779 protein-coding genes, 29 tRNA genes, 9 rRNA genes, 1 pseudogene, 4 riboswitches and 2 other annotated features (2 of these 824 only partly in view) are annotated in these 922,746 nt (G+C 47.0%); of the genes and pseudogenes, 182 read left to right on the plus strand and 636 right to left on the minus strand.

All coding sequences use genetic code 11. The annotated features are described in order from the left end of the window. Both RS891_RS26070 and RS891_RS26075 read right to left on the minus strand, forming a co-directional pair. On the minus strand, positions 1 to 753 hold the 5' portion of the coding sequence (locus RS891_RS26070; RefSeq protein ID WP_113055964.1) for a helix-turn-helix domain-containing protein. It extends 33 nt beyond the left edge of the window; the window shows 753 of its 786 coding nt (coding positions 1-753); it begins with the start codon at positions 751 to 753; the stop codon falls past the left edge of the window. Between the two features lie 124 nt (positions 754 to 877). Further along, a complete protein-coding gene (locus RS891_RS26075; protein ID WP_315793602.1) occupies positions 878 to 2,335 on the minus strand; it encodes a MocR-like pyridoxine biosynthesis transcription factor PdxR in 1,458 nt (485 codons plus the stop codon). A gap of 137 nt (positions 2,336 to 2,472) precedes the next feature. Between RS891_RS26075 and RS891_RS26080 the strand changes: the two genes are divergently transcribed. The 3 genes from RS891_RS26080 to RS891_RS26090 all read left to right on the plus strand — a co-directional run bounded on the left by RS891_RS26080 (position 2,473) and on the right by RS891_RS26090 (position 4,984). Continuing rightward, positions 2,473 to 3,090 (plus strand): pyridoxamine 5'-phosphate oxidase family protein, encoded by a 618-nt coding sequence (locus tag RS891_RS26080; protein WP_113055966.1) that lies wholly within the window; start codon positions 2,473 to 2,475, stop codon positions 3,088 to 3,090. Between the two features lie 179 nt (positions 3,091 to 3,269). Continuing rightward, positions 3,270 to 4,568, plus strand: a complete 1,299-nt coding sequence (locus tag RS891_RS26085) for an aminotransferase class I/II-fold pyridoxal phosphate-dependent enzyme (protein WP_113055967.1) — start codon at positions 3,270 to 3,272, stop codon at positions 4,566 to 4,568. A 281-nt stretch (positions 4,569 to 4,849) separates the two neighbouring features. Then, complete coding sequence (locus RS891_RS26090) at positions 4,850 to 4,984, plus strand: YjcZ family sporulation protein (protein ID WP_208642755.1); 135 nt, start codon at positions 4,850 to 4,852, stop codon at positions 4,982 to 4,984. A 159-nt stretch (positions 4,985 to 5,143) separates the two neighbouring features. Here the strand turns inward: RS891_RS26090 and RS891_RS26095 are convergent, their stop codons facing one another. The 5 genes from RS891_RS26095 to RS891_RS26115 form a co-directional block, all read right to left on the minus strand. Next, positions 5,144 to 6,361, minus strand: coding sequence for an ABC transporter permease (locus RS891_RS26095; RefSeq protein WP_113055968.1), 1,218 nt, complete (start codon positions 6,359 to 6,361; stop codon positions 5,144 to 5,146). Between the two features lie 2 nt (positions 6,362 to 6,363). Beyond that, the gene (locus RS891_RS26100) at positions 6,364 to 7,116 is read right to left on the minus strand and encodes an ABC transporter ATP-binding protein (protein ID WP_113055969.1); all 753 of its coding nucleotides are present in this window, start codon (positions 7,114 to 7,116) and stop codon (positions 6,364 to 6,366) included. A 27-nt stretch (positions 7,117 to 7,143) separates the two neighbouring features. After that, positions 7,144 to 8,517 carry a DEAD/DEAH box helicase gene (locus tag RS891_RS26105; protein WP_113055970.1) on the minus strand — a complete coding sequence of 458 codons (1,374 nt, stop codon included), beginning with the start codon at positions 8,515 to 8,517 and terminating at the stop codon, positions 7,144 to 7,146. Positions 8,518 to 8,729: 212 nt separating this feature from the next. Beyond that, positions 8,730 to 9,503, minus strand: coding sequence for an SDR family NAD(P)-dependent oxidoreductase (locus RS891_RS26110; protein WP_113055971.1), 774 nt, complete (start codon positions 9,501 to 9,503; stop codon positions 8,730 to 8,732). 56 nt (positions 9,504 to 9,559) lie between these two features. Further along, on the minus strand, positions 9,560 to 10,018 hold the full coding sequence (locus tag RS891_RS26115) for a chemotaxis protein CheX (RefSeq protein ID WP_113055972.1): 459 nt from the start codon (positions 10,016 to 10,018) through the stop codon (positions 9,560 to 9,562). 447 nt (positions 10,019 to 10,465) lie between these two features. On the opposite strand from RS891_RS26115, the gene RS891_RS26120 reads away from it, so the two are divergent. Together RS891_RS26120 and RS891_RS26125 are read left to right on the plus strand one after the other, a co-directional pair. Then, entirely contained in the window at positions 10,466 to 11,368 is a 903-nt protein-coding gene (locus tag RS891_RS26120; protein WP_113055973.1) for a LysR family transcriptional regulator, read from the plus strand. A 32-nt stretch (positions 11,369 to 11,400) separates the two neighbouring features. Then, positions 11,401 to 12,210 (plus strand): histidinol-phosphatase, encoded by an 810-nt coding sequence (locus RS891_RS26125; RefSeq protein ID WP_315793603.1) that lies wholly within the window; start codon positions 11,401 to 11,403, stop codon positions 12,208 to 12,210. A gap of 471 nt (positions 12,211 to 12,681) precedes the next feature. Here the strand turns inward: RS891_RS26125 and RS891_RS26130 are convergent, their stop codons facing one another. The 6 genes from RS891_RS26130 to RS891_RS26155 all read right to left on the minus strand — a co-directional run bounded on the left by RS891_RS26130 (position 12,682) and on the right by RS891_RS26155 (position 19,068). After that, positions 12,682 to 13,314: a GNAT family N-acetyltransferase gene (locus RS891_RS26130; RefSeq protein ID WP_315793604.1), complete on the minus strand. Its 633-nt coding sequence runs from the start codon at positions 13,312 to 13,314 to the stop codon at positions 12,682 to 12,684. A 180-nt stretch (positions 13,315 to 13,494) separates the two neighbouring features. Beyond that, positions 13,495 to 14,229, minus strand: a complete 735-nt coding sequence (locus RS891_RS26135) for a metallophosphoesterase family protein (RefSeq protein WP_113055976.1) — start codon at positions 14,227 to 14,229, stop codon at positions 13,495 to 13,497. A gap of 39 nt (positions 14,230 to 14,268) precedes the next feature. Further along, the gene (locus tag RS891_RS26140; protein WP_315793605.1) at positions 14,269 to 15,210 is read right to left on the minus strand and encodes a metallophosphoesterase; all 942 of its coding nucleotides are present in this window, start codon (positions 15,208 to 15,210) and stop codon (positions 14,269 to 14,271) included. A 177-nt stretch (positions 15,211 to 15,387) separates the two neighbouring features. Continuing rightward, positions 15,388 to 16,152 carry a succinate dehydrogenase iron-sulfur subunit gene (gene sdhB / locus RS891_RS26145; RefSeq protein ID WP_315793606.1) on the minus strand — a complete coding sequence of 255 codons (765 nt, stop codon included), beginning with the start codon at positions 16,150 to 16,152 and terminating at the stop codon, positions 15,388 to 15,390. A 461-nt stretch (positions 16,153 to 16,613) separates the two neighbouring features. After that, the gene (gene sdhA / locus RS891_RS26150; RefSeq protein ID WP_175381142.1) at positions 16,614 to 18,356 is read right to left on the minus strand and encodes a succinate dehydrogenase flavoprotein subunit; all 1,743 of its coding nucleotides are present in this window, start codon (positions 18,354 to 18,356) and stop codon (positions 16,614 to 16,616) included. Positions 18,357 to 18,399: 43 nt separating this feature from the next. Beyond that, positions 18,400 to 19,068: a succinate dehydrogenase cytochrome b558 subunit gene (locus RS891_RS26155; protein ID WP_076290972.1), complete on the minus strand. Its 669-nt coding sequence runs from the start codon at positions 19,066 to 19,068 to the stop codon at positions 18,400 to 18,402. Positions 19,069 to 19,380: 312 nt separating this feature from the next. Here RS891_RS26155 and RS891_RS26160 point away from each other — a divergent pair, with 312 nt between their 5' ends. Beyond that, positions 19,381 to 20,304, plus strand: coding sequence for a LysR family transcriptional regulator (locus RS891_RS26160; RefSeq protein ID WP_113055979.1), 924 nt, complete (start codon positions 19,381 to 19,383; stop codon positions 20,302 to 20,304). 55 nt (positions 20,305 to 20,359) lie between these two features. Here RS891_RS26160 and RS891_RS26165 read toward each other — a convergent pair whose 3' ends face one another. Together RS891_RS26165 and RS891_RS26170 are read right to left on the minus strand one after the other, a co-directional pair. Continuing rightward, the gene (locus RS891_RS26165; protein WP_076290888.1) at positions 20,360 to 21,031 is read right to left on the minus strand and encodes a potassium channel family protein; all 672 of its coding nucleotides are present in this window, start codon (positions 21,029 to 21,031) and stop codon (positions 20,360 to 20,362) included. Between the two features lie 17 nt (positions 21,032 to 21,048). Continuing rightward, positions 21,049 to 22,383: a TrkH family potassium uptake protein gene (locus RS891_RS26170; protein WP_397386972.1), complete on the minus strand. Its 1,335-nt coding sequence runs from the start codon at positions 22,381 to 22,383 to the stop codon at positions 21,049 to 21,051. A gap of 476 nt (positions 22,384 to 22,859) precedes the next feature. Between RS891_RS26170 and RS891_RS26175 the strand changes: the two genes are divergently transcribed. Then, on the plus strand, positions 22,860 to 24,557 hold the full coding sequence (locus RS891_RS26175; RefSeq protein ID WP_315793608.1) for a CPBP family intramembrane glutamic endopeptidase: 1,698 nt from the start codon (positions 22,860 to 22,862) through the stop codon (positions 24,555 to 24,557). Here the strand turns inward: RS891_RS26175 and uvrC are convergent. Beyond that, positions 24,526 to 26,604: an excinuclease ABC subunit UvrC gene (uvrC, locus tag RS891_RS26180; protein ID WP_315793609.1), complete on the minus strand. Its 2,079-nt coding sequence runs from the start codon at positions 26,602 to 26,604 to the stop codon at positions 24,526 to 24,528. The genes RS891_RS26175 and uvrC overlap by 32 nt on opposite strands. 350 nt (positions 26,605 to 26,954) lie before the next feature. Then, positions 26,955 to 27,272 carry a thioredoxin gene (gene trxA, locus RS891_RS26185; RefSeq protein ID WP_036605788.1) on the minus strand — a complete coding sequence of 106 codons (318 nt, stop codon included), beginning with the start codon at positions 27,270 to 27,272 and terminating at the stop codon, positions 26,955 to 26,957. A 263-nt stretch (positions 27,273 to 27,535) separates the two neighbouring features. Between trxA and RS891_RS26190 the strand changes: the two genes are divergently transcribed. Beyond that, the gene (locus RS891_RS26190; RefSeq protein WP_090810527.1) at positions 27,536 to 27,691 is read left to right on the plus strand and encodes a YqzM family protein; all 156 of its coding nucleotides are present in this window, start codon (positions 27,536 to 27,538) and stop codon (positions 27,689 to 27,691) included. Between the two features lie 116 nt (positions 27,692 to 27,807). Here RS891_RS26190 and dnaI read toward each other — a convergent pair whose 3' ends face one another. From dnaI to RS891_RS26245, 11 genes are all read right to left on the minus strand, one after another. Continuing rightward, on the minus strand, positions 27,808 to 28,758 hold the full coding sequence (dnaI, locus tag RS891_RS26195) for a primosomal protein DnaI (RefSeq protein ID WP_053783224.1): 951 nt from the start codon (positions 28,756 to 28,758) through the stop codon (positions 27,808 to 27,810). A gap of 230 nt (positions 28,759 to 28,988) precedes the next feature. After that, the gene (locus RS891_RS26200; RefSeq protein ID WP_315793610.1) at positions 28,989 to 31,769 is read right to left on the minus strand and encodes an alpha-mannosidase; all 2,781 of its coding nucleotides are present in this window, start codon (positions 31,767 to 31,769) and stop codon (positions 28,989 to 28,991) included. A gap of 4 nt (positions 31,770 to 31,773) precedes the next feature. Continuing rightward, positions 31,774 to 34,947: a beta-galactosidase gene (locus RS891_RS26205; RefSeq protein ID WP_315793611.1), complete on the minus strand. Its 3,174-nt coding sequence runs from the start codon at positions 34,945 to 34,947 to the stop codon at positions 31,774 to 31,776. Beyond that, the gene (locus RS891_RS26210; protein ID WP_113055984.1) at positions 34,944 to 36,263 is read right to left on the minus strand and encodes a glycoside hydrolase family 125 protein; all 1,320 of its coding nucleotides are present in this window, start codon (positions 36,261 to 36,263) and stop codon (positions 34,944 to 34,946) included. The genes RS891_RS26205 and RS891_RS26210 overlap by 4 nt, the downstream gene beginning before the upstream one ends. A 292-nt stretch (positions 36,264 to 36,555) precedes the next feature. Continuing rightward, positions 36,556 to 39,663 carry an alpha-mannosidase gene (locus RS891_RS26215; protein WP_315793612.1) on the minus strand — a complete coding sequence of 1,036 codons (3,108 nt, stop codon included), beginning with the start codon at positions 39,661 to 39,663 and terminating at the stop codon, positions 36,556 to 36,558. 4 nt (positions 39,664 to 39,667) lie between these two features. Then, entirely contained in the window at positions 39,668 to 42,016 is a 2,349-nt protein-coding gene (locus RS891_RS26220) for a glycoside hydrolase family 3 N-terminal domain-containing protein (protein WP_315793613.1), read from the minus strand. 34 nt (positions 42,017 to 42,050) lie between these two features. Further along, the gene (locus RS891_RS26225; protein ID WP_258530908.1) at positions 42,051 to 42,905 is read right to left on the minus strand and encodes a carbohydrate ABC transporter permease; all 855 of its coding nucleotides are present in this window, start codon (positions 42,903 to 42,905) and stop codon (positions 42,051 to 42,053) included. 84 nt (positions 42,906 to 42,989) lie between these two features. Beyond that, complete coding sequence (locus RS891_RS26230) at positions 42,990 to 43,919, minus strand: ABC transporter permease (RefSeq protein ID WP_076290895.1); 930 nt, start codon at positions 43,917 to 43,919, stop codon at positions 42,990 to 42,992. 75 nt (positions 43,920 to 43,994) lie between these two features. Beyond that, positions 43,995 to 45,467, minus strand: coding sequence for an ABC transporter substrate-binding protein (locus RS891_RS26235; protein ID WP_076290896.1), 1,473 nt, complete (start codon positions 45,465 to 45,467; stop codon positions 43,995 to 43,997). Positions 45,468 to 45,749: 282 nt separating this feature from the next. Next, positions 45,750 to 47,264: a response regulator gene (locus RS891_RS26240; RefSeq protein WP_315793614.1), complete on the minus strand. Its 1,515-nt coding sequence runs from the start codon at positions 47,262 to 47,264 to the stop codon at positions 45,750 to 45,752. A gap of 1 nt (position 47,265) precedes the next feature. Continuing rightward, on the minus strand, positions 47,266 to 49,095 hold the full coding sequence (locus RS891_RS26245; RefSeq protein WP_397386867.1) for a sensor histidine kinase: 1,830 nt from the start codon (positions 49,093 to 49,095) through the stop codon (positions 47,266 to 47,268). Positions 49,096 to 49,306: 211 nt separating this feature from the next. Between RS891_RS26245 and RS891_RS26250 the strand changes: the two genes are divergently transcribed. Next, on the plus strand, positions 49,307 to 52,063 hold the full coding sequence (locus RS891_RS26250; protein WP_315793615.1) for an endo-beta-N-acetylglucosaminidase: 2,757 nt from the start codon (positions 49,307 to 49,309) through the stop codon (positions 52,061 to 52,063). Between the two features lie 106 nt (positions 52,064 to 52,169). On the opposite strand, the gene RS891_RS26255 is transcribed toward RS891_RS26250, so the two are convergent. The 4 genes from RS891_RS26255 to RS891_RS26270 form a co-directional block, all read right to left on the minus strand. Then, complete coding sequence (locus RS891_RS26255; RefSeq protein WP_315793616.1) at positions 52,170 to 52,688, minus strand: DinB family protein; 519 nt, start codon at positions 52,686 to 52,688, stop codon at positions 52,170 to 52,172. Between the two features lie 95 nt (positions 52,689 to 52,783). Next, positions 52,784 to 53,755 carry a helix-turn-helix transcriptional regulator gene (locus RS891_RS26260; protein WP_113055991.1) on the minus strand — a complete coding sequence of 324 codons (972 nt, stop codon included), beginning with the start codon at positions 53,753 to 53,755 and terminating at the stop codon, positions 52,784 to 52,786. Between the two features lie 85 nt (positions 53,756 to 53,840). Next, positions 53,841 to 55,376 (minus strand): replication initiation and membrane attachment family protein, encoded by a 1,536-nt coding sequence (locus tag RS891_RS26265; protein ID WP_315793617.1) that lies wholly within the window; start codon positions 55,374 to 55,376, stop codon positions 53,841 to 53,843. 356 nt (positions 55,377 to 55,732) lie between these two features. After that, the gene (locus RS891_RS26270; RefSeq protein ID WP_053783239.1) at positions 55,733 to 56,026 is read right to left on the minus strand and encodes a YuiB family protein; all 294 of its coding nucleotides are present in this window, start codon (positions 56,024 to 56,026) and stop codon (positions 55,733 to 55,735) included. Between the two features lie 229 nt (positions 56,027 to 56,255). Here RS891_RS26270 and hemQ point away from each other — a divergent pair, with 229 nt between their 5' ends. Then, the gene (gene hemQ, locus RS891_RS26275; protein WP_063566107.1) at positions 56,256 to 57,002 is read left to right on the plus strand and encodes a hydrogen peroxide-dependent heme synthase; all 747 of its coding nucleotides are present in this window, start codon (positions 56,256 to 56,258) and stop codon (positions 57,000 to 57,002) included. Positions 57,003 to 57,127: 125 nt separating this feature from the next. Here hemQ and RS891_RS26280 read toward each other — a convergent pair whose 3' ends face one another. Both RS891_RS26280 and RS891_RS26285 read right to left on the minus strand, forming a co-directional pair. Beyond that, positions 57,128 to 57,382, minus strand: coding sequence for a hypothetical protein (locus tag RS891_RS26280; RefSeq protein ID WP_064635718.1), 255 nt, complete (start codon positions 57,380 to 57,382; stop codon positions 57,128 to 57,130). After that, a complete protein-coding gene (locus tag RS891_RS26285) occupies positions 57,379 to 58,572 on the minus strand; it encodes an NAD(P)/FAD-dependent oxidoreductase (protein WP_024632649.1) in 1,194 nt (397 codons plus the stop codon). Before RS891_RS26285 ends, RS891_RS26280 begins: the two co-directional genes overlap by 4 nt. A 533-nt stretch (positions 58,573 to 59,105) precedes the next feature. On the opposite strand from RS891_RS26285, the gene RS891_RS26290 reads away from it, so the two are divergent. Together RS891_RS26290 and RS891_RS26295 are read left to right on the plus strand one after the other, a co-directional pair. Further along, on the plus strand, positions 59,106 to 60,080 hold the full coding sequence (locus RS891_RS26290) for an NAD(P)/FAD-dependent oxidoreductase (RefSeq protein WP_211754064.1): 975 nt from the start codon (positions 59,106 to 59,108) through the stop codon (positions 60,078 to 60,080). Positions 60,081 to 60,168: 88 nt separating this feature from the next. Beyond that, on the plus strand, positions 60,169 to 60,420 hold the full coding sequence (locus RS891_RS26295; RefSeq protein ID WP_146752171.1) for a hypothetical protein: 252 nt from the start codon (positions 60,169 to 60,171) through the stop codon (positions 60,418 to 60,420). Between the two features lie 21 nt (positions 60,421 to 60,441). Here the strand turns inward: RS891_RS26295 and RS891_RS26300 are convergent, their stop codons facing one another. Beyond that, positions 60,442 to 60,585, minus strand: coding sequence for a sporulation histidine kinase inhibitor Sda (locus RS891_RS26300; protein ID WP_017692430.1), 144 nt, complete (start codon positions 60,583 to 60,585; stop codon positions 60,442 to 60,444). A gap of 355 nt (positions 60,586 to 60,940) precedes the next feature. Further along, on the minus strand, positions 60,941 to 61,600 hold the full coding sequence (locus tag RS891_RS26305) for a YheC/YheD family protein (RefSeq protein ID WP_315793618.1): 660 nt from the start codon (positions 61,598 to 61,600) through the stop codon (positions 60,941 to 60,943). A 236-nt stretch (positions 61,601 to 61,836) separates the two neighbouring features. Between RS891_RS26305 and RS891_RS26310 the strand changes: the two genes are divergently transcribed. Beyond that, positions 61,837 to 62,091, plus strand: coding sequence for a hypothetical protein (locus RS891_RS26310; RefSeq protein WP_063566109.1), 255 nt, complete (start codon positions 61,837 to 61,839; stop codon positions 62,089 to 62,091). A 26-nt stretch (positions 62,092 to 62,117) separates the two neighbouring features. After that, a complete protein-coding gene (locus RS891_RS26315) occupies positions 62,118 to 63,644 on the plus strand; it encodes a Ppx/GppA phosphatase family protein (protein ID WP_315793619.1) in 1,527 nt (508 codons plus the stop codon). On the opposite strand, the gene ppk1 is transcribed toward RS891_RS26315, so the two are convergent. Next, a complete protein-coding gene (gene ppk1 / locus RS891_RS26320) occupies positions 63,604 to 65,685 on the minus strand; it encodes a polyphosphate kinase 1 (protein ID WP_315793620.1) in 2,082 nt (693 codons plus the stop codon). The two genes, RS891_RS26315 and ppk1, sit on opposite strands and share 41 nt — an antisense overlap. A gap of 247 nt (positions 65,686 to 65,932) precedes the next feature. Here ppk1 and RS891_RS26325 point away from each other — a divergent pair, with 247 nt between their 5' ends. The 3 genes from RS891_RS26325 to RS891_RS26335 all read left to right on the plus strand — a co-directional run bounded on the left by RS891_RS26325 (position 65,933) and on the right by RS891_RS26335 (position 68,554). Next, positions 65,933 to 66,160, plus strand: a complete 228-nt coding sequence (locus RS891_RS26325; protein WP_072735535.1) for a hypothetical protein — start codon at positions 65,933 to 65,935, stop codon at positions 66,158 to 66,160. 415 nt (positions 66,161 to 66,575) lie between these two features. Beyond that, entirely contained in the window at positions 66,576 to 67,556 is a 981-nt protein-coding gene (locus RS891_RS26330) for a glycoside hydrolase family 53 protein (RefSeq protein WP_236703614.1), read from the plus strand. A gap of 491 nt (positions 67,557 to 68,047) precedes the next feature. Next, positions 68,048 to 68,554, plus strand: a complete 507-nt coding sequence (locus RS891_RS26335) for a hypothetical protein (protein WP_315793621.1) — start codon at positions 68,048 to 68,050, stop codon at positions 68,552 to 68,554. A 93-nt stretch (positions 68,555 to 68,647) separates the two neighbouring features. On the opposite strand, the gene RS891_RS26340 is transcribed toward RS891_RS26335, so the two are convergent. Both RS891_RS26340 and RS891_RS26345 read right to left on the minus strand, forming a co-directional pair. Continuing rightward, positions 68,648 to 69,289 carry an NAD(P)-dependent oxidoreductase gene (locus RS891_RS26340; RefSeq protein ID WP_315796452.1) on the minus strand — a complete coding sequence of 214 codons (642 nt, stop codon included), beginning with the start codon at positions 69,287 to 69,289 and terminating at the stop codon, positions 68,648 to 68,650. Between the two features lie 224 nt (positions 69,290 to 69,513). Beyond that, the gene (locus RS891_RS26345; protein WP_113055998.1) at positions 69,514 to 69,870 is read right to left on the minus strand and encodes a HesB/IscA family protein; all 357 of its coding nucleotides are present in this window, start codon (positions 69,868 to 69,870) and stop codon (positions 69,514 to 69,516) included. 629 nt (positions 69,871 to 70,499) lie between these two features. Between RS891_RS26345 and mqnE the strand changes: the two genes are divergently transcribed. Continuing rightward, the gene (gene mqnE / locus RS891_RS26350) at positions 70,500 to 71,606 is read left to right on the plus strand and encodes an aminofutalosine synthase MqnE (RefSeq protein ID WP_053783250.1); all 1,107 of its coding nucleotides are present in this window, start codon (positions 70,500 to 70,502) and stop codon (positions 71,604 to 71,606) included. Between the two features lie 220 nt (positions 71,607 to 71,826). Beyond that, positions 71,827 to 72,888 carry an NAD(P)/FAD-dependent oxidoreductase gene (locus RS891_RS26355; RefSeq protein ID WP_076290910.1) on the plus strand — a complete coding sequence of 354 codons (1,062 nt, stop codon included), beginning with the start codon at positions 71,827 to 71,829 and terminating at the stop codon, positions 72,886 to 72,888. On the opposite strand, the gene RS891_RS26360 is transcribed toward RS891_RS26355, so the two are convergent. Next, positions 72,885 to 73,139 carry a YuzB family protein gene (locus RS891_RS26360; RefSeq protein WP_063566116.1) on the minus strand — a complete coding sequence of 85 codons (255 nt, stop codon included), beginning with the start codon at positions 73,137 to 73,139 and terminating at the stop codon, positions 72,885 to 72,887. The genes RS891_RS26355 and RS891_RS26360 overlap by 4 nt on opposite strands. Before the next feature lie 80 nt (positions 73,140 to 73,219). Here RS891_RS26360 and RS891_RS26365 point away from each other — a divergent pair, with 80 nt between their 5' ends. Continuing rightward, positions 73,220 to 73,465: a NifU family protein gene (locus tag RS891_RS26365; RefSeq protein ID WP_024632664.1), complete on the plus strand. Its 246-nt coding sequence runs from the start codon at positions 73,220 to 73,222 to the stop codon at positions 73,463 to 73,465. 68 nt (positions 73,466 to 73,533) lie between these two features. Here the strand turns inward: RS891_RS26365 and RS891_RS26370 are convergent, their stop codons facing one another. Then, entirely contained in the window at positions 73,534 to 74,313 is a 780-nt protein-coding gene (locus tag RS891_RS26370; protein WP_113055999.1) for an SDR family oxidoreductase, read from the minus strand. 324 nt (positions 74,314 to 74,637) lie between these two features. Here RS891_RS26370 and RS891_RS26375 point away from each other — a divergent pair, with 324 nt between their 5' ends. Further along, complete coding sequence (locus RS891_RS26375) at positions 74,638 to 75,636, plus strand: DUF2167 domain-containing protein (protein WP_315793622.1); 999 nt, start codon at positions 74,638 to 74,640, stop codon at positions 75,634 to 75,636. A 181-nt stretch (positions 75,637 to 75,817) separates the two neighbouring features. On the opposite strand, the gene RS891_RS26380 is transcribed toward RS891_RS26375, so the two are convergent. The 6 genes from RS891_RS26380 to RS891_RS26405 form a co-directional block, all read right to left on the minus strand. Further along, positions 75,818 to 76,654, minus strand: coding sequence for a MetQ/NlpA family ABC transporter substrate-binding protein (locus RS891_RS26380; protein ID WP_072735490.1), 837 nt, complete (start codon positions 76,652 to 76,654; stop codon positions 75,818 to 75,820). Between the two features lie 81 nt (positions 76,655 to 76,735). Continuing rightward, positions 76,736 to 77,395: a methionine ABC transporter permease gene (locus tag RS891_RS26385; RefSeq protein ID WP_113056001.1), complete on the minus strand. Its 660-nt coding sequence runs from the start codon at positions 77,393 to 77,395 to the stop codon at positions 76,736 to 76,738. After that, positions 77,396 to 78,430, minus strand: a complete 1,035-nt coding sequence (locus RS891_RS26390; protein WP_113056002.1) for a methionine ABC transporter ATP-binding protein — start codon at positions 78,428 to 78,430, stop codon at positions 77,396 to 77,398. 127 nt (positions 78,431 to 78,557) lie between these two features. Further along, positions 78,558 to 78,699: riboswitch (SAM riboswitch) on the minus strand. A 130-nt stretch (positions 78,700 to 78,829) separates the two neighbouring features. Next, positions 78,830 to 79,558, minus strand: a complete 729-nt coding sequence (locus RS891_RS26395; RefSeq protein ID WP_315793623.1) for a Cthe_2314 family HEPN domain-containing protein — start codon at positions 79,556 to 79,558, stop codon at positions 78,830 to 78,832. A gap of 214 nt (positions 79,559 to 79,772) precedes the next feature. Further along, the gene (locus tag RS891_RS26400; protein WP_063566122.1) at positions 79,773 to 80,711 is read right to left on the minus strand and encodes a COX15/CtaA family protein; all 939 of its coding nucleotides are present in this window, start codon (positions 80,709 to 80,711) and stop codon (positions 79,773 to 79,775) included. A 302-nt stretch (positions 80,712 to 81,013) separates the two neighbouring features. Further along, complete coding sequence (locus RS891_RS26405) at positions 81,014 to 81,358, minus strand: thioredoxin family protein (protein WP_063566123.1); 345 nt, start codon at positions 81,356 to 81,358, stop codon at positions 81,014 to 81,016. A gap of 143 nt (positions 81,359 to 81,501) precedes the next feature. Between RS891_RS26405 and RS891_RS26410 the strand changes: the two genes are divergently transcribed. Continuing rightward, positions 81,502 to 82,782 (plus strand): DUF2515 family protein, encoded by a 1,281-nt coding sequence (locus RS891_RS26410; RefSeq protein ID WP_113056004.1) that lies wholly within the window; start codon positions 81,502 to 81,504, stop codon positions 82,780 to 82,782. 149 nt (positions 82,783 to 82,931) lie between these two features. Here the strand turns inward: RS891_RS26410 and RS891_RS26415 are convergent, their stop codons facing one another. The 11 genes from RS891_RS26415 to RS891_RS26465 form a co-directional block, all read right to left on the minus strand. Continuing rightward, a complete protein-coding gene (locus tag RS891_RS26415; RefSeq protein ID WP_315793624.1) occupies positions 82,932 to 84,560 on the minus strand; it encodes a putative polysaccharide biosynthesis protein in 1,629 nt (542 codons plus the stop codon). A 60-nt stretch (positions 84,561 to 84,620) separates the two neighbouring features. Then, complete coding sequence (locus RS891_RS26420) at positions 84,621 to 85,061, minus strand: DUF456 domain-containing protein (RefSeq protein WP_063566179.1); 441 nt, start codon at positions 85,059 to 85,061, stop codon at positions 84,621 to 84,623. A 54-nt stretch (positions 85,062 to 85,115) separates the two neighbouring features. Further along, positions 85,116 to 85,865, minus strand: coding sequence for a Cof-type HAD-IIB family hydrolase (locus tag RS891_RS26425; RefSeq protein ID WP_113056006.1), 750 nt, complete (start codon positions 85,863 to 85,865; stop codon positions 85,116 to 85,118). Positions 85,866 to 86,565: 700 nt separating this feature from the next. Further along, complete coding sequence (locus RS891_RS26430) at positions 86,566 to 87,438, minus strand: metal ABC transporter permease (protein WP_113056007.1); 873 nt, start codon at positions 87,436 to 87,438, stop codon at positions 86,566 to 86,568. Further along, positions 87,438 to 88,397 carry a metal ABC transporter permease gene (locus tag RS891_RS26435; protein WP_063566128.1) on the minus strand — a complete coding sequence of 320 codons (960 nt, stop codon included), beginning with the start codon at positions 88,395 to 88,397 and terminating at the stop codon, positions 87,438 to 87,440. The genes RS891_RS26430 and RS891_RS26435 overlap by 1 nt, the downstream gene beginning before the upstream one ends. 3 nt (positions 88,398 to 88,400) lie before the next feature. After that, positions 88,401 to 89,222, minus strand: a complete 822-nt coding sequence (locus RS891_RS26440; RefSeq protein ID WP_315793625.1) for a metal ABC transporter ATP-binding protein — start codon at positions 89,220 to 89,222, stop codon at positions 88,401 to 88,403. Between the two features lie 33 nt (positions 89,223 to 89,255). After that, positions 89,256 to 90,239, minus strand: a complete 984-nt coding sequence (locus RS891_RS26445) for a metal ABC transporter solute-binding protein, Zn/Mn family (protein ID WP_315793626.1) — start codon at positions 90,237 to 90,239, stop codon at positions 89,256 to 89,258. Between the two features lie 206 nt (positions 90,240 to 90,445). Continuing rightward, complete coding sequence (locus RS891_RS26450) at positions 90,446 to 92,422, minus strand: peptidoglycan D,D-transpeptidase FtsI family protein (protein WP_397386868.1); 1,977 nt, start codon at positions 92,420 to 92,422, stop codon at positions 90,446 to 90,448. Between the two features lie 367 nt (positions 92,423 to 92,789). Further along, entirely contained in the window at positions 92,790 to 94,814 is a 2,025-nt protein-coding gene (locus tag RS891_RS26455; protein WP_315793627.1) for a peptidoglycan D,D-transpeptidase FtsI family protein, read from the minus strand. A gap of 105 nt (positions 94,815 to 94,919) precedes the next feature. Next, complete coding sequence (locus RS891_RS26460) at positions 94,920 to 96,017, minus strand: transglutaminase domain-containing protein (RefSeq protein ID WP_397386973.1); 1,098 nt, start codon at positions 96,015 to 96,017, stop codon at positions 94,920 to 94,922. Between the two features lie 69 nt (positions 96,018 to 96,086). Then, the gene (locus RS891_RS26465; RefSeq protein WP_076290926.1) at positions 96,087 to 96,542 is read right to left on the minus strand and encodes an ATPase; all 456 of its coding nucleotides are present in this window, start codon (positions 96,540 to 96,542) and stop codon (positions 96,087 to 96,089) included. A gap of 216 nt (positions 96,543 to 96,758) precedes the next feature. Here RS891_RS26465 and RS891_RS26470 point away from each other — a divergent pair, with 216 nt between their 5' ends. Further along, a complete protein-coding gene (locus RS891_RS26470; RefSeq protein ID WP_113056010.1) occupies positions 96,759 to 97,934 on the plus strand; it encodes an MFS transporter in 1,176 nt (391 codons plus the stop codon). A 373-nt stretch (positions 97,935 to 98,307) separates the two neighbouring features. Further along, positions 98,308 to 98,655, plus strand: a complete 348-nt coding sequence (locus RS891_RS26475) for a toprim domain-containing protein (protein ID WP_024631255.1) — start codon at positions 98,308 to 98,310, stop codon at positions 98,653 to 98,655. A 79-nt stretch (positions 98,656 to 98,734) separates the two neighbouring features. On the opposite strand, the gene RS891_RS26480 is transcribed toward RS891_RS26475, so the two are convergent. Together RS891_RS26480 and cyoE are read right to left on the minus strand one after the other, a co-directional pair. After that, positions 98,735 to 99,346, minus strand: a complete 612-nt coding sequence (locus RS891_RS26480; RefSeq protein WP_181586763.1) for an SCO family protein — start codon at positions 99,344 to 99,346, stop codon at positions 98,735 to 98,737. A gap of 229 nt (positions 99,347 to 99,575) precedes the next feature. Continuing rightward, the gene (gene cyoE, locus RS891_RS26485; protein WP_113056011.1) at positions 99,576 to 100,505 is read right to left on the minus strand and encodes a heme o synthase; all 930 of its coding nucleotides are present in this window, start codon (positions 100,503 to 100,505) and stop codon (positions 99,576 to 99,578) included. A 253-nt stretch (positions 100,506 to 100,758) separates the two neighbouring features. On the opposite strand from cyoE, the gene RS891_RS26490 reads away from it, so the two are divergent. Further along, a complete protein-coding gene (locus tag RS891_RS26490) occupies positions 100,759 to 101,739 on the plus strand; it encodes a metal-dependent hydrolase (protein ID WP_315793629.1) in 981 nt (326 codons plus the stop codon). Between the two features lie 105 nt (positions 101,740 to 101,844). Here RS891_RS26490 and RS891_RS26495 read toward each other — a convergent pair whose 3' ends face one another. Further along, on the minus strand, positions 101,845 to 102,063 hold the full coding sequence (locus RS891_RS26495) for an alpha/beta-type small acid-soluble spore protein (protein ID WP_017692386.1): 219 nt from the start codon (positions 102,061 to 102,063) through the stop codon (positions 101,845 to 101,847). A gap of 120 nt (positions 102,064 to 102,183) precedes the next feature. On the opposite strand from RS891_RS26495, the gene RS891_RS26500 reads away from it, so the two are divergent. Then, positions 102,184 to 102,381 (plus strand): hypothetical protein, encoded by a 198-nt coding sequence (locus RS891_RS26500; RefSeq protein ID WP_063566137.1) that lies wholly within the window; start codon positions 102,184 to 102,186, stop codon positions 102,379 to 102,381. 111 nt (positions 102,382 to 102,492) lie between these two features. Here the strand turns inward: RS891_RS26500 and trpS are convergent, their stop codons facing one another. Further along, positions 102,493 to 103,485, minus strand: a complete 993-nt coding sequence (trpS, locus tag RS891_RS26505) for a tryptophan--tRNA ligase (protein ID WP_072735502.1) — start codon at positions 103,483 to 103,485, stop codon at positions 102,493 to 102,495. A 65-nt stretch (positions 103,486 to 103,550) separates the two neighbouring features. Next, positions 103,551 to 103,817, minus strand: a binding site (T-box leader). 248 nt (positions 103,818 to 104,065) lie between these two features. Between trpS and RS891_RS26510 the strand changes: the two genes are divergently transcribed. Both RS891_RS26510 and RS891_RS26515 read left to right on the plus strand, forming a co-directional pair. After that, complete coding sequence (locus RS891_RS26510; protein ID WP_113056013.1) at positions 104,066 to 105,040, plus strand: aldose 1-epimerase; 975 nt, start codon at positions 104,066 to 104,068, stop codon at positions 105,038 to 105,040. Between the two features lie 200 nt (positions 105,041 to 105,240). Further along, a complete protein-coding gene (locus RS891_RS26515; RefSeq protein ID WP_024634588.1) occupies positions 105,241 to 105,474 on the plus strand; it encodes an alpha/beta-type small acid-soluble spore protein in 234 nt (77 codons plus the stop codon). An 84-nt stretch (positions 105,475 to 105,558) separates the two neighbouring features. Here RS891_RS26515 and RS891_RS26520 read toward each other — a convergent pair whose 3' ends face one another. Next, positions 105,559 to 105,972: an O-methyltransferase gene (locus RS891_RS26520; protein WP_113056014.1), complete on the minus strand. Its 414-nt coding sequence runs from the start codon at positions 105,970 to 105,972 to the stop codon at positions 105,559 to 105,561. Positions 105,973 to 106,245: 273 nt separating this feature from the next. Continuing rightward, on the minus strand, positions 106,246 to 108,045 hold the full coding sequence (locus tag RS891_RS26525; protein WP_315793630.1) for a M3 family oligoendopeptidase: 1,800 nt from the start codon (positions 108,043 to 108,045) through the stop codon (positions 106,246 to 106,248). Between the two features lie 118 nt (positions 108,046 to 108,163). Here RS891_RS26525 and RS891_RS26530 point away from each other — a divergent pair, with 118 nt between their 5' ends. Next, on the plus strand, positions 108,164 to 108,334 hold the full coding sequence (locus RS891_RS26530; protein ID WP_113056016.1) for a YycC family protein: 171 nt from the start codon (positions 108,164 to 108,166) through the stop codon (positions 108,332 to 108,334). Then, a complete protein-coding gene (locus RS891_RS26535) occupies positions 108,331 to 108,564 on the plus strand; it encodes a hypothetical protein (protein ID WP_063566143.1) in 234 nt (77 codons plus the stop codon). Before RS891_RS26530 ends, RS891_RS26535 begins: the two co-directional genes overlap by 4 nt. A gap of 17 nt (positions 108,565 to 108,581) precedes the next feature. Here the strand turns inward: RS891_RS26535 and RS891_RS26540 are convergent, their stop codons facing one another. Both RS891_RS26540 and RS891_RS26545 read right to left on the minus strand, forming a co-directional pair. Continuing rightward, on the minus strand, positions 108,582 to 109,313 hold the full coding sequence (locus RS891_RS26540; RefSeq protein WP_113056017.1) for a DUF2225 domain-containing protein: 732 nt from the start codon (positions 109,311 to 109,313) through the stop codon (positions 108,582 to 108,584). A 36-nt stretch (positions 109,314 to 109,349) separates the two neighbouring features. Further along, complete coding sequence (locus tag RS891_RS26545) at positions 109,350 to 109,727, minus strand: globin domain-containing protein (RefSeq protein ID WP_053783277.1); 378 nt, start codon at positions 109,725 to 109,727, stop codon at positions 109,350 to 109,352. A 563-nt stretch (positions 109,728 to 110,290) separates the two neighbouring features. On the opposite strand from RS891_RS26545, the gene ylbJ reads away from it, so the two are divergent. Together ylbJ and RS891_RS26555 are read left to right on the plus strand one after the other, a co-directional pair. Continuing rightward, positions 110,291 to 111,544, plus strand: a complete 1,254-nt coding sequence (gene ylbJ, locus RS891_RS26550; RefSeq protein WP_315793631.1) for a sporulation integral membrane protein YlbJ — start codon at positions 110,291 to 110,293, stop codon at positions 111,542 to 111,544. A 104-nt stretch (positions 111,545 to 111,648) separates the two neighbouring features. Beyond that, positions 111,649 to 112,452 (plus strand): NAD kinase, encoded by an 804-nt coding sequence (locus tag RS891_RS26555; RefSeq protein ID WP_024634403.1) that lies wholly within the window; start codon positions 111,649 to 111,651, stop codon positions 112,450 to 112,452. A 28-nt stretch (positions 112,453 to 112,480) separates the two neighbouring features. Here the strand turns inward: RS891_RS26555 and RS891_RS26560 are convergent, their stop codons facing one another. Further along, positions 112,481 to 112,882 carry a YutD family protein gene (locus RS891_RS26560; RefSeq protein WP_240343221.1) on the minus strand — a complete coding sequence of 134 codons (402 nt, stop codon included), beginning with the start codon at positions 112,880 to 112,882 and terminating at the stop codon, positions 112,481 to 112,483. Then, positions 112,879 to 113,778 carry a lipoyl synthase gene (lipA, locus tag RS891_RS26565; RefSeq protein WP_076290937.1) on the minus strand — a complete coding sequence of 300 codons (900 nt, stop codon included), beginning with the start codon at positions 113,776 to 113,778 and terminating at the stop codon, positions 112,879 to 112,881. Before lipA ends, RS891_RS26560 begins: the two co-directional genes overlap by 4 nt. A 203-nt stretch (positions 113,779 to 113,981) precedes the next feature. Between lipA and RS891_RS26570 the strand changes: the two genes are divergently transcribed. Next, positions 113,982 to 115,052: a M23 family metallopeptidase gene (locus RS891_RS26570; RefSeq protein WP_113056019.1), complete on the plus strand. Its 1,071-nt coding sequence runs from the start codon at positions 113,982 to 113,984 to the stop codon at positions 115,050 to 115,052. A 119-nt stretch (positions 115,053 to 115,171) separates the two neighbouring features. Here RS891_RS26570 and yunB read toward each other — a convergent pair whose 3' ends face one another. The 4 genes from yunB to zwf (RS891_RS26590) form a co-directional block, all read right to left on the minus strand. Continuing rightward, complete coding sequence (gene yunB, locus RS891_RS26575) at positions 115,172 to 116,047, minus strand: sporulation protein YunB (protein ID WP_113056020.1); 876 nt, start codon at positions 116,045 to 116,047, stop codon at positions 115,172 to 115,174. Between the two features lie 211 nt (positions 116,048 to 116,258). Beyond that, the gene (gene fsa / locus RS891_RS26580; protein ID WP_024632668.1) at positions 116,259 to 116,903 is read right to left on the minus strand and encodes a fructose-6-phosphate aldolase; all 645 of its coding nucleotides are present in this window, start codon (positions 116,901 to 116,903) and stop codon (positions 116,259 to 116,261) included. Between the two features lie 87 nt (positions 116,904 to 116,990). Beyond that, positions 116,991 to 117,884, minus strand: coding sequence for a phosphogluconate dehydrogenase (NAD(+)-dependent, decarboxylating) (gene gnd, locus RS891_RS26585; RefSeq protein WP_315793632.1), 894 nt, complete (start codon positions 117,882 to 117,884; stop codon positions 116,991 to 116,993). Positions 117,885 to 118,285: 401 nt separating this feature from the next. Continuing rightward, positions 118,286 to 119,740 carry a glucose-6-phosphate dehydrogenase gene (gene zwf, locus RS891_RS26590; RefSeq protein WP_315793633.1) on the minus strand — a complete coding sequence of 485 codons (1,455 nt, stop codon included), beginning with the start codon at positions 119,738 to 119,740 and terminating at the stop codon, positions 118,286 to 118,288. A 414-nt stretch (positions 119,741 to 120,154) separates the two neighbouring features. Between zwf (RS891_RS26590) and RS891_RS26595 the strand changes: the two genes are divergently transcribed. Continuing rightward, positions 120,155 to 120,475 (plus strand): winged helix-turn-helix transcriptional regulator, encoded by a 321-nt coding sequence (locus RS891_RS26595; RefSeq protein WP_063566151.1) that lies wholly within the window; start codon positions 120,155 to 120,157, stop codon positions 120,473 to 120,475. A gap of 164 nt (positions 120,476 to 120,639) precedes the next feature. Here RS891_RS26595 and RS891_RS26600 read toward each other — a convergent pair whose 3' ends face one another. Further along, positions 120,640 to 121,512, minus strand: coding sequence for an AraC family transcriptional regulator (locus RS891_RS26600; RefSeq protein WP_315793634.1), 873 nt, complete (start codon positions 121,510 to 121,512; stop codon positions 120,640 to 120,642). Between the two features lie 142 nt (positions 121,513 to 121,654). On the opposite strand from RS891_RS26600, the gene RS891_RS26605 reads away from it, so the two are divergent. Further along, positions 121,655 to 122,782 (plus strand): glycoside hydrolase family 88 protein, encoded by a 1,128-nt coding sequence (locus RS891_RS26605; protein WP_315793635.1) that lies wholly within the window; start codon positions 121,655 to 121,657, stop codon positions 122,780 to 122,782. 89 nt (positions 122,783 to 122,871) lie between these two features. Here RS891_RS26605 and RS891_RS26610 read toward each other — a convergent pair whose 3' ends face one another. After that, positions 122,872 to 124,029, minus strand: a complete 1,158-nt coding sequence (locus tag RS891_RS26610) for a Gfo/Idh/MocA family protein (protein ID WP_315793636.1) — start codon at positions 124,027 to 124,029, stop codon at positions 122,872 to 122,874. Between the two features lie 112 nt (positions 124,030 to 124,141). On the opposite strand from RS891_RS26610, the gene RS891_RS26615 reads away from it, so the two are divergent. Then, positions 124,142 to 125,008, plus strand: coding sequence for an AraC family transcriptional regulator (locus RS891_RS26615; RefSeq protein WP_315793637.1), 867 nt, complete (start codon positions 124,142 to 124,144; stop codon positions 125,006 to 125,008). An 89-nt stretch (positions 125,009 to 125,097) separates the two neighbouring features. Here the strand turns inward: RS891_RS26615 and RS891_RS26620 are convergent, their stop codons facing one another. From RS891_RS26620 to RS891_RS26635, 4 genes are all read right to left on the minus strand, one after another. Further along, positions 125,098 to 125,859: a DUF3600 domain-containing protein gene (locus RS891_RS26620; RefSeq protein ID WP_315793638.1), complete on the minus strand. Its 762-nt coding sequence runs from the start codon at positions 125,857 to 125,859 to the stop codon at positions 125,098 to 125,100. Continuing rightward, entirely contained in the window at positions 125,846 to 126,436 is a 591-nt protein-coding gene (locus RS891_RS26625; protein WP_315793639.1) for a sigma-70 family RNA polymerase sigma factor, read from the minus strand. The genes RS891_RS26620 and RS891_RS26625 overlap by 14 nt, the downstream gene beginning before the upstream one ends. Before the next feature lie 172 nt (positions 126,437 to 126,608). Then, positions 126,609 to 127,397 carry a TrmH family RNA methyltransferase gene (locus RS891_RS26630; protein ID WP_113056028.1) on the minus strand — a complete coding sequence of 263 codons (789 nt, stop codon included), beginning with the start codon at positions 127,395 to 127,397 and terminating at the stop codon, positions 126,609 to 126,611. 101 nt (positions 127,398 to 127,498) lie between these two features. Next, a complete protein-coding gene (locus RS891_RS26635; protein ID WP_064635682.1) occupies positions 127,499 to 128,161 on the minus strand; it encodes a potassium channel family protein in 663 nt (220 codons plus the stop codon). A 184-nt stretch (positions 128,162 to 128,345) separates the two neighbouring features. On the opposite strand from RS891_RS26635, the gene sspI reads away from it, so the two are divergent. Next, on the plus strand, positions 128,346 to 128,579 hold the full coding sequence (sspI, locus tag RS891_RS26640; protein WP_062324046.1) for a small acid-soluble spore protein SspI: 234 nt from the start codon (positions 128,346 to 128,348) through the stop codon (positions 128,577 to 128,579). 385 nt (positions 128,580 to 128,964) lie between these two features. Here sspI and RS891_RS26645 read toward each other — a convergent pair whose 3' ends face one another. The 12 genes from RS891_RS26645 to RS891_RS26700 form a co-directional block, all read right to left on the minus strand. Then, positions 128,965 to 130,548, minus strand: coding sequence for a peptide chain release factor 3 (locus RS891_RS26645; RefSeq protein WP_315793640.1), 1,584 nt, complete (start codon positions 130,546 to 130,548; stop codon positions 128,965 to 128,967). Positions 130,549 to 130,906: 358 nt separating this feature from the next. Next, a complete protein-coding gene (locus RS891_RS26650) occupies positions 130,907 to 131,305 on the minus strand; it encodes a DoxX family protein (protein WP_113056030.1) in 399 nt (132 codons plus the stop codon). Positions 131,306 to 131,707: 402 nt separating this feature from the next. Next, positions 131,708 to 133,258: a glucose-6-phosphate dehydrogenase gene (gene zwf, locus RS891_RS26655; protein ID WP_315793641.1), complete on the minus strand. Its 1,551-nt coding sequence runs from the start codon at positions 133,256 to 133,258 to the stop codon at positions 131,708 to 131,710. Between the two features lie 247 nt (positions 133,259 to 133,505). Further along, the gene (locus RS891_RS26660; RefSeq protein ID WP_315793642.1) at positions 133,506 to 134,243 is read right to left on the minus strand and encodes a YwmB family TATA-box binding protein; all 738 of its coding nucleotides are present in this window, start codon (positions 134,241 to 134,243) and stop codon (positions 133,506 to 133,508) included. Positions 134,244 to 134,486: 243 nt separating this feature from the next. Further along, positions 134,487 to 135,161: a response regulator transcription factor gene (locus RS891_RS26665; protein ID WP_090904561.1), complete on the minus strand. Its 675-nt coding sequence runs from the start codon at positions 135,159 to 135,161 to the stop codon at positions 134,487 to 134,489. After that, positions 135,097 to 136,218, minus strand: a complete 1,122-nt coding sequence (locus RS891_RS26670; RefSeq protein ID WP_113056033.1) for a sensor histidine kinase — start codon at positions 136,216 to 136,218, stop codon at positions 135,097 to 135,099. The genes RS891_RS26665 and RS891_RS26670 overlap by 65 nt, the downstream gene beginning before the upstream one ends. Positions 136,219 to 136,251: 33 nt before the next feature. Further along, positions 136,252 to 136,899, minus strand: a complete 648-nt coding sequence (gene liaF / locus RS891_RS26675) for a cell wall-active antibiotics response protein LiaF (RefSeq protein ID WP_113056034.1) — start codon at positions 136,897 to 136,899, stop codon at positions 136,252 to 136,254. Between the two features lie 149 nt (positions 136,900 to 137,048). Then, entirely contained in the window at positions 137,049 to 137,756 is a 708-nt protein-coding gene (locus RS891_RS26680) for a PspA/IM30 family protein (protein WP_024634152.1), read from the minus strand. Between the two features lies 1 nt (position 137,757). Continuing rightward, positions 137,758 to 138,264: a PspC domain-containing protein gene (locus RS891_RS26685; protein WP_113056035.1), complete on the minus strand. Its 507-nt coding sequence runs from the start codon at positions 138,262 to 138,264 to the stop codon at positions 137,758 to 137,760. A gap of 17 nt (positions 138,265 to 138,281) precedes the next feature. Further along, complete coding sequence (locus RS891_RS26690; protein WP_113056036.1) at positions 138,282 to 138,518, minus strand: PspC domain-containing protein; 237 nt, start codon at positions 138,516 to 138,518, stop codon at positions 138,282 to 138,284. A 4-nt stretch (positions 138,519 to 138,522) separates the two neighbouring features. Further along, the gene (locus RS891_RS26695) at positions 138,523 to 139,194 is read right to left on the minus strand and encodes a PspA/IM30 family protein (protein WP_110002425.1); all 672 of its coding nucleotides are present in this window, start codon (positions 139,192 to 139,194) and stop codon (positions 138,523 to 138,525) included. A gap of 33 nt (positions 139,195 to 139,227) precedes the next feature. Beyond that, complete coding sequence (locus tag RS891_RS26700; RefSeq protein ID WP_024634156.1) at positions 139,228 to 139,536, minus strand: LiaF transmembrane domain-containing protein; 309 nt, start codon at positions 139,534 to 139,536, stop codon at positions 139,228 to 139,230. A gap of 484 nt (positions 139,537 to 140,020) precedes the next feature. Between RS891_RS26700 and RS891_RS26705 the strand changes: the two genes are divergently transcribed. After that, the gene (locus RS891_RS26705) at positions 140,021 to 142,408 is read left to right on the plus strand and encodes a helix-turn-helix domain-containing protein (protein WP_315793643.1); all 2,388 of its coding nucleotides are present in this window, start codon (positions 140,021 to 140,023) and stop codon (positions 142,406 to 142,408) included. A 154-nt stretch (positions 142,409 to 142,562) separates the two neighbouring features. Here the strand turns inward: RS891_RS26705 and RS891_RS26710 are convergent, their stop codons facing one another. The 19 genes from RS891_RS26710 to RS891_RS26800 form a co-directional block, all read right to left on the minus strand. Further along, positions 142,563 to 143,489: a class I SAM-dependent methyltransferase gene (locus RS891_RS26710; protein WP_315793644.1), complete on the minus strand. Its 927-nt coding sequence runs from the start codon at positions 143,487 to 143,489 to the stop codon at positions 142,563 to 142,565. A 385-nt stretch (positions 143,490 to 143,874) separates the two neighbouring features. After that, positions 143,875 to 143,953: transfer RNA gene (locus tag RS891_RS26715), tRNA-Leu, on the minus strand. A gap of 25 nt (positions 143,954 to 143,978) precedes the next feature. Continuing rightward, a tRNA-Cys gene (locus tag RS891_RS26720) sits at positions 143,979 to 144,052 on the minus strand. A gap of 6 nt (positions 144,053 to 144,058) precedes the next feature. Continuing rightward, positions 144,059 to 144,133 (minus strand) — tRNA-Gly (locus tag RS891_RS26725). A gap of 4 nt (positions 144,134 to 144,137) precedes the next feature. After that, a tRNA-Gln gene (locus RS891_RS26730) sits at positions 144,138 to 144,212 on the minus strand. A 12-nt stretch (positions 144,213 to 144,224) separates the two neighbouring features. Then, a tRNA-His gene (locus RS891_RS26735) sits at positions 144,225 to 144,297 on the minus strand. 29 nt (positions 144,298 to 144,326) lie between these two features. Then, positions 144,327 to 144,400 (minus strand) — tRNA-Trp (locus RS891_RS26740). Between the two features lie 6 nt (positions 144,401 to 144,406). Continuing rightward, a tRNA-Tyr gene (locus RS891_RS26745) sits at positions 144,407 to 144,492 on the minus strand. 5 nt (positions 144,493 to 144,497) lie between these two features. After that, positions 144,498 to 144,573 (minus strand) — tRNA-Thr (locus RS891_RS26750). 18 nt (positions 144,574 to 144,591) lie between these two features. Continuing rightward, a tRNA-Phe gene (locus RS891_RS26755) sits at positions 144,592 to 144,667 on the minus strand. 95 nt (positions 144,668 to 144,762) lie between these two features. Beyond that, a tRNA-Asp gene (locus RS891_RS26760) sits at positions 144,763 to 144,840 on the minus strand. 27 nt (positions 144,841 to 144,867) lie between these two features. Then, positions 144,868 to 144,941: transfer RNA gene (locus tag RS891_RS26765), tRNA-Met, on the minus strand. Positions 144,942 to 144,960: 19 nt separating this feature from the next. Beyond that, positions 144,961 to 145,036: transfer RNA gene (locus RS891_RS26770), tRNA-Val, on the minus strand. A gap of 68 nt (positions 145,037 to 145,104) precedes the next feature. Then, positions 145,105 to 145,176 (minus strand) — tRNA-Glu (locus RS891_RS26775). 6 nt (positions 145,177 to 145,182) lie between these two features. Next, positions 145,183 to 145,274: transfer RNA gene (locus RS891_RS26780), tRNA-Ser, on the minus strand. 3 nt (positions 145,275 to 145,277) lie between these two features. After that, positions 145,278 to 145,353: transfer RNA gene (locus RS891_RS26785), tRNA-Asn, on the minus strand. Between the two features lie 68 nt (positions 145,354 to 145,421). Then, positions 145,422 to 148,347, minus strand: a 23S ribosomal RNA gene (locus RS891_RS26790). 312 nt (positions 148,348 to 148,659) lie between these two features. Next, positions 148,660 to 150,211, minus strand: a 16S ribosomal RNA gene (locus RS891_RS26795). The 16S and 23S rRNA genes sit together here with 15 tRNA genes alongside, the layout of an rRNA operon. Positions 150,212 to 150,720: 509 nt before the next feature. Continuing rightward, a complete protein-coding gene (locus tag RS891_RS26800; RefSeq protein ID WP_258530781.1) occupies positions 150,721 to 151,602 on the minus strand; it encodes a nucleotidyltransferase-like protein in 882 nt (293 codons plus the stop codon). A gap of 122 nt (positions 151,603 to 151,724) precedes the next feature. Between RS891_RS26800 and RS891_RS26805 the strand changes: the two genes are divergently transcribed. Beyond that, entirely contained in the window at positions 151,725 to 152,129 is a 405-nt protein-coding gene (locus RS891_RS26805) for a YgzB family protein (protein WP_113055359.1), read from the plus strand. A gap of 136 nt (positions 152,130 to 152,265) precedes the next feature. Here RS891_RS26805 and RS891_RS26810 read toward each other — a convergent pair whose 3' ends face one another. From RS891_RS26810 to RS891_RS26890, 17 genes are all read right to left on the minus strand, one after another. Next, positions 152,266 to 153,999: a glycosyl hydrolase family 18 protein gene (locus RS891_RS26810; RefSeq protein ID WP_315793645.1), complete on the minus strand. Its 1,734-nt coding sequence runs from the start codon at positions 153,997 to 153,999 to the stop codon at positions 152,266 to 152,268. Between the two features lie 136 nt (positions 154,000 to 154,135). Then, entirely contained in the window at positions 154,136 to 154,558 is a 423-nt protein-coding gene (gene perR / locus RS891_RS26815; protein ID WP_024631328.1) for a peroxide-responsive transcriptional repressor PerR, read from the minus strand. A gap of 175 nt (positions 154,559 to 154,733) precedes the next feature. Continuing rightward, a complete protein-coding gene (locus tag RS891_RS26820) occupies positions 154,734 to 156,134 on the minus strand; it encodes a DUF4097 family beta strand repeat-containing protein (protein ID WP_315793646.1) in 1,401 nt (466 codons plus the stop codon). Between the two features lie 26 nt (positions 156,135 to 156,160). Then, on the minus strand, positions 156,161 to 156,754 hold the full coding sequence (locus tag RS891_RS26825) for a hypothetical protein (protein ID WP_315793647.1): 594 nt from the start codon (positions 156,752 to 156,754) through the stop codon (positions 156,161 to 156,163). A 144-nt stretch (positions 156,755 to 156,898) separates the two neighbouring features. Next, complete coding sequence (locus RS891_RS26830; protein ID WP_113055363.1) at positions 156,899 to 157,609, minus strand: MgtC/SapB family protein; 711 nt, start codon at positions 157,607 to 157,609, stop codon at positions 156,899 to 156,901. A gap of 33 nt (positions 157,610 to 157,642) precedes the next feature. Continuing rightward, complete coding sequence (locus tag RS891_RS26835) at positions 157,643 to 158,107, minus strand: GNAT family N-acetyltransferase (protein ID WP_113055364.1); 465 nt, start codon at positions 158,105 to 158,107, stop codon at positions 157,643 to 157,645. A gap of 120 nt (positions 158,108 to 158,227) precedes the next feature. Continuing rightward, positions 158,228 to 159,667, minus strand: coding sequence for an Asp-tRNA(Asn)/Glu-tRNA(Gln) amidotransferase subunit GatB (gene gatB, locus RS891_RS26840; RefSeq protein WP_113055365.1), 1,440 nt, complete (start codon positions 159,665 to 159,667; stop codon positions 158,228 to 158,230). Between the two features lie 26 nt (positions 159,668 to 159,693). Continuing rightward, on the minus strand, positions 159,694 to 161,151 hold the full coding sequence (gatA, locus tag RS891_RS26845) for an Asp-tRNA(Asn)/Glu-tRNA(Gln) amidotransferase subunit GatA (RefSeq protein WP_315793648.1): 1,458 nt from the start codon (positions 161,149 to 161,151) through the stop codon (positions 159,694 to 159,696). Between the two features lie 27 nt (positions 161,152 to 161,178). Beyond that, complete coding sequence (gene gatC, locus RS891_RS26850; RefSeq protein WP_315793649.1) at positions 161,179 to 161,466, minus strand: Asp-tRNA(Asn)/Glu-tRNA(Gln) amidotransferase subunit GatC; 288 nt, start codon at positions 161,464 to 161,466, stop codon at positions 161,179 to 161,181. A gap of 302 nt (positions 161,467 to 161,768) precedes the next feature. Beyond that, on the minus strand, positions 161,769 to 162,152 hold the full coding sequence (locus RS891_RS26855) for a hypothetical protein (protein ID WP_024631336.1): 384 nt from the start codon (positions 162,150 to 162,152) through the stop codon (positions 161,769 to 161,771). Positions 162,153 to 162,281: 129 nt separating this feature from the next. Next, a complete protein-coding gene (locus RS891_RS26860; protein ID WP_113055367.1) occupies positions 162,282 to 162,515 on the minus strand; it encodes a hypothetical protein in 234 nt (77 codons plus the stop codon). Then, a complete protein-coding gene (locus RS891_RS26865; RefSeq protein WP_315793650.1) occupies positions 162,508 to 162,843 on the minus strand; it encodes a YxlC family protein in 336 nt (111 codons plus the stop codon). Before RS891_RS26865 ends, RS891_RS26860 begins: the two co-directional genes overlap by 8 nt. 2 nt (positions 162,844 to 162,845) lie before the next feature. After that, positions 162,846 to 163,373: an RNA polymerase sigma factor SigY gene (gene sigY, locus RS891_RS26870; RefSeq protein WP_113055490.1), complete on the minus strand. Its 528-nt coding sequence runs from the start codon at positions 163,371 to 163,373 to the stop codon at positions 162,846 to 162,848. Positions 163,374 to 163,480: 107 nt separating this feature from the next. Next, positions 163,481 to 163,732 (minus strand): hypothetical protein, encoded by a 252-nt coding sequence (locus tag RS891_RS26875; RefSeq protein WP_146752156.1) that lies wholly within the window; start codon positions 163,730 to 163,732, stop codon positions 163,481 to 163,483. Between the two features lie 344 nt (positions 163,733 to 164,076). Beyond that, positions 164,077 to 164,709 (minus strand): MBL fold metallo-hydrolase, encoded by a 633-nt coding sequence (locus RS891_RS26880; RefSeq protein WP_315793651.1) that lies wholly within the window; start codon positions 164,707 to 164,709, stop codon positions 164,077 to 164,079. Positions 164,710 to 164,715: 6 nt separating this feature from the next. After that, on the minus strand, positions 164,716 to 165,285 hold the full coding sequence (locus tag RS891_RS26885) for a thioredoxin family protein (RefSeq protein ID WP_113055371.1): 570 nt from the start codon (positions 165,283 to 165,285) through the stop codon (positions 164,716 to 164,718). A 2-nt stretch (positions 165,286 to 165,287) separates the two neighbouring features. After that, positions 165,288 to 165,902, minus strand: coding sequence for an undecaprenyl phosphate transporter UptA (locus RS891_RS26890; protein ID WP_113055372.1), 615 nt, complete (start codon positions 165,900 to 165,902; stop codon positions 165,288 to 165,290). 160 nt (positions 165,903 to 166,062) lie between these two features. On the opposite strand from RS891_RS26890, the gene RS891_RS26895 reads away from it, so the two are divergent. Then, positions 166,063 to 166,410: a dehydrogenase gene (locus tag RS891_RS26895; RefSeq protein ID WP_090904732.1), complete on the plus strand. Its 348-nt coding sequence runs from the start codon at positions 166,063 to 166,065 to the stop codon at positions 166,408 to 166,410. Between the two features lie 187 nt (positions 166,411 to 166,597). Here RS891_RS26895 and RS891_RS26900 read toward each other — a convergent pair whose 3' ends face one another. The 5 genes from RS891_RS26900 to yyaC all read right to left on the minus strand — a co-directional run bounded on the left by RS891_RS26900 (position 166,598) and on the right by yyaC (position 172,757). Continuing rightward, positions 166,598 to 168,772: an O-antigen ligase family protein gene (locus tag RS891_RS26900; RefSeq protein ID WP_315793652.1), complete on the minus strand. Its 2,175-nt coding sequence runs from the start codon at positions 168,770 to 168,772 to the stop codon at positions 166,598 to 166,600. A gap of 275 nt (positions 168,773 to 169,047) precedes the next feature. After that, a complete protein-coding gene (locus tag RS891_RS26905) occupies positions 169,048 to 170,325 on the minus strand; it encodes a class I SAM-dependent methyltransferase (protein WP_315793653.1) in 1,278 nt (425 codons plus the stop codon). A 91-nt stretch (positions 170,326 to 170,416) separates the two neighbouring features. Next, a complete protein-coding gene (locus tag RS891_RS26910) occupies positions 170,417 to 171,106 on the minus strand; it encodes a DUF6483 family protein (RefSeq protein WP_113055374.1) in 690 nt (229 codons plus the stop codon). 240 nt (positions 171,107 to 171,346) lie between these two features. Then, positions 171,347 to 172,138 carry an alpha/beta fold hydrolase gene (locus tag RS891_RS26915; RefSeq protein ID WP_113055375.1) on the minus strand — a complete coding sequence of 264 codons (792 nt, stop codon included), beginning with the start codon at positions 172,136 to 172,138 and terminating at the stop codon, positions 171,347 to 171,349. A 76-nt stretch (positions 172,139 to 172,214) separates the two neighbouring features. Beyond that, positions 172,215 to 172,757, minus strand: a complete 543-nt coding sequence (yyaC, locus tag RS891_RS26920; protein ID WP_258530784.1) for a spore protease YyaC — start codon at positions 172,755 to 172,757, stop codon at positions 172,215 to 172,217. Between the two features lie 160 nt (positions 172,758 to 172,917). Between yyaC and RS891_RS26925 the strand changes: the two genes are divergently transcribed. Further along, positions 172,918 to 173,142: a DUF1128 domain-containing protein gene (locus RS891_RS26925; protein ID WP_113055376.1), complete on the plus strand. Its 225-nt coding sequence runs from the start codon at positions 172,918 to 172,920 to the stop codon at positions 173,140 to 173,142. A 77-nt stretch (positions 173,143 to 173,219) separates the two neighbouring features. Here the strand turns inward: RS891_RS26925 and RS891_RS26930 are convergent, their stop codons facing one another. Both RS891_RS26930 and RS891_RS26935 read right to left on the minus strand, forming a co-directional pair. Then, on the minus strand, positions 173,220 to 173,954 hold the full coding sequence (locus RS891_RS26930; protein ID WP_315793654.1) for a pirin family protein: 735 nt from the start codon (positions 173,952 to 173,954) through the stop codon (positions 173,220 to 173,222). Positions 173,955 to 174,098: 144 nt separating this feature from the next. After that, on the minus strand, positions 174,099 to 175,118 hold the full coding sequence (locus tag RS891_RS26935; RefSeq protein WP_315793655.1) for an asparaginase: 1,020 nt from the start codon (positions 175,116 to 175,118) through the stop codon (positions 174,099 to 174,101). A 179-nt stretch (positions 175,119 to 175,297) separates the two neighbouring features. On the opposite strand from RS891_RS26935, the gene RS891_RS26940 reads away from it, so the two are divergent. The 4 genes from RS891_RS26940 to RS891_RS26955 all read left to right on the plus strand — a co-directional run bounded on the left by RS891_RS26940 (position 175,298) and on the right by RS891_RS26955 (position 177,305). Continuing rightward, complete coding sequence (locus RS891_RS26940; protein WP_315793656.1) at positions 175,298 to 175,993, plus strand: phosphatase PAP2 family protein; 696 nt, start codon at positions 175,298 to 175,300, stop codon at positions 175,991 to 175,993. 133 nt (positions 175,994 to 176,126) lie between these two features. Continuing rightward, a complete protein-coding gene (locus RS891_RS26945; protein ID WP_063566604.1) occupies positions 176,127 to 176,384 on the plus strand; it encodes a GlsB/YeaQ/YmgE family stress response membrane protein in 258 nt (85 codons plus the stop codon). Positions 176,385 to 176,449: 65 nt separating this feature from the next. After that, entirely contained in the window at positions 176,450 to 176,857 is a 408-nt protein-coding gene (locus RS891_RS26950) for a YtxH domain-containing protein (RefSeq protein ID WP_315793657.1), read from the plus strand. An 82-nt stretch (positions 176,858 to 176,939) separates the two neighbouring features. After that, on the plus strand, positions 176,940 to 177,305 hold the full coding sequence (locus RS891_RS26955; RefSeq protein WP_113055381.1) for a DUF5665 domain-containing protein: 366 nt from the start codon (positions 176,940 to 176,942) through the stop codon (positions 177,303 to 177,305). A gap of 25 nt (positions 177,306 to 177,330) precedes the next feature. On the opposite strand, the gene RS891_RS26960 is transcribed toward RS891_RS26955, so the two are convergent. The 11 genes from RS891_RS26960 to RS891_RS27010 form a co-directional block, all read right to left on the minus strand. Beyond that, the gene (locus tag RS891_RS26960) at positions 177,331 to 178,359 is read right to left on the minus strand and encodes a magnesium transporter CorA family protein (protein WP_315793658.1); all 1,029 of its coding nucleotides are present in this window, start codon (positions 178,357 to 178,359) and stop codon (positions 177,331 to 177,333) included. A 127-nt stretch (positions 178,360 to 178,486) separates the two neighbouring features. Further along, a complete protein-coding gene (locus RS891_RS26965; RefSeq protein WP_024631358.1) occupies positions 178,487 to 179,260 on the minus strand; it encodes a sigma-70 family RNA polymerase sigma factor in 774 nt (257 codons plus the stop codon). Further along, positions 179,257 to 179,709, minus strand: a complete 453-nt coding sequence (gene rsbW / locus RS891_RS26970) for an anti-sigma B factor RsbW (protein ID WP_063566601.1) — start codon at positions 179,707 to 179,709, stop codon at positions 179,257 to 179,259. Before rsbW ends, RS891_RS26965 begins: the two co-directional genes overlap by 4 nt. An 18-nt stretch (positions 179,710 to 179,727) precedes the next feature. Further along, positions 179,728 to 180,066, minus strand: coding sequence for an STAS domain-containing protein (locus RS891_RS26975; protein ID WP_053778980.1), 339 nt, complete (start codon positions 180,064 to 180,066; stop codon positions 179,728 to 179,730). Positions 180,067 to 180,152: 86 nt separating this feature from the next. Next, on the minus strand, positions 180,153 to 181,829 hold the full coding sequence (locus RS891_RS26980; RefSeq protein ID WP_315793659.1) for a response regulator: 1,677 nt from the start codon (positions 181,827 to 181,829) through the stop codon (positions 180,153 to 180,155). Positions 181,830 to 181,845: 16 nt separating this feature from the next. Next, positions 181,846 to 182,718 carry a CheR family methyltransferase gene (locus RS891_RS26985; protein WP_181586718.1) on the minus strand — a complete coding sequence of 291 codons (873 nt, stop codon included), beginning with the start codon at positions 182,716 to 182,718 and terminating at the stop codon, positions 181,846 to 181,848. A gap of 70 nt (positions 182,719 to 182,788) precedes the next feature. After that, positions 182,789 to 186,508 (minus strand): response regulator, encoded by a 3,720-nt coding sequence (locus RS891_RS26990; RefSeq protein ID WP_315793660.1) that lies wholly within the window; start codon positions 186,506 to 186,508, stop codon positions 182,789 to 182,791. Further along, positions 186,505 to 187,674 carry a PP2C family protein-serine/threonine phosphatase gene (locus tag RS891_RS26995; RefSeq protein ID WP_113055384.1) on the minus strand — a complete coding sequence of 390 codons (1,170 nt, stop codon included), beginning with the start codon at positions 187,672 to 187,674 and terminating at the stop codon, positions 186,505 to 186,507. Before RS891_RS26995 ends, RS891_RS26990 begins: the two co-directional genes overlap by 4 nt. Before the next feature lie 390 nt (positions 187,675 to 188,064). After that, the gene (locus RS891_RS27000; protein WP_064640589.1) at positions 188,065 to 188,409 is read right to left on the minus strand and encodes a YflT domain-containing protein; all 345 of its coding nucleotides are present in this window, start codon (positions 188,407 to 188,409) and stop codon (positions 188,065 to 188,067) included. A 93-nt stretch (positions 188,410 to 188,502) separates the two neighbouring features. Beyond that, positions 188,503 to 189,036 carry a hypothetical protein gene (locus RS891_RS27005; protein ID WP_113055385.1) on the minus strand — a complete coding sequence of 178 codons (534 nt, stop codon included), beginning with the start codon at positions 189,034 to 189,036 and terminating at the stop codon, positions 188,503 to 188,505. Between the two features lie 66 nt (positions 189,037 to 189,102). After that, a complete protein-coding gene (locus tag RS891_RS27010; protein WP_113055386.1) occupies positions 189,103 to 189,615 on the minus strand; it encodes a DUF948 domain-containing protein in 513 nt (170 codons plus the stop codon). A 220-nt stretch (positions 189,616 to 189,835) separates the two neighbouring features. Here RS891_RS27010 and RS891_RS27015 point away from each other — a divergent pair, with 220 nt between their 5' ends. Continuing rightward, positions 189,836 to 190,000, plus strand: coding sequence for a DUF1328 domain-containing protein (locus tag RS891_RS27015; RefSeq protein ID WP_017692264.1), 165 nt, complete (start codon positions 189,836 to 189,838; stop codon positions 189,998 to 190,000). Positions 190,001 to 190,399: 399 nt separating this feature from the next. Next, the gene (locus RS891_RS27020; RefSeq protein WP_113055387.1) at positions 190,400 to 190,903 is read left to right on the plus strand and encodes a hypothetical protein; all 504 of its coding nucleotides are present in this window, start codon (positions 190,400 to 190,402) and stop codon (positions 190,901 to 190,903) included. 105 nt (positions 190,904 to 191,008) lie between these two features. Here RS891_RS27020 and RS891_RS27025 read toward each other — a convergent pair whose 3' ends face one another. Next, the gene (locus RS891_RS27025; RefSeq protein WP_090904714.1) at positions 191,009 to 191,899 is read right to left on the minus strand and encodes a cation diffusion facilitator family transporter; all 891 of its coding nucleotides are present in this window, start codon (positions 191,897 to 191,899) and stop codon (positions 191,009 to 191,011) included. A gap of 292 nt (positions 191,900 to 192,191) precedes the next feature. Between RS891_RS27025 and RS891_RS27030 the strand changes: the two genes are divergently transcribed. After that, the gene (locus RS891_RS27030; protein WP_113055388.1) at positions 192,192 to 192,380 is read left to right on the plus strand and encodes a hypothetical protein; all 189 of its coding nucleotides are present in this window, start codon (positions 192,192 to 192,194) and stop codon (positions 192,378 to 192,380) included. A 170-nt stretch (positions 192,381 to 192,550) separates the two neighbouring features. On the opposite strand, the gene RS891_RS27035 is transcribed toward RS891_RS27030, so the two are convergent. From RS891_RS27035 to RS891_RS27060, 6 genes are all read right to left on the minus strand, one after another. Next, positions 192,551 to 194,176, minus strand: a complete 1,626-nt coding sequence (locus RS891_RS27035; protein WP_113055389.1) for an ABC-F family ATP-binding cassette domain-containing protein — start codon at positions 194,174 to 194,176, stop codon at positions 192,551 to 192,553. 215 nt (positions 194,177 to 194,391) lie between these two features. Beyond that, a complete protein-coding gene (locus RS891_RS27040) occupies positions 194,392 to 195,456 on the minus strand; it encodes an MBL fold metallo-hydrolase (protein WP_113055390.1) in 1,065 nt (354 codons plus the stop codon). A gap of 71 nt (positions 195,457 to 195,527) precedes the next feature. Then, positions 195,528 to 195,725: a cytochrome bd oxidase small subunit CydS family protein gene (gene cydS / locus RS891_RS27045; protein ID WP_113055391.1), complete on the minus strand. Its 198-nt coding sequence runs from the start codon at positions 195,723 to 195,725 to the stop codon at positions 195,528 to 195,530. 8 nt (positions 195,726 to 195,733) lie between these two features. Further along, positions 195,734 to 196,768, minus strand: a complete 1,035-nt coding sequence (locus RS891_RS27050) for a cytochrome d ubiquinol oxidase subunit II (protein WP_113055392.1) — start codon at positions 196,766 to 196,768, stop codon at positions 195,734 to 195,736. Next, positions 196,765 to 198,111 carry a cytochrome ubiquinol oxidase subunit I gene (locus tag RS891_RS27055; protein WP_076291251.1) on the minus strand — a complete coding sequence of 449 codons (1,347 nt, stop codon included), beginning with the start codon at positions 198,109 to 198,111 and terminating at the stop codon, positions 196,765 to 196,767. The genes RS891_RS27050 and RS891_RS27055 overlap by 4 nt, the downstream gene beginning before the upstream one ends. 329 nt (positions 198,112 to 198,440) lie before the next feature. Then, positions 198,441 to 201,284 (minus strand): ATP-binding protein, encoded by a 2,844-nt coding sequence (locus tag RS891_RS27060; protein ID WP_113055393.1) that lies wholly within the window; start codon positions 201,282 to 201,284, stop codon positions 198,441 to 198,443. A gap of 344 nt (positions 201,285 to 201,628) precedes the next feature. Between RS891_RS27060 and RS891_RS27065 the strand changes: the two genes are divergently transcribed. Then, entirely contained in the window at positions 201,629 to 202,327 is a 699-nt protein-coding gene (locus RS891_RS27065; protein ID WP_113055394.1) for a response regulator transcription factor, read from the plus strand. Between the two features lie 40 nt (positions 202,328 to 202,367). Here the strand turns inward: RS891_RS27065 and RS891_RS27070 are convergent, their stop codons facing one another. Next, positions 202,368 to 202,808, minus strand: coding sequence for a hypothetical protein (locus RS891_RS27070; RefSeq protein WP_315793661.1), 441 nt, complete (start codon positions 202,806 to 202,808; stop codon positions 202,368 to 202,370). A gap of 225 nt (positions 202,809 to 203,033) precedes the next feature. Here RS891_RS27070 and RS891_RS27075 point away from each other — a divergent pair, with 225 nt between their 5' ends. From RS891_RS27075 to RS891_RS27085, 3 genes are all read left to right on the plus strand, one after another. Continuing rightward, positions 203,034 to 204,176, plus strand: coding sequence for a virulence factor (locus RS891_RS27075; RefSeq protein WP_113055396.1), 1,143 nt, complete (start codon positions 203,034 to 203,036; stop codon positions 204,174 to 204,176). A 142-nt stretch (positions 204,177 to 204,318) separates the two neighbouring features. Further along, a riboswitch (Lysine riboswitch) is annotated at positions 204,319 to 204,538 on the plus strand. Between the two features lie 116 nt (positions 204,539 to 204,654). After that, complete coding sequence (locus tag RS891_RS27080; RefSeq protein ID WP_315793662.1) at positions 204,655 to 206,121, plus strand: amino acid permease; 1,467 nt, start codon at positions 204,655 to 204,657, stop codon at positions 206,119 to 206,121. Between the two features lie 174 nt (positions 206,122 to 206,295). Next, entirely contained in the window at positions 206,296 to 206,943 is a 648-nt protein-coding gene (locus tag RS891_RS27085) for a class D sortase (protein WP_315793663.1), read from the plus strand. A 122-nt stretch (positions 206,944 to 207,065) separates the two neighbouring features. Here RS891_RS27085 and RS891_RS27090 read toward each other — a convergent pair whose 3' ends face one another. From RS891_RS27090 to xylA, 10 genes and pseudogenes are all read right to left on the minus strand, one after another. Further along, the gene (locus RS891_RS27090; protein WP_315793664.1) at positions 207,066 to 211,595 is read right to left on the minus strand and encodes a SpaA isopeptide-forming pilin-related protein; all 4,530 of its coding nucleotides are present in this window, start codon (positions 211,593 to 211,595) and stop codon (positions 207,066 to 207,068) included. A 177-nt stretch (positions 211,596 to 211,772) separates the two neighbouring features. After that, positions 211,773 to 212,900, minus strand: a complete 1,128-nt coding sequence (locus RS891_RS27095) for a transglutaminase domain-containing protein (RefSeq protein WP_113055401.1) — start codon at positions 212,898 to 212,900, stop codon at positions 211,773 to 211,775. A gap of 199 nt (positions 212,901 to 213,099) precedes the next feature. Next, positions 213,100 to 215,499 carry a YcdB/YcdC domain-containing protein gene (locus tag RS891_RS27100; protein WP_315793665.1) on the minus strand — a complete coding sequence of 800 codons (2,400 nt, stop codon included), beginning with the start codon at positions 215,497 to 215,499 and terminating at the stop codon, positions 213,100 to 213,102. A gap of 203 nt (positions 215,500 to 215,702) precedes the next feature. Further along, positions 215,703 to 216,653: an alpha/beta hydrolase gene (locus RS891_RS27105; RefSeq protein ID WP_315793666.1), complete on the minus strand. Its 951-nt coding sequence runs from the start codon at positions 216,651 to 216,653 to the stop codon at positions 215,703 to 215,705. Positions 216,654 to 216,810: 157 nt separating this feature from the next. Further along, positions 216,811 to 217,443, minus strand: a complete 633-nt coding sequence (locus RS891_RS27110; RefSeq protein WP_113055403.1) for a bifunctional 4-hydroxy-2-oxoglutarate aldolase/2-dehydro-3-deoxy-phosphogluconate aldolase — start codon at positions 217,441 to 217,443, stop codon at positions 216,811 to 216,813. A 234-nt stretch (positions 217,444 to 217,677) separates the two neighbouring features. After that, positions 217,678 to 218,751 (minus strand): glycosyltransferase, encoded by a 1,074-nt coding sequence (locus RS891_RS31750; protein ID WP_220095255.1) that lies wholly within the window; start codon positions 218,749 to 218,751, stop codon positions 217,678 to 217,680. 429 nt (positions 218,752 to 219,180) lie between these two features. Next, positions 219,181 to 219,741: pseudogene (locus tag RS891_RS31755) on the minus strand (hypothetical protein); the annotation flags it as partial. Beyond that, complete coding sequence (locus RS891_RS27120; RefSeq protein ID WP_315793668.1) at positions 219,665 to 220,381, minus strand: glycosyltransferase family 2 protein; 717 nt, start codon at positions 220,379 to 220,381, stop codon at positions 219,665 to 219,667. The pseudogene RS891_RS31755 and the gene RS891_RS27120, both read right to left, overlap by 77 nt. A 297-nt stretch (positions 220,382 to 220,678) precedes the next feature. After that, positions 220,679 to 222,172, minus strand: coding sequence for a xylulokinase (xylB, locus tag RS891_RS27125; protein ID WP_315793669.1), 1,494 nt, complete (start codon positions 222,170 to 222,172; stop codon positions 220,679 to 220,681). 380 nt (positions 222,173 to 222,552) lie between these two features. Next, on the minus strand, positions 222,553 to 223,869 hold the full coding sequence (xylA, locus tag RS891_RS27130; protein WP_315793670.1) for a xylose isomerase: 1,317 nt from the start codon (positions 223,867 to 223,869) through the stop codon (positions 222,553 to 222,555). Positions 223,870 to 224,068: 199 nt separating this feature from the next. Between xylA and RS891_RS27135 the strand changes: the two genes are divergently transcribed. Both RS891_RS27135 and RS891_RS27140 read left to right on the plus strand, forming a co-directional pair. Next, positions 224,069 to 225,235: an ROK family transcriptional regulator gene (locus tag RS891_RS27135; RefSeq protein ID WP_315793671.1), complete on the plus strand. Its 1,167-nt coding sequence runs from the start codon at positions 224,069 to 224,071 to the stop codon at positions 225,233 to 225,235. Positions 225,236 to 225,380: 145 nt separating this feature from the next. Then, positions 225,381 to 225,578: a hypothetical protein gene (locus RS891_RS27140; RefSeq protein WP_053779005.1), complete on the plus strand. Its 198-nt coding sequence runs from the start codon at positions 225,381 to 225,383 to the stop codon at positions 225,576 to 225,578. A 224-nt stretch (positions 225,579 to 225,802) separates the two neighbouring features. Here the strand turns inward: RS891_RS27140 and RS891_RS27145 are convergent, their stop codons facing one another. Further along, complete coding sequence (locus RS891_RS27145; RefSeq protein WP_113055408.1) at positions 225,803 to 226,033, minus strand: glutaredoxin family protein; 231 nt, start codon at positions 226,031 to 226,033, stop codon at positions 225,803 to 225,805. Positions 226,034 to 226,089: 56 nt separating this feature from the next. After that, positions 226,090 to 227,031, minus strand: a complete 942-nt coding sequence (gene trxB, locus RS891_RS27150; protein WP_113055409.1) for a thioredoxin-disulfide reductase — start codon at positions 227,029 to 227,031, stop codon at positions 226,090 to 226,092. 253 nt (positions 227,032 to 227,284) lie between these two features. Between trxB and RS891_RS27155 the strand changes: the two genes are divergently transcribed. After that, the gene (locus RS891_RS27155; RefSeq protein WP_053779008.1) at positions 227,285 to 228,016 is read left to right on the plus strand and encodes a ZIP family metal transporter; all 732 of its coding nucleotides are present in this window, start codon (positions 227,285 to 227,287) and stop codon (positions 228,014 to 228,016) included. 154 nt (positions 228,017 to 228,170) lie between these two features. On the opposite strand, the gene RS891_RS27160 is transcribed toward RS891_RS27155, so the two are convergent. The 31 genes from RS891_RS27160 to RS891_RS27310 all read right to left on the minus strand — a co-directional run bounded on the left by RS891_RS27160 (position 228,171) and on the right by RS891_RS27310 (position 271,314). Further along, entirely contained in the window at positions 228,171 to 228,986 is an 816-nt protein-coding gene (locus tag RS891_RS27160; protein WP_113055410.1) for an alpha/beta fold hydrolase, read from the minus strand. A 216-nt stretch (positions 228,987 to 229,202) separates the two neighbouring features. Next, on the minus strand, positions 229,203 to 231,215 hold the full coding sequence (locus tag RS891_RS27165) for a heavy metal translocating P-type ATPase (protein ID WP_315793672.1): 2,013 nt from the start codon (positions 231,213 to 231,215) through the stop codon (positions 229,203 to 229,205). 359 nt (positions 231,216 to 231,574) lie between these two features. Continuing rightward, positions 231,575 to 232,882, minus strand: coding sequence for a homocysteine synthase (locus tag RS891_RS27170; protein ID WP_315793673.1), 1,308 nt, complete (start codon positions 232,880 to 232,882; stop codon positions 231,575 to 231,577). Between the two features lie 246 nt (positions 232,883 to 233,128). Further along, entirely contained in the window at positions 233,129 to 233,974 is an 846-nt protein-coding gene (locus RS891_RS27175; protein WP_315793674.1) for a sugar phosphate isomerase/epimerase family protein, read from the minus strand. 36 nt (positions 233,975 to 234,010) lie between these two features. After that, the gene (kduD, locus tag RS891_RS27180; protein WP_315793675.1) at positions 234,011 to 234,763 is read right to left on the minus strand and encodes a 2-dehydro-3-deoxy-D-gluconate 5-dehydrogenase KduD; all 753 of its coding nucleotides are present in this window, start codon (positions 234,761 to 234,763) and stop codon (positions 234,011 to 234,013) included. 82 nt (positions 234,764 to 234,845) lie between these two features. Beyond that, complete coding sequence (locus tag RS891_RS27185; RefSeq protein ID WP_167434846.1) at positions 234,846 to 235,604, minus strand: DeoR/GlpR family DNA-binding transcription regulator; 759 nt, start codon at positions 235,602 to 235,604, stop codon at positions 234,846 to 234,848. Positions 235,605 to 235,641: 37 nt separating this feature from the next. Then, positions 235,642 to 236,481: a 5-dehydro-4-deoxy-D-glucuronate isomerase gene (kduI, locus tag RS891_RS27190; RefSeq protein WP_076291293.1), complete on the minus strand. Its 840-nt coding sequence runs from the start codon at positions 236,479 to 236,481 to the stop codon at positions 235,642 to 235,644. A 173-nt stretch (positions 236,482 to 236,654) separates the two neighbouring features. Next, positions 236,655 to 237,638: a zinc-dependent alcohol dehydrogenase family protein gene (locus tag RS891_RS27195; RefSeq protein WP_315793676.1), complete on the minus strand. Its 984-nt coding sequence runs from the start codon at positions 237,636 to 237,638 to the stop codon at positions 236,655 to 236,657. Between the two features lie 120 nt (positions 237,639 to 237,758). Next, positions 237,759 to 239,402: an alpha-glucosidase gene (locus RS891_RS27200; RefSeq protein ID WP_315793677.1), complete on the minus strand. Its 1,644-nt coding sequence runs from the start codon at positions 239,400 to 239,402 to the stop codon at positions 237,759 to 237,761. Between the two features lie 21 nt (positions 239,403 to 239,423). Beyond that, complete coding sequence (gene pgmB, locus RS891_RS27205; protein ID WP_315793678.1) at positions 239,424 to 240,113, minus strand: beta-phosphoglucomutase; 690 nt, start codon at positions 240,111 to 240,113, stop codon at positions 239,424 to 239,426. 214 nt (positions 240,114 to 240,327) lie between these two features. Continuing rightward, a complete protein-coding gene (locus tag RS891_RS27210) occupies positions 240,328 to 242,523 on the minus strand; it encodes an alpha-L-rhamnosidase-related protein (protein WP_315793679.1) in 2,196 nt (731 codons plus the stop codon). A 57-nt stretch (positions 242,524 to 242,580) separates the two neighbouring features. Next, positions 242,581 to 243,423, minus strand: a complete 843-nt coding sequence (locus tag RS891_RS27215; protein WP_076291229.1) for a carbohydrate ABC transporter permease — start codon at positions 243,421 to 243,423, stop codon at positions 242,581 to 242,583. Between the two features lie 14 nt (positions 243,424 to 243,437). After that, positions 243,438 to 244,334, minus strand: coding sequence for a carbohydrate ABC transporter permease (locus RS891_RS27220; RefSeq protein ID WP_053780124.1), 897 nt, complete (start codon positions 244,332 to 244,334; stop codon positions 243,438 to 243,440). Positions 244,335 to 244,393: 59 nt separating this feature from the next. Next, the gene (locus RS891_RS27225) at positions 244,394 to 245,680 is read right to left on the minus strand and encodes an ABC transporter substrate-binding protein (RefSeq protein WP_315793680.1); all 1,287 of its coding nucleotides are present in this window, start codon (positions 245,678 to 245,680) and stop codon (positions 244,394 to 244,396) included. Positions 245,681 to 245,707: 27 nt separating this feature from the next. Beyond that, positions 245,708 to 248,038, minus strand: a complete 2,331-nt coding sequence (locus tag RS891_RS27230) for a glycoside hydrolase family 65 protein (RefSeq protein ID WP_315793681.1) — start codon at positions 248,036 to 248,038, stop codon at positions 245,708 to 245,710. A gap of 156 nt (positions 248,039 to 248,194) precedes the next feature. Continuing rightward, complete coding sequence (locus RS891_RS27235) at positions 248,195 to 249,211, minus strand: LacI family DNA-binding transcriptional regulator (protein ID WP_315793682.1); 1,017 nt, start codon at positions 249,209 to 249,211, stop codon at positions 248,195 to 248,197. Positions 249,212 to 249,424: 213 nt separating this feature from the next. Then, on the minus strand, positions 249,425 to 249,754 hold the full coding sequence (cyoD, locus tag RS891_RS27240) for a cytochrome o ubiquinol oxidase subunit IV (protein ID WP_064640613.1): 330 nt from the start codon (positions 249,752 to 249,754) through the stop codon (positions 249,425 to 249,427). Continuing rightward, a complete protein-coding gene (gene cyoC, locus RS891_RS27245) occupies positions 249,755 to 250,375 on the minus strand; it encodes a cytochrome o ubiquinol oxidase subunit III (protein WP_064640614.1) in 621 nt (206 codons plus the stop codon). Next, on the minus strand, positions 250,376 to 252,346 hold the full coding sequence (locus RS891_RS27250; RefSeq protein ID WP_090904681.1) for a cbb3-type cytochrome c oxidase subunit I: 1,971 nt from the start codon (positions 252,344 to 252,346) through the stop codon (positions 250,376 to 250,378). A 21-nt stretch (positions 252,347 to 252,367) separates the two neighbouring features. After that, positions 252,368 to 253,321 carry a ubiquinol oxidase subunit II gene (cyoA, locus tag RS891_RS27255; RefSeq protein WP_113055421.1) on the minus strand — a complete coding sequence of 318 codons (954 nt, stop codon included), beginning with the start codon at positions 253,319 to 253,321 and terminating at the stop codon, positions 252,368 to 252,370. A gap of 317 nt (positions 253,322 to 253,638) precedes the next feature. After that, positions 253,639 to 253,902: a hypothetical protein gene (locus RS891_RS27260; RefSeq protein WP_091000449.1), complete on the minus strand. Its 264-nt coding sequence runs from the start codon at positions 253,900 to 253,902 to the stop codon at positions 253,639 to 253,641. A gap of 398 nt (positions 253,903 to 254,300) precedes the next feature. Then, entirely contained in the window at positions 254,301 to 255,647 is a 1,347-nt protein-coding gene (locus tag RS891_RS27265) for a GH1 family beta-glucosidase (protein WP_113055422.1), read from the minus strand. A 16-nt stretch (positions 255,648 to 255,663) separates the two neighbouring features. Further along, positions 255,664 to 258,045 carry a glycoside hydrolase family 95 protein gene (locus RS891_RS27270; RefSeq protein WP_315793683.1) on the minus strand — a complete coding sequence of 794 codons (2,382 nt, stop codon included), beginning with the start codon at positions 258,043 to 258,045 and terminating at the stop codon, positions 255,664 to 255,666. Positions 258,046 to 258,321: 276 nt separating this feature from the next. Beyond that, positions 258,322 to 260,019: an ABC transporter substrate-binding protein gene (locus RS891_RS27275; RefSeq protein ID WP_397386869.1), complete on the minus strand. Its 1,698-nt coding sequence runs from the start codon at positions 260,017 to 260,019 to the stop codon at positions 258,322 to 258,324. A 316-nt stretch (positions 260,020 to 260,335) separates the two neighbouring features. Further along, positions 260,336 to 262,039, minus strand: a complete 1,704-nt coding sequence (locus RS891_RS27280) for an ABC transporter substrate-binding protein (protein WP_076291219.1) — start codon at positions 262,037 to 262,039, stop codon at positions 260,336 to 260,338. Positions 262,040 to 262,419: 380 nt separating this feature from the next. Beyond that, positions 262,420 to 264,108: an ABC transporter substrate-binding protein gene (locus RS891_RS27285; RefSeq protein WP_113055423.1), complete on the minus strand. Its 1,689-nt coding sequence runs from the start codon at positions 264,106 to 264,108 to the stop codon at positions 262,420 to 262,422. A 186-nt stretch (positions 264,109 to 264,294) separates the two neighbouring features. Continuing rightward, a complete protein-coding gene (locus RS891_RS27290) occupies positions 264,295 to 265,197 on the minus strand; it encodes a carbohydrate ABC transporter permease (RefSeq protein ID WP_315793684.1) in 903 nt (300 codons plus the stop codon). A 15-nt stretch (positions 265,198 to 265,212) separates the two neighbouring features. Further along, positions 265,213 to 266,196, minus strand: coding sequence for an ABC transporter permease (locus tag RS891_RS27295; RefSeq protein WP_315793685.1), 984 nt, complete (start codon positions 266,194 to 266,196; stop codon positions 265,213 to 265,215). A gap of 356 nt (positions 266,197 to 266,552) precedes the next feature. After that, positions 266,553 to 268,157 (minus strand): response regulator transcription factor, encoded by a 1,605-nt coding sequence (locus tag RS891_RS27300; protein ID WP_315793686.1) that lies wholly within the window; start codon positions 268,155 to 268,157, stop codon positions 266,553 to 266,555. Further along, positions 268,150 to 269,940 carry a sensor histidine kinase gene (locus RS891_RS27305; protein ID WP_113055426.1) on the minus strand — a complete coding sequence of 597 codons (1,791 nt, stop codon included), beginning with the start codon at positions 269,938 to 269,940 and terminating at the stop codon, positions 268,150 to 268,152. Before RS891_RS27305 ends, RS891_RS27300 begins: the two co-directional genes overlap by 8 nt. Before the next feature lie 195 nt (positions 269,941 to 270,135). Next, a complete protein-coding gene (locus RS891_RS27310; RefSeq protein ID WP_315793687.1) occupies positions 270,136 to 271,314 on the minus strand; it encodes an MFS transporter in 1,179 nt (392 codons plus the stop codon). A 143-nt stretch (positions 271,315 to 271,457) separates the two neighbouring features. Here RS891_RS27310 and RS891_RS27315 point away from each other — a divergent pair, with 143 nt between their 5' ends. Next, positions 271,458 to 272,069 (plus strand): TetR/AcrR family transcriptional regulator, encoded by a 612-nt coding sequence (locus tag RS891_RS27315; RefSeq protein WP_113055428.1) that lies wholly within the window; start codon positions 271,458 to 271,460, stop codon positions 272,067 to 272,069. A gap of 93 nt (positions 272,070 to 272,162) precedes the next feature. On the opposite strand, the gene RS891_RS27320 is transcribed toward RS891_RS27315, so the two are convergent. The 5 genes from RS891_RS27320 to RS891_RS27340 form a co-directional block, all read right to left on the minus strand. Then, the gene (locus RS891_RS27320; RefSeq protein WP_053780142.1) at positions 272,163 to 272,585 is read right to left on the minus strand and encodes an OsmC family protein; all 423 of its coding nucleotides are present in this window, start codon (positions 272,583 to 272,585) and stop codon (positions 272,163 to 272,165) included. Between the two features lie 18 nt (positions 272,586 to 272,603). Then, on the minus strand, positions 272,604 to 273,350 hold the full coding sequence (locus tag RS891_RS27325) for an amino acid ABC transporter ATP-binding protein (protein WP_024631427.1): 747 nt from the start codon (positions 273,348 to 273,350) through the stop codon (positions 272,604 to 272,606). Positions 273,351 to 273,365: 15 nt separating this feature from the next. After that, positions 273,366 to 274,010, minus strand: coding sequence for an amino acid ABC transporter permease (locus RS891_RS27330; RefSeq protein WP_076291212.1), 645 nt, complete (start codon positions 274,008 to 274,010; stop codon positions 273,366 to 273,368). Positions 274,011 to 274,041: 31 nt separating this feature from the next. Then, entirely contained in the window at positions 274,042 to 274,893 is an 852-nt protein-coding gene (locus RS891_RS27335; protein WP_397386870.1) for a substrate-binding periplasmic protein, read from the minus strand. Positions 274,894 to 275,051: 158 nt separating this feature from the next. Further along, positions 275,052 to 275,684 carry a TetR/AcrR family transcriptional regulator gene (locus tag RS891_RS27340; protein ID WP_113055430.1) on the minus strand — a complete coding sequence of 211 codons (633 nt, stop codon included), beginning with the start codon at positions 275,682 to 275,684 and terminating at the stop codon, positions 275,052 to 275,054. A 239-nt stretch (positions 275,685 to 275,923) separates the two neighbouring features. Between RS891_RS27340 and RS891_RS27345 the strand changes: the two genes are divergently transcribed. From RS891_RS27345 to RS891_RS27355, 3 genes are all read left to right on the plus strand, one after another. Then, complete coding sequence (locus tag RS891_RS27345; protein WP_064641143.1) at positions 275,924 to 276,712, plus strand: undecaprenyl-diphosphate phosphatase; 789 nt, start codon at positions 275,924 to 275,926, stop codon at positions 276,710 to 276,712. A gap of 132 nt (positions 276,713 to 276,844) precedes the next feature. Continuing rightward, complete coding sequence (locus RS891_RS27350; protein WP_315793342.1) at positions 276,845 to 277,165, plus strand: transposase; 321 nt, start codon at positions 276,845 to 276,847, stop codon at positions 277,163 to 277,165. A 23-nt stretch (positions 277,166 to 277,188) separates the two neighbouring features. After that, the gene (locus RS891_RS27355) at positions 277,189 to 278,025 is read left to right on the plus strand and encodes an IS3 family transposase (protein WP_315796124.1); all 837 of its coding nucleotides are present in this window, start codon (positions 277,189 to 277,191) and stop codon (positions 278,023 to 278,025) included. Positions 278,026 to 278,177: 152 nt separating this feature from the next. Here the strand turns inward: RS891_RS27355 and RS891_RS27360 are convergent, their stop codons facing one another. The 5 genes from RS891_RS27360 to RS891_RS27380 all read right to left on the minus strand — a co-directional run bounded on the left by RS891_RS27360 (position 278,178) and on the right by RS891_RS27380 (position 281,441). Then, complete coding sequence (locus RS891_RS27360; protein WP_024631432.1) at positions 278,178 to 278,504, minus strand: thioredoxin family protein; 327 nt, start codon at positions 278,502 to 278,504, stop codon at positions 278,178 to 278,180. A gap of 84 nt (positions 278,505 to 278,588) precedes the next feature. Further along, positions 278,589 to 279,497 carry an aldo/keto reductase gene (locus RS891_RS27365; RefSeq protein WP_315793688.1) on the minus strand — a complete coding sequence of 303 codons (909 nt, stop codon included), beginning with the start codon at positions 279,495 to 279,497 and terminating at the stop codon, positions 278,589 to 278,591. Positions 279,498 to 279,649: 152 nt separating this feature from the next. Continuing rightward, positions 279,650 to 279,823 carry a hypothetical protein gene (locus RS891_RS27370; protein WP_181586725.1) on the minus strand — a complete coding sequence of 58 codons (174 nt, stop codon included), beginning with the start codon at positions 279,821 to 279,823 and terminating at the stop codon, positions 279,650 to 279,652. 217 nt (positions 279,824 to 280,040) lie between these two features. Then, the gene (gene gpmA / locus RS891_RS27375) at positions 280,041 to 280,784 is read right to left on the minus strand and encodes a 2,3-diphosphoglycerate-dependent phosphoglycerate mutase (protein ID WP_315793689.1); all 744 of its coding nucleotides are present in this window, start codon (positions 280,782 to 280,784) and stop codon (positions 280,041 to 280,043) included. 72 nt (positions 280,785 to 280,856) lie between these two features. After that, positions 280,857 to 281,441, minus strand: coding sequence for a DUF420 domain-containing protein (locus tag RS891_RS27380; protein ID WP_170867957.1), 585 nt, complete (start codon positions 281,439 to 281,441; stop codon positions 280,857 to 280,859). A 374-nt stretch (positions 281,442 to 281,815) separates the two neighbouring features. Here RS891_RS27380 and RS891_RS27385 point away from each other — a divergent pair, with 374 nt between their 5' ends. Next, entirely contained in the window at positions 281,816 to 283,006 is a 1,191-nt protein-coding gene (locus RS891_RS27385) for a cation:proton antiporter (RefSeq protein ID WP_315793690.1), read from the plus strand. A 137-nt stretch (positions 283,007 to 283,143) separates the two neighbouring features. Here the strand turns inward: RS891_RS27385 and RS891_RS27390 are convergent, their stop codons facing one another. From RS891_RS27390 to RS891_RS27435, 10 genes are all read right to left on the minus strand, one after another. Beyond that, positions 283,144 to 283,629, minus strand: coding sequence for a DedA family protein (locus RS891_RS27390; RefSeq protein ID WP_113055434.1), 486 nt, complete (start codon positions 283,627 to 283,629; stop codon positions 283,144 to 283,146). 13 nt (positions 283,630 to 283,642) lie between these two features. Then, positions 283,643 to 284,188, minus strand: coding sequence for a CDP-diacylglycerol--serine O-phosphatidyltransferase (gene pssA / locus RS891_RS27395; RefSeq protein ID WP_063566539.1), 546 nt, complete (start codon positions 284,186 to 284,188; stop codon positions 283,643 to 283,645). Positions 284,189 to 284,208: 20 nt separating this feature from the next. Continuing rightward, positions 284,209 to 285,966 carry a sensor histidine kinase gene (locus RS891_RS27400; RefSeq protein WP_315793691.1) on the minus strand — a complete coding sequence of 586 codons (1,758 nt, stop codon included), beginning with the start codon at positions 285,964 to 285,966 and terminating at the stop codon, positions 284,209 to 284,211. Then, complete coding sequence (locus tag RS891_RS27405; RefSeq protein ID WP_113055436.1) at positions 285,963 to 286,643, minus strand: response regulator transcription factor; 681 nt, start codon at positions 286,641 to 286,643, stop codon at positions 285,963 to 285,965. Before RS891_RS27405 ends, RS891_RS27400 begins: the two co-directional genes overlap by 4 nt. Positions 286,644 to 286,891: 248 nt before the next feature. Continuing rightward, positions 286,892 to 287,698 (minus strand): bifunctional hydroxymethylpyrimidine kinase/phosphomethylpyrimidine kinase, encoded by an 807-nt coding sequence (gene thiD / locus RS891_RS27410; protein ID WP_064640632.1) that lies wholly within the window; start codon positions 287,696 to 287,698, stop codon positions 286,892 to 286,894. A gap of 104 nt (positions 287,699 to 287,802) precedes the next feature. Further along, positions 287,803 to 288,501 carry an ABC transporter permease gene (locus RS891_RS27415; RefSeq protein ID WP_315793692.1) on the minus strand — a complete coding sequence of 233 codons (699 nt, stop codon included), beginning with the start codon at positions 288,499 to 288,501 and terminating at the stop codon, positions 287,803 to 287,805. After that, entirely contained in the window at positions 288,494 to 289,417 is a 924-nt protein-coding gene (locus RS891_RS27420; protein WP_315793693.1) for an ABC transporter ATP-binding protein, read from the minus strand. Before RS891_RS27420 ends, RS891_RS27415 begins: the two co-directional genes overlap by 8 nt. Positions 289,418 to 289,545: 128 nt before the next feature. Continuing rightward, on the minus strand, positions 289,546 to 290,478 hold the full coding sequence (locus RS891_RS27425) for a sensor histidine kinase (protein ID WP_315793694.1): 933 nt from the start codon (positions 290,476 to 290,478) through the stop codon (positions 289,546 to 289,548). Beyond that, positions 290,475 to 291,194 (minus strand): response regulator transcription factor, encoded by a 720-nt coding sequence (locus RS891_RS27430; protein ID WP_309304348.1) that lies wholly within the window; start codon positions 291,192 to 291,194, stop codon positions 290,475 to 290,477. The genes RS891_RS27425 and RS891_RS27430 overlap by 4 nt, the downstream gene beginning before the upstream one ends. A gap of 135 nt (positions 291,195 to 291,329) precedes the next feature. Further along, the gene (locus RS891_RS27435; RefSeq protein ID WP_113055441.1) at positions 291,330 to 292,172 is read right to left on the minus strand and encodes a DegV family protein; all 843 of its coding nucleotides are present in this window, start codon (positions 292,170 to 292,172) and stop codon (positions 291,330 to 291,332) included. A 305-nt stretch (positions 292,173 to 292,477) separates the two neighbouring features. Between RS891_RS27435 and RS891_RS27440 the strand changes: the two genes are divergently transcribed. The 4 genes from RS891_RS27440 (at position 292,478) to RS891_RS27455 (ending at position 295,815) form a co-directional block, all read left to right on the plus strand. Further along, positions 292,478 to 293,254, plus strand: coding sequence for an ABC transporter permease (locus RS891_RS27440; RefSeq protein ID WP_113055442.1), 777 nt, complete (start codon positions 292,478 to 292,480; stop codon positions 293,252 to 293,254). Then, complete coding sequence (locus tag RS891_RS27445; RefSeq protein WP_113055443.1) at positions 293,251 to 294,051, plus strand: ABC transporter permease; 801 nt, start codon at positions 293,251 to 293,253, stop codon at positions 294,049 to 294,051. The genes RS891_RS27440 and RS891_RS27445 overlap by 4 nt, the downstream gene beginning before the upstream one ends. A gap of 22 nt (positions 294,052 to 294,073) precedes the next feature. After that, a complete protein-coding gene (locus RS891_RS27450; protein ID WP_315796468.1) occupies positions 294,074 to 295,042 on the plus strand; it encodes an ABC transporter ATP-binding protein in 969 nt (322 codons plus the stop codon). 95 nt (positions 295,043 to 295,137) lie between these two features. Beyond that, positions 295,138 to 295,815 (plus strand): M14 family metallopeptidase, encoded by a 678-nt coding sequence (locus RS891_RS27455; RefSeq protein ID WP_315793695.1) that lies wholly within the window; start codon positions 295,138 to 295,140, stop codon positions 295,813 to 295,815. A gap of 114 nt (positions 295,816 to 295,929) precedes the next feature. On the opposite strand, the gene RS891_RS27460 is transcribed toward RS891_RS27455, so the two are convergent. The 5 genes from RS891_RS27460 to RS891_RS27480 form a co-directional block, all read right to left on the minus strand. Continuing rightward, complete coding sequence (locus RS891_RS27460) at positions 295,930 to 296,337, minus strand: MerR family transcriptional regulator (RefSeq protein ID WP_113055445.1); 408 nt, start codon at positions 296,335 to 296,337, stop codon at positions 295,930 to 295,932. A gap of 24 nt (positions 296,338 to 296,361) precedes the next feature. Next, a complete protein-coding gene (locus RS891_RS27465; protein WP_315793696.1) occupies positions 296,362 to 297,843 on the minus strand; it encodes an alpha/beta hydrolase family protein in 1,482 nt (493 codons plus the stop codon). A gap of 173 nt (positions 297,844 to 298,016) precedes the next feature. After that, a complete protein-coding gene (locus tag RS891_RS27470; protein ID WP_113055447.1) occupies positions 298,017 to 298,463 on the minus strand; it encodes a FixH family protein in 447 nt (148 codons plus the stop codon). A gap of 17 nt (positions 298,464 to 298,480) precedes the next feature. Continuing rightward, positions 298,481 to 298,933, minus strand: a complete 453-nt coding sequence (locus RS891_RS27475) for a disulfide oxidoreductase (protein ID WP_076291195.1) — start codon at positions 298,931 to 298,933, stop codon at positions 298,481 to 298,483. 309 nt (positions 298,934 to 299,242) lie between these two features. Further along, complete coding sequence (locus RS891_RS27480; protein WP_113055448.1) at positions 299,243 to 300,871, minus strand: copper amine oxidase N-terminal domain-containing protein; 1,629 nt, start codon at positions 300,869 to 300,871, stop codon at positions 299,243 to 299,245. Between the two features lie 329 nt (positions 300,872 to 301,200). On the opposite strand from RS891_RS27480, the gene RS891_RS27485 reads away from it, so the two are divergent. Together RS891_RS27485 and RS891_RS27490 are read left to right on the plus strand one after the other, a co-directional pair. Further along, positions 301,201 to 301,407, plus strand: a complete 207-nt coding sequence (locus tag RS891_RS27485; RefSeq protein ID WP_113055449.1) for a hypothetical protein — start codon at positions 301,201 to 301,203, stop codon at positions 301,405 to 301,407. A 423-nt stretch (positions 301,408 to 301,830) separates the two neighbouring features. Then, positions 301,831 to 302,934, plus strand: a complete 1,104-nt coding sequence (locus RS891_RS27490; protein ID WP_315793698.1) for a stalk domain-containing protein — start codon at positions 301,831 to 301,833, stop codon at positions 302,932 to 302,934. A gap of 155 nt (positions 302,935 to 303,089) precedes the next feature. Here RS891_RS27490 and RS891_RS27495 read toward each other — a convergent pair whose 3' ends face one another. The 5 genes from RS891_RS27495 to RS891_RS27515 form a co-directional block, all read right to left on the minus strand. Continuing rightward, positions 303,090 to 304,136 carry a hypothetical protein gene (locus RS891_RS27495; protein WP_315793699.1) on the minus strand — a complete coding sequence of 349 codons (1,047 nt, stop codon included), beginning with the start codon at positions 304,134 to 304,136 and terminating at the stop codon, positions 303,090 to 303,092. A 69-nt stretch (positions 304,137 to 304,205) separates the two neighbouring features. Then, positions 304,206 to 305,894, minus strand: a complete 1,689-nt coding sequence (locus RS891_RS27500) for a DUF6138 family protein (protein WP_315793700.1) — start codon at positions 305,892 to 305,894, stop codon at positions 304,206 to 304,208. A gap of 312 nt (positions 305,895 to 306,206) precedes the next feature. After that, entirely contained in the window at positions 306,207 to 307,859 is a 1,653-nt protein-coding gene (locus RS891_RS27505; RefSeq protein WP_113055454.1) for an extracellular solute-binding protein, read from the minus strand. Positions 307,860 to 307,958: 99 nt separating this feature from the next. Continuing rightward, positions 307,959 to 309,551, minus strand: coding sequence for a response regulator transcription factor (locus RS891_RS27510; RefSeq protein ID WP_315793701.1), 1,593 nt, complete (start codon positions 309,549 to 309,551; stop codon positions 307,959 to 307,961). Beyond that, positions 309,526 to 311,286, minus strand: a complete 1,761-nt coding sequence (locus RS891_RS27515) for a sensor histidine kinase (protein ID WP_146752158.1) — start codon at positions 311,284 to 311,286, stop codon at positions 309,526 to 309,528. The genes RS891_RS27510 and RS891_RS27515 overlap by 26 nt, the downstream gene beginning before the upstream one ends. Positions 311,287 to 311,551: 265 nt before the next feature. On the opposite strand from RS891_RS27515, the gene RS891_RS27520 reads away from it, so the two are divergent. Beyond that, entirely contained in the window at positions 311,552 to 312,511 is a 960-nt protein-coding gene (locus RS891_RS27520; RefSeq protein WP_397333744.1) for an ABC transporter permease, read from the plus strand. Between the two features lie 12 nt (positions 312,512 to 312,523). Next, positions 312,524 to 313,402 (plus strand): carbohydrate ABC transporter permease, encoded by an 879-nt coding sequence (locus RS891_RS27525; protein WP_315793702.1) that lies wholly within the window; start codon positions 312,524 to 312,526, stop codon positions 313,400 to 313,402. Between the two features lie 55 nt (positions 313,403 to 313,457). Here the strand turns inward: RS891_RS27525 and RS891_RS27530 are convergent, their stop codons facing one another. After that, entirely contained in the window at positions 313,458 to 313,640 is a 183-nt protein-coding gene (locus RS891_RS27530) for an aspartyl-phosphate phosphatase Spo0E family protein (protein ID WP_113055458.1), read from the minus strand. A 277-nt stretch (positions 313,641 to 313,917) separates the two neighbouring features. Continuing rightward, positions 313,918 to 314,628 carry a MarR family transcriptional regulator gene (locus RS891_RS27535; protein ID WP_315793703.1) on the minus strand — a complete coding sequence of 237 codons (711 nt, stop codon included), beginning with the start codon at positions 314,626 to 314,628 and terminating at the stop codon, positions 313,918 to 313,920. Between the two features lie 179 nt (positions 314,629 to 314,807). Between RS891_RS27535 and RS891_RS27540 the strand changes: the two genes are divergently transcribed. Continuing rightward, complete coding sequence (locus tag RS891_RS27540) at positions 314,808 to 316,370, plus strand: FAD-dependent monooxygenase (RefSeq protein ID WP_315793704.1); 1,563 nt, start codon at positions 314,808 to 314,810, stop codon at positions 316,368 to 316,370. 166 nt (positions 316,371 to 316,536) lie between these two features. Here RS891_RS27540 and RS891_RS27545 read toward each other — a convergent pair whose 3' ends face one another. The 6 genes from RS891_RS27545 to RS891_RS27570 all read right to left on the minus strand — a co-directional run bounded on the left by RS891_RS27545 (position 316,537) and on the right by RS891_RS27570 (position 320,219). Further along, positions 316,537 to 316,776, minus strand: a complete 240-nt coding sequence (locus tag RS891_RS27545; protein WP_315793705.1) for a hypothetical protein — start codon at positions 316,774 to 316,776, stop codon at positions 316,537 to 316,539. Between the two features lie 43 nt (positions 316,777 to 316,819). Then, positions 316,820 to 317,518: a hypothetical protein gene (locus RS891_RS27550; protein ID WP_315793706.1), complete on the minus strand. Its 699-nt coding sequence runs from the start codon at positions 317,516 to 317,518 to the stop codon at positions 316,820 to 316,822. Positions 317,519 to 317,536: 18 nt separating this feature from the next. Continuing rightward, complete coding sequence (locus tag RS891_RS27555; RefSeq protein WP_315793707.1) at positions 317,537 to 318,535, minus strand: cysteine peptidase family C39 domain-containing protein; 999 nt, start codon at positions 318,533 to 318,535, stop codon at positions 317,537 to 317,539. Positions 318,536 to 318,566: 31 nt separating this feature from the next. Then, on the minus strand, positions 318,567 to 319,481 hold the full coding sequence (locus RS891_RS27560; protein WP_315793708.1) for a helix-turn-helix transcriptional regulator: 915 nt from the start codon (positions 319,479 to 319,481) through the stop codon (positions 318,567 to 318,569). Positions 319,482 to 319,565: 84 nt separating this feature from the next. Then, positions 319,566 to 319,754, minus strand: a complete 189-nt coding sequence (locus RS891_RS27565; protein ID WP_072735590.1) for a hypothetical protein — start codon at positions 319,752 to 319,754, stop codon at positions 319,566 to 319,568. A 141-nt stretch (positions 319,755 to 319,895) separates the two neighbouring features. Next, complete coding sequence (locus tag RS891_RS27570) at positions 319,896 to 320,219, minus strand: ArsR/SmtB family transcription factor (protein ID WP_053780179.1); 324 nt, start codon at positions 320,217 to 320,219, stop codon at positions 319,896 to 319,898. Positions 320,220 to 320,431: 212 nt separating this feature from the next. Between RS891_RS27570 and RS891_RS27575 the strand changes: the two genes are divergently transcribed. Further along, the gene (locus tag RS891_RS27575) at positions 320,432 to 321,808 is read left to right on the plus strand and encodes an MFS transporter (RefSeq protein ID WP_315793709.1); all 1,377 of its coding nucleotides are present in this window, start codon (positions 320,432 to 320,434) and stop codon (positions 321,806 to 321,808) included. A 202-nt stretch (positions 321,809 to 322,010) separates the two neighbouring features. After that, positions 322,011 to 323,225, plus strand: a complete 1,215-nt coding sequence (locus RS891_RS27580) for a sugar efflux transporter (protein ID WP_113055463.1) — start codon at positions 322,011 to 322,013, stop codon at positions 323,223 to 323,225. A gap of 129 nt (positions 323,226 to 323,354) precedes the next feature. On the opposite strand, the gene RS891_RS27585 is transcribed toward RS891_RS27580, so the two are convergent. The 3 genes from RS891_RS27585 to RS891_RS27595 form a co-directional block, all read right to left on the minus strand. Further along, positions 323,355 to 323,804 (minus strand): nuclear transport factor 2 family protein, encoded by a 450-nt coding sequence (locus tag RS891_RS27585; protein WP_315793710.1) that lies wholly within the window; start codon positions 323,802 to 323,804, stop codon positions 323,355 to 323,357. A 327-nt stretch (positions 323,805 to 324,131) separates the two neighbouring features. Continuing rightward, positions 324,132 to 324,539, minus strand: a complete 408-nt coding sequence (locus tag RS891_RS27590; RefSeq protein WP_076291179.1) for an Rrf2 family transcriptional regulator — start codon at positions 324,537 to 324,539, stop codon at positions 324,132 to 324,134. Positions 324,540 to 324,648: 109 nt separating this feature from the next. Continuing rightward, positions 324,649 to 325,485, minus strand: a complete 837-nt coding sequence (locus tag RS891_RS27595) for an AraC family transcriptional regulator (protein WP_072735596.1) — start codon at positions 325,483 to 325,485, stop codon at positions 324,649 to 324,651. Between the two features lie 118 nt (positions 325,486 to 325,603). Here RS891_RS27595 and RS891_RS27600 point away from each other — a divergent pair, with 118 nt between their 5' ends. Together RS891_RS27600 and RS891_RS27605 are read left to right on the plus strand one after the other, a co-directional pair. Further along, the gene (locus RS891_RS27600) at positions 325,604 to 326,608 is read left to right on the plus strand and encodes a Gfo/Idh/MocA family protein (RefSeq protein WP_315793711.1); all 1,005 of its coding nucleotides are present in this window, start codon (positions 325,604 to 325,606) and stop codon (positions 326,606 to 326,608) included. Positions 326,609 to 326,629: 21 nt separating this feature from the next. Next, positions 326,630 to 327,577 (plus strand): aldo/keto reductase, encoded by a 948-nt coding sequence (locus RS891_RS27605; RefSeq protein WP_315793712.1) that lies wholly within the window; start codon positions 326,630 to 326,632, stop codon positions 327,575 to 327,577. Positions 327,578 to 327,896: 319 nt separating this feature from the next. Here the strand turns inward: RS891_RS27605 and RS891_RS27610 are convergent, their stop codons facing one another. After that, the gene (locus tag RS891_RS27610; protein WP_113055467.1) at positions 327,897 to 328,916 is read right to left on the minus strand and encodes a Gfo/Idh/MocA family protein; all 1,020 of its coding nucleotides are present in this window, start codon (positions 328,914 to 328,916) and stop codon (positions 327,897 to 327,899) included. 27 nt (positions 328,917 to 328,943) lie between these two features. Next, positions 328,944 to 329,720 carry a sugar phosphate isomerase/epimerase family protein gene (locus RS891_RS27615; RefSeq protein WP_113055468.1) on the minus strand — a complete coding sequence of 259 codons (777 nt, stop codon included), beginning with the start codon at positions 329,718 to 329,720 and terminating at the stop codon, positions 328,944 to 328,946. Positions 329,721 to 329,864: 144 nt separating this feature from the next. Here RS891_RS27615 and RS891_RS27620 point away from each other — a divergent pair, with 144 nt between their 5' ends. The 5 genes from RS891_RS27620 to RS891_RS27640 all read left to right on the plus strand — a co-directional run bounded on the left by RS891_RS27620 (position 329,865) and on the right by RS891_RS27640 (position 336,337). Next, positions 329,865 to 330,683, plus strand: coding sequence for a helix-turn-helix domain-containing protein (locus RS891_RS27620; protein WP_113055469.1), 819 nt, complete (start codon positions 329,865 to 329,867; stop codon positions 330,681 to 330,683). A 199-nt stretch (positions 330,684 to 330,882) separates the two neighbouring features. Beyond that, positions 330,883 to 331,587 carry a response regulator transcription factor gene (locus tag RS891_RS27625; protein WP_315793714.1) on the plus strand — a complete coding sequence of 235 codons (705 nt, stop codon included), beginning with the start codon at positions 330,883 to 330,885 and terminating at the stop codon, positions 331,585 to 331,587. Between the two features lie 21 nt (positions 331,588 to 331,608). Then, positions 331,609 to 333,051: a sensor histidine kinase gene (locus RS891_RS27630; protein ID WP_315793715.1), complete on the plus strand. Its 1,443-nt coding sequence runs from the start codon at positions 331,609 to 331,611 to the stop codon at positions 333,049 to 333,051. 121 nt (positions 333,052 to 333,172) lie between these two features. Beyond that, on the plus strand, positions 333,173 to 333,931 hold the full coding sequence (locus RS891_RS27635; protein ID WP_315793716.1) for an ABC transporter ATP-binding protein: 759 nt from the start codon (positions 333,173 to 333,175) through the stop codon (positions 333,929 to 333,931). Between the two features lie 3 nt (positions 333,932 to 333,934). Then, positions 333,935 to 336,337: an ABC transporter permease gene (locus RS891_RS27640; RefSeq protein WP_113055473.1), complete on the plus strand. Its 2,403-nt coding sequence runs from the start codon at positions 333,935 to 333,937 to the stop codon at positions 336,335 to 336,337. A gap of 56 nt (positions 336,338 to 336,393) precedes the next feature. On the opposite strand, the gene RS891_RS27645 is transcribed toward RS891_RS27640, so the two are convergent. The 5 genes from RS891_RS27645 to RS891_RS27665 all read right to left on the minus strand — a co-directional run bounded on the left by RS891_RS27645 (position 336,394) and on the right by RS891_RS27665 (position 342,648). Further along, a complete protein-coding gene (locus RS891_RS27645; RefSeq protein WP_113055474.1) occupies positions 336,394 to 337,596 on the minus strand; it encodes a Ger(x)C family spore germination protein in 1,203 nt (400 codons plus the stop codon). Further along, positions 337,593 to 338,690, minus strand: a complete 1,098-nt coding sequence (locus RS891_RS27650) for a spore germination protein (RefSeq protein WP_113055475.1) — start codon at positions 338,688 to 338,690, stop codon at positions 337,593 to 337,595. The genes RS891_RS27645 and RS891_RS27650 overlap by 4 nt, the downstream gene beginning before the upstream one ends. Before the next feature lie 27 nt (positions 338,691 to 338,717). Then, the gene (locus tag RS891_RS27655) at positions 338,718 to 340,412 is read right to left on the minus strand and encodes a spore germination protein (protein ID WP_315793717.1); all 1,695 of its coding nucleotides are present in this window, start codon (positions 340,410 to 340,412) and stop codon (positions 338,718 to 338,720) included. Positions 340,413 to 340,560: 148 nt separating this feature from the next. Continuing rightward, positions 340,561 to 341,421 carry a methyl-accepting chemotaxis protein gene (locus tag RS891_RS27660; protein WP_315796470.1) on the minus strand — a complete coding sequence of 287 codons (861 nt, stop codon included), beginning with the start codon at positions 341,419 to 341,421 and terminating at the stop codon, positions 340,561 to 340,563. A gap of 393 nt (positions 341,422 to 341,814) precedes the next feature. Next, positions 341,815 to 342,648, minus strand: a complete 834-nt coding sequence (locus RS891_RS27665) for a MurR/RpiR family transcriptional regulator (protein WP_315793718.1) — start codon at positions 342,646 to 342,648, stop codon at positions 341,815 to 341,817. Positions 342,649 to 342,852: 204 nt separating this feature from the next. Here RS891_RS27665 and RS891_RS27670 point away from each other — a divergent pair, with 204 nt between their 5' ends. From RS891_RS27670 to RS891_RS27685, 4 genes are all read left to right on the plus strand, one after another. Beyond that, positions 342,853 to 343,740: a DUF8171 family membrane protein gene (locus RS891_RS27670; RefSeq protein ID WP_315793719.1), complete on the plus strand. Its 888-nt coding sequence runs from the start codon at positions 342,853 to 342,855 to the stop codon at positions 343,738 to 343,740. Beyond that, entirely contained in the window at positions 343,733 to 345,619 is a 1,887-nt protein-coding gene (locus tag RS891_RS27675) for an ABC transporter ATP-binding protein (RefSeq protein ID WP_315793720.1), read from the plus strand. Before RS891_RS27670 ends, RS891_RS27675 begins: the two co-directional genes overlap by 8 nt. Next, positions 345,594 to 346,421, plus strand: a complete 828-nt coding sequence (locus RS891_RS27680; protein ID WP_315793721.1) for an energy-coupling factor transporter transmembrane component T family protein — start codon at positions 345,594 to 345,596, stop codon at positions 346,419 to 346,421. Before RS891_RS27675 ends, RS891_RS27680 begins: the two co-directional genes overlap by 26 nt. A gap of 64 nt (positions 346,422 to 346,485) precedes the next feature. After that, positions 346,486 to 347,265: a PHP domain-containing protein gene (locus RS891_RS27685; RefSeq protein ID WP_315793722.1), complete on the plus strand. Its 780-nt coding sequence runs from the start codon at positions 346,486 to 346,488 to the stop codon at positions 347,263 to 347,265. Between the two features lie 89 nt (positions 347,266 to 347,354). Here the strand turns inward: RS891_RS27685 and RS891_RS27690 are convergent, their stop codons facing one another. Next, a complete protein-coding gene (locus RS891_RS27690; protein WP_315793723.1) occupies positions 347,355 to 347,798 on the minus strand; it encodes a VOC family protein in 444 nt (147 codons plus the stop codon). Positions 347,799 to 347,885: 87 nt separating this feature from the next. Between RS891_RS27690 and RS891_RS27695 the strand changes: the two genes are divergently transcribed. After that, a complete protein-coding gene (locus tag RS891_RS27695; protein ID WP_315793724.1) occupies positions 347,886 to 348,890 on the plus strand; it encodes a helix-turn-helix transcriptional regulator in 1,005 nt (334 codons plus the stop codon). Positions 348,891 to 348,995: 105 nt separating this feature from the next. Here RS891_RS27695 and RS891_RS27700 read toward each other — a convergent pair whose 3' ends face one another. After that, positions 348,996 to 350,189 (minus strand): MFS transporter, encoded by a 1,194-nt coding sequence (locus RS891_RS27700; RefSeq protein ID WP_315793725.1) that lies wholly within the window; start codon positions 350,187 to 350,189, stop codon positions 348,996 to 348,998. A 161-nt stretch (positions 350,190 to 350,350) separates the two neighbouring features. Between RS891_RS27700 and RS891_RS27705 the strand changes: the two genes are divergently transcribed. Then, on the plus strand, positions 350,351 to 351,232 hold the full coding sequence (locus RS891_RS27705; protein WP_315793726.1) for a LysR family transcriptional regulator: 882 nt from the start codon (positions 350,351 to 350,353) through the stop codon (positions 351,230 to 351,232). Positions 351,233 to 351,254: 22 nt separating this feature from the next. Further along, a complete protein-coding gene (locus tag RS891_RS27710) occupies positions 351,255 to 351,929 on the plus strand; it encodes a VOC family protein (protein ID WP_315793727.1) in 675 nt (224 codons plus the stop codon). A 218-nt stretch (positions 351,930 to 352,147) separates the two neighbouring features. On the opposite strand, the gene glmS is transcribed toward RS891_RS27710, so the two are convergent. The 27 genes from glmS to RS891_RS27845 form a co-directional block, all read right to left on the minus strand. Further along, positions 352,148 to 353,980 carry a glutamine--fructose-6-phosphate transaminase (isomerizing) gene (glmS, locus tag RS891_RS27715; protein ID WP_076291158.1) on the minus strand — a complete coding sequence of 611 codons (1,833 nt, stop codon included), beginning with the start codon at positions 353,978 to 353,980 and terminating at the stop codon, positions 352,148 to 352,150. Between the two features lie 244 nt (positions 353,981 to 354,224). Continuing rightward, positions 354,225 to 354,407 (minus strand): hypothetical protein, encoded by a 183-nt coding sequence (locus tag RS891_RS27720; protein WP_063567047.1) that lies wholly within the window; start codon positions 354,405 to 354,407, stop codon positions 354,225 to 354,227. A gap of 315 nt (positions 354,408 to 354,722) precedes the next feature. Continuing rightward, a complete protein-coding gene (gene glmM, locus RS891_RS27725) occupies positions 354,723 to 356,063 on the minus strand; it encodes a phosphoglucosamine mutase (RefSeq protein ID WP_076291156.1) in 1,341 nt (446 codons plus the stop codon). Between the two features lie 74 nt (positions 356,064 to 356,137). Then, positions 356,138 to 357,619 (minus strand): CdaR family protein, encoded by a 1,482-nt coding sequence (locus RS891_RS27730; protein WP_315793728.1) that lies wholly within the window; start codon positions 357,617 to 357,619, stop codon positions 356,138 to 356,140. Beyond that, positions 357,612 to 358,451 carry a diadenylate cyclase CdaA gene (gene cdaA / locus RS891_RS27735; protein WP_063567044.1) on the minus strand — a complete coding sequence of 280 codons (840 nt, stop codon included), beginning with the start codon at positions 358,449 to 358,451 and terminating at the stop codon, positions 357,612 to 357,614. The genes RS891_RS27730 and cdaA overlap by 8 nt, the downstream gene beginning before the upstream one ends. 418 nt (positions 358,452 to 358,869) lie before the next feature. After that, the gene (locus RS891_RS27740) at positions 358,870 to 359,484 is read right to left on the minus strand and encodes a zf-HC2 domain-containing protein (protein WP_062329949.1); all 615 of its coding nucleotides are present in this window, start codon (positions 359,482 to 359,484) and stop codon (positions 358,870 to 358,872) included. A 135-nt stretch (positions 359,485 to 359,619) separates the two neighbouring features. Beyond that, positions 359,620 to 360,186, minus strand: coding sequence for an RNA polymerase sigma factor SigW (sigW, locus tag RS891_RS27745; protein WP_113055487.1), 567 nt, complete (start codon positions 360,184 to 360,186; stop codon positions 359,620 to 359,622). Positions 360,187 to 360,441: 255 nt separating this feature from the next. Further along, entirely contained in the window at positions 360,442 to 363,234 is a 2,793-nt protein-coding gene (gene ppc, locus RS891_RS27750; RefSeq protein WP_113055488.1) for a phosphoenolpyruvate carboxylase, read from the minus strand. A gap of 574 nt (positions 363,235 to 363,808) precedes the next feature. Continuing rightward, positions 363,809 to 363,879 (minus strand) — tRNA-Gly (locus tag RS891_RS27755). A 9-nt stretch (positions 363,880 to 363,888) separates the two neighbouring features. Next, positions 363,889 to 363,962 (minus strand) — tRNA-Pro (locus RS891_RS27760). 16 nt (positions 363,963 to 363,978) lie between these two features. Next, positions 363,979 to 364,055 (minus strand) — tRNA-Arg (locus RS891_RS27765). A 7-nt stretch (positions 364,056 to 364,062) separates the two neighbouring features. Further along, a tRNA-Gly gene (locus RS891_RS27770) sits at positions 364,063 to 364,137 on the minus strand. Positions 364,138 to 364,147: 10 nt separating this feature from the next. After that, positions 364,148 to 364,228 (minus strand) — tRNA-Leu (locus RS891_RS27775). Positions 364,229 to 364,234: 6 nt separating this feature from the next. Beyond that, positions 364,235 to 364,310 (minus strand) — tRNA-Lys (locus RS891_RS27780). A 16-nt stretch (positions 364,311 to 364,326) separates the two neighbouring features. Then, positions 364,327 to 364,401, minus strand: a tRNA-Gln gene (locus RS891_RS27785). 10 nt (positions 364,402 to 364,411) lie between these two features. Further along, positions 364,412 to 364,487: transfer RNA gene (locus RS891_RS27790), tRNA-Val, on the minus strand. 123 nt (positions 364,488 to 364,610) lie between these two features. Continuing rightward, positions 364,611 to 364,682 (minus strand) — tRNA-Glu (locus RS891_RS27795). 10 nt (positions 364,683 to 364,692) lie between these two features. After that, positions 364,693 to 364,765, minus strand: a tRNA-Thr gene (locus RS891_RS27800). A 3-nt stretch (positions 364,766 to 364,768) separates the two neighbouring features. Further along, positions 364,769 to 364,844 (minus strand) — tRNA-Asn (locus RS891_RS27805). A gap of 84 nt (positions 364,845 to 364,928) precedes the next feature. Further along, positions 364,929 to 365,045, minus strand: a 5S ribosomal RNA gene (rrf, locus tag RS891_RS27810). Positions 365,046 to 365,188: 143 nt separating this feature from the next. Beyond that, positions 365,189 to 368,114, minus strand: a 23S ribosomal RNA gene (locus tag RS891_RS27815). A gap of 204 nt (positions 368,115 to 368,318) precedes the next feature. Then, positions 368,319 to 368,394: transfer RNA gene (locus tag RS891_RS27820), tRNA-Ala, on the minus strand. Positions 368,395 to 368,416: 22 nt separating this feature from the next. Further along, positions 368,417 to 368,493 (minus strand) — tRNA-Ile (locus RS891_RS27825). 37 nt (positions 368,494 to 368,530) lie between these two features. Next, positions 368,531 to 368,647, minus strand: a 5S ribosomal RNA gene (gene rrf / locus RS891_RS27830). Between the two features lie 106 nt (positions 368,648 to 368,753). Further along, a 16S ribosomal RNA gene (locus tag RS891_RS27835) occupies positions 368,754 to 370,305 on the minus strand. A gap of 499 nt (positions 370,306 to 370,804) precedes the next feature. After that, positions 370,805 to 371,035, minus strand: coding sequence for a hypothetical protein (locus RS891_RS27840; RefSeq protein WP_017692114.1), 231 nt, complete (start codon positions 371,033 to 371,035; stop codon positions 370,805 to 370,807). 209 nt (positions 371,036 to 371,244) lie between these two features. Further along, complete coding sequence (locus RS891_RS27845; protein ID WP_315793729.1) at positions 371,245 to 371,862, minus strand: stage II sporulation protein M; 618 nt, start codon at positions 371,860 to 371,862, stop codon at positions 371,245 to 371,247. A 121-nt stretch (positions 371,863 to 371,983) separates the two neighbouring features. On the opposite strand from RS891_RS27845, the gene pdaB reads away from it, so the two are divergent. After that, a complete protein-coding gene (gene pdaB / locus RS891_RS27850; protein ID WP_315793730.1) occupies positions 371,984 to 372,760 on the plus strand; it encodes a polysaccharide deacetylase family sporulation protein PdaB in 777 nt (258 codons plus the stop codon). A gap of 140 nt (positions 372,761 to 372,900) precedes the next feature. Here the strand turns inward: pdaB and RS891_RS27855 are convergent, their stop codons facing one another. Continuing rightward, a complete protein-coding gene (locus RS891_RS27855) occupies positions 372,901 to 373,530 on the minus strand; it encodes a KinB-signaling pathway activation protein (protein WP_315793731.1) in 630 nt (209 codons plus the stop codon). 125 nt (positions 373,531 to 373,655) lie between these two features. Here RS891_RS27855 and gerD point away from each other — a divergent pair, with 125 nt between their 5' ends. Beyond that, positions 373,656 to 374,408, plus strand: a complete 753-nt coding sequence (gene gerD, locus RS891_RS27860) for a spore germination lipoprotein GerD (RefSeq protein WP_113055835.1) — start codon at positions 373,656 to 373,658, stop codon at positions 374,406 to 374,408. A gap of 96 nt (positions 374,409 to 374,504) precedes the next feature. Here the strand turns inward: gerD and RS891_RS27865 are convergent, their stop codons facing one another. The 4 genes from RS891_RS27865 to RS891_RS27880 form a co-directional block, all read right to left on the minus strand. Continuing rightward, positions 374,505 to 375,605 (minus strand): Mrp/NBP35 family ATP-binding protein, encoded by a 1,101-nt coding sequence (locus tag RS891_RS27865; RefSeq protein WP_113055836.1) that lies wholly within the window; start codon positions 375,603 to 375,605, stop codon positions 374,505 to 374,507. Between the two features lie 79 nt (positions 375,606 to 375,684). Beyond that, positions 375,685 to 376,440: an N-acetylmuramoyl-L-alanine amidase CwlD gene (gene cwlD, locus RS891_RS27870; RefSeq protein ID WP_315793732.1), complete on the minus strand. Its 756-nt coding sequence runs from the start codon at positions 376,438 to 376,440 to the stop codon at positions 375,685 to 375,687. Between the two features lie 69 nt (positions 376,441 to 376,509). Beyond that, positions 376,510 to 377,679, minus strand: coding sequence for a sulfate adenylyltransferase (gene sat / locus RS891_RS27875; protein WP_113055837.1), 1,170 nt, complete (start codon positions 377,677 to 377,679; stop codon positions 376,510 to 376,512). Positions 377,680 to 377,764: 85 nt separating this feature from the next. Then, entirely contained in the window at positions 377,765 to 378,457 is a 693-nt protein-coding gene (locus RS891_RS27880; RefSeq protein ID WP_315793733.1) for a phosphoadenylyl-sulfate reductase, read from the minus strand. 449 nt (positions 378,458 to 378,906) lie between these two features. On the opposite strand from RS891_RS27880, the gene RS891_RS27885 reads away from it, so the two are divergent. Beyond that, positions 378,907 to 379,071, plus strand: coding sequence for a hypothetical protein (locus tag RS891_RS27885; protein WP_181586749.1), 165 nt, complete (start codon positions 378,907 to 378,909; stop codon positions 379,069 to 379,071). A gap of 64 nt (positions 379,072 to 379,135) precedes the next feature. Here RS891_RS27885 and rpsI read toward each other — a convergent pair whose 3' ends face one another. The 59 genes from rpsI to RS891_RS28180 form a co-directional block, all read right to left on the minus strand. Beyond that, positions 379,136 to 379,528: a 30S ribosomal protein S9 gene (gene rpsI / locus RS891_RS27890; RefSeq protein WP_024633563.1), complete on the minus strand. Its 393-nt coding sequence runs from the start codon at positions 379,526 to 379,528 to the stop codon at positions 379,136 to 379,138. Between the two features lie 19 nt (positions 379,529 to 379,547). After that, positions 379,548 to 379,985 carry a 50S ribosomal protein L13 gene (gene rplM / locus RS891_RS27895; protein WP_024633564.1) on the minus strand — a complete coding sequence of 146 codons (438 nt, stop codon included), beginning with the start codon at positions 379,983 to 379,985 and terminating at the stop codon, positions 379,548 to 379,550. A 205-nt stretch (positions 379,986 to 380,190) separates the two neighbouring features. Next, a complete protein-coding gene (gene truA, locus RS891_RS27900) occupies positions 380,191 to 380,964 on the minus strand; it encodes a tRNA pseudouridine(38-40) synthase TruA (protein WP_315793734.1) in 774 nt (257 codons plus the stop codon). 159 nt (positions 380,965 to 381,123) lie between these two features. Beyond that, positions 381,124 to 381,489 carry a 50S ribosomal protein L17 gene (rplQ, locus tag RS891_RS27905; RefSeq protein ID WP_017692102.1) on the minus strand — a complete coding sequence of 122 codons (366 nt, stop codon included), beginning with the start codon at positions 381,487 to 381,489 and terminating at the stop codon, positions 381,124 to 381,126. Positions 381,490 to 381,523: 34 nt separating this feature from the next. Further along, positions 381,524 to 382,468, minus strand: coding sequence for a DNA-directed RNA polymerase subunit alpha (locus RS891_RS27910; RefSeq protein WP_024633566.1), 945 nt, complete (start codon positions 382,466 to 382,468; stop codon positions 381,524 to 381,526). A 136-nt stretch (positions 382,469 to 382,604) separates the two neighbouring features. After that, complete coding sequence (gene rpsK, locus RS891_RS27915) at positions 382,605 to 383,000, minus strand: 30S ribosomal protein S11 (RefSeq protein WP_017692100.1); 396 nt, start codon at positions 382,998 to 383,000, stop codon at positions 382,605 to 382,607. A gap of 19 nt (positions 383,001 to 383,019) precedes the next feature. Continuing rightward, entirely contained in the window at positions 383,020 to 383,388 is a 369-nt protein-coding gene (gene rpsM / locus RS891_RS27920; RefSeq protein ID WP_062329455.1) for a 30S ribosomal protein S13, read from the minus strand. A gap of 20 nt (positions 383,389 to 383,408) precedes the next feature. Further along, positions 383,409 to 383,522 carry a 50S ribosomal protein L36 gene (gene rpmJ / locus RS891_RS27925; RefSeq protein ID WP_003333770.1) on the minus strand — a complete coding sequence of 38 codons (114 nt, stop codon included), beginning with the start codon at positions 383,520 to 383,522 and terminating at the stop codon, positions 383,409 to 383,411. 152 nt (positions 383,523 to 383,674) lie between these two features. Beyond that, positions 383,675 to 383,890 carry a translation initiation factor IF-1 gene (gene infA, locus RS891_RS27930; protein ID WP_017692098.1) on the minus strand — a complete coding sequence of 72 codons (216 nt, stop codon included), beginning with the start codon at positions 383,888 to 383,890 and terminating at the stop codon, positions 383,675 to 383,677. 3 nt (positions 383,891 to 383,893) lie between these two features. Next, positions 383,894 to 384,202 (minus strand): KOW domain-containing RNA-binding protein, encoded by a 309-nt coding sequence (locus tag RS891_RS27935; protein ID WP_095293407.1) that lies wholly within the window; start codon positions 384,200 to 384,202, stop codon positions 383,894 to 383,896. A gap of 10 nt (positions 384,203 to 384,212) precedes the next feature. Further along, positions 384,213 to 384,965, minus strand: a complete 753-nt coding sequence (map, locus tag RS891_RS27940; protein ID WP_024633569.1) for a type I methionyl aminopeptidase — start codon at positions 384,963 to 384,965, stop codon at positions 384,213 to 384,215. A gap of 4 nt (positions 384,966 to 384,969) precedes the next feature. Further along, positions 384,970 to 385,614 carry an adenylate kinase gene (locus tag RS891_RS27945; protein WP_024633570.1) on the minus strand — a complete coding sequence of 215 codons (645 nt, stop codon included), beginning with the start codon at positions 385,612 to 385,614 and terminating at the stop codon, positions 384,970 to 384,972. Positions 385,615 to 385,704: 90 nt separating this feature from the next. After that, a complete protein-coding gene (secY, locus tag RS891_RS27950; protein WP_062329461.1) occupies positions 385,705 to 387,003 on the minus strand; it encodes a preprotein translocase subunit SecY in 1,299 nt (432 codons plus the stop codon). Next, on the minus strand, positions 387,003 to 387,443 hold the full coding sequence (gene rplO / locus RS891_RS27955) for a 50S ribosomal protein L15 (protein WP_062836188.1): 441 nt from the start codon (positions 387,441 to 387,443) through the stop codon (positions 387,003 to 387,005). Before rplO ends, secY begins: the two co-directional genes overlap by 1 nt. Before the next feature lie 43 nt (positions 387,444 to 387,486). Then, positions 387,487 to 387,672, minus strand: a complete 186-nt coding sequence (rpmD, locus tag RS891_RS27960; protein ID WP_017692092.1) for a 50S ribosomal protein L30 — start codon at positions 387,670 to 387,672, stop codon at positions 387,487 to 387,489. Between the two features lie 13 nt (positions 387,673 to 387,685). Continuing rightward, complete coding sequence (rpsE, locus tag RS891_RS27965) at positions 387,686 to 388,183, minus strand: 30S ribosomal protein S5 (protein WP_017692091.1); 498 nt, start codon at positions 388,181 to 388,183, stop codon at positions 387,686 to 387,688. 27 nt (positions 388,184 to 388,210) lie between these two features. Then, complete coding sequence (rplR, locus tag RS891_RS27970; protein ID WP_113055840.1) at positions 388,211 to 388,579, minus strand: 50S ribosomal protein L18; 369 nt, start codon at positions 388,577 to 388,579, stop codon at positions 388,211 to 388,213. 117 nt (positions 388,580 to 388,696) lie between these two features. Next, positions 388,697 to 389,239: a 50S ribosomal protein L6 gene (rplF, locus tag RS891_RS27975; protein ID WP_024633576.1), complete on the minus strand. Its 543-nt coding sequence runs from the start codon at positions 389,237 to 389,239 to the stop codon at positions 388,697 to 388,699. Between the two features lie 30 nt (positions 389,240 to 389,269). Then, a complete protein-coding gene (gene rpsH / locus RS891_RS27980; RefSeq protein WP_017692088.1) occupies positions 389,270 to 389,668 on the minus strand; it encodes a 30S ribosomal protein S8 in 399 nt (132 codons plus the stop codon). 32 nt (positions 389,669 to 389,700) lie between these two features. Further along, positions 389,701 to 389,886, minus strand: a complete 186-nt coding sequence (locus RS891_RS27985; protein WP_013312154.1) for a type Z 30S ribosomal protein S14 — start codon at positions 389,884 to 389,886, stop codon at positions 389,701 to 389,703. 73 nt (positions 389,887 to 389,959) lie between these two features. Next, positions 389,960 to 390,502 (minus strand): 50S ribosomal protein L5, encoded by a 543-nt coding sequence (gene rplE / locus RS891_RS27990; RefSeq protein ID WP_062329467.1) that lies wholly within the window; start codon positions 390,500 to 390,502, stop codon positions 389,960 to 389,962. Positions 390,503 to 390,534: 32 nt separating this feature from the next. Further along, positions 390,535 to 390,888, minus strand: a complete 354-nt coding sequence (gene rplX, locus RS891_RS27995) for a 50S ribosomal protein L24 (RefSeq protein ID WP_024633578.1) — start codon at positions 390,886 to 390,888, stop codon at positions 390,535 to 390,537. Positions 390,889 to 390,927: 39 nt separating this feature from the next. After that, entirely contained in the window at positions 390,928 to 391,296 is a 369-nt protein-coding gene (gene rplN / locus RS891_RS28000) for a 50S ribosomal protein L14 (RefSeq protein ID WP_024633579.1), read from the minus strand. A gap of 35 nt (positions 391,297 to 391,331) precedes the next feature. After that, a complete protein-coding gene (rpsQ, locus tag RS891_RS28005; protein WP_024633580.1) occupies positions 391,332 to 391,598 on the minus strand; it encodes a 30S ribosomal protein S17 in 267 nt (88 codons plus the stop codon). Positions 391,599 to 391,646: 48 nt separating this feature from the next. Then, entirely contained in the window at positions 391,647 to 391,844 is a 198-nt protein-coding gene (gene rpmC, locus RS891_RS28010) for a 50S ribosomal protein L29 (RefSeq protein ID WP_017692083.1), read from the minus strand. Next, positions 391,834 to 392,268 carry a 50S ribosomal protein L16 gene (rplP, locus tag RS891_RS28015; RefSeq protein WP_076292170.1) on the minus strand — a complete coding sequence of 145 codons (435 nt, stop codon included), beginning with the start codon at positions 392,266 to 392,268 and terminating at the stop codon, positions 391,834 to 391,836. The genes rpmC and rplP overlap by 11 nt, the downstream gene beginning before the upstream one ends. A gap of 2 nt (positions 392,269 to 392,270) precedes the next feature. Beyond that, entirely contained in the window at positions 392,271 to 392,936 is a 666-nt protein-coding gene (rpsC, locus tag RS891_RS28020; protein WP_024633582.1) for a 30S ribosomal protein S3, read from the minus strand. Between the two features lie 15 nt (positions 392,937 to 392,951). After that, positions 392,952 to 393,284 (minus strand): 50S ribosomal protein L22, encoded by a 333-nt coding sequence (rplV, locus tag RS891_RS28025; protein WP_024633583.1) that lies wholly within the window; start codon positions 393,282 to 393,284, stop codon positions 392,952 to 392,954. Between the two features lie 35 nt (positions 393,285 to 393,319). Then, the gene (gene rpsS / locus RS891_RS28030; RefSeq protein WP_024633584.1) at positions 393,320 to 393,598 is read right to left on the minus strand and encodes a 30S ribosomal protein S19; all 279 of its coding nucleotides are present in this window, start codon (positions 393,596 to 393,598) and stop codon (positions 393,320 to 393,322) included. 71 nt (positions 393,599 to 393,669) lie between these two features. Continuing rightward, the gene (gene rplB, locus RS891_RS28035) at positions 393,670 to 394,500 is read right to left on the minus strand and encodes a 50S ribosomal protein L2 (protein WP_076292169.1); all 831 of its coding nucleotides are present in this window, start codon (positions 394,498 to 394,500) and stop codon (positions 393,670 to 393,672) included. A gap of 31 nt (positions 394,501 to 394,531) precedes the next feature. Beyond that, on the minus strand, positions 394,532 to 394,822 hold the full coding sequence (gene rplW / locus RS891_RS28040; protein ID WP_024633586.1) for a 50S ribosomal protein L23: 291 nt from the start codon (positions 394,820 to 394,822) through the stop codon (positions 394,532 to 394,534). Further along, positions 394,822 to 395,445 carry a 50S ribosomal protein L4 gene (rplD, locus tag RS891_RS28045; RefSeq protein WP_062329471.1) on the minus strand — a complete coding sequence of 208 codons (624 nt, stop codon included), beginning with the start codon at positions 395,443 to 395,445 and terminating at the stop codon, positions 394,822 to 394,824. Before rplD ends, rplW begins: the two co-directional genes overlap by 1 nt. 25 nt (positions 395,446 to 395,470) lie before the next feature. Continuing rightward, on the minus strand, positions 395,471 to 396,094 hold the full coding sequence (gene rplC / locus RS891_RS28050) for a 50S ribosomal protein L3 (protein ID WP_053779208.1): 624 nt from the start codon (positions 396,092 to 396,094) through the stop codon (positions 395,471 to 395,473). 46 nt (positions 396,095 to 396,140) lie between these two features. Further along, on the minus strand, positions 396,141 to 396,449 hold the full coding sequence (rpsJ, locus tag RS891_RS28055; protein WP_017692074.1) for a 30S ribosomal protein S10: 309 nt from the start codon (positions 396,447 to 396,449) through the stop codon (positions 396,141 to 396,143). A gap of 435 nt (positions 396,450 to 396,884) precedes the next feature. Continuing rightward, a complete protein-coding gene (gene tuf, locus RS891_RS28060) occupies positions 396,885 to 398,075 on the minus strand; it encodes an elongation factor Tu (protein ID WP_076292167.1) in 1,191 nt (396 codons plus the stop codon). Between the two features lie 97 nt (positions 398,076 to 398,172). Continuing rightward, positions 398,173 to 400,251, minus strand: a complete 2,079-nt coding sequence (fusA, locus tag RS891_RS28065; protein ID WP_315793736.1) for an elongation factor G — start codon at positions 400,249 to 400,251, stop codon at positions 398,173 to 398,175. Between the two features lie 47 nt (positions 400,252 to 400,298). Then, entirely contained in the window at positions 400,299 to 400,769 is a 471-nt protein-coding gene (gene rpsG, locus RS891_RS28070) for a 30S ribosomal protein S7 (RefSeq protein WP_007432586.1), read from the minus strand. A gap of 87 nt (positions 400,770 to 400,856) precedes the next feature. After that, positions 400,857 to 401,279: a 30S ribosomal protein S12 gene (gene rpsL, locus RS891_RS28075; protein ID WP_056697677.1), complete on the minus strand. Its 423-nt coding sequence runs from the start codon at positions 401,277 to 401,279 to the stop codon at positions 400,857 to 400,859. 153 nt (positions 401,280 to 401,432) lie between these two features. Then, positions 401,433 to 401,681 (minus strand): ribosomal L7Ae/L30e/S12e/Gadd45 family protein, encoded by a 249-nt coding sequence (locus RS891_RS28080; protein WP_113055842.1) that lies wholly within the window; start codon positions 401,679 to 401,681, stop codon positions 401,433 to 401,435. Positions 401,682 to 401,898: 217 nt separating this feature from the next. Continuing rightward, positions 401,899 to 405,513 carry a DNA-directed RNA polymerase subunit beta' gene (gene rpoC / locus RS891_RS28085; RefSeq protein ID WP_076292164.1) on the minus strand — a complete coding sequence of 1,205 codons (3,615 nt, stop codon included), beginning with the start codon at positions 405,511 to 405,513 and terminating at the stop codon, positions 401,899 to 401,901. A gap of 112 nt (positions 405,514 to 405,625) precedes the next feature. Then, positions 405,626 to 409,171, minus strand: a complete 3,546-nt coding sequence (gene rpoB, locus RS891_RS28090) for a DNA-directed RNA polymerase subunit beta (protein ID WP_076292163.1) — start codon at positions 409,169 to 409,171, stop codon at positions 405,626 to 405,628. Between the two features lie 392 nt (positions 409,172 to 409,563). After that, entirely contained in the window at positions 409,564 to 410,181 is a 618-nt protein-coding gene (locus tag RS891_RS28095; RefSeq protein ID WP_315793737.1) for a class I SAM-dependent methyltransferase, read from the minus strand. A gap of 96 nt (positions 410,182 to 410,277) precedes the next feature. Next, positions 410,278 to 410,640, minus strand: a complete 363-nt coding sequence (gene rplL / locus RS891_RS28100; protein ID WP_076292161.1) for a 50S ribosomal protein L7/L12 — start codon at positions 410,638 to 410,640, stop codon at positions 410,278 to 410,280. A 73-nt stretch (positions 410,641 to 410,713) separates the two neighbouring features. Beyond that, entirely contained in the window at positions 410,714 to 411,217 is a 504-nt protein-coding gene (gene rplJ, locus RS891_RS28105) for a 50S ribosomal protein L10 (protein WP_076292160.1), read from the minus strand. 23 nt (positions 411,218 to 411,240) lie between these two features. Further along, positions 411,241 to 411,389: a sequence feature (ribosomal protein L10 leader region), on the minus strand. Positions 411,390 to 411,456: 67 nt separating this feature from the next. Continuing rightward, complete coding sequence (gene rplA, locus RS891_RS28110) at positions 411,457 to 412,149, minus strand: 50S ribosomal protein L1 (RefSeq protein ID WP_024633597.1); 693 nt, start codon at positions 412,147 to 412,149, stop codon at positions 411,457 to 411,459. Between the two features lie 95 nt (positions 412,150 to 412,244). Continuing rightward, on the minus strand, positions 412,245 to 412,670 hold the full coding sequence (gene rplK, locus RS891_RS28115; protein WP_076292159.1) for a 50S ribosomal protein L11: 426 nt from the start codon (positions 412,668 to 412,670) through the stop codon (positions 412,245 to 412,247). Positions 412,671 to 412,738: 68 nt separating this feature from the next. Further along, on the minus strand, positions 412,739 to 413,272 hold the full coding sequence (gene nusG, locus RS891_RS28120; RefSeq protein WP_024633599.1) for a transcription termination/antitermination protein NusG: 534 nt from the start codon (positions 413,270 to 413,272) through the stop codon (positions 412,739 to 412,741). 22 nt (positions 413,273 to 413,294) lie between these two features. After that, positions 413,295 to 413,486, minus strand: coding sequence for a preprotein translocase subunit SecE (gene secE, locus RS891_RS28125; RefSeq protein ID WP_024633600.1), 192 nt, complete (start codon positions 413,484 to 413,486; stop codon positions 413,295 to 413,297). Positions 413,487 to 413,507: 21 nt separating this feature from the next. Then, a complete protein-coding gene (rpmG, locus tag RS891_RS28130) occupies positions 413,508 to 413,657 on the minus strand; it encodes a 50S ribosomal protein L33 (protein ID WP_072735843.1) in 150 nt (49 codons plus the stop codon). 304 nt (positions 413,658 to 413,961) lie between these two features. Further along, on the minus strand, positions 413,962 to 414,606 hold the full coding sequence (gene sigH, locus RS891_RS28135; RefSeq protein ID WP_024633601.1) for an RNA polymerase sporulation sigma factor SigH: 645 nt from the start codon (positions 414,604 to 414,606) through the stop codon (positions 413,962 to 413,964). Positions 414,607 to 414,777: 171 nt separating this feature from the next. Further along, on the minus strand, positions 414,778 to 415,299 hold the full coding sequence (locus RS891_RS28140) for an NYN domain-containing protein (protein ID WP_113055845.1): 522 nt from the start codon (positions 415,297 to 415,299) through the stop codon (positions 414,778 to 414,780). A gap of 5 nt (positions 415,300 to 415,304) precedes the next feature. Continuing rightward, the gene (rlmB, locus tag RS891_RS28145; protein ID WP_062329492.1) at positions 415,305 to 416,051 is read right to left on the minus strand and encodes a 23S rRNA (guanosine(2251)-2'-O)-methyltransferase RlmB; all 747 of its coding nucleotides are present in this window, start codon (positions 416,049 to 416,051) and stop codon (positions 415,305 to 415,307) included. An 86-nt stretch (positions 416,052 to 416,137) separates the two neighbouring features. Then, positions 416,138 to 416,662, minus strand: coding sequence for a Mini-ribonuclease 3 (locus tag RS891_RS28150; RefSeq protein WP_315793738.1), 525 nt, complete (start codon positions 416,660 to 416,662; stop codon positions 416,138 to 416,140). After that, positions 416,659 to 418,059, minus strand: a complete 1,401-nt coding sequence (gene cysS, locus RS891_RS28155) for a cysteine--tRNA ligase (RefSeq protein ID WP_315793739.1) — start codon at positions 418,057 to 418,059, stop codon at positions 416,659 to 416,661. The genes RS891_RS28150 and cysS overlap by 4 nt, the downstream gene beginning before the upstream one ends. Positions 418,060 to 418,088: 29 nt before the next feature. Beyond that, complete coding sequence (gene cysE, locus RS891_RS28160) at positions 418,089 to 418,754, minus strand: serine O-acetyltransferase (RefSeq protein WP_113055847.1); 666 nt, start codon at positions 418,752 to 418,754, stop codon at positions 418,089 to 418,091. A gap of 594 nt (positions 418,755 to 419,348) precedes the next feature. Next, entirely contained in the window at positions 419,349 to 420,812 is a 1,464-nt protein-coding gene (gene gltX, locus RS891_RS28165) for a glutamate--tRNA ligase (protein ID WP_315793740.1), read from the minus strand. 33 nt (positions 420,813 to 420,845) lie between these two features. Continuing rightward, the gene (ispF, locus tag RS891_RS28170; protein WP_053779226.1) at positions 420,846 to 421,322 is read right to left on the minus strand and encodes a 2-C-methyl-D-erythritol 2,4-cyclodiphosphate synthase; all 477 of its coding nucleotides are present in this window, start codon (positions 421,320 to 421,322) and stop codon (positions 420,846 to 420,848) included. After that, positions 421,319 to 422,011, minus strand: coding sequence for a 2-C-methyl-D-erythritol 4-phosphate cytidylyltransferase (ispD, locus tag RS891_RS28175; protein WP_315793741.1), 693 nt, complete (start codon positions 422,009 to 422,011; stop codon positions 421,319 to 421,321). Before ispD ends, ispF begins: the two co-directional genes overlap by 4 nt. A gap of 93 nt (positions 422,012 to 422,104) precedes the next feature. After that, positions 422,105 to 423,190 (minus strand): PIN/TRAM domain-containing protein, encoded by a 1,086-nt coding sequence (locus RS891_RS28180; RefSeq protein ID WP_113055851.1) that lies wholly within the window; start codon positions 423,188 to 423,190, stop codon positions 422,105 to 422,107. Between the two features lie 175 nt (positions 423,191 to 423,365). Here RS891_RS28180 and RS891_RS28185 point away from each other — a divergent pair, with 175 nt between their 5' ends. Next, positions 423,366 to 423,761 (plus strand): nucleoside triphosphate pyrophosphohydrolase family protein, encoded by a 396-nt coding sequence (locus RS891_RS28185; RefSeq protein WP_024633611.1) that lies wholly within the window; start codon positions 423,366 to 423,368, stop codon positions 423,759 to 423,761. 122 nt (positions 423,762 to 423,883) lie between these two features. On the opposite strand, the gene pssA (RS891_RS28190) is transcribed toward RS891_RS28185, so the two are convergent. The 12 genes from pssA (RS891_RS28190) to RS891_RS28245 form a co-directional block, all read right to left on the minus strand. After that, positions 423,884 to 424,615, minus strand: coding sequence for a CDP-diacylglycerol--serine O-phosphatidyltransferase (pssA, locus tag RS891_RS28190; protein ID WP_113055852.1), 732 nt, complete (start codon positions 424,613 to 424,615; stop codon positions 423,884 to 423,886). Positions 424,616 to 424,658: 43 nt separating this feature from the next. Next, positions 424,659 to 425,735, minus strand: coding sequence for a DNA integrity scanning diadenylate cyclase DisA (gene disA / locus RS891_RS28195; RefSeq protein WP_315793742.1), 1,077 nt, complete (start codon positions 425,733 to 425,735; stop codon positions 424,659 to 424,661). Between the two features lie 13 nt (positions 425,736 to 425,748). After that, positions 425,749 to 427,116 (minus strand): DNA repair protein RadA, encoded by a 1,368-nt coding sequence (radA, locus tag RS891_RS28200; protein ID WP_063567409.1) that lies wholly within the window; start codon positions 427,114 to 427,116, stop codon positions 425,749 to 425,751. Between the two features lie 293 nt (positions 427,117 to 427,409). Next, entirely contained in the window at positions 427,410 to 429,872 is a 2,463-nt protein-coding gene (locus RS891_RS28205; protein WP_076292149.1) for an ATP-dependent Clp protease ATP-binding subunit, read from the minus strand. Between the two features lie 191 nt (positions 429,873 to 430,063). Next, positions 430,064 to 431,134 carry a protein-arginine kinase McsB gene (locus RS891_RS28210; RefSeq protein ID WP_053779232.1) on the minus strand — a complete coding sequence of 357 codons (1,071 nt, stop codon included), beginning with the start codon at positions 431,132 to 431,134 and terminating at the stop codon, positions 430,064 to 430,066. A 28-nt stretch (positions 431,135 to 431,162) separates the two neighbouring features. Continuing rightward, positions 431,163 to 431,687 (minus strand): protein-arginine kinase activator protein McsA, encoded by a 525-nt coding sequence (locus tag RS891_RS28215; protein ID WP_113055854.1) that lies wholly within the window; start codon positions 431,685 to 431,687, stop codon positions 431,163 to 431,165. Positions 431,688 to 431,717: 30 nt separating this feature from the next. Beyond that, positions 431,718 to 432,179: a CtsR family transcriptional regulator gene (locus tag RS891_RS28220; protein WP_024633618.1), complete on the minus strand. Its 462-nt coding sequence runs from the start codon at positions 432,177 to 432,179 to the stop codon at positions 431,718 to 431,720. A 471-nt stretch (positions 432,180 to 432,650) separates the two neighbouring features. Beyond that, positions 432,651 to 433,826, minus strand: a complete 1,176-nt coding sequence (locus tag RS891_RS28225) for a GNAT family N-acetyltransferase (RefSeq protein WP_315793743.1) — start codon at positions 433,824 to 433,826, stop codon at positions 432,651 to 432,653. A 231-nt stretch (positions 433,827 to 434,057) separates the two neighbouring features. Beyond that, positions 434,058 to 434,174: ribosomal RNA gene (rrf, locus tag RS891_RS28230) — 5S ribosomal RNA — on the minus strand. A 143-nt stretch (positions 434,175 to 434,317) separates the two neighbouring features. After that, a 23S ribosomal RNA gene (locus RS891_RS28235) occupies positions 434,318 to 437,243 on the minus strand. Positions 437,244 to 437,495: 252 nt separating this feature from the next. Continuing rightward, positions 437,496 to 437,571: transfer RNA gene (locus RS891_RS28240), tRNA-Ala, on the minus strand. A 101-nt stretch (positions 437,572 to 437,672) separates the two neighbouring features. Next, positions 437,673 to 439,224, minus strand: a 16S ribosomal RNA gene (locus tag RS891_RS28245). Between the two features lie 747 nt (positions 439,225 to 439,971). On the opposite strand from RS891_RS28245, the gene RS891_RS28250 reads away from it, so the two are divergent. After that, entirely contained in the window at positions 439,972 to 441,324 is a 1,353-nt protein-coding gene (locus RS891_RS28250; RefSeq protein ID WP_315793744.1) for a molybdopterin-dependent oxidoreductase, read from the plus strand. A gap of 150 nt (positions 441,325 to 441,474) precedes the next feature. Here RS891_RS28250 and ligA read toward each other — a convergent pair whose 3' ends face one another. From ligA to RS891_RS28305, 11 genes are all read right to left on the minus strand, one after another. Further along, positions 441,475 to 443,493: an NAD-dependent DNA ligase LigA gene (gene ligA / locus RS891_RS28255; protein WP_315793745.1), complete on the minus strand. Its 2,019-nt coding sequence runs from the start codon at positions 443,491 to 443,493 to the stop codon at positions 441,475 to 441,477. Positions 443,494 to 443,574: 81 nt separating this feature from the next. Next, a complete protein-coding gene (pcrA, locus tag RS891_RS28260; RefSeq protein ID WP_315793746.1) occupies positions 443,575 to 445,938 on the minus strand; it encodes a DNA helicase PcrA in 2,364 nt (787 codons plus the stop codon). Between the two features lie 296 nt (positions 445,939 to 446,234). After that, positions 446,235 to 446,921, minus strand: a complete 687-nt coding sequence (locus tag RS891_RS28265) for a heptaprenylglyceryl phosphate synthase (protein WP_397386974.1) — start codon at positions 446,919 to 446,921, stop codon at positions 446,235 to 446,237. A 289-nt stretch (positions 446,922 to 447,210) separates the two neighbouring features. Further along, positions 447,211 to 448,086: a phosphatidylinositol-specific phospholipase C/glycerophosphodiester phosphodiesterase family protein gene (locus RS891_RS28270; protein WP_315793749.1), complete on the minus strand. Its 876-nt coding sequence runs from the start codon at positions 448,084 to 448,086 to the stop codon at positions 447,211 to 447,213. 178 nt (positions 448,087 to 448,264) lie between these two features. Continuing rightward, entirely contained in the window at positions 448,265 to 449,665 is a 1,401-nt protein-coding gene (locus RS891_RS28275) for an undecaprenyl-phosphate glucose phosphotransferase (RefSeq protein WP_315793750.1), read from the minus strand. Beyond that, positions 449,662 to 450,651: a glycosyltransferase family 2 protein gene (locus RS891_RS28280; RefSeq protein ID WP_315793751.1), complete on the minus strand. Its 990-nt coding sequence runs from the start codon at positions 450,649 to 450,651 to the stop codon at positions 449,662 to 449,664. Before RS891_RS28280 ends, RS891_RS28275 begins: the two co-directional genes overlap by 4 nt. A gap of 94 nt (positions 450,652 to 450,745) precedes the next feature. Continuing rightward, positions 450,746 to 451,684, minus strand: a complete 939-nt coding sequence (locus RS891_RS28285; RefSeq protein WP_315793752.1) for a glycosyltransferase family 2 protein — start codon at positions 451,682 to 451,684, stop codon at positions 450,746 to 450,748. A gap of 93 nt (positions 451,685 to 451,777) precedes the next feature. After that, complete coding sequence (gene rfbD / locus RS891_RS28290) at positions 451,778 to 452,641, minus strand: dTDP-4-dehydrorhamnose reductase (protein WP_315793753.1); 864 nt, start codon at positions 452,639 to 452,641, stop codon at positions 451,778 to 451,780. Then, positions 452,641 to 453,663 (minus strand): dTDP-glucose 4,6-dehydratase, encoded by a 1,023-nt coding sequence (gene rfbB / locus RS891_RS28295; protein WP_315793754.1) that lies wholly within the window; start codon positions 453,661 to 453,663, stop codon positions 452,641 to 452,643. The genes rfbD and rfbB overlap by 1 nt, the downstream gene beginning before the upstream one ends. 18 nt (positions 453,664 to 453,681) lie before the next feature. Beyond that, positions 453,682 to 454,242 carry a dTDP-4-dehydrorhamnose 3,5-epimerase gene (gene rfbC / locus RS891_RS28300; protein ID WP_315793755.1) on the minus strand — a complete coding sequence of 187 codons (561 nt, stop codon included), beginning with the start codon at positions 454,240 to 454,242 and terminating at the stop codon, positions 453,682 to 453,684. Between the two features lie 22 nt (positions 454,243 to 454,264). Next, positions 454,265 to 455,008, minus strand: coding sequence for a sugar phosphate nucleotidyltransferase (locus tag RS891_RS28305; protein WP_315793756.1), 744 nt, complete (start codon positions 455,006 to 455,008; stop codon positions 454,265 to 454,267). 83 nt (positions 455,009 to 455,091) lie between these two features. Between RS891_RS28305 and RS891_RS28310 the strand changes: the two genes are divergently transcribed. Next, positions 455,092 to 456,318, plus strand: coding sequence for a CDP-glycerol glycerophosphotransferase family protein (locus RS891_RS28310; protein WP_397386871.1), 1,227 nt, complete (start codon positions 455,092 to 455,094; stop codon positions 456,316 to 456,318). Here the strand turns inward: RS891_RS28310 and RS891_RS28315 are convergent. The 5 genes from RS891_RS28315 to RS891_RS28335 are packed head-to-tail and all read right to left on the minus strand — an operon-like array spanning position 456,305 to position 461,963. After that, positions 456,305 to 457,498, minus strand: a complete 1,194-nt coding sequence (locus tag RS891_RS28315) for a CDP-glycerol glycerophosphotransferase family protein (RefSeq protein ID WP_315793757.1) — start codon at positions 457,496 to 457,498, stop codon at positions 456,305 to 456,307. The genes RS891_RS28310 and RS891_RS28315 overlap by 14 nt on opposite strands. Next, entirely contained in the window at positions 457,495 to 457,893 is a 399-nt protein-coding gene (gene tagD / locus RS891_RS28320) for a glycerol-3-phosphate cytidylyltransferase (protein WP_315793759.1), read from the minus strand. The genes RS891_RS28315 and tagD (RS891_RS28320) overlap by 4 nt, the downstream gene beginning before the upstream one ends. Before the next feature lie 25 nt (positions 457,894 to 457,918). Further along, positions 457,919 to 460,408 (minus strand): glycosyltransferase, encoded by a 2,490-nt coding sequence (locus tag RS891_RS28325; RefSeq protein WP_315793760.1) that lies wholly within the window; start codon positions 460,406 to 460,408, stop codon positions 457,919 to 457,921. Positions 460,409 to 460,432: 24 nt separating this feature from the next. Further along, positions 460,433 to 461,173, minus strand: a complete 741-nt coding sequence (locus RS891_RS28330; RefSeq protein WP_315793761.1) for an ABC transporter ATP-binding protein — start codon at positions 461,171 to 461,173, stop codon at positions 460,433 to 460,435. Positions 461,174 to 461,186: 13 nt separating this feature from the next. Further along, positions 461,187 to 461,963, minus strand: a complete 777-nt coding sequence (locus tag RS891_RS28335) for an ABC transporter permease (RefSeq protein ID WP_315793762.1) — start codon at positions 461,961 to 461,963, stop codon at positions 461,187 to 461,189. Between the two features lie 57 nt (positions 461,964 to 462,020). Between RS891_RS28335 and RS891_RS28340 the strand changes: the two genes are divergently transcribed. Further along, positions 462,021 to 464,492, plus strand: a complete 2,472-nt coding sequence (locus RS891_RS28340) for an O-antigen ligase family protein (protein ID WP_315793763.1) — start codon at positions 462,021 to 462,023, stop codon at positions 464,490 to 464,492. Positions 464,493 to 464,578: 86 nt separating this feature from the next. Here the strand turns inward: RS891_RS28340 and galU are convergent, their stop codons facing one another. The 7 genes from galU to uvrA form a co-directional block, all read right to left on the minus strand. Next, positions 464,579 to 465,457 carry a UTP--glucose-1-phosphate uridylyltransferase GalU gene (gene galU / locus RS891_RS28345; RefSeq protein ID WP_315793764.1) on the minus strand — a complete coding sequence of 293 codons (879 nt, stop codon included), beginning with the start codon at positions 465,455 to 465,457 and terminating at the stop codon, positions 464,579 to 464,581. Positions 465,458 to 465,747: 290 nt separating this feature from the next. Further along, positions 465,748 to 469,368 carry a DEAD/DEAH box helicase gene (locus RS891_RS28350; protein WP_315793765.1) on the minus strand — a complete coding sequence of 1,207 codons (3,621 nt, stop codon included), beginning with the start codon at positions 469,366 to 469,368 and terminating at the stop codon, positions 465,748 to 465,750. Between the two features lie 172 nt (positions 469,369 to 469,540). Then, a complete protein-coding gene (locus tag RS891_RS28355) occupies positions 469,541 to 472,054 on the minus strand; it encodes a U32 family peptidase (RefSeq protein WP_315793766.1) in 2,514 nt (837 codons plus the stop codon). A 367-nt stretch (positions 472,055 to 472,421) separates the two neighbouring features. Then, complete coding sequence (locus tag RS891_RS28360) at positions 472,422 to 474,320, minus strand: stalk domain-containing protein (protein WP_315793767.1); 1,899 nt, start codon at positions 474,318 to 474,320, stop codon at positions 472,422 to 472,424. Positions 474,321 to 474,363: 43 nt separating this feature from the next. Beyond that, positions 474,364 to 475,530, minus strand: a complete 1,167-nt coding sequence (locus RS891_RS28365) for a S1C family serine protease (RefSeq protein WP_258530815.1) — start codon at positions 475,528 to 475,530, stop codon at positions 474,364 to 474,366. A gap of 272 nt (positions 475,531 to 475,802) precedes the next feature. Next, a complete protein-coding gene (locus RS891_RS28370) occupies positions 475,803 to 476,015 on the minus strand; it encodes a hypothetical protein (RefSeq protein ID WP_076287653.1) in 213 nt (70 codons plus the stop codon). 440 nt (positions 476,016 to 476,455) lie between these two features. Continuing rightward, a complete protein-coding gene (gene uvrA, locus RS891_RS28375; RefSeq protein ID WP_315793768.1) occupies positions 476,456 to 479,314 on the minus strand; it encodes an excinuclease ABC subunit UvrA in 2,859 nt (952 codons plus the stop codon). Positions 479,315 to 479,512: 198 nt separating this feature from the next. Between uvrA and RS891_RS28380 the strand changes: the two genes are divergently transcribed. Continuing rightward, on the plus strand, positions 479,513 to 480,115 hold the full coding sequence (locus RS891_RS28380) for a hypothetical protein (RefSeq protein WP_315793769.1): 603 nt from the start codon (positions 479,513 to 479,515) through the stop codon (positions 480,113 to 480,115). Positions 480,116 to 480,252: 137 nt separating this feature from the next. On the opposite strand, the gene uvrB is transcribed toward RS891_RS28380, so the two are convergent. Continuing rightward, complete coding sequence (uvrB, locus tag RS891_RS28385; RefSeq protein WP_315793770.1) at positions 480,253 to 482,244, minus strand: excinuclease ABC subunit UvrB; 1,992 nt, start codon at positions 482,242 to 482,244, stop codon at positions 480,253 to 480,255. Between the two features lie 169 nt (positions 482,245 to 482,413). Between uvrB and RS891_RS28390 the strand changes: the two genes are divergently transcribed. After that, positions 482,414 to 483,211 carry a flagellar motor protein gene (locus RS891_RS28390; RefSeq protein ID WP_315793771.1) on the plus strand — a complete coding sequence of 266 codons (798 nt, stop codon included), beginning with the start codon at positions 482,414 to 482,416 and terminating at the stop codon, positions 483,209 to 483,211. Continuing rightward, positions 483,195 to 484,037 carry a flagellar motor protein MotB gene (locus RS891_RS28395; protein WP_315793772.1) on the plus strand — a complete coding sequence of 281 codons (843 nt, stop codon included), beginning with the start codon at positions 483,195 to 483,197 and terminating at the stop codon, positions 484,035 to 484,037. The genes RS891_RS28390 and RS891_RS28395 overlap by 17 nt, the downstream gene beginning before the upstream one ends. A 189-nt stretch (positions 484,038 to 484,226) precedes the next feature. Here the strand turns inward: RS891_RS28395 and RS891_RS28400 are convergent, their stop codons facing one another. The 3 genes from RS891_RS28400 to RS891_RS28410 are packed head-to-tail and all read right to left on the minus strand — an operon-like array spanning position 484,227 to position 487,534. Next, a complete protein-coding gene (locus tag RS891_RS28400; protein WP_113055777.1) occupies positions 484,227 to 485,405 on the minus strand; it encodes an ABC transporter permease in 1,179 nt (392 codons plus the stop codon). Beyond that, positions 485,398 to 486,588 (minus strand): ABC transporter permease, encoded by a 1,191-nt coding sequence (locus RS891_RS28405; protein WP_113055778.1) that lies wholly within the window; start codon positions 486,586 to 486,588, stop codon positions 485,398 to 485,400. The genes RS891_RS28400 and RS891_RS28405 overlap by 8 nt, the downstream gene beginning before the upstream one ends. Before the next feature lie 10 nt (positions 486,589 to 486,598). Then, a complete protein-coding gene (locus RS891_RS28410; RefSeq protein ID WP_315793773.1) occupies positions 486,599 to 487,534 on the minus strand; it encodes an ABC transporter ATP-binding protein in 936 nt (311 codons plus the stop codon). A 209-nt stretch (positions 487,535 to 487,743) separates the two neighbouring features. Here RS891_RS28410 and RS891_RS28415 point away from each other — a divergent pair, with 209 nt between their 5' ends. Together RS891_RS28415 and RS891_RS28420 are read left to right on the plus strand one after the other, a co-directional pair. After that, positions 487,744 to 489,018: a sensor histidine kinase gene (locus tag RS891_RS28415; protein WP_315793774.1), complete on the plus strand. Its 1,275-nt coding sequence runs from the start codon at positions 487,744 to 487,746 to the stop codon at positions 489,016 to 489,018. Between the two features lie 21 nt (positions 489,019 to 489,039). Beyond that, positions 489,040 to 489,729 (plus strand): response regulator transcription factor, encoded by a 690-nt coding sequence (locus RS891_RS28420; RefSeq protein WP_315793775.1) that lies wholly within the window; start codon positions 489,040 to 489,042, stop codon positions 489,727 to 489,729. A gap of 52 nt (positions 489,730 to 489,781) precedes the next feature. On the opposite strand, the gene RS891_RS28425 is transcribed toward RS891_RS28420, so the two are convergent. The 5 genes from RS891_RS28425 to ftsE form a co-directional block, all read right to left on the minus strand. After that, positions 489,782 to 491,107: a PDZ domain-containing protein gene (locus RS891_RS28425; RefSeq protein WP_315793776.1), complete on the minus strand. Its 1,326-nt coding sequence runs from the start codon at positions 491,105 to 491,107 to the stop codon at positions 489,782 to 489,784. Between the two features lie 64 nt (positions 491,108 to 491,171). Continuing rightward, positions 491,172 to 492,641 (minus strand): S41 family peptidase, encoded by a 1,470-nt coding sequence (locus RS891_RS28430; protein WP_076287642.1) that lies wholly within the window; start codon positions 492,639 to 492,641, stop codon positions 491,172 to 491,174. A 134-nt stretch (positions 492,642 to 492,775) separates the two neighbouring features. Beyond that, a complete protein-coding gene (locus tag RS891_RS28435; protein WP_113055783.1) occupies positions 492,776 to 494,065 on the minus strand; it encodes a murein hydrolase activator EnvC family protein in 1,290 nt (429 codons plus the stop codon). 153 nt (positions 494,066 to 494,218) lie between these two features. Beyond that, positions 494,219 to 495,136, minus strand: coding sequence for a permease-like cell division protein FtsX (gene ftsX, locus RS891_RS28440; protein WP_063567509.1), 918 nt, complete (start codon positions 495,134 to 495,136; stop codon positions 494,219 to 494,221). Next, entirely contained in the window at positions 495,126 to 495,812 is a 687-nt protein-coding gene (ftsE, locus tag RS891_RS28445; RefSeq protein ID WP_024631580.1) for a cell division ATP-binding protein FtsE, read from the minus strand. Before ftsE ends, ftsX begins: the two co-directional genes overlap by 11 nt. A 252-nt stretch (positions 495,813 to 496,064) precedes the next feature. Here ftsE and RS891_RS28450 point away from each other — a divergent pair, with 252 nt between their 5' ends. Beyond that, on the plus strand, positions 496,065 to 497,498 hold the full coding sequence (locus RS891_RS28450; RefSeq protein WP_315793777.1) for a VanW family protein: 1,434 nt from the start codon (positions 496,065 to 496,067) through the stop codon (positions 497,496 to 497,498). A gap of 158 nt (positions 497,499 to 497,656) precedes the next feature. On the opposite strand, the gene RS891_RS28455 is transcribed toward RS891_RS28450, so the two are convergent. The 4 genes from RS891_RS28455 to RS891_RS28470 form a co-directional block, all read right to left on the minus strand. Continuing rightward, positions 497,657 to 499,216, minus strand: coding sequence for an MDR family MFS transporter (locus tag RS891_RS28455; protein ID WP_315793778.1), 1,560 nt, complete (start codon positions 499,214 to 499,216; stop codon positions 497,657 to 497,659). A gap of 73 nt (positions 499,217 to 499,289) precedes the next feature. After that, a complete protein-coding gene (locus tag RS891_RS28460) occupies positions 499,290 to 499,985 on the minus strand; it encodes a hypothetical protein (RefSeq protein ID WP_315793779.1) in 696 nt (231 codons plus the stop codon). A gap of 34 nt (positions 499,986 to 500,019) precedes the next feature. Further along, positions 500,020 to 500,745: a polymer-forming cytoskeletal protein gene (locus RS891_RS28465; protein ID WP_113055788.1), complete on the minus strand. Its 726-nt coding sequence runs from the start codon at positions 500,743 to 500,745 to the stop codon at positions 500,020 to 500,022. Between the two features lie 14 nt (positions 500,746 to 500,759). Further along, a complete protein-coding gene (locus tag RS891_RS28470; protein ID WP_113055789.1) occupies positions 500,760 to 501,383 on the minus strand; it encodes a YhbD family protein in 624 nt (207 codons plus the stop codon). Positions 501,384 to 501,604: 221 nt separating this feature from the next. Between RS891_RS28470 and RS891_RS28475 the strand changes: the two genes are divergently transcribed. Continuing rightward, positions 501,605 to 502,393 (plus strand): alpha/beta hydrolase, encoded by a 789-nt coding sequence (locus RS891_RS28475; RefSeq protein WP_315793781.1) that lies wholly within the window; start codon positions 501,605 to 501,607, stop codon positions 502,391 to 502,393. A gap of 172 nt (positions 502,394 to 502,565) precedes the next feature. Here the strand turns inward: RS891_RS28475 and argH are convergent, their stop codons facing one another. The 7 genes from argH to argC all read right to left on the minus strand — a co-directional run bounded on the left by argH (position 502,566) and on the right by argC (position 511,789). Then, complete coding sequence (argH, locus tag RS891_RS28480) at positions 502,566 to 503,969, minus strand: argininosuccinate lyase (protein WP_315796473.1); 1,404 nt, start codon at positions 503,967 to 503,969, stop codon at positions 502,566 to 502,568. A 105-nt stretch (positions 503,970 to 504,074) separates the two neighbouring features. Then, a complete protein-coding gene (locus RS891_RS28485) occupies positions 504,075 to 505,310 on the minus strand; it encodes an argininosuccinate synthase (RefSeq protein WP_063567516.1) in 1,236 nt (411 codons plus the stop codon). An 85-nt stretch (positions 505,311 to 505,395) separates the two neighbouring features. After that, entirely contained in the window at positions 505,396 to 506,364 is a 969-nt protein-coding gene (gene argF, locus RS891_RS28490; protein WP_315793783.1) for an ornithine carbamoyltransferase, read from the minus strand. Between the two features lie 199 nt (positions 506,365 to 506,563). After that, on the minus strand, positions 506,564 to 507,820 hold the full coding sequence (locus tag RS891_RS28495; protein ID WP_315793784.1) for an acetylornithine transaminase: 1,257 nt from the start codon (positions 507,818 to 507,820) through the stop codon (positions 506,564 to 506,566). Positions 507,821 to 508,189: 369 nt separating this feature from the next. After that, positions 508,190 to 509,029 carry an acetylglutamate kinase gene (argB, locus tag RS891_RS28500; RefSeq protein WP_315793785.1) on the minus strand — a complete coding sequence of 280 codons (840 nt, stop codon included), beginning with the start codon at positions 509,027 to 509,029 and terminating at the stop codon, positions 508,190 to 508,192. 355 nt (positions 509,030 to 509,384) lie between these two features. Further along, entirely contained in the window at positions 509,385 to 510,623 is a 1,239-nt protein-coding gene (gene argJ / locus RS891_RS28505; RefSeq protein ID WP_315793786.1) for a bifunctional glutamate N-acetyltransferase/amino-acid acetyltransferase ArgJ, read from the minus strand. A 116-nt stretch (positions 510,624 to 510,739) separates the two neighbouring features. Next, positions 510,740 to 511,789: an N-acetyl-gamma-glutamyl-phosphate reductase gene (gene argC / locus RS891_RS28510; RefSeq protein WP_072733584.1), complete on the minus strand. Its 1,050-nt coding sequence runs from the start codon at positions 511,787 to 511,789 to the stop codon at positions 510,740 to 510,742. A gap of 330 nt (positions 511,790 to 512,119) precedes the next feature. On the opposite strand from argC, the gene cls reads away from it, so the two are divergent. Further along, on the plus strand, positions 512,120 to 513,568 hold the full coding sequence (gene cls, locus RS891_RS28515) for a cardiolipin synthase (RefSeq protein ID WP_099859211.1): 1,449 nt from the start codon (positions 512,120 to 512,122) through the stop codon (positions 513,566 to 513,568). 228 nt (positions 513,569 to 513,796) lie between these two features. Here cls and RS891_RS28520 read toward each other — a convergent pair whose 3' ends face one another. The 10 genes from RS891_RS28520 to RS891_RS28565 all read right to left on the minus strand — a co-directional run bounded on the left by RS891_RS28520 (position 513,797) and on the right by RS891_RS28565 (position 526,862). Next, entirely contained in the window at positions 513,797 to 514,702 is a 906-nt protein-coding gene (locus tag RS891_RS28520; protein ID WP_113055797.1) for a YitT family protein, read from the minus strand. A 100-nt stretch (positions 514,703 to 514,802) separates the two neighbouring features. Further along, a protein-coding gene (prfB, locus tag RS891_RS28525; RefSeq protein WP_099859210.1) for a peptide chain release factor 2 occupies positions 514,803 to 515,916 on the minus strand; the annotation gives its coding sequence in 2 pieces (ribosomal slippage) (positions 514,803 to 515,843 and positions 515,845 to 515,916; 1,113 coding nt in all). Positions 515,917 to 516,385: 469 nt separating this feature from the next. Further along, positions 516,386 to 518,890, minus strand: a complete 2,505-nt coding sequence (gene secA, locus RS891_RS28530) for a preprotein translocase subunit SecA (RefSeq protein ID WP_076287627.1) — start codon at positions 518,888 to 518,890, stop codon at positions 516,386 to 516,388. 781 nt (positions 518,891 to 519,671) lie between these two features. Beyond that, the gene (hpf, locus tag RS891_RS28535) at positions 519,672 to 520,235 is read right to left on the minus strand and encodes a ribosome hibernation-promoting factor, HPF/YfiA family (RefSeq protein ID WP_072733587.1); all 564 of its coding nucleotides are present in this window, start codon (positions 520,233 to 520,235) and stop codon (positions 519,672 to 519,674) included. Positions 520,236 to 520,652: 417 nt separating this feature from the next. Continuing rightward, entirely contained in the window at positions 520,653 to 520,850 is a 198-nt protein-coding gene (locus tag RS891_RS28540; protein WP_024631599.1) for a cold shock domain-containing protein, read from the minus strand. Between the two features lie 355 nt (positions 520,851 to 521,205). Beyond that, entirely contained in the window at positions 521,206 to 522,033 is an 828-nt protein-coding gene (locus tag RS891_RS28545) for a glycosyltransferase family 2 protein (protein WP_315793788.1), read from the minus strand. 4 nt (positions 522,034 to 522,037) lie between these two features. After that, entirely contained in the window at positions 522,038 to 523,108 is a 1,071-nt protein-coding gene (locus RS891_RS28550) for a glycosyltransferase family 2 protein (protein WP_315793789.1), read from the minus strand. Beyond that, positions 523,105 to 523,692, minus strand: a complete 588-nt coding sequence (locus tag RS891_RS28555) for a YqiA/YcfP family alpha/beta fold hydrolase (protein ID WP_315793790.1) — start codon at positions 523,690 to 523,692, stop codon at positions 523,105 to 523,107. Before RS891_RS28555 ends, RS891_RS28550 begins: the two co-directional genes overlap by 4 nt. A 154-nt stretch (positions 523,693 to 523,846) precedes the next feature. After that, positions 523,847 to 525,391 (minus strand): CDP-glycerol glycerophosphotransferase family protein, encoded by a 1,545-nt coding sequence (locus tag RS891_RS28560; RefSeq protein WP_315793791.1) that lies wholly within the window; start codon positions 525,389 to 525,391, stop codon positions 523,847 to 523,849. 16 nt (positions 525,392 to 525,407) lie between these two features. After that, a complete protein-coding gene (locus RS891_RS28565; RefSeq protein WP_315793792.1) occupies positions 525,408 to 526,862 on the minus strand; it encodes a CDP-glycerol glycerophosphotransferase family protein in 1,455 nt (484 codons plus the stop codon). Positions 526,863 to 527,060: 198 nt separating this feature from the next. On the opposite strand from RS891_RS28565, the gene RS891_RS28570 reads away from it, so the two are divergent. After that, the gene (locus RS891_RS28570; RefSeq protein ID WP_315793793.1) at positions 527,061 to 528,554 is read left to right on the plus strand and encodes a CDP-glycerol glycerophosphotransferase family protein; all 1,494 of its coding nucleotides are present in this window, start codon (positions 527,061 to 527,063) and stop codon (positions 528,552 to 528,554) included. 15 nt (positions 528,555 to 528,569) lie between these two features. Continuing rightward, the gene (tagD, locus tag RS891_RS28575; RefSeq protein WP_315793794.1) at positions 528,570 to 528,965 is read left to right on the plus strand and encodes a glycerol-3-phosphate cytidylyltransferase; all 396 of its coding nucleotides are present in this window, start codon (positions 528,570 to 528,572) and stop codon (positions 528,963 to 528,965) included. Between the two features lie 854 nt (positions 528,966 to 529,819). On the opposite strand, the gene RS891_RS28580 is transcribed toward tagD (RS891_RS28575), so the two are convergent. The 14 genes from RS891_RS28580 to RS891_RS28645 all read right to left on the minus strand — a co-directional run bounded on the left by RS891_RS28580 (position 529,820) and on the right by RS891_RS28645 (position 540,855). Then, a complete protein-coding gene (locus tag RS891_RS28580) occupies positions 529,820 to 531,796 on the minus strand; it encodes a glycosyltransferase (protein WP_315793795.1) in 1,977 nt (658 codons plus the stop codon). A gap of 17 nt (positions 531,797 to 531,813) precedes the next feature. Beyond that, positions 531,814 to 532,152 carry a hypothetical protein gene (locus RS891_RS28585; protein WP_315793796.1) on the minus strand — a complete coding sequence of 113 codons (339 nt, stop codon included), beginning with the start codon at positions 532,150 to 532,152 and terminating at the stop codon, positions 531,814 to 531,816. Further along, entirely contained in the window at positions 532,152 to 532,529 is a 378-nt protein-coding gene (gene fliS, locus RS891_RS28590) for a flagellar export chaperone FliS (RefSeq protein ID WP_315793797.1), read from the minus strand. Before fliS ends, RS891_RS28585 begins: the two co-directional genes overlap by 1 nt. Positions 532,530 to 532,555: 26 nt before the next feature. After that, on the minus strand, positions 532,556 to 534,007 hold the full coding sequence (fliD, locus tag RS891_RS28595; RefSeq protein ID WP_315793798.1) for a flagellar filament capping protein FliD: 1,452 nt from the start codon (positions 534,005 to 534,007) through the stop codon (positions 532,556 to 532,558). A 13-nt stretch (positions 534,008 to 534,020) separates the two neighbouring features. After that, positions 534,021 to 534,383 (minus strand): flagellar protein FlaG, encoded by a 363-nt coding sequence (locus tag RS891_RS28600; RefSeq protein WP_315793799.1) that lies wholly within the window; start codon positions 534,381 to 534,383, stop codon positions 534,021 to 534,023. A gap of 136 nt (positions 534,384 to 534,519) precedes the next feature. Beyond that, entirely contained in the window at positions 534,520 to 535,290 is a 771-nt protein-coding gene (locus RS891_RS28605; RefSeq protein WP_315793800.1) for a flagellin N-terminal helical domain-containing protein, read from the minus strand. 145 nt (positions 535,291 to 535,435) lie between these two features. Then, entirely contained in the window at positions 535,436 to 535,672 is a 237-nt protein-coding gene (gene csrA, locus RS891_RS28610) for a carbon storage regulator CsrA (RefSeq protein ID WP_315793801.1), read from the minus strand. Then, positions 535,672 to 536,112, minus strand: a complete 441-nt coding sequence (locus RS891_RS28615) for a flagellar assembly protein FliW (protein WP_315793802.1) — start codon at positions 536,110 to 536,112, stop codon at positions 535,672 to 535,674. Before RS891_RS28615 ends, csrA begins: the two co-directional genes overlap by 1 nt. Before the next feature lie 78 nt (positions 536,113 to 536,190). Beyond that, a complete protein-coding gene (gene flgL, locus RS891_RS28620; protein WP_315793803.1) occupies positions 536,191 to 537,099 on the minus strand; it encodes a flagellar hook-associated protein FlgL in 909 nt (302 codons plus the stop codon). 22 nt (positions 537,100 to 537,121) lie between these two features. Beyond that, entirely contained in the window at positions 537,122 to 538,684 is a 1,563-nt protein-coding gene (flgK, locus tag RS891_RS28625) for a flagellar hook-associated protein FlgK (protein WP_315793804.1), read from the minus strand. Positions 538,685 to 538,702: 18 nt separating this feature from the next. Next, a complete protein-coding gene (locus RS891_RS28630) occupies positions 538,703 to 539,203 on the minus strand; it encodes a flagellar protein FlgN (protein ID WP_315793805.1) in 501 nt (166 codons plus the stop codon). A gap of 8 nt (positions 539,204 to 539,211) precedes the next feature. After that, positions 539,212 to 539,496, minus strand: a complete 285-nt coding sequence (gene flgM, locus RS891_RS28635) for a flagellar biosynthesis anti-sigma factor FlgM (protein WP_064641918.1) — start codon at positions 539,494 to 539,496, stop codon at positions 539,212 to 539,214. A gap of 152 nt (positions 539,497 to 539,648) precedes the next feature. Further along, positions 539,649 to 540,056 carry a TIGR03826 family flagellar region protein gene (locus RS891_RS28640; protein ID WP_064641917.1) on the minus strand — a complete coding sequence of 136 codons (408 nt, stop codon included), beginning with the start codon at positions 540,054 to 540,056 and terminating at the stop codon, positions 539,649 to 539,651. A 313-nt stretch (positions 540,057 to 540,369) separates the two neighbouring features. After that, a complete protein-coding gene (locus tag RS891_RS28645; protein WP_315793806.1) occupies positions 540,370 to 540,855 on the minus strand; it encodes a ComF family protein in 486 nt (161 codons plus the stop codon). A gap of 445 nt (positions 540,856 to 541,300) precedes the next feature. Between RS891_RS28645 and RS891_RS28650 the strand changes: the two genes are divergently transcribed. Continuing rightward, positions 541,301 to 541,567 carry a hypothetical protein gene (locus tag RS891_RS28650; protein ID WP_315793807.1) on the plus strand — a complete coding sequence of 89 codons (267 nt, stop codon included), beginning with the start codon at positions 541,301 to 541,303 and terminating at the stop codon, positions 541,565 to 541,567. Positions 541,568 to 541,582: 15 nt separating this feature from the next. On the opposite strand, the gene RS891_RS31760 is transcribed toward RS891_RS28650, so the two are convergent. The 54 genes from RS891_RS31760 to RS891_RS28920 all read right to left on the minus strand — a co-directional run bounded on the left by RS891_RS31760 (position 541,583) and on the right by RS891_RS28920 (position 612,134). Then, a complete protein-coding gene (locus RS891_RS31760) occupies positions 541,583 to 543,475 on the minus strand; it encodes a helicase-related protein (protein WP_397386872.1) in 1,893 nt (630 codons plus the stop codon). A gap of 562 nt (positions 543,476 to 544,037) precedes the next feature. Then, positions 544,038 to 544,418: a hypothetical protein gene (locus RS891_RS28660; RefSeq protein WP_315793809.1), complete on the minus strand. Its 381-nt coding sequence runs from the start codon at positions 544,416 to 544,418 to the stop codon at positions 544,038 to 544,040. Positions 544,419 to 544,744: 326 nt separating this feature from the next. Next, positions 544,745 to 545,467: a response regulator transcription factor gene (locus RS891_RS28665; protein WP_063567747.1), complete on the minus strand. Its 723-nt coding sequence runs from the start codon at positions 545,465 to 545,467 to the stop codon at positions 544,745 to 544,747. Positions 545,468 to 545,471: 4 nt separating this feature from the next. Then, the gene (locus RS891_RS28670) at positions 545,472 to 546,632 is read right to left on the minus strand and encodes a sensor histidine kinase (protein WP_024631628.1); all 1,161 of its coding nucleotides are present in this window, start codon (positions 546,630 to 546,632) and stop codon (positions 545,472 to 545,474) included. Between the two features lie 47 nt (positions 546,633 to 546,679). Further along, positions 546,680 to 549,403 (minus strand): stalk domain-containing protein, encoded by a 2,724-nt coding sequence (locus RS891_RS28675; protein WP_315793810.1) that lies wholly within the window; start codon positions 549,401 to 549,403, stop codon positions 546,680 to 546,682. 292 nt (positions 549,404 to 549,695) lie between these two features. Then, on the minus strand, positions 549,696 to 553,382 hold the full coding sequence (locus tag RS891_RS28680) for an Ig-like domain-containing protein (RefSeq protein ID WP_315793811.1): 3,687 nt from the start codon (positions 553,380 to 553,382) through the stop codon (positions 549,696 to 549,698). A 256-nt stretch (positions 553,383 to 553,638) separates the two neighbouring features. After that, positions 553,639 to 554,841, minus strand: a complete 1,203-nt coding sequence (gene metK / locus RS891_RS28685) for a methionine adenosyltransferase (RefSeq protein ID WP_063567744.1) — start codon at positions 554,839 to 554,841, stop codon at positions 553,639 to 553,641. A 257-nt stretch (positions 554,842 to 555,098) separates the two neighbouring features. After that, positions 555,099 to 555,371, minus strand: a complete 273-nt coding sequence (locus RS891_RS28690; protein WP_053782866.1) for an alpha/beta-type small acid-soluble spore protein — start codon at positions 555,369 to 555,371, stop codon at positions 555,099 to 555,101. Positions 555,372 to 555,508: 137 nt separating this feature from the next. After that, positions 555,509 to 556,066: a hypothetical protein gene (locus RS891_RS28695; RefSeq protein ID WP_315793812.1), complete on the minus strand. Its 558-nt coding sequence runs from the start codon at positions 556,064 to 556,066 to the stop codon at positions 555,509 to 555,511. A 105-nt stretch (positions 556,067 to 556,171) separates the two neighbouring features. Further along, positions 556,172 to 558,724 carry a DUF4352 domain-containing protein gene (locus RS891_RS28700; protein WP_315793813.1) on the minus strand — a complete coding sequence of 851 codons (2,553 nt, stop codon included), beginning with the start codon at positions 558,722 to 558,724 and terminating at the stop codon, positions 556,172 to 556,174. Positions 558,725 to 558,917: 193 nt separating this feature from the next. Then, complete coding sequence (locus RS891_RS28705) at positions 558,918 to 561,872, minus strand: S-layer homology domain-containing protein (protein WP_315793814.1); 2,955 nt, start codon at positions 561,870 to 561,872, stop codon at positions 558,918 to 558,920. 518 nt (positions 561,873 to 562,390) lie between these two features. Further along, positions 562,391 to 562,732 (minus strand): hypothetical protein, encoded by a 342-nt coding sequence (locus RS891_RS28710; RefSeq protein WP_315793815.1) that lies wholly within the window; start codon positions 562,730 to 562,732, stop codon positions 562,391 to 562,393. A gap of 205 nt (positions 562,733 to 562,937) precedes the next feature. Further along, entirely contained in the window at positions 562,938 to 566,882 is a 3,945-nt protein-coding gene (locus tag RS891_RS28715; RefSeq protein WP_315793816.1) for an S-layer homology domain-containing protein, read from the minus strand. 163 nt (positions 566,883 to 567,045) lie between these two features. Continuing rightward, positions 567,046 to 568,173 (minus strand): glycosyltransferase family 4 protein, encoded by a 1,128-nt coding sequence (locus RS891_RS28720; RefSeq protein WP_053782860.1) that lies wholly within the window; start codon positions 568,171 to 568,173, stop codon positions 567,046 to 567,048. A 370-nt stretch (positions 568,174 to 568,543) separates the two neighbouring features. Further along, positions 568,544 to 569,302 carry a WecB/TagA/CpsF family glycosyltransferase gene (locus RS891_RS28725; protein WP_315793817.1) on the minus strand — a complete coding sequence of 253 codons (759 nt, stop codon included), beginning with the start codon at positions 569,300 to 569,302 and terminating at the stop codon, positions 568,544 to 568,546. A 6-nt stretch (positions 569,303 to 569,308) separates the two neighbouring features. Further along, positions 569,309 to 570,463, minus strand: coding sequence for a polysaccharide pyruvyl transferase CsaB (gene csaB / locus RS891_RS28730; protein ID WP_315793818.1), 1,155 nt, complete (start codon positions 570,461 to 570,463; stop codon positions 569,309 to 569,311). Continuing rightward, the gene (locus tag RS891_RS28735) at positions 570,439 to 572,460 is read right to left on the minus strand and encodes a DUF5693 family protein (RefSeq protein WP_315793819.1); all 2,022 of its coding nucleotides are present in this window, start codon (positions 572,458 to 572,460) and stop codon (positions 570,439 to 570,441) included. Before RS891_RS28735 ends, csaB begins: the two co-directional genes overlap by 25 nt. A 238-nt stretch (positions 572,461 to 572,698) precedes the next feature. Next, entirely contained in the window at positions 572,699 to 574,420 is a 1,722-nt protein-coding gene (locus RS891_RS28740; protein ID WP_315793820.1) for a phospho-sugar mutase, read from the minus strand. 57 nt (positions 574,421 to 574,477) lie between these two features. Next, a complete protein-coding gene (gene fabZ / locus RS891_RS28745) occupies positions 574,478 to 574,909 on the minus strand; it encodes a 3-hydroxyacyl-ACP dehydratase FabZ (protein ID WP_024632705.1) in 432 nt (143 codons plus the stop codon). A gap of 481 nt (positions 574,910 to 575,390) precedes the next feature. Then, complete coding sequence (locus RS891_RS28750; protein ID WP_024632706.1) at positions 575,391 to 575,615, minus strand: DNA-directed RNA polymerase subunit beta; 225 nt, start codon at positions 575,613 to 575,615, stop codon at positions 575,391 to 575,393. 12 nt (positions 575,616 to 575,627) lie between these two features. Continuing rightward, positions 575,628 to 576,467: a flagellar hook-basal body protein gene (locus RS891_RS28755; protein ID WP_113052898.1), complete on the minus strand. Its 840-nt coding sequence runs from the start codon at positions 576,465 to 576,467 to the stop codon at positions 575,628 to 575,630. 742 nt (positions 576,468 to 577,209) lie between these two features. Further along, complete coding sequence (locus RS891_RS28760) at positions 577,210 to 578,094, minus strand: flagellar hook-basal body protein (RefSeq protein ID WP_113052899.1); 885 nt, start codon at positions 578,092 to 578,094, stop codon at positions 577,210 to 577,212. Between the two features lie 103 nt (positions 578,095 to 578,197). Further along, positions 578,198 to 579,196 (minus strand): rod shape-determining protein, encoded by a 999-nt coding sequence (locus tag RS891_RS28765; RefSeq protein ID WP_076287598.1) that lies wholly within the window; start codon positions 579,194 to 579,196, stop codon positions 578,198 to 578,200. A gap of 219 nt (positions 579,197 to 579,415) precedes the next feature. After that, the gene (gene spoIIID, locus RS891_RS28770) at positions 579,416 to 579,703 is read right to left on the minus strand and encodes a sporulation transcriptional regulator SpoIIID (protein WP_024632710.1); all 288 of its coding nucleotides are present in this window, start codon (positions 579,701 to 579,703) and stop codon (positions 579,416 to 579,418) included. 171 nt (positions 579,704 to 579,874) lie between these two features. Continuing rightward, positions 579,875 to 580,615, minus strand: a complete 741-nt coding sequence (locus RS891_RS28775) for a peptidoglycan DD-metalloendopeptidase family protein (protein WP_315793821.1) — start codon at positions 580,613 to 580,615, stop codon at positions 579,875 to 579,877. Positions 580,616 to 581,171: 556 nt separating this feature from the next. Then, complete coding sequence (gene spoIID / locus RS891_RS28780; RefSeq protein WP_315793822.1) at positions 581,172 to 582,518, minus strand: stage II sporulation protein D; 1,347 nt, start codon at positions 582,516 to 582,518, stop codon at positions 581,172 to 581,174. A gap of 460 nt (positions 582,519 to 582,978) precedes the next feature. Next, positions 582,979 to 584,325 carry a UDP-N-acetylglucosamine 1-carboxyvinyltransferase gene (gene murA / locus RS891_RS28785; protein ID WP_315796475.1) on the minus strand — a complete coding sequence of 449 codons (1,347 nt, stop codon included), beginning with the start codon at positions 584,323 to 584,325 and terminating at the stop codon, positions 582,979 to 582,981. A 520-nt stretch (positions 584,326 to 584,845) separates the two neighbouring features. Beyond that, on the minus strand, positions 584,846 to 585,103 hold the full coding sequence (locus RS891_RS28790) for a DUF1146 family protein (RefSeq protein WP_062321714.1): 258 nt from the start codon (positions 585,101 to 585,103) through the stop codon (positions 584,846 to 584,848). A 602-nt stretch (positions 585,104 to 585,705) separates the two neighbouring features. Beyond that, on the minus strand, positions 585,706 to 586,110 hold the full coding sequence (locus tag RS891_RS28795) for a F0F1 ATP synthase subunit epsilon (protein ID WP_113052903.1): 405 nt from the start codon (positions 586,108 to 586,110) through the stop codon (positions 585,706 to 585,708). A 63-nt stretch (positions 586,111 to 586,173) separates the two neighbouring features. Further along, on the minus strand, positions 586,174 to 587,577 hold the full coding sequence (gene atpD, locus RS891_RS28800; RefSeq protein WP_024632716.1) for a F0F1 ATP synthase subunit beta: 1,404 nt from the start codon (positions 587,575 to 587,577) through the stop codon (positions 586,174 to 586,176). 96 nt (positions 587,578 to 587,673) lie between these two features. Further along, positions 587,674 to 588,546 carry an ATP synthase F1 subunit gamma gene (gene atpG, locus RS891_RS28805; RefSeq protein ID WP_076287594.1) on the minus strand — a complete coding sequence of 291 codons (873 nt, stop codon included), beginning with the start codon at positions 588,544 to 588,546 and terminating at the stop codon, positions 587,674 to 587,676. A 212-nt stretch (positions 588,547 to 588,758) separates the two neighbouring features. Next, positions 588,759 to 590,273: a F0F1 ATP synthase subunit alpha gene (gene atpA / locus RS891_RS28810; protein ID WP_076287593.1), complete on the minus strand. Its 1,515-nt coding sequence runs from the start codon at positions 590,271 to 590,273 to the stop codon at positions 588,759 to 588,761. Positions 590,274 to 590,289: 16 nt separating this feature from the next. Beyond that, positions 590,290 to 590,838, minus strand: a complete 549-nt coding sequence (locus RS891_RS28815) for a F0F1 ATP synthase subunit delta (protein ID WP_076287592.1) — start codon at positions 590,836 to 590,838, stop codon at positions 590,290 to 590,292. Continuing rightward, positions 590,835 to 591,323: a F0F1 ATP synthase subunit B gene (atpF, locus tag RS891_RS28820; RefSeq protein ID WP_024632720.1), complete on the minus strand. Its 489-nt coding sequence runs from the start codon at positions 591,321 to 591,323 to the stop codon at positions 590,835 to 590,837. The genes RS891_RS28815 and atpF overlap by 4 nt, the downstream gene beginning before the upstream one ends. Positions 591,324 to 591,437: 114 nt before the next feature. Further along, positions 591,438 to 591,662, minus strand: coding sequence for a F0F1 ATP synthase subunit C (gene atpE, locus RS891_RS28825; RefSeq protein ID WP_017691934.1), 225 nt, complete (start codon positions 591,660 to 591,662; stop codon positions 591,438 to 591,440). 78 nt (positions 591,663 to 591,740) lie between these two features. Then, complete coding sequence (gene atpB, locus RS891_RS28830) at positions 591,741 to 592,559, minus strand: F0F1 ATP synthase subunit A (RefSeq protein ID WP_076287591.1); 819 nt, start codon at positions 592,557 to 592,559, stop codon at positions 591,741 to 591,743. Between the two features lie 45 nt (positions 592,560 to 592,604). Beyond that, positions 592,605 to 592,982, minus strand: coding sequence for an ATP synthase subunit I (locus RS891_RS28835; RefSeq protein ID WP_076287590.1), 378 nt, complete (start codon positions 592,980 to 592,982; stop codon positions 592,605 to 592,607). Further along, positions 592,975 to 593,229 carry an AtpZ/AtpI family protein gene (locus tag RS891_RS28840; protein ID WP_076287589.1) on the minus strand — a complete coding sequence of 85 codons (255 nt, stop codon included), beginning with the start codon at positions 593,227 to 593,229 and terminating at the stop codon, positions 592,975 to 592,977. Before RS891_RS28840 ends, RS891_RS28835 begins: the two co-directional genes overlap by 8 nt. Before the next feature lie 186 nt (positions 593,230 to 593,415). Further along, the gene (gene wecB, locus RS891_RS28845; RefSeq protein WP_113052904.1) at positions 593,416 to 594,573 is read right to left on the minus strand and encodes a non-hydrolyzing UDP-N-acetylglucosamine 2-epimerase; all 1,158 of its coding nucleotides are present in this window, start codon (positions 594,571 to 594,573) and stop codon (positions 593,416 to 593,418) included. Positions 594,574 to 594,796: 223 nt separating this feature from the next. Beyond that, on the minus strand, positions 594,797 to 595,426 hold the full coding sequence (gene upp, locus RS891_RS28850; protein WP_053782842.1) for a uracil phosphoribosyltransferase: 630 nt from the start codon (positions 595,424 to 595,426) through the stop codon (positions 594,797 to 594,799). Between the two features lie 428 nt (positions 595,427 to 595,854). Then, positions 595,855 to 597,102, minus strand: coding sequence for a serine hydroxymethyltransferase (glyA, locus tag RS891_RS28855; RefSeq protein ID WP_315793823.1), 1,248 nt, complete (start codon positions 597,100 to 597,102; stop codon positions 595,855 to 595,857). Between the two features lie 272 nt (positions 597,103 to 597,374). Next, on the minus strand, positions 597,375 to 597,968 hold the full coding sequence (locus RS891_RS28860) for a TIGR01440 family protein (RefSeq protein ID WP_315793824.1): 594 nt from the start codon (positions 597,966 to 597,968) through the stop codon (positions 597,375 to 597,377). A 139-nt stretch (positions 597,969 to 598,107) separates the two neighbouring features. Further along, positions 598,108 to 598,189: riboswitch (ZMP/ZTP riboswitch) on the minus strand. Between the two features lie 115 nt (positions 598,190 to 598,304). Beyond that, positions 598,305 to 598,877: a low molecular weight protein arginine phosphatase gene (locus RS891_RS28865; RefSeq protein WP_113052907.1), complete on the minus strand. Its 573-nt coding sequence runs from the start codon at positions 598,875 to 598,877 to the stop codon at positions 598,305 to 598,307. A gap of 127 nt (positions 598,878 to 599,004) precedes the next feature. Continuing rightward, positions 599,005 to 599,565, minus strand: coding sequence for a manganese efflux pump MntP (locus RS891_RS28870; protein ID WP_113052908.1), 561 nt, complete (start codon positions 599,563 to 599,565; stop codon positions 599,005 to 599,007). Between the two features lie 173 nt (positions 599,566 to 599,738). Next, positions 599,739 to 600,896 (minus strand): L-threonylcarbamoyladenylate synthase, encoded by a 1,158-nt coding sequence (locus RS891_RS28875; RefSeq protein ID WP_397386975.1) that lies wholly within the window; start codon positions 600,894 to 600,896, stop codon positions 599,739 to 599,741. 275 nt (positions 600,897 to 601,171) lie between these two features. Then, complete coding sequence (gene spoIIR / locus RS891_RS28880) at positions 601,172 to 601,834, minus strand: stage II sporulation protein R (RefSeq protein WP_113052910.1); 663 nt, start codon at positions 601,832 to 601,834, stop codon at positions 601,172 to 601,174. A 300-nt stretch (positions 601,835 to 602,134) separates the two neighbouring features. Then, complete coding sequence (locus tag RS891_RS28885; protein ID WP_258530600.1) at positions 602,135 to 603,694, minus strand: glycosyl hydrolase family 18 protein; 1,560 nt, start codon at positions 603,692 to 603,694, stop codon at positions 602,135 to 602,137. Between the two features lie 756 nt (positions 603,695 to 604,450). Next, positions 604,451 to 605,671: an FtsW/RodA/SpoVE family cell cycle protein gene (locus tag RS891_RS28890; RefSeq protein ID WP_315793825.1), complete on the minus strand. Its 1,221-nt coding sequence runs from the start codon at positions 605,669 to 605,671 to the stop codon at positions 604,451 to 604,453. A gap of 214 nt (positions 605,672 to 605,885) precedes the next feature. Next, positions 605,886 to 607,106, minus strand: a complete 1,221-nt coding sequence (locus tag RS891_RS28895) for an FtsW/RodA/SpoVE family cell cycle protein (RefSeq protein WP_113052912.1) — start codon at positions 607,104 to 607,106, stop codon at positions 605,886 to 605,888. 85 nt (positions 607,107 to 607,191) lie between these two features. After that, positions 607,192 to 608,076 (minus strand): peptide chain release factor N(5)-glutamine methyltransferase, encoded by an 885-nt coding sequence (gene prmC, locus RS891_RS28900; RefSeq protein WP_113053329.1) that lies wholly within the window; start codon positions 608,074 to 608,076, stop codon positions 607,192 to 607,194. A gap of 25 nt (positions 608,077 to 608,101) precedes the next feature. Continuing rightward, complete coding sequence (gene prfA / locus RS891_RS28905; protein WP_063566965.1) at positions 608,102 to 609,169, minus strand: peptide chain release factor 1; 1,068 nt, start codon at positions 609,167 to 609,169, stop codon at positions 608,102 to 608,104. 382 nt (positions 609,170 to 609,551) lie between these two features. Further along, positions 609,552 to 610,151, minus strand: a complete 600-nt coding sequence (locus RS891_RS28910; protein ID WP_315793826.1) for an SUKH-4 family immunity protein — start codon at positions 610,149 to 610,151, stop codon at positions 609,552 to 609,554. Positions 610,152 to 610,370: 219 nt separating this feature from the next. Next, positions 610,371 to 611,471, minus strand: coding sequence for a redox-regulated ATPase YchF (ychF, locus tag RS891_RS28915; protein ID WP_062321666.1), 1,101 nt, complete (start codon positions 611,469 to 611,471; stop codon positions 610,371 to 610,373). A gap of 192 nt (positions 611,472 to 611,663) precedes the next feature. Further along, positions 611,664 to 612,134 (minus strand): GNAT family N-acetyltransferase, encoded by a 471-nt coding sequence (locus tag RS891_RS28920; RefSeq protein WP_315793827.1) that lies wholly within the window; start codon positions 612,132 to 612,134, stop codon positions 611,664 to 611,666. A gap of 166 nt (positions 612,135 to 612,300) precedes the next feature. Between RS891_RS28920 and RS891_RS28925 the strand changes: the two genes are divergently transcribed. Continuing rightward, on the plus strand, positions 612,301 to 612,732 hold the full coding sequence (locus tag RS891_RS28925) for a hypothetical protein (RefSeq protein WP_113052916.1): 432 nt from the start codon (positions 612,301 to 612,303) through the stop codon (positions 612,730 to 612,732). A 301-nt stretch (positions 612,733 to 613,033) separates the two neighbouring features. Here the strand turns inward: RS891_RS28925 and fni are convergent, their stop codons facing one another. From fni to RS891_RS28970, 9 genes are all read right to left on the minus strand, one after another. Beyond that, positions 613,034 to 614,101, minus strand: coding sequence for a type 2 isopentenyl-diphosphate Delta-isomerase (gene fni, locus RS891_RS28930; protein WP_315793828.1), 1,068 nt, complete (start codon positions 614,099 to 614,101; stop codon positions 613,034 to 613,036). A 334-nt stretch (positions 614,102 to 614,435) separates the two neighbouring features. Then, entirely contained in the window at positions 614,436 to 615,917 is a 1,482-nt protein-coding gene (locus RS891_RS28935) for a phytoene desaturase family protein (protein ID WP_315793829.1), read from the minus strand. Further along, positions 615,914 to 617,062 (minus strand): glycosyltransferase family 2 protein, encoded by a 1,149-nt coding sequence (locus RS891_RS28940; protein ID WP_315793830.1) that lies wholly within the window; start codon positions 617,060 to 617,062, stop codon positions 615,914 to 615,916. The genes RS891_RS28935 and RS891_RS28940 overlap by 4 nt, the downstream gene beginning before the upstream one ends. Before the next feature lie 2 nt (positions 617,063 to 617,064). Next, the gene (locus tag RS891_RS28945; RefSeq protein WP_315793831.1) at positions 617,065 to 617,823 is read right to left on the minus strand and encodes a lysophospholipid acyltransferase family protein; all 759 of its coding nucleotides are present in this window, start codon (positions 617,821 to 617,823) and stop codon (positions 617,065 to 617,067) included. Beyond that, complete coding sequence (locus RS891_RS28950) at positions 617,792 to 618,559, minus strand: carotenoid biosynthesis protein (RefSeq protein ID WP_315793832.1); 768 nt, start codon at positions 618,557 to 618,559, stop codon at positions 617,792 to 617,794. The genes RS891_RS28945 and RS891_RS28950 overlap by 32 nt, the downstream gene beginning before the upstream one ends. After that, the gene (locus RS891_RS28955) at positions 618,559 to 619,431 is read right to left on the minus strand and encodes a phytoene/squalene synthase family protein (RefSeq protein ID WP_113052922.1); all 873 of its coding nucleotides are present in this window, start codon (positions 619,429 to 619,431) and stop codon (positions 618,559 to 618,561) included. The genes RS891_RS28950 and RS891_RS28955 overlap by 1 nt, the downstream gene beginning before the upstream one ends. Beyond that, positions 619,428 to 620,891, minus strand: a complete 1,464-nt coding sequence (locus tag RS891_RS28960) for a phytoene desaturase family protein (protein WP_315793833.1) — start codon at positions 620,889 to 620,891, stop codon at positions 619,428 to 619,430. Before RS891_RS28960 ends, RS891_RS28955 begins: the two co-directional genes overlap by 4 nt. Next, entirely contained in the window at positions 620,888 to 622,438 is a 1,551-nt protein-coding gene (locus tag RS891_RS28965) for a phytoene desaturase family protein (RefSeq protein ID WP_315793834.1), read from the minus strand. The genes RS891_RS28960 and RS891_RS28965 overlap by 4 nt, the downstream gene beginning before the upstream one ends. 290 nt (positions 622,439 to 622,728) lie before the next feature. Then, the gene (locus tag RS891_RS28970) at positions 622,729 to 623,661 is read right to left on the minus strand and encodes a MerR family transcriptional regulator (protein WP_113053330.1); all 933 of its coding nucleotides are present in this window, start codon (positions 623,659 to 623,661) and stop codon (positions 622,729 to 622,731) included. A 231-nt stretch (positions 623,662 to 623,892) separates the two neighbouring features. On the opposite strand from RS891_RS28970, the gene RS891_RS28975 reads away from it, so the two are divergent. From RS891_RS28975 to RS891_RS29010, 8 genes are all read left to right on the plus strand, one after another. Next, positions 623,893 to 625,368: a phospholipase D family protein gene (locus tag RS891_RS28975; RefSeq protein WP_315793835.1), complete on the plus strand. Its 1,476-nt coding sequence runs from the start codon at positions 623,893 to 623,895 to the stop codon at positions 625,366 to 625,368. Between the two features lie 125 nt (positions 625,369 to 625,493). Beyond that, positions 625,494 to 626,117 carry a TetR/AcrR family transcriptional regulator gene (locus RS891_RS28980; protein ID WP_113052925.1) on the plus strand — a complete coding sequence of 208 codons (624 nt, stop codon included), beginning with the start codon at positions 625,494 to 625,496 and terminating at the stop codon, positions 626,115 to 626,117. Next, positions 626,114 to 626,455, plus strand: a complete 342-nt coding sequence (locus RS891_RS28985; protein ID WP_024632750.1) for a DMT family transporter — start codon at positions 626,114 to 626,116, stop codon at positions 626,453 to 626,455. Before RS891_RS28980 ends, RS891_RS28985 begins: the two co-directional genes overlap by 4 nt. Then, positions 626,455 to 626,769 carry a DMT family transporter gene (locus RS891_RS28990; RefSeq protein WP_113052926.1) on the plus strand — a complete coding sequence of 105 codons (315 nt, stop codon included), beginning with the start codon at positions 626,455 to 626,457 and terminating at the stop codon, positions 626,767 to 626,769. Before RS891_RS28985 ends, RS891_RS28990 begins: the two co-directional genes overlap by 1 nt. A gap of 129 nt (positions 626,770 to 626,898) precedes the next feature. Then, positions 626,899 to 627,033 (plus strand): hypothetical protein, encoded by a 135-nt coding sequence (locus RS891_RS28995; protein ID WP_315793836.1) that lies wholly within the window; start codon positions 626,899 to 626,901, stop codon positions 627,031 to 627,033. A gap of 285 nt (positions 627,034 to 627,318) precedes the next feature. After that, positions 627,319 to 628,266, plus strand: coding sequence for a TetR/AcrR family transcriptional regulator (locus tag RS891_RS29000; protein WP_315793837.1), 948 nt, complete (start codon positions 627,319 to 627,321; stop codon positions 628,264 to 628,266). 40 nt (positions 628,267 to 628,306) lie between these two features. Then, a complete protein-coding gene (locus RS891_RS29005; protein ID WP_315793838.1) occupies positions 628,307 to 631,525 on the plus strand; it encodes an efflux RND transporter permease subunit in 3,219 nt (1,072 codons plus the stop codon). Between the two features lie 374 nt (positions 631,526 to 631,899). Then, entirely contained in the window at positions 631,900 to 633,588 is a 1,689-nt protein-coding gene (locus RS891_RS29010) for a PucR family transcriptional regulator (protein WP_315793839.1), read from the plus strand. Between the two features lie 4 nt (positions 633,589 to 633,592). Here the strand turns inward: RS891_RS29010 and RS891_RS29015 are convergent, their stop codons facing one another. The 11 genes from RS891_RS29015 to RS891_RS29065 form a co-directional block, all read right to left on the minus strand. Beyond that, positions 633,593 to 633,820, minus strand: a complete 228-nt coding sequence (locus RS891_RS29015; protein WP_076287563.1) for a hypothetical protein — start codon at positions 633,818 to 633,820, stop codon at positions 633,593 to 633,595. 5 nt (positions 633,821 to 633,825) lie between these two features. Beyond that, positions 633,826 to 635,265, minus strand: a complete 1,440-nt coding sequence (hydA, locus tag RS891_RS29020; RefSeq protein WP_315793840.1) for a dihydropyrimidinase — start codon at positions 635,263 to 635,265, stop codon at positions 633,826 to 633,828. Continuing rightward, positions 635,262 to 636,557 (minus strand): NAD-dependent dihydropyrimidine dehydrogenase subunit PreA, encoded by a 1,296-nt coding sequence (preA, locus tag RS891_RS29025; protein ID WP_315793841.1) that lies wholly within the window; start codon positions 636,555 to 636,557, stop codon positions 635,262 to 635,264. The genes hydA and preA overlap by 4 nt, the downstream gene beginning before the upstream one ends. Before the next feature lie 103 nt (positions 636,558 to 636,660). Then, positions 636,661 to 638,028: an NAD(P)-dependent oxidoreductase gene (locus tag RS891_RS29030; RefSeq protein WP_315796477.1), complete on the minus strand. Its 1,368-nt coding sequence runs from the start codon at positions 638,026 to 638,028 to the stop codon at positions 636,661 to 636,663. 60 nt (positions 638,029 to 638,088) lie between these two features. Then, complete coding sequence (locus tag RS891_RS29035) at positions 638,089 to 638,970, minus strand: nitrilase-related carbon-nitrogen hydrolase (protein ID WP_113052932.1); 882 nt, start codon at positions 638,968 to 638,970, stop codon at positions 638,089 to 638,091. Positions 638,971 to 639,015: 45 nt separating this feature from the next. Beyond that, positions 639,016 to 640,296: a M20 family metallo-hydrolase gene (locus RS891_RS29040; protein ID WP_315793842.1), complete on the minus strand. Its 1,281-nt coding sequence runs from the start codon at positions 640,294 to 640,296 to the stop codon at positions 639,016 to 639,018. Positions 640,297 to 640,374: 78 nt separating this feature from the next. Then, positions 640,375 to 641,748 (minus strand): aspartate aminotransferase family protein, encoded by a 1,374-nt coding sequence (locus RS891_RS29045; RefSeq protein ID WP_113052934.1) that lies wholly within the window; start codon positions 641,746 to 641,748, stop codon positions 640,375 to 640,377. A gap of 164 nt (positions 641,749 to 641,912) precedes the next feature. After that, complete coding sequence (locus tag RS891_RS29050; protein WP_315793843.1) at positions 641,913 to 642,977, minus strand: ABC transporter substrate-binding protein; 1,065 nt, start codon at positions 642,975 to 642,977, stop codon at positions 641,913 to 641,915. A gap of 99 nt (positions 642,978 to 643,076) precedes the next feature. Next, positions 643,077 to 644,027 carry an ABC transporter permease gene (locus RS891_RS29055; RefSeq protein WP_258530605.1) on the minus strand — a complete coding sequence of 317 codons (951 nt, stop codon included), beginning with the start codon at positions 644,025 to 644,027 and terminating at the stop codon, positions 643,077 to 643,079. Continuing rightward, the gene (locus tag RS891_RS29060; protein WP_309304323.1) at positions 644,024 to 644,848 is read right to left on the minus strand and encodes an ABC transporter permease; all 825 of its coding nucleotides are present in this window, start codon (positions 644,846 to 644,848) and stop codon (positions 644,024 to 644,026) included. Before RS891_RS29060 ends, RS891_RS29055 begins: the two co-directional genes overlap by 4 nt. After that, entirely contained in the window at positions 644,817 to 645,632 is an 816-nt protein-coding gene (locus RS891_RS29065) for an ABC transporter ATP-binding protein (protein WP_315793844.1), read from the minus strand. Before RS891_RS29065 ends, RS891_RS29060 begins: the two co-directional genes overlap by 32 nt. A gap of 545 nt (positions 645,633 to 646,177) precedes the next feature. Here RS891_RS29065 and RS891_RS29070 point away from each other — a divergent pair. The 3 genes from RS891_RS29070 to RS891_RS29080 all read left to right on the plus strand — a co-directional run bounded on the left by RS891_RS29070 (position 646,178) and on the right by RS891_RS29080 (position 650,681). Continuing rightward, positions 646,178 to 648,400 (plus strand): methyl-accepting chemotaxis protein, encoded by a 2,223-nt coding sequence (locus RS891_RS29070; protein WP_315793845.1) that lies wholly within the window; start codon positions 646,178 to 646,180, stop codon positions 648,398 to 648,400. A 119-nt stretch (positions 648,401 to 648,519) separates the two neighbouring features. After that, positions 648,520 to 649,521 (plus strand): GTP 3',8-cyclase MoaA, encoded by a 1,002-nt coding sequence (moaA, locus tag RS891_RS29075; RefSeq protein ID WP_113052939.1) that lies wholly within the window; start codon positions 648,520 to 648,522, stop codon positions 649,519 to 649,521. A gap of 323 nt (positions 649,522 to 649,844) precedes the next feature. Then, a complete protein-coding gene (locus RS891_RS29080; RefSeq protein ID WP_315793846.1) occupies positions 649,845 to 650,681 on the plus strand; it encodes a methyl-accepting chemotaxis protein in 837 nt (278 codons plus the stop codon). Between the two features lie 87 nt (positions 650,682 to 650,768). Here RS891_RS29080 and RS891_RS29085 read toward each other — a convergent pair whose 3' ends face one another. Further along, positions 650,769 to 651,377, minus strand: coding sequence for a LysE/ArgO family amino acid transporter (locus tag RS891_RS29085; RefSeq protein WP_113052941.1), 609 nt, complete (start codon positions 651,375 to 651,377; stop codon positions 650,769 to 650,771). 157 nt (positions 651,378 to 651,534) lie between these two features. Here RS891_RS29085 and RS891_RS29090 point away from each other — a divergent pair, with 157 nt between their 5' ends. Next, positions 651,535 to 653,037: an aminotransferase-like domain-containing protein gene (locus RS891_RS29090; protein WP_315793847.1), complete on the plus strand. Its 1,503-nt coding sequence runs from the start codon at positions 651,535 to 651,537 to the stop codon at positions 653,035 to 653,037. 113 nt (positions 653,038 to 653,150) lie between these two features. Here the strand turns inward: RS891_RS29090 and RS891_RS29095 are convergent, their stop codons facing one another. The 6 genes from RS891_RS29095 to RS891_RS29120 all read right to left on the minus strand — a co-directional run bounded on the left by RS891_RS29095 (position 653,151) and on the right by RS891_RS29120 (position 661,384). Continuing rightward, positions 653,151 to 653,978, minus strand: a complete 828-nt coding sequence (locus RS891_RS29095; RefSeq protein WP_076287550.1) for a carbohydrate ABC transporter permease — start codon at positions 653,976 to 653,978, stop codon at positions 653,151 to 653,153. Continuing rightward, on the minus strand, positions 653,975 to 654,859 hold the full coding sequence (locus tag RS891_RS29100) for a carbohydrate ABC transporter permease (protein WP_064641854.1): 885 nt from the start codon (positions 654,857 to 654,859) through the stop codon (positions 653,975 to 653,977). Before RS891_RS29100 ends, RS891_RS29095 begins: the two co-directional genes overlap by 4 nt. A gap of 78 nt (positions 654,860 to 654,937) precedes the next feature. Then, positions 654,938 to 656,218 carry an ABC transporter substrate-binding protein gene (locus RS891_RS29105; RefSeq protein WP_113052943.1) on the minus strand — a complete coding sequence of 427 codons (1,281 nt, stop codon included), beginning with the start codon at positions 656,216 to 656,218 and terminating at the stop codon, positions 654,938 to 654,940. Positions 656,219 to 656,362: 144 nt separating this feature from the next. Then, positions 656,363 to 657,463 (minus strand): response regulator, encoded by a 1,101-nt coding sequence (locus RS891_RS29110; protein ID WP_113052944.1) that lies wholly within the window; start codon positions 657,461 to 657,463, stop codon positions 656,363 to 656,365. Continuing rightward, complete coding sequence (locus RS891_RS29115) at positions 657,460 to 659,250, minus strand: sensor histidine kinase (RefSeq protein WP_315793848.1); 1,791 nt, start codon at positions 659,248 to 659,250, stop codon at positions 657,460 to 657,462. Before RS891_RS29115 ends, RS891_RS29110 begins: the two co-directional genes overlap by 4 nt. 130 nt (positions 659,251 to 659,380) lie before the next feature. Further along, complete coding sequence (locus tag RS891_RS29120; RefSeq protein ID WP_315793849.1) at positions 659,381 to 661,384, minus strand: beta-galactosidase; 2,004 nt, start codon at positions 661,382 to 661,384, stop codon at positions 659,381 to 659,383. A gap of 246 nt (positions 661,385 to 661,630) precedes the next feature. Between RS891_RS29120 and RS891_RS29125 the strand changes: the two genes are divergently transcribed. Further along, the gene (locus RS891_RS29125; protein WP_315793850.1) at positions 661,631 to 662,605 is read left to right on the plus strand and encodes a helix-turn-helix domain-containing protein; all 975 of its coding nucleotides are present in this window, start codon (positions 661,631 to 661,633) and stop codon (positions 662,603 to 662,605) included. A gap of 30 nt (positions 662,606 to 662,635) precedes the next feature. On the opposite strand, the gene mobA is transcribed toward RS891_RS29125, so the two are convergent. Beyond that, the gene (mobA, locus tag RS891_RS29130; protein ID WP_315796478.1) at positions 662,636 to 663,244 is read right to left on the minus strand and encodes a molybdenum cofactor guanylyltransferase; all 609 of its coding nucleotides are present in this window, start codon (positions 663,242 to 663,244) and stop codon (positions 662,636 to 662,638) included. A 96-nt stretch (positions 663,245 to 663,340) separates the two neighbouring features. Here mobA and RS891_RS29135 point away from each other — a divergent pair, with 96 nt between their 5' ends. Then, a complete protein-coding gene (locus tag RS891_RS29135) occupies positions 663,341 to 664,567 on the plus strand; it encodes an MFS transporter (RefSeq protein ID WP_175381434.1) in 1,227 nt (408 codons plus the stop codon). A 395-nt stretch (positions 664,568 to 664,962) separates the two neighbouring features. Here RS891_RS29135 and RS891_RS29140 read toward each other — a convergent pair whose 3' ends face one another. Beyond that, positions 664,963 to 666,696 carry a glutamine--tRNA ligase/YqeY domain fusion protein gene (locus tag RS891_RS29140; RefSeq protein ID WP_315796479.1) on the minus strand — a complete coding sequence of 578 codons (1,734 nt, stop codon included), beginning with the start codon at positions 666,694 to 666,696 and terminating at the stop codon, positions 664,963 to 664,965. Between the two features lie 190 nt (positions 666,697 to 666,886). Between RS891_RS29140 and RS891_RS29145 the strand changes: the two genes are divergently transcribed. Further along, a complete protein-coding gene (locus RS891_RS29145) occupies positions 666,887 to 667,144 on the plus strand; it encodes a DUF2164 domain-containing protein (RefSeq protein ID WP_090808970.1) in 258 nt (85 codons plus the stop codon). A 31-nt stretch (positions 667,145 to 667,175) separates the two neighbouring features. Then, a complete protein-coding gene (locus RS891_RS29150; protein ID WP_076287542.1) occupies positions 667,176 to 667,724 on the plus strand; it encodes a GNAT family N-acetyltransferase in 549 nt (182 codons plus the stop codon). Positions 667,725 to 667,903: 179 nt separating this feature from the next. On the opposite strand, the gene RS891_RS29155 is transcribed toward RS891_RS29150, so the two are convergent. Further along, positions 667,904 to 668,692, minus strand: coding sequence for an SDR family oxidoreductase (locus tag RS891_RS29155; protein ID WP_315793851.1), 789 nt, complete (start codon positions 668,690 to 668,692; stop codon positions 667,904 to 667,906). A gap of 24 nt (positions 668,693 to 668,716) precedes the next feature. Further along, positions 668,717 to 669,220, minus strand: a complete 504-nt coding sequence (locus RS891_RS29160; RefSeq protein ID WP_315793852.1) for a GNAT family N-acetyltransferase — start codon at positions 669,218 to 669,220, stop codon at positions 668,717 to 668,719. 238 nt (positions 669,221 to 669,458) lie between these two features. On the opposite strand from RS891_RS29160, the gene RS891_RS29165 reads away from it, so the two are divergent. Next, positions 669,459 to 670,622: a methyltransferase domain-containing protein gene (locus RS891_RS29165; protein WP_315793853.1), complete on the plus strand. Its 1,164-nt coding sequence runs from the start codon at positions 669,459 to 669,461 to the stop codon at positions 670,620 to 670,622. Between the two features lie 126 nt (positions 670,623 to 670,748). On the opposite strand, the gene RS891_RS29170 is transcribed toward RS891_RS29165, so the two are convergent. Beyond that, a complete protein-coding gene (locus RS891_RS29170) occupies positions 670,749 to 674,150 on the minus strand; it encodes a GH36-type glycosyl hydrolase domain-containing protein (protein WP_315793854.1) in 3,402 nt (1,133 codons plus the stop codon). A 189-nt stretch (positions 674,151 to 674,339) separates the two neighbouring features. Beyond that, positions 674,340 to 675,356 (minus strand): LacI family DNA-binding transcriptional regulator, encoded by a 1,017-nt coding sequence (locus tag RS891_RS29175; protein ID WP_315793855.1) that lies wholly within the window; start codon positions 675,354 to 675,356, stop codon positions 674,340 to 674,342. Between the two features lie 458 nt (positions 675,357 to 675,814). Between RS891_RS29175 and RS891_RS29180 the strand changes: the two genes are divergently transcribed. From RS891_RS29180 to RS891_RS29190, 3 genes are all read left to right on the plus strand, one after another. Next, positions 675,815 to 677,464: an ABC transporter substrate-binding protein gene (locus tag RS891_RS29180; protein ID WP_315793856.1), complete on the plus strand. Its 1,650-nt coding sequence runs from the start codon at positions 675,815 to 675,817 to the stop codon at positions 677,462 to 677,464. A gap of 95 nt (positions 677,465 to 677,559) precedes the next feature. After that, on the plus strand, positions 677,560 to 678,567 hold the full coding sequence (locus RS891_RS29185) for an ABC transporter substrate-binding protein (protein ID WP_315793857.1): 1,008 nt from the start codon (positions 677,560 to 677,562) through the stop codon (positions 678,565 to 678,567). A 77-nt stretch (positions 678,568 to 678,644) separates the two neighbouring features. Continuing rightward, complete coding sequence (locus RS891_RS29190) at positions 678,645 to 680,357, plus strand: ABC transporter ATP-binding protein (RefSeq protein ID WP_315793858.1); 1,713 nt, start codon at positions 678,645 to 678,647, stop codon at positions 680,355 to 680,357. 144 nt (positions 680,358 to 680,501) lie between these two features. On the opposite strand, the gene RS891_RS29195 is transcribed toward RS891_RS29190, so the two are convergent. The 21 genes from RS891_RS29195 to RS891_RS29295 all read right to left on the minus strand — a co-directional run bounded on the left by RS891_RS29195 (position 680,502) and on the right by RS891_RS29295 (position 714,557). Then, positions 680,502 to 681,791 carry an ABC transporter substrate-binding protein gene (locus RS891_RS29195; RefSeq protein WP_113052957.1) on the minus strand — a complete coding sequence of 430 codons (1,290 nt, stop codon included), beginning with the start codon at positions 681,789 to 681,791 and terminating at the stop codon, positions 680,502 to 680,504. Continuing rightward, entirely contained in the window at positions 681,779 to 683,551 is a 1,773-nt protein-coding gene (locus tag RS891_RS29200) for a sensor histidine kinase (protein ID WP_315793859.1), read from the minus strand. Before RS891_RS29200 ends, RS891_RS29195 begins: the two co-directional genes overlap by 13 nt. Positions 683,552 to 683,643: 92 nt before the next feature. After that, a complete protein-coding gene (locus RS891_RS29205; RefSeq protein WP_113052958.1) occupies positions 683,644 to 685,293 on the minus strand; it encodes a type 2 periplasmic-binding domain-containing protein in 1,650 nt (549 codons plus the stop codon). A gap of 27 nt (positions 685,294 to 685,320) precedes the next feature. Next, positions 685,321 to 686,190, minus strand: coding sequence for a carbohydrate ABC transporter permease (locus RS891_RS29210; protein ID WP_315793860.1), 870 nt, complete (start codon positions 686,188 to 686,190; stop codon positions 685,321 to 685,323). A gap of 15 nt (positions 686,191 to 686,205) precedes the next feature. Beyond that, entirely contained in the window at positions 686,206 to 687,171 is a 966-nt protein-coding gene (locus RS891_RS29215) for an ABC transporter permease (protein ID WP_076287528.1), read from the minus strand. A 227-nt stretch (positions 687,172 to 687,398) separates the two neighbouring features. After that, positions 687,399 to 688,946, minus strand: coding sequence for a response regulator (locus tag RS891_RS29220; protein WP_315793861.1), 1,548 nt, complete (start codon positions 688,944 to 688,946; stop codon positions 687,399 to 687,401). A gap of 268 nt (positions 688,947 to 689,214) precedes the next feature. Continuing rightward, positions 689,215 to 690,129, minus strand: coding sequence for a class I SAM-dependent methyltransferase (locus RS891_RS29225; protein WP_315793862.1), 915 nt, complete (start codon positions 690,127 to 690,129; stop codon positions 689,215 to 689,217). A 210-nt stretch (positions 690,130 to 690,339) separates the two neighbouring features. Further along, on the minus strand, positions 690,340 to 691,563 hold the full coding sequence (locus RS891_RS29230; protein WP_315796481.1) for an MFS transporter: 1,224 nt from the start codon (positions 691,561 to 691,563) through the stop codon (positions 690,340 to 690,342). A 194-nt stretch (positions 691,564 to 691,757) separates the two neighbouring features. Next, positions 691,758 to 693,821 (minus strand): molybdopterin-containing oxidoreductase family protein, encoded by a 2,064-nt coding sequence (locus RS891_RS29235; protein WP_315793863.1) that lies wholly within the window; start codon positions 693,819 to 693,821, stop codon positions 691,758 to 691,760. A gap of 479 nt (positions 693,822 to 694,300) precedes the next feature. Further along, entirely contained in the window at positions 694,301 to 695,155 is an 855-nt protein-coding gene (locus tag RS891_RS29240; protein WP_315793864.1) for a formate/nitrite transporter family protein, read from the minus strand. Between the two features lie 217 nt (positions 695,156 to 695,372). Then, positions 695,373 to 696,734 (minus strand): FAD-dependent oxidoreductase, encoded by a 1,362-nt coding sequence (locus tag RS891_RS29245; RefSeq protein ID WP_113052964.1) that lies wholly within the window; start codon positions 696,732 to 696,734, stop codon positions 695,373 to 695,375. A gap of 370 nt (positions 696,735 to 697,104) precedes the next feature. Then, a complete protein-coding gene (locus RS891_RS29250) occupies positions 697,105 to 697,587 on the minus strand; it encodes a glutathione peroxidase (protein WP_076287522.1) in 483 nt (160 codons plus the stop codon). 188 nt (positions 697,588 to 697,775) lie between these two features. Next, positions 697,776 to 698,588, minus strand: coding sequence for a ferric iron reductase (locus tag RS891_RS29255; RefSeq protein ID WP_315793865.1), 813 nt, complete (start codon positions 698,586 to 698,588; stop codon positions 697,776 to 697,778). A gap of 90 nt (positions 698,589 to 698,678) precedes the next feature. Continuing rightward, the gene (locus tag RS891_RS29260) at positions 698,679 to 699,566 is read right to left on the minus strand and encodes an ABC transporter ATP-binding protein (RefSeq protein WP_113052966.1); all 888 of its coding nucleotides are present in this window, start codon (positions 699,564 to 699,566) and stop codon (positions 698,679 to 698,681) included. A gap of 435 nt (positions 699,567 to 700,001) precedes the next feature. Further along, positions 700,002 to 703,178, minus strand: coding sequence for a GAP1-N2 domain-containing protein (locus RS891_RS29265; RefSeq protein WP_315793866.1), 3,177 nt, complete (start codon positions 703,176 to 703,178; stop codon positions 700,002 to 700,004). After that, positions 703,175 to 704,434, minus strand: coding sequence for a TRAFAC clade GTPase domain-containing protein (locus RS891_RS29270; protein WP_315793867.1), 1,260 nt, complete (start codon positions 704,432 to 704,434; stop codon positions 703,175 to 703,177). The genes RS891_RS29265 and RS891_RS29270 overlap by 4 nt, the downstream gene beginning before the upstream one ends. A gap of 44 nt (positions 704,435 to 704,478) precedes the next feature. After that, on the minus strand, positions 704,479 to 705,126 hold the full coding sequence (locus RS891_RS29275; RefSeq protein WP_113052968.1) for a beta-mannanase: 648 nt from the start codon (positions 705,124 to 705,126) through the stop codon (positions 704,479 to 704,481). A 20-nt stretch (positions 705,127 to 705,146) separates the two neighbouring features. Next, complete coding sequence (locus tag RS891_RS29280; protein WP_315793868.1) at positions 705,147 to 706,430, minus strand: vWA domain-containing protein; 1,284 nt, start codon at positions 706,428 to 706,430, stop codon at positions 705,147 to 705,149. A 148-nt stretch (positions 706,431 to 706,578) separates the two neighbouring features. Beyond that, positions 706,579 to 709,110, minus strand: coding sequence for a transcription initiation factor TFIID (locus RS891_RS29285; protein WP_315793869.1), 2,532 nt, complete (start codon positions 709,108 to 709,110; stop codon positions 706,579 to 706,581). A gap of 1 nt (position 709,111) precedes the next feature. Continuing rightward, the gene (locus tag RS891_RS29290; protein WP_315793870.1) at positions 709,112 to 712,501 is read right to left on the minus strand and encodes a tubulin-like doman-containing protein; all 3,390 of its coding nucleotides are present in this window, start codon (positions 712,499 to 712,501) and stop codon (positions 709,112 to 709,114) included. A 262-nt stretch (positions 712,502 to 712,763) separates the two neighbouring features. Further along, a complete protein-coding gene (locus RS891_RS29295; protein WP_315793871.1) occupies positions 712,764 to 714,557 on the minus strand; it encodes a vWA domain-containing protein in 1,794 nt (597 codons plus the stop codon). Between the two features lie 662 nt (positions 714,558 to 715,219). On the opposite strand from RS891_RS29295, the gene RS891_RS29300 reads away from it, so the two are divergent. Further along, positions 715,220 to 716,152: a hypothetical protein gene (locus RS891_RS29300; RefSeq protein ID WP_146752123.1), complete on the plus strand. Its 933-nt coding sequence runs from the start codon at positions 715,220 to 715,222 to the stop codon at positions 716,150 to 716,152. 235 nt (positions 716,153 to 716,387) lie between these two features. Here the strand turns inward: RS891_RS29300 and RS891_RS29305 are convergent, their stop codons facing one another. The 19 genes from RS891_RS29305 to RS891_RS29395 all read right to left on the minus strand — a co-directional run bounded on the left by RS891_RS29305 (position 716,388) and on the right by RS891_RS29395 (position 736,101). Continuing rightward, complete coding sequence (locus RS891_RS29305; RefSeq protein ID WP_315793872.1) at positions 716,388 to 717,935, minus strand: DEAD/DEAH box helicase; 1,548 nt, start codon at positions 717,933 to 717,935, stop codon at positions 716,388 to 716,390. Between the two features lie 711 nt (positions 717,936 to 718,646). Continuing rightward, complete coding sequence (locus RS891_RS29310; RefSeq protein ID WP_315793873.1) at positions 718,647 to 720,098, minus strand: SulP family inorganic anion transporter; 1,452 nt, start codon at positions 720,096 to 720,098, stop codon at positions 718,647 to 718,649. Between the two features lie 550 nt (positions 720,099 to 720,648). Then, entirely contained in the window at positions 720,649 to 722,319 is a 1,671-nt protein-coding gene (locus RS891_RS29315; protein WP_315793874.1) for an ABC1 kinase family protein, read from the minus strand. After that, a complete protein-coding gene (locus tag RS891_RS29320; RefSeq protein ID WP_053782782.1) occupies positions 722,320 to 722,697 on the minus strand; it encodes a phasin family protein in 378 nt (125 codons plus the stop codon). It abuts the gene before it with no gap. Positions 722,698 to 722,769: 72 nt separating this feature from the next. Then, on the minus strand, positions 722,770 to 723,408 hold the full coding sequence (locus RS891_RS29325; RefSeq protein WP_113052977.1) for a ThuA domain-containing protein: 639 nt from the start codon (positions 723,406 to 723,408) through the stop codon (positions 722,770 to 722,772). Between the two features lie 35 nt (positions 723,409 to 723,443). Further along, positions 723,444 to 724,166, minus strand: a complete 723-nt coding sequence (locus RS891_RS29330; RefSeq protein ID WP_258530608.1) for an SDR family oxidoreductase — start codon at positions 724,164 to 724,166, stop codon at positions 723,444 to 723,446. A gap of 274 nt (positions 724,167 to 724,440) precedes the next feature. Then, positions 724,441 to 725,277, minus strand: a complete 837-nt coding sequence (locus RS891_RS29335) for a uroporphyrinogen-III synthase (protein ID WP_315793875.1) — start codon at positions 725,275 to 725,277, stop codon at positions 724,441 to 724,443. Positions 725,278 to 725,406: 129 nt separating this feature from the next. Beyond that, positions 725,407 to 726,612, minus strand: coding sequence for a GerAB/ArcD/ProY family transporter (locus RS891_RS29340; RefSeq protein ID WP_315793876.1), 1,206 nt, complete (start codon positions 726,610 to 726,612; stop codon positions 725,407 to 725,409). Between the two features lie 47 nt (positions 726,613 to 726,659). Continuing rightward, positions 726,660 to 726,881, minus strand: a complete 222-nt coding sequence (locus RS891_RS29345; RefSeq protein ID WP_113052980.1) for a hypothetical protein — start codon at positions 726,879 to 726,881, stop codon at positions 726,660 to 726,662. Next, the gene (locus RS891_RS29350; RefSeq protein ID WP_113052981.1) at positions 726,874 to 728,121 is read right to left on the minus strand and encodes a Ger(x)C family spore germination protein; all 1,248 of its coding nucleotides are present in this window, start codon (positions 728,119 to 728,121) and stop codon (positions 726,874 to 726,876) included. The genes RS891_RS29345 and RS891_RS29350 overlap by 8 nt, the downstream gene beginning before the upstream one ends. After that, positions 728,078 to 729,538 (minus strand): spore germination protein, encoded by a 1,461-nt coding sequence (locus RS891_RS29355; RefSeq protein WP_397333661.1) that lies wholly within the window; start codon positions 729,536 to 729,538, stop codon positions 728,078 to 728,080. The genes RS891_RS29350 and RS891_RS29355 overlap by 44 nt, the downstream gene beginning before the upstream one ends. Before the next feature lie 315 nt (positions 729,539 to 729,853). Continuing rightward, positions 729,854 to 730,189: a hypothetical protein gene (locus RS891_RS29360; protein ID WP_315793877.1), complete on the minus strand. Its 336-nt coding sequence runs from the start codon at positions 730,187 to 730,189 to the stop codon at positions 729,854 to 729,856. A 48-nt stretch (positions 730,190 to 730,237) separates the two neighbouring features. Then, positions 730,238 to 730,939 carry a pirin family protein gene (locus RS891_RS29365; protein WP_315793878.1) on the minus strand — a complete coding sequence of 234 codons (702 nt, stop codon included), beginning with the start codon at positions 730,937 to 730,939 and terminating at the stop codon, positions 730,238 to 730,240. Between the two features lie 226 nt (positions 730,940 to 731,165). Continuing rightward, on the minus strand, positions 731,166 to 731,576 hold the full coding sequence (locus RS891_RS29370; protein WP_181586545.1) for a DoxX family protein: 411 nt from the start codon (positions 731,574 to 731,576) through the stop codon (positions 731,166 to 731,168). 40 nt (positions 731,577 to 731,616) lie between these two features. Then, positions 731,617 to 732,477 (minus strand): M56 family metallopeptidase, encoded by an 861-nt coding sequence (locus RS891_RS29375; protein ID WP_113052986.1) that lies wholly within the window; start codon positions 732,475 to 732,477, stop codon positions 731,617 to 731,619. Between the two features lies 1 nt (position 732,478). Next, positions 732,479 to 732,895 (minus strand): BlaI/MecI/CopY family transcriptional regulator, encoded by a 417-nt coding sequence (locus RS891_RS29380; protein ID WP_076287498.1) that lies wholly within the window; start codon positions 732,893 to 732,895, stop codon positions 732,479 to 732,481. A gap of 246 nt (positions 732,896 to 733,141) precedes the next feature. Beyond that, positions 733,142 to 734,605 carry a catalase gene (locus RS891_RS29385; RefSeq protein WP_113052987.1) on the minus strand — a complete coding sequence of 488 codons (1,464 nt, stop codon included), beginning with the start codon at positions 734,603 to 734,605 and terminating at the stop codon, positions 733,142 to 733,144. A gap of 318 nt (positions 734,606 to 734,923) precedes the next feature. After that, complete coding sequence (locus RS891_RS29390; RefSeq protein ID WP_315793879.1) at positions 734,924 to 735,730, minus strand: winged helix-turn-helix domain-containing protein; 807 nt, start codon at positions 735,728 to 735,730, stop codon at positions 734,924 to 734,926. Beyond that, positions 735,706 to 736,101 (minus strand): Fur family transcriptional regulator, encoded by a 396-nt coding sequence (locus RS891_RS29395; protein WP_063567221.1) that lies wholly within the window; start codon positions 736,099 to 736,101, stop codon positions 735,706 to 735,708. The genes RS891_RS29390 and RS891_RS29395 overlap by 25 nt, the downstream gene beginning before the upstream one ends. A 276-nt stretch (positions 736,102 to 736,377) precedes the next feature. Here RS891_RS29395 and RS891_RS29400 point away from each other — a divergent pair, with 276 nt between their 5' ends. Then, on the plus strand, positions 736,378 to 737,505 hold the full coding sequence (locus RS891_RS29400) for a GGDEF domain-containing protein (protein WP_113052989.1): 1,128 nt from the start codon (positions 736,378 to 736,380) through the stop codon (positions 737,503 to 737,505). A gap of 135 nt (positions 737,506 to 737,640) precedes the next feature. On the opposite strand, the gene RS891_RS29405 is transcribed toward RS891_RS29400, so the two are convergent. After that, positions 737,641 to 738,579 carry an aldo/keto reductase family protein gene (locus RS891_RS29405; protein ID WP_063567219.1) on the minus strand — a complete coding sequence of 313 codons (939 nt, stop codon included), beginning with the start codon at positions 738,577 to 738,579 and terminating at the stop codon, positions 737,641 to 737,643. A 209-nt stretch (positions 738,580 to 738,788) separates the two neighbouring features. After that, positions 738,789 to 740,435, minus strand: a complete 1,647-nt coding sequence (locus RS891_RS29410; RefSeq protein ID WP_315793880.1) for a cellulase family glycosylhydrolase — start codon at positions 740,433 to 740,435, stop codon at positions 738,789 to 738,791. 303 nt (positions 740,436 to 740,738) lie between these two features. Between RS891_RS29410 and RS891_RS29415 the strand changes: the two genes are divergently transcribed. Next, positions 740,739 to 741,752, plus strand: coding sequence for a LacI family DNA-binding transcriptional regulator (locus RS891_RS29415; RefSeq protein ID WP_113052991.1), 1,014 nt, complete (start codon positions 740,739 to 740,741; stop codon positions 741,750 to 741,752). Between the two features lie 48 nt (positions 741,753 to 741,800). On the opposite strand, the gene RS891_RS29420 is transcribed toward RS891_RS29415, so the two are convergent. Next, positions 741,801 to 743,438, minus strand: coding sequence for a hybrid sensor histidine kinase/response regulator (locus RS891_RS29420; protein WP_315793881.1), 1,638 nt, complete (start codon positions 743,436 to 743,438; stop codon positions 741,801 to 741,803). A gap of 374 nt (positions 743,439 to 743,812) precedes the next feature. Here RS891_RS29420 and RS891_RS29425 point away from each other — a divergent pair, with 374 nt between their 5' ends. The 3 genes from RS891_RS29425 (at position 743,813) to metE (ending at position 749,304) form a co-directional block, all read left to right on the plus strand. Continuing rightward, positions 743,813 to 745,774: an anaerobic ribonucleoside triphosphate reductase gene (locus RS891_RS29425; RefSeq protein ID WP_315793882.1), complete on the plus strand. Its 1,962-nt coding sequence runs from the start codon at positions 743,813 to 743,815 to the stop codon at positions 745,772 to 745,774. Continuing rightward, positions 745,771 to 746,280: an anaerobic ribonucleoside-triphosphate reductase activating protein gene (gene nrdG / locus RS891_RS29430; protein ID WP_315793883.1), complete on the plus strand. Its 510-nt coding sequence runs from the start codon at positions 745,771 to 745,773 to the stop codon at positions 746,278 to 746,280. Before RS891_RS29425 ends, nrdG begins: the two co-directional genes overlap by 4 nt. A gap of 257 nt (positions 746,281 to 746,537) precedes the next feature. Continuing rightward, positions 746,538 to 746,738, plus strand: a riboswitch (cobalamin riboswitch). 220 nt (positions 746,739 to 746,958) lie between these two features. Beyond that, positions 746,959 to 749,304 carry a 5-methyltetrahydropteroyltriglutamate--homocysteine S-methyltransferase gene (metE, locus tag RS891_RS29435; RefSeq protein WP_315793884.1) on the plus strand — a complete coding sequence of 782 codons (2,346 nt, stop codon included), beginning with the start codon at positions 746,959 to 746,961 and terminating at the stop codon, positions 749,302 to 749,304. A gap of 102 nt (positions 749,305 to 749,406) precedes the next feature. Here metE and RS891_RS29440 read toward each other — a convergent pair whose 3' ends face one another. Further along, a complete protein-coding gene (locus RS891_RS29440; RefSeq protein ID WP_315793885.1) occupies positions 749,407 to 752,226 on the minus strand; it encodes a glycoside hydrolase family 3 C-terminal domain-containing protein in 2,820 nt (939 codons plus the stop codon). A gap of 406 nt (positions 752,227 to 752,632) precedes the next feature. Here RS891_RS29440 and RS891_RS29445 point away from each other — a divergent pair, with 406 nt between their 5' ends. The 5 genes from RS891_RS29445 (at position 752,633) to RS891_RS29465 (ending at position 757,031) form a co-directional block, all read left to right on the plus strand. Beyond that, on the plus strand, positions 752,633 to 754,147 hold the full coding sequence (locus tag RS891_RS29445) for an FAD-dependent oxidoreductase (RefSeq protein WP_315796483.1): 1,515 nt from the start codon (positions 752,633 to 752,635) through the stop codon (positions 754,145 to 754,147). 272 nt (positions 754,148 to 754,419) lie between these two features. After that, positions 754,420 to 754,749: a PadR family transcriptional regulator gene (locus RS891_RS29450; RefSeq protein ID WP_113052997.1), complete on the plus strand. Its 330-nt coding sequence runs from the start codon at positions 754,420 to 754,422 to the stop codon at positions 754,747 to 754,749. Further along, the gene (locus tag RS891_RS29455; RefSeq protein WP_113052998.1) at positions 754,742 to 755,332 is read left to right on the plus strand and encodes an HAAS signaling domain-containing protein; all 591 of its coding nucleotides are present in this window, start codon (positions 754,742 to 754,744) and stop codon (positions 755,330 to 755,332) included. Before RS891_RS29450 ends, RS891_RS29455 begins: the two co-directional genes overlap by 8 nt. Before the next feature lie 2 nt (positions 755,333 to 755,334). Next, the gene (locus tag RS891_RS29460) at positions 755,335 to 756,237 is read left to right on the plus strand and encodes a DUF4097 family beta strand repeat-containing protein (protein ID WP_315793886.1); all 903 of its coding nucleotides are present in this window, start codon (positions 755,335 to 755,337) and stop codon (positions 756,235 to 756,237) included. Between the two features lie 74 nt (positions 756,238 to 756,311). Next, the gene (locus RS891_RS29465; protein WP_064641804.1) at positions 756,312 to 757,031 is read left to right on the plus strand and encodes a 3-ketoacyl-ACP reductase; all 720 of its coding nucleotides are present in this window, start codon (positions 756,312 to 756,314) and stop codon (positions 757,029 to 757,031) included. A 221-nt stretch (positions 757,032 to 757,252) separates the two neighbouring features. Here the strand turns inward: RS891_RS29465 and RS891_RS29470 are convergent, their stop codons facing one another. Further along, positions 757,253 to 757,801 carry a helix-turn-helix domain-containing protein gene (locus tag RS891_RS29470; RefSeq protein ID WP_064641803.1) on the minus strand — a complete coding sequence of 183 codons (549 nt, stop codon included), beginning with the start codon at positions 757,799 to 757,801 and terminating at the stop codon, positions 757,253 to 757,255. A 59-nt stretch (positions 757,802 to 757,860) separates the two neighbouring features. Then, entirely contained in the window at positions 757,861 to 758,226 is a 366-nt protein-coding gene (locus tag RS891_RS29475) for a glyoxalase superfamily protein (protein WP_315793887.1), read from the minus strand. 224 nt (positions 758,227 to 758,450) lie between these two features. Here RS891_RS29475 and RS891_RS29480 point away from each other — a divergent pair, with 224 nt between their 5' ends. The 3 genes from RS891_RS29480 (at position 758,451) to RS891_RS29490 (ending at position 761,096) form a co-directional block, all read left to right on the plus strand. Beyond that, positions 758,451 to 759,125: an alpha/beta hydrolase gene (locus RS891_RS29480; RefSeq protein ID WP_315793888.1), complete on the plus strand. Its 675-nt coding sequence runs from the start codon at positions 758,451 to 758,453 to the stop codon at positions 759,123 to 759,125. Then, on the plus strand, positions 759,125 to 759,895 hold the full coding sequence (locus RS891_RS29485) for a DODA-type extradiol aromatic ring-opening family dioxygenase (protein WP_315793889.1): 771 nt from the start codon (positions 759,125 to 759,127) through the stop codon (positions 759,893 to 759,895). Before RS891_RS29480 ends, RS891_RS29485 begins: the two co-directional genes overlap by 1 nt. 199 nt (positions 759,896 to 760,094) lie before the next feature. Continuing rightward, positions 760,095 to 761,096 (plus strand): cation diffusion facilitator family transporter, encoded by a 1,002-nt coding sequence (locus RS891_RS29490; RefSeq protein WP_315793890.1) that lies wholly within the window; start codon positions 760,095 to 760,097, stop codon positions 761,094 to 761,096. 116 nt (positions 761,097 to 761,212) lie between these two features. On the opposite strand, the gene RS891_RS29495 is transcribed toward RS891_RS29490, so the two are convergent. Further along, positions 761,213 to 761,845, minus strand: coding sequence for an NAD(P)H-dependent oxidoreductase (locus tag RS891_RS29495; protein ID WP_315793891.1), 633 nt, complete (start codon positions 761,843 to 761,845; stop codon positions 761,213 to 761,215). Between the two features lie 134 nt (positions 761,846 to 761,979). Between RS891_RS29495 and RS891_RS29500 the strand changes: the two genes are divergently transcribed. Continuing rightward, a complete protein-coding gene (locus RS891_RS29500) occupies positions 761,980 to 763,026 on the plus strand; it encodes an AraC family transcriptional regulator (RefSeq protein ID WP_315793892.1) in 1,047 nt (348 codons plus the stop codon). A 185-nt stretch (positions 763,027 to 763,211) separates the two neighbouring features. Further along, positions 763,212 to 763,712 carry an NfeD family protein gene (locus RS891_RS29505; RefSeq protein WP_113053006.1) on the plus strand — a complete coding sequence of 167 codons (501 nt, stop codon included), beginning with the start codon at positions 763,212 to 763,214 and terminating at the stop codon, positions 763,710 to 763,712. A gap of 357 nt (positions 763,713 to 764,069) precedes the next feature. Here the strand turns inward: RS891_RS29505 and RS891_RS29510 are convergent, their stop codons facing one another. Genes RS891_RS29510 through RS891_RS29525 form a run of 4 tightly spaced genes read right to left on the minus strand, consistent with a single transcriptional unit; the run spans position 764,070 to position 767,853 of the window. After that, on the minus strand, positions 764,070 to 765,143 hold the full coding sequence (locus tag RS891_RS29510; RefSeq protein WP_315793893.1) for an ABC transporter substrate-binding protein: 1,074 nt from the start codon (positions 765,141 to 765,143) through the stop codon (positions 764,070 to 764,072). Then, positions 765,140 to 765,946: an ABC transporter permease gene (locus RS891_RS29515; RefSeq protein ID WP_064641797.1), complete on the minus strand. Its 807-nt coding sequence runs from the start codon at positions 765,944 to 765,946 to the stop codon at positions 765,140 to 765,142. The genes RS891_RS29510 and RS891_RS29515 overlap by 4 nt, the downstream gene beginning before the upstream one ends. Continuing rightward, positions 765,921 to 766,754, minus strand: coding sequence for an ABC transporter permease (locus tag RS891_RS29520; RefSeq protein ID WP_024632841.1), 834 nt, complete (start codon positions 766,752 to 766,754; stop codon positions 765,921 to 765,923). Before RS891_RS29520 ends, RS891_RS29515 begins: the two co-directional genes overlap by 26 nt. Then, entirely contained in the window at positions 766,744 to 767,853 is a 1,110-nt protein-coding gene (locus RS891_RS29525; protein WP_113053008.1) for an ABC transporter ATP-binding protein, read from the minus strand. Before RS891_RS29525 ends, RS891_RS29520 begins: the two co-directional genes overlap by 11 nt. A gap of 257 nt (positions 767,854 to 768,110) precedes the next feature. On the opposite strand from RS891_RS29525, the gene RS891_RS29530 reads away from it, so the two are divergent. Beyond that, the gene (locus RS891_RS29530; RefSeq protein ID WP_315793894.1) at positions 768,111 to 769,382 is read left to right on the plus strand and encodes an MFS transporter; all 1,272 of its coding nucleotides are present in this window, start codon (positions 768,111 to 768,113) and stop codon (positions 769,380 to 769,382) included. A gap of 339 nt (positions 769,383 to 769,721) precedes the next feature. On the opposite strand, the gene RS891_RS29535 is transcribed toward RS891_RS29530, so the two are convergent. From RS891_RS29535 to RS891_RS29610, 16 genes are all read right to left on the minus strand, one after another. After that, positions 769,722 to 770,927, minus strand: coding sequence for a nitric oxide synthase oxygenase (locus RS891_RS29535; RefSeq protein ID WP_315793895.1), 1,206 nt, complete (start codon positions 770,925 to 770,927; stop codon positions 769,722 to 769,724). A gap of 128 nt (positions 770,928 to 771,055) precedes the next feature. Beyond that, positions 771,056 to 771,535 (minus strand): Dps family protein, encoded by a 480-nt coding sequence (locus tag RS891_RS29540; RefSeq protein WP_113053011.1) that lies wholly within the window; start codon positions 771,533 to 771,535, stop codon positions 771,056 to 771,058. Between the two features lie 378 nt (positions 771,536 to 771,913). Next, on the minus strand, positions 771,914 to 772,651 hold the full coding sequence (locus RS891_RS29545) for an HAD family hydrolase (RefSeq protein WP_315793896.1): 738 nt from the start codon (positions 772,649 to 772,651) through the stop codon (positions 771,914 to 771,916). Positions 772,652 to 772,838: 187 nt separating this feature from the next. Then, the gene (locus RS891_RS29550) at positions 772,839 to 774,599 is read right to left on the minus strand and encodes an adenine deaminase (protein ID WP_315793897.1); all 1,761 of its coding nucleotides are present in this window, start codon (positions 774,597 to 774,599) and stop codon (positions 772,839 to 772,841) included. A gap of 116 nt (positions 774,600 to 774,715) precedes the next feature. Continuing rightward, positions 774,716 to 775,774, minus strand: a complete 1,059-nt coding sequence (locus tag RS891_RS29555) for an ABC transporter ATP-binding protein (protein ID WP_063567191.1) — start codon at positions 775,772 to 775,774, stop codon at positions 774,716 to 774,718. 18 nt (positions 775,775 to 775,792) lie between these two features. Beyond that, a complete protein-coding gene (locus RS891_RS29560) occupies positions 775,793 to 776,584 on the minus strand; it encodes an ABC transporter permease (RefSeq protein ID WP_024632851.1) in 792 nt (263 codons plus the stop codon). 4 nt (positions 776,585 to 776,588) lie between these two features. Beyond that, the gene (locus RS891_RS29565) at positions 776,589 to 777,407 is read right to left on the minus strand and encodes an ABC transporter permease (protein ID WP_063567190.1); all 819 of its coding nucleotides are present in this window, start codon (positions 777,405 to 777,407) and stop codon (positions 776,589 to 776,591) included. Positions 777,408 to 777,606: 199 nt separating this feature from the next. After that, complete coding sequence (locus RS891_RS29570) at positions 777,607 to 778,545, minus strand: nucleoside hydrolase (protein WP_113053014.1); 939 nt, start codon at positions 778,543 to 778,545, stop codon at positions 777,607 to 777,609. A 249-nt stretch (positions 778,546 to 778,794) separates the two neighbouring features. Beyond that, on the minus strand, positions 778,795 to 779,865 hold the full coding sequence (locus RS891_RS29575; protein WP_113053341.1) for an ABC transporter substrate-binding protein: 1,071 nt from the start codon (positions 779,863 to 779,865) through the stop codon (positions 778,795 to 778,797). A 369-nt stretch (positions 779,866 to 780,234) separates the two neighbouring features. Further along, complete coding sequence (locus RS891_RS29580) at positions 780,235 to 780,579, minus strand: Na-translocating system protein MpsC family protein (protein ID WP_024632855.1); 345 nt, start codon at positions 780,577 to 780,579, stop codon at positions 780,235 to 780,237. 204 nt (positions 780,580 to 780,783) lie between these two features. Then, the gene (locus tag RS891_RS29585; protein WP_315793898.1) at positions 780,784 to 784,452 is read right to left on the minus strand and encodes a GH32 C-terminal domain-containing protein; all 3,669 of its coding nucleotides are present in this window, start codon (positions 784,450 to 784,452) and stop codon (positions 780,784 to 780,786) included. Positions 784,453 to 784,739: 287 nt separating this feature from the next. After that, positions 784,740 to 785,621, minus strand: a complete 882-nt coding sequence (locus RS891_RS29590; protein ID WP_315793899.1) for an ROK family protein — start codon at positions 785,619 to 785,621, stop codon at positions 784,740 to 784,742. 19 nt (positions 785,622 to 785,640) lie between these two features. Then, on the minus strand, positions 785,641 to 787,122 hold the full coding sequence (locus RS891_RS29595) for a glycoside hydrolase family 32 protein (RefSeq protein ID WP_315793900.1): 1,482 nt from the start codon (positions 787,120 to 787,122) through the stop codon (positions 785,641 to 785,643). Between the two features lie 100 nt (positions 787,123 to 787,222). After that, entirely contained in the window at positions 787,223 to 788,830 is a 1,608-nt protein-coding gene (locus RS891_RS29600) for an ABC transporter substrate-binding protein (RefSeq protein ID WP_113053017.1), read from the minus strand. A 56-nt stretch (positions 788,831 to 788,886) separates the two neighbouring features. Beyond that, a complete protein-coding gene (locus RS891_RS29605; protein ID WP_024632860.1) occupies positions 788,887 to 789,768 on the minus strand; it encodes a carbohydrate ABC transporter permease in 882 nt (293 codons plus the stop codon). Between the two features lie 16 nt (positions 789,769 to 789,784). Next, complete coding sequence (locus tag RS891_RS29610; RefSeq protein ID WP_247903336.1) at positions 789,785 to 790,678, minus strand: ABC transporter permease; 894 nt, start codon at positions 790,676 to 790,678, stop codon at positions 789,785 to 789,787. A 503-nt stretch (positions 790,679 to 791,181) separates the two neighbouring features. Between RS891_RS29610 and RS891_RS29615 the strand changes: the two genes are divergently transcribed. Continuing rightward, positions 791,182 to 792,243, plus strand: a complete 1,062-nt coding sequence (locus RS891_RS29615; protein ID WP_113053019.1) for a LacI family DNA-binding transcriptional regulator — start codon at positions 791,182 to 791,184, stop codon at positions 792,241 to 792,243. A 173-nt stretch (positions 792,244 to 792,416) separates the two neighbouring features. Here RS891_RS29615 and RS891_RS29620 read toward each other — a convergent pair whose 3' ends face one another. The 3 genes from RS891_RS29620 to efeO are packed head-to-tail and all read right to left on the minus strand — an operon-like array spanning position 792,417 to position 796,498. Beyond that, on the minus strand, positions 792,417 to 794,312 hold the full coding sequence (locus RS891_RS29620) for an FTR1 family iron permease (protein WP_315793901.1): 1,896 nt from the start codon (positions 794,310 to 794,312) through the stop codon (positions 792,417 to 792,419). 14 nt (positions 794,313 to 794,326) lie between these two features. Next, complete coding sequence (gene efeB, locus RS891_RS29625) at positions 794,327 to 795,601, minus strand: iron uptake transporter deferrochelatase/peroxidase subunit (RefSeq protein WP_315793902.1); 1,275 nt, start codon at positions 795,599 to 795,601, stop codon at positions 794,327 to 794,329. 3 nt (positions 795,602 to 795,604) lie between these two features. Next, complete coding sequence (gene efeO, locus RS891_RS29630; protein ID WP_315793903.1) at positions 795,605 to 796,498, minus strand: iron uptake system protein EfeO; 894 nt, start codon at positions 796,496 to 796,498, stop codon at positions 795,605 to 795,607. Between the two features lie 303 nt (positions 796,499 to 796,801). Here efeO and RS891_RS29635 point away from each other — a divergent pair, with 303 nt between their 5' ends. The 3 genes from RS891_RS29635 (at position 796,802) to RS891_RS29645 (ending at position 800,711) form a co-directional block, all read left to right on the plus strand. Continuing rightward, complete coding sequence (locus RS891_RS29635) at positions 796,802 to 797,716, plus strand: zinc ribbon domain-containing protein (protein WP_113053022.1); 915 nt, start codon at positions 796,802 to 796,804, stop codon at positions 797,714 to 797,716. Between the two features lie 258 nt (positions 797,717 to 797,974). Continuing rightward, on the plus strand, positions 797,975 to 798,718 hold the full coding sequence (locus RS891_RS29640; RefSeq protein ID WP_315793904.1) for a thioredoxin-like domain-containing protein: 744 nt from the start codon (positions 797,975 to 797,977) through the stop codon (positions 798,716 to 798,718). Positions 798,719 to 798,992: 274 nt separating this feature from the next. Beyond that, positions 798,993 to 800,711, plus strand: coding sequence for a methyl-accepting chemotaxis protein (locus tag RS891_RS29645; RefSeq protein ID WP_113053024.1), 1,719 nt, complete (start codon positions 798,993 to 798,995; stop codon positions 800,709 to 800,711). A 157-nt stretch (positions 800,712 to 800,868) separates the two neighbouring features. Here the strand turns inward: RS891_RS29645 and RS891_RS29650 are convergent, their stop codons facing one another. Next, the gene (locus RS891_RS29650; protein ID WP_063567354.1) at positions 800,869 to 801,822 is read right to left on the minus strand and encodes a nucleoside hydrolase; all 954 of its coding nucleotides are present in this window, start codon (positions 801,820 to 801,822) and stop codon (positions 800,869 to 800,871) included. Positions 801,823 to 802,100: 278 nt separating this feature from the next. Continuing rightward, on the minus strand, positions 802,101 to 804,332 hold the full coding sequence (locus tag RS891_RS29655; protein WP_315793905.1) for an MMPL family transporter: 2,232 nt from the start codon (positions 804,330 to 804,332) through the stop codon (positions 802,101 to 802,103). Between the two features lie 180 nt (positions 804,333 to 804,512). On the opposite strand from RS891_RS29655, the gene RS891_RS29660 reads away from it, so the two are divergent. Beyond that, on the plus strand, positions 804,513 to 805,136 hold the full coding sequence (locus RS891_RS29660) for a TetR/AcrR family transcriptional regulator (RefSeq protein WP_315793906.1): 624 nt from the start codon (positions 804,513 to 804,515) through the stop codon (positions 805,134 to 805,136). On the opposite strand, the gene RS891_RS29665 is transcribed toward RS891_RS29660, so the two are convergent. Then, on the minus strand, positions 805,133 to 806,605 hold the full coding sequence (locus RS891_RS29665) for a MocR-like pyridoxine biosynthesis transcription factor PdxR (protein WP_315793907.1): 1,473 nt from the start codon (positions 806,603 to 806,605) through the stop codon (positions 805,133 to 805,135). The two genes, RS891_RS29660 and RS891_RS29665, sit on opposite strands and share 4 nt — an antisense overlap. Before the next feature lie 112 nt (positions 806,606 to 806,717). Here RS891_RS29665 and RS891_RS29670 point away from each other — a divergent pair, with 112 nt between their 5' ends. Continuing rightward, a complete protein-coding gene (locus RS891_RS29670) occupies positions 806,718 to 807,299 on the plus strand; it encodes a GNAT family N-acetyltransferase (RefSeq protein ID WP_113053028.1) in 582 nt (193 codons plus the stop codon). Between the two features lie 13 nt (positions 807,300 to 807,312). On the opposite strand, the gene RS891_RS29675 is transcribed toward RS891_RS29670, so the two are convergent. Beyond that, positions 807,313 to 808,524: a serpin family protein gene (locus RS891_RS29675; RefSeq protein WP_315793908.1), complete on the minus strand. Its 1,212-nt coding sequence runs from the start codon at positions 808,522 to 808,524 to the stop codon at positions 807,313 to 807,315. A gap of 287 nt (positions 808,525 to 808,811) precedes the next feature. On the opposite strand from RS891_RS29675, the gene RS891_RS29680 reads away from it, so the two are divergent. Next, positions 808,812 to 809,402 carry a hypothetical protein gene (locus RS891_RS29680; RefSeq protein ID WP_113053030.1) on the plus strand — a complete coding sequence of 197 codons (591 nt, stop codon included), beginning with the start codon at positions 808,812 to 808,814 and terminating at the stop codon, positions 809,400 to 809,402. 162 nt (positions 809,403 to 809,564) lie between these two features. Here the strand turns inward: RS891_RS29680 and RS891_RS29685 are convergent, their stop codons facing one another. The 7 genes from RS891_RS29685 to uxaC form a co-directional block, all read right to left on the minus strand. Continuing rightward, positions 809,565 to 810,428, minus strand: coding sequence for an IS3 family transposase (locus RS891_RS29685; protein ID WP_315796181.1), 864 nt, complete (start codon positions 810,426 to 810,428; stop codon positions 809,565 to 809,567). Continuing rightward, positions 810,425 to 810,745: a transposase gene (locus tag RS891_RS29690; RefSeq protein ID WP_315793342.1), complete on the minus strand. Its 321-nt coding sequence runs from the start codon at positions 810,743 to 810,745 to the stop codon at positions 810,425 to 810,427. Before RS891_RS29690 ends, RS891_RS29685 begins: the two co-directional genes overlap by 4 nt. Positions 810,746 to 810,865: 120 nt before the next feature. Beyond that, positions 810,866 to 812,746 (minus strand): ABC transporter ATP-binding protein, encoded by a 1,881-nt coding sequence (locus RS891_RS29695; protein WP_315793909.1) that lies wholly within the window; start codon positions 812,744 to 812,746, stop codon positions 810,866 to 810,868. After that, complete coding sequence (locus RS891_RS29700) at positions 812,743 to 814,470, minus strand: ABC transporter ATP-binding protein (protein ID WP_315793910.1); 1,728 nt, start codon at positions 814,468 to 814,470, stop codon at positions 812,743 to 812,745. Before RS891_RS29700 ends, RS891_RS29695 begins: the two co-directional genes overlap by 4 nt. After that, the gene (locus tag RS891_RS29705) at positions 814,467 to 815,009 is read right to left on the minus strand and encodes a MarR family winged helix-turn-helix transcriptional regulator (RefSeq protein ID WP_113053033.1); all 543 of its coding nucleotides are present in this window, start codon (positions 815,007 to 815,009) and stop codon (positions 814,467 to 814,469) included. Before RS891_RS29705 ends, RS891_RS29700 begins: the two co-directional genes overlap by 4 nt. A gap of 293 nt (positions 815,010 to 815,302) precedes the next feature. Further along, positions 815,303 to 815,776: an IS200/IS605 family transposase gene (gene tnpA / locus RS891_RS29710; protein ID WP_315793911.1), complete on the minus strand. Its 474-nt coding sequence runs from the start codon at positions 815,774 to 815,776 to the stop codon at positions 815,303 to 815,305. 191 nt (positions 815,777 to 815,967) lie between these two features. Next, complete coding sequence (gene uxaC / locus RS891_RS29715) at positions 815,968 to 817,410, minus strand: glucuronate isomerase (RefSeq protein ID WP_315793912.1); 1,443 nt, start codon at positions 817,408 to 817,410, stop codon at positions 815,968 to 815,970. A gap of 204 nt (positions 817,411 to 817,614) precedes the next feature. Between uxaC and RS891_RS29720 the strand changes: the two genes are divergently transcribed. Next, complete coding sequence (locus tag RS891_RS29720) at positions 817,615 to 818,361, plus strand: MBL fold metallo-hydrolase (RefSeq protein ID WP_315793913.1); 747 nt, start codon at positions 817,615 to 817,617, stop codon at positions 818,359 to 818,361. A 70-nt stretch (positions 818,362 to 818,431) separates the two neighbouring features. Here the strand turns inward: RS891_RS29720 and RS891_RS29725 are convergent, their stop codons facing one another. The 3 genes from RS891_RS29725 to RS891_RS29735 form a co-directional block, all read right to left on the minus strand. Further along, a complete protein-coding gene (locus RS891_RS29725) occupies positions 818,432 to 818,782 on the minus strand; it encodes a hypothetical protein (RefSeq protein WP_315793914.1) in 351 nt (116 codons plus the stop codon). A 201-nt stretch (positions 818,783 to 818,983) separates the two neighbouring features. Further along, a complete protein-coding gene (locus RS891_RS29730; protein WP_315793915.1) occupies positions 818,984 to 820,462 on the minus strand; it encodes an alpha-amylase in 1,479 nt (492 codons plus the stop codon). 169 nt (positions 820,463 to 820,631) lie between these two features. After that, positions 820,632 to 822,950 carry a helicase C-terminal domain-containing protein gene (locus tag RS891_RS29735; protein ID WP_315793916.1) on the minus strand — a complete coding sequence of 773 codons (2,319 nt, stop codon included), beginning with the start codon at positions 822,948 to 822,950 and terminating at the stop codon, positions 820,632 to 820,634. A gap of 140 nt (positions 822,951 to 823,090) precedes the next feature. Here RS891_RS29735 and RS891_RS29740 point away from each other — a divergent pair, with 140 nt between their 5' ends. The 12 genes from RS891_RS29740 to gcvPB all read left to right on the plus strand — a co-directional run bounded on the left by RS891_RS29740 (position 823,091) and on the right by gcvPB (position 841,181). Then, positions 823,091 to 823,588, plus strand: coding sequence for an antibiotic biosynthesis monooxygenase family protein (locus RS891_RS29740; protein ID WP_315793917.1), 498 nt, complete (start codon positions 823,091 to 823,093; stop codon positions 823,586 to 823,588). 308 nt (positions 823,589 to 823,896) lie between these two features. Then, complete coding sequence (locus tag RS891_RS29745) at positions 823,897 to 825,885, plus strand: LTA synthase family protein (protein ID WP_315793918.1); 1,989 nt, start codon at positions 823,897 to 823,899, stop codon at positions 825,883 to 825,885. Between the two features lie 293 nt (positions 825,886 to 826,178). Beyond that, entirely contained in the window at positions 826,179 to 827,885 is a 1,707-nt protein-coding gene (locus RS891_RS29750; RefSeq protein ID WP_315793919.1) for an amylo-alpha-1,6-glucosidase, read from the plus strand. Between the two features lie 193 nt (positions 827,886 to 828,078). After that, positions 828,079 to 829,824: a sensor histidine kinase gene (locus RS891_RS29755; RefSeq protein ID WP_315793920.1), complete on the plus strand. Its 1,746-nt coding sequence runs from the start codon at positions 828,079 to 828,081 to the stop codon at positions 829,822 to 829,824. Beyond that, positions 829,802 to 830,986 carry a response regulator transcription factor gene (locus RS891_RS29760; protein WP_315793921.1) on the plus strand — a complete coding sequence of 395 codons (1,185 nt, stop codon included), beginning with the start codon at positions 829,802 to 829,804 and terminating at the stop codon, positions 830,984 to 830,986. The genes RS891_RS29755 and RS891_RS29760 overlap by 23 nt, the downstream gene beginning before the upstream one ends. 129 nt (positions 830,987 to 831,115) lie before the next feature. Continuing rightward, positions 831,116 to 832,378, plus strand: coding sequence for an ABC transporter substrate-binding protein (locus RS891_RS29765; protein WP_315793922.1), 1,263 nt, complete (start codon positions 831,116 to 831,118; stop codon positions 832,376 to 832,378). Between the two features lie 24 nt (positions 832,379 to 832,402). After that, complete coding sequence (locus tag RS891_RS29770; protein WP_175381508.1) at positions 832,403 to 833,389, plus strand: carbohydrate ABC transporter permease; 987 nt, start codon at positions 832,403 to 832,405, stop codon at positions 833,387 to 833,389. After that, complete coding sequence (locus tag RS891_RS29775; RefSeq protein ID WP_076287438.1) at positions 833,389 to 834,201, plus strand: carbohydrate ABC transporter permease; 813 nt, start codon at positions 833,389 to 833,391, stop codon at positions 834,199 to 834,201. The genes RS891_RS29770 and RS891_RS29775 overlap by 1 nt, the downstream gene beginning before the upstream one ends. Positions 834,202 to 834,232: 31 nt before the next feature. Beyond that, a complete protein-coding gene (locus tag RS891_RS29780) occupies positions 834,233 to 837,358 on the plus strand; it encodes a beta-galactosidase, LacZ type (RefSeq protein WP_315793923.1) in 3,126 nt (1,041 codons plus the stop codon). Next, the gene (locus tag RS891_RS29785) at positions 837,351 to 838,133 is read left to right on the plus strand and encodes an SDR family NAD(P)-dependent oxidoreductase (protein ID WP_315793924.1); all 783 of its coding nucleotides are present in this window, start codon (positions 837,351 to 837,353) and stop codon (positions 838,131 to 838,133) included. The genes RS891_RS29780 and RS891_RS29785 overlap by 8 nt, the downstream gene beginning before the upstream one ends. A 48-nt stretch (positions 838,134 to 838,181) precedes the next feature. Continuing rightward, a complete protein-coding gene (gene gcvPA, locus RS891_RS29790) occupies positions 838,182 to 839,585 on the plus strand; it encodes an aminomethyl-transferring glycine dehydrogenase subunit GcvPA (RefSeq protein WP_315793925.1) in 1,404 nt (467 codons plus the stop codon). Between the two features lie 27 nt (positions 839,586 to 839,612). Then, complete coding sequence (gene gcvPB / locus RS891_RS29795; protein ID WP_315793926.1) at positions 839,613 to 841,181, plus strand: aminomethyl-transferring glycine dehydrogenase subunit GcvPB; 1,569 nt, start codon at positions 839,613 to 839,615, stop codon at positions 841,179 to 841,181. 202 nt (positions 841,182 to 841,383) lie between these two features. On the opposite strand, the gene cidR is transcribed toward gcvPB, so the two are convergent. Beyond that, positions 841,384 to 842,268 (minus strand): cidABC operon transcriptional activator CidR, encoded by an 885-nt coding sequence (cidR, locus tag RS891_RS29800; protein ID WP_113053049.1) that lies wholly within the window; start codon positions 842,266 to 842,268, stop codon positions 841,384 to 841,386. Positions 842,269 to 842,425: 157 nt separating this feature from the next. On the opposite strand from cidR, the gene RS891_RS29805 reads away from it, so the two are divergent. From RS891_RS29805 to RS891_RS29815, 3 genes are all read left to right on the plus strand, one after another. Beyond that, positions 842,426 to 842,797, plus strand: coding sequence for a CidA/LrgA family protein (locus RS891_RS29805; protein WP_113053050.1), 372 nt, complete (start codon positions 842,426 to 842,428; stop codon positions 842,795 to 842,797). Continuing rightward, complete coding sequence (locus RS891_RS29810; protein WP_053782695.1) at positions 842,794 to 843,474, plus strand: CidB/LrgB family autolysis modulator; 681 nt, start codon at positions 842,794 to 842,796, stop codon at positions 843,472 to 843,474. Before RS891_RS29805 ends, RS891_RS29810 begins: the two co-directional genes overlap by 4 nt. 105 nt (positions 843,475 to 843,579) lie before the next feature. Continuing rightward, the gene (locus tag RS891_RS29815; protein WP_315793927.1) at positions 843,580 to 844,098 is read left to right on the plus strand and encodes an AbrB/MazE/SpoVT family DNA-binding domain-containing protein; all 519 of its coding nucleotides are present in this window, start codon (positions 843,580 to 843,582) and stop codon (positions 844,096 to 844,098) included. 178 nt (positions 844,099 to 844,276) lie between these two features. Here RS891_RS29815 and RS891_RS29820 read toward each other — a convergent pair whose 3' ends face one another. After that, complete coding sequence (locus RS891_RS29820; protein ID WP_315793928.1) at positions 844,277 to 844,663, minus strand: DoxX family protein; 387 nt, start codon at positions 844,661 to 844,663, stop codon at positions 844,277 to 844,279. Positions 844,664 to 845,083: 420 nt separating this feature from the next. Between RS891_RS29820 and RS891_RS29825 the strand changes: the two genes are divergently transcribed. After that, complete coding sequence (locus RS891_RS29825; protein ID WP_062321783.1) at positions 845,084 to 845,371, plus strand: winged helix-turn-helix transcriptional regulator; 288 nt, start codon at positions 845,084 to 845,086, stop codon at positions 845,369 to 845,371. 117 nt (positions 845,372 to 845,488) lie between these two features. Here the strand turns inward: RS891_RS29825 and RS891_RS29830 are convergent, their stop codons facing one another. The 5 genes from RS891_RS29830 to RS891_RS29850 all read right to left on the minus strand — a co-directional run bounded on the left by RS891_RS29830 (position 845,489) and on the right by RS891_RS29850 (position 851,708). Next, positions 845,489 to 846,493: a Gfo/Idh/MocA family protein gene (locus RS891_RS29830; protein ID WP_315793929.1), complete on the minus strand. Its 1,005-nt coding sequence runs from the start codon at positions 846,491 to 846,493 to the stop codon at positions 845,489 to 845,491. A 68-nt stretch (positions 846,494 to 846,561) separates the two neighbouring features. Further along, positions 846,562 to 848,220, minus strand: coding sequence for a glycerol-3-phosphate dehydrogenase/oxidase (locus RS891_RS29835; RefSeq protein ID WP_315793930.1), 1,659 nt, complete (start codon positions 848,218 to 848,220; stop codon positions 846,562 to 846,564). Between the two features lie 391 nt (positions 848,221 to 848,611). Then, complete coding sequence (glpK, locus tag RS891_RS29840; protein WP_315793931.1) at positions 848,612 to 850,099, minus strand: glycerol kinase GlpK; 1,488 nt, start codon at positions 850,097 to 850,099, stop codon at positions 848,612 to 848,614. Positions 850,100 to 850,122: 23 nt separating this feature from the next. Next, complete coding sequence (locus tag RS891_RS29845) at positions 850,123 to 850,701, minus strand: glycerol-3-phosphate responsive antiterminator (RefSeq protein ID WP_063567339.1); 579 nt, start codon at positions 850,699 to 850,701, stop codon at positions 850,123 to 850,125. Between the two features lie 239 nt (positions 850,702 to 850,940). Beyond that, on the minus strand, positions 850,941 to 851,708 hold the full coding sequence (locus RS891_RS29850) for a GTP cyclohydrolase II (RefSeq protein WP_315793932.1): 768 nt from the start codon (positions 851,706 to 851,708) through the stop codon (positions 850,941 to 850,943). Between the two features lie 322 nt (positions 851,709 to 852,030). Between RS891_RS29850 and RS891_RS29855 the strand changes: the two genes are divergently transcribed. The 4 genes from RS891_RS29855 to gntK all read left to right on the plus strand — a co-directional run bounded on the left by RS891_RS29855 (position 852,031) and on the right by gntK (position 857,014). Then, positions 852,031 to 853,305, plus strand: a complete 1,275-nt coding sequence (locus tag RS891_RS29855; protein ID WP_064641745.1) for an ABC transporter substrate-binding protein — start codon at positions 852,031 to 852,033, stop codon at positions 853,303 to 853,305. A 129-nt stretch (positions 853,306 to 853,434) separates the two neighbouring features. Further along, a complete protein-coding gene (locus RS891_RS29860; protein WP_064642040.1) occupies positions 853,435 to 854,301 on the plus strand; it encodes a carbohydrate ABC transporter permease in 867 nt (288 codons plus the stop codon). A 21-nt stretch (positions 854,302 to 854,322) separates the two neighbouring features. Next, complete coding sequence (locus tag RS891_RS29865) at positions 854,323 to 855,150, plus strand: carbohydrate ABC transporter permease (protein ID WP_064641744.1); 828 nt, start codon at positions 854,323 to 854,325, stop codon at positions 855,148 to 855,150. A 313-nt stretch (positions 855,151 to 855,463) separates the two neighbouring features. After that, positions 855,464 to 857,014 carry a gluconokinase gene (gene gntK, locus RS891_RS29870; protein WP_315793933.1) on the plus strand — a complete coding sequence of 517 codons (1,551 nt, stop codon included), beginning with the start codon at positions 855,464 to 855,466 and terminating at the stop codon, positions 857,012 to 857,014. A gap of 545 nt (positions 857,015 to 857,559) precedes the next feature. Here gntK and RS891_RS29875 read toward each other — a convergent pair. Beyond that, positions 857,560 to 857,952, minus strand: coding sequence for a nuclear transport factor 2 family protein (locus RS891_RS29875; RefSeq protein ID WP_315793934.1), 393 nt, complete (start codon positions 857,950 to 857,952; stop codon positions 857,560 to 857,562). Between the two features lie 73 nt (positions 857,953 to 858,025). On the opposite strand from RS891_RS29875, the gene RS891_RS29880 reads away from it, so the two are divergent. Both RS891_RS29880 and RS891_RS29885 read left to right on the plus strand, forming a co-directional pair. Further along, positions 858,026 to 858,433: an ArsR/SmtB family transcription factor gene (locus RS891_RS29880; RefSeq protein WP_397386873.1), complete on the plus strand. Its 408-nt coding sequence runs from the start codon at positions 858,026 to 858,028 to the stop codon at positions 858,431 to 858,433. A 62-nt stretch (positions 858,434 to 858,495) separates the two neighbouring features. Then, the gene (locus RS891_RS29885; RefSeq protein WP_315793935.1) at positions 858,496 to 859,311 is read left to right on the plus strand and encodes a hypothetical protein; all 816 of its coding nucleotides are present in this window, start codon (positions 858,496 to 858,498) and stop codon (positions 859,309 to 859,311) included. A gap of 240 nt (positions 859,312 to 859,551) precedes the next feature. Here RS891_RS29885 and RS891_RS29890 read toward each other — a convergent pair whose 3' ends face one another. Together RS891_RS29890 and RS891_RS29895 are read right to left on the minus strand one after the other, a co-directional pair. Next, positions 859,552 to 861,876 carry an ABC transporter permease gene (locus RS891_RS29890; RefSeq protein ID WP_315793936.1) on the minus strand — a complete coding sequence of 775 codons (2,325 nt, stop codon included), beginning with the start codon at positions 861,874 to 861,876 and terminating at the stop codon, positions 859,552 to 859,554. Continuing rightward, positions 861,876 to 862,580 carry an ABC transporter ATP-binding protein gene (locus RS891_RS29895; protein WP_315793937.1) on the minus strand — a complete coding sequence of 235 codons (705 nt, stop codon included), beginning with the start codon at positions 862,578 to 862,580 and terminating at the stop codon, positions 861,876 to 861,878. Before RS891_RS29895 ends, RS891_RS29890 begins: the two co-directional genes overlap by 1 nt. 250 nt (positions 862,581 to 862,830) lie before the next feature. On the opposite strand from RS891_RS29895, the gene RS891_RS29900 reads away from it, so the two are divergent. From RS891_RS29900 to RS891_RS29915, 4 genes are all read left to right on the plus strand, one after another. Further along, positions 862,831 to 863,217 (plus strand): GntR family transcriptional regulator, encoded by a 387-nt coding sequence (locus RS891_RS29900; RefSeq protein WP_064641739.1) that lies wholly within the window; start codon positions 862,831 to 862,833, stop codon positions 863,215 to 863,217. 34 nt (positions 863,218 to 863,251) lie between these two features. Next, on the plus strand, positions 863,252 to 864,094 hold the full coding sequence (locus RS891_RS29905; protein ID WP_315793938.1) for an ATP-binding cassette domain-containing protein: 843 nt from the start codon (positions 863,252 to 863,254) through the stop codon (positions 864,092 to 864,094). 61 nt (positions 864,095 to 864,155) lie between these two features. Beyond that, a complete protein-coding gene (locus tag RS891_RS29910) occupies positions 864,156 to 864,773 on the plus strand; it encodes a hypothetical protein (protein WP_315793939.1) in 618 nt (205 codons plus the stop codon). 105 nt (positions 864,774 to 864,878) lie between these two features. Then, positions 864,879 to 865,838 carry an MraY family glycosyltransferase gene (locus tag RS891_RS29915; RefSeq protein WP_113053063.1) on the plus strand — a complete coding sequence of 320 codons (960 nt, stop codon included), beginning with the start codon at positions 864,879 to 864,881 and terminating at the stop codon, positions 865,836 to 865,838. A 202-nt stretch (positions 865,839 to 866,040) separates the two neighbouring features. On the opposite strand, the gene RS891_RS29920 is transcribed toward RS891_RS29915, so the two are convergent. From RS891_RS29920 to RS891_RS29935, 4 genes are read right to left on the minus strand one after another with little or no spacing between them, the layout of a single operon-like run. After that, positions 866,041 to 867,999 carry an amino acid ABC transporter ATP-binding/permease protein gene (locus tag RS891_RS29920; RefSeq protein WP_315793940.1) on the minus strand — a complete coding sequence of 653 codons (1,959 nt, stop codon included), beginning with the start codon at positions 867,997 to 867,999 and terminating at the stop codon, positions 866,041 to 866,043. Between the two features lies 1 nt (position 868,000). Next, a complete protein-coding gene (gene cydD, locus RS891_RS29925) occupies positions 868,001 to 869,875 on the minus strand; it encodes a thiol reductant ABC exporter subunit CydD (RefSeq protein WP_315793941.1) in 1,875 nt (624 codons plus the stop codon). A 1-nt stretch (position 869,876) separates the two neighbouring features. After that, on the minus strand, positions 869,877 to 870,893 hold the full coding sequence (gene cydB, locus RS891_RS29930; RefSeq protein WP_113053347.1) for a cytochrome d ubiquinol oxidase subunit II: 1,017 nt from the start codon (positions 870,891 to 870,893) through the stop codon (positions 869,877 to 869,879). Next, a complete protein-coding gene (locus RS891_RS29935; RefSeq protein WP_113053066.1) occupies positions 870,877 to 872,292 on the minus strand; it encodes a cytochrome ubiquinol oxidase subunit I in 1,416 nt (471 codons plus the stop codon). Before RS891_RS29935 ends, cydB begins: the two co-directional genes overlap by 17 nt. Before the next feature lie 429 nt (positions 872,293 to 872,721). On the opposite strand from RS891_RS29935, the gene RS891_RS29940 reads away from it, so the two are divergent. The 4 genes from RS891_RS29940 to RS891_RS29955 are packed head-to-tail and all read left to right on the plus strand — an operon-like array spanning position 872,722 to position 877,031. Further along, positions 872,722 to 874,020 carry a hypothetical protein gene (locus RS891_RS29940; RefSeq protein WP_113053067.1) on the plus strand — a complete coding sequence of 433 codons (1,299 nt, stop codon included), beginning with the start codon at positions 872,722 to 872,724 and terminating at the stop codon, positions 874,018 to 874,020. Further along, complete coding sequence (locus RS891_RS29945; RefSeq protein WP_315793942.1) at positions 874,017 to 874,928, plus strand: glycosyltransferase; 912 nt, start codon at positions 874,017 to 874,019, stop codon at positions 874,926 to 874,928. Before RS891_RS29940 ends, RS891_RS29945 begins: the two co-directional genes overlap by 4 nt. A gap of 1 nt (position 874,929) precedes the next feature. Continuing rightward, positions 874,930 to 876,363: a glycosyltransferase family 4 protein gene (locus RS891_RS29950; protein WP_315793943.1), complete on the plus strand. Its 1,434-nt coding sequence runs from the start codon at positions 874,930 to 874,932 to the stop codon at positions 876,361 to 876,363. Then, positions 876,360 to 877,031, plus strand: a complete 672-nt coding sequence (locus RS891_RS29955) for a class I SAM-dependent methyltransferase (RefSeq protein ID WP_315793944.1) — start codon at positions 876,360 to 876,362, stop codon at positions 877,029 to 877,031. The genes RS891_RS29950 and RS891_RS29955 overlap by 4 nt, the downstream gene beginning before the upstream one ends. 84 nt (positions 877,032 to 877,115) lie before the next feature. On the opposite strand, the gene RS891_RS29960 is transcribed toward RS891_RS29955, so the two are convergent. From RS891_RS29960 to RS891_RS29980, 5 genes are all read right to left on the minus strand, one after another. Next, complete coding sequence (locus RS891_RS29960; protein WP_315793945.1) at positions 877,116 to 879,134, minus strand: glycosyltransferase; 2,019 nt, start codon at positions 879,132 to 879,134, stop codon at positions 877,116 to 877,118. Positions 879,135 to 879,180: 46 nt separating this feature from the next. Next, positions 879,181 to 881,085 carry a glycosyltransferase gene (locus RS891_RS29965; RefSeq protein WP_315793946.1) on the minus strand — a complete coding sequence of 635 codons (1,905 nt, stop codon included), beginning with the start codon at positions 881,083 to 881,085 and terminating at the stop codon, positions 879,181 to 879,183. Next, a complete protein-coding gene (locus tag RS891_RS29970; RefSeq protein ID WP_315793947.1) occupies positions 881,042 to 883,414 on the minus strand; it encodes a glycosyltransferase in 2,373 nt (790 codons plus the stop codon). The genes RS891_RS29965 and RS891_RS29970 overlap by 44 nt, the downstream gene beginning before the upstream one ends. Before the next feature lie 80 nt (positions 883,415 to 883,494). Beyond that, positions 883,495 to 884,901, minus strand: coding sequence for a DUF6385 domain-containing protein (locus RS891_RS29975; protein ID WP_315793948.1), 1,407 nt, complete (start codon positions 884,899 to 884,901; stop codon positions 883,495 to 883,497). A gap of 45 nt (positions 884,902 to 884,946) precedes the next feature. Then, on the minus strand, positions 884,947 to 885,444 hold the full coding sequence (locus RS891_RS29980; protein WP_113053074.1) for a DUF6385 domain-containing protein: 498 nt from the start codon (positions 885,442 to 885,444) through the stop codon (positions 884,947 to 884,949). 232 nt (positions 885,445 to 885,676) lie between these two features. On the opposite strand from RS891_RS29980, the gene RS891_RS29985 reads away from it, so the two are divergent. Next, positions 885,677 to 886,210: a hypothetical protein gene (locus RS891_RS29985; protein WP_315793949.1), complete on the plus strand. Its 534-nt coding sequence runs from the start codon at positions 885,677 to 885,679 to the stop codon at positions 886,208 to 886,210. Between the two features lie 33 nt (positions 886,211 to 886,243). Next, positions 886,244 to 886,825: a hypothetical protein gene (locus RS891_RS29990; protein WP_315793950.1), complete on the plus strand. Its 582-nt coding sequence runs from the start codon at positions 886,244 to 886,246 to the stop codon at positions 886,823 to 886,825. A gap of 99 nt (positions 886,826 to 886,924) precedes the next feature. Here RS891_RS29990 and RS891_RS29995 read toward each other — a convergent pair whose 3' ends face one another. The 8 genes from RS891_RS29995 to RS891_RS30030 form a co-directional block, all read right to left on the minus strand. Then, complete coding sequence (locus tag RS891_RS29995) at positions 886,925 to 888,265, minus strand: MFS transporter (protein ID WP_315793951.1); 1,341 nt, start codon at positions 888,263 to 888,265, stop codon at positions 886,925 to 886,927. A gap of 72 nt (positions 888,266 to 888,337) precedes the next feature. Continuing rightward, positions 888,338 to 889,516: a winged helix-turn-helix domain-containing protein gene (locus RS891_RS30000; RefSeq protein WP_315793952.1), complete on the minus strand. Its 1,179-nt coding sequence runs from the start codon at positions 889,514 to 889,516 to the stop codon at positions 888,338 to 888,340. Positions 889,517 to 889,663: 147 nt separating this feature from the next. Next, positions 889,664 to 890,458, minus strand: coding sequence for an ABC transporter ATP-binding protein (locus RS891_RS30005; RefSeq protein ID WP_063567603.1), 795 nt, complete (start codon positions 890,456 to 890,458; stop codon positions 889,664 to 889,666). A gap of 2 nt (positions 890,459 to 890,460) precedes the next feature. Further along, complete coding sequence (locus tag RS891_RS30010; protein ID WP_315796489.1) at positions 890,461 to 891,321, minus strand: ABC transporter permease; 861 nt, start codon at positions 891,319 to 891,321, stop codon at positions 890,461 to 890,463. Between the two features lie 150 nt (positions 891,322 to 891,471). Continuing rightward, positions 891,472 to 892,521, minus strand: a complete 1,050-nt coding sequence (locus RS891_RS30015; RefSeq protein WP_315793953.1) for an ABC transporter substrate-binding protein — start codon at positions 892,519 to 892,521, stop codon at positions 891,472 to 891,474. 354 nt (positions 892,522 to 892,875) lie between these two features. Further along, a complete protein-coding gene (locus RS891_RS30020) occupies positions 892,876 to 893,187 on the minus strand; it encodes a hypothetical protein (protein ID WP_315793954.1) in 312 nt (103 codons plus the stop codon). Positions 893,188 to 893,375: 188 nt separating this feature from the next. Next, positions 893,376 to 894,023 carry a helix-turn-helix transcriptional regulator gene (locus RS891_RS30025; protein WP_315793955.1) on the minus strand — a complete coding sequence of 216 codons (648 nt, stop codon included), beginning with the start codon at positions 894,021 to 894,023 and terminating at the stop codon, positions 893,376 to 893,378. A 13-nt stretch (positions 894,024 to 894,036) separates the two neighbouring features. Further along, entirely contained in the window at positions 894,037 to 894,924 is an 888-nt protein-coding gene (locus RS891_RS30030; RefSeq protein WP_113053081.1) for an oxygen-dependent tRNA uridine(34) hydroxylase TrhO, read from the minus strand. Between the two features lie 418 nt (positions 894,925 to 895,342). On the opposite strand from RS891_RS30030, the gene RS891_RS30035 reads away from it, so the two are divergent. Beyond that, positions 895,343 to 898,546: an InlB B-repeat-containing protein gene (locus RS891_RS30035; RefSeq protein ID WP_315793956.1), complete on the plus strand. Its 3,204-nt coding sequence runs from the start codon at positions 895,343 to 895,345 to the stop codon at positions 898,544 to 898,546. Between the two features lie 88 nt (positions 898,547 to 898,634). On the opposite strand, the gene RS891_RS30040 is transcribed toward RS891_RS30035, so the two are convergent. From RS891_RS30040 to RS891_RS30150, 23 genes are all read right to left on the minus strand, one after another. After that, a complete protein-coding gene (locus tag RS891_RS30040) occupies positions 898,635 to 900,059 on the minus strand; it encodes a YfcC family protein (protein ID WP_258530614.1) in 1,425 nt (474 codons plus the stop codon). Between the two features lie 4 nt (positions 900,060 to 900,063). Further along, a complete protein-coding gene (locus RS891_RS30045) occupies positions 900,064 to 901,257 on the minus strand; it encodes a M20 family metallopeptidase (protein WP_315793957.1) in 1,194 nt (397 codons plus the stop codon). 375 nt (positions 901,258 to 901,632) lie between these two features. Next, entirely contained in the window at positions 901,633 to 902,541 is a 909-nt protein-coding gene (locus RS891_RS30050) for a LysR family transcriptional regulator (protein ID WP_315793958.1), read from the minus strand. Positions 902,542 to 902,688: 147 nt separating this feature from the next. Then, positions 902,689 to 903,795 carry a hypothetical protein gene (locus RS891_RS30055; RefSeq protein WP_315793959.1) on the minus strand — a complete coding sequence of 369 codons (1,107 nt, stop codon included), beginning with the start codon at positions 903,793 to 903,795 and terminating at the stop codon, positions 902,689 to 902,691. A 55-nt stretch (positions 903,796 to 903,850) separates the two neighbouring features. Beyond that, entirely contained in the window at positions 903,851 to 905,356 is a 1,506-nt protein-coding gene (locus RS891_RS30060) for a sensor histidine kinase (protein ID WP_315793960.1), read from the minus strand. Next, complete coding sequence (locus tag RS891_RS30065; RefSeq protein WP_090903209.1) at positions 905,353 to 906,063, minus strand: response regulator transcription factor; 711 nt, start codon at positions 906,061 to 906,063, stop codon at positions 905,353 to 905,355. The genes RS891_RS30060 and RS891_RS30065 overlap by 4 nt, the downstream gene beginning before the upstream one ends. A gap of 341 nt (positions 906,064 to 906,404) precedes the next feature. Then, positions 906,405 to 907,811, minus strand: a complete 1,407-nt coding sequence (locus RS891_RS30070) for an MATE family efflux transporter (RefSeq protein ID WP_315793962.1) — start codon at positions 907,809 to 907,811, stop codon at positions 906,405 to 906,407. A 305-nt stretch (positions 907,812 to 908,116) separates the two neighbouring features. Then, entirely contained in the window at positions 908,117 to 908,944 is an 828-nt protein-coding gene (locus tag RS891_RS30075; protein ID WP_376039466.1) for a carbohydrate ABC transporter permease, read from the minus strand. Between the two features lie 90 nt (positions 908,945 to 909,034). After that, a complete protein-coding gene (locus tag RS891_RS30080) occupies positions 909,035 to 909,916 on the minus strand; it encodes a carbohydrate ABC transporter permease (RefSeq protein WP_113053090.1) in 882 nt (293 codons plus the stop codon). 29 nt (positions 909,917 to 909,945) lie between these two features. Beyond that, positions 909,946 to 911,265, minus strand: coding sequence for an extracellular solute-binding protein (locus tag RS891_RS30085; protein ID WP_113053091.1), 1,320 nt, complete (start codon positions 911,263 to 911,265; stop codon positions 909,946 to 909,948). A 117-nt stretch (positions 911,266 to 911,382) separates the two neighbouring features. Further along, positions 911,383 to 912,180 (minus strand): response regulator transcription factor, encoded by a 798-nt coding sequence (locus RS891_RS30090; RefSeq protein ID WP_315793963.1) that lies wholly within the window; start codon positions 912,178 to 912,180, stop codon positions 911,383 to 911,385. Next, complete coding sequence (locus RS891_RS30095) at positions 912,149 to 913,936, minus strand: cache domain-containing sensor histidine kinase (RefSeq protein ID WP_315793964.1); 1,788 nt, start codon at positions 913,934 to 913,936, stop codon at positions 912,149 to 912,151. The genes RS891_RS30090 and RS891_RS30095 overlap by 32 nt, the downstream gene beginning before the upstream one ends. A 286-nt stretch (positions 913,937 to 914,222) precedes the next feature. Further along, positions 914,223 to 915,050, minus strand: coding sequence for a carbohydrate ABC transporter permease (locus tag RS891_RS30100; RefSeq protein WP_315793965.1), 828 nt, complete (start codon positions 915,048 to 915,050; stop codon positions 914,223 to 914,225). Continuing rightward, the gene (locus RS891_RS30105) at positions 915,050 to 915,916 is read right to left on the minus strand and encodes a carbohydrate ABC transporter permease (protein ID WP_090903199.1); all 867 of its coding nucleotides are present in this window, start codon (positions 915,914 to 915,916) and stop codon (positions 915,050 to 915,052) included. Before RS891_RS30105 ends, RS891_RS30100 begins: the two co-directional genes overlap by 1 nt. A 25-nt stretch (positions 915,917 to 915,941) precedes the next feature. Continuing rightward, positions 915,942 to 917,147, minus strand: a complete 1,206-nt coding sequence (locus RS891_RS30110; protein ID WP_315796491.1) for an ABC transporter substrate-binding protein — start codon at positions 917,145 to 917,147, stop codon at positions 915,942 to 915,944. 300 nt (positions 917,148 to 917,447) lie between these two features. Then, a complete protein-coding gene (gene lspA / locus RS891_RS30115; RefSeq protein ID WP_113053095.1) occupies positions 917,448 to 917,936 on the minus strand; it encodes a signal peptidase II in 489 nt (162 codons plus the stop codon). 123 nt (positions 917,937 to 918,059) lie between these two features. Beyond that, on the minus strand, positions 918,060 to 919,037 hold the full coding sequence (locus RS891_RS30120; RefSeq protein WP_315793966.1) for a permease prefix domain 1-containing protein: 978 nt from the start codon (positions 919,035 to 919,037) through the stop codon (positions 918,060 to 918,062). Between the two features lie 6 nt (positions 919,038 to 919,043). Continuing rightward, complete coding sequence (locus RS891_RS30125) at positions 919,044 to 919,370, minus strand: PadR family transcriptional regulator (protein ID WP_113053097.1); 327 nt, start codon at positions 919,368 to 919,370, stop codon at positions 919,044 to 919,046. Positions 919,371 to 919,580: 210 nt separating this feature from the next. Beyond that, entirely contained in the window at positions 919,581 to 920,528 is a 948-nt protein-coding gene (locus RS891_RS30130; protein ID WP_113053098.1) for a nucleoside hydrolase, read from the minus strand. A 60-nt stretch (positions 920,529 to 920,588) separates the two neighbouring features. Then, positions 920,589 to 920,993 carry a DUF350 domain-containing protein gene (locus tag RS891_RS30135; RefSeq protein WP_113053099.1) on the minus strand — a complete coding sequence of 135 codons (405 nt, stop codon included), beginning with the start codon at positions 920,991 to 920,993 and terminating at the stop codon, positions 920,589 to 920,591. Then, positions 920,990 to 922,372, minus strand: a complete 1,383-nt coding sequence (locus RS891_RS30140; protein WP_315793967.1) for a glutathionylspermidine synthase family protein — start codon at positions 922,370 to 922,372, stop codon at positions 920,990 to 920,992. The genes RS891_RS30135 and RS891_RS30140 overlap by 4 nt, the downstream gene beginning before the upstream one ends. 6 nt (positions 922,373 to 922,378) lie before the next feature. Beyond that, the gene (locus RS891_RS30145; protein ID WP_315793968.1) at positions 922,379 to 922,660 is read right to left on the minus strand and encodes a hypothetical protein; all 282 of its coding nucleotides are present in this window, start codon (positions 922,658 to 922,660) and stop codon (positions 922,379 to 922,381) included. Beyond that, on the minus strand, positions 922,660 to 922,746 hold the 3' end of the coding sequence (locus tag RS891_RS30150; RefSeq protein ID WP_315793969.1) for a hypothetical protein. The gene runs 348 nt beyond the window's last position; 87 of the gene's 435 nt are visible here — the last part of the coding sequence; the start codon falls outside the window, past its right edge; its stop codon occupies positions 922,660 to 922,662. Before RS891_RS30150 ends, RS891_RS30145 begins: the two co-directional genes overlap by 1 nt.

Raw genomic sequence — 922,746 nt, forward strand, 5'->3', positions numbered from 1 at the left:
CTGTTTGAACTGACGACTGAAGAAAAAGATATCGCGGTACCCAAGGGCATCTGCCACCTCGGTCACATTCATGCCAGTGTGCACCAACAGATGTTCAGCCCGCTCAATGCGCATGCGAATGATATAGGATTGCACGGAAGATCCAATTAATTCCTTGAACTTAATCGAGAAGTATCGAGGTGATAATCCAGCCCTTGCAGCGAGGTCTTCCACGCGATGTGTAATCCCTGGATGCTGGCGAACATAGTTAGCAACCTCCTGGATGACATCAGACAACTGGTTGCTCACCTTTTTCTCCACAGGAGCTTCTGTATCTGCACGCAGCAAATGAATCATCAGCTGTTTCAGAATCAGCCGGCTCTCTTCATCCCGCCCATATACATCGGATAGGAACAGTCTTACATACCGAGCCAGCAAATGCTCGAATTCCACCGTTTCCAGTACCTCACGATAAGATTGGGGAACATCATTAACGGGTATATCTACATCAAAATGAATATACGTAAGTACCAAAGGTTTTTGCTTGTTATGTGTTGCGGTAGGATGATCGCCTGGCCTGAACAGAAAACAACTACCCTTGCCAACTTCATACGACTGGTCATTCAGCACAACGGTCCCTTCACCACTCCATACATAAAATAAGTCATAGTTTTGCATCGGTTTTTCCCGCTTCTGCCACTTCCATCCCGGTTCGCAGACAATTTTGGCGACGGCGGGCAAAATAACAAAAGATGACGGCGATGCCTGCAGCATGTCGCCACTCCCCCTTGAAAGTTAATCTCTTTTGCATACTGCATCAAAAATGATGCGATATGTGATTATATATGATTTCTGCTCCTGCTGGAGCGAAACGTCTTATCCTATTATACAGCGGAATTCACCGAAACGAAAATGTGCACTTCTCCCATGCTAACCGCATTCGTCTTATCCCCTCTTGAATCTCCTCTTTCTCCAGATGTGCAAAGCCAAAACACACAGCCGGATGACCAGGAGTCAGCCGATAACGCACCGCATCGCGGAATACGACACCTTCTTCCTGGGCCAGTACCTTGAACCGCTCGTAACTGTCGATATCCCCTTTCCACGTAGCATAAATATGCAATCCAGCATCCCCAGCCTGCATAATGAAAGGTTCCGGTAATTCCCGCTTCATCTCACTGACAAAAAAAGCATGCCGTTCCCCATAGAGACGGGTTAACCTTCTTAGATGGCGCAAATACCCCCCTCGCGTCATAAACTTCGCAAGTGCACGCTGCTCCAGAAGAGCAGGAGGTACGGGTTCGTACAGTGCTTTTGCAGCGATCAGTGGTTGCACCAGGCCAGGTGGCAAAACCGCGTAACCAAGCCGGAAGGATGCAACCATCGTTTGTGAGAACGATCCGACATAGATGACACGTTGTTCACGATCGAGTACTTTGAGCGGTTCAATCGGCCTACCTCCCCAGCGAAATTCACTATCATAATCATCTTCAATAATGACGGCATTTCGCCCCGAAGCCCATTCAAGTAAGGCTCTCCGTCTGTCCAGACCAAGTACTGCTCCTGTAGGAAACTGGCGGGTTGGTGTCACAAATAACGTCTTCGCTTCCCAGGACTGCGGAATAATCCCCCCGTTATCTACTTCTGCTGGAATAATCTTTCCTCCACAGGACTTTACGGCATGAGCAATTCCCTGATATCCCGGATTTTCCAATACAACAGAGGTCCCCTCAGGGATAAGCAGCTGTGCCAGCAAAGTGATGCCCTGCATGGAACCACTAAACAGCACGATCTGTGATGCCTCAGCCTGGATGCCCCGTGTCCACCTCAGATGTGATGCAATGGCCTCACGCAGTTCGGGGTCTCCAGCAGCACCACTGCGTTCATGAGACCCGCTCCGATGAACAGCGGCCAGCGCACTTTTCCATTCCGCTTGTGGGAAATGCTCGGCTGGCATACGCTGTACATGGAAGTTGATGACCTGCTGCTCCCTTTCAAAGGCTGACCGTTTTTCCTTTTGATTCTGAATATTCAGCGTACTCACCCGCTCTCCCCATGGGGAAAGTTGAATGATTGCCTCCTGTTCCGCATGTTCCTGCGCTGTTAAGGTGTCCGAAACAAAAGTTCCTCTTCCCCTATGTGCCCGCACATAACCATCGGCGAGCAGCATGTCGTATACCTGGGCCACGGAGCCGCGTGACATTTCATATTGACGTGCCAGCTCTCGGGTGGAAGGCAGCCTTGTACCTCCAACCAGCGTCCCTGCATGAATGGCATCACGTAAAGCATGGTACAATGCCTCGTACTTGTAACGGTGTTGAACCTCGTATGAATCCATAGGCAGCCACAATTCCATCGTGCACCTCTATTTCCAAATAAATTGGTCTATTAAAATGAATGTAAATTGGATCTTTTTATATGTCAATGCAGGTTCTATTGTTATGGCTAAGGTACAGCGATTCTAATTCACATGCCATTCAAGGGGGAACACCGATGAGAAGAAAAGAATTCAATGTAGATGAAGAGCAAGAAATAATAACATTTCTGGACCAATGCTCCTTTGGTTTTCTCGGGACGGTCAGTCCAGACGGGCAGCCACGGGTAACACCGCTAAACTTTGTATATATGGACGGTTGTTTTTATTTTCACGGCAGTCTTGCCGGGGAGAAGATGAAGCAGATCAAGCAGGATTCCTCCGTCAGTTTTACCGTAGCAGAAGAGTTTTCCTTGATTCCATCTTATTTCAGTGATCCCGATTTAGCTTGTCCGGCAACCTCTTTTTTCAAAAGTGTCATGGCATTCGGACAGGCAGAGCCGATTCAGGATCTGGACATCAAGGGCAAGGTTCTGCAACGCTTCATGGAGAAACTCCAACCGCAGGGAGGATATATCCCCATTGATGCAGCTGACCCCCGCTACAAGGGTAATCTCAAGGCCGTTGCTGTAGTCCGCATTGTTCCTGAACGGATCAGTGCCAAGTTCAAATTTGGACAGAACCTCTCGGCTGAACGGTTTGATCATATTAGTGGCGAACTGGAGCAGCGTAACGAAGGACGAGATGCGGAAACTGCCGAAATGATGCGGAAATATTGTCCTTTTCATCAAAAATAACATCCAGTTTTCATAGTATAATCAACCGGGAGAAAGTAACATTAACCTAACTCAATAACACCCGCAACAACGCGGTGAAGTGATAAAACTGTCATTATGCGTAATTTCCGTGACGGGGGCAAGGCAAGGTGTTATAATGTTAGGCAGTTGAATCCCAAAGACTTGGAAGGATGAAAAGAATGAATCCACTGGCTGAACAGTTGAACGAAAGTATTCAGGCAGGCAGCAGTCACGTCTACTCCATGCTGTCGCAGCTCGGCAAAGAAATCTATTTTCCAAAAGAAGGTATCTTGAGTCAGTCTGCTGAAGCAGCAAGTCTGGCCAAAACCTACAATGCTACGATTGGTATTGCTCTTGAGGGCGGTGTGCCGATGCACTTAGCTGTTATTCAAGATAAACTGTCCGCATACCAACCGAAGGATTTGTACCCTTACGCTCCGCCTGCAGGGAAGCCTGAGTTGCGGACCGTATGGAGAGACAAGATGCTGAAGGAAACACCTTCCCTTGAAGGTAAAACGTTTGGTAACCCCATTGTGACTAACGCATTAACTCATGGACTGAGTATTGTAGCCGACCTGTTCGCCGAAGAAGGGGACGCTGTTATATATCCGGATAAAAACTGGGAAAATTATGAGCTGACCTTTGGAATTCGTCGTCACGGCGAGTTAGTTCATTATCCGCTGTTCGATGAACAATTGAACTTCAACAGCGCTGGCCTACTCGAAGCGTTGCTGGCGCAGAAGGACAAAGGCAAAGCCATCGTGCTGCTTAACTTCCCGAACAACCCAACAGGTTATACGCCTGGAGCCGAAGAAGCAGACGCAATCGTGGATACGATCCGTCAAGCAGCTGAGGCTGGTGTGAATGTCGTTGCTGTGACAGATGATGCCTACTTTGGTCTCTTCTTCGAAGATTCCATTCACGAATCCCTGTTTGGCAAACTGGCGAACCTCCACCCACGTGTGTTAACTGTCAAAGTTGACGGTGCCACGAAGGAAGAATTTGTATGGGGCTTCCGCGTTGGATTCATTACGTACGCCCATGAAGATGCTGCAGTTCTCCATGCTCTGGAGCAAAAAACACTCGGTATTATCCGGGCAACCATCTCCAGTGGTCCGCATCCTTCCCAAACTTTTGTGTTGGATGCGCTGAAAGCACCTGAGTTCGAAGCACAGAAGCTGGAGAAGTTTGAAATCATGAAAGGCCGCGCCAACAAAGTAAAATCCATTCTCGATAGCGGTAAATACGGTGAGGTATGGGATTACTATCCGTTCAACTCAGGTTACTTTATGTGTCTGAAGCTGAAGGATGTGGGCGCAGAGCAGCTCCGGACCCATTTGCTACAGAAATACGGCGTCGGTACCATCGCGCTGGGTGAGGCTGATCTTCGAGTTGCCTTCTCCTGTATTGAAGAATCCGGACTGGAAGATCTGTTCGATACGATCTATCGTGGCGTTTTGGATCTACAGACAACTTAATTCATATGCAGTAATGCTTATCCAAATAAATAAGTCTGGGAGCGGACTAACGTCCGTTTCCTTACTAATATGAACCTCTTTGTATCCTGATGAATGTCTCTCGATATGAAGGGGTATTTTGTGTGTGCTTTGAAAACGTATGGCTACTTTGACGGGCAAATGCCCAAAACGATGATTTTCAGGCTTTACCGGGCAACGGCCCAATCAGCCTATCCCCAAGGCACATAATATACGATGTACGCAAGGGCGTGCCTAACACCACTTGAAAGGGGAATGAACATATGTCTGGAGTAGTTGAAGAAACAAGAGGCGGGTATGGATGTGGCGGTTACGGTTACGGAGGATTTACAAATACAGGTGCTATTCTCGTTCTGTTCATCTTGCTCGTCATTATCACAAAATCGTTCCTCTGTTAGTCCATACGTCCTTACCAGGAGTCGGAACAAGGTAAGCTGACTGTAGCACAAAGAAGGGTATTCCGGGATACAGCTCGGAATACCCTTCTTTGATTATGTTACGCGAGAGCCCCTAGTCGGCGTTGCCATCGAACGTTAACTAGTCAGACGCCCAACCGTTCATTCATCCTCTTCTTCCTTCAACCACTTGTTGCCCTGAGAACGTCGCATCAAGTAGATGACCAGCACACCAAGGACCAGTGCTGCTATGGTCATGCTCAGTCCACTCCATCCTCCAGCCAACATCGGCAGCCACATAAGCAAGGCAACCAGCGCATGCAGATTCGAGATGAACCCCAGCACCTGGGAACGACGACTCTCTCCCGAGATGGGATAAATCATAATCCAGAACGATTCACTATGACTGCGTCGCAGCGCACCCAGTTGCACACCTGCAAGCAGCAGGAAGAACAGGTATACACCAATACCAAAATAACTGCCTGCCGTCCACCAGGACAGCAGCATGCCCAGCACAACTAAACGCACAACGATGGAGAACACTTCAGTTCGGATGAACGTTTTGGTGATCAGATAGCGATAGGCTTTCCCTGCATTCCACGGGAGGCCACTCCCCCATTTGCTGAGCCAGCGGCGAGAACTTACTTTTTGGCCTGATGAAGGCACATCTACAAACCAACCCAGCGTACGCATCACTCGGCCAGCCTGGCCCTGCTCCACCTGAATGAGACGTTCCCATGAAACCCGATGTTTCAGAGGGATACGCAGGGCAACGATGTAAACGACAGCCAGCAGCAGCAGGAACCAGATGCTTCGTTGTGGAGGCTGCCACAGCCAGGCGGCAATCGCCAGTACAGCCAATGCCCATCGGAGCAAACGATATCCTCTGGCGGCACCGATTTGCACCATGCGCAGTTCTTGCCAAGCCCCATAGCTCGATAACCCTTTCCATAACAGGAGAAGCAGGATAAACCACCCAAATGGCCTTGCATCCTGATCTGCTCGAACATAGAGCGGCCACAACGTTACAAATACGAGCAGCATACCCAAGGTTTTATAGATAATGCCACGAGCGAAGCTGTTTTTCAGATATTCGTGCATCCGATATTCCTGCGGACGTAAAAATACGATGTCTGCCGGATGCAGATATGTACGATAACTGCTAAACAGCACCAGGGGTGCCAGCAACAGCAGCGTAATCCAGCGAATCGGAAATCCCGCCGGAATGTGCTGTACAAACGATGTATACCAGGCGGAGAACGCAATGACGAGAAATAAGAAAACCATGGCTACGCCGCTCTGAATGACATAACCCAGATAAGGCAGAATTCCATTCCAGAATCCCGTGCGTCTTTGCTTCCATAGCTGCTTAAGATCCATGCTTAATCCCTGCCTTGTACAAGGGAATAGAACATATGCTCCAACGTGGCATTCGATTCCCCGAATTGAGTACGCAGCTCATTCAGCGTCCCATGTGCAATGACCTGTCCTCGGTGCAGGACTATAAAACGGTCACAGTAATTTTCAATGGTGGACAGAATGTGTGAACTGAGCAGAATCGATGATCCCGAAGCCTTCATTTCGAGCATAAAATCAAGCAAAGAGCGGATTCCGAGCGGGTCAAGTCCCAGGAAAGGTTCATCAATGATATAGAGTGGCGGGCCGGCCACAAAAGCACACATGATCATGACCTTTTGCCGCATACCTTTGGACAGGTGGGTCGACAGACTTGTACTTTTCTCATTCATGCGGAACAAGTCGAGCAGTTTCTCCGTACGCTTTTTGAAATCAGCTTCAGAGACACCATATGCTCTGGCCGTAAACTCCAGATGCTCCATAACTGTCATCTCGTCGTACAGCTCAGGAGATTCCGGTACAAAGGCCATGGCCGATTGATATACCTGTGGGTCTTCGTCCCGCTTCTTGCCCATGACCCGCACTTCTCCCTGTTGAGGGGTCATCAATCCTAAAATATGCTTCATCGTAGTACTTTTGCCAGCACCATTTAATCCGATCAGTCCGACCATTTCTCCGCGTCCAACTTCCAGATCGATGCCGTGGAGGACGGGCCGTTTGGCACTATATCCTCCGCTTAGCCCGTTGATTTTCAATACGGGTGGTTGAACGTTATCCATCTATCCCTGCACCTCTTTCGTCAGGTTTTATTCTTCAGAGCGTGATTCTTTACCTTTGCTCCATTTGGGAGCGCCCTTGTTCTTGCGATCCTGGTCCCGTTCTGTTCTGCCTGTATTACCAGCCGGCTTGCCGCCCGCCGGACGTTGATTCGAGGCAGCTGTTCTGGCACCACCATTGCGGTTGGCCTGACCAGGTTTACGATCCCGGGACTGCCCTGGTTTTCTAGAGAAAGAATGCCCTTCAGGCCGCGTATCCGGACGCGGATCAGCCTCCAGCACTTTACCTCCGAATAATACACGTTCCGGCAATTCGATTCCAAGTTCCCGCGCAAACTTGCGCATAATGAAAATTTGCGTTTCATCCACGATTGACAACACGATACCACTGCGACCCATACGACCTGTTCTTCCTGCACGGTGAACATAGTGTTCCGAATCAAATGCAGGGTCATAGTTAATGACCATCGGCAAACCTTCAATATCCAGTCCTCTGGCTGCAACCTCGCTCGCGATCAACAGTTGCAGTTTGCCATTACGGAAAGCGGAGAGCACGTTGCTACGGGTCACTTTGTCAGCATCCCCATACAACGCAGCTGCGGAGAAGCCCAGATGATTCATTTTCGCTTCAACCTCGCCAATATCTTCGGTAGCATTCACAAAGACGATGGCGCGATCCGGGTTATACTGTCTAACCAGACGGCGCAGCATATCAATTTTGTTGCGGTTTTCCTCCACAAAATAAAAATGCTCAAGTCCCGCAGCGGTTGCCCGGTCCGGTTCAATTCCGATCTGTACCGGCTCTTTCATCTCCCGCTTCGCGAGTCCAGCAGTATGTTCATCAATCGTTGCTGACAGGAAGATGAGCTGACGGTCGCGCAGCGCACTGCGCAATACGAAGTCCACATCACTTACCCCGCCGAGCTGGAATACCTGGTCTGCCTCGTCAATAACGATCGTGGAGACATTGTGCATTTTCAGCTTTTTCAGCGTAATCAGTTCCTTCAGTCGTCCTGGCGTTCCCACAACCAGTTCCGGGTGCTCACGCAGCTTCTCGATCTGACGTTTTACCGCTGCACCTCCAATTAGCCCCAGAACGCCAATTTTGCGTTCTTCCCCATAACGCTGTGCCTCGCGGACAATTTGCATCGCCAGCTCTTGTGTAGGAGCTATGATGAGTTTCTGTGTCCCTTTTACGTCACTTTTGATGGATTGCAGCAGTGGAAGCAGATAAGCGAGCGTCTTGCCTGTTCCCGTCTGAGATTTCGAAACCACATCGCGACCTTCCAAAATAACCGGGATTGTCTGTGCCTGTACCGGTGAAGGTTCGTTGATGCCATGTCTGGCGAGTACAGCCTCAAGATCCTGTTCTACGCCAATTGAAGCAAATGTTTGATTCGTCATGTATGTCCATCCTTTAAATTTATTCGTTTCGATGCTCTAGCCCTGCTTGTACTAATAAAACCGAAGCCTGTCATCACATTACCTTTCATTATATGCGAAAAAAGCCTGCGGACCAAATCTTATTCATGAAACATGTCTTTGCACATAAAAAAAAGAAAAGCCCCTCGGCGGAGCCCTTCTTTCATCCGATATATGATGCCCATTGTTGCATCTTACTTCTGATTCATTACACCGTGCGACAGCCTGTCAGCGAGACGCGGAAATAGCTGATACAGCCACACTCCAGCCGAAGCCAGTCTGGGCAGATTCACTTCTTCCTTACGCTTCTTCATCGCCCGGATCATATGCCCCGCAACCTCTTCCGGCTTCAGCATCATCCAGCGTACGTTATTAACATAGTTACCGGAGGGGTCTGCCCGTTGAAAGAACGGTGTATCGATGGGTCCGGGATTAATGGTCGTTACCGTGACTCCGGTTTTGCGAAGTTCCTGGCGCAGGGCATTGCTGAAGCCAAGTACGGCGTGTTTGGTTGCCGTATATGAAGCGGATTTGGCGGTTCCGATCTTACCAGCCATGGAAGCTACATTCACGATTTGTCCTCTGCCTCGTTGTAACATCTGCGGCAGCACTGCCTTGGTACAGCGGACAATGCCCATGTAATTAACGTCCATCATCTCATCGAATTCCTGCACAGACATATCCGTCATCGCCGCAAATTTTCCGTAACCAGCGTTATTCAGCAAAATATCGATTCGTCCGTATTTCTGCAACATCGCATCCACGGCTATCTGAACTTGCTCGTCATTCGTTACATCTAACGTGAGCAGTTCATGTTGCCCTTTCAGCGAAGCACCAATCTCTTCCAGCTTGTCCCGTGAGCGGGCAGCCAGAATCGGTATGGCTCCTTCTTCTATCAGCATCTGCGCACAGAGCGCACCAATTCCGCTCGACGCACCTGTGATAAAAACAACCTGATCTTTCAGCATACCCGACGTCCTCCCGTATTGAACACATATTGCCCCTAGAGGCGTATGGTTCTATTCTACGAGATCATTACTTGAATATCCATCTCACCGATTCCGTCCATCAGCAAAGGAATGCTCAATGCCTTCGTTGCACTAAAGGAAGTCAGATATTCGGAATTCATCACTTGTGGAGGTGTAATATCAACAACGACACCCTGATTGGACAGGATGGTACTTGCATTCCCGCTAATCATATTGCCAAGTTCCGATATAGCACTTTTACTCATTTCGTCCATTTCTGTAATGACAAAACCGCCCATCATGGCAGAAACAATTTTCAATGCAACCGACTCTTGTATTCCAAACACGATGTTTCCGCTCAGTTGTCCAGTCATTCCGATCACGATCCAGACATGGTCTGCAATGTACTCCACATTTTTCACGCCAAGACTCCCGGTGGAAGGCGAAACCTGGATGAGCTGTTCGAATACGTTCCGTGCGGATTCCAGGAAAGGATTAATCACTTCCGCTTTCACTGTCTGTTGTCCCCCTTACACTGGGTTATTGGTCACACACCAAAAGTCCCATATTCAATAAATTTATTATACTTTATCACGTACAAGAATTCACCAAGAATTCGGTAAGGCATGTGTACTATAATTTATCGTCATCCGCGGGGCAAATGTTTATAGCTGATTCTAGCGAAAAAACGAGGCTTTTCGCATCTGTTGCAGGAACAATTGCCATGAAGAGGCATGGCAAAAGGCATTTAGGACTTTTTTACTGTTTCTTAAAATGTTAAAAATTTAATTTCTTGAAATAAAATTAATTTCTCGTTCTAATGGACCTCCCCAAATCTATGATGTTCCCTTCATTGCCCTGCTGTCCTGAATCACCTATAATTTAAGGAACGGAATAATGACCAGTTACGGGATTCCACCTATGGATAGACAGAAGACATTTTACATGCAAGGAGGCCATACATGAATATCAGTCAACTGGAGACGCTGATTACCATCTCGAAAACGATGAGTTTCCGCAAAGCCGGAGAACTCCTAAATTTGACTCAGCCCGCCGTCTCGGCCCAGATCAAGAGCCTGGAGGATGAATTCAGCACCGTTCTTGTTGATCGGAACCAACCCGTCACCCTCACCGATCGGGGACAGGTATTTCTTCAACATGCCGAACGTATGCTGGACATCGTGGGAGAGCTGAAACAGAAGCTGATGGATCTCGATGAGACCCCTCAGGGACATATCAGACTCGGTACAACCACATCCATTGCCATTCAGATTTTGCCACGGGTCTTATCCTACTTTCAGGATCAATTTCCACTCATCAAGACCAGTATCCAATCCCTGCCTTCCTCACAGATCTATACCCAGGTCGAGAATGGTATGGTCGATCTCGGTATCGGTTATCTTACAGAGCGTAATCCTAACCTGAATACGTCCGTGCTGTATTATGATACGTTCGAACTTGTGGTATCTCCTTCCCATCCACTGGCGAAGCAAAAGCATGCTGCTGTGGATGTTCTGCGCAGCACACCTCTGATTTTGCTATCTCCGGATACGGTGGGGCGCCGTTTTACGGAAGGCATTTTCAAAAAACATAATATTGAGCCCAATATCGTCATGGAGTTGTCGAGCAGCGAGGAAGTGAAACGGATGGTTGAGATTAACCTCGGGGCAGCCGTTATATCCAAACAATCCGTTGCCCATGAGTTACGGCAAGGCACACTGCGTATGATTCCACTCAGTGAACTGGAGGTCAGTCACCCTGTCGGAGTTATTTACAAATCAAGTCGTTATCTCAATTCGGCCATGCAGCAATTCCTGAGCGATCTCAAAGGCATGCCGGAGACCCAGTTCATCAGTTCAGAATGATAAATGAGCCATGAGAAAGGAAGGATTTCCATATGAAATTTGATCTTCACACCCATCATTTTCGTTGTGGTCATGCAGACGGCAATATTCGCGACTATATTGAGGCAGGTATTCAGTCTGGACTTCAGGTCATCGGTATCTCGGATCATACACCTTACTTCGGCAGTGACGAAGAACAGGCTTTCCCCCGGATCGCGATGGGCAAGTCGGAATTGCGTCATTACGTGGAAGAAGTACTAGCTCTGAAGGAAGAATACGCGGGCAAGATTGATGTGCTGCTTGGCATTGAATCCGACTATTTCCCTGCCCATGCCGATTTGTATCGCAGTACGTTGGGGCAATTTCCTTTTGATTATATTATTGGTTCAGTTCACCATACAGAAGATGTCAGCATATTCAACAAAACCCGCTGGAATGGATTAAGCGATGCGCGTAAGGTTGAAGTGAAAGAGAGTTACTACGCATTGATTCGGCAATCAGCCCGAAGCGGCATGTTCCAGATTCTCGGACATATTGATGCCATGAAAGGAAATTATCCTCCTTTCTCGGACATTATCGCAGATCAAGCCATTGATGAAACGTTGCAGGTCATTGCAGAATCGAACGTGGCTATTGAAATTAATACGTCTGGTAAAACCAAGCTTAGTGGTGGCTGGTACCCGTCCGATGCCATTCTGGAGCGTGCGCATCATTACGGAGTGAAGGTGACCTTTGGATCGGACGCCCATAAACCGCAGCGTGTGGCCGATGAACTGGATGACGTTCGTACACGTCTGCAAGAGATTGGATTCACCGAATGGGTATATTTTAAGCAGAAACAAATGCAAGTTGTACCGTTTTAAACCTAGAAAACCACAATAGCCCTCACGGCGTAAAATTACGCTGTGGGGGTTCTAGGTTTGTAGCCGAATATGAAAAAAGATGTTATATAAGTCCAACTAAATATTTACACGATAATGGAAAGTAGTTCTGTCATCTGAGTGTTGGTGTAGAAATTTCATCGTTAAACTTGTATGGACAAAAAAAATGAACCCGCAAACAGCGGGTCCCAACAGCATAATCTATTATCAAAAAGGGGGTCATGAGATAAGTTTACCCGCTGTCTGTTAGAGTTCAATTGCAGCTATATTTCAATTGTGTAACAAATGATTGAAGTTCGTTTCAAACCTCTGCTGCTTCATTTAATTCAGCATTTTGCATAATTTGGTTCAACTCGCTTCCAAGTAAAAATATAGACAAATAGAAACATTACGATCTATATTTTTCTGATTGAAAGACGCTCTTTGGATTTATGCAATATGCTCTATTTTATGTTACTCGTGCTTGTCGGATACCAACGTTTGCAGCCGATTTTCCCAATGAGAACGGACATGCTGTTCACGATACAGACTATACACCTTAACATCCAGCAGGGTATCCGGCTTCTCTCCATCCTCATGATTCAAAACAAACGAGGGCAAGGTCCGTTCATAAATCATACCGCTTTTGCAGAGAACCCGTTCGGATGATACATTTGCCTCGTAACAGCGGGCTTCCACTTTGCACAAATTAAGCTCGGCAAAACCGAATTCCAGCAAACGCTGTACTGCCTCAGTTGCGACTCCCTTACCCCAGCAGGACCTGTTCAGAATATATCCAATCTGTGCGGTACCGTTCTGGTCGTTCCAATGCTGGAATGAAGTGATGCCGATGATCTGATCGCTGCCTTTCCAGCAGATGCCGTAATGCAGTGAATCCAGCTTGGCACTGCTGCTGCGAATCTGATTCAATAATCGCCGAGCCCGGATTGGTGTGGGCTGACTCCCCCTGTTTACATAACGGATCACCTGAGGGTCGGAAAACAGCTCCCACAATGTGCTGTAATCACTCTGACGTAATGATCGAAGAACAAGGCGCTCTGTCCATAAAGCAGGCAATCCTTGGCCCAGCATTTTTCGGGTCAGCATGACAATCGCTCCTTTTGCCTAACGGGTTCTAGTCCGGTAAGACAAGCATGCTCTGAAGATGATCCGGCGCAAATAAAATACATGGATAAACAATGAAACATCGCTATACTCCACAATACTCCGCTCAGTAGCCTGAACATTAGTATGCCAATTCATTACAGTGCATTATTCCTTAGTTAACTAATCCGTTTGTAGCCCGCGATATACGCCCGTACGAAGTTCTCGGATATAGAAATCGAGCGAAGGCACCTGAGCCTGCTGAGCAGTCTTCACTTCCTGCTCAATATCATAAGGCACCCTTACAAATTGAAGATTGAACGGGGTGTTCCGATCGCTGCTGTTCTCTCCTTCAAGGATACAGTAAGAAGCCTGGGTAAAATCAAGCGGGTTACCCACGCTGCCTGCATTGAACAACATTTTTCCATTCATAAATTGTAAGTATGCGTTATGCACATCTCCATATCCCACGACATCCGCCACACCAAGCCCAGGCTCATCTGCCGGAGCATCGAACATCGCTAACCTCTTCTCAATCTCATCCCACGGCTGTACGCGGTGATATACACTTTGGGGAGAGGCGTGCACTAAACGGATGGTACGACCACTCAGCTCTAATTGGTGGCTAAACGGCAGGCTCTCCAGATACAACAATCGTTCTTTACCCAACCGCTTCGCTTGCCAAGTAAAATTCTCATTGTCCTGATTAACGGCAACCAACTCATCCCAGTTGCCACGGATAACTTGCTCACATGTCTCCCTCACCAGATCGACAACCTGTACCGGATCAGGTCCTTTGCCAACGAGGTCGCCAAGACAAAAGATTCGCTTCAATCCGCGACTCCGAATATCTTTTAATACCGCTTCCCAAGCAGTCATATTGCCATGAATATCGGATACAATCGCAATTCGTTCCATCTGGCTAACCTCCCTTTGTGCTCTATATTCTTTATGTTGTTAACCCTTTAATTCAAAAACCGTCAATTCCGGCCTGCACAAAAAGCGAATCGGCAGTTGGGTCATGCCAAAGCCACGGTTCACATAGACTGGCATATGCTTATCCCCTGCGTAATATAACCCTTGAATATACTTGAGTGAACCTCTCGGTGTAGTCAGTGCGCCTATCCAGGGAAAACGCACCTGTCCGCCATGACTGTGTCCAGAGAGCTGTAGTCCGAAACCGTAAGGTGCTGCAATGTCTGCATAATCAGGCTCATGCATAAGTAGCAGTTTCCAAACCTCTCTACTCAATCCCTTGATTGCTACAAGAGGATCAGGTCTGCCCGTAAGCGCGTCATCCAAACCTACGATCGCAATACGTGAATCCCCACGTTCAATCAGAACATGGCTGTTTCGAAGCAACGTGAAACCGGCCTCTTTGAACATCAGCTCCACTTCATGCTGCTGCTGGCCACGGTAATCATGGTTCCCCAATACGGCGTATTTACCATACTTCGCTTGCATCGAAGCCAGTGCAGGAATACATTCACGCATCGGTTCTGCTTCCCGTTCAACCATATCTCCGGTAAAACAAATCAGATCAGGTTGCTGTTCCCGTATCGTTTCAGCCAGCTTCTCCATTTGTTTCAACCCCGTATGGAATCCAAGATGGGCATCACTGAACTGAATCACACGCAGTCCCTCGAATGCTTTTGGAAACTTGGGCAGTTTCAATTCAACGTGTTTGATCTCCAGATGACGAGGCTCCCACAACCAGGCATATCCTCCTGTGAGCAAACTGGCACTCGCCGTCATGAAGATCATGCGCAGCAAAAAACTGCGCCGGGAGGGATCATGGTCCTTTTCCTCCCCGGGAAAAATGGAGTCCTCCGAATCAGATCCATACTGCGAGCGCCGGGGCGGCGAGATCTTGCTGCCCTCACGCGGAGTTTCTCCCATGCGTCCCCCTCCTTCTTCCGCTCCAAATCCATCCCCTTAGTATACCATATTCTGCATGACTAGCCCGGTTCCTCTGCACTTACAGAAAAAGAAGCCGGGATCTAAGGCCTGCATGGCCCATGATACCGACTTCTTTTAATGGTGCAGACCCGAAGTTCTGCATGTGTTATGACTAGACTACACGCCCAACCAGCGTTTGAACATGTGTTTTGTTGTTTGTTTGTTCATTTCGGCAATGGAAGTCGTCAACGGAATACCTTTTGGACAAGAGCGTACGCAGTTCTGCGAGTTACCACAGCCCTCAATACCTCCGTCTTCCATAAGTGCTTCCAGGCGGTCTTCAGCGTTCATCTCCCCTGTTGGGTGAGCATTGAACAGACGTACCTGAGAAAGTGCAGCCGGACCAATAAAGTCTGTTTTCTCATTCACGTTCGGGCAAGCCTCGAGGCATACACCACATGTCATACATTTGGACAGCTCGTAAGCCCACTGACGTTTCTTCTCAGGCATCCGCGGACCCGGACCGAGGTCATAGGTACCATCAATCGGAATCCACGCTTTAACCCGTTTCAGGGCGTTAAACATCCGGGCACGGTCGATGACGAGGTCACGAACCACCGGGAAGGTTTTCATCGGTTCAATGCGAACCGGCTGTTCGAGCTTGTCGATCAGGGCTGCACACGCTTGACGTGGCTTGCCGTTGATGACCATGGAGCATGCTCCACAAACTTCTTCGAGACAGTTCGATTCCCAGCAGACCGGGGCAATGGACTTGCCTTCTGTATTGACCGGGTTCCGCTGGATCTCCATCAGGGCGCTAATAACGTTCATGCCGGGACGGTACGGAAGCTCAAACTCTTCGTTGTACGAAGATGACTCCGGGCTGTCCTGACGGGTGATGATAAACTTGACGGTTTTTTTTGCTGTAGCTGTGTCCGTCATATCGTTGTCCCCTCCTTTGGTGACGATGATTGATTGCTATCGTTACAAGACCACAATGTTCACAAATGGTCACTCCGCTGGCAGAAGATCCTTCCGATCGCTGTTATCCCCAGATTTCTTTGATCCACCTTATAGGGTGGAAATCCGGGAATAAAGGCGAACGCTTCGCTTCTTCAGTATTCTTCTGCCTTCTTCGTTCAGGTGTTAACTTTTAGATCATGTAAATATAAAAGAAATCCTCTTGATGTTATACAGCAAAGGCGGGCGCTTCGCTTCTTCAGGACATTTCCGTCTTCTCCGCTGCATCGTGCACATAATCCGCTTTACTGAATGTAGCAATAATTCATTCTGGTTAGCAGTAACTTTGAGAGCTCCGCGAACACTTCGCCTCTATGTGTCTACTGCTTTTCCGTTAAGATGCTAAGTCTTTAACTTTATGAATAGACCGAAATTCACTTTACTTAGTCTTTCGAGTAGTCGCGGATCCGTGGCGGGATCAGGGAAACGTCTACAGGCTCGTACGAAATTTTTGGACCTTCCTTCGACCAGCTTGCGATCGTTGTTTTCAGGAATTCCTCGTCATTCCGTTCGGTGAAGTCCGGTTTGTAATGCGCTCCACGGCTTTCGTTACGCAGCAGTGCGCCCAGCGTCATTGCTTCTGCCAGTTCAAGCATGTTCCACAGCTGACGGGTAAATGCTGCACCCGGGTTGTTCCAACCAGAAGTGTCGTACATGTTGATTTTGCCATAACGCTCTTTCAATTCCTTGATTTTGCCGATAGTCGCTTCCAACTTATCGTTGTAACGTACCACCGTCATGTTTGCCGTCATCCATTCGCCAAGCTCTTTGTGAATGACATAAGCATTTTCATTGCCCTGCATGTTCAGGATGCCTTCGTATTTATCGGTTTGGCGCTTGGTATAACCATCGAATACGGAAGAACTGATATCAGCAGACGATTTTTTGAGTCCTTTGATATATTCAACCGCTTTTGGTCCAGCCACCATACCACCGTAGATTGCCGATACCAAGGAATTCGCACCCAGACGGTTCGCACCGTGATATTGGTATTCGCATTCACCAGCTGCGAACAGTCCTGGAATGTTGGTCATTTGGTTATAATCTACCCACATGCCGCCCATGGAATAATGGACTGCCGGGAAGATTTTCATCGGAATTTTACGTGGGTCATCACCCATGAATTTCTCGTAGATCTCAATGATTCCGCCGAGCTTCACGTCCAGCTCCTTTGGATCTTTGTGGGACAAGTCGAGATATACCATGTTCTCGCCGTTCACGCCGAGGCCCATATCCACGCAGACGCTGAAAATTTCACGCGTCGCGATATCACGCGGAACGAGGTTACCGTATGACGGATATTTTTCTTCGAGGAAGTACCAAGGCTTGCCGTCTTTGTACGTCCAGATCCGTCCACCTTCACCACGAGCCGATTCGGACATCAGACGCAGTTTGTCATCGCCTGGAATGGCAGTCGGGTGAATCTGAATGAACTCACCGTTCGCGTAATTTACACCTTGCTGATACACCGCACTTGCGGCAGTACCTGTATTGATAACCGAGTTGGTTGTTTTACCGAAAATAATACCAGGGCCACCGCTCGCCAGAATAACTGCTTCTGCCGGGAACGTTTGTACCTTCATCGTTTTCAGATCCTGTGCTACAATCCCGCGGCAGATGCCTTCGTCATCCACAACAGCCTGCAGGAACTCCCAGTTCTCATACTTCGTAACAAGACCCGCGGCTTCCCAGCGACGTACTTGCTCATCCAGCGCGTAGAGCAATTGTTGTCCTGTCGTTGCACCGGCAAATGCCGTACGGTGATGCTTCGTTCCGCCGAAACGACGGAAATCGAGCAAACCTTCCGGTGTCCGGTTGAACATTACGCCCATCCGGTCCATCAGGTGAATGATGCCTGGTGCTGCTTCACACATTGCTTTGACTGGAGGCTGATTCGCCAAAAAGTCACCGCCATATACGGTATCGTCAAAGTGTACCCATGGGGAGTCGCCCTCACCCTTGGTATTTACCGCACCGTTGATACCGCCTTGGGCACATACGGAGTGGGATCTTTTGACGGGAACCAGTGAAAATAAATGAACATGGACTCCGGCTTCAGCCGATTTGATCGCCGCCATCAATCCCGCGAGACCTCCGCCCACAATAATTACATTAGATGATGCCATTGCTGTTCACTCCCTTATAAGTCAGCATTTAAAGTCCAAATGCTTAAATCAGAACTGTCTTAACTGCGTCAATCATAGAAGTGGCTACCTGGAAATCCATGCTCCGGAAAGCAAGCAGCGATGCAATAAACATGAGAGCTACAATAGCAAACAAGCTCATGCAGATGTAGGAAGATACACGCTGCGCACGCGGACCGACGGTAATTCCCCAGCTAACCAGGAACGACCACAGGCCGTTGGCAAAGTGATAGGATGCCGCAACCACACTGATCAGATATAAAATAAACGTTACCGGGTTCATCACGATGCCGTGTATGACACCGCCAAGCTCTTCGTGTGTGACATTCCCCAGCGCAACCTGGAAACGAGTCTCCCAAATATGCCAGATGACGAACACAAACGTAATGACACCGCTGACGCGCTGCAACGTATAGCGCCAGTTGCGCTCATTGCCAAAACGTCCCACGTTAGGCTTGGCCTGATAGGCAATGTACAAACCATATACACCGTGATAGAACAGCGGCAACCAGATGAGAAGCGTTTCAAGTACAATCACGAGCGGCAGGCCATTCAGAAATGCAACTGCATCGTTAAAGCCTTCTTTGCCGCCTTCAACTGCCGAGAAGTTCGTCACCATATGCTCAATGAAAAACAGACTGAGCGGAATGACGCCAAGCAAGGAGTGCAGCTTTCTGGAGTAAAACCCTTTCATAAAATGTCGATCCCCTTTCGCTAAATACAACGTTTTCATAAATAAAATTCGCTTATCATGACACAAACCTTTCCCAAGGAAAGGTTCGACAAATTGTTCCGTTTTCTTCAGGTGTGAACAACTTGTGTCACGATTCATGTTACTCCTTTTTTTCTTATAAGGGAATTGCAATATAATTATTAAATGTTATAACCTATAGGTATAAGTTATAAACATCGGTCGTGCAGGCCATACAACATGGAGAAATATTTGACAAGGAGATGCCTCACGCAAAGTACGTTCATACGTTCAGTAGAAAAGAGGTTAGTGCTCATGTTCGAGGAATTAAACGCTTTTGCGGCGGTTGTAGAGCAGTCCAGTCTGAACCGCGCATCGAAATTGCTGAATCTTTCACAGCCCGCGCTATCTCGTAAAATCTCCAAATTGGAGGATGAACTCGGCGTGGCGCTCTTTCATCGCCGTGGTAAACGGCTTGAATTAACCAGCGTTGGTCAGTTCGCGTACACTTTCGCGGTAGAGCAGAAACAGCAGCAACAGAAATTTCTGACCATGCTGGCCCAATACAAAGACGAAGAACAAAGCTCCATTACGCTTGGAGCCAGTCTGACAACGCTTCAAACAACATTGCCACCGCTGGTAAATGCCTTTATGGAGAAACATCCGAACGCGGAAATCAAGCTGGTGACAGGGAAAACGCATGAAATTGTCTCTTTTGTACGGGATAAAAAAGCTGATGTGGGCATCGTTGCCTCTTCCATAAGTGAAGCCGGGCTGAACTGTGTTCCGCTCTTTGATGATCATCTGGAGCTGGTTGTGCCTTTAACACATCCGCTATCGGGTAAAGAAGCCGGAATGGAGCATTTGCAAGACCTGCCGATGATTACGTTCTCCAAAGGAACCTGGTATCGCAAATTAACCGACGACCTGTTCCAGCGCTGCGCCGTGATGCCGGATATTCGCATGGAGATTGACTCCTTTGAAGCGATTGTCCGTCTTCTGCCTACCTGCAAAGCCGCAGCCCTGTTGCCCAAATCGTATCTCCGCCCTCAATTGCTTGCGGACAATGATCTCGTCTCGGTATATCTGCCGCAACTGCAGCAGACCCGTCGCACAACCTGCATGATCTATGGGGAAAAGGAAGACCTCAGCCAAACCTCCAGACAGTGGGTCAGGGAAACGGCTGCGCTCTTTACAGCAAAGGCGCCGCTGCCCTCACGGAGGACGCCGACGCCTTAGCATTCATATCAATCAGCCGAGCTCAATGCTCTGCTTTCATTTAATAGACTCAGCTCTAGCTCTCTTGGCTGATCACTTCTTCCTCAAAACGGTCAATGTCATCATTCATGCCGATAATTACCATGATATCACCCATCTGAAGCGAGTCCAGTGCAGTCGGGGCAATAATGACCCCGGCTTCCTTTTGTAACGCTACAATGCTGCAACCAAAGCGTACTCGAGCATTCAGAGTGGACAGCGTTTTATTATGCAGACAGGCTGGAACTTTCATCTCCACAATACTGTAATCATCGGACAATTCGATATAATCGAGCAGATTCGGGGTGACGAGCTGATGGGCAACCCGGATTCCCATATCACGCTCAGGATAAACGACACGATCGATTCCCAGCTTGTCCAGTGCCCGTCCATGAAGAACTGAAATGGCTTTGGCCACAACTGTTTTTACACCGAGTTCCTTCAGTAAAATGGCAGTGAGAATGCTGGTCTGGATATCAGCCCCGATGGCAACGATACAGCAGTCAAAATTGCGGATGCCCAGGGAGCGCAGCACTTCCTCATCCGTGGAATCCGCGACGACGGCATGGGTGACCAATTCACTCATGTCTTCGACGACTTCTTCATTTTTATCGATCCCCAGCACTTCATAGCCAAGCTCCATTAATTCCTGTGCCAGACTGGAGCCAAAGCGTCCAAGCCCAATTACCGCAAACTGCTGTGTTTTCATTGTTCTTCACGAACCCCTTATCCAATAATCATTTTGCCTTCCGGATACCTGTACAACTCTTTACCCTTTTTCTGTCCGAGTGCATACGCGAGCGTAATTGGTCCAAGACGTCCTGCAAACATGGTGAAACAGATCAAAAGCTTGCCGATCGTGGTCAGCTTCAGTGTAAGCCCCATAGATAAACCTACAGTGCCGAAGGCGGATGTTGTCTCAAATAATATCATCAAAAAGCTGCTGTCTTCCGTCGTACTAAGCACCATCGTAACGGCAATAATGAGCAACAGTGCAAGCAGTGTAATCGTCAGTGCTTTGAAAATCCGTTCCTGTAGGAGCCGATATCTGAAAAAGACGATATCTTCCCGCCCCCGCATCATGGCAATGACAGCTCCGGCCATAATCATGAATGTGGTTGTTTTAATACCGCCTCCCGTAGAACCAGGGGAAGCACCAATAAACATTAATATAATGATGAAAAATTGCGTTGCCTGTCTCAGGCCAGCAATATCTACTGTATTCGCCCCTGCTGTTCTCGGGGAAACCGACTGGAAGAACGAACCGAGAATTTTACCACCCCAGTTCAAGCCCCCCAGGGTCCGGGGATTACTGAATTCAAATACAAATATAACTAGAGCGCCAAATACGATTAACAATCCTGTCGTCAGCAATACCACTTTGGAATGCAGCGACAGCTTCCTCGTCCTCCGGTACTCCACCAGATCAGACAGAACGACAAAGCCTATCCCGCCTGCAATGATCAGGAACATGGCTGTAAAATTCACGAGCGGATCATACACATACCCGGTTAAGCTGCGGAAATCTCCGAACATATCAAACCCGGCATTGTTGAACATGGAGATCGCATGCCAATATCCATAATAGATGGCCTGCCCCATCGGCATATCAAACGACCACCGAATGGCGAATAACGTGCCACATATGCCTTCCAATATGAGCGAGTAGATCACAACCTTGCGAATAAGGCGGACAATGCCCTCCATCGTACTCTGGTTCATCGCTTCCTGCAAAATCAACCGCTCACGCAGAGAGATCCGCCGTTTGAATGCAATCGCCACCAGTGTCGACATCGTCATAAAGCCAAGACCGCCAATCTGAATCAGGATTGCAATGATAATCTGACCCAACGTCGAAAAATGAGTCCCCGTATCCACCACAACCAGCCCCGTCACGCAGACTGCTGAAGTTGCCGTGAAGAGTGCGTCAATAAAAGGAAGGCTGACCCCGCCTCGACTGGATGCCGGGAGCATCAACAGAAGTGTCCCAAGCAATATAATACCCGCGAACCCTAGGACCAGAATTCGGGGTGGCGATAGACGCATCCATTGAACATTCATTTTCACTTGAGTATCATCCACCTCTGCCAAAAAGAAAATGACCCCACCAACGTGGAGCCTTTCTCCGACGTGCTTTTCCATATGTCTTGACGGAAGATCCAAGCTCTTGGAAAGCCTCATTTCGGAGCGTAAACATGTATGATTTTCGCTGTAACACATATACATCAGGTTGGAATACATTTTATACTTTCTATTCGTTCCCTTGTTAACCTAAAGACATGCGGAATATTGGACATTTGATTCAAAATTATAAGCGCTGCGACGTTTGTATACAAAACGATTTTTGTGTAAATAGCATCGAATTCCGTCAAAAAGGGAAAAACTCAGATATGGCGACGGATAGATCAGATTGTTTCGATCATTTTCATTCGTTTTCATGCATTTGCACGACTTCTCGTTTCGTCATTGGCATTCGGGGCTTGGGCTGTGCTATCTTTACTTTAATATCCATATTAATAAAGGAGGAACTATATTAAATGAATCCCTTAGGGCAGCCTTTGGTACTCAAAGCTAACTTTAAGCGTTTAGGGTTGCTTGCGGCGATTGGCCTGATTCTGTTTTTCGTTTTTCAAATCTTTCCTGCCACCTCATCGCAAACGACTGATATCCAGTCTACTTCCTTCATAAGCAAGGAGAAAGCGGCGGAATCGGCACGATCTTTTGCAGCTTCTCTACCTGATTATATCCTTCCGACGGATACCGGAAACGAGCTGGTGACGTACCAAACCCATTCCGATATCTATGGGTATATGGCCAAAACCAAACAGTTAGAAACCTATAACAAGAAATGGGAAACAGCCTATCCTTACGATGTGTACCGCGTTCGTTTGCCCGATCAGGATAAAGGCGGTTATTTGAATGTTGACGTACATATGAGAACAGGAAAAGTTGTCGGCTTCAAGCGCGAACTGCCTTCTTCCCTGTATGCATCCATTGAGGCTGAACAGGACAAGAGCAAAGTGAATGCTGCTCAACGTTTAGCTGAAGATAACCTTTCTCTAAATGAAAAAGAACAGCTTGCCGCTGGCGTGCTTGGCGAATTCGGTTATAATGTGCCAAAACTTCAGCTGGACACCCGTGAAGAAGAAGCGGGGCTGCAATACACGGATAATGAAAAGCAAATTGGGGATTCCAAGCTGGAACTGAACTTTACATTTGAAAATGGAGCCGTCCGCTCCTTCGAATCGGTTTTCTCAGTCCCTGCCTCCCATACCGACTATGTAGAAAATCAAACCCGGCAAGCCAACTGGATGACTTACGGCGGTTATGCTTTCCTGACCTTTGTGCTTGGCGTGCTCGCGATTATCTACAGTATTCTGACGAGAGCTCACACGTCGTTCAAACGCGGAATTGTTCTGTCTCTGGTATACTTTGCGGCTTCCGTGATTGGCACACTGAACATGATTCCGCTCTTTCAGGCGCAAGGGCTGTCTAACTTTATGCTGACTTTTCTGATGGTCATGCAGGCTGGGATAACACTAGTCATGAGTGCAACCATCTATCTGTCGCTTGTTGCCGGTGACGGCATGTGGCGCAAAATCGGCCTGAATCCTTGGCCTCGGGCCAAAGAACCCGGATACGGCAAATATGTACTGCACAGTATGTATACAGGTTACTTATGGGCGTTGATTCTGTTGGGTGTGCAATCGGTACTGTTCTTTATTCTGGAGCGCAGTATTGGAAGCTGGTCAACAACATCGGCTGACCAGTCCACATACAACATGAGTTATGCCTGGATCTTCCCGATTATGGCCTGGATGGCGGGAATCGGTGAGGAAACAGTGTATCGTCTGTTCGGGATTCGAATGATGCAGAAGGTTGTACGCAATACGTTCATTGCCTGCCTTATCCCAACATTAATCTGGGCTCTGGGACACACCTTGTACCCGATCTATCCCGTCATCACACGTCCAATAGAGCTTACTGTCATCGGACTCCTGTTCAGTCTGATCATGCTGCGTCACGGCTTCATCGCCGTTGTATTCGCACATGTTATCTTTGACAGCCTGTTGATGGGGCTAAGCCTGATCTTCATGGGTGATGCACTGAACATTTCCGCAGGACTTTTCTGGATTGTGCTTCCGGCGATCGTTGGTTATGTCATCTATAAGATGAATCCAAAACAAAAAGAGAAGCCGTATGTCACGACTCCTCATCACGAAGTGCTGCAATAATCTGATTCGCAAGCTTGTCACCAATAGATAGAGGCCGGAAGTCTTCGACGCTGGCCTCTTTTATTTTCCGTAAAGAGCCAAAATGCTTCAACAGCAGCTTACGCCGCTTTTCTCCAATGCCCGGAATGGCATCCAGACGGGAAGTCACCATTGATTTCCCACGCTGCTCACGGTGGAACGAAATTGCAAAACGGTGAACCTCATCCTGAATCCGCTGCAACAGGTAGAACTCCTGACTGTCACGCGGCAGAGAGATGACTTCCGGCGGATTGCCGATCATCAATTGTGAGGTCTTGTGCTTCGCATCCTTCACCAGTCCACATACCGGAATAAACAGCCCCAGCTCATTTTCCAAAATATCGACCGCAGCCGAGATCTGTCCTTTGCCGCCATCGACCACGATCAGGTCAGGCTGGGTCAGATTTTCTTTCAATACCCGCTCGTAACGTCGACGGATAACTTCTCGCATCGTTTCATAATCATCCGGTCCTTCAACCGAACGCACTTTATATTTGCGGTATTCTTTCTTATCGGGTTTACCATCAGTAAATACAATCATGGCAGATACCGGGTTTGTACCCTGGATGTTCGAGTTATCAAACGCTTCAATACGGTGAAGCTGATCCAGTCCAATAAAGCGCCCCAGTCCTTCAGCGGCTTTCGAGGTTCGCTCTTCGTTTCGCTCGATCAGACGGAATTTCTCCTCCAACGCTACACGCGCGTTATCTACAGCCATCGTGATCATCTGCCGTTTCAATCCGCGCTGCGGAATGTGGACTTTAATTTCCAGCCATTCCTGCAATGCTGCTGCGACCTGAGATGGATCTTCGAAGCCTGGAGGCTGTTTATCAGCCGATACATCTTCCTGAGCAACAGCGTCGTCCTGAATAGCCATCGCAGCTTCCTCAGCCTCTGCTTCCGGTTGGATATCGCCATAGGATTCACGGGACTCGGCAACACGTAAATCCATCGCAGAATCTTGCGCCAAGTGCGTTGTCTGTTCTGACTCGGCTGTCACCGCCGCAGGTACCACTGCATCAGCATCAGCACTGTCGTCACCCGCTGCAAGATCTTTTGGCATTTCCGGCAGTAAGATCTCCTGTGGCAATGCTGGATTATCACTATAGTACTGGGTCACGTAAGACATAAAGTCACTATAGGCCTCACCGTAAAACGGGAACGTTGATACGTGGCGTTCGATCATTTTCCCCTGACGCATATATAGAATCTGGACACACATCCAGCCTTTATCGATGGCAAAACCAAACACATCGCGGTCTCTGGCGTCCGCCATCGTAATTTTCTGTTTTTCCATCATCGCATCAATGGCAATGACCTGATCCCGAAGTTCCTTGGCTCGTTCAAAATACAGATCCTCAGCCGCTTCCTGCATTTTGCGCTGTAAATCCTTCTTGATCTCCTCATGGCCTCCACTTAGAAAAGAACTGATCTCCTGGGAAATCTCATCATACTGCTCCTTGCCCACTTCTTGCACACAGGGAGCGAGGCACTGTCCCATATGATAATACAGGCATACTTCCTTCGGCATCACGCCGCATTTGCGTAACGGATACATCCGGTCAAGCAGCTTTTTCGTTTGGTGTGCCGCATATGAATTCGGATAAGGTCCGAAGTATTTGGCTTTATCTTTGAGCACCCGCCGGGTCACTTCGAGTCGGGGATGCTTTTCATTCGTAATTTTAAGGTAAGGAAATGTCTTATCATCCTTGAGCAACACGTTATACCGCGGCATATGTTTCTTGATCAGGTTACACTCCAGAATGAGTGCTTCCATATTACTGCCGGTAACGATATATTCGAAATCACGGATTTCGGACACCAGGCGCTGTGTCTTCCCATTATGACTGCCGATAAAATATGATCTTACGCGATTCTTCAGCACTTTGGCTTTACCTACATAGATAATGGTACCTTCACTGTTTTTCATCAGGTAGCAGCCAGACATGTCGGGCAGCAAAGCCAGCTTGTGGCGGATCTGCTCCAGTGCCTTCTCCTGTTCCTGCACATTTGTAATGAATTCATCCATAATTCGGTGGGTCCTCCTTCCCGATTACTGAGAAAGCTGATAGCTTCACCTTACATGAGGCACTCTGATGACAGAATGACCTTTCGATCGCTGTTACCCCCAGATTTCTTTGATTCTTTTCTTATAACGTATAAATCCGGGGATAGCGCATGCTTACGAAGCAGCTTTCTTTCAGAAAGCTTTTTGGCGACCACTTCGTTTCTACAGGTCATTTCTGCCCTCTCCGTTGTTCATGTAAATTTCAGTTTCACCTTATAATAAATAGTATATCTTATATTGTCCTATATGAAAGTATTCGACGCAAAACGCCCCCGGCGCATAACCGGAGGCGTATGTGAAATCTTGGTTAATTATTGGTGTTTTTCGATAATTCCTTTGAGAGCATCTTTCGAGTTCAGACCAACCACTTTATCAACCGGTTGACCATCTTTGAAGAAGATCAATGTTGGAATGCTCATTACGCCGAAGCGGGAAGCGGATTCCGGGTTTTCGTCCACATTGACTTTAGCAATTTTCACTGCATCGCCAACTTCGGTGGACAGCTCTTCCAGGATTGGAGCGAGCATTTTACAAGGACCGCACCAAGGCGCCCAGAAATCAACAAGAACCGTTCCTTCGCCTTCGACTTCAGCGTTGAAGGATTGATCGGATACGTTAACAATAGCCATGAGATTGTCCTCCTTATATATACTTACGGTTTATTTTAACCTGTAACGTCGTGAACGACACTTCCAGTATAACACAGGTACTCTAATGTTGTGAAATGAACACATCAATGTTCATCTTCCCAACATCAAATCTTCACAATTGAAGAACTTGCAGGTTCACTGCAAAATCTTTACAAACGCTTTCTTTTCCAAGTATACTAAAATTACTCCGGGCTGCAGCTCCCTGTAAGGGCAAGCTGTTATCCCCATAAGGAGGCAATACCATGGATGCAAATGTGCGGATCAACGACCCGCGTGAACATGTGAACGAGGAACCCCGTAACGATCTGTTTGATCTGATAGCGGGTGTTGCTGGCATGGCCGGCCTGATGACGGTTATCTTTTTCGGAATGGTTATTTTCAAATTTATCACCGAATAGGAACTTCAGGCTGCACGTAGGCCAGAAAAGCCCGGTTTTCGCGACGATGCGAAAGCCAGGCTTTTTTTGGGACTATAAGAGTAAAAAATAGATCAGATCGGTAACATAAGTAGAAATTAACGTTTGCCCCGCTGATTCTCACCCCGAACCGAGATGACATCAACAAACGGACGAATCCGGTCCATCAAACGCTGGCCTTTGTTCATTTCCTCGCCGTCCCTACTGGTGAAGCTAAGATGTTTCTCCAGCCCATCCAAGTTGTAGTTGGACGTGTAAAATGTAGGTTTGCGATTCATACGGTAGTTCAGAATGGAACCCATCACATGATCCCTAACCCATGGGTTCAGATTTTCTGCCCCAATATCATCAAAGATGAGCAGATCACAGCTTTTCAAAATATCCGTCGTTTCCTTCAGCTTGTTCCCTTCACTGATCATGGATTTCAGATCCTCCACAAAATCAGGCATGTAGATAATAACACCCGTGTGGCCCACAACCGCGAGTTCATGCAGCAGATAACACATCAGAAACGTCTTGCCCGTTCCAAATGATCCTTCCAAAAACAGTCCTTGCGGAGACAATCCATTCTCCTTGGTGTCGTTAATATAACGCAGAACCTGGTTCACCGCCGGAGCACGCATCCGATCCTTGCCCATGATTTCCACATCGTTATATCCTGCATTGAGCGCACGCTCGTCCACATAGAAACTGCGGATTCTTTGCTTGATAACATGCTCATTTTGCCGGGCGATATGTTTGGAACAAGGTGCTTTTTTATCTATAATTTCGGGTTTACCGTTAAAATGCTCTACTTCCAGTTTGCAAAAGTGACCCTGGAAATCGTTAGGACAGTTGTCGAGCCCCGGACAGTTCGCACAGTTCTTCGAATCTTTGGCATACTGATACAGCTTGCTCAGATCGGTAATAAGCTGTGCATCTTTCAGTTCAGGATGACCTGCGCGGAATTCGCGTACGTACGGATCTTCCATCAATTCCGCCGCAATCCGCCGCGACTGTTCACGAAAGGAAGGATTCAGCTGCTGAAGCAGTCCTCCCAAGGATTCCATGGCTTCAAGCCCCCTTAATAGTTTCAATATAGAATGAACAATTGAATTTTACGATGACCATCATGATGGCAGGGTAACCTTCGATCGCTTGTAATTCTACTGTTCATTCTATATAAACTTGAGGAATAACTCAACATTTTCAGCTGGAAAAAGCATTATCCATTCCATGACAGTACACAGAACTTCGGTTAGTCAGTACACAAAAAATTGATCCGATCACGCTTGGAAAATTAACGACGCAACCCCACCGTAACAATCTCACAAGGTCCCGCTTGAAGAGCCCATTCTTTGCTAGTCAAGGCAGTTGAAGATTCATTTATCATCGAAGCATTCAGTTTGCCTGTCTCTTCTTCCAGAATGTTGCTCTGATATGCATCTTCCAATGCTTGCGGGATGGACTCAGAAGCAGCAAACTTCAACCCAGTTGTATTCGACCCCATATTATACCAACGCAACATCAGATCACCCGAATCCTCGTTCACCTTCAGTGAAGAAAAAGCAAGACCGTCCCCTTGCCACTCAAACGGTGAGTTGCTCGGCGTCAGGAATCCCGGGTGCACGTTCGTCTGAGCCAAAGTCCATGGAATCTGGAACTGATAAGCTTCAATGTACGCTCCGGAAGTTGCTCCATTCCCGTCATGAGGGATAATCTCCAGTTGGAAGGAATGCTCACCAAGACACTGAGCTTCCGGTGTAGGGAACAATCCCCAGTCTCCAAGCTCTCCCACCGCACGAAGCAATGTCACGGCAATCGTATTCCGTCCATCCTCAAGAACCTCATATTCATTCAGCCCCAGATTGGCTACAACCAATCCAGCCTGATCCTCACTCACATCAACAAAACTTTGCTGATGCTGGGTATTGCTCGGATTCTGCCATTCCGGTGCAGGCGTATTATCGCGAGTAGCAATTTCGAACATCGAGTCAACGTGATGAACAGCAGCTGTCAGATCCGTCGGGAAGAGTGCCCGTACCCGATGATCCTTCGCCTGATTGTTAAAGGTTGTTTCGAGCTTGATGCCTTTTCCAGTGCGGCTTAACGACACAATGGTTCGGATATTGAGCGTAACCATTTGTTTGGAACGTTGCGCTTTGCGATGCGGATAATAAATCAGTTCCCGCTGCTCTCGATCAAGCGTTTCGTCAGCGGATTCAGGAATTTCCCAATGATGAACAATTTCGTACGAAGCTCTGTAAGGCGCATCTTCAATAACACGAATTTCGGCCCGAAGATCCTTCGTAGTCAATGCTACTTCGTTCTCCGGTTGCTTGAACATGTACTCATTGCCGATATCACCGACATTTTCATACACGCCAAGATCTTTATACGTCCGGCCTGTCCGTTTATCCGTGAGTGCAAAAGACCCGTTGTCTGCAATAGTTACGTTAAAATATTCATTTTCCATGCCACGTTCACCACGCAGCAGTGTATTTGAATCACTCGCAGCATGGCTGTCCATGCGAACCAAGGCATACGTCTTCAGGCCAAGTGCAGGCACATTCTCTGCTTCAAAGGTGATTCTCACCCGACGACAGCTATATGGCTGACGGAATCGATCATCCGGCAGATCATAGCCGAATTGCAGACCCAGATCTTCTACCGTACACGGCACCGAGTTGCCTTCTTCATCCACCAATATCCGACCTGACAGGTCGATGGCGTTCATTTTGGCTGCCATATCTTCCAATGAGAAGCCTTCACGGAAGTACAGACGGGCCGAATCCAGTTCAATCTGAACCACACCGCTGCGCTCCCATCCCGATGTGTTAAACACAACCACAGGCCGCGCTTCTTCACCATATCGTTCAAATGTTGAAGTATCCACAGCTGCAGCGATTTGGCTGGTGCTATCCTCAATCAGGGCCTCAGCGACATGACGGCTCTTATCAAAACGGGTGACCATCTCGCGATGTACCTCGTCAACGCTACAGCCACAGATACTGTCATGCGGATGATTCTGCATCAACGTTTTCCAGGCATAGGTAAACTGATCATGCGGATATGGATGACCTAGCAGATGCGCGTACGAAGCCAGTGGCTCAGCCACTTTTTCCAACATGGCTTGGCCAAGTTGGTTCATCTGTTTCAGATAAACGCGTGCCGAAGCCGTGTTCACCAAAGTGCCCCAGCCATCGGTACGCTGGCTGCGCAGCTCTCCTTTTACAACAGACAGCTCCTGAACCGCAGATGCTTTCAACGCTGACAGATAGTCCGGGAAGTTGGAGTGAACAAACTCGATATCGGGATACAATTGTTCAGCCATACGGATGGCTTCAGGCAGATCCTTCTGAATCGGTTGGTGATCACATCCGTTCATGTACAGCAATTCATTGGTCGATGCATATTTCTCCGCGTCAGCCAGCTTGGTTTCCCAGAACTTACGAGCTGAAGCTTCATCCACAGGAACTTCATTCCCGTTAGAGTACCAGTTGGCAAATAAAACACCAAGCACTTTAGATCCATCTGGCCCTTCCCACATCAGCTCTGAGAAACTGGATTCATATCCATCGTCAGACACCATGTTGTTGAAGCCCGTTGGTTTCACGCCTCGCCCAAAAAAGACATTATCGATGCCCGATTGCAGCATAAGCTGCGGTGTCTGACCCACAAGTCCGAACGTATCTGGGAAGTATCCGATCTTTGAAGGTGTTCCATAACGTTTGGCATCCCGATGTCCAACCTGCATATTACGTACGTTCGCTTCACCACTGGTCAGGAAAGCATCCTGCAAAATATACCAAGGCCCTATGACAATACGGCCATCGCGAATATGCTTCTCCAATCGTTCCTTCTGCTCAGGTCTAACCTGAAGATAGTCATCGATGATGATCGTCTGGCCGTCCAGGTAAAAGCTTTTAAAATCCGGCCCTTGATCGAGCTGATCCAGCAAGGCATCCACCAGTTGCACCAATCGCATATGATGCTTCTCATACGGCAAATACCATTCCCGATCCCAGTGCGTGTGAGAAATAATATGCGCTCTTTTCGATTTGCTTGTTGGTTTGGTCATTGTATTATTCCCCCTCTACCTCTTGTTGTACAATCTCTACTTCATCCGGACGATATACGGCTTGCAGCTGTCCGGCAACATCTGTGGCAAACAGCACCGAGCGATTTTTCTCCAACAGGAACGTATACAGGACTCCCGTACGTGTATCTCTGACTTTCACCTCATGATTCAAAGCAAACTCCGATACAAATACGTACAGATTCCCTTTCGGGAAGCTCAGCTTCCGGCCATAAATCCCTGCCAAATCTCCGCCGGATATCCATTCCAGTTCATTTTCAATACCAGCCACTTCTGACGCATATCGATACAGGTCAGCCAGCGGCTCATCCCGGCCGTTCAGCTCCAGCGGTAGCGGGCTCCAGATCAACTTGCCTTTGCCTAACGGCAGTACTACTACTTCATCAGGTGTATGATTCTCCGCATGAAGCAACGTTTCCTTCGCCACCTCGGCAATCCGACGACGACCATAAGTGACGCGGTGACTCACTCCGTTAATATTCAGCATTTCTTCTCGCTGTACGTTGCCCAGACTGCGCTGGCCGACAAGATGATCTGCCCGATCACTTCTCTTCCAATAAGCATCCAACCCGAGTGGTCCAGTGATAAGCAGCGTAGCTCCCTCATTCTCCGCGAAGTTCATCAGCTCGCTTAACGCATCGCTGTCCATGTTGTGCGGACTCGGAACCATGATCAGCTTCGGAGGCTGCTGCTTCAATGCCTCCAGATGATACTCGGATACCGCCCGGAATGGCTGCTTCAGCTCATATGCCATCACACGGGTCAATTTTGTGGTTGCATCGTAAGCCAAAGAACGGTTCGAGAAATCGTTGGAATACGGGAAGACCACTGCAATGTCCTCCAGCTCGCGATCGGTAAACAAGTCTCGAATCTGCTCCATGAATCGGCCAAAATCGTAAGACACATCGGCTTCAGGTTTTTCCGTACCATCCGCTCTCAGCGCTCCAATATGAGATTCATTGGCATTATCCATATAGAAGTTGGTATTCCAGATCCATTGCACAGCTCCGGCTCCACCTGTTGAGAAGGCATAGGCGTATTTGCGCTCCAGAATGCTATGAAGCTCTTCCTCTGTACGTTTGGCCCGTCCATCCGGGGTTTCCACATACATGATGCCTGTCTCCTGAATGAGATTGGGTTTATGTGGTGTTTTGGCGAAAATGCCGTCCCAGATCAGGTCATCGTTGAGCCACCAGGAATGCACGGTTGTATAATCCACTTCCCGCTCATAGAAGAACGGTGAAGGACGCTGTGCTCCCAGAGCTTCATCCTGCCCCACGGTAACCAGATGGTGGGGAACAAGATCCTTGATCGTGCCTACAAGCTCTCTCGCCCAAACATTATGCATCTCCATCGAGAAGAGACAGTAATCGAGCCAGCGTGTTCCCTTTTTAGCCTTATGCATATCCTGTACATCGAAATTGATTTCTTCCGGTTCAGGAATGACTGCTGCGGTAAAGTCCGGCAGCTGCTTAGGTGACATGTTCCATGCCTCCTGCAACGCTTCAATCGTCTGATGCCGCTGCTGAAGCCACTCGATAAACGCCTGCTGCTCATACGAATCTCTTGCCGAACGTGGCCCATCAGAGAATATGCGCACAGGATCAAACATCGACGGTTCATTAATCAAGTCCCAGTCCACATGTGTGGAATGTCTGTGACGACTAACAATGCTGCGAATGAATCGTTTCTGTGCATCTACACTCTGCGGGTCCAAATACGGATTTGTTCCTTCCCACGTCTCGGGTGTAAAGGAGAAGAAGGTGAACGTCACTTGAAGACCATGCCGTTTTGCCGTTAACAGGAACGCATCAATCGCACGCAGTACATCCTCGGACATGTGACCATCCACCTGCATCATGTTGCGATAGGCAGTCCAGATTCCGGTCCGAATCCAGTTAATGCCGGCTTTCGCCATCTGTGCCATATCCCGATCCCACACATCCGCATTGGGAAGGAACAGGAATTTCCGTGCTACGTCTGAGGTCATGTAAGTCATACCAACAACAGGCAATGGACGACCGTCTTTGATAAAATAATCTCTGCTGCGTGTGATGACTTCCCCTTCTGCCAACAAGGCTGCGTCCTGACCCCAGAAGCCCTGCCGCAGTATGCGAACTTCTCCATCAGGTGCCTGAACACGACCCACGATTCGGTACAGCCCGCTCTCGATTGAAACCGGAAGAAGAATGCGTTCAAAACGCTGTTCGCCGGAAAGTTCCAGCTTCAGTTGATGACTCCATACCTTCTCTACCGTGCCGTTTGTACGATCTTCCCGTTCAACTGTTAGATCAAACGTCCAAAGTTCCGGCTCACTTCGTCTGCTGCCCGCACGCTGTAGAATTTGGGTTTGGAGGATCAGTGAAGCTCGTTCACCCAATTCATACGAAGCATAGTTCGGCTTCAGAGATAGCTCGGTTACACCTTTGGCGCAATACTGCGCCCAGTTCACCATTTCGGCTGCTCCGTTCTGTTCCCAGAAGGTAGCCGTCAAAGGCAGATGCACGAACAGCCAGCGCGAACCGGCAAACGTACTGCGGGAGTTTTCCCATAATACGATTGGTGCAGCGATGCTGCGACCATCCTTGCTGCGGCCGCGAAGCAGCGGAGAAATCTGCGTGCTCATCGGACCTGAGGAACCCATCTGGTGTGGCAAATCGCTTGTTTTGGTTGTATGAGGTACCAGATTCCACGTATCCGCACTTTCGAACAGTCCCTCCTTGCCTGCAAGAAGGGGAATATCTTCTGATGAAGCAAGTGAATCCACTTTGGCTGCGGATACCTTTAACGCCTCATGAATATAAAGTTCCTGGTGATACGCCGTTTGTTCCGACTCGATAATCCATGCCCCATTCTCCTGACGAACAGGACGTTTGAATGGTGCGCCACCAATGTTGATCAGACTTCCGCCCTGATGAAGAAAAGCTGCAATTTCGGTCCAAGCAGATTTAGGAAAATAAGGCGCATGCAGGTTCACAAAACATCCTTCACCTGCCGACCCGCTCAAAGCCGAAGCCAACTCATCCGCGCCCACAACAATGATCTCTTCCGAGGTTTTCCATGAATCAAGAGCACCTTGCGTTGGCAAAGTGCCTTCCACCGGAAACGTTGGATCAGAGAAAATAATCAACTTGGTTCTCTTCACCTGTGCGCTGCTCATAGCAAACCATCCTTCATGGATTTATAGACCAACTGGGAGAACAGGCTGTTGGACCAAGCAAACCATTTTCTCGTAAAAATCGTCGGATCATCGGCATGGAAACCCTCATGCATATATCCTGTATCCGCATCCGTTGCTTCCAGCATCCCAATGATTTCGAGCTTCTCTTCAGCAGACTGAGCCGTCAGTCCTTGCATGGACAGGCCCATATGCCAGATGTAATCCGGCGGTGTATGCGGGCTGCCGATTCCTTTGGCAACTTTGCCTTCATAGTAGAACGGATTCTCTTTGCTGAGCGCAAAACGTCTCGTATTCTGATAGATCGGATCATCCGCTGTGACGTAACCAAGATAAGGAATGGACATCAGTCCCGGTGTACCTGCATCATCCATCAGGCAGTAGTTGCCGAAACCATCCGTCTCATAAGCATAGATCGGACCGAATTCAGGATGACGGTAAATACCGTACAGCTGAATACCATGATCTACTTCCGCCTCCAGATCCTTAAGCTCCTGCAGGAACTCCATGTCCCGGAATACCCACTCCGCGAACTCCTGCATCTGACGCAGGGCAACGACGGCAAACATATTGCCTGGAATGTTGTAATGGAAATCGCACGCATCATCACTGGAACGGAAACCGGACCAGATCATGCCTGTGTAATTGACGGGCATGCCTCGTCCGTTATTACGGATTGAATCCGTAGCAATGCCGTTATTGCGAGTAAAGCTGTATGGCGATTTCTCCATGTGATGCTGCTCCACCCGGAACAAATCCACGATTTTGCGCATGGCGGCTTTGAAGCTGGAATCGAAAATATCCGTCAGTTCGGTTTCTTTCCAATATAAATAAGCGAGACGCACAACAAAGCACAAAGAATCAATCTCGAATTTGCGCTCCCACACCCAAGGTGACATCTCGGTCACGTCGGTGGTGTTCCAGTGCCAGTCATTGGCTGTCTCGTTGAAGGCGTTGGCATATGGATCAATATGAACGTACTGGATGTGGCGCTTGATCAGACCGCCGATAATACGTTGCAGGTCTTGATCTTCCTTGGCAAATGGAATGTAATGCACCACTTGCTCCACGGAATCACGCAACCAGGAAGCTGGTATATCGCCAGTGATGACAAAGGTCGTACCGTCATCCATTAATTTCGTTGTTGTTTCAATCGTATTCGGGAAACAGTTCTTGAATAGTTGAAGCAGCTTCGGTCGATGCGCCAGCTTCTGCTCTGCTTCTTCCATTACAGCCTGAACGGCTTTTGGCAATGCAACAGGTGGCATTGGGATTTTGGGTAGTCTGAATTGTTCCATGTATGAGTGCACTCCTTAAACAAATTGAATGGTGTAGCCGTAATAAGATAAACCCATTAACTGTACACTAGGACACTACGATTGCAGTACCATCTCCCGATCGCTGTTATCCCCAGATTTTTCTGATTCCCTTCTCCAAAGGGAAAATCCGGGGATAGCGTATGCTTCCGATGTAGCTTTCTTTCAGAAAGCTTTTAGGCGAACACTCCGTTTCTCCATCTGGTTCTGCCCTCTCCGTTATCGTGTACATGTTTTAGTTCATCTTACATAGCTCAAAATATATCAAAAAGGTTTACCGTAGCAGCACGGTTTTTATTTCGTAAGGTTTAAAAGATAAAGTAATCTGACCATTGGTGGTATCCAAAGGCTCGCCCGCTTCTTCCAAGGCATTGGAGAGATAAGCTTGTTCATATTCATGCGGCCATTGCAGCGTCACACGTTCACGGGTGCCCGAAGACTCATAGAAACGGAGCACTGTGCCCTGTCCATCCTCTGCCGGTTTGACCGTATCCAAAATGACATGGCTACTGTCGAATTCAATCCATGCTCCAGTTGCCGGGCGTTCGCCTGCGTTCTGGTCCACCTGATGCACAGGCACTTCATGGTTCAATTCGGCTGCCTGACGTACCGTATGTGCACTTCTCCAGTCGCCTTCATGTGGATACAGGGAATAGGTGAAATCATGTTCTCCGATATCCGCAGTCCGGTCAGGCCATCTCGGTGCACGCAACAAGGAGAGACGAATGGTGCTTCCCTGTACGTCGTATCCATATTTGCAATCATTGAGCAGACTGACGCCATATCCGTGCTCGGCGACATCTGCGAAGCGGTGTCCGCACACTTCATACTGGGCTTGCTCCCAACTCGTGTTGCGATGAGTTGGACGCTCCAATGCACCGAATGGAATTTCATAGGTTGCTTTGGAAGTCACTATATCGATCGGGAAGCCCACTTTGAGCAATTTATGATCTTCATTCCAGCTTACATGGGTGTTGAAATCGATTCGTCGATTGTCATGATAGAACACCATATCCTGTGTTATCACAGACTGATGAAGCTTCCACTGAAAACGAAGTACGTCCTTCGTGGTGCCCGCCAGAACCAGCTTCTGCTCCAAGAGCTCCACTTCTCCAGCAACCTGAGCCTCATAACGGCTATCGATATCCCAGGCGTCCCAGAGCGTCGGACGGTCATGGAAAAAGTGAAATTGATTGCCGCGTTCACCTGGCTTCAGAATCTCGCGTTCTGCTGTCTTGTCCCACAAGCGGGATATCTCGCCACGCTCATTAAATTGAACATGGTAATACGCGGTTTCCCATGTATCTGTAAAGTTCTTTTGCCCAGCAATGCTCGTCATTTCCCGTACATTTGTTTCCCTTGCATTCTCCGGTACAAGCCAAATCGTCTTATGACCCAACGCTGGAATATCCGTCACCAGAACCGAAATTTGGCTATCTTCCCGATCCATGCGCAAACGCTGACCTTCTTCATCGATGACGTATCGATCCAATCCATCGTGCATTTGAAGTTGAACGACTTCACTTCGATTCCAACCAAGGCTGTTGAACACAACATAAGGAATAGAACCCTCTGGCCCCAGCGTGTTAATCCCTCTCGTTAATGCAGCAACACCTTGATTCAGTCCTGCTCTACCCAATTCAAATACCCGGACATATTCCTCGTCTGAAGTTACATACGATTCGGTAATTGCAGAGCCTGGGATAATATCATGGAATTGATTCAGTAAAATCAGCTTCCATCCATCATGCAGCGCTGAACGTACTTCAGCATCCTGCTGTGGCTCCATATCCGGTAGGGCAAGTGTGTTCCAGAGCTCCGCTTCGCGATAAAGCACCTCAGCCTTCCGATTGTTGCGCTTATTGCGACCATGGGTCGTATATGTACCCCGGTGAAGCTCCAGATACAAGTCTCCATGCCACTTCGGAAGATCAGGCTGTGCCTTCTCGATTCCGTCAAAAAAGGCTCCGGCGGTACTATAACCATTCTTCGGTTGACCCACCATCAACTCGGAACGATCCACGTACTCCAGCATCTCTCGCGTCACGCCGCCACCACCATCGCCATGCCCGTACAGAAGCATATGCTCAGGATGCGCCGCCTTCTCACGGTAAGACTGCCAATGATCATGAATGTCCTTCGGCAAGGTATGCTCGTTTACACCATGATTGAGATAAGACAGGATGGGCGTACCATCAATACCTACCCAGTGGAACAGATCATATGGAAATACGTTCGTATCATTCCATCCGAGCTTGGTCGTCATGAAATACTCTACATTGCCATGCTTCAGGATCTGAGGCAGGGAAGCACAATAACCAAATGTATCTGGCAGCCATTCAATCTGTGATGTTTTGCCGAATTCCTCCATATAGAAACGCTGACCATATAACATCTGACGAATCAGGGATTCCCCGCTCGGAATGTTCAGATCCGGCTCCACCCACATCCCGCCAACCAGTTCCCAGCGTCCTTCAGCGATGCGCTTCTTCACCCGTTCATACAGTTCGGGATCATGTTCCTTCAGAAAAGCATACAACAAAGGCTGGCTCTGGGAATAAACATAATCGGGATATTCATTCATGAGTGCATCCACCGTGGAGAATGTACGACTGGTTTTGCGCACCGTCTCACGTACAGGCCACAGCCAGGCAATATCAATATGTGATTGCCCCACCATATGCTCCAGGCCTTCGGCGTTTCCACCAATCTCTCGCACTTCATGGATCAATCTTTCTTCGATACTGTGGATGTCATTCCCCTGCTTGACAGCCTCTTCTGTCAGACCTACAAATTGATCCATCGCCCGATAGATCGCTTCCAGCAGGCGTACACGGCGAAAATCACTTTCCGGAAGCAGCACCGCTGAATCACGCACAATCGTGACCGTATACATAAGGCTGCGGACAGGTTCATTTGGTCGCACCAATAAACTGCTAATCGATGTAATTGGAGGTTGTATAACCGCCTGTTGATTCAATGGATCGACAGGCTCGGGTACCGGATCGAATAGCTCAATCTCAAGTTCAGGCTGAGCCCCTATTCGGGAAGGGTCGAGTGTTACATACGTATGATTACGATCCAGCCCCTGATAGGAATGTCCATTCACCCGAAGCAAGCCTTCCCCACCGGATTCAAACACAAGTCCGTAAGGTTCTTTCTGCCATGAGGCAGGTACATCCAGCCGTGTCCGGAAGAAATAGGTCGTTCCCTGATCACTCGGGAAACGATTCAATCCCTCCCCTTCTGGATAAGCCTTCTGATCCTCGTATTGTCCTGGTATTTTATAATAAGCGCGGCTGATGTCCCAGCTACGTAGCTCCATTTGCTCCAACCACTGACGTTCGGACAACTCGCGAATAAATCGTCTGATGCGTTCCATTTTCTTACGCCTCCTCTACCGTCAGCTCGGCGAACTGCGTATCTTTCACATGTCTTCCGATATGCATATGGAATTGTCCTGGTTCAACAACAGGCGTGAGATCACGACCGATATATTGCAGCTGCTCCGCTCCAATATGGAAGGCTACAGTCTTCGTCTCTCCAGGTTCCAAAATCACTTTTTCAAACCCCTTCAGCTCTTTGGCTGGACGTGCCACACGGCTAACCACGTCGGATACATACAGCTGAATGACTTCTGCACCTCTGCAAGATCCCGTATTGGTGACTTCCACTGATACGGTGACTGTCTCGTCGGCCGTCATCGATTCTTTACTTAGCTTCGGCTCACTGTAATCAAAAGTAGTATAGCTAAGCCCATATCCGAATGGATAACGAGGCTCCAGATCCTCTTCCAAATAACGCTTGCCGCGTGAACGTTTGCCATTATAGTAAATCGGTAATTGACCCACATGCTTCGGTATGGATATCGTCAGTTTGCCGGACGGGTTCACTTCACCGAACAAGATGTCCGCAATGGCATGCCCACCCTCTTGGCCTGGGTACCACGCTTCCAGAATGGCATCGGCATGTTCATCCACCCAAGGCTCGGTGATCGGGCGACCGTTGATGTAAACAATGACAAGTGTTTTGCCAAGCTTGTGAATCTCTTGAATCAGCTCCAGCTGGACTCCTGCAAGCCCAAGCGTCATGCGGTCAATGCCTTCTCCACACTCCATGTCATTCCATGAGTTATCGGACACATTGGAGGCACCTGTCTTCAGATCGATCGTTCCTTCACCAAAATCACGGGCACTTGAGCCGCCAACGACCATGATAACCGTATCGGCCTGACGTGCAGTTTCTATTGCGTGCTCGAACCCTTCTCTCGAATCACCCTTGATGCGACATCCCGGTGCATAGAGCACCTGATTTTCACTATTCGATTGTCCAGCTGAGTCTTCCTCTTGGTGCCCACTCTCACTTACGGCAAGCTTACTGCGGATGCCATCCAATACTGTAGACACTTTGGACTTCGGTTGGGGAGATGTATAATCACCCAACTGGTTGTAGGCTTGGTCTGCATTAGGACCAATGACAGCAATTCGGCCCGCTGTTGCCGTCGACAGAGGTAACGTTGCAGCTTCATTTTTGAGCAAGACCACACCTTCTGCAGCCAATTGGCGTGCCAGTTGAATATGTTCTTCACTGCCAATGACTTCTGCCGCTCGATTGGCATCCACATAAGGCTGCTCGAATAATCCCAGCTTGAATTTCAGTGCCAGCACACGGCGGACAGCCTGATCCAGTATTTGCATTTCAAGTTTGCCTTCCGAGATCGCTTGCACCAGATATTGTCCAAACATCTCACCGGACATTTCCATATCAATCCCGGCCTGAATGGCCTGTACAGATGCTTCCAATCCATCTGCCGCCACATCATGCCCACTTGCGAGCATGTTGATGGCACCGCAGTCCGTAATCACCAGACCGTCAAATCCCCAGTCTTTTCGCAGAACGTCATCCAGCAGTTCCGTATTAACCGTACACGGGATACCGTCGATTTCGTTATAAGCCGGCATAATGGATTGAGCACCTGCTTCAACAGCTTTGCGGAACGGATACAGATCTACTTCCAGCAGCTCACGCCAGCCCATATGCACCGGTCCCGCATTGCGTCCACCTTCCGAACTGCCATAACCGACAAAGTGTTTCAGTGTAGCCGCGACCGCATCCTCTTGGTCCAAACGCTCACCCTGAAGTCCTTGCACGGAAGCAACAGCCAACTCACCAATGAGATACGGGTCTTCACCAAAGCATTCCTCGGTACGCCCCCAACGTGGATCACGTACAACATCCAGTACTGGAGAATACGTTACCGCACCACCTTGAGCACGCGTCTCGCGAGCGACCGCCCGACACATGTCACGGTACAGATCCACATTCCAGGTACTTCCCAAGAGCAGAGGAACGGGATAGACCGTACCGTCAATCGCCATATGTCCGTGCGAGCATTCCTCTCCGATCAGAATGGGAATCCCCAGTCTGGAATGCTCTACAGCATGACGCTGAATGAGGTTTACAGCTTCTGCCCCTTCTCTGGCAGACAATCCATTTTCAAGCGTAACACCCGTCCATGGATCTGCACGAAGTGCACCGTACAGGGAGCCCACGCCCCCGTTTTCCACCTGCTGCTTAAAGGAGTCATTCAGCGTGATGTTTCCTTGATCATTCGTATATGTCTGCCAACCAAAAGGCTGGATGAGTTGACCTGCCTTTTCTTCCGTCGTCATTAAGCTCAGCAGATGTTCTACTCGCTCTTCCACGGATTTACTTTTATCCTTATACATCATCATCCTTCGACGCCTCCACCCTATAGAAGTGATTCGGTTACTCTTTGACAGCTCCGACCGTCAGACCTTGTACAAAGTAACGCTGGAAGAACGGATATGCGAAAATAATCGGCAACGTAGCGAGAACCACCATAGCCATCCGTGAAGTGTCCTGCGGGATGGATTGCATCGCCGCCAAACTCATCGAGCTGTTCGCCGAGTTCTGCTGGATGAACTGGATACTGGACTCGATCCGCATCAGCATCGATTGCAGCGGTACGAGGTTGGGATTATCGATATATAATAGTGCATTGAACCAATCGTTCCAGTAACCGAGCGTACTGAACAATCCAATTGTCGCCAACCCTGGCAGCGATAATGGAATGACAATTTTCATAAACGTATAGAATTCTCCGGCTCCATCAATTTTCGCGGATTCAATGACTGCATCCGGCACACTGGTTGAATAGAACGTACGCAGGATCATGATATAGAAGGCATTCATTGCGAGCGGCAGAACCAGTGCCCATATGGTATCTTTCAAATGAAGAAGTTGGGACACGACCATATAGGTCGGAATCATCCCGCCGTTAAACAACATGGTCAGAATGGCAAATATGGAGAAAAATCTCCGATAACGGAAGCTCTTGCGGGATATCGCATAAGCATACAGCGACATTAGAATCAGACTGATGATGGTACCCAGTACCGTCACCAGAATGGTTACCCCATAAGCACGCAGCAGCGTGTCACCACTCTGCCACACAAACTGATAGGCTGCGAGACTCCATTCCTTCGGAATCAGTCGATACCCGTCACGGGCCAGTGCTTTCTCGTCCGTGAACGAGATGATCACTACAAACACGAAAGGAAATACACAGATTAAAGCGAATAGTCCGGCCAAAATATTCATAATGACGTTCCAGCCATTGGATACATGATGGAAGTCGCGTTTTTTTACGATTTGAGCCACAGTGGTTCACTCCTTTCCCTTATCCTAGAATAGGCTGCTATCTTTATCGATTTTGCGTACAACATAGTTGGAAATGATAACAAGCACGAAGCCTACAACGGATTGATACAATCCGGCAGCGGTACTCATGCCAATCTCACCACTTGTTTTCAAGCCACGATACACATACGTATCAATAACATTGGTAACAGCATACAACGTACCCGAATCCCTTGGAACCTGATAGAAGAGACCAAAGTCGGCATAGAAGATGCGACCCACAGCCAGTAACGTCATAATAATAATGATAGGTGAGAGCAAAGGAATCGTAATGTTGCGAATCTGCTGCCACTTATTGGCGCCATCGATCATTGCTGCCTCATACAGCGACCGATCAATCCCCAGAATGGAAGCGAGATAGACAATGCTGTTGTACCCGATCGTTTTCCACAAAGCTACGAACACCAGGATATACGGCCAATACTTCGCTTCCGAATACCACTGAATCGGTTCAACACCGAACCACCCAATAATCTGGTTCAACATCCCCCGGTCCATGCTCAGGAAGCTGAACGCGAAATAACCGACAATAACCCAGGATAGGAAATACGGCAGGAACATACCTGTTTGATACAATTTGGCCAATCGTTTATTGACCAGCTCCGAGAGCAGAATTGCCAAACCTACAGCGAATACCAGCCCTAGAAATATAATGGCAAGGTTATAAAAAAGCGTGTTTCGCGTAATGAGCCAAGCATCGTTGGTGCTGAACAGGAATTTAAAGTTATCCCAACCCACCCATTCGCTCTTCATCAGACTGGCCCAGAAGCCTTCGCGGCTGAAACGATATTGTTTGAATGCTGCTACTGTACCAACCAATGGCAAGTAGGAGAAGAAGAAGAACCAGATGGCGCCTGGTAGCACCATGAACAGCATGACTCGGTTTCTAATCAGATTTTTCAAAAATGCGGTCATATGGAGATCCTCCTTCAGGCTTGAATGAAAAAGGATCGGGCGCAACAAGCAGCGGCCCGATCCCTGAATTTACCCTTACTTATTTGCCGCTCTCCAGGCATCAAGCTGGGTTTGGGCTTCAGCCATCACTTTTTCAAGTCCGGCTTGATTGAACTTCTCAATCACTTGCTCCAAATTGTTCTCTGGGTCCAGCGTACCTGTCATCAATGCGGCCCAGTATTGCTCTTTGACATTCTGCACTGCTGTCAGTTCCGACGACACTTTGCTTGAGTCAAAGTTAAAGCTCAGAATTGGGGAATTTACACCCTCTGCATTAAACTTCTTGAACTCATCCCATTTGTTATCCGGGTCATTGTTGTTCAGATACAACAACATGTTGTTACCGAGGGAGTAAGAAGGCATATCATAGTTCTTGGATTCAGCCAGATTTTCCATGTGCGTGTCATCCACTTTTTTGTAGTGAACGCCCTCAATACCGGAATCAACCATATTGCGCAGCACTGGATCTGTATTCAACAGGTTCAGGAACTCCATTGCTTTCTCCGGATATTCGGAGTTGGCTGAGATAGCCATGATCGAACCTTGTACAGACGTGTTGGTGATGATCGCGTCACTAGCTGGTGTGGAAACGACCGGGTATCCGTAGCTTGCTGACCACTGGTTGTCCGCGAGCGGTTGTGTCTGTGCACGATCCAGGAACCAGTTGCCTGATGTGGTCAGGTCATTGGTGGAGCCTGTTGTTGCAGCTTCTGGTGATACATAACCAGCTTTGTAGTACTTGCTCATCGTTTTGAGAGCTGCTTTCATTTCCGGAGTATCCAGAATGTTCACAATCTTGTAATCCGTCGTATCCAGTTTGATTGCCATTGGCAAGTTCTGAATGACGTAGTCGTAAGGAACATAAGGAACGAAGTTTTTATCCATTCCAAATGGAGTCACGCTTGGCTCATTTTCCTTGATCGTTTTGAGCAAAGGCTCCAGACTGTCCAACGTACGGATATTGGAGATGTCCATTTTGTATTTATCAAGCAGCGTTTTGTTGAAACGCCATACCTCTTGTTGAGGCAGCTCTTTGTTGGCCGGAATTCCGTAATTGTGTCCGTCTACTTTCGAACCACTCAGGAATGCAGGATCAATCGTTTTAATAAGGTCCTGACCATATTTAGGGAGCAAATCATCAAGCTCTAGGAATGCGCCCTTTCTAGCATTTTGAACATAATCGAATCCGCCGGAAGAGGTGAACAGGATGTCCATTGGCTCGCCGGATGCTACGTTAACTTGCATTTTTTGCGGATAGTCACCCCAGTCAACCATTTTCATCGTTACTGTGGCATTAATTTTTTCTTTCGTGTACTTGCTGACTTCTTCCATCACTTTATTAACATCTTTCTGAGGGGTACCGATGGTGTACCAAATCAGCTCGACAGGAGCCTCTCCTGCTTCCCCTGATTCTGAAGCATCCTTGCTTCCTCCACAGGCGCTAAGAACGAGTGTAACCGCCATCAACAATGCAAGTACGAGAGAAAAACTTTTTCTTTGTTTACTCATTTCCTTGATCCTCCCTTTTCGTGTTCCCTTTAGCTCTACAAACTAACTGCTTTAACCTTATCGAATGAAAGCATTTTCAAAAAGAAGATAAACTTAATATTTCGAGGTACAAATTAAAGAGAAATCAGTACCGATTCATTAATTTGTACCTATTTGAATAAATCGCTTACATCAAAAAGACATACTGAGTAACATTTGGCAGCAACTCCATTGCATGCCCTCCTGTCCCCAGAATGTCTCATTTATTTCAATCCACTGGTCCAATCGGTGATCCACTGAAAATTATCCAAATACCTTAAAATCGGTAGGTGAAATTCCCACATACTTGCGGAACTGTTTATAGAAATACCCGGTCTCCCAGTACCCGACATTCCTTGCGATCTCATGCACTTTCAGATTCGAATTGCGCAGCTGTTCCTTGGCACGTTCAATCCGGTATTTATTGATATACTCGGCAAAAGTCTCGCCCGTCTCCTTGTGGAACAGTTGTCCCAAATATACCGGATGAAGATGGTAATGAGCACCCAGTAGCTTCAGCGAAAGCTCTTCTGCGTAATGTTTGTCAATATGTTGAAGCACCTGGTTGACGATTGGATTCTTTAAATCCTGAAGCAGAGACTGAATCGTCTCCGAACCAACCTGCTGCAACGCCTGCACGAGTTCATCAAACGTTCCGCTGTCCAATACAAGGCGAAGTCCACGTTGGTAAATAGCCGATTCATCCGAATGTTTGATGCCCTCCAATTCCATCTTGAAGCGAATGACCACTTCCAGTGCGATGTTCTGCAACTCAGCCGGAGTAACCCCGTCGCGGTGCTGTTCAAAATCAACCCGAATTCGCTCCGCAAGCAGCTCTGCATTACGGGATAGAATGAGCTTCGCGTACTCCTTCCAATCGATCGAGAAGGAAGAAGCAGAGCTTCCCCCTTTCTCCAATATGGCATGATCGATCACTTTAAGGTCAGGATAGATCATCACATACTGAAGTGCCTTTTTCGCCTCCTGATAGCTTGTAGGCGCATGGTGAAGTCCACGCATCAGACTTCCTGCCCCAATCAGAACAGCAGGATGTGTCTCACATAGAGCAGCCGATAATGCCTGAAGGCACTCCATAAATTTCTTTTTCTCGTCCTCACCTGCATGCACATTGGCAACTATGACGATATCTCCATCAATGTCATGAAATACGTTCACATAGGACTTTTCCTTGAGCATACCCTCCACTCGCTCGAACATGCCGGATACTTCCCCTTTAGTTCGCAGTATAGCTACTGCAACATCGGGCGCATCCAGCGAAAGGTTCAAGAACTGTGCGCGTTCCTCGAATTCCGTGGCCGCAATCTGTCCCGTCAGCCATCGATGAAGGATGTTGTCTTTCAGAATCTGAACACCATAAGCATCATCCGTTTGAGGAGACAACGCATGGTCCAGCTTGGAAGCCGTATTGCGAAGCGTCGATTCCAGTTCTTCCACATTGATCGGTTTGAGCAGGTAATTTTCGATGCCCAGCTGCATGCCCTCTTTCAAATATTCAAACTCATTGAAACCACTTAAAATAATTACCTTGATGTCAGGCTGCAATTGCCTTGCTTCCCGAATCAGATCCAGACCATTCATGAATGGCATGGATATATCAGTAATCAGAATGTCCACAGGCTGCGCAGACAAGGCGTTTAATGCGGCCTGTCCATTGCCGGCATGGCTTACAATTTCCATATCGAACGTTGACCAATCCAAAATATCGTACAATCCTTCAATGATGAACGGTTCATCATCCACAATAAATACCTTGTACATATTAAATACCTGTCCCTTCTGTATGAGGATAACGAACCCTGATCAGGGTTCCTTCTCCGAGTGTACTTTCTATCGTGATGCCGAATTCCGGTCCATACAGGAAACGCAAACGGGTGTGAACGCTGCGCAGTCCGAACATTTTACCCGACTCTTCCGGACGTTCCAGTTCTTCTAAAATTTCAGTCAGGCGCTTAGGCTCAATGCCTTTACCGTTATCTCTGACCTCTACCTGCAAAGCATCGCCCAGTTCTTCAACAACGATCGTTAATTGATTATCCGAACGTTCTGTCTGAATGCCGTGCACCACATAGTTCTCAATAATCGGCTGCAGGGAGAGCTTGACCACCGGATGGTGGTTATGCACAGGGTCCAACTGAATCGTGTACATGAAAATATCCTTATACCGGATTCGGAACAATTCCAGATATAAACGGCAAGCTTCCATCTCATCCTTGAGGGTATAATTTTTCTTCTGTTGAACAAGGCTTTTGAATAACACGGACAAACTGTAAATCATCTCGCCGACATCCTTCGCACCTTGCGAAATCGCCCTCATCCGGATGACCTCCAGCGTGTTATAGAGAAAGTGAGGATTAATCCGTGCCTGGAGAGCGACCAGTTCTGTCTCCTTTTGTTTGATCTCGGCTTTGTAGACGCGTTCAATATATTGATTAAGTTCATCCAGCATATCGTTGAAACTGTGCGAGATCTGTCCCAGCTCATCATCACGGGCATCATCGATACGTGCTGTCAGGTTGCCATATTTCACCCTTTGGGTGAAACGAATGATTCTCCGAGTGCGTTTGGCAAAATTAATAATGAAAAACGCCGGAACCAGTACTGCAAACAGGATACATATGATGCTAATCGAAACGATTGTATTGCGTGTACCCGCGTAGGCCTCAGCCATCTCATCCACAGGAACCGTGCCAACGACTACATATCCCTGATCCGCCGAGACAAACTTGTTCACATACATATTTTGCTCCTTTTTCATCGAGTCCATATCCGTCTGATCAAACAGGGAATCGGCCACATTGATATACGGGTACTTCTTGCCGTAATAGTTACTGTTGGAATCAAACAATACCGTACCTTTGGCTGACAGCACCACAATTTCTCCCTTGAGATTACTTTCATAACTATCCAAAGCGTTGCCAATACCTGCTGAGTCAAAGAACACAAGGAACTGGCCCAAATTTCGAAGGGTCTGTGTATCATTAATAGGCACACGAATCGCATACAGCGCCGGGTCCCATTGATCAATTTCTTTACGAATCCAATAGTTTGGTGCGCTGATATTCGGTGTCTCCATCGCCATCACGTCAGGAATATAAGAATGAGCCACATTGGTGTTTAGCTTTCTGAACTGCTTATGTTGATTGAAGGAGGACAGATCCTGCTGTTCGGCACTATATAACATCACTTGATTGATATCCGAATTGCGATCCATAATATTCTGAAAATGTTTCAGTACATCAGCGGAGTAATCATCCTGATTCGCATAATAGCCATTCGTCAGATGCTGTACATACTCGGCGTACGTGTGGTTCATCAGATAGGTAATATTGGCTGATAACGCCTCATTCTGATGCATATCCCTCACCATGTTCTGCACCGATTCATACTGCTGATGAATATATCGGTCAACACTCTCCATCGCCGCTTTCTGGATCGCCAGCTCTCGGCCAATCGTGGCATCGGACACTGACAGGAAAATGATATAGGACAAGGTAATAATCGTTACAATGGAAATCATGGAGAAGATGAACAGCATCTTCATAAACATATTATTTTTAAAGAAATTTTTGTAAACGCTAACAATTTTCAAGTCACATGTTCCCTCCGATGCTGTTTTCCTGTCTAAAGTATATCATCTGCCTTCTAACATTAACTTGTCACCTGGAACTTTTCTTTAGTTTATACCTATGTTTCTTTAATTTCACCCTATATGAAAATGCTTTCATGCCCTATCGTTAACCATAAGTTTATTTTTGTGTAAAAGAATACCTTACATTCATTCGACTTGAAGGAGGAACAGCATGACACGCAAACACAAACCCAAAGGCTTTATTCCCAAAGTAACCGCAATGGTTCTCACTTCCGCTCTGCTTGGACAAGTTATTGCCTCATCCGTTTATGCCGGAGACACGCTCCCTTACACAGGTGACAGCGCCAAGGGAGTAAATCAGCCTTATCAGCATGGCTACACCGCTGCCCAGATCCTGAATTGGACACCCGAAAGTGATATCCATGGTGATTTGCTTCGTGCTCATGTACCTTTGCAGCCCCGTAACGATGCCTTTGCGGCTACGCAGGCTTACCCCGAACTCAGCCCGGACACCCAGCTGTTTACGATGAGTGGCGATTATGGCAATTCATTCTTTGACAGCACCCCGTACACCAATGAATTCAGCGAATACCTCTTTAATTATTGGCAGTACACAGACTATTATAGCTATTGGCATGGTATGGCTTCTGCTGGCGTGCCCGAGGAATTGTACGACCCCAATAAGGAATGGACGGAAAAGTACTTTGAGTTTGGCATTTTGAACATTCCGAATCCGGCCTACACCAATGCTGCACACAAAAACGGTGTCCGTTCCATCGCCAACATCTTCTTCTCAGACAATGATCGTGGACCACAAACCTACAAGCAGATGCTTGTGCAGGATGAAGAAGGGAATTTCCCTGTCGCTGCAAAGCTGGTCGAGATGGCACAGTATTATAATTACGACGGATACTTTTTCAATCAGGAAGAGGTTGCCAAAGGCGTTGCACCTGAAGACATCGCTTCCTACAAGAAATTTATGAAGTATTTAAGAGATGAAGGACTATATGTTCAGTGGTATGACTCCACTATCAATACAACGGGCAAAATTCAATACCAAAACCAGTTTAATGGACTTAACAGTCCATTTGTGCAAGATTCTGCATTAGGCCGAGTCTCGGATTCGATCTTCCTGAATTACGTATGGAACCATGACATGCTGCGTGATTCGCGCGATCATGCCACAGGTTTGGGACTTGACCCACTGGAAACGGTATTTGCCGGTGTCGAAGGTGGGAATGACCAGTTTGGCCGTTGGAAGCAGCTCTACGATCTGCGTAACAATCTCGACGAGAACGGTCAACCGATGAACAGTATTGCAACGCTTGGTGCCGACTTTACCCATAATGCCCTGGATGAAGAAATAGGAGATGGCAGCACGAATCATAGAGCCGAAGATGAGTACCAATGGATGACCTTTGTGCGCGACCGCGCTTGGTGGTCAGGTCCAAATCAGGACCCAACCAATGCACGCCGTACGACATCCGTTGATCTATCCGACGTGTATGCTTCTGGTGCAAAGTGGGACGGCATCGCCGCGTACCTCACCGAACGCTCCGTTATACACGGCTCCAATTTTGTGACCAACTTCAATACAGGCCACGGTCTGAAATATTATGAGGGCGGAACCGTCTCCAATGCAACCGAATGGTCCAATATTAATATTCAGGATATCCCGGTCACCTGGCAGTGGTGGATGGATAGTCAAGGTGACAAACTCACTGTTGATTTTGACTATGGTCCAACCTATGAAAAAGGTGCTCGTTATACTTATAATTCCGTTGGTGCGTTTACTGGCGGCAGTTCTCTTGTCGTAAATGGAAGTCTGGATACGGACAATTTCCTTCGTCTGTACAAGACGGATCTGTCGATCAACGCCCAATCCAAACTGGAACTCGCCTATAATAAACCGTCTGTCAACGACGCTTCCTCCATGTATGTCGGACTGATATTTGAGGATGAACCAACCAAAGTGGTCAAAGTCAAAGTACCAGATTCAGGTCAGCACACGGCAGGCTGGAAGACAACTTCACTCGATCTGAGTGCATACCAAGGGAAGACTGTTGCAGCTTTTGGTCTATCCTTCAATCCTAACGGAACTACGATTGAAAAATATCAGATGAACATTGGTGAGATTCGTATATCTGACGGTTCTGCCGCCAAACCCGATGCTCCAACCGGATTCCATATTACCAAAGCACTGACCAACACCGACGAGTTGGTTGTCGAATGGGATATGGAAGATTATTCGAAGGTTAAGCAATATAATCTGTATGAGAACGGCGCTTATGTCGGCGGTGTGTATGACTCCACATTTTATATTAAAACGCTCAAACATCCCGCTGGCAAATTGTCCATTCGTGCTGTAGGCGCAGATGGTACCGAAAGTGAAGCAACCGTCCTGTCCTATGATTTGAATAAAGCTGTTCAGGACATTGATGTTAAATTCAAGAACAATGGCGATGCTATTGTCAGTTGGAAAAACCCGAAGAAGAACCCAGGTAAAGATCCGATCCAGCTTACACTCCAAACGGAGTACACGAAGGAACCTTTCACTAAGACGCTTCAAGTCAAAAAAGGAAAACAGTCTGCCATTCTGACAGGCCTTCCGACCAATGGTGAACATTACGTCCTGAATATTGCCCTTGGCAAACAGAATCCAGTCACAACGACCGGACAACTGGCAGATACTCAGATTACACCATATACCAAAGAAAAGGTTACGGTAAAGGATGGAAAGTACACGCTCGCATTGCCTGATTTGGAGGATTGGTACAAAATCTATGTCTATGAAAATGAGGTAGCACGCGAATTCGGAGTAACTTACGTTTCGCAGAAATTCCCTTATATCATTCGGGGTAGAACGAAGCTGAGCGAACTGACATTCACGCCTGCATCCACCACGAGCTCCCTGAAGCTCGTTATCGAAGATTATGCCGGCAATAAAGCAACGACAATTCTGCGATAAAAGATTCACAAGGTTAACCGACTTCTAGGCGTCGAGAAAACAATAGAAAAATTCAGCCCTTTCGCTTCCCTACAGGAAGTCGAAAGGGCCTAATTTATGTTTGGCACTACCCTTGAACCTTCTGCTGTTCCAACAAATAAAATATATAATCGGTTGGCACACCGGTATAACCTTGCTGTCTCAACATCGCGCTCACATTGCCCCGGTGATACGTCCCGTGGTTGACAACATGCTGTAGAATGTCGGAAAAATGTGTTTCCATTTTACCGTATTTCGGATGCTCGATTGTCATTTTTTTGTCCGGGTCAGGCGTATGCCGCAGTAAATCTCGGAAACGTTCGGCAACGCTGCCAAACAGCTCACGCATCTCATTCACGGTTTTGCCCTGTGCTTCCGCTGTCCAGCCCAAGATTTTCGGAAATATCTCCTTGTTCGGAACTTCCGCGAGCACGAGCATATAAAGCTGTTCAAACAAGTACATGTGTGCACATGTTTGTGATACGGATGGGAACACGCTCGTCACTTCCGCATGGAATACTTCATTCGGGAGTTGCTCCAGGTGTGCAAACAATCGATCATTTGCCCAAACATGATAATCATACAGTCGGTATGGTTGTTGAAGCATCGATAAATTCACCTTTCCCTTCTTCACATGGTTTGGCTGCCGCAGATGTGTCTTTATCATATACCAAGATCGCTGACAAATGTTGTCAGCAAACTTCAATTCGGATCGTTTTCATAATGTTTGGCGATACCGTATGCCTTCTCCTGAATCCGCCGCTTCAACTCCAGTGGTTCGTGGATGCGAATGGCCGTGCCGAACGTTAGGAGATATGTCGGTAGGTATTTGTTCATCGTCGGAGCATCGATCAGAAACCGCGCCTCCCGGTCGGTTCGTTCCGTCAAATAGTGGCGCAGATGCCAGTGGTTGCAGACCGCATTAAGCGTGTCAGGCTGTCCCTCAATACGGATAACCGTTAACGGTCCATCTGCCTCCCGTCTCTGGTTGGACTGCTCACAGAAAAACGCGGACGCAGAGAAAGACTCCGGCTTGTCAAACCTCGCTTCGGTTGACTCCAGCTGTTCAATTCGTTCGACGCGAAACGTCCGCATCGCCTGCGACCGATGGCAGAACGCGACAACGTACCATTCATTTCGGTCATACGCTAGCCCATATGGATCGACTTCACGTTCGTCAGCCTGCTCGGCATTCGCTTTGCGATAGACCATACGGACCGTTCGCCCGTCTTTCGTCGCTTGTTCCAAGTCCCGCAACAACGGAACAACAGAAGGTGCACGCGTTGAAGAAACGACGTCCAAGCTGCTCTGCTGGCGAGACAGATCGTGGCGCTGCTCCTCGTGCAGTCCGTTCTCCACCTTCTTCAACGCATACTCCAGCTCCTGCACATACGGATAACCAGCACCTTGGGCAAATTTAAACGCATCCACAAGTGCCTTCAACTCTAGAGCGTTGAAGAACAATGGCGTTTCCTTAAAACTCTCCAGAATACGAATACCGCCATCATGGCCCGATTCCGCTACGACCGGCACGCCACTGGCGCATAATGCGTCGATATATCGATACACGGTGCGGACGCTAATCTCCAAACTGTCCGCGATCTGAGCGGCGGTAAGCTTTCTTCCGGATCGCAGCATCCAAAGCATGGACAGCATGTTATCCCATTTTGCCATCGGGGCCCTCCTCTTTTCCTTGTAAGAATAAAAGGCGAGTCTCCTTTAATTTAGGTGACTCGCCTTTTGGTCATTATTATAAGAATTATGAAGTTCCCTTTTGTTTACTTGCCTGCATCTGCTGGGCAAACCTCATCATCTCTTCGAACTCTTCTTCGGATACGGCATCGCCGTCAGCACCTATGTCTTGTACAATCGGAATTTCGGGTTTGGCTTTGGTTCCTTTGCCGTATGTACGGGAACGGGTTCCAGCTGCACCAGCAGCCTGTTTGCCTTTGACCTTGGCTTGGTCTCGAATGTATTGTACCGCCTTCTCATAGGAATTCACCTGCTTGAGCAGCATGTTAGAGGCAATAGCCTCAACAAAGTTACGGTTAATTCTTTGCTCACCACCGGATACAAGCAATGCCATCAAATAATGAATCAGCACATTGATTACTTCACCAGGCAACTTGTAGCTGAGGTCGATCTTCTCAAAAATGTCCACCAGGTTGTCCGGTACGGCTCCAGGGAAGAACGTCTGAAGCAATCGTGTGTAGGGCTCATTACGCAGCATCATGTTGTACTGATGAATATCACACTTGGTCGAAAATTGCGGAGGCACTTCGACGTAGTATTCCATCTGAACCACATGTTCGACAGGCGGTTCACCAGAATCCTCTTTCCGCTCCGGCTCCTCCATATGCTGTCTGAGGGCAACAACCTTGGCTGCCTGTACCGTCTGCTGTTCATGTCGCTTCTTGGTCTGTCTGAACTGCAGGCTCGCCTTGTGTTGAAGGTCATCCAGCACGAGCTGCCCCTGTGGATTAAAGATATCATCTTCATCCAGCAAACGACATACATCCTGTACGCTGAGATTGAACTTGTTTACCACATAATTCACAATGCCAAGCTGTTCGTGATCGAACCGCAATTGCTCCACATGACGGCGATTAACCGACTCACGCGGAAAACGCAATATAATGTCGGCATAATTCAAGCTGTTCTCTTCGGCCGCACCACTTATCCCGCTGCGCTGAGCCGAAGTCGACACTTCCGACAACGCCTGCTCCAGTTCATAATCAATGACATGCGTATTCAATTCAAATATATCGTAAAAAGGAACGGAAATATTTTCTTTATTCGCTGCTGGGTAAGGCGCTTCACCGCTCTCTATCGCCGAAAAACCGGAACGTAGTGAAAGTACGGCGAACTTGCCGATTTTGTCACGAAGCAGCAGTGTCAAATGCTGTGTACGGAAAAATTCTGCCGGAGAGAGCGGAGGTTGCAGCTCATATTCATAAATGTAGTCGTCATTTTCCGGAATATACAGCCGTGAAGTCTGAAGCAAACCAACGGCTTCAAGTTTGGATGCCTGCTCCACCAAATACTTGCGCCCTTTCTCGCTGGGCTCGAGTCCCAACGTCATGAACAACCTCCGTTGCTGTTCAAGCGGCGAGTAACCGACCTGTTCACCGGGAAGATGCTGAAACAGCAGTCGATACAAGCCTATCGCAAAGGCACCTACCATTGGCTGATACGCTCCGGTGAGCATGCGGTCATCCAGGGCACTAAGTCCAAACTCCCTGTATACGCAGTAGCGATGATGTTCAGTATAATGGTGCAAATTCTTCATGCGCATAGCTTGATCTCCTTCTCCCCAAAAGTATGTTTATCTATTCTATCATAAATGTCCGATCCTCAAATGCTCAAAAACAGGTAAAAAACGGACCTGTTCTCGCTCCGTTTCGTCCTAGGTCGACAGCATTCACGTTTTCGCAGAGTTGCTAGATTACTATAAAAGCTACTGCCTTAGAAAACAAGTGAACATATAGAGAAATGTTATCCATATATATATGAGACATGTCCAAATAATCATGCACATTTTTTTTGACTGCATGCCAAAAAGCCTTCCCTTTGCACTCGTAAGCGTTTACGACAAAGGCAAGACCTTTACGGAAAATGCAGTCCAGCGTTTGCTGCCATTTGGCTAGCCGATTAAAACATTTTGTACCCACCCAGACGAAGTTTGCGAATGGCCCAGCCACTGATGACCGCTCCAGCAAGTCCAGCTACACCCGTCATATAGTCTACAATATGGAAAGAACCCAAATGCGACATCAGCGATGCCGTATGATCCCATAAGGAATACACGACGACAGGCAAAATGACAATTATGAACAGATAGGAAGGAAACCAGGTTGTCTTCATCAGCATATTCAGAATGAAACCGATACCAAACATCATAACGAAAAATAACACCATCAATACCAGCACAGGTATAAACTGCATCGGGTGACGTTCACCTCTTCTTTCACTGACTCGGTTACTCTTACTACGATAGTAGATAGTGTACCGCAAAAAATGTGGCGAAGCAACGAACTTTCTGGACAATTTTCCCTATATTCACCTTCTCTTCATTTGCCCTTCTGCTTCCTGTTGGGATACAATGAAGACGATAAAGTACTCAACCGTCCCTTACCGGGATTTGGAAATATAACCTGCAGGAGGAATCAATGCAATGAACGAAGCCGCATCAACACTGGAGGGCTGGTACGCCCTGCATGACTTCCGCTCGATTAACTGGGCCGCCTGGAAAGCAGCCGATGATGAGGAACGCGCCGTAGCACTGGACGAGCTTCAGGCATTCTGGAAGGAATGGAAAGCTGTAGAGGATTCATCCAAAGGAAGCACTGTCGTATATACCGTTGTGGGACAGAAGGCTGACCTTGTCATGATGCACTTGCGTGAAACGTTGGAAGATCTGAAAGCCGTTGAGAACGCGTTCAACAAAACGATGTTTGCCCAATACACTACCAAATCCTATTCTTATGTCAGTGTAGTGGAACTGAGCAATTATCTTGGCAAAGAGGGCGAAGACCCTATGCAGAACCCTGAAATCATTGCTCGTCTCAAACCGGTTCTGCCACAGCGTCAATACATCTGCTTCTACCCGATGAACAAAAAACGCGAGCTGAACGACAACTGGTACATGCTGTCGATGGACGAGCGTCGTACGATGATGCGCAGCCACGGCATGATTGGCCGCAGTTACGCTGGCAAAGTGAAACAAATCATTACCGGTTCCGTCGGTTTCGACGACTGGGAATGGGGCGTTACGTTGTTTGCGGATGATGCACTTCAGTTCAAGAAGCTCGTTTACGAGATGCGCTTTGACGAAGTCAGTGCCCGTTATGGCGAATTCGGCTCTTTCTATGTAGGAAGTCTGCTGAACGAAGGAACATTGGAAGAGATGCTCAAGCTATAAATCGGATAAATCACAAAAGCACCGCAACTCCTCCATTAAGAAGAGGTCAGCGGTGCTTTTACTTTTTTGAATGAATATGAAATGTTCAATATGGATGACTCAGGTTCCTTTGGATAACGTGAATGCTAATCCTGTTCCTCTTCATCAACCGCTTTCAGAGATTCCAAAAACTCAGCTGTTGCCCGGTCACGGTCACGTCCCTTCTCCTTAAGCCGCTCAATGGCAGGCAAAATGAGAATATCCACTTCCTTCTGAACGATATAAGCCAGATCATACTGATCTTGTTCCTCCAGATAACCGCCAACCTGCATCAGGGCATTGTAACGATCCAGTTCTTCGCGTGTGAGTAGTCCTCTGACCTGAACACTGCAATGTCTCATCCAAAAAACCGCCCTTTCTTCAGTACCAAGGGAATACCACCGATGATAAACAAGTACCGGAGATCCACCAGCTTTTTCAGCTGAGCCGCCTTCCATCCCTTGTATTTCTTACCGCCTACGACGGCGATAGCTTCACCTTTCCCTAGTGACGCAACTGTACCTTTACTAGTAAACACAAAAGGCTGCGGCTGCTTTTTACGGATGGCAGCGACAACGTTTTTGGCACAGTTAACACCTTGCTGCATCGCGATCTGAGCTGTTGGTGGATATGGACGCCCTTCATTGTTAAACACCAGTGAATTGTCACCGATGACATAGACGTGCTCATGCCCCGGGGCACGAAGGAATTCATCGACCTTCACCCGTCCGCGCATCACTTCAAGGCCTGCCTGCTCAAGCAGAGCATTCCCACGAATACCGCCGGTCCATACGACCGTTGCTGCATCGAGTTTTTCTCCCTCACCAACAATGACTCCGTCTGGCAGACATTGCTTGATTGGAACACCTATTTTAAAAGTAACACCTTTTTTCTTGAGCACGTTCATTGCATGCTCAACCAGTTCCGGATCAAAGCCCGGCAGAGCTGAAGGCGCTGCTTCCACATTATAGATGTGCACATTTTTGGGATTCACGTCGAATTCCTTGCAAAGCTGAGGAATGCGATCTGCAAGTTCAGCCACGAATTCGACACCACTGAAGCCAGCCCCACCCACAACAAAACGAATACGGTTACGTTTATTATCGTTTTTGTACATGGCAAACTGATATTCGATATGCTCGCGAATCATTCTGACCGAGTTAATGCTGCGAATTGTCATGGCATGATCGAGCATGCCTGGAATACCAAAGGTTTCCGGTTCCCCACCCAATCCAATAATCAGATAATCATAAGATAACGTGCCATCCTCCAGAATAATCTTCCGATCCTGCAGGCGGATCTCTTTTACCGAAGATTTGACTAGATCTATCTTGAACTCGTCAATCAGCTTCGAAATCGGGACCCTTGCATGTTCAATGGTATCTGTGCCGGCTGCCGGCATATGTAGATGTGTAGTGATATAATGATAATCATGCCTGTTCACCAATGTGACATCGGCCTCGTTATAGTTCAATTCCTTCTGCAGCCGCTGGGCTGTCAGAATCCCGCCATAGCCCGCGCCGAGGATGACGATTTTGGGAATACTGCTCATGTCTATACCCCTTCCGGTTTCGCTCGCATCAGCCTTCGATTGTTTGTTGTAAAAAGTCTCTTACTTACCCATATTGATGAGGTCTTATCCATTATGACGACAAATGTTAACTTCGCGAATTTATTTGAACTTTTTGCATGCAAGTTATCGATTAAAATTGTGAAATTATACACAAGATTCAACAAAACGCGGGTATTGTCTTCACATTACAAATTGGGGCTAAATTAGACAAAAAAACACATAGTACAGGTCAAGGATATCTGTATTTCTGGCAAAGATCAAGGTTTTTTTTGTTATTTTTCATAACCTTTCATTTCCAATTTCATCCTATTCTCACCTGATCTTCATCTATTGTTCCCAGATTCATCAAACTGCCAACTTTGCAACCCAGTTTACACCGTTTATAATGAAAAAGACAGTTCAGCAACAAACGCTGGTTACCATACGTACCCAGCTTTATTATTTCTGTTAACTACCTATTAAAATAAGAAAGGTGTTGTTGATTCTTGACTGCACAAACTGCCGGTCATGACATGACCGATTTACTTATTATTGGTGGCGGCCCTGCGGGTCTGTTCGCCGCGTTTTACGGAGGGATGCGTCAGGCATCTGTTACTCTGGTTGAAAGTATGCCACAACTTGGTGGACAACTTGCCGCCCTCTATCCCGAAAAATTCATCTATGATGTAGCCGGGTTCCCGAAAGTTACCGCTCAGGAACTGGTGAATAATCTGGTGGAACAAATGAGCCATTTTAACCCGAACATCCGTCTTGAGGAAAAGGTTGTATCGGTAGAGAAATTAGAAGAACGTCACTTCGTCGTAAAAACCGATGTGAATGAATATCACGCCAAAGCCGTAATTATCACTGCAGGTGTGGGTGCATTCGAGCCCCGTCGTCTGGAGCTCGAGGGCGCGGCCAAATTCGAAAAAACCAATCTGCACTACTTCATCAGTGATCTGAACGCCTTTGCCGGCAAAAAAGTACTGATCAGCGGTGGAGGTGACTCCGCTGTAGACTGGGCGCTTATGCTCGAGCCGATCGCTGAGCAAGTAACTCTGATCCATCGCCGCGACAAATTCCGCGCGCATGAGCACAGTGTCGAAAACCTTATGAATTCCAAAGTAAACATCGTTACCCCTACCGAAATTACGGAACTTCACGGTGAAGACAGCATTACCAAGGTTACTTTGGCTCACGTTAAAACGAAGGAAACACAGGAAATTGAAGTCGATGATGTAATCGTCAATTTCGGCTTTGTCTCTTCCCTGGGACCTATCGCAGAATGGGGCATCGAAATTGATAGCAATTCCATCGTGGTTGATTCCCGCATGGAAACTTCGATTCCGGGTATCTATGCTGCCGGAGATATTACAACTTATCCAGGCAAGCTGAAGCTGATTGCTGTCGGATTCGGTGAAGCGCCAACCGCAGTTAACAATGCCAAGGTTTACTTCGACCCAGATGCGAAGTTGTCCCCGGGACACAGCAGTAACATGAAGCGCTAATTCCTAATGGAATGATATAGAACATAAAAGACACAAAAAAGGGTATCTTACTCCTGAATGAATGAACTCAAAATCAGGAGGGATACCCTTGTCTTATATATGCCCGCTGTGTAACGGTCTGGTTGTACCGGAGCAGGCTTGTCCCCACTGCCTTCAGGGACTGTCAGAATGCGGCAAATTGGACGATTACACCGGACCATACAGCCCCTACGTCATTCTCACTTCCTCTGACACGGCAGACGAAGCCGAAAACGTTTGCAATCATATGATGTACTGTCACCATTGTCAAACAAGCACACTGTGGCCTGTCAATCTATGGGACATGTCCGGAAACCTGTAACATTGCCTGCAATGAGGATCTCTAGTGAAGAATGGCAGATACGTCGGTACCCAGTTTGCGCTTATGGATTTCTGCCAACAGCAGTGCGATGAAATCTCGTTCGAGATTCAACTCAATCGCCTTATGGTAGGAATCCAACAACATCTCATCGGATAACATAGCCATTTCCCGCCACAACCTTTCCTTTTTTTTCCTCAAAACTATCATATCAGAGATTTATAAAGAGAACAAGCGTTCTTGTTATCCACAACGTTATGTGGAAATCCTGTGTATAGTTTGTTGATAAATGGTAAAAATGTTGATTGATCAACGTGGATTGTGTGGACAGTATTTATACACAGGATCGAAGCCTATCAAACAGAACGATTATAAGAGCATTTTTTTTAGAATAAATTCATAGTTTCAAGAGTTGATGCGAGTAAATTACCCTTATTTGTTAATTTTCAAACGTTTTCCATCTAGTTTCCTTCTATATTACTATCGGATTTTCTTTGGATTTTTTTAGCTTTTGTCACCATTTTCATTGCGGTCTGGTGTTCACTTCCAAAATCCATATCTTGCCTGAATGATCAAGTCCATAATCGAATCCAAGCTGTCCCACACCCGGGAACTGTCTTTCCATAATATACGTACAGGTGAGTGTCAGTGAACGCATCTCGCGACGTTTATGTTTTCCAGAAATATGAGGTAGGGACAGACCGAGCGCTCTCCTACCGGACAGCATCGTTCCTCCTTTGCTAAGATTGGTCACGACCAGTCCTGGACGAGCGAGCCGTCCCACTATTGAACGGAATACCCAGCCTCTTTCCGTCTTGACGACTTTGACTCTGTAATCGACAGGTCTGCCTTGAATGGTCGCCAAATGAATGCCTTGCTGAATCAGGTATCTTCGTCTCGCTTTTACACGGATTAGGGAACGGTACATCTGATTAAACTGAGTAAAAGAACGAGTTATTTTCATATGAGTGTACCTGTAGACTCCACCGCTTGCTGATACTCTAATGACACCGTAACCTCCACCACCAACAATAGGTTTGATATACACCATTCCATAATGACTAAGCATGTTTAGCAGATTCCCCGAGTTGAACGCCTTCGTCTGTGGAATGTGGACTGCAGCTACCGGATATTTTAACAGCGCCGCTGTCTTCAGCCATTTGCTTGCAAGCTGTCTCGACATGGGTTGATCTCCTTTCGTGAACAATAGTCCTTCCTTATACATACTCAACAGAAGCCGTGCTTTCTTGGATGTCTGTCCAAGGCTGGGGCCCCTTTTCCGTGGATATAGTCCATCAGCTTGGTTCAAGGCCAGAACAGGCGCCTGGTTTGCTTTTCAAACGCATCAATCTATCGTATGCTACTAAGGAATGGTTTGGAGAGGCTTAAATATGAGGATCTAAGGAGCGTTCAGAAGACATGGAATCATTTTTTAAATCACTGTATGGCGTAGCCTACTTTGCAATTTCTATCGTTCTGGTAGCTATTACGGTACTTCTATTCGTTACAGGTATTCGACTGTTTATGAAGAAAAGCAATCGCGGTTTTGCTGTAAGTTGTATTCTGTTTGCCTGCTTTATCGTCTTCATCATTGTGGTCATGCTGACCACACCCTTCTCCTCGACGCCTCCGGGTTCACCGGAAGCCATGGCTGCCTTGTTGAAAGTTGGGTAGATTAACCTCTGTAGAAGGAGATGCTTATGACACATAACGAAATTCTAGGAATCATCGATATCGGCTCCAATTCCATTCGTCTGGTTATTTATGAACTCGACCAGGATGGCGCCTATCGCATCATTCATGAAGACAAATATGCCGCTCGTCTAAGCAACGTGGTTGAACAAGACGGAACCATCCTGCGACATTCACTGGACAAAGCCATTACGATTTTGCGACAATTCAGGGCTACTTGCGAAGCATATCAAACCAAGCTTATTCGCGCTGCAGCTACGGCTGCCATTCGGAATGCAGGCAATTCCCCAGAAATTATAGGTTGGTTGGAAGCCGAGACGGGACTTACCATCGAATGTGTATCCGGTGATCAGGAAGCCTATTACGGTTTCCTAGGTGTCACTCAATCGATTGATCTGGCAGATGGTTATGTCGTGGATATTGGCGGTGGCAGTACCGAGATCACTGTATTCCGTGATCGAAAAAGACTGCACAGCATCTCTCTGCCTATTGGTGCGGTTAACTCACATGCCCGTTATGGTGGGGAAGATCAGTGGACCGAGGCAAATGTGACTGCGCTATGTAATGAGGTTATACAGGCATTAAGCGATGAGGATTGGGTTACACAGCATCCCGGACTACCTCTCATTGGACTTGGTGGCACCATGCGTACACTGGCCAAAGTAGAGCAGAAGAGAACACAATACTCATTACCGGTTACGCATCATTATGAAATCGGTGCAGAAGAGATGGAAAATATCGCTCGTTCTTTGCCACATCTAACCTCGACACAACGCAAGAAAGTACCCGGACTTGCCAAGGACCGTGCCGACATTATTGTTCCAGGTGTACTCATATTGCGGACGGTCTTCCGAATCATCCAGGGGGATCGTTATGTTGTGAGCGGAGCGGGATTACGGGATGGTTTGCTGAGGGATCTCCTTGCTGGAGGTAAGCCAGTCGTGCCAGATGCGCTGCGGGACAGCATTCGCAACTTCATTCATTTTGGTCCACCCATTCCGGAGAAACGCCTGAATCGGATTCATCATGATGCGCTTACCCTGTATACTGCCCTAAAAGGTAGTGCTCCCGATCCAGCGGATGCCCGAATTCTGTACACGGTCTCCATGCTTCACATGGCTGGAAAACAGATTAACTACTTCCGGTATCCGCAGCACTCGGCTTATTGGATCATGAATGCAAGCATTTACGGACTGTCTCACCGGGAGACCATCCTGAGTGCCATTGCAGCCGATTATCATCCAAAAAAAAGAACGCCCCAGCTGCTGCATAAGCACAAGGACATTCTCAAGGATTCGGACGAACGGCATGCACATCGCTTGGGCTCTCTGCTGCGCGTGACTGAAGCAATTAATCGATCTGAAAGTATTACTTCCATAAAAGCAACAAAAGAAAACGACTCGCTGCAGATGCAATTCATCTGTACAGCCGAGCCGTTACTGGAACTAAGCGGCCTTGAAGAGGCCGTAAAAGATTTACAGGAAGCTTGGGGAGTTACGTTAACGCACTCCATTCAGCAGGCTTCCAAGGAATAATGCCCATCGCCTCCGTCTGACTTCTCAGCGGGGGTTTTTCATTTTGTACAAAAACATAATTGCCGCCAGGCATGAGCTCTCTTGCCTTCACATTATCCATGAGTGACAGATTCAATATGTCGACCAACATCTTCTTCAGCTCTGGATCAAACACGGGACACATCAGTTCTATTCTCCGCTTCAAATTACGGGTCATCCAGTCTGCGCTGGACAGATACACATCCGGGTTCCCGCTATTTTCAAAATAAAACAGTCTGGAGTGTTCCAGAAACCGGTCCACGATGCTGATCACCCGAATATTCTCGCTAAGCCCCTCTACCCCTGGACGCAAGCAGCACACACCGCGCACGATCAGATCAATCTGTACCCCAGCTTGAGATGCCAGATACAATTCATCAATGATATCCTGATGGGATAAGGAATTGATTTTGGCAATAATTCTGGACGGTCTTCCCTTGAAGGCATGCTCCCTTTCCCGACGTATGAGCGCGAACAGCTCATCCTTCATGCCGTCAGGGGCAACGCGGAATGCCTGCAGCGCTTTGGGTCCTGAATATCCGGTAATCTCATTAAACAATTCCGATGCGTCTTCGCCAATGATGGGATTGGAGGTAAACAGCCCTACATCGGTGTACACTTTGGCTGTACTTTCATTATAGTTACCTGTTCCAACATGCACGTACCTTCTCAGACCACTCTGTTCCCTGCGTACAACGAGAATAATTTTGGCATGAGTCTTTAATCCGACCAATCCATATACGACATGACAACCTGCCTTCTCCAGCGTGCGGGCCCATGCAATGTTCCGTTCTTCATCAAATCTGGCTTTTAATTCAACAACAACCGTCACCTGTTTACCGCTCTCGGCTGCATGAGCCAGTGCGGGGATGAGACGGGAATCCCCATTCACCCGATATAACGTCATTTTGATCGCCATCACGCGCGGATCTTCCGAAGCTTCCACAATGAAGTCCGTTACCGGCTCAAACGATTCGTATGGATGATGCACAAGCACGTCCCGTTTGCGCAGCAGTTCGAAGTGACTTTCCCGGGGAAGGAACTCCAGAGGATACACAGGCTGCACCGGACTATATTTCAGATGAGAGAAGCCATCCAAACTATCTACAAACCCGGCCAGAAAGCTCAAATCCAGCGGTCCATCAATTTCGTACACAGGGTCTTGAATATCAAACTCTTCCTGTAATTCTAGCAACGCATCCGGGCGGAAATCCCTGCATATTTCCAATCGTACCGGTGCTCCCCGGCGTCTGCGCCGCAGCTCCTTCTCGATCGCCTCAAGTAAATCCTCAGCTTCTTCTTCATTAATGGAAAGATCCGCATTGCGGGTCACTCTGAATTCCTGAACAGCCAGCGGCACATATCCGCTGAATAAGGTGTGAATATGATGCTTGATGAGATCCTCAATCAGAATGAACGTTTTCTTTTTGCTATTCGCCCGCAGAGGTACCTGAACGACCCGCGGCAGATTAGAGGGAACCTGAACGATAGCCAAAAATGGCTCACCCTCCTGCTCTTCTTCCTTCTGCAGCATCACGGACAGATATACAGACTTATTGTGTACCAGTGGGAATGGCCGACTCGAATCAATAGCCATCGGTGTTAAAACGGGAAAAATGATCTCGTGAAAGTACTGGTCCATTGCTCGCTGTTGGGTCATATTCAGATCTGTATATTCCTGAAAATGCACGCCTTTCTTGGCGAGAAGACGAATCAGCTCTCGATAAGTTTTATATTGCTCGGCGACCATGGTCCCCGTTCGTTTAATCAATCTACGGTACAAACCGGCAGGGGTGTAGCCCGTAAAATCCTTTTGCGTATATCCAGCCTTGATCTTCTCTTTCGTCTCCGCTACCCTTACACTTACGAACTCGTCCAGATTACTGGCGACAATACCAAGGAACCTCATGCGTTCCAGCAGAGGTGTTGTTGGATCTTGCGCCTCCTGAAGCACACGACGATTGAATTCTACCCAACTTAAATCACGGTTAACGTAGTTACCTGTTTTGACATCTCTATGCATGTATGGCCTCCGAATTTGTTACATATCTATTCTTGGTTAGATGTTCTGAACTAATTGTACTATTCGTGATTGGCTACAAGCGTCAGCGTAGTGTAAACGCAATGTAAAATTTATGTAAATGATACCTCATGACGATAACTTTTTCCATCCCTTTACAAAGAGCAGGAGACAGAGTAAAGTGATCTACAGTGTAAAATGTCCGGTTGCTGTCCACATTCTAAAATTGTTATTGTTAAAGGAGTATATAATGAAATCGAACAAACCTAGAACGTTACAAAAAAATATAGAGTTTTTCACAGCTGCACTATCCCAATGCACAGTAACTGCATGGCAGGAAGATCCAGCTGGCGTATATTGTGAAGTAGGTCGTGGCATCGTAGAGCAGATCAGCGAAGATAGCGTGAGAATCCGCAACGATAACGGTACAAAGAGCCATTATGACCGGGATATCACGATGTTCCAAACCGAAAAATAATTTTGCGTATATATGAAAAAAAGACTAGCTTTCCGGAAAAGAGTGTTGTATACTCTTGGCACAAGGAAAGGAGGTGCGTCAACATATCTAATCACATGTTGAACGTGTCCCTTACCCGATCCACTAGCTCAAAATAACTGATTCTGGTGGAGGCGCGGGATACGGATCAAGGTTTCAAAAAGCGCCACGGGTAGAAAAGCCGTCTTCGGACGGCTTTTTGTTTTGTCTTTTTTCGGGAGAGGTTGAAAAAACAACCATAATATTGGAAATGGACCCTGTAGCTGAGTAAACGTTGCTCGATATAATTAAGTTGCAATTCAACCTATATTCGAGGAGGCATATTGTAATGTTCAAAAATGTAAGGGGTTTCAAAACATCCATTGCTCTGGTCTTTGTTTTGTTATTCACCTCCATTATGCTGCCAGCAGGCCAGCATGCCAGTGCAGCACCGAGCTTCGCCAAAGGAGCCGACATCAGTTGGGTGCCCGGGATGGAAGCGCAAGGTTACAAATGGAAAGACAAAAACGGTGTACAGCGTGATATTATTGATATTTTGAAAAATGATTACCAGATCAACTCCGTTCGTATTCGTGTCTTCGTTAATCCTTCGAATGATTATGGTAACGGTTACATGAACAAAGATCGTGCTGCTGCTCTGGCTCTGCGTGCCAAAAATGCAGGCATGAGTGTCATGCTGACACTGCACTACAGTGATTCCTGGGCTGATCCGGGTCAGCAGACGAAACCTGCGGCCTGGAAAAACTACACGTTCCAACAGCTGATGGATGCTGTATGGAATCACACGCGTGAAGTCATGACGGCCATGCAGAGCAAAGGCGTAACCCCTGATTGGGTACAAATTGGTAACGAAACAAGCAACGGCATGTTATGGGAAGATGGAAAAGCATCCACAAACATGAAAAATTATGCGTGGCTGGTGAACACGGGCCATAATGCCGTAAAATCCATCAGCACCAACACCAAAACAATTGTTCACCTCGCAGGTGGGGATGATAACGCCCTCTATGTATGGAATATCGGTGGTCTGATCGATAACGGTGCCAACTTTGACATGATTGCCATGTCCCTCTATCCTTCCGCTTCCGGCTGGAACACAGCTGTCACCAATGCTGTGAATAATGCCAAGGATCTGATCAACCGGTATGGTAAAGAGATTATCGTATCGGAAATCGGGATGGATAATACCCAACCAGCTGCCGGTAAAAGTTTCGTCGCAGCGATGAAAACGCAATTCCGAAACCTGCCGAGCAGCAAAGGTAAAGGTGTATTCTATTGGGAGCCTGAAGCAACGCCGGGTTACAACGGCGGTTACAGCAAAGGTGCCTGGCAGTCTAACGGCTTGCCGACTGTAATGTTGGAAGGATTTATCGACTAAACACGGGGGGGTTAGAAGTGTGTTGGGGTGCAGCAGGTGGCCGTTACAGTTACGGATCGTTCTTTCGATCGCTGTTATCCCCAGATTTTTTTGAATGTCCTATTCCATAGGCCAAAATCCGGGGATAAAGGCGAACGCTACCGCTTCTTCAGAATCGATTCCGTGCCCTCCACTGCGCTCGCTGCTTATGAGATACTTCTAAAATGTGGTTAGTGGGAATTTGGGGTATAAAATGAGAAGGCGCTACTTCCATTGGGGAGTAGCGCCTTTTGTTGGGGATTGTAGTAAGTTGATGGGGATGGATGAGTTGAGGTAGGCTAGGTGGTTAGTTTTCAATTCAGTTAGATCGAATTTGTTGGATTGGTTTCATGTTAATTAGGAACGCTTGATGAATCTGAACGTAAATAGTCTTATCGCTCATATACTTGTATAATTAAGATAAAAGATTCAGACAGCACATGTGCAACCTTATTTCAAAGGTGGGAAAATATATGGGATTTTTAAAAGAACTGGGCCAGTTTGCTGGAGAAGTTACCGGAAAAGTACTGGGCGGCACCGTCCGAGTGGCCGGAGAACTTACAGGGAGTCCATTCATTAAAGAAATTGGTAATGGTGTAGAAAAGGCTACGATTAACACAGGGAAAACGGTAGGACAACTTGCCAGCGGTACATACGATATGGCGAGTGGTGTGATCAGAGAAGACAACACAACGTTAGATGCGGGACTTGCCGATATTGGAGGTGCTGTTTCCAATACAGCTAAAGGCGTAGTGGTATCAGCGAAGTATGTGTATAACGGTGGCAAAGATGTGGTTGTCGGCATGAAAGACGAGGACATGGAGAGAGTAAAGCTCGGGGCAAAGAATCTAATTGCCGCTGCCGCAGTCACTACATTGGCTGTAGGACTCGTTGAGGTTGTAGATGGTGTCGAAAGTATGGAGTCGGCAGAGTCCGTAGAATTGATAGAAAATCCAAATACAGACGTTACACCTCAGTAGCATATCGAGGATTTTAGAGCTTCAACTTCGAAAGAAAAAATGGACGCTAATCATCATAATGATTGGCGTCCATTTTTTCATCACTCAATTCAATTACTTCGCTTCGCCTACAACCGTAAAGCGTTCGTTCTTATGCTGCGGGTTTTCGATCTCATCGACCAAAGCGATGGCATAGTCAGCATAGCTGATGTAACTGTTGCCTTCACTGTTCACCAGAATCTGATCTTTACCTGACTCGTACTTGCCTGTGCGTACACCCTCTGGATTAAAGAATCCCGCCGGGCTCAGGAACGTCCATTGGATACCTGAGGAAGCTTGCAGATCCTGCAAGTTTTTACCCTGGTTGGTTGCTGTTGCTTTGTATGCATCAGGGAACCCAGGGGAGTCTACTACCCGCAAGGTTTGGGTTTCATCTGTGAACAGACTGCCTGCACCACCAACAACGATCAGACGCGTTTTCGGCGCCTCTTTCAGAATGTTAATCAGGGCTTGTCCTGCTTCCACATGCAGATTCTCTTTACCGGCTGGTGCACCAAATGCATTGACGATCACGTCGAATGATTTGGCATCCTCTGCCGTGAGGTCGAACACGTCTTTTTCAAGTACATTCAGACTTTTATCTTCCACTCTGGATGCATTACGAACGATCGCAGTCACTTCATGCCCTCTATCCAACGCTTCCTTCAAAATCAAATTCCCTGCTTTGCCTGTCGCGCCAATAATTCCAATCTTCATCATAATCTCTCCTTTGGCTAGGTTCTGCTAAATCTCATAATGTAACTATATTAGTTACAACATAACTTGTCAACTTCACTTCCTCACTTCTCAATAAAAAAATTGTCCTAGGTGCCCCCTTAATATGAACAAGCAAAGTCATATCAAACCACCACGCAAAAAAAGACCTCCATAACGTGATTAGCACAAGACTAATCCGCTATAGAGGTCACGAGTCACAAATATTAACAATCTTTATCCGGTACGCCCGCTTCTTCACGTGTACGGAAGGATGATCCACAGCCGCATGTTGCCACTGCGTTCGGGTTGTGAATGGTGAAACCGCCGGACATGCCGGATTCTTCAAAATCAATTTCAAGTCCATTCAAATATTTCAGGTTTTCCTTCTCTACAACAACCTTCATATCTTGAATATCCATATAGAGGTCCTCATCGGACTCTTTATCGTCAAAGCCCATGGCGTACGAAAATCCGGTACAACCGCCCGGTGCTACGCCAAGACGCAAGAACATACCAGGGGTCTCTTGTTGTGCAAGCATTTCTTTCAATCTGTCTGCAGCCGTTTCGCTGATGCTAATCATGCCAGGTCACTCTCCTTTTTCATATAAAATCATGTTCAAAAAGGGCGCTCTTCAGTACCAAGAAGATGGGATGAAGATAGAAATGGAGTAGCGGAGCGTAGGCAAAACTACGTGAGCAACGGACATTTCGGCTGAATCCCATATTCGACGCTGAGATGCCGCTAGGCACCCTTCGTAATCAAAAGCGTACTTTTTGAACAACCTTTCGTTAACTCTTCTTTAAATTATACTCCACCCCGTCAAGGGGCTCAAGTCATCTTTGCCTGTTTCCGCGTTCCCCCTTAACTCCTTTTTCTTCCCAGTGTATTGAACCCCCGGGACACGAGGTTTATAATGAGTAGGTGATCGCTTTGAAATGTCGATATTTTGTCATGACTTATTCGAGTGATGATCATATATAGAGTTGTAATTTTTTTCACATTTCGAGACTGTACGCAGTCCCCAATGCATATAGAGTCACAAGACTCACTTTAATGAAAAAATTAGCTTTACGTACGCAGCACAGGCTGCACCGGGTAAATAAGAGTTAGTCCATATAAGAAGCGGCAGATGACCGCATCTTTTCTATGTAGTTCTGTAAGTAAGTCCTACACACAACTCGATTCCGGTTAAGAATAGGAGGATACAAAATGTCTACATTGGTAACACCGTTCACAGACAAAAGAATGGCTGAAATCGTTGAGAAAGTGCAGAACGGCGTAAGGCTGACTGTAGAAGACGGCGTTTATCTGTATGAATCGGATGATCTGCTGACTTTGGGCCAACTGGCCAATGAGGCCAACCTGCGTAAGAATGGCAAGAAAGTTTATTTTATTGAAAACATGAGCCTTTATTTTACCAACGTATGCGAAGCTCACTGTGCCTTCTGTAACTTCCGCAAAGATCAGGGCGAAGATGGCTCTTACACATTGTCTGGTCAGGAAATGATTGATTACGTAGAACAGCATATTCACCCAGGTGTACGCGAGTTCCATATTGTAGGCGGACATAACAACCATGTTCCTTTTCAATATTATGTCGATTCCTTGCGTGCTTTAAACGAGAAATATCCGGACGTTACGCTGAAAGCCTACACGGCTGCCGAGATTGATTTCTTCACTCGCATCAGCGGACTGAGCATCAAGGAAGTACTGCAAGAATTGCAAAAAGCAGGTCTGAAATCACTGACTGGCGGCGGTGCTGAGATCCTGTCCGATGAATACCGCAAAAAAATGCGCGTAAACAAAGCGAACGTTGACCGTTATCTGGAAGTGCACCGTACTGCTCATAATCTGGGCATGCGTACCCATACCACGATGCTTTATGGATCCATTGAGTCCTATGAAGATCGTGTGAACCATATGGTACAGATTCGTGAATTGCAAGATGAAACCAACGGATTTATGGTCTTTATCCCGCTTTCCATGCAACCGAAAAGCAAAAACGCCAGTATCATGCGTCGTAACTCAGCATACGAGGATCTCAAAACGATTGCGATCAGCCGTTTGATGCTGGATAACATCGATCATATCAAAGCGTACTTTATTAACATCGGTCCACAGCTGACTCAAGTCGCGCTTGGATTCGGCGCTTCGGATGCACACGGCACGATTGTTCGCGAACGGATTAGTCATGCTGCAGGCGCACTAACACCTGAAGGTCTTACCCGCAAAGAGCTTATATGGTTAATTAAGGGTGCTGGACGCATTCCGGTTGAACGTGATACGTTCTACAATGAAATTCAAGTATACGAATAGCATCTAGCATGAGCATCATTCCCATAAGCGACTTTCATTCTACCCGGGAGCGTTTGGCATGGAGTGGTGCAGATTGCTGAAGCATATCTGTAATTTTAAATGCCCATTTTCAATTATTTCAAATCCAGATTAAAAAACAGGAGCAGCTATGTAATTGCATAGCTGCTCCACAGGTTACAGCCCCGTTCACTCGGGACTGATGCAGAAAGGAAGCCGAGTCATGAAAAATTTCGTCATTCTCGGAGGCGGCTACGGTGGCCTCACGATTATCAAGGAACTTCTGGAAGGTAAGATCCCGTCAGATACACAAATCGTGTTAGTGGACCGCAGCCCCTTCCAAGGATTGAAAACTGAATATTACGCACTCGCAGCAGGGACCGTATCCGATTATGACCTGCGTATCCAATTCCCAGTCAGCGACAAAGTCACTTATCGTTATGGAGAAGTAACTTCGATTGACTTGGAACAACGTCAGATTGAATTTGAAGGCCAGGACCCATTGGAATATGACAAGCTCGTAATTGGACTTGGATGTACAGACCGATTCCACAATACGCCGGGAGCCGAGGAATATAGCTGTACGATTCAAAGCTTCAGCAAAACACGGGAAACCTACCTTCGTCTTAACGAAGTTAAAGCTTATGGTAATGTGCATATCGTCGGCGGTGGCTTGAGCGGCGTCGAGATGGCTGCCGAGCTTCGTGAGAGCAGACCGGACCTGAACATCAGTATCCTGGACCGTGGTGAACGTGTATTATCCGCTTTTCCGCAGCGCTTGTCGGCTTATGTTCATGAATGGTTCGGCGAACATCAGGTCGAGACACGCGGACATATTGCCATTTCCCGACTTGAACCAAATGCCATTTTCAACCGGGATGAGGAAATTCTAACGGATGCGGTAGTATGGACTGCCGGAATTCAGCCCGTAAAAGTTGTACAGGATCTCGATGTGACCAAGGATCCACAAGGTCGTGTCGTACTGAACGAATATTATCAAATTCCTGAATATACCGATGTCTATGTAGTAGGTGACTGCGCCAGCGTGCCTTATGCACCAAGCGGTCAGGCTGCCGAAGTACAGGGTGAACAAATCGCCCATATTCAGCATGCCCTCTGGAAAGGCGAAAAGCCCAATCCGCAGCCACTCAAACTTCGTGGCACACTCGGTGCACTCGGCAAGAAGGCTGGATTTGGGCTGATGGGCAAAACGTCCATGATGGGACGTGTGCCACGTATTCTAAAAAGCGGTGTGCTCTGGATGTCCAAGCGTCATCTCGGTTAATCGAGATCCAACTCATCCCAGGCATCGGCTTCGGCAATTTTGGCCAAGATGGCGTTATATAAATCTTCCACTTTATCGGTAATGACTAACTCGCCATTCACCAATGCAAATGGAGTCATGTAACATTGGCCGCAATTGCTGAGGCAGCCGTATTCTATCACATCATAGTCTGGATTTTCTTCCAGTTGATCCATGACTTCATCTGTGCCAAAATGCATATTATTGGCACAAAATTCAATAATCGGTCTCATGTAGGTTCACCTGCTTTGTTTGACCATTTTAATTTGTGGCCAATTGTAATATACTATAGTGAGGAAAGGAGTTGAAAAAAATGAGCGAAAACGCACAAAGCACCATGTATGATGAGGTATCTGAAGTGCTTGACAAACTTCGTCCGTTCCTGCAACGCGATGGCGGTGACGTGGAACTGGTCGACGTGGAGGACGGCATTATTAAGCTGAAACTGGTCGGTGCCTGCGGCAGCTGCCCAAGCTCCACCATTACCTTAAAAGCCGGGATTGAACGCGCCCTTCTCGAAGAAGTTGAGGGTGTCGAAGAAGTCGTACAAGTATTCTAATCAATCCTTCACGAAATAAACCTCAAGAGCCTTTCGCTTCGCATGAAGTGGAGGGCTCTTTTTTTGTTCTATGCATCCTCACGCTGTATGTTAGGACGAATCGGATCAAGTCCTCCAGATACATCCATAATGTTACCTGTTATAAAATCGGAATGATCCAGACACAGATAAGTGATCACCCGCGCAATATCTTCACCGCTCCCAGGACGTCCTCTCGGGGTTTCCTCGTCGGTTATACCTGCCATTTCATCAATCGTTTTCTCTTTGTTGGCACCGCGAATATCACCTGGACAGACCATATTAACCGTAATGCCGTAGGGAGCTTCCTCCACAGCAAGTGTCTTTGTAAATGAAACCAGACCTACCTTCGCAGCAGCATAAACCGCCCGATGAGGCCACGACCTCGCTTCTCCCGCATGACTGAAGCCAAAATGGATAATTCGTCCCCACTGCTTGCGCCGCATCTCCGGCAATACACGCTGATCCAGCAGCATCGGTCCAAGCAGGTTTCCTTGCACAAGCATCTGAACCTCATCTTCGGAATACTCGGCAAACAGTCGACGTTCACGGACAAAAGGACCCGCGTTATTCACAAGAATATCAATGCTGCCCAGTTTCTCTTCAACCTGTGCAACGAGCATGGTGATCTCTTCTTTCTTGGAAATATCGGCCTGAATGGCAATACACCGCACACCCTTGGCAATAATCTGAGCCTGTAACGACTCAGCTTCCGTACGGCTATGTACGTAATTCAGAGCAATATGACAACCCTGATCCGCCAGACTGAGGGCCGTCATTTTACCAAGACCTTTGGCACTTCCCGTTATGAGGGCAATCTTTCCCTTCACGTTCATCCCCCTCTTCAAAGAGCAGTCACTCATCCAGTATAAAAGATTTATCATCCCCTCACAACTCGCGTTTCCCACCAATCTGTACCATTTGCAAGAAAGTGTAAATCAAGGACTAAATACTTATCTTTCAAACATCAGAAATAAAATGAATTAGGTCTTTTGTAGGAAAATTAACCCTTTATATCCAAAATTCCCTTGTTTGGTCTGGATGCCTATGTTAATGTCGATAAGTCCTTATTTTCTTATGAATATAACGACACAATACATATGTTCATGTCAATGACAACATTGCATGACAACTTCGAAAGGAATACAGCGTAAATGAAAAGATGGTTAGCCTCTCTACTCGCAATTTTGCTTATCGCCTCATTTCAAGCTCCATTCTCGACCACAGCATCTGCAGAAAGTGAAAGCAATAGCTCCACCGAAGATTATCAATGGATTGATGGGCCTTCAAACGTAGTACTTGATAACAAAGCAACATTAAACGTAGCTGAAAATCTCTCCTATCTCGATGCAGCTAACACCCAAAGGTTCCTGGAAGACACGGACTCCTTCCCCAATGGAACGGAAATCGGAAGCATCTATGGCGCCGGCGAAAACTCCAACTGGTATGTTATCTTTGAATATAACGATACCGGTCATGTCGACGACAGTGAAAAAGACGATCTGGACGCCGATGAACTGCTCGATAGCTACAAAAGAGGTACAGAAGAACAAAATGAGAAAACAACACCCGAAAACCAGCTGTTTATCACCGGATGGGAAATTGAGCCCGCCTATGACAGCAGCAAACATCAATTGATCTATTCTCTTGGTCTTGAGGATGCAGAGCGGGAAAAACTCGTCAATTACAATGTGAATGTACTCACCCGTGAAGGATACATCGGTGTTATCCTCGTTACGGATAGTGCCAATTTTGAAGAAAACCGCAAACAGTTTGAAAACTCCGTGCTTAACCAGCTCAACGTGATTAAAGGAAACACCTATGAAGATTTTGATGCATCCGTAGACAAAAAATCAGAACTTGGCCTGACCAGTCTGATTCTCGGTGGTGCTGGTGTAGCTGTAGCTAAGAAAGTCGGATTATTGCTTTTGCTCAAAAAAGGATGGTTTGTCATCGTGGCCGCTATTGTTGGTGCTTTCGGATGGATTCGTCGCAAGCTGACTGGACGCAAAAAGGAGGCTGACCCTGGAGATCAGAATTCGCTATCTCCTGCAGAGGAAGCTTACCAACAGCATGCTGCTGGTCAGGAGTCAGCAGGCTCTGATAGCCAACAAACAGATGGACATTCGGATACTGATCCGAATAAACGTTAAGCTTATAAGTAAAGGAATTAACGTAATCCTACATCGAAGTGCTCTTACATCAAAACACTCTTTAACATCGATGTACAAAATAAAAAGCCCTGTATTCTCATAAAGAGAATGCAGGGCTTTCTTTAGTAATTCCTTAAGAAGTGAGCCGAGTATACACTGTATTTCAGCTTAATCGTTCAGCTTAAAACGCAGGTTCTACAGCACCTTGATAACGATCTTTGATGAATGTTTTAACCTCTTCGGAATGCAGAGCTGCAGCCAGTTTTTGGATAGCATCTGCATCTTTGTTATCTTCACGGGATACGAGGATGTTTGCATAAGGGTTACCTTGCAGGTCCTCAATCAGCAGCGCATCCTTCTCTGGGTTCAGATTGGCTTCCAGCGCGTAGTTGGCGTTGATGAATACCAGGTCTGCTTCATCCAGTTGACGAGGCATCATGGCTGCATCCAGCTCGATGATATTCAAGTTTTTCGGATTGGCTGTAATATCCTGAATCGTAGAAGTGATATTTGTGTTGTCTTTCAGCGTGATAAGTCCTTCTTTTGCAAGCAACAACAGTCCACGACCGCCGTTGGATGGGTCATTAGGGATGGCTACTTTTGCGCCGTCTTTCAACTCATCCAATGATTTGATTTTTTTGGAATAGCCAGCAAATGGCTCAACATGCACAGGTGTTACAGCAACGAGGTGGAAACCACGTTCTTTGTTCTCTGTATCCAGGTAAGGCTGGTGTTGGAAAAAGTTCGCATCCAGTTGTTTATCTTCAAGCTGTTGGTTAGGTTGAACATAATCATTGAAAGTCACGATTTGCAAGCGAATACCTTCAGCTTCGAGTTCAGGCTTGATGCTTTCCAAAATTTCCGCATGTGGTGTAGGTGATGCTCCAACTTTCAATTCTACGGTGCGCGGTGCGCCTCCAGCATTGTCAGCTCCGCTGTCTGAATCCTTGTTGTTTCCGCAAGCCGCAAGAACCGCAATCAGCATAATGCTAAGTAGAGCAAAAGACCATTTTTTCATGTGTAAAACCCCTTCTCCAATAAATTTTTTTTGCATTTTGCCCCAAACCGATACCGAATCAGGACAAATGCTATATATGTGTTATTTCCTGGTGAACCATTTAACCAAACGATCGCCAGCCATCTGAAGCACTTGCACCAGAATGATCATAAATACAACAGATATAATCATAATTTCATTCTGATAACGGAAGTATCCGTAGTTGATTGCCAATGTTCCCAGACCTCCACCACCAACCATCCCCGCCATCGCCGTGTATGAAACGAGGGTTACGATTGTAATGGTAATTCCAGCTAAAAGACCCGGTAATGCCTCTGGCAGAAGCACACGCCGTACAATCTGTCCGGTCGAAGCTCCCATCGCCTGTGCTGCCTCAATGACGCCACGATCCACTTCACGCAGTGTAGTTTCCACCAACCGGGCAAAGTATGGAGCTGCGGCAATGACGAGCGGTGGTATAACACCCAGCACACCTGTCGCTGTACCGACCAATGTACGCGTAAACGGAATGAGTGCAACAATCAGAATGATAAATGGCACTGAGCGCAAAATGTTTACAATAAACGATAGTATCGTGTACACCACTTGAGACTGGATTGAAGCCGACCTTGCCGTCATAAACAGCAATACGCCTAGCGGCAAACCAATGATGATCGTGAACAAGCCCGATGCTCCCAGGATTTGCAGTGTTTCAATAGAAGCCTTACCTATTTCTTCCCAACGTACCGTTGAAAAATCCATTTAACGGAGCACCTCCACATCAAGTCCCTGATCCACTAACTCTTTAATGGTGAGATTAATCTCATCTGACTGCCCCTCAAACCGAACGGTCAGCTGTCCATAGGGTACTTGTTTGATCGTTGAAATGGTGCCTTGCAAAATGGCGAAATCCACTCCTGTTTTACGAACTGTTCTGGACAAAATCGCCTCATAGGTTTTATTGCCCAAGAAGGATATTTTCACAAGCTTAGAAGCTCCGTTCGTCTGTAATGAGACATCTGCACTCGCCAGAGCGGTCTCTTCTAATGCAATTCCCACCTCATGGTCCCGCATCATAAAGTCACGCGTAATGGCATGCTGCGGCTTGAGGAATACTTCCGTCACCGGCCCTTGCTCCACGATGCCCCCCTGATGGATAACCGCCACCTGATCACAGATATTCTGGATCACGTGCATTTCATGGGTGATTAGCACAATCGTGAGGTTATACTTTTCATTGATATCCAGCAATAACTTCAGAATCGAATCGGTTGTCTGGGGATCCAGTGCCGATGTAGCCTCATCACATAGCAGCACGTTCGGATCACTCGCGAGTGCTCTCGCAATACCTACCCTTTGCTTCTGTCCGCCTGACAGTTGGGCCGGATATTTATTGCTGTGGTCCTCCAGTCCAACCAATGCGAGCATTTCCTTCACTTTCCGATCCATTGCAGCCTTGGGCGTATTAACGAGCTTCAAAGGAAAAGCCACATTGTCATATACCGTAGCTGAGGATAACAGATTAAAGTGTTGAAAAATCATGCCAATCTTACGCCGTTGTTGCTGCAAATCAGACTTATTGAGATCGGTTAGGTTGATTCCATCAACCCAAACCTCGCCTGCCGTGGGGCGTTCGAGCAAATTGATACAACGGATCAATGTACTCTTGCCTGCACCGGAATGACCGATAACTCCAAATATTTCACCCTTGCGGATATTCAAATTTAGATCGGATAAGGCCGTCGTACTTTTTGAACCTTTACCGTACGTCTTGGTTAAACCTTTTAATTCAATCAAAGTTACTGCTCCTTCCCACTGCCTACATGTATCTTTACCCGAATGAAAGGAAAACTCCCCTTCATCGTACAAAAAAAGAGCCCCTTTTGCAGAAACAAAAAGGGCTCTTCACGTGAAAGATTATACCTTCTCATCTGCCAAAATCGTGCTCTGCACCATTTTGTAGGAATTAGCACCTAACATCTATAAAGTATGACACAGCTGTCATGCAGTTATAAATCGGTTGCCGGGCTTCATCGGGCCTGTCCCTCCGCCGCTCTCGATAAGAAATATTTAATTTATAAGTTCAGTAGTAGTTATAATGTTAATGTCATAAATGTTAATTCCATCTAACTGTCGATCAGGAACTCAGTATAATCCAAGTATTCCGATTTGTCAAAGGCAAATATTACTATCCAATTAGTTCGTCGATTGGTGCATTACCTGCTTATGCCACTTCTCGTTAATGTAGCCATAGGCTGCTTTTAACGTCTCACATACCATATCCACACCCTGCCGGAGTTCCAAAAGATGCTGATCCAGGTCTTCCAGCTTTACTTTCCCTTGCAAAGTCTGGTGCAGCTGCCACAGATCATCCTGCATTTCGGAATTCATGTAATGAATCTCCATGTTTCGTCGTTTGCGCAATTTGCTCATCGGCTCACGGTATGAGTCCTTGATCCGGATCAGTTCATTGGCAAGAACATAATGCAGCTTATCATATCCGAACTGTCTTAATACGGTGAAATAAGAATAATGTGTTTTAACATTGGTTGTATTCAGCTCAAATATTTCATTCAATACCGTACCTAACTTATCCAGAATGGCAAAACATCGGATGAAGCCATCCTTATAGAAATAGACGTAACGGGCATACTCTGCTTTTTCTGGTATTGTCATATCATCCGTAGAGCCCGCTTTGACTTTCTGACGGAAATGGGAAGCTGCAAAACAGCTTTGCTCCAATTCATCCAGCGAAGAGATCAATCCCTGGGTCCATATATACAGTTTACGAAAATCATGGGTAGGATCATGATCCACATGCATCTGTCGCTGAAATAGCTCAAGCGTGTCCGCCATCGCTTCCATCGCGTCCTTTAGTATGCCTTCGTTCTTACGCGGCTTTTCACCCAGCAACGTTCGCAGCATATATAGCCTCCTCTTTCCACTCTGCAGATCATCAAATTAATAATAATTTATCATATTAAACAAAATCGGAATCAGAGTAAACGTATGACCGCTGCTTACAATAGGGTGCCCTGACACGCCTGACATCAAACAAAGTTCACCTGTCCAATGATGTACATCATCGGATGGTGAACTTCACTGGATTCATCCCCTGAACTACAATAATTCGGATATATTAGAACCGGTTAACGGGCCGATGCAACTTGTACACCAAGAAACTCATATAGGTTAATACCCCGAACAAAATGGCAATATCAAGCATATGCGCCAGCGCCACGAACATATACACTTCCGGACGGTTCATCGTGAGCATCAGTCCAAAACCAATGACCACTTGCAACAAAACCAGCACCACAGAAATGACGCCAAGCGCTCTTAATTCCGTGTTATCCGGATGTTTGCGATACGCAAAATGGCCGAGAATTGCAATGACGATTACTAATGAAACAGCCGCCACCCGGTGAGCAAAAGCAACAGCTACGCCTCCCGAGAGCTCAGGAATAATCTGCCCGTTACAGAGCGGAAATCCTGAACAACCTCCAGCAGAATCCGTATGGCTCACAAATGCTCCAGTATATACCACGAGGTACGTATAGATCGTGGAAAACCATACCAGATTTCGGAACCCTTTACTGACTCTCGGATATCGATTCAGTCGTTCCAATCCACCATGGCGTGCTTCCTGCCGAATACCAAGCGCCATCATCAGGGAGCTGGCAAAAGCGATTAAGGCAAATCCGAAATGCAGTGCCATGACTGCGGAAGATTGGGAGAATACGACAGCAAAAGCCCCCATGATTCCCTGGACAATAACAAATATCAGCGTTAACAGTGAAAACAATTGCAAATCACGGCGTGATTTACCAAACCGTAAAAATGCTACAAAAGAGGCTATGGACAATAGTCCTGCCAGTGCGCTGACGGCGCGATGGGAAAATTCAATAAGTGAGGCAACAGTATGTGCAGGCACAAGTTTTCCGTTACATAAAGGCCATTCTGCTCCGCAACCGAGCCCCGATTCCGTTCGGGTTACGACGCCTCCGCCAAATGTAGCCAGAAACATGACAAGACAGGTTAATACGGTTAACCATTTAAACAAGGTTAAGTGTTTCAATTTTTTCTCACCCGCTGTTGGTTTAAGATGGCGAAGAACTACATTCTCCGCTTGATTCGGTACTTTGACACTTATTTCACAACTAAATTCATTATACCGGATAAATGTGTCATTGACGCCGCGCTTTGTGACAAAATGTTAACGTCTGTCGAAAAATTGACCCACAGGTCATCGGCAAATATGTACATTATTACAACGTTAGTTTCTCCCGAAAACTCGGAAAATACAAACGCCACTTCCCTATTTCAAGAGAAATGGCGTTCCTTTAATTATAACCTTTAACATGGTTAACCTGTCATACTTTATTTATGAATCGTGTTATACACCTCAACTGCACGCTGCAGGAATTGCTCAATCTCTTCTCTTGACTTGCGCAGTTTATTCACATAACGCACAAGTTCTCGGCCATCTGTGTAAGCTACAAAGCTAGGGATGCCGAGGATATTTTGCTCTTCGCTCACTGTACCCACCTGATCTACGTCGACCTCAACCAACTTCAGCTCACGAGCAAACTTCTCTTCAACTTCAGGCATAAACGGATCGATGTACTTGCAATCACCACACCAATCTGCCTTAAATACAGCTACAGTCAAACGCGGAGATTGGATTGCCACATCAAACTCCGGTTTCGATGTAATCTTTTCCATTACAACATCTTCCTTTCTATACCTTGTCTTATCCTCTTAGTGAAGCAAATTGCGGAGTGGAAGTCAAATATTCGGCGCATACTGACATCAACAGCTTCCTAAACTACAACCGTAATCAGATTATCAGGAAAGGAGGTCATGTCATGACTTCCGTTAAAACAGATTCCTCCGAGTCTGCCCATCACGGGTCGATATTGCAGATGGTCCGATCCATCCCAGGTGCGGCTAGGGAAGTGTGGAGGGGAAAACAAGCGGCTTGGCAAGCCTCTGCACAGCTTCGTCATCCCTTGCGTGATATGGCTTGGGACTCTGATATGGCTGCAACCTTACAAGCAGAGGTGGAGCGCTTATTGCCTGGAAACGAGAATGCTTTTGCCCGCAATACGCTCAGTGCACTGGTCTGTGAAGAGGACTGCATCATTCTGGAAGAAATCAAAACATTAACGCAGGAAAACAACCGAAGTAACATCACTCGTACAGCAGCATACCTGGAATGTTACGAACAGTATCCCGAGCTGCATTGGGCCCTGCTTGCCCATATGGTATCCCGCAACGGCGGATATCACATGACCGATCTTCAGAGCGACCTTATGCACAATCTGCAAAATCAAACAGACCGTGAGCACATGTATCGATTACTGGAGCGATGCAATGCTCTCATTTTCCAGGACGCCTATCCACAGCTTCTATTGTATATGAACAGCCGCCGAATTGGACGGAGCTGTTTTCATTTGTTGCCCCATTTTCATGTATCGGTGTTCATGATACCGTTCTGGGAACGATTTTGGCTGGAGCGATGCAGCTCGCTGCTTAGTGTGGCATTAATTATTAATGAGCAGAACTATATCGAGAGCCGGGTGGTGCAGCATCCTTATTTTCAAAAAGAAGTGCTGTCCAAACCCGCATTCCATTTGCATAATCTGGCTGGGTTGAATCATATCGTATTTCCACTCGGACGGGAAAAAGGTCTTGCAGGCCGGGTTATTGAACATTTTGGCAAGCTGGATGAGCGGATTATGTTTGGCAAAGGCTTATATGCGATGCTGTTTGGCGTGGAACAAGTGTACACACAAGTATTGGAGTTTGCGCGCGCGGTTCCCCACCGTGGCTCACGTGCCGAATACTGGCCCGGTCTGTTCACCGCACATGAAGATGAAGCCGGAGAAGCTGAGCTCTATAGCCAGGAGCTGCTGGATCAAGAATGGCTAGTGGAAGGACAGCGGTTATATAGTCCTGAATTGCTGGCTGTATGGGGTGATACGCCGTACGAACCTATAACAAGGCAGGATTGGCTGCAAAATCGCGATTGTCTTGGTCATCTCACTGCCCCGCGCCGCCCCTGGCTGTTTGAGATGAGTCATGAACATCGGTATGGCATGTTGAAAACTGCATTGGCCCATGATGCCAAAACCTTGACGCATTAAGGACAGAAGCTGTATAGGGATTCGTCTAGAAGAAAATAATGGACTACCTTTATTGGGTATAATAAAAAAGCCCTGTCCGCTATGAAAGCAGACAGAGCTTGTACTTATTTCAAACAATATAACGAAGTGTGTATTAGTGTGTTGATCGATTATCCACGTTGCCCGGCTCCACGTTGTAGACGCATGAGCGGACGGAGTATTTTTTGCAAAATACGAGGGTAACTGCCCAGTTCGTCTTTACGAAGTACACGTAGAACAACCATGAGTACCAGATACACGACAACCACAAGCGCACCCACAAACAGACAGGTAACGAGGAATGATACACGTGCTGGCAGGAATAAATCAAAGATGGAGTTCCCGGCCCAGTTCGCTGCAAAACCAACACCTGCTGCAAGCAGCACGGTAATGATGAATCCTTTCCAACGATCACCCATGATCGAGAAATCAACAATTTTGCGAAGTACCCGCAGATTGAGGTACGTAATAACCAAGAAACACAATGCGGTCGCAATAATGATTCCGTAAATGCCAAAAATCGGAGCCAGGATTAAACTCGCTATGAGTTTGACTACGATACCCGCAGCTACACTGATCATTGTAATCCGTGGTTTACCCACCCCAAGCAAAATGGAGTTCGTGGTCATCATTGTAATTTGGAAAATAGTACCGAACGTCAGCAATGTAATGATTGGTGTCCCGTCTGGGCTGGTAAACAGCAAGCCGTTAACGGAATATGCTGCCGCACATAGAGCGATAACGATTGGCATCCCGGTCAGAATTGAAATGCGCAAAGCAAGCGTCACCTGATTTTTCAGATGAACTTCATCCTTGCGTGCAAAAGCTGCCGAAATGACTGGCACAAGTGATTGACTCAGTGCGATAGCCAAAATCGGAGGAATGCCTGCAATACTTTGGGCCTTGGCACCGAGGATGGCAAGAACTCCTGTCGCTTCTTCCAGTCCGACTCGTCCGCTAAGCAGTGGAACTACCAGCGATGAATCGATAAAGTTAATCGCCGGAACAGCGAGTGAAGATAAAACGATTGGTATCGAAAGTTTGAATATATCGCTGTAAATACCCCGCATGGGCAATTGCTCCGCACGCTCGTAATTCAATTGAGCCGCACGGTCATTTTTGCGAAGCTTCAAGGTGAAGTACAGCATGACAGCAAAAGCGCCAATACTTCCGAATACGCCCCCAAATGAAGCCCCTGCCGCAATGGTTTGATCATCATAATTCCATTGCAGCATAACAAACGCCACGATGATCGCTGTACCTACACGTGCAAACTGCTCCACAATCTGTGAAATGCCGCCTGCCGTCATATTGCCACGACCCTGGAAATATCCACGCATCATTGCGATGGCCGGGAAGAGAAGCAGCGCTGGAGCCAAGGCCCGAATGGCGCTCACCGATTCCGGTACTTTGGATACGTACGTCGCATAATACGGTGCTGCGAACCATAATAAAGCAGACATTACGACCCCGGCTACAGCCGCAAAGATCAGAGCTGCACGGTAGATTTGTTGTGCTTCACCTGCGCGTCCCAGTGCATAACGTTCCGAGACCATTTTACTAAGTGTACTCGGTATGCCTGCTGTAGCTACGGTTAACAGCATTAAATATACCGTGTTGGAGATGGTAAACGATGCGTTACCGATATCGCCGAGGATATGCTCCAGCGGCACCCGTTGAACCAATCCGAGTACCCTCGCAATCAGCGCAGCTGCCGCCAAGATGAGCGTACCTCTAATGAATGTTTCCTTCTTTGACAAGCCAATTCCCCTTCTTTCCCCCACAACGACGTGCATCCAGATGAAGTCGCTCCCGAACGTCTATGCGAATCTTACCACCCAGATAATAAACAGAACAATCATGACGATTTGCAAAATAATTTTCATAACGGTGCTTGTAAACAGCCCCACCACGGAACCAAATCCGACTTTGGAAGCTTTGGCTGGTGAAGAACCTCCGATCAGTTCTCCGATAAAAGCACCGATAAATGGCCCCAGTACAAGTCCGAATGCCGGAATGACAAATGGGCCAATGATGACACCAATCGTACTGAGCGTCGTCGATAATTTGGAGCCGCCGAATTTCTTCACACCCCAGGCACTGACGACATAATCAGCCACAAACAGCACCACTACGATCAAAATCTGGATAATCCAGAACCATACACCGAACGGAACAAAGCTGAAGAACCAGCCATAGACCAGAAACGCGAAGAAAATCGCTACAGCACCAGGCAGTATGGGATATACCGTTCCGGCCATCCCCACCGCAAACAGCAGTACAATTAAAATCCAGCCAACGGTTGCGAGCAAAGGTTATTCCCCCTTCAAAATATGATCACGGATGACTTCGACAATGCCATCTTCGTTGTTGCTCGCTACGATCAGGTCAGCCGCTTCCTTCACTTGCTCCTGCGCGTTGCCCATGGCAACACCAAGACCCACAGCTTCAATAACAGCCAGATCATTCAAGCTGTCTCCAACAGCAACCACTTCGGACATCTCGATGCCCAGCAGCTTGCAGACTTCAGCTACACCGCTCGCTTTGGATACTCCACCAGGATTAATCTCAATATTAACAGGTGAGGAGTTCGTCATTTGCAAGCCGCCCATTTGCTGCAGTTCCATCATAATCTGGTGACGGACTTCATCCACTTCGGTATTGAATCCGAATTTCAGCCATTCCAGACCTTCAATATTGTCCGTCCAGCGATCACGGTTGAACAGCTCTTCCACGGAGTATGCCCAGTACCAGCTATTATATTTTTCGCCAATCTCCTGCATTTTGCGGATCAATACCGGGTCCATCAGATGGCGCATATGCAGATCATGCGGAGCTTTCCAGACTTCACTGCCATTGACCGTTACCATCGGGGTTTCCAGCCCAAGCTGCACTGCATAAGGCATCGCATGAAAAACAGCTCTCCCCGTCGAAAGGCACACATGCACTCCCCGTCGAATGGCGATCTGAATCCATTTGGCGGTTTCCTGTGTGATCTCATGATTATCATTAAGCAGTGTTCCATCCATATCCAATGCAAGCAATTTGTATTTTAGTTCACTCATGCCGTATTTCCTCCTCAGTTGTCTCTCTCCAAGTTGAACTCATGGATATACATATAGGCTCTACGCGGGCAGAAAACCTTTCCAGTTGTTGTATCTTTGTTTCAGAATTACCTTTCTCTTTAGTGTATTGAGATTATACGAGGTAACCGTTACGTGTACGGATCGTCTTCCGATCGCTGTTGTCTCCAAATTTTCTAGATTCTCTCTTCTTAAAGGTTAGAAATTCGGAGACAGCATATGCTTTCGAAGCAGCTTTCTTACAGAAAGCTTTTAGGTGAACGCTATCGCTTCTTCAGTCGATTCCGTCCCCTTCACTACATCACCTGTGTATTTAGACCTCATAACACCTATTTTGTAGAAGGAAAATCCATAAACAAAGCTCCCCTCTTCAGGTCCCTTCAGTCCTCTCCGTTTCCCAATGTATGTCCAGTTCAACTTATACGCTCTTTATATCTATCTAACATACTCTCACAAAAAGATCGCCCGGCATCCGCGTAGGCGGATGCTCCGGACGTCACAGCTAACGACATTTTACCACAGATCGTCTACCTGCAACAAAGTAACCCGCGATACGGGTGACCCTTTGCAACATGGCAACAGGTGTCTGTTCCAATTCGTGTAAGAGTCTGGTATGAGATAAAACTTACCCGTATCCATGAAAAAACCGCCTGCAATGCAGGCGGCTGCTACTTTTTATCCATTAACGTGCCGCGAATTTGCGACGAGCATACCGGAAGACGATACCATGCTTTGGAGACAGCAGCAGGGCCAGCACAAACAGAATTCCTGCTACCGCCACCATGCAACCTGCAATGGAAGCATCCAGCGCGTATGCCATGATGTAGCCTCCAATTGATGAAGCCGCTCCTACGAGCACGCTGTACAGAATCATTTTACCCAATCGATCCGTAAGCAAGTAAGCCGTCGCTGCAGGTACAATCAACATGCCTACCACGAGAATAGACCCTACGCTTTCAAATGAAGCCACAGATGTCATGGAAACGAGCCCCATAAGCAAATAGTGGAACAACACCACCGGAATACCGCAGGCCGCAGCCAGCGCCGGATCAAAAGCACACAACTTGAACTGCTTGTAGAACAGGCCGATTACAAGGAGAATGACCAGCAAGGTGATGCCCAGCATCCAGACCGCCCTAGGGCCTACATCCGTCCCACCAAGCGTTAAGGTATCCCACTGGACATAAGCGATCTCACCGAACAAGACACAATCGAGATCCAGATCAATATGCCCGGCATTCAAACTGATCAAAATCACACCCACTGCGAAGAGTGCCGTAAATACTATTCCGATGGAAGCATCCGATGATAGTCCTCCAGCCTGCAAGCTTTGAATGAAGAACACCGTCAGTAATCCAAATACGGTTGCCCCAAGCAGCATCCATAACGAATCACGTGAACCACTCCACAGGAAAGCAATCGCAATACCCGGGAGAACCGCATGACTGATCGCATCTCCAACCAGAGCCATCCGCCTTAAGATTAGAAAACAGCCAAGAATGGCGCAGGCGGAAGATACCAGGATGGCCGTCAATATAATCCAAAACGTCGCCATTACAACTCACCCCGTTCCTGCTGCGCTCGCTGTGCAGAGAGTGTCTGTAGCGTGGCATGCTCTTCTCTCAAGTAAGCGGATTTCGCCTGCATACTTCGCAAACGCCGTGCTAACAGTCCGCGTCTTGGAGCAAGCAATGCGGAACCCGCAAATAGCACTGTTGCTGCCAGTACCGTTACTGGCCCTGTCGGCAGATTAGGCACCAAGGTGCTGAAGATTGTACCTGTTGCACCGCTCAGTGCTCCAAATACGCCGGCCAACAGTACCATAAGCGAGAGCGAGTCCGTCCAGCAGCGAGCTGCTGCCGCCGGGGTAACCAGCAAAGCGGCGACAAGCACCACACCAACCGCCTGAATCCCTGCAACAACCGCAATAACGGTTAACAGCAGAATCAGTTGTTCCAGCATGCCAACCGGCAGTCCCATGCCTCGTGCAAATCCCGGGTCAAAGCTCACCAGCTTGAATTCTTTGAACCATGCCAGACAAGCGATCAATAATACAAGACAGACGCCACCCATAACATACACATCCGTCATCACCATGGATGCGGCCTGACCAAACAAATATTTATCAAGTCCACTCTGACTGCCACTCGCACCGTGCTGAATCCGAGTAAGCATCACTACACCTATACCGAAAAATACAGTCAGTACAATCCCCATTGCCGCATCCTGCTTGATCCGGGAATACCGTGTAATCCACGATATGCCGAAGGTTGCAATGATTCCAGCCACAAGCGCACCGAATAGGAATAATCCTACGGATTTGGTTTCAGTCAACATAAACGCGATACAAATTCCCGGCAGAGCTGCATGCGCCAGCGTATCTCCCATGAGACTCTGACGACGCAAAAATGTAAAAGAACCAATAATTCCACTACTGAATCCGAGTAACAAGCAGCCAAGCAATATCCAGCGTGTATTGGGATCGGACAAAATGGCTACTATCCAGTTCCACATGCACTACACCTGGCCTTTCTCCGACCGGCTTCCGATCATCGCTATCCGGCCTCCATACGTCTCTTGCAAAGTATCCGGAACAAATACTTCATTCGTGGGTCCACCTGCAACCAGCCGTCCATTAAGCAGCAGCACATGGTCGAAATATTCCTCTACTGTTGCCAAATCATGGTGAACAACAAGTACGGTCTTCCCTTGCTTTTTCAACTGTTCCAACAGTGAAATGATAGCTTTTTCCGTTGTGGCGTCCACACCTGCAAACGGCTCATCCATGAAATACAATTCCGCATCCTGTACCAGTGCCCGTGCCAGAAAGACACGCTGCTGCTGTCCTCCGGACAGCTGACTGATCTGGCGGTACATATAATCACCCATGCCCACTTGCTCCAGACAGTGAGCTGCCAGATCCCGTTCTTTTTTGCCTGGACGGCGGAACCAGCCCAGATGTCCATAACGCCCCATCATGACAACATCGAGGGCGTGGGTTGGGAAATCCCAATCAACAGATTCTCGCTGAGGTACGTAGCCGATTCGGCGACGCTGTTCTCGGTAGGACTGACCAAAAATTTTCACTTCGCCGTGCATTTTAGGCACTAGTCCCAGAACGGCTTTGATCAAGGTTGATTTCCCCGCCCCATTGGGACCAAGAATACCAATTAGCTGACCTTCCGGGATGTCAAAAGATACCCCACTGAGCACCGGCTTTTTATGGTAAGCCACCGCCAGGTCCCTAACACTAAGCGGAGCTGATGTAGGTTGTGTTCCCTTCAGATGGTTAGCATTTAATTGTAATTGAGATTTTTCGGATAAAATTGTATCGCTCATACTCACTGTCCACTCCTCTCTTCATATCATTTCTCATTTTAATGCCTCTACAATCGTCTGAGTGTTGTGACGGATCATGCCGATATACGTTCCTTCTTCTGTTCCCTCAGCACCCATCGCATCCGAGAACAGTTCACCACCAATACTTACGGTATGTCCTTTTTCGGCCGCCCCAGCAATAATCGCTTCCATCGCTTTTGCTGGAACGCTGGATTCTACAAATACCGCTTTGATATTATTTTCCACAAGGTAATCTCGCAACTCACTGACATCCCTCGCACCATACTCTGCTGCTGTACTGATTCCTTGGAGCCCCATCACTTTCATGTCATAAGCTTGGCCGAAGTATCCAAAGGCATCATGCGCCGTAACCAATACCCGGCTAGCTTCCGGTATCTCCTGGATTTTTTCCCGCACCTCTGAATCCAATGCCTCCAGTTTCGTTAGATACTGCTCCGCTTGTACATTGTATTCTTCTGCGTGTTCAGGATCTGCTTCCACGAGTGTATCGCGTACAGCTTCTGCCGCATGCATCCAGTGGCTAACATCAAACCAGACGTGTGGATCGTATTCCGTTCCGCCTGTATCTTTTCCTGATCGCAATTCATCCACCGGAATGTTTTCTGTGACAGCTGTTACTATTTTGCTCTTGGACATTTTCTCCAAGATGTCTGTCATTTTTCCTTCAAGATGCAGCCCGTTGTAGAAAATGACCTTCGCTTGCTCCAGCTTCCGAATATCTCCCTGCGAAGCCTTGTACAAGTGAGGATCTACCCCTGGGCCCATTAGCCCGGTAACATCAACATATGCCCCGCCGACTTCACGCGCTACATCCGCAATCATGCCTGTTGTTGCTGTAACCTGTACCTTCCCTTCACTACCTCCTGTTTCCGCTGCACTTGAGCACGCTGTTAGCACGATAACCAGAACAACAGCTGTCAGTGTCATTAACCCTCTCTGAATGCTCCTCATCTTCACCATCAACAATCCAAACCGCCCCTTTCCCTCTCCTAACATAATTGTCCTCATCTAATTTTGTTGTACAAGGTATTAAAATTTATACAAGACTAATAATGTTTCCCTTGTGCAAATTTTAGCCGATGCAAAATAAAAAGGCAAGGGATAATTTCCCCTGCCTGTCCAAATGAGTATATTGGCGATTTAATTAACCTGTTTTCTTTTCGACTTATCTTCTGTCCTATTTTCTTTCAGTTGCTTCATCACTACTCTGTATCTTTCCCCTGGTTTTTCTTCCCTTTTGGAGTCCCATCAAGGCCATACACTTCATCGTAAGCATCGAAAATTTTACGTGCAATCGGAGACGCACTGACCGATCCAAAGCCACCTTCGGGCACAACAACCGCTATAGCCAGCTTCGGATTATCCCGTGGTGCAAATGCGATAAATACTCCGTTTTCCTTTTTGTTCGGCCCTGTTCCCTGCTCCGAGGTTCCTGTTTTTCTCGCATAATCGTAGGGGAAACCTTCAAACGAACTTACTTTGGTGACCATACCCTTATGCACTTCATTCCAGTATGCATCCGCAAAATCAACCTCGTTTAACACTTTTGGTTTGATTTTCTTGACCACATTACCATCTGCATCACGGATTTCCTTCACCAAATGAGGTTCGATCCGTTTGCCTTTGTTGGCAAGCATTGTCGTATATTGTGCAAGTTGAAGCGTTGTATATTTACCTTGCTGACCAAATGAGGCAAAAGCGAGACGTGTAAGAGCCGATTCATCTTTGTTTTTATACTCAAGTCTACCCAAGAATTCACCAGGCAAGTCAACACCAGTTGATACACCCAAGCCAAATTCCTGCATGTGCTCGTGCCAAATATCAATCCCTTTATCCGAGCCATACTTATTTAGAAGTCTCTTGCCAACCATATCAATCATAAAGGCATTGGAAGATTTCTCAATAGCCCGCCTCGCTGTAATATTGCCATTATATGCAGAATGGGAGTTCCTCACTTGTCTCCCGTCTTTCCCCAAAATGGCATATCCCTGGTCATGATAGGTCTGTCCCGTCGTGAATAACCCTTCTTTTAATCCAATCAATACACTGAGTGGCTTGATTACGGAACCTAGCAAAACAACGGATTCCGTATGTTTCTTTGTATCATCCGGCGGGAAGGATGCCATCGTTCCATTTCGAAAAACGTATTTGATCTTGTCATAATCCCAGTCATTCGGATCATAATCCGGCATACTCGCCATTGCCACCACATTACCTGTATCCACTTCCATAGCGACAGCGTATCCAGTAACTGCTTTTGGCAACTTCCTCAATTCATCGGTAATAGCTTGTTGTGCAACCATCTGAATTTCCTTGTTGATGGTTGTAATTAGACTATACCCCTTCTCAGGTGGGGTCAGATTCATCGTCCCGTCCGGCAAATTTCGTGCATCAATATCAATGGACTGGTAGCCACTTCGTCCACGAAGTTCTTCTTGATATTGTAGCTCCAGGCCGTCAAAGCCTACCTTCTCTTCTTCGTGATAAACAAGACCCGGGTCACGCTGGGTACTTGCTGATTCCCGAATGGCTTTATACTTTTTAAGTGTATCCGGCGCTCGTTTGAATTCTCTTGTATATCCAATCACTTGAACGGCTACACCATCTGGGTCGTATCTTCGGACATTTTCCTCCAGGACCATAACGCCTGGAAACTCTGCTTTTTTCTCCATGAAATAGGCAATCTCTTTGGTTGTTAAATCGGATTTAACCAACCTTGGTACATACCCAAAAGTCTTCTGATAATCCAAATCCAGTCGCTTCATGATTTCTTCTGCATCTGGTTGTTCTTTGTCCCCCGGATTAAACTGTTTAAACACAGCCGCCAATTCATCAGCAAGTTCCTGCGCCTCCTGCTTGCGGTCATCATTTCTATAATCCTCATACAACAACACATAGAGGGACTGCACAGGCTCCGAATAAGCCAGCGCGACCTTCCCTGTCGCATCATAGATTGGCCCCCGAACAGGAGCAAGCGGAATATCTTTGGTATTACGGCTGGTTTCCATATAGGTCAGTTCAGGTCCCTCGACAAATTGCACAAAGGCCAACCTAAAAATGAGGATACTGAATATCACAAACGCAGCGAAAAAAAACATATTCATTCTTACACTAGACGGCTTGTTGTTGACTGGTGTATCTTCATTGGACATTTTCTTTTTCCTCAATCGGTTAAACATGGGATAAGCCTCTCCGTTCTTATGTAAAAGTAGATTAATCCATCAATCATATTGCATCATTCGGTTCAAATAACATACCTTTCCTTCTACAAGTCTATCAAAGGTCATCTGCCATGTCCTCCAGATTTTGGTTACATTTTCGTAAACAGAAGAGACATATGCCGATTCTTTCGAAACGATGTCAATACAGACATATCGTTACTCTTTTTACTCCTGAATTAATTTTCATTCTCTTATATAAACGTATCATGGACGATGTTTGTTACATACTGATTTGCAGCAGCTTGTGGGAAAGTGGCCTCTTAGTCGTGGCAAACGTAAAAAGGACCCTCGAAAGGGTCCCTTCTTTTGTAATCAGCGACTTATATTACTGTGTATCTGATTCCTTATTTTTATCTTTTTTCGGTACACCGTCCAGACCAAACTCTTCGTCATACGCATCGAAGATCGCACGTGCAACTGGTGCTGCACTACTGGAACCGAAGCCCCCTTCAGGGATAACCACAGCTACAGCCAGCTTCGGATTGTTACGCGGTGCGTAAGCAATAAACACCCCGTTATCCACCAATTTCCCTCCGACTAACTGTGTGGATGTTCCTGTTTTTCTGGCAAAGTCATAAGGGAAACCGCTAAATGAAGATACCTCCGTTGCCATGCCTCGCTGTACTTCATTCCAGTAAGCATCATTAAAATCGACTGTGCTGAGCACTTTCGGTTTCATTTTCTCAACCACATTGCCTTGCGAATCACGGAACTCACTGACTAATTGTGGCTCCATACGTTTTCCTTTATTCGCTAGCATCGTAGCATACTGTGCCAGCTGCATTGTTGTATATTTCCCTTGTTGTCCAAAGGAAGCATATACCAGACGTGTTAAAGAACTCTCCAATTCATTCTCATATTCTTTGAGACCAGACTTCTCATTTGGCAAGTCTACTCCTGTAGACACACCGAGACCGAATTGCTCCATGTACTTGTCCCATACGCCAATTCCCTTGGCGCCATACCTGGAGTACAGCTTCTTGCCGATTTCATCAATCATGAACACGTTGGAAGAATGACGAATCGCATCATGAGGAGTCAACAGACCATATACGTGACCGGAAGAGTTCTGTACTCTGCGGTTGTCCCCCCCAAATGTCGTAGATCCTCTGTCCGAATAAACCGAATTGGTCGTGAAGAAACCTTCCTTCAAACCAATTAATACACTAAGCGGTTTGATTGTGGAACCAAGCAATACAACAGATTCCGCCCGTTTACCTGAATCGTCTGGCGGGAATCCACGAATGGTACCATTTTGATAAATATATTTTATTTTGTCGTAATCTTCCGTGCTTATACCGCCAGTTCTCCACACATTAGTGTCGTAATCCGGCATACTGGCAGCAGCAACAATCTTCCCTGTATCCACTTCCATTGCGACTGCAAAACCTGTTTTTGCATTGGGATGCAGCTTACCGGAGACCTGATGTGTATGCAGCCAGCTTAGTTGATCCAGTATCGCTTGTTCCGTTTTCACCTGAACATTTTTGTTAATTGTTGAAATCAGGTCATACCCTTTTTCAGGTGGGGTAGAGCCTGCTACACCTTCAGGCAAGTTCCGCAAGTCAACGTCCACGGAGTTATAACCGCTTTTCCCCCGCAGAACATCCTGATATTGCAGTTCCAGTCCATCGAAGCCAACAAACTCATTCTCGGTATATACAAGACCTGGGTCCGTTTGCTTTTTATTGGCCTCATCAACCTCTTTGTATTTATTGAGTGTTTTGGAGCTTTTAAACTTTTTGAGATAACCAATCGTCTGAACGGCTACCGTATCCGGATCATAGTAACGCACACTTTCTTCTACAATCTGAATTCCCTTGAATTCATCCTTGTGCTGAAGAAAATAGGCTACTTCCTCATCGGACAGATCACTCTTAATCAAACGTGGCATGAACCCGTTTGCTTTACGCGAATTGAGGTCCATTGCTTCTAAGATGTTATCGACCGTAAGGGCCTCGGAATCCTTTTTCTTATACTGCTCAAAAACATCATGCAGCCGGGTGGCAATGTCCTCCACTTCCGCTATATTCGGATTAGGCTTGCCATCCACATCCCCATAATTTTTGTATAAGGTCAGATACAAGGATTGAATCGGCTTGGAGTAAGCCAGCTTCACCTCACCCGTGGAATCATAGATGGTTCCTCTCACGGGCGCGAGCGGTACATCTTTGGTAATGTTGCTCGCTTCCTCCTGACTGAGCTCAGGCCCTTCCACGAATTGCAAAAATGCCAGCCGTACAATAATAACGCTAAAAATAACAAAGGAAGCGAAGAAAAATACGTTCATTCGGTAACTAAAGCGCCGCTTGTCCGTAAGTTCGTCCTTCTCTTTTGAATGATTTTTCATTCATCCTACCTCTTTCATGACTTGATGCATACCGTCCAGGCTGTACAGCCCCGGCATGATAACCTGGCAACGTCGTCATCTCCCGGACCCATGTCCGGCGTAATGTTAAGCTGATTGATCTTTCAGATGGGTATCCGCAAAGTTAGGAGGATTGAACCAATCGCCACTGATTGCCCAAGTGGGGTCAAGCGGAATCCAGCTTTCCGAATCACTTAAATATATTTCATTCCATGCATGTGGACCATATCCACCCTGCCCGTTATAACCAAGCCCTGTAACCACTTTGACTTCCAAACCCTGTGAACGAGCCATGACTGCATATAAACGAGCGTAATCGATACATACACCTTGACGTGTATCAAATGTATTTTGTGGCGTCTGCTCATGCCATATGCCTTTTTGCTCATAGTCATCCACTTTGCCATAGTCATATTGAATGCGAGAACCTACCCAATCATATAATGCCCTGGCTTTGGCTTCATCTGTCGTTTGACCTTTCACAATTTCTTTTGCCGCAGATTCAATATCCGCCGGAATGTTATGGTCAATGACTTCATATTTGCGTTGCAGGATCGCGCCAAGTTCCTTTTGCACGGCTTGCGTAAATACAGGCAGCTTGTCCTTGATGAATGTACCTGATAATGGCTCTATGACCGATTTGGCCCCTTGCATATAAATGGGTGAAGCCTCTACATAGCGACTGAACATGCTGCCCGGATAGAGACTGACAATCATGAACAACACGGCAATCACAATCATCCCGCGGACGGAGCCAATAACTGTACCAATCACTGCACCCGTAAAACGGCTGAAAAATCCTTTGGGTCTGCTCTCTTGCTCTGCCGAATTGTATCTTCTGCTGAAAATAAGGGAAGAGAGCAATCCGAGAACCAATCGGATGAAGCCATAACTAATCACAAACAACACGGCAAACCGCATCAGCGGAAAATCAGCAATGGCCGTAATCAATGTATAATACATCTGCTCCCATCGGTTCAATTCACGGTTTGGCATGTATGCCGCATGCACAGACAACCATTGCTGAACATATGGGGCAAGCCATAATGTTAAACCGATAGATAACAGAATTCCAATGACCGCCATAATGCCATCCATGAGGAATCCAAAGAGTCTTCCTGCCGAACGTGAAGCACCTCTGGACCACCCCTGAAGCAATGAAGCCGCCACAATCAGCAGCAGCATAATCGTTATGCCGTTGAATTCTTTCAGACTATCCAGCCAACTTTGCAGCACGTATCCATTCCTCCTTTACTACGAAGCCGGTGCTGTTCCGTTCTCCTGTGCCTGTTTGACAAAAGTTCGTATCGTTTCATTGTCGACCTTCCATTCACCCACTGAGATCCCCCGGAATGTAACATCGACTTTATCCGAATTCGTTCTACCCTTAATCTCCACATTGGGGCTTGTGATGGTAAATGCTCCATCCTGTCCCTTGGTGTATGTTGCTTTGGAAGCTTCCTTGAGCATCATGCTGGTCGCTTCTTTCTTCAATGTGTCCATCGTACTCGATTGGACGTCAGTAACTGTCTGTTTGATCTGATCAATGGAGATGCCGCTGTATATCAGTAGAGCCGCAATAATGATGATGGCAATCGCCCATTTCAATACGGTTTTGACCACGTTCAGAACAAAGAACAAAATGATCAACGCAACCACAATCACCAGCCAGTTCTGCATCACAAACTCTTTGATTACTTCTATGTTCATGACTACACCTTCCGTATTAGAGTTGATTATTAACACTTCCCGAATATTATACATGATTTCCGAAGCTGCTGTCAGCTAAGCCCTCCTATGTAAAAATAAACGGTCTAAGTTCGTCCCGCCGGGCGTACAAGTAGTACCATGAGGTTCTGTCCAAGGAACGGGGAACACGTCATGACCAGTTATTGAACATGCATCGCTTAACAAGGAGGGGCTTATGTGAAAACGGCCATCTGGCTATATCTATTTTTGTTCCTTGCTGTTTTTGATCTGCACGCCCAGTATCCAATCTTGACCCCTTTCGCTATCTCGCTCGGGGCGGCCCCGACCTTCATCGGCTGGATGATGGGTATCTACTCCTTGACTCATCTCCCAGGCAATCTGATTGCGGGAACTCAAATCGACAAACATGGCAGTCGTCGTTACATTGTATTCAGTTTGCTGGGTGCAGGCATCATTTTGCTTATCCAGGCGCAAATCCATACACCATGGCAGCTGCTCGCCCTGCGCTCCATCAGTGGGTTTGTACTTGCTTTTCTGTCTCCCGCCTGTCTCGCACTGCTTGCGCAACTGTCAAGTGATCCAATCAAGCAAGGCAAGTATATGTCAGGCCATGGCGTCGTACATACGCTGGCATCCGTGGTATCGCCTGCCGCAGGCGCATTGATCGTCGGAGCTTTAGGATTTTCCGCCACCTTTGCGAGTCTCGGTTATCTGCTCATTCTGTCAGGTGTTATCGCATGGTTATCCATGCCCAAAGGCATCGCTGAAGTTCAGCATGAGAAAGTGACCGAGCCCGCCAAGCCTATCAACCTGGTTGAAGAAAAAAGGAAATTCCTGCCCGTATCTTGGCGATATTTTGCTCTGCCACTTGTCATTGCTTGTGCTCAAGGAATTCTTTTTTTTGAACTGCCTCTGCGTGGAGGCGGCCATTCGTCCATGATGTCTACCGGACTTTTGTTTTCCATTATCAGCATTGGAGCACTATTTACCCTGAGTATGCTATTTCTCAATCGTTATTCCCCAAAACTGCGGTTGATTGCAGGTGTACTGCTGATGTCTTTATGTTTCTTTACTCTGGCGGCCATACCACAAATTCCATTATCATCCGTGCTTTTCGTTCTGGGGATGTCCAAGGGCATTATTTTCCCAGCCATGGCAACACTTTTTATTCATTTAAGCGGCGGAAACAAGCTGGGGCGTATCTTCTCATTACAATCCATCGCTACCTCCATCGGTTCTTTCATCGGTCCAATCACAGCAGGACAACTTCGTGTCGGTTTATCGCCGTATTTCATTGCTTTTGTATTATTGATGATCGGCATTATGCTGCTCCCTTATTTCACTGCCAGACGTGAAGCTTCCTTGCCTGATCCCAAAAGCATACTGGGTTAACCGTATCTAGATAATCTATATTCAAACCCTTTGACAACAGAAAGGCTTGTATTTTTCTTGGCTTTGCATCATTCCCCCATTTACAGCTAAACTATATAAAACGGACTGATGTTCTACACACAAATGAAGTGACTTCTTATCTTTAAGTTTTTTCTTCTTCATTATCCTCATTAGGAATGGACGATCCAAAACGGAACGGCCACTTAGACATTCAGTTTAGAATGTGGAAAAGAAGTTAGAAATTAAAGATGTTTCTGTCAGCGTAGTCGCTCGTGTAAGAATTAGAAGGTCCAGTTTATATAATCCAGTCGATTTTCGCTGCAACATTTCCCGGGGAATGTCGACATAAGCTCTTGATTAAGAGGTGAATATGATGCCTATTCATGTCATTGTGGAAGGTAAAAATGACCGCAGTAAACTAAAACGTCTCGTAGGACCTGAAATCAACATTTTGTGCACATTTGGAACACTGAATTCCCTCAAGCTTGAGTCGCTGCGCAAACAGGTTGGTTACGATGAGGTCTACTTATTTATGGATAATGACAGTTCAGGTAAAAAAATCAGGGGTGTGCTGCGAGATGCCTTCCCGGACGCAGTACAGATGTATACACGACGTGGTTATGCGGGTGTGGAGGGAACTCCCGACGAATATATCATCGCCCAGCTGGAAAAAGCCGGATTGGAATCGTATATCCAATATCCTGAATTCCCATCGTTTTAAACCGTAAGAGGCTGCTCGCCGGGGTATTCATTCAACCCAGGAAGCAGCCTCTTTATTGATTTGTTATTATGACACATCTCTATTCCTTAATCAGATTGCGAATGTCTTCCGCAATGACAGCTGGTTCAACATCCTCTGTATTAAACGCGTTATATACCTTGCGCAATTGATTATTTCGATCCACCAATCCAATCATGTTCATATGGGCAAAATCGTCCTTGTTCTCACCTTCAATGAGGATCTGGAATGAATCCTTGGCGAGCTGCTTCGTTTGATCCATATCCCCCCGCAGGAAATACCAACCTTCATAATCCGCATGGAATCGATCTGCAAATTCTTTAATCTTCTCCTTTGTATCCACTTTCGGATCAAACGAGATAGATACAAAGGAAGCATCCTTCCCAAAGGTATCGTCCTCTTTCAACAGATCCTGCACTTGGGATAACGTAAAGGTCGTAATTGGGCACACATCCGGACAACTGGTGAAATAAAAGTAGAACAAACGCACCTTGCCTTTGGTATCATCCAGAGACACTGTGCTTCCATCCACATTTTCCATCGAGAAGGATTGAATCTCCCGAATTTCGGGTAACTTTTCCTTGCTGGCAAATACGGTGCCCCACATTAAATACACCGCCATAATCAGCGCAAGCCCTAGCAGCATCCATGTCCATTTATATTTTTTCAGCATCATTATCGTCCCTTCCGATATCAGATCATATGAATACGCATACATAAACTTTGAACAGTTCTCTATAAATTATGGACTCTGGATCGTATTTTCAATGGCATTTCCTCATTCCCTTACCACTTTGATGCATATGTATACGAAGAACCTAAACGACAAAGGTCCCCCTAGTTATTGTAACGGATCCACGGCCCCGTGCCCATCTAATGTTTATTAAAGCATTTCATGCTGCTCATTTGTGCACTGTATCCAGAATCATCAATATAAAACTCAAAGATAGATAGTTAATGGAGTAAAGGAAGACCTTTTTGGCCCAGGCATCTGTATTTTGTGCACGAAAACCTTTAAGTGCGTAGTACAGCCACAGAACAGAAAGTATCAGTGAGACAGTAAGATAGAAGATTCCTGCATACCCGTAAGCATACATGAGGACCGGGACAAAGATTTGCAAAACCAGATAAGGAAGCATCTGAATCTTGGTCCGTTCAATACCCTTTACTACCGGTAATAGTGGAAATCCACCAGCCCGATAATCTTCCACCCTGCGGATCGCGAGCGCCCAGAAGTGTGGGGGCTGCCATAAAAACAACATAGCCAGAAGAAGCCATGCACCAAGATCCATACGTCCGGTTACTGCGACATACCCGATGACTGGCGGCATTGCACCAGACAGACCACCTATGGAGGTGCTCCATGTCGACGAACGTTTTAACCAAAGGGTGTACATAATCACATAGACAAACATGCCAAAAATGCCGCATAATCCGGCAAGTACCCCGGAGAAGGAAAAGAGTACGGATAATCCAATCACACCCAAAATAATGGCATAGGATAAAACAACTTTGGGTGTTAAACGTCCTGTTGGTAAGGACCTGTTGCGGGTACGTTCCATTTTGAGATCAAGTTCACGGTCAAAGTAATTGTTAAATACACAAGAAGAAGCCATAATCAGTACCGTTCCAAGTAGGGTTAACAGCATCTTGCTGTAATTGACGTCCCACTGTGATGCAAGCCAAAAGCCACCAAAAACCGCAATAAGGTTGGTTCGAAGAATGCCCGGTTTCGTAATATGGATAAAATCTTTCCACGTCCCTGATTTCATCGGAGGCGCAGATCGTGTTGCCGAATCGGAAGAAGCCTGGTATCTCAATGGATTGTCCACGCTTGTGAATCCCCCTTCTTCTTGATCTCATGGAGGTTTTTCTCTCTGCCTCCGATATAAAGTTTATCACAGGAAAAGGAAAAAGAGTTTGACAATGCTCGTACAATTGCTGTCAATTGAGCAGGTTCTTGTCATATCTTTGGAAATTAGGGTGTTTTGCTTCCCGGTAGGCGGATAATATACACTATATATGGGTATCACCTAGATAGAGAGACAACTCGCATTAAAGATACACCACACAAAGGAGACGTTTATGGATACTTCTACACATTTTGTCATGGGGATTGGTTTGGCCGGTCTGGCTTATGTCGATCCTGTTGTCGCGACGAGTCCCATGCTCGCAGCTGCGGTCATGGTAGGCACCATTGCAGGCTCGCAGGCTCCTGACATCGATACTGCGTTACGTCTCAAAAGCAACTCGCTCTACATCCGGAATCACCGGGGCATGTCCCATTCACTGCCATTTCTCCTGTTATGGGTTCTGCTCATCACCGGTGTCATTGCACTGATCTTTCCGGGTGTCGCTATTGGACACGTCGCGGCCTGGACTGCTGTCGCCGTAGGCGTTCACGTTTTTACCGATTTGTTCAATACCTATGGAACTCAGGCAGCACGGCCTTTTACAGAACGCTGGATTGCCTGGAACATCATTCATATTTTTGATCCATTTCTGTTCACCACACATGTGCTGGCCATATTGCTATGGGCTTTCGATCTGATCGCCCCTGCTCCACTCTTTGTTTCACTGTATATTTTGATTGGCCTGTATTATGTATGGAGAACTATGGCACGTGCTATGGCTGTGAGACAGGTGAAGCGGCTCGACAAAAATAATTCAGAGGCTCATTACATGGTCATCCCAACGATATCCTGGAACCGATGGCATGTGGTGAAAAGACATGAAGATGGCAGTTATGAGATTGGCAAAATGGATCATTCCGTCCTAACCTGGAATCTCCATGCTTCATCGTCCACTCACGCAGCTGTCGCCGCTTCACGCAAATCTCCTGAAGTCACTGCATTTCTGTATTTCACCTCCTATGCTGTTGCAGAGGTGGAAGAATTACCAGCTGGATACAAGGTTCGCTGGGCTGATGTGCGTTATCGACACCGCAAACAATATCCATTTGTCGCTGTAGTCGTTATGGATCGAAATTTCGAAACGATTGATACCTATGTCGGCTGGTTAAGTGACGAGAAAATGGATAAAAAACTTTTATCCGCACGCTCTTGACGAAAGGTGCATGGAAAGGCACAATCAGACATAGGAACGAATACGCGAGAAAGCCCGGAGCGTTTCCGCTCCGGGCTTCTGCTTATTGCTTTTTGGTTATAATAATTATTTGCCAGACCCAGCCAGAGACTGCTCAGCGATTTGTACCAGACGTTTGGTGATGTATCCGCCCAGAGATCCTGTCTCACGGGAAGTGTAGTTACCGTAGTAACCGTCTTGTGGGATAGTTACACCCAGTTCTTGTGCAGCTTCGATTTTCAATTGTTGCAGTGCTGAGTTTGCTTGAGGTACCACCAAGTTGTTAGAACGAGATCCTTGAGCCATATTTAAAATCTCCCTTCAATCTGTGTCTGTAATGTAATTGCAAGCTTGCAAGATTATTATGGCTCGTGTGCTTCAGGTTATACGGAATTTCATCAAATATCTATATGGAGGTTTTTCCCAATGAGCAAAGGTTTATCGCTATGGTTTGCATTCTCTTCGATTATGTTGTTAGCGGTTACGGCGATTATGATCTCTTACTCCGGCTGGTTGGCTACGCTGCTGTTTGTCGTGTCTGTTGCCAACATCGGTTGGGGATTCGTTATTCGCGCAAAGAAAGAGCGTCGTGAAGCACGTACTACCTCAGAAACAGCTTCTTAACCCCGGTAAACTTCATAGGATAGTACGAAACGATAATAAAGAGGAGCCCTATCAGGGCTCCTCTTTATTATGTGAACAATTCTTTTACTTTAATTCACTTGCCTCGTCCTATTACAACGTACGTCTAGGAACAAACCCCATACGTTCTTTAACCGCATTAAGTGTCTGGGAAGCCACCGCTTCTGCGCGGCGAGCTGAAGTTTCCAAAATATCGGCCAATTCGCCAGATTCACGAATTTCACGATACCGTTCCTGTAAAGGTTCAATAACGGATACAACCACTTCAGCCAGTTCTTTTTTGAACGGACCATACATTTTACCTTCATAGCGCTCCGCTACTTCTTTCAATGACAGACCTGCGCATTCAGCATAGATACTCATCAGGTTGCTGACTTCAGGTTTGTTTGCCGGATCATATACAACTTCACGACCGGAGTCGGTTGTAGCACGGCTAATTTTTTTACGAATCACATCTGGCGGATCAAGCAAGGCGATGTAGCTGCCTGCATTGGGATTACTTTTGCTCATTTTGGAAGAAGCATCATCCAGTGACATTACACGAGCACCCACCTGTGGAATATACGGGTCTGGAATCGTGAAATACTCACCATAACGATGGTTAAAGCGTCCCGCCAGATCACGTGTCAGTTCCAAATGCTGCTTTTGGTCTTCGCCTACCGGCACAAGATCAGCATTATACAGCAAAATATCAGCAGCCATTAATGAAGGATAGACAAACAGCCCAGCGCCAACGGAATCTTTACCCGATGATTTGTCCTTAAACTGAGTCATGCGTTCAAGCTCGCCCATTGATGTAAGTGTAGTCATCAACCAGCCCAATTCCGCGTGCTGCGGTACATGAGATTGCAGAAACACATTGGATTTCGTAGGATCGATTCCAGCTGCGATAAACAAGGCAGCTACCGCCTCAGATTGCTCACGCAGCGCTGCTGGCTCTTGAGCTACCGTTACAGCGTGAAGATCAACCACCATGAAGTGACATTGGTAGTCATGCTGCAATTTCACAAAGTTTTTAATTGCTCCGATGTAGTTGCCCAATGTGAGCTTGCCACTCGGCTGAATGCCCGAAAGTACTGTTTTCATTTTACAGAATGCCTCCTTATTTGTTTGTTCCTGTTTCTCCGCGAACGCAAAAAGGCCTCACATCCGCAAGGGACGTGAGACCGTGGTGCCACCCTTATTCGCATTTCTCCATTCATCTAGACCTGATTAGATCATGTAGAAGAAATGCCTTCATTTCTCCGTAACGTGGAGTATACGTCCGATTCTACTAAGGGTAGTCCAAACTTCAGACATCGCCTGTTCAAGCCAGCACTCAAGGGTCCATTCGGTAAAGAGTTCACACCGGTTCACATCACCCACCGGCTTTCTGAAGAGAGTTCTCTTGGCTTACTTGTCCCTGTCATCGCTTTGTTATCATTCACTGGATAAAACACATCGTTCAAGATACCATCTTAATCCGCGCGGACCAGAATGTCAAAATGGGAATAGCTTTTTTTACCCACTTCACTGAAATCTGTTATGATGGAATTGCTTATCCTAATCACCAGCATTCATTCGGTATGCTAATGGGATAAGTGGCATGTACACAATGACACGCCTGCTACGGCAGTTAGAGCTGGCCGTTTGCAGACAGATTTCAAGTGGGAAAAGGAGCATCGATATGAAACAAGTGACCAAAGGCCAATGGAATGGTTACGACACGTATATCCTACATAGCCGTGAATTGGAGATTACCCTGCTGCCGCGTCTTGGAAATAATATTATCTCGATTCGCGATTTGGTGCAGGGCCGCGATGTCGTTCGCAGTCCGGAAGAAGATGAACTTGCCTTTTATTTGCAGAAGCCGTATCACTTCGGCGTTCCGCTTCTTGTTCCGCCAGGCCGCATTCATCGAGGACAATTCGAATATGAGGGAGTTCATTACCAATTCGATCAGAATACGGCCAATGACAACCATATTCACGGTCTCCACCGCAGCCAGTCCTGGTGTGTCAGCGACATCGAAGAAGATGAAGATGGCTGTGCAATTACAACGGAATTATTAACTGAAAATGAAGAGCATTGGATGGCTCAATTTCCAATTCCTTTGAAGCTTGAGATGACGTTCAGACTTCAAAACGCGGTGTTAAGCCAGCGTCTGCGTGTGACCAATCTGAGCTCTACTCCTGCTCCTTTTGGAATGGGATATCATACATGGTTTCTACTTGACGGCAAACCTGCCGAATGGTCACTTCAACTTCCTGTGTCCGGAATTTACGCTCAGAATGAAGAACAACTGCCTACAGGCCAGATTGAATCTCTCGGAGAATGGTCTTCTTTGAACGAAGGCATGAACATGCAAGGACGAAACTGGGATACCATTTTAAAAGCTGCCGAAGGGCAGCCAGCAGTAGCTCACTTGCGCAGACAGGATGGATACACGCTTAATTATTCAGCGGATGAAGCATATTTCAAACATTGGGTCCTCTTTACAAAGGGCGAATCCGACCAATTTCTATGCATTGAACCTTATACCTGGCTTCCTGATGCACCCAATTTGAATTTAACAGACGAGCAAACGGGACTGATTCGTCTGGAACCAGAACAGCCCGTTGAACTTTTTACACGTATTGAGATTGTACCGCCAACCGAGTAGAATCTTGTACTCTCAGGCGACTTCTATGGGACATAGCTCCTACTTTTTCCTTTTCTTTTGCGTAGCCGATCCATACTGGGTCGGCTTTTTTCATGTTATATCTCATCTTTTATATCCAAATTTTGCCTTACGCCATATCATGCATATTTCCTCATTCTCTAACCATACTAACATCACCAAGCCATAAGGAGGTGACACACATGTACGGAGGTCAAAACCAAGGAAACAGAAACTCTTCAAACAATCTGGTTGTTCCTCAAGCAACTGCAGCTTTGCAACAATTGAAAATTGAAGCTGCACAAGAGCTGGGTGTAACAATTCCCCAAGACGGTTACTACGGTAACTACACTTCCCGTGAGACAGGTTCTCTGGGTGGTTACATCACTAAACGTCTGGTCCAAATCGCTGAGCAGCAATTATCGGGTCGTTCGTAAGCTCGTAATTCGTGCTCCTATATGCAAGAACAAAAAGCGGCCTTCCTCTGAAGTGCCGCTTTCCTGTGTGCTCGCTCATCACAATTATGAAGACGACTCCATGCCTGAATCCATGTATGTATTGGTTCTTGGATAACGAATCATCAGGTTCGCCATATTATAGTTGGACTCCATCGTGGCATCAACCAGAATCATGCCTTGTCTTACTGTAAAATCATATGCAATTTCTCCATGAGTCCAATTTCGCTTGAATTTCAAAGTCTCCAGTGCCATTGCGCGGAAAGAAGAGCGCTGGATTTCGTTTAATCCACCGTCCTCCACTTCCATTTGACCGTCACGTCCGGTTATCGGATTATGTCGAATTCCAAACTTCCCAATTACATTATTTCGTATTTGCACAAATACCACACCTGAATCTAACCCTGATAATTCATGATCAAGCTCTTTGAACACCAGATCCAACTGTCGTGCTAATGAAAGCTGGTCAATTTTTACCATAACGCTCCTCCTTTATGCACTTCATCCTTCAAAACAAGGACTTACGACTCATTATATGACAACAAATGTGGTCATTCAACAAAGTCAAACAAACTTGGGTAATTATGACTATGATTTGCACAATTAATTGCCATTTTGCGTCCTTTTAGCGAGTTATTTCTCTCAATTGCGACAAAATATTTAGCAGGAGCTTAGCTTTAAAAAACACTTAAAAAGGCTGCAATCCCGTGTACATTTACACAGGATTGCAGCCCCATTACATATATAGGAATACTATTTTGCGGATTCTGTCATCTCAAGAAATTGATCAATATCGGCAATGACCAGGTTCGCAGCATTTTGCCAGAAATCCGGTTGTGTGAGATCTGTACCCAGATGTTTCTGTGCCAGTTCTTCTACCGTCATTCGGCCCGTATCTCGTAGCAAATCATCGTATTTATCGGCAAATGCTGTACCTTCCTCCTGCGCTCTGGCATAGATGCCTGCACTGAACATATAACCGAACGTATAAGGGAAGTTGTAGAAAGGTACACCTGTCAGATAGAAATGCAGCTTGGATGCCCAGAAATGCGGATGATCGGATGCTAGTGCACCACAGAACGCTTCTTGCTGTGCTTCCACCATCAGTTTGGACAACTCATCTGCATTCACCAAACCTTGTTTGCGTTGCTCATAGAACCGATTTTCGAACAGGAAACGAGCGTGAATATTCATGAAGAACGCAACGCTTCGTTGAATCTTGTCTTCGAGCAGAGCTAGCTTCTCTTGCTTATCCGTTGCTGCTTGAACCAGAGCATCGGCTACAATCAGCTCAGCAAAGGTAGATGCCGTTTCCGCCACATTCATGGCGTAGCGTTGATTCAAGGCTGGCAGTTCTTCCATAATGTGCTGATGATATCCGTGACCAAGTTCATGAGCAAGTGTCGACACATTCGACGGCGTCCCAGAGAAGGTCATGAAAATACGTGTTGCTTTGCTGAGTGGTAAGGAGGTACAGAACCCTCCTGGACGCTTGCCAGCACGGTCCTCTGCTTCAATCCAACGTTTCTCAAACGCCATCTCTGCAAATTTGGAAAGTTTGGGACTGAACTTGGCGAATTGATCAACAATATTGATGGCTGCCTCGTCATATGTGACTTTTCCACCCGACTTGCCTACTGGTGCATCTACGTCACTCCAGCTGAGTTTCTCTACACCAAGCAGTTTCGCCTTGCGCTCCAAATATCGAACCAAAGCAGGTTTCGCTCCATTAATCACATTCCACATCGTATCGAGCGTCTGGCGCGACATGCGGTTGATCGCCAAAGGTTCCTTTAGAATGTCATCCCAGCCGCGCTTCTCATACAATTTGAGACGGAAACCGGCGAGATGGTTTAAGGTATCTGCGCAGAAGTCTTCGACATCCGTCCAAGCCTGTTCCCAGTTAGCGAATACAGTCTCGCGCACATTTCGGTCACTGTCGCTCAGCTTATTCGCAGCCTGACCTGCGGATAACATCACCGTTTCACCATTTTGTTCAAATGGGATGTTAACCTTGCTTACAATGGTGTTATAGAATTTGCCCCACCCATGGTAACCATCTACGCCGAGATCCAGCGCAAGACCTTCAAGTTCAGGTGACAGTTTCTCACGAGCTAGCGTGCGGCTCTCGTTCAGTGCAAAGGCAAGCGGCTGAACATCTTCCCGAGCAATCCACGCTTCCCATACAGAGTCTGTCGTCTGGCTAAGTGTATTATCGAATTGGGACTTGGCACTATTCAGCATCGCGGCAAGAGAACTAATAGTTCCCTGAAGCTGGACTGCTTTTTTATCATTTTGGTTTTGTGAAGAAAGACAGGACACAAATGCCGACCCTTCCGAAATTCGGATATAACAGCTCTGCAGCAGTTCAAGGATCGGATCAAACGCATTCGTTTCTTCCAGAGACTTGGGTGCAGGTGTATCTTTCAAAAGGGCTTGCAGCTTGCGTACATCCTGCTCCAGCTCAATCAGATACGCAGCGAATGACTCAGAGGCAGAACCTCCACTAAAAATGGACTCCAGATCCCAGACGGGTTGTAATGGTGTTTTCATTTAAATAAGGCACCTCTCTCAGTAGAATGGATAATTAACCTTGAATTAGAACTGGTTTTATAAGCGCTATATCTCTATACTAGAGAAATAGTTTAAGCTATTTTCAGGAGGTAATCGTATGAAACCTTTACAAGTCTCGGCTGACACAGCCGTCAAATTAGCAGAATCTCTGGGTGTTCCCCTCGAACATCTGATGCATATGCCGCAGCATATCCTGATGCAGAAAATCGCCGAATTGGCCAAAGAAGAAGCGGCTAAACCTGCCACTACAGAAGGCGAGCAAGAATGATTCCCTTTGAGAACAGCTGGCCTTACGATATTGTAATGGGGGACATTTATGTACAGCAATGTCCGTACTGCCATGCAAACAATGTACTGCTGCCACTCAAACCAAAGGAGCTTGTACGCATTCGCGAAGGCAAAAAGAAATTACTGGTCTTTCCTTGTTGTAATGCCAGCATGACTGTAATCGACAACGATAGTGATTACTTGCTGTCCAGTCGTCCTGTCCGCAATTAGAGAACAACTCTCACTTATCAAATGGGGCTGCGTTTCGCAGCCTCTTTGTCTGCTTCAATCATTTCATCTGGCAATTCCACCTTGCTCGAAATCATCTGTTCCCGCAGTAATGCCCACTGTTCTCGCGAAGCACGAATCATGGCTGCATCGGTAATGCGCTTGTCATGAATAACTCTGCCGAACCATTTTACAGCCTCATGGAATCGACCTACCCTGCGGTTCAACTCTCCCAACAGATAAAGAAGCTTGGCTTCATTCCCACCAGTACCTTCCCGTTCATAAACCTTTACATAAGCCTCAAGGCTAAATTCAAGAAAACGGTTTTCCTGGGTATGATCCTCCATATAACGATACAGCCAGGCAATATGATGCAGCAAACCGGCAACGACACGATCCTTCTCCTGAATAACCTGCGCACACAGCAAGCCAAGCTTGTATGAATCCATCGCCTGTTCCAGCGTCCTCGCTCCGCTATAGTCACGTTTCACCAACCGATTACCGATCTGCTCCTTAAAAGCCTTTCGTTGTTTATCGTTCAATTGTTCCGTCGAATTCTCCGTCGAAGCGAAACCACACTCGGGACAGATGCGAACAACATAGAAATCCGGATTCTCCCGCTTGTAGTAAGCGCAAAAATCAGAATCCGTCCGATATGGCCGTTTTAAGCTTGGTCTTACACGTGAGGTATCATACTCGTTCTCGCAATAATGACACTTCACCTTTACCTTATACAGAGGCTCTAATTCCACTCATTCCATCCCTCTCCCATAAGCTTGTAATCGGAACTAAGGTGTATTCACAAAATGGTGCGCTGGCCCCGACAATCGCTGCAGGACGAAAGAATGCAACGGCTCTTCCACACCAACTTGTGTCAACGCCTGATCCATACATGCCAGCCAGGCTTCTGCCCGTTCAACAGTCACTTCAAAGTGCATATGACGTGCACGCATCATCGGATGACCAAAAGCCTCGGAAAACAATGCAGGACCACCGAAGAACTGAGACAAAAACATGTATTGCTTGTCGATTACCGGCTGAATATCCTCTGGAAAAAGAGGTGCCAGCTTCTCATTCTGCTGAACAATCGGATAAAAAGCTTCAACCAGCGCGCGAACGCCTGCCTCTCCACCAAGATTGTCGTAGATGCTCAAACTAGGATTCATTTCCGTCTTCCCCTCCTTTCAGATGTCGAATTTTGACATATATTACACTCCCATGCTTAATTATGAAAGGAGATTGAAGAACAAGGCCACGAACACCTTTATCTTCATTCTATCAAAAAAATCCCAAAAGTCCTATATAACATGAAAGGCTTATGGTACCACATAGCCATGACTCATCCAGGTCTATCTCGTACTGAAGACACAAAAAAAGCGCCAAACAAGAGGTTTGGCGCACCAGATATTTCATCAATAACTTCGCCAATCCTCTTCTTCAGAGCGCACGAGCGAGGCACGTATAACATAAACAAAAGCACAAACCAGGATTCCGGTGACAAGACTCATAATCATCACTCCATCCGATTTAATTCCACCTTCTAGGTAAATAGGTGACGTCCAGGCGTTTTTATCATTTTAGCATACATCTTTTAAAAACACAGCCACTTTTGCAAGCGCTTTCCAAACATTAATTTGTACTGTTTGTCCGCTTTGTCTCATATATTGATGGCAAAAGAACCAGCGATCTGCTGCACACTGACCATTCCAAAAATAAAGGAGAAGAATTCATGGCCGCTTCACAACGAATCACCCATGTCCTGATTCCACTAGCTCTCCTGATCCTGTGTGTGTTGATGGTGCTGTTTCCTGCAGAAACCTGGCATGCAGGTGTACGCGGACTATCCATTTGGTGGGACGTGCTGTTTCCCTCCCTTTTTCCCTTTCTGGTGCTTTCCGAGCTGCTTCTCGGCTTTGGCATTGTTCATTTTTTGGGTACACTCTTAAATCCATTGATGCGTCCGCTATTTCGCGTTCCCGGAAGTGGTGGCTTTGTGTTTGCCGTCAGCTGCGCTTCCGGTTATCCCACTGGAGCCAAATTGACCGCACAATTATGGGAACAAAAATTGGTTACTCGGGAAGAAGGTGAACGCCTCGTTGCTTTCACCACATCATCCGATCCCATCTTCATGATTGGAGCCGTATCGGTCGGTTTTTTTCATAATGTAGCTATTGCTCCCATACTGGTCATATCACATTATGGTGCTGCATTTCTTGTAGGCCTGCTTATGCGGTTCCATGGCAACGTCCCCGTAAAGGATAAACAGTTGATCAACGACTCTCCCTCCGCCTCTGAAGAGGTGCACAGAAACAGACTTCTCCGAGCCATTAATGCCATGCACGAGGCAAGAAAGGCGGATGGACGGGCATTTGGTGAATTGCTGCGCCAGGCAGTTTCCTCATCCCTTCGCCTTATTATTATCGTAGGTGGGTTAGTTGTATTCTTCTCCGTTATGATGGAATTACTCGTTCAAACTGGATGGCTAGGCGGGTTATACGCTATTACGGAACAACTGCTTCTATATACAGGATTCCCCCCTGCCTTATCTCACAGTCTCGTAGGGGGTTTATTCGAAGTCACTTTGGGGGCCAAAGAAGCAGGAGCGGCAGGCATTTCCATTCCGCTCGTGTACAAAGCTGCTGCTGTTGCATTTGTCCTCTCCTGGGGAGGATTATCCGTCCATGCCCAGATCATGAGTGTCCTGAGCAACACACCCATGAGATATGGCCCCTTTCTGTTTGCGAGAGCAATCCACGCTCTCATCGCACCCATACTTGTACTTTTGTTGTGGTTGCCAATGATGGGTGGTTCAGAATGGCCTGTTTTGTTCCAAACCGGTGCCAAACCAGAATTATTTTTGTATACACCAGATTGGGGACAGATCCTGTTTTCGGGAATTGGTGTACTTGGAGGCGTATTACTTTTACTGCTGATACTTTCTCTGATGAGTGCCTTCTTCTTACCTCGACGTATGAAGAAATAAGCCTTCTTGCGCGTTTATATTCAACTGAATATCAATCCAACGTTGTGTTCTTCCCTGGAATTGATTATCATCGGTAGTATAATGACCACAAAGGAGCTTTCATCTTGAGATACTATGTTCAAGACCGCGGAGACCAGTTATCGATTGATCTCAGTCAGCAGTTTCATGCGCTGGCCAAAGAGGAAGGGTTTAAGCTGGATGCAGAATCGCCGGAGATTGTCATCTCCATCGGAGGCGATGGTACGATGCTGCAAGCATTTCACAATTTCATCGACCGCATCCCGGACATTGCTTTTGTTGGGGTTCATACAGGCCATCTCGGCTTTTATGCCGATTGGAAGAAGGAAGAATTACGGGAACTGGTTCGATTGATGAGCGGCAAAGGCGACCCGGAACGACTCAAACCCCGGATTGTGGAGTATCCGCTGCTGGAGCTGGAGATTCGTAAAAAGTCGGGCAATACCTCTTATATCGCACTGAACGAATTTACGTTAAAAGGTGTAGACGGAACAGTCGTGGCTCAGGTCGACATTAATGACGTGACGTTTGAGATGTTCCGGGGAGACGGTATCTGTGTATCAACACCTTCAGGCAGTACGGCATACAACAAGGCGCTTGGCGGCGCCATGGTGCATCCAACGATCGAGGCTATTCAGATCGCCGAGATTGCATCGATTAATAACCGTGTCTATCGGACGCTGGGTTCACCGGTTATTTTGCCCAAGCACCATCACTGTGATATCTTCTCACGCAAGGATCAGCGGTTGTTGCTTACCATTGACCACGTCAACGTTATGGTGGAAGATCTCATATCCGTACGCTGCCAAGTGGCTCGTCACAAGGTCAGCTTTGCCCGTTTCCGGCCGTATCCGTTTTGGAACAGGGTTCGCACAGCTTTTTTGGACTAAATACATGCACAAAAAAAAGCGGTCCTTCTCAGGAACCGCTTTTTGCTTTGGCTTGAGGCTGATCTTTGCTCTTCTGAAGCACAAAGTACGCACAGCCAAAATTGCAATATTCATTGATGTAGTCCACCATGCTAGAGATCGTGGAATCCTTCGTTGCTTTGGGATGGTTGTCCCGGTAAAAACCCTTCAACCGCAACTGGCTGTAACCCCAGTCCCCAATAATGTAATCGTACCGCTCCAGCACTTCGCTGTAACGGTCACGGAACACTTCAGGATTCCAGCCTTCTTTGTGGTTCTGCACAATTTCATAATTCTTTCCGCCGATTTGTACAATAACCGGTTCTTTAGGTTTGTCCTGCACAGGCTCCTGAACCGATTCCTGAATCTGTTCTGAACTTTTTTCTTCTTCCAAACCTGTCTCCTCCATCATGCGTGAGATGCCGCCTTTTCACTATTTTTCGCAGCAGATTTCACTTGTTCATGGGCATGGTAGGAGCTGCGGACCATAGGTCCGGATTCCACGTGGCTGAATCCACGCTTCAGTCCTTCCTGCTTCAATGATGCGAACTCCTCTGGCGGATAATACTTCTCCACAAACAGATGTTTCTCGGATGGCTGCAAGTATTGACCAATCGTCATAATGTCACAATCCACAGCGCGCAGATCATCCATCGTTTGCAAAATTTCATGATATTCCTCACCTACACCAAGCATGATACTCGATTTCGTTGGGATATTTGGCTGCATTTCCTTGGCACGAGCAAGCAGTTCGAGTGAACGCTTGTATTTCGCCTTGGCACGGACTTTGTCCGATAGCCGCTCTACTGTCTCAATGTTATGATTCAAGATGTCCGGTTTGGCATCCATTACAATCTGCAAGGAATCCCTGTCACCCAAAAAGTCTGGAATCAGCACTTCTACGCTGCATAAAGGCAAACGACGACGAACGGCCTTCACCGTCTCTGCAAAGATTGTCGCTCCTCCATCCTTCAGGTCATCACGCGCCACGCTCGTAATTACGCAGTGCTGCAGATTCATCTGTTCTGCCGCTTCTGCCACGCGTTCTGGTTCCTGCAAATCAAGTTCCGTTGGCAAGCCAGTATTCACCGCGCAAAAACGGCATGCCCGTGTGCAAATGTCGCCCAAAATCATAAAAGTAGCCGTCCGATTGGCCCAACATTCGTAAATATTTGGGCACCGTGCTTCCTCACATACTGTATGCAGCGTTTTGGAACGCATCATCGTTTTCATTTCCTGATAGTTATCGCCGGTTGTCAATTTGATCCGAATCCAGTCCGGTTTCGGTTCTTTAACACGTTTAGCCAATGCATAAACCTTCTTTCTACTGAAGTTAGGCTGTTGCTCGGAACATATTATACCATGAAAGCGCTGGAAAAACCCCCATTTGTCACATCTTGTGCATTCATATCTTACATGGATAAAATGAAGACTTTTGAAGAACGCTAGGTTATAGCTTGGTTCACCGGGTACCATGTGCATCATCTCAATGGAAAGGGGGCTGCTTCCCTGTGCAAGATCGCTTTACATCGCGGTTAACGTATTCCTTTTGGATCAAAACATTGCTTGCAGGCACACTGCTTCTCCCATTCTTGCCTGTTGATGTTTACGGTGAACCCACCGCCGCTGATTCCAAACCTCAGGCTGTAGAGCAAAAACCAGCGGACATTTTCGCTGCACGTCGACATCTATATGAAAGCATTGGTCAGATGACCCAAATTCCCTGGTACAGGCTCGCAGCGATTGATCAATACGAACGAACCATCTCGCGTGCACATCCGAAAGATCGTAAACATCCGGATCGGCTGACCGGTATATTCATGACCTCCCCAGCCTGGAGAGGCTGGCTCAATCCGGATGAGACGGATCAACATCCGGGTTCCATTGTCTTTTTCAATGGATATGGTCGTGATGGTTCTGGTGATGGTGTTGCAGATGCCAATAATGACCTGGATATACTTTACAGCATGGCTTCCATTATTCAGAATTATGGGACCAAACCGGAGGACTTCAACATCGCCCTGTGGGAATATTATCATAACTCCCGGGCGGTACAGCGCATTCAACAATTCGCGAAATTATATGAGCATTTTGACAGCCTTGATCTCTTTGGCCACGCCTTTCCCGTCCCTCTCGGAACCAACTACTCGTACCGCAGTACCTGGGGGACCAAACGCAGCTGGGGCGGGTACCGTATTCATGAAGGCACGGATATTTTTGCACCCCATGGCCTTCCTGTGCGCAGCACCTGTTACGGTGTCGTGGAAATCAAAGGCTGGAATCCGTTCGGCGGCTGGCGTATCGGTATTCGTGATCTGAACAACCATTACCACTATTACGCTCATCTATCCGGTTTCGACAAAAACGCCCATATCGGCGAAGTGGTTACCCCTGGTCAGGTTTTGGGCTGGGTGGGCAGTTCAGGGTATGGAAAACCAGGTACACAAGGCAAGTTTCCTCCTCACCTGCACTATGGTATCTATCGGGATAGCGGTCTGAATGAATGGTCGTTCGACCCTTACCCAAATCTGAAACATTGGGAGCAGGAAGAACGTAAACAGAAGAAAGCCAAAAGCAAATGAGCAAAATGAGGTTGAAACAATGGATGATAAATATCTATTGAGTTTGAGATGAATATTAATGCAAAGCGGGACCTCACATAGAGGCCCCGTTTTTTTATTCCATATTTGCTTCGACTCATTTAGTGGGTTACATCTACGTCAAGCTGCAATCCCCCATTCGGATCAGACAAATCCGGCTCAACCTCCAGTCCATTTCCGTTTAGACCATTTGCCGGAGCCTGCTGCTGGTTGGAAGAGTTTGAATTCGGTGCTCCTCCATGACCACTCGAAACACCCGTCTGACCCGATGGCAGTGCAATGGCGGGTGCATTGCTACCGTTGCTTCCCACCGGCTTGCCCTGATTATCATAGTAGTACATCGGCACATCCCCGACCACCAACAGGTAAGATATCGGAATTTCCGTATCAACGGTCTCAGGTTCCATGTCAAAGGGCACCACTACCGCGACTTCGGCAATGATGTGAATGTACACTTCAACCAGAATCATGTTTATACCGGCGTTCTGCTGACGGGTGTTCAGATCCACCTTGACGGCTCCCTGTGGCTCAATACGAACCGGTATATTTGGACCAAAGGATGCCAGTACCGGGCTGCCCAGCGCCTGCCCAAGCGGAATTTTTTCTTTTAACATATGCACGTTCTGCAGAGTGGATTGCACGATGTTCATCGTACTCGCGGTGATCCGCATATGCTCGTCATAGTTCAGCATGAATCCGGACACTTTCCCAGCCGTATCGGTTTTCCAGTCAATCAATCCTTCGGTGGATTTCCCTTCAGAAACCTGCGCTGTTATCGCCTTGTTGATCGCTTCCGTTGCAATTTGCTTCACTCTGATTTTGGCCAGATGCATGATGGGTGGTTTCATTTTCTTATCGACATAGGCAAAACCCTGCATCAAACAAAATGCTGTTACCAATAAAATAATCAACCACATTTTGCGCCTGCCACTTGGCGGCTTGCGGCGTCTTCGGCTTCGCCATCGTCTTCTCATCATCGGGCGTCCCTCCCCTGCGGGATGAGCTATAGGCTATATACTATCCTTATGCACTGTTGTCCCGAAAAAGAAGGACAGCACCTGCTCGTACGTGGATATCATCATTCTGCAACTAAAAAAGCCTTCCGCCAGCAGATTTTGATTATCTGCTAGACGAAAGGCTTATTAATGAAATATGGCTCTGAGGAATCAGATCCCTGTCCACATTTAATTATTTCGGAACGGACTCCCAATCTTTCAGGAAGCGTTCAATGCCGCTGTCTGTCAGCGGGTGTTTCCACAATGTTGGCAAGAGCGAACCCGGAATGGTCGCGATATGCGCACCGGAAAGGGCTGCATCCTCCACATGTTTGATATTACGGATGCTTGCTGCAATAATTTCGGAAGGCAAATCATACGTATCCAGAATGAGACGCAGATCGCGAATCAGCTTCATGCCATCCACCGCAATATCATCCAGACGACCAACAAATGGACTGATGTACGTTGCGCCAGCTTTCGCTGCCATCAGGCCCTGTGCTGCAGAGAAGATCAGCGTTACATTTGTTTTAATTCCTTTTTGCGTCAGTTCATGACAAGCATAGAGTCCATCTTCGGTCATCGGTAGTTTAATCACTACATTCGGTGCCCACTCTGCAATTTCATAAGCTTCCTTCAACATATCCTCGGCTTTGAGTCCGATAACTTCAGCACTGACCGGGCCTTTAACAACGCCACAGATCTCCTGAATCACTTCTTTAAATACGCGACCTTCTTTGGCAATCAAAGACGGGTTGGTCGTGACTCCATCCACCAGACCAAGACGTTCGATCCGTTTGATTTCTTCAACATTACCTGTATCTAAGAAAAATTTCATGATATGTTCCCTCCACTTGATGAATTTTGTAAACAACTATACTCATCATTACCCGATTATCCGTATATGTTAACAGTTATATATTAATTAATTTTTTTCTACAGCGTGACCGCCAAATTCATTACGCAAAGCTGCGACAACTTTACCTGTGAACGTGTCTGTTTCCAGGGAGCGGTAACGCATCAACAGGGACAATGCGATAACTGGCGTAGCTGTTTGCAGGTCAAATGCTGTTTCAACTGTCCAACGTCCTTCACCGGAAGAGTGCATAACGCCTTTGATTTCATCCAAGTTAGCATCTTTGGAGAATGCACGCTCTGTCAATTCCATCAACCAAGAACGGATAACGGAACCGTTGTTCCATACACGAGCAACTTGCTCGAAGTCGAAATCGAAGCCGCTTTTCTCCAATACGTCGAAACCTTCACCGATGGAAGCCATCATACCGTACTCGATACCGTTGTGAACCATTTTCAGGAAGTGACCGCTACCTGCTTTACCAGCATACAGGTAACCATTTTCAACGGAAGTATCCTTGAATGCAGGCTCAACGATTGCCCAAGCTTCAGGATCGCCACCGATCATGTAACAAGCGCCATTACGTGCGCCTTCCATACCGCCGGATGTACCAGCATCCATGTAGTGAATGCCTTTAGGTTTCATTTCTTCATAACGACGGATGGATTCTTTGTAGTGCGAGTTACCCGCTTCGATGATGATGTCGCCTTTGGACAACAGTGGGCTTACTTCAGCCAGTACAGCGTCAACCACGTTGTGAGGAACCATGATCCATAATACACGTGGGGATTCAAGGGAAGCCACCATTTCTGCATAAAAAGATACGCCTGTTGCACCGTATTCTTTCATTTCATTTACAGCTTCAGCGTTAAGGTCAAAAGCAACCACTTCATGTTTGTGGTCAATCAGGTTTCTCCCCAGGTTCAATCCCATTTTACCTAATCCAATAAGTCCAAGTTTCATTGCTAGTTCCTCCTGTTATGAACATTTCTAATTTTTTATACGGTCAATTTCAAAAGAATTACTTAGCAAGTGGCGCAGCAGCCGTTCCGATTACGAATCGTTCCTTCGATCGCTGTTGTCTCCATATTTTCTTGATTAATAATGTTAATGGTTAAAGTATGGAGACAAAGGTGAACGCTCTGCTTCTTCAGAATCGATTTCGTCCCCTTCACTACTCGCGCGTAATTGTATGAACTGATTTGAATTGAACCGCTAATCTATATCAAAAATTTTCGCGGCCTTCCGGGTATTACCGGAAGGACTTATGCAAAATTGGAACGGTGTAATTCATAAAAAAATGTAAATTATCGAGCAGAACGAATTGTAGTGTTCTCTTCTCTGATGCTACTCTTACACTACTTTTACCACCAACGGTAGCCGTTCTCTGCAATCAGACGATCTGCTGATTCAGGACCTTGCGAACCTGCGCTGTACGTATCGAGTGGCACACTTCCCTCTTGGAATGCTTCCAAGATCGGCTGTACCCATTGCCAAGCCAGTTCAACTTCGTTCCAGTGAGCAAAGAATGTAGAATCTCCACGCATCGCGTCATAGATCAGGTTTTCATAAGCTTCTGGAATGTTGCGTTCACCTGAGTTGAAGTTCATGTGCATCGGTTCCACTTCACCTTGGTTGAGTGGATTTTTCGCATTCAATTGAAGCGAGATGCTTTCTTTCGGGCCAATTTCAATCGTCAGCAGGTTAGGCTCTGTTGTATTTTCGGATTCATGACCTGTTTTCAGTGGGGCCTTGAATTCAATAACAATTCTGGTTGATTTTTCAGCCAGGCGTTTACCTGTACGAATGTAAAATGGAACTTCACTCCAGAATGGGTCATCGATCCACAGTCTCGCGGCAACATAAGTCTCATTCTGAGAACCAGTTGGAATGTCAGGCTCGTCCAGATATCCAACAACAGAAGCACCTTGCAGTTCGCCTGCTCCATATTGGGCCCGAACGACTTCAGAAACGATATTCTCTTTCGTCAATGGACGAAGAGCTTCAGCGATCTTCTGCTTTTTGAATTGAATTTCTTCCGGTGTGCAGCGTTTTGGCAAATGCAAACCAATCATCATCAGCAACTGGAGCATATGGTTTTGGAACATGTCACGAAGGGCACCGCTTTGGTCATAATACGCTGCACGTTCTTCAACACCAACCGTTTCACTTGCCGTAATCTGTACGTTGGCAATGTAACGGTTGGACCACAAAGCCTGAATAACCGGATTCGCGTAAGTGAGAGTTTCAATATTTTGAACCATCGGTTTACCAAGGAAATGGTCAATACGGTAAATTTCTTCTTCCGCAAAGGTGTTGCTGAGTTTCTCATTCAGCTCACGAGCAGATTGAAGATCGTGTCCGAATGGTTTTTCAATGATAAGTTTTTTCCAGCCTTTGGTGTTACCCAAGCCGCTTTCTTGAATGTTCAGTGCGATTGGCTCAAAGAATTCCGGTGCAACCGACATGTAGAACATGCGATTTTGAGGAATATTCAGCTCTTGTTCACGTTTCTGAACCAGTTCCAGCAATTTGGTGTAATCTTCAAGCTTCGTATTATTTAAAGAACAATAACGGAAAGCTCCAATGAAGTCGCGAACCTGAGCTTCTTCTTCCGGTGTTTGACGGGAGAAGGTATGCAGTGACTTTTCAACATTCGCCTGGAAGTCAGCATCCGACAATTCACGCCGTCCAAGACCGATAACGGAGAAGGATTTCGGCATTTTTGAATCAATGTACAAATTATATAATGCAGGATAAATCTTACGTTTGGCTAAATCGCCTGTTGCCCCGAAGAGGACAAATGTCATTGCGTCCATTGGAGTGCCTCCTGTGATCTGTGCAGTATAGTATATGATGATGCAAAATGTTCAAATCCAAGCATGACAAAAGACGGAATTAGTGGGGGAGTTCCCCGCCTTACCTCCGCTTGTATATCTGACCTGAATTAAACATGGAACATTCCTTCTCTCCACAACCTTAATCAAGGTTATAAATTGTAACCAATTGAATTGACGTTACCCATCTTACACCTGTCGTCACAATTCGTCAACAATCGTGTCCAACCTGTGAACACCAGTGTTTATAGGGTTTTTATTTAATGTTAACGCTTTATGTGGTAACATTAAGAACAATTGGTATGTGACATTTTACACATAGGGCTTGTGGACACTCAGGTTACAATTAGTATACTAATGCTATAATAAGCATAACTAAATCAAAGGAGTACTATTATGAGCGATGATGAGAATGCCAAGCAAATATGCGAAAAGGTGGAACAGTCTTATCAGATCATTGGCCGGAAATGGGTAGCCCTCATTATTCATACATTGATGGAAGAACCCAAACGATTCAGTGAAATTCACGCTTATATCCCGGACCTAAGCAAACGGGTACTTAATGAACGAATGAAGGAACTGGAGGAAGAGGGACTTGTCGTGCGTCATGTGGTTACGGAACGCCCTGTTCGGACAGAATATATGTTATCCCGCAAAGGCACAGAGCTGGGACGCGCATTAAGCTCCGTAGAACGGTGGGCCGATAAGTGGCTGTAGCACGCACTTTTGAGGAAAGTATAGAAAGTAATTCTATTTTTGAGGAAAAACTTTATTTTCACTTAACTTTCGATACATTGCGTTTTTAAAATAACACTTTAAATTTCATCACGATATTGTACTGATGCTACTTTTAATAACACCAGCAGTTATCCTCATGTGATTTAATGTCTGCTGCTGCGTTCAAAATGCTGCCGATATTGTAGCGGAGTAGTTCCCGCCGACTTGCGAAATAATTGAATGAAATAAGATCCATTGGGGAATCCCGCCCGTCTGCCCACCTCTTCAACGGAAAGAGTTGTCGTCTCCAGCAAAAGATAAGCTTGCTTGAGTCTTCGGGCTGTGACGTAGTCTGTAATACTGCTTCCTGTTTCTTGCTGAAAGATACGGGAAGCATAAGACTTGGATAAGTGGATATCGTCCGCCATATGATCCAGTCTGATTTCATCTATATAGTGCTCTTCAATCCAATGCATCATCTTCTCCGCATGTCTTAATTGACGTAATTCGACCAAGTGTGGTTGCCTCTCTTGTTCCCCATCAGTTTGTTGATCCAAAACATTCAAGAGTTGTAGCAAAAACAGCACCGATTCCTCCCACTCTCCCCCAACTCGACTGCGTGACTGGTCATAGCCTTCGTATATCCAATCCAGTTGATTCATAGATAAACTCAGATCAAAAACCTGCTGTTGATTTCTCCCCTTCCACAACCTCGAAAAAAAAGCACGGCGATGCGGAAACGCTTCCAAATATCGGTCCATTACGATGGGCTCTACATAGAAAATATTCCTTTCATACGAGGTATCTGGATGTACCTCGGCATAAACGAGATGCAACTGATAGGGCTGAAAAAAGAAGAGCATGCCTTTACGAATGGGATAAGTATGATTATTCAAAACCACAATGCCTTGCCCTTCATGGACATAGAGGATTTCCCCACATTGATGCCAATGATAGTATCCTTTGAAATCGTTCACTGACTTAATTTGATAATCCCACACCAAAGTATTTCCCTGAAAGTCCACACGCTCAAACATTTTCGTTCCCCCTTCTTCACAATGACAACAGAGCAACATTTCTTCATATCCTAACATAACTTTTAAGTTTTTTAAAAAGATATAATCTTCTTATAGGAAAGCGTTATCTTTATTTTTTAATTAAACCTAAGGAGGTTATCTCATGGCCAAGGCAGAATCCGCTGTAACTAAGACATATTGGCAAGAAGTCATGCAGAAGCTGGAAAATAAATTGCCGGAGATGAAAAAAAACATTGGGGATAAAAGTCCTCATTTTGCCGGCGATGATGGGAAGTATGATAACATCAACACCGATTGGTGGGTTTCAGGTTTCTGGCCGGGTATGCTGTGGATTATGTACGATATGACAGGAGAGGAAAGCTACCGGGATGCGGCATGGTCGTGGGATGAAACTTTGGAGCAATGGTTTATAAGACCAACAGGAGAGCTTCATCACGATGTCGGCTTTCAGTTTCTCTCTACTGCTGTAATCAAACATAAAATAACAGGTGATGAGGATGCTCTCAGGCGTGGTCTGGAAGCAGCTAATTTCCTTGCAGGACGCTATAATCCCGTAGGCAAATTCATTCGTGCGTGGAATGGAGACAAATATGGCTGGGCCATCATTGATTCCATGCTTAATATCTCTTTGTTGTTCTGGGCCTCAGAAGTGACGGGAGATCCCCGCTACAAACATATTGCCATTAACCACGCCGAGACGACCATGCAGTATGGTGTTCGTGAAGACGGATCAACTAAACACATCCTTTCCTTTGACCCGGAGGATGGTCATTATATTGAATGTTTTGGTGGACAGGGATATGCTCCTGAATCCTCCTGGAGTCGTGGTACCTCATGGGGGTTATATGGATTCGCTAATACGTATCGTTATACCCAGGATGAGCGTTACCTGAACACAGCAAAACGAATCGCCCATTACTTTATTGCTGCGCTGCCAGAGGATCATGTACCTTACTGGGATTTCAGACTTCCTACCCTGGATGGTCAATCCCGGGACAGCTCTGCCGCATCAATCGCCGCATCCGGTCTCCTGGAACTCGCCGCCGCCGTTCCTGAAAGTGAGAAACGCCTCTATGCCGATGCAGCCGAACGAATTCTGCGTTCCTTAACAGAGAACTATGCAGTCTGGGATCAGCCAGAGCATGAATCGATTCTGCTGCACGCCACAGGCAGCGGCAATTCGTTCATCGATGTCTCCCTGATCTATGGAGATTATTATTATCTGGAAGCCATCGCAAAATTAAATGGATGGAAACATCGGGTGTATTGATTTTGTTTTATAAAATAGGACTCTCAATAAAAAGAAGCTAGATCCCACAATATCTGTGGAACTGGCCTCTTTTTTTGTTATATATATAACTAAGACTCCAACTTACTCCCAAGCGTAATATCCACATCCTCGAAGTTCTCCACTGCTGTCTTTTTTTCATAAAAATGCACCGCATGTTGCATAATCCCTTTCCTTGTATAGAAAGCATCCTCCGCCTCTAGTGGAAAAGTAACCTTCTCCCCTGTACTGGACGATTTATAGATACCTACAATGAGTTCCAGTGTATCTCGTCCACTCTTTCCATCCACGAGAAGTGGTGATCCTGTCTCAATGGCGTTTAGTACATTTTCCACTTGCCCAGCATGCCCCACATGAATAACATCCGGTAATTCGTCAGCAAGTTTCTGAATCTGTTGTTCCAGATCTAGATTGGGTTCTGGGAATCCATTCGTTCGTGCCGTAGAAGCAACAACCTTCCAAGGCGCAGATACCCTGGCCTCTTTACCCTGAAAAATCAACTGCTGCTCTTCTCCGTGATGTACCACGGAGCTGGTGATCATGCCAAGTGCTCCTTCTTGGAAACGAAGCATCGCCATGGAAATATCCTCTACTTCAGCATTATCATGCGCCGTATTCGCCATCATGGCTTGCAATTCCACCGGAGGACCCATCATCCAAAGCATGGCATCAATATGGTGTACCGCATGATTAAGAGTACATCCTCCGCCTTCTTTTTCCCATGTGCCACGCCACCACAGATCATAATAATTATGGCCCCGCCACCAGAACGAATCGACCTGTACGTGGACAACGGGCCCCATCAGTTTGCTATCCAGCACTTCTTTCAGTTTCATCATCGGTGTCTTAAAACGATTCTGTGCCACAACTGATAGCAGTTTACCACTCACTTGGGCCGCTTCCAGCATCATATCCGCCTCTTGCAAAGAAGAAGCCATTGGTTTTTCGACCAACACATGTGTACCAGCATGCAGAAAATCACATGTGATCGGTGCGTGGGTATATGGAGGGGTACAGACGGAAACCAAATCAATGTTTTGATCCAGCAATTCATGGTAATCGGTGACAGCTTGCGCTCCTTTCAATCCGTATTCGTTAATTCGTTTCTGTGCTTTTTCCGTGTACATATCCACCACAGCTACGATCTGGCATCGTTCAGAAAATGCCAAATACGCTGTAATATGCGCTGCACTGATCGCGCCTGCTCCAATAATGGCTACTTTTAACATGAATGCATACCTCCCTTATTCCCTTCACAATACACAATAATAAAGCGCTTTTATGCGTTCATCTTGTGATAAAATGAAACTATATTGCGCTCTTGAAGGGGAGGCATTCCTAATGCCCATCATCACTGAGGATCAATTTAATCTGGCATGCCGTCGAACCTCCACCACTGTGTTCCGAGAGGTTTTTCACGCTCATTCACAGATGGAGATAACATACATTCATGATGGATATGGACAGCTAATAACCGAGGGTCAGGCATTCTCCCTTGAACCAGGTACACTGTTGATATTCCGCCCTTTTCAGCTGCATCAGATCCAGATTCAAGTCACGAAAGCAAATCCCTTTATTCGCAGTGTCCTGATGTATGAGCAGCACCTGCTGAACTCGCACTCTCGGCAATTTGCCGTATCCAATCGTTTTACAATGGACCTTCTCGGACATACATCTCCGCTTCAACCGATCCGTCTTTCTGCTTCATCCCCACTGGTCCAGATGATTGAGCAATTTGCCGATATTCTGCCTACGTTGCTTCCACATGAAGCAGAAGAGGATACACGACTCTTTTTACTTGGACTGCTCGCACAGCTTCGCTACCTTTGGAAGGATAGGGAGTATCCCAGCTCTGCTACGCTTCCAACGAGTCTTCCCGCCCTCCATCCTCACGCTGAGGCTGTCATGCAGTGGATTGAAGAGCACTACAATGAACCGTTTCGTCTGGAGGATATCGCAGATACACTGCATATCTCGCCATATCATTTGTCCCATATATTTAAAAAAGCTACCGGCACGACCATTGTTGCTTACGCCCAGGCTACACGTATTCGTCATGCTTGTGTGTTACTCACGAGTACCACACACACAGTTCCGGAAATAGGCCACCGTGTAGGCATGTCCAGCCCATCTTATTTTTGTAAAGTTTTCCGTAAAGCAACAGGCACTACGCCGCATCAGTATCGGATGAAAGTGCAGAGCAGATAAGAAGATCATCTACAAGATCATTTCTACAAAATAAAAAGGAGCAAAGGTATGAAATCCTTTCGCTCCTCAGCCCCTGAACACTACCTAAGCTACTCACTCGGTTTGCGTACATCCAGTCCCAACTTCTCCAAGAAGGGAAAAATCTGCTCACGTACCTGCTTCAGTTCTTCCTTCTGCTCCGCAGACAATCGTTCTTCATGCATGTTCCCATCCTGATCCATCACCATGGCTTCAAACTGCTTCATCTGTTCATACAACGATTTGAACTCGGTAAACTGCTCCTCAGAAAACTTCGTCTCTGCCATTGCTAGCTGTTCCTTCCAAAATTGTTCCTGGTCCATAGGTTCTTTTGGAGAGTTTACACTTGCTGCTTCCAGCTTTTTAAAAAATGGTTCCAGTTCTGCAGTAAGACGATTAAACTCCGTCTGTTCTGTGACACTCCATTGCTCGGGATGCATCTCTCCCTGTTGATCCGTATACTTCAAAGCCATTTGTCCCATTTGCTTCATCAGACCCATAAATTGAATAAATTCCTCTTCACTTAAATGTGCTTTGGCTGACTGAAGCTTCTCTTCCAGTCTCATGTAATCCTCCGATGTTCCACCCACCGCTGATATATTTTCCTGTGAACCATACATTTCGTTAGCCAAATAAGTATATCCCGCATAAGCCCCAGTAGGAATGATGAGCACAGCGACCAGCAGCACCGTAACCAGCCATTTTTTTCGATGTCTTTTGAGATGTGATTCACTTCGTATAGCATTCATGATTTTATGTTTGGTTCTCTCAGCAATGATCCAGTCTTCCGTCTCTTCCTGGTAGGCTGTTCGCAGCTGTTCATCGATATTCATGTAAATCCTCCACCTTTCCCCGAATACCTAGGTTCAACTTCTGATTCTGCCTCAACTTGGTTAGTGCCGCATGAATACGAGATTTCACCGTTCCTAGCGGAATGTCCAATATGCAAGAAATCTCCTCTTGCGTGTACTCGTTCAAATAGTGAAGAGTGATCGCCTGCTGCAGCTTGTACGGCAATCTGTGCACCTGTTCAAGCAGAGGGCGATTTGCCAGTTTGTTGATTAAGTCTCCGGAAAAATCATACTCAAGCCCCGTATCAGACTTTTCCATCCGTTTGCTAAAACGAAATTGCGTCAATCGTCTCCGCCGGTAACTTCGGACCTGTCGCATCGTCACACCCATTAACCATGGACGAAACGCTCTCTCCGAATCGTAACGCTCTAATGACCTGTATGCCTGAATATAAATTTCCTGTACCAGATCTTCCGCGTCGGATGAGTCACGAATCAGAAAACGAACAGTACGATACACATCCATCACAGTTAGCTCATATAACTCTCCGTAAGCTTCGTAATCGCCAGCCCGGGTTAATTCCACAAGTTTTATGTACTTTTCCGCCTCACTCATCATCCATCTCCTTCCTCCTTACACTATATATTGGCATACCAGCTCCATATCGTTCGATTTATTTATTTCACATTTCACCCACCATGCAAAAAAAGCTCATTCCTCACTCATCGTTTGAGTTGGAATAAGCTTATATTTCTTACCTAATATAAACATAAAGTATATTATTTATGGGTTACACCATACGCTGCCTCATCGCCTCGAACAACAAAATCGTTGCCGCCATCGCGGCATTAAGTGACTCTGCCTGTCCCTGCATCGGAATCGTAATTGCATCGTCCACCAGTTGTGCAGTAGACTCCGATATGCCCTTGCCCTCATTACCGATCACAAGCCACACCGATTGGGTAAAATCATAACTGTAACACGAATACTCTGCCTGCAAAGACGTACTAACCAACTTTACACCCGCAGCTTTTGCTTCAGGCAGCAACGACTCCAACTGCCCTTCGACGATGGGTAAATGAAACAATGAGCCCATCGTCGAACGGATCGTTTTCGGATTATAGACATCGGCACAACCCGCACCGAGCACAACACCTGCCGCTCCCGCTGCATCCGCACTGCGAATGATCGTTCCCACATTACCAGGGTCCTGAACATTGTCCAATACAACGACCAGCCCCTTGGAGGAAGACAACAAGCTTTGTAGCGGCTCACGACCTTTATGTACAACGGCAAAAACAGGTTGGGGGGTCATCGTATCCGTACACTTGGCGATAACCGCAGGGGATACACTGATCCATTCCACATGCTGAAGTGGAGCCTCCAGTCCAGCCAGTTCCTTGGGTACACCCTGCTCCCCATCGTAAACGATGCATTCCAGATGTGCCCCGGCGCGCAGCGCTTCCTGTACGAGATGAATGCCTTCAATAATATATTTATGTTGACGGGTACGGTGCTTTTTCTCCAGCAGTTGTGCCCATTCCTTCACACGTGTATTTTGCGGTGATACAATATCCATCTTTCCATCCTTCCCGTCTGCGGGATTTTTTATCAACATGTTACATGACGAATTGAAGTTATCCGACCAAAGAATGTTCCATCATCCCATCAACGTACTTATCACTTTGGATATGCAAGCTCCATTTTCGTCAAATGGTCCTTGTGGCCAACGATGATCAGCACATCGCCGTCCGCAATCCGATCCTCCGCATACGGAGAGATATTCATCGAATTCCCACTGCGGATCGCCATCACGTTACACCCAAAACGTGCACGAATATTTAGCTCCAGCAGATTTTTACCGATCATTTGCTCAGACGCTCTCATCTCCAAAATGCTGTAATCTTCAGATAACTCGATGTAATCAAGAATGTTTGGAGATGTCAGATGATGGGCTACACGCAGTCCCATATCCCGCTCAGGATAAATAACCTTGTCTGCTCCGATCTTCTGCAATACTTTACCATGAAGCTCATTTTGTGCTTTTACAATCAGAACAGGTACACCCATATCCTTCAGAATAAGGGTCGTGAGAATACTCGACTGAATGTCTTCACCAATCGCCACAACGACGACATCAAAATTTCGTATGCCTAGCGCACGCAGCGCTTCTTCGTCTGTTGAATCTGCCGATACGGCATGAGTCACCACATTGGACATTTCCTGGGTCCGCTGCTCGTCCGCATCAATGGCCAGTACGTCGAATCCCATGCCGCTCAGCGCATTGGCTACACTTGATCCGAACCGTCCCATGCCAATGACGGCGTATTGTTTTTTTGCCATTAGGGTCTAACCTCCCGCTGCACCTCAGCATTACGCATCTATTGGTAGTCCATTTTTCAATTAACAGGTGAATGTCCACTTAAATATCCTTCGTAGTATACCACAAAGCCCAATAAACTTGAATGCGCTCACGCTTCCCAGGGAACAGTAATAGAGCAGCCGAATATACGAGGAGGGACTTGCGATGCCAATTACATTAAGCCTGCGTGAAGCGATTGTTCATAAAGTTCATGATAAAAGTGATGATCAGCTTCGGGAGATGATCGAAGGTTCTGTAGATGGACCGGAAGCAGCATTACCCGGACTTGGCGCCATTTTCGAAATGATCTGGAAGAACACGGAACCTGCCAAGCAGGAAGAATTAATTCAAATCGCGCAGGAGCATCTGCACACCATTCCCGTTCAACCCATCAGATAACTGAAGCCTTGGAGGGAAAGGTACCATCATCACGTTGTTCTGTCTGCAAAAAAGATTTTGGCTCATTGGTCTGGATGATGCCTTGCTCCAAGAGCAAGGCAGTTATATCCCTGTAGACTAATTAGGCTCCCCAACCAAACAAGGTACAGCCACTGAGCATAACTCAGGAGGCTGTACCTTGTTTGTATATACCAGCGTTTCAGAAAAGGAAAAGCCGCTCAATTATGACTGAACGATGATTGAATGTTATTTTCTCTTTTTCCTTATGCGGCGAAATCCTTAATGAGCTACAACCGCTGGGAACGACAAAAATGACCTAAACCCCTCTGATTAGAGATTTAGGTCATTTGCTTCTGCTGTGTTTACTACCTTAGGAAAAAACGGCTTATGGAGCTGTCTCCAGGAATTTCGCCGTTGGATTTTTATCCATTGCGGTTCTCATCGCGTATTCATTTTCGAACAGGACTACATGATTGCCTTTTTTATCTTTCACCAGAGCAGAGTTGATCCGGAATTTACTTGGGTCCAGATTCTCGTCCACGATCCAGCGAGCAAATTGATAAGGCATACGCTGTAGCTGCACGTCTACCCCGTACTCGCCCTTCATCCGGTATTCAAATACCTCGAATTGCAGCTGACCCACTACGCCGAGCAATGTCTCGTCGAAGCTAACGGTGTTGAACACCTGGATCGTACCTTCCTCGGTCAACTGGTCAATCCCTTTTTGGTACTGTTTATGTTTCAATGCATTTTTAACTGTTACTTTGGCAAAAATCTCTGGTGAGAACGTTGGCAGTTCGTCAAAAATAACCTCGCTACCTTGGCTCAATGAATCGCCAATCCGGAAGATACCCGGATCGAACAGACCAATAATATCGCCTGCGTAAGCCTCTTCTACAATATCCCGATCCTGTGCAAGGAATTGCTGAGGCTGCGACAGTTTGATTTCTTTGCCCACACGATTATGCTTCACACTCATACCGCGTTGGAACTTACCGGATACAATTCGCAGGAATGCGATACGATCCCGGTGTGCCGGGTTCATATTCGCCTGGATTTTGAACACATAACCGCTGAATTTCTCATTCGTTGGCTCAATCTCACCCGCTGTACTGCGACGTGGTTCCGGCTTCGGTGCGAGCTGCAGGAAGTTCTCAAGGAACGTCTGCACGCCGAAGTTATTGATGGCACTACCGAAGAATACGGGGGTCAGTTCACCGCGTTGTACCTTCTCCATGTCGAACTGGTCTCCTGCAACATCCAGAAGCTCCAGGTCCTGACACAGCTGATCATGCAGATAGTCTCCTGCCATCTCACGAATGATCGGATCTTCGTATCCATCCACTTTCTGTACTTTAATCGTCGAGTGATCGTCCCCTTGGAACAATTCCACCTGACTTTTCATCCGATCGTACACGCCACAAAGTTCACGACCTGTACCAATCGGCCAGTTCATCGGTACGGAGCGAATCCCCAGAACGTTTTCGAGTTCTTCCATCAGATCAAACGGACTTTGTCCTTCACGGTCCAGCTTGTTGATGAACGTAAAGATCGGAATACCACGCTTCGCACAAACCTGGAACAATTTAATGGTCTGTGCCTCGACACCTTTGGCCACGTCAATCAACATCACTGCGCTATCGGCAGCTGTCAATGTACGATACGTATCTTCACTGAAGTCTTGGTGACCCGGTGTATCCAGGATATTGATGCGATGACCCAGGTAATCAAACTGCATTACGGAAGAAGTTACCGAGATCCCCCGTTGCTTTTCAATCTCCATCCAGTCACTTGTTGCATGTTTGCTTGCTTTCCGAGCTTTTACTGTACCGGCAAGACGAATCGCGCCCCCGAACAGCAACAGTTTCTCGGTTAATGTTGTTTTACCCGCATCCGGGTGAGAAATAATGGCAAACGTCCGGCGTTTGTCCACTTCCTGTTGAAGAATGTTATCTGCAGCTTTGCTCATAGATTCTATCCCTTTCGTCCGTTCATTCACGTTAATCCGGCGAGGCCGGTCTACCATTCAATCTTTATGCAATCCGGCTATGCCGGTTGATTGTACATTCGCATTTCGCACATGAGGCAATTAAGCATCCTATGTTAATTTTACACATTTACAACGGAGTTCATCCTCCCTAAGCATTGTGTTTTCATTCATGCCGTAGACCTGATTTAATATCCAACTTTCCTATTGTACCATAATCTTTACCGAAAATAACCGATTACGTACAGCAGATTCTACTCTTTTCCGATTGCAAAAAAAGAGCACCCTTCCGCCATCATTATGGCTTCCAGGTACTCATAATTCATTTCGCTTACCGCTCTTAGAAAATTAATGTGTCCAGAGCGTATTGTCCTCCACCTGTCAAAGCTAGCGCTACACCAAGGACCAGGATGGCCAGGTTATATTCAAATCCGTTTTGCGTGGACCAGTATCCGTTCGCACCATGAACCTTCACGATGGCAATAACCATAGTCAGAGCAATCAGAATGCCTCCTACTGGTGTGAGCAGACCCAGAGCCAGCAGCAACCCCCCGCCGAATTCCGCCAATCCCGCGAGCAGTGCAACCAGAGCGCCCGGCTTCATCCCCATGGACTCAAACCAGCCGCCGGTTCCCTTTATCCCGTATCCTCCAAACCATCCAAACAGTTTCTGAGCCCCGTGCGCCATGAATGACAATCCAATCACCAAACGAATCAACAACAATCCTACATCCAACATTTTCTTTTCCTCCATTCAATATATACAAAATAGTATTCTTAGATTAAAGATATTATGCTAAATTTTTTTCTTCATGAATGTATTTCGTAACCCCTTCACCTGGTTCACATTTTATCTCATGAATGATGTACGTTTCCGATTCGTCATCGGTTTTTCGTACGTCTTTGCTTAATCTCTTTATCTCTAGAGTTGAGTATAAGTTATATACTTACTTTTTGTCAATAACTGATTTTATTATATGCACATTTTTACATCCCCCACTTCTCTATCGCAAAAAAGACCTGAAAAGATCGCATTTCTGCGTTCTTCCCAAGTCTATTTTTAAAAGTGTTAGTCTTATCACCAATAAAATGACTTCGCTCTAATCAAAACTCCTGCCACTCATGAGTGATACTCCCGCGATTAATTATTTACTTGCCAGATGACACTGTCTTCGTCCTGACCATTAACCGGCCACCAGTGGAACCCATCCTGCTCCAGCAGTTTGCCTATTGCTTCGGGCCCCCACGTACCTGCTGGATACGTGTGCAGCTCTCCGTGATTTTCCGCCCAAGCCGCCGCAATCCGGTCAACGAAGGACCATGCTGTAGCCACTTCATCCCAACGGGTAAAGTAAGTGGAGTCTCCTTCTGCTGCATCATGCAGCAATCGTTCATACGCCTCCGGCGAGTTGATTCCAATCATGCAGCTCTGACAGAAATCCATCGCCAGCGGCTGAATCTCGGAGTCTGAACCCGGTTTCTTGGCATTGATTTTAATATAAATGCCTTCCATCGGATTCACCCGAATAACGAGTAAATTCGGCTCCAGTTTATACTTTTTCCCCAGATAGACGTTACTTGGCATGGATTTGAATTCAACTACAATCTCGGTCGTTTTCACCGGAAGGCGCTTGCCTGTCCGAATATAGAACGGCACACCCGCCCAGCGGAAATTATCCACAAATACACGTGCGGCAAAATAAGTCTCCGTACTGGATTCCGGATCAACCTTGTCCTCCTGACGATAACCAGGAAGCTGCTTACCACGATACTCCCCTTCGGTATACTGCCCGCGCACAACGTTAGTGCTTACTTCTTCATTAGAGGTAAACGCACGCAGAGAACGCAATACTTTAACCTTCTCATCGCGGATGTCCTCCGGGAATAAACGACTTGGCGGCTCCATGGCAATCATCGTTAGCATCTGCAGCATATGGTTCTGGCCCATATCGCGCAAAGCTCCCGAATGATCGTAGTATCCGCCACGTTCTTCCACACCAACCGTCTCTCCAAGGGTAATCTGAACGTTGGCAATATGTTTATTGTTCCAAAGCGGCTCGAAAAAGGCATTACCAAAGCGAATCACTTCGATATTCTGCACCATTTCCTTGCCCAGATAATGGTCAATCCGATAAATCTCTTCCTCACGGAACACTTCACGGATCTGCTCATTCAGATGCTCCGCAGATTGCAGATCATATCCAAATGGTTTCTCAATCACAAGTCGATTCCACCCGCGGCTCTCCAGCATTCCACCATCACGCAAACTATATGAGACGCTGCCGAAGAGCTCAGGTGCCAGCGCCAGATAGAACAGACGGTTACCCGGTGTGTTAAACTTCGCTTCCAAACTCTCTGTCTGCTCACGTAATTCTTTGAAACCGTCCACGTTATTAATATCTAGTGATTTATACTCAAAATGTTCGACAAAAGCGTTCCACTCATCGGGTTCCCCCGCCGGATAGCGGCAGAACTCCTTAATGGATTCATAGATGTCTTCCCGGAATTCTTCTGGTGACCTCGGACGACGCGCTACACCAATAACCGCAAAGTCTTCGGCTAACTTGCCTTCGCGGTAGAGACTGTAGATCGCCGGAAACAGCTTCCGGCGGGCCAAATCACCCGTTGCTCCAAAAATGAAAAATACTGCACCTGGTGTCTGCACTTCATCTTGCATTTGTTTTTCGACCATGGGCTCCTCTTTCTTTCCGGGAAGATATCTCCACACTCTCCCCGAGCTATGTAATGGTGTTATATACGCAACATACAACCGTCAATTACCAGCAAATTTCCTTCTTGGATGTGATGCCATTTTAGCATAAAGCCCCATGGGTTGCACTAATTTTCCTGAGAAATGTTATCAATATTTTTCCACAATTCATGGAAAATTCATCTATAAAATTTCATAATCGGACTTATAAATCTGCTTGAATATTGCATTAATATTCGATCGTGATCACCGGGAAACCTACTGTAACTCGATTAGTCCCCTTTTCGTCATCCTGATGGACAGCAAGCTGCATGTTCAAGTGATGCTTACCGCTTTTAATCGCTATGGGCAGATCCGATGCCTCATATGACACGCTGGCAGTGCTGTTATCTGTATAACGTTCTATCGCTTGCATTTGCATATCTCCAGACAGCTGTTCCTCGATTTGCTGCAATTGACTGCTCGCGCCACTTTCCATTGCACTGGTGCCCTGCACAGCGAAATTCCATGCTGGCTTCATACCCGAATCGTTGAGCAACTTGGATACTTGTTCATGTAATGTGGTCAATAAACGTTGGTCCGTATGTTCATTGCCAGATAACTGGACGATCGCATAGTATTCCTTTTCCCCCGTCACGACAACATTGACCAGAATGCCTGCATGCTGAGCATCAGCAGCCATCTCACTACGATACACATCATGCCCCGTCTGAACACCGTGTTCAGGCTGTTGCAATCCCAGCCGATGAGCGAGCAGCTCTGCCTGCTCTTTTGCATCTCCACGGCCTTCCCCTTGCCATTTGATGACTAGACGCTCCACATGATCGATTGCTGTATCTGCGGTCTTTATCAATTGTTCCAGCTTGTCTGCTTCAGATTCCGTCTTCTCAGCGTACACATGAGTCATGCCTACAAGTATAATGATTGCTAATGCGAGTGTGCCTACTGTCATCCATCGATTTAACATTTCAATCCCCCGCTCTTTCTTACATTCTATGAATCTATCAACAGCATGCCCCCATTACTCATTTGCTAAACTTCTTTTTGGCACACAAAAAAAGCCCCACCCACCATCTTCATGGCTGATCGGACCTTATATCATCTTATGGGCAGAACAAACTTTCGAATCGTGCTCCCCTGATTAGTTCAATTCACTTGAGCACTCAACAAACCAATAGTTCGTGCCTCAACGCTCACACTGCTTCATTTTCTATTCCGCAAGTCCATTTTTATAAGCATAGATGGCTGCCTGTGTACGGTCATCCACGCCTAATTTTGCTAGTATGTTCGTGACATGGAATTTGACCGTCTTGATTCCGATAATGAGATCATCTGCGATGTCCTGGTTCGATTTGCCTTTAGCTACTAACCGAAGTACATCCATCTCACGATCAGTCAATTCATCATGAGCTGGTGCCACTGCCTGCGGCTGTCGGAAACGATTCATCATTTTGGACGCCACTTGTGACTCCAGAACAGATTGCCCCCGAGCAGCAGCACGGATTGCATCTGCCACCTCATTGGCTCTGGATGTTTTCAGCAGATAACTGAAGGCTCCTGCCTCGATAACCGGATACATTTTTTCATCATCCAGATAACTGGTCAGTACAATGACCTTACATTCCGGATACATTTTAAGCAGCTGCCGGGTGGCTTCAATCCCGTCCATTCCTTCCATGACGAGATCCATCAGGACAACGTCAGGTTTATACTCCTGTGCCAACCGAATGCCTTCCTCGCCGCTGCCTGCTTCCCCCACCACTTCAATGCCATCTTCAGTATCCAGCACCGCAGCGAGGCCAATGCGTACCATCTCATGATCATCCACGAGCAATACTTTGATCGACGTTTCCGCTTCCGTCTCCGTTTCTATTCCCGTCTCCATTGACATGTTCTTCCTCGCTTTCATCGTTCATCAAAGGTATTGTAATCTCAATTCGTGTTCCTTTGCCCGGCGCCGTTACAAATTGAATAGCTCCTCCAATTTCAGTCACACGTTCACGCATATTGGCCAGACCGTACGAGGCCTGTTTCTGATCATCGAGATCAAATCCCTGCCCATCATCACGAATCAGTACCCGAATGGCATCCATCCGGCGCTGAAGCCGAATTTCCATCTTTTCTGCCTTCGCATGACGTAATGTATTGGACATCGCTTCCTGAATAATACGGAACAGATGATTCTCGATGCCTTTGATCAAATGAATATCTTCATCCATTTCGAGCACGATGTCCATGGGTACTTTTGTTTTCAACTCCATCACAAGATCGCGCAAACCTTGCTCGAGATGTTTACCCTCCAGATAGACAGGTCGCAAATGCAATAGTAACGCCCGCATCTCGGACTGAGCTACCGACGCCATCTCTTCAATCAGGGCCACCTGCCGCTGGGCACGCGCAAAATCCTTTTCCATTCTTCGTCCAACCGCTGTTGCGGTCATGGAAATGGCGAATAGCTGCTGCGATACCGCATCATGCAATTCTCGTGCCAGGCGCTGTCTCTCCTCCACAATGGCCGTTATTCTGGCCTGTTCAGCCAGTTGAGCGTTATTCGTAGACAGCCTCTGCAGTGAGGATACCTGATCTTCCCACTTTTTGCCGATACGTCCAAGCTGCTCGCTTAATCGCCCGACATCATCAATACCAAGGTCTGGCACTGTACGTGAGAGTGATCCCTTTTCCCATTGCAGCAATGTCTCTCGCAACAGTTCAAGCCTTCGTTTGACCCGATAGCTCTGATAGAAGCCGAAGGCCGCACCCATACCGATCAAGAGCAGCAGTAATGCCAGACCCGATTGAATCAGATGCCTCCACCCTGCAAACGGAGCAAGATAACCATATGTATACAATACATACAAGATTACAATGAGCACAATGAAAACAAGGAGGATCCCTTCACCCATACTTCGGGTTACCATGTCGGTATGTCGTTTTGTCTTCATCCGGGTCTCCTCCTTCTTCACCTATTTAACTTATTACGGATTACTGATGTTTAGGTCGCCAACAATATAAGAAATGACAAATTTTGCTTTATGTTCACTGGACTCATATCCAGGAGTTCTCCATACCAATTTGTTCATCATGCCACTGTCCTGTTCCCCATTAACACTTATCCGTCCAAAGAGTACCGTCGCCTCAATCTCAACACCATAATCTTCAGGCAGCGTCAGACGAACATTTCCCATAACGCCTTGCAGAAGTACAATCGTTTGTTTATCCTCCGGAATGGAGAGGGACAGATCTGCGTTAACCTCACCCAAGGCATGCCATAGGCTCATGCTGCGCAATGTCCATGGTGCCTGATCCCAATAGTAACGAGCCATGAAATTTTGCTTGCGCATGACATGTCCATCTAGATGAATCTTTTTGTTTTTGGAATAAAAGTAAGCGAGCGAAGCCAGTACAATTAAAAATACAATCATTAGATTATCAAGCAACAACAGAGCAGCACCGATACCGAGGTATCGATAGCCTTTGTGTGTGTCACCCTTACGAACTTGAACCATACCTATCGTTAACAGAATCAGTGCGGCGACGGTCAGCAGGTTAATACTTCGGTTCAGTAACATCAGCATGCCGATGACAATAATTACAACAGCAAGCCATTGACCCTTCTTATTCATCTCTGCCGCACCTCCTCTGTAAGTTGATCTTCCCAATTCGACGGAAAAGCCATATCAGGCTTTGAACACCTGTATGGCTTAACCTTTGTTCTAGAAACCGTTCTTTATTCACGATTTATAGAATATCATATTGTCTGCTGAGCGAACAGTTATTCTTTTGAAGTACCGCCCGTTTCATTCTTGGCACCATTGCCGATTTTGTTTTTCAGAGCTTGCAGTTGTTGATCCACTTTGAATTGCTTCTCAGTATCTACAGGATTAGTGTACGTAGATTGTGTATTACGATAAGGTGCGCGGATCACATCGGCTTCTGCTTCCATTTGCATGATTTTCTCTTCCATGCGGTGGAATCCAAGGGATGCGCCACCACTCTCGATGGAGTGCAAGCTGTTGATTTGGGACATTTGTTTTTTGGCTTTCGCCATTTGTGCACGGGATACGAGTTCATTACGTTTGTTACGCATTTTGTAGAACTCGTCTTTCATGTCATGCAGCTGTTGCAGCAAATCTTTGGCTTGAGCTTCGGATTGAGCATGAAGTTCTCTGTATTCCGTAATTTTTTGATCGAAGTAGATTTTCTCTTCCAGCAATTTACGGGCTACTTCTTCCTGACCATTAGCCAGTGCAGCCTCTGCCTGAGACTCACGTTGCACCGATGTACGTTCTGCTTCGTCCAGACGCTGTTTCATGCGGCGTTCATTCGCCATTTGTTTGGCAACGGTTACCTCTGCCTCATGAATTTCAGCCTCCATGTCACGCAAGTACTGGTTCAACATTACAATCGGGTCTTCCACTTTATCCAACATATCATTTACCGACGCTTTAGTCATATCCTTAATCCGTTTAAATACTCCCATTTTACTTTTCTCCCTTCTCGTAACGAGATAATTTTTGGCGAAGCTCTTCAACTTCTTTTTTCAATGCTTTTTTCTCAATATCTTTCATCATGGAATCAAGTTCACTTTCTTGCTGTGACCCTGCTCCGTAAGCGTTATTGTCGTAAGAACGTGGACCAGACTGAGGTCTGCTGTTATATCCTGGGCCAGGACCGAAGTTTCCGGGACCTTGATTACGGTTGTTTTGGAAAGGACCTCTTGGTGGCTCGTGATCAAAGTTGTTGTATCCTCTACCAGCGCCAGGACCTGGGCCCGGACCATAGCCGTATGGATCATAAGGTGGATATGGCTCTTTTGGCACCACCAGTGCTGCGATGAAGTAGATTAACAATGACGTGCCGCCAGTTACGAAGATACTGATGACAAAGATGATACGCAGCAGGGTTGAATCCATGCCGATCGACTCGGATATACCACCACACAATCCTGTCAGCATCCGGTCACGCGTTGAGCGATATAATTTGCTCATATGCTTACTCCTTTCGTTTACTTGTATCCTCTTCCGTGATCAGCACCATAGGTGTATGGATCAGCGTGATAGGGTTCTTTTGGCACTACCAATGCAGCGATGAAGTAGATCAGCAATGATGTACCCCCCGTAGCGAAAATACTGATGAAGAAAATGATACGCAGCAGCGTGGAACTAAATCCAAGATTTTCAGAGATGCCGCCGATCAAACCTGTCATCATACGATTACGCGATGAGCGGTAAAGTTTATTCATGTGTCTACTCCTTTCTGTCATTGTTTAGCTTTTGTTTCAGCCGTTCCAGTTCTTTGTCCAGCGTAGAGGATGACATGGTGCCGGATGTACCTGCCCCATCCTGACTCATCCGCCGCAAATCCCGGAGACTTTGCGCCTCATATTCAAGATCAGATACCTGATCGTCCAACCGGTTGAACATACGGGGTACATTCTGACCGTTGTAGTGACCTCTCTGATTCATTCGCTGCTGCAATTGAATCGTCTGCATACGAGCGTAGTAATATTGACGTTTGCTGTATACATTCTGATACTCCACTTTCAGTTGGTCGATCTGTTCATCCAGTTCCTGTAAAGCCGCATTGCTTTGTGCGTACAATTCATTGTATTGCTCCATTTTTTCCTCGTGGAGGATTTTCTCCTGCAAAGCAAGTTTAGCCAAATGCTCCTCGCCTGCTTTCAGAGCCATGGAAGCTTGTTCTTCCCGTTTGTGTACCATACCTGCTGCCTGATCCGCTTGTTGTTTCATTTGTCTGGTATGGCTTGCATATTGGTGACGAAGCTTCTCGGCTTCACCGATGTCTTGGCGGGTCGAGACCAGAAACTGATCAATCAGTTTAACTGGATCCTGACTTTGCTCCAGATGTTCGTTTAAATTAGCTACGGTAATATCCCGCATTCGACGAAATACACTCATTTTGTCTGTCCTCCTTATCATAATCGTGAAAGCTTAGTAACGGCCACGACGACTGCGATTATTACTCAACATGGAGAATCCGAAGATAATTAACCCAATCGCGATGATCGGTCCGATCAGCCAGGCCAGTTTACCCAGCAGTGAGAGGATACCGATGAAGAGAACAATCCATCCAAGCAGTACATTTCCTCGTTTAACTCCGTAGTATCCAAGTGCAATCATCAGGATCGGAATCAGATAACCCATTAAATGTCCCAGTAGGGGAGTTAACTTTCCGAAGAGGAGAAGTGCACCCAATGCAATCAGTACAATCGCCCAGCCATTTCCTTTATTCCATCTCATAATTATTGTTCACCGCCCTTTCGGTTCATTAATTTGATTTGTGTGTTTGTTTGTTCGTTTGTTTCTTGTTTAACCTTATGTCCTTATTCTAGGGGAAACTGCGACTTTTCAAAACAGACCGTGGACGGTTTTTCATCCTAGACTCAGGTCGGGGATGGGGTTGGACCTTTGACTGTCCCTGGATCAGACCATTGACCACTGTACCGAATAACAGCCTTAGATATCCCTTATTACCCTTCTTCAACGCCGATCCCCCGTGTGAATATGACGTCCATACCTTTTATCTACGTTCCTCTCCGATTGACGTTTCCCATTACATGTTCTAGGAAAGCTAACGACTATTAATCTGAGCGATTACATGATATTCTTTTCCAATTGGATTTTTATTACTTTTTTATCCAAATAAACAAAATTTAGATTGTTCTATATGTAAGCGTTTACTAAAATAGAAAGTGTTACTAATTCAAAAGTCAGGAGTGGACCTGTGCGATCATTCAGCTATCTACATAAGATGATAGTCTTCGGAATCTTGTTAAGTACCCTGCCCATTCTGTTGACGGGAATCGCCGCTTTTATCTATTCTTCGAAACAATCAGAACTGCATCGTGCACAAGCCAATAAACAACTGTTAATCCAAATGCAAACTAATGTAGAGCACAAACTTGCAACCGTAAGTTATATGCTCGATCAGGCCGTTCGGTCACCGGACACGCTCCATTCTCTAACGTCATCCTCATCGATTCAGGGCACCGGCCCTTTGTTTGCTGAGAAGTTACAGACCGAATTCAAGAATATGAGGTCGTGGGAGCCTTTAATGGATATTACGCTCGTAAATCAGACCCAAGACTGGCTTATCGATCATGCTGGCCTATACCTGAATACTGATTTCCCAATGGCTCTGCCTATGAAAGACTTGTTATCGAACACACTCACATCCGGTTGGCAACTTACACCCTCATCCGTGTTTAACAATAATGAGCGCCCGGTGAATTCAGGCTGCATCTACCATATTGCTCTTGCCAGATCGATACCCGATGTAAATGTTTCTTCTGAAGCTGCCCTGATTGCGGGAATTCCGGCATGTTCACTGCAAAAACCACTGGAAGAGGAATCTCCTGAAAGTTCTGCGGCCGGACTGATCATTTTGAATCGTGAACAACGTATCATGGTCCACCCCGATCCCCAATATATTGGTCAGCCATTGGCTGCATCAGGAATATGGGACAGCGATTCGAAGGCCAGCTTTAGTGCATTGTTATCTAAGCGTAGTTTCGCTACCTCCTCAGGTCAACGTGAGGTACGGATTGCAGATACACATTACTCGCTGTCCTACACGCATTCTTCTCTAAAAGGGTGGACCTATATTCTCATTTCACCTACGAATATTCTAACTCACGAGTATGTTCAGATTGGGCTGCACACCATGTATATCAGTGTTGCTATGCTACTGCTTTCCCTGCTGCTCTCTTGGATCGGTTCAAGGCGAATGCATATTCCAATCCGCAAGCTTCTTGCACAGCTCGGTGACAAACGGTTGTCCAAAGGTAATTTTAAAACCAAGTCTATACTTTATATGGATGAATTCGAGCAAATCAGAGCCGGTATTTCTCAGTTATCGGCTTCTCAATCCCAGCTTGAAAGCAAATTAAATCAATATAAGTTGCACATCCGTACTCATTTTCTAATCAACCTGCTTCTGGGCAAAAATGCACCGTCCACTCTCCATGACACACTCAGAGAGAATGGTTATGGTTCACAACTTCAAGAGTGGCAACAAATAGCCGTCATTGCAGTTCAGGCTGAACTTGTGAATCACACCAAATATCATGCCAAGGATCGTGATTTGTTGCTGTTTGCCGTCCAAAACATACTGGAGGAGAGTATTTATGCAGAGCAACAGTTATTCACCGTGGTATATGAACAGGCTGTCGTTACCATTATAGGTACCCCTGAGCAAGATCTTGTTCGTTTTTCACAGCATTTGTATACGTTAACGGAACAACTACAGCAACAGATCAGTGAGATCCTTAGTCTCCAGGTAAGCATTGGCTTCAGTCAGCCCCACGCCTCCCTATTTCATATATCGCAGGCTTATACGGAGGCCCTTGAAGCGCTCAAGCATCGAATGAAACTGGGAGCAGGTATCATCTTTCAATTTGAGACGATCGATAATCGTACCTCACATTGGGCACTGCGATATCCCGAATCACTGGAGTATACGCTGATACAGGCTATCCAAAATGCCGATGAAGCCCTAGCATCCTCTCATCTCCATCAGTTGCTTGAAGTACTCTTTGGCATGGAATGCACACCGGAAGAATATCAGGTAGCACTCACCCGGTTGTTAACACATATTTTGCAGATGATGCAGGAATCCGGTATACGACTGGGACAGATCACCAAAGGCCATGGGTCCATTTTCAATGAACTTCATACTCTGCAGTATGCTGCTGAGGTTGAGCAATGGTTTAACAATCATATCATCATACCGATCATTCTCATTTTGAAAGAAAGACAGTACGCCCAATACCAGCACATATCCGAGAAAATGATTGCCATCATCCAGCAAGAATACGATAAGGATCTGACGTTGGAGGAATGCGCATCCAGACTCCATTACAATTCCAACTACCTAAGCAGTGTGTTCCGCAAAGAGACAGGCTGTGCATTTAGTGAGTATCTGACGAAGTACCGCTTCAGTATAGCTAAAAAGTGGCTCGACGAAAGCGAGTTGACGATCAAGGATATCGCTGCACGGCTTCGTTATAACAATCCACAGAACTTTATCCGTTCTTTTCGAAAATGGGAAGGAATCACGCCCGGACAATATAGGGAACGTAAGCAGAAGCCTGATCTATCCATAAAGCAGTAAACGGCTCTTTGGGGGATGAAGTACTATTTATAGAAGAAGAACGTTTGTTATTCAGGCGAAGAATAAATTGTGTTATATCCGACCATCAAAAAAAGGGAGCAGTTATAACTGCTCCCTTAAAACTTCATCTAAAATGATTACTGCTGGAATAGGTCTACTTTTCCTTGGTACGTACCACTTTCATATTCGGTTGCTCCAATTGAATCAGAATTTTACCAAACTTCCCTCCGCGTGAGAATGTAACCACACCATCTTTGTAAGTGTCTCTGATATATTGTTCAGCCAGGGCAAGAGAACCTTCATCCGTTGGCAGTTCGTGCGTGCTAAGCCATTCCTTAAGCTTATCAACGACTTCCTCAACAGGCATCTCAATATAACTTGTTTCTTTAGTGATTAAGGTGGTGTACGAATAATCTTTCAGGTACAGCAGCTGTTGTATATATCCCATATCTCCAGCGTTGTATGATGGATAGGCTCCTAATACCTCTTTAAGCTCATCTATTAGTGTGTGCTCTCTCGATCCAGCCATCGTGCTAATATAAACATACTTTCGGGCAGTGCTGATCGCCTGTTCAATCGTTTCCCAATTCGACATCGCCGGGCACATGGATGCAAATGCAAAATCATATTTCTTCTCCCAGCCCTTTTCCTGAATCGATATGTCCTCGAACCGCTCTGAAACGATATCAATACTGGATGTAAGGGATGCAGGAATTGTCTCCTTCATTAAGGAAACTAACAGTTCAGATGGCTCTACAGCTATAACGCTCGCTCCTTTAGTTGCAAAAGGAATCGTAAAGATGCCCGATGCTGCTCCAATATCTAATATCGATAAACCGTCAAAACTCACTCCCTGATTTTCAATCCAACCTATGATGCGTTCAGAGCGCTTCTTCCCCTCTTCAGTAAACGAATGTTGATGATATTCTCTAGCCCATCGTTCAAATGCAGATGTCGCGTCAAACGCCGTGCTCTTCATATTGTATTTTGAAACTGTGGACTGATTCTTCCACGCTTCTTCCCACACAAATCGATCAAATAAAATCTCAGAATGCTTGGATACATTTTTTTCTCCAGACACGTTGCTTCACTCCATTTCTTTTATGAAATAAAAATTCACTCGCAAAAAGGATATTATCTTGTTTCAATAAACACCTTTTATACAAATTTAAAAGAGCTTTAATATCCTTAATTAAACTAAAATATTATCAGAGACTTTACACATCTACAATATACTTATTAAAGTCATGCGTCAATACATAAACAAAATAATTATGAGATACCAGAATATCGTGTATTTGCCCTAGCATATGCTGGATTCCCCTGTAAAAATGGTGTTGTTATGACCTACAAGAATCCATTCAGGAGCCCTTCTTTGCTTAATTGCCGCACGTCATCTTTCAATTCGCCAAATAAAAAAGCTCATTAGATTTTGCATCTAATGAGCTTTTTCTTACTTGCTTGAATACCGGCGAGAGGACTCGAACCTCCACGGTTTCCCACTCGATTTTGAGTCGAGCGCGTCTGCCATTCCGCCACGCCGGCATATGATGTTTTTATAAAAATATACTGGAGGCGCCACCCAGATTCGAACTGGGGATAAAGCTTTTGCAGAGCTGTGCCTTACCACTTGGCTATGGCGCCATATTTTGGAGCGGACGACGGGAATCGAACCCGCGACCCTCGCCTTGGCAAGGCGATGCTCTACCGCTGAGCCACGTCCGCATAATGGCTGGGGATATAGGATTTGAACCTATGCATGACGGAGTCAAAGTCCGTTGCCTTACCGCTTGGCTAATCCCCAAAAAAACAAAGGGGCGATCGAGGGGAATTGAACCCCCGAATGCCGGATCCACAAACCGGTGCGTTAACCACTTCGCCACGATCGCCATAATACAATATGTTCTTGAAAGTTAATTGGCAGGGGCAGCAGGAATTGAACCCACACCAACGGTTTTGGAGACCGTTGTTCTACCTTTAAACTATGCCCCTAAAAACTGGTGGAGGATGATGGATTCGAACCACCGAACCCGTACGGGAGCAGATTTACAGTCTGATGCGTTTGGCCACTTCGCTAATCCTCCATAAGTGGTGCCGGCGAGAGGACTTGAACCCCCAACCTACTGATTACAAGTCAGTTGCTCTACCAGTTGAGCTACACCGGCGTATTAAGTTGTGATAAATGGTGGCTCGGGACGGAATCGAACCGCCGACACGAGGATTTTCAGTCCTCTGCTCTACCGACTGAGCTACCGAGCCACAATAAAGTTAATTCTGAAACGTTGCACTTTATCTAGGGCGTTCGGTGCCATATAGCAGATTTAGTGAACAGCTTCCTCATGTAAAGATTAAAATGGCGGAACCGACGGGATTCGAACCCGCGATCTCCTGCGTGACAGGCAGGCATGTTAGGCCAACTACACCACGGTTCCAGATCACTTTCTTCATAGAAAGTATAATTGCGGGGGCAGGATTTGAACCTGCGGCCTTCGGGTTATGAGCCCGACGAGCTACCGGGCTGCTCCACCCCGCGTCGTAATTTAAAAGTTATATGGTGGAGGCTGAGGGGATCGAACCCCCGACCCTCTGCTTGTAAGGCAGATGCTCTCCCAGCTGAGCTAAGCCTCCGAACAACACATTTATGATCTTATCATAAAACTGCTGTGTAAATCAACTTCTTTTTTTGAAGTTAGATATGACCCGTAGGGGATTCGAACCCCTGTTACCTCCGTGAAAGGGAGGTGTCTTAACCCCTTGACCAACGGGCCTTGCTATGGCGGAGAGAGAGGGATTCGAACCCTCGAGACGCTTGTGGCGCCTACACGATTTCCAATCGTGCTCCTTCGGCCAACTCGGACACCTCTCCATATGGCTCCCCGAACAGGGCTCGAACCTGTGACAACTCGATTAACAGTCGAGTGCTCTACCAACTGAGCTATCAGGGAATAATGCTTCAGAGATCATTCTCTGAAAACTAGATCCGAAACGAAATTTGCGATTCATAACCTGCATATTGGATAAGCCCTCGACCGATTAGTACTGGTCAGCTCCATGCATTGCTGCACTTCCACCCCCAGCCTATCTACCTCGTCGTCTTCAAGGGGTCTTACATACTGGGAAATCTCATCTTGAGGGGGGCTTCACGCTTAGATGCTTTCAGCGCTTATCCCGTCCGTACATAGCTACCCAGCGGTGCTCCTGGCGGAACAACTGGTACACCAGCGGTACGTCCATCCCGGTCCTCTCGTACTAAGGACAGCTCCTCTCAAATTTCCTACGCCCACGACAGATAGGGACCGAACTGTCTCACGACGTTCTGAACCCAGCTCGCGTACCGCTTTAATGGGCGAACAGCCCAACCCTTGGGACCTACTTCAGCCCCAGGATGCGATGAGCCGACATCGAGGTGCCAAACCTCCCCGTCGATGTGGACTCTTGGGGGAGATAAGCCTGTTATCCCCAGGGTAGCTTTTATCCGTTGAGCGATGGCCCTTCCATGCGGTACCACCGGATCACTAAGCCCGACTTTCGTCCCTGCTCGACTTGTAGGTCTCGCAGTCAAGCTCCCTTATGCCTTTGCACTCTTCGAATGATTTCCAACCATTCTGAGGGAACCTTTGGGCGCCTCCGTTACTCTTTAGGAGGCGACCGCCCCAGTCAAACTGCCCACCTGACACTGTCCCCGCACCGGATTACGGTACCAGGTTAGAACCTAGATACGATCAGGGTGGTATCCCAACGGTGCCTCCACAGAAGCTTGCGCTCCTGCTTCAAAGGCTCCCACCTATCCTGTACAGATCGTACCCAAATTCAATATCAAGCTGCAGTAAAGCTCCATGGGGTCTTTCCGTCTTGTCGCGGGTAACCTGCATCTTCACAGGTATTAAAATTTCACCGGATCTCTCGTTGAGACAGCGCCCAAGTCGTTACGCCATTCGTGCGGGTCAGAATTTACCTGACAAGGAATTTCGCTACCTTAGGACCGTTATAGTTACGGCCGCCGTTTACTGGGGCTTCGGTTCACAGCTTCGGATTGCTCCTAACCGCTCCCCTTAACCTTCCAGCACCGGGCAGGCGTCAGCCCGTATACTTCGCCTTACGGCTTCGCACAGACCTGTGTTTTTGCTAAACAGTCGCTTGGGCCTTTTCACTGCGGCCCCCTCGTGCTATTCACACTACCGGGGCACCCCTTCTCCCGAAGTTACGGGGTCATTTTGCCGAGTTCCTTAACGAGAGTTCTTCCGCGCGCCTTAGAATTCTCTTCTCGCCTACCTGTGTCGGTTTGCGGTACGGGCACCATCACCTGGCTAGAGGCTTTTCTTGGCAGTGTGAGATCATGACCTTCGCTACTATAATTTTCGCTCCCCATTACAGCCCAGCCTTACGATGTGCGGATTTGCCTACACATCAGCCTCACTGCTTAGACGGACATCCATCAGTCCGCGTCACTACCCTGCTGCGTCCCCCCATTGCTCATAACGGCTTACGGTGGTACAGGAATTTCGACCTGTTGTCCTTCGACTACGCCTTTCGGCCTCGCCTTAGGTCCCGACTTACCCTGAGCGGACGAGCCTTCCTCAGGAACCCTTAGGCTTTCGGCGGATCAGATTCTCACTGATCTTTTCGTTACTCATACCGGCATTCTCACTTGTATAATGTCCAGCGCTCCTTACGGTACACCTTCAACCCTTATACAACGCTCCCCTACCCCTGATGCAAAGCATCAAGCCATAGCTTCGGTGGTGTGTTTAGCCCCGTTACATTTTCGGCGCAGAGTCACTCGACCAGTGAGCTATTACGCACTCTTTCAATGGTGGCTGCTTCTAAGCCAACATCCTGGTTGTCTGTGCAACTCCACATCCTTTCCCACTTAACACACACTTGGGGACCTTAGCTGATGGTCTGGGCTGTTTCCCTTTTGACAATGGATCTTAGCACTCACTGTCTGACTCCCGGAAGTAAGTCTATGGCATTCGGAGTTTGACTGAGCTTGGTAACCCTTGCGGGCCCCGCACCCAATCAGTGCTCTACCTCCACGACTCTGTTTTCCGAGGCTAGCCCTAAAGCTATTTCGGGGAGAACCAGCTATCTCCGAGTTCGATTGGAATTTCTCCGCTACCCCCACCTCATCCCCGCACTTTTCAACGTGCGTGGGTTCGGGCCTCCAGTGCGTGTTACCGCACCTTCACCCTGGACAGGGGTAGATCACCCGGTTTCGGGTCTACGTCCACGTACTATGTCGCCCTATTCAGACTCGCTTTCGCTGCGGCTCCGGCTCTTCACCTTAACCTTGCACGGGAACGTAACTCGCCGGTTCATTCTACAAAAGGCACGCCATCACCCCTAAAACGGGCTCTGACTTTTTGTAAGCACACGGTTTCAGGTTCTATTTCACTCCCCTTCCGGGGTGCTTTTCACCTTTCCCTCACGGTACTGCTTCACTATCGGTCGCTAGGAAGTATTTAGCCTTGGCAGATGGTCCTGCCGGATTCATACGGGGTTTCACGTGCCCCGCACTACTCGGGATACATCTCGGAGAGAGCAGACTTTCAACTACAGGGCTTTTACCTTCTTTGGCGGGCCTTTCCAGACCTCTTCGTTTAACCGGCTCCTTTGTAACTCCATGTGAGATGTCCCACAACCCCAAAGAGCAAGCTCTCTGGTTTGGACTTCTCCGCGTTCGCTCGCCGCTACTGACGGAATCACTATTGTTTTCTCTTCCTCAGGGTACTTAGATGTTTCAGTTCCCCTGGTATGCCTCTACATAACCTATGTATTCAGTTATGAGTAACTGGAAATTACCCCAGCTGGGTTTCCCCATTCGGACACCCCCGGATCAAAGCTTGCTTACAGCTCCCCGAGGCAGTTTCGTTGTTCGCCACGTCCTTCATCGGCTCCTAGCGCCTAGGCATCCTCCGTGTGCTCTTAGTAGCTTAACCATAATTGCTCCGGTTTCGACTGCTCGCTTCCCTTGTTTTGCTTACGCAAAGCCAAAAGTCGCTCCCATTCGATACCATCGCAATGCAGTTTTCACTATTTATTGAAACTTGTTTAACACAAGTTCAGCTTAAAAAGGAATGTTCTAAATCGCAAAATTTCGTTTCGATATCTAGTTTTCAAAGAACAAGCTCCATGCAAAAGCAAGCTGTTTGAGAGTTTGAGCTCTCAAAACTGAGCAACGAGTGAGTAACTAGCCGACCTGTCTAGATTTTGTATTTGAATGTTTCCACTCGGGAAACGATTCTCCATAGAAAGGAGGTGATCCAGCCGCACCTTCCGATACGGCTACCTTGTTACGACTTCACCCCAATCATCTATCCCACCTTCGGCGGCTGGCTCCTTGCGGTTACCCCACCGACTTCGGGTGTTATAAACTCTCGTGGTGTGACGGGCGGTGTGTACAAGACCCGGGAACGTATTCACCGCGGCATGCTGATCCGCGATTACTAGCAATTCCGACTTCATGCAGGCGAGTTGCAGCCTGCAATCCGAACTGAGACCGGCTTTTTAGGATTCGTTCCACCTCGCGGCTTCACAGCCCGTTGTACCGGCCATTGTAGTACGTGTGTAGCCCAGGTCATAAGGGGCATGATGATTTGACGTCATCCCCACCTTCCTCCGGTTTGTCACCGGCAGTCACCTTAGAGTGCCCACCCGAAGTGCTGGCAACTAAGATCAAGGGTTGCGCTCGTTGCGGGACTTAACCCAACATCTCACGACACGAGCTGACGACAACCATGCACCACCTGTCTCCTCTGTCCCGAAGGAAAGATACATCTCTGTACCGGTCAGAGGGATGTCAAGACCTGGTAAGGTTCTTCGCGTTGCTTCGAATTAAACCACATACTCCACTGCTTGTGCGGGTCCCCGTCAATTCCTTTGAGTTTCAGTCTTGCGACCGTACTCCCCAGGCGGAGTGCTTAATGTGTTAACTTCGGCACCAAGGGTATCGAAACCCCTAACACCTAGCACTCATCGTTTACGGCGTGGACTACCAGGGTATCTAATCCTGTTTGCTCCCCACGCTTTCGCGCCTCAGCGTCAGTTACAGCCCAGAGAGTCGCCTTCGCCACTGGTGTTCCTCCACATATCTACGCATTTCACCGCTACACGTGGAATTCCACTCTCCTCTTCTGCACTCAAGTCACCCAGTTTCCAGTGCGATCCGGGGTTGAGCCCCGGGATTAAACACCAGACTTAAATGACCGCCTGCGCGCGCTTTACGCCCAATAATTCCGGACAACGCTTGCCCCCTACGTATTACCGCGGCTGCTGGCACGTAGTTAGCCGGGGCTTTCTTCTCAGGTACCGTCACCTTGAGAGCAGTTACTCTCCCAAGCGTTCTTCCCTGGCAACAGAGCTTTACGATCCGAAAACCTTCATCACTCACGCGGCATTGCTCCGTCAGGCTTTCGCCCATTGCGGAAGATTCCCTACTGCTGCCTCCCGTAGGAGTCTGGGCCGTGTCTCAGTCCCAGTGTGGCCGATCACCCTCTCAGGTCGGCTACGCATCGTCGCCTTGGTGAGCCGTTACCCCACCAACTAGCTAATGCGCCGCAGGCCCATCCCCAAGTGACAGATTGCTCCGTCTTTCCAGTTCTCTTCAGGAGAAGAAAACAACTATTCGGTATTAGCTACCGTTTCCGGTAGTTGTCCCAAGCTTGAGGGCAGGTTGCCTACGTGTTACTCACCCGTCCGCCGCTAACTATCAGAGAAGCAAGCTTCTCATCAAGTCCGCTCGACTTGCATGTATTAGGCATGCCGCCAGCGTTCGTCCTGAGCCAGGATCAAACTCTCCAATAAAGATGAATTTCAGCAGCGTGGTTAGACGCTATGAAAATCATCGGTGGTATTGAAAAGAGCGATAAGCTCATTTTGAAACTGACGAGATTAAAAATCTCATTTATTTCGCTTCCAAATCATACAGTCCGAAGACTTGTACCAATTTCTCAGCGTCGATCTTGCAAGCAAGATCGTTACTCACTCGTTGTTCAGTTTTCAAAGATCAAACTCGATTTGTGTTACTCTTTTTCGTCTCAACCGCGTTTTCGGCGGCGACTTAAATAATGTATCACATTTCGTTTGTTTTCGTCAAGAACTTTTTTTGATTTCTTTTTTGAGGCTTTCGTTCTTCACTATTTCCTTTGCAGAATTTATCATTTGTTGACGATAAGCTCGTTTGAGGAACGAAATATAATGTATCATATTTCCTGAATAAGAGTCAACCTCTTTTTATAAATTATTAAACAAACAAAAAAGGAAGGTTTCCCCTCCTACTTCATAAGCCATGTATCAGCAGACTTCACGGGTAACTACGCCTCAATCCAATAGCGGATTTCTCGTCCATCTCCTCCTATAAAGGATGGCCATCCTGCCGATTCTTTTACTATAGAACGAAACACCAGTTTGCGAAGGATAAGAGGCAAATCCTCCCGTACAAATCTCAACTGTGGATGATGAACAAGTTCATCCATACTCCACGGTTCTCTTCGACTTCCAAGCACACGCAGAAGCAAGCCTGAGCAATCACTCATTTTGGACATCACTGAGAATTCACAAGCAAGCAGCACAAGCTCGACTCTCTGTTCCAGCGTCTCTGAACTTACTGTAAGCTCCTGATAGAGCTTCCACAAGGCGCGATCCAAACTCTGCACATGTGTCCAGACGGCATGATCCGGGTAGATCCCCTGTTCAATAAGTACAATTCTAGCCCAGTTCCCCAGAGCTTCTAGCACATTGTAATAAGCATCAACCACATGTCCCTCTTGAATGTAACGTTTGGCTTCCACATACATTCTCAAAAAACTGGCGAATTCATGCAGCAGCTTTTGCTCACGTAATTCAGTTCCAAAAGCAGACAGTTCCTCACGTAAATTGCTTAAGGCATTATCCGCTTCCCAAATAATTTCACCTTCAATCAGGCACTGCATGATGTTATTGTTATCCCCCGTAATTACACTGCTCTGCAGTTCAGGTCGGCTGACATAGATCATTTGATAACGAAGATCACCATATTTGTAGTGTCCAACCTTGGAGATTAACTGGTCTGTATTATGAACGACAAGTACGAGCAATTCAAAATCCTGGATTAGGGAGCCGTGGAATCGATCTCCCGGGTGGGAATAAGCGATAGCCCCAACTGCCCCTGTCTCTTCCGACTGTTCGGACAAAAAAGCAAGGTTCTTTAGTTCCACGATTCCCTCCATACAATTCATGGCAGATAAGCGCCAAGTCAGTTATAATGTAATTCTACATGCAGACTGAAGTTTCCTTCTTATCCAGGTCCGATACTACTCATACGATAGGAGCATTTTTCATGATTTTTAAATCAGCAAAAATTAATGCTTTTCGCACTTGGGGACTACTACTTACCATGCTAGGCATGGGCCTAATGGTACTGGGAACTGCCGGAATTGTGTTCTGGGGACACGCGGGCAAAGTATTTGCCGCTGTGGGACTCGTCATCGGCCTGATTGCCATGATGGCTAGTCTGGCCATTTATTTCTGGGCTGGTATGCTATCCACAAGCGCTGTACAAGTTGACTGTCCGGAATGTGGCAAGTTAACCAAAATGCTCGGCAAGACGGATCGTTGTATGTTTTGTCATACCATCCTTACCCTGGACCCTAATCAGGCCAATACAACCAGTCCACAACTGAAAGCGCATTCCACATCTCCATCCCCTTCCGACACAGATCATGGCATGAGTTCCAACAGCTAAGATGCTCTTTTTCATCAAAGCCCAGAGACAGAAAAAAGGCCCGGTATCTTCACCGGACCTTTTTTTGAATTTCAGAAAGACATTAAATTAGTTAATTAATTAATTAATATATAAGTTCAATAGAGTTATTTCATGTTTATTTCGAATACCCTGCTTGTTTTAACGTCTCCCATGCCGATACATTAGCGAAGCTTCGATTCCATGCAGCTACTCCACCCAATTTCAACGAAGCAACCAAATCAACACGTGCCTGAAGCGAAACGGCATCTTCTATCCAAATTTTCTTAGTAGCCCCATCTTCGGAATATTCCACATAATTCTGTCCGCTTTGTTTATCCAGAACAGGTTTAAGTTTCTTATCCTTGATCAGGTCTGTGATGGTGTTCATGCCTACTGCTTTGGAGGACACCTTCACTTCTCCTTGATCATTGGTCTCTTCCGTCCAGATTCGAGTATATAGCGGCACAGCCATAATCAATTTCTTCGATGGTACTTCATCCTCTTCCAGGATCCTTCTCATAGAAGACTCCGTCCAAGGAAGCGAAGCAACCGAACCGGCCTTTGGACTCGCAGCCCAGTGCTCGTCATACGCCATAACGACAATATAATCGGCAAAAGAGCCTAACGAGCGGCGATCCAGAAAAGCGGACCACATCTCACTGTTCGATTTCGGTGTTACATCAACCGAGAGCATCAAGCCATGAATGCGAGCCATCGCCTTGATTTCGCGGACAAATTGAGTGATATTCGGTCCATCGTCTGTATAGACATTCTCAAAGTCTATGTTAATGCCATCTAAATGGTAGGTCTGTGCATACTCCAGCATCTGCTCAATAATATGCGTACGTGTCTTATATGAGGCTACGGCTTCTTTCGTAATATCCGGATCAAAGCTGTTATCCATCAAGCCCCACACTTCCATGCCGGAACGGTGAGCCCAGTTAACGTATGCTTTGTCCCCTTTGCTTTTTACGCCGCCTTGTCCATCTGTAATATGGAACCACGTGGGACTGACCACGTTGACTCCAGGCATCTTGCCAATCGAAGACACATCAGGCTGTCGATTGTATACGGCTTCCCAAACCAGGTTGACCGGTTTATTCTGCCACTTTTTCTCCGCCGCGGTCAGGGTGAATTTGGGCTTGTCCAGTTCCTTTTTCTCCGTAAGAGTGACATACTTATTAGCCACGTATCCGGCATAACCATTATCCAACTGAACAAAGCTCTGGTCATCACCAGTCTGCCATACCCTTACTCGTGCGTCCTGCTCCATATCGGCAATAATGGGAGAAGAAGATTCTCCCCCGCGCTTGTACAATGGAACCGTTTTGTCCGCCTTGGAAGACAATGTATTAATCTCCGCATACTGAATGGTGTCACCTCCACGCATCAGCAGCACCGCACCCGTTGTAGCATCTTCTTGTATAGCTATTCCATACACTTCTTTCAATGGTTTGAGCGGAATATAAGCTTCTCCGCCAACCACCTCCGGTTTAACCGTCATGGGATAATCTCGATGATTAAGTTCCGCCTTCGAACTGCCTTCCTTCATATGGAGTACTCGCTGCGGTGTTGCAATTATGATATCTCCTGTGTCAGCTTCATAGCGTATTCCGGAATCGATCGCCTCTTGCAGCACTGATACAGGCAACTTAAGCTGATCTCCCGTTCCTGAGGCTTCACCATCCATCAGCTGTCCGTCCACAAAAATAGGTTGATTCATGCCAATCCAGTCGGGGTCTTCGTGAATCTGATTAAGCCAAACATTCGTTATTAGCCAATAAGCACCACCTGCGACAACACAGGCAGCTAAAAATCCAGGCCAGAACGAGCGGCGCTTCTGACGTGTATATCTGCTTTTTCTACTCAAACGTCTACCTCCGTTAATCATGCTGAATCATGAAATAGCTAATTTGCTGAGACTATATACATTCTATCGTCCTAAAAACAAAAAACGTGAAGAATCCAAACTGAATTCTGCACGTTAATATTGTAATTCAACTCTCTTAATCCCTGCAACTTTTACAAACTCCATATACTTCCAATCGGTGACCATGTACTTCAAATCCTGTACTTGACTCCGCCTGGAGCTCCACGCTCTTTAAAGAAGGATAACTGAAGTCTTCAATTTTGCCGCATTTATCACAAATAACATGGTAATGATCCGTCACATTGGCATCGAAGCGGCTTGAATTATCTCCGTATGTCAATTCCCTAACCATGCCGGCTTCCAGAAACATCTTCAAATTGTTATATACAGTCGCCACGCTCATACTGGGAAACTGGGGTTCAAGCGCACGGTAAATTTCATCGGCTGTTGGATGCCCCATGGATTCCATCAGATAGTTCAATATGGCATGACGCTGGGGTGTAATACGGACACCGGTCGTTTTCAGATGCTCCAACGCATGTTGGACACGTGTTGCCATAAAACCCACCGCCTTACCTTTCATTACTCTGCAGAGACAGAATGTATGATCACATGTGCTCTTCATTCAGAGTTGATCCTCGGCTGGAACAACGACTATACATTTTCCCTGCCGTGTAACCTTGCCAGTTTATATTTATTGTACGGCGATTGCAAGTTTATTGTCAACGCGTCAGTCAGGGAACTTCGGACGTTTGGTCTTGGGAATTCTGTCCGTCTTCGGACATTTGTTCCAAGTTATCATCCGTATTTTCCGGATCCAGCGAATTCGTTCCAACAGGAGGCACTGCAGGATTACGATCAATAGTGAGGTCGCTGTTTCCCTCAACTTTAACCGTATATTCTCCTTCACCAAGCTGACCCTCAATCGTTTTATTCTTCACTTTAAACGGCAGATCCGTTTGCAGATCTCCATAACTGCTGGAACCACTGAGACTATAATCCCCCCGCTCCGGAATCAAAATGTTAATAGCACCTACAGCGCTATAAACGTCCCAGTCACCGCCTACTTTGGCGGATACAATACTTATACTGCCATTGAGGGATTGAGCTTTAACTGCCAAACTTGCGCCGTCTACACTGATATTTCCGTTTCGGGTATCCGCCGTGATCTCTCCGACGGAGTCCGTGATGTTAATACTTCCGACTTGTGTAGTCAGGTTCACATTTCCAGAAACCCCACGGGCCTTCATGTCTCCTCGATTACTGTTCAAGTCCACATTTCCGATCGCATTTGCCACAACGACATCACCATTCAGCGTTTTACCCGAAATATCACCTACTGCATTCGTAATTCGAATTCGTCCATTTCCTGTCTCAGCCAAAATGGTACTAATAGCTTCCGGACGATTCAACAATATGGCTCCATTGGACGTTCGAATATCGAGATTGAAACGACGATCATCGGGGATCGTTATGGTGATATTCATCCGCGGCTGTGTTTTCTCGTTCTCTCCATACGTTTTGCCTGTAGTCTTGATATGAATCACTTTTGTACCGTCTGCCTCAACAAAGGAAGCGTCCGCCACTGCTTTGGCCTGTACTTCAGTTGTCTGATCCACCCAAACTACCGTGCGCACTTCAATCTCTTCCGTGTCCCCCCGCTGTACCGAGATATCCCCGTTCACGCCCTCAACAACTAGGTCCGACGTATCCATACCTACAGGCACCCGAATCGTGCCCTTATCTTCCATATATCCAGCTGCCTGACTGTAGTCCATGGATGCAGCCCCCAGATTGAGACTCACCCTGTTCCACAAATGCATATAGTGATCCTGCTCTGAAACGATAAATACAGAAGCCGTCAGGACAAGGGACGTCAGGATGCCCTTAGCATCGGGTCTGAAACGCATTTTAATTTTCTCACCCTGGTTGTTTGCATCTACATTCCCTCTTCGACGTGTCACTAAGAACAACAGTATGTATTCCACACCTAACACAACGAGCAAGAGGGGCCACCAATCGACCATCTCATATACATAGTCCGTTCCCCACCGTTTATCCAAAATCAACAGCACACCGACAGCTACGATTAAGGCGGCAGCCGTATAGCGGCCGACCCGGACTTTACGGTTCATGGCTATCCCTCCTTGAATAGTTCACACTAGATTTTCTTCTTGCGAAGCATGACCCAGATTTCCCGTCCGAATAGGATTAGTCCTCCTGTGATCATCAGAACAGCAAATGTATATCCGCCATACACAGCGATTAGCTCTTTAAACCAACGTGGTTTGCGAAAGAACAATACCAGCAGCGACCCTCCTACAATCAGAAGCAGTCCAAACGAAATGCCTCTCTCCCACACCATCATAGCTTCCCCTGCAGAACGTTCGTTAGGGATGGGCTTGTCCGAGCTATTGTGCGTAACCGCTCTTCTCCTGCGCATCATCACCCAGTCCGCAGATTGCAATACGTCGAATACATTGTAAAAGTAAATCACCGGAATAAACAATGCCAGCAGGATAAGCAATGGTACATTGATCTGTATTCCAATAGTTGAGAAATACAAAAGTGCTGACAGGTCCAGAAGCACAAGCATCATGAAAGTCAGACCTCTCATGTATAGCCGGAGATAAATATGGCCCAGACCCGGAATAACCGCACTTAGTAACCCGGCAATAAACTTGTGGGTCCGATTGCGGACAGGTTTTCCACGCTTTCCGCTGGAATTATTGTTCGACTGACGTTTCCGTTTCATAAACGACTCCTTTCTTCCGGGGATGTTCCCGCTCTTCATGCATTTGGTTAGATAGTACCCTAAAGAGCCAGGAGAGTAACTGGAAGAAATATGGTTATGAGCAAAAACCCTCCGACACTAAAGGCCTCAGAGGGTTTAATTCAATTATTCGACTGACACTTTCGTTACATGTTCCCACTGTCTTAACTTGGATACAAGCTGCACTGCACTGAACTCATGAGGCATGTAGACATGCAACACAATTTCAATTTTGCGTTCAACCGATATCATCTCTGCATAAGCCAAATCCTGTTCATTAACCGTTATTTTACGGATTTTGATCTTCTCCTGCTCCATAAATGAAGATACCTGTTCCAGAAAACCGGGCTCAGACAAGGTATGAAGGGTAACCACATGCAGTTTGTTTCCACGGATATACCTAAGCTCCAACTTATTGAATACCCAGAGGTTAAGTAATACCAAGACTGTTGACACGATGGAGGCAAAAAAGAATCCCGCGCCTGTTGCCAGTCCGATGGCTGCGACAACCCAAATGGAAGCTGCTGTTGTCAGTCCGGTAATCGACTTGCCGGTAAAAAGAATCGTACCCGCTCCGAGAAAACCTACGCCAGTAATAACGGCTGTAGCCAGACGGGCCGGATCAATCCTTACGTTTAATTCATTTGCAAAATCTTTAAAACCATAAACAGATAACATCATAATTAGTGCAGATCCAAGACATACCAGAATATGGGTACGCAGACCGGCAGCATGATTGGAACGCTCCCGCTCTAGACCTACAAGCCCTCCAAGCAGCATAGCCAGTAATAATCGTAATAAAATGTGCCACTCATCTATGAACCAGGGATTGCCCAAAGCCGGTACTCCTCCTCCAAGTTGTTCACATCATTAATCTTTATTCTTATGAAATGTCGTTAATTCCACTCCTGGTGCAATCTGCACAACTTCCACGGGTTTAAATCCGAATTTGGTATACAATTTCACGGCTGGCTGGTTCAACGTTCCTGTGGAAACGATATAACGCGGAAGATCCGGATACTGTTCAAATACATGTGTCATCAACGCAGCAGCAATTCCTTTACGAAAATGATCAGGGTGCACCATCATTCGTGTGATCGTTAGCGTGTTGATCTCTTCCTCATCCACTGCAACCGCACCAAGCAATTCACCATCCGTGTCCAAGTAGCCATAGAAGGTCTCCCCACAGTTCTGCAGCGTCTCCATCGTATCCATCAAAGGCGGAATCTCCTGAAATCCGATGATTTCGGCCTCGAGCCGATAAGCTACATGCTGCAGTCGCCAGAGCTGCCCTACTGTCTCCAGATCACTCAATGACAAAGATTGAATCTTCATAACCTACCTCATCTCCTTTGTATGTCACTGAATCCCGGACAATGCAATCAAACTTATGCCCCTAACAAAAAGAGGCTGTCACAGGGACGAGCCTCTTTCTGTCCGGCCTCACCGGATGGATTAGCGGTTCAGTACATCTGTAAGCAGTTGATTGGCTAGTCCCGGATTGGCTTTGCCTTTGCTTTCTTTCATGACTTGTCCAACGAGGAAGCCAATAGCCTTCTGCTTACCAGCCTTGTAATCTTCCACGGATTGCGGGTTGTTCGCAACAACCTGCTCCACAATGGCGAGAATGGCACCTGAGTCACTAATCTGAACCAGACCTTTCTCTTCGACAATTTGCTGTGGAAGCTTGCCGCTCTCGAGCATTTCCTTAAATACTGTTTTGGCGATTTTACTGTTAATTGTACCTTTTTCGAGCAGTCCAATCATCTCACCCAGACCTTGGCCAGTCAGTGGTACCTGAGTCAATTCAAGGTTGCTGGTATTCAAATAACCAAGCAAATCACCCATAATCCAGTTGGATACGGCTTTGGCATCCTTGGTGTATTTCAGACTGTCTTCAAAAAGATCAGCGACGGCTTTGGAAGAGGTAATAACCTCCGCATCATAATTAGGCAGTCCATAATCAGCGGTATAACGGGCTTTACGCTCGTCAGGAAGCTCCGGTATGGAAGCTTTGATCCGTTCTTTCCAGGCTGAATCAATATGCAGCTTCACCAAGTCCGGATCTGGGAAATAACGATAGTCATGCGCCTGCTCTTTACCACGCATCGACAATGTTTTCCCTTGAGCCTCATCCCAGCGACGAGTTTCCTGAACTACTTCGCCGCCATCGTCCAAAATTTCCGCTTGGCGATACTGTTCATATTCCAGACCACGTTGAACGCCCCGGAAGGAGTTCATGTTTTTCAGTTCGGCTCTCGTTCCCAGCTTCTCCTGTCCATGCGGACGCAAACTAATGTTGGCATCACAACGCAGTGAGCCTTCTTCCATCTTCACGTCGGATACATCACAGTACTGCATGATCGCACGCAATTTCTCCAGATATGCACGTGCTTCCTCCGGAGAAGAAATCTCCGGCTCGGACACAATCTCTACCAACGGAGTACCAACACGGTTGAAATCGACCAATGAAGCATAGCCGCCATCCACGTGGGTAAGCTTCCCTGCATCTTCTTCCAGATGAAGACGCGTAATGCCAATTCGCTTTGTTTCACCGTTGACCTCGATATCTATCCAGCCGTTCTCACCAATCGGTTGATCGAATTGTGAGATCTGATAAGCCTTCGGAGAATCGGGATAGAAGTAGTTTTTGCGGTCAAACTTGCTGACATCAGCAATGGTACAGTTAAGGGCCATGGCCGCTTTCATCGCATAATCTACAGCTTGACGATTCAACACAGGCAATACGCCTGGATGTCCGAGACAGACCGGACAAGTATGTGTATTGGGCGGAGCTCCAAAGGCAGTGGAGCAGCCGCAAAAGATTTTGGAGTTTGTATGCAACTCGACATGGACTTCAAGTCCAACGACCGTTTCATATTTAGATGCGGACATTTCTATATTCCTCCGTTCCGGGCAGTCTACAGCTGCGGACGCTGCTTGTGGAATTCCGTATTTTGTTCAAACGCATGCGCTACGCGCAGTACGGTCGTTTCATCAAAGGCTTTACCGATAATCTGCATACCAACAGGCAGTCCGTCCGAGAATCCGCAAGGGATGCTAACTGCAGGTACACCAGCCAGGCTGACAGGGATAGTCAGAATATCATTGAGATACATCGTAAGTGGGTCATCGACCTGGGAACCGAGTTTAAATGCCGTTGTTGGCGCAGTTGGCCCAATGATGACATCATATTTGGCAAATACGTCGTCGAAATCCTGTTTGATCAACGTACGCACTTTTTGGGCTTTCAAATAATACGCATCGTAGTAACCTGAACTGAGCGCATAGGTTCCAAGCATGATGCGTCGTTTCACTTCGGGACCAAAACCTTGACTGCGAGACTGGTGATACAGATCCAGCAAGTTCTCCGGATTGTCTGCACGAACACCATAACGCACACCGTCAAAACGAGCCAGGTTCGAAGAAGCCTCCGAGGAAGCGAGAAGATAATACGTAGCTACCGCATATTCGGTATGCGGAAGGGATACTTCTTCCCATGTTGCGCCGAGTCCTTCGAGGACTTTCAGGGCAGACAGGACGGTTTCTTTAACTTGAGGATCAACGCCTTCACCAATGTATTCCTTCGGAACAGCAATGCGAAGTCCTTTGACATCCCCGGTCAGTCCACTCAAGTAATCCGGGATATCCACTCTCGCGGATGTCGAATCTTTGGCGTCATAGCCAGCAATGGCTTGCAGCACATAGGCAGAGTCCTCGACATTTTTCGTCAAAGGTCCAATTTGATCCAGGGAAGATGCGAATGCAACCAGACCAAAGCGGGAAACGAGTCCGTAGGTAGGTTTAAAACCGACAACACCGCAATAGGAAGCAGGCTGTCTGATGGAGCCCCCTGTATCTGATCCCAATGTGAAATAAGCTTCTCCTGCCGCAACAGCCGCAGCAGATCCACCACTAGAACCGCCTGGAACACGATCGAGTGCCCAAGGGTTACGTACCGGATAGAAACTTGAATTTTCATTGGAGCCGCCCATGGCGAATTCGTCCATGTTCAGCTTCCCGATCGTCACGGTATCCGCCGCTTTCAGCTTCTCGACAACCGTTGCATCATACACCGGGTCGAAATTGCGCAAAAACTGGCTGCCGCATGTTGTGCGCAGTCCGTTCGTAACGATGTTGTCCTTAATGCCGACAGGCAGACCGAAAAGCAAACCCTTCTCCTCACCGCTGACAAGACGATCATCGAGTTGACGTGCACGTGCACGCGCCTGCTCTTCATCCAGTGCCAGATAAGCCTTAACCTTCTCATCCCGTTCACCAATGTTCTGATATGCCTGATTCACCAGATCGCTGACCGACAGCTCCTTGGCGTGCAGCTTGTTATGTATCTCCGGCAACGATTGTTCAAATAAACTCACGTAATTCGTCCTCCTTCCGGTTATCCGTTATTCCATTACAGCAGGCACTTTGAATTGCCCGTCTTCTTCATCTGGTGCATTGCGCATGACCTGTTCAATCGACAGACTTTCCTTCGTCTCATCTTCACGCATCACATTGCTGACGTGCAGCACGTGAGTGGTTGGCTCAATGTTCTCTGTAACCAGTTCATTCAGCTTCTCAGCATATTTTAAAATCGCGTTCAGCTGTCCTGTCAGGGTCTGCTCTTCTTCAGCAGTCAAATTAAGCCGGGCCAGCTTGGCCACATGCTGAACGTCATTATTCGAAATACTCATTTCCGGATGCCTCCTTCATTCGTTCTAATTCCTGAAACCGCCGAAAACGAATCGTCCGTTTAACGGGCTAAAGTCCCAAGATAACTTTTTTCATTATAGGTGAGATAGTTCGACAATTCAATGCAAATGACCCGAGTTACCGAATATGCAAAATAACCCCAAACGATAGAGTCTTCCCTTAGACACATTTTGAAACCTAATCAACTGAATTTTTACACGCATAACTAGGATAATGAGGGCTTTAACGTTCAGACTTTCTAATCTAATCAAAAAAGAGCCGGCATCAGCCGACTCTTCAAATTTTAAATCCATGCACGCAGGTTAACCTGCTTTATAAAATCCGCCTGTGACATAACATCGTTCGCGGTTTCCTCTTCCTCTTCCACAGCTTGAAAATCTCCGTTCATCAGATGATGAAACAGTTTCTCATTGTGTGTCGCAAGGGCGTAATCTATCAACGCTTCTCGCTCGACCCGCTCAGCTTCCTGCTTCAGCAGAACCTCTTCTAGATCGACGTCGCCGGATGGAACAAAAAAGTTCCGATTCACCTGCGGCACTCGAAGCACGTAATCGAACGCATTGTCCGGATTCCGGTCATAAGCGATGATGAAACCATATTCCCCCACAGGAAGATTCTGCTCAAACGCATCCGCGACGATGACAACCTTCTCTCCTAATCGCAGCATCGTCTAACCTCCTGGTAGTCTATCTTTTTATTATTTGTATAGTCTACTAGAAAAGAATAGCGATGTCTACGATTACTAGAATTAAACAAAACATTTGTGCAAAATCTTTTTTCCAAACCGTAAACTCTATCATTTGTCCGATGTTCGCTTAGGAGGTCTGCGATCTGCTCGCACCACAATGAACCAATATATGATCAAAGGTGTTGGAAATCCGGTGATGCCCCACAATCCCCATAACCAGGGGAAACGGCCACGCCTGCGTGCATCCTGAAAGATCCATGTTCCCTGTATTAGCAAAAGAACGGCAATCAGAATAAGCCATACGAGTGGAATCTCATTTAAAGAATAATGCAGATCATTCATAATGAGTCTCCTTCCGGCGTCGCCCTGACCAGATTATTGCCACGGCAATCGCTGCGCACAAGTTAATCGCCTGGATACCCAAATATAGAGCTGGAGCCGAATGGAACAGCAAGACACCAAAAGCGATAATGAACAGCCCCACAATCCAGAACAAAATCATTTCAATCCGATTGGCTCGTCGTTTCATTTGTTTTCGTTCCTTAACTTGGGCTTCAATGGAGGCTAAGGAAGGAGTGTTTACAGGCTCATACGCATCATCGAGCACTTTCATCTGTTGTTGCATTCGCATCAGAATCTCTTGTTCATCCTGTTCCTCAGATCTGCTCATGCTCAACCCAGCTCCTTTCTCAATTGACGAAGACCATAGGCAGTTCGAGACTTCGCCGTTCCGGATGGAATACCTAGCATTTCACCAATTTCATCATAGCCATAACCATAATAATGCTTCAGCAGGACGGCAATACGATGTTCTGGGGTTAACCTTGTCATGGCATCCATGACATCTGTCCATTCTTCATTCCGGCTCTCAAATTGCCACCGCAATTTCCGTACAGCCTGATTACGAATTGCTTCCAGCCAAATCTGTTCTCTTCGTCTGCGCCTAGTCTTGTCGATATATATACGGGTGGCAATCGTAATCATCCATGACGAAAAGGCAGACGAGCCATCGTATCTATGAATATTTTCCATACATCGAATCATCGTATCCTGCACTGTCTCCTCAGCAACGTTGGGGTCCATCGTTACTTTGACAAGATACTTATACACAAAGGCGTAGTGACGTTGCAGCAGTTCTGCCAGTGCACTGTCATCCCCCTGTATCGCTCTCTGTACCTCTTCCAGTTCGGCTGCCTCCATCTGAATCATCACCTGCTCTCCGCTCAGTCTTATGTTATTACGACAGGCTCTGCAAAAACGTTCAATTCAATCCAAAAAAAATCTGAAGCCGACAATTTCCCGGGCAATCAGACTTCATTTCGGTAATCTTGCAGTTTGTCGAACCACGGTTGGTTGCGAGCTCCACTGCTTAATAAATGACTTCTCCATATATTCTGCTGTTGATCCTTGATTGGATTCATCTCATTGTTCATGTAGTTATGTAGTTGAGGACGTTGGGTAACTGCTTCTATTCTGCCACTTTCCATTGCTCGACGGTTCTCTTCGATGATCAGGTTCTCGGCACGTTGTCCCAACTGAATCACTCGCTTTTTCTCCACTTCTAATTCCTCGCTCTCATTAGCTATTGTTTCATAATTCTTCCGACTCTTATCATCTCAATCTTATTATAATTCGACTTGCTAAATGGACTAGAACGATCTTCTGTAGATACTTGTCAACGATCTGTATGTAGGGCTAAACGGGGTGTAACTTTGATAAAAAAGTGGCTGAAAACAAAAAAAGAACGCAAACCGGGTATAGACCACAGTCTGCGTGCTTCGCAAGTTAGGGTGTTTCTTTGTACTGCTTCAGTTAGATGGTGCTTTAACGTTTGTAACAACTAATTGCTATTCTAATGAAAAAGTTGTCACTTGTCCAGACTTTCTTCACATAAATTGTCGGATCATCTTGCAGACACGTATGGATTGTTCTTCTTCTCATAACCGATTGTCGTTTTGGGACCATGACCTGGATACACCTTGACCTGATCCGAGAAGGTGTACAACTTGTTCTGGATTGAATCAATCAGATCCCGTTCACGGCCTCCGGTCAGATCCGTTCTGCCTACACCCATCCGGAACAGAACATCACCTGCAAACAGATCATCACCACATAGTAAACTTACACTGCCTGGTGAGTGTCCTGGTGTATGATACACTTTGAACGTATGGCCAATAAAGTTCAAAGTCTGTCCTTCATCCAAGGCATATTCAGCTGGATCTGTCGATAGCGGCGGGGTAGCCTGCGGCCAGTTCAAAGAACCATTCAATTTTGGCGTCGTGAGCCAATCGCTCTCCAAGTCATGCAAATAAACGGGACAACCTTTCAATTTGCGAATTTCATCCACGCCGCCCATATGATCAAAATGCGCGTGAGTAAGCAGAATCGCTTCGATCTCCAGGTCCTGAATGGCTTTGAGCAATGGGCCCGGATTCATTCCAGGGTCAATGATTACGGCTTTACCTGGATCATCGCCCTGCAACAGATACGCATTGGTCTGGAGCGGACCCAAAGAAAATGTACGAATGTTAAGCATATCGGCTCAGTAACCCGAAATCAGTTCACGCAACTCACGAATAATAGCTGCATTTGACTCCGTTCCTTCCCCATAACGTTTACCAATCTCTTGACGTGCAACAGCCAAATTATCCTGATAATCTGCTGCTTCACGGTCTGGGTTGAGACGTTTAAATTCAACCATAACTTCCTGCACATGTTGCGGGCGAGGTCCCCATTGACCCAGTACATGTCCGCCCGTATCTGCAAAAATAACGACAGGGACAGAGCGTCCGCCCATCGTAAGGAACTCATCCATCACTTCAGGGTGATTTTCCAAAATAAGAACTTCTGTCGGAATCCCGGAGATTTCCAGCGCCTGGAATACGACCGGAACATTACGTACCACGTCGCCACACCAGTCAGCAGCCAAAATTAACACACGCAAATCATCGCGGTGATTCAAGCTTTCGAAAAATTCACGATCATCCTCGCTTGGCCATGCAAAGCTGTCATAGTTTGCCTGAAACTCACTTTGGTTCTTCGTCATGCTCTCAATGAATTCTTTCGGTGGCAGACCTTTACCGAATTTGTGAGACAAGTTTGGTTTTCCCATAACTAGACACTTCCCTTCTTTTTACGAGCATTCATCCATTTAATAAGTACATAAATAATCATAAGTGCGAGAGCAACGAGCAGAATCGGCATAATATAAGGTGCCGCTTTCTCGTTGATATGTTGCCATTGATCTCCAAGTATCATCCCTAAATATATAAACAATGCAGACCAAGGTATAACAGCGAGGGTTGTCAACAAAATAAATCGACCCGTATGCATTTTGGATATACCGGCAGGAATCGATATGGCATGTCTTACGACCGGAACAAAACGCGCCGTGAAAATGACACCCGTCCCATACTTGCGGAACCACTCTTCGGAATGGTCGATGTGCTTTTTCTGGATCAATATGTATTTTCCGTAGCGTTCAAGTACAGGTCTTCCGCCATAACGGCCAATCCAGTAAATAAATAGCTGGGCTATGACACCGCCCACGGTACCAAAAATCATTGCACCGAAAAAATTAATATGGCCTTGTGAAACGAGAAAACCTCCATATGCCAGTACAATTTCACTCGGAATAACTTCAAGCATTAGTCCAAGCATAATTCCAAAGTATCCAAGACTCTGAATCCAATCGAATAATTGATTGACAATGTTATGAATAACGTCCATCTCGACCCTCTTTCTTCATCCTGATTGGCAGTGCCCTTCCGCACCATGGATGTTCGTCCCTATTTTATCACAGGCCTGTAGCTGTTGCTACTTCACCCGTTTGGGGGAGTGTCCCGGAGGCAGTCCTTTGCATATGGTATCGGGAGAGGAGCGTGAGAAGATGTCATTCAAATCAGCACCCGGTACTCCCCCGGTCAAACATAATACCCCAGGCCAGAAACTGCCTTCTGCCCGAGGTATCCGAAGAGCGTGCAGCAAGGAGCTGTATCGAACAGCCAAAAAGCTAAAGGTATATATATCTCCCGAACTGATGAAGCAGGCGGAAGAATTGTATTACGGGAAGGTCATCGCCAATCTGCTCTGGATCGGAGAAAATCGGGATAACCGCAAAAAATTATGCGAGTGGTGGAACGCGGATGTCAGCGCTGAGATCGCAACTCTATGGGGTGTGGAGGTAGAACCGCTGCAAGCTGCCTTTAAGAATGCGTTTGGCGGATATCGCCTGTAGGTTGGGCGTACTGGACAGGTAGACGAACATCCTATGGTGCAGCATATTATTCGATGTTGTGTAACCTGAACTGAGGCGTAAAGCAATACTTTCGTTGGATCCATGCGAGATCGTTCATCACGTTATTTATTAAATCATTCTTTTCATGGTACTCGTTCACTTTAAGCGTTGGATAAAGGTGAGATATTCAGGGACTCTTTCTGGTCACTTCTGAAGCAAGTGGACCAAAAGCAAGGAGGCGTAGATTACCCCCATAACGCGATGCTTCTTCTTTAAGCTCAAAACGCCGATCATTTCTCTCCTCCCCTGCTGCCACTTCTTCCGCCAGTTGTCTATAACGTTCGTACATCCTTACTCCAGCAGCAGCGGTCTGCCTCCCTCGTTCAGCATACCCTGCCGCCAGTTCCCTCCGTGATGCCTGTTCCATCCAATACAGGGCTTGGGACTGGCTGGACGCGTCAAAGCGATTCAGGGCCAGGCCATGTTCAAAATAGTTCCCGGCCAGCTCTCCTCTACCCGATTGAGCTGCCAACCGCCCCAGCTCTCCGTAGAGTTGGGGTGAAACAGGAGAAAAGGACAAGCTCTGCACCAATATGGATTCAGCCTTTTCCACTTGAAGCGTACGGGACAGGGAGATGGCAATATCCGGTCTGTAGGGGTTGAACTTGTACGCCGCAGTAAGTAGCGCTTTACGCTCAGTATCTCCTGAATCTTTTGACATGGCTAGACGATATTGTTGTTCTGCCACCACCTGTTGTCCAGTAAGCCAAACTGTGCCGCCAAGCCAAAACATGACGAACAGTCCGGTTAATATCCGTTGAGGCCATGGGCTTAACGGACGGAGAAAACGAGACCGCTTTTTGTCAGCCGCGAATTCCTGTAGAGTTGCCGACGAGCGAGCCCAGCCCCCCAGCCAAATGAACATCATCCAAAGAAAGGTGAAGCTCCAGTCAAAGTCCATTGCGCCATGGAGGACAAAAACAATAACCGAGGGCAGCAAATGAGGTGCACGCCTCCACATCGTACGCAAGGTGGACAAGAACCATCCGGCGATGAGCAACAATCCGATCACGCCTGTATCGAGGGCGAGATCGAGGAAACCGTTATGTACTTCGCCTCCAACATAAGGCGAGGATTGGATGGCGCGAAACATGCTGCGCCATGTCTCTCCCCCGTGGCCCAGCCATGCGGCCTCGGTCCAGAGCTTCAGGGCATCCCGCCACATCTGAAGGCGGGACAGCCCTGTGCCGACACCTGCCGCCATGCGGTCGGCGGTGGAGGCCACGGCCACCGTGGCGGCGGTAATTCCCGCCAGCACGGTGGCCGTAAGGGCAGCAGCGCGCACACGAGCGCCGCTGTGCCACAAACGGCACAGCAGCAGCGTGCCGAGCAGCGCAGCTGCCCATGCCCCGGCCAGGGCCAGCAGGCCGGGCACGGGTGCAGGCGCCAGCTGGGCCGCAGCCAGCTGGCTGTAGAGCCAGGCCGCGCACGCCAGTGGCGCGGCCGTGGCCAGCAGCAGCAGCAGGCGGGCACCGCGCCGCTGCAAAGCGAAGGCGGCGACCGCGGCGCAGCCGGTCGCCAGCCAAGCGCCGCGCGACTCGCTCAGCAGCAGCGCGGCTTGCGCGGGCATTAGCGGCAGCACTGCCGCGATGAGGCGCCCGGCCGACAACGGCCGGGCCATAGCGCGCGCGGCTGCAGCCAGCCGCTCCAATGCGTACATGCCAACAATGGCACCGTACGCATTGGGGTACTGCAGCAATCCGCCGAGCCGGGCTCCGGCGGAGCTGATCTCAGGGTCAGCGGTTCGCATGACCCCATAAGGCAGCGGCAGCACACCGCACGCGGCAAGTACTCCGCTTAGCACCAGCAGGCCGCCTGCCCATTGCCAGCCGCAGGCAAACCATCGCGTTCCGTTCATGCGCGAGGCCAGCATGACGGTTAACAACGCAAAGATCGCCAGAAGGCTCCAGCGCAGCATCTCATCCAAGCTTCCCTGTACGTTGACAGGACCTATCCATACATGCAGACCAAACCAAACTGCCATAGCCAAGGGCCAAAGCATCCAGCGGGTATGAGCATGCTGCATAATGGCCTCGTATAGTCGTTTGAGGTAATTCGACCACTGAGCAATCCCTGACTGCCCTCTCGTCTTCGGTTCATTGAAGCACATAATAAACAAGACAAACCAAATAAGTACACTTCCTGATGCCACGAGTACCATGGGATATACGTCCGTAGCATAAAACAATCCCCTGCATAGACACCCTGCCAAGAGTAACGTCACTGCAATTAAACCAAGAATTGCCGTTAGTGCCGATTCTGAACTCCACTTAGTCTTCTCATCTAATTTCCCTCCCTTCATGCGCTCCTCTCCTTTCTCCCATCCCCATATTCTCCCAAATCAATTCCAAACAAAAAAAGACAGAAGCTCCCGATAGGGTCTTCTGCCTGATTACTTGCCTTTGGCACATTATATATATTTTCACGGGACCCTATTATCAGTATGTCCCGTCAACGGCGATGGCAGACGAACTGCATCGTTTCAAAGGATCAAGCAACTCGATCATGTATCATCCTTTTTGCCATCTGTCGTCAATCATTATGCATCACTCTTCATCGTTCCATAGGCATTCACATTCAACAATGATCACAGTGGCTGGCATCTGGGGTGACACCTTTGATTGATTCCTCATTTGAATTCTCTTGGCTCGCATCTGCCCCAAGGTTCGACGCAGCTTCTTTCAGCTTGCCGTCACCTGGAAGCAAGTCCGAACATGCCCGCTCCAAATAAGGATCAGCGTGAATGAAATCACGGAATGCAGTATATTCATTCCACATGTCAGCAGTCTGTCCAGCCTGGCCTCGTACGGCACGGATCAAAATGTTTTTTGGTGTATGCTCCATGTCGATAAATTCGAGTAACTGCGTTTTGTATCCCATCAGATCGAGCAACTTGGCGCGAATAGCATCGGTTGCCAAAGCGGAGAAGCGTTCCTTCAAAATACCGTGTGACAACAACGGATTCATTACGTTGGATTCAATCTGGTCAAACAGCTCGTGCTGACAGCACGGTACAGATAGAATGACAGAAGCGCCCCAACGAACAGCTTTCTCCAAAGCAGCATCAGTTGCTGTATCACAGGCATGCAGCGTTACGACCATATCCACTTCATTCAGCTCGTCGTAGTCAGCGATGTCTCCAACGAGGAACTTCAGGTCACCGTAATGCAATTTGTTTGCCAGATCATTACAATGTTCAATAACATCGGCTTTTAAGTCGAGGCCAATAATTTTGAGCGATCTGCGCTGCTGTACGGATAAATAATGATATAAAGCAAAGGTGAGATAAGACTTTCCGCAACCAAAATCAACAATGGTCAATGGACGGCCCTCGGGCAGATGCGGAATGACATCCTGTACCATTTCGAGGAAACGGTTGATCTGTCTAAACTTGTCGTACTTTCGAGCCAAAACGCGGCCTTCCTCGCTCATAATTCCCAGCTCGACCAGGAATGAAACGGGAACTCCATCTTCCAGCACATATTGCTTTTTGCGATTATGCGAGAGGTCCACCGCAGTCTTGGAAGGCGACTTGGTCAAGATGGACACTTTATATTTTTTGCTGATCAAAATTTGATAATCTGCGTCTGTAGTACAGAGCAGTCCTTGACGAAACGTCTCTTCGCATAGCAAAGTCATGCGCTCTACCGCTTCATCCGGAGTCAAATTCTCGTGCAGCACTTTGTTGGTATAATGAAATGCGAATTGATAATGAAGCTGATTCTTGAGCGTTACCGGCTTGACTTGCACTTTCGTATACGAGACATTGTCCCGTCTGCGCAGCTGGCTCCAGGTCGCTGTAATCAGCGAATTCTGTTCAAAGATGTCTTGTATAAGCTTTCGCAATGAATCCACGGGGGTACATCTCACTTTCGGTTTGGTTTGGTCAACCGTTACCATAACACAATTCCGTTCCCTCTCCAAGTTAACGGGCCTATTCATCGGTTTAACGGTTCAGCTCGGCAAGCCCCTCTTCCACTTCCTCACGAGGCAAGCCACCTTGTTGCAATTGCTCATCTTCCAGTTGTCTTAACCTTTCATAGAAAGCCTGTACCTCATCCCGATACTGAATGGGATGGCTTTCGTCTACCTGCAGCAGTCTGTACCAGCTATTCTCAGCCTGATCATAACGCCCCTGCTGTTCACGATACAGGGCAAGCTGCTTTTCCGTTCGTGCCGGAAGTTCATATGATTTCGTCTGCTCCAATATTCCCTCCACACGATCTGGAGCATCCAGCAGCCTCGGATTAGCCCCATTATTCAGTGCGTATAAGTAAAAATGAAGTGATCTCATCAGACGAATGAGTGCTTCATCCTCTGACTCCATTTTTTCTTGGTCATCTATGCCCTCTACTTTGGCCTTTTCATTATAAATGTACGCCTCTTCTTCGATCAGCCTGGCGGCTTGTTGCAGATTGTCCACTTCAATGACGCCGCGAAAACGGAACATTTCAATGACATCTTCGGCAGGCAGTGAGTTCAGCAAAGATAAATTCAGTCCAAACTGCCTACGCAGCAGCTCGTCCAGCTCGGACAGAGCCTCCGTGTGTTTTCGCTGTTGTTTAAGTGTAAATACTTTGCCGATCGCTTCTGTCATTTCCTCCATCATGCGGAGCAGATAATCTTTCCTGAACATGCTATGTGCCCCCTCATCGTTCGATCGTGTACATTCCAGTTTCACTTGCATGATCCATTCTCATCATTTTAATTCATGCCATGACAAAAAGCCAAAACATGGTCTATAGCTCGTCCTATGCTCTGGCCCTGAACAAATAAAACCCCTGCCGTTCTTGAGCGAACGTTGCAGGGGTTTAGCAAGGTACCGGCGCTCCGCCAAGGAGGCGAAATCATCCGATAATCTATTCATGCTCCATTATTACTTCGATAATCCCGTCAAAAATTGTTTAATGACCTGAATTAATTCTTCCGGAGCTTCATACATGCTCATATGTCCTGCTCCAGGAATCACGGCTTGTGTAATATGTGGCTTGTCACTTGTGAATGTCCGTTCCGGTGGAATGACAGCATCCTTCTCGCCGGCAACCAGTAGGACCGGAAGCGGTGTAGCTGATAATACATCACGGCGGTCCGGGCGTTCACGCATAGCCAGTGCAGCTCCGGTTGCCCCTTGCGGCGCTGTCTGGTAACCAATTTCCTTCACACGTGTCACTTGCGTCGATAGCGATTCCACATGTTCTGGTGCAAACAAACCGGGAACCAGCCCATCTACAAAGTGAACAATCCCTTCCGTCTGAATGGTGGATACTGCGCGAAGGCGTTTTTCCTTGCCCTCTTCACTATCGGGATACGCTGTGGAATGAATCAAGCCGAAGGCATTCAATCGTTCTGGGTGGCGCTGTGCGATAGAAAGTGCGATATATCCGCCCATGGAGTGTCCAAGCAGGACAGCCTTCTCCACCTTTAGCTCGTCCATTAATTGCAATACGTCATTGCCCATCTGATCAATGGTATAACTACCTACAGGCGCGTCCGTTTTGCCATGTCCACGCAGATCGGGTACGATGCAACGATAGCTGCGTGCAAGCTCAGGCACTACTTCATCCCAGTAGGATGAACTGCCGCAGTATCCGTGGAGCAAAATGAGTGCTTCTCCCTTACCCTGTTCGGCATAACAAATCGTCGTTCCGTCACACATCACTTTTTCCATATAAATCCCTCTCTCTGCGCGAATTAAATTAATTCAAGTTGTATATTATTAAGCCTGCATATCATTAATGAAACGTTTATCTGTATTTCACTGCTTCGGCGACCGCCTCTGCAATCGTTCGGGACATGCCCATAACGAAATGAAGCGAGGTCATCTGTAGAATGGAATAAGGTCTCGGTCCATTAGCATTCACTACAGCAGCCACGCTGTAGTGACCAACCGGTGGCAGCTTGCCGCCAACCGATTTTGCCGGAATAAGTGGATGTTCCGCAAGATAGTATGTACCAGTTGCCTGTTTTGGACCCAGACAAGCATCTATGGCAATGATGGCGTGATGTGACGGGACAAGCGCCAGCCTCTTCTCCAGCGTATCAGCATCACAAGGAGAAGCCAGCGTCCCTACAACGTGATTCACTCCGGCCTCCTGCAGCAGACTGCCTGTCAATGGGCCCAGTGCATCTCCGGTGGATCGGTCCGTCCCGATACAGACAAAGGTGATTTCATCCGGTGAATGAAGCTTATAGATGTGCTTGAAAAATAATACCAGGTCTTCTCCCTGCACATTTTGGCGGGCTTCCCTACTTTGATGACGAACTAATTCCCGCTTATATGTTGCCAATCTAATTACCTCCTTTCCACTTGTGCTCCCTACCTGAGGCTCTATTGTTATATTCCTCATTTTACCCGATGCTCGAATTCGCCGCAAAAGCATTGGCCTGGGCCTGTCCAATCATGATACAATGACAACAGTTTCCGATACGGAAGGGATGGACATAACGATGGATTTAACGCAAGCAAGCGCAGCCAACATGGAATATATGATTGAAGCGATCAAAACGAAGCTGCGGATGGCCAGTGGAGCTGCCATGCAGGCTTCGGCTTTCCCACTCGACAAGTATGAAGATTTGTTTGACCTGTATGAGATGGTCCTGAGTAAGGAACATCTGAGTATCTCTGAAGTGGAAGCTGTGGCTTCCGAACTGGGTAATCTCCGCAAATCCTAGGGCGATATTGCCCATGGAAAAGAGGACCTGTTCTCCACATTAAAGTGGAGACAGGTCCTCTTACGTTTGTTTTTTCGTCAAGGCAAATCCACCAATACAAATTCAGCAGTCTCGCTGCCTGTACCTGTAATTTGCAGATCACAGCTTTTACGGATTCGTGCAGCATCACCCGGCTTGAGATTGAAGCTGCCATCTGAACATACAATCTCGATATGGCCACTAATCAGGAAGAGATGTGTACGCCTATCTTCATGTTGAGGGTACATTAATTTTTGACCGGATTCCAGATGGGATAGATAGCAAGTTACATCCTGTGAAATAGGCAATGTTCCCTCTGCTCCCTCTGCTCCTTCTCCCCCTTGCCCCGATACAATCGGACAAAGACGGTTCAGATGCTCCTGAGCCTCTACACGACGATTAGTATACGAGGGCTTCAACATGCGCTGGGATGGTAGAAACCACATCTGTAGGAAGCGTACAGGTTCATCCTCGGACGGGTTAGTCTCTGAATGCTCTACCCCGGTACCTGCACTCATGACCTGAACCGTTCCCGGTTCCAACAATTGCTCCGTTCCCATGCTGTCCGTATGTTTCAACGTACCTGATATTACATAACTAACAATCTCCAGGTCATGATGTGGATGTCGCTTAAAGCCTTCCTGCGGCATCAGTGTGTTGTCATTATGAGCCAAAAGACAACCAAAATGGGCATTGCTTGGATCATCATAGTCCGCAAAGGAAAAGCTGAATTCACTGTGTATCCAACCTCGATCCGACGTGTGCCTTTCTTCCGATGTCACTACTTTAATCATGTTCATCCACCTCCAAAGGGTTTAGAGCTGCTGCACGATCACAGCAGTTCTTGCGTGTATATTTAGAATTCTATAGATCAATACCAGTTGGTATGTCATCTTTACCCGTGGTCCGGGAATTCTAATCACGCCCCTTACATGTGGTTATACGCTTTCTTCAGGTGAGTGAAGCTTGAATTCGCTCTCTGCCCGCCCTACGACTTTACCAGCGTCGTTCCGAATGTCAGGAGGATATACTTCTGCCAGTCGTTCAATGGTTTTTCGATTGCTATATCCGATCTGCTCCAGAATGGATTGGGCAATATAGGCCCATTCTTCTTCCGAACCATCAAGCACTTTGAACGTAATTCCGAGGCGTTCCTTTTTCAGGGCAAAACCAAACACACCCTTGAAGCCACCTTTGGCTACAATGTTGCTGTCTTCAAGCAGCACGGAATCCACACGCTGCGTTCCTCCTACCATTAACGGATATTCGTTCATGGCTCCGGTAATGGTCTCTACCGCCGAACGTGTAGATGGGTCCTCGATCAAATCCGGGCAAGCCAGCTTCAGATATGCGTTTGACAATGCCGATAATGGCAACGAAAATACCGGAAAGCCGCAGCCATCCGTCCCAAGTTCAATCTCTTTCTGTTCAATTCCTGCCATATAGGCCATGGTCTCAAGAATTTCACGCTGCACCGGATGCTCTGGTTCTGCATAACTTCCCAAATCGGCCTGTTTCATCTGAGTGTATGCGAGAATACCCAGATGTTTACCGGAGCAGTTGTGGAGAATACGACGCTTCTCTCCTTGAGCACGCAGCCATTGATTCCGGCTTTCTTCATTTAGGGGATAACTCGGTGCGCAAATCAAGCACTCTTCCCCCAATCCTATTTTGCTTTCTATCTGCTCCAGCACCTGAATATGCATCGGCTCCGAACGATGCGAGGAAGACATAATGGCAATCTCCTGAGCTGTCAGACCATAATGCCCGGCAATACCGGCACGAATTCCCGGAATAGCCTGAAAAGGTTTGGCGGACGAACGGGTAAACGCTCTAAAATGAGGATCGCCGGCAGAATATACAACATTGCCGTTCTCATCCGTAATGCTTATGTGTCCGTAATGGGCGCATTCCATAACGCCCGCACGGTATTCTTTAATTAACAGGGCACTCTCCATGCGAGTTCTCTCCTTTATACTCCCGAATTCATCTCTGCTTTGCGTCACGACGCCGCATGGGATATCTTAAATAGTATAGTACAAAAGCGACGTTTTTACAGTTTTTTCGACAGACATTTCGGGTAATCCTTTATCAATCTTTATCTACCTACTACCCTCACTGAAGGAGATACTCATTTATGCTGCGCAAAACGCATTTACCCACCTCCGGGTCAGCTCGTAAAACTTCGGTACGTCCGCTGCTCAACTGGGCAGGTGTTGGAATTATAGCCAGCGTATCGGTCGTCTTCTTACTGGCGACCCTCGGAGAGTTACTGGGTAACGAAGTTATCCTTTCATTGGATGATCGTATCCAACAGTTGTTTTATCTAAACTCGGATTCACGTCTTTATCTGCTGCCTTTCATTTCATTCATTACTGCGCTCGGTTCTTTCAGACTTTCTGCCATCGCAGCTATCGGTTTTTCATTTCTTTTCTTGTGGCAGCGTCGTCCCCGTTTCCTCATATATGGTTATGCGTTACTCAACAGTTTTGCCATGATGTGGATCCTCAACACCTTATTGAAGGAAATATTCAGGCGCAGTAGACCTGATCTGGAACATCTGCTCGTTGTTCACGGATATAGTTTTCCAAGTGGTCATGCGATGATCTCGATGGGGTTTTATGGCATGCTCTTTGTCATCTGGGCGATTGAACGACATCAACGTATGTCTGGAGTTGCACTGCCTGTCCTTTGCGGAATCACATTTATATTCCTGGTCGGCCTCAGCCGTATCATGCTGGGTGTACATTTTCCAACCGACGTTTTCACCGGATTTGCTGCTGGACTGGCTTGGATCTTCTGTATGATTAAAGGGATTCAACGTTCCGTCTGAATTGCACTATCCTATAATTTCCAGTATGGATCTCTTTACATTGATTGTTTCACCTGGAAGCACGGCGTTTATATACGAAGTAAGCAAACGCGAACAGACACCATCCTACATTAAGCATAAGGAGGCGGTTGTTATGTGGGGTATCATTATCAGCATTGTGATGGCAGTCATTATCGGTGTAATCGGTGATGCACTTGCCGGTCATAACATGCCTGGAGGAATCATCGGTGCAATGGTTGCCGGATTTGCCGGAGCCTGGCTGGGAGCACTCTTGCTTGGTAACTGGGGACCGGTCATCGGTAACTTTGCCGTAATTCCTGCCATCATTGGAACAGCAGTCTTTGTCTTTTTGCTGGGGCTTGTGTCCAGACTGTTCAGACAGGCTGCCTGATCGGTCCAACAAGGTGTTCGTTGTTTCGTATCCGTTTCTTAAATTTGAAGAAGGAGTGATTTGACATGAATAAAGCAGAAGAACAATATCCTGTACAAAGCGGTTCCACTTTCGCAAAAGGAATTTTCATCGGAGGTTTGCTGGGAGCAGCTGCGGCACTACTTTTTGCCCCTAAACCAGGACGCGAATTGCGTGGTGATCTTTCTGAGAAGGTGGGCATCGTTACAGATCGCACAAAAGAAGTTGCAGCAGTTGTTGGTGATAAAGCTTCCGAACTGGCTAAAACGGTCTCTTCCAAAACTTCTGATATTGCAAAAACGGTAAACCAAGGACGCAATGACGTTATGGACTCCGTGAGAAAGGCTTCCGCTGACGTGGCCAATGAGGCTTCTAAAGCTTCAGAAGAAGTGGCTGCTGCTTCCGTAGAAGCCAAGGAAGATGCACGTAAAGAAATAAACTCGACCAGCCTGTAAGGCTTATTGATCGAGTGACCAATAGCCAGCTGTATTCCAGCTGGCTATTTTTTATCCACGGTGAGATTAAAGGAGGAAGAACATGAGTAAAATCACAATGAACGGCAATACGCCCATTACCGGGTCAAAACCCGCACAACAGTATGATACCAGCGAACACCCTTTTGAATTGCGTCATGAAGTCAAACGTCTGAACACACGGCTGGATCAGATTGCAGACAGTCTGGAAAAATCTCAAATCAAGGATATTATCGAAAACTATAGCAGTCCCAAAAAACGTATCATTACCAACTTCACCGCTGGTATGGCACGTGGTCTGGGTCTGACGGTAGGAACCTTTGTCGTTCTTGGTCTGCTCGCTTTTATTCTCAGTCAATTCGTAAACATGCCAATTGTGGGACAATATATTGCTGACTTACTGGGATACATTGAAGATTACAAAAAATAAAAAGCACAGGGTGAGGTTTGCAAAGTCAGCGCCTTCGTTTGCCATTGTCACGCTTCTCTGTTTCTTTGGCCGACGGCTGAGAAGACTTCACTTTGAGCAGATCCCCTGTCCAACCTTTCATCATCATCCATACATACATGCCGATCATGCTAATGATTATGAGTGCAAGGACGAGTACAACACCCCATGTTTTGTTGATCCAAGGCAGATTTTCGAAGTTCATTCCCCAGATGGCTCCTGCAGCCGTTGCGGGTGTGAATACAGAGGTTACAAGGGTCAGCGTCTTCATAATCTCATTGCCCCGCACTCCTGAAATGGCATTATCAATGGAGATCAGTGTATCAATCTCTGTCTCATAATGTTTGAACAAACGCTCCATCCGTTCGATCCGGTGCTGAAGCTGCTGGAAAAAGCGATTCTCTTTCATTTCATCCAGATAGGCTTCCCTGGCGGCAGCCATCAACTCGGAATACGGAATGAACAGATTGCTCCAATACAACAGCTCAAATCTGGCCGCAAGTATCTGATCCATCAACGTGCGAGCATTGCGGGATTCCATCGTCCGCTCCAATTCCCTCAGATTCATCTCAAAATGATCCATACCTACATGGTAATAATGCAATATCGCACGAAAGAGCACAAACATGCCGTCCCTTGCTTCACTGCATTGTTGTAACATGGCTGCACGTTCGCCTGTATTCATAATACCTCTGGTATTGTCGTCTACATTCAGGGTAACCAGTCTTTCTTGATCTACATAGAAAAACATCTGATTATCTTTACGTTGATCGTTTCTTTCATTTTTGACCGCATATAATAATGACCCGAATATCACGGGCTCCGTTCCGTTTATGAAGCGGACGGACAGGTAGTTGGACTCTACCTCTGGTATTTTGTGAAGCCAGTACTGCATTTCCGGAAATGCGCTCGTTAGTTCCTCCAAGGCATCAGCCATACTCTCCTGATCAGGTGCCACCCAATCCCACCATTCCCAATGGTCCGAGTATGTAAGTTTTTCCCGACGCGCTTCCAGCTTGACTTTATCCACAATCACAAACATCCACTCCTGCATTCATACTGTTCATTATAAAATCATTGATCCAAAAAAGGACACGTATGCATTCCATTGGAATCACGTGTCCTTCTCTATGCCGTGCTCAATATCGTCACCGATCTACATCTCATAATAATGAGGCATTCGACATAATCTGTTTTAATTTCTCAGTGGCTCGCTTCTGGATACGGGATACACTCATTTGGGAGACTCCCAATTTTTGAGCAATTGCCCGTTGCGACTGACCATCCTGAAATGCCAAAATAAGCACTTTTTGTTCCTGTTCCTTCAATTGTCCCAATGCCTGCTGCAAGTCCATCCGCTTCTCAACCGAATCGAAGTCATTCACATCAGAACTGATCAGTTCGCCTAAAGTGGCTGCACTCTCATCCTGTGATAGTGGAGAATCCAGTGACACATAGTGATAACATTCCCGACCAGCCAAGACTTCGATGGTTTCTTCAGGGGTTAAGTCCAGATATTCAGCAATCTCGTTCACACCTGGTGAACGCTCCAGCTTCACTGTTAATTCATCGATAGCATGCTGGACAAGTGCTCCCTTTTCCTTAATTCTACGGGGCACCTGAATGTACCAGGACTTGTCCCTTAAATAATTCTTCATATGACCGATCATGCTCTTCATGGCATAAGGTTCAAACGGAATACCCAGATTGATATCGTATTGCTTAAGCAAACGAATTAGGGCCATCTGCCCGGTCTGATACAAATCCTCATACAGATCGGGTCGATTCCGAGCAATTTTACCCGCTGCCATCTTCACCATCGGTTCATATTTGCGGATAAGAACTGTTGCAATTTCGTTATCCTGGGTTTGCTGGTATTCCCAGATCAAACCTATTGCTTCAGACATGGACTCTGGGGGAGTCACTTTTTCATTCATACTTTCTCCTCACTTCTTGCAAGACGTTTTACGAGTACTACTTTCGTACCTTTGCCCGTCTCACTTTCCACACTGACATCGTCCATCAGAGCTTGCATCAGGTAGAAACCAAGTCCACCGATTTGGGCATCTGTCAGCTCTTTGTCGTGAAGGCCTGCACGGGATACCGCGGGATTAATGTTCTCGAAGCTGGCTCCTTCATCTTTGACGGTAATAGCCAGCGTGTCATTATCCACTTCGAACACAACCTCGACCATGCCGCCTTCGTGTGAGTAAGCATACAGTACAGAGTTATTACAGGCTTCGGATACAGCAACCTTCATATCCTCAATGTCCTCATAAGAAAATCCCATTTTGGACGCAACACCATAAAGATTGAGTCTTACAATATCAACGTAATCAGCTGTCGCCGGTAAATTAAGGGTGACTCTTTGAACTTCTGCATTCATTCCTTTTTCGATCCTTTCCTATTGGGAATTCTTCTGTGAGACAAAGAATTTGGCAATACCCGTCATATCAAAAAGTTTCTGAATTTGCGCAGGAACTTCCTGTACTTCAAAGCGAGCTTCCATTCCATGCCGTGCTTTCAGAACAGATAACAGGATACCAATCCCTGTACTATCGATGTACTTCAAGTCTTGCATGTTAATGATCAAATCTTGTTCCTTGTTGTCCACAAGCGGCTCCATTACCAAACGGAATTCAGGAGCAACTGACAAATCCAGTTCGCCAGTCAGATACACCGTGCACACGCCGTCATGTGTTTCTGTTCTTGCATTGAATTTTTCATTCTTATTTGTATTCATTAGACATCTCTCTCCTGATCAATGGTTTCTTTACCTAATAACCCATCTACAGCACATATGAAACAGTAATCGAATTAGCAAATATTTCAATTGGCCTGATTTATGGCTGATGCGTTGGTTTTGAACCCTTGCCTTTCTTCCTGAAATCGGGACAACTTCTGTTTCACATTGCCCATTTTCACAGGTTTACTGATGTAATCGTCCATACCGACAGTGGAACATCGCTGCTGAATACCATCCATGACATTAGCGGTCATTGCTACAATAACCGGCTGCTGGTCTTGAGGAAGGCTCTCACGAATTCTGCGAGTACACTCCAATCCATCCATCACGGGCATTTGCAAATCCATAAATATATAATCATAGTTACGGTTCGCCAAAACCATCTCCAGCGCCGTCTTGCCATCTTCGGCGATATCTGCGACGAGTCCAAGCTTGCCCAGCATAATAGACATTAGTTTCTGATTAATAGGGTGATCATCAACGATTAATACGCTTGGATGCATTTCATAATTTTTTTTAATGTCCGTAAGCTGATCTTCCCCCATACCTGTCGTCAGCTCAGTCTCAACATACCGCTGCGCCTGAATGGTAAATACAAACGTAGCACCACGCATCTCCGACGTATCCAGATATATCTTTCCACCCATCATTTCAACGAGCGTTTTGCATATAGCAAGCCCCAGTCCGGTTCCACCATACTTACGCGTCATGGATGTATCCAGTTGGGAAAACGGCTGGAATAGACGATCTACTTTGTCTGGCGCTATACCTATTCCTGTATCTTTTACAGCAAACTCCAGCGTCATTCGTCCGTCTTTTTCCTCATTAACGGATACGATTAGATACACGCCACCGTGGTCCGTGAACTTGATGGCATTGGCAATCAGATTCAATAAAACCTGGCGCAGCCTTGCCATATCTCCATAGATCAGTTCGGGTACCGAATCTTCCAGGAAATATTCCAGCTCAATATTCTTTTTGCCAGCTTCAACCGCGAAGAGTCTCAGTACTTCACGAATGCAGGAAACAAGTTCGAACGGATGCTCTTCCAGCTCCATTTTGCCGGATTCCATCTTGGTGAAATCAAGGATATCGTTAATCACGGTAACGAGTGCATCGGCACTGCGACGTACAATGTCCGCGTATTCCTTCTGATCTTCTTTCAGATCCGTTTCCATCAACAGATCAACCATACCGATAACGCCATTCATCGGCGTACGAATCTCATGACTCATCATGGCAAGAAACTCGGTCTTCGCGTTTGCAGCAATTTCCGCTTCCTCTTTGGCCTGAACGAGCTGCTGGTTCATTTTCTCCAATTCCTGTGTCTTCTGATGCAGCAGCATCGTCTGTGTTTTCAAACGTTTATTCGTGATAAACATTTCTACAAAGCCCTCGATTTTGGATTTCAAAATCTGAGGGATAAACGGCTTGACCATATAATCAATGGCCCCTGCGGAATAACCTGCAAATAAGTGCTCTGCTTCTCTGCTATTTGCAGAGATGAAGATGATCGGCACGTCTTTGGACTTGTCACGCGCCTTGATTAGTTTTGCTGTCTCAATTCCGTCCATGCCAGGCATCTGCACATCCAGTACAATGACCGCAAATTCGTCTTTCAGCAAACAGCGAAGTGCCTCTTCCCCGGAGGTTGCCTTGACGAGCTTGTACTGTTCCGATTCCAGAACCGCTTCGAGAGCGAGCAGGTTCTCGGGGCGGTCATCTACCAATAATATGTGGATTGGTTCATTGAGCCCCATGACTAAGCCTAACCCCCTATTTAATCTTCCGGTATATTTTTTCCGTCCGGTCTAACGGCTCGTAGGCATCGCTGTATTCCGTAAAATGTATCGATTCTTTGGACCCCAGAACAAGGATGCCGAAGTGGCTCAAGCTTTCATGGAAAAGTCCATGTACATGGTTCCGCAGTTCATCATTGAAATAAATCATGACATTGCGGCAAAAGATTACATTAAACTCGTTAAATGACCGGTCTGTTGCCAAGTTATGTTCGGCAAAAATAATATTTTTCCGTAGATAAGGATGAAATATAACGGAATTATATTTCGCGGTGTAATATTCCGAAAATGCGCGGGTGCCCCCGGCTTCCAGATAATTAGTAGTATATAATTTCATTTTCTCAATGCCATATACGCCTTCCTTGGCCTGCTGCAATGAGCGATCATTCATATCTGTTGCATATATTCTTGCCTTGTCATAAAGTCCTTCCTCATGCAGCATGATCGCCATGGAATAGACTTCTTCTCCTGTAGAACAGCCAGCATGCCATATCCGGATATATGGATAAGTTCTCAGTACAGGTATAATCTGTTCCCGGAAGAACCGAAACAAGGTTGGATCACGAAACATTTCCGTTACAGGGATGGACAAATTCTGTACAAAACGATCAAATACAGAACGGTCATGAAGCACCTTCTCCTGTAAACCGGAAATGGTCTTTAGCCCCTCGGCATGTACATAATGCCAGATTCTGCGTCTTAAAGACGGTAACGCGTAGTTCCTGAAATCATATCCATATAAACGGTGCATACCTTCCAACAGCAATTCGATCTCGATCAGTTCACGCTCTTCATCTTGCGGCATGCGGATCGATTCTGCCTCCGCCTCGGTAGGTTCCCACGGTGTCATATATTCTCTCCACTTCTTCATTTGTTACTTGCATATAGATGTATTGTCTTTCATTACCCAAACTATCGGGTTACGAATACAGCCATACCCGCATTAAGGATAATAATTGATCCGTTTGGATCGGTTTTTTTACATAATCAGATGCTCCAGCCTCTATGCATTTGCCACGATCATCTTTCATTGCTTTTGCAGTCAAGGCGATAATTGGCAATTTCTCGAATTTCGGAATCTGTCTGATCCGTGTCATCGCCTCATAACCGTCCATTTCCGGCATCATCATGTCCATTAATACCAGATCGATTTCTGGGTTTTTATCCAATATCTCCAGAGCTTCACGGCCGTTCTCTGCAAAGGTGACATCCATGCGATAGCCTTCAAGTACACTTGAAAGGGCAAATACATTACGGATGTCGTCATCCACAAGCAGTATTTTCTTACCTTCAAACAAGGTTTCTTTATTATGCAGCTTCTGCAAAATTCGGCGCTTGTCTTCCGGCAGATTAGCTTCTACCCTATGCAAGAACAAGGTCGTCTCATCGAGCAGACGTTCAGGTGACTTCACGTCCTTGATTATAATCGACTCCGCGTATTTGCGAAGTTTCATCTCTTCTTTGCTGTCCAGCTCTTTACCTGTGTAAATAATGATCGGCAGATCATTGAGATACTGATCATCCCGAATCTGGTCAAGCAATTCAAATCCGGTCATATCTGTCAGCATCAAGTCCAGAACCATGCAGTCATAGCGTTGGCTGTGTAATTCATTCAAGGCCTCACTGCCAGTGGACACTGCTGTGATAGCGACATCATCATGGCCAATCAGTTCAATAATTGCTTTCCGCTGTATTTCATCATCTTCCACAATCAATAGACGTTTCAATTGATTTTCTGTATAGGATTCGATATGCGAGAAAGCTTTATCCAGCGAATCTTTACTGGAAGGTTTTTTCAGATATGCAATGGCTCCCATCATCAAACCTTGTTTCATATCATCAATTACCGAAATAACATGTACCGGGATATGACGTGTCGCCGAGCTGCTTTTCAGTTCACCCAGTATTGCCCAGCCATCCATGACAGGCAACTGAATATCGAGGATGATCGCATCCGGCAAATATTGACGGGCCATTTCGAGTCCTTTGTCTCCCTGAAGCGCCACAATAGCCTTAAATCCTCTGCCTCTCGCCATATCCATCAAAATGTGCGCAAAATTCACATCGTCCTCAATGATGAGGAGAATCTTGTCACCTTCCACTAGGTTCTCCTGATCATCCTCCAATTGTACAGGCACGGGTGAGTCGGATTGAGGCAGTTCCAAGAACGAACTGCTTTCCGGGTCAGGCGTAAGAACAGTCTGTCTGCCTGAACGCATCGTCCGTGAATCTCCTCCGGACTTTTCAACCTCAGAAGAAGCAGCGGCTTCTCTTGCCGCATCGTCCACCTGAACTTCCTCTTCGTGGTTATCCGGCAGGAACAAGGTGAAGCAACTGCCCACACCTTCGGAAGACTCCACCTGAATGGCACCGCCAAGCAGGCGGGCAAGTTCGCGGCTTATGGACAATCCCAAGCCCGTTCCGCCATATTTGCGGCTGGTTGTACCGTCCACCTGCTGGAATGCTTCAAAGATCAGATCCGTTTTGTCCGATGGAATTCCAATCCCGGTATCCTTAACGGTAAAGCCCACATATTCCTGGTTCGTATTCAGGTACCCAGGAAGCTCTTCTGTTTTCATTTTCCGTCCAATCAGACTTACAGATCCCCGGTTGGTAAACTTGAACGCGTTCGACAACAGATTTCGCAAAATCTGTTTGACGCGATGGCTGTCGGTGTATACCCATTCCGGCAAATTGCTGTCGAACTCAATGTTCAGGTTGAGTTCTTTTTTATTCGCCATTGGGCCAAAATTCTGTTGAACAAAGCTGGTCAGCTCTTCCATCCGCACCGTTTCATAATTGATATCCATTTTGCCCGCATCCACCTTGGACAGATCCAAAATTTCATCAATCATTTTCAGCAAATCCGCACCTGACATATAGATCGTCTGGGCATATTCCTGCTGTTTAACACTCAGGTTTCCATCCTTGTTCTCCGATAACAATTGGGACAGAATCAAAAGACTGTTAAGTGGTGTGCGCAATTCATGCGACATATTTGCCAAAAATTCCGACTTGTACTTGCTCGTCATCGACAATTGCATCGCTTGTTGTTCCAACTGTGTTTTGGTTTTCTCAATCTCGTCATTTTTCTCTTCCACTTCTCGCACCTGTTCTTCCAATGCACGAGTCTTCGCAATTAGCTCGGTATTGAAGTGCTCCAACTCTTCCTGTTGACGCTGCAACAGCTCTTCAGAACGTTTGAGGGCTCCCGTCTGTTCTTCCAAATTCTCATTGGAACGGCGTAACTCCTCTTGTTGCGTCTGAAGCTCTTCAGATTGCACCTGCAATTCCTCAGTAAGCGCCTGGGATTCACGAAGCAGTTCCTCCACTCGCAAACGACGACGAACGTTATTGAGAATAACGCCCAAATTCATAATCAGCTGCGAGAACAACTGTGTATGCAAATTGGTAAACCCTTCAAACGATGCCAGTTCGACAACGCCAATCAGTTCATCTTCAAATACGACAGGATAGATCATCACACCAGAAGCACGCGATGATCCGGTTGCTGAACCGATGTTCACATAATCTTCTGGGGTTTTTTCGAGAATAATAGGCGTCATATCCAATGCGGCTTGTCCGATTAATCCCTCGCCGATCCGGTATACCTCTTTGCCAACATCTTCATTCTCTTCAAACGCATAAGCACCATAACGTCTCAATTCATCCGGATGTTTCTCTTCATCGATCAGGTATACGACACCCAGTTGAGCTCCAAGTACAGGTGTGAATTCACTGATAAACATCTGCGAGATCTGACGAATCGACCCTATACCCCGCAACAACTCTGGAACTCTGGCAATGTTGGAACTCATCCAGTTCTGATCTTGCTGTGCTTGTAAATAAGCTTTCTCGACTTCCAGTTTCTCTTCCAAATCACTGGAGACATCCTTGAACACACTGGCAATCTGACCAATCTCATCGGTAGATTTCACCTGTATGCGGCGAATGGTTCGATAACGGCCTTTGCCAAAGCTGGTGATCATCATGGATACGGTATTCAACCCACGTGTAATACTTGGCAGTACCCACATAATGACACCCAACGCGAGTAGCAATCCGGCAATCATGATGGCTACTGTAATCTGTACCGCGCGCATATAGGCTGCGTTCGCATCTTTAATCTCGGTATCTATCTCCTGGTCCTGGTAACGGGATAGGGCATTCAGGCTGTCTACAGCTTCCTTCTGCACTGCTAAACCGGTTGAATTCCGGTAGTTATTGGCATCCTCTGCCCGATTCTGAGACATAAAACTGACCTGTTTTGCGGCATAATCATTGTAGGCTTCCCAAGCCGTATTCACTCGATCTACCAGTTGATGCTCTGGTGCGCTGTCCGCCCGATTTCGCACTTCTTCAAGGTAACGTTCGCCCTTTTCCTGCATTTCCTTCAGATCACCATCTGCGGCACTAATCGAATTATTGGGATTCAGCAACAAGTTAGCGAGCACTTTGGCTATATCATTGACCTCTCCACGTGCAGCAGAAGTATATCTGACTTTGAGGTATCTTTCCTGATACATCTGATCGATCTGTTGATTGCTGCTATTCAGCCGTTCGTAACTCACAAACGTAAGTACAATCATGATGGCCATCAGAGCGGTAAAGCCAATCAGCAGTTTATTTCTGATCTTCATTCAGCTTCGACCCCTTTATTTAAGGTAATCCACACCAAACATTTATCATCATCCCGCTCCTGTGGAATTTCATCATCAAAGAACAAAGCCTGCATGGCCGCTTCATCCCATTGGTGGGAACCCGCCAGTTTTTCCTTCAGAAACGCCTGCTGCGTTTCCTGATCGCCCTGAACGGCTTCTGTTAGCCCATCCGTATAAAGTGCAATGTGCCCATCGCCTTCGTAGTGAATGGTCTGTGGTTCAATATCCATCTTGTCGAACAAGCCTACAGGACAGCAGACGCTGTCAAACGTTGTCACACTTCCGTCGTGACGGAAAAAGAGTGCTGGCGGATGGCCTGCATTAACATAATCAATCCGCTTCATTCGTGTATCTACGACCAAATATATCGCTGTAAAATAGTACTGCACCAGCTGTTTCTCCAAATGCAACTGATTAAAGCGTCGATTCAGCTCCTGAATAACCTTCTCCGGGTCTACATACGTTGTAACCGTATCTTTCAATACGGAAGCAATGAACATGGTAAATAGGGATGAAGATATCCCATGCCCCATCATATCCAACAGCAGGACTCCATATCTGCCTTCACCAAGCGGGTACCATGAATACAAATCACCCGCAAGTTCAAACGAAGGTTTATATATGGCATTGACGTGAAACAACGGATCTTCAATAGCCGGACTTAACACAGCATTCTGTACCATCGCCGCAAGTTTCAGCTCATCCTGAATCCGCTGATCACGCTCTTTATGCCAGTCCTTCTCCTGCTTCAGACGAAGCGCAAGACGGATTCTAGCCATCAGTTCGACTTTGTTAATGGGTTTGGTCACATAATCGGATGCCCCTGCATCCAGCGCCTCGGCCAATTTCTTGGAATCTCCGATCGCGGTTACCATAATAATAGGTATATCCTTGAGATTTTCGAATTTTTGCACAATACTGCATGCTTCGATTCCATCCATCTCCGGCATCATCATATCTAGCAAAATCAGGTCAATATCCGACGGCTTGGGACGAAGTTCATTGTTTTCCTCACCAATCCCTAGGACTTCAAACATCTCCATAGCAGAACTTGCCGTTACAATGTCACGATAATTTTCTTTTTTCAGAATTTCTCGAATGATAATGACATTCGTCGGATTGTCGTCAACAATAAGTATTCTCATTTCTATCTCCTTATCTGTGGCGTCCGGGTTTGTCGATTCTTATCAGGTCAGATAACAACCTTAATTATACAAATTTCGCATACAACACAGCGGTAGACATAATAATTCCTAGTATAACTATAATCGTATTATCACAAAACTTCTATCAGTAAATGGCACCATCGCAGGAGAATTCCCCCGCTTTGTTACCCTGTTTTTGCTGCGTTCTGATCCCGCTTCCAAACTTGCAAAAACATAGATAAGGAATGGGGATATCCCCATTCCTTATCTATGTTTTTGGTTAAGCATTCTGCGTCATTACCTGAAAGCTCTTTGAATGATGCAAAATACTTAATTCTGAAGCTTGTCCATTCTCAGAAGGCTCCAGCTTACGTGTTTGTATCGGCTAAGCTATTCTTTCTTTTTGGCAATCACAAGTACTTTGCCTTTATCGAGTTCACTCTCGTAAAAATCTGCCTCAGCTTCGGTGAAGCCCATCGAAACAATTTTGGCCCGTAGTTCATCACCGCGGGAGCGGAACAGATTCGCCAAGGAATCAAATACGCCTTCTTCCTTGATGCCAATCTCTTTGGCATCTGCCGTATCGGCAATTCGATCTGTACGATCCTTTTCATGGGCTAGAACGAAGATATGATCAGCAAGGTACCCGGTAATCTGCAACTCTTTCACCGCTTCTACCGCTTGGACTCCGTTTTCTACCACTTTTGCATAAGCTTGCGCATTGGTTGAATTCATCGTTTCCACTCTCCTCTGATTGATCTTCTTTATCGAGCTACTTAGTATTTAACCATACGATATCGGGTTGAAACGTTTCTGGATTAACCAATCCTAGGAAACCGATTCATCAAAGAGGTCTATTCCTTCAATATGATTGGAGCCTGGCTTCATATATACCTTCAGCGCCTGACTTCCTCTAAGAAATACTTCTCCATCCTCTGCTACATAATACGGCTTGCCCAAAACATCTCGAATGGCCTCAATATTCATATCAATCCATTCCTGATTAAGCTTCAGACGTTTCTCGGAAGCATCAATATGCACATAATTGACCAATCCTGTATCTTCGCAGAACCCAACCGTTACATCTTTGAATTGGTACTCAGGGCAACCTAGATATGGATCATGTTCTTTATGAACCGGTTGGCCTTTATTGGCTAAAATATCATCGACGCTGTCATCCAGAGAAATGTCATTCAGAGTCCGAAATTGTTGGACAGGTCCGGATCGATCAGCAGCCAGAATGATCTCTGGTGTCTCCTCTTCCACTACCGTCCATTGCATATCATGAGCAGCGGGTACCGCTGCCGGTTGAACGGAAAAGGGAGAAATTACGCTAAACATAACAAGCAGTAGTTTCATCATGATTCTCACCCTTTCATTGGGTTCATCACCGCTCTGAAGACGTCTATTGATTACAAAACGGTCATGCTATTTCCGCATACGTTGCCATACATTAGCAGCTACATCTACATATTTCAGCCAGCTTTTTCCGTTCTTGGCATCATCATGATATGTAGCTTCATAGGATTGCAGTGTCCGATCTGTCGGTGTAGCAGGCGGTGTTTGTACTACATTCGCTACTTCTGAATGTTTGCTCTGTTCAGTGCTGCTGCGTTTCGTCTGGAACTTGGCCATCAGAGTGGATGACACCTGCTTGGCTGCTTCCGTCACTTCGTTCAGCACTTCTCCCAGGTTTTGTACAGATTCCATAACGGGATCAATTTGTTTCATTTTGTGCTGCACATCAACTGTAATATCATTGGCATGCCTTACCGTCTGTTTGACTTCATAACTAAGTTCATCAATGGTCTTCTGAACTTCCTGCAGTGTCTGTGACACATTGTCGAGTGAACCCTGAGCGGACTTCAAGGTACGAATTAAAAAGAATACAAGCACTGCAAATGCAATTGCAATTAAAGCCACACTAATTTGATAGATCATAAAAGAACCTCACTTTCCAGTATAAATCGGTTTTGTTATTGCTTAGTTACCCGACCCATTCGGAGGCGAAACAAATAGGATATGAACTGTAAAAACAACTCCTCCTGGTAAAATATCGCAATGTTTCAACCCGAAAGGCCTCGGTTAAAGAACAACTACACACGGCAGTGAGACGAACACTTCTCGCTACCAAAGTTCTATAAACGAAAGGATGATACCCATGTTGAAATGGTCGGTACTATTTCTAATTATTGCTCTTGTTGCAGGTATTTTTGGATTCTTCGGTATTGTTGAGGCAGCTGCTTCGATTGCCAAAGTACTCTTCTTCATCTTTGTTGTATTGTTCGTCATCTCCCTGATTACGGGACGCAGCCGAATGCGATGAATGGGGCTTCCCAATTATGAACAGCATTCGATACATACAAAAGCCTATCGCGCTTGCAAAAGCCGGTAGGCTTTTGTGCGTTCATTAATCTCTTTTTTGCAACAATTCTTCCCTCTGCACATTACGACTTATCTCTATTATGTATTACGCTCCCTTCTGGTCTATTCCATCGCTTCTCCCCGATTACATCATAAAAACAGGACCATTATGACATAGTCAACCCGGTTTTCTCCCACCGAAGTATGATATTTACAGGCTCTCCTTATACCCACATATGCTCCAGTTGACACTGGAGAATCCAAGAAAATATTGTTATAATTTGTGATTCATAAGTAAGCTTGCTTGGTTACTTTTAACACAGGACAACAAACTACATACCTAACCGAGGAGGAAGAACAAATGAAAAAAATCGTAAGTTTTGCTGCTGCTCTGACATTGATGGGTTCCATGGCCGCTGCCGCAGGTGCTGAGGAAGCGGTTACCGGAACGGTAGCTCCAGAAACGGGAACACAGGCAACCACAACAACGCCGGCTGTTGAAGTGAACAAACCTGCTGTAGACACTGTAGAAGGCACAGCTGAGACCGTAACTGGCACAACAGTAGACACAACGGGTACTGAAGGTACTTCAACGACTACTGAAACAACAACTTCAACAAAGGATGACAAAATCTTTGATGAGCCTGTTGTGAAAGCAGGAGATGAGGTTCTGGTCCCTACGATGCTGCTTAACCTGCTGGAGCGCACATGGTTCTATGATGCACCTAACGGCAAACCAATCGGTGCACTGGGTTCCCAAGTCATCGATACGACAGGTGAAGTTGTAGATGGATTCGATGGTGGTCAATGGGTACAAGTATATACGTGGAAAGGTAAAGCTTGGATCCACGTTGCTATTCAATAGTATCGTATAATCGTTCTAACGATAAGTAAAGAGGACAGCACGCAGGCAGCGGCTGTCCTCTTTTTCATTTCAAATGCGCTTATTTCCGGTTTGTCCCTCCCGATTTCAAGGGCTTCCCGTCGTGCCTTCTTCCATCTTCGGCTCCACATGCACATGTACATGCATAATATTATGTGAACGTTTCAAGCGCTCTTCAACCCGGTCACAGATCTGATGACCCTCGATCAGGCTCAGTCTTCCATCCACCTCAATAACCACGTCTACCAGTACATGACTGCCGTGCACACGTGCTTTCACGTCCTTGATCATTTCTACACCAGGAACTCGCGCCACAGATGATCTTAGGTCTGTGAGTTCTTTCTGATCAAATCCGTCTGTCAGACGATGTGTTGAATCACGGAAAATCTCCCAAGCTGTCTTACAAATCAACAGACCTACAGCAATTGCAGCTACTTTGTCCAACCAAGGAAGTCCAAATTGGGCACCAATGATTCCGACCGCAGCCCCTATGCTGACCCAAGCATCCGAACGATTATCTTTGGCCGCAGCCATCAGAGCCTGACTGTTAATTTGTTTGGCAAGACGATGGTTGTAACGATATACGCCCAGCATTACAAGCGCACAGACAACGGCAACTGCTGCTGACCAAAGGTTTGGTGCTACAAAGTTCCCTTCATACCAGGAACGAACCGCTTCAACCAATACCTGCAGGCCAACCATGGCCATAATAAATGAAGCAATTAGGGCTGCGACCGTTTCCGCTCTAAAGTGACCATATGCATGATCGGAATCAGGTGGCTTCTGGGATATGCGAAGTCCAATCAATACAGCAACAGACGCAACTATATCTGTAAGGTTATTAAAACCATCCGCCAGCAAAGCGCTGGAAGCAAACAAATATCCGCAGATCAATTTAAAAGCAGACAAGACCAGGTAGGCCACAATACTGACCCAAGCTCCGCGCTCTCCTTTGCGTATTTCTTCGTAGGCGTTCAAACCGGGCGACACTCCTTTAACGTTTCGTATTACGGTTGTTCCATGTTACCAAATGCGTACTGTGTGGGTCTACAGAAACAGTGTTGCTAAGCTGCATTGCTGTAGGGAAGCCGAAACAAAGTTGCCAGACCGCAGGGCTGTAGGTGAAGAGAAAAAATGTTGGCCCAGTCAAAAAAGTGAAGGTTTTCAGCATTTTATCAGGTTGCCCTTGTGGGGCTTTTGTAAAACGTATAAAATGAGTACATCCCGTCCAATTTGGACGGCTTACTGTAAGACCGGGAGGGAAATAACGATGAGCGATAATAACGAACCGAAAAAGATCAGTTTGCAGGATGCTATACGCCAGAAACTGGCTCAGAAGAAAGAACAGGCAAACACGGGTAACCAATCCAGTGCCTATTTTGAAGGCGGCCCTAAAGCAATGAAGAGCCAAAACAACAAAAAGCCTAACAATCAACGCCGCCGTACTGGCGGATCCTAGACCGCAAAAAGCTCTTGTATGAGCTGATTCTATGGCTACAGGATCGCCATGTATGACCAAAAAAAAAGAACCGCAACTCTCCAGAGGAGGCTTGTGGTTCTTTTTTATCTTTTATAGAAACGCATAGTTAACCAGGTTAACCATACTCAATGTAGACAGATGAGCTTATCTTAAGCTTCTACCGGATACATCTTGTTACGCAATTCTTTAATTTCGTCACTTTCCAGATACTCATCATAGCTCATTTGGCGATCAATAACGCCGTTTGGCGTAATTTCAATAATCCGGTTAGCGATAGTTTGAATGAACTGATGGTCATGGGATGTAAACAGCATAGTGCCGTCAAAATCAATCATACCATTGTTCAGTGCGGTAATGGACTCCAGATCCAAGTGGTTCGTTGGCTCATCCAAAATCAGGGCATTAGCGCCTGTTTGCATCATTTTCGCCAACATACAACGGACTTTCTCGCCCCCGGAGAGGACACTTGCTTTTTTCAGGGATTCCTCGCCTGAGAACAACATACGACCCAAGAATCCACGCAGGTACGTTTCATCCTGATCTTTGGAATATTGACGAAGCCAATCCACGAGACTCATATCTACTCCGTCAAAATATTTGGAGTTGTCTTTCGGGAAATAAGCCTGAGTTGTAGTAATACCCCAAGTGTATTCGCCACTATCCGCTTCGGTTTCACCCATAAGGATATCAAACAACAACGATTTGGCATTACCATTTGGGCCAACAAAGGCAATTTTATCTCCTTTATTCACCACAAAGCTGAGATCATTCAGCATGCTCACACCATCAATTGTTTTGTTGATACGGTCAACGGTCAACAATTGTTTGCCCGCTTCACGCTCAGGCTTGAAGTTGATGAACGGATATTTCCGGTTCGATGGACGAAGATCATCCAACGTGATTTTGTCGAGTTGTTTCTTACGCGAAGTCGCTTGCTTCGATTTGGAAGCATTCGCAGAGAAACGTTGAATAAAGGCTTGCAGCTCTTTAATCTTCTCTTCTTTTTTCTTGTTAGCATCACGTTGCAAAGCAAGTGCCAATTGGCTGGATTCATACCAGAAATCGTAGTTGCCTACGTACAGCTGGATTTTACCGAAATCGATATCTGCAATGTGTGTACATACTTTGTTCAGGAAGTGACGGTCATGGGATACTACAATAACGGTACCTTCATAGTCCATGAGGAAGTTTTCCAGCCATTGAATGGATTCGAGGTCCAAGTGGTTGGTAGGCTCATCGAGCAACAGGTTGTTTGGACGACCAAACAAGGCTTGTGCAAGCAGGACACGAACTTTTTCGTTACCGCTCAGATCAACCATTTTTTTCTCATGCATGTCACGTTCAATTCCGAGACCGATCAGGAGTGCCGCTGCATCCGGCTCAGCATCCCAACCGTTCAGTTCAGCAAACTCACCTTCAAGCTCACCTGCGCGCAAACCATCTTCTTCAGTAAAGTCCGCTTTGGCATACAATGCGTCCTTCTCCTTCATGATGGAATAAAGACGGCCGTGGCCCATAATTACAGTTTCGAGAACCGGATACTCATCATATTCAAAGTGGTTTTGCTTCAAAACGGCCATGCGTTCGCCCGGGGTGATGTGCACCTCTCCCGAGTTTGCTTCAATTTCACCGGACAAAATTTTCAAAAATGTTGATTTGCCGGCTCCGTTGGCGCCGATCAGACCGTAACAGTTGCCTGGCGTGAACTTGATATTCACATCTTCAAAAAGTGCACGTTTTCCGTAGCGGAGCGTGATGCCGCTTGTACTAATCATTAAGCATACCATCCTTTATTTAATATTCTGCATACTGCATGAATAGCAACTTGCATCAATCATGGATTCAATATCCCGAAGCCTATTCTGGCACCATATTATAACACAAAAAAGCGGCAAATTCGAAAATTGGCCGCTTTTTAATCGTTAAAGATTTGGTAAATGTACCGTTCATGCGGGTATACCCTTACATTAGCATATCTAGATCACTTTTGTTAGTCTTGTTTACTTTCTTCGTGCCGGATGCGGAGCGTCTCGCCATGTCCCAGCACCCGAATGCGTTCTGCATTGATTCCCAGTCGTTCTCGTTCCACTTCCATTCGATCAAGTGCTTCCTTGGGTGTGTCATCCGCCAGCTTAAATGTTCCATAATGCATGGGAACCATAAGCTGGGAACCCGTTTCCACAAATCCCTGTAACGCTTCTTCCGGCGTCACGTGCTGGGATGTCATGAACCATTCCGGGTCATACGCACCGATTGGCATCAGGGTAACTCCGATGTCAAAGCGTTCTCCGATCGTTTTGAATCCCTGAAAGTATCCTGTATCCCCTACAAAATAAATCACTGGCGGACCGCCAGGAGAATGATCAGCCGATGTTTCTATTGGATCATCCGTTCCTGCTGCTCGGGAATTTTTATAATCTCGGTCTTCACTCGTCGCGGCACTCTCCTCGGATGGAATGACTGCCGGGTGATTCTGTTCCAATACATAACCGCCCCAATGGGACGTATTGGTATCGAATAGGGTTCGGCGCGTCCAGTGCTGCGCAGGCACAAAGGTTATTTTGACACCGCCAAGCGTAATATGTTCCCACCATTTCATCTCATGACAACGATGGAACCCTTTGCGCACCATTTTGCGCTTGAGACCATCGGGAACGATGAGCAGTGTTTTGGCCGTGACCAACTTCCGCAGCGATGCGAGATGCAAATGATCATAGTGTGAATGCGAGATCAAAATGACATCCAGAGGCGGAATATCCTGAATCGGAATGCCAGGGGCACCGAGTCTGCGCTGAAATCCCATTTTTTCGGCCCAGACCGGGTCTGTCACGATGTTTAGTCCATGATATTGAATGAAAAACGTGGAATGACCAATCCAGGTAATCGTGGTTTCAGCCCGGTTGGCGTGCAGATAATCCAGCTCAGGTGGGTGCTTGGGCACGGTGTAGGAATAATCCTTAACTTTGCTGCGCCGTTGCTCCCTCCATTGCTTGAATTCCTTCAGCGTCTTGTCCGTACTTACATTATCAATGTTGTTATAACGGATTTTCGGCATGAAAGGGCCCTCCTCCCCTCCTCGTATCTTAACAAAAGATTACCCCGAATTGGAAAGTACGTACCAACGAATCAATCCTTTGGATTTTTACATTTCGCCAAGTAGACGAACAAAAACGCAATTGCAGCCACGATAATCAGTGGTGGGGCGTACATAATCGTAAAAGTCTCAAAAAAACTTAATCCCGTTATACCCGGAATACCCGTTACCCCCGCGTCAGAGCTGAGAAGCAACCGTGGAATCATGACGAACAGCATGTTGGGAAGCATGAACGGACTCATCCTTTCTTTTTGCCAGCATTACCTCGCACATAATTGGCATCAAACAGAAACAGCTTCATAATGAGCACGAGTGAAGGAATGAGCACCAGCAGTCCCAGGCTGAACGCCGTAATGAGCGCAATACCCATCGTCTTGTTCGTAAAGCTGTCGTAAATATTAATGTACGGATACAGAATGTATGGAAGATGTGAGCGCCCATAGCCGTACCAGGCAAAGGCAAACTGCAGCATGACGGCGATAAAACACCAGCCCAAATATTTACGTTTCCATACCAGCGAGACGGCGATCACAAAACAGATAAAAGATGCGATAAACATCCATGAGATATTTAACATCTGCTCAAAGTGTGCGGGATTCTGTTTATTAATTTGCAAAAATGCCAGAAAGCTGGCAAAGATCGTAGGCAGACTCCAAAGGAGTGCATACTCCCGCAGAACCTCAAACGCAGTCTCATCCTCTGCCCGCTTGGCATAGTAGGAAAGAAACATCGCGGAGATATAGAGCACACTTACCAGTGCAAGCAATACAACCGACCAGGTATACGGATTCGTCAAAAACTCACGCCAGCGAAAAAAAACCTGATCACCTACCTGATCAATAATTCCACCTTCGGATATCGCCAAAATGGTGGAAAACACTGCGGGAATCAGCAATCCCGTCGCTCCGTACAATGCCATGTAGATCCGGCTGTTGTTCCCATGGTTCCCATAGGTATTATAGGCGTAGTACACGCCCCGGATCGCAAGCAGCACAATCGCCAATGAACCCGGAACAAGCAACGCTGTCCCATAATAAAAAGCGCTATCCGGATAAAATCCGACCAGACCAACCACAAAAAAGATCAAAAACACATTCGTCACTTCCCACACGGGTGAGAGATAGCGCTGAATAATGTTATGAATTTTGTTCTCGTGTCCGGTTAATATGCTGTAAAAGCTGAAAAAACCGGCCCCAAAGTCAATTGAAGCCACAATCAGATATCCAAACAAAAACGTCCACAAGATCGCGATGCCTGCAATTTCAAAGCTCAATGCACGATCCCTCCTTCCAGACCGAGAGACTCCAGTTCCTTCTCTGCTTCCTTGTTACGGAAAAGCTTGCTGAGTACCCGAATAGCTGAGAAGCAAAGGATCAGGTACAGCAAAATAAACAGAACCAGCATCCAGCCTACGGAGGATGATGTTGTTGCTGCTTCCGACACCTTCATGTAGCCGCGCAATATCCATGGCTGTCTGCCGACCTCGGCGAACATCCAGCCCAGCTCAATGGCAATCATGGCCAGTGGCCCAAGCAGGACGATGCCGAGCAAGAGCCATTTGGGATAAGGCTTGCGCCCTGGCAGCCAGCGGCGGAACACATAAAGCACCGGGATCAGCAGAATGATCACGCCTGTCGTCACTTTCAGGTCAAACATATAGTGAATGGACAACGGTGGCCTCAGATCGGCCGGAAATTCTTCAAGCCCTTTCACTTCCGTATCCGGTCTGTTTCCCGCCAGTATGCTGAGTGCATAGGGAATCTCGATGGCATATTTCACTTCATTGTTCTCATCAAGAATCCCCCCATAGACCAGCGGCGCTTTCGTCATCGTTTTGAAATGCCACTCTGCAGCGGCCAGCTTCTCCGGCTGGTATTTCGCTAGAAATTTACCGGAAGAATCTCCGATCATGACGGTGCTGACCGCAAATACGAGCGCACATACCGTTGTAAGTTTAAGTGCCTTTTTGTAATACACATGATCCCGACCCCGAAGCAAGCTGAATGCGGCGATGCCTGCCAATATACCCGCACTCAATGTGTATGACGAGGCGAGCACGTGAGATACCTTGGTCGGGGTAGCTGGATTCAGCATCGCAGCAATCGGATGGATATCCTTCATGATGCCATTAATCAGGGTAAACCCCTGAGGTTGGTTCATAAAAGAATTCACTGTTGTAATGAATATCGCAGAAGCAGAGGATCCCAGTGCCACCGGAATCAACAGCAACATATGGGTATATTTCTTTTTGAAACGGTCCCATGTGTAAAGGTAGATTCCAAGAAAGATCGCCTCCACAAAAAAAGCGAACGTCTCCATAAACAGCGGCAAGGCAATGGCCTGCCCCGCTACCCGCATGAACATCGGCCACAAGAGGCTGAGCTGTAAACCGATTGAGGTGCCCGTAACCACACCAACGGCAACGGTAATGACGAAACCTCGCGCCCATCTGCGCGCCAGCAAGGTGTAATGGATATCATTGGTGCGCAGTCCGCGCCATTCAGCCAAGGCGATCATGAGCGGAACACCTACACCAATGGAGGCAAAAATGATGTGCACAAACAAGGTTAGACCGGTCAGCATCCGGCTGAGCAGAACAGGGTCCAGGGATGACATGGGGTTACACTCCTCTTTCACTTAATCGTTATGTACGACTTCATATCGCCTGTGTGACGGTATGGCTCAATAACTCATAATCCGGATAATACTTTTGACAACGGCATACAGCACAATCACGGCTGCCACCAGGCAGACGATAATAAGGGTTTTCTCTTGTTTACGGAACATAGACCTGCCGTCCTCCCTTTTGCATGGCATGCAAATTATGGCTCTATAGACAGTTTGCAAAAGAAGTTGTTTTTTTATCCGGAAAATTTTGAAAAACAAAAAAAGCCTTTATCTATTTCAGGATAAAAGCATCCTATTAGATAAAGGCTTCTCTTGCCTTACAAAAGTTCGTCTTGCTTAGGCAATCGAACCTTGAACGTGCTTCCTTTGTGAGGTGCGGATATAAAGGTAAGCGTTCCCTGGTGGTCCTCTACAATTTTGCGTGAAATGTAAAGTCCCAGTCCAGTCCCGCCAATCTGACGATGATCCGAATTGTCCACACGATAAAACTTCGTAAATAGCAGGTCCTGCACATTCTCTGGAATACCTATTCCATAATCACGTACATCGATGCATAACCATTCTTTTTCTTCCCACAGCGTAATATCAATTCGGTCTGCTCCAGGTGAGTACTTGACTGCATTACCAACCAAATTATGCAGCAGCTGAACCATCCGGTTCTGGTCCGCATAAGCAAAAAAGTCTCCATTAAACGCATGTACATAGATGCGCTGAATGGATTGCATATTCCATTGCTCAGCAACACCCTCAACCAACTCAAGCAAGGGTACATACGTCTTATGGTAGGTCATGCCTTCATTGTCCAGACGTTGAATATCAAGTACATCATCCAGCAGACTACTCAGCCGTGCACCTTCCGAAGAAATGGTTTCCATGAAGTCCTGACGCTGTGAAGCGGGAAGATCATACATCATCATTAGTTCCACATAGCCCATAATGGTCGCTACAGGGGTACGAAGCTCATGGGACACCACGCTGATCAGTTCGTTTTTCATCCGATTCAGGCGTTCTTCCTCCGTACGATCACGGAACACCAGAAGAAATCCATGGTTTTTACCGGGAACATCCATTTGCTTCATGTATAGGGAAAATACACTCTTTTCCACATCATTGAATATAAATTCTGCTTCCACAAAGGCCAGTTCTCCGTTCAGAAAAGCACGAGTCTGCTCCACCAAATTGAAATCAGCGGTTAACACAAGGGTATCAATGGCATTGGCTAAATCTACGATAGATCTGCCCGAAAAATCTCCGAGACCAAACATTTCTTCAATTCTTCTGTTAACTATCGTGATGGTGCCGGAACGATCAGACATGACCAGTCCTTCCCGAACCGATTCAATGAAATGCTCGCTGATATCCCGCTGTTCCTGAATGGCAACTTTTTCATGAAACAACTCCGCATTCAGCTTCTCCAGAGCCAGCGCATGACGTACACGGTCTTCTTCAGCTCTTGTCCGCTCGGTAATATCCTTGATAAATAAGTTATACAGCATTTCGTTATTGCCCAGCTGAATTTCTACTATTTTGTACTCAATCGGAAAAACGGAACCATCCCGGCGAATACCTGAAATCTCTTCGACGATGACATGCCGTTTCCCCCGGATATACTCACATTGGTTCAGCATTTCCTTGATTTCCATACAGCTCGCTCCCTGAAAAAGGGATGGGGCCTCTTTTTCTAATACAACCTCTTCCCGTTTCAATCCAAACATTCTTTCGGCTTCCGGATTAAACTCAATAATCAGTCCGTTTAAATCCACAGCAATAATGGCATCAATAGATGAATCTATGATTGCCCGTTTGATTTCTTCACTATTCTTCAGCTCTTTGGTTCGTTCTCTGACCCTATCTTCAAGCGTAAGCTTGTCCTGACGTATCTGCTCGAATTGTTCAAGGAGCACATCGGCCATTTTGCGCAAATTGCCAATTAGAATCTGCACTTCGGTAACGTGGCTGGTCGGCCAATCCATCTTACCATTACGAAATAATAGTCTGGGAAGGGAGCCTGTCATCCGTGTGAGGCGTTTCATTGGACTTACGACTTTCTTGCTAAGTGGAGCAGCCACAATCATGGATACCACGAAAATGATAAACAGAGATTGAAGCGTAGTCAGATAGATCGCCTCAATACGTTTGTAATAATTGGCTGAGTTGGTCTCAACAAAAACTCGATAAGGGGTACTCGTGGTCATATCTGCTTCATACATAAACGATGCCTGTTTCCAGTGAGTAAGCACATCACTATAATAAGCATCCCCAGAATGGAATAAGATACTGTTCTCCCCTGGCTTGAGAAAACGATATTTGTTGATATCCAGGTAACTTCCCTGCGGAAGCGTATCCAGTCCAGAAGCTACAACCTTATTATTTGGATCCAGAATGATGACATTTACATCGAGCAGATGATGATAACGTTCCATGCTCTGGTGCATGTTCTCTTCGGTTAGATATTGATCATTTAAATCCTTGATAACGGCATTCGCAGCGTGTTTTAGATTAGATACAATGGAGTTATTGATCTGACCTAACTGTCTTCGACTGTCGGCCGATAATAGAACAAGAGAGACAACGACTACAAAGGATACGACGTATTTAAATGCAATTCGTGTGAGCGGAATGGTTCCTGTTCGTTTCGACTTCAACTCGCCATTTGTAATCCAGAAATCTACCACAATACCTGCGATCAGCGCGTTAACCATACTGGTCACAGCGACATGCATGTAGGTATATTTTAATTCTTCAAGATTCATGCCCATAATGTATCCATAACAGGTCACTGGCAATAACATCGCGACCCAGAATGCAGCATTGGCCTTCATGACACTTCCATTCTTCCATCGGATCTGCCATCCCAGCATCCAGATTAATTCAATAGTATGAGCGCCAATCATAAAAAAACTATTTGGGACTAGACCCGCGAATAACACACCCAAGGTACAGATTGCTATCAAAGTAGTGAATCCGTATATGGCTCCATGTAAGCGCAAGGCAATAAAAGTTGCTGCTGTGCCGAACAACAGCTGTACCCCGTAAAAAAGAGTCAACGGAAAGATCGTTCCCAACGTACCCAGGATAATAAGTATAGCCGTACCCAACCACGGAATACGGAGTTTGATTACTATCCACTCCAACACCTTATTTACCCTTATGTAGTCCATAGGCAGCCGTCCTTATGATTAATTTCTACGTTTGCATTCAACAACAACGTTGGTACCTCCTATGGATTAAAGCTCGTAAGAGTTACTTTATTTCCCTCAAACCGTTCTGATACATTATACTGTAATTAATACTCAATGTAGCTTTGGGAAATTTTGAATGATCGGCAAATGCTCTTCATTCATGGTAAAATACTGAAGTTTGGCCTCAACTCTATAGAACTTTCTACATATGCATCCTATATTCTGGAATACAAACATTAAAATTTTTGCAGCATTTCCATACAAATTACGCCATTTTTTTAGAAGTTTCTTAACAAATTCATTTCATCAGGAGTGTGACCTCAATGTCTATCAAAGTTCTTCTTATAGAAGATGAGAAAAATCTGGCCGACATGATTGCTTTCTTTCTTGAGGAGGAGGGTTACATAACTGAACGGGTTCATCATGCACGCGAAGCACTTCAACTTTTTCCACGATTCCAGCCCGATATTGTAGTCACTGACTTGATGCTGCCTGAAACAGACGGTAATGATCTGGTTGATGCGTTTCGCCAGCACTCGACTGTACCCATATTGATGATCTCGGCCAGCACCATGCTGAATGATCGGCTCCGAGCATTACACAATGGTGCAGATGATTTTCTTTGTAAACCCTTTAGTCTGAAAGAGCTTGATGCACGTATTAAGGCATTACTGCGCAGATCGGCTATATCTTACCCGGACAAGCCAATAAAAGAGGATAAACCGGCTGAAGTTGTCGGACATGTCAGTGTGAATGAGTACAGAAGAACTCTGTTTGTAGATGGCATTGAAATCGAGGTCACTCATATTGAGTTTGAAATTATGAAGGAATTGTACCGAAATCCCGGCAAAGTGTTCACCCGCAATGAACTCATGGATCGAATTAAAGGCTCAGAACGAGCTTATCTGGACCGCACAATTGATGTACACATCTCCAGTCTTCGCAAAAAAATTGAACCCGACCCCAAAAATCCAAGGTATATTAAGACGGTTTGGGGAACGGGATATAAATACGTCATTTAATACACGCCGGAATGAAATAATGGCTCATGTCCTCTCTCTGTCATCGTCTCATCGACTGAGTTGAGGGCTGAGCTGTTTTTGTTTTGTATGCAAAAGAATGTAACCATTTTTGGATTTCCATGATCAGCCTATCTGGTTCTTTCTCGTGCCATAGGATCATCTTCATCAGACCTGTGCCCGTAACAAGCTGCGAATGACGCTTGCGAATAAGGCATTGAAAATCCGTAATCACCAGTAATGGAATCTGAGGCATAAATGCCCGAATGGCATTTGATGCTGAAACGGCTTGCCCGGCGTCCTGATAATCGACAATACAGCAGTGAGCTTTGCCCCATTCTCCCTCCCCCTTGCTATCCACTTTCTTTTCTTTGTTTACTGCGGACTCCCTCTGCTCGTCTATTATCCACTCATTCAACAATTCAATCATATTGTCATAATCAATACCACGACTTCCGTCCGAAAGTACGGTAATGGGTTCCATAGCAATAACCTCCAGTTCATTCTCTCTTCTTATTGTGCCAATCTTCATTTAAAAATGTTCATGAATGAACATAAAAGAAGTGTTAACTATCTTCGTACTTCTTCACAAACTGTGTAAGGTTCATTACCCATTTCGCAGTTTGCGGCAATTCATGTAAAATAGGGATATGCCCGTGTCCATTGCGGGAACTTTAAGAATGAATCCGGTACAGGAGGTTATGAACCGATGAATATTGTTTCCATTGAACCAACACCCAGTCCCAATACGATGATGCTGCATCTGGACGAACGTCTGGAGGACGGGATCCGCAGAACATATACACTGGATAACGAACGGTCTGCTCCGGCGTTTATTCGCCAGATGCTTCATATTCCCGGAGTAAAAAGTGTATTCCACACAACCGACTTCGTAGCGCTCGATCGCAAGGGAAATGCGGATTGGTCCGTCATTCTTGGCGAAGTTCAAAGCCGTCTTGGCCAGCAGGGTATTGATCTGGACTGGATTGAATCTGAAGATGCCTCTGGTGAACACTTCGGTGAAGCACAGGTATTCGTCCAATTCTTCAGAGGTGTGCCGATGCAAATTCGAGTCAAAGCCGGTGCCAAGGAAGAGCGGATTTCGCTCTCGGATCGGTTCGTCAAAGCCGTTACTGAAGTCGCCAGCGCTACGCTGATCAAGGAACGGAAACTGAGTGATTATGGCGTCCGCTACGGGGAATTGCCTGAAATCGCAAGAGAAGTTGAACAGGAGCTGGAAGCAGCATATCCGCCTGATCGTCTGGAACGCGTAATTCAACAAGCTATTGAGCACGGCACCAATTCTGAAGAGTTCGTGGAACGTCGCCGTCAGCTGGATGGTGCCGAGCTTGAAGAGGCTCTGCATAATGAGGACTGGAATGTTCGCTACGCTGCATTTGATGGTATGGAGCCTACAGCGGAACGACTGCCACTCGTTGCCCATGCACTTCATGATAATAAAATGCAGATTCGCAGGCTGGCTGTTGTATATCTAGGTGATATCCGCACACCGGAAGCGATGGAACTGCTGTACGAAGCTCTGCAGGATAGTTCACCCGCTGTACGTCGGACTGCCGGAGATACCCTCTCCGATATCGGGGATCCTGCAGCAACTGTAGCCATGACAGCTACGTTATCCGATAAAAGCAAGCTTGTACGCTGGCGTGCAGCCCGCTTCTTGTACGAAGTGGGAACCGAAGAAGCTGAGCAAGCTCTGCGGAAGGCAGCCGAAGATCCTGAGTTTGAAGTCAGCCTGCAAGCCAAAATGGCACTGGAACGGATTGAATCCGGGGAACAGGCAGCCGGAACCGTATGGCAGCAGATGGCTGGGCGTAACAAGACGTCGGAGTAGTCCTTTCGATTCATATCCAACAATTGTTATTGCACTGGAATACCATGGGGGTTATACTGATTGTCTGTTTACTCAACAGAACATTGAGTGTTACGTTCTGTGATTTATAATTTCATAGACAATAGATACACCTCATCCATGATGATGAGGTAGAGGTCGCGGGTGCGATCAGTACGCTGAAGGAGGCGCTAAGGAGCCGCTTATGAATTCAGCCGAAAGGTGCACCCGCCGAAGCCCGCAGGACGGTTCCTTACGTTGTCCAGCGCGGCTGGGGCTGTTGCCGAAAGGTGCAGAACTGTCACAGATGCATGATGTGCCTTCCTAGGAGGGTATGATTTCTTCTGTGTTGAGCTATCTTAAACATTTGGGACGAGGTGCGGACGATTGATAATAAAGACCGCAGGCTAATGCCTGCGGTCTTTTGTGTTTTTTTCCATTGTTCTGAACCCATTAGTACGCTGAAAGAAGGAGTGTTTCCATGCAAGACTGCAACAACCAAACTACAACAGGACCTACCCTGAAAAAAGGACTACGCGCACGGCATATGACCATGATTGCACTCGGTGGATCCATTGGTACTGGACTGTTCCTCGCAAGCGGAACCGCCATTTCCAATGCAGGCCCCGGCGGTGCACTGATTGCTTATGCTGCCGTCGGCATTATGGTCTTCTTTCTAATGACCAGTCTCGGGGAACTGGCTACCTTCATGCCCGACTCCGGTTCATTCAATACGTATGCGGCCCGCTTCGTCGATCCGGCCCTTGGGTTCGCGATGGGTTGGAACTTCTGGTACAACTGGGCCGTCACCATTGCGGCAGAACTCGCTGCCGCAACCGTACTCATCAAATACTGGTTCCCTGACAGTTCATCCATGTTGTGGAGTCTGTTGTTTCTCGTATTAATCTTTGCACTAAATGTGTTGTCCGTTAAAGGATATGGAGAGTCGGAATACTGGTTCGCCATTATCAAAGTCGCTACAGTAATCATCTTCCTTACCGTTGGTGTGCTCATGATCTTCGGCATTATCGGTGGAGAAGCGGTAGGATTCAGCAACTTTACTGTTGGAGACGCACCATTCCATGGCGGATTCTTTGCGGTTCTCGGTGTATTTATGGCTGCAGGGTTCTCTTTCCAAGGAACGGAGCTCATTGGTGTCGCAGCCGGTGAGAGCGAAAATCCGCGTGAAAATGTCCCTCGTGCTATCCGGCAAGTGTTCTGGCGTATTCTGATCTTCTACATTCTGGCGATTACAGTCATCAGTCTGATCATTCCATATACACATCCGAATCTGCTTAAAGGTGATCTGAATAACATCGGAGTTAGTCCGTTCACTCTTGTCTTTGAAAAAGCGGGTCTGGCTATTGCTGCTTCCGTCATGAATGCTGTTATTTTGACCTCTGTACTGTCTGCCGGAAATTCAGGCATGTATGCTTCAAGTCGTGTCCTGTATGCTCTTGCCCGGGATGGCAAAGCGCCTCGCTTCCTCGGTCGGCTGAACAAAAAAGGCATTCCAATGAATGCCCTTCTCTTGACCACAGCGGTGGGTATGCTTGCTTTTCTAGCCTCCCTTTTCGGTGATGGTATTGTGTACACCTGGCTTCTTAATGCATCTGGTATGTGTGGGTTTATCACCTGGCTCGGCATTGCCATCAGCCATTATCGCTTCCGCCGCGCGTATGTAGCCCAAGGTCGGGATTTAAACGATCTGCCCTACCGTGCACGCTGGTTCCCATTTGGGCCGATCTTTGCTTTTGTGTTATGTATCATCGTCATTATTGGACAGAACTATCAGGCGTTTACGGGGGATCAAATTGATTGGAGCGGAGCCCTCGTCGCCTATTTAAGCGTTCCGCTGTTCCTGATCTTATGGCTGGGTTATAAATTTATTAAGAAAACAAAAGTTGTACCATTACAGGAATGTGATTTTACAACATCACCAGATTAATTATGCCCAGATAATGATATCGATCAACATGGGGTTACTCCATGAAATCAAACAGGTAGCCTTCCTTCTTTCAACGAAAGAAAAGGCTGCCTGTTTGATTTGTCCAGGTTTTGTATATGTCCCTATGTTTACAATAGAACAGTTAATCTATTTTGGGACAAAAGGGGTACACGTATGATGAAATTCTTTTTTTCCATGCTTGTTGTTCTCGGGATCTTACTTCTTTTCTTGCCTCTTCTGCAAGAAAAGTATTTTGACTGGCAGCAAGCCAAAGTCATGGATGATCTGAAACAGCTACAACTCGACCTAACTAAAATCAATGATTCTTTTGAACAAGCAAGACTGGATCCCAACTCAATCGATGATGAGACCGAAGACAAAGAACAGGAAGGTTATCCCCATGCACTGGGGGTTATTACAATTGATGAGATTGATGTGCAACTGCCCATTCTGGAGGATGCAACCGAAAGCAATATGAAGGTTGCAGCAACGCATCTTGTGGAGACGGCCCGCATCGGAACTGAAGGAAATGCAGCGATAGCTGCCCATCGTGCTCACAAAAAAGGACGCCTGTTCAACCGAATGGGAGAATTGGAGATTGGTGATTGGATTAAAGTCACTCTGGCAGATCAGACCCATATCCAATATAAAGTGGATCAGATATCCGTTGTGGAGCCTACGGACTTGTCCGTACTTGAGGATCCACATCTGGGACAGGTGCTCACCTTGATTACCTGTGATCCATTAGTAAATCCAACGCATCGGCTGATTATAAGAGCCGTCCAAGTGACTTCAGAGGTTGCTCAGCGTGACCTGCCATAAACATGCTGTAGAAACCAAAAACACCCCTGGCATGCGCGCGGTGATTCTGAATCTCCGAAGCGCTTATGCTGGGGGTGTTTTAGTGTAGATGTAAAGTCATGTCCGAGGTTACATGTTCCCGTCTACGAATTCATCTGTTGTCTTCGACGAAGATACAAGTATCCCATACTACCGAGAATAATCATAAGAGTCCCTACAAGAGTGTGTCCCCATGTACTCTCTTCTCCTGTTTTAGGCAGCATGCCTAGGAAAGAACCATCTTTCCTTTCCTCCTCTGTTGCTGCGACATTCGTATCTGCAGGAGAGGATGTTTGATCCGCTCCTGGGCTAATAGCATCGCCAGCATTGGCAACATCTGAAGGCTCTTCTTCATCAACAGTCGACTCTCCTGGATTGGAAGGAGAGTCTCCAGCATCCGGCTCCGTTGGATTATCCGTCCCATCCTCTGGTTCTGAAGTTCCAGGCGTTACCACCGTGCCTGGAACCGTTGTGTCCGGTGTTGATGGTTCTGGTGTTGATGGATCTGGCACTGATGTTCCTGGATTCGGTGTTCCTGTACTTGGCGTTCCCGGATTATAAGGCTCACTTGGCCCGCCCGGTACGGGAATGGCGATATTCATCTTTTCCACCACTACGGTTTCCGTCTGTTTATCCGTAATCTCGAATTCAACCGGCGTTTGGTCCAGTCTATACCCTGTTGGTGCTTTTATTTCAACCAGCTGATACTTATTGGGCTTCAGGTCTTTCAGCACAATCTCACCATTTGAATTGGTAATCAGTTTGGCTTCATCAATGCCTGTAACCACTTTGAATTCCCAAACACCGTTGGCATCCATGAGAGCACTTTGAGCACGTAATTCAAAAACGGCGCCTTGCAGATGTTGCGATTTGCCTGAGTTATATTTAACCAACTTAACGGAACGGTCATTTTCTTTATTTTCAATCGTTAATAGAGTTTCTGGTTTGGTAATCGGTACATCCGTTTCAGGTTGTTCAATAACGAAACCTTCTGCCTTGGTCTCTACCAATGTATAAGGGCCATACGGCAAGCTGTCAAACTCAATCACTCCGTTTAGATCCGTCACTTTTTTGGCGATCACATCAGCGTTACTGTCACGCAGTTCAAATTCAATTCCGCTTAATACGGAATGATCCTTGGCATTCACTTTTGTAACAACCAGCTTGCCACCCGAGCCCTGCACATTCATATGAGAAAGAGAGAGTATCCGGGTTTGATTCGCTGCAATTGTAAACGGAACTGGTGTTGCATCCAATTGATAGTACGCAGGTGCTTCAGTTTCTATTAATTCATAGTCCCCTGGTTCGAGACTTCCTTTGGCGATCCTTCCATCATCACCTGTAGTTAACTCCGCAATTTTATCTCGGGACGGGCCATTCTTCAAATAGAGTTCAAATGTTGCTCCTTTCAACGTCTTCGATGAATCCACAGAATCCACTTTCGTTAATTCAAAGCCCTGTCGAATTTTTTCATTCATAATTTCAAAGGGTTGATCAGGGTCTTTGAAATCAATTGTTTTCCCTGTAGAAGCTCCATAATCCGGATCAATCAAATAGCCGTTCGGTGCAGAAACTTCCTTTAACTTGTATGGCAGACCATTGGTTTGATCGTTAAATCTGTATTTTCTGGAGGTCTCGACCTCTCCATTGACATCGGTTGGTTTCAACGTTTCCAGAAGCGTCGTTCCGGACGCGTTATAGATAGCAAATATGGCTCCCTCAAGAGGACGGCCTGTATCATCCACTTTATAAATCTTGATTTTGCCAACACCTGTAGAAGCTCCCCCGCCTGCTCCAGCCATGGAAACCTGAATACCTGTCTGGTGATCTGACCCCGTCACCGACGAAGACTGTCCTGCGAATTCAACTTTATTTCCTATTCTCTCCCCGCTATCGGCATTAATAAAGGATTGATACTCCAATATAAAAGCAGTCTTCATCTCATTCTTAAAGGTGAATGTAAATGTATTGCCTTCCACAATCAGTTCATACTCATCAGCATCAACCAAACGAGCCTTGGTGGACACATTCCCTGAGTTGTCCGCAGGCAGATCTGTCGCATATAGCTTTAACGTATCTGCAAGCAAAATCTGATTATCTGATAACGTATCTGTCAATACGGAACCTGCGGCTATATAAGATTGGCTTGGGTTGATATTTACAGTCCAAGAAGCTTTATCACTTGAACCTAGTTGCTGTCCTGTTTTGTGTACGTAGACGCCACCGTGTTCAGGTATGACCGACACTGACTTCTCAAAACGTACCGTTCCCCCCTCACCATCCGTCAAGATAGCATGATTGGAATACGTACCCTCTACTGCAAAATTCCCATCCAAACTGGTTTTATACACAACACGATAGGCCGACTTTCCAATGTTTCCGAGGTTTAATGCAAAACCCTTACCGTCCGAGTTCAATTGGAATTGCCCTGCTGTCAGTACAACTTCATCACCAATGTCAATGACATTATTCGCTCCCGCTAGTGTGAGCTTATTTACTTTCAAAGAGCCATCTACAAAAGATTGGTTACCCGTATACGCATCCTTGAGAATAGCGTTCTGGATATCATATAAATTATAATTCACATCAATCGTCCAGGTGATCGTTTTGTCCTTCGCGCTGTATTCTCCCTTCTTGTTGCCGTTCTGTATCGTATAATCTTGCGGTTTGACTACAGCCGATTTGGTAATCGAGGCTTGTGGTACATTTGACTCCTTCCAATTCAAAGTAGCCTGGTTACGATATTCATTGTTTGTTGGCATACCTGCCGTTGGATCAAAGCTGGTCTTATACGTAATCACATGCTCTTTATTGATTATACCGTCAGCCTTCAACTGAATAGAGAATCCTTTTTCAAAATGTATATCATCTGGATCAGCAACGGGCTCAAGTTCGAATTGATCTTTCTGATCGCCACTAATTTGTAGACTACCCGGAATGAGCTTCATATGTCTTCCTGCGTAATTGTCCGTAATGACGATGTCCGTCATCTCTTTCAAATCACGGTTTAGAACAATCTTCCACTCAATCTCCTTGGTATTAAAATTTTCACTTTGAACACTTTTCGCAAAAATGATTTCCTGAATGTCCCTTTTGCCTTCTTTTTCTGTACCGTCATACATATTGACCGTATTTGTTACCGTACCATCTTTATAGACGCGATCCATCGTTTTGGTTTGATATTCAATTTCATAAGCCTTGGTAATGTCATTTTTAAATTGTAATTTAAAGCCATCATCAAAGCCTGTACCCACTCCTGTGAGTGTGTATTCGTTGGAATCGACTAAAGCAGAACCCGCTGGCTTGCCATCAACGTCGATGTCGACTTGACGTACTTTTACCGAACCATCAATCAACTCATGTTTCGTTGTGTCAAAACGATCTTCAATCCATGCGTTCGCCTGCGTAATCTCTTGTTGATTGTAATTGTATTGCACTTTCCATGTGATCGTCTGGGTCACTGGATTGTAAGCACTCTCTTGACCGGATTTTTTCAAAGGCTCATTGAAACTCACCTTGACGCTACCGATATCAGTTTCATCATACTCGCTCTGATCACCTGTAAGAACCACCTTATTTTCATACAAAACGTTTGTAAAAGGTGCAGTTGTTGGTGCTTTGATACTCGTTGTATACTTCACGCGGTATGCCTTATCAATATTCCCCAAGGCAATTGGAAACTGAGTTTCTGTTCTAACTGTATTTCCTTCTTTGACAGATCCGTCTAATTGAATATCCAATTCGCGAATCTCAATATTCCCCTTAAGTGGACCTGCCGAGAGCGTATCATTCAGAACGGCATTGTTAATCCCCTTCTCTCCCTGGTTGAAATCGACAGTCCATTCAATCTCATCCGAGTTGAAATTATTCTTATTTGCGATACCCGATTTCGTGAGTTTATCTATGGCTGTATTCTGAAAATGCACATTAATGATGTCTTGTCCAACGGAACTAAAGTCTATTGGCTGCCTCAAGCCGCCATCCATCTTGCTCTCATCGAACTTGATCCAAACGTAGAAATTCCCCTCCAGCTTCTCACCTACGATACGGTCATTAAACGTAAACGTGATCTCTCCATCGGGATTGACGACATATTCCCCAACTCCACCATCCAAATCCCCTTTTAGTTGCGATCCAATTTTGAATTTGTCTGGTAAACGAAAAGTAAAAGTGGAACCATCACTATAAGTATGGGCATCGTTTGGAAGCCCCCATGTGAAGACCACAGCCACCTCATCCTTAACGCTAGGTCGTATATCTTCGATACGCTCCCCTTTTAAATTAATATTTCCATTCCCATCATACTCCGGTATCTGATTATACATTTGAACACTTGTAATTAAATTATCTTTTATGACTTCCGCAGCATTATTGGCCATTGCCAGAGTACCCGGATCAACTTTAGCTTCTGAATTGAGATCTGACTGTTCAGCAGATTCATCAGACTCGGGAGAATCCATTGACACTCCATTATCACCATTCCCCGTTACTGGGCCTTCTTCTGATGCTGTATCCATAGTTACAATTGCTGTCATATCATCCTGAGCATGCAGGGTTGGTGTAAACATCCATCCTTGCATCATTTGCGTGATCAGCAACAAAGCGATGATCACCATGCTCACTTTTTTCTTCATTTTTTGCAAATCCCCCTCTTGCGTAATGTTGGCATATACCAACAAAAAGAATAGCAAAGAGACATATACAAAAAATAGACAACGCTCTAATCGACGTTCTTCTAACACAAAAAGGAACGCTTCTCAACGAAGCGCCCCTGTCTTAAAACACGTTTAAATTCATCATTTCAGCTGTTGTCACATGGTCCAGGTAATCTTCACACGCAGATCGACGGTATCCTCCATGTTGGACACGTAATACGATATCGACTTCATGCCAAGCTGATACAAATCCTGCAAATCCTCTACTAGCCCTGTCTCAGTACCTTTGTATCTAAAAGTCAGTGAGGTTCCGCCATCCTTGAGCACACTCTGAACTTTTGTTTTTAGCGCGGAATGACCACTAACCGCATCATTTTCATCATATAGCGAATATTCCAGCGTATGATACAGCTTTTGATACGCGATTGCCTTGCTGCCTCCCGCCTTCACCAAAGTTTGCAAAGCTTCACGATAGGGGGCAGATGCAGCAGGATACTTGCCTTTAGCTGTCCAGACATGGTCACGTGCCATCTCATCATCACTGAGCAAATAATAATTGTGACTTACCTTGCCCTTACGGTCAGGAGTAGGATCGTCCCACGTTGTATCCATATGGTACCACTTACCATCCAGCTTGACGAGATTCCAGGCGTGTAATTGCTCTCCAGCCGTTCCTTCCACAATCCGGTTCTCTATACCCACCTGCTCCAGCATGCGATAAGCCAGCAATGAATATCCCTGGCATACAGTACTGCCGGTAACAAGTCCATCGTATGCAGTATATTTCTGCAAGGATGTATCGTAGGAAAGGTTAAGTACAATCCAGTCATGAATGACTTTAACTTTCTCATGATTTGTCATGCCAGGTAATATAATTTCTTTGAGCACGTTGGTCACCTTACGGTTCACATAATCGGTCTGTTCCTTCGTTTCGCGATATGCCAGCTTCACATGTACCTCTGCGGATACATTGGAGCCTTTATAATTAAATGCGTAACTTTTAACGGTATATTGAATATAAGGATCACTGGTCATTGCTTCATCAATAGAGCTCTGCAACTGTTTCTTGAGGCCTTTCACATTACCTTTGTATGTAAAAACAAGTTCCTCCGTACGCTGGGACATCGCATTAAGCAACGTCTCGCGCAGCTCCGTATTCGTGGATATGTCCGATGTTCCCGACGCCGCGTACAGCTGATCCAGATCGACTGCATGTGGCAGTGCCACAGCGACAAGACAACCAGCCAATAGCAGGGTTATCACTCGTTTTCCGTGCTTGCCCATGAAAGGATACCACCTCTCTTTGCAAAATTCTCATGCCTCATTGTATCACAAAAGGGATTGACGGCAGGCTTCTAGTTTTGTCGAAAAGCATCAAAAGAGACCCTCCGCAGAAGGTCCCCCTGTCTTCAGTAAAACAAACCTAACCTACCCGTTATCCTCATCATATGACTCTTCCGGGTATTTATGCAACAAACACAAATCAATATAAACGATTGCCGCTCATAAAGGTATCCGTTTTGCCCTGAAGCTTGGCCAGACGTTCCAATACCTGAGCTGCTTCGGCAACCGTCACTTTGCGTGCAGGCATGAAGCGTCCTTCGATCGACGGCAACAACCCCAGCTTGATGCTTAGGGACACAGCTCCCTTATTGTTGACTGCACTGGCATCTGCCAGATTGGGAAGATCCGATGGCAATGTGTAGAATCCGGCCAGTTTCTCATAGCGCAAAATGCGCACGAGCAGTACAGCCAGCTCTTCACGAGTCATCTCCTCTTCTGGATTTAGCTTCGTTTCAGAGTCGGCACCTGCTAACCAGCGCTGATCGATCAATGTCCGCACAGCTTGGTAATAAGGGCTCTCCGGGGTAATGTCAGCATATAGCTTCTCACTCCCGTTCCCACTGTAATACATATCCATATTCGGGTTAACTGCTCTTGCGAGATAGGTAAACCAATCACCCTTGGTGATAACCCGGTCTGGGAATACACGTCCCTGATCATCTGAAAGAATTACGGCATGTTGAGTCATATTCCGAAGTGCAGCCTCCGCCACATGACCCGAAATATCACTAGGTTGAACATTCGCAGCGGTATTTCCACTACCATATAAAAACTTCCATTCTCCTGTGTTAGCATCAAGTACTTCATAACTGGAGGAAATTGAATTTTCATTTCGTGTAGGCCGGTAAACCAGGTTTACACCCGAAGGAACGACCTGACCAGTACTCAAGGCATAACCACCGTAGCGGGAGTATGCCATTGTTAACTTGAATGCTTCCAGATAGGTCGCCTTTGCCTTTTCATAACTGATGGCTGGTTTGGTGTTTCCAGGCAACTGTTCAGGCGTTGCAGCAATCCTTGTATAGAATTCGTTGATGGCCCCATCCTTCAAGACTTGTACTTGTACTGTATCATCCATAACCGCAATTCCGTTCATGTAGCGCTGGAACATAAATGTACGTGCACCTTCAAATTCAAGCACGCTGGACAACCGGAATTGATCTGATGCACCTGGAACCAATGCAATCACCTTGTTGATTGCAAGCTTCTCGGCTTGTGTCCGGGTTACGGACTTAGTCTCATTCTGATCCGCCGGTTTCTCCTGCGCTGCGCCTGGTTCCACCCGTTGATACAAGCTGTAACTGTAAATCTGTCCAGTAAACGCATCTACCTGTGCCGAAATATCTCGCATGAACATGTAGGATACATTCGCATTTCGATTGCTCCAGCTCAGGCTCCAGACTTGATTGTTAGGACTCGCATACTCACCTTTGCTTAACTGACTATGCTCCAACTTGTAACCTTTCGGAATATCAAAGTTCTTTTTAATGATGTTCTCGGCCTGTTGTGCATTTAATTTCTGACCGTTCGCTGCGACAAAAGGAGCTTCACTTCCTTTTAAAGGTTTATTCTGCTGTAAAGAATCTTCAGCTCCAATAGCTTTTCCAGTCATTTCGTTAATCGGCTCCAGTGTATTTGCATCCAGCGGAACCATGCTTGAATTTTTCGGCATATAACCAAGATAATACTGTTGTCCTTTGAGCGAGGATAGACGATCAGTCGAGATATAGGCAAGCTGTACATCAAACTGCTCCTCAAATCGTTGACTGGCTTTCTCTTCCGATGCTGCAGGCTTCGATGAAGGATATTCAGCTCCCGTTGTACTTCTTGAATAGCCTGTCACCAGGCCACTTTCATCCACACTTATGTAGACCGTCTCTGCCTCAGACAGCAACCCTTCATGTTTGAGTTGGTAACCATATCGATATTCCGTTCTACCAAACAAAGATTGCTGTGCATTGGATTGGTACAGATCTCCAAGAGGAGCATACTCATTTTCTTTTAATCCGGGAATAGCTTTGAATAGTAATGCCTCTGCATGCTTCTCAGCCTCGTCTTTGGTCAATTTGACTTCAGAATCAGTAGACTGCTTATCCAGTAATTCAGAAGGCATATGTACGCTTAGCACTTCCCCCGTGCCCGCATGTACCGTTGCACCGAATCCCATCGTATGGTTTCCTTCAACAATTTGAAAGCCAATCTCCCACGCCTTGTAATCTGGTGGTGGAAAAGAATTCGGTGAATCAAATCGTGCGTATGAAATCGTCGCCTTTTTTAACAATGGAAATAATTTTAGTATATTCTCGCTGGCTTGCTTGGAGGAGATTTTGGCTCCTTCAGGCACCTCGTTGTCTGTTAATCCAAGTTGTTGTTCTGTTTCCCCCGCTGCGGATTCTGTTACCTGCTCCGCTGTCGCTGCCGACGCGCTGCCTGCAAACCCTGGTGTCTGTGATGCCAGAAGCAAAGTTGCCATGGCTGCTGTAGCCGCTTTGGCTGTAAACATTTTGAATCGTACATTAAATTTCCAATCAAAACTCAAATCTGGACCTCTCCCTTCAATTTCATACAAGGATGCATGCAAAATAACCTCGCATGAATATTGCCAGTCTATTCTATGATACCATAAGCTTCCTTTTTAATCGTCATTTTCCCAACAATTTTACAAATGTGAATTTCTGCATATTTTATAGAAACAGCAAAAAAACGCCAACCGGGTTGGCGTTTCGACGATCAGCCTGAGCATCAAGTGGGCCGAATTTTATCTTTATTGACGTTCGGTATAACTGGTTCATTGGACTGAGCCTGCACCTGTACATGAGTTTTCAAAAAAGGAATCACCGTATTCCAGAACGCAGGATCTTCTTCTGAACAGCTATGGCCTCCACTATTGACCCATAGATGCTCTACAGGCGGATCCGCTTTGGACATAAAATATTCAAGTTCGCTTGGTGGAATAAAGTTATCCCCTTTGGAATGTACCATAAGCATCGGCAGTTGCATTCCCTTGCGCCGTTCATTCAGCAGCATGACTGGATCACGCTGACGATACGTTTTCAAAGATTCTCCAAGCCGCCAGAACCAGATCCGCGGAATCAACTGGGCCAATGGAAACAGAGGCAGACGCCGCCGTCTCAGCTCCGAACTGACGATAACCTCGAATTGGGATGGCATGGAGTCCGTGATCACCGCTGATACAGGAATGCCCTCCGTTACAGCAAGGATCGTCCCGAGTCCGCCCAAGGAGTGCCCAAGCACACCAATTGCAGCAGGATCAATTTCTTGCCTTGACGACGTATATTGCAATGCTGACAACAGATCATCACGGAAAAGGTAGGCAGACGCCGCTTTAACCGGATCACTGGCTCCATGGCTTCGAACATCGTACATAAAGAGTGCGTAACCTGCTTCCCAAATGGGACGTGCATAACGGAGGACACATGATCGGTTGGAGCCCCATCCATGTGCAATAATAACCAACGGCCAAGGCTTCGGCATATGAGCTCCAGCCGGAATGAACCAGCCATGCACTCGCCCGCCTCCACTCTCGAAGGTTATATCCTCAAATGGCATGGGCGGTGTGAGCGTAATCGGAATCTTTTTGGGGGTCTGACTCTTCACCGCTGCCTTCCATAAACCACCTGCAGTTACTGCGGCAACAGCAATCATCCCGCCAATCATCGTTTTAGCTTTCACTGGTGTCACTCCTCTCCGTTTTCTGGTCTAACTCCATCATACGACAGCAAGGTTAACAGGACGTTAATCCACATCACTTCTTATATTATATAATGGTCCGAAAGCACTTCTTATATATACCCTGATATGTCTAATCCACTTCCGCTAGCTTCAATGTTCAACCCTCGATTTTCGCTATTTCCACAAATGCACGAGTGCAAGCAGCAATCTGCTCATCGTTCCCTGCTGCAAGTGCTTCTCGTGGCAAAAGTGCACTTCCAAGGCCCACTGCCGCCGCACCAGCAACATAATAATCTGCAATGTTATCCAGAGTGGCTCCGCCTGTTGCAAGCAGTGGAATATGATTCAATGGAGCCTTGATTTCACGTAAATACGGAATACCCAGACTCGCCATTGGAAACAGCTTTACCGCTTTTGCTCCTGCTTCATAGGCAGCCACAATCTCCGTTGGAGTCATCGCACCGGGCCAGATCTCCACTCCATGTTCTACAGCATATTCAATAACAGACAGATCGACATTAGGAGAAACGAGAAATTGAGCACCTGCTGCAACGGCTTCTTTAGCCATCTGCACATTCAGTACCGTGCCTGCCCCGATATAAGCCCTACCCTCATGCCGTTCGCGCCAGTCTGCAATAATATCATGTGCTCCAGGTGTGTTAAGTGTCACTTCCATCAAACGGATTCCACCATCAGTCATCCCTTGCCCTGCTGCCTGAGCAGATTCCCGGCTAATCCCACGCACAATAGCTACCAGTCTCGATTCCAATAATACTTCCGTCAGATTCATGCCAACTTCCCCTTGTTTCATAGATTCGGCAGCCGAAGACAAGTATTCGTTATCACCGCTTTTCCGTTAGTCACTATTGTAAAGCATATCCTCCCCTGGATGAAATCATTTGATCCAATTTCTTGTGAGAGAGTGTACATCAATGTCTCCGGTATAAAGTTAAGTGGAAACACAAAAACCTCTCCATGGAAAAAGGGATTATTCATCCTCTTTGCTCCATTAGAGAGGTTTGTTCTAAGCATTTTCCAGCACATTATCCTTCTTCTCCAGATCTTTAAAATACTTATCATTATACAACATGCTGGGATGTGTCGGATGGTACATCAAAGCAATGTCATTATGCTCTTTGGCTTTGGCCCGATTGCCCATCCTGTCATAACACACACACAATTGTAAATGCGGCATCCATGTCCATGCAGCTTCGTTCAATACTACCATTGGATCGGTCGGGCGTACGGCGCGAGTCGCCTGATCATACCAGTATAAGGCTTTGCGGTAATCGGTACGGTCGGCAAAATATCCACCCAATCGGCAGCAGATCTCTGCCCTCGGCAAATCAAAGGCAAAGGATCTCAGTAATGCCGAGACTTCCTTTTCCGAATGTTCAAGTGCTACCTCGCAATCAGCTATCTTCTGGCATGCTGCAATCTGATCCTCCACCCATCCCAGTCCGGTATCCAGAAATTTCCCATAGTACTGTACTGCATCTTCAAGGTGCCCGTGGTCTCTGAGTTCATTGCCAAAATAATATAAATCACGCGGAGAAAATTCCTCCCCTGCCTGTTCGCGTTTACGATAAATCTTTAGATTGCGATCTGTGTATTCCTTATCTTTCTTATGCGTGACTGCAACGTCACTATGCAGTAGATGACCTGCCACTTCAAGATATTCATGCACGGCACCAATCCAGCGATAATTCCGATCCCTGCGCACCAGCCGGTTCCGTCTCAGACTATATGCCACCTGGCCCTCCGCCGTAAAGGACAGATGATAATCCATCGTAACACTATCCACAGCAGGGTCCAGGGAACGCTTCAGTTCAATGAGCTTCACCCGGTCATCCGCTTCAAACACATCATCTGCATCCAACCATAATATATATTCACTTTTTGCTTGTTCAAAGGCAAAGTTCCGTGCTGCCGCAAAATCATCCACCCACTCAAAATCGATAATGCGTTCCGTATAACGAGCAGCAATCTGACGTGTCTGGTCCGTCGAACCCGTATCTACGATCACAATCTCGTCAGCAATCCCATTAACCGAATCCAGACATCTGGCAAGGGAAGCCTCTTCATTTTTCACAATCATACACAGCGAAATACTGATCGATTCCTCTCCTCGTATGGCTCTGCGATTAAAAGCAGCTACTCCCGGCAATTCAGATAGTCGGTAGATGTGATAAGCCGGAAAATGTGTATCCACATATAAACGAAACCCTAATGCCTGAGCACGGATACAAAAATGGCGATCTTCTCCCCAGAAAGATACGTTCGGAATCTGGTCATAGGAAACCCCGGACTCCAATACATTCCTGCGAATAAGGGTACATGCCCCAAGTCCCCCCACTTCATAACAACCCGGCGTACGTAATTGCCTCAGGAATGCATCCGTTTGTGTACCTTCGTCCTCTGCTTCCTCCTCTGGATTACGTTTGCCTCCCTTGCGAAACAGGGCATACTCATCCTGCAACCAGACTTGTGGCATTTCCCTTGTGCCCGGCTGCCATCGTGTCCAGAAGATATTGGAGATGATCTCCTTCCTATTCGATACGAGCTGTTCCAAACTACGTGGATGCAGAACAAGATCGGAATCAATCAGGAACACGGCATCGTACTCCCGGTCACGGGCATATGCCAAAATACGATTTTTCAGTCCGGCTACTCGCCAGATCTGTTCGTCGCGCCAATAATGCCCACCCTCATCCTTGTTGTATATTCCTTTTCCCTGATTGGCATCTGCTTCATCTACATTGGCATCCAAAAAGTTGCCTTCATGCCGAAGTGCAAACTCATGGAGCATATTAGATGCCGCTTCTTCTTCATTGTCATCCACAAACAGATAGTCTGTCATTACCGTCGTTCGCTCAAGCGATTCCAAGGACTGGAGAAATTCACGTAGTACCGGGGCCGTCTGCCGAACAGGACTTGCAATAAGAATCTTTTCCTTTGGCACTTCTTTTCCTTTTTCCTTTTCCTTCTTCAAATCCAATGTCCTCCTTCCCTTATTCCAACCATTGCAGGAGTCTTGGCTCTGCATCCAAAATGGATTCGTACTGTTCCTTCCAGCCATATCTCGCATCCGGGTCCAGTGTCTGATAGCGCTCGTATTTACGAATCCGATCCTCTGCACGCGCCCAACCATAATGCTTCACCCGAGGGGAATGACATCCATAGGCAAAATGCTGGATGGTTAGCGGAAAACGGCCGCAGTGCTGCGGCGTTTCCTTCCATTCATAACTCCATTCCGGTCGGTATCGGACCAGAAATGGCCGATAATACGCATGAGCCTGCCAGTATTGGTCTTCCCGGTAATGTGTATCGCTCCACATATCAAACAACCTGAAATAAATGGCGTCCTCCGTTCCACCCAACAGTTGATTCCGAACAATGCCAAAGTCCGTTGTCAGAATTTCATCCGCATCCAGGTTCAAGATCCATTCCGGTCCGGTAGCTACTGTTGTTTCCCACTGCTGTTTGCGTAAACTCACCTCATCTGCAAACAGGGAGGCTGGGTTCACAATCAACGTAAGCGGAATTCCCTCCAGCATTTCCTGGCATAAAGCGACGGTTTGGTCCGTACTTCCGTCGTCAATAATCACCGCACGATCAATCCATGGTCGGTGAGTCTCCAACGCCTGTCTGAGATACCTGTGCTCCTCATTGCGGACAATCATGGACAAGGTGACATGCGGCCTCGTGGTTGCTTCACGATCTTCCAACTCCCCACCTCCAGGCTGAGTCTGTCACGCGTAATAACTGATGTGCTATGGATGATTAAAATGGTAGAACCCCTGTTAACCTCAATATCTAATCTATGCGCGCCTGGAACAGGGTTATGTCTGGCGGGGAAACCTTTCATGACGTTTAGAAATCTTCAAAATACGATATGTCCTTCTTTTCGTGGACAATGACAAAAAGGCACCCGCTTTGGCAGGTGCCTCCTTAATGTAATATTTCATTGGCTTAATAGTTAATGGCCTATTGAGATCTTGATATAGAAAGAGGTCTTCGGACACTCAACGATATGCGGCCAGACGATCATTCAGGCTGCGTGTTTGCCCGTACACATCCTGATACAGCGCGAATAGTCCGTCATACACCTTAACCGTCTCCGGGTTAGGTGCATAGGATTTGGCAGGACGAATGAACGCTGCTGCACATTCTTGCAAAGACGGGAACCAGCCACAGCCATAAGCTGCCAGCATCGCCGCTCCCATTGCTGGGCCTTGCTCACTTTCCAATTTCACAATGGTAGCATTGAAGACATCGGCCTGCATTTGCAGCCAGGCTTCATTTTTGGCACCACCACCAATGGAGATGACTTCGTTTACCGTTTTGCCAGCGTTACGCAGAATATCGATGGACTCCCGCAGCGAGAACGTAATGCCCTCCATCACAGCACGTCCAAAATGCTCCAACTTATGACCGGCATCCATGCCAATAAAGCTGCCACGAATGTTCGCATCCGGGTGCGGTGTGCGCTCACCAACGATATAAGGCGTGAACAACAACCCGTTGCTTCCCGCTGGAATCGCATCAATGTCCTGCAAGAGCACATCAAATGATTTGTCAGCTGCAAAAGTATCCTTGAACCAGGACAGGCTGTATCCTGCCGCCAGCGTTACCCCCATAATATAGAAGGCATCTTTCTCGCCATGGTTAAAAAAGTGCACTTTGCCTTCAAAATCGAGATCCTTACGCTCTTCATAGGAAAGCACTACCCCGGACGTTCCGATACTGCACATCGTCTGTCCTTCACTCAGAATGCCTGCGCCAATGGCACCGCACGCATTGTCGGCACCACCTGCATAAACTTTCGTTGCCGCTGCAAGTCCGGTTTGATCGGCAATCTCAGGCAATAATGTGCCCACTTCTTCAAAAGACTCCACAAGACGTGGGCACAAGGATACTGGCAGTTCAAATGCTTCCGCAATTTCCTTGCTCCACTGCTTGCCTGCAACGTCCAGCAGCAAAGTGCCTGCTGCATCCGAATAATCCATAGCATAATCACCTGTCAGGCGATACCGTACATAGTCCTTCGGCAACAGGAACAAGGCCGCCTGTTGCAGCAATTCCGGTTCGTTCTCCTGTACCCACAGAATTTTGGGCAGTGTAAAACCTTCAAGTGCACGGTTGCGGGCAATGCTTAGCAATTTGCCATCCAGTACCTTCTCAATGCGGCGGCACTGAGCCGTTGTCCGTGTATCGTTCCACAGGATGGCATTGCGCAGAGGTTTACCTTCGGCATCCACCAGCACCAATCCATGCATCTGTCCGGAGAAGCTCAGCCCTTCGATTTCCGAAGGATGTACGCCGGACACCTCCAGCAATTTGCGCAGCGACACAATGGTCTGTTCTACCCAATCCTCCGGGTTCTGCTCACTGTATCCAGCTTTGGGCTGGTACAGCGGATAAGCCTCGGAAGCTTCAAACGCTACTTTCCCTTCACGGTTCACCAGCACCGTTTTAACTGCACTTGTTCCCAGATCGACACCAATTACGTAACTCATAGATATCCCTCGTTTCTTTCATGGTTGTATAAATGGAGTTCGATTGAGCATGAAGCCACTCCGTGATCAGAAAACCCTCGGATCGCCGTTACCCCCGGATTTCCTTTATCCCCTTTAGCAAGGGTGAAATCCGGGGATAAATGCGACCGCTTCGCTTCCTCGGGTCCTTTCTGCTCACTCCGTTCTGCATGCAAATTATTCATTTATATCAAAAATTTAAAAACCGCTTTTTTTGTTTAATCAAAAAACCGTCCCCGCCTTCCCAGGGGAAAGTCGGGAACGGTCCGAATGTCATGCTTGTTCAGGCGTTCCGTGGTACAAGCTTGTACAGGGCAGGCATGGTCGTCACATGCCATGCCTTGCACAGGTGAAACACAATATTAGTCAGCCAGGATGTATTGGTTGAGTTTTGCTCTCAGCAATTCCTGACGTCCGGATTGGTTTTTGCGTGGGCTTTCGTTGTTCAGCGCGTATTCTGCAAGGGAAGCCAGTGTTGCTTTACCTGCAACCACATCTGCACCGATACCTTCGCTGAAGCTGCTGTAACGTTTTTCGATGAAGTCATCGAATACACGATCTTCAATCAATTTCGCTGCTACTTTCAGACCTTTAGCATACGTATCCATACCTGCGATGTGTGCCAGGAACAGATCGTCTGCTTCGAAGGAACCACGACGTACTTTGGCGTCGAAGTTCACACCACCACGTCCGATACCGCCGTTTTTCAATACTTCGTACATCGTCAATGTAGCATCGTACATATCAACCGGGAACTCATCCGTATCCCAACCGATCAACATGTCGCCTTGGTTGGCATCGAGGGAACCAAGCATGCCGTTTGTACGAGCAACGCGGATTTCGTGATCAAATGTATGACCAGCCAGTGTAGCATGGTTTGCTTCCAGGTTGAGTTTGAAGTGTTTGTCCAAACCGTATTTTTGCAAGAAAGCAATGGAAGTTGCTGCATCATAATCATATTGGTGTTTCGTTGGCTCTTTTGGTTTAGGCTCGATCAGGAATTGTGCGTCAAAGCCAATTTCCTTCGCGTAGTCTACAGCCATATGGAACATGCGAGCAATGTTGTCTTGCTCCAGTTGCATGTCTGTGTTCAGCAATGTGTCGTAACCTTCACGACCACCCCAGAATACATAGTTTTCAGCGCCCAGACGTTTACCCACTTCCAGACCTTTCTTGATTTGTGCTGCAGCGTGAGCGTACACGTCTGCGTTACAAGTGGAAGCTGCACCAAACATGAAGCGTGGGTTCGAGAACATGTTCGCTGTGTTCCAGAGCAGTTTTTTGCCGCTGGATTTCATGTGGTCTTCAATCAAATCAACGATGGTATCGATGTTGCTGTAGAACTCACGCAGGCTGTTGCCTTCTGGTGCGATGTCCACATCGTGGAAACAGAAGAACGGGAGATTCATTTTTTCCAAAAATTCAAATGCTGCTTCCACGCGTACTTTCGCGAGGTCCAGACCGGAGTATTTATCCCAAGAACGAACAGCAGTCTCCGCACCAAACGGGTCACTACCGCCCGCTGTTAATGTATGCCAGTAAGCCATGCCGAAACGGAAGTGCTCTTCCATCGATTTGCCGGCTACAACTTCTTCCGGGTTATAATGTTTAAAAGCAAATGGATTCGTGGAATCTTTACCTTCGAACGAAATTTTATTAACGGATTCAAAATAGGCCATGTAAAATGCCTCCTCAATAGTTTTGAAAGTAATCGTTTACAACGTTATCCTAACACATCAGTTATACTTTGTCTATTGGTTAAACAAAGTAAAAATAAAATTTTTTTTGCACGTTTGTTTACGCTATAATAGTCGAATAGCTTGTTTACGGATTGCGGGTCTGAACCCTTTTATAGAAGAATAGGAGTGCCTTATCGATATGAAAATTACCGGAGACCAGATGCTGGTCAAAAAAATAAACAAGTCGATCGTACTGGATACGATTCGGCGTCATGCCCCCCTCTCCCGTGCGCGAGTATCCGAGATTACAGGGCTGAATAAAGCAACGGTATCCAATCTGGTTGCCGATCTGATCAATGATGAACTCCTGCAGGAAATTGGCCCTGGGGAGTCCAGCGGTGGACGTAAACCTCTGATGTTGCTATTTCGCGGTACATCGGGATATGCCGTAGGTTTGGAACTTAGCGTGACACACTTAAAGGGTGTGCTTACCGATCTGGAAGGTCATATCATCACAGAGTACGCCGTGAAGCTGGAACATCATGATGTACCCTCTGTATTTGAACAGTTGAAACTTGCGGCAGAACATCTGATTCAGGCAGCCCCTCCCTCCCCTCACGGGGTAATTGGTATTGGAATCGGGGTTCCGGGCATGGTAGACGAAGAAGGAACGGTGCTGTTTGCACCCAACCTGGGGTGGGAGAAGGTCCCGCTACGCGCCATGCTGGAGGAAGCTTTCGAGTTGCCTGTGACGATCGATAATGAAGCGAATGCAGGCGCTCACGGAGAGTTGAATTTTGGTGCGGGCATTGGAGTTCGTCATCTGATCTATATCAGTGCAGGCATCGGGATTGGTTCAGGCATTATGGTGGATGGCGAGCTGTATAAAGGAGCTTGGGGGTATGCCGGAGAAACAGGCCATATGTCCATTGAAGCAGAAGGCAGACCTTGTTCCTGTGGCAATCGTGGCTGCTGGGAGTTATATGCTTCGGAGAAAGCTTATGAGCACCCGGATCATCAGTTGCTTTTGCCAGCACATACGACACGGGAATTGATTGATTATGCACAACAAGGCCATGAAGATGTATTGAAGTTATACGAGGAAATCGGCCGTAAACTGGGGGTAGGCATCACTAATATCGTCAACAGTTTCAATCCTGAGCGCATCATTATTGGCGGCCCTCTTTCTGAAGCAGGACAATGGATTGAAACGGCGATGAAACAAGTGGTGGAGGAGCGAACGTTGCCCTATCACCGCCGAAGTTTGCAGATTGAATGGGCTGCTCTGGGCAGTCGTTCTACACGTGTTGGTGCCGCTTACTCAGCAATTTCCCAATTTCTAGGTAAAATAAGAGTGTCCGTCTAATAACGGATGAAAATTGACATCATTTCGCCCCATTTCCTCCCTTTTTGTTAAAGAAATCCAGAGGTATAATAGGGTTATGTGATTTTTGTCATGGCGGCATGAATGTCGCTGTGTTAATTCCGATGACGAAACGGAGTGAAAATTCGTGACCTACGTGGATACTTCAGATATCTCGGCGCAAATGTTTGTCACCGTACTCCTGTTCCTGATCGTGCTTGCGCCGCTGTTCAGCCTTGGCATACTTCGATTGTTTCAGAGCAAAAAGAAGGCTGGTTTCATGTACATGCTGTCAGGCGTACTGGTGTATGTAGTATTTCAGACCTTTATGAGTATCTTTTTTTAGATAAGATAAAATATGTTTGATTTTAAAGTCAAATCCCCTTTTACGTCCACAAAAGAGTTCATGAAACATGTGCTCTGTTGTAGCTGTGAAAGGGGATTTTTCATGTTGCAAATAAAAGAAGCCTCAGTCCTGATTCGGACTAAGGCTTCTCCAATATATATTCAAACGGCTCGCGCGAACCGGAATAGCTGCATGTGACTTGAACTTACCCTATATTGGGTAAATTAAGCGTCCAACACTTTGGCGAATTGAGTTTTGTTCATACCCAGAATACGGTGTTCTCCAATGACAGTCAGTGGTACGGCACGTACGCCCATATCCCATACTTGTTGTGCGAACTCGTCGCTTGTCTCGATATTGCGCTCTTCATAAGAGATGCCTTTGTCAGCCAGGAAGCTTTTTACCGATTTGCAGTTTGGGCAGTTGGTTGATGTGTATACAATTACGTTTTCCATGTTTATTCACCTCATATTGTTTTTTTATAGCTAATCTATTGGTCAAAGCAGTTCCCTTACAGGGCTACTGCGCTGTGCTCCAGGCTCTCAATATATTTCTCTGTATCCATCGCAGCCATACATCCACTACCTGCAGCTGTAATCGCTTGTTTGTAACGGGTATCCTGTACATCACCACATGCGAATACGCCTGGGATATTGGTTTCAGATGTGCCCGGTGTAGTCAAAATATAACCGTGTTCGTCGGTTGTGATCTGTCCACCCAGGAATCCAGTGTTTGGTGTGTGACCAATTGCAACGAATACACCGCTAGCAGGGATAATTTCTTCTTCACCTGTTTCGTTGTTCAGCACTTTCAATCCAGTTACGCCGTTGTCGCCTGCCAGCACTTCAAGAGGGGTACGGTTCAATGCCATTTCCACTTTCTCGTTGCTGCGTGCACGATCCTGCATGATTTTGGAACCACGCAGTTCTTCACGACGGTGTACCAGGGTCACTTTGGAACCGAAACGGGACAGGAAGCTCGCTTCCTCCAGTGCGGAGTCGCCACCACCAATAACGATGATCTCTTTATTACGGAAGAAGAATCCGTCACATGTCGCACAAGTGCTGACACCACGGCCAACATTCGTTTCTTCTCCAGGAATACCAAGGTATTTAGCAGATGCGCCAGTAGACAGGATTAAAGTTTCGGATACGAGTTCACCCATGCCTTCAACCTGAATTTTGAATGGACGCTCGCTCATATCGATGTTGTTTACCCAGCCTGTACGGAATTCTGCCCCAAAGCGTTCTGCTTGTTTGCGCATATTGTCCATCAGTTCAGGACCCATAATGCCGTCAGGGAAACCTGGGAAGTTCTCTACTTCTGTTGTTGTTGTCAGTTGACCACCAGGTTGCGGTCCTTCAATAACGAGTGGGTTCAAGTTGGCACGTGCCAGATAGATTGCTGCTGTCAGCCCTGCAGGGCCTGTTCCAATAATAATTGATTTATACATGTATAGTTCCTCCCCCGGGTTCTGCAAAAAGGTCAGGCTCTCCGGCATCAAAAGCAAAGGCTTTTGCATACACTAGAACGAAAGCCTACATCATGTCCACATGAACTGCCCGTTATGACAATTAACCTATGCAGAAACGGAATTCTAATTTATAATCATTCTAATCTGTTGTTCATTATGATCTCTTTTATGTACGGTGTCAATGCTCGGCAGCGATTATGAAGAAGTCTTCATCAGGAGGGAAAATGGAAGCATGAACGATGCACTCATTGGCAGCTTTATCTCAGCCATGTCTACCGGCCTAGGGGCCATACCTATTCTATTTATGCGCAAAGTAACCCACCGCCTGCGTGATATTTTGCTTGCCTACGCAGCAGGCATCATGACCTCTGCCTCGGTGTACAATCTCATACCGGAAGCACTCGGGCAATCCAATTTGTTTGTACTTGCCCTTGGTATCATGCTGGGCAGCATGGTTCTGCTTGTGCTGGAGATGAAGATTCCCCATGTGGATCTGGAAAATCCCGAGAAGATGCCTTTCAAAATTGAAGCCAAAGCCTTCATGATCATTGCAGCCATCACCATGCATAACCTGCCCGAAGGGCTATCGGTAGGTGTCAGCTACGCAAGCAGTGACGCAGGACTTGGCAATCTGATTGCCTTTTCCATTGGATTGCAGAATGCGCCGGAAGGATTCCTGGTCGCCCTCTTCCTCGTCAATCAGAACATCGGTCGCTTCAAAGCGCTCGGTATCGCCACGTTGACGGGTGCAGTTGAGATTGTTACAGCCATGATTGGTTACACACTCAGTAGCCTGGTGTCCGGCCTGGTTCCTTACGGTCTGGCCTTTGCAGCGGGTGCGATGATGTTCATCGTGTACAAGGAATTGATTCCCGAAAGCCACGGCGACGGCAATGCACGGGCGGCAACGGTTTCCTTTTTGCTTGGACTGATCACGATGATTGGTCTGACTGAACTCTTTTAATGGAAAGAACAAAGAACAGCCTTCATATGAACACATTAATGAACGGCAAAAAACCTGAAAGGACAGCAGCTCGCTGAACTTCCAGGTTCTTTTTTTGTTCACAAATGAAGATTGAATGAAATCGTTGGAACGATCTGTAAAGGTCGTATGACGATCACAATCCGGATTTGATAAAACGAATTAATTCGGCATTGAATTTTTCCAATTCATCATAGAAAGCCCCGTGACCGCTCTCTTCAAAAACAATCAATTGAGAACCGGCAATGCCTTTGTGCATCTCCTCGGCAAACTCAAATGGGCAAATCTCATCCTTCTTCCCGTGCAAAATGGCTGTAGGTACCTGAATCGAACTCAGGTCACCTCGCAAATCCTCATCCCGCAGGGCAATCGCACTGTTAATGGTACTGTAAGACGAAGCTTCCATACCGAGTGCATGGAACCAATCCATAAACGGCTGGCTGTGCTCCTTCGCGAAAAACATGCCGCCAAACGTCTCCAGCAGCTTCGGACGATCTGCGAAGATCGGCTCAATAATCTGCTCGGTGAGCTGTGCTGGAGTCAATCCATACGGATAACCCTCACGCTGCGTGAACACTGGTGCCGCGGCAGACAATAGCGCCAGCTTGGATACACCATGTCCCGCATGGCGGGCCATATAATGCACGGCAATCGCTCCACCCATGGAGAAGCCTGCCAGAACCACGTCGGTCAACTCCAGATCATCAATCACGGCACGAACATCGTCCGCCATCCGGTCGTAGTCATAGCCTGTGGACGGGGCATCCGACTTGCCATAACCTCTGAAATCTATTGCGATCGCACGAATGCCTTGATTCGGCAGTACATTTAATTGATATTCGAACATTTTATAATTGACAGGCCAGCCGTGCAAAAAGACAACCGGTGTTCCTTGACCAATATCTTCAACAAATACACTCACATTCGGTTCCACTTGTACGTAACGTCCCATATTTCACAGCTCCCTTTATTGTCATGTCGTTGCAGCGGCAAATTGCCGAACTGCATGGTAATGAATGTTTCAATAACAACGTTCCCTAAGTCAATTTCCGTGAGGAACGTTCCTCTGGAATTGTCTCTTCGTTTCATTACCCGCTGACCCAAGGTTCAAACGCCGTGTGATTTAACGGAATTAGAAGCGTTGTTCAACTTATACAATCCAACCTTGTTATCGCAGCAGTTTTAGTCCATTCAGAATTACCAGAATTGTGCTACCTTCATGGCCTACCACTCCCAAAGGTAATGCAACATCTTGAAGGAAGTTGCCTGCGATTAGAGCCAGAATTACCGTGATGGCAAAAAACATATTCTGCTTCACCGTCCGCTGGGCTCGGCGAGCCTGCCTGATCACCCAGGCAATCTCTTCAATATTGTCATTCATCAGTACAACGTCTGCTACTTCCAGTGCCGTGCCGCTGCCCGATACCCCCATACCCATGCCAACCGTTGCCGCTGCAAGTGCAGGCGCATCATTCACACCATCCCCAACCATCAGCACTTGCCCGTACTGTTCACGAAGCAGATGCACCTGCTTCACTTTATCTTCGGGTAGTAAACCTGCGTATACCAGACCCACACCTGTCTCACTTGCGATCACTGCTGCCGATTCGGGACGATCACCTGTCAGCATAGCCACTTTCACACCCATCGCTTCCAGCATTTTCACCGCTGCGGCCGCTTGTGGGCGCACAGTGTCCCTCATCGCGATCAGTCCGGCCATCTCCCCGTTCGCTGTTATGGCAGATACCGTTTTGCCTTCTCCCTCAAGTTGGGCACGTATGCCATGCCACATAGCAAAACCATTCATATCTGAAGCACCCAATCGCTTCTCTATATCATTTGCATTACTTACCTCACTGATATGATGCATATCCAATTCATCCGTTTTGCCAATTTTCCAGAGAACGCCGTCTACTTTCCCCTCAATCCCCCAGCCTGTCAGAGCCTGCACCTGTTCAGCAATCGGGAGGTTGATGTGCTCCTTGTTTGCCTGCTCCACAATAGCCCGAGCCAGTGGATGCATCGAAAGGTTCTCGATGGCGGCTACCGCGCCCAACAACTGTGTCCGGTCATATCCGTCAGCCGTTATAATATCGGTCACCTGTGGAGTACCCATCGTCAATGTTCCTGTTTTATCAAAAGCAACCACCCGGGTCTGGGCCATATTCTCCACATGAGCGCCACCTTTGAAAAGAATACCGCGACGTGCACTGCTGGACATCGCTGATAACATGACAGGCATAATGGAGGAAACCAGGGCACAAGGTGAAGCGACAACCAGAAAGACCATTGCTTTGTAAAACGCCTCATTCCATGTCCAACCAAGCAATAGCGGTGTTCCCGCAATAACCAGCACCGTTACGGCAACAACAATACGGGCATATATCCCCTCGAATCGCTCAATAAAGCGTTGGGAATCCGGCACTTCCGTCTGCGCCTCTTCCACCAACTTAATGATTTTGCCAAACAGGGATCCTTCAGCGGATTTGGTTACCTCCACATATAGAGCTCCTTCACCGTTCATGGTACCTGCATATACTTCGTCACCAGCTGCTTTGTCTACAGGTAAGGATTCGCCTGTAATCGAGGCCTGATTGATAAAGGAGCTACCACGGTACACGACACCATCCGCCGGAACCAGTTCGCCCGGCTTCACCAGCAACAGATCCCCCGGCTGCAAATCATCGATGGATACAAGATTCATTTTACCGTCCTCAATACGCAGCGCCGTTTCCGGTTTGAGCGCCAGCAATGATGAAATATCCTTATGACTACGCTCCGTTGCATAGCTTTCCAGTGCACCACTTAACGCAAAAATAAAGATCAGCATGGCCCCTTCATTCCAGTAGCCAATAGCTGCCGCTCCGAGTGATGCTGCAATCATGAGCAGATTCACATCTAGATCACGATCCTTGACCAGTGTCTCTATGCCTTCTTTGGCCTTGGTCCATCCACCTATGGCATAAGCAACAATATATAGCAGTACGGATAATGGGTTAGACCATGATGCCGTTGCCCAGGCGATAAGCATCAAAAGTCCACTGCCCAATGCAGCTTGCATTTCCTTATTGCGCAGCATGACCCGAAAGTCCGGTTTGCGCCCCCTGCCTGGGCCAGGTGTATTGGCTGAACGCTGTTCAGCTTTTGCTTTGGTTTGAATGGGTTGGTGTATCGCTTGCATATGAATCACAATCCTTTCTGAATGTCGGGTTGTGGATTACGCTTTGCTGCATCCATGTCCCCTGAATTAAAGTCGTATTGAGAATGAGAGCCATTGTTAATACCCTAAAAATGACACATGCTGCTGCGGGAATCCCGCAGCAGCATGGTTATTGAATGATTTTCAAATCATTTTGATTGAGAATGATAATCATTTTTGTACTTATGCAATTATTTTTACCCAATACAACTTTCGCTTCATTATATGCCTGTGCTTTGCATTTGTAAATGGGTTTTTCACCTTAGCCGATGTAAAATTAAAAAAAGCCACTCGTCCATAAGGACAAGCGGCTCGTGGTAATGAATTATTAACGTGATGAATTAAACACTAACGCTGGATTGCTGGCTAGCCTTAATGGCTTGCTCCAGATCGTAGAGGATATCCTGAATATTCTCTGTGCCCACAGATAGACGAATCAGCTCAGGATTAACGCCTGCTGCGGTCTGCTCATCTTCTGTCAGCTGTTGGTGCGTCGTACTTGCCGGGTGAATGATCAGTGACTTGGAGTCACCTACGTTGGCAAGGTGAGAGAACAGCTTCACATTTTCAATCAGTTTGCGTCCTGCATCCACGCCGCCTTTGATACCAAAGGTCAGAATGGCTCCCTGCCCTTTCGGCAAATACTTCTGTGCCAGTTCATAGGAAGGGTGACTCGGCAAACCTGCATAGCTTACCCATTCCACATCCTCATGTTTCTCGAGATATTGCGCCACAGCCAGTGCGTTGCTGCTATGACGTTCAACACGCAGATGCAGTGTCTCCAGTCCTTGAATGAGCAACCATGAATTGAAAGGTGAGATCGTTGCACCCAAGTCGCGCAGCAATTGTACACGAGCTTTGATAATATAAGCAATCGGTCCAACCGCTTCCGTATATACGACACCATGATAGCTGGAATCCGGTTCAGTCAGTCCCGGGAACTTGCCACTTGCTTTCCAATCGAATTTGCCACTGTCCACAATAACTCCACCGATGGAAGTACCGTGACCGCCAATAAATTTGGTAGCCGAGTGAACGACAATATCAGCTCCATGCTCGATTGGACGAAGCAGATATGGACTTGGGAATGTATTGTCTACAATCAAAGGAATGCCATGTTCATGGGCGATGACTGCCACAGCTTCAATATCCAGTACGTTGCCTTGCGGATTACCGATCGTTTCAGCGTACAATGCTTTTGTTTTGTCCGTAATCGCCGCCCGGAAATTTTCAGGATCACTGGAATCAACAAACTTTACATCCAGGCCAAGTTTCGGTAGTGTGGTTGAGAACAGATTGTACGTTCCTCCATACAGACTCGCTGCGGAAACAATCTCGTCTCCCGCACCTGCGATGTTTAAGAGAGAGAACGTAATCGCTGCCTGACCGGAAGCGGTAGCCAGTGCACCCGCGCCTCCCTCAAGTGCAGCAATACGTTGTTCGAACACATCCGTAGTCGGATTCATCAGACGTGTATAGATATTGCCAAACTCTTTCAATCCAAACAGATTGGCTGCATGCTCCGTATCACGGAATCCGTAGGATGTTGTTTGGTACAACGGTACTGCACGTGCATGGGTGGTCGGATCAATCTCCTGGCCGGCATGAATTGCCAATGTTTCAAATGAAAGCTCACGTTCGTTTGACATAAATCTGTTTCCTCCCTTAACTTATACGTTTGGCAAATCCCTAGTTGTCATGACATGGTGGCGTATGTTTTCCATATTCTCTCACAAGATGTCGCTTTTGAAAAGAAGTATTTCCGATTTTTCCGATGAGAAATATTAATTATGTATAATGAAGACTGCTACACCAAAAAAACCTTTGCTTCCGCAAAGGTTTTTCGGATATTTTTCAACCATCACCTGCTGAACTTCTGCGCGAATTTATACCGTTTATACCCGAACGCCACTCCATATCTCACGTAAATGCTTGGCCGCCGGGACAGCTTCTTCCGCCGTGACCCCTTCTAGTGAAATATCAATGTGTGGTTTATAAGTCTTCAATAGTTCAAAAAATAACGGATAATCCAGAATGCCCTCACCCGGCACCGGATTGAACTTCTCACCCTGCGCATTGAACGCCACATCTTTGGCATGAATGACAATGATACGCTGATATAGCGTTTCCATCACTTCACGCAGGAATGCAGACTGGTCAGCCACATGCGGCTGTTTGATCAGATTACAAGGATCGAACAGCATGCCCAGATTGGATGAAGGAATTTCTTCAAACAGGCGGATCATATGTTCACGTGTATGAAGCGTATGAGTAGATACAGGCTCAATCGCCGCATGAACGCCCCACTTTTCCGCCTCTTCCGCCAGTTCCTCTACCGTCTCTCGCAGCACCGTCCACGCCTTTTCTTCATATCCGTCCGGATGAGAGTCGCGATACGTATCCAAGCCACCGGTCTCCGTTGCCACCATGCTGCAACCAAAATCCCGGGCATAACGCAGATGCTCCTTGAATCGATCAATGTCTGCACGACGGGCCACAGGATCAGGATCAATCGGGTTGATGTAGCAGCCCAGTACCGCAATCTTGACTCCACGCTGTGCAAATTGATCTCCGATCTCGTTCGCCAGTCCAGGGCTCAGCTTGCCATTAGCCGAATCCACATCCGACAACGCCTTGGCTAATGCCAGCTGGACCGAATTAAATCCGTTATCCGCGATGCTCTGTGCAAGCTGTGCTGTAGGCTGTTTGCCAAACGTATGCGCAAGAATACCAAGTTTCATGTCACTGTCTCCTTTGCAATCTGATCGCTGACAGGGTTAACGAGCCATCCAGCCGCCATCCACATTCAGTACATGACCATTCAAATAATCCGAAGCCGCCGATGCCAGGAAAACAACCGGACCTTTCAGATCCTCAGGTGTTCCCCAGCGTCCAGCCGGAATCCGTGCTGTGATGTCACGATAACGATTTTCATCGGCGCGAATCTGGGTCGTATTGTCTGTTTCCATATAGCCTGGTGCAATCCCGTTGATTTGAACACCTTTGCCTGCCCATTCATTTGCGAGTGCTTTCGTTAAACCGGCTACCCCATGTTTACTGGCCGTATATCCTGGCACGTTAATTCCGCCCTGATAAGACAGCATGGAGGCAATATTAATGATCTTACCGCTTCCTCGCTCAATCATATGTCTGCCAGCCAACTGGCTCAGGAAAAATACCGTATTCAGGTTAAGCCCTATGACATCATGCCAGTCCTGCTGACCGTGATCGGCTGCAGGTGTACGACGAATAATTCCCGCATTATTGACCAGAATATCAATTCTCCCTTGAAAGGCTAATGCCTTTTCAAACACCCCGGTCAATTCGTCCTCACGGCTCAAATCAGCTTCAATCACATACGCTTTGTGTCCTAGAGCCTCAATGGCACGGGCTGTTTCCGATGGATTGGAGTAAGACACCAGCACAACATCCGCACCGGCTTCAGCAAGGCCAATCGCCATTCCTTGCCCCAGACCTCCTGATGTGCCAGTGACAAGTGCAACTTGTCCGCTTAAATCAAATGGGTTCATGAATGATTCCTCCGCATGGTTATTGGGTTGCAAACCGTTTTCTTCAGCCTCGGCAGTCACGTAACCACTGTGGAACTGAAGGTCAGCTCTGATAATCCACTTCGATGCCATTTTGCCTGTACAGGGCTGCTGTTTCCTCATCCAGCCGACTGTCGCTGATGATGCAGTCCAACTCCGAACAGTGCGCAAAAGTCCGAAGGGCAAATTGTCCAAATTTATAATGATCCACGACGCCATAGACCTGCTGAGAAGCTGAGATCATTGCTTTTTTTAGTGGCACCAGATCTCCTGTATATATGGAAAGTCCAAATTCCGGATGAAGTGCCGTCGTTGAGATAAACGCTTTGTGAATGTTGAGACCGGAAATGAAGGCCGCCGTATCGTCTCCTACCAGCATATTACGGACTCTTGCTCCGCCGGGGACAACCAGTCGCACCTGCTCCTTTTTGGTCAGCTCAGCAATAATGAACAGATCATTGGTGACCACGGTAATGGGTTGATTATCCATTCGCTTCGCCATCTCCAACGTGGTGCTTCCGCCGTCCAGCGCAACAATATCTCCTGGCCGGATATAAGCAAGAGCTCGCTCGGCAATCTCCGTCTTCTCCGAATGATGCTTTTCCGTAGCACCACGACTCGTGAGGATGCCATACTGGTCATTCTGAGCCAGCATCGCACCCCCGTGGACACGTACGAGCAATCCCATGCCTTCCAGCTTATCGAGATCCTCCCGAACGGTCTTGCCCGTCACCTGTAGCAGTTCACTCAGATCACTCACGGTGACTTCCTGCCGCTCCAGCAAAGCCTCCATAATTTTTTCATGTCTTTTCAATGGATTCATCACAGATCAACTTCCTGTTTCTTTGGAATTTACGCACCTATTTCAGGTCCTTCATCGCCACGCCGTCCATATCCTCGAACGTCTGGTTTTCACCAGCCATTGCCCAGCAGAACGTATAGCTGCTCGTACCGACACCACTGTGGATGGACCAGCTAGGAGAGATGATGGCCTGACGGTCACGTACAACCAGATGCCGTGTTTCGTTTGGCTCGCCCATCATATGGAATACGACACCATCTTCCGGCAGGTTGAAATATAAGTATACTTCGGAACGGCGGTTGTGGGTATGTGCAGGCATGGTATTCCACATGTTGCCCTTGTCGAGTTCCGTAATGCCCATCACCAGCTGACAGCTCTGGATTCCGCCTTCTCCCTGGTGGATATAACGGTAGATTGTCCGTTCGTTCGAGCTTTCGATACTACCGAGGTGGTTCGGCTGAGCTTGTTCTTGCGTTGCTTTTACTGTTGGATACGTGTGGTGAGCTGGTGTAGATACAAAATAAAACTGAGCCGGCTGATCGTTGCCGTTGCTCTTGAACACAACTTCTTTTACACCTCTGCCGATGTACAGGCATTCCTTCGCACCAATCTCGTAGCCTTGGCCGTCAGCTGTCACAGTTCCATGACCTCCAACATTAATGATACCGATTTCACGACGCTCCAGGAAAAAGTTCGTTCCGATATCCTTCAGATTCACTTCAAGTGCAATATCCTTGCTTTGAGGTACAGCCGTTCCTACAATATAACGATCCACATGAGAGTAAACGGTTACCAATTCATCTGTGGCAAACAATTGCTCCATCAGGAATTCCTCGCGCAGACGGGATGTATCATAGTTTTTCACTTCATTCGGGTGTGCAGCATAACGGTTTTGCATCATTAATCCATTCCTTTCGTTAGTCAGATAATGTTCATATAAGTTCATTTTAGTTCATTTTGTATCTTTTGTGTACCTTTTTTTGAAAATTAAAAAAGGTTAACCAATATTTATTGGCTAACCTCATAAAACGAAAAGCGTCCTATACTTCAATATTTTTATAATCTATTGCATTAACTTAATAGAAGAATCTTTCCCTCGATGCTCAATTCAGAGGCTGCAATGGCCTGTTTCACATTTTCCAATCCAAACGTCGCCCCAATGTTTGCCATCAGTAGTCGACCTTCTCGAACTAACTCAATTACTTCATTGAATACCTGTTCCCATCGTTCTTGCGAACATCGTTCTACCCAATGTTTCAGCCAAAAGAGTTTAACGTTGACTTGTGTTCCGCGGGTCATCTCATGCCATAACGGTGAGATACCTGAGAGCAGTCCGACGCTGATTACCGTGCCATGCGGCCTTAGAAAACTTACGAGCTTCTCTCCGTCTGCACCTCCGATGCAGTCGACGGCCGCAGTAGCGCCATGTCCCTCCGTTAACTCTGCAATTCTCTCCTGTAGCAACTCTTCCATCGTATTCAGGACCGAAAATGCGCCAAGTCGATATAAATCAGCCATATGGCGATCATTTCTTGTGAGCGCAATCATATGAAATCCCAGAATCTTCGATAATTGAGCGAAGATTCGCCCAATCGCGGAACCACCAGCATTGACAATCAAGGTATCGCCGTACGTAAGATGAAGTATATCCGTACAAATCAGCCAAGCTGTTATTAGGTTAATGTAGATCTGACTTGCCGATTGATCATTAATTTCATCAGGCACAATGATCGCATGTCGATCCAAAGTTTTCACCATCTCTTGCCATGTGTTCTCGCCTCTCAACGGTAAGACGCGTTGGCCTAACAGTTGATTGGATACTCCAGGTCCTACTGCCTCCACGATCCCCACTCCCTCGAACCCAGGTACAGCTGGCAATGCCGTTCGATGCGGATATGCGCCTCGAACGGGAATGACATCTGAAGGATTAATAGGCCGAGCGCGCATCCTGATCGCTAATTCACCGGGTCCAGGGGGCACTAACTCCTTCTCCTCTATGCACAGCACTTCGTTCGGCTCGCCGAAACGATAATAACGTATAACCTTAGTCTTCATTATTGCAACTCCTAAAATCATTTTTTTAGATAAAAATATAACACTAGTGTCCCCAATATTGGGATAAAAAAAGAACCCGACGGGAAAATCCCCGCCAGGCTCTGGTGATCTTGCTATATATTATAAGGAGTAAATGAGCGCCTCATAAGGACGCAACCGAAGGGTGCCTTCTCTAACCTCATCCGAGGTTGACCGATCCAGATTGCCAATAACGAAGCTTGCATTCGTGGCTCGATCAGCGAATGAAGCAGGCAGACGATAGGACTGCTCCCGGTCCGAGTGATTGAGAATGACAAGCCATGTCTCTCCATCCAGACTGCGGCTATAAGCATATACATGCTCTTCCCCTGACGATTGGTCACGATAATCTCCATAGACCATAACCGCGTGCGTTTTACGCAGGGCAATCAGCTGCTGATAATATGCAAATATGGAGTCCTGCGCGGCCAAATCCCGCTCCACATTAATCTCTCCATAGTTGGGATTCACCTGCATCCACGGCTGCCCTTCGGTAAACCCGGCATGCTTGCTGCCATCCCACTGCATGGGTGTGCGGGAATTATCCCGGCTCAGCGGCTGAAGACTGTGGAGCACTTCATCTGGCGCACGGCCCTTACCGATCTCTTCCTTATATTTGTTCTTCATTGCAATATCGTGATATTCATCAATGGTAGAGAACCGGACACCCGTCATGCCGATCTCCTCTCCCTGGAAAACATACGGGGTTCCCGGAAGGGTATGAATCATGGTCGCCAGTTGTTTGGCGGATTGCACACGGTATTGTCCATCATTGCCGTACCTCGAAACCTGTCGGGTGTGATCATGATTGTTCAGGAACTGGGAATTCCAACCTTCATGACGGAATGCTTCATACCAGCTCTCCTGAATTTCCTTATACCGTGCCAGATCCCATGTAGGCATATCATCCGCCACCTGGAAGTGGAATAACGTATGCAGCTCTTTCCGATTGTCACCCACATACAGAAGGCCATCCTCAGGTGTGACAAACGGAATTTCGCCTACAGTCATAATGTCATAATGCTGGAGAACTTCCCGGTTCATTTCTTGCAAATATTCATGAATACCCGGATTATTGCCCAAATAATCAATGTTCTCCGGGTGCTCCGCATCCGGGAAACCTTCCAGCTTGGCGAGCAGATTAATAACATCCATGCGGAAGCCATCAATGCCCTGATCCAGCCAGAAACGCATCATTCGATAAATCTCCTGACGCAGCTCAGGATTTTCCCAATTCAGATCAGGCTGCTCCTTGGCAAAGGAGTGGAAATAATACTCTCCCGTTCGCTCGTCATATGTCCAGGTCGACGGTTCAAAATAAGAGCGCCAGTTGTTCGGTGGACCATCCGGTTTCCCCGGCTTCCATATATACCAGTCACGTTTCGGATGATCGACAGATGAACGTGATTCTTCAAACCATGCATGCTGCTCTGATGTATGATTGACCACCAGATCCATAATGAGCTTCATGCCCAGTTCATGGACCTTGTCCAGCAATTGCTTGAACTGCTCCATCGTTCCTGCTTTCGCCATGATGCGGTAATAATCTGCTATGTCATACCCGTTGTCTTTGTCCGGCGATTCATAGATGGGATTAAGCCAGATGACATCTATACCCAGACTTTTAATATAGTCGAGCTTGAGCAGCAATCCTTCCAAATCCCCGATGCCGTCTCCATTTGCATCCAGGAAGCTCCGCCAGTAGACCTGATATACAACGGCTTCTTTCCACCATGCCCGGTTCATGCTGCATCTCCCCTTTTCTGCTTAATGGCTGTGCTCCTGCAACGTACGCTCCAGGAATGACAGCGTAAGCTGTTTAGTATCCTTCAGCACCACGTCCGCTCCGGAACCTTTAAGTACAGCTTCTTCACCAATACCCACGGCGATCATGCCTGCGGATTTGATGGCCTCGATACCCGCTTGCGCATCCTCGATGCCGATGCAGGCTTTAACGTCAGCACCCACTTCTTCCGCTCCGCGCAGGAACAGATCAGGTGCTGGCTTGCCGTGGGGTACGGAATCCGGATGTACCACAAAGCGGAACAGCGAGTCCAACTCCAGCGCCTTCAGAATTTGAGGGGCATTTTTGCTGGCCGAAGCAATTACCGCAGGAATGCCGGAGGCTTGCAGCTCAAGCAGCAATTCCCGAATTCCAGGGTAAGTGTGCTCCGGTGTCAGTGAGTCCAGCAACGAGACGTAATGTTCGTTTTTACGCCGTGCGAACTCTTCCTTTTCCTCAGCCGAAAATGTATCTCCCTTGCCACCCAGACGTAAAATGCGCGCCAGCGATTCTCCGCGGCTAATGCCCTTTAACTGCTCGTTGAACTCCCGATCAAACGGAATATCCAGCGATTCCCCCAGCTTCTTCCACGCTACATAATGGTACTCCGCTGTGTCAGTAATGACACCATCCAAATCAAAAATAACGGCTTGAAGTGCTCCGTTCCCTTTCATTACCCGTTCCTCCCCATGCCATTGCTCTAGTTGAGTTCAACTAAAAGATATTTACACTGGTCACTCCGATGACAGAACAACCTTCCGATCGCTGTTATCCCCAGATTTTTTTGATATCCTTTTCAGAAGGGAAAATCCGGGAATAAAGGCGAACACTGCGTTTCTTCAGGTTTTTTCTGCCCTCTCCGTTATCGTGTAAATGTTTAGTTGAACATTATAGTTGCCATTCAATTCGTTTCTCGTTGCTTTCCCGTCTTTCGCCCTTCCAGTCCAGAACGACCGTCCAGCCCGATGCGTTGGAAATGCTTGCATAACGTTTGCCCTCACGGGATTCAAAATGAATATCGAACTCCGCATCGCCTACCATCAGATGCTTCAGACTGCATGTTTTGTTTTCCCATGCTTGCGGCATATCAGGTGACAAGGTTATACGGCGATGCTGTGCTTCCGGTTGAACGCCGAAGAAATGCCGTACCACAGGGACAGCCAGTGCATAGATGGTCCACGCCTGCACTACACAGCCGTAGTCCGGGGACATCTCCGAGAATGAACCTGGCAGTACACGTGAGAAGCTTTTCCCCATTCGACGCAGTAAATCCAAGGCGTGATCCGGATACCCGTACGCCGCTTCGGCAACCGCATGGGCCCCGGTAGAGATTGTCATCGTGCCCTGTTTATACATGGCAGCAAGATACGTACCGTATTCACCGATGAAGTCGCGATTTCGCATCGCTTCCAGCGCACGCTGTGCTTTGTCCTGATCGGCAATTCCTGCTTCCATTGGCGTGACAATAACCCAGTTTTTGTTTAGCAGCCAACCGCGATCTTTCTGATTCTCACCTGCATCTGTCAGCAATCCCTCTACGTACTCCCGGTAGTCTGTGATCCCTTGCTTTTCAGCGAGAGAAACCATGTAATCCACCTTGGGCACAATATCGGAAATAGGTGCAACGGCATCCGCATAGAGGCTGTCTTTTTCAGACCAATACACATCATTCACTGCGCGTACCGCTTGTTCGGCCAATTTTTGATATGTCTGATGCCGCTTCGTTTCACCCAAATAGAGACTCATGTGCTCCAGCGCCTGAAGAGCCTTCGCTGTATATACGGCACTATCGATCAGTTCCATATTCAAGCCGGCAATCTCAATGATGCCGTAACCCGAAGGGAACAGGTCTCCATCCGGGTCCATCTCACCCAGCAGCCAGTCGATTCCCTGAACACAGTAGTCATAATGCTCACGCAGAAGTGCATCGTCTCCGGTCCACAGGAACATTTCCCATACAAAAGCAATATAGTGTGCCGTCTCCTGCGTGTTGCCGCGATTAGACACGGCTCCCATTGTGGTCACTTCATGCACAAAACGTCCATTGCCGTTTGCTTCCTTGGATTTCTCCAGCAACAAATTCAGCGTATCCCGTACCAGTTGATGGTCTCCCGTAGCAAGGACACCCTGAAGTGCATACGTACTGTCACAGCCGAACCACCACGGATACGTGGGTCCACCTGCCGTCAATCCGCGACCAATTCCATCTACTTGTTGCACCAGCCACTGATTATTGCGCTTCACCCAGGCAAATTGCTCGTTCAGCTCATTTTCGCCTTCAATGGTCAGCATTGCGCGCTGATCCAGCTTGTCGTAGAGCTGCAGCTTCTGCTCTTTCAAGCTTACGTAGTCACGTTCAATAACTCTATAGGTCTGCTCACAGGCTTCACGGGACGATTCCGAACCGGCAACAAATAACCGGAAGCGGAACACATTCTTCTCCTCCAGCGTGCATTCGGTTACAAAAGAGATGCCTGTGCCCTTGCCTGCCGTCAGTTCCGGTCCGTAAATTTCAGGACCAACGGTCATTTCCGTTCCAGGCAGGTCACTTCCAATCATGGCATACCAGTCTTGGGCATCATCTTTGACGATAACCTTGCGCGAAGAAATGGCTTCTGCCGTTTCACCCGCTCCTGGGATAATTCCAATCTCATCGGAATACCACACTGGACGGAGATCGGTACGTGACAGCAGCTCCAGCTTGAGCCGGGTTGTTCCTTTGCCGTATGCACTGATCTCATATTCTGCGACCATGCCTTTTTCATAATCGGGGGCAAACTGACTGCGTTCAATGGATACCGGAATGTGGCTTAATCCGTGATCATAATCGAACCGGCTTCCGCCCCAGGATTCGCTTGTGAATCCGTCTGCCCTTGCCCATACCGCAATGTTGCGATCCAGATCGGTTACCTTCAGCCAGAAGCCATCCAGCAGCTTGATCGGATGCAGCCATACACCGCCCATTTCGTTAGCCATATGATGCCCAAAGTCGGGAAAGTATCCGTCCTGGGTACCGCAAATCTTTACATATTCACCTGCGTTATAATACAAATTAAAAGGATGTCTGCTTGTTAATGTGGCCATGGTTGTCCTCCTCTGCGGTTTGGCTCACCGCGTATCTCTTCTATTAAATACGGACGATTAGCCCTTGATTGCAGAAGAGATAGAAATGCCTTCAATAAAGTATTTTTGTGCAACAAAGAACACAAGGAGTGGCGGAAGCATAATTAGCATCGTTGCAGCCATGAGCATGTTCCATTCCACGTTATAAAGCCCTTTAAACATCGACAAACCGAGTGCCAGCGTATACTTCTCACTGGAGTTCAGATAAATGAGCGGTCCCTGGAAGTCATTCCATACGCCCATAAAGGTAAAGATCGATACGGCAATCAGTGGCGGCATGGAAAGTGGCAGCATGATTTTAGTGAAAATCTGCATTTTATTGGCTCCGTCTACAAAAGCGGACTCATCGAGATCACGCGGAATACCGCGCATGAACTGGCGGATCAGGAAGATGTTAAACGCTCCGCCACCGAAGAATGCAGGGATAATGAGTGGTAAAAATGTATCAACCCAGCCGATTTCCTTGAACATGATGAACATCGGGATCATCGTTACCTGTGAAGGCAGCATCATCGTCGCCAATAGCACCAGGAACAGCGTGCGTTTGCCGCGGAAGTTAAACCGGGCGAAACCATACGCACATAGGGCAGACGAGAATACGGTACCGACTAATACCGGAATCAGAATAATCAGCGTATTTTTCAAAAATGTAAAAAACGGGATGGCCAGAACGGCATTTTTATAGTTAGACCACATCCATACAGCCGGGAAAAAATCATCTTTGAACACCTCCGCAGGTGTTTTAAGAGATGTTGCAAACGTCCATAACAGCGGGATCAGCACGACGGCCGCACCAGCAAGAAGCATGAGCATAGAGAATAGTTTCGAGTAGACCGGTTTCCGTGTCGTTGCTTGATTCATCATTTGTCCTCCTCTCAATCCTTTTCGTTATCGCCCTGGTAATAGACCCACATCGAAGAACTGCGGATAACCAGCAGCGTAAACGCCAGAATGATGATGAACAATACCCAGGACAATGCCGAAGCATAACCCATTTCAAAATCGGTAAAAGCTTTATTGTACAGATACAAGTTATAGAACAAGGTCGAGTTCAGCGGTCCCCCGTTGGTCATAACAAATGCTTGTGTGAAATACTGGAATCCACCTATAATCCCCATAATTACGTTGAAGAACACTGTTGGGGAAATCATGGGCAATGTGATGTTGAAAAACCGTTGAAACGGTCCCGCACCATCCAGATTGGCAGCTTCATACAGCTCTTCGGGAACTCCCTGCAAGCCAGACAAATAAATGATGATCGTGTTGCCGACGCCCCATAAACCCATGACAATCAGTGCGCCCAGCGCATAGCTCGGATCTTGAAGCCAAGCTGGCCCCTGTACGCCGAAAAAGGCAAGCGCCCGGTTCAGAATGCCGTATTCCGGATTGAAAATCATAATCCACATCATGGATGCCGCAACAGCTGGAATGACGGATGGCATGAAATAGATCAATCGGAAAAATTTCATCCCTCTGTTCCGCATATTCAGCAGCAAGGCGATCAACAGTGATGCCACTTGATACAGCGGTACGGATACCAGAGCGAAAATAAAGGTAACTTTCAACGATTGATAGAACAACTCATCATGAAACATCGTTTTGAAGTTATCCAGACCGACCCATTCAATCGATTGTACGCCGGTAATAATATCCCATTTGCTAAAAGCCAACAGCAGGGAAAACAACATTGGACCAATGGTGAAGAGTAACAAGCCTATAAGCCAGGGTAATATGAACCAATACCCGGCACGCTCGGATTTAGAATTACGCATAGCAGCCTCCTTGATGAAGAGGGTGAATCAGCATGGCAGCCGACTCACCCGCATGGTTTTTACTTGATTTTGCTGTCAACGTTCTTCGCAGCTTCATCCAGAGCGCCTTTGACATCCTGTTTGCCAAGCAGCACTTTTTCCAGCGCCTTGGTGAATTCTTCAACAAACACAGGTCCGTTTGTAGAACGCATGGTTACCGGTTTTTTCGCATAATCCATCATTTCGATGACCGGTTTGTCTGCTACTTCTTTGGCTTTGACTTCGTCCAGTTCTTTCACAGTCGCTGGCAGTACTTTACCGTTTGCAGAGCGAAGCTTCTGTGCATCTGTACCCGAGAGCCATTTCACCAGTTCGTAAGCCGCTTCTTTATTTTTACCGGCTGCGTTGATCGCCCAACCCGCACTTGCGATGATGCTTGAACGAGTACCGTCTGTATTTTGCGGAATAAGTGCAGAACCATATTGAACATCGGATTTGTCGAGATCACCTTTGATCCAACGACCTGTAATCATCATGGCAAGCTTGTCTGTCATGAACATCGATGAATCTCCGCCAAGCGTCTCGGAATCCAGTGGCGTCGGGGATACACGGCTATCTCCTTGAGACCAGGATACATATTGCTCCATTGCCGCTATCGTTTTTTCACTATTCATGTAGCCTTCTGCAGCTGTTCCATCCTCATTCGCGATGTCTGTACCGTAATCCCACAGGTACGTATAGATCGGATATTCCCATTTGCCTGCGTTGAATCCGAATTGAGTATATTTATTGCCATCTTTTTTAGTCAGTTTTTGTGCAGTTGCAATCATGTCATCCCACGTCCATTCATCTGTTGGATAAGGGATTCCCGCTTCGTCAAACATACGTTTGTTGTACCAGAGAGCAAGTGGGTTGAAATCTTTAGGCAAGTAGTATTGTTTGCCTTCGATTTTCATATTTTCAATGAGATCTTTTTGGAAAACATCCAGATTAAACGACGTGTCCTTGTTCAAATAATCGTCAAGCGGCTCAATTACGCCTTTATCAACGTATTTGTAGTAGTCACCTTCACCAACCAGGAATACGTCTGGTGCCTGACCTGCTGCCAGGGATGTAGTGAGTTTTGTTCCGTAACCTTCACTTGGAATAGGCTCAAACTTCACTTCGATATCCGGGTGTGCAGCATTGAACTCTTCCGCAAGCTTCACTTCATCCGCACCAGAGTTGACATCTCCCCATACGGAGAAGGTGAGTTTTACCTTTTCTCCTTTTCCGCCTTCCGCACTGTTGCTTCCACCTGAAGAACACGCGGATAACACTAATACCAAAATCAGCATCATGACCAAACTTGCGGACCCTTTTTTCATTTGAATGACCTCCCACATGGATTTATATTAAACCAAGGTTTGAAACCGTTTGCTGAAAGTAACTTGCTGACCGGACAGAAGGAGAGAAATTTCTTCCTCTGCATCACTCTCGATTAGAATACCCTCGGACGTGATTGTGATATGCAACAACTGGTTTTGCCAGTAGAGCGGGAATTTCAAACTGCTCCATGACTCAGGCAGCTTTGGATCGAGATGAAGCTGGCCATCCAACATGCGAACTCCGGCAAATCCCATCACCACACATTCCCATATTCCGCCCAGCGAAGCTGAATGGATGCCTGCATCCGAAGAGTGCATATGCGGCCCCAGATCAATCTCGGACGCCCGGCGGAAAAGATCATATGCGAGCGGACGATCACCGAAGTCACTGGCAAGAATACTGTGAGTCGACAGGGACAATGAGGAATCATGCAATGTTTTTTCCTCGTAATAGTCATAGTTCGCACGTTTGATAGCGGGTTCAAATTTATTCTCAAGCAGGAAGAACAGCATCATGATGTCAGCCTGCTTCGAAATTTGCATTTCACCAACCTGATCCAGGTTGTAGTCATTGAAGATGCTGGCAACTTTGGTCTGATTTTTATAAGGAGTAAGATCAATGACTTTCTTCTGCAAGTAAGTATCATCTTGCGGAATAAGTCCCTGTTCATTCGGCCCAGGCAGATACATTTGATCCAGCTTGTTCCACGCTTCCCGAGCAGATGTCAGGTTAAGCTTCGTAGACAATGCTTTGAGCAACTCAGGTTTCTCCTGCTGAAGCTGTTCATAATATTGAATAGCCAACTCCATATTGAAATGAGCCATGTGATTAGTAAATGCATTGTTGTCCACATGTTCCTTATACTCATCCGGTCCAACAACCTCATTGATGTGATAGCGTCCCTTGGACTCATCCCACTCCAGGCGGCTGGCCCAGAACGTTGCTGTATCAAAAATGATCTCGTAGCCATATTGATCCATGAACGCCTCATCGCCTGTAGACTGGACGTAATGCCAAACGGCATAAGCGATGTCAGAGGTAATATGCTGTTCAATGAAGCCGGACCAGATCTTCGTCTGTTCTCCGGTTACGATATCTACATCCCCCCATACCGGTGTAACTTCGCCATCTTCGATCCAGGCTGCTTCCCAAGGATACATAGCTCCTTCGAATCCGTTCTCCTTGGCTTTACTTCTAGCTCCATCCAACCCCTGATATCGATATTCCAGCAAGGATCTTGCGATCTTGGGATTGCTGTAGATGAAGAATGGAAGGATGAAGATTTCCGTATCCCAAAAGGAATGTCCCTTGTACCCTTCACCACTTAATCCTTTCGCCCCGATTCCCATGCGATTATCATGCGCAGGTGTCATAATGACGAGGTGATAGATGGCGAAACGGATGGCAAGCTGGTCATACCCACTTGTGCTATCCACTTCAATGTTGTACGTGGACCAGGTATCTGCCCAAGCGTTAGCGCTTTCACGAAATAGCTGATCATACCCTTTTTGCGACTCTTGCTTCAGTTCTGTCAGTGCAGATTCACGCATTTGATCCAGTGAATATCCACCGTTGCTGTACACCAGATCGCGGCTGGCATGCACATTCGAGATTTTTTCCAGTGTTACCGATTGTCCGGCTTCCACGGTTACTGTACCTTCGATGCCAACCTTGCGGCGTCCCATCGTTTGACGCAATTCCGGCTCAACCTTTTCACCATTCAGCTGCCAGTTATGCACCGTATTGGTTACAAAATCAACAGCGGATTGTGTCGTCGTTGACGTCATTTGAATATATGTCTTTTCAAATATCCGTTTTTCGCCTTCTGTGAAATGCTGCGCACCCGAGTTCGTCCATTGTCCATTAATACCGGATGCAATGTGAACACGCGCCTGACCATCCAGTGGCTTGATGCTTACAGATGAACCAACCAGATGACGGTTGCTCAAGGAAACAAAGCGACGAAATTGAAGTTCAAAACTTTCTCCTGTTGGGCTCTGCCATACCACGTTACGGGTCAGCTCACCGTTTTTGAGATTCAGTTGACGACTGTAGCTGATCGTTCTTCCTTTTTCCAAGCTGAAGTTTTCCCCATTCAGTGTGATAGATAGCTCCGTCACATCTGCTGCATTAGGGAGTTCTGTTACTTCATGCTCATCAAACTTATTGAATGTTCCAGCTACGAACCAGTTCCGCACCTGTCCAACATAATTCTCGTCCGTTGCGGAGCGAAGTCCCATGTAGCCGTTTCCAAGTGAGAGCACAGCTTCGCCTTTCCCTTGATGAGCCGGATCAAACCCGGTTTCAGTTACCAGCCAGTTACTCCATTCTCCTTGTCCTGCATCGTATTTCAGCAATTTGTATTCCCCCTATGTCTATCTTATGTTGTATCCGAAACGTTTTGGATTTGAGTAAAAATAATACCGAAACGTTTCGGATTTAATAAAACATTCCGGTGCTCTTTTCATCTGGTTCATTTTGCAATCCCTCGCGAACCGTATTCTCAGCTAAACTTAGCGACCTGGTATGGCTGTCGAGGATCTCAAAACCAATTCATTTTGCAAAATATTAAATTTGGGGCTGTCTTCCGATCTCAGCATGCCCATCAGCAGGTTTGCAGCTTCATGTCCCAACTGATACATGTTCTGGCCGATGGTGGTGAGTGGTGGTTGAAAATAAGCGGCTGTTGGAATGTCGTCAAATCCCACTACAGACAACTCATCCGGTATAGAGATGCCTATTTCATTGGCAGCCTTCATTACACCCAGAGCCATCATGTCGCTTGCGCAAAAGACTGCGGTAATTTCCGGATATGTCTTCAACAATCCAGAAGCTTGTTGCTGTGCTTCCTCTTCCGTGAAATTCCCGTTTACGATCCATTCAGGCTTCAAGCTCAACCCTGCATTTCGCATTGCATCGGAATATCCTTCATAGCGCTCCTTGGATACAAAAGCCTCGGGGTACCCGTTCACCATGGCAATCTGCCGATGACCCAAACCAATAAGGTGCTCTAAAGCAGTTTGTGCACTTTGTTTGTGATTCGTTGATACAAAACCAACATACTCACTGTGAATGGGTATATCAATCAATACACAAGGAATGTCACTATCCAATACTTCCTGCAAATACGGATCATCCGTCTTCACACCCTGAAGAATGACACCATCCACCTTTCGTTCCCTGCACAGCTGTGTGTACGTTTTCATCTTTTGCTTCGCTGTATTTGTGCTGAACAAAATCAGATCATAATCCGAATTGGCAGCGCTATCATTAATACCGCAAAGTACTTCGAAAACAAAGTTGTTATCGATGTTTTTGTACGTCATGCCTGATACGAGCAACCCCAGCGTTTTGGTTTCCTTCATGACCAGGCCTCTCGCTAGACCATTTGGACTATAGTTCAGGGTTTCGGCGGCTTCTTTAATCAGTTTGCGCGTACTATCGCTGACGTCCGAGTACCCATTCAGAGCTCTGGATACGGTCGTAATCGAAAATCCCGTCATTTGTGATATGTCTTTAATTGTAGCCAATTGCTTTCCTCCAAAACGTTTCGGATTACTTATATTTCTGAGTATACGGATTCAAGAAAAAAAATCAAGAACTTTTTTCGACATTATTTTTGCCTTTTTGTATCTCATGCGTCCTTTCCCTTATTCTACCCACATTCAGGATGGAAAAAGAATAAAAAAAAATCTCCCGACTTTTAAATCAAGTCGGGAGATCCCTTAACCTATTTCATAAACTTAATGTGCAACGGTATTGTTCAACATGATCCAGATGGAACCAATAACAATGGTCAACATGATCAACAGACCAAAGATCAAAGCCATTACATTCCAGCGTGGCTTCTCCGATTCACGGATATGCATGAAGAAGAAGAGTTGAACCACAAACTGAAGTCCTGCTGTTACCAGAACGACACTCAGCGTTGCTGTTCTGCCCATCATGTCATTCAGAACCACTACCAAAGGGATAATGGTCAGGACTACGGACAGAATGAAGCCGATGACATAGGACTTGAGTGAACCATGCTGTTCGTGGCCATGGGACTCATGTGAGTTATGCTCTGCCATCTACATCACCCCCATCAGATAGACGATCGACAGGAGGAAAATCCAGACGACGTCCAAGAAGTGCCAGTACAAGCTGATTACGTTGATTTTACCGCGTGTTACATCGGTAATTCCACGTTTTTTCAGTTGCAGCATCAATCCGATCATCCAGATCAGACCGAGCGATACGTGAAGTCCGTGAGTACCCACAAGGGTGAAGAATGCACCAGAAGCCGCACTCGTTGTATAACTGAACCCTTCGTGAATCAACTCAATAAACTCCGTTACTTCCAAGGCAATAAAGCTTGCACCCAGAACTGCTGTAACTGCCAGCCAGCTGATCAATTGCTTCACCTTGCCCTGATTCATGGCAAGAACCGCAAGTCCACTTGTGAATGAACTTGTAAGCAAGATAAATGTTTCGGCAATAACGCCAGGCATTTTGATCAATTCAGACAACACAGGTCCGCCCGCCGTATTGTCACGCAACACAATAAAGGTTGCGAACAATACGGAGAACAGGATAACGTCGGAAATCAGGAAGAACCAGAATCCGAGTATTTTCAATTCTTGCGGGTCATGGTGACCATGGTCATGATCATGTGCATGGTCATGACCGTGCTTCGCGGCTGCTTGAGCCATTTATACCGACCCCCTTAACGACGCTTCGGTACGCTTAATTTCGTCAACCGGAATATAATAATCCGTATCGTATGAGAATGAACGAGCGATCATGCAAATTCCTACGCCAGCGAGTCCAAGAATCGCCATCCACAGCCATCCGAATACAAAGCCGAAACCGGCGATGAACCAGAATATAGACATAATGAACGGAATCGCGGAATTCTTAGGCATATGAATCGGCTCAAGCGGCTGTTCAGGTGGATAAATTCCTTTTGCACGACGTTCTTTCTCTTCCCACCACTCATCAATATCATCTCCGCGCGGTGTAATGGCGAAGTTATATTCAGGAGCAGGTGAAGGAATCGACCACTCGAGCGTACGACCACCCCAAGGGTCGCCAGAAGCTTTGAGTGTTTTGTATTTCCGAATGCCGTCTGCGATTTGTGCAACCTGGAACAAGAATCCGACACCCATCAGGAATGCCCCGATTGTGGATACAAAGTTCAGTTCCCACCAGCCAGTATCCCAGCCATAGGTGCTCAGACGACGTGTCATACCCATCAAACCGACAGCGTACTGCGGCATGAAGCAGACATAGAAACCGATATTCCAAGTCCAGAAAGCCCATTTACCCAGTTTTTCAGGTAGTTGGAATCCAAACATTTTAGGCCACCAGTAGTACAGACCTGCGAAGTATCCGAATACTACACCACCAATCAATACTTGGTGGAAGTGGGCAATCAGGAAGTAACTGTTGTGGAACTGGAAGTCAGCAGGTGCAACGGACAACATAACCCCCGTCATCCCCCCGACGATAAAGCATGGTATAAATGCTATTGTCCATAGCATCGGGGTATCCATGCGTATCCTTCCCCGGAACATGGTAAACAGCCAGTTAAATATTTTAACCCCTGTTGGTATGGCAATCAACATCGTGGTAACGGCGAAGAATGCATTAACGTCTGCTCCCGAACCCATCGTGAAGAAGTGATGCGCCCATGTAAAGAAGGACAGGAAGCTAATGATCAGCATCGCAAATACCATTGATTTGTAACCAAACAATTTTTTCTTCGAGAATGTACTTACAATCTCGGAGAACACACCGAATGCCGGCAAGACAACGATATATACCTCAGGGTGACCCCACATCCAGATCAAGTTGATATACATCATCGGATTACCGCCCAGATCAAGTGTGAAGAAATGCGCCCCCGCAAACCTGTCGAGGAAGAGCAAAGCAAGTGTCACTGTCAAGATTGGGAATGCAAACAGAATGATAATACAAGTGGAGAATACCGACCATGTAAACATCGGCATTTTCATCCATTTCATGCCTGGCGCACGCATTTTAATGATGGTAACCAGGAAGTTGATACCGGTAGCCAGGGAACCGATACCCGAAATCTGAATACCCCATATATAGAAGTTTTGTCCCACCCCCGGGCTATGCGATAGCTCCGATAAAGGTGGATAACTGAGCCAGCCTGCGTCCGGTGAACCACCGATAACGAAGGACAGGTTGAACAGCATTGCTCCCAGGAAGAATAACCAGAAGCTCAGTGCATTCAGGAATGGGAACGCAACGTCCCTTGCCCCGATTTGAAGCGGTACAATAACATTAAATAAACCGAACATAAACGGCATCGCCATGAATAGGATCATGATCGTACCATGAGTCGTAAAGACCTGATTATAGTGCTCGGGATGTAAGAAATCCATGTTAGGCATAGCTAGCTGAAGACGCATCATCAGTGCATCCACACCACCACGGAAAAGCATGATAATGGAAGCAATAATATACATAATACCGATCTTTTTATGATCGACGGTAGTTAACCAGTTACGCCAGAGCCAGCCCCATTTTTTGAAATAAGTCAGCACCGCTACGATGGTAATCATCGTAATTCCGATCGCTACGTCCGCACCATAAATCAGCGGATCACCGGTAACGAAAAACTCCGATGCAAACTCCTTAAGTCTCTCTAACATTGGGGGCCTCCTTTCGAATCTTTAGTTAGCACTCTTGTCCACGTCTTGCGTAGTAATCTCTTTGGCACCAGAAGCTTCACCGTGTTTACTGTGAGCACTTTGACCATCAACAACATACTTGGTCACGATGTCCTGGAACAATCCTTCTGGGAAGGAAGAATAATAAGCTACATTGCTTGTTCCCGGTTCCGCCAGTGTTTTATACATTTCTTGCGTCAGCGGTTGGGATTGTAGTTTCACTTCATTCACCCATTTGTCGAAATCTTCATCTGATGTAGCATTGACATCAAAACGCATTTGGGCAAAATGTTCACCGGTAAAGTTGGCACCTGAACCCCAATATTGACCTTCATGATCAGCTTGCAAGTACAAGGTCATCGCCATACCCGACATTGTATAAATCTGTCCACCAAGCTGCGGAATCCAGAACGAGTTCATCGGTGAATCCGCGGTGAGCTCAAATTTTACGGGCCGGTCTGCCGGGATATTCAACGTGTTGACCGTTGCAATACCTTGCTCCGGATACATAAACAACCATTTCCAGTCCAGTGAAGATACTTGAATGGTCACCGGTGCTTTCTCGGAAGCCATTGGCTTCGAAGGTTCCAGATCATAGGTGTAGCGAATGGTTACAATCGCCAGCAAACCAATAATGATAATCGGAACGGTCCACCAGATAGCCTCCGCTTTAGTGCTATGAGACCAGTTAGGCTCATATGCAGATTTATTGTCCGGTTTGTCGCGGTAACGCCATACAATTACTGCAGACAAAATCAATACAGGCACAATAACGACTGCACACAGAATTGTCGAAATGACAATCAAATCTCTCTGCGAAGCGCCAATAGGCCCTTTCGGATCCAGAACAACGTACTGCCCGCCTGCCAGCATTGGCCAGACAATCAATGCAATTGTAACCAACGTCAGGACAACCGGAATGATTATCCGAATTAGCGACCTAGGTTTCTTGTTCATCTTGATCCCCTCTCCTTAAATTCGCTCATACTGAAAAAACAGTATACTACTCTCTTCCTTCTAAAGATATCAGAAATGAGCAACTTTTTTGTTCATGTTAACAAATTTGTCGATTTTGCACCTTAAATGTGTGAATTTTTTCTCACAAATCGCTTGCACACTTGATATTTCCTCATTGTAATCTTTACACTTCAAGTCACAAAATAAAACCCTTTGCAGTCCCGTTGAACAGTATCAACGAATCCGCAAAGGGCTTTATTGACTGGGATTCCGGGTGCTCATCCAGTCTTATTATGAACGAATTAACGCAAGATTATTTAATCGGCGCCTTCGTCTTCCCGGCGTGTATGAACTAGTCCAATCGATTTGGCAATTACATAAATAAATACACTACCCACCAAGAAACCGATACCCACCATTAATCCGAGGTTGCGATCATTAAAATCATTCAGGTTAATCAGGCACATGATTACTCCCGTAATGAGGGCAATCCAAGCCAGAACTGTCATCGTTAGCACTGCACGCCGCATATTTTTATCTTTGCGCTCCAATTGGCTTACCATTGCTGTCTTCGATGCCATAGTAAACACTTCCTTTTCCCTTTTTGTAAGTGCTTTCCTTATACCAATATACCACATCAGTATGATTTTTAGTCAACAAATGTTCAAATTTCTTTCGCAATTTGGACACTTTATTTGTATTTTAACTGTTGACAAGGACCAGATCACTTCTTCTTACTTCTTATAACCCAAAAACGCTCTTCTCATAACATGAAACAGCTCAAGCCTTATGAAACCTTCATGAACATGTGCACTCTTTGCTGAAAATAAATAACAAAAAAAGACGGTGCACCGGATTTCCGATGTACCGTCTTTTTTCTGATTAAACAGGTGTTACCCTGCATTTAACAATTGAACTAACATTATTACTTATTTTATATCAGGTTCAAACACTTCTTCCTCAACATTGAAGTTACAGCCTAAATTCGTGTTTCCAACCAATTATTTTTAATCACATTCTGATACCAGTAGAAGCTTTCTTTAGGTGTTCTGACTAACGAACGGTAATCCACATGCACAAGACCAAAACGCATACGGTACCCTTCCGCCCACTCAAAGTTATCCATCAAAGACCAAGCCATGTAGCCTTTCAGATTAATGCCGTCGTTGATAATCCGATGAATTTGGGCCAAATGCTGCTCATAGTATGCAATCCGGCGATCATCATTAATTTTGCCGTTTTCCAAATCATCGTTGATGCAAGCACCATTTTCCGTGATGTACACATCCACATTTCCGTATTTTTGCAAATAGTGCATAAATTCATATAGTCCGCGTGATTCCACAGGCCAGCCAATATCGGTCTTGGTCAGTCCCATATCGACCTCTTCGGATTGCAATGCACCCGCCTCAGGATTGAATCGATTAATGCCCATGGTGTAATAGTTGATGCCCAGCAAATCAATCGGTTGCGAGATGATCTCCATATCACCTTCCTGAATGGGCACTGTGGCCCCTGCCTTTTCAAACCAGTCGACCATAAATTGTGGATAAGCCCCTTTGTAGATCGGGTCTAGGAACCAATCCGTATTCAGAGCAATCGCCCGATCACAGGCGGCTTGATCTTCTGGAGATTTGCTGTAAGGCTCCGCCCAGCATACATTGGGTGCAATACCAATCTGTCCTGTTGTACCCAAACGACGGAAAGACTGAACAGCTTTACCGTGAGCAACGAGCAGTCCGTGAGCAACATTAATGGATGTTTGCAGATCCTTATTTCCTGGTGCATGAATACCAAGCAGGTTGGACAAAAATGCAATACACCATGGTTCATTGAAAGTCAGCCAGAAATTAATTTTTCCGGAAAACTCCTTGAAAATAACTTCAGCATATTTTACAAATGCATCCACCGTCCTGCGGTTGCCCCAACCCCCAATATCCTCCAACGTCTGAGGTAAGTCCCAATGATACAGCGTACAGAAAGGTTCGATTCCCGCTTCAAGCAGCTTATCCACGAATCGATGATAGAAGTCCAATCCTTCCCGATTGATCTCGCCATCTCCATCAGGAATAATACGCGGCCAGGCGATAGAGAAACGATAGGTATTGATCCCAAGCTTTTTCATCAGCTCGATGTCTTCCTCGTAACGGTGGTAGCTATCACAAGCCACATCACCATTGTCTCCGTTAAATACTTTGCCAGGCGTACGGGCAAACGTATCCCAGATGGATACCCCGCGTCCGCCTTCCTGCGCTGCACCTTCAATTTGATAGGAAGCTGTTGCTGTTCCCCAGCGGAAATCTTGTGGAAATTGAAAAATTGTCATCGTTTACTCCTCCGTCTCATGATGACACGCGGATCGTCTGTCCTGCGGTCATGGTTAAAATAACTACATAATCACCCTGAGGTGTAAGCTGCACCTTGGCCTGATCGTTTCCTTCCACACGCAGCGGGTGCGCACTCCGAATGGTTATCGAACCATCGTAATCAGCCTTGATTTCGGCGCTTGACAGTCTGCCGTCTGTCCACTCAATCGCCACCGTATATCCACCTCGTGCCCGAAGCCCCTTCACGCTACCACTGGCCCAGTCTTCAGGCAGGGCTGGCAGCAGATGTAATTCACCCAAATGACTTTGTAACAGCATCTCGGCAATACCGGCAGTACCACCAAAGTTGCCATCGATCTGGAAAGGCGGATGATCATCGAACAGATTAGGATGCGTGGATCGAGCCAGCAGCGTACGGACAAACTGATGTGCAAGCTTGCTATCCAGCAGCCTCGCATACAGATTGATCAACCAGGCACAGCTCCAACCTGTATGCCCGCCACCTTTTGAGATACGACGTTCTAGTGACACTCGCGCTGCTTCAACCAGTTCAGGCGTATCCAGTCGATTGATTTGCTCCCCCGGAAACAGACCATACAGATGGGAGACGTGACGATGACCCGGTTCGGATTCGGCAAAATCCTTAAACCATTCCTGCAGCTGCCCCTCGCTTCCGATCTTGAATGGATAGAGCTTGCTACGTGCCTCGCTCCACTCCTTCGCCAGTTGCTGATCCACATCCAGTTGTTTGGTTGCCTCAATGCATCGATCGAACAACTCACGAATCAATGTCATATCCATCGTCGAAGCCATGGAGATGCTGCGAGCCTCTCCATCCTCAGTAAGGAACTTGTTCTCAGGAGAGGTTGATGGAGCGGTAACCAGATATCCGTCTGGCCCCTCTACCAGCCAGTCCAGGCAGAAGAGTGCCGCTTCCTTCATGATTGGATACGCGCGTTCCGCGAGAAATTGCCGATCACGTGTAAACAGATAATGCTCCCATAAATGTGAAGTCAACCACACGCCGCCCATTGGCCAGAACGCCCAACTTGCGTCCCCGCCTGTAGGCGTGGATGTCCTCCAAATATCCACATTGTGATGGGCTGTCCAGCCGCGCGCTCCGTACAAAATGCGTGCCGTCCTTCTCCCGGTATCGCTTAGATCCTCCAACAAGCCAAACAGCGGCTCATGGCATTCACTCAGGTTGCATACTTCTGCCGGCCAGTAATTCATCTCGGTATTGATGTTAATCGTATAATCACTGTGCCAGGGCGGCTCCACCTGATGATTCCAGATTCCCTGCAGATTGGCAGGCTGGCTTCCTTTACGTGAACTACCCATCAATAGATATCTGCCATATTGAAAATAGAGAGCCTCCAAGCCATGATCCTTGGCTCCAGCCTGGTAAGCTTGCAGCCGTTCATCGGTAGGCAATGCTTCATTCGGTGATTCGCCTAGATCAATAGATACTCTTGAAAATAAAGCGACATGATCCAGCACATGTCGCTCCCGAAGTGCTTTCATTCCATGAGCGATTGCTTTATTGATTACCTCACTGCACTCCTGATCCAGAAGCACATCATCTTTAACAGGAGTCACATCATAGCCTTCAAAGGCGGTCGCCGCTGTCAGATAAAAAATAACCTGATCTGCTCCCTGAATATGAAGTCTCCCTTCCATAACCGATATTTCGGCATTCTTACCCGTCGCAGTTGCGGCCAATCGCACAGCATAAGCCGTTCCCCGATCTTCTTCGTAGATGACAGACTCCGGATGATCCCGGAAATAATTCGATTCAACGTGACTTGGACAGCGACTGAACAGTGTAAGTGCATCGCCCGAAGCCTGAACGTTATAAGGATGTGGACTGTCCAACGTAACGCTAACGTTTACAGATCCCTCACGATCAGCAGTGATGGTACAGACCATAAGATCATCAGGCGCACTGGCATATACTTCACGCATGTAACGAATGCCTTGATATGAATACTTCGTCGTTGTAATACCGGTGTGGAGATTAAGCTCCCGCTCAAATTCATCGTACGGGATCCCGTCCAGTTCAGTGTGCTGCAACTTAAAGTGACCCATCGGCTGATAAGCTTCCACATCACGTCCCAGCATTTCGCGATTCAGCAATTGTTCAGCCTCGCTATATTGCCCGGACATAATCAGTTCACGGGTCTGCTTCAGATAACGCTGACTACTGTACTGAATGGTGTCACGTGGAAATCCAGACCACAAAGTATCTTCATTTAGCTGGATTTGTTCATCAGCTGCTCCGCCATACACCATACCGCCAAGGCGACCATTGCCGATAGGCAAAGCCTCTTCCCAGCGAGTAGCGGGCTGACGATACCACAGACGATTTTCTTTTGTTCTCTCATTAATCGGGGACATAGATAACATAGATAACTCCTGTTCCTGTATCAGCTATTTTCAAATCTTTACTAAAACGTTTTCGAAAAAAACTAAATAAATGATATATTACTGATTTCATTAGGTCCAAAGCCTTTTAGATTCATAGCTTGATCTTCGTTTATCTGAAAGTGCTTACAGTAAGGAAATTATATTTGATTTCGAAAATTGCGTCAATGTTAAACATCACATGAACAGCAAAAAAGACCCTTGCTCAGGGCCTTTTTTTGTTTAACCGCCTATTAATTTAAACCTATGTTATTTTACGTCTTTACCTGTCCACAGGGAAACACGATCCTTAACCCAAACAGTGTACTGTTTCTCCATTTCGACTGCGCCAGCTTTATCCAACTCTGCGAGGAAATCATCGTACACTTTATCAAAGTTCGCAGTTGTTGTCAGAACAGCTTCAGGAATACGTTTGCGCACGATATCCTGAGTTTTCTGGAACGTTACGCTGTAATCTGTACCAGAAGGTACAGGCATGTTGTATGCTGCGCCCCAGTCTTTCAGTTGCAAATCATCCTCAGAAGGATAGAAATCTTTCCATGTTGTAATGCCATATGCTTTCAACGTTTCTTTCTCTGCCGCAGTATAACCAGCCTGGATCTGCTCAGGGAAGTTCGTTGTGTAATAGTTATCCGTGGAATCTTTCACGCCATCACCGTATCTCGCACTAAACACGCCATACATCCCGATTCCTGTTTCTTTGGTGAAGTTAGAGTTGTCATTGGTTTTACGATCCTGGATATCTTGAGGAATCACCCGTTGACCATCTTCTACATTGTAGTGTTCGCCTTCGATACCCCAGTTTCTCAGCACTTGTCCTTCGTCCGATGCGAGCCAGTCCATGAATTTGATAATGCGAACCGGATCTTTGGCAGAAGTTGTGATTCCGATACCATATCCGTCAAATCCGGTTGGCTGGAACGTATGGTCCACAATGTCCTTGTTCAAAGATACAGAGAAGTGAGCATATGTGCTGTCATCTTTGCCCGCTGATTTGAGGGCATTTTCAGCCTCTTGGTAGTTCCACTCTTGGTCAATCAAACCGAGTACACGGCCACTTGCAATTTTGGATTTATATTGGTCATCCTTTTGCACAAATGTATCTTTGTCCAGCAATCCTTCATTGTACATGTGATTCAACCAGCGGAAATATTCTTTTTCCTCTGGACGTTTGTAATGGAGCGTAGCTTCATAGGTCTCAGGATCGATGTAATATTCTCCATCATCCGGTGCTCCTGTTGCCTGGAATGCCGGGTTCGTTACCGTAATCATAATTTTCCAATCATCTGCATTCAGCGTCAATGGAATAGTCGGCTGTCCGTCAATCGTTGGGTGTTTTTTCACATATTCTTTCAATACATTCTCGTAATCCTCAAGTGTTTTCACTTCAGGGTATCCGAGCTCTTTCAGTACTTTTTGCTGAATTTCAAATCCACCTGTTGCATCAAACGCAACATTATCAACACCCATATTCGTTGGGATTGTATAAATGGCCTGATCCTCCGAACTGTATTTCAGCCGGTTCATCTGATCCCCATATATTTTTTTCAGGTTTGGAGCATGCTCCTCAATTAGATCCGTCAGGTCAAGCATTGCGCCTGCATCTACAAGTTTAGACAAGTTACCTTTTGGGAAAACGATATCAGGGTAATCACCACTGGCAGCCATAAGCGCAATTTTTTGATCGCCACCATTGTTCACATCGTATTCAGCCTCAATTGTAACGCCTGTTTGCTTGGTAATCTCTTTACCGACTGCATCCTGCATCTTGTTCCAGGTTGGACTGGCGTCCGCACCAAAGAATGTAATGGTAACCGGTTCGGTTCCACTGGACTCGGAGGTTTCTTTGCTTCCCGAATTTCCGCATCCAGCTGTAACCAGCATAGCACTTGCGAGCATCAACATTGCAAACGTCTTGGGTGTATTGCCTTTCATTTTGCCTCTCATTGTCTAATCCCCCTATTATTTATGAAGGTTTTATCTGTATAACAGGCTTAAAGCCTGAGGATACCGCTGTAAGACACATTTCTGTATGCGCTTACTAAAAAATTAAATTTGTAATCTTTTTCTCAAAACCAGCTCATATAAACTCTCTGACAAAATACATAAAACGTTTTCGTAAATTAATTTAAAACGCTTACTGAAAGTGCTTACATCAACGATTATATGCTATCCGCCCCCTTACGTCAACAACAAAAAAGGCCCCTTTCCAGGGACCTTTCTTGCAATGAAAATGTTCATATATTATGCCTTATTTTCATTATTATTTCACGTCTTTACCTGTCCACAGAGCTACACGTTCTTTGATCCAAACGGTGTATTGTTTCTCCATCTCTACTGCACCTGCTTTATCAAGCTCAGCGAGGAGATCATCATACACTTTGTCGAAGTTCTCAGGTTTGGCAAGGATCGCTTCAGGAATACGTTTGCGGACAATATCCTGTGTTTTCTGGAACGCTACGTTATAATCCGTATCCGAAGGTACTGGCATGTTATATGCTGCGCCCCAGTCTTTCAGCTTCAAGTCATCTTCAGAAGGATAGAAATCTTTCCACGTTGTAATGCCATAGGCTTTCAATGTTTCCTTCTCTGCGGCAGTATAACCTGCTTGAATCTGTTCAGGGAAGTTCGTTGTGTAATAGTTACCTGTGGAATCTTTGACACCATCTCCGTATCTAGCGCTGAAGATGTTGTACATTCCAATACCTGTTTCTTTGGTGAAAGCAGAGTTGTCATTGACTTTGCGATCCTGCACGTCAGCAGGGATGACACGGTTGCCGTTTTCAACATTATAGTGTTGGCCTTCAATACCCCAGTTTCTCAGCACCTGGCCTTCATCCGAGGCGAGCCAATCCATGAATTTGATAATACGTACAGGATCTTTCGCAGTTGTGGAAATACCGATGCCGTATCCATCGAATCCGGTTGGTTGGAATGTATGGTCCACAATATCCTTGTTAAGGGATACGGAGAAGTGAGCGTACGTATTCTCGCCATTGTTGACTGATTTCAATGCATTCTCAGCTTCGCCATAGTTCCATTCCTGGTCAATCAGCCCCAGTACCCGACCGCTTGCGATTTTGGATTTGTATTGGTCATCCTTCTGCACAAATGTATCTTTGTCCAGGATGCCTTCATTGTACATTTTGTTCAACCAGCGGAAGTATTCTTTCTCCTCTGGACGTTTGTAGTGCAGCACCGCTTCATACGTTTCAGGGTTAATGTAATATTCACCGTCATCCGGTCCACCGGTTGCCTGGAAGGCTGGATTCGTTACAGTGATCATAATTTTCCAGTCATCTGCATTCAGCGTCAGCGGAATGGTCGGCTGTCCGTCAATGGTTGGATGTTTAGCATAATATTCTTTCAGAACTTTCTCATAATCCTCAAGCGTTTTCACTTCTGGGTAGCCAAGTTCTTTCAATACCTTCTGCTGAATCTCAAATCCGCCTGTTGCGTCAAACGCAACATTATCTACACCCATGTTCGTTGGGATCGTGTAAATGGACTGGTCTTCCAAACTGTATTTCAGACGGTTCATCTGGTCCCCATAGATTTTCTTCAGGTTTGGTGCATATTGGTCAATCAGATCGGTCAGGTCAAGCATCGCGCCTGCATCCACAAGCTTAGACAAGTTACCTTTAGGATAGATAATATCAGGGTAATCACCGCTGGCAGCCATCAAAGGTATCTTCTGGTCGCCACCATTATTCACATCATACTCCGCTTCAATTGTAACACCTGTTTGTTTCGTAATTTCTTGGCCGACTGCGTCCTTCATATTGTTCCAGTTTGGACTTGCGTCAGCACCAAAGAACGTAAAGGTGATTGGACTGGTCGTATCCCCTGTGTCCGTTGGTGTCTCTGAAGCCGTAGTTCCTCCTCCGCTACCACTGCATCCTGCTGTAATGGCAAGAGCGCTGGCTAACAGAAGCATTGCGAATGTTTTTGGTGTTTTGCCCTTCATGTGTAATCCCCCTTATGGATAAAATGAAGCTATCTATTGTAGAACAGGCTGACCTGCACATACCGTAATCGGGTGATTCTGATTGTAAAACGTTTGATTTAATAACATAAAAAGCGTTTTCTATAAGAAGTGAAAAACACTCTCTCTTTCAAAGTAATTCGTGGACCAATTCATACCCAATTTGACTGAAGTGAATCGTGTACATGACTTGCTAAACCAACAATGAAAGTGCTTTCATAATTGAATAATAATCCCTCTAAAAGTCCTTGTCAATAGCGAATTCATAAAATTGAAAACGTTTTTCGGAAAACGTTTTAGGTATGAAAAAGAACCCAGTTTCCTGGGCCCTTTTTTTCGAAAAAGTATTCTGCTAAAACGTATTACTTGCTCTCTTCACCGCTCCACAATTGAACACGGCTTTGCACCAGCTCGGTGTATTGTTTTTCCATGTCCTCTGCTCCTGCCTTGTTAAGTTCAGCAATCATACCGTCATAGATGGCATCAAATTGCTCTGGTGAACTGAGGATTGCTTCTGGGATCCGTTTACGGATAATATCCTGTGTTTTTTGGAAAATAACGTTGTAATTCGAGTCTCCTGGAGTCGGCATATTGTACGCTGCTCCCCATGGTTTAACCGGGAACTCATCTTCACTTGGGAACAGATCTTTCCACGTTGTTGCGCCGTATGCTTTGAGTGTCTCTTTCTCTGCATCGGAATAGGCCGCTACAATCTGCTCAGGGAAATTCGTTGTGTAATAGTTATCGGTGGAATCTTTAACGCCATCTCCATAGTGACCAGACATATTGGTATAGAGGCCAATACCTGTTTCTTTCTGGAATACGGCAGCATTATTCGTTTTTTGGTCCTGAATATCCGCCGGAATCACACGTTTACCATCTTTCACTTCGTACTGCTTACCTTCAATACCCCAGTTCATCAGCACTTGGCCTTCCTCAGAAGCTAGGTAATCAAAGAATTTAATTGTACGAACCGGGTCCGGATTCGATGTTGTAATCCCTACACCCCATCCAGATACAAAACCAGGGTCCTGGAAGGAATGATCCTTGATATCTTTAGACAGAGTTACCGGGAAGTGTGAATAGGTCGCTTCATCTTTACCCGCTGCTTTCAATGCGTTCTCCGCATCGGAATAACCCCAATCCTGGTCAATGACACCCAGAACACGTCCACTTGCAATTTTGGATTTGTATTGATCCGTTTTCTGTACGAAGCTGTCCTGATCGAGCAGTCCTTCTGCGTACATATGGTTCAACCAACGGAAATACTCTTTCTCTTCCGGACGTTTGTAATGCAGACTTGCCTCATATGTCTCAGGATCAATATAGTACTCGCCGTCATCCGGAGCCCCTGTTGCCTGGAAGCCCGGATTCGTTACCGTAATCATGATTCTCCAGTCATCTGCGTCCAGGGTTAACGGAATCGTTGGTTGACCGTCAATCGTTGGATGTTTTTCTTTGTATGCTTTTAATACATTTTCATAATCCTGGAGTGTACGTACTTCAGGATATCCCAGCTCTTTCAATACACGCTGCTGAATCCCAAATCCGCCGCCTGCATCAAAATACTTCTGATCTACCGCATAATAGGTAGGTAGTACATAAATCCCTTGATCTTCGTTGCTATATTTCAGCCGGTCCATGTAATTACCATACAGCTTCTTCAGATTGGGAGCATATTGCTCGATCAGATCAGTCAGATCGACCATCGCCCCAGCATCCACGAGCTTGCTTAGCTCTCCTTTGGGTGACACGATATCCGGATAGTCTCCGCTTGCTGCCATTAAGGATACTTTATCCTGACCACCACTTACGGCAAATTCACCGTTAAGGGTTACTCCTGTTTTCTCTGTAAGGACCTTCCCCACTTCATCCTTCATTCCATTCCAGTTCGGACTGGGATCGACGCTAAAAAAGTCAAAAGTAATCGGAGACGTATCACCGCTTGTGTCCTTAAACGACGTTTCGCCGCTGTTTCCTCCACCGCAACCTGCGAGCAAAGACATCGCAAGCACTGGAGCCAGTGCAATCTTCATTTTGTTTCTTGCCATGATGGTAATCCTCCCGTTTCATATGTCTGTCTATCCGGAACTTTTTTGTCCCTGTCTATAGCTTCATGAATGCCACTCCGCAGCCCTATACGGTGAAGCGCAGGCGAAATGGCTGCGCTTCGGGCATTCTGATGCTTCTTTTATTATACAGCCGCTCTATCTATGTGGCGGCCTGTACAAACTTGCTTAAGCTTTTACTGCACCCAATGTCATACCACCTACAAAATACTTTTGCAGGAATGGATACACAATCAGGATTGGAACCGTAACAACGATCGTGATCGCCATCTTGATGGATTCCGGTGAAATCTGTGTCATCTGCTGAGCCATATCATTGGCATTCCGTCCGGCACCTGAGCCTTGCTGTGTACTTTGCAGTACTTTCATCAGCTCGTACTGGAGCGTGGTCAGATGCGCCTTCGAACCATTATACAGGTACGTATCGAACCAAGCATTCCACTGGCCTACAGCCAGGAACAACGCGATGGTTGCAAGAACCGGTTTACAGAGCGGCAAAATGATTTTGTAATAGATCTTAAAGTCATTCGCACCATCCAGTTTCGCAGATTCCTGCAAGGCATACGGCAAGCCGTCAATGAAGGAACGGATGATAAACACGTTAAACGCACTGATCATACCTGGTAATACGTATACCCAGAACGTACCGATCAGGTTCAGGTCACGCATCAGGATGTACACCGGGATCAGACCACCGGAGAAGTACATCGTGAGTGCAAGTGCAGTGGAAACAAACTTTCTCAACTTGAAGTCAGGACGACTCAGTGTAAATGCAATCATCGAGGAGCTGATCAAGCCGAGCAACGTACCAACAATTGTACGTAGAATGGATACCTGCAAACCTTGCAGCAATCCTTCATATTGGAAAATCGTTTTATAGTTTTGCAATGTGAATTCACGAGGCCACAAGTAAATCCCACCACGTACGGTATCTGTCGAGTTATTGAGCGAGATAGCCAGTACGTTCAGGAATGGATACAGTGTTACAATCAGCACCAGGGTCATTGCGAGGATGTTGAAAATATCGAACACTTTATCGCCCCGAGTAGCATTGAATGCTTTGTTCGCCATAATGTCGTCCCCTCCCTACATGATGCTTTCTTTGGTGAATTTTTTGAACAAGCCGTTCGCTGTAAACAGAAGGATGATACTGACAACGGAGTTGAATATGCCTATGGCCGTACCGTATGAGAATCGTCCCATATTCAAACCATAATTAAGCGCGTATAGATCAAGGACTTCCGAGTAATCGGTCACCAGACTGTTGCCAAGCAAGAACTGCTTCTCGAAACCGATACTGATCAGATGCCCGATTGACATGATGAAAAGTACGGAAATTGTGGTCCGTATGCCAGGCAGCGTAATGTGCCACATCTGTCTCCAGCGGTTCGCCCCGTCTACACGAGAAGCTTCATAAAGCTCCTGGTCAATACCCGTAATGGCTGCGAGATAGATAATAGCGTTCCAGCCCGTTTCTTTCCACATATCTGAAGCGGTTACAATGTACCAGAACAGGTTCCCCTTCGCCATGAACTGGATCGGCTGATCAATAATGTTTAGGTTAACCAAGATATCATTGATGATCCCTCCATCGGTGGAGAGCATCTTGGTAATAATCCCTGCCACAACAACCCAGGATACAAAGTGAGGCAGATATGATACCGTTTGCACGGCACGCTTGAAGAACATACCTCTCATCTCATTCAAGAGAATCGCAAAGAAAATCGGCACGATAAAACCGATAACCAGTCCCATCAAGCTCATCGCAAGCGTATTTCGAAGTACCAGATAGAAGCGATCATCACTGAACAGCTCTACAAAGTGTTTAAAACCAACCCACTCTTGATCACCGAACGATCTGGCCGGTTTATAATTTTGGAAAGCCATCGTCCATCCCCATAGTGGCAGATAGTTAAATACAAAAACCCAAACTACGAATGGCAATGACATAAGATAGAGATACTTTTGCTGTTTCATGCTGTCCCAAATTCTATTCCGCCGTTTTTGTGTTGACGGATTGGGGTCACTGCTTTTTTTCGCGGAAGCGGATTTTTCTGTTAGCGTTTCCATCTCCGTTCCCCCTCCTCTGATTTATAAAATAATCATACCTGATAGAGCGTTTTCAAAATACCAGCTGGATTTTAGAGAAAATCATATAAAAATTAGATATCCCCCTATAAAATCCGATATTATATCTATAAAATTAGTGATAATGACGCTGTCTATTATTTATTAATGAAATTAAAAGGGAATTCAATTTAAAAATGGGAATTATTGAAAACGTTTTATAGAAATCGTTTACTTTAATTCATACCAAAAAGAAAAAGGACCTCAGAGGGTCCTTTCAATAGACTATAAGTTCGAAAACGTTTTTCACCTAATCAGGAGAAATTCCAACGATAGAAGTACGCCCCTCTGAACATGGACTACTCTCGTTCCGGCTCTCCTGAAGAATCTTTGGGCTGTGATCTGGCAAGCTCTCTTGCATGTTTGTAAGCAGATGGTGACTCCCCTACATACTTCTTGAATTTGCCGTGGAAGTAATCCACGTTGGCATACCCCACCCTCGCTGCAACCTGATGCACCTTTAAGCCTTCATCGAGCAGTTCCTTTGCTTTCTCCATTCGAACCTTATCGAGAAATGCATTGAAATATTCCCCGGTATGATTTTTGAACAGTTTGCCCAGATAACTGCTATTGTAGTTAAATACCTCTGCGAGAACCTCAAGCTTGAGATTTTCGCCCGGATTACGACGGATAAATTCAATCATCTGTTTCAGTACCGTGTCTTTGCTCCCTCCACCCATGCGTTGAATAAGCCGATTGAGGTGTTCAGCAGCCATCACTTTTAGATCCAGCAACGTTAATTGATGGTAAACCTCCGTAATGAGAACGGAATGCTCCTGCATAAGGGATTGCATATGCTGATTGGTTGCTGCAAGTTTGTTAATCGCCAATGAGAACACTTGGGAGAACGCCGTTTTAATTGTCTGTTCTGTCTGGTGATGCGGAATCAGACGCTCCTCCATCTCGGTCAGCACACGCATTACGGACTCGCTGCTCCGAATATCGAGCGCATAATACAGCTTGTCCGCCAGCTCCGCTTCATCCAGTTCACCACTTTCTTCTTCATTGACAACAATTGACTCAGAAGAAATCTTGCTCTTTTCGTCTTCGTTCCATAACATAATTCGTTGTTCCACGAACAGGAAACGTCCGCCCAATACACCGTTGGCCTGATTATAGGAATGTGCGATGTCTGCGGTGGAGTTTACAGGTTGACCTGCAGCGGCATACATGTGAATATCCCATTCTTCCAGCAGCCCTTCCAACTCATCATATAAACGCTGGGCAGATTGTTCAGTTAAAACAGGCTCTTTGCATAACAGTCCCAGTCCAGAATGGAACGAAAACACGATACCCCGATCTTTCTGGTCAAAAACTTCCGCCAGTCTGCGTTTCACCACACTACCACGCTGTAAATCAGGTTCGGCATGCATCTCCAACAGCACGACCTGATACTGCGACCAATTCAATCCTAGAGCATTCGCTTCCATCGTTTCCGTACCTTCCAGGCTATCAAAAAGCAATGCTTCAATCTGGTGCTCCCGGTAGGCTGTATCCTCACCAGCATGGCGGGCCAGTGTCTCACGTTCCCGTGTCAGCATCACAGAGATCCGCTCCAGCTCACTGATAATCTCCTCTTCATCCACCGGCTTGAGCAGATACCCATCCACACCAAAACTAATGGCTTTCTTGGCATAATCAAAATCGGCGTATCCACTCAGGATTAGAAAGTGCGAACCCGGATGGTGCTGCCGCACTTCCTCAATGACATCCAGTCCGGTCATGCCGGGCATGCGTATATCAATGATCGTCAGGTCCGGTTCCAGCTCTTCGAAGCGGGTAATGGCCTCACGCCCGCTCGCAGCTGTAGCAATCACCTGAAAGCCGTATTTTTCCCAATCAATGATCGTTGTCAGTCCTTCACGTATGCTCGGTTCATCATCTACTAATAACACTTTATACATGCTGGTCTCCTCCTGCTGGCAAGGTGAAAGAAACCTCTGTTCCTTTCCCGTATACACTCTTAATCTGCAACCCGTATGGCTCACCATAGGTCAACGTTAAACGTTGATGTACGTTACGCATGCCAATCCGGCTCTTTTCCTGTTCTTCCGGTCCACAGATGAACTGCATCACTTCAGTCAGACGCTCCGGCGTAATGCCTGCTCCATCATCATCAACACATACCTGGACAACATCCTCCACCAAACGAATATTTATATTCACACGGACCGTACCCTCTTTATTTTCCAAACCATGCACAATCGCATTCTCAACCAGAGGCTGAATAATCAAAGGAGGAATGTATATCTTCTCCACCTCCGGATCGATATGGATCTGGAAAGCAAGACGGTCGCCGTAACGGAATTTCTGAATTTCCAGATAAGAACGTACCATCTCTAGTTCGGCTCTGAACGTCGTTTTGCCGCTTCCAATCTCAAGACTCTTGCGCATCAGTTTGCCTAGCAGCCTTACAATATTGGCAATCTCCGCCTCACCTTTGATATGGGCTTTCATTCGGATCGACTCCAGTGCATTAAACAAAAAATGAGGATTGATCTGGCTGGCCATCATTTTCAGTTTAATCTCTTTCTGCGCGATTTCCAATTGATTGTTCTGTTCCGTTGCCTCTACCACTTGAGTCATCAGTTCATTAATGCTCTTCACCATGTAATTGAACTGCCTGGACAGTTGCCCGATCTCATCATTTCCGTCAATTCGGGAAGTAACGTTAAGATCACCCAGTGCGAGCTTATTCAGGTGTTTGCTAAGGCGTAACAATCGGTTCGATGTGAGGAATGAAATGATATATACAAGCAACAGTGCAATGACCAGCACGAGCGTAATAAAGAGCATACCGATCATGCTAATGGTATTCGCATCTTTGACAATATTTTTGGTGGCAAAAACGGATATGATCTTCAGGCTATTCATGCTCGATCCAGGACTAATCTCATCAATGATAATGTTGGACGGCTCACCCTGAAAATCAGCTTCAATTGTACCTTTGGCCTGGTTTTGCAGATCTACACCAAAATCAAGCTCGTCCAACGTCTTGCCCACAAGCTCGGTATTTTTGGCAGCAACCACATAACCCTGTTCGTCCGTAATCAACGTCTCGAACGGTTCCTGACGTAACAATCCATTCAGCTCATCCTGATTGATTACAATCATGAGTACACCCTCGGTCCGATATTCGGCAAAAGGCACTTTGCGTACCAGACTAAGCTTGTGCACAGGATTATCTCCCTTGTCAGGAATGTAGAACCAACCGATGCTCGTCGTTTGCAGCGCTTTCTGGTACCAGTAGCTCTCCTCAGTCTGTTTATCTACCGGAATGAACTCCAGATTGTTGATCAGCGTCGGATTGGTCGAGTAAAACCGAATGCCTGCAACCTCACGGTACAGACGCTTGTATTCCTGAAAATCTTTGTATGCGAGGTACGCCGATGTCAGCTCCACAACGCTCTCGTAGCGTTTGTTCACAATTTCCTTTAATTCATTGTTGAACATCAGAATGTTGGAAATATCTGTGGGTACACGCAGTAGTGTGGCGGTCTGACTCTTGACCTTTTCCACGTTGTTGATCGTCTGTCCTATTGCATTGTCCAGCGCTTGCTTACGAAAGTATCCGGTTACAGCAAGTCCAATAATCAGTACCGGAATCATGACGACAAGTACATAGGATATGAGCAATTTATGCTTTAATTTAAGATTGTTGGATGTTCGAATGAGCCTTCTAAACATATCTGCACCTTCCGTCGCTTATAAGCGCTTACATATAAAGGTCAGTACATATTACGCCTGCCCTTCCAATTCATCATACCACATAACAGCAAAAGCCCTGCAAGAGGGCTTCAAAAAAAGGCTGTATGCTGAATGATAAAACAAATATGAAACTTGAATAGCTATTTCTAATATATAGGAAGGAAAACAGGTGGCTTAGCTGCTGCGTGCTGAGCGGAAACCATGTCCTTTGGCACGCAGTGCAACAATCAGAGCCACAAGTGATAGGAACAGGATGGCCCAAGTAAAGGACGAGGCTCCCCATTGATTCAAAAGCACACCTCCCGCCAATCCACCAATAGCAATAGCTAGATTCCACACAGTCGTATTAATCGGCATAACGATATCTACACCCTGCTCCCCGGCGGCTTGGGCAAGGGCGGTCTGCAACAGTGTAGCCGCACCGCCAAATGTCAGACCCCAGAGCGCAACTGAACCAAAAACAACGGCAGCGTGCTCACTCCAAAGCCCCAATACCAGAGAGATCAGGGCAAATCCCGCCAGACTGATGAGAACCAGCATACGCAACCAACGATCAATAAGAATACCTGTAACCCAGATGCCCACCAATGCCATCAGGCCAAACACAAGTAACATAAGTCCAACCTTTGATTCCAGACCGACATCGGCAAGGAAAGGAGCAATATAGGTGTACAAAATATTATGAGCCAGCATCCAGGCCAGAACAACAGCCAGAATGGGAATGACGCCAGGGGTCAGCAGCACCTTTATTGAAGAAATGCGTTGATCAGCAGACTGTCCTGGATAATCGGGTACTTTCCAGAGCACCCAGAAAATCAGTACAAACGCGAGCAGCGACATCAGCCAGAATACCGAGCGCCAGCCCATAAAGGAACCGAGCAGTGTACCAGCAGGAACACCGAACGATAACGCAATCGGTGTACCAATCATCGCAACAGCCATTCCCCTTCCCTTGAGATGATCAGGCACCATACGTAGTGCATAACTGCCAATCAGTCCCCAGGAGACACCGGCTGCAACACCGGCAAAAAAACGAGCGACAAGTGTCAATACATAGTTTGAAGAGAGGGCTGTAATGGTGTTGAAGATCAGAAAACCGATAATCGCTAGAAGTAAAAGCGGACGGCGTCGCCAGCCCCTTGTCAGGACGGCCACAGGTATAGCGGCAATCAGAGATCCTACTGCATAAAATGTGACGAGCTGCCCTGCACCTGCCTCAGAGACTTGAAGCCCTTCCTTGATTTGCGGCAGCAACCCCGCGGGAAGAGTTTCAGTCATAATAGCTATAAAACCAGCCATAGCCAAGGCCAGCAGCCCTAACCATGGGAAACGTTGAGAAGAATTATCGGACATCTGTGCAGCTCCTTCTTAGATAATATATGACGAACAATCGAATTATGGATCGATCATTCCTTATATTATCCACCCTCTCTCACCTTGTCAATGACTTTTGGATCGATTAGTATATAATTAAGAAAAACGAGGGGGAATCTCTTATGGCAAGAACCGGACGTCCGCGCATTTTTGATCGGGATGAAGCCTTGTTGCAGGCAATGATGCTCTTTTGGGAACAAGGATTCGAGGCCACCTCATTGCTTCAGCTTCGAGCTGTCATGGGGGATATTTCAGCAGCCAGCTTCTATGCAGCCTTTGAATCCAAAGAAGCTCTGTATAAAGAAGCGGTAGAACGATATATGGGTACGTTTGGACGGGTTACAGAAAGTTTCTCGGATGTCACGCTGTCTCCAAGAGAAGCGATCGAGACAACTTTAAGAAGTACCGCCAAAATGCAAACAGACAGCGCACATCCATCTGGTTGTTTAATCGTGCTGTCAGCCAGCACATGTTCTTCCAAAAACAATCATATCCGTGATATTACCGGCGATAAAAGAAAGCTGACTCGCAACCGCCTGCAGGAATGCATCCAACGTGCAGTGGAAATCGGCGAACTACCCGCCTCCACAAATGTCTCGATGCTGACCACCGTATTTGATACCTTTATGCAGGGGATTTCTACACAAGCCCGGGACGGCGTCCCTTATGCAACGCTTGATCAGGCTATCACGGAAATCATGGGCATCTGGGACCTTGCTCAACAACCAGCTTGACGTTGCTTCCTAAGGGTTTAAATAATAAAACAGCCAAAAAAGGCACTCCCTGATTGGAAGTGCCTCTTCAATATATCATTTACCCATATGCCGTTATGGACGTGGTGTGTCTACCCCATTCAATATCAGTTTGGGATGAATATCTGCGCTAAGCGAAGCGGAGACTGCACAATACTTCTCTTCAGCCATTTGGATGGCTTTCCAGATCCGGTAATCCGGGATATCACCGTCTACCTTGAAGATCAGGTCAATGGCAGTAAAACCTTTCGGCATACCTTCACTGCGTGTACCCTGTGCTTCAATCTCAATGCCTGTAATTTTGTCCAGGAAAGCGTCCAGAATCATCGTGATATCGATCCCCATACAACCTCCGAGACCTGCCAGTAACAATTCCATAGGTGTTGCACCCTTACTGTCACCACCATAGGCTGCCGTGGCATCCATGCCAACCGCGTAGCCAGAGGGGCCTTCGGAAGTAAACGCGCGTTTGCCTTTCCATACCGTTGTTACATTCATGATGTTTATCCTTCTTTCTTAGAATTCAGTAATTTGCTGCAAGAAACGACGTGTCCGCTCTTGAGTCGGGTGTTCAAAAAAAGCCTGTGGACTTGCTTCTTCCACAATCGATCCATCCGCCATAAAGACGATTTTGTTCGCCACATTCCGGGCAAACTTCAACTCATGTGTAACGACCAGCATCGTCATGCCTTCCTGTGCCAACTCCTTCATAACGGAGAGCACTTCTCCCACGAGTTCGGGATCAAGGGCTGAGGTAGGCTCATCAAACAGCATTACCTCAGGCTCCATGGCAAGTGCGCGGGCAATCGCTACGCGCTGCTGCTGTCCCCCAGACAAACGAGATGGATATGCATCCTGCTTGTCCGACAGGCCGACTCGATCCAGCAGAATCCGGCCGCGTTCGGCCGCTTCGTCCCGCTTGATTTTTTTCACAGTCACGAGCCCTTCCATCACATTGCCAAGCACTGTCTTGTGCGGATACAGATTGAACTGCTGGAATACCATGCCGGTCTGCCGACGAATTTCCAGTACCCGTGCCCGCTGGATTCGCTGCGAGTCGGCACTGTCTACCACAACGCCATTCACTTCAATCTTGCCGCCAGAGAGTTCCTCCAGGCCGTTGAGACAGCGCAGAAGCGTACTTTTGCCTGATCCACTGGGTCCCAGCAGAACAACAATATCTTTCGCATCGACATGCAGATCTATATTTGTGAGAACTTCATTTTTCCCAAAACGTTTGGTTAGTCCTGTTGTTGTAATCACCGGTTCTCCCTCCTATCAGTAAGCCCGGGCCAGCCGGCGCTCCACTTGTTCCAGAATGGCCGAGAATCCGATACTCATAATCCAGTAGATCACGCCAATCGCCAGATAAAACGGCATATTCACGTAATATTGCGCGACCAGTAGCTGTGCCGAGCGAAGCAACTCCGTAACCCCGAGGGCTGCCACAAGTGATGTTTCTTTCAGCATGCCGATAAACGTATTGCCCATTGGAGGGATCGCGATACGCACCGCTTGGGGGAATATAATCCTTCTCATCGTTTGAGCGGGTGTCATGCCTGTAGCATATGCGGCCTCCGTTTGCCCTTTTGGTACAGCTTGAATTGCTCCACGGAACGTTTCGGACAGAAATGCACCCGCATTAAGACTAAGCCCTAGACAAGCTGCCGTGAGGGAGCCTAAGGTTACGCCATAATCAACTAACCCAAAATAAATAACGAATAATTGCACCAGCAGCGGGGTTCCCCGCATGATGGATACATAAAACCTTGCGATCAACCTAAGCCACATCGGACCCTTCAGACGAGCGATAGCGACTAGCACTCCGATAATAAAGGCAAAAAACATGGAGATCACAGTTACATAAAGCGTATAGTAAGCCCCCTTCAGAAAGAAGGGGATATTCTCAAATACCAATTCCATAGATCAATCTTCCCTTCGCCTTGCAGGTTCATTATTGCGCAGGCTCTTCACCAAACCATTTTTTGAAGATGGTATTGTACGTACCATCATCTTTCATGCCTTTGAGAGCGTCATTCAGTGCCGCTACGAGTTCCGGATTGTCTTTGCGCACAGCAATACCTGCCTGATCACTCTTGATGGGTTCACCTACGGCTTTGATGTTGAAGCCGTTAGCATCTACAATCGGTTTCAGCGCGTACAGGTTGTTGATCGTTGCATCGATCCGTCCAGCGTCCAGATCTTTCAATGATGTGATAACATCATCATAGGTCTTGATAGTGAAATTGCCGACTTTAGGCAGCACTTCGTTACGCAGATACGTCTCATCATTGGTACCGAGGCCTACACCAATCGTTTTTCCTTTGAAATCTTCCAGCTTGGTAATGTCATTGTTATCACTTTTCACAATAATTTTGACTTGGTTCGTTATATACGGATCACTGAAATCCAGTACTTTCTTGCGATCATCGGTAATCGTCATCTGGCTGATGATGGCATCCAGCTTTTTGGCTTGCAGACTTGGTGTCAGGCCGGAGAACTCCTGGGATACAAATTCAATCTCAACCCCAAGACGCTTCGCAACCTCACGTGCGATATCTGCATCGTAGCCATCCATTTCTTTCTTATCGTTCAGGAAGTTGTATGGAGCGTACGTGCCCATCATGCCCACTTTGATGACGCCAGCAGACTTGATCTGCTCCAGTTCATTGTTCGCCTGTGCTCCATTGCCGCTTCCATTATCCGTGGTTTTATTGCCACAAGCGCTGAGTACCAGCACGGTCATTAGCAGCAGGGCTGTTAAAGTCCAGCCTTTGCGAAATTTCATTCCATATGTTTTATTCATGTCATTAACTTCCTCTCATCCATGTAGTCATGTCTTGTTGAAACTTATTTTTCCTGTGTTCCTAAACCGCAGTTGTACCCATTATTCCCTGCTGCTGGCTTAATCATGTGAATATTTAATCCAGTTATTGAAAAATAGAGCTTCGGGCCAGAACATCTTTATGTGCCGAGCAGTCCGTAAAACTCAAAGCTTGCCGCCTCCGCAGCGAGCGTCGTTGCTGACATTGATGAAAACTTGCTGTGAAGCTCCTCCGAGCCAAACAGCCAGCGCGTAATCATGCCTTCAATCATGCTAACCAGCAGCGCAGCACGGAGCGGTACATTCATGGAATCCGGCAGCATGCCCAACTCAATGGCCCGCTGCATGTTATGGCGAAACGCCTGTTCTACTGCACCGCGTGTCTCCTCGACCAGACGGCGTACCGAATCCTCCGACACGATGCCTTTAAGCAACAACTCCATAAAATAACGATTGTCCTCTGCAAAAGAGAATAAGTCGGTAAACAGTCGTTCCGAAGCTCTAACCATATCCTCAACCGATCCGGCATCCTTGCGGTAGCCTTGTCCAATCGCTTCAAGCAACTTCTCCCTGCCGGTTAACACAATCTCCGAGGCAATGGCTTCCTTACTTTTGAAGTGCCAGTAAAAAGTGCCTTGCGCGACGCCCGCTTCCCGGACGATATCGGAAATTTTCGTCTGATGGTAGCCCTGGGTCGCAAAACGTTCCATCGCTATGCGTATAATTTGGTCCCGGCGTTCTTCTCCGGGTTCCAAATGATTGTTTTTAGACATTTGCCTATCCTCCCGATTGATCAGTCAGTCAGTTAATGTATATCCTATTGGATAACTAGGTTTTTGTCAATATGGTTTTAAACAATTCATTGCGAGCATAAGTTGAAGTTGAGCGCATTTGTGATCATAATAGATGATAGCCTTGTTCTAATGAGCGGGCATTGTCACGCAGGACAGCCTATATGCTGTCATCTGCATTTCAAGGAGGAAGAGAATTGGACTTTATATCATCGATTATTATGGGCATCATCGAAGGTTTGACTGAGTTTTTGCCCGTGTCCTCGACCGGACACATGATTCTGACTGCCCACTTGCTGGGATTATCGGAGGACAACGAGTCAGTCAAAACGTTTGAGGTGGTTGTGCAACTCGGAGCTGTACTAGCTGTCGTTGTGCTGTACTGGAACAAATTCATTGATATGTTCCGCTTCACCGGAGGCAAAAGGAGCTACACCTCCCGCCTGAACCTCATACATATCTTTTTGGCGATGGTTCCAGCCGTGGTCATTGGACTTGTATTCCGGGATTGGATCAAGGCGCATCTGTTTGGAGCACAAACGGTGCTGTACAGTCTTGTTATTGGTGGTATTCTGATGATTGTCGCTGAACGTTGGAGCCACCGCAGCGAACGCATTACAACCCATGATGTAGACGATATTACGTATAAACAGGCATTTGTAGTGGGTCTTTTTCAGATTCTCGCATTATGGCCAGGCTTCTCCCGTTCCGGTTCGACGATCTCAGGCGGTCTGTTCGCAGGGGTAAGCCGAGTTGCAGCGGCGGAGTTTACATTCCTGGTATCTGTGCCGATCATGATTGGAGCCACAGGGTATGATCTATACAAAAGCATCGATCATCTGAATACCAGCGATTTTCCAATCTTCGCGATTGGATTCATTGCCGCATTTATCGTAGCCATGCTTGCCATTAAGACGTTCCTGTCCATTTTGAAAAAACTGAGCCTGACCGTCTTTGCCGTCTATCGCTTCGTGCTGGCAGCTGTATTCTTTATTATTTTAATGATGTAACCCTATCTTCAAGTCATGTAACAAAAAAGCCAATGGCGACCTGTTCCTTGGTATTATCCCCTTTAAGTAGACACTTAAAAAAACCTTCATGTTATCATGAGGGTTCAAGTGACACTTGGAGGGGATATTTTTATGGCCAAAAAAGGACAAACATTTCAGACGTATACCGAAGAGTTTAAATTGAATGCAGTTAGATCCTATGTCGAAGGTTCTTCAAGTTACAAAGTGGTCGCTGATCGCGAAGGAATTCGAAACTGTTCACAACTGAAGGTGTGGGTAAAAAAATGGAAAAACGGGGAAGTGTTTGATGAGCGAAAAAACAATGTTCCGAATCCAATGAAAGGACGTCCTCGTACTGCCTTTAGCAGTGTAGAAGAAGAACGGGATTACCTTCAAGCACAGGTGGATTATTTAAAAAAGCGGTATCCAAATCTAGTAAAGGAGAAGCGCTGAGCCAACGGGAGAACTACGATATCATAGACGAATTGCGCTGCTCGCATGGCATTACACGCCTATTATCGATTACAGGAATACCCCGTTCCAGTTACTACAAATGGCGAGCAACACAGCCGCAGCGAGACGCAAGACAAGACCGTGAGCGTGAGATCAAAGAACACATGATGGCTATTCATTTTGCAAACCGAGAGTTTGGTTATCCTCGCATGACAACGGCGTTGTGGGAGGCTGGTCTGAACGTTAATCACAAGAAAGTATGGCGAATCATGCGGGAACTATCGATCCAATCGGTAATTCGTAAGAAGCGGAAGAAGTCCAGCTATACGCCATCTGTGATTTATCCGAATCGCCTGAAGCGCCAGTTTCATGCGACAGCACCCCAGCAAAAAATGGTGACGGATATTACCTATATTCCGAATGGAAGTACATTTGTTTACCTGTCCGTGATTCAAGACCTGTTCAACAATGAGATTGTAGCTTGGCAGTTGTCTAAACGGAACGATGTTCAGCTCGTATTGGATACGGTGGAACAATGGACACAAAAAAGAGACGTTTCAGAAGCCGTGCTCCATTCGGATCAGGGCTTCCAATACACGTCTCAGGCGTACAACACACGATTAGAAGCATTCGGCGTGAAGGGCAGCCACTCTCGCAAAGCAACCTGCCTAGATAACGCATGCATCGAATCCTTCTTTTCGCATCTCAAGACAGAGAAGCTGTACCTTAACCAGTGTAATTCAGAAGTAGAGATTCGACAAGCCGTGGAAGATTATATGTACAATTACAACTACCGACGCTTTCAAGCCAAACTCAAACAGCGCGCACCGATTGAATATCGATGCGCACTGGCAGCATAGCTTTTTTTATCTGTCTACTTGACAGGGGTAAGACCACCTTTCGGAAACGGGTCGTCATTTTTAATTTGTGCAATTTCATCAACAAAAACACCCCCTATCAGGGATAGGAGGCGTTCCATATAACTACTGCGATCTAAACGAACTGATTATGGTTAGACCTTGGACTCCAAAGTCTGCAGGTACTCCGAGATTTGAGCAGGCGTTTTTGCCCATTTGCTGTGCAGATGTGCAATTTTCTTGCCGTTTTGGAATACGAGCAGGCTTGGAATGCCGCGTACACCGTTCTCTTCGGCAAACGGCAGGAACTCTTCTGCATCGAGAGCATAGAAGGTTTTATCGGCATGCTGGTCGATAACGTCCCCGATAAAGCGATCCAGGTTTTTGCAATCCGGACACCAGGTTGTATCAAATTTAATGACGGTCAGTCCGTCAGAATTGATTGTATCGCGATATTGTTGTTCACTTTGAATTCTTTCCATATGTCTTCTCTCCCTTATTTGATTCTTTATGGTTGAACTTCATTGTACCTCGTATAGTTACAATTGAAAATAGGCTACCCACGTTTAACGGTGCTGCTTGTAGAGATTGGCGGGACTGAGCTCCCGTATTTCGTTAATCTCCGCAGCCGTAAGTGGTGCAGATTCGGAAGCAGCAATATTATGCAACAACTGCTCTTTCGAACTGGCACCTGGCACGACAGCGGCAACAGCCGGATGCGCCAAAGCATAACGAATAGCCGTTTGAGCCATGCTGCGATTGTCTGTAACCAGACGGCTCAGGCCTTGGCGTATGATGTGCAACTCCTCAGGAGTATAATCCAAATAACCCTTATCTGCCTTGGCAGCACCAGAATCGGCGAGAACCCCACTTGCCACGGGTCCACGAGCGATAACGCTAATCCCCTTTTGCTCTAATAAAGGTAATACTTCCTCTTCGGCCCGGCGATCCGCAACGCTGTATTGGTTCATCACGCTGACAATGGAAGCTCTCTGCACATACTCACGAATCACGTTAGGCCGGATGGAGGATATTCCGTAATACCGGATAAGACCTTCCCTCTTCAGTTCCTCAAAGGCTTCAATTGTCTCTTCGATTGGATCATCCAGCGTGCCACCATGCAGCTGATACAGATCAATATAATCCGTCTGCAGACGCTTTAGGCTGTCTCGTACAGCTTGTTTGATATAGGTTTTGGACGGGTCCCATGACCAGCCTTCTTTTCCCGGTATGCGACGATTACCAACCTTGGTCGCCACAATGACCTGATCCCGGCGTCCCTGGATGGCTTGGCCCACGATTTCTTCGTTTAACCCTGCATCATACAGGTCAGCGGTATCCAGAAGATTAACGCCACGATCCAATGCTTCATGAATCAAAGCTACGGCCGGTTTTACTTCGGTTCCAAGTGACATACAGCCTAGCCCAATTTCACCAACCATGAGTTCGGATGAACCCAAACGATTTTTCTTCATATGTTGTACATCCCCTTCCATACGTTCTGCAAGTTTCCATTGTATCATTCTTGCTGGCAAAAATCGCATGTGACATATGAGCGCACACAAAAACCCGGGACCATACCAGCTCCGGGCTTTCACGCTAATTGACACCTATATTAAAATCTATTTTATATCACACGTGAACCTTTTTTGCTTCCATAAGACGGTTTTGAAGATGAATTTGAACTTTTCATCAGTCCAGACACCGTACTGAACAGCTTATCCCTTGCTTGTTTGTTCCTCATCAAGTAAGTCACGCCTGCTCCAATGGCTGTTACAATAATTCCACTTTTTTTAGACATATGTTGTTCCTCCTTCAGGATTAATGTACATCGTGTCTTGCTTGAGATTACCCTGTAGGAGAAAAACGAAACGTCAGATGCAATCGCTAAAATTAGAGAATAGCTATTAAAGCATAAAGAATGGCCCCTAAGAATTCAGGAGCCATTTTCTAACGTGATGTATAAGTCGAACTCATCTTTACTAATGTATAGCCTGCTGGTCATAACAATCGTCCGATTAATCGGACGGTGGTGCGACATGAGTCATTTCCTCATGTTTGTACGTCGAACCATCCGCAGTGAGGTAAAAATGTCCGATCGGATGCAGATCTTCATCCAGTTCATAGACCAGGGGAATACCTGTTGGGATATTAAGCGCCATTACGTCTGCTTCGGACATTTGGTCCAGATGCATAACGAGTGAACGGAGCGTATTGCCGTGCGCGGAGATGAGCACCCTTTTGCCCGCTGACACAACCGGTTTGATCTCTGCATTCCAATACTCCAGCACCCGCTTCGATGTATCCATCAAATTCTCGGTACGCGGGATGGTGCAGCCCAGCCTTTGATACTTGTCCTGATCCTGAACATAACGCTCATCTGTATCGTCTAGTGCTGGAGGAGATACGCTAATGGAGCGTCTCCACTCCTTCACCTGCTCCTCGCCGTACTTCAGCGCAGTCTGCTGTTTGTTCAGTCCTTGTAGTGCACCATAGTGACGTTCGTTCAGCTTCCACGTCTTCGTGATCGGAATCCACATCCGGTCCATCTCATCAAGTGCAATATCCAGTGTTCGAATGGAGCGTTTGAGTACCGAAGCATAAGCATAATCAAAATCAAAACCCTGTTCCTTCAGGATCTTTCCCGCTTTACGCGCTTCTCCGTATCCATCGGTCGTCAGATCCACATCCGTCCAACCGGTAAAACGGTTCTCCACGTTCCACATACTCTGTCCATGGCGAATCAATACGACTCTGTACATAAGCGTGAATCCTCCTTCCATGAAACCATTACCCGCAAGGCGAGCCGGATATGCCCATGATATGTGAAATTATTAATAGTACGGTGCCATCATCAGATATACAACTACACCCGTGGAACTCACGTAGAGCCAGATTGGCATCGTCCAGCGAGCAATTTTACGGTGTTTCTTCAATTGATTCGTCCAGCCCCATACCAGAGTGAACAGAGCAAGCGGCACAATAATCGCTGCCAGGATGCTGTGTGTGATCAGAATGAAGAAATAGATGGAACGAATGATGCCTTCTCCGCCGTATTTGGACGTTTCCGGAGACAGATAGTGAAACGACAAATAAGTAACGAGAAATAAAAGGGTTGTTGAAAATGCAGCAAGAATGAAACGTTTGTGCAATTTCACATTCCGCTTGATAATGGCAATCAAGGCCGCAAGCAAAAAGATGAAGGTGAAGCTGTTGAACACGGCGTTGAACCGTGGCAACACGGTAATATCAAAGGCTACATCGCCTTTGTATCCGATGGACGGAGCAAAGAACAACAATAAAATAATGACATTGGCGATAATGGAAATGGTAATAATAAGACCTGCAAAGTTTTTATTACTGGTCGGGGCAATCTGATTGGATTGAATGTTCGGGTCCCCTTTGTCCTGTTTGCCCAATGAAAAATCCTCCTCATATCCTAACTTCTATGTTCTATCTCATTATATCTTGCCATTTCTCGACTGTTAAGTGACAACACTCTGAACAAAAGGCTCGTCAGGTACCCTTAAAATGCCCACATAAGGCCATTTTCATTAAAAGCCCACCTTCACTGGTTTACCCCATCCTGTATTTGTGGTATAATTAATGCAATTAATCAAATACGCGTTGAACTGGAGGAGCCTGTCACCAAGGGCCCTCCTTGTCTTTTTTAAGGCATAAAGCGGCACTTTTACAAGCGCTGTTTTATGCCTTTTTCTGTTCCTGAGGCCTGGAATGATCCCCCCTTGGACTGGTAATCCTATAAACGCTACTGCTGGAGAGGAGTACACCTATGGAATTTATTTTGGTTCTTGCACTTATTTTGATTTTCACCAAGTTGGCTGGTGATTTGTCCGTAAGACTCGGTCAGCCGTCGGTTCTGGGCAAATTGATTGTTGGTGTTATTCTTGGTCCCGCTCTGCTCGGTTGGGTACAACAAAGTGATTTTGTCCATTACATGGCTGAAATCGGGGTTTTGCTGCTTATGTTCATTGCCGGACTTGAGACGGATTTGGAGCAGTTGAAGAAAAATTGGAAGGCAGCCTTTGCTGTTGCCGTGGGTGGTATCATTTTACCATTCATCGGAGGTTATGGAGCTGCCGCTGCTTTTGGCATGTCGCAGACACATGCTTTGTTTTTTGGACTATTGTTCTGTGCGACTTCGGTCAGCATCTCGGTTCAAACGTTAAAAGACATGAATCAACTAAGCTCTCGTGAGGGTACAACGATTCTTGGAGCGGCTGTCGTCGACGATGTACTCGTAGTGGTCATCCTCGCTGTCATGATGAGTTTGCTCGGAACAGGTGCATCCGATACTTCAATCTCGCTGCTTATTGGCAAGAAGCTTTTATTCTTTGTTGTTATTATCGCTGCCAGCTGGTTCCTTGTTCCACGTATTATGAAGTGGATGGCACCATTGAAGGTCACGGAGACCGTTATTACAGCCGGATTAATCATTTGTTTTGGCTTTTCGTACTTTGCAGAATGGATGGGTGTTGCAGGGATTATCGGGGCCTTTGCAGCAGGTATTGCCATCTCCCAGACGAACTTCAAACATGAGGTCGAAACCAAGCTTGAACCGATCGCATACGGAATCTTTGTCCCGGTATTCTTTGTAAGCATCGGTTTGAATGTGACTTTTGACGGCGTGGGTTCGCAAATCTGGTTCATTATCGTCATCAGTCTGATTGCCATTGTAACCAAGCTTCTGGGCGGCGGAGCAGGTGCGCGTCTGACCGGATTTGATCGCTCATCTTCTCTCGCCATCGGTGCAGGCATGATTTCCCGGGGTGAAGTTGCTCTTATTATCGCTTCAACCGGACTTGCTTCCGGCTTGCTCGATTCTGAATATTTCACCAGTGTAGTCATTATGGTTATCGTTACAACCCTGGTTACGCCACCTTTACTCAAAATCACCTTTGCACGCAAAAAAGGGGAAACTCGTGTTGAAAAAGGCATTGAGGAATCCCATCTAAGCGGGTAAATAAAATTATTATCAGCTCACCGTGATGTTGCGGTGGGCTTTTCATTTTTCAAGGGAGTTAAATAAACACAACAAAAAAGACCACTCCATTAACAAGAGGTCTTTATCCTCGCCTGTTCATAACAGGCTGTCCCATTTTAAGTTAACACACCTACGTAAAAACCGATCGATATAAACACAACACACCATATAAACGCGCCAATGCTGGAGACAAGAACGTATCGTCCTATAGACATGCGGCTGATCCCGGAGAAACAGCACATCAGATGACGAATGCCTGGAATGAAGTAGCCCAGTATGATGGACCAGTACCCGTATTTTAAAAACCAGGACTCCACCCTGCCCAGCCGTTTGGCGTTGACCCCGACCCATTTACCATACTTCTCAACCAGTGGCCGACCAGCCTTCTTGCCAATGGTGTAACTCAGAAGACCTCCAGTAAACGCTCCACCAAAACTGACAACGATGGACACCGAATAATTCAGCACCGAGATGGAGGCGAGATAACCGACAAAGGTCATCATCACCTCATCCGGAATAGGCATGCCAATCACGCCAAGAGCCAGTAGTCCATAAATTGCGAAATAACCATATTGACCAATAAATTCTCTTGCAAATTCCATACTGACTCGCTCCTTATTTCGGTTCCACAATATCCTTCTCATGGGGGGCTAGCACTTGTTTTAGAGACGGGAATCGGATTTGGCTAACCATTAGACCGGATAATACGATAATGACAAGATAGGCTACACCATGAGTAAAATAAGGACTCCAGAGCGCGAAAAAGGACATAAGACCGCCTGCAAACGTAATCGGCATGCCCACAAAACCATGGCTTGCTGTCTTCTGGCAATTGTAACGGGCGAGACGCAATGCACCACAAACCGGGAATAATGCTGTCAGCGCCATACCCAGTGCACTTACCTCATTCATGGAGTTCAAATATAGGATCAACACGGGTGCGGTTCCGAACGAAACAACATCAGCCAATGAATCCAGCGCTTTGCCGAATTCCCCCTCGCAATGCAGCTTGCGGGCTGCAAACCCGTCAAACAGATCAAAGAACATGGCTACCCAAATCATCGTCACGGCTAATGCAAACTCCCCATGAATTGCCATAATGACAGCCAGCATGCCTGAAGTTAAGTTGCCCAACGTTAGAATGGACGGTAAAGATTTCATAGACTTGACTCCCCTTCGTACTAAGCATTAGGAAAAATAATATAAAAACGGACTCCGTCCGGCGTGTTCTCCACGCCATAACTGCATCCATGCAAATCGAGAATCTGCTTCGCGATGGCCAGGCCAAGCCCGGTCCCCCCCATTTTGCGATTACGCGAGCGCTCCACACGGTAGAATCTTTCCCAGATGTACTGCCGCTCCGCTTCCGAAATCTGCTCACCCTGATTCTCAATGGAGATTCGAACCTGTCCTTCCGGCCTGCTGATCTCAATCATAATATCGGTCTTGGGGACAGCATGACGTATAGCATTCATCATCATATTGTAGATGACTTGCTCCAACTTGCTGCGGTCTCCCTCAATGGTCTGCTCGGTGGTGGAGACCAATACGACCTCCAGTTCCTTTTCCTTCAATTGTGGACCCAGACGTCCGGCAATATCTTCAATCATATCTCCAAGAGCCACTGCATCAGTATTTAGCTTAATCGCTTGGGATTCCAGCCGTACCAGATCCAGCATCTCTTCGACCATCGTTTCCATCTTGACCGCTTCATCGGCAATAATCTCGATGTAACGCTCACGTTTGCTCTCGCTGACCCCATCTTTCAACCCTTCGGAGTACCCTTTGATGATGCTGATTGGCGTTTTGAGCTCATGGGATGCATCGGCAAAAAACTCCCGTTGACGCTGTTCAATCCGCTGCTTCATCTCCATATCGGTGCGCATCTGACTATTCGCCTGTCTTAGTTCTTCCAAAGTCTGACCCAATGTCGTCGACAGCGCGTTGAGACTGTTGGACAGACTGCCAATCTCATCATTGCGGCGGATAGGCGATTTCACCGTGAAATCAAGGGTCGACATCTTTTTGGCAACATGGTTAAGGGCAAGCAATGGCTTGGTGACAATTCGGGACAGGAGCAGTGAAAGGAACACAATCAGCACAAATGCAGCAATTCCAAAATACGCATAAAATAGTTGTGTAGCTTCACTCGCCTCCCTCATCTCCTGCAGGGATGTCAGGGAAAAAATGAGCTGCTGCTGGGGTCCGGAGCTGTGCACCGGAGCAATGGTAAGCACATTTCGCACACCACTCCAGCTATCGGTCCATTCCTCATTAATCATTTTCCCGTTGGCGAGACTGAGCTGATCTTCCGTAGACAGCGGGAAGCGGCTATCCAGCGCCTGCACAAGCAGCCCCTGTCTCTGGCTCCATGTCCCCAGGTTGGGAAGAACAACTTCCTTCAATGTTCCTGACCATTCTTCTACCGGCTCCGTTAACTCCTGAAAATCTTCCGTTCCGCTGACCACAGAACTCTGATCCTTTATCTTCAGCGGATAAACCATAGGATCATTCATTCCACTTGCTGAGCCTGTAACGGTCAATTGCTGACCATACTTCAAGTGTGTAGCAAGCCATCCTGCGTTCTCACTGTTGATAAACAACGACAGAGATATATTCACCTGCTTGCCATCCTCTTGCAGAAGCACGATGTGGAATGGGTCATTGACCAGCTTACCTGTATTCGTCAGGATGACCAGATGCGACTGATTCTGCCGCATGAACTTTCCGGTTTCCTTGGCCAGCTGCACATCGTTCCAATGTCCCATGGAATATTGTTGTTCGAATTTTGTTAATTTTTTCTTAATGCTGCTGATCTTCTGATGTTGGTAAAAGTCCGGGAACCAGACCAGTTGGGCAATCACGGTTGTTCCATATAGAAGAAGCAGAAATCCAGCCATGACCAAAAACAGTTTCATCGTTACACCGTTACGTCTCATGCCTCGGCCTCGAATCGATAACCGGTACCGATAACCGTTCGGATACACTTCGCTTCATCCCCAAGTTTGCTGCGAAGCTTTTTGATATGGGTATCCACCACACGCGAATCGCCCTCAAAGTCATATCCCCATACCCGATTAAGTATGGCATCACGGGACAGTACAATTCCCTGATTGCGAGTTAAATACAGCAGAAGGTCATATTCTTTGGGAGCAAGCTCCACTTCGATTCCATCCTTCTCAAGCCGCCGTGCCCATGGATCGAGGGCTGCGCCTCCAAACCGGATCACAGTCTGCTCCTTGCTAACGGCGCCCTCTACCCGCTTCATTAATGTCTCTGCACGTGCCACCAGTACACGAGGACTGAATGGCTTCGTAACATAATCATCCACGCCGAGCTGGAAGCCATGAATCTTGTCATCATCTTCCGATCGGGCAGTCAACATTATAATAGGTACGGTCGACTGGGAACGAATATGCCCACAGAGGGTCCATCCATCCATTTCCGGCATCAGCACATCCAGGATGACCAGATCCACTTCATGCAGTGCCAGCAATTCCAGCGCCTCCACCCCATGTTCTGCTTCAATAACGTTCCATTGTTCTTTTATGAAATAATCGGCCACAATCTCACGAATGCGGCTTTCGTCTTCCACAAGAAGCACTGTTCTGACCATGACCGACTCTCCTTTTAGCATTCTCTTGTTAACATAACGATTCCGTGTGTCGTCCGTGTGTCCAGCCATGTTCTGGAATGAACTCCATCTTATATACGATTAATATATACCAAAAGTTACTAAATTCCATACGTTTTCGCACAAAAAAGAAGCCGTCAACGAGCAACCTTCTGCTCATTGACAGCTACTTCCGGCTGAGACCACGTTTTTCTCCGCGATTACACACTACACGTGCGCACCGCTCAGTTTTACTTCTCCAGTCGGTGTGCTACATGCAACGTTGGGCCAACAAAGCGGTTCAGCGGGAATCCACCAGCAATCGCTTTGGTCACGAAGGCTTTGCCTTCACGAACAGCCTCTTTCACAGTAAGACCGCGCGCCAAACCTGCGGTAATTGCCGCAGATGTGGTGCAGCCTGCACCATGTGTATATCCGGAGCCAACAACATCGGCTTCAAACCATTCGTAGTTCGTTCCGTCATAGAGAAGATCCATCGCTTTACCCGGGTTAATAACGCCTCTGTCCTTGATCAGGACATGTTTCGCCCCATGATCGTGAATGACAGCTGCTGCAGACTCCATCTGCTCCTTGGAGCGGATTAGCCCACTTTTCGCGAGCTGTGAAGCCTCAAACAGGTTCGGGGTAACCAGATCAGCACCCGGCAACAGGAATTCGATCATTGCTTCTGTATTCTCAGGTTGCAGCACTTCGTCCGTACCTTTGCAGACCATTACCGGATCGATAACGATCTGTGGCAGTCCGCTCCGGCGGATGTGCTTCGCAACCAATTCAATGATGTCTACAGAACCCAGCATACCCGTCTTCATTGCATCAAAACCGATGCCATCCAGAACGGTGCGCAGTTGAGCCTCGACTACATTTAATTCCACAGGAAAGACCTGGTGATCCCACGTATCAGGCTCCATAGCCACAACAGTAGTAAGCACAGTCATGCCATACACGCCAAGCTCCTGAAAAGTTTTCAAATCTGCTTGAATCCCGGCACCGCCGCTCGTATCCGAACCAGCGATTGTTAATGTTTTTGGAATCGTCATGGTAGTTGCATTCTCCTTCATCCTTCAGTTGACATTATCCTATCCCTTGTACGAGCGGATGTCAATGGCATGTGAAGCCATACGGAGTATGGTTTTCAGAGGAATCAGTTCACATCTTTTGTCTCCAGACGAATCATGGACAGTGAAGCAATCCACAGTCCAACCGCCCCCAGCGTCAGTGGGATCACAATAAGCGTGTTGATGGAGAACGTAGGCCCGTTGAATCCAGAACATACTACAAGAACAAGCAGAATGGATGATACCAGTGTAGTCGTGACCGAATGTTTGCGCATCCCGAAGAATAGAGGGATCAGAGCCATCCCCGCAGCGGACAAGGAACTAATGGTGTACTTCAGCAACAGTACCAGTGCATCACTTATCGTCAACGTATCGGGAATGAAGGAGTAGAATTGGTTTGTAATAACCAGCAAGGCTCCCATCAGCAGATCGGTAAACAAAATCATCACAAAGGTAAAAACAAAGATAATAATCAGCTTGGCAGCAATGATTTTCTGGCGCTTGATCGGATAGGTAAACATGACGTTCATCGTTTTATTTCGATACTCACTAATAATCAGTTTCGCGATCAGCGCACCGCCAAAGATGATGAATACAGCTCTAGCAAACGTATCTATTAACATGAAGGAGACGTGGTAATCGGCAAAAGCGTAATCTTCTGCCCCCTGATCGGTGAATCCAATCAAGATGAGAAACAGGATAAGGGCGAGATTGGCGATACCTACCGTTCTGAAATTTCGGGCAAACCGATGTTTGCGCAGTTCCAGCTGGATCAGTTTAAGCAACGTCCCCATCCCCCTTCATTAAGCTCATGAAGTGTTCTTCCAATGAATGTGCCCGTTTGAAAATGGATTCAATCTCAACGCCATGCCCGATCAGCTTGCCTGTCAATTCCGATGGAGCAATGCCCGGATCATAGATGCGTACGGTATGGTCATCGATCAATTTATAATTTTTCAACCCCAGCTGATGTTCCAGCACATAGGTTGCTTTACGCGGGTCCAACGTTTGCAGCTCAATGTATTCGCTGTGGCTCCCGCGAATGCTCTCCATCGATACTTCTTCAACCAGACGCCCATTTCGAATGACCCCAACGGTGTCTGCAACCTGTTCAATTTCCCCAAGGATATGGCTGGAGATCAGCAAAGTAATACGATATTGGGAACTGAGACGTTTGAACAAATCACGCATTTCCTTGATTCCTACGGGATCGAGGCCATTGATCGGTTCATCCAGAATGAGCAGTTCCGGTGTTGTGATTAGCGCACGAGCAATGCCAAGTCGCTGCTTCATCCCCAGAGAGAAGTCACGAACAGGCTTCTTGCCTGTATCCTTGAGACCTACATTTTCCATCATGTCGTTAATGACCTTTTTGTTATGAAACCCCATGTATTCACAATGAAGATCCAGATTTTCCTTAGCGGACAGATTATCGTAGAAAAAAGGATACTCAATGATGCTGCCCATTCGTTTCAGCAATTCATAAGAGGTAGGCGTGAGCTTTTCTCCAAACAATTCAATCTCGCCTACAGTCGGCTTCACCAGATTAGTGAGCATCTTCATCATCGTGGTTTTCCCCGCTCCATTCGGACCAAGAAACCCGTAGATCTCCCCTTGCCTGATACTCATATTGACGTTGGATACAACCTCCGCCCCTGCATACGTCTTGGTCACACCTATCGTCCGCGCAATATATGTCATGTTCTCATTCTCCTTTACGTTCGTCCCTGACGGGTTCTTATATCTGTATTGTAAAGAGAAAAGTCTTCTTTTTTATTAATCAAATCTTACAAAAACCTTAAGCTTATCGCGAAAGCTAAAAACTGCTTCTAACAAGGTTTTAATGAAACCAAAAATACAGTTCGTACAAAAGGTACGCTTTGCAACCCAATACTTCCGCCCATCCGCTCCACCAATCGCTTCGTAATGGTCAGTCCCAGACCACTTCCTTGATAGAGACGATTACGGGAATCCTCAAGCGTATACATACGTTCAAATACACGGCTGTGCTCCTGTTCAGGAATACCCTTGCCCCGATCCCAGATGCTAAGAGTCACTCGTTCACCTATTGAATAGTCGAGTGAAAGGCCGAGCACCTTGCCATCCGCTCCATATTTCATGGCATTCGTAATCAGATTATCCAGCACACGGTCCAGCGCTTCCTCATTACCTTTGACGAAGATATCGCTTTCCGGGATGGACAGCTCTACTCGAAGACCCAGATTCGTTAACATGTCATAAAAAGAAATCATCTTCAATCGACACAATTCGCTTACATTGACCCTGGACAGTACAAGCTCGTTATCCCCCGACTCCAGCTTCGCCAGGTCAAAAAAGGAATGAATCAGACGCAGCACTTCCTGCGCCTTATCCTGGATTTTGCTAGTCATGATCGCGCGTTCCTGATCCGTTAGGGAAGTGCTGTGCAGCAGCGTTTCGCAATAACCAAGCACAACCGTAAGCGGCGTCTTCAGATCATGAGAGATATTGGAGAGCATGTTGCGCATCTCCTTCTCCTGATTGGCATAGCCCGCCTCAGCCCGATGTGCATGATCCAGTAACTGATTCATGTCCTTAAGGAGCTGGCTGATTTGGGGGTCACTGTTGAAGACAAGCAGGCGTTCAAATGTGTTCTTATCTATAATAGTGGTCAATTTCTCATGTATGTAAGTTAGATGGGTACTACGTTTATGTAACCTTACGCTCAACAGAATGACGACAAAAGCCAAGATCCCGGTAGAAAAGGCAAAGATCAATGTCATGCCGGGTCCACCTCAAGCTTATAACCGATACCCCACAATGTTTTGATATACCGGGGGTTGGAGGGGTCAACTTCCAGCTTCTCGCGCAGACGACGCATATGAACATTAATGATATTTTCGTCGCCATAATAATGATCATTCCAGACAGAAGCGTAAATTTGAGCCTTGGTAAATACTTTGCCAGGGTGGGTGACAAACATTTTGAGAATGCCAAATTCCTTGGAAGTAAGTTTTACAGGTATGCCATCACGCTCAACTTCATACGTTTCCGTATCGACCACAAGTCCGCCAATGTGAATGCGCTGTGCCTTCGGAGTAGTTGCAGCTGCAGGTTGTGCGGTATAGTTGGCACGACGAATAGCCGCCTTGATCCGGGCGGTCAGCTCGATCAATGAGAATGGTTTGCTCAAGTAATCATCAGCGCCGAATCCCAGGCCAAGGGCTTTGTCCACCTCTCCGTCCTTCGCAGACAGGATGAGTACTGGCACCAGACTGGTGGCACGGATGCTCTGGAGCACTTCCATCCCATTTTTATGTGGCAGCATCAGATCGAGAATGACCAAGTCATAAACTGACGGTGATTGACTGAATTGACGTTCCGCCTCCAGTCCGTCATATGCATAAGAGACGTCATAGCCCTCTTTTTCCAAATAAGGACCGACCATTTCACTAATTGACCGATCATCTTCAACAAGCAGCAAGCGATAACTTGACACGATATTCCCTCCAACTTGATCGTTTTCCTTTATTACCTCACAGTTTGCATCAATTGGCAATGAAATACGAAAAACCCGGCAGGATCGCCACTTCATGTTTCAAAGTGAACCTCCTGCCGGGCCTCATTAACTACTTTATACCGTCTCGCTTCGTATCCAGCACAGTCCAATTGTTCCCGCACCTGCATGAATGCCTACCACAGGGATAAAAGGCATAATTTCCGTCTTCAAGCGGGGAAGCAGATCTGCAATCTGCTGTTTGATTGTAACGGCTTCTTCCTGATTGTTCGCATGCATGATGCATACATGCTTCACTTTCCCCATATCCACCTTGAGCACATCCAGCATGCGCTGTTTGGCCCGTTTGAACGTACGGATTTTCTCATTCACAACCACTTTGCCCTCTTCGAATCGAAGCAGCAGATGAATTTTCAACAATTGACTAAGAATAAGCTGGGTCCCGGACACACGCCCACTGCGGTGTAAATGCTGAAGACTGGCCGGAATGAGGTAAAAGGACATATTATCAATCATCTGTTCAATGTGAAGTTTGATTTCGGCAGCTGTCTGACCTTGCTTCTGCCATTCCAGTCCTTGCAATATCATCTCCCGCAGCGGATAAGCACCTGCTCTGGAATCAATGGCGGTAACCGTCACACCTGCAATTTCGGCAGCCTGCATCGATGTGTGCAGCGTTCCGCTTAGCGCAGTGGAGCAATGAATGGTAATAATCTCATCGTACTGGCCTTTCAACGACTCATACAGCTCAATAAATTCACCAATCGGCGGCTGTGAACTGCTTGCGCGTGAAGCCCCATCAAGTTTCTCATAGAACAATTCCGATGAGATGTCTTCTGTCTCCCGATAACATTCCTCTCCAAAAACGATGCGCAGAGGTACGATGTAAACATGATTCTGCTCAGCAAATAGCGGATCGAGTGTGCTCGTACTGTCGGTGACCCATGCAATTTTCCTCATTCCAACCTTCTCTCTTGCCGGATTGTTGAAGCTGTATCCTCAATCGTCAGGCACATGCCCGGCGGATTATTTAAAATTTGAATAGTTTATATTGTAAACGTTTGCGTTCTTGCTCCCCAATTATAAAGGAACGGACAAACCGCTGTCTTGTGGCGCATTAATGAACAGCCTCATTTCTTCCGGTATATGCCAAAAAAATGTCTTGCCTGTGAAGGAATTAATTGGTATGCTGTTGTCCTTCTCTCTTTTTCGCCTTGACTGAAGTGAACGGAACCGCCGTTCAACCAACTTATCGGAGGTGTCACATGCTTTATTTCACTCTGGCTTCCAAAGCCTACTCCCGGAACCTGCAATACCGCGGGGCCCACATGGTACATAACCTGGCAAGCGCCATGTTCGGTTACATGTATGCCTGTCTCTGGATCGGCATCGGGGCCGACCACTCTCTCGGAGAATACGGGACACAGGGGATGATCAGTTACATTGCGTTTACGCAATCCTCTCTCTGGATCTCGGGTTTTCTCACCAATGGACTTGGTATTCCACTCTCGGTCAGGACAGGGCAGATCGCACTTGATCTCATGAGGCCGGTTCATCTGTTCACCCACCTGATGGCACGTGAATGGGGACAGGTTGCCTACCAGTTCGTGTACAAAAGCATTCCGATTTACCTGCTCTTCTCCATCGTATTTTCTCTGCAATGGCCCTCAGAAGCTTCAACCCTGCTATTTGCCGCAATTGGTCTTGCCGGCGCATCCTATTTATCCATCTGTATGAATTACATTATTGGCGCCACCGCGATGTGGACGACGGAGTCCTCCTGGCTGCATTGGGGCAATCACGCCATGATGAATCTGCTTGCTGGTTTCTTCATCCCGCTGGAATGGCTGCCAGACTGGTTGGAACGAATTGCTTGGTTGTCTCCCTATCCTTTCCTTCTCTACGTCCCGACCCGAATCTATCTGGGTTATGAAAATGGCTCCTTGTTATGGGGAACCTTGATTTGGTGCGTCCTCATGACGTTCGTCTGTCTGGCGATCACCCAGGTACTACGCCGTAAAGTGGAGGTGCAGGGCGGATGAAAACAACTTCCTGGTTTACTTTATATAAAATGCTCATTCGAACAAGCATCCGCAGCCGGATGCAATACAAGTTCAATTTCATCATGGCCTCCGTTCTGGCCGCCTTGATTCAAATCTCCGAATTTCTGATGGTTGCTCTGGTGCTTCACAAATTCGGAGCCATTAAAGGCTGGTCCCTTCATGAAATCGGTTACCTTTTCGCGATCATGACCCTATCCAAGACGCTGTATCGAACGTTTGGCAACGAAGTGCATCATTTGGAAAAATATCTGGTCGGCGGCGAACTCGATCAACTGTTAACCCGTCCGATGCCCGTATTGCTGGCCTTACTGCCACAGAACTTCCGCATCATGGCTGGTGAAGTGTTACAAGGCGGGTTTATTCTCTGTTGGTCTCTGGCCGGCATGATGCATAGCGGACAGATCGGCTGGACTGTCATCCCCTTCTCCCTGCTCGTCATCCTGACCGGAGCCATTATTCTTTTTTCGATTGGGCTTGCCACGGCAACGCTTGGATTCTGGACCACACGTATTGAGGAGCTGCAAACCATCACTGAGGATGCGGCGCGTACGGCTGCCCAATATCCGCTGACGCTATATCCCAAATGGATGTCTGGCATTCTGCTGACCTTGATCCCGGTGGGTTTCGTGAACTATGTTCCGTCACTCTATCTGCTTCGCGGCGAACTAGGTGCGTGGGTTCTTGTTGCGATTGTCGTTGTAGCCATCCTGAGTCTGGCCGCAAGTCTGCGTTTCTGGAAATTCGGTATAACCAAATATCAAAGTACAGGTAGCTAAGGAGGAGAATATCGTCATGACTATGATTACAGCGCGGCATCTGCAAAAGGAGTTCAAAACCCCTGTGGTACGTGAGGGTCGGTTCTCCGGGCTACGCACCTTGTTTTCACGTGAGTATCTGTCCAAGGAAGCGGTTCGAGACATCAGCTTTGATATTGGCAAAGGAGAATTTGTTGGATATATCGGCCCCAATGGGGCTGGAAAATCCACCACGATCAAAATGCTGACGGGTATCCTTCATCCGACATCGGGTGAAGTATTGCTCGGTGGCATGAATCCACATCAGGAAAGACGCCGCACGGTTGGACGCCTCGGTGTCGTGTTCGGGCAGCGCAGCCAGCTCTGGTGGGATCTGCCCGTGAAGGATTCGTATGATATTTTGGCCGAAATGTACGGAGTCCGTGCAGATGACAAAAAGAAACGATTAGCCCAGTTCGCCGAGCTGCTGGATCTGGAATCGTTCTGGGCTACACCTGTCCGTAAGCTCTCGCTTGGACAGCGGATGCGTGCGGATCTGGCAGCTTCCATGCTGCATGATCCTGAACTGCTTTTTCTCGATGAACCGACGATTGGACTGGATGTAAACGCGAAGCGGAACATTCGTCAATTTCTTCGTACATTAAATGAGGAGTTTGGCAAAACGATTCTGCTGACCACCCATGACATGGACGACATTGAGCAGCTATGCAGTCGGGTGATGGTGATCAATCACGGTCAGCTTACGTATGACGGCTCGATCCCTTCTCTGCGCGACACCATCGGTCTTCCAACACTTATCCGAGTTACGTATCGAGGTTCGTTTCATATGCCAGAAGCGATATCATCCGCCATTCAGATCACAGGGACAGAGGGCCAAATCGTCACTGTCGAAGTAAATCGAAAAGAGTGGAGCACGATGGACATTCTGAAGCAGCTCGAACAATGGGGCGAGATTGAGGATGTCGAGATGAAAGAACCGGATTTCGAGGATATTATTCATCGAGTGTACTGACTTGCCTATTTTATCCGGAACTGGATGAGGGCATGTTCAAATGCCGTTACATGCGGGGAGGACATGGCGTACTGTAATAGCGGAGGTGAAGTGTCATGCTTGTAACCAAACACACCCTTGCTGCATCCAGTGCACACGCTACTCCCTATTATCTCGTTCGGGGCACGAAGCCCGGACCCGTCATCATGATTACATCGGGAGTTCACGGAAATGAAACCGCGAGCATGGCCGCTGCGCAGAAGCTGGCGAATGACTGCATGGCAGGGCGTCGACACGTGGTTCGTGGACTCCTTATTATTATTCCACGAGTGAATCAGAAGGCTTACCGAAACCATAACCGTGGAAAACCTGATTTAAATCGCACCTTCCCGCGGCATATTTCTGGCAAAGCCAAACATCCGCTTGCCTCCGCCGTCTTTCAGCTTGCCCGTCAATATGGACCTGACTGGTGGCTGGATCTGCATGAAGCCAATGGATTATCCCAACGCAGCTCCCGGGTACTCGGACAAACCTTGATTACCAATCCAGGCAGTAAGGCTGTTCCGGTATGCAAACGAATTATAGGGCGAATGAATCGGTCGATCCCCATTCGTGACAGGCACTTCAATCTGAAGAAGCATGAGTTGCCCGGTTCAGCACGAACAGCCGCAGCTCGCCTGCTTCAAGCCCGCTCGGTTACCGTGGAGACCTGCTGGAGTCTTAACCGATCAGACCGGATCAAGTATCAGACGGAAATTGTGCACCATTTCCTCCGCGAAGCAGGCCTGTTTTGAATTGTTCGAAACGTTATCCATAGCCGGAAACATAAAAGACACCTTCAAAGATATTTCTCACGCAAGATGCGTCAGAGATGATCTTCGAAGGTGTTTATTGGTTAAAGGATTATTTTATGATTTGCCCTCTTCCTTGTTGATTCGGAAAGATTCAATGTAATTGTGAATATCATGCTCTGGCGTCAGGAGTAACCCCGCAAGAAGTGTCTGCATCTGCTGCAGGTTATCGATATGCAACTGAATCTCTTCAATTCGGTCACGTACAAGTGTTTTTAGTGCATCACTCTCCATGTCCTCTTGACTGAGCAGCTGCAACGTATCCTGTATTTCCTTTAAGGAATAACCCAGTGATTGAGCATCCTTAATGAATTTGACTTTAACCAGATAATCCTCGGTATACACACGGTATCCGTTAGACGAACGACGGGGAGCAGGCAGAATTCCACTGTCCTCGTAATACCGGAGCGTTGCCATGCTCACACCCGTACGTTTGGCTAACTCTCCTCTTGTCATGGTTTTCATGATACTCCTCCATCCATCTCCGCGTTAATCCTCCTGATTGCTCCGCAGCTTGGTGTACTTGGCATCATAAGTGGCCTCGGGGAAACGTGCTGACGTCCCTTCCAACAAAGGCTGCTGCTCTTCTCCCTTCAAGTAACGGTCAAAGAAGGCCAACGTATATGATCTTGTGATGTCCACATTATGCTCTGGTGTTATGCCTTTGGCAAACATGATAGGTGAAATTAACGGAATATCCGTGAAACTCTGATGGAAGAAATGATCCACGGTCAAGTAATACGTGTCATTGAGACTGCTTGTCATCACCCGATCCAAATCCGTTTCAAACTCGGGATAAAACACTTTATCCTTGGCAGTGGTGTTCGGGTCCAAACTTTTGGCTGTTTCCCCTGACATAATATACATAAACGGCTGTTGCAAGGCTGTCGTGGATACGGTTCCCCAGAATCCACCTTCCAAACTGAGTCCTGCTTTGAAACGGCTATCCTGCGCCAGTGCTTCCGCTGTTGTCGCACCACCATAGGAGTGGCCAAAGATACCGATATGATCCAGATCAAGCTTGCCTTCGAGCAGTTGATTCGGATCATGTTTATTCCATTGGGTGAGCGTATCCAGTACAAAGCTTGCGTCGGCTGCACGAATACCAACACCTTCTATATTATGTTGATACACTTCCTCTGACGTTAGATCGTCAGGATCCGGTTCATAAGAAGCAACATGTCCATCCGGGAATGTCACTTGAGCAGAGGTATATGGATGATCAATTCCAACAACAATGTAGCCGTGGCTTACCAGCTCCTCAATCGCGGTCATACTTTGAAAGCGTGCAGAACGTATTCCAGGTGAAAACAGCAATACTGGATACTTGCTCTGTGCGGCAGACACCTCAGCGCCTTTAACCACATGCGTGGGAATCGTATCAAGATAACTGAACACCACCGGTGGAATTCCAAATACGAGACTGATCGCCTCTCCCAATTCGGCAGGATAATGCTCTAGCGGTAATCCTTTAGCTGTTTCCTGATCTACAGGATACCAGACATTAATCATAAGTTCTCGCTTATCACCCGCTTCAGCCGTCTTGGTCTCTTCCCGAGATTCATCCGTTAACTGCTGTGAAAAGGTGCCTATGGCGAATGAACCTGTCGGTTCGGGCATCGTGAATGCAGGAAAAAGCGACGTCAGCACAATTGAACCTGCACTGAGAGCCAGCACTAGAAAGGATGCCAAGATGGTTTTGAACCACGAACGACGTTTCGATTTTTGTGTGTTCTGCATACGGCGTCCCGACTTCCGTAGTTGAATCGCCAATACAATCAGTAAAACAAGGGCTACGATATAGGTGGGCAGCAGCTGCACACGAAAATGATCGACTACCCCATGCAATAGAATAACCAGTGCCAGTGCCGACAACGTACCCACTTTCACTGCCTGACGTTTGGGAGCCATCAGTATGACTACTGCGCTAATAACCGTCACCATGACCAAAATCCATTCCAAAATCCTCATCGATCTTACCTCCAACTTGTTGTAATACATCAAGGATAAACCTTGAAGTATACTTCAAGGTCAAGGTATAAAAATGAGAAATTTATAACTACGAATTACACATGCAAAAACCCGATAAACGACGCAGCCGGAAGTGGCTTGTACGTAAACATTATCGGGCTGTATTTATCGATTTATTCTTCTACAGTTACCTTCGTTCGGGGCATGGTGTGCATTGCACCAGCAGTGACATGGACCTGAACGATATAGACTCCGGATTGCTCAAACGCGTAGCTTGCTTCGTATAATCCTTCACCTGTTGATTTCGCGGTGATGGCTCCCTTGGCTTCAAGCTCTTCTGCACTCATCATGCCTTGTTCCAGAGATGGTGCCTCGGGTTCATCCTGTTCATTCCAGATCTGAAACTGCACATGGTCCGCATCATTCACAGGCTTCCCCCCTTGTGTTAGCTGGATTTGCAAGGAAACATTTTCCTTAATGGACACCTTGTCCGGTACCATGAGCTTCACCTTGATCATCTCCGGCATCACACCTGACTGGGACTGCTTCTGTTCCGAACAACCCACAGTCAGGAGGATCAGAATGATGAAGGGCATGAACCAACGGACTTGTCCGCTCATCAATCATCTGTCCTTTCTTATGAAGAAGATTTTGGTGTTTTTCCAATTCCCCACAGCATAACAATAATGATGATAAATGCGATCAGTGCAAGTAACGGAATTGTGATAAAACCAAACCAGTTCAAGTAATCGGTATAACACGGAATTTGGCCGCATGCCACTGAACTACCCGTAGCTGAGTAAATGCGCTGAATCGTTACATGGTATAACGAGATCCCGCCTCCAATGAAACTCAGCGGAAGAACATACTTGGTAATTCCCACGTCATCCTTGAAGTAGGCAATGCCCAGTAAAATCGTTAACGGATACATGAAGATCCGCTGGAACCAGCACAGATCACAGGGGATGTATCCCTTAATCTCACTGAAATAAAGGCTGCCACCAGTCGCAATGACTGATACGGCCCAGGCAATAAACAGACGGGTATCAATATGTTTTGCCCGTCGCTCTGGCTTTGAAGCTGTGTCCATCCGCTTGAACCCCCTCTTCTTGTTTGATCATACCGAATAATAATACAACATACATGACTCCAACGGGCTAGTGATTACGATTATGTACAGTCCGCCACCGTACCGTGATCAATAACACGTTGCGGCGAGGTTGCTGACTCCATTGATTATACCAAATATTTGAATATTTTGATGTGGCCTTTTTGCGTCCATGTGATACCAATTGGATGGCTGAGTCCCAAAATAAGATGTAGGTAAAAAACTGAAATGACAATAAAAAAAGCTGCCGTATGGGGCAGCTTTTTTTCGTTCTTCTTTTATAAATAGTAATTACATAGATTTAGTCAGTGTGATCGAGCCATCTTTTTGTGCCCATTTTACATCCCAGCCAAGAAGTTCAGCGATGAAACGCAGTGGCACTTGTGTACGTCCGTCTTTGTTAACAAAGACCGTTGCACCCACATTTTTCTTCATGCCGTTCACTTCCATAACGTTGTTGTTCACCCAGAATTTCAATGTATCATTACCAGCCATTACAGTTACTTGTTGTGCTTTTTTATCCCATTTCACGGTTGCACCAATCCCTTCGCTCAGGAAGCGCAGTGGAATGTAGCTTGTGTTTTTCCAGAGCATTGGCGTGGTGTCCATGTTGGTTGTTTTGTCATTGATTTTCAGCGTTTTGCTGTTCAGCTGCATCCATACAGTTGTTGTATCTGTTCCAGGCATTGTCGGTGTAGTGGGTTGCTCTTGAAATTTATCATTGAATTGCGTCACGATTGCATTACCAAGGGCTTGACCTACACCAAACATTACTTTGAAGCCTTCACGGTTGGTGGTGTACGAACCTTCGTAGTTAGCTGCAGCATATTGATCCAGCACTTGTTGTACTTGCTTCTCATGTGTAGTCAATGCTTGTTGTCCGGCAGCTTTTGGCAGGTTGCCTGCTGTTGCGGAATCCAGGAATGTCGCGAACTCCGTTGTGAATCCATCAATACGTTTCTCGACAGCTGCACGAGCCGTTGCATCATTGTTTTTAACGGCTGTTACATAGTCGCTTTGTGCATTCACGTGGTTGGTTACCCAAATTTTCTCGAACGCGTTGGCACCGTCATTACCGTAAATGGAAGCGATCGCTGCTTTGAAATCTGCTGTGTTTCCAGCTTCAGCCGTAACCAGTGCATTGGATGCTGCTGTGCGGCCATCATATTGCTCTTGCATTTGCAGAGCCGACAGAGCGAAGTGCTCGGAAGCCAAGTGGTTCAGTGCAGATCTCAGATCAGCAGCTGGTGTGTCCGCTTTGCTGTTCTCGAATTTCTCAGGCATTTGTGTTGTGATTGCAGTGGAAAGTGCTTTACTCACGTCGAACATTTCTTTGAAACCTTCACGGTAAGCTTTGTATGCATCTGTGTAGTCACCAGCGACATATTCATCAAATACTTTTTGCACGAGATCTTCATGTACTTTCAAAGCATTTTTGGCTGCTGCTTTTGGCAATTTGCCTTCCGTTGCTGTGCTCAAGAATGTAGAGAATTCTTCTACAAAACCGTTGATATTATTCTGTGCCTGTTTGATTCCAGCCTGGTTACCCATTTTAGTTGCTTTCACAAGATCATCTGTATATTTGTTATGAGCGCGGAAGATCCGTTCGAATTCTTTGGCTCCTGCATCACCGTAAAGGGAAGCGATTGCCGGCTGCATATCCAATGCATTTTGGTCGAGTGCTTTGTAAGCTGCGTCTGCATCTTTTGCTCCGTCATATGCCTTCGCCATTGCGGTTACTGCGAGTGCAAAGTGTTCGGATAACAGGTGATCCAGGCTCGCTCTCAGGTCCGCAGCAGGTGTATTGACACTTGCCTTCATTGTAGTCATCGGTGTCTGTGGTGCTGCAGCAGCCCCGGCAATTCCTGGCATCAATAACGTCAAGCTCAGCATGGGTGCGATAAATTTCTTCATTTTCATTACGTGTTCACTCCTCGGTTAGTTTTGTTTATCCTTTGTTTCCTCGTCGTCGTCTTCATAGGGTGTAACGCAGGGTTCTTCAATCTGGATCACCTCTCTGGGCAAAAAAAATTGCAGCCTCCGCTTAGGAAAGCCGCAAATGCGCGCCACAACAAGGTTTATCTCAAATTTAAAATTTCAAAATTATAGTGATCCACTCCATTCAGCACTGCATACATACTGTAAGTGAAGGACTTAATTTTCCTTTATTTATCATTAAAAACTTACATCCAAGGTAAACTTGAAGTACAATGAACAGAACGATTGATTTCAATGAAGGAGGTCATCGCATGACATTGCTGCCCTATATTTTAATTGTTGGTATTGCCCTATTCGGTGGAATTGCTACCATGATCATCGGGAATTCAAAAGCGAATCAGACCAGCAATCCCGAGTATGATCGCAGGACCAAGCAAAATCTGAGCAAACTTACTTATGTATACGTTGGTGCCATCGTTCTCGGCATAGGCGGTTTCGTCCTGTATTTAGTGAACTGAATGGCCCTTACTCTCAGTCAGCAAAGTACATGTCTGAACTTTTCGAGTAATTCAAGGTTTCGTTGTACATATGGGATGGTTCGGCGAACCATTCCCCTCTCTCTTATGATGGCCAAGCGTCCAGGAAACACCCATGTATGCATTAGTTCAGAAAGAACTTCCCTGTTAAAAGAATTACCTTCCTGCGTGTATCCCTGCTCAAAATCAGCTGCAATCTCTCCCACTTCTCTCTCCTTGCTTCTCCAATATCTATAATGTGAATGCTCTCCTCTGTGAATAACAACATCCAAATGCCAAGATCCTTACACATGTTTACAAGTTGGAGATAATTCAGAATTATTCTGGATATGTTCAGTGGGTAATATAAAGCCATAAGGACAGCAAGCCATTATAAATAACACAATTTAAAGGAGAGTTATACACATGAAGAAAAACTTGAAGAAATCTGCAGCAACGATGATGGTACTGGGCATGACTTTAACAGGAGCAACGGGCGTATTCGCAGGAACACAACTGGAGAAAATCTCGGCATACCTCAACCATGGAATCAGCTTCAATGTTGACGGTGCGGCGTACTCACCGACTGATGGAAACGGCAAGAAATTGGCTCCAATCACTTACAACAATTCAACTTATCTGCCTGTACGTGCCATTGCTGATGCGCTGCATGTACCTGTATCGTATGACGGTAAAAAAGGACAGGTGATCATCGGAGAAGCACCAAGCAATCCTTCCACATTGAGCAATGTAACCTATAGTGCAGCTCAAAAAGAAGCCATTCAAAAGGCGTTTGCACAGTTCGATGGCTTCGAGACAGCATACGCTCCTCAACAGATGGTTGCAGGTGATACTTTTAAAAGTGTAGGCGCTGGCGGCGATGGAGTAAGCTTTACTTTTAACCATATGAAAGTGGATGTGTCTCCAAGAGATTATTCAGACGGTTACAATGGCAAAGACGTAAAACTGTCCAATGGTGTCACAGCCAAGTGGTACACACCGGATCAAACGGGTATGCTCACGTTCAAACTGGATGATCGTTATGTCACAATAAGCTCACCTGACCATAAGCTGTCTCAGGCTCAGTTGCAGCAAGTGGCTGTATCTGTGCAAAAGGTTCAAGGCAATGATCAGGGTGTTACAGGCTTTGCTGATGTGAAATATACCCAAGAGCAGTCAGCTGCCATCCGCAAAGCCTTTGCCAAATTCCAAGGATTCGAGACTGCTTACGCACCACAACACATGATTGCTGGGGATTCATTCAAAAGTGTGGCTGCTGGCGGTGATGGTGTAAACTTTGTTTTCAATCACATGAATGTCAGTGTGTCACCTAAAGACTATTCCTTCAGCTATGATGGCAAAAATGTTAAACTGCCAAACGGCGTTACCGCCAAGTGGTACACACCGGATCAAACCGACATGCTAACATTCAAACTGGATGATCGCTATGTAACCCTTAGCTCGGCAAATAATGCCTTGACTCACACACAGCTGGAGCAAATGGCTGTATCTGTGCAAAAAGTGAAATAAAATAAAACGATATATAAAACACACATCATTCTGCTCTTCCTATGAAAGCAGATTTGATGTGTGTTTTGTCTTAATTTCACTAACGACTATAGGTATCCTCAGCTGATCGAGGATGGTTCGTTTAAAATTGCTGTTGCCACTTGTCTGCAATATGATCACACCGACAAACCCGCTAAACGAATCACTCTCCGATAGTTCATATAATCGATCATACCCTCCCATTCCAACTCCCCTGCATTACCGTCACGATAGTATACGGCCGCAGCGGGTAGGAAACCGACCAACGGACCCATGCCACCACAGATCATCGCGCCACCGTCGCCACCTTTGGGCATCATGTTCCCAGAAGCATCAAGCGTAAGCTCATAGTTATAGGGATCTCCAGCAAACTGGACACCAAAAAAGTTGGGCAGCTCTAAATCATACGGACGGTCATTCTCTACTAATAGGGAAGGGTTCTGCTCTATCGATTCGTCCACAATTCCCTCCACCTCTTCGAGGCTTCCAAAATGCTTCAATTTCATCGTGTAGTCGAAGCTGTCTCCCCATGGAAATAACGTACGGCTCCCCCCTCCGTACAGATACTCCCACTCCTCTTCAGTAAGCAAACCAAAACCCGCTTTTGCTTCTTCCTCGATTAAATATTCCAACGTCAAATCTTCATTGAACCAAAATATCTGTATTGCCTCACCTTGACGAACCAAACGAAACTCTTGATGCAGTTCATACTGATTCAGATCGGACAGCTTAAACTTCTCCAACTCTTCTGTAAAATAGGAACTCTCTTGCGCCATCGCTTCAGCTTCCGTCACTTCAAACCAACCAAGTGGATGGTTCCTGCACTCCACCAGCATGGGAGCAATGTGTACTTCCCTGACCGGAGACATCTGGCTACTCAAAAAAGAATCCACATCCTCCACGCCATACTCACTGACGGTCTCCAGCAAATCCGCGGAAGTCTCCTCGTTCATTCCAACCTGCCAGCGATCCCAGCCAAGTGTCACCCGATCACCAGGCACAAACACAAATGTCTGCTCCTCATACGAAAATACACCTGTCTCGATTCGCTGACCGAATCGTTCAAATGTCTCCAGCCCTTCATACTTCATACCTGTGGGAAAATATCTGAGCAAATCACGCAGCCGCTCCTCCTTTTTCTGAGCGGACAGTCCTTCCCATACACCCCGATTCAATGGCCCCATATCTCCCCCACCTTTACTTGTATCCTCATACATCACATCAGCCTTGAAAAGCCCCTCACGGGCATATCCTTACTTCCCTGCGGCCTTTAACAGCTCTAACAGTAACTCTTTCCGTTTACCATCAGCCTTGCGTGCCAGCGTTGCAAGTTTCTCTATCTTGCCCCAGATCGGATACAGCGCTCGCTCCACTTCATAGGTTTCCATTCCTTGCAGCGATTGGACCAGAAGTTCAAGCTTCTCCTCATCCTCCAGCTCTGGCTGGATCTTCAGCTTCAGGGAATCCGTAGAACAACGTAGGCAAGCAACTAAAGCAGGTACCGTGCTTTCCGTTACTCCATGTGTCTCAGCAAAGGCAACGGTGAATTTATCCTGTACCAACTGGTGCTCATCGTCCACTTCCCCCATGTAATATTCAACCAACGGGAAATACCGCTTATCTGCCAATCCCAGTCCGAATGTTGCATAACTGCCTGGCATACAGTTCTTTTCACCCTCTGTATCCGCATAAAATTCGAACTCTTCGATCGCTGCACGTGCATATTCTTCAAGCAGCGGACGCAGCTCTGGGTACTCCAGCGCGTTTGCGAAAAATCGATGGGTATCCGACTTCGCAAGCCCTTTAACAGGCAGATACTGCTTCAAGCTGGATTTGAGCTTGATCTTGTAACTTTTGGGGAAGCCCTGCTTCAGCAAACGGGTGATAAAAGCAATGGCCTGTTCGTAGGCAGCTGCTTCCTCCTTGCGAATGATGAGGGTAATGATCGAGAACACATCGTTCGCGGTGCATTCTACCTGCTCATTTTTCACATGAATATCTTCCTTGGCATAGGTTCCACTACCTTCCGTCATCATACGCGCTGCACGGTTACTGCCAAGCTGTTTCGCCAGCTCCAGGAAGGTAAGTCCTTTCGGTTTACTGTAACTAGGCTCATAACGAAGAATCATCACGGCTGCATACAACAGCAGATCAATAGGCTGTGCCACATGCTGCCCATGCTCACTCTGAGGCTGGTCTTCCTCCAAAGAGGCACCTGGCTTAAGTGAATATACATTGGCACTGTATGCAGAAGGCTGTACATCAAAGTACCGTGGCAAAAAATGATTCTCCGCCCAAGACGTTATCGCACGAATAATATCACCACGATGCTCCGCCAGAGCTTCCTGACGTCCTTTATTTAACTCCTGTATGCGATCATATTGCGATATAGTCCACGCTACATCCAGTTCAGGGAACAATTTTGGATCAAGCAGGTGACGCGTCAAAAAAAAGGATTCCAACGGCTTTGTTGGATATGAACCTTTCAGTAGCTTCTGGTCTACGTATGTATGAATGCGCTCAAGCAACTGCTGCCTTTTCCCTTCGTTGATATATTCGAGCATGGTCACTTGCAGCTTTCCTTCTGTCGTTGGGAATTTCCCGCGAAGGGTAAACCGATAGTCGATCAACGGTGTATCCGCCAGCTTGTCCAAGTTCTCTTGAACCACTTCTACAAGCTTGGGCTGGATCTCATTCCGCACCTGTTCCTCCGTAAAGGGACCAGGATTCTTCGATTTCAATCCCTCATCCAATCCAAGATCCACACTATCTACCGTGGTCCGTCCAGGTCTGTAATCCAGCAAAATATCATTAAAGATCCCCGTTTGTAGTGTTGTTCTCTTCACAGCCTTTTCAAGGTCATCCCGCTTCAACTGTTCACTAAACCATTCTTCAATGACCTCAATCATCTCTTCCATTGCCTGATCATAGAGTATACTCATGCTTCGACCGCCTTCCCATTTATCAGATCATTCCTCAAACCATCTATGCTAATATGCTAAAAATACGTATTGACGTTCGTATATTACCTATTATCTTACTCTCTCACGCATCTGTGAAACAATAAGTCTTACGCACGGTTGTATTCTAGAAAATTAATGGATAAACCCTTCCGCACGCGTCTATGCATCCCCACACACCAAACAAAAACACCGGATTTAGGCGATTTCACGCCCAAATCCGGTGTATTCACGAAAGAGTTCTTCTTTCTTTTATTACTTTAGTATGATTCATCTCGTGAATCATTCACGGTATTAATTAACTGTTTTGAACCATTCATTGACTTCCGTTGTGATTTGGTCGCCGCCCATGGATTTCCATTTTGTCACGAACGCGTCAAATTCATCGATGCCGACCTGACCGTAAATGATTTTGCTGAACGTATCTTTCTCCAGCTTGTCGAGCGCATCTTTCTTCATCTTCATCGTATCCGTCGGTGCACCCGTAAATTTGTTCTTGATTGCATCATCCTTATGAGCTACCACGACTTGTGCCGCAGCGAACACTTCAGGTTTGTTGGCAATTTTCGTATTTTTTTCAAATGGTGTTTCAGGCTCCTTGCCTGTAGCAAGTTCTGCCAACGTATCCATCATCAGGTTTGGAATCCGTGCACCGTCATACGTAATTGTGTACTTGAGGGGGGATACCCCATCTTTCACTTCAGCCTCACCAAGCACTTTGCCATCTACAATATCAAAGTCATATCCTTGGGCAAAGCCATGTTCAAACTCCCCGCCCACTTCTGGATTAGCGAAGTTATCGAACAAATAATTTTGATACGTGAAGAAAATTTCTGGGTTTACCATATCCTTATTGATCAACACAACCCCGTTACTTGCACCCGAACCGTGGTGATGGCTTTCGCCAGTTGGTCCAGTTGGCAGGGCGATTGCTTTGTAGGTAGCGCCGTCCACATTTTTCTTCACATCATCGATTGGCCAGTTCGGCATCCAGTGTGGTCCGACAATGATTCCCGCTTTGCCTGCTGTAAACAGTTCGGCAGCCTTGATCTCGTCATATACGCCAGCTTCCTTCGGCAGATAACCTTTGGACAACCATTCTTTCATCGTTGCAAGTCCTTCTTTTACACCTGGTTGAACCGAGCCGTATTCCAGTGTTCCTTCTGCATTCAGATTCCACTGTCCTGGCATCGTGTTATACATTCCGAAGATCCAGCCAGATTCAGTCATCCAGGTATTGAGGGCATTTTTCATGCCAACCGTCAGACCGTACGTATCTTTCTTACCGTTGCCATCCGGGTCCTGATTCGTAAAGGCATCCATCACCGTCACGAGCTCATCGATCGTTTTAGGTTCTTCCAGTCCCAGCTTCTTCAGCCAGTCTTCACGGATAAACATGACCGGGTCGCCATTGTAGGCATAGTCGAAGATCGGAATACCATAGCGTTTGCCTTCATACATGTACGGGTACCACTCTTCCGGTGCGGATTCAGCAGCCCCTTTCCATGTGTCGGATGCATACTTGTCGAACAATTCACCTGCATCGGCGAATTTACCCGATTCAATCAACTCACGCACCAGATTGTAGTCACCACGGATGGAGACGATATCCGGCAGCTCTTCGTTAGCCGACAGGGAGAGACGAAGCTTCGTGTAAAAAGCATCATTGGTCACGGACACAGCCCAAGGTGTAGTCAGGTCGATGCCCAGACGCTCTTTGGCCCATTTGGTATGCACGTTGTTCTGTGCAGTCTCTCCGTTCTTGAACTTTGTATCATCATTCCAGGCTCGCAAATAGCTCATCTGAACCGCAGGTTCATACTTGCCGTCTTGCAGCGCAAGTGGCGCAGCCGCTTCCTTGGATGGTTCTTCCTTTGCCCCCGAACTGCATGCCGTTACGGCAACCATCGTCAGTGCAAGCAATGCAGTCATCATTTTTCTATACATGAAACCCCTCCTCAATCACTTTGAATGCCCTTACATGAAAAGGATAGTGCAGCCGGGGAAGCAAACATATATCACAATTTCAATGTTCATATTGATTTGTTAACCGTTCCGAAAATCCTGCGGGGTCAGGCCATAATGTTTGCGGAATACTTGAATGAAATAAGGCGTATTGTTATATCCCACTTCCTGACCGACTTCATATATTTTCATAGCCGTGTGTTTCAGCAAGTGAACAGCACGTTCCATTCGGGAACGGATAATGTAGTCACTGATGCCTTCACCCGTCGATTGTTTATACATTTTGGACAAGTATACCGGGTGCAGATGCACCTCCCCGGCAATAACCTGCAAGGACAGATCTTCACCCAGATGGTGGTCAATCCATTGCTGGACCTGTCTGATCATGTTCGATCCACTTTCCTGGCCCGTATCGGTTGTGCTTTGAGCCCATTGTTCCATCACGCTCCGGGTCCATGCTTCCAGACTCCGAAGTGACACGCCGTAGCCGTCCTTCAGCAGTTGCTGATACTGCTCACCAAGGACATCGGACAACTGTCTGCCCTCCCGATGAGCCATGTAGGAGAACGCGGCTGCGAGATAGTGAAAAGCAACATAGACATGCTCCGGGAACACACTATCCGATAACTCGGCGAAAATTGAATCAATCTTGCGACTCGCGTCCTCCATCCGTCCTGCTTCCAGCAGTGCGGTCAGTCCGGGTGGCTCATACAGTGCTGAAAGTGATTTCAATGTTGCTCCATGGGAGCCGGCAGCCGCATTGAGGTGCAGGCCTTTGCCCGCTTCCGCCTGCTTGCGCAAGGCACTTACAGCCTGATGATACAATTGTGGAACCTGGTCTGGAAAACGGCCTATCCGGCTGACTGACAGTGAAATCGTCGCGTTTAAATACTGCTTCACACTGTGAAGCAGCCGTTCTCCAAGCCGCCCCATCAGCAGTTCAGGTTCAGACTGTGTCTGTTTTGGACTTGCCATGAAGACGAGATCATCATACGCATCGTCCGTATGGCAGAGATGATAGCTGCTGCCAAAGATCTCTTCCACCACGTTGGAGATGGCGTATTTCATCAGACGAAATGCCTTGTGCGTTGGCTGTGGGTCATCATAACGGATGAGCAGCAGCTGCATTTTATCCTGGGGACGGAAGCCAATCTCCAATTGCTCCAGTTTCTCTACAAGTTCGCTCTCTGCAAATTTATGTCCAAGCAGTACATCCTTCATTAATCCCGCCCGCTTCTCCGGTAAATGTTCCCTCACCGAATACATGGCGCGCTGGTGCATCAATTGTTTCTCTCCCTCCAGCCGAATCTGGACGGAAGCCTGCTGCACAGCTTCAATCAGCTCCTCATCCCGAACTGGCTTCAGCAGATAACTCACTGTTCCATGCCGGAGTGCCTGCTTCGCATAATCAAAGGATGCGTGTCCAGATAAAATGATACATTTGGTCCGTTCCCACTTTTGACGAATATGACTCACCAGATCCAGTCCGGACAAGCCAGGCATACGAATATCGGTGATGATAATATGGACCTGATGTGCCGTCATTTGCTGTAATGCCTCTTTCACCGAGTACGCCTTATATACGTGCCCAATCCCATGCTCTCTCCACGGTATGGAGGCTGCAATCGATTCCACCGCTGAATGTTCATCATCCACGACCATTAGATTCATCATTAGGATATTCCTCCTCAAACCATCGTATTTCCACACTGAGACCACCGTAAGGGATCGCTCCAAAATGAAGCCCTGAAGAATGACCATATCGTGTAACGAGCCGTTGGTGTACATTCCAGGTACCCGTGCCTATTTCTTCACCCATCGGTTCATTGATTTCTCGTTCAAGACCGGCAATCTCTTCCGGCGTCAAAGTAACACCGTCATTATCGACAAACAAACTATACCGTGTGTATTCCCTTCCATCAATTTGTTCTTGTGCTGCCATGCCTGTAACCACGATGTGACCGCTTCCCTCCATCGGTTCAATGCCGTGAATGACTGCATTCTCCACGATAGGCTGGATCAGCAGCCTCGGAATGTGCTGCTGCATCAGTTCTTGCGGTACGGCGATCTCATACGACAAACGGTTGGTGCGCATCTGTTGGATGGACAAATAATTGTCCAACAACCGGATTTCCTCCTCCACGGTGGTCATATCGTTCTCATCACGTGTGATGTAGCGATAGTAATCTCCCAGGCTGAGCGACATGGCAATAACCGCTTCACGGTTGCCGAGCTGCGTCATATTTTTAATATAAAACAGACAATTGTACAGGAAATGAGGATTGATCTGTGATTGCAGATGCTTCAGCGTCGCTTCTCGTGAACGGATGCGTTCCTCGTATACTTTTTCGATCAGCTCCTGAATTTGCTCGGCCATGTGATTGAAGCTCTGCGTCAGGTACGCGAATTCATCACGGGAGTGATCGACCGGAATTCGTGTGGACAGCTGTCCTTTGCGAATCTGTTGCAATCCTCTCATCAGACGTTGTATCGGTACCTGTACCTTTCGATATAACAACAGTGCAGCGCCAATACTGAGCACGAGCAGCAGCAAAATGGAAGTAATGAACATGTTCCGGCTCTTGTCCATCGGCGTGAGCAAATCATCCAGCACAACCGGGTTAACATAAATTCCGTTCAGCTGTTTGGAGAGCACATAACTAACCAAGTACTTCTTGCCCCCCACCTCAAGTTGATGGTTGCCTTCACTATCCAGTTCAGTTAGTGGCATGTCCCGCATCACGGCTTCCACGAGCTCGGGGTCTGCACTGCGATTTAATAGTGGCTCGTTGCCCGGGACCAGAAGAAAGGGATCTCCTCCCTGTGCCTCCTTAAAATCATCCAGCATGGCAACAATGTTCATCGGGTCAAAATTAATTTCCATCACGGTCCGTACATCCGTGGCCACAGGTTTTTCATTCCACTCGTAGTTATCCGTAAAGAAATAAGTGAAGCTGCCTTCATTCAACTGCCATCGGCCTGGCTGTGGAAATTTCAACATCTTCTCATTAAAGACCGTCCGGTTCGACATGGTGGACAATACCAGCTCTGCCTGAGGCAACACAATGGTAATATCATTCTTCCAGCGGCTGGTGGACTGGTACAGCGACAATTTGTCGAGAATATCGAGATAGATGCTGTTTTTCTCATACTGACTGGTCGATTCCGTCATGTAACGATAGTGCAAAATGCTTGGATCACGTAGTAAAGTCAGCCCGTAAAGGGAGAGCTGTTCAATATTTTTATCCACCTGAGAGCTAAAATAGTTGAATTGATTCAAACTTGAATTTTGCTTCTCCTCGACAACCATGTCCACATTCGCCTGATTCGCGTAGGTATAGAGCAGCAAGATTGGTACAAGCAAGCAGACAAGCAGCATAACTGTTTTTGAGAATACTGTAAATTTCATTGCTTCACCCTGTCCCGGATTAAAGTAAAGATACACATCGAAGTCCTATTTTATATTGAAACCCCTTACATATCTATACTGAATTTCAAATGAGTCACTATTCGGTATACGTTTTCAACAAGTTAATAAATCAACATCCGCCTTGAAATGTTGTTCTATAGCCCACCCGTTTCCATTGCTATAATTCAGTTGCTCCACTATTTGCAGAGGCTGACTGGCCTCATTATGCAGAGGCTGGACGATATAAAGGAGGGACCTGATGGCTATGGAACAACCACTAACGACCAATACGCCGGTGCGGCAGGCAACACACAATCCACGCAAACGTACCCGCTGGAATTTCAAACGCAATTGGCCGCTGCATCTGATGCTGCTGCCTTCGGTACTGCTCACATTGCTGTTCGCCTATGTGCCTATGGGCGGCATTATTATTGCGTTTCAGGATTTTAAACCATGGCTGGGATTCACCGGCTCCAAATGGGTCGGATGGGATAACTTCCGATTCATGTTCGAATATCCGGACAGTGTTCAGGTCATCTGGAACACAGTACTGATTGCCGCCATGAAGATTGTGGCCGGACTCGTGGCCCCTGTTGTATTTGCTATTTTGCTGAATGAAGTACGGAATTCCACTTTCAAACGGTTCTCACAAACGCTGGTATACCTGCCCCACTTCTTGTCTTGGGTTGTACTGGGCGGCATCCTGCTGGACATGCTTTCCCCCGAAGGCGGACTGATTAACCAGATTCTGGCGGCCGTTGGCATTGAACCGATCTTCTTTCTGGGAGATGGCGACTGGTTCCGTGTAACCGTGGTCATCAGTGATGTATGGAAGGAATTCGGATTTGGTACCATTGTCTTTCTTGCAGCCCTTGCGGGCATTAACCCTGCTCTGTACGAAGCTTCTGAAGTTGACGGGGCAACACGACTTAAGCAGACCCTACACATTACGCTGCCTGCACTCGTGCCGATGATTATTGTCGTGGGAACGCTGTCACTGGGGAATATTCTTAATGCTGGATTTGACCAGATTTTCAACCTGTACAATCCACTTGTATATGATAAAGGCGATATTATTGACACGTTTGTTTACCGGATGGGTATTTTGAATGGCAAAATGAGTTTTGCGACTGCGGTTGGTTTGTTTAAATCCTTTGTCGCCATGTTCCTCGTTATTACCGCCTACCGGATGGCTTACAAAATCGCCAATTACCGCATTTTCTAAGGAGGAATTAAGGTGTATCACAAAACGACCGGATACCGTATATTTAACGGCTTCAACCTGTTCTTCATCGCGGCCGTCTCGCTGCTGTGTGTGCTGCCGCTTATCCATATTCTGGCGGTTTCCTTCAGCGGTAAAGCGGCAGCTTCCGCCAATCTGGTAACGCTCTGGCCGATTGATTTTACAGTCGATGCCTATACCAAAACGTTTGGTAACAGTAACTTTCTCAGCGCGCTCTGGATCTCAGTGCAACGTACCGTGTTCGGTACGCTGCTTAGTATGGTGCTGGTCACCCTGACGGCATATCCTTTATCCAAGGAAAGTCTGAATTTCAAGGGACGTTCGCTGTACGCGTGGTTTTTCATCTTCACGATGCTGTTCAGCGGCGGACTGATCCCTTCCTATATCCTGATTCAAAAGCTGGGACTGATCAACACCATGTGGGCTCTGATTTTGCCGGGCGCTGTGGCGGTCTGGAACCTGATTCTCATGATGAACTTCTTCCGTAACGTACCGAAAGAGCTCGAAGAAGCGGCATTCATCGATGGTGCCAACCATATCACCACATTGTTCCGTATCTATCTGCCTGTGTCCATGCCGGCCATTGCTACGATTTCCCTATTTACGATGGTGGGGCAGTGGAATTCCTGGTTCGACGGTTTGATCTACATGAATGACGCAGCCAAATATCCGCTCGCTACATTGATGCAAACGATTATCGTGCAGCAGGATTTCTCCAATATGAATGTCGATGCGACACAGCTTCAGAACATGTCGCAGCGTACCGTTAACGCAGCCCAGATCTTTATTGGGGCACTGCCAATCCTGCTCGTGTATCCATTCTTGCAGCGTTTCTTTGTAAAAGGAATTGTGCTTGGGGCTGTAAAAGAATAGAGTTCGTATACTGAATGCATTCGCATCATTTCATCCCGAGGTTTGTAACACGCTGTTATTTACTTCGGGATGTCTTTCCGCGAATGGCATTGTTATATTGATTAATGAGTTCATCCAGAACCATCGATTGACGAATGACCTCCGGATGCCACAGTTCTTTATGAGAATTTGCAATCTGGTAGAGCCTCTGTCGTGCCTTTTCGATACATTCCTGAATGGTTTCCGGATTATGCACCATACTCCCGCCCCCTGTTGTCCTTCAATATGCTTCATCCAAAAAAGACCATCTATTATAATATTCGGAACATAGGGAGCTGCACATTACCCCAAAATCGAATTTATGGTTATTTTTTCTTGTACAGGTTGAAATAAGGATGAGCAATGGATTCGGATGTGGCAAAATACGAAAAAATACCGGATAGGCTTATCAGCCTTATCCGGTATTTGTTATACCTTAATTTATTGTGCGCAGAACGCTTCAAATCATTTTCTTATGAAATATGCTGATGTTGCGGCTAGTCCTCATAATCTGCAAAAAAAACATCATTTAATATGGTTTTTGCTTTCTTCAAATTACGGGAATCCAACTTGTTGAGCATAGACATGATTTCATCCATTTCCTCGGTCAATGACGTAGAGCTATTAGCCTTATAAGCTTTTGAATCCTTGTTTGTAGGCGCATCTCTTCGGGCGGATTCATAAGTCCCCTCCTCTGTCTCCGAATGAATCCATGATGTATGCAGCGTCTTTTGGAGGGTGTTTACGAGAAACTGTAACTCATCCTCGTTATACCGTTGCAAGAAATGATGAACCCCAAGATCAATCTGATGATGCAGGCCCTGATGCAAACGATAAATCTCTTTTCCGAGCGATGTGGTACGGAATAGAACTTCTTTTTTGTTATCCGGAAGTGACTCGGTTACGATGATTTTTTGAGACACGAGTCTTCTCGTAATCTTGGAGACAGTCCCTTTAGAGAAGCCGAATTGTTTTGAAATGGTTATGCCGTTTACTGGTTCAAGTGTACCGATTGCATCCAGCACATGCAGCATTGTCACCGTCATTTCTTGGATTAGCTCTTCAACAGCCGGATTAGGACTATTTTGGATCAGCCACTGTTTTTCTTCGTCTTCTTCTGTTTGGAATCTGATCTGTATATCTTTCACTGCTTCCAGTACTTCTTGAATTAAGTGATCTTTATTTTGATTATCCGATGGGTTGATCATTCAATTTTCCTCCAACGATGGTTAGCTTCTTACCAGTATATCAGGGTATGTCCTACAATTAAAGTTTCCTGGAAACAATATTGACAATAAAGAGAGATTAACTTATTATTGTTTCACGGGAAATTAAAAAAGTTTCAATAGAAACAATAAATAAAGCACGATATCTCATCCATTGCGATATGGGTGATCAGGAGGAGATTCAACTGACCCAACATTACGATATTGACGTACTCATCGCTGGAGCTGGACCGACTGGCTCCGCTCTTGCAGTCGACCTGCTTCGACGCGGCCTTCGTGTCCGACTCGTTGACAAAGCCCCTCACGCCTTTCAAGGTTCCCGTGCCAAGGGAATTCAACCAAGAACCCAAGAGATTTTGGAGGACTTCGGCGTGCTGGAAGAGGCTCAGTCAGAGGGAAGTTCTTACCCGCTTGCCGGTTTTCATATTGGACCGTTAACTTTGCCTTGGCGCATGCAGCAGCAAAATAAACCAACACCGAGCGATCCGTATCCAAACATTCTCCTGTTGGCGCAGCACCGAACGGATGCCATCTTACACCGCCTACTGAAACAACTCGGCTTAATCATTGAATTTAACAACGGGTTGGAGCAATTCGAACAGGATGCTGATGGAGTGACGGTGACTCTCTCTTCCGGAGAGAAGGTTCGCAGCAGATATCTCGTCGGAGCAGATGGAGGTTCGAGCATCGTTCGCAAAGGGGCAGATATCCGATTTATTGGAGAGACTACCGACTCTGACCGTACACTCATCATCGACGGCTCGATCGACAAACTGTCTCGCAATAGGTGGCATATGTGGCCACGTACACATGGCACGTTTGTCGGAGCCTGCCCTCTGCCACACTCCGACCAGTTCCAAGTTATGATCAGGCTGGCACCGGAAGAAAAGCCTAACCTAGACAAAGGCGCACTCGCCGCTCAATTCCACAAACTCACAGGTTTGCGTCTCTACGACATTACCTGGAGTTCGCTGTTTCGTCCCAACGTTCGACTGGCTGAGCACTATCGGTCGGGTCGCGTCTTCATTGCAGGCGATGCTGCACATGTGCACACCCCGGCCGGTGCACAAGGTCTCAACACGGGTATACAGGACGCCTATAACCTCGGTTGGAAAATAGGGCAGGTCATTGCTGGGGCACCCGAGAGGTTGCTTGACAGCTACGAGGCTGAGCGTCAACCGATTGCCGCTCGCGTCCTCAGCAAATCCAGCGAGCTATACGCCAAGCTAGACAAAAATCGCCTGGCTAGCCTCAAGCGTGGAGACGAGGAGCGACAGCTTAGACTTTCTTACCATGGTGGGCCGCTCGCGTCTAGCGAAGAAACGGCCACCAAAACACTTCATGTTGGTGACCGGGCGCCAGATGCTCCCTGCAATGGACCCGGTGGGGAACCACGTCTGTTCGACATCTATCAGGGGCCTCACTTCACTTTGCTTGCCTTTGGACCTAACGCTGCCAAGTTACTCCCTAAGTTAAACTGGCCAACCAGCGGTGCCGAATTACACTGCTACGTCGTTGGTACCACACACGAATCAGATCAGAAGATCCTCCATGACTCCAGCGGCAAGTTGACCCGTACCTACGGTATTACCAGCGAAACGCTGGTCTTGATTCGCCCAGATGGTTATATCGGGAGCATCATCACGGCCGATTGGCAGGAAAGCTTCAACAATATAGCCAGAATGTTGGCTCCGCCGCAATCCATCGGGCCCAACCCGAATTGAGGGTCAAGCGAGACTATGAATGCTAGTTCAGCTATTGTATGAGGACCGACATTACGACATAGATGTGGCTAAGATAAACGCAAATAAGACCGGGAACGACGGCCTTCAGGGTCATTTCCGGTTTTGTCTGTACTTTTTCTATTTTGAAGTAATTGCACTATTCCATTTATCTTAATCCAATATCCTCAAAACGATTGCCAATCGTCTCTGGGAATGCCTGCTTAATGGCATCGATGGCACGCTGTTCCGTTTCCCCTGCTTGCTCGATCAGACAGATCACCTTTTGCACATGCCCCGGTTCTTTCGCATCCCACGCTGTTGAATCCTTAACCTTCTCCATCATCTGAGCATATAGGTCTGCAAGTAACGCATACTCTTGTACCACTTGATTCATCTGATTGGACAAATGCTTAAGCTCTCCAACATAGGAGGCCATATCCTTTCTTGAATTAGCATAATAGCGCAGAACCATGGGCATCAGCAATGGCTGCATAAGCAGCGGGTCCACATGCGTAATCCTGAGGAGGCAGCATATAGTCATGGGTTTCCCATTTGTACACAGCCTGAATTAATGATTCTTTGCACACTTCCCATATGTCTACGGTTGTATGAGATTCAAGAACCTGATAGTACCAGTATGGTGTACTGTTTCGACCAAAAGAATCATAGGGCAGACGAATGACTTCATTTTCTTGACTCTCACAAATGAACAGCACCTGCTCCCCATCATCATATCCAGCACAAATAACAAACTGATCATGCCACAGAATAGCACCTACACCCCGGTCAATGGAAGCCTTGATATCCAGCAGGGCCTGCTTCTGATAGAGCGGAAAGGTTGGCACGAACGAAAATCCCCCTGACTGACTCGCTGTCACACCAATGAAATCAGCAGCTACAAAGTTCTCGGCCATCCAATTGTACGCCGAGATCGATTCTGTCGTTAGGCGCCGATCTACCACCAGACGAAACACATTTGCAGTCATGCCCGCAATCATGTGACGCGGTAAATTCGTCCACTGCTTGTGTATTAGAATACGATACATCGCATCGAGGTACGAGCCTGCGCCGCTCCAGTATAGTTGTTCATCCGCCAAATTCTGAGTCTGTGCAAAACGAATCAACTCCGGCAGCGTTTTACTCCCCATCACCTTATCCTCCCTCCCCTACCTTGCCGAATGTGCTCCCCAACGTGGCACAGTGGTACGTTTACGATCTGGATACTTTAGGGATATCAAACGAAAATAATCAACAGCCTGCTCTTCCAATGCTTTCGCTTCCAATAAAATCTGTGCCAGCTTCTCTATGGCGTCTGCCTGCATAATCCATCTGTTATGTTCCTGAATCATGCATCCCTTCATCTGAATAATCAGTGCTCCAAGCTGTTCATAACACGCATGGGCTTGGTCCAGTTCGGTCCATATCCCCCGCGCATCCTGCAAATACAACTGAATTTCAGTTCGGGACTGGCAATAGGATTGCAAAATATACACAGCACCCGATTCATCGTAATCTCCACTCCGAAGGGCCTCTACCCACACATCATACGCCATTCTGCCCGAAACGATATTCCGATCAGGCAGTAGACGATAAGGGATATCCCAATCCTCAATCGCCAATCTCAATGATTCCAACAGCATCTCTTGTTCAGGGATATGTACCTGATCACCAAAGACCTGACAGTACCAGAACCCGGTGAAGTTTAATCCGAAATTGTCATACAGCATAATCTGTGGTTCCTTGCTCCAGCCATCTTGCACATAAAAGATGCGATCACTGTCATCATACCCATGAATAACACCAAATTCCGGAATCCAGTAGATAACTCCTACGCCCCCATCCAGGCTGCGCTTCACCCAATTTACCGCATCCCTCTGGTAATACCCGAATGTGGGATGACGTGTCCGCCCCCCATCCCAGATCGTGAATATCCCCAAGTTATCGATCCCAGGGCGATGAGATTCTCCCCATTGACCATAGGCTGTAACCGACATGGGCAGCAGTCTGCGATGCACTGAAAGTTTGAATGCCATACCCGTATATCCGGCGAGCACATACTTGGAACCCTGAAACAGACCCGCATGGGTCAATACAGCGTGTAGGCTATCCACATACGATTTGGACTCCCGCTTCATGATCAGGTTGTCTAACGCAACTTCAGTCAAAAAAAAATCTCCTCTCTATGGTTGTTCCAATTCAGGTTTGCCTTGAGCTCATTGCAAGCCTGTCGATTATTCCTTCAGCACTTTGCTGGAGCTTTCGTCTAAGCCACGTTGGAGACAACAGTTCCTCCCACTCGGTAACGAACAAATGCTGTAAGAACGCCTCCGTATCATAAAATTCAATCCAGTGGACCTGATCTTGATTCTCCCGAATCCGATATCCTTGCCACAGCTCTGTTTGCTGCACTTCTCTCATTCTTATCTTAGCGACAAACGGTTTACGGACAGGCATCGACTCTTCCCATACCCCCAGCAAACCGTCTGTCTGACACTGAAACGTATCGTTCGTCATCTGCACATGAATCATGCCCTCCAGCCGGATGGCCGTTTGCTGTAAAGGGTCGAATTCATAGCCAACGACATAATCGGCGTTGAACTGGGACACCATCTTCAATGGGCACCAGGTAAATTGCCTTTCTCCGGCATGATCTCTGTAATGGATATGTACTTTGCGGGATTCGGCAATCGCATGGGACAAAATCTCAAAGGACTGAAGCTGTTGCGGATCTGCTTTAAACACAGGAAGCTGACTGCTCCCCGTCTGCTGTTCCTCAAGCGTAAAACGTTCCAGCAAATGCGCCACACGCTTCACCGCATCCGACTGATCATAATTGTAATGCCTGTAACGATGTGCCAGATACTTAAGCACCTGCTGTTCTTCTTCCGTCATATATAAATGGGGCAGCCGGTAGGTCTGATCCTCGTAACAATACCCCCGATATTTTGCTATATACACCAGGGGGGCACGTAGAGAAATCGCCATATATTCAATATCACGCTGGGCTTGGCGCCGGGATATTTCAAATTCACGTGCCAGCCAGCTGCTGTTCGGAAAACGTCCACTCCGAATCTGCTCGTCAAACCAGTGAATACGATGCATATTGCTCATTTCCCCGCCCCCTGGCTCGTTCCGTATTTAGTAATTGTATTATACCAAAAGACATGGCCCGTTCCGAAGAACAGGCCTGTTATGTTATACGGTTACTTTGTCCACTCTGGACTGCACGGCTTTGGAGCATTTCTTGCATACTTTCAGACTCGTACCATCTGTTTTCGTTTGCGAATACAACAATTTAATCCGGGTGCTGCTGCACACCGGGCATGTTCCTCTTCCTCGGGATGGTAGATTCCACAGGACGCGTCCTCTTTTTGTTTTTGCCAACGTTTGTGAACCTCTTTTCGATATGGTTTGTGTGTTCACCGTTATTATAGGGGGCATGGTACGACATAGAATGTCGCAGCAGTATGGAACAGGCCAAACATAAAAAAATGTCCCCTCTTCAACTTGAAGAAAGGACATTATTTAGGAATCATGTATTTCGGACTGAGCTGCCGCTTGTAACAAAGGCTGTAACAGACCAGGAAAACGCACTTCCAGATCCTCAGATCTTAGCGTCAGGAAATGCTGTGTACCTTGTACTCTCACCCGAATGACTCCGGCTTCCCGCAGGGTCCGAATATGGTGTGACATCGTGGATTTCACAACAGGTGCACGAAAATGACTGCATGGCTGCTCACCATTTCTGGCCGCTTCCGTTACAATCCCAAGACGGATGGGATCACTTAAAGCGTACAAAACGGAAGAAAGTTCAATATCCTCCACTTGGGGATGGTGTAAAATTTTCATCGTTGAAGTCTCCTTTTTTTCAGACTATCCATTGTATTTTAGCATAGTTCCATGATATATTTCTAATGTTCGATACCAATCGAACTTACAAACCTATTTCGTTTATGTATCCCCTGCTGTCAGGCATGGGATTCACTCTATACCACATTTTGCAAATGTTACACACCGTTTCTGAAATATTGCGAAATACACATCAATCTAGGAGGTTTTTTATGAACAACACCGCAACTGCATCATCTGGGGAACGGACAGCAGGAATACAGGAAGGGTTAATCGTAAGTCTGCTTGGTTTCACGGTTGTCCTTGTCGTTATGAATACGATGATGTTCAATCTGGCCCTGCCCAAAATTGCAGCTGAATTTATGCTCTCATCTGTCTCTTCTTCCTGGATTGTCACCGGCTATTCCATCGTTTTTGCTATTTCCTCGATCACGTTCTCACGTCTATCGGATTTTGTGCCGATTCGCACCCTGTTTACGACCGGTCTTACACTGCTTGGTGCAGCATCCGTTCTTGGTTTCTTCAGTAACCATTTTATCCTTCTGCTCATTGCACGTCTGATTCAGGCCGCGGGTGCAGCTTCTGTACCAGGGCTGGCTATCGTTCTTATTACTCGTTACATTCCAAGTGACCGCAGGGGTAAATCCATGGCTGTTGTCATGTCGGCCAGCTCACTGGGTCTTGGACTTGGACCTGTGATCGGCGGTAGTATTACACAGTTTCTCGGATGGCATGATCTGTTTATCGTTACCGGACTAACCTTGTTTCTGATCCCTGTATTTTTCAAACTGCTTCCAAGTGAGATGCCGCAAAAGGGTTCATTCGACTTGCTAGGCGCGCTGTTACTGGCGATCGGAACAACCGGCGTCCTACTATTCCTGACTTCACGTGAATGGGTAACCCTCGTTGTTGGTGCGGCTGCACTCGTCCTGTTCTGGTTACGAATTCGCCGTGCGGCTGATCCCTTTGTACAACCAGCTCTGTTCAAAAACAAAAAATATATGATGCTCAGCTCACTCGGGATTGTATCGTATATTAACAACTTCTCGACGCTGTTCCTGCTGCCGCAAATTCTGGCACATCTGTATGGCCTGACTCCGGCCCAGTCCGGGCTTGTCATCTTCCCGGGTGCAATTGTGTCCATGCTGTTATCCAATCGGATTGGTCGCATGATTGACCGGCACGGCAATACACAACTGCTCAAGTTCGCACCATGGTTGCTGCTCGCTGCGGCCGGATTGTTTGCTCTTTTTGCAGACGACAGCATCTATGCCATTATGGCCGTATACATTCTGCTTAGCGTAGGCTTCTCTGCACTAACAACGAGTGTATCCAATGAGTTGTCGGGCAATCTGACGATGGATCAGGTTGGTGCTGGCATGGGACTATTCCAGCTTAGCCAGTTCTTCAGCGGAGCATTTAGTGTTGCCGTAACTGGCGTCGCATTGACAGCCATGCAGCAATTGCCATTAGCCTCGGCGTACACTAATATTTTCTGGGGTATGACTGTGGTTGCTCTGGCATCCATAGTTTTTTCCCAGGTGTATCTGAGAATGCAGGCACGGAAGGAAACTGTCGCTTCACATTAAGCAGGTTATACAGGTTCTTACTTATAATAAATTCTATAAGAAAGCCAGGATTGGACCGATAGGGTCTGATCTCTGGCTTTTTTGTTTGTTATTAGACTATAAGATATCAATACGTATTACTTTATCTCTGTTATTCTTATATTATAAACAGATCGTATAGATTTTTTTGAAAATGATAAAATCAAGGGGATGTCTTTCGCACATGAAGCTTCAACAGTTTAATTCACTATTTCGTATCCCTACATACCGGCTGTTCCTCGTTTGTATGTTGTTGCAAGGTATGGCTATTTCAATCAGCGCGCCCTTTCTTGCGGTCTACTTTACAACCCGCCTCGAAGTATCCATTGCAACATTCGGATTATTCACTGCGGTAACACTTATGGCGGGTGTGCTGTTCAGTTCCTGGATCGCCAGACGATCGGATCAACCCGGGGCTCGCAAAAAAATTCTGGTGTCTGCCATGATTTGCAACGCTCTTGCTTTTGCAGGGTATCTGTGGATTCACGATTTCACTTTATTATTTATTTATATGACGATAATGACTGCACTCGGATCTCCCGCCATGCCACAATTGTTCGCAGCTGCAAGAGAAGCGGTTAATTCCGCAACAGATGTCGATCATGCTGTGGCCAATTCAACCCTGCGCTCCGCATTTTCATTGGGGTTTATTACGGGACCTTTAATCGGAACTTTACTGATTGCGTATATTGGGTACATCGGCATTTTCAGTTCAACGTGTTTTATTTTTCTGATCAATGCGGTATTATTTTTCTTTCTGTTAAAAAAAGCTCCCGAGCCTTCTTCCATTCGTGCATCCTCGGGTAGCATACACATGAAATTACATCAGGATGCAAGAATCTATATGCCTTTTCTCATTACCACACTTCTGTATATGGCACATTGGATGAATAACCTGAATGCTTCTCTGTTCATTATTCACCATCTGGGCGGGGGAACCCGGGAAGTTGGCTGGATCTCCAGTTTATGCGCGGGGCTTGAAATTCCGATTATGCTAGGTTTGGGTCTGCTCGCCTCAAAATACCCCAACCGCTCACTCATGTTATGGGGTTCCCTTATGGGTGCCGCTTATTATGTAATAGTTTTGTTCTCTACGGAACTGTGGCACTTGCTGGCCGGACAACTATTGCTCGCATTCTTTGTTGCCGTTATCTCTGCTATCGGAATCAGTTACATGCAGGATCTGCTTCCGTCCATGCCCGGCTATGCGTCAACTCTCTATTCCAATGCCTCCACGTTGGGAAGATTATTTGGTAGTCTGGTCGGGGGATGGACAGCCGGAGTGTGGGGGTATCGGAATTCCTATTGGGTATGTCTAATCCTTGTTCTGATTTCATTAGGTATGCTTGTTGTCACACAACAATTATCAAAAGAAAAACGTCAGACCCTTTCACTCTAAGCAAATCCGCATGCAAGACTGAGTGAACGTAAAAGCTTGAATAAAACAAACCCCCAAGAGGACGCAGCTATAGCGCTCTTGGGGGTTTGTTTATCATCGTTTCAATATTCTTTTATGTGAATACAAACACTATTCAAATAGATCCAGTCGAAGACGCTTCAGGCTAGTATGCTGGATGAGCCATTGACCATCGATTTTGACAAACGTTTCATGGTAATGTCCAAATCCATGAAACGATTTATTGTCATTGCCTTCAGGGAACGTCACCCAATCTTCCATTGGAGAGATGACTTTGGCTTCATTCTCGGATACAAATTCAACTTCGGCGCTATGTACATGATGCACAGTTACGGCAACATCCACCAAATCCCGGAATACTTGAACGATGGTGTCCCGACCTGTCAATACCGGGATTGGATTGCCTTCTGTACTGAAATCTGCTAAGGCATCCGGAGCGAACACGTCACCTAATGCATCCCACTGCTTCGTATCAATATAACGGCAATAGCGCGCTTTGGTGTTCCTAATGTTTTCCAGTGCAAGCAGTTGTTCTAGTTCTGTAATGGTTGATTGGCTCATGTTTTGTCCCTCCAGAAATCTAAGATGTGAGCAAATATGTATTAATAAAATTCTTCCTTATTGTACCATCCCCCTCATATTAGGTACAACGGCATATTATACGTTTTTATATTAACTATCTTCCCTATCGTTGAAGCACTCGGATGTCGAGGGTATACCTTGTATTGCTCTCTTCCAGAGTCCTTTGTAGACGTATAACTTCAACTTCAATCCTCATCCGAGTACAGCAAAAAAAAAACCTTCCATCCCCCTTAAGCGGGGAGGAAGGTTTTTAAATTCGCGCTTCAACAGGCGCAGTTATAGGATCAACTGGACCTCCGATTCAGGTTATACGGAATGTGCAGCTTTCATCTGGGCAGCCAGCTCAGACATTTTTTTATTGTGCAAATAACTCTCCATCTCTTCTTCCGCACGGACCATCACCTGCTGAATCAGGCAGCCTTCATTATGATCCTGCGAGCATTCGAACAAGGAAGCCTGCCCCTCAATGGCATGGATAATCTCCAAAAATGAAGGGTCCGGATTCTTCCGGCTAAGCCGATAACCACCATTGGCACCCGAAGTCGATTCGATCATGCCGGCTTTGACCAGCTTGGTCAATATTTTAGACAAATAGGTTGGAGATACTTTTTGCATCTCAGCTAATTGATGTACACTGACCAGTTGCTCCGGTTCGGTCGCAACCAGAAAAAGCATGGTGTGGAGGGCATAGTTTGTAGCTTTCGAATATTTCATGAGGGCACCTCATTATATACGGATTTAATTTATCTATAATAGACTTGATTGAACGCTCTGTCAAACGTCGAAGATTCCCGCAGAATCAAACAAACGGACATCATTACATTTAACTGTGGTAAAGCCCCCGATAATCCGTCGGAGTCATGCCTTCATGGGCTAAAAACTGGCGGTTAAAATAACTGGCATTGGGATACCCCGCCTCCTCTGCGATCTGTCCAATGTTGGCCGTCGGGCGTTCCAGAAGCCATTGCTTTGCCATCTGCAACCGTGAACGAGTTATAAATTCCATCGGGGTCATCTCCACAGCACTTTTAAACATTTTGCAAAAGTAATACGAACTTACACCCGCCATATCCGCCCAATCCTGCAACAAAAACGGTTGGCATGCCTCCTGCTGCATCTGTGGAAGCAGTCCAAGGATACGACTCTCAGCCTTGCTTGTGCGTGTGCTTTTCAATGGAACCGCATGCTGCACGAACTCAGCTAGCACAGCGTAAGTCAGGGTAGATAGTTGGGCAGGACGCAGCATCCGGTTCTGCTCGGCTTCATTTAGTAGGGCCATATGCGCTTCTTCCCATGGCGCCTGCTGGCGCAGCGTCCACAACAGATTGCGGTGCAACCCCCGCTCAATCATATAATCATGCAGGCGTTCACCGTAAAAATGAACCCATCGCACATCCCAGGGATCATCTTCACTGCTGTAGTAATGCTGCCGCTGCAGCGGGAAATACAGTACAGCCTGACCCGCACGTAGCTCATGCACTACTCCCTCCACTTCCACGTACCCCTTGCCCGCAGCAACGTAGTGAATATTGAAGTTGTTAAGTGCGCCAGCCTCACGTAATACGGTGTGCTCAGGATGGTCAACATATAGTCCAACAGATTCTGGATAACAAAAATACGGAATATCCTGTAGCGTCAACAATACAGTCTGTCTCATCATGGCCCATTCTCTTTTCTAAACAATATTGTGTTAACTCATTTCAATATATTATCATTTTAATTCATTCATCTATTACTTATAATCACAATATACATTCATTCATAGGAGGAAACAACAAATGAATTCAGATCGAAAACTGCGCTGGGGAATTCTTAGTAGCGCTAGCATTGCCGTAGGATCCGTTATTCCAGGTTTGCAGCAATCCGAGTTGAATGAAGTGACTGCCATTGCTAGTCGAGATGAAGAAAAAGCAAAACAAACTGCTGACAAACTCGGCATTGCTCAAGCTTATGGCAGCTATGAAGCTTTGCTTGCTGACGATTCCATTGATGCGGTCTACATTCCGCTTCCGAACCATCTGCACCGGGAGTGGACACTCCGCGCCGCAGAAGCTGGTAAACATATTTTGTGTGAGAAACCGTTGGCACTGACGGAGCAGGAAGCTCAGGAAATGGTGCAAGCCTGCGAAGACGCTGGTGTGCATCTCGCTGAAGCTCTCATGTACCGACACCATCCACGATATGATCAGATTAAGGATATTATCGCCAGCGGAGAAATTGGTGAGATCCGCGGCATTCATAGTACATTTTCGTTCAACAGTTCAGGCTCAACAGGTAATGTTCGCTTTCGGCGTGATTGGGGCGGTGGTGCGCTGTATGATATCGGCTGTTATTCCATCAGTGCTGCACGCTTGCTGCTTGGCCAAGAGCCTTCGGCGGCAACCGTCATTGGCATGTTCTCCCCTGAGCATGGTCATGTGGATATGATGGCTTCCGGCTTGCTTGAGTTCGACAATCATATTGGCGTCACCTTTGACAGCAGCATGTGGGCAGCCTTCCGCAACACACTGGAGGTACTTGGATCGGATGGCATCATTGAGGTTCCTTCTGCCTTTATCAGCAATCGGGATCGCAGCTCCAACTTCTTCGTAACTGTTGACGGTGAGCGTAAGGAGATTGAAGTCCCACAGGTGAATCACTACTCCCTCCAGGGCGACGATATGGCACGGGCTGTGCTTCAAGGTAAGGCTCTGCGTTTCGATCCATCCGATGCTATAGCCAATATGAAAGTACTCGAAGCTTGTCTTCGTTCAGCAGAAGAACGTACACGTATTACACTATAAGAAGAGAGGATGAACTGAATTATGGAATACATTGAAATTGCTGGTGCAGGAAAACCTATCTCCCGATTGATTAAAGGAACTGATTATTTTTACCATGATTCCTATGAGAAAGCAGCTACGAACATGGATGCATTCCTGGCGATTGGCGGTAATACCGTTGACTCCGCACATATTTATTGTGGCGGGCAGAGTGAAGAAGTGCTCGGACGTTATATGCAGGAACGTGGTAACCGTAACGAGATTGTTATTTTGACCAAGGGTGCGCATCATGACCAGAACGGCCCACGTGTTAATGCTAATGCTATCCGTAGTGACCTTCTTACCAGTCTGGAGCGGCTGCAAACGGAACATGTGGAGCTCTATGCTCTGCATCGGGATGATCCAAACATCCCTGTTGGCGCGATTCTCGAAGCGTTGAATGAACATATTGAATCCGGCAAAATCGGCGCGATCGGCGCCTCCAACTGGACTTGGCAGCGGCTAGAAGAAGCTAATGCATATGCAGCTGCCAATGGTCTGAAAGGTTTCACTTTCAGCAGTCCGAATCTCAGTCTTGCCAAAGCGAACGAACCGTTCTGGGCAGGCTGTGTATCGGCAGACGAAGAAACACTGGCATGGCATGAACGCACTAAGCTTCCATTGCTCTCCTGGTCATCCCAAGCCCGTGGATTCTTTACTGGACGTTTCACACCTGAAGTTCGGGACAATGAAGATCTGGTTCGTGTGTTTTACAGTGACGGCAACTGGGAACGGTTGCACCGTGCTGAACAGCTGGCCGAGTCGAAAAAGACTTCCCCCATCCAGATTGCTCTCGCTTATGTATTGAATCAGCCGTTTCCAACCTGTGCGTTGATAGGTGCCCAGAATCAGGCAGAATTGCTCTCCTGTGACGAAGGATCACGTATCACCCTATCTCCTGAAGAAGTCGCATGGCTGGATCTCGGCAGTGATGTGAAGCCTAGCATCTAATACGGACATATACGTTTTGAATCAAGCTTAAAGATTAAGGGACTGACTCTTCCGCGATGTAGCGGAGTGGTCAGTCCTTTTTGGAATGCCAGTTAACCGTTCAAACATAATAACATGCTGCAAAACAACAAATCGTCGCTCGTTGTGCCCCGCATATCGCCAAACACCGGGTTCCGCTGTCCTCTGTTACGTATAGCTGATTGTCATGAAAAAAGTAATAAAAAGAGACTACCCGCCAGAAATATTTATCTGGAGGTAAGCCCCTTTTTAATATGAGATAGTCACACTAATTAAATTAATGATAATGATATCGTTACGATTACAGCTTCACGATCTGACCCGTTTTCTCAGATTCGAACGCTGCCAGAATCACTTGCAGGGAACGCAGACCTTCTTCGCCGGAAATGCTTGGAGGTGTTTGCGTTACAATTGATTCTACAAAAGCATCAATAACGCCGCTTGGTACTTGTTTCTCGTTGGTAGCCATTGCGCCAACTTTGTATGTCTCAACCGTACCGTTAGTCAGCTCAACGATAACCTCGTCGCCTTCTACCGTTCCGATCTTCATCACACCGTTTTCACACCACAGAACCGTACTGTTATCGCCTGCTCTGTATTGTGTCCAGCTCGCTACCAGTGTACCAATTGCACCGCTCTTCATGCGAAGCAGGCAAGTTGCGTTATCGTCCACTTTGGTGTTTTCCTTGTGCAGTGTGCTGATGAAACCAGCCACTTCAGACACTTCATCATCCAGCAAATAACGGATAAAGTCCGACTTGTGCACACCAAGGTCACCCATGGCTCCCATAATTGCTTCTTCTTTGCGGAAGAACCAGCTTTCTGCACCGTCTACGCTCCAGCCTTCCGGACCCGGATGACCAAAGGAAGTACGGAAATTCAGGACTTTACCCAGTTTGCCGGAATCCAAAATTTCTTTGGCTTTCACGTGTGGAGGCATCAAGCGCTGGTTGTGTCCAACCATCAGATACACACCGTTTTTCTTGGCAGCTTCAATCATTTGCTCGCCTTCTTCGGTTGTAACCGCCATCGGTTTTTCCACTAGTACATGTTTGCCGGCATTCGCAGCAGCAATGGCCATCGATGCATGCAGGTAGTTCGGCGTACAAACGCTGACTGCATCCACTTCTTCGCTTGCAAGCAATTCTTCGTAGCTGGAGTAAGCTTTACCGCCGTAAGTTTCGGCCATCTTCTCCGCACGCTCCACGATCGGATCGGCAAAAGCGACAAGTTCTACGTTCTCATTGGCAGCGTATTCTGGAATATGTCTGCGCTCGGCAATGGCTCCACAGCCGAATACAGCAACTTTAATTTTACTCATGTACAAATGTCTCCTTTGACAAATAAATTAGAATTGGTTCAAGTAATTCTGCTTCAGCCAGTTATGGCTGTTGGCTACGCTTTCAAGCGGTGGATTCTGGCAAACGTCCTGTTCCACGATCAGCCATTCTACACCTGCACTTGTAGCCGCTTCAATAACAGCTGGCAGATCAACGGAACCTTGTCCCAGTTCCAGTGTCTTCATCTGGCCCTGTTCGTCTTTGCTGAAGTCTTTCAAATGAAGCAACGGCAGACGACCTGCGTATTTGTTGATGTACTCAATCGGATTTTGTCCGGCAAATTGTACCCAACATACGTCCATTTCCACTTGAACCGCTTCAGGCGTCGTTTGAACAAACATTGCATCAAAGGCATTTTCGTCGCCAACCTGACCGTGGAATTCGAAATCATGGTTATGATAACCGAAGATCAGACCCTGTTTAGTCGCTTCTGCACCATATTGTTGCAATTCGTTGAACAGTTTGGTCCAGCCTTCTGCATTCTCTGGACGATCTTCAGGCATCAGGTAAGGGCAGATCATATATTGAGCCCCAATAGTTTTGAGGTAGTCGATTTGTTGTTGCAGATTTTCACGCATAGCATGCAATGAAACGTGGCTGCTGAAACCTTTCAGTCCAAGCTCATCCAATAGCGCTTTCATTTCTTCGGCAGGAATGTCACCATATCCGGCGAATTCGACACCTTCATAACCAAGCTCTGCTACCTTGCGCAAAGTTCCACGGAAATCTGCTGCAGTTTCATCACGGAGTGTAAACAATTGCAAACCAATATTAAGTTTTTTCATAATAGATGCACCTCTGCTCTCAAATTTGCTTTCATTGCTCTATCTGGTATCATCCTAACGCAAAACAGGCTAGAATGAACATATACAATATCGTCAGAACATGAACTATCTGATCAAATTTTTAAATTTGGAGGATTACATCTTTTGGAAACCTCAGTACTGATCTGTGACTATTCCTATCACTATAAGGCGTTTAACCATAATATGAAGGGCGAATTGCAGACTTATCTGTTCCGTCTGCAAACCGAAGGCTCTTGCAAGGTATATGTGCAGGATGAAGAATTTAAGATGATTGGCGGCGATTTACTACTGCTTAAACCCGGAGACGACTATCACCTCGTGGTAGAAGAACCTCATAAGGAAGGCAGGTTATCCAGCGGAGACTATTATTTGTTCTGTGAAGGGGAATGGATTGATAGCTGGTGGAAGCGTCACCATCGATCTACTGTGAGCCACATTGGGCTGGATGATAAATTGGTCAGCCTCTGGCGCAATATGCTCCTGGAGAAACGCCGTGGTCCGCTGGAGGAAAATATAGAACTGAGTGATGCACTGCTGCGCGGTTTGTGTCTGTATATCGATCGAGCCATCAAGGAGAATATCCAGACGGATCGTTCCGTTTCCTCGACACTGAAGCTAAAACGATTCATTGAAGAGCATGCCACCGTCACATTCAAACTCGAAGAAGCCGCCCGCTACGCAGGACTAAGCCTGTCTCGTGCAGTGCGATTGTTCAAGGAGCACTATGGCCAAACGATGATCCAGTATGCGATTGAGATTCGGCTGAACGCTGCCTTGGAGCGTATGAAGTACAGTGATATGACCTTGGAGCATATTGCCGAAACATGCGGCTTTGCAAGCTATTCCTATTTTCACAGGGTGTTCCGATCCCATTTTGGAATGTCCCCGGCCGAATATCTCAAATCCCAGGCTCATCAATCCATCGATTTGGAGCATTTATAAATATAGTTGTGGCTCGATCCTCTTCTTTCTTCATGATGAGAGCAGCTGATTTTCAATCGGCTGCTTTCTTTCAAAAAAACCTCTTGTAGTTCCCATGACTTCACGAAAACAAACCTGTATAGTTAAAATATAGTATTCTTACAGATTCATACATAGGTTAGTCTTATACTCTACCACTCTACTATTTGGAGAGATTTCAATGGAAACCAAACGTAAAATCCTAATTATTGAAGACGAACATGATATTTCGCGCATTTTGCGAGATTATTTAACCAAAAATCAGTATGAAGCGGCAGTGGCCAGCAATGGACAAGACGGGTTGCAGATGATGGACATGTTGCAGCCGGATTATATTATTCTGGATATCATGCTTCCAGATATCGACGGGATCGATGTATGTCGGGAAATTCGGCGGAGAAACAACATTCCCATTCTCATATTGAGTGCACGAGGCAGCGATACAGACAAGGTTCTTGGCCTTGGGTTTGGGGCGGATGACTATATGACCAAACCCTTCTCCCTGAGTGAATTACTCGCACGAATTAATGCCCACTTTAGACGATATGACAGTTTAGCTTTAGCGAGCGAGCAGGACAGAACAGATCTGCTACGTCTGGCTAACCTGGAAATTGACAAGAAAGCCTATAAAGTTACCCTAGAAGGTAACGAGGTTTCTCTTTCCGCCAGGGAATTCGAGCTGCTGCACTATCTGGCGAGCAATAAAAACCAGGTCTTCTCCAAGTCTCAATTGCTGGATGCAATCTGGGGATATGCTGCATATGGGGATGAAAATACGGTTACCGTGTATATTCGCAGACTGAGAGAAAAAATTGAGGCGGACCCTTCCCATCCTGTTGTTCTGAAGACCGTCTGGGGCGTCGGATACAAATTCAATCATGAATAGGCAAAGTTTGGAGGAGGCCACATGTCACTGAACACATGGTCCGCACGATGGCTCAAAACAACATTCATCCTCCTGTTGATTCTGGTCGGAAGCAGTCTGGTTTTATTTCTTAATCTGCTAGAAAACCGAAATTCGACTGAGTCTACAGTGTCGATCCAGCAAGTTCGTCTCCGGGTTAACCCCATCCTGCTCAACTTGGAGCAGAACATTGATCTCCTGCAGGAAACAAGAGTACGAGAACATCTTCTTTCCATCGTCAAGGAAAATGGGGTTGAGCTTTCCTATGTTGGATTGGATGGGACTATATTGCTATCCTCTTCTCCCACCTCCGAAGGAAAACAAGCCAATCTGCGATCAGCCCTGCATTATGATCTGAATCATACCGTACAGGCCACGAATGGAAACGATTCGCTTAACATCGCTTTCCCTATTATGGCTGGTCCCGAAGGAAGCCAGATTGGCAATGCCCTCTTCACGATTCCTAAGGCAATAGTTATGGTGAATGAAACGGTGATATTCCCTTTCTTTATTTTGGGTACACTTTTGATTACTTCCCTGATTCTTGGCATTTATCTGGTGTTGATGAAGAGAAAATTTAAGACACATCTGCTCTCCCCCATTCATCAGTTGAAGCAACATGCCGAATCCATTCTCAAAGGGAAATATAGTGAACCGATACAGTATAACCGCATGGATGAGATGAACGAACTATACGCCATGTTTGATCTGATGCGTACAGAAATTATGCATTTAAGCGAACTTCGTATCCGGCAGGAAACTGCGCAAAAAGAACTCATTACAAATATTTCTCACGATATCAAAACACCGATTACAACAGTAAAAGCCTACATAGAAGCTATTCTGGAAGGAATATGCTCCGATAAAGAAACTCTGATGGAGTATATGAAAGTCATGCAGACCAATACGGACAAAACAGCCCGTCTTGTCGAGGATCTGCTTGTTCATGCATTGCAGGAGCTGGGGCAGATTTCTGTGGAGCCTTATGAAGTATATAGCAGCCCCGCCTTTGAGCGTATGTTACAACCGATTGGACATGTTGTTCTAACCAGTGGAATGATCTATGAAGCACCCAAAAACATTCCTAATGTATTAATCCAAATGGACACTGTTCGAATTGAACAAGTCATTTCCAATCTAGTCTCGAACGCTCTTAAACATACTTCTCCGGGAGACGCCATTCGTATAAATGTAGAGCTGGAAGCCGACCAACTCAACGTTACAATCGCTGATTCAGGTCAGGGAATACGTGCACAGGACATGCCTTTTGTTTTTGAACGTTATTTTAAAGGCCAGACTTCCTGGTCAAACCGAAACGCTCACGAAGGGACAGGCCTAGGTTTGTCTATCTGCAAAAGCATTATTGAGGCGCACGGAGGACATATCTCCTTTTCAAGCAAAGAAGGACAGGGTACAACCTTTCAGTTTAATCTCCCAATCTGCTAAGTGAATAAGAGACCCTGTCTGGTCATATGGTGCCTGTAATACTTTATTCATAATTTGATAAGGCTTCATCAATATCCCTCCTTTAGAATGAACCCTATATTACAATCGGGAGTGATCATACGTGGCGAAAAAAACCATCATTCGTGCACAGAATCTGTGCAAGACGTACAATACGGGCAGTGAACAATATCATGCCATTCGCAACGTCGATCTTGATATTTATGAAGGGGACTTCACAGTCATCATGGGTAATTCCGGTTCAGGCAAATCAACATTACTCTATCTGATGAGCGGGCTTGACCATGTGACCGCCGGCGAAGTCTATTTTCGGGATCAACGTATTGACGCCTACAGTGAACGGAAAATGTCCGACTTCCGTATCCGCAGGATCGGATATATCTATCAGAGCATCAATCTGGTCCCTGACCTTTCCATCAAAGAAAATATCGCATTGCCGGGGTATATTGCCGGAACTAAGAAAAACGAAGTACAAACAAGAACCTCTCAACTAATGAATGCCATGGATATTGACGGTCAGCGTAATCGACTTCCTTCTCAGACTTCGGGAGGTCAGCAGCAAAGGGCTGCCATTGCACGTGCTCTAATCAATTCTCCGGATATCCTCTTTGCCGATGAACCTACTGGAAGCTTGAATTATGAACATGGCAATGCCGTGTTGGATATCTTGACCGATATCAACCGAAAAGGACAATCTGTTGTCATGGTTACACATGATATCAAGGCAGCCTGTCGGGCAGATCGGCTTATTTTCATCCGGGATGGTAAGGTTGGCGGCATTATGGAGTTTGAGAAATATGATGAACATCAGATCCAGGATCGGGAATCGATGGTCTTTGCTTTTGTGTCGGGGAAGGAGTAATCTATGGCTGCCATGTTGAAACTGAGCCTCTCTTACCTGAGCAGAAGTAAAATCCAAAACCTATTTATCGCTCTGCTGATTCTGCTTTCTACACTCCTGGTATCTACGGCGGTCATCATCCTGACCAACACAGGTAATCAATTTAAGGAAATGCATGATCAAGCTAATGGATCTCATCAGATTCTGACGTTTGAGAAAGGGTTGAATGATCCCAACGATGTACATCAATGGTGGGCTGCTCAGGAAGGAATCGAAGTATCTCCATTACTGACCTATCGAACATTATCAGGCATCGCCCTTAAGGGTACGGATATTCCCAACGTTTATCTTTACATGCTTGACACCCCTCCACCCCCATGGGATGTGGATGAACTCATTTTTTCATATGGAACTTCAAGCGCTGTTCCTGAGCAAGGTACGGTCTGGATTCCGACTTCATTGGCCAATGCCTACAGTATCTCGGCAGGAGATACGATAGGCTTCAAGACAGGTTCCAGCACACTTGATCTGAAGGTATCCGGCATTGTGGTCGATGTGCCATATGGAGCCCCCTTCACCAACACAGCACGCGTGTGGATGAATCCCACAGATTATCAAACGGATTTCGATTCAATCGCGGGTAAAGACAATTATATGATGGGTATCCATTTCGACGATTACAGCACCAATCCAAGCTATTGGGAACGTTACGTGAACGAGAAGGGAACTCCTTTCCTGGAAACCAAGATGGAGTTCGAGAGCATCTCCTCTTTCTATCTGATCATCAACCAAATCATTGGATTCATCATGATATTCCTAGGTATTGTTATGCTTGTAATCGCCCTTATTACTATCGGATTCACGATTTCGGATGCTATTCTGGCCAACTATAAAACGATCGGCATTCTCAAGTCACTGGGCCTCACTTCAAACAGAACCATATGTACATATGTTATGCAGTACTCCTTACTATCCGTTGTTGCCATTCTCCCGGGCATCACACTGAGCGTAGTGGTATCGAAATTTATCATTAATATCTCCGTGTCTTCCCTTCAGGTAGGCAATCGTCATATTGAGATTAACGGCATTAGTGAAGCCATGTTAGTAGGTGTGTCCCTGTTTTCACTGGTAATATTATTTGTCATTCTGTATGCAAAAAAAACACGCAGCATCGAGCCTGTTCAAGCCATCCGCTATGGAATGTCAGAGACGGATCATGCTCGCATGACAAACCGGATAAATTCGCCATTAGGTAATTGGGTTGGTTTTGCCCGTTTGCCTGTAACCGTGGTCATCGGAATTCGCAATTTGATCAAGAACACCAAAAGTTCTGTTTTGATGCTGCTGCTGACCACAATGGCTTCCTCCGTACTGGTGCTGGGGTATGTTCTATTGACCAGCATTACTGGAATTTATCAGACTGCCGCTCAATGGGGTTATGACAACGCCCATATCGCAGCTGTCGTTGTTAACAAAAATACTTTTCCCCAGGCTGAGCTGAAGCAAGTGTTAGGAAAGGACTCGAGGATTAGAACTGTAGGGTGGCAAGGAAACATTACCGGAGTAGTTAGTCCAGAATCTACATCAGAAATGCAGGGCCAATCCACCAGCCTATATCTGAGTGTACTCGACGGAAGTTATCAGGAGCTTGGGTTTGAGACGCTAAAAGGAGATAATCCTCGTCAAGCGAATGAAGTTGCCATTGGTGTAAGTGTCGCTAAGACATTAAATAAAGAACTCGGTGACCTCATGGAACTTTACATTGAGGGAAAAAAACGCACTTTCATCATCACCGGGATCTATCAAGCGATCGCCAACATGTCCGTATCAGGTCGGATTACCATCGATGCCATGAGAACGGTGAACCCGTCTTACGGTGATTTCGATGCCATTTTCATCAATTTAATAGATCCAGCGCAAGCCGATGTGGTTGCAGGTGAATTAAATGAGCAATTCAAAGCTTCCGCTTCAGTCGTAACCCAAAAAACACTGCTCGATTCGGTCTATGCAGAAGCCGCTGACATCTTCGTCTATCCTATCAGCTTAATTGGGTTATTGTTTATCCTTGCTACATTCATTATTATTTTCAGTACCTGCCGGATCAGTATCCGCAAAGAAAGCAGAACGTACGGAATCTACAAATCCATCGGCATGACATCTCGTCGCATTCGATCGTCGGTTGCCATGGGAATTACGATTTTGTCCACCATTGGAGCGGTACTGGGTACCTTAGTAGGTGTGTATGTACTACCTATGCTACTTGAGACGGTCCTTTCTGGGTATGGCATCGTATATCTTCCACTTATTTTAAATTGGGGAGGCATTATTTTGTTCGCTTTTCTAAGCATTAGCGCAGCAGCTCTTGGCTCCTGGTTCTCATCAAGAGTTATTCGTGAAGCATCCCCTCGTATGTTGGTTATTGAATAAACGTAGGCAAAAGATTAACATTTCGTGAGGGGGAATTCGACTTCCCCCTCATTTTTTTAATCCGTCGATGAACCGGAATCTTTAATATTCAACTTCACATCATATGTCACGGGAATTTGACTAAACGTTTCATCCCAGTTTTTTTTGACCTTTGTCCATACTTTAGGATATTTGATCCTTAACTGCTCTCCAAATCCGGCTACTTCCACCCGATAGGTATTCTGCATTTTACCCATAACCTGATGTATTTGTTCTTTGACGGTATCCGCAAACTGTACCTCCAAACCCTGAATGTACTCATCTGTTGAAGGAATCTCTGGAGCACTCCAATCTTCCATCAGTTGGCCTTCTGATTCAATCTTTACATGAAAAGAAATGTTATCGCCTTGAACTTTTGGCGTAATTTTACTCTTGCTAGACTTGATTTCGTACGTTACCGTATGCCCCTTAGGCGGAGCGTACGATTTCACCGCTCCTTCTTGGGCCTCCCCAGTTATCCAGGACAATCCTTCAAGTTCAATCTGATTTAAGGATCCGATCCACTTTTTCGTTTTTCCTTTATAGATCTCTGCCCCTGAGAATTTATGCTCACCTTCAGCTGTAAGGACATTTTGCAGTAAAAAGCTTGCTCCTGACTGCATCTTCCCGTCAAGTTTCGCGAGAGATACTGGAGGGAGAATCTTGTTGGAGCGGTATGAGTTAGCCACCACCCCCTTCAAATAAAACGCTGGGATCTCACCCGGCTCCTTGGAGCTAAGAGCTTCCAAGGCTGTTCCATGACTTACCAGAACAAGGGAGCTAGGACGGATATCATTATCTCGCAAAATAAAATCAAGTAGCTGCTCCAGGCTATATTTCTTGGTCAATTCATGGGAAACAACAATGACCTTTAAATGATGACCAATAAGCGGACGGTCTCTTCTTAGAGCAAACTGACGAAAGATCTGAAACAGGGAATCTCCGGTTAACCTTTCATTCAAAAAAGACTGCCCCACGGAAGCACCGGCATTTTTTTGATTTTCCTGTTTGGGTCCAATTCGCGGAACGATCTGTACGGTAGCTGTAAAATTGTTATTCTTGGGATAATGACCCCCTTGTTGATTAATACTCTTTTCAAATTTTGATTCGTCAGCCACGTCAAGCCCTAAACCCACATAAACACTTAGATCTTCGATTTCTTTACTGCTCCAGCATCCAGACGTAAACAATAGCAGCAACAATGTTAACAAAATGGTGAACTGCCTTCTGAAGCTGCTCAATTGTACTTTCCTCCTTTTTTTCGGATCATACTCAACAACAGAAGCAAAAGTGGTACAACCCCAAACAAATATATGGATACATTCCCGACAGCATCGCCTAGTTTGAACGTGTCGTTCGCATTCTCTGGTAGCATAGCAATGATGTAAATGATGGGAAGCAAAATGATCATAAATGGTAGCAGTTTTTTCTTAAACAATTGTGAGCATCCGAGAGAAGCAGCATAATGGGTAATGGTAGAAGTAGAGAAAATCTGCATAATCCAGATAACCAGCAACAAGGATTCGAATCGCTCGAAGACCAAACCTTCGATTTCAAAGCTGCGCATCAAGTCAAGGGTTGGCCACGTTCTTGTTTTCATGCCTTCAATGGATAAGCTGCCAATGACCATAACCAAGGTGATCAAGTAGATGCCCATAGGAATAAGGATGCCCCAGACCATGGCCTTCTTTCCCTTTTCCGGATTTCTCATAAAAGCCATCACTACAAACATGATTTCATAACCTGTATACGCTAAAGTCGTAGGCTTAAGACCTTTAATAACAGGCATAATCCCCTCTCCCAACACAGGTCTCAAATTATTGATTTCAAACAGGTTACTGCTCAGAAAAATGGCCAGCACAAAAAGAATTAGCGTAATGGGCAAAATGATCTCATACAAGCGAGCCATCGAATTGACACCACCTGAGATCAGATAAAAACCGATCCACATAAACACCATGACAATGGCCCATACCGGGGTTCCCTCCAATAAATATAAACCGGTGACATCAGCCATCACCCTGATTTCAAAGGCAGAGATAGTAATGAAATATGCGATGATTATTACTCCCAAGATATAAGCAATCCACTTTCCCGTAATTTCCTCAGTGAATTGGAAAACCGTCTTCCCTGGAAATCGTCGGCACAGAGTCACCAGGATTATCCCCATCAACATAACGAACAGACCGGACAATATTATTGAAATCCATACGTCAGGCGTACCTGCAGCCGTCACCGTGGTTCGAGGAAGTGTGAGGATTCCTGCACCCAACATGTAGTTGATGATAAAGGCTGCGGCTTGAACTGTCGTCAGTTGGTCTTGTTTACGATTCATGGTTCACCTCCTGAATATCCGATATGCCTACTTTTTGCGATCAGGGTCTTTTGGATGCATCATACTTGGACGCTTCTTCATCATTCCTAAAGGTGCTCGGATAAAGAAATCTTTCCAATCCGATAAGCTGTAAGGTACAGCCGGAGTGACATAAGGTACTCCAAAGCTCTTTAACCGAACGAGATGACTGCAGAGCAACAAGAAAAACATGACTACCCCAAACAATCCATAGGTCGCCGCACTGAACATTCCTACAAAACGCAATATACGAAGTGTTATCCCGGCACTATATGTAGGGATGGAGAATGAAGAAATCGCAGTGACTGCCACAACAATAACCAGAAAGGGGCTGACAATTCCGGCCTGTACGGCGGCATCCCCAATAATTAGACCACCTACGATACCCATTGCTGGCCCAATTGGCTTGGGTAGACGTATGCCTGCTTCCCGCAAAATTTCAATCGAGGTTTCCATAATCAGCGCCTCAATAACAGACGGGAAAGGCACACCTTGTCTAGTTTGAATAATGGTTAAAGCGAGCTTGGTCGGAATAAGACCCGGATGGAATGAAATAAAGGAGATATACAAAGCAGGTGCTAGCAGTGCAATCGTAGCAGCCAAGAAACGAAGCATACGCAGAAACGTCCCCGGAATCCAGCGCTCGTAATAATCTTCGGGAGATTGAAGCAGCATGCTAAAGGTCGATGGTACTATTAATGCAAATGGTGTCCCATCCAGTAAAATAGCTACACGCCCCTCTAACAACCCACTGACTACACGGTCGGGCCTCTCTGTATTCTGAATCTGTTGAAAAGGACTCAGTTCATCATCTTCAATCAATTGTTCCACATACCCGGATTCAAGCATGATATCCATGTCCAGGTTCTGGATTCGTTTTTCCACCTCGGTGACCAGCTTGGCATTGGCAATATCTGCGATATACGCAATAACCAGATCCCTCTTAACCCTGGCTCCCACCTGATGTTTGCTCATAAACAACTCATTATTGCCTCCGAATTGCCGCAATATTCCGGTATTATCACTTAACCGCTCCGTAAAACCGATTCTTGGCCCACGAAGCAGTGCCTCAGATACCGGCTCTTCAAGGCTACGACTTTTCCCTTTGGCTGAGCCAACAAGAAGAGCACTGGCCACTCCTTCAATAAATAGAGCATTTTTGCCGTTAAGAACCGCTTGCGCCGCTTGTTGCAGCGTCTCCGCTTCCTGAAGTTCACCAACAGGCAAAAGACTACTTTTTACGTAAGCTTTGACCTCATTTTCATCTCTTGGTACTTCAAATATATTCCGCTCTGAATCGGGAACCCCCTTAATCATAAGGGGCGTGAAGATGTGAGTATCTAACCGATCATGATCAACTAACCCTTCCACGAAAATGACAGCTGCGGGTGTATTCGTTCCTCTTATCATAAACTCTCGTATACATACGTCTGAATTTTGCCCAAACGTTGTTTTTACACTTATCAGATCTTTAGCATAATCCCCGGTCAGCCGTATATTTGCGTAATTTCCAGTCTCTTCGTCCGAAGAAGAAATGATTGATGCATTCTGATTTTGTTGATCTTTATTGGTAAAGGTTCCTTTCTTTAAGGATGATCGCAACCACTGATACCCCTTCATGTACAATATCGGTATCAAAAATAATAAAAAGGCCTGTCCCCAAATTGGCCACTCCGGCAAATAAGCAAGTATTTTCGACCACATCCGGCTCACCCCATTATCTAGACTTTCTTGGTAACTTTGAGTATTGTTTCCCCGATTGCTCACAATAATTCCCGTTTTTTTGAACGACAAAAAAGCAGATGCCTCTATTGGCACCCGCTTCCCTACAGGGTTATGGAGTTTTCCTTGTCTATACGATTTTGGTTACGTGCTGTGCCTTCTCATCCAGTAGATGTGCAGACGCCGCAATGGTTGTAAAATCATTCAGTGCGACCTCGATCTGCTGCTGGCTTCGCTCCACATATCCTTCTACCTTCTGTGTTCCCCCAGAAATGTTCGTAATCTCTTTCGTTATCCCATTCACACTATCCCGAATCTCATTAATGGAATTTTCGACCATGGCCGATAGTTTGCGTACTTCCTTGGCTACTACATCGAACCCGCGCCCATATTCGCCCGCATGCGCCGCTTCAATCGCAGCGTTCAGAGCCAGCAGCTGAGTCTGCGACGCAATTTCGCGGATCGTTTTAACAACTCCCTGGATAGAACGAGCCTGTTCTTGCAAATGACTCAGTGTCGCTCGGTTGTGGGCAGAAACTTCAGATATATACGTGATACTGGACATCAGCTCACGGCTTCGCTCAATACCGATATCAGCATGTTCATTCAAATCATGTGACATCGTCTTCAGTTCGTTAACTACAGCTGTAATATTATTTTGACGGCTTGTGATATTGGTAGCTATTTTGGACACACCCAAAATATTCTGATTCAACTCATCATAGACAGGCATATATGTCGCCTCAAGCCATACGGGATTTCCCTTTGCATCCTTGCGTTCAACCTTGTCCTGGAAGCTAGTACCGTTAAAAATACTGCTCCAAAATGCGTTATAGTCAGGGCTTTTCGCGAACTCGTCGAAACAAAATTGCTCATGCTGCATACCGTACATCTCCGCTACGGTATAGCCCATCGTCTGGGCAAAGACTTCATTTACATAAGTAACCTGACGATCCATATCGAATCGAATGATAGCCAGGCTTTTCTCCATCGCCTTAATGACCAACGCATCGGTAACAACATCTTTTTTTTCCACATCTACTATAGGCAAAGCAATCCCCACTCCCTGACTCTTCCCATGATTAAACCGTTCTCATTCTGGCAGTTCCTGCTGTAGTGCAATTATGTACTCAACTGAATAGAGACGACTCTATTATTGTATACTCCAATTGCAGTCAATTGGATCACTCCCAAATCAATTAACAAAAATACATTGCGGTTTGACTTTTTATACCCAATAAACTAACTGTCTAAACATTATATTTCATGAGCAAATTCTAACACAAAAAGAGGCGGATTAACCGCCCCTAATTATGGTATAACCTTCCATACTTCTGATGTTATCTGTAGTCGTCTCTGTGTATTAAGCTGCCCTATTCATCTATCAGCCTCGCGGCAATTTGTCAGCATACCGAATCCGCAGATCAGCGAGTAACTCCAGCTTGGACAACGCCTGCTCCTTCTGCCTCAATCCCACCGCCAGCACCAACTGCTCCATTAAGAGGAGCGGAGTAACCATGGAATGAAATTCACCAAGCTCCCCTCTGCTGACATAAAAAGATAACTCCGTCGCCAAGCCATATAAGAGGTCTTCCCGATCTGTTACAAGTACGGCTTTGCTGCCCGTATCTCTGGCATAATCCAGAATGACTTCTGCTTCAGGCAAGAGTCTTGTAAAGCACATCAGCAGCACAACATCCTCCCGCTGCATGTGCATCAGTGTTTCCAATATTTCATGACCACCTCCGGCTAGATTGATGACCGTCAATCCGAATCGGGATAGCCGAAAGGACAATAATTCTGCCAATCCTGCGGAGGGCCCTGGAGCATATACATATACTCTTCGTGCTTCTGCAAGGATGGCTGCTGCGTGCTCCAGATCCCCCTGCTTCATATGGGACAACGTCTCCTGCAAGTGGCTAACAGAGGCCTCTAGTAACTGAACAGGAAGGCTGTCCGTATCCATGCGGGATATGGTTTTATTTAATTTGAGGGCAGGTGTAGTGTCTTCGGATGTACGAAGCCGGATTTTAAACGCTTTGGCATTATCATATCCAACCGCCCGCCAGAAGCGGGATACGGTTGCAATACTGACTCCCAGCCTGTCGGCAATCTCCTGTTCCGTCATGAACAGAATATCTTCCGGATTCCGCTCAACAAAATCAGCAATTTTCAGATGGCCTGGCGACAGCTGTTCTTTATGAGTAAACAAATTCATTCCGTATGCACTCCTTTTCTCGCTCTGCACTCAGTATATCAGTTGAGAGAACAAGGAGTGGGTTATGTATGTAATATTTTTTTCATTAATTTTAGATTATGTAATAAAAATTACATTTGATTTACAAATGTCTTCTTTCCCGTTAATACTCTGCCCCTAGACTGTGGCTATGATGATCACCAACTTTCAGGGAGGTATGTATCGATGAAGAAGATGACTGAGCGTTATACGCTGACGTCTTCACAGAAAATGATGGTGTTTGTGCTTTCCATGTCACTGTACGGCTTGTCCAACATGTTCACAGAGCTTATTCCCAAGCTCCAGCTTGGACCGATTGAATTATCTGTTGAGTACTTTGCCTTCATTCCGCTGACACTTTGCATTTTGTTCCACCCCATGATTGTTGCCCTTGGCGCGGCTCTTGGCGAAGTGATCTTCGGAGAGCTGATGCTGGGGCAATTCGGCGGACTGGGCGAGCTGGAGAAATTCATTACCTTTTCCTTCGCCATGTATGTCGCAGGACGTATGGTCAGTGATCCACGCAATCGCAGACAGGTCGGAATCGCAGCCATGACAGGAGTCATCATTCATCAGTTCCTCAGTTCACTGGTGGATATCGGTAAAGTGTGGATTGGTGTAGAGCAGTTGGAAGCCGTGCCTGGTCTTGCGGAAAGTGTTGTTCTGATTGAAGGGGTTGGCTTTTTAAATGACGTGTTGTTCTCAGGCATCCTATTCGCTCTGTTGCCTACGCTGTATCTCGTACCCCTGCTCTATGGCAAAATTGAACCACTCCTCGGCATTAAACCTCGTAATCCAGGGATGAAATATGAAGGCATCGGCTTTTTTCGTCCGAAACTGATCCTGATTGGTGTGCTGCTGCTTGCGCTCGCCTTTGGTGCGGAATCCCTATCCGAAATGGATATCAACTTCGCGGTTTGGGAGACGGACTATGCAGATCAATATGGTTCGGCTTCTATATGGATTAGTATCGGGGCTGCTGCATTGGTTGCCGTGGTAACATTAATGATCATGCGCGCTAAACGAAGCAAAAATAAAACGGTACCCGGTACGGAGAACCGCCCTTATGCATAATGAAATGTCCACATCAGCTCCTGTTTCCGCATCTGATTCCGCCATTTCCATTCAAAATGTCATCTTTACGTATCCTGGCTCGAAAGAACCTGTCCTGATCGGAGCTTCGCTTGAACTCCCAAGAGGCAGTTTCACAGCCATTATCGGGGGCAACGGTTGCGGCAAATCCACTCTGTGCAAGTTGTTTAATGGCCTTATTCCCCAATTCTACACAGGAGACTTCTCCGGTGAAGTCCATGTTCTTGGCATGTCAGCCGAAGGCCGGAGTGTTGCAGACCTGTCCAGAAAGATCGGTTACGTCTATCAGGATTTCGACAACCAGCTCGTGCGGCCCACCGTTTTGGACGAGGCTTGCTTTGCACCACTCAATTACGGCCTGCCCAACTATCGGGAGCTCGGTGAACGCGCACTCGCCATGTGTGGCCTGGATGCCATTCATAACCGATACATCTGGGAATTGAGCGGTGGGCAGAAACATCTGCTCGCCCTGGCCGGAGCTCTGTCGCTCGACCCCGATATCCTGATCGTGGATGAACCTGTCTCACAGCTTGACCCGCAGCATGCAAGACTTATCTATGAGTGCCTTTCCAGATTGAATACGGAATATGGCAAGACGATTATCGTCATCGAACACCATACTGAATTTATCGCCAACTTCTGCGCAAATGTGGTATTGATGGACAAGGGCCGGGTCTTGTGGAACCTCCCTGTTAGGGAAGGTTTGAATCGCATTAGCGATCTGGAGCGACTTGGCATTCAGCCTCCTGAGGTGACACGGGCAGCTGTTCAGGCTGCGGAAATATCTCAGGGCCAAAAAACAAATGCGAACCCCTCAGATCCAGGACATCGCTTCCCAATTACTGTGGAAGAAGCAAACGTTTATTTTGCCGAACATTACCCGTATATGCCATCCGATTCTTTACAAAATGAACCTTCATCCTATTTGGATTTGGTACCCGACGTTCCCAATCAGATGATGCACTCCGAGGGCCTAACGATTGCTTCCGCTGCTGAACCATTGATTCCTATCGTTCAGTTTCATCAAACTCGGCTACGTTACAGAGGACTGGGCAAAAAAGAACATGAAGTCATTCGTGGTGTTAATATTTCACTCCATGAAGGAGAACGGATTGCCTTGATTGGCAATAATGGTGCCGGCAAATCCTCCTTATTGAAGATGATGGCTGGCATTAGCCTGCCACAGGAAGGCAGTGTCAGTGTTCTGGGTGAAGTTACGCACCGTTCCTCTTTGGAGCAGCTGGCGGGTAAGGTCGCCTATATTTTTCAGAACTCTTCCGAGATGTTTATCGAAGACAGTGTCCGCAAAGAAGTCGCGTATTTCCTGAAGAACCGTCGTATTCCGGAAGCTGACCTGCAAATTGCACATGTACTGGAGCGTTTCCGGCTTACTCCGCTGCAAGAGCGGGATGCCCGGCTTCTCAGTGGTGGACAACAGCGACGTGTCACACTTGCCATCGGTGCAGCCATGAAGCCTTCACTTATGCTGCTGGATGAGCCTACCGCCAATCTGGACCTCGCCACTCGCGAGGAACTGATAGGTGTGCTGGATGAGCTGGATCAGCATGTGCGAACAACCATCATTGCCACGCATGATATGCAGCTGGTTACCCAGTGGGCCAGTCGTGTTATTGTGCTTCACAATGGCCAGGTGGAAGCAGATGGCACACCTGCCGACGTGTTTGCAGATGAATCCCTTCTGCGCCGCTCCGGGCTTGCACTTACCCAGATCATGGAGCTCTCCCATCGGATGGGACTGCCTACACTTTCACCGACAACCGAGGCCTTTGTTGATAGCCTGTTGAATCAATCAATCACCAAGGAGGATATGCATCATGCAGCTCGTCCGCAACTGGTTTGACAAAATATCCATTGAACGCATTCAGCTTGAGCTGATGAATACGGTATATGGCAGCGGGCATGCCAGCCTGTCGCGGATTGATCCCCGTGTCATGCTGTTCTGGTATCTCTTTTTCGCCATCGTCCCCTGGTTTGTTCATAACGGAACTGTGCTGCTCGGCATGTTTCTATTGATGGTGACGACCACCATACTGTCCAGAGCCGCTCCTTTTATCATTATCATTCTCTGCCTGGGGTTAATCGGTCAGGTCGGGTGGATGTTTATCATCTCACTGTTCTTTGGTGGCAATCTGGAATCTGCATTCCCTTTGCTGCTGCTCACCCTGAAGCTGTCGATCGTCTCACTCGCAAGTATCACCGTCTTTTCCGGCATGGACCCGGAACGGATCGGTGATGGGTTGCTTGCGCTAGGCATGCCTGCTACGTTCTCTTTCAGCCTCTCTTACGCTTACCGCATATTGCCTGTGCTGTTCGGAGAATTTCGCAACATCATGCTGTCCTACAGACTACGGGGTCAGGTTCCCTCCCGGCACGGATGGCTCTACTGGCGACTCGTTGTCTACTATATGAAGCTGTTCATTGTGTCTTTCTTCCCGCTAATGCTGGCTACCGCCAAACGTTCCCGCACAACGGTGGAAGCACTGGAGACACGCGGTTTTTCGTACGGCATGAAGCATCCCGAATCCAAACGCCTGAAACTGGCTCATCTGAAAATCACCTCACGAGACCTCGGATTTCTCGCCGGTTCGGCAATCTATGTTGCACTGCTGTTCTGGCTCGGCGGGTATTACGAGATTCTGTAATTCAAAATAAAATGCTGTAACTATTCATACCATTAACCATTCATGGAATAAAGGAGTGTCTTCTATGCGCATTGATCTTCATACACACGGCAAATTATCCAAAAACTCTGATTTCTCGATTGATTACTTCACCGAAATGGTCAACGAAGCCAAGGCCAGCGGGATCGAAGCCCTCGCACTCACTGAACATTTTAACACCCGTAACTTCTACGAGGTCTATGAGACGCTGGATCGTCTCTATCCATACAACGGCGAGTACTACGATGCAGATGGAGTGCGCATTTTTCCCGGCATGGAAGTGGATATTCAGGAGACAGGACATATTTTGCTGGTGGGTCAAAAAGAACATATCCTTGCCGTCCGCAGCGGACTGGAACCATACACAGCCAAAGGTTCATTCATTCCTTTTGCAGAACTACTGGATATGGCCGAAGCCTGGCCTTTGCTCAAAATTGGCGCACACCCTTTCCGCGAGTCCACCCCGCTGTATCAGCTGGACCGTGATTTGTTGGGACGTTTGGACGCTTTTGATCTGAACGCCAAAGATATGTACCAATACGGCATCGAGACGTGTCGCGGACAGGTTGAACCATTCGCCCAGTCCCTCGGTAAACCCATCACAGCCGGAAGTGATACCCACCAGTGCCTGCAATACGGCAGTGTCTTCAATGTACTGGATCGTCCATGCGCATCGGTTGCCGAGCTCAAAGAGCAGATTCTCGCTGGTACGTACAGCATCGAAATATCCAACGATCTTCCTCTCCGCGTCAAAGCCTCCGTTATGCTGAAGAAAGTGATGAAACGTCTTGCCAAGTTGGACGGTACCCGTTTGCAGAAAGTTTAGAGAGTAGAAAACCACAACTTCCAAATAATTCAAAATGAGCCCAAAGGATATTTATCCTTTAGGCTCATGACGGATTCATTTTCACTTCATTAAAAATCATGCACCGTCACACAGAGCTGAATCACGATTCCGAACGGATCACGGACAATTCCATACCCCGGACTAAACTCGTTTTGTTTATAAGGCACCAGCACCTTAACCTCATCATGTTGTACCAGCGAATTATATAGCTCTGTCATCGTACTTTTATCTTTCGATTGAATGCATAATGACGTGCTGTTTCCCAGCTGCCACGGTCGACCCGTATCCATTTCTTCCTCAGCAATCATCAATTTGTTTACCCCGATCTGGAGTACCGAATGTGTAATATATTCATCCTGCCCTTCAGGATACTCAAACCCTGGATTCATTTCCTTCATCTCTTTGTAATTTTTCTTGAATAATACGTCAGCCCCCAGGTACTTCTCATAAAAAGCAATGGCTGCCGAAGCGTCTCCATTCATCGACAGAAACGGGATTACTTCAAAATTCATCTGTATTGCCTCCTTCGTTTGATTGGATTACACTGTTTATTATAACGAATAAAGGTGCCAATCCATGGCACCATTGAGAGGTCTTTTATGAAAAAATCAGAACGCATGAACCAGATGCTGCGCTTTATCAATCAAAAACAACACTTCACCCTGCAAGATCTCATGCAGGAGTTCCAGATATCCAAGAGAACCGCATTACGAGACATCGCGTCATTAGAAGAAATCGGTGCACCCATTTATACCGAATATGGACGTTATGGGGGATATCGTTTGCTTCAGCAGATGCAGCTGCCTCCCATTTCATTTAATACGAGCGAGCTTCATGCCCTCTACTTTGCCATGCAGGCCTTGCGCAGCTTTACCAACCTGCCCTTTCAGGTCTCTTTTCGTTCCATTCACGAGAAGTTTCTAAGTGCCCTATCCGAAAACCAGAGACAGGCTATCGAACAAATCCAGCATCGGGTCTCTTTCAGACACACCGAGCAAATCCGGGATAGTGAGCATTTGGAGTTTCTATTAATGGCCGCTGCTGCGAATATAGTGATACAGATTACGTATCAACATATTCGCAGCAGTAGTAGTACCCCAGATAACAGCTCAAATCCCGACAAACCCCAGCCCAGCATACGCACCATTCAGCCAATCGCCCTCTATGCCATGAAAGGCTACTGGTATTGCCAGGCGTATGATCTCGATAAACAGGCGTACCGTGTATTCCGTTGTGACCGAATCACCTCATCCGAGGCGACAGATATCGAACCTATACCACGTATTAATGAACTCAATCTACAGGATGCCCACTCGTTATGGAAACCATCAGAGAACGCTATCCCATTTAAATGTCTGATCAATGAAGCCGGGGTTGAGCTATTCCAGCAAGAACAGTTTCCATCCATGCGGACCATTAACGAATCTGGAGCTGATACTGGACAAACTGGATACGCCTATTTAGTCGGGGCGTATGAAGCCCATGAGCTTGAGTTCATCATTCGTTATCTTGCAAGCTTCGGCAAGTCCATTAAGATCTTGGAGCCAGATCACTTAAAAGAATCCTTACGACAGCACTATCTGGATTTGCTTGACCATGTATAACTACCGCCACCAACTAACCATTTGCAATGTGTGCCCGCAACAGGAACCAGCATGAAGATGATACCTCCAGAGACCTCATCGTACATCAATATTGATCTTTTATCGTCAAAGTCTGGACTCTGATTTATCATGAACCGCTGGAGAGCTTTTTTTATTGCCTATCACCACCTGAACCATGATTTGCAGCACGATGATTATAGCCAGACCATAGAATGCTTGAACAAAGCTGTCCGTAGTATCATGGAGCCAACCGATCGCCAGTGGACCGAGGGCGCCCAGAATGTAACCGCCCGATTGAGTCATGGCTGACCAGGCGCTGGCTTCCTGAGCGTTATTTGTCTCATCAATGGGCAGCATCAGAGCAATCGGAAACAGTCCCCCGGCCCCAATGCCGAGTGGTATCGCAGCCATCCAAGGACTAACGGACAGGTTCAGCATTAGGACACCTATCAACTCCATTAACGCACATCCAACAAGCCAGAATACACGTCTTTGGTAACGGTGAACAAGCATTGGAATGAATAACGTAGACGGCAATGAAATCAACGTAAATAACGTTTGGATGCTGCCGGCAGTCTCTTTTGTGTATCCCTGACTCTGGATCGCAGGCGCAAGCCATGCAGTCAATGAATAGAAAATCGCTGCCATCAGTCCGAAGAATAATGTCAGCAGCCACGCTCGTATATTTTTCACTGGAAGAGCTTCTACGTTCACAGTAGAAATCTGCCCCGATTGTCGATCTTTTCGTGCTACCAAGGCTAATCTCATCCAGATCGGTAAAGCAATTGCTGCAAGTAATGCCCATACCGATAGTGAACCCTTCCACGACCCTCCCAGGATATTTTGAAGGGGAACCGATAGCCCAACACTAAAGCTGGCCCCCACGACCATTGCTGTAGAGTAAAGCCCCACCATGGCAGCAACTCGCGTTGGGAAGTACTGCTTGATAAAGCTGGACAACAATGGACCAGCCAGTGCAATCCCTACACCGGATAGAAATGAAGTAAACATCATCAGTGGCGTTGCACCCACAAACAACCGCAATGCCGTACCTATTCCAATGAGGATTAAAGCCAAAACGATTGCGCCCTCATTCCCCCATCTCCTGCTCAGCTTTACGGAAAATGGAGCGAATATACCCATACATAATACGGGAAGCGTAGTTAACAGACTTGCGGTAATTCCGCTAATACCCAGATCACTTTGTATGGTACTCATTAGTGGAGAAATGGATGTAATGGGTGGTCGCAAATTCAATGAAGCCAGAATAAGCGCCAGGACGATATAAAACAGTTTCACTATGGATCACCTCATGTATTGTTATATAGTTGCATTCACTATTGATCCAGGCTATAGATCTTTTGTGGTGCAAGATCTAGTATAGAAGTATTATAATGATTGAACAATACAATAGTTTCTATTAAAATGATTATAAAAACCAATGATTAGAGGAGATACATATGGAAATCCGTCAAATGGAGAACTTTATCGTCGTTTGCGAGGAACTCCATTTCACACGTGCAGCAGATAAAATCGGCATTTCTCAACCTACCTTGAGTCAACAGATTCGAGCGTTGGAGGATGAGTTAGGCGTTCCCTTATTCGACCGGGTGGGTAAAAAAATTGTGATGACCCAGGCGGGGACACTGTTCCTGGAGCATTGTGTACAAATGGTTCGCCATCTACAGAATACCCAGGATGCATTAGCTGAATTCCGCAATGATCAGCGAGGCAAGCTGGTGATTGGTGTCCTACCCTCCGATTTGGACTACCGTCTTACACCATTGCTAGTTCATTTTCATGCCGATTTTCCCAAGGTGAAATTAAAGGTTGTTTCTTCGATTTATGTATTGAATCAAGTGTTGGATAACGAAGTCGACATCGGCATCGAGCTTACTTCGATTTCTGATGACCGTCTTGTCCGCATTCCTTTGTGCAGCGAAGAATACGTACTCGTCGTTTCGGAGAACCACGCTTGGGCTGAACGAAATGAGATTGAAATCAGGGAACTACGCGATATTCAGACCGTAATGTTCCCGGAAGGGTTCACAGGCAGAGAACTGGTTGATGGCTATTGTCGCAAATATGGCTTTACCTTGAATACGATCATGGAGACAAGTTCGGCAACCTCCATTATTAGTCTGGTCAAAGCTAACGTTGGCGGAACAGTGCTGCCCTATCCACTGATCAAGGCAATGAATGAACCAACACTACGCATCATCCGAATCACGGACGATGCCCCTTACCGTCACTTTGAGATCATTCATCGGTCCGACCGTTACCTGACCCAATCTGCCAAGGCATTTATCGAGAAAACCATTGATTATTTTAATCAAGGATAAGTTCAGAGGGAGAGTGACTTGAATGCAAATAAAAGAGGTTAACTTGTTCACACATCAAATGGAGGCCATGAAGCAGTTTTACGGTACGTTATTGGAGTTGGAGCTACTGGAGGAGAGCACATCGTCCATATCGCTTCGCACAGGAAATTCGGTCCTTTCATTTCTGCAAGCTCCTGGTCAGGAAAAGCCCTTCTATCATGTCGCATTTACGATTCCGACAAACCAACTCGCTGAAGCCAAGAAGTGGGTTCAAGATCGAAACATCTCTTTGCTTTCTAAAGATGATAAAGATGATTTCTATTTCCCCTACTGGGATGCGACTGCTTTCTATTTCTATGACCCGAGTGGTAATTTGATGGAGTTCATCGCTCACCATTCATTGGATAATGCAGTCCAAGAAACCTTTGATTCCAGGAAGCTGCTATGCATTAGCGAGATCGGCCTGCCTGTCGATGATGTACCCAATACGATAAACAAAATGAATGGACAGTATCACCTTGAACCCTTTGCCGGAGACGGAAAACAATTTGCCCCCATCGGTGACGCGGAAGGCATGTTTATTGTAATTGACAAAGAGATGCCCTGGTTCCCAGACGGACGCAAACCCGGGGTATTTGCCACTGAGGTAAAAGTTGAAACTGGGCAAACTGGGAGCATTTCATTGCAGAACGGTTTGTACTCTATTGATTCCAATTAAATCAGAGAGTCCTGTATTGTTATTCTCCCTTTACTCCCTATATTCAACAAAAGTTTTGCTTTCTTATCACAGAGGACAATGCCTTTATATTAGTTGGTCTGGACACAGATAATTTGATTTTATTGCATAGCAAAAAGGGTCCTAATGACTATTAATCATCAGGACCCTTTTTTAAATATTATGATTTAACATCGTTGTTGAGATTAAGGATAAATCCCTTACTCTACCGTTACGCTTTTCGCCAGGTTACGTGGTTTATCCACATCGTGACCCAGTGCCAGGGAAGCGTAGTATGCCAGCAATTGCAATGCTACAACGGACAGAGCCGGGCTAAGCAGTGGCAACGTCTTAGGAATTGCAAACGCTTGGTCAACGGATTTCAGCAATGGTGCTACGTGCTCTTCGTACGTAATTGCCAGTACGTCTGCGCCACGTGCTTTCACTTCTTTGATGTTGCTCACAGTTTTCTCCAGAACGTTCTCCTGCGTTGCCAAAGCAATGACAGGGATACCGTCCTCGATCAATGCGAGCGTACCATGTTTCAACTCACCCGCAGCATATGCTTCGGAGTGGATATAAGAGATCTCTTTCAGTTTCAACGAACCTTCTTGTGCTACTGCATAATCCAGACCGCGGCCGATGAAGAAGAGATGTTCATGTTTGGAAATTTGCTCTGCATATCCTTTAATGGCTTCCGCTTGCTCCAGCATGGATTCCACTTGCTCAGGCAATGCTTGCATTGCTGCGAGCGTGTGAGCAATCTCTTCTGCTGTTTGTGTGCCACGAACTTGTGCAAGGTACAGACCCAGCAGGTTGAACGCAATCAATTGCGAAGTGTACGCTTTAGTGGAAGCTACAGCAATTTCAGGTCCTGCCAGTGTTGCAATCACATCATCAGCATCACGTGCAATAGAGCTGCCTACAACGTTAGTGATAGCGAGTACATGTGCACCATTCGACTGTGCTTCGCGCAGTGCAGCAAGTGTATCAGCCGTTTCACCAGATTGGCTCACCACGATCACAAGTGTATCTTTGCTTACGATCGGGGAACGATAGCGGTATTCGGAAGCAACATCTGTTTCTACCGGAATACGTACCAGTTGCTCGATTACAGTACGTCCAACCAGACCTGCATGGTACGCTGTACCACAAGCGATGATTTGAACGTTACGGATATTTTTGATTTGTTCTTCAGTCATTTTCAACTCAGGAAGTTGAACCTTTTTGCTTTCATTATCGATGCGACCCAGCATTGTATCACGATATGCTTTTGGTTGCTCATGAATTTCTTTCAGCATGAAGTGCTCGAATCCGCCTTTTTCTGCGGTTACAGCATCCCAATCGACACGAATCATTTCCCGAGAAATAAAGTTACCTTCAATCGTCATCAATTCGACAGCATCATGTGTCAATACAGCCATTTCACCATCATTCAGAATGTACACGTTACGTGTATGTTCCAGAATTGCCGGGATGTCGGAACCAATGAAGTTCTCGCCTTCACCAATACCAATAATCAATGGGCTTGCTTGACGCACAGCTACGAGTTTCTCAGGCTCATGCTCTGTCAATACACCCAGTGCGAATGCGCCACGCAACAACGTGATCACTTTTTGCACCGTTTTAACGATATCACCATTGTATTCACGTGCGATCAGGTGAGAAATAACCTCAGTATCTGTCTCGGAAGTGAACGTGTGACCTTGAGCCATCAATTCGTCCTTCAGATCCAGGTAGTTCTCAATAATACCGTTATGCACAACAGAGAACTTCTGGCTTCCATCCGTGTGTGGATGAGAGTTCTCATCCGATGGTTTACCATGAGTAGCCCAACGTGTGTGTCCGATTCCGGCATTACCTACCAGTGGTGCACCATCCAGCTTAGCTTCAAGGTTCGCAAGACGACCAAGAGCTTTCGTGATTTGCAGACCTTCTGGTGTAAATACCGCGATACCTGCAGAATCATAACCACGATACTCGAGTTTCTTCAATCCTTCGACCAATACCGATTGAGTGTTCTTATTACCAATATATCCAACAATACCGCACATAGTTTATTTCCTCCGATTGTATATGAATACTGTGTCACGAAGAGAAACAGGCTGGCACGGCATATCGAAAAAATGAAAATGATTGCCTAACGTATCATGAAAACTTTCAATTATTCAATTATCAATGATCAGAGCAGCCTCTTGCCGCTCCGCAGTCATAAGCTGTTATTAGATGCAATCATGAATGTACATCATTTTCCCGTCCGCGCACTGTTCACGCTCTTCGCGCACATTCATTTGAATTTTAGTTGAATCTTGCACCTACCGGCGCGTTGTGTGGACAGTCACCCATCCATTTTCCGCAATCCGGTTCACGGCTCTGGTGCATCACCGGGAGGTCCCCGCCGAACAATCCGAACACCTCCACCTCGTCAGCTTGATTGCCGTCGATCTTGCTCAGTAGCATCTTCATTATTTCAAGATTCATACCGATCAAAATCCTTCCCGCGCAACTTCAAGCTCTGGCGCTTGTGTAACTAGTACCTTACGATCCTCACTTTCTGTGTCTGAATGACGACTCCACTCATTATATGCACGTCAGGTTCATTTTGCAATGGAGCAAAGTACCTGTGACAATTTCGGCATATTTACCCACAATCCCGACCGGATAAACAGACCCATGGTCTCACTAGGCCGGGACGTAGGAATATGGGTTTGTATGGCATAAACCCTGTTAGATTAAACCTTATGAGACAGTGATTCCCTTGAAACAACCGTGTTTGGAAGGCCTATAGATCAGGTCCTATACCAGTTCTTTTTGCACAACATCTGCAATTTGAGATACGAATTGTTCAAGTTCATCCTTATCTGGTCCTTCCGCCATAACGCGGATCAGGGATTCGGTTCCGGACGCACGAACAAGTACACGTCCATTATCGCCCAGATGCTGCTCCACTGTAGCAATAGCTTGCTCAATCGCAGAATTGCCCTCGTATTTGCTCTTATCTTCAACACGCACGTTCACCAATACTTGTGGGTACTGGGTCATCAGCGCCTTAAGTTCACTCAGTTTTTTACCGGAAGCCTTCATCGTGTCCACAAGCTGAATCGCTGTCAGCATGCCGTCGCCTGTTGTGTTGTAATCCAGGAAAATAACATGACCGGATTGCTCTCCACCCAGGTTATAACCCCCACGGCGCATTTCTTCCATGACATAGCGGTCACCCACAGCAGTCTTTGCTGTTTTCAGTGCCAGTTTCTCCGTTGCTTTGTAGAATCCGATGTTACTCATTACGGTAGATACCACGGTACTGTCTTTCAGCTTGCCTGCACGATTCATCGCATCACCACAGATGCACAGAATGAAGTCACCATCAACCTCAGCTCCTGTCTCATCAATAGCAATTAGACGATCCGCATCCCCGTCAAAAGCAAGGCCCAGATCCGCATTATGTTTCAGCACCTCTTGTTTCAAATGCTCCGGATGAGTTGATCCACATTGCTCATTGATATTCAGGCCGTTAGGCTCAGCGCCAATGGCAATGACTTCTGCACCAAGTTCTCTGAACAATTTGGGTGCCAGCTCATAAGCTGCTCCGTTAGCACAGTCCAAAACAATTTTGAGTCCTGAGAACGATTCGTTTACCGTTGTTTTCAGGTAGTCCAAATAGCGATAACGGGATTCTTCATCCACAGTAACGGTCCCCAAACCACCACCTACAGGACGCGGCAATTGATCCGTTTCTGCATCCATCAGTTCTTCGATCCGGTTCTCCGTCTCATCGGACAGCTTGAAGCCATCTCCCCCGAAAAATTTAATTCCATTATCCTCAACTGGATTGTGGGAAGCCGAGATCATTACCCCTGCATCGGCTTTCAGCAGACGAGCAATATACGCCACTCCAGGAGTGGATACAACACCCAGACGAATTACATCGGCGCCAATGGACAGCAAACCTGCAACCAGTGCGGATTCCAGCATAAGTCCCGAGATTCGGGTATCCATACCGATAACCACTTTTGGTCTTTCCACACCACCTGCGAGCACATAACCACCACAACGTCCGATGCTGTAAGCCAGCTCCGCCGTTAACTCTTTATTGGCAACACCTCTTACGCCATCTGTACCAAAATATTTCCCCATGATCTAACTCCTTCTATTCGCATCATATAAGAGCATAAACGTTATTTTTAAAATTCTGATCTGAACATTTTCTTTTACGGATTGGAGCCACTATTACTGCTACCGCTGTTATTGGAGTTACCTCGACTGGTATTCCCCTGCTGGCTCTGCTCCTGATTGTCCGTATTCGATTCTGTTTCTTCTTCTCCAGGAGCAGTTTCGGTATCTCCATTCTCGACTTCGGCTGGTGAAGGGTCAGGCCCCAGCGTTCCTTCATCATTCGGATCCTCGCCTGGAGCAACCGTCGTATCATCAGCCTTTTCGCTAATTTTGACGGTAGCGCTAAGATCAACTGATGATTCATCCAGTTTGGCAAAACGAGGCAGGTCAGCCTCAAGCTTTATTTCATGCGTACCTACTGCAAGTCCAGCAAGATCCGCAGTCAGCTTGATATCATCGCTACTTAGACCTTCAAGCATCGTTGAAGAACCCCTAAGCGTAATATTCAAGCCACCACTTTTGGGAGTAACCAGTGTCCCTTCCAGCCCGTTCCCCGCGTCAGTAAGCGTAATGGGTACGTTCGGAAATACTTTGGTCGTCTCCTGAAGCTCATCGTAAGGCGATACCGTCACCTTAAGCTGAATCGAACTAGGCTCGATTTTCTCAAAACCGGGAGGCGGCGTCAAGTCCACGTTAACTGTCGACGTTCCTGCCTCATTGAACTGTGTAAGATCAAGGGTTACTTGGTCGTAGGACTGTATACCCGCAAGCGCATCTTCTGTTCCGTAAACCGAGACTTCTTTCACGCTTGGCTCAACCGTGGAGAGCACCATTCCCTCTGGCAGCTGTCCCGAATATTTGATTCTTAAGGGCACAGTTGTATAGGGCTGACTGACTGGAATACGAACTTCAACGGTTTCTGGAGTAACAATCGCATTTTCAATGACCTTACCTTCCGCATCATATGCCTGAAGCTTCACTTTTTTCTGCGTTACGTCATCCTTCGCATCCTTCACGCTCACACTGCCCTGAACCTTCTCTACGGCGTCAAGTTGCCCTTCCGGCAGAGTTACCTTAACTGGACCTGAAGGTTCAACAACGGGCGTTCCAGCGTTATATCCGGTTGATGGTTCTCCTTCGGGTACAATATTCACATTGAAGGATTTTGTGCCCAATTTCTCCACGTTGACCGTAACCATGGAAGGCTCCATGCTGACTACCTCAACCCCAGAAGGCAGATCGGGTACTAGCGGTAACGTATTGGACCCATCTTTCACCTGACTAAGATCCACTAGCACCTTATAATCATCATTCGTAAAAATCGAAGTTAACATCGAACGCTGCCCTTTAATCTCCAGACGTACCTCATCCGTACTTAATGAAGTAAGTACATAGGAGTTACTGTCGAGTCCATAAGGCTGAACAGGCACAGTACGCTCCACAACTTTATTAGTTGTCCCTGTCGTAATCGTTGGCGTAGTTGGTACTTCATCCAGATGTATCATGAACCAGAGCAACAAACTCACCGCCAAAGCGAGAATCTTGGCAAAATTGTTGTTATTGAACCATTTATCCATTTTTACGTCCCCCCTTCCGTTTCCAGAAGGTAGTCCAACCATTCTTTTTAGTTAGATTGGATGTTGGACGCAGTTCTTCGTACAGTTTGGCAATCAACGATTCTTCCTTAATATCACGAACAACCTGTCCATTCATCGCAAGCGACACTTGTCCCGTCTCCTCCGAAACAACCAAACAGATCGCATCTGCAACCTCGGTAATCCCAATTGCTGCACGGTGACGCGTTCCTAGCTCTTTGCTAATAAACGGATTCTCGGACAAAGGCAAATAACAGGCTGCCGCCGAAATCTGTTTGCCCTGTATAATGACGGCTCCATCATGGAGCGGTGTATTCGGAATAAAAATGTTAATCATCAGCTCTGAGCTGACCAGAGATTGCATCTGAATGCCGGACTCCGTGTAATCGTTCAGACCTGTTTCTCGTTCAAATACAACCAGTGCACCAATTTTACGTCGTGACAAATAATTTACGGACTTAATAATCTCACCAATTAAAACCGTTAATTCTTCATCACTTGCTGCTGCCGAGCGTCCAAACAGTTTACCTCTACCCAATTGCTCCAGACCACGGCGCAGTTCCGGTTGGAAGATAATAAAGACCGCAACGACACCAAACGTAAACATCTGGTTCATCAGCCATTTGAGCGTATAAAGGTTTAGCCACGTACTTAGTGCCCAGATCACTACAAGGAACAGAATGCCTTTAAGCAGCTGAACTGCACGGGTACCCCGCACAAGCAAAATCAATTTGTACATAATATAGGTAACGATCAATATATCGATAACGTCCTTAATGGACTCTTTCCACGTTAAGTCAGCAAAATAGTTCATAAGCCAGCCCCCGCTATCCCCATTGATGAGTAAACCCTGCTCTCATATTAACCCATTAGGATTTAATTAATCCTTTATCGCATTTGCATAATCCATTCAGACTCACTCACAGGTACAAAAGTTGGCCAGAAACGAGCACTCTGATCTAACCAGCGACGAATAGAATTATTTCGATCTATATTTTGCTGATTGAAAGACGCTCTTTGGATTTATGCAAAAAGCTTATCTATATGTAGTAGTATGTTCTCTTTAGTATCTAGGTTATAACGTTAACGTTCATGTTGCAAGTTACGGGAGTCACAAACTGCGCATAAACAACACAAATCCCATAAATTACAAATTATCAGATAAAAAAAGAGTACCCCAGCAATCTGGAGGTACCCTGCTTGGTATATACCATTGAAGAAATTACCCTGTTTTAGCGATAAGCCACTTCATTTACCATATTGGTTATTTTGTACCAGAACCAGTCCAGCGCCTGATCAATACTTTTCACCTGACCGGAAATATGTGCCGTTGAAGCCTGATACAACTGTCCGTCGATGACCGTTAGATTGCCATTTACATCACCGTATACCTGAGCAGTTCCATTCTCTATCGTAAGATCGCCAGCAATGGACTTGCCCTCCGGAACAATAACCGTGTTTCCTTCAATCACGATCTGGTCCAGATTATTTCCCTTAACGACCATTTCGTTATTCTGATTCCAGAAATTCCAGGCGCTAAAGAGCATCACGACCAAAAAGAAGGCTGCCGCCGTCAGCGCGGGATGTCCTTTGACCCATTTGAGCCATACTTGCTGTCTCTTGGGCTGGGGCAGAGCATTCATAATTCGATTGGTCAGCTCATCCGAGGCAGACGGTGAATAGTGTTTCATGGCAAAGAGTAGCATTTCCGTCTGTTCCAACTCTTTAAAGCGCATGCGACAATCCGGACAGGTCACAAGGTGACTTTTCAGTTCAACCTTCTGGGCCGGGGACAACGACTCATCCAAACATTCATGCATTAAAGAGACGGCCGAGTTGCAATCCATATGAGAGCCAATCCTTTCTTAGATCACTTAGTCCTTGCATTGCCAAAAAGCACGCATAAGACTTGCATACATTACATACGCATCCGTTTCGGATATGTTTCAAATAATTTCGCCCAAAATACAGACGTTTTACATTTACAACTTATACTCCAGTTTTTTACGCAAAAAATCACGCCCCCGATGAACACGAGTCTTAATCGTTGTTACGGGCATACCTGTCACATCACTGATTTCCTGTAGCGACAAGTCCTGTAAATATCTCAAAACCATGACTGATTTATACTTGGCCGGCAAACTGTCAATCGCTTCACGGATTAGTGTCTGTGTTTCAGACAAAAGTGCTTCACTCTCTGGTGTACGATCATCACTTGGAAGCATCGCATAACCGTCAGATCCTTCCTGATCATTCAGTTCGGCATCCAGTGAGTAAGATGGTTTCTTCCGCCGTAAGCGGTCAATACACAGATTAGTTGCAATCCGATAAATCCAGGTTGAGAACTTCTGGTTCGGATCATACTTCTCCATATTGCGAAACACACGTAAAAACGTCTCCTGTACAACGTCTTCGGCTTCATGACGATTGTTCAGCATCCGGTATGCCAGATGAAACAGCTTGTCCTTGTATAATTCAACGATTTCTGCAAAGGCTCGCTGGTCACCCTTCAGTACCAGCTTAACAAGCCTGTTCTCCAAATTGTCCACCCTTATTCCCCCAGACATGCTGATGGGTCTTCCGCCTTCTGATACCCGTCCACACTTGTAATTCACCAATCAAATCGTAAATCAACTTTGGTCAAAAATCAAGACTGTGCCGGAAAATATCCGCCAAAAACAGTAAAAACGGGAACTCCCGAAGGAGTCCCGTTTCATCTCTCACTCGAGCTGAGGAAAGAATTAAGCTTTTACTATCTATATGGCTGGAAAATTCACTTCATATATTGTTAAGCAGGTTAATGATCAGCCCGTATTCCGAAGTCCTGCAGCAATGCCGTTAATCGTAAGCAGCACTTCACGCAGCAACTCTGTGTCATCCTCGCCACGCTCACGCATATCTCTGAGCTCACTCAGAAGTTGGACCTGCATGTAGGACAAAGGATCGACATACGGATTACGAAGTCGGATCGACTCTTGAATCACCGGTACATCATCCAGAATTTCAGCTTCTCCGGTAATTTTCAGAATCAGCTCTTTGGTAAGTTTGAATTCAGATTCAATCTGACCATAGATGCGATCACGTGCTTCCTCATTGGAAGTCATGGCCGAGTATTCCTTCGCAATAACCAGGTCTGCTTTGGCAATAGCCATCTGCACCGTATCAATTAGTGTACGGAAGAATGGGAAGTTTTCATACATTTCTTTCAGGACAACCAGATTTTCTTCTTTATCCTGATAGTAACTTTGCAGTCCCGTTCCTGCCGCATACCATGCGGGAAGCAAATAACGACTTTGAGTCCAGGCAAATACCCAAGGGATCGCTCTCAGGTCCTCGAACTTGTCGCTGTTTTTCCGTTTGGATGGACGTGAACCAATATTCAGTTCCCCAACCTCAGGCAGCGGTGTCGATTCCTTGAAGAAAGTAAAGAAGTCTGGATCACGGAAAATGAGATCTTGGTATTTCGTCAGGGATACTTCAGAAATATCTTTGATGATGCTATCCCAATGACGCTCTGATGCCGATTCTTGCGGCTCCAAACCGTTTAGTGCAGCTGTAATCAAAGCCGATGTAGCCTGCTCAAGACTGCGGTATGCAATTCCCTGAAGGGAGTAGCGGGAAGAGATAACCTCACCCTGCTCTGTAATCTTGATACCCCCACCAATCGTGTGTGGTGGTTGAGCAAGAATACTGCGGTTGAGAGGCATGCCTCCACGTCCAAGCGCTCCACCTCTACCATGGAAGAACTTCAGTTTAACGCCGTGTTTATTACCAACAGCAGTGATAGCATTCATCGCCACTCGCAGCTCCCAGTTGGCTGTAACAACCCCGCCATCCTTGTTGCTGTCCGAGTATCCCAACATGATTTCATGCAGTTCATTCCGCCCACTCACACTTGCGCGATATACCGGAAGGTTGAACAGCTTCTCCATAATTTCCGAAGCGGCATGAAGATCATCAATGGTTTCAAACAATGGAACCGCTTGAAGCGTAGATACCACTTCACCGTTATGTTCTTTGCGGAACAAACCTACTTCTTTGGCAAATACCATAACCTCAAGCAGATCACTTGCTCCTTGGGTCATACTAATCAGGTAGCTTGTGATACAACCGGCCCCAAACTCGCTCTGAGCACGTTTGATCGTACGGAATACATCCAGAGTCTCTTTGGTCCCCTCTGTGTATTGGTGATAAGGGGAAGTCAGCGGACGAGGATCATCCAGCAAACGAGCCAGCAAATCGATTTTGCCATCTTCAGTCAAACGAGCATAGTCTTCTACGATGTTCATCTTGGCCAAAATCTCTGACATTGCATTTTCATGCTCTTTGCTGTGCTGACGCACATCCAAAGCAGCTGTATGGAATCCGAACAGCTCCACTTGACGAATCATTTTGCGAATGGTCGTATCTGCTACATAGTCTGCAAAGTGATGACGCAGGCTGCGATCGATAATCATCAGATCATCCATCAGTCCTTGAGCGCTGTCATAGCGGTCAGGCTGTCCTACTTTGTTCTCATCCAGGACATTGTTCAGCTTGGCAATCATATATGCCAATTTAATGCGATATGGCTCTTTTTCATTTCGCCACATATCCACTTTTTTCAACGTTACACAACTACGGTCTTGCTCAATCGACTGCACCAGCTCATCCGATACGTGGATGATGTTCGTGCTGAAGCTGAGATGTCCCATAAGTTCAATCATAATCCGTTGATACTCACGTAAAGCGAGCTTACGCTGCATCAATAGTGTCTGCCATGTTACATCTGAAGTTACCGAAGGATTTCCATCCCGGTCTCCACCGATCCAGGAACCGAACCGCAAATACGTCGGCACATGCCAGTCATGGTCAGGATAAAATTTATTCAGGCAGCGTTCAAGCTCCTGGTATACATCCGGAAGTACATGGAACAACGTTTCATGAAAGTAATACATACCGTTCCGTACTTCATCAAGCACAGTCGGTTTACGGTCACGAAGCTCATCAGTCTGCCATAGTGTAATGACTTCGTTCAGCAGCTTCTCCCGCAACTGTTCACGTTCACGCAACGTCAGCGTAGGATTATCAAGTGACATGACATCTTCAGATATCCGCTTGTGGATGTCCAGTATAACCCGACGCATAGCTTCGGTTGGATGAGCTGTCATCACCAATTCCAGCGATAACTCGTCTAGAATATCCTCTACTTCCGTGTGTGACAGTCCGCGTTCCTTCAGATCTTGTACTGCTTTTTCAATCGACCCTGGCTGCACAGCGTCCCCTGCAGAACGTTCATAATCCCGTTTACGCCGGATCCGATGGTTTTGTTCAGCAATGTTAACTAATTGAAAATAAATCGCAAAAGCTCGAATCACCTGATGGCGATTTTCCGAGTCTAATTCCTGGATCATCGTTTTGAACTCTGCATAAAGTTCTGGCAAGAACTCTGCACGCAACGATTTGCTCGTTTCCCGAATCTTCTCAACGATATCTAGAAGCTCCGTGCCTCCTTGATGGACAAGAACTTCTCCGAGTATATTGCCCAGGAACCGCACGTCTCGCCGAAGCAGGTTGTTGGATTGGCTTTTGCTGGCGGTTACCATAGTTTCAGTCATGCTTATCCTCCCATCTGATCGTTCCATTCGTACACGTAAATTTGACACCTTCATAACATCATACAATAAATTGGTACGAAAATCTTTATTTTTCTACTAGTAAAAATGGGGATTTACCCTGATTTACAGCATAAAAACACGCTTTATTATTCATTTTCTTGTTCTGCTTCGATTAATGGTCAAATGCTGTCGCATGATACCTTTTTCACGTACTTTTCATTACCCGAATAACTCATATCTATTCTATATTATTCATAAATATACAGTTGGACTGGGAATGTTTGCTGCACCTGAATGATTTCGTATCTGCAAGAATTTCCATTATTACAAACCAGACGAAACATAAAGAAACATGACCGGCAAAGCAAGCTTTTGTATACTTTATCACAGTGACGCAATAAATTAAAGAGTGTATTTATAATTTTTTGATTCTTTTAGCAGAATTTAATGAGGGGTTCGAGGTATTCTTTCACTTATCAAACGAATACAGAGGAGATAGGATTATAATGAGATGTTGTTTCTATATATAAAAGAAAAGTCCCTGTATATACAGAGACTTTTCAATGAATCATAAAGCGGGTGATGGGAATCGAACCCACGCTATTAGCTTGGAAGGCTAAAGTTCTACCATTGAACTACACCCGCAAATAAAAATCGGGATGACACGATTTGAACATGCGACCCCCTGGTCCCAAACCAGGTGCTCTACCAAGCTGAGCTACATCCCGATACTTATGAAAATAATGGCGCGCCCTGAGAGATTCGAACTCCCGGCCTTTTGATTCGTAGTCAAACGCTCTATCCAGCTGAGCTAAGGGCGCAAAATATTGGAGCGGAAGACGGGAATCGAACCCGCGACCCTCGCCTTGGCAAGGCGATGCTCTACCGCTGAGCCACTTCCGCATATAAAGGATGCGCGTGGAGGGACTTGAACCCCCACGTCAAAGACGCTAGATCCTAAGTCTAGTGCGTCTGCCAATTCCGCCACACGCGCATATGATGGTGAGTCATGAAGGGCTCGAACCTTCGACACCCTGATTAAAAGTCAGGTGCTCTACCAACTGAGCTAATGACTCAAACTAAAAACTAAAATGGCTGGGGATATAGGATTTGAACCTATGCATGACGGAGTCAAAGTCCGTTGCCTTACCGCTTGGCTAATCCCCATTAAGTTAAGTGGTGGAGGCTGAGGGGATCGAACCCCCGACCCTCTGCTTGTAAGGCAGATGCTCTCCCAGCTGAGCTAAGCCTCCATCCTATGACCCGTAGGGGATACTCTCACTTCGTTCGAGACTGCGAAGCCATTGCTAACGAAGTTTATCCTCCGACGAACCTTCGGGATTCTCATCCCTTTTTTAAGCTAATAAATATAGCTATGACCCGTAGGGGATTCGAACCCCTGTTACCTCCGTGAAAGGGAGGTGTCTTAACCCCTTGACCAACGGGCCCCATTTCCAAAGCTCTCAACCGGGATCGAACCGGTGACCTCATCCTTACCATGGATGCACTCTACCTACTGAGCTATGAGAGCAAATGGCTCCCCGAACAGGGCTCGAACCTGTGACAACTCGATTAACAGTCGAGTGCTCTACCAACTGAGCTATCAGGGAATAATATGCATTTGCAGTGCAAATGCAATTCATCATACAACGTTAACATGCAGAGCCTGTTTTCTATGTAGGATGAAAGAGTTCGCTTGGCGGCGTCCTACTCTCCCAGGACCCTGCGGTCCAAGTACCATCGGCGCTAGAGGGCTTAACGGTCGTGTTCGGGATGGGTACGTGTGGAACCCCTCCGCCATCGCCACCAAACGCGATTTGTCGAAGCATAGCTTCTTGAAATCATTGTGGAACTGAAAATCATACACACATTCTGTGATGTACCGATTTTCATTTCAGAGTTTATTCTCTGAAAACTAGATCCGAAACGAATTTGCGATTCATAACCTGCATATTTGGATAAGCCCTCGACCGATTAGTACTGGTCAGCTCCATGCATTGCTGCACTTCCACCCCCAGCCTATCTACCTCGTCGTCTTCAAGGGGTCTTACATACTGGGAAATCTCATCTTGAGGGGGGCTTCACGCTTAGATGCTTTCAGCGCTTATCCCTTCCGTACATAGCTACCCAGCGGTGCTCCTGGCGGAACAACTGGTACACCAGCGGTACGTCCATCCCGGTCCTCTCGTACTAAGGACAGCTCCTCTCAAATTTCCTACGCCCACGACAGATAGGGACCGAACTGTCTCACGACGTTCTGAACCCAGCTCGCGTACCGCTTTAATGGGCGAACAGCCCAACCCTTGGGACCTACTTCAGCCCCAGGATGCGATGAGCCGACATCGAGGTGCCAAACCTCCCCGTCGATGTGGACTCTTGGGGGAGATAAGCCTGTTATCCCCAGGGTAGCTTTTATCCGTTGAGCGATGGCCCTTCCATGCGGTACCACCGGATCACTAAGCCCGACTTTCGTCCCTGCTCGACTTGTAGGTCTCGCAGTCAAGCTCCCTTATGCCTTTGCACTCTTCGAATGATTTCCAACCATTCTGAGGGAACCTTTGGGCGCCTCCGTTACTCTTTAGGAGGCGACCGCCCCAGTCAAACTGCCCACCTGACACTGTCCCCGCACCGGATTACGGTACCAGGTTAGAACCTAGATACGATCAGGGTGGTATCCCAACGGTGCCTCCACAGAAGCTTGCGCTCCTGCTTCAAAGGCTCCCACCTATCCTGTACAGATCGTACCCAAATTCAATATCAAGCTGCAGTAAAGCTCCATGGGGTCTTTCCGTCTTGTCGCGGGTAACCTGCATCTTCACAGGTATTAAAATTTCACCGGATCTCTCGTTGAGACAGCGCCCAAGTCGTTACGCCATTCGTGCGGGTCAGAATTTACCTGACAAGGAATTTCGCTACCTTAGGACCGTTATAGTTACGGCCGCCGTTTACTGGGGCTTCGGTTCACAGCTTCGGATTGCTCCTAACCGCTCCCCTTAACCTTCCAGCACCGGGCAGGCGTCAGCCCGTATACTTCGCCTTACGGCTTCGCACAGACCTGTGTTTTTGCTAAACAGTCGCTTGGGCCTTTTCACTGCGGCCCCCTCGTGCTATTCACACTACCGGGGCACCCCTTCTCCCGAAGTTACGGGGTCATTTTGCCGAGTTCCTTAACGAGAGTTCTTCCGCGCGCCTTAGAATTCTCTTCTCGCCTACCTGTGTCGGTTTGCGGTACGGGCACCATCACCTGGCTAGAGGCTTTTCTTGGCAGTGTGAGATCATGACCTTCGCTACTATAATTTTCGCTCCCCATTACAGCCCAGCCTTACGATGTGCGGATTTGCCTACACATCAGCCTCACTGCTTAGACGGACATCCATCAGTCCGCGTCACTACCCTGCTGCGTCCCCCCATTGCTCATAACGGCTTACGGTGGTACAGGAATTTCGACCTGTTGTCCTTCGACTACGCCTTTCGGCCTCGCCTTAGGTCCCGACTTACCCTGAGCGGACGAGCCTTCCTCAGGAACCCTTAGGCTTTCGGCGGATCAGATTCTCACTGATCTTTTCGTTACTCATACCGGCATTCTCACTTGTATAATGTCCAGCGCTCCTTACGGTACACCTTCAACCCTTATACAACGCTCCCCTACCCCTGATGCAAAGCATCAAGCCATAGCTTCGGTGGTGTGTTTAGCCCCGTTACATTTTCGGCGCAGAGTCACTCGACCAGTGAGCTATTACGCACTCTTTCAATGGTGGCTGCTTCTAAGCCAACATCCTGGTTGTCTGTGCAACTCCACATCCTTTCCCACTTAACACACACTTGGGGACCTTAGCTGATGGTCTGGGCTGTTTCCCTTTTGACAATGGATCTTAGCACTCACTGTCTGACTCCCGGAAGTAAGTCTATGGCATTCGGAGTTTGACTGAGCTTGGTAACCCTTGCGGGCCCCGCACCCAATCAGTGCTCTACCTCCACGACTCTGTTTTCCGAGGCTAGCCCTAAAGCTATTTCGGGGAGAACCAGCTATCTCCGAGTTCGATTGGAATTTCTCCGCTACCCCCACCTCATCCCCGCACTTTTCAACGTGCGTGGGTTCGGGCCTCCAGTGCGTGTTACCGCACCTTCACCCTGGACAGGGGTAGATCACCCGGTTTCGGGTCTACGTCCACGTACTATGTCGCCCTATTCAGACTCGCTTTCGCTGCGGCTCCGGCTCTTCACCTTAACCTTGCACGGGAACGTAACTCGCCGGTTCATTCTACAAAAGGCACGCCATCACCCCTAAAACGGGCTCTGACTTTTTGTAAGCACACGGTTTCAGGTTCTATTTCACTCCCCTTCCGGGGTGCTTTTCACCTTTCCCTCACGGTACTGCTTCACTATCGGTCGCTAGGAAGTATTTAGCCTTGGCAGATGGTCCTGCCGGATTCATACGGGGTTTCACGTGCCCCGCACTACTCGGGATACATCTCGGAGAGAACAGACTTTCAACTACAGGGCTTTTACCTTCTTTGGCGGGCCTTTCCAGACCTCTTCGTTTAACCGGTTCCTTTGTAACTCCATGTGAGATGTCCCACAACCCCAAAGAGCAAGCTCTCTGGTTTGGGCTTCTCCGCGTTCGCTCGCCGCTACTGACGGAATCACTATTGTTTTCTCTTCCTCAGGGTACTTAGATGTTTCAGTTCCCCTGGTATGCCTCTACACAACCTATGTATTCAGTTATGAGTAACTGGAAATTACCCCAGCTGGGTTTCCCCATTCGGACACCCCCGGATCAAAGCTTGCTTACAGCTCCCCGAGGCAGTTTCGTTGTTCGCCACGTCCTTCATCGGCTCCTAGCGCCTAGGCATCCTCCGTGTGCTCTTAGTAGCTTAACCATAATTGCTCCGGTTTCGACTGCTCGCTTCCCTTGTTTTGCTTACGCAAAGCCAAAAGTCGCTCCCATTCGAACCCATCGCAATGCAGTTTTCACTATTTATTGAAACTTGTTTAACACAAGTTCAGCTTAAAAAGGAATGTTCTAAATCGCAAAATTTCGTTTCGATATCTAGTTTTCAAAGAACAAGCTTGTAAAATCTTGTTGGTGGAGCCAAGCGGGATCGAACCGCTGACCTCCTGCTTGCAAGGCAGGCGCTCTCCCAGCTGAGCTATGGCCCCATATTAGATTTTAAGGTATACATGGTGGGCCCTGGTGGACTCGAACCACCGGCCTCACCCTTATCAGAGGTGCGCTCTAACCAACTGAGCTAAGGGCCCACATTATATATCATATTGAAACCCGTAATGGGTTTACGCTTGGCGGCGTTCTACTCTCCCAGGACCCTGCGGTCCAAGTACCATCGACGCTGAAGGGCTTAACGGTCGTGTTCGGGATGGGAACGTGTGGAACCCCTTCGCTATCGCCACCAAACGTTTGAGAGTTTGAGCTCTCAAAACTGAGCAACGAGTGAGTAACTAGCCGACCTGACTAGATTTTGTATTTGAATGTTTCCGTTACAGGAAACGATTCTCCATAGAAAGGAGGTGATCCAGCCGCACCTTCCGATACGGCTACCTTGTTACGACTTCACCCCAATCATCTATCCCACCTTCGGCGGCTGGCTCCTTGCGGTTACCCCACCGACTTCGGGTGTTATAAACTCTCGTGGTGTGACGGGCGGTGTGTACAAGACCCGGGAACGTATTCACCGCGGCATGCTGATCCGCGATTACTAGCAATTCCGACTTCATGCAGGCGAGTTGCAGCCTGCAATCCGAACTGAGACCGGCTTTTTAGGATTCGTTCCACCTCGCGGCTTCACAGCCCGTTGTACCGGCCATTGTAGTACGTGTGTAGCCCAGGTCATAAGGGGCATGATGATTTGACGTCATCCCCACCTTCCTCCGGTTTGTCACCGGCAGTCACCTTAGAGTGCCCACCCGAAGTGCTGGCAACTAAGATCAAGGGTTGCGCTCGTTGCGGGACTTAACCCAACATCTCACGACACGAGCTGACGACAACCATGCACCACCTGTCTCCTCTGTCCCGAAGGAAAGGTACATCTCTGTACCGGTCAGAGGGATGTCAAGACCTGGTAAGGTTCTTCGCGTTGCTTCGAATTAAACCACATACTCCACTGCTTGTGCGGGTCCCCGTCAATTCCTTTGAGTTTCAGTCTTGCGACCGTACTCCCCAGGCGGAGTGCTTAATGTGTTAACTTCGGCACCAAGGGTATCGAAACCCCTAACACCTAGCACTCATCGTTTACGGCGTGGACTACCAGGGTATCTAATCCTGTTTGCTCCCCACGCTTTCGCGCCTCAGCGTCAGTTACAGCCCAGAGAGTCGCCTTCGCCACTGGTGTTCCTCCACATATCTACGCATTTCACCGCTACACGTGGAATTCCACTCTCCTCTTCTGCACTCAAGTCACCCAGTTTCCAGTGCGATCCGGGGTTGAGCCCCGGGATTAAACACCAGACTTAAATGACCGCCTGCGCGCGCTTTACGCCCAATAATTCCGGACAACGCTTGCCCCCTACGTATTACCGCGGCTGCTGGCACGTAGTTAGCCGGGGCTTTCTTCTCAGGTACCGTCACCTTGAGAGCAGTTACTCTCCCAAGCGTTCTTCCCTGGCAACAGAGCTTTACGATCCGAAAACCTTCATCACTCACGCGGCATTGCTCCGTCAGGCTTTCGCCCATTGCGGAAGATTCCCTACTGCTGCCTCCCGTAGGAGTCTGGGCCGTGTCTCAGTCCCAGTGTGGCCGATCACCCTCTCAGGTCGGCTACGCATCGTCGCCTTGGTGAGCCGTTACCCCACCAACTAGCTAATGCGCCGCAGGCCCATCCCCAAGTGACAGATTGCTCCGTCTTTCCAGTTCTCTTCAGGAGAAGAAAACAACTATTCGGTATTAGCTACCGTTTCCGGTAGTTGTCCCAAGCTTGAGGGCAGGTTGCCTACGTGTTACTCACCCGTCCGCCGCTAACCATCAGAGAAGCAAGCTTCTCTTCAAGTCCGCTCGACTTGCATGTATTAGGCATGCCGCCAGCGTTCGTCCTGAGCCAGGATCAAACTCTCCAATAAAGTATTGAAAAGAGCGATAAGCTCATTTTGAAACTGACGAGATTAAAAATCTCATTTATTTTGCTTCCAAATCATACAGCCCGAAGGCTTGTACCGATTTCTCAGCGTCGATCTTGCAAGCAAGATCGTTACTCACTCGTTGTTCAGTTTTCAAAGATCAAACATTCAATTTGTTTCGTTTTTCCTCGTCACCGTATTTTCAGCGGCGACTTTTATAATATATCATGTTTAAGTTTCCTTTGCAAGCACTTTTTTTCGATTTATTTTCAATCGCTTTGTTTTAGCGCTTGTTTCGGTTAACTTTTCCTTAAAAAAGGAACGAAAATTAATTTATCATATTGAACAAAAAAGGTCAACCCTTTTTCGACAAATTGTTTCATATCTTTTTAAAAGCGCCCATTCTACCTATTACTAATTCATGGTGTCAGAGGTACAGCGCTGGCTTTACGGGCCGCACCTCTGTTATATGGTGAACTTAAGCATCCCACTGAGCACATCATTATGGCTTGGATTTTTTCAATTTGCCGCCTCTAGCATATTTGGATAGCTCTTTGGGTGGCGCAAAGCGTGCATACATACGGAACACAGTCTTGTAGCGACTAGCTATGGCGTATTTAATTTCTTGATCAAGACGGTTGTCACTTAAGTCGAACAACATTTCATCGAGCTCTTTGCGCAGTACATAATCCAATTCCTTGCATTCCTTCTCGTTAAACAGCATACCCAGCATTAGAGTTCTCCTTTTTCTGCATATGGATAATGGCGTGTCCCAGTGTATGTCATATTCGAGCCCCTTTAATTCAGGCTATATATCGGACAGCGCCGGTTTAGTAGCAAACCTAGGATCATCTTTGTTTCTCCTTTTGTGGTTGCTACTGAAACCCGTTTTATTGTTATGGTCAACTTTCTGAAAATTTATGAATGTCATCCCATACAAATTTATCCTCGCACCAAGCTGTAGGTAAGTGTACTTTCGATAATCGCTGCAACAAAAAGCAAAATAACAATCCAGAAGGATGCAGTTACCGTTGTGCGCATAAACGCATTCCATTGGCTGCCAATCGTATTTCGTTCCCCCCTGCCAAATTGACCAAGACTTTTGAGAACCAATCCACCAAATCTTAGACCAAATGCGCATGCGATAATAATTACCGGAATTTCAATAATGCCATGTGGAAGAAGTCCTTTCACAACAATATCAAAGAAGCTGGCCCCATAGTTCATTGTGGTGTGTACCAGAAAACCGATAACCATACCATTGATCAACAGGAAAACGACAGGCAGAATGCCAAAGAAGATACCAGCATAGATCACGAGTACACTTTTGATGGCATTATTGAAAAAGATAAAGAGGAAGAAGTTCCATTGCACATTGTCCCCCTGCTCCAGCCGCTCACTAACCTCCCTTAGTCCCCCGATTTGATTCAACAATATATCCTCAAGTGTTCCTGTACTCACCCATCCCGTGCCTATTCCAACAACAAACAATACGATCGACCATATTAATGCACCACGAATGGAACCTAAAGCTCTAAGAAATGTACTGAATTTTAACATTATTTCCTCCTGTGAAACCAAGATGTTGGACAAACAAACGTCTGATACGAATAACTGCGAGGTACGAGCATACATTGGAGAGTAAACAAGCATTTCTTATGGGAGAGGGGCGCTTATTGAAATGAACTCGTTCTATGTATTTAGCGGCAAAAAGATCAAACGTTTCCTGATTGTGCTGGTTGCTGCCGTCTTTGCTATCGGGATTATTTATCTGGAGAGCGGCAATATTTCTGTATTCTCGGAGGATGCACCATCCGCCGTATACAGCGTTCCAACCGAGAAGAAGGTTATTGCACTCACTTTTGACATTAGCTGGGGAGATAAAAGGACAGAGCCTATTCTGAAGGTCCTCCAAGATAATAAAGTACAGAAGGCAACGTTCTTCTTGTCCTCCCCCTGGAGTAAGACACACCCCGAGATTGTAACAGCCATCAAAGACGCAGGATACGAAATCGGCAGTCATGGTCACAAGCATGATAATTACAGCAGTCTGACTGAAGAGGAAATCCGTAAGGAAATTTCGACTGCTCATAGCATTTTAACCGATTTAACAGGAAAAGAACCGAAATTGCTACGCCTGCCTAATGGCGACTTTGACAAACGTGTTCTCCAAGTTGCCAACAGTTTGAATTATCAAGTAGTCCAATGGGACACCGATTCGCAGGATTGGAAGAACCCTGGTGTACAGACCATTGTTGATCGTGTAGTTAGTAAAGCGCATCCGGGTGACATCGTGCTGCTGCACGCCAGTGATTCCTCAAAACAAACGCATGAAGCATTACCCGTCATAATCGACAAGTTAAAAAATCAAGGATATGAGTTCGTGACGGTCTCAGAACTGCTTAACCATTCAAGTGTCAAAGGTACGGAAGTTCGCGATCAAGCCAGTGCACAGTAAACGTTAATTAAAACAGTATTGCTAGTGCAAACTGTATACTCGCCTTCCGAACCATCCCCCTGTCCTGTAAAAGGCGCTGAAGCACCATAAATGAAAAGAGCTAACCAGGTTAGCTCTTTTTAGCGTTTTTTAAATAATCTCTACGCATGACTTTCTTGTATCTCGGTCTTTCCACTCACCCGCTGCTCTACGGACCCATCTACCAGCCTGTGCAATATCAACATTTGGTATGCATTACAGATTAACAGTGGAACCACAATAAAGATGGTAGCCGCATTTACATCAATTCGTAAGACACCGATCGTTTCCACTACGGTAACAGCCACCATGAAAAAGAGTGTAGGTACCAACGCCGAAATATGTGTCTGTTTCACCTTTACGTAAGCGGTAACAATACCAGCTGCCAAAATAATGACTCCAAGCACAATATCGGATAGCCGTTCTCGTTCCCCACCAATAAACAAACGTAAAAACATGACATCAAGCAATGCCAACACGGTTAGAACAATCTGTACAATTTGCCAACTGCGTTTCGAAAACACACCTTTGCCCATATAGTTCAATATCAAGTATGCGAAAAAACCCATTTGCGAATACACGCTAATCATAATACCTGAACCAAACAAGATCAGGAGATAAAATAAAAAATCGGTCATTCCATTCGTTTTTTCTCCATTAACCAACATCATAATTAGACCCGTCATTAATGATCCCGCAGCCCCAATAAGCAAAGCTGACCAAAATAGGAAAAACCATTTACGTAAATTCAAATGTTTTCCACCCCCGAGAGTTTATTTTACCAACCTTCACAGCAAAAAACCATCATCATTCAACATATTTAGCGGTTTCCCATCACATACTACATCCAGTATCTAATCAAGGAGGGGTTGTGCACATGAAACGGCCTTTGTGGCAGTTATGCTGTGTCGTACTTGGACTATCCGTCATGCTCGCCGGCTGTGGCTCAGATCAGAATTATTCGCCTCCTCAGGGCGGTTATAAAGAGATGAAAACGATGGTCGTGGATATTCTCAAAAGTGACGAAGGCAAAAAGGCGGTCGAGGAAGCTCTCACCGGACAAAGTTCTTCTGGTGGTGGCGAAGGCGGCGCTTCTGGCCAAAGCGGAGCTTCTGGCGGTGGATCTGGGACAGTGGGTATGAAAATGTTAATGCCTATGCAATCTTCAGAACAAATACGTATAGCCGTAAAAGATACCATCACAGCTCCTGAATACCAGAAGGAATTCGAGAAAATTATGACGGATCCACAATTTGCAGGTGAATTCGCCAAAGTAATTAACTCTCAAAGCAAGCAGCTGCATATGCAGCTAATCAAAGATCCAACGTATCAAAAATCCATTGGAGATGTCATGAAATCTCCTGAAGTATCCAAGATGTTCATGGATATGACCAAGACACCAGAGTATCGTAAACAAACGATGACCGTTATGCAGGAAGTCATGCAAAATCCTTTATTCCGGATGGAAGTACTGACTTTGCTTAAGAAGGTAGTCCAGGATGAGTTGCAACCCAAAACTGAACAAGGCGGCAAACAGGACGGCCAAAGCAAGGATAGTGGAGATGGCGGAAGTGGTGACGGTAGTAGTGATGGTAACAGTAGTGGCGACGGAAGTAATGGAGGATCATAAGTCGCTATACTTTAAAGTTAAAAAGTTATCACATGTTGAAAAAAAGCCCGCATCCATTGATGTGGGCTTTTTATATATTTTACATCCTTAGAATATTTAAAACTTGGCATCAACAGACTGGGCAACCTCGTCATAGATCGCACCGATGCTTGAATCTGCTTTGTACACGGATGGGGAAAAATCCGGCTCCGAAATATGATTATCCGGCGCTCCCAGTGGAATCTGCGCAAGCAGTTCTGTATGAAGACTCTCGGCAAGAGTACCCCCACCGCCTCGGCCAAATACATAATCTTTCTCTCCGCATTTGCTGCATTCATAATAAGCCATATTCTCTACGACACCAAGCAGCTCATGTTCCGTCTGAATGGCCATGGCACCTGCACGTGCAGCTACAAAAGCAGCGGTTGCATGCGGTGTTGTCACGATGATTTCTTTGCTGTGAGGCAGCATCTGATGCACGTCTAGTGCGACGTCCCCCGTACCCGGAGGCAAATCAAGCAGCATATAATCCAACTCTCCCCAGTTTACATCGGTAAAGAATTGACGCAACATCCGCCCCAACATAGGTCCACGCCAGATCACCGGGTTATTCTCTCGAATAAAGAATCCCATCGACATCACTTTTACGCCAAAACGCTCAACGGGTTGAATAACCCCGTCTTCAACGACTGGGTATTCCTCAATGCCCATCATATCAGGTACACTGAAGCCGTATATATCTGCATCAATCAAGCCAACCTTCTTGCCTTGACGTGCCAGAGCCGCTGCCAAATTAACGGTTACCGTCGATTTGCCGACGCCGCCTTTACCACTAGCAACAGCAATAAAACGTACGCCAGATTCAGGACTTAACAACTCATGTCCGTCCAGCCCTGCTGCATGGCCTTTGACAAGCACTTCGTCCTGGTCTTCCTCATGATCCGCTTGTCCTATGTTGAGGCTCTCACGCTCATGTTCTGACGCTGCACGCAGTCGAATATGTACATCATTCACTCCGTGTTGGGACAACAGGTTGCGCGCGGCATCGCTTAGAGCAGTTGTATCCTCTGTGCGGTTCTCCAGCGTCACCATAGTAAGAGCAACATGATTTTCTTTAATCATGACATCACGGACCCACTGCAGTTCAGTCAAACTTAAGCCCAATTGCGGTTCCTGCAATGGCTGCAATAGTTCAAGTATCTGTTCTTTTGATAACATCAGACAGCACCTCAGCTTTATCTATTGGCATGTAATTAGGTATGCTGATCCAATTATATCATTACATTTCTCATTGTGACTAACTTTTAGGACGTTCTCCTGAAGAATAACGGAGAATCCCGTTATAGATGGATGCAGCCACTTTGCGCTGATAGGTCTCATCAGCAAGCAGACGCGCTTCTTCCGGGTGAGAAAGGAAACCGACCTCTACTAGTGCCGAGGGAATTTTTAACGCCTGGAGCAAATAAACGGTATTTACCGTTTTCGCAATTCGATCTGTATTTTCCAAATTACGAATCATCTCTTGCTGAAGCAGATTGGCCAACCCTTCATTATCAGGATGATTAGGTGTATAAAAAACTTGAGCACCACTCCAGCGGTTCGAAGGAACACTGTTCATATGAATGCTGATAAAGAGATCTGCCTGCTTATCTTCGATTCTTCTTACTCTTTGTTTCAGGTCTTCCGTTTTGCGTTTGGAGTAACCCTTGGTGTCTGTAGCAGCCAGATCGGTGTCTATTTCTCGCGTCATCACAACCAAGGCCCCTGCTTGCTGCAGATAATCTCGTACATACAGCGCAATGGATAAATTAATATCTTTCTCGATGACTCCCTGCTTACTCACCGCTCCCCCATCGGGCCCACCATGTCCTGCATCAATGGCTATGACTTTTCCCGCTAATGGCAGCCCCCAGTAACCTGACATTTTGGTAGAAGGCAACTCATACGTCACGACTGCCACAAACATCGTAAGCAAACAGAGGCTTAACATGACCCTCTTCATGGTTCGTAACCTAATCCAGATCACAAAGTGCTTCCCCATATTTTTACGCATAAAAAAAACCACCTCGTCCCTATAAATGACTCTAATCATCTATATGGGACAAGATGGACAAATATACCGTCAGGAGCGGACTTGCTCTGCCATTCCTTCAATCAGCACCTCAGCAACCTCAGGGCGCGTAAATTCAGGTGGAGGGCATTGGCCATCTCTTAGCAAGCCACGTACTTTGGTGCCAGACAAAGCCATATGGTGTTCTTTATCATGCGGGCAGGTTTTGCTTGATGCCATGTTGCCACATTTGGTGCAGAAAAAACTATGTTCAAAGAACAATGGCGTGATACCGAGTTCTTCCGGTGAGAAGTTAGTAAATATCTCCTGCGCTTCATACGTTCCGTAGTAGTCACCCACACCTGCATGGTCACGGCCTACAATAAAGTGGGTACAACCATAATTTTTACGTACCATCGCGTGGAAAATGGCCTCTCTTGGACCAGCATACCTCATAGCCGCCGGGAATACGCCGAGGAACGCACGATCAGCCGGATAATAGTTCTCGAGCAAAACCAGATAACTCTTCATTCGTACATCAGCAGGCACGTCATCAGACTTCGTTTCACCTACAAGCGGATTTAAGAATAGTGCGTCCACAATCTCCATTGCACTCTTCTGAATGTACTCATGGGCACGATGGACCGGGTTACGCGTCTGGAAACCAACAACGGTCTTCCAGCCCTTCTCCTCGAAGGTTTTCCGTGTCTCAGCAGGGTCATAATAGAACTGTTCGAACTTGGCCGGTTTGGGGCGGTTAAGCACTTGAATTGGACCTCCTACATATGTTGCAGGTCGTTCCAGCAGTTTCTTCACACCCGGGTGTTCTGGATCATCCGTTTTGAAGACACGACGTGCTTCTTCACCCTGATCTACTTTGTATATGCTCTTCACTTCCAGCAATCCATAGGTTATTCCATCATCATCGCCAATAAGTGCAACAGTCTCACCGATCTGGAGTGATGCAGCCTGATGCTCATCTACAGCCAGGGTAATTGGTATGCTCCAGACTGTTCCGTCTGCAAGACGCATGCGAGATATAACTGAAAGATAGTCTTCTTCATTCATAAAACCTTGAAGCGGTGAAAATGCACCTACACCAATGAGATCCAAATCCGAAATTGTCCAGCTGTTAATACGTAAAGAGGAAAGTTTCTCACTCTCTCGTAATAATTGTTCCCGTTCCTCTCCTTGTACGACACGCTGAATCAGCGCACCTCCATGAGGCAGAATCGAAGTCATCTTGTCAGCTCCCTGTTTCACCATTTTTTATAACATCAAGAATGAATTCAGTGCATTATAAAATCCTTAACTTACTCTGACACAATTATTTATGAAGACCACATTCCGTTTTTTCATTTCCAGACCAGCGTCCCGCACGTGGATCTTCTCCTGCCATAACTTGACGTGTGCAATACTCACAACCGATACTCGGGTAATTCTGATCATGCAGCGGGTTATATACGACATTATTGGCACGAATATACTCCCATACATCCTCTGAAGTCCAGTGGGCGATCGGATTGAACTTCATAAGACCAAACTTGGCATCATACTCAACCTTCTTGGAATTTGCACGTGTCGGCGCCTGATCTCTCCGAATACCGGTTATCCATGCATCATACTGGGATAAAATACGTGTCAACGGCTCAACCTTCCGAATATTACAACAAGCATTAGGATCCGATTTCCACAATTCATCTCCATGTTGAGCTGCCTGCTCTTCAGGAGTAATTTTCGGTGATACACGTACAAAATCAAGATTGTATTTCTCCTTCATTTTGTCACGAGTTTCGTATGTTTCCTTAAAATGAAAATCGGTATCCAGATAAAATATATCCGTAGATGGGCTGATCTTCTGAAGCATATCTACAAGTACAACATCCTCTGCACCGAAACTGCATGCAAAAGTGATATTTGGGAACGTCTCAATAGCGTAACGAATAATATCCTCTGGACTTGCGTTCTCCAACTCTTCAGCTTTCGTCCGTGCAAGTTCTTCTTTCTCCAACAAGTTCATGTCTGCATTTCCCCCATTCTGCATTTCAACAATTACTAAAGCCGACTAATCTAATATGAATTATGTATAGTATAAATCTTTCATGGGGGATGTCAATGCCTGCCATATGGTAAAATACATCAGTTTCAGCCCGTATTTTTGCTGTACATTCTCGAAATAATTTGGTGTTCATTATTCAATTAATTGATTTGTGGATAAAATCATCCACGTGTAGCAACATCAATTTTCACCTTATCCTTATCTACTCATCATTGAAATCCTTTGTCACTACTGGGTTTATGATACACATTTAATAAAACGAAGTATAGAATTGCTCTATAGATTCAAACGGATATAGAAGAACAAGAAGGATTTAATAAGGAGATAAATGCGGGAATCCTTTTCTTCAATAGTAAGGGACCTTTATCAAAACCATAAGAAAAACTGATGACATTGAGGATGAAAAATGAATGATTCCAACCATCATAAAGTTCTATTCTACAAATTTGATTAGTGGTTATGTGAGGGTTGCATTTACTGGAGTATTTGCTGAGGGAGAAATTTTAACCGAAACAGAGGAACTAGAAGAAACTGAAGCTACTTTGGTGCATCTTTCTGAAGTAAAGAGCATTTAATATATCTAATGGACTGTAGAATACAAAAAAGCCTTTGACCGAGGCCAAAGGCTTGTAATGCATATTAACGTTTGGAGAACTGAGGTGCGCGACGTGCGGCTTTGAGACCGTATTTTTTACGCTCTTTCATCCGTGGGTCACGAGTCAGGAATCCTGCTTTTTTCAGGGAAGCACGGTATTCCGGATCTGCTTTCAACAGAGCGCGGGAGATACCATGACGGATCGCGCCGGCTTGACCGGAGATTCCGCCACCATGAGCGATAACAAGAACATCATAGTTGCTGAGTGTTTCTGTCAGGTTCAGTGGTTGTTTTACGATCAGTTTGAGTGTTTCCAAACCGAAGTATTCATTAATATCACGTTTATTGATGACAATGCGTCCTTCACCCGGTACAAGGCGAACACGAGCTACCGAATGTTTACGACGACCTGTCCCATAGTATTGTACTTGTGCCATGAAACTGTCCTCCTTTTAATTAACCGCGAAGTTCATAAACTTCTGGTTTTTGTGCTGCATGTGGATGCTCAGTGCCTCTGTACGCTTTAAGTCTCAACTTCATTTTCTCGCCCATGCGAGTTTTAGGAAGCATACCGCGAACAGCCAATTCCAACATACGTTCCGGTTTGTTTTTAACCATCTCTTCAGCAGTAGTTACTTTCAAACCACCTGGGTGCATCGAGTGACGGTAGTATTTTTTACCTTGCATTTTTTTACCAGTCAATACAATTTTCTCTGCATTGATGATAACAACGAAATCGCCAGTGTCCACATGTGGAGTGAATTGTGGCTTATGTTTGCCGCGGATCAAAGCAGCTGCTTCGCTCGCCAAACGTCCGAGCGTTTTGCCTTCGGCATCAATGATGTGCCATTGGCGCTCAACTTCGTTAGGCTTCGCCATGTACGTGGTACGCATGAAAAGTTCCTCCTTAAAATGTTCAACATCATTATATTCATTTATCTTCGTTCATTAAGTGATAACTTTAGGTGTTGATGGATAGTTCTTTCGTTGTGACCCTCTTAATTGGGGCTGTGGGAAAGCCATTAAGAAAACACAACTTTTATATTACATGATAGGAGCTTAAATCGCAAGTGTTAATTAAGCATTTCACTTCGCAAATTTAATCTTTTTTGTATTCAAGGTCCCAGAGCATTAAACCGCAGCTAACCGCAGTAGGTCCTGCAGAAGAACGATTACAAGCGGCAATCATATTCGGTACGTCAGAGGCTTTCCGTTTGCCCTCTCCGACCTCCAGCAGTGTACCAACAATAATACGAACCATATGCTGCAAAAAGCCGTTGCCACTCACATAGATGTGAATGACACCCTGATCGCGCGGATGGTCCCTACACATTGAACGGTCCACTTCTATCCATGCTTCGTATACCGAACGTACATGATTTTCTTTCTGAGACTTGCGTGAAGCAAAGGAGGTGAAATCATACGTACCAATAAAATGACGCAACCCCTCCTGCATTGCCGCAATGTCCAGCTTGGCATGATGATGATACTGCAGCCTCCGGTTAAATACATCCGGGAATTGATTCGCATTGACGGTATACCGATACGTTTTTTTTTTCGCAGCATAGCGAGAATGAAAATCATTTGGTACTTCAACCGCATCAATAACGATAATATCGGATGGTAATCTGGAGTTGAGCGCCATACACCAACGTTCAATCGGGATCTGGGATTCCGTAGGGAAATTGAAGATTTGTCTGCGTGCGTGAACGCCTGCATCCGTTCTGCCTGAACCCGTAATTTTAACCTTCTCACCAGTTAAAGCACGAATAGCATCTTCAATATGATCCTGAATGGTATTCCCTCCCGGCTGAACCTGAAAGCCGTAATAGGCAGTGCCATCATAAGTTAACGTCATACACAAGTTGCGCATCAATACCACACCTTTGTTCCATACTATACATGTGCCTATCCCGAACAGCAAAAGAAGCCCCTTTCGGAGCTTCTATTACAGCACGAAATCCGAAATGAAGAGAAAAAAAGGGTTAAACCAGAATCAACGATTCTGTCCCCTTTCCTCATCTCATCTGTTCTACGCGCGGTCAACCAGTTCCAAGTAAACCATAGGCGCAGCGTCACCACGACGAGGTCCCAGTTTCAGAATACGAGTGTATCCACCTGGACGCTCAGCGTAACGACCGGACAATTCGCTAAACAGTTTTTGGATTGCATCTTGCTCACCATCGATTGTTTCGCGGCGAACATAAGCTGCCACTTGGCGACGGGCATGAAGATCTCCCTTTTTCGCTTTAGTGATCAGTTTTTCAGCAATAGAGCGAACCTCTTTTGCTTTCGCTTCAGTTGTCTGAATGCGTTCGTATAAGAACAGGTCGGTTACCAGGTCACGGAACAAAGCTTTACGTGCGCTGGAATTACGGCCCAACTTTTGGTATGCCATTGTTTTCCCTCCTTCACTTCAAGCACTCGGCTGTCTATTCTTCTGTACGGAGTCCCAAACCAAGTTCCTCAAGCTTCTCTTGAACTTCTTCCAAAGACTTGCGTCCGAGGTTACGGACTTTCATCATGTCTTCTTCTGTTTTCGTAGTCAGCTCTTGTACGGTATTAATACCAGCACGTTTGAGGCAGTTATAGGAACGAACAGAGAGATCCAGCTCTTCGATCGTCATTTCGAGTACTTTTTCTTTTTTGTCTTCTTCTTTTTCGACCATAATCTCTGCATCTTTCGCTTCGTCTGTAAGACCCACGAAGAGCATCAGATGCTCGGTCAAAATTTTAGCGCCAAGGCTTACAGCCTCTTCAGGACGAATACTTCCATCAGTCCAAACTTCCAACGTGAGCTTGTCATAGTTGGTTACTTGGCCGACACGCGTATTTTCCACAGCGTAGTTAACGCGGCTGATCGGGGTGAAGATGGAATCGACTGGGATGACGCCGATCGGCTGGTCATCGCGTTTATTCCGATCTGCCTGGACGTAGCCGCGACCGCGATTGGCAAAAATACGCATGTGAAGTCTCGAACCTGGTCCGAGCGTAGCAATGTGCAAATCCGGGTTAAGGATTTCCACATCGGAGTCAGCACGGATATCTCCAGCCGTAATTGCTCCTTCGCCTTCAGCATCAATCTCGAGCACTTTCTCCTCATCAGAATGAATTTTAAGCGACAAAGCTTTCAGGTTAAGAATGATCTCCGTAACATCTTCCATTACGCCAGGAACTGTAGCAAATTCATGCAGAACGCCATCGATTTGAACCGAAGACACTGCCGCACCCGGCAGTGACGAGAGCAAGATTCGGCGAAGCGAGTTTCCAAGCGTCGTACCGTATCCGCGCTCAAGCGGTTCTACTACGAATTTCCCATAGGTGCCATCATCGTTGACGTCTACCGTCTCAATTTTCGGCTTTTCGATTTCAATCACTGCAATACCCCTCCTTCAAAACGTCGGTCCTCTATGAAACATTTACCTTCTCTTGCGAAAACATGTAGTAGTATGCCTAAACAACCATTATTAGCAGATTGTGCCGGAAATATACCACACGCAGGGGCAAATCTCATTAGACACGACGACGTTTTGGAGGACGGCATCCGTTATGCGGGACTGGAGTTACGTCTTTGATCAGGTTAACTTCAAGACCTGCAGCTTGCAAAGAGCGGATCGCTGCTTCACGGCCTGCGCCTGGTCCTTTAACCATAACCTCAACGGCTTTCATCCCATGTTCCATTGCAGCTTTGGCAGCAGTCTCAGCAGCCATTTGTGCAGCAAACGGAGTCGATTTACGGGAACCTCTGAATCCGAGGCCGCCGGAGCTTGCCCACGAAATTGCATTTCCGTGAGGGTCCGTAATGGTAACGATAGTGTTATTGAACGTGGAGCGGATATGTGCCACGCCAGATTCAATATTTTTACGGTCACGACGTTTAGTACGTACGACTTTTTTCGGTTTAGCCATTTTCTCTTATCCCCCCTTATTATTTCTTCTTGTTCGCTACAGTACGACGAGGACCTTTACGAGTACGAGCATTCGTTTTCGTACGTTGTCCACGAACAGGCAGACCACGACGATGACGAACTCCACGGTAACAACCGATCTCCGTCAAACGCTTAATATTCAAAGAGATTTCACGACGCAGGTCACCTTCTACTTTGACCTCTTTGTCGATACTTTCACGCAATTTGCTGACTTCATCTTCCGTCAAATCACGAACACGAGTGTCCGGATTGATGCCTGTTGTGCTCAGAATTTTCTGGGAAGTCGTTTTACCGATTCCGAAAATATAAGTCAAGGCGATCTCAACGCGCTTATCACGTGGCAAATCCACACCAGCTATACGTGCCATTTTACGCTACACCCCCTTCTTTAACCTTGTTTTTGTTTGTGTTTCGGATTTTCACAGATAACCATAACATTCCCTTTGCGGCGAATGACTTTGCATTTTTCGCAAATCGGCTTGACCGAAGGTCTTACCTTCATGTGAATTACCTCCTCAAAGTTTTGCTTAGCAAAACTCTCTTCGTAAGCATTGACCTTGTTCTACTATTGTAAAACCGGCTTCGAAGCTTTCGCAAGTTTTGCCGGGCAAAACCCGCTTCATAAGCTTCACAGTTCATTGCAACTGTCTACTACTATTTACGGTAAGTTATACGACCTTTTGTCAAATCATAAGGCGATAACTGAACAACCACTTTGTCTCCAGTCAGAATACGGATAAAGTGCATCCGCAACTTGCCGGAAACGTGAGCGAGAATTTGATGACCGTTCTCAAGCTCAACCTTGAACGTTGCATTCGGTAGCGGTTCGAGAACCGTACCTTCCACTTCAATGACATCTTCCTTGGCCATTAGTCAGTCTCCTTTCTCTTCAGCTTGAATGTTGGTGGATTCCAGAAACGAATGAACCGCATAGCGGAGCTTTCCGTTTGTCACCCGACCACTCTCGTTTAAACTGTTTACGACCTCGCTGCTAATCATCGGCTGGAGTTCAAGATGAAGAATATTCTTCTTCTTGGGTTGATCAAACTTACGTTTGTCTCCATCCGCAATATATACGAACCTGCTGTCCGCTATAGCAACAATTACTGCGGCTTGGTCCGCATTGCGGCCTTTACGGATCTTCACAAGTTGACCGAGCTGCGGATTAGACTGATTGTTCATGCCTTATCACCTACGCATTCAGTTTTGTGAAAATTTCCATGCCTTCTGGTGTAACTGCTACGGTGTGTTCAAAGTGGGCGCATAACGATCCATCAACAGTGACGACAGTCCAGTTATCTTCCAACGTTTTCACATACCGTCTGCCTGCGTTAACCATCGGCTCTATGGCCAGCACCATGCCCGCTTTAAGCCGTGGTCCCCGATCAGGAAGACCATAGTTCGGAATCTGTGGTTCTTCGTGCAGATCCGCTCCTATGCCGTGACCGACATATTCACGTACTACCGAGAACCCTTCATCTTCAATATATTTCTGAATCGCATGAGATATTGTAAACAAGCGAACGTCCGGTTTAACCAGCGCCAGACCTGCGTATAACGAAGCCTCGGTAACGTCCAGAAGACGACGGGCTTCTTCGGAAATACGGCCGACTGGATAAGTCCAGGCGGAATCTCCGTGATAACCCTGGTACTGCGCGCCAATGTCAAACGTAACGATATCGCCCTCGTTCAACTTTCGTTTGCCGGGAAATCCATGCACCAACTCTTCATTCACTGAAGCGCACACACTGGCAGGGAAACCGTTATAACCTTTGAAAGACGGCACAGCTCCTTGACTGCGGATGTATTGATCGGCCATATGGTCAAGTTCTCCAGTCGTAATACCGGGAGCGATATGCTCTGCCAAGAGACGATGCGTTTCCGCAACAATTCTCCCCGCTTCCCTCATCAAGCCCAGTTCCGTTTCGGACTTACCAATGATCATTCAATTAACCTCGCAGCAGGGACACGATTTCATGAGAAACTTGATCGATATCCTGCTCTCCGTCCATTTGACGAAGAAGGCCTTTGTTCTCATAAAATGTGAGGAGTGGTGCTGTTTTGTTGATATATTCGTCGAGACGTGTGCCTACGCTCTCTTCATTATCATCAGAGCGCTGGTACAAGTCACCGCCGCATTTATCACAAATACCTTCCTGCTTAGGCGGATTGAACACGACATGATAGGTGGCGCCACAGTTCTTACAAATGCGACGACCCGTTAAACGGGCGAGCAATTTGTTGCGGTCCACTTTCAGGTTGATTACATGGTCGAGACCTGAGTTCAGTCGATCCAGAATACCATCGAGCGCTTCTGCTTGAGACAGGGTTCTTGGAAAACCATCCAAGAGGAATCCTTCTCTGCAATCAGGCTGCTGCAAACGTTCTTCAACGATGCCGATCGTTACATCATCTGGTACGAGCAATCCTTGATCCATATATTCCTTGGCTTTCAGGCCAATGGGAGTTCCCTGTTTGATCGCGAGACGAAATGCATCGCCTGTTGAAATGTGGGGAATACCGAACTCTTTCACAATGACGTCTGCTTGCGTTCCTTTTCCTGCCCCCGGAGGGCCCATGAATAGGATGTTCACGTTATGTCACTCCCTCCAAGACTACCCTACATCAACAAACAGCACAATAGGTGCCGGCAAGTAAATCTTAACTTGACCGGTACCTATTGCCTATTTATTGATAAAACCTTTGTAGTGGCGTTTGATCAATTGGCTTTCGATTTGCTTCATCGTATCCAGCGCAACACCGATAACGATAAGGAGAGATGTTCCTCCAATTTGCGCAGATTGAGGCAAACCAGAAAGTGCCCCCAAGATTACAGGCAGAACGGAAATTACTGCCAAGAAGATGGCACCTGCCGTTGTCAAACGAGTCATGACACGGGTCAGATATTTCTCGGTTGCTTTACCCGGACGAATGCCTGGGATGTAACCGCCGTTCTTTTTCATGTTGTCAGCCATCTGCTGTGGATTCATCTGTACAAAAGTATAGAAGAATGTAAATCCGAAAATCATCACTACATACAGTAACATACCCAAAGGTTTATGTGTAGTGAGATTGGCTCCGATCCACTGTGCCCATGCACGATCAGCCCAGAAGTTTGCGATGATTGATGGGAACATCAACAGAGATGAAGCAAAGATGACAGGGATAACACCTGCTGCATTAATTTTCAGCGGGATATGTGTGTTCTGTCCACCGTACATTTTGTTACCTACGACGCGTTTAGCGTACTGTACAGGAATTTTCCGAATCGCCTGCTGGATGTAAATGACACCTATGATAATCAGCACAATAACAATTGCAACGATTACCCCTTTAAGAATGTTCATGAACAATTGGTCAGCTTGGATGAAGTCGGATTCGATCGTTTGTTTGATAATGTTAGGCACCGTTGATAGGATACCCGCAAAGATCAAAATCGAAATCCCGTTTCCTATGCCCTTCTCGGTGATCTGCTCACCAAGCCACATTAGGAATGAAGTACCGGCCGTAAGTACAATCGCGATCAAGATATAATCTGCAAATGTTGCATTAGGCACCATTTCTGTATTGTACAAGCGGTTGAATCCGATCGACGTACCAAACGCTTGAATCAATGCCAGACCTACCGTTAAATAACGGGTCAGTTGTGCAGATTTCTTCTTACCTTGTTCACCCTGCTTTGCCCACTCCGCTAATTTAGGAATAACGTCCATGGAAAGCAGCTGCACTATGATAGACGCAGTGATGTAAGGCACGATCCCGAGCGCAAATATCGAGAACTGGAAGAGCGCTCCACCCGAGAACGTATTGAGAAGTCCAAAAACTTCTTTACCCGCAGAATTTGTCGCTTCGAACACATCTTTGTTAACTCCCGGTACGGGAACAAAGGAGCCGATGCGGTAAATGATCAGTACAAAAAGGGTAAATAATACCCTTTTGCGCAGATCTTCAACCCGCCAGATATTCTTTAGGGTCTTGAACATTAAATCACCTCAGTTGTACCGCCGGCAGCTTCAATTTTCTCAATAGCAGATTGAGAAAACTTGTTAGCTTTAACAGTCAGCTTCACAGTGACATCACCGTTACCCAGGATTTTGATTCCGGATTTAGCGTTTTTAACTACGCCGTTCGTCATCAAGAATTCTGGAGTTACTTCAGTACCCGCAGCAAAACTGTTCAGGTCTTCAGTATTCACAACTGCATATTCTTTGCGAGTTGGGTTTACAAAACCACGTTTTGGCAAGCGACGATACAATGGATTTTGTCCACCTTCGAAGCCTGGACGTACTCCACCGCCAGAACGAGCGTTTTGTCCTTTGTGACCGCGACCTGATGTTTTACCTGTACCACTACTTGGACCGCGACCAAGACGTTTACGTTCTTTGCGGGATCCAGGAGATGGTGAAAGCTCATGTAACTTCATCGTTCGTTGCACCTCCTTAAAGATTTGTGGGATTAACCCGTTTTTAAGCTTCTACTTCTTTAACAGCAACCAAGTGGCTTACTTTGTTAATCATACCACGGATGGCAGGATTATCGTTTTGTACCACTTTGCTATTGATTTTGCGCAAACCCAATGTTTTCACAGTTGTTCTTTGCGTCTCCGGACGTCCGATCAAGCTGCGGACGAGGGTAATTTCTAATTTAGCCATGAGAATTCCCTCCTTAACCCAGAAGCTCTTCGACGGATTTTCCGCGCAGTTTAGCCACGTCTTCAGCACGCTTCAAACGGGACAAACCTTCCAAAGTCGCATTGACCATGTTCATGGAATTCGAAGAACCCAGAGATTTTGTCAAAATGTCACCTACACCAGCAAGTTCGAGAACCGCACGTACAGGACCACCAGCGATAACACCAGTACCTTCAGATGCTGGTTTCAACAGCACGCGTCCTGCGCCGAACTTACCTGTTACCAAGTGAGGAATCGATGTTCCTACGAGTGGAACGTGTACAAGGTTTTTCTTAGCGTCTTCAATACCTTTGCGAATTGCATCAGGTACTTCGCCCGCTTTACCGATACCAGCTCCAACCCAGCCGTTGCCGTCGCCGACTACAACCAGTGCGCTAAAGCTGAAACGGCGTCCGCCTTTTACTACTTTAGCTACGCGATTAATATTTACAACTCTTTCAGTCAGTTCCAAAGTATTCGGATCTACACGCAAGTCGTTAACCTCCTTTTGAAAAATATCTTAAAACTCAAGTCCTGCTTCACGAGCCGCTTCAGCCAATGCTGCGATACGACCATGGTACAGATAACCGCTACGGTCAAATACGATGTTGGAAACACCTTTGTCTTTAGCACGTTTAGCAACGAGTTCGCCAACTTTACGAGCGGATTCAACAGATGCACCATTTTTGATGTCAGTGCTCAATTCTTTGTCTACGGTAGACGCGGAAGCGATTGTTACACCAGCAACATCATCGATGATTTGAGCATACATATGTTTACCAGAACGGAATACGTTCAAACGAGGACGTGTTGCCGTTCCTTGGATTTTCTTACGAACACGCAGGTGTCTTTTCAGACGTGCCTTGTTTTTATCTGTTTTCGTAATCATCTCAGGGATTCACTCCTTTCAGGTTACCTCGCTGGCTTCAAACCGGAAGCCACGGGGTATATTAGAAACACAAGAAGCAAGCAAGCCGAAAACCGCGCAAAGGCGGTAAGAAAAATCTTATTTCTTCTTACCGGCTTTACCTTCCTTACGGATGATACGCTCGCCTTCATATTTAATACCTTTACCTTTGTACGGCTCAGGTTCACGAACGGAACGGATTTTAGCAGCGTAAGCACCTACACGCTCTTTATCGATTCCGCGAACGATGATTTTCGTATTCGAAGGAACTTCGAATTCGATTCCCGCTTCCGGTGTAATTTCAACCGGGTGAGAGTAGCCAACGTTCAGAACGATTTTATCTCCGGATTTGCTTGCACGATATCCGACCCCAACCAGCTCCAGAGATTTTGCGAATCCTTCAGTAACACCACTCACCATGTTGTTTACAACGCTACGCGTTGTGCCGTGCAAAGAACGGTGAGTTTTGTTATCGGAAGGACGCACAACTGTAATTTCGTTGTTTTCAACTGTTACCTTCATATCTTTATGAAGTTCACGAGTCAAAGATCCTTTTGGTCCTTTTACCGTAATAACGGTGTTGTCCAGTGTGATGTCCACACCACTTGGTACTGTAATTGGTTTGCGACCAATACGAGACATATGTTGCACCTCCTATCTTGTGACGTTATATTACCAAACGTAGCAGACGACTTCTCCGCCGGATTTTGATTGACGAGCTTCTTTGTCCGTCATGATACCTTTGGATGTCGAGATAATAGCGATACCCAGACCACCAAGTACACGAGGTACTTCGTTGCTTTTCGTGTAAACACGAAGACCAGGTTTACTGATTCTTTTCAGACCAGTAATAACACGCTCGTTATTTTGACCGTATTTCAGGAAAACACGGATAATCCCTTGTTTGTTATCATCGATAACTTCAGCGTCACGGATAAAACCTTCACGCTTCAAGATGTCGGCGATTTGTTTTTTCATTGTCGAAGCAGGCATTTCTACCGTTTCGTGACGAACTGTGTTCGCGTTACGAATACGAGTAAGCATATCTGCAATTGGATCAGACATAGTCATTGTGAGTTAACCTCCTTCCCGTTCAGGACTTTTTACCAGCTTGCTTTTTTCACGCCAGGGATCTGGCCTTTATAAGCTAATTCACGGAAGCAAATTCTGCAAATTTTGAACTTCTGCAGTACCGAATGTGGACGTCCGCAACGCTCACAGCGTGTATAAGCACGTACTTTAAACTTTGGTGTACGTTGTTGTTTAACTTTCATCGAAGTTTTTGCCACTTAGCCTGACACCTCCTAAATAATTTCGGAGAAAAGGGAGTCTTTCCAGACACCCGGAAACGTTATAGCAACATTATTTTACGAAAGGCATTCCGAGTTGCGTGAGCAATTCACGGGATTCTTCGTCTGTTTTCGCCGTTGTTACGATGACAATATCCATACCGCGGACTTTGTCTACTTTATCATACTCGATCTCTGGGAAGATCAATTGTTCTTTCAGACCCAGTGTGTAGTTACCACGTCCGTCGAAAGCTTTGCTCGATACACCGCGGAAGTCGCGGACACGAGGAAGCGTAACGTTGAACAGTTTATCGAGGAAGAAGTACATACGCTCGCCGCGCAATGTAACTTTAACACCGATAGGCATGTTCTCACGCAGTTTGAAACCTGCGATAGATTTTTTAGCACGAGTGATTACAGGTTTTTGACCTGCGATCAGTTGCAAATCGTTTACTGCGGAATCCAACACTTTGGAGTTTTGAACTGCGTCGCCCACACCCATGTTGATAACGATTTTCTCGATTTTCGGCACTTGCATTACCGTTGTATAATTAAACTTCTGCATCAAAGCAGGAGCAATTTCGTTCAGGTAACGTTCTTTCATTCTTGCTGCCATGAATCATAGACCTCCTTTCTCATTCGGTTCAATTAGTCGATAATTTCTCCGGAACGTTTTGCAACGCGCACTTTCTTTCCGTTGTCCAACACTTTGTAACCTACACGGGTTACTTTTCCGCTCTTCGGATCGATGTGCATTACGTTGGAAACGTGAATCGGAGCTTCCTTCTCGATAATGCCGCCTTGCGGATTTTGCTGGTTAGGCTTCTGGTGTTTTTTAATCATGTTAACACCTTCCACAAGGACGCGGTTCTCACGAGGATAAGCAGCGATGACACGGCCTTTTTTACCTTTGTCTTTACCGCTGATCACCATAACTGTATCTTCTTTTTTTACATGAAGTTTATTGTTATGGGATTCCAGAACTTTTTTCACTCTTGGCATTTCGTACACCTCCTGTTTCTAACATCACGAGATTAAGCTTTAGATAACTTCTGGGGCCAAGGAAACGATTTTCATGAAGTCTTTCTCGCGGAGTTCACGAGCAACAGGTCCGAAAATACGTGTTCCACGTGGGCTTCTGTCGTCTTTTACAACAACCGCTGCATTTTCATCAAAACCGATGTAGGAACCGTCTTTACGACGTACAGAACGTTTAGTACGAACGACAACCGCTCTAACTACATCACCTTTTTTGACAACGCCGCCTGGTGTTGCTTGTTTTACCGAACAAACGATCAGATCACCGATTTGAGCTGTACGACGTCCCGTACCGCCGAGTACGCGGATACACATCAGTTCCTTCGCACCGGAGTTGTCGGCCACAGTCAAACGTGTAAATGGTTGAATCATTTAGTATTCCTCCTTTCAGCTATGCTGCTGATGCATTAGATGATAATCGCTTTTTCTACGACTTCAGTAAGTCTCCAGCGTTTATCTTTCGAAAGCGGACGAGTCTCCATGATTTTCACCGTGTCACCGATTTTCGCAGTGTTTTCTTCGTCATGCGCTTTGAATTTTTTAGTAACCTTGATACGTTTATGGTACAAGTCGTGTTTTTTGTAAGTTTCTACAGCAACAACGATCGTTTTATCCATTTTATCACTGACTACTTTACCTGTTTGCACTTTACGTGCGTTACGTTCTTCGCTCATTGTTGGCCTCCTTCCTGATTACGGACGGATTAGACATCCGATCCCTAATTAACCGATTCCCAATTCTCTTTCACGGATAATGGTTTTAGCACGAGCTATTTCTTTCCGCACATCACGGATTCGAGTCGGGTTATCCAGCTGACCGGTAGCGAGTTGAAAGCGGAGGTTAAAGAGTTCTTCTTTAAATCCGGCAATCTTTTGCTCGATTTCAGCAGAGGTTAGGTTGCGAAATTCACTAGCTTTCATTTGCTTCACCACCCAATTCTTCACGTTTCACAAACTTCGTTTTGATTGGCAGTTTGTGAGCGGCAAGACGCATTGCTTCGCGTGCAATATCCTCCGGTACACCAGCAAGTTCAAACATGATCTTACCTGGTTTCACAACTGCAACCCATTTTTCTACGTTACCTTTACCGCTACCCATCCGAACCTCGAGAGGCTTTTGAGTGATTGGTTTGTCTGGGAAGATCTTGATCCAAACTTTACCACCACGTTTGATGTAACGAGTCATCGCAATACGAGCCGCTTCGATTTGACGGTTCGTAATCCAAGCCGGTTCCGTAGCTTGCAGACCGTATTCGCCAAAGTTCAGCGTAGTTCCGCCTTTAGCTTGGCCCTTCATATGTCCACGTTGTTGCTTACGGTGTTTTACACGTTTTGGTACCAACATGATTAGTTGCCTCCTTCCTTAGCAGCTTGTTTCTTAGCCGTAGGAAGAACCTCTCCACGATAGATCCATACTTTTACGCCGATACGGCCGTAAGTTGTATGAGCCTCTGCTGTACCGTAGTCGATGTCGGCACGAAGCGTGTGCAGTGGAACAGTTCCTTCGCTGTAGCCTTCCGAACGAGCAATCTCAGCACCGCCAAGACGTCCGCCCACTTGAGTTTTAATACCTTTTGCACCAGAGCGCATAGTTCTTTGAATAGCTTGTTTCAGAGCACGACGGAAAGAAACGCGACGTTCCAATTGTTGTGCAATGCTTTCAGCTACCAGGATTGCGTCCAGGTCTTGGTTCTTAATTTCAGAGATGTTGATGTGTACTTTTTTACCGCCTGCGATTTTCGTAATTTGATTACGCAGATTTTCAACTTCAGATCCACCCTTACCGATAACCATACCTGGTTTCGCAGTGTGAATCGTTACGTTTACGCGGTTAGCCGCTCTCTCGATTTCAACACGAGACATAGCGGAGTCTTTCAATTTATTTTTCAGGAATTCACGAATTTTCACGTCTTCCATCAAAAGATCGCCGAAGTCTTTACCTGCATACCACTTAGATTCCCAGTCACGGATAATTCCGACACGGAGTCCGACTGGATTTACCTTTTGGCCCACACATTTCCCCTCCTTCTACTTTTCAGATACCACCAAAGTGATGTGGCTAGTACGTTTGTTAATACGACTTGCACGTCCCATTGCACGAGGGCGGAAACGTTTCATTGTCGGTCCTTGGTTCACGTAAGCTTGCGAAATGACCAAGTTATTAACATCCAAAGAATAGTTATGTTCCGCATTTGCAATCGCGGAGTTAAGCAACTTCTCAACAATCGGAGAAGCGGATTTCGGAGTGTGACGGAGAATGGCAACCGCCTCACCAACTTGCTTGCCGCGAATCAAGTCAACAACGAGTTGAACTTTACGAGGGGCAATCCGGATAAACTTAGCATGTGCTTTTGCTTCCATTGTGTAACCTCCTCTCAAACATTAAAGATGTTCATTTATCTTCTTGTTTTCTTATCATCATCAGTATGGCCTTTGTACGTACGGGTTGGAGCGAACTCACCCAATTTGTGTCCGACCATGTCCTCAGTTACGTATACTGGTACGTGTTTACGACCGTCATATACGCCAAATGTGTGTCCGATGAATTGCGGGAAAATTGTAGAACGACGGGACCAGGTTTTAATAACAAGCTTTTTACCGGATGCTTCCATCTCTTCTACCTTTTTCAGCATGTAGCCATCAATGAATGGCCCTTTTTTCAAACTGCGACCCATGTGGAGATCCTCCCTTCAAACGTAGCTATTATGCATCCGCAGATGCCTCACGAAGTTATGCACAGTGTGTATTACTTCGTGCGGCGGCGAATGATGTATTTATCAGAAGCTTTATTTTTCTTACGCGTTTTGTAACCAAGAGTAGGTTTACCCCATGGTGACATTGGCGATTTACGTCCGATTGGAGCACGACCTTCACCACCACCGTGTGGGTGATCGTTAGGGTTCATTACTACACCACGAACTTCAGGACGTTGTCCCAACCAACGGCTACGACCGGCTTTACCGATTTTGATGAGCTCGTGGTCTTGGTTACCAACAGATCCGATTGTTGCGCGGCAAACTTTCAGAATACGACGAACTTCTCCGGAAGAGAGACGAACAGATACGTATTTTTCTTCTTTACCAAGCAATTGAGCTTCTGTACCAGCAGCACGAACCAATTGTCCGCCTTTACCTGGTTTCAACTCGATGTTGTGGATAACGGTACCTACTGGAATGTTTTCAAGTGGCAGTGCGTTACCGATTTTGATGTCTGCGTCAGGACCGGAGAATACTTGATCGCCAACTTTCAGACCTTTAGGAGCGATGATGTAACGTTTCTCACCATCAGCGTAGTGAATCAAAGCAATGTTGGATGTACGGTTCGGGTCATACTCAATCGTAGCAACGCGGCCCGGTATTCCATCTTTAGTACGTTTGAAGTCAATGATACGGTATTTACGTTTGTGTCCACCACCGTGGTGACGAACTGTAATTTTACCTTGGTTGTTGCGGCCTGCTTGTTTGCTCAACGGGGCCAACAACGATTTCTCCGGCTTATCTGTGGTGATTTCCTCAAATGTAGAAACGGACATGTTCCGTCTTGCCGGGGAAGTTGGTTTATACTTTTTGATTGGCACTAGGTTTCCCTCCTTACTTCAAAAATTTCAATTATACAGTTTCAAAGAACTCAAGCGTTTTGCTGTCTTGTGTCAGCGTTACAAACGCTTTTTTCCATTCGCTTGTATATCCGGAATAACGTCCGTACCGTTTAGGCTTAGCTGGAACACGCAGAGTGTTCACGTTTTTCACTTTTACGTTGAAAATAGCTTCTACGGCCTTTTTGATCTCGGTTTTGTTTGCACGGATATCGACTTCAAATACATATTTCAAGTCATTCATCATGTCAGCAGTACGTTCCGTAATAATCGGACGTTTTACAATATCACGAGGATCCTTCATTACGCGAGCACCTCCTCTACCTTCTGAACTGCTTCTTTCGTAATGATCAGTTTGTCGTGCGAAAGCACGTCAAGAACATTAATGCCGTCAGCAGCTACGAATTTCACGCCAGGAATATTCCGTGCGGAAAGAGCCACATTATCATCATAGCTAGGAGCTACGATCAAAGCTTTGCGTCCAACTTTCAAGTTGTTCAAGATGGCTGCAAATTCTTTTGTTTTAGGCGTGCTCAGCGTGAGAGCATCCAGAACGATAATGTCATTGTCGATCACTTTGGATGAAAGAGCTGATTTGATCGCCAAACGGCGAACTTTCTTAGGCAGTTTGTACGCATAGCTCCGTGGTGTCGGACCAAATACGATACCGCCGCCTTTCCATTGTGGAGAACGAATCGAACCTTGACGAGCGCGACCTGTACCTTTTTGTTTCCAAGGTTTGCGTCCACCGCCACGTACTTCAGAACGTCCTTTTACTTTGTGGGTACCTTGACGAAGGGAAGCGCGTTGCATAAGAACTGCATCGTACAGAACGTGTTGGTTCGGCTCAATCCCGAAAACGGCATCGTTCAATTCAACTTCGCCTACTTGGCTACCATCTACATTGTAAACTGATACTTTTGGCATTTTGTGTTCCTCCTTTCTTCAGTGGTTATTTTTTCACCGTTTCTTTAACTTTAATGAGACTGTTTTTCGGTCCAGGAATGGAACCTTTCACGAGCAACACGTTACGTTCAGCGTCTACTTTAACTACTTCAAGACGTTGGATTGTAACAGTATCATGTCCCATGTGTCCTGGCAGGCGTTTGCCTTTAGGAACGCGGTTAGCTTGGATCGAACCCATTGAACCAGGGCCACGGTGGTAACGTGAACCGTGTGACATAGGTCCAGTGCTTTGTCCCCAACGTTTGATAACGCCGGCAAAACCTTTACCTTTAGAAACACCCGTTACGTCAACGAATTCGCCTTCAGCGAAAATGTCAGCTTTCAGTTCTTGGCCAACTTCATATTCTGCGATGTTGATACCGCGAACTTCACGAACGTAGCGCTTAGGGGCAGTGTTCGCTTTTTTAGCGTGACCTGCTTCTGGCTTGTTAGCATTTTTCTCTTTCTTATCGGAATAACCGATTTGAATTGCTTCGTAGCCATCATTCTCAATATCTTTCTTTTGCAAAACAACACAAGGGCCTGCTTCGATAACCGTTACTGGTACAACGTTACCCTCAGGTGTAAATACTTGAGTCATTCCGAGTTTTTTTCCTAAGATTGCTTTCATGTTGACACCTCTTTTCCTTTATACATGGTCTTTGTTGTAGCTTGTATTACAATTTAATTTCGATATCTACACCGGACGGCAGATCCAAGCGCATCAAGGCATCCACAGTTTGTGGAGTCGGGTTAACGATGTCGATCAAACGCTTATGTGTGCGTTGTTCGAATTGTTCCCGAGAATCCTTGTACTTGTGCACCGCACGAAGAATAGTAATGATTTGTTTTTCAGTAGGAAGCGGAATCGGACCGGATACACCTGCACCCGAACGTTTTGCTGTTTCAACAATTTTCTCCGCGGATTGATCAAGAATTCTGTGGTCGTAAGCTTTCAAACGAATACGAATTTTTTGCTTTGCCATTTTAGTCCCTCCTTCTATCGCCCAATTTTTTATCGGACATACTCCGTGAAAATTTTCTAGCCACTGCCCCATGGCAAAGGGGCCGGGTGTGCCAGTAACCTCTCACATCATCGCAACGTCACAGAACAACATTCATTATTATATAGAAAAGATGGGCATATTGCAAGCATATTTAAGAAAAACATTTAAACTAATCTTTTCTTATGAAATGACTTCGTTTAGTGCAGTGTTTATCTCCAATATCCAGGCTGCCTTACCAATCCTTCTACATTCGTAAATGATGTTCATTTCGTATGACGCAGGTTCCGAAACTATTACATAATAAAAGAGTTCTTTATCCGATGTCGGATAAAGAACTCTTCCGAAGCTTCGTTACAGCACAATGTTACTCGTTCCAGTACACTGTTGCATATGCTTACTCAGCGATAAGCTGAATTATTTTTGGATAGTTGCTACGGAACCTGCACCTACTGTACGGCCACCTTCACGAATGGAGAACTTAGTTCCTTCTTCAATCGCGATTGGGGAGATCAGTTGAACAGTAACCGTGATGTTGTCACCAGGCATTACCATTTCAGTACCTTCTGGCAAGTTGATGATACCAGTTACGTCAGTTGTACGGAAGTAGAACTGTGGACGGTATCCAGTGAAGAAAGGCTTATGACGGCCACCCTCTTCTTTAGTCAAAACGTAGATTTGTGCAGAGAATTCTGTGTGTGGCTTAACAGAACCCGGTTTTGCCAAAACTTGTCCACGCTCGATTTGAGTACGGTCAACACCACGCAGCAATGCGCCGATGTTGTCACCCGCTTGAGCGGAATCCAGCAATTTACGGAACATTTCAACGCCCGTAACTACGGATTTTTTAGTTTCTTCAGTGATACCAACGATTTCGATCTCTTCGCCGACTTTAACAGTACCACGCTCTACACGACCTGTAGCAACAGTACCACGACCAGTGATGGAGAATACGTCCTCGACAGGCATCAAGAAAGGTTTGTCAGTTTGACGCTCAGGCAGTGGGATGTAAGTATCGATTTCTTTGAACATCTCAACGATTTTTTGAGCCCACTCACCATCAGGGTTTTGCAGAGCTTCACGAGCGGATCCACGAGTGATTGGAGTATCATCACCTGGGAACTCATATTCGTTAAGAAGGTCGCGAACTTCCATCTCAACCAATTCCAACAACTCTTCGTCTTCAACCATGTCACATTTGTTCAAGAATACAACAATGTAAGGTACGCCTACTTGACGGGAGAGCAAGATGTGCTCACGAGTTTGTGGCATTGGGCCGTCAGCTGCGGATACTACCAAGATAGCTCCGTCCATTTGTGCCGCGCCAGTGATCATGTTTTTAACATAGTCGGCGTGACCTGGGCAGTCTACGTGAGCGTAGTGACGAGTGTCAGTTTCGTACTCAACGTGAGCTGTGGAGATTGTGATACCGCGCTCGCGCTCTTCTGGAGCTTTGTCGATTTGGTCGAATGCTACAGCAGCACCACCGTAAGTTTTGGACAATACAGTTGTGATTGCAGCAGTCAGAGTTGTTTTACCATGGTCGACGTGACCGATAGTACCAATGTTAACGTGGGGTTTATTACGTTCGTATTTAGCCTTTGCCATTTGAACGTGGCCTCCTTAAAATTATAATTTTATGTTTTCACTAAATGAAGTGCAAAGAATTCATGACTCTTATGCACTTTCATTCAATGAGAGAAAACTACTCGGTTCCTTTTGTTTTGGCAACAATCTCTTCAGCGATGCTCTTAGGAACTTCTTCATAGTGAGAAAGCTCCATGGAGAATACGCCGCGTCCTTGAGTACCGGAACGAAGAGTTGTAGAGTATCCGAACATTTCAGACAAAGGTACTTTAGCACGGATGATTTGGGCTCCACTACGGGAATCCATACCTTCGATGCGGCCACGACGGGAGTTAAGCATACCCATAACGTCACCCATGTACTCTTCTGGAACGGTTACTTCTACTTTCATGATTGGCTCAAGCAGAACTGGACTACATTTGTCTTTCGCAGCTTTCAGCGCCATTGATCCGGCAATTTTAAATGCCATCTCGTTGGAATCGACATCATGGTAAGATCCGTCTACGATTGTAGCCTTAACGTCAACAAGCGGGAAGCCTGCAATAACGCCGTTTTTCATTTGCTCTTCGATACCTGCAAGAGCTGGTTGAATGTATTCTCTTGGTACGGAACCACCGACAACCTTACTTTCGAACTGGCTGCCTGTACCCGGCTCGAGAGGTTCGAACTCAACCCATACGTGACCGTATTGACCACGACCACCGGATTGACGAACGAATTTACCTTCAACGCGCGCTGGTGCACGGAATGTTTCACGGTAAGCTACTTGTGGTTTACCCACAGTAGTTTCAACCTTGAACTCACGACGCATACGGTCAATGATGATATCAAGGTGAAGCTCACCCATACCTGCCAAGATTGTTTGGCCTGTTTCTTCGTCAGTATGAGCACGAAGAGTAGGATCCTCTTCAGTCAACTTACCGAGAGCAACACCCATTTTATCTTGGTCAGCTTTGGTTTTAGGTTCAACGGCGATTTCGATAACCGGATCAGGGAAGTTCATTGACTCCAGGATAACCGGATTTTTCTCATCACACAGTGTATCACCTGTACCAGTATCTTTCAAACCTACGGCAGCTGCAATGTCACCGGAGTAAACTTCAGTGATCTCTTGACGGCTGTTCGCATGCATTTGAAGGATACGACCGATACGCTCACGTTTGCCTTTAGTGGCATTCAATACGTAAGAACCGGATTGAAGAACACCGGAATATACGCGGAAGAATGTCAATTTACCAACGTAAGGGTCAGTCATGATTTTGAAGGCCAATGCAGAGAATGGCTCCTCATCGGAAGACTTGCGAATAGCTTCAGTTCCATCTTCGAGGTGACCAGTGATCGCTGGTACATCGGTTGGAGCTGGCAAGTAGTCGATTACAGCATCCAACATCAGTTGGACACCTTTGTTACGATATGAGGAACCACAGATAACAGGGAAGATCTTAACATCTACAACACCTTTACGGAGAGCGCCTTTGATCTCTTCAATAGAGATTTCTTCGCCTTCCAGGTATTTCATTGTCAATTCTTCGTCCAGTTCTGCGACACGCTCGATCAATTCGTTACGGAGTTCTTCAACTTGCTCTTTGAATTCCGCAGGAATTTCTGTTTCTTCGATATTTTGACCAAGGTCATCTTTGTACATATGAGCCTTTTGTTCAACGATATCGATAATACCGATGAAATCATTTTCAGCGCCGATTGGAAGTTGAATCGCAACAGCGTTCGCTTGAAGGCGATCACGCATGTCAGATACAACGTTCAGGAAGTCAGCACCGATGATATCCATTTTGTTTACGTAAGCGATACGAGGTACGCCGTACTTGTCAGCCTGTCTCCATACGGTTTCGGACTGAGGCTCAACGCCTTCTTTCGCACTGAATACACCAACTGCTCCGTCCAATACACGAAGGGAACGTTCAACTTCAACAGTGAAGTCAACGTGTCCCGGGGTATCAATGATATTAACGCGGTGGCCCTTCCAAGCAGCGGTAGTCGCAGCGGAAGTAATCGTAATTCCGCGCTCCTGTTCCTGTTCCATCCAGTCCATTGTCGCAGCGCCTTCGTGAACTTCACCGATTTTGTGCGTACGGCCTGTGTAGAACAAGATCCGCTCAGTTGTAGTGGTTTTACCCGCGTCAATATGAGCCATGATCCCGATATTACGTGTATTTTTCAAGGAGAACTCTCTTGCCATGAATTGGGTCTCCCTTCAAAATTGAAGTTATTATTGTGAACTGAATCCTACCAACGGTAGTGAGCAAACGCTTTGTTCGCTTCAGCCATTTTGTGCGTGTCTTCACGTTTCTTAACGGAAGCGCCTGTGTTGTTGGAAGCGTCGATGATCTCAGCCGCCAAACGCTCTTCCATTGTTTTCTCACCGCGGTTGCGGGAGTAGTTCACGAGCCAACGTAATCCCAAAGAAGTACGTCTCTCTGGTTTTACCTCGATTGGTACTTGGTAGTTGGCACCGCCGACACGGCGAGCTTTAACTTCCAGGACTGGCATGATATTCTTGATTGCTGCTTCAAATACTTCCATCGGGTCATTACCCGTACGTTCTTGAATCAACTTGAACGCATTATACAGAATGCTTTGAGCAACACCGCGTTTTCCGTCGAGCATGATGCGGTTGATCAAACGAGTAACCAACTTGGAGTTGTATACCGGATCTGGCAACACGTCTCTTTTCGTAACTGGACCTTTGCGTGGCATGGATATCCCCCTTTCTTTCTTGTTGAGCCGATCCAACACTTTCAGATATTAATCCAAAAGGTATATGGAATGGCTACTTATAATGTTTTAGGCTTTTTTAGCTTTTGGACGTTTAGCACCGTATTTCGAACGAGCTTGCATACGGTTGTTTACGCCTGCAGTATCAAGAGCTCCACGAACGATGTGATAACGAACCCCTGCAAGGTCTTTAACTTTACCTCCGCGGATCAACACAACGCTGTGCTCTTGAAGGTTATGTCCAATTCCCGGGATATAAGCAGTTACCTCGAGACGGTTCGTCAAACGAACACGGGCATACTTACGAAGTGCAGAGTTTGGTTTACGTGGAGTCATTGTACCTACACGAGTGCAGACACCACGTTTTTGTGGGGCACTGATGTTAGTAGATTCACGTTTCAAAGCGTTGAACCCTTTTTGCAAAGCTGGCGATTTGGACTTATCAACTTTAGCTTGACGTCCTTTACGAACCAGTTGGTTAATAGTTGGCATGTGATTGCCACCCCCTTCCTCAATTGTTCATGTTTCTTTATAAACCTCATTACGCTAAGTCCACAGACCCAGGCGGTTCATAAAAAGACAAATGAAAAGTTTTTGCCTTGGAGAATCCCTAAAAGTTCTCGGACAAAAACGTTCCTTACTCTATCATTTTGCGACAGCAGCCATTGCTGCTCCCACTCCAATCCCGCAAGCTTTGCCGAGATTTTTCATTGTGTCCACTTTCGTGCACTTCACATTATGTTGTTCACACAAGGCAATGATTTTGGAAGTGAGCTGCGGATCACTATCTTCAGCCACATAGACTTCAGCAGCCATTCCTGACTGGACCATCCGCATGGTCTGTTTGGTACCAATTTTGACATGAGCATCTTGCAGACCTTTTTCATTAGACATTGTTCATTCCTCCGAATAGGACCATATACAATCAGCTGCCCACGCACCTTTGATATATTAGCATCTAGCGCAAGCAATGTCAATGCTAATCCTAAAACATTTATTTGCAAGTTTTGCTATACCGGGAAACGTCCGTCTGTATAAAACAGTCGTCCGCCCCCTGGCATACAAAACCTTAACTCATTCTATAAAGTCAGAATAAAGTTAGCAAATCAGTTTAATCAACCGAAACTGGCTCAAGTTCTTCTACTGAAGATTGGCCATCTTCTGGCTCAGCAAATTTGATGCTGCGGTAACGGTTCATGCCCGTACCTGCAGGAATCAATTTACCGATGATTACATTTTCCTTCAGACCGAGCAACTGATCGACTTTACCTTTGATCGCTGCATCTGTCAGGACACGTGTAGTTTCTTGGAACGATGCCGCTGAGAGGAAGGAGTCTGTTTCCAGGGATGCTTTCGTAATACCGAGCAGGATTGGTTTCGCAACCGCTGGCTCTTTATCACTCAGAATCGCTGTTTTGTTAGCTCTTTCGTACTCATGCGTATCCACGAACGATCCTGGCAACAACGTAGTGTCCCCTGCATCGACGATACGGATTTTACGCAACATTTGACGGATCATAACTTCAACGTGTTTGTCATTGATTTCTACGCCTTGGTTACGGTATACGCGCTGTACTTCCTGCAAAATGTAGTTCTGTACGCCACGTACGCCTTTAATGCGCAGCATTTCTTTTGGATCGATAGAACCGTCTGTCAACTCGTCGCCTGCTTCAATTTCCATGCCTTCGCTTACGCGTACACGGGAACCGTAGGTAACAGAGTAAACTTTGGATTCTGCTTCACCTTGAATTTCGATTTCACGACGATCTTTCGCTTCGCGAATCTCTTTGACAACACCATCAATCTCACTGATTGTTGCTTGACCCTTTGGATTACGAGCCTCAAACAACTCCTGGATACGCGGCAAACCTTGCGTAATATCGTCTCCGGCTACACCACCGGTGTGGAACGTACGCATTGTCAACTGTGTTCCTGGCTCACCAATGGATTGTGCTGCGATAATACCAACTGCTTCACCGATTTCCACGTGTTTACCAGTCGCCAAGTTACGACCATAACACTTCTTGCAGACACCGTGACGAGCACGGCAGCTGAGTACGGAACGGATTTGCAATTTGGTTACGCCAGCTTTGATGATTGCCTCTGCTTTATCGGAATCAATCAGCTCATTGCGGTGTGCAATAACTTCTTTTGTTTCCGGATGACGAACAGTTTCGAAGCAGTATCTGCCTTCAATACGGTCGTAAAGATCCTCAATAACCTCTTTACCATCTTGGATACGACTTACCGTAAAGCCTTTATCTGTACCACAATCATCTTCACGCACGATCACGTCTTGTGCCACGTCTACGAGACGACGAGTCAGGTAACCTGAATCCGCTGTACGCAGGGCCGTATCGGCCAAACCTTTACGGGCACCGTGAGTCGAGATGAAGTACTCGAGTACCGTCAGACCTTCACGGAAGTTCGATTTGATTGGGAGTTCAATGATTCGACCGGATGGGTTGGCCATCAGACCACGCATACCGCCCAATTGGGTGATTTGCGATTTGTTACCCCGTGCTTTGGAGTCAACCATCATCATGATGGAGTTATAACGATCCATCGATTTCATCAGAATCTCGGTGATATCATCTTTCGATTTCGACCAGATATCAATGATGCGGTCATAGCGCTCTTCGTTCGTAATCAGACCACGACGGTACTGATTCGTAACGATTTGTGCTTTTTCTTCCGACTGTCTAAGAATTTCGGTTTTCTCTTCCGGAACGATAACATCCGATACCGCAACCGTAATACCGGCGCGAGTGGAGTATGTGAATCCGAGTTGTTTGATTTTATCCAAAATAACGGCTGTTTCCGTTGTATGATAAATTTCAAAACAACGTGCGATGATCGAACCGAGATATTCTTTACCGACACCACCAGCCAAAGGAGCGTTCATAATCGCTTCTCTAAGGTCAGCACCCTTCTCATAAACAAATGAATGCTCAGCTGTACCCTGGTAAAGGTTCGCACGAGTTGCATCATTGATGTAAGGGAAGCTTGCCGGGAAGATTTCGTTAAAGATGATTTTGCCGACAGTAGTCAGCAACATTGCATCTTGTTGTTCATCGGTAAAGCTTGTTTTGCCAAGCGCTCTAACCGGGATCGCTACACGTGCATGCAAACCAGCAGTTCCACGTTGGTACGCGGATACAGCTTCGTTTACCGTGCGCAAAATCATACCTGTTCCTTTTTCTTCCTTGTTGTCCATGGTCAGGTAGTAAGAACCAAGCACCATATCCTGGGAAGGGGTAACAACCGGTTTACCGTCTTTCGGGTTCAAAATGTTACCTGATGCCAGCATCAGGATACGTGCTTCTGCTTGAGCTTCAGCAGACAATGGAACGTGCACGGCCATTTGGTCACCGTCAAAGTCGGCATTGTAAGCCGTACATACGAGCGGGTGAAGACGGATGGCTTTACCTTCAACGAGAATCGGTTCAAATGCTTGAATACCGAGTCTGTGAAGTGTAGGGGCACGGTTCAACAGAACCGGGTGCTCCTTAATTACTTCTTCAAGAACATCCCATACTTCAGGACTTACACGCTCAACTTTACGTTTAGCGCTCTTGATGTTGTGGGCAAGCCCTTTATTTACAAGCTCTTTCATAACGAAAGGCTTGAACAATTCAAGTGCCATATCTTTAGGCAGACCACACTGATACATTTTCAGATAAGGTCCAACTACGATAACGGAACGACCGGAATAGTCAACCCGTTTACCGAGCAAGTTCTGACGGAAACGTCCTTGTTTACCTTTCAGCATGTGGCTGAGGGATTTCAAAGGACGGTTACCAGGACCCGTTACAGGGCGTCCACGACGGCCGTTGTCGATCAATGCGTCAACAGCTTCCTGCAGCATCCGTTTTTCATTTTGCACGATAATGTCTGGCGCGCCAAGGTCAAGCAAACGTTTCAAACGGTTGTTCCGGTTGATTACACGGCGATACAGGTCATTCAGGTCAGACGTTGCAAAACGTCCACCATCCAGCTGTACCATTGGACGAAGTTCCGGCGGGATAACAGGAAGTACATCCATGATCATCCACTCAGGTTTATTACCTGAGTTGCGGAATGCTTCGATAACTTCCAAACGTTTAATCGCACGGTTACGACGTTGTCCTTGTGCAGTGCGGAGCTCTTCCTTCAGGAATTCAAGCTCTTTATCCACATCAAGGTCTTGAAGCAGTTTTTTAACCGCTTCTGCACCCATACCAGCCTGGAATCCATATCCGTATTTCTCACGGTAGCTGCGGTATTCTTTCTCGGACAACAGCTGTTTTTTCTCCAGTGGAGTTTCTCCTGGATCAGTTACTACATATGATGCAAAATAAATAATCTCCTCGAGAGATCTTGGAGACATATCCAAAGCGAGACCCATGCGGCTCGGAATACCTTTGAAGTACCAGATATGCGATACCGGAGCAGCGAGCTCAATATGGCCCATCCGTTCGCGGCGTACTTTCGCACGTGTCACTTCAACGCCACAACGATCACAGACAACGCCTTTATAACGGACGCGTTTGTATTTACCGCAATGACATTCCCAGTCTTTTGTAGGGCCAAAAATCTTTTCGCAGAACAGCCCTTCTTTTTCCGGTTTCAACGTACGATAGTTGATCGTTTCCGGTTTTTTCACTTCTCCGCGGGACCAAGAACGAATTTTTTCTGGGGAAGCAAGCCCGATCTTCATGTATTCGAAATTGTTGACGTCCAACAAGGAGCAACCCTCCTTAACCAAGTCCTGTATTCTAGGTTACGCCCCCTCCGGCCGAAGCCGGAGCAAGACGCGAGCCTGATGAAAAACGCCGGTCATCATGCGCCCGAAGCGGTTACTCCGCTCCGACCTCTGTACCCTCAAGGTTGAGGCTGAGCTTATCGCTCGCAGCGTCATCTTCATCGTCCATTTCTTTCATTTCAATCTCTTGCTCATCTTCGCTCAAAATCTTAACGTCCATACCCAAGCTTTGCAGCTCTTTGATCAATACTTTGAATGATTCAGGAACACCAGGTTCAGGAACATTCTCGCCTTTGACGATGGACTCATACGTTTTCACCCGACCTACAACATCATCGGACTTAACAGTCAAGATTTCTTGCAGTGTATAGGCCGCACCATAAGCCTCAAGCGCCCATACTTCCATCTCCCCGAAACGTTGTCCACCGAACTGGGCTTTACCACCCAGAGGCTGTTGCGTAACGAGTGAGTAAGGACCTGTGGAACGAGCATGGATTTTATCGTCAACCATGTGCGCCAGCTTGATCATATGCATGACGCCGACAGTAACTTCACGTTCGAACTCTTCTCCCGTACGACCATCGTACAGAACGGTTTTACCATTTCGCTGCATACCTGCTTCTTCCATCGTATCGAAGACGTCATACTCCTTCGCTCCGTCGAATACAGGAGTAGCTACGTGAATACCGAGCTGCATGGCCGCCATACCCAAGTGAACTTCAAGCACTTGACCGATGTTCATCCGGGAAGGTACGCCCAGCGGGTTAAGAACGATTTGAACTGGTGTACCGTCCGGCAGGAAAGGCATATCTTCTTCCGGCAGGATACGGGCCACGACCCCTTTGTTACCGTGACGTCCGGCCATTTTATCACCCTCGGAAATTTTCCGTTTTTGAGCGATATAGACACGAACGAGTTGGTTAACACCTGGAGGCAGTTCATCACCGTTTTCACGGGTAAAGACTTTAACATCAACTACGATACCGTCAGTACCGTGAGGTACACGCAGGGAAGTATCACGTACTTCACGCGCTTTCTCACCGAAGATCGCATGCAGGAGACGTTCTTCTGCAGTCAGTTCCGTTACACCTTTTGGTGTTACTTTACCAACCAGAATGTCACCAGCACTGATTTCAGCACCGATACGGATAATACCGCGCTCATCCAGATTACGCAGCGCTTCTTCCCCTACGTTCGGGATATCACGTGTAATCTCTTCAGGTCCGAGCTTAGTATCACGTGCTTCAGACTCATACTCCTCGATATGAATGGATGTATACACATCTTCTTTAACGAGTTTTTCGCTGAGCAAGATCGCATCCTCGTAGTTGTAACCTTCCCAAGTCATGAAGGCAACTACTACGTTACGTCCCAATGCCAATTCACCCATTTCCGTCGAAGGACCGTCTGCAAGGATGTCGCCAGCTTTGACAACAGCACCTCTTTTGACAATCGGACGTTGGTTAATGCATGTTCCTTGGTTCGAACGCATAAATTTGTGTAATTTATATTTAACGATATCGCCTTTGACTTCTTGACCATCAACTTCTTCTACGCGACGCAACCAAATCTCATTCGCAGAAGAACGTTCAATAATCCCGTCATATTTGGAGACAATACATACACCGGAATCTTTCGCGGCTTTATGTTCCATACCTGTTCCGACCAGCGGAGCTTTAGGAATCAAGAGTGGAACGGCTTGCCGCTGCATGTTCGATCCCATGAGCGCACGGTTGGAGTCATCGTTCTCAAGGAACGGAATGAGCGCTGTAGCGACAGATACAACTTGCTTAGGAGATACGTCCATATAGTCAACACGTTCACTCGGCATCGTAAGGATGTTATCCGACTGCTTGTTGTAACGTACAATGATCGCTTCTTCAGCAAAAGTACTGTCTTCATTCAGCTTCGCATTCGCTTGTGCGATGACATAGTTGTCCTCTTCGTCTGCTGTCAGGTAATCGATTTGCTCGGTTACGACACCAGTCTTCGGATCTACCCAGCGATAAGGAGCTTCAATGAATCCATATTCGTTCACACGGGCAAATGTCGACAGGGAGTTGATCAAACCAATGTTTGGTCCCTCTGGTGTCTCGATTGGACACATCCGGCCATAGTGGGATGGATGCACGTCACGGACTTCCATGCCGGCACGCTCACGTGTCAAACCACCCGGTCCGAGTGCAGACAGACGGCGTTTATGCGTCAACTCACCCAGCGGGTTCGTTTGATCCATAAACTGTGACAATTGGGAGCTACCGAAGAATTCTTTAATGGATGCAATAACAGGACGTATGTTAATCAAAGCCTGAGGCGTGATTACGTTAGCATCCTGAATGGACATTCTCTCACGAACTACACGTTCCATACGGGATAAACCGATACGGAATTGGTTTTGCAAGAGTTCACCAACCGAGCGGAGACGACGGTTACCCAGGTGATCGATATCATCTGTGCTTCCGATGCCATGCAGAAGGTTAATGAAGTAACTGATGGAGGAAATGATATCAGCCGGTGTAACGTTCTTCACTGATTTATCAATGTTAGCATTGGCAATCAGTTTAACGACCTTACCATCCTCAATTGGTGAAAACACATCAATTGTTTGCATCGGGATATCATTGGCATCCAAAACGCCGTTAGCAACGTGATATGTGCGGAAACCAACACTCTTCTCTAGTTGCGGCATGATTTCATCCAACAGACGACGGTCTATCATTTGACCTGCTTCAGCGATAATTTCGCCAGTTTCGGTATCTACAAGAGACTCAGCCAAACGTTGGTTGAACAAACGGTTTTTGATGTGCAGCTTTTTGTTGATTTTGTAACGACCTACATTAGCTAGGTCATAACGTTTTGGATCAAAGAAACGAGCTACGAGCAAGCTTTTCGCATTATCCAGCGTTGGTGGCTCGCCCGGACGAAGACGCTCATAAATCTCAATCAGCGCTTTCTCCGTTGAATCCGTATTGTCTTTGTCCAGTGTATTGCGGATATATTCGTCATTACCGAGCAGATCCAGAATCTCAGCGTCTGTGCCAAAACCAAGTGCACGCAGGAGAACCGTCACCGGTATTTTACGTGTACGGTCGATCCGGACGTAAACAACATCCTTCGCGTCCATCTCCAGTTCGAGCCAAGCGCCGCGGTTAGGAATAACTGTAGCGGTATACGTTTTTTTGGCGTTTTTATCTACTTTGGTACTGAAGTAAACGCTAGGAGAGCGAACCAACTGGCTGACAATAACCCGTTCCGCACCATTAATAATAAATGTGCCGGTGTCGGTCATCAGCGGGAAATCTCCCATGAATACTTCCTGCTCTTTGACTTCGCCGGTTTCCTTATTAATGAGCCGGACTTTGACCCGAAGCGGTGCTGCATAAGTAACGTCACGCTCTTTCGCGTCGTCTACTGTATACTTCGGTTCACCGAGACTGTAATCGATAAATTCCAAAATCAAGTTACCTGTAAAATCCTGGATCGGCGAGATATCCTGGAACATTTCGCGCAACCCTTCCTCCAAAAACCAATCGTAAGATTTTTGTTGGATTTCAATCAGGTTCGGAACTTCGAGTATCTCGTTAATTCGTGCATAACTGCGCCGAGTGCGTCGACCATATTGAACAAGATGTCCTGCCAACTTAAACTCACCCCTCAATGTCTACTCACTTTAAAAATTTCGTTGCGAACCTCTGTTTGTAACCTTATAATGGTACACATACAGAGCAAAGCAATGCATCCACAAATAAAGAAAAGCCCTTACTCGAATGTCGTTCGAAAAAAGAGCAACTTTGATCGGCGGATGTCTTTCCAAATCATACTTATCCCCAGTTTGCCCAAAATGTACATATTATACGCCAAACGTAGGCATAATAAGCCCGTTCGGCGTAAAAAAGGTTGACATTTTTAGTTAGCTAAAGCCAAATAGGGCATCTTAATACTGACATTTTACAATAATACCACGGCCTGAATTTCAAGTCAATAGTCCTATTGCAAAAAAAATGCTGCCCTGCTTACTTTACAAATCAGGATTTAGTCTAAAGACGGCTCTTCCAATTTCACAGCTTTGAAAATTCGGTAGCCTTTATCCTTCGTTACTTCCTCCACTCGTCCAAAGAGAGATTCCAGCTTCGCTTTTGCCGAAGGTGCTCCCTGCTTTTTCTGAATGACAATCCATAACGCTCCGCCCATCTTCAAATGACCATAAGCCTGTTCAAAGATCGTATGCACGGTTTCCTTACCGGCACGGATCGGAGGATTGGTCAGAATCGCGTCAAAGTCTTCCTTTTCAACTTCAGCCAGAAGATTGCTTTGCATAACCGTTACATTCGTTATGCCGTTCGCTTTTGCATTTTCCTTGGAAAGCTCAACTGCTCTCTCATTGATATCGATCATGGTGACATGTCCATCCGGTACAAGTTTAGCCGCTGTAAGACCAATGGGTCCATACCCGCAGCCCACATCCAGTACATGAGCTCCAGCAGGCAACTCTATAGCATCAATCAACACTCTGCTGCCGTAATCGATTCCGTTTTTGGAAAATACCCCTGCATCCGTAACGAGTCGTAATTTCCATCCGCGTAGCTCCGCTTCTGTAGCCCGTCTGTCATGTGCCACCTGCGGTTTGTCCGAATAATAATGATTGGACATGTCCTCACTCACTTTCCTTATACAATTACAGCAACAAACCCCTTGATATAAGTCAAGGGGTTTGTTGTTTTGTTCATCTAGCTAATGAAAGCTAAATTATTTAACTTCGATTGAAGCGCCTGCTTCTTCAAGCTTAGCTTTAACCGCTTCTGCTTCTTCTTTGCTTACTTTTTCTTTCAATGGTTTTGGAGCGTTGTCAACCACTTCTTTTGCTTCTTTCAAGCCAAGACCTGTGATTTCACGAACTGCTTTGATAACGTTGATTTTGGAAGCACCAGCGCTAGTCAAGATTACGTCGAACTCGGATTGCTCAGCTTCAGCTGCAGCAGCTCCGCCACCTGCAACAGCTACTGGAGCTGCAGCAGTTACGCCGAATTCTTCTTCGATTGCTTTAACGAGATCATTCAATTCCAGTACAGTCATGCCTTTGATTGCTTCCAAGATTTGCTCTTTACTCATGATTGAACCTCCATATATAATATTATTTTTTTTGTATTTCATCACTGCCTAAGCAGCATTCAGATCAAGTTGCTTACGCGCCTTGTTCTTCTTTTTCAGCAACAGCTTTAACCGCAAGCGCGAAGTTGCGCACTGGCGCTTGAAGCACGCTGAGGAGCATGGAAAGGAGACCTTCGCGGGATGGCAATTCTGCCAACGCTTTGACTTCTTGTACTCCAATTACGCGACCTTCTACAACTGCACCTTTCAATTCCAGTGCATCGTTCTTTTTCGCGAAGTCGTTCAGAATTTTGGCTGGAGCCACTACGTCGTCTACGCTGAATGCAATTGCACTAGGACCTGTCAGTACTTCGTTAAGTTCTGTCAGTTCTGCTGCAGCTGCTGCGCGGCGAAGCAACGAGTTTTTCAGCACTTGGAATTCGATTCCGGCTTCACGAAGCTGCTTACGCAGCTCAGTTACTTGGGCAACGTTCAAACCGCGATAGTCAACAACAACGCTAGTAGCGCTCTCGCGCAATTTTGCTGTTACTGCATCAACGGACTCTTGTTTTGCTTGAATCACTTTTGCGTTTGCCAAACTGTACACCTCCTGATCAAATTTATCCCATTAAGAAAAGCCTCCGTAGAATCACGAAGGCTTGATATATACTCATAACCGATTTTCATCGTTCTAAGTTCTATAATCACACCTCGGCAGGAAATTAAGCCATAATGGCACCTACTGTCTACGGTAAGCATATTCAAATGTCAACGGTCAGTCACTCGGACTCACAACTTTTATAGATTATCAGAACAGGACAAGCCTGTCAAGTGATATTATCTAAAAGAAGCTGCGTTCACGCGTGCACCAGGGCCCATCGTGGAAGAAAGACTTACATTCTTCAGATAAACACCTTTTGCTGCCGCCGGTTTAGCACGAGTCAAAGCATCCATGAGAGCTTTAAGGTTCTCATTCAATTGCTCTGCCGAGAAAGAAGCTTTACCGATCGGTGCATGAATTTGACCTGCACGATCCAGACGATATTCGATTTTACCGGCTTTAATTTCTTGAACAGCCTTGGATACATCGAAAGTTACCGTTCCGGCTTTAGGGTTAGGCATCAGACCTTTACCGCCGAGCAGTCGGCCCAATTTACCTACTTCACTCATCATATCCGGTGTCGCTACGCAGACGTCGAATTCGAACCAGCCTTGTTGGATTTTGTTGATCATGTCTGCATCACCAACATAGTCCGCGCCAGCCGCTTCCGCTTCTTTCGCTTTGTCACCTTTTGCAAATACCAATACGCGTTGTGTTTTACCTGTGCCGTGTGGCAAGACAACAACACCACGTACTGCCTGGTCTTGTTTACGTGGGTCAACGCCCAAGCGTACTGCTGCTTCGATTGTTTCATCGAATTTTGCAGTGGCTGCCTTTTTCACAAGCTCTACAGCTTCTGAAGGCTCGTAAGTTGCTTCGCTGTCAATCAGCTTAGCAGCTTCCAGGTATTTTTTACCGTGTTTAGCCATGTTATATTCCTCCTTTGTGGTGTTAGCGGATATACCTCCCACATCAACCGGCCGCGAATCGGCCGGCTTTACGAAGCCATGTTTCAGATGAAAAATTAGTCTTCGATGGTGATACCCATGCTGCGGGCAGTACCTTCGACCATACGCATTGCAGACTCAACGTCAGCAGCATTCAGGTCAGGCATTTTTGTTTCCGCGATTTGACGTACCGCATCACGTTTAACGGTAGCGACTTTTTTCTTGTTCGGTTCGCCGGATCCTTTTTCTACTTTAGCTGCCACTTTCAACAGAACTGCTGCTGGTGGAGTTTTAGTAATGAAAGTAAAGGAACGGTCTTCGAATACTGTGATTTCAACAGGAATAATCAATCCCGCTTGATCGGCTGTACGAGCGTTGAACTCTTTACAGAATGCCATGATGTTGACACCTGCTTGACCCAAAGCTGGACCTACCGGAGGCGCTGGATTCGCTTTACCTGCTGGAATTTGCAGTTTTACCATTTTGATTACCTTTTTTGCCATGATTGACACCTCCTTGCAAAATAGTGGTTAACGGGCCTCTCAGCCCTCCCACAAGAAACTTGAAGAGACTATATCTTCTCCACTTGCGTGTATTCCAACTCAAGCGGTGTTTCCCGTCCAAACATGTTCACGTGCACTTTCAACTTGCTTTTGTCTACCAAAATTTCTTCCACGGAGCCCACAAAATTCGCAAAAGGACCAACTTTAATACGTACGGATTCCTTAATATCGAATTCAATTTTAGGCTTCGGCTCAACCATGCCCATGTGCTTCAGAATTTGTTCCACTTCTTCAGGCAGCAAGGCTGTTGGTTTGGACCCGGAACCTGTCGAACCGACAAATCCCGTAACACCTGGCGTGTTGCGAACAACATACCAAGAGTCATCCGTCTGGACCATTTCCACCAAGACATATCCGGGGTAAACTTTACGCATAACGGTTTTTTTCTTACCGTCTTTGTTTACCACTTCTTCTTCCATAGGAACAAGAACGCGGAAAATCTTGTCTTCCATGCCCATGGACTCTACGCGTTTTTCCAAATTGGCTTTGACCTTATTCTCATACCCTGAATAGGTATGAACGACGTACCATCTTTTTTCCATATCAAGCCACCTGGGACCCTTCTTAAATAATCGCTTCGATCACAGCGGAGATGCCGATATCAACGACCCAAAAAAACAGCGTCATAACCACAACAGTACCAAGAACGATCAATGTGTAGTTGGTCAGCTCTTTACGATTAGGCCAGCGAACTTTTTTAAGTTCAGCCCAGCTTTCAGAGAAAAAGGAAATCAGAGATTTGAAACTACGTTTCACGCCGACTACACCTCCAAAAAACTATCTGGTTTCGCGATGAGAAGTCTGCTCGTTACAAAACTTGCAAAATTTCTTCATCTCCATGCGGTCGGGGTGATTACGCTTGTTTTTTGTCGTAGTGTAATTTCTTTGTTTGCAGTTAGTACAAGCCAAAGTAATAATTACCCGCATGATGTACACCTCCCGAAGACTTCCACATTCAAGCGGAGTCTCTAAATTGATCCTAAAAAAAAGCCGCGAATTTAGGCCTACCTAAAACACTTTATCATAAGGGTATAACCATGTCAATGAAAGAATAGCCTTTCATCAATGGGTAAAAAGTTCCTATCAAACATATTCAGTTTCTCATCTCTGTTTTTCTCTTCTCCTGCATGGACCAAGCGATTACTAGTATAATCATTCTTTAACTTTATAAACTTGAGGCAGCAAAAAAAGACTCAAACCCCGAGCCTTTTCCGTCAACGACAACATGTGTTCAATTATCTCGAACTTCCAGGTACTTTTCAAGTTTACGCTTTACGCGCTGAAGTGCATTATCAATGGACTTTACATGCCTGTCCAAATCCACTGCAATCTCTTGATAAGATCTCCCGTCCAGATACAACATCAATACTTTACGTTCCAGATCACTCAGAATCTCAGACATCTTATCTTCCAGGCCCACAAACTCTTCCTGATTGATGATAAGTTCTTCCGGATCGCTGACCTGTGTTCCACAAATCACATCGAGTAACGTACGATCGGACTCTTCGTCATAAATAGGTTTGTCCAGTGATACATAAGAATTAAGCGGAATATGCTTCTGACGTGTTGCTGTCTTGATTGCCGTAATAATCTGTCGTGTAATACACAACTCGGCGAAGGCTTTGAAAGAAGCGAGCTTGTCCCCTTTAAAATCCCTAATGGATTTATAGAGTCCAATCATTCCTTCTTGAATGATATCTTCCCGGTCAGCCCCAATCAGAAAATAAGATCTTGCCTTGGCGCGTACAAAGTTACGATATTTGTTAATCAAAAACTCCAGCGCTTCGCTTTCACCTTCACGGACCGCTTCGACAATGTCTTCGTCACTTTGGTAATCATACTTGGATAACATGATATCTTTGAGGTCGACACTCACAGACAATCCCTCCGGCTGCAACGCAAGGTACCCCGTTACTCTACTCTATGAAATATAGGATCAGTATATATGATGGTACCTCACACCGTCAACCACGCTCTGCCTAAAAAAGAACATCAATAACATAATTGTCAAGAGTTTCAAAATTCTAATTTTTGTAAAACTGTGCTGTTATTCCCGGCGCCATCGTTCAAACTGCTTCAAAACGTCCGGACTTAACTTGCCACCGAGTGTATTTCGTGTTGTTTTAGCCTGATCTTCTTCCAGACGTTTCTGTAGCTCTTTTTCGTTCTGCTCTACTTCGATCAGCAATTCCCTTGCGGATACACGCAGAGCTCCCTGTCCAAAAATGACATGCTGCTCTACCATATCGCTTGTAGCCACATAGATTTGGCGTCTTCGCGTGCTTAGTTCCCGAACGAGTCTCTCAATGCATTCGTCTGCCGTCTCTTTTTCCTTTGTAAAAAAGATCTGCACTTTGCTCTGTGTAAAGGATTTACCGAGGCCAGGCACGAGGTAGGCGTCAAAAACAACAATGACTCTCCGGCCGGAGAAAGCCTGATAGTCGGCAAGTCGAGAGAGCAGCCTGTTGCGGGCCTCCTCTAATCCACTCTCCGCCAATCTGGATAGCTCTGGCCAGTCACCAATCATGTTGTACCCGTCTACAAGAAGCACATCACGGGAATCAGCCATACCTTCTAGTCCTGCGCTTGGCGCGAGCGGAGCACTTCATACATGACAACACCCGCTGCCACGGAAGCATTCAGGGAATTAATCTGACCTTGCATCGGCAATTTGATCAACACATCGCATTTCTCACGAATGAGTCGTCCCATTCCCTTGTTTTCGTTTCCGATCACGAGAGCTACCGGGCCTGTAAAGACTCCGTTACCAAACACGCTCTCCTGAGCAGCCACATCGGTACCTACAACCCACACGCCCTCTTCCTTGAGACGGTCAATGGTTTGACCCAAATTGCTTACACGAGCCACTGGCACATACTCCACCGCACCTGCTGATGTTTTGGATACAGTCACTGTAACTGCAGCTGAACGCCGTTTAGGTACAATGACACCATGTGCACCTGTGCAGTCAGCCGTCCGCAAAATCGATCCAAGATTATGTGGATCTTCAATCTCATCCAACAAAATCAAAAATGGATGTTCATTTTTTGCAGCCGCTGCAGCAAGAATGTCTTCAACTTCCACATAAGCGTAAGGAGCCGCTTGTGCTACCACGCCCTGGTGTTGAATGCCTGGAACCGTTTGATCCAGTTTACGCTTGTCCACGTGTTGAATGACAATCCCTAGTTTTTTTGCTTCCGCGATAATGGGCTGCGTCAAATGTTTTTGTGCTGTATCTGCAATCCATATTTTATTAATGGTCCGGCCTGAACGCAGCGCCTCCGTCACGGAGTGTTTACCGGCGATCCATTCTTCTTCCATCTTTGTTCGATCCTCTCTATAACGCCCTGTGATACACTGCACCCTAATCGGCACATCTTACAGAAGCGGCTTTGTAGTAATTTGTATTATTTTGTCGGTGAATGCGAATGTTGTTCCGCATGCTCGATGCCCCGGCGAATTAATTCAATCATGCGATCATGACGACCACTGCTATACAGGTAACCGATCAGACACTCCAGAGCTGTGGCATGTCTATATTCCAAAACATCTGCGTTTTTGGGAATACTGCCAGACTTGGCATTACGACCTTGTCTGACAATGTCACGTTCTTCCTCGGTCAGCTCAGCCTCAATACCAGTGAGAATGCGACTCTGTGCCTTCGCCGATACCAAACCGGTCGCACTGCGGTGCAGGTGGTTGGGACGCATGTTGGCTTTGGACAACAGATACTGCCGTACGGCAACCTCATATACCGCATCACCAATGTATGCGAGAGCGATGGGAGGAATCAACCGTGCTGGCCGGGAGGGGGGATAAGGAAACCATCCTCCCTGGTCAACGCTCAGAGATTGTTCATCACTCTGTTGTTCCTCTCGTTGCTCGGCATGTTCGACGGATTCAGACAACTTTTCCAGTTGCTCTTCGCTCATTTGCGGCGCCATCTCATTCCTTGAGCGGTATCCTCAAGCAAGATGCCCTGCGCAGACAGTTCATCGCGAATTTCATCAGCCCGAGCCCAGTTTTTGGACTTGCGCGCTTCGTTACGTTCTTCAATAAGACGTTCGATTTCTTCGTCCAAAAGCTCCGGTTCAGCCTCGGTATAGATGCGAAGCACCGCATTCAGCTCACTGAATAATTCCAGCAGAGCGCGAATGTCCGCAGCGTTCACCACATCTTGCTGCAACAGTTGGTTAGCTTCCCCAGCCCATTCAAACAGTGCCGTAATCGCATCAGGCGTATTGAAGTCGTCCTGCATTTTCTCATGATACTGTTGACGAATCTGCTCCAGTCTCGCTGCAAACTCTGCTGACACAGCCTGATCCACGCTCACAGCTTGCAAGCGATGATTAAGGTTACCTACGGCATTGGCGATCCGGTCCACACTATTCTGTGCCTGTTCCATCGTATCTTCCGTGAAGTTCAACGGATTGCGATAGTGGGTAGACAACATGAAATAACGAATGGCTTCACGTTTATATTGATTGCGAAGGTCTTTGACAAGTACACCGTTGCCGAGTGATTTCGACATTTTTTCGTTATCAATACGGATAAATCCGTTGTGCATCCAGTAGTTTGCCAGTGGTTTTCCAGTCAATACCTCGGATTGAGCGCATTCGCACTCATGGTGCGGGAACTGCAAATCCTGTCCTCCGCCGTGAATATCCAACGTATCCCCCAGGTATTCCCGTGCCATGGCAGAGCACTCGATATGCCAGCCCGGACGACCATCACCCCATGGACTGGACCAGAAAATCTCACCCGGTTTTGCAGCTTTCCAGAGTACGAAATCTTCCGGATGCTCTTTGCGCTCATCTACCCCAATACGAATTCCAAACTGTAATTCCTGAAGGTTTTGCTTAGACAGTTTGCCATACTCCGCGAATTTGCCTGTGCGATAATATACGTCGCCACCATTTTCATAGGCGAAGTCCTTTTCAACCAGCTCACGGATAAAATCAATAATGAGTGGCATGTTTTCCGTCACTCTTGGATTACTGCTTGCCTTCGGAATCCCCAGCCCTTCGAGGTCCTCGTAATAAGCCGCAATAAACTTCTCGGCAACATGAGGAACATCCGTGCCAAGCTGCTCGGCCTTGCGAATGAGTTTGTCATCAACATCAGTGAAGTTCACGACATAGTTCACTTCATGACCTGTTTGTTCCAGGTATCCGCGAACCGTGTCGAAAAAGATAACTGGACGTGCATTCCCGATATGAATGTAATCATATACGGTAGGCCCACACACATACATTTTCACTTTCCCCAGCTCTTGAGGAACAAAATTCTCTTTGGTACGACTCATCGTATTGTAAATTTGAAGCGTCATAGTCACTTTCCTTTCATCCGTTTCCATCATTATTCTATTGTACCACGGGAAAACTCACTTTCACGTGTACTCTGCAGAGTACGCACTTCTTCACGCAATCGTTCGATTTCTTGCTGCATCGTGCGCAGGGAATCGATGACCGGATCGGGAAGCTGTTGATTCAGACGGTCCACCCGGCGGCCATCCTGCTTCACGATTCTGCCCGGTATGCCTACAACGGTGCTATTTGAAGGGACTTCCTTCAGCACAACCGAGTTCGCACCAATATTACATTGATCCCCCACGCTGAAGGAACCTAGCACCTTCGCCCCGGATGAGATAACCACATTATTTCCAATTGTCGGATGTCTCTTCCCTTTTTCTTTACCCGTTCCGCCAAGTGTGACCCCCTGATAGATGACAACATCGTCGCCAATTTCACATGTTTCCCCAATCACGACGCCCATGCCATGGTCAATAAATAACCGATTGCCGATCGTAGCGCCGGGATGGATTTCGATGCCTGTCATAAAACGGCTGACCTGTGAAATGAACCGGGCGAAAGAGAACCATTTCCGCTTGTATAAAAAGTGTGCCACCCGGTGCGCCCATATCGCATGCAGCCCCGAGTAGGTAAATACAACTTCAAACCATCCCCGGGCCGCCGGATCGTTTTCAAACACCGCCTGGATATCTGATCTGATCTTCTTGAACATGCTCGTTCCCCTCTTGTTCAGGTCTTCGTCCTCCGGCTTACCGGACGGCGCGGCCCTCATGGTAGTGTACTTCCGACTCGACCTAAATAGAAAACGCCCCTGCAGCTGTTTAAGCTGCAGAGGCGTTTATCGCGGTCCCACTCTGCTCGGTTCACGCCTTAACATGCAAGAAGTGGGAGGCCTGTTATAGCCACCTCATATCCTTGCACAAGAATGAACCCTCAACAGTTCCGTAACGGGAACCAACCGTCACAACCTATCCTGACGTTTTCCTCTCTTCTAGATAACGAGAGGCGGGGCCGGATTCGGCTATGCAGCTCACGGGTGCATTTCGACTGACGAACAGCGGATGGCTCACAGCCACCGCAGCAAAGAAACTTGTTCTTTACTGCGGGACCACCCTCTCTGAATCTGTCCGGTTCAGCCTACTTCTCCCGGTCTTTGCTGTTTTTATGATGAATGATAAAATCATACCATTTAACCTTTGTGTTGCTATTATAGCGAAAAGGTTATGGACTGACAACAATCTTCCTTCATATCGGTATAAACGAAGTTTCATCCTTAAGTCCAAAGTAGACTAAACAAGGGCGTTAATTAAGCGCCTTTTACCTGAGCATGCAGACGATCAATCACCGTATCGCGGCCAAGCAATACAATCGTTTGGTTCAGATCACGGCCATGAGTCTGTCCTGTCAGAGCTACACGGATCGGCATAAACAACTGTTTACCCTTAAATCCGGTCTCTTTCTGAACTTCTTTGATCAGCGCAGCCATCTTGCTTGGTGTAAATTCGTCGCTAGCCTGTACTTTATCCGCAAATGCCTTCAGAACGGTTGGTACCTGCTCCTCAGCAAGTACAGCAGCCCCTTCACTTTCCAGCTCCAGGTGAGAACGGAAGAACACTTCCGAGAATTCCACGATATCAGAGGCAGAATTCATTTGCTCCTGATAGAGATGAACAAGCGTATATGCCCATTCTTTCTGTTCAGGTGACAGCTCAGCGGCAATGCGTCCCGCTTTTTGCAGATGTGGAATCGCCATTTCGGCAATACGATCCGGGTCCGCATTTTTGATGTAGTGGTTGTTCAAGTGAGCGAGCTTGTGGGTATCAAATACCGCCGGGCTCTTGGACAGACGCTTCGTATCAAAAATGGAGATCAACTGCTCCTGCGAGAAGATCTCTTCTTCGCCTTCAGGGGACCAGCCAAGCAGGGAGATGAAGTTAAACATCGCTTCAGGCAGATAGCCGAGCTGATCATATTGTTCAATAAACTGAATAACGGACTCGTCACGTTTGCTCAGCTTTTTGTGGTTTTCATTCACGATCAACGTCATATGACCGAATTGCGGCGGCTCCCAGCCAAGCGCTTCATAAATCATCAGTTGACGCGGTGTATTAGAGATGTGATCTTCGCCACGCAGGACGTGAGAGATCTTCATCAGGTAATCATCCACAGCAACTGCATAATTGTACGTGGGAATGCCGTCTTTTTTCACAATAACGAAGTCGCCGGATTCCTTGCTGTTGAATGAGATTGTTCCTTTGACCATGTCATCAAACGTATAAATGCGTTCTTCCGGTACACGGAAACGAATACTCGCCACACGGCCTTCCGCTTCAAATGCGCTCTGTTGCTCCGGTGTCAGATCACGGTGTTTACCCGAATAACGCGGAGTTTCTCCACGTGCTGTCTGTTCCTCACGTTCTTGCTCCAGCTCTTCTTCCGTGCAGTAACAGCGGTAAGCCAGACCTTTGTCCAGCAGTTCCTGGGTATACTTACGATAGATGTCCAAACGTTCCGTCTGACGGTATGGTCCGTACTCGCCGCCGACATCAATACTTTCGTCCCACTCGATTCCGAGCCATTTCAAGTATTTCAGCTGACTTTCTTCACCACCGGCAATGTTGCGTTTCACGTCCGTATCCTCAATACGAATAATGAATTTGCCGTTATTATGTTTGGCATACAAATAGTTAAACAGCGCCGTACGGGCGTTCCCGATATGCAGGTGTCCCGTTGGACTCGGCGCGTAGCGCACGCGAACTTCGGTGCTCATAATATCCCCTCCGTCTCTAATTGGTTGATGATATCACACGCGAACAAGGCAAACAACCGACTGGGCAGCTATACCCTCTCCCCGTCCGGGGAATCCAAGTTGCTCTGTTGTTGTCGCTTTGACATTCACCTGAGTTACATCCGCTTCAAGTGCTTTGGCAATAACCTCGGCCATCTGCGGAACGTAAGGTGCCATCTTCGGTTTCTGTGCAATTATGGTTGAATCGATGTTTCCCAGACGGTATCCACGATCCTTCACCAGCTGCCACACATGCTCCAGCAGTTTCAAGCTATCCGCATCTTTGAATTCCGGATCCGTATCCGGGAAGTGTTTGCCAATGTCCCCAAGTGCAAGCGCGCCAAGAATGGCATCACTGATGGCATGCAGCAGCACATCTGCGTCCGAGTGACCCAGCAGTCCTTTTTCATAAGGAATCGTGACCCCGCCAATAATGCATGGGCGTCCCTCTACCAGTTGATGTACATCGAATCCCTGTCCTACACGTATCATCGCTTCTTCTCTCCCTTGAGCAAAAACGCGGCGTATTCCAAATCTTCCGGCGTCGTTAATTTGATATTCGTATAACTGCCTTCCACAACCTTGACCGACATCCCCTGACGTTCAGCCAGCATTGCGTCATCCGTCCCCAGAAATCCGTCCCGGTCCGCTGATTCGTACGCAAGCAGCAGGGAAGAAAGACGAAAAGCCTGCGGGGTTTGGATGCTCCACAGACTGCTGCGGTCCGGCGTCGCCGTAACGATTCCATCCGCATTTACTTGTTTGATCGTATCCTTCACTGGAACGGCCAGTACAGCTGCTCCACCCGACATGGCGGCCTCCATACACCCCATAATCTGCTTACGGTTTATAAAAGGACGTACCCCGTCGTGAACGAGGACCCATTCTGTCCCTAGTGCCTTAAGGCCTTCGTGGACTGAATGCTGTCTCTCTTTCCCTCCGGGGATGACACGGACACGTGATTCCAGTCGGTATTCTTTTACCCAATCCTGGCAGCGTTCAACATCGGCAGCTCCCGTGACCAGCACCATTTCGCTGACCTCGTCCATAGCCGCAAACACTTCAAGCGTATGTATGAAAACGGGCTTGTCCTGCAGCAGCAGAAACTGCTTACTCTCGGTTGTTCCCATCCGGGTCCCCCGACCTGCCGCCACAATGACAACACCCCACCCTTTATCCATGCCGCAATCCCTGCCTTGTCTGTCAGTTTACCGTTCGGAGATATAATACAGTTATATTATAACCTCTAACGATACACTACCCATCATACCGCTTTATTGGGCTTTTTCCAACAGTTTCGGCTTGGCAAAAATCATTCTTCCTGCTGATGTCTGCAGCACACTGGTCACCAGCACTTCCATCATCATGCCGATATACTCGCGTCCGCCTTCCACAACGATCATCGTTCCATCATCCAGATAGGCTACACCTTGACCGTGTTCCTTACCATCCTTGATAATCTGCACCATAATCTCCTCACCTGGCAATACCACCGGCTTAACAGCATTGGCAAGATCATTGATGTTTAGTACGGATACGCCTTGCAGTTCACAGACCTTATTCAGGTTGAAATCATTGGTTACAACTTTGCCCTGAAGGACCTTGGCAAGCTTAACCAGCTTGCTGTCCACTTCCGAAATTTCTTCGAAATCACCTTCGTAGATGAGCACTTTGACGTCCAATTCCTTCTGGATTTTATTCAAAATATCTAGCCCGCGCCGTCCTCTGTTCCGCTTGAGCAAGTCTGAAGAATCAGCAATATGCTGCAATTCCTCCAGAACGAATTCCGGGATCACAATCGTACCCTCAATAAATCCGGTTTTGCATATATCCGCGATGCGACCATCGATAATTACACTGGTATCCAAAATTTTGTGTTCTTCCATCCGTCTGTCCTCATCCACCTCAGGATGACCCCAGCGTCCTGACATCCAGAAGGCCGCCAGATCGTCTTTCTTCGCCATGGCAAGCATATAGCCTGTATAGCTACTTACGACCGTCAGCGCCACCTGAAGCACCTCTCCGGCCGTTCCGAGCCATGCCACACAAGGATATAACAGCAAGGCCACCAGCAGTCCTGCAACTGTACCCGCCGCACCTGCGGCCAATTCATTCATCGGTACTTTAGCCAAAGAGTCAATACTATTATGCAGTCTGGTTGCCATTAATGTTCCACCGATGTTACATACGGACATAAACAATACAGCACCAAGTAGGGTCGATACCCCAGCCCCCAACAATCCTGCTGATTGAATCCATTCAGCCATCCAAGGGACGGATTTTCCTGCCAGATGATATGCCGTGTAGCCGAACCATGCACCGCACAATCCTGTAAAAGTTAAAATGCCTTTTTTCCACATAAGTCCCTGCACCTCCTTCAATATATCTTCATCTTTATATCCAGTATGATCCAATTCCTAGATTGCTAATCCCGCTTTTGAAGAACTTTTTGGAAATGTTGCAATCGTCAGTTGAAAGAAGGTAAATTATTGGCATATAATGAATTCAATTCATATCCCGAGGTGAGTAGCAAAAATGAGTACGCTAAGTTTACAGGCTTTTCAGGATCAAGTTTCCGAGCTGTTGCTGCGTCATCGCAGCCTGATTGATGTACTGTCCAAAACAGGACAAGCCGGCGCCTCTGTCAACCGTGCCGTGTCCAAGGCCATTACCGAATGCGGCTGCATTGAGCTGCACGCCACCAAGCAGAAATATGCCCCAGAGAGCGATATTGCTCAATCAAAAGGCCTGCTGGAAACGCATGTGGAAGGTGAATTGTGCGAGAATTGCAAAGAGGTGATCAGCTCTGAACTGGGGCGGAACCTGTTTTATATGTCGGCTCTCTGCAATCTGCTGGACATCAACATGGAAGAGGTCGTAAATCACGAGTCACAGAAATGTTCGACGTTAGGGATGTTCAATTTGTCGTAAACAATACGTATTTCGTTGCAAATGGTAAAGTACCGTATAGATTTGAAAAACAAAAATAAGCACGCATTCTCCTGTCAGGAGCGTACGTGCTTTCTTTGTATTTTCCAAAAATGATGGAATGCTTAGCGATCGGAAGGGCGGGAAGACTTCTCTTCTTTACGCTTTTTGGCCCGGTTACGTGAGGCTGCCGTCCGCATATTATGCTTCATTCCATATAGAGCGTATAACACCAGTGGAATAAAGATCAATTTGGACAATTGTTCTGGAAACATGACCGCCACCACTATTGCAAAGACGATAACCCAAGGTGCAATCCAGATTGCCTTGCGCGGCAGACCAACCTTTTTGAAATTAGGATATTTCAGCGAACTTACCATCAGATAAGATAACAGCAATGTCGCAATCATCATACTTACAGGACCGATATCCTTGTTAAATAGGGACAGTGTTGCCAGAACCCCTCCTGCCGCTGGAATCGGCAAACCTGTGAAGTACCCAGGGATGCCTGGACGAACGTTAAACCGGGCAAGCCGAATAGCCCCACAAATTGGAAAGCTTGCGGTTGCGATCCAGGCGAGAACCGAAGTTGCGTCCTGAAACGAGACCATAAATATAATTAGGGCTGGAGCTGCACCAAATGAAACCATGTCCGATAAAGAATCCAGTTCTTTACCAAACTCACTTTGGGCATTAAGCGCACGTGCCACACGGCCATCCAGACCGTCCAGCAACATCGCAATAATGACCAAAATGGCAGCCAAACTATAATTCCCATCAATTGCAAGCAGGATTGCCATCATTCCAAGAAACAGATTACCCAAGGTAAAGAGATTCGGAATGAATCTGGTTAACATCGTTGTTTCACCTCATTATTTTCAAGCCGTTATAGGCAAACCCTTACATTTGTCTGTCAATAAACATCTGCTCCTGCAAACGCTTGAGACCTTCCTTAATGGTTCGGGCGCGTACCTCTCCAATCCCGTCCACTTCGTCCAGTTCTTCAATTGTAGCCATAATGACATGAGGCAATTGTTCGAATTGATCCACCAGGTTATGGATGATGACATTCGGCAAGCGGGGTATCTTATTTAATACCCGATATCCGCGAGGTGCAACCGAATCTTCGGACGTAGCCGCTGACGAAGGGTATCCCAGCAGACGTACGATATGATTTGCATCCAGTAATTCATCGTCCGACAATCTTTTCAGACCAACAATAATCTCACGGATTTTGTCATCACTGTCATCACGTGCATAGTCCTTATACAGCAACCAGGCTTCTTCTTCCGTTGTACCGACGAGTTCCTCCATCTGCATGGAGATCAGACGTCCCTCGTTGCCCAGTTCATGAATGTAACGTTTGATTTCCGTTTTGATACGCATAACCATTTCCGTACGCTGAATGACATTGACCACCTCAGGAATCGTCACCAGTTCCTCGAACTCGGAGGCACTCAGATTCGTAAGGGACTGTGTCAATACAGCTTTGTATTTCTCCAAGGTTTGAATCGCTTGATTCGCCTTGGTCAAAATAACCCCGATTTCTTTGAGGGAATACCGTAGTGTTCCTTGATATAAGGTGATAATATTCCGGCGCTGCGAGATAGATACAACTAATTTGCCTGTTTGTTTCGCGACACGCTCAGCCGTCCGATGACGGATCCCTGTCTCAGATGAAGAAATGGATGAGTCAGGAATGAGCTGAGTATTGGCGTATAGGATACGCTTTAAATCCTCGCTAAGGATGATGGCACCGTCCATCTTGGCGAGTTCATACAGATAGTTCGGGGAGAAATCACAGTTAATCGAGAATCCTCCATCCACTACTTCCATCACTTCAGGGCTGTATCCTACAACCAGCAGTGCACCCGTCTTGGCGCGCAGCACGTTCTCCAGACCTTCGCGGAAAGGTGTACCTGGTGCAATCAGCCTTAACAATTCGTTCATATTATCCAGTTGGCTCGAATCTTTCATCTTGTTATGCCCCCTAATCTAAAGCAACCGCTAGTGCATCTGCCACGGTATTCACACCGATCAGTTGTATCCCGCGAGGATGTTTCCAGCCCTTTAAGCTTTTTTCTGGTAAAATGACACGCTTGAAGCCCAATTTTTGAGCTTCTTTCACACGTTGTTCAGCCCGTGAAACGGCCCGAACTTCACCCGTCAAACCGATTTCCCCAAAAATGACGTCATCTGGCTTGGTCGGCACATCTCTCAAGCTGGATGCGATACTTACAGCAACCGCCAAATCCACTGCCGGCTCATCTAATCTCACGCCACCAGCTACGTTCAAATAAGCATCCTGTGTTTGCAAGAACATGCCCATCCGTTTCTCCAGTACCGCAATAATCAAATTTAATCGATGGAGATCTACCCCTGTCGCCATACGTCGGGGGGAAGGGAAATGTGTGGTCGAAATCAATGCCTGCAATTCCACAAGCAGAGGACGTGTGCCCTCCATGCTGGCAACTACGGTAGAACCAGCCACACCGAGTGGACGTTCTGACAGGAAGAGCTCAGAAGGGTTGCCTACTTCACGAAGTCCATCTTCGCCCATTTCAAAAATGCCGATCTCATTGGTCGAACCAAAACGGTTCTTGACCGCACGTAGAAGGCGATACGTATGATGCCGCTCTCCTTCAAAATAAAGAACACAGTCCACCATATGCTCCAACATACGTGGACCGGCAATAGCACCTTCTTTCGTAACATGCCCCACAAGTACGGTTGCAATGCCTCGCCCTTTGGCGATCCGCATGAACCGTGATGTACATTCCCTTACCTGAGCAACACTGCCGGGAGCACTGGTGACTTCTGGCAGATATACGGTCTGAATGGAGTCGATGACTAGAAAATGCGGCTGGATCTGCTCCACCGCTTCCTCAACCCGCTCCATATTGGTCTCACATAGTACATATAACTCAGGAGACAGCGCACCCAGACGGTCAGCTCGCAATTTCGTTTGCTTAACTGATTCCTCGCCTGAGACATATAACACGCGCAAACCTGAATGAGTCAATGCATGAGATGTTTGCAACATCAACGTTGATTTTCCGATTCCGGGGTCTCCACCCACCAGAACGAGAGATCCTGGAACAATTCCGCCGCCCAAAACCCGGTTCAGCTCTTCAATTCCAGTCTGTACACGCGGTTCCTGACCGCTATCTATATCTATGATGGGAAGTGGCTTATCTTTACTCTCAAAAAGAGGGGAATTTCTCCCTTGTGTTTTGACCACCGTTTCGGTTTCTTCCACCATTGAATTCCAAGACTGACAACCCGGACATTTGCCGTACCATTTGGGGGCTTCATAGCCGCATTCCGTACACTGAAACTTGGTTTTAACTTTGGCCACTTCAGCACTCCTAGGATTTATTTTATAACAGCATTTTGCATTTTTCGACGAATTTTGCCTAAACTCCCTGACGTGCAGGGTTAATAAAAGTTTACCATTGTTTGAGATTTTTCGTAAAGGATTATCGCAAACTTTACACATGTTCGTAGCCAGTTCAAAGTTTGTTTTCTGATAAACAACTGCTTCGGGGCTCTGACTGGCACAAAAAAACAAAAATCCTTCCCGACTAAAGTCAGAAAGGATTTTTGTTTTATACATCAGATTCAATAGTTATGTCACTAGTTAAGTGTCACTTATTTCGTTTCAATTTCCTCAGTTGAAGGAACAACAACGTCTTTTTTCGTTACAGACAATGCTCCGTTCTCTTCATCGATGAGCAACGAATCACCTTTGGTCACATTACCCGTGAGCAACTCTTCAGACAATTTATCTTCGATATGCTTCTGGATCGCCCGACGAAGCGGACGCGCACCATAAGCTGGATCGAAACCGGCTTTGGCAAGGAAATCCTTGGCGTTGTCGGTGAGTTCGAAGTCAACCTCGTATTCACGTAGCCGTTTCCGAAGCTCCTCACTCATGAGTGTAACAATCTCTGCAATGTGTTTCTGTTCCAGGGAGTGGAACACGATAATTTCATCAATCCGGTTAAGGAACTCTGGACGGAAGCTTTTCTTCAGCTCATCCATGACTTTACCCTTCATGTTATCATAATCCGCGCCTGCATCGACAACTGCTGTGAAGCCAAGTGTAGAGTTACGTTTGATCGCTTCAGCACCAACGTTGGATGTCAGAATAATCAACGTATTTCGGAAGTCAACAACGCGACCTTTGGAATCCGTCAGACGACCATCCTCAAGCACTTGCAGCAAGATATTGAATACTTCCGGATGTGCTTTCTCGATCTCATCGAGCAGGACGACGGAGTAAGGTTTGCGACGAACTTTCTCTGTCAGCTGGCCACCTTCTTCGTATCCCACATATCCCGGAGGCGCTCCGACGAGTCGGGAAGTCGAATGCTTCTCACCATACTCGGACATATCGATCCGGATCACTGCATTTTCATCGCCAAACATCGCTTCAGCCAGAGCACGAGCCAGCTCGGTTTTACCTACCCCTGTAGGACCAAGGAAGATAAATGAACCCATCGGACGTTTCGGATCTTTCAATCCGGCACGAGCACGACGAACTGCACGGCTGACGGACTTCACAGCCTCATCTTGGCCAATGACACGTTCATGTAGAATAGACTCCAGGTTCATCAAGCGTTGTGTTTCTTCTTCTTTCAGCTTGTTCACCGGAATTCCAGTCCAGTTGGCTACCACTTGCGCGATATCCTCAGGCGTTACTTCAGAATCCGTGCGACCTTGTTTTTCTTTCCATTGGTTCTTCGTTACATCCAGCTCTTCACGGATTTTTTGTTCCGTGTCACGCAGGGCTGCTGCTTTCTCGAACTCCTGGCTTTGAACCGCTGCGTCTTTTTCCTTACGGATATCTTCGAGACGGCTTTCCAGTTGTTTGAGGTTTGGTGGGATCGTGTAAGAGTTCAATCTTACTTTGGAACCCGCCTCATCAATCAGGTCAATTGCTTTGTCCGGCAGGAAACGGTCTGTAATGTAACGGTCAGACAGTTTAACCGCCTGTACAATCGCTTCATCCGTAATTTTCACCCGGTGATGCGCTTCGTAACGATCACGCAAGCCGTGTAAAATCTGAATTGCTTCTTCTGGAGAAGGTTGATCCACCGTGATCGGTTGGAAACGACGCTCCAGGGCAGCATCCTTCTCGATATATTTACGGTATTCATCCAGTGTTGTTGCACCGATGCACTGCAATTCTCCACGGGCCAAAGCCGGTTTCAAAATGTTCGAAGCATCAATTGCGCCTTCTGCTCCGCCTGCACCAATCAGGGTATGCAATTCGTCGATGAACAGGACAATGTTACCCGCTTGACGAATTTCATCCATAATTTTTTTCAGACGATCTTCGAATTCACCGCGATATTTTGTACCTGCAACAACGGAACCCATATCCAATGTCATGACACGTTTGTCACGCAAAGTCTCCGGAATTTCGTTGGCGATGATTTTTTGTGCAAGTCCTTCAGCGATGGCCGTTTTACCTACACCTGGCTCACCGATCAGTACCGGGTTATTCTTGGTACGACGGCTCAGAACCTGAATAACACGTTCGATTTCTTTACTACGTCCAATCACTGGGTCCAGGTTGTTCTCTCTGGCATACGCCGTAAGGTCACGTGCTAGACTGTCCAGTGTTGGTGTGCTGACATTGGCAGGTGTACCGTTATGACTGGATACAGCTTCACTGCTGCCAAGCAGTTGCAATACTTGTTGACGTGCCTTGTTCAAACTAATACCCAGGTTGTTCAGCACACGTGCCGCAACCCCTTCGCCTTCACGAATCAATCCGAGCAGGATATGCTCTGTGCCTACATAGGTATGGCCCAATTTGCGAGCTTCATCCATAGACAGTTCAATTACTTTTTTCGCACGAGGCGTATATGCAATGTTCGTAGGTTGCTCTTGGCCACGGCCAATCAGCGTTTCTACTTCATCTTGAATTTTTTCCAATCCGAGTCCCAGGCCGATCAGCGCTTTGGCTGCGATGCCTTCGCCTTCACGAATGAGGCCGAGCAAAATGTGCTCTGTACCGATGTTATTATGACCAAGACGGACAGCTTCTTCCTGCGCCAATGCGAGCACCTTTTGGGCCCGTTCCGTAAATCTTCCAAACATCATATCTCCTGCACCTCCATGGTTTTGGATAAAACGGGGGCTGTTATTAAAAGTATCCCACCGTATTCTTCATATCATTTTTGTTTGCAGCCATGCTGCGAATAAAATCATTCAGCATTCATTTATAGAAAATGCTCTATTATATAAAAGCCGCAGATGCGGCGTGAAACCTTTATAAACAACTCTTGATCAACCTAAGATTGATTGGCTGCACTGATCGTATCACGGATCAACTGAGCCCGATATATGTCACGCTCATCCGTCCGCATGTCTTCCCCAAATGTTTTTTGCAAAAAGCCCGGCTGCGTCATCACATTCAACTCGTTCATCACGGTTATGGACAAGCCGTCCAACAAGCCGAGATCTACGCCAAGTCGAACATCAGACAGACGCTGTGCGGCTTCCTTCGAATCGACGATGGCTGCATGTGACAGAATGCCGTATGAACGCATAACTCTGTCGGTAATTCGCAGTCTAGAGTCGGTAATTAACCGTTCTCTGGCGGTACGCTCATGCCCAATCATCTGTAACACAACACTATGCAGATTATCGATGACTTCTTGTTCCGTCTGTCCCAGTGTGATCTGGTTCGAGATCTGGAATAGGTTACCCATCGCCTCACTGCCTTCACCGTAAATTCCCCGTACAGTCAGTCCGACTTGGGAGACTGCGGTTAAAATGCGGCCAATCTGCTGTGTCATCACCAGAGCGGGCAGATGCATCATAACAGATGCTCTTACACCTGTACCTACATTTGTAGGACAGCTGGTTAAATATCCTCTGCGGTCATCAAAAGCATAATCCACATGCGCTTCAAAAGCATCATCTATGGCGGAAGCTTTCTCCCAGGCTTCTTTCACCTGGAACCCCGGATAGAGGCACTGGATACGAAGATGATCCTCTTCATTAATCATAATACTGACAGATTCATCCTCACTGAGAATAACAGCGCCATTTCTGGATTCATTCGCAAGACTAGGACTGATCAGATGTTTCTCTACCAGCACCCGTTTGTCAAGGTCATCGATATCAATCAAATCCAGGGTATGAAAATCTCCAAAGGCATGAACGTCATCGTATTGAAGTACTTCGCTCAGCTTATTCAGCACTTCTTCCGATTGCTCATTGGAAGCCAGCATCGGAAACGGATAATGCTGCAGGTTGCGTGCGATCCGGACCCGGCTGCTAATGACTATTTCGGAATCAGCCGCATCACTGCGCATCCAGTCGCTGAGCGCCTTCTCTGTAAAACGAAGATTAGGCATTACGCATCCCTCCTACTCATCACAAACTTTACTCCTGAGCTATTTCTTTTTCAAGTTCCCTAATCTGATCACGAATTTGAGCAGCTTGTTCAAACTCCTCTTGCGTTATGCTCTCCTGAAGATCCCGTTTCAGATCAGCAATCTGTCTTTTGACCTTGATGCGGCCACCAGCCCTTGCAGGCACTTTACCCACGTGGGAAGTGCTGCCATGAACCCGTTTGAATAGCGGGTCCAAACGACTGTCAAAATATTTATAACAAGAACTACAGCCAAAGCGGCCGATTTTGCTAAACTGTGAATAGGTCATGCCGCATTCTTCACAACGAAGAGATTGCGCAGGTGTTGCTCCCGCACTTCCATTCTTGCCTGAGGGTTCAAAATCAAGCAACCCGGACAATAAGTTGTGAATGGAAAATCCGTTGGATGTTCCGGGAATCATTTCCCCTTTTTCACGAGCACATGACTCACAAATATGGAATTCCGTCTTCTCTCCGTTCACGATCTTCGTGAAATGGAGTGTTGCCGGACGTTTGTTGCATTCTTGGCACAGCACAATGATGTACCCCCTTGATCCCGATAGTTTTCATTTACCGAGCAAAGATATTAACATCGCCTTTAACATTCTGGCACGAATTTGATCCCGGTAAGGAAGTTTGACCAATATAATCTCTCTCGATACAGCTGCCCGCATCAACCCGGCTTCCCTTTTGCTCAAGAAACGTGCTTCTTCCAGTTGGTAGATCAGACCTTCGGCAGCTGTCTGCCCGATCTCATCTCCAATACTATGGTGCAAATGGTTATGCAGAGCCGAGTGAGCCGGCAATTCAATCCGCTGTATGCGAACATAACCGCCGCCGCCACGTTTACTCTCTACAAGGTAACCTTTTTCGAGTGTAAATCGGGTGCTGATGACATAATTGATCTGGGAAGGCACACATGAAAATTGATCAGCCAGATCATTACGTTGAATTTCGACCATTCCTTCGGGACTTTCATGCAAAATACTCTTCAGATATTGTTCGATAATATCAGAGATATTACGCATCCACTCATCCTCCACTGTCTGAAACGTTAAGTCAATAAGGACCCACACGCCCCTACAGAGTACACCTTCTCAACCCATTTAACCAATCAAGGAAACAGCGAAACTGATCTTCAACGGTCTTTAGCAGGAGAGCGAAGGACGCTCGAAGGTCCTTTAATATTGCTTTTATCCGCTGATGTGTACTACCTTAAAATGGCTCCCACCACCGGATTGCAGAAAGAAAGCTACGTAAGTATTTAACCTTTAGTTGACTTTGACTTTCTTTGACTTTATATACATTATAGCATATTTTGTGGTTTTGCCAAGAGGGAGCACTATTCATTTTTTACGATTTTACACGAAATATTCGGCTGACACAAAAAAACCTCTCCAAAATAGCTGGAGAAGTCCATTTGTTTTACACTAGCATCGTAATGCTATACAAGTTCAGTCTATGAAAATGATCCTAGAATACTCGTTATTCTATGAGAATCAGAAAAAATCAAGTAAATACGTTTCCCGATCAGGAATCGCTTGCTCCAGAGCCTTAATCGCTCCAATTGGTCCTTCAACTCTACCTATTTGAGCCATCTCTGTGGGTCTGCGATATCCCATCATCATTGCGGTGAGCGCCTGAATATCTACTTTAACAGTCTGATCTTTAGCTACCGGCTCAGATGTTTTCCATATCGATGCTGTGCCGTTCATAGCCACATTCAACTGCCATACCCCTTCATTCCAAGGTGCGTGTGCATCCTCTACCTGGAGATTAATCTGTACTGGTGAGTCTGGGCTTGCAAAAGGATACTGTGAAATAAATTGTTCAACACTCACAATACGTGCCATGAAGAAAGGTATAATTTCCTGCTGTATCCGCGGATTATCTAGTTGAAAAGCAAGCATATCACTTGCTGGTGCCTGTAAAGTGACTTCCTCAATCATTGAATCATGGTTCGCAATAAAGGTCCATAAACCTTGTCTTGCCTCTTCATTCAGATAAATGATCTCTCTAATGGTAAACTTTCTTTCCTTAACCTCATATAAAACATAGCCTTGTGCTTTACCAGCTTCATCATAATATACAGCCTTCTGGCTGGCTCCATTAGTGAGAACCGAGTTCTCCCATCTCGCATCATCCCGGATCAAAGTTCCGTTATAGCGCTCAGCATACGCACTGTATACTTCCTTTAATATGCTGAGTCCCGGATCGCCACGTCGAATTGTTCCAGGGGTGACCTTTTTCGCTGGCAAATGAGCTGTAGGCACTTTATATCGTTTAAACTCAACATAGGTCTCCCATCCATATCTCCGATAAAATGCAAAAGAGAACGGATGCAAAAACGATATACTTTGTTTCTTACGGTTCATTTCTTCCAAAGCATGTTTCAACAGCCCCGCTACCCAGCCTTTACGTCTATATTCTGGCCATGTCGCTACTCCCGCAATACCGCCCATCTCAAACGATCTCCCATGAATATAGGTTTGAAAAGGAATAATGTGAAGTTTGGCACCCAATTGTCCCTCCTCAAATACACCCCATATATCCTGTGAATCAAATTGACTCCGTCGCTTCTCCGTTTGTTCTTCACTCATTACCACTTGAAAAGCATACTCGGAGAGTGCCATAGCTGGCTCAAAATCATCTACGGTTAACTTCTGAATTTCCATGTCGTCCTGCACCCCGTTCTCTAAGTTATGATATCTTTCAAATCATGGCCTGATACGTGATGTATGTATCCATTTATGAGTGTGTCAGAGGAACGGGACAAAGTCAAACAAGAGATGTGCGGGCATCTCTCGGAAATACTTTTTTTCGTATATTATAATTGTTCCACCTGTGATCTATAGTAAAAAACGCAAATAAAAACCACCACCGAATAACATCGGCAGTGGTTCTTCGCTTGGCGGCGTCCTACTCTCCCAGGACCCTGCGGTCCAAGTACCATCGGCGCTAGAGGGCTTAACGGTCGTGTTCGGGATGGGTACGTGTGGAACCCCTCCGCCATCGCCACCAAACGCGATTTGTCGAAGCATAGCTTCTTGAAATCATTGTGGAACTGAAAATCATACACACATTCTGTGATGTATCCATTTTCATTTCAGAGATTATTCTCTGAAAACTAGATCCGAAACGAAATTTGCGATTCATAACCTGCATATTGGATAAGCCCTCGACCGATTAGTACTGGTCAGCTCCATGCATTACTGCACTTCCACCCCCAGCCTATCTACCTCGTCGTCTTCAAGGGGTCTTACATACTGGGAAATCTCATCTTGAGGGGGGCTTCACGCTTAGATGCTTTCAGCGCTTATCCCGTCCGTACATAGCTACCCAGCGGTGCTCCTGGCGGAACAACTGGTACACCAGCGGTACGTCCATCCCGGTCCTCTCGTACTAAGGACAGCTCCTCTCAAATTTCCTACGCCCACGACAGATAGGGACCGAACTGTCTCACGACGTTCTGAACCCAGCTCGCGTACCGCTTTAATGGGCGAACAGCCCAACCCTTGGGACCTACTTCAGCCCCAGGATGCGATGAGCCGACATCGAGGTGCCAAACCTCCCCGTCGATGTGGACTCTTGGGGGAGATAAGCCTGTTATCCCCAGGGTAGCTTTTATCCGTTGAGCGATGGCCCTTCCATGCGGTACCACCGGATCACTAAGCCCGACTTTCGTCCCTGCTCGACTTGTAGGTCTCGCAGTCAAGCTCCCTTATGCCTTTGCACTCTTCGAATGATTTCCAACCATTCTGAGGGAACCTTTGGGCGCCTCCGTTACTCTTTAGGAGGCGACCGCCCCAGTCAAACTGCCCACCTGACACTGTCCCCGCACCGGATTACGGTACCAGGTTAGAACCTAGATACGATCAGGGTGGTATCCCAACGGTGCCTCCACAGAAGCTTGCGCTCCTGCTTCAAAGGCTCCCACCTATCCTGTACAGATCGTACCCAAATTCAATATCAAGCTGCAGTAAAGCTCCATGGGGTCTTTCCGTCTTGTCGCGGGTAACCTGCATCTTCACAGGTATTAAAATTTCACCGGATCTCTCGTTGAGACAGCGCCCAAGTCGTTACGCCATTCGTGCGGGTCAGAATTTACCTGACAAGGAATTTCGCTACCTTAGGACCGTTATAGTTACGGCCGCCGTTTACTGGGGCTTCGGTTCACAGCTTCGGATTGCTCCTAACCGCTCCCCTTAACCTTCCAGCACCGGGCAGGCGTCAGCCCGTATACTTCGCCTTACGGCTTCGCACAGACCTGTGTTTTTGCTAAACAGTCGCTTGGGCCTTTTCACTGCGGCCCCCTCGTGCTATTCACACTACCGGGGCACCCCTTCTCCCGAAGTTACGGGGTCATTTTGCCGAGTTCCTTAACGAGAGTTCTTCCGCGCGCCTTAGAATTCTCTTCTCGCCTACCTGTGTCGGTTTGCGGTACGGGCACCATCACCTGGCTAGAGGCTTTTCTTGGCAGTGTGAGATCATGACCTTCGCTACTATAATTTTCGCTCCCCATTACAGCCCAGCCTTACGATGTGCGGATTTGCCTACACATCAGCCTCACTGCTTAGACGGACATCCATCAGTCCGCGTCACTACCCTGCTGCGTCCCCCCATTGCTCATAACGGCTTACGGTGGTACAGGAATTTCGACCTGTTGTCCTTCGACTACGCCTTTCGGCCTCGCCTTAGGTCCCGACTTACCCTGAGCGGACGAGCCTTCCTCAGGAACCCTTAGGCTTTCGGCGGATCAGATTCTCACTGATCTTTTCGTTACTCATACCGGCATTCTCACTTGTATAATGTCCAGCGCTCCTTACGGTACACCTTCAACCCTTATACAACGCTCCCCTACCCCTGATGCAAAGCATCAAGCCATAGCTTCGGTGGTGTGTTTAGCCCCGTTACATTTTCGGCGCAGAGTCACTCGACCAGTGAGCTATTACGCACTCTTTCAATGGTGGCTGCTTCTAAGCCAACATCCTGGTTGTCTGTGCAACTCCACATCCTTTCCCACTTAACACACACTTGGGGACCTTAGCTGATGGTCTGGGCTGTTTCCCTTTTGACAATGGATCTTAGCACTCACTGTCTGACTCCCGGAAGTAAGTCTATGGCATTCGGAGTTTGACTGAGCTTGGTAACCCTTGCGGGCCCCGCACCCAATCAGTGCTCTACCTCCACGACTCTGTTTTCCGAGGCTAGCCCTAAAGCTATTTCGGGGAGAACCAGCTATCTCCGAGTTCGATTGGAATTTCTCCGCTACCCCCACCTCATCCCCGCACTTTTCAACGTGCGTGGGTTCGGGCCTCCAGTGCGTGTTACCGCACCTTCACCCTGGACAGGGGTAGATCACCCGGTTTCGGGTCTACGTCCACGTACTATGTCGCCCTATTCAGACTCGCTTTCGCTGCGGCTCCGGCTCTTCACCTTAACCTTGCACGGGAACGTAACTCGCCGGTTCATTCTACAAAAGGCACGCCATCACCCCTAAAACGGGCTCTGACTTTTTGTAAGCACACGGTTTCAGGTTCTATTTCACTCCCCTTCCGGGGTGCTTTTCACCTTTCCCTCACGGTACTGCTTCACTATCGGTCGCTAGGAAGTATTTAGCCTTGGCAGATGGTCCTGCCGGATTCATACGGGGTTTCACGTGCCCCGCACTACTCGGGATACATCTCGGAGAGAACAGACTTTCAACTACAGGGCTTTTACCTTCTTTGGCGGGCCTTTCCAGACCTCTTCGTTTAACCGGTTCCTTTGTAACTCCATGTGAGATGTCCCACAACCCCAAAGAGCAAGCTCTCTGGTTTGGGCTTCTCCGCGTTCGCTCGCCGCTACTGACGGAATCACTATTGTTTTCTCTTCCTCAGGGTACTTAGATGTTTCAGTTCCCCTGGTATGCCTCTACATAACCTATGTATTCAGTTATGAGTAACTGGAAATTACCCCAGCTGGGTTTCCCCATTCGGACACCCCCGGATCAAAGCTTGCTTACAGCTCCCCGAGGCAGTTTCGTTGTTCGCCACGTCCTTCATCGGCTCCTAGCGCCTAGGCATCCTCCGTGTGCTCTTAGTAGCTTAACCAGTTGCTCCGGTTTCGATGGCGCACTTCCCTTGTTTTGCTTACGCAAAGCCAAAAGTCGCTCCCATTCGATACCATCGCAATAGCAGTCTACCTTATAAACACTTCACTTGTTTACACAAGTTCAGCTAGGATGATTGTTGTTTCGGTTACTTGAACCGAACAAGCATTCATCCCTAAAAGGAATGTTCTAAATCGCAATTTTCGTTTCGATATCTAGTTTTCAAAGAACAAGCTAAATAGACGAAATTCTTTGGTGGAGCCAAGCGGGATCGAACCGCTGACCTCCTGCTTGCAAGGCAGGCGCTCTCCCAGCTGAGCTATGGCCCCTCAAATTCCATCAAAACTGAACAAATGGATAAGTAACTGTGTTACTGTTGCAGCTAAGCTGCGTATTTGAATGTTTCCACGCGGGAAACGATTCTCCATAGAAAGGAGGTGATCCAGCCGCACCTTCCGATACGGCTACCTTGTTACGACTTCACCCCAATCATCTATCCCACCTTCGGCGGCTGGCTCCTTGCGGTTACCCCACCGACTTCGGGTGTTATAAACTCTCGTGGTGTGACGGGCGGTGTGTACAAGACCCGGGAACGTATTCACCGCGGCATGCTGATCCGCGATTACTAGCAATTCCGACTTCATGCAGGCGAGTTGCAGCCTGCAATCCGAACTGAGACCGGCTTTTTAGGATTCGTTCCACCTCGCGGCTTCACAGCCCGTTGTACCGGCCATTGTAGTACGTGTGTAGCCCAGGTCATAAGGGGCATGATGATTTGACGTCATCCCCACCTTCCTCCGGTTTGTCACCGGCAGTCACCTTAGAGTGCCCATCCGAAATGCTGGCAACTAAGATCAAGGGTTGCGCTCGTTGCGGGACTTAACCCAACATCTCACGACACGAGCTGACGACAACCATGCACCACCTGTCTCCTCTGTCCCGAAGGAAAGATACATCTCTGTACCGGTCAGAGGGATGTCAAGACCTGGTAAGGTTCTTCGCGTTGCTTCGAATTAAACCACATACTCCACTGCTTGTGCGGGTCCCCGTCAATTCCTTTGAGTTTCAGTCTTGCGACCGTACTCCCCAGGCGGAGTGCTTAATGTGTTAACTTCGGCACCAAGGGTATCGAAACCCCTAACACCTAGCACTCATCGTTTACGGCGTGGACTACCAGGGTATCTAATCCTGTTTGCTCCCCACGCTTTCGCGCCTCAGCGTCAGTTACAGCCCAGAGAGTCGCCTTCGCCACTGGTGTTCCTCCACATATCTACGCATTTCACCGCTACACGTGGAATTCCACTCTCCTCTTCTGCACTCAAGTCACCCAGTTTCCAGTGCGATCCGGGGTTGAGCCCCGGGATTAAACACCAGACTTAAATGACCGCCTGCGCGCGCTTTACGCCCAATAATTCCGGACAACGCTTGCCCCCTACGTATTACCGCGGCTGCTGGCACGTAGTTAGCCGGGGCTTTCTTCTCAGGTACCGTCACCTTGAGAGCAGTTACTCTCCCAAGCGTTCTTCCCTGGCAACAGAGCTTTACGATCCGAAAACCTTCATCACTCACGCGGCATTGCTCCGTCAGGCTTTCGCCCATTGCGGAAGATTCCCTACTGCTGCCTCCCGTAGGAGTCTGGGCCGTGTCTCAGTCCCAGTGTGGCCGATCACCCTCTCAGGTCGGCTACGCATCGTCGCCTTGGTGAGCCGTTACCCCACCAACTAGCTAATGCGCCGCAGGCCCATCCCCAAGTGACAGATTGCTCCGTCTTTCCAGTTCTCTTCAGGAGAAGAAAACAACTATTCGGTATTAGCTACCGTTTCCGGTAGTTGTCCCAAGCTTGAGGGCAGGTTGCCTACGTGTTACTCACCCGTCCGCCGCTAACCATCAGAGAAGCAAGCTTCTCATCAAGTCCGCTCGACTTGCATGTATTAGGCATGCCGCCAGCGTTCGTCCTGAGCCAGGATCAAACTCTCCAATAAAGATGAATTTCAGCAGCGTGGTTAGACGCTATGAAAATCATCGGTGGTATTGAAAAGAGCGATAAGCTCATTTTGAAACTGACGATTCATTACGAATCAAAAGTTACTATCCATTTGTTCAGTTTTCAAGGAACTTGTTGTCCGTTTGTGTTAATGCTTGTCAACCGGACAGGAATCTTATCTTATCATGTTGACTCAATAACTGTCAACACTTTTTTTCGTCAGCGTTCAAAGCGTTTCGACAATCATTCGTTTGAGGCGACAAGAAATAATATATCATGATCTAATTCATTTAGCAAGCACTTTTTAATAAGCTTTTTATAAATACTTTATAATCCACAACTCCCTCTAACTAAGGAGACTCTCAACCACATCAATCGACAGAATGAATGAATTCAGAAGGATCAACTCTAATTACATACAGATACTTCGGGTTACTGAACACATGAATTCTATTTACTAAAAATAGATGAGTACATCTACTTGTGAACAAATAGTATTAGATAACCATTTAGAGGATACTTTTATATAAGAAGTGTCGTTCCCTACACTTTTGATGCAAGTGATCCAAACGCTCTATAATAAGGTATATATAATATAGAAGAAGGAATGGTTATGATACACCCGCTCAAGTAGTCACAGACACAATACTCAACAGTATTAAATTCGGAATCCGTTCCCTACACACAATCGATTTCCTTTATATCAAGGATGCTCTGGTCAATAACCTATATGGGGTGAACGCATATGAAGCAATGGTTGAAGAACATTCGAAAGGGTTATGGTAAAAAGCTCGTTTCCATTCATGCGTGGAATGCCTGGATTGTTGTCATCCTCGCTGTATCAGGTCTTATGTTGGTCGGTGGTTTCTGGCGTGAGTTACTCGGGATCGGACGTGTATGGTTAAAGTGGCTACATATTGTCGTCGGGCTAGCTATGCTGGCACCTGTGGTGTATTACTTACTTTTAGCCGGAAAGCACTGGAAACAACTTCGTAATCGGCCTTGGCAGAGAGCAAATACAATTGTTGTTCTTGCACTGCTGGTAGGATGGCTATTGTCAGGAATTGTGTTATGGCAGTTCAAGCTCGCTGGGCCGAGATGGTCGAATGCGGCACTTCTTGTTCATGATTTGCTGACTTGGGTTGGCCTGCCTTATATTATCTACCACTCCATCACGCGAACGAAATGGTTAAAAGATCCTGCACGCCGTGCAGTAAAAGCAACGACAGTTGTAGCAGAGGGTAGAAATATAGTGCATCCAACTGATGCTCCTGATGAAAATACGACGCCAGCAGCGGTCGTTTCTACCGAATCTATACGTACCATTAGGGAGAGTCCTCTCCATCAAGCTGAGAAACCTCAACCCGTGTATACACGGCGGGCATTTATTCGGTCTGCTGTAGGAGTGGGGCTAGCTGTGACTTTGGGGCCTACTTTTATATCATGGGTTGGACGAAACCTCAACATAGACAACAGTATAGATAGCATGCTGGAGAACGACCCCAATCACATGGTGCCCTTACCACAAGCACTGCCAGCTTCCTCACCTCCCGTTGGAGGCGGAGCTGAAGGTCATTTTCGCGTATACACTGTAACACCGATACCTTCCTTTTCCAATTCAAACTGGTCATTCCGGATTGATGGGCTTGTTGAACACGCACAAGTATGGAACTGGGAGCAATTTGTGAAGCTCGCACGTACCGTTCAGGTCAGTGACTTTCACTGCGTAACAGGCTGGTCTGTTTATAAAAACACTTGGGAAGGCATATCTCTTAAGCAACTATTGACCCAAGCCGGAGTAAAACCCGAAGCGCAAAGCGTAAAATTCTACTCAGGAGACGGTGTATATACGGATGCTATTACGATGGATCAGGCACAAATGGAGGATATTATGGTAGCTGTCATGCATGATGGCAAACCGATTCCAGCGGATCTGGGCGGCCCGGTACGATTGGTGATTCCCCAGATGTATGCCTATAAGTCCGTCAAGTGGCTGAATCGTATTGAACTGATCGACAGCGAACATATCGGCTACTGGGAAGAACGAGGTTACGACAAGGATGCATGGCTTACTGGTTCTAATCAGGCGCGTTCCTGATTCGTTACTGGCGATATACAGTTGAGCTTAAATAAATGTGCAAACCAAAGACCCCCGTTCCACTTATTCGTGGTACAGGGGTCTTTAAATTATCTATTACTTATGCAAGTTACGTCGCGATTTATTCAAAGCCTACTCCACATTAAGGATCTATCCCTGTTGATTCAAAAGACGTACAAGTTCGTCCTCATCCTCAATGGTAGGAATGCCGAGATCATGAGCTTTGGTCAGTTTAGAACCCGCCTTCTCTCCGGCAATAACGAGGTCTGTCTTTTTGGAGACACTGCCCGTCACCTTCGCTCCAAGTGCTTCAAGTCGTTGCGTTGCCTCTTCCCGCGTGAGTTGATGCAGCGTTCCAGTCAACACGACCGTTTTGCCACTGAAGAAGGAATCTTCCACAATCGCTGCTGGTGCCTCAGGTGCCTGGGCTTTCACGCCCAAACTCAACATCTTCTCGATAGCTGCCTGTGTAAACGGGTCTGCAAAGAAAGTCACAATGCTCTCAGCTACAATACCGCCTACATCAGGTAGTTCAACGAGTTCCTCTGCCGTTGCATTCATAATGGCATGTAGGTCGCGGTAATGATCAGCCAGCATACGTGTAGTTGATTTACCTGTATTCGGAATACCCAGTGAATACAGGAAAGAAGCGAGGTCACGATCCTTACTCTGCTCCAGGGCAGCAATAAGGTTATTTGCTTTCTTTTCACCAAACCGCTCCAGCTTCACCAAATCATCGAATTGCAATGTATACAGGTCAGCGGGCTCACGCACGTTCAATTCATCGTACAGCTGAATCGCCGTTTTCTCGCTGAATGTCTCAATGTCCATTGCATCACGGGAAGCAAAATGGGAAATCCGGGCCACCGTCTGCGGTTTGCACGCCAGCTTGTTGTTACAGAACAAATGCGCTCCACGCTGTTCCAGCGGGAATCCACATGCCGGACATTGCTCAGGGAACACAATTTCCTCGCCATCACTCTCTTCAGTCACTTTACCCAGGATCTCAGGAATGACATCATTGGACCGACGGATAAAGACACGTGTACCCAAGGCAAACTTCAGATTTTTCCGCTCAATGTCACCTACGTTATTCAATGTACAGTTCTGTACCGTCACCCCAGCTAGCTCAACCGGTTCAACTCGAGCAAGTGGAGTTACTTTGCCAGTACGACCCACATTCCAGACTACAGAGTTCAGAACAGTCGTGGTCTCTTCCGCCTCGAACTTGTACGCTACCGCCCAACGAGGGAATTTATCCGTGTAACCCAATGCCTCACGGGTGCGCATGTCTGTAATTTTGATAACAGCTCCATCAATCAGGTAGTCCAGTTGGCCACGGCTCTCTTGTATCGCAGCTAATTGCTCCATCACATCATCAAACTCATGGAAATACGTAATGGACGGATTGACTTTGAATCTATTCTCACGGAGAAAGTCCATCATCTCCTGATGGTTGGCAAACTGAATATCATCCGAATAACCTACATTATAAAAATAGGCATTCAAACGCCGCTCAGCGGTAGTCTTCGGATTCAGGTTACGCAGCGCTCCTGCTGCGGCATTCCGGGCATTTTTGAGCGGCTCTGCTGCTGTTTCATTATAACGATTCAATACCGACAGGTTCATGATGCCTTCACCCTGGACTTCAATCGTGCCGCCTGTATAAGGGATTTTGAGGGGAACCGACTTAATCGTTCTAACCTGTGCCAAAATGCCCTCGCCTACGGTTCCGTTTCCACGCGTAGAGGCTTGAACCAACTCACCGTTTGTGTACGTTAGATTCAGGGTCAATCCGTCAAACTTCAGTTCGATGACATAGCCAGGTTCAGGCAACGGATTATTCGGATTTTTGGTGTTGTAGTCATTCACCAGCTTGAGCACACGAGTATTCCAGTTTCGCAGCTGCTCTATATTCTGGGCTTTGTCCAAGCTCCACAATGAGGATAAATGGCGATGCGGTGTAAAACCTTTGAGCAGTTCACCACCCACACGCTGTGTCGGAGAATCAGGCAAAACCATGCCACTCTCCTGTTCCAGCGTAACCAGTTCATCGTACAGAAGATCATACTCCTTATCACTGATCTGCGGCTGGTCCATCGTGTAGTACTGATAATTATGCTGGTTCAGCTTGGTAACGAGTTGCTCCATCCGGTGCATCGGGTCCATACAGGGCCATCCCTCCGTTATTATAATTTGGATCTATGTAGAACGAACGTTAGAGAAAGCTCTACGTTCGTTCATGAATGTCTATTCCACTTTGGTGATCGGGGCAAAGCCTGCAAGCAGACGTTTTAGTCCAACTGGGGCAGGGAATGCGATCTGAAGCTCTGTGTCATTACCTGTGCCTTTCACCCCAACAATGGTACCTGTTCCCCATTTGCCATGTTGTACTTTATCTCCGGCTTTGAATCCGTCAGAACCAGCTCCGGCAGCGGCCGGTTTAGATGCCGACGACGGGGCAGGTGTGCTGGATGTACTGGACGAAGTACTCATAGTAACCCGTGAGGAAGTAACTGACGAAGCGGAAGAACCGCTTTGGCTCTGACGATCAAACAGCTTGCTTGCTCCGCCACCAAAGTTGCTCCCTCCACTGGCCCCAAGTCCACGACCACCATATGATCCTCCTGCGCTGCTACCACGACGGTAGCGGTCACGAGCGATGGAAGTATCTTCTTTTAGCTCATCCGGAATTTCATCCAGGAAGCGTGAAGGCGGGTTCGCCGTTGTACGTCCGAACAAGGTACGCATTTGCGCGCAAGACAGGAAGAGTTGTTCTTCCGCACGCGTAATGCCCACATAAGCCAGTCTGCGTTCTTCCTCCAACTCCTCGTTATCCATAAAGGCCCGGCTGTGCGGGAAAACACCTTCCTCCATACCAACGATAAAGACGACGGGGAATTCCAGACCTTTGGCACTGTGCATCGTCATCAGGGTAACTGCATCACTCTGATCCTCTTCATCATCGTTCATGCTGTCGATATCCGCGATCAGTGCGAGATCAGTGAGGAACGAAACGAGCGTTTTGTCTTCATTATTTTTCTCGAATTCCATGGTAACGGACAGGAACTCATCTATGTTCTCGAGCCGTGCACGGGATTCGAGTGTGTTTTCATTTTGCATCTCAAGTCGGTACTGGCTCATCTCGAGAATTTTCTCGGTCAGTTCGGTCACAGACAGATACTCTACCATCTGATGCAGCGCGGCGATCATATCATAGAACTCCACCAGCGCATTCCGCGTTCGACCAGCAAAACCGAGATCGTCTACGACCTGAAGCACACGGTATATCGATATCCCCCGTTCTCCTGCCGCAGCTGCCAGCTTCGCTACCGTTGTATCACCAATGCTACGTTTTGGTACATTAATAATCCGGGTCAGGCTGATGTCATCATCCGGGTTGGAAAGCAGGCGCAGATACGCCAGAATGTCCTTGATCTCTTTACGATCATAGAACTTGATGCCGCCAACGATCTGATACGGAATATCAGACTTGATCAAAATTTCCTCTATAACCCGGGACTGGGCATTGGTACGGTACAAAATAGCGTGATTCTGATAGGATTTGCCGTTCTTCACATTTTTACTAATCTCCGAAGTTACAAAATACCCCTCATCATGTTCGGAATCCGCACGGTACACCTTGATTTTTGAGCCACCCTCTTTGTCCGTCCACAGTTTCTTCGGTTTGCGTCCAGTATTCAGGCCGATTACCTCATTCGCTGCATTCAGGATATTCGAAGTGGAACGATAGTTTTGCTCCAGCAAAATCGTATTGGCTTCAGGGTAGTCTTTCTCGAAATTCAGGATGTTGCTGATATCCGCTCCACGCCAGCGATAGATTGATTGGTCACTATCCCCTACGACGCAAATGCGGTGATGACTGTCAGCAAGCATGCGGCACAGCATGTACTGCGCACGGTTGGTATCCTGATACTCATCCACGTGAATGTACTGGAATTTCTTTTGGTAAAAGTCGAGAACTTCCGGCACTTCTTTGAAAAGTTGAATAGTCGCCATGATGAGATCGTCAAAGTCGAGCGAGTTGTTGGCTCTGAGCCGTTTTTGGTACATCTTATATACCTTCGCCACAATGCCTTCGAAATAATCAGCGGCCTGCTTCTCATATTGCTCCGGACTGATCAATTCATTCTTCGCGGTGCTCATCATCGACTGAACGGCTTTTGGTTCAAATTTCTTGGTGTCGATGTTCTGGTCTTTCATACAACTACGAATGACAGATAATTGGTCAGATGAGTCCAAAATGCTGAAATTGGAGGTGAATCCAATGCGTTCAATGTCACGGCGCAAAATACGCACGCACATGGAGTGGAACGTTGATACCCAGATGTCACGACCCTGAGAGCCGCCAACCAGTTGAGAGACCCGGTCTTGCATCTCGCGTGCTGCTTTGTTCGTAAACGTAATAGCCAAAATGCCCCACGGGGGTGCTTTTCGTGTTGCAATAAGATAGGCAATCCGGTGTGTGAGCACCCGGGTTTTACCACTGCCCGCTCCGGCCATTATCAATAATGGTCCATCCGTCGCCTCGACGGCTTGCCGTTGGGGGGTGTTAAGCCGTGCAACGGCATCATGTATATTTACAGGTTGCATGCATGCATGCTCCTTTCATTGGTTGAAATATAAAGTCTAATTCAGAGGTTACACTAGGACTCCGATTGCAGAACCGTCCTTCGATCGCTGTTATCCCCAGATTTTTTTGATTCCCTTCTCCAAAGGGAAAATCCGGTGATAAAGGCGAACACTTCGTTTCTCCAGATCGATTCCGCCTTCTCCATTTTAGTGTAAAAGATAATTAATCCTTATAAAAGCTGTTCTATAATAGCAAAGCCAAAGTTCTATTTTAACAGATCAAGAGGGGAAATTGGGGGAATGGTAAACTAAACCGATTAAACGGATTGTTTCACAGCCTGGACCGTCTCCAATGCCTTGTGCAAATCACTGTACACAATATTGCCAACCACTACGGTGTCTGCGACCTGTGAAGCTTGTCCAGCTTTCTCCGGACTATCAATCCCGCCGCCGTAGATAAGATGCGCCTTGGTGAGTTGTCTGTGTGTCTCTCCAACGAGCTCCATATCTCCAAACGTACCGCTATACTCCAAGTATACGATAGGCAGGTTCAGCAGACGTTCCGCAGCCTGGGCGTAAGCAACCGCAGCATCCGTCGTCAACTCCGTATCCGCTCCGGTCATTCGGGCAACAGTGGAGTCGGCATTGAGGACAATATAGCCTTCTGCAATAAGCAGATCCCATGGGATCAAATAACCGTAACGCTCGATGGCTTGCTGGTGCTGTCCGATCATCCATTTGCTATCCGTTGCATTCAGCACCATCGGAATCAGATATCCGTCAAAACCGGGTACAACTGCCTCCAGATCGGATACTTCCAGCACACAGGGCAGCTCGTAGCGACGTACTCTGGACATCAGGTCCACCGTGTTGTCATAGGTAATTCCCGAAGACCCGCCAACAATAATGGCATCAGTTCCCGACATGCAGATCAGGTCGAGTGCTTCATCCGTTATTTCCCGGTCCGGGTCTAGCTTAAATACATGTCTCCACTGCTTAATCATGTCTATCAACGAACATTCCTCCAGAGGTTCTTCTGTATCCTAAAAAGCTTGTAAACTAAGTCTAAGTCAGCAGGGAGTGAGTGTCAATGTTCGTATAAAAAGGGGAACAAAAAATCACAGACTTTTCCCTGGAATTGCAGGAGAAGCCTGTAATTTAAGATGATAGGGATGTGAAGGCTACAGAATTTAAGCCAGCACCTGGTGCCACTGCGAACATCAATATCTTGAGTAAGGTTGGATCGCAAGTCACAAGTAGGAACACTGCATCCTTTGAGTCATAATTTAATACTCAAGGCTTCCAGGCAAAACGTGAGTTCATCTCATCCAGTTCCTGCTCGGTCAATACATCCGAATACACACCGTACACGCCCCATTTCTCATAGTTCGCTACCTGGTCGGTGTCATTAATGGTATGCACATAGGTGACGGCTCCTGCCTGCTTCAGCTTGGCGACGAAATTCTGGTTTACTTTATATTCCGGCATGGTTACGGCATCGATATCATTTTTTTGTACAAAATCAACCACCTGGGCTTCAGTATCCTGCGTAGCATAAAGGGTATAGATAATAGAAGGAAAATCGTAGATTTCTTTCACGGTTTCGAGCATCGGCTCGTTATAGATCTGTACTACAACCCGATTAAGAATTGAAGGGTCATGTTTCTTGGCTGCGTCCACGAGTGATTTTAGCACCTGCTGAATATCCTCGTCCTTCTGTTCTTTGGTATCAGTCACGATATACATATCCGGGTACTTGGCCAATACATCCATAATGCCGTCGGCATCCATCGGTTGGTACATGCCCAGAATGGGCGTATTCATAAATTCATCATGCGTCAATGCCCCAGCCTGTTTGTCTTCGGGTAGCTCCTCGTCCTGTCCCAGCATTTTGCTCATGTTGGCGGTCCATTCATGTCTGGCTACTGCTTTACGGTCCGAGGTCAGCATAAAGTCAATCTCAAACACACGCGTGCCCTTCTCATAATTGGCAATCATCGCCTCATAGGCGTTCGTGTAAGGCTGCTCACGGATACTTCCCATGGCATGAGCAATCAGTCGATAGGCCGTAAACCCATCGTGCTGCTCCTCGCTCTGACTGTCATAGGCAAAAAAGAGTGTGCCCACGGTTACAATAAGTAGTGTAATGACGGCGGCAATTCGTTTCATATGGCGTTCACATCCTTATAAGGGTGGTAGGAAAGAAAAAGAGTATGATTATCATGATATGACGAAGCATGTGCGGTTTTTCCTTTTTGATAGCTAACTACCCTGATTGGAGAGGTGTAAAACAAAAAGCCGCCCGAAGGCGGCTGTTAAATGGTTGATCATTGGAATTGAGCGAAGATTAATAAGCATTCTTGAGGCCATTTCGAATGGTCTCCCATATGATTTTGATATCAAATAATAAGGACCAGTTTTCAATATAAAAGATATCCTGCTCAATCCGATCCTCGATCGACGTATCTCCTCTTAATCCTTTACTCTGCGCCAATCCCGTAATTCCCGGGCGAACATGATGTTTAATCATGTACTTCGGAATTTCATCCCGGAATTGATTCACGTAGTACGGGCGTTCTGGCCTTGGGCCAACTACGCTCATGTGCCCCAGTAGAACATTGAAGAATTGAGGCAATTCATCCAGGCTGGTGCGTCTTATAAATGTACCGAAGGCCGTACGGCGCGGATCATTCTTCGTTGACCAACCTGTATCTATTGTGCCTTCTGGAATGACTTTCATGGAGCGAAATTTATACATCATGAAGTTGCGTCGGTTGAGCCCAACGCGTTCCTGTTTGAAAATTATAGGACCGGATGAAGTCAGTCGCACTCCCACAGCAACAACGAGCATCACCGGTGAGGTTAGCAGGATGGCGACGAGAGAGAACATAATATCGAACACACGCTTCAACAGTCGGTTTACGGCCATATCTAACGGGATATCACGAACGTTAATCATCGGCATCCCTGCGAAGTTATCGAAATATGGTCGAGCTGGCAGGTAATCAAAAAAATCAGGAATGATTAGTGTCCGTACACCGGCTTGCTCACACACATTGATAATATGCGAATACTTATCATGAGCATCCAGAGGTAATGCCAGAATGACTTCGTCAACAAAATGAGTGGACAAAAACTCTTCCAGCTGGTCTATTCTACCGAGGATTGGTTTGTATTTCCCCTGTTCCGTCCGATCCCAACAATGAAAGTCATCAAAAAAACCGGTAACTTCATAACCCAGCTCAGGGTAATTCTGAAGTTTATCAAAGAATCTCTTGCCCAACGTACCTGCCCCGAGAATCACTACAAATTGGCGGTTAAAGCCTTTTTTACGAAAACGCCTTAACTGTAATTTAATAATATAACGGTAAATCAGTATAAATGTAACGTTCCCCATCATATAAAGGATCAAGTAAGTTCGGGAAACATTAACTTCTTTAAATATAAACATGAGACTCAATAACATAAAGAAGGCCACACCGTGAGATTGCACGAGCCTCCATAGTTCGTCTGTGAAACGTTTCTTACGCTTGGGAGTGTATAAAGAGGACATTATGCCAACTGCAATCGCAAGCCCCCCATACACAAGACTCCATAACATATATTTTTCAATAGGTAATGGATGATGATGTGGCAATAAATCACTCTCGAACTTTAACCACCAGGCGAACAAGAACGAAAGCTGAATGACTCCAAAATCAGTAGCTATATACAATTGAGTCAGAAATCGCTGATTACGCCGAATCATGTGTTCACCTCGGAGGATGTCTTCCGATCTGCCGCACGACCTGATGAAAATTCTTTCTGTGGTTTCGATCTAACTAACTTATTGCGGATCAGAGACAATGAAAATTTTAGTGAAATGCCGAGCCATACTGCCGTGTTGGTAAAGATGCCATAATTCTTGGCATAATGCTTGCGGTGAAAGACCCACATTGCCCTATGAAACTCATAAATGATTTTCATAGGCTTTCGACGGGCACTCGCACCTTTGTAATGCACAATATATGTACGCGGATAATAATAAATGCCCCAACCCGCCTCTTTGATACGATAACACCAATCAACATCTTCGCCGTACATGAAGAAGGTTTCGTCCAATCCGCCCACCTGTTCTATAACTTCACGACGGACAAGAATAAATGCACCAACCAGGCAATCGATTGGGTATTCATTATCTGGGCTTAAGTGACCCAACTGATATTGGTTAAACTTTGGACGATCAGGGAACAACCGAGAAAAACCAAAAGCATAATAGAATGAAGCTGCCGGCGTGGGGAATCCTCGCTTGCACGCTTTATCCAAGGAGCCATCAGGAAGGATCACCTTACAACCGGATGCCCCCATCTCTGGATGTCGATCCATGAATCCGAGCATGATCTCCAGTGTATCCGGCTGCACGACTGTATCCGAATTAAGCAGTAGAATATAGCGTCCCTTAGCTATTTTCATGCCTTGGTTATTTGCAACGGCGAAACCCGTATTGTCACGATTTGCAATTAACCGTACATCTGGGTATTCGTCACGGATTGCTTCCACGGAGCCATCACGAGATGCATTGTCAACGACGATGAGCTCATAGTGAAAGGAAGTAAGGGAATCATACACTGATGCCAGACAGTCCAATGTCAGCTTACGTGTATTGTAGTTTACGATGATGATGCTGACATCAGGACTACAGTTCTTATTATTTTTCGATCCCCCTTGTAAGGGAACATCTGCTGTTTCGACCATTTTGTAAAACTCCTGACTTTGTAATGCTTTGTTTATCTATAGAAAGTATAGCATATTATGGGCGAAGGTGTGGAAGTCATAGCCAATCTACAACTTATACCTTTTTCAAGACATATATGAGCTTAAGAACAAGGTTATCAAGAGAAGCATGACGATAAAAGGGCATTTGGGACGCATATTTAATACGTTTTATCCAAGGGCTATCCAGTTGGTTTAAAAAGCACTGTATATCCTTTAGTTGCTGAGCAGATAATTGATCTTTATTAAGATGTAGGAACATCTTTGCTTGTTTGCTTAATATAAAATGATTTTTACCATTCACGAATCGACTCCATCTATTTTTCCATTTCGCGATCCATCCTTCGCTGCTCCCACCCAAAACATTATTTTGGTGTTGTCGATACTGGATCATCGGCTCTTCATCAAAAATGACCACACCAAATGCACTAACATAAAGATAGATCCACCAATCATGCATAATAACCTGAGTTAGATCGGAAGGAATGCTAGCCCTAACTTGCTTAAAAGCGACAGGATTGATGACTATAGTACAGCCTACGCAGCAGTTTTCGACTATGGCATTATACATGCTTAGCGCCTTCGGAGGGAGTGTAGGCCACACATTTATATGGTTTAGATCCTGATCTACCATCTGTGTAGAAGAACAATACATAAGTGGTATGTTTGATTGTCTCGACTTTAGTTTAGTTACTGCCCTAATAAGTTTATCCTGCTTCCACACGTCATCCTGATCACAAAAAGCGTAAAAATCATATACAGGCTCCGTTTGGCACATCAGTTCAAAAAAACTCCCGATCACGCCCAAGTTTTTACCTTCAATAACTCGGATTTGGTCCGGATGAGACTTGGCATATTCGTTTAATTTTTGTACAGTTCCATCAGATGAGCCATCATCCCTAATATTAATCTGGACGTCCACCTCATATTGTGCGAGAAGACTTTCCATCTGTTCATCAATGTACTTTACTCCGTTATATGTAGAAAGCATAATGCATACTTTAGATTTATTCACGTGTCACCTCAAAATCCGACTTTTCTTTATTATATACGAAAACTCCCGCTCAAAAGTATGAGCGAGAGTTACATAATGCTGCTATGGCCGTTCCTATTTTGCCAATAAGCTAATAAATTCACGCAGGCCCTCCCGCCATGGGCGGAGATCCGCCAAACCATTAGTTCGAATGGCTAGATGGTCCATTACCGAATTTTGCGGCCTTGGAGCTGGTCTGGGGAACTGCTCTGTCGTACAAGGCTCCAATTGTGCTTGAATGGATATCCCCCCAACACTCCGTGCTTCCTCAAAGATAGCCTGGGTGAATTCATACCATGTACAAGTATCGCTGTTCGAAGCATGATATACCCCATACATTTCTGTTTGCATAAGCTCTAGGATAAATCGTGCCAAATCAACGGTATACGTAGGTGACCCTTTTTGGTCATGTACCACCTGTAACTTTGGTTTTTCCTGACCTAATTTCAGCATCGTTTTGACAAAATTATTCCCGTACAGTCCATAAACCCAAGAAGTACGCACAACAAACCATTTGGAGGACAACGACTGTACCAGTAATTCTCCTGCTCGTTTGGACTTGCCATACACACTTTGCGGATTCGTATCATCATATTCCTGATAGGGACTTAATGAGTTGCCATCAAATACATAGTCCGTACTAATATAGATAAGTTTAGCTCCAGTTCTTTCTGCTGCTACAGCAATATTGCGTGTTCCTACCGCATTCACCTTATAAGCACTATCAATATCCGTTTCCGCTACATCTACGGCTGTATAAGCTGCACAATGAATGACCGCTTCAGGATGATAGGAGGAAATGACGTCATTACACTGTGCCTGATTGGTTATATCCATCTGATCCCGATCACAAGCAAGAACAGAATGCCCCTCCTTCTCCAAAAGAAGAACGACATCCCGTCCCAGTTGCCCGTTTGCTCCTGTAACCAAAACCTTCATTACTTCACGTCTCCCAATCGAGAGCCATATTGCTTGGCATAGTACTGTTGATAGACTCCCGACTGAATACGAGTCCACCATTCCTTGTTATCCAGATACCATTGAATAGTCTCCTTGATCCCAGTTTCAAACGTATGCTTTGGTTTCCAGCCTAGTTCAGACATCGTTTTGGCCGGATCAATGCCATATCTGCGGTCATGCCCGGGACGGTCCTGCACGTATTTGATTAGGGATTCCGGCTTACCAAGCTGCTCCAAAATGGTTTTCACAATGTGCACGTTGGTTCTTTCATTATTGCCACCAATGTTGTAAACCTCACCATTAATCCCTTGATGAATTACCAAATCAATGGCGCTACAGTGGTCTTCAACATAAAGCCAGTCCCGGATGTTCAACCCATCTCCATATACAGGTAAGGCTTCATCAGCAAGGGCACGTGAAATCATCAGAGGGATCAGTTTCTCAGGAAACTGGTAAGGACCGTAATTGTTGGAACAGCGTGTGATATTCACGGGCAAACCAAAAGTCTCATGATATGCACGCACAAGCAGGTCTCCACCTGCTTTAGATGCCGAATAAGGACTGTTAGGTTGTAGTGGTGTCTCTTCCGTAAATAGACCTGTAGGACCAAGCGAGCCATACACCTCATCCGTCGATACTTGAACAAACTTGGCGATATTGTGTTTTCTAGCAGCCTCCAGTAACGCTTGCGTACCATTAACGTTAGTCCGTACAAACACATCTGGTTCCAAAATGCTGCGATCCACATGAGATTCGGCTGCAAAGTTAACGACAACGTCCACATTTTGGCCGATTAGGCGATCCATCTCAGCAGCATCTGTAATATCTGCTTTGACAAAGGTATGACGTGCGTTGCTTTCAAGTGACTTCAAGTTTTCCAAGTTGCCTGCATACGTCAGCGCATCCACATTGATGATTTCGTAATCAGGATGCTGGTCCAGCATATACATCACAAAATTACTTCCAATAAAACCGGCCCCGCCGGTAACGAGCAGTTTCATAGTGTTGGAACCTCCTAATTACTTCACTTCGAAATTGAAATTGATCTCCGCATCTTGAAGTAAAGGATGTCTTTGGTCCTTATCTGACAAAGTTGGACTAGATGTAGGCCAATCAATTCCAAGAGCCGGGTCACTCCATAATATGCCGCGGTCGTTCTCCGGGGAATAGTATTCGTCCACTTTGTACAAGACTTGGGTGTTTGGTACCAGTGTACAAAAGCCATGAGCAAATCCTTTGGGTACCAGTAACTGACGGTGATTATGTTCACTCAAGATGAAACCCTCCCACTGTCCGAAGGTAGGAGATCCTTGACGAATGTCCACGATAACATCGTAAATCACACCCGAGATAACCCGAATTAACTTCGTTTGCGCTTTGGGATTAAGTTGGTAGTGCAATCCGCGCAGTACACTGGGCTGAGCAGATAGGGATTGGTTATCCTGAATAAAGTGGTAGTTAATTCCTTGTTGATTCATAAGCTGCTCATTGTAACTTTCCATAAAAAAACCCCGGTGATCCCCATGAACCACCGGTTCAATCAAACAGGCGCCATTCAGCTTGGAAGGAGTGATTTTCAATTATTCCGCCATCCCTTCTCTTCTATAACTTTAACTTCCCGAACTCATCTCCGAAAACAATATTTTGCGCCAATTCATTGGCCCGTGCCAACGACGTGTGAGTACCTGCGTCCGTCCACCAACCCTTAAGTATATCGTAGGTTAGATTTCCTCGTTCAATGTACGCATTGTTTACGTCTGTGATTTCCAATTCGCCTCTTGCAGAAGGCTTTAATGTCTTGATGATCTTAAAGACTTCACTATCAAACATATATATGCCTGTTACCGCATATTTGCTTTTGGGTTTTTGAGGTTTTTCTTCAATGGATACGATGCGATCGCCATGTAACTCGGGCACTCCGAAGCGATGAGGATCGGTGACTTCTTGTATCAATATTTTTGCTCCGGAGTTTTGCTCCCGGAAATTGGTCACATACTCTGTAATGTCGTCCTCGAACACGTTATCACCCAGAATGACCACCATTTGGTCATTACCTGTAAATTGTTCTGCCAATCCAAGCGCTTGAGCTATTCCTCCTGCTTCATCTTGAACTCGATATGTGAATGAGACACCTATATCGCTTCCGCTACCGAGCAGATTAACGACATCCCCCATATGTTCTTTGCCGGTAATCACCATGATGTCGGTAAGGCCAGCTTGTTTTAATTTATATGCGGAATGGAAGATCATCGGATACTTGCCCACAGGAAGCAGGTGTTTATTAGTTACCTTTGTTAAAGGAAAAAGGCGGGAGCCTGTCCCGCCTGCAAGAATTACGGCTTTCATAGTTACCCCCCAAAAAAAATTATGTTATATTACTTTATAAAAATAACTAATTTATAAATAAGCAGTCATATTATAAAGGTTAAGTGGAGGCCCTTTTGATAAAAAAAATAATTAGACTACTAGGAAACGTTTTTATTATACCGATATACTTTCTGTCAATACTAATCCCAAAAAACAAGAATATTTGGGTGTTTGGCTCTTGGTTTGGAATGAGATACTCTGATAACAGTAGATATGTTTTTGAGCATGTCCTTAAGCATGAGAAAAACCTCAGGCCAATCTGGTTATCGCATAATAAATCAGTAATCCAGTTACTGAGAAATAAAAATTTCGAGGCGTACCCTATAAATTCAATCAAGGGCTTCTGGTACACATGCAGAGCCAGTGCAGCCATATTTAGTGTCAACTTGTCTGATATTAATCAACTAGGATCAAGAAAATTGTTAAAAGTACAACTTTGGCATGGTATACCATTAAAAAAGATTGTTTACGATGACAATTATGAAAATATTCAAAAAAACAAGATTGTTCAAATATTAAAAAAAATAAAATCTCTACTCTTTCCTTTTAAAGAAGTTATTGGGAGTTGGGATGTCGTAATGTCTACTAGCCCTTTAGTTTCGACTATATTTAAATCCGCATTTAGGCTTGAAGATGACCGTATAGCTGTAACAGGTACTCCTCGAGCTGACTTTTTGCTCTGTCCGTCTCAAATACACCCAATAATATTTAAAGAAACAGAGTCAAAGGAAAAGCAACATCTGAGAATTGCATATTTCCCTACACATAGAAATGACTCAAAAGCATTAATAGATTTCATTTATAAGATAAGTGTGTTAGAAAACTTTCTGACTGATCATAATGCAGTCCTATATATTAAATTACATTACTATAACTTATCCCATATTAACCCTTCATTGATCCAAAATAGTAATATTATCATTCTTCAAGAAGAAGACTGCCCAGATATTAATGAGCTTCTTCCATTTGTTGATATTCTTATTACTGACTATTCTAGTGTTTATTTTGATTATCTTCTCCTTGATCGTCCAATGATTTTTCTCCCATTCGATCTTAAAGATTATCAGGCAGTTAATCGCGAACTCTATGGAGATTACAATGAACTTACTCCAGGACCTAAATGTTACACATGGGAAGAGGTTATGGTTCAATTAGAAGGATTGATCAGGGATCATGACAATTATATTAAGATTAGAACAGAATTCAAACATCAATACCATACGTATCAAGATACAAAAAATTCCCAGAGAGTCGTTGATGTTGTAAAACAATACATTAATACTCAATAATTTCATATAGTAATTCAATCACTCTCTTAGAAGCATAACCGTCATCCAGATAGTTGAACTTTGCTATAAATTTTTCATACTGTTCGTGATATAAGGAAGCATGTTGTTCGGCATTTATAACAGATTCAACAAGACTATATTCATTGTATACTATAGAACCAGGGGCTTCTTTCAACAAGTCAAAATAGAAGCCTCTTAACTCATTTTCATATTTGATAATATCATATACAAAAAAAATCATTGGTTTTCTAGTCAAACTGTAATCGAACATCACTGAAGAATAATCTGTAATCAAGATATCAGATATAAGATAGAGTTGCTGGATGTCGTCTTCTGCTTTAAAAATCCTAACGAAGCTTTTTAAAGCTTCGTCTAAGCAGAAGTTGTGATCAACAAAGTAATGCATTTTAATTAACAAGATATATTCATTACCTAATTGTTGCTTTAATCGGTTTAGATTCAATTTCAAGTTAAGCTTCCACTGGCCAGGTGAATCATATTCATCATCTCGCCAAGTAGGTGCATATAGTATGATTTTTTTGTCCTCGTCAATATCTAGATTTCTTTTTATATTGTTAATATTCTTACTAGTATTCAAAAGAACCAAATTATCATTTCTCGGATAACCAACTTCCCAGATTGATTTATTAAAAGCAAAGCATCTTCTGAAAATTTCAGTAGAGTATTGATTTTGAGAAATTAAATAGTCCCAATTTTGTGCCTGTTTTTTGAATTTCCTTTTATAATGCTCGATATCGGCATCACCTGCAATGTTCATAATTTCCATGTCTAATGCAAGTTTTTTTAATGGAGTCCCATGCCACGTTTGTATAAAAATATTTTTTTTTCGTTTTACTAATAAAGTAGGTTGTCTGGAATCGAATATCCATACATGAGCTCTTGCAGCATAATACAAATATTTAAATCTCATTCTTTTAACCTTTATACAAGGTCCGGGAATGTTAATATCAAGGTTTTCAACAACCCAAACAAACACAAATTCATTAGATACTTCCCTAAGGATCATTTCCTCATAAATATATTTAGGATTGCCTGAATAATTTTTACCCATGTTACTTTCAAACAGAATTAATTTCTTCCTGATTGGGATAAAAGTTATAAAAAATAGATATAAAACAGAGCATACGAATACGTATGCTCTATAAATTTTATTTTTCATGCTAATTCCTTCTTAAATAAATCCTGTTTAATTTTAGTAGTTGAGATTCCCTCTGTTCTTGTTAAGTATACTACTTTGCAGTAGTCCTGAAGAAAATCAAACTTACCTTTCCAATCATCTCCCATTACAAATATGTCAACCTTATTGGAGATCACATCACTAATTTTCTGTTCCCAGTTTGATTCTTCTATAACAAGATCAACATAACGGATGGATTCTAAAATCATTTTTCTGGATTCGAATGAAAAATATGTTTCTTTATTTTTAAGTCTATTAAAATTATCGTTCGATAAACCAACGATCAAATGATCACCTAACTCTTTAGCACGTTTCAAAAGATTAATATGCCCATCGTGTAGTAGATCAAAGGTACCATAAGTTAGAACTGTTGTCATAAAACTCAACTCCATCTAATTTATATTAATTCAATGAGTCATAAAACATAGCCATTGCTCTGTCATTATACTTTTTATAATCAAAATTAACCTCTTTCTTACTTTCCTCAATAAATTCTTTCATACCTTGATAGAGCCCCTCAACACTATTACTAACTAAGGTCCCTTCAGCATTCTCAATTACACTTCTCGAACCAGCAATGTCGGTTGAAATAATATGTTTGGAAAGAACTAAAGCTTCTAGTAAAACCATAGGTTGCCCCTCATGGTTAGATGATAGAATAAAACAATCAAATAATTTCATAAGAGCGTGCGGATTATCAATATGTCCGGTGAAAATTATTCTATCTTGTAACCCCAGAGAAGCAACTAACCTTTTCAACTTACTATCAAGCACTCCAGAACCAACAATATATAAAGCAATGTTAGAATATTGCCCACTCAAAAAACTAAAAGCTTGAATAAGCTTAGCCTGGTCTTTTTCCGGCGAAAGTCTTCCTACAGTTATAAATTTCACTACATTATTTTTAGGAAGGAGGATTCCTTGAATTGAAAGTTTGTTCTCTGTTTCTTTTTTTACAATTATATACTCAGAGTCATTATAAGATAAATTTTCAATACAGTTTGATGCTTTTAATACACTTTCAGCATTTATAGAGTTATGAACATAAATGGCTCTTTCCTCATCCAAGTATTTGCTAAGATTTTTTAAATTAAGCTCTCTTGTGTTTTTTGAAACCGATACAACATGAGTATAAAACTTGTAAAACGAAAAAATCAAAGATAAATTCTTTTTATGTTTATAATCTCCATTAATTAACTTATTCTTTTCGGCGTACATGTCATTGTGTTGATATATATTTTTAACTTTAAATTCCCCAAATGCAAACAAAGTGGACCAAAATGGAACATAGCCACTAAAATCTATGGCAATATCAAACTTCGATCCTCCATACATCCTCAATAATTCTCTTTGATATAGTTTTCTAGGAATAATCCAATTAAGAATTTTTGAACTGCAACCAAAATATTGAATTAGTGCATGTCTATAATGTTCAAAAATGGTGGCATTCATGCTGTCAACCCTGTATAAAACCTTTGTTTTCACGTTAATTTTACTAATATTCTCCTCAGACTCTCTATCGTAACTATCTTTATCAATGATAACAACATTAAATTTAGAATAGTCTATATTATTCATAAGGTTTAATGCTGAGGTAGTTATACCGTTGTTTTTAAATCCTCCACAATAAATAAGAATGTTAGTTTTATAGTTATCATAAAATTTTTTGAAATTATAATGTTTGTTCTCATTAAAAATAGCATCTATGATTTTTTTTGTTGTATTCCCTTGTTCTAAAGAACAATATTTATTATAGAATTCGAGATATTTTTCTTGATATTGTTTTTTAACTTCTTCGATCCTATTTATTGATGATGTAATATCTTCTATTGAGGAATATACTGGGCCAGGAAGATTATTTACATCTAGATAAAGCCCCCTAGCTTCAGTATAATCATCTACATCATACATAAAATAAAGAATTGGTTTCTTTGTTACCATATAATCAAAGAAGATACTTGAATAATCAGTAATAAGGATATCAACTATAGATAACAATTCATTTGTATCCACCCAGTCAGGAATTAATTTTATCGATTCGAACCGTGAATCATTTTTTATAAATTTGAACATTAAAGTGTGAACCTTCAAAATGAGTCTATAACCACCGGGGATATTTTTATTCATTTTCAAAATGTGCTCATAAATTTCATCATTTCTATTTGCTGATTGCCCTACTTCCCCGCGCCAAGTTGGTGCATATAAAATTATTTTATCTTTTTGATCCATCTCTATTTGATTAAAGAGGTACGCTGTTTCAGATGATTTGCTATTTATTGTAGCGTCTATCCTCGGGTAACCTTCCTCTAAAACAACTCCTGTGAAAATACCATTAATGTCATGCGAATTTATTAATACAGTGGTAGTGAAATTATTAGGACTTAAAATATAATCCGATTGTAAAAAGTTTCTTTGTATGTTTTTTAATTGACCTCTTTTCCCCCTCATATCTTTTCCCAATGTTTTTAACGGTGTACCGTGCCATGTATTTATATAAACCTGATTATCCTTTTTTTGAAAATAAGGAGGAAATGTTACATTGTTTATAAGATACTTTGAAATAGCCAGATACTTTATATAGCCAATACTTCCTACTCTAACAAATTTAACTTTTTTATTCTCTCTATACTTTTGAGCATAATAATTTTCTTTATCATTAACAGCCCATACATGGACTAAATCTTTTCTCGTTGTAATTAACTGCTTGAATATAGCATAGGGATTATCTGTCATGTTCTTACCATGATACGATTCATAAAAAACTACATTGTGCTTTACTTTTAAGTATTTATAAAACATCGAATACAAAGTGATCAGTCTATAATTTCTGTTTTTGAGCAATCTCAACCAAGGTAAAAACATAAATTTCAACATTTTCTTCACAACGTTCATTGAATACCTCTCATTTTCTCTGATTTAAGAATTTTTATATAACTTACATATGTCATTAGCATTTCCAACTTGTCTAATTGTCCCGTTATCAAGCCATATAACTCTATTACACAAATTTTCTATTTGTTTTATAGAATGTGACACAAACAAAACGGTAGTACCTTCTTTCATCATTGATTTGATTTTATTTTCACTTTTTTCCTTGAATTTAAAATCTCCAACAGAAAGAACTTCGTCAAGTATAAGAATTTCTGGTTTAACAGCAGTTGCTATAGAAAATCCTAGTCTCGCCTTCATGCCTGAAGAATAGTTTTTCAGAGGAGTATGAAGAAATTTACTTTCTATCTCTGAAAACTCTAAAATTTCTTTAATATGTTCATGCAAAAATTTCTTTGAGTATCCCATAAGCATGCCGTTGAGATAAACATTTTCAATTCCAGATAGATCTCCATTAAAGCCTGCCCCTAGTTCTATTAACGGAGCAATAGTTCCTTTACGATGTACCTCCCCACTTGTAGGTTTTAAAATTCCTGAAATAACCTTTAACAATGTACTTTTCCCTGCACCGTTTCTCCCTATAATGCCAAAGACTTCACCTTTGTTTACCGAAAAATTCACATTATTTAATGCTAAGAAATCCTCGTATTTGAGTTTCCCTTTAATTTTTTTCACAAAATAATGTTTCATAGAATCAATTTTTTCTGTTGCTAAACGATATTTCATAGTAACATTGCTAACTTCTAAAACAGTAGTTGAATTTTTCATTTTCTCCTCACTTTTATAAATAGAGTACAAATCGATGCTGATTTTTGTAGAATACGAATAACCCAATCAAGGACAATAATATTGCATAGATAAAAGTAAAGGACATAAGTGCTACCGAGGGAACAGCCCCATCTAATAACAGTGTTCTAAACATACTGACCACATTGAACAAAGGGTTGATTTCTATTAGTAACATGTACTTATCTGGTATGATCTCTGCTGGATAGAAAATAGGAGTTAAATACATGACCAGTGTGAGAATTACTGAATATAGATGTTTAATATCCCTAAAATATACATTTACAGTGGATAACAAAAGACCCACCCCCGTTGATATGAGCAAAAGACAAAACAGTGGGAAAACTATGAATACGTTAGTCCAATGAAAACTTACTCCAGTAAAAACCATTACCAAAGCTAAAGGGATGATGGATACAATCGTGGTGAAAAAAGAAGAGCAAATCCTAGATATAGGAAACAAGTATTTTGGCACATATATTTTTTTTAACAATTGACCATTAGCTACTATTGAATCCATAGCGAAATTTGTGGACTCAGAGAAAAATTGATAAACCAATCGCCCCGCCATTACATATACAGGGAAGTTTTCAATATTTTTATCGAAAAGGTTAGAGAAAACAATCGTTAGTACTACCATCATTAAGAGCGGATTCAGCATACTCCAAAAAATACCTAATATCGAATTTCTGTATTTTAATTTGATATCTTTCTTAATAAGCTCTATCAGAAGATCTTTGTATTTAATAAGATTCACAACATAATTTTTCATAAACTACCCTCATATGCTAAAATATTGACGTATCTACAAGTAAAGGAGAATTAAACCTTGTCGAATCCAGTATACGGGAAAACCAAAAAGACGTCGAGCACGGCTAGGTCCGGTTCGGCTTCACCGCTTCTATGGACTCTGTCCACAGGACTTACCTTATTTTTACTCTGGTCTTCATTTCAAGTTGCGTTATTTAACGGACAATTGCTTCAATTTGAAGGCCCCATTTATTGGGCACTAGTAATTACAAGCCTCCTCTTTATTGTCTGGGCTGTAGTTTACTACAAAAGCATCTCACTAGAATCCCAACAAGATTGGCTCAAGTTACTCGTTCTACTACTGCCACTCACCTACATACTGTCACTTATTAGTGCAGCATCGCATTACTTGGCAGTCAACATGATTCTAATCCAGTGCATTTATGCCATGCTCTTCGTCATGACGATGTCCCTCCTCCAGAACAAACAAATTAATCATATCATACAATCTTCCTTAATAGGAATTGCATATGTAATAGTCGGATATGGTCTATTAAATTGGTTTGGTGCTTTCAGCTTCGCAGGCAAGCTGGTTGGATGGTTCTCTTCAGGTGTAGTTAACGGTGTATATAACCAAGCGATCTGGAATGATGCCAACGGTCCGCGGCTTGCTTCCGTATTCCAGTACCCGAATACATACGCAGCCTTCTTGATGGCATTTCTGTTCATTAGCATCTTTAGCCTGATCCGCACCAAAAAGGTGTATAAACAGTTGGTCCACGGATTCATGCTTGTTCCTATCTTACTGTCTCTGTTGCTGACACTTTCGCGGACAGGTCTTGTGATGATGCCTATCGTGTTCGTGATCATCCTGTTGCTGCTTAAACCAGCAAAACAAATTTTATGGTTCATTTATCTTGCCATATCGGGAATAGCTACGATTGCTATCCTGAATCCGGTCAATACCGCCGGACTCGAATTACAGAAACAGTTCTCGACCGGACTTGCAACTAAAGGTTGGATCTATCTGATTACCGCATCCATCGTTGTAGCGATTATCAACTGGTTGATCCAACGTTGGATCGCTCCAAAGCTTGAAGCCAAGTTCCAAGCTTGGGGTAAACGTAAAGGCGCAAGCCTCTGGATTCCGCTTGGCTCAGTGCTGCTCGCCATTATCGCAGCAGTGCTGTTGTTGGGTACCAGCGTTCGCAACATTTTGCCGGACAGCATCAGTACGCGTCTGGAAAACATCAACTTCCAGCAGCATAGTGTCCTGGAACGACTCACCTTCTACAAAGATGCCGCCAAGGTTATCGCGGATTATCCTTTGATTGGTGCTGGCGGTGGCGCTTGGACTGCACTGTACGAAAAGTATCAAAACAATCCATACGTCAGTGCCCAGGCACATAACTTCTTCATGCAGTATCTGGTAGAAGTCGGACTCATCGGATTTATCATTTTCATGGCATTTATTCTGTATATCTTCTATCAATTCGTTCGCAGCTACTTGCGAAGAGATGAAAGCGAAAGAGAGTCTCATTTTGTTTTTTTTATTTTATCTATGACTATTCTGGTACTGAGTCTACTCGATTTCAATATGAGCTATGTTTTCATCGGTATGCTGGTGTTTATCGGGTTTGGAGGTATGGCAGCGGTAATCGAACCACGGCCTGTTAAACGTTTGAATTTGAAGGTGAGCCCATCGGCTGCACGAGGGATCTATACTGCAATCGCCGGAGTTTCAATCATCGTACTATTGATCGTATCCGTCCGCTTCTTGCAAGCAAATCAATATGCGAATACAGCTAAAGAAGTAGCACAAACTAGCCAATCTTTTGAAGAGATTAAGACTGTATTGGACAAAGACTTGGCCATACGTAGTACACACTCTGACTCTCTCTTGACGCTATCTGCTCTGTATCAGCAGGGTTTCGAGCAGACGCAGGATGACCAGTTCTATATGGCTGGTGTAGATCTTTTGCAAAAAGGACTACAAGCAGAACCCTACAACAAAAGTATGGTTAAACAGCTAATCCAACTTTATGAGCTTAAAGGTGATAGTGACCGAGCGTATGCTCTCCAAAAAGAATATGCCAACAACTATATCTGGGATATGGAATGGTACGAGGCGCTAATTAGCCGTTCGTTCGATCTAGGATATCAAGCACTCGGACAAGGCGATACAGCCAAAAAAGAATCCTACTTCACATCAGGTCTGGATGCTTACCAGCATGTTGTTGATGGAGTAGAGCACCTAAAAACTCTTCCTGAAGGGCAACTTCAAGGAAAGCCATTCGAGCTAACTTCAACAATGATTCTAAATGCAGGGAAGATGAAATACATGCTAAATGATTCCGCCGGAGCTGCAACGGTTCTTAAGGGTGGAATTGCTGAGGATCTGTCCGATGCGACCAACCGTGAAATTGCCCGTTGGTACCTCGCAGCTCTGACGAAGGACGGACAACAGGATCAAGCGGTGTATGATAAATTGATTGCTGTAGCACCTAATGAAGCTGACGAGATTAAACAGATTGCTGAACTGAGCTTCTAATAATAAATTATCTCAAGTTAGATCAAAGCAAAAAGGTTTACCCTTGAGGGTAAACCTTTTTTGTATATAAAAATTTAAAGTTAATACTAGTTCGACGTCACAATCTTCTTCAGATAATTCAACAAATCTTCCCGCAGATCGTCATGCTGAAGTGCATAATGAATCGTTGTCTCAATAAAACCCAGCTTCTCTCCCACATCATGACGAAGGCCTTCAAAATGATAGGCTAATATTCTTCTCTGCTCATTCAGACGAGATAACGCATCGGTCAACTGGATTTCCCCACCAACACCTGCGGACTGTTGTCCAAGAATCTCAAAGATATCCGGTGTAAGAATATATCGTCCCATAATAGCAAGATTTGAAGGAGCATCTTCAGGCTTTGGCTTTTCAACTAAACGTTTAGAGCGGAATACTCGGTCGTTGGTTTTCAGGATTTGCTCGCCATCAACAATACCGTAACGGGATACTTCTTTCCAATCGACTGGCTGAACACCCACGATTGGAGACTGGTATTCATCATACACTTCCATCATCTGCTGAAGACAAGGCTTATCTGACTCAACGATATCATCTCCAAGCAGCACAGCGAAGGGTTCGTCTCCAATAAACTTGCGGGCACACCAAATCGCATGTCCCAGTCCTTTAGGTTCCTTTTGTCGAATATAGTGGATATCTGCCATTTCAGAAGATTTACGCACCTCATTTAATAGATCCCATTTCTGTTTATCAACCAGATTTTGCTCCAGTTCAAAAGAGTAGTCAAAATGGTCTTCAATCGCCCTCTTGCCTTTACCTGTCACGATAATTATATCCTCAATACCTGAGGCCACAGCCTCTTCGATAATGTACTGAATCGTTGGCTTGTCAACAATAGGCAGCATTTCCTTGGGCATAGCTTTGGTTGCTGGCAGAAAACGGGTTCCCAGACCAGCAGCCGGAATTATAGCTTTACGAATTCTCATAATATAAATCCCCCTTTTTATAAATTAGATGACATGTATATCCCATTCTTAAATTTCATTAAAATTGCAAAAAATACAATAATCATCAGGCTATGTAATTTTAAAAATTTAATTATAATATATCAAATAAATAAATGCATGTTTTGCATGGTTAAGATTACTTTACTAGTATCCTATTCATACTGTATAAATAGGTTTCACTTCTCGTCTATATCAATTTCTTTTGTATAGAATGATAGGGTGATACAATTTAAAAAGATGTATCACCCTGTCTCATCAAAACAGTATCATTATACCATCAACAGCTCCCGGATATCCTGCTCGGATAAGGTGGTCGACCCTCGATCTCCGGGTTCAATGACTTCGGCAATCAAATCTTTTTTGCGCTGCTGCAGCTCCAGAATCTTCTCTTCAATCGTACCTTCCGTAACGAGGCGGATAACCTGTACGACTTGTTTCTGTCCCATACGATGGGCACGTCCGATGGCCTGTTCTTCAACGGCGGGGTTCCACCACAAATCATATAAAATAACCGTATCGGCACCCGTTAAATTCAATCCGGTACCGCCAGCCTTCAAGGAGATCAGAAACAGTTCAGCTTCGCCTTCATTGAATCTGCGGCACATCTCTACCCGACTCTGAGCAGGTGTCTGACCATCCAGGTAGAACAAATCTCTCCCCTGTGCAGCGAGCGTCTGTCGAATCAAATTAAGCATGCTAGCGAACTGGGAGAAGATAAGAATTCGCTTGCCAGCAGCCAGACAATCCTGAACCGTCTCCAGCAACTGTTCCATTTTCCCGGAATCACCTTGATACCCCTCCACAAAGAGAGCGGGATGACAGCACAACTGGCGCAGGCGTGTAATACCAGCAAGTATTTTGATCCGGTTCTTCTGAAAACCGTTCTCTTCCATATCCTTGGATGTCTCATCCTGGAGCTGGGACAGATAGGCGGCATACAATTTCTTCTGTTCGTCCATCAGCTCGGAGCGCTGTACGGTTTCAATACGATCGGGCAATTCCTCCAGCACGTCTTTCTTCAGACGGCGGAGAATAAACGGACGAACCATTCGCGCGATCCGCTCAGGTGGCAGGTCCCGGAATCTGCGATAGCTTGGGAACAAGCCCGGGAAAACTGCTTCAAAGATCGACCATAGCTCATCCAGGGAGTTTTCTACGGGTGTTCCTGTAAGAGCGAAGCGACGTGGAGCCTGAATCTGTTTAACTGCCTGAGCCGTCTGCGAAGATGAATTCTTAATCGCCTGGGCTTCATCCAAAATAAGCGTATGAAACGTCCTTCCGAGATATGTGTCCAGATCACGCCGCAATAGTGGGTAGGACGTCACAATAACATCTGCGTCATCCATGCCTGAGAGCATACTGGCTCGTTCGTCTTTTTGTCCTGCTGCAATCAGCACTCGCAAATGCGGCGCAAATCGGGCAAATTCATTCGCCCAGTTGTACGTTAATGAAGCTGGTGCAACGACGAGTACCGGGGGATGAGCAGTTTGTTGGTCTAACAATCCGGTCTGTACTTCATCTGGGATGTTACTCCCGAAATTCCCCTCTTCGACAGTGTAATTAGCACCATCTGGATCGCTATTGTGCTGTTGCGGTTTTTCTTTCAGTTCTGCCGCGATATAGGCGATACTTTGCAGCGTTTTACCAAGTCCCATATCATCCGCCAGGATACCGCCAAATCGGTAAAATGCGAGTGTACGCAGCCACTGGTATCCACTGGCCTGATAATCACGCAGCACAGGAGCAAGCGCATCCGGCAATGAAAAATCCATCCGCTCGGGGTCACGAAGATCATCCAGGAAACGTTTCAGGGAACCGCCCCACTTCACATGTCCCGAAACCTCATCCCGGCCCGGAAGCTGCAGCGCTCGAACGGCCGGCATCCGAATATGACTGCCATTGATATCCCCCGACGCAAGTCCAAGCGAATCGGCCATGTGTGCGAAGCTGTCCGCTCCTTCATTTTCGAGAGAGACAAACACACCGCTGCGCAAGCGGAAATATGGTTTCTTTTCCACAATGCTGCGCATAATCTCTTGAAGCTCCTGCTCGTCTACACCTTCCATCTCGAATGAGATCTCCAGCCAGTCCAAGCCTTTGCCCAGATCTGCCCGAACTTTCGGCGGTGTCGGATAGGATTGCACCATGGCCTTCACCGCATTTGGGATATAGATATCTACCTGCTTCTCAAGCTCAGGCAGCAGATGATACATCACATCGTATACTGCATCTTCTCGTTCACTTGCCCATACACTGCCATCCCGTTCCAGGAAAGAGCGATCTAGTCGGTCGATCAGATTACGCTCTGCATGACGGTCACGTACCAAAATCACCTTTTTCTCTTCCTCATCGATCAAATACTCGGCCAGCGGATTAATCACCATTACACCATAATCAAACTCCAGACGCGCGGTAATCCGTTCCCGATAGAAATCGATATACAACTTTGGCGCAAGCTCCGGCTCTGCGATACGTTCTCTCACCTGAGAATCGATGGACAGATGTCCAAGTGTACGTAGTTCCGGCACGACATGCTGCACAAATTCATCTACCTGTTGAGCAGAAATATCGATACTTTCCTTAATTCCATAAGATGTGAGCGCTCTGCTCAAATCCTCCAGACTTCGCATCTGCATCGGCTCCAACATATGCAATTGCCCTTCCACCACGGCAGCATCATAGGCTGGAAGAAGAATCAGCTCACGCAATCCGGAGATCTCCAGCTGATATCCTTCATTAGTCCCCTGCGCAATACGGTAAAATAAAGGCAGTGCCCCCTCACCCAAAGTGAGCGGACCATTCGCCAACCCTGTTCCCTCCATCCGGCTATCTGCCTGAAGCAGCAAATCCAATAAAGGCTTCCAGACCAGAGGAGCAATCAATATATCTCTTCCGTCTGAAGCACCCAAGTAACCGGAGATGGATTCGCGGTAAGCTTCCTCACTCTGCCTCATCCGAATAAGCATAGACAAGATCGCCTGATCCTGGGGACTAAAATAATGCATTGAAGGGTCATAGAAAAATAGCTTGGTAAACGACATCGGCTCACCATTCTCAATGCAGTTCAGGAATTGCTTCACTTTCTGAACGACATACAGGCGTTTATTTCCGACCTTCAGTTCAAGCGCGAGTTTGGCTCCGCCTTTGTGAACCTGCACAAGCTTGCATATAAATTGGAGCTGCAGTTCCTCCCGTAATGAAGACCGGGTTACAGGCGCAGTGTATTTACGATCATTTGCATGCAAAGGGCTGCGTTCTTTGGCAAACATGGAAAGAATCTGATCCGCTGTTCGGTACGACGGTTTATCTGCTGATCTGCCCCATCCAGGAGCAGAGCTTGGACGACCCGCTTGAGCGAAATGTACAGACGGACGATTCCTATCCGAATGGTCATCAAGCTTGGAATCGGAAGGCAATGGCTCCGCTGCAAAGGTCTGAGCAGATGAAGTTGAATGAGATCCTACATTCATCACTGAGTCGGTATTTGAAATGGAGTTTGGACGCTCCCACTCATTCTCCTCCACCAGCGTTCCTACTCTGGAAGTGGAGCCACGATCAGGTTTAGACACCAGCTTCGAGGATGTTTGAGAGCCCGTGTCACGCTGTTCTCCCCATTCATGAATCGCCAGCAATACGGCAGCCACATGTTTGCAATAGTCATAATATCTCCCATCGCCCGGACAACTGCATCCGGCAACAACCTCACCTGCATCATCCAGATCAACCGTTACTTTGTATCGTTCTGTACCTCGAACCACAGCTTCGTAGTGACGTTCATCCTGACTGGCAACCAGGTTGGTCACCCTGCCAGATTGGTTATACGATTCTCCCCGTTTGAATGCCGTGACCCCGCACAGCAATTTGATATCCATCATCGTGAATGGCGCCACGGTTCTTCGCCTCCTATATTTCTCTGACAAACAAGATACCACGTACAAATCTGATATCGGTATAGTTCAAGTCTATTTTATAGAAAAAACCCCAAGAGCTCCGTAAAGCAGAGATTGGGGTTGCAGTATAGTTCAACTTCATGCTTGTTCTGTTTATTTCCGTTTCGATCTATTATTTCACCAGTTGACCACGCGTTACGCCAAGCTGGTTTGTTGCTTTCAGTGTTTTCCAAACTTGTGTACCACTGATCTCTCCACGCAAAGCACGATTGTACAGATCAATAACCTCGCGCACCTGCTCTGGAGTTTCCTCCAGGAATTCAACACGGTAGCGGGATACACCCAGATCCATAAAGTTGGTCAGATATTCCGCACCGGACTGCTCCACTGCATTATACACGGTATTACGGCAGCCTTCGTCCACACGTACCGGATGAGACATGCCGATCCGGTCTTGCAAGGAAGCCCGGTGATCTTCACATGGACGTCCACAGTTCGTAAAGTCCGTTCCTTCACTCATAAACGTACAGTACACACAGTGCTCAGTATGGAACATCGGCAAATGCTGGTGAATAACGACTTCCGTCTGACTTGTACGGGAGTGTCCCAGCAAATCAACCATTTGCTGAATGTTCAGGTCATAAGAAGGTGTAATCCAGTCACAACCTGCTTCCAGGAACAGTTCCACTGCTTTGTGATTGGCAATGTTGAGTGAGAAGTCACCGATCAATTCAGGATGCTTCGCATCCGGGTTCTCCATCCGGTGGCGCAAGTAGAAGTACAATGCACCCGTATTACGTACGAGCATAGCATCCGGCTGCAAACGCAGGATGTTGTTGTGATACCCGTTCTCGCCAGGCATATGAATGCGTGGTGTTGCCAACGCAATCTTGCGGCCTGCGGCACGAACAGCTTCCACTGCTGCCGGGAACTGCTTGATAAACTCGAAGTCGGCGTAGATCATGCCGACACCTGCTTCCAGCGCTGCCTCCACTTGTGGCAGGCTGCGGCAGAGCGCGGTCAGCTCCGCATGACCGCGAGCAACTGGCGCTGCCGGTTTAACCGCATCGCCGTAGACTTCCACCGCCCGTTTCACGTAGACGGGCGGTTTAGGGCGCTCGCCCGCGAGTTGTTCCACCGCCTGACGGCGAATGTTATTCAACTCGCGCATCGGGATGATGACGTCACCGTGCAGGTTGACGTCCAATTCTTCCAGCTGGAACACAGTGCCGCCCAGACGTCCGAATTGCTCTTCGAGCAATTCGTGCGTCATTGGACGCTTCTGGGCAATATCCAGTTCCATCTCGGAATTCACACGGACTGTCGTGCCCTTCTGCACGTCCGTCCACCATGTGCTAAGCGGCTGCCCTGGGCTGCCGATAACTTTTACGTTTACCGGGAAGATGCGATATGGCTTCTCAGTTTCAAAGCTCTGACGCAGACGTTTGTCCAGCGCCGGATCATTCGTTTTCCATACTTTGTCGCCAACTTTCACGCGGCGCAGGTCCACGTCACTACGGCCTGGTACAACGTCCACGATCCAGCCTTCCTCGGCTTCGCCTTCAAGCTTCACGCCTTTGCGACGTACATCGTAGACACGCCCGCCCTCTTCCTTCTTCGTTGGATCTCCAGCATCAAATACGATTCCGTCTCCACGTTTCACTGGTGCATCCAGCTTCAGGACGACACCATCACGCAATACTTGGTCTACACGACCCAGATAGACGCCACGGCTTTTCGGGAACGTACCGTCAACCAGCTGTTTATTGTTCGTTCCATCCAGGAAACCGTGCGTGAATCCACGAGAGAAGCTCTGCTGCAATTCACGAACTTCTTCTTTACTTGGAGGAGTATTATCTCCATCAAAGTAACGGTCAATCGCTTTGCGGTATTTACTAACCACGTTAGCCACGTATTCTGGCGTTTTGAGACGTCCTTCGATTTTGAATGAAGTTACGCCTGCTTCGATCAGTTCCGGCATCAAGTCAATCGCCGCCAGATCCTTCGGAGACAGCAGATACGCCACATCGCCCATCGGTTTATGCTCTCCATCCACCATCAGGTCGTAAGGCAGACGACAAGCCTGTGCACATTCCCCACGGTTGGCGGAGCGTCCACCCCACATTTCAGAAGTCAGACATTGCCCGGAATAAGACACACACAATGCACCGTGAACAAATACTTCCATCGGCAACTTCGCCTGTTCTCCGATTTTCTGAATTTGTTTCAGGTTGTTCTCCCGTCCAAGCACGACACGTTCCATATCAAACGGCTTCGTAAACTCTACCGCTTCCGGTGATGTAATCGTCATTTGGGTGGAACCGTGAATCGGGAAATCCGGCGAGATCTCGCGGATCATTTTGACCAGACCCAAATCCTGTACAATTACGGCATCCACACCTGCATCGACACAAGCGTCGATCAGTTCTTTGGCATCCGTCAATTCATTTTCAAAAATCAATATATTAAAGGTCAAAAAACCTTTTACGCCATAACTGTGCAAAAACGCCATAATCTCCGGCAACTCGTCCATGCGGAAATTGTTCGCCCGTGCCCGTGCATTAAATTTTTCGACTCCGAAGAAAATCGCATCCGCGCCGTTGGCTACCGCCGAACGCATACAATCCCAGTCACCTGCGGGTGCCAGAAGCTCAACGTCTTCTCTTCGTATTGTTGCTGTTTTCATGTGTATCCTCCCCATAACCGGCATAGCCGGATTTCATCCCTGTACCCTGTACGCTAAATCCTGTACCTTAATTCCATACGCCTGCATTGTCACTGTATCGCTATATCTATACATTATGTCTGTATTGCCTGATTCCCAAGCCTACAGTCATTCTTATTTTTCAGAACAGCAGTCATAACTCCTGAACTAGTATAGTGTACCACTTCTGCAACGACTCTTCTACGCTTTCCTGAAAAAACCGTTTATCATTTTCATTTCCATTAAACTTTACACTAAACACTCCGATTGCCTGATTATAAAAATAAAAAACCGGAAGGTCTTCTGACCCTCCGGCAATTTGCATCTATTTTATTTCAGCATTTCTCTCTTATTTGATAAAAGTAAATGAGTTCACGGCTTTTTCCAGCGCTGCTGCCTGCACTTCTGTCTTGTTGGCGTCATTCAGCCCGCTCGTAATGGTATATGTCGTTCCGTTCTGTTCAAACACGATCTGACGTCCGGTATACGGCACACCATTGTCCACTTCATGATAGATGAAGGAAAACGCAGGCACACCCGCAAACGTCAACTCCTCATTGCTAAGCAATTTGAAGTTTTTACGTGTTTTGGTCGCTTCCGCATACGCCTCTCTAAGTTGACTTACGGTCATTTCAATGGATTTGTCCTCACTCGCAGCAATGGAGAATTGACCACCTGTAAAGGTATACAAGACGGGAGAATACTCAAATCGATCATTGTATGGCGTCCAGTAACGCGGAATATCAACACTATAATGATAACGTTTGGACGTTCGTGTCACAGCTTTTGCTTTATCCGTCAAATACGGGTCTTCATCCAGCTGTCCGAAATTATCGGATACGGTATCAAAATCAATCTCGACACTCTTCATGATACTCTTAAACCATTCACGATCCTTCGTTTGCTCCTCAGGGAACGTATACTCTGCATAATAGCGATAGCCGTTTTTTTGCAAAAGAACATCGAACTCCGTCTGCCATCCATCGCCAAAGTTATAACGGAACTCATTCACCTCAGCAGTCTCACCTGACACATCCATCGTATACGAACCGATCGGTTCATAACTTTCCGGCGTGAACGTTTCACGCATCCATTTGTCCAATTGGCCGCTCCACTCTTTGACCGTCGCACCTTTCGGTGCAGATGTAACACGCAGCTGCAGATATGCACCATCTTTGGCTTCGTATATCATCTGTGTGTTGTCCATGGACCAACCTGCTGGAATCTTCAGTTCGATGCCATAATCGTCATTCCAGGTAGAACGCATACCCTCATCCACGGTTGAAAGGTCCTTGATCGTACGATCGGACTGAACATAAGTAGGCTGGAATGAATTGAGCAGTGCTGCACGCTTGCCCAGATCCTTGTAATTAAGAGCTTCATAATCCGCGAGATATACATCATATTGGCGACCACCATGGATATATTGGCGCATTTCCCATAATACCCCGTCCCTATCTTTTACCACAATTCGGGCATAAGGGGTTTTCCCTTTGTCAATCGATTCCCGATCGAGTACCGTATCTCCGCTCTCTTTCGCTTCCTGAACAAGTTGCTGTAACAAATCATCTGAATCCAGATTCACATCCTGGTCACTCACGTACACTTCAAGATAATAACTGCTGTCCTCCGCGCCAAATGTCATCATGCGCTCCTGCTCACCCGTTTGCAAAATCATGAGGTCGGATGGGTAATTAATGGACCAGCCGTAATAACTGTTACCAATTCTCGTTTTGCCTTCATCCAGATTAATGCCACCCTCGTCTTCATCCGTCGATTCATCCGTTTGCAATAATCGAATGACCATTTCTCCTGAACTGCTTGGGGCAAGTGTAGCGCCAATCCCTGCGGCTACCGGACGGAGCGGCACCATAAGCACGCCATTCACCATTTTTGGGGCAGCACCCATCTCTTTTTTGACTCCATCCACCCAGGCAATCGAACTGCCTATCGTTAAGGTGACAGTATGCGGACCTTCCTTAACTTTGACCACATCATTCTTCTCCAGTCGGATCTCGCTGCCAAAAGCCTTTTTGAATACACCGACTGGAACCATCGTAACCCCTTTGAATTTATATGGTTTGGCGATTGTCTGCTTGCTGCCGTTGATATAGGCGCTCGTGCTTCCTGTTGTGATTCGCAGCTCACTTGTTGTAAGATCGGATGCCCATGCAGGTATTGCCGCTCCAATGCTCAGCATCCCGGCTAACACACCTGTGCTCAGCACACGTAAAAATGATTTTTTCATTCCGTTCATTCGTCCTCTCTGGATCCGGATTGCTCGCCGGGCTTTATTGATCTTCATCTACAGTGAACTGTTCATCTTCATCGCCTTGGATATCCGCTCGATCAGCAAGGACCACCGTACGAGTGACAATATCGCCGTCCGTTTGCATTAACAGTTTGACCTTCTGTCCTGGCACATACGTTTTGAGCAGCTCATTGATATCCACCACAGAGGACACACGTGTGCCTGCCACACTGTATAACACATCTCCCTCTTTGATTTTGGCCTTCTTCGCTTGAGCCGACAACACGCCCGTAATCGTCAAAGGATCATCTGTAGGCAGGCCCACAATCGCTGACCAGCTCTCTTCCAGTTGCAGTCCAAGGCTTGCACGCTTGATTTTCCCGTATTCAAAGAACTGATTGATAATATATTGAACGGTATCTACTGGAATTGAAAATCCCATGCTCTCGATACCCACTGCTGAAAATTTCATAGAGTTAATACCAACAACTTCACCTTTGAGGTTGACCAGCGGTCCGCCGCTGTTGCCCGGATTAATGGCCGTATCTGTTTGGATCAACCGATAGGTTGCCTCCACTCCTCGATTAAGCCCACTGATTACGCCCACTGTCGCCGAGTTACGCAAAGAAAAGGAGATCGGTGTTCCGATGGCAATGACAGTTTCCCCAACGGTTGTTTGGGAAGCTTTGGCGAAGGTCGCCGGTTTAAGAGATTTGGCATTAATTTTGATTAGAGCGATATCGCTTAACGGGTCACTGTATGTTTTGGTGATTTTATATGTATTGCCATCGGTCGTCACGACCAACGGATCGATTAATCCATCAACCACATGGGCGTTCGTCACAATCCAGCCGTTAGAGCGGATGATCACGCCAGTGCCATGAGCCAGGTTATAGCGGTCCGATGTGACGCCATCCTGTGATTCAGTAGATTTGCCGATGATGCCTACAACAGACGGAGATACTTTTTCAATTACTTTCGGGATTGCTTCACTACCCTTATAATGAAACGTTCCAGATTTGGCGTCATATTGCCCAGTTCCTCCGAGAGCTTTGACTAAATCCTTTGAATTAACATATACTTGTCCATCTACCACTTTGGCTTGCATACTTGATGAAGACTCCGCTGCTCCAGCCGTTGCTGCAACACTGATCGAGAGTACAGCAGCCATCAGTATGGCTACACCCTTTTTCCCCAACACTCTCATTCTCTCACCTAACCCTCTCTATATATCCTCCGTTATGCAACCGAACTATCTGATCCATTACTGAATCTCTTTCTCTATTATCTGCAATACCGGTATCCTCAAATTTAACATACAAATTATTCCTGTACAATCGCTTTAAGACCTAATTTCTATAGAGAAGACCGTATTATCCACACCACTCTGCAAAACACAAAAAAACACCCTCCTTAACTCACTGGAAAGTGTTTGTCTGTACTTCTACTTGCTGTTTTCGAATAAGCTCAGCCTTGTCTCTACGAACCAAACCAACCGGTAATCATGGCATAGTCCGTCAAAAGAAATACAAGCAGACTGACCACTGCAAATCCGATAGCAAACAAATTCTTCTTCGGTGCGCGAAGCAGGCGAACCACCCCGATGAAAATCAGGATCGTAAATAAGATGACAAAAATATCAAACGCATTAAAATTCGAAGTACTCGCCGCGGCAGCTTCTGCAAACAGCATGGATAGACAGACCTCCTCACCATAGTTGAACATGCATTTTGCATAAATCCAATGACTGAATTCCAATCAGCAAGAAGTAAATTGAAATGAGACTCTTATTTACAACTTACAACTTGTACCCTGAACCGATTCAAGTGATGCAAAATGCCGAATGCTAACGCATACCCTAATATCTTCCTCTATGTTATCTGTACCCTGCTTGTAATGCAAGCCCTATCATCCAGAAAAATGAAAAAAATCCAGTTTGGCAGTAGATTGATGGAATGCTTGCTCTATCGCATATGTAAACACTTTCACCGATGTGATATTTAGATTGGGACAACATCAAAATATCAGAAAACCCTTCTCCTCGGAAGAAGAGGACATCAGATCTACATCGATGCCGCCTACTTCAGAAAAGAAGGGTTAGATATTCACAAACAATCTGCAAACTGGAGCATTTACTCCGTTAATTGTAACGTCTTGCTTCGTTCCGTATCCCGTTCCAATACTGGTTTTAAATACTTCCCTGTATAGGAAGCTTCCACTTTAATAATATCCTCTGGCGTACCTGTCGCAACAATGGTTCCACCACCACTGCCACCTTCTGGACCCAGATCAACGATATAATCGGCTGTTTTGATAACATCCAGGTTATGCTCGATAACCAATACGGATTCACCGGAATCCACCAGACGATGCAGGACGTTCAGCAGACGATCAATATCATCGACATGAAGACCAGTCGTTGGCTCATCCAGAATATAGATCGTTTTACCCGTACTGCGACGATACAGCTCGGAAGCAAGCTTCACGCGTTGTGCTTCACCACCGGACAAGGTCGTTGCAGGCTGCCCCAGGTTAATGTAGCCCAACCCCACGTCGAGCAAGGTTTGCATTTTGCGATGAATTTTCGGAATGTTCTCGAAGAACTGCGTTGCATCCTCTACCGTCATTTCCAGCACATCTGCAATATTTCTATTTTTGTATTTGACTTCAAGGGTTTCGCGATTGTACCGTTTGCCTTTGCAAACCTCACAAGGCACGTAGACATCTGGCAGGAAGTGCATCTCAATTTTGATAATGCCGTCCCCGCGACATGCTTCACAACGACCGCCTTTAATATTGAAACTGAATCTGCCTTTTTTGTATCCGCGCACTTTGGCTTCATTGGTCTGTGCAAACAGATCACGGATGTCATCAAAGACGCCTGTATAGGTAGCCGGGTTGGAACGTGGTGTCCGTCCGATTGGCGACTGGTCAATATCAATGACTTTATCAATATGTTCCAGACCGCGAATCTCTTTGTGCTGACCAGGGCGTACCCGTGCGCGGTTCAGATCACGTGCCAGCGTTTTATACAAAATCTCATTAATTAGTGTCGATTTACCCGAGCCGGATACACCTGTTACTGCGGTAAATACGCCCACTGGAATTTTTACATTCAGGTTTTTTAGGTTATTTTCCTTCGCTCCACGCACTTCCAGCCAGCGGTCCCCGACACTACGGCGTTCCGTACGTACCGGAATAAACTTGCGCCCACTCAGATATTGACCCGTTAATGAGTTCTCGTCATTCATGATTTCTTCCGGTGTACCCTGTGACATGATGGTACCGCCGTGGATACCTGCCCCCGGACCAATATCAATAATATAATCGGCAGCCATCATCGTATCTTCATCATGTTCAACCACGATCAGTGTGTTACCGATATCCCGCATGTGAGCGAGTGTGGAGATCAGACGATCGTTATCCCGTTGATGTAGGCCGATACTCGGCTCATCCAGAATATACAGCACGCCCATCAGGCTGGAACCAATCTGTGTCGCCAGTCTGATCCGCTGGGCTTCACCACCGGACAACGTTCCTGCAGCACGGCTAAGGGTCAGATAATCCAGACCTACGTTCACCAGAAAGCCTAGGCGGCTGTTGATTTCTTTCAAAATAAGTTTGGAAATCATTTCTTCTTTCTCACTCAATTGCAGCGAATCGAAGAAACGACCAGCTTCTCCAATGGACAAACTTGTCACATACGCCATGTTATGATCGTTAATCGTAACAGCAAGGCTTTCACGTTTCAGTCGCTGTCCTTTACATGTTCCACACGGCTTGGCACTCATATAACCTTCAATGAATTCACGGATACCTTCGGATGCCGTCTCACGGTAACGACGCTCCAGATTATTCACAATACCTTCAAAAGTAACCAATGCTTCTTTCCGTTGTCCAAAATCATTCTCGTACCGGAAACGAATTTTCTCTGTACCTGTACCCTGCAACAGCTTGTTCATTTGTTCAGCAGGCAGATCTTCTACAGGTACGTTTTGCGGAATATTAAAGTGTTCGCATACCGACTTGAGGAACTGCGGATAATAGGTCGATGTGCCACCTGTCCACGCATCAAACGCACCGTCTTCAATTGTTTTGCTGCGATCCGGTACCAACAGGTCCGGGTCAACAATCATTTTGACACCTAATCCATCACAATCCGGGCAGGCTCCAAATGGGCTGTTGAATGAAAACATGCGCGGCGCCAGCTCTTCAATACTGAATCCGCACACCGGGCAGGCAAAGTTGGAACTGAAACGCAGTTCTTCCTCACCCATAATATCTACCAGCAGTTGTCCACCGGACAGATTAAGTGCAGTCTCAATAGAATCGGCCAAACGCGATTGCACATCTTCCTTGATCACGATCCGGTCAACGACGACTTCAATCGTATGTTTCTTGTTCTTCTCCAATTGGATATCTTCGGACAGATCACGTAATTCCCCGTTCACCCGAACACGGACAAAACCTTGTTTGGAGATATCGGAAAACACACTTTTGTGCTCACCTTTACGTCCCGAGACAATCGGTGCCAGAATCTGCAACCGTGTCCGCTCAGGATATTGCATTATGCGGTCAACCATTTGTTCAACGGTCTGGGAACTAATTTCCACGCCATGATCCGGACAATGAGGATGTCCCACACGCGCAAATAACAGACGCAGGTAGTCATAGATTTCCGTAACGGTTCCGACTGTAGAACGCGGGTTACGACTTGTCGTTTTCTGATCTATGGAGATGGCCGGAGACAATCCTTCAATGGAATCAACGTCCGGTTTCTCCATCTGCCCCAGAAACTGCCGTGCATAAGCCGATAATGATTCCACGTAACGTCGCTGTCCTTCGGCATATATCGTGTCAAAAGCCAGCGAGGACTTGCCTGAGCCACTTAGACCGGTCAATACAACAAAACGGTCACGCGGGATGGTGATATCAATGTTTTTGAGGTTATGCGCTCGCGCGCCTTTGATGACAATGTTCTCGCTCGCCAATGGTATTCATCCTTTCAATGTTGAAATTCCAACCTTTTTAAAGGCTTTTCGATCCCTCCCAAACCCTCCCTTCCAAGGGAGGGCCCCAGAGGGCGCAGCCCTCTGGACACCCGAAACAGGCGGTGCAATGGTGAATGGTCGGGTCTTGCTATGTGAAGGTTGTTGTGTGCCCGCAGCTTCGTCCAAGACTCCGGCTGATTGCCGGTCTCTTGGACGGCCGCTCCACCACGAGAAGGCGCTCACGGCTTCGCTTCGCTCGCGAAGGTCGCCATTGCCTTTGGCTCGGCTCCCCTTAAACACCGGGACGCTCACGGCTTCGCTTCACTCGCGAAGGTCGCCATTGCCTTTGGCTCGGCTCCCCTTAAACACCGGGACGCTCACGGCTTCGCTTCGCTCGCGAAGGTCGCCATTGCCTTTGGCTCGGCTCCCCTTAAACATCGGGACGCTCACGGCTTCGCTTCGCTCGCGAAGGTCGCCATTGCCTTTGGCTCAACTCCCCTTAAACACCAGGGCGCTCACGGCTTCGCTTCACTCGCGAAGGTCGCCATTGCCTTTGGCTCGGCTCCCCTTAAACACCGGGACGCTCACGGCTTCGCTTCGCTCGCGAAAGTCGCCATTGCCTTTGGCTCGGCTCCCCTTAAACACCGGGACGCTCACGGCTTCGCCTCGCTCGTGAAGGTCGCCATTGCCTTTGGCTCGGCTCCTGGGGACACAACTTCCAAATCTTTTCCTATAAACCTTTTAACCAATTTCAACTATTCTATCAGTATAGACCTGATTTTAGGTTTTCAACATGTCTAATTATCGGTAGATATCAATGATTTCCTGACTCAACAAGAGAACGGCCATCCGGCCGTTCTCTTGTTGCAGATCTATCCTCGCTGCGACACATTCATTAATGTGCCTCTATCTTATATCTCTACAGTCTGCTTAATAAGCTATTCTGCGCGCAGTTCCAACAATGCATCGCGAAGTTCAGCAGCACGCTCAAACTGCAAGTTTTTGGCTGCGTCTTTCATCTCTGCTTCTAGGCGCTGAATAAGCGACTGACGTTCCTTCTTCGACATCTTCTCGGCAGCGCCTGTAAGATAGTCTTTCTTGGATTCGGCAACTTTGGTTGCTTCAATCACATCACGCACTTTTTTACGAATCGTCTGTGGTGTAATCCCATGTTTTTCGTTATATTCAATCTGGATTGCACGACGGCGTTCTGTTTCTTTAATCGCCTTATCCATCGAATCTGTCACTTTGTCACCATATAGAATGACTCGACCTTCGCTGTTCCGTGCTGCCCGACCAATCGTTTGGATCAGTGAGCGTTCCGAGCGCAGGAAGCCTTCTTTGTCGGCATCCAAAATGGCTACCAGAGAAACTTCAGGAAGATCTAGACCTTCCCGGAGCAAGTTGATTCCGATAAGGACATGGAACACCCCTAGCCTGAGATCACGCAGAATCGCCATACGCTCCAACGTCTTGATCTCGGAGTGCAAATAACGTACTTTGATTCCGATCTCCTTCAGATAATCTGTTAAATCCTCGGACATCTTCTTCGTTAATGTGGTGATCAGGACCCGCTCGTCTTTCGCAATCCGATCGTTAATCTCACCAATCAGGTCATCGATCTGCCCCTTCGTTGGACGCAGTTCAATAATTGGATCAAGCAGACCGGTTGGACGAATGATCTGTTGTACCATTGTATCCGTATGCTCTATCTCGTAAGGACCTGGTGTCGCGGATACATAGATGATCTGATTCATCTTTTCTTCGAACTCGTCGAATTTGAGCGGACGGTTATCCAGTGCAGATGGCAGACGGAATCCGTGATCAACCAGCACAGTCTTCCGTGCTTGGTCACCGTTGTACATTGCACGGATCTGTGGCAGCGTCACGTGGGACTCATCAACCACAATCAACATGTCATCCGGGAAATAGTCCATCAGTGTGTAAGGTGTATCGCCACGTTCACGGAACGTCAATGGTCCGGAATAGTTCTCAATCCCTGAACAGAACCCGACTTCCTTCATCATCTCGATATCGTAACGTGTACGTTGCTCCAGTCGCTGAGCCTCCAGCAATTTCCCCTGTTCTCTCAGCACTTCAAGACGCTCTTCCAGTTCACGCTCAATGTTCACCAACGCGACACGCATCGTCTCTTCTTGGGTTACGAAGTGAGATGCCGGGAAAATGGCGATATGTTCACGTTCGCCAACCAGTTCTCCGGTTAACACGTCTATCTCCGTAATTTTCTCAATCTCATCACCGAACAATTCCACCCGAATCGCATGTTCACCCTTCGATGCCGGGAAAATCTCGATAACGTCGCCGCGAACGCGGAACGTGCCACGCACAAAGTTAATGTCATTTCGCTGATATTGAATCTCCACTAGACGAGACAAGATCTGATTGCGTGGTTTCTCCATCCCTACCCGCAGGGACAGAAGCATACTAGAGTATGAATGCGGCGAACCCAAGCCATAGATGCAGGATACACTCGCTACAATAATGACATCTCTGCGTTCAAACAATGAACTTGTAGCCGCATGGCGTAACTTATCGATCTCTTCATTGATACTTGAATCCTTCTCGATGTACGTATCCGAGGAAGGAATATAGGCCTCTGGTTGAAAATAATCGTAGTAACTGACAAAATACTCAACCATGTTATGCGGAAAAAAGTCTTTGAACTCACTTGCAAGCTGTGCTGCCAGCGTTTTATTGTGGGCAATAATCAGCGTGGGACGTTGCAGCTTGGCAATCGTCTGTGCAATGGTGAACGTCTTACCCGTACCGGTTGCACCCAGCAGCGTCTGATATCTCTTCCCTTCCTGAACACCCTTCACCAATTCTTCAATGGCTACAGGCTGATCACCTTGGGGAGAAAACTCTGACTCGATTTCGAACGTTTTGTCGCTCATTATAATATCGCTCATTGCCGTATCTCACCCTATCGTCTAAAATAATAGTCACTATATATTGTCGAAGTTCCCCGAATTTACATATGGGAAAACTTATAGTAATAGGAATATTTGTTCCCGTTTAATTATACCTCGTCTGTGCAAGTGATGCAATCGCGAACTAAAGATAGGAGTGGGTTAATTTATGGATATTGCGACACTTATCGGCATTATTGCCGGGATTGCCGCAGTCATTAGTGGTTTCTTATGGGAAGGTGGCCAATTATCCGGTCTGATGCAAAAGACCGCTGCTCTAATTGTATTTGGTGGAACGATCGCCGCAGTTGTTGCCAGTTTCCCTGCACATCGGCTGCGTACGATTCCTGCTGCCCTCCGCATGGCCTTTGGGCGTAACAACAATGACTCAAGCCAGTGGGTTGAAGAACTTGTAGATATGTCTTCAATTGCTCGCCGCTCAGGCGTGCTTGCTCTGGAACGAAAGGTGATGGACCATCCGCATCCATTTTTACAAGATGGTATTCAGATGGTTGTCGATGGCACAGATCAGGATGTTGTTCGTCAGATCATGGAAATGGAGATTGATTCCGTCGAACAAAAATATGAAGGTTATGCCAAAATTTTTGAATCAGCAGGCGGTTATGCTCCAACGATGGGTATCATTGGTACCGTGATGGGGCTTATTCAGGTACTTGGCAGTCTGACCGATCCTACCGGACTCGGACCAGCAATTGCTGTTGCCTTTACCGCAACCCTTTACGGGGTCGCCAGTGCCAATCTTATCTTTTTACCCATTGCTTCCAAAATTAAATCCCGTGGAGCAGACGAAATTCAAACAATGGAAATGCTGCTCGAAGGTGTACTATCCATCCAGAACGGGGAAAACCCTCAGCTTGTGCGTAAACGGCTCGAGTCCTTTACACTTACTCACCGCCAGATTACACGTCCTGTAGTGAAGGAGGGATTGGATGAGCCGGCGCAGTAAACGGCGCGGAAAACGTGAACCTGGAGATCCTCGAGATCGCTGGATGATTACCTATGCCGATCTCATTACCCTGCTGCTGATCTTTTTTGTGATCATGTATGCCATGAGCAATCTGGATTCTGGTAAATACGATGTGGTTACTCAATCGTTGCAAAATACTTTTAACCAATCCAACTCCCTGCTTGATCAAGGTGAAGGCATTGGTGGCACAGCTGGACAAGCCATTACCAAAAATCCACCTTCCCAGATTCAGGGCGAAGACCCCGGAGAAGGCAAAGGAACCTCATCAGATTCCGAGACAGGCAAGCCAGATGATGAAGATCAGCCACTTACGGAGCGGGAAGAGCAATTCAGATCACAGGAGCAGGAGCTGCAAAATCTGTTCAATGTGATTACCCAATATATCGAGGACAATAAACTGGAAAATCAGATTTTTGTTGCAGACAAGCCACAAGGTATCTCTATCACACTCAGTGACCGCTTCCTGTTTGATCAGGGAAAGGCCGCACTCAAAAGTGATGCTGCACCCACACTGAGCAAATTGGCAAGCCTGTTCCGTGATCTGAGCACGGTTGTAAGCATTGAAGGACATACGGACAACGTTCCTGTCGGAGCGAACGCAACCTATAAAGACAATTGGGAGCTTTCCGGGGAACGTGCACTATCTGTATTGCGATTTTTTCTCGATAAAGAAAAGCTTGAACCTGACGGATTTCAATATGCCGGATACGCGGATACGCGCCCAACTGGGGATAATACCACCGCAGCAGGGCGGCAAAAAAATAGACGTGTGGAAATCACCGTCTTGCGTCAACTCCAGCCATAATCTTCAACATTTCGTATGAAGCATCCTTGCTGTATTATAAAAAGCACGTTCTTACTGAATTCGATTCAGCAGAACGTGCTTTTTGTTTTCACTTCATATTTTATCGCTAAACGACAGATCCCATATTTTCTTCGTCTTACAGCAATGGAACACGATGTGATTACCTTCATCATACAAACGATTTACACATTACGCATCTACGCCCGGCTGGCTGGGACGAAGAATCGCAGAACCCACCGTCAGCAAAATGGCTGCCATGCCAAACAGTATCAGTAGCGGCATTGTAATATCCGACAACGTACCACCAGCAGAGATCGTTTCCACCGCTTGAATCGCCCATTTTTGCGGAACAAAATTAGCGAGTTTTTGCATGTAATCCGGCATGATCGACAGTGGCCAGAAACAGCCGCCAATCATACACGTCGGTGTGATAATCAGTGAATTCAGCATAGTTGCATTTTTGGATTCACGAATCAAGCCGGCAACCGTACTTGCAATCCCCATAGCGACCAGCATAAATGCGGCCAGGATGAGCATGTGGATGCCAAATGGAATCCCCGCATCATAATGAAGCACCCATCTGCTAATCCCCAGCACCAAAACAATTTGGATCAAGCCGATTGCAAAACTCCCCAGAAAATTACCCAGCGCTATTTCATAAGCGCGGACCGGAGCCGTGTAGATTCTTGTCATCGTACGCTGCCTGCGGTCTTCCATGATAACAGCAACTGTACTGGTCAGCAGCCCCATCATGAACATAATCGTAAATCCGGTCACGTTGTTCAGACCCGGTTTGGGATAAATCTGCAGCTCAGTTGCTTCACCCGAAATTTGATGTTTATCAAGTTCAAGTAACAACTCTTTAAATTTTCCTTGGGCTAGAGCTGGATCAGGAGTCTCATCCGGAGCCGCATCTGTCGCTGCCAATACTGCCGTAGCAGATTGATTCAGTCCCGCCGCCAAACCTTCAACCGCAGCTCTCAGCGTATAGGCGCTTTCACTGACACGAAGTTCCACCAGTTGGACTTCAGGCTGTCTGTCTTGCAGTAAATTATCCGTGTAATGCGCCGGGATAACGAGTCCTGAACTCCCCCTTTGCTGCGCGATGGCTTCCTTAACTTCCGCAACGTTGTTCATGGGCTTGAGCAGATATTCCTCTTTGCGGCCCAGCTCATCCAAAATCCATCTGCCTGCTGCGCCCTGATCCTCGTTTACATAAGGAATAACTGCACGTGTTCCCTCCTCGCTCCCAAACAGCGCAATTGTTCCTGTGACGACAAGGCAAGGAAGAAGAAAGAACGTGATGAAACCACGTTTGCGCAATATCGTGCGCCGGATCATCAACCAGGCAATATTCAGGCTATTCATAACGATATCCCGCCTTTCTATAGATCAGTCCCGCTGCCGCCACCATTACCGCACATACCGCACCGAGCATCATGATGCTGTACATAATCTCACTTACGGGAGCGTTCAGCATCATCCGCAGAAAACTTTGCAAAGCCCAGTGATTCACTGTAAATTCGCTTATTCGCTGTACAAAACCAACGGCAATGGGTGTGAATCCACCGCTAATAAATGTCATGGCAATAATGATGCCTTGAAGAGCTGCACTTGCCGATGCGGCATTCTTGCAAACTAGGGCAACAATCACGCCGAGAGTCATGGAAGCCAGCGTAATCAGTACACAGATCAGAACAATCAACCCGGGATGTGTGCCCCAGTTCACACCATATAACCAATGTGTCGCCAGTACGATGATGATGGCCTGCAAGAAAGCAATCAGGCTATTGCCTGCAATTTTCCCTGCAAAAATGACTCCATTGCCAATTGGAGCTGCCTGTAAGCGAGTTAGCGTTTTTTTGTCTCTTTCACCAAACAAGCTGTTGCTGGTTGTCATGCCTGAGTAAAGCATGAACATGGCGAGCATGGAAGCCGCATAATATTGTGAAGCACTATAAGAAGTGCCCACTTCTCCAGGACTGCTGACGGCTATATATGAAGTGTTCGCGCTAATGTTTTGTGAATGCTCAGTCATTGCAGCTACTGCGTCAGGACCTAACACTTTCGCCGCAGCGACCTGTCTGTTCAGTTCATCCGTGAACCGCGTAAACAAAGTCTCACCCACGACATTGAGCGTGCCATCCTTTCCCAGTATCCATTGCAACCTTGCCTCTTCCCCTTTCATGATCCGCTCTTCCAGATCCGATGGGACGATTACGGCAAAATCCAGATCACCACGACGCAGTGCACTTACAGCCTCTTCTTCCGTAGGTATGTTCCGTACCTTCATCATTTCGCTTACTGCCAGAGAAGTCACAAATGTATTTAGCGCTTTACTGATCGCATCTGAACCGGAATTCTTTTCAGTTTGAATGATCCCTACTCTCACCGGGTCAGGAATAGCTTCTTTTGCTGTCCCCATTGTACTGGAAAGTGCAGTACCCAATATAAAGATGAGCAGCAGCGGCAGAATAAACAGATTCAGCAGAACGGAACGAATTCTCAGAATCCGTCTTAATTCAAAGATGCAAATATGCCATATGTTCATCTGAATCCTCCTAGTCCCGAAGCGTACGTCCGGTCAGATTGAGGAAGAGCGTTTCCAGATCAGGCTCTTCGACCTTGAGCGATTGAATGGAGATTTCATGTTTGCTGCAAATGAAGAGCATATCCTGTAGGTCCTGCTGTGCAGAAGGCAGCGTAATGGTCAATGTATTGTCTGATACTTCTACCGCCCGCACACGGGGGTGAAGTTTCAACTCCTCCACAACGTTGGGACCAATGCCCAAAGTGGTGAGCACTATTTTTTCCTCAGATGCAACTCGTTCTCTCAGCTCTGCTTCGGTGCCACAGGCAATGATATGCCCTTGATCCATAATCGCTACCCGATGACTGATTGCTGCAACTTCCTCCATGTAATGACTTGTATAAATGATGGTTGACCCCATATGATTAAGCGTACGGACCGATTCCAAAATATGATTCCGCGATTGCGGGTCGATGCCCACTGTTGGTTCATCCATAATGATTAATTCCGGCCGATGCATAATGGCACACGCAATGTTCAGCCTGCGTTTCATACCGCCTGAGAAAGTGGACGGGGTGTCCTTCGCTTTGTCCTGCAAACCTACAAATTCGAGGGATTCCTGCACCCTTTCTTTAAGCATTTTTCCACGGAGTCCATATAACCGGGCAAAAAAAGTGACATTCTCCGCAGCGGTCATCGTTTCGTATAGAGCCAAATCCTGCGGTACCAGTCCGATTTTGCGTTTCACTTCAAGCGGCCGTTCCTTGACCGATATGCCATCCAACCGAATTTCACCCTGATCCATATTTAAAAGACCGGCAATCATGCTAATTGTGGTACTTTTCCCAGCTCCATTGGGACCAAGCAATCCAAATATTTCACCTTTACCGACACTTAGATTTAAATGATCCACTGACAGCTTGCTACCGTATCGTTTCACGACATGATCCACTTCAAGCATAGCCATAGATTATACACTCCTCTTCCGTCCAGCTTCCTGCGACTGGATTTTCATATCTGTATTGTAACGAATTATGATCTTCTGCGAAGGTACGAAAGGTCATGAAACAAAGGTGACTTAAGTCATCTTCGGTTGGGAAAACTGCCTATGATATAATCGACATACACTACCGGAAGGTATACCTTCACTTCTAAAATAAAGGATGTCTCTGACATATGCCGATGCGGTTGCTGCAATACGGTTTACTCATAGTTCCTGCGATTCTGTACATTCTGGTGCTACCCCTGGAACAAGAAGATAGCTATACTCTGTATATTATCATTGCGCTAGGACTCGCAGTTTGGAAAGACTTCTCCCGTTCAGGTATGCAGCGTTTGCTGCTTGCGGCCGAAATTCTCTTCAGCTGCTGGCTGATCGCTCTATACGGCCCATTTATGTTTTTCCTCTCCTTATCTGCGCTTTATGTGTACATGTACAAACTGGATAGGACCCAGCGGTGGTTACTGCTCTCAATTCAGCTTATAGCCAGCAATATCGCGTTACATTGGTATTACACCCCACCACAGGAGCTTCATACATGGCTTACACTTCACACAAACACGGCCATTCCTTATAGCTTCACCCAAGAGACAATGGCTCGGGTAGCAGGTAACTTGCTCCTGCTCATCACCGCAGCACTCTCATGGCAGGGTTCTAGAAGTGCGAGCAGCCATGGGCAGCTTGAACAGGTGTACGATGAGCTGCGCAGTAAACATTACGAGATTCAGGAAGCACGCGAACAATTGCTGCAATTCACGAAGCAGCTTGAAGGAGCGGCACAGGTTGAGGAGCGTACCCGGATATCCCGGCAACTTCATGATGATATTGGTCATCGCCTGATTCGCACCAAAATGATGTCTGAGGCAGCCCTCCTCACCCTCCCTATACACCCAGAACAGGGCACGGAAATGGTGAGGCAGATTCGGGATCAATTGGCCGCCAGTATGGATGACATGCGATCCACGCTTCATAAGTTGCGGCCCGACTCTTATATATCCGATGCCTACGCACTAGATCGTCTACTTGAAGACATTGGCCGGGAAACAGGGGTGAAGACGCGTTACGAAGTGCGTGGGCATTCACATGTACTCTATCCCAGCATGCAGATTGTTTTGTACAAAAATGCCAAAGAGGCCCTGACCAATGCCCTCCGTCATGGAAATGCCACTACGATTACGGTGGAACTGGAATTTGGAGAAAGAGAAATCTGTATGTCCATCAGCAACGATGGGAAGATCCATACCCTTTCCACCAATGAACAAACGAAAGGAAGACATGAAGGGTCTCGTACTAACCCGGGCGTAAAGGCAGAGTCTACAGGACTCGGCATGGGACTTGAAGGAATGCGCCTGCGCACACAGTTGGTTGGCGGGAAACTGGAGATCAAGTCGGATTATCCCTATACGGTGATTACACGCCTGCCCATGGCGAACAAGGCTGAACTGATCTAAAAAAAAGGAAGTGATTTGCTCATGGCCGACCTGAATGAAATAAATAACTCGAGCCATTCTGTCCCCCCTGAGTCCATTCGACTGATGCTTGCAGATGATGATTCCTTTATCCGTGAAAGTCTCAAAGTCCTGCTTGGACTCGATCCCGGTATCACCGTTACAGGTACAGCTTCAAACGGCCGGGAAGCTATGGAACTGTTGGAGTCAGGAACAATTGCCGACGTTGTACTTATGGATATTCGCATGCCAGATTGTGACGGAGTTGAAGGTACCCGAATTATTAAGGCAAGATTCCCTGACGTGCGTGTACTGATGCTTACCACGTTTGACGATGATGAGTATATTATCCAGGCTTTGCAAAACGGAGCCAGCGGTTATTTGCTCAAAAATGTGCCCCCTGACCGGATCATTCAAGGCATCAAGACTGTACATAACGGGGATATGTTGATTCATCCCGATATTGCTCGTAAGCTCGCGAGTCTACTCCGTCCTGCTGCAGCTCCTCAAACACATGAACCCATTGACTCTTACGGATTAACCCGTATGGAACTGGCTGTTGCAGAGGCTATATCCGAAGGGCTGTCCAATAAAGAAATTGCCGCAAAGCTATTCTTAAGCGAAGGCACGGTCAAAAACTATGTTACGGATATTCTCGGCAAGCTTAGTTTACGCGACCGGACCCAAATCGCCATTTTCATGTTAAAAAAGTAGCAAAAAGGGTATTTCCCTCGCCCAATTAGGCGGAGGAAATACCCTTTCTTCATTACATCTCTACAGATCTTTGCTCCCCCGTCGGTGCGGGTGGCAGTGCTAGTGGAGCCTCAACATCAAGCTGATCTTTCCGACGTCGTGCGAACAACTTGAGACTTACGATATGAAACAGAGTTAGCGGACGCAAGCGGAGCGCCCAGGCTTCATGATTATCCGGAGCCATGAGCACCCCGAGCTGGTGATGCTCACCTTCATAGATCGCCCGTTGCATGAACTTGCTCTCACCCTGATGATTACGTACCTCCAGCTTACAAAAGGCCGGATTCATACGCAAAGCGCGATGTAATTGCTCAGGCGAATGCACCAATACGCCATTCACCTTGTACAGGGTCTCCCCTGCTTCAATTCCCAGTTCTTCCGCAGGACTATCAGGAATGACGCCAAGCACCTTCAAGCCATGCTCAGGGTGTACAAACAGCGGGCTGCGGTTTTGCTCCTCAAAGCCACTGTACCACACCAGGAACTCATGCCCAATGAAAGCAGCCAAGGCTGCGACAACCATGAGTGGAGACCACCACGCAGCCAGGAGGCTGAGCACAAGTAGCCCTGTCCCATATAGCAACAATCGCTTTGCGGAAATCTGGACTTTTTTCCCCGGCAGCATACTTTGCGTAACTTCTCCGAATCCCAGCATAATCGGCAGCGCAACCAGCATGTAGCTATTTCCACCGCTGATCAAAGCTGTCCATGGCAATTCGGCCCCGCCCGTAACGGGAACCAGAATCAGTAACGGAATCGGCCAGAAATGCTGCAACTGGTATCCTCCAACGAGCTTGCCGCGTTTACCTTCGAAGAGCAAAGGCGATGCCATCGATACCCCTTGCATGCGTACCATCAGGGCTTCACCGATATGTAATACAGCTGCGAGCACAAGAAGTGCAGGCATATCCATCGCACGTAATGCTTCAGTGACACTTCCCATCCAACCTGCCGGCTGCCAGCCCGAAGCCATATTTAAACTAAACTGCAACACGCCAAGCAAACCTGCAGCATAAGCAAAACATAAATATCGGATACGGAATAATGCCAAGAATAACGTAGCTGCCCATATACAGATCAGGCTGCTCAGTGTAAGATGCGCCCCGAGAAACAGCGATATAACGGAGACCATTACACCGATCACAATACCTCCAAGTACTGCACGAATGGTCTGTGTTATCGAGCTTTGCAGACGAACGTGGAACAATTTACGTTCCTGTAAGAGTTGACGATGATAAACGAGAGCAATCAAGATTACCGCAATATAATAAAACGGCTGAATAAACAACTGCAACAATGCTTCTCCTAATGTGGTTAACCATGGCCAAGCCCATTCCATTGTGGACGGTCACCCCTCTCCTTCAGCCGGTTCAGAAAAAAAGAAGGCTGAAAATCAGCCTTCTTTATGGCTTCGACACTGCGGACGAAATATCCTTTGAGACATTTTCGATCGCGCGCTTCAGCTGTGCATCATATTGAGGATTGGCAATGCGTTCAATCAGAGCCGCTTCCAGTGATTCCGCGGTTTTCTCATCAATCTGGCCAGTTGCTTGAATGCCTTTTTGTTTCTGGAATGCTTTGACCGCTTCTTCTGTCTTCTGGTCATAGTATCCATCTACACGATCCGGCTTAAAGTCAAGTCCTCTCAGCATCGTCTGCGCACTTTTCACATCCGTGCTATTGCTGTCGTATTTCAAAGGTAATTTTTCTTTGTTGATTGGTGCCACCGAGAAGTAATCCGGCTGGTTCACCGCAATATCCGGTTTGATACCTTTTTCATGAATCCAGTCCCCGTTCGGAGTCAGCCATTTCGCAATGGTGATTTTCAGCAGGCTGCCATCACCCATCTGCTTGTCATAACTCGTCTGTACGGTTCCTTTACCAAAGGAATTTTCTCCAACCAACGTTGCGCCTGCCGACTGTTGCAATGCACCAGCCAAAATTTCCGACGCACTCGCACTTCCTTTGTTCATCAATACCGTAATTGGATACGATTTACCTGATCCGTTTGATTTGCTTTGTTCCTTTTTACCATTCTTGTCTTCCACTTGAACAATAACTTTGCCTTTCGGAACAAATTGCTCTGCAATATCAATAACGACCTGCAAAACACCACCCGGGTCATTACGAACATCAATGATTAAGCCCTTCATGTTCTGCTTCTCCAGCTTCGCCAGTTCTTCCTTAAAGCGATCTCCTGTGTTCAGCGAGAATTGAGTGATTGTAATCACACCAACACCGTTATCCTCCATGTGGGCGTAAACCGTCTCCAGATCAATGTCATCACGCACAATGACAAATTCAATCAGCTCGGAAGATCCGGCACGTTTAACCTGCACCTTCGCTTCACTGCCTTTTGGACCTCTGATTTTGTTAACGGCTTTGTTCAGTTCCAAACCTTGCAGGGATTCACCATTCACGGACATAATCATGTCTTTCGCGCGAATACCCGCTTTTTCGGCAGGCGATCCTTTGATCGGTGATACTACTACAACATTTCCGTCCTGTGAGGATACCTCTGCACCGATTCCGGTAAATGAACCTTCAATCGACTCCTCGAACTGGGCCGCTGTTTCCTGCCCCATATAGTTGGAGTACGGATCACCTAGAGATTCCATCATGCCGTTGATCGCACCATCAATCAGTTTGGTTCGATCCACGTCTTTATAATAGTTGCTTGAGATCAAATCCATCGCGGTTTCAATCTTCTTCAAATCGTTCTTCTGCTGCGAACTGCCTGTTACGCTGGCGAGCAATCCTTCACCAGGTGTCGTTTGTGCCAGACCAGGTGAGCTCATCAGCACCAGCGTAAGCAAGCTGCCTCCGAGAAGGGCTACAATGACAAGCAGCAGGGCCGATCTTTTCTTCATCATCCGTTTGTCACCGCCTTTAATATTGAAGCGTGTCTAATTCAATTGTTCTGTGAAACTTTCCCTGAACATGCCAGCTTAGTATATGCCTAGCTTGTACGGAATATGTTTGTTCCATTCCAACTGTTGGCTAAAAACTACAAATAGTTAAAAGGATTCACTGCTGTTCCATTATCACGTACTTCAAAATGCAAATGCGGTCCAGTGGAGTTGCCTGTACTACCTGATTCAGCAATAATATCGCCACGGCTTACCGTGTCACCCTTGCTTACCTTAAATCCGCCTTCACGTAAATGACCGTAAAGCGTCCATAGTCCGCCTCCATGGTCAACAATGACGGTGTAACCATATCCACTATACCATTCAGCCATGATGACGATCCCGCCAGAAGCAGCATGAACGGACGTTCCTTGAGCAACAGCAAAGTCTACACCTGCATGCATTTTACCTACTTCACCCGTGATCGGGTGAATACGAGGTCCAAAACCAGAAGATACACGCGCACCTGATACTGGCATACCAAAGATGCCGTTACCACTGGAGTATGACGTGCTACTGCTACTGCTGCTGCTGTTGGAGCTAACCTTGGTCGCCGCCTTCGCAGCTGCCGCGGCACGTGCAGCTGCTGCTGCTTTTGCTTTGGCTGCTGCCGCCGCTTGCTGCTCACGCAATTTATTTTTCTCTTGCAGAAGGGCCGAACGTTTGCTGGCAATCTGCATCAATACGTCTTCCTGCTCTTGCGTCAGTTCTTCCGACTCTTCAATTTTAGCATCATAAGAAGCGAGAAGCACTTGCTTCTCCTGTTCCTTCTCATTCAATTGGGACTTACGCTGTTTCTTCTGCGCATACAGACTCTTGGCTTCTGCATATTGCACATCCAGTTCTGCTTTTTTATCCACGACGAGCTGCTTATCCTTTTTGTGTTCATCCAACAAGTGCTGATCCTGATCCACAATCGTTTTCAGTGAATCGGCACGAGTCAGGAAATCAGAGAAGCTTGTTGAAGTTAACAACACATCGAGATAAGAAACGGCACCATCTGTATACATCAGCCGTACACGTGATTCAAGTAATTTCTCTCTTGCAACGATACGTTCTTCTGCGGCTTGCAGATCTTTTTTCGTTGTCCGAAGATCCTCTTCCGTATTTTCAATCTGCAACGATACGTTTGCCAGCTCATCACTAACCACATTGATCTGCTCCATGACGACTTTCAAGTAAGCATTGGTCTTGTTCTTGTAATGCTGGGCTTCCTTTTTGTTGCTGGCAGCCTTTTGCTGCTCCTTTTTGGCCGAAGCTGCCTTATTCTCCAGTTGCTGAATCTGCTGATCAATGTCGCTAATGCTACTCTTGGCATATCCGTCAGAAGGTTGAAGCGTCAAACTGGCCAATAACGTTAAAGCCAGCAGCGAAGCTGTTTTTTTCAAAATGTGATCCCCCATCCTATGATTTCACAAGAAAGCAACCTGCACAGGTGGTGAACAGCATGTTCTTTGCTTTCTTTACACTAAAGACTCCGTCCTTACTACATATCGTCAAACAGCGTTCAGTTGTGAACCTGCTTTGCCATTCTTTTCCGATTAAACGTTAAGAGATTTGCGGATGGACAATGTACTTCCCAAAATACCGACCAGTACACCCAGTCCGATCAACAATGTTCCAAACAGCAGCCAAATATCACCGAGTGGAATTAGATTAAGCATCTGCATGAATACATCCTGACCAATCGTGGCCATCAGGCGGCTGTAACCAAAGAACAGTACCGCTACCGTAATCGCCGAACCGATCAATCCAATCAATGCCCCTTCGACAAAGAAAGGCCAACGTATGAACGTGTTGGTTGCCCCAACCAGTTTCATAATACCGATCTCCCGGCGCCGGGCCAGAATCGTTACGCGAATCGTATTCGAGATCAGGAACATGGACATCAACCCCAGTCCCCCGACAAAAATAAATCCGATATTCCGGACAAGCTTCGTAAATTTGAACAACACTTCCACCGTTTCTTTGCCGTAGTTCACTTTCATGATCGGCTTCTCCGGGTGTTTATCGTTCAATGCTTCGATTTTTTGCGCCACAAAAGTGACGGTTTCCGGTTCGATGACCTCTACTTCAATAGTCTCCGGCAGTGGATTGTTATCCACATCGAAACCGCTCAGCACATTGTCTGCACTTTCTCCGAGACGTTCACGAAACTCCTTGAGTCCTTCTTCTTTGGAGACAAAACGAATCTCACTGACTTCAGGCATGGCACTGATTTCCTGCTCCAGCGTGTTGCGCAGGTTCTCATCCACGTTCAGCTCGAGAAACGTACTGATCTCGACCTGACTGTCCACCTGGTTGGCCATGGAATTCACATTAAGCACCAGCAGCATGAACACGCCCAGAATGAGCAATGACACGATAATGGACATGATGGAGGCCACGGACATCCAGCCGTTGCGGAATACGTTTTTGAATCCCTCCCGCAAATGGCGCAAGAGAGTACTAAAATTCATAACCGTATTCCCCTCTCATCTGATCCCGTACAATCTGTCCCCGTTCAATCGCAATAACCCGTTTACGCATCGTATTGACGATATCCTTGTTGTGGGTCGCCATGACAATGGTTGTTCCGCGGAAATTAATCTCATCCAGTAGCTGCATAATGCCCCATGACGTCTCCGGATCAAGGTTACCCGTAGGCTCGTCCGCAATAATAACAGACGGATTGTTCACGATGGCACGTGCGATGGCAATACGCTGCTGTTCTCCACCCGACAACTGTGAAGGTTCACGATTCGCCTTGCTGCGCAATCCAACCAGATCAAGCACTTCCATCACTCGTTTCTTGATGTGGCGCTTCGGTGCTTCTATAACTTCCATGGCAAATGCCACATTCTCAAATGCCGTCATGCGTGGCAGCAACCTGAAATCCTGGAACACAACGCCGATATTCCGGCGTACGTAAGGAATTTTGCGTGGCTTTAACTTTCCGATATTAAATCCGTTAATGGATATTTGTCCTTTGGTCGGAACTTCTTCCCTGTACATCAATTTCATAAATGTCGATTTGCCTGCGCCGGACGGACCGACGATATAGACAAATTCATTGCGGTCGATCTTCACCGACACCCCTTGTAATGCGTGGGTACCATTGGCGTAGGTCTTCCACACGTCCTGCATTTCTATCACATCATCACTTCCCGTTGCATAGTTAGCCATTATCATTTCGACACAATCCCGGCATTTCCTTTAAAAAGACCTGAATTTCATCAGGGAAAATCCATTTCACCCCTTTTTCGATGGTGAAGCATGGATTCATATGAATTTTATTGTAACAAATTTGTTACCTATTGAGTACCCGAAAGTTTTCCATCATTGGATCATATATATGGAAAGTGTTACGAAATGCGGAACAACAGAAGTACAAAGGAGCGTTCGGATATGAAAAAAATACATTTGATGGTCATTGCACTGTTCTCCATCCTATTAATCGGTTCCGCGTCCTATGGATTGCTGTATATGTACGTGAACCAACCCGCCCTACCCGAAGGTGTACGTGTTGGGGAGTGGTCGGTTGAGGGCGTGAATCGCAAGGAGGTTTTACCGGCACTGGATGAACGATTAAAACAAATGGAAGCGTGGCCGATCACCCTGGAGGTTCAAGATCCTGCACCAAAAACGATGATGTTCACGGCCGCCCAGACAGGCGCCAGCTACAGTGCTGACGACTTCCGGACAGCTGTGCAGCAACTGGATGAAGGCAATCTGTGGGAGCGCGCTTACGCTCGATATCATTTCATCAAGGAGTGGTCCCTGAAGCTGACGTACAATTCAAAATCACTGAGAGAGCAGCTGACTCCTGCCTGGGAAAAGGAAACCTTCGGTACACCCGCGAACGCTGTTCGCCGCATTACCGCAAGTGACAAGGTCCAGTACATCCCTGAAAAAGGCGTCCGCCGGATCGCTTGGGATGAACTCGCGAGCCTGATGCAAGCTAAACTGCACCGGGATTTCGCTCCACTGGACCATGATACGAAGCCAAACCCGCTGTTGATTCAGCTGCCGTTGTATACGCTGCAACCCGAAGTGACTCTCGATTCGCTGCGCCAAGAGGGAATTGATCGGAAGATCATTCAGTTCTCCACTAGCCTCGGAAACAGCAGCGCAGGCCGGATACATAACGTCAGCGCAGCAGCACAAGCCGTTAACGGCATGATTTTGCCTCCAAATGGTACTTTTGATTATGAGAAGGTCATTAGGAAGGCCGAGGAGGACTATGGTTTCCGGGAAGCCCCGGTCATCGTGAATGGGCAGCTAACCCCTGGCATTGGAGGCGGCATCTGCCAGGTATCAAGCACAGTCTATAACGCAGCCTTGTTGACCGGACTGGATATTGTAGAACGCCGTAACCATTCCCTGCCCGTCAAATATTTGCCAAAGGGACTGGATGCCACGTTTGCCTCAGGCTCGATCAATTTTCGGTTCAAAAACAATACCGGCAAGTCTCTGCTCATTCATGCCAAAGTGGAAGGTGGAAGCTTAACGGTCAAATTTTTCGGCACCTTCCCGGAGAACGTCAGTTATGCACTTGAATCCCGTACAATTGAGACATTAAGTGCTCCCGTGAAATATGTATCGAGCAACGTACTGCCTGACGGTGCCCAGCAGGTGCTCCAGAACGGTCAACCCGGATATATTGTAGAAACGATGCGCACCAAAAAGGTGGATGGCAAAATCGTTGAATCCAAGACCATTACACGTGACACATACAAAGCCCAGAATCGCCTGATTGCTCGCTCTGGTCATACTAACCTGCCTGATCCCAAGGAGCCTTCTGTCGTAGAGGATGGCATCAGCGACACGAAGCAGCCTTAATCTTCCTTTCACTTGTGCACACATGGATAAGCTCATCCCTGCAAAGGTAATAACAAATAGAAAAAGACACATCTCCCGTTCCCCATTCTGGGTCCCTCGAGAGATGTGTCTTTGGTTTGTTTTACAGATACATATTATGTTTGATTAGACTGAAACCTTTAATGTCCGCCTGTGTACTCTTTCTGCTCTTCGCCGATAACCATCTTCTCATTACCCATAAAGAATGCAGCAATCAACGCGAGTGCGGCCGGGATCGCTGCCCAGGCAAAGAGCTGCACGATGGATGAAGACAACGCGTGTGTAATGGCGTCCAGCACCTGAGGCGGAATCGCCTTTCTCAGCTCTGGCGATAACAGCGCATGTGGATCACTCAGATTCACTCCCTGAGGCACGCCGCCTGCAGGAGCACCAGCGCCCACTGCTTCTGCCGCTGATCCGGCGAGGGCATCATTCATTTTGCGCGTAAACACCTGGCTCTGCACGATACCAAAGATCGTAATGCCCATCGTCATCCCAAGTGAACGCAGGAAGTTAAGTGTGGAGCTTGCTGCTCCGCGTCTTTGCGGTTCAAATGCGTTCATGGCTGCATTACTTAGTACCGAGAACGACGCTCCAACACCGAGACCAATCATCACCATGAATATACGTATCGTCCATAAAGATGAAGTTTCATCCAGCGTCGTCAGCAATCCAAGACCAACCACCAGCAAGGCCAGCGTAGGAATCATAATGTTACGATACTTGATTTTGGTCATCAGCACCCCACCCATGGAAGCCGTCACAACAGACCCCAGCATCATAGGCAATAACACGAGGCCAGAGTTGGTCGCTTTGCCACCGAGTACCCCCTGGATGAAGATTGGAATATACACGGATGCGGTAATAAACGCCGCACCACTGAACATGCCAATAACATTACTGGACCAGTACACCCGGTTGCGGAACATGCCGAAGGAGATAATGGGTTCCTTGGCTCTCGTTTCTGCAAACAGGAAGAGCAGCGCTAACACCACGAATCCGGCAAACAAGCCGAGAATCTGCCATGAACCCCAGGCAAACGTTTTGCCACCCAGTTCAAGCCCGAAGATGAGACAGACTACTGCACCAATTAGTGTGATTGCACCGAGCCAGTCAATCTGTTGAGATTGATGCTGATGAGATTCTTTGTAGAAAAATGCAATAAACACAAACGCAATCAGACCAAGCGGCAGGTTGATATAAAATACCCATTCCCATGTCGCGTACTGCGTAATGTAAGCACCCAGTAGTGGGCCGAATACGCTGGATAAACCAAACACGGCTCCGAACAAACCGCCCAATTTACCCCGTGATTCCGGTGCGACCACATCAAACATGATTGTAAAGGCAATCGGCACCAATGCACCCGCACCAATACCTTGAATAGCTCTGTACATCGTCAGCTCAACGATTGATGTTGCCGTCCCACATAATGCAGATCCGAGCATAAATACCAGTATTCCAAAAACAAAAAACTTTTTCCGTCCGTACATGTCGGATAACTTACCGAAGATTGGCATACCCGCCATCTCGGCCACCATGTAAGCGGAGGTCACCCATACGAACTTGTCGAGCCCACCCAGCTTCCCGACAATATCGCCCATAGCTGTTGCCACGATGGTATTGTCCATCGAAGCCATCAGTATGCTCAGCAGCAGCCCTGCCAGCACCAATCCAATATTATTTTTACGTGTAGCCATTCTACTCAATCTCTCCCATTCACATCCGATTCATATGACTGAATTAGTATATCCGAAAAGTTACGGCGGATAATCAGTCCAAGGACCGATTGCTTTGCACCAAAACTTCCGATTGCGGATGAATTTGCAGAGAAGAGCGGTATTCCACCGTACCAATTCGGCAGCCTTGGCCAATTTTTATTTTATCTCCTCGTACAACCTCGGCCTCCGTGCTCTCAAGTTCAATTTCGTCGCCTTCGATCAGATCGGCCTTGAGAATAGACTTGTTACCAGTGAACAAACCCTCCAGCAGTTTTCCCCGCGAACTCTTCACTGAAATGATGGAACCGCCCATTTCCTTGACCTCGGATGGACCCATAATTTTGAGTGTCATACTTTCGGCACTGAGCATACCCGTTATCGTGAAACGGCCATTCAACTTCATATTCTCCACCTGACAATCACCTGATACATGAAGCTCGCCTACTACTTTCATATGTTCAGCTTTTGCATACAGGTTAGAAGCATGATTGCCTTCCTGTTCATCGGAACCAACATCAGATCGCTCTTTCAGGGTAAGGGTTCCCGTAATTTTGATATCGGTTGATTCAAGAGATCCGTATATGACGGATGTGCCGGTGCATTTGAATTGATCACAGAACAGATTATCGTTAAATGACGAATCTCCCACTACCTTGACCTTGCCGTATACACCGCCAGAAGAACTGCCGTCGCCGATGATGCTAATGTCATGTTTTTTATCCAACGAACCAGCAAAATGGTTATTCAAATCGATCACATCCCTTTTCTTTTCATATCAAAATTCAAATCCGCTGACTGCTGCCCACCTTGGCATCTGGATCAACCTCTAGTTCACCCGAATATTCAACCAACCTGATGTTACAGCCGCGACCAATATGAACCTTGCTGCCACGAACAATATCAGCCTCGGTATCTTCCAGCACGATTTCATCCCCCTCAATCAAAGATGTCTTGAAGGACGGGGTACCACCCAGACCAATACTTTTCCAAAAACCAGTCTGTTCCTTACGACGAATATCGATGCGTTCCCCGCCAATTTCTTTGGCCGAAGAAGATGTATGCAGTCTGATCTCTACCGTCCCCGCATTCAGAAAGCCACTAATTTTAATATTGCCCTGTACGTTCAGGGTCTCACATTGTACGTCGCCTTCAATATCGATTACACCACCAATATCTATCCGTTCCCCATCTACCCGACCACGTACAGTACACTTCCCGTTAACTTCTAGCTCAGGACTTCGGAGGTCTCCATTAATGGTTGTCAAACCGTCCACACGAACACGAGAACTAATCAAGGGGCCGTTCAGCGTGCACATACCGTTGATCGTTGCACTCTCAGAGCTCAAAGCTCCGTGCATCTTCATTGTTCCATTCACATTCAGGGACGTACAGTCCAGGTTACCGTTTACCTTAGCCATTCCATCAATGGATACCCGGTGAAAATTCCCGCCTGCCGTTTGGCTCATGCCCGCTACGTTCAGATCATTGCGCAAATTACGTTCCTCCATATATGATCCTCTCCTTATCCCAATTTGAGTTTTAGCTCTTCCATGAACGTTCCCATGGACTGCCTGAGAACAACCTTCACTCCATTGTCAAAATAAAGCTCTGTTCCTGCCGTGACCAGCATGAAGGAAGGAACACCCATCTTGCGAATAAGCACCAGTTCGCTTGGTTTGCCTGTGAAACGATAGTAGTGCTCGGACATGACATCGATCAGCAGCGAACCCTCCTGCCGGGTAATATCTCCGCTCATTAGCAGCTTATCAAGTACGTAAAGCATCATAATCTGCTCCAAAGCATACAGCCGCTGCTCCCGACCCGCTTCTTTCAACAGCTCAAGCGAAATATTCGAAACAATGTTTCGCTCTAACAGCTCTTGAGCGGACATTTCCACTTCACCCAAAGTTGGTGAAAACACATCTGCCAGTTCATCCAGCGACAAGCCGTCTTTCATATTGAGAATCTTGTCAATCCGCAGTAAAATCTGTTGTTTTGGAAAAAAAGTTTCTTGTCCCGTATAGGACGACTTCCGAATAAACCATTCCTCCGGAATGAGATTTTTCCGCTTCCAGCGGTACAACTGGCCGTAGGAGATACCCGTCAGGTCCAGCAATTCTTTTTTGGAGATCAAATCATCCGTCATATATGGTCCCCCTTTGTGTTGAACACAGTGTAACATAACATTGTTACGCTGTAAAGAAGGCGAATAACTAGTGGTTAATTTCTTATTATTGCAATGAAAAGACTTTGCGTTTAACCTGTTTATTATAGACACTATGGAACCATTATGGATTCAGATCCCTTCCTATAGAATCGGGTCAGAACACATCGTTAATGGACTTATGAAAGGGGTTTCTCATATATATGGCACTTATTAAATGTGACTTTTACTCTGACACGCTTGGTCTAAGCACCAGTATGCATGTTATTCTTCCACAACAGACCCACAATCAGATTGGCATGGAGAACGTATCCGGCCAAGGGTTACATCCCACGCTGTATCTGCTGCACGGGCTATCGGATGATGACTCCATTTGGCTGCGCCGTACATCCATCGAACGATATGTTGCGGACCTTGGTATTGCCGTTGTGATGCCTCAGGTACATCGCAGCTTCTATACGGATATGGCGGAAGGCGGACGCTACTGGACATTCATCAGTGAAGAGCTGCCTGCACTTGCACGTTCCTTCTTCCCACTATCACACAAACGTGAGGACAACTTTGTTGCTGGCTTGTCCATGGGTGGCTACGGAGCATTCAAGCTGGCACTTCACAAACCGGAGCAATACGCCGCTGCGGCAAGTTTGTCTGGAGCACTCGACATGGTAGCGCATATGGATAACCGAATTGTTAAGGCATTAAGTGATGCTGAGTTCAAACGGATTTTCGGAGCAGAAATTAAAGGTTCGGAGAATGACTTGCTGCATCTGCTCGAAGAAAGCAAAGCAAGTCAGGGTCCAAAACCTTTGCTCTACCAATGCTGTGGGACAGAGGACTTCCTGTATGACGAGAATCAAACGTTCCGTCAAGCTTGTGCACAGACAGATTTCCAGCTGACGTACGAGGAAGAACCCGGTGGACATGACTGGGGATATTGGGACGAGAAGATTCAGAATGTGCTGAAATGGTTGCCTTTACGTGAACGTGAATAGCCGAACAGGAGCACTCCAATGACAGAACAACCTTCCGATCGTTGTTAACGTGTAAATGTTGAGTTGAAAATATCTAAATCGTTGTCACACACAAAAAAGCAGGCCCTTGAGAAAAATTCTCGGCCTGCTTTTGCGTTGTATATCTTTATTTCATTATAGTAAATGCGCGTGATTAACCCCGATTGGTGATCCATTGCTCCGTAATTTCAAGCACCTTTTCACTACGTCCAATCGCCTCAGTCACCTGGTTCGAAGCTGTTCCGCCGTACACATTACGAGCATTTACAACCGCTTCTGGTTGCAGCACATCGTAAATACGCTCATCGAACAATGGGGAGAATTGACGGAATTCATCGATGGTCAGATCCAGCAGATACTTGCCGTTCTGGATACAGTACAATACGGTTTTCCCAATAACCTCATGGGCCTGACGGAAAGGCAAACCTTCGCCCACGAGGAAGTCCGCAATATCCGTAGCGTTCGAGAAATCCTGATTGACCGCTTGACGCATCCGACCCTTGTTGACCGTCATCGTCGCAATCATCGGAGCGAACAATTGAAGTGCGCCTTCCAGCGTCGCTACCGTGTCAAACATACCTTCTTTGTCTTCCTGCATGTCCTTGTTGTACGCGAGCGGCAGAGATTTTAACACGGTCAGCAAACCGATCAGGTTGCCGTACACACGCCCTGTTTTACCACGAACAAGTTCCGGAACGTCCGGATTTTTTTTCTGTGGCATAATGCTGCTGCCTGTGCAGAATGCGTCATCCAGTTCAACAAAACCAAACTCCGTGCTGCTCCACAGGACCAACTCTTCGCTCAGACGGGACAAGTGAGTCATGATCAGCGAAGCGGCTGCCAGGAACTCCACGATAAAGTCACGGTCACTGACCGCGTCCAGACTGTTCTCGTACACACCATCGAAGCCCAGTTGTTCCGCCACAAAATGACGATCAATTGGGAACGTTGTGCCTGCAAGCGCACCTGCACCCAGTGGCAGCACGTTAATGCGTTTGTAGCTATCCATCAGACGCTCTGCATCCCGTTGGAACATCGATACATACGCCATCAGATGATGGGCGAACAGAATCGGTTGTGCACGTTGAAGATGCGTATACCCCGGTACAATCGTATCAAGATTGTCTTTGGCTTGTCCGATCAGCGCTTCCTGCAACGAATGCAGCATGCCAACAAACCCAACCACGCGCTCACGCAAGTACAAGTGCATATCCGTTGCCACTTGGTCATTCCGGCTGCGTCCTGTATGTAATTTGCCGCCCACAGGGCCGATGGTATCGATCAGGTTTTTCTCAATGTTCATGTGGATGTCTTCATCCGATACGGAGAATTCCACTTCGCCTGCACGGATTTTATGCAGAACTGTGATCAAACCTTCCTTGATCGTTTCTACATCCTCTGCTGGCAGAATGCCGCATTTGCCCAGCATTGTTACATGAGCCAGACTTCCTTGAATATCTTCCTCGGCTAAAGCTTTGTCAAAGTTGATTGACGCGGTATATTCCTCAACCAGGTGATTGGTTTGTTTGGTAAAACGTCCTCCCCACAGCTTGCTCACAGTGAGTACTCCCCTTTCGCTCATGGACAAAGCCGCTCCTGCCAGATGTGCAAGAACGGCCCGCCTTGTCAGTTATTATCGTGATGCTTTATATGCCTGATGCAATTAGTTTTTGTTTTGTTCCACACCGGAATTTACTTTCAAACGCAATGCATTCAGGCGGATAAAGCCCGTTGCATCCCCTTGATCGTATGCTTGTGTTGGATCAGCTTCCATTGTGGCAATGTCCGGGTTGTACAGGCTGACAGGGCTTTTCACGCCTGCGCCGATGATGTTGCCTTTATACAGTTTCACTCGAACGGTACCTGTTACATTTTTCTGACTTTCGGTCACCAGCGCTTGCAGCGCCAGACGTTCCGGTGCGAACCAGAAGCCGTTGTAAACGAGTGTGCTGTAACGTGTGATCAGGCTATCACGCAGGTTCATGACTTCACGATCCATTGTGATGGATTCCATTTTGCGGTGTGCCGTGAACAGAATCGTTCCACCTGGTGTCTCGTATACACCACGGCTCTTCATGCCGACGAAGCGGTTCTCTACCATGTCCACACGGCCGATACCATGCTTGCCACCCAGCTCGTTCAGTTGCTCCATCACTTGCAGTGGGCTCAGGCGCTCACCGTTCAGTGCAACACAGTCGCCTTGTTCGAATTCAAGTTCAACATATTCCGCTTGATCTGGTGCATCTTCAGGTGCACTGCTCAGCAAGAACATGTCTTTGTTCTCGTCCGCACTTGGATCGAACCAAGGATCTTCCAGCACGCCGCTCTCATAGCTGATATGCAGCAGGTTACGGTCTGTGGAGTAAGGTTTAGCCGCCGATGCGGTTACCGGAATGCCGTGTTTTTCAGCGTAAGCGATCATTTCGGCACGTCCCGGGAACTGGTTGCGGAACTCTTCGAGACGCCAAGGCGCGATGACTTGAATGTCTGGTGTCAGCGCAGCGGCGTTCAGCTCAAAACGAACCTGGTCATTTCCTTTACCCGTAGCGCCGTGAGCAATCGCTGTAGCGCCTTCTGCACGAGCGATATCCACCATACGTTTAGCGATCAGTGGACGTGCGATACTTGTACCAAGCAGATATTGTCCTTCATAAAGGGCACCCGCTTGGAACATTGGATAGATGAAATCTTTCGCGAACTCGTCGCGCAGATCGTCGATATACACTTTGGAAGCGCCTGTAGCGAGAGCTTTTTCCTCAAGGCCGTCCAGTTCATCCTTTTGTCCGATATCCGCCGTAAATGCAATAATCTCCGCATCATATGTTTCTTTCAACCATTTCAAAATTACAGATGTGTCCAACCCGCCAGAATAAGCGAGTACAATTTTTTCCTTAGCCATGTTCGATGGTCCTCCCCAAGTTCAGTTGCTTAATCTATCATCGCGAAATCTGTGCCTAAAATCAACCCATTCAGGCAAACAGCATCTATTCACTCATTAACGAAGCCATCAATGCTTTCTGCGCATGCAGTCGGTTCTCCGCCTGATCAAAGATCAGGGAGTTTGGACCGTCAATTACTCCAGCACTCACTTCTTCTCCGCGGTGAGCTGGCAGGCAGTGCAGGAACATATAATCCGGCTTCGCGCCTTTCATCAGTTCCTCATCCACCTGATACGCAGCGAATGCTTGTTCACGAATCTTCTGTTCCTCTTCAAAACCCATGCTCGCCCATACATCCGTATACACGATATCTGCATCCTTCACAGCTTCCTGTGCACTGTACGTTACTGTCACCTGTGAGCCGCTTTCCTGTGCAATGCCGCGCGCCTGCTCTACGACTGCGCTATCAGGCTCATAGCCTTTCGGAGTCGCTACTGCAACATGCATACCCATCTTCGCTGCACCAAGCATTAGGGAATGCGCCATGTTATTGCCGTCTCCGACATATGCCATTTTCAAACCTTCCAGCTTGCCTTTGTGCTCCAATACAGTTTGGAAGTCTGCGAGTACTTGGCATGGATGTGCTGCATCGCTCAGGCCGTTAATAACTGGAATATCCGCATGTTGGGCCAGTTCAGTCACATTATGGTGTCCAAAGGTACGAATCATGATGCCGTCCAGGTAACGTGACAAGACTTTGGCTGTATCATGTGTCGTTTCCCCGCGACCGAGTTGGATATCATTTTTGCTCAGGAAGAGCGCGTGTCCGCCCAATTGGAACATGCCAACTTCAAAGGATACACGGGTACGTGTAGATGATTTTTCAAAAATGAGTCCGATCGTTTTGCCTTGCAGTGGCTGATACGGTACACCGTTTTTTTGTTTGCCTTTAATCTCGATCGCAAGATCCAGCAAATAACGGATTTCCTCCGCTGTATAATCTGTAAATTCAATAAAATCACGGCCTCTAAGATTGACCTTCTGTACCTTTTCCGTCTGTTGTGCTTGTGTCATGTTCGTATTGTCCTCCTTATTTCCGGTTCCCTGCACCCGCATGGGCAGAAGAGTATAGAAGGTTGAGATCTTGCCATCCGGCTGCTCACTTTCGTCTTCCGCTAGTTTACCGCGCGGCTACAGGGATTCATGATTCATCATTTTGGTTCCGCTCGAGGCCCGCGAAGGCCCCAAGTCAGAAAGGTGGTATAAAGTCTTATTAAGCGTTCTTCGCAGCCACATGCTCTTCAATCAACGTAGCTACCAAGGATACCGCCTCATCGATCTCTTCCTTGCTCACATACAAGTTTGGAAGCAGACGAATGACATTCGGCCCTGCGGATACAAAGAGAATGCCTCGTTTCTGACCAGCAAGCACGATGTCGCCTACTGCTTCAGCACATTCGATTCCAACAAGCAGCCCCATACCCCGAACTTCTTTTACAAACGAATTACCAGCCAAACGCTCCCGCAGAGAGTTCATCAGGTATTCGCCCATTTCAGCTGCACGCTCAGGCAGGTGATCTTCGAGCATGGTTTCAATCGTTGCAATGACAACGGAGGAAGCAAGCGGTGTACCGCCAAATGTTGTTGCATGACTGCCTGCAGTAAACGCATCCTTCAGATAACCTTTACCTAGCATCGCACCTACAGGGAATCCACTACCAATACCTTTGGCTACCGTGAAAATGTCCGGCTCAATGCCATAATGCTCATGCGCGAACAGTTTGCCTGTACGTCCCATTCCGGTCTGTACTTCGTCTACAATCAGCAGCAATCCGTGCTCTTCACACAGTTTGCGAACGTGGTGGACAAAATCTGGTTTGACCGGATACACGCCGCCCTCAGCTTGGACCATCTCCAGCATGATCGCTGCTGTATTGGGTCCGATTGCCGCTTCGAGAGCCGCTGTGTCATGCAATGGTACGGTTACGAATCCGGCTGGCAATGGCAAAAATCCTTCTTTCACCTTATCCTGCCCAGTTGCTGTCAAAGTTGCGAGTGTCCGTCCGTGGAAGGATTGGGCAAATGTAATGACTTCGTACCGACCTGTGCCTTTTACCTTCTGGTGATAGCGACGAGCCAGTTTGATTGCCGCTTCATTCGCTTCTGCACCACTGTTACAGAAGAATACGGCGTCTGCGCACGTATTTGCTGTCAACAAAGCTGCCGCTTTTTCCTGACCGGGAATCTGGAACAGGTTGGAGACATGCCATAGCTCATCAATCTGAGCTTTCAGCTTGGCTCCGACTTTCTCCGGTGCATGGCCCAGACTCGTTACAGCCAACCCGCACATGAAATCAAGATAACGATTGCCCTGATCATCCCACAGCCAGCTGCCTTTACCTTTGACCAAACTAATTGGATAACGCGCATACGTTTGGAAAAGAGAGCTTTCCGTCTGTGCCGCTGCACCCGTCGCTGCTACGCCCGCTACTGCTGTGCCAGAACCTGGCTGTTCATTGCCTTTTGCCATCACCTATCACTCCTATTGGTTGGTGCAACGGCAATCATATAAGAGCTATAATTTACACTAGACCACTCCGATTGCAGGACCATCTTTTGAACGTACGCATACTCCACTTCGATGACAGAACAACCTTTCGATCGCTGTTATCCCCGGATTTTTTTGATTGATCCTTAAAGGGGAAAATCCGGGGATAAAGGCGCACGCTTCGCTTCTTCAGGTTATTTCTGTCCTCTACGTTATGCATTTTTATTCTTCAGATTGGTTCTGCACCCTACGTTATTGTGTGTGTAATATTAGATTTCTTATATAAAAAAGCGATGCACATATTTTTTTATTTACTATAAGACCATGAAGACACTAGCGCACTGAGAATAATTATTGCATACGGATAATTCGGGTTCCGATGGTTTCTCCGCCAAGCACACGGCTCAGAATCTGTGGTTCGCTTCCATCTACGATGATGACTTCACGCACTTTGCCGTGAATACAAGCGATGGCTGCACGTACCTTTGGAATCATGCCGCCATAGATTTCTCCGGTTTGGATCATATCCTCGATCTCCTGTACAGAGACGGATGGCAGCACTTTTTTCTCGCCACCTACATTCTTCATAATGCCAGGGACATCAGTCACTACGATCATCCGACTCACTCCGAGATGGGAAGCTACCGCACCTGCGGCTGTATCTGCGTTGATGTTATAACGCTGGCCAGAGGCATCCACACCAACTGGCGCGATAACTGGCATATATCCCATGTTTACGATGCCTTGAATAATCTCCGCATTAACGCCTGTTACGTCACCTACCCAACCAATCTCTGCATGGTTGCTAACCGGTTTTGCCTGGATCAAACCACCGTCCACACCCGACAATCCCAGCGCACGTCCACCAACACGTTGGATTAGACGTACGATCTGTTTGTTAATGCTCCCCGCAAGAACCATCTCCACGACGTCCAGCACAGGTTCTGTTGTTTTGCGCAATCCGTTTACGAATTCGGTCTCAATACCGAGCTTCGCCAAGTTATCCGAGATCGCAGGACCGCCGCCATGTACGATGACAGGCTGAGTTCCCTGGGACTGCAAATCACGCAGATCTGCAAAAAAGGATTCAGGCAACGCCGCCAGCGTGCTGCCTCCGCATTTCATTACAAACGTCTGCTTCTCGGCACCTGCCTCTGTTCCGATACTCTCATTTTGCAATGTTGAATTCATGAGGGCACTCCTTTCAATTCAAATGTTTTAACGAGATTAACACTTCATTGATGCAATATTCTTCGGCTGACGTTCCGAATCCGGATCGTTCTTTCGATCGCTGTTGTCTCCAAGTTTTTTGGCTTCCCCTTCTCTAAGGGGAAAAACTCGGAGACAGCTTATGCTTCCGATGCAGCTTTCTTTCAGAAAGCTTTTAGGCGAACGCTACGCTTCTACAGAATCGATTCCGACTTTTTCACTAACCCCGTCAATATCAAACTCAAAAAGTTTAATCCTTATAAATGTTCTACATATTTTTGTAAAGCAGCTTTTCAATAATGAAGCTGCTAGATTAACTAAAACTAACCACAAAATATTACGTGCGGTATGCCGCGTTAATTCGTACATAGTCGTACGTCAGGTCACAGCCCCAAGCAATGGCTGTTCCGTCGCCGTGGTGCAGATCGACCACAATCCGTACAGTATCGGTCTGCAAGTAGGCCAGCGCCGCTTCTTCGTCGAATACGACCGGACGGGATTGTTCAAGTACAGTGATGTCACCCAGACGGATATCAACGGTCTCCGGGTTCACCGGCTGTCCTGCACGCCCTACAGCTGCAATGATTCGTCCCCAGTTGGCATCCGCGCCAAACATGGCGGATTTCACCAGGCTGGACCCAATGACGGTCTTAGCAATAGCTTGCGCGGATTCATCACTTACGGCACCCGTTACCTGTACTTCTACCAGCTTGGTTGCTCCTTCGCCATCACGCGCAATGGCTTTGGCAAGGACCTCACACACATAAGTAAATCCGGCAGCAAAAGCATCCCAATCCGGATGTTCCACGGTCAGTTCTTCGTTACCTGCCAGACCGCTGGACATTGCTACCAGCATGTCGTTCGTGCTCGTATCTCCATCCACTGTAATCATGTTAAATGTATGATTGGTCGCCTGACGCAGCAGGCGCTGCAACGCTTCTGCACTAATGACCGCGTCAGAAGTCATAAAAGCCAGCATGGTCGCCATATTTGGATGAATCATCCCCGATCCTTTGGCGGCACCAGCAATCGTAATCGTTTTGCCGTTCACCTCAACGGAGACGCAGGCTTCTTTTTTCACCAAATCGGTTGTCAGGATAGCCTGGGAGAACTGTTCAGCCTCATTCACTTCGCCACCCAAATGAGCCGGAAGTGCGGTAATCCCCGAGTGTACAGCGTCCATCTTCAGCAATTCACCAATGACACCTGTGGAAGCGACAGCAACATCCTCTTCTGCTACTCCCAATTCACGTGCAGCCGCCGTACGCATGGCGTAGGCATCCTCTTCACCTTGTTGTCCAGTACAAGCATTGGCATTCCCGCTATTCACAATGACTGCCTGGAGGCGTCCATTGCTCAAGCTCTCACGTGTGACTTTCAGAGGTGCGGCTTGGAATACGTTCGTTGTATACACCGCAGCTGCAGTTGCCGGCACGTCACAGCGGATCGCTCCGATGTCGTTACGAGACGTTTTTTTCAATCCGCAGTGCAGTCCACCAGCAGTGAACCCGCGCGGGGTTACAATCGTTCCGTTCTCAACTATAGTAAAAGCCTTTTGCTCCACATTGGTTCCCATATGTTATCCCCCGTTATGCGTTCGGCCGCATGCCGATTGTCCGCTTGCTTTGCCTGATCCGTCTTCCCCACATGGTTTCGAGAGCACGTCTAAGCGCACTCCCAATGATTCAAACCTTATGGATATACCGGCGTCATGTTCAGCCCGAGGTTCTCCTCCCATCCCATCATCAGGTTCATATTTTGAATGGCTTGCCCGGATGCACCTTTTACCAGGTTGTCGATGACCGAAATAATCGTCAAACGACCTGTACGAGGATCAGCCGCAAATCCGATATCACAATAGTTCGATCCGTACACTTCCTTCGTTGAAGGCCAGATCCCCGGCTCACGTACACGCACGAACGGACGATTCTCATAATATTTACGGTACAGATCAACGATTTCACGGTCGCTGTGCTCACCAGTTAAATTGGCATACATCGTACTCATAATTCCACGCGTCATCGGCACCAGTTGAGTTGTGAACGTTACTGTTACCGGAGTTCCAGTGATATTCCCCAACACTTGCTCAATTTCGGGAATATGCTGATGTTTGTTCAGTTTATATGCTTTGAAATTCTCATTCATTTCTGCATAATGATTCGTCAGACTTGTTCCCCGTCCCGCACCCGATACGCCGGATTTGGCATCAATGATGATACTGGAAGGATCAATCCATCCCGCTTCAACAGCTGGAATTAATCCGAGTAACGTAGCCGTTGGGTAGCAGCCTGGGTTTGAAATAAAGTTCTTGCCTTTCACTTCGTCGCCATACACCTCTGCCATGCCGTATACCGCCTGTTCCAGCAATGAAGCAGATGGTGCCGGATGTTTATACCACTCTTCATAAACCGTTCCATCCTTGAGTCTGAAATCTCCAGACAGATCAATGACCTTAAGACCTGCTTCAAGCAGGCTCGGAACGAGCTTCGCGCTTACACCAGACGGGGTTGCTGTGAACACCAGATCTGCACGACTTGCGATCTCAGCCGGGTCTACGCCGTCGAGTGGCCTCTGAATCACGTCCGTCAAATGCGGGAATCCATCTGCGATGGACTCACCACTGCTGGATGAAGAGATTACCGAAGTAATTTCAACCTGCGGATGGTTCTGGAAAAAACGAATCAGCTCCACCCCGCCGTAGCCGGTGGAACCGACGATTGCCACTTTTAATTTGTTATTCACTCTCGCTCCCCCAATCTTTTCGTATGCGCTACTTATACTGTTCTCTTGCTCCCAATGAGCTTTCATACAGCAATGCCGTCGCTTCTATGCATATTTGTGTATTATTATACGACTCTAGTTATATAAATACAACACTCTATCATCAATTTTACATGGATTCTCATCGCTTCCGAACATATCTTTCCAACATCTGCGGACGAACCCGTATACTTCTGCTAAAATACGTATTATAGGAAACATTACAACCAGGGTCTATTTCATAATCAATCTACACGTTGAAGGGTTTATGAATGGATTCATGATGGTCATTATGAGACATGGGGGACTACAGTGCATATCGAATCCATTTTACTTGTTGTACTCCTGGGCCTGAATATTATTTTCGCAGCAGCGGTCGTTTTCTTCGAACGAAAGGATGCCAGTGCATCCTGGGCTTGGCTGCTCGTCTTGAACTTTATTCCGGTGTTCGGGTTTGTACTCTACTTATTAACAGGGCAAAACCTGACGCGCTACCGACTTTTCCAGTGGAAAGAGCGCAAGAAGCTCGGACTTGAAGAACGTATTGCTGCCCAGCTTGCACAGCTGCAAGACAATAGAACACCTTTCCGTAATCAAGCGACAGAGAGTAGTCAGGACATGATTTATATGAACCTGAAGCAAAACGATGCTCTATTGACCGAAGACAATGCGGTCGAGATTATTACCGACGGAACAGACAAATTTCAGCGGTTGCTCGATGATATCGAGGCAGCGAAAGATCATGTTCATGTGCAATACTACATTTATAGAGGCGACCGACTCGGCAAAAGAATCCGGGATGCACTTATTCGTAAAGCACGCGAAGGTGTCAAAGTTCGTCTGCTGTATGACGCGCTGGGATCACGGCGGGTATCCAAACGCTTTTTCAAAGAATTGCGCGAAGCAGGCGGTTTGGTTGAGGTCTTTTTCCCATCCAAATTCAGTCTGATCAACCTGCGTATGAACTACCGAAATCACCGTAAAATCGTCATCATTGATGGCAACCTTGGATATACAGGCGGGTTTAATGTAGGGGATGAATATCTCGGCTTGAATTCGAAGTTCGGTTACTGGCGCGATACTCATTTGCGTATTCAGGGTAATGCTGTTCATGCTCTTCAGACCCGTTTTCTTCTCGATTGGAATGAAGCGTCCAAGCAGCACGATACCCCATATGTTCCGGCACATTTCCCGCATATTGAGGGCACAGGAACAACTGCCATGCAGATTGTATCCAGCGGACCGGATGCAGAGACAGAGCATATCAAGAACAGTTATCTGAAAATGATTAATGGAGCCAAACATTCGATTCTGATTCAGACGCCTTACTTTATTCCAGATGCCAGTGTATTCGAAGCCATTCGTCTTGCGTGCCTGTCAGGAATTGATGTTCGCATTATGATTCCAAATAAGCCGGATCACGCCTTTGTATATTGGGCTACGCTATCTTATATCGGTGAGTTGTTAAAGGTGGGAGCAACCGTGTTTATCTACGATAACGGCTTTATTCATGCCAAAACGCTCATTATCGACAGTATGGTCGCATCTGTGGGAACCGCTAATATTGATTACCGCAGCTTCCGATTGAACTTTGAGGTCAATGCATTTATGTATGATGAGGCGATTGCGACTACTCTTGTACAGACGTTTGAGCATGATCTTCTTGTATCCCGTGAGATGACGCTGGAGGAATACAATAAACGCAGTGTGAAAATCCGCTTCAAAGAAGCGATTTCTCGTCTGCTGTCTCCGATTCTGTAAATACAGTAGTTATAGCAGATACAGTAAGTAGTACAGTGATTTTCGTTCCAAAAGACAAAACAAAAAGCAGGTGCTTCCTTTCCAGCTATGTCTGGTGGAGGAGTACCTGCTTTTTTAGATTATATATTTACTTTCTTATAAGTTAAACGAATGACCACTACACCGCTCTCCGTTATCATGTGGAAATGAATGTTAAGTTCATTGTTAGAGTGTCCTACTCGCTTTAACTTATAATTCCCCACGCTTAAAGCCTTCGCCCAGTACTTCATGCGCATTGCTAATAATGACAAAAGCCCCCGGGTCGACGGACCGGATCAACGCTTTCAGTCTAGGCACCTCATTCTGTCCGACGACGACCATCAGTACAGTTCGCTGATCGTCGGTGTAACCACCTTTTGCCTCCAGCTTCGTCAGTCCGCGATCCAGATCGTCCAGAATCACCTTCGTAATTGGTTCGGTCTGGTTGGAAATAATATAAGCAACCTTCGAGTTACCAAGCCCCATCTCGACGGCATCAATGACTTTACCGGTAACGTATAACCCGATCAGAGCAAAGAGTGACTGTTCCAATGACAATACAAAGGCAGCCATAATAATGACCGTAGCATCCATCATCACAACGCAAAGAGAGTAACTTAGTCCACTATATTTTTGTACGATCCTGGCCAGAATGCTCATGCCCCCTGTTGAACCTCTACCCCGGTATACGATCCCAATCCCGAGACCCACCCCAATTCCTCCATAGAGTGAACCAAGCAACGGATTTGTTGTTGGAACGGTCCAGTCTTTCGTGAGGTATACAAACAGTGGCAGTACAATGCTGCCGAGAACAGAACGTATGCCATACTGCTTGCCAATCAGGAGAAAACCCGCAATCAGAAGCGGAATATTAATAGCCCACTGGGTATATGCCGGCTCAAGTCCCAGCCAATGTTTCCCCAATATCGATAACCCAGATACCCCACCTGAAGCAATCTGATTCGGAAGTAAAAATAAATTAAAGGCCATGGCAATCAAAAACGAACCTAAAATAATGGATACGGTATCTACAACGTTTCTCCATGGGCCGTTCAGGGGAATGAGCGTGGTTAGCCTCTTCTTGCGGTTATTGTGTAACTGCTGTTGCTGTTGCATGTCATCTTGCTCTCCTTTTTTTGTATATATGCTCAAAAAAAAGCCCCTGTATACACCCAGCATACGCCTACACGTATCGGGTCTATACAGGAACTTTTGATTAATCGGTATCTACTTTAATCTGGCTGCGCAAATAACCATCGATGAATCCATCGAGGTCGCCATCCATTACTGCTCCTGTGTTTCCAGTCTCCACGCTCGTACGGTGATCCTTTACCATACTATAGGGATGGAACACATAGGACCGAATCTGGCTACCCCACGCAATATCCGACTGTTCTCCTCGGATTTCGTCCAGCTGTTGTTTTTGTTCTTCAATTTTACGTTCATACAATTTGGAACGAAGCATCGTCATCGCTCGCTCACGGTTCTTAATCTGTGACCGTTCATTCTGACAAGTTACAACTACACCTGTTGGTAAGTGAGTAATCCGTACAGCTGAGTCGGTGGTATTGATATGCTGTCCACCCGCGCCGCTCGCACGGTACGTATCGATCTTGAGATCTTCTGTTCGAATATCCAATTCAATCGTGTCATCAATCTCAGGAACCACATCACAGGATACGAAGGAAGTATGCCTGCGTCCGGAGGAGTCAAATGGTGAGATCCGCACCAATCGGTGGACACCCTTTTCGGCTTTCAGATACCCATAAGCATTGTGCCCCTTGATGGATAGCGTGACACTCTTGATCCCTGCTTCATCTCCTGCCAGATAATCCAATACCTCAACCTTGAAGCCACGCTTCTCGGCCCAGCGTGTATACATCCGCATCAGCATCTGTCCCCAGTCCTGTGACTCGGTACCGCCAGCACCTGGGTGAAGCTCAAGAATGGCATTCATCTTGTCATACGGCTGATTCAGGAGAAGCTGTAGCTCAAACTCTTCTACCTTGCTCACAATGGCTGTCACGCTGTTACCGATCTCCACAGCCAGATCATCATCGCCTTCTTCGTCAGCCAGTTCTGCCATCATGACCGCATCATCATAATCCTGCTGCAGCTTGGTATATTGGTCCACAGATCCCTTCACCGCATTGAGCTCGGCGATTAAGGATTGTGCCTTATCATTATCATCCCAGAAATCCGGGGCGGACATCTTCACTTCGAAGTTCTCAATCATCTCTTGCTTAAGATCTAAGTCAAAGAGACCCCCTAAGATTTGTTAGTTTCTTGCCTATTTCACGCAGGTCCTGCTTCACGCTTGGATCGATCATGTGCAATTCCTCTTTTCATTAAGATAAGCTCCCCGCATCCAGGGTATTCCTCCAGATCAAGTATCCGATGCTTCACCTTGGAGTCTAGGTTACCTTTATGTCGGCAATCCTCTTCTCCATGATCTTGGTCACATAGTTATAACTATGCACCAATTACAGGTTATGCATCCTTCATTTGATCATTTGAAATACCCGGCTGCAAGGAGCCGTTCATGTCATTCTATTTAAGTTGAGCCAGCATTCGTTACACCTTACCACTCCGATGACAGAACAACCTTCCGATCGCTGTTATCCCCAGATTTTTTGATTTCCTTTTTCAAAGGTGAAAATCCGGGGATAAAGGCGAAGCGTATGCTTCCGATGTAGCTTTCTTTCAGAAAGCTTTTAGCTCCGCTTCTCCAGCTTATTTCTGTCCTCTACGTTCTCGTGTAAATGTATAGTTCAACTTATACATAAGAGAATCCTTTAACTACTCTTGACCGTGGCAATGTTTAAACTTTTTGCCGCTGCCACATGGACAAGCATCGTTGCGTCCGATTTGGTCAGACACTTTTACCGGACGTTTCTCTGTAGGTTCGCCGCTTGTCGAGATCTGGCTTTCGTCAACAACCGCTTGACGCTCCTGATTGCTCTCGATTTGTGCTCTCATCACATAAGTTGCCACTTCTTCCTGAATCGAAGCGATCATCTGATGGAACATTTCGAAGCCTTCAAACTGGTACTCACGCAGTGGATCTGTACCGCCGTAGGCACGAAGGTGGATACCTTGACGCAATTGATCCATCGCATCAATATGATCCATCCATTTGCTATCTACTGCGCGAAGCACAACCACTTTCTCGAACTCACGAACCATCTCTTCACCGATTCGCTCTTCTCGTGCATTGTACTTGTTCTGTACTTTCTCAAACAGGTAGTCGATAATCTCTTCTGCTTCTTTGCCCCACAGATCATCTTTCGTTACTGAGCCTTCATCCAGCAATTTGCTGTTCATGTAGTCTGCAACTTCCTGCAGTTCCCAGTTTTCCGGAATGTCATCACTGCAATGAGCTTCAACGATACGTTCAATGGAAGGCTTGATCATATCCATAACAATCTGTTTGATATTCTCGGACTCAAGCACCTCTCGGCGCTGTTTATATATAATTTCACGTTGTTGGTTCATGACATCATCATATTGGAGAACGACTTTACGTACGTCAAAGTTATTACCTTCAACCCGTTTTTGTGCCGACTCTACCGCACGGGTAATCATCCGGCTCTCAATCGGTTGGTCTTCTTCAAAACCTAGACGCTCCATCATGTTCAATACATTGTCTGCACCGAAACGTCTCATCAGTTCATCACCAAGTGAAAGGTAGAACTGTGTAGAACCCGGGTCACCCTGACGTCCTGCACGTCCACGCAGTTGGTTATCAATCCGGCGAGATTCGTGACGCTCTGTACCGATGATATGAAGGCCGCCCACTTCAGCTACACCTTCGCCCAGGATAATATCCGTACCCCGTCCAGCCATGTTGGTTGCAATCGTTACTGCACCCGCTTGTCCAGCTCCTGTGATGATCTCCGCTTCTTCAGCGTGATATTTGGCGTTCAATACCTGGTGACGTACACCACGGCGTTTCAGCATATCGGAAATACGCTCGGAGTTTTCGATGGAAACTGTACCCACCAGAACCGGCTGGTTCTTGCTGTGACGTGCCACGATTTCTTCCACAACCGCGTTGAACTTGCCATCGATGCTCTTGTACACCACATCAGCCATATCATCCCGTTTGTTCGGACGGTTGGTTGGAATTTGCAATACTTCGAGACCGTAGATTTTTTTGAATTCTTCTTCCTCGGTCTTCGCTGTACCCGTCATTCCCGCAAGCTTACGGTACATCCGGAAATAGTTCTGGAATGTAATCGTAGCAAGTGTCATGCTCTCGTTCTGTACTTCAATGCCTTCTTTGGCTTCAATCGCTTGGTGCAATCCATCGCTATAACGACGTCCTGCCATCAAACGGCCTGTGAACTCATCGACGATCAGTACTTCTTCATCACTCACCACATAATCGACGTCACGACGCATGATTACGTTAGCTTTCAGTCCCTGTACGATGTGATGGTTAAGCGTAACATTGGCATGATCATACAAGTTTTCGATACCAAATGCTTTCTCAGCTTTCGCCACACCAGCTTCAGTCAAAGCTACGGATTTCACCTTGATGTCCACCGTAAAGTCTTCTTCTGGAACCAGACGTTTCACGAAACGGTCAGCTGCATAGTACAGATCCGTGGATTTCTGAGCTTGTCCGGAAATGATCAGAGGTGTACGCGCCTCATCGACCAGAATGGAGTCCACTTCATCAATGATACAGAAGAACAATGGACGTTGTACCATCTGCTCTTTGTACAACACCATGTTGTCACGCAAATAGTCAAAGCCAAATTCATTATTCGTTCCGTACGTAATATCACATGCATAAGCATGTTGTTTCAAAGCATGGTCCATACCGCTCAGGTTAACCCCTACGGTCATGCCCATGAATTCATAAATTTGTCCCATTTCCTGGCTATCCCGTTGAGCCAAATAATCATTGACCGTTACCACGTGTACACCTTTGGACATCAATGCATTCAGGTATACCGGGAGTGTTCCTACCAGTGTCTTACCTTCACCCGTTTTCATCTCTGAAATCCGGCCTTCATGAAGGGCAATGCCTCCGAGCATCTGTACGTCATAGTGACGTTTGCCCAGTACACGGCGAGATGCCTCACGTACGGTTGCAAAAGCCTCCGGAAGAAGTTCATCCGTGGTTTCACCCTTTTCAATGCGGGCACGGAATTCCTCCGTTTTGGATTTCAGTTGTTCATCAGACAGAGCCTGAAATTGTGGTTCCAGTTTATTGATCACATCGACTGTCTTCATCAGACGTTTAACATCACGTTCGTTCATGTCGCCGAAGATCTTTTTGACAAGTCCTAGCATGGTATACCCCTTTCGTGCAAAACAGAATAGACCCCCTGCTGCCGCCGCGCGACACCATCGGATGGATATGTATCCACTTGCCCGGGGGTGACAAACGATATAAAAATAATATAAATGAATCAACTCCAGGCTTGCCAAGGTTCCTCATGAAGCTGATTCGGTATTCAACCGGATCCGGTTATTAGAAATAAGCCGAATACCGAGCCTTATGAATCATGTTCATGGTGCTGTGCCTGTCATTGATTATGATTAGCGATCATTCGTTGACAATTCCTCATCAGGACAATGATTCTCTTGCATAAATTGTAACAGTTTGTAAGGGTCGCCGCAACACGCCACGGCACACTTCTTTGAACTTCTGAAGCCTCTCAGATGGAGTTTAAGTGCAAAAAATCATAGTCGTTAGCGGAAGCCCTTGATTCTATCGTTTCATTTTCCAGTTAGATAAGGCATGTTAACGAATTTTGGTGGTAAATTTGGATGAAAATCTCAATATAGAGAAAAAGAATACACCTTTAACGACTTCTCCGCAAGCACTGAAAATTTTGCTTTCACTTTGCACGGATTTGGCCTCATTCCTACTATCTATTAGACGCAGTAACATGGGAAATAGTTTCACAATCTTGCTTCAGCGACTTTTTCCCAGCCCATCCACGCACAAAAGAGCCCCATCCCGTAAAGGATGGAGGCTCTTTTTAGTTTAATCCAATACAGGAATCCAAAGCATCCCTGTCTTCATTCGTTATCATTAAGGAATCATTTTTCATTTCAATTCATTGATTCAACCTTGTTCAATCAGACCGTATTTACCATCGTTCCGTTTGTACACAACGCTGACTTCTTCGTTCTCAATGTTGGAGAATACGAAGAAATTGTGGCCGACCATGTTCATTTGGAGGATAGCCTCTTCCACGTCCATTGGTTTCAACATAAACCGTTTCGTCCGCACCACTTCTAGGTCATCATCTTCGGTCTCCGTATCCAGTTCAGCGGTAGCCACTGTACCTGTTGGGTCTTCAACGAAGAGCGTTTTCAGGCTGCCTTCCTGACGGAACTTACGGTTAATTTTCGTTTTGTGTTTACGGATCTGACGTTCAAGCTTGTCCACCACGGAGTCAATGGAAGCGTACATATCGTCACTCTCATCCTCGGCGCGGAGCACAATGCCTTTCAAAGGGATCGTCACCTCTACTGTATGCAAGCCTCTCGTCGTGCTCAGGGTAACAGCACCGTCAGAGTTAAGGGGTGCATCGAAATACTTCTCGAGTCTACTCAACTTTTTGTCGACATAATCCTTCAAAGCATCGGTAACCTCGATTTGTTGACCTCGAATACTTAAATTCATAGGGCACTCCTCCTTTTCCTTTGCCACTTCATTATAACACGAATGTAAGCGCCATGTAAAAACTCCCGGTGACCGAATAATGACATCTGTTCAAGCCACATCAGCCAACATAGGCTTACCGCCATATTTCGCGATATTTCACCATTTTGAGGCATAATCGTTAATTAACATGGATTGTCTTATTAGGCGCTTGATGATGTAATTAACCGTTTCCGAGCTCCTTCAATCTATTATGTAAAATGAATACAATCTATGTCTTGAATCTATCAAATTCATATGAATAATGTTTTATGGCTGATTCTCAAATTTCGAATCTATTAAAACAAAAAAAGACCCCGGAAAAACCGGAGTCTGATGCTAGCGTTAATTCAATTGGTAACCATCTAACCATATATGTAGGTCGGATTGTCCGGATGATTATAATTTGATTACGTTAGCTGCTTGCGGTCCACGCGCGCCTTCGACGATGTCGAATTCTACGGATTGACCTTCTTCCAAAGTTTTGAATCCTTCGGATTGAATTGCGGAGAAATGTACGAATACGTCGCCGCCGTCTTCAGTTTCAATGAAACCGTAACCTTTTTCTGCGTTGAACCATTTTACTTTACCTTGCATGCACTAACATTCCCTTCGTCATCAAATGAAGTGAGGTTGTGTCAAAGACCCTTGCCCACAACTCAGATGATATCACCTAATCTTATCCATTGTCAATTGGTAAAGTAAATGTTTTCTTGGAATTTTTTTGTAGAATTATGTTGGAATTTTAGTAAAATCAGTTTGAAGTCAGAATACTTTTGTAAAAGACAGTTTGATTCAATGTCGTAATCATTAATCTACTCTATTCAACTTCAGCTTAATAAACTAAAGAGCCGTAGAATTAGAGTCTTTTATAATTCCAATCTATTATTATATCAAAGCTCCTATTATTCAAGTAATTTGGTTGAATATCTCTAACATAATCGTCAGTGAATCATTGTAAAGATGTCCGCTCATTTCGAATAAGAAGCAAAAGATCAGGGTTACTAGTCTTCGACTCTGCAATATCCAGATACCTCAAAGCCTTAGAAAGATCTAAAATTGACATCTCTCTGGCTAAATGCAACCATAGCCTAGCGTTATTCTGGTTGCTCTGTAAACTTGCAATCAGTAAATCAATGTTACGCTTTTTTTTGGCTTTGAGATCAATAATATTAATATCGTACCCATCATGCAGTAAATGAATATCACTTGCTAAACGTGGGATATCTCCGCAGGAAATTTGTTCGTGAATTCTATCTGTGTACCTCAGGTGAGATGGAAACAACCTCACATATCCCACAGGAATCACTTCCACGATTTCTCCAGCCACAGTGTTATCATAAATGATGTCAAACACTGCTTCTTGGCCTATCTCTTTTTGCTTCTGAACATATGAACGTACTTTAGTTTGCTCTGTAGCGGGCAATACATCATCAGAATCAACTACGAATACCCAATCATGAGTTACTTGCTGTAAAGAATAGTTCCGTGCTGCCGCAAAATCATCAATCCATTCATAATGATAAAGTTTAATATAAGGATGTTTCTGTATATATTCTTTAATAATTGCGATTGTCGCATCTTCCGATCCTGTATCAACAATTACAATCTCATCTACAGCATCCACAATACTATCAAGGCAGCGTGCGATACATCGCTCAGAATCTTTCACAATCATAGCAGCTGATACGCTCATTGGAATACATCCCTCCTTTTCAATTTCATTGTTTTTGAAAGCAGAAATATTTGTTTGGGCTGAAGGAAGTTTCCTTTCTCTCACAATATTATGCCTCTCTCAAATTTGCTAATCTATTTAAAGAAGGAGCATAGTTATACTCCGCTGCAAAACTATATTGCTGCTTGGCCAGATCTTGCTGACCAGTGACTTCGTAATAGACACCCAAATTATGATGCGCTGCATAACTGCCCGTTCCATCAACCTTACCTTCAACTTCAACTTCTCCAATGGTTAGTGCTCGTTGATAAAATTGCTCTATTAAAAAAAGATTGTTGCTGTAATTACCTGGATTACTCAAGATAAGTTCAAGCATAAATAGGGCAGCAACAAAGAAAAAATCAGCACTTTCCTCTAGATATTCATAGTTATCCTCGATAACCGAAATACCTTCTTCCAGAGTACCTGCAGCTATCGTTGCATAAAGATAGTTTATGATAACTTGAGGTGCAAAAACTTTCCTGCGGTCTATAAACTGGTATGCAAATCTCAAATGAGTAACAGCTTGATTATGTTGCTGTAATCCTCGGTATTCTTTCGCTATCTGGTAATGGTAGTAGGCATCTTGTGGCTGTTCTTTGATGCAATCAAGTAGTATAGGAATGTTGCGGTCACTTTTAGTTTTATTCAGATAACCATCATGAGTGATCTCTACGGCAAGAATAACTCTCTTCATATCCGATTGTATTTGCTCATGTATCTTGCCAATGTACCGGCATTGTTTAGGAAAAATCCTTGAAATATAGCTTATTTCAGTATTTATTTGTCCCTGACTTTCAAATTGATTCTTCACCTTAACTTTACCAATTTCCGGAGCTGAATGAATAAATTCTTGGATTGTTGCTAAACAATCATTGGATATGAATTCATCTGCATCAAGTACAAGATTCCAGTCACTTGTAGATTGTTCTAAAGCGTAATTTCGAGCAGCAGCAAAATCATTGTTCCACTGGTAGTTATAAATCTTTGCATTGTATTCTCTGGCTATTTGTAAAGTATTGTCAGTCGAACCTGTATCAACAACTACAACCTCATCAACTAACTTAACAACACTCTCTAAGCATCTACTCAATACTGCCGATTCATTTTTAACAATCATTACTAATGATAAAGTATTCATAGTGTATTTAATCCTTTTTTCAATATATCAAGCAACTGATTCTCATTTTTTAATATCTTAACGAGCTCATGATCGTCTATAGTACTATCAAGTTTGTATTCTATTAATTTGACCTCAGGTATATCTTTCATAACTTCAGCATGCTTTTTATCAGAATTAGAGTAATGGATCTCATACTCTCCTCCATTACTCTTATTTTTTTCAAAAAAACTATTTAGGTTTAACAAAGTTGAATCATCTATATTTTGCAAATTACTCATCTCTTTATTCCATCGAGTCTCTTTAAACTCACTAAAATTATCCACTCCTATAACAGTTTGCGGATTAAAAGTGATTACTTTTACATCTTTACAATTAAGCATTCTTCCAATTAATAAACTTGCATATCCTCCCATAGAATTTCCTACTAGAACGACTTTGTTGGATTTTGAAATTTGTATTAGTTTCTCTACATACTCTTTTAATTCCAAAATATTACTTATTGAAGATGTGCCTAGTCCTCGATGATACCAAGATTGATAAATATCTCTTATAAACACTTTCTTAGCATCTAATTTTAGAGTTATATTATAAAATTCGAACATAGGAATTCCCACACCATTTCTAATTCCGCCAAAAAAAATGTAAATGACATGAGAACTAGATGAAAAATCTACGAACACTTTTTTAGACTTATTTTTTAGATATTGTCCAACATGATCTCTATTTAAAGTATTTATAAAGAATTCAAATTCTATTCTAATCAGCTCCCAACAGCATATTTATTTCTCTCAGATGAATATTAGCATTCTCCTTTATTTGATTGTAATAATTCTGGAAATTGCTTTCCTGCTCCTGAATTGTGCAGTTCAGTAATTTTTCGAAATAATATAATGATTTTCTTAGGTCACCGTCCAACTTATACATAAATGCAAGATTAAATAAAATCTCAATATTATTAGCAAAACGTATATTAGCTTCTCTTAATATCCATATAGCCGATTGAAAATCTTGTCTTAGATAAGCTATTGAAGCTTTCATAACTTGAATATCCACGTCGATTCCTACTTGGTTCTCAAGTTTTTTTATTAATCCTTCTGCTTCATCTAGTTTGAATTCCCCACATAAGTTGTTTATTTGGCTTTTTATTGAGTTCTTCAATAAAACAATTTCTGCAGATTCCTCATTTACCTCCTGGCTTCTGTTATGGTTATCACCTTCCCACAAATCATCAATCATATTCCACACTCGTTCCGAAGAAGATGCATCTGTGTAATAGTGGATTAAATTGGTTACATCTTTTCTTTGACTATAATAATAATCATTTTCCTTCAAACTCCGAAGCATTTGAACTTCAAGATCTAATTGAGTATAAGTTTTAGGACCGGGTGCCCAAAAATCAAAAGGAGTTAACCAAAGCCCTCTAGAATCGTCATAATCCTTTAAATCCAAAGGAATAAAAACAACAGGTTTATTCAATAAAAGATAATCAATATAAATAGAAGAGTAATCCGTCATCAACATATCCGTGCTACCTAACAACTCATACAATTGAACATCCTTTTCTTCTAACACTTTATTAGTTAGCAAATACATATTATCACTAAGTAATTCAGTTACTTTTGAAGAGAACAATTCCTCTTCAAAAGGATGTAATTTTATAATTAAAACAATATTGTTGTCAGTTAAGAATTTACCAAAACCTACTTTGTCAAAATCAGAGAAACCAAAAACATTACTCCAGTCCTTAGATCCGTCGGACTTCTCTAAGTTAAATATTTGATCTCTCCACGTTGGAGCATAAAACACAACCTTTTTAGAACTGAAGTCTTGATCAAGAATACAATCAAACTTTTTCTTCCCCTGTAAAAGCATATCGTTTCTTGGCATACCAGTTACATGATATACATGTCCTGATGCTAAAAATGCACCATTAAGCATATAGGAGCAAAAAGGTGAGAAAGATATCATGGCATTCAATTCCTTAAAATGGAAATATTGATGTTCCAACGAATTTCGGATAGTTCGATTTTTTTGTTCCATTACTCTCAAAGTTTTTGGCCCAAACCCATGCCATAACTCTACGTTAATTTGCCCCTGTTTTGGAGTGTATGAGCAGTGGGTTGTAACAACAATCTCACTATCGTCAACCTCTTCGTTAAATTCGGTGTATATCTCATGTTCTATAAGTTTCACTTCATATTTTTTAGTAATATAATCAGGCATATCATAAAACAGAGCTCTATTATTACATCCCGATTGTGAATGAGTTATGAGTTTAATGCGTGGCTTAAATTTTTTCATGTTTAATCATCCTTTATTAAATTTCAGTCCCTGTTTGGTTTTGTCGTGCCATGTCAAAATAATATTTTGACATTTCTTTTTGCCCTAACTCTTGCGAAATATATCCTAGGTTAAACAAAATGTCATAATTGTTAGGGAATTTAAGTCGACCTTCTTTAAGAATCTGAAGTGCTTTTTTTGACTCCCCTAACTTAAAATATAAAAAAGACTGCATAGTTATATATTCTTCATCGATTTCAAAATGTTCTTTATAAGCTTCTATTGCATTCTGCGCATCCTCTAAACTATTATTTTCTATTAAAAATCCAATTCTATCTGTTATGGCTATTTTAATATCATTTTGTTCTGCGCTGAGCTCAAGCTTCTCAATAGAGGTATTTCCACATTCCCAGAAATGATCTATTATATGCCAGGCTCTTTCTGAGGAGCCTGCTGTTTGATGATGATGTACAATATCGACAATTTTCTTGCGCTCAGCAGCGAATGAATCATTTTTTTCGAATATTGCTAATATCATAGATTCCATTTCGGTATACAACTTGAACCTAGATCCAGGTGACCAAAATTGATATGGATGAATAGGACCACCCTCTAAATGTGAAAGTCGATTATCGTTAAATAATACTGGTTTATTCAACAAAAAGTAATTCAAACAGCTTGGATTTACGTCTGAGATTAAAAGATCTATCGCATTTAAAATTTGGCTCAAATATAAATGCCGCTTTACAAGATCATTTTCTTTCAGCAAGAATATGTTATTTTCTAATAACATATTCTTATTATATTCACTAATGTAAATATTATTTTTGGTCATATCAATGAAGAAAAATAATTTATTTTTCTTCAGAAAATTGAATAACTCATTTATTTCAAATTTTTCAAAATTAAAAATGGCTTGAAAGAGTTCATTCAACCCTTTCATTCCCTTATAATTTAAATTTTGTGTTGTATAATCATAAGAATACATTATCACTTTGAAATCCCTATCTTTTACAACTCCAAAAGTCTCTAGTATATTATTCTTGTTTACAACTTCGTCAAATAGGAAGTCATTAGATGGTATACCTGTAATTTGATATTGTTCAGCAGTAGCACCATTACAAGCATTAAACAGAACAGAATTAACAGCAGAATTTGAGAGAATTATGTCTACATGCCTCCAACTAACATATAAATCTTCAAATTTAGTATATTCAATCGACGGAGAGATATTTCTATCCATTCTTTTTGATGGACCAAACGGAATTTTTGAAAATTCCACATTAATTTGATACTTAGTAGGAAGAAAAACATCGTTAGAATTAATAACAATATCGAAATTTTCTACGTTTATGTCATCAACTTCATTCTTAAGCTTGAATACAATTTCAAATTTCTCTGTAATATATTTTGGAGCTTTGGCAAGAAGCGCTGTGGAATTACATTCGATAAGGTCATCTGCAATTAGTAACACCTTGGGTCTATATAACATGATAATATCCTTTCTTATTTAGAAGATAATATTTTTTTAACTTCTACTATAATATCGGTTTATGGAATCGAAAAAGAAAGGATTTCATCAAAATATGATTGCTTTGAGGTGTTCCACATTTATCCTCCTATTTATTATAAAGACTTATAAACCGATAAACTTTATAGAAACAACTTTACAATGAGGAGGGTTAAAGGTATGGATAATAAAATAAAAATTGTACTGTTTCATTTATCTTCTTCAGGGTCAAATAACTTTCACCTCTTCCAAAATGCTGACAGTAAACTTCTTGAGAAATACGATATCGAGCTACTTACTCGTAAACAAGTTCTTTACAATCGTCATCTAGATAATTGCGATGTTTACATTACAACTCATGGGGAGTACTTTTCTAATTATGAAAAAATTAATATTGATCTCTGGCATGGTTTTCCACTAAAGGGTATGGCCAAAATGGATAAAAATGAAGCTATTTCTGATAATAGTATCCATAATCATTGGTCCAAAGTAGATATGATCATGTCTTATTCAGCACTATATAATACAGCTATGAATGCTTGTAATGGGGCGAATATTGCTAAATATCGCATCACAGGGGCACCTAGAAACGATGCATTACTATCATGTGTAGACAAAGATATCCTTATAAAGCTGTTTCCAAATATCAGTAAGCAAGATAAAATAATCTTTTTTATGCCGACGTTCCGAAAATCAATTATCAACCCAGACAAATCAGAAGGTTCCAAGAATACCCAAAATTTATTTGGTTTATCTGAATATAACAAAGATCAATTGCAGTCTTTCTTAAAAGAAAATAATCTAAAATTAATAATTAAGCTGCATCCTTTTGAAGAACAATATTTCCAAAAAGAATTGTCTGATATCCGATCGAAAAACATTTTAACTTTAAATGATCAGGACCTAACTTATCACAATCTCGATCTATATAATATTCTTGGAGCAGGAGATATGTTAATTACTGATTATTCTTCAGTATATATTGACTATCTGCTGTTAAATCGTCCTATAATTTTTACGCCTGTCGATCTTAAAGAGTATAGAGATAACCGTGGATTGTTGTTTGAACCATATGACTTTTGGACACCTGGACCTAAGGTCTATAATCAATCCGCCTTACAGGACGCTATCCGACACTACATTAGTAAAAAAGATTACTATGCAGCGGAACGAAACACTCTACTTAATCTGTTCCATTTTCATAAAGATGATCAATCCTCTAGTAGGGTATGGGCAGAAATCGATCATTATATTGAAGAGAATTTAGATAATATTCATAGTAGAAGAACAAAACTTAGAGAACACAGAGAGCTACAGGGCAAAATAAAACATACTATTCAAAATATGATTGAAAGTGGATATCTGGCACAAGCTAATGAATCTATTCAAGAATATTTAGTGGACAACCCCGCTGATCCTGATATTTTTGCTATGAACGGCATGTTGCATTTAATGAACGGTGATAGCTCTGAGGCTATTCAATCATTCCTAAAGGGACACCAACATTATCCATGGGACGAGGATCTGCTCTATAACTTGGGATATGTATATGAAAGCATAGGAGATATAAAATTAGCTCACTCATATTATCATCAAGCTTTAAAACAATGCCAAAAACCAGAATTAAATAAAATTATTAATGATAAATTGAAAACACTTAATAATTTGAACTAAGGAGTTCTCAAAATTATGAAAACAGTCATTACTTACGGAACATTTGATTTGCTCCACTATGGTCACATTCTTTTACTTCAGCGAGCCAAAGCACTTGGAGATTACCTCATAGTAGTCTTATCTACTGATGAGTTTAATTATTTAAAAGGTAAAAGTGCATACTTCACGTATGAACAACGAAAAATGATGTTAGAAGCAATCAAATATGTAGACTTAGTTCTACCTGAAGATAGTTGGGAACAAAAAACAAATGATATATTACATTGGAATGTAGATACATTTGTGATGGGGGACGATTGGAGAGGTAAGTTTGACGAATTATCCTCGTTATGCACCATAATTTATTTATCAAGAACCCCGGACATCTCCACTACATCAATTAAGAGTTCTTTAAAGTCCACATCGTATTAGATTTGCCCCACGACAAAAAACGAATGGTATCTAGCTCTTATCATGCTATTATCCCCTCAAGGTAGACAGTGAAAAAAGAGATCATGTTAAAATGAACTCAACACTGAAAAACCGGAGGGGATTTTTGTTATGCCAGTCAAGAAAGGTCAGACCTTTAATCGATAAAGCGAAGAAACAAAGAAAGAGGCTGTTCGTTTGCGAGTGGAAGAAAGTTGGCGTACAGTCGAATCATGGATAAGTTTAGGATTAAAAGTGAGAGCCCGATTATCACCTAGATACGGAAAGCCAAAATAGAGAAAGTTTTGAGGATCACCAGGGAAGTTGGACGAAGAAGCATTTTAGCAGTGTAGATTTACGTATGTCCGGATTGGCCATGATTTTGCTTATCTCTCGGTGATGATGGATCTGTACACAACGAAATATAGCCTGGGAACTCTCCGAGTGAAATGACTTAAAACTCGTTTATGGACAAGGTAAAGAAACTAAAATTTGACCCTAGCTTGTTCCATTTGAACCAGGGGGTTCAGTATACAACAAAAAGCCTGAAGAGAAGAAGCTAATAGGAAGTCATTCTTGACGCGGGAACTCCTATGACAATGCATGTATTGAGTCGTTGTTTCCCCACTTAAAGACGCAGAAGTTGTATTTGAAAAAGCCTTAAAATCTGGAGCAAGTAAAGAACCAAATTACGGAGTATATTTTGTTTTACAACAAGGAACCTTTCCAAAACAAATTCGGCGACCTCTTCCAGACTGGATTCCGGGAAAAAGTCGCCGCTTAATGAAATTCCTTTTTTTATTATCTTCTTGACGGAGCTATGACTATATTAAAACTTGTTACCATTCGTTTTTTTGTTAAACTGTATACTTTAACATCTTTAATTCATTGGCAAAAAACTCTTTAACAAATGATATCTCATTGAAATCAGGGAAATTACGTTCAAAATCAGCGATTATTTTCTTTTTAAATTGATTCGATGCCATATCAATCAATGATTTATAAATATGCCTTTTTCCAGGTTCATCTTGAAGAGCACCATTAAGGAATTCAAAAGCATCATCTCTGTAATCTTGATTCGCATGATAGTAGCCAAGGTTTTCCAAGCTCGTCCCATTCAATTCATTTCGACTTAGCAGCGCTGAATAATAATTCATCGCCAGTTCTACTCGATTCACATCATAAAAGTAATTTGCTAATCTGTTAATTAAATCACTATTATTCAATCCATTAACCACTTGGTCATAAATTTCAAACTCTTGCATCAGATAAAGTTGCCTAGCTATAGCAAAAAACAAGTCTGTCTCAATTACCATGTCGTCACTGATCTCATTCTGTTCAATGACCCTAATGATCACCTTAAAAACGGATATTATTTTTTCATTTTCAATTTTTTCCGAAAGCTTATCCAGTAATGAGCAGTCATTTGATAAAAGCGTCGCAATGATCACCTGAAGCACTACTAATTGCTCATCTCCTGTTATCGTAGTGATATTGTCTAGCAATACATGCATTGCCGCAAAATCCTCATTCACTGCCGATAACTTTAATTGATCCGGGAGACTTAGTTTCGTATATGTGGGTACTAAATTCTTATAGTGACTTACCAGTTTCCTATTACCTATAACCAACGAAACTTTAAATAACAGGAGATACTCTTTATCAGTTGGAGAAGTGTATAATTGCTCAAAGAAACGGATGACCGATTCTTCGTCTTCATTCTGTGTTAACCATTCCATCATTTTGACCAAATGTCCTGGATTTTTATTATTCTTATTTAGCTGTTTAGACATCCAGTATATTGCATTTTGATTGTCATTAAGACGAAAATATAACCCAATCAGTTGCTGAACTGGAGAATCAAAACTGTACATTGGATCAATCAACCAGATCTCCCGATTTTCTTGCGCCCTTTTTTCAGCTATACCGATGGCTCTCAGGTATTGTTGCTCTGCTTCTTGAAAGAAACCCAGAGTTTCATAATGAATTCCTTTAACGGTGTAATACTCGGGATATTCATTATACTTGATTAAATACTTCTCAATTAATTCCCATGAGCGTTTAAGTTGATTCTGACTGTAATCCAAGCTTACGAGTCCCATCAAGCAATGTGGGTACCATGCTTCATTCTGTTGTGTATCAATCAGAGCTTTTTCATAGCATTCTATGGCCATTAGTTCATCTTTTGCATAACGGTGCTGGTTGCCTAATGTATACCAATCATAGGAGGAAAGTTCCTGATCCGCTATCATTTGATTAAAAATCCCCATATTCCGCTCATGTTTGTTTTTTTCTACAATCCGACTCACTTGATAGCCTGTATGATAAATATGAAGACTTATTGACTTATGATACAATTCACCTTGCAGCCCTCTGGTCAACTGTTCATGGATTGGACGTTCGAACGTAATACCCACGTTGTTCGGAAATAGTCTCGTAACAGGTGCAGTGGTAATCTCATCGTCGTACTCTTTCTCACCCGTAAAATTTATCACTGGAAGAGTATAAGCCAGATGTGGAAACAGTTCCTCTGTTTGCAGGAAATTTCTCCAATCCTGATGTTCTTCTTCTGATATATATTCGTCAGCATCCATCACAAGAATCCACTTTCCTGTAGCATGGAGAAGCGATTTATTGCGCGCTTTTGAAAAATCATTACACCACTTAAAATCATATATTTTATCCGTATACTTCTTGGCAATTTCCTTTGTCTTATCTGTCGATCCTGTATCCACAATGATAATCTCATCGGCGAGATCTTGTACACTACTTAGACAACGTTCAAGTACCCTTTCCTCATCCTTGACAATCATGCAAATACTCAACAGCTTCATTGTTTCCCAACCTTCATTCAGTTTTTCCTATCAAAAAACAAACTATCGGACGCATAATTGGAGCTGTAAGCATTCTTCTGCACCCGAATAGAACCTTGTTTGTTCAACCAACTAGCTGCCTCATTTTTAAGACTCAGCATTTTATTCAAGAAAACATCGTCATATTTCATGAGCTGCTTGACTTTATTTTTATCGAATTCATCAAGTTTTGAATTATTCGACATAATTAACCCAACTAGGGATTCTCTTTGATCTACAAAAGAAGTTAATTCTTCGTATTCGATATCATCAATCTGATCAACTATACGTATTGTCATATCAAATAACTGATTAATATATTCTCCTGACGACTGCATCAGTTAGCTGTCCCATTGATACTTTTACTAGCAATCTCCCAAGCTTCCCGGAGTTCAGTTAGATGGGAAAGTGCCTCTTGTGCTGGTTTAACATCTTTTTTGAGATTAGCTTGAATTAGACAGTGAATCATGTACTCATACACTGAATACAACGTTTTGGCAACAGGATAGTCATAGTTTAACGCAGCTATCAATTCATGAATAACTGCTTGAGCTTTACATAGATTAGTGTTTGTTTTCTCAAAATTAGATTCTTCTATAGCAGAAACCCCTAATTTCACAAAACGAATTGCGCCATCGTATAACATTAATAAAAGTTGTGCTGGTGAAGTTTGAAATTGATTTTGTTGATATTTTTGAAGAGGGGAATTAATCAATTGGTTTCACTCCTTAATACTTAAAATTAGCCTAACATACTAGAGAGGCTTGAAGAAGTACTGTTATACTTATTCATTGCTGTCTCCATGGCAGTAAATTGTTTATAATATTGATTCTCTTTACGAGTTAAGCGAGCCTGCAACTCAGTAATTCTACGCTCATAAGCTGTCAATTGATTACCCATTTGGCTTTGTGGTAAGAATGCTGTTGTTAAATCACTACTAATCTTAGATGTACCGGCTTTTTCAGATAAACTTTCAAGAGCTGTTGCGTTTATTTTTTTTATCCTATTGAATAATCCATCATTATTGGTTACCCCTTTGGTAGAACTGTCCACTTGGCTAAACAAGGCAGTAACTTGTTCAGGGTTGGATTCTAACGCTGTCCGCAACTTATCTTCATCAAGAACGAGTTTACCCTTTTCACTATAACTGCCCGTAGTTATACCAAACTGAGTAATGTTTAACTTGGTTCCCCCAAAGTTAAATTCAGAAATCATAGCGGTACGCATATCACTTAACGACTTATTAAGAATTGAGTCATTTTTTAACAATCCACTTTTCGCTTTGCTTTCCCACAATTCAATTTCGCTATCCTTCATATCTGCTTTTTGTTCTGTGCTTAAAGGCAGATATGTTCTATATCGCTCTTCATTTGTTTTTTGGTTCATTAATGCGATTGTTTCATTATAAAAATCAACAAAAGATTTTATTGTATCGATTATCGCATCAGTGTTTTGTGTAACTTCAATTTGATTAGTCTGTCCAGTAGGAGTGACTCCTGTCAACGAGATTTCTACACCATTTACAGTAAAGCGATTAGAAGTTTGCTTTGTTTCCAGTCCGTTGATAACTACTGTGGCATCAACACCTTTATTAACCCCAGCAGTTGTAAAATTAGTATTACTCGTGAACAACTCACCACTTAACTCTATATCTTTATTACCTGTATCTCTGTTAGTTAGAGACATCCCTCCTGTTGCGGAGTTATATACTGCCGTTACACCAGAGTCTTTATTACTGTTAATTTTCTTAACAAATGATTCAATGGTATCGTCTCCTCTAAAGCTTATCGTTGCTTTTCCAATTGTAACGCTTGTCTCTGCTCCAGAATACAAATCAGACATTTTTGTAGCGCCTGCCGTACCTTGGTATATAACATTTGAGGATGAAGCCAGATTTTTGACACTCACATTTAATACAGAGTTGGCAGCAGCACCCGTTGCAGTAGCGGTAAGTACACCGGTTGCTCCAGTAACCACAGCTTGTTTAGAATCTATATTTTTACTTAAATTTAAATTAGATAGCTTTTCATTAAAGCTCACCAATTTCGTACTAATTGTACGGTAATTATCCCGTTTCCACTCAGCCTGTGTTTTCTGTTGATTGATTTTATCCAAAGGTGCTTTTTCTGCAGTCATTAACTGTTTAACCATTGCATCAATATCGAGACCCGAAGCTAAGCCGCTAATTCTCATTTAATCCCCTCCATTATGCCTTCTTATCGATAATCAAACCACTAAGTTCCATGAGACTGGCCGCGACGTCAAGTAGTTTTTCTTTGGGTATTTCCCTAATAAGTTCCCCTGTTGCTTTGTTTTTAATTTTAACCATGATTGAGTTAGTCTCTTCATGCACTGAAATTTCATAGGTCTTTTCAGGCCCTTGAAGAGCTCTTGTTGCTACTTCCAGCTGATCAATCGCTTTCTCTTCCTCACTAGATAAACTCAATCTTTCCTTAGCTATTGTATTGTTCTGAATAAGTAATTCGGCTGTTTCCTCTGGTGATGTTCTTGTTGATAGTGATCTGAGAGCACCCAGCGTTCCTGAAGTTCCTTGGACTCTATGTTCCACGCAATTCCCTCCCGAACTTTTTTGACGATTCAAATGAAGATCTTACTATGTATATCGGATAGATTTCTTCTGAAATGAAGAGATAAAAAAAAGAAGCCTTGAAAACAAGGCCTCTCTAATTTGAAATTTTTTAATATTAACGAAGGACAGACAGAACACCTTGTGGAGCGGAGTTTGCTTGTGCCAGCATCGATTGGGAAGCTTGCAGCAAGATGTTGTTTTTGGACAACTGAACCATTTCCTTAGCCATATCTGTATCACGAACGCGAGACTCAGCAGCAGTCAGGTTTTCAACAGTTGTACCCAAGTTGTTGGACGTATACTCCAAACGGTTTTGAACAGCACCCAGTTTCGCACGTTCTGTGGAAACACTGTTAATTGCTGTTTCAACGGAAGAGAGACTAGTGTTTGAACCCAAACCTTTGAAACTTGTAGTAGAGATAGTACCAATTGTGATAGAACCTGTTGCTTTATCGTTAACAGTAATTGTTGCACCTTTAGTGATGCTGATTCCGTTAAACGTTGTTTTAGTCATGATGTTATCAATTTGCGCACCCAGCTCTTTCAACTCTTGGTTGATGTTGTTTTTATCGTTAGAGCTGTAAGTTCCGCTTGATTTTTGTACGTTCAATTCTTTCATACGAGTTAGCATGGAGGATACTTCGTTCATTGCGCCCTCAGCCGTTTGTACAAACGAGATTCCGTCTTGAGCATTACGTTGTGCTTGCTCCAGACCACGAATTTGTCCACGCATGGACTCGGAGATGGAGAGACCCGCTGCATCGTCAGCCGCGCGGTTGATACGCAGACCGGAAGACAACTTCTCCATGTTTTTGCTTGCAGCACTTGTGTTAAGCGTCATGTTACGGTGCGTGTTCAACGCTGGTACGTTATGGTTGATAATCATTTGATATTTCCTCCCTGAAATGGTTTGATTCCCACATCCTTGTGGTATTAGCGTCTTCACAGGTCGGCCGCCCTGAAGAATTACCGCTCTATAATATATATCGACTACTGTCCAAGAATTGTTAATAGTATTTCAAACTTTTTTTTCACTTCTGACTATTATTATTTAACTGTTCCAATGCTGCCCGGACAGTGGCTAAGTCCATTACCGCGTTTTTATTATTTTGACCAATCGAGTCGAATACTTCTTTACGGTATATATCAATCTCTTTGGGAGCAGAGATACCTATTTTCACATTGTCTCCTTCTACCGATAAGACAGTGACAACAATATTGTTATCAATGATAACGGATTCTCCTTTTTTCCTAGCTAGTACAAGCATCAGAGATCTCCATCCTTTCTATCCAGATCGTCTTCTGCCCAAGGGGCATGTTTAGTGGAATATTGGGTATTCTGCAATATGACTTGCTTCCCAGTATGATTAAATGAATTAAATATAATCGGCGCAAGCAGATTAACTGTAACATTCTTAAGATTGCTATGCCATGTCACGATACATTGAACAAACAACTGCTCTCTAGTTGTCACATCAATATCTTCTTTGGCTTCTTGTGAGAGTTCGAATTCATAACCGGGGTATAGATCAAATGGATTAATTGTAATAAAAGCCACATCAGGCTGACTCGCTGATTGAAATAAATTAAATATGTCATTCTGACGCTTCAAAAAAAAATTCTGATGCTTTTCAAATCCAGGTATCCCCTTTGGAAATACGTAACTCTTTTCTTCACTTTTCATCTGGTTAGTTTGATCTGTTTCCACTTTAGAAATCCTCCCTATATAATTAATAAAGCTACGGACTGCTAATGTCCATAGCTTATCATAGTATTCAAGTTATGTTTATCTCATAAAGTCCATTAATGAAGGCTGCATAATCTGAGCCGAAGATTTAAGAGCAGCTTCATAGATTGTTTGAGCAGACGTTGCTTGAATCATCAAACTTGCTATATCTGCATCCTCTGTTTTTGATTGCAATGATGTTAAGTTCAGATTGTAGTCGGTTAATCTCGCTTGAACTAATTCAACCCGATTAGTTCGAGCTCCCACCTCTGAAATACAAGACTGCATCTTTATCGATCGTGACTCTATTTTATCTGATTGGCTACCAACAGCTTCATAATCTCCAGAATTCAGAGCATTGACTAAATCGTCCATAATCTTAAATACATTGTCATCTTCAGTAGAACTACCAAAATAATCAGAACCTGGCGTGTTAATCTGAAAAATAGACTGATCTCCAATAGAATAATTTACAGGTTTATCATCGGTGTTAATCTGAGAGTATTGTGTAATGGAACCAGATAACTCATAGGGAGCCTTATCATAATTTTGTCCGTTAAAAATATATTTGCCCCGTATTTGGCTATTCCCGATATTAATCATTTGTTTTTGCAACTCTTCAACCTCAAGTTTAATTGCATCAAGCCCTGATTGGGGTACCGTCCCACTTGAACCTTGAACAGTTAGCTCTTTGAGTCTTTGCATGACATTCCCTGATTGTTGCATCGTGGTATCTGTTGCATCCAGCCAGCTAACAGCCGCATCCGTGTTGGATTGGTACTGTTCGTTAGATGCTAACTCAGCACGATATCTAAGCGCATAAGTCACACCAACAGGATCATCAGAAGGTTTATTAATTTTGCGACCGCTGGAAATTTGGTTGGACATCGTATCCATACGATTCAGGTTTCGGTTCAGGTTGCTGAGCATTTGAGTGCTCATCATGCCTGAGGTTACGCGAATAGCCATATTGGTTACCCCTTCCTATGTCTTAGCGACCGACTACACCGGTGCTGTTAATTAGTTTGTTTAGCAGTTCATCGTATGCAGTCATGAAGCGGGCAGCGGCACTGTAAGCATGCTGAAACTTAATCAAATTGCTCATTTCTTCATCAAGGGATACTCCACTAACCGATTGACGATTCAGGTCAACCTGTTCTGTGAGAAGCTGGGCATTCTGCGCTTGACGGTTAGCCTCTTGAGTTTGAACACCTAACTGGCCTACAATTGCGCCAAAAAAGTCATCTACTGTAGTCGGTTTGGACAGCCCTGAACCAAAATCAAACTTAACATCTTTTAAACCAGCCAAAGCTAGCGCCAAGCTGTTATTTCCTAGTACTACACTCTCACTTGTACCTGTTCCGGTCGTACGCATCGACGTCGCGATGTTATTCGGATCATTTTGGATATCTTTACTTAATGTAATATTTCCAGCCGTGATCGTTCCTGAACCGTCTTTGGTTGTAAAAAAGTCCCCGCCCGCAGTTGGTGTACTCCCACTAAGCGTATAACCCAGTTTATGAAGCCCATTAATCCCTTGAACCGTCACTTTCAAATCTGACGTCAACGTTCTATTGTTATTGGCATCTGAATAGGTCACATTGTTGAAAACCGTGCCGCTAGGCAGTACGGATCCAGCAGGAATGGTAATCTCAATATCCCCGGTTGCGAGCGTATTCGCCAGTTGATTGATTTGATTACGATAGTCTGCTACATATTGATCACGAGAATGAATCATTCCGTAGACTTCGCCGCCAGTTAAAGTCCCCGCTTGATAGGCATTCTCTAGAATATCAGCCGTGACAGGAACCACCGCAGCTCCAGTGACTGCTACTTGGCCTGCAATCGTTACCTGGTAGCCACTATCCAGTTCTGTTATCTGAACGCCTGCAATCTTGGAGAGCTGGTCAACGGCATAATCACGTTGGTCCCGCAAATCATTGGCATTGTCGCCCAGTTGCTCCACTTTTACAATGTTGTTGTTCAGATCCGCTATGGACTGCAGATATGAGTTGATCTCAGTGGTTTTTAACGAAACGTTATTGGTCAAATCACTAGTCAGTGCATCCAATTGAAGACTGATTTGATTTAAACCATCTGTTAACGCCAAAGTTGTCTCTTTCACAATTTTGCGGTTTGTAACATCCTGTGGATCTTGACTAAGATCGGACCAAGAGTTCCAGAAGTTATTCAGCACTGTGCGAATACCCGTATCCGAAGGCTCATTCATGATGGTTTCAAGCTTTTCAAGTGTACTATTACGAATGGTCCATCCTCCAAGTGAGGTGTTCTCATTACGGAATTGCCCGTCCAAAAAAGATTCACGAACACGCATAATTGAGTTGAACTCCACACCCGTTCCAAGCTGACCTGGTGCTGTTGTACGGTAAAATGCCACTGCATCAATTGGATCTGCTGCCGTCATGTTGACAACTTGTCGTGAATAACCTGGTGTATTCGCATTGGCAACGTTATGTCCTGTTGTGTTCAAAGCGGCCGTTTGTGTGATCAGACTGCGTTTGGCCGTTTCAATTGAATGAAATGTTGAAGCCATATTATTTTTCCCCCATTGTTAACCACGAGTATCAAAAAGACCAGAGCGAGCTACACCATAAGATTTCTCTAAAGGATTCTGATACGTGGCTTCTGATTCAGCATGAAATGACATTGTCTCAATAAAAAAGTCGATGTACGAGAGCGACTGCTTGATAAGCTGTTGATTGGATTCATTAAGATATTTCACCTTTTCTAGCACATCTGTTAATGAAGTTTGAGCTTGAAGAAGCCTCTTTTTCTCTGCGGTATCAAAGACCAGTCTTGTCAACTCACTAATGGTCAGATTTAACTTGGACTTAATACCACGTTCCTCCAGAAACTGGTGGACTGCCAGAATTCTTTGCTGCTCGATCAACTCAATCCTTTTCAGCAGTTTAGATTCCTGGTTAATTAGAGAAATCAGGATATCAACTTTGTTGGCAACAACAGCTTCCTTCTTCCGTTCCCCCAGCTCAAGCATCTCCACATGTGCGGCTTCCAACTGTTCAAGTACATCAATTATCGATTCAATTGCCATGTGTCCTCCTATTGATTAGGGAAGTTCTTAAAGTATGGAGCGAGCTTCTCTGCAAGCTTCTGGCTGTCTACTTGATAAGTTCCCGAATTCACCTGTTCCTTTAATTCCTGAATACGTTGTGTGCGGCCTGCGTCCTGTGTACGACCTTGTTCCTCAAGCATCTTCATCGCCTCCGGAGAAATGGATACTTCGTCCTTACGGCGGCTCTTTTTGGCATCAGCCTGCTGATTGGATTCAACGTTTCTCTGATAGGAATTGATAGCACCAATTCGATTTGGTTCATTGATTTTCATACAAACTACACTTCCTTTACCCTAGGATTTTTTACATTATCTTTATGTTATTGAATGATTGAGATAATAAAAAAAACCGATAATCTTTAATAAGTTTATCGGTACGTTCCAAAACATTTGTTATAGCAAAAACTGTATTTAAGCCCTCGCTCCTATGAATCTCGCAGTTTGTCGACAGCATTGTAGGCTCGCCCGCCTATATTATTGTTATCCTTCTGACCTACTTCACGGGCTGCTCCTGCCAAATCTTTGGTCAAGCGGCTTCGACATGAATCACACATATGTCCTTCACGAATCAGCGTTCCACATACTTCACAAGGATACATCATGTTAGGGGCGTTTTCGATGGAAATCCGACCCTCCCGAATAAAGCGGGTGATTTGCTTAATCGAAATCTCCGTTGCATCAGATAATTCCTGTATATTGGTACCCTTATTCTCACGTAGGTAGTCTACGCATGTCTGGTATTCCTGCTCAATTTCTTTGATACAGTTCGAACATACATCCCGAAAATTCAACGCATATAATCTGCCGCAGCGAGGACAATTACCCAGATTCATTGCTAAAACGCCCCTCTCATACTTCCTTTTCCGAATGGATAATAATTATACATTACCTTATTTTCACACATCAAGCCATAGTCTATTGCAAACATAGCAATGGGTTAAAATGCATGTATGCGCAATCTTATGGATATTGAACAAGTTGTATTTGCAGAATTACACATTAATCTTTCTCAATTGAAGAACTGATGAACATAAGCCCAGATATGATATTATTTCAAAAATCAGTAAAATAATCACCTGTAATGGAGACAGGCATCACGTTAAATATAATATTCATTTTTCATAACCACTTATGGATTCTTTAAACTTAGGATCTGGCCAAAGTCAGCGTGTAAATCTCTATTGGAAGGTTAATAGAAGATCCAGCGTTCAAGATTACCAGCCCGCAGGCATCCAGTGTACTACCCGTTGTGTAGATATCATCAACTATCAGCAATCGCAAGGGAGGAATTGGCCAGCTTTGTGGTGTTGGTTTGAAATTCGAAGAGGCTCCTTCTCCAATCGTATATGAATTAACCGGCTGTGAATGCATATACTTTTGCGCGAATTGAGAGTTGGCTTGATAGAGGTCAAGCATCAACTCCAGTCCATCCGGCTGCATGGCAAAAGCATCCTGCATCGTCTGGATGCGCTCGCCACGTGTTTTGAAGCTTTGTTTGGTGGTGTTGATTCGACGCTGCAGCAGATCAACCACAGGCAGGCGGACGGCTGCGGCAAGTCCTGCTGCGAGCCGCTCGGCCTGGTTGAAGCCGCGCTCGGCAAGGCGTTCGTTGCTGACGGGGACATAGGTCACGGCGTCTGGCCGCCATCGCGGCTTATTGTTTTGGAGCAGCGACTGGCGGCTGCGGGTCGCTGCTCCGGGATGAGCATGCGTGTAGTACGCGTCTGAGCTGTGGCTGTTGTGTTGCGCGTGTATATGCACGGGCACTAACGCGGCAGGTAAGTGAATGGGCGTGGGCGCTGTTACGCGCCCGTCAGGTCGGTGAACGAGAGCGTTTGTTGACGCACTCGAGCCAGGTGGATGTGAATTGGCAGCCACCTGGTATTGAGCAGGCGTGGCGGGATGAGCCACGGGGGCCAGGGTTTCTTTTGCCAAAACAGGGTTGAGTTCTTCACTCATTGCTTGAAATGCTTGAATAATAAGAGCCGTTAACAGTGGCGCGTAGCGCTCGTGGCCTCTGAATTTGTACATCCCAATCCATTCCTTCATTAGAGCGTTATACTGGACGGCGCTGCGGTTGCAAATGAAAGAACGGTTTTGCATGTGTGGGCGGACGCAGTCCGGGCAGCCGATCCCTCGACCACAACGCAGACAGCGGATGGAACGAATCCATGGAATTTGCTGCACACAACGCGGACAGATGCCGGGGTATATCGGAGACAATATGGCTCGTGTACCACAGGTTAGACAAGTCGCTCCGGGTGGGGCGAGTAATCCATGCAGGCGATGGGTGAGTTGGTGCAGGTGGTCAGTGATGCTGCTTAGCCAGTTCGACATTGGATGATGCCTCCCTAAGTATCTATTGGTGAGTTGGCGGGTGAAGGTAGCCTTTTCGTTTTGCGATGTTGTTCATCTTTTGGATCTGGGCCACCGCTTTCACTTGGGAACGCGTACGGCGGGATGATGCGAAGACGACTCTTCCTGCCGGATCATCCATGGAGCGACCTGCTCTGCCCGCCATCTGTACCAGAGAAGCTTCGTCAAAGAGGCCATTGTCCGCATCCAAAATAAATACATCGCTACGTGGAATGGTGACGCCTCGCTCCAAGATAGTAGTGGTCACGAGCAAGCGTATGGTCCGTTCACGAAAAGCAATAACCTTGCTCGCACGATCCGGATCTTGGGATGATGTTCCTTCGATATGAATGTGTGGAAACATGCGACGCATGAGATTTACAAATGCCTCAATCTGAGCGATCCGTGTCACAAAAACAAATACCTGAGCTTCCCGTAGCAAGGAGGATTGAATGCTCTTTTTTAGTGTGGCGGGCAGCTCTCGCTTACGAATACACTCGGCGACGGTGGGCATTTTCAATAGACGTGGTACGGGTAAAGGAAAGCGATGGAAGCGGACTGGAACTTTGGCGTGAGTGAGTTTTCCTTGCGCTGCCTCCCGCTGTAGTCTAGCTGGTGGCGTAGCGGACAGGTACACAAAATGGCCATCAGGCTTGCACGAAGACGCCGCCGCATGAGCGAGCATGGGATCATTATGGTAGGGAAATGCATCGAGTTCGTCGATAATGACTAGATCGAATGCCTGGTAAAAACGCATCAGTTGGTGCGTGGTCGCGAGTGTGAGATGTGCGTCTTTCCAGCGCTCGGTGCTGCCTCCGTATAGCGTAGCGAGCGAGATGTCAGGGAATGCCTTTGCCAAACGAGGAGCAAGCTCCAGCACGACATCCCGGCGCGGCGTAGCAACAAGCGCTCGTCCACCGTGCTCTAATATGTATTGGAGCAGTGGGAAAATCATTTCCGTCTTGCCGGCCCCGGTTACGGCCCACAGCAAAAACCGCCCCGGCCCATCCCCTGCGGATGGCCGGGCCAAAAACGCCAGCGCCGCGGCAGCCGCCGCGCTCTGCGCAGGGCTAAGCCCCCACCGGGCAAGTTCGCCCTCGGTGGGGATAACGGCCGTGCCACGCTGCGATGCACCGCGTGGCATGGCCCCTGGCGCTGCGCTGCGCAGCAGCAGCGCACAGGCACGGCTGCGCCCCAGCGCGAGGCAAGCCTCGCAGTATGCGCACGCCGCCAGGCCGCAGGCAGCGCAGGGCACGCGCTGCCCGGCAAAGCTGCCGCATCGGCGGCAGCGGGGCGCGCTATGCGCGCGACCAAGCCACGCGAGGCGTTGCCGCCGCGTGGCAGGCCCTTCCAGGGCGGCTGTTATGCTCAGCCGCCCACGCAGGTGCGCGAGCTGCGCAGCCGCGCGCCAAACCGAGGCAAGCTGCGGCGCCGTGTCCGCCAGCAGCGCCTCTGCCTCGGCCGCCAGCAATTGGCGGCCGCGAAGCCGCTCAGCCAGCAGGGCCGCGCCCCACTCCAGCTGAGCCCACTCCCCGGCGGGATACGACTCTGGCATCCCGCCCACCTCCGCACCTCTTTCCGCAGTAATCCCCGCTTTGCCCGCCATCTCTCCCCTAGCCTCCAGTTCCCCGGAAGCCCGCTCATACTCTCCCAGTTTGCGTCGCATATACACCTGCCAATGCTCCCCTCCCCACTGATCCATTCCTCGCTCCACCTCAAAATTCTCTACCATCCATGAGGCCTGACTTAAAGGCACCTCCCTGCGTAACAGCAACCATCGCAGCACCCGCTGTCCGCTCACCCCCTCAAGCCACCATGCCACATCCACTCCGATATCCAGTGACAACACCATCTTCCACTCTTCTCTAACTCTGCACACATACAAACCACCCTTCATCCGCTCTCCTCCCTCATCCTCCATGTCCCGAAACACAAAAAAAGCACATGCCCACCGACTATTCGTCGGAGCATGTGCCTCATGTCCATATCTCATACATTCAATATCCATTTGTATTATCACTATATCAATTATGCAGTTCTCCCACAAGTCGTGTAGTTTCCAAAAGCAATCGTTACGATCATTTTACCCATTCAATGAGTAGCGATAATCTTTCTTTGATCATGCGAAACTTTTTCCAATCTGCATCGTCTATACTTTTAACTTAAGAGTTCTGATTTCAAAAAGGTTCGTCCTGCGATCCCCACAAGTCTCCAACAGGGACAATAACCATAGATTGCATAAAAACCCATATTTAATTTAACAGCAAGCTTGGCTACAATGACAAAAAAAGACTACAGCATAAGCTGTAATCTTTAACCTCAAACATGATGAAATTCACGCTTATTTGGGCAAGCTGGCATAACTTCATTGAAAGTGCATTCTGACTGATGACACGCTTTAGCCAGTCTGTCTCAGCAGCTTGCACGATTAATGGACCCAACTGTTGCAAAAAAAGCATCTACTGCTTTGGCTCACGCAAATCGATAAGGCGAATAGAACGCTTCCCGGTCTGATTGCCCTGTTCCATATCGGAAGGGACAGCGGACAAGTAGGATAGCTCCATTCCTTGCCTAAGCATAAGCTTCTCAATAATACGAACCGTTTCGGCTTCCGTACGATCAGCGACAACCGTCAATGTGAAGCTCTTTCCACGGTAAAATAATTCCCGGCAAAGCGCTCTTACAATGCCTTCAATCCGCTGCTCCTGATTGGAAGGAATGAGCATAATCTGCTCGTAGCCTTCGGGGTCCGGACGGGAAAGATGGCGCTGGTGCATGGCATGAACGGCCATTGCCGCCAGGAAGTATATGAGCAGAATCATAGTCAGATGAGCAACCATGGCAACTGCACCTCCTCGGAAGGTCATGCTCACCCATGGCGAACATCCCTGTATACAGCAGTATATGCTGCATCCCCCGAAGGGTTACACTTGCAAATCCAAAACGCGCATATTCCATTCTGATCGACACCGGATGAAGAAGACAGGCCAGGTCGTTCACTCATTCATGCCGAAGCTTGAACATAAGTTCGCCTAACTTCACACTTTGCTCATTTGCAGTAATAAAGTCCATTAACCCGCTAACCAGTCCAACATTCTGGAATGGGCGCGAGTAAACAGAATCCTATAATTGCTATAATCAAACTGCATCTAAATACAATCGTATATTAAAGGGTAACCCAACCATATTTGATCGAGTTGATAACCGCTTGTGTACGATCGTCCACTTCCATCTTCTGCAGAATACTGCTGACATGGTTTTTTACTGTTTTCTCACTGATGAACAGGAACTCACCAATCATTTTATTGCTCTTACCTTCAGCCATCAGACGCAGAACTTCAGCCTCACGACGAGTAAGCGGATTATTGTCGCCAGCGACAAATTTAACGCCTGCTTCCTTGGAAGCTCCTTCGCTCATTGCCCCTGTCTCATTAAGGTACGTCATCCGACGCAACTGCATGATCAGTTTGCCAGTTACTTTAGGGTGGATGAATGCATGCCCTTCATGAACGGAACGAATCGCATTGATCAGGGACTCGGCCTCCATATCTTTCAGCAGGTAGCCATTAGCACCTTTACGCAGCGTCTCGAACACATAACTCTCATCATCATGAATAGACAAGATAATGACTTTGACATCCGGGAACAGCTCACGCAATTTCTCCGTCGCTTCAACCCCGTTTTCCACAGGCATGTTGATGTCCATCAAGACGATGTCCGGTTTATCCTGATTACAGAATTCGAGCACCTGAATCCCATCGCCGCATTCGCCGATGACCTCAATGTCGTCCTCCATATTTAAAATGCGTTTCAGACCTTCACGGAACAGCTGATGATCATCAGCCAAAAGAACTTTAATCGATGTCTTGCCAGTATCACGGTTTTCCATCCTGCTACTCCTTTCCCTTATCCACGTTTGTCGGGATATGAATCACTATTTTGGTTCCTTGATTTTCCGCGGATTCGATCTCTATTCTTCCTTCTAACAGTTCAACCCGCTCTCTCATCCCAATCAGACCGAAGTGGGTATGATCCTTGCTCTTCTTCGCAAGAAGCTCCGGTTTGAACCCAAGCCCATTGTCCTGCACGACAATCTTAACGAGCTGAGCCTGGTATGTAATTTCCACTACAACATAAGTGGGATAAGCATGCTTCGCAGCATTGGACAGACCTTCCTGCACGAGGCGGTAGATCGCAGCCTCCATTGCCGAAGACAAACGGTGTTCCTTGCCTCTCGTTTCAAAAAGCGAGCGGATTTTTGTTTTTTCTTCAAAATCCTGCACGTACTTCCGAAGCGTTGGAATCAATCCCAGGTCATCCAGTGCCATAGGACGCAAATTGAAAATAACTTTTCTCATTTCTCCAAGACTCGAACGAACCTGGCCTTTCAAATCTACTATTTCGGCCTGGACCATCTTAAAATCCTGCTTTATGAGCATTCTTTCTACAATTTCCGTCCTAAGTACTAGATTTGCGAGCATCTGCGCAGGTCCGTCATGGATCTCACGGGCAATACGTTTCCGCTCTTCTTCCTGGGCCAAAATTATTTTCAAACCAATCATTTGTCGATTTTTGGCGGATTCAATGATGCGGGTCACTTGACCCAACTCACCCGACAGATACTCCAGTACAACCCCCATCTGGGAACCGATCGTCTCGGCGCGCTCCACGGAAGCTTCCACATTTTTGGCACGCTTCTGCAGATCATCCCGACGGGCTTTCAGATACATTTCCTTCTCACGGTAAATCATCAGATCCAGCTGTAACTGCGTCGCTTTCTCATACGCCTGCTTGATATCATGCTCGGAATAACGGACGAAGTCGCGGCTAACCTCAGTTAGCCGGATTCTGGAGCGGCGGTAGTTGAGCTCCAATTGATCTACTTTCTCGATCGTTTCCGCCGTCTCCTTCAGAACCGACTTCAATTCCTCGTTCAGCGTTTTCAGCTCATTCCGAGTCGAGTCCATAATCTCAAACATTTGATATTTACTGTTTTCCATGACTTGTATGGCGTTTTTTATGACGCGGTCTATGGCATCGGCTTGTAAATCCACGTTTGTTCGACTCCATTTCTATCGTTTCCGGTATATATCATACCATATCACGATGAGATGGTAACGGTCTTCGTGTTCTGTTCCCATTTTACAGTCAGTCCAAGCTGCTCTGAAACGAGTCTGAGAGGGACTAAAGTCCTACCACCAGATACGTAAGGTGCTACTGTTGCACTTTGTCTTTTGCCATTGATGATGAATTCTTTCTGGCCAACAACCAGATCAATCAGCTTGCCGCCACGCACAACGGTAATCCGTTGATTTTTGCTATCCCAGCTTGCCTGCCCACCAAAAGCATCCAATACATGCTTGATTGGGACATATGTTGTACCATTTTTCAGTACTGGCGCAGCATCAATTGCCTTTTTCGTTCCGTTTACGGTCATGGATTTCTGTCCAAGCACTAGTGAAGCAGTTCCTGTAGGCAAGCCCACTTCACTGGATTTGGATGGCATGGTGAAAGCAATGTTGTCAAAAGCAACCGTGCCTGTCTTCGCACGCTCATCCTGACCTTCTTCCACATTCACCACATAAACCCGTTTCAGCTTCGCCGGATAAGATATATTCAGCCCATTCAGGTCCACATTCAGCTTTTTCCAACCGTCCCAATCAATCGCCTTGGCGAGATCAGCATATACCGTTTTGCCACTGGCATCCGTAAATTCGGCACGCAGCCAGTTCAGACTCTTATCTCCCATAACATCCATCGACATGGATGTCGCAGTTGCAGATACTTCTTTGCCAGTGGAACCGTTCAATTGGGCATATGCATACATTTTCCCTATTCCTGCGGTCATGTCATAGCTCAGCTGCAGCACCTTGGAGCCGGCTTTTTCACCTGTTCCCGCTGTCACGGACGCCGATCCAGTTACACCTGATGCGTTGGTCGTGAAGTTGATCGGGTAGCTTACATTCTCGAAGTTCTCCCACATTGTTTCACTTGCCGCAGCGGAAAGCACAACCACCGTGCTGTAGCCGTCATAACGACCGATCGCATAGCCAACTTGAGCGCCGGAGTTCACAGAGGATACGGTTAATTGGTCTGCAACCACTTTACCTTTGAATCCAATAAATTCCCAAGTCAGCGAGTCCGCTGGCACCGTGACACTTTGTCCGTCTTTGGTCTTCGCCGTTACTGGAATGGAAATCGTTGTGCCCGCTTGGAGCGATCCCAAGCCAGATCCGGCTGTCAGCGAAGCCAGTTCACTTCCGCCCAGCACGGTAACTTTAATGGAAGATGAAGCACCATTACTAGTTGCAGTCAGCGTAGCTGTGCCTGGTTTTACACCTTTGATCGTTCCATTGCTTACACTCACAATGCCGTTGTTGCTCGATTTCCATGTCATCTTAATATCGCCTGTCGCAATCGGGTTATAGTAGGTGTCATATCCTTTGGCTGTATACTTGCCCTCTTGCCCTACCAGCAATGTTTGGCTACCACTCACGGCAAAACCCTTCAGCTTACCTTCTGGAGCCGTAGAGAACACGCCCAGCGTGTTTACGACCTGACGCTGCTCTGTACCGTACTCCGTGTTGAACGTAAGTCCTGCTGTCTCCTCGCCAAGCGGACGAGTTACCATCGTTGTGGAGCCGCCTCCGTCCAAGTTCATGCCTTTCCATACACCAATACTGGTCATGAAGGATTGCAGTTCGGTCAGCGACAAACCGCTGCTGTTACTGTTTTTCTCCGCTGCAATAATGTAGACATACCGACCATCTTGAGAGTAGCCGACTGCTGTTCTCGCACGAATGCCACCGATACCGGAAGCAGCGATATCACGGGAAAAAGTAGCCGCCTTGCCACCATTCACCAGAATGGTATGACCTCCGATCATCATCTGCAGGTTGCTAGGATCAACGGTCTCCCCCGTCGTTTTGGCTTTCAACTTGTAATCCGCACTCAACGTCTGGCCTACCGCCAAGTGAGTCATAATCCATGTCGCTGCCGTTCCATGCGCACGCAAAATGTACCCATCTGCCGGCACCGTCATGTTTAACGCCTTTTTATCCGAAATTTGGGTGATTACACCGTTCTGTACAAGTACCTCGGTTGGTGTTGTGGAAGGATCATTCGGCCGCTTCGTTGATGTCCAAGCCGGTGTATAAATATACATCGAATTGGCGTGACTGTACTTCACCGAGCTCGATTCGACCGTGTAGTCCTCTTTATTTATCCCACGCAAAGCAAACGTTGAACCATCATCTGCCTTCACGGTGCCATCGAATGAATATTCATCAATCATTGGCTTGCCGTCTTTGGTTACGGTGAGGGCATACATCCCTGACAGTTCGGATGGAGTAGATACGAGGACCCCATCCGAGACCTGTCCACCGATTGGGGCAAGTTCCCCGGATACATTGAAATAATCGCCGTTCACGGCGGCTACTGCACCATTTTCCTTAGCCATGCCACCCGTGCTTTGTTTACTATTCAGATTGCCGCCCTTGCCTGTCATGACATCCAGCTTCACATAGGGATTTTGCAAATCCACTTGAATGACATCTGCCAGTACGTTCACCTTCGAGCCGGAACGTGTCGTTGTATAATTGTATTTCATCAACTTCGCACCCGAAGTCAGAATTTCTTCGCTCAATTTGCTTGTTGTTGTAGAAGCTGCTGCAGCCACCGACTGCCATGAACTTCCCGACCACACCTGTTGTCCCGCTCCCAGAACCGGTGCAATCCAGATCACGCCTGCCAGCGTCACAATCGCCCATTTCTTCGCCTTGCTACCCTTAACGTCGTTCAGCCGTTTCTCTTGTTTCCCCAGCATGTTTGAAACGTCTCTCCCATCTTGTATATCAATCTTAGATATCACGATCTCTGCCATGTGGCAGCAGATAGCGAGATTTCTAGTATACTCTTCTATTAATAGACTACTTTTTGTGGAAAAAGTTACGCCCCGAGCCAACATTGAGGTTATAACCCCCATCTTATAAGCTGCTTTTAATAAAAAAACTTCGAATGTACATAATTGTATGTACATTCGAAGTTCACTTAACAAATAATCATTGCTATTGCTCTAGGAAGATTGAATTGAATAGATTGGATTTATTGCATCGAAGTTATAAATACCCTAATTTATTTAATACTCTCTTCAGCATCACTGCTGCCTGTGCACGAGTTGCATTACCTGTTGGTTGGAAGCTTGTTGATGTCATCCCTTGGATGACCCCTTCCTGAACTGCCTTAGCCACCTGTTCCTTCGATTGGATCTTTTTGTTATCCTTGAATTTGGTTAATGTTGAGGCGGCAGACGTCTTGAGTGTAACAGACTTCCCACCATAATCCAGCGCACGCACCATCATAATTGCCATTTGTTCACGAGTAATCAGATTGTTAGGTTTAAATGTACCATCTGTATTCCCTGTAATAATTCCCGCTTTGGCAGCAGCACCGATGTATGCACTGGTTGTTGATCCATAAGAGACATCACCGAAACGCTGAGCTGTTTCCTGGCTCCCTGTAAGCCCTAGTCCTTTGGCAACCATGACCGCGAACTCTGCACGAGTAATATTCATGTCAGGCTGATAATTCGTGCCGGTTTGACCATCAATGATCCATTTTGCAGCAAGTTCTTCTAGAACCGTGCCTGCCCAATGAGATGTGGTATCAGAGAATCGCACAATATGTTGGGCGGCAACAACCGTCTGATTACCAGTAAGTTTCCCTTTTAATACCAGGGCTCCATTCAACTGCACTGGAGTATGAGGAACATTCGATAATCGAGCTATCGTTTTGTCAAATTGAACATAACCTGTAGTTCCACTTGTAACCGTACCTGTCAGACGTATCCACAGTTCGCTGTTTACTTGCTGCTCTACAGATGTCTTGTAAGGACTGGAAGCTGCAATATAGACGTCCGTCAAAGCTGACAATTTCTGAGCATTGGCTCCAACAAGCGCCCCATCCATTGTGCCAGAAACTGTAGAGGGAACTGGTTCGAGTTGAACGATAAGTTTCGCTTCAGTCGTTGTACTGCCTACACTGTTGGCAATTGAAGTGAAGTTTAGTTTGGACAAAGGAATCATCCATAGCTCATCTGCAAGACGTATGCCTATAGCAGCACTTTTGTCACGTGTATAGCTATCTTCAAGACCCTTCAGTGGGAGCGCCACATAAGCTACGGTGTCAGTGGTTGGGACATCAAAAGTCAGCATATGTGATTCCCCGCCTAGACTCGCTGCATATTGGAATCCTTGCGTTAATTTGTCTGCATCAACAGAATACTGATGTATAGAACGACTGTATCTGGATTGCACGGAACTAGTGGTAGCGGCTTCTGGGCTTAACACATACATGGATTGACCGAATAATACGGCATCTCTCGCACTCAGCCATGCTGGTAATGTTGTGGAACCCGTTGTTGAACCGCTAGCATTGTTGGTTAACGTAATGGGTCCAAATGCTGCCACAACTTGGTTTTGGCTATCTCTAAGGGGGACATACTCTGGAGCATAGGATAGAGTAACCGTTTGCCCAGCAGCAACCGATGTGGACAGTTTCAACACTACTGACGAACCTGACGAAGATGCTGTAAGTACGTTAACGGATGTTCCATTTGCCTTTACTACGAATTGTGAATTCGTCAAGCCGGACTGTGTCAACAGATTCGAAGTAAACGTTAGCGTAACCGTATCCCCTTGAATTACCGCAGATTTCACATTTCCAGTCCCTGATGTTTGCGTAATCGGAACCAGGTTAATATAACCAGCCGGGTTTCCGTTCAGGTCTGTTACTCGTAGCGCTCCCGGTACGTAGGATAAAGTGGCATTTTGATTCGATGTAATAGCTGAAGCCAATGTCAGCGTAATCGTATCATCCTGAATATCTACAGCAGTCACATAGAGCGGTGCACCGTTAACTAGAACAGAAAATTGACTCTTTAGCGGTACATTTGTTGTACTCAGAGCCTCGTTATACTTAATCATCAGCTTCGAACCGTTCACTTCTGCACTCTGAAATTCAGGAGCTACTGTATCGAGACTGTTACGTACATAAAAATCGCTGAAGCTTGCTAGCGCCTGGCTGCGTGAGTCTTTTAGCGGGTAAGAGCCCGGTGTATAGGAAACTTTCACAACTTCTGTGTTAGTGATACTACGATCAAGGTACAATACCACTGCAGAACTGCTACTTAATGAAATGGAACTTATCCCTACATTTGATCCACTTGCCGTTACGGTAAATTGATTTTTAGCATCTATATTTGTGATGTAGATACTTTCAGGAAAATACAAAGTAAGTGTACTTCCGCTTACATACCCGCTTTTGGGTTTAGACATGACTGAGTCCAAACTGTTCACGACTTCACGTCCTGACAGCGATGCTGCAGAATTCGATGATGAATCCTGTACAGGTCGAATACCTGGCGTATAGGAAAGACGTACAATCTGGCCCACAGCCACGCCCGTGTCTAACACAACATATACGCTATCGCCAGAAATATAGGCAGAGCTTACCGTTCTGGCTTCGCCGTTAACCGTTACCGTGTAGCTCGAAGTTAACGGATAAACGGAACTGTTCAACGTCTCATTATATGTAAGCTTAATGATGGTATTGGTATACATTTTTGCTGTCTGAAGAACTGGAGCCGTCGTGTCCTTCGTATACGTTTTGAAACTCCAAGATGCCGTTCCAGTCAAACCGGAAAATACATTCCCTGCCTTATCCCTGAATCCCCCTGCTGCAACATCTACATAGTAAATCGTATTGTTTTCCAGCGCCATTTGTGGCACGATTCTTACCTGACGCAAATTTGAGGTATTGATAATGGGTGTAACAGCCACTGTGCTGCCACTTGCTTTGCGCAGTGTAACTGTCCCCATATAAGCGGTATCCAGCTCTTTATTAAACGTAATGGTCAATTCACTATTGATTGGAGCGCTCGTTGCTCCATCTGCAGGATAGAGGGATGATACCGTAAGTGCGGTAGTATCCGTTGAAACGGTAAACGCCCAGCTTCCTTTGGCAATTGCAGATAATTCATTTTGTTGTGCATCCCGAAAAGCACCTGCTGTCAAAACAACATAATATTTAGTGTTGTTCACCATATTATTCGCAGGATCGACAGTTATAATTGAAGTTCCTCCACCCGTAACTTGAGAAGAAGTCACCGGAATCGATTCAACCAATGTGTCGTCACTGTTTTTGTAAATATTAAAAGTTCCACTTGCAGGATATACATCTTTACTGAAAGTTAATTTCAAATTTGCCGCAGGCAATACGCCTGTTGCTGAATTAAGAGGTGATAACTGAGTGACTGTCGGTGCTCCAACCCCTGCTGTCCAGAAGGTCCATCGACTCGCATCTGAAATACCCGGGAAGGCAGTCTCGTCTGCATACATAAACGCGCCTTGATCAATAAGTACATAATATCCGCCTCCAGCAAGGTTTACACCGCTGATCGTCACGGTTGTTCCAAATGGCGAAGAAGGATCTTCACTGTTATCAACAGCGACCGTACTATTGGATACAGAAACAGGCGTGACAGCTTCCTTATTATCCGTTATCCGCTTAATCGTGATATTTCCCGTTCCTTTTTTGACGGGTTGACTAAATTCAATCGTAATAGGCTGTGCACCATTCACACCCACCGCACCTGCTGCTGGGATCGTATTGGTTATACCTAGATCGGACAATCCCGATGCAGCCCGGATATGACTCATTCCTCCCATAGGCCATGCAGTAATTACAAGCAGTACAGTCAGTGCCCATACTACACTCTTCTTCATTAAACTTTGTATTTTATTCAAAACAATGTCCCCTTTCACCTCTATTTCCCTAATCATCTGACAGGCAGACCTCTTTATGTATGTCGGTCAAATGCCCAGTTTTTTTTAGAAATAACTGCATATTAATGATAGGCTAGAGGTCGGTAATCCAACTTCACTAACTTCCAGCTCTTGATGTCCAAAAACTTGGTATATTTTATAGCGCTCTATAACAAGAAAGACCCCCAATTCATAAGAATCAGGGGTCTTAGAGTCTCTATCTATTTACAGAATCAATTTACAGACCTGCTTGCTCTTTCAAAACGTCTGCTTTGTCCACTTGTTCCCAAGGTACATCGAGGTCTGTACGGCCGAAGTGACCGTAAGCAGCTGTTTGTCTGTAAATTGGGCGACGCAGATCCAGCATACGGATAATACCAGCCGGACGAAGATCGAAGTTGTTACGCACAAGCTCAACCAATTTCTCTTCGCTGACTTTGCCTGTTCCGTATGTATCCACGTTGATCGATACCGGGTTGGCAACTCCAATCGCATAAGCGAGCTGGATTTCCACTTTGTCGGCAAGACCTGCAGCAATAAGGTTTTTCGCTACATAACGAGCTGCATATGCTGCGGAACGGTCTACTTTTGTTGGATCTTTACCGGAGAATGCGCCACCGCCGTGACGTGCATAACCGCCATAGGTATCAACGATGATTTTACGTCCAGTCAGTCCTGCATCTCCTTGAGGTCCGCCAATAACGAAACGTCCTGTTGGGTTGATGAAATATTTAGTCTGCTCATCCAGCAATTCAGCTGGAACGACAGGCAGAATTACATGTTCTTTGATGTCTTTTTGGATCTGCGCAAGTAGAGTCTCTTCAGCATGCTGAGTAGACACAACGATTGTATCAACACGTACCGGTTTGTCACCGTCGTATTCAATCGTTACTTGAGTTTTACCATCTGGACGAAGATATTCCAATGTACCGTTTTTACGCACTTCAGCCAAACGGCGAGCGATACGGTGCGATAATGCGATTGGCAAAGGCATAAGTTCAGGTGTTTCGTTCGTTGCAAAACCAAACATCAGACCTTGGTCACCAGCACCAATGTTCTCTGTCTCGCGAGCCATTTGTTCCGGGTCACGGTTCTCCAGAGCTGCGTTAACGCCTTGGGCGATGTCAGCAGACTGCTCGTTCAGAGAAGTCAGGACTGCACAAGTATTATAGTCGAAACCGAACTTGGCACGAGTGTACCCGATTTCCTTAATCGTATTACGAACGATGGACGGAATGTCCACATATTCAGACGCGGAGCTGATCTCACCGATGACAAGCACAAGGCCTGTAGCTACGGAAACTTCGCACGCTACACGAGCATTTGGATCATTCGCTAGAAACGCATCCAATACGGCGTCCGAGATCTGGTCGCAAATTTTATCCGGATGTCCTTCAGTTACAGACTCCGATGTGAATAGATGTCGGCCTTTAATAGACATTGAAGTTTCAACCTCCCATAACGAGTAGTATGGCGATTGCCCGAACAAAACATTTACGTTGATTCGTTCACTGTACCCTCGAAAGCTTTCCGGGCGGAATAAGGACGCAGGGTCCGCAGTTACGAAGATAAGGATTTTTCAGGTAATGGCCTCAACAAAAAATCAACCTTTCCCTAGCGGAAAAGGTTGCGTACCTCAACTGCCATCTTAACGTATTTGTCAAGACGTGTCAAACGGATTGGGATAAGGAAAACACCCTATAAGTGCTGCTGTGCCTGGCGAATCAGCCTTTTTGTAATCTCTCCGCCGACCGATCCATTCTCACGGGAAGTCAGATGGCCCCAGCCTTTATACTGACCATAGGAGTGATCACTTACCTCACCCAGTTCAGAACCAAATTCAGTATCTGCACCAGCAAGACCTCGACCGCCATATCCCACATTCAGACCAAATTCAGCGGCAATTTCATACTTCATTTGATCCAGCATCTGACGACTTTCGGGTACCACTTTGCGATTGCTTCTAGCCATGATTCCTGCACCTCCGGTTATTGGTTGTGTACAGTTATAGAGTGAGCAGGAACAGGGCTGGCTAGCCGTATTAATGATTGTTAGAACTGGTTAATCTGAACAAATGAAATGAATAAAAAGTCTGATAAGTGCTCATCCTATTTCAGAGAATATCCACCACGTACCATGACAGTCAAGCTGTACTTGTTACCATCCAATACCGTTATACCCCGTCCATCTCTTGGAAAAGAGAGCAAGTGATTGGTCGGTGCTGTCTGACCATTCGTCAAATCAACCCCGTCCGTCAGATCAGCTACACCATTCGTACCTTCACTGACGATCACAGCTTTACCGCTACGCACGATGAACTCCGCGCCAGATGTACCGATAAGCTGTTGACCAGGCTTCACAGTCACAATCTCAACGGCATCAGAGGCTCCAGAGACCAATGGAGGAAGCGTTGTGTCTCCACCCGTGCTGCCAGTTCCTGTAGATCCACTGTTACTACCTGATGTACTTCCAGACCCCGTGTTCGCGCTTCCCCCCATAGCCTTTTGTATTTGCTGATCCACATAACTCTTCGTCACTACCGGATCATCTGCTGTTCCCGGTTGGCTTGTACCTGCACCAATTGCCGTATTGCTGTATACAGACCCAACCCACACGCCAACACCAATGGCCAACGCAGCCAGGGATACTTTCATATAAGGTTTCATTAATTAGTATACCTTCCTTTCTATAAAGATAATCTAAATATAATTGTCGTCATTCTCTATCATATCTTTAATAGAAAGATTTCACAACGATGCTTAATCTATGACTCATTCTGCACCTGGTAGATTGCCGACAGCTGGAACAAAACCCATTGCCTGTGTTGCCAGCTTGATCCGTTGACCCTGGAACTCATCATATATAGCAATGCTATAAGCACCACTACGTCGATCTTCAAAAACAACATCTTGAATCGCCCAATTCAAAAATTGGTTGTTACCTTCTTTCAAATCTTTGTCCAATACAATCTCTTTATCGAATACCTTTCCAGTAGGTTCAATCACTTGCACAATAAGTTTGTGCTCACTTTCTGGCAAGTTCAACTCATTATTTCGTGCAGCATCATAATTCCATGAGAGGTTCACCGTTGATCCACCACTAAGAGAAGCTTTAAAGTCTCTCGTTTGAAGCGAGTAAGGATAGATTGCAAGATTTTTAATTGTGCTTAATGTGGACTCCTGATCAGGTTTAAGCTCGAATGAAGCTGCATCTACATATCCGGCACCAGTACCAGTAGCCTCTTTCCCTGTGTTCTCCCCACTCACGGTCTCACCAATCAATAACCTCATATCGGAGACAACCGTTTTCCTCGGAATCTTGGACCACATAGTTACTAATGCAGAATCACTAGGCCCTGCTGGATAATCAATCTGTTTAACTGTTGTTTTGTAATACTCACCATTTTTGGATTCGTAATATCCTGTTAATTTGGCTAGATCAATTTGCCGATCCTCAATATTTTTCACCTGAAGCTCCGTGTATACAATATCGGAAGACGTTCCTGGATAGATCAGTGTTCTTTTCACTTGAAGTTCAGATTTCTTTCCAGGTGTATTCAATGCATATTTAGTTCCCAACACTACTTGAGGAACCTGCGGGAGCTGTCCAATGTGTGTAAGTCTAATCAATTCAGATGAATTTTCACCTACTACTTCAGACAATGCCACTTGTAATTGAGCTACATCCAAATTGGTAGGAAGTGAAGTTAATAAATGTATATCGACCGACATCCCTGGTCCCAATAAAGCAGAATTTTGACTTACGAGCAGCTGAGTATTTGGTATATCTGCTGAATCTATTGATAACATCCCTTTTAGCTCAGGAAGCTTAATTGTATTCGTAGATATATTACGTAAAGTTACTCTTGCTGACAGGACATCAGCGTTATCCCAAGGAAGACGCTGAACAGAATTCCATGTTACACCCAATGTTCCATTCTCAATCTGAAGTGTGCTCTCTGTACCAATGGACTGCTGCATGGAGTTGGCTTTGGGCAGGATGTATGTTCCAGCAGGATAGGAGAATTTAATCTCTTTGCTTTCCGTACCCTCTGCACCCTCAGCTTTTGGTGTATTCATAACCAATTTCAGTGTTCCATCTGCTTCATCGTAAGGCAAACTAAATGTCAGACGAACTAACCGCTCTTCATCCGGTTTCAACTTTAAATTATCCAGTGCCTTGGTAGACAACGGATAATCATTCCCTTTTTTGTTTTGAACGGAGAATTCATATTTAGGTACTAAAACTTCCCGTGAGCCTGTGTTTTTAAATTTGAAGTTAACGGTATAGTAATTATTGCCATGAGTCTGACTTACACTGACGTCTCCCACACTCGTAGCCATCTTGCCTTTATTGTCATCGAGCGTTATTGTATGGACCTTGCCAACCTTAATTTCTGTATTTTGCAGCGAATTTGATTTTGGCGTTTGCATGGTCGCGAGTGGAATAACCGATTTCTCAGCTTCATTTTCTTGAACCATAATAAGCTCAGCCCCATCCAGCTTTACCTTCTTGGGAACAGTTGTTATATAGTTTATGCTTTTGGACTCTTGAGGCTGTAAGCTGTACGTTGTATCGTTCGAATTCAGAGTAAGTGGGTAGCTGCTACCACCTTTTGTTCTCAGAACCCACTTCACGTTCGGATTTTCCAATCCCTTATAGCCAACGTTATGCAGATTAATTTTCACACTTGCATAATTGGATGTGTCTGAGGCAGAGAATGTCTGTAAACCCTGAACTTTTATTTTTATTGGAATATCATTAATCCGTACCTTTTTGACTGTATTCACTGGGGTAGCCACCGTGTACGAGGCAGGAATATTGATTTTTCCCAGAATGCTTTCATAATTTGGCTTGCTGAAGTCCCATTTTACAATTTCGAAATTCAGATTGCTGAGCTGTACGTTTTTTCCGACAGTCGTCACATATGTAACGGATAAGGTAGAGCCAGCAGCAACACTCTTTTTCTCTGCATCTTGCGTCAGCAATTTGGAAGTATAGATCGTTCCTCCCTTACTTCGCACCTTTGTCCAGTAATCAACTAACTGCAAACTTTTTTTCTCATTGTTAGTGTATGTGAGGGTATACGTAATAAGCTTGCCTTCGTCTTGTGTTAACACGTTTACATCAGTAATTTTGACATTAATTTTGGTTGATAGTTTAACAGCCGGAAGATTAGCCAACGTTTTAACAGCTTTTTGAGCTTGAGCTGTCTTATTAGAAGAAGCTGCAGCTCTAACAATCTGAAGATCGTCAATCCATAAAGTATGAGTCATACCCAATACAGCACCTACGACTATGAATTTCTTCAATTTTTTATTCACAAGAACCTCCAATATAAAAAATAGACAGTAAATTTGAAATCACTTTACTCATTAAACGTTAAAATGAACATCTTAGTTGCATCGTTATCTTTATTTTATAGCATAATTCCAGAATATGTATAACAATAATGATACTATTTTGAATGAATAAAAAAGACCTCCCAAGGGAGGTCTTTAGGTTGAAATAATAATATTATTTCAGGTTAGAAACGAGATCAGATACATCGAAAGTAGTCAAAGCGTTTTTATCAGCAGATTTATCTGTGATTGCTTTGGAACCAGCATTGTTAGATCCGTTGAAAGATACGGAAACATAATCAGTAGCTGCTGGTGCAACATCAAATTTGATGTACAGTTTATTAGGGTTAACAGTATCAACACCTACAGTAAAGTCTGTAGTTTTAGTGTCATTAACTGTTACAGTGAACAATCTCTTAACAGCTGCTTGAGTTACCAAGTCACTGTTAATTTGCAGATCTTCACTTGCTGTAACATAAAGATAAGTTGCTTGTGTTGCTGAGAATGCAGCAGAAGCTTCATCAACCTCAGGTTTAATTTGGTCTTTAACTGTTACTCCAACAGTTACATTGTTACCAAATGTATCCTGTGCTGCACCTGCTTCTACATTGATTGCTCCAGTGAAATCAGCAGCAAGTTTGTTGGCATCGGAGAACGTAAGTGTCAACGTTTTACGATCGTTGCTCAAGCTGTAGTTGCTTGGTTTTTTGCCATCTACAGTGAATCCAGTAGGATTTACAAAGGAGATCGCAGCGTTAAATTCAATTGTTACAGAAGTTCTGCTAGTTGCATAAGCGGAAGTTGCTGCTACAGAAGAAGTACCAATTGTCGATCTCAACTGGTAAGATCCACCTTCAGTAATATATTCTCCATCAGCATTAGCAATGTAGCTTGCTGTCAGAATTGAACCATTATTTACAGTAAGACTGGATGGTTTGTTGTCAAGAGAAATACGAACAGTATTAGCAGAAACCAACTCTACATCAGAAGCGTAGGTAGTGATTGCTGTGCCACCAACTGTGTATTTTTCAGGCTCCAAAGCGCTTCCTGTACCACTAGTTGCAACGTTAGTGTTGTACTCTACATACACATATCCATTAGCAATCCAAGAGCGATCAATTTTACCAACTCTTGCTTCAGCGCCATTTACTACAAGAGCGTACGGCAACAGTGTGTTTGCAATTGTTGAAGTATCTTGAATACCAGATACAGTCAGAGTGTACGTATCATCACCAATGGATTTACCAAGGTTCACACTAACTGTTTTATTAGTGCTGTTGTACTCAATAGCACCAGTAGGATATCCGTAAGTGTTGATTCCAGTAATGCTAGCAATCTTACCATCTTTATCAGTTAGAACGTAGTTAGAACGTGTTTCGGCAGAAGTTCTGGATACGTCTTTGCTGAATTTCAATGTTGCAATGTAGTTACCATTAGCATCTTGAGCAAAGCCTGTGGATACAACTGTTGGACGAGTAGTATCCAAAGTTGGTGTTACTGTAGTTGTACGATCAGCAGAATTATCGCTGTAATCTCTTACACCTTTAAGTGTAATTGCATTCTCAGACAAGTTCAGGTTGTTAGCGAACGTCAGAGTCACTTTGTTGTCAGAAACAGAGATGCTTGCAGAGTTGGAAGTAGTATTAGCATAAGCGCTAGTTACATTTTTAACTGGCTCATTGAATGTCACTACTACTTTTTTCAGATCCGTAGAAGTTACAGATGTTACTTCTGGAGCTGCAGTATCAACAGTTGCTGTGAATTTGTTATCAACAGGAACGATTGTCAGACCAGAGAAATCTTGAACTTTACTTACTGTCAACGTGTGTTCGCCTTCAGTCAGGTTAGTTGTCAAGATTACTGTATCTGGATAGCTGTAGCTTACAGAAGCTGCAACAACATTGCCATCTACACGGTAGTTACCAGAAACAGCAGCTTGACTTCTATCAACTGGCTCACTGAATTTAATTTTAATTGCTTTAGTTCCCAGGGCAGTTACAGATTCAACAGTTGGAATTGTAACATCAGCTGGAGTAAAGCTTACTGTTTGTGAGAAAGTTTTAGTAGCGTCAGCATTTTTAACGTTAGCAATTTTGAGGTCAGTTGCTCTTTGAGAATTCAAAGCACTACCGTCCGCCAAAAGCAAAGTTACAGAAGTTTTGTCATCAGACAATGTAGCACTATCAATTGTTTTGTTAGCAATCGTGTAGTTACTTACTTCAGTAGCTGTAGTTTCATCAACAGTACCGTCAAATGTTACAACAACTTGTTTCAGGTTTCCAGCTTTAACAGATTGAACTGCTTGAGCTACAGTTGTTTTGTAAGTTACTTTTTCAGTGAAAGATTTATCTTTGTAAGTAAATTTCACTTCAGTTTCTTTGTTGGCTTCGAGAGCTTTATCCAAAGTCACTTTAACGGATTCGCCGTCACTCATTTTGAAAGTAACAACTTTACCAGCTTCAGTTACATCGTAAGAAGCAACTTTCAAGCTTTGCTCTTGATCAATTGCGTAAGCAGCGCCTACAAGCAATTGACGGGAAGCATTGGATTGGAAGTTCAAGCTGGAATCAAGCAGACCAGCGTTGATAGCTGCTTGAACATAACCTTTAGCCCAAGCTGTTGCTGAGTTGTTAGTTTCAGTTGGAACTTCGAGATCCAAAGCGATTGTCAGAACTTTCGCCATTTCTTCGATAGTTACTTTACCGTTGAAGTCGAAGATTTTCTTCTCAACGTTTTTACCTTCCATAATGCCTGCAGCTGTTACTGCTTCAATGTAAGGAGCAGCCCAGTTTTTAGCATTGTAGTTTTTATCGTTGTAAGAATAAACACCAGTAATTTCTTTCAGACCAAGCAATTTAGTGATAACTTTTGCGAACTCAGCGCGAGTCATCTCTTTGTCCAAACCAGCTGTTCCATCTGGGTAACCAGTGAAAACACCTTTTGCTTTCAATGCATCAAACTGTTGTTGTGGTGAAACTGCTGTATCACCGAATGCTACAGATGCAAACATCGAGAATGCCATTGCTGTAGACAATGCTACGGATAAAATTTTCTTCATAACCTTTTTTTCTCCTCCTTGGGCGTTCATAACATGGGAATTTTCTTTAATAGTTTCGCTCGTGTTCCTCATATATTGTTGCACCCCCTTTCCAGAGTCCTGAGCAAGTTAATATAAATGATGTCTGTGAGCATATCACAGAAACTTGTAAACAATCATAATAATAGAACCATACGAAAATAGAGTAGTTTCCTAATCCTACCTAACGTATTATACAATGGGTTACTCTCGCCGTAAAGCAATTTTTTCTAATAAATAGACAAGATTCTTCACGAGGTCATTCTTGGTAAGAGGCCCAATGTTTTTGACTCTACATCTTAAACGCAGCAGATTTCAAAAAGTTGCGGATTCCTCAAAAAAAGTTTTGAACTTATTTATGTATTGATACAGTGCGGGTAATTTGATGTTCAAAACCATAAATTCAATAGAGATAAAGCAAGCTGCGTGAAATTATATGGTGTATGAATGAAAGGGGACGTTTATTTATACCCGCAAACCCGCTCCATGAAGCGACAAATTCTTCTAAATGTAAAATATAAATAAAAGGCATTCCATATGGAATGCCTTTCGTAAAGTTTCGTTTCTATGCCTTAGCGAATTTTCATCGCAAGATCAATAATTTGAGAACGCATATTCGGATCACTGTTCAATCTTAGATACATGTCATCAATAGGTTGTCTATTTTCCCGGTACGTCTTTTCATGCTTCATCGTGGTGTGAGACCATTCAATCAAGTCATTCTCAGCCAAAACCAAATTGTTATACGCATCATGGAAGCCAGTCGCCTGTACAAGCCCTTCCATCACTTCTTGGGAAACTTCCTGTGTTTTACGTGTATCTTCTATTTTCTTCTCCAGAATGACTGCTTGTTTCTCGAACTGTGTCTTTGCTTTCATGTAGCCCAGCTGGGCTTTCGAATAAATCGGTTTCATTAGCTAACTTCACCCTCTAGATCATTGTGTATTTACCGCTATTGTATCTTAAACTCTAGTGAATTACAAAAATAGTTATTGGTAAAATAAATATTTCTTCTATTATAAATGTGATTTATACAGCTGATTTACAGTTACAAAAAGACCCGACCCTTTATCACAAGGGACAGGTCCTTCCAATAATGCTCAGTTGTTCTTACATTAATTAACTCAAGTTTTTAGGAAATAGCTTAGTACTCTTTTTCAATAACTCTACAGCAATTTTTGCCGCTTCAGCGCGGGTCAAGTTTCCTTTGGGGTTAAACTGATAAAGTTGCTTGCTGGAGCCTGCAACAGTTACTGGATTCCCCTCCATGATCTTCTGCTTGCTTACTGCCTCAATGGCAGGACGAGCATAATAGTCAATTACCGTAGAATCCGTAAATGATTTAGCCAAGCTAGCTGACAGTTTACTATTATTGGCTGAGAGCTTCAGACTCATAGCTCGGGCGATCATAACTGCTGCCTGCTCCCGAGTTACGCGTTGATCAGCTCCAAAGAAGCCATCACTAAGACCCTGGACAATACCTGCACGAGCAGCCGTCTCAATGGAAGCATAATCCCATGTTGTCGACACTGATGATGGCACAATGTCATAGAACGTTTGATTGTTATCGTAGTTCAACGGCAGACTAAGACCTTTAACGAGTAAAGTAGCGAACTCTCCACGTGTTGTTTGATCATCTGAACCAAACTCATTGTAACGAAGATTATTCATAATCCCTTTAGAGTAAAGTGCATTCAACAAATTACGTCCCCATGGATGGTTTGTAATATCGGTGTAGCTCTTGCTCAATTTCATAACTTTATAATATCCGAACTCGTCGAAAGGTACAGTGATGGTATGTTTTTTCGTATCCACTTCACCACCAATATTTTGCCAAACACCTTTGTCAGTGTATTTAAATACGGATATTGTAGACCCAACTTCATCTACAATCGTTGAATCATAATTCAATTTAAGCGTTCCGCGGTTGGATGGGACCAATTTGCGTTCTGCTGGAATCTGGGTGAAATACAACTGATCCAAATAATATGGTGGCAATCCATTAGTACCAGCTTTGTAGCCATTGTCTCCCTTATTTCCTTGCTCACCTATTCCACCATTAATCCAATAAATATCAGATACGAGCGTAAAGTTGCTGGTATTTAACGTCGAGTTGAAATATAAAACCAGATTGTCCGGGATAATAATTGTACTTTCCCCGTTCTCACTTCGTCCATCGGTGTTAACGTTAATGATGTTACCATAATCATTTCTGCGCTCAACAACGCCATCTTTGGGATCAGCGATTCCAAACAGCAGCTTGTTGTCTGGATAAAACTTGGTTACCCCGTTACCCACTTGTGTAGCAGACTGTAGCAATGTCCCTTTTGGGAAGGACAATTCCAGTTCTTTATTAAACACGCTATATTTTGTGCTCACAGTTGGTGCCATGTACTGACTATCAATGGTCACTGTACCCGTATAATAGACATTGATTGTGTCATTAATTGTCCCACCATCACGAATAACCTGAATCTTTATGGCGTTTGTTTTGTTTGCTTTAAGACCTACATAGTCGTATACGAAACGATCTTCGATATCTGAACGACGAGTTGCTGGTTGCTTATCAATGAGAACTTGCGTAGCTCCTTCCGCCTCGATATCGAAACGAATAAAGTTTTTATTTACAACGATTTGGTCGCCTACAGTTGGCTGTGGAGCCAAAATTCGATAGGACGATGCCTCTCTCAGAATTTCCAGTCGTTGTGTTGATCTGGCTCCTGTACTGTTAATTAGTTCAACCGTGTATACATGGCTTCCAGGGGCATCAAATTCAATATCTTTAATCCGGAGAATGAACTCATCCTGGTCACCGGCATAGTCAAAATTATAACTTTTCCCATTAAAGGTAAATGTATTCGAGTATCTTACAGCCGTGTCGCTCTTATGCATATCAGGGAAATTACTACTGGTAAACATCACGTCAGACCCGAATTTCAAATTAATTGTCTGGGCTCCACCACCGCGAAGGACCAAATCGTACTTTTCTTCACTGGTTACATATTTATCCGTTCGATATGCAAATTCTGGTGTAACTGAGAAAATATTAGACAGTTCCGTTTTGGTATACTCTGATACCTCATCGTGGGTAAAGAGCTGGCGCGCATCATTCGGAATCAGCACCGGCATAAAGGCATCGATATTGGAAACATTAGAGTCAATAATATATATCCGCAGTTCTTTACGAATCTCAATCAGATTGCCTCCCGCATCGGAGGAAGTACCTGTCAATACGATTGTATTTTCACCATATACTACCGGACCTTTACGATCAATATCAAATTTGAGTTTAAACACACCTACTTTCTTCTTGTCACTGTTTGTTTCAACTTCCATCCACGTGGACCAATCTGCTCCAGGATGCTGATCAACTCCATTGACGAAAACTTGTGCATTGAATTGTGGATCGTCAGCAAAACCTTCAAAACCAATATACTGACCAATAACGTCCAATCTATTGGAGTCCGTATTAGAATTAAATGTATAGGTTTGTCCATCATATAAGTTGGATACATAAATATAATTCTTGGATGAATATGAGATACTTGCATTATATGAAGAGCTTGCGTTCGTAAAATTAAACTTAACCTGTTGCTGACCGGTTGCAAAACCACTAACTTTCCAAACCTGCGTCTTTCCATTAGTACTTTGAACTGTCATGCTCAGTTTTTTGGTGGCAAGTGGTAGATACGCCCCTTCGAGCACATCAGTACCTTGGGTCAGATCTGTATCAGCCTCTACCATAATGTAAAATTCAGATTCTTCAACTTGAGCTCCGTTCAATGCAACTTTGGACACAACCGTGCCATTATAGTCTGGAAGATAGTACATGTTCTTGATGACTTTTTCTCCAGGTAAATATTTAAAATTGCCTGAATAAGTTGCAGTAAATGTACCATAGGTCACTGTAAGAGATGCTCTTTGTTCTGTCTGAGTATCGCCAGTACCATCGCTATTAACTGTACGGAAGTCATATGCAGACGTTGTAAATGTCACTAAACGGTACATTGGCGTGACGCCATCTGATCCTGGAATAATTACTTCCGGTTCAGTTGTCTTAGTCAAAGTCGTGGATTTATCAACGTTGTTCACACTAACAGTACCAACTGAATCAAAAGAACTGGTACTTGCAGTATAAGGAAGCAACATTTGAACCGAGAAGCTTCCCTGCTTCCCGCCCGATGCAGATGTTAGCGTCGGCTTATTATCGATAATGGAGTAGTTATTACCCCCATGCACGATTTCGAGTTTACTAAAAGGCTGCTCTGCATCGTAATAATAGACATTTCGTTCAATCGTGATGGAATCCGATGCGTTACTAATCACAAATTTAAGGGAATTCAATCCCGGATTTAGATTCATTTGAGGCGTAAAGAACTTCCCGTCTTCAAGTAAGGAGGTCAGGAGAGCAGTTTCACCGTTAACTGCGACAGTTACTTTAGTTGCGTTCTGGACAGCTCCCTGCATGGAAACAGCCTTCGTCGTTACTACAGTCTGTGCTCCCTCATTTAGATTGTATGAATTAGAACCAGAGAAAATTTTCAAACTTTCTACGTAAGGAACTTTATCGTACAATACATAAAATGTATCCGATCTTTCAACACTTCCTTGATTCCCGTAAAGCGTGATTTTATTAAACCCTGAGAATAACGTGAGATTGTTGGCTTCAAACTTATTGGATGAAGATGTACTTGCCGTTACAGTACCCGTTGTAAAGTGTGTACTGTCCGTTTCCCAGACTGTGGAACCTTTTGATACCGAGTTAAGTTGTTCAATTTTAACACTCATTGTGTCTTTGGATACATAAGAATATGTACCTGTAATGCTAATTGTTGGATTTGTTGTTTTATAAACATTGTCACGACTGAGCGTTGTACCAGATGTTGTCAAAGATAACCCTGAAGTTTTACTTAGGTTAGCTATATCCGGAATGAAATAAGTAGCTATAGATTGAAGATCGTCTGCTGCATTCGCTGTGTTCTGCTTAAACAGACCTTGTGGGAACAATGAGAACACCATAGCGACCAACATGATCCATACCAACGGCCGTTTCTTTTGTTGCATTACGTATCATCTCTCCTCTTTTTAAGTCAGTTACCGTTATATATCGGCCGAAAGGTTCCAATTATTTAGTAAAAACAGCAAAATAAACAAAAAACCTTGTCCATGAAGGACAAGGTTTGGGTTGAAAGAATATTCAATAAGATCAGTAAACGAGCGTTTCTATTTAGGATTTCGAGCGGGTCTCCGGGTTCAACTTGACGCGCATACGCATCAGGAAGTTAATGACCGGCCTTCTGGTTTTGCTAACAAGTCCGATGACTTCTGCTCCGACTTGGAGGAAGAACATCATGATACAGATCACGACGAACGTCACCCAGTTGGCTTCGAACATCGCAGCGGAAGATTGGATAATCGCCAGTACACCGAAGAAAGCGGCAATACCGTAGATGATCAGCACTGTCTGACGGTGACTGAATCCAAGTTCACGCAAGCAGTGATGCAAGTGACCTTTATCCGGTGAGAAAATCGGTTTCCGTTGTACCGCACGACGAATGATCGCGAAGAAGGTATCCGAGAGCGGCACACCGATAATGATCAACGGTGTAATGAAGGACACGACAGCAATTTGTTTGAATCCAAGCATGGACAGCATTGCCAGAGAGAAACCAAGGAATAGAGATCCCGTATCCCCCATGAAGATCTTGGCTGGGTGAAAGTTGAAGAACAAAAATCCAACAATACTACCAAGCAGTACAAGACACATCAAGGCAATCATCATGTTACCCATCAGGAAGGACATCACGGCAATGGTACCAATGGCGATACCAGATACACCAGCAGCCAGACCATCCAGACCATCAATCAGGTTAATCGCATTTGTTACACCAACAATCCAGAGAATCGTCAGCGGAATGGACACCCAAGCTTCCAGTGAGGAGTACGCATCCTGAAAAGGAATATTGACGAAGTCTACACGGATGTTGAATCCGAATACGACTACTGCAGCAGCAACAATTTGTCCGAGCAGTTTCACTTTGGCTGACAGCTCAAAACGGTCATCCAATGCACCAATCAGTACGATGATCGATCCACCAATCAGAAAAGCACTGACAAAGCTCATATCTCTTGTCGTAAACCATGCTGACACAAAAGGAAGCAGTGCAGCAACCGTAATGACAAAGGCCAGGAAAATCCCTAGACCACCAAGACGTGGCATAATCCGAGTGTGCACTTTACGAGCATTCGGCGTATCCATTGCTCCGATTCTGACTGCGAACTTTTTGACAAGTGGTGTCAAGGCAAGAGCCAGTCCCATTGACACGATAAATCCAATGATAAAGATCGCTACCATTTGAACATTCGACCCCCAATTATAATACCTGTAAGAAATTATAAATCCCCTGATCTCTTTTTATATATAAAAAAACATTTGTTAGTCATTTTTGAATACTTGTTACACGATAACGAAGAGAGCAAGGAAAACCTGAAGAAGCGAAGCGTTCGCCTTTATCACCTGATTTCACCCTTATAAATGGATGATAAAAGAAATCTGGGGATAACAGCGATCGGAAGGTTGCCTTGCTATCGTAGTTGCTCAGTGTAACGTTTTAATTCAAGCAGCACGACACATGTAATCCGGAATGAATTATACGCTGATCACAGGCGAAATGCCAACCTCAATTTTTAGCAAAAACGTGCATTTTACTCGTAATAGCCTAATTTTAACGGACTTTAGTCACGTTTTCTTTGTCCCGCATCACTTTGACAGCGAATTTCGGAAGCGCAAGCATTCGGCCAGCCCGGCTAGGTTCCCGAAGTAGACGATAAAACCATTCCAATCTTAACTTTTGGAACACTTTAGGTGCACGTTTGGTTTTACCCGAGATCACATCAAAGCTACCTCCAACCCCCATGGTAACGGGAACTTGAAGCGCATCTTTATACTTGTGAATCCACGGTTCCTGCGTATCTGCCCCACGGGCAACAAACAGCAGATCAGGTGCAGCTTCACGGATGGAAGCGACAACCTGCTCGTCCTCAGCCGGACCAAAATAACCGTCGCGATAACCTACAATTCGAATCGCCGGATATTGCTCTTGTAACCGAACTGCCGTTTCTTGAATCACCTCAGGTGTGGAACCGAGCAGATACACGCCCCACCGATAGTTTTCTCCAACACGCAGCAATTCATGTAAAAGATCAAATCCAGGTACCCGCTCTGCCACAGGCTCCCCACAATAATTGGCAGCCCATACAACCCCAGTTCCATCAGGAACAATCATTTCCGCAGACTGCATAACCTTCATCATCGCTGGATTCTCCAGCGCGGCCATAACCATGATAGGATTGGCTGTGATGACTTGGTGCGGCTGCTTCGTGAGCACAGCTTCGCGAAGAACCTCCACCGTTTCTTTCATCGTTAGTTTGGAAAAAGGAATACCATAGATTGAAACGGTAGGTATTGGTCCGGTCTGATTCATCTTTTTTCACCCTTTGCGGCCTAAATATTTAATAATTTGCTGAGCAGGCACTTTGGCTTCCTGCTTCAATTCGGTAATGCCTTCTTCATGTTCCTTCAGCCACTGTGAACGCTGATCCAACAGGTTAGCCACCGTCTTCGCCAGTTTATCCCCATCCAGCGCATCCGTACTACCCACGGTTTCACTATCCAGACGCAGCATGAACTGATCAATCTTCGGATCATACGAGATACCAACGGGTGGAACATACTGTGATGCTGCATAGATCAGACTGTGCAGACGCATGCCGATAACGACATCACAATTGCTGACTTCCTGAAGCATCAGCTGCGGATCGGTGAGATCCTTAGTAATACTTACTTCGCTACCCTTGTTACCGAGGTCACCGAGCATTTCCATGACAAAACGTGAAGCCTGCTCATCAATCGGTAAGTGAAATGGCATAAAGCGCAAGTGAACGGCTTTTTTGGAGCAAAGCTTCTTCAATCCAGCAGCAATGGCTGTAAGCTCTTTACGATCCGACTCCCAGAAACGTACCGAAACGCCGATCACCGGGAGTTTGGTATGAACGCGTACTCCTTGAGCATTAACCGTGACTGAACTTACTTCTCCCGCATTGGCTTCAGGCAGTGGCAGACCCATCACCGGGTCAGGGACCACATGAATCTGATTCCACTGCAATCCGAGCCCGCGCAAATATTCAGCAGATTGTTCATCACGTACAGATACATAATTACAACCCTTGAAGACGGATCGAATCATTGGATTAAATATTTTGCGATTTACAGGTCCAATGCCTTGTGCATAGATAAATGTTGGTTTTTTCAACCATTGGGCCAGTTTGATAACACCCAGGTAGTAAGGGATGGATTTCAGTCCGGTTGCATCCTGCAGCAGACTTCCTCCTCCGCTAATTAAACCGTCACTTTCCTTGATCGCTTGGCGAACCTCCTTCAACTTCATCCGATGTACTGAACGTACACCGTACATTGAAGTGGTCGATTCCGGATCACCGGAGAGCACAATCGGCTCAATCGTGACATTCGATCTGTGGCTCTCCTCTTCCAGCGCCGTCAAAATTGACTTTAGTACCGCTTCGTCTCCGCTGTTGCGGAATCCGTAATATCCCGAGATGACTAACTTTTGAGAAGTGGTGACCATTTTTTCCAACATCCTTCCGCTACTTGCCACACACCCACAGCAACGATACCGAAGATTAAGCCAAGTCCCAATCCCATCACTCCACGAATGAGTGACAACACAGCTGGCGTATGGATATGAGCGAACGTATCCACCATGGACAATTGTCCAATTGCTGCAATAATGAGCACAAAGATGACTTTACGATATTTTAAAGCGGCGAACACGCCAACGATAAACAGCGGGTGTCCCAGCATAAATTCTTTGAATCTTGGCCGCACGCCGAACGTATCTTCCAGCGTTGTACGCAGGAACATCTCGAACGGTGTAACCGAACCCGAGTTTCCTGTACGGCTCAAATAATAGTATCCAACCACAGCTGCAACCAGTGCCAATACAACCATTAATACATTAATCGGTGTACGAAGAATATCCTTGATTTGTTTAATGGAGAACGTACCCGAACCACGGTAAAACAAAATATAAATGGCAACAAGCCCCATCGGTGCAAAGTGTAACAGACTCACGCCTCGGAACTGGTTGATCACCAGACTGTACGTAATGCTGTTCAGCAATGCGATAACAAAAGGCACCGCCAGGAACGAAAGAATCGACGTTCTTACATATAAGAAGACCGTTTGTGCCAACCGGCGACCCGCAGGCGCGTCTGGCTGACGCTGTTGCTGATAGTTCACTGTACGAACAGCCAGCACCATCGCGATGGTCGGAGCACTAATCGCTACTAGTAATGCAATTCCTTGCTCCAGCAATGTCGGTTTGAGTAAGAACAATCCGGCACTGCCTACCAGAGCCAAAGCAAATACCAGCAATGTCAGCAGTGGTACGAAATAAGAAACCATAAGCGTAATCATTGCGATTGCACCAATCAGGGCAACCAGCTTGGCATAACGCTGAATGGAAGAATCTTTCACCGTGAACGCTTCAGCTTGTCCCAGTTCAAAGCCGTGTTTACCCATACGTTCAATCGCATGACCTGGCTCACCCAAACTGTTGATCAGGTTATCAATCGGATTGGTGATCATGGCTTTGGCTGTGTTCCGACTTGGCGAAGCATTCATATAGAGCATACGAATGTTACGGTCTTTGGTAGCCAAAACAAAACGGTCAGCAATGGTGTCTACATCCAGATTGGCATCCCCGTCACTTAAGGAGTACAGACGAGTTACATTGTAGTCAATTTTATAGGAGAGAGTCTCAAAACCGGATTGTGGTTTCTTCAAATTCTCAATAGCCGCCAGTCCAATATGGTGCTTGTTCAGCAACTGGGCAAACATATCGAGACTCTTCATCTCCGCATTATCATTGTACCCTTTCACAGCATCGCCATCAAACAAGATGCGCTTTACCCCATTTTCTTCGAAGAAGGTAAGCAGGCGTTCCATGGATTCCTGATTGTAAGGAACACTGTCTGCGATCCGTGGCAAAATGTAAAATCCTTTATCACGCAGCATCTTCACGGCAACCGGATCTGGTTGCAAAGGCTGCATGTTCGCATTCTCCGGTGGAGTCTGCAATATTAAGCCGCTACGACCTTCATATTCCCATGGAAGCACAGGAATCTCCCGATCGGCGAACGTTTGTTCAATGATAGGGGTATACGTTTGTGCATTTTCCTCGTTGGTGAAGAGCACATACGTGTAATTATCGTTAGCAGGAATGACATTTTTGGTCATGTTCGCAAGGTCCTGCCCGTTATATACCATCAGACGGCGGGACTTCTTCAACTCGTCCAGTGTACTTTCGAACACTGCCATGGTTGTTACTCCGGCGTCTTTCAATCGAGTCAGCTGTTCATTCATGAAGTCTTGCGGATGGGCCTGATAAGCCGAGATATCCAATAGACCCCGATAATTGAAGACAAGCTCCACCTTTTTGGCGGAAGATTCCGTCTGTACCCGATCACTGATGACAGGGATGGAAGCAATCAAACCGATAATGACAACAATCCACAGCCACTTCCGTGAAGCGGTATTCCAATAAAGCCATTTTTGACGCACTACATGTACCTCCTCAAGTGTTGGAACCAAATGCACGTTCAGCTCATGATTTTCATTGCATAATAGTGAATAAATACCGGATACAAACAGCTTGTGTCAACAAACGTGCATCTATCCGCAATTCATCCAAAATAGACGTAGGAATTCACCCTTTTACCTAAAAGAAAAGCCCCTCCGCCAACCAACCTTACGGTGCGGAGAGGCTTTCTCATGTTCTTGCTCAGTACTGCATTCGTATTTATTGTGCGTCTACACGCGTCATTACCGTAGTAGCCAAACGCTCAATACGGCTTTCGGCGTCTTCCAGGTTCTCTCCGCGCACGGCGAAGTATACTTTGATCTTCGGTTCTGTTCCCGAAGGACGCAGGCAGAACCATGATCCGTCTGCCAAAATAAATTTCAGAACGTTCTCTTTTGGCAATCCATCCAAGCCAAGGGAGTAATCCAGCACATCTTGTACAGCGATGCCGGCTACTTCTTGTGGCGGATTAGAACGCCAGTCGGTCATTTTCGCCTGAATTTGAGCTACGCCATCCTTGCCTTTCAGCGTACGGGACTCCAGCTTCTCCAGGAAATATCCGAATTGGCTGTACAGCTCTTGCAGGACATCATAGAGGGTTTTGCCTTGGTTTTTATAATAAGCAGCTGCTTCAGCAATCAGCATTGCAGCCAGGACTGCGTCCTTGTCACGTGCGTAGCTGCCTGCCAGGTAGCCGTAACTCTCCTCATAACCGAACAAGAACGTATGACTGCCGGTTGCTTCGAACTGGTTCATTTTTTCACCGATATATTTAAAGCCTGTCAGGGTGTTCATCACTTCTGCACCGTAATGCTCGGCAATGACCGCTCCCATCTCGCTTGTTACAATCGTTTTGACAACCGCGCTGTTTTTCGGCAGTTTACCTGTCTCTTGCAAGCGGCTCAACACATAGTGCACCATGATGGCTCCAGATTGGTTACCCGACAGTACGAAATACTTGCCATCCTTGTCTTTCACTACCGCACCCATGCGGTCTGCATCCGGATCTGTACCGATCAGAATGTCCGCACCCACGGATTCACCCAGCTTCATTGCAAGCGTAAATGCTTCACGCTCTTCCGGGTTAGGGGATTTCACTGTGGAAAATTCAGCATCAGGCTGTTCTTGCTCTGCCACAATGTGAACCTGCTCAAAACCGATCTGTTCCAACACACGACGTACAGGCACATTACCTGTTCCGTGCAGTGGAGTGAAGACGACTTTGAAATCACGGCCGACACCGGATTGAATCAGATCACGACTGAGGCTCAGGCTGGCAACGGTATCAACAAATGCCTGATCTTCCTCTTCCCCAAGCCATACGAGCAATCCCTGAGCTTCGGCTTCTTCCTGAGTCAGTTTTTTCACATCCGCGAGGGAAGGAACTTCCTGAATGTATTGAATGACTTTCTCTGCTTCGTGTGGTACCAGTTGGCCACCCTCGTGGTTGTACACTTTGTAACCATTATATTCAGGAGGATTATGACTTGCTGTCACCACAATACCACCGGTTGCTTGCAGATGACGTACACTGAAGGAAAGCTGAGGCGTAGGACGCAGGGATGTAAACAACTTAGCCACAATGCCATTTCCAGCCAGAACCAAGGCAGCATCCAGTGTGAACTCAGGTGAGAAATGACGGGAATCATGTGCGATCACTACAGAAGGTTTACCTTCTTTGTCGCCATGCTGCTCCAGCAAATAACGGGCAAACCCTTGCGTAGCACGACCCACAGTATAACGATTCATCCGGTTGCTTCCCGCTCCGATCACACCACGCAATCCACCTGTACCAAACTCCAGATTTCTGTAAAAACGATCCTCCAGCTCTTTCGGCTGATCCTGCAAATCACGAAGCTCATGTTTCGTCGCTTCATCAATCGAAGCATCCTCCAACCACTGCTGCAATGTTTGTGCTGCTGTTGTGCTTAACTGTTCCATTCCTGCAAACCCCTTCCTTCTATATAAAATTCAATTAAATACTGAACGATACAATCATTAGCTTGGGTCAGACAGTGCGAACATGATCTCGCCTTCAGCTACCACTTTGTCGCCTACTCTGGCTGTAGCTTTGCCTTTACCAATTGAACCTTTGAGACGCGTAATTTCCACTTCCAGCATCAATGTATCTCCAGGCACAACTTGTCCACGGAATCGGAAATTGTCCAGTCCCGCCAAAAAGCCGATTTTGCCTTTGTTCCCTTCCAAATTAAGAATGGCTACTGCACCGACCTGTGCCAATGCTTCTGTAATCAACACCCCCGGCATTACCGGATACTCCGGAAAATGACCAATGAAGAACGGTTCATTAATGGTTACATTCTTCAAACCAACGGCACGTTTGCCATCTTCTAACTCTACAATCTTGTCCACCAGCAGAAACGGGGGACGGTGTGGAATAATCTCTTGGATCTGTTTAATATCGAGCACAGTATAATCTCCTCTCAAGGTCATTTATATGAAGTTCTCAATAATAGTGGGCGATGAGCGCGTGGTGGCCGTTACGGTTACGGATCGTTCTTTCGATCGCTGTTGTTTCCGAATGTTTACTGAACTATTTTTAAATGTATAACATTTGGAAACAAAGGCGAGCGCTTCGCTTCTTCAGAATCGATTCCGTCCCCTTCACTGGTTCCAGCGCTAAAATGGACAACCCTATTATGAAGTCGATGCTCATATAAATGGGTTTTTAATTTTAATGTTGTATGGAAAGCATATTTTCAGTTAACACTAGTTATATCCTTCATGACTGCAGTAGTGAAGGTTGAGATAAGGGGTCTCTCTTCGCGATGACGAATGTCTTTCGCAGGGGAGGCCTCTTTTGACGTCAAACGTCATCCATCATTATACTGTTTTCAACGCCAAAAAGAAAACTCCTGCCTGCGCAGGAGTTTTCGCATATATCGTTCATCTATGGAGCGAACACCAAATCATATACATGTTCCCATGTACTCCACTGCAATACGGAACCGATATCCTGTTTGCCCAGTACCACGTAGCCAGCCACCAATCCGCCAGCGAGGGCAAGAACAAGCAGGACCGGAACCAAAAACCATCTTGCGATGCGCCATCCACTCTTCTTCTTCTTGACTTTCGTCTTATCCGGCTTGCTGTTCTGCTGCTGTGTATCTGTCATCACATTCACCTTTTATGCTCTCATATTGTTGGCAAGACCCGCCATGGAATCACTGGATGTCAGCGCACGTGCTGCCAGTTGGTAAGTCCGCTGTCCTTGCATCAGCAAAGCCATCTCTTGTGTCAAGTCCACGTTGGATTGTTCAATGTAGCCTGCACGGATCATGGCTGTCGCTTCACGTGTAGCTGCATTGGCTCCAAATACATCATCCTCGGTCAGACCCGCATCCAGACCAAACAGGTTATCCGCATACTGCACAAGCCCTTCCGGGCGCTCGATATCAACGAGTTGCAATTGGGCTCCAATCGTTGCATTGGCTTCATTGCCACGACGGATCAACAGATTACCTTTTTCATCAAATGCAACCTTGCTGTTATTCGGTGCCGTAATGCGATTACCTTGACGATCCAATGCAAAGTGGCCTTCGCCATTGACCAATACCATCATGTCTGGCGCATTGGGATTCGTTTTGGGTCTTGTATCAGGGACAAAATGGAATGCACCCTGACGCGTCCACATTTTCTCACCATTTGCTTCAACGGCAAACATCGCATTGCCTTCAATCGCCAGATCGGTAGGATTGCCTGTCTCATTGAGTGTACCTTGAGTCATATCCTTTGTCACATCAGCCAAACGTACGCCAAACCCGAGGTTGTATCCCATCGGGGTCGAGCGTCCATCCAGCTTGTACTTGTCCGGCTGCTGCTGCACACGTGTCAGTACATCTTCAAAGGCTGCTTGCTTACTCTTATAGCCTGCCGTATTCACGTTGGCAATATTATCGGAAATGACATCCAGACGCTGCTGTATTCCCGTCATGGAAACCATTGCACTAATCATGGAATTATTCATTCGGTGGTTACCCTCCCTGGTTCTACCCTCCCAAACCCTCCCTGGCAGGGAGGGCCCCAGATGGCGCTGCCCTCTGGACTCCCGAAACAGGCGGAGTGGGTGCGTGGGGTATGATCTTGCTAAGCAACGGTGGTGTGTGTGCGCCGCGACTGCCCAGCTAATATTTACGCCATGGTTTCACATGGCTAAATATCAGCTGGGCACGCTCTTTGTGCGGCGGGTAGCTCCGCGTGGTCTCTCCTTGCTTTGCTCCGCAAAGGACTGTCGAGACCGTCGCTGCGCTCTGGATAATGCTACGCAATCCTCGCACAGGCTCGGCTGCGTTTTGGCTTTTGCGCTCCGCGTGGTCTCTCCCTGCTTTGCTCTGCAAAGGGCTGTCGAGACCATCGCTGCGCTTAGGATAATGCTGCGCAATCTTCGCACAGGCTCAGTTGCGTTTAGGCTTTTGCGCTCCGCGTGGTCTCTCCTTGCTTTGCTTCGCATTCGAGACCGTCGCTACGCTTGGGGTAATGCTTCGCAATCCTCGCATAGGCTCGGTTGCGTTTTGGCTTTGCGCTCCGCGTGGTCTCTCCCTGCTTTGCTCTGCAAAGGGCTGTCGAGGCCATCGCTGCGCTTAGGATAATGCTGCGCAGTCCTCGCATAAGCTCGAATGCGTTTAGGCTTGCGCTTCGCGTGAGCCTCTCTGCTTTGCTTCGCAAAGGGCGTTTGGCTCTTCGCTACGCGGCTATATTATACGTCGGCGTTATACACGCCCAACTTCATTGACGGCTTTATCCAGACTGCGGTCGTAGAATTGTACGACTTTCTGATTCGCTTCATATGCACGGAATGCTGCGTTCATATCTACAGTTGCCTGTGAGGCATCTACATTCGAACCTTCCAGGTAGCCCTGACGGATCTGCACATTATCACCGGCAGCCATCATCCGTGCTGTTGCTCCATTCTGATCATTCAGGCTGAAATTACCATCGCCTTGACGTACCAGTTGGTTGGGTTGATCGATGACACTGATTCCCAATGTAACACCTGTGGGTGCACCCGTGTCTGCATTAACAAGACGACCTTGCTCATCCACTTTAAATTGGTCTACCGAGCCTGTCAACACAACAGGTTGTCCATTATTATCCAGAACCTGTGAACCTGTTGAGCTGAGCAGCTGTCCAGTTCCTGTAACCTCGAAATGACCATCACGTGTATATCTTGTGTTACCTTCTGCATCCTGTACTGTAAAATACGCCTGAGGTTGGTATGTTACCGTGCCATCAGCTCGTACAAATTTGCCTGAACCGTCAAACGGGACAGGTTGCCCTGTCTGTGGATCATTCACGGCCAGATTGGACGAGATGGCAAAATCACTCTTTTGCCCACTTTCCATAATGGCTCCCTGCAAATTCATGGACAAACTTTCTTCCGCGAACACACCCGTGTTCAGCTTGCCCAGCCGCTTTGTCGGAAGATTGGCATCTCCGCCTACCAAAGTAATGAGCATTTCCGGGAAAGAACGGCTTACGCTGTTCACTTGTTTATATCCGGTTGTGTTCATATTTACGATATTCTGCGTTGCGGTGTCATGGCGGCGTTGTTGCGTTATCATTCCCGCGGTAGCGGTGTACAGACCTCTTAACATGTATTAACCCCTCTCCTCAAGCGCTTGTCCTTCATTACAGGATGGCTGCTTGTCCGTTCTGCTTCCCGAGCTTGGGCGAACCTTTGCTTTTTATATCGGCAGATTAGAACTTTTTCTTAACCACTTGATCCAAATTATTCAGCATAATGCCAGTTCCCTTCACGACACAATGCATCGGATCCTCTGCAACCCATACCGGTACATGCAATTCATTGGATAACAGTTCGTCCAGTCCGTTCAGCAAAGCGCCTCCTCCTGTCAACACGACACCTCGGTCAATAATGTCCGCTGACAATTCCGGTGGCGTCCGCTCCAATACCGACTTGGCTGCAACGATGATGGATTGCACGGAATCCCATAGCGCCTCTTGCACTTCATTCCCCGACACCGTTACGGTAACAGGCAAACCGGATACCATATCCCGACCGCGAATGTCCATCTCCGTTTGACGTCCGCCCGGATGTACGGAACCAATCGCAATTTTGAGATCTTCGGCTGTACGTTCACCGATCATGAGTTTGTATTTGGCTTTGATAAACTTGATAATCGCTTCGTCGAACTTGTCCCCTGCAACTTTAATAGAAGAGGCGGTGACTACGTCGCCCATAGACAGGACTGCAACGTCAGTCGTTCCGCCGCCGATATCCACGACCATATTGCCGCTCGGCTGAAAAATATCCATTCCCGCACCGATCGCTGCCGCTTTCGGCTCTTCTTCCAGAAATACTTCTTTGGCACCGCTGCGCTCAGCAGCTTCACGGATAGCCTTCTGCTCCACGGAAGTAATGTTGGTTGGTGCACAGATCAGAATACGCGGGTGGCTGTACCAACTTCTTGCTCCCACACGATTAATGAAATGTCTAAGCATTGCTTCCGTAATCTCGAAGTCCGCAATAACACCGTCACGCAGCGGTCTAATGGCAACAATGTTACCTGGAGTACGCCCCACCATACGACGCGCTTCTTCCCCAACAGCAAGGACCCGCTTCGTATCGCTTTCAATGGTCACGACGGAAGGTTCATCGAGGACAACCCCACTTCCTTTCACGTGAATAAGCACGTTCGCCGTGCCAAGATCAATACCGATATCCTTGCTAAACATAAAAGAGCCCCCAAAGTGATATTATTTGGTCAGCGTATCCTGTGAAAAAGAGTCCCTTATCACGTCACCGCTCGTTCGACAAAGTGCAACATATATATGTAAAAATCGGGCTGATAAGATGTCATAATTCGATCCTGTACCAGCTTTTAACATATCATACTTCAGGGGAGGGATTCAATGCATGTGTGAGCTTTTTGGCCTACGTCTTTCCGCAGGTCCCTACGATTTAGCGGAAGCCAACACCTCGCGTTTTTTACCGCTTGTTTTTTTGTATTTAATTTTGGTCGCTTCACCGCCCCGCAAATGACGGATGGACTTATGATACTCCAGAATGTGTTTCACCTGGTCAGCAAGATCAGGGTTAATTTCCGGCAGACGCTCCGTCAGATCCTTATGCACAGTACTCTTTGACACGCCGAATTCCTTGGCTATGGTACGGACCGTATTCCTCGTCTCAACAATGCAGCGACCAATTTTTATGGTCCGTTCCTTGATGTAATCGTGCACGCTCCCGCCTCCCTACTGTGTGGATAGTTTGGTACATTATATGAGGAGCATGCCTATATATTCGCGGTTTAAAGGTGTGACAAGCTTCGAAGGTCCCATTATTTTCTGAAAAGCACAAAAAGAGCAGAGGAGAATTCCCTCTGCCCATCATGTTGCTGCGGTAAAAATCATTTATTTTTCCGGAAGATATCCTTGCGGGTTAACCGGTTGTCCGTCTTCGTAAACTTCAAAGTGAAGGTGGTTGCCCAGCGTTTTTTCCAGTTCATTAACGCCAGCCGATGCAATTGCATCTCCTTGCTTCACTTCATCATCCTGTTTCACTTTGACGTCAGCCAGGCTTTGGTATACGGTTTTGAGGTTATCACTGTGTGTGATTTCCACAACTTGACCTGTCAGCGGGTTTTGCTCTACCCGGGTAACTTTTCCGCCGAGTGCCGCTTTAACCTCGAACGTTTTGTTATCACCACGTGCCAGATCTACACCCGTGTTCGGAATAAATGTGTCATTGTACTGCACCATCGCTGCTTCATGTTCCTCAGTTGAAGCTTCGTTGTCATAGAAAGGTTTTACTACCGAAATTTCGGACGGAACCGCTACTGGCCATACAAAATTCTCCGACTTTGCAACAACTTCCACACTTTCCTGTTCTCCGTTAACCGCTGTTCCTTCTGTACCCGCCGATGCGCCTGTTTCTACTACCCCGCTAGCAGGGTCCGAGTTCAGCGTTTTGTCGCCTGTGCCCTGATAGACCCACACTAAGGTTAGTATAATGCCTGCTGCTGCGATGTAGGCTGCCGGGAAGACCCAACGTTTGGACATTGCTCTTTTCCATGAAGAGGGCTGGCTAGCCGGTACTCCTTGAGTTGTTTTAGGAGTTTCTTCTTGGACTGATTTTTTGTTTTGTTCATTCATCTTAATCACCTCAGTAACAAGTGTTACCGGGTGCAACTCTTTTATACACGCGCGACTCTAATTATTTTCACGAAGCTTTCAAAGAGTGCTATATATGCTGGGATGAGTGTTCGTACGTGCACCGCTTCGGGGCCAGAAAACCTTTCGACCGCTGGTTACTCCCAGATTTCTTCTATCACCTTCTTCAAAGGTGAAATCCGGGAGTAAAGGCGGACACTTCGTTTCTACTGGCCTTTTCTGTCCCCTGCGCTCTCCATACGCTCGCAATTCATAAAATATATAGCCAAGTTTTGAAAGTTACGGAAGGGGTGGTGGACAGAAATACATGGATTGGCTTTAACAGCCAATCCTTATAAAAGTGAATCTGTGAGATTGAACTTGACGTTATAGTTTTAAGTTCATTGGTAGAGCAAACGGTGGGTTTTGACTTTAGTCTTAGCAACTTCATAGATTGCCTGCGATGCTTCGCTTTATATTATTCATTAACCCAATACCGCTAATAGACTGACGGTTGGTCAATTCAAATGGTCCGGTCGATACCGACTTCCATGTTGGCCTATTTGGAGGCTAGCATCTTGGATGCCTGTCCGAAGGAGATGCCCGTGTAGTAGTGTTTGAGAATCTGGGTCGCGGTGTGTCCCTCCTGTGCCATGCCGTTGGCTCCCCACTGGCTCATGCCGACTCCATGGCCGTATCCATACGTTGTAATTTCAACCTCGTTTCCATCGGTCTTCCAGCTGAACTGGCTGGATCGAAGCCCAAGCAGTTTTCGAACTTCCGGCCCGCTAAACGTTTTACCTGCAATTTGTATCTCCTTGATGCGATGGCCTTGCGTTGTCGACAATACTTCCATCCAGCCACCGCTCTGCTGCGCGCTCACAGGGATGGCATTTGCACCCAGATTCAACTTTTGGAGAATCTCACTGCGCTTCATTGTGATGGTTTCCTCAAAGCCTGGGGCCAGTTTTTTATCCCACGGACTCGCTACACTTTGCAAATAAGGTACAGGGTTCCCCCAGACATCCTCTGCATTCTCCGTATATCCGTTGCTTGTGGAGAAAAAGGATGCTGTAATCGCCTTACCTTGATATGTCATGACGGAATCCTTGCTTTCATGGACAGCCTGCTGCAGCTTCTCCCATTCTTTTGCTTTCCCCAGACGTGTCCAGTCCGCTTTCACTTTTTCTGGTGGTATGAACACCTGATGACTCACAGTATCCGTTACATCAGCTTCTCCTGAAGGTACACCGCTCGTATCGTTGGCTGCCAGCCTTCTTACAATAAATGTCCTTGCAGCAATAGCCTGTGCCTTCAGAGCTTCCAATCTGAACTCCGCTGGCATCTCGGCAGCGACTACTCCGGTAACATAATCTTCAAGCGGAAGATTCATCGTTGTACCGGTTGCGGACAGGTACACCCTTACTTGGGGTTCAGGGTAGGTGACGGGTACAGCCGGAGAAGGTGCTGGAGTCGTTACACTGCCTGTACCTGGTGGGACAGGGATCGGTTTAACAGAATCATCCGTCCGCGGCCAGACTAGAATGGCGGGGATCAACAGCGCAAGTGCCAGTACTGCCGATACAGCCGCCGCTGGTTGCCAGCGAGCGTTGTTCTTGCCCCATCTGCGTCCTCGGCCGAACGTACGCATTCGGCGGCGTTTCACACGACGAAACTGATCTAATTCAATGACAGGAATGTGTATACGTGCCGCAGTGTTTTGAGCTGACTCCTGTTTGGAGGTGGCCCCTCTAGAAGATGTTGTTATGGGCTCATCTGGAACAGTTCTGATGTTCGTTGAAGCAAGCTTGTCTTTTTCCACACCGAAACCAGCAACCTCTTCTGGCTCCTTCACTAGTGGACGAGGGACAAGAGGTACCTTAACCTGCACACGGGCTTCTTTCATTTTGATATAACCCTCCGTTGTCCATGGCCGGTCAAGCGCCGGTCCTTTTGTTCAAATCCATAGTTTAGGGTATGAGCTGGCTGGATCTGATAGAACCTGATTTAAGAGAAACGAAGGCATCCCATATGTAGCGATTCCTAACTTACTTCTGTTATGTATTCTTGGAAAACATTGATCTATCGCGGAATCCCATTCTATAAAGTACAATCTCCCCTTCAAAAAGCATGCTCTTTCATTTGTTCAGAATTGGTACAGAATAAGATGTTATGCTATACAAGTTAGGACCAGCTATTAATAGAATCAGGTACTGATTCGATTGATTGATGAACACAAAAAAAGCCAAGCCAGATGGCTTAGCTTTTAATCAGAATTTACATGACAATACGCATGCTCACTTATCCGCAATTTACAATGATGTATGATTCATACTAGAGAGCAACGTCTATTGTCCAATTCAATGTTATGCCCAGGTCGGTTGTACTTTGAACAGAGGTACTTCTTCCCCGACTTTTTCATTCGATGCTTTGGCTGCATCCAGCTTAGGCTCTTCAACCGAAATACGATAAATATCGGCTCCAAGTCCGTTAAGTTTCTCAGCGAGATGTACGTAGCCACGGTCGATGTGATGAACACCGCCCACTTCCGTTGTACCTTCAGCAACAAGACCCGCGATAATAAGTGCGGCACCCGCACGCAAATCGGTAGCTGTTACTTTGGCACCCTTCAGCTTGGCGTTACCCGTGATGATGGACGAACGTCCTTCAACTTTGATCTCCGCATTCATCAATTGGAATTCATCCACATGCATGAAGCGATTTTCAAAAACAGTCTCTGTTACAACAGAGGTTCCTTCAGACGCAAGCAAGAGTGCCATCATCTGGGATTGCATATCGGTAGGGAAACCTGGGTATGGTAATGTTTTCACATCCACAGCCTTAAGCGGACGATCTGCAATGACACGAACGCCATTCTCGTCAGGATGAATGGTTACACCCATCTCTTCCAGCTTCGCAATAACAGAACCTAAGTGGTCTGAAATCGCACCTTCGATATACACATCACCACCGGAGATTGCAGCAGCAGCCATATAGGTACCTGCTTCAACCCGGTCAGGAATGACGGTATGCTTCACGCCAGACAGTTTCTCCACACCTTCGATGCGGATGACTCCTGTTCCGGCACCTCGTACTTTGGCACCCATTCCATTCAGGAAGTTGGCAAGATCCACAATCTCTGGTTCTTTTGCCGCGTTCTCCAGAACAGTCACGCCTTCAGCCAATGTTGCAGCCATCATAATATTTTGAGTGGCACCTACGGAAGCCACATCCAGATAAATTTTCGCGCCACGCAACCGTCCTTGGCTACGAGCTTCTATATAGCCTTGGCCCAAGCTGATCTCAGCGCCCATGGCTTCAAAACCTTTCAAATGCTGATCAATAGGCCGTGTACCGATGGCACATCCACCAGGAAGCGAAATTCTTGTATGACCCATACGCGTCAACAATGGCCCCATGACCAGAAATGACGCCCGCATTTTACTTACCCATTCATACGGTGCCTCACAGGAAGTAAGTTTCTCCGCATTTACGGTAATCACTTCGTCCCGGTATGTAACACCCGCTCCTAGCGATTCCAACACCTTGTTAATCGTCATCACATCGTCTAGAGGAGGAGCGTCAATAATAACGCTTTGTCCTTCTTCCCCTAAGAGAGAGGCAGCGATGATCGGAAGAACAGAATTTTTAGCGCCGCTAACTTTGACACTTCCGGTCAACCTTTTGCCACCGCGGACGATAAATTTGCTCATCATGGTTCCCTCCGCGCTTTTATTCCCTTTTCTTCATTCCGGAATACGTGAGCCCTTCTGCAATAGAAGAGACTGTTGCTGTGTGTGGAATTTCGACATAGCCTGGCAAATAATGCCCTTGATGTCTATTCAGAAAAGAATTGGTTTATAATCCATATCGATGATACCACGTGCGTTGCATGATGCCCTCCGACTTGTAAATGTAATGCCTTACAGGCCAGCAAGCATCTGAACAGACAGAATGGGATGATTATTAGCCGGATTCAACCGGGTATCCCGTTTATAACCACAAAATAAGTGAACAATTGTGAATTCCCTAACTTCCATCATAACATTGTTGAATTGTACGATACAAGCATTTTTACATAAAACATCTCAAATTCATCCAATTCCACGTCACACTTTTTTCTTAATTCATTTGCCGACAACTCATACTCTAATTGTTAACACAATTAATCGATGTTATTCGACATTGAACTGCTTGAAGAACCTAACAGATGATTAACCAACCATCTCAACATTAAAACAAATGGCGCAACATTTGTGTCCATGACAAATAGTCAATGACAAAGCCTGAAACAGCATGCCCAAGTATAATGGCCAACAGTAAATGTAACAGTCTTCCCTGTGCTCCTCGTGGCTGCCTGATGATTAAATCCAGCTTGAGATTCTGCAATGCCCACCACGACAACGCTATACATAAAAGAGAGACGATAATCGAAACTAAGCCATTCGTACTTAATGTCTGGTTCAATTGATTCGTCAGGTCAGTATCCATATATTCATTACCTCCACATTTGTTGCAGCGATCAGCATAATTATGCCTGGCATCCATAACTTGTTAGAACACTGGAATGACTTGAACACAACGTACTGAGCCTACTGTCAGACTTACTCCTGCTATGCAGGAATCTGGATGCCCAATCACGGAGCAGCAACAATCTGGCTGTGAATGACTATGGAATTCATCAACGCAGCTTCCTGCATCTGCTGACTCTATGGAATATAGGCTCTTTCATCATACATTGTCAATTACATTGATTTCCACTTCGATAATATTTTAAATTCAAAATGCCGGGATTTTGTGACTAAAACGACATAAAAGAGCGTTATTTCGATATCGATCCTGTCATTTCCTCGGAAATAATTTGGATTTCCGTCGTTAAAAATGGTTCCAACAGTGATCATTATCGCCACGACTTTAGTCCTACATTCTATTCAACTGCCTATAAACGGTGAATACAATTAACTTTATTTGCCGTTAAATCAAGTACTTCAACCGAAGATAATGTCCATACTTTTTACTGTAATTGGAAAAGATACCGCTCCAAAAACTCAAAAAAGCCTGGCAGACTAAGCCGCCAGGCTCCAATGAATGGTTTATTTGCCGTATACGTTGATCCGGTTAACCGCTTTTTGCAGAGCAATCTCTGCCCGGCGGTGATCAAAATGGTCCTGATTGCTTTGGCTGCTGAGACGGCGTTCTGCCCGCTCTTTCGCTGCACGCGCACGGTCCACATCGATATTTTCCGGGAATTCGGCACTTTCTGCGAGCACAACAACCTTATCTTTACGGACTTCGATAAACCCGCCACCAATAGCGACGCGTTTGTTTTCTTTTCCGTTTTTGATATAGATCGGTGCGATCTGTAAAGGTGTAACCATAGGGATATGGCCTGGCAAAATGCCCAGCTCCCCTTCAATACCACGAGCCGTGATACTATCCACTTGTTCTGAATATACCAGACGCTCAGGTGTTACGATTTCCAACAAAAAGGTGCTCAATTCCATCCCTCCTGAAACTATCCGAAGGATAGCTCGCTTCATAAGGACAATCCTGGATTCAGATTATACCAGTGTTTTGGCTTTCTCCACTGCCTCTTCAATTGTACCCACGAAGAGGAAAGCTGCTTCCGGAAGATCGTCGTGCTTGCCTTCGAGAATTTCTTTAAAGCTGCGCACCGTTTCTTTAACCGGAACGTATTTACCCGGAATACCGTTAAATGCTTCAGCAACGTGGAAAGGCTGGGACAAGAAACGTTGAATCTTACGAGCACGGTAAACGAGTGCTCTGTCTTCCTCACTCAACTCATCCATACCGAGAATCGCAATAATATCCTGCAATTCATTGTAACGCGCCAAGATACGTTTAACGCCTTGAGCTACGTTGTAATGCTCTTCGCCTACAACTTCAGGGGACAAGATCCGGGAGCTGGATGCCAACGGATCTACCGCAGGGTAGATACCCATCTCTGAAATTTTACGCTCCAGGTTCGTCGTTGCATCCAAGTGGGCAAACGTCGTTGCTGGAGCCGGGTCAGTATAGTCATCCGCAGGCACGTAGATAGCCTGGATGGATGTTACCGAGCCTTTTTTGGTCGAAGTGATACGTTCTTGCAGTTGACCCATTTCCGTTGCCAGCGTTGGTTGGTAACCTACCGCGGAAGGCATACGTCCGAGCAAGGCAGATACTTCTGAACCTGCTTGGGTGAAACGGAAGATGTTATCGATAAAGAGCAACACGTCACGGCCTTCTTCATCACGGAAGTATTCCGCCATGGTCAGACCTGTGAGGGCTACACGAAGACGTGCGCCTGGAGGCTCGTTCATTTGTCCGAAGACCATTGCTGTTTTGTTGATAACGCCTGAATCACTCATCTCATGATACAAGTCATTACCTTCACGTGTACGCTCACCAACACCTGCGAATACGGAGATACCGCCGTGTTCTTGTGCGATGTTGTTGATCAATTCCTGAATCGTTACAGTTTTACCTACACCGGCACCACCGAAGAGACCGATTTTACCACCTTTGGCGTATGGAGCCAACAAGTCGATAACTTTGATTCCTGTCTCCAGCATTTCAGCCTGGGTAGTCAGTTCATCAAATGCAGGAGCCGAGCGGTGAATCGGATTTTTATGTGCAGCAGCTACAGTGCCGCCAGTATCAATAGCTTCGCCGAGTACGTTAAATACACGACCCAGTGTCGCTTCCCCAACAGGTACAGAGATTGGAGCTCCTGTATCTACGGCTTCCATACCACGAACGAGTCCGTCCGTGGAGGACATCGCGATACAACGTACCCGGTTGTCACCCAGATGTTTCGAAGCTTCGAGTGTCAGATTCACACTTACGCCGCTTTCGCTTACTGTAGTGATCGTAATGGCATTGAGGATTTCCGGCAGACCGCCGCGATCAAACTCGACGTCAACAACCGGACCCATGATGCTCACAACGCGTCCTTTGTTCATCTTAACGTTCCCCTCCTACAAGCCTGCTAGTTTTGCAGAAATAAAGTTCCGTTCTCAGTTATCTCTGCACTGCAAGCCTTCATTAATAAAAAACGGTTAGCCTTGTGCTGCGTTGGCACCTGCCACAATTTCCGTAATCTCCTGCGTAATCGCCGCTTGACGAGCACGGTTATAGGTCAATGACAAGTCGTTGATGAGTTTCGATGCATTTTTGGTTGCATTACCCATCGCAGTCATTTTGGCACCCAACTCACTCGCCTTACCATTCAGAAGTGCACCGTAGATCAGCGTTTCCGCATAACGCGGAAGCAGAACTTCCAGTACAGCTTCAGCTGAAGGCTCGTATTCGTAGCTTGCCGTCGGTCCTTCCGCAGCAGTTACCTCAGGTGTTTCCATCGGAAGAAGTTTTTCTACCGTAGGAATCTGGGTCAACGCATTCACAAAGCGGTTATAACAAATGTACAATTCATCAAATTTAGCCAGCTCAAATCCTTGAACAGCTTCGTGTGCGATGGATTTGATGTCTGCAAATGCTGGTGAATCGGATAGATCCGTTGTAGTGGATGCGATCGCAATTTCGCGCCGTCTGAAATAATCGCGTCCTTTACGCCCAATGACGAACAATTCGTAGTCATCCTGAGAGTTGTGTTTTTCTTTGAGTGTCAGATTGACCTGACGCAAAATATTTGCATTGTAACCACCCGCAAGACCACGGTCCGATGTAATGATTAGATAAGCTGTCTTTTTGACCGGACGACTCTCCAGCATCGGATGTTGAATTCCCTGCGTGCTTGATGCAATACTAGCCACAACTTCTTTCAGTTTCTCCGAATAAGGACGAGCTGCTTCCGCTTTTTCCTGCGCTTTACGCAGTTTTGCAGCAGCAACCATCTCCATTGCTTTGGTGATCTGCTTGGTGCTTTGTACGCTTTTAATTTGCCGCTTTATTTCGCGCATGCCTTTTGCCATGATTTCACCACCTTCAAGTTTTGACGTAGTCAAAACTACTTCGTAAGCCCAAACTTAAACTTTGGTAGAGCCAAAGTTACTTCGTAAGCATTCACTAGTTTTGACCAAGTCAAAACTACTTCGTAAGCATAATCTTACCTTTGGCGGAGCCAAAGTTATACATGCAGACATGCGGAATCGGTTAAACAACTCCGCAACTGCATATCATCTATTTAGACGGAGACAGAAAAGCTCTTTCTGAACTTCTCGATAGCGCCCTTCAGAGCATTCTCATTGTCTGCAGTCAATTCTTTAGTATCACGGATGGATTGAAGAATCTCAGGATGGCTGCTCTCCATGAACGCCAGGAATTCTTGTTCAAAACGAGTCACATCACCTGTAGGAATTTCATCCAAGAATCCTTTAACCGCTGTGTACAAGCTGACTACCTGTTGTTCTACAGGCAAAGGCTGGTTCACACCCTGTTTCAGGATTTCCATCATGCGAGCACCACGATTCAGGCGGGCCTGAGTCGCTTTATCCAGATCGGAACCGAACTGGGAGAACGCTTGAAGCTCACGATATTGAGCGAGGTCGAGACGCAGGGAACCTGCAACCTTTTTCATCGCTTTAATCTGAGCAGAACCACCAACACGGGATACGGAGATACCTACGTTGATCGCCGGGCGTTGTCCAGCATTGAACAAGTCAGCTTCCAAGAAGATTTGTCCGTCCGTAATGGAGATTACGTTCGTCGGAATGTAAGCAGATACGTCGGAAGCTTGTGTTTCAATGAACGGCAGTGCGGTTAAAGAACCACCACCAAGCTCATCATTCAGCTTCGCAGCACGCTCCAGCAAACGGGAGTGCAAGTAGAAGACATCACCCGGATAAGCCTCACGACCCGGTGGACGGCGAAGAAGCAAGGAGAGTTCACGATATGCGGAAGCTTGTTTGGTCAAATCATCGTAGATAACCAAAACGTGCTCACCTTTGTACATAAAGTACTCACCCATCGAACAACCGGAATACGGTGCGATGTACAACAATGGTGATGGGTCAGATGCTGCTGCAGTTACAACAATCGTGTACTCCATTGCGCCTTTACGACGAAGAGTTTCTACGACTTGTGCAACTGTAGATTGTTTTTGACCGATAGCCACGTAGATACATTTCATGCCGCTGCCTTTTTGGTTCAGGATCGCATCAATTGCGATTGATGTTTTACCTGTTTGACGGTCACCGATGATCAACTCACGTTGTCCGCGACCGATTGGAACCATTGCATCAATGGCTTTGATCCCTGTTTGCATCGGCTCATGAACTGATTTACGATCCATTACGCCTGGTGCTTTACCTTCAACCGGACGGAATTCCGTTGTAGCGATTGGCCCTTTGCCATCCACTGGAATACCGAGCGGGTTAACAACGCGTCCAATCAATGCTTCGCCAACAGGCACTTGCATGATTTGACCGGTACGTTTTACTTGGTCGCCTTCACGAATATCATAGTAAGGTCCCAGGATAACGACACCAACGTTGCTCTCTTCCACGTTCATGGCGAGTCCCATAACACCGCTTGGGAATTCAACCAACTCGTTGGACATTACGTTCTCAAGTCCGTATACACGAGCAATACCATCACCGACCTCAATAACTGTCCCGACTTCGACTACATCGATATCGGTTTTGTATTGTTCGATCTGGCTCTTAATTAATGTACTGATTTCTTCTGGTTTGATACTCAAGTGTCCTCACCCCAATCTACTGTACTCGTCTGTTAAAAGACTGCTCAAGACGTTCGAGCTTGCCAGCCAAGCTGCCGTCATAGATCGTATCGCCAATGGCGACTTTCAATCCGCCCAGCAGAGTCGGATCAACAAAATTCTCGATACGAATCTTTTTATTCACACGGCCACCGAATTCACGGGCAACCGCTTCTTTTTCTTCATCATTCAATGCATAAGTCGAGTAGACGCGCGCATCAGCTATACCGAGCGACTCGCCTTGGATCTTCAGATAATCATTCAGCAAAGCTTCCAGCAATTCAACGCGTCCGCGCTCAATCAACAGCAGAACCGTGCGAAGGACAGGCTCGGACACCTTTCCATCAAGGCTTGAATGAAGGACATTCTGCTTTGCTTCGTCCGAGATGTTGGGAGATACGATAAATTTTTCGATATCAGCATCCCCGGTCAATGCACTGACAACCACACGCAGTTCCTGTTCAACTTCAAGTACCTGCTGCTGCTGGAGAGCAACTTCGAACAATGCTTTCGCATAACGCTTGGCAACTATCGTATCGCGGCTCATTGTCGGCCTCCTACCTCATTGAGGTATTGGTTCACAAGTTCCTCTTGTGCAGGACCGTTCTCAACTTCTTTTTTGATCAATTTGGAAGCGATTTGAACGGAAGCTGTACCCAGTTCGCTGCGAAGCGCTGCGACCGCTTTGTTCTTCTCACTCTCAATCTCACGTACAGCATCGTCTTTGAGACGATTAGCTTCTGCTTTCGCATCAGCCAAGATCGATTCGGCTTGTTTACCGCCCGTTTGTTTGGACTGTTCAATGATGTCGTAAGCATCTTTGCGCGCTTGCTCCAGAGCTTGTTTTTGTTCCTCCACATAGGCAATGGCCTGTTCCCGAGTCTGAGCAGCCTCATTCATCTGCGTCATCACGAGTTCACGACGTTTTTCCATTATGGAGAACAAAGGCCCAAAAGCATAACGGCTAAGCAGCCAATATAAAATTGCAAATGCAATAATCGCAAGAAGCGTATTTTCCCATACGAAACTCAATCTGTTCACTCCTTCCTGGAGGTATCCTTGAAACGTCATCCGTTAGAACGGACATTACCTAAAAAGAAGGCGCGGATGGCTATGGCCTTCCCCGCCAAACCTGTATCGATTTAATTAAGCCATACCGTAGAACATGAACGCCAGTACCACACCGATGATCGGCAATACCTCGATCAGACCTACACCGATAAACATTGTTGTTTGAAGAGTGGATTTCGCTTCCGGTTGACGAGCGATACCTTCCACCGTTTTGCTGATTACCATACCGTTACCAATACCTGCGCCAAATGCGCCCAGTCCTGCAACAATTGCTGCTGCGATTAATGCCATTGCTCCCATTTGTATATCCTCCTTAAAATGTTAAATCGAATTTTTTATTGTTCAGCCTGGTGAAGAAATCTTCGTAGGGCTTGAAACTTAATGTTCGTCATGCGTCTCGATACTTTGTGAAATGTACACCATCATCAAGATTACAAAAACAAATGCCTGGATTGCGCCGATAAAGATACTAAAGCCCTGCCACACCATAAGCAACGGAATCGCTGCAATGGCGCCAAACACTTTGAACGTGGTCAGCTTCAGGATCGTTGTAATCAGTACCTCGCCCGCGAAAATATTCGCGAACAAACGCATTCCGTGTGTCAGCAGCTTGGATGCCGTCTCTATCAGGTTGATCGGCAAGAACAAGGCGAACGGTTTAAGATAATGCTGGAGATATCCTCTTGTGTTACGGAACAATCCGAGTCCATGAGATACCAGGAATGCTACGAGTGCCAGTCCCATCGTTACAGACAAGTCGGCTGTCGGTGATTTCCACCAAGCCAGTTCAACGTGTGGATGTGCTTCAGGGTCCTTGGCATGCGCTTCGTTAAACGCATCAACAGCAGTGACAATCGGTTGATTGAATACCTGCGCCTGACTAACCTCCGTAACTTCAGTAACCGCCTGAAACGGAAGACCTAGCATATTACCTACAAAAATGAACATAATCATGGAAAGAGCGAGAGAGATAAAATGTTTCCCTTTCTTCATATCCATCGTGCTGGAAATCAGATTGCGGACGAATTCTACTGCCCACTCCATAAAATTTTGCAGCTTGCCGGGATTTTCAACGGATAATCTACGTGTTGCCAGTACAGCAAAAATGAAAACAAGTGCACCTGTAACAACCAGCATCAACAGAACCGATAGATCCAGTCGAAATCCGCCAAGCATAATAATTGGAGCTTCATGCATATTTTTCTCACCCCTTTCTCGACTTGAAAGCTGCAGCACCTAACATCATTCTGCTCTGCGGGAATAGACGATCCCTATAATCAGTAAGGAAAATTGTGCAATGACCAGACCGCCTGCAACCGCATATGTATTGAAGTACTGCGGAAAGCGCATCGATATGAAGATACCGAGCACTGCGAGTGCCGCTCTTGTCAAAAATCCCAGGTTCACACGCTTCAAGTTACCTTCTGCCGCATCATCAGACATTTTCCTTACTTTGAAGCCCAGGTAAAATGCATTGATCCAGCTAATTCCTGTACCCAGGGCCAGTCCCAAAGCAATTGTCTCCACACGTGGCATAAAGGCCGCTGCGAGAAAACAAATCATAAGAAAGTACATGATGAAAACAGTCATCATTCTGCGGTATCTGGTTAGTTCACTCATCACTTTCCCCCATGAATTTTTTCGCGATAAAGTAGATGCTTACGCCGCCTGCTGCCAAAAAAAAGAGAACGCTTACGGCGATCCATATTCCGCTACCCCCGATGGTCTTGTCCAACCAGGAGCCGACGTAATATCCGGCAACAGCGAGAATGGCAATCTCGATTCCAAAAGCTGTCACGAGCCCCATTGCCTTCCACACATTATCATCATGGTTACGGGATGAATTTGGTTTGTTCGAATCGGCCATTTTCCACGCCACCCTTGCAATCCCAGTTAATTTTACTGAATGATGAGAGCCTTTGTCAATTGAATGATTTTAGCGTTTTAAAGGGGGAAACGACGGGATTACAGGCCATCAGAGCCCATAAACCCGCGTAAACCGTACAGTTTAACTGTATGCTGTACCCTTTATTAATCCATCAGAAAAAATGAATTATTTTTTGAATTTTCTGTGAAATGATTCCGGACGTTCACTATTCACACCAAAATGATGCAAAATCGCATTGACAATTCTTTCCGAAGCATGTCCATCACCATACGGATTGGCAGCCTGACTCATGCTTGCATACAGTGTTTCGTCTGTAAGCAGAGCTTTGGTCCGCTCATATACACGTTCCTCATCGGTACCCACCAGCTCCAGTGTTCCAGCCTCAATTCCTTCCGGGCGCTCCGTTGTATCCCGAAGGACAAGAACAGGCACACCAAACGAAGGCGCTTCTTCCTGCAAACCGCCTGAATCTGTCAAAATCAAGTGAGTATGCGGGTAAAAGTTATGCAAATCCACCACGTCTAGTGGATCAATAAGTTGAATACGGGGGTGATTCCCCAAAATCGCGTGAGCCGGCTCCTTCACAGCAGGACTTAGATGCACCGGATACACGATGGCAATATCCTCAAACTCGTCGGCAATCCGTTTGACGGCCTGGAAAATGTTACGGTGAGGCTCGCCTTGGGATTCACGGCGGTGAGCTGTCATCAGCACAAGACGCTTGCCCTGTGCCCAATCTAGTACCGGATGTGTGTAATCCTGCCGTACTGTATATTGAAACACATCTGTTACCGTGTTGCCTGTGACATACGTACTAGACTCCGATTTATTTTCTTTGGCAAGATTGGAAGCAGACCAGTCCGTAGGCGCAAAATGCAAGTCAGCAAGCACTCCGGTTAACTGACGATTCATTTCTTCCGGGTATGGAGAGAGCTTGTTCCATGTGCGAAGACCTGCTTCCACATGCCCCACCTGGATCTGCTGCAGGAACGCAGCATAGCTGGCTACAAACGTTGTCAGCGTATCACCGTGAACCAACACGATATCCGGCTTTGCTTCACGCAAAACCGGCTCCAGACCTCCCAGCACACGAATCGTAATTTCATTCAGCGTCTGGCGATCTTTCATTACATCCAGATCGTAGTCTGGATGTATATTGAATACTTCAAGAACCTGATCCAGCATCTGACGATGCTGTGCAGTAACGCATACGATCGATTCAATAGATTCGGGATGTTTCTGCAGTTCCAAAATAAGCGGAGCCATCTTGATGGCTTCCGGGCGCACCCCGAATATCGTCATGACTTTAATTTTCTTGGACATTGAAGCAAAGCCCCTTTTCTATAAGTTCATGTTCAAAAAGTCCGGTTTTCAGTATCAAGAATATGGAATGAAGGTAGAAATGGAGTAGCGGAGCGCAGGGAAAACTACGTGAGCAACAGACATTTCGGCTGAATTTCATATTCGATATCGATGATGCCCTTGGGCATCCTTCGTAATCAAAATTGGACTTTTTGAACAACCTCTTACAAAGCATGCGATATGCTTATTTAGTGCCGTATAGACGGTCTCCTGCATCTCCCAGTCCGGGAACGATATAGCCGTGATCATCCAGACGATCGTCCAGCGCAGCAACGTAGATGTCTACATCCGGATGCGCATCCTGAACAGCTTTTACTCCTTCAGGAGCTGCCACCAGGTTCATCATTTTGATTTGCGTGCAGCCGCGTTTTTTGAGCACGTCAATAGCAGCAATGGCCGAACCGCCAGTTGCCAGCATCGGGTCGATGACAATCAACTGACGCTCTGTAACGTCTGTAGGCAGCTTGGTGTAGTACTCAACAGGTTGCAGGGTTTCCGGGTCACGGAACAAACCTACATGTCCTACTTTTGCCGCTGGCAGCAATTTAACAACGCCATCCAGCATCCCAAGGCCCGCACGCAAAATCGGAACCAGCCCAAGCATACGTCCAGAAATTACTTTCCCTTGTGTTTCAGCTACTGGTGTCTGTACATCAATAGTCTCCAGCTCAACATCTCTTGTAATCTCATAAGCCATCAGTGTTGCCACTTCATCCACCAATTCACGAAAATCTTTCGTATTCGTACGCATGTCGCGTATAAACGTCAGTTTGTGTTGAATCAAAGGGTGATCACATATTACTAATTTTCCCATCTAATTTGTCCCTCCGGTATGTTCTTCATGTTCAGCATTACCAAATATGCCTAATCATCATTCATAGGCCCCGATAAATCCTGTATATTATATCATCACCTACACCGAATTACACCATCAAAGGGCACTCAATCATTACAGAAAACCGAATCCTATAAAAATAGGACCGGAAAAATGAGTCTTCCGGTCCTTTTTGCTCTCGCTGTTATGTCAGTTGAGATGATGAAATGCATGTAAACACAATGATGCTCCGCAAACAGAATGACCCTTCGATCGCTGTTATCCCCGGATTTTTTTGAACCCTTTTATTAAGGGGAAAATCCGGGGATAAAGGCGAACGCTACGCTTCTACGGCTTCATTCTGTCTGCTCCGTCTGAGTGTTTACATGAAGAACATCTCAAATACAAACACCATGAGCAAGTTTTTTTTAGTATTTAAGGTCTGTGTAGAGTGGGAATTGGTCGGTAAGCGCCGTTACTTCAGCACGGGCTTCGTCCAATTTAGCTGCATCTTTAGGGTTTTTCAATGTTTTGGCAATGATCTTACCAATAGCTACCATCGCTTCTTCGTTCATACCACGGGAAGTTGCTGCAGGTGTACCGATACGGATACCGCTCGTTACAAATGGGCTGGTTGGATCAAACGGAATTGCATTTTTGTTCACGGTAATGCCGATGGAATCAAGTACATGCTCGGCTTCTTTACCTGTGATATTCACGCTGCGTGTGTCGATCAGCATCAAGTGGTTGTCTGTACCACCGGATACGATGTTCAATCCTTCAGCGATCAATGTTTCAGCCAGAACCTGTGCGTTTTTCACGACATTCTCTGCATACGTTTTGAACGAAGGTTGCAATGCTTCACCGAATGCTACCGCTTTGGAAGCAATCACGTGCATCAAAGGTCCACCTTGGGAACCCGGGAATACCGCTTTATCAATCGCTGCTGCCCAAGCTTTGCGGCACAGAATCATACCACCACGAGGTCCACGCAGCGTTTTGTGTGTAGTTGTCGTTACGAAATGCGCATGTGGAACCGGGCTTGGATGCAAACCAGCAGCAACCAGTCCTGCGATGTGAGCCATATCCACCATGAACAAAGCGCCTACATCATTGGCGATGGAAGCCAGCTTTTCAAAATCAATGGTACGCGGATATGCACTTGCACCTGCAACGATCATACGAGGGCGATGTTTAAATGCCGCTTTGCGCACTTCATCATAATCAATCAGGAATGTATCTTCTTGTACACCGTATGCCACGAAATTGTACAGCAAACCGGAAGCGTTAACCGGGCTACCATGTGTGAGGTGTCCGCCATGTGCAAGGTTCATACCCAGAACGGTATCACCTGGTTTCAGAGCCGCAAGGTATACTGCCATGTTCGCTTGTGCACCGGAGTGAGGTTGAACATTCACATGTTCTGCTCCAAACAATTCTTTGGCACGATCACGCGCGATATCTTCTACGATATCAACATGCTCACAACCACCGTAGTAACGTTTGCCCGGATATCCTTCAGCGTACTTGTTGGTAAGTACAGATCCCATTGCCTCGATAACCGCTTCGCTTACGATGTTCTCAGACGCGATCAGCTCAATGTTGTTTTGTTGACGTTTCAGTTCAAGATTCATCGCTTCCAGTACTGCCGGGTCATTCTTGCGCAATTGTTCCATGATTAAATTCCTCCCAGGTATAAGTGAAGTTATAAAGCGAAACTACAGTGGTTACACTCCTGACTTCGATTGCATCACCATCTTCCGATCGCTGTTATCCCCAGATTTTTCTGAACTCCCTTATAATAAGGGGGAAATCATGGGGATAGCGTATGCTTCCGATGTAGCTTTCCTTCGGAAAGCTTTCAGGCGAACGCTTCGCTTCTTCAGATTGGTGTTGCACTCTCCGTTTTCGTGTAAAGTCTAATTTGGCTTTATATAGGTTGAAGATATCAGTCACAAAATGTCGAATCTGGTTGCTCTTCCATACGATACACTGCACGCTCGCCGCCAATCAACTTTGGACGAGTCAACGCTGTAGTTACACGGGCATCACCGATGTAGCGGAGTCCTGTGCGGAAGGGTACTGCCACATGCCGCAAGTGCATGCCAATCATCGTCTCCCCAATATCCAGTCCCGCATGGGCCTGCACATGTTCAGCCAGGCATGGATCGGTCAGCGAGCGATACGCTGCGGATGCCATGGAACCGCCTGCTTTGGGCACAGGTACTGCACCCACTTCAGTCAATCCAAGCCGTGTAAGCAGAGAACGCTCCATAACCAGTGCACGGTTCAGGTGCTCACAGCATTGGAATACAACATCAAAACCAAACTCCTGCTGCACCTCACGTATACCCGCAAGAAGCTGCTGCGCTACTTCAACCGCACCGCTTGTACCAATCCGTTTGCCTGCAACTTCACTTGTACTTGTTCCGATCACAACGATCTGTCCAGTTCCAAGCTGTCCGGCAAGCGCCAGTTCACGCAGAATGGATGCGGTCTGTTCATGCAATCCGGGTTGTTCCGAATCTAACTCAATAGTCATCCTATCGCCTCCCGATAAAATCATGCCCGGCTTCCTCTTGGCTGCCCTTGGTATTCTTGCATGGCATTTCAGGTACTATTATAGCGAATAATCAGATGAAAGACGAAAAAAAGAGCAGTCTGCGGGTAACGCAGAATTGCTCTTTTGCCCAGGCGACCGGCCGTTTGTTCCGGTGCTCCATCGTGGTTATGTCCACTTCGTCGCCAGTTACACCGGATCCCTGTTTTCCCATCCATCATAAAACAACCTGCGTTTAAAATCAACGGGTAATTCACATCCCGTGTACGTTTTTTATATCGTAATCCACTGGTAGCTCGTATGATTAAACGAATCCAATTAACCCAGCTTGTCCAAAAGTCTGTCGAGCGCGGTCCGAATCTCTGCCGCAGCTATGTTGTAATCATCGCGACTGCCGCCAAACGGGTCGGAAATATCAAAGCTCGGAATCCGCTGTCTGATCTCGATTGCCCGTTCACGTTCAGATGCCAAAATCTCCTGACCTAGCGCACGTTTCATCTCCAATGTCGCAAACAGGCTGTCCAGTTCCTGAAGATCATTCAGGACTTGTTCGTCATTTTCCACATACTCTTTCAAGGTATAGGTCTTGTGTACAGAGTCGGGAAAAACCTGCATGACATGCTGTTTATGACTGCGTGTCAACGTGAGAATCAGATCGGCCCAACCGACCAGGTTGGAGCTAAGGAGCGTCGAATGAGGTGGTCCATCAACGTTGTGATCCCTTAATACGGCCTCCGCATGACGGGAAATCGGCATGCCCGTTGTTGCGGCTACACCTGCGGAACGAACATCCACCTGAATGCCCCGCTCAGACGCCAGTTTACGTAAAAGTCCCTCCGCCATGGGGCTGCGACATGTATTCCCTGTACATACAAACAAAATATGTTTCATTGTGGTTAGCCTCCCCATTTTGCAAATGTTGTCGAATCATGTTTGAAACACCATCTGAACCAATGATGAATCTCATAACTATATATTGAAGACTGCACTAGGCTGTAATCATGGTTAACGTCGTTTTTTAAAATATAAACAAAAGTCCAAAAGCGAGCAAGATCGCTCCGCCAACCGCTTCCCCGTAATCGCCCATATTTTGGCTCACACGCCGTCCCAACAACAGACCCATAACGGACATTATTCCACCACAGACACCAAAAGCCAGTACTGTTAACACCAAGTCACTGCTGAACATGCCGAGCGAGACTCCAACGGAAAACGAATCCACACTGACACTTAGTGAGAATAGAATCACACCGAGCAGAGATCGATGATCCACCAGTTTGGTGTCTCCCTCCCGGAAAGCGTTCAAAATCATATGGGCGCCGAGCAGGACCAGCAGACCGCCAGCTGCATACGTCGTAATGTCACCAAGCAGGGAACTGACGTATTTGCCCGTATACATACCGATGAGCGGCATGATGATGTGAAACAGGGCCGTTACGGTACTGATTCGCAATACGTCTCTCAGACGAATACCCTTCATGCCAATCCCGATGCCGAGTGAGAACGCGTCGAGTCCGAGAGCGACGGCCATAATCAAAATGGTTACCAACTGCCCTACATGGGCAGACACATCCCACATCCCCATACCCCCAAGTCACGTAAAGGTTCTTGTACACCATATGCGGACAAGGACATAAACATGACCTGAGAAGACTTTTTGCATTGCTGGCATTCAAAGAATGAATGGCTAGTCGTGGCTGGAGGGCAAGTGCCAGAGGGAAATATTCATAACGATATTATGGAAAAAGGGAGCTATCGGTCACCGACCTGAATGAGTCGGTGACCTGCCGCCTTGAGCAGCCGGTTCATAACGGCTGCTCCCAGCCCTTCGCGCGAGCAGGCTTCAGCCACAATATATGTGGCCCCCTGCTCATCGCAGCTGCGCAGCGCGGCGTACAGCCGGCGCGCTGCTTCTTCCAGCTCGCTGGCTTCGCCCAGCGAGAACACGGCATCGGCGCGGTACTGCTCCGCGTGCTCGGCGAACGCCAGAACCGCGGTGCGCTCCCCGCGCTGCGCCGCCTCTGCGAGGGCGGCGCTGATCCAGGCCGCCACCGCTGCGGGCGGCCCCTCCACCACGCACAGCGCACCTGTGGGCGCGTAGTGCGTGTACTTCATGCCCGGCGAGCGCGGCGCCGGGCTGTCATCGCCACCGGGCCCCTCGGCGAGCAGCGCCGGGTCCGTGGCGACACGGGCGGCAACGGCTGACAATTGTTCCGCCGTAATGCCGCCAGGGCGCAGGATGGTGACGGTACCGTCGTCACCGACCTGCACCACCGTGGACTCGACGCCCACCCCGGTGGGGCCGCCGTCCACGATGCCGCCGATGCGGCCTGCCAGATCCTCGCGCACATGTGCGGCGAGGGTCGGGCTTGGCCGCCCGGAGCGGTTGGCGCTCGGCGCGGCGACCGGGCATTCCGCCGCCGCGATCAACTGTAAGGCCACCGGATGATCCGGCATCCGCACGGCCACCGTGTCCAAACCGGCGGTAACCCGCGGTGACACCGCCCCTGGCCTAACCGGCAGCACAAGCGTAAGCGGCCCTGGCCAGAAGGCCGCCATCAGGGCCTCCGCTGTGCCATTCACTTCCGTGACCAGTGAATCCAACTGGTCACGCTGTGCAATATGAACAATCAGCGGATTGTCTGAAGGCCGCCCCTTGGCTGCAAATACAGCTTCCACCGCAGCTGTACTGCGAGCATCTGCACCCAGACCATATACCGTCTCGGTTGGGAAGGCCACGGTTTGTCCCTGACGAAGACAGGCTGCGGCATCCTCCAAGTCAGCGAGCGCCTGTTTATACACACTTTCTTTTGCCACATTATCCGTGTTCTCATCGGTTACCAGTACATTGACATCCCACATACTCGTAACCATTTCCTCTGTATTTTCACCGTTCTCCATACCTTTCATGGTAGACTGATGCAATTGCTCGTTCTCTCTCGTCATATATCCATCATTCCTAAACTTCAGTAAGGTAGTTAATGCAAGTCATCCCGCTTCCGAGATGCTTTCTTCGCTTATGTTTTCTGATTCCTGTAATTATAACATATCTGCTCTGCCCAAGGATGCGGTCTGAATCTTACCAGCGATTAACATCACATAGTTTTTGACTCGAACCCATAATAAAACAAAAGGGCACTTCCGTGAATCGAAGTCCCCTGATAAAGCTTATATCTAGCACCATATTATGCAAACAATCCCGATACCCAATCCCATAATTTGACCGCCATATCCCACAGGAAGAAACGTGCTTCCGGTGTAGCTGCCTGCACAGATGCTTGTTCGTCGCCAGGCTCAGCAGCTGCTGACGCTGTTGCTGTTGAAGGCTTCGCCAGTGCGTCACCTGTTCCTGCATCAATGAAACATAATGGTGGAAACAACACACACCACCAGTTTTGCCCTTCACCTTTCCCCAGTGTTATCCGCACTGCTTCATAATCTCCAGCAGGATATACGGTACCGCCATATAATTTGGTTGGAAACGGAACCACTCCAAGTTCCACCTGATATGAATAGGTTAACCCACGATTGGCAAGCTCTTCTCCTACACGGTCCTCGATTTCAGATAGATGCTGACGAATGACCCCACGCGCTTCATCCAGACTTTGCGGATTCTCCAGTTCGGTTACCCACTCATTCATTTGGGCAACGACGGCGTCACGAATCTCGCGTTTGACCAACTGATCTCCTGCTGCATCCGAGTTCGCGAGAATACGCAAGCGAATGGATTGTTCCGGAATCGCTGTGGCCGCCACAGCTGCATCCGTTTTCTGACCTTCCCACATCATAATAATCATCATAAGACATACAATTATAAGTCCAATTTGTTTCACGATTTTTCTGCTCATTCCGTTCTCCCCCTCGGCTCCCGTGATCATGATCCCTGTAACTCTCTCATGTCTATCAGTATGCCCGGAAGAGACAGAAGTAAACCTGCTAGATTACAAATCTACTAAAATTTTAATAGGCGGGTAATACTTCAAACGAAAGGACTATTATCCCTTTCATGAAACTGACGAAAAGCAAAGAAGCGCCTGCCTATGGAACACTTGTCGGCTGGCACTTCCTTGATAAATCTAAAACGCTAACCTACCATTATTGTTCCAATTAGCATGCTGCATAAACGCCCTTGCTTCTCGGCTTCTCGGTTATTTATTCACCCGGAAAGCTTCCCAAGCCCCGCCAACCGAATTGCGGCTCGCTACAAGCTTACCGCCGTTATTCAGATCACAGGTCACATACAGGTTATTGGCGAGAGCCTGCAACGCGATTGTTCCATCACCCAAATCTACACGATTGAACTTCTCCCATTGCTGAATAGTTGTGGCTTTTGCGATCAAGGCACCACCCAGATTAACATCTGCCGTGACATATTTATTATTGATTTTGGACTTGAGGGATACCGTCCCATCGGCGTTCGTGATCCATTCAAAAAGCTCCCAGTCTCCTGCCGTCGTCCGATTGGCGACAAGCTGGTCATTGCCTTGATTCTCGGCAGAGACGATTTGCTGATTGGCTTGAGCAACCAGATAGTTGTACCCACTTGGATTCGGAGGCTGCACCGTGCCCCCACCCATAACCTCTGAATATACGGCCTGAAGCAGCGCCCCTGAGCGGTCATTGCTGTACTCCCAGAACATGATGCCACCCAGATTGCTGTTTTTCACATATTGCACCTTCAGGCTGAGCGATTGTGGGTCATCATAGGAGATAAAGGTATTCCCATTAAACAGATAAGGAGCTTGGGCACTGCTGTCCCAGTACCGTGTATATCCGTTTTTATTCAAATATTGGCTGACAATAGTGTTGTAGTCGGGTTCAAAACCACCGGAACCAGGCCTGTCCAGACCATTGTTCGAATTCTGAACACCAGTCCAGGCCCGGCCATAAAAGGCTCCGCCAATGACCAGCTTGTTCGCGGGAACACCGCTATTTTTGAACAGATTAACCGCAGACGTTACACTAATATCTCTTCCGGACAGATTCGTATGATGACCTGTTGTTGCATCCCAGGTTCCATGAAAATCGTAAGTCATCAGATTGATCCAATCGAGCAGAGGCGTGATATTATTGATTTCCACACCGTTCAGATAACTGCTGCTCGCTCCGGCAGCAATGGTCAGCAGATATTGTTTGCCATTAATCTGTCCTTGAGCATTCAACTTCTCACGAACCTTCGAGAGCAGTTGTGTGAAGTTTTGTTTATCCTGCGGCCGTGCAGTTGTACCGGCGGCAGGGTTGGTTGGATATTCCCAATCCAGATCAACGCCATCCAGATTATTGGAGGTTACCAACTGCACAATGCTGTCCGCAAATGTTGTGCGTGAGGCGTCCGTTAGCGCAGCGTCTGAAAAACCGTTAGCTCCCCAACCACCAACAGACAATAACACCTTCAGGTCTGGGTTTCTGGATTTCAGTCCAACCATCAGTTGCAGTTTGGTACGATCTGAGTTTGTAATTGTTGCTTTGCCGTTGGATATGAGAGCGAAGGAATAATTGATATGAGAGAGCTGTTCTGCCTTGATATCATTCGCGGTCCAGTTGGCCCAACCAGCCACATAAGCAATAATTTTCTTTGGAAGAGGAGCTGCGTCAGCTTGTTTCGCTGGTCCGATGGCAAAAGTTGAAACGGTTAGTGCAAAAGATAAAAACAAGAGCATGAACACCTTTACAAATGAAGGGATCGTACCAACTCGATTTAGGTTCATCACATAACTCTCCTTTGGGGTTTTAATTTTGGAATTCAGCAGCAGCCTCACATTTTGGTTAGCAGGAGGATCACGCCCTGTACTCCCTACTGCTTGTCTCGTTAATGCCGCTGAAAGACTATGTTTGTTAATCCACATCGCCTTTTCACCCTTTCTGTTTCAATTAAACTCGAATTTAAGGAAGCGTTTACAATAAAATGTAATCGATTTCATTTATAGGGAAAGGAATCTGGGCCGCTGAAATTCATGGATGGAATAAATAGATTCGCAGAAAAAAGTAGGATAACTCAAAAAGGATCATAGTACGTTGAGCTGAAGGACAATGGGATATCAGAGGATCTTGGAAGCTGAACAATTTTGATAATCTAGGGAAGAGTACACCAGCGAATTACGGTTACTTTCATCATTGGCATGACTGGGTGTATGGATGAGGAGTAGGTATATAACCCACAATTTCAAAGTATTGATTAATGTCTAACGTGTAGAGTGTAAGTAGGCGGGTAAGTTACTGATATAATCTAGTTAAAATTAGGATAATACAGAATTGAAATATTTGTCAATAAAAATTAAATTTGTAATTCTTCTGAAGTTGAACATGTACATACCCTTAAAACAAAAAAAGATCTTCACCTGACTGCTGCAGGCAAAGATCAGACTAGCACACAAATCATCTACTGCTCCATAACCTACTTCAACACCCTTCTGAATGGGAAGATGCATGTCCCCGACAGAGTTGAATCATACCAAAGTTTAAGATTACGCTGTTGTCTTTTCCTTTTTGACCATACTCCATAAACGTTCCAGCAAGGTAGGTCGTTGTTCTCCCATAAGAAGCTCATCCTCGTCTTCCTGACCATACAATTTAATGCTCATCACCAGCCCGATACATGCCATATTAATGAGCAACGAGGTGCCTCCATAGCTGATAAACGGCAGCGTAATGCCCGTAAGCGGCATCAGCCCGAGGAAAGCGCCAATATTTTCAAACACCTGATATAACAGCATGCCGATAATACCCACAATCACAACAGGTCCTGCCCGGTCTCTACAGTGTAAAGCGATTAACACCATGCGATGAATGAGGATAAAATACAGCAAGAGCAGCACAGAACCGCCTACAAAACCAAACTCCTCGGCAATAACCACAAAAATGGAATCCGAATATGTATACGGTACACGCCCCGATTGAACGGATGTGCCTTGCATGTAACCTTTGCCTGTTATACCTCCCGAGCCTATGGCAAGACCCGCATTTTTTGTATGCCAGGAGGCCTTCGACGTTGCTTTATCCGGTACAAGCCAGGGGTCAATCCGCTCGGCCCAGTGCTCCCGGTTCGCCTTTTCCAGAAAGGTGAAAATCTCATCGTGATACGACGTATATGCTTTGACGAATCCAAAAAAGGTGATCCCCACAATAACAAGCGCAATTAATGCATGAGACCACTTGATATTCCCTATCCATAACACAGCGACCAGAATCACGATGTATCCGAGGGCGTTGCCCAGGTCATTCTGAATCATTACGAGTGCAAAGGGAACAAACGTCCATAAACCAATGGGCACGATGTCTTTCCAGAAATGAAGCGTAGAATTTTTTCTTTTGACCAATACATGCGCCAGAAACAGAATCAAGATCATTTTAAACAATTCTGCCGGTTGAAAAGAAAGATAATCATTAATCTTTATCCAGCCATTCGCATTATTGATCGTGCCCCCTATAAAATTAACAAGAATCAACAGGACAATCCCGAACCCGTAAATATAAAACGCATATTGAATATACAGTTTATAATTAACCAATCCAATACCAATGAGGGCTACGAATCCAATCCCGTAAAACTGCAAGGTTTTGATATGATGATTGCCCAATTTCGGATCGGACTGAATCGCACTGTACACCGTAAATACACTCATGACCATAAGCAGCAGCAACACAAACAGAATAACCCCGTCCATCTTCTTCAGCATTCTCAGCATGTTCCTACGAATCCTCCTGAGGCTCAATAACCCAATAATTATTTCCAGCAGTCTTTAATATTACCATTGTATAGAATTGGAAGACAAATTGGAAATCCGCCAAACAAAACAACAAAAAAAACCTGAAACCCACAGATCATCTTGCTCCGATCTGTTGATTTCAGGGTTGGCTTATATCGTATTCACTTGCAAAGAGACTGTCCTAGGGTCAAAACTATTGCTCCTGCTGTGTTGATTTGCGTCTAAATAGTTTCAATACCAGTTCCGTAATGCTTGGCTGTTCTGCTGAACCGAGAATATCCTCGTTCTCTTCTGTATGCACTTTGATACTCATCACAAGTCCCATACTAAGCATGTTGAGAACAAGCGAGGTTCCCCCGAAACTGATAAACGGCAGTGTAATGCCTGTCAGCGGCATGAGACCAATGAACGGACCAATGTTGACAAAGATCTGGTAGAGCAGCATCGCTATAATACCGACAATCAGATATGGCCCTGCCCTGTCCTTACATTCCAGTGCAATCAGCACCAGCCTGTGAATCAAGATAAAGTAGAGCAGCAGCAGCACCGATGCCCCAACAAAACCAAATTCTTCACCAATCTGCACAAAGATCGAGTCCGCGTAGGCCAGCGGCACCCGATTCGACTGAATCGTGGTACCTTCCATGTATCCTTTACCGCTAATCCCTCCAGAACCTATAGCCAACTTGGCATTGTAGGTCTGCCAGAGCACGTCCCTTGACGTCTGATCCGGCACAAGCCAGGGGTCGAAACGATCTGCCCAGTGAGAGCGACCAATGTCCTTCAGAAATTTTACAATTTCATCATGATAATGAATGTAGGCTTGTGTCCCACCGATCAAAGCGGCCACCGCTATGACAAAACCGATCAGGGCATGCGTAAATTTGATATTGCCTATCCAGAGAAGCCCTACCAGGATAACGACATAACTCAACGCATTCCCCAAGTCATTTTGAAGCAAGACTAGCAGCAACGGGGGAAGCACACAGAGTGAGATCGGGATGACATCTCGTCCAAAAAACAACGGCCTGTTTTTCTTCCTGGCCAGAAGCGCTGACAGGAAGACAATCAGACATAGTTTGAACAGCTCGGCAGGCTGCAAGCTCAGGCCAAATATGGATAACCATCCTTGAGCCCCGTAGTACTCCTGACCGATAAACATGACCAGGATAAGCAAAATCATGCCTACCGCGTAGATGTATAGATAATTTTTAATAATCACTTTGTAGTTGATCATGGACATCCCGAAAAAAACGATAAAACCTATAATGTAAAATATTACGGCTCTTTTGGGGAAGGCTTCCCATTTCGGTCTGCCGAAGGTAGTACTGTAGATCGACAAGATACTGATGACCATCAGAATGAGCAATATAAAAACAATCGAATAGTCTATTTTTTTGAATTTATGCAGCATGTAGTTATGTTCCTCCAAGCATTCAGCAGTCTTCGGTATATCTCATTGTAGAGGATTTCACGGCAAAAAGAAAACCCGCAGAACCTTACATTTTCGTCACCTGTTCCGAAGTACGAACACCCAGTACATGCCGTTCAATGCCTGCAAGGTCCGGCACGACGATAATTTCCGGCCAATATCCGGCTGATTCAAGCAGAGCTGCGATGTCCCCGGCCTGTCCCTGCCCCAGCTCAAAACCGATGATCTGCGGCGGTGCAGGCAGCAGCGCCAGCTGCTCCAGCATGATGCGGTACGGCCCAAGCCCATCCGGGCCGCCGTCCAGTGCCGTGCGCGGCTCATGATCGCGCACCTCAGGCTGCAACCCGGCGATATCTGCCGCCGGGATGTAAGGCGGGTTGGACACCAGGATGTCCACCCGCGCCCCAGCGAACGGGGCCAATAGATCGCCTTCACGGAAGTCGATCTGTACCCCGTTCGCGGCCGCGTTCCGCGCGGCCACTTGCAGGGCAGCCGCCGAGATATCTCCGGCGCCTACCTGCCAGTGCGGGCGCTGCGAAGCCATCGTCACTGCGATGGCGCCGCTGCCCGTGCCAATGTCGACGGCGAGCGGAGCGCCGCCGGGAAACACGCGGTCGGCTTCGCGCAGCACAGCCTCGACCAGCAGCTCGGTCTCCGGCCGCGGAATCAGTACGGCCGGCGTGACCTCGAACGGCAGCCCATAGAATTCCTGGCTGCCGATAATGTACTGCGCCGGCTCACCCGCAGCCTTGCGCGTGACGGCGTCTTCCCAGCGGCTGCGAAGCTCGCTGGGAAAGGGCTCCGGCTGCATCATATAGTACGCGGCCCCTTCGCGGCCGAGTACATGTTCCAGCAGCAGCCGGGCATTGTTGTGCGGCTCGTACACGCCGCACTTCTCCAAAAAAGAGGAAGCCTCCACGAAGGCTTCCCGACAACTCTGTTCCGGCGTCATGACAAACTGCGCGCGGGTCACAGCATTATTCTCCTCTATCCATCATATCCGTCTGCTCGGCAATCGTCAGCGCAGACACGATATCAGCAATCTCACCATTCATGATTTGATCCAGCTTGTGCATCGTCAAACCGATCCGGTGATCCGTAACACGGCTTTGTGGGAAATTATAAGTACGAATCCGCTCACTGCGGTCGCCTGTACCCACTTTGCTCTTCCGTTCACTCGAAATTTTCGCTTCTTCTTCCTGACGCATCATATCGAAGATACGCGTACGCAGAACCTGTAGTGCTTTTTCCTTATTCGAGTTCTGGGATTTACCATCCTGACAAGTAGCCACAATTCCCGTTGGAACGTGAGTTACCCGTACAGCCGATTTCGTGGTATTAACCGATTGTCCACCGGCACCACTGGAACAGAACGTATCTACACGGATATCTTTATCATGGATTTCGATATCGAAATCTTCGGCTTCAGGCATAACTGCTACTGTGGAAGTAGACGTATGAATTCGGCCGCCCGATTCCGTTGTAGGAATACGTTGCACACGGTGTGCGCCACTTTCGTATTTCATTTTGCTGTAAGCGCCGCGTCCATTAATGAGGAATACAACCTCTTTGAATCCGCCCAGATCATTGGTGTTAACGTCCATCAGTTCGACGCGCCAGCCTTGGGTATCAGCATAACGTGTATACATCCGATAGAGATCCGCTGCAAACAGCGCCGCTTCATCCCCACCAGCTGCTCCGCGAATTTCAACGATGACGTTTTTATCATCATTCGGGTCTTTGGGCAGCATGAGAACACGAATCAGATCGTCCAGTTCTTTCTGGCGAGTGCTCAGTTCATCAATTTCCATTTTGACCATTTCACGCATCTCGTCATCCAGCTTCTCGCCCTGCATTTCTTTGGCAGCTTCGAGATCCTGGCTTACTTGTTTGTACTCATTGTACGCTTCATAGGTAGGCTGCAGATCCGATTGTTCTTTGGAATATTCCCGCAGCTTCTTGTTGTCACTTGCTACATCCGGGTCACACAGCAGCTCGCTGAGTTTCTCGTAACGGTCGGCTAACGCCTGTAATTTATCAAACATGTATAGTCACCTCACGCGTTATTTTCGTTCCAGCATTTCAACATTCATTCGATTCCGATAGGCATTCATTCATGCATCATCAGATCATTTATATTTCACAAGGCACGGGGTTCTCAGAAATCCCTGACCGTAACATTCATTTTATGATCGACGTATAACATCGCTACAACGTCATCAAATCCTTTACTTTTAAGTTATATAAAAGAAATCGCGTACCCGGTATCAACCCGCTTCAACTCATTAAGCCGAGCGTGAAATTCAACATAGGTATACGACTCTTAATTATAGCATATTCTTATGTTTCTGAATAGCAACTGTTTGCGGATCCTGCATCCAAATTTTGATTTACTTATTCTAAGCAACCAAATTAATTGGCAAAGGACTATAAGAGCTCATCCTCCAGCTGCTCAAGCACAACACTCCACCACGCCTCCTCATTCAAGACACTCATTGGGTCCTTTTCCGCAAACGAGAAACGGAGCTGCTTTAGCACTTGTTCCCTCGCGGATTGAGAAGAAGATTGTTGTGGAGGCATAATCTCACCCCGCCGAAAAGCAGCCAGCTTCGCCTGTGCTTGCTCGAGCGTCATCATAGTTGGCTCGCAGCTCTCCGAATTCTCATTAATAAATGCAGCACACCTTTGCAGAAACTCGATAAATAGGCTCAGATTGGAGTTAATCAGGCTGTACTGTCCCGTTTGCACATCCACCCTGTAGAGCGTACCCACATCCGTCTCGAGTCCCAATATAGCTGACGTCTCCTCATACTCATAGCCAATAGGAAGTAACGTTTTCCGATCATCCAGAGTCCGTATTAGGCCTTGTTCTGTCAGAGGTTTAAAATGTATACCGAACAAATCCTCATCATTCAGGCGGAACTGTGGCAAGCCGAATCTCAATAATAGTTCCTCCGTATCCTCAGGCAAACGAGCTGTTTGCACAAGCGTTTGATTATATCGAACGTACTTCGACTGTTTCTCCAACTTGCCACCTCCCATGAGTCTTCTTCCTTTTATTATATCCAGAGCGAGTAAACAATCCAGTAGGATGTACAGGAGATACAGACAATTTTATAGTTGGATACCTTAAGCTTTTTGAAGAATATTCTGCGATATGTAAAAAGCCCTGCCATCTTCAAAAGAAGACGACAGAGCTGCTATACTCATATATTCAAGTATGTTTTCTTATCTGGATTGTCGATATTAAACGTTGAAGCGGAAGTGCATAACATCGCCGTCGTTGACAACGTACTCTTTACCTTCAAGACGAAGTTGTCCACGTTCTTTCGCACCGTTCATGGAGCCGGCAGCAACCAGATCGTCGTAGGAAACAACCTCTGCACGGATGAATCCGCGCTCGAAGTCGGTGTGAATGACACCCGCTGCGCCAGGTGCTTTGGTACCCTTACGGATTGTCCACGCACGAACTTCCTGTACGCCTGCTGTGAAGTACGTGTACAGACCCAGCAATTTGTAAGCAGCTTTGATCAACAGGTTCAGACCGGAATCCTCGATACCAAGCTCTTCCAGGAACATTTGTTTATCTTCGCCTTCAAGCTCCGAGATCTCTTCTTCAACCTTGGCACTGATCGGTACCACTTCTGCATTTTCAGCAGCTGCGAATTCTCTTACTTTTTGCACATAAGCATTGTTCGCCACATCACCGATTTCGTCCTCAGCTACATTGGCTGCGTACAAAACAGGCTTCAGGGTAAGCAAGTGCAGATCGCGCACGATCAGACGCTCTTCATCTGTAAGCTCCATGCTGCGTGCTGGCTTGTCTTCGTACAGAACTGCCTTCACTTTCTCCAGTACTTCCACTTCCTGAGCAGCTGACTTGTTGCCGCCCTTCATGTTTTTCTTGGAGCGATCGATTTTTTTCTCGACACTCTCGATGTCGGCCAGGATCAACTCCAGATTAATCGTTTGGATGTCGCTTACCGGATCAATTTTGCCATCGACGTGTGTGATGTTCTCGTCTACAAAGCAGCGTACCACGTGTACAATTGCGTCTACTTCACGAATGTGGGCAAGGAACTTGTTACCAAGACCTTCGCCTTTGCTCGCACCGCGAACAAGACCTGCAATATCTACAAATTCAAACGCCGTTGGTACCGTTTTTTTCGGTACAACGAGTTCTGTCAATTTGTCCAAACGCTCATCCGGTACTTCAACGATCCCCACGTTCGGGTCAATCGTACAGAACGGATAGTTTGCCGATTCGGCACCAGCTTGTGTAATTGCGTTAAACAGTGTGGATTTACCAACGTTAGGCAGGCCCACGATTCCAGCTTTCAAAGCCATGTATATGACAACTCCTCATTGATTACTTGTTCGGTATGGATAATCCTATACATTATATATGACAAACCCCAAGGCATCAAGGAACTTCGCCAATTCGACCAGAGTACTATCCACTTCCCGAAATCCCCGGTTACTGCGGATGATTCGTTTTCCGTAGATCATACGTTTGACTTAGATTATCCGTGTTTAGGTTTACCCTTTGATTTCCTTGTACATGGTTAGATCGGTTACCTCATACCCCATCTTGCGATACAGGCTGCTTGCCCGCACATTATGTCCAAACACATGCAGACCAATGCGATCTACGCCAAGACTCAAGGCTTCCCTTTCAAGTGCCTCCATCGTCTCTGTACCATAACCCTTGCCCCGATAGGCTTCTTCGACCACAATATCCAGCAAAAAAGCGTCTTTGCCACGGCGGTTATCCGTAATGTTAAACCAGATATAACCCACATTCCCGTCCACGGCATGTACCAGATTATAGAGGTAAGCACCCGGTGTATTCAGCCCTTCAGGCAAATATTTGTCGTAGGATGCCTCCGCAAGTCCCTGCGCCTCTTCCGCAGCCCAAGTACCCGCCTCCACTTTCTCTTCTGCAAAATCTTTAATCGAGCAAACACGGAAACTTGCATATTCTTCTTGATTCATTGGGATCAGTTCCATTGGTTTCCCTCCTAGTTCGAGTGTTCTATGTATGATCTTTTTGCACTCTATAGTATTGTATCTTTTTATACCATGGTCTGCATGGTGCAATTCCAGCCAAGTAATATACAACTTTTGGTTACCTCACTCTGTTTATATGTATATGAAAGAAAGGAGCAGACTACTTGTGAATACGCGTCGTCCCTTTTCAAAAAGGAAAATAATCATCCTATCTGCACTGATTCTCTTCATTGGATTAGTTATTTCTATGGGTTACCAGGCGTTGGAACCCTTTAGACATTTAAGGATTACGATTTATAATCAGTCCGACTATGATCTTTCAAATATCACAGCACGCGTGAGTAGCGGCATTGACTCGTCCAAGACAAACAATGAGGGTAAGATATACACCTTCAAGAAAGGTGTACCCAGGGGTGAACAAGTGAAGTTCGCTCCACAGCTGCGACTCTCCGGAGAAGGATCCATCTATCTGGAGTTTACGGACAGCCGTGGTGAAACCTATAACAAGACGGTTTGCGGTTATACCGAATACTTGTCTGGCAACTCCTATGTGACGGTAACCAACGAAAAGATAACTGTGAAAGAAGAATGTATGTAGCCCTTCTCTCTCTCGTCAAACAAAAAAAAGAGGCTCCCCAATACGCCAAGACCTGATGGGGTGCCTCTAATACGTTATAGCTATCAACTTGTAACGAATCACACACGTGCTATTAGATCCTAATTGCACAGATTCAGCGGGGTAACGAACCACAGACGCTTTATTCCTTCATTTCGCATGTCCCACCATACGTTTTACAGGAATAGCATGTCTACGGTTCGTTAGCCTATTCATCCCAAGCAAATTCACATAATAAGGTGCATCCGGTTCGTTAGCTCAGCTCACATATACAAATTCAAATTTATCGCCGCTCCACCAGACGTGGCGTCTGCTTCAAATCCGCAATCCGGCCTGCGCCAATGCCAAACATGACCGTACGCAGCTCGAATTCAACCTGCTCCAACCGCTCATTCAGCGCATCATCGGAAGCAACTGCGGATTCGAGCAGAGATCGTCCAAATCCAGCGAGATCTGCACCGAGCGCAAGGGCTTTGGCCGCATCAACGCCTGTGTACAGTCCACCGCTGCCAATCAAGGCACCCGCAGGATTTACCGCTCTGACTTCCTGAATACACTCCGCTGTCGGAATGCCCCAGTCTGCAAAAGCTTCTGCTGCTGCACGACGTACCGGATTCGAATTCCGGAACTTCTCGACCTGCACCCAGCTCGTGCCGCCTGCTCCAGCCACATCGATAAAAGCCACACCTGCTTCGTACATTCGCTGTGCTGTTACTCCATCAATACCAAAACCCACTTCTTTCACGCCAACAGGCACATCCAATAGACGGCACAGCTCCTCGATCCGATGAAGTAGTCCGCTAAAATTCGTATTTCCTTCGGGCTGGAAAATCTCTTGCAAGCTGTTCAAATGCAGCACCAGCATATCTGCCCCAGCAATCTCAACGGCCCGCTGGAAATCAGCAGTGTTGAAGCCGTAATTCAGCTGAACCGCGCCAAGGTTCGCAATGACCGGAATATCCGGTGCCCAGCGCCGCACATCAAAGGTCGTTGCCAGCTCGGGCTGTTCCACGGCAGCCCGGATCGATCCTACGCCGAGTGCCCAGCCTCGGGCGTTCGCCACACGGGCTAGCCGCTCATTGATGGCGCCCGTCGTTTTGCTTCCACCCGTCATCGAACTGATGAGCAGGGGTGTGCGCACCTTTTTTCCAATAAACGAAGTCTCCAGACGTACCTCTTCAAAATTCAATTCAGGTAACGGGTTATGACGAAAAGCATACCGCTCCATTCCGCTGGTTACCCCTTCTCCTGCAACATTCTCTTCAAGACAGAGGCGCACATGCTCCAGCTTCCGTTCCCCCGTAGCCACCTCGGGAAGCAGCCGTTCACCGGCTCGCTCTTGTTCATTCATGATGAGACCTCCTTATGTGAGAATAGTGCTGATGGACAGGATAAGTTGCCAGTTCCGGTTAAGTTCCGTTCAGGAATTTGCCCGATGCAGCAGAGAGATTCTCAGAAATATTAATTCTTATTATGTAACGTACAAACTGTATGATTTGGATCTATATTATAAATGATATTCACACTCAACGCGTCAACTCTACCAGTATAACGTTCCGGCCCAGCAATGGAAAGGGTGCCCCGAAACCCAACAATTACTTGAATTTCGAGGTCTATTTTATATTTGGTACACAGAGATTTGGAGGTTGGGCTAGTCATTCTGTTAGATGAATTTCTTCTATAACTTACGTTACGATTTCCGATGCAAGCTGCGCTCCAACAAGTTGCCCGGACAATGTCACAATCGGTGTTCCGCCTCCCGGATGCGTCGTTCCACCCACGTACCACAGCCCTTGTACATCCTTGCTTTTGTTGCCGGGACGCATGAAGGTCTGCTTCACGGAGTTGGACGAGATGCCGTAGATCGACCCTTGATGGGCGAGTGTATCCCGTTCTATATGTTGAGGTGTGTACCGGATCAGCACATCCGACTGCTTCAATCCCGTAATGCCCCGCTCGGCCAGCTTATCCAACACCAATTCACCGTATCGGTCCATCTGCTCATCCCAATGCCAGGAGTCCGACAAATACGGAGCATTCACCAGAATGAACAGATTGCTGGCTCCCGCTGGAGCCATACCCGCTTCCGAATAACCGGAATAACAGATGTAGATCGTGGGATCGGCAGGCATTTTTCGTTCACGGAAAATATGGTCAAACTCCGGTTCATACCATTCTGGGAAAAAGACGGTATGGTGCAGCAGGGATTCATACTGTCTCCGCACACCAGCCAGTGTCACGAATCCCGAAATCGACGGCTCATACTTGCGAATTCGCTCATCGCTCATCTGTTTGCGATATTCTGGCGCGAGCAGTAGCCGATTGATGCTCAGCACATCTCCATTCGCAACGACCTGATCGGCTTCCCGGAAGCCCTGATCCGTATCCACACCTGCCACTTTACCATGTCTGATAACAATTTGCCGGACTTCGATGCCGGTAACGATCTGCACCCCTTTTTCCTGTGCAAGCCGTGTCATTGCTTCTATTAGTTGATAGGTTCCACCCTTGACGCCATATATGCCCTCTTCTGCTTCCACATGACCCATCATGGCAAAGATTGAAGGCGCCTGATATGGGGATGATCCAACATAGGTCGCGTACCGACCGAACATCGCGAGGGTATGAGGGTGATGGAAATAAGAACGCAGCAGCTTATCCAACTTCACTGTAGGCCTTACCCGCAGCAGACTGCGCAGCATTCGAAGATTATATTTATCCTTGGGCGACAACAGCAGCTTTCCCAGAAAATGACGATTGGCTTCCGCATACAGCGCAGAAGACTCATCCATAAATGCATCATAACGGGCCGCATCCTCCGGGCTGTAGGCAGCAATCTGCTCCTTCATCCTCTCTCGATTGCCCGACAAATCGACCACGGTACCATCTGCAAAACTATTACGTGTACGTGGTTCCAGCTCATATAGCTGCACGTAATCTTCCATCTCCACACCTGCGTGATCGAAGACCGAACGGAAGCTTGCGGGCATCGTGATCGTACTTGGCCCCCGGTCAAAATGATATCCATCTTGCTCGATCTGCTGCAGCTTTCCACCGACCCGCTCCTGCCGCTCCAGAATGGTGACCCGTACGCCCTGTGAAGCTAGCCGAATGGCACACGATAGCCCTCCAAATCCTGCACCGATAATAATGACTTTACCCTTCAACTGTACCGCCTACCTTTCCATACATACCCCTTGCCGGAACGACCTGCCTGCCAAGAAGCTATGCCGATCGCAATGACACAGGCCATACTAATCGGCTGCAGGAAAGCAAGCCACCAGGGCTGTCCTCCAGCGTGATCCGATACCCTTTTGACTGCCATTCCGAGCACGGTTCCCGTAAGACCATAGATGATGGACGTAGCATTGCCCGTCAACAAACCGATAACCAGACCGAGTGGAGGCACAATATACATCAGTGTATACATCAGCATCGTGCCTAACAGCAGCACATCTTTGCGCCCCATGCCTTCGTACATATTTTTCTTATACCCATTCCACACTTCTGCACCATTCTGGTACATTCGTGTATTCGTCACATCATGAACATCGGCCAACATAACGGGATGTCCCGCACGCTTAACCGCCTTCGCCAGACTCATGTCATCGACTAGATCAGCCTGGATTGCAGCATGTCCACCCGAGGCCTTATAACTGGAACGGTGAATGAGCAAAAACGCCCCTGTAGCGGCTACAAACATCGGATTAGATGATCTGCGTATCATGAAAATGGGGAGATGGCTGATGATGGTGAATTTCATCATGGGTACAACGAGCTTTTCCATCCAGGTCTTCGTCACCTGATAGGGGAATCCTGTTACGAGACCGCCGCCCTGCTCACACCCCGCAGCAATGGTCTGCCGTATGGCTGCAGGTTCCAAGCGCACATCGGCATCCACGAACATAAACCATTCACCCTTGGCCTCCTGCACCAGTCGGTGACAGGCATGAGATTTCCCCATCCAACCTGCGGGAAGCTCCACACCATGCAGCAAGCGCACACGTGGATTATGATCGGCAATCGACTGAACTATGGCTGCGGTCTCATCTTCCGAACGATCATCCAGCACCAGTACTTCCATCTGGAATCCGGTTGTATCGCTGGAAAGAACACTTTTCAGACATCCTTGAATGTGCAGTTTCTCGTTGCGGGCAGGAATCAACACAGAGACCAGAATATCCTTTTCTTTCAATTTATCTGTGTTGAAAGAACGCACTTTGGGCAGACAGGAGACATTCCATATTGCAAACATCAACTGTACGCCCAATACACAAGTCAGTATGATCCAACCTATTTCAGATGCACTCATCGCTAACGGTTCACCCGCTTTCGCGCCGCATCGTATTTTTCACTCGTAGAACGCACGTGACGGATCAGTGGAAAAGCGCCCGGTAAACCGCCCTGCCCAATGCGTACCAGTTCTGATTTGTGGTCATTCAACTGCTGCTCCAGCACCCTGCTCAAACTGGTCGCAATCTCTTCGCTCTTCCTTGTCTTCCAATCTTGTATCACAGGCGCACCCACCTGCATCGATATTTCCGGCAAATCATGCTGCACCATGCCATGACACAAAGTCACAGGTACAGCTACGGCGCGTGGGGAGCGGCGAAGCAATAAACCAATGCCTGGACGAAACTCGATTGGCCTGGCATCCTGATGCAGAATTTCCCCTTGGGGAAAGATCCAGACCCTTTTGCCGGAGTGAAGCAGCTCAGTTGTATATTGCAAGGAGGTTCGTATGCTGGATGCATTCTCCTTGTTGATTGAATACGCGCCAAGTTTACGGAAAAAGGCATATTGTCGCAGCTGCTCTTCTTCCATCATGACATAATGATCGCCTCGGGAAGTCTGCTGTGATGCATGATAGAGCAGTAGACCATCCCACCAGGAGCTGTGGTTCATGAAATAGATGACCGGTTGATCCGGTTCCATGGGTGAACCCGTATTCGGTAGCAGCGGGTCCAATGAACCTGATAATGTAAACGAGCGAAAACGTCTCCGCAGCAAATAATAATGATTGTATAAGGAAAAAATCCGGTTAAACGGTTTTGATTTTACGGCGTGAATCATATAGCCAGCTCCCCTCAGTAAGAAGCACACCTACAATAGCAATGATGAAGCTGCCCGTAATTCCTTCTTTGAGAGCTAACAACCCAAACAAAAGAATAAACAGCTGATACAACCATTTCGCACGCAGCAATGAGCTTCGATCTGAAGGCATTGCCGGAAGGAACAAAGAGAGGAACGCTCCCATCACAAACCAGCTTATGTAATTGGTCCAGGGCACACCGTAGAATCCGCCCGGAGCTTGCCATTGCCAGAATCCTCTGGCATGCGCAACCGGGTCCAGCACCAGATCGAGCACGATGGCCCAAAATCCAGTCTTAAACGCCCGGATCAGCTTGCCGGTCCAGGTCGAACCACCGCCACTGAGCAGAGCCGAGTTACCGACCACGGCAATCCAGGCAAAGCCTAATGTAACAGGTACACTGAACAGGTGGATTCCGAAGAAGTCCGAATACGAATACTCGCCAAAGGGCCAGTGTGTATGCACGCCGACCCATTCTACCCCCATGCCGCCCAGCCATATAATAAAGGAAACCAGCCAGAGTTCAGGTTTCATCCAGATGACTGACTGGTCGGACAACCCTGTCCGTTTCCGTCCTTGATATATCAGATCCAGCACATACAGTGCATAGAAGATTAGAAACAATCCGTTGGAGAAGGAAAGTACATCCGGAACACCGATCGTCAGCATCAGTACCGCTCCGATAATATACCACGCCCAGTACAGGCCCTGAACCATCAGGATACCGCCGTGCGGGAGGCTTGGTAAGCCAACATTGGATAACGTTTCACAATGGCACCCAGCATCTCCAGTTTCAGTTCATCACTAACAAATGCACGCTTCGTATACACATCATAGTCGTTGCGCTCGACCGCATGCAGAATAGTCGAATAAAAGGCTGCTGCCAGCTCAATCGCAAATGCACTTTCGGTTGGGTACGTATCCAGACGGTCCATACCGATACGGAACCAGCCCAGCGCAGCTGCTTTTAATTCATGAATAATGGCCATAAACCTTTCGTCAACAACACCATTGGCCCAATCCTGTTCGGAATATCCATGCTTCTCCATCAACTCCAGCGGAACATAGCGGCGGGCTCTTGCCCGGTCTTCGCCCACATCACGGATAATATTGACGATCTGCATACCTTTGCCCAGTGCAATGCCATTCATCGCAACGTCTGTACCGTCATCATCCCGCAATACAGGCAACAGCATCTCGCCTACGGTTCCGGCAACCAGATAACAATACTGCTCCAGTTCCTCCATCGTTGTATAATGCGTGACTTTAAGATCGGTTAATTGTCCGTCCATTTGACGGAAGAAAGGCCCCTTGTCCAAATGAGGGAAGCTTATAAACAGCCATCGTAATGCCGGCCAGATAAAATGTCCTTCCGCTTCTTCCAGTTGATTGAACAGATTGCGGATGTCATGAATCGTATAAGGCGATTGCTCCGGCTCATCCACACTGTCATCGATCATGCGGCAAAAGGCATAGATAACATACACGGCCTCGCGCCGTGGGCTGGGCAGACCTCGGAAGGCTTGATAAAAAGATGACGAGCCCTTTTGCATTAATTCCTCACACTTGTTCAAAATCGCTTCATTCATGTTTCCATCTCCTTCGTCAGTAAATTCACTGCCATCCGCGCACTCTGCATCACAATCGGAACCCCGCCTCCCGGATGTACAGAAGCTCCAGCCGCATACAGTCCCCGGATTGCCGGAAACGGCTTCGGTTGCGGACGATATACACCTGATTGAAACAGCACAGGTGCGATGCCAAAGCTGCCGCCGCCATACAGACCGTCACACTCAGCGTCGGCGGGAGTACGTAATTTTTGCCACTTGATCGCTTCACGGAGTCCCGGAAATGCGCGTTGTTCCGCTTCTTCCAGTACACGCTCTGCCAGCGCCTCGCTCTCCCGAGGCCAGTCGACACCATCGGCATCCGGCACAGGAATGAGGAAGTACAACACACTCTGGCCTGGCGGAGCTGCCGTCTCATCCAATGCGGCCGGATTGAATACATAAAAAGAGGACTTCGCCGGAATGCGGCGCTGATCGAACACTTCCCGCAAACTACCGTCCAGACTTGGAGGCAGGAAAAACTGATGCGTTGTTGCATCATCCCACGTTTTGTCTACACCCGCATAAATCAACACACATCCCGATGAGGGGCGATATGCCTTTCGCTTTCGTGAAGCATTAGGCGTCTGACCAAGCAGACCCGACAGATGGGGGAAATCTCCATTGTAGATAACTGCATCCACATTTTCTGCGCCTGCGGGGGTTTCTATACCTTCGCATACACCATTTTTAATATTCAGTCCCGTCACTTCGGTGTTTAAAACGATGCGACCACCACGTGATATCAGTTCCTGTTCCAATATGGCAGGTAATGCCGCATAGCCACCTTTCACCATCCAGATACCGTATTCATGTTCTGCATAAGGAAGCAGGGAATAAATACCCGGCGTACCGAAAGGAGATCCTCCAATATAGAGACTTTGCAGCGAATATGCATCCAATAGTTCCTCATGCTGAAAATAATCGCCTACAGCCTTCCGTACACTTTTGTGCGCGCGTAATCGGCCCATCAAGGACATCAGAGACGGAGTGAAGAAGTCCCTTTTTCGCGGAAAAGCCCGTTCCAGAAAAGCAGCCCGTCCCGCCGGAAAGAGCGTGTCCATATCTTTCATAAATTTCGAAAATCCCTGACTTTCTCCAGGGAAGAGACGTTCAATCTCTTCGGCCTGCTGTTCACGTGCCGTCATCTTGGTCATCACACGACCACTGCTATAATGCACCCTGTACAATGGATCACAACGCAGCAGCTCAATCTTCGAACGATCCACCCCCGCTTCCTCCAAAATGCCAAGCAGCATCTCAGGCAGAAGTACGATGGTCGGGCCTTGATCGATCCGATAGTCCCCTTCCTGTTCGTAGCCGATACGACCACCAACTCTGGAACCCCGTTCATATACGGTTACATCCCAACCCTGTCGATTCAGCAGCAACGCTGAAGTCAGTCCGCCAATACCTGCACCTACGATGGCTGCCCGTTTCATGAATGGCCTCCTGCTTCCGCCGTTTTCACATACGAGGATGGTTTCGAGCGCTTGCGAGCATCCTCTTCCTGGATCAGTTTCACGCTGATTCGAGCTGATTCAAAGATGGTTGGCAATCCACTGCCCGGATGCGTTCCGCCACCCACCAGCCACACCCTTTTCAACTCTTCAAACTGGTTATGCGGCCGCAGATACATCATCTGCCCAAGATTATGAGCCATATTAAATGTTGCTCCGCGGTACACGTCGAGTTCATTTTGCCAATCCAGCGGTGTAAACATCATGGATTCTTCAATACGACTGCGGATGTCTGACAACTCAGGAATCGATTCCAACCGCTTCATCATGGCCTCCCGCACATTCTCCCGTTCGACCTCCCAATCGATGTCTCCGGTAAGGTTCGGCGTAGGCATGAGAACATATAATGCAGATTTCCCTTCCGGTGCGAGCGTCGAATCGAGTCTGGAAGGGTTATGAATATAGAGGGACGGATCCGCAGACAGCACTTTATGCTTCGTAATTTCGTCGACGTTCAGTCGATAGTCCTCGGGAAAATAGATGGAATGATGCGGTAAATCCACTTCACCGTCCACACCCAGATACAGCATGGCTGTGGAGCAAGAGAATTTTTTACGCTTCATTTTCTCCGGTGTATATTTCTTAAGTACGCCTGGTTCAAACAGATGGTTCACGGCATGCGCAAAGTCCGCATTAACAACGACATGATCTGCTTCAATGCGTTCGCCATTTTCTAGCAATACGCCTTCTGCACGACCATTGCGAACAATGACCTGTTTGACCGGACAGGATGTATGTATTCGTCCTCCATATTCTTCAACGACATCAGCCATGGCTTGAAATACGCGATTGACACCGCCAGTAGGATGAAACAAACCATAGTTGTGCTCAATGAACGACAGAATCGTAAACGTACCCGGGCAATCCCATGCAGACATGCCAAGGTATTTGGATTGAAACGTGAATGCCCAGCGCAAGCGCTCATCCGTGAAATAGCGGGACAGAATGCCATAGACCGTATTGTTAATATCGAGTTTTGGCAGAGCTGTCATGGCATCTCTTCGCAAATAATCTGCCAGCTTGCCGAAAGGCCTGCGCAGCAAAGGCATAACTTTGCCAAACTTCACTTCCTCTTCCTGCATGAATCGAAGGTAATTGTCCTCGTTGCCGGGGAAAAGCTCCTTGATCTGTGCGGCTGTATCTTCACGGTTACGGGAAGGTGTAAACACCTTGTCGCCAAAATTTAGGGCATACAGCGGAGTCAGCTCTTTCATCTCCACATAGTCGGATAATTGGCGTCCCACAACATCAAACATCTCTTCAATCAACTGCGGCATCATCAAAAACGTTGCACCCCGGTCGAACCGATATTCGCCCAGCTCCAGTCTGGAAGAACGTCCCCCGATGACTGGCTGTTTCTCATATACATCTACTTCGTACCCCTGGCCGGACAATAACATCGCTGCTGCAAGTCCACCCGGACCTGCACCAATGACTGCTGCACGTTTACGCTGCTGATTCGGTATCATGCCACTCACCTTTCCTATGTTAAGAACTATCTCTAGTACTATAGTCTCTAACCTATTATTAAACCGGCCTTGAACTGTTCAAGCGGGTAAACGCAAAAACATTATACAAATGTAGTACAAATATTATACGACCTATTAAATCAAAAAATGACCCGCTGGTCAAATTCTCTATTAAGATATTTTAGAAAGCAAAAAAAACACCCTTCGCGCTCTTGCGTCAAAGGATGTCCTGTATACCTAAAGCTATACATGTTATTTTAAAAATACATTTTCAAAAAGACACGAATCAGTTATCTTCGCCCAGGCGATGGTTCAACAAAATACTCACGTTCCATCCACGATTGCCAATCCGCTGAATTTCCGGGCATAATCCACTGCGGGTAACGTGCGTTCTCTGCACGCTCATAGCCCTTCCCTCCAAGTACAAAGCGCATATCAGGGAACTCGTCCAAAATTCGTCCTATGAGTTGATCACACCGTTCAAGCAGTTCTGAACTGGTAACCGAAAGACAAACTAACCGAATTTTCTGCTCCCGGATAATTGGATAAATTCCTTCTTCGGGTGTGTCGGCTCCGAGATAGAGCACTTCAGCACCATTTTTACGCATAAACAGGGAGAACAACAATAAACCTACCTGATGATGCTCCCCTTCCGGGCACAAGGCTAGAACTTTGGGCAGATGCGGATAGATCGGGAACAGATGGAAAAACTGATAAAAGCGCTGTGAGATCAATTGAGTCATAAAATGCTCTTGAGCGACCGAGGCCCTACCCTGCTCCCACGCATCCCCAACACGAACGAGAATAGGCACCAGCACATGATAAAACATGGAATCATATCCGTACATGGTGAAGCCAAAATCAATCAAACCATTGGCCCGTTCGCCCTGAAAGTTGTATAACGAGTCGTAGATCTGATCGGCTATACGTACATATGCTTCTTCCATCGTGGGTACTGGTGGGGTAAATGACGTAGGCACTGCAGCAGCTTCCTGTGATCTGGTTTTGTTCACCTTCAGCATGCGTACTGCTTCCGAAATATTGGTCTGGTGCTGCTCCACCTGCTCTTTTAACCAGCGCAGATCTGCAACATTCTCTTCCGTGTACAAGCGATAACCCGATTCCGTCCGCTCAGGGGTGACCGCACTGTACCGATTCTCCCAAGCCCGGAGCGTTACCGTCGGAATACCCAGCATGGCAGCGACTTGTTTGATGGAATACACCTTATTACCTACTTTCTTTCCTGAAATAGCCGGACTTTCATAGGTTAAACGAATCCTTATCCCGTCCTTGTCAGGTATATGAAAATCCGAACATTCCACAAAAATAATACACTCATTATACACAACGCTCATATGCATGTCGATTGAATCGATCGAATTGGTTTTGCACTGCGTCAATGTTGTCATCCGGGTGGTAATAGAAGTCAGCAAGTTCAGAAAGGGGAGTTATTGTTGTTTTCTTATCGCCGCCAGACATCAGACCGCAAGTCTTCACGCGGCAAATTTCCATACATACGAACATGTCTCGTATTACTGGTCCTATGGCTCATCGCCGTCATGCTCTACCAGACCTATAAACCTTTACCAGGCGGCGTTTCCTATGAAAGTCCTGAATACCGTGTGGATCAGGTGCAATTTCTGCATGATCTGACTTATCCCTCTGCTGACGGACAGATGGAGCATGAACAGCAGATCTTCCAGCGCATGCAACAGATCGTTGAAGACGCGGAACAGTTCGTCGTCGTTGATATGTTCTTATTCAATAACTACCAGCACAAAGGTCAGCAATTCCCACCCATAAGCACAGAGTTCACAGAAACACTGGTTGCCAAAAAGCTTCAGAAACCGGATATGGATATCTGGTTCATTACCGATGAAGTGAACACCAACTACAACTCTGCACCCAACCCGTTACTGGAACAGATGAGACAGGCCGGGATTCACGTGGTCATTACAGATGTGGACCCTTTACGCGATTCCACTCCCGTGTACTCCGCGGTCTGGCGAACCTTCTTTCAATGGTTTGGTCAATCCGGGAAGGGATGGATTCCGAACCTGATGGCAACCGACGGACCGGATGTCACAGTACGTTCCTACCTTAAGTTGCTCAATGTAAAAGCAAATCATCGTAAAGTGGTGGTCAGTGAGAAGACGGCTATTGTGTCCTCAGGCAACATTCATGATGCCAGTGCCTACCATTCAAACATCGCTTTTGAAATAACCGGACCGATCATCGGAGATATCCTTGAGTCGGAACAGGCTGTGCTGAATTTCTCAGGCGGGGGAAAACTTCCTTCCTATACAGCTCCCTCCACAGATCCGAATAAGGGCGATTTGCGAATTCGTTATCTAACCGAGGGCAAAGTGAATGAGGCAGTGCTCCATGAGATCAATCAATCGTCAAAAGGTGACACCTTGTGGATGGGCATGTTCTACATCGCTTCCCCCAAAGTATTGGACGCCCTGCTCGAAGCCTCGAAACGGGGAACCGAGATTAGGCTTGTACTCGACCCGAACGAAAATGCTTTTGGTCAGGAGAAAACTGGCATTCCCAATCGTCCTGTAGCTGCCGAGTTACATGATAAATCGGATGGCAAAATCCAAATTCGCTGGTATAACACAACCAAGGAACAATATCATACCAAGATGATGTACATCGCCAAAGCCACCGGGGATCATATCGTTCTTGGAGGATCGACCAACTTCACCCCCAGAAACATGAATGATTATAATCTGGAAAATGACCTCTGGGTTGCTGCCCCACCAGACAACTCATTCACTCATGATGTCGCGAATTATTTTGACCGGATATGGAATAATGAAGATGCCGAGTTCACACTGAACCTGGATGAATTCCAAGAAAAGACTACATTTTTGAAAGAAATCGTATATAAGCTGCAGCTGATTTTGGGATTAACGACCTTCTAATTGAAGATGAAATCTCAAGCATAAACCCGCCTGTACACTAACGTGCAGGCGTTTTTTGTGCCTTGACAGGGAATGTAAAATGTGAAAATATAGGTTACCTAACGACCGTTAGGAAGGTGATAATGATGACAGCACATTCGATTCGAGATGCAGCCTTGTTCCATTTTGCAAGAGATGGATATGAAGGAGCTTCCTTAAGAGCTATCGCTGACGAAGTCGGGATTAAAAAACCGTCCATATATGCACATTTTAGCGGCAAGGATGACCTGTTTTTGCAAACCCTTGCGCATGCGTTTAAGGATGTTCAGCGTCGAACGCTGGAATATTTTCGCGATCACGCCGATCTGCCACTGGAACAAAGGTTGAAGGGTTTGCTGATATGGTTTGAGCAGGAGTATAACTGTAATGCCTCTGCCCGCTTTATGTTGCGTATGTGTTACTTCCCGCCACTTTCGCTATATAGCGAAGTGATGGATCTAGTTTATCCGTTTCTGGACGGTATGGAACGGTCACTGACACGACTGCTGCAAAGGGCGACGCGCAAGGGGGAACTACAGGCTGTTCCAGCAGAACAAGCTGCGATTACTTATATGACTTTTCTCGATGGCATCACGGTTGAGATTATTTATGGAAGTTCACGTCGATACCGAAGACGGATTGAAGCTTCCTGGCCAGTCTACTGGCATGGCATTCATCATCTGAAACAAGAGGCACAGCCCGTTGTGCTGAAAGGAGATTCATCATCATGAACCGCAACTGGTTATATGTATTTATCGGGGGACTCATTGAGATTGTATGGGTTAGTGGGCTGAAACACGCCTCCAATGTGTGGGAGTGGGCTTTGACGGCCCTAGCCATCATCCTCAGCTTTGGATTAATTATCGCCGCTTCCAAAAGATTGCCTGTGGGTACGGTATATGCCGTATTTACGGGGATTGGTACAGCAGGTACGGTACTGACCGAAATGCTGCTATTTGGTGAAGCATTCTCACTCGCCAAAGTTTTGCTAATCGGTCTTTTGCTATGTGGTGTGGTCGGACTGAAACTGGTCACGGATCAACAATCGGCAAAAGGAGGTGAAGCATAATGGCTTGGATGGCAATTGTGGGTGCAGGCATATGTGAAATTTTTGGCGTCATCGGCATTAATGGTGCTTCTTCCCGGAAGGGCTGGCCGTATATCGTGCTCATGCTTGTATCGTTCGTAGTCAGCTTCTCCCTTTTATCCTATGCGATGACTTCCATTCCCATGGGTACCGCGTATGCGGTGTGGACTGGAATTGGTACGGTGGGCAGCACGCTAACAGGTATGTTCCTGTTCGGTGAGCGGAAGGAGGCCAAGCGGCTGCTGTTTATTGCCATGATTTTGGTGGCGGCGATTGGATTGAAACTGATTACGTAAATACCTTCATTACAATTTTTATAATATTTAATTATTAATAAAGACGACTTCGTTCAGGAAGTCGTCTTTTTGGGATATGATATAAAAGGAAACCTCCTTACACTCTGTTACGTAAGAAAGGATGTCGTGATGATGAAGAAATTGTTCGCGCGCATGGGTTCTTTTACCGGTTACATCTTTCTGATCGCTGTGGGAGCCTTTTATTTGTTTGCTCTTGTAGCCATCATCCTTCTAGCCGTTTACGTCTTTAAGGGCGGAGCCTGAAATAGATTATTTTGGACTCATCCTACTCAGCTTGCTCGCCCTAACTAGCCTGAGTACTCATGATTATCATACATACTGCAAGGAACATTCGTCGCTCATTACTTTATATAGTTTTTATGGTGTCTAGATGACGTAGAAAAATGCTTCATACCCCTTATATTACGCCTCTTCTTTTTCCATTTTTCTCCCATTTGAATTCCGTTGTCTTTATCGTTTATACTTGATTTGACCCTAAAGTCAATTCAAGAACTCGTAAGTTCCGCAGGTGAGGTGACTGTATCGTTAATGAACCCTATCCATGAAATGAATGAGAAGAAAAAGCTCATTATTACCACAGCACTCAAGCTATTCTCAGCCAAAGGCAGTGCTGCAACCTCCATGCAGGAGATTGCAGAAATATGTGGGATGTCGAAAGGCAGCCTCTACCTCATGTTCAAATCCAAAGAGGAATTAGAGGCCAGTACGATGGAATACTGCATATTCACGCTCATGGACGAAATGTCCCAGATTGAACATGAAGCTGGGCTCACTTCGAGAGAACGTCTGCACAAACAGATTGAAACACTGCTTGTACATGTATCCGAGCTGAAAGAATTTCTACGTGTGCAAATGCGCAGCATGATGATGGACGAAGAGCAGCATCGCAAGGAAAAGTGCAAACCGCATAACAAGGACCTGGAGATCCGTACCCTGCACTGGTTTAAGGATAAACTGGAGGATCTGTACGGACCGGAGATTGAACCTTATACCATAGACCTTATTTTGCTCACGCATGGTCTGTTCCTCTCCTACGTCAAAATCTGGTTTACGGAGATGCCTTCCCTTACCGTATCCAAGATGGCAAGCAACATGCTGCAAACGATCGATTATGCAGCTCGCGGATTGCTCGATCAACGCCCCGCCCCTCTGGTTCCTTTGGAACATTGGCCAGCATGGAGCAGCGATTCAGATACAGATTCCACAATGATGCGTCATCCCATTCATATCATCAAACAAATGAAGGATATCATCACTTCTGATATGCCTCCAGGGCAATTGCGCAATGACGCGATGGAGACCATCGCCATCCTGAGACAGGAAATGATGGAATTCACACCGCGACGTGCCATTATTCTGGGCATGATGCGCAATCTGGATCACATTCATGTCATCCAGCCATTGCACTCCGAGCTTCAGCACATTATGGATGCCATGTATAGCCGGTTCATCCAGGCTGACTCGTCACAACAATAAAGAAATACAGGGAGAAACAGAGAGGAGAAGAAATCATCGTATGAAAGGAATTATTAATTTTTCACTGAACAACAAGTTTGCGATCTGGATTCTGACCATCATCGTTTCCTTCGCCGGTTTGTACAGCGGACTGACGATGAAACAGGAGACCATTCCAAACATCAATGTGCCATTCTTGAGTGTTACAGCCATTGATCCAGGGGCAGCTCCAGAGGGTATTGTCGAGGATGTCACCAAACCACTCGAACAGACCTTAAGAAATGTAGAGGGAATTAAGACACTCACCTCCACTTCCATGGAGAACGCCTCTTCCATCACCCTCGAATTTGATTATGGTACCGATCTGGATAACGCTACCGCTGCGGTACGCGAAGCACTGAATGAGGTGCAGTTGCCGGATGGTGTACAGAAACCAACCATTTCCAAGTTCAGCATCAACTCCTTCCCGGTTGTCTCGCTCAGCTTGTCTGACAAGGACGGCGGCGATCTGGAACAATTGACTCGACTGGTTGAAACGGATATCCAGCCTGCACTAGAAGATATTGACGGTGTAGCTCAAGTCCAAGTTTCCGGCCAATATGTTAAGGAAGTTCAACTGAAGTTTGACCAGAAAAAAATGAAAGAACTCGGTTTGACTGAAGATACAGTCAACGGCATCGTTCAAGGCTCTTCTGTCCGTGTACCACTCGGACTGTTCGAACTGGACAAAGCGCAGAAAGCTGTCGTTGTTGATGGCAATATCATCGATCTGGATGATTTGAAAAATCTCGCCATTCCGGTTGTACCAAGCGGTGCAGGAGCAGGCAGTGGTTCAGCCACAGCACCACAAGGGGCCGGTGCACAAGCTGGTGGGGCTGCTCAAGGCTCTGCACAAGGTTCTGACCAGGCTGCAGGACAAGCCGCTGGCGGAAATGCCAGCGTGGGCAGCACTTCAGGTGCCGCTAACGCACCTGGAATTCCAACGGTTAAATTAAGCGAGATCGCCAAAATTGAAGTCATTGGTCAGGCGGAATCCATTTCCCGGACAGACGGTAAGGAATCCATCGGGATCTCCATCGTTAAGTCCAATGATGCCAATACAGTTGATGTCGTGAAGGCGGTTAAAGACAAGGCCGAAGAGTTGCAGACGCAGTTCAAAAACGCTGAGTTGACTGTTTTGCTCGACCAAGGTAAACCTATCCAGGACTCCGTAAACACGATGTTGTTCAAAGCGATGTTTGGTGCTTTGTTCGCCATTCTGATCATTCTGTTGTTCCTGCGTGATATTCGTTCCACCATTATTTCTATTATCTCTATCCCGCTCTCCTTGCTCATTGCATTGACAGCACTGAATATGATTGACATTACGCTGAACATGATGACCCTGGGTGCCATGACGGTCGCGATTGGACGGGTTGTCGATGACTCCATCGTTGTTATCGAGAATATCTATCGCAGACTGACACTCAAGGGAGAGAAACTTAAAGGCCGTGATTTGATCCGGGAAGCTACCCGGGAAATGTTCATTCCGATCCTCTCTTCCACCATCGTAACCATTGCGGTATTCCTGCCGCTGGCACTCGTGAGTGGTATGGTCGGTGAGCTATTTATGCCATTTGCCCTGACGATGGTATTCGCTTTGCTGGCATCCCTGATTGTGGCTGTTACGATTGTACCGATGCTGGCACATACATTGTTCCGCAAAGGTCTGAAGAACAAGAAGAATCATGAGGAAAAACCGGGCAAGATGGCAGAAGGTTACAAACGACTCTTGAACTGGACATTGTCACACAAACTCATCACCGTTGGCGCTGCTGTATTGCTGCTCGTCGGCAGTTTGTTCCTGTATCCGTTCATCGGTGCAAGTTTCTTGCCGGAACAACAGGATAAATATGTGACGATTACGTACAGTCCGGAAACTGGAGCTTTGCGTGAAGATGTAGAAAAAGAAGCACTTGTAGCCGAGAAATGGTTGCTTACGCAACCAGGTCTGGAGAAAATGCAGTATTCCATCGGCGGCAGCAATCCGCTGAGCAGCATGGGTGGAGGCAGCTCCAACTCTGCTCTCTTCTATATCGAATATAACGAAGATACGAAAGACTTTACAAAAGTGAAAGAACAGCTTGTGGAAGGTCTGAAGAAAGAAGTTACTGTAGGAACCTGGAATGAGCTTGACATGTCCGGGGGTCTGGGAGGCAGCAGCTTGAGCCTTTCCATCTATGGTGACAATGTAGATCAGATCAAACCTGTCTCTGATGAAATTCTGAAACTGGTTGAAGCAGATACCGAATCTTTTGAAAAAGCCGACACCACGCTCTCCGATACCTACGGGCAATACACACTCGTCGCGGATCAGGAGAAACTGAGCTCGCTGGGTCTGACCGCTGGCCAACTGGCCATGACGCTCAGCCCTGCACGTGAACGTCCTGTGCTCACGGAAGTGGATATCGACAACAAAACGTATAAAGTCTATGTAGAGACTGACAAAAAGACATTTACCAGCATTGCTGATATTGAAAACGAAAAAGTCACTTCACCACTCGGCATCGAAGTACCAATCAAAGATGTCGCGAAAGTGGAAGAAGGCACTTCACCGAACTCCATCATGCGTATTGATGGCAAAGTCGTTGTACAGGTGTCAGCCAACATTTTGGCTTCCGATGTGCAAAAAGCGTCATCAAACTTGCAGGCGAACATCGACAAACTGGATCTGCCTGATGGCGTTGAAGTGAAGTTTGGCGGTACGACCGAACAGATTAATGACACGTTTACCCAACTTGGCCTGGCCATGCTGGCAGCCATTGCGATTGTGTACTTTGTGCTTGTCGTTACGTTCGGCGGTGGACTGGCGCCATTTGCCATCCTGTTCTCCCTGCCATTTACCATCATTGGTATTATGGTTGGCCTGTTCGTGGCTGGTGGTACGCTTGACGTATCTGCCATGATGGGTGGACTGATGCTGATCGGGATCGTGGTCACCAACGCCATCGTTCTGATCGACCGTGTTATTCACAAGGAAAAAGAGGGAATGCCTACTCGTGAAGCCTTGCTGGAAGCCGGAGCAACGCGTCTGCGTCCGATTCTGATGACAGCTCTGGCTACCATTGGTGCCTTGCTGCCACTGGTGACAGGACTTGAAGAAAGCGCAGGGATCATCTCGAAAGGTCTTGGAATTACCGTAATCGGCGGTCTGATCAGCTCCACGCTGCTGACTCTGGTTATCGTGCCAATCGTGTATGAGTTCCTGATGAAGTTCAAAAAGAAAAGAATTGAAGATTAATCGACACCTGCTGTTGATCGAATTCAATCATCACTCCGAATTAAGATAAGCTTCTAACATAGAACACCCCTTAGCCCACATTAGAATGGTTTGTACATTCTGATCTCCGGCTAAGGGGTGTTTTACATTTAGATATGATCTCTTAGCATCGATTATAGAAACATCCAGATGTTAGATAGAGCTACATAGGAATAATACATTTTGTTTTATTTCATAAAAGGAAGATATCATTTTGTGAAATAAAACAAATGAACGTGAGATTTCAGCTCATCTGCTGTAAACGGACTTATAATCAAAACAAACGCTCTTCAGAAGCCCGACTTACAAAACGGGTATGTAAAACTGCATGTATTTGTGGGAAGGACGGTGGTTGTGTGGGGGAAACGACGCTGCATATTCAGATGAGAGACATGCTGAAACGTCCGGTGTTCCGCAAGGCTGAGGTGCTCGCCAGTGAACGGGCCTTGGAGCGATATGTGCGTTGGGTGCATATCATGGAGGTTACCGAGGTAGGCAATTTGCTGAATGGCGGGGAACTGGTGCTAACAACCGGCATTGGCTGGCAGGATGATGAAAAGCAGGGACTGTCTTTCATGCGCCAGTTAATTGCTCGTGGAGCTGCGGGACTCTGCATCGAACTCGGGGCTCACACCAAGTCCCAGCTTGAATCCATGAAGGAACTTGCAGCAGAAGAGGATTTTCCACTGATCTGGTTTCACGAACAAGTACGTTATATTGATATTACACAGGACCTGCATTTCGCTCTGATTCGCAGCCACCAGCGTATGCTTGTCGAGCTCGACAGCCTTACCACCTCGTTCAACCAACTTCTTTTGAATGGAGACGGTGTACAACCACTGCTCCGACTATTGTCTCGAACAACGGGTTACCCTGTAGCGTTATATCCACTGGATGGCGAAGCAAGTGCCGTTCCCTACTGCCCACCAGACCAACTGGAGATGCGTCGGCAGGAGTGGTTCACACGTGGTGGTCATTTGGACAATGGAGATCATCTGGGAGATCATTTCGTGCACAGAAATCATTCGGTGCCTTCACTGGGTGCACTCACCCTGCCTGTTCAGGCACTTGATTATGTATTTGCCGATCTGGTGCTCATGCTCGACAAGATGCCGGACCACGATCAGGAGCTGCATAACAGACCCTCTGATGAGTTCATCATCCAGGCACTGGAACGTTGTGCAGCCGCCATTGCTCAGGACTGGATGCGTACCAAATACATGGAGGAAAAGCGACGCTACAAGGAAGATATGTGGGTCATTGACTGGCTTAACGGACATCATTCTGCGAAAGAAATCCATGAATATGTATCTGCCGCCGACGCCCAGCTTGCTTCTGGAATAGGTACCGTCATTTTGTTCGATAGCAATCCCAACTACACAGACAGTCTCAAGCTACAGAAACTGTTAATTCAACGCAATATCGTTGCCCGTTCCGTGTTCTCACGGGAAGGATTCGCCCTGTACAGCACGGTTTTAAACCACCAGATCATTCTGATTATCCTTGACCCTTTGCCAGGATCTCAGCGGAAAGGCAGTCTTTGGCGCTGCATTGAACAGTTGCAGCAGCATGAACAGGAACAGACCCACCGCCTCTTCTCAGGTCTGTTCGGCATCGGTCACAGCTGTGCTGATCTATCACGTCTGAAAGACAGCCTTGAGGCAGCCAAGGATACCCTGCGCATTCAGAAGGACATCGGTGTGATGCAGCAGCCCTTTTACAGCAATCTCCACTGTTACCGCATTATTTCCAGCATGAAGCAGAGCGGTAGTCTGGATGATTTCATTGAGGAATATCTCGGGCCGATCATTCGTTATGATGCCGAAAAAGGCGGCCAGTTGTTACGTACGCTTAAACAATATTTTATTCTATGCTGCTCCAAGCAGGAGACGGCCACGGCTTTATTTATCGTCCGACAGACGTTATATCACAGATTGCATAAAATTGAGACACTCCTGGGTGATGACTATACCCTCCCCGAGAAACGCGTCGCCATCGAACTTGCCATCTATGCATATGAATACGTTCATGGACCACTCGCGTGACCTTCTACGCTCCTTTTTGCTCCTGAAGCTGCCTGATCAGGATATGACTGAACCACTTCCGCCCAGACGCCGTGCCCACATATTGCTCCTGTTTTTCTCCGGGAAGGTCGGGGTGCCCCCACACGACATGAGCACCCTCCAGATGTTCCCGAACGGCATAAATGCGATAACCCTGCGCCACCATTCGTTCAATCGCTATCTTTTCCGCTTCAAATACTTCATGGTCAGACATCAGCTTCACCCTCCATTTACTGCCGTCACAGGCTGTCTTACAGTTAATGGTGCACCGGCATCATATTTATCACGCTTCACATACTGACCCGCGCCTGCCACTCCGGCAAACTGCCGATCCCGAATCACATATTCCCCGCGGCATAGCACCGTCACCGGACATCCCTGAACCTGCATGCCCTCAAAGGCGCTATAGTCCACATTCATATGGTGGGTAGCTGCCGAAATCACCCTTGAGATCGATGGGTCAAAAATAACGATATCCGCATCCGTCCCCACTGCAAGGGTCCCTTTCTGCGGAAATAACCCAAATAACTTGCTTGCCCGTGTAGAGCATAAATCCACCCACTGATTTAGCGAAATCCGTCCCTTCATCACCCCTTCGGAATATAAAATGCTTAGCCGATCCTCAATGACAGGCCCGCCATTCGGGATTTTGCTGAAGTCATCCCGTCCCAGATCCTTCTGACCCTTGAAGTTAAACGAACAATGATCCGAGCCAATCGTCTGCAATTGACCGCTCTTGAGTGCATTCCACAGCACTTCCTGATGGGGGGCTTCACGCAGCGGGGGGGACCAGACATACTTCGCACCTTCAAAATCCGGTTGATCCATCTTCGATTGATCCAGAGTTAAATACTGCGGACAGGTCTCGCCCCAGATTCGATAACCCATGTCTCTCATACGCGCAATCTGCTCCACGGCTTCAGCACAGGTGACGTGCACCACGTACAGCTGTGAATCGGCAAGTGCCGCCAAACGGGCCGCACGCCCTGTAGCCTCACCCTCCAGCACCGAAGGTCGGGTAAGTGCATGGTGGATCGGCTCGGTTCTACCATCCGCCAACGCCTGCCGGACCAGCAGATCAATCACATCGCCGTTCTCGGCATGTACCATGACGAGTGCGCCGTACTCCTTGGCCTTTTGCAGCGTCTGAAAGAGAATGCCGTCATCGGCCTGGAACTGATTTTTATATGCCATGAACACCTTGAAGGAAGAGACACCCTCTTCTTCTATGATCTGCGGCAGTTCTTCCAGCACCTGATCATTCATCTCGCCAATCATCAAGTGAAACCCGTAATCAATAGCTGCTTTGCCCTCAGCTTTGGCATGCCATTCCTGAAGGGATTCCAGCAAAGATCGGCCTTTTTGCGTCAAACAGAAATCAATGACTGTCGTTGTGCCGCCGAAGGCAGCAGCTGCGGTACCTGTTGCAAAATCATCCGCCGTCACCGTTCCGCCGAACGGCATATCCAGATGCGTGTGCGGATCAATCCCGCCAGGGATGACATAACAGCCAGACGCATCCACAACCTCCGTTCGTTCATCCGGCACAAGTCCCATGCCAATCTGCATGATCTTGCCATTTTCAATGCAGATATCCGCTTCAAATGTATCCGACGCTGTGACCAATATTCCATTACGAATCAATTTGCGGGTACTCATGATATCGCCTCCTTGGTCGATTGATCTCTGGTCGATTGCAGCAGGGCAATCGCAGACTGACGGTCATTCCAGGTTAACGGTTCCTGTTCATGTGCGATCTCTACCATCTCAATTGCACCGTCCACCGGACAGACAATTGAGCACAGATTACATCCGACGCAATCTTCCTCAACGACCTCCAAATACGAGCCAGAGGGGTCAGACAACATATCAATACATTGATGCGAGGTGTCCTCGCAGGCGATATGGCATTTGTTGCAATTGATGCAGACATCGCGGTTGATGCGGGCTACCACTTTGTAATTCAGATCGAGATTGCCCCAATCCGAATAACGCGGAACCGTTTGGCCAATCAATTCAGATACACTTCGCAGACCTTTCTCATCCAAATAATCGTTCAAGCCATCAATCATATCCTCCACGATACGGAAGCCATGATGCATGGCTGCGGTACATACCTGGACCCCCGTCGCGCCCATAAGTAAAAATTCTGCGGTATCCCGCCAATCGGATATGCCTCCGATACCGGAGATTGGCACACCAACTGCCGGATTGCGCGCACACTCGGCAACCATGTTCAGCGCAATCGGCTTCACAGCCGGACCGCAATAGCCGCCATGTGCCCCTTTGCCACCTACATGCGGCACGGTATTCCAGGAATCGAGATCCACACCCGCCAGGGAGTTGATCGTATTAATCAGGGAAATCGCATCCGCACCGCCACGCACGGCCGCCCGGGCAGTCGCCGTAATATCGGTGATATTAGGCGTTAGTTTCACAATGACCGGCGTGGTCGCCACTTCCTTCACCCACATCGTCTGCAATTCGACCAGATCCGGTTGCTGACCAGACGCTGCTCCCATACCACGCTCGGCCATGCCGTGCGGACAACCAAAGTTCAGCTCCAGCCCGTCTACGCCGACAGCTTCAACTTTCTTCACAATCTCATGCCACTTCTCCCGTTTCGGTTCCACCATGAGTGAAGCAACCACTGCCCGATCCGGGAAACGCCTCTTGGTCTCGGCAATTTCCCGCAGATTCACCTCGAGCGGACGGTCGGATATTAACTCAATATTGTTAAAACCCGCGACGCGCTGCCCGCCAAAATGAACGGCTGCAAAACGCGAAGAGGTATTAATGATTGGCTCACCCAACGTCTTCCAGACGGCACCACCCCAACCTGCTTCAAAGGCGCGCTGAACCTGGTATCCGGTATTGGTCGGCGGCGCCGAGGCCAGCCAGAATGGATTGGGTGATCGAATACCTGCCAAATTAATGGATAAGTCAGCCATAACGATCCCTCCTTGGTGTGGTTTGAACTCACAATGGTGTTTGTTTGGACTTTACACGTTATACAAGAGCCTCGCGTATTTTCCGTCCAGAATTCTGCTTCCCTCACGCCGTCTCTTCCACCTGTCCAGGCAAAGCCTTCATCACCGATGCAGCCGCCAGTTTGCCTTGCTGAGCTGCGGAGACCACCATCGCTTCACCCTGCCCCTGTCCGAAGATAACATCGCCTGCCGCATAAATCTGCGGATGTGAAGTACGGTACGTATGTGCTTCCACTTCAACAACGCCCCAGTGATGACGCAGGCCAAATGCCTCTATTAATGGCAGCAAACGGTTCTGTCCAATGGCCCGAACAACGGTATCACATTCAAGCATGAACTCCGATTCCTCGATCGGCACAGGTAACGCCCGACCACCTCCAGGTGGAGTAACCAGCTTCATTTTCACACACTCTATAGCCTGGACTCGCCCATTCTCGTCTCCAATAATGCGCTTCGGCATAGTGAACCAGCGAAATTCCACACCTTCCTGCTTCGCAAATGTATATTCAAAGGCATAAGCTGTCATCTGGCTCTCCCCGCGTCGATAAAGCATCTGCACACGCTCTGCCCCCAGGCGTACCGAACAGGTCGCTGCATCCACCGCCGTATTACCTGCACCAATAATGGCTACCTTCAGACCGTTCAGTGCCGGGGGCACACCCTGCTTCGTGGATTCCACCAGCTCAATGGCATCATAGACACCTTCCAGCGTCTCTCCTTCAATGCCAAGCATCGGTACCGCCCCCATCCCGCAGGCCAGAATAACGGCATCGTGCTGCTCCAATAACTCTTCAGCGGATACATCCACCCCAATACGCACACCATAACGGATCTGCACACCCAGTGCCTGCACCTGCTCGACTTCCCATAAAGCTACGGATTCCGGTAGGCGAAAGGACACGATACCATACGTGTTCAGCCCGCCGCCTTTCGCTTTGGCTTCATAGATCGTCACCTCATACCCTGCACGCCCCAACTCTCTCGCCGCAGACAATCCCGCTGGCCCTGCGCCTACAACTGCAACACTTCTTCCGTTGGCAGGCGCTGCCTTGAATAACGGTTCATTCTTCGTCCGTGCCCAGTCTGTTGCATATCGCTGCAAATCACCGATCCGAATCGGCTTGGATGACTCGTTCAGTACACAAGCGCCTTCACACAGTTCCTCTGTCGGGCAGACCCGTGCACAGCTAGCACCAACCGGGTTGGCTTCCATAATGGTCCGAGCCGAACCTTTGAGGTGACCCGTCGAGATTTTTTTGATAAACGAAGGAATATTAATGTCGGTTGGACACGCCTTGATACAGGGTGCATCATAACAGTACAGACAGCGGTTCGATTCCTCCATCGCTTCCTTGCCCGTCATTGCAGGCTTCATTTCGGTAAAACGACTCTCCCATCCGTAATCGGACAACGTTGCTCCTGCGCTGTTCATCATGTCTTACACCTCCAAGGTTGATCTCTGTTATCCCCAAATTTTCATTCCAGGCCACTGCTACAGGTTAACGAGATGTTCGTAGGTCTCAGGCCGTCGATCGCGGTAAAATTGCCACACATTGCGTACTTCCCGAATCAACTCCGTATCCATCTCGCCAATGATAACCTCATCCTGATCCCTGCTGCCCATGGCCACCATCCTGCCTCGCGGGTCCACCAGATACGACTGACCATAAAATTCACCCATATTCCATGGCGATTCCACTCCCACTCGGTTGATGGCAGCCACATAATAGCCATTAGCCACCGCATGAGCAGGCTGCTCCAGCTTCCACAAATATTCCGATGTTCCGGCTACCGTTGCAGAAGGGTTGAATACAATCTCCGCACCAGCCAGCCCAAGCAGCCGTGCTCCCTCCGGAAAATGACGATCATAACAGATATACACGCCCACTCTCGCGTAGGCTGTATCAAATACCGGGTACCCCAGGTTGCCGGGCCTGAAATAATATTTTTCCCAGAATCCATTCGTGCCTTCGCCCGCTTCCACATGAGGAATATGATGTTTGCGGTATTTCCCCAGGTAGGATCCATCTGCATCAATAACCGCAGCCGTATTGTAATACGAAGCGATTCCTTCTACCTCGTATACAGGCAAAATGATCACCACCCCAAGCTCCTTCGCGAGCTCCTGAAATCGCCCGGTCGTTGGCCCTTCCGGAACCTGCTCGGCAGATGCATACCACTTGGGACTTTGTTCCGTGCAGAAGTACGGCCCGTAGAACACCTCCTGCAATCCAATAATCTGTGCTCCCTGAGCAGCCGCTTCACGCACCAGCGCAATGTGTTTCTGAATAGCGGCCTCCTTATGCACTTCAACTGGGGCCGACCCCTCAACCTCGTGTGAAGCCTGAATCAATCCGATGCTGATTTTGCCCATAATGTCACATCGCCTCCTTCGGAAATGGTTTGATATGAACAGCCTTTACACGTCAGTCCCGATACTCGAAATTTCCGGTATGCACATCTGCCTGATCGTGCGGTACAACACTTCTGTACCGAGAGCAATGTCCTCGGACGAAGAATACTCACTTGGATGATGGCTGATCCCATCCTTGCTGCGAACAAAGATCATGCCATAGTCACACACGTAAGAAAGGGCCAGCGCATCATGGAACGGTCCACTCATCAACTCCGGTAATGGCAGGCCGATCTCTTCGGCAGACGAGCGAATGGCATTCTTGATTCGTTCTGCACAATATCGCGGCTCACTGTTGGTATCTTCAGTCAAGGAGTAGGTCAGGCCATATTTCGAGCTGACGTCATCCAAGAGGCTCATTAACCTTCCTTCAAGCCGATTTCTACGCTCCATCTCCATATCTCGCAAATCAACCGTAAAGCTGACCTCTTCGGGGATGATGTTGCGTGAGTCAGGGAAGACACGGAGGCTCCCCACGGTCCCTACTGTCGGAGCTTCCGGTTCTTCTCTGACCATATCGTCAAAAGCGGCAATGACCTTAGCGCTACCCACCAGCGCATCATTACGCATCCCCATCGGTACAGAACCAGCATGCCCCGCCATGCCTTTCATCGTCACCGTGAGCCACAGCGGGCCCGAGATGCCAGTCACCAGGCCTACCGGAGAGTCCAGCGATTCCAGAACAGGTCCTTGCTCAATATGCAGCTCCAGATAACTGCCAATGGAACCTGCCGGATAGATCGCTTCGGCGAATTTTTCGGGTGCACAACCAAAAGCCTCAAGCGCCTCCCGGCGAGTAACCCCATTTTTATCCTGGCGCTCTAATTCACCTTCTTCCAGTTGTCCGGTTATGCCGCGTGAGCCAAATAAACCTTTGTTAAAACGCGAACCCTCTTCATCGCAAAAGGCAATGACCTCTATGGGCATCCGAGGGCGAATGCCTTGTTCCATCAGACACTGCACAGCTTCCAGCGCACCAAGGACGCCGATGGCACCATCATACCGACCGCCATACGGCTGGGAATCAATATGTGAACCGATCATGAGGATCGGCAAGGACGAATCTGTACCTTCAAGGCGACCAATCAGATTGCCAAACGGATCAAGGCGAGTCATAAGTCCGGCCTCTTCCATCCAAAGTCGAACCTGAATAATGCCCTCCATGTCTTCTTGAGTCAACGCGAGTCGGCAGACACCCGTCTCCACAATTCGGCCAATACGGGACAGCTGTTCAATTCGCTCATCCAGACGCAGCTGATTGATGATTTTCCCGGTGGTGGTCTGCATCCTCCCTCGCCTCCTTACCCATATTCACAAGTACGATATAAATAGAGATCCCACTAGATTAGCGCCTCTCCTCCATCACTACCCAGCATCCAAACTACGGAGTGCAGTCAACAAACTGCCAGCGATCAGATCCAATTCTTCCTCGGTGGTGACAAACGGCGGAGAGATGGTCAAAATATTCGCAAATCCCGGTACCGTATCGCCGTTCTTGCCAATCAGAATGCCGTCCTTTTTGCAGCTTGCCAGCACTTTCATGACCTTATCCGCATGAGCAGGCGAACCATCGGCCTCAATCAGCTCCACCCCACAGGCGAAGCCAAATGTTCGGATATCTCCGACCACCGATAACTCCAGCAGCGGCTCCAGCTTATCCCGAAGCAGGTATCCAAGTTCATCGGCACGGCTAACCAGATTCTCTCGTTCCAGAATTTCGAGATTCGCCAGTGCCACGCGGCAGGATACAGGATTGCCCCCGAACGTATTCACATGACGAAAGTGTGAATTGGTTCCGGGTTCTCTGAACGTTTCATACAGATCCGCTCGAACGGCAGTCGCCGATAATGGAGCGTACGCACTCGTCATTCCCTTTGCCATCGTGACGATATCGGGCTGCACGCCATAATTCTGATGACCGAATTTTTGCCCGGAGCGTCCAAATCCGCAGATGACCTCATCCACAATGAACAGCACCCCATAACGCTCACAAATCTCCTGCACGGTACGCATATACTCTGGAGGAGGGACAATCATGCCGCCCCCTGTAATGACCGGCTCCATAATAACCGCAGCTACCGTCTCCGGCCCTTCCCAGCGAATAACCTCTTCATAGATGGTGGCGCATTCCATTCCGCACCCATCCTTGTTTCGTCCAAATGGACAGCGGTAGCAATAAGGAGGCGGTACATGAGAGAAGCCTACACCCAGCGGCTCGTATTTGATTTTGCGGGCGGCTTGCCCCGTAGCGCCCAGTGCGCCCATGGAGTTACCGTGATAGGCACGGTGACGGGAGATGAATTTGTGCCGAGTAGGCTCACCATTCTGATGGTGATACTGACGGGCTATTTTGAAAGCCACCTCATTCGCATCTGAACCCGAGTTGGAGAAGAATATTCGATATTCCCCTTCCAACCAGTCATTCAGCTTCTCTGCCAGCAAAATCGCCGGTTCGTGACTCTGCGTCATCGGTACATATGCGAGTGCTTTCATCTGTTCGTAGGCACTTCTCGCAATCTCCTCACGGCCATGGCCCACATTCACACACCACAGTCCAGACATCGCATCCAGATAATGTGTACCATCCTGATCGGTGATCCAACTACCCTCCCCACTTACCGCAATCATCGGATGATCGTTATGAGGCGAGATGTGATGCCATACGTATTTGCGATCCTTCTCCAGCCATTCTTCCTTCGTACCACCAAGCGGCTGTGGCTGCTGATCAACTGAACTCATTCGTCATCCTCCTCTCCAAGCTGAACCTATGGACTTTACACTTGACCGCTCCGATTGCAGTACCATCTTCCGATGAAGCTTTCTTCCTGAAAGCTTTTAGGCGCACGCTTCGCTTCTTCAAATTGTTCTGAACTCTTTGTTCTTGTGTAAATGTTCGTCCACGCTTATTTCACCGCTTCTTCATAGATGCTTTTCTCCAGTGCTTCATCCAGATTGGCGGCTTTCTTGATCAAGCCATACTTCAGGGCAATATCCGCAGTTCGGGTAAACGATTCATCCACAAAACTGCCCACCTGTTTCTCCGTAAATCCTTCCGGGCGAATCAGCTTAGCAATCTCTTCAAGCATGGTCACCTGATGTTCGCGGGTCGTGCTGCCGTCCGTCACATTCTTCATCACGATATCCACCGTTTCATTCTGATTGTCGATGGCGTAGTTCCAGCCCTTCAGAACGGCACGGGTCACTTTCACCGCGAGCTCTTTATTACTGTCCACCCAATCCTTCTTGGCAATCAGCGTATCCTCCAGCATCCCAACACCGGCATCTTCAATATTGAACACATCCAGATCAGACTCTTTCGTTCCGCTTTCCAGTACCACGTGATATTCGTTATAGATCGTTGCCGTCGCCACATCTACCTGATCATTGAAAAACTGATCCATTGTGAATCCCTGCTTCACCAGTTCAATATCCTTCTTTGGATCAAGGCCGTTCTTCTCCATAAAAGCGAGAACCTGAAACTGCTGGCTACCGAACCATGTGCTCACTTTCTTGCCTTTCATCTGGGCGGGATCGGTAATACCTGCGGACTTCTTGGCAATCAATCGATAACTGCTCTTCTGCGAAATCTGGGCGAGGGAGACCAGCGGAAGACCGTTATCCCGACTGACCAGCAAACTGTCTACCCCAGTGATGCCCACATCGGCTGCGCCGTTGACCACCTGCTGTTCGATCACGATATCCGGGCCACCCGGAATAATCTCGGCATCAATACCTTCATCTGCAAAAAAACCTTTCTCTTTAGCCGCATATATCCCGGCGAACTGAGCCTGAGGCACCCATTTGAGCTGAATCTTCACTTTGGTTAAGGGCTGATCTGACCCTGCCGCTCCCTCCGAGCTGGCAGCGGCAGGGGTGACGGACGGCTCTGATTTCGCAGAGCATGCTCCCAGCATCGCAACGACCAACAGTACCAGCACCAGAAAACCCGGTTTTAACGTTTTGTACATATACAGAACAACCCCCTGTTTATATAAGGATTTTCAATCAGGTACTGTGAAGCCCTGCTTCACGAGTCAATCAATCTGTGGTTGGCACCTTGATGAGCTTTACGGATCGGTACGTGCATGATTCCACGGGATCAGCCGTTTCTCGGCCAGAACGACGGCCTCATACAACACAATACCGAGCACGGCAGCGATAACAATACAGGACCAGGCAAGTGGCATGTTTGCCAGTCGGATCTGATCCGAGAGCAAGTAACCCAGCCCCTGGGAGGCGATGAAAAATTCACCCACAATGGCGCCAATAATGCTGGTCGACATATTAATTTTCAGACCTGCGAAGAGGGAAGGCATTGCATGTGGCCAGCGCAGCTTCACGAAAACCTGCAACCTACTGGCGGCAAGACCACCCATCAGATCACTGTATTGCGGCTGAATCGAGGTCAAGCCCTTGAATAAACTGACAGCCATGGCAGCCATCGTAATTACAGCCACAACGGCAATTCGGGACCAGATACCATCCCCAAACCAGTTGTTCATAATCGGGGCCAGCGCAACAATCGGAACGGCGTTCAGTGCTGACATCACGGCAACCGCCGCCCTGCCGCTCGTCGGGAAAAAGGATGCACCCGCAGCGGCCAAGGCTCCCAGCAAGGAGCCGAGCAGAAAACCACCCAGCATCTCGGTTCCGCTATACATCGCGTATCGGAAAAGCATCTCTGCGTTTTCCCTGATGGACGCTGCAATCGCTGACGGAACAGGCAATTGGTAACTTTCAAGCGAGAATAACTGATGGAACAATCGAAGCTGCCACAGGGTAAGAAATAAGGCTCCGGCAAGCCACGGCAGTAGGCGCAGTCCAATTGATCTTTTGCGAACACCACTACCCAGCCGCCTCTGTCCGGCTTGTCCCTGATGTCCATCGATATCCGTACTTGAAGGGGATGTCACCCTAACCGAATCCGCGATAGACTCCCCAATAGATACCGTACCTGAGACAGCTGCCGTCGCACCCTCCTCACCTTTGCGGCTTACCACCACACTTTCATTCATCATGCAGCACGCCCTCCCTTGCCCCTGAATTCGGGCTGCCATGGGGTTAGCCAGCGCTCAGCAAGGCTGATGGCAAGATACGAGATGAGTCCAATGCCAATGCTGAGCATGATGGTCGCCCAGAACATGCCAATTTGGGCACTGCCATAATACAAGGAACTGACCATCAGTACACCAAGTCCATCCGGGGCTCCCATTAGCTCCACCACAATGGAAGAGGTGACTGCAAGTGGAGCAGCTATTTTCATACCGGAAAACAGACCGGGCAGCGCTGAGGGCAGCAGACATTTGATATAACGCGCAGGCAGGGAAGCTCCACAGGAACGCATAAGCTCCAGATGCTCCGGTGCTGCACTTTTTAATCCTTTGAGTGTGTGGATGATAATCGGGAAGAACGTAACGTAAGCCGCCATTATAATTCGGGCCCACTCGGCGTTATGGATGATGCCATAGACAATGGGCGCAAGACCGATTACGGGCACCATCTGGGAAGAGATGACATACGGAGATAAGGTGCGTTCCACCCAAGCCGCCACACTCATGAGCAGGGCCAACAGCAGACCCAACACGGTCCCACCGGCAAAACCGATCGCTGCATTCCCAAACGTTACGGCCCCCTGTTCAGCCAATGTGCCTGAGTACCGAAACAGGGCTGCGAGAACCTCATGGAGATAAGGAAGACGGGATGCTGCTTGCTGGGGTGACATGAACAAGTGGAGAATCCAGGCGATACCTTCCCACAGGAGCAATACGGACAAAATCCAGATCACTACCCAGGAGCGAAAACCCAGCTTATTGGTGTGCAGGAACATGGATTGGATCACGCTCCTCATAGAAACAATTGCGGATGGTGGTCATCATGCGGTAAAAGGCTTCGGTTTCCCTCAGCTCTCGGTCCCGCTCAGCTGGCAGGTTGACGGAATGAATGGAGTGCACCTGACCAGGGTGTGCGGAGAGGACGATGATTCGATCAGATAGAAATACGGCTTCGGGGATACTGTGTGTAACAAAAAGGAATGTCTTGCCTGTAGATCGCTTAATATCAAGCAGCTCCAGCTGCAGCTTCTCCTTCGTGAATTCATCCAGTGCGGAAAAAGGTTCATCCATAAGCAGCAATGGCGGATCAAGCGCGAGTGCACGTGCAATGGAAACACGCTGCTGCATGCCCCCACTGAGCTGCCATGGATAATGGTCAGCAAAACGGGTCAGCCCGACCATTTCAAGCAGTTCACCACTCATGCGGCGGCACTCCTTCCGGCTTGTGCCGAGCAGTTCCAGTGGAAGCTCTACATTGTGGCGCACCGTGCGCCAATCAAACAGAGCTGGAGTCTGGAACACGATACCGAACTGGCGCTGCAACCGCGCCCGCTCCGGTTCTTCTCCGGCAACACGGATGCTGCCTGTCGTTGGTTGGAGCAAATCGGCTACGAGTCGCAGCAGGGTGGACTTGCCACACCCCGAGGGACCAAGCAGAGAGACAAATTCATTGGAATGGATTTGAAATGAAACATCGGACAAAGCGGTAATTTGTTGTGCTCCACTGCCAAATACAACGGACACATGATCCAGCTCAATATGGCAGGTGTCGGGGACGATGATAGAGGACATAGGCATTCTCCTTTTCGCGGGAAGCTCGCAATCTTTTCACACCAAGGCTGAATGGAAGGTTTATATACACGAACGTAACAGGTTTTGCTTGTTAGGTAATACTATATATCTTTGGGCCGGAATTACATTATACAGACTGTTTTGAATATGGGCCTGTTCATGTTACACAGTGTAAAATAATACCAATTCTCAGTCCTAAACATGTCAATGTCCGTGTATGTTATCTAACATCTTCTTCACTCACACAGAACTCTTGTAATATTCAAATAAAGGCGCATAATCATTTGTATTTATTGAATAAATATTCGGAAAATATGACATATACCCTCGTATTCTTGGTGATTTTCTTGTATAAACATTGATAACAGCATTTTCGCAAAATGCTCATATAGAAGGACGTGAAATCTCGCCCCGATACGGTGTCTGGTTCTGGGATCATGAAGGCGGTGTCATTGATTCCCGTCCACCACCCATAGTGGCTGGATAATCGCGTTTCCGAACAGTCTCGCAAAAGATTTTCAAAATCAGAAATCGGGGTGGTCCGTATGTTTGATTGGCTGGGATGGAGAAAAGGGTGGCCGCTGTGGCGGTCGTATCGGTTGAATGCAAATATTAAGCAAGATGTAGAAGAAATATTTGAGGGGATCGCCGAGACCCGGCGGCAGCTTTTGATGGATTGGGCTGAAGAGCAGTGGAATCATCTGGATCGATTGCTTCAGCAAATACGGACCGTTCATCCGCAGGGTGTACTGCAAAGTACGGAAGATGTACAAGGATTGGAGGTATGGTTCGCAGCAAGTTATGTACGCGCTACGGATAGTACTGAGCTTTTTATGCTGAACGAGCAAAACCAGGTTGTATTTTCTACATATAAGAAACATATTGGACAAGTCTACGAAGATGGAAATGATTTGATAGGACCAGGATTGAGGCATACCCAAGCGGATATCAACGGACAAAAGTGCTTGTTTGGACCTTATTCTGATCCGCTCACACTAGAAATTGGACCACGTTCTTCCACTTTTCACGATGATGTAACCTTGATTTTTATCGAACCTATCATGGAAAACGGCCGTTACATCGGTTCCCTGTGCAGTCGTGTGCCTAATGATGTATTGGGCGATCTGATCCAACGTGAATCAGGCCACATCTACCCCGATTCCGGGGATAATTATCTTTTTATGGCTGAATCAAGACTGCGGCCCACGCTTCAACCCGGGACTGCCCTGTCCCGCAGCCGCTTCGAGGATCTTACATTCACTCATGGGGAGAATCTGAAAGACGGCGTAACCACCGAATGGGGCGTTGTATCTGTTAAAGAACATACCGAATTGGAACTGATGTTTACCGATCCTTCCACCAACGAACTGCATCCTGGTGTAGCGAATACCATTCGCAATGGCTCCAATCTGTTTGTGGCTTTTCCGGGTTATTCAGACTATCGTCATATATCAGTTATTGGTAAAGGCATCACGTTCCAGCTTCCCCACTGTCCGGATCTGTGGGGCATGATGTGTGAAGGTGACCTGGAGGAAGTGTACCGGATACGCAGCATTGGCTGGCGCCAATTCAAGCAGCACAGCTTGTACATCCTGTTGTCGGGCATTGCGGGAGCGGCACTTGTATATGCGCTGACTGGAAGTGCATGGAGCGCAGCAGCCATCGCTGCCTTTAATATCATCTATGGATTCCTGACTGCAAGCCAGCTGCAACGAAAACATGTTCAACGGGTCCATGAGGATTTACGCCGCATTAGCCGATTTATTCGAATTAACGCCGAAGGCAAAGGGGATCTTACCCAGCGTCTGGATACGTCGGCTTTTGCCCAGGATGAATCAGGTGAGCTGGCGAAATGGATTAATAATATGATCGACTCTCTTGAAGGAATTATGCTCAAGGTACAGCTTGCCACCGTGGATGTGATGAACAACCAGCACCAGATGCGGGCGTCAACGGAAACTACACATGGAACAACCGAACGTGTAAATCTCAAACTCGGCTCCATGATTCAGGGGATACGCAAGCAGCTAGAGGACCTGGATCAGGCCAAAGTAGCCGCCGACGAAATGCGCCTCACCTTACAGCAACTTGAAGTGTCCGCCACAGAGCAGATTGACGTTGCGCGTCAGGAAGTGGAGCGTATCGGAGACAAAATGACTCAGATTTCTGGAGCAGTGTCCGACACCAACCATACGATTCTATCTTTTATGTCGACCATGCAGGACATCTACCGTGCACTTGCTGTCATTGATGAAATTTCGGCACAAACCAACCTGCTCGCACTGAATGCTTCCATAGAAGCAGCCCATGTTGGCGAACACGGACGTGGATTTGCCGTCGTTGCCGGTGAAATCCGCAAACTTGCCGAACTATCCCGTTCCTCCACGGAAGATATTCATCAGATTCTGGATAATATCTCTGTAGCGGCAGGAGCAGCCTCACAATCCATCAAGGAAGGCGATCAGGTGCTGGCTGAAGGCACCACCCTTGTTCAGGCTGCTTCGCGTTTGCTCCAAAGTGCGACGGCTGAAGAGCCCCAAAGAACACAGGTTGTAGATCAGGTCGTGGTATTGATGGAGAATATCGCAGCCATCAGCCACAAAAACCGTTCCACGTCTTCGGAGGTGGAAGCTGAGATGGTCGAGCTTATTAACGACATGCTGCACGTTCAGCATTCATCGCACAATGTAGAAGCCATCACGGTCTTCTTGCAACAGCTTGTCGGACAATTTCAACTGACCCCTTCCGATAAAAACGTAATTACCTGACGTCATCATTGACGCGGATTGGAGAAATAGCTAAAATTTGATGCAACTGTTGGTTTAGATATTGTCGGTTCATCTCATATAGAAGCTTTCCAATCTGAATCAATGAAAGGGTGGTCTGCATGGAAATGCTCCAGGATTCTTTTGGCAGAATACATGACTACATCCGTATTTCTGTTACGGACCGCTGTAATTTGCGTTGTGTGTACTGTATGCCCGAAGAAGGCATGGAATTTGCCCCGCATGACCAAATTATGAGCTACGAGGAAATCGCACAGGTGCTCAAAGTGCTGGCTCCAATGGGAATGCGCAAAGTCCGTCTGACCGGAGGCGAGCCTCTGGTACGGAAAGATCTGCATCAACTCGTAAGTATGATCTCGGCCATTGACGGGATTGAAGATATTGCGTTAACTACCAATGCATTGTTGCTGGACAAACAGGCCCAGGCCCTGAAAGATGCTGGACTGAACCGGATTAATATTAGTCTGGATTCCCTGCAGGCGAGCCGGTTCTCCATGATTACTCGCGGCGGGGATGTAAATAAGGTGCTAAAAGGCATTGAAGCCGCCACGGCAGTTGGACTTGCTCCGATCAAGCTGAATGTCGTCTTAATGAAGGGCATCAATGATGATGAGATCAAAGATTTCATTGCCATGACCATAGATCAGCCATTACATGTGCGCTTCATTGAATATATGCCGATTGGGCAGGCTTCAGATTCATGGCGCAAATCGTATTTGCCGCTGGAAGCAGTCACGGACGTATGCGCGGAGGCTGGCTGGACGGTGGAAAATACGACAGGTCCGGCAGGTAATGGTCCATCACGAAACATGAAGATTGCCGGTTCACAAGGGACATTCGGATTGATCCATCCGGTCAGTGATCACTTCTGTGATAACTGCAACCGACTCCGCCTGACAGCAGACGGGCATATCAAAGCTTGTCTGTACTGGTCGGATGAATACAATGTTCGCCGCTTCGTAGATGCCCCCGATGCTATGGCAGCTCTCTTCCTCAAGGCCCTTGGCACCAAACCGAAGAATCACGAAATGGCGCTGGCCCTAGAGCAAAAAATGCAAAGTCATACACCGACGGTACGACGGATGTCCCAGATTGGTGGTTAGAAAAGCGTGATCCGGCGGGTAACACATCCATATGTATGTGCATCAGCGCAGGCAGATATAACAAATGTAAGCACCCGATATACTTCACAAAATACAGCCATTATCAATGTACTAAAAGCTGCTGAGGTCAGATGATCCTCAGCAGCTTTTTTTTCATATATTTTTCTTTTGTCTAACCTTTTTGATCCATTTTCCTGATTTCAAAATTAAAATAAAATTATTCTGCCATTTGCCCTATTTAGGCCTTCAAGAATCCAGCAATTCTGACGATGAATATACAATACATCACGATAATACGCACACATATATAGGAGTTGATCCAATTGAATATTGTTGAAGCACTTGTTGCAGCAAGCCCGTATTTTAAAATCATGCTCAAGGAAAATGATTTGATGATTGCTGTTACCGATATGGAACAGTTCCGGTATTACGTTCGGAGCGAAGATTTGGATCTCGGTATCAAGGCTGGAGATCCGATCTCGCTTGAAGATCCTACACTACGCCGGGCACTTATCCATGGTGAGACTTCAGCCAATCGTATTGAAGCGCATCATTACGGGACTCCCATTAACTCTGCGGCTACCCCGCTTCGAGATGAAGCAGGCCAGATCGTAGGCGCATTGGCCATTGGATTTTCACTCAAAAACGAGGAAAAACTGGAGCACTTCACCGACTTGATCGGAGAAATCAGCGGTAAGTTAACCGATATGGTTCAGACTGTAGCTGCCCAGTCCCAGCAACTGACCGCTTCATCTTCACAGATTTTGGACAACACACGGATGGCGGTGCAAAACTCCAGTGAAGTCACCAAAGTGGCTTCATTTATTCGTGAAATTTCGGAGCAGACGAACCTGCTAGGCCTGAATGCTGCCATTGAGGCAGCTCGAGCAGGAGAAGCAGGCGCTGGCTTTGGCGTTGTTGCTACCGAAGTACGCAAATTATCCACCGGAACCAAAGAAGCTACAGTGAACATTGAACAGTCTTTGAAGGAAGTACAGCATTCCATTCGTCAGATGGAAGAGGAGATTACATCCATCGCCCAATCCAGCAACCAGCAGGCCGAACTCGTCACCGAGTTCAGCGAGGTGATTGATCAACTGAACAATGCATCTCAGGATCTCAAAGCTTTCATTGAATCCATGCTATTGAAGGCAGAATAATATAGAGTACTCATTTGGCGCATTAAGTATATGGCCAGCATATAAACAATCCCCACACGTTTAATGTGAGGGGATTCTTTTCTATTTTTACGAGAGGATCAGCTTCCACAACATCATGCACGCCATTCCGACCATGACTACAGCGGACAACCGATTAAAGAAAACACTGACCCGGCCTGTACGATCTGTTCTACCTACCAGCCTGCCAGCACCTGCCAGTCCCAGAAACCATACCCATGATACCACTGCCGCCGTTATTGCAAAATAAAAGCGTGCCACCCCTTCGTATTGAAGTGAACTGGTGCCGATTACGGCTACCGTGTCCAGCAAGGCATGCGGGTTAAGCAAGGAAACGGAAGCAGCAAAGGCGATCTGTCTTCCCGCAGACAGCACTGCTGCTGAACTGTTCGCAGGCCCGGATGACCTCCATATGCTCCATGCCATATAGAGCAAAAACACACTCCCTCCTGCATACAATACATTCGCCAGAAGCGGCCATTGCAGCAAAATGAGGGACACCCCTCCGACGGCTGCTCCAATCAACAACGTATCACTGAGTCCTGCGGTTACTATAGCTGGCAGCGCCCGTGCATAACTTCGCTGAGTCATGCCCTGATTAAAAATAAACACATTTTGTACACCAAGTGGCAAAATCAGACCAAACGCCAGCACCACCGCGTGAATAATTACACCCATCGTTCATCCCCCTTAGATATGTCTCCATAGTAGTAGAGATAACGTCAGGCGTAACCAACCACTTGGATGGCATCGGACCCAACCAAATGATATAGTGTTCAAAATAAGAGAACACGTAAATCCCATCACTCATTCTATAAGGGAGGCAAATCTACCCATGAATCGTTCCGATTCTCGACAAGGGGGCAGCTGGAAGCCGGACCCCTCCCATTCCCTACCTCTGTACCGACAGATTGAAGTCTATATCAGCGAGAAAATTACAGCCGGGGAATGGACCGCAGGATATCGGCTTCCTTCCCAACGAACATTGGCTCAATCCATGGGTGTGAACCGCAGCACGCTGGTCACTGCACTGGAAAATCTGGCCGCAGCAGGCATGATTGAAGGCAGACATGGAGGCGGAACATATGTCTGTGGCTCTGGCTGGCATGCGCTGGCTCACGGAGCGCTGGCTCACGGAGCCCTGCCCAACTGGGAAGAAGCCATCGAAGAAGGCTGGTATTATCCCAATCTGCCAGAGGTACAGCAGATTAATCGGGCCGAGTTCCAGCCAGGCATCATCAGGCTTGGTACAGGTGAGCTTGCCCCTGAACTGATGCCCCAGGAGGCTTTTAACGACATCCTCCTTGCTCTATCCAGTCATTCTCGTACACTAAACTACCTCGAACCTCAGGGTAGTCTGGAGCTCCGTCAGGCTTTGTCCGTTTACTTGCAAGCAAGTGGCATCCAAGCCTCCCCTGACTCCATTCTGATCGTATCCGGCTCTCTCCAGGCACTGCACCTTATCTCGGTCGGGCTTCTGCCCCGCGGATCGGCGGTCCTGCTGGAGAAACCATCTTATCTGTACTCCATTCATGCCTTCCAATCGGCCGGATTGAAAATGAGCGGCATTCCGATGGATGCCGAAGGAATACACACTCCGCGTCTGGAAGATGCCGTACAGAATAATGCAAACAGGGACAGCATCTCGCTGCTCTACACGATTCCGAGCTTCCATAACCCTACCGGCTCCGTCATGAGTGACAGCCGCCGGGAAGAACTGCTCGCCACAGCACGGAACACCGGCATCTCCATATTGGAAGATGCCGCCTACAGCGACCTGTGGCTGGACAAGCCCCCGCCGCCATCGCTGAAGGCGCGTGATAAAGATGGACGGGTGCTGCATATGGGCACCTTGTCCAAGGCGGTCAGCCCCGGCCTGCGCCTCGGCTGGCTGGTTGGGCCGGAGCCGGTCATCCGTCGCCTCGCAGACATCAAGATGCAGACGGATTATGGCACCAGCTCCCTCGCTCAGGAGGCTGCAGCACTCTGGTTTGCCGATGGATACCATGAGCAGCATATGGATCGCCTGCGGCCAGAACTGCGCAGACACAGAGACTTTATGCTAGATCTTCTGCAACGCGATTTCAGTGAACTCGCCGAGTGGAGCGTACCTGCCGGAGGATTTTATATCTGGCTCCGATTTACCGCCAGTCCTCTATCCATTCGCGAACTGTTCCATGCCTGTCTGGAGAAACATGTGCTGATCCATCCGGGGTATCTCTATGACCGTCTGGATGCAGAGCACATTCGTCTGTCCTATGCCTATGCTTCAACGGATGAGATGGAGCGTGGTCTTCACTTGCTGGCACAGGCAGTCAAAAAGCTGATGACATCATGAAATGAAAAACCGCCTTGATCGGAAGGAATGAATGACATCCCTCAGATCAAAGCGGTTCTTTTGAGTTTTTGTATTAATAAGACAGAAACATCTAGATCGCAAGCAGGTTTTCCTTACCCTTTTACCGCCCCTTCTGCAATGCCCTCCATGATGAACTTTTGGAAGAACGCATAGATGAGAACTACTGGAATCGCGGTAAGTACAAGGGAGGACAGAATCAACGGCCATTCCTTATTGTACTCGCCAAACAGCATGTTCGTGGACAGAATCAGTGTATAGCGATTCACATCCGTCAGCATGAGCAGCGGCAGCAGGAAGTCGTTCCAGATCCACAGGAAGTCCAAGATGGCGATGGTGACCGTAATTGGCAGCAACAGTGGGAAGATGATCTGAAAGAACGTCTGGAACTCATTACATCCATCCATCTGTGCCGACTCTTCCAATTCACGCGGGATGGACTTAACAAACCCGTGATAGAGGAAGATGGCCATGTTTACACCAAGTCCAATATAGATCAGGGCCAATCCGTATGTGCTTCCTTGGACGTGAAGTCCTTTGGCAACCCGTGTCAGCGGAATCATGATCGAGTGAAAAGGAACGAGCATGGATGCCACGAACAGGAAGAAGATCAGGTTGCTCAATCTGCCTGAAGTACGCGACAGCTTGTATCCGGCCAATGAAGCGCAGAATACTATACCGCCAATACCCAGGAAGGATACAATCGCTGAGTTCAAGGAGCTGCCCAGCAGGTTGATTTTGTGAAATGCATCCGAGTAGTTTTCCCAATGAAATGTCGTTGGGAGAGCTATAAAGGACTGGAACATTTCGCCTTGTGTTTTGAATGAGTTCACAATCGCCATGTAGATAGGCAGCATTGCGACGAGGGAGCCCAGCACCAGCAGCAGTCGAATCAGGTAGCTGTTAATTCGTTGCATCCTCATGCTTCCACCTCTTTCTTCTTCATCACCGTAATCTGAATGAGCGTGAAGATGAGCACGATGACGAATAACACAACCGACTTGGCACTGGCATATCCGTATCTAAAATTGTTTGAGAATGCCTCTTCATAGATATTCATCGTAATGACCTGAGTGGCTCTGCCTGGACCGCCACCTGTCAGACCGTACACAACTTCAAATACTTTGAAGGCACCGTTCAGTGTCAGGAAGAAACAGATTGTCACGGCATGAGTAATCATCGGCAATACGACATTACGCAGTACCTGGAACGCGTTGGCTCCGTCAATAACAGCCGCTTCCTTCAGACTCTTCGGCACACCCTGGAGTGCAGCCAGGTAGATGATCATCATATATCCCACACCATTCCAGAGCGATACGATCAGGATGGAGTAGAATGAGAATTTCGGATCACCCAGCCACTGTTGGTCCAAGAAGGAGACCGCCAACTTCTCGGCCAGCTGCGGCAGCACCTGAGAAAAGATGAATGTCCACATAAAGGCGCTGATGATTGTACTGATCATGTTCGGCATGAAAAACAGGGTCCGGAATAACCCCTTGCTGCGCGTCCGTGTCTCAATGAACACGGCGAGCAGCAAGGCAATTCCATTTTGCAGTATCAGCATAAACACCACATATTTCAACGTGAACCACAGGGAATTCAGAAAGTCGGGATCTTCCTTGAACAGCTCCACGAAGTTCCCCAGACCGATAAAACTGTAATCCCGGTTCAGACCATTCCAGTCCGTCAAGCTGTAGAACAAGCCACTAAATGTCGGATACAGCAGGAAAATGGCATAGATGACAAAGGCAGGCGCAGTGAACGCTAGCAGCGACAGATACTTCTTGAATACATTCGTAGCCATTGGTTCTCCCCCTTTTCACTATAAGCAGACTCGCGGAAACGGGGGAACGAAGACCGTTCTGCCAGCCGTTTCATCTGCTTACTTGTTGACTTTGTTGTAGGATTTCCACGCCTTGTCGAGCGCATCAATCACCTGCTGCTGATCCAGTTGTCCGGAGTAGTAACCTTGCAGCGCTTTGCCTGATTCATCCTTAACGGCTTGAGGAATGGAAGGATCTTGATACGCTTTGCCTTCATTAACATATTTCAGGGCATCGTCTACCCAAGGGAAACTTTTGAAGTCATGAATTTTGGCAACCGGATTGAATTTTAGTGCTTCATAGAATGCACTTGAATCCTTGTCATCGAGAACATAGTTCACGAAATCGAGTGCCACTTCCTTGTTTTTGCTGGATGAAGATACGGCCAGTGAAGTCGATGTGCTCAGGTTGATTTTGGTATCATCCGGGTTGTCATTGATTGGCAGTGGAGCTACGCCAAAGTTGATATCCGGATTGGATTTCAGAATGGTTTCTGCAAACCAAGGTCCTTGAATCCACATGGCTGCTTTGCCCGTTGCAAAGGCTGCTGAACCATCATCGCCGCCCACTTCAAGTGCTTTCTCCGTACCATTGGCATTGACGAGATCGAAGATGTCGAACAAGGCTTTCATATCTGAGAAGGAACCTTGATCCTGATTCATCTTATCCAAGAAGTCTTTATGTTCTGACTGAGTCAGTGCACCTACAGTAAGTGGCAGGAACAGTTGTGGAATCCATGCCTCTTTGTAGGACAGTTCAAACGGTGTGATGTTGGCTGCTTTCAGCTTTTCCACGACCGCTTTCATTTCCGTCAAAGTGGTAGGTACCTCTAGCCCCTGTTCTTTGAAAATATCCTTATTGTACAGGTATCCCCAAGATAACGTTTCCAAAGGAACGGCCACGACTTTACCCGACGCATCCGTTACAGAAGGCTTAACGGAATCCAGTAATTTATCGACAAAAGGTTGACCCGAGAGGTCTTCCAGATAACCCGCTTTGCTGAACGGTGGAATTTCATTGACCGCATGAAGTGCGAACACATCCGGTGCATCATTGGAGGCAAGTCGTGTTTTCAGAATCTGCGGCGCATTATCTGCTGGCGGCATCTCCAGTTGTACGTTGACTTCAATATTCTTTTCGGCTTTCTCCTTGGCTTTGAACTGTTCTATATATTTATCGTAATGTTCTTTCAGCCGCGGCTGTGCAATGAATACTTTGAGGGACACCGTACTGCCCGATGCAGTTCCCTCTTCCTTACCATCCGTACCCGCATTGGAACCGCAGCCTGCGAGCAGAACACTCACAAGTACCGCACTTGCTACGCTTTTCCATACTTTCATCTCTTATGACCTCCCGGTGTAACTGGTTTGTCTTTCATAGGATCATTATATATCACGAAATGAAAGCGCTTCATTGGACATTATTAGACTCGTTTATTGGATTATTTTAAACCTTAATCCAATAGTAAACTCTCTGTGAATGAATTATTTAGGGCTGTTACCTGATATTCGAGGTTGTCCCTTTCTCATCTCTCCAGGCGAAACCCCGAAGTGTTTCTTGAACACCCGGTAAAAGTACGATACATCCTCATAACCCGTCATCTCGGCAATATGTTTGAATGGAATCTGATCATCGAGCACCCATTCTTTGGCTCTTGCCATGCGTAATTGGACAATATAGTCGGTCACATTCACGCCGTATTCTTTTTTGAACACCTTGCTGAGATATTCTTTGCTGACAAAAAAGATCTGGGCAAGCTGCTCCAGCGTAATCATCTCCATGCAATGCTGCTCGATGTATTGCTTCACCTCATCCAGGTTCAGCTTGTTCTTGAATTTGCGCTGCGCAATCAGCTGCTCCAACGAAGTATAATAAGGTGCTGATATCCAGTTCACTGCCGATGTGATGGACGCCAGAGCAGTTGGCGGCGGGAGTACAGCTGCTACAGGTTGCTCGCATAAGCCGTTGGAAACACACAGCTCGCCCAATAGCGTCTGCAGTTCGTATGCGATCCGCCCCAGCTGCTGCGGTCTTCGGATATCACTGGTATCAAGTCTGTGCTCCAACTGCCCGAACAGCTCATGCAATCCCTGAACGTTCAAATCGTTAAAACGTAAGCGCGCCTGCTGCTGAAACAACGAGAATTCGCCAGAAAAAACCGATGGATAAGGTTCCCAGGACTCCGGCCCGGACTCGGTCTTTTCCAATTCACGTTTACACTTGGCCAGAACGTTATTCAATTCATCGGGATTTACCGGCTTGAGCAGATAATCGGCGGCACGGTGACGAATCGCATGTTTCGCATAATTGAAATCATCATATCCACTAACCACAATCACTTTGATATGCGGATATTGTGCACTTAGCGTCTGGAGCAGTTCTACCCCGTCTTTACCCGGCATACGCATGTCTGTAATGATAATATGGGGCTGATGCTGCTCGACCAACCGGATCGCCTCTCCGCCATCCTCTGCCTCACCTGCTACCACCATGCCAAGCTCATCCCACGTGCCCAAATTGCGCAAAATATCTCTGTTCCATGGCTCGTCGTCCACTAATAGCACTCTATAATGATCCTTGTTCACGTGATCTCGCCTCCTGTATGGCAAGGAATTCGAACAGTGACACTGGTTCCCTGCCCTTCCCCACTCTCCATGTTCATACCGTATGCAGGCCCAAAGTGCATCACGATGCGTGATGCGGCATTGACCAGGCCGATGCTTGTCCCCGAGCTCCATACTCTGTCTCCTTGCTGGGACAGCTTGGACAATCTCGATTCCATCTCGGCCAACCTCTCTTGATCCATACCCACCCCATTATCGGAAATACGGATGGTTACCTCACGATCTAGTTGGACAACTTGAATGTTCAATTTCCATTCTCCCTGCTTTTTCTCCAAACCATGGACAAATGCATTCTCCACAATCGGTTGCAGGGACAGCTTGGGAATGTAGCAGTCACTCAGCCCGCCTTCAACCTCCAGTTTATATTCAAGTCTGCTGCCAAAACGCTGCTTCTGAATGAGCATATAATGCTCCAACTGGTCCAATTCGGACTGCAATGGCACGAGTCCATCCGGCGCTCTGACAATATAACGAAACATCTCACTTAATGCACGAATAACTTTATAACTGTCTGCCGGCTTCTGCGAGTACACCATACCTCCGATCATCTGCAGCGTATTTTGCAGAAAATGGGGGTGAATCTGAGACTGAAGCGCTTTGAGCTCGGCCGTCTGTTTCTCCAGATTCATGAGATAGTTATCCCGGATATGCTCTCGAATGCGGCTTGCCATACCATGCAGATTTTTCTCCAACAGGCCAATCTCATCCACTCGACCACTGCGCACCACTTCCTTGTCCTTGATCAACTGGATTCCCTTCATGGAATTCGCCAGTCTGACAATCGGCTTGGATGTTCGCCAAGCCACAAATGCTGCCAACAATACCGAAACTACGGTAGCCAGCCCACCCACAACAAGACCATATTTCATCGTTTCCATTGCACTCTCATTGATGATATGGGAAGGTACAATTTTGATCAGACGCATCCCTGACGGATCAATGGCATGATAGAATACATATTCCTTAGCTGTTCGAATGAAACCGGAACCATCCTTTGTAGCTGCAAGCTTTTCCAGTGCCTCTGCTGAAGGCTGTATCTCCTTGTTTGGCTGATAGACCGGACTTCCCGTACTATCCGCGATATACACCGCATAATCCCCCCGGCTGTCCAGCAATTCCAGCGTCTGATTGAATTCGGCCCACTTGACTTCCAGACTGATCGCGCCGATCTGCGCCTGATCCTCAAAACGGTTCATACTGCGGGTCATATGGAACTTCTCCGGATCATTCGGATCATTAATTATCGTAAAGTCCTTATGCTGCTTAAAAAGTTCATGGTATGCCGCAGGAATGTCCGGGACCGATCGAATTCGGCTTTCCATTGAGTTGAAGGTGAACAGCGTATCCAGTTCCTTCAGGTATAATTCCACGCCAAATACATAGTTACCAGCCGAATAATATACACTGTTCAGCATATTGAACACAGCCTTCTGCTCATCGAATCGACTGGCAGCGGGAGCATCCTGATTCAATGCCAAATACTGATGCAGCTCATCGCTGATCTGAATGGAATAAATGAGATTGTTCATCCTAGCGAATTGCTCACCCAAATAGATGGAGGCCCAATTCATATTCGCACGGTTGGTCTCCATGATCTCTTCTTCCATGGAAGAACGGGTATTTTCGGCTGCTACAACCGTCATGGCAATGACGGGCAGAATGGCCAGAAACGTCATGGTGAGGATTAATTTGTTGCGAATGCTGCGTTTGAACGGATCAGTAAGCTTCCGATATAATTCGGTAAACACGAGGCATCCACTCCTGAGCTATGAGCTAAAATAAGATAAACGCCCCAGCATGAAGCCGAGGGCGCTTTGGTCTTGGTATTCTTTTTATAATCATTGAAAACAGACTTGTCAATTCATTTATGATTTCCCATTATTGCTCAATAATGCAGAACCCCCATGGTTCAAGCACCATATTCTGCCCTCCGGTCACCGCTATTCCTGCCAGAAGTTCCGTTCCGTCTCCGTAGGCATTAACGAACGAAGTCGCCTGATCAGAGTAATTAAAGAAATACCGAATCGTCCTCCCTTGATCATTCACTCCGCTCTTCACGATGATTGGAAAAGCCAATTCCTGATCGGTTCCCCACAGCCCGGCTTCCTTCATGACACGCTCCAACACGTTGCGGATCACCGCGGAACTGGTATAACATCCAACGTACGTTGCTTTGCCCTTGCCATAGGTATTCTGGGTAATTGCCGCATATTCTCCCCAGTGAGGATGATCGTACCAGGCCAGCACTTCTGCCGTTGTTGGTGTGATCAGTTCCATCCAGGTGTGAATCTGATTCTGTTCCTCTCCAACCTCGAACGGATCATCTCGAAGCGACACATTTTTCGGCTCAACGAACAGGTTGTAACTGATGCCACAAGCCTCACTGATCAGTCCAGGCTGGCGGGTAGAGCGGACCTTAATATGCTCATTGGCGAATCCGCTCTTGAAGGAGTACACGACATGCCCACCATCCTGTACAAATTGGTTCAGCCTCTCAAGCAAGACATCGGAAGCCGCGTACAAAGCAGGCACAACGATCACATCATAGCCTTCATAACTCTCCACAGACGGATCAATCAGATCACAGCCCATGTTCATTTTGTATAATTCGTCATACATCCAGCGGATAACGTCGTTGTATTTTTTGTCACTCGTAAAGTTAAATCCGAACCACTTGATCGACGTCAACGCCTCATTGCTGAACAGCACGGCTACCCGATTCGTTTTCTTCAAATTCACCAGTTGCGGGCTAAGTCTGGCAAAATCCCGACCGATCGTTTTGGCCTCGTTGTACACCGGATTTGGTTCAAAATCATGACTCAGCAATCCTTTCCAATACGTCTCGAACGAATTATGCAAGGAGTGCCAGTGCCAATAGGCGACCATGTTTGCTCCGGAGGCCAGGTGGCTAAACGCCTGAAGGCGAAGCTGCCCCGGATAGGGAACCCAATGCCAGAAAGCCTGCGCTTCCGTCTCCAGTACAAGATAGTTCGATTGTTTGGTGGAACGTGCCACGTCACCGCCGAATGAAATCTCAATGCCGGTCAGATCATCCTGTGACGGATGGTAGATGTCCACACTGGTGATGTCAAAAGGTTTGGAAGCGGCAAAATGATCCACATCCCCCTGAATGCCGTACGAGTATCCACGCCAGTCGAAGTCAAAGTTTTGGGTGACAAACTGCCCCTCCTGTTTGTACTCATTTACAATTCCCACCTGCCACGCCAGAAAGTTGGTTACCAGTTGACGCTGGAATTTGGCAAATTCAGCTCCAAGACTGCCGTTGATTGTACCGACAACTGACGGGAAGTCTTCCCAGCTATTGATGCGGTTACTCCAGTAATCTAGCCCAAATTCCTTATTCAGATCATCCAATGAGCTGAACTTGTTACGCATATATTTGACGAATTGTAATTGTACGTTATCACCGGCAGTATTGTAATGCTTCGTTTCGTTATCCGTCTGATAGCCAATCACGGCAGGGTGTTGGCTGACACGGGAGATCAGCTTGCGAATGATGCGCTCCGCATAAAACAGGTACGTCGGATGTGTGATATCCATGATCTGCCGCGCCCCATATTTCCCTGGTCCCTGTGCCGTTGTTGCCAGAACATCCGGGTGTTCCTTGACCATCCACGTCGGAACAGCATACGTAGGGGTACCCACAATAACCTGAATGCTCGCCGCATGCATGGCATCCAGTACACGATCTACTGAGGAGAAGTCGAATACACCATTCTGTGGTTCATGCGTACTCCAGGTGGATTCCGCAATCCGCACCACGTTAATGCCTGCATCTTTCATCATCTGAATATCCTTGTCCAATCGCTCATAAGGCATATATTCGTCATAGTAGGCTACCCCGTACAATAACTTGTCCATGTTAAAATCCCCTTTTCATCCGGTAGTATGAAGCTCTTGGCATTTATACAAAATGGAATGATTCAATTGAAAAATGATAACGTTTACATTATTATCTATTGAAGTACATTAAACACTTAGCTATCTGTCGAACGCTCTCCTGTTCTACGATTTTTAATGTTAGCGTTAAACTGATTATAATGAAGTATACTATGAGTGCCGATTGTACAAGGCGAGTTGTTTTTACCCTTTTCCGAGGTGAATGTCATGGATATCCGATCGCAGCTTCGAGAAATGCCACATCATACATTGGCTCACTGGCTGCCTATTATCGACTGTAACATTAAATTCTATGGAGCGCACAGCCAACAAGTTCCATACGGTTGGGCGATGCCGGAGGAATCCCATCCGGGCTTTGAAATTATGCTGATTATAAAGGGGACCCAGGAGAGTGTAATTCACGGGTATACCTATACGGTTGAGGAAGGTTCTATTCTGTTGATTCCACCCGGATTCAAACATACAAACCAATGTGTATCATCAGAGGGCATGACGTATTTCAGTGCTCATTTCAATGTGGATGATCCCGTATTCACCTTGAAGCTGATGTCACATCACAGCCGAATCTATGAGGCTGGCACCACAGATAACATGCAAATGCGCCCTGTCCTGGAGAACTGGATGAACATGATCCGAACATCGGAGGCATACACTTCCACAGACAAATTTATCATGCAGGCACGCATGTTTGAATTGTTTGCCCTGCTGTCCCAGGCGGCTGATCGTGAACCACTGCCTACCCGATCGGATGCATCGCCTAATGCTCCAGCTCCCGCAGCCATGCATTATGCAGGGGCCATCGCAGAAGCCATCAAACAGGCATTCCATACGCAGCTCCGAATTAAAGAGGGCAATGTATCCACCGTCAAAGTGGAGCAGATCATATCCTCATTTGGCATCAGTCCGGGATATGGGCTGCAGATCTTCCGCAAGGTGTACGGACAATCTCCACGGTCCTACCTGTCCAGCCTGAAACTGCAGGAAGCCAAAGTGCTGATCGAACAGCCAAAGCTCTCTTTGGGGGAAATTGCATGGAAGCTGGGCTACACCCATCTGTCACACTTCAGTCGGCAATTCAAACGATGGACTGGCCAGAGTCCACTTCAATATCGCAACTCCGTTCAGGACCTCTCCAATGAATCGGGTCCAGAGGACCTGAGTTGGGAGACCGAATCGGACTAAAAAGTATGAGATGATGAATGAAGTGATAGGTCAAGGGCCGTATGATCGGTTACGAATATGCTTATACTCTTCCGGAGTATTCATATTACTAAGTTGAATAGCCACATCATGAACGCCAGCGCTTTCCAGCTCATCCACATCGACATATTGGCAGCCGATCTCTTCAAGCCATTGGGTTACCTTCAGTCTGTTATCTATTAAGCGCTGCTCCAGTTCAGGGAGAACACGTCTATGATATGCACCTGCAAGCGGATGAACACGCCCTGCCAATCGTGGAACGATCGCATGATGCTCTTGACCTGATTCGGCGAGCCACTTCATGCCTTTGAAAAAGGATGGCTCTAGCAGCGGCATATCACAGGCGCAGATGAGGTTCCAGTCTGTCTCTGAGGCTTGCAGCGCGGCTTGCAGCCCTGCGAGCGGCCCTTTTCCGGGGTAATCATCCTGAACCCTGTCGTAGGGCAATGCGGTGTATGCAGCCGTGTTGTTTCCTGTGGAAAGGATAATGCGATGTACTGCTGGTGCCATCGCTTGAATGATCTGCTCCAGCACGCTGGAATCATTCCATTCCAATAATGCTTTGTTGAAGCCCATACGGCGGGATAAACCTCCTGCCAGTATAATACCTGTCCATTCCATCTTGCTCACGGTAACCCTCCTCGTTCAATAAACGTATTCTATACATTGAATACCCTTTCAACAAATGATACATTGAAGAATATGATTCTGAAAGGAATGGCTCTATTGGATAGATATGCACCCGGAAGAGGCAATCCCTCTTTGGTTTCGCTGAAACTATATAACTTTTTCATTTATGGAGCCATTTCAATCTTCGCCGGTTTTCTTCAGTTGTATTTGCAGGAAATCGGAATGACCAAATTGGAGATTGGCAGTCTCATGGCGATTGGTCCGTTTGTATCCTTGTTCGCTAATCCGTTCTGGGGCTTCTGGAGCGATAAATCACGCAATATTCGTATTATTCTGATGATGATGATGGGTGGCACCTTTGTGCTTGCTCAGGCCGTATTCTATGCGCCTACGTATGCCTGGATTTATGCAGCCATGATCTTTTTTTATTTTTTCCAAAGTCCGTTGTTTGCCCAAACCAACAGCCTAATTCTCGGTTATATCGATGGTACGAATCAGAAATTCGGTACGTTTCGGCTCTGGGGATCGCTGGGCTGGGCCCTAACTGCTGCGGCTGCCGGACCCCTGATTGACCGTCTGGGAGCAGGCAGTGTATCGATTGTCTTTGCCTTCATGATTGTCATTGCTTTTGTCTTTGCGTTGTTTCTACCCAGACAGCCGATCGCTTCAGATACACCTGTAGTGAGCTTTCGACGTTTTGGCAAGGTGATGTTCAATCCGTACTTTATGATCTTTATCGGGCTTGGGGTGCTCGTTTCCGTACCCAACGCCATGAACAGTACATTTATGTCATTATACATCGTGGAAATGGGTGGCGATAAACAGATGGTTGGCTGGGCCATCTTCACATCATCCATCCTTGAAGTGGGTGTATTCTTGCTCCTGGACCGTTTTCTCAAACGTAAAATGGGCATGCTTCTCTCATCGCTCATCCTGATCAGTCTGCTGTTCGCCATCCGCTGGCAGCTCATGGCCTTAGCGAACAACCCGTTAGAGATTGTGTTCATTCAGCTCATGCACTCCATTACGTTCGGCGGGTATTTCTATGTAGGGACCCAACTGACGATGCTGTTCATTCCAAGGCCGTACCGTTCCTCTGGTCAGGCCGTGTATACGATGGCCTGGGGCGGCCTCTCTGGTGTCATTGCCGGTCTGTTCGGTGGCTGGCTGTTCCAGAGCTTTGGTGCTGAGGTCATGTATAACATCGGGGTATTCTTCTCCCTGATCGGTGCTGTTGGCTTTGCAATCATGTGGTTCTCAAATCGCCGCAATGGCTATCAGCCAACAGTGCTGACGGAAATGGGTGAAAGGTAATCTTTTGTTGGCAAAGGTTGAACCTTTCAAGATTTACACTGGAGCACTACGAGGACAGAACAATCTTTCGATCGCTGTTATCCCCGGATTTTTTTGGATTCCCTTTATTAAAGGGTAAAATCCAGGGATAAAGGCGAACGCTACGCTTCTCCAGCTTTATTCTGTCCTCTCCGTTATGGTGTAAATAACAAAGTTCAAATAATCAAACAAAAGATTAAGAATAGTAGTAATAAAAAGAGAAAGGCGTCTCCAATGGCTTATTGCCCTGGAGACGCCTTTTACGTGTATAGATTTAAGTTTATACATTTAAGTTTACAGCTTAGGCGTGTAACCCTAACTTGTTTTCTCACCCTAAACCTCTAACTTTATCTATTGTTCTAACTTTGTACTTCACCTTATGCTTTTGGCAGTTGGAACGAGCTCTTCAGGGATACGACCCGGTTAAATACCGGACGGCCTGGCTCGGAATGCTTCGGATCAACGCTGAAGTAACCGTGACGGAAGAACTGGAATTTATCCTGTGCTTTCGCTTCCTTCATCTCTTGCTCCACAAACCCTTGAACGACTTCAAGAGAGTTTGGATTCAATTGATCCAGGAACGTTTTCTCCGGCTGCTCTTCCACAACCTCAGCGCCTGCCACAGCCACTTCTGTCTCGGTATCGGCTTCCGGTGCTTCTGCGGAGATCAGAGGTTCATACAGACGGAATTCAGCAGGTACCGCTTGAGTCGCTTCTACCCAGTGGATTGTACCTTTAACTTTACGGCCAGTGAAACCACTGCCGCTCTTCGTTTCTACATCATAGGTACAATGGATTTCAGTTACATTGCCTTCTGCATCTTTAATCACATCGTTACATTTGATGAAATACGCATGTTTCAGACGAACTTCGTTACCAGGGAACAAACGGAAATATTTGTTCGGTGGATTTTCCATGAAATCGTCTTGTTCAATATAGATCTCACGGGAGAACGGAATTTGGCGATTGCCCATCTCCGGGTTCTCCACATTGTTCTCTGCTTCGAGCCATTCCACTTGCCCTTCAGGGTAGTTGGTAATGACCACTTTGAGCGGGTGCAGGACAGCCATCGTGCGCGGAGCTTTCAATTTCAGATCTTCACGTACAAAGTGCTCCAGCGTTTGCAGGTCGATGACGCCTTGGCTTTTGGAAATACCTGTTTCGAATACGAAATCACGAATCGCTTCCGGTGTATATCCCCGGCGGCGCAGACCCGAAATCGTTGGCATACGCGGATCATCCCATCCATCCACATGGCCTTCATCCACGAGCAGTTTCAGCTTCCGTTTACTTGTCACCATTTGCGACAGGTTCAGGCGGCCAAACTCATATTGATGTGGTTGGTTCTCCATCTCACATTCGGCAATAACCCAATCATAGAATGGACGTTGATCCTCAAACTCCAGGGAGCAGAGGGAGTGGGTTACTCCTTCAATGGCATCTTCAAGTGGATGTGCGAATGCGTACATCGGATAGATGCACCATTTGTCACCCGTATTATGATGATGTGCATGAGCAATACGGTAAATGACCGGATCACGCAGGTTGATATTCGGTGAAGCCATATCAATCTTGGCACGCAGCACTTTCTCACCGTTCTGGAACTCGCCCGCACGCATCCGTGTGAACAGGTCCAGATTCTCTTCTACAGTGCGATCACGATATGGGCTGTTCTTGCCCGGCTCGGTGAGCGTTCCACGCATAGCACGGATTTCGTCGGCGCTTTGGTCGTCGATGTAAGCTTTGCCTTTTTGGATCAGCAAGACCGCGCGGCTGTACATTTCATCAAAATAATCAGAAGCAAAACGTTTCTCGCTCCACTCATATCCGAGCCATTTCACGTCTTCTTGAATTGATTGGACATACTCTACATCTTCCTTGACCGGATTCGTGTCATCGAAGCGCAGATTTGTTTTGCCGCCAAATTCGCCACCCAGTGCAAAGTTAATCCAGATCGCTTTGGCATGGCCGATATGCAGATAACCGTTCGGTTCCGGAGGAAAACGGGTAATGACTTCCTGGACTTTCCCTGACCGGAGATCTTCGGTAATAATATTTTTGATAAAGTTAGGTGGGGTTGTACGATTGTCCACAGGTATCAAACCTTTCATGAATTGATTGGAACTTTCAGCATTTACAATGCGTTTCATCTAAATATACCTTTAACGAGGGACGAGTTCAATAAATAACGGCACCAAAGTCATGACGGGCTGCACACAAGATAGGCCCAAAACCATTTTGACGGGTTCGCACGAATCATGTAGCATGATAGAAAAACAGAATTTAAGGGAGGGTTTCCCATTGAACGCGCTAAAACTGTCCAAAGAACAACAGGATGAAGCCATACGTACCATCCAGTCGTATTTCGAAGAGGAACGCGGCGAAGAACTGGGCGATCTGGCAGCTTGGGGTGTGCTGGATCTTTTCATGACCCAGTTGGCTCCCTTCATATATAATCAGGCACTGGGTGACGCCCGTACTACGGTGAACCAACGCATGGCCTCGATGGAAGAAGACCTGTTTGCATTGGAGCGTAAGCTACCGAAGAATTCCCGATAAACCATTATTTCAAAGAAAGAAGGTTGCACTCATGTTTACCTATTCATTGGATGAATATACCGAACTCCGTCCACTTGCCATGGAGCACACCAAACCGTTGTTCGAACTCACGGATCGCTCGCGGGATCAGTTGAGGCATTGGTTACCGTGGGTGGACAACGTAACCGAGATTGAGCATACTTCGAATTTTATCAGCAATGCATTGAAACAGGGCGCGGACAATGGCGGTTTCACCGCAGGTGTCTGGCTGAAAGGCGATCTTGCAGGCATCATTGGCTTCCACGAAATCAACTGGACCAACCGCTCGGTAAGCATCGGATACTGGCTTGGCAAAGGTTTTGAAGGTCAAGGCTTGATGACCAGCGCATGCCGCGTTCTGGTTGACTACGCTCTCGTCACCCTGGATCTGAACCGTGTCGAGATTCGTTCAGCAACCAACAACAAGCGGAGCCGGGCCATCCCTGAACGGCTAGGATTCGTCCTTGAAGGCGTTATTCGCCAGGCTGAGAAACTGCCTAAGGGCTATGTTAACCATGCGGTGTATGGCATGCTGCAGCATGAATGGGAACTTTTGCGCTAAATTAGACTTACATAATTCAAATGGTTGAAGGACTATTTCCTACGAAATATGTTCCTCATAATGGCATACATCAACGCTTAAAGCCCCTCCTACTCCACAACACGTGGAGAATAAGGAGGGGCTTATCTTATTTGCGCATTTATGCATCCATATAACTTCAAATCTCTATATCCGACTTCTTAGAGCGCACGTACCATGCCACCATCCACCACAAGGGATGTACCTGTAATGTACGTATTTGCTCCTGATAAGAGGAACACAACTGCTTTGGCAAACTCCTCGGGTTGACCATAACGTCCCAGTGGAATTTCCTTACGGAATTGTTCGGCAACCACTTCCTCACTTATTCCGCTCTGCTCTGCACGCGCAGCGTCCAGTTCATGTATCCGATCCGTTCCAATTCTACCCGGTGCAACCGTATTGATCAGAATGCCGTATGGCGCGAGTTCCTGTGACAAAGTTTTGGCCAATCCGAACACACCCGTACGGAACGTATTGGACAGAATCAGGCCGGGGATCGGCTGCTTGACAGAAGTAGAGGCAATGTTCACGATATGTCCGCCGTTCTCCTTCATGTAAGGAAGCGCACCACGAATCAGTCTGACATAGCTAAGTACATTTAATTCAAATGCGCGTTCCCAATCTTCATCGGTCAATGATTCGAATGTTCCTGAAGGCGGGCCACCTGAATTGTTCACCAAAATATCAATCTGCCCAAACTGTTCGCCTGTCTTGCGAATCAGGGCATCGATATCTCCCTTGCTTGTCACATCGGTTGCACAATATTCGATACGTCCGCCACCACCGAGCGCCAGCAGCTCCTGTTTCACCGCTGCAAGCTTCTCTTCGCTCCGGCTGGCGAGCATGACATCAGCGCCTTCTGCCGCCAATTGAGCGGCTACCGCTTTGCCCAGTCCTCGACTGGATGCAAGCACCAGTGCCTTTTTACCCCGAAGTCCCATGTCCATGGTTGTTCCTCCTTCTACTCTGTTCTATCCTTTGGGATGGATGAAATAACTCATAAGAATATCGTCCACATATTTGCCTGCAATATAAAATTCCGACACCAGTCTGCCTTCCGTCACAAATCCGCACTGTGTATAAAAAGCAATCGCCCCTGGATTGCTGGATAACACCCGCAACCTAAGCTTGATGATGCCTTGTTCAAAGGCATGCTGCTTCATGGCATTCATCAGAGCTGTGGCAATGCCACAGCGCCGATCATGGGGATGAACAGCGATATTAATCTCGTATACATGGCGGTTCACAGGCATTCCTGTCGGCAGATAAAAGCCTACATAACCACATACCCGCTCTCCCTGAACGGCAATCAGCTGACTGCCTGGCGGACAATGCTGCAAATATTGTTGTCTGGATCGCCACTGAAACGGGGCCGGAGAGGTATGCTTATCCCATACCAATGCATCCAGTTCCATCAGTTGGGCAGCATCCTTGATCTCGGATGGCCGAATGGTATACGTATGGCTGATAAGCATAAAAATTCAACCTTTCGTGCAATAGTCGATAACCCTGCGCACAGCAGCGTTAGAAAAAATGTCTTATACCTTACTCATTTCAACATTTTGCAATTGAATACGATGCAAAATGCTCCTTTGCGTTATATTGTAGCATAGCCTCAGACTTGACTAAAATTTCACTCGGTGGAAAGAAATGAACACTTAACCTTGTCGTAACGTCATCGTTTATACTGAACTGATAAAGGAGGTGCACGTGATGAACATCAAAGAAGCCGCGGACAGACTCGGCATATCGGCGAGAGCCATTCGCTTCTATGAGGAAAAAGGTCTGATCTCCCCCGTCAAACAGACAAGCAACGGATATCGTACATATACCGAGAATGACATCTGGCGGCTGCAGACCATTGCAGCCCTGCGCGAAATCGGGATGTCGCTTCAGGATATCACCCAAGCACTCGGAGAGATTGACCAGGGCAATCAGCAGCGGCTGGAAGAATATCTGGAGCTGCAGCAGGCGGTCATGTATGCCCAATGGGTTGAGCTAAAGCGCATGCTGGATACAACCCAGCGCATGATTGATCTCAACCGCCAGGACGGACCACTGGATGTCAGCCATCTGCATGATCTTGCAGATAGTTCGCGCCGCCTTAGGGAAGCTCGGCAGAACTGGCACGACCGCTGGAACTACGATATGCAAGCAGCCATCCACGATCAGCGCGTACAGGCGGCGAATGGTCGTCTGCCAGGACAAATTGCCTCAAATGTCAGCATTGAATCGGGACCTGGAGCCATACAGGCAACGGTTGAGTCGGATCGAGAAGGCAGGCCAGATCATAAAGGTGATCCGTTCAATATATATGACAACTATGACGAGGCGCTGGAGCAGACAGCAAGCTGGATATCTCCTGTGCCTGGCGAAAAAGGGCTTGATATCGGTACAGGCACGGGGAATCTGGCAGGCAAACTGTTAGAGCACGGCGCAGCGATGACCGCCATCGATCAATCTAGGGAGATGCTGCGTACATGCCGCACCAAATATCCAGAGATGCATGTGAAGCTTGGCAACTTTCTGGCGTTGCCTTTCGCCGACCAGTCCTTCGATTTTGTCGTATCCAGCTTCGCCTTTCATCATTTGAGCCCAGACCAGCAGCAGTTGGCGCTACAGGAAATGCAGCGAGTGTTAACTGCACGTGGACGGATCTGCCTGACAGACCTGATGTTTGCTGATGCATCTCACCGTCAGACGTATATCCAACAGGCTGAGGCAGCAGGTCATGAGGAACAGTTACAAACGATAAGGGAACGTCATTTCCCGCTGCTGGACGGCCTGTGCGGCTCGCTGGAGGACGCAGGCTACGTGACAAAGCATATACGCCATAATGCGCTTCTGCACACGTTGCTGGCCGTTCCATTGCGTTAGAATGATCATCGTATCGTAACAGAGGCCTCTAACCTACCAATAAATCTTCTCAAATAAAAAAAGGTCACCCTGCCTGTTAAGGAGGATGACCTTCCACTCTAGTGAAACATCGATCTTGTATTGAACTTACATATAAATTTCAACAATCGTGCGCTCCGAAGCATTACGCGCTTGTTTAAACTCATCCAGCGAGATACGAGCCCCACCTTGACGGTAGCGGTTTGCTGTTTGCTCGGTGCGGATGTCCTTGCCATTTACCGTTACACGGTTAACCGAACCTTCGTTCAGATGGTAGATAAATGTTACCGGCTCTCCTGCATATTCGAATTCGAATTGCATTCCATTCAGTTCAGCCGGCAATACAGGGTCAATAACCAGATCTCCGCCTTCCTGACGAATGCCAAGTGCGTTCGAGATCAGTTGGTTCATGTAGATTCCAGGGCCGCTGGAGTAGATTCTCCATCCACCTTTCACCTGTACTGTTCCTTTGCGTAGTTGGTCAAAATGCTCCTGCGCCTCGTAGCGCGTATTGAACTTGCCGTCGGAACTACTGAAATACGCGTTCGCCTGACGAATCTCCGCATTAGGGACAACTTCGCCGATGCCAACCGGGTTAATCATGGCAAGACCATTCCACACCTGATCCGTCTTACCAAGCTTCGCCATCGCTTCAACGTAACGGATATGAGCGTGTACATACTGCAAACCGATCTCGCGACCGAAGTTGGACGCTTGCTCTGCACGTTTGAAGTGAGTGCTCACACCGCCTGCATATTGAGCTGGACGATTCATCAGACGTACCCCATCCGGGCACAGGAACTGTTCACGAATCAACGCATAATGCGATTCTGCCTGTTCTGCATTCAGCAATTCACCGATCATGCTGCGCGTCATCGGCAGAAGGCGATATTGAATGCCTGTCTCCGTATCTGTTGGGTGAAGCATCAGCTTCGCCTGATCCGCTTCTTCCATGTATACGAAACCTGGGATCACATCTGTACCCAGCATGTAACGATTAAAGTCTTCACGGATGCCTTGAGCCAGAACATCCAGTTCTTGCGCAAATCCAGCATCTTTATGTTGCAGCGCCTGTGCGAGAACATTTACGGACTGATAAGTCAAAGCAACGGTCCAGCTGCTCACCATATATTGTTTGAGCTGTGCATTGGCTGGCTGGAGTGTATCATCCCAGTCCCCATCACCGTAGGAAGACAGGAATGTATCGTGCAGGAAGTGTGTACGAATATATTCGATCTCTTTTTTCGCGTGATCCAATACAGTCGCTGTTTCTTCCGTGAACCCGAAGCTGTGCTTAACGGTATAAGGCACTTTCTCATCCAGAATCGCATAGTCACGAGTCGCTGTCAGGTAATCCGCCAGCACTTTCAGCGGCCATACGATGATGTCGCCATGACTCTCTTCCTGTTGAATCGCAAAGTATTTATCAAACATGAACCATTGCGGCCAGTTGCCATCATCCTCATATTGGTGGGTATATACCATTTTGATGATATCGCGAACCTGCTCATATTTTTGCGTTGCCATGAAGTATTCAACCGGACCTTGGCATACATCCCGAGTCCCCCATGCTGCGCCGCCGTACTGCTCCAATCCGTGAGGCACGGAGTAGTGAACCAACATGTTGTGTGTGTACCACCAAGCCAGTGCATTCACTTTGAACAGATCTTCTGCACTTTGGCCTTCACCACGAGACAAACGGAAACCGTTCATTACACCTGCGAAGAATTCGCGGTACGCCTGAACTTCCTCTTCAAAAGTAAGACTGGAGCCTGCTACGACAGAACCTTCTGCTTTGTTAGCTTGACCTTCCAATACGCCTTGTACCTTCAGTGTCCACTCTGCACTCTCTTCCAGACTAAGTGTAACCAGCGATGCAGATCCACTGCGGATGCCACTCGCCAGCAACGTTTCGTCCCCAACATTTACGGTCGCGCCATCCACCGACATGCGGTATTGCAGATCAGGATACGTGCCAGCACTAATCGCTTGCGGATCAGCCTTGAAGATCAGCGTGTTGCCATCTTGCGTCATATGCAGCGGATACTCGTATTCATTGACATTCATCGTAATTTGGTTGGTTACCAGATAGCGATATGCTTTGCCGCTTGTCGAGCGAACGTTCATGCTCACTTCAGTAGTGTGTGCACCTGTGTAGTTGGTCACGATAATGGTATCCGCTTCGGTTTTGTAGATCCAACGTACATAGTTGAAGCCAATCTCGAACAGGGAAGGCATCGTCAGCAGACGATATTGTCCATCCATTTCCACATAAATGCGTTGTCCAGCCGTCTTCGGCACGTTCAGTGCGTTGCGGGCATTACTGATCATTTTATTAAAATTGGTGTTACCAATAACGAGTTGTGAGTTGAAAATACCGTACATATACGATGTCGTCGTAATAACCTGCGCACCAAGCTGTACATTGCCACCACTCATCAGAATATGGCCGTGCGGACGCTCTACAAGCAATTCTTTCGCTTTCAGGACGATATGTTCATAGCTTCCCGTGAAGAAGGATAACAGTGAATCACCGCTACGCTCTTCCTGATGACGGTCAGGGAACAGATCATTAATCTCATCTTGTGTCAAATCAAGCGCAGCAAGCGGTTCACCCAAGAAGGATGACAGTTTCACCTGTTCCAACATCTCGCCTTGCTGAGCAGTCAATGCTTGTACTTCGTTCCATGCTGCAGTCACTTCATCCCCGAATTCCAGTGCGGAGATTCCGGCAGGATGATCTGCTTTGGCCAGTCCGTAGAAGACTACTTGGGCTTCCCCGTCCAAGCTTACGCGCTCCGATTGCAAAGCTGTGTAGGCAAATTCATACTGGTACGTCTCATTTGCCAGTGTATTATGGCTCAGGCTCTCAGGCTGGTTCGTTTCCTTGTAGGACAGACCGAAGAATTGGAATCCGTCTGTAGAGTAACCAACTGCCTTAGTCAGAGAACCTTGTTGCATGTAAGGGAAAGCACCGCCCTGAGGCTGGTTTTGACGGGAACATACCACATATCCCTTCAATTCATCTTCGAATACCGTATGGTCAATATACTGCGACAGATACGCTTCATTGCTGCGTACTGCACCTGGATCAGCAAGACCTACATCTTGTCCATATACTACGTCAACGTTATGTTGTTGTCCTGTGAGCTTCACATCCCAGAACCAGACACCTTGCGTTGTGGCTGTAAACACAACCTGATAGCCAATGCCTTGTTCTTTGCCTTCAAGCTGTACGGTACCTTCCCAGATCAGTTGATTGCCGGAATTCGCTTTGCTTGTGATCACTTTGCTGTTCGAACGCACACCCAGCAGTGGGAACGAGCTGATTTTATCTCCCTCGTGTACACGCAGATACAGGTTATTCAAAGATCCATCGATCTGGTTGCTTAGTAATTGATTCAACATGGTCGTACCGGACTTGGCCTGGTACAGGTCCCCACTGTTCAAAAAGGTAAAGGATAAATCCCCGGCAGTCAGCCGGATTGGTTCATTAATCATCGTTGTCATACTATTCACTCCTTCAATTAGTATAAAATCGAAACGTTTCGATAAATCTGAAAAAGAATAGGGGTCCTTTGCGAAATGACCTTTTCTGGCCATTTCGGACGGTGATCCCCTTCATTCAACTCTCAATTCATAATTTCTAGCCATCATGAGCAACCATCAAGCCAGATTCCCCACCCATTGATTCACTACCTAGGCCGGCTGAATTCCTGACTCGACCTGTACCGATCGTACAGACTCGCGCACCACTAGATCAATGGTTAACGTATACGATGGGTTCACCGCTTCGCCGTTCAGCATCTGGAAGAGCAAATGCCCTGCCAATGAACCTGCTTCATGCTTGGGCTGCCGCACCGTTGTAAGCGGAGGATGAACATATTCGGACAGTTGAATATCATCAAATCCGATGACCGAAATGTCATTTGGTACCGAAATGCCGCTCTCTTCAAATGCTTTCAGTCCACCAATCGCCATTTCGTCATTCCCGTAAAATACAGCTGATGGAAGCTCGCCCTGCATAACCATCATCTTGGTTGCACTATATCCGCCCTCACGTACAAAATTACCGCTTAGACGCCATTTGGACTTCTCTTCAAGGCCCGCCTCCTGCATTGCTCGCAGATATCCTTGATAACGCAGAGCATTATCATAAGAATTGGATGGCCCGCTGATATAGGCGATGGTCTTATGCCCCTTCTGAATGAGGTGACGTGTAGCCAGGTAGCCACCTTGCTCCCCGTCCACCAGCACGTTGACCAGATGGCTACTCGACAGCTGCCGATCCATCACAATGATAGGGAAACGTTCACCTGCAGATTCCACCAAGATATCATCATGGATGTTATGAGCCAGGATAATAGCGCCATCCACTCTTTTTTCCCGCAAGAAACGAACCGCTGTGGAGTCGCGCCCTCCCATTGAGCTGCATGCAATCAGATCATATCCGTTAGCCAGCGCTACGTCCTGTACGCTGCGAATCAATTCGGAGTAATACGGACCCGACAGATCTGTAAGAATCAACGCAATCGTGTTCGTCCGGCTCCGCTTCAGGTCCATGGCAAAGCCGTTTTTGCGATAATTCAGTTCCCGTGCTGCCGCCAGCACTTTCGCTTTGGTCTTGGCACTTACCTTGCTGTCCCCATTCAGTGCATAGGAAGCGGTCGAGAGCGCCACGCCTGCCAGCTTTGCCACATCCTTAATCGTTGCCATTCCACGTTCGCTCCTTCTAACTTTCTTGTTACCTATCATTTTATACTGTAAATGGTTGCAACAACCACTCATTCCTATGCATTATCCATTATAAATGGCATCAATTCTCATTTATCGAAACGTTTCGAAGTGTTATCAAAAAAAATTTGTCTTCACGTCTTTTAAGCATCACTGCTGAATCATATACCCTTTATATTGTACATATAGCTTGGTCGATTGACAACATTCCAATATTGGACAAGAGGAAGAATTCATTATAAATCACAATGAACACGCCTGTAAACCATAGATTGAAACGTTTCGACATTTTCATTATAGTCGGTGTTGATAGCGATTTCAACCTCTTTATCCATTTTTCACAGAAATATGTGAAGTGAATGATTCGCAGGGTCCACATTACACCTTTGTGGTATTATACTGCTTATTAGTCCAATCCTCTATAAGGAGTCCATTATGTTATGAGCAATCTGGATCTAAGCTTTCATAAATCATCTGTGAACAACCCCGGCCGCTTGCAGCAAATCACAACCGTGCCTCCCGCAATGTTCAAACTGTGTCATCTGGTGCAACTCCATGATCGGGAAGCCTTCTCCAGTATCGATGAACTGTGGAGCAGCAAGCACGTTCTTTATGTCATCACCTCTGGTCAGGCAAGACTGATCAGTTCGAATGGTCAATTGATGGTAAATACCGGATCAGCTGTCGTTCGCCAAGCTGGAACCCTGCTTCAGCATGAAAGCAAGCGTGGTTCCCTTTCCCCGGTTCAAGGTATTGCAATGGCCTTTGATTTTGCAGATAACGAGCAAAGGCTCTGGCCGTTCGGACATCCTGTTCCCGTTACGAGCCGTCTTATTGCAGAGCTGATCTCCGAATTGGTTCAGTCCAGCTCGAAACGTGATGAGTCGGGACCATTCAAACCTCATATGCTGTTTTATCAGCTTCTAGATATGTTGCGAGATCATGCTGTGCGTTTGGCTCATGAAGATCATTCCTGGCTGGACATTGTCCTCGCGCGTATCCATGAAAGAGTTACTCATTCTTTTACACGTGAGCAATTAGCGAAAGAGGTTAATGTGAGTCCAGAGCATTTTTCAAGAGAATTCAAGAAGTACACCGGACTTACGTTTGTGGAGTATGTTACCCGGTTAAGAATTCGAATTGCCCAGGAACACCTGCTGTTTGCCAATCCCACATTGCATGAGCTTGCGCAGTTGACGGGATACAGAGATACCTTTTATTTAAGTCGAAAATTTAAACAAACGGTAGGTTGTGCACCGACTCTCTATCGGAAAACGCCAAAAAAAATCGTAAGCCTTACATACAACTACACCGCTTCCTTGCTGGCACTGGGCCATATTCCTCATCTGGGTGCCGTTGCAGGATGGATGAAAAATAGACTTATTGAAAATGGACAAGACCAATTTGATCAGTGTTATGAGCATGATCTTATTAATCATCCGGATTTGATTTCAGACTCCCGTCCGGACGTCATTCTTGGATATGCACCTCATTCCGGCATGGATGAATTACGGCAGATTGCACCAACTATTTTGATGCCTTTTGAAGAACTTGACTGGCAGGAGCAACTCATTCATTTGGGACGCATCACAGGCCTGGAAGTCAAAGCTCGTGCGCTGCTAGACCAATATGATGCGCTTCAGCAAGAGGCCAATCGTACACTTGATCAGATCATGGGTGAACGTGGTTCAGCGGTATGTATATTCATGATTGGTGAGAGCGGAGCGTACATCTATGGACACGGATGGGGCAGAGCTTCTCATATTTTGTATCAATCGCTTGGCTTCGCCCCTCCTGCAAGAATGGAAAAGGATGGTCAACTGCTCACAGGTTACATCCATGTTCCGCTAAATGAAATTCATTTGTACGCTGCAGATCATATTTTTATTGACTATGCCAGGGAGCCATCGGAGCAAGATGCTGTGGACAAACTGTTCGCTCAGGAGGCCTGGAACAACCTGAGTGCGGTCCGAGAAGGGCAACTGTACGAGATTGAAGCGAATATGTTTTATGGATTCGACCCCATCTCGATTATGGAACAGTTACAGCACATCATGCACCAACTGACATCACATCTGTCCATGCATTAGTCATCATAGATGTCCATGTACAAATGTTACGTCATCCTCTATGTTAGTAATGAGAATAATAATCATTATTGATTATATACAGGGGGAACAATCATATGTTTACTGCAAAAAAACGCTTTTCCGGCTTGCTGCTTATGCTCGCCATCATCATGATCCTGGCTGCCTGTAACAGTGGTACGGGTTCCGGCACAACGGAGCCAACAGCGGCGGGTTCGGAATCAACAACAGATTCAACCGAAACAAATACCAACTCTTCCGGTGCTACGCGGATCTATAAGTCATTAAGTGGGGATGTGGAAATTCCGGCTGAACCGAAACGGATTGTTACGGATATGTACGTAAGTGATCTGCTTACGCTGGGTATAAAGCCTGTTGGCGCTGTTCAATATTATCTGGAAAATCCATTTTATGCAGATCAGGTGGAGGGTGTAGAAAATATTGGTGATCGGGGTTCCGTATCCCTTGAGAAGGTCGTTGCGTTGGACCCGGATCTGATCATTACCTACTCAGATAAAGCCGAAGAAATTGAGAGCTATCAAAAAATCGCACCTACCGTGGTCATTCCCTACGGCACGTTCACCAATGTAGAGGATGAGATTCGGGGCTTCGGAGAACTCATGAACAAATCCGAAGAAGCCGAAGCCTGGCTGAAAACGTACGATGAACGTATTGAAGCCGCTCGCGCCAAAGTAAAAACTGTCATTAAACCGGAGGAAACCTTCTCCATCCTCGAAGTATCAGACAAGAGCTATTATGGCTATGGAGACAACTTTGGTCGCGGTGGACAAGCCGTTTATCGCGCTTTGCAGCTTGCACCACTCGAAATCACGAAGAAGGAACTGATGGGCGATACCCAATGGAAAGAGATTTCACGTGAAGTCGTTGGTGACTATGCAGGAGACCATATCTTCCTAACCGTAGGGGAGAACAATAAAAATTACCAAGGCGACTCCATCTGGCAATCACTCCCGGCTGTGAAAAACAATCAGGTGTACGAATTACAGGAAGATCGCTACTGGTACTTCGATCCGATTGCAATTCAGAGTCAGGCCGAAGAATTCGCCGATATGATCGTAGAACGTGCACAGCAAAATCGCAAATAACATATGAGAGATGCAAGTGTCTGGTCAGGCTAGGGAGCTTGTCCGGGCATTTGCGTTATATGGAGGAGGACTTACATATGCTTCGCCGTTTCATGGCCTATTATCGTCCTTATCGGGGACTCTTTATATTGGACTTCTCCTGTGCCATTCTGGCTGCACTGCTGGAGCTTGCGTTTCCCTTGGCTGTAAACAAAGTTGTCGATCAGCTGCTTCCCGCAGGCAACTGGTCCATGATTTTATCTGCCTGTGCCGGATTGCTGGGTATCTACCTGCTTAGTTCCTTTTTCCATTATGCAGTCACCTACTGGGGACATAAGCTCGGTATTAACATCGAATCCGATATGCGGCGGGAACTGTTCCAGCGTGTGCAGAAGCAATCCTTTCGCTTTTTCGATAACAACAAGACGGGGCACCTCGTCTCTCGCATGACCAACGATCTGATGGATATTGGTGAGATTGCGCATCATGGACCCGAGGATCTGTTCATTGCCCTTATGACGTTGGCGGGAGCCTTCGGCATCATGCTGGGTATCAACTGGCAACTGGCTGTCATGACCTTCATCATCGTACCGCTGATGATCTTCCTGTCCCTCTATTTCAGCCGCAAAATGTCCAAAGCGTTCAAGCGTATGTTTGCAGATATTGCAGACTATAACGCACGCGTAGAGAACAATGTGAGCGGAATTCGTGTAGTGCAGGCCTTTGCCAATGAAAAGCATGAAGTGAAACGTTTTGTCGAAAATAATGAACGCTTTCGCCTTACCAAATTAATCACCTACCGGATTATGGCGTGGAATTCCTCGCTCAGCTTCATTCTGATGAAATTTGTCTCACTGTTTGTACTGGTGTGCGGTACGTGGTTTGTCATTCAGGGCAGCATGACCTACGGAGAATTTATCGCCTTTGTCATGTTATCCAATGTATTTCTTGGACCGATTCAGCAAATCAATTCGGTCATCGAAACTTATCCCAAAGGCATCGCCGGATTCAAAAGATATCTGGAGCTGCTGGAGGCCGAGCCCGATGTGGATGATACACCACAAGCCAAACCCATCCCCCATGTGAAAGGCGACATCGCCTTCCATGATGTTTCTTTTGCTTATGGGGAACACAAACCGACCTTGGATCAGGTCAATCTGGAGATTCAGGCAGGACAAACAGTTGCGCTGGTTGGACCTTCGGGTGCAGGCAAATCTACGCTGTGCAGTCTTATTCCACGCTTTTACGATGTGGATGCGGGGCATATCTCTATTGATGGGATTCCGGTAAAGGATATGACACTGGAGTCACTGCGATCCCATATTGGGATTGTGCAGCAGGATATTTTCCTGTTTGATGGGTCGATCCGTGAAAATATTGCCTACGGCAAACTGGATGCACCTGATGAAGAAATCTGGCAAGCCATCCGCCGGGCCCAACTGGAAGAGCTGGTACAATCTCAACCGGAAGGACTGGATACTCTAATTGGTGAGCGGGGCGTCAAATTGTCTGGCGGACAAAAGCAACGTCTCTCCATCGCTCGCATGATTCTAAAAAATCCGCCGATCCTCATTCTGGATGAAGCAACCTCCGCACTGGATACCGAAACGGAAGCCGCCATTCAGTTGGCTTTATCCGAGCTGGCACAAGGACGTACAACGCTGATCATCGCCCATCGGCTGGCAACGATCAGACACGCCGATCGTATTGTGGTTGTGGAGAACAGCGGCGTAGCCGAGCAAGGCAGCCATGATGAACTTCTGGCGCGTCAGGGCTCGTATAGCCGATTGCATCAAGCCCAGTTTGGTTAAAGGTAGGCTTAAAAGTGAAACCAAGTGGTTTGTAGACTTAAACACATGGTCACGACAACAACAGAACAACCTTCCCTCTGTCCTAGAGTGAAGGTTGTTCTGTCATATGAGTGGCAAGTGTAACTAACGTTTAGTCAATATAGATCACTTTCCATTCAGAATGGCATTCGCCCGCTCACGGAATTCCTTCGCCGCCTGCTCCGGCGTAATTTTGCCAAACAGCAAAAGATCATACAACTCACGCAGCACCGCAGTAACCTCGGGTGCACCTACAGGATCAGGCGGGTCCATCTGGCTGCTATTATCCGCAACCCAATCCACGTAGTCAAACACCTGTGCCAGCTCCGGTTCAACCACCAGCTTCATTCGCTCTTTGACACTGGATGAGACGGGCACACCTCGCTCCCCTTTGAGCAGCAGATTGGCTTCCAAATCATTCACGAAAAAGCTGATGAACTTGGCAGCCTCCTCCTTATGTCTGGAATTGCCCGCCATGGAGAAAAACATGCCTGGCTTCAAAAACAACCCATCCTGGCTGTTTGGCCCAGGCATCGGTACAATCGATAACGGCTTGTCATAACGCTGAGCGGTACTGATAAATTGGTTGGAATACCCCCAGCTGAACAAAGCCTCTCCCAGATAGAACGGGTCGTTATCAGGCTGGCCAATATCTGATGTCCAGATATCCGGTGCAAAAATAAGCTTCTTCTGCGCCAGCTGCTGCATCCGCCCAAAATAATCGATAAACAGCCCATCATCCTCATACCCCAGCCTTGTGCCATCCTCGGCGTACAGCTTGGAACCATACTGTCTCAAGTAATACGCGAAAAACTGTTCCGGCGTGAAATACGTTCCCAGATAGATGCCTTTCCCGAGCAATTGCTCGCCCATCCGGTCAAAATCCGTCCATGTCCACGTATCCGTTGGCAATTCAATATCATTAGCCTTCAACACTTCCGGATCATAGATGCTGAGCATAGCGTTGACACCCAAACTGAGACCATAGGTTTTTCCATTCAGGCTACCACTCTCCAGCTGTTCCTTCTCCATATCTGTTGTGTCAATTAGCCCGCTCTGCATGTACGGCGTCATGTCTTCCAACAGCTGCAGCGAACTATACTGGGACAGATAGGAGATGTCCATCTGGATAATGTCGGGCAACGCATTGCCTGCTGCATGTGGGGCAAGTTTTCTCCAGTATTCGTTGAAGCTGCTATATTCGTATTCAATGTTCACATGCGGATTCAACTTCTCATACAAGTTGATAACGGCAATGGTGGCATTGTTACGAAAATCCCCGCCCCACCAAGCGATTCGCAGCGTTATCGGCTCTTCTTCCACAATCATGCCTGGCCTTTGATCCAACTGGTTCACACAACCAGGAAGAGTCAGCATAAGACAGATCATGCCTATGGTTCGCATCAATCTTCCCACAGCCTCTCCTCCTTACCTGGTGATGGGGGTGGCAGCAGCACTGTTACTCTCGTTCCAAGCCCCGGCTCGCTCTCCAACAGAACATCATATTCTTCACCAAAAGCCAGACGCACCCGCTCCCTGATATTCAACAATCCAATACCTGTTCCTCGGGTTTTCACTTCACCACGCAGCACTTGTTCCACATATTCGGGCTCCATGCCAGGACCATGATCCTCCACGATAAGAGCCAGCCTGTCACCTGACATTTCAGCATACACTCGAATCAGACATGATCCAATCTGTGGTTCCAGGCCATATTGAATGGCATTTTCCAGTAGTGGCTGCAGGGTCAACTTAGGAATGGCACAATTCAGATAAAGAGCGGGTACATCCATACGAAAATCCAGCCGCTGCCGGAAACGGTAAGTTTGAATGGTGATGTAATGGTTTACGATCTGCAGCTCTTCTGCAAGGGTAATCATATTTTGCTTGAAGCTAATGGAGGAACGCAGTAAATAGCCAAGTGACAGCACCATACTGGAGATTTGTTCCTGCCTGTTCTTTTTGGCGAGCCAATGGATCGAATCCAGTGCATTATACAAAAAGTGGGGATTGATCTGCGCCTGCAGCGCCTTGAACTCCGTTTCTTTAATGACCAGCTGACTTGCATAATTTTCTTTGATCAATGTATTAATATGTGTAATCATCAGTCGATACGTACGCTGTAGCAATCCAAGCTCATCCATGTGCTGATGTGTGGGAATAGTCAGATTGGCGTCCATGTTCTCCAGATCTCCATACTGGACCTCCTTCATCTGACTGATCAGCTGCCTGATTGGTCTCGTCAGACTGCGTGCAAACACCATTCCGAGCGCGAGAACAACCAGAATTGCGATAAGATAGACGACAATCAGTATATTTTTCAACCATATAATGCGTTCAAAAATCGCATCGTAAGAGGCCATATTATAGTAAACCCAGCCGGTGTAGGCGGATTTCTTCTGGGAAAGGAATATCGCCCTCCCATCCAGATTCTTGATCTCATATCCCCCACTGCCTGGAAGTGGATTCAGTCCGGCGGTCACCGCTTCCGGAAGCTGGCGATAAGGATAGACCACTTCACTTCCTGCTTTTAAAATAATGTCACTGTCCTGACTGTCCATACCTGCGTATTCCTCCACGAGACGTTCGATGTTAATACGCAAAAAGAGAATGCCTACCGGCTCCAGGGTCATCGGTTCATAGGATCGCACCTGACGCACCATGACCAGCATCGGATCATCATCATCCGGGTATAGCCAGCGCACTGCACCATTGGCCTGTTCCGCAGCTTCAATCATCCGATCATATTTTTCCCGGGATACCGTCAACGTCTCACCATATTTATTCACCCTTCCTGTGGAATCAATTAGATGTACGGACTGCACATATCGTGCAGCCCCACTAATATGCTCCCATAGCCGATCCGTGATCTTCTTCCGTTCCATAAAGCTGGAATATGCGCTATCTTCAATCACCAGTGACTTCAAGGCCCTTTGAATCTGAGTATCGGAGATCATGTTTAGTGATAACGCTTCCAACTTCTGAAGTTCAACGTCCACGGTAGAGGAGGACAGGTTCAGAAGACGAGATGACTTGTCGAACAGCTGTTTGTCATAAACGGAGTACGTATAATACAAGGAACCAAACGCCAGGATGATGATAAACGCCATCATGAACATAATCATCAGAAACATTTTCATTTTGATGCTCAGTTTGCGGTAGGCTGTCATGATCATGATCCAAGCGCTCCTTTGACCTACGTGATACTACTAGATATATCATATCCCGAAAGGTTTTCCCAAAGTTTTAGCGCTTCATTCCTCGCGTATTATTTGGACTGATATCGGTCATAGGCCGCCTGATGAACCTCAATCGCCCGGTCAATGCCCATACTCTTGATCGTTTCGGCCATGGTGTCAAATTCGGAGATCGGCTTCTGTCCGCTAATGATGGCAGTCATCGTCTCATTTAAATACGTATTCACCTGGCTCATAATGGACGTACTTGTGCTTACCTCATCTGTTGACAAACGAATTGGCGGAAGTGTCAAGGCAGAGCTTGCTTTCATCCATTCCGCATTCGCTGCACGCTGTCCGTCGTCAAAAAGTAATGCATCCAGATAACGGCTATCCTGATTGATTGGACCGTCCATAATGGATAAAGCATAGGAAGCCAGTGCCTGGTCATAAGTCAGACCGTTCGGATTATTAATGATGGTATCTGAGAATTTGACACCGTCCCCGTCGCGAACATAGCTGTCATTTTCGATACCGAAATTGAACAGATCACTACCCTCTTCGCTATAGTTGTAGTCCATCCACTGCACAATATATTTCAGTTTATCTTCGTCTGCGGAAGCCGTAATAGCCTCACCATAACTCAACACTTTGGTGTCCATATTAAATGTCGCATAGGAAGTCCCATCCGGAGACACAGGCCACGGCACGCCGGTCACATTAAAGCTTGGATCTGTATCTCTCATCAGATTGAAATATTTACCCATACCGCTGAACACACCGCCCTGATACGCTCCTGCGAGATTGCTGGTGATCTTATAGTCGAATGCCTTGCCATCATTGGTCATAATCTCAGGATCAATTAGCCCTTCCTTGTACCACTTGGCCATCGTCTCCAGAAAGTCACGGTAGCCCGGCTGGATGGGTCCGAATTCCACCTTGTCTCCATTCATCTGGAAGCCACCAATTACGCCAAAAGCCGCAGCAAAATCATGGAGCTTGGTCAGGTTTCCCGGTCCCCAGTTTCCGGTGAATGGCAGCTCATCTGGCTTGCCATTGCCGTTAGGGTCCTGTTCCTTGAATGCCTTGAGGACCGTATACCACTCATCGATGTTGGTAGGTACCTTAAGGTTCAATTTATCGAGCCAATCCTGGCGGATAATTAAACCGGAGGTGGCATTCAGCTTCAAAGCATCCAGCTTGAGCAGCGGGAACATATAGATCGTACCATCGTCGAGAGCGATCTGCTTCTTCACATCTGGATCGGATTCAATAATTCGCTTCAGGTTCGGGGCATAACTATCGATCAGTTCGTTTAGACGAATGATACGACCGTCCTTGATCATTTTTTCCGGTCCACCAACGGCATCTGCCCAGTTATAATAAATGACATCCGGCAGCTCCTTCGTAGAGATCAACAGATTAAACTGGTCACGCTGTTGTCCAAGCGGAGGATGTGTGAACTTCACCTTGATACCCGTCAACTTCTCCTTCTCTTTGTAAGCCCCCATATCTCCAAAATTGTTCAAGGAAGCCGTCAGTTTGGCATCATTGGCGCGCCAGTAGTCAATGGTAAAGGGCTCACTTGTAATCGGTAGCGGTATCTCAGTCAACGCCTGAACCGCAGGTTCTGTTGCTTCTGCTGGCTCTGCGTTGCCTGGTTCATTATCCCCCGTACAACCCGCCAGTAAAGACATGGTAAGTAGCGATGACAACAGGATGGACCCCATTCTTTTTTTCACGTAATTCGCCTCCATAGGATACATTTTTTATTGTTTCACAGCACCGATTAGAGCGCCCTGAACAAAATAACGTTGGATGAACGGATATACCAGCATAATCGGCAGCGTGGAGATAATGATGGTGGCATATTTGATGTTCTCCCCAATGGCAAAGCCGGTATCGGCTCCAGCGCCCATGGCCTCTGTACTGCTGCTGATCAGAATATCGCGCATAATAATCTGGATCGGATATAGCTCCTGACTTCGCAGGTAGAGCATCGGTCCGACATAATCATTCCAATGGTCCACCGCATAATACAGCATCATGACCGCCAGGATTGGCCTTGACAACGGTAGTACAATTCGGAACAGAATCAGAAAGTCATTGGCGCCATCAAGCTTCGCCGATTCGATCAGACTGATCGGAATACCCTCAAAGTTGGTTTTCATAATGAGGAAATAAAACGTACTGATGGCTCCTGGAATAATAAGCGCGAAACGGGTATCCACCATCCCCAGATTTTGGATTAGCAGAAAAGTCGGAATCATGCCCCCGCCGAAGAACATCGTGAACGTAATTAATTTCATCAGCGTTTTTCTGCCCATCAGATCACTGCGTGATAAGCCATAGGCTGCCAGCGAAGTCATGAGCAGATTGATGGCCGTGCCGACCACAACATAGAACAAGGTGTTCATATATCCGGTATAGATGCGAGTATCCTGAAATACCGACTTGTACGCTCCCAACTGGAAGCCTTCAGGAATGAGCATCAGTGACCGGGAACGCAGCATTTGATCCGGATCACTAATTGAAGAATTGAAGACGTACAGCATCGGGTAAAAGCATAAAATCATGATTACCAAGAGCAGCAATATATTGAATACATCAAAAAGTCGTTCCCCTATAGACTGTTTCATCGCTTCACCTTCCAATTACCAGAGACTGGTTGAGTTAAGCTTTCTGCTGATCGCATTCGCGATAATGAGCAGAGCGAAATTAATGACACCGTTAAATAGTCCGATGGCGGTTGAATACGTATAGTTCCCTTCCAAAATACCGGATCGATAAACAAAGGTGGAGATGACATCTGATGTTTCATAGGTTGGTGCCGTTTGCATCAGCAATATTTTCTGAAAATCAGCGTTCATGACTGCCCCCATGCGCAAAATCAACATGATCACAATCGTTGGCATGATGCCCGGCAGTGTAATATGTAGCAGCTGTCTCCAACGGCCTGCGCCATCAATTTTGGAAGCCTCATACAGCTGTGGATCAATCCCGCTGAGCGCTGCCAAAAAGATAATCGATGCCCAGCCCGCCCCCTGCCAGATGTTGGACAGGATGTACATCGGACGGAACATATCCTTCTCCGCCAGAAACATGATGGGTTGCAGGTCGAAAAAGTCACGAATGACGTTAAATAGCCCACCATCCAATGCGGAGAACGTTTTCAACATTCCGACCACGACGACAACCGAGATGAAATGTGGCATGTAACTAATCGTCTGCACCGTGCTTCTGAACCACTTTTTCCGTACTTCGTTCAGTAACAGGGCCAGGATGATTGGAGCCGGGAAACCAAACACAATGCTGTAAAAACTCAAAATCAGCGTGTTCTTGATCAGTCGCCAGAAATAATAACTTTCGAAAAACATGGTGAAATTGTCAAAACCAACCCATTCGCCTGCCAAGATTCCTTTGACCGGGCTGTAGGATTCCTGAAATGCCATCAGCAGCCCGTACATAGGCCCATAGCTGAAAATCAGATAATAGGCTACAACCGGAACGAGCATCAGATACACGTATCTGTTGCGGACAAGCTCCTTTTTCACTGAACTCCATTTGCCGGCTGGCTTCAAACGCCCAGGTTCAATCCCCCGGCTTCGATTCAGCTCCATCCACTCAACCTCCACTCTCGATGTTCATTCATTAACATGACACCTCTAATGATAGAAGCGAGCGCCTTTTCTTCCCATGCTCATTTCCGTTAAATGGATGTTCAAAACCGAGTTCCGTCCGACAAAAAAAGACCCTGCTGCCGATGAAGGCAAACAGGGCGAGGTATGTAGATGAGGTACAAGTGAAATATGCCAGTGAGATATGTTCATGCGACAGTAAAGCTGTTCTAGGGCACTTTCTTGTACTCGGAAGGGGAGAAACCCGTGTATTTTTTGAACATTTTGCTAAAATACGGCCAATTGGAGCCAAAACCCGTCTGTTCGGCAAGCCAGGATACGGTACAGTTTCCGTCCTGCTCCAGCAGCTCCAATGCTCTTTGGATGCGGTAACTTAACACATAATTGGTGAATTTCTCACCTGTTTCTTTTTTGAACATTTTACCAATGTAGTCCGGGTTCATATATATTTCTCCGGCGATGGACTGGAGCGTCAGTGTTTCGTCCCTGTAGCGCTTCTCTACGATCTGCTTCACACTGCCCACCATCTGTGATTGTCTGGAGCGGTGTTGTTCGTAGCGACGCAGCGTAATTTCCTTGGCAACGGCAAGCAGAAACTGTTGAAAGGAATACAACGTGCTGGATTCAATCATACCTGGCAACTGGTCCATATACCTTTTCATCTCGGTAGAGCCGCTGAGCCGAATCATTTCCATAAATATTTGAATAAGATAGGACTTCGTTTGAGATATATCGTATCGCAAGTCAGCGAGCAGCTGAAACACTCTGTTCAACTCTGTTCCGGCTTCCTGCCAGTGTCCAGCCTTGATCGCCGTAGCCATCCGCTCTGGATCATATTCGAATTCAGGAAGAGTCCGCTCGCCTGGCGAGTAGACATCCCGCTCCATAATAAGACTGCCTTCACCGAGGTAAAAGCGGTAATTGAGATAGACTAGCGTCTGCATGTACAATTGCCGTGCCTGTGGAAGATCTCCTGGTTCGCTAAGAGCAATGGTGAGATCATCATGATAGTATCGGGTAAATGTGGCGCGGATCTCATCAATATTATGGAACAACTGCGGTTCAGACAACTTGTCCTCCATCATCAGTAACACATGACCTCCAACCGTGGTACTTAAGATCGAATTATGAAAGATATCCTCGGCGATGTTCTTGACCGCGAACAAGTGCAAATACTCATGATCTCCCTCAATCTCTACCAACAGCAACCGCACACGCTGATCCTGAAATTGTACATCGAACAGCTCCCCGAAATACTTCCATTCCTTGACCCCGTAAGTTCTGTTAGTGACCAGCTCCTTAAGAAAATACTCCTTGGCATGCGGTAACACACGCTCCAGATTATATTGTATCGACTGTACAAAACGCTCCTGATCCGTCCACTCCCGCTTCTCACTAACCAGTTCACCAATGGCCTGTACGAGATGCTCCTCACTGCAGGGCTTGAGCAGATAATGCTTCACGCCATACTGCATCGCTGTCTTCGCATATTCGAATTCCGTGAACCCTGTGAGCAGGATAAACGAGACATCTGGATACTTCTCCGCCACAGCTTCAACCAGCTGTAACCCATCCATTCCCGGCATGCGAATGTCCGAAATGATAATATCTGGACGCTGCTGTTCTATAAAAGATAACGCTTCCAATCCATCCTGCGCAATGCCGATCAGCTCTGTCCCCAATTGGGACCAGTTCACGACACTGGAGATCCCATCTGAGATGATAAATTCATCATCGACCAGCAATATTTTGTACATCGTCCCCCTCCTCCTGCCTTTAACCATATCCATTCTATTATATGAGCATTATGCACAAATGGAGGGCAGAACGTTGAATGACATGGGATTGAACTATAACAAGTCGGATTTCTGAACATGTGTATCACATGCGAAGTTATTGGCTACCGAATCATGGTCTATGTTGTTCTTGGTTCAAACCAAACAACCCCACCCTGCTACAGGGTGAAGTTTGTTTGCTGCTATGCAATTGCGGGCTATCTAGGTGACCCTATCTGCCCAGATCGATTTATTTTTTTACCGCGTGAATAAAATGTATCGTTTCAAATGCCATCAGATGATCGGTTCGATCCTGGAAAAACTGTTCCTGAATCGCCTCCGGATTCAGATGCTCATAAATTAGCAACCCTGCTTCATCAAGCAAGGCTTCCATCTCCGCATAGGCGTACCCGGATTTCATCGGCTCACCGCCAGCCGCAGCCATCTGGACCATATGGTCCACGCGATTATATATGCCCTTCGTTTCAAAAAGATGCTCGTCAGCGTAGTCAAAAACAATTGAACTGCCGGACGGTAGGTTCGTAAACAACACTCGCAACAGCCGGGACAGGTCTTCTTTGGTCCAGTAAAAAGAGACGCCAAGTAGACTCAAAAAGGACTTCTCCCCACTTAACTCTTCGTCCAATAACGTTGGAAGAGAATCCTTATTGGTTAAATCCATGGCCACAAAGCGCAGATTCAATGGAACAGGCTGTTTTAAGGATGCCAGCCGACTGAGCTTGAATTGCTGTGTTGGCGGGGCGTCCACCTCAATAATCCTCAGGCAATTCTTTAATTCCATATGCCGCAGCGCAAACGTATCGAGACCGGCTCCAAGAATCTGATATTGTGTGCTTCCCAGTGCCAGTTCATGAAGCAGCACCCTTTCACAATATGCAGCACGGGCCAAGGGGGTTGGAGCAAGCTGGGTCTGTACAATCCACCTCAGTATTTTATCCGGGTCGTCCTTGATCAGATGAGCCATGTCAGGGTTGAAAAAATGGATACCTTGAATCATATTCTCACGGATATCCGCAAACTCTTGAGGCGTGATAAGCTCTTTGGCTATATAATCATCGAAAATAAGAGGTGTATCGTATTGGCAGTGATAGGCTCGGCCAAAAGCCGAAATCAAGGATGTGATGCTGGACTCATTTTGCTTCATATTTCATCCTCCCGTACAAACAAAAATAAGATTCCCCCTGGCCAGGAGAACCTTAGTATATACGGAATATTTTAATATGTAAATTATAGCATAAAAAGATTTTTTTGTCAATCTAAATTCGCAGGATGCTCCGACAGATTTAAGTGGCTTTCTTTGCCCATCCACTCCAATCTGTCCCCTGCCTCCCTCACACCACTCAGCTCGCAAAGGCTAAGCGTCCAATCCGTACTCCTTCACTTCACGGTTGCGGTTCAGCACTGCATGCAGTACAAAACCAAGCACCGCAATAACCGCCGTGCCAGTTGCCAGCCACGCTACAGGGATCAATCCCTGTTTGTCGTACATGACCCCCATTGCATACGGTCCGATAACCCTTCCGACCGCACCAATCCCACCGGATATCCCGATGTAGAAGGGTGCCGATCTTCCTGCGTTCTCTGAGATGAATGCCGGGGTAGCAGGTGAGATCAGCATTTCCCCAAAGGTAGCCAGTACCATCGCAAGCACCATCCCCGGATAGCTATACATGGTGATCATGACGATGTAAGCCATGCCATAGAACACGGCACTTGCAGTCATCTGAGCAGTCGATGTACGGGCCATCGTGCGCTTAACCCAGCTGGTAAAAGGTTGTCCTACAAAGATCAGCACCCCATTCAGGGTCCAGAGCAGACCGTACATTCTTTTCTCCATACCTTCGGAAATAATATACGGAGACACACCCGTATTCCATATGGAATTACCGAACAGCAGGAACAGCACACCCAGGCTCATAAACAGATATAATCTGGTGTTGCCCAGCAGCGCCCAGACGCCCGGCCCATCGGGAACCGTTTTGCGCTTGGTCAGATGTACTTCGCCCTGATCCGGTTCTGCCCGCGACAGATAATACCAGAAGAAAATCGCAAAGCCGGCGGAGGTCACCCCGTTCAGTACAAAGCTGAGGTGATAGGAAAAGTCAGCCAAAAAACCACTGAGCGCTGTACCAATTGCCACACCGATATTGTTGGCGACATAGATCACATTGAACAATTCCCCGCGTCGCTCCGCAAACCGGAAGCCAATAAAGGCTTGAATCGCTGGTAACGACAATGAACTGAACAAGCCAATCCAGCCCATGGCACATATAAATACAACCCAATACGCGCTAATCCACGGCAGAGCAAACAGCCCGACCGCATTTAACGCCAGCGATCCGATGATCAGCTTCTTGACGCCCACCCGGTGGTACAATGCACCGCCGAGCAGTTGCCCGAAGATACCTCCCAACGACTGGATCAGAATGACAAACCCCGCGTTCGCCATCGTGCGTCCAAGCTCGTCAAATACATACATCGTGGTCAGCGGCCACATCAAGGCACTACCTGTCGCATTGACCAAACTTGCCAGCAAAAATATTTTCACTTCTTTTGGATACGTATCCAGCCATCTCATCATGTTGTTTATTCTCCTTAGTACCTTCAAAAAGCATATTGCCATAAAAAATAGACCCTTGCCCTGACGGCATATAGCCAGAGCGAAGGCCACTTGAATTTAGAAATTTGAATTCTGAATCTTGCTCTTTATCATTCTGCTTACGATCTATCCATTGTTCATCTTACCTTAAAAGATCCGATCTGCAAGCACATTCATTGACGCTTCACTTCGACAGTGGCCGAGAAGAATGTTGCTCCGTTCCCCATGTCAGACAGACGATTGGACGTGAGCGAGTTCGCCCGCTGTTTCTTGCCATTACCATCCCACCATAAGCCTTGACTGATCACCGTTCCTGGCAGCATGGATTCACTCACCTTGGCAGTTAGTTCAATCCGGCCACGGTCGTTCCATACGACCACCGCATCCCCGTCTTCCACCTGTCTGCGGGCGGCGTCCTCCGGGTGCATTTGCAACAATGGCATCTTCTCCAAACGTTGATGTTTGGCCGAATTGGCAAAGGTGGAATTCAGGAAATTATGATTTGGCGGCGACAAAAACATCAGCGGATAAACATCAGCAGGTCCAGCCGGTTTTTCCCCGTCATACCCCTCAACGAGAGCACTGTACGTAGGCAGCGGCGGTAATCCCTTCTGTGCCATCGTTTCCGAATACAGTTCAATTTTCCCCGAAGGCGTAGGCAGCTGATCCAAATAGGAGTCATGTGCAGACATATCCAGCTTGACGAAGTGATGCTGCTTCAACCCCTCCAAGGTTACTCCGTTCATGTAGGGATTGCCCGTATCCTGAAGTGCTTCCTCGATCATCTGTTCCGGCGTCTCCCCGAAAATCTCCGGGTCATACCCCATCGCCTGTCCAAGCAAAGAGAACAATTCAACATTACTCTTGCTCTCACCCAAAGGCGCAATGACTGGCTCTTGCAAATGAACATACTGATGCCAGTAGGACGTATACAGATCGGTCGTTTCAAATGAAGACGTCGCAGGCAGCACAATATCCGCGTATTTCGCCGTATCCGTCATGAATAGGTCATGGACAACCGTGAACAGATCCTCCCGTGCAAAACCTCGCTCCACCCGCTCGGTATCTGGTGCCACCACCAGTGGATTGCTGCAGTAGACCATCAATGCCCGGATCGGCTGCTCCGCTTCCAGCAATGCTTCGCCAATCCGGTTCATATTCACCACGCGCGGCTCCGGGTTCTGCCGCAGTTCCGGACGCTCGAGCGCATCGCTATTCGTGCTCGCGTAACTGTTGGTACGAATAGCACCACCGCCGCGCTTCAGCCACTGACCTGTAATGGCAGGCAGACAGGCTACGCTGCGTACGTTCATTCCACCGTTGTCGTGATGCTGGAGGCCATTGCCAATATGAATATGGGCTGCCTGTGCGTTGCCATACAGCTCAGCGAGCTTCACGATGTCCGCTTCCGGTACACCTGTAATACGTGCAACACGCTCAGGGGTGTAGCTGCTGACATGATCACGCAGTGCCTCATGGCCGACGGTATATTTTTGCATAAAAGCCTCATCCGTCAGGCCCTGCTCGAACAGCACATGCATTAATCCGAGTGCCAGTGCGCTGTCTGTACCCGGGTAAAGTGGAATGAACCAGTCCCCCCATTGGGCGGTCCGATTGCGATGGACATCAATAACGACGATTTGGGCGCCCTTTTTGCGGGCTTTCTCAGCCAGAACAACCTGATGCATATTCGTGCTGACGATGTTGCCTCCCCACACCAGAATGACATCCGCATGCTCCGTATCCTCGGGCAACGTTCCCCGGTTCGCACCCATCGTATATTTCCACCCGGTATTTCCCGCTGCATTACAGATGGTCTGTTCCAGCATGCTCGCACCTAGTGCATTAAAAAATCGACGGTCCATACCATCCACACCAAGAATGCCCATGTTTCCATAGAAGCTGTATGGCAGGATGCTCTCCGCTCCGTAGGTATCCGCCAGTGAACTGAATTTTGCTGTAATCTCGCCGATGGCGTCATCCCAACTGATTCGTTCGAACTGGCCTTCGCCCTTGGCTCCGATGCGTCGCATCGGATATTGCAGCCGCTCGCGGTGATACACCCGCTCCGTCATATTTCGGACTTTGTTACAGATGGCGCCTTTTGTAATCGGATGGTCCGGATTGCCCGCTACCTTCACGATCTTACCGTTCTCCTTATGAAGCAGCAGGCCGCAAGTATCCGGACAATCGAGCGGGCAAACCGCCGGAAATACGCCATTCTCCTGATCGATCATATACAAGTTCCTCCCCCTTCAAAGCTATCCTCATATCATATCTTCTTCATGGTAATCGCGTAAAGAGAACAGTCTTTTTTCACCGCCACAACCGCTCCAATTTTTTTCAAAAAAAACTTGTCTCCCCTTGATTCAATCTCAAAATTCAGGGGTAAATTAAAAATAAGGCATTAGGTTAGTGTTTCCCCACTTCCTCCTCATGCCATATCATGGACCACTCCCGAAATTCGCCATGAACAGGTTTCGTTCCCCCGAACCTTGTCATGGCGAATTTATTTTGCGTAGAAATGTGTTTATCAAAAAAAGCGATTCCCTCTCTTGTGGTCAAAGCCAGCACAGGACAGCCGCCGCCATGACTTGAACGAGATTAGAATCGCCAGTTCTGTTACTATTTTGTTTAACTTCTCTGTCTAACTTCGCACTCGTCTTTGCAGCTTACCGGGGTTGTAACGCTAACTCGGTTACTCGACAAAATGCCGCTACGCCTGCTTGCTCCACATCGGTCTGTCTTCCGTCTCCACAGGCTGGGCCACCGCCATGGCCACCTCAGGCTTCACTTCCGGCTCATGCTTGCGCAGGTACACCATCCAGTAGGCAGCCGCCACAAACAGCGCTCCTCCCGTCAGGTTGCCAAGCCATACCGGAATGAAATTCATGATGTATTGCCCCCACGAATAATGTCCTTCGAAGATCGCAGCAGGAATCAGGAACATGTTGGCGACAACGTGCTGGAATCCAATAGCCACAAAGGCCATCGTTGGGAACCAGATGCCCAGTACCTTGCCACTCATCGTATCCGATGCATAGGACAGCCATACTGCGAGAGCTACCAGCCAGTTACACCCGATCCCGGATATAAAAGCCTGAAGGAAGCTGTCGTCCAGCTTGTGTCCAGCCATATCGACGACTTTGGCCAAATAGGCACCCTCTGCCGTCAGACCAAGAACATGACCAAACGCATAGGCCACAAAAAGCGCCCCAAGGAAATTACCTATTGTTACTAAGATGAGATTCTTCAACATGCTGCCTGCGGACAGTTTGCGTGCAATCGTCGCAAGCGGGACGGCCATCATATTGCCTGTCAGCAGTTCCCCGCCGCCAATCAGCACCAATATTAAACCTACCGGGAACACTGCTGCACCAATCAGATTAACCATGCTGCCCCACTCGGCCGGAGCAGAAGCAATAACCCGAATATCCAGCAGAAATCCGAGTGCAATAAAAGCACCTGCCAGAAAACTGAGTATCAATACGGAGGACACCGGATTTTGAGCTTTCTTCATCCCCGTATGCGCCGTATATTGTGCAACCTCAAGAGGTGTTTTTGCTGCCATAACGATCCTCTCCTTCACAGTTCATGAACATCATAATTCAACTTGTTTGGTTGATAAGTTCATTGTATCGCGAAGGTTTCAAGAGGTTTGTTACTTTTATCACAAAGTCTGAAAACTACATTTTAATATTTCCGTAGTATCTTAATTGATGTGCATAAAAAGCAAAAAAAGAACTACCGCATAATGAATGCGGCAGTTCTCAGATCTTTCGTTACGTTTATACCATCGCTGGTGTTTTTAATTCTACTGAAGGCAACGCCTGAAGACCAGCCGAGTTCAGGAAGTTCCACGGTTTGTTGTAGTGTGGCTGGAAGAAGAAGTCGATGAAGGCCAGCTCATCTACCGTCATGTTGTTCTGGATGCAGACAGAGATCGTATTGATCGACTGTGTCAGATCAGCCTGTGACATGACCTGCGCACCAACGATGCGGCGCGTAGCCTGTTCATAGATTACTTTAAGCAGCAGCTTCTCTGCCGTTGGCATGAACTCTGGACGGTAAGCATCTTCAAGCGTTACAGCCTCAACCACCAGGCCCTCATCCGCAGCAGATGTTTCCGTCAGGCCTGTACCTGCTATATTTTGCTCATAAATTTTAATACCTGATGTGCCTTGTGTACCCATGTACGGTGTCGTAGGACGAACCAGGTTCCGCGCTACGAGTGTACCCATCCGCACGGCGTTGGTGGCCAGTGGAATGTACGCAGCCTTGCCGGTTGGGTTGTAATGAATTGCACAGCTGTCTCCAGCAGCGAAGACGTCTTTTTGGCTGGTTTGCATATATTTATCCACGATGATTGCGCCGTTCGGCAGCATATCCACTTGGCCTTTGAGCAGCTCGGTATTTGGACGGAAACCAATGCACAGAATAACGAGGTCTGTATCGAACTCTCCTTTGGATGTAATGACCTTGTTCACTTTGCCATTCTCACCGGTAAATTTCTGTACAGTTTGGCCCAGTGCCAGCTTGATGCCGTGTCCAGTCAACGTCTCTTCAATGGCATCCGTGAACTCGGGGTCGAGATATTTGTTCAAAATCCGGTCCACACTATCGATCAGCGTAACTTCCTTGCCGTTCATTTGGAAAGCCTCTACCAGCTCGATACCGATATATCCTGCTCCTACCACGGTAATGCGTTTGGCATGTTTGGCTTTCTCAATAATCGTGTTGGAATGGTTGTAGTTTTTGCAAAGTAAAATGTTATCCATCTCGATGCCTTCCAGTTTCGGTACGACAGGCCATGAACCCGTGGTCACGATCAGCTTGTCGAAGGTATCTTCGAATTCTTCCCCAGTTTTCAAGTTTTTAGCCTGAAGTTTGTGACCCGCAGCATCTACTGACGTCACTTCATGAAGCATTTTGGTAACGACACCGAGCTCGGCCAGTTGGTTTGGCGAAGAATAGAACAGTCCGTCTGGATCTTTCACGACGCCACCTACATAAAGCGCAATGCCACATGATAAGAAAGAGATGTTGTCATTGCGCTCATACACTGTAATGGTAGCATCCGGGTACAATTTGGCGGTGTTAACGATGGCTGCGGTTCCTGCGTGTGTACATCCGATAACTGCGATTTTCATGATAAGGTTCCCCCTTGGAGTATATAATAAAAAAATTGAATATAACGTCATTGTGGTTGTGAAATTTTTCACTTCTAAGCGAACAATGCTTATGTGATTTATTTCACTTTGTACATTCATTATAATGTGATATTTTTCACATTGCAATAGGTTAATCAAAATAAATTTGTCGGATGTGGTTTTCTTTACGATCAGGCGAGTCATCGACTCATCTTCATTGACTTCAGTTTTCCCTGCTTATGGCTGGTTTATGCTCAAAATAAGTGTAGTAACTCCCGAGGAGACTCGTATATGGAGAGGATATTTCGCACTAAAAATTGTGTCAAAAAAAGCCTGTCCTCCAATCTGGAGGCAGGCTTCTTCGTTCATTTTATACGCCAAGCAGCTTTTCAATCTCTGCAGTCATGGCTTCAGGGGATTCTTTTGGTTCAACACGTCCTACAACTTCACCTTCACGATTCACGAGGAACTTGGTGAAATTCCATTGGATGCTATTGTCTTCGCCAACACCAGGTTGCTGCTCACGCAGATACTTGAACAATGGATGTGCATCTTCACCATTAACGTCGACCTTGGCAAACACGGGGAAATTAACGCCATAGTTGATTTGGCAGAAGGATTCTGCTTCCTCACTTGTACCCGGCTCCTGGCCGCCAAACTGGTTACAAGGGAAACCCAGTACAACCAAGCCTTGATCACGATAGCGATCATAGAGCTTCTGCAATTCACCGTATTGTGGAGTCAGTCCACACTTGCTGGCCGTATTGGCGATCACCAATACTTTGCCTTGATACAGATCGAGTGGTACTTCCTGATTTGCGGTCGTTACCGCCTGATACGAATATACGGACATGACTGATTCCTCCCATGAGTATGATGTAGGTTGGGCTGTTGTATGTACTGTACCTAATGACCATGCGGCACACAGCCTGTCTCTATATTATAGACCTGAGGCGGTCAATTACCAAATCTGTGATTAAACCCTGCTCAAGTTCATATCGAAAAACTTCGTCCATCGACATGGACATATTCCCTTCCCTTTTAGCCTGACTTCGCCGCCACAATAGCATCATAACGCTCTTGCCGCTCTGCCTTGGTCAGTTTGGGACAACTGTAACAATAGTTCTGACCGCCATACACCTGATGGTGCAAGCAGCAGACTGGCTTCATCAGCATGGTTTCTCCAGGTTGATGCGGATTATCAATTTCCACCGGTTTGAAGGTTAGCAGATTCCTTTTCAACCCCAGAATCTCTGGAGACATCGCGATTACATGCTCATACCCTTGTATAACCGCTTCACGTTCCGTCTCCGTGATATTCATCTGTAACGCTGTCGTTTTGAACCATCTCAGCATGGATGCGAGTTGTGCCCACATCTGACCTGGGTTTGCTCCACCAGCAACAGCCACGCCTTCAATCATTGGACGCAGCTGGTCACCGTAATATGCTGTTAATACATCATTACACCAGGAGGATGGAACGACTTGTGATCCGCCCATCAGATTCGGATGTGATTGCTCGGTTGCATTGTTCAGTTGAAATCCAATCGCCGGACGGCCATCCTTTACCTCCAGCTGCATATTTATGTTCTCCAAAGACAGATCCAGATAGGTGTCACATAATGCCGTCATGTAGTGAACCCCCATCATCAGGCCACGAACCGAATGCATGAAATAAACAGCCGCTGAGCGAATAGAATCGGCCCGAAGATGCTCATTATAAGTTTCCAGCATAAGCTTGGCTTGCTCCGGATGTCTTAATGCTGACAAAGGCATGCTAAAGATCGGTTCATCGAACGCAGCGGTGGTTATTCGTCCATATTGCTGTAACCAGGTGTAGTTGATTTCTCCCATTCCTGTAGACCTCCTAGAATGCGAATGAGCCGCGTGCATAACGCACAGCGGCTTCATTCTATAGTTTAGGACCACATATGGCCCGTTTCATTAACTTCCTGTCGCGTGACGAACGCGTTGCTCTGTCAGTCCCCCAGCATGAACCATTGCACTGTTCATGACCATTTGTTCTGGAGGTGCAGATTGCTGACGTTCACCCGCAAGGGCGTAAGGCAAGCAGAGCGGTACACCGGAACGTGGATCAATCACGATATCAGCTTCGATGTTAAATACTTCGCGAAGCACATCGGAGTTCATAACCTCTACAGGTGAACCTGTAGCGATGGCTTTACCTTTTTTAATACCAATCATGTGATGCGCATAACGGGAAGCATGGTTCAGGTCATGCACTACCATAACGATTGTACGGTTTGCTGTGGCATTCAATTGTTCCAGCAATTGCAGTACTTCAAGCTGGTGAGCCATATCCAGGAACGTTGTTGGCTCGTCCAGGAACAGAATGTCTGTCTCTTGTGCAAGAGCCATGGCAATCCAGGCACGTTGACGCTGTCCACCAGACAGTTGATCGATTGGACGATCGTGGAACTCCGTCATGCCTGTCACTTCGATAGCCCATTCAATCATGCGTTTGTCTTCAGCACGCATCGAACCAAAACCTTTTTGATAAGGGAACCGTCCGTAGGACACCAGTTCGGTTACGGTAAGTCCTTCAGGGGCTGTTGGATTTTGTGGCAAAATCGCAAGCTGCTTGGCTACTTCACGCGTGGACTGCTTATGGATGGACTTCCCGTCGAGCAATACACTACCTGCTTTTGGATTCATGATCCGTGCCATTGTTTTCAGGATGGTAGACTTCCCTGAACCATTGGCTCCAACAAGTGCTGTGATTTTTCCTTGGGGAATTTGAATATTCAGATCTTCAACAATCAGTCTTTCCTCATAAGCGATATCCAGCTTGGACGTCTCCAGACGAAACATGCGATCATCCCTCTCTCATTTATCCCGGTTATGTATTCCGGCTATGACAACGAAAACGAAATTTTAATTCAGCGTATTTCCGGCGCAACAAGATCTTATACTCTAAAGATACTGATAATCATTATCATTTGTCAACACCAAATACCAAATTCCTTGATGGTTGGGAACTATTTTTGAAGTGTTTTACTAGAAATCGGTCAGATTGTCCGCACTTTATGTGAGAGCTTTTCTCATCGTGTACGTGCATTTCATCGCTCGGCGTTGGCCGCACTTGCCCAGCATCTTAATAATGTGTCTGAATTGTGAAAAATAGACCTTTATTGATTCATTTCGTAAATGTCACTCCCCATCACTTGTGCAAAACAAAAATACAGCCCCTTCGAAATTCTTCGAGGAGGCTGTATTCACATTTATAACATATTTAATTAATTCGGCTTAGAGCTTCGGCTCCGTGACAAGGTTAATCACGGTCGTTCCACTCTGAACACTCACGATATCCTTTAGATCAAAATCGGCCGGAAGCTCCACTTGGTGCCCATAAGGATAGAGACGGTCTGCTTCGGCAACCGTCAGGTTCTCCACAGAAGATGAATCTGCTCCTGTAGACTGAGGCGAATCTGAAGAAGTACCGTCTGCATCTCCCTGTGCTGTGCCTTCATCCGTAGTGTCAGAGGTTGTACCCTTGCCTGCATCCGTCGCTGTGCTCCCTGCTGCCGGATCTGAAGTGTTTCCCTCCGATGAGGCTGAACCTGCCCCTTGCTCGGCTCCTCCGCTCTGCGAAGTATCGTCCGCATTATCGGTAGAAGAACCTGCAGAGCTTCCTTCTGGCGTGCCTTCTGAACTGTTTCCAACCGCACCTTCACCATCCGGCTCTTCATTTCGGTTGAAACTTTCCCATTCTCCCTCAGTATGGAGCTGCTGTGTAGTACCATCTTTCAAGTTCCATTGGAGAGTATTCGTTTGCAAAGCGTTGCTGTCCGTTTCGTTTCTGTAACGGATCACCAACTGGGCAGGCGTCTGTGTACCATCGTCCGCTTCGGACGCCGGAACGAGATAGGCGATCTCTTCAGCGAGCTCCACCTCAGGTTCAGCGGGAACAGCCGGCTCCTGAGTCGGTGGAGGTGAGGCGGCAGGTGTCTCCGCCTTATCCCCTATCAAGGCATACGTGCCTCCAGCTATACCTAGGATCAGGATGACAATGACCGATCCTAGAAAAAGGTTCTTCCTTTTACCTGTCAGCATGCGCACCAGCGGGGAAGCCAACTCTGTTTTGGCGCGGTCGTAGGCCGGCTTCATCGTCTTGCTTGCTCTGGCATAATAAGGTTTGAAAGCTGACTTTGACTTAAAAGCTTCGCGGTCATGAGCCTTGAAATAGGCCACGATTGCATCCGAGTATCCCTTATGTGCATTGGAACCGCGAATAAACAAGCGTTGATTCCCCGACCACTCCATGAATTGATATAACACTTCTGTACGTCCTGAACTACTGTAGATAAATTCAATAAGACCTGGATAATCGAGCCTGTTGCTGCTACTGCCACCGCGATAGAAAGCCAGCGGCAGTGCTTCAAATGCAGCCGTATCTGGGCGATCGCGAAGCTCTCCAGCAAGCCAGCGACGCGACCAGCGCTGGAGCTCATTACGTTCGGCCAAAGAGAGGGATTCCAGTTCCTCTTCGTCACGCCCCTCACCGCTAAGCCATGCTCTCGCTGCCAGCATCATGTTTGTACGCGCAGATACATCTGAGCCCTGGCGAGCAGCCCAGTCCCGAACCTCGTTTCCGTGCAACAAAATATCAATGCTTAACAGTTGTTCACGGTTAACCCGCTCCAGATCGAGATCCTGGATCATAAACAAGTTAATAACGTAAGCCAGCTTATCTGCGAGCCGGGTTAAATCCTCCTGATACGCTGGTGGTTGGACAGCGGACCCAGGTCCACCTTTCCGGTTAGTGCGAACTGAAGCTCCAGACTGCCCAATTCGGGCGGTAATCCCCGTGTCTAGGGAGCCTGGAACTGGTAAACGATCCAATACACTGACCCGCTTAAGTGCCTCATTGGCAGACTGAACAGGGTTGGGTGCAGAACACAAACGTTCACGCAGCTCCGTTCCTGTCCGTTCCAGCAAGAAACTATTGTGGATGGCAGACGGGTGAGATGTAATCCATCTCTGGATCACTTCCACAACGTCGGCAGCTGATTCTGTGCGTTTCAACTGATTATCCAGATAGGGCTCGAACAACAGCTTGGTCAGTGATTCGTTCGCCAGCACTTTGTCGAAGAAAGCACCGCTTAACAGGCTGTCCCGATCCAGCAAGCCATACAGTTCCTGCACAGCACGCATACGTTTCTGCGAACGGGCGTTATTAACGCCATAGATGAAATAATCCACGATTCGGGACTGTACGACTGGCGCAGCGACCCGGAAATACTCCCCGATGCGTGCTGCAACCGATTCTTCAGGTACATTCTCCCGTTTGACACTGTCCAGCTCACGACTGAGCAACGTCAGGAACAACTCGTTCAAGCGAGAACGTTGTTGCGCTCCGCCTTCCGGTTTCAAGTAGGTGAGCAATCCACTCAGGACATCGCTTTTGTTATCAAGGTACAACTCTTCCATCCCCTGCTCCAGGCGATAGAACATAGAAAGTTCCCCGTATGCTTCAATGGAGAGCTCCCGTCCAGGTTCCATTCCTGACAGCATCTCATCCGCAAAAGCATAAAATGAATCGGCTGCCGCAGGTTCATGCAGCAAGGACCAGGCGAACTCCGCATAAGGAAGCTTCGCCACAGATGCATCTGCATGGGTAACTCTGCCCGATACCAGATCAAAGGTGAAATCCTTCTCCGTATTCCGATCTTTCGGACGCAGCGTGCCCCGCTCCACAAACTGAAGGTGGATGCCTTTCTTCGCCTGCGGCTCCTTCGCAAACGTCATAAAGCCGAGCTGCCGCCGGAACGCATAAGGCAGCGCCGTATATAACAAACGCAGCAGTCCTTTGGCTCCGGCTGTAACTTCCTCAGCTGAAACGTCCAGCGCAATATATACCTTCCGACGTGTGGCTACAGCTTGCATGACGGCGTAGAGCAGACGCTTGAATACTACCTCGTCCATTTTCAGAGCACTAAGAATCTGGCTTGGAGAGCTTTGTCCAACACCAACTGCTCGTGGCAACTCATGAAGCGATGGCAGCACTGTACCTTGTTCGATGTCATAGGACGTGGCGAACACAGCATCCAGCCAGCCGCCTTGCTTCATCTGCTCTTCCGAGCGTTCAGGAGACAAGACATAGTTATGAGCGAAAAAGGCGCTGCGCAGCCCGGTGAAATCGGCCGATTGGTACACATTTTGCCCAAGAATCGTCTCCCCGCTCTCCAGATGCAGCAAGTGAATTGATGGGGGGAACTTCGTCTCATCCTTCTCACTCCGCCCCGTGAGCTCCGCTGGAGCGTCATAAACGCAGTAGGGATGAAGCACTTTTTTGATAAAAGAAGGGTCCAGTCCCGGCGATGCGGCAACCGTATCGAACCCCTCCGTTGTGCGAAACACCCCGCGCCGCTCTCGAGTATACAGCTGTTGTTCAATTGGCGGGGTTATGGAAGAACGCATCATCCCACTCTCCCCTCAATGTACTTCAGCTTGTACAGCAGCCAGAGGAATGGCTCATCGACACGGATTGGGCTGACCACACCTTGCAGCTTCATATCCACCGGATTACTTCCCAGCGCAGACACCGCAAAGTAAGCCGTATCCTTAAAGTACACATCCATCGTGCCTTTAAACGGACGGTCCACCTTCTCGATAAAACGTCGGATCTCCCCGTCGATATTTTCGAATTCGGTCAGGTCAAACCAGTCGCGGTGCACCATGTTGCGGAACACATTGCTGTTGGATTTGATATAATCGCCCTCTTCGTCCTTGAGGGAATGCAGCATGTCGCTTTTGGTGAGTACAACGGCTGTCGGAATATTCGTCTTGGCTTTGTCCTGGTATGCAATAAAGTCACCGAACATCGTTAACACCACATCACGCGGCTCATCGTATCTTGGCGTCCACTCGCCCGGCTCGTTGCCAAGGTTGATGCGGATTTTGTCCCGAATGGAACGAATCTGAAGCGGGTCCACCATGAACAGAATGCCTGCCGAGTTCTTGATATGCTGCCCGTGAAGTCCCAGATAATCCTGCTCCACCATACCTTCACCAGCGACATCAAAGAACACCAGTGTCAGCGGAGCTTTATCTTCATCCTTGAATACAAATTGGAAAATAAACGGCTCCTGCAGTTTCTCCTTCTGCGTTGAATCCAGCAAATCACCCCGCTCGAATAGCGGTTCTTCATAATCGGCACGGAACCGGCGGCTAATCTCCGCATTCAGCGGCATGCAGGCCGCATCAAAGTGATCGGCTGTGTAATGCTGCAATGTATGAATCAATGAAGTCATGTAGACGGATTTACCCACCTGGGATGCTCCAATAATGGAAATGATATTGCTTGGTGCCTTGCCTGCTGTGACAGGCAGCTCGTTATGACACTGTGGACACAGCCGACGCCGTGTAACGACACCGTAACGATCGTTCAGTCCCATCACAATGTTATCCGAATAGATGCGATGTTCCTCAGGTACATCATGCGGAGCCAGCACGGCCTCCATATCAAACACCGTATCCAGTCCAAACCGTTCGCGATATCGATTCAGCTTCGCATCTTCCCCAAGTGCGTAGTCCTCATCGTCATCGCGATGATGTGTAGCCCGGAATACAACCTCCTCTGGTGAAAACTTGCTGAAACAATACGGACATACGATATCGTAAAACAACGGCCGCTCTTCCGGCTGCTGTCTCTTCAAAAACCGACTAAAAAAGCTCATAGCCACTCCCCTCCCCTGATCAGTTAGACAAAAAGCCCAACCATCTAGTCTGATATAAGCCTATAGGCGGCTCCATACTTTGGTCCGTCCGTGAAGAACAGCCTCACGTAATCGTCCTTTGCGACCTCGACGGGTGGCATCTCATTTCTCCCTGGAGCAAAATCACTCACAAAAGGGTACACCGTGCCATCTTCCTTATTCAACGGAACCCCGCCTTGCTTGCGAACATAACAGAGCGCCTCCTTCGGAACAGGTGCTTCCGTTGTGACGGTCATCAATACACTTTTTCGCTTCTGAAAAAAACCGCTCTTGTATCGGATCGAAAAGCGAATATCCGCCTTGCCTGCACTGGCAACTACCGTGTTGTCTCCATCATGCTGACGCACCAGAACCGGCCCGTCTTCCTGCATTTGACACACATACACCGTGTACCGAATGGCACCAAAACCCGTGATTCGATCCGTATATCCATTGCTCGCCTTATATTCTTCTTTCGTATATAACTTCAGCTTGCCCTGTGCAGTCTGTTCCCCGGTACGATCATCACCCATCATATCGAGCTCCAGCCGTTCAACATATACAGCTTCCACGCTCTCTGGCCAGAGCCAGCGAAGTGTACACTGGCTCTCATCCACTGCAAGTGTCAGTCTGCGAATCAGGGGCGCTGAAGGGTCTGCATCCGTAAAACGCATCTATCGCCTACCTCCAGACGTCAAAATCCTTTGCTGCGCGAATCTCTTGCCCGCTGACCGAATCCTTCCACCGAATTGGTTCCTCCACCAGCATCGCGGCGTCCACGCGTCTTCCGCGGTGTATTCTCCTTGATCGGAATGATCCAGCTGAACAGGGTTAACACACCAGATAATATGAGCATCGCTCCGAATCTTACAAATGTATCACCAACCGATGATCCGTCCAGACCCCATTCGAGCAGAAGTCCTGCCAATAAACCAGATACGGCACCACCAATTCCGAAACTGAGTGCGAGATGACGATTATCAAATACAAGTCCGAGCGACACTCCCAGTGCGACACCAATCAACAGTAAAGCAGCCACTCGGAAAATAGCCAGATACGTACTGTGCTCCATCATGCCTGTACGCTCGGTCACCAGCGTTCGTTCATCAATCGTATCGTAAATTTGCTGGAATGCCAGATTAAGTCCCCCGGAATCTGGCACATCATAGTACATACCGCCTGTCTGCTGTGCGATATGACGCAGCAAGTCGGTTCCGGAAGGGTCTACCAGACTCAAACCTACCGTATTGACGGCAATCTGTTCATTCGCATACTCAGACAAAATGCCGGATGTGTCTGCATCACTGAATCCATCGGATAACAGGATCGCTACCGTTCCGCGTTTCGGGTCCTGTTTGCCCTTAATCTGCTCCATCGCTTCCCACAGCACTGCATCGAAATTAGTTCCGCCCGAGGTCGTAACGATGCCGTCAATTTTGCTGTACACCTCATTTTTGGCAGCTTCGCTGTCCAACGGGGTGAACGGCTGTAGCAGCTCGGGTTGATCATCAAAGGTAATCACTGCCACCTGTTTATCGCTTTCCATTTGGCTAATCAGTGTTTTGGCCGCTTCAAAGCGACCGTTATCCGGATCTGTCTCACTCATGCTGCCCGAGTTATCGATCATCAGCACGATATCCTTGACTTGCTTCACACCGCCCGGATTAATCTGATAGAGCAATTGCAGGGCAAGTCCGACGACAAACAACAGCGCCAGCGTTGCCGGAACCAGCAGTTTCCAGGAAAGTCCCAGATATCGCAGCTTCCAGGAAGCTCCGTTCAGCTTTGGCGAGATCATCTCTGCCAGTAAACAGAATAATCCCACGCTAAGCGCCAACACGCCAAAGTATAATCCCATCAGCAATAGACGGGGCATTTCCCCGAGCCACTGACGCAGCATGATTTCTCCAGCCGCAAAGCCCACAGCTCCGCCAATCAGGCTGAACAGGACCAGGAGAAGATTGATTTTTCGCTGCATGTTTGCATGCATCCTTTCCAAACCAGCCGATGAACGGCTGAATTAATACAAGATGGGTTGATGAAAAATGAACGCTTAATGTACTGGACGGAAACAGATGGATCGATCTGTACCTCCCTTCCGTCCATATAAGATACAGCCTTATGTTTTAACGCATGGGTGACAGCTTCTCGGCCAGATCGGAGGGATGGAGCTCATAACCATTCTCCGTATACGAATCGTAATACACCCGACCATTGCGATACACCATCAGGTCTTCCAGATGGAAGCCCCCCATCAGATTCAGCTTCTCCACACCACTGCTTCGTTCTTCGTACACCACACCCAGCTTATAGATCCGTGACGTTTCTTCTGCATGCGCCGCATAGTCCATGAAGGCACTATGGTGATCACCAAAGAAATATTTTTCTTCATAACGATGCTCCTGCGTATAGTCGAATACCCTTACCCGAACGACAGCCTGTTCTTCCAGTGTACGATACAATCGGCGGAACAAATCATCACGAGTCAGTACATTTTTGTCGCCATAGGTAATTGTAACATTCGCCCGTAATAGCAATTCTTCTTCGAAAGGTACCCGGAGCGGTTCTGCTGTAAGCAGCATAACATGGCATACCTCCATTAGGCGTTGCAGGAGCCGTTCGTTTCCTTCTGTGGCAAGACGGTTCATATCCCCCATATAGCGGTCCTCAAACCAGACATCCCGTCCACGCTTTGCCTCCAAATCTGCAATCAGCGTTTCCGTCACTTTGCCATAGTACTCCATTACGTTCTGACCGATATATTCATCTGCAGCTGCTATGCTCTCTACCGCTGTCTCGCGCAAAACACGTTCCAACGCTGCCAGGGTTTCCGTTACATTCCGGCTGAACGTATGCAGTTGTTCCAGCTCTGTGTCGTAAACACGAAGCAGCTGCAATTCATTCTCCTGGCGCAGCAATTCAACTTTGGGCACATACACACGTTCCAGCAAACAATCGATCAGGTTGCGCACGTTCTGTTTGTCACGGAACAACGCCCGTTTAAACGACTGATCCTCTACCCGCTCCTGCTGACGCTGCTCAAGCAAGGCACGTGCGGATTCAAGCTGCACCGATTTATCACGAATCAGTCCAAGCAAAGCCTCACGCACGCTGCCGAACCCGCTGTCACTCCAGGCAGCCCACTGAAAATAGCCAACCTCAGGATGCTCCTTGCGCGATCGCTCAGCTTTACGACGAAGGGAGTCTTCCGTGCTGCGCTGACGTACTCGTTCCTCGGCAAGACGGACCACGTTATCACGGAAGTACGCCTCTGCCCCCTGCCCGAACAGTGCTCTCTCCGCTTCACGCAGCGAGAGCGGCTTCAGATCGGAGAAGCTGACGTTATGCGTCATAATGCCGCTCATGCCGCTCACCAGATCCTCATCGGGAAGAATTCCTTCCACTTTACGTTCTACCGAAGCCCCGTCCAGTCCCAAAAAGGCGAGCTTGTCCTTGATGCTCCATTCGGGTTCCTGCCGCATCCGTTCAAGCAAATAACGATACAGATGATACAACACCGCGAGTGCAATGGGTTTGTTCGGCCGTCTAATCTCGGCAAAACCTGCACTGGCATACCCATGCTGATCCGAGGTCGTACGAATGTTATTTTTGAACGACGTATTGTTATACGTGTTGGCCCCTGTGCTTGAGACGGAACCAGAGCTGTCGGCATCCTGCTTCCGGTTCTTGAGCAGACAGATTCGGCAGATGATCTCGGCATTTTCCATCCACCCACCGGGTACGCCAGTCCCCCGCTCATTCTTGTCTGACAAAATATATACGAGATCGAATAATGGAGAAGCAGGATGCGTAACCGGAATGGAGATACCGTCCTCTGTAACCAGCAGATTGCCACTGAACGTGTAGTCCAACCCCTGCATGTAATCCAGTTCCCGCAGAAAAGCGAGTCCCGCCGCGCTTGCATAACCAAAGGAATCGACCTGCTCCATCTCGCTGACCAGCACATGCAAATCGGTCTGTACCGACTTGAAGGATTGAGCCAGTATCGTTTCGGTCAGCTTGGTCAGCTCCGGCAACAATACATTCAATGGATCATCCGCCCTGGTCACAACGGTCACGTAGATTCGATCGAACGATGAATACAGGCGTCCGTATTCGGCAATACGATTACTCACCCGCCGCAAGGTACGATTCAGACCAAAGAGTGCCTGATCTGAATCGTGGAAACTGCGATGCACGTCCTTGCGAAGCGTTTTGGAAGGTCGATCCGTCTGTATGGTGGACAAGGGAAGCACGTGACGGGTCACCTGACCATCATCAGAAGTGCTACCATTCCTTGCATCACTCAAGCCGTTAACACCTGCATATCCTGAATGAGCACCATCGATGTAATGGTCATGCTTCGTTTGCACGGCATCATGGTCACGATGACGGGCATCTTCCTGATTTTCCGTTCCAATCTGTACATAGACTACGCCTTCTCCGTTATCCCACTTCAGCCGGTTGATTTCCTGGACAGCAGACACTGCCGGAGCGACCTGGTCACCCACGAACAGGAACAACGCGGGGTAATGGATGCTGCTGCGACCATCACCCAGGCTGCCTTGACTCTCCTGCTCTGTTGCATACTGTGCTGCATACTTCTCCAGATTGCGCTTCAGAGCATTGTTTGAGCTGAACTCCATCCCGGCCGCCATCTTACTTCAGCCTTCTGCGAATGTCATTCAGTTTCGATGACATCGTTCTGTAGAACTGGTAGATGTCTTCCCCGTTTGCCAGTTCCACTCGCTCGTATTCCAGACGATCACGGGATTCCATGAACAATGCAGCCAGATCATCCAGCTTCGTAAGCAGTGGCGTGATATCTTCGGAAGCGGTCAGGTCATTATCACGGCGGGAAGCTTTGCGCAGCAACGTGCTGCGATCCTTCTCTGCCAGTCCACGGAAGTTGCCAAACACTTCATATTCGGCAAAGTTGCGGCTCTTCATCAGATTCGCAAACGGCTCCCATGCGTCTTCTTCCGGATCACGGTCATAGACGTACAGCGCACCCTTCTTCACGATGGTGTCCGTGTATAGTGCTTCGATGAAGCGGTCATACCACTGCTCCTCGTCCTGATGCTGGGCGAGAATGCCTTCCAGCTCGGTGACTTTGGCCGAAATGGCGTTCATCTTCGCCAGTTCTTCTCGTACCCGCGCGATCAGCTGCGGGGAACGCACCAGGTTTTCTTTGGCCATATCTTCATTAATACTTCCGAAAATGTCCTTCACCGACACCCGTGGCAATCCTTCGGTTTGCAGGCGTTTCAATTCCATGACTGCCCGTTTCACTTCACCCAGATTCGGCGTAGTGGACGTTAGGCGCATGTCGTAGGCACCCAGCTTCGCAGACAGGTCAAACGGTTCCGTTGTCACAATTGCATAGCGGTTGCTTGTATTCTCATCAATGGATTTGGCTGTCACAATATGGTATCCAAGCGCCTGCTCAAATTCGGTACGTACACGGGCATTGTACTGCTTCACCCGGGCGTTCTCGTACACATCTCCCCATGACTTTTCTGGAATTGGCGACGGCAGATAGGTCCAGTTATTCTTCTCGGTTTGCACCAGATGGCGTCCGATGCCTTCTTTGTCCAAAATAGTTCGTTCATAACTTTCCTCATATACTTTGAGCGGTGTGTACACAAACAGTGGCACCCCGTTGCGAGTGTTCAGCCAAAAGATCCGGTTGCGCACTTCACTTTCCTTGACGGTAAAATGAGATTTGCCCACCGCATTGTTCTGATAGTTGCGAATCCCTCTCAGAATGCCCGGCGCCTGTGCAGGCACCGATACGAATCCCCAGGATGGGAAATGCAGACTGCCTGTGCTGTTGCTCAGATTGAACACCGGAACTGCCTCATCATCCAGTTTGCCTGCAATGAAGCGTTCCACGAATTTCTCGACCGACTCATCCTGTCCATATTTGATCACCAGGAAGTCCTCCATCGAGCGGGTAATCAGATCGCCGAATTTCTCGGTCAGGAAATCAGAGATGGAGCTGACAATATCGATCTCGTTTTCTTTCACCCACTGGCTCGAGTTCTCCAACAATTCACGCGAGAAGTCGCGGATCAGGTCATCCGTATCGCGTTTGTCCAGCAGTCCATCCACCACACTGACGATATCCGGCACACTTACAACGTTCCAGTAATACGTTTTGTTGCCTTTGTGATCCGACTGTTCTTCACCGCGTGTCAGGATATCCCCGTTTTTGGAGAAGATCGAGCTGAGTGCGTTCAGCGTTTCGGTAAATACGTTATAAATGCGGCTGTTCTCCTGGTTCAGCAATTCATACAGATCTTCGTAGAACTCGATCATCTGATCATTGCGTTCCACATCGGCATGCAGCCAGTATTCATGAATTTTTGCTTCAATATAAGCATTCTTCTTCTTCTCTTTGGAGACGAACGCACTCTTCGCATCGCCCAGTTTCTCTTCGGACTGCTCCTGAGCAGCCTCAATGTCACGCGGAATGCGGAAGGCATTCTCACGCAGGGTTTCAATGTAAGACTGAATCATCTTCAGTACACAGAAGCCTTTTTCCGTGTAGATCAGACGGGAGACATAGAACGGACCCTGTTCAGGATGCAAAAACATACGCCGGATCTGTTCGGTGAACTGACCCGCAATTTCTCCCGGCAGTTGCTTCTTCGCCTTGATATATTCCTCACGGGCACGAGCCAGGAAGTTCTGCTCCAGTTCGGTGTCCATGTTCACGACCTGCGATTTCACTACATTGCCATAGGATAAACGCTCACTGTTCTGGTAACCTGGCAGCGGCTCCGGCACACGGGCTTCGAAGGACTTAACCACACTTTCGAGATCAATGCCGAGCTTGCGGGCAAACTTCTCGGTGTCCTCCTGGTTCGGCGCTTTGGAGAACATGGTGCTCATTTTGTCGAACATGCGGTAAGCCAGATACGTCGTCATTTCTTCAATCGGCAGTACCGCTGATGATGCACCGATAATGTTGTAATCATAGTTGGCCGGATAGGCTTTGTTCATCTGTGCAATATTCGTGCGAATGTTGCTAATATAATCGTGGATGGCAAACTCCTCGCCGGATTGCTTTTCCTCACTCGCCATAAAGTTGGTGATGTTCTCGGCGGTGACGTTCATGCAGTAATCATAAGCATTCTCCAGCAGTTTGCCTTCCGTGTTGGTTGCAGAAATGAGATGACACAGGTTGAACGGCGGCAGCGGTGAATTAACGGTCAGAATATTGCCGTATTTCTGGGAGAAGCGCTCCCCCCGACTGTCCACGTTCATCCAGTAATCCAGTTCCTTGAGCGCAGCGTATCCATTCTTACGGATATATTCACGAGTGTGCTCACTCAAGCTTTTGTTGGACAGGTTCACGTCTGGAGTGAACAGATATCCCAGCGTGTTCACGCGGTCAATCCCGGCAGAGCCGTGATCACGTTCGATAATCCCGCGCACAATATAAGAAATATCGAGGAAGCAACCACTGCCCGTACCGCCGGAAAGACCGGTCAGCAGGAACACCATCAGTTTCTTGTTGGTGCCTACTGATAATGTTTTGATCTTTTTGTCGATCGCCTGCACGACCTGATTAATCTTGGTGAACAACAGCAGACGTCCAGCCTGACGCACCCCTGCGGCGCCATTCATGCCGTCGGTGATGCTCAGCTCCGGAGACAGCCAGTCCGTAATATACGGCTCCAATACGCTGCGGTTCTGAAGCAGTCCACCAATCTCGGCGTTGGACAGCAGTACGAATTCATTAATGGGATCAAGTCCGATGCCTTTATACTTTTTGGCGCGATCCTGTTCGTTCGTTTCAAAAGCAAGAAACTCCACGTTGGACGGTTTGTCCATTTTTTTCTTGGATACCGGGTCCTGTGGCAGCTTGAAACGTCGGTTAATCTGGTATTTAAGACGCAACAGTGCATCAATACCTGTTCCTCCAAGACCGATAATCAGAATCGGATTATCAATCGTATCGACTCTGATTTTCTCACTGACAATACCTCCGCCAAGTGATACATCCAGTTGCTGAATATGTTCTCTAACAATCGGTTTCATTCCATGTCCTCCCTTGGATTAACGCAGTCGGAACTACAACATAATTACACTTGCCACTCCGATGACAGAACAACCTTCCGATCGCTGTTATCCCCTTATTTTTTGATTTATTTTACAAAGGTGAAAATCCGGGGATAGCGTATGCTTCCGTAGCAGCTTTCTTTCAGAAAGCTTTCAGGCGCACGCTACGCTTCTTCAGGTTATTTCTGTCCTCTACGTTCTCGTGTAAACGGTTAGTACCAACTTCTATTGGCAATCATTTTTAGACCAAGTACTCGATCAAAATCGTTTTGTCCGCCTGTTGCAGCGGGATGCTCAGTCGGTCACCGTTCTTCAGTTCAACGCCTGAGCTTGCATCAACGGCACGGCCGGATTTCTCCAGCGTTCCGCCTGCAGTGTTGCGGATTATAATTCGATCCCCATTGCTGGGTGTAAATACATATCTCTCGGTTTCCTTCAATTCAGGGTCCAGCTGTAACAGCTGGTGCAGATGGAATCTACCCCGGAACGATGCCAGCTTTTTATATTGCGGGTACGACTTGTCGCCGGTATTCTCATCACGAATTTCGACAACCATCTGTCCGACAAACCCACGGTTTTTGCGTTTCAGCCAGCCTAACAGGAACCAACCACCCACGGCTACTATGATCAAGGCGATCACGCCCAAAATAACAGGCATCCATGGAAACGGCTTATCCTGCTCGCCCGCAGGAGTCGTTGGCTGAGTCCCGCTACCGGCTGCTCCGCCCGCATTGATCGTAATCGGAGCACTTTCCCGGTAGAAGCTGTCTTCTTCTGCACGGATTACAAGCTCGTAGTTATGTTTGTCCGGCACTTCAAACGTTCCGGCGAACCCGGAGCCCGTGTTTTCGAGCGGTTGCTCCGTGCTTTTACCTGTATCCTGATCGTTTACGACCAATGTCGCCTTCATATCGGCATACAGATCATTATCCTGCAGAGGCTGGCCTCCATTCTCCAGCTTGGCACTCAGATCCACTTTGTCGCCCTTCGTATAGGACTTGGTCTTAATTGGGTCCACGACGAGCTGGAGATCATAGTTGAATAACAGGTTGATATCGATGCTGTCTTTCGGAGCCCCTTTTACCCGAAGTTTCCAGTCGCCTTCCTGAGGTTTGAGCAGCTTCACCAAGGAATAACTCTTCGAAGTCGAAAGCTTGGCTGCGTCAGAGTTCAGATCTACGGCCTTGCCTGAAGGATCGGTTAATTCAATTTGAACTTGTTTTGAAGACATAATCGAGATGTTGGCTTCAAGTACACTGTCGTTCGGTACGTTCACGGTAACTTCCTGATAACTGCCGTTTCCAGTAATGGAGGGCAGCTTCACGACATTCAGTTTGGCATGATCGGCGAAAATCTCACTCAGAATCTGTGGCAGATCATCCGGTGTATCTGTGATAAAGGACTTGCCTCCGGTCTGCTGAGCCAGATCTGCAAGTGCGTCCTTGTTCAGTTTTCCGTCTGCGTTCAGTCCAATCGTATACACGGGAATCCCCTGATCCTGTGCTTCTTTGACGGCTTTTGCCAGATCCGCATCCGATTGAGACTGGGTGCGACCTTTCGTTTTGTTAAAATCGTTGTTGCCGTCAGCCAGCAGCACGATCATTGGTGAGTGAGACCTGTCAGCCCCATGGTTGAGCACATTCACCGCTTCGGCCACCCCAACAGAGATATCGGTATATGGCCCTCGGCCGAGCTGATCAATAAAATCTTTCAGGCTGCTCTTGTCCGCATCGGACTGAATCTCCAGCAATGCCTTCTCCCGCTCCACCTGATCGGTGTAAGCGACAATCCCTACCTTGTCCCCCTGGACCGGCAGCATATCAATAAACATTTTCATGGCTTCATTGCTGATCTTGTCACGGTCACTTGTATTCATTGAATTACTTACATCGGCTACAAGTACCGCATCGATTCCGCTTGTCTGTGCCTGAGCCGCTGCAGCATGTGGCAGCAACGCCTGAGGTAACAGCAGCGTTAGAAATGCCAGCAGAACCAGAGTTCCGCTGAGCCAGCGTATTTTGCTTGTCCGCAGCATTGGGTGTACTCCTTCACGTTTGAGATTAAAATGGGAATAGTTTATTATAGGCGTCAAGCCTTAAGGAAATCTTAACAGTCTACTAATAAATTCTGAAAAGCACCCCTATCTTGAGTTACAGTTTTGTAATGACTGACAAAAATCGACGAATTCACGTCATTAACTGGCATGAAAGTTCCAACTATGGAAATATGATATAGTTATTGCCAGCAAACTGCAATATAACGACGCTTGATCAGATTATCGTTTATAAGATGAATTTAAGAATCACACTCTAACGGAGAGGGCAGAAAGAACCTGAAGAAGCGAAGCGATCGCCTAAAAGCTTTCTGTAAGAAAGCTGCATCGGAAGCATACGCTTATCACCGGATTTCTCCCTTTAGCAAAAGGGAATCAAGGAAATCTGGGGTAACAGCGATCGGAAGGTTATTCTGCCATCGAAGTGACTCGGGTCTGCAAACAATAGTTCATCTTATAATAAAAGCAAAATGATCAAGCCATAGAAAGGAACGGATTATGGTTACATACGGATGCCTCGCCATATTGTTTCTTTTTGTCATTATAAAGGTGATTGCGTTCCTGCTTCATCGGCGCAAACCCGTTTCCCGGGAAGATGCCGATCGAACCCTCTACACTATTCTGAATGGCGAGCGTGATTGAGCATGAGCACTAAACAAGTTGTATCCATCAGACCTTTTATAAGAACAACGCATGCGTTTCAAAAGTTGCGTGTTTGCAAGCGGTGTGGCCAGTACACCTGCCTGTGGGAGGACCACTGTACTGCCTGTGGACGCGGCACTCTTGCCAAAGTGGATGAACGCGCCTCTTCTCGCGTCAAACGGCGAATCGCACGCGACCTATTTATCACGGTAATCCTTGGTGCAGCGGCCACCTATTTTGGTGAAACCATAGACCAAACGATGGCAGCAGCCAGTATCTCCCTCCTGTTTCTGGCTGGATTGATCTTCATGCAAAAGCGGTCCTTCCAAGTCGAACAACAGCGTGAACTCAAACGCATGCTGCGTCAGGATGAGGAAGCGATTCGCCAAGGCATTAACCGGAATTGGGCTCTTGTCGCAGAAGCACGCAAGCAGGATGAAGCGTTAGCCTATGAAATGCTCCGGGAGATCGGTTCGCTCGTCTATAATGACCGGATTCGTCTGCAGCAGGTTGCGCTGCTGCAATCCTTTGTGCTGCGCAGTGATATGGACCTGCAGCTCAAACCTTTGCTGCTGCATAGCTTCGAGCGGCTGCTCGCTGAATATATCGGTGAAATCGCACGGCTGAAGCCCGAACTGGTCCGTGAAGATGCGATTAGGTATATCGCAACGTACGAAGTAAATATTTTGCAGCTGCACAACGGGATTCAGATTCTGACGGCTGTAGCCGCCGCCGCTGTACGCAAAAGTAAATATATTGAGTTGTTCCCAAGTCTTATTACCCGCTACGCGCGCTTTATGCCCAAAGATCGGTTTATGCGGCTCTATCAAACTCTGGAGCTGTATCCTGGTAAGGCACGCGGTGGGCTGGCGGAGTCGGTTGGTCGGGTCTATAACGAGAAATATCGGGATTCGTACGCAGATGTTCGTGTGTAGAGCTGTTGTAAATGGACTCGAAATGTAAATTAGTGCAAACTCAATCCCTGTTATATAGACGAACCAAAATCTGTTTACCCCTGCATACGTACTGGAATTACGCGTGACATTGTATAGTTTTATCATATAAGTTTCCACGAAAAAACACCCCATCCTTAGGTCTAGGATGAGGTGTTTTGATATTTGGAAAATGTATAGCGTTCTTCCAGATTACTCGCCATAGGTTCTATCGTTTTTACCGCCCGCGACGAGAATCGCGGCGGTCGCTCTTGGCCGGCCCACGTCCTGCGGAGTCCGGTCGGCGTGAACCTTCACTGCTGCGCCCGGAGCTGCGCTTGTCGGCGCTACGGCCGCCCCAGCCGCTACTGCGCTCATCGCCGCTGCGACCTGCACCGCGACTGCTGTCGCTGCTGCGCGCGGAACCACGGCCTGAGCTGCGCTCGTCGCCACTGCGGCCGCCACTACGACCACCGCTGCGTCCACCGCTGCGTCCAACTTCACCGCCACGGGAACCACCACGACCGCCACGTCCGCCTTCACTGCGGCCGGTACGTCCTGCGCCGCGACGGGCACTGCCTGTCCCAGCGGAGCGTCCGCCAGAACGTTCTTCATCACCCTGACTGTTGATGGAACGTCTATTGGCTCCAGTTGATGCTACCGGACCTTCACTTGTCCACTGGATACGGGAAAGCTTCTGATTGGTGCCTTCCTCAATACGAGCGAGCTCAGGTCTGTCGTGCTGTGTCGCAAATGTCACGGCAAGGCCCGTGCCGCCAGCACGACCCGTACGGCCGATCCGGTGGATATAGCTTTCCGCATCATGCGGCATATCGTAGTTGAATACATGCGTTACGCCTTCAACATCCAGTCCGCGTGCAGCAACATCCGTAGCAACAAGGATTTGCAATTTCGCGTCGCGGAATGCTTTCATTACATTCTCACGCTTGGATTGGGACAGGTCTCCATGAAGTTCATCGCTCGCATAACCTGCTTCACGCAGATCTTCGTTCAGCTTGGATGCACGGCGCTTGGTCCGGCAAAAAACAATCGCCAGGTAAGGGCGATACGTATCAATCATGCCGCGAAGTGCCTCAAGCTTGCCACGATCCGTGCACTCCAGCACCTGCTGGCGAATCTGATTGATCGGAATCACAGACTTGGAGGATACCTTCACATCCTCCGGATCTTTCATGTAATTCTTCGCCAAGATGCGAATGCCTTTCGGCATCGTTGCCGAGAACAGCATCGTCTGACGTTTGTGTGGCAGTTCACGAAGGATGGTCTCCACATCATCCAGGAAGCCCATGTGCAGCATTTGATCGGCTTCATCCAGCACCAGTTTTTTCACATTATCCAGCTTCAACGTGCCACGACGCAGATGGTCCAGGAGACGCCCCGGCGTACCAATCACGATCTGTGTACCGTTTTGCAATTTGCGGAGCTGCTTGTCCACATCTTGTCCGCCGTATACCGCGAGAACATGCAGCTTATCGTCGTTTGCAGTCAGCTTCTTCGCTTCTTCCGTAATTTGCAGCGCCAACTCCCGCGTAGGAGCAATAATCAGTGCTTGCGGCGAGCGGTCGGATACGTTAATTTTCTGAATAATCGGCAGCAGAAAAGCCAGCGTTTTCCCTGTACCCGTCTGTGCCTCAGCAATAATATCGCGCCCACCCAGCAGTACCGGAATCGAACGCTCCTGTACCGGAGTCGGCACGGCGATACCCTGATGTTTCAGGATCTCGCACCATTCCGGGCGAATGCCCAGTTGTTCAAAGTTTGCCAATCGTTACACCTCTGTATATTCATTTAGATAAGTCCATTTCATAATTGCTTTCACTTGGCTTCAATCAAGACTAGTTTTCCGTATATCAATCATGATTATGAAATGAATTTTTTAAAAAGCAATCGGTCCGTTGCTCTTCTTCTCCATACCCTGTAGTTTACACGTTAGTCAAGCAAAACAAAAGGGGATCGGGCGTTACACCCTCAACTTGTAGCACAAAATCCCAAGATCAGTGTGACTTATAGCGACCAAGTGAGCTTAAGGATAGCTTTGAGAGCAACTATAGGAGCTTCCCTGAGAATGGTGACTACCACTTTATCACTAATTTCAACGAATCCAGTACACCCTATTCCGACAATTAGAACCGTTTGGAATTTCTAACGAACTCGAGCCACCTTATTACCCGGAAATACAAGCAGAACGGCTACAGTATTGGTGAGGTCGGCAAAATAAGATGTCTGAGATTCTTTAGAATAACGAAAACATCAAATAACCGCATATAAGACGTGCCAGGTTCGTTAGAACTTACGCAGAGTGAAAGACACAACCTTCAACACAATAACATCAACCACTAAAACTAGCATTACCACTCCAACGCAGTGCACACCATCCTCTAATAAAAACAGCGGCGCCCTCTTCCGACTTAAATCCGGAAAAATCGCGCTGCTGATAAAAAATAACTTTTTTGTTGTCTACTTCGTTGCAACCAAGTTACGAACTGTGCCCTTGCACCGTGGCAAAACCGCTCTTCTCAAGCAAACGAGAGCTTTCCTCATTCAGTCCGCGAAGATGCACCGTTTTGCCCAGTTTCGCATATTTGAACTTCACTTTACCAATGGCAACAACCGCCGTGTTATCCCAAATATGTGAGCCCCCAAAATCAATCGTGATTTCCTGAGGATCAGCCTCAGCATTGAACTCATCAACGAAGCGGGAAGATGAACCAAAGAAGAACGGTCCGTGAATACGGTACACCTTCTGTCCCTGCTCCTCATTTGCCTGAACACGAATCTTGGTCTGTTTCCAACCAAAATGAAGCACACTAAGCACAACGCCGACCATCACACCGATAGACAGATCGTGGGTATACACCACAATAGCAACCGTGACTACCATAACGAAGGCTTCCGCACGTGGCAAACGCGCAATATTCTTGATGGAACTCCAGTCAAACGTACCAATGCACACCATAAACATCACACCAACGAGTGCACCCATTGGCACCTCTTTCACCACACCACTAAGCAATAACAACAATATGGCCAGAAAAGCACCAGCCGTAAATGTGGATAATCGACCTCGTCCACCAGATTTCACATTAATAACCGACTGTCCAATCATCGCGCAACCACCCATGCCACCGAAAAGGCCATTAACGAAGTTGGCAATCCCCTGACCACGTACTTCACGGTTTTTGCTGCTCTTGGTCTCGGTCATTTCATCCACAATCGTTGCAGTCAGCAAAGATTCCAGCAAACCTACCAGAGCCATCGTGAACGAATAAGGCAAAAGGATCATTAGCGTATTGAGGGACCAGTCGATATTCGGCAGATGGAACATAGGCAGGGTACTCGTGAGATTCCCCATATCACCTACGGTTTTGACGTCCAGATGTAACAAAGCCGTAATGATCGTCATGATTACAATAGCAATCAGTGGAGCCGGAACGCTTTTGAAAAAACGTGGCAAAATATAAATAATCGCCAACGTACCCGCTACCATCGCATACATAATCCAATTAGCACCCGTGAAATGGGTAAGCTGAGCCATAAAGATGAGAATCGCCAGTGCATTCACAAACCCGGTCAGTACGGAATGAGGCACAAATGTAATAAACCGACCCACCTTGAAAATCCCCAGAATAAACTGAATTATACCTGTCAGAATTGTAGCGGCAAACAGATACTCCACGCCATAATCCTTGACGAGTCCCACCATCAGTACCGCCATAGCGCCCGTTGCTGCCGAGATCATGCCCGGTCTTCCGCCCGCAATTGAGATCACGATGGCAATCGTAATTGAAGCGTACAATCCGACCATCGGATCGACACCCGCAATGATCGAGAAGGCAATGGCTTCCGGAATAAGCGCCAGCGCTACCGTTATGCCTGCCAGCACGTCTCCGCGAATGTTACCAAACCATTGTTGTTTTAAAGTATTCATATCGTCCTTTGCCGGTCCTCCTACGTATTTAAACTCAAAATTGTCTTATCTACTGAACGGCAATGGAATGGTTCGTCACTGAGCAACTACAACAGACAACACAAAACAGCCGAATACCCTCCCGCAAAAATGTGTCTGTATAAGTTGAAAACACGTGGGTTGACCATGATCGGAATAAGATATCCGATATCATGTCCGTACATGTCTCGTCCGTTCCAGTGTGCACCTCTTATTTCCACTCCAACATTCAGGTGTCTTGCTTTCGAGACATCATGAACCAATCATGATGTCTCTAGGTTTTCCCCTCTCAGAAAAACCGGGTCCGTTAATGTACTGACCTATTATTATAGTCCCAGTGTCTCTTCTACACGAACAGAGTATGTATCCGCAATTGGTATATTATCTTGTATTATCTCTTATTTATGTAAAATATCTCAGTTATGCTCTGTTTATCTTATATATGCATCACCAAGCCATGACCAAACCCAAAAAAAGTCGTTACTGCTCCCCTGCTAGGAAGCGTTAACGACTCTCTTGATTACGCTTATACTTAAAATCTTCCCGATTTAAATATCGAATAAAGCAGAAAGGCCACCATCAGAATGGCTACCAGAAAACCGATCTCAATGACCGGAATATCCCATAACATGGTGGACTGGTGACTAATCGAAGAACCGATGATCAACCCAACCATAATGATACAAAATGCGAGCAGTACAATACTGAAGGACAGCCGATTACTGATCTGGTCCATTCTGCGCATGAGCGCGTCCAGTTCAGGGACACTGATCTCCAGCCGCAGTTTTCCTTTGCTAATAATGGAAGACAATTGCCTTAACTGCCCAGGCAGACCCATGACACTCTCAGCCATATCAGCCGCGCTGCGGAACACCCGATTCCTGATCCTTCCTGGATTAAAACGTTCCTTGATCAGCTTGCGGCCAAATGGTTCTGCCATATCCACGATACTCAAGGTAGGATCGAGATGTTCGATAACACCTTCCATGGTAAGCAGCGACTTCCCTAGCAGCAGAATATCAGCAGGCATGACGACCCGATGCCGCTGGGCTACACCGAACAGATCGTTCAATGCTTGTCCCACACTAATTTTGGAAAAGGGAATATCATAGTATTTGGTGCGCAGCTTATCCAGATCGCTATGAAGTCCTCGCAGATCCATATCATCCGGCATCATGCCCAGCTTCTCGATCGCCCGAATCATGCTGTCCGTATCTTTGCGCATCAATCCGATGATGAGGGAAGCCAGGTGCTGCTTCATCTCATCGCTCAGACTGCCCACCATGCCAAAATCAATAAAGGCAAGCCTGCCATCCTTCAGAACCATCAGATTACCCGGATGTGGATCGGCATGAAAGAATCCATGAATAAAGATCTGATTCAACAGTGAATCCACCAGCCGCTGCGCAATGTTATTCAGATCATGCCCACGTTTAATCAACTCGTCACGGTCATTCAGCTTGATACCTTCAATGTACTCCATGGTAAGCACACGAGAAGACGTTTGATCCCAGTAGATCACCGGTATTTTTACTTTGCCATCCTGCTGATATTGCTGTGCAATCTTCTCCGTATTACGACCCTCAACGGTATAATCCAGCTCGGCCATCAGTGCCTGAGCATACTCTTCTACCATTTGCGGAATCTGATATTGCTTTACCCAATCCCAGCGTTTCTCCGCCATGGACGTCAATTCTCTTAAAATATCCAGATCGCGCTGAACGATACGCGATATACCGGGCCGCTGAATCTTAATAGCTACGGCCTCACCGCTTCGGAGTTTACCCAGATGCACCTGTCCAATACTAGCCGCAGCCACAGGGGTATCCTCGAACCGGGAAAAGATCTCCTCCAGTGGTGTATCCAATTCCTGTTCCAAAATACCCCGTGCTGTCTCCGAGGAAAACGGCGGGACTTGATCCTGCAGCTTCACCAATTCCCGAATCACAGACTCGGGCAACAGATCCGCCCTTGTGCTTGCCAGTTGCCCCAGCTTAACGAAAGCTGGCCCCAGCTCCTGCAGCACGAGTCGTATGCGTTCACTTAATGTCTTGGTGGTGTGGGCTTCACGCGACATCCACCGCCGGGGTATGGCTAGCAACTGGAACAAACCCAGCTCCTCAACCATATAACCGAAGCCATGACGCACCAGCGCCATGGCAATTTCCCGGTATCTGCCGACATGTTTGATTCGCACAGCCATCTACTCGATCTCGTTTCCTTTGAGAGGAGGAACTTCAAGTGGAGCTGGGGATACATCAGGTTGAAGCTGTGGTGTGTGACCCAGTTCCGCAAGCTTTTTCTCAAGGACGGCAACACGCTGTTCCAAACTGGTTACATCACTCTCGGATGGAACGCCCACTTCCTGAAGAACGCGCTTGACCTGTTCGTGAATCATTCTTTTGAACTGGCCCTGCTCTTCATCGCCCCGTTCCATCAGGCGTTCAACCAACGCTTTGGATTCACCAGGTGCCAGTTCCCCGCGCTTGACCAGATCATCCACGGTTTTCTCAATTTTCTCCTTGCTTACAACAGTAAGACCGAGCCCTAACGAGATTGCCTTTTTGAACAAATCGCTCATTCTTGTCATCCTCCTCTTCGTTGATCTCTATAGTATACCCCTAATCAGCTGCTCACAAAAGAAACGGTCAGGCTATACGTAGCGCGCAGCCCATTTTCCTGCTTGCAGAATTAACTGACGATAGGTTTCATGGGCAAAAGATGGTACATGATGTCCTGGCATCAGGTAAACAATGCGTCCAACACCATATCTATGCGCCCAAGCTGCGGGCTTCGGCCCTTCTTCGGATTGATACTCCAGCAGAACTTTCGTTTCTGCAAATGAACCGAACTCGAACTGATAAGGCTCTTCCTCCATCGTAAATCCCGAAATGCCTTCCGTAACTGGATGGCTCTCTGCCGTTACTGTGAACTCTAGTGGGGCATAAGGTGGATGATGCAGGAATTTGGCACCAATCATCTGCTTCAGCTCATAACGATTTTGGAGCGAAATTCCGTTATGTATAATGAGCAGTCCACCTCCATTACTAACATAGGACAATAAGCCTGCTGTCTGCTGAGGAGAGACTTTTCCCTTCCAATCATCCATGTAGCAGATACACACATCAAAACCGGTTATATTTTCTTGCAGCAGCATGTTGCGATTCTCACTGCACTGCACAGTCATAGTATCGTGAAAAATCCGACTAATTTCCGCATCCACCCCTTGCAGCGGATGCCAGTCCGGATGAGTATAATCACCAAGTAACAACGCTTTTTTACGATGATCCATCAATAAAAACTCCTTTCAAATTACCTATAACAGAATTACCAAGGAAGGGTATCCCCCTTGTAATCTACATACGCGGGCGAATCGCCCATAAACTCCTTATGGCGATCGATGAGTGCTGTGATATGCTGAGCCGATTGATCTGGCGTAAGGTCCGCATCGGTATTTAATTCCCCGCTCATATAACTCTGTACCCAGCCGGGATGTATCAGCATCACTTGCCCACCCTCATTTTTCAGACCATTATGCACAAGGCGGGCCTGCATGTTTAACGCAGATTTGGACATACAATAGGCGAACCATCCATCCCGGCTACACTGCTCAATACTGCCTGCCTCCGAAGATATATCGACGATCAGCTTGTTTGTCCCTTGCAGAAGGAGGGGCAATAAGGCATGAGTCACACGTAATGTCCCCAGGGTATTTACATTGAATACTTCTGCCATCTCCGCCATATTTAACGGTCCGCGGATATGATCGGTAATACTTCCTAGTATAGCCGCATTATTGATAAGCATATCCAAATGCTCTGTATCCAGCTTAAGTGTCTCCGTGAACAAAGCTACGGACAGATCATCCGCAATGTCCAGTTCGATGATGCGTAAATGTTTTGGATAGGCATCCGTCAGAGTGCGAATTCCTTCGGACTCTTCCATGTCCAACCCTGCCGCATAAACGATATAACCTCTCTTCAGCATTTGTGCCGTCAGAGCCAACCCCAGTCCCCGGGCTGCCCCGGTTACACATACGGTTTTCATCATGCTGTCCCTCCCTCACAAGCTTAATCTGTCTTTAATTCATTCCACATTATTATCCAAAAACCTTTAATTATGAATGGGTACAACTAACTTCACGACCAAAGTCTCAGGTGAATTTCCTTGAATCAGAGTCGTTCAGTTTATAGAGAGTGAACCGATCATAGAGACAAAAACAAAAAAAGTTCTGACCCGTATAGCGGATCAGAACCGGGAACAACGTGACATCTTAAATGCGTTTTATTCAACGCATCCATATGAGTCCAGACTGGATCACATGTTACTGTAAAAGATGAGCCTTGCCCTCAGATCGGGCAGCGTAATAACGCCCCAGTTCAACGATTAGTGCTCCCATCTTCTCATCCTCTGGGACCACGAGCGCCTCAATACCTTCTTCTCGCATCGCGTTTGCCGTTACCCTGCCCACCGAAGCAGGCACCACGCCTTGGCGGAAGGCTTCCTGCATGGATTCGAGCTTGCCCTTAGACGCCGCGTATTCAACCAAAAATCGTACTTGCGGCCCACTTGTAAACGCGACAGCATCAACCTCATGCAGCAAAATATCATTCAACAACTGTTCCAGTTCACCCTCTTCGGGTGGGACGTGACGATAAGGGAGCACCTGACGTACTTGCGCCCCTTGTTCCTCCAGCCAACCGACCAACTTGGGTGCGGTTTCCCCATGCAGTTGCAACATGACCTTCTGTCCTTTAAGTTCATGAGGCGCAAATTCACGAATCAGCCCGTCTGTGCTGCCATCATCATCCCGCACTAGCGGGGTCAGTTTACGTTTTCGGAGTGCATTCACTGTTTTGTATCCTCTTGCTGCAATCAAGGATTCCGATAATACGTCCAGCAATTGATCAGCAATCTCCATATCCTCAGCCATTTCAAAAATAGCGTCCAATCCCATACCCGTGGTTAATACCGTCCAGTCTGGCGGGTCGGATATCCAGGATACCAGACCATCCCGAATATTACGATCGTCCAGAAAAACAGTTCCCTGTGCAGGTCGGACTATTGGAATCCCTCCCATTTTCTCAACCAGCAAGGACATCTCTTTGGATTTTCGTGGTCCTGTCAATGCTACGCGTATACCTGCCAAATGTTGAGCCATCCATGTTCCCCCCGTTAATTCAGCCGAATGTCATCAGTCTGACTACAGTATACAGGGTACTGCTATGGAGGGAAACAGAGTTCCCCCTCTTTTCAGTGGTTCATCTATAACGATTTTTGATGGGATATATCAGGAAGGCTGTAGTTCTCCACCCTGATGTCCTTCACGTTTGTCCCCGTCGGAATTCTCTCTGCCCTGTGATACTTTCCCTTGTTTGTCCTCTTTTGGTTTCTGCTTTTGTTTCTGGTTATCTGTTGTCCGTCGATCATTCGCACTTTTTTTGCGAGGACGAAGGAACACGAAGAGTATGATGGGAAATAGTATCTCGAACACAATCCCAACCCATGTCCATTCTCGTGTAAAGCGGAAGAGCTGAACAGCGTTTTTGAAAAACCAGAAGGCGCAGACAAATCCGATCAAAGCAACTGGCCCTGTCATGACTTTACCCGAGACGTTCGGAATCATTCGTTTCAGTCCCCAACAGACAAAATACAGATCAAATGCGATCTTTGTAATCAACGTAGGTAGCGTTACCGCTGCTAGTGCAAGGTCAAACCGATCAAGAAAATCACTAATTTGCAGTTGCCTTGCAAGCTCATAGGAGGGATATACCAGTCTGGATGCAATGGGTACACCCACAGCCAAGATGGTTTCGATGACAATCAGCATCATTAACAGGGCCGCAATCGTAATCCCCCACATAACCGACTTGAATCGAAAATCACTGCCTTTAATTACAAAAGGGATGGCAATCATCTCACCAAAAAAGGAAAATATGTACCAACTCCCCTTGCCAACTCCAGCAACATTGATGTCAAAATACGGCATGAGATTATCCATGTTTATTTGCTGAATGAGCATAAACGGCAAAATCAATGAATTCAGCACAAACAGAGTAACATACAGCTCGGACATCCCTATTAAGGACCCCAAACCACCCCTCACGATAAAAACAACCATGACCAACAGGGTCAATACAATTATGGAAATCGGAGTCGTCTCCAGCAAGGTAATGCTTACATAGTCACCGATTAACCGGATATCACGGGCGAAGATAAAGAGAAAAAACAGGGTATACAACACACCTGTCACACGTCCCAAAAAAGGGAAACGCTCCACTAAAGATTCAAACAAATCCCGATCGGGGAACCGTCGCTGAACACGGCTTAACATCCATAGTGATACCACCATGACAAGAAACACAGGGATATAAGATAAATAGGCGTGCTGTTCAGCATAAAAAATGGCTTGTGCATGGGGTTGCATCAACGTGCCTGTAATACTAAGAAGCATGATGAGCAGCACCAACTGACGACTGGTCACTTTCTGATTCATGGAATACCTCCTTTCTGTCTTTATGCTTCAAAATTCGTTGAAAAGCCTTACGGTAACGGTAGCCAACGTTGAATTAACTGGGTAAGCCATGCCGACACAAAGACGGTTTTGCTCAAGTTAGTCACATAGAACCAAATTCCGGCACTGATGGCGATCAGTCCGTAGGATAACCACCGATTAATGACCGCTGCCTGCTTCACATGTTTGAAATCCATGATGATTACAGCAATAACCATACCCAAATAAGTGAACAACAGCGGCTTAATCATGGACAATATCCTCCTCTTGTAATCCAATCGGTTTATTGATAACCCCTACATTTTCAATGATGATGTGTGGTTCAACAATCACCTTTACATCCGGATAGATATCATCCCACCGATCCCTTATTTTTTTCCATTCCCGAGGAAGCTGCTGATGAATGGAACGACCCAGGCCCAAAATATCCGCAGGATATTGTTTTTGAATCAGCCTAATCCCTTCCTTAATATCATCTTCAATTTTCTGGTGAAGGACCTGAGTAAGGCTCTGCATCTCCTGGTCTCGCAAATCACCATAATTGGATTCGTTATCTACCATGACTCCCTTCGCATACAACTCGATCGTCACCGTGACTTTCCCGTTTTCAACATGAGGATGCAAGGATGAGTTATTTTCGTTTAATTTGATGAACACATCACCTTTTCCACGCGGAGCTTTTACCATCACTTCCGGCTCATTGGCTTCGCCCATGGCTAAAATAAGCGCATCGGCGGGAGCCTTCTCTATCATGCCTACCAGTTTGTCCTTCTTGAAAATAGCGATCCCATCTAATTTAATGTTCGTCTTAACGTCCTTCCAGTTACTCGGCACATTGTCAGCAGTCGAAGCAACTGGTAGAAATGGATCTACTCCTTCGGAAAGAATTGCATCCGTAAATGTCTTGAGTGAACGCGGTCTGCGCATATTCAGGAAACACAGCTCACGTACCATTTCAGAAGGGAACTTTTCAATTGGCGCATCGGTATCCAGCACTTTGTAGGCAGATCCTTTGGTGACAATTGGTAGAGCAGAGAGTCGGTTAAGCGGATAACGCGTAAGTAAGTCCAGCATGGGAGCAACGCCTTCACGTGCAAGCTCTTCTCCGATCAGCATGGTACGTCGATGTGCATAATAAAGCTCACGGGAAAGTGCCTTTTGGCCTTCAATCGAAGTCCCTCGCAAGGTTTTAGCTGTATTGGATAACATGAACCACGATTTGTCGCCACTTGTGCCCCCACCACCACCTTCACTTCCAGAGGAACCGGACTGGCCGGGAAGGGCAATTTGCAGACTGGTTCTGTAGTTATCCTCTTCTTTGTCGATGGAGAGACCAATGACAAAAGCGATATCATTAATTTCCTTCCGATCCCAGCAACCTGATATGAAAATAGTACATAGGAGCAGTATGGCTACCGCCCGCCGTTTACGGATGAGAACCATGTGCTCACCACCCTTCTTCTGCTTCAGGGGAACCGTTGATCTTCTCATTCATCCGCTGCTGGTCACGATGAACAGTTGAAGGACGATGGATCATCTTCCACCATGGTGTACGAATAACAATATCCTTGGTATCAGTTTTGCTATAGGGGCTGAGACCTGATAGATAAGGTACTCCAAAAGAGGTCATTTGTGTTAGATGTACCGAGATCAGCACCAGTCCGATTACAATGCCATACAAGCCCAGTGCACCAGCAAGCAGCATGATCGGAAAACGCAGTAAACGTACCGTAATGGCAAAGTTAAAACGAGGAATCGTGAAAGACGCAATGCCTGTCATGGATACGATAATAACCATGGGAGCGGACACGATCCCCGCCTGAACGGCTGCCTGTCCAATCACAAGTGCCCCCAAAATACTGACGGCCTGACCTACCGTTTTGGGTAACCTGACCCCCGCTTCCCGCAGAGCCTCGAATGACAGTTCCATAATGAGGGCCTCTACCAGTGCAGGGAATGGAATGGCCTCCCTTGCCCCGGCAATACTCAGAATCAGCGTGGTTGGCAACATATCCTGATGGAAGGTTGTAATGGCGATATAGAGTGCAGGCAGAAATAGAGCGATAGCTACAAACAAAAACCGAATCCATCTTACCAGATTACTGATAAAGAACCGTTCGTAATAATCCTCACTGGCCTGAAGCATTTGCCACATGGTCACTGGAGCAATAAGGGCAAACGGGCTTCCATCCACAAAGATGGCAAATCGGCCTTCCAGCAGATTACCTGCCACCGTATCCGGACGTTCGGTATAATGCATCTGCGGAAAAGGGGAATATGGATGATCTTCAATAAGTTCTTCTATATATCCCGTTTCGAGAATGCCATCGATTTTAATTTTATTGAGACGCTTTTTGACATCTTTAATCAGCTTGGGGTCGGCAATATCGTCGATGTAGGTCAGCACCACATTGGTTTTGGTCTCGGTCCCAATGGTCATGCTTAACATCTTAAGTGCAGGTGTTTTCAGCTTGAAACGAAGCAGAGCTGTGTTCACCCGTAATGTCTCGGTGAAGCCTTCGCGTGGCCCACGGATAACCGACTCGGTCTGGGGTTCCTCAACACCACGTCGCACACCGCCCTTGACGTTAAATAGCCAAGCCTCTTTGCTGCCGTTGATCAACAGCAGTGCGGAAGATTCCAGCACACCCTCCGCTGCGTCTGCCCAGGTATCCACTCTCTTCACCTGCGTCAGGGCGATACGTGTATCATCCAGAGGAGCCGCAGGTTCATCCGTACGTTGCTCGATCAGACCACGAATGAGTGGCCGAAGCATATGATCCTGAATGTCCGTCGAATTCACGATGCCTTCGATGTATACAAGCAGTCCTTCCACTTCAGATGAAATCTTGACATTGCGGAAGACCACATCCGAGCAATCTGAGAAAATGTCTTCCAGTGCCAACATATGGCTTTCATGTGAAAGGCTTATCGGTTGCCTCAAAATAGGGGGAGACGGCAACCCCAAAGGGATGTGTTTCTTTTTTTCTGAATCCCCGGAACCATCTTTCCCTGATGTTTTGTCCGCCATATGCCGCCCTCCGTTCCTGTTTTTTTATACAAGGTAGCTTGTGCCAGAGCGCGCAGAATTATGTGATCTTTTTATAAAAATCCAGATACCTTCTTCAACTAGGGCAGCAAAAAAAGGCCTCTGTATGGATAACAGAGACCTCTGGGCTGCATAGGTCAAGCTTAAATTTTTATTAAAAGTGATCTGCTTCGATTAGTCGGCAAAATAGTCTTCAGGAACATAGCGGATCTCCGATTCCGCATATATCGTCAATGTATGGCGTTCTCTATCATACTGAACCCGGTCTCCCTGAACGTAATACCAGTGCTTCACCAAGGGCTGATCTTTACGCTGTACAAAGCGAAACACATTCAGCTCCTGTCTAAGCTCCATAATGCTATCCACCGCCTGTTGCTCCAGACCCGTAACGGTAAAAACAAATCCATTGCCTTCTTTTTGATAGCGATAGGACATCGAATCTGTTTTGCTGTTCACCAGCCCTCGCCCAGTCACTGCATGTTTAACCATGAACCATTCCTGCTGCGTCATAAAAGTACATCCTCCTTTAATCTTGGAGTTTCAATCCATTTCGGTAATCTAGGGCAGATCGATTAACATATAAAAAGCGTCCTGGCTTGCATCCAGCTTCATGGATGTCGTCTGTTCCACACGTGCCGTATCCCCTTCATTTAGCTGATACTCTCCGTTCAAGCCAATCTTGCCTTCTATAGCAAAAATGTACATACGGCGATCTTCCGCCTGTTCATATGTTAAAGTCTGACCTGCATCCAATCGGCCAAGATAGATGGTCATATCCTGATGAATGGACGCAATACGTCCCCCACCTTCAGGGGAAACCACGGGTACGAGTGCTCCCGCGAGTGCGTCCGGATCAAAAGAAGTCGTCTCATAAGACGGCTCAAGCCCTCTCGTATGTGGCATAAACCAGAGCTGAAGTATACGTACTTCTTCGGAATCCGAGGCATTGTGTTCGGTATGAATCATGCCACTGCCTGCTGACATGCGCTGAATTCCACCAAATGATGTAACTGCCACATTGCCCAGGTTATCTTCATGACGCAACTTCCCGTTCAATACGATGGACACAATCTCCATATCACTATGCGGGTGTGCCCCGAAACCACGACCAGGGGCAATTACATCGTCGTTAGCTACCCGCATGGGTCCAAACGCAGTATTCTCCGGGTCCTGATATTCACCAAAAGAAAAGCTGTGATTGCCGCGCAGCCAGCCCCGATCGAAGCTGGAGCGGGAATCGGATGGAATGACGTTAATCATAAAGCGCACCCTCCTATATGTTCTCTTATTTTTTCTTAGTAGCATACTTATTCTCATTGTACCAAATCGATGGGCTTTTCGTCCAAAACAAAAAGCCTTTTCCCGGTTCGAACGGTCCACACGTAAAAATTGTGCGTAAGCCGGACTAGCGAGAAAAGGCCTCTATGCAGGATATACCTGCTTGTATGAAATTATTATCCATCCCTATTGGATGGTGATAACCCCGTTATGCACTCACTTTCTGACGAGCGTTCCCTTGTCTGGAGAAGAAATGATCCACCGCCAGGAAACGGCTGCCTGTGAAGAGTAGTGTCAATGAACCGGCCAGCATCAGATATTCAAACTCAGTACCACTCATGAACGGCTGCCCCACTTTGGCAGTAAGCAGAACCCCGCCCATCACTACGATGAACAATGCAGCAAATACTCGTGTTCCCAAGCCCAGAATCATGGCTGCACCACCCACCAGCTCAATGATCGCTACAACCGATGCCAGAAAACCAGGAATGCCGATACTTTCAAAGAACCCGACTGTACCGCTAATTCCACCTTCGAATTTGCTCCAACCATGTAATACAAAAATAAGACCAATCATGATCCTTGAAAAAAACAAACCAATCTCCACGCTTCTATTCATATTCATTTTCCTCCTTGGAGTTTAAGTTCAACGTTACATTTCACCCAATTGACCAAACAAACAAGACAGACAACAGCAGGATCACTGTGGCAGAAATGAATACCGCATAGCGGGGAAGCGACAGTGAAACATCCTGTTCCGGGTCTAATAGACGGGATATACGTACATTCACCGAAGTATCGGCAAAAGACGATTGAATAGCTGTCTCTCTAATTCTCCAAGGTTCAGGGCAAGCCCGGATCAGTTTGAGCAGTGCACTACCAATGCCCGCAGCGTTCCCTGTACGTTCAATTGCTTCATTGTCAGCCAGTATTTCTCTAATGATATTGTAATGTTTTGAAGTATGCTTCAACACCGGAATATAAGGCATCATCACGGCAAATACCGACAATAATGTCGTCTTGAGTGGATCACGATGCCACAGATGGTGCACTTCATGATACACAACCGCTCTTTCTTCTTCAGCATCCAGCATCGTGAGTAGCCCTGTGGAAAGCACAATACAAGGTTTCCAGAGACCAATCGTAAATGCCACCGGTGACGGCTTGTCCACCACAATGAATCCAGGTTGTTTCAAATGTTGGTACCGCACCTGAAGGTCCTGAGACATGGCCCTATCTTCCATTGACCGAAGCTTCCTTACCGCTGCACGTGTCTTAATCATCCGATCGAACAGCAACCAGCCTGTACCTGCAAAAGTCAGGAGAACCAGTGCCATAAGAACATGCCCCATGGATAACCAACCCAGCCTGCTCATCCAATGATTACACAGCCAGAGCAGATTAAACGGAATGTCCCAACCGAAAATTTTGTACATCGCGTACATGAACATCTGCATGAACACGAATAACGGAATGCCAAACCCGACGGTAAACAACAGCTTCGAGCGGGCCTTCCACATGTCAATCGCTATCCTTTTTCCATTGCTTAATCTTCTGCTCCAGACGCTCAATCAACCCTGCATCTGCTTCATCCAGCGCATCCAGCATGTGATTCACAGCAAGTACCCCGAATTCATCCACCAACTCATGTGACAATTCCTTGGATTGGTCGTTCATAAACTCCTCCCTGCTCTGTACCGGATGGTACAGTGACGTTCGGCCCTTCTGCGACTTGTGGAGCAGCTCCTTGTCCACGAGACGATTCATCACCGTCATGACTGTATTGAAATTAACGTCTTTATCTTTTTCTAGTGCGGTTTGCACTTCGCGAATGCTGCTGCCTGGACGCGCCCATAGAATGTCCATAATCTTCGCCTCCAGCGGACCGAAAAACCGGTTCAGTCCACGCTCACCCACTTTAAAATTGTGTATTCTCATGTTCAGACACCCCTCACACTACCCATTGTAGTGCCAACAAACGAGAAGTCAACCTCTATGTCAGCTATTTATTGTAAATGATTTGTAAATATGTTTTCCATTTCAGAATATTATTTAGATGCACAAGATCAGCCAATCGTTAAAAAAAAGCCTAAAGACCGGGCAGGTCTGCTATTCCGCAGTCCTGCCCGGTCTAATTCATAAACCGATTATTCGTTTCTGAAATAATGATGGAATGATTGCTTTTTATTTACGATCCTGTGAGGGCATAAATGCGGAAATATCCACACCCAGTCCATGAGCCAAACGACCACCAAGCTGTCCATCTGCCTGGAAGAAATGGCACAAAGCACGCAGCTGGGTCTGTTCCGGTACTGCCTTCAAGTCATTGATCAGGTTATCGAGCAAATGTTGCTGCTCCACCGCCGTGAATGAACGGAACAACTCCCCTGACTGCGTATAGTTATCGGTTTTCTCTATTTTCTCCCGTGTAACATGGCCCTGTAACGGAGCTTGACTGTCACGATATTCAGGTGCTTCCTCCGGGCTGTTGCCCGAGCTGTTCGGTTCATAGTTTACCGGGGACGGGTCCTGATTCACATTCATCAATCCATCACGCTGATGATTGCGGACCGGAGCATAAGGGCAGTTCACCGGAATCTGCAAATAGTTTGGTCCAAGCCGGTGGCGCTGTGTATCCGGATAAGAGAACAGACGACCTTGCAGCAATTTATCTTCGGAAGGCTCGATCCCAGGCACCAAAGCGCTTGGTGAAAAGGCTGCTTGCTCTACTTCTGCGAAGAAGTTTTGTGGATTTCGGTTCAATGTCATGGTTCCGATCGTCTGGAACGGCAGTACATCTTCCGGCCAAGTCTTGGTTGGGTCGAGCGGATCGAAGGCGAAATCATCCATCTGCTCCGGTTTCAGCAACTGTACCTGCAGCTTCCACTGCGGGTATTGCCCGTTTTTGATATGATCGTGCAAATCCCGGGTGGCATGGTTAAAATCCTGTCCTTGCACCTCAGCTGCCTCTTGACGTGAGAAGCCTCGTACGCCTTGAGCCGATTCCCACTTGTATTTCACATAATGGACTTGCCCTTGAGCATTAATCCATTTGAAGGCGTGTACGCCGAATCCATCCATTTCACGGTAACTTGCTGGTGTACCCAGATCGGAGAACAACCAGGTCATCATATGAGTAGACTCGGGTGATAGTGTCATGAAGTCCCAGTAGCGTGCAGGGTCCTGGATATTCGTATCCGGCGCAGGCTTCAGGGAATGAACCATATCCGGGAACTTCATCGCATCACGGATGAAAAAGACGGGTAAGTGGTTACCCACAATATCATAGTTCCCTTCACGGGTGTAGAACTTCACGGCAAATCCACGTGGATCACGCGCTGTCTCCGGTGAACCCGTTCCGTGAATTACGGTCGAGAACCGCACCAGTACATCCGTCTCTGTGCCCGGGTCTTGTAAGAAATCGGCTGTCGTATAAGCCTTCATGCTCTTCTCCAGCGTAAACACACCATGTGCACCAGCACCTCTCGCATGAACGACCCGTTCCGGAATACGCTCACGGTCAAAGTGTGCGATCTTCTCAAGCAGATGATAATCCTCAAGTAATGTGGGGCCTCTTCTTCCTGCGGTACGGGAGTTTTGGTTGTCACCTACGGGTGCACCCTGATTGGTTGTCATGCGTTCTGTCATATCGTTATCCTCCTCATGTTGGTCTCATGCCTGCTGTATATACTCTATTAAAATCATATTCACCATCGGTTTAAATATACATTTAGACTTGATCTAACTGTTAAATTGATTCTAACATGTCCCACTCGCCCCTTGCATGAGGTTCGTATGAGATTAAGATGAGTTTCTTGCTCATTTCATGAATGAAATATGAACATCAACTTGGAGTAAGATGAGCATTGAGCCATTCCGATTGGCTTGATCTACTCTATCTAGTGGATATACCCGCATACGAGTGACATGAACAGCATTATATGTTCACACACAAAAAAAAGCGGACTAATCCGCCAGGCGGTAGCCCACTCCTCTTACCGTTACTATATATTGAGGCGAAGCCGCGTTATCGCCAAGTTTTTTGCGCAAACTTTTGATATGAACATCCACCACATTGCTTCCACCCGTAAAATCAGTCTCCCAAATATCGCTGAGCATCTCCTCACGGGAAATTACTGCACCTTTGGCATCAATCAGCTTCAGCAGCAGATCATACTCTGTCTTGGTCAAATGAATACGGTCTTTATTGCGATGCACGCTCATCCGCTCACGATCCAACCAAAGATCCTTGAAGCCGATACGTTGACCTTCCTGAGGCAGAAATCCGCGTTTCGGAGCTGCAGGACTATTGCCGATCATGCGTTGCACACGATACAACGCTTCCTGCGGACGGGCCGGCCAGACCAGTAATTCCTCCTGAAGCATCGGGCCACTGGCACTGCCAATCATCTTCTCTCCCACCAGATACAGGCAGGGTGTTGCATGTTCCGCTTCCCGATTCAATCGGCTGCTGATTCCCGCAAAAGCATCAATAGTTCCAGCAACAGACAGGTCATAGATCAACAGATCAAATACAAGCCGTTCATGCAAATCAGGCTCCCAGCGGTGGAACACCAGCACATCGAAGCAGCTGTCCGTCAAGGCCTTGACCAGTTCATGTACCTGCCCGGGCATCGGACTGATCAGAATGACCCGTCTCGTGACCGGGCAATTATCCACAAGGGGAGTTGAATCCGCAAGGGCAGGTTTGACCCGGAGCGGCAAACGACGACCGGACAGGTTGATTTTTACTTGACCCGTTTGTTTCTGCATTCCGCGCAGACACCTCCAAAGACCACATGAGCGTGATCAATCGCATACCCGGTTTCCTCCGCGACTTGCTTCATCCATTGCGGAGGAACCTCCGTCATGACTTCATCCACCTTGCCGCATACTTCACACATAATATGTTGGTGATCATCCATGCGGGCATCATAACGACTGGCTGTCTCACCTAACTTGAGCTCTCGAATCAATTCTTTATCTGTTAAATATCGGAGTGAATTATATACCGTACCATAAGCCAAATTATAACCTTGCTCCACCAGACGGTTCATCACTTCTGCTGCCGTTGGATGGTCTTCGGAATGACGGACTACATCGTAAACGGCTTGACGCTGTATCGTCAGATTTAGAGTTCTCACCAGCAATTCTCCTTTATTAACCCATTCAGTAGTATATAAGATGACACAGCAATCTACTGATTGCTATGATTCCCTGATACATCAAAATCAATTTTGACTTAGATTAAGTATAAATCTCATTGTATAATGAAGTCAATATCCGACTATTTTATTCATGATTAGTGATAGGCGAACCATCTTCTACGCGGACATAACCCCCACTTGGGATAATATGGTTCGCTACTATACTGCTTTTCAGCTAAAATATAGTAATGTGCGCTAAAGGAGGGATGCTTGTTGCTAAGCACGTTTTTCGTCAATCTCTGTGTCATGATCACGTTCATGTATGTGTCCGGAATCATAGCCAAATTCTATCGTATCCGCGTGCCCTTTCCCTCGATGCGTGTTCAGATGATCGGTGGTCTGCTGTTCGGAATCTATGGAACGGTACTGATGAACTATTCCTTTCCTTTAAATGAAACTACCATTGTAGATTTACGTCATTTGGCTATTGTCACAGCAGCCGTATATTTAGGAGGACTGGCTTCGGTCATCTCTGGACTTGTCATTTCCATCCTGCGTATTGTCATGTTTGGAATGTCATCCGCTGCCATCGATGCAGCATTTGTCATGACGATCATCGGACTGTCCGGTGTATATTTTGCCTATGCTCCCTGGTCCCGATTAACCAAGATTATTACCATGAACCTGCTGGGTATGACCCTGATCTTTGTGATCCTGATGCTGAATACAACCAGCATGAACTCATTATTGAAAGTGTATCCTTTACAGATGACCATTTCTTTTGTCGGTGGAATCTTTATTTATTTCATCGCAGAATTCATTAATAAATCGAATGAGATGTTGTTCCTGCTCGAACGAAAAGCGACCACCGACCACCTTACCAACCTCAGTAATCGCAGACAATTTGAGAAATCACTTGAGTTTGAACTGGAACGGGCACGTGAGCACAAGCAAAAACTATCGCTATTGGTCATCGACATCGATCGGTTCAAAAAAGTAAATGACACCTTCGGTCATACTTCAGGTGATGCGGTCCTGAAACAACTCGGACAATTGCTCATTGAGCATGCCCGCTCAACGGATATCGTCTCTCGGAACGGAGGAGAGGAATTTGCTATACTATTGCTCGATTGTGGTCACCACCAAGCCATGGCCATTGCCGAGTCCATCAGACAATCGGTCGAGAAGTACCATTTCGCCCTACCTGATGGCAATACGATCCGGCTGACTATCTCTATCGGGGTCGCTGTTTTTCCAGATCACTGCGACCACCGGGATGATAACGATTTCTTTGAACAGGCAGACCGTGCATTATATGAAGCCAAGAATACAGGCCGGAACCGGGTCTGTGCCATTCCACTGCGTTCAAGGTCGCTCTCTGGCGGCCAAAGCCCATTCTAATATAAAAACCAAAAAAAGGGATGTCCCCATAGCCTATCAGGCTAGCCAGGACATCCCTTTCTGATCTCACCATTTTGCATCATTCGAATCAACTCGCTTATGGGTACAAAAGCAACCTTTGAGGTTGATTATGCCTTAAGCTAAGATTTGTTCGATTTCTTCAACGATGGCAGCATCCAACTTCACACCGGAAGCGGCAGCGTTCTCTTTCACCTGCTCAGGGCGGCTTGCTCCTACAAGTGCACTGGACACGTTATTCTGGCGCAGAATCCACGCCAGAGCCAATTGGCCGACCTTCAGGTCCAGCTTGTCTGCCACTTCAATTAACTGGCGAACCTTGCCGATCCGATCAGCGTTAATCTTCCCTTCATCCCATCCCAGCTTCGCTGCCCGGCTGTTCTCGGGAATATCGGACACCGAGGTGTATTTCCCGGTTAACAATCCTTGGGCCAGTGGGGAGTAAACAACTTGTCCAATTCCTTTGCGCTCACCCAACGGGATGATTTCACTTTCGATATAGCGGTCAAACATGTTGTACACTGGCTGGTTCACCACAATATGATCCAGCAACAGGCGATCAGCGGTACCCAGTGCAGCTTCCATCTGTGCCGCGGTCCATTGACTAACACCTACGTAGAGCACCTTACCTTGACGCACCAGATCATCAAGTGCTCGCAGAGTCTCTTCAATCGGTGTTTCGGTATGATAGCGATGGCAATAATATATGTCTACATAATCAACGCCCAGCCGTTGCAAGCTGGCTTCGCATTGTTCCTTAATATGTTTACGGGATAACCCTTGGTCATTTGGACCGTCACCCATTTTGCCAAAAACCTTAGTTGCAAGGACATAGGAATCGCGGGAATACGCTTTCAATGTCTGCCCCAGCAGTTCTTCTGCTGCACCCCGTTCGTACACATTGGCTGTATCGAAAAAGTTGATGCCTTCATCGAATGCGGCTTCAATTGATTTCACCGCGTTTTCACGTTCCACATATCCTCCGTATGTCAGCCAGCTACCCAGGCTAATCTCGCTTACTTTCAGTCCGCTTCCACCTAATCTACGGTATTCCATTGAATGCACATCCTCCTCTAAACTGATTAATGATGAAGTTCCCTTTCTATTGTAACGTATTCGGCTCGGATTAAAAGGGCTTTGGATAAGAATTTGGCAAATAGATCGGAAAGCATATGAAAAGCTCCGCTAAATAAGCGGAGCCACGATACGCGTCAAATTATCTAGTCACCACATTCTAATAAAGGATCGCTAGTTGCTAGTTTGTCTTAGTTAGCTGTTACGATAAATTGTTCCCATGCTCCTCCCACAGCGTTACGATTGGCATACAGAACGCCTCCGTTATTCAGATCCGCACTGACATATTTACCGTTCGCCACGGATTTGAAGGCAACCAGTCCACCACCCAGATTTTCACGGGTAAACTTCTCCCATGTCGAAGGATATGTGGCCGAGGCAATCAAACGCCCGCCATTATTCAGATCAGCTTGCACATATTTGATGTTGCTCATCGATAGCAAGGATACCGTCCCATCCGAATTTTGGATGATTTTGAACCTTTCCCAATGTCCTGCAGTATCCCGATTGGCTACCAGCGGATCTGCACCACCATTCTCTGCGCTGACAAAAGTGCCATTAGCGTTGGCTTTCAGGCTGGACCATGTTTCTGTAAAAGGAGCCGTTCCCGTATGTTTCTTGATCACATTCTGGAACGAAGTATTAGAGGCAAAGTTCGCGGTTGTGAACTTGCTCCATTTGGAAGCAATTGTTGCCGCGCTGTCGGTATTCAGGTTCGGTGCCGGGTTGTTATTGTTGTTATAATAACCCCAAGTCCCTCCCCCTTTGACCTTATAACTCCAGTTCGTCCACGAAGCATTCAGTGCATTCAGACCGGATAGCCACTTCTCGGTCAGATCATCCTGACCAAACGAGAACTCGCCCGCTAACACCGGTACGTTCCAATTCTTCTGATAGGACGCCATATCCTTCAACCAGCGATCCATCTCCGAATTGGTCAGATCCCAGTTGTTGTAATCCGTGAATTGATAATGGTGCGTTTGATACATCACATTCGTCCAGCCATAAGTCGTTGGTGGAGAAGCTGCCCACCAGTCGAAGAATGCCGCGATAATGATCATGTGATCGGCATCCTTGGCACGGACGGCTTTGTACATCCGGTCATAGAAATCCATCTTTTGCTTGATTTGAGCAGCATTTTCACCCGTTCCCATGGTCACAAGAGGTTCATTGAGCAAATCGTACGCGGCAACGGTTGGATTTCCTTTGTAACGTGTTGCCATCCGTTCCCAGATCTGAATAGTCCAGTTCTGGTATGTAGAATTGGTCCACAGTTGGTTGGAATTCTCCTGACCGCAGGAATGCCATGGACAAGCTGCCCCAGGTGCACCGTGCAGATCGAGAATGACATACAGGTTCCGTTTGCCCGCTTCATCAATTAGCCAATCCAGTTTGCGGAACGTTACCGAATCAGGCTTCATGACACCGCTGGTGTTCATAAAATCCTCCCAATAGATCGGCACACGTACAACGTTCATACCCCAGTTCTTGATGTTATCCAGATCACCAGCCTGAATCCAGTTGTCCTGATATCCATTGATCAGGCTTTGTGCACCCGATTCACCAAAACGATTCGTCAATGTGCGACGCAGCGTGTATTCATCTACCGCCCCGGAGGGCGTCATCCATTCTTCCTGCAGCAGCCAGCCACCCAAATTTGTTCCACGCAGATTTACCACATTGCCTGCACCTGAATTATTGCGGACAACCGTCCCATTAGCCTTCAGAAAATCCCCTGATCCAAAAGCCGCACTTGCCTTCGGTGAACCTACTGCCGAAGCCAGCAGTCCCAGCAGCAGACAACTGCACAACAGCATGATAGTGCTCTTCTTCAACATGTTGACGCCTCCCTTAAATGGTCATATCTTGAGGTATGACTGAACCAGGATGCAGCACTCACGACAGGTAACGGTAATGCTATATAAACAGCGGGTATACGTGGGGTGAGATCCATGGGTGTCCGCTATTTATCACAATTGAAGGGGTGGTGAAATCGATTACATTTCATTAAATATTAAACCCTTTATCTCTCCACTATCCCCAATTATTGTTTCAATCGGTTATAACTTGTAATCGTTTTCAATTGGAATTATAATGAATTTGAATTAATTGTCAATCACTTATTTGGAGTTGTGAAGAATATGGATGTCAAAATCATTGATGTAGCTGCCATTGCAGGTGTGTCCCCGGCAACCGTTTCGCGGGTCATTAATCAGCACAGCAAAGTAAGCACCAAAACCAAAGATAAGGTGATGCGCGCCATTGAGCAATTGGGATATCACCCCAACGCAGCAGCCAAGAATCTTCGTTCACAGAGAACCATGACGATTGGTGTCATCGTTCCGGATATTAACAACTCCTATTATGCCGAAATTATTAAAGGCATTGAGAACATCGCCTACGCCCGCCATTACAAGGTCATTATATGTGATGCTCATAACCTGAAAGAGCGAGAAGTCGATTATCTCAATTTGCTGCTGGATCGGACCATTGACGGTGTCATCATTATCACGCCCATGCTGGCAGATGAGGAATTATTCCAACTTGCGGATAAGGGGTATCGCATTGGCATCGTCGGCAAATACATCGAACATGATCAGATCCCGTGTATATATACAGATAACGTGAAATTCTCCCAGGAAGTGGTTCAGCATCTCGTTGAGGCCGGACATCGAAATATTGTTTTCTTAAACGGTTATCCTGAAGCAATCGACAGCTATGAACGACTAGAAGGCTACTTGAAGGCCCTGCGCAATCATCAGATTCCATTCCGCCCCGAACTGATCGAGAATGGAAACTTCAATGAAGAAGGCGGCTACGAAGCCATCAAAAGACTGTTTAACAAAGGCCTGTCCTTCACCGCTGTATATGCAGCTAATGATGAAATGGCGCTAGGTGTATACAAGGCATGTACGGAATACGGAATACGCATCCCCGAGCAATTGGCAATCGTAGGTGTAGACAACAATCGAATCAGCAAATACATCCATCCTACACTAAGTTCGGTGAACCAGCCCAAGTACACGATGGGGGCCATTCTTATGGAGAAGATGATTGACACAATGAATACGAATGAGTTTCAGGATAAACGTGTATTTAAAGTAGACTCAGAACTGTTGGTTCGAGCTTCCTCTTCCTTCAAAATAACAACATAAAGCGCACCCGTTACAGGTGCGCCTAGTTTAATGTATTATCTCATATTCTTAATGCACAATGATGCTTAACGCATTCAACAAATCGGCCTGCTTCACCGGCTTAGTCAGGACCGCATCGAAGACTTCCGCTTCATGTGGATCGATATGCATGCCATACGGAATCAAAACGATGACCGGTGAATCTGTAACCAGGCGCTTCAGCTTGTGTACAAAATCCACAGCACCGCCCTCCAGCAGTCCCATATCCACAACGGCCACATCAGGCGTAAAGCCCTTCTGAATCCAGTCGTACGCTTCGGTCGTAACCGAGGTCATATGCACATCCATCTCCCATCTGCGCATCAGGGAAGAAGCCCCTTGCAGAATGTCAGGGTCCTTGGCAAGCAACACCTTTTTGCCCTTCAGTCGATGCTGAATATTGGCAAGCTGAGGCAGTTCCCAATGTCTGCGGAGCGGCAGGCAGATCTCAAATTCTGTCTCCTTGTCTCCTATGCCATGCACCTGAATACGGCCGTTCATAAGGATGGCAAGGTTTTGGCTGACCGCCAAACCGAGATTGGTTCCAACCAGCTTTTGTGTACTGATATTTCCGTCCAAATTGTCATATGATCTAAGCTTATTATCAGAAGACAACATGCGTCCAGTGTACTTAACGTAGAGTTGAAGTGTACCCGCTTCCTCTGCATCTCCACCAGCTACGGTTGCCGTAACCAATACGGAACCTGCCCGTGTTGAATCTAGGGCATATTGAATGACATGGGACAATAGCTGCCCAATCTTGATTTCGTCCCCAACGAAAACCTGGGACACATTCAGATCAAGGTTCAGTCCCAGTTCAATGTTCTTGCTTAGCGCAAGTCCCGCGTAGAGATAAACGGTATTCTCAATCGTGGCCACCAGATCAAATGGATCATCGTGTACGACCGTTTTGCCTGCGTCATTGACGTTAAAACTCATCATGTTATTCAACAGGGAGAGCAAAATGTTACCGCTGGTTTCAATCATATTCACATATTCTGTCTGCTCGTCCGACATATCCGGTGTACGCATCAGGTCAGTTAATCCCAGAATGCCGTTCAGGGGATTACGAATCTCGTGGCTCATCAGCGACAGCATCTGCGTCTTGGTCATCGCCTCAGACTCCGCACGTTCCTTCTCTGCCTGCAATTGCTCCTGTAATTGCTCCGAATCGCTCAGCTTCTGTTCCTGAACTTGAAGCGTATCTTCCAGATCCACCACATACCCGAGAAAAACGGCCATGGCTTGCAATGTTTTCATATCCGTTTCACTGATCACATAATCAGGATCATCCATCAGACAGATCGTACCGAACGTTTCCCCGGATCTCCGCATGATGGGAATCCCTACAAAGAAACGATTGCCCAGCCCGCTTGTTACGTCCATTGATCTCGTAAGAGGATGTTCACAAGTATCCGTGATAATCAGACTGCTGCCCTTATCTCTTAATACCAGGCTGCAATAAGAAGCTTCAAATGGAAGTTCACTACCTTTGGCGATCAACTCTTCTTCGCGGTTAAAAGCTTCCATAATAACATTGGTCACGCCATCATTCGTGGCAACGAAGATGGTGTTCACCTTTAATATTCCGCTTAATACGTCTACGATATGGGATGCGGCTTCCTGTATATTTTCATAGAAGCCCCTTGTAATACTTACCGTTCCCATGACTCACCCCTCTTGTCTTAGCTGCATTTCAAATCCGTATTCCACAGTATGATTCAAACGATTAACGAGGGTTCAAATGTTCCGAAACAGGCTGTCACAAACTATTCATATATGAAGTTTTTTATCCTTTTTTCAAGCATCGTCAACTGAACTTGCACGGTAAATAGAAATTATACGCTTACCCTCCAGCTTTGAAAACCTTTATCATTCAGGGCTATAAATCATGGCCGTTGATCAACCTCTCACATGTGATTCTTATCACACCCAAATAACAATATACAGTGTATAAATGGATAAAGAAACTCTACATGTAGTGTTCAATGAATGGACATTATCCCATACATTTTCAATTTCATTATTTAGGAGGAACTGATATGAACATGCTTGAGTATGCCTCTCCACCGGCATCCGATCTGCTATCTGACCTGGGAAGACGAATTATAGGTGCTGAAGACGCCGATACGCTGAGGGAGAATGCCAATCTGAACGGAGACTCATTCAGCGGCAAGATGAGCAGGCTCGGTTCGGAGACCGCCAAGTGGCATGCTCTGCGTCATGTGCTGCCTAAGGAGCTCGCGCTAGCTGTGGAGAACGGCGATCTGTATGTACACGATCTGGATCAGTATGCACTTGGAACGACAAACTGTATCTTTATTCCGTTTGATCGACTGCTGTCCTCCGGATTCAATACCGGCAATGGTTCGGTTCGTACACCACAGACGATCATGTCTGCCATGGCACTGGTGGCCATTATTTTTCAATCCCAGCAAAACAGTCAGTACGGTGGTGTATCCGCCAATAAAATCGACTGGGATCTCGCCCCTTATGTGAAGCGTTCGTTCCGTAAGCATTACCGGAAGGGACAACGGCTGTTTGGGGAAATCACCTCAATTGAGGATGAGCAACTGCATTTGGATAGCGATGAAGCAAAGGAGAAGTGTCCTCGAGCCTTTGCCTTTGCCTGTGAAGAAACGGAACTGGAGACCGGGCAGGCTGCGGAGTCCCTGATCCATAACCTGAACACCATGAGCAGCCGTGCCGGAGGGCAGATTCCGTTCACATCGCTGAACTACGGGCTGTGTACTTCAGCCGAAGGTCGACTCGTGTCCCGATCGTTGCTGGAAGCGACCATTCGTGGACTCGGTAACGGAGAAACGCCCGTGTTCCCACAACATATATTCCAGTGCAAGCAAGGAATTAACCAATCTGAGGGGAATCCGAATTACGATCTGTTCCGGCTTGCTGTGACCTGCTCCTCACGGCGCATGTATCCGAATTTTGTCAATGTGGATGCTTCCTTCAACCTGCCCTATTATCAACCGGAAGATCCCGACACGATCATTGCGACGATGGGATGCCGTACACGCACACTGGCTGATCGCTTCGGACGCAATCGTCAGAGCGGCAAAGGTAACCTTTCCTTTAATACCATCAATCTGGTCAAGCTCGGCATTCGATATGGGATCTGCCAGGGTACAAGAGCCATCGCTGACCGTGCTGGCTTCTATACGGCGTTGGAATCCGTCATGCACAATGCTACAGATGGACTGCTGCATCGGTATCGAATTCAGACGAATCAGCCTGCCAAAGCATCGGACTTCATGATGCGGGAAGGAGTATGGGAAGGCGGTGAACGATTGGCTCCAAATGAACCAGTGGCTTTCCTGTTAAAACATGGTACGTTATCCCTTGGTTTTATCGGACTTGCTGAATGTATGACTGCTCTATATGGCCGTCACCATGGACAAGACCTGCATGTACATCGAGAGGCCTTGAATATCATTCGTACGATGAGAGATTTCTGTGACCGGATGAGTGAGCAGCATAATCTGAATATCACCTTGTTCGCTACGCCCGCTGAGGGCCTATCCGGCAAATTCACCAAGATTGATCGTGAGCGATACGGCAGTATCGCGGGCGTCAATGACCGGGAATACTACACTAATTCATTTCACATTCCGGTCTATTATAATCTTCCTGCCTATCGCAAGATTGAATTGGAAGCTCCCTTCCACTCATTATGTAATGCCGGAGCGATCTCTTATGTCGAACTCGACGGGAATGTAAGGGCCAATACCGCCGCTTTCCAACGAATCGTTCAATACGCGCTGGCCCAGGACATCGGGTATTTCTCCATTAATCATCCGATTGACCGTTGTCCGTCCTGTGGTTATGAGGGCGTCATTGGAGATGTATGCCCCGGATGTGAGGCTCATGAAAACCATGTGCATTTCCAGCGGCTGCGCCGGGTTACGGGGTATCTGACCGGTGACTATAAAGTGCGGTTCAATGGCGCGAAGCAGGCCGAAGTGAGAGACCGGGTGAAACACCGGTGAATCTGTATGGTTACATCCCGGAATCAGTGAATGAGGGGCCAGGCCTGCGTGCTGTGTTGTTCATCAGTGGATGCCGTCACGCTTGTCCGGGCTGCTTTAGCCCCGGCTCATGGAGCTTCCGTGCAGGCGAACCATTTACGATAGAGCGGCGGCAGCAGATTCTGCATGAAGTGACCTCGCATCCCTTGCTGGAAGGGGTTACTTTATGCGGAGGTGATCCTTTTTTCTCTGCCGCAGAATGCGCATCCTGGGTTCGGCAGCTTCGGGCTGCTCGACCTGATCTGACCTTGTGGGCCTACACGGGGTTTGTGTATGAAGAATTGATTACAGACCCGTCACGGGCGGAGTTATCCCAGCTATGCGACGTCATTATTGATGGTCCTTATATCGCAGCTGAGCGTGACGTGTCACTTCCTTTTCGCGGCAGTCGTAATCAGCGCATCATCGATGTGGGTGCAACCATGGCTAGCCAGACAATCGTTACCATGCAGTTAGATGCATGGTAACGATTTTTTTATTAGAGGGGAATCAGGCACAGCATGGGCGATGATTTAGTTCATTTTAAGGAGTCAAACCTGTCAGTATACCAAGGTTTCATAGCAGTCAATTTTATTTCCGATCGGATTAATGATATATGTTGCAAGCCCGTAGGTTATCGTCTATGATTGGTAGCATACGAGCAAGTATACAAAGATTGCATCATTATACAATCTATCATTCTATGCTTGGTCACCAATTTCATAGCCGGAGATGTGTACGCACATTTCTGCACACGGAAACAGGTGCCGACCGCGCGACATGCGTGGTCAGGCTTAAAAGGGAAGCACGGTGTAAATCCGTCGCGGTCCCGCCACTGTAAACGGGGAGTCTGTACATAAACAATCCACTGGTATATCCACCGGGAAGGACATGTACAAGACCATGATCCGCAAGCCAGGAGACCTGCCTGTTTCGACAGCATCGCATGACCTACGGAAGATAGGGAGGTGTTAGAGCAGCCGCTACAACTACATATAGCAGGTGTTCTTTCCCATTCTATCTCTGTGCACAGTCGTCATTCATGATGCCTGTTTCTCGGGGTATGGAATCGGAAGGAATGCCTTTTTTTGACGCTTTCAAAAGAAACACACCACAATAGCTTCAACTTGATGAGTGCACTTATTATAAATGAGGAGGAATTTTACATGTCGCAATCACAGCAACAGCAACAAGTACTGACAGGCAACCTCGGTTACCCCCGCATCGGTGCGGGACGCGAATGGAAAAAAGCACTGGAGTCCTTCTGGGCTGGCCGAATCGATGAATCCACGCTTCATCAGGAGCTGACCACGCTTCGGTTGCAAGATCTGAAGAAACAACAGGCACAACAGCTCGATCTGATTCCTGTGGGCGACTTCTCCTACTATGATCATATTCTTGACGTATCCGCGATGTTTGGCGTCGTTCCTGAGCGTTTTAACCATTCAGGCGGACCAGTATCCATTTCTACCTACTTCGCCATGGCCCGGGGTAACGATCAGGCAACAGCCTGTGAGATGACCAAATGGCTTAACACCAACTATCACTACATCGTACCTGAGATTCATAATGATACTGCATTTGCATTGCTTGAAAATAAACCCCTTGCCGCCTATCGCGAAGCGAAGCAGGAGCTTGGGCTGGAAGGTAAACCGGTCGTCGTCGGTCCGTACTCGTATGTACGATTCGCCAAAGGCTATGACGAAGAGCGCTTCGCAGAAATCGTCACACGCCTCGTTCCAGTATATAGCCAGCTTCTGTCTGAGCTTCAAGCAGAAGGTGTACAGTGGGTACAGATCGACGAGCCTGCTCTGACGCTGGCTGTCTCTTCCGAAGATGAAGCCTTGCTGCAACAGGTGTATGCTGCCTTGGCACAAGCTGCACCGGAATTGAAGCTGCTGCTTCAAACGTACTTCGAATCGGTGGAAGCTTATCCGGTCGTGACATCACTGCCTGTTGCCGGAATCGGCCTGGACCTGATCCACGGCTATGAAGGCAACCTGGCCAGCCTGCGGGAGCATGGCTTCCCGCAGGATAAATGGTTGGGCGCCGGTGTCATCGACGGGCGCAACATCTGGCGCGCCGATCTCGCAGAGACGGCGAAGCTGCTGGAGCAGGTGGCTGAATTCGCAGCCGAAGGCAAGCTGATCATTCAGCCTTCCTGCAGCCTGTTGCATGTACCGGTGACTGCCGCTCAGGAGAGCGCGCTTGATCCAGTGCTGCGCAATGCCCTGGCCTTTGCCGACGAGAAGCTGGAGGAAATTGCGACGCTCGGCACGTTGTTGTCCGGCGGTGCGAAGCAGGCGGACCAGGAAGCGGCTTTGGCTGAAGCCAGCCGCCGCGCCCAGGCAAGCACCGAAGCGGTGCGCCTGCTGAGCGAGTCCGAATCACGGACACGCCTGAGTGGTGCGCCTGCAGGGGTACATGCTGATGAGCAGCTGCTTCGCAACGCATCATTCCAGGAGCGACGCGAATTGCAGCAGCAAAAATGGTCGCTCCCGCTGCTGCCAACAACTACCATTGGCAGCTTCCCGCAAACGGCGGACGTGCGCAAAGCACGTGCACTCTTCCGTAAAGGGGAATGGAATGCGGAGCAATATGACGCTTATGTGCGTGAACAGATCCAGGAGTGGATTACCATCCAGGAGGAAATTGGTCTGGATGTGCTGGTACACGGTGAGTTTGAACGTACCGATATGGTCGAGTTTTTCGGTGAAAAGCTGACCGGATTCGCCTTCACCAAAAACGGCTGGGTACAATCCTACGGCTCACGATGCGTGAAGCCACCTGTAATCTACGGAGATGTGCTGTTCAATGAACCGATGACGGTAAAAGAAACGGCATATGCCCAGACACTGACCAGCAAACCGGTGAAAGGCATGCTCACAGGTCCGGTAACAATCCTGAACTGGTCCTTTGTCCGCTCGGATATTCCACGCAGTGAAGTATCCTACCAGATTGCTCGCGCCATTCGCGACGAGGTTGAAGCCCTGGAGCAAGCAGGCATTGAGATGATTCAGGTCGATGAGCCAGCTCTGCGTGAAGGACTTCCACTCAAACGAAGCAAGTGGGATGAGTACCTGCAATGGGCCGTGGAATCCTTCCGTTTGGCTACTGCAACCGTAAAACCAACAACACAGGTGCATACCCACATGTGCTACTGCGAGTTCGATGATATTATTGAAGCCATCAGCGATCTGGATGCAGATGTGATCTCGATCGAGACATCCCGCAGCCATGGGGAACTGGTAGGCAGCTTCGAGCAGAATACGTATGACAAAGGCATCGGACTCGGTGTATACGATATCCACAGTCCTCGTGTTCCAGGCAAGGACGAGATGTTGAATATGATTGAGCGTGCACTTCAAGTGCTGCCAGCAGATCTGTTCTGGGTAAACCCTGACTGCGGGCTGAAAACACGTGGTAAAGCTGAAGTCGTAGATGCATTGAGCATCATGGTGGATGCTGCTCGTACGGCAAGAGAACGGGTAACCGCTGATTCCTCAATCTAAACGAAGCTTGTGAATGCAAACAAAAGCCTCCGAAATTCTTCGGAGGCTTTTGTCATTTACCATCATCCTATTTGTTTATCTCGCAAGGTCTTTTTATCCGGCTTAATGAATCTCGAAATGGCTAACACGTACTCCTGCGGACAACACGAGGTATACATCCTGTTGACCTGATACACCTTGCAGGTCTGCCTTAACCGTGGACCACTGCTGGGCCTCGCCCTGTGTCAGTTCCATGCGTCCTGCCAGTGTACCGTCAGGTGCGCCCAGTCGAACTTCCAATACCGCATCTGCCTGCTCTGATGATACACGAGCTTCAAACGCTGCTGCACCGCTGCCCAGATCTGCATCCTTGAAGGCAATCCAGCCTTGTTCACCAATCACACGGACAGAAGTTCCGCCTTCTTTGCTCTCATCCAGCTCCACACCGAAGTATGCATCATAATTCTCGGCCCGAGTAGCCACACCCAGATTACGTGCAGGAATAGTCTCCCCTTGTACTGTCAGGTCAGCAACAAGCTGAACATCGGCAGAAGATTTACCCACCATAATGGAGTAGGTGCCGCTTTCGACCACATAACGATCACGGGTTACATCCCAGATCGCCAGTTCCTGAACTGGCAATGTAAAGCTGACTTTTACTGTAGCTCCAGCTTCAATATGCAGACGACGGAACCCTTTTAACGTTTTGAGCGGACGTTTCACACGGGACTGTCCGGCACGCACATACAACTGCACAACCTCATCACTGGCGATCGTTCCTGTATTTGTCACGTCCACATGCACAGTAATGGTCTCTTCGACTCCAGCCTGAGCTGGACTGAGCTCCAAATTACTGTATTTAAACGATGCATACGTTAATCCATGTCCGAATGGATATAGTACGTCACCTTCAAAGTACTGATACGTACGTCCGGATTGAATGATATCGTAGTCTCTGATATCGGTCAGCTGATCTGCCGATTGTACCCACGTCATATTCAGGCGGCCTGCTGGCGCATAATCGCCATACAATACGTCAGCGACAGCATTCCCTAGCTCTTGTCCCGCATGGGATGTATACAATACAGCCGGAATGTTCTCCTGCACCCAGTTGGACGTGAACGGGTAACTTCCCACGATAACTACAACAGTATTTGGATTCGCTGCATAAACGGCTTCAACCAGACGCTGCTGGGATTCAGCCAGGTCCAGACTTGGGCGGTCGATCTCTTCTTTACCATTCACAAGTGGATTGTTGCCGACAAATACAACCGCCGTCTCCGCTTCCTTCGCGGCCGCTACAGCTTCCTCCAATCCATTCACCACAATATCCTTCTTGAATGTTTCCGTAACACCGAAAGATTTCAACTCTTCGGTTACCGCAAACGCATCGTTTCCGCCATTGGGTGCCGCTACGGTTTTTCCGTTCCAAGTCTTCAGCCCCACGCTTCCGTCCTGTTGTGGCAATAGATTGAATACTTCCTTCACAAACCAGCCATATACTTCATCCGCCGATGCCGTAACCGTTTCTTCATCCGTCGTCAGGTATTTCCCATTACTGTCTGCCTTCAGCGTGTAACTGCCAAAGCCCCAGTCACTCAGTGTAAATGTCTCTGCATTTCCCGAAGCAATGATGGATGATTTCTCATCTTCAGCCAATCCGACAGCCTTGCCGCTTGCCACTGAAGTCAATGTAATGCGGTCATTGCCATCCTTGAATGCAACCTTGTCGTCGCCTACTTTGCCGCTGATCGCTTCAAGCGGGGATACGCTATATGGCATGGTGCCTGCATACCAGTCACGATAGACTGTTCCGCCCAGTTGACCAATCACAGCCACTTTGCCGGATTTTGTTTTATCCAGTGGAAGCGTGCCTTGATCATTTTTGAGCAGTACAACTTGCTCTCTCGCTGCTCTCAATGACAGGGCCTTCGCCTTCTCCGTCATCATGGCTTCTTCACCAATCGAAGCATATGGATTGCCCTCAGCTGGATCGAATTCACCCAGACGGAAACGCACACGGAACGTATTGAACAACGCCAGATCAATGTCTTCCATTGTGAGTATGCCTTGCTCTAATCCTTCACGCAGCGCCTGCTTCGACAGATCCGCATCATCGGTAATACTGTCAATACCAGCTTTGACGGACTCTACTGTACCTGGTGTGTGCGAATCATAGTATTTATGATCGTTCTTGATCCCCATGACATCCCCTGCATCACTGACAATGAAGCCATCCATGCCCCATTCGCCCTTCACAATCTCGTTTACAAACGGATGCAGCAATGCCGGTGTACCATTAATAGAGTTGTACGCGGTCATCATTGACTGTGCACCGCCCTCTTTGAACGGTTTCTCGAACGCCTTCAGATAATATTCACGCATGTTGCGCGGATCAATGCTCGATGAACCACTGCCACGGTCCACTTCATTATTGTTTGCAAGGAAATGCTTCAGCGTGGCAACCGCCTTGTAATACTTCGGATGGTCGCCCTGAATTCCCTTAACCAAGGCCGTTGTCAGCTCAGCAGTCAGTTCCGGGTCTTCACCATAAGCCTCTTCGTTCCGACCCCAACGTGGATCACGCTCCATATCAACCGTAGGCGCCCACAGCGTCAGACCGTTTACTGCCGGATTGCGTTTGTAAAATACACGTGCCTCATCCCCGATCACGGAGCCGATCTCTTTCATCAGATCCGCATCCCATGTGCATGCTAGCCCTACCGGCTGCGGGAAGGAAGTCGCTTCGCCAAGCCAGGCTAGGCCATGGGCTGCTTCTGTGCCATGTTTGTATGCTGCGATACCTAGGCGTTCTACTGCGGGTTGGTATTGCAGCATCGATTCGATTTTCTCATCTTCCGACAGACGGGAGACGAGGTCCTTTACACGTGTATCTAGTTCGAGCGTTGTATCCTGGAAAGGATATTTCGTTTGGTTGGTCATGATATGGAATCTCCTTTGGTAATTCATTGATTTATTTAGAATGATAGCGGATACATAATCCCTAAATTAATACGATGCAATCTTGATGTATTTGACCACGCAATTCGAAGATTTAACCTTTTAGAACAAGCACTTCACGATCTATCGTTAACTCTTCTTTTCATTTACTAAAACGGTTTCGATAAATCTATCATATAGCATGTTTAGCAAAAAAAACAGGGGTGCCTCACAGGAAAATGTGAACTTTCCTCAGGAAAGTATGCGGACAATCGTTTTATTCTGGCACAGTATGGTAATCATGGATAGGAGTATAGATTTGACGTACTTATTGAGCTAGGCATAGTCCTTAAGAAGAATATTGAAGGAGGAAAATGGAGTGAGTGAACATGAGCAGCCCCCCACAGGTATGCCTTCCATTCCGGAGTCTCTGTGGAGAGCAACAAACACATTCAATGAATATCCGAAACTGATAGAAGATACAACCGCCGATGTAGCCATTATTGGTGCAGGAATTGCAGGCATTACAACAGCCTACTTGCTGGCCCAGAAGGGCATGCGTGTGGTTGTGCTTGAAGCAGGAAAAGTGCTGGATGGCACAACAGGCCACACAACAGCCAAGGTATCGGCACAGCATGGCGTGATATTTGATGAATTGCTTCATCATTTTGGAGAAGAACAGGCCCGCATGTATTATGAAGGCAATGCAACAGCTGCCAAGTGGATGCGCGATCTGGTAAAAGATAAACAGATTGATTGCCAGTGGGCTGAGGAAGATGCCTATGTCTACATTCAATCCGAGGAAAATCTCAAGAAGCTGGAGATTGAGCTGACAGCCTATGGCAAGCTGAATATTCCTGGTCAATGGGTTGATCCCCTTCCCATCCCTGTTCCGTCCAGGGCAGGGATTAAGATGCCGGGACAGGCTCGCTTTGACCCGCTCAGTTACTTACATTACTTACTGGAATCCGCAGTCAAGCAAGGTGTACGCATTTACGAACATACAACAGTTACCGATGTAGAGGAGGATGCCTCGCTACATGTGCGGACATATGAGAATGGTCCATCCGTTACAGCCGAACATGTCGTTGTTGCCTCCCATTTTCCGGTCTATGATCCCGGATTTTATTTTTCACGGCTGCACGCTGAACGTTCCTACGCTGTTGTTGTTGAACCTCAGAAACCTTTCACCGGTGGCATGTATATCTCAGACGATGAACCCTATCGATCCCTGCGTACTGTCATTCATAAAGGGAAGGAACACATCCTCTTTGGAGGGGAAAATCACAAAACCGGACAGGGCATCTGCACAGTCGGTCATTATGAAAATTTGGAGCGTTATGCAGCCGATACATTCGGCATTCGCAACATCCCTTTCCGCTGGTCAGCTCAGGATCTGATCTCCATCGATAAAGTCCCTTACATTGGTCCAATTACTGGACGACATGAACGAGTCTATGTGGCTACCGGCTTTGCCAAATGGGGTATGACCACAGGAACGATGGCTGGGCATATCCTTACGGACCGGATTACCGGACGCGACAACGCTTACGCTGCTGTATTCGATCCTGCAAGATTCAAGGTAGACCCAGGTGTGAAAAACTTCCTTGTAGAGAATGTCAATGTAGCCGCGGAACTGATCTCTGGCAAAGTTGGCATTATACACAAGAACACGGGAGAACTCGGCAACGATGAAGGGGCTGTCGTTCGCCATGACGGCAAACGTGCCGGCGCCTACAAGGACCCGACTGGCAAACTTTTTCTCGTGGATACGACCTGCACCCATTTGGGATGTGAAGTGGAATGGAATGCTGGGGAACGCTCCTGGGATTGCCCATGCCATGGCTCACGCTTCAATTACACTGGAAAAGTCATTGAAGGCCCTGCCGTTAAAGACCTTACAGTATTGGATGCACATAAATAACTTAAGCTGATACCCCATCGTTGTAGCCTTCATCCCATAGACCCGGATCGGAATCCGTCTTCAGACGGAAGTAACCGATTCGGGTTTTGCGTATGCTGATCTATAGATAAATTAGCGAGAAAACGAAGTTAGTCCAACTTAGCGGCACATCGTGATATGGAACTATTTTAAAATCACTACCTTGCATTAAACAGTACCGGATGCTATGATGAACTCACGACTACTGAACAATACACACTAGTGATTGGATAGAGCAACAAGGAGGAACCCAAGTGAATGTTAATATTCAATTTAAAAAAGGGGTGCTGGAACTATGCGTCCTCGTGCTGATCAACCGCCAGGATCGTTACGGCTACGAACTCGCTCAGGCTGTATCCCAGCATATTGAGGTGGCGGAAGGTGCGCTGTATCCCCTTTTGCGGAGATTGGTCAATGACGGCTATTGTACGACTTACCTGCAGGAATCCAGTGAAGGCCCTCCACGTAAGTACTACAAACTGTCTGATACCGGCCGTGATTATATGAAGACTCTCACGAATGAATGGAATAGTTTTGTGCGCAGTGTCGCAAATCTTATAGAGGAAGGTACCCCAAATGAATAGACAACAATTCATGCAGGCAATGGAGATTCATCTAAGACCGATGGACCCGCTGGAACGGGCCGAATTGCTCGCTGATTATGAACAGCATTTTGAGATGGGATTAAGAGAAGGAAGACCGGAAGAAGAGATTGCACGGGAATTGGGGCATCCGATCGAGATTGCCAAAGAAGCGTTAGGTGACAGGTATGATGCACATACGCCCGGATCTGATCCGTTTTATGCGCCAACATTCGAAGAAATGCGTTCACAGCAAAAGAAGGGAAATCGAGCTGCACGCAACTTCTTCACGGCAATCGGACTTTTTTTCCTAAACATCATATTGGCCATTCCGCTAGGATTGACTCTGTGGTCGGTATGGCTAACCATTGCCAGTTTGTCGCTGCTGGTATTAGCCCCGGTTGCTGCTGCTGTGGATTTCTTATATCTCGGCCATTTCGAGTATTCTGAATTGTTCGTGTCGATTGGAGTATTCGGTGTAGGCATTCTATTCGCCATTGCGACAAAATCGGTGTTTAAAGCCTTTAAGTCAATCACTCTTCAGTATATAAGATGGAATCAAAAGACGATGAAAGGGGATGTCTAATCATGAGCACCAAAAAATGGATCGCTTTAGCCATACTATGTATCGGCATCGGTTTGCTCGGAACCTCCATTTACGGAGTTCAGTTCGGAGACAAAAGAGAACCCTACTCCAAACGTTGGGAATTTAAAAATGATGAGCTGCACAATATCATGATGAATGCCAACTTAAGCGCAGATATTGAGTTTGTTGTCAGTCCGGATTCCAATGGCTACATTGAAGTCGACGGAAAGTGGGACCCAGCCGTAATTAAAGGTTTTGAACAGGCCTCGATCACGGAAGGAACCTTTACGCTAAACCAGGAAGAGCGTTTGCGTTTGCAATTTTTCACCCTTTATTGGAATAATCAGCAGCAAACGATTACGGTTGCGCTCCCTGAAGGACATCAGCTGGATGAAGTTAACATCGTCTCTTCTTCCAGTGATCTGGATCTGAAGGGTCTGCATGCCAATACCTTGGACCTTAACAACACGTCTGGAAGCATTCACCTTCAGGACATTACCGTACCAACCATTCAACTCGATCTGACTTCAGGAGACATCAAAGCCGCGGCAATTGCGGGAGATATGGAAGTCAAACAAACTTCCGGCAGTTTCACGCTAAATGGCATTAATGGCGATGTGACCCGAAATGTACAGTCGGGAGATACCAAAATTACACAATTGAACGGTGCAGCAAATGTTAAGTTCACTTCCGGCAGCGTAAAGATCGAGCAAGAAGTCTCCGGTTCAATTGATGTATCGGGACAGTCTGGAGATATTTCCATACAGGCGGCACCTGATTTTGACGGCATTTACGATGCACAGGCCACATCTGGTGATGTGAATATACCTGATTCACCCATGGTAAGCCGCGAAGTCATCAAAGCTCGCACTACTTCAGGCAGTATCAAAATCAAACAATCATGATGAAGCAAATATTCGAACTGTGGGTAATATAGTATAATTAAATGCTAGTCCAATTCTAAGGAGGAGTTACCCACATGGAACTTAAAAATAAAACGGCTGTCATCACTGGCGCCGGTAAAGGTATTGGCCGTGCCATTGCTGAAGCACTTGCCAAGGAAGGTGTACATCTCGGACTGATCGCTCGGACGGCCTCCGATCTGGAGGCTCTCCAGCAGTCGCTGAGCCAGGAATATGGTGTAAAAGTAACCAGTGCCATTGCGGATATTTCCGATCGCACTCAGGCTGAAGCAGCCGTAGCTGCGATTGAGATGGAACTTGGTGCAGTCGACATTCTGATCAACAATGCAGGCATTGCAAGCTTCGGCACACTGCTGGACATGGACCCGGAAGAGTGGGAACGTATCCTGCATGTTAATGTGATGGGTACATACTACGTAACTCGTGCTGTACTGCCAAGCATGATTAAGGAAAGCAGCGGCAGCATTATCAACATCGCCTCCACCGCAGGCGAGCGTGGATTTGCTACCGGCTCAGCTTACTGCGCTTCCAAATTCGCGCTGCTCGGCATGACCGAATCCCTGATGCAGGAAGTGCGCAAATCCAACATCCGGGTTACTGCGTTAACACCAAGTACAGTGAACACGGAGCTGGCAACCAATGCTGGACTCAAAATTGGAGACGAAGACCGCATGATGCAAGCGGAAGACGTAGCTGAACTGGCTTTGGCGACGCTCAAACTGTCGGACCGTGTATTTGTTAAAGCCGCAGGCATCTGGACAACTAATCCACAGTAAGCAGGAGTAGTCAGACCATTTATAAAGAACAATGCATGACGGAAGCAACCATTTCTAATGATGCACTCCGTCGCCATCCGGCCGCCAGAGAAACCTCTAGGCGGCCTTTTACATATTCAGCAGCCGCCGCCATCGTGTCCGAATACGATTCATCACGCGGATTCTCTACCCTTATAATTAATGAAGCGTTACTTTTCCTTCTCCATTCCACTATCCTCTGCTTATGCGTTCCACAAATGGTCCAAATCCAGCTCCTTGGACACGGCGATCAGTACTACCGCGGGTTCCTCCCCAATATTGGTTACTTCGTGGGGAACGATGGCATTCCAGCTGAATGAATCCCCTGCCTCCAGAATCTCTACATCCTCACACTGCTCTGCGCGAATTCGGCCTTGCAGAACCAGATGACTCTCTTCTCCGGCGTGTTTATTAACTCCAGTCGATGCACCTGCTGGCAGCTCCACAATGGACATGCGCATGGCACCCTTGGCCGTTAGATGCTGTACTTTGATCTGCCCACTTCCGGCAGTCGTCTCCTTGCGCTCATCCTTGCGCACCACATTCATCCGCTGCTCCGGTGACAGCAGCAAGTATGGCAGTGGCACTTCCAGATAATCGGCGATACTTTCGAGCGTGGCGATGGACGGTGATGTTTTATTATTTTCCACGTTGCTGATAAACCCCTTGGATAGCCCCGTACCCTCGCACATTTGCATGATGGTGATCTGTTTTTGTTTGCGAATCGTACGAATGGCTAGACCAATATCCATGCTGCAATCATCCTCCTTTGATCTTCTGTATATCCGATTTGAATATTCAATACACAATCTTATCCCACGTTAGGTTCATAAAGAACAATTCGGTTACCAAACGGATCAATCACTGTCAATTCCCTTAGATTCCACGGCGTGTCGGTAATGCCGGGTCTCGAATGCTTGTACTTTTTCCGATTAAGCACCTCGCATAAGGCATCGAGCGCATCCGTTTCTATTCGTAAAGCCGCTCCAGGCGTACAATCGCCATGATGTTCTGATAGGTGTAATTGAATGGAATCCAGAGATACCTGCATATATAGCGGCAGATCTGGCTCAAACCGATGTTCCCAATCCAATCGAAAACCCAGATATTCCAGGTAGAACTCTTTCGCCTTGTCTTCATCAAATATCCTCAAAATGGGCACGGTTCCTTTAAGCATAATGATCACGTTCTTGGGAGTAATATGTGGTTTACTTTGGCGATCCGCCTGCTACATCGTTATAGATCATTATAGATTTCTTATACGGAACATATTTTCATAATACAAAAAAAATATTGACCCTACAATGGAATCATGATAAATTTTGTTCATTAATAAGAAGATTAATTTCATATTAGTGAACTTTATTTTGATTACTCATTTCATATCAGGTGGTGGTTGCATTGAATTATTCATTGACTTACGAGGTTCGGCTTCCTTCCAATTACAATACAGAACAACAATACCCCGTCATTTTTGCCCTGCATGGCATGGGTTCAGATGAACAGGATATGCTTCGTTTACTGGAGCCTCTTCAGTCCGATTTTATTATCGTCGCCGTACGTGGGCCCATTGTTCAGGGTAGCGGCTACGCCTATTTTCAAATAAAAAGCATTGGAAATCCCGTCCGTGAGTTGTTCGACGCCTCTGTTCAGGGACTGCAACAGCTAATGGTTGACCTGTCCGCCCAATATGCCATTGATCCCGCACGGCGTTACATCGCCGGGTTCAGTCAGGGAGCTATTATGGCGATGACGCTCTCGCTAATCATGGGAGATGCAATCAAGGGAATTGTGGCCATGAGTGGTTACATTCCGCAATTTGTGAAGGACGAATACAACATACAGCCCAACTCGGAGTTATCTGTATTTATTTCGCATGGTGATCAGGATCATCTCTTCCCGCTGCAGCTTGGTGAAGATAACGCCAGCTTTTTCCGTGAACAGACCAATAACGTTACGTACATTAGATATCACGGTGGACACCAAGTCACCCCCGACTTATATCAACAATTTCAACAATGGCTTCGGACGGATGCCAAGCTGACTGCCGAAGAACCGAAAGGACTGAATTCATAATGATGCCATCCCTGTTTATCGCTCACGGTGCACCATCACTCGCACTGGAGGAAAATGCATACACTGAGTTTCTGCAAAAACTTGGACAGGAACTGCCGAAGCCCAAAGCGATCGTATTGTTCTCAGCTCACTGGGAATCCACAACTCAGTTGGTTTCTTCAGTAGCCAATTATGAGACCATCTATGATTTTGGCGGCTTCCAGCCCGAGCTGTATCAGATCAAATATCCTGCCCAAGGGCATGAAGAGACAACCGCGGAGATTCAGCGCCTGTTCGCGAATGCTGGTATTCCGGTAGAAAGTGAATCCGTTCGTGGCCTGGACCACGGTGCGTGGGTCGTCCTTCGTCTGCTATATCCAAATGCGGATATTCCGGTGGTTGCATTATCCGTGAATCGATATCTGTCCAATGAACAGCAATATCAGGTAGGCCAAGCGCTGGCTACATTGCGTGAGCAGGACGTTCTTGTGATTGGCAGTGGAGGAACGGTACACAACCTGCGTCAGTTAAACTGGGAAAGCGCAGGCGTTGATCCTTGGGCCATGGCGTTTGACAACTGGCTGCAAGACAAGCTGGTGAGCTGGGATACAGAGTCCCTCTTCGCCTATGACAAGCTGGCACCATCAGCTCAAGCAGCCGTGCCTACGCCAGAGCATTTTGTACCATTGCTGCTCGCCATGGGTGCGGGAGATCAGAACAAGCAGGCATCACTCCTGTTCAAAGCCTATCAGTATGGCAACCTGAGCCTGTCATGCTGGAAATTTGATTGATCCGTTGATATAACACCTTATATAAAAATAACCAGACACTCGTGCGAGCTCGCACGGGTGTTTGTAGTGATATGACCTTTTTTGCATAATGCTGGGAGTTGTAAAGCAAGCTATAATAACATTTAGTGGAAATGACCAAGCTGTAATTAAGGAATACTCTTTCTACACCTATCACATCTTTCTGGGAGGAACATTCGAAGTGGCTGAACAACAAAAGTCTGAGAGCTTAATGTCTCTCGTCAAAAAGGGGAACACATCCTCAGCCGTAGCTATGGCAGGAAATGCCGTACTTGCACTGTGCAAAGGAGGAGCCTTTCTATTCAGTGGCAGTGGCGCCATGTTCGCTTCGGCGATGCACTCTTTGGCCGATGCCATCAACCAAGGGTTTGTCTTTGTCGGGAGTGTGTTGTCTGAGAAAAAACCTACACGCCGCTTTCCGACCGGATTCGGACGGGTCATCAACATTTTCTGTATGATTGCCGTTATCGTTGTTACCATCATGGCGTATGAAACGATACATGAAGGGATTCATCTGTTACTGCATCCGGCTGCTCATTCCGGTGGTATCTGGATTAACATCGGCGTGCTGGTGCTTAACATTGTGATCGATGGAGCCATTTTGATTAAAGCGATGAAAGAAATTCTACACGAAGCACGCGCGCCCAAAGCATCAGGCCTCGCCCTGTTCCCTGCTGCGATCAAAAATGTAGGACGCGCCGCACCGCCAACACGCCTTGTATTTTACGAAGATATTGTAGCGGTACTCGGTGCGACACTCGCACTGATCTCTGTCGTCGTCATTGCACTGACCAATTTTGCATTGCTCGATGGAATCGTGACGACCATTATTGGATGCCTGATGATCGCTGTCGCTTTCCGTGTAGGTTATGACAATATGATCGGACTGATTGGTGTAGCGGCTCCACAGGATGTTGAGGATAAAGTATCCCAGACCATTCTGGCAGACTCTCATGTTGCAGATATCCAGATGATGCGCATTGTTCAGGAAGGTCGTTATTACCACGTAGAGGGTCTAATCGAACTGACCAAAGGCTTGAGCCTTGCCGATGCCGATGATATCAAGTTCCGTATCCAGGAAAAGTTAATGACAGATCCGGACATCGCCGATGCGGCAATATCGATTATCGAAGATGATGGCGTGAACAGCTGGAGCAAGAAGCATTCTGATGTGGTGAAATAAAGGTATGCCCCCTTTTATAAAAGTTAAAAGAAGCCTACTCTTCGCGGAGTGGGCTTCTTCACATAGCAAAGCAACGTGACATAGCTAATATAACTACATGGCTACTAAAGGCTGGGCTAAACTTGTTGGTTGGGATTCTCTGACTGACCAGCATGGGGTTTAGTTCTGGCACTTTGCTTCATGCCCATCTCCATCAATTTATCCAGCCATTTCAGGCGGAACGCCTCAGTGGAGCCTTTGATTGGACTAATCTCGGTTATACGTACCGGGGAGACCCCGCAGAATTTGAGAATATTGGATTTCATGACCCGATGCCCTGCATGTCTGTAAATGAATCGATTGTACCAGCGTGGTGTGTCCATAGTCACAATGATGTGGGCAGACCTTCCTTTCAGCAATTTGTCCCATAGGGGCGAGTCCTCCCGATCTTTCATCGCGAATCCGGGCAAAAATACCCGATCAATAAACCCTTTCAAAATTGCAGGCATCACGCCCCACCACGTCGGATATACAAACACCAGATGGTCCGCCCATCGGATCAATTCCTGAGCTCTCACCAAATCAGGTTCCAATTCCGTCCGCTGCCGGTACCCGTACTGAAGATTCGGATTAAACTGAATATGGCTCAGGTCGATCAGCTCCACAGAACTGCCCGATTGTCGGGCTCCTTTTACATAGGCTTCTGTTAATGCTTTGCAGTAACTTTGCGGATCAGGATGACCGTTAATCACCAGAATATTAGATTTCATACATCTGTTCCTCCTGTATAATAATGTTCATGAAGGCCGAAGAAGCTGGCATATCACAAGCATAGAATGAACGCATACATAAACAAATGATCAACGACGCCGAAACATTGCTGATTCGCGCAAAAGGGGGTAGCATGAACAACCATAATCACGGTGTGTCCATTTCCATGTTGTATCCAATTATGAAGACGCTGGTGAACAAAGGGTATGAATCTGAAGCGTTTTTCGAGTACGCAGGTTTAGATCCTGCTATCATGAAAAATCCGGAAGCACGTATTCCAGTTGAAGAGTTGGAACGGATTATGCAGGATGCTGCCAGATACTCGGATGATCTGTATTTTGGATTGAACCAGGGACAACTGCTGGACTTTGCGGACCTTGGCCTTCCCGGTTACGTCATGATGCATTCCAAGACGATTGGAGATGCACTCGCTGCATATCAACGATATAACATCATTTTATATAGTGGATTTAATCTGGATTGGGAGGTATCCGGAACCGATTTGATCCTTCAATTGTCCTTGCAGCATTCGGAGAAGCAGATGTCCCGTCATTGTGTGGAAGATATGGCTGTCTCCATGGTGTATTTAATCAACAAACTGGCGAATCGCCGGGTGGAGTTAAAGGAGGTGCGATTCGGTCACCAAGCCCCCGAGATTTCAAACGATCTATCTCCTTATGTTGACATGTTCGGAATAAAGCCGAGATTCGGGGATACCCGTACGTTCCTGCGAATGCACAAGGATATTCTGAATCAGCCCGTATTATATTCGGATGCAAGAATGCTGAAGGTCTTTGAAACCATGGCTCAGGAAAGCAAAGACGAGCTTCATTCGTCTCAACCGTTCTCCAGCAAAGTAAGCCGGTGGATGACTGATAGCCTTCCAACCTTCTTTCCCACATTACAACACACCGCAGAGCATCTGGGAGTGAGCATTCGCACACTTCAGAGCCGGTTGCGTGAAGAAGATACAACGTATCATGAGATATCCGTTCAGGTACGTAAGGAACTGGCCATGCGATATTTGCAGAAAGGTACCTATTCGGTAGGGGATATTGCCTATGCCTTACATTTTTCGGAGCAAAGCGCCTTTCAGAATGCTTTCAAAAAGTGGACCGGACAGACGCCCGGGCAATACCGTTCGAGTCTCAAACAACCCATGCATCCCGTGGTTGAATAATTCCGAACCCAATCCTTCTAACGGGAATATGGATTGCATGTTTTGAACCTAGACTTTAGTCTAGGTTCAGTTTAACTCCAAAGACCGAGGAACCCCTTTTGCGGTTCATGGTATGCTGTGAATAACGAGAAAACATACTCCATGACCGTTCGGGAATTGATCTTGTATTGAAAAGGAGAGATATCATGGCTAAACGTACCATTCTTGCGCCTGTGCTTATTTTGCTCGGCGTGTACCTGATTTTGAACCAGGGAGGTTCACTCGGTCCGGGTACAATCTTCGCCACGTTCTGGCCCACCCTCTTTGTGATTCCACTGGGGCTATTCTTCCACTGGCTCTACTTCTCCATGATTGGACGAGGGGTCGGATTGCTGGTTCCCGGGGGCATCTTGCTTACGGCAGGTATTGTCAGCCAGATCGCCATGCTCTTCGGTAACTGGAGCACCATGTGGCCTGGCTTTATTCTTGCGGTAGCCGTAGGTCTGTTTGAACTGTATTGGTTTGGTGGCCGTAACAAATGGTTGCTGATTCCGATCAACATTCTGACGGTGATCTCCTTGTTGTTCTTCTCCGTCATGTCGATTGGCACGATGCTTAACAGTCTGTCCTTTGTCCAACCGTTCGTGGCGATTGTGCTGATAATGGGCGGGGCATGGATCATTGTGGGTCGCAAAAAGCGCATGTAAATCTTATGTCGTTTACACTTGACCACTGCGGTGACAGAACAACTTCGGATCGCTGTTATCCCCAGATTTTTTTGAATCCCATCTAGAATGGGAAAATCCGGGGATAAAGGCGCACGCTTCGCTTCCTTCGTTTGTTCTGTCTCCTCCGTTAACGTGTAAACAAGGATAAGACAACCTACCTGAGCTATTTGCTCTGAAGCAGGGTAAAAATATAGGGGTGCAGCTCGTCATTCAATTGAAATGACGAGCTGCACCCCTATTTATTCTAACGAACTGTACATGCGCTTTTGGTGGTCATTAACTCCCATTGGAGTTTTAGAGAATTAGAAAGACGCTGTACATCTCACTCGAATACCTTTATTTACTATGCATTTTAAATTCGAGGAACAAATCATTATAATGCGAGAGCATTTTTTTGCCCAGATTATTGTACACTTCCAGCTTGCCCGTCAGCGTCTCATCTGGATAAAATCGCTCATCCTCCGAAATATCCTCTGGAAGCAACTTCAATGCCTCGGCATTCGGTGTAGAGTACCCGACATATTCAGCATTACGAGCCGCATGATCCGGGTCCAGCATGAAGTTGATAAACTGATGAGCGCCTTCAATATTACTCGCGGTCTTCGGAATAACCATGTTATCGAACCAAAGGTTCGAGCCTTCCTCAGGAACCACGTAATCCAGCTTGTCATTCTCATCCATAATTTCTGACGCATCCCCGGACCATACGAGTCCGACCGCCGCTTCCTCATTTGCCAGCAGCATTTTGATCTCGTCTCCGACAATCGCTCTGACGTTAGGCGTGAGGGTGGACAGTTTCTTCAAAGCTTCCTGCAGATGGTCTTCATTCGTATCGTTCAACGAATACCCGAGGCTGTTCAGCCCCATGCCGATGACTTCACGGGCACCGTCGAGCAGCAGGATTTGATTTTTCAAACGTGGGTCCCACAGGTCATTCCAGCTCTCGAACGTTAACCCATCAACCAGTTCAGGATTGTACACAATCCCCACTGTTCCCCAGAAGTAAGGGATGGAATACTTGTTGTCCTCATCGAAGGAAAGGTCCATAAACCGCGGATCGATGTTGCTCAGATTGGGCAGCTTGCTGTGATCCAGCGGAATGAGCAGATTTTCTTCTTTCATTTTGCTAATCGCATACTCGGAAGGAATCGCCACATCAAACGTCGTGCCGCCCTGTTCAATCTTGGTTAACATCGCTTCGTTCGAGTCAAACGTCTGGTAGATCACCTTGATGCCGGTCTCTTGCTCAAATTCCTTCAGCAAATCCGGGTCGATATAATCGCCCCAGTTGTAAATCGTCAGCGTGTTGCCGCCGGAATATCCCTGACTCTTGTTCAGGTACGAAGCGAGAATCATCAAGGCAAAGGCAGCCACAAATACAATTGCAAATGTCCGAACCAGTTGCTTCATGGACGCAGCCCCCTTCCCGCAGGCGTACGCGCGGCACGGCGGTTAATGAAGTAATATCCAACCACCAGCAGCACCGTCAGCAGGAACAGCAGTGTCGACAGCGCATTGATGGACAATGACACGCCCTGCCTTGCTCTTGAATAAATCTCCACCGAGAGTGTGGAGTATCCGTTACCCGTGACAAAGAAGGTTACCGCAAAGTCATCCAGCGAGTACGTCAATGCCATGAAGAATCCGGCAAAAATACCCGGTTTAACGTATGGAAGCACGACACGAGTCAGGATCTGCCATGATCCAGCACCCAGATCGCGCGCCGCATCCATCAAGGTCGGACTCATCTCCTGAAGCTTGGGCAGTACCATAATTACGACAATCGGCACGCTGAATGCGATATGAGACAACAGTACCGAAGTGAATCCAAGCTTGATGCCAATCATGGTGAAAAGAATCAGAAAGGACGCACCGATGATGACATCCGGACTAACGATCAGCACGTTATTGAGTGACAGCAACGTATTCTTGGTCCGTTTGCGCCGCACATGATAGATCGCCAGTGCCCCTGCCACACCGAGCATCGTCGAGATCGCCGAGGACAGAAGCGCGATAATAAACGTATTCAGTACAATGATCAGCAGCCGGGTATCGGCAAATACTTCCCTGTACCATTCCAATGTAAATCCTTCGAAGCCGCGCATATGCCCGCCACTGTTGAAGGAATAGAAGATCAGATACGCAATCGGTGCGTACAGTATGGCGAATACAACGGCCAGATAGACGTTAGACAGCTTTCCGTTTCTTCCCATTACGCACCTCCTTCTTGCCTGATCCAGTCAGGAACATAATGATCGCCATCGCAATAATCAAAAAGACGGCAATGGTCGAACCCATCCCCCAGTCCTGGGTGACGAGAAAATGCTGCTCAATCGCTGTTCCCAGCGTAATTACCCGGTTCCCCGCAATAAGGCGGGTAATCATGAACAAGGATAGCGCTGGAATAAATACGGCCTGACAGCCGGATTTCACTCCGCTGAGCGTCAGCGGGAAGATAACCCGGCGGAACGTCAGCCATGACGATGCCCCAAGATCCCGAGCTGCATAGATCAGCGACGGATTCATCTCTTCCAACGCGTTAAAGATCGGCAGGATCATAAACGGAATGAAGATGTACACCGAAACAAAGATAAAGCTAAAATCGGTGAACAGAATCTGTTGCGTGCCAATGCCCACCACTTCAAGCAGGGAATTGGTCAAGCCATACGTGCCGAACAGGCCGATAAAGGCGTACGCTTTTAACAACAGATTGATCCAGCTTGGCAAAATAATAAGCAGCAGCCACAGCTGCTTGTGCTTCGTACGAGTCAGTAGATACGCCGTCGGATACGACACTAATAGCGAGAACACCGTGATCAGAAATGCATACCAGAACGAGCTCAGGGTCATCTGCATGTACACAGGTGTAAAGAACCGTGCGTAGTTACCCAGCGTGAAATTGCCCTCCACATCGAAGAACGAGTAATACACCACCAGCAGAACCGGAGCAACTACAAACAACACCATCCATAATACATATGGAATCAGATACGCATTGCGTGTACTCGCCTTAGTCTGCATGAACGGCCTCTTGGTAGGCTTCCAGACGTTTATCGAACTCTTCTTCCGTCTCGTTAAAGCGCATGACGTGGATGGCTTCCGGGTCAAAATACAGTCCAATACGAGCGCCTACGACGGCTTTCTTCGTGGAATGCACCAGCCACTCATTGCCCGCATCATCGTAGGTCGATATCTCGTAATGCACCCCACGGAACAGCTGGGAGTCCACCTTGACCTGCATCTTGCCCTGTTCCTCGGTTGTAATCTCCATATCCTCTGGACGAATCACAATCTCCACAGGCTCGTCCCGCTGCAAACCCTGATCGACACACTCGTACTCTGCGCCAGCGAATTCCACCACAAAGTCCTGCTTCATTTTGCCGGATACAATGTTCGATTCACCAATAAAGTCCGCCACAAAACGGTTAATCGGCTCATCATAGATATCATTCGGCGTGCCGCTCTGTTGAATAACGCCGCCGTTCAGGACAAAGATCTCGTCCGACATCGCCAAGGCTTCTTCCTGATCATGCGTGACAAAAATAAACGTAATGCCTAGTCGCTGTTGCAGCTCGCGCAGTTCATACTGCATTTCGGTCCGAAGCTTCAGATCGAGCGCCGATAGCGGCTCGTCCAGCAGCAAAATTTCGGGTTCGTTCACAATCGCCCGCGCAATCGCGACGCGCTGCCGTTGTCCGCCAGACATCTCGCCAATTTCACGGTTTTCATAACCGGAGAGATTGACGAACTTGAGTGCTTCCAGCACTTTGCCGCGAATTTCAGCGGTTTTCATTTTTTTGATCCGCAAACCAAAAGCTACGTTCTCAAATACGTTCAAATGTGGAAATAACGCGTAATCCTGAAATACGGTATTCACCTGCCGCTGGTGAGCCGGCACTTGGTTAATCAGTGCACCGTTAAAATAAATACTGCCCTGTGTCGGCTCCGCAAAGCCGGCGATCAGGCGCAATATCGTTGTTTTCCCGCAGCCTGACGGGCCGAGTAGCGTATAAAATTTACCCCGCTCAATCTCGAAGCTGACTTCCTTCAATACGGCTTCATCCTGATCGTATTGCTGGGTCACCCGGTCGAACCGGATAATCGGTTGTTGTTCTGACATGCTTCATTTCGCCCCCTTTAAACTTGAGGTATACCTTGAGCCTGTACACTTCTTTTCATGCATGCTTCATTACAAATCCCATCTATTATATATGATTCAGCTATATCCGCAATGGTTTTGATGTAAACGCCATGTGTTATTTCTTCTTATTCTCACAAATACAGCATACATTACGGGTATATGTCGATATCTACGCATCCAAGTAGAGCGATTTCATGAGGATTTCGGAATCAAGTCATGTGAAAGGAGTCCTGTTCGTGGATATTCGCCGTAACCTGCCTTTGCTGATGATCATTTGTTTTCTTAGTCAGATGGGCGGTTTCATGATCCTGCCCCTGTTCCCTTTGTTTATTGAGGAATTCGGCCTGTCCGGCTGGATGATGGGGGTTATTTTTGCACTCTTTTATGTCGGCAAAGTCATTGGCGGGGTGCCCGCCGCGGCACTCTATCGGAAAGTTGGGGGCAAGCGGGCACTTATTGCCATGCTGCTGCTGCTCGCTGTTTGTATGGGTGGTTTCGCTGTATCTTCTGCCGCGCTCGTATTCGGCCTGCTGCGGCTGCTGCAAGGGCTCGCTTCTACCGGACTTACGGTCGTCGTACGTTCCATAATTGGGGATGAAGGGAATGTCGACAATCGGGGGCTGTACAACGGTTATATCAGCAGCAGTGAAGGCGGAGGCATGGTGCTGGGTCCGGTCATCAGCGGCTGGCTCTCGTTGCATTGGCCGTTGTCGGTGCCTTTTTTACTCGTGACCGTGTGCTGCCTGATGGCTGTGGTTGCGGCAATGGGGATGAAGACAGCAGCAAAGCCCAATCCTGTATCTGAAAATGTGGTGGACGGTCACGCCTCAAACGAGTCTCTAACGGATGCCAAACCAACACCAACGCCTGCGGATTATACAGTTTCTCCAGTAAACGCTACTCCTAGCCCAACCACTCCTGAACCGTCCACCGGACTTACCCGGAGGCAGCAACTGATTGGCTACGGTACGGTTCATTTCCTGGAGATGAGCGCGTATGCCGTGTTTCTGACTTATTTTGCGTTGTACGCGGCTCATATCATGCACTGGGACCCGTTTGCGATCAGTCTTGCCTTTACCGTCGTTGGTATCTCTACACTCGCGGCTGCTCCGATAGCCGGTTACCTGTCTGATCGGATGGGTGATCGTCTGCTTCTCTGTATGTTCGGCATGCTGATGATTGGCATCGAAGTGGTGGTTTTTCTGAGCACATCTTCATATGTGCTGGTTTACGTGGGTATGCTGATCGGCGGTGTAGGCGGTGCATGTTACATGGATTCGTTCTTTGCTCATATCGGGGACCATATCCCGGACGAGGGCAGGAGCTCCGTCATAGGCAAAATTGTCTCGGCGGCAGAGATCGGCTCGATCGTGTCCCCTCTGGTGGCTGCGCTGCTTGTGGAGCATGGATCGCTGTATACTGTGTTTGTGTTCAATCTGCTTCTGATCGCCGCTGCCATTGCCGTTCAGGCAGTAATGCGCAGCCGTTACAGATCGAAACGAGTTTAAATGCACAAGACTGCCCACATCAGTGGGCAGCTTCCATTCATTTATTTACTCCTAATAAAGTTGCTATATGTAGTGCATTTTCTTCAATTTTACTTTTTAGATAAGGGTCTGTGTTCTCAGGCAATTCCGTCGGCTTGTAAAACTTCGCTTCAAGAACTTCCACCCCATCGGGCTTTAGCTCGCCTTCGAACTCCGTGCATAGCTAACCCTCCTATATTAAGTCATGATCCTCATTATAGAAGTTCAATTAATTTCCATATAGAGAAATAATATTAAGCTTTATTTCCTATTTTAGAGTCTTTGGTTTGATAAAAAAACAAAAAACAACCCGCTCGCACATTAGTGTGCAAACGGGCATTTCATTGGTGAGTTCTCAACCTGAGGCTGCTCATCCCCCTCGGGTTGTTGTTTCCCCCTGTCCAACCGTTCAGCTTCCGATTTCTCTATATCTAGTTTGTAGGAATGGTCTCCATAGAAAAAGTTGGGCCTCACAATCTCATTGCGATAGGAACTGTGGAAAATATGCGTCGTTGCCGGAGACACCGGCGGAATCAGCCAGACCCAATCGCCTGTCAGCTCGCGCCCGGCCTTCTCCTCCCGCTGCTCAAACAAGGCAAATTGCGCTGCCGCTGTGTGATGATCCACAATGCTGACGCCTGCTTTCTTGAACGAATGCAGAACAGCTACATTCAGCTCTACCAATGCTCGATCCTTCCAAAGTGTCGTTTCACTCGATGTATTCAGGCCAAGTGCTGCCGCTACCACTGGTAGTTTATTATACCGAAACGTATCTGCCAGATTGCGTGCGCCAATCTCAGTTCCCATATACCAACCGTTGAATGGGGCTGCAGGGTAGGATATGCCGCCAATCTCCAGCCGCATATCGGCAATCATCGGCACACCGTACCAACGCATGTCCAGTTCAGCAATCTCGGGACGTTCCGGGTGTTCGATCCTCACTTCCACGATGTCTTCCCCGGGCACAGGATACCACTCTGGAGCTTGTCCCTGAGCCTGGATAATCAATGGCAGCACATCATAAGGCGTACCTTCCCCCTGCCAGCCAAGCGACATTGCTGTCTTCGTAAGCTCAACAGATGCAGGATCGCCTACAACGCCTTCCGTCGTCTCATATCCGGCATAACGGATCAACTGGTGATTCCAGATCCGCACGGGGGCTCCCTTCGGACCGTCCGGTGGAAGGATCGTAATCATCGGTATGATCTTGCCTCCGTTAGAGGCCGCTCGGATGTGCTTCATCACAGCATCCGCTGCCGTTCCAACCGTATCTGCATGACGTGCATCAACGATGCGCAGTTTATCCCAGAACAGCCGCCCGATGCAGCGATTGCTGTTCCGCCATGCCATTTTACAGCCATGCTCCAATTCATCCGCAGTATGCACATATGTGCCTGTGTGCTCAATCTCGTTCAAAACGGCAACAAGCCGGGCCTGCGCGTCTTCACGCGAATGGCCCAGCTCTTTATAACATTTATATATAAACCGTTCAGCTTCATTCCGCAGTTCATCCAGGTCTGTCCGCATTATTCACTCCACCAATCTATACATCTTGAATGCCATCATTATACGGCAAGCACACCGGATTTGTAAGCGAACGGGCACTTTGTTCACGGACTCTACATATCGTTGTTCAGGATGCAGGGTATCTTAGCTTATTTGCCCAGAAATGCGTTTAACATCCAGACCTCTTTATCCAAGGCAGCAGTGAATCCAATCAGCATATCTTCAGTCGCATTATCCTCAGCTTCGCCAGCTGCTTGAATACCCTGGTTAATAACACCCACCATCGCTTGCAGATCAGCAACTACGGTTTCTACCATTTTTTCAGCTGACAACTGTCCCTGTGCTTCCTCAACAGGTGATAACTGCAGTTGCTCAGCCATCGTTGCGACCGGACGTCCACCAATTGCCAACAGACGTTCTGCGGCTTCGTCCATATTCGCTGTAGCCATGTTATACAACTCTTCGAATTTTGTATGCAGTGTGAAGAAATGAGGACCTTTCACATACCAGTGGAAGTGGTGCAATTTGGTGTACAGTACAGACCAACCTGCAATCTGGCGGTTCAGGACATCTTGAAGTTCAGTGGTATGGTTTGCAAAAGTATTGTTTCTAGTTTGGATTGTGCTCATGGAATTTATCCCCTCTCGAGTATCATATAGTTTTGAATTTGATAACGTCATTTAACTTGCTTCCGTTTGTTTAATTTAGACTTAATCTAAATCTTGTTTTAATTATAACACTGCCCTTATCCTTTGTGAAGACTTTAGCCTACTCTTTCGAATGAAGATTCCATGAAGCTACGCTTCATGTTTGGCCCGTGTAAAAAAACCTTTGACACTGTTATACAACGTATCTCGTATCTATACCTCGATTTTCACCGATAAACAATGACAATCCTCACCCCACCCCTTGTAAACTACATGCAACAACAACAAAAGCCCGGATCCCCATGAGGGAACCGGACTTGATCAAGTCTAAAAACATCACACACTGCATATGAACACTCTTTATTGATGAACCAACTCGGATGTAAGGACCCGGCTTATCTCTTCATAACTGCGCGCTACATGATGTGGCTGATGCTCTGATTCTGGCAAAGCATCACGATGGTTGAACCAGATCACTTTCCATCCGGCATCCACTGCACCAACAACATCATTACGCCATGAATCGCCGATGTAATAACTGGAACTGGAATCCGATTCCGTCTGCCTGCTTACATGCTCAAATAATCTGCGATCCGGCTTGGCGTAACCAAGGGTACCCGATATGAAAATCCGTTCCTCGGGAATAAGACTGAATACATCCAGAGCTTCGAGCTTCCGCTGCTGATGTTTTCCTTCTCCGTTGGTAATTAACCCTACCCTATGCCCTTCTGCAAGAAGTCTTCGGATAAGTTCATATGCTCCCTCAAAGGGCTGAATCTGAAACTGTCTACTCAAATACCGTGCTTGCAGTTCTTCAGCCTGCCCCTGTTGTAGAGGATATCCAAGTTCCGCCATGGTCAGCTCAAATCTGCGATGACGCATCCGTTCAACCGCTTCGGGTTCGGGTACAGCCGACAAATCCTCTTGAGCAGACAGCCAGTCGCTATAATAACGGAAGCGATGATATGCCTCCCCATACGGGAAATCATCCGGTAAACCAAGAACTTCCTGTAGTGCTCCTTTTAGCGGCTGTAAGTGGTCGTACAAGGTATCGTCTACATCGAAAAAGATGGCTCTTGTTTTATTTAATTTTTTCATAAATGCTACTTATCCTCCTGGCGTTGGCTCCGAACATTTTCTTCTTACTATATATGTATTCATTTGCTTCGTCCAAATAATGAACCACTTCCAAGTCCTCTCTGTTTGATCCTGCACATAAAAAAACACCCCAATTCAAAACATGATGGTTGTGAATTGGGGTGTCGCCATTTTTTATAATTAAACACTATTCCACGATCAACGATACAACCTTACCTGCATTCACATCAATCAGGCCATGATCCGTAATTTTCAGAGCCGGACTTACCGCAAGGGAATGGGTACTGATGGACATGATCGGGTTATAGTGCACATAACCAAGAGACAACATCGCTGCACGCAGCTCTTTCACTTGGTGTGACACCACCGCCAGCGGTTCCTCCGTCAAGATACCACCCACAGGAAGTTCGAGATGGGACAACACTTTGCCGTCTTCCACCACACAGAATCCACCCTGGCTCGAAATTACCGTGTTAGCTGCTAAGATCATATCTTCACGATTGCGTCCTACGACCAATAGGTTGTGGTTATCATGTGAATATGTTGTTGCAATGGCACCACGCTTGATCGTGTCTCCACCAATCAAACCGTGTGCTCGGTTACCGTTCACACCATAACGTTCAAAGGTCGCAATCTGTCCATATTCGCTTTCTTCCCAGAGCAGTTCACCATTCGCAGCCTGAACCTGTGCAATATGTTCTTCCACAAAGGTTGAACCATCCTTCACCATCATAACTCGGCAGTTGTTTACACCATTTTCAGATAACTGTGCATCTGAGTCGGACGCTTCACTTTGCCCATTCACCTTCGGATCAGACAAACGGATTGCAAAATCCTCGGCTCCCAACAAATCCAATTGCACGCTTTGGTAAAAGTGAGGTGGGAACTGTCCACTAATTCGGTCCTGCTTGTACGGTTCGTAGTCGTCATAAGCTTTACGGCCATTTTTGTATACCTGCTCTACTGCAAGTGTATCTAAGTTGGACAGCAGCACATAGTCCGCCACTTTGCCTGGGGCAATGCTACCGCGATCAGTCATTTTCATACGGGATGCAGGGGTTGAGGTTGCAGCGTAAATCGCATCTTCGGGGCGCATACCCATCCGAATGGCCTTACGTACGATATGATCCAGATGTCCCCGTTCCACCAGCGAATCCGGCATAACATCGTCTGTTACGAAGCAGAAATGCTGAGCAACATCATGCTGAATCAGGTATTCCATGACTTCTGGCGTCATCGATTTTTCCTGGATTTCAATGAACATGCCTGCCGCAATTCGAGCCTGCAAGCCTTCAATGCTCTGATGCGTATGATCCGAATCGATGCCCGCATAGATCAGTCGGTGCAGATCCAGCCCAAGCAATTTCGGTGTATGACCTTCGATTACGAGATCTGGATAGTTTTTGCGAATATGCTGAAGAATCTGATTGGTCTTGCACTCCGGATCACGGATGACGTCCACATAGTTCATGATCTCACCCAGACAGATGATCTCTCCAGTAGCCAGAAGAACATCCATGTCTTCGATTTCGATTGAACCACCTGTTGTTTCCATCGGCGTCGCCGGAACGGAGCTTGGGATAGCGTAGAACATGTCCACCGTTGTCTCACGACTTGCCGACATCATCTCCTGCACACCTTCCAGCCCAAACACATTCGCCATCTCATGCGGTTCCGCCACAATGGACGTTACCCCGCAGCGGATCAGGCCATGGGAAAAGGTTGCTGGTGTCACCATTGTACTCTCAATGTGCAGATGAATATCAATAAGGCCCGGGATCATGTAACGTCCGCGTGCATCAATCACTTCATCGGCTTCAATCATCTCCGGGCCGCCTGGACCAACATACATAAACCTACCGTCCAGTACAGCCACGTTGTTCATTTCGAATCGTTTATAATAACTGTTATACACATGTACATTCTTAATTAGTTGATCTGCACGCATGGGGCATAATCTCCTTCTCCATGAGCATCTTACAGCGATCCAGAGCAGCAGCTACAATTAGCTATATTGCTCTGAATTCAGCTGATAAATGCCTCTTTTGCTGCTGCTTCCTGCTGCTATTCCACAAGGACAAGTTTATCCTGCGGGAAAATCAGATTAACCCGCTGTCCGCTGAGATAAGGTGTCTCCATCTCCTGATTGGCTGTGAAGTCACCAAGTTCTGTCTCAATGACGTACTGATAACTGCGTCCAAGGTACGTGCTTACTTTGATAATCCCAGGCAATGCATTTGCCATGTCCCCGGAGGTATCTCCACTAACCATCAGATCATCCGGGCGAATCGCACCTTTGCGTGCACCGGGACGTGCTGTTCCAGGATGCGCTGTTGCTGTGAACAAACGACCACCCGCTTTCAGCGTGATCACCTCTCCTGCATCACTGCGCTCTGCGAATTCAATAAAATTGTGGAAGCCAATAAATTGAGCTACAAATTCCGTGGCCGGGTATTTAAAAATAGTCTCCGGGCGGTCGAGCTGCTCGACAACGCCTTTGTTCATAATCGCTACCTGATCCGAGATGGAGAAGCACTCCTCCTGATCATGAGAGACATAAAGTGTCGTAATGCCCAGTTCCTGCTGAATCCGGCGGATCTCCACCCGCATATTCAGCCGCAGGTTGGCATCCAGGTTACTGAGCGGTTCGTCGAACAACAGCAAATCCGGTTCAATGACGAGTGCGCGGGCAATCGCCACACGCTGACGCTGTCCACCGGACAGTTCCTGCGGGAAGCGTTTCTCGAAGCCGTTCAGGTTTACCACTTCAAGGATACGCATTACGCGTGAAGAAATGTCTTTGTCTTTTACCTTGCGCATCCGCAGGCCGAAGGCCACGTTGTCATAGACAGACAGATGCGGGAACAGCGCATAACTCTGAAATACAAATCCGAAATTCCGCTTGTTGACCGGAACCTTCGTATAATCCTTGCCGCCGAACATAAACTTGCCCTGTGTTGCTTCCAGGAATCCGGCGATGAGGCGCAGCGTAGTTGTTTTGCCGCAACCGCTCGGTCCGAGCAGGGAGAGCAGCTTACCTTTTTCCAGCTCCAATTGAAAATCCTTCAGGATCGTCTGGTTATCGTAAGCCACCGATACGCGATCCAATGTCAGCAATGCCATAGCGTTCTGCGCCTCCAATTAACGTTTAGTAAAGTATGAGAATCCGCCCATGATCCGTTCGATCACGAACATTAAAAGTCCAGTTAATACCATCAAAAGCACGGAAATGGCTGCAATGGTTGGGTCAAAATAATTTTCTACATAGGTCAGCATCTGAATTGGCAATGTGCTTACCCCTGGTCCGGTCATAAACACGGAAATGTCCACGTTGTTGAACGACTCCAGAAAGGCAATCAGCACCGCCGCGAGAATTCCTGAGCGAATGTTAGGCAGCACGATCTGGAAGAACGTTCTAACCCGTCCTGCGCCGAGACTCAGGGCTGCTTCTTCTACCGCAAAGTCAAAGCTCGACAGACTCGATGCGATAACGCGAATGATAAATGGAAGCATAATAATCGTGTGGCCGATCAGCAGACCGAGATACATCGGCAGATGATAGATCACGATCAGGTATTTCATCAATGTAAAACCAAGCACGATTCCCGGAATGAGTACCGGAGACAAAAACAATGCATTCAGCACGGACTTGCCTTTGAAATCATAACGACTAAGTGCGTACGCAGCCGGAACCCCGAGCAACAGCGCCAGCAAATTCCCCAGCAGGGAAATGATGATGGACGTCTGGAACGTGCGGAGGAAACCGCCTGTGTTGAAAATATTCTCGTACCAGCGGAGGGAGAAGCCCTCCGGCGGAAATTTGAGTACCGTCCCCGGTTCAAACGAAGTGACCGATATGATCAGAAGCGGGCCCAGCAGAAAGATAAAGACCAGCAGACTGAACAGGCCCAGCCCGATATGTTTCTCCCGCATATGTCTACCCCTTCGGATTTAAAGTTTTGGCCATTTTGTTCATGACACCGACCACGACAAACGTAATGACAATCATAATCGCAGCAACGACCGAGGCCAGATACCAGTCGTTCAGGGTCATGGCGTTCTGATAGAGGAACGTCGCAATGACGCGTTGTTTGCCTCCCAAAAGCGCAGGCGTTGTATAAGCCGTCAGGCTTCCGACAAAAACAAGTACGGCTCCGATCACAAGCCCTGGCACAGCCAGCGGGAACACCACCCGGCGGAATGCCGTGAAGCGGGATGCACCCAGGCTCTGTGCTGCCTTGAGCAGATCACCATCGATGTTCTCCAGCACACCGACCAGGGAAATGATCATGAGCGGCAGGAACAGATGGGTCAAACCAATCATCATGGCTGCCGGCGTATACAGAATATCGAGCGGCTTGTCCACGATACCAAGCCCAACAAGGGCGTTGTTGATCAGCCCTTTGCGTCCGAGAATAATCATCCAGCTAAACGAGCGCACAACCGGGCTCGTCAATAGTGGGAAGATTGCCAGCGCGAGCAGAATGCCTTTGCGGCGCGGCGCTTTCTGTGAAATATAATAAGCTGTCGGGAATCCGAGCACCACGCAGACGATAGTGGTGACCACGCTGACCTGCAGCGTCGTAAGCAATATTTTCAAAAAGTAAGGGTCTCTGAAAAAATGCATGTATCCTTCAAACGTGAAGGAGTTTTCCTGAAAAAACGTCGATCCGATCGTCAGGACAATCGGAATGATCATAAATGCCGCCAAAAACACAAATCCCGGCAGCAATAGCCAGTATACTGATTTCTTCATCGCGGTACTCCTGACATAAGAATTAGAGATTTATACTCGGATACTCCGATTGCAGTACCGTCCTTCGATCCCTGTTATCCCCCGATTTTTCTGATTCCTTATCAATGGAGAAAATCGGGGGATAAAGGGGAACGCTTCGCTTCTCCAGATCGGTTCTGCACTCTCCGCAATCGTATAAATATCTTATTGGGTCGAGCAATTAAGAATTTAATGCGTTAATAAATAACTCAAGGAATGCTTCGGCATCTACCGTTTCGCATACCAATGTGTTGGGCTGTTCACCCAAACGGTTTTGGAAGTCACATACCATCTGACCATCGCACAAGCGGCTGGCCGTCTCTACATCGACGTAGTACGATTTGCGTCCAACCAGTTCCGGGGCAAGCGCGACGCCAACGGCCAGTGGATCATGCAGGGCACACGCGCGTATGCCGTTCATTTCTTCATACCGCTTGATGTAAATCTCCGTGCTCTGTGCCACGTAATCGCGCAATACCGGATCAGTCAATCGTCCGATGGCTTCTTCATTCAATAGCGTTTGGCGGGTAACATCCAAGCCCACCTGGGTAAGCTTCTCGAAACCTGCATGCAATACAATGCGTGCAGCTTCGGGATCAGCGTACGTGTTGTACTCCGCAGTAGGTGTAACGTTGCCATGCCCACGAACGACGCCACCCATGAAGATGACTTCCTTCAATAATGTAGGTAGTTCAGGACACTTCATTAACGCCAGAGCCAAATTCGTTAACGGCGCGGTCATGATCAGTGTTAGTTCCCCTGGGTACAACTTCGCTTGTTCAACGATAAATTCCGGGGCAAAACCTGCATCCGCCTGCTTGGACACGGCAGGATCGGGCAGCGCACCACCCAATCCGTCTTGCCCATGTACCCGGTGCTCATAGTGAGACTTGCGTGTGAGTGGCCCAGCCGCTCCGGCAATAACCGGAATGGAGGGTGCTCCCACCAGCTCGAGAATTTTGCATGTATTATCCGTTGCCTGCTGGAGCGATACGTTCCCGCAGACCGTGGTAATCCCGAGAATGTCCAGCTTCCGACTCTTGACGGCCAGCAAAATCGCCAGCGCGTCATCAATACCGGTATCCACATCCAGAATGATACGATTTCCTGTTTCACTCATACATTCCCAACTCCTCTGCCGTTAAATGATTGCTTGCTGCAAATGATATAAGTTCAATTAAAGAATATTTACACTTACCACTCCGATGACAGAATAACCTTCCGATCGCTGTTATCCCCAGATTTTTTTTTAATTCCCTTCTTCAAAGGGAAAATCCGGGAATAAAGGCGAACGCTTCGCTTCTTCACGTTATTTCTGTCCTCTCCGTTCTCGTGTAAAAAGTTTAGTTAAGTCAATCGGCTACTTGTTTTACTGTGCAATCTCGCGGTTCCAACGATCTGTCCATGCTTTGGCCTGTTGATTCACAAATTCCATATCCAGCTTGTTCAGCTTGCCAACGACGTCCGCACCATACGTTACGCCTTCCGCTTCTTCCGCATTCAATTCAACTTTCGTATTTACCGGGGAATCCACTTTAGCTTTGGCCGATTTGGTTTGTACATCCTGGCTCAACTGCCAGTTGATGAATTCTTCGGCGAGTTCTTTGTTCTTGCTGCCTTTTACGACATTGATCGTATTCATGACGGCATACGCACCTTCGCTAGGTGTAACAAACTTCGCATTTGGCACTGCGGCTTTCAGGTCTTTGAAGTACATTTCCATAATCGGTCCGCCAGCAATCTCTTCCTGGGAGAACATGTTCACGAATTCGGAAGTTTGCGTGTAGAATTTAACAACATTTCCGCTTAATTTTTTCAGTTCCGCAAATGCTGCATCTTCATTAAATGTTTCGTTTCCGGCTACACGGGAAGCTGCATCCAATACCATTGGGCCTGCTGTTGCCGTAATGTTCGGAATGGTCAGGTTACCTGCGAACGCCGGGTCCCACAGATCAGCCCATGAAGTGACTTCTTTGTTAACGAGGTCCGGGTTATAAGCGATTCCGAGCTGTCCAACGGTGTAGGCCGGGCCGTAATCTTCGCCAAGCGGTGCTTTGGCAATATCATAAATATCGTTCACATTCGGAATTTTGGAGCGGTCGATTTTCTCAAACAACCCTTCATCAATACCTTGCTGTGCATAGTAATCGGACAAATAGATCACATCAACATTGGATGTACCTTGGCGGATTTTGTTCAAACGCTCAGCGTTGTTACCCACTTCAAGCACGATGTCTACATTATGTTCTTTTTCAAATGGACCAAATACTTCTTCATTGAAGAAATCTTCCGAGAAACCCCAAGTGGAGATGACCAGCTTGTTTGGCGCCTTGCCTCCGCTGCCTGATCCGCCTGTTGCGTTCTCTGTACTGCTGCCGCATCCTGCAAGTAACACCGATGTCATTGCCACTGCCGCCAAACCGCTAATCCACTTTTTCATCATGATCCTGATTCCCCCTGATATGTGTGTTTTAACAACCCAACCATTAAGATGAACTAGCCGATAACGCAATTCACGTAGAAAACAGAAAGAACCTGGGGATAACAGCGATCGGAAGGTCTTCTGATTTTCGAAGTACACGCGTTATTTAGGGCTAGTTCAACTTAAAAAAACAAAAAGAAAAGCATTCTTGTATAAACAAGAACACTTTTCTTCGTAAACAAAGGAAAGCGACACCCGCTGCCGGTACATCATCGGTTTCTGCTTCAGAATCAATCCGAAGTCAGACGCCATCATATGAAATTGTTCGGAATCCGAATGATGAATTAGAATTGTGTGCATCGCATGCATCGAACCTGTCGATTCACCCTATGCTTGTTCCAATATCACATTCGTAATGGCCCACTGCGTGGACGCATCGTAATCCCGTAATACAGCTTCGATTGGCAAACCCATGTGCTGCTCCAACTTCTCCCTGAATTTCTTCTTATACAAGACAGACATGCGGAAGTCCACTTCCAGCTTCAAGCCGGGGGCCTCCCCTTCCAGGGCGTCAGAGCGCGGTGAACGTCGGTGCTTCGCGTAGAAGGTCACAATGTTCTGATCAATGGTCACTCTCAGGAGAGTGGTACCAAAGCCGAACAGTTCCTTCGAAATTTCATTATAATACTGGCACATCTTCTTCTTGCTCTCATTGCTGTCCAGCAGTTCCATGAACTCACCCACATCATTTACTACCGTACGTTCGACGTGTTAACACGATTGATTATACATATATCTACGATTTTAGGCAACCCAAAAGATATAGTTAACATGCAAATAACACATAAAAGCGAACGATAGGCATAAAACTAGCGAAAACAATTCGTAAATGTTCACCGTGAGCGTGCTTGGAGATAACTGCACCTCTTTTCTCTATTATTGTGGCTTAATAACCCACTTTTGATACTCGTTCTCTTGACGATACTCATCTATTACCAGCTCCGCCCCATCCTCGGATACGCCAAGTGCTTTCCCGTTATGAGAACTTGTAATGCGCATCGTCCCATCGGCATTCTTTGAAATGTTCCAGCGTTGATTCGCATAACCCAGATACGAATAGAGCTGAATACGATTCTGTCCTACATCCCAATCAAGAGACATTCCACTCAAGGTTCGAATGGAGTAAGACCCGGAATCATCGCCTGTCGGTACAAGTACCCATTTGAAGCCTTCACTTGCATTCCCTGCCTCGTCAGCAACCTTAATCACTTCTCCTGCTTCAGATGGAACAGCTTGAACCGCAACGGGACGTTCTGCGTTATGAATCATCACCTGCTCCAATTCTGCTTCCTTCCTATGGATGGCATTCACATTCTGGAAAGACGCATTCCCACCGAACACATGAAGTCCAAAATGTCCTTCGGCAAACGTTCCATCCTGAAGATCCAGAATTCGCTCACCATCTACATCAACCTGAATTCGGGGACCGTTCGCCTGAATCCGGATGTGATACGTATGATCTTTAGGAATGAATCTCGGGATTTGAGCAAGCACCTGTCGATTTTCGATTTTTCCATTCACTTTATAAAATAGTCGGATGGACTTCAGGTTCGGGTCAATGTTTAAATAGTAACCGCTTCGTCCATCCTCACTTGCACGGAATACAATAGACCCTGCTCCACCCTGAGCACCCAGCGTCAGATCAGCATTATATTGAAAATCCCCTGCCGTTTCCTGTGCGATGTATTGTGTATCTCCACTATAGTTGCCCTGTATGCCTTGTTTGGAAATAAGCCATTGAGCAGATGACTTATCCGACTTCCAGCCGGACAAGTTGGTATGGAATATGCCACTGGATACCGTTATCGGTATTTGGGCAGAAGCTTTGCCGTCTGCAGTTGATACCGTTACTACTGCTTCGCCTCCACCCACAGCTCGAACCGTCGCTTTCGTTTTATCAGAATGAATGATTTGCACCACTTTAGGATTGCTTACCTTCCATTTCAACGGTTGAGTGGCACCTTTTCCGGGTCTGCCTTCCACCGTGGCGTACAGCGTTTGTGTCTGCCCAACATTCGCCGTTCTTCTTTGCATATCTGCAATAACCTGAGACTTGGAGGAAGTGCTCTTTCTCCAGATGTTATCTAAATCATACACCTTCATGGAGCTCACCTTCACTTCCCCACCAAGGCTGTAAAAAGCCATTGCCCTACCCGCTGGATCTGGAAAAATGACATCTGAGAAGACAACCTTGCCATCATTGGCAAAGACCTCAATAGAGGATTCATCGACGAATATACGTAACTTCACCTTTCGATTATCCGGTTGTAACGGGGCCTCATGAACCTTGGTAAATAAGTCGGAGAAGCTTACGTCCCCCGAGGTGGTGCGATCCACGAACATGTTCTGCGTATTTACTCTGTATCCTATAGTGGTCTTCTGCCCTTCTCTTTGACGCAGTTGAAAACCAAACTCGGTTACAGAGCTGTTGGCCGGAATTTCCACTTCAGCTTCAATCTCATACGCCCCTGCCGTTAGGCCCTCCAGCGGATTTTTTGTTTTTGGTCCAATGATCATTTGTTGTGCACTATACAGGTTATGCCTCAGAGTCTGGAGTTCAGTAATTGGTGTTTGTACCAAACGCACTCCTTCATCCGTCGTTCGAAGAGACACTTCTCTCGGTATGGTCAGTTGTCCTTTCCATGAGGAAGTTGGGAATTCAAACGGATAATCCCAGTTCGTCATCCATGCAAGCATGACTTTCCGCTGATCTGGCATATTCGCAAAGGACATCGACGCGTAAAACTCCTTACCAAAGTCCGTTCTCAACACTTGCCCAGCCGGATGATCGTTCATGAATTTACCATCAGCTGTTAGCTGGCCTACAAAATATTCCGCATCTGATCCCTGAGTTTTCGGATTAGCCCCTGTACTGATCATAAGCACCCACTTACGTTGTCCCGTTCCATCTACAGGCAGTTGAATCAGATCTGGACACTCCCACACACCACCTCGAACATAATCGCCATATCCGAAGTTATCGGTTAAGGTCCAATCGAGCAGATTGGTTGAAGTAAAGAACCGGATGTGATCCCCGCCGGACACCACCATCACCCAACGGTTGTGATCTTCATCCCGGACGACCTTCGGATCACGGAAATCCCAGCTTCCCGGATCATCACCATTCTTGCCAGGGTTCTCAATAACAATCGGACGATCTTTGGCGTATTGCCAATTCCGGCCTTGATCGGTACTATAGGCGAGACCGATACGCTGATTGCCACCAGGTTTATCTGGATGATAGGAAGTGTAGTACGCAATCAGACCTTTTCCGCCCGAATCCGTGAACAGACCGGAGGCATTATTCAGATCAGCAATTGCTGATCCCGACCATACATGGCCCTGATCATTCCAGGGCAACGCAATAGGTAAACGCTTCCAATTAATAAGATCAGAACTGACTGCATGAGCCCAGGTGCCTCCATCCTGATGAAACAGATGATATTCACCTTCGTAATAAACCAGTCCGTTTGGATCACTTGCCGATCCCCGAATCGGAGAATAATGGTACTGAGGGCGATAGTTCTCCTTGTAGTACACCGACTCTTCCGTCACATAGATATCCTGAAAATAAGCGATGCCTTGTTGAACGACAAGTCCAGCATTTCCATTAGCGTAGCTTTTATCTGTGACCTCAACAGCGGCAGGCGTGTACCCATCTAAATAGACCTGAATCAAGCTGCCCGAGGCTATAACTTCGATGTGATGCCTCGCTCCCGGTTGGCTTGGAAACTTGCGATTCGAGCTGGCGAGCACGGTACCGTCCGCTTTTCGAAGTTGTACCCGAACTTCTTCTCCCTCCCGAATCAGGGCTGCTTCATATCCCTTCGTTCCATCTGCATTTGCCCTGAATACCAGCGCAGCTGTGCTACTCGCATTGGCAAGAGATATATTTCCTTCATATACAAAATCAGATCCCGCTTTCTCGTAAATGACTCTCCCTTTCCCCTGCGCGTTCGTTTTCCCTTTATATCCTTTCAAATCCGGCTGCCATTCACCTAAGATGCTAATCGTTTTGCCGATATTGCCATTCAGGGTACTAACCTGCACATTCTGGAACAAAGCCGACCCATCCCACACATGAAGCCCCAGATTACCTGACAAGTAGGCACTGTCTTTCACATCAATCACCGGGTCATACCGATTATCCCAATATACCTGCAGGCTCTCTCCGTCCGCTTTCACTTTCAGATGATAGATACCTCCAGATTCCAGGTTTGCTTTATGTTCTACATTTAACGTTCCCGGCTGTCCACTGGCATCTCTCAGACGTATCACACCAGTCTGGGGAACCACTTGCAGCATATATGAAGACCAACCTGTATCATTGGATCGAAAAACAAGACTCGTATCCGCTTTCATATCCTGAATCATCAGATCCGCTTCATAGATAAAATTATCGGCTCGTGTGGCCGATATGGCCATCACATTCTCCCCTGCATCCGAAGTCAGACGAAGTCCTTCATCCGTATCTTCCAGATTGCCTCTACCTCGCAATGCCCAATCTGACAAATTCGTTATTGCCTTAGACACTTGGGTTAACATGTGAACCGCCTCCCCCTGTTTTGCTGATTCCTTGGAGGTCTGCTCTATCCTTTGCGAGGTATTTGTCTCCATAACAGATGCTGTGGAATAGGCTCCAGCAGAAGAAGATCCAAGGACACATGATAGTAGAACACAACCAATGGAACGGAAGATGATTTTCATGAGCATTCCCTCTTTTCATATAGTAGATGAGACAAAAATCCCACAAAGGACGGCGCAGTCTCTTAGATAAGTGAACCTGCATCCGCCCCTTCTGGGACGTCCATACATATCAAACGCTATGAAGCCTATGTTTCATGCTGCATTGCTTCTAAACCCAATGCGAGGGCGCCGCATAGTCCTGCGTGCTGGCCCAATCCAGGCTGAACAATATATTGGTCAATATGTTGCGTTATTGCGGCTGCATTCACATAACCATTCAGATTCCGTACAACCTGATCCCGGATCATGGGAAACAGATGACTTTGCTGCATCACCCCTCCGCCCAAGATGACCTTTTGAGGGGAGTGAAGCAGAATGGCCGTTGTGATGGACTCCGCAATGTAAAAAGATTCGATCTCCCAAGCCAGGTGGTCTGTCGGGAGTTCGCTGCCAGGGCTCTGCCAGCGGGCTTGAATGGCTGGGCCCGCAGCCATTCCCTCCAGGCAATCGCCATGATACGGACATAATCCGGCAAAATGATCCTCCGGGTGCCGTCTCGTCCGGATGTGCCCACCCTCTGGGTGCAGCAACCCATGCACACGTTTACCTCCCGCCACAAGTCCAATCCCAACACCTGTGCCGATCGTATAATACACACAATTGTCCAGTCCCTTTGCCGCTCCCCAAGTGACTTCTCCAAGGGCCGCTGCATTCACATCCGTATCCCATCCGAAGGGAACCGGGAATTCGCGCTTCAACGCTCCAATAACATTACAGTTTTCCCACCCTGGCTTGGGCGTTGTTGTAATGTAACCATAGGTAGGGCTATCCGGTTGCAGATCAATCGGACCAAAGGAACCGATCCCGATCGCCGCCACCCCTTTGTCCCTAAAATAGTCGATGACCTTCGCCAGTGTGTTCTCGGGATGTTCCGTTGGAAAGCTGCACCAATCTTCAATTTCCCCTCGCTCGTTACCTACACCACATACAAACTTCGTTCCACCAGCTTCTATTGCTCCTATACGCATCTTACAGTCCCCCTCACGATTATTCCGACTGACATTCAACCCGGATGGGGGATAGCTCGTAGATATGAAGCGAAGCAAATACTACATCCTTATTTTCGGACTGAACAGAGATTCCCTCGGAACCTACATCCGGATAGATCAGATCCGTAATAACCGCTTGACCGTCATTGGCAAATACCTCTACGGATGAGTAATCCACATAAATACGCAGATGTTGGTTTCCGTCCACTGCTTTTAATCCAGCTGCATGGCGACCCATGAAATGTTCATGAAAACCCGATATACCCGATCGACTGCGATCAACATATACCTCATTCTGGCTAGCGTCCACACCAATGAGCGTTTCGTTGTCCGCACCACTTCGTAATGCAAATTGAACAGACTGATCAGAAGCCCATTCCGCATAAATCTCATAGTTTACTAGGCGCAAGGTGTTCAACTGCTCACTCACTTGACTGATGGAAGCATTCCGTAAGGACAGTACTGGCGTACGGGCGTGCTTGAGCTCGCGTGCAGGACGCTGAACCAGCAGGACTTCTCCGTCCCTTTTCTCCAATGTCAGCTCTCTTGCAATCGTCATCGCACCGCGGTAACCTTCGGTTGGTGTCTGATTGGCATACATCCAATTGCTCATCCATCCCATAAACAGGCGTCTGCCGTCTTCTTCCGGAATGTCGGACCAACTGACCCCTGCGTAATTATCCCGACCATGATCAAGCCAGCGAACGGTGTGGGAAGCTTCATCTGGAACAAATGTAAGCCCATCAAAATCTCCAGTGAAGTACTGCGTCCTGGAGCCCTCCTTAAAGGCCGGATCTGCACCAATGCTGACGAGCATCACCCATTTCTCCTGGCTCGCATCCCCATCCACGGCCAGCGGGAACAGATCAGGGCACTCCCAAACGCCATCATGCGAACCTATCCCGGCGCCGAATTCACTGCCCAATGTCCAATCCTTCAGATTGGGAGAATGGTACAGACATACCGTCTGACCACAAGCGATAATCATAACCCATTCCTTGGTCTGCTCGTGCCAGAACACTTTGGGATCACGGAAATCCACGAACGACTCATGCTCCAGCACCGGATTCCCCTCGTATTTCATCCATGTTCTGCCACTGTCCTTACTATAAGCAAGGCTCTGTCGCTGAATTGGATGATCGTTTGGCACCTCCTGATGATGGGTGAAAATAGCCACCAGTCCTGGCTCATCGTCAAAGAATTCGGACGTATTGTTCCAGTCCACCACGGCACTGCCGGAGAATATCATGCCAAGTTCATCCGGCGCCAAAGCTACAGGAAGCTCTTCCCAGGTAACCAGATCCTTGGTCACCGCATGTCCCCAATGCATTGGTCCCCAGGTTGTGCCAAACGGGTGATGCTGATAGAACAGGTGATACTCACCTTTGAAAAATACCATGCCATTCGGGTCATTCATCCACTTCTCCTTGGGTGAGAAGTGATAGACGCCCCGGTAATCGATTGTTGAAATGGTAGACATATTGGTTTACTCCTTTGAATCAAACTGTTGAAGAGGAAACTTTGCTTCACTCACGCACCTTAATGCTATGTGCGGCAAGAGTCTCCTCATCCAGTTTGTTTTATTGGGTGTTGCGGTCATATCCCGCTTGTTTAATCTGCAGCCACTCTTGTAATCCCAGACGATCCAGCTCTTTCAGATAAGCGTCCCACTCCTGATCGATCTTTCCATTCTGGTACCATTCCGTGCGCATACGCAGCACATAGGCGAACAGATCAGTCTCAATGGTGGAAAGGCGGTCGAGTTCATCGATTGAGAAAAATACACTTGGATAGACGTTTTCTGCTTTCATATGCGGAACCATATATTTATCAAGCAGGTCCATACGCCATGCAGCATCTTCCGGTTTGGTCGTGTATTTGTCATAGTAACTGTCGAGGATAGCCAGTGGTCCTGCAATACTCGTTTTCTGTCTGAGCTCTACAGGTGCAGCGCCTTCCAGCGGCAGATGCTTCAGCATGCCTTTGGCTTCATCGAATTCAAAAATATTCTGCTGTGTCTCATCACCGTAAGTTCCCCAGTTGTTCTGCACGGATTGGAGCGGATCGTACAATTGGTCCACCCACTTCGCTGTGGATTCCAGATTTTTATTGCTGCTCGTAACAACCATGCGTCCCCGGTCTAGACCAATACCGTTTGTACGTGTGACATTAATTTCTCCATTGGGACCAGCAACCGGAGGCAGAATATCATAGGTATCATTCATGCCTGTAATGTTGGCCTTATCCCAAGTGAAGTACATGCCATACTTGTTGTCTTTGCCCTTGGCCAGATACGTATTCCAATCCTGCTGATAGGCTTCCACATCCACAAGACCTTCCTGAACCAGTTCGTGAATGTATTTGACCGCTTCTTTGTAGCCTTCATCCGCTGCCGTGAAGACCACTTTTCCATCGTTGGTCACCACGGTGTGGTCCCAGTTCTCCCCGAGTCCAAATGCTGCAAATAAAAATGTCAGATCTTCTCCACCCGGCTTGTTAATGAAGGACAACGGAATTTCGTCAGCCTTGCCATTGCCGTTCGGGTCCTGGGTTTTGAACGCAATCAGCACTTGTTTCAGTTCTTCGGTTGTCGTTGGCATCTTCAGTCCGAGCTTGTTCAGCCATTCCACGTTGATCCAGGGCAAGTCATCAACCGCCTGTATACGCTGCTTGCCACTTCCGAGCTCCTCAATCCAGGGAAAGGAATAAATATGTCCGTCTGGTGCCGTAATCATGCTCTTGTATTCGGGAGCTTCCTCCAGCACCTTTTGCAGATTCGGCATGTATTGCTCAATCATGTCCTCCAGTGGAATGATGGCTCCATCCTTAGCCAGTTTCAGGAGATCATAATCCCCATAACCTGCGTCAAAGATGGCATCGGGCAAATCACCGCTGGCTACCGCCAGGTTTCTTTTTTCCGCAAACACATCACTCGTATAGTTCTTCCAGTTGATATGCACATTGGTTTTCTCTTCGAGTCTCTTGTTAATCAGCTTCTCATTCGGATCAGCAGGGGCCAGCGGAGAACTCTGTGTTATAAAATTCAATGTCACTTTGCCATCAGGCGACTGGGCTTCACTCGCTGCACCGCCTCCTCCCCCTCCACACGCCGAGAGCAGGAGCATGGCTGACAACATGGAGATGGATGCCGTTGTAGCGGCTTTTCTGGACTTGTTCACTTTTTTCATGATAATGACCTCCGTGGATTGTGTTGGGTCGAACGTGCTTTATTTCAGGCTGTTCACTATTTAAGTGAACCTACCATGACACCTTTTTCGAAATATTTCTGAAAGAACGGATACATGATGATGAGTGGCAGACTCGAAATGACAATGGCTGAATATTTGATCATTTCCGAGAGCCGTTTCAGTTCAGCCATCGCAAGCTGATCACTGATCATGCCCGGTGCAGCCTGATTCTGAATCAGAATGGAGCGCAGAACGAGCTGTAACGGATGGAGGTTCGGATTATCCAGATAGATCATGGCGTCAAAATAGGAATTCCACTGCCCTACAAACGCGTACAACGCGAGGACAAAAATGATGGGTTTCGATAACGGAATGACGATCTGAAAGAAAATCTTCATCTCGGAGGCTCCATCCACATTGGCAGCTTCTTTCAGTTCTCGCGGTACCCCTTTGAAGAAGGTTCTGGAGAGAATGATGTTCCAGACGTTGACTGCGCCTGGGATGATAATGGCCCATACCGTGTCCAGCATGCCGAGATTACGAACAAGCAGATAGGTAGGAATCAAACCGCCACCGAAGAACATCGTGATGATAAATATAATCATGAAAAATCCTCGCCCAGCCAACCTTTCGTCAGACAAGGCATACCCTGCAAATATCGAGACGGTCACCGTCACGAGTGCAAAGGAAACCGAGTACAGCACCGCATTGGCAAACCCTCGAATCATGGCCGGATTGGACAAAATCATCTGATACCCATCCAGACTCCAGTCGGACACATTGAAGGACAGTCCACGGTTCAGCAGCACCGTTGGGTCCATGAATGAGGCAACTACGATATAAATCAGGGGGACAACCACAACCAGTACGGCACAGGTGAGAAAAATCGCGTTCAGCGCGAGGATCAGACGATCCAGTCCTGTATGTTTGACTACCATGGATAACACTCCTTTCCTAATAGAGGCCTTCGCCTTCATTCAATTTCTTCACGATCAGATTCACAGTAACCAGCAAAATGACATTGATGACCGAGTTGAACAATCCCACTGCCGCAGAATAAGCGTAATCTCCGGACTGCAAGCCCACCTTGTAGACATACGTGGCAATGATCTCAGAGGAAGGCAGGTTCATCGACGTCTGCATCAAGTAGGCCTTCTCAAATCCAATCGACATGATCCCGCCAGCGGCAAGAATAAATACGATGGCCATAATCGGTCGAATCGTCGGAAGGTCGATATGGCGAATACGCTGAATGAGATTCGCTCCATCCAGATTGGCTGCATTGTGAAGTTCCGGATCGACATTGGCCAAAGCAGCGACATAGATGATGGAAGCCCAACCCGCCCCGGTCCAGATATCCGACAAAATGTATATCCAGCGGAAATATTCCGGCTCGGACATGAACATGATTGGCTGACCGGTAATCCAAGTGGCGAACTGGTTAATCGGTCCTGTCGGGGATAGAAAGATGAACAGCATACCCACAACGACAACAACCGAGATGAAATTGGGGGCATACAGAAACAATTGGATGTTTTTCTTCACTCCGGCCTTACGTACCTGATTGAGCATGAGTGCAAGCAAAATCGGTACAGGAAAGCTGAATATCAATCCAAAAAAGCTAAGTTTAAGCGTATTCATAAAAATGACATCAAAATTGGGCGAAGCTAAAAACTTCTCAAAATGCTTCAAACCTACCCACTCACTGCCCATGATGCCTTTGATCGGACTAAAATCCTTAAATGCAATAATGGCTCCGTACATCGGGATGTATTTGAAGATAAGGGTCAGGATCAGAGCTGGTGCGAGTAACAAATACAAAAAATAATTCTTTTTGAACTGCTGCATCCTGCCGGTTGATGTCCTCTCTTTCAACGCCCTTCCTGTACCTTTTTTGGTATCCACCGTGTTTTCCAACACATGACCTCCGTTCATTCCTGAAGTTGACAATTGCTTGTAGTAAGGGCTTTCATTATTTACAATTGCTCATTTAATAATTTACAATTTAGCAGGTAATCTAGGCATCAGTCAATATGTAATGTAAAAAATAATTGTGCATTTGATAACATTTTGTGAGTTTTTTGAGTTCTGAATGTGCATTTCATTGTATATATAACGTTTATTTCTTTCCCTTCAACCTATAATCGCCACTATTAGCAGTAGGATATTTAGAACTAATTATCATTTGTAACGAAACTGCTGAATACAAATAACAGCGCACTGTCAGATTTAAAAATGTAAACTCAATTGTGCATATGTAAAATTAAGATTGCTATTTGTTCCGATCTATTATACATTTGACTAAGATAATACTATGGACGACCATATGATCATTAGAGGTGAAGCACTAGATGGCAAAAGAAAAAATCACGATACAGGACATCGCGGATGCTTTGGGCATCTCCCGGAATACAGCTTCCAAAGCCTTGAATGATAGCGGAAATATCCCGGATGAGACACGTAATCGTGTAATTAAAAAAGCAATTGAACTTAAATATAAACAGTTTGCCTATATGGAAAATGAGCATGTTCTAACCAAGGCTCCAAGCAATATCGCCCTGTTAACAGAGAATCTGCCCAATACATCCCACTTTGGTTCGATGTTAATCAGTGGTCTGGAGAAAAGAATCAGCGCAGAAGGATACAATCTCTCCATTCATATCGTGCGTGAGGTAGATCAGGACTCACTTACACTTCCCAACAATTTTGATATTTCCAACGTGGACGGTATCATTTGCATTGAATTGTTTGATCTGAAATATACTCAGCTTATTACTGATCTCGGAATTCCCACGATCTTCATCGATTGCGCTTCCGACATATGTTATCCGGAATTTCATGCCGATTTGCTGTTGATGGAGAACGAGCACAGCACGTATCAGTTAACCAGAAAATTAATTGAGAGTGGATACAACCATATTGGATTTGCCGGGGATTACAATCATTGCAAAAGCTTCAACGAACGTTGGGTAGGATACCAGCGGGCTATGCTGGAGGCGGGTTTGCAGGTCGATCCATCCCAATGCATTGTGGATGATGACCGCCTGTTCTTCTCGAAGCCCGGCTGGTTGAACGAGCGAGTGGCAGAACTGAAGTCGCTGCCGGATGCGTATGTATGTGCCAACGACTTTATCGCCGTCGAACTCATCAGAGCGTTGAGAGCGAGGAATATTACTGTTCCTCAGGATATTGTAATATGCGGATTCGATAATGCGCCTGAATCACGGATTATTGAGCCTCCATTAACAACTGTGCATATTTACAGCAACGAAATGGGCATCAAAGCTGCGGAGATGCTGTTATCCCGAATTGACAATCCGTCACAGCCTTATCAGGTCTCGCATATCGTGACCAAACCGATCATACGGGAGTCCACACCCACTATGATGAAGGCCAATCCACAGACCGTTTAACCTGTCTCATATCCCATAGACCTCTAAAAAAATAAAAAGCCGTATCTTTCACGCAGAATAGATCGTGAAGGATACGGCTTTTTACATAGGGACTTAAGGATACTCTTTGATGATGGCAATTATCATATGACGTGAATAGGACGCAGCCTCTAACCAAAATTCGCAGCTCCGTGCTACACGGATGCCTTGGATGCTCCTTTGGCTGAACGTACTTCTGTACGAATCAAATTAAAGATCATAAAGAGCAGAACAACGAGTTGTGGAATAAAGGTCTCCCATGTCGGATACATGCCAAGCCAACCAATTGTCGGCAGACTTGGTGCGACATGAGCCCCAAGGGTTGCCGAAACTTGTAGGGAGTGAATACTCTCTCCAAGGAAACGAAATACCAGATAATAAATCAGCAGCGTTGCGGTCAGGAAAAACCATCGTACAGGCAGACGTACACTGAACTGAATAATGGCCACAGCCAATACAATCAGGATGAGCAACGCCGCCCCCATACCGATCAACATCTGCGAGGTCTCAATTGCAGGCGCCATGCCGATATAAAAGATTGCAGTCTCTGCACCTTCTCGCAATATGGCAAGACCCGCCACAGCGAAGAGTGACCACAGACTTCCCCGGGCCAGTGCACCCCCCACCTGTCGCTGTACATAGCTATTCCAGGAGCGGGTATTCGATTTGCTATGCATCCAATGTCCAACCGTCAGCATCAGTACAACGGCAGCAAGGCCCGTATACCCTTCAATCATCTCCCTTGTGCTGCCCGATGATGCCACAGCTAGGGTCAGCGACAGCACAACAGCCAGCGCCGCACTGATCAGCAGGCCACTACCAGCTCCCGCCCAGATCCAGCGCCGGGCCGCATTCTCTCCACTCTTCTTGGCATAAGCAAGCAATGCAGACAGTACCAGAATGGCTTCCAATCCTTCGCGAAGCAGAATTAATGCCGCATCCCAAGCCGTGTATGAGGTGGTAGCCGTTAACGGCTCCAGCCGATTGATCATACGGGTTACAACCTCGGATGCCTTCACCGTATTTGGCGGATTGGAGACGACATACCCGGATGCTTCCGCCATCTCATTCTCAATTGCCGTATATGAAGCCGGAGATGATATCTGTACCTGACCTTCAACCAAAGGCCAGGCCACGATAAACCGCTCCAATCCCGCCGCAGCAGAAGTGGCATCCCCCGCCTGAATTTGCTTCTCTATTTGCTCCAGTAATTTCAGCAGGTCGGATAATGAAGAAGCCTCTGAGGATGCTGATGTATCCTCAACTTCCCCTTCCTTGAGTGTCCCTGCACTGTAGTCTGTGAGCAACGTGACCAGTTCCTGCATACGCTCTGTTGCCTGTACTTCCTTGCGGGGCTCGGCCTGCATTGCAATTCGAACCAAGCTGATGTCTTTTTCCAACTGGCTGTATACGCCAAAATGATCCTGACGGATTGGAGCTTCGGTGCCTTTCCAGGCCGTAACAATCCGTTTATAGGCAAGCTCTGCCTGAGTCCAATCGCCCTGTTCCATTGCATTCAAACTTTGACGTGCGTCTGGCAGCAACCTTTCGGCGGCTTTACGTCCTGCGTCGTTGCTCTCTTCCGCACCTTGAAACGCCTCAATGTACTGATTGGTCGCACGGGCCAGATCGGCCAGTGCTTGCTTGGCAGCATCAGAATCATTGCCCGACAGTGCCTGTTCGGCTTTGGACAAGGCTTCACCTACAACGCTGGCGGTCGTCGCAACCTGATCAGCATTCTGCCCCGGCTCCAACGTGCTGGCATCATTCCATAGTTGCCGGAATTCGGCGACGTCCTCTGTGGCTTCTGTCAGCTTGCCCTGTCCCGCTTCAACCAAGGCGCTGCCTACAGGCGGCAATAGACTATCCAGTTGTTTTTGCACAGACTGCTCATTGTTTTGTAGCCCTTCAGCAGAAGAGTGTGGCATATCTAGTAAACGAATTACCCCAGACCCCACCATCAGGAACACCAGCAGCATCAGCAAGGAGCGCATCAATCTTCCTTTGTACAGCCGCTTCTGCGCCTTCAGATCTGCGATCCTGCCCATCATCGTCATCCTCCCCATTAAATTAAGGTGTCACCGATATATCCGCCATTCGTAATTCCGGGGAAACAGGCAAATACAGCACTACCCGTGTGCACGGTATATTCGTTCAGCTTGTCGTTCGTTGCCAGTCGTTTCTGAATCGGAATAAATTGCTTCTCCAGGTCCCTTTGATAGCTAATGAACAGCAAACCTGCATCCAGCTGTCCGGTCTTGGCATCAAGCCCACTCGAATACGAGTAGGAGCGGCGTAAAATTTGCTGACTGCCGTCTCCCTTGGCGAGGCGCAGATGTGACGTTGCCGGAATGACAGGCTGTCCATCGGCAGACTTGGCCTTCAGATCTACCGGATCGAACTCGCCGCGGCTACCGAGCGGCGCTCCGCTATTCCGGTGGCGTCCAAATGTCGCCTCCTGGTCTTTCAGTGTGGAGCGATCCCACACCTCCACACGCATGCGAACCCGGCGGACGGCCATATAGCTGCCACCGGCCATCCACCCCGAACCGTCAGCCGGCTGCGCCCAGACGGTCTGATCCATCAGCACGGCATCCGTTGTATCCGGATTGCCGGTGCCATCCTTGAAGCCGAGCAAATTGCGCGGTGTTCCACCCGCAGGGTCAGCTCGGCCTGTGCGCTGGAAACCTTCCTGCGTCCAGCGCAATACCGCATGCCCGCGTGCGATGCGCGCGAGATTGCGGATAGCATGGAAGGCGACCTGCATATCGTCTGCGCAGACTTGCACGCACAGGTCGCCACCACACCACTGCGGGTCCAGCGCATCTCCGGCGAATGCCGGCAGATCACGCAGGCCCTTGGGCTTCCGGCCCTGCAGCCCGAAGCGCCCGTCAAACAAAGAGGGCCCCACACCAAACGTCAACGTGGTTCGTGACGGTGTCAGGCCTGCCGCTTCGCCCGTATCGGTAGGCGGAGTATTCAGCGTTGTATTATGTTCGCCAATCATCTCTCCGGTGGCCATGGCAGCGGCAGCCGCCGTCCAGTTCTTGAACAGACGGCGCAGTTCATCCGCACTTCCCGCCGTCACATCAAAGGCGGCAAAGCAGATGAAATCCTGAGCCGGGGTAATAATGCCTGCCTGATGCTTGCCGTAGAAGGGCAGTGCATTGTCCGGCGTGTTCACATCCAATGCCGCCGGACTGCTTTTGCGGCTCAGCGCCATCAGACCGCTGGCACCGCCTCCGCCCAAGAGCAGACCCAATCCGGCCACGCCGGTCAGCTTCAGCATTTCACGCCGTGACAACGGCTTTTTCAGCGAATCCTTTTTCTGCTCGGTCATCGTCTACACTCCCAGTACTTGTCCCATGTTCGACAGCGGTTCAGCCAATGCATCCAGGTTCTGACTCAACTTCTTCACGTCCTCATCCTTCAGCTTCTCGTAGGAAACGTACCCGTCTCCATCCTTGAATGGAGCAAGCTCTTTTTCGAGCGCATCGAATCGGTCTGCAATTTGCTGATTCAGATCCTTGTCTTTGGCAGCCAGATCATCCTTGAGCAGATTATATATCTCGCGTGCCCCCTCTACATTCGCTGCAAAATCATACAGATCCGTATGGGAATAACGTTCTTCTTCACCGGTTACCTTGCTGGAGGAAACCTCATTCAGCAGTTCTACCGCACCCGTTACCATAAGACTCGCATCGATGTCCATCGTCTCGACTTTGGCACGCAGGAGCTTAGCATCACTTAACAAGGTATCCGCAAAGTCAGTCATGCCATCGGTCGTCTTGTCTTCCCAAAGCGCTTTCTCAATCCGGTGGAATCCACGCCAGTCGGCAGCCTCCACATCTCCGTCACGTGCATCAATATTCGGGTCCAGATCCCCAAGTGCCTCGGCTACCGGTTCAATGCGTTCATAATACATACGAGCTGGTGCATATAATGATTTGGCAGTCTCCAGATCACCCGCTTTCACAGCATCCGTGAACTTCTCCGTTTGCTTCACGAATTCATCGATCTGCTCAATTGCAAACGTGCGATAGCCATCCACTGCGGTTGTATAATCGCTCCCCGCCGTTTCCTGACCTGCTGCATCCGTGGTTTCTGTGGAAGCTTGATTTTCGCTTTGAGCAGCAGGCGTCTCTGCCTGCTTGTCCGAAGTATCATTGTTGCCGCAAGCGGCGAGTAAAACCGAAGTTGCCAGCACAACAGCCGGCAATGCCAATATTTTTTTCAACACGATACACTCCTCATTGGTTAGACTGATTTGAATGTACACCTGCGATTAATATGTCGATGAGTACAAACCCTTAGATTAACGTTCATTTAATGATAATGATTATCAATTTCGGTAATGACATCATAATTCCGGCGCATACTTATGTCAATATGAAAATAAGGGGACCGGTTTAATCACATACCTAGGTGGAAAATAACGGGTATTAATTCCCTTGAAAACATAGACAAACTTCGTCATCAACCGTTAAAATGAGACAAAATGTCTATATTATCTTAATTTATGAAATTGGAGGCTCATGCCATGAAATGCCCAGTATGTAATCATGAAAATGGAAATGCTAGTTTTTGCGAGAGGTGCGGCTCTAATCTAACCCCTTCCTCCCCTACTGCAGATTCCGCTCAGGATCAACAATCCGCTGCTGCCGAACCCGAATACACCCGTTGGTCGAGCACACAGGCAACACCTTCTCATGATCCCATTTCTTCCAACACACCTTCTGCTCCCAGACCTGTACAACAGGTATCCGACTCTTCCGCCGCAGAGGGCGCTTCATCTTCTGGAGACAACAATGCCAATCAGTGGAATAACATCGTACAAAATGAGAAAGTTCAGCAAGCCAAAGAAGTAAGCAAACAGTATCTATCCTATTTCCTTAGTGTTCTCACCCGTCCTTATCAAACTATGAAAACTGTTGGTGAACAGCATTCTCTTAACGGCTGGATCACGATGGCTCTGATTGCGGTTCTATCCTCTACATACTTTTTGATTACTTTCGGCCGGATGGAAATGGACGGATTGTTCATTGGCGGGTTTATCAGACCGCTGTTGTTCACCGCCATTTCTTTGATCGTAGCTATCGCATTGATGTATGCCATATTGAAGATTGAAAAAATAACGTTCCGCCCCAAAACACTGGTTGCCCAGTTCGGTACATTACTTGTGCCCGCTGTAGCGTCGCTCGTCCTGGCGAATCTGTTTATTGTTATCTCGTATTCCATCGCTATCTTCTTCCTCGTTGTCTCGTTTTTGATTATCTTTGTATCTCTTAATACGGTGCTGTTCCAGTATCCGCTGAATCGGACCAAGGCAGCTATCGATAGCATGTACAGCGTGTTGATTGCCAATGTTGTATTGTTTTATATTCTGTATCGCTTGTTGGCTACAATGATCATTGGATTGATTAGCCTGATGTTTTCTCCATTTGGTCGTATGTAGCATCTAGTTCAAAACTCTTACGAAGGCTCTCTCTGCTTATGCAAGGAGGGTCTTCTTTTGTTTTCAACATCAACAGATTGCACTCGTTGTGCTCCATACACTATAATGTGTAGTGTAAAAGGTATGTCCTTTTTTACGTAAGGATATGAGGTGAGAAACCCTCTATGTTTATATAGGACCTGTACCATTGTCATTAACACTACATTATGTAGTGTATAGTTATCATTCATTTTATTAAGAAGGGTAGAGAAAATCGATATGGACATGAATATGAATCATATGCAAATGGAGCACGAGGCAGGCACATCCTACCTATGGCTTATCGTCGGTGCAATCGTTCTATTGCTCTCCATCGCAGCTTATATCTGGTCTGCACGCACCCAGAAGTCTGTACTTGCACATATGAAGAAGGATGAACGCGCTGTGATTAAAAAGAAAACCCGATCCATCCGCCTGGCTGCTCATGCACTACTGGGGGTGTCGATCATTGCGTTTAGTCTTTTCTTCATGCAGGGCGCACTTACCAAGTATGATGTTGCGGATCTGAATGCTGGTGCTGCGATTGACGTGACCGACGATAAATATTACGGAGCCGATCATACAGAAGAACCGATCCAATATGAGATGACCATCCCGACGTCAGGGCCTCATAACCCGCATGATATCAAGTTTGGATTTTACACCGATTTCCCCGGCTATCCATATCTGGTACATAATCTGGAACATGGGGATATCATCATTTATTATCGTGAGAACGCAAGTGATGAGTTGAAGGAGCATCTGAAATACCTTGCCAAGTTCCGCAAAGCTGGATCAGGTATCCTTGCTGTGCCGAGCAAGGACATCCCTGAGGGCAGTGAGGTCGTCGTGACGGCATGGACCAAAACGATGAAGCTGGACCAATTCGATGATGCCAAAGTAGGCACTTTTATTAATAAATATATTAATCAGGGACCAGAAAAGATCCCTGCCTCCATCCGCCAGGGTGGCGGGACGATGTAAAGCCCTCTTTGTAGTAACATCAGCAATTGGCTCCTGCAATCATGGGGAGTTCATGGGATGAGATATCCATTTATACGTTTCAAACAAGATAAGCTCCTGGATCTACTTGATCCGGGGGCTAATTCTTTATCATGCAGATGCCGATATTTTAAATAGAAATGAAATACATATACGTACGTTAGCAAAGAAGGAAACGTAGTTTTAGCAAGACGATTCATCCAACTTCAATATAAGAATTCATAGTCCTACATATCAAGGGGGAGCATTTCTACTAATGAACAGTTTGTTTATGCGTATCTTTTTATTTTTTTCCTGTCTGATGCTGGCGGCAGGAGCCGTTCTTGGCATTACCATGTATCGCTCATCCGCACAGTTGGTTGAACAATCGATGGGTATGCAGGCACAGGCTGTTGCCGAACGAGCAGCACAATCCATTGACACCTCCCTGTATGCGCCACTCAGTACAGGACGGGATCAAACCGAGTATTACGATACCTTGCGCGAACAACTCAGCCAGCTTCGCCAGGCCAATGGGTTGAAGTATCTATACACGCTTGGTAAGCGTGAAGAGAACGGAGCCTCATCGTATTATTACGTGGTGGATGGAGCTGCTCCAGATGTAGAAGAGGATGATTTCTCGCCTTACGGGTCGCCTGAAGAAAATCAATATGCAGGGATGCTGCAAGCCTTTGCACAAAACGAACCTTTCCGGGGCGATCTGACCCAGGATGAATACGGAGCAACGATTACAGCCTATGTACCAATTCATGGGGCTAACGGGGAACTGCTTGGTCTGGTTGGCGCCGATCTTGACTCCACTGCCGTCTACGAGTTGATGACACGCAATCGGATGACCATGATCTGGACTGCTCTTGCCATCGTATTACTCAGCGTACTGCTGGTCTATGGATTTGCGCATTATTTGACCCGTCCTCTGGTGAAACTGAAGAAAATCATTGCTGAGGTGGGCAAAGGTGATCTGACTGTCAATGTCGAGCTTGGACGCAAGGATGAGGTTGGGCAGCTTGCTTCGGAGTTCAAACATCTGGTCACGGATACAAGAGATGTCATGACAGGTATCCGTAAAAGCTCCGATTCCCTGCTGCAAGCAGCCGAAGGGGTATCCAGACACTCGCAGGCGACAGCGGAAGCCAGCCAGCGCATTGCTGAGCACACAGACCACACAGCCAAAGGCGCTGCGGAGCAGGTTGCACGGGCAGGTGAAGTCACTGTAGCAATGGAGGAGATTACACGCAGCATGCAGCATATTGCGAATTCATCTTCCATGGTGGCTGATGTATCCGAGGAGACAACCCACAACGCGATACAGGGCCAGACCAACATCAACACAGCAATTGACCGCATGGACAAGATTCATCAGGCCAACGCTCAGATGGAAGCATCCACCTCCCAGCTCGCGCAATACTCCAGCAAAATTGAATCGGTAGCCCACATGATGAAGGGTATTGCTTCCCAGACTAGTCTGCTGGCATTGAATGCAAGCATTGAAGCTGCTCGTGCCGGGGAACATGGCAGCGGATTCGCCGTAGTTGCTTCCGAGGTTCGAAAGCTTGCGGGGGAATCAGAGCAATCGTCCCAACATGTGACTGAACTGATCGCCGAAATGACGCGCCAGACTGCCGTTTTATCTTCGCATATGTCAGCCAGTACCTCAGAAGTTCAGGCTGGTCTTGCTGTTGTTCAGGAAGCAGGACGTTCGTTCACATCCATTCATTCCGGCATTGAGACGATGAATGAACGTCTGCACGAAGTGTCCGCCGCTTCCGAGCAGCTCTCTGCCAGTGCCGAAGAGGTATCCGCCTCCGTTGAGGATATGGAACATATCTCGCGTAAGTCCTCTTCCAGTATTCAGGAGGTTTCCGCTGCAACTGACGGGCAGCTGCAATCGATGGATGAGATGAGTACTTCCGCGGAATCCCTTCGTGTGTTGTCCAGTGAATTGAATGGGTTGATAAGCCGATTCAAAATTTAAATCCGATTGCAGATGGGAAATCCATGGAGCCCACCGGATGAATACAAAAAAGCCGCAAGGCAGGGAACGGACATGGGAATTATCCCATTCCTGTTCACTCTGCCTGCGGCTTTTTATTGTTGTACCTTAATGGAGGCTGGCCTCGCAGCTGCCTGAATTAATAACGCTGCGGAGCAGCTTTTTTGCCCAAATCCGTCATGTATGTGAAGAACGCTTCCGGATCGGTATCATACACGAGTTGTACCGGACGTCCGTCTGCTTGTTCCACCGTACGGCCTTGGCTTGGACCATCCGGGATAACAATACAGTTCACCGTTTTCTTCTTCACGATGTCCTCACGTCCAACGGAAGCCGTAGTCAACACATCCCACAGATAGTACGTGGAATTCGTTTCACTGTACACCAGTGGCGGACATCCTGCATAACAGTTACCCAAGAAGTCAACGCCTTCAAAGCGACGCTCTGCAGCCCAACGGTTACGTACAGCAGGTGTCAGAGGTACTTTGTTCGTGCTTTCCAAGGCTACCAGATCAATCTGGATACCGCTCTGCCATACACGGTAAGCCGCCTCCGGGTCCCAGAATACGTTCCATTCTGCTGTACCATCATGCTCAGGCTCTTCAACGTTCCCTCTTTCGAACGTACCACCCATCCACACAAGCTTGTCGATTTTCTCTTCAATGTCTGGTGCTTCGTCGAGTGCACGCGCGAGGTCAGTCAGCGGTCCTGTGAACAGGAGCAGCGTTTTGCCTTCGGTGTTGCGCACTTTCTCAATCAGATGCTGGTGAGCCGGAACAGCAGACAAAGGAGCTTCCATTTTGCCGGATTCGTTCAGTACTGGAAGTGCATCTACATAGAAGGAGTGTAATCTCCACGCCGCAGGAAACGGATTCTTCCCTCTGGAGTTGGATTTCGCTACCTCTACGGAATATGTGCCGAAGCGATCGATAATTTTACGGCTGGCATCTGTGGCTGGCTCCAGATATCCGTCTGCCGGAATAACCGATACACCGGTTACATTTACATTGTCCATTTGCAGAAGCATGAACAGCGATACGAGGTCATCTACGCCGCCGTCATGGTTAAAATACACATTAAGTTGGTTCGTCATGCTTGTTTTCATCCTTCCCCCTGGTTGTCCCATTGATGTTCATCCCATCCGTCTGCCTGAGGCTGACGTTACCTCTATTATGTCCCAAAACCCTTGGCCACGTAAACCTTCCTTGTACAAAGAAAATAGCGGGCAAATCTGTTTCTGCGGATATTTTACAGTTCCTCCATTCCATCTCAGCATTTGCTCGGATCAACCTGCATTTCAATATGAAAATGGGTGAAAAAAGGACAGCAGGTTTGAGGTTCCCACTGTCCTTGTCTGAATCTATCCATTGATTACATGGATTGTTTTTGTTTCTCTTTGTCTTTCTCTGCAACAGGCACATACTTGCCTGGCCAGAAAGCCCATTTGCCCAGCAACGTTGTAATGGCTGGCACCATGAACGGTCGAACAAGGAACGTATCGAGCAAGACACCCGCAGCCGTGATAATACCGAACTGCACCAGCACCTGTATCGGCAGTGTTGCCAGTACGGCAAACGTACCTGCGAGAATCAGACCTGCGGAAGTAATAACAGATCCGGTTTCACCCACACCTTCCTTGATCGCTTGGCGAAGTGGCATCGTTTTGCGTTTTTGCCAGATGCTTGAAATCATGAAGATGTTGTAGTCCTCACCTAGCGCCACAAGGAATACGAAGGAGTATAGCGGAATCGCTCCCTGAATGGCGTCTGCTCCCAGCCCATAGTGAATAATGAGCCATCCCAAGCCCAATGCAGAGAAGTAGGATAGTACTACTGTTGCGATCAGATACGCCGTCGCTACGACGGAACGCAGGTATAACAGCAGCAGCAATGTGATCATCCCGATTACCACTGGGATAATGATGCTTGCATCCCGCTCTCCGGTGACTTCGATATCATACTGTTCAGCCGTCTGACCGTCGATCCAGACATGGCTGTCCACACTTGTTATTCCAGCATCTTTCAGTGCCTGTTCAGCCGTTGCCCGCAGATCCGGGATATGCTGCATCGCCTCCATGGAATATGGATTCAGATTGAATTCCACATCGTAAGCGGTGATGTTGGCATTCTCAGCACCCTGCTGCGCTTCACCTACCTTGCTTACGTAATCCAGCGATTCCAGACGTTGTTTCAGATCTGTCTCGCTGCCTTCGGTATCAATAATCACTTTCGCCGGAGCGAGTTCACCTTCCGAGAACTGTTCTCCAATGACTTTGAAGCCTTCACGAGATGCAACATTCTCCGGGAAGGACGATAACAAGTCATACGTGAATTTAATTTGGCTAGAGAAAGTAGCCAGTCCACCCAACAACACCAGCGTAATCGCCAGTACTGTCCACGGTTTGGTTACTACTGTACGGCCAATCCAGCTTTCCTTGATTTTACGCGGAGCAGGCGCTGTTTTGCCTTTTTTCTTCGCACGTTCCACTTCCATATCGTGCGTACGCGGTACAAACGGGTAGAATGAACCCCGACCAAAGATCGCAAGCAATGCCGGAACCAGCGTCAGGCTCGCAATAAACATGATGAAGATGGATAAACTGAATGGTACGGCAAAACGGTGATAGGCACCGTACTCTGCGAACAACAGTACAAGCAATGCTGCAACGACTGTAAATCCACTCATGGCAATCGCACCAGATGATCCGGTAATCGCTTGGAAGAGTGCTTTCTTTTTATCCGGCTCATGATAGAGGATTTGACGGAATCTGGAGATCATGAACAGGCAATAGTCCGTTCCTGCACCGAACAACAGCACCGTCATAATGGAGATGGACTGCGCGTCTACTGTAATCCAGCCCTGATCCGCCATGAATCCAAGAATCGGACTGGTGACCATATAAGCGAACCCAACTGCAATAATTGGTATAATAGCCAGTACGGGCGAACGGTAGATCAACAGCAACAGCACGAGTACCAGCACAACGGTCGCAATCAGCAGCGATACATCTGCAGATGAGAACAATCCACTTGCATCAATGGATATCCCAACCGGACCTGTAACCCGTGCACTTAGTGCGCTGGCATCATCAATGGCAACATCAAATGGGTTGGAGCCAAAAATGTCTTTCGTTTTCTGCTCCAGCGCTGCAATGCCTTCCTTCAACTGTGAGGAATCAGCTTCCTGATTGAAAAAGAGCGGCATAACCAAGGTGCTTCCGTCTTCCGAAAGCTGACCTTTCAGAGCCTGTGGCGGCAACTGATATAGTGGAACTACAGATTGCTGCTGCTCAACCGGATCTTGATCCAGTCGCTCCGTTAACGCCTGAATGTTCTCAATCTGTTCATCCGTCAGCCCGCCGGCTTGACGCCATACGATGAGCGCGGGAACACCTTCGCCGCCGGGGAATTCTTTCTGGGCAACTGCTGCCGCCTGCACCGATGGCTTGGAATCACTCAGATCCTGCGCGTTATTCGTTTCACGATCACCTACAGCAGGCCATACCACACCAAGAACAACCGCGATGATGATCCATACCAACAGTGTAATCCATTTGCTTCGTTTGCCAGCAACCCAGCGGCCGTAGCCCGAACCTTCTTGCATTGTCTCTTCATCTCCCTATTTTGGTTCTATGAAGCCGTTTTTATGTGATAAATATAGAAATGAACCACGGGTCATAGTATAATTGACTTAATTATATATACCGGAAGGTTAATATTGCAAATACTAATTTTGTGAACACTTTTGTACAGCCAACATGAATAAGTAAAGAGGTATGCAATCATGAACAAAAAAACGAACCCTCCCCGCTCGCCGGGCAGGCCCAAAGCCGGTGCCGATCATGCATCAGCCCAGTCGAAAATACTGATGACCGCCTCGCGGCTTTTTATGGAACACGGGTATGAGCCCGTTTCTCTCCAGCAAATTGCCTCGCTATGCGGTGTGACCAAAGCATCGATCTATTATCATTTTTCCAGCAAACCGCAGCTATTCACCGTCGCCATCACCAGTATGATGGCCATGGGCATGCAGCAAACGGCTCTTCGTATGGATGCACCCGGTACATTACAAGAGCGGCTGGAAAAAGTTGCGGAAGGACGGATGCAACACTCCCACGTCGATACCGAGACCATGATGCGTGAAGCCATTACCTATTTGGATACAGATCAGTTGGCACAGATCCGTGAAGCCGAAGTCCGCATCTATGAAGTCCTCGCTATCCACTTCAAGCGGGAGATGGACAACGGTTATTTGCGATCTGCTGATCCGATGCTGCTTGCCCACGCGTTCACTTCCTTGCTGATGCTGGCAAACCGTGAAGGCGTACGCGACATGCATGCAACGATTACCGATTTGGCACGTGAGCTGGTCGCTTTATTTTTGGACGGATCCGCTCACAAGACTTAAAGCTCTCTCCAGACCTTTGCCAATGCGGCGATACCCGGTCCAATGCGTTCCGTCTCAATACCAGCAAACCCTATAATGAATTCCCTTTTGCCATCTGCTGGTTCACTCCCATCCGTCCACAGGTATTCTGTTGAACTAATCTGTATACCAGCGCTTAACGCCGCAGCCACCAGCTCCGCGGCTGTTTGTGTTGAATCAACTCTGAGCACTAGATGAAATCCGGCATTCTGACCCATTATCTCAACCTTTTCTCCGAAATAATGTCGAATTTCCTGAATGATCAAGTCATGTTTGCGTTTATAAACGTTACGCATTTTACGAATATGTTTACCCAATTCTCCCTCATGCATAAACACTTCCAACGTACGCTGATGAAGACGTGAAGCTGACTGTTCAAACAAAATCGTCTTGTACATCTCCCGAAAAGATACCATCAACTCCTTGGGAAGTACCATATAATGAACACACAGAGCAGGCGCGAGAACTTGGGAGAATCCGCCCATATAAATCACCCTGCTGCCCTCTAGCAAACCCTGCATGGAAGGAATAGGTCGTCCATGATATCGAAATTCGCCGTCATAATCATCCTCAATGATGTACGCCCCCGTTTGCTCCGCCCAGTCAAGTAAAGCCACTCTTCTGGCAATGGGCATGGTCATGCCCAGAGGAAATTGGTGCGAAGGTGAGACACTTATTATTTTCACTCCCAAACGATCCAGTTCTAATATATCTAATCCTGCATCATCTAGGGAGATTGGAACCACTTGATAACCATAATTTCGGAATGTGCCCGGCAGTAGCCGATAGCCCGGATTTTCTACGCCAATAGATTGTAGTCCATTCGCGTGAGTTAACGTCTGCACAAGCAAACACATTAACAAGTGCTGCTCTGCACCCAATACAACCTGCTCTGGAGAACAGTTTACGCCCCTGAATTGTCCAAGGTAATTAGCAATTTCACATCGCAGGCCCCACTCACCCTGTGGATCTCCGTAGAACAATAATTCCTCTGCCTCTTCGCGCCAGATACGGTTCGCATACTGGTGCCACTTGCCAAACGGGAACAGGCTGAAGTCATTGCGTGACATATGAAAATCAAATTCGATCACTTTTGTTGGACGAATCACATTTCGCTCTATTTTTCGTTCATGATGGTGGTGTTCATGAATTTGCATATCCTTTTGCTCGGTTCTCACCGGAATTTGAATTTCACTATAACGATCCGTGATGGGACGTACCCGATATCCTCTTCGCGGCTGACTGTATACATAACCTTCAGCAATTAATTGTTGGTATGCCCATTCTACCGGAGTTGTACTTATGCCCAGCATCTCGGCCAACTTGCGTACAGAAGGCAATTTGCTATGTTCCACCAGTTTCCTCTGAATGATTTCCCTTTTGATGTGATCCGAGAGCTGTACGTAGATTGGGATGCTTTCGTTTATCTCCAATTTCGGTAATTGATTCATGACTTCCACCTCATCTGTCCTGTTCAATTTGTCCAAACTGTATATTTGGAAGTATACAGTATTCAGCTATACTCATGGCATGACGATTTGAACTCACAGGAGGGAATAACCCATGTCTCAACCAACACCATCCCCACGCATCCCACGTCTGTTGGAAACGAAGCGCATCTATCTGCGTCCATTTGAATCGACTGACGTTGATACCTATTTTCCCGGGTTGTTTGACGCCGAGATGCGCAGACTCACCGGGACACAAAACAGCTTCACCCGCCCCCAAGTGGAGCGCTACATCGAAAACGCGTCCCAGGATGACTCACGCTTGATGCTGCTGATTGCCTTGCAGGAAAATGATCGGGTCATTGGAGAGATTGCCCTGATGGACATGCATACCAAAAATCGCAGTGGGCACATCCGGATCGCCATTGATCATATAGAGCATCAAGGAAAAGGCTATGGCAGCGAGGCATTGCTGCTTATGCTGGACTATGGTTTCGGCATCTGCAATCTGCACCGAATCGAGCTTGAAGTGTATGCCTTCAATCAGCGTGCGATTCGTACGTATGAGAAGCTCGGATTTCAGCGCGAAGGTGTGCGGCGAGATGCCTTGTATTACAATCATCAATATCACGATGCCATTCAGATGAGCATGCTCGAAAATGAATTTCGAGAGCGGCATGTCAGTAGACTTGGATAACGAAGACTACGTACTACCGGGAGGGAATCTCTTCTGGTTGGTTTACGTTTCCGGCAAATAACCATGCTTCAGTGGATTTATCAACTACAGCGACCATAAATGGACGATTCACATCCATCCTCACCGGATCAGTTGGTGGAGCACTTCCAGCCTGCATCTCTACCAGCGTTGAAGCTGCAGCTACAGTCCCTTGCTCGCTCACCTCCATCACCGCACGATGCAGTACCTGACCAATGTATGCTTGCAAGTTCGGCCCGGGAGAAATCATTTCCGTGAAATTAGCGGCATAAGGGTCAAAGGCCATTTCCATCCCCATCAGTTGGAACGTCTCTTTCAGGTTCATGCCATACTCCGCACGAAAACGTGGCAAGGACAGCTCAACTAACCTGTATTCGGAGCCGCGATCAAGCCGTTTTGGGTCATCCAGCAACTGCTGCTGAATCTCATCCAGCGTACGTCCCTCTCGCGGCAAAAAGACCAGCAGATGCATCTGGCCATCTCCGTAAGGCAGTCTAACCGCCTGCCAATCCTCATTCTCCGAGTATTGGAACTGCTTCTTTTGATGCATCATCCGCACAGATAGTGCCTTTCCATTTGCCAACTTGAATTCTTCGTCCGTCGTGTACTCTGGGTCAAACTCATCCATCCAGTTACCATCAAATGCGATGGCATTCACCAGAATTATCAGGGCTTCCTTTTCAGGCGGCTCCTGCATCAAGTTTGGAATCATACCTTCGGTGTGCTGCTTCACCCATTGATTGATCTCTTCCTTTGCTTGTGCTGGTTGTCCATTGAGTGTCCTAATCTCGGCTTCATACGATTGCTGTACCGTTGTTTGGTACGTTTCCTGTACCGGGATTCCGTCCTTCACCCACATGGAGTTCGCAATACCGATCTGTATCCCTTTTCCCGAATGGGTCAACAACTGCTGCAAAGCCGCTTGAGAAGCATTCACTTGCTCCATTTCTATCCCCGACCAGCCCATGACCTCTGCCATCTCTCGCCTAGTCTCACCCACGCTGCCGTTATATGCCATGCCAATTGCCGCCGTAATACTGTAAGGAGAAATCAACAGATTATTCCCATCGGCTTTCTCTTTTGCTCCCATCTGTTGAAGAATGTGCAGTCCCACGGTGTTCATGGATTGGATTGTTTCGGGTTCAATCTCTTTCAGAGCCGTATTTCGTTCTGACTCGGATAGCTCCTGATTCGAATTGGAATTCATCTGGTTCGGTTCCCCCTTTGCTGAACAGCTCGTAATGATCAGCCCACTTATACAGCATAATAACAGTAACGCTCCTAACCTTGCATGCATCTTAATCCCCCTTCATCCGTAATACTCAGATACCGTCATAGCAATTCACTGATTTCCTTTTTTTACTAGACGTACGGTTGAGAAAAAAGGTTACTTTACACTCATATGCCAAGGTCACCAATTTCTACTGTAATAAACACCATTCAAAACGAGTCAAAACGGTTATATCTATACCATAACGAATGGAGGGATTGCCTATGATTCCGGCAACGTTGGAACAATTGGAGCAAGTTCGCAAGGAATGCCGCACCATGGTCAAAAAAAGAGCCACCGCTTCCGCCGGTACAACACTCGTTCCTCTTCCAGGTACAGACGTCCTGGCCGATGTGGGAATGCTCATGCAGCTACTGCCTGCCATTAACAATAAATTCGGATTATCGCAAAAGCAGCTCGACGGTATGGACCCTGAGACCAAATCCATGATCTACGGATTCGTCATGTCCATCGGAAGTAAAGTCATTGGACGTATGGTAACCAAAGAACTGGTGGTACAGGTGCTGAAAAGAGTCGGGGTACGCGTAGCTACCAAATCAGTCGCCAAATTTGTCCCTTTTGCAGGTCAGGGATTGGCAGCCGCGCTCAGCTTCACGGCCATGCGGTATGTCGGCAATAAACATGTCGAGGACTGTTATGAGGTCGTAAAACGCATGATTGAGCAGCGTGAATTAGTACCGGGCGAGCCGGCACCTTCTGCGCTTGAGGAGACAAATGAAGATCCGAAGCTGGAAGTAAAGACGTCATCCGACAACTACGCAGATGTACCTGCGAAGAAGTCTGAAGATCAGTAATTAAATGAGGCAGATGATTCGTTATAGCAAAGTTAGGGCACCATCGCTGGCATCTTACAATGCATAGCATGATAAACTCCCTCTTGCCCTGAATCGCACACATTCACAAATAAAAAGCCGGGATCATGGTCTTACCCCTGTCAAGTAGACAGATAAAAAAAGCTATGCTGCCAGTGCGCATCGATATTCAATCGGTGCGCGCTGTTTGAGTTTGGCTTGAAAGCGTCGGTAGTTGTAATTGTACATATAATCTTCCACGGCTTGTCGAATCTCTACTTCTGAATTACACTGGTTAAGGTACAGCTTCTCTGTCTTGAGATGCGAAAAGAAGGATTCGATGCATGCGTTATCTAGGCAGGTTGCTTTGCGAGAGTGGCTGCCCTTCACGCCGAATGCTTCTAATCGTGTGTTGTACGCCTGAGACGTGTATTGGAAGCCCTGATCCGAATGGAGCACGGCTTCTGAAACGTCTCTTTTTTGTGTCCATTGTTCCACCGTATCCAATACGAGCTGAACATCGTTCCGTTTAGACAACTGCCAAGCTACAATCTCATTGTTGAACAGGTCTTGAATCACGGACAGGTAAACAAATGTACTTCCATTCGGAATATAGGTAATATCCGTCACCATTTTTTGCTGGGGTGCTGTCGCATGAAACTGGCGCTTCAGGCGATTCGGATAAATCACAGATGGCGTATAGCTGGACTTCTTCCGCTTCTTACGAATTACCGATTGGATCGATAGTTCCCGCATGATTCGCCATACTTTCTTGTGATTAACGTTCAGACCAGCCTCCCACAACGCCGTTGTCATGCGAGGATAACCAAACTCTCGGTTTGCAAAATGAATAGCCATCATGTGTTCTTTGATCTCACGCTCACGGTCTTGTCTTGCGTCTCGCTGCGGCTGTGTTGCTCGCCATTTGTAGTAACTGGAACGGGGTATTCCTGTAATCGATAATAGGCGTGTAATGCCATGCGAGCAGCGCAATTCGTCTATGATATCGTAGTTCTCCCGTTGGCTCAGCGCTTCTCCTTTACTAGATTTGGATACCGCTTTTTTAAATAATCCACCTGTGCTTGAAGGTAATCCCGTTCTTCTTCTACACTGCTAAAGGCAGTACGAGGACGTCCTTTCATTGGATTCGGAACATTGTTTTTTCGCTCATCAAACACTTCCCCGTTTTTCCATTTTTTTACCCACACCTTCAGTTGTGAACAGTTTCGAATTCCTTCGCGATCAGCGACCACTTTGTAACTTGAAGAACCTTCGACATAGGATCTAACTGCATTCAATTTAAACTCTTCGGTATACGTCTGAAATGTTTGTCCTTTTTTGGCCATAAAAATATCCCCTCCAAGTGTCACTTGAACCCTCATGATAACATGAAGGTTTTTTTAAGTGTCTACTTAAAGGGGATAATACCACCCGGCTTTTTATTACTATTTCACCATAAACTGCGATCAGATCGCCTGTGGCTGTTGCTCCGTAAACTGACTGTTGTACAGATCCGCATAGAAACCTTGTTTCTCCATCAGTTCCTCATGATTACCCTGCTCAATCACGTTACCATGATCCATAACAAGAATCAGGTCGGCTCCGCGTATGGTGGATAATCTGTGGGCAATGACAAAGCTGGTGCGATCTTTCATCAGATCATTCATCGCTTTCTGGATGAACACTTCGGTCCGAGTATCCACGCTACTCGTTGCCTCATCCAGAATCAGAATAGCCGGATTCGCGAGAATGGCTCTCGCAATCGTCAGCAATTGCTTCTGCCCCTGTGAAATGTTCGAGGCTTCTTCATTCAGCACCGTGTCATATCCATCAGGCAAGGTACGAATGAAGTGATCGGCATGGGCCGCATCGGCTGCCTTGATGACTTCCTCTTCCGTTGCCCCTTCTCGGCCATAGGCGATGTTGTCACGGATCGTCCCGTTGAACAGCCATGTGTCCTGAAGTACCATCCCAAACAGGCTGCGCAGCTTGCCGCGTTCCATGTCCACGATATTAACGCCGTCAATCGTAATTTGGCCGTCCTGAATTTCATAGAAACGCATCAGGAGGTTGATTAGCGTTGTTTTACCCGCTCCAGTCGGCCCAACAATGGCCACCGTCTGCCCCGGTTTTACATCAATATTCATATTATGAATGAGTAACTCATCCGCTTTATATCCAAAATTCACACCATGGAATGCAACGGCACCCTGTGGATACTGCAATTGTACTGGTTTCGAAGACTCTGGAACCTCTTCCTCTTCATCCAGCAATTCAAATACCCGCTCCGCCGAAGCGATAGTGGACTGAATGATATTCGAGATGTTGGCAATCTGGTTAATCGGCTGAGTGAACTGACGGGAGTACTGTGTGAATGCAAGGATATCCCCGATGGAGATGGCACCACGTGTAACAAAGATCCCGCCGACCACGCAGATCAGCACATAACCAAGGTTACCTACAAACGTCATCAGTGGCATGATAATACCTGAGATAAACTGGGCTTTCCAACCGGATTCATACAGCTCTTCGTTCACTTTTTCGAACTGTTCTACCGAATGTTCTTCCCGTCCAAAGGCTTTAACCACCTTGTGTCCGGTGTACATTTCTTCGACATGGCCGTTCAATTCACCAAGTGATTTCTGCTGGCCTGCAAAGTGTTTTTGCGAACGGGATGCCACCAGCATAACTACTACCACGCTTAATGGCAGTGTCAAAATGGTAATGAGGGTCATCCATGGACTAATGGTCAACATCATGATGATAACCCCGACAATGGTAACGACAGACGTAATGAACTGCGCCAAACTTTGCTGGAGCGTATTACTGATGTTGTCCACATCGTTTGTCGCCCGGCTTAATGTTTCACCGTGGGTACGGGAGTCAAAATATTTCAGCGGCAGCCGTCCAACCTTGGCACTGATCTGCTCACGCATATCATATACAACTCGTTGAGCAACACCAGCCATCAAGTATTGCTGAATGTACATGAACGCTGCACTAAACAGATACAGTCCTCCAAGCAGATACAAAACCTTCATCAAGGCAGGAAAATCAATCCCGGCCCCCTGCACACCCTGAAGGATGGCAATGGCGCCTTTACTGAGAATATCCGTACCTTCCGCCATTACCTTAGGACTGATAATGCTGAACACAGTACTTAGAATCGCAGCGACCAGCACACCCAGCAATCTATAGCTGTGGGGCTGAAGATAACGCATCAAACGCCGCAGTGTACCTTTGAAATCCTTCGCTTTCTCCACGGGAGCCCGCATGCCCATTCCGCCTCCGGGATGTCCCGGCCCGCCAGGGGGACGAGGTGACTTGCGTTCTGTACGTTCACTCATGCGATCTCCTCCTCTGTCAGCTGGGAGGATACAATCTCGCGATACACTTCATTGTGCTCCAGCAGCTCTTTATGTGTTCCCGAACCAACAATTTGTCCCTCATCCATAACCAGAATGCGATCCGCATCCATAACCGTACTTACACGCTGAGCTACGATTAACACTGCTGCTTCAGTCGTTTCGGACTTCAGGGCAGCACGAAGCTTGGCATCGGTTTTGAAATCGAGAGCCGAGAAGCTGTCGTCAAAAATATATACTTCCGGACGGCGAACCAGTGCGCGTGCAATGGACAAACGCTGCTTCTGTCCACCGGAAACGTTGTTACCTCCCTGCGCAATAACGCTGTCGTAACCGTCTTTCATCTCCGTGATGAAGTTCTCTGCCTGAGCCGTTTGAGCGGCTCGAACAATCTCCTCCATCGTGGCGTCATCCTTCCCGTGGCGGATATTCTCCGCGATCGTTCCGGTGAAAAGGACCGCTTTTTGCGGTACAAATCCGATTTTGGCCCGCAGATCTTCCTGCCGCAGCTCACGGACATCTGTTCCATTTACCCGTACACTGCCCTCCGTCACATCATAGAAACGTGGAATGAGACTGAGCAATGTGGATTTCCCAGAGCCCGTACCTCCAATAATGGCTGTGGTTTCACCCGGACGTGCCGTAAATGAAATGCCTGACAATGCAGCATTCTCTGCACCTGGATAACGGAATGTCACGTTATCGAATTCAATCGTACCTTGCAGCGATTTCATATGACTAGGCTGCTCTGGATTGCTAAGATCCGGATGCATATCCAATACTTCGTTGATCCGTTCTGCCGAAGCCGAAGCTCTTGGAATCATGACAAAGATAATGGAGACCATAATGAGGGAGAACATGATCTGCATCGCATACTGAATAAAGGCAATCAGTGAACCAATATTCATATTTCCACTATCGATACGCTGTCCACCGAAATAAAGGATGGCTATCATTGAAAAGTTCATAACCAGCATCATCACAGGCATTAATGTTGCCATGAGCACATTCACTTTAATGGAAACGTCTCTTAGATCCGTATTGGCTCCATTAAAACGAACACGCTCATGTTCCCCACGATTAAAGGAACGAACCACGCGAATCCCTGTTAGTTGCTCACGCAGAACCAGATTGAGTCGGTCGAGTTTTTTCTGAATTTGTTTGAACAAAGGCAGACCTTTCGCACCAATCAGGGCGATAGCCCCAGCCAGCACAGGCAGGACAACTAAGAAAATGGTCGATAATTTGGCATCCTGGGATACCGCCATGAAGATACCACCGATACACATCATCGGGGCCATAACCATCATGCGCAGCATCATCGTTAATACGTTCTGAACCTGCGTAATATCATTTGTGGTACGGGTAATCAGCGAGGCTGTACCCAATTTATCAAATTCCTGCAGCGAAAAGTTCTCCACATGGCGGAACACTCTGCTGCGTAGCTGTTTGGCAAATCCACCCGCTGTACGGGAGGAGAGATAACTGGCTGTTACAGAACAGGCCGTGCCTGCCACAGCAATTAACAGCATCCAGCCACCAATTTGCCAGATGTATGGAACATCTCCTTTTACTATGCCGCCATTAACGATGTCCGCCATCAGGGTTGGCAAATACAGTTCAGCTAACGACTGTAACAGCACCAGACCCAATATGAAGAAAATGGGGACTCGGTAAGGCTTAAGCATGCGAAACAATTTCATCATGGCTTATCATCTCCTTGTGTGGACGCATCCATCTGTTGGGAAACCTTTGTATCGAAAAAGGTGTACACCTTGGTCAACAACTCCGCTAATTGAAGACTGTCTTCCTCACCCAGATGCTCAACGAGCTTATTGAATATCTCCATGCGCTCCTGATGTGCAGCACGAATAATATCACGGCCTGCTTCGGTAATGGTGATGCGGACTGCGCGACGATCCTCCGGGTCCATGGTTCGTTCAACCAGACCTTCGTCTTCAAGCCCCCGAATGACAGGAGTAATCGTTGGCGATTTTACACGCAACAAAGCACTAATTTCCGATACTTTCAGTCCTGGGTGTTTTGAATGCAGCGTGTCATTGAAATTAGGAGGATTATCCTGCCAATTCAATCGTTCTCCCGGATGCATGCCGTGGAGCAAACACCCCAAAACCATAATTTCATTGTGATTACGCCCATGCGGTTTATGTTGCCTCCATTTGCCTTTATTAAACTGCATAATGGAGTACAAAAGCTTCTGGGCAACCGGATCTATGCCAGTCATTATTGTCCCCCCCTTATTCACATTATCATTCCATAGAAATCCAACACCGTAGGACATCTATTAAATAGCATTCCAATTAAATAGCGAATCAATTAATTAGGTGTACTAAGTATATTCCTGCAAAAGTTGAATGTCAAACGGCAAATGCACAATCAGGACCACCCGTCCAACGGGTGGTTTGCTCTTGGGGTATAACCCCCTGTTGCCAAACTGCGCCTAAAGACGCTAGCCTGACAGCAAATCTGTTCAGGCTCAGTGTTATTTGTCACTTTCACTTACCAGTTAAACTGGTTTTACTTCTTTTTGCTCTTGTTGCTGTTAAATGGATCTTCATATTCTTTTACACTCAGCTTATCTATCGCCTGATCATGTGCTTCTTGTTCACGTATATACTTTCTTACCGTTGCTTCATTTAGACCCACTGTACTTACGTAATACCCTTCTGCCCAAAATTTTCGATTTCCGTATTTATACTTGAGCTGGGCGTGTTTCTCGAAGATCATGAGCGAACTTTTTCCCTTTAGATATCCCATGAACGTGGAGACAGCCATTTTCGGTGGGATCGCTACCAACATGTGAACATGATCGGGCATCATGTGACCTTCTATAATTTCTACTCCTTTGTACTTACATAGACGTTTGAAAATTTCGATCAAGTCTCTTCTCACTTGATTATAGATTTCTTTCCGTCTATACTTCGGGGTGAATACAATGTGGTATTTGCACATCCACTTTGTGTGAGCTAGGCTGTAGCTCTTATTTGCCATCTAAGACCATTCCTTTCGTTGAGCCTGAACATCTCAATTTTATCGGAATGGTCTTGGTGGTCAAACCTCAGGTCCCTCCACCCGCATAGCGGGTGGTTTTTTGTTTCGCGCGTTTCACGCACTCAACTGGCTGAAGCCATAACAAAAAACCGTGACTTTAAAGTCACGGTTTTGAACGAAATATAGAAGAATCAGGACTGCGAAGCAGAAACCGTTTTGAGCGCGGAAGCAAAAGGGAAATAATCCTTCGCATTGTTGTAGGCAATGCCCTGTACGATCTGTCCAAGTAGTTCCATATCATGCGGTACCTCACCTTGTTCGGCCCATTCACCGATAAGGTTGCAGACCAGGCGGCGGAAATACTCATGTCGTGTGTAGGAGAGGAAACTGCGGGAATCGGTTAACATGCCGACGAAACGGCTGATTAGACCTACATTGGCCAGCGCCTTCATTTGAGCAAGCATGCCATCCTTCGTATCATTGAACCACCAGGCTGCACCAAGCTGAATTTTGCCTGGGATGCCGCCGCCCTGGAAGCTGCCGATAATCGCTGCGAGCACTTCATTGTCCCGGGGATTCAAGGAATACAGAATCGTTTTCGGCAGCGCCTGCTGCTGCTCCAGCGCATCGAGCAAACCGATAATGGCTGAAGAAAGCGGTGTATCATTAACCGCATCATATCCGGTATCCGGACCAAGCTGGGCGAACATCCGGCTGTTATTGTTTCGGGCCGCGTTAATATGGAATTGCATAACCCAGCCACGATCTGCGTACAGCTTGCCAAGGAAAGTTAGCGTTACCGTCTTGTACTTGTCCTCTTCCTCACGGCTAACCTTCTGCCCAGCGAGAGCCTTCGCGAATATAGCCCCTGCTTCCTCCCGTGTAGCCACACCGAAAGGTACATAATCCAGTGCATGGTCAGACACCCGGCCTCCTACGGAGTGGAAGAACTCTACCCGTGATTCCAGAGCAGAGAGGAATGAGTCATAATCGGAAATTGCCGTTCCGGCTGCCTGCGACAGCTTGCCTACCCATTCCGAGAAGGTATCACGGTTCAATTCCAATCCTTTATCCGGCCGGAAAGAAGGCAATACTGCGGTATCGAATCCTTCAATCTCCTGAATCTTCAGGTGATATTCCAGGGAATCACATGGATCATCCGTCGTGCATACCACGGTCACATTGGATTTGGTAATGAGATCACGTGCACCGAATCCGTCACTGTTCAGTTTTGCATTTACTTTTTCCCAGATGGCCGGGGCGCTCGTCTCATTCAACACTTCATAGACACCGAAATAACACTGTAATTCCAAATGAGACCACGCGTACAGCGGGTTACCAATCATCATCGGTACGGTTTTGGCATACGCCAGAAAACGGTCGTAATCGGTTACGCCCTCTCCACCCGTAATGTACTGCTCCTCAATTCCGTTTGCGCGCATCAGCCGCCATTTGTAGTGATCACCGTATAGCCAGGCCTCTGTAATATTGCCAAAGGTTTTATTCTCGTAGATCTCCTGTGGACTCAGGTGGCAGTGATAGTCAATAATCGGCATGTCCTTCGCATAGTCCTCATATAACTTGATCGCCGTTTCATTGTGCAGCAAAAATTGTTCATCCAGAAAAGACTTCATTCGCCTCGCACGCTCCCTTTAGGTGAGTTTACGTTCATATGGGTTCACTTCCCAATCTTTACGCTACACTGTTTGCCTACAAAGTTCAATATAAAATGATAGCGTTATCACAAAAGGTTGATTTAGGCATATTTTCTGGAACGAGGTATACTGGATTTAATCTAATTGATGCTGATCTGAAGATGATAGAAGGAGATGAAATGGATGAAAATAACATTTCTCGGTACAGGGGACATGTTCAGTGTGGAGCAACACCACAACAGTATGCTGGCCGAATTCGGCGATACACATCTGGTGATTGATTTTCCGGAATCCAATGCAAGAGCATTAAAGGAAAACGACTATCCAATGACGGATATCCACAATGTGTATATCACCCATCTGCATGAAGATCATATTAACGGAGTCCAGATGCTCGGATATTATTCGCAGATTGTGGGCAACCGCAAGCCACGCCTGTTTATCCACGAAGAACTGGTTGATCCGTTATGGAATATTTTATCCCCAGGCATGCGTTATACAACCGATGGGGAGCGTACGATGAGCGACTATTATGATATCGTAGCTTTACCGGATGGAGGCACATTTGAGCTGGGTGGCGTGACGTTTGAGACTTTTCGAACACAGCACGTGCCCGGTATGGTCAGCAATGGCCTTCTTGCAAAGCCCTACTTCTACTATAGCGCAGACAGCACGCTGGATCAGGAACGCGTAGAGCAGGCCGCCGCAGACGTACAGCTGATTTTCCACGAATGTCATATGCACGATCTGGTGATCAAATCGCACACCTCACTGAAGGATCTGCAACAACTGCCTGCCGAAGTGAGACAGAAAACCATGCTCATGCATTATCATGATGAATACGCGGATGCGGACAAACGGGCACAGTTCAACCAAGAACATGATCTAAGAATGGTGGGTACACTGGAGTCGTTTGAACTGGAAGTGTAGTACGCATATCAAACCATATTTAGCGCCAAAATGAAGAGGCAGCATCCATTCAGGTTCCTTTGAAGGAGCTTTACGGGTGCTGCCTTTCTATTGATCTGTGATCAAGTGTAAAAGACTGTATCACATTGACCATCGGAACCTGGGCCTCTTTAACAGAAATCTCATATATAATGCGGTCCAGATCAGATTCATGATGAACTCTAACAGTAGCAGTCAAGCTATAATCATCTGGCAATCGCTCCTGAAAGGAATCCGGATTTTTCTGCAAACGCTCGGTCAGATCCCTTTTCTCAGTATTCAGCGTAAAATCATCCGTTCGCTTCGGTTCCCCCCTGGGGCCTTTGTTTGTTCCCAAACTGCAAGCCCCCAGACAGACCGCCATTACAAGCAGCCACAAACCCAATTGTACCAATCTCCTCATCCGATTTCCCTCTCGGTATGATCTATCAAAAATAATCAAGAATCAATTTTAATAGGAATTATTATGTTGGTTTATTATTCCATATAAGGATAACACGAACAAACTCACTCCACCTAATATAAAAAAACCACCTGCTGGCAGAAAGATCGCCAGTTCAGATGGTTTAACAAGATATATGAAATTACCCTGACCCTCAACGTATTATTGAGCAGCAGAATCCTCACCCTGATCCGGAAGAGCCCATACGGAGACGCCTCCGCCACATACATGGAAGGTGGCCCAGCCGTCTTTCTCAATGGTAATGCTGTCCTCGCAGCTGTGCGTCAGATCGGTCCAGACTTCGCCAGCGCGGTGTTCGCCGACCAACATCCGTTTCTCACCATCATCACCATTTGAGATAACCACTGCACAACCGGAGCCTTCGATTTCGTCCACCCCACGGCGTACCCACCCAATCGTATTCGCGTGATCGAAGTAATCCTCCTGCTCTCCATAAGCTTTGTTGTAACGGGCTGACATCAGAATATCCAGAATCTCCTTCTTGCCCTCGACAGGTTCGGGACCACCAATACCGTAATAATCACCGTAAAAGACAACCGGGTAACCGTCACGACGCAGCAGCGTCAGCGCATATGCGCTTGGCTTGAACCAATCGCCCACCCAGGATTCCAGCGCTTCGTGCGGCTGGGAATCATGGTTATCGACAAACGTAACGGCATGCGTTGGATGTGTCTGCACCAGGGTATCATCAAAAATTTTGGTAAGATCGAAATCCCGGCCAGCCAGGGAAGCTTCATGAAGTTTGTAATGCAGGGACACATCAAACAGATCAATCTTGTAATCAACCGTATCCAAAAATTCACGACAGGCATCGAGGTTGGAGTTCCAGAATTCACCCACAATGTAGAAATCCTGACCCCGTTTGCGTATCATCTCGGCGGCGAATTCCTTGATGAATTCGTGATTGATATGCTTGATCGCATCCAGTCGAAAACCGCTGCATTGCAGCGTATCGATGAGCCATTTTCCCCATTGGAGCATTTCCTGCCGAACATCCGGGTGATTGTAATCAATATTGGCGAACATCAGGTAATCATAGTTACCGAACTCATCGTCGACATTCTGATTCCAGTTCTTGTTCTCCCCTGCAATGCGGAACACACCACTCCGTTCTTCCTTGGCATCAAAGTCGGTGCCGTTGAAATGTTCGGCGTTCCATTGGAAAGAGGAGTATTGATCCCCGCGGCCCGGAAATGTAAATTTGGTCCAGCCCTCAATCTCGAACGGTTTGGAGATTTCCTTCAACCGATCATTGGGATCGACCTCAATCACCTTGAAGACTTCCTTCTCATCCGCACCCGCCTTATGGTTCATCACCAGATCGACATAGACGGCAACGCCATTCTTCTGGCACTCGGCAATTGCATCGACCAGTTCCTGTTTGGTGCCATATTTGGTGCGCACGCTGCCCTTCTGGTCAAATTCACCCAGATCATACAGGTCATATACACCGTAACCGGTATCCTCGGCAGATACGGCTTTGGTCACCGGAGGCACCCACACCGAATCAATGCCTTTGGCTTTTAGCTCTGGCGCCATTTCGGCCAATCGCTTCCAGTGGTTTCCGTCTGCGGCCAGGTGCCATTCAAAAAACTGCATCATCGTATGATTTCTCTTCATTCCCAACCGACCTCCTTGATTGCTTTCGAAGCGGACCACGGCACGGATCTGTATCGTCCTTGTTCGTTCGTATGCTATCCAAGTAATACCCTTTTCGGCCTACCCTTCAATCATGCACAGCAAAGAAAGCTGAAAAGTCTACGATCGATCTTTTAGCTATAAATCGTTATTAGGGTGAAATCCGTGTGTAGTCCTGCCACTCCTCGGGCAGCAATGAACGATAAGGTTCCTCGGTGAAACGATCATCGACCAGCACCAGTACGCCCTTATCCTCTTCCGTACGTATCAGCCTTCCACCTGCCTGCAATACCTTGTTCATACCTGGGAAAACATAGGCATAATTGAATCCATTTCGCCCTGTACGACTATAATAATCACGGAGTACGTTGTTCTCCAGACCAATTTGGGGTAATCCAGCACCGACCACCACAACTCCATTCAGACGATCACCCGGCAGATCCACACCTTCGGAAAATACACCGCCCATCACGGCAAATACCAACCGTGTTCGTTCAGGATTTGGCTGGAACGCGTTCAGGAACGCCTCCCGTTCCTCTTCACTCATGCCCTGCTCCTGCATCATGACTTCTGCCTCGCCCGGCTGTTCCATATACGTCGCATGTACTTCGCGCATATAAGGATAGGATGGGAAAAAGACGAGCAGGTTGCTATGGGGCCACTCGGCAACCAACTGGCGCAGCATACTGGCAATAGGCTGTCTGGAACGTTCACGATCCCGATAGCGAATCGATAATGGCAGCAATCTCACATCCAGCTGCTCCCGCTGGAAAGGCGAAGCAATACGCAAGGTATAATCCTCTTCCTCCGCACCTAGCATATCCCGGTAATAACCAAGAGGTGACAATGTCGCAGAGAAATGAATGGTAGAACGGAACCCTTTGGCAGTCTGGCGCAGCAGCACAGACGGATCCAGGCAGAACAGCTTCACTCGTACTTCACTTCGCACACATTCCATATAGGTAATGAAGCGATCATCATACAGCTTGGCAATACGCAGGAAATTCTGTGCGGTGAAATAAGCTGTCAGCAGCAATTCATCCGTCTCGGCATTTCCCGAACCCCCTTCAACAAGGCATTGCTCCGCAACCATGACAAAAGGCTCCAGCAGTTCAATCAGCTCCTCCGGCGCCTCCTGTTGCAGCAATTTGCCCTCATCCCCGCCGTTTTTGCGAAGCGTAATCAGGTATTTGTCGATGGCACCCGTACGATCCGCGATGGCTTTGGCAGCGGTCACACTGCTGCCCAGCGTCTGGAACTCCCTTTTGACATCCAGAAAGACGGCCTTCTCCAGCTCTGCCGAAAACATCATTCGACCCCGATCAACCAGATTATGTGCCTCATCGACCAATAATACCGTCTTGCGCTTCTGCTCCTCCAGCATGCGTTTGAGCGAGATGCGTGGATCGAAAATATAGTTATAATCGCAAATCACCGCATCAGCGGCATACGCAGCATCCAGTGAAAATTCAAACGGACATACCCGATGCTTGCGCGCGTACTGTTCAATAACCGGGCGTGTCATTAACGTCTCATGTTCCAGCATATCCAGCACCGCTCCATTAATACGGTCATAATATCCTTCGCACATGCCGCACTGTCCCGTATCACAGGCTTCCTCTTCCTTGAAACAGATCTTGTCCTTTGCGGTGAGACTGATCACATGCATCTTCAATCCTTCGGCCTGCATCCGGGCAAAAGCTTCTTCTGCCGCCACTCGCGTCGTCGTTCTAGCGGTCAGATAAAACAAACGTTTGGCTTCTCCTTCACCAATCGCCTTGACCGTGGGAAACAGTACAGACATCGTTTTGCCAATACCCGTTGGCGCTTTCGCCATCAGTCCCTGTCCCTCACGAATCGTCTTGTATACAGCTCCTGCCAGCTTGCGCTGTCCCTCCCTGTATTTGCGAAAAGGAAAAGGCAGCTCGCGCACGCTTATATCTCGCTTCTCTTCATATTCCACGATCATCTCTGCATATGGCGCGTAGCCAGCGACCAGCTCAGCTGCAAACTGTTCCAGCTCCTGCCGTTCCAGCATCCGCCGAAACCGTCTTTCTTCATTACTCACGGTGTGCACGTACGTAAGCTGCACCTGCATACGGGGTTCATCATGCTGAACGGCGTACATATAGGCATACATCATGGCCTGAGCCCAGTGCACGGGGGCCCCATCGCCCAGCTCGTCCAGATTTCCCGCAGTTGATTTGATCTCATCCACCGTCAGTTGACCATCCAGACGAATCAGTCCGTCACATCGTCCCTCCACCACGTAGGTCAAGTCTCCATGCTGCAGTTCCACTTCGAGAACCACTTCTTTCAAATCCTCTTCTGTGTAATCCTTCTGCACCCGCTGGTGTATCCGAGTTCCCTCCTGCATCGATGCATTGGTGCGGAACCCTGGACGTATGCTGCCACTGCGGTACACATATTCCACCAAAGGCCTGACTGATATTCGAATTGCGGTTGTCATGCGATCACCCGTTCTGATTGTAGTGTCTATACTTTATCACGAAAAGCAGTGCTCAAACCAGCCAATCCGCGGATTGGACTCGCCCCTTCCCATATGCTATGTTGAGGGGGAGAATGTACGTAAATAAGGAGGCATCTTCTATGTATATCTATTTGGTCCCTTCACCGATTCCAGATGCACTTGCTGCATATCCTCATCTGACATTGCGCAGCGAGGAACAGCTTCGTTTGGCCATTGAATCGACAGAACGTCTGATGAACATCGAGTCCGATGACAATGTAGCGGCGTATGAGGCCTTCGATGCCGCAGGCTCCTGGACAGGCGGTGGTTATGCCGTTCTCAACAACATACCTGTTACCGAAGATGGACGGAACGACTTCGAGGAACGTTTCAAGAACCGTGCGCGCAAAGTGGAAGACGAACCCGGCTTTGTCGGCATTCGTGTGCTTCGTCCGTTAAAGGACGATACGTATGTAGTCCTTACACTTTGGCAGACCGAGGATCATTTCAAAAACTGGCAGCAGTCTCAAGCCTATAACCATGCTCACCGCAACCGCAGCACGAGTGAAGGGCTGACTGCACAGAAGCCCACCATGTTTCCAAGATCTTCATTCGTCACGACATTCACCATAGAGTAAACGAACGGGAGCAGAACTGGTTTTACGCTCCATAATCTGTATGCAAGTCTACAGATATACTGTGATTACACTTTGGGTTAGCATCGTCTATATTATTTGTACTTTAAATTGACAACCCCTTCCGCCTCTTCTTCAATGGAAGGGGCTTTTTGTATATGCGAGGTCATAAATGACCCAAACTCCTCTCTCCTTTTTCCAATAATTGCATGAGGCGAGCAACCAAGAGGTTTGGTGCTTTTGACACGACATGCCATGAGATAGCATAATACTTGTTAAATGAAACTTCGGAAAGGAAGGAAGGCGGTAACTTGTCACGCAATTCACTCACCCGGTTTCTAAGCGGACCGTTTATAGTATTCACCGTTATTATGATGATCAAAAGCTCTCTGGCCTGGATTGTGATCTTCGATGACATCCCCGTCTGGAAACCGCTGCTGACAGAGTTGCCGCTGATCTGGATCTGCTTCTGTCTGATTGAGTGGTTCGCAGCCAAACGCCGGATGTGGCTCTATCTCGGACTAAATCTGGTTCTATCGGGCATCTTCTTCGCAGCGATCATGTATTACAAATATTATGGTGTCATTGTCAATTATCACGCGCTCGCACAGGTTAATCAGGTCACCTCGGTCAAGAGCAGCATGTTCTCTTTGCTTGATCCGTATTATTTATTTATTTTTGCGGATATTCTGGTCATCGCGGGCATTCTGATTCGTCGGCGGATCAAGCTCGGCGGGACTGAACGTCCAGGTAGCGTGCCGCTTGAACGAAGGGCCAGAAGGCGGATTGCCTCGGTCATCCTGGTTCTGTCGATGATGCTGGTCATGCTCAACATATACCCCAATCGGGCGAGTATGAGCGAAATTACTCAGGCGGAGCAGATGGGGATTCTCGGTTACGAAGCGTACACCATCCTGGCTGATCGGCCTGACAAACCCGTGCCCCTCGATCAAATCGATCAGAATCATATCGACGAGATTAAACAAACGACAATACTACCCACTGTTGTGAAGGAGGGTGCAGCCAAAGGACGCAACGTCATAGTCCTCCAGCTCGAATCATTTCAGAACTTCCTGATCGGATTGCAGTTGGACGGACAGGAAGTTACACCCCATCTGAATCAGTTGGCTGGACAAAGCCTGTATTTCCCGAACTTTTATCAGCAAGTCGGACAGGGCAATACGTCGGATGCCGAGTTTGTCGTGAATACATCGTTTTACACACCGCCCAACGGGGCTGCAACTACCGTTTATGTCAATAAGGAGTTGCCAAGTCTGCCCAGACTGATGTCCGCGAACGGGTACCAGACAGCCACATTCCATACGAATGATGTGCACTTCTGGAATCGCGATCAGTTATACAGGGCGCTTGGATTCGATCAGTATTATGACATAAATTATTTCGGAACAGAGGATTCCATCGCCTTCTCGGCATCGGATGAAGTGCTGTACAGTAAGACGCTGGATAAACTCGAGGCCATGCAGGCATCAGGGTCACCTTTCTATGCACAAATCATCTCCATGTCTGCGCACCATCCTTACCATTTGCCAGAAGATAAAAAAAGTCTGACGTTGCCGGAACGGTACGTTAATACGTTGCCAGGGGATTACCTCGTGTCCCAGCATTATGCCGATCAGGCGGTGGGACAATTTATTGAGGGACTTAAGGAACGAGGACTATGGGAAAATAGCCTGCTGGTCGTTTACGGTGACCATCTGGGTCTGCCTATCTATTCGCTGGATCGGACTGACGAGAAACTGATGCAGGAAATCTACGGTCGGGAGTACACGTCTGCGGACATGATCAATATTCCACTCATCGTCACGGCTCCTGGCATCACGCCGGCAGCTCAGCTGGAACAGATCGGAGGACAGGTGGATATTCTGCCAACGATCGCCGGGTTGACCGGAACCTCTCTCCAGAACCAACTGCATTTTGGGCAGGATTTGCTGCGAGAGGGAAATAATCTGCTGCCAGAGCGCTATTACCTGCCTTCCGGTTCCGTATTGAATGATGCTTCACTGTTCGTTCCTGAGACGGGATACGGTGACGGTACGCATTATTCTCTTGCTGATGCCGGGAGACAGGATGTCGTTTCGGCTGAGCCTGATCAGGAGAAGAGCACGATTCCGGACAGTCTGGAGGATGAACCAGCCGTGCCCGCATCTGCCATACCAACCGAAGAGGAATCGACCTCTTCCGCATATATTACGAAGGAACAGTACGAACGGGCTTTGGATCTTCTACACTTATCCAACAGTTATCTGACTCAGTTACCGAATCGGAATACCGTAAAATGATCCAACATGCAAAATGAACTTTTTTTCTTTTAACAATTTTAATCCATGATGATAAAAGACAAGAGCCCATGAAAGGTCGTCCGAGAACGATCTGATGCATGGGCTTTTCCATTCCTTCCAACCTCTATATCTAACACTTTCTCCCCAATCTTCTAACAAAAAGACACCTATAACCTCGCGAATCATCCAATGCCAACAAATTCCCCTCTCTAGCGAAAACACCTGGACGTTCCTGTTCCTTGAGCAGCGGTTTACAATGAAAGCGTATTATTGCTTGTTGAAGGAGGAGCATTATGAAATTCGATCTGAAATTTGTACCCTTTAGCCGCAGGGAATCGTTTCTTGCCGTCTCTCTTCTGCCTGAAGGCCAGAATAGACAGCAGGGCCTCTACCTACGAACGGTGCGGGGTGGAGATGATAAACTTGGCGAGGCATTCCGTATCGAACTGTTGGATCAGCAGAATCAGACGATGCCATTCACGGCAGAAGCTTCTCCAGAAATCGTCCGGCTGAATTCACCAGTGTCGGCAGTCTTTGCTGAAATCTGTATTTCGGATAGCCGCACGGTGCGGTTCCGTTCAAAAGGATGCGGGATCCGCTTAACCTTTATCCCCTCAACTTATGATTATGCATATGAAGTAAATAAGAACAGCTGGGAAGTGAACAGCTTTACCCATGAATGCCGCTTCATGCTGACTGGAATTGCAGGCGACATGAAACTCGAAGTGCCGTGGGATAAAATCAAGAGCTCACGCGTAATAGCAGAGTTCAGTATGGATACGGACACGAATACAGCTGAGTTTGCCGTTGAGGAATTCCGCACAGTATGGGAGCCTCGTCCACAATGGGAGTCCTTTGATGATGACGTAGAAACAGTTCGGACTGAATTCAACCAGTGGCTGGACAGCAGTCTTGCGATCCCTGATCGCTGGCAGGATGCGCGGGAGCTCGCGGCTTACATTACTTGGTCCTGCCTCGTTCCAGCGGAGGGTTGTCTGACGCGCCCAGCTATGTATATGTCGAAGAACTGGATGACGAATATATGGAGCTGGGACCACTGTTTCAATGCGATGGCGCTTGTTCGCCATGATCCAAAGCTTGCATGGGACCAGTTCATGATCTTTTTTGATCGGCAAGATGAGAGTGGATTAATTCCTGACTTTGTGAACGATAAATATGAGCTTTGGAACTGTAACAAACCTCCGATTCATGGATGGACACTGGCTTGGATGATGCAACGTACGGATTATATCCGCGAGGCACAGCTCCGTGAAGTATATGGTCCATTGTGCAAGTGGACGAAATGGTGGTTTCGGTATCGTGATGATGATGGTGATGGAATTCCCCAATATAACCACGGTAATGATTCCGGCTGGGATAACAGCACCGCGTTTAATCATGGAATTCCCGTAGAAAGCCCGGATTTAGCTGCCTTTCTCATTATCCAGACAGAGCTTCTGGCTGAAATTGCCGGGTTGCTTGGGCTTACCGAGGAGTCTTCGGAATGGAGAAAACTGGCGGATGATACGCTGGAGAAGATGATCAGCCACTTCTGGAAAGAGGATAAATTTATCTCCTTACGTTCAGGTACACATGAGCCTTCAGTTGGAGACAGTCTGCTGTTATTTGTTCCGATTCTACTGGGTAAACGCTTGCCTGAACCGATCAGAAATCTTCTTCTGGAAGGGTTACGGGAGGATAATCGCTTCCTGACGGACAATGGTTGGGCGACCGAGAGCATAAGCAGCCCTTACTATATACCAGACGGGTACTGGCGTGGACCGATCTGGGCACCATCGACCATGCTGCTCGTGGAGGGTGTGGCTGCAGCTGGTGACCTTGAGCTCGCTCGGGAAGTATCCCGCCGCTTCTGCAGTATGCTTAGCCGGAGTGGTATGGCGGAGAACTTCGACGCGCTGACTGGTGAAGGCCTACGTGACAGGGCATTCACATGGACATCGAGTGTGTTCTTGGTTCTGGGGCATGAATACACAATCTAACACAAATACCGCACGTCTCCGTCCGCTGTTTTAAACAGCTTTCCGGGAACGTGCTTTTCCCGTTCCCTCGAAAAATTTTATTTGCAATCCGTAATTTGAAAGCGTTACCATGAAATGATTGGATTCTTCTATAGGCTACCTGTCCGTGCTAGAATGCAGGTAGATGTAGTTATAGCGAGAGGGGAAACCGTTTATGAACATCCAATGGATCAGGCAGCTTAATAAACGCATTTTCTCTGGTTCCTACCGCAGTATACGGACCAAGCTGCTCTTCTGTTTTCTCATCGTGACTCTGATTCCGCTGCTCTCGCTTGGTGCGTTGTCCTATTACCAATCCGCCAAAATCATTAATTCCCAGTTTGGCAAATATGGTGAAAATGCTGTAGCGCAGTTGGAGCAACAAACGAGCTCATCTTTAGGCCGAATGAAACAAATGAGTGAAACGATCTACTCGTATTTGCTTGATCCCGCCCATACCGATCTAAGGAACCAGGCGCCTGTAAGCTATAGCGAAATCATTGAGAAGAATGACTTTGAAGCACTACTAAAATCGCTGTGGACGGACCAAACCGCAGGAATCTATATCATTACGCCCTCTGGCTATTATTATGGAGAGAACAATTTGGATGTAGCCAAGCTGAGAAATATGCCAGAATGGAAGACAAAACCGGCTTCTTATAAAGGACTATACTGGCTTGGCTTTTATATGCAAAATCACGCAATGAGCAGCTCAGGCGATTCGAATCTTCCTGTTCTTGGACTCGCTGTTCCGATTCATAATTCCAATGGAACGCAAAACGGCAGCACCATACTCATCGAGGAGAATGCGCAGGAACTGATCCATATGTTCAAGCTGTTTGAGACAGATACGAAGTCGCATCTGACCATTAAAGCTACGGACGGAAGAATTATATATGAAAGCGCATCCAATTTTACGAAAAAGGATAGTGATATTACATGGATTCGGACGCTTGCCGTGAACCAGTGGACCATAGAAGCGAGATTACCTGCCAAAGCCTTCTACCTCTCCTCGGGCATTATTCGGTCGAATACCATTGTCGTGGCCATTATTTCATGTCTGCTTGCCTTTGGACTCGCCTATCTGTTCTCATCGAGGTTTACGGCTCGTATTCGCACGCTAAAGGATTCGATGCAGAAGGTCAGCTTCGGTAAGCTGGATACACGGATGCCGATCGAAGGCAGAGATGAGCTAGGTAGCCTTGATATGAGTTTTAACCGGATGGTAAGTGGTGTCCAATCGCTCGTCCAGGAAGTGGAACAAAGCGAACGACTCAAGAAGGAAGCGGAACTGAAGGCTTTCCATTATCAGATTAACCCCCACCTGCTGTTCAATACGTTGAACTCCATTCAGTGGAAGGCACGTCTGGAAGGGGCTGATGATATCCGTCAGATGTTATATCACTTAACGATGGTGCTGGAAGGAAATCTGGATATATCGCAGGAACTGATCACGGTGGGCAGAGAACTACGCATGATTGAGCATTTCCTGAAAATTCAGGAGATCAGGTACGGAAATGTGTTCAGCTATGAGCTGAATTGTGAGGACTCACTAAAACAGTATCTGATCCCACGCATGACTCTGCAGCCACTGTTTGAAAATATATTTTTCCACGGTTTCACGGATGGAATAGGTGTAATTAAGCTGGATGTCACCGTAGAAAAGAATGAGCTTCTGCTGACTCTCCGGGATAATGGAGCAGGTATGACGGAAGAAAAACGGGAGCGTTTGCTTGTTCCAGATCCGAATCGTCGTGGTCGCGGAGGATTAGGCGTACAGAACGCAGACCAGAAATTCAAACTGCATTTCGGCCCGCAGTACGGGCTTACGGTACATTCGACTAAGGGTGAAGGTACAGCGATTGTCATTCATTGGCCCAAAGAGGAGGAGCGTCCGGATGGATACAGCAAAGAGAATTAAGGTGCTGATTGCAGATGATGAGAGTATTGTACGGAAAGGCCTACGTTCGACCGTAGCTTGGGAGAAATTTGGGATGGAAGTTATAGCTGACGCGCCCAATGGACAAAAAGCCTGGGAAGCCTTTCTGGAGCATCGGCCTGAAATTGTAATAACAGATATTGTAATGCCAGAGATGGATGGCATCGATCTGTCTCGCAAGATAAAGGAGATGGCGCCGAAGACCAAAATAATTCTGCTCAGTTGTCATCGCGACTTTGAATACGCGCAGCAAGGAATTCAACTTGGGGCATCCGGATATCTTTTGAAAACCGCTTTTGAGGACGAAGAACTTGAAGACATGTTAAAGAAGTTCCAGCAGGAACTGTCTATCTCCGCTCCCCCCGCTCCAAAAGATGAAGAACGTATGGAAACATTACTCTTTGCATGGCTGAACGGGCATAGCTGTAAATTTCCAGAGGAGCTGGAGAAGCTGCATGGTGGTCAATCGCATGTTAATAGTCAGCCACTGTTGATATATCTAATTCGAACGGCAGAATGCGGAGCATCTTGGATCGAACTACTACAAGGAGCTGAGAAGAATGACCGCAGCATGCGCGAGGGTACGATCATCCCTTATGGAGAAGAATACTATTATTGGATCGTTCCTGATTCGCTGCGAGGGTCTGCAGATAGCCTTCTGGTAGAGTGTAAGAGTAAATGCAGTCAGTTGAAGTGGACACGTAAAGAATCCTTGCTCAACAGCGATGATCTGAAGCAGGCGTTCCAAAACCTTCATAAAGAAGCTGAGCTAGAGAAGCTGTATGGGATATCCATAAATCATTGGCCAGATCCGATCTGGAAAGCCGTGAATCTACTGTATGCTAATCCCGCAGCTGATTGGTCAGCCAGCGAACTGGCGGAAGAGGTTGGGCTCAGCCGCAGTCATTTCTCCATTCTGTTTAAGAAGGCTGTTGGTGATAGTTTCATTGCCTTCCAATATAAACGGAAACTGCGCCTTGCTTATGGTTTACTGCGGGACACACAACTTACCATGCAGGAAATTGCGGAACGGACAGGACTTGGTGATAGCAAATATTTTAGCAAATGGTTCAAACGCTGTACGGGTCAGACACCGAGTCATTACCGTGCCCAACAAAAAGACGACAGCTCTCGAACAGATTGACACCTGCTTCAACAATTCGAACAAAATCACAACAACATTCGAATAGATGCACGTTTTGAACCGCTTTCATTCGCGTTACGATGAAAGCGGTTCAATTATTATAAACCTCACTGACAGGGAGCTGACAATATGAAAAAAAGAATTTCACACATTGTCCTTGCAACGACGCTGATGGTATCTATACTGTCTGCATGCAGCGGTAACGCTGGAACAGCCAATCCGGAGAACGGCGGTTCGGATCAGACGAAGACGCTTCGTTTTGCAACCTGGGATACGGGGGACGCGCTCAAAATCGAGCAGGATATTGCCAAAAAGTTTGAAGCGGAACATCCCGGTACAAAGGTGCAGGTTGAGGCCTATGCGGACGGATTTGACCAGAAGCTCGCCGCAGGCTTTGGAGCGGGTAACCCGCCAGACGTCATGTACATGTGGGACTTCCCTACCTACCATCAATCTCTTGAACCACTGGATAGCTTCGCAGAGAAGGATACAGACCTGAAGATAGATGATTTTTACAAAGGATTATTCAACTATGGAAAAATTGACGATAAGTTATACGGCATTCCGGCAGGCTTCACAACTCGTGTCGTCTATTATAACAAAAAGCTCTTTGATGCTGCCGGTGTCCCTTATCCCAAAGACGGATGGGAATGGAGCGACTTTCAGGATATCGCTAAAAAGCTGACGGATCCATCCAAGAAGCAGTACGGCTTCGGTGCACGCGCCGAGAATGATACGTATGACTTGCAGGGCTTTGTCTGGAGTAATGGCGGCTCCTTTATCTCCCCGGATGGTAAGACCATCGAAGGCTACATGAACAGCAAGGAAACTGCTGAAGCTATCCAAATGTTTGGTGATATGGTGAAGAACGGTACCGCAGTGCTCACTGGTGGGAAAGGCCAGCAAAGCGGTGATGATATTTTCAAAGGCGGTAAAATCGCCATGTGGGAAAGCGGAATCTGGCCGCTCGAATCTTTCAAACAAGCGGGAGTTGATGTAGGCACGGTCGAAATTCCGGCTTTTCCAGGCAAACCGGTTAAAGGTGTACTGGCCGAATCCGCACTGTCTATTGCCAAAGACTCCAAGAACAAGGATCTTGCATGGGAATTCGTTAAATTTTACGTCTCTAATGAATCCATCAAAATGCGCGTTGCTGACCTGCCGGTACGACAAAGTGTTGTAAACGAGCTCAAGAAGGATCAAGACCCGCTTTACAAGCCTTATTACACCATGCTTGAGCGTTCCGATAATACACCTGCATTTCTGCTCAATCCGAAGTGGAATGAAGTGAACCGGCAGTTGTCGGCTGCAGTTGAAGCAGTCATGCACGGCAGCAATGCCCAAGAAGCACTGAATCAGGCGGTTAAGGACAGCGAGCGATACTTGAAATAACACTTGTAGAAAGAAGGTTAGGAGATGGCTCAGACCTACCTGCAGAATACATCGGAACCGACAGCTACCCTTAAGGCCTTGAAAAAACGTAGATGGGGTGGGCTTGCGCCCTACCTCTTTATCTTCCCTTGGATATTTGGATTTGTTTTCTTCACTTTAGGCCCCCTGCTGTTCTCATTGGTCATTTCATTTTTTGATTGGCCAATCGTCGGTAAGGTAACTTTTATCGGGCTAGACAACTATGTAGAGATGTTTTCGAATGATCCACTTTTTTGGAAATCTTTATTTGTCACACTGAAATTTGCAGCCCTCTTCGTTCCGCTCAATATTGTAGTTGCGCTCGGACTCGCCATGCTGCTCAACCAAAGGGTTAAAGGAAGCGCCATTTTCCGTACGGCATTTTATCTCCCCTCTGTAATTTCAGGTGTTGCGCTTGCTATGATCTGGTCCTGGGTATACAGCGGAGACTATGGAATTCTGAACTACTTCTTGTCTGTCCTGGGCATTCAAGGGCCCGATTGGCTGAATGATACAAACTGGTCGCTTGTTGCAATGGTCGTTGCCAGCCTCTGGGGACAAGGATCGATGATGCTTATTTTCCTAGCTGGACTTAAAGGCATTCCTAAGGACTTGTACGAATCGGCTTCAATCGACGGAGCAGGTAAAATCCGAAAGTTCTTGAGTGTAACCATTCCGATGATTACGCCAACAATTCTATTCAATCTCATTACATCAATTATTGCAGCATTCCAGCAGTTAACTCTCGCCCTGCTACTTACGGGAGGCGGGCCAATGAAATCAACCTATTTCTATGCGATGTACATGTATGAGAACGCTTTCAAATATTTTAAAATGGGTTACTCTGCCGCCAACGCCTGGTTTATGTTTCTGATTGTGCTTACCTTGACGTTTCTGGTATTCAAATCTTCGGAAGCCTGGGTGTTCTATGAAGGTGAAATGAAAAAGCAACCGCAGAAGAAACTTAAGGCCAGTACAAGGGGGCGGTCCTGATGAAAAAAATAGTTGCATACACGTTGCTGATTGGGTTCTCACTGCTGTTCATCGCCCCACTGTTCTGGGCGGTGACCACGGCACTGAAATCACCGCAGGAGCTCTATCTGTTTCCTCCCAAATGGATTCCGTCCGTCTGGAAATTCAGTAACTTCGCAGAGGCATGGAATATCCAGCCCTTTAATTTATTTTTGAAAAACACGCTGATCGTTACGGTTTTATCCACCCTGGGTCAGCTGATATCCTGTACGCTCGTCGCTTACGGCTTCGCCAGATTCCAATTCAAGGGCCGTGATTTCCTGTTTCTTGTCGTTCTGGCTACCATGATGATCCCTTGGGAAGTAACGATGATTCCGCAGTATATGGAGTTTAACTATTTGGGTTGGATCAACACACTCAAGCCGCTGATTATTCCGTCTTGGTTCGGCTCTGCCTATTACATCTTTTTGTTACGGCAGTTCATTATGACTCTGCCCCGGGAGCTTGATGAAGCAGCGACGATCGACGGCGCTAGTAAAATGACGATTCTACTGCGAATCATCGTGCCGCTAATGGGACCTTCACTGATCCTGGTCTCCGTATTCCAGTTCATGAGTTGTTGGAATGACTATCTGGGACCACTCATTTTCCTGAATGATCAGACGAAATATACGTTAACACTCGGCCTATCTCAATTTAAAGGCATGTACGGTGTTGATATGCAATCCATCATGGCCATCACTTGCTTAATTTCGATTCCACCGCTTGCGATATTCTTCTTCGCCCAGCGTTACATTGTCGGCGGAATTGCTACGACAGGTATTAAAGGCTAGGACACACAGATAAATGAAGGGGATGACGATTATGACTGTTATGAACATGGAGCGCGACTGGGATAACCTCGGCGTGCTGGAGAGAAACCGTGCGAAGAGTCGCTCCTATTTTATTCCTCACTCCAATAAAGAAGATGCTCTGAGCTATGACAGAGGAAGCTCTCCGTGGTTCAAATCGTTGAACGGCATTTGGAAATTCCAATTCGCTGAGGGGCCTGATCTGGCACCCGCTGATTTCCATCAATATGAATATGACACCTCAGGTTGGGATGATATTCGTGTCCCTGGCCACTGGCAGTTGCAAGGATACGGAAGTCCGCATTACACGGACCTCGACTACCCATTTCCTGTTGATCCTCCTCATGCACCTAATGATAATCCAACGGGTAGTTACGTCAGGGAATTTACGCTGCCAGACCATTGGAACGGAAGAATTGTTTCACTAAAGTTCGACGGTGTAGATAGCGCCTTTCATGTATGGCTGAATGGTTCATTTGTCGGCTATAGCCAAGGCAGCCGGCTGACATCAGAATTCGATCTGACCCCTTTCCTGCAGGCCGGAGTTAACCGATTGGCAGTCCGGGTTTACCAGTGGTCCGACGGGAGTTATTTGGAGGACCAGGATATGTGGTGGATGAGTGGCATTTTCCGGGATGTCTATCTGATTTCCGAGCCTTCAGCATCCCGCATTACCGATTATAGAATTGTAACGGAGCTGGATGCAGAGTTTACCAATGCGGTACTGTCGGTCCGCTTAGACCTGGATGGAGAAGAAGTTCAGGGCAAAGTGCAGTTACAACTGCTGAATAACGCTGGAGAGCCAATCCTGTCAGCTGAGAAAAATCTAAACGACCCTTCACGTGTAGAGTTCAATCTGCCTGTGGCGAAGCCTTTTTTATGGAATGCCGAATCTCCTTATTTATATCATCTGGTCATTTCAGTGGTCGATTCGAAGAATCAAGTTATAGAAACGATTGCCCAGCGAGTCGGGTTCCGCCGTGTGGAAGTCAAGGATGGACAGTTCTTGGTGAATGGAGTTGCGATCCTTCTCAAAGGTGTGAACCGACATGACCATCATCCAGATACGGGGCGAACCGTTACGGTATCCACCATGCTCGAAGATATCCAGATGATGAAGCAGCACAATATCAATGCGGTGCGGACAGCACACTATCCGAACGACCCGCGGTTCTATGATCTATGTGATGAGTATGGGTTATACGTTATGGAAGAAACGGACCTGGAAACGCACGGCTTTGAGCCGTTGGGCAATATTTCACGGCTTAGCGACGACCCCGCTTGGAAGGATGCTTATGTTGACCGCATCCGCCGTATGGTGGAGCGAGACAAGAATCACCCTTCCGTGATTTTCTGGTCGCTTGGCAATGAATCGGGCTTCGGCTGCAATTTCCGTGCAATGTCTGAGTGGTGCAAAGCCAATGATTCCACACGCCTTATCCATTATGAAGAAGACCGTGAAGCAGAAGTATGTGATGTGGTGAGCACGATGTATTCCTCCGTGGAGAAAATGGAAGGATTCGGCCAGCTAACCGATCATCCGAAACCGCATATTCTATGCGAATTTGCCCATGCGATGGGCAATGGACCCGGAGGATTACGGACGTATTTTGACACCTTTGACGCTTATCGGCGTCTTCAAGGCGGCTTTGTCTGGGAATGGATCGATCATGGGCTCAGCAGAAAATCAATCGATGGCAAGGCTGACTATGCTTACGGTGGAGATTACGGAGATGTACCGAATAACAGTAATTTTGTTATTGACGGGCTGGTTCGTCCAGACCGCACCCCCTCTCCGGGACTCCTTGAATATAAGAAAATCATCGAAGCTGTAAGGGTCGAAATGATAGACGCAGGAAAGATTCGCGTAACGAACCGGTATGACTTTGTGACTTTAGATCACCTGCAGATCCACTACAGCGTCACGGCTGATGGACGTACCGTTAACAGTGGTGTACTCGTTCTTCCGCAGATTAGTCCGGGTGATAGCGCAAACGTATTAATTCCAAATTTGACAGCTCCACAATCGTTCCATCTCGAGCCGGGTACGGAGATGTGGCTGAATGTCGGATTCACGCTGGCAGCAGACTGCGCTTGGGCGGAACAGGGGCATGAGGTGGCTTGGGCGCAGTTTGCACTGCCGAATCATTCCACCTCAGCCGTATCTCCCTCATCCCTGCTGTCTGTAGAGCAGAAATTGTCAGTCACCGAAGAAGGACGAGAGCTAATCCTTGCAAATGACAGTTTCCGTATTTCTTTTAATCGTCTACGTGCAGGGGTCGCGTCGCTACGCTTGAACGGTAAGGAACTCCTTCAACATGGACCACGACTGAATTTCTGGCGTGCTCCGATTGATAACGATATGTATGTGCTCCCGGATTGGCGCAAGGCACACCTCGATCGACTAACCGAGCGGATAGATGACTTTCGCTGGGATCGATTGAATGATACGTCTGTGCGTATGACTTGGACTTCGCGCATAGCACCTCCTGTCTACAATTGGGGCTTCCGCTGTGAAACGTCCTATACGGTTACTGCAAGCGGACTAATCATTATAGATGTGAAGGGAATACCGGAAGGAACACCACCTGCCATGCTCCCGAAAATCGGTCTTCAAATGGAAATCCCTGGTGATATGGACCACGTGAAATGGTATGGACGCGGGCCGGGAGAGAGCTATTCGGACAGCCGGGAGGCCGGACGCTTCGACATATATCAGAACAGCGTAGACGGATTGTTTACGTCATATATTTATCCTCAAGAGAACGGAAATCGAACAGATGTTAGATGGGTGTCTATCGTCGATGGAGCAGGAATCGGTCTGCTCGCAGCAGGTGTGCCTACGCTTGATTTCAGTGCCAGACGTTACACGGACGGTGATCTGGAGAAAGCGCAGCATATGAGCGATTTGACACCTCGTGATTTCATTACTCTGAATCTGGATTACCGACAGAATGGACTGGGAAGCAACAGCTGCGGCCCAGCACAGTCCCCTGAGCATACAGTTAAACCGGAAGCGTTCCGGTTCCGCATCTTGCTTCAGGCGTATATGGCGGAGGATAGCTCTCCTGCAAGGCTGAGCCACCGAATGGGTACAGAAGCGATGCAATATGAAATGGAGGAAGATCAACATGCTTAATACACAGGATGTTTTGAATTTATCAGGCAAAGTAGCCGTTATTACGGGCGGAGCATCTGGCATCGGGCTGGCCACCGCCGAGCTTCTGGCGAGCTTCGGGGCACATGCTGTCTTGATTGATATTAATGAGGCGGCGGGTAACGAGGCCGTCGCCAGTATCCGTGAACAGGGAGGTCAGGCCAGCTTTTACTGCTGCAATGTGACCTCTGCCGCAGACTGCGAACGTACAGCCTCAGAGATCAGATCAGCTCTTGGAGGAATTCATGTCCTGTTCAATAATGCAGGGGTTATCCGCCGCAAAACGGTTACCGAGTTGGATGAAAGAGACTGGGATCTTGTATTAGATGTTTCACTCAAAGGCGTCTTCCTGCTCTCTAAATATGTCATTCCCATTATGGAGCAAAGCGGTGGCGGCAGCATCATTAACACAGGCTCTGGTTGGGGACTGAAAGGCGGAGACCGCGCTGCAGCGTATTGCGCCGCAAAGGCGGGCGTTGTCAATCTGACGCGCGCCATGGCTATCGACCATGGCGCGGCGAATATTCGAGTCAACTGTGTATCACCAGGAGATACGGATACACCACTCCTGCGTGACGAAGCGAAGCAGCTACAGCAGGATGAGTCAGCATTTCTGGTTGCCTCTGCAGGAGGCAGACCGCTGGAACGCCTAGGTACGCCGCGTGATATCGCGAATGCCGTATTGTTCCTGGCGAGTGACTTGTCCTCATGGGTAACAGGCAGTGTGCTCGTTGTTGACGGAGGCGGAATCGCTTAGGACGGATAAGAACTACCTTTTCCCAACATATGAACGGAGGCGTTAATTGTGGCTGAAAAAAACAGAACATATGCCCATCCCTATATTCCAAATACCGCTCCGGAGGTCCGGGACGCGATGCTTAAAGAAATCGGTCTCACGTCTATGGAGCAGCTCCACGACGCGATTCCTGACAGCCTGAAGCTGAAGCGGGAGATGGACCTTCCGCCAGCCATGAACGAGTACGAACTGCGCCGACATATTGACGGACTGTTATCGAAGAACAAGCACAGTGGAGATTATCTTAATTTTCTGGGTGCAGGATGCTGGCAGCATTTCATCCCAGCAATATGCGATGAGATTAATCAGCGTTCTGAATTTGTGACAGCTTATGCCGGAGAGCCTTACGAGGACCATGGTCGGTTCCAGGCGCTTTTCGAGTATCAGAGCCTGCTAGCCGAGCTGGTGGACATGGATGTCGTGAATGTTCCAACCTTTGACTGGGCTCAGGCGGCTTCCACCGCGATTCGGATGGCAGGGCGTATTACAGGGCGCAAAATCGTGCTTCTCCCGCGTTCCGTAGACCCGGATAAGGCGGCAATTATTCGCAATTACTGTACTCCAGTTATGGATATTCAGTATGTTGATATCGATCAGGTAACAGGACGAATGGATCTGGATGATCTGCGCAGCAAATTAAGCGACGATATCGCGGCGATTTATTTTGAAAATCCCGGTTACCTTGGAATCATTGAGGATCAGGGTGCTGAGATATCCGAACTGGCACATAAGATCAATGCTGTTTCTATTGTAGGTGCTGATCCGATTTCACTTGGAGTTCTGGAGCCTCCGGGTCGTTACGGCGCGGATATCATATGTGGAGATCTACAGCCGCTGGGGATGCATATGAATTTTGGCGGCGGGCAGGCTGGCTTTATTGCAACACGTGATGAGGAAAAATACGTAATGGAATACCCTTCCCGGTTATTTGGCATCGTGCCCACCGAAGTGGAAGGCGAATACGGCTTCGGAGACGTTGCCTATGAACGTACCTCATTCGCTCTTCGGGAGAAAGGCAAGGAATCGGTAGGAACCCAGACCGCTTTATGGGGCATTACCGCAGGAGTATATCTGGCTCTCCTAGGTCCTGCCGGAATGCAGGAAGTTGGCAGCACCATTATCCAGAAATCGCACTACGCTGCAAAACAGATATCACGAATTCCAGGGGTGTCTCTTCGCTTCGAAAAAGGCACCTTTTTCAAAGAGTTTGTTGTTGATTTTAATGATACAGGTCTAAGCGTTGATGAGATCAACCAGAAATTAATGGAGACAGGAATTTTCGGTGGTAAGGATCTGTCATTATCCTACCCATCATGGGGTCAATGTGCACTGTACTGCGTCACGGAAACGCATACCCAGGCGGATATAGACCGACTCGTCGATACTCTTCGTTCCATTGTCAGCACATCATAATGATCATATAGAGGAGGACTGAATGCCATGAAACGGATTCGCAGAGATCATAAGGTTCGTAATTTTCACCAAGCGAAATGGGATGAGCCCGTTATCTTTGAACTTCACCGGCCCGGAGAGCGGGGCGTCGTTCCACCGGGAACGGAAGTGGCTGTAGCGGCTGAAGCAGGCTCCGCAGAAGACAACATACCGGCATCCATGTGGCGGCGCACTGTTCCCGCTTTGCCCGAAATCGGGCAGGCAAAGGTACTGCGGCATTATCTGAGATTATCCCAGGAAACGCTGGGATCAGATATGAACGTGGAGATCGGGCAGGGAACCTGCACGATGAAATATATTCCCCGGATTAACGAAATGCTTATCCGCAATCCGCGTATGACCGAGCTTCATCCGCTGCAGGATGTGGATTCTGTTCAGGGGATGCTGGAAATCTTCCACAATCTCGATCTGGCAATGCGAGAGATTTCGGGTATGGATGCGTTCTCTTTTCAGCCAAGCAGTGGAACCCAGGCACTTCTGGCGATGGCCTCCATCGTCCGTGCCTATCATGATTCTCGCGGTGAAGGTGAACAACGTGATGAAATCATTACCACGATTTTCTCTCATCCTTCGCAAGCAGCCACAGCTGCCGTTAAGGGATATAAGATTATTACGTTGCATCCCGACGAAGATGGATTCCCAGATCTTGAGAAACTGAAGAGTGTTGTTTCCGAGCGGACAGCCGGATTTGTTGTGGCTAACCCGGAGGACACAGGCATCTACAATCATCGTATCCGCGAATTTACGGATGTGGTGCACGAAGCCGGTGGTGTCTGCTATTATGATCAGGCTAACGCCAATGGCCTGCTCGGGATTACACGAGCGAAGGAAGCGGGTTTTGATATGTGCTTTTTCAATCTTCACAAAACCTTTGCTGCGCCCCATATGTGCGGCGGTCCTGCTACGGGCGCCCTCGGAGTGACGGAAGAATTGAAAAATTTCATGCCCGGCCCTTTGGTGGATAAGGAAGATGACGGGCGTTATATTTTAAGAGATCAAACAGAAGTCAGCATCGGTAAGGTACGGAGTTTTCACGGTGTAGCCCAAACAGTACTCCGCTCCTACGCCTGGATAATGAGTCTCGGACCGGATGGCCTGAAGGATGTTGCCCAGGTGGCGGTGCTGAATAACAACTATCTATATCATAAAATTGTTCAAATACGTGGAGCGAGTGCCCCATATGTTCAAGGACGCCGTTTGGAACAGGTCCGCTACAGCTGGAAACAGCTCACGGATGAGACCGGAGTGACGACGGAGGATATTACGCGAAGAATGTGTGATTTTGGCTTGCATTACTGGACCTCTCATCATCCATATATTGTTCCGCAGCCGTTCACACTGGAGCCAACGGAATCCTATTCCAAGGAGGATCTCGACGAATATATCCATGCGCTGGAACATATCTCGAATGAAGCCTATACTCAGCCAGATATCGTCAAATCAGCTCCGCATAACAGCACGGTGCATCGCAATGACGAATCCTCTTTGGACGACCCGAAACAATGGTGTATTACCTGGCGTGCATATTTGAAAAAAACACAGCCAGAGCTTCACTAGCTTCATTAGCTTGTACGCTGTATGTAGCTGCCCTTATTGTTCATATAGAGGAACATAAATATTACTCGTTTTATAAATAGACAGAAAAGCAACGACCCTCAACACGTGTTGAGGGTGTTTTTATTATGGTTCTAAAGCTTTTACTGGAGTTAAGATAGATAACAATCTCTCCCGTTCCTCTTCCCCGTTTACACTGATTTTCTTATTCACTCAGCATGGACTGTGTGAAACTGATCCATTCCCGGGTTGCGAAGGACAAATATCGATCCTTCCGCCAGATCATGCCGAGCTGCCATGGAATTACAGGTTCCATCACGGGTATAATGCGCACACGCATATGATCCACCTCACGGCAAATCGTCTCTGGCAGCAACGCCACACCCAGATTGGCCGCTACCATCGCACTGAGCAGATCCCACTGGGAGCTTTCATACACTACCCGAGGCTGGAATCCCACATGCTGACAGGCGGCGATAATTCGGTCATGCAGCGCAAAATCCTCCCGGAACAGCACAAATGCATCATGCTCCAGTTCGCGCAGCGCGACAGACTCTTTACCCGCAAGTGGGTGCGAAGGATGTACGAGCAGATTCAGCTTCTCTTTTACAAAAACAAAATGATCCACCAGTTCATCCACCGTTGGAAGAACGGCAACACCAATATCCAATTCACCGCTAATCACGTCGGCCTCCACTTTTTTCGCACCATCCTCGAACAGTTGAATGGTCACCTGAGGGTAAGCTTTATGAAATTCACCAATAATCATCGGGAAAAAGCTGGACCCTACCATCGGGGGCAAACCGATCCGCAAGTGTCCTTTCTTCAGATTCATCAGATCGTCCAGCTCGGACGATAAGCTGCGGAATGACTTTTCAATCTCCAGCGCCTGCCGGAAAAAGACATGCCCTGCATCCGTCAACGCGACCTTCTTGCCATAACGATCCAATAGGGTTACACCCAGTTCGTCTTCCAGGCTTTTAACCGTTTTGCTAATCGTCGGTTGTGTAATGAACAGCACTTCCGCTGCTTTGGTGAAGCTTTGCTGCCGAGCAACTTCCAGAAAATATTGCAAATGGCGGATATCCATCGTCTGATCCCCATCTCTCATAGATAAGTGGAATGATAAACATTCTTAATATGCATTTTACTCATGAAAGAATGCGATGTAAAATTTGTGATATCAAGTGAATCATTTTCATAAACAACTCAAAATCATCACGTTCATTATACAAGGAGGGATTGAAGTGAAGAAATGGGGCCTTGGCATTTTGCAAGTTGCGCTCTTGATGGCCTTTTCACTGCTCATGGACCAGATGGCCCGTGCTCTCCATCTACCTGTACCAGGTTCTATACTCGGCATGATCGTGCTGTTCATCTTGCTTCAGACCCGGGTCGTGAAGCTGCGCTGGATTGAAATTGGAGCTGCCTGGCTGCTCGGTGAACTATTGCTGTTTTTCATCCCGTCAGCCGTTGGCATTATGAACTACATGCCCATGCTGGAGCAAGACGGACTGCAAATTCTGTTTATTGTTCTGCTTAGCACATTTCTGGTCATGGCCTGTACGGGCCTTGTTGCCACCCGAATCGCCAAACGAAAGGAGCGTCACACCGGATGATTGGATTCCTCTGTCTCTTGTTAACCGTCGGTATTTACTGGGTCGCCAAACGCATGTATCGCAACCTGCCCAAAGTGTATCTGTCTCCGCTGCTCATTACGCCACTTCTTGTCGTCGGTGTGCTGCTCGCAACAGGCACGGATTACGCAGCATACAGCAGTGGTGGTAAATGGCTAAGTTTGCTGCTTCAACCGGCAACGGTAGCCTTTGCTATTCCGCTCTATACTTTCTTCCATGTACTCAAAAAACATATTTCCGAGATCGTCTTCAGCGTTATGACAGGCTCCGTGGTAGCGGTCCTCTCTTCTGCACTGCTCGCCAAATGGTTGCGCCTGGACTCCGGACTCATTCACAGTCTGATTCCCAGATCAATCACGACCCCAATTGCGATGAATGTATCGGCTACCATTGGAGGCATTCCGGCGGTTACGGCGGTTTTTGTCATCATGACCGGTTTGTTGGGAGCAATTATGGGGCCATCCATTGTGAAAATGCTGCGTATCGATGGCGAGATTGCACGTGGAACGCTGCTTGGAACCGGTGCCCACGGAACAGGCACATCCAAGGCATTTGAGCTCAGTTCACTGACGGGAACCATCTCCAGTATCTCCATGGTACTGGCTGCATTGTTCACATTAGCGGTTGCACCCATACTATCTAAACTTATTTTCCCATAATAGATGGAATTAACCCTATTTCTTGAAATATTATTGTTGTATTAAAGCCCTTTCTTCCTTACAATAAGGACAGGTTTTAATTGTGAATATTGCGGGGGAGATGCGATGAAAAGAACCGGAATGAAGAGATCTCTGGACCGCCTTGGACGAATTGTCCTTCCCAAAGAAATGCGGGATACGATGGAAATCCATATCGGCGATCCGCTCGAGTTTTTCATTGAAGGGAAAGAGTTGATTTTGAGAAAGTATAAATCAACGTTGTGTGTGTTTTGCGGTGATGTGGATACGGAAATGTATTTCAAAGAGCAATTCATCTGCCGGACTTGTGCAATTCAATTAAAACACCCGGATGACACTCCCGAATGGTTCGTTCCTCAGAACAAACAGGCTCCTGCACCCGTGGAGCGTCCTGCTACCGAATCCGCTACAGTCTCGTCTCCCACTTGGGAAGAAGGGGCTACAGCTGCCAACCAAGAGTATCCGGACCTGCGGCCGAAGACGGCACGCATGCTACAACAGATGAAGGAAATTGTTGAACAGAATCCCGGTTTGGCTCAACAGCAAATTGCGGAAAAGCTTGGCATTAGCCAAGGACGCGTCTCCCAACTTAAAAAACTACTATAATAAGATTTTATTCGATTATTTATAATCAGGAGACCTTCCGTTTCAAGAAGTCCCGTTGCAAGAGAACCCTTTGAACTCCGTGGGTTCTTCTTTTTTTTGAGTTAAATTATTAAAAAAGACGACTACCGCTTAATCACAGTGGTCATCTTTTTCAATATCTTCACTTCAAGGCTTACCCTTAGACCTGCACGAGCTCTATCTCCAATTCTTCTGCTTCCAGTTTACGCATACCCATGATAAGAACGACAATGTTGGCAACCAGTAACACCGCCGGGAAAGGAACAGCTGCATATTGCCCATAAATCAGATGACTCCCCACAGCCCCAATCAGAATGAACGTCAGTACTCCCGAAGCTAGAATACGAGTTCGTGGAATCAATAGACCTACCGCACTGAGCAGCTCTACTGTACCAATGAGATACATTGTCCATGTAGGATAGGAGAAACCTTCAAAAGTCTGCACCATCATCTCAGCTCCACTAACCTTGTTAAACCCTGCCATTACAAATACACCTGCAAGCACAACCAACGCAATATATCCCAAAATTCTTATGCCTTTGTTCATATGTATAATCCTCCTGAAAATGAATGTCCATATCCATCTGTTTTATAAAAAAGCAATCTATGTAAAAGTTACAACGTAACTCTATTTTTAATATGGGCAGTTTGCACTGCGAAAATGGTACGTGCTGATATTATGCATATTAATAATCATTAACTTACTTTTATGAAGCGAGTATATAATAATAACATTATTTATTCAAGTAATTTTTTGACGAATAGTGTATAATACATACAAAAGGTATGTTACAGTACATTTTGTAGTAACATGTTGACTTCATTGTCCCTTACTCTGGTCAGAGCGGCAGAAAGCCACGCACTTTTATATATACGAGGAAATCCATCAATACTTACTTGAATCGAGGTGAACACGTTGAAGCTGAGAAAAGTAAAATCACCAAGTCCCTGTCTCATTACGCAAGCCATGGATATCATCGGCAAGAAATGGGTACTGCTCATCATGTACCAACTGTTATCCGGACCCAAACGATTCACAGAACTGGAAGCAGAAATGGCGATTAGCGGTCGGTTGTTATCCGAACGTCTGAAGGAAATGGAAATGGAAGGCATCGTAACCCGCCATATGTATCCTGAAATTCCGCCTCGCGTAGAGTATGAATTGACACCCAAAGGCAGAGCTATTGAACCCGTCATTAATCAGATTTACAACTGGTCCTCAGACTGGTTGAAACAGCAGCAGTCTACTAAGTAGCCAGATTCTGATTCATGTACAACACAAAGACGCCTGAATTGAACTGATCTTCGGATCAGTTCAGATTCAGGCGTCTTTTTTACGGGTTTATATTTCTTGAATTAAGTTATAAAAGGATTAATGCGAGAGGTGTTTGGATGGCTGAAGCTGTACCGGTAAGCCGGAATCTGCCGAAACTAGTGCCGCCGTTGTAATTTCCTGCGTACGGCAGGCATCCGCATAGTCAGACAAAATCCGTGAACGATCTCCGGTACGAAGGGCGTGAATGAACGCTTCATTTTCCCGCTCATACGGGTTATGCCCTGCCGGAATCTCCAGACCTGCCATCGCATGAGGGGCAGCACTCGGCAGAAGAAGACGTTCAGGTGTCCAGTCCCAGACCCCCGCATCCGTGTAGAACTGGAGCCCTGCACCGCCCTCACCATCTGGCAGCAGGCAGGTGTTGGCAATGCTTGCGATCGCTCCACTCTCCAGCTTAAGCGTTACATTCGCCACATCAGCTACCGTGACATGTTCATGCTTTTCATGCATACTGCGTTGGGCCGCTACAGCGTATACCTCTGTCACTTCACCAGCACAATACCGCAGCAAATCCACAATATGGGTCGTCTGTTCCACAAACTGTCCCCCGGAGCCTTCCTGGCGACGCCACCAAGCGACTCCTGGCATTCCGCCCATCCAGCGCCCAAGCGCCATGCCGACGGTCTGCTCTTTCATCGCTTCTTTCAGTACCTGTGCAGCCTCCTGATAACGGAAATGATAACCTACCGATGTCAATAATCCGGACTTCTGAACCTGATCCAGCACCTGATGGGGAATATCCATGCCTGTACTCAGCGGTTTCTCCACCAGGAACGGGATACCCCGACGAATCAATTCAGCTTCAATCGATCCATGAGACATGGGAGGAACACAGATATAGACTGCATCCAGCTTTTCACCATCCAACATATGTTCAAGTTCACCGTAGCCAACAGCATCATAGACGGAAGCCATAGCCTCTGCCTTCTCCAGCGTTGTTCCGCAGACAGCTGCTACACGAACGCCTTCCATTCGCGCCAGAATATCTGCATGTAACTTGCTGAACCAACCTGTTCCAATGATTCCGATCTGTAAAGTCATAGATGTAAACCCCTCTCCTTGTTACACGCTTACATGTTCCATTCGACCCCCAGATGCGAAATCCTGCATTAAATTTTGCCCGATGCTTCCATGAGCAACTGATCCAGTTCATTCGCAAACCGAATCGCTTGCTCCTCCCGCCAATCCAGGCGTTCAGCCATATACTGAATAACCACAGCCTTATACTTACGGACTTCATCAATGCGGAAAAACAGGTCTCCGGTGCGTCTCACAAAAAAGTCTGCCGGTGTCAGAGCCATCTCCTCTTCTATGGCATAACGCAGCATTAGCAGCAGCTCCTGCGGCATGCCATGCAGCTCGGCCTTTGCCCGGGGATCAGGCATCCGCTCGTACAGTGCGTCCACATTGGAACCATATATTCGGGCTAATCGTTCCGCAGCAGATCTGTCGAGTCCAAGTGCGACGCCATCCTTAATCTTGCGTTCAGCATACGCACCAAATCCGGCAGAACCGCCAACATCGCCTCCGGAGATCGGCATCTTTTTCGTTATACATGGTCCAACAGGTACCCCCGTCTCCTGCTCCAATTGGCGAGCAGCGAGATCAACAACCATCTCGGCCATTTTGCGGTACCCGGTTAATTTCCCCCCGGCAATTGTAATCAACCCCGAAGGGGCTACCCAGACTTCATCCTTGCGCGAAATTTCGGAGGGTCCTTTGCCTTCCTCATGAATCAATGGACGCACACCTGCCCAACCGGACTCCACGTCCTCGTCACGAATCCGAACGCCTGGGAACATGCCGTTGATGGCATCGATGACATAATCCCGGTCTGCCTCGGAGATTAACGGGTGTGCGGGATCATCTTCGAAGACGGTATCTGTGGTTCCTACATAAGTTTTGCCATCCCTTGGTACAGCAAAGACCATTCGTCCATCCGGTGTATCAAAATATACAGCCTGCCTTAACGGGAAACGCGTACCGTCAAATACCAGATGAATACCTTTCGTCATCTGCAACGTTTTTCCTTGGCGCGAACCATCGATCTTGCGCAGCTCATCCACCCATGGACCGGAAGCATTAACCACCTTGGTTGCCCGCAGATCATAAGATTGACCGCTGATCTGGTCCACAGCCTGAATTCCGGTGATGACCCCATTCTCCTTCAGGAATGCTGCTGCCTTCACATAGTTCACAGCCAGTGCACCGCGCTGCACCGCTTCCTTCATCACTTCAATGGTAAGCCGGGCATCGTCCGTTCGGTATTCCACATAACGTCCACCACCCAGCAGTCCTTCCTTGCGCAGCAAAGGCTCACTGTCTGAGACGGCTCCGGCATTTAACATTTGGCGTCGTTCACTACGCTTCACTCCGGCAAGCCGGTCGTAAACCATCAGACCAATGGATGTGCTGAAACGGCCAAAGGTACCCGCCGTATAGATGGGGAGAAGCATCGGTTCAGGTGTCGTCACATGTGGCCCATTCTCGTACACCACCGCTCGCTCCCGTCCCACCTCAGCCACCATTTTCACTTCAAACTGCTTCAGATACCGTAGCCCGCCATGCACCAGTTTCGTCGAACGACTGGAAGTGCCTGCCGCAAAATCCTGCATTTCCACCAGTGCTGTCTTCAATCCGCGGGAAGCAGCATCCAGCGCAATCCCGGCTCCCGTGATTCCTCCACCAATAATCAATATGTCAAAATGTGCATTCGCCATCCGATCCAGATATTCCGTACGCTTTTCTGCCGAGAACGATGTTGTCATCCTGATTCCTCCCATTGATTACCTGTGTTTTACCCACAAAAGCACAAAAAAAAGACCACGTCATTCGCTTCAGCAATTGCTGAGCGGCACGTGGTCTCTCCCGATCTCCAGACATCATTTTTTAACTTGTGACTTAATCCTATCACACATTTAAGGCGGCGTGAAGGCCTGAAATGACACATTATTCAAAAAAATTTCAAAAAGTTGTTCTGCCTACGGATGGAATTTCAAACTGATCCACTAATCATTTATTTTTCCTTATAGTGGGTACATGTTTTCTCTTATCCAGGAAAATAAACCCTGTAAGTTATGCATCATTTTCCACCAATAAATATCATTTATTGTAGAACTTTATCGAAAAAGTACAAATGCCCATTTAAATATAATCCACTCATTTGAAAACCATCGCAGCCTTCACTGCACGTTGCCACCCTGCATACAGTTCTGTACGCTCTTCTTCAGCCATAGCCGGTTGGAAGACACGCTCCGTATTCTCGTGATCCGCCAATTCATCCGCGCTATTCCAATAACCTACTGCAAGTCCTGCCAGATAAGCCGCACCTAATGCTGTCGTTTCGTTTACATTGGGACGCTCCACAGGGATATTCAGAATATCACTCTGGAATTGCATCAGAAAATCATTGGCCGCTGCTCCCCCATCTACGCGCAAGGCATTCACCGGAATACCTGAATCGGATTCCATCGCCTCCAGTACATCCTTGGTCTGATACGCCAGTGCTTCCAGGGTTGCACGAATAAAGTGTTCTTTGGTGGTTCCTCGCGTCAAACCAAACACCGCTCCCTTAACCTCACTGTCCCAGTAAGGGCTGCCCAGACCCACAAATGCAGGCACCATATAAACACCATCTGTAGAGGATACACGTGCCGCATAGTCCTCACTGTCTTTTGAGGAACGAAGCATCCGTAAGCCATCACGCAACCACTGTACCGCCGAACCTGCGACAAAAATACTGCCTTCCAATGCATATTCGATCTTGCCATTAATGCCCCATGCAATAGTTGTAATCAAGCCATGGTTGGACTGTACGGGTTGTTCTCCGGTATTCATAAGCATGAAACATCCGGTGCCGTATGTATTTTTCATGCTCCCCTTCGTATAACAGCCCTGACCGAATAATGCCGACTGCTGATCTCCTGCTGCTCCGGCAATCGGAATCTGATGACCGAAGAAATGGTAGTCAACCGTATGTGCGTACACTTCAGATGAACCGCGTACTTCAGGCAGCATCGCTTTGGGAATATCCAGGATATGCAGCAATTCATCATCCCATTGCAGATCATAGATGTTGTACATTAATGTGCGGGAAGCATTAGATACATCGGTGACATGAGTACCACCGCTCAGTTTCCAGATCAGCCAACTGTCGATCGTCCCAAACAGAAGTTCACCCTTCTCTGCACGCTCCCGGGCACCAGGCACATGATCGAGAATCCACTTCACCTTGGTTCCCGAGAAATAAGGGTCAATGAGTAAGCCCGTTTTGCGATGAAAAAGGTCACCCAGTCCCTTCGTTTTCAGATCATCACAAATATCAGCCGTTTGTCTGGACTGCCAGACTACTGCATTATAGATGGGCCGGCCCGTTTCTTTGTCCCATACCACAACCGTTTCCCGCTGGTTCGTAATGCCAATGCCGGCAATCTGGACCGGTTTGATTCCACTTTCGGCCAGACATGAAGTCATCACTGCCAGAATGGAGCTCCAAATTTCATTGGCGTTCTGCTCCACCCAGCCCGGCTTGGGAAAGTACTGCGGAAATTCCTGCTGTGCAATATGCACAATCTCACCGCTCCGGTTAAACAGAATAGCCCGGGAGCTCGTCGTCCCCTGATCTAGGGCCAATATATATTTTTCCATACAGACAACCTCCTGTTGTGGGATTACTGCTTATATTCTGTATGCGATTTCTTGTAGTGCCGAATCAGGTCCACGTTGGAAGTGGTTACTGCGGTAGCTCCGGCTTCCAGCGCCAGTTCAACCTCTTCCGTTGAGCGAATCAACCCACCTGCAATAATGGGTATACCTGTCCGTATGGATACTTCTGCAATAATATGCGGGATCACACCGGGCAGTACTTCAATATAATCCGGTTGGGTCTTGGACAGCAAAAGATAACTTTTCTCCAGCGCATTTGTATCCAGCAGAAAGACACGCTGAATGGCTGTAATCCCCTTCTGTTTCGCCTTCTGAATTACACTGGCTCGCGTCGAAATCAGCCCAGCTGGACGAATATGCTGACATAAATACTCTGCCGCATATTCATCGTTCTTCAGCCCCTGCACCAGATCGGCATGCAGTACTATTTTCTTGCCACGTCGCCGTGCTTCTTCCAGCAGACTATGAAGCTGCGCAATATGCGTATCCAGCATAACCCCATAGGTGTAAGGGCCTTCAATCATTGCTTCAAACTGCTTCATGCTCTTGGCAGCCGGTAACACATACTGTCCCTCAAATGGCACCTTCGTTCCTCCCGCATAAATCAGATGCCTTTATTGTATAGTTCGTATGGTATGAACGGCAAGCAAAGTCAGGACCGTCAGATCAATTCTTGGTGTAATACGGGACCGTTCCATTTTCTAAACTCAAAAAAGCTGTTCATGTATAGCCCAGAAGGAGCATACACAAACAGCTTAAATTGTCCTGTTTATTGGACAGTATAGCAAACAGGTTTTTATCCAAAATCATATTGATCAACCTTTTAGGCTTGGGCATGCGGAAGCAAGGTGTCTTTGCCAGCCCATGCATCATTTTCTGCCAAGTGACCGGAACGGCTCACTTTGGTCTGCAAATATTTTTCGTTGAAGGACGAGCGATCTCCCCACAGTGGCACACGTCCACCCACATTCAGTCCAGCTTCCTGCAAAGCAGCAAGCTTGCGTGGATTGTTGGTGATCAATGTAACGGGAGCTGTACGAAGTGCCCGCAATACGGCAATGGCATCATCATAATTACGAGCATCGTCTGAAAACCCAAGTTGCAGGTTGGCGTCAACGGTATCCAGACCTTCCTCTTGCAGCAGGTATGCCATCGCTTTGCTGAACAGACCGATGCCACGGCCCTCATGGTTCGCCAGATAGAAGAGTGCGCCTGCTCCATGGGCAGCAATCATCTTCATCGATTGCTCCAGTTGGAAGCCGCAGTCACAACGTTTGCTACCAAAAATGTCGCCTGTATGACAGATGCTGTGCATCCGAATCAGCGCTTCCTGTGCTTCGGCAAACTCACCGTACACCAATACGCTGGATTGCTGACGTTCGGCCAGTTCGGCAGTAGCAAGAGATTCAATCAGCTCGCGGCTTTCCATGGCTTTCTCCGATTTCATCCAGCTGTACCACTGGAAGGTATGTGTCTCTCCATCAAGATTCACCGGAAGTTTAATCGGCCCTACAAGATAAATGAATTCTTTTCCACTCGGAAAAGTCTGAATTTTGGGGGCAAGCAGTTGAATAATATGTGAATTAATCATTAGTAATTTCCTCCTGTTAAGCCATCTTGGTTATGAATTGATTCGCATCCAGACGGAAAATGGATCACTGGATTGCATATCATACGTATCTATATTATTGTCATCATCATTAGTTACTTTATGTAAGCAAGTTTAGAATAAAAATTATGTTGTGTCAAGTAACTTTTGTTTTTAAAGTAACTAATAAATTTATGATACGTAACCGACACAAATTTGTGTTTCATTTCAGGAATATTGGGTATGAGTTTATAAACTGCTCATACACTTATGTTGTAGTCCATCGCACTTCATGCCTCGAACTTAACGATGAGGGGGTTATCACATGATCCGCCGGAAAAGAACATGCTGGACAGCCATTCTGCTAGTCTGTGTCATGCTGGTGAGCGGATGCTCCATATGGCCGGGACAGAACGATTCATCGAGCAACAAAAAGGTAGCGCTTACATTGTGGTACTGGAACCGTTCCATCGATGATAAGCTGATTGCCAAGGCCAAGGAAAAGTTCCCCAATATTGAACTGACCGCCCAGAAAATCGGTGGTGATTTCAAGGCAAAACTCAAAACGACACTCGCTGCGCGCTCAGGTGAGCCGGACATTGTCGCATTGAACGATTGGATCATGGAGCTCTTTCCCAGCGAGGACCGTTTCTATAATCTGTATGATCTCGGCGCAGGTGACGTCGAAGACCAATATCTGGATTGGAAATGGAAGCAAGGCGTTACACCGGATGGACAAATGATCGGTTTCCCTATGGATACAGGACCGACAGCCCTCTTCTACCGTGCAGATCTATTTAAAGAGGCCGGATTGCCTTCCGAGCCTGAAGAAGTGGCTCATCAGATCAACAACTGGGATGCCTATTCTGCTGCAGGAGAAAAGATTAAGGAAAAGTTCGGAGGCAAAGTATTTCTAACCGACAATATTGGAACCGTTTACAATCAAGTGTTATCGCAAGGAACCGAACGGTATTTCCGTCCTGACGGCTCGTTTATCGGTATGGATTCTCCACTCGTCAAGCAGAGCTGGGATACCGCCGTATCCTTCAAGCAAAAAGGGCTGCTCGCTAATGCAGACGGCTGGACGCCGGGCTGGAACGCAGCGATGAATAATGGTGAGATTGCTTCCTTTGTGGGAGCTGTCTGGATGAAGCAAGTACTGCAGGAAGCCGCGCCGGATACATCTGGCAAGTGGCGAGTCACTCGCGCTCCTGGTGGAGATGGCAATAACGGTGGATCATTCCTGTCCATTTTGAAGTCAAGCAAACACCCAAAAGAAGCGTTCGAGGTCATCCAGTGGCTGCAAAGCCCGGATAACCAGCTTGAACAATATAAGACGTTGAACCTGTTTCCTTCGGCACCTGGTGTGTTTGATACACCGGCGATGAAAGAAGAAGAACCCTTCTTCGGCGGACAGGCAACAGGACCTGTATTTGCCGAATCGGCACAGCATGTGCCCGAGGCTTTCTTTGGCGAACGGTACCCTTCGGTGCACAACATCATTACTCGGCGGCTGAATGATATCGCGAAGCAAAATGCCAATCCGGAGCAGGTATGGCCCGATACGGTTCAACGTGTTGAGCGGGAGTTACAGCGTTAATTCAGACACTCTTATGAGATGGCAATCCGCAAAGGAGGAATTCATATGGCTGTAACCGAACCTCGCCTCACTCCGGATCCGGGGAAGGCAAGTCCGGATTTGGATCGGCAGAAATCACTCTTGTCCCGGATGTGGGAACATCGTGCACTCTATGTGGCGATCTCCCCGTTTTACATTCTGTTTGCCGTGTTTGGGCTGTTTCCGATTGCATTTTCCTTATATCTGGCCTTCCACAAGTGGGATGGCATTGGTGTAATGACCTATAACGGACTAAACAATTTTAAATATATGCTGACCGATGCTGAATTCTGGCAAGCCGTGGGCAATACATTCATGATCTGGATTTACGCTACCATTCCGATGTTGTTCTTTGCACTGATCATTGCGTTTCTACTGCATGCCCCTTTTGTGAAGTTCCGTACGCTGTTTCGCGTGGGATATTTCCTGCCGAACGTGACGTCCATCGTGGCCGTGGCCATTATCTTCGGTGCCTTGTTTGCCAACAATTATGGCTTCCTCAACTATCTGCTACAGTCCGTCGGACTTCCCGTGGTGGAATGGCTGGACGCACCCTGGGGTATTAAAGTGGCAATCTCCTCCATGGTCGTCTGGCGCTGGACAGGATACAACGCAGTTATCTATCTGGCCGGACTTCAGAGCATCCCGCAGACATTGTACGAGGCTGCCAAGATTGACGGTGCATCCGGAATACAGTCCTTTTTCCGAATTACGATTCCAATGCTGCGTCCCGTCATTCTGTTCACTGTGATCACATCAACGATCGGCGGCATGCAACTGTTCACCGAACCTCAAATTCTCGTGGGTAACGATGGCGGTACAGGTGCAGCCGGGATGACGATTGTATTGTACCTTTACCGAGAATCGTTTATAAACAACTATTTTGGTTACGGTGCTGCGGTTGGTTGGGGCATGTTCCTCATTATCGCCCTGTTCTCGATTGTGAACTGGAAGCTCGTTCAAGGCAAGTCATCCTGATGTGACAAGGGGGGAGCGCTCATGACGTCCAAATCTCTCAAATCGTTGGTGCTGTATACCGGTCTTATCGGGGGCATGCTCATTTCCATGTTCCCGTTCTATTGGCTGATTGTAATGTCCACCCGGACGACGTCCGAAATTTATACATTCCCACCCAGACTCTGGTTTGGGAGCGAGCTATGGAATAATGTCAGTCGAGTACTACAGCAGATTGACTTCTGGGGCGCATTCATGAATACGTTGTTTGTGTCGGGCTTGGTAACGGTACTGGTGCTGTTTTTTGACTCATTGGCGGGGTTTGCGTTTGCGAAGTTTGAATTCCCGGGCAAAAAATGGCTCTTCGTCCTGCTGCTCGCCACCATGATGGTGCCTTCCCAGCTGTCGCTGGTCCCTTCCTTCGTGCTGATGGCGACATTCGGATGGGTTGGTTCCTTCAAAGCCCTCATTATTCCGGGCATGGTGAACGCCTTCGGGATCTTCTGGATTCGCCAATACGCCACGGAGTCGATACCGAATGACCTGCTGGATGCCGGGCGAATCGATGGCTGTAATTTTTTCCGGCTCTATTGGAATGTGGCGCTACCCATTCTGCGGCCTGCGTTTGCTTTCCTCGGTGCGTTTACGTTTATTGGCGTATGGAATGATTATCTCTGGCCCCTGATCGTCTTGACGGATGCACGAAAGTATACACTGCAGATTGCGTTGTCTCAATTAAACGGACTGTACAATACGGATTACGCAATGGTTATCGCGGGTACATTGCTGGCTGTTATTCCACTGATCGTAATGTTCCTGTTCATCAGCCGTCAGTTTATTTCGGATATTGCTGCAGGAGCTGTAAAGGATTAGGGATAGCGCATTTTGATCCATCCCTCAAGTCTGATATTCTTATCTATAGATAAATACCAGATGCCATATAAGTTGGATGAATAGCGCCACGTGGGCGGAGGGGACAGAAAGGGCCTGAAGAAATGAAGTTAAAAGCTTTCCAGAGGAAAGCTACTTCGGAAGCATATGCTTCGCATTTATAACCAAATTTCTCCTTTTGAAGAGGAGATAAAGAAATTTGGGGATAACAGCGATCGGAAGGCTTTCTGTACCCGGAGTGTTAACGTGTAACAGCATTCATTCACTTATATATTCAAGAAAGAGGGATGACAAAATGGCTTCTTCACCCTATATGATCGGCGTAGATATCGGCACCACCTCCACGAAGGCCGTCCTGTTTGAAGAGAACGGAACCATCGTGGCTCAAGGCGGTGCCGATTACCCGCTGTATACTCCTACTCCTGCGATTGCAGAGCAGGATGCAGAAGATATTTTCAAAGCCGTCGTAGAATCAGTTAAACAAGCGACCTCCAAAGCGGGCATCAAACCGGATGAAATCCTGTTTGTATCGTTCAGTTCGGCCATGCACAGCATTCTGCCTGTCGATCAACACGGCAAACCGCTGATGCGGGCCATGACTTGGGCAGATAATCGCAGTGCCGAGTGGACCGAAGTACTCAAATCGGAGATGAATGGTCACGAAATCTATCTGAGAACAGGTACGCCGATTCATCCGATGTCCCCTCTCACCAAGATCATGTGGCTCACCCGGGATCAACCGGAACTGTTCCAACAGACGCACAAATTCATATCCATGAAAGAATATGTCTTCTATAAATTATTTTCTGAATACGTCATTGATCACTCCATGGCCTCCGCCACCGGACTCATGAATCTGGAGAAACTCGACTGGGACGAGGAAGCTCTCCATGTCGCAGGCATCACTCCGGATCATCTGTCCCGCCTTGTGCCGACGACACATGTACTTAAGAAAGGTTTGAATCCTGAGTACGCCAAGGAGATGGGTATTGCGGATTCGACGCCATTTGTCATCGGGGCAAGTGACGGCGTGCTCTCCAATCTGGGTGTTAACGCCATTGACCCAGGCGTTGTAGCGGTTACCATCGGGACCAGCGGAGCGATTCGTACCGTCGTGGACAAGCCGGTCACGGATCCGAAAGGGCGTTTCTTCTGCTATGCGCTCACGGAGGATGCGTGGGTGATTGGCGGTCCGGTCAACAATGGCGGGGTGATATTCCGTTGGATTCGGGATGAGTTTGCTGCATCCGAGGTAGAAACAGCGAAACGACTCGGCATTGATCCGTATGAAGTATTGACCCGTGTCGCCGAAAATGTACCTCCAGGTTCGGAAGGCCTGCTGTTCCATCCGTACATGACGGGTGAGCGGGCCCCACTCTGGAATCCGAATGCACGTGGTTCATTCTTCGGCCTGACGCTGCATCATAAGAAGGAGCATATGATTCGCGCTGCTCTCGAAGGTGTCTTGTTCAACTTGTACACCGTCATGCTGGCGATTGAAGAGAAAATCGGGCGTCCCAAAAAGATTCAGGCGACTGGCGGCTTCGCCCGCTCTGAGCTGTGGCGACAGATGATGGCTGATATTTTTGACCAGGATGTCATCATTCCTGAAAGTATCGAAAGCTCCTGCCTTGGGGCAGCAGTGTTAGGGCTTTATGCTCTTGGGCGCATCGATTCCCTCAGCGCCGTCTCCGGCATGATTGGATCGACCCATCGTCATCAGCCAGACCCGGATAGCGTTCGCATCTATCGCGAACTGCTGCCGATCTTCATCCGCATCTCCCGCAAGTTTGAAGAGGAGTATGCCGATATCGCTGCTTTTCAGAATAAAACGATGCAGAAGTAAGTGAATTGGATGGTGTATGAGTAGACAAGTGGACCAGTTCATCACAGACCGCGCCTCCCTTCTGCCAAACGCCATAAGCTAACGAACCGTGCACACCTTATTAGAGGTTTAGAGCTTGTTTTAGTGTTCTAACGAACTTCAGCCACCTAATATCAGCTGATGCAGCATATATCTGCCTATAATTTGAAAATACAGGGCAATAGGGTGCCCGGGATTCGTTAAAAACATGATTATGCCGAATACCCTCCAATAGCGTGTGTGAGGTTCGTTGGAAGTCGCCGTTCACCCTATCCATTCTAGGATGGCCGCTGGGGGCTGCGCCCGGTTCGGAATAACATATGACATCCCGATAATCAGTCTGATGCATATTCATGAAGGCCGTCCCCGAGTGCAACGGGGAACGGCCTTTTTCATGCGGGCTTTTTTCACAAAATATAATAAGCCTGATCCACGTTACGCCTCAACACCCTTCACATACGGGCATAACAAAACTCCACCGCATAAAGCTGCTGTGGAGTTATAGGATGTCTGTAGACACCTGAAATTTACTGGTTATATTTGCTGAATGCATCCTTATCCGCCTGCACATTTTCCAGATATACAATCTGCCCCGCCTCATTCACACGAGCGATATCGATGCCTGTTTTGGCATATACCGTTCCGTCTACCGCTTGTCCGCATACCGCCCAGTTCGTTTGATAGCTGCCGTCCGGTTGAAGCTTCCACTCGTCCCACATATGTTTTACATCGCTATTGTATTCATAGAAAGCTTGCATAAAACCATCAAATCCGGTTCTGCTGGTGCCATTCAGCACAATCTCTGCATCCGGTGTAAACAGGGACAACAGATCCTGCATCGCACGTTTGTCTGTACGGGAAGCGTCAAATAAACGGAAATAGTTGTTTAACATTGTTGTAGTGCTTGTTGTGCTCATCATTATTCCTCCTAGAAGTATTGCCATCCGATTCTATATTTTATAGTTCGAAAAATTTCAAACTAAATGAGATGAAATGTACCACATTTTATGTCCCCAGAACAACCCTCAGTTCGAAAATAATCAAACATTGAAAGAGCTTGTCGAATATGCTACCGTCATAGATATGAAAACTCCAACGATACCTATGGCTTCGGAATTGAATCTGACCACGGTTTGCAACGCACTCGGTGATCCGGTACGGATGAAAATTGCACACTGTCTGGCCAGCTCTGGCGAGAAAAACTGTTCCGCCTTCGAAGTAGACCATATTTCCAAATCAACGTTGTCTCATCACATCAAAATCTTACGTGAAGCAGGCCTTATCCGACCTCGCATTGAAGGCAAACAGCACTTTTATTCTCTGCGAAAAGAAGACTTGAACTCCCGTTTTCCCGGTCTTGTTGAACTGATTCTGAATACAACCAAGGAATATGTACATTAAGGAAAACGAAGCTTAATCATGCGATCCATCATCTTATCGATTGTATAAAGGAGGTTGATTTCTTGGATAAAAAAGCAGCAAAAATTCTGCTAGGCACCTTTTGGGGAAGCGGCGGCTGGAAAACAATATCTGCTCCCTTCTCAGGGGATGACTTTGAATATGCCAAAAGCAGAGGGGTCATGTTCGATCCACTGACCATTACCCATGATGAGATCGTCGCGCGTTTGCATGAGATTCATCAGGACAACTCCATCAAGCGACGGGTAGTATCAGCATTTTTACACAGTTTATCTACCAAAAAAGGTTATCTGCGCAGCGCCCTTTCCAGCTGGGCTTTAACATTGCAGCTGCCTTTGCATACCTATGAGGAACGCCGAGCACTGCATGCCAACACCAGCTCCTGTGGGGATTGTAACTTCCTGCGCCTGCAATCGGACAAGACGTACACGGACGTCGATCTGAACGTATTGAACTTTGAACGGGTGAAATGGGGTGGAGTCCGCCACAACAACCTGTTATACTGCCTGATGGATCTGGATCTACTGCTGGCTAGCAAGGAAGCCATCTATGAAGTGACTGACGCAGACATCGCTATACTTGTGAGCATGCTTGAAGCAGCACAAACCTGCGAGCCTCACGACAGCGCACGCGGGTTGGAGAAACGCTGGAAAGGCTTGTTTCCTTCGAGCAAACAGGAACGCGACGCCATCCTCGAAATCTGGGGGGCATCCGGTCTGCTTGTGCCGCAGGATACGCCACGAAAAAGCAGAGGCGGGTACAGCGACTTCCACTTTGCTGCAACCTGGCAGGGCGATGACGGTTATAGCGCAGATGCGGCGATTTCCCTCTTTGGCTCCTATCTGCCCCAGAAACTCTAACCCCTTAACCAGCCCAGCTCTAGATCTGTTTAAGCCGGTTATATGAATAACAAACAAATACTTAGGTGGATATAGTAAAAAACACTACAGCTCGAAGGCTTGCAGTGTTTCACCAAAAATTTACCTTTGATTTTCCAATAGGCATCAAGACATATTTGAAGAACGACTTACTATGTGTGAAATCAAATCACAATTGTCGTTTTTATATAATTGGCAATAATTCACTCTTTACCGCCCGATTTATTCTAAACTTTTTAACGATTCAATCATATTAATTCGGGAAACCTTTCTCCGAAGCATCAAGTTAGAGAGCGTGGTAAGCAAAAATGCAATCATGATTGAAATTAGCATAACAAATATATTTATCTGATCTGGGATTTGTTGATGGGTACTCGACAGCGCCTCAATGATAATGGAATACATGTATACACTGATCGGCAGTGCTATAATGACCGCAAAGGTGGTGAGTATCATGTTTTCAGAGAAGATAAGTCTATTTATTTTAAATTTTTGATAACCCAATACCTTAAGAGTAGCCAGCTCGCGATTTCTTTCATAAATGTTGATGGAGGATATGGTGTAGATGGCGCCAAACGAAAGAATAACAGCACTAATGATAAACATGATAAAGATAAAACTATTCTGCTTCATAATAAATTGTGCAGATTTTTTCAAATCATCCTTGTCCGCGATTGTATCTACCAGATTGTCTTGTTCGAAGAACTGTCGTACGTTAGTAAGGTCTGTGGCATTGCTAGCTTTCACTAGAATAGTGGTTGGGTTGTAGTCGATCCCAAAACTCTCCAGATACGCTATCGAGCAAAAGAAAGACGGATTGGAATACTGATTAGATATTTGTGCAACCTTCATATCGACCGTTTTATTCGCAAACGAAGGATCAGTGAATCGAATTCGGATCGTATCTCCTATCGCAACCTTATAGTGATCCGCATACGATTTGGGTACCAGCACGCCATTGTCCATAAGCGACATCGGATTGTCTTTCTCGTCGAAAAATTGAATAAGAGTGTTATCCTTCTCCATAACGGTCAACGTGGCGTTCTCATGAGCATCGCCCTTGGCGAATTCCACGGGAAAGGTCGATTGATAGTATCTGCTTTCAATCCCGGTGGGTAGCTCCACCTTCTCTAATTCTGCTCCCCTCGTGTATTCGACCTTCAAATCATAGGTATTTACCTCTTCGATCTGATCGGCCACTCTTTGCAAGGACGTTTGCGTCCCGAAAGCAGTGATCAATAACACCGTGCTCACCACAACGCCAACGGAGCTAGCTATCGCCTTTTGCTTATTAAGAAAGATGTTTCTCAAAATGAGCTTATTGCTATAGGAAATGCGTCTCCAGATTTCCGGAAGCCGTTCAATGAGTAACTTCTTCATCTTCTTGGGCGGTTTAGGCCTCATCGCCTGCGCTGCGTTTTCTCGCAGAATACCTATGCCGCTCAAGTAACAAGCTAGCATGCCGAATGCGCTAGAGAACAGGATAGGTGTAACTACCGAGAAGGGGGATAGGGAGAAGGTAATGCCCGGCAGCGAATAGGATCTAGCATTCGACGCCTCAATCATTGGAACAAATATGATTGCCGAAACGATACAACCAAGAATGGAACCTATGATCCCCACAAGCACCGGAAACCCCATGTAATGGAGCATGATGCTGCTGTTCTTCACTCCTAACGCCTTCATAATTCCTACTTGGTTCCTTTGCGAATCAATAATCCTTGACATGGTGAGGAAGAGAATGATCGCTTCGATGATAAAGAAAACCAGCGGAATAACCTTGCTCATCAATTTATTGTTATAGACTGTTTGTTGAAGCTGCGAGTAATTGAATGTTCGCTCTTTACTTATTTGACTTACATAAGAAAGTTGTTGAGACTGCGCTTCAACATTTTGGCCTAATCGGTCTATATCGTACCCTTCTTCAGCCTCAATCAAAACCTCATTATAATAAAGGTTACCTGCGATTCGAGGAATTCCCCCTTCAGCCACATATGCAAATCCCGAAGTTTTATGATCCTGGGTTTCGTTCTTTTTGGCATATTCCACATTTTCGCCCAAGCCGCTAATGGTGAATGGCACTTCCTGGTCATTGATGCTTAACTTCATTTGATCCCCGACTCTGTACTGGTGCTCCTTGGCGTAATGGGAATCAAGCAAGATTTGATCCTGGCGAGACGGAATGTTGCCCTCAATTATAGTAGGCGTATTAATGCTATTGATTTCGGGGATGGAGTGGATCTTTAAAGTTGCTTTAGTATCACCAAATGATTGCGTCGCATCAAAGGTATACCGTCCCTCCACCTTCTTTATCCCCTCAATTCCACTCAACTTCGACATATCCTGCTTGGATACTTGGTCGTAGTAAACATTTAAATCACTTAAATTATGGGTTTGAAAGTAATCCTTCGAATAAGAGCTAAGGTTATCACTTAACGTAACCAGCCCCGTGTAGAAAAAGGCCCCTATGGTGATAACCAATACAAAGGCCAGAAATTGACCGATTGATTGCTTGATATCCCTTATCAATTTTTTGAATAATTTCATCACCACTCAATCCCTTCAACGCTTTGTTTATGCTCATTGACCGTTACGCTTTCGATTCTCCCACTTTTTACTCGAATAATTTTATCCGCCATTGGCACAATTGCGGAGTTATGCGTTACCAGCACAACACATTTTTTCGTTTCCGTGTTCAAATCCTGAAGCAGTTTCAAAACGGATTTACCAGTCACATAATCTAATGCACCAGTCGGCTCATCGCAGAGTAATAACAAGGGGTTCTTTGCAACAGCACGCGCTATTGCAACTCGCTGCTGTTCTCCTCCGGAGAGCTGAGACGGGAAGTTTTTTATCCGGTTCTTTAACCCGACTTGATTTAATATCTCTTTGGCATCCAAATGGTTTTTACATACTTCAGTTGCGAATTCAACGTTCTCTAAAGCATTCAAATTGGGGATTAAGTTATAGAATTGAAAAACGAAACCTACCTTCTCGGCGCGATATCCTGTAAGTTTCTTTTCGTTGAAGCTAGTAATATCCTTATTCCCAACAGTCACTTTACCCGAGGTAGCCGTATCCATGCCACCAAGTATATTCAGAATCGTGCTTTTACCGGCTCCGCTTGCACCTAGAACAACCACGAATTCGCCCTCGTTAATGGAAAAGTCAACGCCGTTCAGCGCCTTGATCGGCACTTCACCAATTTTGTATTCTTTCGTTACGTTTCTAAATTCGATTAATGTTTTCATAAAATCTTCTCTCCCTGTTATCTATTTGTCATACTTCTGGAGTGTCCTTTGGCAAGCATATTTTTATTTATGTAAGTATGTTAGTGTATGAGTATGTTACTCATGTAGCATACTATAATTCCATTGCAAACAATTGTCAATAACTGGACTCAGTGTAAAAAAAATCATCAGTAACCCTTAAGAATGATTGTTTATTGACAAATTTTCGCATATAAGTTATGTTTTCCTGCTAGATGTGTAACAAACTACAATGCTGAGTGGTGAGGTAATGAGCGTCACTTTCGACGAAAAACAGCCAATTTTTCAACAAGTAGCAGATATCATTGAGGACGATATTCTCAACGGAACTTACCGAGAGGACGAGCAAATTCTTTCCGTTGCTCAGTTTTCTCAGCTCTTTCAAATCAATCCAGCAACTGTTGTGAAGGGAATTGGCCTGCTTGTAAATGAAGAAATATTGTACAAAAAAAGAGGCCTTGGCATGTATGTCTCGTCTGATGCCAAACAAAAGATTAAGAATAAGCGAAGAGATCGTTTTTATAAGGAATTGCTGTCCAATCTCATTTGTGAAGCTGACAAACTTGAACTGGCAACTGGGGATATCATTGAGATGATTAAACAATTAAGGAAGGAATGAATTCATTGTGAGCATCTTGGTGAGTTGCAACAATTTGAATAAGAAATATGGTCGAACCTATGCATTACGAGATCTGGATATACAGCTAGAGGAAAACGTTATTTATGGCTTGCTCGGACGAAACGGCGCAGGCAAAACAACCTTGCTAAACATCATAGCAGGTGGACTCTTCGCGAATGACGGCAGCATTGAGGTAAGAGGTAAAAAGCTGGGTAAAGGAGTCCTTCCAGAAGATTGCTGTTTCGTACGGGAGAATAACAAGCTATTTGGAGGAGCTCGATTGATTGAAATTTTGCAGTTCGCTGCAAATTTCTATCCCAATTGGGACTGGACATTAGCTCATAAGCTTCTTCAAACGTTTGAGCTTGATCCCAACAAAAAAATCAAACAGCTCTCAAGAGGCACAGAATCACTCGTAGGAAACATCATCGGTCTGTCTAGCCGATCGTCGTTGACATTATTTGACGAACCAGTGCTTGGACTTGATGTATTGATGCGGGAAAGGTTTTACAAGGAGCTTTTGGAGGATTACGCCAATCATCCCCGTACAATTTTACTTTCTACGCATTTGATCGATGAAATCGCCCCAATTGCAGAAAGAGTCTATATCATTGATGAGGGCTCTCTCCTGCTTCATGACGAGATGAATCGGATACGGATGGCAGCTTATTTGATTCGCGGAAATTCAGATGCCGTAGCTTTGTTCACAAAAGGAAAGCGAGTATTACATACAGAATCTTACGGTCACGGAAAGCTTGCCGCCATCTACGAAAAATTCAACGATGAGGATAGGCTGCAGGCCCGCAAACTAGACATAACTATTGAAAATTTGACGCTTCAGAAGTTTTTTTCGTATTTGATCGAAGGAGGTCGTTAAATTGGGTGCATTGACCGTTCATTTAAAGGCGACCTATTTGCAAATGAGGATTTATATATGGATGGTCATTATTTTAATCCTCCTTGGCAGATTGGCAGAATTTATTGTTGGCCTCTTTATAGACAGCAGTCAAAACACAGGAATCGCGGATGGCAACCTGCTGCTGCTTATTTTGCTCATTTTCGCAATTGTTCTTCCGCTCAGCTATTACAACCGCATCGTTCATTTAGGAGCAAGCCGAAAACAATATTTTTTCGGACTTCAATTCGTTTATGTCGTGTGGGCAGTGGCCATCGCTTTATTCAATTCTTTATGGTCCATGCTTGAAGTGAATGTACTCCACAAAAACACCGTAAATCTTATTGAAGCGTTTCATTGGAATGAATTTGGCCTTGTAGGCTCTTTTCTCTATCAAACCATTTTTTATTTAATGACGATGGCACTCCTAAGCATGCTGATCTCCGGCTACCACCACCTTGTTGGTTGGATGCTGTGGGTGCTATTCATTGTGGCGATTCCAACCGGAACAGCGATTCCTGCGCTACGCGCTCACGTTGTATCTTTTTTTGAAGCATTGTTATTCAACGGCTCACTACTCAAGGGTATTGGATTTAATCTTGTGCTTTTCATCGTTTTCGTGGCCGGTGGTTGGTTTTTCACAAAGGGGAGAACATACTAAACTATCTGGGTAGAAGCTTAGGTTACAATAATGACATCGACAGATTTCCTGTTTAGCTCGTATAATAGGGGGAAATTGGTAGATAGGAGTGAATCAAGCGAATTTATGGTATACATACTGGCTTTTATGCTGTCTTTTGCTGTCGTGGTTCTGCTTATTCCGCCGCTTGGTCGACTGGCACATCGGCTCGATTTTGTGGACAAGCCCCGAGAAGATGTGGAGCGCAAGCTGCACAGGCAGCCCATCCCGCTGACGGCAAGTTACGCGATATTTACTGGATTCTTCCTGACATACATTGCTCTTACGAAAGAAATTTCTTGGGAAACAGCGGCTCTGGTCGCTGGGGGAATGCTTCTATTAACGATTGGTACAGTCGATGACTGGTACAAAACGAAAGGCAAGGACTTCCCTGCCCTGCCTAAAATGATCATTCAAGTCTCGGCGGCAGTACTCGTATTTGCTTCCGGCATTGCGTTCACAGGATTTGTGAATCCCTTCAACTCCGAATACATCATGCTCCCGATCTGGCTGCAATTTATTCTGACGATCCTGTGGATCTTCGGTGTCACGACAGTCATTAACTTCACGGATGGTATGGACGGACTGGCAGGCGGTTTGTCTGCCATCTCAGCCATTACACTGTTTATCGTTGCAATGACCAAAGGGCAAACCGATTCTGCCCTTATGGCCATTACGCTGGTCGGTGTAACCCTTGGGTATCTGAAATATAACAAAGCTCCCGCCAAAGTGTTTATGGGAGATGCAGGAGCTACGTTTCTCGGCTTTATCCTGGCGGTAATCGCCCTGGACGGTGCTTTCAAACAAGCAACTATGCTGTCCATCTTCATACCGATTCTGGCACTTGGTGTGCCAATCTTCGACAACATTTTTGTTGTCATCAAACGTTTCATTCAAGGTAAAGCCATCTATCAGGCAGATGCAAGTCAAGCTCACTATCGCTTGCTGCGTGCAGGTCTGAATCACAATCAGGTGGTTGGCGTCCTGTATCTTATCAGTACCTGCCTTTGCCTCTCGTCCATAATTTTGATGCTGGTGGAGATGTAAAATTAGAAACAAACGTTTCAACAAAAGGTGTAAAAAAAGAGACGAGCCCACTGATCCTGTGGCCCGTCTCTTTACTATGTTGCTGATGAATTGGACTACCCTTTAAAAGGGCACCAGCTACCATGTCGTGCACAAACCTCTGTCAACGCCCCTTACCTTACCCTACCCCATACCTGCCCCTGCCTGCACCTTATATTCAATTTTATCTGGAAGCTGCAGGCGGTAGCGGAACTGCAGGTTTCTGCCCATCTGCCCACCCCGGTCGATCAAGTTCAACGAGACGGCGATAACGCTCTTCCCGGATCAGCAATTGTTCGTGAGAACCCTGCATGGTAATCTGTCCATTTTCCATAAAAATAATTTCATCCATCCGTTCCGCTCCCATCAGGTGATGGGTGACCCAGATCATCGTTTTACCCTGCATGCTGTCCATAATCGTCCGTATGAGGGCTCGTTCCGTCACAGGATCAAGTCCTACCGTCGGTTCATCGAGAATAACGACAGGTGTTTCGCGAAGAAGTACCCGGGCCAGTGCAATCCGCTGTCTCTCTCCACCAGAGAAACGAAGTCCGGTCTCCAGCATCGGGGTGTGATAACCCTGCGGCAAAGATTCAATGAGATCGGATAAACCTACTTGCGCAGCCACTCGCTGGATTTCTTCATCTGTTGCATGCGGACGGCCGATCCGCAGATTGTTGGCTACCGTTGTATCAAATAGATGTGGACTTTGGTTCAGCACCGCTATGACATCCGTTATATTTTCACCCATCGTTTGTACCGGAAGGTCATTGATCAATATGTTCCCGGCGGAAGGGAGCAACGCTCCCTGAATGAGCTTCAAAAGGGTTGATTTCCCACCGCCACTGCGACCGAGAATAGCCAAGCGTTTACCTTGAGGTAGATGAAGGGTTACCTCCTGCACCGCACAAGGAGCATCTGGCGTATAACGATAACTCACCTGTTTAATCTGAATATCGGCTCGCAGTCTGGGTGGAATGCGCAGACGGATACGTCGATCCGAAACTCTTTCCGTAAGCTCCAGGGGACCCATCAGTTGTCCATGCGGTCCAGCTACCGGTTTGCTGCTTGATACTCCAGAGGTCCAATCCTCTTTGGCTCCGGCTGCTGCATTCGCTTCTTCAGTTCCAGACTGTTCCGGTCTATGTTCTTCACCTTCCAAGTGCTGCAATCGCGTCAGCGATTCCCGATACTGCGGGATATGCTCCACGGCATCTCCTATGGGCAGCAGTGCTTCCGTGAGCGGAAACAACACAAGCACAAATGCAGCAATCATGACCGCAGGCAGCTGTCCCGAAGAAGCCGCATTTCCCGCCCATAAGGTCACGGATACCACCATTAGTCCGATCACACATTGGGCAACCAGATCACGCCAGCGCGTCCATTGCCGCAAGCGGAGTCGTAAACGATCCGCCTGTACTTCTGCCTCTTCCTGCCCACGCACAAATTCTTCAGCTCGTCCACTCGCTATCCAATCCCCGAGGCCAAGCACACCATCGGTCAGACGAGTGTACAACTTGGCATTCTCCCGCTTCAGCCGCACCCGCAACTTCCACGTCACACGGAGGGAAATGGCAGGCAGCACGGCAACCAGAAACAACATGTACAACCCCATCCACAGTGCAAAACCCAGATCAACGCTGCCAAAGGCCACAACAGCTCCACCGTACATCATGAGCGCCGTAACCGCCGGAAATACCGTACGCAGGTAAATATCCTGCAGTCGTTCTACGTCCTCTGCAAGAGCACCAAGTACGTCTCCTGTCTGCATGCGAGAGCGCAGGAACAATGCCTGCGGCTCCAAAATCCGGTATAGCTTCACACGCTGATCCGCAAGCACACGCAGAACGGCATCATGTCCGGCCAGTCGTTCGACATACCGGAATACGGCACGGAAAATTCCAAATGCACGAACACCTACGATAGGTACATATACCATCAAAATATTTTCAGGACGGAGCGCCGACTTGGAGATCAGAAACCCGGAGGTGAAGAGCAGCAGCACAGCACATAATGTAGCACATATCCCCAGCGCAATGACTGCCACGAGTCTCCAGCGGTACTGTGCCACGTACGGAGTGATCCAGCTATTCTTTTTGCTCCTGCTCCGGGCTGCTTCTGTCTGCTCATATCCGGCTTTCATCTCACACCGCCTCCATCTGGGCCTGAATCATCTGGTAATATACGCCTTGTCGGACCAACAATTCCTCATGTGTTCCTGTCTCTGCAACCGTGCCTCCATCCATCACAATAATGCGATCCATATGGGGCATCCAATGCAGTCGATGTGTTGCCAGAAAAATCAGCTTACCCTCAAACAGCGGCAACATCGTCTGTTTCAATTCATATTCGGTCTCCACATCCAGATGTGCAGTCGGCTCATCCAGCAGTAGGATCGGGCGCGCACTAAGCAGAGCTCTCGCCAGCGCCACCCGCTGTTCCTGTCCTCCACTGAGCTGCCTTCCCCCAGCCCCAATCGGTTCCTGCAACCCATTCGGTAAGGAGGAGGCAAGCTTATGCAGACCTGCTGCGTGAATGGCGTCAGCCACCTCCGCATCCGAAGCTTCAGGCATATAGAATCGAACATTATCCGCTAAGCTGCCACTGAAAATAGTTGGATGCTGCGGAATCGCCGCCGTTTGTTTTCTCCAATCTTCCATCATCTCTGGAGATAAGGGCTGGCCGTTATATAAGATTTGACCTGAAGTAAGCTGCTGGAAACCTGCCAGCACATCAATGAGGGTTGATTTCCCTGCACCGCTCGCTCCGATAATTCCTACTTTGCCAAGACCGGAAACCTGAAACGTTACATCATTCAGCGAACATGGCCCGTCTTCCTGATGCCGTACCTGTACGTTAGTGAGCGCCAGTCTGCTCGTTGCCTCCCAAGAGGGTGTCAATGAGCAATCAGCCACGCCACTTAGGGCATTTATCTCACGCATAACCACCCGTATGGTGGATGGATTCACACCGCTTTGGCCAGAAGAAGGCTCAGGTGAAGAGATTTCACCATTCTTTTCTGACTCTTCATGTAGAACAGCACTCGTGTACGCTTCCTTCTGCTTACGTTCAGCCAGTTTCCCTCGTTCAATCATCTGGCTGATTGCTTCCCCGGCCTCTTTGCCGTCCAGTGTAGCGTGGTAATCTGCACCTACCATTCGTACAGGCAGGAAGTATTCCGGTGCGAGAATGAGAACGGTCAGCGCTGGTCCAAGCAGCATATGTCCTTCCGTCAGGCGCAGCCCCAACCCAACCGCCACCGAAGCCACCGATAGCATGGTGAAGAAATCGAGTGCGAAGGAGGACAGAAAAGCCATACGCAGGGTAGACATCGTAGCCTTGCGATAACGCTGACTGACCCGAATGATCGTTTCCCCATGTTTTCTGCTTTGTCCCAGTGTTTTGAGTGTTTCCAGCCCACGCAGCGTATCTACAAAATGATTAGCAAGCGCTTTGTACGACTTGAACTGTCCATCGATCTTGCGTTGTGCAGCCAACCCCACCAAAATCATAAAAACAATCAGGATCGGCAGCGTCAGCGTCAAGATAACCCCGGACATCATATCCAGCTTGAAGACATAGAACAGAATAACGATTGGCGTGAACCCCATCCCAAGCATGCGGGGAATAAACAATTCAAGATACGTCTTATACTGGGCTGTTCCTTGGCGTGCCAAGGTTACCAGGTGCCCTGTTCCTTCAGTTTTGGCAAAACGCGGTCCCAGCCGGAACCACTGCTCCACCATCTGTCTACGCAGACTGTTTCCTGTCTTCTCCGCGTACCGCGAAGCGATGAGCTGCAACCAGAATGACAGGGAATAGCGGGCGGCAAAAGCGGCCAAGAACAACAGCAGCACCGGGTACTGCCCCGTTACAGGTGAACCTTGAAACAATGCCGTAATCGCCTGTGCCAGCCATTTCGCCTGCATGATAATCGTCATCGCCTGCAACAGTACCAGCGCTGAGGCCAGCGCCAGTACCGGCCGGATGCCCGGCAGCTTCAGCAGCCCCCGTCCCATATCAGTACTCCAAGTGATGCTGATCGTTCAGACGTTTGCGGAAAATGTAATAACTCCAGATCTGATAGCCGAGTACAAACGGAAGTAGCGTACAAGCCACAATCGTCATCACTTTCAGCGAATATGCACCGGATGAAGCATTATAGACTGTCAGATCAAACGCCGAACCCATAGAACTCACCATGACCCTAGGAAACAGACCGATAAACACGGAGGCAAACGCGATAGCAATGACGGCGCCCGTCATACCGAAGGCCCAGGCTTCACGTTTCTGACGTACGAAGTAAGCCGCCAAGCCCAATGAAGCAGCGCCCAGGATTACCATAATCCAGAGTGCCCAGCCGCGTACGGCAAATACATCGGTCATGAAGTATGTCATCACGGCGTAGACCGCGAGAATTGCGGCCAGCGGCAGCATCAGCCTTTTAGCCATATTCAGGGCACGTTCTCTAAGATCTCCGACGGTCCGCAGTGAAGCAAACAGTAAACCATGCACCAGACACAACAATGTCACGCTCAACCCACCGACCACCGTATACGGATTAACGATGTCCAGGAAGCCTGGACGAAGCTGCATCTGTGCATCAATAGGCAGGCCTTTCATCAACGTAGCGAAGACAACCCCGAACAGGAATGGCAGTAACGCACTGGAGACTACGATGATGATGTCCCATGTTTTGCGCCAGCGTTCATGTCTCATTTTGCTGCGGAATTCAAAGGCAACTCCGCGCCCGATCAAGGCCAGCAGTACCACGACCAGCGGCAGATAAAAACCGCTAAACAGCGTAGCATACCAGTGCGGGAAGGCTGCAAACATTGCACCCCCCGCCGTAATCAGCCAGACTTCATTGCCATCCCAGAACGGACCGATCGAGTTGATCAGGGTACGACGTTCACGATCCGTTTTGCCAATCATTGCAGTGGACATGCCCACACCAAAATCAAAACCTTCCAGAAAGAAAAAACCTACAAACAAGACAGCAATCAGCAAAAACCACAACTCACTTAGTGACAACAGAATAACCCCCATCCACGCCGAACGGATCGGCCGATTCATCATGCTCCTCCGGCTTCTCGACTGCATATGGTCCTGCCTTGATTTCACGAACGAACAGATAGACCATCACAATGCCGAGAACCGTATACGCTGCTGTAAAAGCAATGGTGGAGAATAAAATCTGTCCTGCGCTTACGTTCGGGGATACCCCGGCTGCGGTCGTCATGTAGCCGAATACCGTCCACGGCTGCCTTCCCACCTCAGTCATAATCCAGCCCGACGTATTGGCGATAAACGGCAGGGAGATGGCGAACACCATCAGACGCATAAACCACTTGCCTGCTCCCTCCAGCTTGCGGCGCATCGCCAGGAATGTACCGTACAGAGCCAGCAAAATCATCAATCCACCCGCAGCAATCATAATGCGGAAGCTCCAGAACGTTGTCCGTACCGGTGGAATATAGTCCCCTGGTCCATACGTTTGCTCATACTCCGCTTGCAGCTCCTTCATACCTTTGACACTGCCGGAGAACTTGCTGTAGGACAGATAACTGAGCAATCCAGGGATTTTGATCTCGCCGGAATTCTCCTGTTTGTCCGGATCGATAAAGGCTACCACCGTCCATGGGGCAGGGTCTTCCGTCGTCGTCCATGTTCCTTCACTTGCTGCCATTTTCATTGGCTGCGTCTCCACCAGATATTGCGCCTGGAAGTGACCCGAGAAGGCAACACCCAGCGAGGAAACCAGACCAATAATGATGGCAATGTTGAACGACTTGCGGAAAATCTCCACATCCTGCTTCTTCATCAACTTGTAGGCACTAATCCCGGTTACGACGAATGCACCTGTCATCAGGGCACCGAAGATCGTGTGCGGGAACTCCACCAGTAGTTGACCATTCGTAATCAGTGCAAAGAAATCATTCATCTCTGCGCGGCCATTATTAATCTCGAAGCCAACCGGATGCTGCATGAATGAATTGGCTGCCAGAATCCAGAGCGCGGACAGGAATGTGCCGACAAATACCAGCCAGATACACGCCAAGTGCACCTTTTTGGACAAACGATCCCATCCGAAAATCCAGAGTCCAATAAAGGTAGACTCCATAAAAAACGCCAATAAGGCTTCCACAGCCAATGGCGCACCAAATACATCCCCGACAAAACGGGAGTACTCCGACCAGTTCATGCCGAACTGGAATTCTTGCAGAATGCCTGTGACTACACCGACGGCGAAGTTAATCAGGAACAGTTTTCCCCAGAATTTGGCCATCGTTTTGTAAACTTCCTTACCCTTCACTACGTACAACGTCTCCATAATCGCTACCAGCAGCACAAGACCGATGGACAGCGGCACAAAAAAGAAATGGAAAATCGTTGTGAGCGCATATTGGATACGCGATAACATGATCGGATCCATACCGTTACCCCTTCTTTCTGTTCATATCACAGTTTTCGTATTTGGCATTGAAGCCCCTTCTTCCGTTTCTGTCAGCCAAACACGTATTGATGAACGTATTGTGCCAGATAGACTATTTTATACATGTGACAATTATCACAAACCCTGCCATGACAGCAAAAAAAAGTGACGATGGTCACACAATAGAAAAAATTAAACCTAATCTTTGGGCTTGCCAGCTTCGTCTATTCACGGAAGATGCTCATGTTTGGGACGGAACGCCCATATGTTAGTGTCAGGCATAAAATACGCTGGGCAAAAAGGGCTTTACATATTGAATCATTGGAATCATTGATATCATTCAAAGCCGCACCAATCCGATTTTTATCAGGTGGTGCTGCTTCAATCCATGAACGGACAAAAATGCAAATCAAGTGAGGTGATTTGTCGATGGAAGAGATGTCTCCGATTCTGGACCCGGAGCCTCATCAAAGGGCAGATGCAGAAGAGTCTAGTACGGCTCTGCCTGCCTTTCGTTATATACTTTTCCCCCGGAAAGGAGGATGGTCTACCTTTCCCTATCCAGACATCGCTGCGCTAATGGTTGCCGAAGGGCCTGTCTACTATGTCAGCAGTCTGGAGCGATCCGAGGAAATGCCTGCGAATATCTCCGTTATCACGCTTCACGAAGCTGAGAAACTGTTACAGGAGCCACGTACGGTTGCTGTGGTTGCGCATCCCTACTGGCTGACTGCCACAGCCTCGCTCCATCCGGAGCTCTGTATTGTACTTCTTCCTGAGCCGGTCGGTGAAGAAGCCGAGTCCCCCTTGTGGGAGAGCTGCATTTCAAGACTGGTCGGTATCGCCGATCTGGTGGGTACGACTTCAGAAACACGTTATATGAAGCTGGTATTCCAGGGTGTACGTGCCATCTGGCTGAATGGAGAGGATACCTCCCCTGCTGGTGTCATGCAAAAGGATGACCTCGAAGTTCCTCTCCGGGACTATGAACTGCTATTTCTGCATGCGCTTCGGCAGACCCTCTCAGGTGTTCCGGATACGGTCACCCGGCTGCAATGCAGTGTGCGTGCCGACTTCTATCGTCAGCTTCGTTCCAAAGCAGGAGCGCATGAGACGATTTCCTTTTTGCTGGCAGCCTATGAATATGTGCTAGAGGATTCCAGAGCGGCCGCTTCACTCAAGGAAGCATTCTCCCACGCGGTATTAAACGGGCGCAATGATTGTGTAAGCTCCCACTATCGATTCCTCTCCGCGATTCATGCGAGGGCCGGGGAAATCGATAGTGCGTTGCAGGTGTATGGAATCAGCGCAGGCAGCGAGCAGGAACGTCACCATTATGAACAGCTCTGCCGCTGGCTTGAAGCCGGGGAGGAACAACTTGTCCGGGCAGAACTGCTGCGTCTGAATGATGATTATGGAAATGCATTGCACATTTTGGATGAACTCGGAGGCGAAACGGCACGGCATTGGAAATTTCGTATCTATCAGGAGACTGGACATGTGGAAGATGCATTAGATTTGGTGCACGCAGTGGATATCCAAGATAGCCCCAGCCGACAGGATTATCGGCAGCTGTCGGGTCTAGCTCTGGCTCTGCGCGGGGAACGTCACGGGGCGGTGAGACAATTTCTGGAGACGGCACTGGAGGATGAAGATGCTCTTGCGCGAATCGTCGAGATGGAACTGTTGGATCAAGCCGTCCAGCAATTGCTGGGGGAGGTGCCATGATGCTGGACCCGAAGAAGCGTATACAACATGTGAATGGACCGATGGTGCATAGGAAAATACGATCCGAGACATCTCATACTCCAACTGAAACGTTGGAATTACCGCACGCTGAACCAGGTGACCAAGGGGATCAGGATGCCGGTAAACACCAGGAAACAGGCCTATATAGAGAGCCATTTACCGTTCGTCGTGTTCGTAAAAGTCAGGGCAATAAACTGACCGCTATGCTTCAGGTACGTAACGAGCGCGGGCGATACCTGGAGGAAGTGCTGGGCGACCTGAGTGAATTCGTAGATGAGATTGTCATTGTGGACGATGCCAGCACAGATGGTACACCCGATATATGCAGAGCCTATCCAAAGGTCGTTCGTCTGGAAGTGCTGGAGAAGCCGTTATTTGCGGAGGAATGGCGATTACGCAATGCGCTATGGCAAGCAGCAGTAGGTACCTCACCCGATTGGCTGCTCTCGGTTGATGCCGATGAGCTATACAGCATGGAAGCGAAGAAAGCGATACGCGCTCTGATTAACCAGGATCATGCGGACTGGATCGCTTTCCGCTTCTATGATATGTGGGGCGGACGAACTCACTATCGGGAAGATGAGCTTTGGGGGCTTCACCGACGTCATACCGCTTCCCTGGTCCGTTATATGCCGGGTTATCCTTACTTTTATCCGCAGCAAAATCATCATGTGCCTCGTCTTCCCTTGCCCTGTACCGTACTGCCCGGAATCAGCACGGAATTGAAAGTCCAGCATCTTGGCTGGGCAGGAAGTCTGGAGGATCGGGTTCGGAAATATTTGCGTTATAAACGAATTGATCCACACGGCGAGTGGGGCAGCCTGGAACACTATGAATCGATTCTTGATCCGGATCCCCGACTGATTCCGTGGAAGGAGGAGCAGTGAGATGGGCGTTGTCAGCATATTGACACACAGCTTCACCGATGGATATAACCGGGAATTCAGCCGGGTGTTCGGGGGCGGCCTGGAGCGTTACGTCCTTGATTTGTGCAGTGTAATCCGCGGATTGGGACATATCCCCGAGGTTCATCAGTTGTCCTATTTTGAAGCTTTTCAGACCCGCACGGAACAGATCGATGTATATGGGTATGCCTACGATATGAATGATGTGCCCGAAGCTTTTGCCCGAATGGCTGCCGCAGCGCGAGGGCCTGTGATCTATGCAAGCTGTCTGTGGCAGCCCATTGCCTACAAGCCGGGCAGCCTCGGCATCTGCCACGGGATTAACTGGGATCGTCCCGCGCTACCGCTGGAGACCAAGCAGCAAGTCGCTGAGCATATTCAGCTGGCACTGGATGGACTTGTACGCATCGTGTCGGTGGATTCACATTTTCAGACCTTTTGCCGTGCTGCTTGTACGTTTGCGGATGCCAGTCAGGTCGTGCTCATTCCCAATGCAGTGGATACCTCCTACTTCACACCTGCTCCGCCAAGGCGTACGTTCGAGCATGAACAGGAAGAAGAATGGCTGGCTGCATGGAAGAAGGATCTTGCAGGCCTTGAAGATCATGCTGAAGCTACCGTCTCGGGGTTGAATGCTGCGTCATCCGCGAGGGGAAGAAACGATGGAGACGGCATGGTACGGGCGGACAGATCCGAGGTGACAGTAATCGCTGAGGAACTGGACTCGGGGAATATCCGACAGGGCCACATTGGTCGGCAGCCAAATGAGCTGATGGGTGAACCTTTGAAGGATCAGGGCGACGACACACCGGCTGCAATTCATGTGAACCCATCGCGTCCACTGCGCATTTTATATCCGCGCCGCATCAGCATGGAGCGGGGCATTATTCCGATGATGCTGGCAGCTGACCGACTGCTTGGTGCCTTTCCTGATCTGGAAGTCGAATTCGCCGGGGAGCTGGTTGAAGGCAGCACGGTGGGTCGATCCTTCCGATACTGGCATCGCACGCACCCCCATGCGGATCGAATTATACAGCGCACGTATGATTTTCGGGATATCCGCGAGGCCTACCATCAGGCAGATATCGCCGTGATCCCGACTGTCTTCTCGGAAGGAACATCCTACGCTTGTCTGGAGGCGATGAGCTGTGGGCTTCCGGTTGTTGCTTCCAATGTTGGCGGACTGAATGATCTGATTCAGGATGGCTTCAACGGACTGCTGGTACCTCCAGGGGAAGAAGCGCTGACCGCCGCGCTGGTGCGTCTCGTTCAGGATAGAGCCGAGCGGGAGCGGTTGGGAATCTATGCCCGCGAGACGGCGCTATCCTACGACATATCCCACTGGCGGCGGAGATGGAGTACAGTATTGGAATCTTTTTTGGCAGAAGCAGGATTAAAGGAGGGAATTCGGGGATGATGGATACGCCAAATGCAACAGATTTCACGGAATCAAGATACATTCGGGAGGGTGACCCCAAAACGGATACATTGGTTTTTCCACTGCATCCTGCGTGGTGGAGCCGTCCGTACGAGTACGAATGGGCACGCCAGTTTGCACGTCAGGAAGACGTCGTACTCGACGCTGCCTGTGGTATATCCCATCCATTCAAATTCTGGCTGGCAGAGCACTGCCGGGAAGTTCATGCCTGTGATTGGGATGAGCGTATTTTGTCCAGAGAAGCGATCCGGCTGGATATCGCTTCTGATTTTGGTGAGCAGGCCGCACGAGACCTGCCGGAATCGAGCCTGGACCGACTGCATCTCGCGCAGGCCAATCTGGCTCAGCTTCCGTATGAATCGGAGATGTTTGACAGCGTATTCTGCATCTCTGTGTTGGAGCATCTGGATACAGGCACGATGCTGCGCGCCTTTCGCGAATTCGCCAGGGTGCTGAAGCCAGACGGACGGTTGATAGCCACGTTTGATGTACCCGAGATGCGCCCTGATCTGCTGGAGACCATTATGGCTGTCACTGGACTTACGATCGAAGGCAAGCTGAGCGTGAAAGAACCGGATGATGCCATCTGGTCTGACATGTATGGCCCGGCAATCCGTTGTTTCCGTGCTGTTATTCGTAAAGAGTAATTGGGATGAATAAATGGGATCACTGATGAGGGGCATAGATTGAGATTAACTCTATATCCTTAAAACCCTTGGATTGCCTAAGCGTTAAAGATGAACCAGCAGCATGCTGCACTGGTTAGCGTATGCTTCAGTGGATGCTGCGCCGGGTGATGTCAGGCGCAGCAGGGTGTGCAGGCCCGGCGGGATGGTGGTCGCCGGGCTGCCGGAGGCGGCGGGTTGCCGTGCAGTGACTTGGGCCCATTCGGCCCAATCACGCGCAGTGCGCTGCCGCCCTGCGAGCAAAGCGAGCGTGCCCGCCAGTACCATGGCGGGCACTTCGTGCGTGAAGGGCTGCTGCGCGCCATGCGGCGTGCCGAACAGCGCAAGCAGCCCTTCACGCACGCTCGCGGGCGCGCGCAGCAGCCCGCAGCGGGCCGCAGGCGGAAGCGCCGCGAGCAGCGCCGGCGCCTGGCCGGGCGGCAGGGCCTGCAGCAGGCGCAGCCATGCGGCCCAGGCGCCTACGCGCGCAAGCGCCAGCGCCGCGGCGTGCACGGCCTGCGGCGCTGGCAGGGCGCAGCTGGCCGGGGCGCCGCCGCGCAGCAGCGCTTCCGCTGCGCGGGCTGCGTCTGGCGCGGCCGCCTGCTGGCGGGCATTACGCCGCGCTGGCGACGACGCTGCGGCGCCTCGCGCTAAGCCAGCCGCAGCCCGGGTGCGGTGCTCGCCGGGCTGCTTGTGGCCGAGCGCCCACAGCGCCAGCGCCGCCTCCGGCCCGTGCTGCGCATGCGTCGCCCAGGGCTGCAAGGCCGCCCGGGCAGCGGCCTCCTCGCCGAGCTGGGCCAGCGCCAGCCCGGCGGCGAGGGGCTGCGCCCGCAGCACGGCGGCCAGCGATGCCTCGTGGCGCAGCAGCCATTCCGGCCGATGCGCATCCAGCGCGGCCGGGATCAGCGCCTGCCAGGCCGCAGGCGGCAGGCTTACCCGCTGGGCTGCGCTTGCGATGACGTTCGGCCGCCCGCTAGCTGCGGCCAGCAGCAATAGCCGCTGCCATGCTTGCAAGCTGCCGGGCTGTACGACGAGCGCAGATGTATAAGCCTTAGCTGCCTCCTGCCAGTAGCCTAGCCGTTCATGGGCCATGCCTTCCAGAGTCAGGCTGCGATACGTTCCGGCACCGGAAACGGACGTATATCGACTGGCTGTGGATGCTGCCGCTTTGGCCTGCTTGAGCCAGTCGAGCGCCGCAGCATCCTGTCCCTGATCGAGCTCCAACACAGCACCAAGCTCCAGCAGATCGGGGAAGTCAGCATACAACGGCCTCCATTCCTCAACGATAGCAAGTGCTCTCTCTGGGCGGCTACTTTCCCGCCAGGCATAGGCCGTTTTGAGTACCAAATCCGAATGATATCCGCATTCCGGCGTAAGCTTCGCCAGCAAAGGCTGTAACAGCCTGAGCGCTTCATCGTATCTCGCTTGCTGAAACCACTCAGCGGCCATGGCATATAACAGTTCCGGTTGATCCGGCGACTCATGGAGAGCGGAGCGAATCAGCCGCATATTTCGCTCGGGTTTATTTTTGCCAACAATAAAGTGCTCCAGATAGCCATAATGAATAATTTCAAGCCCGGAGTCGACCACACCCCACGGAGCGAAGGATAGAATTGAAGATGCCACTTCTTCATGAATCATGCCTTGAAAAGCAATCCGGGGATCGTTCCGAAATAAACGACACACCGCATCCGTCACACGCTCTTCTCCAGACATTCCGAGCAAACTTGTGACCTGTATCCAGTATCCCCATACGTCGTCCTGACCTGGCTCCAGGAGCCGCTTCATCTCCGCCAGATTGTGCGCTGTAGGCATCCAGACTTCATCCGCATCCAGTACCAGGATCCAAGGATGAGTGGCAGCAGCAAGGGATAGGTTGCGAGCAGCACTAAAATCTCCGGTCCATGCTGCACTGATGACAACCGCACCATGACCACGGGCAATGTCGATCGTCTCGTCCGTTGATCCCGTATCCACAATGATGATCTCATCCACAACATCCTGAATAGCATCCAAGCATCGCTGAAGCGACCCGGCCTCATCCTTCACGATCATGCACAGGCTGATTCCTGTCTGCATGTTCATCCCTCCGTCCTTCCTATACGGGGTTCTGCTGTCTTTCATTCAATCCTCAAAACTCAAAACCATCCGGCCCCGGTAGATCCAGTCTAATCTGCTGAACCACAGGCCAACAACGTTCTCGCTGTCCTTCTGTCCCTTGAGCGAATGCCTTCAAATGATGATCCGCAGCACTGACAAGCCCTTTCACCAACCAGCTGGTTCCCACTCGTGAATCGAAGGCTCCGGGAAATGGTTCTCCCGTTTCCTGCCGTGCGCCTTCCACCAATGGATACACGCCTTCTGCCAACTGCCCCTGACCAAGCTGAACCAGCGTGTGCAGCACATCCCATCTCCCGGATTGCACACATCCGTCCATCATCATTCCAAGTGCCTGCCAGCCATTATACGCTGTTCCAGCAGCCATTTTTGCGTCATTATTTTGCGCTACAGCTTGTGAACTACTGATTCGTTCTGTCTGTTGATATGGCTCCGACTCCGTATTCGGATGCGAATGACGAAACAGCCACGCAGTCAGTTGATCTTTCCCCTCGATCGGTCTTCCTTCAATCCAGTTTAGTCGCTCTATCCAATGGGTAGCCGGTACAGAAAGCTCTCCATTTTTTCGCCGTACCGTATCCAGCTTAAGGCGTGCCTTGTTCCATTTCCCCTGTTGAATCTGGAGCAGAGCCTCAGCCATGGATAACCTCTCCCTCATCTCCGCTGAAGGGTGTGAAGATATGTCTGGCAACAACTGCACAGCTGTATCATAGCAACGGCACTGCTCCAGGATGCCCAATACTTTCTGGATCGCCTCTTCTGAAGTGATTGCAAATCGCTCCTTAATGAGCTCCACCAGATGTTGCTCTTGACCCGAAACCCGCATGATCCGAAAAATTCGGTACAACGGCGGCAGCAGACTTGATTTGGCACGGACTGCTTCCACATAAGCATCCACTGCACCTTCAAGGTCCGCTCGACCTTCCAGCAACCTCCCCAGGGTGTACCAGGTCTGATAGGTTCCGATTCCTTCTTCCGTATGAAATATGGGTGGCGGTGGTCCCATACGGACTGCTTCACGCAGCGATAGCTCTGCCTTTTCTGTCTCGCCCAACGCCTCCTCACATACTCCGCGATGATGCAGCAGGTCCGTGTATTCCGGGAAGAGTTCAAGAGCAGCATGGATGTGATCCAATGCTTCCTGCCAGCGGCTCAAATGCTGGAAACAGCGAATCTCATATTTGAACAACAGATGTGCATAACTTGTCAGGGTTGGATCAATTCCCGCTTTTGCTATCCCAAACGTCTTCAGCGCCTGTTCCGTTTCTCCCATCCGTAGATACTCAACACCCAGGTTATAGTGATGAAACGGCTGCTCTGGATCTTCCTCCACCGCCTGTTGAAGCAAACGCAAATTCCGGTTCACCTTATCCTTGCGCTCCACAATGGCCGTCTGATACCCGTAATGGTGAATGATCATGTCCGTCACGTGAAAAGCAGCCTGTGGATTCTTCCGACAGATTGCCACAGCGATCTGCTCATGAATCCGACCCTCAAACCGATGCTTCGGCTCGTTCCTGAAGAGGCGCAATACCGGATTTACCGTCACCCCCTGCTGACCCGAACCTGTATAGTTATGGATATTTAAAAACAATCCGTCACATCCGCTGGCTTCCGTCCAGCTTCTGATCTGTTCCCGTGCAGTCTCATCCAGCGCCTCGTCCGCATCCAGAAAAAGAATCCATTCGCCCGAAGCCCGCTCCAGCCCTGCATTCCGTGCCGCGGCAAAATCGTCGCTCCACTTAAACGGCACAACCACCGCCCCATATTTCGTGGCAATGGCAGCACTTCGGTCCGACGAACCGGTATCCACAACAATGATCTCGTCCACCGCTCCGCGAACACTTTCGAGACAATGAGGCAACAGCTCTTCTTCATCCTTCACGATCATGCATAGTGAAATGTGTTTGGTCGGCAAGCTGGTTCCTCCTTTCCCTTGCATGGAACACCGTACGCCAAGGAAGTCCTTCGGCGGTGCGAAGCTGCTGTTCCAGCACAGTTTGTTGTGCTATAAGCACCTTTTCAGCAGGAGAACGAGTTAGTTCTTGTCTGATGACCCCCAGCGCCAGCCACATATAACAGACAGCAGCTCCAGCTCTCGCCTGCCGTTGTTCTGAATCCTTCTCCAATGCCTGCTGGAAAAGAATCAATGCCTGATCGTAATGCCCTTTGGCATACACGGCTTCCCCAAGATAGAAGAGGCTTTCCGCATCCAGATCGCCTTGTGACATACATTGAATCAGCAGCTCTGCGGCAGCCATGGTGTATCCCTGACGGTAAAGAACAGCGGCCAGCCATCGGCTATAATCACCATTTCCGTCGTGTTCAGAGTGAATTGCAGACACCTTCTCGTACAGCTTCTTGGCAAATGCCAATTGCCTAATCTGCACTGCCCGAATCAAAACGTTCTTACTCAGCTCCACTGCAGCCTGACGCGTCTGATGATCTATTTTCCCATCTATATCTTCTTTGACATGCACCTGTTTCTCCTCTTCCAAAAGGCCATTCAGCAATCTCCAGCCTTCCCTCTCCTGAGGTTTTGCTGCGGCCACTACTGATTCAGTTATAGATAATTCATTTATCCAATAGGTCAATGCCAAATCTACTCGCTGTTCATGCGGGAGGTTCCTGACCTCACTTCGTTCCTCACTCCAAAGATTCTGCACGTATTGCAGCGCATCAGATATCCTGTTGGCACATAACATCCAATACAGATAATCTTCATGGTTTATACGCGTATTTCGGGCATCTCTATGTAGCAAGTTCAATGCCTGCCCATACGCTCCACTGGAAGCAACTGCATGAACCACATGCACCAGATCATCCTCGTATGTTATTAAGCGCGGATCTGAATCCTCTTTCTTTGAGCGGTCTTTCTCTGAATGCTCTTTCCAGCGTGCAAGTAATGTCTCTGCTATGCTTTCATCCGTCTCTCCGGATTGCTGCAATACATCGGCTAATCCTGTCCATGCAGGAGTATACGTGATCTCGCTTCCCAGAGCCAGGCTGTACAGATGAGCAGACTCCTGCAGAAATCCTCTTTTCTGTGCAAGCCTCCCCATGGCTGTATAGGCTTTATAGCTATCGCAACCTGTATCCGTTACGTAATGTCTTTGCATTTGGGCTGGCTCTCTGTGAACATCATCAAAGGATTTACCCACAAGCAATTCATCGCTTTCCGGTTTATCTGTCTGCTCAATTACCTGCTGATGTATGCCTCGAATCTCTGCCTTGTTATCGTCCTTGGGATCAGCTCCACTGAAGCCCTCCCGGCAATTCACTGCTCTGGCATAGGACTTGTAGGCCCTCTCCTCCAGACCCTGCTGCTCCAAAACCTCTCCATATAGCAAATGCAGGTCGGCATATCCCGTATATCGCTGTCTTTCTCCAGCCAATAGCCCATGAGCTTCGTCATAGCACCCCATTGTCAGAAGAACTCTGGCATAGTCCCGAACCAGGGTGGAGCGATACGGAGCGTGCAGCGGTGTATGAAGAAAGGATTCAGTAAAGGCTTCTGCTGCCTGTTCAATATGCCCTAGCTGGCAGTACGTGACCCCAACATTATAGAGGTGGAAAGGCTGCCCCGGACGATCGGCTAGTTCCCGCAGCAAAAGCTTTAGATTACGCAATGGTTTATCTCCTTGAGCAATCGTGGACGGCAAATAACCATCATGAACCAAACGTAGTGGAGTCAAAGGTTCATGATCAGCAATCCAGCCTTCTTCACGGGTAAAGGAGCTTTTTCTGTCCTGATCATCGTCCTCCTGTTCTCTACCATCCCTTGTACCGCCACGAACCAATTGCTCATGGATACGTCCGACATACCGATATCCTTGATGAGCGCGAAAAAGACGCACAGGTTGGAAGATGACACACTCTCCCGCTCCCTCGCCAATTCGGTTCTCTATCGTAATCCGCAGTCTCGAAATGCCCTTATGGACCTTCGGTAGATAATCCAAAAGCTCTTCCAATCCCTGTATGACATACTCATCCGCGTCCAGACACAGAATCCATTCTGTGCTCGCGAGAGGCAAACTTATATTTCTGGCATGTGCAAAATCATCTTCCCAACGGGTGTGGAGCACCGTTGCTCCATAATGTCTGGCAATCGCCGGAGTACGGTCTGTTGAGCCGGTATCTGTAATGAAGCATTCGATGCCAATCGACTTGAAGCCGTCGAGACAGCGGGCCAGATGATGTTCTTCATTTTGCACAATCATATGAATTCCGAGTAACCTGTTCTGCATATGCAGCCACCTCCAATGCAAAAAAAAGTACATGAAGCCCCCAAAAGGGACTCCATGTACCTATATGACAACAAATCGGGTTATGTGCCTTGTCCATTGAAGAACACATCAATCGTACTTGGTGCTCCCAGCAGACTGGAGCGGTAGGAAAGACGTGTATATTTGAGAAAACGCTGCGGCACCAGTACATCCACCGAGCCTGGCAAGATCCCGGTTACCGTGTCCACATCATCGTACCAGTTGGTACCGTTGGCACTGATTTCGACGCGGGCATCTACCCGGTTAAGCCCTGGACCCCTGTTATATACAAAGAAAGAATAAGTGCCGAATACACTCGTCGTGACTGCCGGAAGCGGTGTAAACGTGTTTGCCGTCGGCGTACTAAGAAGCTGTGATTCCTGAAAGCTCTTTTGCGAGATGGATGTCACACTGCTGAGTGTACCCGCTGTAATCGTGGCTCCCAATACGCTGGTAATGGTACCATTCAACAAGTTGGTCAACGTTCCGGCTGTAATGGTGGCTCCAAGCACACTGGTAATCGTACCGTTAAGCAAATTCGTTAACGTTCCCGCTGTCACGGTAGCTCCAAGCACGCTGGTGATTGTACCATTTAACAAATTCGTCAGTGTTCCTGCTGTAATCGTAGCACCAAGAACACTTGTGATGGTACCGTTCAACAGATTGGTCAGCGTGCCTGCGGTAATCGTGGCTCCAAGCACGCTATTGATGGTACCCGCCGTGATTGTTGCTCCCAGAACACTCGTGATCGTTCCGGCTGTGATCGTCGCTCCAAGTACACTCGTGATCGTACCATTCAGCAAGTTCGTCAGTGTTCCCGCCGTCACTGTGGCTCCAAGCACGCTGGTGATCGTTCCCGCTGTGATGGTCGCCCCAAGTACACTCGTGATGGTACCGTTCAGCAAGTTCGTCAGTGTTCCCGCCGTCACTGTGGCTCCAAGCACGCTGGTGATCGTTCCCGCTGTGATGGTCGCCCCAAGTACACTCGTGATGGTACCGTTCAGCAAGTTCGTCAGCGTCCCTGCGGTCACTGTGGCTCCAAGCACGCTAGTGATGGTACCATTGAGCAGGTTTGTTAATGTCCCCGCCGTCACGGTTGCCCCGAGCACACTTGTGATCGTTCCGGCAGTAATGGTAGCTCCCAGAACACTGGTGATCGTACCATTCAGCAGGTTTGTTAGTGTTCCGGCTGTGATGGTTGCGCCAAGCACGCTGTTAATTGTACCCGCCGTGATCGTTGCTCCGAGGACGCTGGTAATCGTTCCGTTCAGAATATTTGTGATGGTTCCGGCATTAATCGTAACGGTAGTCAGACCTGAGATATTACTAATCGTACCATCCAAAATAATTCCCAGTACATTCCCGCTTGTATCGGTGTGAACCGGCTGGGCTGTGCCTGTACTATCATGACCAAAAATCAAAGTTCTGAGATTATCCGGATTCGTGTTAAACGTTGTAAAGTTAGGCATATGCCTCGTCCTCCTCCCTGGTCAAATCGGTTGTATTCCACGTTCTTACGGCATACGCTGCGCCTGAAAATAAACATCGAGCCGGGTTGGCTGATCCGGTTCAACCGATTGGATAACCAGCCGGGTATAACGCAGAAATCGTTGCGGTACCAGCGCTTTGGTCTGACCTCCGGCAATCACTTCCTGGCTGTCCACAGCATAGTCTCTGGCATTGGGGCTGATCTGAATCTGCACAAGAGCCGGATTTTCACCCCGATTTACAATGCCATAGGTGTACATGCTGAGTGATGAGGTGTCTTGAGCCGGAAGAGAATTCATACTACCGTTTGTCTCGGCTCCGACATACGTATGCTCTGTAAAACAGTGAGTAGCACCAGGGAGTGTCGTACGTGAGGAACCACCCTGCTTGAACCGGGGACGAGTAATCCGGGAACAAGGAGGTTTCAGCAATTTAGCGCGGCAGGAACGACGGGATTGGCGACGGCTGACATATTTAGTTGTTTGGTTCGTTTTCTTCTTGCTACGCTTCGCTGTTCGACTCATATCGATTTCCCCTTAAAAAATGTGCTTCCGCATCGTATGCCTGCATGTAAAATACGGGCACGGCATACGCCGTTATTTGAGGATTTACTGTGTATATCCCAAACCCTTATCTTCTGCCCTACATATACTGCAAGTACAACCTCTTTACGTTCCTATTTCAAACTTTCATAGAAGCACACCATTCCAAAAATCGCTTTGGTTATCTTATTCAGGCAGATTGGAGGTGGATTATATGACCAATTCCAATGTTTTCAACCCAGCCAATAGTCCCTTATATACTCAGCTGTCCAATACATTCTCCGCCCCCGGCATTGAGTCCACGCCAGAGGGAGGAGCGGCGGCGGCGGGCAGTTCCTTTATACTGACAACTGGCAGTGTCAGCGTAGGTTCCGGACTAAATCTCCTGTTACAGGTAGTAAATGCAACTGGCAGCGGGCGCACACTTTACGTTTCCCGAATCAGTGGAGGCACAACGGCAGCTGCAACCCTCATTGTATACTCTGGTGGTACCATAACGGGTGGCACTGCACCTGCACCAGTCAATACACATTTAGGTAATGCCAATGCGAGTGTGATGACAACAAGACAAAATACGGGAACGTTAACGGGGACATTAACAAGCCTGATCAGCATCCCCCTTACGGCAGGCATTTATATGTTAAACCTGAACGGCTCGATCATCGTCCCTCCAGGACAGACATTATCTATCAGTGCGGGAACGGGATCCCAAACCGCCTCAATAAATCTTTCCTGGTGGGAATTCTGATTTGTATATTGAAGAAAGGGCGGTGTATGTACAATGCCGAATAATAACGTATTCAACCCGCAGAATAGCCCCGTCTATACTTCCATTACGAATACGTTTACCTCACCCGGTATTGTCGCTCCGCCTGAGACGAATGCCGGCAGCACGGGAAACCTGTACAATGCAGGCTCAACCAACTCCACGACATTGGGATTGCTGGGTGGAAGTGTTATTGCCACTGTACAACTGAGCAACCCCTCCGGGAGCGGTAAAACTGTATATATATCACGGCTTTCCGGCGGAATCACGGTCGCGCTCAACTTACTTTCTTCCTTCAGCGGCAGTATGAGCCTGAGCACAAACGGGACGATAACATCACCAACCACACTCACACCCGTAAACAATAATTTAGCAAGCAGTAACACCAGCATTGCAACGGTCCGTTTCTCCACCGCTGCTTCCACAGGTGCCACAACCTTGATCGCCATGCCCTTACAGGTAGGTCCCTTTCTGTCCAATGAGCTAGGACGTTACGTGGTTCCTCCCGGTCAATCCATTAACCTGTCGATGAGCGGTTCACTCTCAGTTGGGGGGCTGATGGCCTCAACCTCCTATTTCTCTTGGTGGGAAGTATGATGTACTGCCCTATTAGATGGAAATAGCCGCTAACGGATATGTCCGTAGCGGCTGTTTATTGTTTATCTTTTTATCTTCTTTTCATCGTAACGATGGCAATTATGGCTGTTTGACTGATTCCTGCCCAAGTTCTCCAGTCGACTTTATCGGATGAGGTTGTTTCCCTATCCATAAGATTCGTTGCAGCAGCATGCCTGCCAAACCAATAGCCAGTGTTGCCATCCCGATATATTGAAATGTGGGACTCGGTCCCACACTCCGAATCAAGGCGCCGCCAGCAAGTGGAGCAACGACCAGCACGACACTGGAAAGTGAGTTTTGAATACCGAATACACGGCCCACATAGGCAGGCGGAGTTTCTTTTTGCAGCAAGTAATTCAATGTCACCATGAACAGACCATTGCCCACTCCGATGCATAAGCCCCAGATGATGATCCAGAACTCGGATGTTTGAGAACTGACCCAACCAAGCGCAGCAATTCCGGCACCAATCAACAAATATCCTCCACCCAACCCCCAGCCATATCCAATTCGCGGAAGGCGATTCAACAGTAGAATGATCACAACCGCACCTGCTCCGGCGGATGATCCCAACCAGCCGATCAAAGCTTCGTTACCTGGCTTGATCTCTCGAAATAGCGTCGTAAACTGGTAATCGATCATGAGGATCGCCATTAATCCAAAGCAACCAAATAGAATCGTACTCAGAAGGGTGCGGCTGTTCTGGATAAACCGCCATCCCTTCTGCCATTGGCTGAACAGGGATTCCTCTCCCTCTCCCGTTTCCAAAGGACTTTCGCCCGATGCAGACGGTTCTGAGTTCTCTGTTAGACGCCGTAAAGGCCATAATACGGCTCCCGACAACAAACGTGTACAAGCATTGATTAAAATACAGACTTGCGGTGAAAATACGGCCACAATGACTGCCCCCAGCAGCGGTCCCGCAACTTTGGAGCATTGGTTCACAAAACCGTTCAGGGATGAGGCCTGAAATAAATGCTCCTCTGCTACTACTTGGCGTGTTAGCGCCTGCTGGGCTGGCACATGGAATACCCCCATCATGGCCCGTAAAGCAAGCAGCGGCAATAACCATGCCGCACTTGGCGCAAACAGAATTCCTATCGTTAGCAGAACGGTGATTACATCACATATCATCATGATTTTCACCTTGTGCAGCCGATCCGCCAACGCTCCTGCAACAGAACCCAGCAAGATACCCGGAACAGCCATACATACCGGAATAAGAGCAATGATCAGCGGATCAGCCCCCCAACGATAAGCAACCATAATTTGGATGGCGAGCGCGTCAAACCAATCTCCAAAGGTAGCGAGCGAATATGCAATAAACATCCGCATGAAGCGAAAGTTGGCCCATAGGCTTTTGGATGAGCTATTGGACGAAATGGATGATGGATTGGGTTCATTTGAAATGACGGTCATACGTTATACTTCCTCCCCTGATTACAGCCTTGCTGCTGGCTTATATGTTCCTTGGCTGTAATCATAAGGGTGTTATATCAGAGGAAGATCAGAGGATGGAGCAAACGGGGATAAAAACATGCGGATTTCATCCACAATTTGCTGTCCATAAACAGGTACGCCGTAACTTTTGGAGATATCCGCATAAACTTGACCGTATTTTTTGCGAAGACGCCCCTCTATGCGGTGGTGTGCCATGAACAACAATATCTGGTAGGCCGAATTCAGATATAGCGGCGCGTTCAATGTCATCTTCAACACGTCCAGACCATCGTCCATTCTTGGCTCTGCCTCTCGGGTTCTCCCCTGTCGGAGCAGCCATAAGCCTTCCATCACTTGAAAGCGTCCGATTTCCCGCAAGTATGGCGCATCTTTCAACCCGGAACGCAGGACAGCCATCTGATTCTCTACCGCTTCGCCGCTACCACCCCATAGTTCTACATACAACTCTGAGAGCTTTACCGGAAGTCTGAAGTGGACCAGTTCATCTTTTTCCATCACATGATACGTTTCAATAAGTCGAGCTTTGGCTCGTTCATATTGGCCCACCTCTGCGTAGACTTCAACAATGTTCAGAATACGAAGTTCACGAAGCTGTTCGGCTGACAAAGCCGATGAATTTAGAGCCTTTTCGTATAAGGGCAGACTCTCTGATGGTTCAATCAAGGTATGTGTAAAAATTAGCAGCCAATACAAACGTTCCTCGAAGGGAATTTCCGTTGTTGTAATCAGCCATTCCAGATCTCCCTGAATAAAGTGGATATACAACTGATAAAATGGATCAATCTCAATGCCCAGCGCTTCTTGCTGATCCAGCAGCGCAAGCATCGATTTCCCCTGCCCGTACAGATGATATTTGCGGAACAATCCATGAATCACTTCTCGCATCTCCTGATCTTGGGCAGAAGGGTTAGAAGGCAATATCGCAACATTCGATCGGACGATAAGCCGGTAACCATAACCACGCACGGTCTCCAGTGCAATTTCTTCCCAACGTTTCAGTTTCTTGCGCAGTCGATACACATGGTCGTCCACGGTGCGTTCAACGGGATATTCCAATGGCCATACCCGGTCCAGCAATTGGCTGCGAGTAAAGGCTTTTTCCTTGTTCTCATACAAAAAATGCAGCAGTGCAAACTCCTTCGCCAGCAGGCGAATGGAATCGGAACGCCGGGTTACAGTGTATGTTCCTTCATCGAATAGTAACAACATGCTCGCCCCTCCTACTCCTATGTATGCTTACTAATTGTGATCCTTATTCTGTTCAACATACCACAAAAACCCTTTGCGAGAACGCAAAAGGTTTTTTGTAATGAGATGTACTGGCTCTCTTCGGTAATCGCAAGGTGCTCCCTGGATTTAACCCAGCACCACACGATCATCGGCCATTTTTTTACCACTGATACGTTCAAACTCACCCAATAACTCAGGTACGGTCAGCGTGCGCTTGCGCTCTTCACTAACGTCCAGAATAATCCGGCCTTTGTCCATCATAATTAGACGATTGCCCAAACGTATGGCCTGCTCCATATTGTGTGTGACCATCAACGTTGTAAGTCTCATCTCACGTACTAGCGTCTCTGTCAGCTCCGTGATCAGCTCCGCACGAGAAGGATCAAGCGCAGCCGTATGCTCGTCCAGCAGCAAAATTTGCGGCTGGGTGAATGTTGCCATCAACAGGCTGAGCGCCTGGCGTTCACCGCCGGATAAAAGGCCAACTTTGGCATTGGGGCGTTTGTCGAGGCCGATGCCGAGCTTCTCCAACTGGGCGTTGAAAATCTCCCGTCTTGCACGTGTAACTCCAAAGCCTAGTCCGCGGCCCTTGCCACGTTTGTACGCCATCGCCATATTCTCCTCAATGGACATATGCGGTGCTGTACCCGCCATTGGGTCCTGAAATACACGGCCAATCCAACTGCTGCGTTTATGCTCAGGCAGGCTTTTGATGGAACGGTCATTGATCAGCACATCGCCCATATCTGGCTTCATGACGCCTGAGATAATATTCATCAATGTTGATTTCCCCGCGCCATTACTGCCAATCACGGTCACAAAATCTCCCGGATTCATCGTCAGGTTTACGCCAACCAGTGCAGTCTTCTCGTCCGTCGTTCCAGGATTAAACAGTTTGGTCACTTGTGTAATCTCAAGCATAATCACATGCCTCCCTTCGCCTGTTGGCTCGACGAGCCCATAAGCTCTTCGGTTCGTTTGCGAGCCAGACTTTTCTGCTTCATGGAGCGCTGCATGGTTGGGAAAACAAGTGCGATAATAACGATTACCGCTGTGATCAGCTTCAGATCGGATGTATCGAACCATTCGACCTGGAGTGCGATCGCAACCACAATCCGGTAAATAATTGAACCGACCACGGCCGCAAGTGTGGCCCAGAAAACAGTTCTTGCACCAAGAATCGCTTCCCCGATAATAACGGAGGCCAGTCCGATGACGATCATCCCGATGCCCATCGTAATGTCTGCAAAACCGGATTGCTGTGCAATAAAGGCTCCAGACAGCGCAACAAGTCCGTTGGACAAACTGACACCAACAATAGTGGTCACATCCGTATTCGCGCCAAGGCTGCGAATCATGCGTTTGTTGTCACCTGTGGCTCGCAGTGCCAGTCCAATATCTGTTTTCATAAACAGATCCAGCATGATTTTGAATACCAGCACAACTACGATAATAATGATCATGACATGTTCACCCGAGAACGGGTTGTCCATGCCCATAATGGATTTGTTCGGTGCGCCTAGAATACGCATATTAATCGAATACAAGGCAATCATCATCAGAATACCGGATAACAGCCCGTTAATTTTTCCTTTGGTGTGCAGCAGACCTGTACAGGCGCCAGCCACCATTCCTCCAGCCATTGCTGCCAAGCAAGCGAGCCAAGGAGAGAAGTCGTTGGATATCATGACCGCCGCGATTGCGCCTCCTGTTGTAAAACTTCCGTCTACGGTGAGATCGGGGAAGTCCAGTATGCGGAATGTAATATATACACCCAATGCCATCAGTGCATACAACAATCCAAGCTCGATTGCCCCTTCAATTGAACCCCAAGTCAAATTCACATTGCTTCCTCCCTGTCTATCAAAAAGAATGAGGCGAACCCGCCTGCACGTCCGCCTCGCATCCGTACTACCGGAGGATCCCCGGTCACATTATTGAATAATGTTGTTATCTTGGTCCTTCACTTCTGCTTTCATCTCATCGGTTACAGTGATACCTTGAGCTTCAGCCGCTTTCAGGTTCAGAATCAGGTCCAGCTTGTCCGGCACGGTGACTTTTAAGTCGCCCGGTTTCGACCCATTTTTCAAAATGTCCGCAGCCATTTCACCAACTTGGTATCCATGATCAAAGTATTTGAAGCCAACGGTTGCGAAAGCCCCTTTTTCCACGGTATCCCGGTCACTGGAGAAGAACGGAATTTTATTTTTATTCGCTGTCTGGATAATTGTATCCACTGCGCTAACCACCGAGTTATCCAACGTGATATAGAAGGCATCCACTTTGCCAACCAGGGAATCGGTCGCCTGTTTTACTTCGGATGTATTCGTAACTGGTGCTTTGATTAGCTTGATATTATGTGTTGCCAGCGCTTTTTCTGCATTGTTCGCCATCACAACAGCATTTGGTTCGCCCTCGTTAATAACCAGACCTACCGTCTTCACATCCGGCAAATTTTTGGCGATAAAATCAGCCAATTGCACGATCGCCTCCGGGTTCGTATCCGATGCACCTGTTACGTTACCGCCTGGCTTGTCCATGTCACTCACCAGTTTGGCACCCAGTGGATCTGTCACTGCCGCGAAAAGCAATGGCTTGTCCTTTACTTGTTGAGCCAGGGCCAGTGCGGATGGTGTTGCAATCCCTAGGACCAGATCATTTTTGGAATCCCCGGCAATCTTCTGGGCAATGGACAGATTGTTCGTTGAATCCCCTTGCGCGTTATTGTAGTCAATCGTCAGATTCTTGTTCTCTTCAAGACCAGCATCCTTCAGCGCTGCAATAAATCCTTCACGTGTGGCATCCAGCGATGGATGCTCGACGATTTGTGAGATCGCGATGCGATACGATTTTTCTGCCGTACCTTCACCTGTTGTGCTACCTGATCCCTCGGTCGTTGTGCTACCGCCGCTGTTATTTCCGCAACCAGCCGCTACGATCATAGATGTAACCATCATCAGAGACATTAATAATTTCTTTTTCATGTGTGAGAACCCCTCTCCATCTTCTAAAATGTTGATGCCCTCATCGTTATCCAAGTGACACGATAGGGCGGGACAAAACGAACGCTTCAACGCATTGTTGCTTTGATCGATAAAAGCAGACAAATATAGACTTTTCTCATGCGACTGAAGTCCATGACTCGTGTTGGTATTTTATTGTTTCCCTAATATTAAGGTGCGACCTGTTTCCCGTCAATGGTTGAACCGCTCCCAATTTGCATTCATTGCAGATACGTGAGAGAAAACATTACATAAAACAAAAAAAGGCCACTGCAATTTGGCAGTGAGGCCTCTGGCTAAGAAAGGATATACAACTGGGTGAAGAGAAAATACATATCATTCTTTTTCTTTTTTCAATTCTTCTAGTTCAGATAATGTTAGCCGGGTAGCTTTGATAATGGTATCTTGATCAAGCCCCAAAGCGAGCATATTGATTGCGATTTTACGTTTGCTCTCTGATTCTCCTTCTTTGATGCCTTCCTCTAGGCCTTTCTTGAGACCTTCTTCTCGTGCACCCTCTATCATGGATGCTTCATCTCGCAAAAATTTCTGACGTGCCTCGTATTGTTGCCGTGCCTGCTCGTCCTGACTCAGAAACTCCAACACACTCATGGCCTTCTTCAAAGCAGGTTCCAGTTCATTCATCATTGTTCACTCCTATGCGCAAAATTAACAGTATATATCTGTTGAATTACCAAACAAATATAAGGATGTAGAATGCACCGGATGTTAATTTAATTATAACACGCATCTATTACTTGATATAACGTTTTTACGTCATTATTCAACAAAAAAAAAGAGACTGTTCCGAGTGATCGAAACAATCTCCATACAAGCTAATTCCCAGCCGCTTCGCGGATCTGGTATGTGCATTTTTTGCCGCCGTCTGCATAACATTCAGTGCGCTCCACATCGGCCTTTAGCAATGAACGGAACAGTTCCAGTTCACAGCGGCAAGCCTGTTTATAGACACTCGCTACCTGAACTATGGGGCAGTTCAGCTCGGTAAGCACATAGGTGCCATCTTCTTCTTTGGAGGTATCGGCCATATATCCGTTTGCATTCTGAATGCGCGCGAGTTCCTCGACACGTCCGGCCAGATCCTGACCTTCCATCTGTGGCTGTCCGCTGCGAAGCAGCTTGTCCCGGCGACTCTCGAACAATGCATCCACGACACCGCTGCCCGCTGAATCCGACAGTTCCTCCAGCAGTTCCAGTGTCAGTGATGAATATGATTTTGGGAAAAAGCTATCCCCGCGAACCGTCAGATGGTACACGGCGGATGGACGTCCAGCTGTCGCTCTGGCTTCTCGAACTTCAATCCATCCATCCTGCTCCAGTGCCGTGAGGTGACGGCGAATCGCCATGCCGGTCAGACCAAGCTCAGCTGTCATTTCCCTTGCGGTCATTGTGCCTTGCTGCTTCAGCATGAACAAAATCCGTTCACGCGTCGTTCGTTCCTCTTCGCGCTTCACGATCAGCACCTGCTCTCCCTGCTTATGCGGTTACCGGTGCTGCCTCCCGGCAGGCATCCGAGCAAAAGCGGTTATGCGTCTCTTCGCAATCCTCACAGCTTACATGCTGCAGGTTGCAGGTTGGACAGTTAATATAACGGTCATGTGTCGTTCCGCAGTGATAACAGCTGGCAATTACGATATCTTCATCCGTCCGGTTAATCGGCACGGAAATACGCTCATCAAACACATAACATTTGCCATCAAACAAACGGCCTTGTACCTCATCATCCTTGCCATAGGTTACAATTCCACCATCAAGTTGTGCAACGTCCTGGAAACCTTCGTTAATCATGAACCCGGTCAGCTTCTCGCAACGGATGCCACCAGTACAGTAGGTAATGATCTTTTTGTCCTTCATGTCACCCAGGTTCTCCCGAATCCATTCCGGGAACTCGCGGAACGACTCCACATCCGGACGAATCGCACCTCGGAAATGACCAATTTCGTACTCGTAGTCATTACGGCCGTCAATTACAATGACATCTTCCTGTTGAAGATGCTCGTAAAATTCTTTCGGTGACAAACGTTTACCGCTAATAACGTTCGGGTCCAATTCTTCGTCCACGCGGAACGTAACCAGCTCGGCTTTGTGACGAACAAATATTTTTTTGAACGCATGCTCTTCGACATCATCAATCTTGAATACCATATCGCTGAACAGCGGGTTGGCATGCATATCCTTCATGTACTGCTCGGTTTGCTCTGGTGTACCGGATACAGTACCGTTGATGCCTTCTGAGGCAATCAGAATACGTCCTTTTACACCCAGGTCCTTACAGTATTGCAGATGCTCTTGCGTAAACGTTTCAGGGTCTTCAATCTTCACGAACTTATAATATAAAAGCACGCGGTACGCGCTGTTACACATGTGTATCACCTGTTCCTATTCCATGTTGTTATTGGCCGGATCATCCGACAAGACTACAACGTTGCAACCTTGCTCATTAAAAAGAAAATAAACAGCCGTCCGAAACAATGTCTCGAACTGCTGCTTTGAACATTCGACTTTTATTCCTGCATTCTAGTTTATCGGAAGCGGAATAGCTTAGTCAATATAAATGTATAGAAAGGGATGAAAGTTATGGAACATTCCAACCATAAATGATGTGATACTGGAAGATATCTTTATTTATTTTAAATTCGAACGAAAATTATATTCAATTTTGCCTTTGTATCCAGTAAACTATGCTCATCATTATATGGCTCATCACTGTGTAACAGGAAAGTACATAGGATGGGATGAAAGCATAACGTAAAATATTTATTATGAAAATGGGGATGAGATCTTGAGTTTAACATTATTGAAGAAAGTAAGCATCATATGGTTGGTGTTCCTGATTGAATTAAGCGGTCTATGGACTAATTTCAACATGGTGCAGAAAGCTCATGCCGCGGGATCAGAGCCTTATCTTGGTGAGATAAGATTATTCCCTTACAGCGCAGCCCCCTCAGGATGGGTAATCGCTAGAGGCCAGACGTTCTCTATAACCCAGAATACAGCCCTTTTCTCATTGCTGGGCATTAACTTTGGTGGGGATGGAAAAACAACATATGCCTTACCTAATCTCTCGGGAGCTGCACCAGAAGGGATGAATTATTACATAGCTATAACGGGAATTTTTCCACCTCGCGGAGAAAGTGTAACAGGAACCGGGAATTCTGTACTTGGAGAAGTTCGTCTATTTCCATATACTTTCACTCCTCCTGGTTGGTTAGAAGCAAATGGCCAAGATGTCTCCAAATCCACTTACAGCGATTTATATCAAATGATAGGTATAACCTATGGTGAGGCCGACAGCACAACGTTCAAATTACCGAGTATACCCAAAATGGATGATTACATCCACTATGCCATATCCACTGATCCAACCAGACTTGCTAAGAATGGTTCCGGTCTCGAGTATACTGGCGAGATCATCCCCATGCTGGTTGCTCTCCCGACTAACAACTGGACATTGGCCAATGGATTGGCTTTGCCTATTAACCAAAACCAGGCCTTATATAGCCTATTGGGTACCCAATTTGGTGGTGATGGTATAACTGAATTTAAAGTACCTGATCTGAACAGTAGCCAATCCACTCTGGTCTATTACGTTGCAACTGCGGGAATATTCCCCAATTTGAGTAACAGTCCATTCCCAGTGGCTGTGGCGGACAATTATACAACTTTGCAAAATACCGCCCTGACCATATCTGCACCAGGTTTGTTGGCCAATGATAGCTATGCTACTACTGCATATTTAAAGACCGCACCGATGAACGGAACAATCGTATTGAATGCTAACGGCTCGTTTACGTACACTCCGAATCCCAACTTTACAGGAACAGACAGCTTCTATTATTACGTTTCCTCCAATCAAAACGGGACGAGTGACTCGGCATTAGTTACCATCACCGTTGAGCAAAATTCAAAACCAATCATTAGCGGCGTAGCTAATGGTGGATATTATAATCAAGTGGTCATCCCGACTTTTGATAGTGGAACAGCAACTCTCAATGGTTCTGCATTCATAAGCGGCACTGCAGTTACGGCGGATGGAAGTTATACATTGGTGGTAACCAACAATATTGGCAGTACAACCGTACATTTTATTATTGATACCATAGCTCCCGTAGTGCTTGGCATCACAAATAATGCAAAATATAACAATGGCCCAACGATTATCTTTAATGAAGGAACAGCCACTCTGAACGGCTCTCCCTTCACCAGTGGAACAACGGTTCAAATTGAAGGAAAATATGCACTGGTTGTTACCGATAGTGCTGGCAATATCACAACCCTACTTTTCAGCTTTTATGCACCGCGAACGATCAGCTTTAATAGTAACGGCGGATCTGAAGTAATAGATCAAACGGTCTCATACGATGACAAGGTTATTGTTCCAGCAGACCCAAGCAAAGCTGGACACACCTTTGCTGGTTGGTTCACCGATTCAGGATTGAGCCAGTCTTTCGATTTTGACAATACAACCGTAACCAATAACCTCTCCCTTTATGCAAAATGGGCGGTCAATGCTTATACCGTTAGCTTCGAATCTAATGGTGGAACAGTGGTCTCAGATCAGTCGGTCGATTATGGAGAGTCAGTGACAGCTCCTGACGTTCCAACCAAAGCCGGACACACTTTCGCCGGCTGGTATCATGAAGCTGAACTGCATACGCCATTTGACCTGAATACTACATTAATTGTCCAGGACACCACATTGTATGCAAAGTGGGCAACAAACACATATACGGTAACTTTCAATGCACTTGGTGGTTCGGTTGTATCCGATACAGCTGTTGAATATGGAAAAAAACTATCAGCACCTGCTTCGCCAAGTCGTTCCGGCTATACGTTTGCAGGCTGGTATACTGATTCCGAGCTGAAGGCTCCATACAACTTTGACCAAACGGAGATTACAGCTGATCTGACCCTATTTGCCAAGTGGAATATTATTTCCTCGCCGCCTTCAGGTGGTAATGGGGGGAACAGCAGCAGTGGTACCGATATTCCGAATAACAACGGGCAGAGCGGTAATTCTGTACCATCTGATACGTCAACTTCGTCCAACAATGGACGCTTAACGCTTGCTGCGGGTCAGGCAGGCCAAGTGAGCTTGGGCGATGCCATTGCTGTGAATATCCCTGCCGGGGCGATGAACCAGGAATTGAAGATCACTATTGATCAGATTGCAGATTCTTCTGCCTTGCTGGCCAATCAGATTCCACTCAGCCCAATCTATGAGCTGCTCAAGAATGTTCCCCAAAACTTCAGTGTGCCTGTAACATTAACGCTGACATTTGACTCATCCAGGTTGCAGAGCAATCAGCGAGCTGAACTATTTTACTTTAATGAACAAGATAAGGTTTGGCTAGCCGCTGGTAAATCATCCGTGAATGGCAAGCACATTCAGGTGGACGTAGACCATTTCACAAAATTTGCCGTTTTGGTAGTTGAACAAACTAAAGAGCCGGTAGAAATATCATTTAAGGATGTCGAAGGTCACTGGGCCAAAGATGTAATCCAACAGGCTATTCGTATAGGCATCGTCAAAGGGTATGTCGATGGATCATTCAAACCGGATGCTTCCATTACGCGTGCAGAATTCACGATGATGCTGATGAATGCACTTCAAACAGAGCACACGGAAGCGACATTATCTTTTACCGATCGTTCAAACATAGGATCTTGGGCACAGTCTGCTGTAGCGCGTGCTTTACAAGCAGGATTTATTCAAGGAGATTCAAAAGGGGCTTTTCGCCCAAATGAAGCTGTAACTCGTGCAGAGATGGCTGTTATAATCTCCAGAGCCTTGCAATTGAAGGTAGAATCCAGCGCCCACTCAACCTTTGCAGATGATGAACAGATTCCGTTGTGGGCCAAAGCTGCTGTGGCTGGCTTGCAAAAGTCCGGGCTACTGAACGGCAAAGGGCTTAACACTTTTGCTCCTAAAGACAATACTACACGTGCGGAAGCGGTGAACTTATTGCTGAGCATACCAAAATAACAAGCCATAAATAAAAGCCTGCGTTCTGGAAGTACCCTCTCAAAACCGTTTGAGAAGGGCTACCACAGAACACAGGCTATTAGCTTTTTTAAGAATACTGAATGGCATTTGCAATAAGCATAAATACAATACCCATAGCGATCCACATGACCATCAGCGGCCAGAAGAATCTAACCCATTTCTGATACGGAATTCCGGATACAGCGAGACTGCCCATCAAGGCAGAAGACGTTGGCAGAATCATGTTGGTGAACCCGTCTCCGAACTGGAACGCCAGTACGGCAGTCTGACGGGTAACCCCCAGCAGATCCGATAATGGAACCATAATCGGCATCGTAGTCACAGCCATACCTGTACCCGACGTGATGAACACGTTCATGATATTTTGGAAGAAGTACATACCCAATACCTGCACAGAGGATGGCAGTTCACCAACCATCGTGGACATTCCGTATACTACGGAGTCAATTACGTTACCCTGATCGAGGACAACCATAATTCCCCTTGCCAGACCGATGATAAAGGCACCATAGGCAATACCACTTGCGCCTTTAACAAATTCACTTGCAATGCGACTAGGACCGAACCCGGATACGAGACCAGAGATCACACCCATGCTCAGGAAGAGAGCCGCCAGTTCCTCCATCCACCAGCCTTCTTTGGATACACCCCAGATTAACAGGGCAAAACCAGCTACAATCGTAATGATAGTCAGAACATGTGTGATGCGAATCGTTGGCAGTTTGTTCAGATCCACCGCAGGTGTATCTGCTGCCTGCTCCTGCTCCAGCTCATGCACCAAACCGCGGGTTGGATCAGACTTCACTCTGGACGCGTACCGCATAATATAGATACTTGTCACGGAGATGAGACACACCAAGATGATCGCGCGCAGCCACATGCCTGAGAAGATCGGTACTTCTGCAATGGCCTGAGCCAGTCCCACATTGAACGGATTGAGCAGTCCCGCGGTAAAACCACACGAGGCCCCCAGCGAGATCATCGCCGTACCTGTTAGAGCGTCATACCCCAGCGCACGCGCGATGGCGATTCCGATCGGTACAAAGACCATGACCTCCGTGGACATACCCATCGTAAATCCACCAACGGAGAACAAGGTGATGAATACCGGGATGACCCATAATCCTTTATTAGCGAACGAACGGGCTACCCTGCCTGTAAGAGCTTCAATCGTTCCCGTGCTCGTAATGATCTGAAATGCCCCACCGATGATGAAAATAAAGAATACAACATCAGCGGAGTCAACCAGTCCGCGAACGATGGACTTGGGGATATCCCACAATCCCGTTGGGTTGGCCTCTACATGGTGGTATGAACCCGGAACGAGCAAGGATTTGCCTGTTGCTTCATCCTTGACCCGATCAAATTCCCCTGCAGGAATAATATAGGTCAGTACAGTAGCTACCAACACCAAAATGAACAAGATGACGAAGGTATGAGGCATTTTGAACCATTTACGCCGTTGTTGTGGTTGTTTTGTTATGTTTTCCAATTCATCATCCCTCGTCCTTCTGTTGTTTCCATGCTTCAAATTCATCACGCACCTGCTGCAATGCTGCCTTGTCTGCGTACAAATCGAACGCCGTCAGTGCAAGTGCCTTTGCCGCACGGTTTAGCTCAATCATGCCTTCCTCTGCTCCGGCAAGCCGGGCAAATTCAGGTGTGTGCGTTGTCGCATCTCCTAACCGAATATACGGATGGATTGCGGCTGTAATTTGGCTTACGTTACCGATATCCGAGGAACCCACACCGCCTGTTTGAGGTGGATCATGCACTTCAATGCCCATATCCTCCAGGTTCTGCTGGAACAGACCCGCCAGAGTTTTGTTGTTATTCCGCTCGGCATAGATCAGGCCTTCTGTAATATCTACCGTAGCCCCAACACCTTCCGCAGCATGGCGCACGACGCGATATACTTTGTCCATGACGATTTTCAGCTCTTCGACGGTCTTCGCCCGAATGATATATACGGCTTCAGCCAGCTCCGGCACCACGTTGGGCGCATCTCCACCCTTGGTAATAATCCCGTTAACCCGAACGTCATCCTTCAAATAAGGACGCAGTGAATTTATTCCCGCGTACGCGTTGACCAGAGCATCCAGTGCACTGATACCTTTCTCAGGGGAAGAGGCAGCATGTGCCTGTTTGCCGTGGAACGTAAAGGTTGCGTCCACACAAGCCAGCGCACCTCTCAGTACCATCGTTTTTTGCTGCGGGTGACACATCATGACGGCATCCATCTCATTGAATACGCCATCGTTCACCATAATGATTTTGCCGCCGCCCTCTTCTTCAGCCGGTGTGCCAAGAACGATAATCCGTCCCGGAAGATCAGGGCAAGCTTCCTTGAGCGCCAGCGCTGCGCCTACAGCAGAGGTTCCGATCAGATTGTGTCCGCAGGCATGTCCGATGCGGGGCAGCGCATCATATTCAGCGAGCAGTGCAATCGTGGGTCCGCCTGACTGGCCTTCCCATACAGCACGGAACGAGGTGTCGAGGCTAGAAATGCCTTTTTCCACCTGAAATCCGGCTGCTTCCAGCGGTTCGGTTAACCATTGTTGTGCTTGGACTTCCTGAAAACTAAGTTCAGGGTTAGCGTGAATGCGCAGGGATAATACCCGCAAGTCGGGGTCAAGCCGATCTACGGTTTCTTTGATTTTTTGCTTCATATGAGCCGGGTCAGAATACATATTGTTTTGCCGCCTTTCTTCAAATACAGCATTTCTATATTCAATTCAATCGAATAAATATACAATCAGATTGGATATATTGTATGTGTGACCAAGCCATAAGTAAATTCAAAAAAATTAAGGAATAGCCCATAAAAAATTTTATGGACTCGCCTAGATAATAACATATGGATATCATTATATGTCAGTATAATATTGGTTTATTTACATATTGACCAAGACAGCATCGGTATATATTTTGATCTTATGTACATTCTTCGAACGAATACTCTCTTTGAAAACGATACTGTCCAATAGCGATAAAATCCCTTTTTCGATAAGGAGATATCGGATAATTATGCATAAAGCAAGACGTTTATTCCGCTCTGTCTGTATCTAACTTCCATCCACAACATGCTGTGTTCCAGCCGTTTTCATCAAGTCAACAAAGCGACCTACCGTTGCCTGTTGCAGCACACTTTCCTTATACACCAACCACGTATTTCGCCGCACTCCCTGTCCATTCTTTCGGATCAATTCCTGTTGATGGAGACCATCCGTAGCAGATACGAAAATACCCGGAATAATGGCATAACCAAGCCCATAACGCACCATTTCCTTGCATGTCTCATAACTGTCCACACGCATCGCTACGGTTGGGGAACATTCATAGCGTTCATACCACCATGCCGCTACTCCTTCCCGGAATGGACTCACAGGAGAACCACCGGTTTTGGACAAGGGCTCCTGAAATGCAATTTGCGGAAGCTCGGGAAGTTCATCCAGATTGATGGGTTCACGTGATACAATACAGACCGGTTCATCATGCAGCAGATGTTTCCCCTCATACCATGAATGCTCCCCCCGGATGACACCTACCTGAATTTCATCCCGCATCAACAGTTCCATAACCTCCACACTCAGAGCGCAGGTCACAGCAAACTGTACCTCAGGGTACAGCTCCTTGAACTGCTTTAACAAGGGAGGAAGCTTGTACAACGAATAATGATTGGCAATCCCGAGGCGCAGCGTTCCTTTGACTTCATTCCGAATGTTCGACAGCTGTTCCTTGACCTGGTTAAGTTCATTGAGCATTTTACGGGCATAGATCGCGAGATGCTCTCCTTCGGGAGTGAACCTGGCGCCTTTTAACGTTTTATCGATAAGTGGCACGCCAAATTCCTTCTCCAACTGCTGCAAACGGTATGTCAAAGCCGGCTGGGTCATAAACATGCGCTCCGCAGCCTTGGTCAGACTGCTTTCTTCGGAAACGCTCAGCAGCAGACGGCAGTCCTTTTCATCCATGATCATGTTCCCCCTTCACTTCTCGTCTCTTCAGTATAACCCAGAAAACCTGCGTTAAAGGTACAGAAAAAGCCCAACTCGATATGAGTCGGGCCCGCCATGCTGATGTACTTCTTCTTTCTCTTCTTATACTTCATCGATGACGATTTACTGCGAAATCGTAATGACCGAGGTGACAAAGTGGTACGATTCATTTTCCTGTACGGCCTGTGACAGCAAAATTCGATTGCCTTCCGGACTCCAGCTCAGCGGATCAGATGCGTTATCCATTTCGGCCGAGATTTGAAACTGCTCCGCGGATTCCGTATTGGAGACGAACAGCCCTTTTTCATCATCACTTTCCGAATTGATTGTATAGGCGATTTTAGAATCGTCACCGGACCAGCTCGTGCCGAAGATCTGCGTGCCTCTGGCAAGCGTGGCTTTTTCATTCCCTTCCAGATCGGTCAGCACCAGCGCCCGTTTGGTATCGGCTGTTTTTTTCACAATCGCCAGTCTTGATCCATCGTTGGACGGAATAACCCTCTCTACACTTTTTAACACCTGCTTCACTTCAGCGGTCTTCGTATCGTAGCTATTCAGCTGTCCGTCCGTGCCTGTGATGTAGTAAATCACATTCCCCGAAACACTGACACTGCTTACATTGTAGTTTCCCGTCTTGACCAGCGCTTTAGTCGTTCCATCCACACTTGCAGATACGATATCCCCATTCATGTTTGGAAAAACGACATGCTCCTTATCCAGCCATGCCCCTTCGAAGACAAATCCGTCGTCCTGACCAGCTGGTATCACTTCCCCATTGTGCAGGTTCAGAATGAAGCCTTTGCCGGTCGACTCCTCTGGTTCTCTGTAGAAAATATACTGACTATCCGGGGAAACAAGTGGTGAGCCTAGACTTACTTCACTTTCCTTCACAGGTGTATCTGTGCCCTTCGTAAGATCATACATGTATAAGTTATGCGGGTAACGTTTCTCACCCTCAACCGTGACAGGCTTCATGGACTCGTTTTCTTTATCCGACAAAATCCAGTCATTGCTTAGCCACGCTACCCCGCGCATATTGGATAGTTTATCGATTTTCTCCAGCTTAAAGCTCTGGTATACCGATGTATTTGTATTGTCCTTCACCGTAATATCCGTGCCGGATTTCCCGTTTTGTGTATCCCCTGGTTTCGTTGTTCCCCCGCATGCTGTTGCCGATAATAGGACGATTGCCCCGAGCGTGCCCATAGCCGCCTGTTTCCAATTCATCATGGTCCCTCCTGAGTGCTTTCTATAGACCAAGCATACACATCGCATACTTCCAAAGTTATTCAGACTTGTTTCCAACTTGTAAACTTGAATGCGCCAAAGGGAAAACAAGCTGGAACGTCGTTCCTTCCCCATGTTTCGGATCGCCCGGCAACAAAGAGATTGTGCCGCCCTGCTTCTCTACAAATTGCTTGACGAGTGATAGTCCCAGCCCGGTTCCCCCGGTTTTTCTGGCCCTGTCTTTGTTGACGGTGTAAAAGGGTTCAAAGATTTTCTCGCGCGCCTCGTCCGGAATGGGCGTACCCGAGTTGAAGATGCGAATCACCGCTTGTCGCTCCTGCATTCGCAATTCATTACTTACCCGGATGACGCCTCCCGGCACATTATATTTGATCGCATTATCCAACAGATTGATGAAAATATGCATCAGGCTCTCCCGATCGCTGCGGATCACCGCAGGCAGTAACGCCAGCTCCATGTTCAGCGTAAACTTCTCGGCTTTGCCCCGCATCCGGCCACAGGCATCCTCCAGCAAAGCTCGCACCTCCACGTCTTCTGCCTGATTCTCAAAATCATATTTCTCCAGGGCAGACAAATGTAATACCTTCTCAACCATCTCGTACAGCCGCTCGGTCTCCTTGCCAATATTGCCTGTGGCATCATCCAGCAATTGTGGATCATCCTTATACATGTCCAGCAGCTCTACATACGCCTTAATCGACGTAAGTGGCGTCTTGAACTCATGGCTGATGTTGCCAATATATTGTTTCTGCTGCTGCTCCAAGGCTTGGAGCTTCTCGATGGCAAGCTGGAGCTTCTGCTGTTCCGCATGCATGGCTTCAATATTTTGCTGAATCGATGTGCTCATGTAATAAATGCCTTGTCCCAGCTCGCCCAATTCATCCTTGCGTCTCACCGGTGATTCGGTAATATAATGCCCTTCACGAATGGAATCGGCAGACTTCTTCAAGCGAGTTATGGCAACGGCAAAACGATTGTAGAAAAGATAGCCCAGAATGAAGCTTAGTCCAACAACCGCAATCCCCGCCCACATAAACAATTGAAGGATACGGGCATAGAACTCATGATAGCTCTGAACCGGATACTGCATGCGTACAACCCCCATCTGTCCATCCGGTCCGTCCAGTGGTGCCATATATAGCAGGGTATCCCCCTGTTCGTGGTAAGCAATTTTATTTTGCAGCGCATAGTTCAGTGTCGCTGTGATATCTGGACTTTCCTCCGACATGATCGATGAACCTACCTGTTGTCCCTTCATATCATAAAGTGCAATGGGCAGACCAGTGGAGCTTGCAAGCTCCTGAGCCAGCCTGCGGCCATTTTGCTGCAAGAAAACCTCCTGCTCCAGACGAACGGACTCGGTATAGTAAGACTGCCGCACATTCAGATTCACCAGACGGGTCTGCTGGGACAGGATAGTCTCGATCTGCGTCTGCTGGTTGCGCTCAATACCTCGCAATACCAGAGAGCTGAGCACAACAACGGTCAGGATTAGCAATGCGGCCAGAAAAACGCTGAACTTCAGCTTGATGCTGACTCTCATACCAAGCCGCCCGGTTCAGGGGCTGATGCCTTATAGCCAATGCCATATACCGTTTGCAATTTTTGCTGATCGGTATCACCGATTTTTTTGCGCAGCCGCTGAATATGAATATCCACCGTGCGTGTACCCCCGGCATATTCCATGCCCCACACCCGGTCCAGCAGATCATCCCGCGTGTATACACGCTCAGGATTGGACATTAGAATGGTCAGCAAATCGAACTCTTTTGGCGTTAAATCCAGCTTCTCCTCATTCACCGTCACAGTGCGGTGAGCGATATGGATGCGTAGTGTTCCATTGACGATAGCCTGATTCTTGGGATCATCAGATGGCGAGCTGCTTTTCTCCACGCGACGCATTAGCGCCTTTACCCGGGCGAGCAGCTCGCGGATCTCAAACGGTTTGGTCATATAATCATCCGCGCCCATTTCCAGGCCGACGATCTTATCCACGATATCATTTTTGACGGTGAGCAAAATAATGCCGATATCCTCCCGGTCCTCCAGCCTGCGGCATACGCCATATCCGTCCAGCTTGGGCATCATCACGTCCAGAATCATGACCTGGGGATGAAATGAGGCTACCTTGACCAGCGCTTCTTCGCCGTCATTTGCTGTCTCTACTTCATATCCTTCGCGCCGCAGCGCGTAAGCAATCGCACTGACGATGCTTGACTCGTCATCCACGACCAGCACTTTTTTATTCATCAAAATCATCCTCTATATGTGTCATGAGTTATCGTATTCTTTGGATCTATGTTAACAAGGTATCGCCTGATTAGCTATGGAGGACTTTATGATTTGTGAGGAAAGCCAGATAAGACTGTATTCTCTCAGCTTGGACTTCGCTTCACTTTTTTTATACCCCAAAGGCAACAAAAAGAGCCAATCCGTGATTGGATTGGCCATAATAACAACAAAAGAGCCCATCATCAGGAGGAATGTTCCATCCCATGATTGGCTCTTCTTTAATAAGACTAACGGCTCCAAGTGCGGCGCCTTTTTATTTCTATACCCCGCTCATATCGAAATTACTTTTCATAACATCATCATACTGCCGGTACCGGTTGAGCCCCAACTTCCTCTTCATGATCCAACAGGTCATGTTTCTCCCAAGCCCGGCTCTTCCAGCGGAAATACATAATAACAGCGCGTGTCCACTCGTCTGCGGCAATCGCAAGCCAGACACCGGCGAGCCCCATGTGAAGCTTGAACACCAGCAGGTAGCCCAGCGGTAAACTCATGCAGACCATGGAGATCAGTCCCATATATACCGGAAACTTCGCATCCCCTGCGGCACGGAGGGAACCAATAATCACAATATTGCAGGTTCGCCCGGTCTCCAGCAGAAGACTGAGCAGGATGACCTGTGCACCAAGTTTTATAATTTCCGGATTATCTGTGAAGACACTCATCAGTGGAACACGGAAGAGAATAATAATTACATCGATCACAATCGTGGCGAGCAAAGCCCATTTCACACTGTCGAATACACGTTTGTATGCATCGTTCTTGCGCCTTGCGCCGACCAGTCGGCCAACAATAATGGAAGTCCCCATTCCGATAGCCATGCTGAAAAGATAGATGTAGCTTGATATGTTACCCGCATATTGCCGGGTTGCCATCGCTTCAGCACCCAGATAGGTCACGTACAGTGTGAAGACGAGCTGGCAGGACTGATATACAACGGATTCCAGCGCAGAGGGAATACCAATTCGCAAGATTTTGCTGATAAACTTCTTCGAAAGGTTGATGTAATAGCTAAGCTCCACTCTTACATCCATAACCCGATAGAGCAACCAGAAGAAAATAATCAAGCAGATCAGACGGCTTCCGACCGTTGAGATCGCTGCCCCTTCTACACCAAGCTTTGGCAAGCCGAAATGGCCAAAAATAAGGGCGTAGTTACCAACGACGTGAATTACGTTCATCAGAACAGAAACATACATCGTCTCTTTGGTGTAACCGTGAGTACGAATTGTCGCAGCCAGCGCGTTAATCAGCGCCTGAAGGAAGATCCCTCCTCCGACAATACTTATATAAGAACGGGCAAAATCGTATATTTCACCTTGAATATGAAGCAGTGTAAGCAGATGTCCTCCGAACAGAAGAAAGCTTCCGCTCAGGATTAGACCGACAATCAGATTAAGTGTAATCGCATTACCTGTGACCTGTGCCGCCTCATTCAACTTCTTAGAACCAATATATTGTGCCACAACGATAGCAGCGCCATGCCCAATGACTTCCAGTACAAGAATCGCTATGGAAATAATCTGGTTGGCTGCTCCGACTCCGGATACTGCATTATCGGACACCGAACTGAGCATGAATGTATCCACGCTCCCCATCAACATAAACAAGAAGAGTTCCAGGAAAATAGGCCATGTTAGCCGAATCAGATTTAGATCCTTGGCATCCGAACGCAGGGACTCTTTGGTTGAGGATATTGCTGTCATTTTCTCACCTTTCCCGTGTGGGCTTTAATTCTTAGGGTATGTTAGCACAGGTAGTTTGAAAATGCAGTAGTTTTGCGAAAAAAAATGAAAGTTTTTTGAAATTCCAATAATAGGTATTTTCAGTTCTTTCATTTAGTTTGCTTTATAGAGAATAACTACATTGATATAGTCGTTCTAAATAAACGTTCTCAGGAGATAAACGAAGTTCGGGGCGATGAGCAAAAACCCTCACACATCCCTTTTGGATCGGGATGTGTAAGGGTCCAAGGTTTAAGTTAGCATTTAATCACATGGAAAACATGGGTTTAACCTTTTACCGATCCGGCAGCGATGCCTTCCACAATTCGATTGCTCAAAACAAGGAAAGCGATCAGGATCGGCAGAATACTAATCATCAGTGTCGCACCGATCGCTCCCCAATCCGTTGTGTACTGTCCAATAAAATTCTGCACCCCAACGGTCAGCGTCTTGTACGCATCTGTGCTGATAAACGTATTCACGAAGATGAATTCATTCCAGTCATATATCATGTTGATAATCGCTGTCGTGGCGATTACCGAAGCTGTCATCGGCAGGACGATACGGAAGAAAATCCGATGGACAGAGCAGCCGTCCATTACCGCCGCTTCCTCCACTTCCCGCGGAAGGGCGTAATAGAAGCCAAGCAGGATCATAATGGTGATTGGCATATTGAACGCGATGTATGACAAAATGACCGACAATGGATGATCCGTAAGATGGAGCTTCAGAAACAGGCTGAACAACGGAATCAACGTAGAATGCACAGGGATCATCATACCCACCATAAATAATCCAAGCACCAGAGAACGTCCTTTCCAGCGCATGCGGGTTATCGCGAAGGTGACCAGACTCGCGAACAGCACGGTGAACACGACGGACACCACCGTGATCCAGACACTATTGAAGAAATACAAACTGATATTGCCTTCCGTCCACACCTTCACATAGTTCTCCCAACGCGGAGTCGCGGGAAGGGCGAACGGTGCCATATCGAATACTTCCTGATTGTTTTTTAGCGAGAACAGCAGCAGCCAAATCAAGGGCAGAATCTGCAGCAGCGCCACCAGAATCAACAGAATGTAGAGCAGGACATAACCGAGCCTTCTCAGCACTGTCGGTCCCGTGCCTGTTTCCGGATAGGCTGGCAACCGAACCGCGGTATCGGTCTTCACAGGGATGGACCTCCTTTCATTTCACTTCACTCAAGAATACTGAATGGTGTCCTTGGATGCCGTAGCCTTCCGTAGCAGCCAGGTTACGACCAGACAGATCACGAGCAGGAAGAAACCAACGGCACTCCCGTAACCAAAGTCGAATCCACGGAAAGCCTGATGATACATATAGGAAGCCATCACTTCACTGGAGCCATTCGGTCCACCGTCCGTCATCACATAAATGAGGTCAAAGTACTTCAACGAGCCAACGACAGCCAGCACGATCGTCACTTTGATCACTTCCGTGATCAGGGGCAGCTTGATTCGAAAGGCAATCTGCCAAGGGCTTGCTCCATCAATCCGCGCTGCTTCAACCAATGATTCCGGGATATTCTTGAGCGCAGCGTAGTAAATCAGAATATAGAATCCGGCATACTGCCACAAGATCGGTACGAATAGGGCATACAGTACCAGGGATGGCTCCGCCAGCCAGGCTGGCGGATTGGCAATCCCGATTGCTTCCAGAAAGGTGTTCAGCACACCGTTGCTGGGATGGTAAATCTTCAACCATAACTGGGCAATAGCTACGGAAGACAGTAACATCGGAATCAGATATATCTTTCGAAACAGGTTCGCTCCCTTAATTTTGCCTGACAGCACAAGGGCAATCATAAGATAACCGATCAGACTCAGTGCAGAGAACAAGGCCAGCAGAAAGGTATGATATGCACTCTGCCAGAACGTTGCATCATGAAGCAACCTTGCATAATTTTCAAAACCGATAAAGGTCATTGCGCCGATCCCGTCCCACTGCATCAATCCGTAATATCCGGTCAGCACGATCGGGATATAGATCAGTACCAATAACAGCAGCAGTGCGGGAAGCACGTACAACGCAGCGACTAAACGGTTGGACATGACTTTATCCATCACAATATCCTCCCTATGAGCGTTGTACGTTAGTTGCCTTTATCAATCGCTTCCTGATGATTCTTCACAAATTCCTCAGGAGTGACCGCTTTTCCGAACAGTGCCTGGATCATGTCCAGATGGACTTGAGCTGCGGTCGGTTTCATCTGCACGTCGGCGAATAATGTCAGGCTGCTGGCCTGATTCAATTCATTCAGCAGGTCAGTATAAAGCTGCGGCAGTTGTACCTCTGCTGTGTCCACTTTCGTTGCCGGAATGACACCCGCTTCGGTTACAGAGCTTTCGCCCCATTTCTCCACAAAATATTGAACGAATTTCTGAGCTTCATCCTTCACCTTGGAGTTCTGTGCGACGAACAAGCCTACACCCGGGCCGCCGACCCAACTGTTAATATCACTTTTGCCGCCATCCATTGTCGGGAATTTGAAAAATCCGATTTTATCCTTGAACTCCTGCGGTACATCTGGATTGGTGGTATAGTTCGGCAGTTCCCAGGTGCCCATAAGGTACATGGCCGCTTTCTCATTCATAAATTCCGATTTGCCTTCATCATTGGACAGGCCGTTGTAACCTTTGTTAAAGGCATTCATATCCACCAGCTTCTGTACTTCGGCTGCCGCCTGGATCAGGGCAGGATCGTCAAACTTGCCTGTGCCATTGATGGCCTTCTCCAATGCATCCCCGCCCAATCGATTGGCCAGATACATATACCAGAGAGATCCGGTCCAGCGATCCTTGTTGCCTAGAGCGATGGGAACCACACCATTGTCTGTCAGCGTTTTCACAACATTCAGGAATTCATCATATGTGGCCGGGGGTTGCAGATTATATTTAGCGAAAATGTCTTTGTTGTAATAGATCGGAGATATGTTCAGCTCAATCGGTAGCGCATAGGTTTTGCCATCTACGGCATACGCCTCAGTTGTTCCCGCAATGAATTTCCCTTCAAGTGAACCACTCAGAAGGTCGTCCAGCGGAGCAAACAGATTGCCCTTCACGTAAGGCTCCAGAAAACCAGCAGCCCAGGTTACACCTACATCCGGGAGTTCATTGGAAGCGGACAGGATTTTCAGTTTGTTCTTATATTGCTCATTCTCCAGTACTTCCTGTTTGATGGTCACGTTGGGATGATCGGTCTGGTACTGTTTGATGATCTCATTGACCAGCTTATTCTGCTGTGCAGAGCTGCCTGCTGGCCAGAGATGCATAAACTTGAGGGTCACTTTTCCGTCAGAGCCACTACCGCTCGCTTCACCCTCTCCGTCAGAACCTGAATTGCTGCATCCGGATAAAAACACGGCGAGGATAAGTGTCAATGTCAGTAACATGGCTATTGGCTTTTTTCTCATATTCCTAACCCCCTATAATGGTTATTCGGTTGATGTAACCGCTTTAATAAAATTGTAGCATGGGTACATCTCCCCCATAAGACTAGGATGATTTGGAAAAACTCCACTATTTTATGGTTATTTAGTCTCTTTACGTAATGCAATGGAATGACGATATTTGCTTGGGCTGAGCCCTTCCAGGCTTTTAAATACCTTGATAAAATATTTATCCGTCTGGTAGCCGACCTGTTCGGCAATCTCCGAGATGGGCAGGGCCGTCTGTACGAGCATTTCCTTCGCCCGCTGGATACGTGTACGGGTCAGATATTCGCTAAAATTCATTCCTATTTGCTCCTTGAACAGAACGCTAAAATAACTTGAGTTCAAGTGCAGCATATCAGCGATTTCCCGCAAGGTAACATGTTCGCTCAGATGAGCTTCCACATAAGCAACAGCTTCACTGATCTGGGGATTAAGCCTCTGGTCTCCCCGTTCCTTGGCATCCAGCAGTTTGGGGTCAACCAGCTTCTGCATCGTTTGAATACGCCGCTGCTGGTCCCCAAGTTGCAGAGCTTTCTCAACCGTCTGAATCAGCTGTTCCTTCTCAATCGGTTTAAGCAAATAATCTACCACACCCAACTTGATGGCCTGCTGGGCATATTGGAAGTCTGCATGACCTGACATAATCAGAACAACTGGCTTGCTCGGAAACTGCTGCACGGCTTCAACGAGGGACAGACCAGAGAATTCTGGCATGCGAACATCTGTAATTAAAAGGTCTGCCGTCTGTTCACGGAGCCATGCTGCTGCTTCAACTCCACTTGACGCAGTTCGAATTTCGTTACGACCTGCTGACCAACCTTCCAGCGTTTTGCGAATGCCTTCACGTGTACGCGGCTCATCATCAACGATTAGAATCGTTCTGCCATGAATCATATGCACCCTCCGTATTCTTTGGAATCTCAAAGCGAATGACAGTCCCTTCACCGACCTTGCTCGTAATGGTAAGTCTGCACAATTCGCCAAGTTGACTGCCAAAATAAAGCTTTAACCTGCGATGCACGTTAATCAGCCCCACGCCTGTTCCCTTGTCGGAAACAGCAGGTCCACCATTCAATGCGCGAACAACAGATTGAAGCCGAGAATCATCCATGCCAGGTCCATCATCCCGAACCTCGATGTGGACCAGATCCTCCTGTGCGGAAGCATCTACAAGGATGCTTACCTTTCCCGGTTCAATTTTGCTCTCTATCCCGTGAAGAATAGCATTCTCCACTAAGGGCTGTATGAGCAATTTGGGAATCCTCACGGTGCGCATCGTATCACTCAGTCTAATCTCCCATTGCAGCCTTTCTCCCAGCCTCATCTCCATAATTCGAAGATAACGCTCCGCGTGCTCCAGTTCATCGGCCATAGTAACCCATTCATCCTGATTGGGACTGGAGATGATGTAGCGAAATAGGCGGGACATCGCCACAACCATACGCGCCATTTCCTCGTCTCCTTTGTCATCAAGTGACCAATAGAACGCCTCCAGCGTGTTAAACAGAAAATGAGGATTGATCTGCGACTGCAGAGCTTTCAGTTCTGTTCTTGACTGCATGATTTCCTTCTCGTAGATCTCCTGAGTCAACTCATTCAACCGATAAACCATCTGATTGTATACTTCATTGAGCCTGTGAATCTCCATCGTTGAGCTGAACATAATATTGGGCTTCATCGCTCCCGGACGTGCACTGCGCATGGCCCTCATCAGTCGGGTGATAGGACGTGTGATCATGGTGGACAAGAGAAAAGACATAATGAGGAACAGCACGACGCCAAACAAACCGGAAATAAGCAGTGCCGTCCGAAGAATGGACACGCCCTCCGTCGTCTCGCTCACAGGAGTAAGAACCGCGAGCGTCCATCCTGTCATCTCAGAATGCTGTCTGACAACAATATAGGGCTCATCTCGGGTCTGGACTACAGAGCTATCACTGCTCAGGAGTGCCTCCACATCCAGACCAGCCTCCAGATTGGAAGTAACTACACTTCCTGCCGCATCCACCAGCAGAATAGAATCCTCCACACCATCCTCAGCATCCAAGTCATTCAGTTGAAAAAAGCTGCGCTGCATCCGCACTACGACATAACCGCCAGGTTCGAAATCCCGATCCATCAGGCTGATTCGCCGAATAGCCATAATGACTCCGGGATCTTCCGGGTCGGGACCGACCCAGACCAGCCTTCCTTTCTCCGCGTCTGCTTCCGCTATCCAGTTACGTCCGAGCCTTCCATCCAAAGATCGGTCATCCATAGGAAATATTCTGCTATAAGTTGTCGTATAGATTTCCAGACTCTGCACACCACTCATAAAGGACGGATAGCTGCTCACAACCTGCAAGAGCGCTTGACGCTGATTAAACGTAGCCGGTTCTCCACCTTTTTCATTGCTCAATAAACGCTGCACATAAGAATCATCTGCCACTTGAGCTGTCAGTGAGTTAACTTGTGCAATTAAGGCATCCAGTCTGCCATTAGCCTGAACAGCAGTTTGATGAATATGCTTCTCCGCATTGCTCTTCAACAAACCGGATACCCGGTCATAGGCGGCGATTCCCGCAATAAATAACACCACCAACATTACCAGTACAAAACCAACAAAAATCTGATTGCGCAATGAGTTCCATCTGCCCCAATTCAATCGCAAACCCCATTCTCCTTCCCGCATGTAAAAGAAATCGCCACCCGTTTCTCGTGTTGGGTGACGATTGAGTACAAGTATGCCGGAATCCATCATCGCCAATTATTGAAGCGTTTACATTTTTGCTCATCGATCTCATTTACCAATCTTTGTTTAGCGATTAAACTAACGACTAAAAAATAGCACAGATTCCTATCTTTATCAATCATTTAAATACAGGAACGCTTTACAGAACAAAAGCTAATGAAAACCAAAAAAAAGGACGAACTCCTTGAGTCCGCCCTTTTCTTCACTATTTTACTGAACCTTGCGTTACACCGTTGATAATCCATTTCTGTGCAAACAGATAAATGATGATCATCGGTAGCAACGCCAGCAGGTACGATGCAAACGCCAGGTTGAAGTCAGTATTGAATTGACCCTGGAACACATACTGTACCAGCGGTAGCGTATATTGTGCCGGATCACTAATAATAATGAGTGGCAGCAGGAAGTCATTGTAAGTAGACAGACAAGTTAGAATACCAACTGTGGCACTGATCGGTGCCATCAACGGGAAAATGATTTTCCAGAACGTGCCCCAAGTTGTTGCTCCATCTACAAAGGCTGCTTCCTCCAGCGCTACCGGAATGGAGCGAATGTAACCTACATAAACAAATACGTTAAAGGCGAGACCATACACCGTATGCAGCAGGATAAGACCCACCAAATTGGTCATTTCCAGCGATGCAGTCAGCTTAACAATCGGCAGCATGATGATTGGAAACGGAATGAACATCGCGCTGACAAAGTAGTAGTACAGCCCTTTGAAAAACTTCCGTTTCTCCATATTCCTGGCAATCGCGTAAGCAACCATAGAGTTACTGAGCAAGGTCAGGATGACTGTTGATGCAGTGACAATGGCACTGTTACGGAATGATTGGAAGAAGTTTGTCATATCTATTGCACTTGCAAAGTTCTCCCAGTGAAATGTTGTCGGAATAGCAAATACGGATTGGGCCATTTGCTCCGGATTTTTCAATGCAATCGTAACCGTCATATATAAAGGGAACAGAATGAACAAGGTACCCAGAACAATCAACAACATAACAGGCCAGTTGGTACGTAAACGGCTTCTCATTACAGATCCGTCTCCCTTCTTTGCAGGAACCGGATTTGCAGAATCGAAATCACCGCGATAACGATGAAATAGATAACCGAGTTCGCAGATTGATATGCATATTCGCCGCCTTCAAACCCACCTGTGTAGATCAGATGAGAGATAGACTGTGTTGCCCGTCCCGGTCCACCATTGGTCAAGGCTACGATCTGGTCAAAGACCATCAGTGAGTTTTTCATCGCCAGCACCATATTAATCGTGAAGAACGGGGCAATGAGTGGAAACGTAATGCTCCAGAATTCACGCCATTTGCCGGCTCCGTCCAGATTCGATGCTTCATACAATGTCGTAGGGATCGTTTGCAATCCCGCCAAATACAGAATTGTATTCAACGCGACTGATTGCCATACCGCGACAATCACGATCCCAATCCACGCGAGGCTTTCGCTACCCAGAATGTTCGTCGATAGGGCGTTGATCCCCAGGTTTTGCCCCCAGATCGGGAATACGTTGGAGAACAGGTAGTTAAATATGTAACCTACGATCAATACACTCAGGATATTCGGAAGGAAATAGATGCCTCGGAAAAAGTTACGGAACTTGATCTTGGCATTCAGTCCAAGTGCTATGAGCAGGCTCAGAATATTCGTCAGGATCGTTACAACGATCGCAAACTTGAAGGTGAACCAGTAGGCGTTGCCTACATTATCATCCTGAAACAGATTGAAATAGTTTTTGAATCCAACAAAGTCATAACCTTTACCGAATCCGTTGTAGTTCGTAAATGAATAATAGATCCCCTGGAGGGCCGGCAGCGTCATAAACACGAAGAACAATACTACCGCCGGAACCGTCATCCAGTAATAAGGCGCGATGCGCTTGTTCATACTCCATCCTCCTTCGGACAAGGCGTTATCGCCGATTCGCTACCTTGTCCCATTCTTTGTCGAGTGTATCCAGATAGTTGTCGATGTTCTTGTTCTGCAAAAAGGACTGTACGATGGAATTCAGCTGCACCGCAGCCGGAATATAGTGATCGGCGAAGTCGATAACCTTGCCCTGCTCAATGTAAGGTGTCAGTTCCTGTACAGCAGGATCATCTTGTTTTACACCTTCCACCGCAGAGAACAGCGTCTGTTCCTCAATGTATTTACCTATATTTTCAGGCTCCAGCAGAAACGCAATGAACTGTTCGGCCTGCTCCTTGTTCGGTGTATCCGCTGCAATGGTAAACAGGGAGTCGATTCCGTTCACCAGCTTGATCTTGCTCGGATCATTGCCTGTCGGGAATGGGAAGAAACCAATGTCCACATTCGGGTTCGCTTTGCGAATTTCGGAGATCGCCCAGGTACCCTGGATGTACATGTAAGCTTCGCCATTGGCAAAGGCACGGTTACCGTCCGAATACGCTTTACCGAAGTTGTCGCCGTGACCGTAATTCATCAGCTCCAACTGCTTCTCCGCAACCTCACGGTATTTCTCCTTGAAGGTCACTTTGTTCTCGCGACGCTCCAGATAAAAATCAACACCAACCAAGTTAGGTCCGAGTGCATTGAACGGCAGATTCGTCTGCCAGTCATCCTTGTATGTGAAATAAAACGGAATTTTACCCGCATCCTTAATTTTTTTGGCTGTAGCAATCAGCTCGTCCCAGGTCTTGGGTACGTCCAGACCCATTTCTTTAAATAACGTTTTGTTGTACATGATGCCGTTTGCATTTGTTGCGTAAGGAACACCTGTCACTTCATCCATGCCCGTGACATCCTTCAGCATCTTTATGTAGTTGGGATCGATCGTTTTTAACAGTGGACTGTCTGTCAGATCGGCGAAAATATCACTCTGTGCAAGAATGGAATAGGTATCGGTTGCCCCCATCGCCATAATGTCTGGCACATCGTTCTTCACCACACGTGTCTTCAGCACCGTCTCCGCGTCAGGTGGATTCACCTGAGTGACCTGAATATCGGAGTGTTTGGCGTTGAATGTTTTGATTAATTCGTCAAAGGTTCCTTTGGCTTCGGGTTTATTCTGAAAAAATTCAACCTGCACCTTGCCATTGGCATTATTGCCACTGGTGCAGGAAGACAGAAGTACAGCCGTTATTCCACAAAGCAGCATTAACCCGAGTGCCTTGGTAAGCGATCTTCTCATGTTGTACCTCCCTCAGCTTATATACGTAAAGATTTACCCATTAAATTAGTGAAGTAACCACGTGGTTAATCCTTCCACCGTTTTATACTTAGAGCGTTGACTATAATGTGTCCTATTATTCCTAAAACGGTTTCGATAAAATTGAAACAGTCACACTGAGCGCGAGTCCGCTCATCGACATAACAAAAAAAAGACATTGGAATATATCCAATGTCCCTCATGTATACAGTTACGGTTGCTTACATCAAAGCTGTTATTAACGCTTTATCAACGCTCTATTTTCGGCAAAGCATTACGTAAACGCTTGGTTCGGTAACTGCGAAATGCACGGATCAGCATGCCGATGACCAGCATAACCACACCAACATTTATCGCTACATCCGCCAAATTGAGAATACCACGTCCCGACGGAAATACGAGAAAATCCGTTACGCGCGCGTAGATAAAACGATCGATTGCATTACCCAGGGCACCCCCGACCATGAAACCGGCACCTGCCTGCATCCAGAAACCGCGAATTTCACCTTTTCTCCGATAATACATCATGCCCGCCACGAACAGAATGGCGACCACACCGAACAGACGCGCATTCCCTTGAAATAGGCTGCCTGCCATTCCGCTGTTCTCATAATGCTGCAATTGCATGCCCGAATCGCCAAGTCTCATGGTGTCGCCAACTTCCATATACATCCTCACCGCCATCTTGGTTCCCTGATCAACCAAGGTAACCAGCAGTGCTACAAAATAAAATAACATGTTCCACTCCTCCTGCCGGACGCTCCAAAGTTAAACTAAAGGGTCTCTGCTGTAACATTTCCTTCACTTTAACACACCCAAAGCGCAGTCACCAAGTGGGTAGAGCACGCGCTTGGCACATACTCAGGAGTGATTCTTCCGCTTTAATATATGATAGGTGTTGCTGAACATACCGAATAGCACACCTGTAATCGGGAATATGGCCCAATTAACGTCCCATCGCTGGTATACAAAGCCCGTGAACAGAAACAGCGCCGTAGCCAAAGGCCATACGATAGCCCCCACTGCTCCTACCATTCTTTCCTGCTCCTTCTTATCAGCACTAAAGTGTGGCTCCTCCAGCAATTTCGTGTAAGCCCCCTGGATATTGCCGTAATAAATGAATAGGAACACGCCTACCGCTGCCATTAACATAAAGAGAGAGACACCGTAAGATGCGTAGTCATCGTTAATATATGCACCCGCGAAAATAAAAACGGGTGACAGCACGCACAGGCCGACGCCCGTAATGATTGAAACGCGGTACGTCAGCGCGAAATGGGCCTGACTGCGTTGAAGTGACATCTTGAGCGCATAAGGCAACTGAAATCCCTTCTCCATATACTTGAAACGATCAAGCTTCATCCCGCTGTGAATAAACATGCCGACTGCAAAGGCGATGAGTACAAACATCCCGATGAGCCCCAGCAGGCTGCCCGTTTCCATCGACCCTGTCATGGACTTGATATTGTTCTGTTCAAAAAATGTATCAAGGAATATCAGGAAGGCCACCCCGGATGCACAAAGAAAAACACCAAGTCCTGTCCACAGACCCACACTGCGTTTGACAGCAGCATAATCGTGAGCCTCTTCCTCCGTCAGCACAGGTGCTGCTTCCTCGATCCCGGCTGGTTGAATACCGAGCTCAGCTGTTAACTCCTCGATATTGCCAAATTCCGAAATCACAATACCGATTGCCTCATTCTCCGACTTGCCTTCCCGCTTCAATTCCAAGTATTTATCTTCCATTCCCGAGAGAAGCTCCTGTTTCAAATGCTCCACCTCGGAGGTCTTCGGCAGACCAGCGAACATGTTTTCCAGATACACCATAATCGTCTCCATGCTCCGTCACCACTCCCTGATAAATAGATTCACAACCTCCTGCGTAACCTTCCATTCCTCACATTTTTCCTTGTAATAATCGAGGCCGGGCGGCGTGATCCGGTAATACGTACGCCGCTTCCCGAGACTCTCATCCCGGTAAAATGATTCAATGTACCCGTTCTTCTCCAATCGGGTGAAGGCAGAGTATAGTGTCGTCTCTTTCATCACATACTTCTCATCTGTCAGCTGCCTGATGTTTTTGGAAATCTCGTATCCGTACGACTCCCCTTCCAGCAGCATATAGAGAATTAGCGTATCGTTGTAGCCGCGTATAACGTCACTGCTGATCACAAAAGATAATCCTCCTCCGTTACTTCATCTGTCGTAGTAGTTGAAGTATATCACAGTTTACTACGACAGGTGAAGTAGTCGGACTTAAAATAGGCAAAAAAAATCCGTGCCTGGAATAGGTACGGATCGTTTTACTGAGCTTTGACTTTAATGAATACTTACGTACAAGACTTGCAGAGCTAATGCGATGCTTGGGCACATCTCTTGGAATTATTGTATAGCAGAGAGCACATCCAGCAGCATGGATTTGAATCTCGGACGGTCAATGGCCTCACAGACGCGTACATTTGGCTCTTTGCCGAAACGTCCATTGATATCCACAACGCTATATCCGCGTGTTAACTCGCCTGCCGCTTCTACATCCACATAATACTGACCGGATTTGGTCATGAGCGACTCATCTGCGGCAACAGCCATCAGCAACGTATCCGGATGAGTTGTGCCATTCAGTTTATGTACCGATTTGTTGAACTGCATAACCACTTTATTGATGGCTGTGAAGAAATCGGCACCCGATGTACCCAGCGCTGCAATTTCAGCGTGATCATCATCATCCATAACAGAATATTGAGTACACATCTCCCAGCCAACCATAGTGGTCGGAATGCCTGCGTGCAATACAATTTTGGCTGCTTCCGGATCTACATAGAAGTTATACTCCGCGGCTGGTGTGATATTACCCAGTGCATTATTCGTTCCACCCATGATGTAGAGGTGAGCAATCTCCGGAATAATGGTTGGGTCCTTCTGGATTGCCATCGCAATGTTGGTCAGGGGTGCAATGGCCAGAAGCGAGATTTCGCCCGGATGTGCGTGTACCTTCTCAATGATAAAATCAACCGCATGCCCTGCCTCTGGACGCTGGTCCGCTTTCGGGAAATGGGCTCCGCCCATACCGTCATCGCCATGTACGTCTTCCACCGTGCGGTGCTGGGCCTTGCCATAGGCCATCAATGGGCGTTCGCATCCTTTGTACACAGGCACCTTGCCGCCATGTCCAGCAACCTGTACCGTGTACAGGGCATTTTCAACCTCCTGGTCAAACTGTACGTTCCCGCCTGTAATCGTAATGCCCTCCACCTGGAAATGGTGCAGTGCCGTCAGGATCGCAATCGTATCGTCTCCTGCTGTATCAGTATCGATGATGACTTTTCTCATGATGCCGCGCTCCTTCTTCGTTGAATTGATATTCATTCCAAATAAACACTAGGGTTTATTTTACATCAAAAACGTACCGATGACGATGGAAACGCCGATGATAATGGAACGCAGCAGCTGTGCTACAGCCATATTGCCTCGTGCGATCTCGTCACATACCCGCATCTTGGGGATAAGGAAGTCAAATATAATATAGACCAGACATAAAATAATGATTCCCAGCGCTGACCAGAGCAGCATATCCAGCCATGAATGCGTGGAGAAGGACACCATGCCCACAATGATACACAGGCCCAACAATTTGCTGCCCATATACATGCCTGCCGCCTCGTTGCCTTTCGCAATTTCCTCGCTATCGTTATACCGGGTCAATTGGCTAAAAGCGAAATACCCACATACCAATACGACCAGCAAAATGCCTACACCTACCGCTACATTCAGCAGGTTTAATCCCAAATTGTTCATTCCTTCTCCTCCTCTTCATCCATCCGTTCATTGACCACAGCCGCACAATAATAGGCCATATCTCCGGTTACCTTCTCCCCGATCCGGGGCAGCACACCGGCAAAACGTCCACCGATGACAAACACCCCTGTAAGCAAATAACCGCTGTATTCGCCATCCTCTGTCTGAATCACGGCCTGTTCCATAGGTACCAGCTGCTGATATATTTTAGGCTGATTATGATAATAGGCTGCGATCTGCTCATCTTCTTGCTGTTCAGCTATTGTGTTGGAGTTCGTAGGGGCGTGCAGCTGATGAGAAGCAGCCGTTTGGCCCCCATGATGATCCGACTCCTCACCCAGCAGCGATGTGCCTCTCCCTTCGCGGCCCCAATAGCTTTTGGCCACGTAAGGCATTGCGCTCCATTCGAATGGCCCGGCTTCGAAATAAGTTGGTAGCAGATACCGTGAAATGGAAGCTAACTCCGCATCATTAAACAGCCGAAATCCGCAATATTCCGGGGTTTGTTCATTACGTTCATAGAGTGACCAGATCGCCGCCATGAAGCCCTTGCTCTGCATCAGTACATGCTGTGCAGGATTCATCAGGCCCAGACGGCCACCCTGAACCAATTCAAGCAGCGCTGCGCCGATGTCCACGCCGGTCGTTTCATCTCGATCATCGATTAGATATTCCAGGGGGTAGAGGCGGTACAACAGGTTGATCTCGCATCCTTCATGGTAGAGCGCCTCCCCTGGAATAATCTCCAGCTCCTCCAGTGGAGCGTAGAACGTTTCATACCCCGCCTCCTGGCACAGCTTCATCAGATACTCCGTATTGGTCCGATCCTCCACATGCTCCCCAAATGAAGTAAAAGTCACTGGGCCCAGCAAACCCTGCTGTGCGTAAGCATCCAGCCAGCGGCGAAAGCATTCCCGGATACATTCATCCATTCCTTTGGATGGAGCATGGAACAATGTTTTTTCAGCCATCTCCACCAAAATACCTTCCAATGCAGCTACTTCAGGTATGCCGGTTGGGGTATCGGTGTTATTTTCAATACATTTAGGCCCGGCTTCTCCAATAATCCAGTCCTGCCGAGTGATCCCGCCTGTCACCATCTCCATACGCGCCGCAGGAATCAGGCCGGGATGAATGCCCAACTGCTGCTCCAGAAATGAGTCGGGCATGTATTGCTGAATAAAACGCATCACCTTACAGTGGATTCCGTCTACAGCCTCAACTGCTGTACGCAATTCCTGTATCTCCACAGGGGAATAAACCGTCAACGCAGGCACGCAATATTGCTTGCCATACATGCGATGGTAAGGAACCTGCTGCCCCGCTCTGCCCCTGAAAACTTCTTCATGACTGAATGGCAGTTGGTATATATGCCTCATCAGGTTCTAACCTCCCGAACTGTGGAAGAAGCTGCCAAATCCGCTCGATTTTGAACTGGACTTGCTGTAGGAGCCGCTGTCCTTATTGCTCCGATAGGACGATCCGCCACCGTAGTAATAGTGTCCACTGCTGGAGTCATATTCGCATCCGGTATCGTATTCCGGGTCACACTCGTCGCTATTGCTGCTACAACCGGATAATACAGCTGGAACCGCAAGCATTAGCGAGAAGGCAACCAGCTTGGCGCGTGATCCGGGTTTGGGATTGGAATTGGGATTTTCGGCCATTACAGATCCACCTCCTTCATCAAAAACAACACTTTCTTGCGATCCGCATCCAGCACGGAATACACAAATTCATAGGTCTTACTGCC

Source organism: Paenibacillus sp. BIC5C1, from assembly GCF_032399705.1.
Classification (GTDB): domain Bacteria; phylum Bacillota; class Bacilli; order Paenibacillales; family Paenibacillaceae; genus Paenibacillus; species Paenibacillus taichungensis_A.

Excerpts from the sequence above, each read along its gene's own strand:
- RS891_RS29675 (WP_315793908.1), bottom strand. The coding sequence starts at position 808,524 with ATGAATTCCAATTCGAATCAGGAGCTATCCGAGTCAGAACGAAATACG.
- RS891_RS27220 (WP_053780124.1), bottom strand. The coding sequence starts at position 244,334 with ATGCGTAATTCTAAATCCGAGCGTGCCGGGTATTGGTTCATATTACCC.
- RS891_RS28365 (WP_258530815.1), bottom strand. The coding sequence starts at position 475,530 with ATGAGAGTGTTGGGGAAAAAGGGTGTAGCCATACTGATGGCTGCTGTA.
- RS891_RS30090 (WP_315793963.1), bottom strand. The coding sequence starts at position 912,180 with ATGATTCATGGCAGAACGATTCTAATCGTTGATGATGAGCCGCGTACA.
- RS891_RS28710 (WP_315793815.1), bottom strand. The coding sequence starts at position 562,732 with ATGAAACCGATTTATTCGAAAGCCCAGCTGGGCTACATGAAAGCAAAG.
- trxA (WP_036605788.1), bottom strand. The coding sequence starts at position 27,272 with ATGGCTATTGTTAACGTATCCGATCAATCCTTCAACGCTGAAGTCGAA.
- RS891_RS27530 (WP_113055458.1), bottom strand. The coding sequence starts at position 313,640 with ATGGTGCATAATCCGGAAACCATTCAGGAATGTATCGAAAAGGCACGA.
- RS891_RS26890 (WP_113055372.1), bottom strand. The coding sequence starts at position 165,902 with ATGGACGTTATTCATAACATTGTCAATCAATTATTCGATTGGATTCAG.
- gatC (WP_315793649.1), bottom strand. The coding sequence starts at position 161,466 with ATGAGTATTTCGAATAATGACGTTCAGCATGTGGCCAAGCTGGCCCGG.
- RS891_RS29950 (WP_315793943.1), top strand. The coding sequence starts at position 874,930 with ATGGGCGTTGTCAGCATATTGACACACAGCTTCACCGATGGATATAAC.
- sspI (WP_062324046.1), top strand. The coding sequence starts at position 128,346 with ATGCCAATTACATTAAGCCTGCGTGAAGCGATTGTTCATAAAGTTCAT.
- RS891_RS29960 (WP_315793945.1), bottom strand. The coding sequence starts at position 879,134 with ATGAACATGCAGACAGGAATCAGCCTGTGCATGATCGTGAAGGATGAG.
- RS891_RS29645 (WP_113053024.1), top strand. The coding sequence starts at position 798,993 with ATGAACAGTTTGTTTATGCGTATCTTTTTATTTTTTTCCTGTCTGATG.
- RS891_RS29100 (WP_064641854.1), bottom strand. The coding sequence starts at position 654,859 with ATGGCTACGAATGTATTCAAGAAGTATCTGTCGCTGCTAGCGTTCACT.
- RS891_RS27505 (WP_113055454.1), bottom strand. The coding sequence starts at position 307,859 with ATGTATAGAAAAATGATGACTGCATTGCTTGCACTGACGATGGTTGCC.
- RS891_RS29215 (WP_076287528.1), bottom strand. The coding sequence starts at position 687,171 with ATGGAGCTGAATCGAAGCCGGGGGATTGAACCTGGGCGTTTGAAGCCA.
- RS891_RS26690 (WP_113056036.1), bottom strand. The coding sequence starts at position 138,518 with ATGAATAAACTTTACCGCTCATCGCGTAATCGTATGATGACAGGTTTG.
- RS891_RS28225 (WP_315793743.1), bottom strand. The coding sequence starts at position 433,826 with ATGGAAATTCAGAAGTTAACCGTAGATGATTTTGAGCCAGCTATGGCA.
- RS891_RS29410 (WP_315793880.1), bottom strand. The coding sequence starts at position 740,435 with ATGTTGAAGAAGAGCACTATCATGCTGTTGTGCAGTTGTCTGCTGCTG.
- fsa (WP_024632668.1), bottom strand. The coding sequence starts at position 116,903 with ATGAAATTTTTCTTAGATACAGGTAATGTTGAAGAAATCAAACGGATC.
- RS891_RS28985 (WP_024632750.1), top strand. The coding sequence starts at position 626,114 with ATGAACCGCAACTGGTTATATGTATTTATCGGGGGACTCATTGAGATT.
- RS891_RS26560 (WP_240343221.1), bottom strand. The coding sequence starts at position 112,882 with ATGATGGAGGAGACAGGTTTGGAAGAAGAAAAAAGTTCAGAACAGATT.
- RS891_RS26665 (WP_090904561.1), bottom strand. The coding sequence starts at position 135,161 with ATGGAGACGGGAATAGAAACGGAGACGGAAGCGGAAACGTCGATCAAA.
- RS891_RS27675 (WP_315793720.1), top strand. The coding sequence starts at position 343,733 with ATGCATAATGAAATGTCCACATCAGCTCCTGTTTCCGCATCTGATTCC.
- cysE (WP_113055847.1), bottom strand. The coding sequence starts at position 418,754 with ATGTTCAAGAAGATCAGATCAGATATCCAGGCGGTGTTTGAAAACGAT.
- RS891_RS29995 (WP_315793951.1), bottom strand. The coding sequence starts at position 888,265 with ATGACCGTCATTTCAAATGAACCCAATCCATCATCCATTTCGTCCAAT.
- RS891_RS27320 (WP_053780142.1), bottom strand. The coding sequence starts at position 272,585 with ATGAATGTAACAACGGTATGGAAAGGCAAACGCGCGTTTACTTCCGAA.
- ylbJ (WP_315793631.1), top strand. The coding sequence starts at position 110,291 with ATGGCCGCTTCACAACGAATCACCCATGTCCTGATTCCACTAGCTCTC.
- rpmG (WP_072735843.1), bottom strand. The coding sequence starts at position 413,657 with ATGCGGGTAATTATTACTTTGGCTTGTACTAACTGCAAACAAAGAAAT.
- RS891_RS27010 (WP_113055386.1), bottom strand. The coding sequence starts at position 189,615 with ATGATCTATCAAATTAGTGTGGCTTTAATTGCAATTGCATTTGCAGTG.
- RS891_RS26515 (WP_024634588.1), top strand. The coding sequence starts at position 105,241 with ATGTACGGAGGTCAAAACCAAGGAAACAGAAACTCTTCAAACAATCTG.
- RS891_RS28250 (WP_315793744.1), top strand. The coding sequence starts at position 439,972 with ATGAAGCAATGGTTGAAGAACATTCGAAAGGGTTATGGTAAAAAGCTC.
- RS891_RS29000 (WP_315793837.1), top strand. The coding sequence starts at position 627,319 with ATGAACCCTATCCATGAAATGAATGAGAAGAAAAAGCTCATTATTACC.
- dnaI (WP_053783224.1), bottom strand. The coding sequence starts at position 28,758 with ATGGAATCCTTGGGAGGACTGCTTCAGCAGCTGAATCCTTCCTTTCGT.
- RS891_RS28400 (WP_113055777.1), bottom strand. The coding sequence starts at position 485,405 with ATGAATAGCCTGAATATTGCCTGGTTGATGATCCGGCGCACGATATTG.
- RS891_RS26945 (WP_063566604.1), top strand. The coding sequence starts at position 176,127 with ATGTGGGGTATCATTATCAGCATTGTGATGGCAGTCATTATCGGTGTA.
- RS891_RS26175 (WP_315793608.1), top strand. The coding sequence starts at position 22,860 with ATGAATCCCTTAGGGCAGCCTTTGGTACTCAAAGCTAACTTTAAGCGT.
- rplV (WP_024633583.1), bottom strand. The coding sequence starts at position 393,284 with ATGGAAGCAAAAGCACATGCTAAGTTTATCCGGATTGCCCCTCGTAAA.
- RS891_RS27575 (WP_315793709.1), top strand. The coding sequence starts at position 320,432 with ATGAACAACACCGCAACTGCATCATCTGGGGAACGGACAGCAGGAATA.
- RS891_RS29065 (WP_315793844.1), bottom strand. The coding sequence starts at position 645,632 with ATGTCCTCTATCATCGTCCCCGACACCTGCCATATTGAGCTGGATCAT.
- rplC (WP_053779208.1), bottom strand. The coding sequence starts at position 396,094 with ATGAAAGCAATCTTAGGAAAAAAACTCGGAATGACTCAAGTATTTACA.
- RS891_RS29315 (WP_315793874.1), bottom strand. The coding sequence starts at position 722,319 with ATGGCTGTGCGAATCAAACATGTCGGCAGATACCGGGAAATTGCCATG.
- RS891_RS26410 (WP_113056004.1), top strand. The coding sequence starts at position 81,502 with ATGACTTCCGTTAAAACAGATTCCTCCGAGTCTGCCCATCACGGGTCG.
- RS891_RS27885 (WP_181586749.1), top strand. The coding sequence starts at position 378,907 with ATGATTCCAACCATCATAAAGTTCTATTCTACAAATTTGATTAGTGGT.
- RS891_RS29515 (WP_064641797.1), bottom strand. The coding sequence starts at position 765,946 with ATGGGAAGAAACGGAAAGCTGTCTAACGTCTATCTGGCCGTTGTATTC.
- RS891_RS28995 (WP_315793836.1), top strand. The coding sequence starts at position 626,899 with ATGATGAAGAAATTGTTCGCGCGCATGGGTTCTTTTACCGGTTACATC.
- RS891_RS26365 (WP_024632664.1), top strand. The coding sequence starts at position 73,220 with ATGAGCGAAAACGCACAAAGCACCATGTATGATGAGGTATCTGAAGTG.
- RS891_RS29865 (WP_064641744.1), top strand. The coding sequence starts at position 854,323 with ATGACGTCCAAATCTCTCAAATCGTTGGTGCTGTATACCGGTCTTATC.
- RS891_RS29300 (WP_146752123.1), top strand. The coding sequence starts at position 715,220 with ATGAGCACTAAACAAGTTGTATCCATCAGACCTTTTATAAGAACAACG.
- RS891_RS29825 (WP_062321783.1), top strand. The coding sequence starts at position 845,084 with ATGGATATCATCGGCAAGAAATGGGTACTGCTCATCATGTACCAACTG.
- RS891_RS29610 (WP_247903336.1), bottom strand. The coding sequence starts at position 790,678 with ATGCAGCAGTTCAAAAAGAATTATTTTTTGTATTTGTTACTCGCACCA.
- RS891_RS27510 (WP_315793701.1), bottom strand. The coding sequence starts at position 309,551 with ATGATGAATCTAATGGTCGTGGATGATGAACATTCAGCGGTGGAATCG.
- gnd (WP_315793632.1), bottom strand. The coding sequence starts at position 117,884 with ATGAAACTTGGACTTATTGGATTAGGTAAAATGGGATTGAACCTGGGG.
- RS891_RS29765 (WP_315793922.1), top strand. The coding sequence starts at position 831,116 with ATGAAAAAAAGAATTTCACACATTGTCCTTGCAACGACGCTGATGGTA.
- RS891_RS28980 (WP_113052925.1), top strand. The coding sequence starts at position 625,494 with ATGACAGCACATTCGATTCGAGATGCAGCCTTGTTCCATTTTGCAAGA.
- RS891_RS28835 (WP_076287590.1), bottom strand. The coding sequence starts at position 592,982 with ATGAGTGAACTAACCAGATACCGCAGAATGATGACTGTTTTCATCATG.
- RS891_RS26645 (WP_315793640.1), bottom strand. The coding sequence starts at position 130,548 with ATGAGCAAAGCTGCAGATAACATTCTTCAACAGGAAGTGGACAAACGC.
- RS891_RS28585 (WP_315793796.1), bottom strand. The coding sequence starts at position 532,152 with ATGCAGTCGTCAGGAGAATATATTAATCAGTTATTTGATATGACAATA.
- RS891_RS26375 (WP_315793622.1), top strand. The coding sequence starts at position 74,638 with ATGAAAAGATGGTTAGCCTCTCTACTCGCAATTTTGCTTATCGCCTCA.
- RS891_RS28360 (WP_315793767.1), bottom strand. The coding sequence starts at position 474,320 with ATGAAAAAATCATTTTTACGTGTGCTGAGCACAGGTGTGTTAGCCGGG.
- RS891_RS29495 (WP_315793891.1), bottom strand. The coding sequence starts at position 761,845 with ATGAAATCTAATATTCTGGTGATTAACGGTCATCCTGATCCGCAAAGT.
- RS891_RS27590 (WP_076291179.1), bottom strand. The coding sequence starts at position 324,539 with ATGAAATATTCGAAAGCTACAAACTATGCCCTCCACACCATGCTTTTT.
- RS891_RS29785 (WP_315793924.1), top strand. The coding sequence starts at position 837,351 with ATGCTTAATACACAGGATGTTTTGAATTTATCAGGCAAAGTAGCCGTT.
- RS891_RS27670 (WP_315793719.1), top strand. The coding sequence starts at position 342,853 with ATGAAGAAGATGACTGAGCGTTATACGCTGACGTCTTCACAGAAAATG.
- RS891_RS26210 (WP_113055984.1), bottom strand. The coding sequence starts at position 36,263 with ATGGAACAATTCAGACTACCCAAAATCCCAATGCCACCTGTTGCATTG.
- RS891_RS28890 (WP_315793825.1), bottom strand. The coding sequence starts at position 605,671 with ATGCTGAGAATGCTGAAGAAGATGGACGGGGTTATTCTGTTTGTGTTG.
- trxB (WP_113055409.1), bottom strand. The coding sequence starts at position 227,031 with ATGTATAAATCAATTATTATTGGAACAGGCCCTGCAGGGCTGACAGCA.
- RS891_RS26805 (WP_113055359.1), top strand. The coding sequence starts at position 151,725 with ATGATTTTTAAATCAGCAAAAATTAATGCTTTTCGCACTTGGGGACTA.
- RS891_RS27560 (WP_315793708.1), bottom strand. The coding sequence starts at position 319,481 with ATGAGCAATATGCATCGTATTCACTGGTTTGACGAGCAGATTCGGAGT.
- RS891_RS29500 (WP_315793892.1), top strand. The coding sequence starts at position 761,980 with ATGAACAACCATAATCACGGTGTGTCCATTTCCATGTTGTATCCAATT.
- RS891_RS29635 (WP_113053022.1), top strand. The coding sequence starts at position 796,802 with ATGAAATGCCCAGTATGTAATCATGAAAATGGAAATGCTAGTTTTTGC.
- RS891_RS28180 (WP_113055851.1), bottom strand. The coding sequence starts at position 423,190 with ATGTGGAAAAAAGGCATTTTAACTTTTACAGGATTGTGCGGTGCATGG.
- RS891_RS28555 (WP_315793790.1), bottom strand. The coding sequence starts at position 523,692 with ATGTTCGAATTTTATAATATAACTCTAAAATTAGATGCTAAGAAAGTG.
- RS891_RS28325 (WP_315793760.1), bottom strand. The coding sequence starts at position 460,408 with ATGAACGTTGTGAAGAAAATGTTGAAATTTATGTTTTTACCTTGGTTG.
- RS891_RS30045 (WP_315793957.1), bottom strand. The coding sequence starts at position 901,257 with ATGTATTCTGACCCGGCTCATATGAAGCAAAAAATCAAAGAAACCGTA.
- RS891_RS29985 (WP_315793949.1), top strand. The coding sequence starts at position 885,677 with ATGACCAATTCCAATGTTTTCAACCCAGCCAATAGTCCCTTATATACT.
- uvrC (WP_315793609.1), bottom strand. The coding sequence starts at position 26,604 with ATGGATGAATTCATTACAAATGTGCAGGAACAGGAGAAGGCACTGGAG.
- RS891_RS29485 (WP_315793889.1), top strand. The coding sequence starts at position 759,125 with ATGATGCCATCCCTGTTTATCGCTCACGGTGCACCATCACTCGCACTG.
- RS891_RS27170 (WP_315793673.1), bottom strand. The coding sequence starts at position 232,882 with ATGTCAAACGAACGTGAGCTTTCATTTGAAACATTGGCAATTCATGCC.
- RS891_RS29250 (WP_076287522.1), bottom strand. The coding sequence starts at position 697,587 with ATGTCCGTATATTCGTATCAGGCGGTAACGACCGCAAATCAGGAAGTA.
- RS891_RS27260 (WP_091000449.1), bottom strand. The coding sequence starts at position 253,902 with ATGGCATCGAAGACAGCAATGGTAAGCCAATTGGAGCGCAAAGATAAA.
- RS891_RS29240 (WP_315793864.1), bottom strand. The coding sequence starts at position 695,155 with ATGGCAGCAAAAACACCTCTTGAGGTTGCACAATATACGGCGCATACG.
- RS891_RS26435 (WP_063566128.1), bottom strand. The coding sequence starts at position 88,397 with ATGTGGAACTGGATAGTAGCCATTTTGTCCGATCCCAATACACGCTGG.
- RS891_RS29855 (WP_064641745.1), top strand. The coding sequence starts at position 852,031 with ATGATCCGCCGGAAAAGAACATGCTGGACAGCCATTCTGCTAGTCTGT.
- RS891_RS26620 (WP_315793638.1), bottom strand. The coding sequence starts at position 125,859 with ATGAATATCGATGAACAGCTGCGAACAGCCTACCAGGAAGAGACGGAA.
- RS891_RS29405 (WP_063567219.1), bottom strand. The coding sequence starts at position 738,579 with ATGGAATACCGTAGATTAGGTGGAAGCGGACTGAAAGTAAGCGAGATT.
- RS891_RS27495 (WP_315793699.1), bottom strand. The coding sequence starts at position 304,136 with ATGGGGCCATTGAATCGGGGTGTATGGGAAGGACTGTCCGCTCAGAAA.
- RS891_RS26480 (WP_181586763.1), bottom strand. The coding sequence starts at position 99,346 with ATGCTGAAAAAATATAAATGGACATGGATGCTGCTAGGGCTTGCGCTG.
- RS891_RS26915 (WP_113055375.1), bottom strand. The coding sequence starts at position 172,138 with ATGGAAAAAGTGATGTGTGACGGAACGACGATTTGTTATGCCGAACAG.
- rfbB (WP_315793754.1), bottom strand. The coding sequence starts at position 453,663 with ATGAAACTGCTCGTTACCGGCGGGGCCGGTTTTATTGGAAGTAATTTT.
- RS891_RS26980 (WP_315793659.1), bottom strand. The coding sequence starts at position 181,829 with ATGGGGCTCAATGAACCAATCCACATATTATTGGTAGATGACCGCCCC.
- RS891_RS27020 (WP_113055387.1), top strand. The coding sequence starts at position 190,400 with ATGAAAAAAATCGTAAGTTTTGCTGCTGCTCTGACATTGATGGGTTCC.
- RS891_RS26685 (WP_113056035.1), bottom strand. The coding sequence starts at position 138,264 with ATGAGCAAATTATATCGCTCAACGCGTGACCGGATGCTGACAGGATTG.
- RS891_RS27595 (WP_072735596.1), bottom strand. The coding sequence starts at position 325,485 with ATGATGAGACAGACTGTATTGTTGACGCTACAGGATATTCCGTATTTT.
- RS891_RS27440 (WP_113055442.1), top strand. The coding sequence starts at position 292,478 with ATGCTTTATTTCACTCTGGCTTCCAAAGCCTACTCCCGGAACCTGCAA.
- fusA (WP_315793736.1), bottom strand. The coding sequence starts at position 400,251 with ATGGCAAGAGAGTTCTCCTTGAAAAATACACGTAATATCGGGATCATG.
- RS891_RS28280 (WP_315793751.1), bottom strand. The coding sequence starts at position 450,651 with ATGGTCGAAACAGCAGATGTTCCCTTACAAGGGGGATCGAAAAATAAT.
- fliD (WP_315793798.1), bottom strand. The coding sequence starts at position 534,007 with ATGAGAATTAGCGGCTTAGCTTCGGGTCTCGATATTGATGCAATGGTT.
- RS891_RS29935 (WP_113053066.1), bottom strand. The coding sequence starts at position 872,292 with ATGGATCCGATCATGTTATCGCGTATCCAATATGCGCTCACAACGATT.
- RS891_RS27340 (WP_113055430.1), bottom strand. The coding sequence starts at position 275,684 with ATGTCTAAAAACAATCATTTGGAACCCGGAGAAGAACGCCGGGACCAA.
- spoIIR (WP_113052910.1), bottom strand. The coding sequence starts at position 601,834 with ATGAGCAGAAAAATCGTGAAACAAATTGGACTTATAATTGTATGTCTT.
- RS891_RS29415 (WP_113052991.1), top strand. The coding sequence starts at position 740,739 with ATGGATGTCAAAATCATTGATGTAGCTGCCATTGCAGGTGTGTCCCCG.
- RS891_RS26525 (WP_315793630.1), bottom strand. The coding sequence starts at position 108,045 with ATGAAAACACCATTACAACCCGTCTGGGATCTGGAGTCCATTTTTAGT.
- nusG (WP_024633599.1), bottom strand. The coding sequence starts at position 413,272 with ATGGAAAAAAGATGGTACGTCGTTCATACCTATTCAGGGTATGAGAAT.
- rplX (WP_024633578.1), bottom strand. The coding sequence starts at position 390,888 with ATGCCAAGAGTGAAAAAAGTTCTGGAATCCCATAACAATAAACTTCAT.
- RS891_RS27075 (WP_113055396.1), top strand. The coding sequence starts at position 203,034 with ATGAATATTGTTTCCATTGAACCAACACCCAGTCCCAATACGATGATG.
- trpS (WP_072735502.1), bottom strand. The coding sequence starts at position 103,485 with ATGAAAACAGTACTTTCGGGCATTCAGCCGAGTGGCAAGCTCACATTG.
- RS891_RS29880 (WP_397386873.1), top strand. The coding sequence starts at position 858,026 with ATGTACCACATTTTATGTCCCCAGAACAACCCTCAGTTCGAAAATAAT.
- RS891_RS26085 (WP_113055967.1), top strand. The coding sequence starts at position 3,270 with ATGAATCCACTGGCTGAACAGTTGAACGAAAGTATTCAGGCAGGCAGC.
- RS891_RS29615 (WP_113053019.1), top strand. The coding sequence starts at position 791,182 with ATGGCAAAAGAAAAAATCACGATACAGGACATCGCGGATGCTTTGGGC.
- RS891_RS27600 (WP_315793711.1), top strand. The coding sequence starts at position 325,604 with ATGAATTCAGATCGAAAACTGCGCTGGGGAATTCTTAGTAGCGCTAGC.
- rplW (WP_024633586.1), bottom strand. The coding sequence starts at position 394,822 with ATGAAGGATCCTCGTGATATTGTAAAACGTCCGATTATTACGGAACGT.
- RS891_RS28640 (WP_064641917.1), bottom strand. The coding sequence starts at position 540,056 with ATGAATCTGGGTAATTGTCCTCGCTGCGGCAGATTATATGCGTTGAAT.
- RS891_RS28940 (WP_315793830.1), bottom strand. The coding sequence starts at position 617,062 with ATGAGTGCATCTGAAATAGGTTGGATCATACTGACTTGTGTATTGGGC.
- RS891_RS28475 (WP_315793781.1), top strand. The coding sequence starts at position 501,605 with ATGGCACTTATTAAATGTGACTTTTACTCTGACACGCTTGGTCTAAGC.
- gpmA (WP_315793689.1), bottom strand. The coding sequence starts at position 280,784 with ATGTACAGAGTCGTATTGATTCGCCATGGACAGAGTATGTGGAACGTG.
- RS891_RS29035 (WP_113052932.1), bottom strand. The coding sequence starts at position 638,970 with ATGGGCAAAATCAGCATCGGATTGATTCAGGCTTCACACGAGGTTGAG.
- RS891_RS26420 (WP_063566179.1), bottom strand. The coding sequence starts at position 85,061 with ATGGCCGGAACGGTATATCCCATACTGCCTGGTGCTGTAGCGATTTTC.
- rplD (WP_062329471.1), bottom strand. The coding sequence starts at position 395,445 with ATGCCAAAAGTATCAGTTTACAATGTAGATGGTAGCCAAGTAGGCGAA.
- RS891_RS29335 (WP_315793875.1), bottom strand. The coding sequence starts at position 725,277 with ATGGCTCAACATTTGGCAGGTATACGCGTAGCATTGACAGGACCACGA.
- RS891_RS28495 (WP_315793784.1), bottom strand. The coding sequence starts at position 507,820 with ATGGCAAAAGGCAATGAACAGCCAGGTTCTGGCACAGCAGTAGCGGGC.
- RS891_RS26535 (WP_063566143.1), top strand. The coding sequence starts at position 108,331 with ATGATTCCCTTTGAGAACAGCTGGCCTTACGATATTGTAATGGGGGAC.
- sat (WP_113055837.1), bottom strand. The coding sequence starts at position 377,679 with ATGACTTCGATTCTGCCTCATGGAGGTGCGCTGATTCAGCGTGTCGTA.
- RS891_RS27335 (WP_397386870.1), bottom strand. The coding sequence starts at position 274,893 with ATGAATAAAACATATGGAATGAAATTTCGCAAAGGCTGGACTTTAACA.
- RS891_RS27655 (WP_315793717.1), bottom strand. The coding sequence starts at position 340,412 with ATGTGGTCGAAAATACTTGCTTATTTGCCGGAGTGGCCAATTTGGGGA.
- rplL (WP_076292161.1), bottom strand. The coding sequence starts at position 410,640 with ATGAGTAAAGAGCAAATCTTGGAAGCAATCAAAGGCATGACTGTACTG.
- csaB (WP_315793818.1), bottom strand. The coding sequence starts at position 570,463 with ATGGTCACCACTTCTCAAAAGTTAGTCATCTCGGGATATTACGGATTC.
- RS891_RS26300 (WP_017692430.1), bottom strand. The coding sequence starts at position 60,585 with ATGGCTATGTTATCCGATGAGATGTTGTTGGATTCCTACCATAAGGCG.
- RS891_RS27160 (WP_113055410.1), bottom strand. The coding sequence starts at position 228,986 with ATGGGACGTTACGTACAAGTGGAACCGAATGTGAGTGTATTTGTTGAA.
- RS891_RS29590 (WP_315793899.1), bottom strand. The coding sequence starts at position 785,621 with ATGCGTATAGGAGCAATAGAAGCTGGTGGAACGAAGTTTGTATGTGGT.
- RS891_RS26925 (WP_113055376.1), top strand. The coding sequence starts at position 172,918 with ATGGATTTAACGCAAGCAAGCGCAGCCAACATGGAATATATGATTGAA.
- RS891_RS27310 (WP_315793687.1), bottom strand. The coding sequence starts at position 271,314 with ATGTCCGATAATTCTTCTCAACGTTTCCCATGGTTAGGGCTGCTGGCC.
- RS891_RS28395 (WP_315793772.1), top strand. The coding sequence starts at position 483,195 with ATGAGCCGGCGCAGTAAACGGCGCGGAAAACGTGAACCTGGAGATCCT.
- RS891_RS27470 (WP_113055447.1), bottom strand. The coding sequence starts at position 298,463 with ATGAGCGGACAAGTCCGTTGGTTCATGCCCTTCATCATTCTGATCCTC.
- RS891_RS29545 (WP_315793896.1), bottom strand. The coding sequence starts at position 772,651 with ATGAAAAAATTAAATAAAACAAGAGCCATCTTTTTCGATGTAGACGAT.
- RS891_RS29595 (WP_315793900.1), bottom strand. The coding sequence starts at position 787,122 with ATGTCTACCATTTCAACAATCGATTACCGGGGCGTCTATCACTTCTCA.
- RS891_RS26520 (WP_113056014.1), bottom strand. The coding sequence starts at position 105,972 with ATGGTAAAAATTGACCAGCTTTCATTAGCACGACAGTTGGATCTGGTG.
- RS891_RS29170 (WP_315793854.1), bottom strand. The coding sequence starts at position 674,150 with ATGACAACGATGATTAATGAACCAATCCGGCTGACTGCCGGGGATTTA.
- RS891_RS27435 (WP_113055441.1), bottom strand. The coding sequence starts at position 292,172 with ATGAGGAAAATTGCATGGGTCACCGACAGTACGAGCACACTCGATCCG.
- RS891_RS30005 (WP_063567603.1), bottom strand. The coding sequence starts at position 890,458 with ATGCTTGAGATTACACAAGTGACCAAACTGTTTAATCCTGGAACGACG.
- RS891_RS27275 (WP_397386869.1), bottom strand. The coding sequence starts at position 260,019 with ATGAGAGGCAAAATGAAAGGCAATACACCCAAGACGTTTGCAATGTTG.
- RS891_RS30110 (WP_315796491.1), bottom strand. The coding sequence starts at position 917,147 with ATGCTGCTTTGTGGAATAACGGCTGTACTTCTGTCTTCCTGCACCAGT.
- RS891_RS27305 (WP_113055426.1), bottom strand. The coding sequence starts at position 269,940 with ATGTTTAGAAGGCTCATTCGAACATCCAACAATCTTAAATTAAAGCAT.
- RS891_RS26355 (WP_076290910.1), top strand. The coding sequence starts at position 71,827 with ATGAAAAATTTCGTCATTCTCGGAGGCGGCTACGGTGGCCTCACGATT.
- RS891_RS26125 (WP_315793603.1), top strand. The coding sequence starts at position 11,401 with ATGAAATTTGATCTTCACACCCATCATTTTCGTTGTGGTCATGCAGAC.
- rplM (WP_024633564.1), bottom strand. The coding sequence starts at position 379,985 with ATGCGTACCACGTACATGGCGAAGCCTAACGAAGTTGAGCGCCAATGG.
- RS891_RS29665 (WP_315793907.1), bottom strand. The coding sequence starts at position 806,605 with ATGAATCAATTACCGAAATTGGAGATAAACGAAAGCATCCCAATCTAC.
- RS891_RS27225 (WP_315793680.1), bottom strand. The coding sequence starts at position 245,680 with ATGAAAAAAGGGTCCGCAAGTTTGGTCATGATGCTGATTTTGGTATTA.
- RS891_RS27360 (WP_024631432.1), bottom strand. The coding sequence starts at position 278,504 with ATGGAAAGAATTCAAAGTGAACAACAATATCGCGATACAATCAATTCT.
- RS891_RS26935 (WP_315793655.1), bottom strand. The coding sequence starts at position 175,118 with ATGGAGAGTGCCCTGTTAATTAAAGAATACCGTGCGGGCGTTATGGAA.
- pssA (WP_113055852.1), bottom strand. The coding sequence starts at position 424,615 with ATGTTAACCAGATTCATTCCGAATCTCTTTACCTTGGGTAATCTGTTT.
- RS891_RS28185 (WP_024633611.1), top strand. The coding sequence starts at position 423,366 with ATGAGTACGCTAAGTTTACAGGCTTTTCAGGATCAAGTTTCCGAGCTG.
- RS891_RS28210 (WP_053779232.1), bottom strand. The coding sequence starts at position 431,134 with ATGCCTAATCTTCGTTTTACAGAGAAGGCGCTCAGCGACTGGATGCGC.
- RS891_RS26930 (WP_315793654.1), bottom strand. The coding sequence starts at position 173,954 with ATGATTAAAGTAGTGACATCGGAAGAAAGGCACACGTCGGATCGAGGT.
- RS891_RS28095 (WP_315793737.1), bottom strand. The coding sequence starts at position 410,181 with ATGTCCAATCATTATTATTCGGACAAACCGCAGGTGGCACATGACAGA.
- RS891_RS26835 (WP_113055364.1), bottom strand. The coding sequence starts at position 158,107 with ATGAAGATTCAATCTTTGTCATTGAGTGATCTGGAGACAGTAGGGCAG.
- RS891_RS28540 (WP_024631599.1), bottom strand. The coding sequence starts at position 520,850 with ATGCAAGGTAAAGTAAAATGGTTCAACGCAGAAAAAGGTTACGGTTTC.
- RS891_RS27680 (WP_315793721.1), top strand. The coding sequence starts at position 345,594 with ATGCAGCTCGTCCGCAACTGGTTTGACAAAATATCCATTGAACGCATT.
- RS891_RS28955 (WP_113052922.1), bottom strand. The coding sequence starts at position 619,431 with ATGAATGAAGCGATTTTGAACAAGTGTGAGGAATTAATGCAAAAGGGC.
- RS891_RS29465 (WP_064641804.1), top strand. The coding sequence starts at position 756,312 with ATGGAACTTAAAAATAAAACGGCTGTCATCACTGGCGCCGGTAAAGGT.
- RS891_RS26650 (WP_113056030.1), bottom strand. The coding sequence starts at position 131,305 with ATGTTGGATGTAGGATTGTTGTTGATTCGTTTGGTGATTGGATTGTCA.
- RS891_RS29830 (WP_315793929.1), bottom strand. The coding sequence starts at position 846,493 with ATGACTTTACAGATCGGAATCATTGGAACAGGTTGGTTCAGCAAGTTA.
- RS891_RS26280 (WP_064635718.1), bottom strand. The coding sequence starts at position 57,382 with ATGAGACATTGCAGTGTTCAGGTCAGAGGACTACTCACACGCGAAGAA.
- RS891_RS27720 (WP_063567047.1), bottom strand. The coding sequence starts at position 354,407 with ATGAATCTTGAAATAATGAAGATGCTACTGAGCAAGATCGACGGCAAT.
- RS891_RS26615 (WP_315793637.1), top strand. The coding sequence starts at position 124,142 with ATGCCCATCATCACTGAGGATCAATTTAATCTGGCATGCCGTCGAACC.
- sdhA (WP_175381142.1), bottom strand. The coding sequence starts at position 18,356 with ATGGCATCATCTAATGTAATTATTGTGGGCGGAGGTCTCGCGGGATTG.
- cydD (WP_315793941.1), bottom strand. The coding sequence starts at position 869,875 with ATGGGACGGGGGCTGCTGAAGCTGCCGGGCATCCGGCCGGTACTGGCG.
- RS891_RS29890 (WP_315793936.1), bottom strand. The coding sequence starts at position 861,876 with ATGAAATTATTCAAAAAATTGATAAGGGATATCAAGCAATCAATCGGT.
- RS891_RS29120 (WP_315793849.1), bottom strand. The coding sequence starts at position 661,384 with ATGGACAAGTTATTGTACGGGGTAGCCTACTATGACGAATATATGCCT.
- efeB (WP_315793902.1), bottom strand. The coding sequence starts at position 795,601 with ATGACCGAGCAGAAAAAGGATTCGCTGAAAAAGCCGTTGTCACGGCGT.
- RS891_RS28695 (WP_315793812.1), bottom strand. The coding sequence starts at position 556,066 with ATGAAACCTTATATGAAAGTATCCCTGGCTGCGTTGGCCATTGGTGTT.
- RS891_RS29040 (WP_315793842.1), bottom strand. The coding sequence starts at position 640,296 with ATGCAGACCACCACCGGGAAAATCATCAATCAGCTGCGTCTGGATGAG.
- RS891_RS28465 (WP_113055788.1), bottom strand. The coding sequence starts at position 500,745 with ATGGAGGAACGTAATTTGCGCAATGATCTGAACGTAGCGGGCATGAGC.
- galU (WP_315793764.1), bottom strand. The coding sequence starts at position 465,457 with ATGAGAATTCGTAAAGCTATAATTCCGGCTGCTGGTCTGGGAACCCGT.
- RS891_RS27585 (WP_315793710.1), bottom strand. The coding sequence starts at position 323,804 with ATGAGCCAATCAACCATTACAGAACTAGAACAACTGCTTGCACTGGAA.
- sdhB (WP_315793606.1), bottom strand. The coding sequence starts at position 16,152 with ATGACGGACACAGCTACAGCAAAAAAAACCGTCAAGTTTATCATCACC.
- RS891_RS29550 (WP_315793897.1), bottom strand. The coding sequence starts at position 774,599 with ATGCGTGCAGATCAACTAATTAAGAATGTACATGTGTATAACAGTTAT.
- rfbD (WP_315793753.1), bottom strand. The coding sequence starts at position 452,641 with ATGAAGGTTTTGGTTACAGGAGCAAACGGGCAACTGGGACGGGATGTC.
- RS891_RS26105 (WP_113055970.1), bottom strand. The coding sequence starts at position 8,517 with ATGACGAATCAAACATTTGCTTCAATTGGCGTAGAACAGGATCTTGAG.
- RS891_RS29570 (WP_113053014.1), bottom strand. The coding sequence starts at position 778,545 with ATGAGTGAAACAGGAAATCGTATCATTCTGGATGTGGATACCGGTATT.
- RS891_RS29705 (WP_113053033.1), bottom strand. The coding sequence starts at position 815,009 with ATGACTGGCATAGATCCGGTTGCCCAGAAGCTTTTGTACTCCATTATG.
- RS891_RS26475 (WP_024631255.1), top strand. The coding sequence starts at position 98,308 with ATGCCTATTCATGTCATTGTGGAAGGTAAAAATGACCGCAGTAAACTA.
- argF (WP_315793783.1), bottom strand. The coding sequence starts at position 506,364 with ATGACACAAGCACAACAGACGGAAAAGGTACAGAAGGTCAATCTTAGA.
- RS891_RS26305 (WP_315793618.1), bottom strand. The coding sequence starts at position 61,600 with ATGTCGAGACAGCTTGCAAGCAAATGGCTGAAGACAGCGGCGCTGTTA.
- ppk1 (WP_315793620.1), bottom strand. The coding sequence starts at position 65,685 with ATGCATAGAGATGTCAAAACAGGTAACTACGTTAACCGTGATTTAAGT.
- RS891_RS29620 (WP_315793901.1), bottom strand. The coding sequence starts at position 794,312 with ATGATGGGCAGGATCGCAGATCTGAAGGCGCAGAAGCGGCTGTACAAA.
- RS891_RS29390 (WP_315793879.1), bottom strand. The coding sequence starts at position 735,730 with ATGCAGAAACAAACGGGTCAAGTAAAAATCAACCTGTCCGGTCGTCGT.
- RS891_RS28140 (WP_113055845.1), bottom strand. The coding sequence starts at position 415,299 with ATGGCTGATTCCCGTGATGTGCTTCTTGTAGACGGGTACAACATGATT.
- wecB (WP_113052904.1), bottom strand. The coding sequence starts at position 594,573 with ATGTCCAAGAAAATTAAAGTCATGACGATATTCGGGGTGCGCCCGGAA.
- infA (WP_017692098.1), bottom strand. The coding sequence starts at position 383,890 with ATGGCCAAGGAAGATGTCATTGAAGTGGAAGGTACGGTTCTCGAACCG.
- RS891_RS28305 (WP_315793756.1), bottom strand. The coding sequence starts at position 455,008 with ATGAAAGCCGTAATTCTTGCAGGCGGGACAGGCTCCCGCCTTTTTCCT.
- RS891_RS29875 (WP_315793934.1), bottom strand. The coding sequence starts at position 857,952 with ATGATGAGCACAACAAGCACTACAACAATGTTAAACAACTATTTCCGT.
- csrA (WP_315793801.1), bottom strand. The coding sequence starts at position 535,672 with ATGCTTGTACTAGCTAGGAAAAAAGGAGAATCCGTTATCATTGATAAC.
- rplA (WP_024633597.1), bottom strand. The coding sequence starts at position 412,149 with ATGGCTAAACACGGTAAAAAATACCTGGAAGCTGCTAAGCTGATTGAC.
- RS891_RS27695 (WP_315793724.1), top strand. The coding sequence starts at position 347,886 with ATGAAAAAATCAGAACGCATGAACCAGATGCTGCGCTTTATCAATCAA.
- RS891_RS29285 (WP_315793869.1), bottom strand. The coding sequence starts at position 709,110 with ATGGCGGCCGGGATGGAGTTCAGCTCAAACAATGCTCTGAAGCGCAAT.
- ispD (WP_315793741.1), bottom strand. The coding sequence starts at position 422,011 with ATGGATAAAGGGTGGGGTGTTGTCATTGTGGCGGCAGGTCGGGGGACC.
- RS891_RS28725 (WP_315793817.1), bottom strand. The coding sequence starts at position 569,302 with ATGAATCAGACCGGACCAATACCTACCGTTTCAATCTATGGTATTCCT.
- RS891_RS27650 (WP_113055475.1), bottom strand. The coding sequence starts at position 338,690 with ATGAATCGTAAACAAGACCAACTGACGACAGTTCAAGCCGCAGCCTTT.
- RS891_RS28550 (WP_315793789.1), bottom strand. The coding sequence starts at position 523,108 with ATGAATACTTTATCATTAGTAATGATTGTTAAAAATGAATCGGCAGTA.
- RS891_RS28765 (WP_076287598.1), bottom strand. The coding sequence starts at position 579,196 with ATGTTTAGCAAGGATATCGGTATTGATCTTGGCACGGCGAACGTGCTT.
- RS891_RS26310 (WP_063566109.1), top strand. The coding sequence starts at position 61,837 with ATGGAATCATTTTTTAAATCACTGTATGGCGTAGCCTACTTTGCAATT.
- prmC (WP_113053329.1), bottom strand. The coding sequence starts at position 608,076 with ATGACGCCGGAACAGAGTTGTCGGGAAGCCTTCGTGGAGGCTTCCTCT.
- RS891_RS29070 (WP_315793845.1), top strand. The coding sequence starts at position 646,178 with ATGTTTGATTGGCTGGGATGGAGAAAAGGGTGGCCGCTGTGGCGGTCG.
- RS891_RS29425 (WP_315793882.1), top strand. The coding sequence starts at position 743,813 with ATGAACATGCTTGAGTATGCCTCTCCACCGGCATCCGATCTGCTATCT.
- RS891_RS27685 (WP_315793722.1), top strand. The coding sequence starts at position 346,486 with ATGCGCATTGATCTTCATACACACGGCAAATTATCCAAAAACTCTGAT.
- RS891_RS27515 (WP_146752158.1), bottom strand. The coding sequence starts at position 311,286 with ATGAAATTTACAGTATTCTCAAAAACAGTTATGCTGCTTGTCTGCTTG.
- RS891_RS30010 (WP_315796489.1), bottom strand. The coding sequence starts at position 891,321 with ATGGCATTGGGTGTATATATTACATTCCGCATACTGGACTTCCCCGAT.
- cdaA (WP_063567044.1), bottom strand. The coding sequence starts at position 358,451 with ATGAACTATTTTGCTGACTTAACGTGGAAAGAGTCCATTAAGGACGTT.
- RS891_RS26450 (WP_397386868.1), bottom strand. The coding sequence starts at position 92,422 with ATGTTTAACCGATTGAGGAAAAAGAAAATGTCCAATGAAGATACACCA.
- RS891_RS26630 (WP_113056028.1), bottom strand. The coding sequence starts at position 127,397 with ATGGATATTGTATCACCGCAAAATACACGTGTGAAGGAATGGGCACAA.
- RS891_RS28425 (WP_315793776.1), bottom strand. The coding sequence starts at position 491,107 with ATGGAATGGGCTTGGCCATGGTTAACCACATTAGGAGAAGCATTGTTG.
- secY (WP_062329461.1), bottom strand. The coding sequence starts at position 387,003 with ATGTTCAAGACCCTAAAGAATATCTGGCGGGTTGAAGATCTGCGCAAA.
- xylB (WP_315793669.1), bottom strand. The coding sequence starts at position 222,172 with ATGAGTTACGTAATTGGTGTCGATCTGGGAACAAGTGCAGTTAAAACG.
- RS891_RS29860 (WP_064642040.1), top strand. The coding sequence starts at position 853,435 with ATGTGGGAACATCGTGCACTCTATGTGGCGATCTCCCCGTTTTACATT.
- RS891_RS27070 (WP_315793661.1), bottom strand. The coding sequence starts at position 202,808 with ATGGAACCCATTACCGTACTTTCGGACGGAAGTCGTGGTATTGATTAT.
- RS891_RS27280 (WP_076291219.1), bottom strand. The coding sequence starts at position 262,039 with ATGAAGGGCAAAACACCAAAAACATTCGCAATGCTTCTGTTAGCCAGC.
- RS891_RS29460 (WP_315793886.1), top strand. The coding sequence starts at position 755,335 with ATGAGCACCAAAAAATGGATCGCTTTAGCCATACTATGTATCGGCATC.
- RS891_RS27570 (WP_053780179.1), bottom strand. The coding sequence starts at position 320,219 with ATGAAAATTTTACACCATCCCCAAGTGGAGGATATTGAACTTTCTTCC.
- RS891_RS30135 (WP_113053099.1), bottom strand. The coding sequence starts at position 920,993 with ATGAACAATTTGGGATTAAACCTGCTGAATGTAGCGGTAGGTGTAGGC.
- RS891_RS27500 (WP_315793700.1), bottom strand. The coding sequence starts at position 305,894 with ATGAGTATACTCTATGATCAGGCAATGGAAGAGATGATTGAGGTCATT.
- RS891_RS31750 (WP_220095255.1), bottom strand. The coding sequence starts at position 218,751 with ATGATTGTGAAAAATGAAGAGGCTTCCCTTGCCAGATGTCTGGATTCG.
- rpsI (WP_024633563.1), bottom strand. The coding sequence starts at position 379,528 with ATGGCACAAGTACAATACTATGGGACAGGTCGTCGTAAACATTCGGTA.
- RS891_RS29180 (WP_315793856.1), top strand. The coding sequence starts at position 675,815 with ATGAGCAATCTGGATCTAAGCTTTCATAAATCATCTGTGAACAACCCC.
- RS891_RS27270 (WP_315793683.1), bottom strand. The coding sequence starts at position 258,045 with ATGTCCCCGATTAATGAGAGAACAAAAGAAAATCGTCTGTGGTATCGT.
- uxaC (WP_315793912.1), bottom strand. The coding sequence starts at position 817,410 with ATGAAGTCTTTTCTGGATGAACAATTTTTGCTGCACAATGAAACGGCG.
- cyoA (WP_113055421.1), bottom strand. The coding sequence starts at position 253,321 with ATGAACAAGAAACCTAGGTCGCTAATTCGGATAATCATTCCGGTTGTC.
- RS891_RS29850 (WP_315793932.1), bottom strand. The coding sequence starts at position 851,708 with ATGATTAATTCACATATTATTCAACTGCTTGCCCCCAAAATTCAGACT.
- RS891_RS27740 (WP_062329949.1), bottom strand. The coding sequence starts at position 359,484 with ATGGATTGCAACTCGGCCGTCTCTTTAATGCATGAATGTTTGGATGAG.
- RS891_RS29140 (WP_315796479.1), bottom strand. The coding sequence starts at position 666,696 with ATGAAAGGTTTGATACCTGTGGACAATCGTACAACCCCACCTAACTTT.
- RS891_RS29580 (WP_024632855.1), bottom strand. The coding sequence starts at position 780,579 with ATGGAACTGCTGGACAGCAATGAGAGCAAGAAGAAGATGTGCCAGTAT.
- RS891_RS27385 (WP_315793690.1), top strand. The coding sequence starts at position 281,816 with ATGGAATTTATTTTGGTTCTTGCACTTATTTTGATTTTCACCAAGTTG.
- RS891_RS27490 (WP_315793698.1), top strand. The coding sequence starts at position 301,831 with ATGAAGAAAAACTTGAAGAAATCTGCAGCAACGATGATGGTACTGGGC.
- uvrB (WP_315793770.1), bottom strand. The coding sequence starts at position 482,244 with ATGAGCGATATTATAATGAGCGACAAAACGTTCGAAATCGAGTCAGAG.
- rplE (WP_062329467.1), bottom strand. The coding sequence starts at position 390,502 with ATGGCAGCAAGAATGAAAGAACGTTACCTGAACGAAATTGCTCCTGCT.
- RS891_RS29525 (WP_113053008.1), bottom strand. The coding sequence starts at position 767,853 with ATGTCAGAACAACAACCGATTATCCGGTTCGACCGGGTGACCCAGCAA.
- rplP (WP_076292170.1), bottom strand. The coding sequence starts at position 392,268 with ATGTTGGTACCAAAACGTGTAAAACACCGTAAGCAACAACGTGGACAT.
- RS891_RS28840 (WP_076287589.1), bottom strand. The coding sequence starts at position 593,229 with ATGGCCGATTCGAACAAACCAAATTCATCCCGTAACCATGATGATAAT.
- RS891_RS28895 (WP_113052912.1), bottom strand. The coding sequence starts at position 607,106 with ATGCTGCATAAATTCAAAAAAATAGACTATTCGATTGTTTTTATATTG.
- RS891_RS30140 (WP_315793967.1), bottom strand. The coding sequence starts at position 922,372 with ATGAGGCATATATACCAACTGCCATTCAGTCATGAAGAAGTTTTCAGG.
- RS891_RS29275 (WP_113052968.1), bottom strand. The coding sequence starts at position 705,126 with ATGCGTTTTACGGATGCAGACCCTTCAGCGCCCCTGATTCGCAGACTG.
- RS891_RS27610 (WP_113055467.1), bottom strand. The coding sequence starts at position 328,916 with ATGAGTAAAATTAAAGTTGCTGTATTCGGCTGTGGAGCCATTGCCGAG.
- rsbW (WP_063566601.1), bottom strand. The coding sequence starts at position 179,709 with ATGAATGCAGAAGTTCAAAGAGTCACCCTTAATTTACCGGCGACAGCT.
- RS891_RS26940 (WP_315793656.1), top strand. The coding sequence starts at position 175,298 with ATGCTGCGCAAAACGCATTTACCCACCTCCGGGTCAGCTCGTAAAACT.
- cydS (WP_113055391.1), bottom strand. The coding sequence starts at position 195,725 with ATGCTTCCCAACATGCTGTTCGTCATGATTCCACGGTTGCTTCTCAGC.
- RS891_RS29730 (WP_315793915.1), bottom strand. The coding sequence starts at position 820,462 with ATGAAGAGAAATCATACGATGATGCAGTTTTTTGAATGGCACCTGGCC.
- RS891_RS26380 (WP_072735490.1), bottom strand. The coding sequence starts at position 76,654 with ATGAAAAAATGGTCTTTTGCTCTACTTAGCATTATGCTGATTGCGGTT.
- RS891_RS29505 (WP_113053006.1), top strand. The coding sequence starts at position 763,212 with ATGGCTAAACGTACCATTCTTGCGCCTGTGCTTATTTTGCTCGGCGTG.
- RS891_RS29895 (WP_315793937.1), bottom strand. The coding sequence starts at position 862,580 with ATGAAAACATTAATCGAATTTAGAAACGTAACGAAAGAATACAAAATT.
- RS891_RS26165 (WP_076290888.1), bottom strand. The coding sequence starts at position 21,031 with ATGAAAACACAGCAGTTTGCGGTAATTGGGCTTGGACGCTTTGGCTCC.
- RS891_RS26910 (WP_113055374.1), bottom strand. The coding sequence starts at position 171,106 with ATGTTCAGGAAAGATTATCTGCTCCGCATGATGGAGGAAATGACAGAA.
- RS891_RS30030 (WP_113053081.1), bottom strand. The coding sequence starts at position 894,924 with ATGTGTAACAGCGCGTACCGCGTGCTTTTATATTATAAGTTCGTGAAG.
- RS891_RS29695 (WP_315793909.1), bottom strand. The coding sequence starts at position 812,746 with ATGAGTGAACGTACAGAACGCAAGTCACCTCGTCCCCCTGGCGGGCCG.
- RS891_RS29535 (WP_315793895.1), bottom strand. The coding sequence starts at position 770,927 with ATGCGGACAGACCTGGATGAACTGCGGAATGAAGCTGAACGGTTTATA.
- RS891_RS29775 (WP_076287438.1), top strand. The coding sequence starts at position 833,389 with ATGAAAAAAATAGTTGCATACACGTTGCTGATTGGGTTCTCACTGCTG.
- RS891_RS29600 (WP_113053017.1), bottom strand. The coding sequence starts at position 788,830 with ATGAAAAAAGTGAACAAGTCCAGAAAAGCCGCTACAACGGCATCCATC.
- tnpA (WP_315793911.1), bottom strand. The coding sequence starts at position 815,776 with ATGGCAAATAAGAGCTACAGCCTAGCTCACACAAAGTGGATGTGCAAA.
- RS891_RS28715 (WP_315793816.1), bottom strand. The coding sequence starts at position 566,882 with ATGCAACAAAAGAAACGGCCGTTGGTATGGATCATGTTGGTCGCTATG.
- RS891_RS27060 (WP_113055393.1), bottom strand. The coding sequence starts at position 201,284 with ATGGACTACATAAGGGTAAATAAGGTGTTGGAGTGGATAGTAATCAAA.
- RS891_RS27155 (WP_053779008.1), top strand. The coding sequence starts at position 227,285 with ATGAACGATGCACTCATTGGCAGCTTTATCTCAGCCATGTCTACCGGC.
- RS891_RS29955 (WP_315793944.1), top strand. The coding sequence starts at position 876,360 with ATGATGGATACGCCAAATGCAACAGATTTCACGGAATCAAGATACATT.
- RS891_RS29270 (WP_315793867.1), bottom strand. The coding sequence starts at position 704,434 with ATGAGCTTTTTTAGTCGGTTTTTGAAGAGACAGCAGCCGGAAGAGCGG.
- RS891_RS29670 (WP_113053028.1), top strand. The coding sequence starts at position 806,718 with ATGTCTCAACCAACACCATCCCCACGCATCCCACGTCTGTTGGAAACG.
- RS891_RS28470 (WP_113055789.1), bottom strand. The coding sequence starts at position 501,383 with ATGACGGATGATTTGATCTCCAAAAAAGAATTGCTGGACCTGACGGGT.
- RS891_RS29095 (WP_076287550.1), bottom strand. The coding sequence starts at position 653,978 with ATGAGGATGCAACGAATTAACAGCTACCTGATTCGACTGCTGCTGGTG.
- RS891_RS26200 (WP_315793610.1), bottom strand. The coding sequence starts at position 31,769 with ATGACCAAACCAACAAGCAAATCGAAAAGAGCGCATATTATTTCTCAC.
- RS891_RS29200 (WP_315793859.1), bottom strand. The coding sequence starts at position 683,551 with ATGATCATGACAGCCTACCGCAAACTGAGCATCAAAATGAAAATGTTT.
- RS891_RS27460 (WP_113055445.1), bottom strand. The coding sequence starts at position 296,337 with ATGAAAACCATGACAAGAGGAGAGTTAGCCAAACGTACGGGTGTGAGC.
- RS891_RS26595 (WP_063566151.1), top strand. The coding sequence starts at position 120,155 with ATGAGCGATGATGAGAATGCCAAGCAAATATGCGAAAAGGTGGAACAG.
- RS891_RS28220 (WP_024633618.1), bottom strand. The coding sequence starts at position 432,179 with ATGCGTAATATCTCTGATATTATCGAACAATATCTGAAGAGTATTTTG.
- ligA (WP_315793745.1), bottom strand. The coding sequence starts at position 443,493 with ATGGACCCGATGCACCGGATGGAGCAACTCGTTACCAAGCTGAACCAG.
- RS891_RS29560 (WP_024632851.1), bottom strand. The coding sequence starts at position 776,584 with ATGCGGGAGAAACATATCGGGCTGGGCCTGTTCAGTCTGCTGGTCTTT.
- RS891_RS29385 (WP_113052987.1), bottom strand. The coding sequence starts at position 734,605 with ATGACAGAACGCATGACAACCAATCAGGGTGCACCCGTAGGTGACAAC.
- RS891_RS29445 (WP_315796483.1), top strand. The coding sequence starts at position 752,633 with ATGCCTTCCATTCCGGAGTCTCTGTGGAGAGCAACAAACACATTCAAT.
- RS891_RS26950 (WP_315793657.1), top strand. The coding sequence starts at position 176,450 with ATGAATAAAGCAGAAGAACAATATCCTGTACAAAGCGGTTCCACTTTC.
- pssA (WP_063566539.1), bottom strand. The coding sequence starts at position 284,188 with ATGAAATCTTTACCGTCCATTCTAACGTTGGGCAACTTAACTTCAGGC.
- RS891_RS28335 (WP_315793762.1), bottom strand. The coding sequence starts at position 461,963 with ATGAAAAATTATGTTGTGAATCTTATTAAATACAAAGATCTTCTGATA.
- RS891_RS27935 (WP_095293407.1), bottom strand. The coding sequence starts at position 384,202 with ATGAACAATCAGTCTAATCCGCAGCTCGGTCAACTTGTGAAGATCCGT.
- RS891_RS29720 (WP_315793913.1), top strand. The coding sequence starts at position 817,615 with ATGAAAATAACATTTCTCGGTACAGGGGACATGTTCAGTGTGGAGCAA.
- RS891_RS27200 (WP_315793677.1), bottom strand. The coding sequence starts at position 239,402 with ATGAACCGGGCATGGTGGAAAGAAGCCGTTGTATATCAGGTCTACTGG.
- gntK (WP_315793933.1), top strand. The coding sequence starts at position 855,464 with ATGGCTTCTTCACCCTATATGATCGGCGTAGATATCGGCACCACCTCC.
- RS891_RS31760 (WP_397386872.1), bottom strand. The coding sequence starts at position 543,475 with ATGAAGGGTGGTTTGTATGTGTGCAGAGTTAGAGAAGAGTGGAAGATG.
- RS891_RS27135 (WP_315793671.1), top strand. The coding sequence starts at position 224,069 with ATGAAAATTACCGGAGACCAGATGCTGGTCAAAAAAATAAACAAGTCG.
- RS891_RS29990 (WP_315793950.1), top strand. The coding sequence starts at position 886,244 with ATGCCGAATAATAACGTATTCAACCCGCAGAATAGCCCCGTCTATACT.
- rplR (WP_113055840.1), bottom strand. The coding sequence starts at position 388,579 with ATGATTACGAAAACAGATAAAAACAAGGCACGTCTGAAAAGACACCTG.
- RS891_RS26290 (WP_211754064.1), top strand. The coding sequence starts at position 59,106 with ATGACCGATTTACTTATTATTGGTGGCGGCCCTGCGGGTCTGTTCGCC.
- RS891_RS28430 (WP_076287642.1), bottom strand. The coding sequence starts at position 492,641 with ATGATGAAGAAAAGATCGGCCCTGCTGCTTGTCATTGTAGCCCTTCTC.
- RS891_RS26635 (WP_064635682.1), bottom strand. The coding sequence starts at position 128,161 with ATGGCAAAAAAACAATACGCCGTCATTGGCATGGGACGGTTCGGATCA.
- RS891_RS26990 (WP_315793660.1), bottom strand. The coding sequence starts at position 186,508 with ATGAAGATCAGAAATAAACTGCTGATTGGCTTTACCGCTCTGATGGCC.
- RS891_RS27475 (WP_076291195.1), bottom strand. The coding sequence starts at position 298,933 with ATGGACACAGCTTCAAAGCCAGAGCGACGGGCAAAACATATTGATACC.
- RS891_RS29815 (WP_315793927.1), top strand. The coding sequence starts at position 843,580 with ATGAAAAGAACCGGAATGAAGAGATCTCTGGACCGCCTTGGACGAATT.
- RS891_RS26495 (WP_017692386.1), bottom strand. The coding sequence starts at position 102,063 with ATGGCTCAAGGATCTCGTTCTAACAACTTGGTGGTACCTCAAGCAAAC.
- RS891_RS29015 (WP_076287563.1), bottom strand. The coding sequence starts at position 633,820 with ATGTCTGACCATGAAGTATTTGAAGCGGAAAAGATAGCGATTGAACGA.
- RS891_RS27420 (WP_315793693.1), bottom strand. The coding sequence starts at position 289,417 with ATGACATATATTGCGCGGACGATAGGTGTGACCAAGACGTATGCAGGG.
- RS891_RS26120 (WP_113055973.1), top strand. The coding sequence starts at position 10,466 with ATGAATATCAGTCAACTGGAGACGCTGATTACCATCTCGAAAACGATG.
- secA (WP_076287627.1), bottom strand. The coding sequence starts at position 518,890 with ATGCTAGGACTTGTCAAAAAGATCTTCGGCGACATGAACGAACGTGAT.
- RS891_RS29980 (WP_113053074.1), bottom strand. The coding sequence starts at position 885,444 with ATGAGTCGAACAGCGAAGCGTAGCAAGAAGAAAACGAACCAAACAACT.
- RS891_RS28275 (WP_315793750.1), bottom strand. The coding sequence starts at position 449,665 with ATGATTCGGCGTAATCAGCGATTTCTGACTCAATTGTATATAGCTACT.
- preA (WP_315793841.1), bottom strand. The coding sequence starts at position 636,557 with ATGGCTGACTTATCCATTAATTTGGCAGGTATTCGATCACCCAATCCA.
- RS891_RS28265 (WP_397386974.1), bottom strand. The coding sequence starts at position 446,921 with ATGATTAAGCAGTGGAGACATGTATTTAAGCTAGACCCGGACCGGGAA.
- RS891_RS29295 (WP_315793871.1), bottom strand. The coding sequence starts at position 714,557 with ATGCTGCGGACAAGCAAAATACGCTGGCTCAGCGGAACTCTGGTTCTG.
- RS891_RS28665 (WP_063567747.1), bottom strand. The coding sequence starts at position 545,467 with ATGGAAAACCGTGATACTGGCAAGACATCGATTAAAGTTCTTTTGGCT.
- RS891_RS27660 (WP_315796470.1), bottom strand. The coding sequence starts at position 341,421 with ATGGAGAAAAGCCTGGCTATCATTCGATTCGATATGGATCGTCAGGTT.
- RS891_RS26880 (WP_315793651.1), bottom strand. The coding sequence starts at position 164,709 with ATGCTTAACATTCGTACATTTTCTTTGGGTCCGCTCCAGACCAATGCG.
- RS891_RS27330 (WP_076291212.1), bottom strand. The coding sequence starts at position 274,010 with ATGGAATTGGTATTTGAGAATATCCCCTTCTTTCTGAAGGGGGCTTAC.
- RS891_RS26885 (WP_113055371.1), bottom strand. The coding sequence starts at position 165,285 with ATGGGAAAACCAAACTTGTCTCACAAATTCGGTAAAGGTCTGCCACCG.
- RS891_RS29345 (WP_113052980.1), bottom strand. The coding sequence starts at position 726,881 with ATGATTAAGCCGCTGTTGTTCACTTATTTGGGTATGGTTATTGCTGTA.
- RS891_RS27450 (WP_315796468.1), top strand. The coding sequence starts at position 294,074 with ATGATTACAGCGCGGCATCTGCAAAAGGAGTTCAAAACCCCTGTGGTA.
- murA (WP_315796475.1), bottom strand. The coding sequence starts at position 584,325 with ATGAGCAAATTTATCGTCCGCGGTGGCAAAAGGTTGACCGGAAGTGTC.
- RS891_RS29640 (WP_315793904.1), top strand. The coding sequence starts at position 797,975 with ATGGACATGAATATGAATCATATGCAAATGGAGCACGAGGCAGGCACA.
- RS891_RS26230 (WP_076290895.1), bottom strand. The coding sequence starts at position 43,919 with ATGACCGCATTTTTGAAAAATCTGATTAGAAACCGAGTCATGCTGTTC.
- rpsL (WP_056697677.1), bottom strand. The coding sequence starts at position 401,279 with ATGCCAACTATTAACCAACTGGTTCGTAAAGGACGTCAAGCTAAAGTT.
- RS891_RS26425 (WP_113056006.1), bottom strand. The coding sequence starts at position 85,865 with ATGAGTGAACTAAAATACAAATTGCTTGCATTGGATATGGATGGAACA.
- RS891_RS29220 (WP_315793861.1), bottom strand. The coding sequence starts at position 688,946 with ATGTACAAAATATTGCTGGTCGATGATGAATTTATCATCTCAGATGGG.
- prfA (WP_063566965.1), bottom strand. The coding sequence starts at position 609,169 with ATGTTTGATAAATTACAGGCGTTAGCCGACCGTTACGAGAAACTCAGC.
- RS891_RS26695 (WP_110002425.1), bottom strand. The coding sequence starts at position 139,194 with ATGAGTGTATTTCGTCGAATGCGGGATATTACCGTAGCTAATTTAAAC.
- kduI (WP_076291293.1), bottom strand. The coding sequence starts at position 236,481 with ATGCAAAACCGTTATGCTGCACACCCGAATGAAGTGAAAAACTATGAT.
- RS891_RS28150 (WP_315793738.1), bottom strand. The coding sequence starts at position 416,662 with ATGAGCGAAGAGCAACTGGAAAAGTTGTCTGAATCCGTCGAACATGCC.
- kduD (WP_315793675.1), bottom strand. The coding sequence starts at position 234,763 with ATGAACCCATTTGATTTAAGCGGACAAGTTGCACTTGTCACTGGCACA.
- RS891_RS26215 (WP_315793612.1), bottom strand. The coding sequence starts at position 39,663 with ATGGAACGCATCAGACGATTTATTCGCGAGTTGTCCGAACGTCAGTGG.
- RS891_RS30000 (WP_315793952.1), bottom strand. The coding sequence starts at position 889,516 with ATGTTGTTACTATTCGATGAAGGAACATACACTGTAACCCGGCGTTCC.
- RS891_RS26985 (WP_181586718.1), bottom strand. The coding sequence starts at position 182,718 with ATGACACCGTGGGAACCTACCGAGGCGGAGGCAGAATCGATCCGCATG.
- RS891_RS29650 (WP_063567354.1), bottom strand. The coding sequence starts at position 801,822 with ATGACGAACCAACTTAATGTGTATTTTAACCATGACGGCGGCGTAGAT.
- perR (WP_024631328.1), bottom strand. The coding sequence starts at position 154,558 with ATGGCAACACGTGTCCAACATGCGTTGGAGCATCTGAAAACGACCGGT.
- RS891_RS26605 (WP_315793635.1), top strand. The coding sequence starts at position 121,655 with ATGGCCAAGGCAGAATCCGCTGTAACTAAGACATATTGGCAAGAAGTC.
- RS891_RS29740 (WP_315793917.1), top strand. The coding sequence starts at position 823,091 with ATGTATATCTATTTGGTCCCTTCACCGATTCCAGATGCACTTGCTGCA.
- RS891_RS29910 (WP_315793939.1), top strand. The coding sequence starts at position 864,156 with ATGGTCATTATTTTAATCCTCCTTGGCAGATTGGCAGAATTTATTGTT.
- cysS (WP_315793739.1), bottom strand. The coding sequence starts at position 418,059 with ATGACGCTTCAAATTTACAATACGATGAGTCGTACCAAAGAGAATTTT.
- cidR (WP_113053049.1), bottom strand. The coding sequence starts at position 842,268 with ATGGATATCCGCCATTTGCAATATTTTCTGGAAGTTGCTCGGCAGCAA.
- atpG (WP_076287594.1), bottom strand. The coding sequence starts at position 588,546 with ATGGCAAAAGGCATGCGCGAAATAAAGCGGCAAATTAAAAGCGTACAA.
- RS891_RS27465 (WP_315793696.1), bottom strand. The coding sequence starts at position 297,843 with ATGAGGATTTTGGAATGGATTTTGGTCATGGTGACGGTTATTAGCGCA.
- RS891_RS26510 (WP_113056013.1), top strand. The coding sequence starts at position 104,066 with ATGAAACAAGTGACCAAAGGCCAATGGAATGGTTACGACACGTATATC.
- RS891_RS26090 (WP_208642755.1), top strand. The coding sequence starts at position 4,850 with ATGTCTGGAGTAGTTGAAGAAACAAGAGGCGGGTATGGATGTGGCGGT.
- RS891_RS27445 (WP_113055443.1), top strand. The coding sequence starts at position 293,251 with ATGAAAACAACTTCCTGGTTTACTTTATATAAAATGCTCATTCGAACA.
- RS891_RS27840 (WP_017692114.1), bottom strand. The coding sequence starts at position 371,035 with ATGCTGGGTATGCTGTTTAACGAGAAGGAATGCAAGGAATTGGATTAT.
- RS891_RS30080 (WP_113053090.1), bottom strand. The coding sequence starts at position 909,916 with ATGGATAAAGTCATGTCCAACCGTTTAGTCGCTGCGTTGTACGTGCTT.
- flgL (WP_315793803.1), bottom strand. The coding sequence starts at position 537,099 with ATGGCTATTCGCGTAACCTCAGGCATGATGAGCACTCAAATGCTCAGC.
- RS891_RS29045 (WP_113052934.1), bottom strand. The coding sequence starts at position 641,748 with ATGAGTTCAGTTGATCAGCAGCCACAGCCGCTTGGTGGTACGAAGGAA.
- atpD (WP_024632716.1), bottom strand. The coding sequence starts at position 587,577 with ATGAACAAAGGACGCGTTGTGAGCATCATGGGTCCGGTTGTTGACGTC.
- thiD (WP_064640632.1), bottom strand. The coding sequence starts at position 287,698 with ATGACGATTCCAAAAACATTAACAATCGCTGGTTCGGATACGAGCGGC.
- RS891_RS26430 (WP_113056007.1), bottom strand. The coding sequence starts at position 87,438 with ATGGCGACGTTTTGGATTATATTGACGGCCATCCTGGTATCTTCCGCC.
- RS891_RS28760 (WP_113052899.1), bottom strand. The coding sequence starts at position 578,094 with ATGTTAAGAGGTCTGTACACCGCTACCGCGGGAATGATAACGCAACAA.
- RS891_RS26325 (WP_072735535.1), top strand. The coding sequence starts at position 65,933 with ATGAAATCGAACAAACCTAGAACGTTACAAAAAAATATAGAGTTTTTC.
- ispF (WP_053779226.1), bottom strand. The coding sequence starts at position 421,322 with ATGATACGTGTAGGACAGGGATTCGATGTACATCAACTGGTAGAGGGA.
- RS891_RS27540 (WP_315793704.1), top strand. The coding sequence starts at position 314,808 with ATGGGTGATCAGGAGGAGATTCAACTGACCCAACATTACGATATTGAC.
- RS891_RS27315 (WP_113055428.1), top strand. The coding sequence starts at position 271,458 with ATGGCAAGAACCGGACGTCCGCGCATTTTTGATCGGGATGAAGCCTTG.
- RS891_RS26600 (WP_315793634.1), bottom strand. The coding sequence starts at position 121,512 with ATGTTTGAGCGTGTGGACTTTCAGGGAAATACTTTGGTGTGGGATTAT.
- RS891_RS27640 (WP_113055473.1), top strand. The coding sequence starts at position 333,935 with ATGGCTGCCATGTTGAAACTGAGCCTCTCTTACCTGAGCAGAAGTAAA.
- map (WP_024633569.1), bottom strand. The coding sequence starts at position 384,965 with ATGATCATTGGTAAGTCCGAAACGGAACTGGGCTTGATGAGGGAAGCG.
- zwf (WP_315793633.1), bottom strand. The coding sequence starts at position 119,740 with ATGGACGCAATGACATTTGTCCTCTTCGGGGCAACAGGCGATTTAGCC.
- gatB (WP_113055365.1), bottom strand. The coding sequence starts at position 159,667 with ATGTCCGCATCTAAATATGAAACGGTCGTTGGACTTGAAGTCCATGTC.
- RS891_RS26205 (WP_315793611.1), bottom strand. The coding sequence starts at position 34,947 with ATGAGCAGCGCACAGGTGAAGAGAACCAAGTTGATTATTTTCTCTGAT.
- pgmB (WP_315793678.1), bottom strand. The coding sequence starts at position 240,113 with ATGAAAGGGAACGGAGCACTTCAAGCCGTTATTTTTGATTTGGATGGT.
- RS891_RS27090 (WP_315793664.1), bottom strand. The coding sequence starts at position 211,595 with ATGAAGAAAAAAGTGAGCATGGTGATCATCGCTTTGTTGCTGATCACG.
- RS891_RS27095 (WP_113055401.1), bottom strand. The coding sequence starts at position 212,900 with ATGGGCAAGCACGGAAAACGAGTGATAACCCTGCTATTGGCTGGTTGT.
- zwf (WP_315793641.1), bottom strand. The coding sequence starts at position 133,258 with ATGGTCGAAAAACAAATGCAAGATGAAGTGCAGACACCAGGTGCAGTA.
- disA (WP_315793742.1), bottom strand. The coding sequence starts at position 425,735 with ATGAAAGATTCGAGCCAACTGGATAATATGAACGAATTGTTAAGGCTG.
- moaA (WP_113052939.1), top strand. The coding sequence starts at position 648,520 with ATGGAAATGCTCCAGGATTCTTTTGGCAGAATACATGACTACATCCGT.
- RS891_RS29055 (WP_258530605.1), bottom strand. The coding sequence starts at position 644,027 with ATGATGAATGAAAGTGTGGTGGTAAGCCGCAAAGGTGAGGAGGGTGCG.
- RS891_RS29150 (WP_076287542.1), top strand. The coding sequence starts at position 667,176 with ATGTTTACCTATTCATTGGATGAATATACCGAACTCCGTCCACTTGCC.
- rplQ (WP_017692102.1), bottom strand. The coding sequence starts at position 381,489 with ATGGCATACCAAAAGTTGGGCCGTAATTCCAGCGCACGTAAAGCTTTG.
- spoIID (WP_315793822.1), bottom strand. The coding sequence starts at position 582,518 with ATGAAAGAAGCCCGTGTGCAGGTTAAGGTACCTCTTGTCCCTCGTCCA.
- RS891_RS28690 (WP_053782866.1), bottom strand. The coding sequence starts at position 555,371 with ATGGCTAGAAGCAATCGCAAAGTGGTACCCGAAAGTCGTCAGATGCTG.
- RS891_RS28950 (WP_315793832.1), bottom strand. The coding sequence starts at position 618,559 with ATGGTTCAGGGCCTGTACTGGGCGTGGTATATTATCGGAGCGGTACTG.
- rpmC (WP_017692083.1), bottom strand. The coding sequence starts at position 391,844 with ATGAAAGCTAGTGAATTTCGCAACCTAACCTCTGCTGAAATCGAGCAA.
- RS891_RS27580 (WP_113055463.1), top strand. The coding sequence starts at position 322,011 with ATGAAGCTTCAACAGTTTAATTCACTATTTCGTATCCCTACATACCGG.
- RS891_RS30050 (WP_315793958.1), bottom strand. The coding sequence starts at position 902,541 with ATGGATGAAAAGGACTGCCGTCTGCTGCTGAGCGTTTCCGAAGAAAGC.
- RS891_RS29325 (WP_113052977.1), bottom strand. The coding sequence starts at position 723,408 with ATGGATCATCGTAAAAAAGCGTTGTTACTTGGTGATTATACTCATCCG.
- RS891_RS29835 (WP_315793930.1), bottom strand. The coding sequence starts at position 848,220 with ATGACAACATCGTTCTCGGCAGAAAAGCGTACGGAATATCTGGATCGG.
- RS891_RS28420 (WP_315793775.1), top strand. The coding sequence starts at position 489,040 with ATGGCCGACCTGAATGAAATAAATAACTCGAGCCATTCTGTCCCCCCT.
- RS891_RS27615 (WP_113055468.1), bottom strand. The coding sequence starts at position 329,720 with ATGAAAAAACTTAATATTGGTTTGCAATTGTTTACACTCCGTGATGAA.
- RS891_RS29700 (WP_315793910.1), bottom strand. The coding sequence starts at position 814,470 with ATGATGAAATTGTTTCGCATGCTTAAGCCTTACCGAGTCCCCATTTTC.
- RS891_RS29920 (WP_315793940.1), bottom strand. The coding sequence starts at position 867,999 with ATGAAAGCCGGATATGAGCAGACAGAAGCAGCCCGGAGCAGGAGCAAA.
- RS891_RS28870 (WP_113052908.1), bottom strand. The coding sequence starts at position 599,565 with ATGTGGGATGTGTCTGCCCATGTAGGGCAGTTGGTAACCATTTTGATT.
- rpmD (WP_017692092.1), bottom strand. The coding sequence starts at position 387,672 with ATGGCTAAATTAGAAATTACCCTCGTCCGCAGCTTGATCGGACGTCCG.
- RS891_RS27550 (WP_315793706.1), bottom strand. The coding sequence starts at position 317,518 with ATGGGGAGTAAAACGCTGCCGGAGTTGATTCGTTTTGCACAGACTCAG.
- RS891_RS29265 (WP_315793866.1), bottom strand. The coding sequence starts at position 703,178 with ATGATGCGTTCTTCCATAACCCCGCCAATTGAACAACAGCTGTATACT.
- RS891_RS29185 (WP_315793857.1), top strand. The coding sequence starts at position 677,560 with ATGTTTACTGCAAAAAAACGCTTTTCCGGCTTGCTGCTTATGCTCGCC.
- RS891_RS28945 (WP_315793831.1), bottom strand. The coding sequence starts at position 617,823 with ATGATTCACGCCGTAAAATCAAAACCGTTTAACCGGATTTTTTCCTTA.
- RS891_RS26160 (WP_113055979.1), top strand. The coding sequence starts at position 19,381 with ATGTTCGAGGAATTAAACGCTTTTGCGGCGGTTGTAGAGCAGTCCAGT.
- RS891_RS26490 (WP_315793629.1), top strand. The coding sequence starts at position 100,759 with ATGGATACTTCTACACATTTTGTCATGGGGATTGGTTTGGCCGGTCTG.
- gltX (WP_315793740.1), bottom strand. The coding sequence starts at position 420,812 with ATGAGCACCGAAGTTCGCGTGCGCTACGCGCCGAGTCCAACGGGACAC.
- RS891_RS28605 (WP_315793800.1), bottom strand. The coding sequence starts at position 535,290 with ATGATTATCAACCATAACGTACCAGCGTTGAACACGCACCGTAACATG.
- rpsS (WP_024633584.1), bottom strand. The coding sequence starts at position 393,598 with ATGGGTCGCAGTTTGAAAAAAGGGCCATTCATTGATGGCTACATGCTG.
- RS891_RS26700 (WP_024634156.1), bottom strand. The coding sequence starts at position 139,536 with ATGAGATGGAATAAAGGAAATGGCTGGGCGATTGTACTGATTGCATTG.
- rpsG (WP_007432586.1), bottom strand. The coding sequence starts at position 400,769 with ATGCCACGCAAAGGTCCAGTTACGAAAAGAGACGTGTTGCCAGATCCG.
- RS891_RS28270 (WP_315793749.1), bottom strand. The coding sequence starts at position 448,086 with ATGAAACGAATTGCCGCCGTCATTACACTACTTATTGTAACCGTGGGC.
- RS891_RS26240 (WP_315793614.1), bottom strand. The coding sequence starts at position 47,264 with ATGTACAAGGTATTTATTGTGGATGATGAACCGTTCATCATTGAAGGA.
- RS891_RS28415 (WP_315793774.1), top strand. The coding sequence starts at position 487,744 with ATGCCGATGCGGTTGCTGCAATACGGTTTACTCATAGTTCCTGCGATT.
- mqnE (WP_053783250.1), top strand. The coding sequence starts at position 70,500 with ATGTCTACATTGGTAACACCGTTCACAGACAAAAGAATGGCTGAAATC.
- RS891_RS30060 (WP_315793960.1), bottom strand. The coding sequence starts at position 905,356 with ATGAGAGTCAGCATCAAGCTGAAGTTCAGCGTTTTTCTGGCCGCATTG.
- RS891_RS28205 (WP_076292149.1), bottom strand. The coding sequence starts at position 429,872 with ATGATGTTTGGAAGATTTACGGAACGGGCCCAAAAGGTGCTCGCATTG.
- RS891_RS28990 (WP_113052926.1), top strand. The coding sequence starts at position 626,455 with ATGGCTTGGATGGCAATTGTGGGTGCAGGCATATGTGAAATTTTTGGC.
- RS891_RS26460 (WP_397386973.1), bottom strand. The coding sequence starts at position 96,017 with ATGCTGCTGCTGATTGTGGCGGCTTCATTGCTTCAGGGGTGGTCCAGA.
- RS891_RS28520 (WP_113055797.1), bottom strand. The coding sequence starts at position 514,702 with ATGCAACAGCAACAGCAGTTACACAATAACCGCAAGAAGAGGCTAACC.
- RS891_RS26140 (WP_315793605.1), bottom strand. The coding sequence starts at position 15,210 with ATGGGAGAAACTCCGCGTGAGGGCAGCAAGATCTCGCCGCCCCGGCGC.
- RS891_RS29210 (WP_315793860.1), bottom strand. The coding sequence starts at position 686,190 with ATGAAACAGTCTATAGGGGAACGACTTTTTGATGTATTCAATATATTG.
- RS891_RS27455 (WP_315793695.1), top strand. The coding sequence starts at position 295,138 with ATGCTTGTAACCAAACACACCCTTGCTGCATCCAGTGCACACGCTACT.
- RS891_RS26500 (WP_063566137.1), top strand. The coding sequence starts at position 102,184 with ATGAGCAAAGGTTTATCGCTATGGTTTGCATTCTCTTCGATTATGTTG.
- RS891_RS26955 (WP_113055381.1), top strand. The coding sequence starts at position 176,940 with ATGAGTAAAATCACAATGAACGGCAATACGCCCATTACCGGGTCAAAA.
- RS891_RS27030 (WP_113055388.1), top strand. The coding sequence starts at position 192,192 with ATGAGCGATAATAACGAACCGAAAAAGATCAGTTTGCAGGATGCTATA.
- hydA (WP_315793840.1), bottom strand. The coding sequence starts at position 635,265 with ATGAGTACCCGCAAATTGATTCGTAATGGAATATTGGTCACAGCGTCG.
- RS891_RS26545 (WP_053783277.1), bottom strand. The coding sequence starts at position 109,727 with ATGAATCCTAGTTTGAGCATCTACGACAATCTTGGTGGAGAGGCAGGC.
- RS891_RS29245 (WP_113052964.1), bottom strand. The coding sequence starts at position 696,734 with ATGAAAATCGCAGTTATCGGATGTACACACGCAGGAACCGCAGCCATC.
- glmM (WP_076291156.1), bottom strand. The coding sequence starts at position 356,063 with ATGGGGAAATATTTTGGTACAGATGGCGTAAGAGGTGTTGCCAATAAA.
- RS891_RS28755 (WP_113052898.1), bottom strand. The coding sequence starts at position 576,467 with ATGAATAATTCCATGATTAGTGCAATGGTTTCCATGACGGGAATACAG.
- RS891_RS27085 (WP_315793663.1), top strand. The coding sequence starts at position 206,296 with ATGATGAAATTCTTTTTTTCCATGCTTGTTGTTCTCGGGATCTTACTT.
- RS891_RS29380 (WP_076287498.1), bottom strand. The coding sequence starts at position 732,895 with ATGAGAATACACAATTTTAAAGTGGGTGAGCGTGGACTGAACCGGTTT.
- RS891_RS26680 (WP_024634152.1), bottom strand. The coding sequence starts at position 137,756 with ATGGGAGTATTTAAACGGATTAAGGATATGACTAAAGCGTCGGTAAAT.
- RS891_RS28630 (WP_315793805.1), bottom strand. The coding sequence starts at position 539,203 with ATGGCAATTGAATCGATAATTGATGTACTTGAACAGTTGGAAGCCGCA.
- RS891_RS29310 (WP_315793873.1), bottom strand. The coding sequence starts at position 720,098 with ATGAATACTTTAAAACAACAATGGTTTGGTAACATTCGCGGAGACGTG.
- RS891_RS29105 (WP_113052943.1), bottom strand. The coding sequence starts at position 656,218 with ATGAAAGTATGGAAAAGCGTAGCAAGTGCGGTACTTGTGAGTGTTCTG.
- argJ (WP_315793786.1), bottom strand. The coding sequence starts at position 510,623 with ATGGGAACCAATGTGGAGCAAAAGGCTTTTACTATAGTTGAGAACGGA.
- RS891_RS26100 (WP_113055969.1), bottom strand. The coding sequence starts at position 7,116 with ATGGATAACGTTCAACCACCCGTATTGAAAATCAACGGGCTAAGCGGA.
- ftsX (WP_063567509.1), bottom strand. The coding sequence starts at position 495,136 with ATGAATTTTAGTACTCTCTTGCGCCATTTGCGGGAGGGATTCAAAAAC.
- RS891_RS27300 (WP_315793686.1), bottom strand. The coding sequence starts at position 268,157 with ATGTATAAAGTGTTATTAGTAGATGATGAACCGAGCATACGTGAAGGA.
- RS891_RS29050 (WP_315793843.1), bottom strand. The coding sequence starts at position 642,977 with ATGTACAAAACGTTAAAACCGGGTTTTCTGGTGCTGGTACTGTTGGTC.
- RS891_RS29320 (WP_053782782.1), bottom strand. The coding sequence starts at position 722,697 with ATGAGCGATTTGTTCAAAAAGGCAATCTCGTTAGGGCTCGGTCTTACT.
- rpsH (WP_017692088.1), bottom strand. The coding sequence starts at position 389,668 with ATGACTATGTCTGATCCAATTGCAGATATGCTTACTCGTATTCGTAAC.
- RS891_RS28570 (WP_315793793.1), top strand. The coding sequence starts at position 527,061 with ATGGATAATAAAATAAAAATTGTACTGTTTCATTTATCTTCTTCAGGG.
- RS891_RS26865 (WP_315793650.1), bottom strand. The coding sequence starts at position 162,843 with ATGAGCAGATCTGAGGAACAGGATGAACAAGAGATTCTGATGCGAATG.
- RS891_RS26155 (WP_076290972.1), bottom strand. The coding sequence starts at position 19,068 with ATGAAAGGGTTTTACTCCAGAAAGCTGCACTCCTTGCTTGGCGTCATT.
- RS891_RS28790 (WP_062321714.1), bottom strand. The coding sequence starts at position 585,103 with ATGGATACTGACCTGACGAATCAATTGAACCAGACATTAAGTACGAAT.
- RS891_RS26335 (WP_315793621.1), top strand. The coding sequence starts at position 68,048 with ATGGGATTTTTAAAAGAACTGGGCCAGTTTGCTGGAGAAGTTACCGGA.
- cyoD (WP_064640613.1), bottom strand. The coding sequence starts at position 249,754 with ATGGCAGAGCATAACTCACATGAGTCCCATGGCCACGAACAGCATGGT.
- RS891_RS26855 (WP_024631336.1), bottom strand. The coding sequence starts at position 162,152 with ATGCTGCGATTAGGAGAGAAGGTTGTCATCGTCGCGGATGCGTTTGAG.
- rpsM (WP_062329455.1), bottom strand. The coding sequence starts at position 383,388 with ATGGCACGTATAGCTGGTGTGGATTTGCCACGTGATAAGCGCGTTGAG.
- RS891_RS29760 (WP_315793921.1), top strand. The coding sequence starts at position 829,802 with ATGGATACAGCAAAGAGAATTAAGGTGCTGATTGCAGATGATGAGAGT.
- RS891_RS28775 (WP_315793821.1), bottom strand. The coding sequence starts at position 580,615 with ATGAATGAACAAAACAAAAAATCAGTCCAAGAAGAAACTCCTAAAACA.
- truA (WP_315793734.1), bottom strand. The coding sequence starts at position 380,964 with ATGCGCAACTTGTGTATGACGTTAACTTATGATGGCACTGCCTATTAC.
- RS891_RS26395 (WP_315793623.1), bottom strand. The coding sequence starts at position 79,558 with ATGCTGCGAACGTTGCTGGGTGAAAAGCCGCGTAAGAACGAAGGCATA.
- RS891_RS29230 (WP_315796481.1), bottom strand. The coding sequence starts at position 691,563 with ATGAGATGGCTGGATACGTATCCAAAAGAAGTGAAAATATTTTTGCTG.
- RS891_RS27730 (WP_315793728.1), bottom strand. The coding sequence starts at position 357,619 with ATGGATAAATGGTTCAATAACAACAATTTTGCCAAGATTCTCGCTTTG.
- RS891_RS29475 (WP_315793887.1), bottom strand. The coding sequence starts at position 758,226 with ATGCTTAAAGGAACCGTGCCCATTTTGAGGATATTTGATGAAGACAAG.
- RS891_RS26075 (WP_315793602.1), bottom strand. The coding sequence starts at position 2,335 with ATGGAATTGTGGCTGCCTATGGATTCATACGAGGTTCAACACCGTTAC.
- RS891_RS27400 (WP_315793691.1), bottom strand. The coding sequence starts at position 285,966 with ATGAGACGTAACGGTGTAACGATGAAACTGTTTTTGGTCATGGCTGGA.
- rpsQ (WP_024633580.1), bottom strand. The coding sequence starts at position 391,598 with ATGAGCGAAGAACGTAACGCACGTAAAGTGCAAACAGGTAAAGTAGTC.
- RS891_RS26670 (WP_113056033.1), bottom strand. The coding sequence starts at position 136,218 with ATGAAGACAAAACGACATACCGACATGGTAACCCGAAGTATGGGTGAA.
- RS891_RS28750 (WP_024632706.1), bottom strand. The coding sequence starts at position 575,615 with ATGACAGATACACAGCAGCAGAACAGCAAGCCGGATAAGACGAAAGTC.
- RS891_RS29660 (WP_315793906.1), top strand. The coding sequence starts at position 804,513 with ATGAACAAAAAAACGAACCCTCCCCGCTCGCCGGGCAGGCCCAAAGCC.
- RS891_RS26220 (WP_315793613.1), bottom strand. The coding sequence starts at position 42,016 with ATGATGATGTATAAGGATAAAAGTAAATCCGTGGAAGAGCGAGTAGAA.
- RS891_RS29165 (WP_315793853.1), top strand. The coding sequence starts at position 669,459 with ATGAACATCAAAGAAGCCGCGGACAGACTCGGCATATCGGCGAGAGCC.
- RS891_RS26285 (WP_024632649.1), bottom strand. The coding sequence starts at position 58,572 with ATGAGCAGTATTCCCAAAATCGTCATCCTCGGCGCGGGCTATGGCGGG.
- RS891_RS28455 (WP_315793778.1), bottom strand. The coding sequence starts at position 499,216 with ATGGCTACACGTAAAAATAATATTGGATTGGTGCTGGCAGGGCTGCTG.
- RS891_RS29125 (WP_315793850.1), top strand. The coding sequence starts at position 661,631 with ATGGATATCCGATCGCAGCTTCGAGAAATGCCACATCATACATTGGCT.
- flgM (WP_064641918.1), bottom strand. The coding sequence starts at position 539,496 with ATGAAAATCAATGAACCAAATCGAATTGGTGCTATCAATTCCTATCAG.
- rlmB (WP_062329492.1), bottom strand. The coding sequence starts at position 416,051 with ATGGAAGAAGAATGGATCGCCGGTAAACACTCCGTGACGGAGGCGCTG.
- tagD (WP_315793794.1), top strand. The coding sequence starts at position 528,570 with ATGAAAACAGTCATTACTTACGGAACATTTGATTTGCTCCACTATGGT.
- RS891_RS29330 (WP_258530608.1), bottom strand. The coding sequence starts at position 724,166 with ATGATGAAAACCGTATGTGTAACCGGGGCAGCCCGGGGACTGGGGTTG.
- RS891_RS29725 (WP_315793914.1), bottom strand. The coding sequence starts at position 818,782 with ATGAGGAGATTGGTACAATTGGGTTTGTGGCTGCTTGTAATGGCGGTC.
- RS891_RS29680 (WP_113053030.1), top strand. The coding sequence starts at position 808,812 with ATGATTCCGGCAACGTTGGAACAATTGGAGCAAGTTCGCAAGGAATGC.
- RS891_RS26965 (WP_024631358.1), bottom strand. The coding sequence starts at position 179,260 with ATGAATGAAAAAGTGACTCCCCCAGAGTCCATGTCTGAAGCAATAGGT.
- RS891_RS26445 (WP_315793626.1), bottom strand. The coding sequence starts at position 90,239 with ATGTTAGGAGAGGGAAAGGGGCGGTTTGGATTGTTGATGGTGAAGATG.
- RS891_RS29420 (WP_315793881.1), bottom strand. The coding sequence starts at position 743,438 with ATGGGAACGGTAAGTATTACAAGGGGCTTCTATGAAAATATACAGGAA.
- pdaB (WP_315793730.1), top strand. The coding sequence starts at position 371,984 with ATGAACTCGTTCTATGTATTTAGCGGCAAAAAGATCAAACGTTTCCTG.
- yunB (WP_113056020.1), bottom strand. The coding sequence starts at position 116,047 with ATGATGAGAAGACGATGGCGAAGCCGAAGACGCCGCAAGCCGCCAAGT.
- RS891_RS29810 (WP_053782695.1), top strand. The coding sequence starts at position 842,794 with ATGATTGGATTCCTCTGTCTCTTGTTAACCGTCGGTATTTACTGGGTC.
- RS891_RS26405 (WP_063566123.1), bottom strand. The coding sequence starts at position 81,358 with ATGGAAAAGATTACATCGAAACCGGAGTTTGATGTGGCAATCCAATCT.
- fni (WP_315793828.1), bottom strand. The coding sequence starts at position 614,101 with ATGAATGAACAAGAGCGAGCCGGTGAACGGCTGCTTCCCGAGGTGGCT.
- RS891_RS26820 (WP_315793646.1), bottom strand. The coding sequence starts at position 156,134 with ATGAACCGTAAAGTCCGGGTCGGCCGCTATACGGCTGCCGCCTTAATC.
- RS891_RS30065 (WP_090903209.1), bottom strand. The coding sequence starts at position 906,063 with ATGAATAAAAAAGTGCTGGTCGTGGATGACGAGTCAAGCATCGTCAGT.
- argB (WP_315793785.1), bottom strand. The coding sequence starts at position 509,029 with ATGAATTCAACATTGCAAAATGAGAGTATCGGAACAGAGGCAGGTGCC.
- RS891_RS27005 (WP_113055385.1), bottom strand. The coding sequence starts at position 189,036 with ATGATGAAACTACTGCTTGTTATGTTTAGCGTAATTTCTCCCTTTTCC.
- tuf (WP_076292167.1), bottom strand. The coding sequence starts at position 398,075 with ATGGCAAAGGCTAAATACGAACGTAATAAACCCCACGTTAACATTGGT.
- RS891_RS27665 (WP_315793718.1), bottom strand. The coding sequence starts at position 342,648 with ATGAATTTGTTTACTCATAAAGAACAGCTGTCGCCAGGCCATCTGAAA.
- RS891_RS28965 (WP_315793834.1), bottom strand. The coding sequence starts at position 622,438 with ATGATACCGAATCAGCAGCGTAAACGTGCAGCAGTCATTGGTGCAGGT.
- RS891_RS29915 (WP_113053063.1), top strand. The coding sequence starts at position 864,879 with ATGGTATACATACTGGCTTTTATGCTGTCTTTTGCTGTCGTGGTTCTG.
- RS891_RS27480 (WP_113055448.1), bottom strand. The coding sequence starts at position 300,871 with ATGAAAATGAAGAAATTTATCGCACCCATGCTGAGCTTGACGTTATTG.
- RS891_RS26235 (WP_076290896.1), bottom strand. The coding sequence starts at position 45,467 with ATGAGTAAACAAAGAAAAAGTTTTTCTCTCGTACTTGCATTGTTGATG.
- RS891_RS26900 (WP_315793652.1), bottom strand. The coding sequence starts at position 168,772 with ATGAAGGGAGGGAAATTAGATGAGAAGACTAAGTGGAGTTCAGAATCG.
- RS891_RS26345 (WP_113055998.1), bottom strand. The coding sequence starts at position 69,870 with ATGATTAGCATCAGCGAAACGGCTGCAGACAGATTGAAAGAAATGCTT.
- RS891_RS28815 (WP_076287592.1), bottom strand. The coding sequence starts at position 590,838 with ATGAGCCGCGATACGATAGTTGCCAAGCGTTATGCGAAAGCATTGTTC.
- RS891_RS29565 (WP_063567190.1), bottom strand. The coding sequence starts at position 777,407 with ATGAAGAAATCAGTATACTGGCTATTGCTGCCGGGATTTGTGTTTTTG.
- RS891_RS28960 (WP_315793833.1), bottom strand. The coding sequence starts at position 620,891 with ATGAAACGGGCAGCCATCGTAGGTGCAGGTATTGGCGGACTGACTTCA.
- RS891_RS26095 (WP_113055968.1), bottom strand. The coding sequence starts at position 6,361 with ATGGATCTTAAGCAGCTATGGAAGCAAAGACGCACGGGATTCTGGAAT.
- RS891_RS30105 (WP_090903199.1), bottom strand. The coding sequence starts at position 915,916 with ATGAACAAGCGCATCGCGCCTTATTACTGGATGACGGTTCCGGCGGTA.
- glmS (WP_076291158.1), bottom strand. The coding sequence starts at position 353,980 with ATGTGCGGTATTGTTGGATATATTGGTAATAAGAACACTCAATCGGTA.
- cwlD (WP_315793732.1), bottom strand. The coding sequence starts at position 376,440 with ATGCGTAAAAATATGGGGAAGCACTTTGTGATCTGGATTAGGTTACGA.
- RS891_RS26340 (WP_315796452.1), bottom strand. The coding sequence starts at position 69,289 with ATGAAGATTGGAATTATTGGCGCGACAGGCAAAGCAGGGAATTTGATT.
- tagD (WP_315793759.1), bottom strand. The coding sequence starts at position 457,893 with ATGACAACAGTTCTAACTTATGGTACCTTTGATCTACTACACGATGGG.
- RS891_RS26860 (WP_113055367.1), bottom strand. The coding sequence starts at position 162,515 with ATGAATGATCTGCATTATTCTTTAAATGAGATTCCACTCGTATGGCTT.
- RS891_RS26975 (WP_053778980.1), bottom strand. The coding sequence starts at position 180,066 with ATGAATACAAATAAGAATGAAAAATTCAATGCAAGAACAGAAACACAT.
- cyoC (WP_064640614.1), bottom strand. The coding sequence starts at position 250,375 with ATGGCTCAAGCAGCCGCGAAGCACGGTCATGACCATGCACATGATCAT.
- sigY (WP_113055490.1), bottom strand. The coding sequence starts at position 163,373 with ATGGAGGCAGCCGAACTGGAAGAGGTACAGAGAGCGATACAGGGGGAT.
- RS891_RS27370 (WP_181586725.1), bottom strand. The coding sequence starts at position 279,823 with ATGTCTAAAAAAAGTGGAATTATTGTAACAGCCATTGGAGCAGGCGTG.
- RS891_RS29770 (WP_175381508.1), top strand. The coding sequence starts at position 832,403 with ATGGCTCAGACCTACCTGCAGAATACATCGGAACCGACAGCTACCCTT.
- RS891_RS26265 (WP_315793617.1), bottom strand. The coding sequence starts at position 55,376 with ATGCGCATGAAGAATTTGCACCATTATACTGAACATCATCGCTACTGC.
- RS891_RS26610 (WP_315793636.1), bottom strand. The coding sequence starts at position 124,029 with ATGTTAAAAGTAGCCATTATTGGAGCAGGCGCGATCAGTGCAGCGCAT.
- RS891_RS26250 (WP_315793615.1), top strand. The coding sequence starts at position 49,307 with ATGACACGCAAACACAAACCCAAAGGCTTTATTCCCAAAGTAACCGCA.
- RS891_RS27080 (WP_315793662.1), top strand. The coding sequence starts at position 204,655 with ATGCAAGACTGCAACAACCAAACTACAACAGGACCTACCCTGAAAAAA.
- RS891_RS26270 (WP_053783239.1), bottom strand. The coding sequence starts at position 56,026 with ATGCAGTTTATACCTGTGCTGGTATTGATGGTGTTATTTTTCGTTATG.
- RS891_RS26080 (WP_113055966.1), top strand. The coding sequence starts at position 2,473 with ATGAGAAGAAAAGAATTCAATGTAGATGAAGAGCAAGAAATAATAACA.
- RS891_RS27035 (WP_113055389.1), bottom strand. The coding sequence starts at position 194,176 with ATGATTAGTACAAGCGGCATCACGCTCCGCTACGGAAAACGTGCACTT.
- RS891_RS26260 (WP_113055991.1), bottom strand. The coding sequence starts at position 53,755 with ATGGCAAAATGGGATAACATGCTGTCCATGCTTTGGATGCTGCGATCC.
- RS891_RS29750 (WP_315793919.1), top strand. The coding sequence starts at position 826,179 with ATGAAATTCGATCTGAAATTTGTACCCTTTAGCCGCAGGGAATCGTTT.
- RS891_RS28450 (WP_315793777.1), top strand. The coding sequence starts at position 496,065 with ATGAAAAAAATACATTTGATGGTCATTGCACTGTTCTCCATCCTATTA.
- RS891_RS30055 (WP_315793959.1), bottom strand. The coding sequence starts at position 903,795 with ATGATGAATTGGAAACAGGCGGCTATGGGCACGCTCGGGGCAATCGTC.
- RS891_RS30120 (WP_315793966.1), bottom strand. The coding sequence starts at position 919,037 with ATGGAGACGATTATGGTGTATCTGGAAAACATGTTCGCTGGTCTGCCG.
- RS891_RS27195 (WP_315793676.1), bottom strand. The coding sequence starts at position 237,638 with ATGAAGACTAAGGTTATACGTTATTATCGTTTCGGCGAGCCGAACGAA.
- RS891_RS29575 (WP_113053341.1), bottom strand. The coding sequence starts at position 779,865 with ATGAAAAAGTGGATTAGCGGTTTGGCGGCAGTGGCAATGACATCGGTG.
- RS891_RS26440 (WP_315793625.1), bottom strand. The coding sequence starts at position 89,222 with ATGAGCGATACAATTTTATCCGAAAAATCTCAATTACAATTAAATGCT.
- RS891_RS26170 (WP_397386972.1), bottom strand. The coding sequence starts at position 22,383 with ATGAATGTTCAATGGATGCGTCTATCGCCACCCCGAATTCTGGTCCTA.
- RS891_RS27345 (WP_064641143.1), top strand. The coding sequence starts at position 275,924 with ATGGGCATCATCGAAGGTTTGACTGAGTTTTTGCCCGTGTCCTCGACC.
- RS891_RS29255 (WP_315793865.1), bottom strand. The coding sequence starts at position 698,588 with ATGGGAGAAATCAACTACACCTGGTTACAGCAATATGGACGAATAACC.
- RS891_RS29605 (WP_024632860.1), bottom strand. The coding sequence starts at position 789,768 with ATGGTAGTCAAACATACAGGACTGGATCGTCTGATCCTCGCGCTGAAC.
- RS891_RS29135 (WP_175381434.1), top strand. The coding sequence starts at position 663,341 with ATGGCTCTATTGGATAGATATGCACCCGGAAGAGGCAATCCCTCTTTG.
- RS891_RS27845 (WP_315793729.1), bottom strand. The coding sequence starts at position 371,862 with ATGTTAAAATTCAGTACATTTCTTAGAGCTTTAGGTTCCATTCGTGGT.
- RS891_RS29555 (WP_063567191.1), bottom strand. The coding sequence starts at position 775,774 with ATGGCATTGCTGACATTGGATCGCGTATCGGTGGCTTACGATAACCAG.
- RS891_RS28705 (WP_315793814.1), bottom strand. The coding sequence starts at position 561,872 with ATGAGGAACACGAGCGAAACTATTAAAGAAAATTCCCATGTTATGAAC.
- RS891_RS27520 (WP_397333744.1), top strand. The coding sequence starts at position 311,552 with ATGGAACAACCACTAACGACCAATACGCCGGTGCGGCAGGCAACACAC.
- RS891_RS27630 (WP_315793715.1), top strand. The coding sequence starts at position 331,609 with ATGTCACTGAACACATGGTCCGCACGATGGCTCAAAACAACATTCATC.
- RS891_RS26110 (WP_113055971.1), bottom strand. The coding sequence starts at position 9,503 with ATGCTGAAAGATCAGGTTGTTTTTATCACAGGTGCGTCGAGCGGAATT.
- RS891_RS26190 (WP_090810527.1), top strand. The coding sequence starts at position 27,536 with ATGGATGCAAATGTGCGGATCAACGACCCGCGTGAACATGTGAACGAG.
- RS891_RS27625 (WP_315793714.1), top strand. The coding sequence starts at position 330,883 with ATGGAAACCAAACGTAAAATCCTAATTATTGAAGACGAACATGATATT.
- gcvPB (WP_315793926.1), top strand. The coding sequence starts at position 839,613 with ATGAAACGGATTCGCAGAGATCATAAGGTTCGTAATTTTCACCAAGCG.
- RS891_RS26465 (WP_076290926.1), bottom strand. The coding sequence starts at position 96,542 with ATGAACATAGAAGTAATCAAAGAGTTTGTGATGCAGAACTGGCTGGTG.
- RS891_RS27880 (WP_315793733.1), bottom strand. The coding sequence starts at position 378,457 with ATGAACTTGTTGGAGAAAGAAGAACTTGCACGGACGAAAGCTGAAGAG.
- RS891_RS27055 (WP_076291251.1), bottom strand. The coding sequence starts at position 198,111 with ATGTCATCCCTGGACCCTGTTCTGCTCAGCCGGATGCTGACCGGTCTA.
- RS891_RS28410 (WP_315793773.1), bottom strand. The coding sequence starts at position 487,534 with ATGGCTATGCTTGAAGTGGATCATGTCGTGAAACGATACGGTAGCAAG.
- RS891_RS28675 (WP_315793810.1), bottom strand. The coding sequence starts at position 549,403 with ATGCTGGGGAAACAAGAGAAACGGCTGAACGACGTTAAGGGTAGCAAG.
- RS891_RS27000 (WP_064640589.1), bottom strand. The coding sequence starts at position 188,409 with ATGAATTCAACCAATGCGCAAGCTTATGCAAAAGTGGTAGAAAACGGA.
- ppc (WP_113055488.1), bottom strand. The coding sequence starts at position 363,234 with ATGACTGAAACTATGGTAACCGCCAGCAAAAGCCAATCCAACAACCTG.
- RS891_RS27705 (WP_315793726.1), top strand. The coding sequence starts at position 350,351 with ATGGAAATCCGTCAAATGGAGAACTTTATCGTCGTTTGCGAGGAACTC.
- RS891_RS29160 (WP_315793852.1), bottom strand. The coding sequence starts at position 669,220 with ATGCTTATCAGCCATACGTATACCATTCGGCCATCCGAGATCAAGGAT.
- RS891_RS29290 (WP_315793870.1), bottom strand. The coding sequence starts at position 712,501 with ATGAAACCGATTGTTAGAGAACATATTCAGCAACTGGATGTATCACTT.
- RS891_RS28580 (WP_315793795.1), bottom strand. The coding sequence starts at position 531,796 with ATGAAGCTGTTGAGTATTTGCATGATTGTCAAGGATGAGGAAAGGGTA.
- rpsK (WP_017692100.1), bottom strand. The coding sequence starts at position 383,000 with ATGGCTAAACCGAAAAAAGTCGTACGTACTAAACGTCGTGACCGTAAA.
- metE (WP_315793884.1), top strand. The coding sequence starts at position 746,959 with ATGTCGCAATCACAGCAACAGCAACAAGTACTGACAGGCAACCTCGGT.
- RS891_RS29655 (WP_315793905.1), bottom strand. The coding sequence starts at position 804,332 with ATGCAAGAAGGTTCGGGCTACGGCCGCTGGGTTGCTGGCAAACGAAGC.
- rplN (WP_024633579.1), bottom strand. The coding sequence starts at position 391,296 with ATGATTCAACCATTTACACGTTTGACTGTGGCCGACAACTCCGGTGCG.
- RS891_RS27210 (WP_315793679.1), bottom strand. The coding sequence starts at position 242,523 with ATGGCCACATTAACAAGCAGACATCCTTTTAATTTGTATTATAACGCA.
- RS891_RS29155 (WP_315793851.1), bottom strand. The coding sequence starts at position 668,692 with ATGGACATGGGACTTCGGGGTAAAAAGGCACTGGTGCTTGCATCCAGT.
- RS891_RS28860 (WP_315793824.1), bottom strand. The coding sequence starts at position 597,968 with ATGACTATTGAGTTAGATTCGGAACAACCCGGATTGCATGAACAGACC.
- RS891_RS29375 (WP_113052986.1), bottom strand. The coding sequence starts at position 732,477 with ATGTGGAAGGCCCGCTCGAAGCTGTTGTTTACCGTCGGGTTTGGCATT.
- RS891_RS29235 (WP_315793863.1), bottom strand. The coding sequence starts at position 693,821 with ATGATCGATCAGGAGAATGGCGTATTTCCGGCGGTTTGCCCGCTCGAT.
- RS891_RS29470 (WP_064641803.1), bottom strand. The coding sequence starts at position 757,801 with ATGGATATTGGTCTAGCCATTCGTACGATTCGCAAACAAAAACAGATC.
- RS891_RS27145 (WP_113055408.1), bottom strand. The coding sequence starts at position 226,033 with ATGGAAAACGTAATTGTATACACATCAACCAACTGCCCAAACTGCAAA.
- xylA (WP_315793670.1), bottom strand. The coding sequence starts at position 223,869 with ATGGCCTATTTTGAATCCGTTAATAAAATTTCGTTCGAAGGTAAAGAT.
- RS891_RS30130 (WP_113053098.1), bottom strand. The coding sequence starts at position 920,528 with ATGAGAAAAGTCATCATCGATACTGATACAGCAGGAGACGATACGATT.
- RS891_RS29820 (WP_315793928.1), bottom strand. The coding sequence starts at position 844,663 with ATGAACAAAGGCATAAGAATTTTGGGATATATTGCGTTGGTTGTGCTT.
- RS891_RS29940 (WP_113053067.1), top strand. The coding sequence starts at position 872,722 with ATGGAAGAGATGTCTCCGATTCTGGACCCGGAGCCTCATCAAAGGGCA.
- RS891_RS29005 (WP_315793838.1), top strand. The coding sequence starts at position 628,307 with ATGAAAGGAATTATTAATTTTTCACTGAACAACAAGTTTGCGATCTGG.
- metK (WP_063567744.1), bottom strand. The coding sequence starts at position 554,841 with ATGTCTATTAAAGGCCGACATCTATTCACATCGGAGTCTGTAACTGAA.
- RS891_RS29365 (WP_315793878.1), bottom strand. The coding sequence starts at position 730,939 with ATGATTAACGTCATTCCATCCGATTCCCGCTCCAGCTTCGATCGGGGC.
- ychF (WP_062321666.1), bottom strand. The coding sequence starts at position 611,471 with ATGGCTTTGAAAGCTGGAATCGTGGGCCTGCCTAACGTTGGTAAATCC.
- RS891_RS28865 (WP_113052907.1), bottom strand. The coding sequence starts at position 598,877 with ATGAAACATATTTTGTTTGTATGTACAGGGAATACATGTCGCAGCCCC.
- rplF (WP_024633576.1), bottom strand. The coding sequence starts at position 389,239 with ATGTCTCGTATTGGTCGCAAACCAATTACAGTACCAAGTGGTGTGGAC.
- RS891_RS27710 (WP_315793727.1), top strand. The coding sequence starts at position 351,255 with ATGCAAATAAAAGAGGTTAACTTGTTCACACATCAAATGGAGGCCATG.
- RS891_RS26895 (WP_090904732.1), top strand. The coding sequence starts at position 166,063 with ATGTCATTCAAATCAGCACCCGGTACTCCCCCGGTCAAACATAATACC.
- RS891_RS26135 (WP_113055976.1), bottom strand. The coding sequence starts at position 14,229 with ATGGAACGAATTGCGATTGTATCCGATATTCATGGCAATATGACTGCT.
- RS891_RS29585 (WP_315793898.1), bottom strand. The coding sequence starts at position 784,452 with ATGTTAACCCAAGTGTCTAAGGCAATAACGAATTTGTCAGATTGGGCA.
- RS891_RS28370 (WP_076287653.1), bottom strand. The coding sequence starts at position 476,015 with ATGCTGTTTGCAGAAGCTGCCGCGGCGAGTACTTCGAATTTTAATGCG.
- RS891_RS26330 (WP_236703614.1), top strand. The coding sequence starts at position 66,576 with ATGCTGCCAGCAGGCCAGCATGCCAGTGCAGCACCGAGCTTCGCCAAA.
- RS891_RS27110 (WP_113055403.1), bottom strand. The coding sequence starts at position 217,443 with ATGAATCTGACGGAAGTATTATTGGAATCGAGACTGGTAGCTATTGTG.
- RS891_RS26255 (WP_315793616.1), bottom strand. The coding sequence starts at position 52,688 with ATGCTTCAACAACCATACCGACTGTATGATTATCATGTTTGGGCAAAT.
- upp (WP_053782842.1), bottom strand. The coding sequence starts at position 595,426 with ATGGGAAAATTAGTAATATGTGATCACCCTTTGATTCAACACAAACTG.
- atpE (WP_017691934.1), bottom strand. The coding sequence starts at position 591,662 with ATGGGAGCAATGGCATTAATCGCAGCAGCAATTGTTGCAGGACTGGGC.
- RS891_RS30145 (WP_315793968.1), bottom strand. The coding sequence starts at position 922,660 with ATGGCCGAAAATCCCAATTCCAATCCCAAACCCGGATCACGCGCCAAG.
- glpK (WP_315793931.1), bottom strand. The coding sequence starts at position 850,099 with ATGGAAAAATATATATTGGCCCTAGATCAGGGGACGACGAGCTCCCGG.
- RS891_RS30020 (WP_315793954.1), bottom strand. The coding sequence starts at position 893,187 with ATGATGAATGAACTGGAACCTGCTTTGAAGAAGGCCATGAGTGTGTTG.
- RS891_RS29225 (WP_315793862.1), bottom strand. The coding sequence starts at position 690,129 with ATGAAGCAAAATGAGTCCAGCATCACATCCTTGATTTCGGCTTTTGGC.
- lspA (WP_113053095.1), bottom strand. The coding sequence starts at position 917,936 with ATGTTATTTTATTTTGTAGCACTGCTGGTTACCTTGGTTGATCAGGGA.
- RS891_RS27265 (WP_113055422.1), bottom strand. The coding sequence starts at position 255,647 with ATGACAATTTTTCAATTTCCACAAGATTTCCGCTGGGGAACAGCAACA.
- RS891_RS28720 (WP_053782860.1), bottom strand. The coding sequence starts at position 568,173 with ATGGTAGCGATCTTTATCATTGGATTTATCGTGTCAATGGGACTGGCT.
- RS891_RS29735 (WP_315793916.1), bottom strand. The coding sequence starts at position 822,950 with ATGACAACCGCAATTCGAATATCAGTCAGGCCTTTGGTGGAATATGTG.
- RS891_RS29780 (WP_315793923.1), top strand. The coding sequence starts at position 834,233 with ATGACTGTTATGAACATGGAGCGCGACTGGGATAACCTCGGCGTGCTG.
- RS891_RS29755 (WP_315793920.1), top strand. The coding sequence starts at position 828,079 with ATGAACATCCAATGGATCAGGCAGCTTAATAAACGCATTTTCTCTGGT.
- RS891_RS29355 (WP_397333661.1), bottom strand. The coding sequence starts at position 729,538 with ATGTTGGCACTGGAAGACATTTTCTCAGATTGCTCGGATGTGGTCTTC.
- RS891_RS27405 (WP_113055436.1), bottom strand. The coding sequence starts at position 286,643 with ATGGTCAGAACAGTGCTTCTTGTGGAAGACGAAAGCCGCATTCGTGAG.
- RS891_RS27295 (WP_315793685.1), bottom strand. The coding sequence starts at position 266,196 with ATGGAAACGCTAACAGAAAAATCCGCTTCCGCGAAAAAAAGCAGTGAC.
- RS891_RS29175 (WP_315793855.1), bottom strand. The coding sequence starts at position 675,356 with ATGGCAACGATTAAGGATGTGGCAAAGCTGGCAGGCGTGGCGCTCTCG.
- atpB (WP_076287591.1), bottom strand. The coding sequence starts at position 592,559 with ATGCATGAAGCTCCAATTATTATGCTTGGCGGATTTCGACTGGATCTA.
- RS891_RS29090 (WP_315793847.1), top strand. The coding sequence starts at position 651,535 with ATGAATCGTTCCGATTCTCGACAAGGGGGCAGCTGGAAGCCGGACCCC.
- RS891_RS30100 (WP_315793965.1), bottom strand. The coding sequence starts at position 915,050 with ATGAGAAGCCGTTTACGTACCAACTGGCCTGTTATGTTGTTGATTGTT.
- RS891_RS26455 (WP_315793627.1), bottom strand. The coding sequence starts at position 94,814 with ATGAAAAATCATTCAAAAGAGAAGGACGAACTTACGGACAAGCGGCGC.
- RS891_RS27605 (WP_315793712.1), top strand. The coding sequence starts at position 326,630 with ATGGAATACATTGAAATTGCTGGTGCAGGAAAACCTATCTCCCGATTG.
- RS891_RS27015 (WP_017692264.1), top strand. The coding sequence starts at position 189,836 with ATGTTGAAATGGTCGGTACTATTTCTAATTATTGCTCTTGTTGCAGGT.
- rpsJ (WP_017692074.1), bottom strand. The coding sequence starts at position 396,449 with ATGGCAAAGCAAAAAATTCGTATTCGTTTGAAAGCTTACGACCACAGA.
- RS891_RS26825 (WP_315793647.1), bottom strand. The coding sequence starts at position 156,754 with ATGAAACGGAAACGTCAGTCGAACAATAATTCCAGCGGAAAGCGTGGA.
- RS891_RS29085 (WP_113052941.1), bottom strand. The coding sequence starts at position 651,377 with ATGGGTGTAATTATTCACGCGGTGGTGCTGGCGTTTGGTCTGATTTTG.
- RS891_RS28565 (WP_315793792.1), bottom strand. The coding sequence starts at position 526,862 with ATGTTATATAGACCCAAGGTGTTACTAATTGCAGATGACCTTATCGAA.
- hpf (WP_072733587.1), bottom strand. The coding sequence starts at position 520,235 with ATGAATTTAAGTATTCGAGGTCAACAAATCGAGGTTACCGATGCTTTG.
- RS891_RS29520 (WP_024632841.1), bottom strand. The coding sequence starts at position 766,754 with ATGCAGACTAAGGCGAGTACACGCAATGCGTATCTGATTCCATATGTA.
- RS891_RS29690 (WP_315793342.1), bottom strand. The coding sequence starts at position 810,745 with ATGGCCAAAAAAGGACAAACATTTCAGACGTATACCGAAGAGTTTAAA.
- RS891_RS26315 (WP_315793619.1), top strand. The coding sequence starts at position 62,118 with ATGACACATAACGAAATTCTAGGAATCATCGATATCGGCTCCAATTCC.
- RS891_RS28885 (WP_258530600.1), bottom strand. The coding sequence starts at position 603,694 with ATGAACCTAAATCGAGTTGGTACGATCCCTTCATTTGTAAAGGTGTTC.
- glyA (WP_315793823.1), bottom strand. The coding sequence starts at position 597,102 with ATGGAACAATTGCGCAAGAATGACCCGGCAGTACTGGAAGCGATGAAT.
- RS891_RS28920 (WP_315793827.1), bottom strand. The coding sequence starts at position 612,134 with ATGGAACTGATCCCAATGAATCAAGAAGAATATGCAAGTTTCCGTGTT.
- RS891_RS29970 (WP_315793947.1), bottom strand. The coding sequence starts at position 883,414 with ATGCAGAACAGGTTACTCGGAATTCATATGATTGTGCAAAATGAAGAA.
- RS891_RS29455 (WP_113052998.1), top strand. The coding sequence starts at position 754,742 with ATGAATAGACAACAATTCATGCAGGCAATGGAGATTCATCTAAGACCG.
- RS891_RS27690 (WP_315793723.1), bottom strand. The coding sequence starts at position 347,798 with ATGAATTTTGAAGTAATCCCGTTTCTGTCGATGAATGGAGACGCTTCG.
- RS891_RS28405 (WP_113055778.1), bottom strand. The coding sequence starts at position 486,588 with ATGAACATATGGCATATTTGCATCTTTGAATTAAGACGGATTCTGAGA.
- liaF (WP_113056034.1), bottom strand. The coding sequence starts at position 136,899 with ATGAATAAGAAGGGTCAATGGCTTGCTGTTGTAATTATTGTCATCGGC.
- RS891_RS30070 (WP_315793962.1), bottom strand. The coding sequence starts at position 907,811 with ATGACAGCAATATCCTCAACCAAAGAGTCCCTGCGTTCGGATGCCAAG.
- RS891_RS30015 (WP_315793953.1), bottom strand. The coding sequence starts at position 892,521 with ATGAAAAAGAAATTATTAATGTCTCTGATGATGGTTACATCTATGATC.
- rplK (WP_076292159.1), bottom strand. The coding sequence starts at position 412,670 with ATGGCAAAAAAGGTAATCAAAATGGTAAAACTGCAAATTCCAGCAGGT.
- RS891_RS29510 (WP_315793893.1), bottom strand. The coding sequence starts at position 765,143 with ATGAAGCAACTGGTTCGGACATTTGCAATTGTATTTGTGGCTGCCTTT.
- RS891_RS27485 (WP_113055449.1), top strand. The coding sequence starts at position 301,201 with ATGACATTGCTGCCCTATATTTTAATTGTTGGTATTGCCCTATTCGGT.
- mobA (WP_315796478.1), bottom strand. The coding sequence starts at position 663,244 with ATGGAATGGACAGGTATTATACTGGCAGGAGGTTTATCCCGCCGTATG.
- hemQ (WP_063566107.1), top strand. The coding sequence starts at position 56,256 with ATGAACGAAGCCGCATCAACACTGGAGGGCTGGTACGCCCTGCATGAC.
- RS891_RS26130 (WP_315793604.1), bottom strand. The coding sequence starts at position 13,314 with ATGCTGACCCGAAAAATGCTGGGCCAAGGATTGCCTGCTTTATGGACA.
- rplO (WP_062836188.1), bottom strand. The coding sequence starts at position 387,443 with ATGAAGTTACATGAGCTTTCACCATCTCCTGGATCCCGCAAAGAACGT.
- RS891_RS29350 (WP_113052981.1), bottom strand. The coding sequence starts at position 728,121 with ATGAGAAGATCAACGGTTCCCCTGAAGCAGAAGAAGGGTGGTGAGCAC.
- RS891_RS29975 (WP_315793948.1), bottom strand. The coding sequence starts at position 884,901 with ATGCCTAACTTTACAACGTTTAACACGAATCCGGATAATCTCAGAACT.
- RS891_RS28315 (WP_315793757.1), bottom strand. The coding sequence starts at position 457,498 with ATGAAAAATAAAATTTATAGAGCATACGTATTCGTATGCTCTGTTTTA.
- gerD (WP_113055835.1), top strand. The coding sequence starts at position 373,656 with ATGAAACGGCCTTTGTGGCAGTTATGCTGTGTCGTACTTGGACTATCC.
- RS891_RS29360 (WP_315793877.1), bottom strand. The coding sequence starts at position 730,189 with ATGACGCAGCAGGAATGGTTCATGGTTAAACATGCAGTGACTGGGCGA.
- RS891_RS28355 (WP_315793766.1), bottom strand. The coding sequence starts at position 472,054 with ATGAAAACAGCAACAATACGAAGAGAAGACGTTGAGCTTCTGGCACCC.
- RS891_RS27290 (WP_315793684.1), bottom strand. The coding sequence starts at position 265,197 with ATGGCGAACAAAGCATTCAATGCTACTCGGGGCGATAAAGTGTTCGAT.
- RS891_RS29190 (WP_315793858.1), top strand. The coding sequence starts at position 678,645 with ATGCTTCGCCGTTTCATGGCCTATTATCGTCCTTATCGGGGACTCTTT.
- RS891_RS28660 (WP_315793809.1), bottom strand. The coding sequence starts at position 544,418 with ATGGTTGCTCATCTGACTATGATTCTGCTCATATACTTCCTGGCGGCA.
- RS891_RS26385 (WP_113056001.1), bottom strand. The coding sequence starts at position 77,395 with ATGGATTTTTCAACGGTACGTTGGGAAGAAATAGGTAAGGCTTCTATT.
- RS891_RS29260 (WP_113052966.1), bottom strand. The coding sequence starts at position 699,566 with ATGTTTCGTCTGGAGACGTCCAAGCTGGATATCGCTTATGAGGAAAGA.
- RS891_RS27040 (WP_113055390.1), bottom strand. The coding sequence starts at position 195,456 with ATGCCGAAAATCCGTTATAACAACATTGATAATGTAAGTACGGACAAG.
- RS891_RS27285 (WP_113055423.1), bottom strand. The coding sequence starts at position 264,108 with ATGGCAAGAAACAAAATGAAGATTGCACTGGCTCCAGTGCTTGCGATG.
- RS891_RS26360 (WP_063566116.1), bottom strand. The coding sequence starts at position 73,139 with ATGAGACCGATTATTGAATTTTGTGCCAATAATATGCATTTTGGCACA.
- RS891_RS27865 (WP_113055836.1), bottom strand. The coding sequence starts at position 375,605 with ATGTTATCAAAAGAACAGATACTTGAACTATTGCAGCCATTGCAGGAA.
- RS891_RS27535 (WP_315793703.1), bottom strand. The coding sequence starts at position 314,628 with ATGATCAACCCATCGGATAATCAAAATAAAGATCACTTAATTCAAGAA.
- RS891_RS29440 (WP_315793885.1), bottom strand. The coding sequence starts at position 752,226 with ATGACCAACCAAACGAAATATCCTTTCCAGGATACAACGCTCGAACTA.
- RS891_RS29280 (WP_315793868.1), bottom strand. The coding sequence starts at position 706,430 with ATGCAGCGAAAAATCAATCTTCTCCTGGTCCTGTTCAGCCTGATTGGC.
- RS891_RS26625 (WP_315793639.1), bottom strand. The coding sequence starts at position 126,436 with ATGATGAGTGAGGCGGAAAAGTACATAAAACTTGTGGAATTAACCCGG.
- RS891_RS26225 (WP_258530908.1), bottom strand. The coding sequence starts at position 42,905 with ATGAATATTTTGGCCGGACTATTCGCTTTAATCTGTGTATTTCCTTTC.
- RS891_RS29370 (WP_181586545.1), bottom strand. The coding sequence starts at position 731,576 with ATGAATAGAAGCGTGGAGATTGGTTTGTTTTTTTCAAGGATCATGATT.
- RS891_RS26660 (WP_315793642.1), bottom strand. The coding sequence starts at position 134,243 with ATGTTAAATCGATGGATGACAGTAGGCACACTCGCATTAGCAATCATT.
- pcrA (WP_315793746.1), bottom strand. The coding sequence starts at position 445,938 with ATGCAACCTGTAAATATACATGATGCCGTTGCACGGCTTAACACCCCC.
- RS891_RS29900 (WP_064641739.1), top strand. The coding sequence starts at position 862,831 with ATGCTGAGTGGTGAGGTAATGAGCGTCACTTTCGACGAAAAACAGCCA.
- flgK (WP_315793804.1), bottom strand. The coding sequence starts at position 538,684 with ATGGCTTCAACATTTCATTCAATTGAAACGGCCAAACGCAGTCTGATC.
- rpmJ (WP_003333770.1), bottom strand. The coding sequence starts at position 383,522 with ATGAAGGTAAGACCTTCGGTCAAGCCGATTTGCGAAAAATGCAAAGTC.
- RS891_RS27165 (WP_315793672.1), bottom strand. The coding sequence starts at position 231,215 with ATGCAAGCGATACACCAACCCATTCAAACCAAAGCAAAAGCTGAACAG.
- RS891_RS28485 (WP_063567516.1), bottom strand. The coding sequence starts at position 505,310 with ATGGCTAAGGAAAAAATTGTACTCGCTTATTCTGGCGGGTTGGACACA.
- RS891_RS29540 (WP_113053011.1), bottom strand. The coding sequence starts at position 771,535 with ATGAGCACAATCCAAACTAGAAACAATACTTTTGCAAACCATACCACT.
- RS891_RS29945 (WP_315793942.1), top strand. The coding sequence starts at position 874,017 with ATGATGCTGGACCCGAAGAAGCGTATACAACATGTGAATGGACCGATG.
- RS891_RS29030 (WP_315796477.1), bottom strand. The coding sequence starts at position 638,028 with ATGAACAGCGCAGGAGCAACGTTGTCCGATTACGGATGGGAGAGTCGT.
- RS891_RS28390 (WP_315793771.1), top strand. The coding sequence starts at position 482,414 with ATGGATATTGCGACACTTATCGGCATTATTGCCGGGATTGCCGCAGTC.
- RS891_RS28330 (WP_315793761.1), bottom strand. The coding sequence starts at position 461,173 with ATGAAAAATTCAACTACTGTTTTAGAAGTTAGCAATGTTACTATGAAA.
- RS891_RS27215 (WP_076291229.1), bottom strand. The coding sequence starts at position 243,423 with ATGAATCAAGCAACGACACGGAAACCGGTCTACTCGAAACTATTCTCT.
- RS891_RS28875 (WP_397386975.1), bottom strand. The coding sequence starts at position 600,896 with ATGAAAGGTATGGAGAACGGTGAAAATACAGAGGAAATGGTTACGAGT.
- RS891_RS28080 (WP_113055842.1), bottom strand. The coding sequence starts at position 401,681 with ATGTCTAATGAAAAAGGTCTGCAAGATGCTCATGTCAAAATTGGTACC.
- RS891_RS27350 (WP_315793342.1), top strand. The coding sequence starts at position 276,845 with ATGGCCAAAAAAGGACAAACATTTCAGACGTATACCGAAGAGTTTAAA.
- RS891_RS27250 (WP_090904681.1), bottom strand. The coding sequence starts at position 252,346 with ATGTTAGAGAGACTTAAGGAGTTTGCATCGGAGTTTTTCGTTACCGGT.
- RS891_RS27175 (WP_315793674.1), bottom strand. The coding sequence starts at position 233,974 with ATGAAACTTGGTATTCTTGCGCATACGTTTGGCAAACAGCCTACAGCA.
- RS891_RS28740 (WP_315793820.1), bottom strand. The coding sequence starts at position 574,420 with ATGGAACAGTTAAGCACAACAGCAGCACAAACATTGCAGCAGTGGTTG.
- RS891_RS27390 (WP_113055434.1), bottom strand. The coding sequence starts at position 283,629 with ATGGAATTTGCAAGAGAATTTATTGGTCAATATGGTTATTTCGCAATT.
- RS891_RS30085 (WP_113053091.1), bottom strand. The coding sequence starts at position 911,265 with ATGAGAAAAAAGCCAATAGCCATGTTACTGACATTGACACTTATCCTC.
- RS891_RS29340 (WP_315793876.1), bottom strand. The coding sequence starts at position 726,612 with ATGAATCAGAAAGTGACCAGTCGTCAGTTGGTGCTGCTCATCATGCTT.
- RS891_RS28560 (WP_315793791.1), bottom strand. The coding sequence starts at position 525,391 with ATGAAAAAATTTAAGCCACGCATTAAACTCATAACTCATTCACAATCG.
- RS891_RS27365 (WP_315793688.1), bottom strand. The coding sequence starts at position 279,497 with ATGAAGAAAAATCGTTTGGGTTCATCCGAACTCATGGTTGGTGAAATT.
- RS891_RS27065 (WP_113055394.1), top strand. The coding sequence starts at position 201,629 with ATGTCTATCAAAGTTCTTCTTATAGAAGATGAGAAAAATCTGGCCGAC.
- RS891_RS26530 (WP_113056016.1), top strand. The coding sequence starts at position 108,164 with ATGAAACCTTTACAAGTCTCGGCTGACACAGCCGTCAAATTAGCAGAA.
- RS891_RS26995 (WP_113055384.1), bottom strand. The coding sequence starts at position 187,674 with ATGAGAATACTTATTGTTGACGACAATCCGACGAATGTCATTATCATT.
- RS891_RS27185 (WP_167434846.1), bottom strand. The coding sequence starts at position 235,604 with ATGAATCCATTGAAAAGACATGAAAAAATTATGGAGGCTTTGCTGGAG.
- RS891_RS27425 (WP_315793694.1), bottom strand. The coding sequence starts at position 290,478 with ATGACATTGATCTTTGCCTTTTCTACCGGGATCTTGGCTTTTGTCGTC.